The 915,194-nt window shown below is 63.0% G+C and carries 829 protein-coding genes, 3 tRNA genes, 19 pseudogenes and 1 riboswitch (2 of these 852 only partly in view); of the genes and pseudogenes, 424 read left to right on the forward strand and 427 right to left on the reverse strand.

Translation table 11 applies throughout. The features are described 5' to 3' along the window. The 3 genes in view from A6B35_RS23670 to pcaF are tightly spaced (each overlapping or abutting the next) and all read left to right on the forward strand, a layout consistent with a single transcriptional unit that may run on beyond the window. A protein-coding gene (locus tag A6B35_RS23670; protein WP_006202771.1) for a CoA transferase subunit A crosses the window boundary here: on the forward strand, positions 1-328 show its 3' end. The gene continues 530 nt to the left of window position 1, outside the view; 328 of the gene's 858 nt are visible here — the last part of the coding sequence; its start codon lies beyond the left edge, outside the window; its stop codon occupies positions 326-328. Next, a complete protein-coding gene (locus tag A6B35_RS23675; protein WP_065518263.1) occupies positions 325-1,128 on the forward strand; it encodes a CoA-transferase subunit beta in 804 nt (267 codons plus the stop codon). The genes A6B35_RS23670 and A6B35_RS23675 overlap by 4 nt, the downstream gene beginning before the upstream one ends. Next, complete coding sequence (gene pcaF / locus A6B35_RS23680; RefSeq protein WP_006204665.1) at positions 1,129-2,334, forward strand: 3-oxoadipyl-CoA thiolase; 1,206 nt, start codon at positions 1,129-1,131, stop codon at positions 2,332-2,334. Positions 2,335-2,347: 13 nt separating this feature from the next. Here pcaF and pobA read toward each other — a convergent pair whose 3' ends face one another. Genes pobA through pcaD form a run of 6 tightly spaced genes read right to left on the reverse strand, consistent with a single transcriptional unit; the run spans position 2,348 to position 7,155 of the window. Continuing rightward, entirely contained in the window at positions 2,348-3,520 is a 1,173-nt protein-coding gene (gene pobA / locus A6B35_RS23685) for a 4-hydroxybenzoate 3-monooxygenase (protein WP_006204666.1), read from the reverse strand. Further along, positions 3,520-4,572 carry a 3-carboxy-cis,cis-muconate cycloisomerase gene (locus A6B35_RS23690; RefSeq protein WP_006204667.1) on the reverse strand — a complete coding sequence of 351 codons (1,053 nt, stop codon included), beginning with the start codon at positions 4,570-4,572 and terminating at the stop codon, positions 3,520-3,522. Before A6B35_RS23690 ends, pobA begins: the two co-directional genes overlap by 1 nt. Positions 4,573-4,583: 11 nt before the next feature. After that, complete coding sequence (gene pcaG / locus A6B35_RS23695) at positions 4,584-5,198, reverse strand: protocatechuate 3,4-dioxygenase subunit alpha (RefSeq protein WP_006204668.1); 615 nt, start codon at positions 5,196-5,198, stop codon at positions 4,584-4,586. Beyond that, positions 5,198-5,950, reverse strand: a complete 753-nt coding sequence (gene pcaH / locus A6B35_RS23700; RefSeq protein ID WP_006204669.1) for a protocatechuate 3,4-dioxygenase subunit beta — start codon at positions 5,948-5,950, stop codon at positions 5,198-5,200. Before pcaH ends, pcaG begins: the two co-directional genes overlap by 1 nt. Beyond that, positions 5,943-6,353, reverse strand: coding sequence for a 4-carboxymuconolactone decarboxylase (gene pcaC / locus A6B35_RS23705; RefSeq protein ID WP_006204670.1), 411 nt, complete (start codon positions 6,351-6,353; stop codon positions 5,943-5,945). The genes pcaH and pcaC overlap by 8 nt, the downstream gene beginning before the upstream one ends. Continuing rightward, positions 6,346-7,155: a 3-oxoadipate enol-lactonase gene (gene pcaD / locus A6B35_RS23710; protein WP_006204671.1), complete on the reverse strand. Its 810-nt coding sequence runs from the start codon at positions 7,153-7,155 to the stop codon at positions 6,346-6,348. The genes pcaC and pcaD overlap by 8 nt, the downstream gene beginning before the upstream one ends. A 92-nt stretch (positions 7,156-7,247) precedes the next feature. On the opposite strand from pcaD, the gene pcaQ reads away from it, so the two are divergent. Further along, entirely contained in the window at positions 7,248-8,165 is a 918-nt protein-coding gene (gene pcaQ / locus A6B35_RS23715; protein WP_006204672.1) for a pca operon transcription factor PcaQ, read from the forward strand. 51 nt (positions 8,166-8,216) lie between these two features. Here the strand turns inward: pcaQ and A6B35_RS23720 are convergent, their stop codons facing one another. From A6B35_RS23720 to A6B35_RS23765, 10 genes are all read right to left on the reverse strand, one after another. Next, entirely contained in the window at positions 8,217-8,945 is a 729-nt protein-coding gene (locus A6B35_RS23720; protein ID WP_006204673.1) for an ABC transporter ATP-binding protein, read from the reverse strand. Then, a complete protein-coding gene (locus A6B35_RS23725; protein WP_006204674.1) occupies positions 8,926-9,690 on the reverse strand; it encodes an ABC transporter ATP-binding protein in 765 nt (254 codons plus the stop codon). Before A6B35_RS23725 ends, A6B35_RS23720 begins: the two co-directional genes overlap by 20 nt. After that, on the reverse strand, positions 9,687-10,688 hold the full coding sequence (locus A6B35_RS23730; protein WP_006204675.1) for a branched-chain amino acid ABC transporter permease: 1,002 nt from the start codon (positions 10,686-10,688) through the stop codon (positions 9,687-9,689). The genes A6B35_RS23725 and A6B35_RS23730 overlap by 4 nt, the downstream gene beginning before the upstream one ends. 3 nt (positions 10,689-10,691) lie before the next feature. Then, complete coding sequence (locus tag A6B35_RS23735) at positions 10,692-11,552, reverse strand: branched-chain amino acid ABC transporter permease (RefSeq protein ID WP_006204676.1); 861 nt, start codon at positions 11,550-11,552, stop codon at positions 10,692-10,694. Positions 11,553-11,629: 77 nt separating this feature from the next. Continuing rightward, positions 11,630-12,802 carry an ABC transporter substrate-binding protein gene (locus A6B35_RS23740; protein ID WP_006204677.1) on the reverse strand — a complete coding sequence of 391 codons (1,173 nt, stop codon included), beginning with the start codon at positions 12,800-12,802 and terminating at the stop codon, positions 11,630-11,632. A gap of 198 nt (positions 12,803-13,000) precedes the next feature. Continuing rightward, positions 13,001-13,855: a sugar phosphate isomerase/epimerase family protein gene (locus tag A6B35_RS23745; protein ID WP_006204678.1), complete on the reverse strand. Its 855-nt coding sequence runs from the start codon at positions 13,853-13,855 to the stop codon at positions 13,001-13,003. 5 nt (positions 13,856-13,860) lie between these two features. Then, a complete protein-coding gene (locus A6B35_RS23750) occupies positions 13,861-14,637 on the reverse strand; it encodes an ATP-binding cassette domain-containing protein (protein ID WP_006204679.1) in 777 nt (258 codons plus the stop codon). Further along, the gene (locus tag A6B35_RS23755; protein ID WP_006204680.1) at positions 14,634-15,626 is read right to left on the reverse strand and encodes an ABC transporter permease; all 993 of its coding nucleotides are present in this window, start codon (positions 15,624-15,626) and stop codon (positions 14,634-14,636) included. Before A6B35_RS23755 ends, A6B35_RS23750 begins: the two co-directional genes overlap by 4 nt. Positions 15,627-15,694: 68 nt before the next feature. Then, a complete protein-coding gene (locus A6B35_RS23760) occupies positions 15,695-16,684 on the reverse strand; it encodes a sugar ABC transporter substrate-binding protein (RefSeq protein ID WP_050900814.1) in 990 nt (329 codons plus the stop codon). 75 nt (positions 16,685-16,759) lie between these two features. Continuing rightward, positions 16,760-17,830: a LacI family DNA-binding transcriptional regulator gene (locus A6B35_RS23765; protein WP_006204682.1), complete on the reverse strand. Its 1,071-nt coding sequence runs from the start codon at positions 17,828-17,830 to the stop codon at positions 16,760-16,762. A gap of 141 nt (positions 17,831-17,971) precedes the next feature. Between A6B35_RS23765 and A6B35_RS23770 the strand changes: the two genes are divergently transcribed. Next, positions 17,972-19,003: a hydroxyacid dehydrogenase gene (locus A6B35_RS23770; RefSeq protein ID WP_065518264.1), complete on the forward strand. Its 1,032-nt coding sequence runs from the start codon at positions 17,972-17,974 to the stop codon at positions 19,001-19,003. Between the two features lie 52 nt (positions 19,004-19,055). On the opposite strand, the gene A6B35_RS23775 is transcribed toward A6B35_RS23770, so the two are convergent. Next, entirely contained in the window at positions 19,056-19,736 is a 681-nt protein-coding gene (locus A6B35_RS23775) for a GntR family transcriptional regulator (protein ID WP_006204662.1), read from the reverse strand. Positions 19,737-19,877: 141 nt separating this feature from the next. Here A6B35_RS23775 and A6B35_RS23780 point away from each other — a divergent pair, with 141 nt between their 5' ends. The 8 genes from A6B35_RS23780 to A6B35_RS23815 all read left to right on the forward strand — a co-directional run bounded on the left by A6B35_RS23780 (position 19,878) and on the right by A6B35_RS23815 (position 28,685). Continuing rightward, complete coding sequence (locus tag A6B35_RS23780) at positions 19,878-20,465, forward strand: amino acid synthesis family protein (RefSeq protein WP_006204661.1); 588 nt, start codon at positions 19,878-19,880, stop codon at positions 20,463-20,465. Then, positions 20,458-22,254 carry an alpha/beta fold hydrolase gene (locus tag A6B35_RS23785; protein WP_006204660.1) on the forward strand — a complete coding sequence of 599 codons (1,797 nt, stop codon included), beginning with the start codon at positions 20,458-20,460 and terminating at the stop codon, positions 22,252-22,254. The genes A6B35_RS23780 and A6B35_RS23785 overlap by 8 nt, the downstream gene beginning before the upstream one ends. Further along, the gene (locus tag A6B35_RS23790; protein ID WP_006204658.1) at positions 22,251-23,303 is read left to right on the forward strand and encodes an LLM class flavin-dependent oxidoreductase; all 1,053 of its coding nucleotides are present in this window, start codon (positions 22,251-22,253) and stop codon (positions 23,301-23,303) included. Before A6B35_RS23785 ends, A6B35_RS23790 begins: the two co-directional genes overlap by 4 nt. Next, complete coding sequence (locus tag A6B35_RS23795; RefSeq protein ID WP_006204657.1) at positions 23,300-24,775, forward strand: aldehyde dehydrogenase; 1,476 nt, start codon at positions 23,300-23,302, stop codon at positions 24,773-24,775. The genes A6B35_RS23790 and A6B35_RS23795 overlap by 4 nt, the downstream gene beginning before the upstream one ends. An 80-nt stretch (positions 24,776-24,855) precedes the next feature. After that, positions 24,856-25,860 carry an ABC transporter substrate-binding protein gene (locus tag A6B35_RS23800; RefSeq protein WP_006204656.1) on the forward strand — a complete coding sequence of 335 codons (1,005 nt, stop codon included), beginning with the start codon at positions 24,856-24,858 and terminating at the stop codon, positions 25,858-25,860. A gap of 65 nt (positions 25,861-25,925) precedes the next feature. Continuing rightward, positions 25,926-26,786 (forward strand): ABC transporter permease, encoded by an 861-nt coding sequence (locus A6B35_RS23805; RefSeq protein ID WP_040583517.1) that lies wholly within the window; start codon positions 25,926-25,928, stop codon positions 26,784-26,786. A 1-nt stretch (position 26,787) separates the two neighbouring features. Then, a complete protein-coding gene (locus A6B35_RS23810; protein ID WP_006204651.1) occupies positions 26,788-27,588 on the forward strand; it encodes an ABC transporter permease in 801 nt (266 codons plus the stop codon). Beyond that, complete coding sequence (locus tag A6B35_RS23815; RefSeq protein WP_006204650.1) at positions 27,585-28,685, forward strand: ABC transporter ATP-binding protein; 1,101 nt, start codon at positions 27,585-27,587, stop codon at positions 28,683-28,685. The genes A6B35_RS23810 and A6B35_RS23815 overlap by 4 nt, the downstream gene beginning before the upstream one ends. Before the next feature lie 80 nt (positions 28,686-28,765). On the opposite strand, the gene otsB is transcribed toward A6B35_RS23815, so the two are convergent. The 8 genes from otsB to A6B35_RS23855 all read right to left on the reverse strand — a co-directional run bounded on the left by otsB (position 28,766) and on the right by A6B35_RS23855 (position 39,011). Further along, complete coding sequence (gene otsB, locus A6B35_RS23820) at positions 28,766-29,524, reverse strand: trehalose-phosphatase (protein ID WP_244426018.1); 759 nt, start codon at positions 29,522-29,524, stop codon at positions 28,766-28,768. A gap of 14 nt (positions 29,525-29,538) precedes the next feature. Continuing rightward, positions 29,539-31,326, reverse strand: a complete 1,788-nt coding sequence (locus A6B35_RS23825; protein WP_040583516.1) for an alpha,alpha-trehalose-phosphate synthase (UDP-forming) — start codon at positions 31,324-31,326, stop codon at positions 29,539-29,541. 315 nt (positions 31,327-31,641) lie between these two features. Next, positions 31,642-33,804, reverse strand: coding sequence for an amylo-alpha-1,6-glucosidase (locus A6B35_RS23830; RefSeq protein WP_006204643.1), 2,163 nt, complete (start codon positions 33,802-33,804; stop codon positions 31,642-31,644). A gap of 50 nt (positions 33,805-33,854) precedes the next feature. After that, positions 33,855-34,913 carry a glycosyltransferase family 4 protein gene (locus tag A6B35_RS23835; protein ID WP_006204642.1) on the reverse strand — a complete coding sequence of 353 codons (1,059 nt, stop codon included), beginning with the start codon at positions 34,911-34,913 and terminating at the stop codon, positions 33,855-33,857. Positions 34,914-35,073: 160 nt separating this feature from the next. After that, complete coding sequence (locus A6B35_RS23840) at positions 35,074-36,252, reverse strand: hypothetical protein (RefSeq protein WP_006204641.1); 1,179 nt, start codon at positions 36,250-36,252, stop codon at positions 35,074-35,076. Positions 36,253-36,290: 38 nt separating this feature from the next. Further along, entirely contained in the window at positions 36,291-37,301 is a 1,011-nt protein-coding gene (locus A6B35_RS23845; protein WP_006204640.1) for a succinylglutamate desuccinylase/aspartoacylase family protein, read from the reverse strand. Between the two features lie 4 nt (positions 37,302-37,305). After that, positions 37,306-37,650, reverse strand: coding sequence for a RidA family protein (locus tag A6B35_RS23850; RefSeq protein WP_006204639.1), 345 nt, complete (start codon positions 37,648-37,650; stop codon positions 37,306-37,308). A gap of 35 nt (positions 37,651-37,685) precedes the next feature. Further along, the gene (locus tag A6B35_RS23855) at positions 37,686-39,011 is read right to left on the reverse strand and encodes an alanine racemase (RefSeq protein ID WP_006204638.1); all 1,326 of its coding nucleotides are present in this window, start codon (positions 39,009-39,011) and stop codon (positions 37,686-37,688) included. Positions 39,012-39,088: 77 nt separating this feature from the next. Here A6B35_RS23855 and A6B35_RS23860 point away from each other — a divergent pair, with 77 nt between their 5' ends. Continuing rightward, entirely contained in the window at positions 39,089-40,030 is a 942-nt protein-coding gene (locus tag A6B35_RS23860) for an amidohydrolase family protein (RefSeq protein WP_006204637.1), read from the forward strand. On the opposite strand, the gene A6B35_RS23865 is transcribed toward A6B35_RS23860, so the two are convergent. From A6B35_RS23865 to A6B35_RS23880, 4 genes are read right to left on the reverse strand one after another with little or no spacing between them, the layout of a single operon-like run. Next, entirely contained in the window at positions 40,004-40,975 is a 972-nt protein-coding gene (locus tag A6B35_RS23865) for an ABC transporter permease (RefSeq protein ID WP_006204636.1), read from the reverse strand. The two genes, A6B35_RS23860 and A6B35_RS23865, sit on opposite strands and share 27 nt — an antisense overlap. Continuing rightward, positions 40,975-41,937, reverse strand: coding sequence for an ABC transporter permease (locus A6B35_RS23870; protein ID WP_006204635.1), 963 nt, complete (start codon positions 41,935-41,937; stop codon positions 40,975-40,977). The genes A6B35_RS23865 and A6B35_RS23870 overlap by 1 nt, the downstream gene beginning before the upstream one ends. Continuing rightward, positions 41,934-43,433: a sugar ABC transporter ATP-binding protein gene (locus tag A6B35_RS23875; RefSeq protein WP_006204634.1), complete on the reverse strand. Its 1,500-nt coding sequence runs from the start codon at positions 43,431-43,433 to the stop codon at positions 41,934-41,936. Before A6B35_RS23875 ends, A6B35_RS23870 begins: the two co-directional genes overlap by 4 nt. A gap of 27 nt (positions 43,434-43,460) precedes the next feature. Next, positions 43,461-44,513, reverse strand: coding sequence for an ABC transporter substrate-binding protein (locus tag A6B35_RS23880; protein ID WP_006204633.1), 1,053 nt, complete (start codon positions 44,511-44,513; stop codon positions 43,461-43,463). A 238-nt stretch (positions 44,514-44,751) separates the two neighbouring features. On the opposite strand from A6B35_RS23880, the gene A6B35_RS23885 reads away from it, so the two are divergent. From A6B35_RS23885 to A6B35_RS23900, 4 genes are all read left to right on the forward strand, one after another. Next, positions 44,752-45,552, forward strand: a complete 801-nt coding sequence (locus tag A6B35_RS23885) for an IclR family transcriptional regulator (RefSeq protein WP_006204632.1) — start codon at positions 44,752-44,754, stop codon at positions 45,550-45,552. Positions 45,553-46,189: 637 nt separating this feature from the next. Beyond that, positions 46,190-53,173: a VCBS domain-containing protein gene (locus A6B35_RS35715; RefSeq protein ID WP_065518265.1), complete on the forward strand. Its 6,984-nt coding sequence runs from the start codon at positions 46,190-46,192 to the stop codon at positions 53,171-53,173. 192 nt (positions 53,174-53,365) lie between these two features. Beyond that, positions 53,366-55,039 (forward strand): type I secretion system permease/ATPase, encoded by a 1,674-nt coding sequence (locus A6B35_RS23895; RefSeq protein WP_244426034.1) that lies wholly within the window; start codon positions 53,366-53,368, stop codon positions 55,037-55,039. A gap of 19 nt (positions 55,040-55,058) precedes the next feature. Then, positions 55,059-56,396, forward strand: a complete 1,338-nt coding sequence (locus A6B35_RS23900) for an HlyD family type I secretion periplasmic adaptor subunit (protein ID WP_006204816.1) — start codon at positions 55,059-55,061, stop codon at positions 56,394-56,396. A 106-nt stretch (positions 56,397-56,502) separates the two neighbouring features. On the opposite strand, the gene A6B35_RS37240 is transcribed toward A6B35_RS23900, so the two are convergent. After that, positions 56,503-56,637: a hypothetical protein gene (locus A6B35_RS37240; RefSeq protein ID WP_006204815.1), complete on the reverse strand. Its 135-nt coding sequence runs from the start codon at positions 56,635-56,637 to the stop codon at positions 56,503-56,505. Positions 56,638-56,740: 103 nt separating this feature from the next. On the opposite strand from A6B35_RS37240, the gene A6B35_RS37545 reads away from it, so the two are divergent. From A6B35_RS37545 to A6B35_RS23915, 3 genes are all read left to right on the forward strand, one after another. Further along, entirely contained in the window at positions 56,741-57,544 is an 804-nt protein-coding gene (locus A6B35_RS37545) for a SapC family protein (protein WP_006204814.1), read from the forward strand. A 434-nt stretch (positions 57,545-57,978) separates the two neighbouring features. Next, entirely contained in the window at positions 57,979-58,716 is a 738-nt protein-coding gene (locus A6B35_RS23910; protein ID WP_006204813.1) for a WecB/TagA/CpsF family glycosyltransferase, read from the forward strand. Beyond that, a complete protein-coding gene (locus A6B35_RS23915; RefSeq protein ID WP_006204812.1) occupies positions 58,713-59,939 on the forward strand; it encodes an FAD-dependent oxidoreductase in 1,227 nt (408 codons plus the stop codon). The genes A6B35_RS23910 and A6B35_RS23915 overlap by 4 nt, the downstream gene beginning before the upstream one ends. 76 nt (positions 59,940-60,015) lie before the next feature. Here the strand turns inward: A6B35_RS23915 and A6B35_RS23920 are convergent, their stop codons facing one another. Then, a complete protein-coding gene (locus A6B35_RS23920; RefSeq protein WP_006204811.1) occupies positions 60,016-61,170 on the reverse strand; it encodes a GNAT family N-acetyltransferase in 1,155 nt (384 codons plus the stop codon). Positions 61,171-61,461: 291 nt separating this feature from the next. Here A6B35_RS23920 and A6B35_RS23925 point away from each other — a divergent pair, with 291 nt between their 5' ends. After that, entirely contained in the window at positions 61,462-62,940 is a 1,479-nt protein-coding gene (locus A6B35_RS23925) for a glucosamine inositolphosphorylceramide transferase family protein (protein ID WP_006204810.1), read from the forward strand. Here the strand turns inward: A6B35_RS23925 and A6B35_RS23930 are convergent. Then, positions 62,926-64,020, reverse strand: a complete 1,095-nt coding sequence (locus tag A6B35_RS23930; protein WP_006204809.1) for a glycosyltransferase family 4 protein — start codon at positions 64,018-64,020, stop codon at positions 62,926-62,928. The two genes, A6B35_RS23925 and A6B35_RS23930, sit on opposite strands and share 15 nt — an antisense overlap. Next, positions 64,017-65,360 carry a lipopolysaccharide biosynthesis protein gene (locus A6B35_RS23935; protein WP_244426032.1) on the reverse strand — a complete coding sequence of 448 codons (1,344 nt, stop codon included), beginning with the start codon at positions 65,358-65,360 and terminating at the stop codon, positions 64,017-64,019. The genes A6B35_RS23930 and A6B35_RS23935 overlap by 4 nt, the downstream gene beginning before the upstream one ends. 399 nt (positions 65,361-65,759) lie before the next feature. On the opposite strand from A6B35_RS23935, the gene A6B35_RS23940 reads away from it, so the two are divergent. The 3 genes from A6B35_RS23940 to A6B35_RS23950 are packed head-to-tail and all read left to right on the forward strand — an operon-like array spanning position 65,760 to position 70,562. Continuing rightward, the gene (locus A6B35_RS23940) at positions 65,760-67,835 is read left to right on the forward strand and encodes a GumC family protein (protein ID WP_006204807.1); all 2,076 of its coding nucleotides are present in this window, start codon (positions 65,760-65,762) and stop codon (positions 67,833-67,835) included. A gap of 3 nt (positions 67,836-67,838) precedes the next feature. Next, a complete protein-coding gene (locus A6B35_RS23945; RefSeq protein ID WP_006204806.1) occupies positions 67,839-68,972 on the forward strand; it encodes a glycoside hydrolase family 5 protein in 1,134 nt (377 codons plus the stop codon). Between the two features lie 60 nt (positions 68,973-69,032). After that, positions 69,033-70,562 carry a hypothetical protein gene (locus A6B35_RS23950; protein ID WP_006204805.1) on the forward strand — a complete coding sequence of 510 codons (1,530 nt, stop codon included), beginning with the start codon at positions 69,033-69,035 and terminating at the stop codon, positions 70,560-70,562. Positions 70,563-70,565: 3 nt separating this feature from the next. Here A6B35_RS23950 and A6B35_RS23955 read toward each other — a convergent pair whose 3' ends face one another. Beyond that, complete coding sequence (locus tag A6B35_RS23955) at positions 70,566-71,342, reverse strand: hypothetical protein (RefSeq protein WP_244426030.1); 777 nt, start codon at positions 71,340-71,342, stop codon at positions 70,566-70,568. A 427-nt stretch (positions 71,343-71,769) separates the two neighbouring features. Between A6B35_RS23955 and ftsZ the strand changes: the two genes are divergently transcribed. Then, positions 71,770-72,777 carry a cell division protein FtsZ gene (gene ftsZ / locus A6B35_RS23960; RefSeq protein ID WP_006204803.1) on the forward strand — a complete coding sequence of 336 codons (1,008 nt, stop codon included), beginning with the start codon at positions 71,770-71,772 and terminating at the stop codon, positions 72,775-72,777. A gap of 63 nt (positions 72,778-72,840) precedes the next feature. Here ftsZ and tssH read toward each other — a convergent pair whose 3' ends face one another. Beyond that, complete coding sequence (gene tssH / locus A6B35_RS23965) at positions 72,841-75,684, reverse strand: type VI secretion system ATPase TssH (protein ID WP_006204802.1); 2,844 nt, start codon at positions 75,682-75,684, stop codon at positions 72,841-72,843. A gap of 334 nt (positions 75,685-76,018) precedes the next feature. Between tssH and tssA the strand changes: the two genes are divergently transcribed. The 17 genes from tssA to A6B35_RS24050 are packed head-to-tail and all read left to right on the forward strand — an operon-like array spanning position 76,019 to position 96,083. Next, entirely contained in the window at positions 76,019-77,191 is a 1,173-nt protein-coding gene (tssA, locus tag A6B35_RS23970; RefSeq protein ID WP_040583559.1) for a type VI secretion system protein TssA, read from the forward strand. A 6-nt stretch (positions 77,192-77,197) separates the two neighbouring features. After that, positions 77,198-77,737, forward strand: coding sequence for a type VI secretion system contractile sheath small subunit (gene tssB / locus A6B35_RS23975; RefSeq protein WP_006204800.1), 540 nt, complete (start codon positions 77,198-77,200; stop codon positions 77,735-77,737). Positions 77,738-77,740: 3 nt separating this feature from the next. Next, entirely contained in the window at positions 77,741-79,246 is a 1,506-nt protein-coding gene (gene tssC / locus A6B35_RS23980; protein ID WP_006204799.1) for a type VI secretion system contractile sheath large subunit, read from the forward strand. A 47-nt stretch (positions 79,247-79,293) separates the two neighbouring features. Continuing rightward, complete coding sequence (locus tag A6B35_RS23985; RefSeq protein WP_006204798.1) at positions 79,294-79,749, forward strand: Hcp family type VI secretion system effector; 456 nt, start codon at positions 79,294-79,296, stop codon at positions 79,747-79,749. Beyond that, positions 79,736-80,491, forward strand: coding sequence for a type VI secretion system baseplate subunit TssE (tssE, locus tag A6B35_RS23990; protein WP_006204797.1), 756 nt, complete (start codon positions 79,736-79,738; stop codon positions 80,489-80,491). The genes A6B35_RS23985 and tssE overlap by 14 nt, the downstream gene beginning before the upstream one ends. Position 80,492: 1 nt before the next feature. Next, on the forward strand, positions 80,493-82,367 hold the full coding sequence (gene tssF / locus A6B35_RS23995) for a type VI secretion system baseplate subunit TssF (protein ID WP_006204796.1): 1,875 nt from the start codon (positions 80,493-80,495) through the stop codon (positions 82,365-82,367). Beyond that, complete coding sequence (tssG, locus tag A6B35_RS24000; protein WP_006204795.1) at positions 82,331-83,398, forward strand: type VI secretion system baseplate subunit TssG; 1,068 nt, start codon at positions 82,331-82,333, stop codon at positions 83,396-83,398. Before tssF ends, tssG begins: the two co-directional genes overlap by 37 nt. Next, a complete protein-coding gene (gene tagH, locus A6B35_RS24005; protein ID WP_006204794.1) occupies positions 83,395-84,780 on the forward strand; it encodes a type VI secretion system-associated FHA domain protein TagH in 1,386 nt (461 codons plus the stop codon). The genes tssG and tagH (A6B35_RS24005) overlap by 4 nt, the downstream gene beginning before the upstream one ends. 3 nt (positions 84,781-84,783) lie before the next feature. Then, positions 84,784-85,236 carry a type VI secretion system lipoprotein TssJ gene (tssJ, locus tag A6B35_RS24010; RefSeq protein ID WP_006204793.1) on the forward strand — a complete coding sequence of 151 codons (453 nt, stop codon included), beginning with the start codon at positions 84,784-84,786 and terminating at the stop codon, positions 85,234-85,236. 39 nt (positions 85,237-85,275) lie between these two features. Next, complete coding sequence (gene tssK / locus A6B35_RS24015; protein ID WP_006204791.1) at positions 85,276-86,610, forward strand: type VI secretion system baseplate subunit TssK; 1,335 nt, start codon at positions 85,276-85,278, stop codon at positions 86,608-86,610. 4 nt (positions 86,611-86,614) lie between these two features. After that, positions 86,615-87,943: a type IVB secretion system protein IcmH/DotU gene (icmH, locus tag A6B35_RS24020; protein WP_006204790.1), complete on the forward strand. Its 1,329-nt coding sequence runs from the start codon at positions 86,615-86,617 to the stop codon at positions 87,941-87,943. Position 87,944: 1 nt separating this feature from the next. Further along, entirely contained in the window at positions 87,945-91,484 is a 3,540-nt protein-coding gene (gene tssM / locus A6B35_RS24025) for a type VI secretion system membrane subunit TssM (RefSeq protein WP_006204789.1), read from the forward strand. Beyond that, positions 91,481-92,008, forward strand: a complete 528-nt coding sequence (gene tagF / locus A6B35_RS24030) for a type VI secretion system-associated protein TagF (RefSeq protein WP_006204787.1) — start codon at positions 91,481-91,483, stop codon at positions 92,006-92,008. The genes tssM (A6B35_RS24025) and tagF overlap by 4 nt, the downstream gene beginning before the upstream one ends. Further along, positions 92,008-93,111, forward strand: a complete 1,104-nt coding sequence (locus tag A6B35_RS24035; RefSeq protein ID WP_006204786.1) for a DUF2169 family type VI secretion system accessory protein — start codon at positions 92,008-92,010, stop codon at positions 93,109-93,111. The genes tagF and A6B35_RS24035 overlap by 1 nt, the downstream gene beginning before the upstream one ends. Continuing rightward, the gene (locus A6B35_RS24040) at positions 93,108-94,133 is read left to right on the forward strand and encodes a beta-ketoacyl synthase N-terminal-like domain-containing protein (protein ID WP_006204785.1); all 1,026 of its coding nucleotides are present in this window, start codon (positions 93,108-93,110) and stop codon (positions 94,131-94,133) included. The genes A6B35_RS24035 and A6B35_RS24040 overlap by 4 nt, the downstream gene beginning before the upstream one ends. Then, positions 94,134-95,108, forward strand: a complete 975-nt coding sequence (locus A6B35_RS24045) for a DUF4150 domain-containing protein (protein ID WP_006204784.1) — start codon at positions 94,134-94,136, stop codon at positions 95,106-95,108. It begins immediately after the preceding gene. 24 nt (positions 95,109-95,132) lie between these two features. After that, positions 95,133-96,083, forward strand: coding sequence for a hypothetical protein (locus tag A6B35_RS24050; RefSeq protein ID WP_006204783.1), 951 nt, complete (start codon positions 95,133-95,135; stop codon positions 96,081-96,083). Between the two features lie 43 nt (positions 96,084-96,126). On the opposite strand, the gene A6B35_RS24055 is transcribed toward A6B35_RS24050, so the two are convergent. Genes A6B35_RS24055 through A6B35_RS24065 form a run of 3 tightly spaced genes read right to left on the reverse strand, consistent with a single transcriptional unit; the run spans position 96,127 to position 99,231 of the window. Then, the gene (locus A6B35_RS24055; protein WP_006204782.1) at positions 96,127-96,468 is read right to left on the reverse strand and encodes a hypothetical protein; all 342 of its coding nucleotides are present in this window, start codon (positions 96,466-96,468) and stop codon (positions 96,127-96,129) included. Next, positions 96,468-96,893, reverse strand: coding sequence for a DUF6484 domain-containing protein (locus A6B35_RS24060; protein WP_006204781.1), 426 nt, complete (start codon positions 96,891-96,893; stop codon positions 96,468-96,470). Before A6B35_RS24060 ends, A6B35_RS24055 begins: the two co-directional genes overlap by 1 nt. 10 nt (positions 96,894-96,903) lie before the next feature. Continuing rightward, entirely contained in the window at positions 96,904-99,231 is a 2,328-nt protein-coding gene (locus A6B35_RS24065) for a type VI secretion system Vgr family protein (RefSeq protein WP_006204780.1), read from the reverse strand. A gap of 297 nt (positions 99,232-99,528) precedes the next feature. Here A6B35_RS24065 and tagH (A6B35_RS24070) point away from each other — a divergent pair, with 297 nt between their 5' ends. From tagH (A6B35_RS24070) to A6B35_RS24105, 8 genes are all read left to right on the forward strand, one after another. After that, positions 99,529-100,578, forward strand: coding sequence for a type VI secretion system-associated FHA domain protein TagH (gene tagH / locus A6B35_RS24070; RefSeq protein WP_065518266.1), 1,050 nt, complete (start codon positions 99,529-99,531; stop codon positions 100,576-100,578). A 309-nt stretch (positions 100,579-100,887) separates the two neighbouring features. Then, positions 100,888-102,408, forward strand: coding sequence for a type VI secretion system protein TssL, long form (gene tssL, locus A6B35_RS24075; RefSeq protein WP_006206736.1), 1,521 nt, complete (start codon positions 100,888-100,890; stop codon positions 102,406-102,408). Between the two features lie 25 nt (positions 102,409-102,433). Then, entirely contained in the window at positions 102,434-105,982 is a 3,549-nt protein-coding gene (gene tssM / locus A6B35_RS24080) for a type VI secretion system membrane subunit TssM (protein ID WP_006206735.1), read from the forward strand. Positions 105,983-106,133: 151 nt separating this feature from the next. Continuing rightward, positions 106,134-106,913 carry a PP2C family protein-serine/threonine phosphatase gene (locus A6B35_RS24085; protein ID WP_006206734.1) on the forward strand — a complete coding sequence of 260 codons (780 nt, stop codon included), beginning with the start codon at positions 106,134-106,136 and terminating at the stop codon, positions 106,911-106,913. Continuing rightward, positions 106,913-109,345, forward strand: a complete 2,433-nt coding sequence (locus A6B35_RS24090) for a serine/threonine-protein kinase (protein ID WP_006206733.1) — start codon at positions 106,913-106,915, stop codon at positions 109,343-109,345. The genes A6B35_RS24085 and A6B35_RS24090 overlap by 1 nt, the downstream gene beginning before the upstream one ends. A gap of 165 nt (positions 109,346-109,510) precedes the next feature. Further along, positions 109,511-109,921: a DUF1036 domain-containing protein gene (locus A6B35_RS24095; protein WP_006206732.1), complete on the forward strand. Its 411-nt coding sequence runs from the start codon at positions 109,511-109,513 to the stop codon at positions 109,919-109,921. Next, a complete protein-coding gene (locus A6B35_RS24100; RefSeq protein ID WP_006206731.1) occupies positions 109,918-112,281 on the forward strand; it encodes a M23 family metallopeptidase in 2,364 nt (787 codons plus the stop codon). Before A6B35_RS24095 ends, A6B35_RS24100 begins: the two co-directional genes overlap by 4 nt. A 213-nt stretch (positions 112,282-112,494) precedes the next feature. Then, positions 112,495-114,138 (forward strand): caspase family protein, encoded by a 1,644-nt coding sequence (locus A6B35_RS24105; protein WP_006206730.1) that lies wholly within the window; start codon positions 112,495-112,497, stop codon positions 114,136-114,138. 48 nt (positions 114,139-114,186) lie between these two features. On the opposite strand, the gene A6B35_RS24110 is transcribed toward A6B35_RS24105, so the two are convergent. Further along, positions 114,187-114,723 carry an OmpA family protein gene (locus A6B35_RS24110; protein ID WP_006206729.1) on the reverse strand — a complete coding sequence of 179 codons (537 nt, stop codon included), beginning with the start codon at positions 114,721-114,723 and terminating at the stop codon, positions 114,187-114,189. Positions 114,724-114,905: 182 nt separating this feature from the next. Here A6B35_RS24110 and A6B35_RS24115 point away from each other — a divergent pair, with 182 nt between their 5' ends. Continuing rightward, complete coding sequence (locus A6B35_RS24115; RefSeq protein WP_006206728.1) at positions 114,906-115,487, forward strand: DUF6931 family protein; 582 nt, start codon at positions 114,906-114,908, stop codon at positions 115,485-115,487. A gap of 34 nt (positions 115,488-115,521) precedes the next feature. Here the strand turns inward: A6B35_RS24115 and A6B35_RS24120 are convergent, their stop codons facing one another. The 3 genes from A6B35_RS24120 to A6B35_RS24130 all read right to left on the reverse strand — a co-directional run bounded on the left by A6B35_RS24120 (position 115,522) and on the right by A6B35_RS24130 (position 120,115). Further along, entirely contained in the window at positions 115,522-115,839 is a 318-nt protein-coding gene (locus A6B35_RS24120) for a hypothetical protein (protein WP_244426141.1), read from the reverse strand. After that, positions 115,836-118,385, reverse strand: a complete 2,550-nt coding sequence (locus tag A6B35_RS24125; RefSeq protein WP_006206726.1) for a caspase family protein — start codon at positions 118,383-118,385, stop codon at positions 115,836-115,838. Before A6B35_RS24125 ends, A6B35_RS24120 begins: the two co-directional genes overlap by 4 nt. 332 nt (positions 118,386-118,717) lie before the next feature. Further along, positions 118,718-120,115: an FAD-binding oxidoreductase gene (locus A6B35_RS24130; protein WP_006206724.1), complete on the reverse strand. Its 1,398-nt coding sequence runs from the start codon at positions 120,113-120,115 to the stop codon at positions 118,718-118,720. 254 nt (positions 120,116-120,369) lie between these two features. Between A6B35_RS24130 and A6B35_RS24135 the strand changes: the two genes are divergently transcribed. The 8 genes from A6B35_RS24135 (at position 120,370) to dhaL (A6B35_RS24175) (ending at position 129,508) form a co-directional block, all read left to right on the forward strand. Then, the gene (locus A6B35_RS24135) at positions 120,370-121,848 is read left to right on the forward strand and encodes a sugar ABC transporter ATP-binding protein (protein WP_006206723.1); all 1,479 of its coding nucleotides are present in this window, start codon (positions 120,370-120,372) and stop codon (positions 121,846-121,848) included. Between the two features lie 40 nt (positions 121,849-121,888). Next, on the forward strand, positions 121,889-122,893 hold the full coding sequence (locus tag A6B35_RS24140; RefSeq protein ID WP_006206722.1) for an ABC transporter permease: 1,005 nt from the start codon (positions 121,889-121,891) through the stop codon (positions 122,891-122,893). Positions 122,894-123,025: 132 nt separating this feature from the next. After that, positions 123,026-124,012: a substrate-binding domain-containing protein gene (locus tag A6B35_RS24145; protein ID WP_006206721.1), complete on the forward strand. Its 987-nt coding sequence runs from the start codon at positions 123,026-123,028 to the stop codon at positions 124,010-124,012. Between the two features lie 62 nt (positions 124,013-124,074). Next, a complete protein-coding gene (locus A6B35_RS24150) occupies positions 124,075-124,845 on the forward strand; it encodes an SDR family oxidoreductase (RefSeq protein WP_006206720.1) in 771 nt (256 codons plus the stop codon). Positions 124,846-124,867: 22 nt separating this feature from the next. Next, positions 124,868-125,860, forward strand: coding sequence for a dihydroxyacetone kinase subunit DhaK (locus A6B35_RS24155; protein WP_006206719.1), 993 nt, complete (start codon positions 124,868-124,870; stop codon positions 125,858-125,860). A 10-nt stretch (positions 125,861-125,870) separates the two neighbouring features. Continuing rightward, positions 125,871-126,533 (forward strand): dihydroxyacetone kinase subunit DhaL, encoded by a 663-nt coding sequence (gene dhaL, locus A6B35_RS24160; RefSeq protein ID WP_006206718.1) that lies wholly within the window; start codon positions 125,871-125,873, stop codon positions 126,531-126,533. Positions 126,534-126,693: 160 nt separating this feature from the next. Beyond that, a complete protein-coding gene (locus A6B35_RS34690; RefSeq protein WP_006206717.1) occupies positions 126,694-128,790 on the forward strand; it encodes a bifunctional sugar-binding transcriptional regulator/dihydroxyacetone kinase subunit DhaK in 2,097 nt (698 codons plus the stop codon). A gap of 61 nt (positions 128,791-128,851) precedes the next feature. After that, positions 128,852-129,508: a dihydroxyacetone kinase subunit DhaL gene (gene dhaL / locus A6B35_RS24175; RefSeq protein ID WP_006206716.1), complete on the forward strand. Its 657-nt coding sequence runs from the start codon at positions 128,852-128,854 to the stop codon at positions 129,506-129,508. 58 nt (positions 129,509-129,566) lie between these two features. Here the strand turns inward: dhaL (A6B35_RS24175) and A6B35_RS24180 are convergent, their stop codons facing one another. The 20 genes from A6B35_RS24180 to A6B35_RS24270 all read right to left on the reverse strand — a co-directional run bounded on the left by A6B35_RS24180 (position 129,567) and on the right by A6B35_RS24270 (position 150,507). After that, positions 129,567-130,772 carry an NAD(P)/FAD-dependent oxidoreductase gene (locus tag A6B35_RS24180; RefSeq protein WP_006206715.1) on the reverse strand — a complete coding sequence of 402 codons (1,206 nt, stop codon included), beginning with the start codon at positions 130,770-130,772 and terminating at the stop codon, positions 129,567-129,569. Further along, on the reverse strand, positions 130,769-131,584 hold the full coding sequence (locus tag A6B35_RS24185) for an NAD-dependent epimerase/dehydratase family protein (protein WP_006206714.1): 816 nt from the start codon (positions 131,582-131,584) through the stop codon (positions 130,769-130,771). Before A6B35_RS24185 ends, A6B35_RS24180 begins: the two co-directional genes overlap by 4 nt. A 3-nt stretch (positions 131,585-131,587) precedes the next feature. After that, the gene (locus A6B35_RS24190; protein ID WP_006206713.1) at positions 131,588-132,790 is read right to left on the reverse strand and encodes a pyridoxal phosphate-dependent aminotransferase; all 1,203 of its coding nucleotides are present in this window, start codon (positions 132,788-132,790) and stop codon (positions 131,588-131,590) included. Next, a complete protein-coding gene (locus tag A6B35_RS24195) occupies positions 132,787-134,406 on the reverse strand; it encodes a hydantoinase B/oxoprolinase family protein (protein ID WP_006206712.1) in 1,620 nt (539 codons plus the stop codon). Before A6B35_RS24195 ends, A6B35_RS24190 begins: the two co-directional genes overlap by 4 nt. Continuing rightward, positions 134,403-136,499: a hydantoinase/oxoprolinase family protein gene (locus A6B35_RS24200; protein ID WP_006206711.1), complete on the reverse strand. Its 2,097-nt coding sequence runs from the start codon at positions 136,497-136,499 to the stop codon at positions 134,403-134,405. Before A6B35_RS24200 ends, A6B35_RS24195 begins: the two co-directional genes overlap by 4 nt. Further along, on the reverse strand, positions 136,496-138,166 hold the full coding sequence (locus tag A6B35_RS24205; protein WP_006206710.1) for a thiamine pyrophosphate-binding protein: 1,671 nt from the start codon (positions 138,164-138,166) through the stop codon (positions 136,496-136,498). The genes A6B35_RS24200 and A6B35_RS24205 overlap by 4 nt, the downstream gene beginning before the upstream one ends. 143 nt (positions 138,167-138,309) lie before the next feature. Beyond that, a complete protein-coding gene (locus tag A6B35_RS24210) occupies positions 138,310-139,734 on the reverse strand; it encodes an FAD-binding oxidoreductase (protein WP_006206709.1) in 1,425 nt (474 codons plus the stop codon). A 67-nt stretch (positions 139,735-139,801) separates the two neighbouring features. Continuing rightward, positions 139,802-140,557 (reverse strand): amino acid ABC transporter ATP-binding protein, encoded by a 756-nt coding sequence (locus A6B35_RS24215; protein ID WP_006206708.1) that lies wholly within the window; start codon positions 140,555-140,557, stop codon positions 139,802-139,804. 11 nt (positions 140,558-140,568) lie between these two features. Continuing rightward, positions 140,569-141,246, reverse strand: coding sequence for an amino acid ABC transporter permease (locus tag A6B35_RS36720; RefSeq protein WP_244897101.1), 678 nt, complete (start codon positions 141,244-141,246; stop codon positions 140,569-140,571). After that, positions 141,246-141,647 (reverse strand): hypothetical protein, encoded by a 402-nt coding sequence (locus tag A6B35_RS36725; RefSeq protein WP_244897048.1) that lies wholly within the window; start codon positions 141,645-141,647, stop codon positions 141,246-141,248. Before A6B35_RS36725 ends, A6B35_RS36720 begins: the two co-directional genes overlap by 1 nt. 3 nt (positions 141,648-141,650) lie before the next feature. After that, positions 141,651-142,814, reverse strand: a complete 1,164-nt coding sequence (locus A6B35_RS24225; protein ID WP_006206706.1) for an ABC transporter permease subunit — start codon at positions 142,812-142,814, stop codon at positions 141,651-141,653. Positions 142,815-142,871: 57 nt separating this feature from the next. Beyond that, positions 142,872-143,909 carry an amino acid ABC transporter substrate-binding protein gene (locus tag A6B35_RS24230; protein ID WP_006206705.1) on the reverse strand — a complete coding sequence of 346 codons (1,038 nt, stop codon included), beginning with the start codon at positions 143,907-143,909 and terminating at the stop codon, positions 142,872-142,874. 74 nt (positions 143,910-143,983) lie between these two features. Then, positions 143,984-144,934, reverse strand: a complete 951-nt coding sequence (locus A6B35_RS24235) for a LysR substrate-binding domain-containing protein (RefSeq protein ID WP_006206704.1) — start codon at positions 144,932-144,934, stop codon at positions 143,984-143,986. A 76-nt stretch (positions 144,935-145,010) separates the two neighbouring features. Continuing rightward, on the reverse strand, positions 145,011-145,760 hold the full coding sequence (locus A6B35_RS24240; protein WP_006206703.1) for an SDR family NAD(P)-dependent oxidoreductase: 750 nt from the start codon (positions 145,758-145,760) through the stop codon (positions 145,011-145,013). 11 nt (positions 145,761-145,771) lie between these two features. Further along, the gene (locus tag A6B35_RS24245) at positions 145,772-146,485 is read right to left on the reverse strand and encodes an SDR family oxidoreductase (RefSeq protein ID WP_040584303.1); all 714 of its coding nucleotides are present in this window, start codon (positions 146,483-146,485) and stop codon (positions 145,772-145,774) included. Between the two features lie 290 nt (positions 146,486-146,775). Further along, on the reverse strand, positions 146,776-147,564 hold the full coding sequence (locus A6B35_RS24250) for a FadR/GntR family transcriptional regulator (protein WP_006206701.1): 789 nt from the start codon (positions 147,562-147,564) through the stop codon (positions 146,776-146,778). 76 nt (positions 147,565-147,640) lie between these two features. Further along, positions 147,641-147,988 (reverse strand): RidA family protein, encoded by a 348-nt coding sequence (locus A6B35_RS24255; protein WP_006206700.1) that lies wholly within the window; start codon positions 147,986-147,988, stop codon positions 147,641-147,643. 11 nt (positions 147,989-147,999) lie between these two features. After that, entirely contained in the window at positions 148,000-148,806 is an 807-nt protein-coding gene (locus tag A6B35_RS24260) for an SDR family NAD(P)-dependent oxidoreductase (RefSeq protein WP_006206699.1), read from the reverse strand. Next, on the reverse strand, positions 148,799-149,539 hold the full coding sequence (locus A6B35_RS24265) for a shikimate dehydrogenase family protein (protein ID WP_244897050.1): 741 nt from the start codon (positions 149,537-149,539) through the stop codon (positions 148,799-148,801). Before A6B35_RS24265 ends, A6B35_RS24260 begins: the two co-directional genes overlap by 8 nt. A 77-nt stretch (positions 149,540-149,616) precedes the next feature. After that, complete coding sequence (locus A6B35_RS24270; protein WP_006206697.1) at positions 149,617-150,507, reverse strand: 2-hydroxy-3-oxopropionate reductase; 891 nt, start codon at positions 150,505-150,507, stop codon at positions 149,617-149,619. A gap of 106 nt (positions 150,508-150,613) precedes the next feature. On the opposite strand from A6B35_RS24270, the gene A6B35_RS24275 reads away from it, so the two are divergent. Both A6B35_RS24275 and A6B35_RS24280 read left to right on the forward strand, forming a co-directional pair. Next, on the forward strand, positions 150,614-151,378 hold the full coding sequence (locus A6B35_RS24275) for an HpcH/HpaI aldolase family protein (protein ID WP_006206696.1): 765 nt from the start codon (positions 150,614-150,616) through the stop codon (positions 151,376-151,378). Between the two features lie 14 nt (positions 151,379-151,392). Beyond that, complete coding sequence (locus A6B35_RS24280) at positions 151,393-152,610, forward strand: NAD(P)/FAD-dependent oxidoreductase (protein ID WP_006206695.1); 1,218 nt, start codon at positions 151,393-151,395, stop codon at positions 152,608-152,610. A gap of 81 nt (positions 152,611-152,691) precedes the next feature. Here the strand turns inward: A6B35_RS24280 and doeB are convergent, their stop codons facing one another. The 10 genes from doeB to ehuR all read right to left on the reverse strand — a co-directional run bounded on the left by doeB (position 152,692) and on the right by ehuR (position 162,490). Beyond that, a complete protein-coding gene (gene doeB, locus A6B35_RS24285) occupies positions 152,692-153,693 on the reverse strand; it encodes a N(2)-acetyl-L-2,4-diaminobutanoate deacetylase DoeB (protein ID WP_006206693.1) in 1,002 nt (333 codons plus the stop codon). A 5-nt stretch (positions 153,694-153,698) separates the two neighbouring features. Further along, on the reverse strand, positions 153,699-154,877 hold the full coding sequence (gene doeA / locus A6B35_RS24290; protein ID WP_006206692.1) for an ectoine hydrolase DoeA: 1,179 nt from the start codon (positions 154,875-154,877) through the stop codon (positions 153,699-153,701). A gap of 134 nt (positions 154,878-155,011) precedes the next feature. Next, positions 155,012-156,004 carry a cyclodeaminase gene (locus A6B35_RS24295; RefSeq protein WP_006206691.1) on the reverse strand — a complete coding sequence of 331 codons (993 nt, stop codon included), beginning with the start codon at positions 156,002-156,004 and terminating at the stop codon, positions 155,012-155,014. Further along, positions 156,001-156,993, reverse strand: a complete 993-nt coding sequence (gene eutB / locus A6B35_RS24300; RefSeq protein WP_006206690.1) for a hydroxyectoine utilization dehydratase EutB — start codon at positions 156,991-156,993, stop codon at positions 156,001-156,003. Before eutB ends, A6B35_RS24295 begins: the two co-directional genes overlap by 4 nt. Before the next feature lie 4 nt (positions 156,994-156,997). Beyond that, a complete protein-coding gene (gene eutA / locus A6B35_RS24305; protein WP_006206689.1) occupies positions 156,998-157,771 on the reverse strand; it encodes an ectoine utilization protein EutA in 774 nt (257 codons plus the stop codon). A 5-nt stretch (positions 157,772-157,776) separates the two neighbouring features. Continuing rightward, positions 157,777-158,436, reverse strand: a complete 660-nt coding sequence (ehuD, locus tag A6B35_RS24310; RefSeq protein WP_006206688.1) for an ectoine/hydroxyectoine ABC transporter permease subunit EhuD — start codon at positions 158,434-158,436, stop codon at positions 157,777-157,779. 16 nt (positions 158,437-158,452) lie between these two features. Next, positions 158,453-159,112, reverse strand: a complete 660-nt coding sequence (ehuC, locus tag A6B35_RS24315; RefSeq protein WP_006206687.1) for an ectoine/hydroxyectoine ABC transporter permease subunit EhuC — start codon at positions 159,110-159,112, stop codon at positions 158,453-158,455. Positions 159,113-159,180: 68 nt separating this feature from the next. Beyond that, positions 159,181-160,032, reverse strand: a complete 852-nt coding sequence (gene ehuB, locus A6B35_RS24320) for an ectoine/hydroxyectoine ABC transporter substrate-binding protein EhuB (protein ID WP_006206686.1) — start codon at positions 160,030-160,032, stop codon at positions 159,181-159,183. Positions 160,033-160,161: 129 nt separating this feature from the next. Then, positions 160,162-160,947 (reverse strand): ectoine/hydroxyectoine ABC transporter ATP-binding protein EhuA, encoded by a 786-nt coding sequence (gene ehuA, locus A6B35_RS24325; protein WP_006206685.1) that lies wholly within the window; start codon positions 160,945-160,947, stop codon positions 160,162-160,164. A gap of 157 nt (positions 160,948-161,104) precedes the next feature. Then, positions 161,105-162,490: a MocR-like ectoine utilization transcription factor EhuR gene (ehuR, locus tag A6B35_RS24330; protein ID WP_006206684.1), complete on the reverse strand. Its 1,386-nt coding sequence runs from the start codon at positions 162,488-162,490 to the stop codon at positions 161,105-161,107. Between the two features lie 83 nt (positions 162,491-162,573). On the opposite strand from ehuR, the gene A6B35_RS24335 reads away from it, so the two are divergent. The 5 genes from A6B35_RS24335 (at position 162,574) to A6B35_RS36730 (ending at position 167,814) form a co-directional block, all read left to right on the forward strand. Beyond that, complete coding sequence (locus A6B35_RS24335; protein ID WP_040584300.1) at positions 162,574-163,065, forward strand: Lrp/AsnC family transcriptional regulator; 492 nt, start codon at positions 162,574-162,576, stop codon at positions 163,063-163,065. A 131-nt stretch (positions 163,066-163,196) separates the two neighbouring features. After that, positions 163,197-164,690 (forward strand): NAD-dependent succinate-semialdehyde dehydrogenase, encoded by a 1,494-nt coding sequence (locus A6B35_RS24340; RefSeq protein ID WP_006206682.1) that lies wholly within the window; start codon positions 163,197-163,199, stop codon positions 164,688-164,690. A gap of 31 nt (positions 164,691-164,721) precedes the next feature. Continuing rightward, positions 164,722-166,101, forward strand: a complete 1,380-nt coding sequence (locus A6B35_RS24345) for an aspartate aminotransferase family protein (protein WP_006206681.1) — start codon at positions 164,722-164,724, stop codon at positions 166,099-166,101. Between the two features lie 9 nt (positions 166,102-166,110). Further along, the gene (locus tag A6B35_RS24350) at positions 166,111-167,208 is read left to right on the forward strand and encodes an alcohol dehydrogenase family protein (protein ID WP_006206680.1); all 1,098 of its coding nucleotides are present in this window, start codon (positions 166,111-166,113) and stop codon (positions 167,206-167,208) included. A 378-nt stretch (positions 167,209-167,586) separates the two neighbouring features. After that, the gene (locus tag A6B35_RS36730) at positions 167,587-167,814 is read left to right on the forward strand and encodes a hypothetical protein (RefSeq protein WP_244426140.1); all 228 of its coding nucleotides are present in this window, start codon (positions 167,587-167,589) and stop codon (positions 167,812-167,814) included. Positions 167,815-167,830: 16 nt separating this feature from the next. On the opposite strand, the gene A6B35_RS24360 is transcribed toward A6B35_RS36730, so the two are convergent. After that, entirely contained in the window at positions 167,831-168,094 is a 264-nt protein-coding gene (locus A6B35_RS24360; protein WP_006206678.1) for a hypothetical protein, read from the reverse strand. A 296-nt stretch (positions 168,095-168,390) separates the two neighbouring features. Next, complete coding sequence (locus A6B35_RS24365; RefSeq protein ID WP_156788625.1) at positions 168,391-168,849, reverse strand: hypothetical protein; 459 nt, start codon at positions 168,847-168,849, stop codon at positions 168,391-168,393. Positions 168,850-169,290: 441 nt separating this feature from the next. Between A6B35_RS24365 and A6B35_RS24370 the strand changes: the two genes are divergently transcribed. Both A6B35_RS24370 and A6B35_RS24375 read left to right on the forward strand, forming a co-directional pair. Beyond that, the gene (locus A6B35_RS24370) at positions 169,291-169,815 is read left to right on the forward strand and encodes a transglutaminase-like cysteine peptidase (RefSeq protein WP_050900695.1); all 525 of its coding nucleotides are present in this window, start codon (positions 169,291-169,293) and stop codon (positions 169,813-169,815) included. Positions 169,816-170,134: 319 nt separating this feature from the next. Next, entirely contained in the window at positions 170,135-171,757 is a 1,623-nt protein-coding gene (locus A6B35_RS24375; RefSeq protein WP_006200204.1) for a GNAT family N-acetyltransferase, read from the forward strand. 115 nt (positions 171,758-171,872) lie between these two features. On the opposite strand, the gene A6B35_RS24380 is transcribed toward A6B35_RS24375, so the two are convergent. Both A6B35_RS24380 and A6B35_RS24385 read right to left on the reverse strand, forming a co-directional pair. Next, positions 171,873-172,355, reverse strand: a complete 483-nt coding sequence (locus A6B35_RS24380; protein ID WP_040582028.1) for a hypothetical protein — start codon at positions 172,353-172,355, stop codon at positions 171,873-171,875. Between the two features lie 7 nt (positions 172,356-172,362). Next, positions 172,363-173,145: a response regulator transcription factor gene (locus A6B35_RS24385; RefSeq protein ID WP_081482058.1), complete on the reverse strand. Its 783-nt coding sequence runs from the start codon at positions 173,143-173,145 to the stop codon at positions 172,363-172,365. Positions 173,146-173,751: 606 nt separating this feature from the next. Between A6B35_RS24385 and A6B35_RS24390 the strand changes: the two genes are divergently transcribed. From A6B35_RS24390 to A6B35_RS24460, 15 genes are all read left to right on the forward strand, one after another. Then, positions 173,752-175,596, forward strand: coding sequence for a hypothetical protein (locus A6B35_RS24390; protein ID WP_006200201.1), 1,845 nt, complete (start codon positions 173,752-173,754; stop codon positions 175,594-175,596). Between the two features lie 129 nt (positions 175,597-175,725). Further along, positions 175,726-177,771, forward strand: a complete 2,046-nt coding sequence (locus A6B35_RS24395) for a type I secretion protein (RefSeq protein ID WP_139032174.1) — start codon at positions 175,726-175,728, stop codon at positions 177,769-177,771. A gap of 624 nt (positions 177,772-178,395) precedes the next feature. Beyond that, positions 178,396-180,687, forward strand: coding sequence for a type I secretion system permease/ATPase (locus A6B35_RS24400; RefSeq protein ID WP_425277645.1), 2,292 nt, complete (start codon positions 178,396-178,398; stop codon positions 180,685-180,687). A gap of 14 nt (positions 180,688-180,701) precedes the next feature. Then, entirely contained in the window at positions 180,702-182,042 is a 1,341-nt protein-coding gene (locus A6B35_RS24405; protein ID WP_006200198.1) for an HlyD family type I secretion periplasmic adaptor subunit, read from the forward strand. A 35-nt stretch (positions 182,043-182,077) separates the two neighbouring features. Continuing rightward, on the forward strand, positions 182,078-183,697 hold the full coding sequence (locus A6B35_RS24410; protein ID WP_006200197.1) for a GNAT family N-acetyltransferase: 1,620 nt from the start codon (positions 182,078-182,080) through the stop codon (positions 183,695-183,697). 415 nt (positions 183,698-184,112) lie between these two features. Next, the gene (locus A6B35_RS24415) at positions 184,113-184,769 is read left to right on the forward strand and encodes a GntR family transcriptional regulator (RefSeq protein ID WP_244425867.1); all 657 of its coding nucleotides are present in this window, start codon (positions 184,113-184,115) and stop codon (positions 184,767-184,769) included. After that, positions 184,766-185,677 (forward strand): dihydrodipicolinate synthase family protein, encoded by a 912-nt coding sequence (locus A6B35_RS24420; RefSeq protein WP_006200195.1) that lies wholly within the window; start codon positions 184,766-184,768, stop codon positions 185,675-185,677. Before A6B35_RS24415 ends, A6B35_RS24420 begins: the two co-directional genes overlap by 4 nt. Further along, on the forward strand, positions 185,670-187,187 hold the full coding sequence (locus A6B35_RS24425; RefSeq protein WP_006200194.1) for an aldehyde dehydrogenase: 1,518 nt from the start codon (positions 185,670-185,672) through the stop codon (positions 187,185-187,187). The genes A6B35_RS24420 and A6B35_RS24425 overlap by 8 nt, the downstream gene beginning before the upstream one ends. Then, a complete protein-coding gene (locus A6B35_RS24430; protein WP_006200193.1) occupies positions 187,184-188,515 on the forward strand; it encodes an NAD(P)/FAD-dependent oxidoreductase in 1,332 nt (443 codons plus the stop codon). The genes A6B35_RS24425 and A6B35_RS24430 overlap by 4 nt, the downstream gene beginning before the upstream one ends. 80 nt (positions 188,516-188,595) lie before the next feature. Next, the gene (locus tag A6B35_RS24435; protein WP_006200192.1) at positions 188,596-189,447 is read left to right on the forward strand and encodes a glycine betaine ABC transporter substrate-binding protein; all 852 of its coding nucleotides are present in this window, start codon (positions 188,596-188,598) and stop codon (positions 189,445-189,447) included. Positions 189,448-189,537: 90 nt separating this feature from the next. Beyond that, on the forward strand, positions 189,538-190,614 hold the full coding sequence (locus tag A6B35_RS24440) for a quaternary amine ABC transporter ATP-binding protein (RefSeq protein ID WP_040582026.1): 1,077 nt from the start codon (positions 189,538-189,540) through the stop codon (positions 190,612-190,614). 14 nt (positions 190,615-190,628) lie between these two features. Continuing rightward, on the forward strand, positions 190,629-191,477 hold the full coding sequence (locus A6B35_RS24445; RefSeq protein WP_065518269.1) for an ABC transporter permease: 849 nt from the start codon (positions 190,629-190,631) through the stop codon (positions 191,475-191,477). After that, positions 191,474-192,322 carry an ABC transporter permease gene (locus A6B35_RS24450; protein WP_040584262.1) on the forward strand — a complete coding sequence of 283 codons (849 nt, stop codon included), beginning with the start codon at positions 191,474-191,476 and terminating at the stop codon, positions 192,320-192,322. The genes A6B35_RS24445 and A6B35_RS24450 overlap by 4 nt, the downstream gene beginning before the upstream one ends. 26 nt (positions 192,323-192,348) lie before the next feature. Then, positions 192,349-193,347 (forward strand): 4-hydroxyproline epimerase, encoded by a 999-nt coding sequence (locus A6B35_RS24455; RefSeq protein ID WP_006206599.1) that lies wholly within the window; start codon positions 192,349-192,351, stop codon positions 193,345-193,347. A 231-nt stretch (positions 193,348-193,578) separates the two neighbouring features. Beyond that, a complete protein-coding gene (locus tag A6B35_RS24460; protein WP_006206598.1) occupies positions 193,579-194,568 on the forward strand; it encodes a GlxA family transcriptional regulator in 990 nt (329 codons plus the stop codon). 22 nt (positions 194,569-194,590) lie between these two features. Here the strand turns inward: A6B35_RS24460 and A6B35_RS24465 are convergent, their stop codons facing one another. From A6B35_RS24465 to A6B35_RS24505, 9 genes are all read right to left on the reverse strand, one after another. Further along, positions 194,591-196,210, reverse strand: a complete 1,620-nt coding sequence (locus A6B35_RS24465; RefSeq protein ID WP_006206597.1) for a GMC family oxidoreductase — start codon at positions 196,208-196,210, stop codon at positions 194,591-194,593. Beyond that, a complete protein-coding gene (locus A6B35_RS24470; protein WP_006206596.1) occupies positions 196,207-197,718 on the reverse strand; it encodes an FGGY-family carbohydrate kinase in 1,512 nt (503 codons plus the stop codon). Before A6B35_RS24470 ends, A6B35_RS24465 begins: the two co-directional genes overlap by 4 nt. 21 nt (positions 197,719-197,739) lie before the next feature. Further along, positions 197,740-198,582: a class I fructose-bisphosphate aldolase gene (locus tag A6B35_RS24475; RefSeq protein ID WP_006206595.1), complete on the reverse strand. Its 843-nt coding sequence runs from the start codon at positions 198,580-198,582 to the stop codon at positions 197,740-197,742. Further along, complete coding sequence (locus A6B35_RS24480) at positions 198,573-200,291, reverse strand: glycerol-3-phosphate dehydrogenase/oxidase (RefSeq protein ID WP_006206594.1); 1,719 nt, start codon at positions 200,289-200,291, stop codon at positions 198,573-198,575. The genes A6B35_RS24475 and A6B35_RS24480 overlap by 10 nt, the downstream gene beginning before the upstream one ends. A 20-nt stretch (positions 200,292-200,311) precedes the next feature. Next, a complete protein-coding gene (locus A6B35_RS24485) occupies positions 200,312-201,307 on the reverse strand; it encodes an aldo/keto reductase (RefSeq protein ID WP_006206593.1) in 996 nt (331 codons plus the stop codon). After that, positions 201,304-202,284, reverse strand: a complete 981-nt coding sequence (locus tag A6B35_RS24490; protein ID WP_006206592.1) for a sugar-binding transcriptional regulator — start codon at positions 202,282-202,284, stop codon at positions 201,304-201,306. The genes A6B35_RS24485 and A6B35_RS24490 overlap by 4 nt, the downstream gene beginning before the upstream one ends. A 21-nt stretch (positions 202,285-202,305) precedes the next feature. Then, on the reverse strand, positions 202,306-203,292 hold the full coding sequence (locus A6B35_RS24495; RefSeq protein ID WP_006206591.1) for an ABC transporter permease: 987 nt from the start codon (positions 203,290-203,292) through the stop codon (positions 202,306-202,308). 16 nt (positions 203,293-203,308) lie between these two features. Beyond that, on the reverse strand, positions 203,309-204,850 hold the full coding sequence (locus tag A6B35_RS24500) for a sugar ABC transporter ATP-binding protein (protein WP_006206590.1): 1,542 nt from the start codon (positions 204,848-204,850) through the stop codon (positions 203,309-203,311). A gap of 79 nt (positions 204,851-204,929) precedes the next feature. Continuing rightward, entirely contained in the window at positions 204,930-205,961 is a 1,032-nt protein-coding gene (locus A6B35_RS24505) for a substrate-binding domain-containing protein (RefSeq protein WP_006206589.1), read from the reverse strand. A 465-nt stretch (positions 205,962-206,426) separates the two neighbouring features. Between A6B35_RS24505 and A6B35_RS24510 the strand changes: the two genes are divergently transcribed. The 3 genes from A6B35_RS24510 to A6B35_RS24515 all read left to right on the forward strand — a co-directional run bounded on the left by A6B35_RS24510 (position 206,427) and on the right by A6B35_RS24515 (position 213,543). Next, positions 206,427-209,402, forward strand: a complete 2,976-nt coding sequence (locus A6B35_RS24510; RefSeq protein WP_040584267.1) for an NAD(P)-dependent oxidoreductase — start codon at positions 206,427-206,429, stop codon at positions 209,400-209,402. Between the two features lie 483 nt (positions 209,403-209,885). Continuing rightward, positions 209,886-210,047 carry a hypothetical protein gene (locus A6B35_RS35720; protein ID WP_006206587.1) on the forward strand — a complete coding sequence of 54 codons (162 nt, stop codon included), beginning with the start codon at positions 209,886-209,888 and terminating at the stop codon, positions 210,045-210,047. Positions 210,048-210,138: 91 nt separating this feature from the next. Further along, positions 210,139-213,543, forward strand: a complete 3,405-nt coding sequence (locus tag A6B35_RS24515) for an acyl-[ACP]--phospholipid O-acyltransferase (protein ID WP_065518318.1) — start codon at positions 210,139-210,141, stop codon at positions 213,541-213,543. Between the two features lie 193 nt (positions 213,544-213,736). On the opposite strand, the gene A6B35_RS24520 is transcribed toward A6B35_RS24515, so the two are convergent. Further along, a complete protein-coding gene (locus A6B35_RS24520; protein WP_006206562.1) occupies positions 213,737-215,716 on the reverse strand; it encodes a putative bifunctional diguanylate cyclase/phosphodiesterase in 1,980 nt (659 codons plus the stop codon). A 249-nt stretch (positions 215,717-215,965) separates the two neighbouring features. Between A6B35_RS24520 and A6B35_RS24525 the strand changes: the two genes are divergently transcribed. Continuing rightward, positions 215,966-217,012 carry a class I SAM-dependent methyltransferase gene (locus A6B35_RS24525; RefSeq protein ID WP_006206563.1) on the forward strand — a complete coding sequence of 349 codons (1,047 nt, stop codon included), beginning with the start codon at positions 215,966-215,968 and terminating at the stop codon, positions 217,010-217,012. A gap of 163 nt (positions 217,013-217,175) precedes the next feature. On the opposite strand, the gene A6B35_RS24530 is transcribed toward A6B35_RS24525, so the two are convergent. The 6 genes from A6B35_RS24530 to A6B35_RS24555 all read right to left on the reverse strand — a co-directional run bounded on the left by A6B35_RS24530 (position 217,176) and on the right by A6B35_RS24555 (position 223,692). Next, positions 217,176-218,147: a LacI family DNA-binding transcriptional regulator gene (locus A6B35_RS24530; protein ID WP_006206564.1), complete on the reverse strand. Its 972-nt coding sequence runs from the start codon at positions 218,145-218,147 to the stop codon at positions 217,176-217,178. Positions 218,148-218,272: 125 nt separating this feature from the next. Next, complete coding sequence (locus tag A6B35_RS24535; protein ID WP_006206565.1) at positions 218,273-219,382, reverse strand: ABC transporter ATP-binding protein; 1,110 nt, start codon at positions 219,380-219,382, stop codon at positions 218,273-218,275. A 30-nt stretch (positions 219,383-219,412) separates the two neighbouring features. Then, positions 219,413-220,285: a carbohydrate ABC transporter permease gene (locus A6B35_RS24540; RefSeq protein ID WP_006206566.1), complete on the reverse strand. Its 873-nt coding sequence runs from the start codon at positions 220,283-220,285 to the stop codon at positions 219,413-219,415. After that, complete coding sequence (locus A6B35_RS24545) at positions 220,278-221,204, reverse strand: carbohydrate ABC transporter permease (RefSeq protein WP_006206567.1); 927 nt, start codon at positions 221,202-221,204, stop codon at positions 220,278-220,280. The genes A6B35_RS24540 and A6B35_RS24545 overlap by 8 nt, the downstream gene beginning before the upstream one ends. 126 nt (positions 221,205-221,330) lie before the next feature. Further along, positions 221,331-222,632, reverse strand: coding sequence for an ABC transporter substrate-binding protein (locus A6B35_RS24550; protein WP_006206568.1), 1,302 nt, complete (start codon positions 222,630-222,632; stop codon positions 221,331-221,333). A 364-nt stretch (positions 222,633-222,996) separates the two neighbouring features. Further along, a complete protein-coding gene (locus tag A6B35_RS24555) occupies positions 222,997-223,692 on the reverse strand; it encodes an alpha/beta hydrolase (protein WP_006206569.1) in 696 nt (231 codons plus the stop codon). A 186-nt stretch (positions 223,693-223,878) separates the two neighbouring features. On the opposite strand from A6B35_RS24555, the gene A6B35_RS24560 reads away from it, so the two are divergent. Beyond that, on the forward strand, positions 223,879-225,438 hold the full coding sequence (locus A6B35_RS24560) for a winged helix-turn-helix domain-containing protein (RefSeq protein WP_006206570.1): 1,560 nt from the start codon (positions 223,879-223,881) through the stop codon (positions 225,436-225,438). A 204-nt stretch (positions 225,439-225,642) separates the two neighbouring features. On the opposite strand, the gene betI is transcribed toward A6B35_RS24560, so the two are convergent. Beyond that, the gene (gene betI, locus A6B35_RS24565; protein ID WP_006206571.1) at positions 225,643-226,272 is read right to left on the reverse strand and encodes a choline-binding transcriptional repressor BetI; all 630 of its coding nucleotides are present in this window, start codon (positions 226,270-226,272) and stop codon (positions 225,643-225,645) included. A gap of 83 nt (positions 226,273-226,355) precedes the next feature. Between betI and A6B35_RS24570 the strand changes: the two genes are divergently transcribed. Continuing rightward, positions 226,356-227,429 carry a helix-turn-helix transcriptional regulator gene (locus A6B35_RS24570; RefSeq protein WP_083209842.1) on the forward strand — a complete coding sequence of 358 codons (1,074 nt, stop codon included), beginning with the start codon at positions 226,356-226,358 and terminating at the stop codon, positions 227,427-227,429. Positions 227,430-227,438: 9 nt separating this feature from the next. Here A6B35_RS24570 and A6B35_RS24575 read toward each other — a convergent pair whose 3' ends face one another. Then, positions 227,439-228,833 (reverse strand): flavin-containing monooxygenase, encoded by a 1,395-nt coding sequence (locus A6B35_RS24575; protein WP_006206573.1) that lies wholly within the window; start codon positions 228,831-228,833, stop codon positions 227,439-227,441. A gap of 204 nt (positions 228,834-229,037) precedes the next feature. On the opposite strand from A6B35_RS24575, the gene A6B35_RS24580 reads away from it, so the two are divergent. The 3 genes from A6B35_RS24580 to A6B35_RS37550 all read left to right on the forward strand — a co-directional run bounded on the left by A6B35_RS24580 (position 229,038) and on the right by A6B35_RS37550 (position 231,644). Continuing rightward, complete coding sequence (locus A6B35_RS24580) at positions 229,038-229,814, forward strand: SDR family NAD(P)-dependent oxidoreductase (protein WP_006206574.1); 777 nt, start codon at positions 229,038-229,040, stop codon at positions 229,812-229,814. Positions 229,815-229,983: 169 nt separating this feature from the next. Further along, the gene (locus tag A6B35_RS24585) at positions 229,984-230,754 is read left to right on the forward strand and encodes an SDR family oxidoreductase (protein ID WP_040584251.1); all 771 of its coding nucleotides are present in this window, start codon (positions 229,984-229,986) and stop codon (positions 230,752-230,754) included. Between the two features lie 5 nt (positions 230,755-230,759). Beyond that, positions 230,760-231,644, forward strand: a complete 885-nt coding sequence (locus A6B35_RS37550) for an SMP-30/gluconolactonase/LRE family protein (protein WP_006206577.1) — start codon at positions 230,760-230,762, stop codon at positions 231,642-231,644. Between the two features lie 264 nt (positions 231,645-231,908). Here the strand turns inward: A6B35_RS37550 and A6B35_RS37555 are convergent. The 6 genes and pseudogenes from A6B35_RS37555 to A6B35_RS24615 form a co-directional block, all read right to left on the reverse strand. Next, positions 231,909-232,121: pseudogene (locus A6B35_RS37555) on the reverse strand (GntR family transcriptional regulator); the annotation flags it as partial. Positions 232,122-232,166: 45 nt separating this feature from the next. Then, positions 232,167-232,415 carry a proline racemase family protein gene (locus A6B35_RS24595; protein WP_244426136.1) on the reverse strand — a complete coding sequence of 83 codons (249 nt, stop codon included), beginning with the start codon at positions 232,413-232,415 and terminating at the stop codon, positions 232,167-232,169. Positions 232,416-232,518: 103 nt separating this feature from the next. Beyond that, positions 232,519-232,905 carry an SMU1112c/YaeR family gloxylase I-like metalloprotein gene (gene gloA2 / locus A6B35_RS24600; protein ID WP_006206579.1) on the reverse strand — a complete coding sequence of 129 codons (387 nt, stop codon included), beginning with the start codon at positions 232,903-232,905 and terminating at the stop codon, positions 232,519-232,521. A 129-nt stretch (positions 232,906-233,034) separates the two neighbouring features. Then, on the reverse strand, positions 233,035-234,003 hold the full coding sequence (locus tag A6B35_RS24605) for a lipid kinase (RefSeq protein ID WP_040584253.1): 969 nt from the start codon (positions 234,001-234,003) through the stop codon (positions 233,035-233,037). Between the two features lie 322 nt (positions 234,004-234,325). Beyond that, entirely contained in the window at positions 234,326-234,520 is a 195-nt protein-coding gene (locus A6B35_RS24610; protein ID WP_006206581.1) for a tautomerase family protein, read from the reverse strand. Positions 234,521-234,585: 65 nt separating this feature from the next. Beyond that, complete coding sequence (locus A6B35_RS24615; RefSeq protein ID WP_006206582.1) at positions 234,586-235,626, reverse strand: proline racemase family protein; 1,041 nt, start codon at positions 235,624-235,626, stop codon at positions 234,586-234,588. A 123-nt stretch (positions 235,627-235,749) separates the two neighbouring features. Between A6B35_RS24615 and A6B35_RS24620 the strand changes: the two are divergent. The 6 genes and pseudogenes from A6B35_RS24620 to A6B35_RS24645 form a co-directional block, all read left to right on the forward strand. After that, positions 235,750-236,276, forward strand: a pseudogene (locus A6B35_RS24620) (dihydrodipicolinate synthase family protein); the annotation flags it as partial. A 256-nt stretch (positions 236,277-236,532) separates the two neighbouring features. Further along, positions 236,533-236,700: a potassium channel family protein gene (locus A6B35_RS36740; protein ID WP_244426147.1), complete on the forward strand. Its 168-nt coding sequence runs from the start codon at positions 236,533-236,535 to the stop codon at positions 236,698-236,700. 270 nt (positions 236,701-236,970) lie between these two features. Next, positions 236,971-237,939 (forward strand): GAF domain-containing protein, encoded by a 969-nt coding sequence (locus tag A6B35_RS24630; RefSeq protein ID WP_006206753.1) that lies wholly within the window; start codon positions 236,971-236,973, stop codon positions 237,937-237,939. 147 nt (positions 237,940-238,086) lie between these two features. Next, the gene (gene adh, locus A6B35_RS24635) at positions 238,087-239,604 is read left to right on the forward strand and encodes an aldehyde dehydrogenase (protein ID WP_006206752.1); all 1,518 of its coding nucleotides are present in this window, start codon (positions 238,087-238,089) and stop codon (positions 239,602-239,604) included. A 69-nt stretch (positions 239,605-239,673) separates the two neighbouring features. After that, entirely contained in the window at positions 239,674-240,012 is a 339-nt protein-coding gene (locus A6B35_RS24640) for a DUF779 domain-containing protein (RefSeq protein WP_006206751.1), read from the forward strand. A 98-nt stretch (positions 240,013-240,110) separates the two neighbouring features. Beyond that, positions 240,111-240,326, forward strand: a complete 216-nt coding sequence (locus A6B35_RS24645; protein WP_006206750.1) for a DUF1858 domain-containing protein — start codon at positions 240,111-240,113, stop codon at positions 240,324-240,326. On the opposite strand, the gene A6B35_RS24650 is transcribed toward A6B35_RS24645, so the two are convergent. Further along, on the reverse strand, positions 240,323-241,027 hold the full coding sequence (locus tag A6B35_RS24650) for a Crp/Fnr family transcriptional regulator (RefSeq protein WP_006206749.1): 705 nt from the start codon (positions 241,025-241,027) through the stop codon (positions 240,323-240,325). The two genes, A6B35_RS24645 and A6B35_RS24650, sit on opposite strands and share 4 nt — an antisense overlap. 234 nt (positions 241,028-241,261) lie before the next feature. Then, positions 241,262-241,600, reverse strand: a complete 339-nt coding sequence (locus A6B35_RS24655) for a c-type cytochrome (protein ID WP_006206748.1) — start codon at positions 241,598-241,600, stop codon at positions 241,262-241,264. Between the two features lie 257 nt (positions 241,601-241,857). Between A6B35_RS24655 and A6B35_RS24660 the strand changes: the two genes are divergently transcribed. The 6 genes from A6B35_RS24660 to A6B35_RS24685 all read left to right on the forward strand — a co-directional run bounded on the left by A6B35_RS24660 (position 241,858) and on the right by A6B35_RS24685 (position 247,021). Continuing rightward, complete coding sequence (locus tag A6B35_RS24660) at positions 241,858-243,060, forward strand: NnrS family protein (protein ID WP_006206747.1); 1,203 nt, start codon at positions 241,858-241,860, stop codon at positions 243,058-243,060. Positions 243,061-243,221: 161 nt separating this feature from the next. Further along, a complete protein-coding gene (locus tag A6B35_RS24665) occupies positions 243,222-243,668 on the forward strand; it encodes a pseudoazurin (protein ID WP_006206746.1) in 447 nt (148 codons plus the stop codon). 298 nt (positions 243,669-243,966) lie between these two features. Next, positions 243,967-245,070: a copper-containing nitrite reductase gene (gene nirK / locus A6B35_RS24670; RefSeq protein WP_040584324.1), complete on the forward strand. Its 1,104-nt coding sequence runs from the start codon at positions 243,967-243,969 to the stop codon at positions 245,068-245,070. 72 nt (positions 245,071-245,142) lie between these two features. Beyond that, positions 245,143-246,015, forward strand: a complete 873-nt coding sequence (locus tag A6B35_RS24675) for an SUMF1/EgtB/PvdO family nonheme iron enzyme (protein ID WP_006206744.1) — start codon at positions 245,143-245,145, stop codon at positions 246,013-246,015. Between the two features lie 18 nt (positions 246,016-246,033). Further along, complete coding sequence (locus A6B35_RS24680; protein WP_425277689.1) at positions 246,034-246,486, forward strand: group III truncated hemoglobin; 453 nt, start codon at positions 246,034-246,036, stop codon at positions 246,484-246,486. A 103-nt stretch (positions 246,487-246,589) separates the two neighbouring features. Then, positions 246,590-247,021, forward strand: coding sequence for a potassium channel family protein (locus tag A6B35_RS24685; protein ID WP_006206742.1), 432 nt, complete (start codon positions 246,590-246,592; stop codon positions 247,019-247,021). A 27-nt stretch (positions 247,022-247,048) separates the two neighbouring features. Here the strand turns inward: A6B35_RS24685 and hemN are convergent, their stop codons facing one another. After that, positions 247,049-248,422: an oxygen-independent coproporphyrinogen III oxidase gene (gene hemN, locus A6B35_RS24690; RefSeq protein WP_006206741.1), complete on the reverse strand. Its 1,374-nt coding sequence runs from the start codon at positions 248,420-248,422 to the stop codon at positions 247,049-247,051. A 134-nt stretch (positions 248,423-248,556) separates the two neighbouring features. Between hemN and A6B35_RS24695 the strand changes: the two genes are divergently transcribed. Beyond that, entirely contained in the window at positions 248,557-249,285 is a 729-nt protein-coding gene (locus tag A6B35_RS24695; protein ID WP_040584322.1) for a Crp/Fnr family transcriptional regulator, read from the forward strand. 32 nt (positions 249,286-249,317) lie between these two features. Here the strand turns inward: A6B35_RS24695 and A6B35_RS24700 are convergent, their stop codons facing one another. After that, entirely contained in the window at positions 249,318-249,734 is a 417-nt protein-coding gene (locus A6B35_RS24700) for a hemerythrin domain-containing protein (RefSeq protein WP_006206739.1), read from the reverse strand. A gap of 248 nt (positions 249,735-249,982) precedes the next feature. On the opposite strand from A6B35_RS24700, the gene ccoN reads away from it, so the two are divergent. The 9 genes from ccoN to A6B35_RS24745 all read left to right on the forward strand — a co-directional run bounded on the left by ccoN (position 249,983) and on the right by A6B35_RS24745 (position 258,814). Next, positions 249,983-251,593, forward strand: a complete 1,611-nt coding sequence (gene ccoN, locus A6B35_RS24705) for a cytochrome-c oxidase, cbb3-type subunit I (protein WP_065518271.1) — start codon at positions 249,983-249,985, stop codon at positions 251,591-251,593. A gap of 11 nt (positions 251,594-251,604) precedes the next feature. Beyond that, on the forward strand, positions 251,605-252,336 hold the full coding sequence (gene ccoO, locus A6B35_RS24710; protein ID WP_006206755.1) for a cytochrome-c oxidase, cbb3-type subunit II: 732 nt from the start codon (positions 251,605-251,607) through the stop codon (positions 252,334-252,336). A 12-nt stretch (positions 252,337-252,348) separates the two neighbouring features. Further along, entirely contained in the window at positions 252,349-252,498 is a 150-nt protein-coding gene (locus A6B35_RS24715; protein WP_006206756.1) for a CcoQ/FixQ family Cbb3-type cytochrome c oxidase assembly chaperone, read from the forward strand. A gap of 2 nt (positions 252,499-252,500) precedes the next feature. After that, a complete protein-coding gene (gene ccoP, locus A6B35_RS24720; protein WP_006206757.1) occupies positions 252,501-253,364 on the forward strand; it encodes a cytochrome-c oxidase, cbb3-type subunit III in 864 nt (287 codons plus the stop codon). A 160-nt stretch (positions 253,365-253,524) separates the two neighbouring features. Next, on the forward strand, positions 253,525-255,096 hold the full coding sequence (ccoG, locus tag A6B35_RS24725; RefSeq protein WP_006206758.1) for a cytochrome c oxidase accessory protein CcoG: 1,572 nt from the start codon (positions 253,525-253,527) through the stop codon (positions 255,094-255,096). After that, positions 255,093-255,590, forward strand: coding sequence for a FixH family protein (locus A6B35_RS24730; RefSeq protein ID WP_006206759.1), 498 nt, complete (start codon positions 255,093-255,095; stop codon positions 255,588-255,590). The genes ccoG and A6B35_RS24730 overlap by 4 nt, the downstream gene beginning before the upstream one ends. Beyond that, positions 255,587-257,878, forward strand: coding sequence for a cation-translocating P-type ATPase (locus tag A6B35_RS24735; RefSeq protein ID WP_040584328.1), 2,292 nt, complete (start codon positions 255,587-255,589; stop codon positions 257,876-257,878). The genes A6B35_RS24730 and A6B35_RS24735 overlap by 4 nt, the downstream gene beginning before the upstream one ends. Then, positions 257,875-258,027 (forward strand): cbb3-type cytochrome oxidase assembly protein CcoS, encoded by a 153-nt coding sequence (ccoS, locus tag A6B35_RS24740; RefSeq protein WP_006206761.1) that lies wholly within the window; start codon positions 257,875-257,877, stop codon positions 258,025-258,027. The genes A6B35_RS24735 and ccoS overlap by 4 nt, the downstream gene beginning before the upstream one ends. Before the next feature lie 88 nt (positions 258,028-258,115). Next, positions 258,116-258,814, forward strand: a complete 699-nt coding sequence (locus A6B35_RS24745; RefSeq protein WP_006206762.1) for a CBS domain-containing protein — start codon at positions 258,116-258,118, stop codon at positions 258,812-258,814. Positions 258,815-258,889: 75 nt separating this feature from the next. Here the strand turns inward: A6B35_RS24745 and A6B35_RS24750 are convergent, their stop codons facing one another. From A6B35_RS24750 to A6B35_RS24760, 3 genes are all read right to left on the reverse strand, one after another. Next, complete coding sequence (locus A6B35_RS24750; protein ID WP_006206763.1) at positions 258,890-259,438, reverse strand: hypothetical protein; 549 nt, start codon at positions 259,436-259,438, stop codon at positions 258,890-258,892. An 83-nt stretch (positions 259,439-259,521) separates the two neighbouring features. Next, positions 259,522-259,791 carry a DUF6455 family protein gene (locus A6B35_RS24755; protein WP_006206764.1) on the reverse strand — a complete coding sequence of 90 codons (270 nt, stop codon included), beginning with the start codon at positions 259,789-259,791 and terminating at the stop codon, positions 259,522-259,524. A gap of 140 nt (positions 259,792-259,931) precedes the next feature. After that, positions 259,932-260,744, reverse strand: a complete 813-nt coding sequence (locus tag A6B35_RS24760) for a universal stress protein (protein ID WP_006206765.1) — start codon at positions 260,742-260,744, stop codon at positions 259,932-259,934. Positions 260,745-260,971: 227 nt separating this feature from the next. Between A6B35_RS24760 and A6B35_RS24765 the strand changes: the two genes are divergently transcribed. From A6B35_RS24765 to A6B35_RS24795, 6 genes are all read left to right on the forward strand, one after another. Next, positions 260,972-262,489, forward strand: a complete 1,518-nt coding sequence (locus tag A6B35_RS24765; RefSeq protein WP_167361629.1) for a PAS domain S-box protein — start codon at positions 260,972-260,974, stop codon at positions 262,487-262,489. Then, positions 262,476-263,090 (forward strand): response regulator FixJ, encoded by a 615-nt coding sequence (gene fixJ / locus A6B35_RS24770; protein ID WP_006206768.1) that lies wholly within the window; start codon positions 262,476-262,478, stop codon positions 263,088-263,090. The genes A6B35_RS24765 and fixJ overlap by 14 nt, the downstream gene beginning before the upstream one ends. A gap of 402 nt (positions 263,091-263,492) precedes the next feature. After that, positions 263,493-263,939 carry a pyridoxamine 5'-phosphate oxidase family protein gene (locus A6B35_RS24780; protein ID WP_006206770.1) on the forward strand — a complete coding sequence of 149 codons (447 nt, stop codon included), beginning with the start codon at positions 263,493-263,495 and terminating at the stop codon, positions 263,937-263,939. A gap of 202 nt (positions 263,940-264,141) precedes the next feature. Next, positions 264,142-264,789 carry a helix-turn-helix domain-containing protein gene (locus A6B35_RS24785; protein ID WP_006206771.1) on the forward strand — a complete coding sequence of 216 codons (648 nt, stop codon included), beginning with the start codon at positions 264,142-264,144 and terminating at the stop codon, positions 264,787-264,789. Between the two features lie 821 nt (positions 264,790-265,610). Further along, entirely contained in the window at positions 265,611-266,084 is a 474-nt protein-coding gene (locus A6B35_RS24790) for a hypothetical protein (RefSeq protein WP_006206773.1), read from the forward strand. A gap of 95 nt (positions 266,085-266,179) precedes the next feature. Further along, a complete protein-coding gene (locus tag A6B35_RS24795; RefSeq protein ID WP_006206774.1) occupies positions 266,180-268,258 on the forward strand; it encodes a sigma-54-dependent Fis family transcriptional regulator in 2,079 nt (692 codons plus the stop codon). A 103-nt stretch (positions 268,259-268,361) separates the two neighbouring features. Here A6B35_RS24795 and A6B35_RS24800 read toward each other — a convergent pair whose 3' ends face one another. From A6B35_RS24800 to A6B35_RS24845, 10 genes are all read right to left on the reverse strand, one after another. Next, complete coding sequence (locus tag A6B35_RS24800; RefSeq protein ID WP_139032277.1) at positions 268,362-268,934, reverse strand: DUF1097 domain-containing protein; 573 nt, start codon at positions 268,932-268,934, stop codon at positions 268,362-268,364. Positions 268,935-268,995: 61 nt separating this feature from the next. Next, positions 268,996-269,685: an MIP family channel protein gene (locus tag A6B35_RS24805; protein WP_006206776.1), complete on the reverse strand. Its 690-nt coding sequence runs from the start codon at positions 269,683-269,685 to the stop codon at positions 268,996-268,998. 72 nt (positions 269,686-269,757) lie between these two features. Continuing rightward, positions 269,758-270,801, reverse strand: coding sequence for an NAD(P)-dependent alcohol dehydrogenase (locus A6B35_RS24810; RefSeq protein WP_006206777.1), 1,044 nt, complete (start codon positions 270,799-270,801; stop codon positions 269,758-269,760). Between the two features lie 31 nt (positions 270,802-270,832). Then, positions 270,833-272,464 carry a molecular chaperone GroEL gene (gene groEL / locus A6B35_RS24815; protein ID WP_006206778.1) on the reverse strand — a complete coding sequence of 544 codons (1,632 nt, stop codon included), beginning with the start codon at positions 272,462-272,464 and terminating at the stop codon, positions 270,833-270,835. A gap of 76 nt (positions 272,465-272,540) precedes the next feature. Continuing rightward, positions 272,541-273,338, reverse strand: coding sequence for an iron-sulfur cluster assembly protein (locus A6B35_RS24820; RefSeq protein WP_006206779.1), 798 nt, complete (start codon positions 273,336-273,338; stop codon positions 272,541-272,543). Between the two features lie 5 nt (positions 273,339-273,343). Beyond that, positions 273,344-274,366, reverse strand: coding sequence for an amidohydrolase family protein (locus A6B35_RS24825; RefSeq protein WP_006206780.1), 1,023 nt, complete (start codon positions 274,364-274,366; stop codon positions 273,344-273,346). 73 nt (positions 274,367-274,439) lie between these two features. Continuing rightward, entirely contained in the window at positions 274,440-274,811 is a 372-nt protein-coding gene (locus tag A6B35_RS24830) for an MmoB/DmpM family protein (protein ID WP_006206781.1), read from the reverse strand. Positions 274,812-274,828: 17 nt separating this feature from the next. Beyond that, positions 274,829-275,887, reverse strand: a complete 1,059-nt coding sequence (locus A6B35_RS24835; RefSeq protein ID WP_006206782.1) for an aromatic/alkene monooxygenase hydroxylase subunit beta — start codon at positions 275,885-275,887, stop codon at positions 274,829-274,831. Positions 275,888-275,937: 50 nt separating this feature from the next. Further along, complete coding sequence (locus A6B35_RS24840) at positions 275,938-276,999, reverse strand: NADH:ubiquinone reductase (Na(+)-transporting) subunit F (RefSeq protein WP_006206783.1); 1,062 nt, start codon at positions 276,997-276,999, stop codon at positions 275,938-275,940. A 52-nt stretch (positions 277,000-277,051) separates the two neighbouring features. After that, on the reverse strand, positions 277,052-278,725 hold the full coding sequence (locus A6B35_RS24845; RefSeq protein ID WP_006206784.1) for an aromatic/alkene/methane monooxygenase hydroxylase/oxygenase subunit alpha: 1,674 nt from the start codon (positions 278,723-278,725) through the stop codon (positions 277,052-277,054). 567 nt (positions 278,726-279,292) lie between these two features. On the opposite strand from A6B35_RS24845, the gene A6B35_RS24850 reads away from it, so the two are divergent. The 5 genes from A6B35_RS24850 to A6B35_RS35725 are packed head-to-tail and all read left to right on the forward strand — an operon-like array spanning position 279,293 to position 281,708. Then, positions 279,293-279,769, forward strand: a complete 477-nt coding sequence (locus A6B35_RS24850; protein WP_006206785.1) for a hypothetical protein — start codon at positions 279,293-279,295, stop codon at positions 279,767-279,769. A 12-nt stretch (positions 279,770-279,781) separates the two neighbouring features. Next, positions 279,782-280,093, forward strand: a complete 312-nt coding sequence (locus tag A6B35_RS24855; protein WP_006206786.1) for a hypothetical protein — start codon at positions 279,782-279,784, stop codon at positions 280,091-280,093. 14 nt (positions 280,094-280,107) lie between these two features. Further along, entirely contained in the window at positions 280,108-281,235 is a 1,128-nt protein-coding gene (locus A6B35_RS24860) for a WD40 repeat domain-containing protein (RefSeq protein ID WP_006206787.1), read from the forward strand. Positions 281,236-281,267: 32 nt separating this feature from the next. Next, positions 281,268-281,441, forward strand: a complete 174-nt coding sequence (locus tag A6B35_RS36280; protein WP_006206788.1) for a hypothetical protein — start codon at positions 281,268-281,270, stop codon at positions 281,439-281,441. Between the two features lie 45 nt (positions 281,442-281,486). Next, the gene (locus tag A6B35_RS35725; RefSeq protein ID WP_006206789.1) at positions 281,487-281,708 is read left to right on the forward strand and encodes a hypothetical protein; all 222 of its coding nucleotides are present in this window, start codon (positions 281,487-281,489) and stop codon (positions 281,706-281,708) included. A 647-nt stretch (positions 281,709-282,355) separates the two neighbouring features. Here the strand turns inward: A6B35_RS35725 and A6B35_RS24870 are convergent. The 4 genes from A6B35_RS24870 to A6B35_RS24885 are packed head-to-tail and all read right to left on the reverse strand — an operon-like array spanning position 282,356 to position 286,926. Continuing rightward, the gene (locus A6B35_RS24870) at positions 282,356-283,555 is read right to left on the reverse strand and encodes a mandelate racemase/muconate lactonizing enzyme family protein (protein WP_006206790.1); all 1,200 of its coding nucleotides are present in this window, start codon (positions 283,553-283,555) and stop codon (positions 282,356-282,358) included. Between the two features lie 17 nt (positions 283,556-283,572). Beyond that, positions 283,573-284,931, reverse strand: coding sequence for a mandelate racemase/muconate lactonizing enzyme family protein (locus tag A6B35_RS24875; protein ID WP_006206791.1), 1,359 nt, complete (start codon positions 284,929-284,931; stop codon positions 283,573-283,575). Positions 284,932-284,991: 60 nt separating this feature from the next. Further along, positions 284,992-286,158 (reverse strand): mandelate racemase/muconate lactonizing enzyme family protein, encoded by a 1,167-nt coding sequence (locus A6B35_RS24880; protein ID WP_006206792.1) that lies wholly within the window; start codon positions 286,156-286,158, stop codon positions 284,992-284,994. Between the two features lie 57 nt (positions 286,159-286,215). Further along, on the reverse strand, positions 286,216-286,926 hold the full coding sequence (locus tag A6B35_RS24885) for a GntR family transcriptional regulator (RefSeq protein WP_040584338.1): 711 nt from the start codon (positions 286,924-286,926) through the stop codon (positions 286,216-286,218). 213 nt (positions 286,927-287,139) lie between these two features. On the opposite strand from A6B35_RS24885, the gene A6B35_RS24890 reads away from it, so the two are divergent. The 6 genes from A6B35_RS24890 to A6B35_RS24915 all read left to right on the forward strand — a co-directional run bounded on the left by A6B35_RS24890 (position 287,140) and on the right by A6B35_RS24915 (position 293,591). After that, a complete protein-coding gene (locus A6B35_RS24890) occupies positions 287,140-288,621 on the forward strand; it encodes an ABC transporter substrate-binding protein (protein ID WP_006206794.1) in 1,482 nt (493 codons plus the stop codon). Positions 288,622-288,697: 76 nt separating this feature from the next. Next, complete coding sequence (locus A6B35_RS24895; RefSeq protein ID WP_081482336.1) at positions 288,698-289,645, forward strand: carbohydrate ABC transporter permease; 948 nt, start codon at positions 288,698-288,700, stop codon at positions 289,643-289,645. Then, a complete protein-coding gene (locus tag A6B35_RS24900) occupies positions 289,642-290,532 on the forward strand; it encodes a carbohydrate ABC transporter permease (protein ID WP_006206796.1) in 891 nt (296 codons plus the stop codon). Before A6B35_RS24895 ends, A6B35_RS24900 begins: the two co-directional genes overlap by 4 nt. A gap of 10 nt (positions 290,533-290,542) precedes the next feature. Continuing rightward, a complete protein-coding gene (locus A6B35_RS24905; protein WP_006206797.1) occupies positions 290,543-291,640 on the forward strand; it encodes an ABC transporter ATP-binding protein in 1,098 nt (365 codons plus the stop codon). 30 nt (positions 291,641-291,670) lie between these two features. Then, a complete protein-coding gene (locus A6B35_RS24910; RefSeq protein ID WP_006206798.1) occupies positions 291,671-292,834 on the forward strand; it encodes a mandelate racemase/muconate lactonizing enzyme family protein in 1,164 nt (387 codons plus the stop codon). A gap of 22 nt (positions 292,835-292,856) precedes the next feature. Beyond that, positions 292,857-293,591: a ribonuclease activity regulator RraA gene (locus A6B35_RS24915; protein ID WP_006206799.1), complete on the forward strand. Its 735-nt coding sequence runs from the start codon at positions 292,857-292,859 to the stop codon at positions 293,589-293,591. A gap of 697 nt (positions 293,592-294,288) precedes the next feature. Here A6B35_RS24915 and A6B35_RS24920 read toward each other — a convergent pair. After that, positions 294,289-295,191 (reverse strand): GNAT family N-acetyltransferase, encoded by a 903-nt coding sequence (locus A6B35_RS24920; RefSeq protein ID WP_006206800.1) that lies wholly within the window; start codon positions 295,189-295,191, stop codon positions 294,289-294,291. A 241-nt stretch (positions 295,192-295,432) separates the two neighbouring features. Here A6B35_RS24920 and argE point away from each other — a divergent pair, with 241 nt between their 5' ends. The 6 genes from argE to A6B35_RS24950 all read left to right on the forward strand — a co-directional run bounded on the left by argE (position 295,433) and on the right by A6B35_RS24950 (position 302,012). Continuing rightward, positions 295,433-296,557: an acetylornithine deacetylase gene (argE, locus tag A6B35_RS24925; RefSeq protein ID WP_006206801.1), complete on the forward strand. Its 1,125-nt coding sequence runs from the start codon at positions 295,433-295,435 to the stop codon at positions 296,555-296,557. Positions 296,558-296,569: 12 nt separating this feature from the next. Then, positions 296,570-297,493 carry a 2-hydroxyacid dehydrogenase gene (locus A6B35_RS24930; protein ID WP_006206802.1) on the forward strand — a complete coding sequence of 308 codons (924 nt, stop codon included), beginning with the start codon at positions 296,570-296,572 and terminating at the stop codon, positions 297,491-297,493. Positions 297,494-297,515: 22 nt separating this feature from the next. Further along, positions 297,516-297,869 carry a cupin domain-containing protein gene (locus A6B35_RS24935; RefSeq protein WP_006206803.1) on the forward strand — a complete coding sequence of 118 codons (354 nt, stop codon included), beginning with the start codon at positions 297,516-297,518 and terminating at the stop codon, positions 297,867-297,869. Between the two features lie 150 nt (positions 297,870-298,019). Beyond that, positions 298,020-299,483 carry an aldehyde dehydrogenase family protein gene (locus A6B35_RS24940; protein WP_006206804.1) on the forward strand — a complete coding sequence of 488 codons (1,464 nt, stop codon included), beginning with the start codon at positions 298,020-298,022 and terminating at the stop codon, positions 299,481-299,483. A 10-nt stretch (positions 299,484-299,493) separates the two neighbouring features. Further along, the gene (locus A6B35_RS24945) at positions 299,494-300,537 is read left to right on the forward strand and encodes a tartrate dehydrogenase (protein WP_006206805.1); all 1,044 of its coding nucleotides are present in this window, start codon (positions 299,494-299,496) and stop codon (positions 300,535-300,537) included. 17 nt (positions 300,538-300,554) lie between these two features. Further along, a complete protein-coding gene (locus A6B35_RS24950; RefSeq protein ID WP_006206806.1) occupies positions 300,555-302,012 on the forward strand; it encodes an NAD-dependent succinate-semialdehyde dehydrogenase in 1,458 nt (485 codons plus the stop codon). A 39-nt stretch (positions 302,013-302,051) separates the two neighbouring features. Here the strand turns inward: A6B35_RS24950 and A6B35_RS24955 are convergent, their stop codons facing one another. Together A6B35_RS24955 and A6B35_RS24960 are read right to left on the reverse strand one after the other, a co-directional pair. Next, positions 302,052-303,326 carry an NAD(P)/FAD-dependent oxidoreductase gene (locus A6B35_RS24955; protein WP_006206807.1) on the reverse strand — a complete coding sequence of 425 codons (1,275 nt, stop codon included), beginning with the start codon at positions 303,324-303,326 and terminating at the stop codon, positions 302,052-302,054. Positions 303,327-303,342: 16 nt separating this feature from the next. Beyond that, positions 303,343-304,011 (reverse strand): haloacid dehalogenase type II, encoded by a 669-nt coding sequence (locus tag A6B35_RS24960; RefSeq protein ID WP_006206808.1) that lies wholly within the window; start codon positions 304,009-304,011, stop codon positions 303,343-303,345. Between the two features lie 319 nt (positions 304,012-304,330). Here A6B35_RS24960 and A6B35_RS24965 point away from each other — a divergent pair, with 319 nt between their 5' ends. The 7 genes from A6B35_RS24965 (at position 304,331) to A6B35_RS24995 (ending at position 312,729) form a co-directional block, all read left to right on the forward strand. After that, entirely contained in the window at positions 304,331-305,170 is an 840-nt protein-coding gene (locus A6B35_RS24965; protein ID WP_006206810.1) for a GNAT family N-acetyltransferase, read from the forward strand. 14 nt (positions 305,171-305,184) lie between these two features. Beyond that, positions 305,185-306,558 carry an aspartate aminotransferase family protein gene (locus A6B35_RS24970; RefSeq protein ID WP_006206811.1) on the forward strand — a complete coding sequence of 458 codons (1,374 nt, stop codon included), beginning with the start codon at positions 305,185-305,187 and terminating at the stop codon, positions 306,556-306,558. A gap of 267 nt (positions 306,559-306,825) precedes the next feature. Next, positions 306,826-307,518 carry an HAD-IA family hydrolase gene (locus tag A6B35_RS24975; protein WP_425277690.1) on the forward strand — a complete coding sequence of 231 codons (693 nt, stop codon included), beginning with the start codon at positions 306,826-306,828 and terminating at the stop codon, positions 307,516-307,518. 64 nt (positions 307,519-307,582) lie between these two features. Next, positions 307,583-309,193, forward strand: a complete 1,611-nt coding sequence (locus tag A6B35_RS24980) for an ABC transporter substrate-binding protein (protein ID WP_006206813.1) — start codon at positions 307,583-307,585, stop codon at positions 309,191-309,193. An 85-nt stretch (positions 309,194-309,278) separates the two neighbouring features. After that, positions 309,279-310,229: an ABC transporter permease gene (locus A6B35_RS24985; protein WP_006206814.1), complete on the forward strand. Its 951-nt coding sequence runs from the start codon at positions 309,279-309,281 to the stop codon at positions 310,227-310,229. After that, positions 310,226-311,077, forward strand: a complete 852-nt coding sequence (locus A6B35_RS24990) for an ABC transporter permease (RefSeq protein WP_006206815.1) — start codon at positions 310,226-310,228, stop codon at positions 311,075-311,077. The genes A6B35_RS24985 and A6B35_RS24990 overlap by 4 nt, the downstream gene beginning before the upstream one ends. Then, a complete protein-coding gene (locus tag A6B35_RS24995) occupies positions 311,074-312,729 on the forward strand; it encodes an ABC transporter ATP-binding protein (protein ID WP_006206816.1) in 1,656 nt (551 codons plus the stop codon). Before A6B35_RS24990 ends, A6B35_RS24995 begins: the two co-directional genes overlap by 4 nt. A gap of 84 nt (positions 312,730-312,813) precedes the next feature. On the opposite strand, the gene A6B35_RS25000 is transcribed toward A6B35_RS24995, so the two are convergent. Then, positions 312,814-313,290 (reverse strand): Lrp/AsnC family transcriptional regulator, encoded by a 477-nt coding sequence (locus tag A6B35_RS25000; protein ID WP_006206817.1) that lies wholly within the window; start codon positions 313,288-313,290, stop codon positions 312,814-312,816. Between the two features lie 223 nt (positions 313,291-313,513). On the opposite strand from A6B35_RS25000, the gene A6B35_RS25005 reads away from it, so the two are divergent. Beyond that, the gene (locus A6B35_RS25005; RefSeq protein ID WP_006206818.1) at positions 313,514-314,839 is read left to right on the forward strand and encodes an NAD(P)/FAD-dependent oxidoreductase; all 1,326 of its coding nucleotides are present in this window, start codon (positions 313,514-313,516) and stop codon (positions 314,837-314,839) included. 32 nt (positions 314,840-314,871) lie between these two features. Here A6B35_RS25005 and A6B35_RS25010 read toward each other — a convergent pair whose 3' ends face one another. From A6B35_RS25010 to A6B35_RS25030, 5 genes are all read right to left on the reverse strand, one after another. After that, entirely contained in the window at positions 314,872-316,233 is a 1,362-nt protein-coding gene (locus A6B35_RS25010; protein ID WP_006206819.1) for an FAD/NAD(P)-dependent oxidoreductase, read from the reverse strand. Beyond that, complete coding sequence (locus tag A6B35_RS25015) at positions 316,230-316,532, reverse strand: (2Fe-2S)-binding protein (RefSeq protein WP_006206820.1); 303 nt, start codon at positions 316,530-316,532, stop codon at positions 316,230-316,232. Before A6B35_RS25015 ends, A6B35_RS25010 begins: the two co-directional genes overlap by 4 nt. Next, a complete protein-coding gene (locus A6B35_RS25020; RefSeq protein WP_006206821.1) occupies positions 316,529-318,514 on the reverse strand; it encodes a hydantoinase B/oxoprolinase family protein in 1,986 nt (661 codons plus the stop codon). Before A6B35_RS25020 ends, A6B35_RS25015 begins: the two co-directional genes overlap by 4 nt. Positions 318,515-318,518: 4 nt before the next feature. After that, a complete protein-coding gene (locus tag A6B35_RS25025) occupies positions 318,519-320,603 on the reverse strand; it encodes a hydantoinase/oxoprolinase family protein (RefSeq protein WP_006206822.1) in 2,085 nt (694 codons plus the stop codon). 89 nt (positions 320,604-320,692) lie between these two features. Then, positions 320,693-321,598: a LysR family transcriptional regulator gene (locus tag A6B35_RS25030; RefSeq protein ID WP_006206823.1), complete on the reverse strand. Its 906-nt coding sequence runs from the start codon at positions 321,596-321,598 to the stop codon at positions 320,693-320,695. A gap of 107 nt (positions 321,599-321,705) precedes the next feature. Here A6B35_RS25030 and A6B35_RS25035 point away from each other — a divergent pair, with 107 nt between their 5' ends. Further along, positions 321,706-322,824: an NAD(P)/FAD-dependent oxidoreductase gene (locus tag A6B35_RS25035; protein ID WP_065518272.1), complete on the forward strand. Its 1,119-nt coding sequence runs from the start codon at positions 321,706-321,708 to the stop codon at positions 322,822-322,824. Positions 322,825-322,953: 129 nt separating this feature from the next. On the opposite strand, the gene A6B35_RS25040 is transcribed toward A6B35_RS25035, so the two are convergent. After that, positions 322,954-323,880 carry an ABC transporter substrate-binding protein gene (locus A6B35_RS25040; protein ID WP_006206825.1) on the reverse strand — a complete coding sequence of 309 codons (927 nt, stop codon included), beginning with the start codon at positions 323,878-323,880 and terminating at the stop codon, positions 322,954-322,956. A gap of 276 nt (positions 323,881-324,156) precedes the next feature. Between A6B35_RS25040 and A6B35_RS25045 the strand changes: the two genes are divergently transcribed. Together A6B35_RS25045 and A6B35_RS25050 are read left to right on the forward strand one after the other, a co-directional pair. Next, positions 324,157-325,020 (forward strand): hypothetical protein, encoded by an 864-nt coding sequence (locus A6B35_RS25045; RefSeq protein WP_006206826.1) that lies wholly within the window; start codon positions 324,157-324,159, stop codon positions 325,018-325,020. Between the two features lie 70 nt (positions 325,021-325,090). Then, positions 325,091-325,654 carry a YceI family protein gene (locus tag A6B35_RS25050; RefSeq protein ID WP_244426142.1) on the forward strand — a complete coding sequence of 188 codons (564 nt, stop codon included), beginning with the start codon at positions 325,091-325,093 and terminating at the stop codon, positions 325,652-325,654. A gap of 151 nt (positions 325,655-325,805) precedes the next feature. Here the strand turns inward: A6B35_RS25050 and A6B35_RS25055 are convergent, their stop codons facing one another. The 12 genes and pseudogenes from A6B35_RS25055 to A6B35_RS25110 form a co-directional block, all read right to left on the reverse strand. Then, positions 325,806-326,540: an FCD domain-containing protein gene (locus A6B35_RS25055; RefSeq protein WP_006206828.1), complete on the reverse strand. Its 735-nt coding sequence runs from the start codon at positions 326,538-326,540 to the stop codon at positions 325,806-325,808. 121 nt (positions 326,541-326,661) lie between these two features. Continuing rightward, a pseudogene (gene fghA, locus A6B35_RS25060) lies at positions 326,662-327,515 on the reverse strand (S-formylglutathione hydrolase). A gap of 187 nt (positions 327,516-327,702) precedes the next feature. Then, positions 327,703-328,830 (reverse strand): S-(hydroxymethyl)glutathione dehydrogenase/class III alcohol dehydrogenase, encoded by a 1,128-nt coding sequence (locus A6B35_RS25065; RefSeq protein WP_065518273.1) that lies wholly within the window; start codon positions 328,828-328,830, stop codon positions 327,703-327,705. Positions 328,831-328,888: 58 nt separating this feature from the next. Beyond that, positions 328,889-329,908: an SRPBCC family protein gene (locus tag A6B35_RS34700; RefSeq protein ID WP_006201810.1), complete on the reverse strand. Its 1,020-nt coding sequence runs from the start codon at positions 329,906-329,908 to the stop codon at positions 328,889-328,891. A gap of 48 nt (positions 329,909-329,956) precedes the next feature. Next, positions 329,957-330,685, reverse strand: a complete 729-nt coding sequence (locus A6B35_RS25075; protein ID WP_006201809.1) for an ABC transporter ATP-binding protein — start codon at positions 330,683-330,685, stop codon at positions 329,957-329,959. Then, positions 330,678-331,412, reverse strand: a complete 735-nt coding sequence (locus tag A6B35_RS25080; RefSeq protein WP_006201808.1) for an ABC transporter ATP-binding protein — start codon at positions 331,410-331,412, stop codon at positions 330,678-330,680. Before A6B35_RS25080 ends, A6B35_RS25075 begins: the two co-directional genes overlap by 8 nt. Then, a complete protein-coding gene (locus A6B35_RS25085; RefSeq protein ID WP_006201807.1) occupies positions 331,409-332,377 on the reverse strand; it encodes a branched-chain amino acid ABC transporter permease in 969 nt (322 codons plus the stop codon). Before A6B35_RS25085 ends, A6B35_RS25080 begins: the two co-directional genes overlap by 4 nt. Beyond that, entirely contained in the window at positions 332,377-333,243 is an 867-nt protein-coding gene (locus A6B35_RS25090; RefSeq protein WP_006201806.1) for a branched-chain amino acid ABC transporter permease, read from the reverse strand. Before A6B35_RS25090 ends, A6B35_RS25085 begins: the two co-directional genes overlap by 1 nt. Before the next feature lie 61 nt (positions 333,244-333,304). Next, a complete protein-coding gene (locus A6B35_RS25095; RefSeq protein WP_006201805.1) occupies positions 333,305-334,513 on the reverse strand; it encodes an amino acid ABC transporter substrate-binding protein in 1,209 nt (402 codons plus the stop codon). A 362-nt stretch (positions 334,514-334,875) separates the two neighbouring features. Further along, positions 334,876-336,132 carry an NAD(P)/FAD-dependent oxidoreductase gene (locus A6B35_RS25100; protein WP_006201804.1) on the reverse strand — a complete coding sequence of 419 codons (1,257 nt, stop codon included), beginning with the start codon at positions 336,130-336,132 and terminating at the stop codon, positions 334,876-334,878. A 15-nt stretch (positions 336,133-336,147) separates the two neighbouring features. Then, positions 336,148-336,465, reverse strand: coding sequence for a 2Fe-2S iron-sulfur cluster-binding protein (locus A6B35_RS25105; protein ID WP_006201803.1), 318 nt, complete (start codon positions 336,463-336,465; stop codon positions 336,148-336,150). Between the two features lie 11 nt (positions 336,466-336,476). Beyond that, positions 336,477-337,658 carry a cytochrome P450 gene (locus tag A6B35_RS25110; protein WP_006201802.1) on the reverse strand — a complete coding sequence of 394 codons (1,182 nt, stop codon included), beginning with the start codon at positions 337,656-337,658 and terminating at the stop codon, positions 336,477-336,479. Between the two features lie 101 nt (positions 337,659-337,759). Between A6B35_RS25110 and A6B35_RS25115 the strand changes: the two genes are divergently transcribed. Continuing rightward, positions 337,760-338,710, forward strand: a complete 951-nt coding sequence (locus A6B35_RS25115) for a LysR family transcriptional regulator (protein WP_100084771.1) — start codon at positions 337,760-337,762, stop codon at positions 338,708-338,710. Positions 338,711-338,799: 89 nt separating this feature from the next. Here A6B35_RS25115 and A6B35_RS25120 read toward each other — a convergent pair whose 3' ends face one another. Together A6B35_RS25120 and A6B35_RS25125 are read right to left on the reverse strand one after the other, a co-directional pair. Next, positions 338,800-339,342, reverse strand: a complete 543-nt coding sequence (locus A6B35_RS25120; RefSeq protein ID WP_006201800.1) for a cupin domain-containing protein — start codon at positions 339,340-339,342, stop codon at positions 338,800-338,802. A 62-nt stretch (positions 339,343-339,404) separates the two neighbouring features. Beyond that, entirely contained in the window at positions 339,405-340,526 is a 1,122-nt protein-coding gene (locus A6B35_RS25125; protein WP_085983157.1) for an alcohol dehydrogenase catalytic domain-containing protein, read from the reverse strand. 295 nt (positions 340,527-340,821) lie between these two features. Here A6B35_RS25125 and A6B35_RS25135 point away from each other — a divergent pair, with 295 nt between their 5' ends. The 5 genes from A6B35_RS25135 (at position 340,822) to A6B35_RS25155 (ending at position 346,278) form a co-directional block, all read left to right on the forward strand. Next, positions 340,822-341,667, forward strand: coding sequence for a fumarylacetoacetate hydrolase family protein (locus tag A6B35_RS25135; RefSeq protein WP_040582659.1), 846 nt, complete (start codon positions 340,822-340,824; stop codon positions 341,665-341,667). 80 nt (positions 341,668-341,747) lie between these two features. After that, complete coding sequence (locus A6B35_RS25140; protein ID WP_244425917.1) at positions 341,748-342,647, forward strand: VOC family protein; 900 nt, start codon at positions 341,748-341,750, stop codon at positions 342,645-342,647. Between the two features lie 100 nt (positions 342,648-342,747). Beyond that, positions 342,748-343,629 carry an alpha/beta hydrolase gene (locus A6B35_RS25145; protein WP_006201795.1) on the forward strand — a complete coding sequence of 294 codons (882 nt, stop codon included), beginning with the start codon at positions 342,748-342,750 and terminating at the stop codon, positions 343,627-343,629. 32 nt (positions 343,630-343,661) lie between these two features. Next, on the forward strand, positions 343,662-344,699 hold the full coding sequence (locus tag A6B35_RS25150; RefSeq protein ID WP_006201794.1) for an Ldh family oxidoreductase: 1,038 nt from the start codon (positions 343,662-343,664) through the stop codon (positions 344,697-344,699). A 25-nt stretch (positions 344,700-344,724) separates the two neighbouring features. Beyond that, a complete protein-coding gene (locus tag A6B35_RS25155) occupies positions 344,725-346,278 on the forward strand; it encodes a bifunctional 3-(3-hydroxy-phenyl)propionate/3-hydroxycinnamic acid hydroxylase (protein WP_006201793.1) in 1,554 nt (517 codons plus the stop codon). 70 nt (positions 346,279-346,348) lie between these two features. Here the strand turns inward: A6B35_RS25155 and A6B35_RS25160 are convergent, their stop codons facing one another. Together A6B35_RS25160 and A6B35_RS25165 are read right to left on the reverse strand one after the other, a co-directional pair. Then, positions 346,349-346,969, reverse strand: coding sequence for a TetR/AcrR family transcriptional regulator (locus tag A6B35_RS25160; RefSeq protein ID WP_065518275.1), 621 nt, complete (start codon positions 346,967-346,969; stop codon positions 346,349-346,351). A 56-nt stretch (positions 346,970-347,025) separates the two neighbouring features. Continuing rightward, the gene (locus tag A6B35_RS25165; protein WP_244425865.1) at positions 347,026-347,382 is read right to left on the reverse strand and encodes a DoxX family protein; all 357 of its coding nucleotides are present in this window, start codon (positions 347,380-347,382) and stop codon (positions 347,026-347,028) included. Between the two features lie 282 nt (positions 347,383-347,664). On the opposite strand from A6B35_RS25165, the gene A6B35_RS25170 reads away from it, so the two are divergent. The 4 genes and pseudogenes from A6B35_RS25170 to A6B35_RS34705 form a co-directional block, all read left to right on the forward strand. Continuing rightward, positions 347,665-348,774: an alcohol dehydrogenase catalytic domain-containing protein gene (locus A6B35_RS25170; protein WP_040582017.1), complete on the forward strand. Its 1,110-nt coding sequence runs from the start codon at positions 347,665-347,667 to the stop codon at positions 348,772-348,774. Positions 348,775-348,843: 69 nt separating this feature from the next. Next, a complete protein-coding gene (locus tag A6B35_RS25175) occupies positions 348,844-349,866 on the forward strand; it encodes an amidohydrolase family protein (RefSeq protein ID WP_006200177.1) in 1,023 nt (340 codons plus the stop codon). Positions 349,867-349,934: 68 nt separating this feature from the next. Next, the gene (locus A6B35_RS25180) at positions 349,935-350,606 is read left to right on the forward strand and encodes a 4-carboxy-4-hydroxy-2-oxoadipate aldolase/oxaloacetate decarboxylase (protein ID WP_006200176.1); all 672 of its coding nucleotides are present in this window, start codon (positions 349,935-349,937) and stop codon (positions 350,604-350,606) included. A gap of 524 nt (positions 350,607-351,130) precedes the next feature. Continuing rightward, a pseudogene (locus A6B35_RS34705) lies at positions 351,131-351,292 on the forward strand (JAB domain-containing protein); the annotation flags it as partial. Positions 351,293-351,304: 12 nt separating this feature from the next. Here the strand turns inward: A6B35_RS34705 and A6B35_RS25185 are convergent. The 4 genes from A6B35_RS25185 to A6B35_RS25200 form a co-directional block, all read right to left on the reverse strand. Beyond that, a complete protein-coding gene (locus A6B35_RS25185) occupies positions 351,305-352,156 on the reverse strand; it encodes an alpha/beta fold hydrolase (RefSeq protein ID WP_081482056.1) in 852 nt (283 codons plus the stop codon). Positions 352,157-352,225: 69 nt separating this feature from the next. Further along, positions 352,226-355,336, reverse strand: coding sequence for an efflux RND transporter permease subunit (locus A6B35_RS25190; RefSeq protein ID WP_006200172.1), 3,111 nt, complete (start codon positions 355,334-355,336; stop codon positions 352,226-352,228). Next, a complete protein-coding gene (locus A6B35_RS25195) occupies positions 355,336-356,400 on the reverse strand; it encodes an efflux RND transporter periplasmic adaptor subunit (RefSeq protein WP_050900694.1) in 1,065 nt (354 codons plus the stop codon). The genes A6B35_RS25190 and A6B35_RS25195 overlap by 1 nt, the downstream gene beginning before the upstream one ends. Before the next feature lie 331 nt (positions 356,401-356,731). Beyond that, the gene (locus A6B35_RS25200; RefSeq protein ID WP_006200170.1) at positions 356,732-357,190 is read right to left on the reverse strand and encodes a nuclear transport factor 2 family protein; all 459 of its coding nucleotides are present in this window, start codon (positions 357,188-357,190) and stop codon (positions 356,732-356,734) included. 219 nt (positions 357,191-357,409) lie between these two features. Here A6B35_RS25200 and A6B35_RS25205 point away from each other — a divergent pair, with 219 nt between their 5' ends. The 3 genes from A6B35_RS25205 (at position 357,410) to A6B35_RS25215 (ending at position 360,223) form a co-directional block, all read left to right on the forward strand. Further along, entirely contained in the window at positions 357,410-357,988 is a 579-nt protein-coding gene (locus A6B35_RS25205; protein WP_006200169.1) for a TetR/AcrR family transcriptional regulator, read from the forward strand. A 47-nt stretch (positions 357,989-358,035) separates the two neighbouring features. After that, positions 358,036-359,337 (forward strand): beta-ketoacyl-ACP synthase II, encoded by a 1,302-nt coding sequence (gene fabF / locus A6B35_RS25210; RefSeq protein WP_065518276.1) that lies wholly within the window; start codon positions 358,036-358,038, stop codon positions 359,335-359,337. Between the two features lie 70 nt (positions 359,338-359,407). Then, entirely contained in the window at positions 359,408-360,223 is an 816-nt protein-coding gene (locus A6B35_RS25215) for an oxidoreductase (protein ID WP_006204141.1), read from the forward strand. A 525-nt stretch (positions 360,224-360,748) separates the two neighbouring features. Here the strand turns inward: A6B35_RS25215 and A6B35_RS25220 are convergent. From A6B35_RS25220 to A6B35_RS36450, 7 genes and pseudogenes are all read right to left on the reverse strand, one after another. Further along, on the reverse strand, positions 360,749-361,522 hold the full coding sequence (locus A6B35_RS25220; RefSeq protein ID WP_157999217.1) for an efflux RND transporter periplasmic adaptor subunit: 774 nt from the start codon (positions 361,520-361,522) through the stop codon (positions 360,749-360,751). Between the two features lie 78 nt (positions 361,523-361,600). Then, positions 361,601-363,589 carry a preprotein translocase subunit SecA gene (locus tag A6B35_RS25225; protein ID WP_065518277.1) on the reverse strand — a complete coding sequence of 663 codons (1,989 nt, stop codon included), beginning with the start codon at positions 363,587-363,589 and terminating at the stop codon, positions 361,601-361,603. A gap of 46 nt (positions 363,590-363,635) precedes the next feature. Beyond that, a complete protein-coding gene (locus A6B35_RS25230; protein WP_006204144.1) occupies positions 363,636-364,484 on the reverse strand; it encodes a SapC family protein in 849 nt (282 codons plus the stop codon). 191 nt (positions 364,485-364,675) lie between these two features. Then, entirely contained in the window at positions 364,676-366,823 is a 2,148-nt protein-coding gene (locus A6B35_RS25235) for a peptidase M50 (protein WP_065518319.1), read from the reverse strand. Between the two features lie 2 nt (positions 366,824-366,825). Beyond that, entirely contained in the window at positions 366,826-368,661 is a 1,836-nt protein-coding gene (locus tag A6B35_RS25240; protein WP_006205964.1) for a GAF domain-containing protein, read from the reverse strand. A 101-nt stretch (positions 368,662-368,762) separates the two neighbouring features. Then, a complete protein-coding gene (locus A6B35_RS25245; RefSeq protein ID WP_081482299.1) occupies positions 368,763-394,691 on the reverse strand; it encodes a matrixin family metalloprotease in 25,929 nt (8,642 codons plus the stop codon). Positions 394,692-395,046: 355 nt separating this feature from the next. After that, positions 395,047-395,151: pseudogene (locus A6B35_RS36450) on the reverse strand (ATP-binding protein); the annotation flags it as partial. A 381-nt stretch (positions 395,152-395,532) separates the two neighbouring features. Between A6B35_RS36450 and A6B35_RS36750 the strand changes: the two are divergent. The 3 genes from A6B35_RS36750 (at position 395,533) to A6B35_RS25270 (ending at position 399,009) form a co-directional block, all read left to right on the forward strand. Further along, positions 395,533-395,700 (forward strand): potassium channel family protein, encoded by a 168-nt coding sequence (locus A6B35_RS36750; RefSeq protein ID WP_244426147.1) that lies wholly within the window; start codon positions 395,533-395,535, stop codon positions 395,698-395,700. A gap of 1,488 nt (positions 395,701-397,188) precedes the next feature. After that, positions 397,189-397,686, forward strand: coding sequence for a GNAT family N-acetyltransferase (locus A6B35_RS25265; protein WP_006206666.1), 498 nt, complete (start codon positions 397,189-397,191; stop codon positions 397,684-397,686). A gap of 126 nt (positions 397,687-397,812) precedes the next feature. Beyond that, positions 397,813-399,009 carry an NADH:flavin oxidoreductase/NADH oxidase family protein gene (locus tag A6B35_RS25270; protein WP_006206665.1) on the forward strand — a complete coding sequence of 399 codons (1,197 nt, stop codon included), beginning with the start codon at positions 397,813-397,815 and terminating at the stop codon, positions 399,007-399,009. A 69-nt stretch (positions 399,010-399,078) separates the two neighbouring features. Here A6B35_RS25270 and A6B35_RS25275 read toward each other — a convergent pair whose 3' ends face one another. Genes A6B35_RS25275 through A6B35_RS25295 form a run of 5 tightly spaced genes read right to left on the reverse strand, consistent with a single transcriptional unit; the run spans position 399,079 to position 405,026 of the window. Continuing rightward, complete coding sequence (locus A6B35_RS25275) at positions 399,079-400,578, reverse strand: ABC transporter substrate-binding protein (protein ID WP_006206664.1); 1,500 nt, start codon at positions 400,576-400,578, stop codon at positions 399,079-399,081. Between the two features lie 49 nt (positions 400,579-400,627). Next, a complete protein-coding gene (locus A6B35_RS25280) occupies positions 400,628-402,304 on the reverse strand; it encodes a dipeptide ABC transporter ATP-binding protein (protein WP_006206663.1) in 1,677 nt (558 codons plus the stop codon). Then, positions 402,301-403,149: an ABC transporter permease gene (locus A6B35_RS25285; RefSeq protein ID WP_006206662.1), complete on the reverse strand. Its 849-nt coding sequence runs from the start codon at positions 403,147-403,149 to the stop codon at positions 402,301-402,303. Before A6B35_RS25285 ends, A6B35_RS25280 begins: the two co-directional genes overlap by 4 nt. Next, a complete protein-coding gene (locus tag A6B35_RS25290; RefSeq protein ID WP_006206661.1) occupies positions 403,146-404,084 on the reverse strand; it encodes an ABC transporter permease in 939 nt (312 codons plus the stop codon). Before A6B35_RS25290 ends, A6B35_RS25285 begins: the two co-directional genes overlap by 4 nt. Before the next feature lie 51 nt (positions 404,085-404,135). Then, the gene (locus A6B35_RS25295; RefSeq protein WP_040584293.1) at positions 404,136-405,026 is read right to left on the reverse strand and encodes a proline iminopeptidase-family hydrolase; all 891 of its coding nucleotides are present in this window, start codon (positions 405,024-405,026) and stop codon (positions 404,136-404,138) included. 116 nt (positions 405,027-405,142) lie between these two features. Here A6B35_RS25295 and A6B35_RS25300 point away from each other — a divergent pair, with 116 nt between their 5' ends. Continuing rightward, positions 405,143-405,904 (forward strand): helix-turn-helix transcriptional regulator, encoded by a 762-nt coding sequence (locus tag A6B35_RS25300; RefSeq protein WP_006206659.1) that lies wholly within the window; start codon positions 405,143-405,145, stop codon positions 405,902-405,904. A 54-nt stretch (positions 405,905-405,958) separates the two neighbouring features. Next, positions 405,959-406,882 (forward strand): proline iminopeptidase-family hydrolase, encoded by a 924-nt coding sequence (locus tag A6B35_RS25305; RefSeq protein WP_050900904.1) that lies wholly within the window; start codon positions 405,959-405,961, stop codon positions 406,880-406,882. A 315-nt stretch (positions 406,883-407,197) separates the two neighbouring features. Here the strand turns inward: A6B35_RS25305 and A6B35_RS37740 are convergent. Both A6B35_RS37740 and A6B35_RS25315 read right to left on the reverse strand, forming a co-directional pair. Continuing rightward, positions 407,198-407,880 (reverse strand): annotated as a pseudogene (locus A6B35_RS37740) (helix-turn-helix transcriptional regulator). A gap of 69 nt (positions 407,881-407,949) precedes the next feature. Continuing rightward, a pseudogene (locus tag A6B35_RS25315) lies at positions 407,950-408,835 on the reverse strand (NAD(P)-dependent alcohol dehydrogenase). On the opposite strand from A6B35_RS25315, the pseudogene A6B35_RS36755 reads away from it, so the two are divergent. Further along, positions 408,813-408,869 (forward strand): annotated as a pseudogene (locus A6B35_RS36755) (hypothetical protein); the annotation flags it as partial. The pseudogenes A6B35_RS25315 and A6B35_RS36755 overlap by 23 nt on opposite strands. 70 nt (positions 408,870-408,939) lie before the next feature. Here A6B35_RS36755 and A6B35_RS25320 read toward each other — a convergent pair. Next, complete coding sequence (locus tag A6B35_RS25320) at positions 408,940-410,187, reverse strand: GGDEF domain-containing protein (RefSeq protein ID WP_040584291.1); 1,248 nt, start codon at positions 410,185-410,187, stop codon at positions 408,940-408,942. Between the two features lie 358 nt (positions 410,188-410,545). Then, positions 410,546-410,728, reverse strand: a pseudogene (locus A6B35_RS34715) (YciE/YciF ferroxidase family protein); the annotation flags it as partial. Positions 410,729-410,964: 236 nt separating this feature from the next. Between A6B35_RS34715 and A6B35_RS25325 the strand changes: the two are divergent. Then, a complete protein-coding gene (locus A6B35_RS25325) occupies positions 410,965-411,609 on the forward strand; it encodes a peroxiredoxin-like family protein (protein WP_006206655.1) in 645 nt (214 codons plus the stop codon). Between the two features lie 32 nt (positions 411,610-411,641). On the opposite strand, the gene A6B35_RS35735 is transcribed toward A6B35_RS25325, so the two are convergent. Further along, positions 411,642-411,815, reverse strand: a complete 174-nt coding sequence (locus tag A6B35_RS35735; RefSeq protein WP_156788626.1) for a hypothetical protein — start codon at positions 411,813-411,815, stop codon at positions 411,642-411,644. Between the two features lie 261 nt (positions 411,816-412,076). On the opposite strand from A6B35_RS35735, the gene A6B35_RS25330 reads away from it, so the two are divergent. From A6B35_RS25330 to A6B35_RS25340, 3 genes are all read left to right on the forward strand, one after another. Continuing rightward, on the forward strand, positions 412,077-412,262 hold the full coding sequence (locus A6B35_RS25330; RefSeq protein ID WP_006206654.1) for a hypothetical protein: 186 nt from the start codon (positions 412,077-412,079) through the stop codon (positions 412,260-412,262). 118 nt (positions 412,263-412,380) lie between these two features. Then, positions 412,381-412,920: a DnaJ domain-containing protein gene (locus A6B35_RS25335; RefSeq protein WP_006206653.1), complete on the forward strand. Its 540-nt coding sequence runs from the start codon at positions 412,381-412,383 to the stop codon at positions 412,918-412,920. A 240-nt stretch (positions 412,921-413,160) separates the two neighbouring features. After that, a complete protein-coding gene (locus tag A6B35_RS25340) occupies positions 413,161-413,469 on the forward strand; it encodes a hypothetical protein (protein WP_006204415.1) in 309 nt (102 codons plus the stop codon). 176 nt (positions 413,470-413,645) lie between these two features. On the opposite strand, the gene A6B35_RS34720 is transcribed toward A6B35_RS25340, so the two are convergent. Then, positions 413,646-413,942 (reverse strand): PilZ domain-containing protein, encoded by a 297-nt coding sequence (locus tag A6B35_RS34720; RefSeq protein ID WP_081482229.1) that lies wholly within the window; start codon positions 413,940-413,942, stop codon positions 413,646-413,648. Positions 413,943-414,699: 757 nt separating this feature from the next. Between A6B35_RS34720 and A6B35_RS25355 the strand changes: the two are divergent. Then, positions 414,700-415,329 (forward strand): annotated as a pseudogene (locus A6B35_RS25355) (Rossmann-fold NAD(P)-binding domain-containing protein); the annotation flags it as partial. Between the two features lie 324 nt (positions 415,330-415,653). Here A6B35_RS25355 and A6B35_RS37375 read toward each other — a convergent pair. The 5 genes and pseudogenes from A6B35_RS37375 to A6B35_RS25380 form a co-directional block, all read right to left on the reverse strand. Beyond that, positions 415,654-416,636, reverse strand: a pseudogene (locus tag A6B35_RS37375) (LysR family transcriptional regulator). 188 nt (positions 416,637-416,824) lie between these two features. Then, entirely contained in the window at positions 416,825-417,124 is a 300-nt protein-coding gene (locus A6B35_RS25365; RefSeq protein ID WP_006204412.1) for a DUF982 domain-containing protein, read from the reverse strand. A 138-nt stretch (positions 417,125-417,262) separates the two neighbouring features. Further along, on the reverse strand, positions 417,263-417,772 hold the full coding sequence (locus tag A6B35_RS25370) for an Hsp20/alpha crystallin family protein (RefSeq protein ID WP_040583453.1): 510 nt from the start codon (positions 417,770-417,772) through the stop codon (positions 417,263-417,265). 73 nt (positions 417,773-417,845) lie between these two features. After that, positions 417,846-418,313 (reverse strand): Hsp20 family protein, encoded by a 468-nt coding sequence (locus tag A6B35_RS25375; RefSeq protein ID WP_006204410.1) that lies wholly within the window; start codon positions 418,311-418,313, stop codon positions 417,846-417,848. Between the two features lie 298 nt (positions 418,314-418,611). Further along, positions 418,612-418,956 (reverse strand): DUF982 domain-containing protein, encoded by a 345-nt coding sequence (locus A6B35_RS25380; RefSeq protein ID WP_006204409.1) that lies wholly within the window; start codon positions 418,954-418,956, stop codon positions 418,612-418,614. Here A6B35_RS25380 and A6B35_RS25385 point away from each other — a divergent pair. Further along, entirely contained in the window at positions 418,937-419,215 is a 279-nt protein-coding gene (locus A6B35_RS25385; RefSeq protein WP_139032242.1) for a hypothetical protein, read from the forward strand. The two genes, A6B35_RS25380 and A6B35_RS25385, sit on opposite strands and share 20 nt — an antisense overlap. 90 nt (positions 419,216-419,305) lie before the next feature. On the opposite strand, the gene A6B35_RS25390 is transcribed toward A6B35_RS25385, so the two are convergent. After that, positions 419,306-419,665 carry a hypothetical protein gene (locus tag A6B35_RS25390; RefSeq protein ID WP_006204407.1) on the reverse strand — a complete coding sequence of 120 codons (360 nt, stop codon included), beginning with the start codon at positions 419,663-419,665 and terminating at the stop codon, positions 419,306-419,308. Between the two features lie 341 nt (positions 419,666-420,006). Here A6B35_RS25390 and groES point away from each other — a divergent pair, with 341 nt between their 5' ends. The 4 genes from groES to A6B35_RS25410 all read left to right on the forward strand — a co-directional run bounded on the left by groES (position 420,007) and on the right by A6B35_RS25410 (position 422,745). Beyond that, on the forward strand, positions 420,007-420,321 hold the full coding sequence (groES, locus tag A6B35_RS25395) for a co-chaperone GroES (RefSeq protein ID WP_006204406.1): 315 nt from the start codon (positions 420,007-420,009) through the stop codon (positions 420,319-420,321). Between the two features lie 60 nt (positions 420,322-420,381). Further along, a complete protein-coding gene (groL, locus tag A6B35_RS25400; protein WP_006204405.1) occupies positions 420,382-422,010 on the forward strand; it encodes a chaperonin GroEL in 1,629 nt (542 codons plus the stop codon). A 69-nt stretch (positions 422,011-422,079) separates the two neighbouring features. Further along, complete coding sequence (locus tag A6B35_RS25405) at positions 422,080-422,301, forward strand: hypothetical protein (protein ID WP_006204403.1); 222 nt, start codon at positions 422,080-422,082, stop codon at positions 422,299-422,301. Between the two features lie 81 nt (positions 422,302-422,382). Beyond that, positions 422,383-422,745 (forward strand): DUF982 domain-containing protein, encoded by a 363-nt coding sequence (locus A6B35_RS25410; protein WP_006204402.1) that lies wholly within the window; start codon positions 422,383-422,385, stop codon positions 422,743-422,745. A 143-nt stretch (positions 422,746-422,888) separates the two neighbouring features. Here A6B35_RS25410 and A6B35_RS25415 read toward each other — a convergent pair whose 3' ends face one another. Then, positions 422,889-423,095 (reverse strand): DUF768 domain-containing protein, encoded by a 207-nt coding sequence (locus tag A6B35_RS25415; protein WP_006204401.1) that lies wholly within the window; start codon positions 423,093-423,095, stop codon positions 422,889-422,891. Positions 423,096-423,554: 459 nt separating this feature from the next. Continuing rightward, positions 423,555-423,854 carry a DUF1236 domain-containing protein gene (locus tag A6B35_RS25420; RefSeq protein WP_040583451.1) on the reverse strand — a complete coding sequence of 100 codons (300 nt, stop codon included), beginning with the start codon at positions 423,852-423,854 and terminating at the stop codon, positions 423,555-423,557. A gap of 2,798 nt (positions 423,855-426,652) precedes the next feature. Between A6B35_RS25420 and A6B35_RS25425 the strand changes: the two genes are divergently transcribed. The 3 genes from A6B35_RS25425 (at position 426,653) to A6B35_RS25435 (ending at position 427,642) form a co-directional block, all read left to right on the forward strand. Further along, on the forward strand, positions 426,653-426,928 hold the full coding sequence (locus tag A6B35_RS25425; protein WP_006204399.1) for a hypothetical protein: 276 nt from the start codon (positions 426,653-426,655) through the stop codon (positions 426,926-426,928). A 59-nt stretch (positions 426,929-426,987) separates the two neighbouring features. Then, positions 426,988-427,179: a hypothetical protein gene (locus A6B35_RS25430; RefSeq protein WP_006204398.1), complete on the forward strand. Its 192-nt coding sequence runs from the start codon at positions 426,988-426,990 to the stop codon at positions 427,177-427,179. A gap of 244 nt (positions 427,180-427,423) precedes the next feature. Continuing rightward, a complete protein-coding gene (locus A6B35_RS25435) occupies positions 427,424-427,642 on the forward strand; it encodes a hypothetical protein (RefSeq protein WP_006204397.1) in 219 nt (72 codons plus the stop codon). Here A6B35_RS25435 and A6B35_RS25440 read toward each other — a convergent pair. Next, a complete protein-coding gene (locus tag A6B35_RS25440) occupies positions 427,639-428,526 on the reverse strand; it encodes an ATP-dependent DNA ligase (protein ID WP_006204396.1) in 888 nt (295 codons plus the stop codon). The genes A6B35_RS25435 and A6B35_RS25440 overlap by 4 nt on opposite strands. A gap of 303 nt (positions 428,527-428,829) precedes the next feature. Then, positions 428,830-429,051 carry a DUF768 domain-containing protein gene (locus A6B35_RS25445; protein ID WP_006204393.1) on the reverse strand — a complete coding sequence of 74 codons (222 nt, stop codon included), beginning with the start codon at positions 429,049-429,051 and terminating at the stop codon, positions 428,830-428,832. Between the two features lie 338 nt (positions 429,052-429,389). On the opposite strand from A6B35_RS25445, the gene A6B35_RS25450 reads away from it, so the two are divergent. Further along, positions 429,390-429,875 (forward strand): hypothetical protein, encoded by a 486-nt coding sequence (locus A6B35_RS25450; protein WP_006204392.1) that lies wholly within the window; start codon positions 429,390-429,392, stop codon positions 429,873-429,875. A 107-nt stretch (positions 429,876-429,982) separates the two neighbouring features. On the opposite strand, the gene A6B35_RS25455 is transcribed toward A6B35_RS25450, so the two are convergent. Next, complete coding sequence (locus tag A6B35_RS25455; protein WP_063825589.1) at positions 429,983-430,300, reverse strand: DUF1330 domain-containing protein; 318 nt, start codon at positions 430,298-430,300, stop codon at positions 429,983-429,985. Between the two features lie 98 nt (positions 430,301-430,398). Here A6B35_RS25455 and A6B35_RS25460 point away from each other — a divergent pair, with 98 nt between their 5' ends. Next, on the forward strand, positions 430,399-430,689 hold the full coding sequence (locus A6B35_RS25460) for a ribbon-helix-helix protein, CopG family (protein WP_006204390.1): 291 nt from the start codon (positions 430,399-430,401) through the stop codon (positions 430,687-430,689). 97 nt (positions 430,690-430,786) lie between these two features. On the opposite strand, the gene A6B35_RS25465 is transcribed toward A6B35_RS25460, so the two are convergent. After that, positions 430,787-431,224 (reverse strand): hypothetical protein, encoded by a 438-nt coding sequence (locus tag A6B35_RS25465; protein WP_006204389.1) that lies wholly within the window; start codon positions 431,222-431,224, stop codon positions 430,787-430,789. A gap of 571 nt (positions 431,225-431,795) precedes the next feature. After that, a pseudogene (locus A6B35_RS25475) lies at positions 431,796-432,680 on the reverse strand (DUF763 domain-containing protein); the annotation flags it as partial. A 98-nt stretch (positions 432,681-432,778) separates the two neighbouring features. On the opposite strand from A6B35_RS25475, the gene ku reads away from it, so the two are divergent. Next, positions 432,779-433,612 (forward strand): non-homologous end joining protein Ku, encoded by an 834-nt coding sequence (ku, locus tag A6B35_RS25480; protein ID WP_006204387.1) that lies wholly within the window; start codon positions 432,779-432,781, stop codon positions 433,610-433,612. A 23-nt stretch (positions 433,613-433,635) separates the two neighbouring features. On the opposite strand, the pseudogene A6B35_RS25485 reads toward ku, so the two are convergent. Further along, positions 433,636-434,007, reverse strand: a pseudogene (locus A6B35_RS25485) (SDR family oxidoreductase); the annotation flags it as partial. Between the two features lie 50 nt (positions 434,008-434,057). Here A6B35_RS25485 and A6B35_RS25490 point away from each other — a divergent pair. The 8 genes from A6B35_RS25490 to A6B35_RS25535 all read left to right on the forward strand — a co-directional run bounded on the left by A6B35_RS25490 (position 434,058) and on the right by A6B35_RS25535 (position 442,760). Further along, a complete protein-coding gene (locus A6B35_RS25490; protein WP_006204385.1) occupies positions 434,058-435,308 on the forward strand; it encodes a xanthine dehydrogenase family protein molybdopterin-binding subunit in 1,251 nt (416 codons plus the stop codon). 631 nt (positions 435,309-435,939) lie between these two features. Next, a riboswitch (guanidine-I (ykkC/yxkD leader) is annotated at positions 435,940-436,055 on the forward strand. 100 nt (positions 436,056-436,155) lie between these two features. Beyond that, positions 436,156-437,220 (forward strand): putative urea ABC transporter substrate-binding protein, encoded by a 1,065-nt coding sequence (locus tag A6B35_RS25500; protein ID WP_006204384.1) that lies wholly within the window; start codon positions 436,156-436,158, stop codon positions 437,218-437,220. 33 nt (positions 437,221-437,253) lie between these two features. Next, positions 437,254-438,132 (forward strand): ABC transporter permease, encoded by an 879-nt coding sequence (locus tag A6B35_RS25505; protein WP_006204383.1) that lies wholly within the window; start codon positions 437,254-437,256, stop codon positions 438,130-438,132. Further along, entirely contained in the window at positions 438,129-438,938 is an 810-nt protein-coding gene (locus A6B35_RS25510) for an ATP-binding cassette domain-containing protein (protein ID WP_006204382.1), read from the forward strand. Before A6B35_RS25505 ends, A6B35_RS25510 begins: the two co-directional genes overlap by 4 nt. Positions 438,939-438,949: 11 nt before the next feature. Beyond that, the gene (locus A6B35_RS25515) at positions 438,950-440,158 is read left to right on the forward strand and encodes an agmatinase family protein (protein ID WP_006204380.1); all 1,209 of its coding nucleotides are present in this window, start codon (positions 438,950-438,952) and stop codon (positions 440,156-440,158) included. A 2-nt stretch (positions 440,159-440,160) separates the two neighbouring features. Next, positions 440,161-440,691, forward strand: a complete 531-nt coding sequence (locus tag A6B35_RS25520) for a hypothetical protein (RefSeq protein WP_006204379.1) — start codon at positions 440,161-440,163, stop codon at positions 440,689-440,691. Between the two features lie 43 nt (positions 440,692-440,734). Continuing rightward, positions 440,735-441,328, forward strand: a complete 594-nt coding sequence (locus A6B35_RS25525) for a HupE/UreJ family protein (protein ID WP_006204378.1) — start codon at positions 440,735-440,737, stop codon at positions 441,326-441,328. A gap of 661 nt (positions 441,329-441,989) precedes the next feature. Next, positions 441,990-442,760, forward strand: a complete 771-nt coding sequence (locus tag A6B35_RS25535) for a Gfo/Idh/MocA family protein (protein ID WP_006204376.1) — start codon at positions 441,990-441,992, stop codon at positions 442,758-442,760. Between the two features lie 843 nt (positions 442,761-443,603). On the opposite strand, the gene A6B35_RS25540 is transcribed toward A6B35_RS25535, so the two are convergent. The 20 genes from A6B35_RS25540 to A6B35_RS25635 all read right to left on the reverse strand — a co-directional run bounded on the left by A6B35_RS25540 (position 443,604) and on the right by A6B35_RS25635 (position 464,844). Further along, on the reverse strand, positions 443,604-444,665 hold the full coding sequence (locus A6B35_RS25540; protein WP_065518282.1) for an ABC transporter ATP-binding protein: 1,062 nt from the start codon (positions 444,663-444,665) through the stop codon (positions 443,604-443,606). Positions 444,666-444,674: 9 nt separating this feature from the next. Beyond that, positions 444,675-445,487 (reverse strand): carbohydrate ABC transporter permease, encoded by an 813-nt coding sequence (locus A6B35_RS25545; RefSeq protein ID WP_006205625.1) that lies wholly within the window; start codon positions 445,485-445,487, stop codon positions 444,675-444,677. Next, positions 445,487-446,359, reverse strand: a complete 873-nt coding sequence (locus tag A6B35_RS25550) for a carbohydrate ABC transporter permease (RefSeq protein ID WP_100084847.1) — start codon at positions 446,357-446,359, stop codon at positions 445,487-445,489. Before A6B35_RS25550 ends, A6B35_RS25545 begins: the two co-directional genes overlap by 1 nt. 81 nt (positions 446,360-446,440) lie before the next feature. After that, positions 446,441-447,733 carry an ABC transporter substrate-binding protein gene (locus A6B35_RS25555; protein ID WP_050900871.1) on the reverse strand — a complete coding sequence of 431 codons (1,293 nt, stop codon included), beginning with the start codon at positions 447,731-447,733 and terminating at the stop codon, positions 446,441-446,443. A 65-nt stretch (positions 447,734-447,798) separates the two neighbouring features. Next, positions 447,799-448,815, reverse strand: a complete 1,017-nt coding sequence (locus tag A6B35_RS25560; protein ID WP_006205622.1) for a Gfo/Idh/MocA family protein — start codon at positions 448,813-448,815, stop codon at positions 447,799-447,801. Next, positions 448,812-449,528 (reverse strand): N-acetylmannosamine-6-phosphate 2-epimerase, encoded by a 717-nt coding sequence (locus A6B35_RS25565; RefSeq protein ID WP_006205621.1) that lies wholly within the window; start codon positions 449,526-449,528, stop codon positions 448,812-448,814. Before A6B35_RS25565 ends, A6B35_RS25560 begins: the two co-directional genes overlap by 4 nt. Positions 449,529-449,615: 87 nt before the next feature. Next, the gene (locus A6B35_RS25570) at positions 449,616-450,503 is read right to left on the reverse strand and encodes an N-acetylmannosamine kinase (RefSeq protein WP_006205620.1); all 888 of its coding nucleotides are present in this window, start codon (positions 450,501-450,503) and stop codon (positions 449,616-449,618) included. Beyond that, positions 450,487-451,314 carry a MurR/RpiR family transcriptional regulator gene (locus A6B35_RS25575; RefSeq protein ID WP_006205619.1) on the reverse strand — a complete coding sequence of 276 codons (828 nt, stop codon included), beginning with the start codon at positions 451,312-451,314 and terminating at the stop codon, positions 450,487-450,489. Before A6B35_RS25575 ends, A6B35_RS25570 begins: the two co-directional genes overlap by 17 nt. Positions 451,315-451,336: 22 nt before the next feature. Next, positions 451,337-452,398 (reverse strand): GNAT family N-acetyltransferase, encoded by a 1,062-nt coding sequence (locus A6B35_RS25580; protein ID WP_244426070.1) that lies wholly within the window; start codon positions 452,396-452,398, stop codon positions 451,337-451,339. 701 nt (positions 452,399-453,099) lie between these two features. Further along, positions 453,100-453,384 carry a muconolactone Delta-isomerase family protein gene (locus A6B35_RS25585; protein WP_006205617.1) on the reverse strand — a complete coding sequence of 95 codons (285 nt, stop codon included), beginning with the start codon at positions 453,382-453,384 and terminating at the stop codon, positions 453,100-453,102. A gap of 17 nt (positions 453,385-453,401) precedes the next feature. Then, complete coding sequence (locus A6B35_RS25590; protein WP_006205616.1) at positions 453,402-455,015, reverse strand: GMC family oxidoreductase; 1,614 nt, start codon at positions 455,013-455,015, stop codon at positions 453,402-453,404. A 78-nt stretch (positions 455,016-455,093) separates the two neighbouring features. Continuing rightward, positions 455,094-455,870, reverse strand: a complete 777-nt coding sequence (locus A6B35_RS25595) for an enoyl-CoA hydratase-related protein (protein ID WP_006205615.1) — start codon at positions 455,868-455,870, stop codon at positions 455,094-455,096. Between the two features lie 3 nt (positions 455,871-455,873). Then, positions 455,874-456,839, reverse strand: coding sequence for a dihydrodipicolinate synthase family protein (locus tag A6B35_RS25600; RefSeq protein WP_083209845.1), 966 nt, complete (start codon positions 456,837-456,839; stop codon positions 455,874-455,876). 63 nt (positions 456,840-456,902) lie between these two features. Then, entirely contained in the window at positions 456,903-457,769 is an 867-nt protein-coding gene (locus tag A6B35_RS25605) for a substrate-binding domain-containing protein (protein ID WP_244426068.1), read from the reverse strand. A gap of 164 nt (positions 457,770-457,933) precedes the next feature. After that, positions 457,934-458,929 carry an ABC transporter permease gene (locus tag A6B35_RS25610; protein ID WP_006205611.1) on the reverse strand — a complete coding sequence of 332 codons (996 nt, stop codon included), beginning with the start codon at positions 458,927-458,929 and terminating at the stop codon, positions 457,934-457,936. Further along, positions 458,922-459,764 carry a Cof-type HAD-IIB family hydrolase gene (locus tag A6B35_RS25615; protein WP_006205610.1) on the reverse strand — a complete coding sequence of 281 codons (843 nt, stop codon included), beginning with the start codon at positions 459,762-459,764 and terminating at the stop codon, positions 458,922-458,924. Before A6B35_RS25615 ends, A6B35_RS25610 begins: the two co-directional genes overlap by 8 nt. An 8-nt stretch (positions 459,765-459,772) precedes the next feature. After that, a complete protein-coding gene (locus A6B35_RS25620; RefSeq protein ID WP_006205609.1) occupies positions 459,773-461,242 on the reverse strand; it encodes an aldehyde dehydrogenase family protein in 1,470 nt (489 codons plus the stop codon). A gap of 8 nt (positions 461,243-461,250) precedes the next feature. Continuing rightward, positions 461,251-462,744, reverse strand: coding sequence for a sugar ABC transporter ATP-binding protein (locus A6B35_RS25625; protein WP_006205608.1), 1,494 nt, complete (start codon positions 462,742-462,744; stop codon positions 461,251-461,253). A 52-nt stretch (positions 462,745-462,796) separates the two neighbouring features. Beyond that, complete coding sequence (locus tag A6B35_RS25630; RefSeq protein WP_006205607.1) at positions 462,797-463,627, reverse strand: 3-ketoacyl-ACP reductase; 831 nt, start codon at positions 463,625-463,627, stop codon at positions 462,797-462,799. Beyond that, the gene (locus A6B35_RS25635; protein WP_006205606.1) at positions 463,627-464,844 is read right to left on the reverse strand and encodes a CaiB/BaiF CoA transferase family protein; all 1,218 of its coding nucleotides are present in this window, start codon (positions 464,842-464,844) and stop codon (positions 463,627-463,629) included. The genes A6B35_RS25630 and A6B35_RS25635 overlap by 1 nt, the downstream gene beginning before the upstream one ends. A gap of 178 nt (positions 464,845-465,022) precedes the next feature. On the opposite strand from A6B35_RS25635, the gene A6B35_RS25640 reads away from it, so the two are divergent. Next, a complete protein-coding gene (locus tag A6B35_RS25640; RefSeq protein ID WP_006205605.1) occupies positions 465,023-466,045 on the forward strand; it encodes a LacI family DNA-binding transcriptional regulator in 1,023 nt (340 codons plus the stop codon). A 141-nt stretch (positions 466,046-466,186) separates the two neighbouring features. Here A6B35_RS25640 and A6B35_RS25645 read toward each other — a convergent pair whose 3' ends face one another. The 3 genes from A6B35_RS25645 to A6B35_RS25655 are packed head-to-tail and all read right to left on the reverse strand — an operon-like array spanning position 466,187 to position 468,489. Next, a complete protein-coding gene (locus A6B35_RS25645; protein WP_006205604.1) occupies positions 466,187-466,387 on the reverse strand; it encodes a hypothetical protein in 201 nt (66 codons plus the stop codon). 41 nt (positions 466,388-466,428) lie between these two features. Next, positions 466,429-467,463: an SDR family oxidoreductase gene (locus tag A6B35_RS25650; protein WP_006205603.1), complete on the reverse strand. Its 1,035-nt coding sequence runs from the start codon at positions 467,461-467,463 to the stop codon at positions 466,429-466,431. Positions 467,464-467,493: 30 nt separating this feature from the next. Next, positions 467,494-468,489 (reverse strand): aldo/keto reductase, encoded by a 996-nt coding sequence (locus tag A6B35_RS25655; protein ID WP_040583839.1) that lies wholly within the window; start codon positions 468,487-468,489, stop codon positions 467,494-467,496. Between the two features lie 98 nt (positions 468,490-468,587). On the opposite strand from A6B35_RS25655, the gene A6B35_RS25660 reads away from it, so the two are divergent. After that, positions 468,588-469,559 (forward strand): AraC family transcriptional regulator, encoded by a 972-nt coding sequence (locus A6B35_RS25660; protein ID WP_006205601.1) that lies wholly within the window; start codon positions 468,588-468,590, stop codon positions 469,557-469,559. Here the strand turns inward: A6B35_RS25660 and A6B35_RS36765 are convergent. The 15 genes and pseudogenes from A6B35_RS36765 to A6B35_RS25730 form a co-directional block, all read right to left on the reverse strand. Continuing rightward, positions 469,543-469,911, reverse strand: a pseudogene (locus A6B35_RS36765) (CoA transferase subunit A); the annotation flags it as partial. The gene A6B35_RS25660 and the pseudogene A6B35_RS36765 sit on opposite strands and share 17 nt — an antisense overlap. A gap of 482 nt (positions 469,912-470,393) precedes the next feature. Continuing rightward, positions 470,394-471,161 carry an SDR family NAD(P)-dependent oxidoreductase gene (locus tag A6B35_RS25665; RefSeq protein WP_006205600.1) on the reverse strand — a complete coding sequence of 256 codons (768 nt, stop codon included), beginning with the start codon at positions 471,159-471,161 and terminating at the stop codon, positions 470,394-470,396. Further along, positions 471,158-472,123, reverse strand: coding sequence for a carbohydrate kinase family protein (locus A6B35_RS25670; RefSeq protein ID WP_006205599.1), 966 nt, complete (start codon positions 472,121-472,123; stop codon positions 471,158-471,160). Before A6B35_RS25670 ends, A6B35_RS25665 begins: the two co-directional genes overlap by 4 nt. Positions 472,124-472,143: 20 nt before the next feature. Next, positions 472,144-473,127, reverse strand: coding sequence for an ABC transporter permease (locus A6B35_RS25675; RefSeq protein WP_006205598.1), 984 nt, complete (start codon positions 473,125-473,127; stop codon positions 472,144-472,146). Further along, positions 473,124-474,155 carry an ABC transporter permease gene (locus tag A6B35_RS25680; protein ID WP_006205597.1) on the reverse strand — a complete coding sequence of 344 codons (1,032 nt, stop codon included), beginning with the start codon at positions 474,153-474,155 and terminating at the stop codon, positions 473,124-473,126. The genes A6B35_RS25675 and A6B35_RS25680 overlap by 4 nt, the downstream gene beginning before the upstream one ends. Next, positions 474,152-475,642: a sugar ABC transporter ATP-binding protein gene (locus A6B35_RS25685; RefSeq protein ID WP_006205596.1), complete on the reverse strand. Its 1,491-nt coding sequence runs from the start codon at positions 475,640-475,642 to the stop codon at positions 474,152-474,154. The genes A6B35_RS25680 and A6B35_RS25685 overlap by 4 nt, the downstream gene beginning before the upstream one ends. 104 nt (positions 475,643-475,746) lie before the next feature. After that, positions 475,747-476,748, reverse strand: coding sequence for a sugar ABC transporter substrate-binding protein (locus A6B35_RS25690; protein WP_065518283.1), 1,002 nt, complete (start codon positions 476,746-476,748; stop codon positions 475,747-475,749). Between the two features lie 70 nt (positions 476,749-476,818). Continuing rightward, complete coding sequence (locus A6B35_RS25695) at positions 476,819-477,478, reverse strand: L-fuculose-phosphate aldolase (RefSeq protein ID WP_006206174.1); 660 nt, start codon at positions 477,476-477,478, stop codon at positions 476,819-476,821. A gap of 26 nt (positions 477,479-477,504) precedes the next feature. Then, positions 477,505-478,281, reverse strand: coding sequence for an SDR family NAD(P)-dependent oxidoreductase (locus tag A6B35_RS25700; RefSeq protein WP_006206173.1), 777 nt, complete (start codon positions 478,279-478,281; stop codon positions 477,505-477,507). Between the two features lie 200 nt (positions 478,282-478,481). Next, positions 478,482-479,318, reverse strand: a complete 837-nt coding sequence (locus A6B35_RS25705; protein ID WP_006206172.1) for a GntR family transcriptional regulator — start codon at positions 479,316-479,318, stop codon at positions 478,482-478,484. 66 nt (positions 479,319-479,384) lie between these two features. Then, complete coding sequence (locus A6B35_RS25710) at positions 479,385-480,620, reverse strand: MFS transporter (RefSeq protein ID WP_040584140.1); 1,236 nt, start codon at positions 480,618-480,620, stop codon at positions 479,385-479,387. Positions 480,621-480,625: 5 nt separating this feature from the next. After that, entirely contained in the window at positions 480,626-481,078 is a 453-nt protein-coding gene (locus tag A6B35_RS25715) for a MaoC family dehydratase (protein WP_006206170.1), read from the reverse strand. Beyond that, positions 481,075-481,515 (reverse strand): Zn-ribbon domain-containing OB-fold protein, encoded by a 441-nt coding sequence (locus A6B35_RS25720; protein WP_006206169.1) that lies wholly within the window; start codon positions 481,513-481,515, stop codon positions 481,075-481,077. The genes A6B35_RS25715 and A6B35_RS25720 overlap by 4 nt, the downstream gene beginning before the upstream one ends. After that, positions 481,515-482,666 (reverse strand): thiolase family protein, encoded by a 1,152-nt coding sequence (locus tag A6B35_RS25725; RefSeq protein ID WP_006206168.1) that lies wholly within the window; start codon positions 482,664-482,666, stop codon positions 481,515-481,517. The genes A6B35_RS25720 and A6B35_RS25725 overlap by 1 nt, the downstream gene beginning before the upstream one ends. Beyond that, complete coding sequence (locus tag A6B35_RS25730) at positions 482,663-484,609, reverse strand: acetoacetate--CoA ligase (RefSeq protein ID WP_006206167.1); 1,947 nt, start codon at positions 484,607-484,609, stop codon at positions 482,663-482,665. Before A6B35_RS25730 ends, A6B35_RS25725 begins: the two co-directional genes overlap by 4 nt. 132 nt (positions 484,610-484,741) lie before the next feature. Between A6B35_RS25730 and A6B35_RS25735 the strand changes: the two are divergent. After that, positions 484,742-485,919: pseudogene (locus A6B35_RS25735) on the forward strand (acetyl-CoA C-acetyltransferase). Positions 485,920-486,274: 355 nt separating this feature from the next. Here the strand turns inward: A6B35_RS25735 and A6B35_RS25740 are convergent. Next, positions 486,275-486,350 (reverse strand) — tRNA-Ile (locus A6B35_RS25740). A 133-nt stretch (positions 486,351-486,483) separates the two neighbouring features. Between A6B35_RS25740 and A6B35_RS25745 the strand changes: the two genes are divergently transcribed. Then, the gene (locus A6B35_RS25745; RefSeq protein ID WP_006206164.1) at positions 486,484-487,209 is read left to right on the forward strand and encodes an SIMPL domain-containing protein; all 726 of its coding nucleotides are present in this window, start codon (positions 486,484-486,486) and stop codon (positions 487,207-487,209) included. A 188-nt stretch (positions 487,210-487,397) separates the two neighbouring features. Here A6B35_RS25745 and A6B35_RS25750 read toward each other — a convergent pair whose 3' ends face one another. After that, the gene (locus tag A6B35_RS25750; RefSeq protein ID WP_006206163.1) at positions 487,398-487,745 is read right to left on the reverse strand and encodes a hypothetical protein; all 348 of its coding nucleotides are present in this window, start codon (positions 487,743-487,745) and stop codon (positions 487,398-487,400) included. A 219-nt stretch (positions 487,746-487,964) separates the two neighbouring features. Beyond that, positions 487,965-488,411 (reverse strand): YcgN family cysteine cluster protein, encoded by a 447-nt coding sequence (locus tag A6B35_RS25755; RefSeq protein ID WP_040584137.1) that lies wholly within the window; start codon positions 488,409-488,411, stop codon positions 487,965-487,967. A 227-nt stretch (positions 488,412-488,638) separates the two neighbouring features. On the opposite strand from A6B35_RS25755, the gene A6B35_RS37745 reads away from it, so the two are divergent. Continuing rightward, entirely contained in the window at positions 488,639-490,828 is a 2,190-nt protein-coding gene (locus A6B35_RS37745; protein WP_040584134.1) for an OmpA family protein, read from the forward strand. A gap of 319 nt (positions 490,829-491,147) precedes the next feature. After that, the gene (locus tag A6B35_RS25765) at positions 491,148-491,663 is read left to right on the forward strand and encodes a TIGR00645 family protein (RefSeq protein WP_006206159.1); all 516 of its coding nucleotides are present in this window, start codon (positions 491,148-491,150) and stop codon (positions 491,661-491,663) included. Positions 491,664-491,679: 16 nt separating this feature from the next. Here A6B35_RS25765 and A6B35_RS25770 read toward each other — a convergent pair whose 3' ends face one another. From A6B35_RS25770 to A6B35_RS25780, 3 genes are all read right to left on the reverse strand, one after another. After that, positions 491,680-492,546 carry an SDR family oxidoreductase gene (locus tag A6B35_RS25770; RefSeq protein WP_006206158.1) on the reverse strand — a complete coding sequence of 289 codons (867 nt, stop codon included), beginning with the start codon at positions 492,544-492,546 and terminating at the stop codon, positions 491,680-491,682. 111 nt (positions 492,547-492,657) lie between these two features. Next, a complete protein-coding gene (locus A6B35_RS25775; RefSeq protein WP_065518284.1) occupies positions 492,658-493,311 on the reverse strand; it encodes a helix-turn-helix transcriptional regulator in 654 nt (217 codons plus the stop codon). An 8-nt stretch (positions 493,312-493,319) separates the two neighbouring features. After that, positions 493,320-494,192: a S1C family serine protease gene (locus A6B35_RS25780; protein WP_006200013.1), complete on the reverse strand. Its 873-nt coding sequence runs from the start codon at positions 494,190-494,192 to the stop codon at positions 493,320-493,322. 170 nt (positions 494,193-494,362) lie between these two features. Here A6B35_RS25780 and A6B35_RS25785 point away from each other — a divergent pair, with 170 nt between their 5' ends. Next, complete coding sequence (locus A6B35_RS25785; protein ID WP_006200014.1) at positions 494,363-495,313, forward strand: S1C family serine protease; 951 nt, start codon at positions 494,363-494,365, stop codon at positions 495,311-495,313. A gap of 27 nt (positions 495,314-495,340) precedes the next feature. Here A6B35_RS25785 and A6B35_RS25790 read toward each other — a convergent pair whose 3' ends face one another. Then, positions 495,341-495,754: a VOC family protein gene (locus tag A6B35_RS25790; RefSeq protein WP_006200015.1), complete on the reverse strand. Its 414-nt coding sequence runs from the start codon at positions 495,752-495,754 to the stop codon at positions 495,341-495,343. Between the two features lie 66 nt (positions 495,755-495,820). Between A6B35_RS25790 and A6B35_RS25795 the strand changes: the two genes are divergently transcribed. Continuing rightward, positions 495,821-496,447, forward strand: a complete 627-nt coding sequence (locus tag A6B35_RS25795) for a TetR/AcrR family transcriptional regulator (protein WP_006200016.1) — start codon at positions 495,821-495,823, stop codon at positions 496,445-496,447. Here A6B35_RS25795 and A6B35_RS25800 read toward each other — a convergent pair. Beyond that, positions 496,389-497,336: a LysR family transcriptional regulator gene (locus A6B35_RS25800; protein WP_006200017.1), complete on the reverse strand. Its 948-nt coding sequence runs from the start codon at positions 497,334-497,336 to the stop codon at positions 496,389-496,391. The two genes, A6B35_RS25795 and A6B35_RS25800, sit on opposite strands and share 59 nt — an antisense overlap. A 107-nt stretch (positions 497,337-497,443) precedes the next feature. Here A6B35_RS25800 and A6B35_RS25805 point away from each other — a divergent pair, with 107 nt between their 5' ends. Further along, positions 497,444-498,079, forward strand: a complete 636-nt coding sequence (locus A6B35_RS25805; RefSeq protein WP_006200018.1) for an FMN-dependent NADH-azoreductase — start codon at positions 497,444-497,446, stop codon at positions 498,077-498,079. A 93-nt stretch (positions 498,080-498,172) separates the two neighbouring features. On the opposite strand, the gene A6B35_RS25810 is transcribed toward A6B35_RS25805, so the two are convergent. Together A6B35_RS25810 and A6B35_RS25815 are read right to left on the reverse strand one after the other, a co-directional pair. After that, positions 498,173-498,469, reverse strand: a complete 297-nt coding sequence (locus tag A6B35_RS25810) for an HlyU family transcriptional regulator (RefSeq protein ID WP_006200019.1) — start codon at positions 498,467-498,469, stop codon at positions 498,173-498,175. A 59-nt stretch (positions 498,470-498,528) separates the two neighbouring features. Beyond that, on the reverse strand, positions 498,529-499,170 hold the full coding sequence (locus A6B35_RS25815; RefSeq protein ID WP_006200020.1) for a TetR/AcrR family transcriptional regulator: 642 nt from the start codon (positions 499,168-499,170) through the stop codon (positions 498,529-498,531). 166 nt (positions 499,171-499,336) lie between these two features. On the opposite strand from A6B35_RS25815, the gene A6B35_RS25820 reads away from it, so the two are divergent. After that, positions 499,337-500,014, forward strand: coding sequence for a PspA/IM30 family protein (locus tag A6B35_RS25820; RefSeq protein WP_006200021.1), 678 nt, complete (start codon positions 499,337-499,339; stop codon positions 500,012-500,014). A gap of 59 nt (positions 500,015-500,073) precedes the next feature. Beyond that, positions 500,074-500,334, forward strand: coding sequence for a YiaA/YiaB family inner membrane protein (locus tag A6B35_RS25825; protein ID WP_006200022.1), 261 nt, complete (start codon positions 500,074-500,076; stop codon positions 500,332-500,334). Positions 500,335-500,429: 95 nt separating this feature from the next. On the opposite strand, the gene A6B35_RS25830 is transcribed toward A6B35_RS25825, so the two are convergent. The 6 genes from A6B35_RS25830 to A6B35_RS25855 all read right to left on the reverse strand — a co-directional run bounded on the left by A6B35_RS25830 (position 500,430) and on the right by A6B35_RS25855 (position 507,078). Beyond that, entirely contained in the window at positions 500,430-501,095 is a 666-nt protein-coding gene (locus tag A6B35_RS25830) for a PadR family transcriptional regulator (RefSeq protein WP_006200023.1), read from the reverse strand. A gap of 160 nt (positions 501,096-501,255) precedes the next feature. Further along, positions 501,256-501,624 (reverse strand): thiol-disulfide oxidoreductase DCC family protein, encoded by a 369-nt coding sequence (locus A6B35_RS25835; RefSeq protein WP_006200025.1) that lies wholly within the window; start codon positions 501,622-501,624, stop codon positions 501,256-501,258. Positions 501,625-501,746: 122 nt separating this feature from the next. Further along, positions 501,747-502,040, reverse strand: a complete 294-nt coding sequence (locus A6B35_RS25840; RefSeq protein WP_006200026.1) for a GYD domain-containing protein — start codon at positions 502,038-502,040, stop codon at positions 501,747-501,749. 201 nt (positions 502,041-502,241) lie between these two features. Then, entirely contained in the window at positions 502,242-504,269 is a 2,028-nt protein-coding gene (rpoD, locus tag A6B35_RS25845) for an RNA polymerase sigma factor RpoD (protein ID WP_065518285.1), read from the reverse strand. Between the two features lie 363 nt (positions 504,270-504,632). Then, positions 504,633-506,570 (reverse strand): DNA primase, encoded by a 1,938-nt coding sequence (gene dnaG, locus A6B35_RS25850; RefSeq protein ID WP_006200028.1) that lies wholly within the window; start codon positions 506,568-506,570, stop codon positions 504,633-504,635. A gap of 136 nt (positions 506,571-506,706) precedes the next feature. After that, positions 506,707-507,078, reverse strand: coding sequence for an RcnB family protein (locus A6B35_RS25855; RefSeq protein WP_006200029.1), 372 nt, complete (start codon positions 507,076-507,078; stop codon positions 506,707-506,709). A 389-nt stretch (positions 507,079-507,467) separates the two neighbouring features. Between A6B35_RS25855 and A6B35_RS25860 the strand changes: the two genes are divergently transcribed. The 3 genes from A6B35_RS25860 to A6B35_RS25870 all read left to right on the forward strand — a co-directional run bounded on the left by A6B35_RS25860 (position 507,468) and on the right by A6B35_RS25870 (position 510,761). Further along, the gene (locus A6B35_RS25860) at positions 507,468-509,129 is read left to right on the forward strand and encodes a Na/Pi cotransporter family protein (RefSeq protein ID WP_006200030.1); all 1,662 of its coding nucleotides are present in this window, start codon (positions 507,468-507,470) and stop codon (positions 509,127-509,129) included. A gap of 134 nt (positions 509,130-509,263) precedes the next feature. Then, positions 509,264-509,473, forward strand: coding sequence for a DUF2061 domain-containing protein (locus A6B35_RS25865; RefSeq protein ID WP_006200031.1), 210 nt, complete (start codon positions 509,264-509,266; stop codon positions 509,471-509,473). Positions 509,474-509,579: 106 nt separating this feature from the next. Further along, entirely contained in the window at positions 509,580-510,761 is a 1,182-nt protein-coding gene (locus tag A6B35_RS25870; RefSeq protein WP_006200032.1) for an MFS transporter, read from the forward strand. A 6-nt stretch (positions 510,762-510,767) separates the two neighbouring features. On the opposite strand, the gene A6B35_RS25875 is transcribed toward A6B35_RS25870, so the two are convergent. Continuing rightward, entirely contained in the window at positions 510,768-511,325 is a 558-nt protein-coding gene (locus A6B35_RS25875; protein WP_006200033.1) for a GNAT family N-acetyltransferase, read from the reverse strand. 57 nt (positions 511,326-511,382) lie between these two features. Next, positions 511,383-511,832: a GatB/YqeY domain-containing protein gene (locus A6B35_RS25880; protein WP_006200034.1), complete on the reverse strand. Its 450-nt coding sequence runs from the start codon at positions 511,830-511,832 to the stop codon at positions 511,383-511,385. 279 nt (positions 511,833-512,111) lie between these two features. On the opposite strand from A6B35_RS25880, the gene carA reads away from it, so the two are divergent. Continuing rightward, positions 512,112-513,329, forward strand: a complete 1,218-nt coding sequence (gene carA / locus A6B35_RS25885; RefSeq protein ID WP_081482051.1) for a glutamine-hydrolyzing carbamoyl-phosphate synthase small subunit — start codon at positions 512,112-512,114, stop codon at positions 513,327-513,329. 38 nt (positions 513,330-513,367) lie between these two features. Here the strand turns inward: carA and A6B35_RS25890 are convergent, their stop codons facing one another. Both A6B35_RS25890 and ypfJ read right to left on the reverse strand, forming a co-directional pair. Further along, positions 513,368-514,636 (reverse strand): TCR/Tet family MFS transporter, encoded by a 1,269-nt coding sequence (locus A6B35_RS25890; protein ID WP_006200036.1) that lies wholly within the window; start codon positions 514,634-514,636, stop codon positions 513,368-513,370. A gap of 156 nt (positions 514,637-514,792) precedes the next feature. Then, on the reverse strand, positions 514,793-515,725 hold the full coding sequence (gene ypfJ, locus A6B35_RS25895; RefSeq protein ID WP_006200037.1) for a KPN_02809 family neutral zinc metallopeptidase: 933 nt from the start codon (positions 515,723-515,725) through the stop codon (positions 514,793-514,795). Between the two features lie 209 nt (positions 515,726-515,934). On the opposite strand from ypfJ, the gene A6B35_RS25900 reads away from it, so the two are divergent. Next, complete coding sequence (locus A6B35_RS25900) at positions 515,935-517,983, forward strand: hypothetical protein (RefSeq protein WP_006200038.1); 2,049 nt, start codon at positions 515,935-515,937, stop codon at positions 517,981-517,983. A 26-nt stretch (positions 517,984-518,009) separates the two neighbouring features. Here the strand turns inward: A6B35_RS25900 and A6B35_RS25905 are convergent, their stop codons facing one another. Both A6B35_RS25905 and mntR read right to left on the reverse strand, forming a co-directional pair. Next, positions 518,010-518,198 (reverse strand): hypothetical protein, encoded by a 189-nt coding sequence (locus tag A6B35_RS25905; RefSeq protein WP_006200039.1) that lies wholly within the window; start codon positions 518,196-518,198, stop codon positions 518,010-518,012. 85 nt (positions 518,199-518,283) lie between these two features. Next, positions 518,284-518,739 carry a manganese-binding transcriptional regulator MntR gene (gene mntR, locus A6B35_RS25910; RefSeq protein WP_006200040.1) on the reverse strand — a complete coding sequence of 152 codons (456 nt, stop codon included), beginning with the start codon at positions 518,737-518,739 and terminating at the stop codon, positions 518,284-518,286. 237 nt (positions 518,740-518,976) lie between these two features. On the opposite strand from mntR, the gene A6B35_RS25915 reads away from it, so the two are divergent. From A6B35_RS25915 to A6B35_RS25925, 3 genes are all read left to right on the forward strand, one after another. Beyond that, positions 518,977-520,344 (forward strand): Nramp family divalent metal transporter, encoded by a 1,368-nt coding sequence (locus tag A6B35_RS25915; protein WP_006200041.1) that lies wholly within the window; start codon positions 518,977-518,979, stop codon positions 520,342-520,344. Positions 520,345-520,398: 54 nt separating this feature from the next. Beyond that, positions 520,399-521,235 carry a protein-L-isoaspartate O-methyltransferase family protein gene (locus tag A6B35_RS25920; protein WP_040581961.1) on the forward strand — a complete coding sequence of 279 codons (837 nt, stop codon included), beginning with the start codon at positions 520,399-520,401 and terminating at the stop codon, positions 521,233-521,235. Between the two features lie 121 nt (positions 521,236-521,356). Then, positions 521,357-522,007, forward strand: coding sequence for a dihydrofolate reductase family protein (locus A6B35_RS25925; protein ID WP_006200043.1), 651 nt, complete (start codon positions 521,357-521,359; stop codon positions 522,005-522,007). A 254-nt stretch (positions 522,008-522,261) separates the two neighbouring features. On the opposite strand, the gene A6B35_RS25930 is transcribed toward A6B35_RS25925, so the two are convergent. Continuing rightward, positions 522,262-523,131, reverse strand: a complete 870-nt coding sequence (locus tag A6B35_RS25930) for a LysR family transcriptional regulator (protein ID WP_006200044.1) — start codon at positions 523,129-523,131, stop codon at positions 522,262-522,264. 95 nt (positions 523,132-523,226) lie between these two features. Between A6B35_RS25930 and A6B35_RS25935 the strand changes: the two genes are divergently transcribed. Then, on the forward strand, positions 523,227-523,826 hold the full coding sequence (locus tag A6B35_RS25935) for a LysE family translocator (protein WP_006200045.1): 600 nt from the start codon (positions 523,227-523,229) through the stop codon (positions 523,824-523,826). 190 nt (positions 523,827-524,016) lie between these two features. Here the strand turns inward: A6B35_RS25935 and A6B35_RS25940 are convergent, their stop codons facing one another. Continuing rightward, positions 524,017-524,811, reverse strand: a complete 795-nt coding sequence (locus A6B35_RS25940) for an SDR family NAD(P)-dependent oxidoreductase (protein WP_006200047.1) — start codon at positions 524,809-524,811, stop codon at positions 524,017-524,019. Positions 524,812-524,992: 181 nt separating this feature from the next. On the opposite strand from A6B35_RS25940, the gene A6B35_RS25945 reads away from it, so the two are divergent. Beyond that, positions 524,993-525,448, forward strand: coding sequence for a MarR family winged helix-turn-helix transcriptional regulator (locus tag A6B35_RS25945; protein WP_006200048.1), 456 nt, complete (start codon positions 524,993-524,995; stop codon positions 525,446-525,448). Positions 525,449-525,471: 23 nt separating this feature from the next. Here A6B35_RS25945 and A6B35_RS25950 read toward each other — a convergent pair whose 3' ends face one another. Next, a complete protein-coding gene (locus tag A6B35_RS25950; protein WP_006200049.1) occupies positions 525,472-526,650 on the reverse strand; it encodes an MFS transporter in 1,179 nt (392 codons plus the stop codon). A 195-nt stretch (positions 526,651-526,845) separates the two neighbouring features. Between A6B35_RS25950 and A6B35_RS25955 the strand changes: the two genes are divergently transcribed. The 4 genes from A6B35_RS25955 (at position 526,846) to carB (ending at position 532,759) form a co-directional block, all read left to right on the forward strand. After that, positions 526,846-527,205 (forward strand): ArsR/SmtB family transcription factor, encoded by a 360-nt coding sequence (locus A6B35_RS25955; RefSeq protein WP_006200050.1) that lies wholly within the window; start codon positions 526,846-526,848, stop codon positions 527,203-527,205. Between the two features lie 61 nt (positions 527,206-527,266). After that, positions 527,267-528,025, forward strand: a complete 759-nt coding sequence (locus A6B35_RS25960; RefSeq protein WP_006200051.1) for a metallophosphoesterase family protein — start codon at positions 527,267-527,269, stop codon at positions 528,023-528,025. 199 nt (positions 528,026-528,224) lie between these two features. Beyond that, entirely contained in the window at positions 528,225-529,031 is an 807-nt protein-coding gene (locus A6B35_RS25965) for an SH3 domain-containing protein (protein ID WP_006200052.1), read from the forward strand. A gap of 224 nt (positions 529,032-529,255) precedes the next feature. Next, positions 529,256-532,759, forward strand: a complete 3,504-nt coding sequence (gene carB, locus A6B35_RS25970) for a carbamoyl-phosphate synthase large subunit (RefSeq protein WP_006200053.1) — start codon at positions 529,256-529,258, stop codon at positions 532,757-532,759. 59 nt (positions 532,760-532,818) lie between these two features. Here carB and A6B35_RS25975 read toward each other — a convergent pair whose 3' ends face one another. The 6 genes from A6B35_RS25975 to A6B35_RS26005 form a co-directional block, all read right to left on the reverse strand. Beyond that, on the reverse strand, positions 532,819-533,925 hold the full coding sequence (locus A6B35_RS25975) for a protein kinase domain-containing protein (RefSeq protein WP_040581964.1): 1,107 nt from the start codon (positions 533,923-533,925) through the stop codon (positions 532,819-532,821). Position 533,926: 1 nt separating this feature from the next. Beyond that, positions 533,927-535,363, reverse strand: a complete 1,437-nt coding sequence (locus A6B35_RS25980) for an HD domain-containing protein (protein ID WP_157999198.1) — start codon at positions 535,361-535,363, stop codon at positions 533,927-533,929. Between the two features lie 274 nt (positions 535,364-535,637). Continuing rightward, positions 535,638-536,030 (reverse strand): RidA family protein, encoded by a 393-nt coding sequence (locus A6B35_RS25990; RefSeq protein WP_006200055.1) that lies wholly within the window; start codon positions 536,028-536,030, stop codon positions 535,638-535,640. Positions 536,031-536,133: 103 nt separating this feature from the next. Further along, positions 536,134-536,766, reverse strand: coding sequence for a hypothetical protein (locus A6B35_RS25995; RefSeq protein WP_040581966.1), 633 nt, complete (start codon positions 536,764-536,766; stop codon positions 536,134-536,136). A 433-nt stretch (positions 536,767-537,199) separates the two neighbouring features. After that, positions 537,200-537,667, reverse strand: a complete 468-nt coding sequence (locus A6B35_RS26000) for a hypothetical protein (protein ID WP_006200057.1) — start codon at positions 537,665-537,667, stop codon at positions 537,200-537,202. Next, a complete protein-coding gene (locus A6B35_RS26005) occupies positions 537,668-538,057 on the reverse strand; it encodes a DUF6152 family protein (RefSeq protein WP_006200058.1) in 390 nt (129 codons plus the stop codon). Between the two features lie 229 nt (positions 538,058-538,286). Between A6B35_RS26005 and A6B35_RS26010 the strand changes: the two genes are divergently transcribed. After that, a complete protein-coding gene (locus tag A6B35_RS26010; RefSeq protein WP_006200059.1) occupies positions 538,287-538,607 on the forward strand; it encodes a DUF1476 domain-containing protein in 321 nt (106 codons plus the stop codon). A 7-nt stretch (positions 538,608-538,614) separates the two neighbouring features. On the opposite strand, the gene A6B35_RS26015 is transcribed toward A6B35_RS26010, so the two are convergent. Then, the gene (locus A6B35_RS26015; protein WP_006200060.1) at positions 538,615-539,079 is read right to left on the reverse strand and encodes a cupin domain-containing protein; all 465 of its coding nucleotides are present in this window, start codon (positions 539,077-539,079) and stop codon (positions 538,615-538,617) included. Positions 539,080-539,160: 81 nt separating this feature from the next. Beyond that, on the reverse strand, positions 539,161-539,904 hold the full coding sequence (locus A6B35_RS26020) for a DUF899 family protein (protein WP_040581969.1): 744 nt from the start codon (positions 539,902-539,904) through the stop codon (positions 539,161-539,163). Between the two features lie 168 nt (positions 539,905-540,072). Between A6B35_RS26020 and A6B35_RS26025 the strand changes: the two genes are divergently transcribed. Next, positions 540,073-540,417: a hypothetical protein gene (locus A6B35_RS26025; protein ID WP_006200062.1), complete on the forward strand. Its 345-nt coding sequence runs from the start codon at positions 540,073-540,075 to the stop codon at positions 540,415-540,417. Positions 540,418-540,703: 286 nt separating this feature from the next. Here A6B35_RS26025 and A6B35_RS26030 read toward each other — a convergent pair whose 3' ends face one another. From A6B35_RS26030 to A6B35_RS26040, 3 genes are all read right to left on the reverse strand, one after another. Beyond that, positions 540,704-542,290, reverse strand: a complete 1,587-nt coding sequence (locus A6B35_RS26030) for a peroxidase family protein (protein WP_100084733.1) — start codon at positions 542,288-542,290, stop codon at positions 540,704-540,706. Between the two features lie 270 nt (positions 542,291-542,560). Next, positions 542,561-543,049, reverse strand: a complete 489-nt coding sequence (locus A6B35_RS26035; RefSeq protein ID WP_006200064.1) for a GNAT family N-acetyltransferase — start codon at positions 543,047-543,049, stop codon at positions 542,561-542,563. Between the two features lie 5 nt (positions 543,050-543,054). Then, positions 543,055-543,960 carry a lytic transglycosylase domain-containing protein gene (locus tag A6B35_RS26040; RefSeq protein WP_065518321.1) on the reverse strand — a complete coding sequence of 302 codons (906 nt, stop codon included), beginning with the start codon at positions 543,958-543,960 and terminating at the stop codon, positions 543,055-543,057. Between the two features lie 167 nt (positions 543,961-544,127). On the opposite strand from A6B35_RS26040, the gene A6B35_RS26045 reads away from it, so the two are divergent. Continuing rightward, complete coding sequence (locus tag A6B35_RS26045) at positions 544,128-544,694, forward strand: methylated-DNA--[protein]-cysteine S-methyltransferase (RefSeq protein ID WP_006202461.1); 567 nt, start codon at positions 544,128-544,130, stop codon at positions 544,692-544,694. 11 nt (positions 544,695-544,705) lie between these two features. On the opposite strand, the gene A6B35_RS26050 is transcribed toward A6B35_RS26045, so the two are convergent. Then, on the reverse strand, positions 544,706-545,035 hold the full coding sequence (locus A6B35_RS26050) for a hypothetical protein (protein WP_006202462.1): 330 nt from the start codon (positions 545,033-545,035) through the stop codon (positions 544,706-544,708). A 335-nt stretch (positions 545,036-545,370) separates the two neighbouring features. Between A6B35_RS26050 and A6B35_RS26055 the strand changes: the two genes are divergently transcribed. After that, positions 545,371-545,583: a cold-shock protein gene (locus tag A6B35_RS26055; RefSeq protein ID WP_006202464.1), complete on the forward strand. Its 213-nt coding sequence runs from the start codon at positions 545,371-545,373 to the stop codon at positions 545,581-545,583. A gap of 447 nt (positions 545,584-546,030) precedes the next feature. Here the strand turns inward: A6B35_RS26055 and A6B35_RS26060 are convergent, their stop codons facing one another. The 3 genes from A6B35_RS26060 to A6B35_RS26070 all read right to left on the reverse strand — a co-directional run bounded on the left by A6B35_RS26060 (position 546,031) and on the right by A6B35_RS26070 (position 548,478). Then, on the reverse strand, positions 546,031-546,639 hold the full coding sequence (locus tag A6B35_RS26060; RefSeq protein WP_006202465.1) for a glutathione S-transferase family protein: 609 nt from the start codon (positions 546,637-546,639) through the stop codon (positions 546,031-546,033). An 85-nt stretch (positions 546,640-546,724) separates the two neighbouring features. Next, positions 546,725-547,585: an EAL domain-containing protein gene (locus A6B35_RS26065; protein WP_006202466.1), complete on the reverse strand. Its 861-nt coding sequence runs from the start codon at positions 547,583-547,585 to the stop codon at positions 546,725-546,727. Then, positions 547,582-548,478 (reverse strand): EAL domain-containing protein, encoded by an 897-nt coding sequence (locus A6B35_RS26070; RefSeq protein ID WP_006202467.1) that lies wholly within the window; start codon positions 548,476-548,478, stop codon positions 547,582-547,584. The genes A6B35_RS26065 and A6B35_RS26070 overlap by 4 nt, the downstream gene beginning before the upstream one ends. A 200-nt stretch (positions 548,479-548,678) precedes the next feature. On the opposite strand from A6B35_RS26070, the gene A6B35_RS26075 reads away from it, so the two are divergent. Further along, complete coding sequence (locus A6B35_RS26075; RefSeq protein ID WP_006202468.1) at positions 548,679-549,881, forward strand: pyridoxal phosphate-dependent aminotransferase; 1,203 nt, start codon at positions 548,679-548,681, stop codon at positions 549,879-549,881. Positions 549,882-549,954: 73 nt separating this feature from the next. Here A6B35_RS26075 and A6B35_RS26080 read toward each other — a convergent pair whose 3' ends face one another. Together A6B35_RS26080 and A6B35_RS26085 are read right to left on the reverse strand one after the other, a co-directional pair. Next, complete coding sequence (locus A6B35_RS26080) at positions 549,955-550,350, reverse strand: (R)-mandelonitrile lyase (RefSeq protein ID WP_006202469.1); 396 nt, start codon at positions 550,348-550,350, stop codon at positions 549,955-549,957. Positions 550,351-550,497: 147 nt separating this feature from the next. After that, entirely contained in the window at positions 550,498-551,046 is a 549-nt protein-coding gene (locus tag A6B35_RS26085; RefSeq protein ID WP_040582866.1) for a methyltransferase family protein, read from the reverse strand. A 136-nt stretch (positions 551,047-551,182) separates the two neighbouring features. On the opposite strand from A6B35_RS26085, the gene A6B35_RS26090 reads away from it, so the two are divergent. The 4 genes from A6B35_RS26090 (at position 551,183) to A6B35_RS26105 (ending at position 557,103) form a co-directional block, all read left to right on the forward strand. Next, positions 551,183-552,049, forward strand: coding sequence for an alpha/beta fold hydrolase (locus tag A6B35_RS26090; protein WP_006202471.1), 867 nt, complete (start codon positions 551,183-551,185; stop codon positions 552,047-552,049). Between the two features lie 144 nt (positions 552,050-552,193). Next, positions 552,194-553,723, forward strand: coding sequence for a putative bifunctional diguanylate cyclase/phosphodiesterase (locus A6B35_RS26095; protein ID WP_006202472.1), 1,530 nt, complete (start codon positions 552,194-552,196; stop codon positions 553,721-553,723). Positions 553,724-553,881: 158 nt separating this feature from the next. After that, positions 553,882-555,933: an elongation factor G gene (locus A6B35_RS26100; RefSeq protein ID WP_040582841.1), complete on the forward strand. Its 2,052-nt coding sequence runs from the start codon at positions 553,882-553,884 to the stop codon at positions 555,931-555,933. Positions 555,934-556,605: 672 nt separating this feature from the next. Beyond that, entirely contained in the window at positions 556,606-557,103 is a 498-nt protein-coding gene (locus A6B35_RS26105) for a methyltransferase family protein (protein WP_006202474.1), read from the forward strand. Between the two features lie 66 nt (positions 557,104-557,169). Here the strand turns inward: A6B35_RS26105 and A6B35_RS26110 are convergent, their stop codons facing one another. Both A6B35_RS26110 and trxB read right to left on the reverse strand, forming a co-directional pair. Continuing rightward, positions 557,170-558,066 carry a LysR family transcriptional regulator gene (locus A6B35_RS26110; RefSeq protein WP_006202475.1) on the reverse strand — a complete coding sequence of 299 codons (897 nt, stop codon included), beginning with the start codon at positions 558,064-558,066 and terminating at the stop codon, positions 557,170-557,172. A gap of 72 nt (positions 558,067-558,138) precedes the next feature. Continuing rightward, positions 558,139-559,113, reverse strand: coding sequence for a thioredoxin-disulfide reductase (gene trxB / locus A6B35_RS26115; RefSeq protein WP_006202476.1), 975 nt, complete (start codon positions 559,111-559,113; stop codon positions 558,139-558,141). A 243-nt stretch (positions 559,114-559,356) separates the two neighbouring features. Between trxB and A6B35_RS26120 the strand changes: the two genes are divergently transcribed. Beyond that, a complete protein-coding gene (locus tag A6B35_RS26120) occupies positions 559,357-559,833 on the forward strand; it encodes an Lrp/AsnC family transcriptional regulator (protein ID WP_006202477.1) in 477 nt (158 codons plus the stop codon). Positions 559,834-559,922: 89 nt separating this feature from the next. Here A6B35_RS26120 and A6B35_RS26125 read toward each other — a convergent pair whose 3' ends face one another. The 4 genes from A6B35_RS26125 to A6B35_RS26140 form a co-directional block, all read right to left on the reverse strand. Continuing rightward, a complete protein-coding gene (locus tag A6B35_RS26125) occupies positions 559,923-560,567 on the reverse strand; it encodes an HAD-IIIA family hydrolase (protein WP_006202478.1) in 645 nt (214 codons plus the stop codon). Further along, on the reverse strand, positions 560,560-561,132 hold the full coding sequence (locus A6B35_RS26130; RefSeq protein WP_006202479.1) for a D-sedoheptulose-7-phosphate isomerase: 573 nt from the start codon (positions 561,130-561,132) through the stop codon (positions 560,560-560,562). The genes A6B35_RS26125 and A6B35_RS26130 overlap by 8 nt, the downstream gene beginning before the upstream one ends. A gap of 7 nt (positions 561,133-561,139) precedes the next feature. After that, the gene (gene rfaE1 / locus A6B35_RS26135; protein ID WP_006202480.1) at positions 561,140-562,627 is read right to left on the reverse strand and encodes a D-glycero-beta-D-manno-heptose-7-phosphate kinase; all 1,488 of its coding nucleotides are present in this window, start codon (positions 562,625-562,627) and stop codon (positions 561,140-561,142) included. A 144-nt stretch (positions 562,628-562,771) separates the two neighbouring features. Beyond that, positions 562,772-563,404 carry a LysE family translocator gene (locus A6B35_RS26140; protein WP_006202481.1) on the reverse strand — a complete coding sequence of 211 codons (633 nt, stop codon included), beginning with the start codon at positions 563,402-563,404 and terminating at the stop codon, positions 562,772-562,774. Between the two features lie 167 nt (positions 563,405-563,571). Here A6B35_RS26140 and rfaD point away from each other — a divergent pair, with 167 nt between their 5' ends. From rfaD to waaC, 3 genes are read left to right on the forward strand one after another with little or no spacing between them, the layout of a single operon-like run. Next, positions 563,572-564,522, forward strand: a complete 951-nt coding sequence (gene rfaD / locus A6B35_RS26145; RefSeq protein WP_006202482.1) for an ADP-glyceromanno-heptose 6-epimerase — start codon at positions 563,572-563,574, stop codon at positions 564,520-564,522. Beyond that, positions 564,495-565,502, forward strand: a complete 1,008-nt coding sequence (waaF, locus tag A6B35_RS26150) for a lipopolysaccharide heptosyltransferase II (RefSeq protein ID WP_040582843.1) — start codon at positions 564,495-564,497, stop codon at positions 565,500-565,502. The genes rfaD and waaF overlap by 28 nt, the downstream gene beginning before the upstream one ends. Next, complete coding sequence (gene waaC / locus A6B35_RS26155; protein ID WP_006202484.1) at positions 565,499-566,488, forward strand: lipopolysaccharide heptosyltransferase I; 990 nt, start codon at positions 565,499-565,501, stop codon at positions 566,486-566,488. The genes waaF and waaC overlap by 4 nt, the downstream gene beginning before the upstream one ends. Before the next feature lie 163 nt (positions 566,489-566,651). Here the strand turns inward: waaC and greA are convergent, their stop codons facing one another. Next, a complete protein-coding gene (greA, locus tag A6B35_RS26160) occupies positions 566,652-567,125 on the reverse strand; it encodes a transcription elongation factor GreA (protein WP_006202485.1) in 474 nt (157 codons plus the stop codon). A gap of 275 nt (positions 567,126-567,400) precedes the next feature. Beyond that, positions 567,401-567,940, reverse strand: a complete 540-nt coding sequence (locus tag A6B35_RS26165) for a tetratricopeptide repeat protein (RefSeq protein ID WP_006202486.1) — start codon at positions 567,938-567,940, stop codon at positions 567,401-567,403. Positions 567,941-568,120: 180 nt separating this feature from the next. Between A6B35_RS26165 and A6B35_RS26170 the strand changes: the two genes are divergently transcribed. From A6B35_RS26170 to A6B35_RS26195, 6 genes are all read left to right on the forward strand, one after another. Beyond that, the gene (locus A6B35_RS26170) at positions 568,121-568,546 is read left to right on the forward strand and encodes a DUF3775 domain-containing protein (protein ID WP_006202487.1); all 426 of its coding nucleotides are present in this window, start codon (positions 568,121-568,123) and stop codon (positions 568,544-568,546) included. 77 nt (positions 568,547-568,623) lie between these two features. Continuing rightward, on the forward strand, positions 568,624-569,526 hold the full coding sequence (locus A6B35_RS26175; protein ID WP_006202488.1) for an extensin-like domain-containing protein: 903 nt from the start codon (positions 568,624-568,626) through the stop codon (positions 569,524-569,526). A gap of 144 nt (positions 569,527-569,670) precedes the next feature. Then, positions 569,671-570,474 (forward strand): extensin-like domain-containing protein, encoded by an 804-nt coding sequence (locus A6B35_RS26180; protein WP_006202489.1) that lies wholly within the window; start codon positions 569,671-569,673, stop codon positions 570,472-570,474. A gap of 73 nt (positions 570,475-570,547) precedes the next feature. Next, a complete protein-coding gene (locus A6B35_RS26185) occupies positions 570,548-571,255 on the forward strand; it encodes an LssY C-terminal domain-containing protein (RefSeq protein WP_006202490.1) in 708 nt (235 codons plus the stop codon). Between the two features lie 103 nt (positions 571,256-571,358). Continuing rightward, on the forward strand, positions 571,359-572,669 hold the full coding sequence (locus A6B35_RS26190) for a hemolysin family protein (protein ID WP_006202491.1): 1,311 nt from the start codon (positions 571,359-571,361) through the stop codon (positions 572,667-572,669). A gap of 338 nt (positions 572,670-573,007) precedes the next feature. Next, a complete protein-coding gene (locus A6B35_RS26195; protein WP_006202492.1) occupies positions 573,008-574,309 on the forward strand; it encodes a glucoamylase family protein in 1,302 nt (433 codons plus the stop codon). 72 nt (positions 574,310-574,381) lie between these two features. On the opposite strand, the gene A6B35_RS26200 is transcribed toward A6B35_RS26195, so the two are convergent. Then, positions 574,382-575,362, reverse strand: a complete 981-nt coding sequence (locus tag A6B35_RS26200) for a quinone oxidoreductase family protein (RefSeq protein ID WP_006202493.1) — start codon at positions 575,360-575,362, stop codon at positions 574,382-574,384. A gap of 92 nt (positions 575,363-575,454) precedes the next feature. Here A6B35_RS26200 and A6B35_RS26205 point away from each other — a divergent pair, with 92 nt between their 5' ends. After that, on the forward strand, positions 575,455-575,856 hold the full coding sequence (locus tag A6B35_RS26205) for a winged helix-turn-helix transcriptional regulator (RefSeq protein ID WP_006202494.1): 402 nt from the start codon (positions 575,455-575,457) through the stop codon (positions 575,854-575,856). Positions 575,857-575,910: 54 nt separating this feature from the next. Here the strand turns inward: A6B35_RS26205 and A6B35_RS26210 are convergent, their stop codons facing one another. Further along, on the reverse strand, positions 575,911-576,516 hold the full coding sequence (locus tag A6B35_RS26210) for an NADPH-dependent FMN reductase (RefSeq protein WP_006202495.1): 606 nt from the start codon (positions 576,514-576,516) through the stop codon (positions 575,911-575,913). A gap of 93 nt (positions 576,517-576,609) precedes the next feature. On the opposite strand from A6B35_RS26210, the gene A6B35_RS26215 reads away from it, so the two are divergent. After that, entirely contained in the window at positions 576,610-576,978 is a 369-nt protein-coding gene (locus A6B35_RS26215) for a winged helix-turn-helix transcriptional regulator (protein WP_006202496.1), read from the forward strand. A gap of 501 nt (positions 576,979-577,479) precedes the next feature. Here A6B35_RS26215 and A6B35_RS26220 read toward each other — a convergent pair. The 4 genes from A6B35_RS26220 to A6B35_RS26235 all read right to left on the reverse strand — a co-directional run bounded on the left by A6B35_RS26220 (position 577,480) and on the right by A6B35_RS26235 (position 580,116). Continuing rightward, entirely contained in the window at positions 577,480-577,875 is a 396-nt protein-coding gene (locus A6B35_RS26220) for an acyl-CoA thioesterase (RefSeq protein ID WP_006202497.1), read from the reverse strand. Positions 577,876-577,905: 30 nt separating this feature from the next. Then, positions 577,906-578,637: a helix-turn-helix transcriptional regulator gene (locus tag A6B35_RS26225; RefSeq protein WP_040582846.1), complete on the reverse strand. Its 732-nt coding sequence runs from the start codon at positions 578,635-578,637 to the stop codon at positions 577,906-577,908. A 48-nt stretch (positions 578,638-578,685) separates the two neighbouring features. Further along, complete coding sequence (locus A6B35_RS26230; RefSeq protein WP_006202499.1) at positions 578,686-579,576, reverse strand: NAD(P)-dependent alcohol dehydrogenase; 891 nt, start codon at positions 579,574-579,576, stop codon at positions 578,686-578,688. A 159-nt stretch (positions 579,577-579,735) separates the two neighbouring features. Next, a complete protein-coding gene (locus A6B35_RS26235; RefSeq protein WP_006202500.1) occupies positions 579,736-580,116 on the reverse strand; it encodes a nuclear transport factor 2 family protein in 381 nt (126 codons plus the stop codon). 289 nt (positions 580,117-580,405) lie between these two features. Here A6B35_RS26235 and A6B35_RS26240 point away from each other — a divergent pair, with 289 nt between their 5' ends. The 3 genes from A6B35_RS26240 to A6B35_RS26250 are packed head-to-tail and all read left to right on the forward strand — an operon-like array spanning position 580,406 to position 584,144. Further along, the gene (locus A6B35_RS26240; RefSeq protein WP_006202501.1) at positions 580,406-582,022 is read left to right on the forward strand and encodes a GMC family oxidoreductase; all 1,617 of its coding nucleotides are present in this window, start codon (positions 580,406-580,408) and stop codon (positions 582,020-582,022) included. Then, positions 582,019-583,230: a mandelate racemase/muconate lactonizing enzyme family protein gene (locus A6B35_RS26245; RefSeq protein WP_006202502.1), complete on the forward strand. Its 1,212-nt coding sequence runs from the start codon at positions 582,019-582,021 to the stop codon at positions 583,228-583,230. Before A6B35_RS26240 ends, A6B35_RS26245 begins: the two co-directional genes overlap by 4 nt. Next, positions 583,227-584,144, forward strand: a complete 918-nt coding sequence (locus A6B35_RS26250) for an NAD(P)-dependent oxidoreductase (RefSeq protein ID WP_006202503.1) — start codon at positions 583,227-583,229, stop codon at positions 584,142-584,144. Before A6B35_RS26245 ends, A6B35_RS26250 begins: the two co-directional genes overlap by 4 nt. Before the next feature lie 92 nt (positions 584,145-584,236). On the opposite strand, the gene A6B35_RS26255 is transcribed toward A6B35_RS26250, so the two are convergent. Beyond that, the gene (locus tag A6B35_RS26255; RefSeq protein ID WP_006202504.1) at positions 584,237-585,175 is read right to left on the reverse strand and encodes a diacylglycerol/lipid kinase family protein; all 939 of its coding nucleotides are present in this window, start codon (positions 585,173-585,175) and stop codon (positions 584,237-584,239) included. Positions 585,176-586,061: 886 nt separating this feature from the next. Between A6B35_RS26255 and A6B35_RS26260 the strand changes: the two genes are divergently transcribed. Further along, positions 586,062-586,577 (forward strand): hypothetical protein, encoded by a 516-nt coding sequence (locus A6B35_RS26260; RefSeq protein ID WP_006202505.1) that lies wholly within the window; start codon positions 586,062-586,064, stop codon positions 586,575-586,577. A gap of 6 nt (positions 586,578-586,583) precedes the next feature. Here A6B35_RS26260 and A6B35_RS26265 read toward each other — a convergent pair whose 3' ends face one another. Then, a complete protein-coding gene (locus A6B35_RS26265; protein ID WP_006202506.1) occupies positions 586,584-587,210 on the reverse strand; it encodes a hypothetical protein in 627 nt (208 codons plus the stop codon). Between the two features lie 310 nt (positions 587,211-587,520). Between A6B35_RS26265 and A6B35_RS26270 the strand changes: the two genes are divergently transcribed. Next, positions 587,521-587,778 carry a SemiSWEET family sugar transporter gene (locus A6B35_RS26270; protein ID WP_040582867.1) on the forward strand — a complete coding sequence of 86 codons (258 nt, stop codon included), beginning with the start codon at positions 587,521-587,523 and terminating at the stop codon, positions 587,776-587,778. Between the two features lie 53 nt (positions 587,779-587,831). Beyond that, the gene (locus A6B35_RS26275; protein ID WP_040582868.1) at positions 587,832-588,326 is read left to right on the forward strand and encodes a YegJ family protein; all 495 of its coding nucleotides are present in this window, start codon (positions 587,832-587,834) and stop codon (positions 588,324-588,326) included. 16 nt (positions 588,327-588,342) lie between these two features. Here the strand turns inward: A6B35_RS26275 and A6B35_RS26280 are convergent, their stop codons facing one another. Next, entirely contained in the window at positions 588,343-589,311 is a 969-nt protein-coding gene (locus A6B35_RS26280) for a DUF3137 domain-containing protein (RefSeq protein WP_081482154.1), read from the reverse strand. Between the two features lie 72 nt (positions 589,312-589,383). After that, positions 589,384-590,439 carry a CapA family protein gene (locus A6B35_RS26285; RefSeq protein ID WP_006202510.1) on the reverse strand — a complete coding sequence of 352 codons (1,056 nt, stop codon included), beginning with the start codon at positions 590,437-590,439 and terminating at the stop codon, positions 589,384-589,386. Positions 590,440-590,604: 165 nt separating this feature from the next. Here A6B35_RS26285 and A6B35_RS26290 point away from each other — a divergent pair, with 165 nt between their 5' ends. The 6 genes from A6B35_RS26290 to A6B35_RS26310 all read left to right on the forward strand — a co-directional run bounded on the left by A6B35_RS26290 (position 590,605) and on the right by A6B35_RS26310 (position 598,125). Beyond that, the gene (locus A6B35_RS26290; RefSeq protein WP_006202511.1) at positions 590,605-591,855 is read left to right on the forward strand and encodes a hypothetical protein; all 1,251 of its coding nucleotides are present in this window, start codon (positions 590,605-590,607) and stop codon (positions 591,853-591,855) included. A gap of 119 nt (positions 591,856-591,974) precedes the next feature. Continuing rightward, positions 591,975-595,031 (forward strand): excinuclease ABC subunit UvrB, encoded by a 3,057-nt coding sequence (uvrB, locus tag A6B35_RS26295; RefSeq protein ID WP_006202512.1) that lies wholly within the window; start codon positions 591,975-591,977, stop codon positions 595,029-595,031. 279 nt (positions 595,032-595,310) lie between these two features. Next, entirely contained in the window at positions 595,311-596,837 is a 1,527-nt protein-coding gene (locus A6B35_RS26300) for an ABC-F family ATP-binding cassette domain-containing protein (protein ID WP_006202513.1), read from the forward strand. Between the two features lie 128 nt (positions 596,838-596,965). Further along, positions 596,966-597,139: a hypothetical protein gene (locus A6B35_RS36285; protein WP_006202514.1), complete on the forward strand. Its 174-nt coding sequence runs from the start codon at positions 596,966-596,968 to the stop codon at positions 597,137-597,139. 193 nt (positions 597,140-597,332) lie between these two features. After that, entirely contained in the window at positions 597,333-597,761 is a 429-nt protein-coding gene (locus A6B35_RS26305) for a VOC family protein (protein WP_006202515.1), read from the forward strand. Between the two features lie 10 nt (positions 597,762-597,771). Then, positions 597,772-598,125 (forward strand): DUF1428 domain-containing protein, encoded by a 354-nt coding sequence (locus A6B35_RS26310; protein WP_006202516.1) that lies wholly within the window; start codon positions 597,772-597,774, stop codon positions 598,123-598,125. Positions 598,126-598,349: 224 nt separating this feature from the next. On the opposite strand, the gene A6B35_RS26315 is transcribed toward A6B35_RS26310, so the two are convergent. Together A6B35_RS26315 and A6B35_RS26320 are read right to left on the reverse strand one after the other, a co-directional pair. Further along, positions 598,350-599,984 carry a tetratricopeptide repeat-containing sulfotransferase family protein gene (locus A6B35_RS26315; protein ID WP_040582870.1) on the reverse strand — a complete coding sequence of 545 codons (1,635 nt, stop codon included), beginning with the start codon at positions 599,982-599,984 and terminating at the stop codon, positions 598,350-598,352. A gap of 243 nt (positions 599,985-600,227) precedes the next feature. Continuing rightward, complete coding sequence (locus A6B35_RS26320; RefSeq protein WP_006202518.1) at positions 600,228-600,635, reverse strand: Kazal-type serine protease inhibitor family protein; 408 nt, start codon at positions 600,633-600,635, stop codon at positions 600,228-600,230. A 483-nt stretch (positions 600,636-601,118) separates the two neighbouring features. On the opposite strand from A6B35_RS26320, the gene A6B35_RS26325 reads away from it, so the two are divergent. The 3 genes from A6B35_RS26325 to A6B35_RS26335 all read left to right on the forward strand — a co-directional run bounded on the left by A6B35_RS26325 (position 601,119) and on the right by A6B35_RS26335 (position 602,405). Next, on the forward strand, positions 601,119-601,331 hold the full coding sequence (locus A6B35_RS26325; RefSeq protein WP_006202520.1) for a cold-shock protein: 213 nt from the start codon (positions 601,119-601,121) through the stop codon (positions 601,329-601,331). 247 nt (positions 601,332-601,578) lie between these two features. Further along, on the forward strand, positions 601,579-601,791 hold the full coding sequence (locus A6B35_RS26330) for a cold-shock protein (protein WP_006202521.1): 213 nt from the start codon (positions 601,579-601,581) through the stop codon (positions 601,789-601,791). 194 nt (positions 601,792-601,985) lie between these two features. Next, positions 601,986-602,405: a BA14K family protein gene (locus tag A6B35_RS26335; protein WP_006202522.1), complete on the forward strand. Its 420-nt coding sequence runs from the start codon at positions 601,986-601,988 to the stop codon at positions 602,403-602,405. A 70-nt stretch (positions 602,406-602,475) separates the two neighbouring features. Here the strand turns inward: A6B35_RS26335 and A6B35_RS26340 are convergent, their stop codons facing one another. The 3 genes from A6B35_RS26340 to A6B35_RS26350 all read right to left on the reverse strand — a co-directional run bounded on the left by A6B35_RS26340 (position 602,476) and on the right by A6B35_RS26350 (position 604,660). Further along, positions 602,476-603,117: an MBL fold metallo-hydrolase gene (locus tag A6B35_RS26340; RefSeq protein WP_006202523.1), complete on the reverse strand. Its 642-nt coding sequence runs from the start codon at positions 603,115-603,117 to the stop codon at positions 602,476-602,478. Positions 603,118-603,303: 186 nt separating this feature from the next. Then, positions 603,304-603,621 (reverse strand): hypothetical protein, encoded by a 318-nt coding sequence (locus tag A6B35_RS26345; RefSeq protein ID WP_006202524.1) that lies wholly within the window; start codon positions 603,619-603,621, stop codon positions 603,304-603,306. A 145-nt stretch (positions 603,622-603,766) separates the two neighbouring features. Then, complete coding sequence (locus tag A6B35_RS26350; protein ID WP_006202525.1) at positions 603,767-604,660, reverse strand: branched-chain amino acid aminotransferase; 894 nt, start codon at positions 604,658-604,660, stop codon at positions 603,767-603,769. 247 nt (positions 604,661-604,907) lie between these two features. On the opposite strand from A6B35_RS26350, the gene A6B35_RS26355 reads away from it, so the two are divergent. The 4 genes from A6B35_RS26355 to A6B35_RS26370 all read left to right on the forward strand — a co-directional run bounded on the left by A6B35_RS26355 (position 604,908) and on the right by A6B35_RS26370 (position 608,838). Continuing rightward, a complete protein-coding gene (locus tag A6B35_RS26355; protein ID WP_006202526.1) occupies positions 604,908-605,441 on the forward strand; it encodes a MarR family winged helix-turn-helix transcriptional regulator in 534 nt (177 codons plus the stop codon). Next, entirely contained in the window at positions 605,428-606,147 is a 720-nt protein-coding gene (locus A6B35_RS26360; RefSeq protein ID WP_006202527.1) for a response regulator, read from the forward strand. Before A6B35_RS26355 ends, A6B35_RS26360 begins: the two co-directional genes overlap by 14 nt. Before the next feature lie 45 nt (positions 606,148-606,192). Then, positions 606,193-607,608, forward strand: a complete 1,416-nt coding sequence (locus tag A6B35_RS26365) for an ATP-binding protein (RefSeq protein WP_081482152.1) — start codon at positions 606,193-606,195, stop codon at positions 607,606-607,608. A gap of 207 nt (positions 607,609-607,815) precedes the next feature. Further along, on the forward strand, positions 607,816-608,838 hold the full coding sequence (locus tag A6B35_RS26370) for a glycosyltransferase family 4 protein (protein ID WP_040582855.1): 1,023 nt from the start codon (positions 607,816-607,818) through the stop codon (positions 608,836-608,838). Here the strand turns inward: A6B35_RS26370 and A6B35_RS26375 are convergent. The 3 genes from A6B35_RS26375 to A6B35_RS26385 all read right to left on the reverse strand — a co-directional run bounded on the left by A6B35_RS26375 (position 608,835) and on the right by A6B35_RS26385 (position 610,326). Next, entirely contained in the window at positions 608,835-609,194 is a 360-nt protein-coding gene (locus tag A6B35_RS26375) for a tRNA-binding protein (protein WP_006202531.1), read from the reverse strand. The genes A6B35_RS26370 and A6B35_RS26375 overlap by 4 nt on opposite strands. Positions 609,195-609,199: 5 nt before the next feature. After that, positions 609,200-609,700, reverse strand: a complete 501-nt coding sequence (locus tag A6B35_RS26380) for a type III secretion system chaperone family protein (protein WP_006202532.1) — start codon at positions 609,698-609,700, stop codon at positions 609,200-609,202. A 323-nt stretch (positions 609,701-610,023) separates the two neighbouring features. Beyond that, positions 610,024-610,326 carry an accessory factor UbiK family protein gene (locus A6B35_RS26385; protein WP_006202533.1) on the reverse strand — a complete coding sequence of 101 codons (303 nt, stop codon included), beginning with the start codon at positions 610,324-610,326 and terminating at the stop codon, positions 610,024-610,026. A 184-nt stretch (positions 610,327-610,510) separates the two neighbouring features. Here A6B35_RS26385 and A6B35_RS26390 point away from each other — a divergent pair, with 184 nt between their 5' ends. The 8 genes from A6B35_RS26390 (at position 610,511) to A6B35_RS26425 (ending at position 617,662) form a co-directional block, all read left to right on the forward strand. After that, a complete protein-coding gene (locus tag A6B35_RS26390; RefSeq protein ID WP_040582859.1) occupies positions 610,511-610,750 on the forward strand; it encodes a BrnA antitoxin family protein in 240 nt (79 codons plus the stop codon). Positions 610,751-610,855: 105 nt separating this feature from the next. Continuing rightward, complete coding sequence (gene lgt / locus A6B35_RS26395; RefSeq protein WP_006202535.1) at positions 610,856-611,710, forward strand: prolipoprotein diacylglyceryl transferase; 855 nt, start codon at positions 610,856-610,858, stop codon at positions 611,708-611,710. Then, positions 611,707-612,774, forward strand: a complete 1,068-nt coding sequence (locus A6B35_RS26400; protein WP_006202536.1) for a class I SAM-dependent methyltransferase — start codon at positions 611,707-611,709, stop codon at positions 612,772-612,774. The genes lgt and A6B35_RS26400 overlap by 4 nt, the downstream gene beginning before the upstream one ends. Positions 612,775-612,865: 91 nt before the next feature. Continuing rightward, positions 612,866-613,660: a peptidoglycan editing factor PgeF gene (gene pgeF / locus A6B35_RS26405; RefSeq protein ID WP_006202537.1), complete on the forward strand. Its 795-nt coding sequence runs from the start codon at positions 612,866-612,868 to the stop codon at positions 613,658-613,660. Continuing rightward, positions 613,660-614,811, forward strand: a complete 1,152-nt coding sequence (locus A6B35_RS26410) for a M24 family metallopeptidase (RefSeq protein WP_006202538.1) — start codon at positions 613,660-613,662, stop codon at positions 614,809-614,811. The genes pgeF and A6B35_RS26410 overlap by 1 nt, the downstream gene beginning before the upstream one ends. A 61-nt stretch (positions 614,812-614,872) precedes the next feature. Beyond that, positions 614,873-615,490 carry a hypothetical protein gene (locus A6B35_RS26415; protein ID WP_006202539.1) on the forward strand — a complete coding sequence of 206 codons (618 nt, stop codon included), beginning with the start codon at positions 614,873-614,875 and terminating at the stop codon, positions 615,488-615,490. Between the two features lie 156 nt (positions 615,491-615,646). Beyond that, the gene (locus A6B35_RS26420) at positions 615,647-616,582 is read left to right on the forward strand and encodes a ribose-phosphate pyrophosphokinase (RefSeq protein WP_006202540.1); all 936 of its coding nucleotides are present in this window, start codon (positions 615,647-615,649) and stop codon (positions 616,580-616,582) included. Between the two features lie 102 nt (positions 616,583-616,684). After that, complete coding sequence (locus A6B35_RS26425) at positions 616,685-617,662, forward strand: Bug family tripartite tricarboxylate transporter substrate binding protein (RefSeq protein WP_040582861.1); 978 nt, start codon at positions 616,685-616,687, stop codon at positions 617,660-617,662. Positions 617,663-617,710: 48 nt separating this feature from the next. Here the strand turns inward: A6B35_RS26425 and A6B35_RS26430 are convergent, their stop codons facing one another. Beyond that, entirely contained in the window at positions 617,711-618,589 is an 879-nt protein-coding gene (locus A6B35_RS26430; RefSeq protein ID WP_006202542.1) for an AraC family transcriptional regulator, read from the reverse strand. A 123-nt stretch (positions 618,590-618,712) separates the two neighbouring features. On the opposite strand from A6B35_RS26430, the gene A6B35_RS26435 reads away from it, so the two are divergent. Further along, positions 618,713-619,942: an MFS transporter gene (locus A6B35_RS26435; protein WP_006202543.1), complete on the forward strand. Its 1,230-nt coding sequence runs from the start codon at positions 618,713-618,715 to the stop codon at positions 619,940-619,942. 84 nt (positions 619,943-620,026) lie between these two features. Here the strand turns inward: A6B35_RS26435 and A6B35_RS26440 are convergent, their stop codons facing one another. The 4 genes from A6B35_RS26440 to A6B35_RS26455 all read right to left on the reverse strand — a co-directional run bounded on the left by A6B35_RS26440 (position 620,027) and on the right by A6B35_RS26455 (position 623,332). After that, positions 620,027-621,214 (reverse strand): amino acid ABC transporter substrate-binding protein, encoded by a 1,188-nt coding sequence (locus A6B35_RS26440; protein ID WP_006202544.1) that lies wholly within the window; start codon positions 621,212-621,214, stop codon positions 620,027-620,029. A gap of 2 nt (positions 621,215-621,216) precedes the next feature. Continuing rightward, positions 621,217-621,864, reverse strand: coding sequence for a hydrolase (locus tag A6B35_RS26445; RefSeq protein ID WP_006202545.1), 648 nt, complete (start codon positions 621,862-621,864; stop codon positions 621,217-621,219). A 29-nt stretch (positions 621,865-621,893) separates the two neighbouring features. Beyond that, positions 621,894-622,271 carry a nuclear transport factor 2 family protein gene (locus A6B35_RS26450; RefSeq protein WP_006202546.1) on the reverse strand — a complete coding sequence of 126 codons (378 nt, stop codon included), beginning with the start codon at positions 622,269-622,271 and terminating at the stop codon, positions 621,894-621,896. Positions 622,272-622,450: 179 nt separating this feature from the next. After that, a complete protein-coding gene (locus tag A6B35_RS26455) occupies positions 622,451-623,332 on the reverse strand; it encodes a helix-turn-helix domain-containing protein (RefSeq protein ID WP_006202547.1) in 882 nt (293 codons plus the stop codon). A gap of 160 nt (positions 623,333-623,492) precedes the next feature. On the opposite strand from A6B35_RS26455, the pseudogene A6B35_RS34745 reads away from it, so the two are divergent. Continuing rightward, a pseudogene (locus A6B35_RS34745) lies at positions 623,493-623,824 on the forward strand (MFS transporter); the annotation flags it as partial. 10 nt (positions 623,825-623,834) lie between these two features. On the opposite strand, the gene A6B35_RS26465 reads toward A6B35_RS34745, so the two are convergent. The 7 genes from A6B35_RS26465 to A6B35_RS26495 all read right to left on the reverse strand — a co-directional run bounded on the left by A6B35_RS26465 (position 623,835) and on the right by A6B35_RS26495 (position 629,951). Then, positions 623,835-624,647 (reverse strand): 3-methyl-2-oxobutanoate hydroxymethyltransferase, encoded by an 813-nt coding sequence (locus A6B35_RS26465; RefSeq protein WP_006202550.1) that lies wholly within the window; start codon positions 624,645-624,647, stop codon positions 623,835-623,837. Between the two features lie 11 nt (positions 624,648-624,658). Next, the gene (locus tag A6B35_RS26470) at positions 624,659-625,441 is read right to left on the reverse strand and encodes a hydroxypyruvate isomerase family protein (protein WP_006202551.1); all 783 of its coding nucleotides are present in this window, start codon (positions 625,439-625,441) and stop codon (positions 624,659-624,661) included. 1 nt (position 625,442) lies between these two features. Further along, positions 625,443-625,754 (reverse strand): MocE family 2Fe-2S type ferredoxin, encoded by a 312-nt coding sequence (locus A6B35_RS26475; RefSeq protein ID WP_006202552.1) that lies wholly within the window; start codon positions 625,752-625,754, stop codon positions 625,443-625,445. Positions 625,755-625,864: 110 nt separating this feature from the next. Beyond that, the gene (locus A6B35_RS26480) at positions 625,865-626,683 is read right to left on the reverse strand and encodes an ATP-binding cassette domain-containing protein (RefSeq protein WP_006202553.1); all 819 of its coding nucleotides are present in this window, start codon (positions 626,681-626,683) and stop codon (positions 625,865-625,867) included. Continuing rightward, on the reverse strand, positions 626,683-627,684 hold the full coding sequence (locus tag A6B35_RS26485; protein ID WP_006202554.1) for an ABC transporter permease: 1,002 nt from the start codon (positions 627,682-627,684) through the stop codon (positions 626,683-626,685). The genes A6B35_RS26480 and A6B35_RS26485 overlap by 1 nt, the downstream gene beginning before the upstream one ends. 176 nt (positions 627,685-627,860) lie before the next feature. Then, entirely contained in the window at positions 627,861-628,841 is a 981-nt protein-coding gene (locus A6B35_RS26490) for a sugar ABC transporter substrate-binding protein (RefSeq protein ID WP_006202555.1), read from the reverse strand. 102 nt (positions 628,842-628,943) lie between these two features. Next, positions 628,944-629,951 carry a sterol desaturase family protein gene (locus tag A6B35_RS26495; protein WP_006202557.1) on the reverse strand — a complete coding sequence of 336 codons (1,008 nt, stop codon included), beginning with the start codon at positions 629,949-629,951 and terminating at the stop codon, positions 628,944-628,946. 275 nt (positions 629,952-630,226) lie between these two features. On the opposite strand from A6B35_RS26495, the gene A6B35_RS26500 reads away from it, so the two are divergent. The 7 genes from A6B35_RS26500 (at position 630,227) to A6B35_RS26530 (ending at position 636,287) form a co-directional block, all read left to right on the forward strand. Continuing rightward, positions 630,227-631,264, forward strand: coding sequence for a LacI family DNA-binding transcriptional regulator (locus A6B35_RS26500; protein ID WP_006202558.1), 1,038 nt, complete (start codon positions 630,227-630,229; stop codon positions 631,262-631,264). A gap of 332 nt (positions 631,265-631,596) precedes the next feature. Then, on the forward strand, positions 631,597-632,238 hold the full coding sequence (locus A6B35_RS26505) for a 50S ribosomal protein L25/general stress protein Ctc (protein WP_006202559.1): 642 nt from the start codon (positions 631,597-631,599) through the stop codon (positions 632,236-632,238). Positions 632,239-632,262: 24 nt separating this feature from the next. Next, complete coding sequence (gene pth, locus A6B35_RS26510; RefSeq protein WP_006202560.1) at positions 632,263-632,988, forward strand: aminoacyl-tRNA hydrolase; 726 nt, start codon at positions 632,263-632,265, stop codon at positions 632,986-632,988. A 95-nt stretch (positions 632,989-633,083) separates the two neighbouring features. Then, complete coding sequence (gene ychF / locus A6B35_RS26515; protein ID WP_006202561.1) at positions 633,084-634,187, forward strand: redox-regulated ATPase YchF; 1,104 nt, start codon at positions 633,084-633,086, stop codon at positions 634,185-634,187. A gap of 83 nt (positions 634,188-634,270) precedes the next feature. After that, complete coding sequence (corA, locus tag A6B35_RS26520) at positions 634,271-635,236, forward strand: magnesium/cobalt transporter CorA (protein WP_006202562.1); 966 nt, start codon at positions 634,271-634,273, stop codon at positions 635,234-635,236. A 113-nt stretch (positions 635,237-635,349) separates the two neighbouring features. Then, positions 635,350-635,820: a MaoC family dehydratase gene (locus tag A6B35_RS26525; RefSeq protein ID WP_006202563.1), complete on the forward strand. Its 471-nt coding sequence runs from the start codon at positions 635,350-635,352 to the stop codon at positions 635,818-635,820. Continuing rightward, positions 635,817-636,287 carry a MaoC family dehydratase gene (locus A6B35_RS26530; protein ID WP_006202564.1) on the forward strand — a complete coding sequence of 157 codons (471 nt, stop codon included), beginning with the start codon at positions 635,817-635,819 and terminating at the stop codon, positions 636,285-636,287. Before A6B35_RS26525 ends, A6B35_RS26530 begins: the two co-directional genes overlap by 4 nt. A 10-nt stretch (positions 636,288-636,297) precedes the next feature. On the opposite strand, the gene A6B35_RS26535 is transcribed toward A6B35_RS26530, so the two are convergent. The 5 genes from A6B35_RS26535 to petA form a co-directional block, all read right to left on the reverse strand. Then, on the reverse strand, positions 636,298-636,843 hold the full coding sequence (locus A6B35_RS26535) for an adenine phosphoribosyltransferase (protein WP_006202565.1): 546 nt from the start codon (positions 636,841-636,843) through the stop codon (positions 636,298-636,300). 90 nt (positions 636,844-636,933) lie between these two features. Next, complete coding sequence (locus A6B35_RS26540; protein ID WP_006202566.1) at positions 636,934-638,079, reverse strand: alpha-hydroxy acid oxidase; 1,146 nt, start codon at positions 638,077-638,079, stop codon at positions 636,934-636,936. A gap of 213 nt (positions 638,080-638,292) precedes the next feature. Further along, the gene (locus A6B35_RS26545; protein ID WP_006202567.1) at positions 638,293-639,165 is read right to left on the reverse strand and encodes a cytochrome c1; all 873 of its coding nucleotides are present in this window, start codon (positions 639,163-639,165) and stop codon (positions 638,293-638,295) included. Between the two features lie 27 nt (positions 639,166-639,192). Continuing rightward, positions 639,193-640,494: a cytochrome b gene (locus A6B35_RS26550; protein ID WP_006202568.1), complete on the reverse strand. Its 1,302-nt coding sequence runs from the start codon at positions 640,492-640,494 to the stop codon at positions 639,193-639,195. Between the two features lie 16 nt (positions 640,495-640,510). Further along, positions 640,511-641,011 carry a ubiquinol-cytochrome c reductase iron-sulfur subunit gene (gene petA / locus A6B35_RS26555; protein WP_244425935.1) on the reverse strand — a complete coding sequence of 167 codons (501 nt, stop codon included), beginning with the start codon at positions 641,009-641,011 and terminating at the stop codon, positions 640,511-640,513. Between the two features lie 372 nt (positions 641,012-641,383). On the opposite strand from petA, the gene A6B35_RS26560 reads away from it, so the two are divergent. Continuing rightward, complete coding sequence (locus tag A6B35_RS26560; RefSeq protein ID WP_006202570.1) at positions 641,384-641,728, forward strand: cupin domain-containing protein; 345 nt, start codon at positions 641,384-641,386, stop codon at positions 641,726-641,728. Between the two features lie 3 nt (positions 641,729-641,731). Here the strand turns inward: A6B35_RS26560 and A6B35_RS26565 are convergent, their stop codons facing one another. From A6B35_RS26565 to A6B35_RS26585, 5 genes are read right to left on the reverse strand one after another with little or no spacing between them, the layout of a single operon-like run. Further along, complete coding sequence (locus tag A6B35_RS26565; protein ID WP_006202571.1) at positions 641,732-642,040, reverse strand: DUF6665 family protein; 309 nt, start codon at positions 642,038-642,040, stop codon at positions 641,732-641,734. A gap of 1 nt (position 642,041) precedes the next feature. Then, entirely contained in the window at positions 642,042-642,530 is a 489-nt protein-coding gene (locus tag A6B35_RS26570; RefSeq protein WP_006202572.1) for a GNAT family N-acetyltransferase, read from the reverse strand. 3 nt (positions 642,531-642,533) lie between these two features. Continuing rightward, positions 642,534-644,417 carry an ABC transporter ATP-binding protein gene (locus A6B35_RS26575; RefSeq protein WP_006202573.1) on the reverse strand — a complete coding sequence of 628 codons (1,884 nt, stop codon included), beginning with the start codon at positions 644,415-644,417 and terminating at the stop codon, positions 642,534-642,536. Between the two features lie 10 nt (positions 644,418-644,427). Further along, entirely contained in the window at positions 644,428-646,323 is a 1,896-nt protein-coding gene (locus A6B35_RS26580) for an ABC transporter ATP-binding protein (protein ID WP_006202574.1), read from the reverse strand. Between the two features lie 32 nt (positions 646,324-646,355). Next, complete coding sequence (locus tag A6B35_RS26585) at positions 646,356-646,733, reverse strand: hypothetical protein (RefSeq protein WP_100084782.1); 378 nt, start codon at positions 646,731-646,733, stop codon at positions 646,356-646,358. 458 nt (positions 646,734-647,191) lie between these two features. On the opposite strand from A6B35_RS26585, the gene A6B35_RS26590 reads away from it, so the two are divergent. Together A6B35_RS26590 and soxR are read left to right on the forward strand one after the other, a co-directional pair. After that, positions 647,192-647,650: a tRNA (cytidine(34)-2'-O)-methyltransferase gene (locus A6B35_RS26590; protein WP_006202576.1), complete on the forward strand. Its 459-nt coding sequence runs from the start codon at positions 647,192-647,194 to the stop codon at positions 647,648-647,650. 153 nt (positions 647,651-647,803) lie between these two features. Further along, complete coding sequence (gene soxR, locus A6B35_RS26595) at positions 647,804-648,250, forward strand: redox-sensitive transcriptional activator SoxR (protein ID WP_006202577.1); 447 nt, start codon at positions 647,804-647,806, stop codon at positions 648,248-648,250. On the opposite strand, the gene A6B35_RS26600 is transcribed toward soxR, so the two are convergent. Beyond that, a complete protein-coding gene (locus tag A6B35_RS26600) occupies positions 648,247-648,504 on the reverse strand; it encodes a hypothetical protein (RefSeq protein ID WP_006202578.1) in 258 nt (85 codons plus the stop codon). The two genes, soxR and A6B35_RS26600, sit on opposite strands and share 4 nt — an antisense overlap. 108 nt (positions 648,505-648,612) lie before the next feature. Between A6B35_RS26600 and hemF the strand changes: the two genes are divergently transcribed. The 3 genes from hemF to A6B35_RS26615 all read left to right on the forward strand — a co-directional run bounded on the left by hemF (position 648,613) and on the right by A6B35_RS26615 (position 650,488). Next, positions 648,613-649,527 (forward strand): oxygen-dependent coproporphyrinogen oxidase, encoded by a 915-nt coding sequence (hemF, locus tag A6B35_RS26605; RefSeq protein WP_006202579.1) that lies wholly within the window; start codon positions 648,613-648,615, stop codon positions 649,525-649,527. A 246-nt stretch (positions 649,528-649,773) separates the two neighbouring features. Next, positions 649,774-650,034: a DUF1344 domain-containing protein gene (locus A6B35_RS26610; protein ID WP_006202581.1), complete on the forward strand. Its 261-nt coding sequence runs from the start codon at positions 649,774-649,776 to the stop codon at positions 650,032-650,034. A gap of 268 nt (positions 650,035-650,302) precedes the next feature. Further along, positions 650,303-650,488 carry a DUF1059 domain-containing protein gene (locus tag A6B35_RS26615; RefSeq protein ID WP_006202582.1) on the forward strand — a complete coding sequence of 62 codons (186 nt, stop codon included), beginning with the start codon at positions 650,303-650,305 and terminating at the stop codon, positions 650,486-650,488. Between the two features lie 12 nt (positions 650,489-650,500). Here A6B35_RS26615 and A6B35_RS26620 read toward each other — a convergent pair whose 3' ends face one another. From A6B35_RS26620 to A6B35_RS26630, 3 genes are read right to left on the reverse strand one after another with little or no spacing between them, the layout of a single operon-like run. Further along, complete coding sequence (locus A6B35_RS26620) at positions 650,501-651,772, reverse strand: CCA tRNA nucleotidyltransferase (RefSeq protein WP_006202583.1); 1,272 nt, start codon at positions 651,770-651,772, stop codon at positions 650,501-650,503. After that, the gene (locus A6B35_RS26625) at positions 651,769-652,401 is read right to left on the reverse strand and encodes a CoA pyrophosphatase (RefSeq protein WP_006202584.1); all 633 of its coding nucleotides are present in this window, start codon (positions 652,399-652,401) and stop codon (positions 651,769-651,771) included. The genes A6B35_RS26620 and A6B35_RS26625 overlap by 4 nt, the downstream gene beginning before the upstream one ends. After that, positions 652,401-653,030 (reverse strand): DUF1285 domain-containing protein, encoded by a 630-nt coding sequence (locus A6B35_RS26630; RefSeq protein ID WP_006202585.1) that lies wholly within the window; start codon positions 653,028-653,030, stop codon positions 652,401-652,403. The genes A6B35_RS26625 and A6B35_RS26630 overlap by 1 nt, the downstream gene beginning before the upstream one ends. A gap of 147 nt (positions 653,031-653,177) precedes the next feature. On the opposite strand from A6B35_RS26630, the gene A6B35_RS26635 reads away from it, so the two are divergent. Genes A6B35_RS26635 through A6B35_RS26650 form a run of 4 tightly spaced genes read left to right on the forward strand, consistent with a single transcriptional unit; the run spans position 653,178 to position 660,003 of the window. Next, positions 653,178-654,182: an AAA family ATPase gene (locus A6B35_RS26635; protein WP_006202586.1), complete on the forward strand. Its 1,005-nt coding sequence runs from the start codon at positions 653,178-653,180 to the stop codon at positions 654,180-654,182. Next, positions 654,182-655,096, forward strand: coding sequence for a DUF58 domain-containing protein (locus A6B35_RS26640; protein ID WP_006202587.1), 915 nt, complete (start codon positions 654,182-654,184; stop codon positions 655,094-655,096). Before A6B35_RS26635 ends, A6B35_RS26640 begins: the two co-directional genes overlap by 1 nt. Further along, positions 655,093-657,912 carry a DUF4159 domain-containing protein gene (locus A6B35_RS26645; RefSeq protein WP_006202589.1) on the forward strand — a complete coding sequence of 940 codons (2,820 nt, stop codon included), beginning with the start codon at positions 655,093-655,095 and terminating at the stop codon, positions 657,910-657,912. Before A6B35_RS26640 ends, A6B35_RS26645 begins: the two co-directional genes overlap by 4 nt. Before the next feature lie 3 nt (positions 657,913-657,915). Next, complete coding sequence (locus A6B35_RS26650) at positions 657,916-660,003, forward strand: hypothetical protein (RefSeq protein WP_006202590.1); 2,088 nt, start codon at positions 657,916-657,918, stop codon at positions 660,001-660,003. Between the two features lie 6 nt (positions 660,004-660,009). Here A6B35_RS26650 and clpS read toward each other — a convergent pair whose 3' ends face one another. The 4 genes from clpS to A6B35_RS26670 form a co-directional block, all read right to left on the reverse strand. Continuing rightward, positions 660,010-660,315, reverse strand: a complete 306-nt coding sequence (clpS, locus tag A6B35_RS26655) for an ATP-dependent Clp protease adapter ClpS (RefSeq protein WP_040582863.1) — start codon at positions 660,313-660,315, stop codon at positions 660,010-660,012. Positions 660,316-660,434: 119 nt separating this feature from the next. Continuing rightward, positions 660,435-660,791: a hypothetical protein gene (locus A6B35_RS26660; protein ID WP_006202592.1), complete on the reverse strand. Its 357-nt coding sequence runs from the start codon at positions 660,789-660,791 to the stop codon at positions 660,435-660,437. 174 nt (positions 660,792-660,965) lie between these two features. Then, positions 660,966-661,211 (reverse strand): hypothetical protein, encoded by a 246-nt coding sequence (locus A6B35_RS26665; protein WP_006202593.1) that lies wholly within the window; start codon positions 661,209-661,211, stop codon positions 660,966-660,968. 38 nt (positions 661,212-661,249) lie between these two features. Further along, a complete protein-coding gene (locus tag A6B35_RS26670; protein WP_006202594.1) occupies positions 661,250-661,552 on the reverse strand; it encodes a hypothetical protein in 303 nt (100 codons plus the stop codon). A 237-nt stretch (positions 661,553-661,789) separates the two neighbouring features. On the opposite strand from A6B35_RS26670, the gene A6B35_RS26675 reads away from it, so the two are divergent. The 3 genes from A6B35_RS26675 (at position 661,790) to A6B35_RS26685 (ending at position 664,439) form a co-directional block, all read left to right on the forward strand. After that, on the forward strand, positions 661,790-662,506 hold the full coding sequence (locus A6B35_RS26675) for a response regulator (protein WP_040582875.1): 717 nt from the start codon (positions 661,790-661,792) through the stop codon (positions 662,504-662,506). Then, positions 662,503-663,912 (forward strand): ATP-binding protein, encoded by a 1,410-nt coding sequence (locus tag A6B35_RS26680; protein WP_065518287.1) that lies wholly within the window; start codon positions 662,503-662,505, stop codon positions 663,910-663,912. Before A6B35_RS26675 ends, A6B35_RS26680 begins: the two co-directional genes overlap by 4 nt. A gap of 146 nt (positions 663,913-664,058) precedes the next feature. Next, the gene (locus A6B35_RS26685) at positions 664,059-664,439 is read left to right on the forward strand and encodes a YciI family protein (RefSeq protein WP_006202458.1); all 381 of its coding nucleotides are present in this window, start codon (positions 664,059-664,061) and stop codon (positions 664,437-664,439) included. Between the two features lie 43 nt (positions 664,440-664,482). Here the strand turns inward: A6B35_RS26685 and A6B35_RS26690 are convergent, their stop codons facing one another. Next, the gene (locus tag A6B35_RS26690) at positions 664,483-664,719 is read right to left on the reverse strand and encodes a hypothetical protein (protein ID WP_065518288.1); all 237 of its coding nucleotides are present in this window, start codon (positions 664,717-664,719) and stop codon (positions 664,483-664,485) included. A gap of 169 nt (positions 664,720-664,888) precedes the next feature. On the opposite strand from A6B35_RS26690, the gene A6B35_RS26695 reads away from it, so the two are divergent. Next, positions 664,889-666,913 (forward strand): BTAD domain-containing putative transcriptional regulator, encoded by a 2,025-nt coding sequence (locus A6B35_RS26695; protein ID WP_006202456.1) that lies wholly within the window; start codon positions 664,889-664,891, stop codon positions 666,911-666,913. Positions 666,914-667,110: 197 nt separating this feature from the next. Here the strand turns inward: A6B35_RS26695 and A6B35_RS26700 are convergent, their stop codons facing one another. Genes A6B35_RS26700 through A6B35_RS26710 form a run of 3 tightly spaced genes read right to left on the reverse strand, consistent with a single transcriptional unit; the run spans position 667,111 to position 670,548 of the window. Beyond that, positions 667,111-667,941, reverse strand: a complete 831-nt coding sequence (locus A6B35_RS26700; RefSeq protein ID WP_050900738.1) for an alpha/beta fold hydrolase — start codon at positions 667,939-667,941, stop codon at positions 667,111-667,113. A 24-nt stretch (positions 667,942-667,965) separates the two neighbouring features. After that, on the reverse strand, positions 667,966-669,438 hold the full coding sequence (locus tag A6B35_RS26705; RefSeq protein ID WP_006202454.1) for a pyridoxal phosphate-dependent decarboxylase family protein: 1,473 nt from the start codon (positions 669,436-669,438) through the stop codon (positions 667,966-667,968). Between the two features lie 24 nt (positions 669,439-669,462). Further along, entirely contained in the window at positions 669,463-670,548 is a 1,086-nt protein-coding gene (locus A6B35_RS26710) for a PLP-dependent cysteine synthase family protein (RefSeq protein ID WP_065518289.1), read from the reverse strand. A gap of 208 nt (positions 670,549-670,756) precedes the next feature. Here A6B35_RS26710 and A6B35_RS26715 point away from each other — a divergent pair, with 208 nt between their 5' ends. Next, on the forward strand, positions 670,757-672,787 hold the full coding sequence (locus tag A6B35_RS26715) for a tetratricopeptide repeat protein (RefSeq protein WP_006203522.1): 2,031 nt from the start codon (positions 670,757-670,759) through the stop codon (positions 672,785-672,787). A 95-nt stretch (positions 672,788-672,882) separates the two neighbouring features. On the opposite strand, the gene A6B35_RS26720 is transcribed toward A6B35_RS26715, so the two are convergent. The 4 genes from A6B35_RS26720 to A6B35_RS26735 all read right to left on the reverse strand — a co-directional run bounded on the left by A6B35_RS26720 (position 672,883) and on the right by A6B35_RS26735 (position 677,152). Then, the gene (locus A6B35_RS26720) at positions 672,883-673,920 is read right to left on the reverse strand and encodes an MBL fold metallo-hydrolase (protein ID WP_006203523.1); all 1,038 of its coding nucleotides are present in this window, start codon (positions 673,918-673,920) and stop codon (positions 672,883-672,885) included. 144 nt (positions 673,921-674,064) lie between these two features. After that, positions 674,065-675,246: a choline ABC transporter ATP-binding protein gene (choV, locus tag A6B35_RS26725; protein WP_006203524.1), complete on the reverse strand. Its 1,182-nt coding sequence runs from the start codon at positions 675,244-675,246 to the stop codon at positions 674,065-674,067. Then, positions 675,243-676,097, reverse strand: coding sequence for a choline ABC transporter permease subunit (choW, locus tag A6B35_RS26730; protein ID WP_006203525.1), 855 nt, complete (start codon positions 676,095-676,097; stop codon positions 675,243-675,245). Before choW ends, choV begins: the two co-directional genes overlap by 4 nt. A gap of 119 nt (positions 676,098-676,216) precedes the next feature. Beyond that, positions 676,217-677,152: a choline ABC transporter substrate-binding protein gene (locus tag A6B35_RS26735; protein ID WP_006203526.1), complete on the reverse strand. Its 936-nt coding sequence runs from the start codon at positions 677,150-677,152 to the stop codon at positions 676,217-676,219. A gap of 238 nt (positions 677,153-677,390) precedes the next feature. Here A6B35_RS26735 and A6B35_RS26740 point away from each other — a divergent pair, with 238 nt between their 5' ends. The 8 genes from A6B35_RS26740 (at position 677,391) to A6B35_RS26775 (ending at position 687,607) form a co-directional block, all read left to right on the forward strand. Next, positions 677,391-678,002, forward strand: a complete 612-nt coding sequence (locus tag A6B35_RS26740) for a thymidine kinase (protein WP_006203527.1) — start codon at positions 677,391-677,393, stop codon at positions 678,000-678,002. A gap of 129 nt (positions 678,003-678,131) precedes the next feature. Further along, on the forward strand, positions 678,132-678,521 hold the full coding sequence (locus tag A6B35_RS26745) for a c-type cytochrome (RefSeq protein ID WP_006203529.1): 390 nt from the start codon (positions 678,132-678,134) through the stop codon (positions 678,519-678,521). A gap of 330 nt (positions 678,522-678,851) precedes the next feature. Continuing rightward, positions 678,852-679,940 (forward strand): hypothetical protein, encoded by a 1,089-nt coding sequence (locus tag A6B35_RS26750; RefSeq protein ID WP_006203531.1) that lies wholly within the window; start codon positions 678,852-678,854, stop codon positions 679,938-679,940. A 35-nt stretch (positions 679,941-679,975) separates the two neighbouring features. Continuing rightward, positions 679,976-681,121 carry a hypothetical protein gene (locus A6B35_RS26755; protein WP_006203532.1) on the forward strand — a complete coding sequence of 382 codons (1,146 nt, stop codon included), beginning with the start codon at positions 679,976-679,978 and terminating at the stop codon, positions 681,119-681,121. 24 nt (positions 681,122-681,145) lie between these two features. Continuing rightward, entirely contained in the window at positions 681,146-683,056 is a 1,911-nt protein-coding gene (locus tag A6B35_RS26760) for an ATP-binding protein (RefSeq protein WP_006203534.1), read from the forward strand. Between the two features lie 9 nt (positions 683,057-683,065). Beyond that, a complete protein-coding gene (locus A6B35_RS26765; protein ID WP_006203535.1) occupies positions 683,066-684,358 on the forward strand; it encodes a DUF6638 family protein in 1,293 nt (430 codons plus the stop codon). Positions 684,359-684,374: 16 nt separating this feature from the next. Then, positions 684,375-685,496: a DUF2333 family protein gene (locus A6B35_RS26770; protein ID WP_006203536.1), complete on the forward strand. Its 1,122-nt coding sequence runs from the start codon at positions 684,375-684,377 to the stop codon at positions 685,494-685,496. A 431-nt stretch (positions 685,497-685,927) separates the two neighbouring features. Further along, positions 685,928-687,607, forward strand: a complete 1,680-nt coding sequence (locus tag A6B35_RS26775) for a formate--tetrahydrofolate ligase (RefSeq protein WP_006203538.1) — start codon at positions 685,928-685,930, stop codon at positions 687,605-687,607. A 74-nt stretch (positions 687,608-687,681) separates the two neighbouring features. On the opposite strand, the gene A6B35_RS26780 is transcribed toward A6B35_RS26775, so the two are convergent. Next, positions 687,682-688,329, reverse strand: a complete 648-nt coding sequence (locus A6B35_RS26780; RefSeq protein ID WP_006203539.1) for a cysteine hydrolase family protein — start codon at positions 688,327-688,329, stop codon at positions 687,682-687,684. A gap of 126 nt (positions 688,330-688,455) precedes the next feature. Here A6B35_RS26780 and A6B35_RS26785 point away from each other — a divergent pair, with 126 nt between their 5' ends. Beyond that, a complete protein-coding gene (locus A6B35_RS26785; RefSeq protein ID WP_006203540.1) occupies positions 688,456-689,442 on the forward strand; it encodes a helix-turn-helix domain-containing protein in 987 nt (328 codons plus the stop codon). 20 nt (positions 689,443-689,462) lie between these two features. Here the strand turns inward: A6B35_RS26785 and A6B35_RS26790 are convergent, their stop codons facing one another. Then, positions 689,463-690,020, reverse strand: coding sequence for a sugar O-acetyltransferase (locus A6B35_RS26790; protein ID WP_006203541.1), 558 nt, complete (start codon positions 690,018-690,020; stop codon positions 689,463-689,465). Between the two features lie 155 nt (positions 690,021-690,175). Between A6B35_RS26790 and A6B35_RS26795 the strand changes: the two genes are divergently transcribed. The 6 genes from A6B35_RS26795 to A6B35_RS26820 all read left to right on the forward strand — a co-directional run bounded on the left by A6B35_RS26795 (position 690,176) and on the right by A6B35_RS26820 (position 697,864). After that, the gene (locus tag A6B35_RS26795; protein ID WP_006203542.1) at positions 690,176-690,637 is read left to right on the forward strand and encodes a hypothetical protein; all 462 of its coding nucleotides are present in this window, start codon (positions 690,176-690,178) and stop codon (positions 690,635-690,637) included. Further along, positions 690,634-692,010, forward strand: a complete 1,377-nt coding sequence (locus A6B35_RS26800; protein ID WP_006203543.1) for an FAD-containing oxidoreductase — start codon at positions 690,634-690,636, stop codon at positions 692,008-692,010. The genes A6B35_RS26795 and A6B35_RS26800 overlap by 4 nt, the downstream gene beginning before the upstream one ends. A gap of 160 nt (positions 692,011-692,170) precedes the next feature. Beyond that, positions 692,171-693,349, forward strand: a complete 1,179-nt coding sequence (locus A6B35_RS26805; RefSeq protein ID WP_006203544.1) for an MFS transporter — start codon at positions 692,171-692,173, stop codon at positions 693,347-693,349. A gap of 90 nt (positions 693,350-693,439) precedes the next feature. Continuing rightward, on the forward strand, positions 693,440-694,489 hold the full coding sequence (locus A6B35_RS26810; RefSeq protein WP_006203546.1) for a M14 family metallopeptidase: 1,050 nt from the start codon (positions 693,440-693,442) through the stop codon (positions 694,487-694,489). Positions 694,490-694,721: 232 nt separating this feature from the next. Continuing rightward, entirely contained in the window at positions 694,722-696,911 is a 2,190-nt protein-coding gene (locus tag A6B35_RS26815) for an anthranilate synthase (RefSeq protein ID WP_006203547.1), read from the forward strand. 23 nt (positions 696,912-696,934) lie between these two features. After that, positions 696,935-697,864 (forward strand): cation diffusion facilitator family transporter, encoded by a 930-nt coding sequence (locus tag A6B35_RS26820; protein WP_100084796.1) that lies wholly within the window; start codon positions 696,935-696,937, stop codon positions 697,862-697,864. A 12-nt stretch (positions 697,865-697,876) separates the two neighbouring features. On the opposite strand, the gene A6B35_RS26825 is transcribed toward A6B35_RS26820, so the two are convergent. Continuing rightward, the gene (locus A6B35_RS26825) at positions 697,877-698,965 is read right to left on the reverse strand and encodes a hypothetical protein (protein ID WP_006203549.1); all 1,089 of its coding nucleotides are present in this window, start codon (positions 698,963-698,965) and stop codon (positions 697,877-697,879) included. A gap of 96 nt (positions 698,966-699,061) precedes the next feature. Here A6B35_RS26825 and A6B35_RS26830 point away from each other — a divergent pair, with 96 nt between their 5' ends. The 5 genes from A6B35_RS26830 (at position 699,062) to A6B35_RS26850 (ending at position 704,157) form a co-directional block, all read left to right on the forward strand. After that, a complete protein-coding gene (locus A6B35_RS26830; RefSeq protein ID WP_006203550.1) occupies positions 699,062-699,496 on the forward strand; it encodes a DsrE family protein in 435 nt (144 codons plus the stop codon). 74 nt (positions 699,497-699,570) lie between these two features. Beyond that, positions 699,571-700,350, forward strand: coding sequence for an SDR family NAD(P)-dependent oxidoreductase (locus A6B35_RS26835; RefSeq protein ID WP_006203551.1), 780 nt, complete (start codon positions 699,571-699,573; stop codon positions 700,348-700,350). Positions 700,351-700,399: 49 nt separating this feature from the next. Then, positions 700,400-700,708: a putative quinol monooxygenase gene (locus tag A6B35_RS26840; protein WP_006203553.1), complete on the forward strand. Its 309-nt coding sequence runs from the start codon at positions 700,400-700,402 to the stop codon at positions 700,706-700,708. A gap of 77 nt (positions 700,709-700,785) precedes the next feature. After that, the gene (locus A6B35_RS26845; RefSeq protein ID WP_006203554.1) at positions 700,786-701,874 is read left to right on the forward strand and encodes an AbrB family transcriptional regulator; all 1,089 of its coding nucleotides are present in this window, start codon (positions 700,786-700,788) and stop codon (positions 701,872-701,874) included. A 210-nt stretch (positions 701,875-702,084) separates the two neighbouring features. Continuing rightward, positions 702,085-704,157: a TonB-dependent siderophore receptor gene (locus tag A6B35_RS26850; RefSeq protein ID WP_006203555.1), complete on the forward strand. Its 2,073-nt coding sequence runs from the start codon at positions 702,085-702,087 to the stop codon at positions 704,155-704,157. A gap of 42 nt (positions 704,158-704,199) precedes the next feature. Here the strand turns inward: A6B35_RS26850 and A6B35_RS26855 are convergent, their stop codons facing one another. The 3 genes from A6B35_RS26855 to A6B35_RS26865 all read right to left on the reverse strand — a co-directional run bounded on the left by A6B35_RS26855 (position 704,200) and on the right by A6B35_RS26865 (position 707,428). Further along, a complete protein-coding gene (locus A6B35_RS26855) occupies positions 704,200-705,276 on the reverse strand; it encodes a siderophore-interacting protein (protein WP_040583158.1) in 1,077 nt (358 codons plus the stop codon). A 205-nt stretch (positions 705,277-705,481) separates the two neighbouring features. Beyond that, complete coding sequence (locus tag A6B35_RS26860; RefSeq protein ID WP_006203558.1) at positions 705,482-706,258, reverse strand: esterase family protein; 777 nt, start codon at positions 706,256-706,258, stop codon at positions 705,482-705,484. Positions 706,259-706,261: 3 nt separating this feature from the next. Next, on the reverse strand, positions 706,262-707,428 hold the full coding sequence (locus A6B35_RS26865; protein WP_006203559.1) for an ATP-grasp domain-containing protein: 1,167 nt from the start codon (positions 707,426-707,428) through the stop codon (positions 706,262-706,264). A gap of 457 nt (positions 707,429-707,885) precedes the next feature. Here A6B35_RS26865 and leuA point away from each other — a divergent pair, with 457 nt between their 5' ends. The 4 genes from leuA (at position 707,886) to A6B35_RS26885 (ending at position 713,167) form a co-directional block, all read left to right on the forward strand. Then, positions 707,886-709,583 (forward strand): 2-isopropylmalate synthase, encoded by a 1,698-nt coding sequence (gene leuA / locus A6B35_RS26870; RefSeq protein ID WP_244425964.1) that lies wholly within the window; start codon positions 707,886-707,888, stop codon positions 709,581-709,583. Between the two features lie 188 nt (positions 709,584-709,771). Beyond that, positions 709,772-711,544 carry a tetratricopeptide repeat protein gene (locus tag A6B35_RS26875; RefSeq protein WP_006203564.1) on the forward strand — a complete coding sequence of 591 codons (1,773 nt, stop codon included), beginning with the start codon at positions 709,772-709,774 and terminating at the stop codon, positions 711,542-711,544. Between the two features lie 120 nt (positions 711,545-711,664). After that, positions 711,665-712,471: an alpha/beta fold hydrolase gene (locus A6B35_RS26880; protein WP_006203565.1), complete on the forward strand. Its 807-nt coding sequence runs from the start codon at positions 711,665-711,667 to the stop codon at positions 712,469-712,471. A gap of 78 nt (positions 712,472-712,549) precedes the next feature. Continuing rightward, entirely contained in the window at positions 712,550-713,167 is a 618-nt protein-coding gene (locus A6B35_RS26885) for a hypothetical protein (protein ID WP_006203566.1), read from the forward strand. On the opposite strand, the gene A6B35_RS26890 is transcribed toward A6B35_RS26885, so the two are convergent. After that, positions 713,157-714,092, reverse strand: coding sequence for a metallophosphoesterase family protein (locus A6B35_RS26890; RefSeq protein ID WP_006203567.1), 936 nt, complete (start codon positions 714,090-714,092; stop codon positions 713,157-713,159). The two genes, A6B35_RS26885 and A6B35_RS26890, sit on opposite strands and share 11 nt — an antisense overlap. A 50-nt stretch (positions 714,093-714,142) precedes the next feature. Between A6B35_RS26890 and A6B35_RS26895 the strand changes: the two genes are divergently transcribed. Continuing rightward, positions 714,143-714,646: an NUDIX domain-containing protein gene (locus A6B35_RS26895; RefSeq protein ID WP_040583135.1), complete on the forward strand. Its 504-nt coding sequence runs from the start codon at positions 714,143-714,145 to the stop codon at positions 714,644-714,646. A gap of 1 nt (position 714,647) precedes the next feature. Here A6B35_RS26895 and A6B35_RS26900 read toward each other — a convergent pair whose 3' ends face one another. Next, positions 714,648-715,637, reverse strand: a complete 990-nt coding sequence (locus A6B35_RS26900; RefSeq protein WP_006203570.1) for a glutathione S-transferase family protein — start codon at positions 715,635-715,637, stop codon at positions 714,648-714,650. 274 nt (positions 715,638-715,911) lie between these two features. Between A6B35_RS26900 and A6B35_RS26905 the strand changes: the two genes are divergently transcribed. From A6B35_RS26905 to A6B35_RS26930, 6 genes are all read left to right on the forward strand, one after another. Continuing rightward, entirely contained in the window at positions 715,912-716,448 is a 537-nt protein-coding gene (locus A6B35_RS26905; RefSeq protein WP_006203571.1) for a GNAT family N-acetyltransferase, read from the forward strand. Between the two features lie 70 nt (positions 716,449-716,518). Then, complete coding sequence (locus A6B35_RS26910) at positions 716,519-717,280, forward strand: 3-hydroxyacyl-CoA dehydrogenase (RefSeq protein WP_006203572.1); 762 nt, start codon at positions 716,519-716,521, stop codon at positions 717,278-717,280. A 6-nt stretch (positions 717,281-717,286) separates the two neighbouring features. Next, positions 717,287-718,453 carry a CaiB/BaiF CoA transferase family protein gene (locus A6B35_RS26915; protein ID WP_006203574.1) on the forward strand — a complete coding sequence of 389 codons (1,167 nt, stop codon included), beginning with the start codon at positions 717,287-717,289 and terminating at the stop codon, positions 718,451-718,453. 40 nt (positions 718,454-718,493) lie between these two features. Beyond that, positions 718,494-719,270 (forward strand): HugZ family pyridoxamine 5'-phosphate oxidase, encoded by a 777-nt coding sequence (locus tag A6B35_RS26920; protein ID WP_006203575.1) that lies wholly within the window; start codon positions 718,494-718,496, stop codon positions 719,268-719,270. A 159-nt stretch (positions 719,271-719,429) separates the two neighbouring features. Further along, positions 719,430-719,768 (forward strand): ArsR/SmtB family transcription factor, encoded by a 339-nt coding sequence (locus A6B35_RS26925; RefSeq protein ID WP_006203576.1) that lies wholly within the window; start codon positions 719,430-719,432, stop codon positions 719,766-719,768. 146 nt (positions 719,769-719,914) lie between these two features. Next, positions 719,915-720,712, forward strand: a complete 798-nt coding sequence (locus A6B35_RS26930) for a TrmH family RNA methyltransferase (RefSeq protein ID WP_006203577.1) — start codon at positions 719,915-719,917, stop codon at positions 720,710-720,712. On the opposite strand, the gene A6B35_RS26935 is transcribed toward A6B35_RS26930, so the two are convergent. The 3 genes from A6B35_RS26935 to A6B35_RS26945 form a co-directional block, all read right to left on the reverse strand. Further along, positions 720,694-720,963 (reverse strand): hypothetical protein, encoded by a 270-nt coding sequence (locus A6B35_RS26935; RefSeq protein ID WP_139032227.1) that lies wholly within the window; start codon positions 720,961-720,963, stop codon positions 720,694-720,696. The genes A6B35_RS26930 and A6B35_RS26935 overlap by 19 nt on opposite strands. A 27-nt stretch (positions 720,964-720,990) precedes the next feature. Beyond that, positions 720,991-722,133 (reverse strand): coiled-coil domain-containing protein, encoded by a 1,143-nt coding sequence (locus A6B35_RS26940; protein WP_006203579.1) that lies wholly within the window; start codon positions 722,131-722,133, stop codon positions 720,991-720,993. Positions 722,134-722,335: 202 nt separating this feature from the next. After that, the gene (locus A6B35_RS26945; RefSeq protein ID WP_006203580.1) at positions 722,336-722,917 is read right to left on the reverse strand and encodes a DUF1134 domain-containing protein; all 582 of its coding nucleotides are present in this window, start codon (positions 722,915-722,917) and stop codon (positions 722,336-722,338) included. A gap of 358 nt (positions 722,918-723,275) precedes the next feature. On the opposite strand from A6B35_RS26945, the gene chpT reads away from it, so the two are divergent. Together chpT and A6B35_RS26955 are read left to right on the forward strand one after the other, a co-directional pair. Then, complete coding sequence (gene chpT / locus A6B35_RS26950) at positions 723,276-723,905, forward strand: histidine phosphotransferase ChpT (RefSeq protein WP_006203581.1); 630 nt, start codon at positions 723,276-723,278, stop codon at positions 723,903-723,905. A 250-nt stretch (positions 723,906-724,155) separates the two neighbouring features. Continuing rightward, positions 724,156-724,524 (forward strand): response regulator, encoded by a 369-nt coding sequence (locus tag A6B35_RS26955; RefSeq protein ID WP_006203582.1) that lies wholly within the window; start codon positions 724,156-724,158, stop codon positions 724,522-724,524. 97 nt (positions 724,525-724,621) lie between these two features. On the opposite strand, the gene ctrA is transcribed toward A6B35_RS26955, so the two are convergent. Continuing rightward, on the reverse strand, positions 724,622-725,317 hold the full coding sequence (gene ctrA / locus A6B35_RS26960) for a response regulator transcription factor CtrA (RefSeq protein WP_006203583.1): 696 nt from the start codon (positions 725,315-725,317) through the stop codon (positions 724,622-724,624). Positions 725,318-725,766: 449 nt separating this feature from the next. Between ctrA and A6B35_RS26965 the strand changes: the two genes are divergently transcribed. Continuing rightward, a complete protein-coding gene (locus A6B35_RS26965; RefSeq protein ID WP_006203584.1) occupies positions 725,767-726,144 on the forward strand; it encodes a flagellar export protein FliJ in 378 nt (125 codons plus the stop codon). 75 nt (positions 726,145-726,219) lie between these two features. On the opposite strand, the gene A6B35_RS26970 is transcribed toward A6B35_RS26965, so the two are convergent. Next, entirely contained in the window at positions 726,220-726,624 is a 405-nt protein-coding gene (locus A6B35_RS26970) for a winged helix-turn-helix transcriptional regulator (protein ID WP_040583140.1), read from the reverse strand. A gap of 89 nt (positions 726,625-726,713) precedes the next feature. Here A6B35_RS26970 and A6B35_RS26975 point away from each other — a divergent pair, with 89 nt between their 5' ends. Beyond that, positions 726,714-727,640 (forward strand): NADP-dependent oxidoreductase, encoded by a 927-nt coding sequence (locus tag A6B35_RS26975; protein ID WP_006203586.1) that lies wholly within the window; start codon positions 726,714-726,716, stop codon positions 727,638-727,640. Between the two features lie 72 nt (positions 727,641-727,712). Here A6B35_RS26975 and sciP read toward each other — a convergent pair whose 3' ends face one another. Next, complete coding sequence (gene sciP, locus A6B35_RS26980) at positions 727,713-727,988, reverse strand: CtrA inhibitor SciP (protein ID WP_006203587.1); 276 nt, start codon at positions 727,986-727,988, stop codon at positions 727,713-727,715. 259 nt (positions 727,989-728,247) lie between these two features. On the opposite strand from sciP, the gene mnmA reads away from it, so the two are divergent. Continuing rightward, positions 728,248-729,438, forward strand: coding sequence for a tRNA 2-thiouridine(34) synthase MnmA (mnmA, locus tag A6B35_RS26985; RefSeq protein WP_006203588.1), 1,191 nt, complete (start codon positions 728,248-728,250; stop codon positions 729,436-729,438). 160 nt (positions 729,439-729,598) lie between these two features. Here the strand turns inward: mnmA and A6B35_RS26990 are convergent, their stop codons facing one another. Further along, on the reverse strand, positions 729,599-730,564 hold the full coding sequence (locus tag A6B35_RS26990) for a Gfo/Idh/MocA family protein (protein WP_006203589.1): 966 nt from the start codon (positions 730,562-730,564) through the stop codon (positions 729,599-729,601). A gap of 237 nt (positions 730,565-730,801) precedes the next feature. Between A6B35_RS26990 and A6B35_RS26995 the strand changes: the two genes are divergently transcribed. The 4 genes from A6B35_RS26995 (at position 730,802) to A6B35_RS27010 (ending at position 735,032) form a co-directional block, all read left to right on the forward strand. Further along, positions 730,802-730,878: transfer RNA gene (locus A6B35_RS26995), tRNA-Met, on the forward strand. 649 nt (positions 730,879-731,527) lie between these two features. After that, positions 731,528-732,667, forward strand: coding sequence for a substrate-binding protein (locus A6B35_RS27000; RefSeq protein ID WP_006203590.1), 1,140 nt, complete (start codon positions 731,528-731,530; stop codon positions 732,665-732,667). Positions 732,668-732,693: 26 nt separating this feature from the next. Further along, positions 732,694-734,199, forward strand: a complete 1,506-nt coding sequence (locus A6B35_RS27005; RefSeq protein WP_040583142.1) for an adenylate/guanylate cyclase domain-containing protein — start codon at positions 732,694-732,696, stop codon at positions 734,197-734,199. Between the two features lie 515 nt (positions 734,200-734,714). Then, entirely contained in the window at positions 734,715-735,032 is a 318-nt protein-coding gene (locus A6B35_RS27010) for a hypothetical protein (protein ID WP_006203595.1), read from the forward strand. Positions 735,033-735,305: 273 nt separating this feature from the next. On the opposite strand, the gene A6B35_RS27015 is transcribed toward A6B35_RS27010, so the two are convergent. Then, a complete protein-coding gene (locus A6B35_RS27015; protein ID WP_006203596.1) occupies positions 735,306-736,202 on the reverse strand; it encodes a LysR family transcriptional regulator in 897 nt (298 codons plus the stop codon). A 139-nt stretch (positions 736,203-736,341) separates the two neighbouring features. Between A6B35_RS27015 and A6B35_RS27020 the strand changes: the two genes are divergently transcribed. After that, entirely contained in the window at positions 736,342-736,671 is a 330-nt protein-coding gene (locus A6B35_RS27020) for a nuclear transport factor 2 family protein (RefSeq protein ID WP_006203597.1), read from the forward strand. Continuing rightward, complete coding sequence (locus tag A6B35_RS27025) at positions 736,668-737,447, forward strand: SDR family oxidoreductase (protein ID WP_006203598.1); 780 nt, start codon at positions 736,668-736,670, stop codon at positions 737,445-737,447. Before A6B35_RS27020 ends, A6B35_RS27025 begins: the two co-directional genes overlap by 4 nt. Before the next feature lie 146 nt (positions 737,448-737,593). Here the strand turns inward: A6B35_RS27025 and A6B35_RS27030 are convergent, their stop codons facing one another. Continuing rightward, on the reverse strand, positions 737,594-738,064 hold the full coding sequence (locus A6B35_RS27030) for a MarR family winged helix-turn-helix transcriptional regulator (RefSeq protein ID WP_006203600.1): 471 nt from the start codon (positions 738,062-738,064) through the stop codon (positions 737,594-737,596). A 181-nt stretch (positions 738,065-738,245) separates the two neighbouring features. Between A6B35_RS27030 and A6B35_RS27035 the strand changes: the two genes are divergently transcribed. Further along, complete coding sequence (locus tag A6B35_RS27035) at positions 738,246-738,989, forward strand: alpha/beta fold hydrolase (RefSeq protein ID WP_425277663.1); 744 nt, start codon at positions 738,246-738,248, stop codon at positions 738,987-738,989. 270 nt (positions 738,990-739,259) lie between these two features. Here A6B35_RS27035 and A6B35_RS27040 read toward each other — a convergent pair whose 3' ends face one another. The 3 genes from A6B35_RS27040 to A6B35_RS37250 are packed head-to-tail and all read right to left on the reverse strand — an operon-like array spanning position 739,260 to position 740,450. Next, positions 739,260-739,667 (reverse strand): hypothetical protein, encoded by a 408-nt coding sequence (locus tag A6B35_RS27040; RefSeq protein ID WP_006203603.1) that lies wholly within the window; start codon positions 739,665-739,667, stop codon positions 739,260-739,262. Next, on the reverse strand, positions 739,667-740,248 hold the full coding sequence (locus tag A6B35_RS27045; protein WP_006203605.1) for a DUF2924 domain-containing protein: 582 nt from the start codon (positions 740,246-740,248) through the stop codon (positions 739,667-739,669). Before A6B35_RS27045 ends, A6B35_RS27040 begins: the two co-directional genes overlap by 1 nt. Position 740,249: 1 nt before the next feature. Then, positions 740,250-740,450 (reverse strand): DUF2924 domain-containing protein, encoded by a 201-nt coding sequence (locus tag A6B35_RS37250; protein ID WP_006203606.1) that lies wholly within the window; start codon positions 740,448-740,450, stop codon positions 740,250-740,252. 468 nt (positions 740,451-740,918) lie between these two features. On the opposite strand from A6B35_RS37250, the gene A6B35_RS27060 reads away from it, so the two are divergent. From A6B35_RS27060 to A6B35_RS27100, 10 genes are all read left to right on the forward strand, one after another. Beyond that, on the forward strand, positions 740,919-741,755 hold the full coding sequence (locus A6B35_RS27060; RefSeq protein ID WP_139032228.1) for a hypothetical protein: 837 nt from the start codon (positions 740,919-740,921) through the stop codon (positions 741,753-741,755). A gap of 124 nt (positions 741,756-741,879) precedes the next feature. Further along, positions 741,880-742,086, forward strand: coding sequence for a helix-turn-helix domain-containing protein (locus tag A6B35_RS37570; RefSeq protein WP_081482201.1), 207 nt, complete (start codon positions 741,880-741,882; stop codon positions 742,084-742,086). After that, complete coding sequence (locus tag A6B35_RS37390) at positions 742,083-742,289, forward strand: helix-turn-helix transcriptional regulator (protein ID WP_006203609.1); 207 nt, start codon at positions 742,083-742,085, stop codon at positions 742,287-742,289. Before A6B35_RS37570 ends, A6B35_RS37390 begins: the two co-directional genes overlap by 4 nt. 3 nt (positions 742,290-742,292) lie before the next feature. Beyond that, positions 742,293-742,499 carry a hypothetical protein gene (locus tag A6B35_RS27070; protein ID WP_006203610.1) on the forward strand — a complete coding sequence of 69 codons (207 nt, stop codon included), beginning with the start codon at positions 742,293-742,295 and terminating at the stop codon, positions 742,497-742,499. Then, positions 742,496-743,089: a hypothetical protein gene (locus tag A6B35_RS27075; RefSeq protein WP_006203611.1), complete on the forward strand. Its 594-nt coding sequence runs from the start codon at positions 742,496-742,498 to the stop codon at positions 743,087-743,089. Before A6B35_RS27070 ends, A6B35_RS27075 begins: the two co-directional genes overlap by 4 nt. Then, complete coding sequence (locus A6B35_RS27080) at positions 743,083-744,093, forward strand: AAA family ATPase (RefSeq protein ID WP_006203612.1); 1,011 nt, start codon at positions 743,083-743,085, stop codon at positions 744,091-744,093. The genes A6B35_RS27075 and A6B35_RS27080 overlap by 7 nt, the downstream gene beginning before the upstream one ends. Before the next feature lie 145 nt (positions 744,094-744,238). After that, a complete protein-coding gene (locus tag A6B35_RS27085) occupies positions 744,239-745,486 on the forward strand; it encodes a site-specific DNA-methyltransferase (protein ID WP_006203613.1) in 1,248 nt (415 codons plus the stop codon). Next, a complete protein-coding gene (locus tag A6B35_RS27090; RefSeq protein WP_006203614.1) occupies positions 745,487-745,897 on the forward strand; it encodes a hypothetical protein in 411 nt (136 codons plus the stop codon). It begins immediately after the preceding gene. Positions 745,898-745,919: 22 nt separating this feature from the next. Then, positions 745,920-747,191, forward strand: a complete 1,272-nt coding sequence (locus tag A6B35_RS27095; protein ID WP_006203616.1) for a PBSX family phage terminase large subunit — start codon at positions 745,920-745,922, stop codon at positions 747,189-747,191. A gap of 106 nt (positions 747,192-747,297) precedes the next feature. Beyond that, positions 747,298-747,975: a recombinase family protein gene (locus tag A6B35_RS27100; protein ID WP_040583147.1), complete on the forward strand. Its 678-nt coding sequence runs from the start codon at positions 747,298-747,300 to the stop codon at positions 747,973-747,975. A 194-nt stretch (positions 747,976-748,169) separates the two neighbouring features. Here the strand turns inward: A6B35_RS27100 and A6B35_RS27105 are convergent, their stop codons facing one another. Next, on the reverse strand, positions 748,170-749,171 hold the full coding sequence (locus tag A6B35_RS27105; protein ID WP_006203620.1) for a sensor histidine kinase: 1,002 nt from the start codon (positions 749,169-749,171) through the stop codon (positions 748,170-748,172). A gap of 1,348 nt (positions 749,172-750,519) precedes the next feature. Between A6B35_RS27105 and A6B35_RS37395 the strand changes: the two genes are divergently transcribed. After that, positions 750,520-751,404 (forward strand): OmpA family protein, encoded by an 885-nt coding sequence (locus tag A6B35_RS37395; RefSeq protein WP_341872628.1) that lies wholly within the window; start codon positions 750,520-750,522, stop codon positions 751,402-751,404. Positions 751,405-751,777: 373 nt separating this feature from the next. Here the strand turns inward: A6B35_RS37395 and A6B35_RS35750 are convergent, their stop codons facing one another. The 3 genes from A6B35_RS35750 to A6B35_RS27125 form a co-directional block, all read right to left on the reverse strand. Then, on the reverse strand, positions 751,778-752,209 hold the full coding sequence (locus tag A6B35_RS35750; RefSeq protein WP_139032229.1) for a hypothetical protein: 432 nt from the start codon (positions 752,207-752,209) through the stop codon (positions 751,778-751,780). A gap of 82 nt (positions 752,210-752,291) precedes the next feature. Then, positions 752,292-752,750 (reverse strand): YidB family protein, encoded by a 459-nt coding sequence (locus A6B35_RS27120; RefSeq protein ID WP_006203625.1) that lies wholly within the window; start codon positions 752,748-752,750, stop codon positions 752,292-752,294. A 72-nt stretch (positions 752,751-752,822) separates the two neighbouring features. Continuing rightward, complete coding sequence (locus tag A6B35_RS27125; protein ID WP_006203626.1) at positions 752,823-753,659, reverse strand: ATP-dependent DNA ligase; 837 nt, start codon at positions 753,657-753,659, stop codon at positions 752,823-752,825. A 134-nt stretch (positions 753,660-753,793) separates the two neighbouring features. Between A6B35_RS27125 and A6B35_RS35755 the strand changes: the two genes are divergently transcribed. The 3 genes from A6B35_RS35755 to A6B35_RS27135 all read left to right on the forward strand — a co-directional run bounded on the left by A6B35_RS35755 (position 753,794) and on the right by A6B35_RS27135 (position 755,358). After that, a complete protein-coding gene (locus A6B35_RS35755; protein ID WP_006203627.1) occupies positions 753,794-753,985 on the forward strand; it encodes a hypothetical protein in 192 nt (63 codons plus the stop codon). 376 nt (positions 753,986-754,361) lie between these two features. Continuing rightward, the gene (locus A6B35_RS27130; protein ID WP_006203628.1) at positions 754,362-754,898 is read left to right on the forward strand and encodes a GNAT family N-acetyltransferase; all 537 of its coding nucleotides are present in this window, start codon (positions 754,362-754,364) and stop codon (positions 754,896-754,898) included. A gap of 154 nt (positions 754,899-755,052) precedes the next feature. After that, positions 755,053-755,358: a hypothetical protein gene (locus A6B35_RS27135; protein ID WP_040583168.1), complete on the forward strand. Its 306-nt coding sequence runs from the start codon at positions 755,053-755,055 to the stop codon at positions 755,356-755,358. A gap of 366 nt (positions 755,359-755,724) precedes the next feature. On the opposite strand, the gene A6B35_RS27140 is transcribed toward A6B35_RS27135, so the two are convergent. Then, positions 755,725-756,033, reverse strand: coding sequence for a DUF1236 domain-containing protein (locus tag A6B35_RS27140; RefSeq protein WP_006203631.1), 309 nt, complete (start codon positions 756,031-756,033; stop codon positions 755,725-755,727). 1,311 nt (positions 756,034-757,344) lie between these two features. Then, positions 757,345-758,227, reverse strand: a pseudogene (locus A6B35_RS27150) (ATP-dependent DNA ligase). 163 nt (positions 758,228-758,390) lie between these two features. Here A6B35_RS27150 and A6B35_RS27155 point away from each other — a divergent pair. From A6B35_RS27155 to A6B35_RS27175, 5 genes are all read left to right on the forward strand, one after another. Continuing rightward, positions 758,391-758,681, forward strand: a complete 291-nt coding sequence (locus A6B35_RS27155) for a DUF982 domain-containing protein (protein WP_006203633.1) — start codon at positions 758,391-758,393, stop codon at positions 758,679-758,681. A gap of 303 nt (positions 758,682-758,984) precedes the next feature. Then, positions 758,985-759,740: a DUF4142 domain-containing protein gene (locus A6B35_RS27160; protein WP_006203634.1), complete on the forward strand. Its 756-nt coding sequence runs from the start codon at positions 758,985-758,987 to the stop codon at positions 759,738-759,740. A 24-nt stretch (positions 759,741-759,764) separates the two neighbouring features. Then, the gene (locus tag A6B35_RS27165) at positions 759,765-760,367 is read left to right on the forward strand and encodes a hypothetical protein (protein WP_006203636.1); all 603 of its coding nucleotides are present in this window, start codon (positions 759,765-759,767) and stop codon (positions 760,365-760,367) included. A 90-nt stretch (positions 760,368-760,457) separates the two neighbouring features. Then, entirely contained in the window at positions 760,458-762,569 is a 2,112-nt protein-coding gene (gene katE, locus A6B35_RS27170) for a catalase (RefSeq protein ID WP_006203641.1), read from the forward strand. A 68-nt stretch (positions 762,570-762,637) separates the two neighbouring features. Continuing rightward, positions 762,638-762,928, forward strand: coding sequence for a hypothetical protein (locus tag A6B35_RS27175; protein ID WP_006203642.1), 291 nt, complete (start codon positions 762,638-762,640; stop codon positions 762,926-762,928). A 37-nt stretch (positions 762,929-762,965) separates the two neighbouring features. On the opposite strand, the gene A6B35_RS27180 is transcribed toward A6B35_RS27175, so the two are convergent. Next, entirely contained in the window at positions 762,966-764,123 is a 1,158-nt protein-coding gene (locus tag A6B35_RS27180; protein WP_006203643.1) for an extracellular catalytic domain type 1 short-chain-length polyhydroxyalkanoate depolymerase, read from the reverse strand. Between the two features lie 252 nt (positions 764,124-764,375). Further along, positions 764,376-765,287: a hypothetical protein gene (locus tag A6B35_RS27185; RefSeq protein ID WP_040583152.1), complete on the reverse strand. Its 912-nt coding sequence runs from the start codon at positions 765,285-765,287 to the stop codon at positions 764,376-764,378. A 456-nt stretch (positions 765,288-765,743) separates the two neighbouring features. Between A6B35_RS27185 and A6B35_RS27190 the strand changes: the two genes are divergently transcribed. Together A6B35_RS27190 and A6B35_RS35765 are read left to right on the forward strand one after the other, a co-directional pair. Continuing rightward, the gene (locus A6B35_RS27190; RefSeq protein WP_006203646.1) at positions 765,744-766,073 is read left to right on the forward strand and encodes a low affinity iron permease family protein; all 330 of its coding nucleotides are present in this window, start codon (positions 765,744-765,746) and stop codon (positions 766,071-766,073) included. A 32-nt stretch (positions 766,074-766,105) separates the two neighbouring features. Further along, the gene (locus A6B35_RS35765) at positions 766,106-766,258 is read left to right on the forward strand and encodes a hypothetical protein (RefSeq protein ID WP_006203648.1); all 153 of its coding nucleotides are present in this window, start codon (positions 766,106-766,108) and stop codon (positions 766,256-766,258) included. 158 nt (positions 766,259-766,416) lie between these two features. Here A6B35_RS35765 and A6B35_RS27195 read toward each other — a convergent pair whose 3' ends face one another. From A6B35_RS27195 to A6B35_RS27220, 7 genes and pseudogenes are all read right to left on the reverse strand, one after another. Continuing rightward, positions 766,417-767,817 (reverse strand): phospholipase D family protein, encoded by a 1,401-nt coding sequence (locus A6B35_RS27195; RefSeq protein WP_006203649.1) that lies wholly within the window; start codon positions 767,815-767,817, stop codon positions 766,417-766,419. A gap of 101 nt (positions 767,818-767,918) precedes the next feature. Next, positions 767,919-768,047: pseudogene (locus tag A6B35_RS36770) on the reverse strand (endonuclease/exonuclease/phosphatase family protein); the annotation flags it as partial. 96 nt (positions 768,048-768,143) lie between these two features. Then, positions 768,144-769,384, reverse strand: a pseudogene (locus A6B35_RS37575) (cation:proton antiporter). 83 nt (positions 769,385-769,467) lie between these two features. Continuing rightward, on the reverse strand, positions 769,468-769,977 hold the full coding sequence (locus A6B35_RS27205) for a pyridoxamine 5'-phosphate oxidase family protein (RefSeq protein WP_006203652.1): 510 nt from the start codon (positions 769,975-769,977) through the stop codon (positions 769,468-769,470). Then, positions 769,964-770,440, reverse strand: coding sequence for a hypothetical protein (locus A6B35_RS27210; RefSeq protein ID WP_006203653.1), 477 nt, complete (start codon positions 770,438-770,440; stop codon positions 769,964-769,966). Before A6B35_RS27210 ends, A6B35_RS27205 begins: the two co-directional genes overlap by 14 nt. Before the next feature lie 16 nt (positions 770,441-770,456). Continuing rightward, on the reverse strand, positions 770,457-770,930 hold the full coding sequence (locus tag A6B35_RS27215; RefSeq protein WP_006203655.1) for a TspO/MBR family protein: 474 nt from the start codon (positions 770,928-770,930) through the stop codon (positions 770,457-770,459). Between the two features lie 53 nt (positions 770,931-770,983). Then, positions 770,984-771,475: a fasciclin domain-containing protein gene (locus tag A6B35_RS27220; protein WP_040583175.1), complete on the reverse strand. Its 492-nt coding sequence runs from the start codon at positions 771,473-771,475 to the stop codon at positions 770,984-770,986. A gap of 169 nt (positions 771,476-771,644) precedes the next feature. Here A6B35_RS27220 and A6B35_RS27225 point away from each other — a divergent pair, with 169 nt between their 5' ends. Beyond that, positions 771,645-772,241, forward strand: coding sequence for a helix-turn-helix domain-containing protein (locus tag A6B35_RS27225; RefSeq protein ID WP_006203657.1), 597 nt, complete (start codon positions 771,645-771,647; stop codon positions 772,239-772,241). A gap of 291 nt (positions 772,242-772,532) precedes the next feature. Here A6B35_RS27225 and A6B35_RS27230 read toward each other — a convergent pair whose 3' ends face one another. Both A6B35_RS27230 and A6B35_RS27235 read right to left on the reverse strand, forming a co-directional pair. After that, positions 772,533-773,546 carry an NAD-dependent epimerase gene (locus A6B35_RS27230; RefSeq protein WP_006203658.1) on the reverse strand — a complete coding sequence of 338 codons (1,014 nt, stop codon included), beginning with the start codon at positions 773,544-773,546 and terminating at the stop codon, positions 772,533-772,535. A gap of 37 nt (positions 773,547-773,583) precedes the next feature. Beyond that, positions 773,584-774,864: a nucleotide sugar dehydrogenase gene (locus tag A6B35_RS27235; protein WP_006203659.1), complete on the reverse strand. Its 1,281-nt coding sequence runs from the start codon at positions 774,862-774,864 to the stop codon at positions 773,584-773,586. A 415-nt stretch (positions 774,865-775,279) separates the two neighbouring features. Here A6B35_RS27235 and A6B35_RS34775 point away from each other — a divergent pair, with 415 nt between their 5' ends. Further along, the gene (locus A6B35_RS34775) at positions 775,280-775,894 is read left to right on the forward strand and encodes an MraY family glycosyltransferase (protein WP_244425967.1); all 615 of its coding nucleotides are present in this window, start codon (positions 775,280-775,282) and stop codon (positions 775,892-775,894) included. A 313-nt stretch (positions 775,895-776,207) separates the two neighbouring features. Further along, positions 776,208-778,043, forward strand: a complete 1,836-nt coding sequence (locus A6B35_RS27245) for a patatin-like phospholipase family protein (RefSeq protein WP_157999216.1) — start codon at positions 776,208-776,210, stop codon at positions 778,041-778,043. 144 nt (positions 778,044-778,187) lie between these two features. Here A6B35_RS27245 and A6B35_RS27250 read toward each other — a convergent pair whose 3' ends face one another. From A6B35_RS27250 to A6B35_RS27275, 6 genes are all read right to left on the reverse strand, one after another. Beyond that, positions 778,188-778,682: a hypothetical protein gene (locus A6B35_RS27250; protein ID WP_040583156.1), complete on the reverse strand. Its 495-nt coding sequence runs from the start codon at positions 778,680-778,682 to the stop codon at positions 778,188-778,190. Between the two features lie 169 nt (positions 778,683-778,851). Next, on the reverse strand, positions 778,852-781,746 hold the full coding sequence (locus A6B35_RS27255) for an FAD-dependent oxidoreductase (protein WP_006203665.1): 2,895 nt from the start codon (positions 781,744-781,746) through the stop codon (positions 778,852-778,854). Between the two features lies 1 nt (position 781,747). After that, positions 781,748-781,999 carry a sarcosine oxidase subunit delta gene (locus tag A6B35_RS27260; RefSeq protein WP_065518290.1) on the reverse strand — a complete coding sequence of 84 codons (252 nt, stop codon included), beginning with the start codon at positions 781,997-781,999 and terminating at the stop codon, positions 781,748-781,750. Positions 782,000-782,009: 10 nt separating this feature from the next. Beyond that, positions 782,010-783,251, reverse strand: a complete 1,242-nt coding sequence (locus A6B35_RS27265) for an FAD-dependent oxidoreductase (protein ID WP_006204064.1) — start codon at positions 783,249-783,251, stop codon at positions 782,010-782,012. Between the two features lie 311 nt (positions 783,252-783,562). Then, positions 783,563-784,954 (reverse strand): endo-1,3-1,4-beta-glycanase EglC, encoded by a 1,392-nt coding sequence (gene eglC, locus A6B35_RS27270; RefSeq protein WP_006204063.1) that lies wholly within the window; start codon positions 784,952-784,954, stop codon positions 783,563-783,565. A 229-nt stretch (positions 784,955-785,183) separates the two neighbouring features. Further along, entirely contained in the window at positions 785,184-786,059 is an 876-nt protein-coding gene (locus A6B35_RS27275; RefSeq protein WP_040583332.1) for an AraC family transcriptional regulator, read from the reverse strand. Positions 786,060-786,277: 218 nt separating this feature from the next. Here A6B35_RS27275 and melA (A6B35_RS27280) point away from each other — a divergent pair, with 218 nt between their 5' ends. The 6 genes from melA (A6B35_RS27280) (at position 786,278) to melA (A6B35_RS27305) (ending at position 795,260) form a co-directional block, all read left to right on the forward strand. Further along, a complete protein-coding gene (gene melA, locus A6B35_RS27280; RefSeq protein ID WP_006204061.1) occupies positions 786,278-787,744 on the forward strand; it encodes an alpha-glucosidase/alpha-galactosidase in 1,467 nt (488 codons plus the stop codon). A 118-nt stretch (positions 787,745-787,862) separates the two neighbouring features. Next, positions 787,863-789,947: an ABC transporter substrate-binding protein gene (locus A6B35_RS27285; RefSeq protein ID WP_065518322.1), complete on the forward strand. Its 2,085-nt coding sequence runs from the start codon at positions 787,863-787,865 to the stop codon at positions 789,945-789,947. Between the two features lie 94 nt (positions 789,948-790,041). Then, complete coding sequence (locus A6B35_RS27290; protein ID WP_006204059.1) at positions 790,042-791,049, forward strand: ABC transporter permease; 1,008 nt, start codon at positions 790,042-790,044, stop codon at positions 791,047-791,049. Between the two features lies 1 nt (position 791,050). Further along, positions 791,051-792,190, forward strand: coding sequence for an ABC transporter permease (locus A6B35_RS27295; protein ID WP_006204058.1), 1,140 nt, complete (start codon positions 791,051-791,053; stop codon positions 792,188-792,190). Positions 792,191-792,200: 10 nt separating this feature from the next. Further along, the gene (locus A6B35_RS27300) at positions 792,201-793,868 is read left to right on the forward strand and encodes an ABC transporter ATP-binding protein (protein ID WP_006204057.1); all 1,668 of its coding nucleotides are present in this window, start codon (positions 792,201-792,203) and stop codon (positions 793,866-793,868) included. Positions 793,869-793,889: 21 nt separating this feature from the next. Then, on the forward strand, positions 793,890-795,260 hold the full coding sequence (gene melA / locus A6B35_RS27305) for an alpha-glucosidase/alpha-galactosidase (protein ID WP_006204056.1): 1,371 nt from the start codon (positions 793,890-793,892) through the stop codon (positions 795,258-795,260). Positions 795,261-795,330: 70 nt separating this feature from the next. On the opposite strand, the gene A6B35_RS27310 is transcribed toward melA (A6B35_RS27305), so the two are convergent. From A6B35_RS27310 to A6B35_RS27340, 6 genes are all read right to left on the reverse strand, one after another. Beyond that, complete coding sequence (locus A6B35_RS27310; RefSeq protein WP_006204055.1) at positions 795,331-796,164, reverse strand: GNAT family N-acetyltransferase; 834 nt, start codon at positions 796,162-796,164, stop codon at positions 795,331-795,333. 6 nt (positions 796,165-796,170) lie between these two features. Continuing rightward, positions 796,171-796,917 carry an aspartate/glutamate racemase family protein gene (locus A6B35_RS27315; RefSeq protein WP_006204054.1) on the reverse strand — a complete coding sequence of 249 codons (747 nt, stop codon included), beginning with the start codon at positions 796,915-796,917 and terminating at the stop codon, positions 796,171-796,173. 8 nt (positions 796,918-796,925) lie between these two features. Further along, positions 796,926-797,744, reverse strand: coding sequence for an ABC transporter permease (locus A6B35_RS27320; RefSeq protein WP_006204053.1), 819 nt, complete (start codon positions 797,742-797,744; stop codon positions 796,926-796,928). 1 nt (position 797,745) lies between these two features. Continuing rightward, positions 797,746-798,660: an ABC transporter permease gene (locus A6B35_RS27325; RefSeq protein WP_006204052.1), complete on the reverse strand. Its 915-nt coding sequence runs from the start codon at positions 798,658-798,660 to the stop codon at positions 797,746-797,748. A 225-nt stretch (positions 798,661-798,885) separates the two neighbouring features. Continuing rightward, entirely contained in the window at positions 798,886-800,175 is a 1,290-nt protein-coding gene (locus A6B35_RS27335) for an ABC transporter substrate-binding protein (protein WP_065518292.1), read from the reverse strand. A gap of 34 nt (positions 800,176-800,209) precedes the next feature. After that, entirely contained in the window at positions 800,210-801,298 is a 1,089-nt protein-coding gene (locus tag A6B35_RS27340) for an ABC transporter ATP-binding protein (protein ID WP_006204138.1), read from the reverse strand. 263 nt (positions 801,299-801,561) lie between these two features. Here A6B35_RS27340 and A6B35_RS27345 point away from each other — a divergent pair, with 263 nt between their 5' ends. The 3 genes from A6B35_RS27345 (at position 801,562) to A6B35_RS27355 (ending at position 804,247) form a co-directional block, all read left to right on the forward strand. After that, the gene (locus tag A6B35_RS27345; protein ID WP_006204137.1) at positions 801,562-802,275 is read left to right on the forward strand and encodes a GntR family transcriptional regulator; all 714 of its coding nucleotides are present in this window, start codon (positions 801,562-801,564) and stop codon (positions 802,273-802,275) included. A gap of 132 nt (positions 802,276-802,407) precedes the next feature. Then, positions 802,408-803,301, forward strand: coding sequence for a hypothetical protein (locus tag A6B35_RS27350; protein WP_006204136.1), 894 nt, complete (start codon positions 802,408-802,410; stop codon positions 803,299-803,301). A gap of 82 nt (positions 803,302-803,383) precedes the next feature. Next, the gene (locus tag A6B35_RS27355; protein ID WP_006204135.1) at positions 803,384-804,247 is read left to right on the forward strand and encodes a hypothetical protein; all 864 of its coding nucleotides are present in this window, start codon (positions 803,384-803,386) and stop codon (positions 804,245-804,247) included. A 25-nt stretch (positions 804,248-804,272) separates the two neighbouring features. Here the strand turns inward: A6B35_RS27355 and A6B35_RS27360 are convergent, their stop codons facing one another. Further along, complete coding sequence (locus A6B35_RS27360; protein WP_006204134.1) at positions 804,273-805,487, reverse strand: ROK family transcriptional regulator; 1,215 nt, start codon at positions 805,485-805,487, stop codon at positions 804,273-804,275. 211 nt (positions 805,488-805,698) lie between these two features. On the opposite strand from A6B35_RS27360, the gene A6B35_RS27365 reads away from it, so the two are divergent. The 6 genes from A6B35_RS27365 to A6B35_RS27390 all read left to right on the forward strand — a co-directional run bounded on the left by A6B35_RS27365 (position 805,699) and on the right by A6B35_RS27390 (position 811,780). Then, positions 805,699-806,937, forward strand: a complete 1,239-nt coding sequence (locus tag A6B35_RS27365; protein WP_006204133.1) for an extracellular solute-binding protein — start codon at positions 805,699-805,701, stop codon at positions 806,935-806,937. Positions 806,938-807,017: 80 nt separating this feature from the next. Continuing rightward, on the forward strand, positions 807,018-807,902 hold the full coding sequence (locus A6B35_RS27370) for a carbohydrate ABC transporter permease (RefSeq protein WP_006204132.1): 885 nt from the start codon (positions 807,018-807,020) through the stop codon (positions 807,900-807,902). Then, positions 807,902-808,747 carry a carbohydrate ABC transporter permease gene (locus A6B35_RS27375; RefSeq protein WP_006204131.1) on the forward strand — a complete coding sequence of 282 codons (846 nt, stop codon included), beginning with the start codon at positions 807,902-807,904 and terminating at the stop codon, positions 808,745-808,747. The genes A6B35_RS27370 and A6B35_RS27375 overlap by 1 nt, the downstream gene beginning before the upstream one ends. A 2-nt stretch (positions 808,748-808,749) precedes the next feature. After that, positions 808,750-809,766: an SIS domain-containing protein gene (locus A6B35_RS27380; protein ID WP_081482220.1), complete on the forward strand. Its 1,017-nt coding sequence runs from the start codon at positions 808,750-808,752 to the stop codon at positions 809,764-809,766. Next, a complete protein-coding gene (locus tag A6B35_RS27385) occupies positions 809,767-810,705 on the forward strand; it encodes a PfkB family carbohydrate kinase (RefSeq protein WP_006204129.1) in 939 nt (312 codons plus the stop codon). Next, positions 810,692-811,780, forward strand: coding sequence for an ABC transporter ATP-binding protein (locus A6B35_RS27390; RefSeq protein ID WP_006204128.1), 1,089 nt, complete (start codon positions 810,692-810,694; stop codon positions 811,778-811,780). The genes A6B35_RS27385 and A6B35_RS27390 overlap by 14 nt, the downstream gene beginning before the upstream one ends. An 85-nt stretch (positions 811,781-811,865) precedes the next feature. On the opposite strand, the gene amaB is transcribed toward A6B35_RS27390, so the two are convergent. The 11 genes from amaB to A6B35_RS27445 form a co-directional block, all read right to left on the reverse strand. Continuing rightward, positions 811,866-813,380: an L-piperidine-6-carboxylate dehydrogenase gene (amaB, locus tag A6B35_RS27395; RefSeq protein WP_006204127.1), complete on the reverse strand. Its 1,515-nt coding sequence runs from the start codon at positions 813,378-813,380 to the stop codon at positions 811,866-811,868. A 166-nt stretch (positions 813,381-813,546) separates the two neighbouring features. Beyond that, entirely contained in the window at positions 813,547-814,821 is a 1,275-nt protein-coding gene (locus A6B35_RS27400) for an RNA polymerase sigma factor (protein ID WP_006204126.1), read from the reverse strand. Continuing rightward, positions 814,818-815,192: a YciI family protein gene (locus A6B35_RS27405; protein ID WP_006204125.1), complete on the reverse strand. Its 375-nt coding sequence runs from the start codon at positions 815,190-815,192 to the stop codon at positions 814,818-814,820. The genes A6B35_RS27400 and A6B35_RS27405 overlap by 4 nt, the downstream gene beginning before the upstream one ends. 119 nt (positions 815,193-815,311) lie before the next feature. Continuing rightward, on the reverse strand, positions 815,312-816,418 hold the full coding sequence (locus A6B35_RS27410; protein WP_006204124.1) for a DNA topoisomerase IB: 1,107 nt from the start codon (positions 816,416-816,418) through the stop codon (positions 815,312-815,314). Positions 816,419-816,502: 84 nt separating this feature from the next. Beyond that, entirely contained in the window at positions 816,503-817,210 is a 708-nt protein-coding gene (locus tag A6B35_RS27415) for a glycosyltransferase family protein (protein WP_006204123.1), read from the reverse strand. A gap of 41 nt (positions 817,211-817,251) precedes the next feature. Beyond that, positions 817,252-818,103, reverse strand: a complete 852-nt coding sequence (locus A6B35_RS27420) for a glycosyltransferase family 2 protein (protein WP_006204122.1) — start codon at positions 818,101-818,103, stop codon at positions 817,252-817,254. A gap of 22 nt (positions 818,104-818,125) precedes the next feature. Next, complete coding sequence (locus tag A6B35_RS27425) at positions 818,126-819,061, reverse strand: glycosyltransferase family 2 protein (protein ID WP_006204121.1); 936 nt, start codon at positions 819,059-819,061, stop codon at positions 818,126-818,128. A gap of 131 nt (positions 819,062-819,192) precedes the next feature. Beyond that, positions 819,193-820,077 (reverse strand): transglutaminase family protein, encoded by an 885-nt coding sequence (locus tag A6B35_RS27430; protein ID WP_006204120.1) that lies wholly within the window; start codon positions 820,075-820,077, stop codon positions 819,193-819,195. 13 nt (positions 820,078-820,090) lie between these two features. Further along, complete coding sequence (locus tag A6B35_RS27435; protein WP_006204119.1) at positions 820,091-822,502, reverse strand: circularly permuted type 2 ATP-grasp protein; 2,412 nt, start codon at positions 822,500-822,502, stop codon at positions 820,091-820,093. A gap of 6 nt (positions 822,503-822,508) precedes the next feature. After that, positions 822,509-825,868 (reverse strand): transglutaminase family protein, encoded by a 3,360-nt coding sequence (locus A6B35_RS27440; RefSeq protein WP_006204118.1) that lies wholly within the window; start codon positions 825,866-825,868, stop codon positions 822,509-822,511. Positions 825,869-825,982: 114 nt separating this feature from the next. Further along, on the reverse strand, positions 825,983-827,179 hold the full coding sequence (locus tag A6B35_RS27445; RefSeq protein WP_006204117.1) for an acyl-CoA dehydrogenase: 1,197 nt from the start codon (positions 827,177-827,179) through the stop codon (positions 825,983-825,985). Between the two features lie 109 nt (positions 827,180-827,288). Between A6B35_RS27445 and A6B35_RS27450 the strand changes: the two genes are divergently transcribed. Continuing rightward, positions 827,289-828,200, forward strand: coding sequence for a LysR family transcriptional regulator (locus A6B35_RS27450; protein WP_040583342.1), 912 nt, complete (start codon positions 827,289-827,291; stop codon positions 828,198-828,200). Here the strand turns inward: A6B35_RS27450 and A6B35_RS27455 are convergent, their stop codons facing one another. The 8 genes from A6B35_RS27455 to A6B35_RS27490 form a co-directional block, all read right to left on the reverse strand. Next, the gene (locus A6B35_RS27455) at positions 828,201-830,519 is read right to left on the reverse strand and encodes a Tex family protein (RefSeq protein ID WP_040583340.1); all 2,319 of its coding nucleotides are present in this window, start codon (positions 830,517-830,519) and stop codon (positions 828,201-828,203) included. Positions 830,520-830,647: 128 nt separating this feature from the next. Further along, positions 830,648-831,826: a serine hydrolase domain-containing protein gene (locus A6B35_RS27460; RefSeq protein WP_006204114.1), complete on the reverse strand. Its 1,179-nt coding sequence runs from the start codon at positions 831,824-831,826 to the stop codon at positions 830,648-830,650. 20 nt (positions 831,827-831,846) lie between these two features. After that, positions 831,847-833,043, reverse strand: a complete 1,197-nt coding sequence (locus A6B35_RS27465; protein ID WP_006204113.1) for a serine hydrolase domain-containing protein — start codon at positions 833,041-833,043, stop codon at positions 831,847-831,849. Between the two features lie 64 nt (positions 833,044-833,107). Continuing rightward, a complete protein-coding gene (locus A6B35_RS27470; protein WP_040583339.1) occupies positions 833,108-834,136 on the reverse strand; it encodes an extracellular solute-binding protein in 1,029 nt (342 codons plus the stop codon). Between the two features lie 29 nt (positions 834,137-834,165). Then, positions 834,166-834,978: an ABC transporter permease gene (locus tag A6B35_RS27475; protein WP_006204111.1), complete on the reverse strand. Its 813-nt coding sequence runs from the start codon at positions 834,976-834,978 to the stop codon at positions 834,166-834,168. Next, a complete protein-coding gene (locus A6B35_RS27480) occupies positions 834,971-835,900 on the reverse strand; it encodes an ABC transporter permease (protein ID WP_006204110.1) in 930 nt (309 codons plus the stop codon). The genes A6B35_RS27475 and A6B35_RS27480 overlap by 8 nt, the downstream gene beginning before the upstream one ends. Further along, the gene (locus tag A6B35_RS27485; protein WP_006204109.1) at positions 835,900-837,000 is read right to left on the reverse strand and encodes an ABC transporter ATP-binding protein; all 1,101 of its coding nucleotides are present in this window, start codon (positions 836,998-837,000) and stop codon (positions 835,900-835,902) included. Before A6B35_RS27485 ends, A6B35_RS27480 begins: the two co-directional genes overlap by 1 nt. A gap of 125 nt (positions 837,001-837,125) precedes the next feature. Beyond that, the gene (locus tag A6B35_RS27490) at positions 837,126-838,790 is read right to left on the reverse strand and encodes an amidohydrolase (RefSeq protein WP_006204108.1); all 1,665 of its coding nucleotides are present in this window, start codon (positions 838,788-838,790) and stop codon (positions 837,126-837,128) included. A 169-nt stretch (positions 838,791-838,959) separates the two neighbouring features. Between A6B35_RS27490 and A6B35_RS27495 the strand changes: the two genes are divergently transcribed. Continuing rightward, entirely contained in the window at positions 838,960-839,991 is a 1,032-nt protein-coding gene (locus A6B35_RS27495; RefSeq protein ID WP_006204107.1) for a histone deacetylase family protein, read from the forward strand. Between the two features lie 39 nt (positions 839,992-840,030). Here A6B35_RS27495 and A6B35_RS27500 read toward each other — a convergent pair whose 3' ends face one another. Beyond that, positions 840,031-841,224, reverse strand: a complete 1,194-nt coding sequence (locus A6B35_RS27500) for a TMEM43 family protein (protein WP_040583338.1) — start codon at positions 841,222-841,224, stop codon at positions 840,031-840,033. Between the two features lie 529 nt (positions 841,225-841,753). Between A6B35_RS27500 and A6B35_RS27505 the strand changes: the two genes are divergently transcribed. Then, positions 841,754-842,383 carry a helix-turn-helix transcriptional regulator gene (locus A6B35_RS27505; RefSeq protein WP_244425987.1) on the forward strand — a complete coding sequence of 210 codons (630 nt, stop codon included), beginning with the start codon at positions 841,754-841,756 and terminating at the stop codon, positions 842,381-842,383. Continuing rightward, positions 842,380-843,150, forward strand: coding sequence for a helix-turn-helix transcriptional regulator (locus A6B35_RS27510; RefSeq protein WP_006204104.1), 771 nt, complete (start codon positions 842,380-842,382; stop codon positions 843,148-843,150). The genes A6B35_RS27505 and A6B35_RS27510 overlap by 4 nt, the downstream gene beginning before the upstream one ends. Positions 843,151-843,267: 117 nt before the next feature. Here A6B35_RS27510 and A6B35_RS27515 read toward each other — a convergent pair whose 3' ends face one another. From A6B35_RS27515 to motA, 6 genes are read right to left on the reverse strand one after another with little or no spacing between them, the layout of a single operon-like run. Further along, the gene (locus A6B35_RS27515; protein ID WP_006204103.1) at positions 843,268-843,702 is read right to left on the reverse strand and encodes a hypothetical protein; all 435 of its coding nucleotides are present in this window, start codon (positions 843,700-843,702) and stop codon (positions 843,268-843,270) included. Continuing rightward, positions 843,699-844,781 (reverse strand): flagellar biosynthesis protein FlhB, encoded by a 1,083-nt coding sequence (gene flhB, locus A6B35_RS27520; RefSeq protein WP_006204102.1) that lies wholly within the window; start codon positions 844,779-844,781, stop codon positions 843,699-843,701. Before flhB ends, A6B35_RS27515 begins: the two co-directional genes overlap by 4 nt. Before the next feature lie 24 nt (positions 844,782-844,805). After that, positions 844,806-845,822, reverse strand: a complete 1,017-nt coding sequence (locus A6B35_RS27525) for a flagellar motor switch protein FliG (RefSeq protein ID WP_006204101.1) — start codon at positions 845,820-845,822, stop codon at positions 844,806-844,808. A 30-nt stretch (positions 845,823-845,852) separates the two neighbouring features. After that, entirely contained in the window at positions 845,853-846,239 is a 387-nt protein-coding gene (gene fliN / locus A6B35_RS27530) for a flagellar motor switch protein FliN (protein ID WP_006204100.1), read from the reverse strand. Between the two features lie 34 nt (positions 846,240-846,273). Then, complete coding sequence (locus A6B35_RS27535) at positions 846,274-847,209, reverse strand: FliM/FliN family flagellar motor switch protein (protein WP_006204099.1); 936 nt, start codon at positions 847,207-847,209, stop codon at positions 846,274-846,276. 52 nt (positions 847,210-847,261) lie between these two features. Next, positions 847,262-848,137 carry a flagellar motor stator protein MotA gene (motA, locus tag A6B35_RS27540; RefSeq protein ID WP_006204098.1) on the reverse strand — a complete coding sequence of 292 codons (876 nt, stop codon included), beginning with the start codon at positions 848,135-848,137 and terminating at the stop codon, positions 847,262-847,264. A 157-nt stretch (positions 848,138-848,294) separates the two neighbouring features. On the opposite strand from motA, the gene A6B35_RS27545 reads away from it, so the two are divergent. From A6B35_RS27545 to A6B35_RS27695, 31 genes are all read left to right on the forward strand, one after another. Continuing rightward, positions 848,295-849,071, forward strand: a complete 777-nt coding sequence (locus A6B35_RS27545) for a DUF1217 domain-containing protein (RefSeq protein ID WP_040583336.1) — start codon at positions 848,295-848,297, stop codon at positions 849,069-849,071. A 7-nt stretch (positions 849,072-849,078) separates the two neighbouring features. After that, entirely contained in the window at positions 849,079-849,801 is a 723-nt protein-coding gene (flgF, locus tag A6B35_RS27550; RefSeq protein ID WP_006204096.1) for a flagellar basal-body rod protein FlgF, read from the forward strand. Positions 849,802-849,805: 4 nt separating this feature from the next. Beyond that, a complete protein-coding gene (gene fliI / locus A6B35_RS27555) occupies positions 849,806-851,227 on the forward strand; it encodes a flagellar protein export ATPase FliI (protein WP_006204095.1) in 1,422 nt (473 codons plus the stop codon). Next, positions 851,208-852,008, forward strand: a complete 801-nt coding sequence (locus A6B35_RS27560) for a hypothetical protein (RefSeq protein ID WP_006204094.1) — start codon at positions 851,208-851,210, stop codon at positions 852,006-852,008. Before fliI ends, A6B35_RS27560 begins: the two co-directional genes overlap by 20 nt. A gap of 94 nt (positions 852,009-852,102) precedes the next feature. Further along, positions 852,103-852,474 (forward strand): flagellar basal body rod protein FlgB, encoded by a 372-nt coding sequence (gene flgB / locus A6B35_RS27565; RefSeq protein ID WP_006204093.1) that lies wholly within the window; start codon positions 852,103-852,105, stop codon positions 852,472-852,474. Position 852,475: 1 nt separating this feature from the next. Then, entirely contained in the window at positions 852,476-852,892 is a 417-nt protein-coding gene (flgC, locus tag A6B35_RS27570; RefSeq protein ID WP_006204092.1) for a flagellar basal body rod protein FlgC, read from the forward strand. Continuing rightward, entirely contained in the window at positions 852,892-853,227 is a 336-nt protein-coding gene (gene fliE / locus A6B35_RS27575) for a flagellar hook-basal body complex protein FliE (RefSeq protein ID WP_006204091.1), read from the forward strand. The genes flgC and fliE overlap by 1 nt, the downstream gene beginning before the upstream one ends. Positions 853,228-853,236: 9 nt before the next feature. Continuing rightward, positions 853,237-854,025 (forward strand): flagellar basal-body rod protein FlgG, encoded by a 789-nt coding sequence (gene flgG / locus A6B35_RS27580; protein WP_006204090.1) that lies wholly within the window; start codon positions 853,237-853,239, stop codon positions 854,023-854,025. A 6-nt stretch (positions 854,026-854,031) separates the two neighbouring features. Then, the gene (gene flgA, locus A6B35_RS27585) at positions 854,032-854,556 is read left to right on the forward strand and encodes a flagellar basal body P-ring formation chaperone FlgA (protein ID WP_040583347.1); all 525 of its coding nucleotides are present in this window, start codon (positions 854,032-854,034) and stop codon (positions 854,554-854,556) included. Next, the gene (locus A6B35_RS27590) at positions 854,553-855,794 is read left to right on the forward strand and encodes a flagellar basal body P-ring protein FlgI (RefSeq protein WP_006204087.1); all 1,242 of its coding nucleotides are present in this window, start codon (positions 854,553-854,555) and stop codon (positions 855,792-855,794) included. The genes flgA and A6B35_RS27590 overlap by 4 nt, the downstream gene beginning before the upstream one ends. Positions 855,795-855,803: 9 nt before the next feature. Further along, on the forward strand, positions 855,804-856,385 hold the full coding sequence (locus A6B35_RS27595; protein ID WP_081482219.1) for a MotE family protein: 582 nt from the start codon (positions 855,804-855,806) through the stop codon (positions 856,383-856,385). After that, on the forward strand, positions 856,382-857,086 hold the full coding sequence (gene flgH / locus A6B35_RS27600) for a flagellar basal body L-ring protein FlgH (RefSeq protein WP_006204085.1): 705 nt from the start codon (positions 856,382-856,384) through the stop codon (positions 857,084-857,086). The genes A6B35_RS27595 and flgH overlap by 4 nt, the downstream gene beginning before the upstream one ends. A 25-nt stretch (positions 857,087-857,111) precedes the next feature. Continuing rightward, complete coding sequence (locus tag A6B35_RS27605) at positions 857,112-857,612, forward strand: flagellar basal body-associated FliL family protein (protein ID WP_006204084.1); 501 nt, start codon at positions 857,112-857,114, stop codon at positions 857,610-857,612. Next, a complete protein-coding gene (gene fliP / locus A6B35_RS27610; RefSeq protein ID WP_006204083.1) occupies positions 857,609-858,340 on the forward strand; it encodes a flagellar type III secretion system pore protein FliP in 732 nt (243 codons plus the stop codon). The genes A6B35_RS27605 and fliP overlap by 4 nt, the downstream gene beginning before the upstream one ends. Positions 858,341-858,549: 209 nt before the next feature. Continuing rightward, complete coding sequence (locus A6B35_RS27615; RefSeq protein ID WP_006204082.1) at positions 858,550-859,434, forward strand: flagellin N-terminal helical domain-containing protein; 885 nt, start codon at positions 858,550-858,552, stop codon at positions 859,432-859,434. Positions 859,435-859,682: 248 nt separating this feature from the next. Then, positions 859,683-860,567: a flagellin N-terminal helical domain-containing protein gene (locus A6B35_RS27620; RefSeq protein WP_006204081.1), complete on the forward strand. Its 885-nt coding sequence runs from the start codon at positions 859,683-859,685 to the stop codon at positions 860,565-860,567. A 173-nt stretch (positions 860,568-860,740) separates the two neighbouring features. Beyond that, positions 860,741-862,387: a flagellar basal-body MS-ring/collar protein FliF gene (gene fliF, locus A6B35_RS27625; protein WP_006204080.1), complete on the forward strand. Its 1,647-nt coding sequence runs from the start codon at positions 860,741-860,743 to the stop codon at positions 862,385-862,387. 3 nt (positions 862,388-862,390) lie between these two features. Then, positions 862,391-863,017: a hypothetical protein gene (locus A6B35_RS27630; protein WP_006204079.1), complete on the forward strand. Its 627-nt coding sequence runs from the start codon at positions 862,391-862,393 to the stop codon at positions 863,015-863,017. Continuing rightward, complete coding sequence (locus A6B35_RS27635) at positions 863,014-864,393, forward strand: MotB family protein (protein WP_006204078.1); 1,380 nt, start codon at positions 863,014-863,016, stop codon at positions 864,391-864,393. Before A6B35_RS27630 ends, A6B35_RS27635 begins: the two co-directional genes overlap by 4 nt. Next, a complete protein-coding gene (locus A6B35_RS27640) occupies positions 864,390-865,844 on the forward strand; it encodes a hypothetical protein (RefSeq protein WP_006204077.1) in 1,455 nt (484 codons plus the stop codon). The genes A6B35_RS27635 and A6B35_RS27640 overlap by 4 nt, the downstream gene beginning before the upstream one ends. Positions 865,845-865,945: 101 nt before the next feature. After that, entirely contained in the window at positions 865,946-867,238 is a 1,293-nt protein-coding gene (gene fliK / locus A6B35_RS27645) for a flagellar hook-length control protein FliK (RefSeq protein WP_244897055.1), read from the forward strand. Further along, a complete protein-coding gene (locus A6B35_RS27650) occupies positions 867,168-867,758 on the forward strand; it encodes a transglycosylase SLT domain-containing protein (protein ID WP_050900789.1) in 591 nt (196 codons plus the stop codon). Before fliK ends, A6B35_RS27650 begins: the two co-directional genes overlap by 71 nt. Before the next feature lie 233 nt (positions 867,759-867,991). Beyond that, on the forward strand, positions 867,992-868,660 hold the full coding sequence (locus A6B35_RS27655; protein ID WP_006204074.1) for a response regulator transcription factor: 669 nt from the start codon (positions 867,992-867,994) through the stop codon (positions 868,658-868,660). Between the two features lie 97 nt (positions 868,661-868,757). Next, on the forward strand, positions 868,758-870,011 hold the full coding sequence (locus tag A6B35_RS27660; protein WP_006204073.1) for a flagellar hook protein FlgE: 1,254 nt from the start codon (positions 868,758-868,760) through the stop codon (positions 870,009-870,011). Between the two features lie 30 nt (positions 870,012-870,041). Then, positions 870,042-871,493, forward strand: a complete 1,452-nt coding sequence (gene flgK / locus A6B35_RS27665; protein WP_006204072.1) for a flagellar hook-associated protein FlgK — start codon at positions 870,042-870,044, stop codon at positions 871,491-871,493. Positions 871,494-871,496: 3 nt separating this feature from the next. After that, positions 871,497-872,549, forward strand: coding sequence for a flagellar hook-associated family protein (locus A6B35_RS27670; RefSeq protein ID WP_006204071.1), 1,053 nt, complete (start codon positions 871,497-871,499; stop codon positions 872,547-872,549). A 31-nt stretch (positions 872,550-872,580) separates the two neighbouring features. Beyond that, a complete protein-coding gene (gene flaF, locus A6B35_RS27675) occupies positions 872,581-872,928 on the forward strand; it encodes a flagellar biosynthesis regulator FlaF (protein WP_006204070.1) in 348 nt (115 codons plus the stop codon). Next, on the forward strand, positions 872,925-873,368 hold the full coding sequence (gene flbT / locus A6B35_RS27680) for a flagellar biosynthesis repressor FlbT (protein WP_006204069.1): 444 nt from the start codon (positions 872,925-872,927) through the stop codon (positions 873,366-873,368). Before flaF ends, flbT begins: the two co-directional genes overlap by 4 nt. Then, on the forward strand, positions 873,368-873,775 hold the full coding sequence (gene flgD / locus A6B35_RS27685) for a flagellar hook assembly protein FlgD (RefSeq protein WP_006204068.1): 408 nt from the start codon (positions 873,368-873,370) through the stop codon (positions 873,773-873,775). The genes flbT and flgD overlap by 1 nt, the downstream gene beginning before the upstream one ends. A 27-nt stretch (positions 873,776-873,802) precedes the next feature. Next, positions 873,803-874,069: a flagellar biosynthesis protein FliQ gene (fliQ, locus tag A6B35_RS27690; protein WP_006204067.1), complete on the forward strand. Its 267-nt coding sequence runs from the start codon at positions 873,803-873,805 to the stop codon at positions 874,067-874,069. Positions 874,070-874,375: 306 nt separating this feature from the next. Beyond that, positions 874,376-876,019: an MFS transporter gene (locus A6B35_RS27695; RefSeq protein ID WP_065518294.1), complete on the forward strand. Its 1,644-nt coding sequence runs from the start codon at positions 874,376-874,378 to the stop codon at positions 876,017-876,019. Between the two features lie 12 nt (positions 876,020-876,031). Here A6B35_RS27695 and A6B35_RS27700 read toward each other — a convergent pair whose 3' ends face one another. From A6B35_RS27700 to A6B35_RS27740, 9 genes are all read right to left on the reverse strand, one after another. Then, on the reverse strand, positions 876,032-876,388 hold the full coding sequence (locus tag A6B35_RS27700) for a cupin domain-containing protein (protein WP_006199400.1): 357 nt from the start codon (positions 876,386-876,388) through the stop codon (positions 876,032-876,034). 116 nt (positions 876,389-876,504) lie between these two features. Continuing rightward, positions 876,505-877,890, reverse strand: coding sequence for an NAD(P)/FAD-dependent oxidoreductase (locus tag A6B35_RS27705; RefSeq protein ID WP_040581739.1), 1,386 nt, complete (start codon positions 877,888-877,890; stop codon positions 876,505-876,507). A 19-nt stretch (positions 877,891-877,909) separates the two neighbouring features. After that, complete coding sequence (locus A6B35_RS27710; protein WP_006199403.1) at positions 877,910-879,025, reverse strand: ABC transporter ATP-binding protein; 1,116 nt, start codon at positions 879,023-879,025, stop codon at positions 877,910-877,912. Further along, the gene (locus A6B35_RS27715) at positions 879,022-879,819 is read right to left on the reverse strand and encodes an ABC transporter permease (protein WP_006199404.1); all 798 of its coding nucleotides are present in this window, start codon (positions 879,817-879,819) and stop codon (positions 879,022-879,024) included. Before A6B35_RS27715 ends, A6B35_RS27710 begins: the two co-directional genes overlap by 4 nt. Next, entirely contained in the window at positions 879,819-880,691 is an 873-nt protein-coding gene (locus tag A6B35_RS27720; protein WP_040581740.1) for an ABC transporter permease, read from the reverse strand. The genes A6B35_RS27715 and A6B35_RS27720 overlap by 1 nt, the downstream gene beginning before the upstream one ends. Before the next feature lie 22 nt (positions 880,692-880,713). Continuing rightward, a complete protein-coding gene (locus A6B35_RS27725; RefSeq protein WP_006199406.1) occupies positions 880,714-881,790 on the reverse strand; it encodes an extracellular solute-binding protein in 1,077 nt (358 codons plus the stop codon). A gap of 39 nt (positions 881,791-881,829) precedes the next feature. Next, a complete protein-coding gene (locus A6B35_RS27730) occupies positions 881,830-882,498 on the reverse strand; it encodes a helix-turn-helix domain-containing protein (RefSeq protein ID WP_006199408.1) in 669 nt (222 codons plus the stop codon). A 171-nt stretch (positions 882,499-882,669) separates the two neighbouring features. Further along, a complete protein-coding gene (locus A6B35_RS27735; RefSeq protein ID WP_006199409.1) occupies positions 882,670-884,451 on the reverse strand; it encodes a chloride channel protein in 1,782 nt (593 codons plus the stop codon). A gap of 181 nt (positions 884,452-884,632) precedes the next feature. Beyond that, positions 884,633-884,932: a putative quinol monooxygenase gene (locus A6B35_RS27740; protein ID WP_006199410.1), complete on the reverse strand. Its 300-nt coding sequence runs from the start codon at positions 884,930-884,932 to the stop codon at positions 884,633-884,635. A 107-nt stretch (positions 884,933-885,039) separates the two neighbouring features. Here A6B35_RS27740 and flhA point away from each other — a divergent pair, with 107 nt between their 5' ends. Genes flhA through A6B35_RS27755 form a run of 3 tightly spaced genes read left to right on the forward strand, consistent with a single transcriptional unit; the run spans position 885,040 to position 888,264 of the window. Then, the gene (gene flhA / locus A6B35_RS27745; protein WP_006199411.1) at positions 885,040-887,127 is read left to right on the forward strand and encodes a flagellar biosynthesis protein FlhA; all 2,088 of its coding nucleotides are present in this window, start codon (positions 885,040-885,042) and stop codon (positions 887,125-887,127) included. Next, positions 887,124-887,876: a flagellar biosynthetic protein FliR gene (gene fliR, locus A6B35_RS27750; protein ID WP_006199412.1), complete on the forward strand. Its 753-nt coding sequence runs from the start codon at positions 887,124-887,126 to the stop codon at positions 887,874-887,876. Before flhA ends, fliR begins: the two co-directional genes overlap by 4 nt. A gap of 4 nt (positions 887,877-887,880) precedes the next feature. Continuing rightward, positions 887,881-888,264 (forward strand): hypothetical protein, encoded by a 384-nt coding sequence (locus A6B35_RS27755; RefSeq protein WP_006199413.1) that lies wholly within the window; start codon positions 887,881-887,883, stop codon positions 888,262-888,264. Positions 888,265-888,306: 42 nt separating this feature from the next. On the opposite strand, the gene A6B35_RS27760 is transcribed toward A6B35_RS27755, so the two are convergent. Continuing rightward, on the reverse strand, positions 888,307-888,900 hold the full coding sequence (locus tag A6B35_RS27760) for a transglutaminase-like cysteine peptidase (protein ID WP_006199414.1): 594 nt from the start codon (positions 888,898-888,900) through the stop codon (positions 888,307-888,309). 216 nt (positions 888,901-889,116) lie between these two features. After that, a complete protein-coding gene (locus A6B35_RS27765; RefSeq protein WP_006199415.1) occupies positions 889,117-890,721 on the reverse strand; it encodes a bifunctional AfsR/SARP family transcriptional regulator/alpha/beta hydrolase in 1,605 nt (534 codons plus the stop codon). 754 nt (positions 890,722-891,475) lie between these two features. Between A6B35_RS27765 and A6B35_RS27775 the strand changes: the two genes are divergently transcribed. From A6B35_RS27775 to A6B35_RS27805, 7 genes are all read left to right on the forward strand, one after another. Then, positions 891,476-891,745, forward strand: coding sequence for a DUF680 domain-containing protein (locus A6B35_RS27775; protein WP_006199416.1), 270 nt, complete (start codon positions 891,476-891,478; stop codon positions 891,743-891,745). 91 nt (positions 891,746-891,836) lie between these two features. Further along, positions 891,837-892,748, forward strand: coding sequence for an SDR family oxidoreductase (locus A6B35_RS27780; protein ID WP_006199417.1), 912 nt, complete (start codon positions 891,837-891,839; stop codon positions 892,746-892,748). 2 nt (positions 892,749-892,750) lie between these two features. Continuing rightward, positions 892,751-893,341, forward strand: a complete 591-nt coding sequence (locus A6B35_RS27785) for a DUF924 family protein (protein ID WP_244425815.1) — start codon at positions 892,751-892,753, stop codon at positions 893,339-893,341. A gap of 85 nt (positions 893,342-893,426) precedes the next feature. Next, on the forward strand, positions 893,427-893,996 hold the full coding sequence (locus tag A6B35_RS27790) for a rod-binding protein (protein WP_050900676.1): 570 nt from the start codon (positions 893,427-893,429) through the stop codon (positions 893,994-893,996). Positions 893,997-894,004: 8 nt separating this feature from the next. Beyond that, positions 894,005-894,427 carry a hypothetical protein gene (locus tag A6B35_RS27795; protein WP_006199420.1) on the forward strand — a complete coding sequence of 141 codons (423 nt, stop codon included), beginning with the start codon at positions 894,005-894,007 and terminating at the stop codon, positions 894,425-894,427. A gap of 34 nt (positions 894,428-894,461) precedes the next feature. Continuing rightward, positions 894,462-894,986, forward strand: a complete 525-nt coding sequence (locus A6B35_RS27800) for a hypothetical protein (protein ID WP_006199421.1) — start codon at positions 894,462-894,464, stop codon at positions 894,984-894,986. 168 nt (positions 894,987-895,154) lie between these two features. Next, positions 895,155-895,439 carry an SCP2 sterol-binding domain-containing protein gene (locus tag A6B35_RS27805; protein WP_006199422.1) on the forward strand — a complete coding sequence of 95 codons (285 nt, stop codon included), beginning with the start codon at positions 895,155-895,157 and terminating at the stop codon, positions 895,437-895,439. Positions 895,440-895,557: 118 nt separating this feature from the next. On the opposite strand, the gene A6B35_RS27810 is transcribed toward A6B35_RS27805, so the two are convergent. Together A6B35_RS27810 and odc2 are read right to left on the reverse strand one after the other, a co-directional pair. Beyond that, positions 895,558-896,127: a GNAT family N-acetyltransferase gene (locus A6B35_RS27810; RefSeq protein WP_006199423.1), complete on the reverse strand. Its 570-nt coding sequence runs from the start codon at positions 896,125-896,127 to the stop codon at positions 895,558-895,560. 97 nt (positions 896,128-896,224) lie between these two features. Then, a complete protein-coding gene (odc2, locus tag A6B35_RS27815) occupies positions 896,225-897,358 on the reverse strand; it encodes an ornithine/lysine decarboxylase (protein WP_006199424.1) in 1,134 nt (377 codons plus the stop codon). Between the two features lie 541 nt (positions 897,359-897,899). Between odc2 and A6B35_RS27820 the strand changes: the two genes are divergently transcribed. From A6B35_RS27820 to A6B35_RS27835, 4 genes are all read left to right on the forward strand, one after another. Beyond that, on the forward strand, positions 897,900-899,099 hold the full coding sequence (locus A6B35_RS27820; RefSeq protein ID WP_006199425.1) for an amidase: 1,200 nt from the start codon (positions 897,900-897,902) through the stop codon (positions 899,097-899,099). A gap of 3 nt (positions 899,100-899,102) precedes the next feature. Continuing rightward, a complete protein-coding gene (locus tag A6B35_RS27825) occupies positions 899,103-900,002 on the forward strand; it encodes a LysR family transcriptional regulator (RefSeq protein ID WP_006199426.1) in 900 nt (299 codons plus the stop codon). Positions 900,003-900,089: 87 nt separating this feature from the next. Next, the gene (locus tag A6B35_RS27830; RefSeq protein ID WP_040581743.1) at positions 900,090-900,758 is read left to right on the forward strand and encodes a DUF1007 family protein; all 669 of its coding nucleotides are present in this window, start codon (positions 900,090-900,092) and stop codon (positions 900,756-900,758) included. An 8-nt stretch (positions 900,759-900,766) separates the two neighbouring features. Then, complete coding sequence (locus tag A6B35_RS27835; RefSeq protein ID WP_006199428.1) at positions 900,767-901,936, forward strand: nickel/cobalt transporter; 1,170 nt, start codon at positions 900,767-900,769, stop codon at positions 901,934-901,936. Between the two features lie 19 nt (positions 901,937-901,955). Here the strand turns inward: A6B35_RS27835 and denD are convergent, their stop codons facing one another. Genes denD through A6B35_RS27855 form a run of 4 tightly spaced genes read right to left on the reverse strand, consistent with a single transcriptional unit; the run spans position 901,956 to position 904,878 of the window. After that, positions 901,956-902,933 carry a D-erythronate dehydrogenase gene (gene denD / locus A6B35_RS27840; protein ID WP_006199429.1) on the reverse strand — a complete coding sequence of 326 codons (978 nt, stop codon included), beginning with the start codon at positions 902,931-902,933 and terminating at the stop codon, positions 901,956-901,958. Positions 902,934-902,935: 2 nt separating this feature from the next. Next, a complete protein-coding gene (locus A6B35_RS27845; RefSeq protein ID WP_006199430.1) occupies positions 902,936-903,142 on the reverse strand; it encodes a hypothetical protein in 207 nt (68 codons plus the stop codon). A 60-nt stretch (positions 903,143-903,202) separates the two neighbouring features. Beyond that, positions 903,203-904,177 carry a cation diffusion facilitator family transporter gene (locus tag A6B35_RS27850; RefSeq protein WP_006199431.1) on the reverse strand — a complete coding sequence of 325 codons (975 nt, stop codon included), beginning with the start codon at positions 904,175-904,177 and terminating at the stop codon, positions 903,203-903,205. 14 nt (positions 904,178-904,191) lie between these two features. Further along, complete coding sequence (locus A6B35_RS27855) at positions 904,192-904,878, reverse strand: GNAT family N-acetyltransferase (RefSeq protein WP_006199433.1); 687 nt, start codon at positions 904,876-904,878, stop codon at positions 904,192-904,194. 82 nt (positions 904,879-904,960) lie between these two features. Between A6B35_RS27855 and A6B35_RS27860 the strand changes: the two genes are divergently transcribed. Further along, entirely contained in the window at positions 904,961-906,145 is a 1,185-nt protein-coding gene (locus A6B35_RS27860; protein ID WP_006199434.1) for a pyridoxal phosphate-dependent aminotransferase, read from the forward strand. A 12-nt stretch (positions 906,146-906,157) separates the two neighbouring features. Here A6B35_RS27860 and A6B35_RS27865 read toward each other — a convergent pair whose 3' ends face one another. Both A6B35_RS27865 and A6B35_RS27870 read right to left on the reverse strand, forming a co-directional pair. Further along, positions 906,158-906,919, reverse strand: coding sequence for an SDR family oxidoreductase (locus A6B35_RS27865; RefSeq protein ID WP_006199435.1), 762 nt, complete (start codon positions 906,917-906,919; stop codon positions 906,158-906,160). A gap of 241 nt (positions 906,920-907,160) precedes the next feature. Then, complete coding sequence (locus A6B35_RS27870; protein WP_006199436.1) at positions 907,161-907,892, reverse strand: tellurite resistance TerB family protein; 732 nt, start codon at positions 907,890-907,892, stop codon at positions 907,161-907,163. 194 nt (positions 907,893-908,086) lie between these two features. On the opposite strand from A6B35_RS27870, the gene A6B35_RS27875 reads away from it, so the two are divergent. Continuing rightward, entirely contained in the window at positions 908,087-908,449 is a 363-nt protein-coding gene (locus tag A6B35_RS27875) for a YybH family protein (protein ID WP_006199437.1), read from the forward strand. 35 nt (positions 908,450-908,484) lie between these two features. Here the strand turns inward: A6B35_RS27875 and trhO are convergent, their stop codons facing one another. Next, positions 908,485-909,414: an oxygen-dependent tRNA uridine(34) hydroxylase TrhO gene (gene trhO, locus A6B35_RS27880; protein ID WP_006199438.1), complete on the reverse strand. Its 930-nt coding sequence runs from the start codon at positions 909,412-909,414 to the stop codon at positions 908,485-908,487. Between the two features lie 171 nt (positions 909,415-909,585). On the opposite strand from trhO, the gene A6B35_RS27885 reads away from it, so the two are divergent. Further along, on the forward strand, positions 909,586-910,224 hold the full coding sequence (locus A6B35_RS27885; protein ID WP_006199439.1) for a 2-dehydro-3-deoxy-phosphogluconate aldolase: 639 nt from the start codon (positions 909,586-909,588) through the stop codon (positions 910,222-910,224). Positions 910,225-910,301: 77 nt separating this feature from the next. Here the strand turns inward: A6B35_RS27885 and A6B35_RS36300 are convergent, their stop codons facing one another. The 4 genes from A6B35_RS36300 to A6B35_RS27900 form a co-directional block, all read right to left on the reverse strand. Then, positions 910,302-910,478, reverse strand: a complete 177-nt coding sequence (locus A6B35_RS36300; protein ID WP_006199440.1) for a hypothetical protein — start codon at positions 910,476-910,478, stop codon at positions 910,302-910,304. A 134-nt stretch (positions 910,479-910,612) separates the two neighbouring features. Continuing rightward, a tRNA-Gln gene (locus A6B35_RS27890) sits at positions 910,613-910,686 on the reverse strand. Between the two features lie 149 nt (positions 910,687-910,835). After that, positions 910,836-912,707 carry a peptidoglycan L,D-endopeptidase MepK gene (gene mepK / locus A6B35_RS27895; RefSeq protein WP_006199441.1) on the reverse strand — a complete coding sequence of 624 codons (1,872 nt, stop codon included), beginning with the start codon at positions 912,705-912,707 and terminating at the stop codon, positions 910,836-910,838. Between the two features lie 392 nt (positions 912,708-913,099). Further along, on the reverse strand, positions 913,100-914,644 hold the full coding sequence (locus tag A6B35_RS27900) for a sigma-54-dependent transcriptional regulator (RefSeq protein ID WP_006199442.1): 1,545 nt from the start codon (positions 914,642-914,644) through the stop codon (positions 913,100-913,102). A gap of 144 nt (positions 914,645-914,788) precedes the next feature. Between A6B35_RS27900 and A6B35_RS27905 the strand changes: the two genes are divergently transcribed. Continuing rightward, positions 914,789-915,194, forward strand: partial view of a M3 family oligoendopeptidase gene (locus A6B35_RS27905; protein WP_006199443.1) — the beginning only. 1,433 nt of this gene lie beyond the right edge of the window; only the first 406 of its 1,839 coding nucleotides appear in the window; it begins with the start codon at positions 914,789-914,791; its stop codon lies beyond the right edge, outside the window.

Here is a 915,194-nt window from a genome sequence, read left to right on the forward strand (position 1 = left end):
AGGCATCATCGGCATCCAGAAGGAAGCCGTGCTCGCCGCAAAGCGCGCGGTCGTGACGGTGGAGGAAGTGGTCGACAGTTTCGACGATCTCCATCCCAACCTGACCGTGCTGCCAAGTTGGACGATCAGCGCCATCTCGGTCGTGCCCGGCGGCTCGCATCCCTCCTATGCGCATGGCTACTATGTGCGTGACAACGCCGCCTATCTCGAATGGGACGAGATCGCCGCCGACCGTGACCGCTTTCAGGCCTGGATGCAGGCAAACGTCATCGAAAGCACGGCCGGCGATTTCGCTGCGCGCGTCGAACATCTGAGGCCTGCGGCATGAGCGAGGACCAAAAACTGGGCTTCACCCCCAACGAGATGATGACAATCGCAGCCAGCCGTGCGCTGAAGAACGACGACGTCTGCTTCGTCGGCATCGGCGCGCCGTCTGCCGCCTGCAACGTTGCGCGGCTGACGCATGCGCCCGACATCACCCTGATCTATGAGAGCGGCACCATCGGCACCGCGCCCGACGTGCTGCCGCTGTCGATCGGTGACGGTGAACTCTGCGAAACGGCGGTCACCACCGTCGCGGTGCCGGAGATGTTCCGCTACTGGCTGCAGGGCGGCCGCATCTCGATCGGCTTCCTCGGTGCGGCCCAGCTCGACAAATTCGGCAACATCAATACCACCGTCATCGGTGACTATGCGCACCCGAAGACCCGACTTCCCGGCGGCGGCGGTGCGCCGGAGATCGCCACCTCGTCGAAGGAAATCTACATCACCATGGCGCAGACCAAGCGCGGCATGGTCGAGAAGATCGACTTCTTCACCTCCTTCGGCCATGGCGAAGGCGGCGATCACCGCAAGCGTCTGGGCATCGACACGGCAGGCCCGACATTGCTGATCACCGACCTTGCCATCTGGAAGCCGGATCCCGTCACCAAGGAGTTCACGGTTGTATCCTTGCATCCCGGTGTCAGCCGCGAACAGGTGCAGGCGACCTGTGGCTGGGTCGTAACATTCGCCGAGGCTCTTGACGAAACGCCGCCGCCAACGGAACTCGAACTGAAGACGTTGCGCAATCTGCAGGCCCGCACCAAAGCCGCGCATGAGGGAACCGCGAAAGAGAAAGCTGCATAGATGGCCGAGGCCTTTATCTGCGACTACATCCGCACGCCGATCGGCCGCTTCGGCGGCGCGCTGTCCTCGGTGCGATCAGATGATCTCGGCGCCATCCCGCTGAAGGCGCTGGTCGAGCGCAATTCCGGTATCGACTGGCAGGCGATCGACGACGTCGTTTATGGCTGCGCCAATCAGGCTGGCGAGGACAACCGCAATGTCGCGCGCATGGCGCTGCTGCTCGCCGGCCTGCCCAAGGACATTCCCGGCTCGACCGTCAACCGTCTTTGCGGCTCGGGCATGGATGCCGTCACCATCGCCGCGCGCGCCATCAAGGCCGGTGAAGCGGAACTGATGATCGCCGGCGGTGTCGAATCGATGAGCCGCGCGCCCTTCGTCATGCCCAAGGCCGAAACCGCCTTTTCGCGCCACGCCGAGATCCATGACACCACTATCGGCTGGCGCTTCGTCAACCCGCTGATGAAGAAGCAATACGGCGTCGATTCGATGCCGGAGACCGGCGAGAACGTCGCCGAGGATTTTTCCGTCTCGCGGGCCGACCAGGATGCTTTTGCCGTGCGCAGCCAGGACAAGGCCGTCGCCGCACAAGCCAATGGCCGGCTGGCGAAGGAGATCACGCCGGTGACGATCCCGCAGCGCAAGGGCGATGCGGTGATCGTATCGAAGGACGAGCATCCCCGCGCCGGCACCACGGTCGAGGCGCTGGCGAAGTTGCCAACTCCGTTCAGGCAAGGCGGCACGGTGACCGCCGGCAACGCGTCCGGCGTCAATGACGGCGCGGCGGCCCTCATAATCGCTTCGGAAGCGGCTGCGAAGAAATACGGCCTGACGCCGATCGCCCGCATTCTCGGCGGTGCCGCCACCGGCGTCGCACCGCGCATCATGGGCATCGGCCCTGCCCCGGCAACGCAGAAACTCTGCGCAAGGCTCGGCCTGAAGCCAGAGCGATTCGACGTCGTGGAACTCAACGAAGCCTTTGCCTCCCAGGGCATCGCAGTGCTCCGCCAACTTGGCATTGCCGAGGACGCGGAGCACGTCAATCCGAATGGCGGCGCTATCGCGCTCGGCCATCCGCTCGGCATGTCCGGCGCCCGCATCACCGGCACCGCGGCGATCGAGCTTCGCGAACGCGGCGGCCGTTATGCTTTGGCCACCATGTGCATCGGCGTCGGCCAGGGCATTGCGATCGCGCTGGAACGGGTGTGACGGTTCCTCGCGGTCAATAAGGCAAGCCGACATAGTTCTCGGCCAGCGCGGTCGACGCGGCCTGCGAATGCACGAGATAGTCGAGTTCGGCCTCCTGGATACGCTGGCCGAATTCGCCCGTATCGGGAAACCGGTGCAGCATCGTCGTCATCCACCAGGAAAAGCGCACTGCTTTCCAGACCCGCGCCAGCGCCTTGCCGGAATAGGCATCGAGCCCTGCCTGCGACTTCTCCTGATAAAATTCGCGAAGCCCGGCAAAGAGATAGCGCACGTCGCTCGCGGCAAGGTTTAATCCCTTGGCGCCGGTCGGCGGCACGATATGGGCGGCGTCGCCGACCAGGAACAGCTTGCCGAAGCGCATCGGTTCGGCGACGAAGGAACGCAGCGGCGCGATCGATTTTTCGAAGGATGGTCCGGTGACGACGGCAGCCGCGGTCTGCGGCGGCAGGCGGCTGCGTAACTCGTCCCAGAAGCGGTCATCGGACCAAGCCTCGACGCGCTCATCGACGGGAACCTGCACATAGTAGCGGCTGCGGTGCGTCGAGCGCATCGAGCACAGCGCAAAGCCTCGCTCGTGATTGGCGTAGACCAGTTCGTGGTCGGCCGGCGGCACTTCCGCCAGCACGCCGAGCCAGCCGAACGGGTACTGCCGCTCGAAGGTTTTCAGCGCCCCTTGCGGCACCGATCTGCGGCTGACGCCATGATAGCCGTCGCAGCCGGCGATGAAGTCGCAGTCGATGCGGTGGCTGGCGCCATCCTTGTCATAGGTGACGTAAGGCGTCTCGCCATCGAAATCATGCAGCGCGACATTCGCGGCCTCATAAACGGTGACGAGCCCCGCCGCCTCGCGCTTGTCCATCAGATCATGCGTCACTTCAGTCTGGCCGTAGACGGTGACATGCTTGCCGCCGGTGAGTGCGGCCAGATCGATGCGGTGCAGGCGTCCATCGAAGGCGAGCGAGATGCCGGAATGCGGCAGGCCCTCGGCATGCAGCCGCGCGGCAGCACCCGCCTCCTCCAGCAATTCGACCGTGCCCTGCTCGAGCACCCCGGCGCGCACGCGGCCAAGCACATGCTCGCGACTCGAGCGTTCGAGGATGATCGTCTCGATACCGATGGTGGCGAGAAGCTGGCCGAGCAGCAGGCCGGATGGTCCGGACCCGACGATAACAACCTGGGTGCGCATCAGTGTCCGAGACTTTCGATCTGCCCGGCGAGTTCAGCGGCGAGCCGCAAGGCGGCGGCGGTCGCGACCACCATCTGCGGCAGCAAGAGCCATTCCAGCGTCCACGCTGCACCGGACCGCTCCTGCTCATGCACCAGTGCCTGATGCATGCCGGAAAGCTGCGTGGCGTTGACGCGGGCCAGCGCCACCAGCGCTTCGGCCTTCACCGGGTTCTGCTTGTGCGGCATAGCCGACGAACTGCCGCCGCCGGAAAGCGCGATGTCGGTACCGGCCTGCGCCATCAGCGTCATGTCCTGCCCGAACTTGCCGAGGCTGCCCGTCACCAGCGACAGCCAGCCGGCGAAATCGGCGAGCGCATCACGCTGGCTATGCCATTGTGGCGCGTCGCCGAGGCCGAGCCTGGCGGCCAGTGCCGCGCGGACAAGCTCGGCCTTGTCGCCCAGTTTCTCCAGTGTGCCGGCCGGACCGCCGAACTGCACCACCAGCAGCCGCCCGGACTGTTCCGACAATCGCTGCTGGTGCCGTTGCAGCGGCGCCCGCCATGCCCTGACGCGGTCCGACACCTGGATCGGGATTGCCGGCTGCATGCGCGTCATCGCCATCAGCGCCCTGCCCCCGAACTGTTCCTCGAGAGAAGCAAATCGCACGATGTTCTCGGTCAACAGCAGGCCAAGATGCTCGACCACGGGTTTCAGCCGGAGCATCAGCGCGGTGTCGAAGACGTCCTGGCTGGTCGCCCCGAAATGAACCCACTGGCCATGCGGTTCGCCAACCGCGGTTTTGATCTGCCGCACCAACTCGGGAACTGCGACGCCATCTCTGGCGACGCCGGCGCGCAGCTTCGGCGTGTCGGGCCGGAATGATGCCAGAGCCATAACGATCGCGGCTTCGGCCTCGTGAGGGATGACGCCGCATGCTGCCTCGGCCTCCGCCAGCGAGCGCTCGAAGGCGAGCATCGCGGCGATCTCCGCTTCCACGGAAAAATGCCTCGCCGCCTCCTCGTCGCCGAGAAGGCCGGACAGCAGCGGATGGTCGAAAGGCGATACGGGCATGTCGCGGCCGGTCAGCTGTCGAAGAAGACCGTCTCCTTCTCGCCCTGCAGATGGACATCGAAGATGTAGCTGCCGCCCTTGCGCTCGGCGATCAGCGTCGGCACCCGTATGCGCTGCTCGATGCGGGCAAGGATCGGGTCCTCGGCATTGGCCTTTGCCTCGTCGGAGAAATAGAGCCGGGTGTGCAGGCCGATATTGATGCCGCGCGCCACGATCCACAGGCTGACATGCGGCGCCATCAGCCGCCCGTCGCGGAACGGTACGCGGCCGGGCTTGATCGTCTGGAAGCTGCACAGACCGGTTTCCATGTCGCTCGGGCAGCGGCCCCATCCCAAGAAATCCGGATCGGCTGCTCCGCGCAATTCGGCCGGCGAATTGTAGAGCCCATTGGCGTCGGCCTGCCAGATCTCGATCAGCGCATCCCTGAGCGGCGTACCGGTGCCGTCGAGCACCCGGATCTCGAGCCCGATCCGCTCGCCTTGGGTCTTGTCGTTGACCATCGAAGCGCCGAGATCGGCCGGATAGACCCCACCGATGCCGCAGAAGTTGGGCGTCAGCCCGATATGCACATAGGGGCCGGCGGTCTGCGAGGGGCTTTCCTTGAGACGGTCGAGCGACTGCGCCATCAATTGCCCTCCGGCCGGTTCTCGAACAGCGAGGCGCGCCGTCCGCGCAGCACGATGTCGAACTTGTAGGCGCGTGCATCCATCGGGATCGTCGCCTGCATGTCCAGGGCGGCGACCAGCGTCTCGATTGCAGCCTTGTCGCGAATGCCGCGCACGATCGGGCAATGCCAGATCAGCGGATCGCCTTCGAAATACATCTGCGTGATCAGCCGCTGCGCGAAGGCATGGCCGAAGATCGAGAAATGGATGTGTGAGGGCCGCCAGTCATTGGGCCCGTTCGGCCAGGGATAGGGCCCGGGCTTGACGGTGCGAAAAGCATAGCCGCCATCCTCGCCGGTGATGGTGCGGCCGCAGCCGCCGAAATTCGGGTCGAGCGGCGCCAGATAGCCGTCCTTCTTGTGGCGGTAGCGGCCGCCTGAATTGGCCTGCCAGAATTCGAGCAGCGCGCCCGACACGCCCTTGCCGCGCTCGTCGAGCACCTTTCCGTAGACGATGATGCGCTCGCCGATGGCACTTTCGCCGGGCCTGGCGAAATTGTGGATCAGATCGTTGTCGAGTTCGCCGAGCATGGCGTGGCCGAACACCGGGCCGGTGAGTTCCGACGCTGTGTTGTCGAACGCCAGCAGCGCCTTCTGCGGCGAGCGCAGCACGGAGGTCTTGTAGCCCGGCGTCAGCACCGGCGGGTGCCATGTCCGGTCGCGCTGGAAGAAGGCACCGGTCTCCGGCATCCGGTTCGAGCCGGGCTCAGGCATGGGCGCTCTTGCCTCCGTCCATTTGCGAGAACACCTCCTTGGCGATCTTGAAGGCGCGGTTTGCCGCCGGCACGCCGGCATAGATCGCGACGTGCAGGAACGCCTCGCAGATATCGTCGCGCGAAGCGCCAGTGTTGGCGGTGGCGCGCACATGCATGGCCACCTCCTCATCATGGCCGAGTGCCGCCAGCAGCGCCAGCGTCACGATCGAGCGCTCACGATGACTCCAACCGGGCCGCGCCCACACGGTTCCCCAGGCGGCCTCGGTGATCAGGTGCTGGAACGGCCGGTCGAAATCGGTGGCGGCGTCCTCGGCGCGATCGACATGCGGATCGCCGAGCACCGAACGCCTGACCGACAGTCCGGCGCGGAATGCGTTTGTATTCTTCGACACTTCATCCATGAGTTTGCTTTCCATCGGCAAGCGAAGCGACAAAGTCGCGGATCAGCGCGGTGAGCGCTTCGGGCTGCTCGACGCAGGGGATGTGCCCGGCGTCGCGGATCACCTCGAAGCGCGCGCCGGGGATGAGGTCGGCCAGCGAGCGCACCAGCTCGGGCGGCGTCGAACCGTCCTGGTCGCCGACGACGCAGAGCGTCGGCACCGCGATGCGGCGCGCGGCTTCGGTGAAATCCGCGTCGCGGACGGCGGCGCAGGTCCCGACATAACCGGCAAGCGCCTGCCTGGTCAGCATGTTCCAATAGCCGTCAAGCTCGGCCGAACGCGCCGTGTGGAAGGCGGGGGTGAACCACATTTTGAGCACCCCATCGGCAATCTCCTGGATGCCCTTGCTTTCGACCGTTGCAATGCGCGCGTTCCAGCTGTCGGCCGTGCCGATCTTGTGCGCCGTGTCCGACAGGACAAGGCCTTCGACAGCTTCGGGGCGCCGCGCATAAAATCCTTGTGCGATGAGCCCACCCACCGACAGGCCGCACAGCACGACCTTGCCAAGGCCGAGATGATCGATGAGGCCGCAGAGATCGTCGACATGGTCGTCGATCGAGTTGATACCGCCAATGTCGGAGAGCCCGTGGCCACGCTTGTCGTAGACGAGCAGAGGCATTTCACCATCGAGCGCCGAGACAATTTCGTCCCAGATCCGGAAGTCGGTTCCCAGCGAATTGATGAACACGATCGGGCGCGCATTGCCAGCTGCCGGCCTGTAGCGGTGATGCAGCGTGATGCCGCCGATGCTGACGAATGGCACGATTTCGATCCTCCGCTGCTACCTTGCACTAGGTGTTTGGTTCGGTAAAATGATATTTTGCGGCATTTCATTAACTTGGGGGTTATCGAACCATGGCCGAAAGCCGCATCCGCTTCAGACACCTGCAGGCGTTTCTCGAAGTGGCGCGGCAAGGCAGCGTGGCGCGCGCCGCCGATTTCCTGCATGTCAGCGCGCCGGCGGTGACCAAGACATTGCGCGAACTGGAAGAGGCGCTCGGCATCGCCGTCGTCGAACGCGACGGCCGCGGCATAAGGGTGACGCGGCTCGGCGAGATCTTCCTCGGCCATGCCGGCACGGCAGTCACCGCGCTGAAGCGCGGCGTCGATTCCGTCCGCCAGGACGGCGCCATCAACCGCCACCCGATCCGCATCGGCGCGCTACCCACCGTGTCGGCGCGGGTGATGCCGCTCGCCATGAACCTGTTCCTGAGCGAGAACACCGGCGCCGCGATCAAGATCGTCACCGGCGAAAATGCGGTGCTTCTGGAACAGCTGCGCGTCGGCGCGCTCGACCTCGTCGTCGGCCGGCTCGCGGCGCCGGAAAACATGACCGGCTTCTTCTTCGAGCATCTCTATTCCGAACAGGTGCTGTTCGTGGTGCGGGCCGGACATCCGTTGCTCGAGCCTGGCCAGGATGTGTTCGCCCGCCTCGACGAATTCCCTGTGCTGATGCCAACGCGGGAATCCGTCATCCGCCCCTTCGTCGACCGCCTGTTCATCACCAATGGCATGACGGCGCCGGCGACCGAGATCGAGACCGTCTCGGATTCCTTCGGCCGTTCCTTCATGCGCCAAAGCAATGCCGTCTGGATCATCTCGGCCGGCGTCGTCGCCAACGAAATCGCCAGCGGCGCCTTCGTCGCCTTGCCGGTCAACACCGAGGAGACCAAGGGACCGGTTGGCCTGACGATGCGCACCGACACCGCCCCCTCGCCGGCCTTCACCATCCTGCTGCAGACCATCCGCGAGGCGGCCAGCCACCACGCCTGACGCTGACTGCAATTCCGGACGGAAAGCCGCTAGACACTTTCCTGGATTTGCTTAATCGACTGAATGCGGCATCGCGGCAACGCCGAGCAGCCTCTCGATGGTCTGCGGACTGGCGCGCAGTGCCGCTGGCGTCCCGGTCCAGGCGACCCGGCCGCGCTCGAGGATGAGCACCTGATCGGCGAAGTCCAGTGCGGCACGTATCCTTTGCTCGACCAGCAGGATGGTCATGTCGCCGCCGGAAGCGAGCCGCATCAGCGCCGCCATGAGTTCGTCGCAGATCACGGGCGCCAGTCCTTCGAGCGGCTCGTCAAGCATCAGCACGGATGGACGACCGAGAATGGTACGCGCCGTCGTCAGCATCTGCTGTTCGCCGCCTGAGAGCTGGTTGCCGCGATTGCGCCGGCGCTCCTTCAGCCGAGGGAACATGGCGTAAGCCTCGTCCACGGCCGAGCGCTGGCGATCCTTCAGCCCGACGAAGAGGTTCTCCTCCACGGTCAGCGACGGGAAGATGCCGCGCTCCTGCGGCACGTAGCCGAGGCCAAGCCAGGCACGCGAGGCGCTGTCCTTGCCGACGATGTCGACGCCTCCCAGCCTGATCTCTCCGGCATGGCGCCGTGTCTGGCCGGCGATCGTGGCGAGCAGTGTAGACTTGCCGACGCCGTTTCGTCCGAGCACCGCCAGCCTGGCGCCCGCAGGCGATACGAAAGATACATCCTCGAGCACACGGGTCTGACCGTAGCCGGCGGTCAGACCCGATATCTCAAGCGACGCTGCGGTCATCGGCATAGCTCCCGAGATAGGCCTCGCGCACGCGTGCGTCCTTGGTCACATCGCCGGGTGCGCCGTCGAAGATGATCGTGCCGGCGGCCAGGACGATGACCCGTTTGGCAAAACGGAACACGAGATCCATGTCGTGTTCGATCATGAGCACCGCCAGGTCGGCGGGAAGCCCGGCGAGTGCGGCCTCGATGCGCGGGGTTTCGCTTTGCGGAACACCGGCCGCTGGCTCGTCCAGCAACAACACTTTCGGTCTCAACGCCAGCGCGAACGCAATCTCCAGCAGCCGCTGTTGCCCGTAGGCGATCTCCGCAACCTTGCGGTCGGCGGCGGCCTCCAGGCCAAGCGTGCGCAGCAGCGCCTCGCTCTCGTCGAGGACTTCAGGCATCGACCAGAGCGTTCCGTACAGGCGGCCGGTACGGCCCTGGCGCTGCAGGACGGCGAGTGCGAGATGCTCCCGCGGCGTCATCTCCGGGAACAGACGCGTGACCTGAAAGGATCGTACCAGGCCGCGCTGCACGCGCTGCATCGGATTCATGCCGTTGAGCGGCTCGCCAGCGATGCGGACGACCCCTGAATCCGGTTTCAGATGGCCGGTGACGAGATTGACGAACGTGGTCTTGCCGGCGCCGTTCGGCCCGATCAGCGCCACGCGGTCGCCTGGCGCCATCGCCAGCGAGACGGCCTGGGTCACCGCCAGCCCGCCGAAGGCCTTGCTCAGTCGCTCGACCTCGAATACCGCGCTCATCTTCGCCTCCACTGATCGAACAGATGGGCGGCCGTGCCAAAAATGCCGCGCGGCGCAAACAGCACGACGCCGACCAGCAGCGCGCCCATGATCGTCAGCCAGTGGAACGGGTTGGCGGCGGAAACGAAATCCTCGAACAGCATGAAGACGACCGTGCCGATGATCGCGCCGTAGAGCGATCCGGTGCCGCCGATCACCAGCATCACCAGCGCCTGCGCCGAGAGGGTGAAGCTCAGGCTGTCGAGGCCCACCACCTGGGTGGAGATTGCATTGAGGCCACCGCCGACGCCGGCGACCAGGCCGGAGATGATGTACATCTTGAGCAGCGTCTTGCGCACCGACGCACCCATTGCCGCAACCCGGATCGGATCCTGCCGGATGCCGCGGCAGAGCATGCCGAACGGAGAGCGGGACAGGCGCTGCAGCAGGAAGAAGACGATCACCAGCAGCGCTATCCCCAGCCCATAGGCGGTGCGTCCCCAAAGATCGAATGCGAAAACGCCGAACAGCGGGCTTGGCGCAATGTCCGTCAGGCCATCGCTACCGCCGGTCCAGCTCGCGGCCTTGTTGGCCGCCTCGTGAAAGAGATTGACGATGGCGATCGAAAGCACGAGTTGCCCGAGCCCGTGGCCGCGCAGGACGACGAGGCCGGATATCAAGCCGGCGACCGCGCCGCCGGCGGCGCCTGCCGCAATCATGGCGATCGGGTCGGTAATGCCGAAATGCGCTGCGGCGATACCGGCGGCATAAGCACCCGCACCGAACAGCGCGGCGTGGCCGAGTGTCGCCACGCCGCAGAAGCCGGTCACGAGATCGACCGACAGCACCAGCATGACGATGCCTATGACGCGCGTCAGCAGCGCAAGATTGTTGGGAAACAGCAGATAGAAGATGATCGCGGCGGCCAGGATCGCCGCAAGGCCGATCCAGTCAGCCGAAGCGGAGAAACGCGGCCTGGCGACTTGCCCGGCGAGGCTTGCAGGATGATCGGCGTCCATCCGTCAGGCCTTTCCAAGAAGGCCGCGCGGAAACGCGCAGACGATGGCGATCACGGCAAGGTAGAAGAAGAATTCGCCATATTCCGGCACCAGATAGCGCCCCGTCGTGTCGATCGCGCCAAGCACCAGGCAGGCAAGCAAGGCACCGCCGATCGAGCCGGCTCCGCCGACCGAGACGACGACGAGGAAAGTCACCATGTAGCGCAACGCGTAGTAGGGCTCGATCGGCAGCAGCTCGGCGCCGACGATGCCGCCGAACGCGGCAAGGCCGACCGAGATCGCGAAGCTCGCCGCGTAGACGTATTTCGTCCTGACGCCGAGCGCGGCAGCCATCGGCGTGTTGTCCACCGAGGCGCGCAGCTTCACCCCGAAGGGCGTCCGCTCGACGAGATACCAGAGAGCCGCGGCGACGGCGAGGCCGCACAGGATCGCGAACAGCTTGTGCGCGGCAATCGAACGAAAGCCGAGATCGACCGGTCCGCTCAGCATGGCGGGCAGCGGGATGGTCTTGAGCGTCGGCCCGAACAGATAGTTCGCGATGCCGATGACGCAGAAGGTGATGCCGATCGTCATGAGCACCTGGATGAGTTCCGGCTTGTTGTAGATGCGGCGGTAGAGCAGTCGCTCGATCGGTGCCGCAATCACGACGGTGCCGGCCACCGCCAGCACGACACCGGCGACATAGCCCAGGCCCAGATCACGCACCGCATAGGAGGCCAGATAGCCGCCAACCATCGCGAAGGCGCCGTGCGCCAGATTCACCACCCGCATCAGCCCCATTGTCATCGACAGGCCGATCGAGATGACGAACAGCACCATGCCGTAGGCAAGGGCGTCGACCGCGATGCTGAGCACGCTCTGCATGTCTCACTCCGAGGGCTCGCCGGCGGACAGGCGCCCGCGGACATGGATCTGGCGGCTGGGGGCTCGCCTCGGCAAGGTTACTTGGCGGCGGCGAGACCGGGATCGGCCATGTTCGCGAACGTCTGGATCTCCTTGTTGTAGTAGGTGCCGTCAGCGGCCTTGGCGACCTCCCGCAAATAGATGTTCTGCGTGAGGTGGCGGCTTTCGGGATCGATCGACACTGGTCCGCGCGGACTTTCCCAGGCCATGCCCTTGACGGCGTCGACGGCCTTGGCGGCATCCTGCCTGCCCCCGGTCGCTTCGATCATCTTGTAGATCACCCGCATGCCGTCATAGGCGCCGACCGACGGGAAGGACAGCTCGGCCGGGTTGCCGATCGCGGCACGCGCCGCCTCGACGAACTTCTTGTTCTCGGGCGAGTCATGCGCGACGGAATAATGGAAGGTGGTCGTCACGCCGAGAGCGGTATCGCCCAGCGCTGGCAGATCGGATTCCTGCGTCAGGTCGCCAGGTGCCAGGAACTGGATGCCGGCTCCCTTGAGGCCGTTCTCGTTGTAGGACTTCAGGAAGCCCAGGGTGGTCGGACCGGACGGCAGGAAGGCAAACACGGCCTCGGCGCCGGAGTCCTTCACGCGCTGCATGATCGGACTGAAATCGGTCGTCGAAAGCGGCATGCGAACCGACTCGACGATCTCGCCGCCATCCGCCTTGAAGGTGGTCGAGAAAGCCGTCTCGGCATCGACACCGGGGCCGTAGTCGCTGACGACGGTGATGACCTTCTTGATGCCGCGCGCGGTCGCCACCTTTGCCATGGGTACCGACGTCTGCCAGAGCGTGAAGGAGGTGCGCACGACGAGCGGGCTCTTGGTCACGATCGCCGACGTGGCCGCGTTCATGATCACCATCGGCACGTTCGCCTGCTCGAGAAGCGGCGTGACCGCCATCGCATCGGGCGTGAAATAGAATCCGGCGAGATACTGGACGCTCTCCTTGACGACCAGATCCTGGGCAAGTGCCTTGGCTTGTGCGGGGTTGGCTGCCGGAAGGTCGCGATAGACGATTTCGACGTCGTCGTCGCCGACCTTGGCGCCGTTCAACGCCATCCAGGCGTCGATGCCGGCCTTGAAATTCTTGCCCTGGATGGCGAATGGACCGGAGAACGGCCCTACCACGCCGACCTTGATCGTCTCCGCACCAGCGGTTCCGCTGAGCGCTATCGCCGCCACCGCGGCCAGAAGCATGCGTTTCATGGCTTTCCTCCCTCAGCAGCCACCCAGCCTCCAGCAGGGTTTTCGACCGCATCGGTCTGGTCTCTCATGCAGAAATGGTGATGTAAAATGAAAATAAGTCGTCGATTGTTAACCTCCTGGATAGGGAATCCGAAGCGAAGGCGGCCATGGTTTCCGCCGGCGCTGCTTTCGGTCGCCACTGAAACGAGCGGAGCGGTGCTATCCGAGAGTGAGCCCGGCCTTGCGCGCTTCCTCACGCAGGAACGGCAGCCCGACCTCGATGACGTCGCGCGGGTCTTCCGCCACCGGGCGCCACACCGCGAGGCCGCCGGCGATGTCGACGTCGACATGGTTCATGCTTTCCAGCGTGATCGGCCCCTCATAGCCGATATCGGCGATCGCCTTCATGCAGGCAGCCCAGTTGAGCATGCCGCGTCCCGGCACGCCGCGATTGGCCTCCGACACGTGCACATAGCCGAGGAAGGGTGCTGCCGCCTCGAAGCCGGCGGCAAAGCTCTCCTCCTCGATATGCATGTGGTAGGTGTCGAGGTGGATGAAGATATTGGACGCGCCGATGCGCTCGATGATCCTCGTTGCATCGATGCCGCGGTTGATCAGATGCGTCTCATAACGGTTGCAGGGCTCGATGCCGAGCCTCAGGCCGCGTGACTTTGCCGCCTTCGCCGCCCGCTCGAGGAAACGGCACATGCCGTCGATTTCCTTGCGCGTCGGCGCCCGCCCGGTGGTCTTGCCGATCGTGCCATAGGTGACGCCGCCGAGGGCCTCGGCGCCGACCTCGTTGCAGACCTTGAAGGCCGGTTCGAGGAAATCCAGCGCCTCGTCCGGCCGCTCGACCACGTCTAGCGCGCGCGGCAGGCCGAGCGACGGGATCAGCTCGACGCCATAGTGATTGGCGAAGGCGCGGGTGCGCTTGGTGTCGATCTCCTCAGGTCGCAGCAGCGGGATCTCCATCAGCCCGATGCCGTATTCCTTCAGCCGGTCCATCTGCGGCTCGATGCGCGCCAGGTCCCAGACCGGGGCGATGGCGAAAGTGTGCAGTCCAAAAGTGTTCATAAGGTTCAGCCTCGTTGTTCATGCGCCGCCGCGGCGCTGGTATCGCCGCCGCCGACGATGCGGCTGACGACTTCGTTCATGTTGGTCTTGGCGGTGACGAGATCGGCGTCCGCCCGGCCGTGGCGAAGCACCACGATACGGTCGGTGACCGAGAGCACGTCGTTGAGCCGGTGCGAGATCAGGATGACGGCGATGCCTTCCGACCTCAGCCGCCGGATCAGATCGAGCACGCTCTGCACCTCGCGCACGGCAAGTGCTGCAGTCGGCTCGTCCATGATCACCAGCTTCGGGTTGAAGGTCAGCGCCCGGGCGATCGCCACCGTCTGCTGCTGGCCGCCCGAGAACGAGCCGACCGAGCGGTTGATCGAAGGCAGATGCGCGCCGAGCCGCTCGATCATTTTCGCGGCCTGGCGGTCCATCTCGGCCTTGTCGACAATACCCGGAAACAGGCCGAACAGCTTCTTCGTCGGCTCGCGACCGAGGAAGATGTTGGCGGCCACGTCCTGTTGCTTGGCCAAGGACAGGTCCTGATAGATCATCTCGATGCCAAGTTCGCGCCGCTGGCCGGGATCGAGCGTGAGAATGTCCTTGCCGTCGAATTCGATCGAGCCGGAATCGGCCCGGTATATACCGGTAATAGTCTTCATCAGCGTCGACTTGCCGGCGCCATTATCGCCGACGAGGCCGACGACCTCGCCTGCCGCAACCGAAAGGTCGACGCCATGCAGCACGTCGACCGCGCCAAAACTCTTGCGAATGCCATGGAGCGAAAGAAGGGTCATACGCGCGACTCCTTCCGGACCTGATATTGGTCGATGAACACCGCAAGGATCAGCACCGCGCCGATCGCCATCTGCTGGTAGTAGGACTGCACGGCAAGCAGCGTCAGCCCGTTCTGCAGCACGCCCATGATCAGCGCGCCGATCATCGTGCCGAGGATTGAGGCGCGGCCGCCGAACAGATTGGTACCGCCGATGATCGCCGCGGTGATCGCGGTCAGCTCGTAATTGATGCCGGCCGTCGGGTCGCCGGCGTTGACGCGGGCGGTGAACAGCAGGCCGGCAAGGCCAGCGAGCGCCCCGGACAGCGTATAGATGATGCGGCGGTGATGTTCGACGCGGATGCCGGCGGCGCGCGCCGCACCTTCGCTGTCGCCGAGCGCCAGCGTGTGGCGGCCGAAGCGTGTATAGGCGAGCACGCAATGCGCGACGATGGCCGTCAGCACCAGCAGGATGACCGGCATCGGAATGCCGAACGGCCGGCCCTGGCCGATATAGACGATCGCCGCCGGCAGGCCGTAGATCGCCCTGCCCTGCGAAATGACCAGCGCCAGACCACGCGCCAGGCCGAGCATGCCGAGCGTGACGATGAAGGCGGGCACGAACGCGCGGGTGACCAATTGCCCGTTGATGTAGCCGGCAAGCCCGCCAGCCAGGATGCAGGCGATGACCGCAAACACCGACGGCCAGCCGAGATTGACGGCAACGAAGGCGCCGGCCACGCCCGCCAGCCCCATGACCGAGCCGAGCGACAGGTCGAGCCCGCCAGAACCGATGACGAAGGTGGCCGCGATCGCCAGCACGCCGATCGTCGAGGTCGCCAAAAGGATGTTGAGGAAATTGCTGAGCGACAGGAAGAAGGGCGACAGAACCGCCATCGCCGCGCTCAGCGCCAGAAGCACGACAAGCGATTCCAGCCTTATGTGGAGCCGTTCGACGGATGCACGCTGCACCCGAGCCCAGAAACCGGGCTGCGCCATTTCGGAAGCCATGTTGCCTCGCTTGCGAGAAAAGAAGTTGGCTGGCGCAGGCTAAACCCGCGCCAGCCTGTCCGGGAGGACTATTTCACATATTCGAGCATCGGCTCCTTGCCAGCGTCGAGCACATCCTTGGTCAGCACCAGCGTCGGCACGGCGATGTTCTCCTCGACCTTGTCGCCGGCGATCGCCTTCTTGACGTTCTCGACCGCCTGCTTACCGACCAGATAGGGAAGCTGCGCCACGGAAGCGTTGAGCCGGCCTTCCTTGATCGACTTCACGGCATCCGAATTGCCGTCAACGCCGATGATCGTCACCTGCTCGCCCTTGCCGGCGGCATAGACGGATTCGACCGCGCCCAGCGCCATGCCGTCATTGGCGCAGAAGATGGCGACGAGATCCGGATGCGCGGTCAGCGTGTCGGTCGCGATCGACGCCGCCTTGCCGCGATCCCAGTCGCCGGGCAGCGAGGCGACCACTTCCAGCCCCGGCGCCAGTTCCTTCAGCTTGTCGGCAAAACCCTTGGCGCGCTTCTCGCCGGTAATGTTGCCCGACAGGCCTTCGATGACCAGCACCGGGCCCTTGGCGTCCTTGCCGAGCTTGGACACCAGATATTCGGCGCCCTGCCCGCCGGCCGCGACATTGTCGGAGCCGATGCGGAAGGTGATCTTGATGCCTTCCTTGTCGAGCACCGCCTGATCGAGATTGCCGTCGAGATCGACGACCTTGATGCCGGCACCCTGCGCCGCCTTCAGGCAGGGCAGCAGATTGGTGGAGTTGATGGCGGCAGTGATCATTGCCACGGGCTTGCGCTCGAGCATGGTGTTGCAGAGGTTGAGCTGCGGCTCGGCCGCCTGGTCGCTTTCGGCCGCCTGCTGGAAATACTTCACGCCGGCTTCCTTGGCGCCATCCTCGACGCCCTGGCCCATCGCGCCCCAGAAAGGATTGGCCAGCGTCTTCATCAGCACGCCGTATTCGCCGTCCTCAGCCTTCGCCGCACCGATGGCCGAAACCGCCAGAGCGACGCCGAGGGCAAGAGTAAATCGATTTATCTTTAGAACCAATGCTTTCATGTCTTCCTCCCTTTTGATGTCACGCGCCACGAGCCAAAGCCAGGTGCGGCGCCACTTGGTTGTCGACAATGGGGGCTATTGTCGGTTTCCTCCCCCGGAATGCGGGCCGCTGCCTGGCGAGCCAACGGATTCCCGCATCAAAACCTTGCATGGCTCGAGCCGCGCCTTGGGCGGGCCATCCCCGCCATCGATCCTGGCAAACAACACATCCATTGCCTGGGCGGCGATCTGCCGGACCGGCTGCACAACTGCGGCGATGGCCGGCCATGTCACCTGCATCCATTCGGCATCGTCGAAGCCGACCAGCGAGATGTCGTCCGGGCAATGCCAGCCGCGCCGGCGGAATTCCGACAGCGCCACCAGCGTGCCCTTGAGGAACAGCGAATAGACCGCCGTCGGTCGTTCACCTCTTTTGGCGCCCTTGTCGAAATAGTCGTGCAACAGCGCACGCAACGGCTCGACTTCGCTCTCCGAAAGCACGACGTCGATCCGCACGTCCGGCACCAGTTCCAGCGCCTTGGCGCGAAACCCGTCGAGACGGGCGCGCACCGTCGCTGCCTGCTGACCAAGGCCAATGACTAGGATGTGGCGGTGCCCCTTGCCGATCAGTTCGCGCGCCACCTCGGCGCTGGCGGCAGCACTGTCGGCCGAGACCGTGTCGAAGGCATCGTCGGCAAGCACCCGGTCGATCAGCACACCGGTCATGCCATTGGCCTTCATGAAGCCGGCTGCCGGGCCATGCTCATTGCGCACCGGCGCCAGTACCACGCCGGCGACCCGCCAGTCATGCATGCGCGCAAGGACTTCCTTCTCGCGTGCTTCCGACTCACGGCTTGAGGCAGCCACCAGCGTGTAGCCGCGCTGCTCGGCAAGGCCCTCGAGTTCGCTGACCATCTGGCCGAAGAATTCGCTCTCGAATTCGGGCATGATGGCGCCGATGATGCGGCGCTTCGCCCGCCGCATGTCGGAGGCCAGCGGATCGACACGGTAGCCCAAATGCTCGACGGCATCGAAGACACGCTGCGCATTTTCGGGCTTCACCGTGGTGACGCCCGCCAGAACCTTGGAGACCGTGGCCGCGGACACGCCGGCGCGGCTAGCCACGTCGTGGATCGACGAACGCCGCTGGGCTTGCCGATGCGCCATTATCCTACTCCCGAGGGCAGGTCACTGCCCCTGCCGCGCCGTTGGTAATCGATAAATCGATTTTTCGCAGTTGTAAATCGTTTAATCATGCGTAAAACACAGAGGTGAATGGCGTGATACGATCGCGCCAGGAGGAGCATCATGCCCGACAATGCTTTGCCGCTGGTCATCAGCGCGCCCGAGCCCCGCACGCTCGACCTGATCTTCACGCCGCCGCAGCTGGCGCTTTTTCGCAAGAAGTATCGCATCGTCGAAACAACGCCCGAAGGCGTCGCCGGGTTGCCGCCGGATGTGCTGGCCGCGGCGCGCTACATCGTCGGCCAGCCACCGATCGCGCCTGAGACACTCGAAAGCCTGAAGGCGCTGCGCTGCATCTTCAATGTCGAGACCAACCTCCTCAACAACATGCCTTACGAGACGCTGTTTCAGCGCGGCATCCATGTCGTCACCACCGGGCTGGTGTTTGCCGAGCCGGTGGCCGAACTCGGCCTTGCCATGGCGCTCAACCTTGCGCGCGGCATCGTCGATGCCGACGTCGCCTTCCGGCAGGGCAAGGAACTGTGGGGCGGCGACGGCAACCAGAAAGCGCGGCTGCTGTCGGGCGCCGATGTCGGCATCATCGGCTTCGGCGACCTTGGGCGTGCACTGAATCGCCTGCTGTCCGGCTTCCGAACCAGGACAAAAGTCTTCGACCCCTGGCTGCCGCCATCGATCCTCATCGACAATGGCGTCGAGCCGGCCTCGCTCGATGATGTCCTGTCCACCAGCGACTTCGTCTTCGTCGTCGCCTCGGTGACCAGCGAGAACCAGGGCTTTCTCGGCGCCGACGCCTTCACGAAAATGCGTGAAGGGGCAGCCTTCATCCTGCTCAGCCGCGCCGGTGTCGTCGACTTTCAGGCGTTGATGGACGCTGTCCGCAGCGGCCACATCGTCGCCGCCAGCGACGTCTTCCCGGAAGAGCCGCTGGCTCGAGACCATCCCGTGCGCGCCCTGCCCGGCTTCCTGCGCTCGGCCCACCGCGCCGGAGCGCTCGACATCGCCTTCAAGCGCATGGGCGACATGGTGCTGGAGGACATGGATCTGATCGACCGCGGCCTACCGCCGCTGCGCTCGAAGCGCGCCGAGCGCGAGACCGTTTCTAGGATGCGCTCGAAGCCGGTGGACAAGAACTGATCTGATCAATCGTGGCTCGGCGACGCTGCCGCCCGCAAGATCGGACCCGATGCTAGTCGAGTGAGCCGAGCCGAAGCGCGTTGCGCGCGATCTTCCAGGCGGATTCGACATGCCGCCGCGCCGCGGCCTCGGCCTCTTCCGGCTTGCGTGAGCGGATGGCATCCATGATCCCGGTCATTTCGGCGATCGCCGGCTCACGGCGGTTCTCCGAGGCGATGGTCATGGAGCGCAACTGGTTGATGCGGACATTCAGCCCGTTGACGATTTCCCAAGCAATGCGTTTGTCCGCCGCCTCGAAGAGCACCTCATAGAATTTGGCCGTCGCTCGCATCACCTCGACCGGCTGCCCCGACGCCCATGCGTCGAACAGATTGGCCAGCGCGCTGTCCAGCAAGGAAATCTGCTCGTCCGTGGCCGACATGGCGCAGGCCCGCGCGGCGATGCCCTCCAGCAGCGCCCGCAATTCATAGATCTCGTCGGTGCGGCCGAGATCGGGCTTGGCCACGGCAGGCCCATGGCCCGGGATCATCTGCACCAGGCCTTCCGCCTCCAACTGCCGCAGAACCTCGCGCACCACCGACCGGCTGACGCCAAGCTGGTCGCAGAGCGGCCGCTCGACCAGCCGCTCGCCCGGCTGGAAATGGAAATCCATGATCGCCTCGCGCATGCGCTCCAGCGCCAGCGTTCTCAGCGTCTTGGCGGAGCGGTCGATCCGCAGCGTATCGTCTGACATTTTCTCTCCGCCTCCTCGCGCTGCCACAAAACAGATTCCATGACCGGTTGACAAGGTTCTTGGCGCTCCATAGCATGGTATACCATAAGACGATATAGGGATGGCGGCGTTGCATGGCGCCGTCGCGACCAAGGACATCTGATGAAACCAGCCATTCGAAAGACCGTCACCTACATCGAGAACACGCTGATCGAGGGCGGCAAGACGGCACCCCGGCCGCTGCGTCTGATCGGCGTCGCCGCGGTGCTGACGAACCCCTGGGCCGGACGCGGTTTCACCGAAGATCTTTCGCCTGAGATCCGCGCCATCGCTCCCGTCCTGGGCGAATTGTTGACGCGGGAAATCATCGCCGTCGCGGGTTCGGGCGAAGCCATCGAAGGCTATGGCAAGGCCGCCATCTGCGGCACGTCGGGCGAGATCGAGCATGCATCGGCGCTGATCCACACGCTACATTTCGGCAACCACTATCGCCGCGCCGTCGGCGCCAAGACCTATCTCGCCTTCACCAATCTGCGCGGCGGACCGAACACGCCGATCATGATCCCGCTGATGGACAAGAACGACGAAGGCCGCCGCTCTCACTATCTGACCGTGCATTTCCAGATCGGCGATGCGCCCGCCCCCGACGAACTGGTGGTGGCGCTCGGCGCCTCCATCGGCGGCCGTCCGCACCATCGCATCGGCGACCGCTATCAGGATCTCAAGGAGGTCGGTGATTTGCATGGCTGACGTCGCCGCCTTGATCCGACGCACGGCTCCCAATGGCACCGGCTTCATCCGCGCCGGCTCCGGAGCGCCGGTGCTTTTCATCCACGGCGTCGGCATGAATGCCGCGATCTGGCAGCCTCAGATTGAGATGATGAAAGACCGCCACGACGTGGTCGCCATCGACATGCTCGGCCATGGCGGTTCACCCCTGCCGCCGGAAAATGCCGAACTGTCGGATTTTGCCGACCAGGCAATTGCCTTGCTCGACCATCTCGGTCTCGCTTCCGTAGCCGTGATCGGCCATTCGATGGGTGCACTCGTCGCCCAGGAGATCGCACTTCGCGCGCCGTCCCGAGTGAATTCCATCGTCTGCCTCAGCGCGGTCTTCCGCCGCCCTGCGGCCCTCGCCCAGGCGGTGCGCGAGCGCGCGGCGGCGCTCGGCGGTCACGGCGACCCACAAGCCATTGCCGCAACGATTGCCCGCTGGTTCGGCGATCCGATCCCGGCCGATCTTGTCGGCGCTGCCGCAACCGCTCGCACCGCGCTCGAAAGCGTCGACGCGCAGGGCTACGCCCGCACCTACCGTCTGTTTGCCCGTGCCGATACCGAGCATGTCGATCGTCTGGCCGGACTTGCCGCACCAGTCCTGTTCATGACCGGATCGGAAGACAGGAACTCCACGCCGGCCATGTCGGCAGCGATGGCGCGGCTTGCGCCAAACGGCCAATGCCTGGTTCTGAGCGGCGAAAAGCACATGATGACAATCGCTTCGCCCGAAAAAGTGACTCACCATATCAGGGCGTTTCTCGACAGGGCTGCGGATGCTTCCGTCGGCACCGATCCTGCTTTCGACGCCACTGAATTCCGGCGCGCGCTCGGCTCCTTCCTGACCGGCGTCACCATCGTGACGGCGATCGGCGCGGAAGGCGAACCCCGCGGCTTCACCGCCAACTCCTTCACCTCGGTCTCGCTCGAGCCGCCGCTGGTGCTGGTCTGCATTGCCAAGAAGGCGCTGGGGCACCAGACTTTTTCGACCTCCAAAGGTTTCGCGATCAACATCCTGTCGGAGGCGCAAAAAACCCAATCCGGCATCTTCGCCTCCAAGGCCGCCGACAAGTTCGCCGCCGTGGCGTGGCAATCCGGACAGACCGGCAATCCCCTGATCGACGGTTCGGTCGCCGTGTTCGATTGCGACATGGAGCAACTGGTCGATGCCGGTGACCATTCGATCCTCATCGGCCGTGTCCGCGATTTCACCCACAATGGCGCGCAGCCGCTCGGCTATTGCCGCGGCACCTATGTCACGCCGGGCCTCAGCCAGGAGGCGCTGGCGGCGGCACCTCAAGGGACCGAGGTCGGCGCCATCCTCGAAAACGAGGGCCGCGTACTGTTCTTCGAAACACCGGATGGCTTGCACGAACTGCCGGCCGGCCGCGGGCTGGGCACGCCGCAGGATGCCCGCAGCCTCAAGGGGCGCCTTGCCGCGAAGGGCATCGGAGCACAACTCGGCTTCCTGTTTGCCGTCTGGGACGATGCGGCGGATCCGACACGCTCGCATGTCTACTACCGGGGAACGGCCGACGCTCCCGCCTCCGGCGATCGCCAGGTCAGGCTTGTCGACATCGACCAGATCGCCGATCTCAACATCGCCGACCCGGCGGTTCGTTCGATGCTGACCCGCTATGTGCGCGAACGCACCGAAGATGCATTTGGCGTCTATGTCGGCAACGAGGTGGAAGGCGAAGTCCGGCCCTTGGCCAGGCCCGCCCCCTCCGCAGCCCTTCAATCCGGTCGCAGGGGAAGCCGATGAAGTTTTCGCTTTTCGTCCACATGGAACGCTCGGATCTGACGAAGCCGCATTCCGAGCTTGTCGCCGAGCTGGAGGAACTGGTGCTGCTGGCCGAGCAGGCCGGTTTCGAGACGGCCTGGATCGGCGAGCATCACGGCATGGAATTCACCATCTCGCCGAACCCGTTCATCAACATCGCCTATCTCGGCGCAAAGACCAGCACCATCCGGCTCGGCACCGGAACCATCGTCGCGCCCTTCTGGCACCCGATCAAGCTTGCCGGCGAAGCGGCGATGGCCGACGTCATCACCGGCGGCCGGCTCGACATCGGCATCGCGCGCGGCGCCTACAGCTATGAATACGAGCGGCTCTTCCCCGGCCTGGACGCGTGGGGCGCCGGCCAGCGCATGCGCGAGATGATACCGGCGCTGCGCGGCCTGTGGGACGGCGATTTCGGGCTCTCCGGCGAGTTCTGGACGTTCCCTGCGACCACGTCGTCGCCCAAACCTCAGCAGACGCCCTACCCGCCGATCTGGGTGGCGGCGCGCGACCCCAACTCGCACGATTTTGCCGTCGCCAACAAATGCAACGTGCAGGTGACACCGCTTGCCTCCGGCGATGGCGAAGTGGCGAGCCTCATGGAACGCTTCAACACGGCCTGCGCCGCCCATCCGGAAATACCGCGGCCCGAGATCATGCTCCTGATGCACACTTTCGTCGCCGAGGACGCGGCCGATGCCGATCGCCTGACGCAGGACCTGTCGCAATTCTATTGCCAGTTCGGCGCCTGGTTCCAGAACAAGAAGCCGGTGCGCCAGGGCATATTGGAGCCGCTGACCGAGGCCGAGATCGCAGCCATGCCGCAATACGCGCCGGACAAGATCCGGCAGAATCTCGTCATCGGCGAAGCCGACGAGGTGATCGCCAGGCTGAAGACCTATGAAGCCCAGGGCTACGACCAGTACTCGATCTGGATCGACAGCGGCCTCTCGCACCAGCGCAAGAAGAAGTCGCTGCAGCTCTTCATCGACAAGGTGATGCCGGCTTTCCAGGAGGCGGGGCCGCGATGAGCACCGCCGCATTCAAAAACTACATAGACGGCCAGTTCGTCGAGTCGACGGAGACGTTCGACAGCATCGATCCGTCAACGGGCGTGCCGTGGGCCCAGATGCCGGCCGCAACGGTTGCCGATGTCGACCGCGCCGTCGAAGCCGCGCATCGGGCGCTACGCTCCGGTCCGTGGGCGTCGATGACAGCGACGGCACGGGGCAAGCTGCTGGTGCGACTCGGCGACCTGGTGGTCGCCAACGCCGGCCGGCTGGCCGAACTCGAGACCCGTGACACCGGCAAGATCATCCGCGAGACCCGCGCCCAGATCGCCTATGTCGGCGACTACTATCGCTACTATGGCGGGTTGGCCGACAAGCACGAAGGCGCGTTTGTTCCGATCGACAAGGCCGACATGGAAGTGACGATCCGGCCGGAGCCGATCGGCGTCGTTGCCGCCATCGTGCCGTGGAATTCGCAGCTCTTCCTGTCGGCGGTCAAGCTCGGTCCGGCGCTCGCGGCAGGCTGCACCGCCGTTCTAAAGGCCTCCGAGGATGGCCCTGCCCCGCTGCTCGCCTTCGCCGAACTCGTCCACGAAGCCGGCTTTCCCGCCGGCACGATAAGCATCCTGACCGGCTTCGGCCATGATTGCGGCCACCGCCTGACCAGCCATCCGCTGGTTGCTCGCGTCGCCTTCACTGGTGGTCCGTCGACCGCCCGCCAGATCGTCATCAACACGGCGGAAAACCTCGCCTACACGACACTCGAACTTGGTGGCAAAAGCCCGGTCGTCGTCTTTGCCGACGCCGATCTGGACAGCGCCGCCAACGCCGTCGTGGCCGGCATTTTTGCTGCCACCGGCCAGAGCTGCGTCGCCGGCTCGCGGCTGCTGGTCGAGCGTTCGGTGAAGGACGAGTTCCTCGCCCGCCTGAAGCGGAAGGCCGAAGCCATCGCCATCGGTGACCCGCAGGATCCCGCCACCGAAATGGGCCCCCTCGCCACGCTGCGCCAGCACGAGCGGATCGAAAGCATCGTCGCCGAAAGCCTCGCCGGCGGCGGCCGGCTGGTCACCGGCGGCGCGCGGCCGCAGGGCAAGACCAACGGTTTCTACTACGCGCCAACGATCATCGAAGCGCCTGACCAAACCTTGGCCTGCGTGCGCGAGGAACTGTTCGGACCAGTGCTCAGCGTGCTTGCCTTCGACAGCGAGGCTGAGGCGCTGTCACTCGCCAACGATACACCCTTCGGTCTCGCCTCCGGCGTCTTTACCACCAATCTCGCGAAGGCGCATCGCATGGCGCGCGGCATCCACGCCGGCGTCGTCTGGATCAACACTTACCGCGCCGTCTCGCCGCTGGTGCCCTTCGGCGGCTACGGCCAGTCCGGACTCGGCCGCGAAGGCGGCCTCGACGCCATCCGCGACTACACCCGCTCGAAATCGGTCTGGATCCGCACCTCGGACGAGCCAATCCCCGATCCTTTCGTCATGCGGTAGCCGCCGCTGACAGGAAACACCGCCGGGCAAAAACGATCCGGCAGTGCAATGAACAACGACAACAAACAGAGGAGAACGACATGAAACTGATCTTCGCCGGCATTCTTGCCGGACTTCTGGCAACCACCGCCGCAAAAGCCGAGGACATGGTCTTCACCAGCTGGGGCGGGACGACCCAGGAAGCACAGACCAAGTCCTGGGCCGAACCATTTTCGGCCGCATCCGGCATCAAGGTCCTGCAGGACGGCCCGACCGACTACGGCAAGCTGAAGGCCATGGTCGATGCCGGCAGCGTTAACTGGGATGTCGTCGACGTCGAGATGGATTTCGCCATCAAAGCGGCCAAGGACGGCCTGCTCGAACCGATTGATTTCAACGCCGTGCCGAAGGCCGACCTCGACCCGCGCTTCACCACCGATCACGCCGTCGGCAGCTTCTACTATTCCTTCGTGCTGGCCTGGAACAAGGGCACCGTCTCCGGCGAACCGGCAGGCTGGGCCGACATGTTCGACGTGAAGAAATATCCGGGCAAGCGCACCTTCTACAAATGGTCGGCGCCCGGCGTCATCGAGATTGCGCTGCTCGCCGACGGCGTGCCGGCCGACAAGCTCTATCCGCTCGATCTCGACCGCGCCTTCAAGAAGCTCGACACCATCAAGTCCGACATCGTCTGGTGGGGCGGCGGCGCGGAATCGCAGCAGCTGATCGCCTCCGGCGAGGCGGCGTTCGGCCAGCTGTGGAACGGCCGCGTCTTCGCGCTGGAGAAGGACGGCGCCGATGTCGGCGTGTCCTGGAACCAGAACCTGACGGCCGCCGACGTGCTGGTCGTGCCGAAGGGCGCTAAGAACAAGGACGCGGCGATGAAGTTCCTGGCCGCGGCAAGCAGCCCGACCGGCCAGGCGAAATTCGCCGAAGCCAGCGGCTATGCGCCGATCAACACCAAGGCAAAGGCCGAAATGCCCGCCGATGCGGTCAAGGCGCTGCCTGACGCCCATGTCGATGGTCAGATCAATCTCGACATGAACTACTGGGCTGCCAATCGCGATGCCATCGCGGAGCGCTGGTATGCGTGGCAGGCGAAGTAGGCCCGCCATCACGTGACAAGGAGCGGGACGGCCCGGTCGTCCCGCTCCGCAACCCGGGTGACGCCATGTCGGTGGAAACTGAGCAGAGCATTGCGACGATGCGGATGCCGGCAGGCCTTGGCGGCCTGCTGCCGGCGCTGACGCTGATCGGGCTTTTCTTTGTCGTCCCGGTCCTCGCTCTGCTCTTGCGCAGCGTGACCGACCCCGCGCCCGGCCTGCAGAACTATGCGGCACTGCTCGGCGACGGCACCTATGCGCGGGTCTTCTTCAACACCTTCCTCGTCGCCGCGGTCGTCACCATCGTCACGGTCCTCGTTGCCTTTCCCGTCGCCTGGATGCTGGCCATCATGCCGCCGTCGCTCGCCTCGGTCATGTTCGGCATCATCATCCTGTCAATGTGGACCAACCTGCTCACCCGCACCTATGCTTGGATGGTGCTGCTGCAACGCACCGGCGTGATCAACCGGGCGCTGATGGCCACCGGCATCATCGATCAGCCGCTGCCGCTCATCAACAACCTCACCGGCGTCACCATCGGCATGGTCTACATCATGCTGCCGTTCATGATCCTGCCGCTGGTCGGTACCTTGCGCGCCATCGATCCGATGACGCTGCGTGCCGCAGCCCTTTGCGGCGCCAGCCCCTTCCAGGCCTTCCGCCGCATCCTGCTGCCGCTGTCGCTGCCCGGCATCGCCGCCGGCGGCCTGATGGTGTTCGTCATGTCGCTCGGCTATTTCGTCACCCCGGCGCTGCTCGGTGGCACCTCCAACATGATGCTTGCCGAGATGATCGCGCAACTGATCCAGTCGCTGCTCAACTGGGGGCTGGGAAGCGCCGCAGCCTTCATCCTGCTTATCGCGACCATGGCGCTCTATGCGCTGCAGCTGCGCCTCGTTGGCGCCAGACGCGCGACGGGAGGCATCTGAGATGCTGCTCGACTACGACCGCATGGGATGGCTGAAGACTGCCCTGCTCGGCTTCACCGCGCTCGTCGCCGCCTTCCTGCTCCTGCCGGTGGTGTTCATCGTGCTGCTCTCGTTCGGCTCGTCGCGCTGGCTGGCCTTCCCGCCACCCGGCTGGACGCTGAAATGGTATCAGGAATTGTTCGCCGATCCGTCCTGGCTTGAAGCAGCACTCACCAGCGCCCGCATCGCCGCGCTGACGGCGATCCTTGCCGTGCTGATCGGCCTGCTTGCTTCCTTTGCCCTGGTCAGGGGGGAATTCCGTGGGCGCGAAATCCTGCGCGGCCTCTTGCTGACCCCCATGGTGCTGCCGGTCGTGGTCTTCGCCATCGCCATCTACGCCTTCTTCCTCCGGCTTGGCCTCGGCGGCACCACCATCGGCTTCGTCGTCGCCCACACCGTGCTCGCTTTGCCCTTCACCATCATCCCGATCGCCACCGCGCTCGAAGGCTTTGACAAGTCGATCGAAGACGCGGCAATCGTCTGCGGCGCCAGCCCGCTCCAGGCCAAGCTCCGGATCACCTTGCCGTCGATTCGCATCGGCATTTTTTCGGCCGCGATCTTTTCCTTCCTCGCCTCGTGGGATGAAGTTGTCGTCGCGATCTTCATGGCGAGCCCGACCTTGCAGACCTTGCCGGTCAAGATCTGGGGCAGTCTGCGCGCCGATCTCAGCCCGGTGATCGCCGCCGCCTCCAGCCTGCTGGTCGGCTTGACCCTTGCCCTGATGATCGTGACGGCCCTGCTGCGCCGAAAGTTCAAGACATGACCCAGCCCTTCCTCTCGATCCGCAAATTGCGCAAGGCATTCGGTGCTTTCACGGCAGTGCATGACGTGACGCTGGATATTCCCAAGGGCGAATTCTTGACTTTCCTCGGCCCCTCCGGTTCCGGGAAATCGACGACGCTCTACGCCATTGCCGGCTTCCAGGATCCGAGCTCCGGCGACGTCCTGCTGCAGGGCAAGTCGCTGCTCGCCGTACCTTCGCACAAGCGCAACATCGGCATGGTGTTCCAGCGCTACACGCTGTTTCCGCATCTGAGCGTCGCCGAGAACGTCGCCTTTCCGCTGCGCGTTCGCCGCCGACCCGACGCCGAGGTGAAGAAGAAGGTCACCGACATGCTGGCTCTGGTGCGGCTAGAGAGCTTTGCCGAAAGGCTGCCCGGCGCGCTGTCGGGCGGCCAGCAGCAACGCGTCGCGCTCGCCCGCGCGCTGGCCTACGACCCGCCGATTCTGTTGATGGACGAACCGCTCTCGGCGCTCGACAAGAAGCTGCGCGAGGAAATCCAGGCCGAAATCCGCCGCATCCATCGCGAGACCGGCGTCACCATTCTCTACGTCACCCACGATCAGGAAGAGGCGCTGCACCTGTCGGACCGGATCGCGCTGTTCAAGGACGGCCGCATCGAGCAGACCGGCACCGGCGAGGACCTCTATCTCAGGCCTGCGACCGATTTCGTCGCTGGCTTCATCGGCAATTCGAACTTTTTGGCCGCCGAGCATCTCGAAACGGTCGGCGGCGCGGCGACTATTCGTCTTGCCGACGGCTCGCTCGTCTCAGGCATAAGCGCGAACGGTAGTTTCGAACGGGGACAAAAAACCAGATTGATGATCCGTCCCGAGGCGTTTCGCCTGGAGCGGAACCCGGCGAGCGCGGAACTCACCGTCGATGTCGTCGACATCGCCTTCTATGGCGAACGCCGGCGCATTGTTGCGCGCACCACCACCGGACAGGAGATCGACATCAGGCCGACCTCCGCCGCCATGGCCGCGCACGATGCCACCCCCAGCCGCCGGCAAGTGTTTTTCGATCCGGGCGCCGCCTTCCTGTTTCCGGTGGAGAGCAATTCCAGGAAAGGTGCGTAGCGGTTTCCGTCCGGAATTGCGTCAAAACAAACAGATAGAGCGGTTCGGCGGTTCCGTGAAACGATGAACCGCTCTGAGGCCTATTCGGCGGCATCGCGGCCGGCTTGCTTGGCAGGGTCACCGAAATTGGCCTGAAGCCAGGCGATGGCATCGGTGACGTCGGCAATGACATGGCGCGCCGCGGTCGGGCCGCGCGGCTTGATCCGGATCGAGATCCCATCTTCGCCATTGACAGTCTCGAAGCCGTTCTCGTCCGACGTGTCGTCGCCGAGGAACACCGGGCGCCGGCCGATGAAGGGCGGGATTTCCATGAAGCGCCGGATGGCCGCTCCCTTGGCGGCTTCGAGCGGCATCAGTTCCACCCCGGCATTGCCGGCGATCACCCGATATCCCTCGGGCAGCCGGTCCAGCGCCATCTCGACCAGCCTGGTTGCCCGCGCCAGCAAATGCGGTGCGGCGCGCGTATGGACCGCCAGCACCGGACCTTTGCGTTCGATATAGACACCCTTGCCGAGTTCGGCTTCGATCTCGTCGGCCAATGCGGCGATATCGGCCGGCTCGTCCGCGGCCTCGACCGGACCGTCCGGCGTCAGCCGGTGGTCCAGCCCGTAGAGGCCGGCGACGCGCATCTTCAGGGGATGGAACAGCCGATCGACCGCGGAAACCGATCGTCCGGTGACAAAGGCGACGGCACCGTCCAGTCGCCGCTCCATCGTTTGCATGAGCTGGCGCAACTCATCGCTGACCGACACGCTGTCTGGATGCGCGGCGTGTTCGAGCAAGGTGCCGTCTATGTCGAGGAAGAGCGCCCATTTTCCCTCCGGCAAATTCGGTGTCATCGGCTTTGCGATCCTCATCGTAGTCCGGCCGCCATGCGTCTGCGCTCGACCAAGGAGACGACATTGTCGACGTTTGCGTTCGCCGAGCGCTCGGCGTTCGTCGTGACCCGGTCAAGCTCGCTGCGCTTGCGCAGGCGGGCCGCATCCATGAGCATGCTGCCGGCCCAGCGATAGACATTGTTGTCGCGGACCATCTCGCGCATCGGGCGCATGCGCTGCCGCTGCTCCTCGGGCGTCATGGTCAGCGCCTGCAACAGCGCCTCGCTCATCATTGCCGGATCGTAGGGATTGACGATCAGTGCCTCCAGCAGTTCTCGCGAGGCCCCGGCAAACGTGCTGAGCATCAGCACACCCTGTTCGTCGTCGCGCGCCGCGACAAACTCCTTGGCGACGAGGTTCATGCCGTCATGCAGGCTGGTGACCATGCAGATATCGGCGGCGCGATAGATCTCGTAGACCTGTTCCTGCGAGTGATGCTCGGCCACCATGACCACCGGCTTGTAGCCTTTGCTGCCATAGCGCTGGTTGAGTTCTTCGGCATAGCGATGGCATTCATCGTGGAGTTGCTTGTAGGCAGGCAGCGTACCGCGGCTGGGTGCCGCGATCTGCAGGAGAACCAGCTTCCCAACCCATTCGGGATACCGAATAAACAATTCTTCCAACGCCTGGAAACGGTCGAGAATGCCCTTGGTGTAATCGAGGCGTTCGACGCCGACGCACAGCTTGACGTCCGCTTTCAGTCCGAACCGCTCGCGCAGGCTGGTGCGGGATGCATCGACATCAGGCAGCGTTGCCAGAAGTTCCGCCGGCCATTCTATAGAGATGGGGTAGGCATGCACCAGCGTTGTCTGGCCGCCATAAGAGATGGCCGCATCTGCCCGCTCGATCCGGCTTTCCAGGAAGCGGTCGACGCTTTCGGTGAAGTTATTGGCATGGAACTGAGTGTGGAAGCCGATGATCGAGCTGCCGAGCAGCCCATCGAGGATGCGCTCGCGCCATGGGCAGATGCTGAACACTTCCGAATTCGGCCAAGGGATGTGCCAGAAGGTGATGACGATCGCTTCGGGCAGCCGTTCGCGGATCATGCGCGGCAGCAGCGCGAAATGGTAATCCTGGACCAGCACGATCGGTCGTTCGTTGCGCGCTTCGGCGACCACCGTGTCGGCGAATTTGCGGTTGACGGCCTCGTAGGCCTCCCAGTCGGAGGCGCGGAAGATCGGCCGGGTGAAGGCGATATGGCAGAGCGGCCACAGGCCCTCATTGGCAAAGCCCAGATAGTAGCCCTGATATTCCTCCTCGGTCAGCCAGACCCTGCGCAAGGTGTAGGAGGGATTGCCGGGCGGCACCTGCACCCGGTCGTCCTCGTCGACCATCTGGCGGTCCGCCGTCCCGCCCCCATAGGCGATCCAGGTGCCGGAGCAGGCACGCGTGATCGGCTCCAGCGCCGAAACCAGCCCGCTCGCCGGGACCACAAGCTCGACGCCGTCGTCCTTCATATTGTGGATATAAGGCTCGCGATTGGACACCACGATGACCTGCGCCTCCGGCAGGTCTTCGGTGAGGATCTTACGCAAGGTTTCGGGTGACCATGTGACCAGCGCCGCATCGACCGACTGGCCGTTCTTCTCGAATTCCCTGAGCACCTTGCGCGCCGCTTCGGAAGCCACGTCCTCACCCGCGGTGTACGTGGCGGGAGCGTGGGTGCGCTGTCGCCGGGATATCGAGAAAAACACCGCGAGGGCGGAAAGTCCGAGACTTGCCAGGATCACGATCCATAGTAAGTCGCTGCCATAATCTGTCATTGAAACGCCAATTTGCCACCGGGCCTGATGCAGGCCTCATTCTTCTTGTTTCGTCTCCGCCACCGTCGGGTGGCGACAGGCCGCCGTAAGGCGGTATGGTTGTGCAACGCACAAACGGACGATCGGTTCCGACATTTCCTGTCCCGAGGTGGGTTGAGATTCAGGTCAGGCCGAGTCGGAGTCGAATACGGGCGCGAAGCGACGAAACAAGGTGGGTTCCGAGAACCGGAGCGGAGCGTACTTTTGGGTACGTGAGCACCGGAAGCGCAGGAAACCGCCGTTTGCACGCCGGCATCACCTGAATATCAACGCACCTCAGGTGCGGACGATCAGCGGCACCAGGCCTTCGTGCCGATCGGCGAGAAAGGCGACGACCCGGTCGCCGACGCGCTGGAAGGTCAGGTCGACCGCCCTGTCGCCGACATTCAGATGCCGGAGCGTGAGCGTGTCGATACCGATTGGCAGCCTTGGCCGTGTCACCCGGATTTGGCCATCCCAGCCGTCGATCTCGAGGCCAAGACAGGCCTGCATCAGCATGAAAGCCGAGCCCGCCGACCAGGCTTGCGGCAGGCAGGCGACCGGATAGGCGATCGGCGCCTCGCCCGGCGAGCGGGTAAAGCCGCAGAACAGTTCCGGCAGCCGCATGTTGAAATGCACGGCGGACTCGAATGTGCCGCTCATCAGCCGGACCACGCTTTCGCGTTCGCCATAGCGGGCGAGGCCGACGCCGCAGATGGCGGTGTCATGCGGCCAGATCGACCCGTTGTGATAGGACATCGGATTGAAGAACACGGCATCGTCCGCGAGCGTCCGCAGCCCCCAGCCCGAGTGGAAGGTCGCGGACAAAAGCTGGTCGGCGACCATCTGCGCCCGCGCCGGTTCAGGCAGCCCGACGAAAAGGAGATGTCCGGCATTCGAGGTCCGCACCTTGCAGGGCTCGCCAGCGCCGTCGATGGCAAGGGCGTAAAAGCCGAGATCGTCCAGCCAGAAGTCTCGCTCGACGGCGATCCGCATCTCTTCGGCGCGGCTCTCCCAATGCTCGGCCTGTGCGTATCCGCCCCTCCGTCGCGCCAGCGCCGCCAGGCCACGAAACGCGGCAAAGACATAGCCCTGCACTTCGACCAGCGCGATCGGGCCTTTGGGAATGCGGCCGTCGGCGTGGAAGACCGAGTCGAAACTGTCCTTCCAGCCTTGGTTGGCGAGACCGGATTCGGCGGCACGCTGATAGGTGACGAAGCCGGTCGCCCGGCTCGCCTCCTCAGTCCATTCGGCGGCGGCAGTGAGCGACGGCCACAGCCTGTCGATGAAGTCCATGTCGCCCGTACGGTCCGCATAGGCGCAGGCGAGATGGATGTAGAGCGGCGTCGTGTCGACGCCGCCATAGTAGCGGCCGAAGGGAAGCTCGCGCAGCGCCGCCATTTCACCTTTGCGGGTCTCGTGCATGATCTTGCCCGGCTGAGAGTCGCTGAACGGCGAGGTCTCCGTCGCCTGGTGCTGGGCGAGGAAGGCGAGCACGCCGCGCGCCAGGCCGGGGTTGAGCCACAGCATCTGCAGCGCCGAGATGACGCCGTCGCGGCCGAATGCCGTCGAAAACCAGGGGATGCCTGCATAGGGGTAGGGTCCTGTAGCAAGCTCGGTGGTGAGCAGCGCCACATCGGCACGGGCGCGCTCGACCCAATCGTTGAAGACGCGACCCGAACTGTGCACGGTGGCACCGTGGCGGCGCTTGGCCCGCATGCCGAAGCGGGCGCGCGCCGCGGCGGCGCGGAAACGGTCGCGGTCGGGCGTCTCCGCCGCCTCCGGGCCGACTTCGATGTAAAGCACCTTGCTGCTGCGCTTCGTCACCGCGATCAGGAAATCCGCACGCTCCGCGCTCAGCTGATCCGGCGCCTGCGAGAACGAGATCGCCGACAACCGCGCCAGCCCGTCCAGCCCGTCATAGCGAAGCAGCACCGATGTCGCATCCATCTCGGCCGCATGCGCCATGCCGCGCTTCAGCCTTGTCGAGCCGCGCACTTCGAACATGTCACGGAAATCGGCGGCGAAGTGCAGCGAAACCCGGATGGCCGAGGTTTCCTGGCTGTAGTTGGAAAGCGTGACGCGCTCGAACAGCCGGTCCTGCCACAGCAGCCTGACACGCTCGATATGGATCGCGCCCTGCGGAATGTCGCGACCGCCAACGCTCTGCATCGGCAGGTTGGTCAAATTGCTGGTGAACAGCACATTGTCCTGGCTGAGCGAAGCGCCGAGCAGCGATGTCTGCCGGCCGCCGACCGTCAGCCTGAATTCCGACAGCACACGTGTGTCGTCGCGGAAGAACCCGTCGCCGGCGCCTCTGATATCGCCATAGGCATCGGCGACGGCAAAACAGTCACCCTGCTTAAGCGCGAACAGCCGATGCGGCTCGCGTGGCGCGGTCTCGTCCAGGGAGGCCAGGGCCACGGCGGGATCGAGCTTGCGCTCGTCGAGTTCTGTCATCCGTCACATCTTTCCCGTTTGCTCCCCCCGCCCAAGTCAAGCGCTATCGCTCATGAGGCCTTCGCTTCGGCTGAGCCGGCGAGCAGGCGCGCGTAGGCGGCCACATAGTCGCGGGCCATTCTCTGGGCGGAAAACCGCTTTTCGAAGGCGGCCCTCACCTTTCGCCTGTCGAGTTGAAGCAGAGCCGGCACTGCAGCCACCGCATCGTCCATCGAATTAACGACAAAGCCGGTCACACCCTGGTCGATGACCTCCGGCAAGGCGCCGCAGTTCCAGGCGATCGACGGCGTGCCGCAGGCCATCGCCTCGATCGGCGCAAGACCGAATGGCTCCGGCCAGTCGATGGGAAACAGCAGGCCTGCGGCGTTGCCGAGGAACTCCGCCTTCTCGTCCTCAGCGATCTCGCCGACAAAATCGACGTGGTCGCCGTCGATCAGCGGCTCGACAACCTCGTGGAAAAAGGCGCGGTCGTCGTCGCCGATCTTGGCCGCCAGCTTCAACCTCAACCCCGAGCGCCTGGCGATCTCGATGGCGCGGTCCGGCCGCTTGTCGCGCGAAAGCCGACCGAGAAAGGCAAGGTAAGGCTCCTCGGCCTCCTCGAAGATCGGCTGGTAGATATCGACCGGCAGGCCGTGCAGGATCGTCGCCAGCCAGTTGGCGTCGGCCAGCCCTGCCCTTTGGCTATGCGAGATGGAAATCATAGGAAAGGGCGGGAAGCGCCGATAGGCGGGCGCCAGATCGACATAATCCAGCCTGCCATGCGGTGTCGTCACCGTTCGCTCCGCCATATCCTGGAAGAAGGGAAAATGCAGGAAGTGGCTGAGGTGGAAATGCATGACGTCGAATTGGTCGGCCCGCTCCCGGACTTCCGCCAGCATCGCGAGATGCGCCGCCACTTCGGATTTCTTCGGGCGCGGATCAAGCCGAAGCGCGCATTCGCGCCCGGGCACCAGCTTCGCCGAGGTCCGGCTGTCGCCGCTGGCGAACAGCGTCACCTCATGGCCGAGATCTACCAGCGCCTCGGTCAGGTAGGAAACGATACGCTCGGTGCCGCCATAAAGCCTGGGCGGAACCGACTCGTAAAGCGGCGCGACATGAGCAATTCGCATGGATCCCCTCGGGTGATTGGCCAAGGGCAAAATGCATCAACCCGCAGATCGTTCCTGCCTGGTGTCGGAGCCGCGGCGAGAAACCGCACCGGCGCACCCATCGGGCGCCATCGCACGGCGTTCCCGATCGCCCGCACCGACGCTGGCCGTGTCGGCATGCTCAAGCAGACAATGCTGCCCCTATCCAGTCGAGCCGCGCCGCAGGAACAAGGCCGTAATTGTAGAAATTGATGCCATCGATATCAGGCGCTTTCGCCGGCTTCACTTTGGCGGCCAGCACTTCGGGGCCGGCCATCTCCGGATAGAAGAGGCGATAGCCTGTACCAAGGAATTTTTCAGGTCCGAGCGCCGCACGACCGGCCGCCATCAGGCTTGCGACATCGCCGGCCTGCATGTCGTAGGCGCACAGGATCGCGCCGTCGCAGACCTTGCCGAGTGCTTCGAGATCGCAGCCGCCGAGCCAGCCGTCTTTCAGATCGATGATGACGACACGCGTGCCGGGGTGAGCGGCCTCGCGCAGTTCCGCAACCAGGCTGGTTACCGGCTCGAAGCGCCAGATGAGATAGGCATGCAGTTCCGGCCAAGGCAGGAAGGTATCGAGGCCACTGATGGGAAAGCCGGGAAAGCGTCGTTTCGGCACCGCGCGCTCGCAGGTCTCGGCGATCCATTGCCTGACCAGCTTGCGCGTCGCTTCACCGTCGATGTCGGCGCTGGCCGCGCGGGCAAGGCAGGCGGGACAAAAACACAGCGACAGCAGAAAGTCGTCTTCTGGCGTCAGCCCGACGCCGTCTTTCTCGTGATGATATTCATGTGCAAAGCCCATGAAGGACGGGCTTTCGAGCTCGATCCGGTCCGGCCTGTAGCCATGCGAGATATCGGCGACGAGCGCCCGGACATAGGCGCGCGCATCCGGATGCGAGGGACAGAGATTGTAGTAATTGGCATCGCCGAAGGCGTTGCGGGTGACGGCCTGCGGATGCAGCATGCCGAGCCGCGTGTTGTGCAGGCAGACGGTCCAGCACGAGACCCCAAGCCCACCTGCATCGCGCCGGCGGACAAGGTTGCCGAGTACGTCGCCGCCTTGTGCGATCACGTCGGCCACCTTGGGCTGGATGGCGAGGCTCGCCCAGCGCGCCGCGGTCGGCTTGAAATAGATGGTGCCGTCCTCCGGAAAATAGGCTTTGCGGTGCGGACTGCGCGGCTGCAGGAAGCGGCCGGCATGATAGGAGGTCGCCAGGCTGATCATATTGAGCCCGGCGCGCTCCACGAGGTCGCGTTCGACCGTCTCCAGGCCGATATCCTGGATGTCCCAGGGATAGGTCCACATCGAAAGCTGCATGAAATATCCTCAGTCCTGATCCTGGCACGGCTTTATGGTCAGCTCTCGACCGGCTCGGCGACCTGCATGAGACAGTCCCCCGCCTCGCACATCGTATGCAGCCGACGCGACAGCACGATGCCGCCTTCGGCGAAGTGCAGCGCCTCCTCGGCCAGATCGAGCCGCTCAAGATCGTGATACCAGCCGGCCAATTGTCCTGAAGTCACATTATCGCCGAGCCTGACCGCCGGCTCGAACCAGCCGCAACGCGTGGCATAGAGGCCCTGGCTGTGACGGGACAGCGACAACAACCGCGTCGGCGCCGCGGGCACGGCCTCCGGCGCCAGGACCGGCGCCTCGACCACGCCGAGCGCAACCATCAGGCTATCCAGCGCGTGGGCGGTGAACGCCATACTGTCGACCGTTGCGGTACCGCCACCGCCAAACTCGCCGCTGACGCCGATGGCGCCGGCCCGGCGCGCCGCACCCATCGAGGTCGGTGACGATGGACCGTTGTCAGCGACGAAGCCATAGGGCATGCCGAGCGAGCGCATCAGTTCCACGCTGCGCCGGTGGCGTTCGGGATCGGCATTGCGCTCGACCAGCGCTGTCGGCAAATGCTCCATCGACGTGCCGCCCGAATGGATGTCGAAGACGACATCGTGGCGGGGGAACAAATCCGTCTCGAGGAAATTGGCGAGCCGGCTGGTCGGCGTGCCAGAGGGATCGCCCGGAAAGGCGCGGTTGAGATTGCCGCCGTCGAGCGGCGAGCAGCGCTTGGCGGCCATCACCGCCGGCGTGTTCGCCATCGGCAGGATGGTGATACGACCTTTGATCTGCCTCGGGTCGAGCCGGCGCATCAGCTTCGCAAGCGACAGCTCGCCCTCATATTCGTCGCCGTGGTTGCCGGCCATCAGCAGCAGCGACGGACCTTCGCCATTGCGGATCAGGCAGATTGGCACCTTGATCTGGAAATAGGGCGAACGGTCGATCGAGAACGGAATGCTGAGATGACCCAGCGTCTTGCCGTCGCGGTCGAAGTCGAGCGTGTGGACGAGGCCGGTATGCATGGCCTCAGACCGCCGCGACCGCGGTGACCTCGATGCGCAAATCGGGATCGGCCAGGCGCGCCTCGACGCAGGCGCGAGCCGGCAGGCGCTCAGGATCGACCCAGGCGTCGTAGATGCTGTTCATGGCTTCGAAGTCGCCGATCTGCGGCAGGAAGATGTTGACCGCCACCAGCTTCGACTTGTTGCTGCCGGCCTCGGCCAGCAGCGCCTCGACCTTGGCCAGCACGTCGCTAGTCTGGCTTTCGATGCCAGCCTTGCGGTCGTCGGCCACCTGGCCCGCTATGTGCACGAGGCCGCCATAGACGACCGCCTGCGACATGCGCGAGCCGGACTGGAAATACTTGATCATATCGGATCCTTTCGTGGTTCTCTTTTGGGGCCTGATCAGCCGAAATAGGTTGGAAAGGCGTGGCGGACGTGCCCGCTCTCGTCGACACCAAAGATCACGCGGTAGCGGTCGAGGCAGGTGCAGGGGTGCGAGATGCCGAATTCGATGACGTCACCGACGGCGATATCGGCGCTGGGTGCCAGCGACAGGAAGGCGTGCTGGTCGTTGAGCTTGAAGACTTCGGCGAACCTGGCCTGTGCAGGCAGCGGCTTGCCGTCGCGGAAAACCGTCAGCGGCGTCGCAAAACCCTGGTCGAATGAGACGTCGCGCATGCCCATGCCACAGATGGCGAGGCCAGGTTCCGGCCGCGACAGCACTTCGGCCCAGACGCGCAAGGCCGGACGGAAGGAGTTTCGCGCCGACGCATCGACGCCACCGATCGCAAAGCCCTTGCGAGCGTCGAGCGTGCCGAGCGAGCGGTCGTAGATGCCATGGTCGTGGAAGAAGATGGCGCCGCTGCGCAACACCAGCGTCGCGTTGCCATCCCTGGAAACAACAGGCGAAAGTGCGGCAACAACCTTGTCGAAGAAGACCGAGCCGCCGGCGGTGGCGATCAGCGGCACACCGCTGCCGACGCGGGCGCGCAGCCTGAGGAACATGTCGGCCGTCGTCGCCAGCAGGGCCGACACCGCTTCGTCGGTGCGGCCGGGATCGGGTTGCGCCGCTGCCCCTTCATAGGTTGCGACACCAGCGATCAGCAGTCGCCCGCCGGCGGCCGTGATCGCGTCGGCGATCGCCTCGGCCTCGGCGGTGGTCCGTGCGCCCGCCCTGCCCGCGCCCAGTTCGACCAGAACGCGCAACGGCGGCAGCGCGCCATTGGCGCGCCAAGCCCCGGCCAGCGCGTTCACGGCGGCGACGGAGTCGGCAAAGACGTGAAGCTCGGCGTTCGGCCAGGCGCTGGCCAGCGTCGCCAGCCGGTTCGCGCCGCCAGCACCACCGACCTCGTTGGCGATGATCAATCGCGTCGGACCGGCCTTCAGCATCACCGTGGCCTGCCTGATATCGGCGACGGTGGTGCCCCAGGCTCCGGCCTCGACCAGCGACCGGGCAAGGTCGGGCGCCATCGGTGTCTTGGCATGCGGCGCGATCGCGACACCCTGCTCACGCGCATAGCGCAGGAACAGGTCGCGATTGGCGGCGAAGGCGCTCTCGTCGAGGGTCAGCAGCGGCAGCGACATGCGACCCTCGGCCGGATGCCAGCGCTGTGACGCGACCAGGCTGCTGTCCAGCCCGGAGGTGCCGGGCGGCACGCCACGGATACGGTCGTCGAGCAGAAAATTTTCACGCACGACGAGCGGCGGAACCGGTGTGTTTTCGTTCATCCGATGCTACCCCTTTCGCCGTCGCCTGTAGAAGCCCGGACCGAATGCCAAAGCCGGTCCGACCTTGAGAGAGACGCGTGCCGAAACCCTACGCCGGACCGATCATCGACGCCCATCATCATCTTTGGGATCTTGGCCTCGACCGGCATCCCTGGCTCACAGCCACCGCCGCCGAACGCGGCGGGCTGGGCGAGCTTGGCCCCTTGCGCCGCAACTATCTCCCCGAGGATTATCGACGCGACGCCGCGGGGCATGATGTCGTCGCCACCGTCCATGTCGAAGCCGGCTGGGCGAGCGACGATTGCGTCGGCGAAACGCGCTGGCTGGAGACGCTCGACAAGTCGCGCGGTGTCGCCGACCGCTATGTCGTCCATGTGCCGCTCGCCAGCCGAGAAGCACCCGCTCTGCTCGACGCGCAGGCGGCATTCGACCACGTCGTCGGCGTTCGCGACATACTGAGCTGGGATCCCGATCCTGCGCGCCGCTTCGCCGCCCGCGATGGGATCATGGACGATCCAGCCTGGCGCGCCGGCCTTGCCTTGCTTGGCGCGCATCGCCTTTCCTTCGACCTGATGGTGTTTCCACGCCAGCTCAGTGATGCAGCGCGGCTTGCAGCCGCCTTCCCCGACCACCAGTTCGTCCTCAACCATTGCGGCAGCCCGATCGATCGCGACGCCGAGGGCATGCGCAGATGGCGCGACGGGCTGCGGCTTCTGGCTGAGCACGACAATGTCGCCATCAAGATTTCGGATCTGGTCGCCTACGATCATGAGTGGACGCTCGACAGCCTGCGGCCGGTCGTCCTGCATTGCATCGACTGTTTCGGCACCGGACGCGCCATGTTCGGCAGCGACTTTCCGGTCGCCGGCCTGCACGCATCGTTCGACGAGGTGTACGACAGCTTCAAGACCATTGCAGCGGACCTTTCCGCGGACGAGCAGGCGGCGCTGTTTTTCGGCAACGCAAAACGTATCTATCGGCTGGACGAGATTTCATCGGCGGGCCTGCTCACGGCCTGAGAGGAGCAGCAGCCCCAGGATCAGCGAGCCGAACAGGATGCTTCGCCAGCCGGGCGACGCGTTGACGACGGTGATCAGGGCGGTGATGGTCACCAGCAGGATCGCGCCGGGAATGGTGCCGGCATAGGTGCCGAGCCCACCGAGGATCGACGTGCCGCCAAGCACCACGGCGGCGATCGACGCGAGCAGATAGGGATCGCCGATCCCGACATAGCCCTGCCCGTTCATGCCCAGCACAAGCACGCCGGCGAGGCCCGAAGTGAAACCGCTGATACCGTAGACGGCAAGCGTCGTCGACGTGACCGGCACCCCGGACAGCGCAGCGGCGAGCGGATTGGCGCCCATGGCGAAGATGCGGGCGCCGAAGGGCGTCGCGTGCATGACCGTCAACACGATCATCGAAACGGCCACCCACAACAGCACGCCGGCCGGAATACCGGCCGGCCGCGCATTGCCGAGCCAATGGACCAGCGGGTTCTCGGCGGTGACGGCGCTGCCGCCGGCAATGATGATCAGCAGGCCCTGCAGGAAGGTCGCCATGGCCAGTGTCATGATCATCGGATGAACGCGCAGCAATGCCACGCCAAGCCCGTTGACCAGGCCGATGATCGTGGTCAGCGCCAGCACCGCAAGCACTGGGGCAAGGCCGGTCGGATCGGCCTGCCATGACAGCAGCGGCAGGCTGATGGCGCTGACGGTGACGATCGCCGCGACCGAAAGGTCGATGCCGCCGGCGATCACGACGAAAGTCTGGCCTGCCGCGACCAGGCCGATGACGGCGCCGAGTTCGACCAGATAGCGCAGATGGCCATAGGCGCCGAAGCCGCGCGACGCGAAGCTTGCCGCGATCCAGACCGCGGCGACGATGGCAACCGTCAGGAACGGCCGGCTGGAGAGGATCGCCATGACCCGCCTGCCGCCCGCGCTGTCTTTCCATCCTGTCATTACTGCACCTTGCGGAATTGCGGGATGGCGACTGCGCCGATGATGATAAGACCCTGGGCGACATATTGGGCGACCGGCGTGAAGCCGAGGAAGAACATGACGCTGATCATCAGGCTGAGCAGCAGGCTGCCAGCGAGCGCGCCGCGCATCGTGCCCTGCCCGCCGAGGAAGCCGATGCCGCCGAGCACGGCGGCGGCGATGGAGTTGAGCGTGAAGGCCGCTCCGATGACCGGGTCGCCAGAGCCCGTTTGCGCGGCGACGAACAGGCCGGCGCCTGTCGACAAAAGGCCACTGATCGCATAAGCGGCGACCCGCGCGGCATCGACCGGCACGCCGGAGCGATAGGCGCCGACCGGGTTCTCGCCGGCGGCATAGAGGCTCAAGCCCAGCGGCGTTGCGAGATAGAGCTTCCACAGAAGAACGATCGCCACCAAAAGCACGAAGGCCGTGGGCGTGTCGCCGGCAAGCAGGTCGGACAGCCATTCGGGAATGGCGCCGCCGGGCCTGGGCAGGATCAGCAGTGCTGCACCGCCGATGATGAAGGACCCGGCAAGCGTCACCACGATCGCCGGCAGGCGAAGCCGCACCACGATGAAGCCGGTCGCAGCACCGATGCCAAGGCCGGTCAGCGCCACCGCAGCGGCGCCGCCTGTGACGCCCAGAGGTCCCGCCATCGTCGTCGCGGCAATAACCGCTCCGAGGCTGACAGTGGGGCCGATCGCCAGGCTGATGCCGCCGGTGAGCATGAGGATCGCCTGTGCCATAGCGACCAGCGCCAGCGGGAACCAGCTCTGGGTGAACTTGGCGAAGCCGGAGGCCGAAAACAGGCCAGGGAAAAGGAACCCGTAGGCGATGAGAAAAGCCAGCACGACGAGGAACAGGCTGCGCACGCCGATGTTGCGGCGCGCCTGCACCGGCCAGTAGAGCGCGCCGGCGGGCCGCGCGGAAGACACAGTGCTCATGCCGCGACCTTCCGATTCTCGGCGCCCATCGCGGCCGAAACGATGGCTTCCTCGCTCAGCGCCGCGCGCTCCAGCATGGCTGCGATGCGGCCTTCCCGCACCACCGCGACGCGCTCGCAAAGATGCACCAGTTCGGGCGTATCTGAGCTGAGCAGCACCACGGCCTTGCCGGCGGCGGCGAAGGCTCGGAGCATCAAATAGATCTCGCGCTTGGTCTCGACGTCGACGCCGCGCGTCGGATCGTTGAGCAGCAGCACAAGCGGGTCGTGCGGCATCCATTTCGCCAGCGCGACTTTCTGCTGGTTGCCGCCGGAAAGTGCCTGCGCCTGCCGTGCAAGGTCGCCCTTGATGCCAAGCTGGGTGGCAAGGCCCCTTGCCGTCTCGCGCTCGGCTCGCCGGCTGCGCAGCTTCAGCGCCGGCAGTCTGGCGAAGGCGGGCAACATCATGTTGGTGGTGATGGTGTGGATCAGGTGCAGCCCCTCGCGCTTGCGGTCGGCCGGCACATAGGCAAGGCCAAGCGCATTGGCTCTCGGCACGCCACCCGGCAGCCCCGGCGCGCCGTTGACCGTCGCCGATGCCGTCCTGGCCGGGATTGCGCCGTAAAGGCCGAGCAACAGATCCTCCTGCCCCTGCCCGACCAGGCCGCCAATGCCCAGCACTTCGCCGGTCCTGATGTCGAGATCGACGTCACGCATCAGGCCGGCCGAAAAATCGCGGACCGAGATTGCGGTGGCGGGCGATGGCGAAGGCCGCCATTGCGGGAAGAGATCGCCGGGGTCGCGCCCAACCATCAGCCGCACCAGCCCGGCGGCATCGGTTCCCTCCAGCGAGCGGTCCGCCGTGCAGATGCCGTCCTTGAGCACGGTGACATGATGGCAGAGTTTCATGACTTCGTTCAGCCGATGCGAGATGTAGAGAATGGCAATGCCTTCGCTGCGCAAACGCTCCAGCAGGTCGGTGAGGATCTTGGTTTCCGTCGCCGACAGCGACGAGGTGGGTTCGTCCAGGATGAGCACGCGCGGCTTGCGGTAGAGCGCCTTGGCGATCTCCACCATCTGCCGGCGCCCGAGCGGAAGCTGTCCGACAGGCGTCGACAGCGGCTCGTGAAGACCGACCAGTTCGCATGCGGCCTTCGCCCGCGCGGCAAGCGCGCTGTAGTCGACCAGGCCGAACCGCTTGGGATAGGCGCCGAGGCCGATGTTCTCGGCAATCGACAGGCTGGCTGTCAGGCTGAGCTCCTGCTGCACGACAGCAATGCCGGCCTGTCTCGCAAGCGCCGGCGTCATACGCGCCACTGCGCGCCCGTCGACCTCGATTGTCCCGCCGTCCGGGCGCAGGGCCCCGGACAGCAGGTTGATCAGCGTCGACTTTCCCGCGCCGTTCTCGCCGAGCAGCGCATGCACGCGGCCCGGCTGGAGAGCGATGGAAACGTCGCGCAGAACGGGGTTGCCGAAGAAAGACTTCGACACACCCCGCGCCGCGAGGAGCGGAGCCATGGTTGCCAATGCTACAACCCTTCAGGCTTATTTCTGGGCCAGCAGCTTCTTGAACAGCTCCTCATCGTAGGGTGAATAGATGTAGCCGTCAGCCGGGAAATCCTTGGCCCGGGCGAGGTATTCGTCGATGTTGGAATTGTCGATCACCGGCAGCGGGATCTTGACGAAGGCCGGCACGTCCTTGCCCTCCAGCGCCTGGACGGCGGTGTATGCGGCGAAGGCGCCGAGCCAGTTCGGCTGCATGGTCGCCCAGCTCTTCAGGCCCTTTTCCTTCCACAGTTCGAGGAACTGGCGCGCGTTCTCGCCGGTGATCGGCACCTGGTCGCGACCCTGCTTGTCGAGCGCCAGCACCGCGCCCGCCGACAAAGCGCCCCCGAGCGACAGGATGCCGTCGATCTCGGGGTTGGCGAACAGCAGGCTGGTCACCGCTTCCTGGGCGGGGGCGACATTGTAGGGCGTGTTGGTCTCGGCCAGCACCGTCACGTCGGGATGCGCCTTGAGTTCGGCATCGGCGCCCTTGCGCCTGTCGTCGCTTACCGAAACGCCGGCCGGGCCGTTGAGGATCAGGATCTTGCCCTTGCCGCCGATGGCGTCGATCAGGAACTTGGCCGCCTGGTCGCCCCACTGCGAGGAATCGGTGTTGACCTTGGCGGTGACCTGGTCGGTATCGACAAGGCTGTCGAAGTTGATGATGGCAATGCCCTTGGCACAAGCATCCGCGATCACGCGCGCCGGCGCGGTCGACGAACCGGCAATCAGGATGATGGCGTCGACGTCGGAATCGATCATCGACTGGATCTGCTGGATCTGCACATTGGCGTCGCCCTGGGCGTCGGTCACGACCAGCTTGTCGACCAGCCCCTGCTTCTTCAACGTCTCAACTTCGGCTTCGATCGTGCCTTGCGTCTGCTTCATCCAGGTCGGCACGGAATAGATGTTGGCCCAGCCGATCGTGTACGGCGCCTTGCGGTCGCCCTTGATGCATTTGGCAGCGGCATTGGCCTCAAAGCCCACGCCGATAGCCAGGAGGAGACCGAGGCAAAGGGCGCTGGCGGATGCGAAAAACGATGGTTTCATCATGATTGTTCCCCTTCTGTGGTTGTGTCCGGACGTGCAGGGTCGGCACGGGAAAACCACTCGGTTGCAGCATTGCGGCAGCCGCCTGTCTTCTCGTCTGGACTTTCTCTGCCCGGTTCACTTTTGTCCGGTATTTCAGACATCATGTCTGTATATCGGACAAAGGGGATGCTAGACTGAGCCTTGACTTCTTTCAAGCGTCTTGAGACGAGGACCAGAAAATGATTTTGAGCGGATGCCAATGATGAGCGACGGCGTGACCGAACTGATCGAAGCAAGCGGCATCGCGCCACAGAATGGCGAGCGCCGCCGCGGCATCGACCGCGTCATCATGCTGCTCGAGGCGCTGCTCAGGCACCGGGCGCCGATGCGCGTCGGCGACATTGCCAGGATGATCGGCGCGCCGCGCTCAACCACCTATGAAATCGTCAACAGCCTGCTCGAAGCCGAGATGCTCGAAAATGTCGGCACCGAAGGCTACGTCTATTTTGGCCGGGCGATGCATCTGTTCGGCTGGGCCTATTCGCACCACAACGCGCATTACCGTCGCATCCTCGAGACGCTGGACAGGATGGCCGCCGAGACCGGCGAGACGGTCCAGCTCTGCGGCCTGCGCGGCAACAAATATGTCGTCCTCGACTGCCGGGATTCACCCGGCCCGTTCCGCATCTCCAGCGATGTCGGCGTCGAGGTGTCGATCCCCTGGACGGCATCGGGCCGATTGCTGGTCGGCCATATGAGCGAGGAGGAAATCAAGAACTTCATTCCCGCCGGCGACTACAAGCTGCCCGATGGCCGCGTCATCGCGCCCGAGGAATTCTTCGCCGACGTCGCCCTGGCGCGCCGGCAAGGTTTTAGCGAAACCGCCGCCCTTGCCGACCGTTTCACATGGTGCATGGCCGCGCCGATCCACGACGGCCACGGCGCCATCAACAAGACCCTTTGTTTCGTCTTGCCCGTCGATACGCCGGAAGTCCGGCGCGGTGAATTGCTGTCCCTGCTGCGCGAGCGTGCCCGCGGCCTGTCGCTGGTTGGCGGCTAGCTCCGTCCGCGGCCAATCGGGATCGGCGCAGCGCTCTGTTTGAGCCCCCCTGCCTCCTGCAGCTTGTTTCCGCCCAATCTTCGCTTTCTTCGCGGCACAAAGAAAAAACGATGAAAGCCAGCTGATTCGGTAGCCGTCTGCCCCCAATTTGGAGTCGTCCTCGGCGGATATATTCCGGATGCTTCTGGTCACCGTGCGGCCGGTCCTGTGGCGATGCGCAGGAACGGACGTCGCCCCCAGATATTAACTGTTATGCTATGTTGGTTATTGACGCTTCCTCTCCGGAAGGGTTAATAATGTCCTAATATCAGCGTTGCATAAAATAAGCCCCCGACCGGCAACAACGGGTAAAGCGACGCTATTAGGGGCTGGGGAGCGCAGCGCGGCGAACATTTTCGCCGCAGCCATCACCATTTGAGCCACCACCCGCCTGTGACCGGCCATACCTTCCGTTGGCCGTAGCCGGGCGTCGGCGTTGGGGCCTTCAGGTGCGCTGATACAGGTACGCTGACACAATTGATGTCTGCCGGGCTCGGGCATTCCGGGCATGCGATAATTTTCGGCAAGGACGCGGCTGGTCTTCAACATCGGTCGACAGGCGGTGGGGCGTCTGTCGTTAAACAACAGGGGGTGAAACATGGCTACTCAGATCGCCGGTGCCGGCGGCACCACGACATCGTTTTCCAACACACCGCAGGCGAAAGACGACGTTTTCAACTACACCGAGGACACAGTCGTCATCGTGTCGGCAGCTCAGTCCATCATCCTGCTGGACGTGATGAAGAATGATCTGGGTGGAAACGCAAAGACCCTCTATTCGGTTGACGATGGGATTTCCGCCTCGACGGCCACCAAGCAATACGCGCCGATCGACCTGACGACGGCAGACGCCCAAGTGAGCGGCGTCTCTGCCTGGGAAGACATCGGCGGCGGCGTCTTCATCCGCATCAACAATGGCAAGGTCGAGATGAACCTTAGCCAGTATCTCGTGCTGCATGGCTTCTCCAGCCTGCAGGCCCTGGGTGCTGGGGATAGCATAAATGAGACGTTCACCTATGCGATCAAGCTCGGCAACGGAACGCTGAGCTGGGCCAGCGTGTCGGTCAACATTCAGGGCAGCAATGACGGCGCGACAATCACCGCGGCCCCAGGCGCTGACAAGACCGTAGTGGAAGCCGGCGGCGTCGCCAACGGAACGCTCAACGATCCCAGCGCCCAGGGACAGCTGATCCTGACAGACATCGATGCCGGGCAGAACCATTTCCAGGACCCGGCAAGCCTTCAGGGCAGCTATGGCACCTTCACCTTCGATACGACGACCGGCGCATGGACCTATGCGCTCAACCAGGCGCTTGCCGACCCGCTGACGCAAGGCCAGGCTGTGACCGACACGCTGACGGTGACATCGGCGGACGGAACCGCGAGCTACAATATCGTCGTCAATATCACAGGCACCAACGATGCGGCTGTGCTCTCGGCGGACGTCCGCAACCTGACCGAAGGCGACACCGCGGCCGACATCTCGACCTCCGGCACGCTCACCATCTCGGACGTCGACAGCCCCGAGACCTTCGTCGCCCAGGTGGGAACCGTGGGCAGCTACGGCACCTTCGACATCGACAGCGCCGGCGCATGGACCTACACGGCGAGTTCGGCGCACAACGAATTCGTTGCCGGCCAGCACTATGTCGAGGATTTCGATGTGGTGAGCGCCGACGGTACCCACACTACGGTGCATATCGACATTTTGGGGACCAACGACGCGGCGGTGATCACCGGTTCGGCGACGGACTCGGTGACCGAGGCCTCCGGCGTTGCCAACGGCACGCCCGGCGACGCGACCGCCTCCGGCGACCTGGATGCGACCGACGTCGACAGCTCGGCGCTGTTTACCGTGCAGTCCGCCGAGGCCAAGAGCTACGGCAGCTTCTCGATCGATGCGAGCGGGGCATGGAGCTACACGCTCGACGACACCAACGCCGCGGTCCAGGCGCTCAACAGCACCGGAGCGAACACCACGCTGCATGAGCTGGTGACGGTCACGACCGCCGACGGCACCGAGCAGGTGATCGACATCACCATCAACGGCGCCAACGATGCGGCGGTGATCACCGGTTCGGCGACGGACTCGGTGACCGAGGCCTCCGGCGTTGCCAACGGCACGCCCGGCGACGCGACCGCCTCCGGCGACCTGGATGCGACCGACGTCGACAGCTCGGCGCTGTTTACCGTGCAGTCCGCCGAGGCCAAGAGCTACGGCAGCTTCTCGATCGATGCGAGCGGGGCATGGAGCTACACGCTCGACGACACCAACGCCGCGGTCCAGGCGCTCAACAGCACCGGAGCGAACACCACGCTGCATGAGCTGGTGACGGTCACGACCGCCGACGGCACCGAGCAGGTGATCGACATCACCATCAACGGCGCCAACGATGCGGCGGTGATCACCGGTTCGGCGACGGACTCGGTGACCGAGGCCTCCGGCGTTGCCAACGGCACGCCCGGCGACGCGACCGCCTCCGGCGACCTGGATGCGACCGACGTCGACAGCTCGGCGCTGTTTACCGTGCAGTCCGCCGAGGCCAAGAGCTACGGCAGCTTCTCGATCGATGCGAGCGGGGCATGGAGCTACACGCTCGACGACACCAACGCCGCGGTCCAGGCGCTCAACAGCACCGGAGCGAACACCACGCTGCATGAGCTGGTGACGGTCACGACCGCCGACGGCACCGAGCAGGTGATCGACATCACCATCCATGGCGCCAACGACGCGGCGGTGATCACCGGTTCGGCGACGGACTCGGTGACCGAGGCCTCCGGCGTTGCCAACGGCACGCCCGGCGACGCGACCGCCTCCGGCGACCTGGATGCGACCGACGTCGACAGCTCGGCGCTGTTTACCGTGCAGTCCGCCGAGGCCAAGAGCTACGGCAGCTTCTCGATCGATGCGAGCGGGGCATGGAGCTACACGCTCGACGACACCAACGCCGCGGTCCAGGCGCTCAACAGCACCGGAGCGAACACCACGCTGCATGAGCTGGTGACGGTCACGACCGCCGACGGCACCGAGCAGGTGATCGACATCACCATCAACGGCGCCAACGATGCGGCGGTGATCACCGGTTCGGCGACGGACTCGGTGACCGAGGCCTCCGGCGTTGCCAACGGCACGCCCGGCGACGCGACCGCCTCCGGCGACCTGGATGCGACCGACGTCGACAGCTCGGCGCTGTTTACCGTGCAGTCCGCCGAGGCCAAGAGTTACGGCAGCTTCTCGATCGATGCGAGCGGGGCATGGAGCTACACGCTCGACGACACCAACGCCGCGGTCCAGGCGCTCAACAGCACCGGAGCGAACACCACGCTGCATGAGCTGGTGACGGTCACGACCGCCGACGGCACCGAGCAGGTGATCGACATCACCATCAACGGCGCCAACGACGCGGCGGTGATCACCGGTTCGGCGACGGACTCGGTGACCGAGGCCTCCGGCGTTGCCAACGGCACGCCCGGCGACGCGACCGCCTCCGGCGACCTGGATGCGACCGACGTCGACAGCTCGGCGCTGTTTACCGTGCAGTCCGCCGAGGCCAAGAGCTACGGCAGCTTCTCGATCGATGCGAGCGGGGCATGGAGCTACACGCTCGACGACACCAACGCCGCGGTCCAGGCGCTCAACAGCACCGGAGCGAACACCACGCTGCATGAGCTGGTGACGGTCACGACCGCCGACGGCACCGAGCAGGTGATCGACATCACCATCAACGGCGCCAACGACGCGGCGGTGATCACCGGCACGGCGACGGACTCGGTGACCGAGGCCTCCGGCGTTGCCAACGGCACGCCCGGCGACGCGACCGCCTCCGGCGACCTGGATGCGACCGACGTCGACAGCTCGGCGCTGTTTACCGTGCAGTCCGCCGAGGCCAAGAGCTACGGCAGCTTCTCGATCGATGCGAGCGGGGCATGGAGCTACACGCTCGACGACACCAACGCCGCGGTCCAGGCGCTCAACAGCACCGGAGCGAACACCACGCTGCATGAGCTGGTGACGGTCACGACCGCCGACGGCACCGAGCAGGTGATCGACATCACCATCAACGGCGCCAACGACGCGGCGGTGATCACCGGCACGGCGACGGACTCGGTGACCGAAGCCTCCGGCGTTGCCAACGGCACGCCCGGCGACGCGACCGCCTCCGGCGACCTGGATGCGACCGACGTCGACAGCTCGGCGCTGTTTACCGTGCAGTCCGCCGAGGCCAAGAGCTACGGCAGCTTCTCGATCGATGCGAGCGGGGCATGGAGCTACACGCTCGACGACACCAACGCCGCGGTCCAGGCGCTCAACAGCACCGGAGCGAACACCACGCTGCATGAGCTGGTGACGGTCACGACCGCCGACGGCACCGAGCAGGTGATCGACATCACCATCAACGGCGCCAACGATGCGGCGGTGATCACCGGTTCGGCGACGGACTCGGTGACCGAGGCCTCCGGCGTTGCCAACGGCACGCCCGGCGACGCGACCGCCTCCGGCGACCTGGATGCGACCGACGTCGACAGCTCGGCGCTGTTTACCGTGCAGTCCGCCGAGGCCAAGAGCTACGGCAGCTTCTCGATCGATGCGAGCGGGGCATGGAGCTACACGCTCGACGACACCAACGCCGCGGTCCAGGCGCTCAACAGCACCGGAGCGAACACCACGCTGCATGAGCTGGTGACGGTCACGACCGCCGACGGCACCGAGCAGGTGATCGACATCACCATCCATGGCGCCAACGACGCGGCGGTGATCACCGGTTCGGCGACGGACTCGGTGACCGAGGCCTCCGGCGTTGCCAACGGCACGCCCGGCGACGCGACCGCCTCCGGCGACCTGGATGCGACCGACGTCGACAGCTCGGCGCTGTTTACCGTGCAGTCCGCCGAGGCCAAGAGCTACGGCAGCTTCTCGATCGATGCGAGCGGGGCATGGAGCTACACGCTCGACGACACCAACGCCGCGGTCCAGGCGCTCAACAGCACCGGAGCGAACACCACGCTGCATGAGCTGGTGACGGTCACGACCGCCGACGGCACCGAGCAGGTGATCGACATCACCATCAACGGCGCCAACGATGCGGCGGTGATCACCGGTTCGGCGACGGACTCGGTGACCGAGGCCTCCGGCGTTGCCAACGGCACGCCCGGCGACGCGACCGCCTCCGGCGACCTGGATGCGACCGACGTCGACAGCTCGGCGCTGTTTACCGTGCAGTCCGCCGAGGCCAAGAGCTACGGCAGCTTCTCGATCGATGCGAGCGGGGCATGGAGCTACACGCTCGACGACACCAACGCCGCGGTCCAGGCGCTCAACAGCACCGGAGCGAACACCACGCTGCATGAGCTGGTGACGGTCACGACCGCCGACGGCACCGAGCAGGTGATCGACATCACCATCAACGGCGCCAACGACGCGGCGGTGATCACCGGTTCGGCGACGGACTCGGTGACCGAGGCCTCCGGCGTTGCCAACGGCACGCCCGGCGACGCGACCGCCTCCGGCGACCTGGATGCGACCGACGTCGACAGCTCGGCGCTGTTTACCGTGCAGTCCGCCGAGGCCAAGAGCTACGGCAGCTTCTCGATCGATGCGAGCGGGGCATGGAGCTACACGCTCGACGACACCAACGCCGCGGTCCAGGCGCTCAACAGCACCGGAGCGAACACCACGCTGCATGAGCTGGTGACGGTCACGACCGCCGACGGCACCGAGCAGGTGATCGACATCACCATCAACGGCGCCAACGACGCGGCGGTGATCACCGGCACGGCGACGGACTCGGTGACCGAAGCCTCCGGCGTTGCCAACGGCACGCCCGGCGACGCGACCGCCTCCGGCGACCTGGATGCGACCGACGTCGACAGCTCGGCGCTGTTTACCGTGCAGTCCGCCGAGGCCAAGAGCTACGGCAGCTTCTCGATCGATGCGAGCGGGGCATGGAGCTACACGCTCGACGACACCAACGCCGCGGTCCAGGCGCTCAACAGCACCGGAGCGAACACCACGCTGCATGAGCTGGTGACGGTCACGACCGCCGACGGCACCGAGCAGGTGATCGACATCACCATCAACGGCGCCAACGACGCGGCGGTGATCACCGGTTCGGCGACGGACTCGGTGACCGAAGCCTCCGGCGTTGCCAACGGCACGCCCGGCGACGCGACCGCCTCCGGCGACCTGGATGCGACCGACGTCGACAGCTCGGCGCTGTTTACCGTGCAGTCCGCCGAGGCCAAGAGCTACGGCAGCTTCTCGATCGATGCGAGCGGGGCATGGAGCTACACGCTCGACGACACCAACGCCGCGGTCCAGGCGCTCAACAGCACCGGAGCGAACACCACGCTGCATGAGCTGGTGACGGTCACGACCGCCGACGGCACCGAGCAGGTGATCGACATCACCATCCATGGCGCCAACGACGCGGCGGTGATCACCGGTTCGGCGACCGGGACGGTCGTCGAAGCGGGCGCTTCCAACGGCGGCGGCACGCCGACCGCGACCGGCGACCTTCTGTCGACCGATGTCGACAACACCACGGACTCGTTCCAGGCCGTCAATTCCGCGACAGCCAGCGCGCTCGGCTACGGAACCTACACTGTGACCGCCGCGGGTGTCTGGACCTATACGCTCGACAACTCGAACCCGACGGTCAACGCGCTCAATGACGGCCAGCCATTGAACGACAGCTTTACCGTCTTTTCCGAGGACGGCACGGCGAAACTGGTCACGATAACCATCAATGGCGCCAACGACGCGCCGCCACGCTTTGCGCCGACAGACATCCAGCTCACGCCAAGCATTCCCGCTGGGGACGTGAATTTCAACACGTTCAATTTCTCGGGCGCACTGACCGCGACCGACCCGGATTCCGGCAGCTTTGTCTACAGCATCACCTCGCAATCGAACGTGGGACTGTTCTCGATCACGGGCAGCACGCTGAGCTCGGGAGGCCTTTCACCGAGCAAGGTGTATTCCATCACCGTGCAGGCAACACAGGTCGGCGATCCGGCCGGGCCCGCCTATCAGTATAGCGAGACGTTCCAGGTCATAACCGGTACCAACGGCAATTCTTCGGATAGCCTCAATGGCGCCATTGGCGGAGACGACGTCCTTTACGGCAATAGCGGGGCGGACCAGATTTTCGGCCTGGCGGGCAATGACACGCTGTTCGGCCAGGATGGGAACGACACCTTGAATGGCGGCGACGGCAATGACAAGCTCGTTGGCGGGGCTGGCACCGATACGCTGACCGGTGGTCTGGGAACCGATACTTTCTACTATGGACCAGCCGTTTCGGAATCGCCTGCATCGGCTGCCAACGACACCATCACCGACTTCGTGCACGGCACCGACAAGATCGACCTATCTTCGATCGACGCCGTTGCCGGCGGCGGCGACCAGGCTTTCCTGTTCGGAGGGCAGAATGTGAATACTGTCGCCAACAGCATCACGTGGTCGGAAAGCGGCGGCAATACGATCGTCCGCGCAGATGTCAACGGCAACGCGACAGCCGATTTCCAGATCACCCTGACTGGTACCGGGCTCGGGCTGACGGCGAGCGACTTCGTGCTTTGAAACCATGAAGTGAGCCGCGTTGCGGCTCACTTCCCGTAGCATTTCCTGATCCAGCCTGCGCGTTAAGGTTTACGACAAGAATATCGACGGGCTGCGTGGCCGGCTGAAGGATCGGGAGTAGTATCGGCATACAGGTGGACAGGGGGGCGGTTCTCCGCTGGGTATTTGAGTCTCGACAGAAAATCGCAGATCGTGAAGGACGCCCTGCTGGCGTGCCGCCACTATTTCCTGATCGCGGCGGGCTTCAGCCTGGCGATCAACCTGCTCTATCTCGCCTCCCCGCTCTATATGCTGCAGATCTACGACCGGGTGGTGACCAGCGGCAGCGCAACCACGCTGGTGATGCTGACCATCGCATTGCTGGCGGCGTTCCTTGCGCTTGCCGGTCTCGACCTCATGCGCGCCACGATCCTGACGCGCGCCAGCGTGCGCCTCGACCGGCTGCTGTCGGCGAAGATCGTGGCCGCGTCGGTCGAGACCGCGCAGTCGGGCTCCTCGCAGAGCCAGCCAGTGCGTGACTTCGACACGTTCCGGCAGGTCATCACCGGCATGGGCATCAATGCGCTGTTCGACCTGCCCTGGTCGCCCATCTACATCGCCATCATCTTCCTGCTGCATCCCTGGCTCGGCTTCTTCGCGCTCGGCTCGTCCCTGCTGCTGATCGCCATGGCGGTCATCAACGAGTATCTGGTGCGCGCGCCGCTCAAGCAGGCCAACGATCTGGCGACGGCCAACTACAATTTCACCGAGATGAGCCTGAGGAACTCGGAAGTCATTCGCGCCATGGGCATGATCGACGGCCTCATCCGCCGCTGGGGGCGCGACCGCAGCCTGGCGCTCCGGCGTCAGACGCAAGCCAGCGACCGCGCCGCCCTGATGTCGGGGGTGATCCGGTTCCTGCGCCTGACCATGCAGTCGCTGATCCTCGGCCTCGGCGCCTATCTGGTGATCGAACGGCAGACCACGGCGGGTTCTATGTTCGCGGCCAGCATATTGCTGGGCAAAGGCCTCCAGCCGGTCGAACAGATCGTCGGCCTCTGGCGTAACCTGGTTTTGGCGCGGGCGGCACTGACCAGGGTCCACAAACTGATCGACGGCGGTGCACAGAGCGAAAGATCGTTCAACCTGCCCAAGCCCACCGGCAAGATTTCGGTCGAGCAGGTCAGCTTTGCCATTCCCAGCCAGCAGAAGGTGCTTCTCAGGGACGTATCGTTCCGGCTGGAGGCAGGCGAGGCGCTGGGGATCGTCGGCCCCTCGGGCGCCGGCAAGTCGACGCTGGCCCGTCACCTCGCCGGCGTCATGCAGCCCAGCCGCGGCACCGTCAGGCTGGACGGCGCCGATCTGTCGCATTGGGGGCGCGACGCGCTCGGCGACCACATCGGCTACCTGCCGCAGGACATCGAGCTGTTTTCCGACACCGTCGCCGCCAACATCGGGCGCTTCAAGACCAATGTCGACCAGGAGGTGATCGAGGCCGCGCGGCTCGCCGGCGTGCACGACATGATCATCCGCCTGCCGCAAGGCTACGAGACGCAGATCGGCGAAGGCGGTGCCGTGCTGTCGGGAGGATACCGCCAGCGGATCGCGCTTGCCCGGGCTGTGTTCGGCACGCCGAACCTCATCGTTCTCGATGAGCCGAGCTCCAATCTCGACGCCGATGGCGACCGTGCGCTGAGCGAGTGCGCAATCGAGCTCAAGCGCCGCGGCAGCACGGTGATCATCGTTTCGCATCGGCCGTCGACGCTGGCAAACGTCGACAAGATCCTGCTGCTGCGGGACGGCGCCGTCGAAGCCTTCGGCATGAGGAACGAGATCGTGGCACGGCTCAATCAGCGTGCGACTTCAATTGCGGTGGCAACCCAATGACCTGCCTGAGGAGTGACCGTTGAGCGACAGCGCCCTCATCTACAGAAGCCTGCCCGGCGAAGCCGGCATCCCGGCCCCGGATTCCATCCGGGTGCCGGCCTATATCGGCCTGCTGATCATCATCGCCTTCTTCGGCGTCTTCGGCGGCTGGGCCGCCTTTGCCCCGCTGAACGGCGCCGTGCTGGCCGATGCGGTCGTCAAGGTGGAAGGCAATCGCAAGAGCGTTCAGCACTTCGACGGTGGAACGGTAAAGGAAATCCGGGTCAAGGACGGCGACATCGTCAAGACGGGCCAGGTCATGCTGGTCCTCGACGACACCAGGATCCGTTCCGAGTTCAACCTCTACGCCCAGCAATATGCGCTCCTGCGCGCCACCGACGCCAGGATCAAGGCCGAGCTGGATGGCAGCGGGGCAGTTGCCTTTCCGCAGGACATCCTCAAGGAGCACATGCCTTATCTCAAGGATGCCATGGCAAACCAGATCGCCGATCTGGAAAGCCAGCGCGCCTCGATGGCCGGCGCCACGCAGATCCTGCAGCGGCGGATTGCCGAGCTTGATGAGCAGATCCAGGGCAAGCAGGCTCGCGTCGAATCGTACCGGGCCCAGCTGCAATCGACGATCGATGAAAAGGTCAGCCTGTCCAAGCTACTCAAGGCCGGCTTGACGACGCGGCCGCGCATTCTGGAATTGGACAGGTCAGCCTCCGGCCTGCAGGGCCTGATCGACGAGAATCTGGGGGCAATCGCCGGCAGCCGCCAGTCGAAGGCCGAGCTGGAAAGCCAGATCGCCCAGTTGACCAACGAGCGCCGGGCCAAGCTTTCCGCCATGCTGATCGACACGCAATCGGGCCTGGCGGACCTCGTGCCCAAGATGTTCGCCGCCCAGGCCGCCATGGACCGTGCCGAAGTTCGCTCGCCCTATGATGGCCAGGTGATGGATCTCAGCGTCTTTTCGATCGGTGCGATCGTCGCTCCGGGCCAGACGATTCTCGACATCGTGCCGACGCAGAATTCGCTGATCGTTCAGGCGCAGGTTCGCGTCGAGGACATATCAAACCTGCGCGCCGACACGACGGCCGAAGTTCGCTTCACCTCCTACAATCAGCGTTCGATACCGATCATCCATGGACGCGTCACCCGCATTTCGGCGGATCGCATCACCGACGCCAAGACCGGCTTCCCTTACTATGTCGCCGACATCGCGGTCGATCCGGCCGAACTGGCCGCGGCACCGCAGATCGCGCTTTATCCTGGCATGCCGGCTTCGGTGATGATCGTCACCGAGGAGCGCACCGCCCTCGACTACATATTGGGCCCGCTGCTCACCTCGTTTCACTCCGCCTTCCGCCAGAAATAGAACCTTGCCCGCCCTGTCGTTCGTGGAGGCCAAGCAGTGGCCCTCCCCGGTCGGCCTGAGGCCAGCAGCACGCTGGTGTCAGCCCCGAAGCAGAGGCTCTTCGCGGCTATTTGATTGCTTCGAGCTTGTCGATCGCCCCCGTGAGGACGGACGGTGAAACCGGAATGGTCGCCGGTCTGCGCGTCACCGATTTCATGCCGATGTTGAGATTGGTCGCCGCCTTTTCGATTTTCGGTATCATGCGCTAATTGAGCCAACGCGATCGGATGGCGGCAAAAGGGAGACGATGGCCGACAGCGACACAAAGACGGCACCGGCAGCGGAAAACGCGGCGGGCGCCGCCTTTGCCGCTGTTCTACTCCAGGCCGGAAGCGCTCAACCCGGTAAGGCACGGCTCGCTGGGGCTGACCGCGCGGGCCGACTTCGACTTCGCCCGCTCGGCGCACGCGATTCCGGTGGTGGCGTCGGAGATGCCGGCGGCGATGCGCTCCTATCCCATCGTCTTCATCGGCGCCGGCAAGGCACCGGTGATCATCACCGGCCTGCGCCAGAACGAGAACCTGTTCGTCGATGCCGACGGCAGATGGACCGAACCGCATTACGTTCCGGCCTATGTCCGCCGCTATCCTTTCGTTCTCGCAGACGAGACGACGACGACCGGTCGTCTGACACTGTGCGTCGACCGGGCGAGCGAGCGCGTCGTCGATCAACTGCTGGCGCCGTTCCGCGAGGACGGCGGCAGGATCGCTCCATTCTTCAACGGGACCGAGGCAGCGGACGCGACGAAACAGGCGCTGACCTTCTGCAACCAATTCCAGGCCGACTTCAACGCGACCCGCGCCATGATTGATAAGATCGATGCGCACGGACTGTTCGCACCACGCCAGAGCAAAGGTGACGCTGGAGGGCGGCGAGGTGCTCAACCTCACCGATTTCCAGGTGATCGACGAGCCGGCCTTCAACAAATTGAGCGACGAGGCCTTTCTCGACCTCAGGAAATCAGGAGCGCTGGGGCTGGTCTACTGTCACCTCGCCTCCTCCAACAGCTGGACATCGTTGGTCTACCAGGCCTCGATACGCGGCCAGCGCCGCTGAAACTGGCTGATATCGAGTCCGGTGAGACGCCCAGGACAGCTTGTCGTCCTTGAAGCATCATGGAATAGCCGCAGCACAGACAGTGCCGCCGCCACTTGAGCAGTGGTAATTGGACAATTGGCCAAGATCTTCCCACCCATTTTGATCCTTAAAATTTTAGACAAGATTTACATATTAACTAATCATTAATCTATCGCTTAACTTTCCGAGTTTTTTACTTATGGTGACAAGCAAGGGGGTAGGTTGGATATACTGGGGATGGGGCAGTTTTTCTATGCGCAAAATATCAGAGACCTCTCCAAGGGATCTTGGAGGAGATGAGGCCACGACAAGTGGATCGGCCCCCCCCGGTTCCGCACAACCTGCGACGCCCGTAACCCAGCATCCCCGTTCGCATCGTCAACGTTCAGCCGGGCCCGCACGCTCGGTTGATGTCGCGCGGCAAGATCTGGCTCGTTTCCAGGAAAGCCTTCTCGATCTTCCAACTGTGCAGCTTGGCGGGCTGCCGATCACGGTGATCGACCGGCCAAATGCCGCGCGCTTGATGATCGCCGCGGCGCGTGGCCACATCCGCAGCAGCCGTCCCTATTATTTCACCTCCGCCAATGGCGACGTCATCGCGCAGGCGCTCGCGAATGTGGACGTCGCCGTCCTCTTCCGCGAAGCCGACCAGATCTTCGCCGACGGCCAGCCGCTTGTTTTCGCCTCACGCCTGCTGTGCAGCAGGCATTTGCCGGAGCGGGTAGCCACCACCGACCTCTTTCACGATGTGGCCGAGCTCGCCGAACAGGAAGGCACGACCTTCTATCTGCTCGGGTCGACCGAGGCCGAGAACGACAAGGCCGTTGCGAGCGTCAAGGCCAGATACCCCGGCCTGCGCATCGTCGGGCATTGTCACGGCTTCCTTGCCGGCCAGGCGCTCGAAAAGAAGCTCGACGAGATCAACGCACTTGCGCCCGACATTTTGTGGCTGGGCCTCGGTGTTCCGCGCGAGCAGATCTTCGTCCGCGACTTTGCATCGCGACTCCAGAATGTCGGGGTGATCAAGACGTCGGGCGGGCTTTTCGACCATATCGCCGGCAAGGTCCGGCGCGCGCCCCTGTGGGTACAGAAGGCCGGATTCGAGTGGCTGTGGCGCGCGCTGATGGAGCCGCGCCGGCTTTTCTGGCGCTATTTCACCACAAGTCCCCAGGCCATCTACGCCATATTGAGGTATTCCAGATGACTGCCGAGCGTCCCCACCGTCCGCTGCCTGCCGGAACTGACACGGAGATCGTCATAGTCGGCGGCGGGCTTTCCGGCACGCTGGCGGCAAACGTCCTCGGGCGGTCCGGTTATCACGTCACGCTGATCGACCGCCATCAGGTTTTTCCGCGCGAATTCCGCGTCGAGAAGATCGCCGGCGACCAGATCGAAAAACTGCGCCGGATCGGCCTTTTGGACGGGCTTTCCGCAGCGGCCGTGGCATTCGACGAAATCGTCAACATTCGCAAGGGGCGCCTGCTCGACCGCACGCACGCCCGGCACTACGGCATTTTCTACGATGACCTCGTCGCCGCCATGCGGGCCGAACTGCCCGACACCGTGCGCTTCATCGCTGGTCGCGTGAGCGGACTGGAGGCAGGCCCGGAACGCCAGCGTGTGTCGATCCTCGGACACGGCGACGTGACGGCGCGGCTTCTCGTTTTGGCCACCGGCATGGGTGACATTCTGCGCCGCGACCTTGGCATCGAGCGCAAATTCGTCCACCAGCGGCAGTCGCTGACCTTCGGCTTCAATCTGCGCCCGGTGGGAGCAAGCGCCTTCCGGCATCCCGCCCTCACCTATTACGGCGAACGGGTTTCCGACGGCATCGACTATTTGAACCTGTTCCCCGCCGCCGAAGTCACCCGCGCCAATCTCTTCGTTTTCCGCGAGCATCGCGACCCTTGGGTCAAGGCGCTGCGCGACAATCCCAGGCAAACGCTCATCGAAACGCTCCCGGGTCTGGTCAAGGCATTCGGTGACTTCGAAGTGATCGACCGGGTCGAGAGCTGGCTAACCGACATCACCGTCGCCGAGAACTGCGTGCGCGACGGGGCCGTCCTGATCGGCGATGCCTACCAGACATCATGTCCGGCCGCCGGGACAGGCGTCAGCAGGCTGCTCACCGATGTCGAGCGCCTGTGCACGGTGCATGTGCCGCAATGGCTGGCCTCACCCGGCATGGCCGCCGCAAAGATCGCGACCTTCTACGCCGATCCGGTAAAGCAGGCGATGGACGAGCATGGTCTCCAGCTGGCGCATTTTCGCCGCAGCCTGACCATCGACACCGACCTGCGCTGGCGCGCGCGTCGGCAAATTCACTTCAGCCGCCGCCGCATCATGCACGAGATCGACAATCTAAGCCCCGCTTTCGCCGCCAGGCTGCGCAACCTCAGAAAGCCCGCGGTCGAACCCGTGGCGTGATCGCAGGCCAATCAGCCGATCTGTCGCCCAAACTGCGCAGTGGTTTTGGGAGACGCGCCTTGGGCTCGTTCCGACCTCAGGGCCCAGCCACTTCGTCGGTCGAGGCTGGCGACGTCACCACATGGCCAGCGGCGGCCTTCTTGCCGTGCGAACCGAGCACGCGCCGCGCCAGCGCTTTGGCCGCCGGCAATTTCTCGACCGTCAGATGCGCCGCCAGGCCGAGCGGGCTGCCGGCTCGGAAGATCTGCCACATAGGTGATGGCCGGCCGCCGAAGATGCGCTTGTAGGGCTCGTCGCCGATGGTGAAATCGAGGGAATGGTCGCCGCGCTCGATACAGTCGCGGGCGATCTGTTCGAACATCAGGCTGCCGATCGACTGCTTCCTGTAGCCGGCCTCGTCGAAGCCGCCCAGAATGACAAGCAGCGAACCGCGGTGCTCAAGGCCAAGCGCGCCGGCGATTGCCCGATCGTTCATCCAGAAAGTGTAGGTGCGAGCGAAACCGCCGCACCCTTCGGTCGCCACAGCCAGATAGAAATCGAAATAGGACGGCAATTGCAGCAGGTCGGCGGGGCCGTTGCTGCCATCGAAACGCTTGCCGCGATAGACTTTGAGCGCATCGAAAGTCGTGCGGATGGCAGCGACGTTGTCAGCGCATGCGAAGCGCGCCTCTCCTATTCGGCCAAGCTGCCGGGATTTCTTGTCGAGCTCCTTGCGGTAGGACTGGTCGAGCTGGTGCTCGCGCCAGGCGGCGAATGTCGGCTCCAGCTTGCTGGAGTAAGCGCTCATGCCCATGCTTTCGCGCTTGTCGATGCCAAGGAGCCGCTCGATCGCCAATGAGCGGTCCGCCAGTTTGCCGATGCGCAGAAGATCGTAAGGCTTCAGATGCCTTCGGATCGCGGCAACGGCTCGACTGTCCGCCACGATACGCGCGAAGGTCTCCTCGTCGGCGACCGGCGATACGTAGTCGGAAACGCGCATGTCGGCGAACTCGACCACTTTGAGCAATGTGTACCGGCGCCTGACCAGGGGCAAAACCATCGCGAGCTTTCCACCCGCGCCGTTTCGCACGACGATTACAAGTGGCGTGGCAGCGCCTTGCCGTACGATCCTCTCGTAGAGCTGGCTCAGCCATATGGGGTGCTGAAAAGCCGTCGCCGCCGAACTGGCGAAGAGTTCGGCATATTCCTTCGAACGGAAATCGAACGAATCCTCGGCAGTGACTTCAAACATGTGATCCGAACCGGCTGGGCCCGATCTATCGACGACGTCTTGCGTTCCGCGTCAAGGCGAATCGCAAGGATTGTTAGAAACTTGGTATATGCGAAAGATCGATCCATGGTTGCAAATCTGTCTTAGAATGTGCCCTCCATGGCAGGTTCGAGATGGGCCGTTCGACAGTTTATTTTCTCGTGAACCGCGCAGTCGGACTTTGAATGTAACTCCAATGTAAGTTTTTTCGGCCAAATCATTTCTTTTCAAGTGTCTGGAACCCGAGCACCATTACAGCCGGACGGGAATGACATGCTGTCGATCGAGGTGATTGTTCCGCAATCGAGCCCCCGCCTGTGGCAGAAGGTCGCCATAGAGCGGCTTCAGGCGGATGGCCATGATGTGGCTGTGCGCCATCAGCCCGGAGCAGCAAACTGGCCGAGGGCGGCAATAGCCGCCTTTGCCTTTGAACAGCGCCTGTTTCGACGGCGCCGCCCCAACCTTGCCGCCTCGCTGCATGAGATCGAGGCACGAAGCGGGCACCGGTCCGCCGCGCTAAGACTGGACCTCGCCGGCAACGCTGCCCCATCGGATGTCCCGACCGTTGGCCTCCTGTTTGACGGATCCGCATCTGATCTCTCGGCGGCAATCGCGGTCGCGGCCGGAAGGCTGCCTTTGATCGAAGCCGTCCTCGACAAGAAGACGCTGGTGGGCTGGGCACGGCCGATGGTGGACAAGCGGGAATCGGCGGCACTCGGCACCGAGGACGTGCTTGCCCGCGCCGTCACCTTGCTCGTCTCGGTGGTTCGGGCATTTGCTGAAGGCCGGCTTCTCAATAACGAACGCATGTCTGAAGGCCGCGGTGGCGGCACGGCGATGCAGTTCGCGTCAGCCTATCTGGGCTCGACGCTGCCGCGGCTTGGCCGGGAGATCATCCGGCGCATAGGTTTCCGTCATGCGCATTGGCGCGTCGGCTACCGCTTTATCGATGCGCCAGGCGTCGCGAATACGGGCGGGCTTGGCTCCGGCTGGTCGGTCCTGCCCGACCCGGGCGACCACTTCTATGCCGATCCTTTCCCGTTCCAGTGGCAGGGCCGGTCGTTCCTCTTCGTCGAGGACTATCCCCATGCGACCGGCAAGGCCGTCATCTCCGTCGTCCCGTTTGACGCAGCCGGCGCTCCCGAGGCGCCACGCGTCGTTCTGGAAGAGCCGCACCACCTCTCCTATCCGCAGGTGTTCGAGCGCGACGGCGCGATCTGGATGCTTCCCGAGGCGAGCGCCAGCGGCAGGCTCACGCTCTACCGTGCCTCGGCCTTCCCGGACCGCTGGATCGCCGAGACCGTGCTGGTCGAAGGCGAGATTTCCGACGCGACGCTGCTCGAGCATGGCGGGCTGCTTTGGCTGTTCGCCACCGATCGCGATGGCTATGGCAGCACCTCCGACACCCTGGTGGTGTTCTGCGCTCCGGCACTCGCCGGTCCGTGGAAACCCCACCCTATGAACCCTGTCATGATCGACCATCGCATGGCTCGTCCAGGTGGTGCTTTCGTTCGCATCGATGAGGACCGTGTGCTGCTCCCGGTCCAGGACGGAACGCTCGGCTATGGCGGCGGGCTCGGCCTATGCGAGCTGTTGGAACTCGACCAGCAGACGGTGCGGCTTTCGGCGCCTCGGCCGATCGACACCGATGGCGACTGGCCCTATCCGAAAATCCACACGCTCAATCGATCGGGCGCGTTGGAAGCGATCGACGGCATAGCGGCGGTGAGAAGACGTTCAGGAAAGAAGTAGCGCCTCGTAGCCCGCGCACATCCTGGCCGGCGCATATTTGTCCTTGAGTCGCCGCCCTGCCGTTGAAAGCCTGGCCATGATTTCCGGCCCGGCCATCAAGTCGGCCAGCCCCTTGGCCATGCCGGTGGCGTCGTCCTCGACGAAGATCGCCGCGGTCTCGCCATCCTCGGTAGCAAGCACCTCCCGCATGACGGCGAGGTCATTCGCCACGACAGGCAAACCGGAAATTGCCGCTTCGACGCAGGCAAGACCGAAGGTCTCGCTCAACGACGGAAACGCGTAGATGTCGCCTGCCGCCAGGAACTCGAAAATACGCGACGGGGGGACTTCGCCGACCAGATGCAGGCGGTCCGCCACACCCCGCCTTTTGGCCAAGGCGACAAGCGTGTCGCGCTCCGGCCCGACACCGGCAATCGCGACATGGATATCGGGCAGCTGATCGAGCGCCCCAACGAGCGCAATCTGGTTCTTCTGTTGCGTCAGCCGGCCGGACGAGACGGCGAGCCATGCATTCCGGGGCAAGCCGAAGGAAGCGCGTGCCGCCGCCTTGTCGAAGTCTTCAGGCGGTGCGGCAACGCCATGATCGATGCGCCGCAAGCGCCGCCGATAGGCTTGCGGATAGTGACTGAATTGCGCTTCCGTCCAGGCCGAGTTGACGACATTCGTCCGGTAGAGGCCAACCACGCCCATCAGCCTGTCGATCTGGGAGAGGACGCCCATCATCCCTTTGGTGTGCGGCGAACCGCTCTGGTTGGCGATGATCCGGCTTACGCCCGCCAGGCGGGCGCCGATCGTGCCGAAGATGTTGCCGTAATGCTGAAAGGTGATGACGGCGTCCGGCCGCGACTTGCGCAGATAGGTCGCGAGACCAATGGCCGCCCGGATCTGCCCAGGCAATCCCTTTGGACTCTCGGTGAGGATGAAATCCGCATAAGGATCGGCATCGAAGGCGTCCGTCTTGCGGTACATGAAGACGGTGCGCACCTCGTGCCCGCGCGCCCGCAAGCCTTCGCCCACCATGTCGGAAATACGCTGCGCGCCCGCGGCCTCCGCCTGGGTCTGTACCTGAATGATCTTCACGTACGACCCTTCAGCATCACACCGGGAACGGGCGCAGCTCTTGCCATCGTGAAGCCGAAGACAGATGGATTTATGCCTATCCTGCGCCGTGCGATCGACACGGCAATGGCGGTCCAGGCGATGACCGTTCCGGCGATGCTGACTGCCGCGCCAATGGGTCCAAAGAAATACGTCGTCACCGCCGTCGCGCCGAGCCCCAGTATGTTGACGACAACCAGAACCTTGAACAGCGCATGCTGCAGGCCGGTCAACTGCAGGAGGATCTCGATCGGGCCACAAGCCGTGGCAAAGGTCGCGCCTATGCCGAAGATGACGAGTGTTGCCCGCATGGTCGGCGTGTCGTAGGTCGGATTGAACATGGACAGGATAAAGCCGCCGAAAATCCAGAACGCTGCAAGCACGCAGAGTGCAATGGCAAAGCTGCCAAGCGCGGCGAGATTGGTGATGCGCTGAACATGCGCCCTGTCGCCGCTGTAGAAGGCGCTCGAAATCTGCGGCGCGAGCGCCTGATTGATTCCATTGAGCGCAAGCGCCACGAACCGCGTGGTCCGATCGGCGACGAAGATCGCGCCGGCCGCCTCAGGTCCCAGGATCACCGCCACAAGCAGCGTGCTCACCTGGCCGAGCGCCGGCGGCAGCGAGGTGACGCCCCACAGGCCAAGCGTCACGGTCTTGAATTCCCTCTTTTGCCCCTCCGTGAGTGGGCCGCGCTTGGCGCGCGCCGTGTCGCGCACGAGAAGCAGTGTCTGCGGAACAACCGAAAGGATGAGCAGCAAGGCGGTCAGATGGGTCGCCGCAACCGCGCTCATCTCGATATGCATGAAGTGGCAAGCGGCAATGGCGGCAATCGTGCCCGCACGCCAGATGATGTCGCGCGGCAACAGGCCGGATATCAGCGCGTTCTTGGCGCGGAAAGCGCCGGACGTGAATTCCGACCAGCCGAGTGCGAACGACAGGACCGCAGCCGCCACGCACAGCGAAAGCCATTCCGGCGTGCCTTTCCCGATGAACGGCAAGAATCCGACCATGAGAATGAACAGGCTAGAGCCGACGAGCCCGGCAAGCGCGACGAGAATGGCGCGAGCCATCATGCCATGCGCCGAGCTATGGTCGCCGAGGCCGACATATTGCGGCCAGAACCTCAGCACGGTGCTTTGTTGCCCCACCGAGGCGAAGAAAGAGACCAGGCTGGCGCCGGCATAGGCTGCGCTGTAGAGGCCGAACTGCCTTCCGTCCATGACCATCGCCACGGCCACGAACATCAGGAAGGACAGGCCGGCACTGGCGAGCTTGATCACGCCCGCCACGGCGCCGTTCCTGGCGAGCGTAGCGATAGACATGCGCATATCGTCGGCTGCAGGACGGGTCTCGGCGCCCGATATCGCGCTGCGATTGCTTATGTTTTCATCCAACGTCGGCTCCTGTGGCGTTCGGCGATGCCCTACCCCCGCGGCAGGCGAGCCGACGCTGAAACCTGTCTCTCAATAGAGCAAAAGCCTGCGATCGCGCCAGCGCGAACGCTCCGCATGGTTACCGTCACCAGTTTGTTAATTTGAGCATCGGGCGCGGTAACCTTAACGGAAGACTAACGATAATTCTGAATACTGTCGGTGTAGAGTAAGGCCGGAAGGCGCGCTCTGCAGAGGAAACCGATGACGCCAGCCAGAACCGACGATCGCACGCTTCCACCTTTGTTCGACATAGGACCGCTATGGGCGGTCCTGTGGGGGCGACGCGTCATGGTGCTTGCCATCGCCGGCGCGGCGCTGCTGCTTGCACTGCTCTATCTTGCCGTGACGAGCCCGAGCTATACGGCGACCGCATCGATATTGATCGACCCGCGCGACTCGCGCGCGGCCAATTTCAACGACGTTCTTCCCGGGATCGGCGCCGACAGCGCCGCCATCGCAAGCCAGGTCTTCGTCATCGAATCGCAGGACTTGCTGGGGGCAGTGTTCGACAAAGAGGGGCTTCAAAACGATCCGGAATTTTCAGGCAAAGGCCTGGTCTCGCGTGTCTTGTCGATGTTTGGAGCGGGCCGCGGCCCCTCACCGGACGCGGCCTTCAAGCGCTTTCAAAAAGCCGTATCGGTGGACCGTGAAGGACTGACCTATGTCATCAATGTCTCCTTCACGTCGCCATCGCCGGACAAGGCCGCGCGCATCGCCAACGCCATCGTCAATCGCTACAGAACGGGCCTCGCCGGAGAACGCGAAACCGCCAACAGCGACGTGAATTCTCTCCTCAATGACAGGATCAAGGGTCTTCAGAAGGACGTCAGCGACGCCGAGCGCGCGGTCGAGGATTTCAAGTCGGAGCACGAGATCCTGGGGTCGGCCGATGGCGGCACATTGCAGTCGCAGCTCGACCAACTGACGGCGCAGCTGATAACCGCACAGGGCGACGCCGATCAGGCGCGGGACCGATACAATCAGGCGCTGGCCGCGGGCACCTCGCCGGCCGGCCTGGCCAAGTTGGCGGAAATCCTTTTCTCCAATTCCGCCGTCAAATTGCGCGACGACTATAACCAGCGCGCGGCAGAGCTCGCCAATCTCGAAACCATGTATGGGCCTCGTCATCCGGCCATTGCGCGGCTCAGGTCGGAGCTCGATCGCATGAACCGGTTGATGGCCGCCGAGGCGGAGCGGATAAGACAGCAGCTGAAGGCCAGCTACGATCTCGCCGCCCAGAATGTGGCGAAGCTGCAGGCCAAGCTCGAGGCTCTGCGCCAGCAGTCCACGAACTCGAATATCGCACAGGTGCAACTGCGGCAACTGGACTCCAAGGCCCAGGCTGCCCGCACCGTGCTCGACGATTTCCTGAAACGCGCGCAGGAAACGTCGCAGATGCAGGGCGTCCAGACATCCGAGGCGCGCACGATCAGCGCCGCCTCCGCCCCGCTGCAGCCGACCTGGCCAAAGCCGACCCTGCTCCTGCCGGTCAGCGCCTTTCTGGGCCTCATCGCCGGATGCGGTATCGCCCTCGCGCTGGGGCCGGTCCGCAAGCCCGAGGATGACCCGCGAAGCCCTCGCGAAGAGGTGCCGCAGGCGACCCAGCCAAAAGAGCCGAAAAAGGGCGGCGCACCAGCCATGTCTCGTCCATTGCCAGCCAATTTCGGCGAGTACCGCCTGCCGGGGGTCGCCGGCGGCGCGGCGCATTCAAGCATCAAGGCGCTGAGGAAGTCACTGTTTCAAGCCGGCAGCGACGCGCTTTCGCTGGGCGTGCTGAAGCTTATGCGGCAAATACTCCTGCGCCTTAGCGACCACCCCAAACCCTTCGTGCTTCTGGTCTCCTCAACGCGCAGCAATGTCGACGCAAGGCTTGCGGGCGCGATGGTCGGGATTGGTCTCCAGCAAGCCGAGCAGAATGTGCTTGTGGTTGAAATCGGAGGCCAGCCGCACCGTGCCGGCTACGGACCCGGCCTGTTCATCGATGGCGCAAGCGGCCTGCGCACGGTCGTATGCAGTCCGGCCGTGGAGAAGGGGGCAGAATTCCGGGATCGCAACACCTTGCGCGGCATTCTGGCCGAGGCCGGGAACGCATTCGATTTCGTGCTCGTGATTGCCCCATCCCTTGGTGAGAACGGTTGGGATCGGGAGATCTTTGCAAGCGCCGATCTGATGCTTTTCGCGCTAAGCCCATCCGAGTCTGCGTCGGGGACCGCCGCCCTGCTCGAGCAGCATCTCGGCGCCGGCCAGATCGAACGCAGCGCCACTCTTGTAATCGACAGCGCACAGCCAGCCGGGGCAAAGGCAATGCCCGATGTCGAGTCTGGGGCCGGCGGATTGCGCCGCAGTTCCCTCGCAAGGAGTTGATCCATGCGGGCGGTTGAGCTGGTATCGCCGCTGACTGTGTCACGGCGGCATGCGCTTGCACTTGCTGGCGGGGCTTTGCTTACGACCCTCCCCTTCTCCGTCTCGACCGCGCTGCCGGCAACGGCCGCTCGCCCCGTTCCTTCGCGTGGTTTCAATCTTCCCGCATGGTTCGAACGCGAAGCAGGAACCGCTCCCGCCACGGCGACGCTGGAAAAGCTGCGGCAGTCCGGGTTCGAAACGATCCGCCTGCCGGTGAACGGCGATCTTGTCTCGGCAGGCGACCGGGCGGTGCTCCGCCGCATCCGCGACGGGGTCGCAGAGCTTGTCGGGCTGGGCTTCGCCGTTCTGGTGGACATGCATCCGTCCGGAGATCTTCGTGCGGCCTTCGAGCATGATCCGGCAAATGCGGCCAGGCGGGTGGTCCTGGCCTGGACGGCCCTGCGCGCCGTCATCGCCGACCTGCCGACGAATTCGGTCTACCCGGAACTGTTGAACGAGCCGCCGATGGAGCGCGCCGCATGGCTTGAGCTGCGCGAACAGGTCGCCGAGACGTTGCGGGCCAGATGTCCGCTCCACACGCTGGTCTGGGGCCCGGCACGCTTCCAGGGCATATGGGAAATAGCCGACACGCCGCCCTTGGTCGACGACAGGCAGATTGCAGCCATCCACTACTACGCGCCCATGGCATTCACCCATCAATGCGAGAACTGGGATACATCGCCGCTCGCCCGCATCGCCAACCTGCCCTTTCCCGCGACAAGCGACATGCCGCAGGTGCGCGCGCTTGTCTCCAGATTGCGGGCTGCGGGCGACGAAGAGGCTGCCTCCCTGGTGGAGAAGGAATTGTCGGATCCTTGGACAGAGGCGCGGATCGCCGCGGACTTTGCCAAGCTCGGACGCTGGTCCAGTGCCCATAACTGCCCGGTCATCCTGAACGAGTTCGGCGTGCTCAATTTCTGCGTGGATCCAGCAAGCCGCGCGGCCTGGACCCGTGCCGTGCGCAAGGCGGCCGAGGCGAACCACATCGGCTGGACGCATTGGGAGCTCGATCAGGGTTTTGGCTTTATCGCCAGCAGGCAAAGCACCGAGGGGTTCGATCCTCAGATGATTGCCGCCCTGCTGGGAGACGGCGACTGAAATGGACAACAGACATCAAGGCTGCAGGCTGGCGCAGGCGAGGATCAAAGCGGACCGGCAATGAGCATCACGGGGACATATCCGCATGCCGGGCCAAGCGCGCGGGCTCCGGACGCATCGAGCGCCGAGGCCCTGCTGCATGTCTCGATGGCGCTCATCGTCGTTGCGCTCGGCGTTTCGGCCTTTGCGGTGTGGACGCCGTTCGGGATTGTCGCGACGTTCATACTGACGCTGATCGTTTCGAACGCGGTGCCGGCGGGGATTCCTGTCGTGATCATCTGCGCCTTCCTCTACCAGAACATGATGGTGGCGTGGTACACGCCTTACATACCCGACAACGATACGTTCGACGCGCTGCGCGGTACGAACTTCATCATCCTGATGACCGCCTTCTGCATCTTCCTGGCGGCGTCGTTTCAGCACCGCGTGCGCGCCTTGCCCGAATTGCGCGCCTGGCTGCTGCTGAGCAACGTGCTGTGCGGGACGATCTGTTTCTACTTCGCCCTGGGGGTCGTGCATGGCGGCCCCAAGGACGCGGTCGTCTACTTCCGCAACACGATCACGCCCCTCGCCTGCTTCCACATCGCGGTCCTGGCGGCCAGCCTCTATCCCATCGACCTGCGAAAGAGCATGCTCTGGCTCGGCACTGGCGCGGTCATCTACGGCTATGTGGAACTGACCTTCACGATGAACTTCCTCGGCCTCTTTCATGGCGACCTCTACATCGAACGCAACATCGCGCGGCAGATCGAGACCGGCGTTTGGGAGAAGGCGCTCAAGGAAACCGGCTTCGTTTTCCGCGGGCTTGAGGACGTGATGACGACGACCTTCTTCAACACGCCGTTCTTCAACGACATCCTGCCCAGCGTCTTTCGCATAGGCGGCCCGAACTTTCATTCGATCAGCTATGCCTATGCGCTGAGCATCATATCGGCCTGGCTGCTCTTCAGGGGTCGCTGGCTGCTGCCCATCGCCGCTCTGCCGCTGCTGCTTGTCATCGGCTCCAAGGGCGCGACATTCATGCTGCTGGTCGCGCTCTGCGTACGGCTGTTCCATAGCCCTTCCCGCACCGGCCTGACGCTTTCCGGTGTCGTCGCCCTGGCCTTGGTCTGGACAACCGCGGCGATTGCCTATGGCGCCACGCATGGCGACTATCACGTGCTCGGCCTGGCGGCGGGCATACGCGACTTCATGGCCAACCCGCTTGGCCAGGGACTGGGGCTGGGCGGCAATCTGTCGAGCACCAGCATCAATCTCAGCTGGTCGACCGCCCAGGCGGAAGGCGCCGCGTCGATCCCGGTCGAAAGCGCCGTCGGCGTCATGCTTTACCAGATGGGAATTGGCAGCCTGGTTTTCTTCGGCTTCCTGGCGGCGCTCGCCGTGGCGACCAGGCGGCAGCTGATCGAAACCGGCGACCTGAATTTCCTGTTTGGTTTCGTCGGCATTGTCACCATCTCGGCCAATGCCGTGTTGCAGGAAGAGGCATTCTACTCGCCTCTCGCTCTCAGTTTCTGCCTGCTGCTCGTCGGTGTCTCGCTGGGAACGCGCTGGCGTGAGATGGCGGCGGCAAGGGCCGGGCTGCAAGGCTAACTTTCAAGGACCGAATACCACCAGTTCGGTGAACGTCAGGTCGCCGGGCGAAGGCGGTTTCGGCCCTTTGAAGTACTTCAGCCCCTTCCTCGGAAAATACCGGCCGAACAGACCCGGGATCGGCTCATTGGCGTCGGCAAGGCAGAGCAGGGTTCCGCGTCGCAGGATGAAGCGCCCCATCGCGCCGGCGCAGCGGCTCATATCCGTGAGAGATCGGCAATAGACGATCTGGGAGCAAGGGACGAGACCGTGCAATATCCGGCGCGACCTCAGCACCAACGGAAAGGCCATTCCGTCGCGAATGCAGATCAGCGAGAGACAACCCAGCGCGGCATGCTCCAGGAGTATATATCTCTCGCTGTCGCACAGCATCGCCATTTCGGCGAGGTCAGGGCGGACTTCGAGCACGCGGCATGACGGTTGTGCCGGGCTCAAGGCGGGCAGGAAGGCGAACTGGCCGCGGGCAAACAGGCGAAATCCGAGCGCCTTGTTGGCGTTCAAGGTCGAGGGTGCCGGTGAAATGTTCGTGTAGGTCACGTCCCTGCGTCTCAGAACCGGCCAGATCAGCTTCATGGCATAGGGACGGAACGCTGCGTCCACGGACCAGCTTGAAATGTTGCAGCGGATTTCGTCGCCTTGGTAGCGGGCATAGAGGGTGAGTACGACCCCCACGATCCGCCCGGATGTCTCCAGGGCAAAGCCGTATCGCGGGAAATCGTCGACCGCGGGCCGCTGCGACAAACGGGTCAGCGCGTGCTTCCAGTAATTGCGGCTGCGCATCGGAAAGCCCCTGCGCAGGCAATCGACCACGCCTTCCCAATCACTTTCCTGGATTGGTCGACACTTGAGGTCGGGAGGGGGCGCGCCGAGTACGGCCATAATCAACTCAAGAATACTGCCAAGTCAATTAGATATATTTCACCCCGAAGCCATAATAGTATACAACCATTAACAATCCCTGCCCCTTTCGAGGAAAATTTCACCCACCCGCCCCTCAAACGCAAATCGGTCGCGCCGCCGGCCAACGGCCCGTCGGATCGATCAGGCCACATCGAGAGGCACATCGGACTTGCGGTGGTGTCCAGCCTCTGATTCCCTGTCTCATGGCCATCGGGTTCTGATTCGCCCACCAGCAAGCTTTCGTCCCGTGCCGCCAATAGATATCTGTCGACCCCTGCGCCGGGTCCGTTCCAGGGAGAAACGGCAAATGAACACCGCGACAAGGCCCGTAATCTCCGAGATGCGGCCCAAGATAACCGTCGTCGGCGTCGGCGGTGGCGGCGGCAACGCGGTCAACAACATGATTGCCGAGGGCCTGCAGGGCGCGGAGTTCATCGTCGCCAACACCGACGCCCAGGCCCTCACCATGTCGAAGTCGTCGAGGTTGATCCAGTTGGGAGCCCATATCACCGAGGGCCTCGGCGCCGGCTCCCTGCCCGAGGTCGGCCGCGCGGCAGCCGAGGAATCGATCGACGAGATCATGGACCACCTTGCCGGAACGCATATGTGCTTCGTGACCGCGGGCATGGGCGGTGGAACCGGGACGGGTGCGGCGCCGGTCATAGCGCATGCCGCGCGCAAGGCCGGCATCCTGACCGTCGCCGTCGTCACCAAGCCTTTCACCTTCGAGGGAAAGCGCCGCATGCAATCGGCAGAAGAAGGCATTGAACGGCTTCGCGAATGCGCCGACACGGTGATCGTCATTCCGAACCAGAACCTGTTCCGGATCGCCGATGCCAAGACGACCTTCGCCGACGCTTTCGCCATGGCCGACCGCGTCCTCTATGCGGGCGTCGGCTGCATAACCGACCTCATTGTCAAGGAAGGGCTGATCAACCTCGACTTCGCCGATGTGAAATCGGTGATGCGCGACATGGGCCGCGCCATGATGGGAACCGGCGAAGCTGCCGGAGAAGACCGCGCCAAGAAGGCTGCCGAAGCGGCAATCGCCAACCCGCTTCTCGACGAGGCCTCCATGATCGGCGCCAAGGGCGTCCTGGTCTCGATCTCGGGCGGCATGGACATGACGCTGTTCGAAGTCGACGAAGCCGCCACCCGCATCCGCGAGGAGGTCGACGCCGACGCCGACATCATCGTCGGCGCCATATTCGACCGGGCGCTCGCCGGAAAATTCCGGGTCTCGGTCGTCGCCACGGGCCTGCGCCACGGGCTTGAGATACCGTCCTTTGCAGGATCGGAAATCCATACGAACTGAACGTGGCTCTAGTGATAGCGCACACGCATTCCCTATATTAGGAAGATATTCCAGAAGAAATGCCTACTCAAAAGAGTAAGTAAACCCTTCCGCTGAAGCGCCAACCGTCACTTTCGTCATCTTCTCACCCTCGAGCGAGCGGTTCAGCACGCCGCGGCTCAATTCCGGCAGCAGCGTGTTGGTCAAGATGGCATCGATCATCCGCCCGCCGGATTCGATCTCGGTGCAGCGCGCCTTGACCAGATCCATGACGCCGTCGCCGATCACCAGTTCGGCATCGTTGGTGGCCCGCAGCCGGCGCGCGATCTTGGCGAACTGGTGGCGGGTGATCGCTTCGATCATCGCATCCGAGAGCGGGTAATAGGGAATGGTCACCACACGGCCGAGGAAGGCCGCCGGGAACACCTTCAGCAGCGGACTGCGCAGCGCCGTGTCGAGATCGTCGAGCCCAGCCCGCATCGTGCCGTTCTTGGTGCGGTCCATGATGACCTCGGAGCCGACATTGGAGGTGAGCAGGATCAGCGTGTTCTTGAAATCGATCCGCCGGCCCTCGCTGTCGTCCATCATGCCCTTGTCGAAGACCTGGAAGAAGATCTCGTGCACGTCCGGATGCGCCTTCTCGACCTCGTCGAGCAGGATCACCGAATAGGGTTTGCGCCGCACCGCCTCGGTCAGGATGCCGCCCTTGCCGTAGCCGACATAGCCGGGCGGAGCGCCCTTGAGCGTCGAGACGGTATGCGCCTCCTGGAATTCGGACATGTTGATCGAGATCAGGTTCTGCTCGCCACCATAGAGCGTCTCGGCCAGCGCCAGCGCGGTTTCGGTCTTGCCGACGCCAGACGGGCCGCAGAGCAGGAACACGCCGACCGGCTTTTCCGGCGCGCCGAGGCCGGCGCGGCTGGTCTGCACGCGTTTGGCGATCATCTCCATGGCATGGTCCTGGCCGACCACGCGCTCGGACAAGGTGCCGGCCAGCCGCAGTGCCTTTTCGGTCTGGCTGGACAGCATCCGTCCGGTCGGGATACCGGTCCAGTCCTGCACCACGGCAGCCACCGCATTGCGGTCGACCGACGGCAGGATCAGCGGCGTCTCGCCTTGCGCTTCGGCGAGTTCCGCCATCAATTCGCGCAGCCGCGCGAGATCGGCAGCCGGATCGGGCGCAGGCGACCCGGCTGTCGCCGTCGTCTCCGGCTCGACCTCCGCCGTTTCGGTGTCGGACGCCTTGGCCTTTGCCGCCTTGGCCTTGGCTGCCTTGGACCCGTTGGGCTTGGTCTCGGGCGCCTTGGCCTCGGACACGCCCGTCCCGGCCGCGTCCGCACCCACCACCTCGTCGGCGGCCTCCTCCGCCGCCACCGCATCGAGCGGCACGCCCTCGCCGCGCAGCCTGGCGCGCAGGTCGAGGATTTCGGCGACCAGCGCCTTTTCCCGCTCCCAGCGTGCCTGCGCGGCGGCAAGCGTGCCTTCGGTCTCGGCCAGTCCGGCGTCGACCCGTGCCTGCCGCTCGGTCACCTCGATGCCGATCGCTGCCTCGCGGCCGATGATGCCGTTCTCGACCTCCAGCGCCTGACGGCGGCGCAGAATGTCCTCGACCTCGGCCGGCGTGGCGTGCTGCGATATCGCGACGCGGGCGCAGGCGGTGTCGAGCAGGCTCACTGCCTTGTCCGGCAGTTGCCTGGCCGGGATGTAGCGGTGCGACAGGGCGACCGCCGCCTCGATCGCCTCGTCCAGGATCTGCACCTTGTGGTGCTGCTCCAGAACGCCCGCCACGCCGCGCAGCATGAGAACGGCCACCGCCTCCGACGGTTCGTCGATCTTGACCACCTGGAAACGACGCGTCAGCGCCGGATCCTTCTCGATATGCTGCTTGTATTCGGCCCAGGTCGTTGCCGCGATGGTGCGAAGCTCGCCGCGCGCCAGCGCCGGCTTCAGCAGGTTCGCCGCGTCGCCGGTTCCAGCCGCACCGCCGGCGCCGATCAACGTATGGGCTTCGTCGATGAACAGAATGATCGGCTTTTCGGACGACTGCACCTCGTCGATGACTGCCTTCAGCCGTTTCTCGAATTCGCCTTTCACGCTGGCGCCCGCCTGCATCAGGCCGACGTCGAGCATATGCACGCTGACATTCTGCAGCGTTGGCGGCACATCGCCCTGGGAGATGCGCAGCGCAAACCCCTCGACGACGGCCGTCTTGCCGACTCCTGCCTCGCCGGTGAGGATCGGGTTGTTCTGGCGACGCCGCATCAGGATGTCGACGATCTGCCTGATCTCCGGATCGCGGCCGACGACCGGGTCGATCTTGCCGTCGCCGGCGCGCTGCGTCAGGTTGGTCGCATATTTGGCCAGCGCCGAGTCTCCACCCGGACCCCGTTTCATCGGCGCCTCGGTGGCGGGGGCCTCCTCCGGGGTGCCGGCTTCGAGCGAACCTTCCGTTACCTCATCGAAACGCCCAACGACCGAGTCCGCGTCGATCTTGTCGAACTCGGCGCTGATCTTCGACAGCAGGCCCTCCAGCACCGGCGTCTTCAGGCAGGCAAGGATGATATGGCCGCTGCGAACCTCTTTGACGCCGAATTCGAGCTCCGCCAGGCTCCAACCTTCCTGGATAGCGTGAAAGATATGGTCGGAAAACTCCTCGATCGAGGTGGCGCCATAGGGCAATTTGTCCACGGCACGGGTCATGTCGGCCGTCAGCCGGCTCGCATCCACACCGGCCTCGGCAAGGATCATCTGGACGTCCGAGCGCTCGGACATCACCAACTGCTCGATGAAGTGGGCAAGCTCGACATAGGGGTTGCCGCGAAGCTTGGCAGCCGCTGCGGCCGCGCCGAAGGCTCGCTTGCTCGTTGTGTTCAGCTTGTCGACAAGTTCGCTGCGTTTGAAGCTCTGCGATGACCGGCGCTGTTTCATGGAACTTGCTCCTGAAATCTGCCAGCCAACAAACTGCCACAGAAGCAGCAACTTGACAAAGCACGTGATGAATGACGCGCCCGGACGCCGAGTCGGCCGACGTCCGGCATTTCACGGAACGCCCCGCATCTCCGCGAAAACAAACATGAAATTGCCCCCGCCTATGCGATGCATTTCACATACGGAGTTCGGCAACCACGCCAGGTTCCCGCAAGCGAGAATGGTCGCGTTTAGCTTCCGTTAGTTTTTGAGCAGCTCTTGAATTGTGATAAAGTGACGCAGTGTGATAAATGTTTGATCACGCAGGTCTCAGGGCCGCTTGCTGGGGGTTCGTGTGGTTGATCTCGCACTCTGGCTGAATCCTTTGGACGGTGAAAACCCGTCTGGGGGAGATTTGCGCAACGATCCGGCCTTTCACGAGATCGAGCGGCTCACCGAACCCCAGGTCAAGGTCGTCCAGGAGGGTCACAACAAGCCGGTCGAATCCACCATTCCGGTCGACTGGCCTGCCGTGCTCGACAAGGCGGAAGAACTGCGCAGCCATGGCCGTGACCTGCGCCTGCTTGTTATCGTCGCACGGGCGCTGGCCAATGAAGAGAGACTGGCCGGGCTGACGCTTGGCCTGAGCCTTGTTGCACAAAGCATCGACCAATATTGGGACACGATGCATCCGGCGTTGCGGCCAAGCGCTTCGCCACGCGATGCCGCCTTGCGCCGTCTCAACGCCTTGGCCGACCTACAAAACGGTCAGGACGGTTTGCTGGCGGATCTGCGCCGGATGACGCTTTTTGCGCCGCGCGGCATCGGGCCGATCAGCGGACGCGACCTGGAACAGGCAGCACTTGACGAGCGCGTCATGCTTCAGGAAGCCGCCTCGGGGTTGAATACGGCCGAAAAGGCGGCGCTGGCCGGTGCCCACAGCCAACTCCTCAACCGGGTGCGCAGCGGCTGCGCGGCGCAAGTGGATCAAGCCGGCGCCGAGATGACGTCACTCGTCGCCGACGCCCGCGCCGCGATCGCGGCCCTCGACGCGGTCGAAGCCGCACTCAACGCCCGTCTCGAAGGCGGTGCCCCCGTCCCGGAATTGAAGCGGTTTCTGCAGCGTTTGCTGACGACGCTCGAACGCAACGCGGCCGCCGGGGCCGCGGCGAATGGCGCGGCAAAACCGGCCCCGGCGCCGGCCGAACCGGCAATGCCTGCTCGAAACGGTCATGGAGCCGATACGATGGCAAGTGTGGCAAGCTACGCGGAGCCCGGCAGCACTGGCCTGCCCGACCGGATCTCCTCGCGCGACGACGTCGTGAAATGCCTCGACCTCGTCGTCGCCTTCTACGACCGCACCGAGCCGTCGAGCCCGATCCCGCATCTGGCCCGCCGCGTGCGCCGCATGGTGCACATGGATTTTGTTGAACTGATGGAAGATCTCGCCCCTTCCGGGCTGAAGGAATTCCGGCTCCTGGCCGGCGTTCCCGACGCCAAGAAGGCCGCCCAGAAGGATGAAAGGTAGCAACACATGCCAGCCGAAAGCAAAGCGAAGGTCATCGAACGAAATCGCGCGCCGCGGGTGCAGATCGCCTACGACGTGGAAACCTACGGCAGCCCGACGACGATCGAACTGCCGTTTGTCATGGGCGTGGTGGCCGACCTTGCCGGCGCCTCGCAAACCAAGGAAGCGTCGAAATCGGTGCTTGACCGCTCCTTTGTCGAGACCGACGCCAACCGCTTCCCCAAATTCATGGAAGCGCTCGCGCCGCGCGTGAAGGCGCGCGTGAAGAACACCCTGCCGCAGGCCGAAGGCCAGGAGCAGGACGAAGAACTGGCGCTCGATCTCACCTTCACCAAGATGGGCGATTTCGCGCCGGACAAGATCGCCGCGCAGGTTCCGCAATTGGCCGAGATCCTCAAGATGCGGCGTCAGCTCGAGGAGCTGCTGGGCTTCATGGACGGCCGCGTCGATGCCGAAAAGCGCATCGCGCAATTGCTGAACAATGAGCCGCTTCTGAGCAAGATCGCCGGCCAGGCAATGTCCGACGACGACAAGGCTGGAGAGTAAATCATGGCCGAACAGCAAAAAACCGCACCAGCCGTCGCCGAGGCGGAAGGCATCGACCTCGGAGAATTCAGCGGCCTCCTCGAGAAGGACTTCAAGGTCAAGAAAGACGACAGCGAAAAGCTGCAGCAGCTCGTGCGCAACCTCGCGCTCGCGGCGCAGTCGCGCTCCGAGACCACGACCATTTCGTCCAACGCGATCAAGTCGATCAAGTCGCTGATCGCGGGCATCGACAAGATGCTGACCGAGCAGGTCAACGAGATCCTGCACGCACCGGAAGTGCGCGAAATGGAAGGCACGTGGCGTGGCCTCTGGTATCTCATCAACAACACCGAGACGGATCAGAAGCTGAAGATCCGGGTGATGAACATTTCCAAGGAGCAGCTGGCCGACACGCTCGAAGACTATGAAGGCCAGATGTGGGACCAGAGCCCGATCTTCAAGAAAGTCTATACGGACGAGTATTCGATGCTTGGCGGCGAGCCGATCGGCTGCATTATCGGCGCCTACGAATTCTCGAACCATCCGCGTGACGTCGGCCTGCTGCGCAACATATCGGGCATCTGCGCCTCCGCTCATACGCCGTTCATCGCCGCCGCCTCGCCGCGCCTGTTCCGCATGGACAGCTGGCAGGAACTGCCTAACCCGCAGGACTTGCAGATGATCGTGTCGAACCCGGCCTATGCCTCGTGGCAATCGCTGCGCGAGAGCGAGGACGCACGCTACATCGGCCTCACCATGCCGCGTGTGCTCGCGCGGCTACCCTATGGCACCGACACCGTTCCGGTGAAGGGCTTCACCTTCGAGGAAGAGGTGCAGGCCGATCACAACAAATATGTCTGGATGAACGCCGCCTTCCCGATGGGCGTCAACATCAACCGCAGCCATAAGCTCTACGGCTGGGGCACGCAGATCCGCGGTGTCGAGAACGGCGGCACGGTGCTCAACCTGCCGGTGCATTCCTTCCCGACCGACGACGGCTCGATCGCGATGAAATGCCCGACGGAAGTCGCCATCGACGACCGGCGCGAGGCGGAACTGGCCAAGCTCGGCCTGATGCCGATCCTGCACCGCAAGAACACCGATCTCGCGGCCTTCATCGGTGCGCATTCGCTGCAGGACGACGAGACGCGTGCCGGACGCCTGGTCGATCCCGACGCCCAGTCGAATGAGCGGCTGAGCGCCAACCTGCCTTATCTTTTCCCGGTTTCGCGCTTTGCGCACTACCTCAAGGCGATTGCGCGCGACAAGATCGGATCGTTCAAGGAACGCTCCGACATGCAGATCTGGTTGACCGAGTGGATCAACCGCTACGTGTTGGCCAACCCGGCCTTCGCCGACGACAAGGCGCGCGCCAAGCGCCCGCTTGCCGCGGCCGAGGTCCAGGTCGACAGCGTGGAGGGGCGGCCGGGCTATTACAATGCCCGCTTCTATCTGCGTCCGCACTACCAGCTGGAAGGCATCAACGCCTCGCTCAGGCTGGTGTCGGAACTACCGTCCGTGAAGACATGATTGCAGCAACCACATCTTGTTTTGTTTGAAAGCGGTGGAGAAAGACAATGGCAGTGAAAATCGATGGCTTTCTTAAGGTTCCGGATATCAAGGGCCCAAGCGTTCGTGACGGCCATGAGGACGAAATCGAAATCCATGGGGTCGATTACAAGATCGTCGCTCCGTACGATCCGAATTCGCTCTCGCGCCGTGGCCGCGTGTCCCTGGGCATGATCAAGTTCACCAAACACTATGACAAGGCCTCGCCCTATCTGAAAAAGGCGCTGTTCGACAACAAGGCTCTCGACGAGGTGGTGTTCTCGGCACGCCGGACCATCGATGGCGAGACCAGCGACTACCTGGTCGTGACCCTGACCGACGCCTCGATCATGGAATACGATATGAAGCAGGCCGAGGACGAGGAAGACCTGATCGAGGAAGAGGTCAGCTTCGCCTACAAGAAGATCAAGTTCGTCTACGACAAGGACGACGAAATCGAAATGGATGTCTATGTCGGCAAGTGAGGCCCGGCGGCCCGGCGCGAACAAGCTGCAGCTTACCGGCAGTTCGCGCGCGAAACGCGAGGCGGTCCAACCCTCTCTTTGGGACCGCCTCGTCAACGACCTGCCGGGCCTGACCTCCGAAATAGACGGGCTGCGCCAGCTGTTGCAGGACGAGCTTGGCGCGGATCGGCTGGAAACCCTCGTTGCAGGCAGTGCGCGGCACATCGACGCCGACGCGGAGCTGACGCCAGACCAGAAACGGCGCCTGCACCGGCTGATCTTCCAGACCCAGCACCGCGCGGAGATCGAAAGCCGCGGCGTGGTGGTGTCCGCACGCGTGCTGAGAGAAGCCGTGCGGCGCGATATCGAGGCCTTGTTCAACACCGAACGGTTCGAAGCCACGCCGCTTTTTTCCGACCTCGAAAAAGAACAGGCAATGGACAACCCGCCATCGCTCGCCGATTTTCCGGAAGTGCGCCGCAGCGTGGTCAATTATGGCGTGCCCTCTTTCTCGGGCCGTTCGTCGCGGGACTTCGACCGCGATGTGCTGGCGCGCGAGATCCGCTCCGTCCTTGCCACGTTCGAGCCGCGCCTGAAGGAGAGCGCGACAACGGTGACGGTCACCCTCGGCGACAAGACCGCGGGCCTGAAGATCGAGATAGACGCCGTGCTGATCATGACACCGACACCGGAACGGATGCGGCTGCGCACGACGATCAATCTCGACAACGGCCTGGCGCGGACCGAGCTTAGGGACAGCTGAGATGGATCGCGTCTTCGTAGAATATTACGAGGAGGAACTGACCCATATCCGCGCGCTCGCGGCGGAATTCGCCGACATGCATCCGGCGGTGGCGCGCAATCTTTCGCTGGATACGGTGCCCTGCCCCGACCCCTATGTCGAGCGGCTGCTGGACGGTGTTGCCTTTCTCGCCGCGCGTACCCGGCTCAAGGTCGATGCGGAACGTTCGCGCTTCTCGCGCAGCGTGCTCGACGTCCTCTATCCCGATCTTGTCACACCAGCGCCGGCAACGGCGATGGCCGTGCTGAAACCGGGCCAGCAGGTCCAGTCGATGATTACCGGACATGTCGTCAAGCGAGGCACGCGGCTGGTGTCCAGCCTGCAACCCGGCCTTTCGACGCGCTGCACCTTCACCACCGGGCAGGCGGTCACGCTGTGGCCGATCGCGGTCACTTCGGTCAGCTATTTCCAGGACCGCAGCGGGCTGGCAGCAGCCGGCATCGGGCCAGTCGGGGGCACTGCCGGCGTGGCGGCGCTGCGCATCGCACTGGCGCGGACCGGAAAGGGCAAGCTCAACGAACTGGCGCTCGACCGGCTCGATCTTTATTTCGCCGGACGCACCAAGGCGCCGCTGATCTTTGACGCCATATTCGGCGCCTGTTCGGCGGTTGGCGCACGCGCGGAAGGCAAGACCAATCCGATATCGCCCCTGCCCGAGCCCGAAATGCTCGGCATCGGCGACGACGAAGCCCTGATGCCGCGCACCCGTCCGACCTTCGAAGGCTACCGTCTGCTGCGCGAATATTTCATGATGCCCGAGCGCTTCCACTATGTGCGCGTTTCAGGGCTGCAGCCGGTCGTACGCAAATGCGAGGCCGGGATCGAGGTCATCTTCCTGTTCCGGCGCCCGGTGCCTGAGCTTGCCGACCTGGCGCCGGCGGATTTCGAACTCTTCGCGACGCCGATCATCAATCTCTTCGAACGGGAGTGCAACGTCATCGAGCTCGATGCGCGCAAGACGCGGCAAGTGCTGCATGCCGACCGCACAAGGGCGCGCGACTTCGAAATCTATCGGGTCACCCGTGTCGAGGACGCCGATACGGAAGGCAACGACGCCGAAGTCCCCGAACTGTTCAGCCTGGGGCAGAACCGCGGCAGCGGCTGGGTCTATTCCACCGAACGGCGCCCTCGCCGGGCGACCGAGGATGAACGCCGCGACGGCCTGACCCGCACCTCCTACACAGGCGACGACGTGTTCCTGGCGGTTTCGCGTCCGGTCGCAAGCCCGACGAACCGGCCGCTCAAGCGGCTCGACATCATGGCCCTTTGCACCAATCGCGATCTGCCGATACTGGACGACAACCCGACCTTGACCCTGGAGACAGCCGATCCGGTCGAAATGGTCCGGCTTCTCGGTGCGTTGCGCCCGCCGCAACCGGCGATCCCCGCGGCACTGCCGGCCGGCGCCGAAGGCGAATCCCGGGCCGACAATCTCGCCTGGCGGCTGGTGGCGCAGCTCGCGCTCAACTTCCTCAGCCTTGCCAAGGAAGGTCGTGGCGTCGACCCGCTGCACGCACTCCTTGATCTCTATGCCGACCGCGGCGATCCGAGCCTCGCCCGCAACGTGCACTCGATCGTCCGCATCGACTCGCGCCCGGTCATCGAACGGCTGCAGATCGACGGGCCGATGTGCTTTGGACGCGGCACGGAAGTGACGTTGCATGTGGACCAGTCGGTCCTGGCGGGGCAAAGCACGCTGCTGCTTTCGGGCCTGCTTGCCCGGCTGTTTGCCCGCCACGCCGGCATAAACGGCTTCGTGCGGACCCGCACGCGGCTGTTGCAGAAGCAGGAGGATGTGCCATGGCCGATGACGCCCGGCAATCGCTACCTGATCTAGACAAGGTCGAGCCAGACCAGGCCGGGAGGCTGTCCGAGGCGTTCGACTTCTTCGAGTTGTTGCGCCGGCTCGAACAGAAGGGTGGCTTGTTCGGCTATTCCGGCCAGCCGGCCCGCGAGCCGGCAAGGCTGGGACAGCATGTGCGTCTCAGCTTCTCGGCCAGGGACGTCGTAGGTTTCCGCGAGGCAGACGACAAGACACCGGCGCGGGTCACGGTGGCAAATCTCGGCCTGCTGGGACCTGAAGGGCCCATGCCGCTGCATTTGACGCGCTGGGTGCTCGATCGTCTGTCGCAGCGCTGGTTCACCGGCGCCGACGCGCAGCAGACCAGCGACACGACGTTCGTCGATTTCGTCAACATTCTTCAGCACCGCATGATCGCCCTCTACTACCGGGCATGGGCGGATGCGCATCCGGCGGTGCAGGTCGAGCGCGCTGTCGGTGGCCGCGTCCGCGCCATGCTCCAGGCGATGGCGGGTATCGGACTTCCCGGCACCCAGGATCCGGATCTCGACACGGTGAAGCTTCGCCAGGCCGGATCGCTGGCAAGCCAGGTCGACGGCCCGGAGCGGCTGACGCTGTTCCTGGCGGAAGCGTTCAGGGTGCCGGTCCAGATCAAGGAGTTCGTCGCTGTCTGGATCACCATACCGGCGGCATTCCAGACCCGCGTGGCCAAGGCCTACGCGGCGCTTGGCCGTGGGGCGACGATCGGCCCTCGCGTTTTCAGCCGCCAAAGCCGGATCGAGCTGCGCGTCGGCCCGCTCGGATTTGAGGACTTCAAGGCGTTCCTGCCGGGCGGCCAGCGTCTGAAACTGTTCAAGCAGGCCGTTCGCGAGATGATCGGGGAAACGCTCGACGTCGATCTGCGCATCGTGCTGGCGCGCGAAGCTGTGCCGCCGCCGCGTATCGGAACCGTCCAGCTCGCCCGGACCGCCTGGCTTGCGCGGCCCGCCGAAAGGGGAGATGCTGACGATCTGCGGCTGCGGACGATCGTTGGATGGCGGCCGGACATGGCGGAGGTCGCGGCATGAGTCTGCTGCTGACGCTGGAGCAAGGCCCACGCACCCAGGCGGTGCGGCAGACCCGGCTGGACGAGGGTGAGCTGGTGATCGGACGCAGTGCGGACGCGGGCTGGCAGATCGACGATCCCGACATGTTCGTCTCGCGTGCCCATTGCAAGATCTCCGGCGGGCAGGATGGGTACTTCGTCACCGACACGTCGAGCAGCGGGCTGTTCATAAACGATTCCGACAGCCCGCTTGGCACCGGCAAGTCGACGCGTCTGATGAGCGGCATGCGGTTGCGGCTGGGCGACTATGTTTTGCATGTCGATCTGCAGACGCCGACCCGCCCCTCGCCCGCCGCCAGCCAGGCCATGCCGGAGCGGTCGCCGCCTCCGTCGCGCGGGCCGGTGAGCATCGGCCACGACGATTTCTTCTCGGCCAGGACCGAAGAGGAGCCGCGACGGCCGCGGCCGGCCGATCTGCCGAACCCGTTCGAGCAGCCGGTGCCGGGCGCCTTCGAGCGCGCCAACGCGGACCAGCGCAACTCTCCGGCCTTCGACGACCCGTTCAGCCTCGACCCGGTGCCATCGCTCAACAGCGCGACCGAGCCCGCCTCGCCGAAGCCGCCTTCATTCGAGGACGATTTCGGCTTCGGACCCGCCGAGCCACCCGTTTCGGCGAACGGCGCTTCGCCGGGCGGGCACCGAGAGCGCGCCGCTGAACGGCCGCAACCGACGAACCCGTGGGATTTGCCGGCGCGGGCGCCAGAGCCACCTCCCCCGCCACGCGCGGCCGCCGCTTCCCGGCCTGCCCGCCCGCCGGCAGCGGCGCCGCAGGAGGACATGGCGCTTCGCAGCGCATTCCTGCGCGGAATGGGCGTCGAGGAAGCCGATTTCCCCGGACGCGACACCATCGCCGAAATGGAGAAATTCGGCCGCGAATACAGGCTGATGATGGAAGGCCTGATGCAGCTTCTGCGCAAACGCGCCGAGGAAAAGGGCAACGCCCGCGTCGCCCAGACGATGGTCGGCGCTTCCGAGGTCAATCCGCTCAAATTCCTGCCGACGGTCGACGACGCGATCGTGACCATCATCGCCGAACGCAGTCCCGGATTTCTTGCCGGTGAAGCGGCGATCGCCGATGCGGTCCGCGATCTTGCGCAGCATCACGTGCGCGCCTGGCGCGGCGTGCAGGCAGCGCTGCGCCAGATGATCGACCGCTTCGACCCGACGATGATCGAGGAAGAGCTGAAATCGAATTCCGCGATCGGCACCCTGCTTTCGGGCGGGCGTGGCGCCAAGCTGTGGGAACTTTACCAGAAACGCCATCGTGAAATCGCCGAGAGCGCGGAGAAGAGCTTCCTTGGCGAAATCGGGGCTGATTTTCGTGACGCATATGAGGAGGAGTGAAACATGATCGACCGACGCGAATTTGTCATTGCCCTGGGTGCGACCGGGCTGCTTGCGGCTTGCCAGAGCGGCCCGCCGAAACCGTCCGTGATCACGGTCAACCTGACCGGCGCGGCTGGCATGAACCCGGGACCAGGCGGCGGCGATCGGCCGGTGACGGTCCTGATCATGCGGCTGCGCAGTACCGGCAAGTTCAATTCGGCCGACTATTTTGCCCTGCAGGGCGATGCCGGCTCTGCGCTGGGGGGCGACCTCATCGGCTCCGACCAGGTCTCAGTCGGACCGGGCAAGTCCGCGTCGAAAACCATCACCGTCGAGCCGGACGCGGCTGCATTGGGCTTCGTCGCCCTCATTCGCGAGCCTGGCGGGCGAAACTGGCGGACGACCAAGTCGGTCTCTGCCGGCTCGACATTCACCGTCAACGTCACGCTTGGCAGCGGCGGCATATCCGCCTAGCGGCCAGGGCAAGGGGTGCTCGATGCAGGAAGTAGCGGCATGAGCGATGCAAACAGGGTGCTGTGGTCCGAAGGGCTGTTTCTGCGGACCCAGCATTTCCAGCAGCAGGACCGGTTCTTCGAAGCGACCGTGCGCGGCGCATTGCAGGCCGGGCAACTGCATACGTTCGGCTTCACCCAGCTGACGCTGGACCAGGCCTTGCTCGATGCCGGCCAGGTGTCCATCCTGTCGGCGCGAGGCATCTTCCCGGATGGCACCCCTTTCTCCATTCCGGATCTGATGGACGCGCCGCGACCGCTGCCGGTCACCGCCGACACCGGTGCCGGAGCCGTACTCGTCGCGCTGCCGCTCGAGCCTGCCGGCGGTGTCGGCTTCGACCCGGCGCACGCGCCTTCGGCCGGAGCGCGCTACCATGGCCGGATCGTTTCGGTCCGCGACGCCGTGCAGGGCGGATCGGACGCGGAAGAAATCGAAATCGCCCGCCCGCAGGCGCTGCTGCTTGCGCCGGGCAAATCGGTCGGTGGTTACACCGCCCTGCCGGTAGCCGACATCAAGGGGGTGCGGGCCGATGGCGGTGTCTCGCTGGACGAGACCTTCCTGCCGCCGACACTGGTTACAGGGGCCGTCGCCTGGTACAGGCAATTGCTTCTCGAAGTCGTCACCGGGCTCGACCAGATCGCCGAGGCGCATGGCAAGATGGTGCTGGGCGGACCGGGGCGCAGCGTCGAAGACCTCTTGATGCTCAACCTCGCCAATGCGGCCCGCCCGCGGCTGGCGCACATGCTGGCGCAGGATGTCTTCCATCCGGCCGAGCTTTACCTGGAGCTCGCCGGTCTCGCCGGTTCGATGGCGACCTATGGCTCGAGCGCACGACGGCTGGGTGAATTGCCGGCCTACGATCACATGGCGCCCGGCCCTGCCTATTCGGCGCTGGCGGATGCGTTGCGTTCGCTGATCCTCAGCCTGCGCTACATCGAGCCGAAATCGCGCGCCCTGCCCGTCATGCGGCATTCGACCAATGTCTGGAAAATCCGCATCGACAACCCGAAGCTGCTGGTCGCCAGCCGCATCGTCATTCGGGTCGGCTCGGAGCTGTCTGAGGATGCGTTGCGCAAGATATTCGTCAATCAGGCCACTGTCGGCTCGGCCGACCAGTTCGAGGGCCTGTGGAAATCGCGCCTGCCGGGCATTCCGCTGAAGCCGCTGCATTCGCAGCCCCGCGAAATCCCTTACGACGGCGACCGGCTGTGCCTGGAGCTGGACCAGAAGAGCGAGCATTGGGCCTCGCTGCTCGATGCTCCCGGCTTCGTCATCGGCGTCTCCGGCGTGTTGCCGAGCGAGCCGCAGGTGGACTGCTACTCGGTGAACAGGTGAGATCATGAGCCGGGATGATCCTTTCGGACTGTCGGAGGATCGCGAACGCACACGCATTCGGCTGACCGGCTCGCCGATGCCGCGGCCGATGGCGCCGCTGCTGCCGGGTGTGCCGGTCAAGCGCGCGCGAGCGCACCCGAATGCGCTCGTCAACGCCTTCGCGCCCTTGCTCGAGTTCGCCCCCGAGCTTGAAAGCGCGCTGCCGCCGGAAAACCCGGAAGCGCTGCGCACCCGGCTGCTCGACGAACTGGTTCGCGCCCGCGACACGGCAATGGCGGCGGGGTCCTCGATGGAGCGGGCCGATCAGGCGGCGTGGGTGGTCGCGGCGCTGCTCGACGACCTTGCCCTGAACACGCCATGGGGCGGCGCCAGCGCATGGCCGCGCCAGCCGCTCGTGGTCATGCTGCGCGGCGACGTCGATGCCGGCACGCAGTTCTTCACCCGTCTCGACGAGCTGGAACGCCACCCCAATCGGGATCGCGAACTGCTGGAGTTGCAGTACCACTGCCTGGCGCTTGGTTTCCGCGGCAAATACCGGGTGCCCGGCCGGTCGGGCGACCGCTCGATCAATGCCGTGCGCGTGGCGGCGGCACGCTTCCTGCGCGACGCCGATGCCGAAGGCGCGCCGCTGTCGCCAAACTGGAAAGGCGTGATCGCATCCGACGAGCCGCAGCGCTTCATCGTTCCGATCTGGGTGATGGCGCTCGCCGCGGCCGTCATCGCCACCGCGATCCATGTCGGGCTGTCGATGGGACTGAGCAGCCAGGCGGTCGAGCTTTCCGCACTGGTTCGCGCGCTGCCGCCGCCCAGCCGCGCCGACATCACCCGCGCCGCGCCAAAGCTCGAAGAGCCGCCGCCGGAGGCGGTGAGCGTGGATTTCGCGCTGCTGCCGGAATTCGAGGCCGGCGCGCCGGGCGACCTCAAGAAGGCGCTCAGCGGCACCGAGAGCGTCTCGCTGGCCAGGCTGGTCATCCAGGCCTCCAACCCCGAACTGTTCCAGTCGTCGCGGGCGACGTTGACGGAAGGGTTTGAACCGCTGATCGGCTCGATCGCCAAGGTGATCCTCGCCAACCAGGAACTGATCGGGCAGATCACCGTAGTCGGCCACACCGACAGCATTCCCCTGCAAAGGTCCAACCCGCTCTCCACCAACCAGCGGCTGTCGGAAGAGCGCGCGGCGACCATTGCCGAGATGCTGGTGCAGAACGGCGTGCCGCAGGACCGCGTTCGTTCCGAAGGCCGCGCGGCCACCGATCCGGTGGCCGACGACAGCACGCGCGAGGGCCGGGCCTTGAACCGGCGCGTCGAGGTGCTGGTCGAGAAGAGGCTGTGACATGTTCATCCTGCGCTTCCTCTGGGCGGTCCTGACATCGCGCTGGCTGTGGACGCTGATCGGCATCACGCTGCTTTCGCTGGTGATCTGGGTGTTCGGCCCGATCGTCAAGGTCGGCGCCTATGAGCCGTTCGCCTCGGACAATGTCCGCATCGTCATCATCGCGCTGCTGGTCATCTTCTGGCTGATCTGGCTGATCGTCGCCCAGCGTCGCGCCATCCGCGCCAACCGCCTGTTCGTGGCCGAGATCGCCGCGCCGGTGGTGGAAAAGCCGCTCGGCCCCGGTGAAGAGAACGTCGCCGCCGTCGGCGCCAAGTTCGCCGAGGTGATGGCCGAACTGAAACGGCGCAAGCTGGGCGGGCGCAAGTTCCTGCGCGAGATGCCGTGGTATGTGATCGTCGGGCCGCCGGCCACCGGCAAGACCACGGCGCTGCGGCAGTCCGGGCTGACCTTTCCGATCGACCTGACCGACGATCTGCAAGGCGTTGGCGGCACCCGCAATTGCGACTGGTTCTTCTCGGAGAACGCGGTTCTGATCGACACCGCCGGCCGCTATGTCCAGCAGGAAAGCCAGCCCGACGTCGATGCGGTGGAGTGGCTGGGCTTCCTCGACCTTTTGAAGAAGCACCGCGGCCGCCGGGCGCTGAACGGGGTGATCGTCGCGCTGTCGATCGACACACTTTCCGAGGGTGACGAAGCCATCAAGGCGCATGGCCGCAAGATCCGGCGCCGGCTTGCCGAACTCAACGACCGGCTCGAGATCCGGCTGCCGGTCTATCTGATGCTGACCAAAGCCGACCTGATCAAGGGCTTCGAGCCTTTCTTCGGCGGCCTGTCGACGGCTTCGCGCGAGCAGGTGTGGGGGACGACCTTCGCGCTCGATGCGCGCGTCGACGCCAAGACTATCGAACGGGAAATCACGACGCTGGCGGCAGAACTCGAGCGGCGGCTGGTGCCGCGGCTGGAGGACGAGGACAAGCTCGCCTCGCGCGCCGAGATCTTCCGCTTTCCCGCCCAGCTCGCCAGCCTCTCCGAACCGATCCAGGTGCTGATCGAGGCGATGTTCGGCGAAAGCCGCTACGAAGAAGCTGCCTGGCTGCGCGGCCTCTATCTGACGTCGGCGACCCAGGAAGGCGCGCCCATCGACCGGCTGACCGCGGCATTGTCGTCCTCGTTCGGCCTGCCGCCGCGACGCGCCATGCCGGCGCCAAGGATCGAAAAACGCAGCTTCTTCCTGAAGAACCTTTTGACCGAGGTCATCTTCAAGGAGGCCGGTCTCGGTACCTTCGACCCGCTGGCGCAGCGCCGCCGCACCTGGATCTGGCGCGGCGCGGCCACCGCATGCACGGCGGCGGCCTTGCTTGCCGGCGGGCTGTTCACCTGGTCGTACTTTGACAACCGCAACGCGATCACGGCGCAGGCCGGCCAGTTCGAGGCGCTGCAGGCGCCGCTGACCACGGCCGGCGAGAACCCTCCATCGGTGGAGCAGCCCGCCATCGACGGCGCCCTCGGCGCCATGGACGAGGTCGCAATCGCGCGGACAGTGCCGCCGGACGCAGTCCAGGATCTGCTTGGCCCTTCGGCCTCGGCGGAACTGGTGCGCGCCCAGGCCGACACTTACGACCACGCGCTGCGCAATGTTCTCGAGCCGCACATGGTGGCGCTGCTCGAGGCAACGATGTGGCGGCAGATCCGCGATCCGGATTTCATGCTCGGCGCGCTGAAGACCTATCGCATGATGACCGGCCTGTCGCAGATGGATGCCGACTTCGCGCAGAGCTGGTGGGTGAACAGCCTGCCCGAGTTCGCGCCCGCGCCACCCTTTCCGACCGCTGATGCGGAGGACCATCAGCTTGCCGCGATCCGCCGCATGGCGGTCGACGACAATTATATAGCGCCCGACAAGGCGCTGGTCGCCGAAGCGCTGAAGACGGTGTGCACGATTTCGTTGCCGCAGCGCGCCTACAAGCAGCTTCTGGCCGACCCGGAAGTGGCCGCGGTCAAGGAATGGATCCCCGCCAATTTCGCCGGCCCCAACGGCGCCAAGGTCTTTGCCCGCCGTTCCGACAAGACGCTTCGCGTCGGCGTTTCAGGCGCCTTCACCTATGCCGGCTTCCACGATGCGATTCTCGACCGGGTCGAGGATGTGGCGGCGCAAGCGGCATTGGATCGCGCGGTGTTTGCCGGCGGCTGTTCGGAGAATTCCGAAACCTCGGTCTCGGCACTGTCGGAGGACATTCTGAAGCTTTACTACGACGACTACATCGCGCAATGGGACAGTTTCCTGCGCGACATGAGGCTGGCGCCACTGAGCGACCTCAATGTCGCCAGCGAAAACCTGAAGGATCTTTCCAGCGCCGACTCCGCGCTGAAGCGGCTGCTGACGGCCGTGATTCAGGAGACGGATCTGACGCGGTCGGATGAGGCGCCCGCGGGAGACAACAAGGCGGCCGCGAAGGGCGGCTCGAAACTGCTCAGCAAGCTCGGCAAGCTCGGCAAGGTCGTCAAGACAGGAGCAAAGCTCTTGCCGCGCGCCGGCTCCGCCGACCAGGTGGACCTGACCGGCAGCCTGGTGGCCGAACACTTCAAGCCACTCAAGGGCGCGATCGCCGAGGTCGACGGCCAGCCGCCGGCGCTCGACGCCGCCGTTGTGGCGCTGACGGCACTCTCCAACGTGCTGCAGACGGTCACCGCCAATCCGGATCCGCAGGACGCCATCAAGAAACAGGGAGGGCTCGCCGAACTGACCGGAGCGGTCGCCAGGCAGGCGCAGATCCTGCCCGATCCGATCGACGACTGGCTGGGCGGCATCGCCGGCGACACCAGCGGCCTGACGCAGAAGGCGGTCACCTCGGAGCTCAACGCCATCTGGCGCGCCGACATCCTGCCGTTCTGCCAGGCGGCGCTCAACGACCGCTATCCGTTCAGCCCGGAGAGCGCCGTGGACGTCAATGTCCGCGATTTCGCCCGCCTGTTCGGACCGGCCGGCCTGATCGACGCCTTCACCAACGATCATTTGATCAGCTATGTCGACACCGCCAGCCAGCCCTGGAAATGGCGCGCCGATTTCGGCCTCGACCCCGCGGCGCTGGCGGCGTTCGAACAGGCAAGGCGCATCCGCGACGATCTTTTCCCCGGCGGTACTGGCCCGGTGATGAGCTTCACGCTCGAACCGAAGGACCTGTCTCCCAACGTCACCCGCGTTACGCTCAATCTCGATGGCCAGAGCCTAGTCTACTACAACAACGCGACGCGGCCGCAACCTATGACCTGGCCCGGCAAGGACGGCACCGGAGTGATCTCGCTCGCCTTCCAGCCCATCGATGGTTCGCCCGAAATCATGCTGAACGAGACCGGCAGCTGGGCCTGGCTGAGAATGCTGAAGGGCGGCCGCTTCACCGGAACCTCGCTCTCCGACGTCTACAGCCTGCGGCTCGGCACGAAAGGCATGTACGCCGATTTCGAGCTCAAGGCGGCCAGCGTCGAGAACCCCTACAATCTGGAGATGTTCAAGAAATTCACATGTCCGCCACAGATATGAGCCTGCCCGGCTTCTACGGCAAAATGCCCGCCACCGGCGATTTCGTGACCCGGCGGCTGACGGGAGATTTTGTTCGCGTGTGGGACCGCTGGCTGGCGCAGCATCTCGTCCCGCTGATCGGCTCGGACTCCTGGCCGCGCGGCACCGCGCTGCGCTTTCTGGCCGGCCCGGCCACTTTCGGCGCATCGGCAGGCATTGTTCTGCAGAGCGCCGATAGGGTCGGCAGGCAATTCCCGTTGAGTGTTGTCGTGCAGCTTTCCGAAGCTTCCTTACAACTGGCTCATGCCGATGCATGGTTCGCCAGGATCGAGGAGAAAGCAGTCGCTGCCCAACAGGGCGAACTGACGCCGGACGAACTGGATAGCGCACTATCCGCATTGCCGGTACCGCCTGTCGAGGCAGGCGACGAGATCGTCAGCGACCTGGTGATGTGGACCAGCCGTTCGGACATATTCGACATCGACCCGCTATCGCCACAAGCGACCCTGGAGCAGATCTTCGCCGCTAGCCTGGAGACCAGCTGATGCAGATCTGGAACCAGATGGGGTACCGGCATGAATTCTCGGTGAGCGCGGACACGACCGGCCGTGAGTGGGTCGTGGTGGTGGTCAAAGGCACGTTCGACTTTCCCACGACGCCTGGCGGGTTGGTGCAAAAATCGGCAGAGCAGGTGCCGCTGGTTTTTGCCGATACGCAAACCGGCGAACCCGGCTACTCCGCTACACTTTGGGAGACAGATTTCGCCTTCCGCAAGGCGCGTTGCGATGTCATCGCCAATGGCTGTGCCTACGCACCAAACGGCAGACCAGCCGAGCGCGTGCCGGTTGGCATCAAAGTCGGCAATTGGTCGAAACTGTTCGAGGTCGTGGGCCACCGCGAATGGCGCGCCATCGGCCCGGTCTTTACCACCACGTCGCCGCAGCCCTTCTTGAAACTGCCCATCTCCTACGACGTTGCCTGGGGCGGCGTCGACAGGCTGGATCCCGAGGACAAACTACCTGCCAGCTACAAATACAACCCGGTTGGAACCGGCTGGTCGCGTACGAAGAACCAGCGCCTCATTCCCGGCTTGCGGCTGCCGAACACGCAAGCGGTCGGCGAGGATATCCGTTCGCCCTTCGGCGACTACAGGCCGATGAGTTTCGGCCCGATGGGCCGCGGCTGGCCGGGCCGAATTGAGTATGGCGGGACCTATGATGACAACTGGGCCAACAACATTTTCCCATTTCTGCCGCCGGACTTCGACGAACGCTACTTCCAGATGGCCCCGCCCGACCAGCAGATCGATCAGCCTCGCGGCGGAGAGGAAGTGCAGCTTATCAATTTGACGCCACGGGGACGCGAGCATTTTAAAATGCCAGCCACGGCCATCAAATTCGCACTGTTCAAGGGCTACGCCAAGGCATTCGAGGCCGATGTTCATCCAGACACTGTTTTGTTCGACACCGAGAACCGTCGTTTTTCATTGGTCTGGCGCGTGTCGCAACGCCTTCAGCGCACGATCCTCGACTTTACCGAATGCTGGGTCGGCCCGCCGACGCCAGGCATGCTCCACGCCAAAGCCGTCAAGAAGCCATATGTGCGGCCGATCGCAGAGCCTATTCAGCTGGAATCAGAGGACGCATGACGGCAGCACTCGACATCATAGCGACCGGGATGGTGACGGCTGTCGGCCTTGATGCGCCTTCGTCTTGTGCAGCGCTCCGCGCCCGCCTGGACGGCTTCAAAGAGACGCCCTACGCCGACAGCGAAGGCGAGTGGCTGCTTGGCGCCCCGGTCAGCATGCCGCGAAAATGGATCGGCACAAAGCGCATGACCCATATGGTGGCGGCTGCGATAGGCGAGATATGCACTGCCGTGCCGGAAGCACGTGAACGGACGCCGATTCTTTTGTGCCTTCCAGAAGCGTCGCGGCCTAGTTCTCCCGTCCAGGATGCATCTGTGTTCTTGCGCAATGTATGTGCGATCCTCGAGATGGATGTCGACCCACGATCGCGCACCATATCGCATGGCCGGCCATCCGGCCTGGTGGCACTTGAGCGGGCGCGCCGACTGCTGGCCGATGGGGGGACGTCAGCAGTCATTATCGCCGGCGTGGATAGCTACCTCACTCCCGAAGCGATCGACTTCTATCTGGCGAACCGTCGCTTACTGGCCACCAACAATCCGAACGGCTTTATTCCCGGCGAGGCCGCGGCCGCTTTTTTATGCACCCATGCCGGTCATGGATCCGGACTGAGGCTGCACGGTCTCGGCCTCGCCCGGGAGAATGCATTCATCTACAACGAGGCTGACGAGCCGCTGCGTGGCGACGGAATGACGACCGCCTATCGGCACGCGCTTAACGAGGCCGGCATTGAGATGAACCAGTTGGGATTCCGCATTTCGGACCTTGTCGGCGAGCAGTACTGGTTCAAGCAAACGGCCTTGGCTAGCCTTCGGCTCGTGCGGGGTGCCCATGACTTTCAGGATCTGTGGTCGCTGGGCGAATCGCTTGGAAATATTGGGGCGGCGGCGGTGCCGGTGATGGTCGGCGTGGCCCTTGCGGCCGCAAGAAAAGGCTACTCGGCGGGCAATCCGGTACTGATCGAGGCCTCCGAGGACTCTGGCGCCTGCGGCGCCGCTATCTTTGCTGCGAGGGCCGCATAGATGACAGTCTACGCCAATAGCCTCGAGGTCGCATGCAAGGCGCAGGGCAACAAGGTCATAGCCGCCTTCCCTGATGTCTGCTTCACGCCGCCGGAGAATCCGGCAACACCCCCTGGTGTTCCGATTCCCTATCCTTCTTTCGGCTTCGACAGCGACACGGACAAAGGCACCAGCACTGTCAAGATCGGCGGTCAGACGATCACGCAGAAAAACAAGTCCTACTACACCAAGACGACCGGTACCGAGGCCGGCTGCGCGGCCAAGAAAGGCATCATCACATCGAAGAATACCGGCAAGGAATACGCCGTCGCCTGGTCGAGCAACGTCAAGGCCGACGGCGAACCCGTCAACCGGATGACGGACCTGTCGACCAACAATCATGCCTCACCGCAGGGAAATACGCTGACCTTTCCGAAACTGGCGACCGGCGCCGGAGTCATTTACAGCACGGAAAAGTGCCTGATTGGCTCCTACGATGCGATCGCCGCAGTCTGCAACGAGAACGGCGGTGAGGCGCATCACATCGTACCGGACAAGTGTTTCCGAACCGGCAGTCGGGCCGACGCCGATGTTGCATCCACGCGCATCGCCAACGCCCCGACCCTCGGAGAGGGGGTGTGCGTCTGTCTCAGCCCTGACGATCACGAACGGATTCATGAGGCCGACCGTGAAAAGATCGTTACGCTGGGCCGACCCGGTTTGGCCAAACTCAAAGGCACGAAACTAGCGGCTGCGAAAGCCAAGTTGAAAGCGCAAGGCAAGCTCGGCGTTGCGCCGATGAGCAAGATCACCGAGGCAACCCTTTCATCTCTCGATGACCTCCAGGATCTCAATGCGAATTGTATCAAGAAGGCAAAGGAAGCGGTCGAGGAACAACAAAGCGCGTTCGGGGCCAGCCAGAAGGGTAGAACCTCTAACCCGCTGCCCGGCAAGGAAGCCAAGAAGACGATGAAGCCGCCAAAGCCCAGAAAATAGACCGGCAATACCAGGAGAGCGCAGATGAAGATTCGAGCGTCGGGCTACATTGCCCCAGATCTTATCGCCGCGGTCCCGACCGAACTCGACGACGAGGATCCGTATTCGCGTTTTCTGATGTTTCAGGACACAACAGAACAACAGGTCGCGGATGTCGACATCCCCCGAACAGTGGTTTCCGTTTGCGCCTATCCATTCGAGAGCGACAACGAGAATGTGTTCGTCGCTCTAACCAATGAAGGCGACCTCTACTTTCTTACCGAGGACGTAGACTATGAAAAAATTCCCGGTGCCGGCGTCCTCAGCGAGGATGCCGAGGACCTTGGTTCAACGCTTGCCATCACGCACAAAGCGGGCATCCTTTACGTTTGTGGCGATGGTTCCCAGGTCTATTTCAGACCCACGAAGGATGAATGGGTCCGGATTTGCGAACGTGATGTCGATGGGATGGCAAACAATTTCTTCGAGGGCATCGCCGCGGTTGGCCCGAACAAGCTGGCGGTCTGCGGATACACGCACAGCCGGCCCAAGCATGCCGCGCACGGTTGCCTCTATTTCTACAACGATGGGCAATGGAGCCCAGCAGAGTTACCGAACAATCAGTCCTTATATGACCTTGTTTTCGTAGACGGGTCGCGCCTTGTTGCTGTAGGTGGTGGCGGTACAATTGTTGCGGGAACAGGACCTGGCACGATGGAGGACGCCTCTGTCGAAGGTTTGCTCGAGAAGTTCCTCCGTATCCGCTTCGACCTGTCGAAACTCTATGTGCTGGGCAAGACAGCAATCTTCATTTTCGACACGAAGCTGAACCTGTTGGAGACCTTGGCTCTGCCCGCCGAGTATAGCAGCCCGAAGAACATTGAGGTGAAGCAGGGCATTATCTGGTACTTCGATCGCGAAGGCTTGGCTCGTCACGACGGCGCAGCCTGGACTCTCATGCCCGTGCCTCCCGAACTCCTCGAAAGATCGGAATAGTCCACTTCGGAAGTGTTACGGTTCGGAGGTACCCACGATCGCTTCAGGTTTTTCCCAGATTGATCTCAATAAAGCGCTGCACCTTGGCAAGATCGAGGTCGATGATGCGGATGGGTTTTTGGGCGGAGAGCATCTGCACCACGAACAGTTCTCCTGCTTCCGGGAACTCTTTGAAGCGCTGTTGCGCGATCTTGCGACCGGCCTCGCCGGCGACCCTGGCCCCGTCGAGATAAGCTTCAAGGCGCTCTATCAACCTCGCCAGGCGCTCCTCATCCATGTCCGGGTTTTCATCAGGATGCAGCAGATGGTAGTGGTAGACCGTCCACAGGAAGGCCGCCTGTTCAACATGCTGGCGCACAATCTCGTAAAGGATTGGCGCAGGCATCAGTTCAGGTTCACGGAGCCGCCGCGGATTCGATTGGCCGCGCTGGCGTGGCTGGTGACATAGGTTCCTCGGATGGTGATGTGACCATCCTTCTCCATGATAATAACTGACTTTCCGCAACGCAGTTCGATGCGCTCATTGCCGACAATGTGGACCAATTCACCGTCGCGCACGACCTGCTTCGCATCAGCCCGGCGCGGAGAATCCACAAGTTTACCCACGATCAGCGGACGCAAGGGATCACCCTCCTGAAAGAGCAGCGCGACTTCAGCGCCGATCATACTGGCATCAAGCTTCGTCAGGCTCCGCGCGGCGATCGCCGTCTCGACAAGGTTCCCAGGAAAGACCACTAGCGGCGACGCGTCGTCAAATCCCAAGAAAATGCCGATTACGACACCATCGATGCGATCACGAACGTCGGTCATGCCTCACCCTCTAGTTCTGGTGGATCTTGCTGCCCTTGAACTTGATATCACTTGATGCCTTGCCGCTGATTTTGCCGGAAGCATCAATGGAAACGTCCTTGCCTTTGATGTTGATAGTCCCATCCTTCTTCATGATTATCTCGGCACTTCCGCATTTCAGCGTGATCGAATCCTTCGCCTCAAGCGTATAATTCTTGCCCACATTGAACGCCGAGTCGTCGGCGATCTGGACCAGGCTCTTTTTCCCAACTTTCAGCTCATGCGCACCCGCTACCTGAGTGCTGTCATCGGCGCCTATCTCTGTCTTGCGGGTCTTGGCGATCTCGGCCATCTGGGCGCCACCAATTTTGATGCCCTGGTCCGCGCCGATCTCGACACTCTGGCTGGCCGATATGTTCCAGCTGTCGCTCGCCCCGATCGTATGGCTCTGCGCCGCGCCAACCGTCACCGACCGTGTCGCACCGATCGTATTCGTCTGCGGTCCGCCGACGCTTCGGGTCTCGGATGCTCCGACACTGTCGACCCTAGCCGCGCCGACAGTGATCGTTTGTACCGCGCCCACCGTCTGTGTGTGCGCGATGCCGATCGTCTCCGTCGAGTTTGACCCGATACCGATCGTCTCGTTCGAGCCCACCGTCAGCGAGCGGTTGACCCCCACCGTCTCCGTATCATTGTTGCCGATATTCGTCGTCTGGTCGACGCCGACCTTGACCGTCTTGTTGTTGCCGACGTCCTCGTCGAGGTTGTGGCCGACGGAGTGCTTGGCGTCGTGGTCGATGCGGTCCGACTGGTCGTGCTGCACCAGCTTGGTGCGGTCGTTCTTGATGAGGAGCTTGTGGTCCTTCTGCGCCTGGAAATTGACCAGTTCGGAACCGGCCTTGTCCTCGAACATCAGCTCGTTGTAGCCGCCGCCACCGAGTGAGGAATCCGACTTCCAGCCCGACTGCGTCGCGTTGCCTGGTAGCCCGTAGGGCGGCATCTGCGAGGCGTTGTAGACCCGGCCGGTGATGATCGGCAGATCGGGATCGCCTTCGATGAAGTCGACGATGACCTCCTGGCCGATGCGCGGTATCTGGATGAAGCCCCAGCTGCTGCCGGCCCAGGTCTGCGAAACCCGCACGAAGCACGAGCTGTTCTCGTCCTTCTTGCCGAGGCGGTCCCAGTGGAACTGCACCTTCACCCTTGCATATTTGTCGGTGAAGATTTCCTGCCCGGATGGGCCGACCACGGTCGCCGTCTGCGGCCCGCGCATGATCGGCCGCGGCGTTATGCGTGGCGGGCGATAGGGTACGGCGGTCGGCGCCACGCCAAGCACCACCTTGAAGTTCTCGCTGCCGACGTCGGCAAGAGCCCTGTAGCCAGGGTCGAACAGCCTGTATTCGGCGCTGACCACCAGATATTCCTGGTTCTGGTCCTTGCGCGGAAAGCCTTCCAGGTTGAACGTGCAGCCCGAAAACAGGCCGCGCACCGTTCCGACCGCCGAAATGCGCTGGTGAGCGGCCTGAATTTCCTCGCGCCGGATCGCAGCCAGCTTGTCACCCCGCCCCAATTCGAGATGCGCACCGGGGTTGCGGTAATTCTCGCCCGCAGCCTGCTTGTGACCGAACGGCTGGGCGGACTTGGCCATGAGGCTGGCGCCCGGCTTTTCAAAATCATAGTCGGTGTGGACATAGGCGCCCGGCCGTACCGAACTGCCCGGAATCCAATCGGTGATGTATTCGACGTCTCGCCGCGAGCCCTGGCCTTCGAAATGATACGGCACTTTCTCGTAGCCCGGCGCCGGCTTCAACTTGCTCATCGCATCGGTGAGCACAAGCGTGTGCTTGCCGTCGTCATGCTCGAAGAAATACAGAATGCCTTCATGCTCAAGCAGCCGCTGAACGAAATCCAGATCGGTCTCGTCATATTGCACACAGTATTCGCGCGGCGGATAAGACCCTTGCAGGCGCAGACTGAAATCCGCGATGCCGGATTCGTCGAAGACCTCCTTGACGATGTCGGGAACGCTTTTCTTCTGGAAAATACGGCAATCCGTCGTATTGCCGAGAAACCAGAACCACGGCCTGACGACGGCTTCATAATAGGCCAGCCGGTCCTCGATGCGGGTCAGCCGAAACTCGGAGATCAGCCCGCTGAACCAGCGTTTCGGATCGGATTCACCTTCGACCGAAACAGCGCCTCCCAGCATCTTCATTGGGTCGACATCGTGGCTGGTGCTGACGAAACCCACCGTATAGGCGAAACAGCGACTGATCTCATCGCGCCCGACAAGATGGGTAAACGTCAACAGTTCGGCGCCAACCGGCGTCTGCACAACCGTGGCACGTTCGTTCGGCATGGGTCGTGCCCCTCCAGGACGCGGCCGCCAGTGTGATGGATTTGAAGTTCCCGCTATGTTAAGCGCATCACGTTCGGAAGCTTCTTGGGCCGTCACACAAGGCCTAATTCAGCCTAGCATATGTTTTCCCGCCGGCCAAAAAGAACAAGCGGCGACCGAACCTTGCCCTGAAGTGAGGTTAAAACTTAAAACCGGTAACAGGCTCGAGCGATCGGCGGGCTGAAACGCGGCTGTCCCGCCGTGCTCACAAGCTGCTAGAATGGCGAAGTATCGATCAGCGGTCCGCGGCTATTGCAGATGTTCATCAGTCTCCAGATCAACAACGTCGACGCCCTGCCCGCCGACATTTCGCCCGGCTACGCTGCCCGTGATCGCAGCTTCGAGATCGGCCGCGAAAATTGCGACTGGACCTTGTCCGACCCGGACAAGTTCATTTCCGGCCGGCATTGCGAGGTCCGCTACCAGGCAGGTGCGTTCTGGCTTTACGACGTCTCGCGCAACGGGACTTTCATCAACGGTTCGAGCCAGCGCATGGCCGGCCCGCATCGGCTCGCTCATGGCGACCGGCTGCTGCTCGGCCGCTATGTCATCTTCGTGTCGATCGACGACGAACGCGCCGCGACCGGTCATCCTCAAGGCCATGGCTCGACGCAACGGGAAATGCCGAGCCCAACAGGCCGGCCGCTGGATTTCGCGGACAGGCCTTCTTTCAGCCCGGCGGAGCGAGCGCCGGTGTCGGCACCGTCGCTGCAGCCCGTGTCCCTTCCCTCGACGAGAGACGAGCTGCTGCGCGAAATCGCCGTCGCGGCCGGCATCTCGCCGGACTTGCTTCAAGCGCGGGACCCGCATGAGGTTGCCGCCGAGATCGGCGCGGTGCTGCGCACTGTGGTCGAGGAACTGGCGATGCTGCTGAAGGCGCGCGCGGCCGCGAAAATCCTGGCCAAGAGCACGCACCGCACGATGATCAGCGCCACGGACAACAATCCCCTGAAGTTCGTGCCTGGAACCGACGACATCCTTGAAATCATGTTCGCGCGGCGCAGGGCCGGCTATCTCGACGCCAGGCACAGCGTCGAAGATGCTTTCCGCGATCTGAAGACGCACGAATTCGCCACCTATGCCGCCATGCAGGCCGCGCTCTCCCGGCTGCTCGACGATCTGTCGCCCGAAGCGGTGGCCAGGAAGCTGCCTCCTGCCTCGTTCACGTCGAAGAAAAGCCAGGCCTGGGATGCCCTTGTCGCAACGTGGCGGAGCATGGAGGAAGCCCACGAAAACGGCATGCTGGATGTGTTCCTGGCCTATTTCAGCGAAGCCTATGCCAAGGCCGACAAGCAGAAGCAGAAATAGACTGGCAATTTGAAGCCCGCCGCAAGAACCCGGAAACCATGCCCGATGCATGGCCCGCTAAGAAGGCTTACTGCGTTCTTCCCATCGGCGATCTCTGAGATTACGATCACATACGACAGTTCGCCAAGCGGGTACGGCTGATTGACCTGGGGGTCTGCGGCAAATGTCATGTTACGGCGGGATAGCGTTTTGTAGCCAATCTTCCTCCGGACACTGCCCTCGTCGGCGGAGGCCGTTTTCCCTGCACCTGACCAGGGACCGTTTCGCACCGATCTGGCGCGAACGCACGCGCCGCGCAGCGGATCGGCAATGAGCTCGAAGGACGATCCTTTCGGCCCCGCGGGCAAGACCGTTATTCGCGCGCCGCGGCGCGAGCGCAAACCAGCGCCAGTTTCCCAGGAAGTTGTTCCTGAAAGTGAACGGTCGGCGCAGGTCAAGCAATCAACGGTCTTCGATCCCGGCGTCGGCAGCCATGCGCCGGTGGGCTGGACCTCCGGAACCGTGATCTATCAAGGGGCGCCACCCGAAACCGCAGGCGCACGCAGTGTCGCAGGCGCTCCCCCGGTCCAGCCGGCGCCCGCCGTGCAACAGGCTGTGTTGATCGATGCCGCCGAAAGCGTCAAATATGCGGCCCAGAACCCGATCCTCGCCGCAGCGGCACCCTTGCTGATGCTGCTTGGCCAGCTCAGGCTTATCCCGGTCGAAAGAGAGGCGGAGCCGCTTGCCGAACACATCGCCGAAGCGATCGAAAAGTTCGACCGGACAATCGAGAAATCCGGCGTAGCCGATGAGGATGCGCGGATCGCGAAATTTGCTCTTTGCGAAACCGTCGACGATCTCGTCGGCAACCTGCCCTGGCCCAAGGAGGAGACCTGGGCGCGGCACGGCATGGTGTCGCGTTTCTTCCATGTAGACCCCACCGGTACCGGCTTCTACGAGGCGCTGAACAAAATTCTGGCCAAGCCGGAAACGCATTACGACTTGCTCGAACTGATGCATGCCAGCCTGTCGCTTGGCTTCGAAGGCCAGTATCGAGGCTTGCCACGCGAGGACAACAATCTCGAACGCGTCCGGCGCGATGTCTATGAGACGCTTCGCTATTTCAAGCCGCGTGACGGCGAGGATATTTCGCCCCACTGGCAGGGCCTGGCGGCGACGATGGCGCCGCCTTCGGCCCGGCTGCCGCTCTGGGCCGTCGCCGCCGCAGCGACAGCGCTGCTGACGGCGGCATTTTTCGCCTTGCGGGTGGTCATTACCAATGAGGGCGACGCACTCGCCGGCGATTTGCTGGCACTCAATCCATCGACGCCGATCACCATAGAGCGCGCCAGTGTGGCACCGCTGACCAAGCCGGTGAAAATCGCCCCGCCCGTCGCCACCACCACCCAGTTGGACCGCATCCGCTCGGCACTCGCCAAGGAGGTCGAGGCTGGCGGCTTGAGCGTCGGCACGAAGGGCGACTTCATCGTCGTGGAAATCAACAATCTTGTGTTATTCCAGCCCGGCAAGGCCGAGGTGAAGCCCGAATTCAAACCGCTTGCCACGGACATCGCCGCCGCCCTGAATCCCGAACCGGGACCAATCAGGATTGTCGGCCATACCGACAATGTGAAGCCGAAAAAATCGAGTGCGTTCAAATCCAACTTCGACCTCTCCCTCGCCCGGGCCAAGGCCGTCGAAACCATCATCGCACCGCTATTCAAGGACACTTCGCGCATCACGGTCGACGGCAAGGGCGAAGACGAGCCGATCGCCGACAATGCGACACCGGAAGGCCGCGCCAGGAACCGCCGTGTCGACGTGATGATCCCGCGCGAGGAAACACTGTGAGCGCGCCCCGCTGGAGGCGCAGCTGATGGGCTGGCTGCTGCGCATAGTCAGCATCCTCGCACTGGCTGGCTTTTCGGCCGCCGTGTGGTTTGCCGGGCCCTTGATCCGTTTCGCCGACTCGCGGCCGCTGGGACCCGTCTGGCTGCGCGCGACGATAATCGGAGTGATCGTGGCGATCGTGGCGTTCTCCTGGGGTTGGCGTTTCTGGCGAACGCGAAAGGCGCAAAAGGCGCTCGAAACCGCAATTGCCGGCAACCGCGACAGGATTGACGACGCGCAGGTGCTCGAAGCACGCATGACCGAGGCGATCGCGACGCTCAAGCGCTCGAGCGGCAGGCGCAATTTCCTCTATGAGATCCCCTGGTACATCGTCATCGGCCCGCCAGGCGCCGGCAAAACGACGGCGCTGGTCAATTCGGGCCTGAAGTTTCCGCTTGCCGGTTCGGGCGATGCCCAGCCGGTGGCCGGCGTTGGCGGCACGCGGTCCTGCGACTGGTGGTTCACCGACGAGGCCGTGCTGATCGACACCGCCGGGCGCTACACGATGCAGGAGTCCGACGCGCAACGCGACAAGAGCAGCTGGCTCGCCTTCCTGTCGCTGCTCAAGACACACCGCGCCCGGCAACCGATCAACGGCGTCATTCTGGCAATTAGTCTGGCCGATCTCATCAGCCTCGACGATCAGAAGCTCGAGGCCCATGTCACGGAGATCCGCAGTCGCCTGCGCGAAGTCTACGAGACACTGAAGATCCAGTTTCCGGTGTATCTGCTTTTCACCAAGGCCGACCTTGTCTCAGGCTTCATGGGCTATTTCGGCGACTTCGACGAGGCGCGCCGGCGCAAGGTCTGGGGCGCGACATTCCAGACCGCGGATCGCAACAAGAACATGGCCGGTGAGGCCGCCGCGGAATTCGACGCACTGGCTACACAGCTGGCGGAAGAGATCCCCGACCGCCTGCAGGAAGAAGCCGATCCGGTCGCGCGCATCGCCATCTTCGGCTTTCCGGCGCAATTCGCCGCGCTGAGGAGCCGAATTGCCGGGTTTGTCACCGGCATATTCGATCCCGCCCGCAGCCAGGTGAACGTCACTCTGCGCGGCCTTTATTTCTCCTCGGGCACGCAGGAGGGAACACCGATCGATCAATTGCTGGGCACGATCGGCCGCAGCTTCGGCAGCAGCTCCCAGGCACATCTTTCCGGCACCGGCAAGAGCTTCTTTCTGCATGACCTGCTGACCGGTGTCATTTTCGCCGAGTCCGGATGGGTTTCCTACGACAGGGCGGCGGAGCGGCGCGCGGCGATCGCCAGATATGGCGGCTTTGGCGCGATCGCGTTGATCGCGGCCGCGGTGCTGGGCACGCTGGCGCTGAGTTTTACCGCCAACAGGTCGCTGATCGGCTCCACCGCGCAAGCCATCAGCCAGTATCGGCAGACGGCGGATGCGCTGCTCAAAAGCACGACGGTTACCGACGTCGACCTCGAAAACGTCATCGGCCCGCTCGACCAGCTGCGCAACCTGCCCGCCGGGTATGAGACGGGTGACGTGCCGGCACCGGTCGAGGAAACCTTCGGCCTCAGCCAGCGCGAAAGATTGCTCTCGGCATCCAAGGCGGCCTACCGGCAGGCGCTCGAGAGAACCTTCCGCTCGCGCCTCCTCATCCAGGCCGAGCGGACGATCCAGGCCAAGATGGCCGATCCGGCCGCGCTCTACGAACCGTTGAAAATCTATCTGATGTTGGGCGGCAAGGCGCCGAAGGTCGACGATGAGCTGATCGTTTCCTGGATGAGGCAGGATTGGGAGCAGAATCGGTATCCGGGTGAAAACAACCGCGAGGGACGGGCGCAACTCGAGAAGCATCTGCGCGCCATGCTTGCGCTGGACGACGCCTATGATCCGGTCTTCGAACTCAACCAGCCGCTCGTCGAGGCCGCTCAGCGCTCGCTCGGACGCATGAGCCTTGCCGATCGTGCCACGGCACTGATCAAGTCGGCGGTCTACGCGGCGACGCTGCAGGATTTTTCCGTTGCCGCGAAAGCCGGCCCGGAAGCACAACTGCTGTTCGAACGCATCGATGGCAGCGAGGTCTCGGATCTTCGCGTTCCCGGTCTCTACACGCATGCCGGCTTCAGCGACTTCTACCTCGGGCAGCTCTCGCGCATGGCGCAGATGCTGGTCGACGACCAATGGGTCCTGGGCGGCGGCGGCGAGCAGGGTGGCATCGACCAGGAACTGCTCAAGCTCGGCCCCGAATTGCTCGACCGCTACGGCAAGGAATTCGCCGCGGCATGGAACGCCATTCTCGACCAGTTGCGATTCAAGGCGATGCTGAAGGACAAGCCGGACTATATTGCGCTGTCCGCTGCCTCCTCGCCAGGCTCGCCGATCGACCGTCTTTTTACCGCGATCGCCGACGAAACAGCTCTGACGCGAGACCTTGGCCCAGGCAGCGAGGCCGACACCGGCACGGCTCGAAACCAGCCGCAGGACACTGCGGATTTCGCCAGGGGCCTGGCTCGCATCGGCCTGCAGATCGGCAGCGGAAAATCGCAAAGCCGCGCCGGTACGGGGGCCGCGCGCACACAGGGCCAGCATCCCGGCGCCAACATCGAGGCGCAGTTCAGGTCGTTCCAGGCGCTGGTGAGCGGTCCCGCCGGGCGCCGGCCGATCGATGCGCTGACCCAGAATTTCCGCGACATCCACCAGAGCCTGAAACTGGCCGCCGACGTCCCTTCGCAGACGGAACGCATCAACGCGAACCTGCAGCTGCAGATCGCCACACTGCGCGCCAATGTCTCGCGCTTGCCCAAGCAGCTTGCCCGGATGGTCAATGCGACGGCCGACGAATTTGAAGGCAACGTCACCGAGACCTCGGTGACGAATCTGAACCAGGCGCTCGACCAGACGGTCACGCAGCCCTGCGAGGAGGCTGTAAACGGCCGCTATCCCTTTGCCAGCAACGGCACCGAGGACATTGCGATGGCCGATTTCGCCAAGCTGTTCGCGCCGGGCGGCGTGATGGACCGGTTCTTCGCGCAGAACCTCGCATCGCTGATCGACATGACCGGCCAGGACTGGAACTGGAAACAGGATGCGCGCTTCGGACGCGACCTCTCGAAGTCGACCTTGAAGGATTTTCAGCTGGCCGCGGAAATCCGCGCCGCCTTTTTCCCCCTTGGCGGATCGGTGCCCTCTATCAGTATCACCTTCACGCCGTTTTCACTGCATGGCGACGCCGATCAAGCGGTGCTCGACGTCGACGGACAGACTGTCCAGAGCAGTCAGGCGGGCAACACGCCGAGCACGGTGTCCTGGCCGAACGGCACGGCGTCTTCGTCCGCCAGCCTCAGCCTCACGCCGGAAATGCCGGGCCGCGAATCCGCCATCAAGTTCGATGGTCCGTGGGCGCTGAAGCGGCTGCTGGACAAGGCGGCCGTCACCGGCAGCGAAGACAACATGGAGGCGCGCTTCGTCATCGGCGGACGCGACGTCGCCTATACGATGCAGGCCGGCTCGGGCCCCAACCCCTTCCTTCTTCCCGCACTTTCCGCGTTCAGCTGTCCGAAAGCGTTTTGATGACCTACCAGCTTGTGACGACACCCTGCCCGGCCCACGTACCTCCGTGCCTTGATTTCGGTACTCTAATGTTCACGCTTGTGGCAGACTGGCGCGCGCGAGCGCCCGACGGTGCGCCACAGAGGACGCCTGAGAAGCGCTTGGTGGCAAATTGAACAATGTCGCCCTTCCCTTTGAAAGCTTCGGCGTCAGTCACAAGGGCTGTGTGCGCGAGCACAATGAGGACAACTATCTGGTCGAGCCGCAAACCGGGCTCTGGGTGGTGGCCGACGGCATGGGTGGACATGAGGCCGGAGAGGTTGCTTCGGCCAGCATCGTCGATCATCTGGCAACGATCGGCATCGCCAGTTCCGCACCCGACCTTCGCGCACGCTTCGAGGACAGGCTGAGCCGGGCCAATGCCGAAATCCGCCGGATATCGCGAACACGCGGCATAACCATCGGCTCGACCTTCGCCGCCCTTCTGGCGATGGATGGGCGCTTTGCCTGCCTGTGGGCAGGCGACAGCCGTATCTATCTGATCCGCAACGCGTCGATCTCGCAGGTTTCGAGGGACCATACCGAGGTTCAGGAGCTTCTTGACCGCGGCGTCATCAGTGAAGCCGAAGCGCTGACCTGGCCGCGTCGCAATGTCATCACCCATGCCGTTGGTGTCAGCGATGATGTCGTCATCGATTTCCAGCAAGGCGAGCTCATGCCGGGCGACATTTTCGTGCTGGGCACCGATGGGTTGACGGCGCATGTCAGCGACGCCGAGATCGAGGCCGCGGCGGTGTCGGGCAAACCGCGCGCGGCATGCGAAAGCCTGCTTCAAACGGTTCTGGCGCGCGGCGGAACGGACAATGTCACCATCGTGCTGGTGAAGATCGGAGATGCGCGCAACGGGCAGACGCTGCATCCGGACCGGTCCAGAGCGGGGACTAGAGGCTGATGAGCCCCGACGACAAGACGCGAATCTCGCCGAACCTGACCAACACCGGCGTGGGCACGCAGCTCAGCGGCATCTACGAACTCGACGAGCGCATTGCATCCGGCGGCATGGGCGAGGTCTACCGTGGCCACAACATCCAGACCGGCGACCATGTCGCGATCAAGATCGTCTTGCCTGAGTTCGCCCGCGACCAGACGATCCTGTCCCTGTTCAAGAAGGAAGCGTCGATCCTCAATCATTTGTCGCATGACGCGGTCGTTCGCTATCACGTCTTCACGATTGATCCGGGCATCGGCCGCCCCTACCTCGCCATGGAGTTCGTCGACGGTGAATCGCTGTTCGACGTCATGCGGCGCGGCGCCATGGCGCTGCAGGACGTGCGCAAGCTGTGCCATCGCCTCGCCTCCGGCCTGAGCGCGGTGCACCAGGCCGGAGCCATTCACCGCGATCTCTCTCCCGACAACATCATCCTGCCGGGCGGCCGGGTCGATCGCGCCAAGATCATCGATTTCGGCATCGCGCGCTCGGCGACCGTGGGCGGCGAGACGCTGATCGGCGGAAAGTTCGCGGGAAAGTACAATTACGTTTCGCCCGAGCAGCTTGGCCTCTACAGCGGCGACGTCAGCGAGCAGTCCGATATCTACAGCCTGGGACTGGTGCTGGCTGCGGCGCTCCGCGGCAAACCGATCGACATGAGCGGCTCCCAGTTCGAGATCGTGGAAAAGCGCCGGACCGTCCCTGACCTCTCCGACATCGATGCCGATTTCAGGGACGTTGTCGAAGCGATGCTGCAGCCGGATCCGCGCGACCGGCCGGCCAGCATGGCTGAAATCGCCAGGATGACTCGCGATGACACCGACAGCGAAACGGCGCCGCCGGCCTCGCTCAAGCCGCGCGAGCGGCCGGGCTTGCCACGAGCTGGAGGAACCCTCACGCCTGGCCCCAAGGCCCGGGAACAACCTTCAACGACCCCCGACGGACAGCGCTTCGTTCCGCACGTCCGACCCGCGCATCTGTCCGAACCGCGACCTTCGAAGGCCGCCCCACGCGCGGTCACGCCTCCCGCAAAGCCCAAATCGACCCGAAACATCGCAATCGCCGCCGTAGCGGCGTTGGCCGTGGTATCGGGGGCAGGCGTCTATCTCAGCGGCATCCTGACGCCGGCGCCACTGCCGCCCGCCGGCAAGACAACGCTTTCGGTGCCGGAGGCACCAAAACCGGCCCCGACCGACAGCGCGTCCAACGCGCCGGGACCGGCAAAGCCAACGCCGCCGGAGGAGCCTCAAGCGCAGACACCGGCACCGCCAACTGAAAATCCGGTGGATGCCGCGGCCGGGCAAAAGCCGGAGCCAGAACAGCCGGCCGAACCTCTCCCACCAGTCGAGGAAACCCCGAAGCCGACGGCAACCGAGACGCAAGCGCCAACCGAACAAGCGCCGCCCGAACAGACGCCAATCGAAAAAGCGCCGCCGGCACCCCGGCCGGAGACCGTGACCCGCGACAGCCAGGAGACGGTCGCGCCGCCCAAGATTGCACCAGCCCCGCCGCCCGCCAAGACCACTCCAGCCCCGGCACCGGCCGAGAAAGCTGCACCTCCGCCCCAGCCTGAGATCGTGGTGACACAGAAGCCCGAACAACCGGCCAAGCCGAATGCAACGGTGCAAGTACCCGAACGCGAGACAGCCCAGCCGGAAGCCACGACCGCACCGTCACAACCGGCAGAACCGCCTGCGGCCAACCCGCCGGACACGGATGTCGCCCTGAACGTGCCCAAGCCGGAAGTGCCGCTGGCCGTCGGCGCGATGGCGCTGCGCGCCAACTGGGTGCGCGACTTCAGCGGCGGCGACTGTTTCTATGCGACCCTGACGGCCGCGACCGACAAATCCGCCGCGATCGAGGGCTTTGGCACGGAAGTCCAGCCCTTCGAGCGCATGCTGCAAGACTTCCAGGCGAGGTTCTATGTCGAGCCTGACATCAGCGTCCGCCTCATCGAACCAACCCAGTGCGAGATCACCAGTTTCCTGAGCTTCCTGGGCCGGACCGCCACCGACCAGCCGCAGCTCGTTCTCGACCGGACATCGGTGCCGGACGGCTCGCCGATCGGCGGCACGCTGGTGACGCGTGGCGGCCTGGTCTCGAGCGTGCTGCTGATCGACCACAAGGGCATGGCCTTCAACCTCGACGACCGCATGGTCGTGCAATCGGACAGAGCGACCTTCAAGATCCCGATCGGCCTCGGCGCCGCCGACAAGGCGGCCGGCAAGGCCGTGCCGCAGATCATCCTGGTGATCACCGGCCCGCGGGACATCCAAGCGGCGGCCTTCTCCGCGCCGACGCCGGCTTCGGTGGTGCTGCCCAAGATTCTCGAGGAGATCGAGACCAGCGGATCCGAATTCTCCGCCACCGCCAAATATTTCCGGCTCGGCGGGTAGCATGGGCGCCCGATGGAACTCCGCCGCATGCGTTCTTCCTTCCCGCCCGCCCCCTCGCCCAAGCAACAGCGCGATTGGGATCGAGCAATTCCAGGAAAAGTGCGTAGCGATTTTCCGTGCGGAATTGCGTCAAAACAAAGAGATAGAGCGCTGCTGACGGTTCGCATGAAGCTTGCCGTGATCCTGGGCACGGCACTGCTGGCCATCCTGTCATCCAATCCCGCGCGCGCAGAATTCACCGTCTGCAACCAGACGCTCGATGTCGTCAATCTCGCCGTCGGCCAGAAGGTCGACAATGCCGACCAGACCGACGGCTGGTGGACCATCGGCGCGAACCAGTGCGTGAACGTGATCCGCGAGGAGCTGACCAACCGCTACGTCTACATCTACGCGACCGACGTCTTCGGTCATGCGATCCTGAACGGATCGACGGAAATGTGCATCGAGCGGCGGCGCTTCTCGATCCGCGGCATCGATGAATGCTGGCAGCGCGGCCATATCGCCGCGGGCTTTCTCGAAGTCGACACGCTCGAACAGGCGCGGTGGACGTTTTTCCTGACCGGACGCAATCCGTGACGCACAGCATCGACACCAGCTTCAAGGCAAAGAAGCAGGCCCGCCTGGCGCTTCGCAGGCGACGGCTGTGGTTGAGGCTCGCTGCCGGCTTTGCCGTGCTCGCGGTGATTTCGTTGGGCGTCGGCTTCTATCTCACTGCGGACTATTGGTCCTTTGGCGACGAGGACGAGGAACTGCACGCCGTCGAAGGCGCCGACGACATGCCGGCCGATGCGTCGGTCTATGTGCCGGCCATCATCGATCTTGCCGGGGACCCGATGTGGATCACCCTTGCCCCCGATGCCGACACCTCGTCGAAGGCCCAATCTATCGCGCGGCCGGCGGAGCTCGATCAGGCCGGCGTCTCTCCGCAAATCGAAATCCTGTCGGATGTGATGCTCAGCGCCAGCGAAAAATTCATGACTACCATACCGTCGACGCAGGAGGATTTCGCGTTCTTCCAGGCACAGCGGCAGACCGCGCCGCCGCCGTCAGGCGACGTGCCGTCCAGCGACGCGCCAGCCAACGACCTGCAGAACGAGCTTCAGCCGTCGCCGGCGACGGGCGAGCCGCCGGCCACCGCGCAGCCGCAGGCCGACGCCGACGATCCCGAAGCCGGCTGGGGCGAAACGATTGATGCCGGCGAGGCCGCCCTTCCCGCCTTCCAGAAGACCCAGATCGAAAACAACACCAGTGTCGCCACCGTCACCAGCGAGTACCAGCGCTTCGAGGCGACCGAAGACACGTTCGTGAAGATCCTCAACGACCGCAGCCTGGACAGCGTTGCGCTCGACGCGCATTTCTCCGCCGAGGATGCCAGGCAGGCGGGAGAGGCCCTCAAGAGCCTGTTCAACCGCGACGGCCTGGAGCCCGGCTATGTCGTCGCCATGCGCGGTTTCAGGCCGACGCGCGACACGGCGACGATGTCGCTGATGCAGGTTTCGATCTACGCCAAGAATGTGTTTGTCGGCACGTTGACGCGCAGCGCGGCGGGCGCGTTCGTATCGGGTGTCGACCCTTGGGTGCGCGAGGATCTGTTCAACTATTCGGGGGCACAGGAGGAAGGCACGCACAAGCGGCAGTATCGCCTGCTCGACGCAATCTATTCGACGGCCGCGCGCAACAAGGTTCCGACCGGCGTGATCGGCGAAGCGATCATGTATCTGTCGCGAGGACAGGACCTGGATGCCTTCGCCAGCGAAGACCAGCGTCTGGTGCTGATCTATTCGCAAACGCCACGCGGCACGAGTGAGACCGACGGGCGCGTCTTGTATGTCGGCGTGCAGGGTACGGAAAAGAGCCTCGACTGTTTCGTCTTCCAGCAGAGCGACGGCCAGTTCGCCTGCGTCGGCGGCGACGATCAGGTGCGCTCGCTGACGGTCACCAACGGCATGGTCACGCCGGTCAACGGCGTCATGACGTCGACCTTCGGCCCACGCAAGCACCCAATTCTGGGCGTGGTTCGTATCCACAAGGGCGTCGATTGGGCAGCTCCCGTGGGGACGCCGATCGCGGCCGCCTTCGATGGCGAGATCACCTTCCAGGGTGACGGCGGCGGCTACGGCAATCTGGTGAAGATCGCGAGCGGCAACGGGCGCGAGACGCGCTACGCGCATATGCAGAAATTCGCGATCGCGAGCGGTGTCGGCACCAAGGTGAAGGCCGGCGACATCATTGGCTATATCGGCACCACTGGTCTGTCGACCGGACCGCATCTGCATTTCGAACTCTATCAGAACGGCCAGGCGATCGATCCGCTCGGCACAGTGACCGCGGCGATCGCAACAACGAGCGATCCTGCCGTCGAAACGCTGACCGACCGTATCGTTCATGTCGAAAGCGGCGGCAGTGCGCGCGCCAAGAATCCGCTCTCCTCGGCGACCGGCGCCGGCCAGTTCATATCAAAGACCTGGATCAGGATGATGAACACCTACCGTCCCGATCTCGCCCGCACGCTGTCGACCGCCGATCTGCTTGCGCTGCGCTACGACGCCACGCTTTCGCGCGAGATGGTGCGCAACCTGGCGCGCGAAGGCGAAGCCTATCTCAGGGCCCGCGGCCACCAGATCACCGCCGGTCGCCTCTATCTCTGCCATTTTCTCGGCATGGAAGGCGCGCATCAGGTGTTGGCGGCGCCGGGGTCGTCGCAACTGAGCGCCGTGCTCGGGTCGGCCGTCATCCAGGCCAACCCGTTCCTCACCGGCAAGTCCGCCAGTTACGTCGTCGACTGGGCCGAAAGGAAAATGGGACGCAAGCTCCCGCCGCCGACCGGGACGGGCCAGGGAACGACCACGGTGGAAATCCGGCAGACATCGCCGGAGTTCGAAAAATACAAGCAGGCCGTCACGGCTCTCATAGGCTCGATTCAGAAGACGCTTTGAGCCTGCCGCTTGCAGCGTTTCGCCGTCGCCGTTGGTGTTCCTGCCGCCAAGTGTTACAATAACGAAACTTTTTTCGGGCTCTTTGTGAACCAAAACTGTGGTCGAGATCACATACGGCCAAGAGCCATTTTGGCAGAAGCGACTGTGTCGCTAGTGAAAGTTTAGCATGCGCAGACATCAATAGCGCGCCCCAGTGGGGCGGAGGGCTGATCCATGAAAGCGTTCGCCGTCCTTGTGAGCGGAATTATCCTGTTTATCCTGGCCTCGCTTGGCGCCCAGGCTGCAACACCCGATGCTGCCGCGCCCGACGCCAAACGCGTGGCGCTGGTGATCGGCAACAGCAAATACGTCCATGCGGTTGCCTTGCCCAATCCCGCCAACGATGCCCACCTCATCGCATCGACCCTGCGCAATGCCGGCTTCGAGGTGATCGAGGGGGTGGATCAGGACAATGCGGGCATGCACAGCCTGATCAGCCGGTTCACCGAGCAATCCTACGATGCCGACCTCGCCGTCATTTTCTATGCCGGCCATGGCATGCAGGTCGACGGCAAGAATTTCCTGATTCCGGTCGACGCCGAGCTGACATCGCCCGCCTATCTCAAGACCCGTACCGTCCAGATCGACGAGTTCATGGCGGCATTGCCGTCCGACCCGGCGGTCGGCGTCATCATCCTCGATGCCTGCCGCGACAATCCGCTCGCCAGGACGTTGGCTGCCTCGCTGCCGAAGTCGCGCTCGCTGGGCTCAGGCCTGGCGCCGATCGAAGCAAGATCGGAAGGCGTCGGTACCGGCGGCATCCTGATTGCCTACGCAACGGATCCGGGCGCCATCGCCTTCGACGGCAACGGCGTCAACAGTCCGTACTCCACCGCGCTCGCCAGGCACCTGACCGAGCCAGGCATTGAGATCCAGAGCGCATTGACGCGCGTGCGTGGCGAAGTGACCGAGACCACCAAAGGTCGCCAGCGCCCGTGGCATAACGCGTCGCTGGGGCGCGAGGTCTTCATTGGCAAACCCGTCGTGGCGGCGCCTGCGGCAAAGCCAGCCACCGACGCAGCCGGCGCCGCGGCGGCAGCCGCTCCCGCCCTGGTGGTTGGTGAGCCTCCGTCCTGGGAAGTCGAGCAGCGCCTCTGGGATGAAGCCTCCAAGCGCAACTCGGTGCCGTTCTACGAAGCCTATCTCGAGCAGTTTCCAAGCGGCCGCTTCGCCACCGTGGCGCGGCTGAGCATCGATGAATTGAACGACCCCAAAGCCGAAGACCGGCAGGTCGCGGCAGTCGATGCGGACGAGGAAAACGCCAACTCCGGCTCTGCCGTGCGCACATCGGTCGGCATTTCGGACGATATGAAGCAGGCGCTCGGTTCCGAGCTGACGGAAAGCGCCATCGGTCTCGATCGCGAGGGTCGCATCGACCTGCAGTTGCGCGTCGAAGCGTTGGGCAACGAACTTGGTCGCGTCGACGGAAACATCGGGCCCAAGACCCGCCAGGCGATCGGCGACTGGCAGGAGAAGAACGGGCTGCCGCCGACAACCTTCCTGACGCGCGAGCAACTGGCGTTCCTGGTCATTCAGACGGATCCGATGATGGACGCCGTGCGCGCCAGACATGCCGCCGATGAGGCTCGTCCGGCACCGCCGAAAAAGCAGTCGGTGCAGAAGGCCCGTGCGCAAAAGCCGGTGGCGCAGAAGCCCCGCAAGAAACAACAGCAGGTTGTTCAGAAGAAGCGCACAAACCGCGATACCTTGGTCGGGCGGGAAGACGCCCCGCCGCCTGAGAACAACAACGACTTCCTAACCAAGGCGCTGATCTTCGGCACCGGCGTGGCTGTCGGCGGCGTGCTCAACAAGAACTGACGGACGGGGCTCTGTTCGACAGCCCGGCGTGACAGGCGCCGGCGCTGGCTATTGCGCGCTTATGCGCATCTCCACCCGCCGGTTGACCGGGTCATAGGGATTGGGGGCGCGCGGATTGTTTTCGCCCATGCCAATCGCCTTGATGCGGGCTGCCTCGACGCCGCTGGACGTCAGGAAGGCGGTCACCGATTTTGCCCGCCGTTGCGACAGTCCCTCATTGTAGCGGGCCGAGCCGGAGGCATCGGTGTAACCCTCGACGACGAAGCTGAGTGTGCTCAACCGGCTGTCTTTCAGCGCTTTGGCGAACTCGTCGAGCTCTGAGCGGGCGGTCGCGTCGAGCTCGGCGGAATCCAGTCCGAAATTGATCAGCATGTCGAGGCTGGATTTCTTGGCCGGCGCCTTGTTCGTCTCGCTCTTGCTGCTGCATTCTTCCTCGGTGCCGACGCAGATGCCGCGCGCCGCGCCGAGATTGCCGGCTCCGGCAAAGAACTTCACGATGTCTTCCGATTTCTGCGTTGGATCGGCGGAGGCGTGGGTCGCAAAAACCACGACCGCCAACACAAGGGCTGAACTGCCGAAATTCATTGCGGTTACTCCTGTCTGAGCATCCGATTTTGCCAGCCGACGACTATACCAAATCTTGCGGCGATTGTCTGTGAACAAACGCACGCGGCCGGCCGGCCGCGGCCTAGCCAAAGGAGAGACTTGACCCGCGCCTCGCCGGGCGCTTGAGTGGCGGATATTCCCTGGGGGAAAGCGTGGCGGCCATGGCCAACGGGCTCCGATTCAGAACGGCACGGGATCTTTTCATGGCTTGTCCCGCTATCGCCAGGGACATGCGCACGGCGCCGACCGAACAGGCTTCTATCGACTTCTGCCGCGCCCTCCTCGCCGGCCGCGTGCCGGAAGAGGCGATCACGTTCTGCGCCTATCTGCTTCCCGAGCGGGCCTCACTCTGGTGGGCGCATGAGTGCCTGAGCCATCTGACCGAACTGCTCGACGGGAATGACCAGGAACTGCTCGCATTGGTCCGCGATCGGGTCGGTGAACCCGACAGTCCTCACCATCGCGCCGCGGTGAGCACGGCCGCCGCAATGCAGCCGGTAACGCCGGGCGGCTGGATCGCCCTGGCCGCGGGATGGGATGATATCGGCCCGGCGGCCACGGACCCGGCAGCGGCAACGGACCTGCAACCCTTCCCGGCCGCCCATGCCGTCAACGCAGGGGTTCTGGCCGGCCTGGCGCGCGTCGCTCTCGATGACCGTTTTGCCGTTCTCTCCGCCTTTGTCGAGATGGGCATCCAGATGGCGGAAATCGAGGCGCTTCACCAATCAGCGGATACCTATTAGCCCGCGGCGGAAACGCCTGCCCGCTAACACCTGATCAACCTCCCCAGCCGCCGCCACCGCCGCCGCCGCTTCCGCCCAAAGTGGGAACGACAGGCTTTACAGGGGCTTCAACCGGCTGGGCCTCCTCAACCGGTTCGACCACTTTCTTGGTGGCGACGTTTTTCTTCTTCAAGACCTTTGGCGGCGGCACCGTGCGAACGACCTTCGGCTGGGGCTTCGCCACCAGCGCCGTAGGTTCAGGCTGGGGCACCAAGGACGTGCAGCCCATAAGCCCTGCCACAAGGCCGGACAGAATTGTTCCGATGATTGCCTGCTTCGATGTCCTGCCCACCATTGCCTCCCAGTTGATCAAAACACGTCCCGACGCGGATTGGCTTCTTCCCAGACTCGCCTGGCCACTTTGACCAATTGGGCGTCCAGCGAACCGGACGCGGGAACTTTCGACTTGAGTTCCTGGCGCAGTTCTTGCAGCGCCGCCGTTTTCGGCTTCGCTCCGAATTGCGCCAGTACCTTCGGCGCGTCCGGCAACTCCTTGCGCAGATCGAGCGCAACCGCGAATGCAAGGAAACGCACGGCGACGGCCTGATCGGCGCTGTCGCCCTTTTGCAGTTCGAGGGCCGCGCGGTCATAGGCACCTGACTGATCGCCGCGCGCGGTTGCCAGCTCGAACAGTCTTTGCGCTTCGACGAGGTCCTGCTCCACGCCGACGCCATCACGGTACATGCGCGCAAGGCTGGCCGGAGCGTAAGGCTGGCCAAGCTCGATCGCCTTCTGGAAAAGCGCCTGCGCCTGCTTCGGGTCCTTCTCCACGCCCTGACCGCTGAGGTAATTGCGGCCGAGCAGGTTCATCGAATACATGTCCTGCCGCTGCACGCCGGCCTCCAGGAAGGCGACGGCACGAGCCGCATCGGCGGTCACGCCGTTGCGGCCCTCGGTGAAGATCGCGGCAAGATCGTTCATGGCGTATGTATGCCCCATCGCAGCCGCCTTGAGCAGCAGATCCAGGCCCTTGGCCGTATCGGGCTTGACGCCATGGCCATTGAACAGGGCGCGGCCCCAGGACGTCATGCCATAGGGATCGCCCTTGTCGGCCGCCGCCTTGTAGAGGGCATTGGCTTGCGTGCGATCGATGGCCATTCCGGTTCCGGTCGCATACATGTAGCCGAGTTCGAACACGGCGCGCACATGTCCCTTCTTGGCGGCCTCCTCGACAGCCGTCTTCGCTTCCTCGACCTTGCCGGCCGCAAGCAGCGCGCGCCCCAGTTCGTAGCGGAAGCGCGGCACATCCGGATAAGCCTTAACCGCCGCCTCGCAGACCTCCACCGCTTTGGCGCCGATTTCATTCGGCAGCAGGCCGGGCACGACGCCTTGCAGGTCGAGCGGTTCTCCGGCGGCCGTATCGCAGGGGTCGACCGTCGGCGACAATTTCATCGTGGCGGGCTTGGACGAGCTGGCGTCCGCCCGGATCTCGAAACCGACCGTGACCGGCGCGCCGGCGCCGATCTGGGGTTCGTAGCGCAAATGGTCGACTTCACCGGCCACCAGGCTCGATTCGGGCGACAGGGTTCGATCCGGCAGCGAGAGCGTTCCCGTTGCCGGATACCCCGAAACCTTCAGGCTGACCGCCGGATCGTCGGTCGGGAAATCCAGGTTCAGCGCAACCGGGCCCACGCCCACGGGAACATCGATGTCGCGGTTTTCGATCGCCTCGGCAGCACCGGTGATGTGAATGCCGCGCTCCAGCACCTGCTGCTTCTGCTCGGCCTCGAGCGAAGCCATGACCTGCTGGCCCGCGGCGCCTTCGCCACTTTTGACGCGGAACACCAGTATGCCCTGGGATTGGCCGCCCCAATTGTCATGCGTGGCATAGGCCAGCATGTCCACCTCGTCTTGCGTGGCGACCCCCTTGGGGACATCCATCTTCAGGCGTGGCAGGTCCCTGCCCTGGATGGGCTCGCCCGCCTCGACAGGCTTGCCGTCCAGCATCAGGCGCCCGAGCGCGGGTGGTCTCTCGATGCTGACGGTGATTGTTCCGCCGTCGACATCGACCGGTTCCGGCAGGCCGAGATCGACCGGGCCGACCCCCGACAGCACGACCTTCTCCAGCACCGGCGGCAGCGATGGGCGGTTGCTGCGGCGCATGAACACGACTTCGTCGATCAGCGACGAGTTTTCCCAGGGAACCTGCACGCCTTTCGTGGCCTCGACCACATCCCGGCGCACCGCCGCCATGACCGTGCGAATCTCCTGGTTCGGCGCGAGCGCGCGACGCGAGAACGCCGCCGAGAACGGGCTGAGGTCGCCGGTGCCGTCATAGGCGACCGCCCCGGGTTCGGTGGCAAAGGCAATCAAGGTGTTCAGCGAGCTTCGCACCTGCGCAAGGCCGGTATTCCCTGCGGTGAGAAGCTGGTCTCGCAGCCAGTAATCCTTGCGCGGAAATGGATTGTTGCGGCAGGCATCGAGGATGATCACCTGGATCTTCGACTTCGAACGCAACTGCTCCAGCACATCGTTGAGCTTGATGGCCTGGACCTCGATGTCAGCCGCCTTTTTCAACGAGGCATCGACCGGGATCAGGAAATTTTCGCCACCGACCTGAAAGCCATGGCCTGAATAGTAGACGACCGACAGATCCGAGCCGTCCGCCGCCGAAAGATAGTTGCGAAACTGCTCTTCGAATTGGAGCTTGGTAAGATCCTTGGCGACGAAGACCTCGAAACCGGCCAGCCGAAACGTCTTGGATACGTCCTCGGCATCCTTGTCCGGGTTCTTCAGCGCCGGAATGTTCCGGTAATCGGAATTGCCGATGACAAAGGCAACCCTTCGATCAGCGTGAGCTTCGAACGCCGTGAAGCCCGCGAGAATCAAGGCTGCAATGAACGCGCAGCATCGGAGCATGGCAGATTCCTTAACTGCTATTACCTGGAGACCACAAGAATGCAGCTTGCGGCATCGAGGTCTGTTAAAGAGGTCACAGTCTGCCGAGACAGAAAAAGAGAGAGAAAAGCCGTCGCGACAGCGGGCACATTCCTCGTCTGATCAGGCTCTAAATTAGCTCAGAGCCGAGCTGTCCGCAATGATGTCGAAGGGTTCGAGCGTACACGGGTGGCGAATGGTGAACACCAGCCGCGCCACCGCCAGGACGATGCGATGCTTCGCCGGGAGGCCGGCCACCGTCCTCATCGAAGATATGCCCCGAGTAGAACTCTCCGATGCTCGATCTGCCGGGGTTAGAAACCTCGGGGCGCGGCGTCGAATATCCGCCCGGGATTGAGGATGTTGTTCGGGTCGAAGGCCGACTTCAGGCGCCGCATGGCGGCGATCTCGGCCTCGCTGCGCACCAGGTGCAGCCACTTCTTCTTGTCGAGGCCGATGCCGTGTTCGGCCGAGACGCCGCCGCCGGCGGCGGCCACGCCCCGATAGATGATGTCATAGGCCAATGCCGGCTCGCTGGTCTGCACCTGATAGTGGAGATTGCCGTCGCCGAGATGGCCGAAGACGTAGATCTCGGCATTGCGGTCGACGGTACGGATCGCCGCTTCCGCATCTCGAAGGAATACTGCCATCCGCGCCAGCGGGATGCTGATGTCGACGCCGACCAGGCCCTCGATCGAAAACAGGAAGAGGTTGGCGTCTTCCCGCACGTCCCACAGCGCGCGGAATTCGCGCGGCGACTGCGAGACGACCACGTCGTCGATCACGCCCTCCTCGACGGCCTGCATCAACACCGCGGCGAACCGCTCGCCGTCCCGGTCCGGCTCGGTGCCCTGTATCTCGGCCAGCACATAGACGGGCGAACCGGCAGGCAGCGGCGCCGGCGCCTGCATGCCGGCGACCATGGCGCCGTAGAGCGGCGAAAAGTTCACCTCGTAGGCCGACAGCAACGGCCCGAGCCTCTGCCTGAGCAGCCCGAGCAGCGCGATTGCCGCTTCCAGCGAGGCGAGCGCGCAGAAGGCATTGACCTCCGTGGCCGGTTTCGGGTGCAGCCGCAGGCAGGCGCGCGTGACCACGCCCAGCGTACCTTCGCTGCCGACAAAAAGCTGGTTGAGATCGTAACCGGAATTGTCCTTGGGCAGGCCCTTGAGCGAGGTCAGGATCGAGCCGTCCGCCAGCACCGCTTCCAGACCCAGAACCTGCGCGCGGTACATGCCGTAGCGCAGCACGCGAATGCCGCCGGCATTGGTGGCGACATTGCCGCCGACGGTGGCCGTTCCCCTCGCCCCGATATCGACGCCGAACAGCAGGCCGGCCGCATCGGCCACGTCCTGAACCACCTGCAGCGGCACGCCGGCTTCGGCGACGATCGTCGCCGCCTCGCGGTCGGGCGTCTCGATCGCGGTCATCCGCTCCAGCGACAGCACCGCCTCGCCCGGCTCGACGCGCGCCGCGCCGGCAAGACCGGTGCGGCCGCCATGGACGACAAGCGGCTGGCCGATGCCGTTGCAGAGCCGCAGCATCTCAGCCACCTCCGCCGCAGTGCGCGGACGCAGGACAAGCTCGGGGCGCACTCCATTCTTTCCGGAAAGGTCGTCGCTGTAACGCGGATCGACCGCATCACCAACCAGGACAGAAGCGGTGTCGAACCGCGCATGAAGCTGGGAAAGAAGCTGTTCCACCGGTCGCGTCATGATCTGGTTGTCCTGGAAGAAGCCTGCTCCCGGCGTCCTGCCTTGGGGCAGAGCCTTGGTCAGCGCGGCATGAAATACGCTTGCCAATGAGGTTGGACGCACGGCGGAAAACCGTCAATCCAGGCATCGCAAAATCATTAACTTGACATTTGTCGATCATGAACTGACTATTGTCAGCATCGGCATTTGGAGACGGGGAGCTCTGGTGTCGATCGCCCCAAACGGGGTTGCCGAATGCGTGGGAGGAGAACGGCGTGGAGCTTTTGCTCGAGGTGGAAGGGCTGAAAAAGTCCTTTGGTGGCGTCGCTGCCTTGCGCGACGGCCGCTTTCAGCTTCGGGCGGGCACGGTTCATGCACTCTGCGGCGGCAACGGCGCCGGCAAGTCGACCTTCCTCAAGATCCTGATGGGCATCTTCAAACGCGATTCCGGCGCCATTCGCCGTCGCGGCAAGGAGGTGGAATTCGCAAGCCCGGCCGACGCACTGGCCTCGGGCATTGCCATCATCGAACAGGAACTCAGCCCCGTTCCCCACATGACGGTCGCCGAAAACATCTATCTCGGCCGCGAACCCAAGGCGCGCTTCGGTGGCATCGATTTCCGGGCGATGAACCGGTCGGCGCAAAAGCTGCTGGACGATCTCGAATTCGATATTCGCGCCACAAGCTACATGATGAACCTCTCGGTCGCGCAGATGCAGCTGGTCGAGATCGCCAAGGCGCTCAGCCACGACGCGGAGGTCATCTTCATGGATGAGCCGACGTCGGCGATCGGCGAGCGGGAGGCCCAACACCTCTTCGACGCGATCCGTCGGCTGCAGGCGCAAGGGCGCGGCATCGTCTATGTTTCCCACCGCCTGTCGGAGATTTTCCAGATCGCCGATTCCTACACGGTCTTTCGCGACGGCGCCTATGTCGGCAGCGGGGCGCTTGCCGACATCGACCGGCCCGGCCTCATCCGCATGATCGTCGGACGCGAACTGTCGGAGGAGTACGTCAAGACCAACGCGCCGACGCCGCAAACCGGCATCGAGGTCGTTGCGCTCTCTTGCCCGAACAAGATCGAGGACATCTCCTTCTCGGCCCGCAAGGGCGAGATCTTCGGCATTTACGGCCTGATGGGCGCCGGGCGAACGGAAATCTTCAACTGCCTGTTCGGACTCGACAAACCGTCGGCAGGACGAGTTACGGTCGACGGCGCCGAGGTCACCATCTCCAAGCCGGCGGACGCCATGGCGCTTGGCCTGGCGCTGGTCACCGAGGACCGAAAGCTGACCGGCCTCAATCTCTCCGATTCCGTGCGGGCAAACATCTGCATGGCGAGTCTGCCCGAAATGAGCCCCGCCTTTGCCATGGACCGGGCTCGCGAGGCGCGGGCAAGCCGCGACATGCGCGATCAGTTCCAGATCAAGGCGGCGCGCGACACCATGCCGGTCTCCGGTCTTTCGGGAGGCAACCAGCAAAAGGTGGTGCTCGGCAAATGGTTCCTGCGCAACCCAAAGGTCCTGCTGCTGGACGAGCCGACCCGCGGCGTCGACGTCGGCGCCAAGCGTGAGATCTATCGGATCATCAGCGACTTCGCCGCCGCCGGCGGCACGGTGGTGATGATCTCGTCTGAAATCGACGAAGTTCTCGGCATGTCGGACCGGGTCATGGTGATGCGGGCCGGCAGGAGCGCCGGAATCTTCAGCCGGGAGGAAACGGATGCCCAATCACTCGTCCACCTATCAACCTGAACCGGGACAGGGTGTTCGCTCAATGGCAGAGGAGTCGGTAATGTCGGTTGGCGACGACAAGAAGGCGAAGGGCTGGCTGGGTTCCGAGCAGCGCCGGCTGTTGGTCCAGGAATACGGCATCTTCCTCGCCTTCCTGATCCTGGTGGCGGTTCTGTCGGTCTCCAACGAGTTCTTCCTGACCGCCGGCAACATCTCGAACGTGCTGCTGCAGACCTCGATCAACGGTGTCCTCGCCATCGGCATGACCTTCGTCATCCTGACCCGCGGCATCGATCTCTCCGTCGGCTCTGTTGTCGCGCTTGCCGGCATCGTCAGCGCCAGTTTCGTCACCAGTTCCGCGACCGCCGGAATTTCCGGCGCGCCCTATCCCGTCGCGCTGGGCATCGGCATCGGCCTGCTGGTCGGCATAGCCTGCGGCGCCGTCTCAGGCTTGATCGTGTCGCGGTTTTCGGTGCCGGCCTTCGTGACGACGCTGGGCATGCTCTCGGCCGCGCGCGGGTTGACCCTGATCTATGGTGGGGGCCGTCCCGTCCCCGCTCTGACGCCGGCCTTCCGCTGGATCGGCACGGGCGACGTCTTTGGCATACCCGCGCCGGTCATCATTCTCGCGATCGTGTTCGCCGTTTCGTGGTGGATCCTGAACCGGACCCGTTTCGGCCGCTACATCTATGCCGTCGGCGGCAATCCGCATGCGGCGAGGACCTCGGGCATCAACATCACCCGCATCCAGTTCGTCGTCTACGTCATCTCCGGCGGCCTTGCCGGTTTCGCCGGAATGCTGCTCAGCGCGCGCACCGGTTCGGCACTTCCGCAGGCCGGCATCGCCTATGAACTCGATGCGATCGCGGCGGTGGTGATCGGTGGAACCAGTCTTTCCGGAGGGGTCGGCCGGGTCACCGGCACATTGATCGGGGCGCTGATCATCGGCGTCATGAACAACGGTCTCGATCTCATGGGTATCCAATCCTACTACCAGCAAGTGCTCAAGGGCGCCCTGATCGTTGGCGCCGTGATGCTCGACCAGAAGAGGAACTACGGGGCTTAGAACATTGGATCCAAAGCGAATTCCGCTTTGGCAATATGATGCTCGACAGCCCCCTTCAGGCACCGGACCTGCATCACGCGCGTCCGTTGAAAGGCGAACCATGTCGGTCGCTCACTTAGTGGAGGTAACAAAATGAAAAGATGGATGATTGCGCTCGCATCCGCGACCGCGCTGCTGACCTCGTCTGCGATGGCGCAGGAGAAGATCAAGATAGGTGCAGCACCCTACGGCTTGAATGCGGAATTCATGCAGATCTGGGCGGCAGCGCTTCAGGAGCACCCGGCCGTCAAGAGCGGCGAAGTCGAGCTGACGGTGTTTGACGGTCGCTATGATGCGCTGGTCCAGCAGGACCAGTTCAAGACGATGGTCACGCAGAAATACAATGCGATCATCTTCGCGCCGATCGACGTCGACGCCGGCGCTGCCGCCGTGCAGTCGGCCTCCGACGCCGGCATTCCGGTCATCGGCTCGAACACCCGCGTCAATTCCGATCTGCTGACCTCCTATGTCGGATCAGACGACACGATCTCGGGCTACATGGAAGCCAAGACCGTGCTCGACAAGATCGGCTGCAAGGGCAACGTCGTCATCCTCGAGGGGCCGGTCGGCCAGTCCGCGCAGATTTCGCGCCTCGAAGGCAACAAGAAGGCGCTTGCCGAATGCCCTGACGTCAAGGTTCTCGAGGACCAGACGGCAAACTGGTCGCGCGCCGAAGCCCAGACCTTGATGGAGAACTGGCTGACGGCTCACCCGAAGCAGATCAACGGCGTGATCGGCCAGAACGACGAAATGGCTCTCGGCGCGATCGAGGCGATCAAGGCCGCCGGCCTTGACGTCAAGAGTTTCGCCATTGCCGGCATCGACGGCATCACCGACGCCCTCCACGCCGTCAAGGCCGGCGAGATGACCTCGATCCTCCAGGACGCGCGCGCCCAAGCTCAAGGCGCGCTCGACCTCGCAATCTTCAATGCCAAGAAGGGTGACTACAAGCCCCAGTCCGACATCTGGACAACCTACAAGGACATGCCGTGGAACGACGGCAAGGAGAAGATCTACAATGTCCCGTGGACGCCCGTGACGGCTGAAAACGTCGACCAGCTGCTGGCGACGCGCAAGTGATACAACCGTGGGGCGGGCTGACCGCCCGCCCCACTTTCCACCAGGACTGGAAGAAGAAAACCATGACCGATTCAATCGACGTCGATCTCAATTTTTCGCTGGGCGGCAAGGTCGCCCTGGTTACCGGCGGCGCCTCCGGCATCGGCAGTGCCATTGCATCGGCATTTGCCGCGAAAGGAGCCGTCGTCGGCGTGATCGATATCAATGAATCGGTTGCGCGGGCGAAGGCCGACGAACTCGGCAACGGCGCGAAATCCTTCGTCTGCGATGTGGCCGATCCAAAGTCCGTGGAGGCGGTGTTCGCCGCGGCGCAAGCGGCTTTCGGCCAAATCGACATCGTCGTCAACAGCGCCGGCGTCGCCATCCTTGCTCCCGCCGAGGAACTCGCCCTCGACGCCTGGGACAAGACGATCGACATCAATCTCAAGGGAACGTTCCTTGTCTGCCAGGCCGCCGGACGCGCCCTGATCAAGGCCGGCAAGGGCGGCAAGATCATCAACATGGCCTCGCAGGCCGGCAGCGTCGCGATCGACCAGCATGCCGCCTATTGCGCCTCGAAATTCGGCGTCATCGGCCTGTCGAAGACGCTCGCTGCCGAATGGGGCAAGCACGGCATCACGGTCAACACGATCTCGCCGACGGTGGTTCTCACCGACCTCGGCAGGAAGGCCTGGGACAATCCGCGCGGCGAGGCGCTGAAGCAGCGCATTCCGACCGGGCGCTTCGCCTTTCCGCAGGAGATCGCCGCGGCAGCAGTGTTCCTGGCGTCGAACGGCGCCGACATGATCAACGGCGCCGACCTCCTGGTCGACGGCGGCTACACCATTGTCTGAGCGGCGAAGGATCGGAGTAACAATGCAGCGGTTCATCAACAACCCCGACGAGGTCGTCGAGGATACGGTCAAGGGCTTCGTCAAGGCGCATGCCGACCTGGTCAGGCTGGGCAGCAACCCGCGCGTCATCGCCGCCCGCCATGCGCCGGTCGGCGGCAAGGTCGGCGTGATCACCGGCGGCGGCTCCGGCCACGAGCCCGCCTTCATCGGCTACACCGGCCGCAACATGCTGGACGCGGTCGCGGTCGGCGAGCTCTTCTCGTCGCCGACCGCAAAGAGCTTCCTTGACGCCGCGCGCGAAGCCAATGGCGGCAAGGGTGTCGTCTGCCTCTATGGCAACTACGCCGGCGACAACATGAACGTGAAAATGGCCATAAAGCTCGCGGCCAAGGAAGACATCGAGATCGCTACCGTCGTCGCCAATGACGATGTCTGCTCGGCGCCACCGGAAGAGCGCGAGAAGCGCCGCGGCGTCGCCGGCGAGATCTTCATGTGGAAATGCGCCGGCGCCAAGGCCGCGCTAGGCGCCGGCCTCGAGGAGGTGCAGGCGATCGCGCAACGGGCGATCGACAATTGCCGTTCGATCGGTGTCGGCCTTGGCCCGTGCACGCTGCCGGCGGTCGGGCATCCCAATTTCCTGATCGAGCCGGGAACTATGGAAGTCGGCATCGGCCATCACGGTGAACCGGGTGTGCGGGTCGAGCCGCTGAAGCCGGCAGCCGAGATAGCCCGCGAAATGGTCAAGGTCGTCCTCGACGACCACGGTCTCGCCGCCGGCACGGAAGTGGCGGTGCTTGTGTCCGGCCTCGGCGCAACCCCGGTCAACGAGCTCTACATCCTCAACGACACGATCGAAACGGAGATCACTGGACGCGGCTTGACCATCCACAAGACCTATATCGGCAATTATTTCACCTCGCTGGAAATGGTCGGCGCCACGCTCACGGTCATGGCTCTCGACACCGAGTTGAAACGATTGCTGGACGTCGATGTCGATTGTCCGGCAAGGCTTTAGGAACAGGCGCATGCAGCAGTTTGACAACGCTTCCGCCGGCGACATCGTTCTTTCGCTGGCCGACAGGATCATCGAGAACCGGGCCTATCTCAGCGAGATCGACGGCAAGATCGGTGACGGCGACCACGGCGTCAACATGGCCAAGGGTTTCGGCATGGCAGCGGACAGGATCCGCGGCAACGAGATGTCGCTGGCCACGGCCTTCGACACGCTGGGCACCGTGCTGATGACCGAGATCGGCGGCTCGATGGGTCCGCTCTATGGCGTCATGTTCACGCAATTCGCCGAAACGATCGAAGGCTCCCCGTCGATCGATGCCAGGACGTTCAGCGCCATGCTCACCAACGGTCTCGACGGCATCCAGTCGATCGGCTCGGCCAAGGTCGGCGACAAGACGCTGCTCGACACGCTCGTCCCGGCCATCGAGGCCTTCGACGCCGCCAATGCCGGCGGCAAGCCGTTTCCGGAAGCCCTGGATGCACTGGTCGTCGCGGCCGAAAAAGGTCGCGACAGCACCAGGGATCTTGTGGCGAAGATCGGCCGCGCCAGCCGGCTCGGCGAGCGCTCGGTTGGCGTCCTCGACGCCGGCGCCACATCCTGCGCCCTGATCCTGGAAACCCTGGCGCATGGCGCCAAGCAGAAACTGCAGTTATCCGCGACCGCTGGAGGCTGAACACGGGCAAGGCTCCTCCCGAGCACTGGCTTCCGGCTGATTTCCAGCCGGAAGCCGGGTTGGTGCCGGATCGAACCAGGCGCCATCAGGCCAAGATTGAGTGTTGTGCCATTTACGCTCATCTTGGCGATCGATCTTGGATTCGGGGAAACCTGGCAGCATGACCGTCAAGACATCATCGGCGCGCAAGAACGGCACCGTGCGAGCGGGCGCCGAAGCTGCGTCCGAGCCCATTCCGCTGCGCTATGGCGACGACCCGTATGTCTGGGCCTGCTGGCTCTACTACGAAGACCACATGACGCAAGGCGACATCGCCGAGATCATGGGCATTTCGCGGGCGACGGTGAACAGCTACCTGGCCGATGCCCGCGCCCGCGGCATCGTCAACATCTCGCTCGAGCCGTCACGGCTGAGCTCGCTGTCGATCGCGCAGGAGCTCAAACGTCACTTCGGCCTGCATGACTGTCTCGTCGTGCCGAGCGACGATAATACGCGGCCGCTGATCGACCGCCTTGGCGGAGCCGCCGCGCAGGCTCTTGCCAAGCTTTTGAAGTCCGGTGACACGCTCGCCGTCGCCTGGGGGCGCACGATCCTGGCGATCGCGGAGCAGGCATCGGTGCCCGGCCTTCAGGACGTCACCATCGTCCAGGCCACCGGCGGAACGGCCGCCAGCTTCGCCTATACGCCCGAGCTCTGCGCCGCCGCCATCGCCAGCGCGGTCAAGGCGAAGCTGATCAACATCACGGCGCCGGCGGTCGTTTCCACGGCCGAGGTTCGCGATATGCTGTTGCGCGAGCCGCTGATCCACAGCCAGTTCGGCGCTTTAGCCAAAGCCAACAAGGCGCTGTTCGGCATCTCGTCGTTGCGTCCGAACTCGACGATCCACACCAGCGGCTTCTTTGAATCGGTTTCGCTGCAGCAATATCTCGCCAGGGACGCCGTCGGCGTCGTCGCCGGCCGCTTCATCGACGGGCAAGGCAATCCGGTTGCCGGCCCGCTGGACGACCGCACGATCGGCATATCGCTCGACATGCTGAAGGCCATCGGCTTGCGGATCGCCGTCGCCGGCGGCTTCGACAAGGTGCCGGCGATCCTTGCCGCGCTGCGCGGCGGCTACGTCAATGTGCTGATCACCGACGCCGCCACCGGCCGCGGCATCCTCAATGCCGACGGCGTGACGGAACTCGACCAGAAGCTCTCGCAACGCCCAAGGGTCGACAACACGGTGGCGCTGCCCAGTAACTATCGCACCCACATCAAGAAGTTCCTCAACGACCCAAATGATGTCGTCGAGGAAATGCTCGACGGCGTGGTGAAGGCCAATGCCGCCTTTGTCATGCCGATCAAGGGGTCGCATCGCGCCCTCGTCGCCCGCACCGGACCGAGGCCAGGCAAGGTCGGGCTTGTGGTCGGCGGCGGCACCGGGCACGAGCCCTGCTTTCTCGGTTATGTCGGCAAGGGGCTTGCCGACGCCGTTGCCGTCGGCAACATCTTTTCGTCACCGCCTCCCGGCACGATCTTCCAGTGCGCCAACGCCGCATCAGGCGGGCAAGGCGTGCTCTTCGTCTACGGCAACTATGCCGGCGACGTGATGAATTTCGAGATGGCAGCCGAGATCGCTGCGGAACACAACATCGAGGTCCGCACGGTGGTGACAACGGACGACATCGCCTCGTCTCCGCTCGAGGACCGGGAGGGCCGACGCGGCGTCGCCGGCAACTTCTTCATGTTCAAGATCGCCGGGGCCGCCTGCGACCGCGGTTTGTCGCTCGACGCCTGCGAGGCCGTGACCCGCAAGGCCAATGCGCGAACCTTCACCATGGGCGTCGCGCTGGAGCCTTGCTCGATGCCGCAGACCCGCCGCCACAATTTCGAGATCGGCCCCGACGACATCGAGATCGGCATGGGCATCCACGGCGAACCTGGTGTCATCCGTGAAAAGATGATGAGCGCCGACGCGATCACCGACCGGATCATGGACCGCATCTTTTCGGAAATGAAGCCGGCGGCGGGAGACCGTGTCGCGGTGCTGGTCAATTCATTTGGCGCAACGCCGATGATGGAACTGTACATTCTCTTCAGGCGCGTCGAGCAGCGGCTGAGCGCCAAGGACATCACGATAGAGGCGAACTGGGTGGGACATTACTGCACCTCGCTCGACATGGTCGGCGCGTCGATAACGGTCATGCATCTCGACGCCGAGCTTACAGAATTGTTGCATCACCCTTGCGACACGGCCGTCCTGCGGATTGGTTGAAGATAGGGAATAGGCGCCCCCGTGAAGACGGGCGGCATCCTGCTTGAGCTGGAGGAACACGATGTCGGACAATGCGGCGCGACGCCTGAGCAGGATGTTCTATCGCATATCGATTGCGATCGAGGCCGGAAAGGACCACCTCTCGGACCTCGACGGCGCCATCGGCGACGCCGACCATGGCATCACCATGTCGCTCGGCTTCATGGCGGTGAACGCGGAACTGGCCAAGCTCAACCTCGACGACACGCTGCCGTCGGAGGTCTTCACGGCCGCCGCGTCGGCCTTTCTCGACGCCGTCGGCGCCTCCACGGGGCCGCTTTATGCCACCGCCTTCCGGCGCGCGGCACAAGCGCTCAAACAGGATGAATGCCTCTCAGCCGCCGATCAGGCGATGATCGTCGAGGCCATGACCACCGGCATCAAGGAGCGCGGCAAGGGACAGCGCGGCGACAAGACGATGCTGGACGCCTGGATCCCGGCCACGGAAGCGGCCGTCAACGCACGCGCCCGTTCTGCCGGAGGCCCGGAAATGTGGAACAGCATACTGGAGGCCGCCGAAGCCGGCGCGAATTCGACGCGGTCGATGGTCGCTGCCCGCGGCAGGGCGGCCAGGCTCGGCGAGCGATCCCTCGGTCACATGGACCCGGGTGCCGCCTCGGCCGTCATCATCCTGCGCGCGATGAAAGACACTTTTGGCGAAGGCGAACCGGCAAGATAGCCTCCGGCGTGGCCTCGGAGATTCGTGCAGGAAGAGCCCAGCAAGATCGACGCCGGGGTCAGATAACAGCCTTTTCGAGGAACGGCCGGTTCTCCACGATGCGCTCGTAGCCGACCTCAGACAGGTCGAGCGTTCGAAAGCCGCCATGGACGATGAGTTCCGCCACGCCGCGGCCGGCCGCCGGCCCCTGCTGCAGGCCGTGTCCGGAGAAGCCGTTGGCGAAGATGAAGTTCTTGACCTCCGGATGGGGACCGACAATCAGATTGTGGTCGAGCGTGTTGAAATCATAGTGCCCGGCCCACTGGTTCACGGCCTTGATCGCCTCGAATGCGGGTGAACGCGCCGCCAGCGCCGGCCAGATGATCTCCTCGAACTCGTCGTAGCGCGGCTCGAAATCGTCCCAGTCGGAACACGGATCTTCCACCGGCGGACAGCCGGTCAGGAAGAAGCGGCCTTCCGGCCGGCAGAACACGCCGGACGGGTCGATCATCAGCGGCAGGCGGCCCTGGTTTACGGCGGCCGACCCCTCAGGAGACTGGGCGCAGTCGAACACGAACAAAGTGCGCTTGCGCGGCTCGACGGGAACATCGAGCCCCGCCATGCGGGCGGTGAGTGCTGCCCGGGGACCGGAAGCATTGACCAATACGCCGGTTGATATCACCGCCCCGGATTTCAGGGTGACATCTGTAATCTTGCCGCCCTCGCGGCCGATGGCCACCACTTCGTCGGTCACGTACTCGACGCCCAGCGACCGCGCCTTGTTCTTGAAGCCGTACATCAGGCCAGTGTTGTTGAACCAGCCTTCGCCGGATCGGCCATAGGAGGCAAGCAGGATGTCGTCGACATTCAGATGCGGAAAGGCGGCGGCCACTTCATCGCGCTGCCACAGCACCACATCCGCGCCACGGGCCCGCTGCACGGCATGGTTCTCGCGCAGCGTCTGCGCCTGTTCCTCGGTGTTGGCGAGGAACAGATAGCCGCCCTCGTGAAAGGCCAGATCGGGCCTGTCGGATCCCACCTGCATGGTATCGGCGAAGTTGCGGATGAACTCCGTGCCGAACTGGCTGATGCGGACATTGATGGGGTTGGAGAACTGGTTGCGGATCGACGAGGACGACAGCGAGGTCGATGCCTTCGCATAGGTCGGATCCATCTCGACCACCAGGACCGAGCCCGTGAAGTCCGGATTGGCCGCGAGGAAATAGGCGACGGCGGAGCCGATCACGGCCCCGCCGACAATGACGACGTCGTAGCTCTGCTTCACGATTTCGGCTCGTCGTCCGGATGTCCGAGTTCGCAGAACCAGCCGCCCAGATATTTTACGGATGGCCTTTTCGGATCGGGAACCGGCGTCTTCGCCTCGACCGCGGAGCGGTGCGGCTCGGCGCTGTCCTGCGGATGAAATCCGAGATGGTTGGCGCCGCTGTTGTCGACCGTCTTCACCTTGTTGTCGGAAATGCCGAAGGAGATCGTGTGGCCGACGCGTGGGGCGGTGAGCGACGCCTCGACGAGGCGCACGCAGTCGGCAAAGGAGAGGTACGACCACAGCATGCGGCGATCGGCCGGCTCCGGGAACGACGAGAAGATGCGCAGGCACACCGTCTCGATGCCGAACTTGTCCCAATAGAGCCGGCTCAGGCTTTCGACAAAGTTCTTCGACACACCATACAGGCTGTCGGGGCGCACCGGCGCGTCGACGCCGATATGCGCCTCCACCTCGTGATAGCCGATGGCGTGCACCGAGGAGGCGTAGATGACACGCTTGACGCCATGTTTCCGCGCGCCCTCATAGATGTGGTACGAGCCGCGGATACTGGAATCCAGGATCGTCTGCCAGGCGCATTCGAGCGGCGCGCCGCCGAAATGCACGATCGCGTCGCAGTCCTTGGTGGCCGCGATCGTCGCCTCCATGTCGGCGAGGTCGAACACCGCTTCTTCCTCGTGCGCGGCAAGATCACCAAACGGTTCGCGGCCCGCCAGGCGGATCGTCTTTGCCAGCGGCACCAGCCCCTTCCGCAGTTCCGAGCCAAGGCGGCCGGCGGCGCCGGTGATCAGGATGCGTTCGTATTGAGGCATGATTTACTCCACTTGCGCGACGGCGGCATTGATCCGCGCGATCGCTTCGGCGAGCACCCCCTCGCTCGTGGCGGTGGAGATGCGGAAATAGGGTGAAAGTCCGTAGGCGGCGCCCGGCACCGAAGCCACGCGGCCCTCATTCAAGAGATAGCTCGCAACCGCGGTGTCGTCTTCAAGCACGATACCCTTGGGCGTTTTGCGGCCGATCAGGCTGGCGCAGCCGATATAGGCATAGAAGGCACCTTCCGGCGGCGGCAGCGTCAGGCCGTTGATGCGCCTGATGCCATCGACGACCAGGTTCCTGCGCGCCTCGAAGGCCTGGCGGAACCGGACCACCTCGTCCTGCGGGCCGTTCAGCGCGGCGACCGTCGCCGCCTGGGCGATCGAGCATACCGAGGTGACCGACTGGCTCTGGATGGTCGACATCGCCTTGACCAGTGGCGCCGGCCCGGCGGCGTAGCCGACCCGCCAGCCGGTCATCGCATAGGCCTTGGCGACGCCGTTGACGATCAGGCTTCGGTCCTTCAGCTCCGGACAGGCCTTGCCGAAGGACACGAACTCGCGACCATCGAAGATGATGTGCTCATAGATCTCGTCGGACAGCACCAGCACCTGGCTGTGCCTGGCGAGCACTGCACCAAGCGCCTTCAGTTCCGCCTCGGAATAGACCGCGCCCGACGGGTTGCCCGGCATGTTCAGGAACAGCCATTTGCTCTTCGGCGTGATCGCGCGCTCGAGCAGTTCGGGGGTAAGCTTGAACCCGGTCGCCTCCGGGCATTCGACGACGACCGGCCTGCCGCCCAATAGCTTGACCATCTCGGGATAGGACACGAAATAGGGCGCCGGCAGGATCACCTCGTCGCCGCTTTCCAGCGTCGCCATCAAGGCGTTGAAGATGATCTGCTTGGCGCCGTTGGCGACGACGATGTCGTCGGCCGTGTAGTCCAGCCCGTTCTCGCGCCTGAATTTTGCCGCCACGGCCTCGCGCACTTCCGGCGTGCCGGCCGCCGCGGTGTAGAGGGTCTGGCCGGCCTTGGCGGCCGCATAGGCCGCTTCGGTGATGTGGGCAGGCGTCGGAAAATCCGGTTCGCCAAGGCCAAGGTCGATGACGTCGACGCCCTTGGCCCGCAGCGCCTTGGCGGCCTGGGAGGCGGCCATCGACGCCGACGGCTTGACCACGGAAAGCCGCGAGGAGATGTAGCTCATTTGCCGTCCTCCGTAACATATCCCCTGGATCGATCCTGCGCCCTCGCCTCCGCGCTGCGCTTGGCCGGATCGCCATAGCCGCCGCCGCCCGGGAGTTCCAGGATCAGACGGCGTCCCGCCGGCACATGCTGCCATCCCTTCGGTCGCATCAGCGTGCCGTCGTCCAGCTTGACCACACCGGCCTGGCCATCCTTGCCGCCGTTGCGGCCCTTCGCCGGATGCTTGACGCGGTCGAACATGGCCGAGAAATCGAACTCATGTCCGTCAAGGGCGCCGATTTCGAGAACCTGGCCGAGGCCGCCGCGAAACTCGCCATCGCCGCCCGAACCAGGACGGAGCTCCTTGCGCCAGATGACGATCGGGCCGGTATGCTCCGTCGCCTCGATCGGCATGGTGTGGACGCCGGAGGGGAAGGCTGTTGCCGACAATCCGTCCAGTTCGGGACGGGCGCCCATGCCGCCGGAATTGAACATCAGCACCTCGGCACGACGGCCGGCACCGCCGGCAGCTGGCCGGGCCGAGATATGGATATTCCACAGCGCGGCGGCACCCTCCGCCTGGATCTTGCCGGGCAGCGCCTGGGCCATCGCGCCAAGCACGAGGTCGGGAACCATGTGGCCGATGACATGCCTCAGCGACACCGGCGCCGGCCGGGCCGCGTTCAGGATGTTCGTGGGTGACGACACGGTGAAGAAGGCCAGCGAGGCGGCATTGTTGGGAATGTCGGGCGCCACCACGCATTTCAGCGCGTAGCAGGCATAGGCCTTGGTGTAGATGATGGGCACGTTGATGCCCCAGCGGCTCATCGGCGCGCTGCCGGAGAAGTCGACATTGAGATGGTCGTCATGCACCGAAACGGCCGCCGCCAGCTTGACCGGGTCGTCGTAGCCGTCGGTGACCAGTTCGTTGGACCATGTCCCCTTGGGCAGAGCCTTGATCCGCTCCAGCATGGCGTTATGCGTGCGCGAGAAGATGAACGCGCCGAGACCATCGAGCGATGTCAGGCCGATCTCTCTCATCATGCCGACGAGGCGCCGATGGCCGACCTCGTTGCACGCGGCAAGCGAATAGAAATCGCCGACGACCTGGTTCGGTTCGCGGACGTTGCAGCGCAGGATCTTCACCAGGTCGCGGTTGACCACGCCCTTCTCGGCGAACTTCATGATCGGGATCTGGATGCCTTCCTCGTAGACCGACTTGCCGTCGGCGCCAAAACCTCGCCCGCCGACATCGACGACATGGGCGGTGCAGGCAAAGAAGGCGACGAGCTCGCCATTCAGGAACGAGGGCGAGACCATCGTGATGTCGTGAAGATGGCCGGTGCCTTGCCACGGATCGTTGGTGACGTAGGTGTCGCCTTCGTACATCTCCTCGCGCGGAATCTCGTTCATGAACTGCAGCACTGCCTCGGCCATGGTGTTCACATGCCCGGGCGTGCCGGTCACCGCTTGCGCCAGCATTTCGCCACGCGGGCTGAACACGCCGGCGGACAGGTCGCCCGACTCGCGCACGGATGTGGAGAAGGCCGTGCGCAGCAAGGTCAGCGCCTGCTCCTCGACGACGGAGATCAGCCGGTTCCACATGACCTGCATGCGGATTTCGCCAATGTCGCTCATGCCGCGCTCTCCTTGCGGATCATCAGGATGGCACCGTCGCTCTGCATGACGGCGTCGAATGGTGTGGTGACGACCGTCGATGTCTCGCGCTCCACGATCACGGCCGGCCCCTTCACGCGGTCGCCTGCCGAAAGGCTGGTGCGTTCGACGATCGCCGTCGTCTGCATCGTTCCGCTCGCCGGATCGAAAACCTCCCGCGTCACCGCGACTGGTACGCTGCGCGTGCCCGTGGTGATCTTGTGCTTTGCGGAGGCGGGTCTCTCGTCGCTTGCCTTCACCGACCAGGTGACGACCTCGATCTCCAGCCCGTCGAGACCATCGATGGCGCGGCCGAAAAAGCGCTCGTAGTTCTTGCGGAAGGCATCCGCCAGGGTGATGCCAGCGTCCTCGGCGAAAGGCTTGTCGGGCAGAGCGACAGGGATTTCCCAGCCCTGGCCTGCATAGCGCATGAAGGCGGTGATCTCGCGCACGATCCTGCCGCTGGTGCCTGCGCGCACGAAGCTCTCTGCCGAAGCCTTGAGATCGTCGAGCAGCGCATTCACCTCATCCGCCTTGAATTGCGAAAGCCGGGTCAGTTTGGAGGCGAGCGCCTCATAGCCGAAGGGCGCCTTGAGGAAGCCGATCGCCGAGCCGACGCCGGCACCTTGCGGCACGAGGCATTGGTCGAGACCGAGCTTTTCGCAGAGCCGCGCCGCGTGCAGCGGTGCCGCGCCGCCGAAGGCGATCATGACATTGTCCGAGATGTTCTTGCCGTTCTCGACCGCGTGGACGCGGGCGGCATTGGCCATGTTCTCGTCCACCACCTCGCTGATGCCGAAGGCCGCCGACAGCGGGTTGAGCGACAGGCGTGCGCCGACATCGCTCGTGATCGCGCCTTGCGAGGCCGCAGCATCGAGCTTGATGGCGCCGCCCGCGAAACTGTCGGGGTCGAGCTTGCCCAGCACCAGATCGGCGTCGGTAATCGCAGGCCGCGTGCCGCCGCGCCCATAGCATGCCGGCCCCGGTTCGGAACCCGCACTTTCCGGGCCGGTCTGGATGCGTCCCATCGCATCGACCCAGGCAATCGAGCCGCCGCCTGCGCCGATCTCGATCATCTCGATCACCGGGATCGAGATCGGCATGCCGGAGCCCTTGCAGAACCGGTAGGTGCGCGCGACCTCGAAGGTCCTGGCCGTCTGCGGCGCGTAATCCTCGATCAGGCAGATCTTCGCGGTCGTTCCGCCCATGTCGTAGGAGACGACGGTGTCCAGATCGAAACGCCGGGCAATATCGGCGGCGAAGATGGCACCACCGGCCGGACCGGATTCGACCAGCCGCACCGGAAATTCGGACGCCGTTTCGACCGAGATCAGCCCGCCGCCCGAATGGATCATGAAGACCGGGCAGTCCGCGCCCATATCCTTCAGCCGCGTCTGTAGCCGGGCGAGATAGCTCGCCATCTGCGGGCGCACATAGGCATTGGCGCAGACCGTGTTGAAACGCTCGAATTCCCGCATCTGCGGCGAGACTTCGGCGCTGACGGAAATCGGCATATCCAGCTTTCGCGCCAGGATTTCGCGAGCCCGCTGTTCGTGCGCCGGATTCATGTAGGAATGGATGAAACCGATGGCGACCGCGCCGAAGCCGCCCGCGGCGATCTGGTCGGCGATCTCTTCCAGGGCGGCCTCGTCCAGCGGCTGCAATTCCTGGCCTTCGGCGCCAATGCGGCCCTTGACGGTAAAGCGATGCTCGCGCGGGATCAGCGGCGTCGGCAGTTTCAAATTGAGGTCGTACTGCTCGAAGCGGTTCTCGGTCCGCATCTCGATTACATCGCGAAAACCTTCGGTCGTCACCAACGCCGTCTTGGCCCCGCGTCGCTCGATGAGCGCGTTCGTCGCCAAGGTCGTGCCGTGAATGACGATGCCGATGTCGGCGGTCGAGATCTTTGCATCGCGCACCACGATTGCGATGCCATCGAGGATCGCCTGCTCGGGTGCCGAATAGGTGGTGAGCACCTTGGTCGAAAAGATCGTTCCGCGCACATCGAGCGCGATGTCCGTGAAGGTCCCGCCGATGTCGGCTCCGAGACGGATGTCATCTGTCCTGGTGGTCATGCCTTGGCCTTCTGCGAAGCAAGTGCCGCCTCGCGCATCTGGGAAAGGGTCTGGCGCGGGGTCAGCGCCTCGGGGGAAATCGCGAGTTCCAGAACCGCACCGGTCGGCGATGCCAGCGCCCGCCCGAACGCGTCGGCGAAGTCCGCCGTGGATTCGACGCGTTCGGCATGGAAGCGGTAGGATCTGGCAAGGCCGACGAAATCCGGGTTCTCGATGTTCGTTCCCGAAACGCGCGCCGGATAGTGCCGCTCCTGATGCGCGCGGATCGTGCCGTAGATGCCATTGTTCAGGATGAGCACGATGGGCTGCGCTCCAGCCTGCATCGCCGTGCCGAGTTCCTGGCAGTTCATTTGGAAATCGCCGTCGCCGGCAAAGCAGACGACAGTACGATCGGGAAACGCCACCTTGGCGGCAATCGCAGCCGGCAGCCCATAACCCATCGCGCCGGACTGCGGCGCGAGCAGCCGCGCCTTGGGGCCGAACTTGAAGAACTTGTTCGGCCAGACCGTGAAATTGCCGGCGCCGTTGGTCAGGATCACGTCGTCGGGCAGGTTGTCGCGCAGCCATGCGCTGACCTCGACCATGTCGACCGGACCAGGCTGGGCCGGCGCCTTGAACGCGCCTTCGTAGCTTGCCCTGGCCTTGGCGCGCCATTCGGCCCACCCGCCCTCGACCGGGGTCAGCGCTCTGGCGAAAGCATTGGGGCCGGCATGGACGCCGATCGAGGGAATGTAAACCTTGCCGATCTCGCGGTCCGATCCGTGGACATGGATCAGTTTCTGGCTTGGCTCGGGCACCGACAGCAAGGTGTAGCCATCCGTCGTCATTTCTCCGAAACGCACATTGATGGCCAGGACCACATCGGCTTCGCGGATCAGCGCCTTGACATGCGGCACCATGCCCACGCCGGCCTCGCCGACGAAAACCGGCGAACCATTGTCGAACTGATCCTGGAACCGGAAGGCTGCCACCACCGGAATGTCGGAGGCTTCGGCGAAGCTCTGCAGCGCAGTGCGTCCTTCGGCCGTCCAGTTGGTGCCACCGATCAGGATCACCGGCCGGCGCGCCGCGGCAAGCTTTTCTTGGGTTGCGGCAACCGCCTCCACTCCAGCAGCGGGTTCGAACATGGCAGCCGGTCCGCTAAGCGGTGCGGCGTCCGTCATCGTGATCAGCATGTCCTCCGGCAATGCCACGACGACCGGTCCTGGCCGCCCGGTCAGCGCCGTGGTCCATGCCCGCGCCACGATCTCGGGAAGACGCGAAACCTCGTCGATCTCGACCGCCCATTTCGCCAGCGTGCCGAACACCGCGCGATAGTCGACCTCCTGGAATGCCTCGCGGCCCTTCATGTCGGTGCCCACCTGCCCGACGAACAGCAGCATCGGCGAACTGTCCTGCATGGCGGTATGCACGCCGATGCCGGCATTGGTGGCGCCGGGGCCCCGCGTCACGAAGCATATGCCCGGAGAGCCGGTCAGCTTGCCATAGGCGGAAGCCATGAACGCAGCACCGCCTTCGTTGCGGCAGAGCACGTAATCCAGTCTGCCTTCGGTGTCGTGCAAAGCGTCAAGAACAGCCAGGTAGCTTTCTCCGGGCACGCCGAAACTCTTGGTCGCGCCCAGCGCCATCAGGCACTCGACAAGAAGCTGGCCGCCATTGCGCATCATGCATCAACTTTCTCAATGGCCGGCGGGTGGGGCCGGTGGATGGGCGTGAAAGACAACGAGGCGAGTGGAGGAAATCTCGAACAAGCATCCCGCCGTTTTGAACCTGCACGTTGACGAGACGCGGCGAAATCAAGAAATCTCGTCTATTGGAAAGTTTTTCTTTGCCTGACGGAAGAGATCATAACGCCCGGATTCATCACGCCTGACGGATCCAGGGCATCTTTGATGACCGCCATCAAGTTTCGCTCCTCCGGACTTCTGTTGGTGTCGGCCAGCACGATCTTCGAGCGGCCGAGGCCATGCTCGGCGGCAAAGCTGCCGCCCATTCCCGTGGCCAGCGAGGCCAGCGCCTGGCCGAGCTCCAAGGCCTTGTCGGCAAAGTCGCTTTGCCCTTTGGGAGGGCTCAGATTGTAGTGGATATTGCCGTCACCAAGATGGCCGAAAGGATTGATGCGCACGCCCGGCAGGATCTTGCTGCACGCCGCTTCCCCAGCCTCTATGAATTCGGCGATCTTGCCTGGCGGCACCGAAATGTCGTGCTTGAGCTGCTGTCCCTCCAGCCGCTGGCCTTCGGGTTGCTCCTCGCGCAGATGCCAGAAGTGCGCCCTCTGGGCATCCGACATTGCAAGCGCACCGTCGATCACAAGCTCCCGCTCCATGCCCCACTCCAGTGCCGCGTTCAGGATGTCATCCAGCGGAACCCGGGCCGAGCTCGACGCAAGTTCGGCCAGAAGGTGAACCCCGCCCCTGGTTTCCAGCGGAAAGGAAAGGTCCGCCATATGTTTCAGAACCAGCTTGAGGCCGAAATCGGAAAAGAACTCAAGGCCGGAAAGGAATTCGCCCGCTTCGCCCCTCAGATACGTGCCGAAAGAGACCGCCGCGCCGCAATCGGCGAAGGTGAGCAGTGCCGTCGTCCGCTGCTTGGGCGCCGGAAAAAGCTTCAGCACCGCGCGAGTCACAATGCCCAGCGTGCCTTCCGAGCCGCAGAACAGCTTGCGCAACTGGTAGCCGGCATTGTCCTTCTGCACGGAGCGCAGCCCGTTCCACACCGTGCCGTCGGCGAGAACGACTTCGAGGCCGAGGACGAGGTCCTGCATCATCCCGTAGCGCAAGGCGTGGCTGCCGCCGGCATTGGTGCCGATCAACCCGCCGATCCGGGCGCTGCCCTCGGCACCGAGATGCATCGGAAAGATCAGACCATGCGGCTCCAGGGCCTCGTGCAGTGTGGCTAGGACCACGCCGGCTTCGACAACGATCGAACCGCTCGCGAGATCCGGCTTCTCCATCGCCGCCATGCGGGAGAGCGACAGGATCACCGCGCCGGTTTCGTGCGCGACGGCACCACCGCACAGGCCGGTGTTGCCGCCCTGGGGCACCACCGCCACGCCCGCCTCACGGCAGATTTCGACGACCCGCGCCACCTCCTGCGTATTTGCCGGACGGGCGACGCCGAGAGGAACCGCTCCGTAGCGCCGAAGCCAATCCCATCGGTAGGGCTCGACGTCGCCGCCCGAAAGCCAGCCTTTCACACCAAGAACATTCGACAAGGCAGAGACGGGATCGATCATGGGACTATCTATACGAGTGCGGGAGGCTCACATGCGCCGCATCGCATCCATGCGGCAAGAAACCTGATCAATGCCCCAGAACCTGGGACAGGAACAGTTGCGTTCGTTCGCTTTTGGCCGATGTGAAGAAGATTTCCGGCGGCGCCTCTTCGACAATCTCGCCCGCGTCCATGAAGATCACCCGGTCGGCAACCCGCCGCGCAAAGCTCATCTCGTGCGTGACGCAGATCATCGTCATGCCTTCGGAGGCCAGCGTGACCATCACATCCAGCACTTCCGAAATCATTTCCGGATCCAGAGCGGAGGTCGGCTCGTCGAAAAGCATGATCTGCGGCTGCATGCACAGCGAGCGGGCGATGGCCACCCGCTGCTGCTGGCCGCCTGAAAGCTGACCGGGATATTTCGAGGCCTGTTCGGGGATGCGGACCTTTTCCAGATAGCGCCGCGCCATCGCTTCCGCCTCGACGCGGGGCATCTTACGCACCAGCATCGGCGCGAGCACGCAATTCTGCAGCACTGTCATATGCGGAAACAGGTTGAAATGCTGGAACACCATGCCGACTTCGCGCCGGATCTCATCGATGTTTCCGACATCATCGTTCAGTTCCGTGCCAAGCACCACGATGCTGCCGGCATTGTGTTCCTCCAGCCGGTTGATGCAGCGGATCATCGTGGATTTGCCTGAGCCGGAGGGGCCGCACACGACGATCTTCTCCCCGCGAGCGACGGTCAGGTTGATGTCACGCAGCGCATGAAAGGTGCCGTAATATTTACTCATGCCTTCGACCTGGACGGCTATTTCCTGCGTGGTTGGAACGGTCATCACGAAATTCCTTATCGCTCGCCGACCGACATGCGCCGTTCGAGGAAGGCGCCGTAGCGGGACAGGCTGAAGACGAAGACGAAGTAGATCATGGCGATAAAGGCGTAGACCTCGACATAGGCGAACCGCCATTCGCCGGTTCCGTAGGCGGCATTGCCGGAAGCCAGGATCTCGAAGAAACCGACGATGACCACCAGGGACGTCTCCTTGAACGAGATCACGAACTGGTTGATCGTGGCCGGCAGCGCGTTGCGCATTGCCTGCGGCAGGAGGATGCGGCTGATGCGGTGCCAATAGCTGAGGCCGAGCGCCATCGCGGCCTCCTCCTGTCCTCTCGGAACGCCCTGCATGCCGCCCCTCACGATCTCGGCCTGATAGGCGGAGAAGAACAGCGCCGAGCCGAGGATCACCCGGTACAGCTTGTCCCCCTGGAGCCACTGCGGCAGCGCGAAAGGCAGGACGATCGCGAAGGTGAACAGGATCGAGATCAGCGGAAGCGATCGGACGCCATCGATGATGAGGCCCGTCGTGCGCGATATCCAGGGCAGTTCGGAGCGGCGCAGCAGGGCAAGACAAATTGCCAGCGGAAAGCCGATCAGGCAGGTCGTCACGAAGATGAAGAGCGTCAGCGCAAGCCCGCCCCACATTTCCTCGCCGACAAAGCTCAGGCCGAGGAACCCGCCTTTCATCAGCACATAGAAGACCGCCGCTCCGACCCCCAAACGAGCGCGATGCGACGTCCCGTCCAGAAGGCGGGAATGCAGCTCAGCACCGTCATGGCCACGACCGTGACGCAGGCCAGCGCGGAGCGCCATTGCTCCTCATAGGGGTACAGACCGAAAAAGATGATGCGCCACCGGGCTGCGATGACCGACCAGCAGGCGCCGGATGCCGCATGGCAGGCGTCCGCCCCTCCGCTGGCATCGAACACCGCGGAGAAGACAGCCCAGTTCAAGAGCTTCCAGACCAGAAAGACAATCACCGAGAGGGAAAGCAGTGAAATCACGGCCTGAAGAGGCGTCGCGAAGAAGCGTCTCTTCAGATCGTCAAGTTTCCCTGACGCAGGCGGAGCGACAACGACCATTTCCATCTCTCATCCCCTCAGTTGATTGCCCTTGAGGGCGATCGCTTTGTTGATGCGGTTGAACAGTGCCGCCAGGCTCAGATTGATGATCAGGAAGCCGGCCATCAATATGCCGATCGCTTCGAGCGTCTGGCCCGAATGGTTGATCGTCAGCGCGGTGATCATGAAGAAGTCGGTGAAGCCGACTGCTATGCCCATCGTGGTGGCCTTCATCAGCCAGACATACTGGTTGGCCAGGATCGGCAGCATGGCGCGCAGCGCAAGCGGCAGCCGGACAAGCGTGAAAACCTGCCAGGGTGTGAGCCCCAGCGAACTGGCGGCCTCCACCTGGCCTTTGCCGACGGCCTTGAAGCCGCCGCGCACGATCTCACCGATATAGGAACCGCCATAGATAGCGATGGCCACGACGAGTGCGGAAAACTCCGGCGGGATGCGCAGGCCGCCGCGCAGGTTCAGGCCTTGCAGCGATGGCAGATCCAGCAACGGCGTGTCGGGCAGGCGGCCGGCAAACAGAAACAGCACCGCGCATGCGAGCGCCGCTGCAGCGGCCGCAAGCTGCACCGTGGTTCGTTGACCCAGCGGGCGGCTGAGCAGCGATGTCCGGCCCAGCCAGATCGGCAGGACGATGGCCGCGACCACGGCCAACGAAGCCGCCAGCATTGCCAGCCCGCCGACGTTCGGGACGGGCAGGTAGAGCCCACGGCTCGTGAGCAACATACCCCAGCCCTCATGCGCGTTGCGCGGCGTCGGCAGGTGCGTGATCAGCGCATACCAGAAAAACACCTGCAGGATCAGAGGGATGTTTCGAAAGACATCCACGTAGGTGCGGCCGAGCAGCTTCGCCAGATCATTCGCGGACGTCTGTGCAAGCCCTACGATCATTCCGACCAGCGTCGCCAGCGCCAGGCCGAAGCTGCCAAGAAACAGCGTGTTGACGATGCCAATGAGGAAATACCACCAATAGGGATCATTGGCCGATGCCGGCAAAAGCGAGAAGCCCAGGTCCCAGCCGGTCGATTTGAACAGGAAGTCGAACCCGGAGGTGATGCCCTGGGCGGCGAGATTCTGCCGAGCGATCAGGACGCCGGCGATAACCAGCGCGCCGAGCGCGCCGACATAGAGCGCCTGCAGCAATGCGTTGCGAACCTTCTGATTTCTCAGCAGCTTAAACATCGACCGACCTTTCCTGGGAGGGAGGGCCGGCTCCGCGGTGGCGGAGCCGGCTATGCGTCAGTCGACCACCAGCGGGAACAGAACGCCGCCATTGTTCCACAGATTGGTCAGGTCACGATCCATTTTGTAGGGCGAGTCCTTGCCGAGATCGCGATCGAATATCTCGGCGTAGTTTCCGACCTTCTTGATGACGTTGTAGGCCCAATCGTCGGGCAGCCCGAGACCCTTGCCCATGCCTGGTGCGGCGCCGAGGAACTTGGCGACCGCCGGCGATGTCGGCTTGGCCTTGATCTCGTCGACATTCTTGGAGGTGATGCCTTCCTGCTCCGCGAACAGCAGGGCACTGAGCGTCCAGTTGGCGACGTCGACCCAATTGTCGTCACCCTGCCGCAGGATCATGACCTCCGGCTCGACCGCGATCACGTCAGGCAGGATCACATGGTCTTCGACCTTGCCCTTGGCCACGCGTGCGATGGCCAGCACCGGCCCCCACTGCGCATAGAGGTCGCAACGGCCGGAGAAGTAGGCCTGTTCGAGTTCTTCCGTCTTTTCGATGACGACCGGCTCGAGCTTGATTCCGATCTTCTGGCTGTAGGCGGCGACCTGCTGTTCGATGGTCGTGCCCGCCGGGATACAGATCGTGCCGCCCTCTGCGTCCTTGAGCGACTTCAAGTTGAGCTCCTTGTGCGCCATCACCTTGGTCGTGCCGAGGTAGTACGACATCGAGAACTGGAGCCCCAGTTCCGTGTCGCGGCTCAGCGTGCCGCCGGAAGCCTTGATGACGATGTCGACGTCGCCCGACTGAAGCGACGGCCAGCGTTGCGCCCAGCTGATCGGCACGATCTTCAGCTTCGCCGGATCACCGAAGACGGCGGTGGCCACGGCCCGGCAAAGGTCGACGTCCATGCCCTTCCAATTGCCCTTGTCGTCCACTTCGGCAAAACCGAGATACGAGCCGTCATGGCCGGTGCAATTGAGCACACCCCGCGCCTTGACGGTTTCGAGTGTCTTGCCGCTCGCCGCCCGAGCCGGCGCTGAAATCTGGGCAAGGCTGAGCGCAAGGGCGGCAGCCGCCCCCCATTTGAGAAACTGCATAGTCATTCTCCGCTGTTGAGGTTGTTGGATTTTTTATGTTGTTGGGGCTGTCGAGCCCGGGTTGAAAGCCGCCTTCAATCGAGAAGGGGTGTCGGCTTCGGCAGGGCAGAGATCTTCAGATCGCTGCCCCAATCTTGTTGCGTCAGCCATCGGTGCAGGGCAGCGACAGCTTTCACGCGCAGGTGCCCTCTGGGCACGACCAGGTAGAAGCCCGGTATTTCCTCCTCCTTCATGTCGACGAGCACGTCGCGCCCAAGCGGCGCGACGAGCGCGCCCGATCGCAAATCTTCTTCGGCATCGATGACCGACACGAGCCCGATGCCGATGCCCTGCAGCGTCGCGCGCCGCATCGTTGCGGCGTCGTCGAAGCCGATGCTGCGGTCGCCGTCCACCAGCTCGACGCCGAGATGCCGCAATATGTCAGGCCACAGACGCTTCGACTTCACCGTGTCCAGCAGCGGGAAGCGGGTCAGGTCCTTCGCCGATCCGATCTGCCCGCCGATCGCCGGCGTGCAGCAGATGATCTTCGGGTCCGGCACAAGCAGCGTCGTGTCGTAGTCCGACCAGCCGCCATACCCCCACTGCACCGTCATATCGACATCGTCGCGTCCGAAGTCGGGCAGATCGACCATCGTCGTCAGCCGAAGGTCGGCGCCCGGCAGTATCTCGCGGAACAGCGACAGCCGCGGCAGCAGGTAGTGGGTGGCGAAATACGGGCTCGCATTGAGATTGATGCGATCCCGGTAGGTGGATTTGGTGACCCGGCGCACCCCTTCGGCAAACTCGTCGAAGCCGGCCTTGACGAAGTGTGACAAAAGGATCGCCGACTCGGTCAACTCGATCGAGCGCCCCTTGCGCTCGAACAGGGTCACCTGCAGCGTGTCTTCCAGCAGCTTGATCTGCTGCCCGACAGCCTGAGGCGTCACCAGCAATTCGTCGGCGGCCTGTCGAAAGCTCTTGTGCCGCGCGACCGCGTGAAAAACCCGCAGGGCATTCAGCGGCGGAAGGCGCGGCTTGCCAGTCATCGTTCGTTCAGCTCCTTCCGGTTTTCGAACTCCATCATGCACGGCACGTCACGGTCACTGCGGCCAGCGCACTGACTCAAGCGTAGATGTAACCACCTGAAACGATTATGTTTTCACCAGTCATGTAGGTGTTCTTGGGGCCGCCGGCCATCAGCACCCATTCGGCGATTTCCGTCGGCTGCGCTCCGCGGCCCAGCGGGCTTGCCTTGGCCAGTTCCTCCAGGAAGCCGAGAGCCGCCGCACGCTCGGTCGCCATGCCGGCGGGAGCCACGGAATTGACGAGGATGCCGTCCTTGGCGACGTAATGCGCAAAGGAGCGGGTGAGGCTGACCACCGCCGCCTTGGTTGCCGCATAGTGGGCGTTCTGCGGATGCGCCTTGAAGGCGTCCACCGACGTCAGGTTGACGATACGACCGCGAATCTCGGCCTTGGGTTCGTGCGACTGCATATGCCGGACGGCCGCGACCATCATGTGGTAGGTGCCCTTGACGTTGATGCCGTTGGAGGCGTCCCATTCGGCGTCAGTGATTTCGAGCAGCGGGCGGCGGGGATAGATCGCGGCAGAATTGATCACCGTGTCGATGCGCCCCAGCTTCGCAGCGATTGCATCGAAGGCGGCGTGGCACTGCGGCCCTATTTGGATGTCGCATTTGGCAAAGGCCGTCGGAAGACCTTTCGCACGCGCCGGTTCAAGTGCTGCTTCAGCCGCTTCCGGGTTGATGTCGATGATGCCGACTGCCGAAGCGCCATTGTCGACCGCCATGCGGACAAGAAGCGCGCCGAGGCCGGAACCGCCACCAACGATGAGTATGGAAAGACCCTGCATGTCGTGAATCCTTACTTGCTGCCGCTCGGGGTGGTCAGGCGGGTAGGCATGATGTCGAAACGGGTAACGTCGGCCCATGCCGGCAAACCGAGCAGGGCCACGACCATCCGGGCCACGTCCTCGGGCTGGACCGCGACATTGCCGGCATACATGGCGGCACGGGCCTTGGCGTCGAGGATGTCCTTGTAGAGCTGCGTCTCGACCCTGCCCGGCACGATCTCCGTCACGCGGATGCCGTGGCTGGAGAGATCGGCCCGCAGCGCCGCGGCAAAACCCGCGATCGCCGCCTTGGTCGCGGAATAGACGGCTACATTCGGAAAGGCGGCATGGCCGGCGGAGGAGCCGGTGAACACGATGTGCCCCGCCCCGCGATCGCGCATCTGCGGCACGACAAGCCGGGTGAGCAAAATGGCCGCGCTGAGGTTGACCTCCAGCGTGGCGTCGATGTCCGATATTTTCATGTCGGCGAAATTGCCGAGCGGCGGCATTATGCCGGCATTGTTGATCAGCACGTCTATGTGCAGATCGCTCACCACAGCCTCGAGCGCCTCCCGGTCGGTGACGTCGACGGCGATGGGCGTGATCCTGGGTCGCGTGGCCCGCAATTCCTCCAGCGCGCTCTTGCTGCGGCCGACGGCATAGACATCGTAGCCGGCCTCGCTGAGCGCCAACGCCATCGCTCGCCCGATGCCGCTCGTCGCTCCTGTGATGAAGGCTGTCGTCACGTGGGCTTCCCCGTTGTCTGGAGGTCAGTGTGTGGCTTTAGCCGGCACAGTGAAACCAAGAAAACCAGGAAAAAGGAAAGATAAGCTTTCTCATCGACCAATGGCACGACATTGCCGCACTGCGGTCGGCAAATGCTGCATCCTCACAAAAGTCAGGCATCTCGCAGGCACTGTCCGACCTTTCCTTCGCGAAATCACCCGTGGCCAACCGTCTTGAGCGAAAAACCTGGCTTTGCCTTTGGTCGAGAAACGGTTTGCCGGCACGTATTGGCGGAACCGTTTCCGGGTGATCAACCTGTCGGGGCAGCCGATCCTTTCAGATCCGAGAAAAGCGAGGCGGCGGCGGCCTTCTGAGCCGCATCCGTCGTTTCGACGCCGGATGCCAGCGCAAGAGCACGGACACGCTCGAGACTGTTTTGAAGGTGCTTGCGCATGGCGTCCCGCGCGGCGCGGCCATCCTGCTTCTCGATGGCTTCGACGATCTTTCGATGCTCGCTGTGGATGCGCGCGTAGTAGGCGTCCTTGAGTTCGGGCACCACCACGTGACCAAGCTGGAAGCGCGGCACGATGACGGGGCGCAAATATTCCAGGAAGCCGTGGATGAACTCGTTGCGCGCCGATTTGGCGATGGCCAGGTGAAAATCGTAATCGTAGTGGACCGGCACCGCGCCGGGATCCTCGTTGCGGGCGTCAACCTGCTCCATCAGCCTGCGAATGGTGCTTGCCTCGGACTCCGTCCGGCGCTCGGCGCAAAGCCCGGCGGCCTCCACTTCGACGCTCAGCCGCAACTCCAGCAGAGACACGGTTTCCGGCAAGGTCTTGAGTGCGTCCTGCGGTATCGAGAAATTGCGCGGCGCGGGCGCCTCGCTGACGAACATGCCGCGCCCCTGCTGCGGGATCACCATGCCTTCGGAGCGCAGCCGCGCCACGGCTTCGCGCACAACCGTGCGGCTGACATCATATTCGGCGCAGAGCTCGGCCTCGGTCGGCAATTGCGCGCCGGGTTGCAGCCTGCCTGAGCGAATCTTTTCCGACAGGCTTTCGGCCACAACAGTGGAAAGTGGCTTGCGCTTGGTCATCGGTCTCCTTCCACCATGCCCGGATGCCAAATGAAAGGTCCGAATGCCGGGATGATGCCCCAACCGGCAACGCCTTTCAAACCGCGGCCGTCACGATCAGTTCGACCAGCATGCCGGGTTTCGCCATCCGGCCTTCGCCGGACGAGCGGGCCGGCGCGTGTTCTTTCGGCACCCAGGCGTCCCAGACCGTGTTGACCTCGTCGAAATCGCGGATGTCGTCCAGCCACATCTGCACGTGCAGGATACGTGTCTTGTCGGTGCCGGCCTTGGCGAGCAGCGCGTCGATCTTGCCGAGCACTTCGCGCATCTGGCTTGCCGCGGACTGGCCGGGCGTGGCGACCTGCCCGGTCAAATAGAGCGTGCCATTGTGGATGACGCCGTGATGGATGCGCGTATCGAATTCAAACCGTTGGATAGCGTTCATTGGCTTTCTCGTCATTCACTGGGAGCGGGGCGGATCGGATTGCCTTGCAGGTACTGTGCGTAGGGCGCCTGGACGAGCCAGCCGGCATCGACCGGCAAGGTCACGCCAGTGATCGACGCAGCGCGCTCCGAGCACAGGAACAGGGCAGCCTCCGCCACGTCGCGCGGATCGACGAAGCGGCGCAGCGCCGTGGTCGCCTTGATGGCCTCGGGATTGCGCTCGCCACTGGCGATCTTGGCTTTCAGCCCGTCCGACAGCGTGTAGCCGGGCGCGACCGCGTTCACCCGCACCCCTTGCGGGCCGAGTTCGGCGGCGAGAATCTGCGTCAGCGCCAGCACCGCGTGCTTGCCCGGCGTATAGGCCGGAAGCGAAAGCGGCGCGAACGACGCAAGCGAGCCGACATTCAGGATGGCGCCCCGTCCCGCGGCCGCCATCAGCCTGCCGAACACCTGGCAACCGAGCAATGTGCCGCGATAGTTCACGCGCCACATCTTCTCGTCCTCATCCAGGCCCTGATCGAGGACGCGCTTGCCGCTCTGCAGCATGCCGGCGCAATTGACGACCACATGCGGCACGCCGAACGCGTCTTCGACCGATCGTGCCAGCGCCTCGACCGACGCGGCATTGCCGACATCCGTCTCGAAAAAGCGGGCGGCGGGCGCGCCGGCGACTTCGCAAGCGGCCGCGACGGCATTGCCGCGCGCGGCATCGCGCCCTGGGACCGCCACGCGAAAGCCCTCCTCGGCAAAGCGCAAGGCAATCGCCTGGCCGATACCCGAGGTGCCGCCGATCACGACGGCTGTTTGCGTCTCAGCCATTACTGCGGTCCTTGCGCTCGATGTCGAAGAATTCCGACATGCCGCGGACCTGGAAATCCATCATCGGACGCCCCAGCTGGACACGGCAACCTCTTTCGCGCCCAGCGCGCAGCAAGGCCGTCTCGGCCGGTTCCATGATGATGTCCACGACCGTCATCTCCGGCGTCAGCTTGCTTACATCCAGCGGCAGTGGATCGCCGGCGTGCATTCCGACCGGCGTCGCGTTGATCGCCATATCCATGCCCGAGGGATCGGCATCACCGACCTGGATGCGGCAGTTCGGAAACGCCTTGGCAACCAGCCCAGCCAGCTTCCCGGCCCGGTCGGCATCGATGTCCGCCAGGCGCATCTCCTCGGCACCGGCTTCGGCAAGGCAATAGGCCAGCGACGCACCCGCGCCCCCTGCCCCTACCTGCAGGACGCGCCGGCCGGCGATCTGATGGCCGCCGGCCTTCAATCCGTCGATAAAACCGACGCCGTCGAAATTGTCGGCATACCAGGTTCCGTCGGCCTGGCGGCGCACCGAATTGGCGCTCTGCACGCGCGCTGCCCGATCATGCGCGGCGGCGCACTTGTGATAGACCGCCGTCTTGTAGGGCACCGAAATGATGACGCCGCGAATGTTCTCGGCAGCGGTGATGCCTGCCCAGAATGTCTCGAAATCCTCGGGACGGCAGCTCAACGGCACCATCAGGCTGTCGAGTCCCTTCTGTTCGAAGATCTCGTTGAACATTCCGGGACTCTTCGCATGACCCACAGGATGGGCCAGCATCACGAAGACATCCGCCTTGCCGGTTCCGCGCATCGTATTCATACCCTTTCGTTTGACAATTCGTGGCCGCCCAGCGCTTCCAGCGCCCGCACCAGGGAGGAATGGTCCGCATCCGCGCCGCCCTCTCGTGCCGAACAGGCGTTCATCAGTTCCTGCGCCGTGGCCGTGTTCGGCAGCGCGACGCCGAGGGCGCGTGCGCTTTCCAGAGCCAGACCCAGATCCTTCTGGTGCAGACGAATGCGAAAGCCGGGCGCGAAGCTGCGCGAGATCATCCGCTCGCCATGCACTTCGAGCACGCGCGAGGACGCGAACCCGCCCATCAGCGCTGTCCGCACCTTGGCCGGATCGCAGCCGGCCTTGCTGGCGAAGACCAGCGCTTCGGCCACCGCTTCGATGTTGAGGGCGACGATGATCTGGTTGGCGATCTTGCAGGTCTGTCCGGCGCCGTTGCGCTCGCCGATCAGGGTGATGTTCTTGCCCAGCGTCTCGAAGATCGGCAGCGCCCGTTCGAATTCGATCCTAGGGCCGCCCACCATGATGGTGAGGCTTGCCGCCTTGGCGCCGACCTCGCCCCCGGAAACCGGAGCGTCGAGATAGCCAGCGCCGGCCCCACGAAGCTTCGCCGCGAAGCGCTCGGTGGCGATCGGGCTGATCGAACTCATGTCGATGACCAAAGTGCCTGCGGATATCCCTTCGGCGACGCCATCCTTGCCAAACAGCACGCGTTCGACATCAGGCGTATCGCGCAGCATGGTGATGATGACCTCGGATCGGCGCGCCACGTCCGCCGCCGATCCGACCACGGCGGCCTCGAGATCCGCCGGCAATGGCGACCGGTTGAGAACGGTGGCGATCTCGTGCCCCGCGGCAGCCAGATGGCGCGCCATCGGGGCACCCATCACGCCCAGCCCGATAAAGCCGATCCTCATGCACCACCTTTTTGTGACACGGCCTGCAAGACCAGTTGCGGCCCAATTCAGGTATGATATATGACATCATACAAATTTCAATCGATGTTTTGCTGGAGTTTTCAAAATGCAGGAGCGCCCAAATCCCTTGAAGGCGGCCGTGACTGACGGACGGCTGCATATCGGCATCTGGTGTTCGCTGGCGTCCGCCCTGACAACGGAGGTGGTCGCGGGCTCAGGCGCGGGCTGGCTGCTGATCGATGGCGAGCACAGCCCCAACGATCTGCGCAGCGTGATGGCACAGCTCCAGGTGCTTGGCGGCTTTGCCTGCGAAGGCGTCGTGCGCCTGCCGTCGGACGACCCAAACCTGATCAAGCAGGCAATGGATATCGGCGCCCGCAGCCTGATGATCCCCAATGTCCGCTCGGCGGACCAGGCGCGCACGATCGTCGCCGCGATGAGCTACGCGCCGCTCGGCTTCCGCGGCTTCTCCGTCGGCCATCGCGCCAATGCCTTCGGCCGCATCGCAGGCTATCATGCCAATGCCCGCAAGCAGCAGTTGTTGGCCGTGCAGATCGAATGCGACACCGGCGTTGCCAACGCGGCTGAGATAGCAGCGGTGGACGGCGTCGACGTCCTCTTCGTCGGCCCCGGCGACCTGTCGACCAATATGGGCGCCATGGGAAATCCCGGCGCCGAGCACGTGCAGCAGGCGATTTCGTCTGTGCGGCAGGCGGCCGCCAAGGCCGGCAAGGCAAGCGGCATCCTGGCGCCCGCCAAGGCCGATGCCGACCGTTATATTGCGGACGGCTTCACCATGGTCGCGGTCGGTTCGGATCTCGGCCTTCTGGCGCGCGGCTCCGACGCCCTGATCGCTTCCTTCAATCACTGACAAGGGCCCACGCCATGGCCATTCCGCCCTACAAAACCCCTGCCCGCGCCGGCTACGACATCGTCATCGTCGGCGGCGCGGCGGTCGGATCGTCGATCGCCTATTGGCTGAGCCAGGCGCTCGGCGCCAGCGCATCGATCCTGGTGGTCGAGCGCGACAGCAGCTACGAGTTCTCCTCCACCGCGCTGTCCACCAGCGCGATCCGCCAGCAATACTCGAACCCGATCAACGTCAAGATCAGCCAGTTCGGCGTCGAGATCATCCGTGGCTTTCCCGAGCGGATGGCGCCCTTCTTCAAGGGCGAGCCGGCGCCCGACCTCGGCTTCCGCGAACATGGCTATCTCTATTGCTGCTCACCCGAGGGCGTGGAAGCGGCCCGCGCCCGCGTCGACCTGCAGCGCAGCCTTGGCGCCCACACGGTCTTCCTCGAACCGGGCCCGCTGAAGGAGCGCTTTCCCTGGCTCAATGTCGAGGATCTCGGCGGCGGTTCGTGGGGGTCTCAGGAAGAGGGCTGGTTCGATTCGATGGGCCTGCTCAACGGCTTCCGCCGGGCCGCGCGCGCCTCGGGCGTGGAGTACGTGGACAACGCCGTGACCGGGCTGGACGTCGCGGGCGGAAAAGTCGTCGCGGCGAAGCTGGCGACCGGCCAGACCATCTCGTCCGGAACGCTTGTCGATGCGGCCGGTCCGCGTGCCCAGCAGGTCGCCGCCATGGCAGGGCTGTCGATCCCGGTCGCGCCCTACAAACGGTACAGTTTCGTCTTTTCGAGCGCCACGCCGATCCCCGGCCGGATGCCGAACGTGATCGACCTCTCGGGAACGTTCGTGCGGTCGGAAGGCGAGCTTTTCCTGACCGGCAATACGCCGCTCGACGACGGTCCGGCGGACTACGACGATTTCGAGATGCACCATGAGGAATTCGACGAGCGGATCTGGCCAGCTCTTTGGCATCGCATTCCCGCCTTCGATGCCTTGAGGGTCCAGGCAAGCTGGACCGGCCACTATGAGTACAACATGCTGGACCACAACGGCATCGTCGGCTTCCACCCTGAGGTGACGAACTTCATGTTCGCCAACGGCTTCTCCGGGCATGGATTGCAGCAATCGCCGGCTGTTGGCCGCGCTGTATCCGAACTGATCGTTCACGGCGCCTTCCAGACGCTCGACCTGTCACCCTTCGGCTACGAAAGGATCCCACGCAACGAGCCTTTCCTCGAGGAAGCGGTGATCTGAATTTCCGGATTGCGCGGGCGCGTCAGCGAAAGATCCGTGTACGACGATTGCTCGGCCCTGACGGACCTTCATCGGAAATCATCAACCGACCAGCACGGCCACGACGGCTGCACAATCGCCAGCCTTGACCAGGCCAGGAAAATGCCGCGCCGCCAGCAGGCCCGACATCCTGGCCCTGATCTCGTGCGGCGCGACACCGGTACGGCCGACGGAATGGATGCGGGCCAGCACCTGCCCCTCTTCCACCTTCTCGCCGAGATCGACCATCGTTTCGATCATGCCGTCGTCCTCGGCAAAGGAGAAGCATTCGCCCGACGGCATATCCAGCCATTGGGTTCTGACCTTCTCGACCGCACCAGAAACAATGCCGGCATGGCGAAGCACATTGAGCACGCCGCGCCTGGCGATCCGCACCGTCTCCGCGCGGGACGTCCCGCCACCGCCGAGCTCGGTGGTGATGAACAATTTGCCCATCTCTTCTGCGGCGGTGTCGAACATGCCGACCGCGTCGATCTCAAGCATCTTCATCGACCACGGTGCCGAGAACGCCTCGACCGCGTCAAAACCCTTGGCTTCCAGCACCTTGTCGGGGCGGATATGGGCGGCGCAGAACGGCACGAAGTCGAGCGTCCTGCCACCGGAATGGAAGTCGAGCGCGATGTCGGTGCGTGGCAAGAGCTCGCGCTGGAAATAGTCGGCGATCTTCTCCGTCACAGTCCCATCGGGACGGCCGGGAAAGCTGCGGTTGAGATTGCCCTTGTCGATCGGCGACGTGCGGGTGCCGGCGCGGAAGGCCGGATAGTTCATCGCCGGCACGATGATCACCGTGCCGCTTACCTCTTTCGGGTCGAGCGTGCGGGCAAGGTCATAGAGCGCCAGCGGCCCCTCATATTCGTCGCCGTGGTTGCCGCCGGTCAGCAGCGCCGTCGGCCCCTTGCCGTTGCGGATGACGCAGGTCGGGATCATCACAGAACCCCAGGCGGAATCGTCGCGGCTGTAGGGCAAGCGCAGGAAACCGTGCTGGACGCCGTCGCGGTCGAAATCGACGGTTGGTGCGATCGGCGACGGACGAAGGCTGGACATCGGGCTCAATCCTTCACCACCAGCTTGCGCGGCACATTGGCCAGGCACTCTACGCCATCATCGGTGATCAGGATGGATTCGGTGATCTCGAGACCCATCGTCTCCAGCCACAGGCCGGTCATGAAATGGAAGGTCATGCCGGACTTGAGTTCGGTGCGGTCGCCGGGGCGCAGGCTCATGGTGCGCTCGCCCCAGTCCGGCGGATAGGACAGGCCGATCGGATAGCCGGTGCGGTTGTCCTTGACGATGCCGTACTTCTTCAAGACGGCGAAGAAGGCGTTGGCGATATCCTCGCAGGTGTTGCCGGGCTTTGCGGCGGCAAGGCCGGCCTCCATGCCTTCCAGCGTCGCCTTTTCGGCATCGAGGAATTCCTGCGTCGGCTTGCCGAGGAAGACGGTGCGCGACAGCGGGCAATGGTAGCGATTGTAGCAACCGGCAATCTCGAAGAAGGTGCCCTCTCCCGACTTCATCGGCTTGTCGTCCCAGGTCAGGTGCGGCGCCGAAGCATCGGCGCCCGATGGCAGCAACGGCACGATCGCCGGATAGTCGCCGCCGATCCCGTCGACACCGCGCGTGCCGGCATCGTAGATCTCGGCGACGAGATCGCATTTGCGCATGCCGACCTCGATTGTGTCGACGATGCGCTGATGCATGGCTTCGACGATGCGGGCGGCCTTGCGCATATAGTCGATCTCGGTCGGGCTCTTGATCGCGCGCTGCCAGTTGACCAGGGCAGTGGCGTCGACGAAGCGCGCGTTTGGCATGTGCTTCTGCAGCGAGGCGAAGGCAGCCGCCGAGAACCAGTAATTGTCCATCTCGACGCCGACGGTCAGCTTGCCCCAGCCGCGATCGGCAAGCACGCTGGCCAAAAAGTCCATCGGATGGCGCTCGGTCGATTGAACGTAGTGGTCAGCGTAGCCGACGATGTTGTCGTGGGCGAGGTAGGCGGTGCGCTTGGCGCCGTTGGCGTCCTGGCCGCGGCCATACCAGACCGGCTCGCCCGACGGCGGCACGATGACAGCTTGATGCACATAGAACGACCAGCCGTCATAGCCGGTCAGCCAGGCCATGTTGGACGGGTCGCTGACGATCAGCAGATCGACGCCCTTTTCCTCCATGGCCTTCCGGGTCTTGGCAAGGCGCTCCGCATATTCGCCGCGCGAGAATTTCAGGTTTGGCTGCATTGTTCTTGATCCTCGTTTGTTGGGCCCTGGAGCCCGTTTCAACTTCGTTGAACCCAGCTCCAGGAATTTTGCTCGAGCATGATCTGATCGGAAAACCGGTTCCCACTTTTCCGGATCATGCTTTGCGGCCAGCATCAGCTTTCGAAAATGGTTCCGGCATTGGCGGCCCGTGCGCGGTCGCGAGCCAGCGTGGCAATTGCGGTGTCCTGCACACCGGTGCCGGTCAGGTCGGCAACAGTGATGTCGCTGGCCGAGCGCCGGCCATGCTTTTCGCCGGCGATGATCTGGCCGAGTTCGGTCACATCGGCGTCGGCTTCCATCACGCCGGCGGCGATGGCGTGATGCAATTCGCCGAGACGCCGGGTCTGCTTGGCGCTGTCGGCGACATAGAGATCGGCCATGCGCAGGATCGCCGGCGCGATCTCGTTCTTGTGCTCGGCGTCCGAGCCCATGGCGGTGATGTGCTGGCCGGCCACGATGAACCCGGCCTTGATCAGCGGCTCGGTCGACGGCGTGGTGGTGACGATGATGTCGGCGCCGGCAGCCGCCTTTGCAGCATCGGGCTCGGCACGCACGATGATGCCCAGCTTCTTGCGTAAGCCGGCCGCGGTGGCTTCCGCCTTGGCGGCATCGCGTGCCCAGATGCGGGCTTCTTCGATCGGCCGTACCAGCTTCAGTGCCTGAAGCTGCAACCCGGCTTGGACACCGGCACCGAAGATCGCGGCAACGGAGGAGTCCGGCCGCGACAGGTGCTTTGCCGCGACCGCGCCGGCGGCGGCGGTGCGGACGTCGGTGAGATAACCGTTGTCGAGCAGCAGCGCCTCGACCTGCCCGGTCTTCGCCGAGAGCAGCACCATCATGCCGCCGCCGCTGGGCAGGCCGAGCTTCGGATTGTCGAAGAAGCCCGAGCTGATCTTCACGGCAAAGCCGTCGATCCCAGGCACATAGGCCGACTTCACGTCGACCTCGCCGTTATGTTCGGGAATGTCGAGACGTAGGATCGGCGGCATCGCCACCGGCAGGGTGGCCAGGGCTCGAAACGCATTCTCGACGCAGGCGACGGCATCGAGATCGAGCGTCACGATCCTGCGCAATTCCGCTTCGGTCAGGATGGTCATGCGGCTCATGCAACACGCTCCACTGTTGATGGCGTTTCACCGCAGACGATCCTCCGGTGCAGCGTCATATCGATGTTGCGGCCGGACAGGATGAGCACCACCGGGCCTTTCGCCCTGACCTTGTCGGTCACCAGCGCCGCTATGCCGACCGAACCGGCGCCCTCGACAATCTCGCGTTCCTGTTCATAGGCGTGACGGATGCCGGCGGCGATCTCGTCTTCGCTGAGCAGGATAACGTCGTCGAGCAGGTCGCGGCACATGGCAAAGGTCAATCGGTTGTCCAGGCCGATGCCGCCGCCAAGCGAATCCGCCAGTGTCGGCAGTTCCTCGACCAACACCGGGCGGCCGGCATCGAGGCTCGCCTTCATCGCAGCGCCCCGCGTCATCGAAACGCCGATGACCTTTGTCCTCGGGCTGACGCCCTTGACGGCAGCCGCAACGCCCGAGGCCAGCCCACCGCCGGACAGCGGCACCAGCACCGTTGCCGCGTCCGAAACCTGCTCGATGATCTCCAGACCCAGCGTCCCCTGCCCGGCGACGACGTCGGGATGATCGAAAGGCGGCAGCATGACCAGGCCCGCCTCCCCGACCAGCCGCTCGACCTCCTGCTGCGCGTCGTCCTGGCTGTTGCCGACGATGCGGATCTCGGCGCCGAGGCGGCGGATGGCGTCCAGCTTGTTTTCGGGCACCAGCCGCGACATGCAGATCACCGCACGCAGGCCTTCGAGCTTTGCCGCATGGGCGAGCGCCCGGCCATGATTGCCGGTCGAGGCCGCGACAACACCGCGCGACTTCTCTTCAGGGCTCAGCGTGGCGATGGCGTTCGATGCGCCGCGCAGCTTGAAGCTGCCGGTGGTCTGGCGGTGTTCGAGCTTGAGGTAAACCGGTTCACCCAAGTGCTCGGAAAGACCCAGGGAAAGCGCGGTCACCGTTTGCTCGACCTTGCCGGCAATGCGGTCGCGCGCTGCGCGAATGTGCTGAAGCGTGACCTCTGTCATTTTATCAACCAAGCGGCAGCGTCATCAGCCGGCCGAATTCGGGACGCAGCTTGTCGTCGCCACAAAGCCGCAGGCAGTTCCAGGCACTGGCCTGGTTGCTGGTGACAACGGGGAGACCGATCGCCTGTTCCATGCCGGGCACCGCAAGAGCTGCCCGCAGTGCCGTGCAGGAGACAAACAACGCGTCGGCCTCTGCATGCGTTGCTTTCCGGGCCAGTTCGACCAGCGAAGCCGGCGCAATGCGCGCCATCTCGCGGTCGTCCTCGAAGCCAAGACAAGTGAAGCTCAGTATGTCGAAGCCGCGCTCGGCGAAATAGGTCGCCATCGGCCGGCTGGTCTCGACGGTGTATGGGGTGAGGATGCTGATCTTTTTCGCGCCCAGCGCCTTCAGCCCGCGCACGCCGGCCATGGGTGGCGTGACGACCGGTATGCCGGGCTTGGCGGCCTGCACCGCCGCCTCGATCTCGGCATCGCCGATGACCACCGAGGCCGAAGTGCAGGAATAGCAGATCGCATCGAGCGGCTCGTCCGGCAGGATCAGTGCCGCGCCGGCCGACAGCTCCGGCTGCATCTTGCGCAAATTCTCCGGCGTGGTCGGATTCTTGTAGGGGATGCGGGCCACATAGACGCCGATCCGCTCGCTCGCCACCATGCGGCGGAAATCCGGTTCGCTGGTGTGGTCGGTGGCTAGGATGATCAGGCCGACGCGCTTCTCCAGCGGACGCGCGTCGAGCGCCGGCCTGGTCGGCATCAGTCTGATCTCGGGCAGCGGTTTCATGAAAACTACCTTTCGATCTTGCCGTAGCGATGTTCCAGCCAGCGCAGCAGCACGACCGAGAACAGGCTGATGACGAGGAAGAAGGCGCCGACCAGGGTCATCGGCTCGATGTAGCGGTAGTAGGTGTTGGCGACGCTCTTGGCCTGGTTCATCAGCTCTAGCACGGTGATCGCCGAGAGCAGCGGCGTCTCCTTGAACATGGCGATGAAATAATTGGCCAAAGCCGGGATCATCGGCGGGATCGCCTGCGGGATGATGATGTGGGACCAGGTCTGGCCGGCGCTCAGATTGCAGGCCTTGGCGGCCTCCCACTGGCCGCGCGGCACATTGTCGATGCCGGCGCGATAGACTTCCGCCGTGTAGGTGCCGTAGTGCAGTCCGAGTCCGATGACACCGGCCACCAGCGGCGGCAACAGGATGCCGAAATCCGGCAGCACGTAGAAGATGAAATAAAGCTGCACCAGAAGCGGTGTGCCGCGGATGAACTCGGCAAGGAAGCCGACGCTGCGCGACACGGCCCGGTTCGGCGAGCGCCGCGCCAGCGCGATGGCCAGGCCGACGATCGCCGCCAGCACCGAGCCGAGCAGCGTCGCCAGGATGGTGATCTTCACCCCCTGGATCAGCGTCGGCATGATCTCCCAAACGAAGTTCCAATCCCAGTCCATTACAGGGCCCATTCCATCAAACGCGCACTCCATCGAGGCCGCGCGCCATGCGGCGTTCCAGCGAGCGCACGCCCCACGAGATGATCAGCGCCAGCACGAAATAGATGATCAGGATGGTGGTGAACGGCATCAGCGTGTTGCCGGTCTGAGAGCGCACGACCTGCGCCTGGAAGGTGAGGTCGGCGAGCGAGATCAGCGAGACGACCGAGGTCGCCTTGAGCAGTTCGATGGCGTTGTTGCCGAAGGTCGGCAGCATGACCAGCAGCGCTTGCGGCAGGATGACATGGCGCATGCCTTGCCAGCGACCAAGATTGAGCGCGATGCAAGCCTCATATTGCTCGCGGCCGACCGACTGGATGGCGCCGCGCACCACTTCGGCGGCATAGGCGCCGACATTCAAGCCCAGCGCCAGCACGCCGGCCTGCAGCGGCGTTAGCGATATGCCGGCAAGGGGCAGCACGAAATAGACCCAGAACAGTTGGACGAAGATCGAGGTGCCACGAAAGAATTCGATATAGGCGGTGGCGAGCGCCCTCAGCACGAAGTAGCGCGACAGACGTCCCATGCCGGCCAGAAAGGCCATGATCAGGGCAAGCACCGACCCCATCAGCGTCAGCTCGATGGTGACAAGCGCTCCCTGCAATATCAGGCCGAGATAGCCGGACCACTGGGTCATCTAGGCTCCAACGTTGGCGGTTCCTGGGTCCTTCTCCCCGTGAACGGGGAGAAGGAAGTAGGCGCGCCCTACTTCGCGGCGCAGAGCTTGTCGCGCGTCGTCGACATCGCCGCCGCCGCCGAGAAGCCGTAAGGCTCGATGATCTTGGCGAACTCGCCGGACTTCTTCAGCTTGGCGAGTTCGACGTCATAGGCGTCGCGCAGCGCCTCGTCGCCTTTCTTGAAGGCCGCGCCGTCGCAATAGACCGGCGCGCCCTGCACCGGGGCGATGACTTCGAGGTTCGGATCGTTGGCCTTCTTGACCAGGTCGTTGATCGACAGCACGGGCAGCGAATAGGCGTCGATACGGCCGTCCTGCAGCATCTTCAACCCGCTCTGGCCGTCCGGCACGACGATGACGCGATCGCGCGGCACGCCGGCATTGAGCGCCAGCTTCTCTTCGGTGCCACCGCCCGGCGCACCGATCGTGGCGGAAGAGTCCTTGGCGACGTCCTCATAGCTCTTGAAGCCCTTCGGATTGCCCTTCTTGACCAGCATCGCCTCGGCGTCGCACAGCACCGGCTCGGAATAAGCGACCGCCGCGCAGCGCTCCGGCTTCATGAACAGGCCGGCGGTGACGACGTCGAACCGGCCGGCCTGCAAGCCCGGGATCATGGCGCCATATTCGGAGATAGAGGCGACGATGTCGCCGACGCCGAGGCGCTTGAAGATCTCACGCGCCACGTCGGGCGCCGCACCCGAGACCTTGCCGTCGGCGGCGACCGCCGTATAGGGCGGCTCGTTGGCGATGGCGACGCGGGCAAAGCCCTGTGCCTTCAACTGCTCGAGCTTGCTGTCGTCGGCCGAGCCGGCACTCGAGGCGGCAAGAACGGCCGTCAGTGCAAGGCCGGCGACGCCGGCCAGAAAGCCAAATTTTTTCACTGTTCCCAACTCCTTGTTCTGTCTTCTTGGTTTGCTCGATTTGGGCATTTAAGCCCTGAGGACGGCTTCGCCGCCTCTAAGGACGACCTTGTCGCCTCGGGACGGCTTTCGCCGCCCGTTGCATAGCGGTCAGACACGGTGTCCGGCCGCGATGATCTTCTTCAGGAAGCCCTGCGTGCGCTCCTGCTTGGGGTGGCGGAAAATCTCGTCGGGCTTGCCTTCTTCGACGATCCTGCCGCGATCGAAGAACAGCACCCGGTCGGCGAAGTCGTGGGCAAACCCCATCTCGTGGGTGACCAGAAGCATGGTCATGTCGGTCTCGGCGGCGAGCTTGCGCATGACGTTCAGCACCTCCTCGACCAGCTCCGGATCGAGCGCCGAGGTGACTTCGTCGAAGAGCATGATCTTCGGCGACAGGGCCAGTGCGCGGGCAATCGCCACGCGCTGCTTCTGGCCGCCGGAAAGCTGCGCCGGCATCGCCTTCGCCTTGTCGGCCATGCCGACCATCTCAAGCAATTCCATCGCCCGCTTCTCGGCGGCGGCGCGGGCAACGCCCTTGGTCAGCATCGGCGCCAACGTGACGTTGTCCATGACGCATTTATGCGGAAACAGGTTGAACAGCTGGAAGACCATGCCGATCTTCTGCCGCATCTTGGCCAGATGCCGTTCGTCGGCGGCCAGTAGCTGGCCGTTGCGCTCCATGTGATAGAGTTGCTCGCCGTCGATCTGGATATGGCCGCCGTCGATCTTCTCCAGCGTCATCAGGATGCGCAGGATCGTCGTCTTGCCGGAGCCGGACGGGCCGATCAGGGCCAGCTTCTCGCCGGGCATGACCTGCATCGACAGGCCGTCCAGCACCTTGAAGGCGCCGAAGCTCTTCGAAATGGCGTCGACCTTGATGATGGGTGCGGGCAATCAATTTCCCCGTTCTGGAGGAGCCATGCCCTTAACGATGGGGAACGTGCGAAATCATGTCAATTAGGAAAATAATATCATGACAATATTTTCAGCGTCGCCCAATTTCAGGGCAATCTGTGCCCAAAAGCGCGCTGCGGTTTTTGGGCGGTATGCATCAGATGGCAAGCAGGAGATGTTCCGGATCGCCAAGCAAAAGCTTGGCGACAACGCTCAGGCCCGCGCGCAGTTCCCCCTCGGTGGTCGATCCCAGCGAGATGCGCACGGCGGGGCGCCAGGGCGCGTCGGCAATGCGGAACGATGTTCCCGGCGCGATCGCCACCCCTTGCAGGCGGGCCTGCGCAACGAAGCTCTCTTCGGCGCGGTCGCCGGAAAGCTCGAGCCACAGATGCAGCCCGTCGCGGTGGACGCGATAGTCGACGCCGGCCAGCACTTCCGCGGCGATATCCTGGCGCCGCCGCAGCGCCGCGCGCTGCCAGCGCACAAGCTCCATCGCCGTGCCGTCAGTCACCCATTTCGTGGCGATCTCGGCCACCAGCGGCGTCGCCATCCAGTTGGAGACGAGGTGGCGGTTGGCCACCGCCGCGACATAGCGATCAGGCGCGGCGAGATAGCCGATGCGCAAGCCGGGCACGGTGATCTTGGTGAAGGAGGTGACATAGAGCGTGCGCTCGGGCGCGAAGGCGGCGACCGGCGGCGGCCGGTCCTCGACCAGCGGCCCGAGCACATCGTTCTCGATGATGGCGATGTCATGCTTGCGCGCAACCGCGGCGATCTGCTCACGCCGCGCGGCGTCCATCAGCGTCGCCGTCGGGTTGATCACCGAGGGCTGCACAAACACGGCGCGGATATCGGAGAGCCTGCAGGCCTCGTCGAGCGCCTCCGGGATGAGGCCGTTGCCATCGATCGGCAGGCCCTCGAGGTTGAAGCCGAGATAGCGGGCGAGCGGCACCAGCGTGTGGTGGCCGATGGCCTCGGTGGCGACCGTCGAGCCGGGCGGCGCCACGCTCATCAGCGCCACAGTCATGCCGGCAGTGGCGCCATTGGTCAGGCTGATGTTCTGCGGCGAGACATCGAGCCCGCAAAGCTTCAGCCATTCCACCGCCACCGCGCGATGGCGCGGAAACACCATATTCGGGCGGAAGGATAGCGCCGAACTCGACGGCAGGTTCTCGGCGAGCCACCCCAGCGCCTGCTTCAGCCGTTCCAGATGCATCGGCTCGCAGACCGGTTTCAGGATCGAGAGGTCGATGACCTCGCCCAGCCGCTCCGGCAGATAGGGCGGCTCCGGCTCGCGGCGCTGCGTCTGCACGAAGCTGCCACGGCCGATCTCACCGGAGATAAGGCCGCGGCGGATCAATTCCTCATAGGCGCGGCTCACGGTCTGCACCGACAGTTTCAGCTCGTCGGCCAGCCGGCGATGCGTCGGCAGCCGGGCGCCATTGGCAAGCCGCCCGTCATGGATGGCGCGGGCGAACTGGTCGGCGAGCGACTGGTAGGCCGGGCGACGAATGAGCGCGGGATCGGGCTGCCACAATATCATGACTTATTAGAGATCGAAATCAGTGCAATTGACAATCGAAATCATGCGCCCCCATGGTGTCGGGCAGCAAAAAGTGGACGCCCATGGCCGCAGCCAAACTCGATCCGATCGACCTTAAAATCCTCGACGCCATCCAGCGCGACGGGCGCATCACCAAGCTGGCGCTGGCCGACAAGGTCGGCCTGTCGCCGACGCCGTGCTGGATGCGGCTGCGCAAGCTGGAAAAGGCGGGCATTGTCTCCGGCTACCATGCTTCGATCGCCATGCGCGCCGTCGCCCCGGTCGCCACCGTCTTGATGGAGGTGACATTGGCCAGCCACCGCCAGGCCGATTTCGACCGCTTCGAGCGGGTAATCCGCGACATTCCGGAGATCGTCGCCTGCTGGTCGGTTGGCGGTGGCGTCGACTATATGCTGAAGGTGATGGCGCGTGACATCGACGCCTATCAGCGGCTGGTCGACGCCTTGCTCGAGCGCGAGATCGGCATCGACCGCTACTTCACCTATATCGTCACCAAGACGGTGAAGGACGAGACGGTGGTGCCGGTGGCCGATCTGCTGCCGCTGCAGGCGTAAGGCAGAGAGATCGTCTGCTTCGCGCGACGAATAGAGACAATCTCTCTACGTGCCGACGCCGAAACAGTCTCTCTGTCTCAACCGCGCGAATAGTCTTTCCGCATCGCCTTCGGCACCGGGAGACTCGATCGATGTCCGCGCATTTTGCCCGCCAGTTGAGCCATGAAGCGCTCGACCGCCTCGCCGACCGCCGACTGCTGCGCGAACTCGCCTATGTCGATGGCCACTGGACGGCAAGCGAGGCAGCGGAGAGCTTTGAAGTTACCGATCCGGCGACCGGCGCCACCGTCGCCTTCGTCGCCGCGCTCGATGCCGGGCAGACGACGAAAGCGATCGATGCCGCCGCGCGCGCCTTTCCGGTCTGGCGGGCGCTGCTGCCGCAGGAGCGCTCGAATATCTTGCGAAAATGGTTCGAACTGATCGTCGCCGCCAAGGAGGATCTGGCGCTGCTGATGACGCTGGAGCAAGGCAAGCCGCTGAAGGAGTCGCTGGGCGAGATCGACTACGCCGCCTCCTTCGTCGAGTGGTATGCGGAAGAAGCAAAACGCCTCAACGCCGAGAGCGTCACCAGCCATTTGCCTGGCGCCGAGATGATGGTGCGGCGCGAGCCGCTCGGCGTCGTCGGTATTGTCACGCCGTGGAATTTTCCGTCGGCGATGCTGACCCGCAAGACTGCAGCGGCGCTTGCCGCCGGCTGCACCATCGTCGCGCATCCCTCTTCTGAAACGCCGCTGTCGGCGCTGGCGCTGGCCGAACTCGGCGAGCGCGCCGGCCTGCCTGCCGGTGTCTTCAACGTCCTCTCCGGCAATGCGCGGACCATCGTTGGCGCCATGTGCGCCGATGCGCGCGTCCGCGCCATGAGCTTCACCGGCTCGACCGAAATCGGCAGGCTGATCGCCGCGCAAAGTGCGCCGACGATGAAGCGCCTGCTGATGGAGCTCGGTGGCCACGCACCGCTGATCGTGTTCGACGACGCCGACTTGGACAAAGCAGTGAGCATCGCCATTGACGCCAAATTCGCCACCTCCGGCCAGGATTGTCTTGCCGCCAACCGCATCTACGCGCAGCGTCCGATCTACGATCGTTTCTGCGCCGCCTTCGCCAAGCGAATGGAGACGCTGCGGACGGGCAATGGTCTGGCTGATGAAACCGACATCGGACCGCTGATGCACGAGCGTGCCGTCAACAAAGTCGAAGAGCAGGTCGTTGACGCCCTTGCCCTCGGCGCGCGCTGCCTGGCGGGCGGCAAGCGCCATGCGGCGGGGCCGCTGTTCTATCAGCCGACGCTGCTTGTGGACGTGCCCGACGAGGCGCTGATCATGTGCGAAGAGACTTTTGGTCCGGTCGCGGCGGTGACACCGTTCGACAGCGAGGCTGACGTGATAGCTCGTGCCAATGCCACCGAATACGGCCTCGTCGCCTATGTCGTGACCGAGAACGGCGCCCGCCAGCAGCGCCTGGGCCGCGCGCTCGACTACGGCATGATTGCCATCAACCGGGTCAAGATCACCGGCGCGCCGATCCCGTTCGGCGGCGTCAAGCAGTCCGGCATCGGCCGCGAAGGGTCTCGCCACGGGCTCGAAGCCTTCACCGATCTCAAATACCTTTGTCTCGATGTAGCCTAGGCTGCGCCGACCTTCCTTCAGGAGTCAAAAAATGCTCGAACAGTCCAACGAACTTGCCGCCTGGGACCGCGACCACTTCTTCCATCCCTCGACCCATATGGGCATGCACGCGCGGGGTGAATCGCCGGCCCGCGTCATGGCCGGTGGCGAAGGCGTCACCGTCTGGGATAACGCTGGCAAGAAGAGCATCGATGCCTTTGCCGGCCTCTACTGCGTCAATGTCGGCTATGGCCGCCAGAAGATATCGGATGCGATTGCCGCCCAGGCGAAGAACCTCGCCTACTATCATGCCTATGTCGGCCACGGCACCGAGGCCTCGATTACGCTTGCCAAGATGATCATCGACCGCGCGCCAAAGGGCATGAGCCGCGTCTATTTCGGCTTGTCCGGTTCCGATGCCAACGAGACCAACATCAAGCTGATCTGGTACTACAACAATGTGCTGGGGCGGCCGGAGAAGAAGAAGATCATCTCGCGCTGGCGCGGCTATCACGGCTCCGGCGTGATGACCGGATCGCTGACCGGGCTCGACCTGTTTCACAACGCCTTCGACCTGCCGCGCGCACCGATCCTGCACACCGAGGCACCCTACTATTTCCGCCGCGCCGACCGTTCGCAGAGTGAGGAGCAATTCTCGCAACATTGCGCCGACAAGCTCGAGGAAATGATCCTCGCCGAGGGCCCGGACACCGTCGCCGCCTTCATCGGCGAGCCGATCCTCGGCACCGGCGGCATCGTGCCGCCGCCGGCCGGCTACTGGGACAAGATTCAAGGTGTTCTGAAGAAGTACGACGTGCTTCTGGTCGCCGACGAGGTGGTGACCGGCTTCGGTCGGCTGGGCACGATGTTCGGCTCCGACCACTACGGCCTCAAGCCGGATCTCATCACCATCGCCAAGGGCCTGACCTCGGCCTACGCGCCGCTGTCGGGCGTCATCGTCGCCGACAACATGTGGCAGGTGCTGGTTCAGGGTTCCGACAAGCTGGGTTCCCTCGGCCATGGCTGGACCTATTCCGCGCATCCGATCTGCGTTGCCGCGGGTGTCGCCAATCTCGAACTGATCGACGAGATGGATCTGGTGAAGAACGCCGGCGAGACCGGCGCCTACTTCCGCGCCGAGCTTGCCAAGGCCGTTGGTGGCCACAAACATGTCGGCGAGGTGCGCGGCGACGGCATGCTGGCGGCGGTCGAGTTCGTCAAGGACCGCGACGACCGCGCATTCTTCGATCCATCGCAGAAGATCGGTCCGCAGATCGCGACAGCACTCGCCGAGCGCGGCGTCATCGGCCGCGCCATGCCGCAAGGCGACATCCTCGGCTTCGCACCGCCGCTGTGCCTGAGCCGCGAGGAAGCCGACATCGTGGTGGCGAAGACCGCCGATGCGGTGAAGAGCGTATTTGCCAATCTCTGATATCGACCCATGAACGCCATGACCAAAAACCTCCCCGCAACCATGTCAGCCGTGCTGCTCACGGGCCACGGCGGACCGGAAAAGCTCGTCTACCGCACCGACGTGAAAGTGCCCTCGCCTGCCACCGGCGAAGTGTTGGTCAAGGTCAGTGCCTGCGGCATGAACAACACCGATGTCTGGGTGCGCCAGGGCGCCTATGGCACGGAGGAGGATGCAGCCGCGGTGTCGACCTGGCGGCGCCAGGGCAACACGCTGACCTTCCCGCGCATCCAGGGCACCGATACGGTCGGCACCATCGCCGCCGTCGGCGACGGCGTCTCGCCTGACCGCGTCGGCGAGCGGGTGATGGTCGACTTCTCCATCTACAACAGCGACGACGATTCACTCGCCGATATCGACTATATGGGCCATGGCCGCGACGGTGGTTATGCCGAGTACCAGACGGTGCCGGCCGAGAACGCGCATGTCGTCGACACCGAATTGAACGACATCGAACTCGCCACCTTCTGCTGCGCCTATCTCACCGGCGAGCAGATGCTGGACCGCGCCGCGCTGAAGGCCGGCGAGCGGGTGCTGGTCACCGGCGCCTCGGGTGGTGTCGGCTCAGGCATCGTGCAGCTGGCGCGTGCACGTGGCGCTATCCCCTATGCCGTTGTCGGCAAAGGCAAGGAGCAGGCGGTGCGCGACATCGGTGCCGAGGCGGTGATCACCCGCGGTGTCGCCGATCTGCCAGCCGCCGTGAACGAGGCGACGGGCGGCAGGCCGATCGATGTCGTGGCCGACCTGGTCGGCGGCGCGATTTTCAACGACCTCTTGCGCATCCTCAGGCCCGAGGGCCGCTACACGACGGCGGGCGCGATCGCCGGTCCGGTGGTGCAGCTCGATCTCCGCACCATGTATCTCAAGCAGTTGCAGCTCCACGGATCCAGCCAGGGCACGCGCGCGGATTTCCGCCGCATCGTGCGCTACATCGAGGCGCAAAAAATCCGGCCGCTGGTCGGCGGCGTCTACAGGCTGTCCGATTTCCACAAGGCGCAAGCAGACTTCATCGCCAAGGATTTCGTCGGCAAGCTGGTGGTGGTGCCGGACGCGATGTGGAGCAAGTAGACCTGTCTCCGAGCAACGGCGGCATTTGGCCGACTGAGCGACGTTCAGCATGGGGCGACAGTGAATGCCCGCGAAACGCAGCAGGAGCCGGCGCTTGCTGAGGTTGGCAGCCCCTGCCCAGCCGCGCGTGCGGCACCGGCCCCAACAGGTTTGTATCATCCGCGGCTCAACTCGTTGGAAACGCCTGGTTTGCAGGCCGCCAAGTCCGGGTAGCGGAAGCGCATAGTCCGGCCAAAGGCCAACTATGTTGCCTGTTTCACAGTCAGCGTCACCGTTTCGTTACAGAAAAGAGCGACCTTAATGTACTCGGGAGGGGAGTTAACCGTGGCTATGACGTACAAGACAGTTCAGGAAGCGCTCCGGGCGGCAGGCATTGTCATGAGCAAGAGGGGCGAAACCCATCGCATCAATTTCTTCTTCGGCCTCGAAGACACCGCGCACTACACGACAAGTCTTCAAGATGCCCTGGAGAAGGGATTGGCGATGGCGAGACGCCAGCGCAGTGTCAGGGTTGGTCCTGGTCCGCTCGCCTCGTTGGTCGAACCGATGCAACTGTCGAGATTGCAAAATGTCCGAGGCTCTCTCGGTCCCGGCTACGCCAGGTAGGACAGGCCCGGCTTGATCAGTTCAAGCTGGAGGCGCAGCGGACCAGCTCGACCAAATCAAGCATTTCGTCCCAATGCGGTGAAAGTTCGACTCCAAGGCCGGAGCCATAGGAAAGCAGGGAAAACTGGGTCGCCAGTTCTTCCTGAAGACGCAAGGCTTCAGTCGGGTCAGGGATTGAGGTGGTGGCCATCGCCGCCAGATTGCGGCACTGCGCCTCGGTTTCAAGGCCGACGCCGCCAACAATCACACCCAGTTCAACCATGATCGAGATCAGGCGCACAAAGCCCCTCCGGCCATCCTGCGCAACACGAACGACCAAAATCAATCACGACTGATCGGAAATGAAAAGCGCCGTTCCGCGCAATCCCCAATTTCCCCCGAGGTTAGCCGGCTGTCTGAAAAGGCCTGCGTCGGCACCAGCCACAATGCCGACAACGCCGGAGTTGGGATCACAGCCATCGGTTGCCGGCGGTTGGGCCCAAAAGGGATTTGTCCGTCACGCGCCGCGAAGGACAAGGTGGGCGCCCATGCAGGCGCCCACCCCGAATTCCATTGGATTGCGGTGCGCTGGCGGGCTCAGCCGCCGCTACCGCCCGAGCCGCCGCTGCCGCCTGAACCACCGCCGCCGCCGGAGCCGCCCGAACCGCCGCTGCCGCCAGAACCGCCGCTACCACCAGAGCCGCCGCCCGAACCGCCGTCGCCGCCCGAACCACCACTGCCGCCGCCGCTGCCGCCAGAACCGCCGTCGCCGCCAGAGCCGCCAGAACCACCGCTACCACCTGAGCCGCCCGAACCACCACCGGAGCCACCGCCGCCGCCGCCATTGCCGCCGCCACCGCCGCCGCCATTGCCGCCGCCGCCGTTGCCGCCGCCGTTACCGCCGCCGTTGCCGCCGCCGTTACCGCCGCCATTGCCGCCGCCGTTGCCGCCGCCACCACCACCGGAGCCGCCTGAACCACCACTGCCGCCGGACCCGCCGCCTTCACCGTCGCTGAGAGCGGCCGCGATGAGAGCCGTCGTGATCGGTGGGCACATTGCGATTTGTGCACGGCTCAGAATACTGCTGCGATTGCTCGCGATGCAGCAAAGCGCGTAGTTGGCTTCCGTCAGCGGCTGGCATTGCGCAGCCGTCATCCGCGGTCTGGGGGCATTCTGTGCTGCTGCTGGGAATACAAAAGTCGCCGCCACGAGGGCGGTTGAAACAAGCAAGGTTGTGCGAACCCTGCTCGCGCAGGTTGAGTACAGGTGCATTTCTTCCTCCTAAGGGAAAAAAGGCGCTCCCGTCCCCAAACTGGGCGCTATATCAAAGTTTCCGACCACCGGAAACATATTGTTAAGTATACATTGTTTTAGAACCTGTGCAAACGCTATTGGCGAACGTTGATTTACCATATTCCTCGAGCATAATCTCCGACGACGAACTCGAGGGGACACAACGTGATTCGTTTGGCGGCGCTCATTGCCGCAGCCTTGGCCATGGCCGGCTGCAGTGAAACCATGCAAACCTCCGGCAGCGCGGCCATGATGGTCACCAAAGGCTACGCCTTTGCACCGCCCGCCTTTCGTCCCTTCTGCGCCCGGCAGCCACGGCTTTGCAGCACTGGCGGGCAGGTAAAGCAGGTTGAGCTCACAGCGGCGCGCCGGGCTGAACTGCAGGCCGTGAACAGTTCCGTCAACGCCAGGATCAAAGAGCGGAGCGACGCTTCCGCCGGCAGCGCCGACGATTGGCGCGTCCCGACGAAGGAAGGCGATTGCGAGGATTTCGCGATCCTGAAGAAGAGCGAACTCATGAAGCGCGGCTGGCCGGCCTCAGCCCTTCTGCTGACGGTCGTGACGCTTGGCGGTCAGGGACACACGGTGCTTACCGTTCGCACCGACAAGGGTGACCTGATCCTCGACAATCGCAGCGGCGCCGTCAGGAATTGGTCGCAGACCTCCTATCACTACTTTGCCCGGCAATCCCAGTCGCAAAACGGCAAGTGGACGCAGATCGCCTCCTAAGGCAATTTCAGGAAAAGCGTACCAGGGTTCCGTCCGGAATTGCGCAAAAACAAACATTTATCGCGTTTTGGCGATTCAAAAGCTGAGCCGCTCGGGCCGGCTACCCGGGCCAGATAGGCTGTATTGCCCCTGCCGGTCTGACGGCAGGATTTCGCGCCCGGCTGTCTCGCGATCGCTCAATCCTTTGATCGTCTTGCAAGGCCAGTCCCGCCATGGGACCATGAGCGGCAATTCCTTGGCTTTGCCACGGGTTCGGGGGAAATAGCTCAGACCGCGACCAGCGCCTATTGCCGACGCTCTTTGAGCACAGGTCAACGCCATGCGTGTGGATGTCATCGATAGCTTCGATACTCTCGTTCAGCTGAGAGGCAATTGGGATGCGGTCTATGAGGCGGATCCCGAAGCTCAGTATTTCATGTCCTGGACGTGGATGGCGGGCTGGTTCAAGCGGCTTCGCTACCAATGGCTTGTTCTGGGCGCGAGAGAAGACGATGCATCCGGCTATGTCGGCTTTTTCCCCCTGCAGCTTCGAACAGAGAGGGCCAGGGACGGCGCATTCCACAACGAACTGAGGACCGGAGGCGGCTACTTCGCCGGTTACGCCGGCTTCATCTGCGATCCGGACGTTCAGGATGCCGTCATCCGCGCATTCGCCGAACACGCCAAGCAGCTGAACTGGGCCAAGCTGCACCTCGAGAACATCTTTGCGTCGCAGCGGCGGCTGGACGCCTTTCTGGGGGAATTTGCGGCCCCTGAATTCCAGACCGGCAAGGTAAGGCGCCCGGACGACGGCGATCACATCGATCATGACATCTATGTCTATGTGAATCTGCCCGGCGACTGGGAGGAATTCCTCAACGAAAGGCTGGGGGCCGCGACGCGCAAGACCGCAAGGCGCACGCTGAGGGCAATCGACGATGCGGCCGAGTATCGGGTCACCGATGTCACCGCCGCGACGCTGGAACGCGATCTGCAGACGCTTCTTCAGTTCTGGGAGAACCAGTGGGGCGCCAAGTTGGCGGCGCGGTATCACCCGGGCCTGCCGCAGGCCATGATGACCAATTTCCGCAATATGCTGCGGTGCGCTTTCGAGGATGATGCCCTCTACCTTCCCGTCCTCTGGCAGGGTGACAACCCGATCGGCGCGCAGGCCACCTTGATCGATCGGAAAAACCGGACGCTGATCGGCATGCTCAATGGGCGTGATCTCGAGATCAAAAAGCCGGCGCCAGGCTTTGCGCTCCACCTCTACAGCATACGCTGGGCCATTCAGAACGGCTTTGCCGTCTATGATCTGCAGACCGGGGACTTTTCCTACAAGTATGATTTCGGCGGTCTCGAGCGCAGGGTCGAATGCCTTCTCGTGAGCACCGCGACGCGCCGCAATCTTCGCGACAGGCTGGAGGGCCGGAGCCTGCCCGTCGTGCTGGCGCGAGCAAAAGCGCTCCATCAGGCCGGCGACCTAGTAGGCGCCGCGCGCGCCTGCCGGCAAATCCTGGATGCCGATCCGGACCATGCCGGAGCACTTCAGCTGCTTCAGCAGCTGGATACCGCGCGCCGGTCCCGTTTGCCGCAAGATCTCAGCACCGCCGCTCGCCTGCACCAGGCCGGAAACCTGGCTGACGCTGAAAAGATGTATCGCGAGATTCTGGATATCGAGCCTGGGCATTTTGATGTCCGCTATCTCCTTGGCGTGGTTTGTCTTCAGCAGCGGAGATATGAGGATGCGGAACGTCAGCTCAGCCAGGCAATAGCTATCAGGCCCGATGTGCCCGCGGCGCACTACAATCGCGGTCTCGCGCTGGTGAAGCTCGACCGCATTGAAGAAGGGCTCGCAAGTCTGGATGCTTGTATCGGGCTGGCGCCGGGCCACGCCCAAGCTCTCGCCCTCCGCGACACTGCCTTGAAAACCTTTCAGCATGCCGCGCGCGCCGCGGAGTAGATGCGGCCCGCACGAAGAGCGCAACAGCTTGCGCGGATCGCCTGCAGCGAGGCCACCTGGGATTATCTTGAGCCTCTGAAGCTGGGGCTTTGGTGACCGCGAAGATAGGTACGCCTCACCTCGGAAACGAATTTTCTTCAACAATTGACCAAATATCTTTGTTTATATCTCTTATGCTCTCGATAGAATCGTGTATTTTATTTATTTCCTTTTCGTCTATCTCTTCAATCTTGCCATACCTTACCTCGTCCTTGCCATCCACGATGCGCATCAGTTGCGTGCTTGCATGATTCCCGGTTTCGTCGAACGAATAGATGCAATGGCTGTATTTATTTCGCAACTTCGCTTGACGTGTAAGTTTGTCGGTAACAGTCAGGACTGCCTGGCGGCATGGCGCCAACGTTTTCGGCATCTTCGCCAATCGCTCGACCAGCTCGATCCGCGCCCGAGTTGTGTTCAGAGTCAGGAAAATGATGATTGCCGTTTCCTTGTCGACCTTCGCCAGGCCGGCAATCAGATAAATCAGCAGGCTTTCAGTGTTGGTCCAGGTGTAATTCAACTGGCCAACGAGGAGCAAAACCTCCTGAAAGCGGGGCATCGTCGACTCAGAGCGAAGATTGAGAAAGGCGCGGCGGCCTTGCTCGTTCCATGTCGTTGAGAAACGTACCCTTTCGATCATGGAATATCGCAGCCGCCTCGGTCCTGTTGTGGGCGCCGAGTTTGGTGATGATATTGTGCAGATGAATCTTGACCGTATGTTCGGAAAGACGGAGCGCCGCAGCGATGATCTTGTTCTGCAGTCCCCGGGCGACCATCTCGAGGATCTGAAATTCCCGTTCGGTCAGTTCGCCCATCTCATCGAAACCGCCATCGCTGCTCGTCGCTTGAAGAGTCCGTCCGACATCTGGAGCTTTGTCGGAAGAGCCCTTCGCATAGGACTGAAACATGGCCAGCGGAAAATACTCTCCGCCACGAAGCACGAGCCTGATGACGGAAAGCCAGACATCAAGTTTCAGATCCATCGGCAGCACACTGCGCACGATTTTCGAATCGAAGACCTCCTGGACGGAAACGGGAGCGCGGCTGTCGTGTTGCACCAGAACGACAGGTGCTGCCGAATGAAACCGCATGAGATCGGCGGCATGATCGCCGATCCTGTCCAGGAATTCAGTGTCGACAAGTATCAAGCAAACGGGATGCTCGAACGTGGCGCATGCGGCTTCCAGGCTTGTAGCCTGCTCCACCGCTATGGAGGGAAATTCCCTCTCGATTGCGTATACAAGACATTCTGGAAAGCTGTCGGCCGAGGAAACTGTCAGTAGAATTCTGCGAGCCCAACTCTCTCCCACACCGCTACCCACGGTGCTACGCACATTGACGTTTGACATGGTTGCCACCCCACCTAGACCACTTTAGACCACTGTTCGGTCTCGTTTTTTTCCTTCTTCGATATCGCGGGCCTCTACCCCGCAAAACAGCTAGCCTTAACGACTTATACACTAAGTTAGCCCTGCCTGATATAGTTCGGAGGAGCTATTGCCGATTTGCCACGTCGCTTCGAAGGCGGGCGGCGTCCAACGGCACGACAGCGACAGCAAATCATTGCGAAATTCAGGCTCATTAGAGGGCTGCAATACCTTTCGCCCCATTCCATTGAACGGGCTAGCCCGAACTGTCAGCTTACAATTCACCCCCCGTGGCCACAAACTTCCCGTGTTCACTACAGGAGCGGGGAGCTCCCAGGCCTTGCCGTAGCTGAGCGACCGGATCTTTGACGATCCGGCGCGATGACCGGGCATTGCCTGATCAAGCTGCCCCTCCCCAGTCAACGGGAGGTACTCAAGCAAGCTTATGATGAAAGTCGGATTTCGGACCTCAGTCCCCTCGGTCCGACAATCCATTCACCGCATTAAACGCAACGTCCGCGAACAGCTCAAGACCGCGTAAGAGAAGAATGCGGTCCGGCAGTCGCGGCCTCAAATGAGGACACGATCATGTCTCTCGACCTCGACAAGAACAACATCAATGCATTCGGTTTGCAGATCGTTGACAGCGAATTCGATATCGGCGGCAGCGACGGCGAAAACGAGAACGAAAACAAGAACCAAAACACCAACGACGCCAAGAACGAGAACGAAAACGCGAACGAGAACAAGTCCGAGAACGAAAACGAGAACAAGTCCGAGAACGAAAACTCGAACGAGAACAAGGCCTCGAACGAGAACGAAAACAAGTCCGAGAACGAGAACTCCAACTCGAACAAGTCCGAGAACGAGAACTCGAACGAGAACAAGAACGTCAACGAGACCAAGGTCGACGTCGACGTCGATGTTGGCGTCAAGCTTGAAGGCGAGCTCGGAAACTCGGACGACGATTTCGCCGACATCTATTCCAGCGGCGACATGAAAATCGACACCATGATCAACAACAAGGACGGCAACGTCTCTTATGATCCTGGTGACGACGTCACGTTCAAGGACATCCTGAACAATTCGATGACCGGCGACGGAACCAACACCGCGTCGATCATCAACCAGACCCTCAACATGTACGACAACGACAAGCTCGACAACGCGACCGTCAAGAACGACGCCGATTTCAAGCTTGATCTGAACGCCAAGGGTGGCGAGTCCCAGGCCGGCGACGGCATCTCGGCTGGCGGCGGCGGCGGCGACGGCGGCGATGACGCCAAGGCTAATGGCGGCGAAGGCGGCAATGGCGGCGATGCCAAGAGCGGCGACATCGAAGCCGGCGACGGCAAGGGTGGCCTGGCGCTCAGTGCTGCCATCGGTGGCGACTCCAAGAGCGACAACAAGGCCGACGGCGGCGACTCCAAGGCCGGTGACGCCGATAGCGGCGACGCCAAGGGCGGCACCGGCGACGGCGGCAACGCCAACGGCGGCGATGGCCTCGGCCTCGGTCTCGGGCTCGGCCTCGGGCTCGGTGTCGGCGCGGCCGAAGCTGGCGATGCCAAGTCGGAAGACGGCGGCGACGCCAAGGCGGAAGCCGGTGACTCCAAGGCCGATGGCGGCGATGCCAAGGCTGATGGCGGCAATGGCGGCGACGGCGGCAATGGCGGCGACGTGACCGGCGGCGACGCCAAGTCGGACGGCGGCGACGGCCTCGATGTCGATGGCAAGCTGTCGCTCCTGAACTACGGTGAAGGTGGCGACGCCAAGAGCGAAGCCGGCGATGCCACCGGCGGTGGCGGCGGTGGTGGTGGCGGCGGCGGCGGCGGCGGTGCCGATGCTGACGGCGGCAACGCCAAGTCCGACGGCGGCAACGCCGATGCCGATGGCGGCGACTCCGAATCCTATGGCGGTGATGCCCTCGGAGCAGGCTATGGCGCAGGCTACGGCGCAGGCGTGGGCGCAGGCACCGGTGGTGCTGGCGGCACGGGCGGCGACGGAACCGGTGGCACAGCCACCAGTGGCGACGCGACCGGTGGCGACAGCCTCGGCGGCTTCGCAGGGGCGTTTGGCGGTGACGGCGGCAATGCGCTGAGCGGCGCCTGGGCCGATGGCTACGGCGGCGATGCCAAGGGTGGGTTCACCCTCGCTGGCGACGGCGGTGCCGGTGGTGCTGGCGGCTACGCCTACAATGGTGACGGCGGCGCCGGCGGCGACGGCGGGAGCTGGGGCTCGAACAATGGTGATGACGGCTTCGTGACCGGCACCAGCAATGCTTCGGCCGACGGCCTGATCGACGTCAGTGCCTTCAACCAGCAGATCGTGATGGGCGCCAACCTGCAAGAAAACCTGGTCGATCAGACCGTGGTTGGCGGGAACTTCACCAACACGCTGACTGGCGAAGACGCCGGCGACAACACTGGTGCGTAATTGGTTGCACGACTGATTTCTCAGGAAGTCAGACAGCTACGGACTGCGCGGAGTTTTCCGCGCAGTCCTTCCATCCGGGAGACATGCCGCCCGATCGAGCGCGAATGATCTCAAGATACGGAGGCTACCGTGTATTCCATGCAGCTGGACAAGATCACCGAAGCTATTTCGCATTTCATAGGAATGCTCGAAATCTCGGTCGAGGAAGCACGGCAGCTTAAGACCTACGACGATTTCAAGATTGCCGAGGCCGTTGAGCAAGAGACCTCCGACCTTCCCAATACAAACATAAACGTCAAGGCGCCTTACACGCTGGACGATTTCGATCCGCATGTTCCGTATATGGGGCTCAAGCCGGAACTGGTGCCGTACACCGTCAGCACGAGCTTCTGGTACACGCCTCCCGAAATTCCGAACGCCGGCCATTTGAGCCCTGGCCAGCACCTGTTTCACATCCCGCATCTGCCGGGGTTCGGCAGCCACATGACCCTGCCGCACATCGAACCGCCCGGCGAGGTCGCCATTCACATCAACCAGGAGATCCGCCTGTCCGACAACGACTATGTCGGCGCTGGCGGGCACGGCCTGATATTCACCCCGACGCTCGACGATGGCAGCCAGATGGTGTCCCTGATGAACACCGCGGCGGAACTGTCGCCGCTCGATGATCTGGCAAGGCCAGGCTCCGCCGAGGACATCGCAACCACGGTCATCACCGCAAGCGAGCGTATCGCGGCCTATTCCGACAGCTATGGTGGCGAAGCGAGCGTTTTCGTGCTGCACCCGGACGCGGCTTCGGGGCCGATCCAAGGAACCTACGTCAACGGACAGCTGGTCGACGAAGCCGACGCGCCGAAGGCGGAGGACCATCTCAACATCCTCAAGGAACAGAACGACGATTCCGACGGAGCCGAGGAAGGCGCCGTCGAGGACGACTACAACACGCCTCCGGACTCCTCCGACTTCATGTCGGGCTGGGGCAACGGCTTGCTGAACCCTGGTGTCGAATTGGACGCCGGCGGCAACACGCTGATCAACTCGGCCGTCATGACGAACAACTGGACAACGACGTCTGTCGTCGCCGTTGTCGGAAACAGCTATGAAATCAATGCCATCATTCAAATCAACGCGAGCTGCGACACCGATGCGGTCAGCTCCAGCCTGAACGGGTGGACGTTGGGCAACGCGCCCGACGAGAGCTTCAACATCGCGATGTTCAAGCACATCGATCCGTCGGCCGGCAGCGAAGCGCCGACCGCGGCGGACGGATTCCCCGCCGCCTGGGTGGTGACGCAGGTCACCGGCGACCTGATCATCATGAACTGGCTCGAGCAATACAGCTTCATGATGGACAACGACACCTCGATCCTGTCCTCGTCCGGCGTCAGGACCATGGTAAGCACCGGCGACAACACCCAGATAAACGACATATCGATCAATCAGCTGGGCCAGTACTACGACCTGATCATTATCGGCGGCAACATCTATGACGCCAACATCATCCACCAGCTCAACGTCCTGATCGACAACGATCTCATCGGCGCGGTGGATGGCTTCGAGACGTCCGGAGAGGGATCCTACTCGACCGCCGGAAACCTGATGTGGAACGACGCGACAATCATCAACGTTGGCGGGCAGAACCACTTCGAGGCATTGCCCGCGTCTTACCTGAAGGCGGCACATGACATGGCGGCCGGCAAGGATGGCGATCCTGGCGACATCCTGAAGGACCCGGCGTTCCACGGTCTCGGTCACTTGCGGGTCCTCTACATTTCGGGCGACCTGCTCAATGTGCAATACGTCTCCCAGACGAACGTGCTGGGCGACAGCGACCAGGTTGCCTTGGCGATGAACCAGTTCGTCGCCCATCCCGAAGCGGAATGGACAGTCACCACAGGCGGCAACCAGGTGGCCAATTTTGCCGGCATCGTCGACGTCGACGGAACCGACAAGACCTATGTGGGCGGCGAGCACTATTCGCAGGAAATTCTGATCCAGGCCGACATCATCTCGTGCGATCCGGAACTCGGCGGACAGAATCCGGACGCTCTGGTGAACGAGGCGGTTGCCTTCCTGGCCGACGACACCACCGACGACGACGCGCAGATAGACCATCCGATCATGCCGACGCCGGACCACGTCCAGGCGGACGGCATGCAGACAATTTTGGCCTGATCTGAGATCCGGGGGGATATCATGACCGACGAGCGCGATCTGGCTTGGGAGACGTTTGCCGAGGATCTGGAAGCAGCCTTGCAGGAGGGCGACCAGGCACCGCAAAACGCGAGTTCCGCGGCACCCCGCAAGACACTTTCGAACGCCTTGCGCCAGCATGAGCGGGCTATCGACCGGACCATGAAGGCGATCGACACCGTTGTCGACCAACTGCACGACGTCGCAGCCCGGCCGGCGGCGAAGGCCGAGCTGGAATCCCGCAATCAGGCGACCGAGGCTGCTGGTCGCAAGAGCACCCTCGCAACAGAGCAGGCCAAACCGCCTGCCGTCGCCCCCCAGGCCAGGATGGCGCCAGCCGCCGGAGCATCGGCGCCACCCATCGCAGCGACGCTTGCGCCTGCGCCAAGCCGCGGCGAGATCAAGCCAGCCGGCACGGCGGCGACCCCAGCCGTGGATCCACAGTCCGTGACGGCGAGAAAGCCGATGGCCGATCCTGCCGCGCCTGCGCCCGCCATGCAGGAGAAGCGGCTTGAGGACAAAGCGATCTCGGCAGGACAGACGACCGCGCGTTCAAGCGTCCCGTCCGCCCAGGCGCGTCCCGATGGCGCGCCGGCACCGGCCACCGTGCCAACTCCGAAGCCGGCGCCCGCCAGCGACAAGGCGACCGCTGAATCCTCCGGCCAGCCCGCCCGCCCGGAACCAGCCCGCCCGGAGCCGGCCCGGCAACCAAGCCAGAGCACCACGGCCGGCGCCAGGGAGGTCAATGCCGCGGCCTCGCCCGAGCCCCCACGCGAGAGCAGGTTCCCGTGGCCGGCGCCAAAGCCGGAGCCAAGGCCAGCTTCGACGGCGCAGAACCAAGGCGCTTCGGCCGCGCCAGCGGCCAGACCGGAGCCTGTGCTGCAACGGCCTGCTGAACCGCTGGCCAAGGCAGCACCTGGCGCTCCCAGGACACCTGGTGCTCCCGGAACACCTGGTTCGCCCGGAGCACCTGGTTCGCCTGGGACACCTGTTTCTCCCAAAACATCCGAGATGAAGGACGTCCCCAAAACACCGGGCATGATCGTCATAGAAGGCGACACGGGTCCGATAAAGGCCAAGGAACCGCACCAGGGCGGCGGGTCGCCTCCCCGCGACGACGACAGCGGCCGGCGCGGCGGCGGAGGCGGTGACGGTGGCGGCGTCTTTCACAAACGCCTCGGCCCGGTCGATTTCGGCGCTTCTCTCAAAGCCGGGTTGCGAGCGGTCAAGAAAAACCTGCTCATCGTCATGCTGTTCACGGTCGCATGCAACGTGCTGGTCTTGGCGATCCCGATCTATCTGTTCCAGATCTCGGATCGCGTTCTTACCAGCCGTTCCGCCGACACCTTGATCATGCTGACTGTGGTGATTGTCGGCGCGGTGGTCTTGCAGGCGGTGTTCGATGCGCTTCGCCGCTTCATCCTGATGCGCACGGCGGTCGAGGTCGCGGCCCAGCTAGGCGCACCGATCCTCAGTGCCGCGGCCAGAGCCTCCCTTAACAGCAACGGCAAAGAGTATCAGGTCCTCGGTGACCTGCAGCAGCTGAGGTCATTCCTGACATCCGGCACGCTGCTGTCGTTCCTCGACGCGCCCATGGCTCCCTTCATGATGCTGGCGGTGTTTCTCATCCACCCGCACCAGGGCTTCATTGTCATGGCCTCGGCGCTGCTGCTCCTGCTGATCACGCTTCTCAACCAGCGGGCGACGGCGGCGGCCTTCGGCGAGGCGAATTCGCATCAGAGCAAGGCCAACATCCATCTCGATTCGATGTCGCGCAATTCCCAGATCATCAATGCGCTGGCCATGATTCCCGAGGCGGTGCGGATCTGGGGCAAGGACACGGCAAACTCCCTGCGCGCGCAGGTGATCGCACAGGATCGCAACATCGTCTTTGCTTCGATATCGAAGGCGGTGCGGCTTCTGACCCAGGTGACGATGCTTGGCTGGGGCGCTCATCTGTCGATCGAGGGCCATCTCACCGGCGGCATGGTCATTGCCGCATCGATCATCGCCGGCCGGGCCTTGGGCCCGATCGAAGGCGCCATCGAGGGCTGGAACCAGGTCGTGCATTCCCGCGCAGCCTACGGCCGGATTGCTTCGCTTCTGCAGTCGTCCCCGCTCAATTTCGAACGATTGAACCTGCCCCGCCCCGAGGGCCGGCTTGACGTCGAACGCCTTCTTTTCGTGCCGCAGGGAACCAAGCGCGTCGTGCTCAACGGCATCTCGTTCGCGCTTTCGCCGGGGGACTCCTTGGCGATCATCGGCAATTCGGGCGCCGGCAAGACGACCCTGGGCAAGATGCTGGTCGGCTCGATCCTGCCCACATCAGGCAACGTCCGGCTGGACCTGATGGATCTGCGCAACTGGGATCCGCGCCAGTTTGGCGAGAACATCGGCTATCTGCCACAGGACGTTCAGCTGTTTCCGGCCTCCATCAAGGCCAACATCGCCCGCATGCGCGATGACGCGACCGATGCCGAAATCTATCAGGCAGCAGCACTGGCAGACGTCCACGAAATGATCTCCACCTTGCCGCACGGCTACGAGACCTTCGTGGCTGCCGACGGAGCGCCACTTTCCGGCGGACAGAAGCAGCGCGTCGCCCTCGCCCGCGCGTTTTTCGGCAATCCTCGCCTGGTCGTGCTCGACGAGCCGAACTCGAACCTGGACTCGGCGGGTGACGCGGCACTCGAGCGCGCATTGCAGCACGCCAAGGAACACAAGATCACGGTCATCACCATCACCCAGCGCCCCTCCCTGCTCAAAAGCGTCGACAAGATCCTCCTGCTCGTCAACGGCACCGTCGCCCTGTTCGGCATGCGCCAGGATGTGCTGCAGGCATTGGCGAGCCGCGGGCTGAGCATCGAAGGCGGGGCGTTTGGTCATCAGATCCAGTAGCCGGGTAATCAAAAATGACAACCGAGATCGCAAAAGTTCACGACATGCAGTGGTACTCCGAGGTGCCACGCTCGATCTGGAAACAGACCGTGGTTGGCGTCCTGCTCATCTCGGTGGCCTTCGGTGGCTTCGGCACATGGGCTTTCACGGCGCCGCTGGCATCCGCCATCGTTGCCCAAGGCAGTTTCGTTGCCACGGGGCAAAACAAGGTCATTCAGCATCTCGAAGGCGGCATCATCAAGGAAATCCTGGTCAGCGAAGGCGACCATGTCCGCCTCGATCAGCCGCTGGTCAGGCTTGACGAAACCGCCGCCCAGACCAACGAACGGCAATTGTTCCTGCGAAAGGCCAGGCTCGAGGCCATCGCCGCCCGCCTGAATGCCGAGGTGCAAGGCAGCGCCGGGATCCAGTTTCCATCGATCATCCTCGACAACCGGCACGACCCGGAAGTCACGCCGATCATGGAGAGCCAGCAACTCAACTTCGAGGCTGCGGAACGCAAGCGCGACAGCGAGATAGGGCTGTTCGACCAGAACAAGAAGGCGATGGAATTCCGCAACGAAGGGATCGAGGAACAGATTTCGTCGGTCCGGCGGCAATTGCAATTCCTCCAGGAGGAATACCAGGGCAAGAAAAAGCTTCTCGACCAGGGTTTGATCCGCGGAACCGAGGTGAAGGCGATCCAGCGGGCAATGGCGGACGCGGACGGCCAGATCGGCAAGATGCTGGCGGAGGTTTCCGAGAACCGCGAACAGATCGTCAGGTTCGATCAGCAGATCACCCAGACAAAGGACACCTACCGCCAGGCAGCGCTCCAGGAATTGCAGAGCCTGGAGGCCGAACTGGACGCGGTGCGCGAGCAGTCACGCGAGGCGCAGAATGTGCTTCGCCGTGTCACCATCAATGCGCCGGTGCCCGGCACGATCATACGCATGCATTACCACACAGCCGGCGGCGTCATCGAGAGCGGCAAGGCCATCCTCGAGATCCTGCCTTCAGACGTGCCTTTGGTCATCGAGGCGCAAGTCCCTCGCACCGACATCGACAACGTCAAGGTCGGGCAGCAGGCCTCGATCAGGCTGATCGCGCTCAACCGGCGCACCACGCCGGTTCTGGAAGGCGAGGTCTACTACGTCTCGGCCGATGCGCTGCCTGAGATGACCGGCCCCACGCCCAAGGAGGTCTATCTGGCGCGCGTACGCTTGCCGGCAAGCGAACTGGCGAAGGCGCACGGCTTTACGCCGACGCCGGGCATGCCTGCCGAAATACTGGTGCAAACCGAGTCGCGGACGTTCTTCAGCTACCTGACGAAGCCGATCGCCGACAGCATGGCCAGGGCATTCATGGAACAGTGAGCTTCGCAAACAAGGGACAAATTCGGGGGGGAACCATGCATATCGATGTCATCACGACACGGGAGGGCCTCAACGGGCTTAGGCAGAACTGGGACGATCTTTACGAGAAGGACCCCGAAGCCCAGTTCTTTCTGTCCTGGACGTTCCTGTCGTCCTACCTTGGCCGGTTTGAAGGCGCCTGGTCCATTCTGGCGGCACGGTCGGGACCGCAAGGGTCTCCCTATGTCGCCCTGCTGCCGTTGCGGCTCCGCACCAGGCTGAACAAGAAGACCGGCTTTTGCCACAACGAAATCAACATGGGCGCAAACTACGCGGCCGACTATACGGGCATCGTTTGCGCGCCAGGCTTTGCCGACCGCGCGATCCCGGCGCTTGCCAAACATCTCATGAAGATGAACTGGGCCAAGCTGCATCTCGAAAATCTGCGCATGTCGGAGAAGCGCCGCCGCCTGTTGCTCGACAACCTTGCCGACAAGCGGCTGACCGCCCAAAGGATGCAGCGCGTCAACAAGACCGACAATGTCGACAACTGCATCTGCCCGGCCACCAACCTGCCGGGGAATTGGGACGCTTATCTCGAGCAGAAGATCAGTTCAAACACGCGCCAGAAGATCAGGCGCTTCCTGCGCAAACTGGACGGGTCGGACGAATTTCGCATCACCCATGCCGACGCCTCGACGATCGACCGCGACATCGGCATCATCCTCGAAATGTGGCGCATCAAATGGGCGCCGCGGAAGGGCAACCTTCTGCCCGGCCTTTTGAGATCCAACCGGATACTGTTCAAGGATGCCTTCGAGAGCGGGACGCTGTTCCTGCCCATTCTCTGGCATCGCGACAAACCGCTCGCAGGCTTGGCGTTCCTGGTCGACCCGGTCAAGAAGGCGATGCTCTTCCACCTTGCCGGACGCGATGAGACCGCCAACGAAATCCCGCCGGGACTTGTGCTGCATGCCTATTGCATTCGCCGTGCGATCGAGCAGGGCTTCCGCAGCTACGATTTCCTGCGCGGCAACGAGTCCTACAAATATTCATTCGGTGTCGAGGAGACCAGGATTCATTGTGTTCTGGTCAAAACGAGGACGGGCCGAAATCTCGGTGACCGGCTTGACGCCAGATCCGTGGCAAGCGTGCTTGAGCAGGCGACCAAATTCCACGAGGCGGGCAAGCTGGCCAATGCCGAAAATGCCTATCGCCAGATTCTCGAGGTCGCCCCTCGCCACGCTCGCACCCTGTACGGATTGGGTCAATTGCTCGCGGCCAAGGCGGATCACTGGTCAGCCGCCGATACCTTTGGCTCCCTCGTGGAGATCGCACCGAATTCGGTCAAGGCGTGGTCGCGGCTTGCCATTGAACTGCAGGCGCTAAGTCGCCACTCCGAGGCCGCGGACGCCTTCCGCAAGGTGCTTGAGCTCAATCCGGAGCTGCCCGGGGCACAGTACGGCCTTGGCCGCTGCCTGGCGGAACTTCGGCAGATTGACGAAGCGGCGAAGGTCTTGAGCGCGGTGCAGGATCGATCCGACAAGCCCATCGACCCTCTGCTTCGTGCCAAGGCACGCATGCAGTTGAACAAGCTCAAGCAGGATTTGAACCCTTGCTACATCAGGCTCGAACCCGTGAAGGCTCCGCCTCTCTTCGAGAAGGCTGACGCCTGACCGCCCCGATGGCCTAATCGGAGAGTTCCCCTTTGGGAGCTCAAACGCGCTCTCGCCCGCGACGCGACAAGGCAGGATGCGCTCCATAGCATCTGCGTAGCGTCTGCTCTGCATCATCGATGAGTCGTTGCGCGCCATCTCCGGCGCCGACGAAAAATCTCATTTGGCACTTTGGAATTGGCCGACCGCCAACCGTCGGCGGTTCCCGGCCGACCTTGATCAATTGTACTCATCGCGTATAATTTCTGTGTACAAAGATTATACAATTTGTTGACTCCCTCTCCTGAGCATGCAAATCTCCTGCCGTCGACACGGTCGATGGAAGCCGTTGTCGCGAGAATTCAGACAGCAGGAGGCCTCGGTGAAGAGCGGAAAGAACGGTCTTTACGACGATCTGAAGCGTCAGATTCTGACGATGGAACTCGACCCCGATCAGGATCTGGACGAAGTGAGCCTGAGCGAGCGCTACGGCCTCTCCAGAACGCCTGTTCGGGAAATTTTTCGTCGCCTCGAGGGTGAGGGCTACATCGATATCCGGGCCAACCGCGGCGCGCGCGTCATCCCCATGAACCATCAGACGCTCCGGCACTTCTTCCTGGTCGCGCCGATGATCTATGCCGCGATCGGCCGTCTCGCCGTGCAGAACTTCAAGCAGAAGCAGCTTGCCGACCTCAAGGACACGCAGGAACGGTTCCGCACGGCAAGCGTCACCGACGACGTGCTCTCCATGGTCCTCGAGAACAATCGCTTCCACGAAATCATCGGCGAGATGTCGGGCAACGCCTATCTGCAGCCGAGTCTCGGACGCCTGCTGATCGACCATGCCCGGATCGGCCACACCTTCTTCCGGCCCCGCAACGATGACATGCGCCGGCGCCTAGTGCTCGCCGTGGAACACCATGATGGCTTCATCGCAGCCATCGGCTCGCACGACGAGGACACGGTCGTCGATCTTGTTTTCGAACACTGGGAACTCTCGCGCGAGAACATGGAGATGTTCATCGCGCCGCAAGGAATGAAGGCAGACGCGCTCGTCGAAGCGCCTGCCGGATCGATGGAGAAATCGTCTTGAAGTTCGAAGGTATCTACACACCGGCCATCACGCCACTCGGCCCCGACGGGCAGATCGATCGTGACGGCTTCGCGGCGGTGCTCGAGTCGCTCATCGAAGCCGGCGTGCACGGCATCATCGTTGGCGGATCGACGGGTGAATACTATGCCCAGAGCGCCCAGGAGCGCTTCGATCTCGCTGCCTACGCCAAGGAGGTGATCGGCACCCGTCTTCCGCTCATCATTGGAACGGGCGCAACCAGGACCGAGGACTCGGTCGAATACGCCAAGGCGGCGAAGGAGATCGGCGCTGACGCGATCCTTGTTTCGTCGCCGCCATACGCCTTGCCGACGGAGCGTGAGAATGCGGTCCACGCGCTTACGGTCGACCGCGCGGCGAACCTTCCGATCATGCTCTACAACTATCCGGCCCGCATGGGGGTGACGATGAGGGAGGACTATTTCTCCCGCGTCGGCAAATCCAGGAATGTCGTGGCCATCAAGGAGAGCTCCGGCGAGATGGGCAACCTCCATTTGCTGGCGCGCAAATTCCCCCATATCTCGCTCTCTTGCGGCTGGGACGATCAGGCGCTCGAATTCTTTGCATGGGGCGCCAGGAGTTGGGTCTGCGCCGGCTCCAATTTTCTCCCGCGCGAGCATGTCGCGCTCTACGAAGCCTGCGTGCTCGAAAGGAATTTCGACAAGGGCCGCGCCATCATGACCGCGATGCTGCCGCTCATGGATTTCCTCGAATGCGGGAAGTTCGTCCAGTCGATCAAGCACGGTTGTGAGCTGATCGGGCTGAACGCGGGCCAGGTGCGGGCGCCGCTGCGCCCGCTTAATTCGGAAGAGAAGCGAACACTCCAGACTGTCGTCGCCACCTTGAAGCGCACGGTCGCCCAGATCACGTCGGGAGCAAACAATGCATGAACCTTTGACCGCTGCCGAATACAAGGCGATCGCCGCGAGCATCCAGTTTCCGACCAATGCCTTCATCGACGGGGCGTTCCGTCCTGCCAATTCCGGCAGGACATTCAAGACGACCAATCCGGCGACGGGCGACACGCTTGCCGAGATCGCGGCATGCGACTCGACGGACGTCGATCTCGCCGTGGCCAAGGCCAGGCAAGCCTTCGATGACGGCCGCTGGCATCTCCGCTCGCCTGGCGAGCGCAAGGCCGTGCTGCTCAAATTCGCCAAGCTCCTGGAGCGCAACCGTCACGAACTTGCGGTCATGGAGAGCCTCGACAGCGGCAAGCCGGTCCGCGAATGCCAGACCGTCGATATTCCGGATACGATCCACACCATCCGTTGGCATGCCGAACTGATCGACAAGCTCTACGACAACACAGCTCCCGTGGGCTCGAACGCGCTGACCATGGTCGTGCGCGAGCCGGTCGGCGTCGTCGGTTGCGTCCTGCCGTGGAATTTCCCGTTGCTGATGCTGGCCTGGAAGATCGGTCCGGCACTTGCCGCCGGATGCTCGGTGATCGTGAAGCCAGCCCAGGAAACGACGCTGACCACGCTTCGTGTCGCCGAACTGGCGCATGAGGCCGGTATCCCGGCAGGCGTCTTCAATGTTGTCCCGGGCGGCGGCAAGGAGGTCGGCGAACCGATCGGCATGCATATGGGCGTCGACATGGTGGCGTTCACCGGATCGACGCCGACGGGTCGGCGCTTCCTGCGCTACGCCGCGGACTCCAATTTAAAGCGCGTCGTTCTCGAGTGCGGCGGCAAGAACCCGGCGGTGGTTCTGGAAGACGCCGAAGACCTCGACCTCGTCGCCGAACAGGTGGTCAACGGCGCGTTCTGGAACATGGGCGAGAACTGCTCGGCCACGTCGCGGCTCATCGTCCACGCCACGATCAAGGACGAATTGCTGCAACGCATCGGCGCCTATATGCGCGAGTGGAAGACGGGCGACCCGCTCGACCCGGAAAACCGCATCGGCGCGCTCGTCAGCAAGAACCATTTCGAGAAGGTGAAATCCTTCCTCGGCGACGTGAAGACCGAAAAGCTCTCCGTCGTCCATGGCGGCGGCACGCACAAGGGGATCTACATCGAACCGACCGTCGTCGATGGCGTTACGCCTTCGAGCCGTCTCTTTCAGGAGGAGATCTTCGGACCGATCCTTTCGGTCACGACGTTCAATTCGCTTGCCGAGGCTGTGGCTCTCGCCAACGACACCAACTACGGCCTGACCGCGTCCGTCTACACCGGAAGCCTGCGCAAGGCGATCAAGCTTTCGCGCGAGATCCGGGCGGGTGTCGTGACCGTCAACTGCTTCGGCGAAGGCGACGCGACGACCCCCTTCGGCGGTTACAAGGAATCCGGTTTCGGCGGACGCGACAAGTCGGTCTTCGCGCATGACAACTATTGCGAATTGAAGACGGTCTGGATCGACGTCTCGGATCGCTCGGTCGACGAGACCATCCGATGAACGAAATCGTCGTCAAGCGTCTTCCGGCGGAATCTGGAACCTCGGGCTGGGAGGCGATCAGCAGACGCAGCTTCCCCGTCCGGACGCTCGACGGCGACGTGAAGGCCGACTGGCTGGTCATCGGGGCGGGCTTCGCGGGTCTCTCCGCCGCGCGGCGGCTGTCTCAACTCCGGCCTGACGACAGGATCGTCGTGCTGGAGGCGGGAGAGATCGCCAAAGGCACCTCGGGCCGGAACTCCGGCTACATGATCGACGTGCCGCACAATCTGTCCTCGGGCGAGTATTCCGTCGCCGACGAGACCGCGACCAAGGTGGAGATCGCTCAGAACCGTTTTGCGATCTCTTTCGCCGCCGACGTCGCAGCGGAATACGACATGTCCGAGCGCACCTTCGATCCGTCAGGCAAGATCAACGCCGCGGCGACGGAGCGCGGAATAAAGCTCAACGCGAATTATGGCCGCTCGCTCAAGGGCATCGGCGAACAGCACCGCTTCCTGGATGCGGGCGAGATGCGGGAGATTACCGGATCGTCCTACTATCTCGGAGGTCTCTACACGCCGGGCGCCGTGATGATCCAGCCCGCCGACTATATCCGCGGTTTCGCCGCCGGGCTGGCATCGAAGGCCGACATATTCGAGCACTCGCCGGTGCTCAAACTCGACAGCCGGGGCGGGATGTTGAAGGCCGTGTCGCGCAACGGGAGCGTCACGGCGCCGAAAGTCATCCTGGGCATCAATGGCCACATCGAGGATTTCGGCCATTTCCGCGGCCGCTTGATGCACATCTTCACCTACGCATCGATGACGGCCCCCTTCACCTCGAGGTCCACGGGCAAGGACAGGTGGGCCTTGCTTCCGGCTGATCCGATGGGTGCGACAGTCAGGAAGATCACCACCGACGGATCCTCTCGTATCGTGATCCGGACCCGGTTCACTTACGACTGGACTGTTCAAGTGAGCGAGAAACGCCTGGCCGGGATCGCCGCCGAGCAGCGGACATCCCTGGACGCCAGGTTTCCGGACCTCAAGGACGTGTCCTTCGAGCACGTCTGGGCCGGGCGGCTTTGCCTCAGCCGGAACCATGTGCCCGCCTTCGGCGAAATCGAAGAAGGCCTCTACTCCGCGTGCTGCGAGAACGGTCTTGGAACCGTGAAAAGCACGCTTGCGGGCGTCATGGCCGCCGATCTGGCGACCGGTACCCGCTCGGACATGCTCGATGAATTCTCGGATCAGCCGGAGCCCGCGCGCCTCCCTCCGGAGCCGCTCGCGTGGCTCGGCGTCAACACCGTGATCCGATGGCAGGAATTGCGTGCAGGCCGCGAGGGATGAGCCCTCGCCGCGCAATATGAAGGCGGAGCCGACCGCGAAGTCTTCAAGTGAAATGGGAACAAAAATAAGGAGTGAGTAAAATGAAGACGTTGTGGAAAGCGCTCTGCGCTGCCGCGATGGTCGGAATGACCATGCTGTCCGCTCAGGCGGAAGAAAAGAATATTACCGTGGGCACGATGTCCTGGGAGGACCTCACCCCCATCACCGGCATCACAAAAAAGGTGCTCGAAGACTCCGGCTACACCGTAAAGGTGGTGGACTTTTCCGAATGGGGCATCGCCTACGCCGCGCTGAGCAAGGGCGACATCCAGATCCTTGCCTCGCAGACGGACTACGTCGCCCAGGACTACTGGGACAAGAACAAGAAGAAGCTCGAGAAGATCTCCCCGGTGTCGCATGGCCTGTTCCAGGGCGTGGCGGTGCCGAAATACGTGACCATCGACTCCATGGACCAGCTGAACGACAACGCCGACAAGTTCGGGGGCAAGATCGTCGGCATCGAGCCGGGATCCGGTCTCATGCGCGATACGACAAACTCGGTGAAGGCATACGACCTGAAACTGCAGCTCGTGGAGGGCAGCACCGCCGCGATGACCGCCGCACTCAAGTCGGCCGTCGACCGCAAGGAATGGATCGCCGTCACCATCTGGGAGCCCTCCTGGATGATGCAGAAATATGACGTCAAGTTCCTCAAGGACCCGAAGTCAGTCTTTCCGCCGCCGCAGAGCTATTACTGGATCGGCAAGAAGGGCTTCTCCGCCGACAATCCGCATGCCCGCGAAGTGATCGCCAGTGTCTATGTGCCGCTTGCCGACATCACCGCGATCAACTCTGCCGTCAACGAGGGCAAGACCATGGACGAGGCCATCAAGGCCTGGACCGACAGCCATGCCGACCTCCTGAAGCGTTGGGAGAACATCAAGGCCGAATAATTGCCGAAACGACGGGCCGCCGATATCGGCGGCCCGCCCCGGAACTATGAAACATGAAGGCCACCGCCAAACCGGCCCATGGGGAACGCAATGAACACTGCAATGAATGACTCCAACGAAGTGCTGATCGACTGCCAGTCCGTATGGAAGATTTTCGGTGGTCGTGCCCAGGCCGCCGTCAAAGCCATAACCGAACGTGGGCTCTCCAAGACACAGGTGCTGCAGGACTTCGACTGCGTTGTTGGCGTTTCCGACGCCAGCCTCCAGGTCCGCCGCGGCGAGATCTTCTGCATCATGGGCCTGTCGGGGAGCGGCAAGTCGACGCTGATCCGCCTCCTCAACCGTCTGATCGAACCGAGCCTCGGCAAGATCACGGTGAAGGGAAAGGAGATCGCCAGGCTGAATGCGACGGAGCTCCGCGATATGCGCGCCCGCAACATCGGCATGGTGTTTCAGAGCGTGGCGCTTCTCCCCCACCGGACGGTTCTCGAGAATGCCGCTTTTGGTCTTGAGGCCCAGGGCGTGGCAAAAGAGGAGCGCCACAGGATCGCCCGCGCGGCCCTCGAAAAGGTGGGGCTTGCAGACTGGACGTCGCGCTATCCCAGGGAACTGTCCGGCGGCATGCAGCAGCGCGTTGGCCTCGCAAGGGCGATAGCGGCAGATCCCGAAATCATCCTCATGGACGAACCGTTCAGCGCCCTCGACCCACTGATCCGCCGCCAGTTGCAGGATGAATTCCGACAGCTGACGAAGTCGCTCGGCAAGTCCGCCGTCTTCATCACCCACGACCTCGAGGAAGCCATCCGCATCGGCGACCGCATCGCCATCATGAAGGATGGTGTCATCGTCCAGGTCGGGACAGCCGAGGAAATCGTAACCAAACCCGCCGACGACTACGTCTCCGATTTCGTGGCCGGCATATCCAGGATTCACCTGGTCAAGGCGCACTCCGTGATGCGACCCGTCGCCGAGTTCAGGAATTCGCAGCCGAATTGCGATGTGAACGCGCTGCTTCGGGCTTCTCCGGAGGCCGATATTGGCGAACTCATCGACCTCACCACGCAATCCGATCGCGATGCGGTTGCGGTCGTCGAGAACGGCACTGTGGTCGGGGTCGTCACCATCCGTGGTTTGCTCCGCGGTGTTGCCGGCAAGCCTGCAGGTTAGGTCGGGAGGGGCAAATGGACATTTCAGTCATTACAGACACGTTCGATGCCTGGACGGATACTACGCTCGGCTGGATCAGCGACAACGGGGAATGGTTGTTCGAATTTATCCGGAGCGTGCTTGAAGGAACCTATGACGGCGTCCTGTGGCTTCTGCAACTGGCACCGTTCTATGTGATCGCCATTATCGCAGCGTTGCTCGGATGGCGATTGATCAACGCTTTGTCCGGCGTCCTCGCGGGGCTTGCCCTGGTCTTTTGCGCTGTCATGGGCCTCTGGACAGAAACCATGAGCACATTGGCCCTGGTGATCACTGCCACGATCCTCGCCCTTTTCGTCGGCATTCCCATTGGCATCGTGGCGGGCTTTGTCAGATCGTTCGACCGATTTCTCGAGCCGGTGCTCGACCTGATCCAGACCCTGCCGCCTTACATCTATCTGCTTCCTGCGATCGCGCTGCTCGGCTATGGGCCTGCGACCGCGCTCATCGCCACCTTCATCGTCGCGATGCCGCCCGCCATCCGGCTCACCTCGCTTGGCATCCGCATGACACCGCTCGAATTCATCGAGCTTGGCCAGGCAAGCGGTCTGACAACATGGCAGATGTTCATCAAGATCAGGCTTCCTTTCGCCATTCCAAGCGTAATGGCTGGGATCAACCAGAGCTTGATGATGGCGTTCGGCATGGTCGTCATCGCGGGCATCGTTGGTTCGGGAGGTCTCGGCGAGACCATCTATTCAGCCGTACGCACGCTCGACATCGCCACGTCGATCAACGCCGCGATCGCGATCGTCATCCTGACCATGGTGCTTGACAGACTCACTCAGAGCGCGGCCCGCCGCGCCAGCGGAGAAGCAAGATGAACCCTGATCTGGTCCGGTTTTCGCCAGGAGCTTACCTGGCCCCAGTAGTGGATTGGCTGAATACGAACTTCCATCCGTTCTTCGACGCGGTGACCAAGCTGATCGAAGCCGTGCTGAGCGCGATCGAGGCCACTCTCCTCTACCCGCCGCCCTACGCGACGATCGTCGGGGCGGTCCTTCTCGCCGCCTTCTTCGTCAGCGTTCGGGTCTCGGTGGTGACAGCCATCGCGCTCACCTTCTGCTTGCTGGCGGGGTTCTGGACCGCCTCGATGCAGACGCTGGCACTGGTGACGGTGGCGGTGATCATTTCCGTGTCGATCGCCTTCCCGCTCGGCATCCTGGCATCACGGTATAAGAAATTCGAGGCCGGGATACGGCCCGTGCTGGACATCATGCAGACCGTGCCGCCGTGGGTCTATCTTATACCCGCCGTCATGATCTTCAGCCTCGGCCGTGTGCCGGCAATCATCGCGACGATCGTCTACGGCATACCTCCGATGCTGCGCCTGACCACCCTGGCCTTCAACCAGGTGCCGAAAGACCTCATGGAGCTTGGTCATGCGACCGGGACTTCGCCGCGGTCGATTCTGTTCAAGATCGAAATCCCCTCGGCCACCCCGACACTGCTGGTCGGCCTCAACCAGTGCATTCTCCTGTCGCTGGCAATGGTCGTCCTGGCCGGCCTCGTCGGAGCAGGCGGCCTTGGAGCCGAAGTGACGCGGGGATTGACGCGCATGGAAATGGGCCTGGGCCTCCGGGCTGGACTGTCGATCGTCGCGCTTGCAATCTTCCTCGACAGGCTTTCCAGGGGCGCGCTGGAACGCGGTCGAAGTCCCGCAAGGTAAGCCGCCTGACCGCAAAAGGAAAAACCATGCGCCGCAGTTTCTTCTGCATCGATTCCCACACCTGCGGTAATCCGGTCCGACTGGTCGCGGGAGGCGGTCCCTTGCTGCCGCATGTCCCGATCGCCGAGCGGCGTGACCTGTTCATGCGCGACCATGACTGGATCCGGCAGGCATTGATGTTCGAACCGCGCGGGCACGACATCATGTCGGGCGCGATCATCTATCCCGCGTACCGTCAGGACTGTGACTTCGCCGTGATCTTCATCGAAGTCAGCGGCTGCCTGCCGATGTGCGGTGCCGGCACGATCGGCCTGGTGACGGCGGCCATCGAAGAAGGCCTCGTGACGCCGCGCGTTCCGGGCAGACTGTCGATCGAGACCCCGGCCGGCAGGGTCGATATCGAGTACGAGAAGTCGGGCGCGTTTGTGGACTCCGTTCGGATGTTCAACGTTGCCAGCTATCTGCATGCCGCGGACGTCGCTGTCGATATCCCTGGTCTCGGCCGGCTCGTCGTCGACATCGCCTATGGCGGCAACTACTACGCCGTCGTCGAACCGCAGGAAACATGGAAGGGCCTGGACGGAATGTCGGCGAGCGACATCGTGGACCTCAGTCGCGGCCTCCGCGACGCACTCGAACCCGTCTGCGATCCAGTCCATCCCGAAGACGACAAGATACGCGGCGTGCACCACGCCATCTGGTGCGACAAGCCCTCCAGCGGCAACGCCGATGGCCGCGGCGCGGTGTTCTACGGCGACAAGGCCATCGACCGTTCACCAGGCGGCACCGGAACTTCGGCCCGCATGGCGCAACTCCATGGCAAGGGGCGGTTGAAGGTCGGCGACACCTTCCGCCAGGAAAGCCTGATCGGCTCGGTGTTCGAGGGCCGCGTCGAGGCGGAGGCCGACATAGGCCCCTTCAAGGGCATCAAGCCCAGCGTCGGCGGCTGGGCGCGGATCATCGGCCACAACACGATCTTCGTCGACGATCGCGATCCGTTGGCCCACGGGTTCCAGATCAAGTAGGCGAAACCGAGCGATGGTGACATTGGGCGCGTGATCGGCGGAGTTGAATGGCAAGGAGCGGCGATCGGCGGCACCTGTTCTACGACGGTCGAGTCGTTCCTGGACCACAACGGGACGACAGCGGCTGGCACTATTGCTGATCTGGAAAACGGTTTCGACACTGCGATAGAAGCTTGTCCGGGCACAGCGTTTCAGACGGCGCTGGCGGCCAGATGGGCAGAGGGTTAGGCCATGAAAGCAGCCAATGAAGCTCCGGGGGCCGGCCGATTGAAGATCGGCTTTATCCTGGCTCGTTCCTTCACTCTTTCCGCGTTCGCTTTGTTCGTCGACACGCTCAGATTGGCGAGTGACGAGATCGACAGGTCTGGCAGGGTTCTGGCTGATTGGCAGGTGCTGGCGAGCACCAGGCACCTGATCACCTCGAGTTGTGGCGTGCAAGTCGCTCCAACATCGGATTTCGTGGACCCCAGGGAATTGCACTACATCGTTGTCGTCGGCGGTCTGCTCAACAACGAGTTCCCGGTCGACAGCGAGACAGTCAGCTACCTGAAGCGAGCGGCCGCCAGCAAGGTTCCCCTGATCGGGGTTTGCACGGGCACGTTCATCCTGGCTGAGGCGGGCCTGATGAAATACCACCGGACCTGCGTAAGCTGGCTCCACTATGAGGCTTTCCGACAGCGCTTCCCGGATCATGACGTCAGGGCGGACCGCTTGTTTAATCTTGACCAAGCCAGAGGTTCTTGTGCCGGGGGCAGCAGTGCGGCCGACATGGCCGCGTCGATCGTCAGGCGCCACATCAGCAATGAGGCTGAGAGAAACGCCCTCGAAGTGTTGCAGATCGAGAAAGCGCGCGCGCCCTCGGACATCCAGCCGCGCCGGCCCCCTTTCATCGAGTGCAAAAATCCGCGGCTCAAGGCGGCGCTCATCATCATGGAGAACCATGTCGACAACAAACTCTCCATACCCAAGTTGGCGGCATCCGTCGGATTGTCCCGCAGGCAGCTCGAGCGCCTCTTCAGGGAAGAAACAAAGAACTCTCCGGCACTGGTTTACCTAAGGGTGCGTCTTGAGCGGGCGAAGCGCCTCCTGATGCAGACCAAGGCTCCGATGATCGAGATCGCCATCGAGGTCGGGTTTGAAAACGCCTCGCATTTCTCGAAGGTCTTCCACAAGACGTTCGGGCAACCGCCAAGCAAGTTCAGGTCAGAGATTTCAAACTGACTTGCCGTGGCGGAAACCCAGGCTACCGCAACGCGTCTTGCAAGATCATCTCCGCTGCCTTCTCGGCTATCATGATGACCGGCGAATTGGTGTTGCCGGAGACGATGGTAGGCATGATCGAAGCGTCGGCGATGCGCAAGCCCGCAAGGCCGTGGACACGTAAGCGGTCGTCGACCACGGCCATCCTGCCCGCCCCCATCTTGCAGGTTCCGACCGGGTGAAAGATGGTCGTGGCGATGTCGCCCGCCTTGCGCACCAGATCATCGCGACTGGAGAATTGCGGTCCTGGCAACATCTCTTCCGGCGAAAAGCGAGCAATGGCCTTCGCCTTCATCAGCCGCCGCGCATGCTCGATCGAGGCCACTGCGATGCTGCGGTCGCCCTTCGTCGATAGATAATTGGGCCGGATCTTCGCGGGCTGTCGCGGGTCGCCAGTTGCCATGTGCACGGTACCCCTGCTCTCGGGGCGCAGATTGCAGACCGAGACGGTCACGGCCGGGAAACGATGCAACGGCTCGCCCAGTCGGTCGGTGCTGAGTGGCTGCACATGATATTCGAGGTCGGGCGTTGAGAGCCGTGGGTCGGAACGGGCGAAGATGCCGAGTTGGCTTGGCGCCATGGACAGCGGCCCGCTGCGCCACAGGGCATATTCGGCCCCCATCGCCGCGCGGCTGAGGAGATTGTGGTAGCGCTGGTTGAGGGTAACGGCGTTCTTGACCTTGAAGACCATGCGTAGCTGCAGATGGTCCTGCAGATTTTCGCCGACACCCGGCATGGCATGCCGGACCTGGATGCCAAGCTGCGACAGGAGTTCAGCCTGTCCGACGCCGGAGAGTTCCAAGAGCTTCGGCGAATTGATGGCGCCGGCGGCCAGAATGGTCTCGCGGGCGCTGGCGACATGCAGCGCACCGCCTTGACGGAAGACGACACCGGTGACGCGGCGGCCATCGACCTCCAGCCGTTCGGTTTCGGCGCCGGTCAGGATACGAAGATTGGTGCGGCCCTTTATGCCACGCAGGAAGGCCTTGGAGGCGTTCCAGCGTACTCCCCTCCTCTGGTTGACCTCGAAATAGCCCGAGCCTTCATTTGTGCCCTGGTTGAAGTCTTCCGTGCGCGGGATTGCGAGCTCTTCGGCAGCATCGCGAAAAGCGTCGAGGATCGGCCAGGACAGCCGTTGCCGCTCGACACGCCACTCGCCGCCGGCGCCATGCATCGTGCTGGCGCCACCGTGATAATCCTCCGACTTGCGGAAATAGGGCAACACGTCGTCCCAGCCCCATCCGGCATTGCCGGCCTGCCGCCAGCCATCATAGTCGGCAGCCTGGCCGCGCATATAGATCATGCCGTTGATCGAGGAGCAGCCGCCAAGCACCTTGCCGCGTGGATAGTTGAGACTGCGTCCGTTCAACCCCAGGTCCGGCTCGGTCTTCATCAGCCAGTCGGTGCGGGGGTTGCCCATGCAATAAAGATAGCCGATCGGGATATCGATCCAATGATAGCGGTCGCTGCCGCCGGCTTCGAGGAGCAGGACTTTGTTTCGCGGGTCGGCGGAGAGCCGGTTGGCGAGCACGCAGCCCGCCGAACCGGCGCCGACGACGACATAGTCGAACTCACCGAAATCAGATGGACGAACGACGGTCACTGGAGAGCCTGTCGGCTGGCGATGCGTTCCCACATCGGGGCCATTGCCTCGTTGATCTGGCCATAGAGCTGGTAGCGTGCGGCATAGGCTGGGGCAAGCGCATCGTTCGGCGCATAGCGGCGCGCGGCCGAGGTCATCGCCATGGCACCGGCAGCGAAATCCGCGAAGACGCCGACGCCGGTACCTGCTGCAATCGCCGCTCCCAGCGCGCCGGTTTCGCGGCTCTTCGCGACGGTGACCGGCACGCCAAGCACGTCGGCAAAAATTTGCGCCCAGACGCCGCTGCGTGAACCGCCGCCGGATAACACTGCTTCATCGAACCGCGCACCCGCCGCATGCAGCGTTTCGATATGACGCTTGTGTTCGAAGACAACGCCCTCGAACAGGGCACGCAGAATATGCGCCCGAGTATGCCAGCCGGCCATGCCATAAAAGCCGGCGCGAGCCTGGCCGTTCTTCTGTGAACCGTAGAGGAAGGGGTGGTAGATCGGGATATCGCCGGTCGGATCTATGGACGCGACAAGGTCGCTGCACAGTTCGAACGGAGACTTTCCTTCCGGTACATGGTCGAGGAACTCGCGGACGATCCATTCCAGATTGGCGGCGGAAGTAGCGCTGGATTCAATCGCCAGATAGCGCTGCGGATCGAAGGTCGACAGCATGAAGATCGACGGCTCGCGGATCGGCTCGTCGGTGATGACCTGGTTGATGCTCCAGGTGCCGGCAATGATCGAAGCGGCACCCGTGCGGGTGACGCCGGACCCGATGGCGCTGGCCACGACGTCGAACAGGCCGGCCACGACGGGAGTGCCGGCGCGCAGGCCGGTGAGCGACGCGACATCGCGCGTGACATGGCCGGCAATCTCGGCCGATTCCAGGACCGGCGGCAGCAGGTCGGCGCAGTCACCAAGGCCATAGGCCTCGAGCAAGTCCTGCTCGTAGCGCCGTCCCGGCATCGACAGCAACCCGCAACCGGACATATCGGTGGCATCCGTGGAGCGCGCGCCGGTCAGTCGGTTGACGATAAGATCCTTGCACAAGAATGCCGTGCCGATGCGGCCGAACAGTTCCGGTTCGAACCGCTTCAGCCAGGCGAGCAAGGTCGGCGTCTGCGCGGCCCAGGGCTTTTGCAGGCAATACTTGTAGGTGCGGTCGCCGATACTACTCTTTGCCCATTCGCCGACCAGGCCGACGGCGCGGGTGTCGAGCGACTGGATGCCGATCAGCGGCGCGCCCGCCCGGTCGAGTGCATAAAGGCCGTTGCCGTGCCCGGCGCAGCCGATCGCGACGATGTCGCCGGCGTCGATGCCAGCTTCAGCGATGCAGCGGCCGATCACTGTGACGGCGTTGCGCCACAGTTCACCAAGATCGCGCTCGACATGGCCGGGCTTCGGCATCGACGAATGCCCGTCGAGCGCCGCAAGCGCCAGTTCGCGTCCCGTCATGTCGAAGATTATGGCCTTGATGACCGTATTGCCCGCATCAAGGCCCAGAATGTAACCGCTCATCGGCTTCTCCCGCAGTCGGCCTTACGCCTGGTTGTACAGATCCCAGGCGGTGGCGCCATCGGCGCCGTCGTGAATGATCGCCATCAGGCCCCGCACGACGGCGCTCGGATTGGCGTGCTGATAGATGTTGCGGCCATAGACCATACCCAGTGCGCCTTGCGCCATTAGCGCCGCCGATTTGTCGAACACAGCGTGCAGATCCTCCTTGCCGCCGCCGCGGACCAGCACCGGGCAGCGCGCCGCCTCGACCACGCGGTGGAAGTCGTTGGCGTCGGTCGTCGGGTCTGCCTTGATGACATCGGCGCCCATCTCGCGCGCCAGCCGCGTCAGCGTGACGATCTTCCCGGCGTCGCCGTCGACCATGTAGCCACCATGCTCGGCGACCGGCAGCATGGCCAGGGGTTCGATCATCAGCGGCATGCCGTACTTTTCACAGTCGGCGCGTACGCGGGCGATGTTCTGAACGCATTGGCGGAAGAGGTCCGGTTCGTCGGGCAGCATGAACAGGTTCACGACCACGCAGGCGGCATCCATTTCGATAGCGCCGATCAGCGGTTCGACCTCGTTTTGCAGCACCGCCCACATCGCCCGGTGGCGCACCTTGTTGTACGGGTTGCCCATGTCGATGCGCATCACCAGTGCCGGCTTGTCCTTGCCGGGCAGGTTCTGCAGCAGGTCGGCCTGACCGTAGTTCATCTGGATAGCATCCGGCCCGGCCTTCGCCAGTTTTTCGACCACGCCGGCCACGTCTTCCAACCCAACAAGGAAGCTCTGCTCGTTGCAGACCCCATGATCGATGGCAACGTCGAGGCAGCGGCCGTTGCCGAACAGCCGGTTCATGCGGACTTTCTTGTTCACGCGCATATTGCGCTCCTTTTGTTGTTTTCGCCGGGGAGGTTCGGCAGAAGGACGCCGTGCTGATGCTCCAGCAGCGACAGAAAGGCGGTGCGTTCGGTATCAGCCTGAGCCGTGCTCCAGCCTTTGCAGATGGCCAGGATTGAAAGTACGGCATCGACCAGTTGGCATGTCAGGTCGCCTGCTATGGCTATGATGGTACGACGCAGGAAGATGTCGGCCAGCGACTCGACGTGCTCACGCTCGATGATCAGCCGGATTTCGCCGGTGGAATAATCCGCGCCGGGCAACATCGGGTCCGGCACGACCGAAATTGCCGCCGCGATTCCGCCCGCCGACGTGCCGTAGCGTTCCAGAAGAGTTTGCGCGCGCAGCATCGTCAATCCGTGTTCCGCCGCCAGCCTGGCACACCAGTCGGCGGGATCGGAAGGAAAATCGCGGCCCCCGCCGATGGCGAGATCCTCGGTACCGACCGTGCGTACCAGCCCCGATCGCTCCAGCGCCATGTCGGCTGCCAGCGCGCCAAACGAGCGAAACGTCGTCCACTTGCCGCCGATCATGCACAGCGTCGCCGGCAAATTGCCAACCGGCTCGACGAATTCGCAGAAATGGTCGCGCGGGATGCGGCCCGTGAAACTGTCCTTGCTGGCTGGCAACGGCCTGACGCCCGAGAACCGGAAGACGATCTCATGCCTGGCGATTTTGATCGATGGGAAGACAAAGGCCAGCGACTGCAGGATGTACTGGAGTTCGTCGTCCTCGCAGCGCACGGTGTCAGGATCGTCGACGCGGATTTCGGTCGAGCCGATCAGAACCTTGCCGAGATAGGGAAACAGGATGCAGATGCGTCCATCCTCGTTCTCGTAATAGACCATGTTCGCACCAAGTGCGTCATGGAGCTCCTGGTTGTCGACGATCAGGTGCGAGCCTTTGGTGCCGCCCATCATGCGCGGTGCTGGCGCGCCGATCGCCTTGTTCGTCAGGTCGATCCAGCCGCCGGTGGCGTTGATGACGAGGCGCGGGCGCAGCGACAGGGTCTCCCCCGAAACGGTATCGGTCAGCGCGAGGCCATCTTCGTCGGAGCCGATCCGCGCATAGTTGAGCGCACGCGCGGCGCGTGAAGCCGCCATCGCGTCGTTCAGCATTTCAAGGCCAAGCCGCTCGGGTCGACTCACCCAGGCGTCGTAATAGGTCGCCGAACTACGGGTCGCCGGATTGATGGCCGGCCACGTCTTCAGCGTTTCCTTGCGCCCTCGGAAGCGATGGGTCGGCATCAGCCGGCGCGATGCCGTGAAGACGTCATAGAGCGTCAGCCCGGCCTTGATGACGAGTGCGCCGCGCCGGCTCGGCCGCCGTGTGAGGCCGAGGAAGCGGACGGCGCCATTGGCGATGCCGGAGAAGATGTCGAAGATCGGCACCGTCGTCGGCAGCGGCGCGACGTAGTGCGGCGCATTCCGCAAGAGCCGGTCGCGTTCCCGCAGCGATTCCTTGACCAGCTTGAACTCGCCATTCTCCAGATAGCGCAGGCCGCCATGCACCATGCGCGAAAGCGCTGCGCTGGCGCCGCTGCAATAATCGCCCTTCTCGGCGAGCAGCACGTCGACGCCCTGCAGGGCAAGCTCGCGAAAGACGCTGATGCCGTTGATGCCGCCGCCGATGATCAGCACGGCAATGTCGGGCCGCTCTCGCAGCGCGGCGAGTGTTTCGGTGCGCTTCATTGCGGAAATGCCTCGTTTGCTCAGGCAGCCATCTGGGAGAGATGCATGGCTATCGCTGTGTCGATGGCGGCCAGTTCATCGCGGCTGAGCCTGATCTCGCCGGCGCGCGCATTGTCGAGCGCCTGATCGGCGTTGCGGGCGCCGCATAGCGCAAAGGTGATGCCTGGCTGCGCCAGCGTCCAGGCAATCACGATCTGGGCCATCGAGGCTTCGTGCCGTTCGGCGATCGGGCGGATGGCCTGCTTGAGCGCCGCCACCTTCTGCCGGTTCCCGGCCGAGAAGCGCGGATTGTCCTTGCGCTGGTCGTCGCCGGTGAAGCTGCGCCCCGGATCGACCGACCCGGTGAGCAGGCCGAGCGCCAGAGAGGAGTAGCTCAGTGTCGCCAAATCGTGCCTGCGCGTGATCGGCAACAGCGTGCCTTCGAGCTCGCGGTCGATCATCGAATAGCGTTCCTGGATGGCGTCAAGCTGCCCGGCGGCGACATAGTGCTCAAGGTCCCCGGTGCTGACATTGCTTGCGCCGATCGCCCTGATCTTGCCGGACGCCTTCAGCTTCTCCAATGCCGCAACCGTCTCGGCGATCGGCGTGGTCGGGTCCTGCCAGTGGGTGATGTAGAGGTCGATGTAGTCGGTGCCGAGCCGCTTCAGGCTCTGTTCCACCTCATAGGCGATGCCGTCGGCGCCGAGATAGCGGTGCACCGGCTTGTCGTCCTGGTCGAAGAAATGGTTGCCCTTGCCGGAATGCCAGTTCAGCCCGCATTTGGTGGCGATCACCACCTTGTCGCGCTTGCCCTTGATCGCCTTGCCAACGATTTCCTCGCTGCGACCGAGGCCATAGGCAGGCGCGGTGTCGATCAGGCTGACGCCGGCGTCGATGGAGGCTTCGATGGCGCGGATCGAGGCTTGCTCGTCAGTGCCGCCCCACATCCAGCCGCCGATCGCCCAGGTGCCGAGACCTACGGCGGATGCCTGGATGCCGGACGCGCCGATCGCACGCAGGATTTGTTCTGAACTCATGCTGCCTCTCTTTCGGCAAGGTCGAGAATGCCAAGGCCGGTGGCCTCGTCGGTTACGATGATGTCGAGATGATTGCCGCGCATGGCGCTGAGGATCGGCGCGATCTTGCTCGGCCCGCTGGCGACGCCGATGGAGCGCGGAATGGTGGCGAATTCGTCAAGGGTGAGCGACACCAGCGAGCGGTTGAGCGAATAGTCGCTGAGCTTTCCGTTTCGGTCGATCAGGTGTGCCAGCAATTCGCCGGATGCGCCCGAACGTTCGATAGCCTGGCGGTCGGCGCTGGAGGAGGGATGCAGGTCGTAATAGCTGGAATCGTCGGTCAGGATAGAACCGACGCCGACCACGGCGACATCGGCCTCGCGCGCCCGGCGAAACACGTCCGCCACCGCGCGCACGCCCATCAGCATCTCGCGCTGTTCCGGCGTGTCGGCAAACAGCGGCGCATGGATCTGGTAGGCGCGGCCGCCCAGTCTGTCGGCCATCAGCGAGGCGACGTGATTGACGTCGGTGTAGTGTTTGCCCTGCACGAGCCCGGTCGCCGGAATGACTTCGACATCATAACCGCGGCCGGGCTTCAGCCCGGCGACCAGCGCGCTGACGCCTTTGCCGCCGGTAATCGAGATGGTGTCGCCGTCCTTGATCGTTTCGAGCAGGAGGTTGGCCGCCGCCTCGCCGACTCGCAGCAAGGCCGTCTGCGGGTTTTCCGACACCGTCGGCACCACGACCGCACGCTCGATGCCGCCGAGCCGCACCAGCCGCGCTTCGAGATCGACCAGATGGTCGATCGGCGACTTGATCTTGATCTCGACCAGGCCGAGCTGGTGGCCGCGCTTGATCAAACGGTTGACTGTGGCGTGCGAGATGCCGAGTTCCCTGGCGATCTCGGCCTGCGTCTTGCCCTCCATGTAGTGGAGGACAAGCGCCTGATGCATCTGGCGGACGGTCGAGATGTCGTCGCGTGTGTTTGGGGGTGCCATGATCGCTCTATCGTCTCGAACTCAGGACTTCTTGCGGTGCAGGAAGTGGTCGGCCGACACCGCAGCCAGGAGGATGCAGCCTTTGATCATGTCCTGCCAGTAGACGGAGATGTCGAGCAGGATCAGCGAACTGGTGACCACCGACAACAGCGCCATGCCGAGTATGGCGCCGAAGATCGTGCCCGAGCCGCCCTTGAGCGAGGCGCCGCCGATGACGGCCGCCGCGATCACGTTGAGCTCCATGCCGGCGCCGAAGGTCGGCGTGGCGGCGCCGAAGCGCGCCATGTAGATCACACCCGCGAAACCGGAGAGCGTCGCGCACAGCACCGTCACCCAGAACTTCACCTGGTTGGTCTTGATGCCGGAGAACTGCGCCGCCTTCTCGTTCGAGCCGGTGTAGAACACCTTGCGGAAGGCGGTGGCGCGCCGGAGCAGGAAATCGAAGATCGCCACCACGACCACGAAGATGATGATGACATAAGGCACGCCCTGGAGGTTGCCCTGGCCGATCGCCTTGAATTCCGGCGGCAGCGTGAACAACGACAGTGGCGTACCCTTGGTGATGACCAGGCACAGGCCACGCACGATCACCATCGCCGCCAGCGAGGTGATGAAATGGTTCAGCCCCACGACCGTCACGAAGAAACCCATCACCGCGCCGATCAGCGCACTTACTGCGATGCCGATCAGGCTCGCAGTCCAGGGATCCAGCCCGGCCAGGAACAGCGCCCCCGAAACCACCATCGAGAAGCAGACGACCGAGCCTACCGACAGGTCGATGCCGCCGACGATCAGCAGGATGGTCATGCCGACGACGACAATGCCCTCGATCGAGAAGCTCATCAGCATGGCTCGGAAGTTGCCCCAGGTGAGGAAATGCGGCGAGGCGAGGCTCATGGCGATGCAGAGCGCCAGGATGATGACGATCAGGCCGGCTTCGCGCATCGAGGCGAACCGAGCGAAGCTGGCACGGCGGCTGGCATCCGCCACCTTGATCTCGGCATGCATCGTGGTTTCTCCCGCGCTAGGCGACATTCTGGGCCTGCCCCTCATACACTGCGTTCGGTTGCACGCCGGAAGCCAGCATGATGATCGTTTCCTCGTTGAGTTGACCCGTTCCGAGCACGCCGGCGATGCGGCCTTCGCGCACCACAGCCACCCGGTCGCACAGACCGATGAGTTCGGGCAGTTCCGAGGAGATGACGATGATGCCGACGCCCCGGTTGGCGAGGTCTCGCAGCAGGCGATGAATCTCGACCTTGGCGCCGACATCGATGCCGCGCGTCGGCTCGTCCATGATGATGACCTTCGGTGCGACCGAAAGCTGCTTGGCAATCGCCACCTTCTGCTGGTTGCCGCCAGAAAGCGTCGATACAGCCGCATCGATGCCGGACATGCGCACGCCGAGTTGCCTGGCAAGGCTGGTCGCCTGATCTGCTTCGGCGCGGCGGTCGAGCAGGCCGAAACGGCCGGTAAGCTTGCCGAGGTCGAGTGCCGAAACATTGGCCGCGATCGACAGATCGAGGAAGACGCCGGAACGCTTGCGATCTTCGGAGAGATAGACGAGACCAGCGCGCACGGCATCGGCATAGCTGCGGATCGCAAGGTTTTTTCCGTCGAGTACGACGCTGCCGGCGGTCGCAGGCCTCAGCCCGCAGATCGTCTGCGCGATCTCGCTGCGGCCAGCGCCGATGAGACCGCCGATGCCGAGAATTTCACCAGTTCGCAATTCGAGATCGACATTGGCGAAACGGGTACCATCCGACAGGCCACTCACCGAGAGCAGTGCGCGGCCAGGCTTTGCGTCGGCGGGAAGCTTGTCGGGATAGAGCTGAGTGATCTCGCGGCCGACCATCTTGCGGACCACGTCGTTGGGCGACGTCGCCTCGATGGCCTCGGTCGCGACATAGCGACCGTCGCGGAAGACGGTGACGCGGTCGCACAGCGAAAAGATCTCGGCCATGCGATGGCTGATGTAGATGACGGAAATGCCGCGCTGCTTCAGCCCGCGCACGATTGCGAACAGGCGCTGCGCCTCGGTTTCGGTCAGTGCCGCGGTCGGCTCGTCGAGGATCAGCACCTTGCAGTCGAGCGTCAGCGCCTTGGCGATCTCGACCAGTTGCTGGCTGGAAATGGAAAGGTCCGCGACCTTGGTGCGCACCGCAATAGGCGCGAGCCGGTTCATCGCCTTCTCGGCGTCTGCATGGACCTGTTGGAAATTCATCAGCGGCGCGCGCCGGGCGTTGATCGCCGCCATGCAGATGTTCTCGGCGACCGTCGCATCCTGGCAGAGCGCGATTTCCTGATGCACCAGCGCGATGCCGATCTTCTGCGCCGCCGCGGGCGATGCGATCGTCACCGGCTTGCCGTCGATCAGGATGTCGCCCTCGTCTGGCTGCAGGATGCCGCCGATCATATTCATCAGCGTCGACTTGCCGGCGCCGTTCTCTCCGCACAGCGCATGGACCTCGCCGCGGCGCAGCTCGAACTGCACGCCACTCAGCGCATGGACCGGCCCGAACGCCTTGGAAAGGCTCCGGATCTGAAGGACGGGCGCGTCGCTCACGCCATGCTCCTGCGAAAAGAGTTCGGAAGGGGGCCGGAAGGGAAGACCCTTCCGGCTCTGATGTCGGTTCGGCTCGAGACTACTCTTCGATGCCCTTGGTGCCACGCCGCTTGAGATACTTGTCCCAATAGAAATCGTCGGCGTTGTCCTTGGTCACGATCGAGAAGCCATTGTCGACGAACGGCACCTTCATCGCGTTGGCGCCGGCGCGCTTGGCGTCGTTCATCGGGTCGATCAGTTCGGGATGCTTGGCCAGCCACAGAAGCATGAAGCCCATATAGCCTTGCATGCCCTGGTTGGGGTTGACCGAGCCGAAGATCTCGCCGGCCTTGATCATGTCGAGGATCTTGGCGTTGACGTCGGCCAGCATGACCCTGATCTTGCCGCCACCTTCCTTGGCCGCTTGAGCCGCGCCGATCGCCGAATTGGCTTCCGGCATGAAGACGGCACCGAGATCGGGATGGGCCTGAGCGAGGCTGAGCACCGCCTGATAGGCCTTGGTCGGGTCCTGGTTGGACGCGGCGCGACCGACCAGCTTCATATCAGGCCATTTGGCTTCCATGCGGGTGACAAAGGCCGAGATTCGCTTGTCGTGATTGTCCTGGCCGGGGTTCTCGAGGACCGCATATTCGCCCTTGCCGCCCATCGCCTCGGCGACGGCGTCGGCGGCATAGGTGCCTTCGGCGACATTGTCGGAGGTGATGTAGGAGACACGCTTGGAATTGGGCGAGTCGGCGGCGAAAGTCACCACCGCGGTGCCGCCGTCGGTAGCGCGGTTGATCGGCTCGATAAACGGATCGGAATTCATCGGATGCACCAGGATGCCGGCCGGCTTCTGCGCCAGTGCCTGGTCGAAAGTGGCGATCTGTTTGTTCACGTCATATTCCGGCGTGCCGGTATATTCAGTCTCACAGCCGAACTGCTGCCCGGCCTGCTTGAACATTTCATAGACGGGGAACCAGTATTCGACGCCCGATACCATGACGTTCATGACATATTTTTCACCCGGCTCGCATTTGAACGGGTTGGCGGTTTCGGCGTAGGCCTGGGTCGAGACCAAGATGGTCGACGCGGCCGCCGCCATGGCGAGCGTGCTCAGAAATTTGCGCAAGATTCCTCCCTTGGCCGAAGCCATGCTCAATGACAATCGCGAACGCCGCAGCGTCTCGCTGTCTGGATTGATTGACGCCGGACATCCTCCAGAAACCCGACGCTCCGACAATTACCGGCTTTTCCAACGCTGTCAATAAAATTCACTATATGAAATATATTTCAATATAGCTGGCGTCATTGTTCAGCGGCTCCAATGCGCGCCTCAGACGCAGCGGCACGAGCAAGCGAGCGGCTCAACGGCGGTCTGTGCCCCGATACACCACAGATATCATGAGCCAGCGCCCTTTCCCGAGCACCGCTATCGAGGCCAAAAGACCGTCGCTCGCAGCCATGCGATGCCAGCAATCCCTCACTAAGGACGACCATGACGCATTCAGCGTGCGCTTCGGCGCAGTTAGCGTCTTTTTTCTTTCGCGTTCGATCCACTATCCGCCCCCCGCCCTGGAAAACGGATAGGCAGATCATCATGAACATCGCGCAGATGCAGGAACAGCGACTGAAGGCACTCCAACTGACCGGATCGGGCGCGCCAAAATTGCCGTCGAACCCGTTCTTCGGTGTCGGCCCGATCACCGATGCGACCACCGATGAAGTGGACAGCCGCCTGCGGCGCATCGCCTTCGACGCCTGGATCGAGAAGACCTATCGCAAGTTCGACGACAGGGGCAACGACATCGGTGGCTTCACCACCGCCGAGATTTCCCGCAGCATGCACCGCGGCTACCCGGCGGACAAAATCCTGACCGATATGATCCGGGCGATCCATCGCTATTTCCACTTCCCGAAGGCGAACCGCATGGCAGTGGGACTCGGCGGCGGCCATAGCGGCTTCACTGTCTGCGTCCAGCACCTGATGAACGCCAACGACGCCTCCCAACGCGTCTATGTCGATACGCCGCAGCCAGAGAGCGATCCGTCCAGGTCCGCCGGCTTCTTCCGCCAGTCCTGGGCCACACAACTGATCGAGATGCAGCGTTTCGCCGAAAAAGGCTGCGAGAGCCGCATTCATTTCGCCGTCTCCGAAGGCGTGATCCCGACAGCAGCCGAGCTCTCCGCCCTCGGCGTCTCGATCTTCGTCGGCGTCGGCCACGAGACGACGGGGGCAAATGCCTATACCAGTGCCGAGATCCACGAACTGCTGAGCTGGATAGACGGCGATCCGACCAACCGTCATGCGGTGTTCGATGCCACCTCAATGCTCGGTGCCATGCCGTGGGAGCCCGAACTCGTCGACGCCGTGATGGCGAAGTGCTGCCTGTTCATGCCATTCCAGAAGGCGATCGGCGGGGTGTCAGGCTATTTTGTCGCCTCCTTCACGCCCCACGCACTGGCACTGATCGAGAAGAACCAGCAAAATCCCGCCTGGGCGATCCCGCGCCAGTTGAAGATCGCGCCGCCGATCGACCCCAAGCTACCGCTTTCGGCCAGGCGCTCCGTAGATGCCGGGCCATTCTACGACGCCGCAGAAGACCGCATGCTCGGCGGCGTCATCAACACCTACAGCGCACTTGCCTTTGCCGAGACCACCTTCGGCCTTTTGCAGTCGGAGGCTCGGGTCGGCTCTGTCGTCGAGCTCAACCGCCGTTCCGCCACCAATCGCAAGGTGATCGACGAGTGGGTCAAGTCGCACCCGATGCTATCGCTGACAGTCACCGATGCCGAACGGCGCGGCGCGGCGGTAACGCTCCTTAAGGTCGAGGACGACGGCATCACCGACCCCGGCATCCACGCCCGCATCATCGCCCGGTCGAAACAGCTGCTCGGCTATGAGGGCATCACCCATCCGAATGGCGAATATGAGCCCGGCCTCGACGCGGCCCGCTACGTCAATGCCTTCCCGGGAACGCCAGGCGACTATCGTGCCTGGGTCGGGGGCATCCGCGAGCCCGAAGATATCGTCGCGCTGCTGGAGAACCTGCAATACGCCTATCTGCGCGCCAAGATCGTCGTTCTCGAAGAGGAACTGGCGAAGAACGGCGTGACCTTCGAGGCCCAGGCCAATTCAGGCGGCGGCGGCCGCAAGGACGACCCTGCGCGCGCCTATGCGGTGCTGATCGCCGATCTGGTCGGCCTGCGCTTCGGCGCCGACGGCCAGCCGGATCACAGCGAGATAAAGGCCTACATCGAAGAAAAGGGGGGCGTCTTCCATCTCGGACCGCTCGGCGAGCGGTCGGCGCTTGAGAAGGGCCGCATCCATTTCTACTACCAGCCCAATTTGAGTACCGAGGCGGAGATCCTTCCGCAGACCGACAAGGGCCAGTACGACGCGCTGATCGCGGCGGCGACCTTCATCCCGAAGGCCTCCGTGTTCCCGCTCGGCGGCGTGCGCATTGGCGCCGGCACCGGCAACATGGGCTCGGCCTCCTGGGGCGGCGGCAATGGCGAGGGCGGCGAAGCGCCGTTGATGAACACGCCAGGCATCAACAGCCGGGCAACCGCCCAGATGGCGATGAAGGCGATCCTGAGAGTCGTTCCTGATCTGCCGGTCGACAGGCTGCACCGGATGGTCGCCGGCGGCGACTTCGACACCGGCCGACAGCTCAAGGATTTTCCGACCGCCAAGCTCGAGGGCCGCAAGATCGCCGTTCTCGGCTACGGCAACATCGGCCGCGAAGTCGCCAAGCTGGCCAAGGCCTTCGGCATGAAGGTGACGATCTACGCCCGCGAGCATCACAAGCGCTGGATCGAGGGGGAAGGCTTCAAACATGCCGCAAATCCGATTGCCGCCGCAACCGGCGCCGACGTGCTCTCTGTCCATATCGGTCTCGGCCGCCTGGATGCGGCGAGAGGCGTCTATTCCAACGCCGGAACCGTCGATGCGAAGGTGCTCGACGTGATGAACGACGGCGCGGTGCTGGTCAATTACGACCGGGGCGAGGTCGTCGATGCCGCCGCGCTCGACGAGGCACTGTCGTCCGGCAAGATCGCGCATGCAGCGATCGACGCCGATCTCTTCAAAGACGCCGCGACCGGCAGACTCAGCGGACCGATGCTTCCTTACCTGCCGCTCGAAGAGCGCCATAAGGGCAGGCTGGAGCTGCTGCCGCACGCCGCCGCAGACACCGACCATCCCTCCCGGGTAACCGGTGCGAAGCAGGCAGTCGACCAGGTCTTCGACGTCATCCGTTTCAAGTCGGTCACCAATCTCAAAGGCGATCTGCCGGAAGGTTATGTGTCAGCCGGCAGCCGCACCCCCGGCGGCATCGGTAAAGTGACGAAGCAGGTGGTTGCTGAAGTCCGCGGCAAGGCGAAGCTCCTGGACGAACTGCGGCAGGCTTCGGAAAAGGTCGCGGCGATCCTTGGGGCACTTTCCTCCGTTTCCGATCCGGATCATCGCGACCGGATCATAGATCGCTACACCGGGCTGCTTGTCGAAAGCGCCGGCCGGCAACGGGCTCTGCTCGACCAGTTCGGCCTCTACGGGCCGGCGGAGGACTGAGATCGCTGCAGAAGGTTGCCGAGTGGCGCGCTGAACAGCGCCTTTCGAGGAACGCGTGCACAGCATTGGCACAGCGATCCCCGGCTCCAATGGCATCCGATTGGCGCGCTGGCGGTGACTTCGCCGGCTTCGCGCCTCGACGAGACTGTCGAGGCTAGCCAAAGCCAGGCGGCGATCAAGGCGGGTGCTGTAGATTGCGGCACGTCTCGCCTGCAAGGCCTGAACCCATCCTCTTTATCGTCCTTAGCCTTCTCCATCTGAATTTTTGAACGGCGTTCATTTTTCTCTTGAACGCCGTTCACGATATGCTATGTTGCATTTGTGAACGGCGTTCACGGAGGAAGGCAAACCACCGGTCATGGCGCACCGCCCAGGAGCAGTGCCGACGCGTGCTCGAACGGATGAATAAAAAGCCTGATTGTTTCCGGTCTGAAACAGGCCAGCGCCGACCCAACTTAACCCTGAAACGAAAGGATCATATCGATGCCAAGCTATGCTCCCAACCATTCAAGCATTTGGAGAACGTCCGTCACCATCACCAAGGCGTTGCGTGATGCGGAGGAAGCAGGCCCGTTCATCAACAGGTTGAAAGACGCCAAGACCGAAAAGCTGCTGATGGATATCAACCGCAGTAACGAAGTTTAATCCGGTTCCCGCTAACAACGAGGCTCAAACCGCGCAAGCAACCGCTCGATCCATTCGGATTGCTCGATGGCCTTGCCCAATGGAAATTGCCATGAACAACAACCTGATGACGTCACGGCGCTTCGCACCTCTCTTCTGGACGCAATTCCTCTCGGCCTTCAATGACAATTTCCTGAAGAACACGCTGGTGTTCCTTATCCTGTTCACACTGGCTGCGGACAAGGCGGCGTCATTGGTAACGCTCGCGGGAGCTGTTTTCATGGCCCCGTTCCTGCTTCTGTCCGCACTTGGCGGCGAGATCGCCGACCGCTTCGACAAGGCCGCCGTGGCGCGCAAGTTGAAGCTCGTCGAGATCGGCGCCGCCATGCTGGCGGTCGTCGGCATCGCGCTCTCGTCGATCCCGGTGCTGTTGACGGCACTGTTCCTGTTTGGCGTCATTTCGGCGCTGTTTGGGCCGATCAAATACGGCATCCTGCCGGATCACCTCGAGCGCAAGGAACTGCCGCGCGCCAACGCCTGGATCGAGTCGGCCACCTTCGCCGCCATCCTCGGCGGCACGATCGTCGGCGGCATTGTCTCGTCCGACGGCATCGGCGTCGCCGTATTCGGTCCGATGATGATGATCCTCGCCGTCGGTTGCTGGTTCGTCAGCCGCTACATCCCGGCGACCGGCTCGGCCGCACCGAACCTGGTGATAGACAAGAACATCCTGCGCTCCACCTGGCGGCTGGTCAGCGAGTTGCGCACCAACCAGCGCATCTGGCGGGCCGCACTGATGGCGTCATGGTTCTGGCTGGTCGGCGCCATCATCCTTTCCATCCTGCCCCCCATGGTCAAGGATTCGCTCGGCGGCACCGAAATCGCCGTGACCGCCTATCTCGCCGTCTTCGCGGTCGCCGTCGCCATCGGTTCGGCCATTGCCGCGTGGATGTCGCAGGGGCGCATGGTGCTGTTGCCCGCCCCGGTCGGCACGGCCCTGATGGCCCTGTTCGGACTTGATCTCGGCTGGAGCGTCTGGGGCCTGCAGGCCTCTGCCCAGGCGCAGACGCTCAGCGCCTTCTTTGCCGGCCAGAACACCATCCGTGTCGCCATCGACCTGGCCGGCCTGGCGATTGCCGGCGCCTTCCTCGTCGTGCCGACCTTTGCGGCGGTGCAGGCGTGGGCGCCGGAGGATCGCCGTGCCCGTGTCGTCGCCGCGGTCAACGTCGTCAGCGCCGGCTTCATGACCATCGGTGGCGGTCTTGTCGCCGCCATCCAGGCAGCCGGCGTCTCCATAGCAGGCGTGCTGTTCGGCCTCGCCGTCATCAATGCCGTCGCCGCATGGCTGATGCTGAAGTATTTGCCGACGAACGCTTTCCGCGATTTCGTCTCCATCTTGTTCCGCGCCTTCCATCATCTGGAGGTGGAGGGGCTGGATAACCTCAAGGCCGCTGGCCCGGCCCCGATCCTGGCGCTCAACCATGTCAGCTTCCTCGATGGTCCGCTGGCGCTGACGCTGACCGATGAGGAGCCGGTCTTCGCCATCGACCACACCATCGCGCAGGCCTGGTGGATGAAGCCGTTCCTGAAGCTCGCCCGCGCGCTGCCGCTCAATCCGGCCAAGCCGATGTCGACCCGCACGCTGATCAAGATCGTGCAAGGCGGCGATCCGCTGGTCATCTTCCCCGAAGGCCGCATCACCGTCACCGGCGGCCTGATGAAGGTCTATGACGGCGCCGCCATGGTCGCTGACAAGACCGGCTCGATGGTGGTACCGGTCCGCATCGAAGGGCTGGAGAAGAGCTACTTTTCGCGCCTGACGTCACAGCATGTGCGCCGACGCCTGTTTCCGAAGGTCAAGGTGACCATTCTGGAGCCGGTGAGGCTCGAAGTTGCGCCGGAGTTGAAGGGCCGCAAGCGCCGTGCCGCGGCGGGTGCCGCACTCTACCAGGTCATGTCGGACCTCGTCTTCCGCACCCAGGACATCGACAAGACCGTGCTGGAAAAGATCATCCAGACGGCGGACGAACGCGGCATGAAAAAGCTCGCCGTGGAGGATCCGGTCACCGGTTCACTGAGCTACGGCAAGCTGCTGACGGGTGCCGCGGTGCTCGGCGAGAAGTTCGAACACCTCTATGCCGACCAGCAGACGCTGGGCGTCATGCTGCCCAACGCCAACGGCGCTTGCGCGACGTTGCTCGGCGTCATGTCGGCGGGCAAGGTTCCGGCGATGATCAACTTCACCGCTGGTGCCGCGAACATCCTCTCGGCCTGCAAGGCCGCCGACGTGCGGACCGTGCTCACCTCGCGCGCCTTTGTCGAACAGGCAAAGCTCGGTGCGGTGGTCGAGGAGCTCGGCCGCGCGGTGGACATCGTCTGGCTCGACGATTTGCGGGCCAGCATCGGTCTCAAGGACAAGCTGCTCGGCCTGTTGCGCAAGAGCACGCCGCGGGTTGCCCGCAAGCCCGACGATGCGGCGGTGATCCTGTTCACCTCAGGTTCGGAAGGCACGCCCAAGGGCGTGGTGCTGACCCACCGCAACATCCTGGCCAATGCCGCCCAGGCCGCCTCGCGCATCGACTTCCATTCGGGCGACAAGGTCTTCAACATCCTGCCGATCTTCCATTCCTTCGGCATGACGGCGGGCACTGTGCTGCCGCTGATCTCCGGCGTGCCGGTCTACTTCTACCCCTCGCCGCTGCACTATCGCATCGTGCCGGAACTGATCTACGCGTCGAACGCGACGATCATCTTCGGCACCGACACGTTCCTCTCAGGCTATGCGCGCACGGCACACCCCTACGACTTCCGTTCGGTGCGCTACTGTTTTGCCGGCGCCGAGCCGGTGAAGGGCGCGACGCGCATGACCTATATGGAGAAGTTCGGTCTGCGCATCCTCGAGGGCTACGGCGTGACCGAAGCAGCACCGGTGATCTCCATCAACACGCCGATGTACAACAGGTCCGGCAGCGTCGGCAAAATCATGCCCGGCATGGAGTATCGCTTGGATCCGGTGCCCGGCGTCGATGATGGCGGACGGCTCTATGTGCGCGGCCCCAATGTCATGTCGGGCTATCTGCGCGCCGAGAAGCCGGGCGTGCTCGAGCCGCTGGAAGACGGTTGGCATGACACCGGTGACGTCGTCACCGTCGACGAGGCCGGGTTCATCACCATTCGCGGCCGCGCCAAGCGCTTCGCCAAGATCGGCGGCGAGATGATCTCGCTGGCGGCCGTGGAAGTGCTGGCCGGCGAATTGTGGAAGGGATCGCTGTCGGCCGTCGCCACCGTGCCGGATGCCCGCAAGGGCGAAAAGCTGATCCTGATCACCGAGGCGCCCAACGCCACGCGCGCCGAATTCCTGGCCTTCGCCAAGGCCAACGGCGCCATGGACCTGATGGTGCCGGCCGAAGTGCGCATCGTTGCGAAAGTGCCGGTCCTCGGTTCCGGCAAGCTCGACTTCGCCGGCGTGACGAAGATGGTGCGCAGCGAAGAAGACATGAAGATCAAGGCAGCTTGATCCGCGTACGAAGGGGCCGGCGCAAAACGCCGGCCCGTTCGGGCGATCTCTCAGCCTTGGCGGTGATCGCATCGGATAAGTTGCCATCAACCGGGTCCGGGGCCTAGCAAAGAGCCTTAATTCCAAATTGCAAGCTTGTTCAAAGATCGGCGAATGCGCACTTGTCGAGATCGCTGCCGCGACCGCGGCCGTGCTAGGCGACGAGGCCTGGTCTAACTTGGTTTATCTCTTCGATTGGGACGGGATGACCCGTGAGAAAACCCTGTATCGAATGGACGCCCAGGCGCTGCAGCAACATCTGCTGCTCTTCAGTTTCGACGCCTTCCGCGAGCACGGCATGGTCGAGATTGCGCAGAAGCCCGACCATGTCCTGCAACAGGCTTAGGCCACGAGATGTCTGGCAATCGTGGAGGAAACTGCGATCGATCTTGACGACGTCGAATTTGAAACGGCGGAGCCAGGAAAGGCCTGCAAATCCCGTTCCGAAGTCATCCAGCCAGATTTGAACGCCCAGGTTTCGCAGCCGCTCCATGTTTCTTACGGCTTGCGCCTCCAGAAAGATGTCGCTTCCTTCGGTGATCTCAATGGCAAGCTTCTGTGGCGCAAGGCCGTGCCGACCGAGGATCTCGGTAATTCGCAGTGAAAAATTAGGAGCCTTGAGCTGACGAACTGATACGTTCGCCGTCACGACCGAGCCCAATCCATATTCCACCATGTCACTGCAGGCTTGATCAATTAACCAGGTACCCAGTTCCACGATCGCGCCAGTTTGCTCGGCAACCGGTATGAACACGGACGGACTGATCATAGTGCCGTCGAAGTCGCACACGCGCATGAGCGTCTCATGGCCCAACAGTCGTCCTGACGCCAGGTCGCAAATTGGCTGATAGGCCACGGAAACGAGTTGCTTGGAAACTGCGAGCTTCAACAGTTCTGAGAGATTTTCGCTGGAGCGATCTCGGTCGGTAGCGTGCGGATCGTAAATAGTGAACGTTGCGCGGCCGGCAAACTTGGACGTGTAGAGGGCGCGATCAGCTTCCTGCAGCAGGATGCGAAGTTCCATGCTTTGATCGGCGCGCGTCAACGAGGCGCCGGCGCTGATGGTGACGATGTTTAGCTTGTCGCCCCGATCGGGGTGGTGGATATGCAAATCCTCTACGGCGCGACAAAACTGCTGCGTGAGCTCATTGAGGTGAGCACGCCCAGTGACCTTGCAGAGGACAACGAACTCTTCGCCGCCATAGCGGGCCGCGATGGCGTTGTTCGAAGCTGCCGTCTCGGAAAGGACATGGGCAAGTTTGATCAGGCAATCATCGCCGGCCTGATGACCAAGTCCATCATTGAATCTCTTGAAGTAGTCCACGTCGATCAGAATGAGGCCTATTTCGTCGTCGTCCGTGGCCCACTCGTTGCGCATCTCCGAGAATTCTCGAATGATCGCCCGGCGATTTTTCATTCCCGTGAGCGGATCCGTATCCGCGATTTCCGTCAGCTTTTGCCCCTTCTTGATAGCAGCCTGTTCTTGAATTTGCGCCCGAAGTGCATGCAGGAAAGTTTGGTACCGCTCTACGCTAAGTCGCCAGGAAAGGTAGAGCGACAGCACCAGGCAATTCACGAAATAGGCTGACAGCACGACGCGGGCGACGACGTCGGTCTGAAGGGAAAAAAGCGCTGCGCCCATGAAGCTCATGGTCACCGTCGCCGATGAAATCGCTGAAAGCCAGAAACGAAAGTTAAAGAATAAGTTCGCTCCAAGAATAAATACTGTTCCAAAGACCATAAAGTGGGACAGCGCCGCCTGGTGGCCTGTTCCAAGAGCAGATAGCAGCCATCCGACTGCACCGATCACAATCGCCAGCGCTGCCACGAGATGTAAGGTCGTAAGGGCGAAGCCCCGTCGGGCGATTAGCTCGACGAGCACCAGGGAGGTGATCCCCAGCGTTAGGCGGGTCAGCACAAGCCGACCGGCGATGTCCGGAAAAAGAAACCAATCGAAGAGACCGTAAGCCACATAGCTAAGAACAGCAGCCCTCATACCCCATTGCACGAGCTTGCGGTTTTCACTGGCCTCCTTCTGGAGGAACCTCGCCAAAAGTGTCGGATCGGGCGAATGCCAGCGCGGGCGCGCGAGCGCTGCGACCACCCTCTGAGCAACCTCCTCAGTCAGTTGCATTATGACGCTCCTCCGCCACCCCCGGTAGCGAATGCAATAGCCGAGGTCGCTTGTCGGACGCAGGATGAAGGCATCACTGTCCGCAAAAAAGGCTGAATATCGCTAATCACCAGTAAACGCGGGTAGTCCGGATTTAGCGGAGCCGGGTCGACGCCGGCGCTCCCGCCACTGCATAAAATTTTATGAAAATATTTCGCATCATCCACACCGCGTCTATAGTTGTTCGCCGTGGACCGGAGGGTATACGGCATGCGGCTCAACGCAGAATTACAACTCGACGAATACAGCCTCGTCACTACCAAGTTGATGAAGAGGCATGCCACGACATCTGACGAAACTGTCGATACCGACGAGTTGCGGAAGAGGACGGCCCAGCTCGCACTCGTGCTGGATCTCGCGAATCAAGCTTTCGTGCGGCACAAACCGGCCGGCCTGACTGTCGACCGCCTGGCAGGGAGACTCCATAAGCTTCGCAGGCAGGTTGCTCCTGCGGTCTGGCAGAAACTCATCCCCTTGGCCCAGCAACATCCCGTGGCACAATATTTGATCCAGGATCCGTTCACGCGCTGGTCGGTTGAAAAGCCGCGCGGGTATTCGGGCGATGCAAGCCTGCTGGACATTTACTACAAGCACCCCGTCGCCGAAGAGATCGTTGCTTCGTCGACCTCGCTTGGCCGACAGATCTACGCCTATACCAGTGAAGCGGCGAGTTCTGTGGCGGGGCGCGAGCGCCGGGACATACTAACCAGAACTGTGGACGAAACGGTCCGCAGGGTGGAAAAGGCAGAGGTGCTGGCAATTGCATGCGGTCACCTACGAGAAGCTGAATGCTCCGAGGCGCTCGCCAAGCAACAACTGCGGCGTTGGGTCGGCCTGGATCAAGACCCCGTCAGCGTAGCCACGGTGAACCACGACTTTGTCGGCACTGCAGTCGAGGCACTCCACGGCTCTGTACGTGGAATTCTTCGCCGCGCCTACGCTCTTGGTACATTCGATCTCGTCTACGCATCGGGGCTCTACGACTACCTCCCGCGTGCCATCGGCGTCCGCCTGCTTCAGAGAGCGTTGGAACTGGTCAAGCCTGGGGGCGAATTCCTGTTTGCCAATTTCAGCGATGAGATCACGACGGATGGCTACATGGAGACCTTCATGGATTGGCCACTCATCCTGCGTTCGGCCGACGATATGTGGAGCATCATCAATGCCGCAATCGGCAAGGGTTCCTTCGAAGCCCAAGTCTATTATGGATCGAACCGGAACATCGTTTACGGCAAAGTCAGGAAGGGTGATCTCTGAGCGCGAAATTTCGCGCAGGCATCCTTGGAACAATGTGGGGATCTACCAGGGCAACGCAACCAGAAGCGGATCGAGTGCGGGGCCATAAAGATCAACCCTCCGCATCAACATGAGGCTGCCCATTCCGCGATGAACGGCATCGATCTTGCGGCTGCCTTTCGTGTCACGACGGAGACCCAACTGGAGCGGCGCAGGAATTTCTGACAATCAGGGTTGATTTCAGCCTGATGGACCGCGGTGCGGAGGACAATCCGTGGATCCGTTCAACGAGCATCTGCGCAGCTCTGCGGCCGATTTCAGTGCAGGGCTGCGCGACCAAGGTCAGCCGAGGCTCGAAAAAATCCGCCCATTCAAAATCGTCGAAGCCGGCAAGCGATATGTCTTCGGGTATTCTCAGGCCCGCGGTGCGGATCGCTGCCACGGCTCCGATCGTTGTCAGATTGTTTCCAGTGATGATGCCGGTCGGCGGATTTGCCAATCTCAGCAAGGTCGCCACCGCGTGCTGAGTGGCCTCGAAATTCCTATTCGAAGGCTGCACAAGGTCCGCATCGAAGCCGATGCCATTGCGCTCGAGGCCCATCCTGTAGCCTTCGATGCGCTCGCTTGTGGTGCTGAACCCTGCCTGACCGCCGATCATGCCGATCCGTCTGTGGCCAAGTCCCGCCATATGTGAAACCAGACCGGCGACAGCATGCTTGTTTTCAACACCGACATGGTCGAAGGCAGACTCAGCGAACCTGTCGACGAGCACGGTCGGAATGCCGCTCGTCTCCAGGTAGCGAATGGTCCTGTTTTCGGGGTCGCCGCATGGGGCCAGGATGATGCCGTCGACCCTGCGCTCCTGCAACGCCTGAACGACGGCAAGTTCGTGATCCGGCTCGTCGCGTGTGTCGGCGAGGAAGACCAGCAGGCCGAGGCGCGCGCACTCGCTCTCGATGGCGCAGATGATGTCGCTGAAATAGGGATTGGTAATCGCCGATATCGCGATGCCGACATAGTTGCTGACGTTGCGCGCGAGCGACCGCGCCAGCGCATTTGGCTGATATCCCGTTGCCGCGATCGCCTCGTTCACCAAGGCCGTTTTTTCGGGGCTGACGAGGCGCGTGCCGTTGATGACATGCGACACCGTGGACATGGACACTCCGGCTCGGCGAGCGACGTCGGTGATCGTTATAGCCGCTCTTCTCGCCATCCCCGCACCTCAATCCGGCACCTGTCTGTCCAGGAATGTCCCGCGGCCGCCGACTCGCAGCCGACTATTCATTGTTGCCAGGCATAATCAATGAGGTTTTCGCCGCTGTCGCCGTTGAAGTAATGGACGTGGTCCATGTCGATGGAAAACAGCCGGTCGTCCCCAAGCTTGGAACGGTCGCTGGGCGGCAGCCGCGCTATGCATCTGTGGTCGCCGGCGCTGAGGTCGAGAAGAATCTCGTGGCCGAGATGCTGAACCACATCGACATTGAACGCGATCGAATCGCTCCCTGGGATGGCGCCGGGCTGCAGGATCCTGAAATGCTCCGGCCGCACGCCCAACGTGACCGTTTTTCCCTGCTGGCCGGCAAGCGCCGCGCGCCGGCACTCCGGAACCGCGATCCGCAACCGGCAGGCCTGGTCCAGGAGGGCGTTGCCGTCGTAGAGCAGGCGCAGGAAGTTCATCGCTGGCGATCCGATGAAGCCGGCGACGAACTGGTTGGCGGGCCGGTTGTAGACCTCGAGCGGTGCGGCCGCCTGCTGGATCTTGCCGCCGTTCATGACCACGATCTTGCTGCCCATGGTCATGGCCTCGGCCTGGTCGTGAGTGACATAGACGGTCGTGGTTCCGACCTCCTGGTGCATCTTGGTCAGGAAACTGCGCGCCTCGATGCGCATCTTCGCATCGAGGTTGGACAGCGGTTCGTCCATGAGAAACACGCCGGGACGGCGCACCAGCGCCCGCCCAAGCGCGACGCGCTGCCGCTGGCCGCCGGATAGCGCCTTGGGCAGCCTGTCGAGCAGGTCATCGATGCGCAGCCGCTGCGCCACCTGCCGTATCTGCGTTTCGATCTCGGCTTTCGGCGTCTTCCGGATCTTCATGCCGAAGGCGATGTTGTCGCGCACCGTCATATGCGGGAACAGCGCATAGGACTGGAATACCATGGCGATGTCGCGGTCCTTCGGCGGCAGCGTGGTGACGTCGCGTGCGCCGATGCGAAGCGTGCCGCCGGTGATCGATTCCAGCCCGGCGATCATGTTCAGCGTCGTCGTCTTGCCACAGCCGGACGGTCCCACCAGCACGGTGAATTCGCCATCGGCAATGTCCAGGTTCAGCCCGGACAGAACCGGCACCATGGCATAGCGCTTCTCGACGTCCTTCAGGGACACTTCAGCCATTACAAAGTCCTTGTTGCACAGTCATCGAAATCAGCCCTTCACGGCGCCGGAGAGATTGCCGCCCGAGATCTGCCGGTAGGTCAGGATGAACAGGATGACGATCGGCAATTGCGAGATGACGAGGCCCGCCGCCGGCAGGTTGAAGACGGCAAGGTAACGGTCGCTGTTCAGCTTCAGCATGCCGACTGTCACCGGGAAATTCTCCTCGCTGTTGAGGAACACCAGCCCGAACACGAACTCCTTCCAGATGGCGATGAAGTTCAGCGTGTAGCCAACCAGAATGCCGGGAACCGACAGCGGCAGGATCACCTTCCAGAAAACCTGGAAGTCGGTCGCGCCCTCGACATAGGCGGCCTTCTCGATTTCCGGCGGGATCGTCGTCATGAAGCCGCGCAGGATCAGCACCTGCAGCGGCATTCCATAGACGCCGTGAACGATGATCAGGCCGATCTTGGTGTCCAGCAGATGGAAGGTGCGCAAAGTGTCGTAGAGCGGGATCAGCACCGTCTGCTGCGGCAGCATCAGGCCGGTCAGCAGCAGGCCGAAGATCCATTTGCGGCCGGGCACGTTCATGCGGCTGAGCGCAAAGGCCGGAACCAGCGCCAGCGTTACGGCCAGCGCGGACCCGGCCGTGGCATAGATCAGGCTGTTCCTCAACAGCGTGCCGAAGCCGAGGCCGAACCAGACGTCGATATAGGGCTGGATGGTCGGCGACCTGGGCAAGGCGAAGGGTCCGGCCAGGAACTCGGCGTTCGACTTGATCGACGTCATCACGATCAGGAGCAGCGGTCCGAGCCATACCGCCGCCAGCACCAGCATGAGCAGGGTCGCGGCGAGTTTGGGCAGGACCGAGGCGAAGCTGCCGCGGCGCATGGCGCTGGCGTTCAGGGTCGCGTCAGACATCGAAGGCACCCTTCAGAACCTTGCCGAGCAGGAGAGCTGCCAGCGATCCCGCAATCACCAGGATGACGACGCTGAGTGCGGCGCCGTAGCCGAAGCGGGAGTTCCAGAAGCTCTCCATGTAGACGAGATAGCCGAGCACGTTCGTCATTCCGAACGGCGCGCCCTTGGTCAGCACCGCGATCAGGTCGAAGGCTCGCAGCGATTCAAACAGCGTCAGCATGACGATGATCGCGGTGACGGGGCGCAACTGGGGCAGGGCAACGCTGCGGATCATGCGCCAGTGTCCGGCACCCTCGATGCGTGCGGCGTCGAATGTTTCCTTCGGAACATCGCCAAGGCCGGCGAAGTAGAAGATCATCGGCATGCCGGTGAAGGCCCAGCCCGAAATGACCGCCAGCGTGTAAAGTGCGATGCGGTAGTCGCCGAACCATTCATGCACCAGGAAGCCGAGCCCGACCGACCGCAGCAAGGTGTCGAAGGCGCCGAACACCGGATTGAGGATGAGCAGGAACATCAGCCCGACCGCGATCAGCGACATGGTCACCGGAAAGAAGACGATCGTGCGCAGCAGAGACGGGGCAAACACCAGCCGCGCCTTCATCACATAGGCGATGAGGAAGCCGAGCGAGACCGGAAAGACCAGCGAAACGACCAGCCACTTGGCGTTGTTGACCAGCGCTATGTAGAAATACTTGTCATGGAGGAGGTAGGCGTAGTTGGCGAAGCCGACGAATTTCTTCTGCGGCGCCATGCCGTTCCATTCGAAGAAGCTGAGGTAGATCGTGTAGACGATCGGGTAGCCGATGAAACAGGCGAACACCAGCAACGGCACGGCGACGCCGAACACGGTCACGAACACATGCCGGCGGGCGAAGCCGACGAAGGTGCCGTCATCGAAGCGGCTTGCGCTGCTGGCCATGGTTGCGCCTTTCGATTTGATTTCGGAAATGGACGGGCGGCGTCGCGTTGCGGCGGCGCACTGAAGCGCCGCCGCCGGGGAGGATGCGGGGCGAAGTGCGCAGCACTTCTCCCGCTCGGTCATCGCCTAGGACTTCTTGACGCGCGCCGCTTCGTCCTCGGTCAGCTTCATGGCGTCTTCGGGTGACATGGCGCCGGCCAGCACACCCTGGACGCCGTCGAGGAACTTGTCCGAGATCGCCGGCGGCGTGGCGTGGTCGACATGCATGAAGGTGAAGGAGCCGGACTCCGCCATTGCCTTGCCCAGCCGCTGTTCCATCTCGCTCAGCCGCGACAGGTCGGAATTGACGTTCGACGGGAAAGGCTTGTCGATCTCGAGCTTCTTGCTCATCGCTGCGTCGGACACCATCCAGTCCAGGAACTCCGCCGCTGCATCCTTGTTCGGGCTGTTCGCATGGATCATGATCGTGTCCTCGGCGAACACCGACATCACCGGCTTTTTGCCCGGGAAAGCCGGCATCGGGAAGAAGTCCATCGGCACGACGCAGCATTGCGGCTGGTCGCCGCGGAAGCGGCCGAGATTGAACGAGCCCTGATACCAGTGCAGGCCGTGCCCCTGCGTCCACGGCACCATGGCGGGCCCGAGATCGATCGAGTTGAACGACGGCTCGAACATCCCGTCCTGAGCCAGTTTCTGCATCATGGCGGTGACATCGACGGCGCGCGGGTCGGTCCACGGAATGGTGCCGTTGATCAGCCCGTCATAGACGTCCAGCCCATGCTTGTTGACCAGGATCGCCGACCACATGAATTGCGAGGGCCACTTCTTCTGGTTGGCCAGCATGAAGGCGGCAAGGCCGGCTTCCTTGCCCTTCTGGGCATTGGCCATGAGTTCGTCCCAGGTGGTTGGAACCTTGAGCCCGAGCTTCTCGTAGATGTCCTTGCGGTACCAGACCACCGAGGCGCACATCTCCGTCGGCACGAAATGCTTCTTGCCGTTGTAGACGGACAGCGTGACGCCGGCCGGGTTCAGCTTCTTGTCCCAGCCATATTTTTCGTAATAGGGCGTCAGATCGGCAGAGAAACCGTTGTCGACGATCTCCTTGCCGCGTCCGCCTTCCCAGGAATAGAAAAGATCCGGCGGATTGCTCGAAGACAGTTCGATTGTCTGCTTGGTCTTGTAGGTCTCGCCGTCGACGCTGGCGCCGGTAACATGGACGCGGTCGCCGTTCTTCTTGTTCCATTCGTCGATCAGCCAGTTGGCGTAGACCTCGGAAGAGGGCCACGGCGCCCGGTAGAAATACCGGAGTTCGGCGGGTGCGGCCCGCGCCATCTTGACCCCTGACGCAGCCGCCACGGCCGTGGCGCCAAGCGCCGCCGAAGCTTTCACGAAGGTGCGGCGAGACAGTCCGTTCTGCTTGAAGTTCATCGGTTCCTCCCGTTCGGTTTGACTATTCACAGGCAGCATCAGGTCGCCACGAAGCGCGGGCGCGACGTGTGCCGGCAAGGGCTGTTGCTGATCCTCCGAAGGCGAATACGGCAGTGCGGTTCTGCATCACCAAATTCGTCACGGAGATTGAATTAATCCAATCGAAGCGCTTGCGCAAGCGCTTCGATATGCATTTTTCGTCTTTTTGCGCGTGTCATGCGGCCTGTCGACATCTATGGCCTGGCAGAGCCCTTCCGTCGGTTTCGCGATCGCAATTCCTTGGTGTCACGGATGGTCCCCGGAACAGCAAAAAAGGCCAGGGCGCCGCTTAGGCGCCCTGGCAGTCCGTCGAAGGTGATCGGGTTCAGTTCTTGCCGGCCGCCGCCTGCTCGATGAGGCTGGCAACCGCCTTGGGATCGGAGACGTAGACGGCGTGGCTGCCGGGCACCTCGACGGTCGTCGCTTTAGCGCGGCTGGCCATCTGGCGCTGCGCCGGCGGCGGGATCATCCTGTCGTCGGTGGCGACGAGATACCATGAGGGCTTTGCCTTCCAGGCCGGAGCGGTGACCTTGCCTTCGAGCGCCGCCACACCCCACGGAACTTGCGAATCCGCCATGAAGGCGGCGAGCGAAGGACGGACATCGGCAGCGAACGAGGCGGCGAACTTCTCCTTGTCGAGCATCAGGAAGCCGTCGACGGGCGGCAGGATCGGCGGCACCGGCGCTCCGGGCGGCGGGTTGGCGATCAGGCTCGAAACCGATTCGCCGGCATCCGGCGCGAAGGCCGCGATATAGACCACAGCCGCCACCTTCGGATCGGTGCCGGCTTCCGACACCACGACGCCGCCGTAGGAATGTCCGACCAGGATGACATTGCCGGGAGCGGCGGCAATGGCGCGCCTGGTGACCGCGACGTCGTCGGCTAAAGAGATCGTCGGATTCTGGACGATGGTGACGTCATAGCCGTCCTTCTTGAGGATCTGGTAGACGCCGTCCCAGCCGGAGCCATCGACGAAGCCGCCATGCACGAGGACGACGGACTTTGCTGCAGTGTTCGACATTTGAGTTCTCCTTTTTCAAAAGCGTTGTTTGCGTTGATTGCAGGAGGACTATGCGTCAGGGCCGGCGGGCGCGCTTTGAGGCGGCCTTCAGGCCCGCTTGATTTTACCTTTAGATCGCTTTGATTTTGAGTCCGCGACGCGGCTAGAGTGTTCGGAGTCGCCATTCCCACGGTCTGGAGCCAGCATTTGCCGTATCATTTCGAGGATTTTGCTCTGGACGGCGATCGGCGCGAACTGCGCCGCGGCAACGACCTGATCCCGGTCGAGCCGCAGGTGTTCGACCTCTTGCAATATCTGCTCCGCAATCGCGAACGGGTGGTCAGCAAGGACGATCTGGTCGACGCGGTCTGGCAGGGCCGCATCGTTTCCGATGCCACCCTTGCCAGCCGCGTCAACGCTGCCCGCAATGCGCTCCACGACAGCGGCGAGGAGCAGCGCCTCGTCCGTACCATCTTGCGCCGGGGCTTTCGCTTCGTCGGCACCGTTCGCGAGGAGGCCCAGTCGACGGAAACGGGGGCGACGGCACCGGCGGAGAAACCGATGGCTGGCCTGGGCATTCCCGCCCGTCCCTCCATCGCCGTGCTGCCCTTCTTGAACTTGAGCGGCGATCCGGAACAGGATTATTTCGCTGACGGCATGGTCGAGGACATCATCACCGGCCTGTCGCGCATAAGGTGGCTGTTCGTCATCGCGCGCAATTCCTCCTTCACCTACAAGGGCCGCGCCGTGGACGTGAAGCAGGTCGGGCGCGAGCTCGGCGTGCGCTATGTGCTGGAAGGCAGCGTGCGCAAGGTGGGAAACCGCGTACGCATCACCGGCCAGTTGATCGACGCCGAAGACGGCAGCCATCTGTGGGCCGAACGCTACGACCGCGACCTGACCGACGTGTTCGCGCTGCAGGACGAGATCACCGTCAGCGTGGTCGCGGCCATCGAGCCCAATCTGCGCCGGGCCGAGATCGAACGCGTCAAGCGCCAGCGCCCCGACAGCCTCGACGCCTATGACCTGTTGCTGCGCGCGCTGCCCGATGTCTACACCTTCATGCCCCAGGGCGCCGCCAAGGGCCTGCCGCTGCTCGACCAGGCCCTGGCCATCGAGCCTAACTATGCGCTTGCCCACGGCTTCGCCGCCTGGGCGCACCAGACGCTGTTTATTCGCGGCGGCCTGCAGGCGGAGCACCGCGATAAGGCGGCCCGCCATGCCCATGCCGCGATCGAGCACGGCTCAGGGGACGCGATGGCGCTGGCCTTGGCCGGTTTCACCATCGGTCTGGTCGAGCATGACCGCAGGCTCGCTGACGAGGCCTTCTTACAGGCGCTCGGGCTCAGCGCCTCCTGCGCCTTCGTCTATGCGTTTGGCTGCGTACCGGTGGCCTATAGCGGCGATGCGGCCCGCGCCATCGATTGGGGCGAGCAGGCGCTACGGCTCAACCCGCTGGACACCATGAGCTGCGTGCCGCAAGGCATCATCGGCTTCGGCAATTTTCTCCACGGCCGCCACGAGCAGGCGATTGCTGCCGGCCGGCGGGCGGTGGAGATGAACCCCGGCTTCAGCATCCTGCACGGCTGGCTGGCCGCGCCGCTGGCGAGGCTCGGGCGGATCGAGGAGGCAAAAGCCGCGGCCACTCGGCTTTTGTCACTCGACCCGCAATTCACCATCGGCCGCTGGTCCACTGCCGTCGGACTTGCGCCTGATATCATCGACGACGTCACTGACGCCATGCGATTGGCGGGATTGCCGGCATAGATGGTAAAGGCGCATGCCCGAACAGCGAACGTCGGTTGCTGGCAAAAGTGCCGCGATCCGCGCCATACCTGACCCCGGCTTCCGATGACGCCTCGCGGCGGTCCATGCTACGCGGCCTGAGGTTGTCAAATTTCAACGACCAGCAAATGTCGGTGCCAACGGTCACCATCCGGCTCTGCAAGCGATCTGCCATGCAGCACAACCTCAGCCCAGCTGACGGCCGGGATCGGTGCGCGACAGATGTTCATCCCAGCGTATGTGAGGAATGCGGTGAGCCAGGTAGTCGCTCAGTTGCTCTAGCGCTTCGAGGGCAGAAATTTTTGCCGGTCGCAATCCGAGTCTCAGCCATAGGCCATCGATGATTGTGGTTATGCCGAGCGCCACGGCCTCGCATTGATCGGCTGGGACCAGTCCGGACAATGCACTCATCAAGTTCGAGTGCATGCGGGCGTGGACGACGCGCTGGATACGCGCCAGCTGCGGCTCGCGCGGAACTTCGGCACAGAGCGCCAGCCAGGCATGGCAAATTCCCGGCGTGAAGAACGCGGTACTGAAATTGCCGGCAATGATCGCCCACAGGCGTTCGTCGGAGCTACGAGCCAAACGCATCCGCCGGATGACCTCGTCACGCAGCAGGGAGTTCGAATGGCGCATCGTGTGCTCGAAAAGCTCCTGCTTTGTTTTGAAATAGTGATGGACAATGCCTTTTGAGGCACCTGCCCTCTGCGCCACCTTCTCAATTGTAGCTCCAGCCACACCCTCGCTTTGGAGCACCTCAAAGGCTGCATGGCGCAACTCACGGCGTCGAATGTCACTGATTTTTGTCAGACCCATGAGTGCACATTGACATATTTGGCCAAAAGGATCAAGAATTGGCCGGCTGACCAATTTTTAGGCCACTCGGCCAATGAGGCGAGATGAATGTTCATTCTCCGGTGAGCAGGTCTACTCCAGATCACACCCAGATTCGGTTTGAGATGCCGAATAGCATGGCGAGGCTGGGGTTCTGCACCGCGATCGGACGCGCAAGCGCGGCAATCGGCGATGAAGCTTTCTATGACCGATTGCTCGAGGTGACGGCCTCTTTGGTCGAGGCCGATCAGCTTTCTCTGGTTCGGTATTCGAGTTCTGGAGCGCCGGACCTTATCATCCCGCGCGAGATCCGCAGTGAGGTTGCTGCGCCTTACGCGTCAGGTCTCTACACGCTCGACCCGTTTCATGACTATTGGCGCAGCGTTGGATTACCGACCGTCAGTTCGCTGCGCCGACTGGCACCGGCCGAGATGTGGAAGAGCCGTTATGCCCTGGAGTTCCTGCGGGCGGCCAGCATCAGCGACGAGATTGCAGTGTTTTTGCCGCCGATCGGGGGAGCCAGTCCGACGCTCATTGTCGACCGGGCCGTTGGCGAATTCAGCGCGGCGGAACTTGCGACGATCGAGAATGCCTTCCCCTTGCTGGCCGGGCTGCACGATGCCCATCTGAAGGCCATCATCAGTCATGGCCTGGCGGCTGATGCCACCGAGAAGCCCTTGCGACTTCTCGATCGGCGAGGCGACGAACTTGCCGCAAACAGCGCTTGGCGCAGATTGGTGGCCGAGCCAAACGGTGGGCTGGTGGAGGCATTGGTTGAGCTCTCCACCACCGGCAAGAGGCAGGCATCGCTTCCTGATGGCCGGCTCGTGGTCAGATCAGCACTGGGCGCCGATTTCGGTGCGGCGCCGGGTGGCCAATGCGACCAGGTCGAGGTTTCTGCCATGCATGCACCCCGTGCAGATCGCAATGCCTGGCTCTCGGTTCTTACCCACCGCGAACGGCAAATCGTCGAGTTGACTCTCGAAGGCCATCCGATCGCCAGCATCGCAGACCGCCTCGGTGTCAAACGCGGAACGATCAAGAACCACCGACTTCGCCTCTACCAGAAGCTCGACATCACCACTGAACGCGAGCTCTTTCTCACTTATGTCCAGCACTTGCGGGCGACTGGCGCTTGATAGCGCCCTTCACTCGGCTGCAGGGCGAAACTCCACATCAGCGAGCCTTGGAACCGGCAGCCGGGTGCGGCCGAAGCCAAGGGAACGGGCGCGCTTTCGGCCTCGCCTGAGTTCGCCGTCCAGCTCCGAGAAATAGATGTCCTGGTCGAGTTGCATCGTGTGTCGGGCCGACGCGTAATAGCGGCTCATGTGCTTCTTTTCATCGACGACAATGGTGCGCTTCTGCTCTTCCACGTCTGGCAGCGCATAGTCGCCCGCCAGATATGCCGCGATCCACTTTGCCTGTCGATCGGCAAGCGCGAACAGCGTGATACTGGGTTGGGCCAAGGCGATGAAGAAGAGGTTCGGGATCCCTGGCTTGAGGACGCGCTTGAACAAAGGGAGGCGATTGCCCGGCGCCGCGATGAAGGATGGGTCAAAGAATGGAAAGGTAACCTTGTAGCCGGTGGCCCAGACGATAATATCGATCTGTTCGCGGCGACCATCCTCGAAGACGACGCGGTCACCGTCCATCTCCCTGATCCCGGGACGAATTTCGATATCGCCCGAAGCGACCATCGTCGGGAATGTGTCCGAGACCGAGACATGCGCTTCGAAAACCCGGTGATCCGGCTTCGGCAGCCCGAAATCTTCCATGTGACCGACCGCGAAATGGAATATCCGTCGGCCGACCCAGCGTTGCAGCGACAGCGGCAGCCAAGGATAGAGCTTGCCTTTGTCGGCAGGCTTGCCGAGGAGGAAGCGCGGGAAGATATGCGCGCCGCGACGCGTGCTTACGAAGAGCTTCTTCGCAATATGGCGCGGGCAGAGTTCAGTGGCGATATCCATCGCGGAATTGCCCATGCCGACAACAAGGACGTTTTTGCCCCTGAAATCAACCGGCGTAAAAGGGTCGCGGTAGCCGTGCGAGTGAAGTTGCATCCCGTCGAACTTGCCTGGATAGGCGGGGTCGGGCAGACGCGAATCCCAATGGTGCCCGTTGCAGACGAACAAGGCGTCGTATGAGCGCGTCTGCCCATCGCCCAAGCGAATCTGCCAGGTGCCGTCGGCATCGCGATCGGCCTTCTTGACCTCGGTGTTGAGTTCGACCTTACCGGTCAGGCCGAAGTGGTCCATGTAGGACAGCAGGTAGGCCAGCACCTGCGTGTGGTGCAGATAGTGCGGGGTATCGGCAGGCATTGGGAAATCTGCCAGCTGCAACTGCAGCTTCGAGGTGTCGATGTGCAGCGACCGATAGGCTGCCGACTTGCCATTTGGATTCTCGAATGCCCACTGACCGCCAACCCGATCGCTCATTTCGAACCAGTCGAAGGGAATGCCGCGCTCGGTGAGTGACTTGGCGGTGACAATCCCGCTGCAGCCTGCTCCGATGATGCAGCATTTGGGAAGGGTATCCGACTTCATGGCAATGGCTCCCGCAAGACAAACGTGATCGTGGCAGGAACCTAATTCAGCCTCTGAGACGCCAACAATGGTGCCGACGGTCACCATCCGAAACGCTGGTCTGCGCAGTGATGCGATGAATAGTGACCGTCGGCACCATTGGCGGCACAGCGACCAGTGACATAGCCTTGGTCATAGCGAAAATCGCTTTGCCGGAGCCACGATATGCCACTCGACCACCCATCCCAGGAGAGGTCCTCCTCCCCCTTTCAAGTTCCACAGCTGCTTGTTGGACGACGCGCCGTTGTCACAGGCGCTGCCCGCGGAATTGGTAAGGCGATCGCCGACGCATTCGACCAGGCCGGCGCAACGGTTTTCCGCCTCGATATCAATTCGTCTGAAACCGTTCGGGGCTGCGACATAGCGGATGAAGAATCCGTCAAACGCGCCTTGGCCGAGATAGCAGCCGACGGCCCGATCGACGACGTCGTCCACGCCGCGGCCATCGGCGCCGTCGCCCCCCTGGCCGACATGCCAGTGGCAGACTTTCGGCGTGTGCTGGAAGTGAACGTGATAGGCGCTTTTCTTGTCGCGCGGGAGGGATCACGGCATCTGCGTCACGGCGGCAACCTTGTCCTCATCGCGTCACAGTATGGCCTGAAAGGGTGGCCGCTTTGGGGAGCCTATTGTGCCTCAAAGGCCGGTGTGCTCAGGCTGGCAGATGCGCTGGTGGGGGAACTCGCACCGCGGGGCATACGCGTGAATACCATTTCGCCCGGAAGCGTCGATACGGAGATGGTAGCGACGACGACGGCCAATGTTGCGCGGGAGTCTGGAACTGACCCTGCAGCCATACGTGCCGGTTATGAAGCGGCTATCCCGATGGGACGCTTCGCACAACCGCAGGAGATCGCCTACGTCGCCGTGGCACTGTGCTCGGGCCTATGCTCGTACGTGAATGGATCCAACATCGTCGTGGACGGAGGCGAGCTTTCTCGCTGACGACCCTGCAGTCAGCAGCCACAGTCGGCGCTCCAAAATTCGCAAACAAGTTGGCTGCTTCTCGAACAGCCTTTTGAGGCTGACGCCGACGATCAGAATACGACCGACGAGTATCGATGATGCCTTCCGAGATAGCGCCGGTCGCCCCGGTACAAATAGAGAGAAAAAAATGAACCAGCGAGTGATGATCACGGCGGGGGGGTCGGGCATTGGCTTGGCGATCGCAAAGACTTTCGCCGATAGCGGGGCCAAGGTCCATATTTGTGACGTCGACGAGCGAGCGTTGCAAAATGCTGCACAGACATACCCGCAGATCGTGGCCAGAAAAGTGGACCTGGCCAACGAGAAAGCGGTCGACGATTGGTTCGATGATACCCTTGGCGATCTCGGGGGCCTCGATGTTCTGATCAACAACGCCGGCACCAAGGGTCCAACCGGCTATGTCGAGGAGGTCAAGCTTCAAGACTGGCGAGAATGTCTGGGCATCTGTCTTGATGCGCAGTTCCTCTGTGCCAGGCGTGCCACTCCGGTCATGAAGCGCCAGGCCTCCGGCAGCATCGTCAACATCTCTTCGACCGCGGGCCTGTATGGCTATGGGCTGCGAACGGCTTATGCCGCAGCGAAATGGGCCGTCATCGGCTTCACAAAATCGCTCGCCGTCGAGCTCGGCCCCTTCAACGTACGCGCCAATGCGATTTGCCCAGGCTCGGTCAACGGCGCGCGCATGCAGCAGGTTATCAAAGCTGAGGCCGACAGCCGCGGCGTCGCGATCGAACTCGTCCAAGAGGAATATGTCCAATCCCAGTCGATCAAGCGCTTCGTGGAACCTGAGGAGATCGCCGAAATGTGCCTCTTCCTGGCGTCACCGGCCGCAAAGATGGTGACGGGTCAGGCACTAGCGGTCGACGGCCACACTGAGACATTTCACATCGGGAGCTGAGCACCATGCCGCTGGACAACACAGAGTGGAAGATCTGTGCTCCAACGCGCGATCGGCTGGGTGAGAGCATCCTGTGGCATCCGGCAGAACAAGCGCTCTATTGGATCGACTTCTACGGCCCCATCGTCCATCGGCAAAGGCAAGGCGATGGCGTTGTCGACAGCTGGAAGATGGATTTCGCTAAGACGATTGGGTCGCTCGTCCTTACCGACGAAGGCCTGCTTCTCGCCGTAGATCACGGGCTCCACCTCCTCGACACAGATACCGGGAAAACGCGCTTTTTCGCGGACCCCAAGCAAGCAAAAAGGAACCTCGTCTACAATGACGGGAAGGTCGACCGAGCCGGACGCTATTGGGTGGGAACCTACGATGTGTCGGAGCGGGATCCAAACGCGCTCTTCTATCGCATGGTCCCAGGCGCCGACTGGGAGGTCGGCGACAAAGGCTTCGTCATTTGCAATGGCCCGACTTTCTCGCCAGACAATCGCAAGCTTTATTTCAGCGACACCGTCGGTCATCGGATCCTTTCCTACGACCTTGACGATGACGGTTCGATATCGGGTCGCCGGGTGTTCTTCACCTTTGCCAACAATGATGGAATGCCGGACGGCCTTGCGGTTGATAGCGCGGGCAATGTGTGGTGCGCCCTCTATGGCGGCAGCAAGGTTGTTTGCATCGACCCCAAGGGGACGCTCCGGCGGTCGCTCCATTTGCCAGCCACTTTCGTGACAAGCCTGTGTTTTGCCGGACCGGAACTCAAGACACTTTGTGTCACGACCGGCTGGGAGAGCAGTACGACCGAGGCGACAAATGCAAACGATGTCGGTGGCGCGGTCTTCATGCGGCCGGTTGATATCGCTGGTTTGCCCGAACCTATTCTGGAGCTTTAGCCTTGCGACGGTCTGCGGCATGGAGGAGGCATTGGGAACGGCAGGCAGCGCGCCCATTGGACGATCAACGCGCGAAGATGCTTCGTGCCTTACTATCGACCTGAGGGCCGACTGGCCTTCACTCCAACGCTGTTGCGGCTCGCCCCCGTCTGATTCACTGTCGGCAATCAGCGAAAGGTAGCGCTCAAGAGCCTTCGAGAACTTGGCTTGCCAAATCTCATGCGCAGTACGGAGATCTCCGTCCCGCAAGCTTTCGAACAGCTTGACGACATACTTCTCGGCATCGCCCTTTCGGTCAGTATAAACGACCCCGAGTTGATGGTTGAAGCGCCTGACGTCCGCAGTCAGCTCGGAAAAGTAGCGGATGGTCCGCTGCAATCCCGTCGCATCGATGACCGCCTGCTGGAACTCCAGATCGTTGCGAACGGTCTCCGCCTGGCTATCAAGGTTAGCGAACTTGACGGCATTCTCAGCCAATTTTTCAAGCCGCTTGATGTCAGCCGACGCCAGGCGACCGGCTCTCTACTGCTTGACCGAGGTGGAGGTGCCCCAGGTGTCGGACAGCACGTAACCCTGGGGATACGGATCTGTCGGATCGAGATAGTAACTGTGCTCACCTGTGATCCAGGCCCGGCCGGTGATCTCCGGAACGAGCGCCCTGCGGGTGCCGATTTCCGTCAGCTCAACAATCCTGCCTGTGAAGCGCGAGCCGATGATCGATTCGTGGATCAACACATCGCCCACTCCCATCAGGCCGCTGGCCTGCAGCACGGCCAGCTCGATCTGAGGGAGCCTTGAACCTGCCTGGCCGATTGACGCCGGAACTCCCATCGAGCTGCTGTGGCCTGTTCTTTCTCGTCGCAATCCCCGACTATCAGGCGCCATCCTCGTAAAACTCGATGGGGAGTCCGTCAGGGTCCGCGATGAAGGTAAACGGCCGTCCTGTGTGGGGATCTATCCGGATAGGCTCAACTTCGACGCCTCGCGCCCGAAGTAACCGGGCGGTCGCCTCTACCGAGTCGACCGAGAATGCCAGGTGTCGCAATCCGCATGCCTCAGGCCTGGTGGGCCGGCTCGGTGGTGCTGGAAAGCTGAACAACTCGATCTGCACAGGTCCATGGCGCAAGTCGCACTTCCAAGATTGCCTTTCGGCGCGCCAAATTTCGTCGGCAACAACGAAATCGAGCTTGCTCGTGTAGAACTGCTTCGACATCTCATAGTCACTGCAGATGATTGCGACGTGGTGGATTCCCAGAAACATCGAATTGGCCTCAGGTGAGCGAGCAACGGCCGGGTTCACAGCATTACTTCGCGATCGGTCGGTGCCGGCACCGCTTCGATGCCGGGACGGCCCAGACTTCGGCGCCGGCGACAAAGCTATGATGCAGCGTCAGCGCCGCGGATGATCGCCCGACAATTCGAGGTCTGCGCCGATTGCTCGACGAAACATTTCCGTGCGGCCTGGAATGCCCACGGTCGGAGGCGCGAAGACCGAGATCGCCTTTGGGTGAACCTTGAAATGGGCCGGTGTCGAGGTGACGATCTCACCATCGGTGTTGACCGGCATCGGCTTTTCCGTCTCGATGTCGAACTCGACGCACCTGGCCGTGCGCACCTCACGCCAGGCGCCATGCGTTCCAGAACGGAACGAGCGGAGCATCAGCGCCAGCTTCCAGAGATTCGTCATTTCCAGGCTATAGAGATCGAGATGTCCGTCATCGATCTCGGCCGTCTCTTCCACGACGTTGCCGCCGCCGTAGTGCCGACCGTTTCCAACCGCGATCTGGTAGGTTTCGGCTTCGATCGCCGCGCCTTTCTCGGTAATCTTCGCGTAAAACCTGGCGGCCCGCGTTAACACTTTCATCGCCGCCAGCGCATAGCCAAGCCTGCCGAAACGCTTCTTCAGAGCGGGGTCCAGACTTTGCGCCAGTTCGGTGCTGAGTCCGATACTGGCGACGTTGAAAAAGGCATGACCGTTGACCGTGCCGACATCGATCAGCCGGGTTTGGCCGCGCGCGATCAGATCGGCGGCCTGCAGGAGATCCATGGGAATATTGAGTGTGCGAGCGAGGTCATTCGCCGTTCCCATAGGAATAATGCCCATCGGCAGGCCGCCTTCCATTACCGCCATCGCCGCCGACGACACCGAACCATCGCCACCGCACACGACCACAAGATCGGCCATATGGCGTAAGCGAACGATGTCGCGAGCGATCTCAGGCAACGCCTCGAACGTCTCGACGGTGACGGAAAGCCGGCCTCCCTCCAGCCGCTCCACAATTGGCGCGATCAGCTCCTGGCCGCGCCGCGCCTTGGGATTGAGGAGCAGCAATGCGCGCCTTCTAGCTAGTTTGCTCATTCAGAGATCGGTCCGATAGGTCATGGCTCAACGCAAATAGGGTGGCTGCTTCCAGATTTCGACCGCAACCGACGCTTTTGACCGATTGTCCTGAAAAAGTGTCGGCAAAGACCGCATAACCTTGTCGTCGAGTTTGCCCATCGTCCATTCCATTCGGCGGCCGAGGGTACTGCACCACGAAATCGCGAACTGACTCTGGTAAGCTGAATTTGACAGCGATGTGAACGCCGCAAATGACGCTACGGCGCGTTTCTGACTTTTTCACAGGCTAAGATCTTGCGGTACCGCCGCTGTATGCGCGAACTTGGCCACCGCATCCAGTTCATGATTTCGCTGGCCGCTGCATAGGTGCGCCGGCTGTGAACCAGTCTTGAGCCGGCGTGTCGTTGAAAATCACCATCACGTCCCTGGGATCGGAAGCCAGCTTTTCCACGAAGACTCGCGTTATCGCGTTCGCCACCTCGTGCTTCTGCCCTGGTGAGCGGCCGGGATAGAGATCGATCTTTACAAGGGGCATGGCATCCTTCCTTCGATTGGCGTTGCGCTGTATGCGTGAGGCGAGCTCTGGCCCCGTCGGCGCACCTACTGCTTGAGCGAGGTCGAAGTGCCCCAGGTGTCGGACAGCACGTAACCTTGGGGATACGGATCCGTGGGATCGAGATAATAGCTGTGCTCGCCGGTGATCCAGGCTCGTCCGGTGATCTCCGGAACGATCGCCTTGCGGGCGCCGATCTCCGTCAGCTCCACAATCCTGCCTGTGAAACGGGAGCCGATGATCGATTCATGGATCAACACATCGCCCACTCCCATCAGGCCGCGGGCTTGCAGCACGGCCATGCGGGCCGATGTGCCGGTTCCGGTCGGGCTGCGATCGGAGCGTCCGGGCGAGACGATGCAGGTGTTGCGGGTGACGTTGCCCGGACCCTGGAACGGCATGGCGAACTGCACGATCGACACGCCGCGCACATGGTCGAATTCCGGATGGACGACATCGAGCTGTTCGCGCGCGGCCCGTCGGACCTTCTCGCCCACCACGGCCAGTTCGCGAGCCTCGTCAGGGGCGACCGAGAAGCCGAGCGCCTTGGCATCGACAATCGCGTAGAACATGCCGCCATAGGCGATATCGACCGTGAGCGCGCCGAGCCCCTCGACCTCGATGTTGGCATCCAGGCGATCGACAAAGGCAGGCGCGTTGCGGAAGGTGATCGAGACGCATTTGCCGTCGCGGCATTCGGCGCGCACTTCGATGACGCCACCCGGCATGTCGAGCTTGAAGCGCGTCTCGGGCTCCTGCATCGGCACCATGCCAGTCTCGAGCAGCACCGTGGCAACGCAGATCGTGTTGGACCCGGACATCGGCGGATACTCGGTCGGCTCCATGATGATGGCGCCCGCGGCGCAATCCTCGCGCGTCGACGGAACCAGGAGATTGACGTGCCGCGCAACACTGCCGCGTGGCTCGCAGATCAGCATCCGCCTTACATGGTCGTGATCACGTTCCATCGTGATCATCTTTTCCATCATGGTGCGGCCCGCCGGCGGCAGGACGCCACCGACGATGACGTCGCCGACTTCGCCTTCGGCGTGACAGCCGACGACACGAATAGAGGCTTTGGTGCGCATTGTTGCTCCCTCTCGACCAAGGCTATTTGCTTGGCAAGTAGCGCGGATAGCTGCGCGAGTCTTGAATCACAACCGTTTTGAGAACACAGAACTCTTCGGTCGCATAGCGCCCGTTCTCACGGCACACGTGCCGACCTGTTCTTCGCGTTGCGCGCCGAGCATCCGAACCTCGTCGGCTTCAAGGAGTTCGGCGGCCCGGAGGACCTGCGCTATGCGGCGGAAACATCACCAGCCGTGACGACGACGTGGCGCTGATGATCGGCGTCGACACCGCCGTCTTCCACGGTTTCGTCAATTGCGGCGCCTCCGGCGCCATCACCGGCATCGGCAATGTTCTGCCCAAGGAGGTGCTGCACCTTGTCGGGCTGAGCCAGGCGGCCAAGGGGGACGTCGAGGCCCGCCAGCGCGCGCTGGAGCTGGAATCCGCGATCAGCGTCCTCTCCTCCTTCGACGAAGGCCCTGACCTCGTGCTCTATTTCAATCACATGATGGTGCTGAAGGGGAATCCCGAGTACAGGTTGCACTTCAACGAGACGGATGCCCTGACTGACAGCCAGCGCGGTTATGTCGAGGCGCAGCTCAAATTGTTCGACAGCTGGTATGCCCAGTGGTCGAGGCAGCCCGGCGCGATTGCGAGGTATGCGGCCTGAATCCGCGAATGCGACAAGACGGCCTTGCAATACGCCAAGCCATCCCTGGATCCTAACGGCGAGCTATGGAACTTTCGACTTTCGGAAGAGCGGGGTTCGAGTCCAAGAAAAGCCGAAGTGAGTACGCCAATAAAATTCAACAAAATCAACAAGTTAAAGCAACGGTGGGCCCGGAGGGCGTATTAGAATCGTTGATTTTGTTGAGTTTTTCGTGGGCCAAGATCAGAAATCTTCCCGTATCGTTCCGCATGGTCCCGTGACGCCATACCGAATGCTCAACATCTTCGCCGACTTCGAAACCGCCCTGTACTTTTCCACCATCACTTTCTCGACGGTTGGCTATGGCGACATCGTGCCCGCCCATGCGCGGCGTATCCTGACGGCACTCGAGGGCGTGAACGGGTCCCTGCTCATCGGCTGCTAGACCGCCTACCTGATCGCATCAGGCACCCGCACGAGCCGTTCAAGGCCGGCGAACATTTTCGACAGCAGCAGATGCTCCGATTTGCTCCCGATCAATGAACGCGCGGCAATCTGTCGGTAGGCTCCTTCTCGATGGGTAACCTCGAATTTGCTCAAAGACAGGCGAGAGGAAGACATCTGCTTTCTGCTTCTTTCGATGAATTGACAATCTGCTGGTCGAAAGGCAGACCGGTCAAATCAGGAGGGAAGAATTCAGGGTTGGGAGGATAGCATGGGCGAGGATCTATCCGGTCATCATGCCGACCGCATTCAGGCGGCGATCGTTTCGGACGCGGCGGCGAAATCCGCGCTGGTTGCCTCTTGGCGACGGTCTTCCAGTTTGCATCGGCTCGATCCAGCCGACTGCAGCCCACCACGCTACCTGACGGAAGCGGAACTGGGAGAGGCCCGGCAGCGCGTCGAGCCACTCATCCGGGCTGCCCAATCGAGTCTCGACCGTCTCTATCTTGCGGTAGGCGGCGTCGGATGCTGCGTTCTGCTCGCTGATCGTAACGGCGTGCCGGTCGAACGGCGCGGCGCGCCTGTGGATGACGAGACGTTTCATTCCTGGGGTCTGTGGACCGGCTCCGTCTGGAACGAAGAGAGCCAGGGCACCAACGGGATCGGCACCTGCCTTGTCGAACAGCGTGCCCTGACGATCCACCGCGACCAGCATTTTCACACCCGCAACACGGGGCTGAGCTGCACCACCGCTCCCATCTACGATCACCGTGGAGATCTTGTGGCCGCGCTTGACGTGTCTTCCTGTCGGGCTGATCTGACCGAGGCCTTCGCCAATCTTATCTCGGTGGCCGTGATCGACGCGGTGCGTCGGATCGAGGCTGAGAACTTCAGGATGGCGTTTACCAAAGCGCGAATTCTGCTGGCACCGGTAGCCGACAAAGGTTCCGGCGCGCTGATCGCGGTCGACGCGGACGACCTTGTGGTCGGTGCGACCCGGTCGGCTCGCCTGGCGCTTGGAATTACGCAGCAGTGTCTCGACAAACCGATGCCAGCGGCCGATCTGCTCGGCTGGGCTGAGAACGGCCCGGAAGTTCTCGCCGGGGCCGAGCGCGGCGTTCTCCAGCGCGCGCTGGCGCGCGCAGACGGAAATGTCTCGGCTGCGGCTCAGGCGCTCGGCATCAGCCGCGCGACGCTTCACCGCAAGCTCAACCGCCTGGATGTGCACAGGTCTCACTGACCTTTTCGAATCCCCGCGTGACTGTCGCAGTTCTGCGACACATGCCAGCCGGCTCCTGTCCTCGCCACGGTGACAAGACGGGCGGAAATCGCAAGTCTCTCTTCCGAAGCGTCGCATCCCGCGACGTCAGTTTTGGGAGGAAGACACATGAACAAGGTTGAATTCTCACGCTCGGTCAGGGCGCCCTTCGACAAGCGTTACGGCAATTTCATCGGAGGCAAATGGGCCGAGCCGCGCTCCGGCCGCTACTTCGAAAACTTCTCGCCGGTGAACGGCCAGCTGCTGTGCGAGGTGGCGCGCTCGGATGCCCAGGACATCGAAGCGGCCCTGGACGCCGCGCATGCCGCCAAGGACGCCTGGGGCCGCACCAGCGTGGCCGAGCGGTCGCTCATCCTCAACCGCATCGCCGATCGCATGGAGGAAAACCTCGATCTCCTCGCTCGCGCCGAAACCTGGGACAACGGCAAGCCGATCCGCGAAACGACCGCGGCCGATCTGCCTTTGGCCATCGACCATTTCCGCTATTTCGCCGGCGCCTTGCGTGGCCAGGAAGGCAGCCTTTCCCAGATCGACGACGATACCGTCGCCTATCATTTCCATGAGCCGCTCGGCGTGGTCGGCCAGATCATCCCGTGGAACTTCCCACTGCTGATGGCATGCTGGAAACTTGCTCCAGCGCTTGCGGCCGGAAACTGCGTGGTGCTGAAGCCTGCCGAGCAGACCCCGGCTGCCATATTGCTGTGGGCCGATCTTGTCGGCGATCTGCTGCCGCCGGGCGTGCTCAACATCGTCAACGGTTTCGGCCTCGAGGCCGGCAAGCCGCTGGCGTCCTCGCCGCGCATTGCCAAGATCGCCTTTACCGGCGAGACCACGACGGGCCGGCTGATCATGCAGTATGCCAGCCAGAACCTTATCCCCGTCACGCTGGAACTGGGCGGCAAGTCGCCCAACATCTTCTTCAAGGACGTTGTCGCCGAGGACGACGATTTCTTCGACAAGGCGATCGAAGGCTTCGTCATGTTCGCGCTGAACCAGGGCGAGGTCTGTACCTGCCCCAGCCGTGCGCTCATCCATGAATCGATCTACGACACCTTCATGGAACGTGCCCTCAAGCGCGTCGAGGCGATCGTGCAGGGCGATCCGCTCGATCCGGCGACGATGATCGGTGCCCAGGCCTCGTCCGAGCAGTTGGAAAAGATCCTGTCCTACATCGACATCGGCCGCCAGGAAGGCGCGGAAGTGCTGACCGGCGGCGCCCGCAACGTCCTGCCCGGTGATCTGGCGGGCGGCTATTACGTCAAGCCGACGGTGTTCAAGGGCCACAACAAGATGCGCATCTTCCAGGAGGAGATTTTCGGGCCGGTGGTTTCGGTCACGACCTTCAAGGACGACGACGAAGCGCTCAGCATAGCCAACGATACGCTCTACGGCCTCGGCGCCGGCGTCTGGACGCGAGACGCCAACCGCGCCTATCGCTTCGGCCGCGCGATCCAGGCTGGCCGCGTCTGGACCAACTGCTACCACGCCTATCCGGCTCACGCCGCCTTCGGCGGATACAAGCAATCCGGCATCGGCCGCGAGACCCACAAGATGATGCTCGACCACTACCAGCAGACCAAGAACATGCTGGTAAGCTATAGCCCAAAGAAGCTTGGCTTCTTTTGATCGCCTTTTGTGGCTCACAGGCGCGGCTCCGCGAGGTGCCGCGCCACAATTTCTAAATCGGAAAAGGCCATGCATGCGAAGGTCACGGCGACGCCCGCCGCGCTTGAACTGATCGCGGAGATCATTGCCGAGCATGGTCCGGTGATGTTCCATCAATCCGGCGGCTGCTGCGACGGCTCTTCACCGATGTGCTATCCGCGTGCCGGCTTCATGGTAGGCGACCAGGACGTGCTGCTCGGCCACATCGGCGACGCGCCGTTCTACATCAGCGCTTCGCAGTTCGAGGCCTGGAAACATACCGATCTCATTGTCGACGTGGTGGCTGGTCGCGGCGGCATGTTCTCGCTGGACAATGGGCGGGAGAAGCGGTTCCTGACGCGGTCGACGATCTGCGCCGTTCAGCCGTGAAAGGGCCCAGTAGCTACGCTGCTTGTTCTTTGTCTTGGCTCAACGAGCATCCCGGAAAGCGGATGCAACATGACTGCTTCCAATCACGGGCAAGTGGCATGAAACGCAATTTCAGCGACGATACGACGATGGACGAAATCATGCACGGGTCGCCGGCGGCCATTCGGGTCCTGCTCCAGCACGGCATGCTTTGCGTCGGCTGCCCGATTGCTTCGTTCCATACCATTGCCGACGCGGCACGGGAGCACGATCTGAACGAGGAACAACTCAGTTGCAATTTGCGGGCTGCAATCGAGAGTTCCGACTACGACTAGTTTTTCACGGCGCGGCCTTCCGCGATCAGAAGCAGCCGGTGAGGTTCGACCACGGTCACCTTCTGGCGCCCGCTTTTGACCAATCCCTGATCTTCCCAGGCCGATAGCAGCCGGCTCACCGTATGGAGCGTTGTTCCCGTCATCTCGGCAATGTCCTGGCGTGAGATCGGGAAGTCGATCAAAATCCCTTCTTCCGTCTTTTTGCCCATCTGCTTGACCAGCTTGAGCAGAGCATGGGCGACGCGCTGATCCACCTGCTCGGTGGACATCTCGATGACGCGCGTATGAGCATCCTGCAGCCTGCTGCCGACGGTCTTGTAGGTGTTGGCGCTGAAGCTCGGGAAATCGGCAGCGAATGTTGGCCACAGGTGGCTTGGCCAGGCAAGAGCCACGCAATCGACGGCAGCGACAGCATTCGCCGGATAGGTGGTGCGGCCAAGCGCGTGGGCGATGCCCATCAACTCGCCTGGACTTATGTATCGCACCGTCACCTCGTGACCGTCCGGCGTCGATTTCACCACACGCACATGTCCGTCGAGTAGCAGGAAAAAGGAATGTGCCTCCTGCTCCTGCTCGAACACCGGTTGGTCCTTGGCAATCCGGAGCGACCTGGCTTGGCCCACTATACGGTCGAGATCCGCGGCCGCCACGCCCTCGAAGACAGAAAGCCCTGCGATCAGTGAGCGATCGAGGCTACCCAACTATGTTCCCTCCCGACTTTTGATCGCCGCCTATGCATCCAAGTCCGTCTGATCAGAGAATGTCTCATGGGCGACCGACGGGCGGCAAGAGCGCACTCCGGCCGGTAGTGTCTCAATGACGCCGGCAATGGCGGCTGGCGTGTCGGCTACTCTCTGGTCGATGGACAATCTTTGCGAGAAGATGGACGCCGTAGCGCCTAAGCCGGGTCCGCGCGGACCGTACAAAAAGGGGACCTAAGGCGGCGGAGGTTCGACGGTAATCTTGATCGCGGCATAGTAAGCCGCAACATTGGCGATGTCTTCATCGCTCAGTTTCTTGACGGCCAACGACATCATTGGACTCTTGCGCTCTCCGGCCTTGTAAGCCATCAGCGAGTGGACGAGATAGTCGTACTTCTGCCCGGCGATATTGGGCGCTTCGCCACCGACGAGCATAGCTCTGCCGACGCCATCCTTGCCGTGGCACGATTGGCATTTCACCATGACTGTCCGGCCGGCGATGCTATCGCCTGCTGCCTGCGCAAATGACGAGGTGACCACGAGGGCAGCCACGCCAAGGATCAAGCCACGCATACTATGCTCCGTGAATTGCTCCGTAGATCGGACGACAAGGCACCCTACACCCGGCGAGACGGCATAGCGAATCTTCATGGTCGAAGATCGGAAATTCAAACTGAGACACTACCCCTCCGGCCGCTTCCCTTGAAAATTCCGAATCTTGTTTGCGCGGCGGCAAATTCCGTCTGCCAAAGCCAAGATAGAACGGCCGAAATAGCTGCCGTCGATGTGATCTATCACGTCGGCGTGCGGCATCTATTTCAGGGGATGTCATGGCAATTCCACGCACGCGACCAAGCGCCTACCCGGCAGTTCTCTCATACGGCTTCCGGCCGTTCTTTCTGCTCGGTTCTCTATATGCCGGCGCTGCGATCCTGTTCTGGTTGCCTTTGTTTTACGGCAGGCTCGAGACCTCCAGCATGTTCTCGCCGGTGGACTGGCACGTCCACGAGTTGCTGTTTGGTTATCTGGCGGCAGTGGTGACGGGTTTCCTGTTGACTGCAATCCCGAACTGGACCGGACGTCTTCCGGTACAGGGCCTGCCTCTACTGGTGCTCGTGTTGCTTTGGTTCGCGGGACGGTTCGCCGTCTTCTTTTCGGCGGAGACAGGCTGGCAGCTCAGCGCCGCCATAGACTGCGCCTTTCTTCTGGCGGTTGTCGCCGCCGCCGCGACGGAAATCATCGCGGGCCGAAACTGGCGAAATCTCAAGGTCATTCTGCCGGTGACGACGCTTCTGGCCGCGAACATGATGTTCCATGCCGAGGCGCACTATCAAGGAGTGTCCGACATCAGCCGCCGCCTCGGTCTTGGTGCGGCGGTCGTCCTCATCATGATCATAGGTGGCCGCATCGTTCCCTCCTTCACCCGCAACTGGCTGGCGCGCGAGAGCCCGGGACGCCTTCCGCTTCCCTTCGGCAGATTCGACGTGGGTGCGATCGCGCTCTCCGCAGCCGGATTGATGGCCTGGGCCTTCTTTCCGGATAGTGCTGGCGCGGGGGCAATGCTGATCTTGGGGGCGATCCTCAATGCCGTTCGGCTTGCCCGGTGGGCTGGAGACCGTACGCTGCGCGATCCTCTAGTGCTGATCCTGCATGTCGCATTCGCCTTCGTGCCGCTCGGTCTCTTGCTTGCCGGCCTTGCCGTCTTCGTTCCCGAAAAAGTTCCAGCAGTTGCCGGCATTCATGCGTTCGGCGTCGGAGCGGTGGCCTGTATGACACTCGCCGTTATGATCCGCGCCACCCTCGGACACACGGGACGAGAACTGCGGGCGAACATCGGTACATGCGTGGTCTTTGCGGCGATCGTGCTCGCGGCCCTTTTTCGCATTGGAGCTGCATTCGTACCGGGGCAAGCGGTGCTCCTCCACATGTCGGCGGCGCTATGGATCGCATCCTTCATCGGATATGCGGGCCTGGTTGGTGGGATGCTCGTTCGACCACGGTTGCAGGCCAGGCAGCCGAGAACCGGCGCTTGAAGGCCCAGATTTCAGGGACTGGCTGCCCGTCTAGATGCGACAGGTTCTCTGCATGCACATTTCACACGCCAATTTGCGCCAGCGCAAATCGCCAAGTTTCTCGGTCACGTAGAAGAGCGCATCGGTTGATGCCGTGACGAACTCAAGAAAAGGATCTTCAAATGAAACTGCCTCTGATCGCTGCGGCCATCGCCCTGCTTTCCATCGCCGGCGCCGCAAATGCCGAAGAACACGTGGTACAGATGCTGAACAAGGGAGAGAAGGGTTCGATGGTCTTCCAGCCCGCCTTTGTTCGGGCTGTGCCCGGAGACACGATCAAGTTTGTGCCGACCGACAAGTCCCACAATGCCGAAAGCATCAAGGGCATGATCCCCGACGGCGCCGAAGCCTTCAAAGGTAAGCCCAACGCCGAAATTGCCGTGACTTTGTCCCAGGAGGGTGTCTATGGCGTGAAGTGCGCTCCACACTACGGCATGGGTATGGTCGCGCTGATCGTCGTCGGCAAGCCTGTCAACCTGGAAGCGGCGGAAGCCGTAAAGCAGGTCGGAAAAGCCAAACCCGTATTCGCCGAACTGTTCGCAGAGGTGACCAAGACAGCCTCTAACTGACCTTTGTTCATAGATCCCCTCCGGTTCGGCGGCGGGGGGAAGGCCGGGCGGACCAGGGGAGAGGTCCAGCCCGGCCTATTTCATTCCGGATTGGTGCAGCAGAGCCGATGCCTTCCGATCTCTAGGGAGGTTTCCCTCTTGAAGAGTGGCTTCCCATACGGCTCGGCGTCTGCGCCGGTGCATCCCACTCCAAAACGCAGAAGTTGCATCAATGTATTGGATTTGCGTTAGCGCAAAGAACTTGCCAGAGCCGAGACTATTCTGACGACATCGAATGGCCGAAGCCAAGGAGATGGAAATGCTTACGAGACGCGAAGCTTTGTTGGGAACTGTCCTTACCGCAGCCGCGGTCGCAACCGTTGGTGCAATGCCTGCGGTGGCGAACGCGAAGGACGTCGCGGGACTGCCCCGGGAAAAGGTGACCTTGGTCCCGCCGCCGTTCGTTCATGCTCATGACCAGGTCGCCAAGGGTGGTCCAAAGGTCGTCGAATTCACCATGACGATCGAGGAGAAGCCGATGATCATCGATGCCGACGGCACGCAGCTCAATGCGATGACCTACAACGGCTCGGTTCCCGGTCCTTTGATGGTCGTGCATGAAGGCGACTATCTCGAGCTGACACTGATCAATCCTGAGACCAATACGCTCGCCCACAACATCGATTTCCATGCTGCCACCGGTGCGCTCGGCGGCGGCGAACTGACGCTGGTCAATCCCGGCGAACAGGTCACGCTGCGCTTCAAGGCCACCCGGTCCGGAACCTTCGTCTATCACTGCGCACCCGGTGGATCGATGATCCCATGGCACGTCGTGTCAGGGATGAGCGGTGCGGTGATGGTCCTGCCGCGCGACGGCCTCAAGGACGACAAGGGCAAGCCCGTCCACTACGACCGCATCTACTACATCGGCGAGAACGACTTCTACATCCCGCGCGACGAGAAAGGGCAATTTAAGAAGTATGAGTCGGCCGGCGACAACTACGACGACACTATGAAGGTCATGCGCGGGCTGATCCCGACGCATGTGGTGTTCAACGGCAAGGCAGGTTCGCTGACCGGCGACAACGCCATGAAGGCGAAGGTCGGCGAAACGATATTGATCGTTCATTCGCAGGCCAACCGCGACACGCGTCCGCACCTGATCGGCGGTCATGGCGACTTTGTCTGGGAACAGGGCAAGTTCGCCAACCCTCCGGCCAAGGATCTGGAAACCTGGTTTATCCGCGGCGGATCGGCTGGGGCGGCGCTCTACACTTTCCTGCAGCCTGGGATCTATGCCTATGTGAATCATAATCTGATCGAGGCCGTCGAACTCGGCGCTAGCGCGCACTTCACGGTCGAAGGAAACTGGGACGACGATCTGATGATGCAGGTCGAAGCGCCCAAGGCAATTGCCTCGTAAACGGGAGATCCGATCCTAAGTGCAGCCCTGCGGCGAAGCCGAAGGGCTGCACTCGCGGCCGGACTTGATGCCATGTCCTTTGATCCTGTCTTCACCTTCGGAACAATTGGGGCTGCCGCGCTGATCGGCATGGGCATAGCTCACGCGCTCGACGATGGTTCTTTGGCGTTAACCCAACCGATCGCCGCGAGCGAACTGGTGATCCTGGGGCCCGGCTCGTTCGATCACCCACAGGCCGGGGAATTCCTCAAGGAGAACCATCCGGTCGCAGCGCCCGTGGTGCAAGAAATCATCGAAGCACCCCTGGAAATCATGAAGTACCAGGTGAGCGTACTGGACTATGGCCGCTGCGTGGCGGACGGCGCTTGCAAATCCGCCGATACGCGCAAGATTGGCAACATTCCGGTCACCGGCGTCAGCCACATCGATGCCGAAGCCTATGCGACCTGGCTGTCAGCCCGCACAGGTGAGGTATGGCGGCTGCCAACGGACGTCGAGTGGGCCTATGCCGCCGGCGAGCGGTTCCGGGGCGACATAGAGGGTGGGGAAGACGACCCGAACAACCCAGCGCGGCGGTGGCTCGCCCAGTATCGCACCGAAACCTCGCTCGGGCGGAAGCCAGATCCGGAGCCAAGGGCACAGGCGGCTTTTGGTATCAACTCAAAAGGATTGGCGGACGTTGCGGGCAACGTCTGGGAATGGACCTCGACGTGCTTCGTCCATACAACCATGGCCAGCGATGGCGTGAAGGTTGCGAGTTCGATCGACAATTGTGGCGTGCACGCTGTGGAGGGCTTCCACCGCACCTACATGTCGAACTTCATCCGCGACGGCAAAAGCGGCGGCTGCGCCGTCGGCACGCCACCCGACAATCTGGGCTTCCGGCTCGTCCGCGACCGGACCAGTCTTGTGCAGGCCGCCCTTCGGCGCCTGGGATTTTCCTGACAGCTTAAACAAGAGTGCATGATGACGTTGAAATCAGTTTTGGTCGACAGGGTGCGCCCCGTCGCGGAACAGCCTCTGGATCGCGCCGGCGTCGATCGGACATCAATAGGAAAACTGGTCCGCGCGTTCTATGCCAAGGTGAGGAACAACGAGCGGCTCGGGCCGATTTTCGCGCGCGAGATCACCGGCGATTGGGAGCCACATCTCGAGAAAATGACTGATTTCTGGTGCTCCGTCATCCTGAAGAGCGGCGACTATCACGGCCGCCCGGTACCGGCGCACCTCAAGCTCAAGGATGTCACCGAGGCAGATTTCGATATCTGGCAGCACCTCTTCGGTCAGACGGCCGCCGAACTCTTCGCCCCGGAAACGGCGGCGGTGTTTGTCGACCGCGCCGAGCGGATCGCGACAAGCCTGAAGCTCGCGATGTTCTTTCGTCTCACTCCCGCCTCGGCGGGGGGAAGCCAATAGGTGGCTTTGGCGAAGCTGGACCGGTGCTTCAAGGCTCGAAAGGCCAGCGACAGGTTTGATTTTCCGCAAGGAAAGCGCCGCTCGAGGCTTCTAGTTTCATGGCATGGCTCTCAACCTCTTCGTCGGTACGATCGTCATAGGCCTGACGGTCCTCATTCACACCTTTGGCCTCATCGCAGTCACCCATGCGATGGGACATCTGGTGGCGCGATTTCGCATGCACGGGCGACGAAGCCGGGTTGTCGCAATGATCAGCGTAGTGATGGGCCTTTTTGCAGTCATGACTGCCGAGGTCTGGCTATGGGCCGGTGTGTACCGCCAGCTCGGCGTTTTGCCGGACTTCGAGACCGCGCTCTACTTTTCGACCATCACCTTTTCGACGGTTGGTTATGGCGACGTGGTGCCTGCCCATAGCTGGCGCGTCCTGGCGGCGCTCGAGGGCGTGAACGGGTTTCTGCTGATCGGCTGGTCGACCGCCTACCTGATCGCGGCCGGAACGCGCGTCGGCCCGTTCAGGGTTGGCGAACACTTTTAGAGCCAACGAACGGCACGACCGTCTCGTTCAGACAGCCAGGGAATGTCTGCCGGTCCCGGTCTGAAGGTATTTGTCGAACTTCGCGGCCACGATCCTGACAAGCGGGCGGCTCTCCTGCGGCACGACGAAGTGTTCGCCATCGAGGAGAAGCAGCCTGTCTACGCCATTGGTGGCGAGACGGCTTGCTGCAGCCAAAAGCTTCTGCCCGACATCGCCGAAACGTTCGACCAGTTCGATCGCAGAAAAGGCAAAATGGCACATGAGGCGCTCGATGATCCATCCTCTTGCCAGATCATCGACGCTGAATTCAATACCGCGCGCTGTCGCCAATTGTCCGGAGCTCACAGCCTTCTCGTACTCGCCCGTCGCGACGATGTTTTGTGCGTAGCCTTGTCGGAACCGGCTGATCGAAGATGGTCCAAGACCAATCAGGGTTTCGCAATTGTCTTCGGTGTAGCCTTGAAAATTGCGACGGATATTGCCGACACGAGCCGCGATCGCGAGCCCATCGTCGGGCTTGGCGAAATGATCGAGTCCCAAGGCCTCGTAGCCGGCATCCACGATCAGCCGCGAGGCGAGCTGCGATTGCGCAAGCCGTTCGGCGGAATCGGGCAGCCAGGCTTCATCGATCATCGTTTGATGCTTCTTGAACCACGGCACATGCGCGTATCCAAACAGCGCAATCCTGTCAGGTTCCAGCGTCAACGCCTGGGCGACGGTCGCGGCGACGCTCTCAAGGGTCTGGTGCGGTAGCCCGTAAAGCAGGTCGAGGTTTACGGAATCCGCGCCCCGCGCGCGCACCGCGTCCACTACGCTCTTGGTCAGCAGGAAGCTCTGTTCGCGATTGATGGCCTTCTGCACCTTGGGATCGAAGTCCTGTACGCCAAGGCTCGCTCTTGTCACGCCGATTGCGGCGAAGGCGTCGAGGCGGCCTTCATCCATGTCGTTGGGATCGATTTCGACACTGAGGCTGGCACCGTCGAGAAAATCGAATCTGTCCCTCAGGGCTTTCCCAAGTGCCAGGATGTCCTCTGGCTCTAGCATCGTCGGCGAACCACCACCGAAGTGAACGGCACGCACCCTGCCCCTGCCTTTCACGAGGTCGCCGACCGTCTCGATCTCTTTATGCAGCGAGCGCAGGAAGGTTGCCACGGGCGCATAGTGCCGTGTCTGCTTGGTGTGGCACGCGCAGAACCAGCACAACCTGTCGCAGTACGGAACATGCAGGTATAACGATATCTCGTCATCGGCTTCGAGCGCGTTCATCCAGCCGCGAACAATTATGGCGTCGACGCCCGGGTGAAAGTGCGGTGCAGTTGGATAACTCGTGTAGCGCGGAACGTTTTCGCCCGCCGCGACGGTCAAATTTGCCTGGTTGTTGTTGGGCGCATTTGTCTGCATGAGCGGCACCGTAGAAACGCCAGGGCGCCGAGTCCTTGATCTTCGTCAAAGCGACTGACGGCAAGGACAAACTGACGCAACCATTCTCGAGGCTGCGGTGGTATTCTGCCGGCATCTTGACCTTGAGCGATGAAATGACCGTCAGACAGGACGTTCACAGTTCCGGCATTCCCGTGCTTTGCCAGTCCTGCGAGGCACGGCATCGCGGCGTCTGCGGCGCGCTCGATCCCGACCAGTTGGTCGGGCTCGCCAAGACCTCGTCAAGGCACAGTGTCGAGCCGGGGGTCGAGCTGATCGGCGACGCCGAGACCATCGACAGCTATTCGAACGTGCTTTCCGGCGTGGTCAAGCTGACGAAGAGCCTTTCGGACGGACGCCAGCAGATTGTCGGCCTCCAGTTCGCGCCAGACTTTCTGGGAAGACCGTTCAAGGCGGAAAGCGAGATCAACGCGGAAGCGGCAACGGCTGTCTCGCTTTGTTCGTTTCCGAAGACGGCCATCGAACGGATGATGAAGGAATCGCCGGAGCTGGAGCATCGCCTGCTCAGGCAGACGCTGAACGAACTCGACGAGGCGCGCGACTGGATGGTGACGCTGGGCCGCAAGACCGCGTCCGAGAAGGTGGCGAGCTTCCTGCTGATGATCGCCATGAACATCGATCCCGCGGTCGACCTGGCTGCCAACTCGGCGACTTTCGAACTTCCGCTTACGCGCGCTGATATCGCCGATTTCCTCGGCCTGACGATCGAAACGGTGAGCCGCCAGCTGACCAGGCTGCGAACCGACGGGGTGATCCGAATCGAGAACAACCGGCATGTGACTGTGGACAGTCTCAGCCGGCTGGAGCAGCGCTCCGGCGCCTAGACCCGGCGGCGCGGCCGGCGGCCATCCCGGTTCTAGCCAGGATCCGGTATCCCGATCAGCGGCAGCACGTGCTCGCGTTCAAATGCGATATGCCGGCGCAGGCTTTCGAAGAAACCGCGCAACATGAAGCCGATAGCTTCGGCATTCTCGACAGTCTCGCCGTGACCGATCGCCAGCAGAATTTCGGTGACCTCGTCGGCGAAGCACTCGTCTTCGATGTGCTCGGCGCGCAGCCGCGGGATTGAGGCTACGCTCGCATTGCTGCCCTGCACGGCAGCCTCGTAGGCGGGGAAGATGATCGTCTCTTCGTATCGATGAATGTTGCGCAGCAGTGGAACGAGCACGTTGGCCGTGCCGAGGCACTTCAGACGATCGACGCTTGGCAAGGCGTCTGCAATTCTTTCCAGGGCATCGCAAAGCTGCAACTTTTCCCGGTGCGCGCGCTTCATCACCGCGGCTGGGACCGACTCTCTGTCCAATCGAGCCGAAGCCAGCGCGTCTTCATGGCGTGGATCGAACAACGACGGTCCTCGCTCCCCGTTCAATGACAGTCTCCCGTTTCCCTGGCGTGACCGACGCTGCCCAATCCAAAACGAAGCGGCTTTGACCTGGATCAAGGCGACCCCGAAGCAACTGCGGAATTGGTGCCGACGCGGATCGATGTCCGCGAACCGGAATCCAAGGTCGGGGACATGCCATGAAATTCGGCACGGAAATTGTCTTGTTGTGCTTCTTCACCTTCCTGGCGCTGGTGGCGGCCGGCTTTGGTGTCGACGAACCTTTCCGGCAACACATGTGGGTGCTGTTCTTTGTGTTGCTCGGTTTTGTCGTTGTCCTCCTGCGCAACACCAGCTTTGCGGCCCCAGCTCCGATTGATTCTTCGGCCTATATGGACGGGCCGGTCCGCTACGGTGCCATCGCCACCATGTTCTGGGGCGTTGTCGGCATGCTGGTGGGCGTGATCATAGCGTTGCAGCTTGCCTACCCGGATCTCAACATCGAGCCGTGGTTCAATTTCGGCCGCCTGCGGCCGCTGCATACATCCGGTGTTGTCTTTGCGTTTGGCGGCAACGCGCTGCTTTGCACGTCCCTGTATGTCGTACAGCGCACCTGTCGCGCACGGCTCTTCGGCGGCGATCTCGCCTGGTTCGTATTCTGGGGCTATCAGCTTTTCATCGTCATGGCCGCGACCGGCTATCTGCTCGGCATCACCGAGAGCCGCGAATACGCCGAACCCGAATGGTATGTGGATCTCTGGCTGACCGTTGTCTGGGTCGCTTATCTCATCCTGTTCCTCGGCACGATCCTGAAGCGCAAGGAACCGCACATCTACGTCGCCAACTGGTTCTACCTGTCGTTCATCGTGACCATCGCGATGCTGCATGTGGTCAACAACCTGTCGATGCCGGCCTCATTCGTGGGCTCGAAGAGCTACTCCGCCTTTTCCGGTGTCCAGGACGCCCTGACGCAGTGGTGGTATGGCCACAACGCCGTCGGCTTCTTCCTCACCGCCGGCTTCCTCGGGATGATGTACTATTTCGTGCCCAAGCAGGCGAATCGGCCGGTCTATTCCTACCGGCTGTCGATCATCCATTTCTGGGCGATCATCTTTCTCTACATCTGGGCCGGACCGCATCACCTCCACTACACTGCCCTGCCCGACTGGGCGCAAACGCTCGGCATGGTGTTTTCGATCATGCTCTGGATGCCGTCCTGGGGCGGCATGATCAACGGGCTGATGACGCTGTCGGGAGCCTGGGACAAGATCCGTACCGATCCGATCATCCGCATGATGGTGATGGCGATTGCCTTCTACGGCATGTCGACCTTCGAAGGTCCGATGATGTCGATCAAGGCGGTCAACTCGCTGTCGCACTATACGGACTGGACCATCGGGCATGTCCATTCCGGCGCACTTGGCTGGGTTGGAATGATCTCGTTCGGCGCGATCTACTACATGGTGCCGAAGCTCTGGAACCGCGAGCGGCTCTATTCGCTGCGGCTGGTCACCTGGCACTTCTGGCTGGCGACCCTCGGGATCGTCGTCTACGCCGCGGTGATGTGGGTTTCCGGCGTCATGCAGGGCCTGATGTGGCGTGAGTACGACGAGCAGGGCTTCCTGGTCTACTCCTTCGCCGAAACCGTCGCCGCCATGCATCCATACTATGTCATGCGCGCCATCGGCGGGGCCATGTACCTCAGCGGTGCCCTGCTCATGGCGTGGAACATCACCATGACCATCCTCGGCTACCAGCGCGAGGAGCAACCGCTGCCGGGTTCCGAGCCCGCCCTCCAGCCTGCCGAATAAGGAGCCAGACAATGGGCTTGATGGACAAACACGCGATCATCGAGAAGAACGCCACACTTCTTCTCATTGGCTCGCTGCTTGTGGTGACTGTCGGCGGTATCGTCGAGATTGCACCACTCTTCTATCTCGACAACACGATCGAGAAGGTCGAAGGCATGCGGCCCTATTCGCCGCTCGAACTCGAGGGGCGCAACATCTATGTGCGCGAGGGCTGCTATCTCTGCCACAGCCAGATGATCAGGCCTTTCCGCGACGAAGTCGAGCGCTACGGCCACTACAGCCTGGCGGCCGAGTCGATGTACGACCATCCGTTCCAGTGGGGATCGAAGCGCACCGGCCCCGACCTTGCCCGGGTCGGCGATCGCTATTCGAACGATTGGCACGTCCAGCATCTTGTCGATCCGCGCTCGGTGGTGCCGGAATCGATCATGCCGCGCTACGCATTCCTGAAGGACACGCCGATCGATGTGAAGGACTTCTCGACGCATCTGGTTGCGAACGAGCGCGTTGGCGTCCCCTACTCCGATGACATGATCGCCAACGCTAACGCCGATCTGACGGCGCAGGCCAACCCGAGTGCCGACACGTCCGGCCTGGAAAAACGCTATCCAAAGGCCAAGGTCGGCGATTTCGACGGCAACCCGCAGCAGGTCACCGAGATGGACGCGCTGGTCGCCTATCTCCAGATGCTGGGCACGCTGGTCGATTTCAAAACCTACGACGAAGCCGCCGGCTACCGCTGAGGAGTGCCACCCATGGACTACAATTTGATGCGCGAGTTCGCCGATAGCTGGGCCCTGCTCGCCATGGCGCTGTTCTTCGTTGGCTGCATCGCCTTTGCGCTTCGCCCCGGCAGCCGGACGCAAGCCGACGAAGCCGCCCGCATTCCTCTCAAGGACGATTGACCATGAGCACAGAGCGTATCGACGACGTGTCCGGCATCTCGACAACCGGCCATGAGTGGGATGGCATCAAGGAGCTCAACAACCCGCTTCCGCGCTGGTGGGTGATAACCTTCTACATCACCATCGCTTGGGCGGCCGCCTATACGATCGCCTACCCGGCATGGCCGATGCTGTCGTCCGCGACCAAGGGCGTGCTCGGCTACTCCAGCCGCAACGATGTCAAGAATGAACTGGCAGCGGCGGAAGCAGCCAAGGGCAAGTATGTCGCGGCCATCCAGGCGAAGACCGTCTCCGAGATTGCTGCTGACGATGCGCTGCGCGAGTTCGCCGTTGCCGCTGGCGGCGCCGCCTTCAAGGTCAATTGCGTGCAGTGCCACGGCTCGGGCGCCCAGGGCTCAGCCGGCTTTCCCAACCTCAATGACGACGAGTGGCTGTGGGGTGGCAGCGCAGAACAGATCCAGCAGACGATCACGCACGGCATCCGCTTCGCCTCGGATCCCGATACGCGGCAGTCTGAGATGCCCGCCTTTGGCGACATCATCACGCCCGAGCAGGCCACGCAGGTCAGCGCCTATGTCGCCAGCCTCTCCGGCCCCGTTCACGACGCAAGCCTGATCGAGCCCGGCGCCAAGGTCTTCGCGGAAAATTGCGTCGCCTGCCATGGCGCCAACGCAAAAGGCAACAAGGAGCTTGGCGCGCCCGACCTGACCGATGCGATTTGGTTCTACGGATCGGGCGAAACAGCGATCGCCGCCCAGGTCCGCGCGCCGAAACACGGCGTGATGCCGGCCTGGATCGGGCGCCTTGGCGAAACCACAGTCAAGGAACTTGCCGTCTACGTCCATTCGCTTGGCGGTGGAGAATAGGAGCGGGGCCTATTCTCGACCCTCGGCCGCCAAGCGACGAGGTCCGGCCAAAAGCCGGGCCTCGATTTTTTCCGACATCTGAAGATTGACCTGCATCAACGCGGCGCGACCCGCCCGGCGGCAAGAGTTGTTTACGGGGGCAGGATCATCGGGTACGCGAATGGAGATCACGGTGCTGGATCAGACGCAGGTAGAACGGTTGGAAGCCGAGGCGGTCAATTCCGCCAAGACCCGCCAGCCGCTCTATGCCGCGCGCAAGAAGATCTTCCCGAAACGCGCCTCGGGCAGCTTTCGCCGCTTCAAATGGCTGGTGATGGCGATCACGCTGGGCATCTACTATCTGACGCCTTGGCTGCGATGGGATCGCGGCGCGTTTGCGCCCGACCAGGCAGTGTTGCTCGATCTCGCCAACCGCCGTTTCTATTTCTTCTTCATCGAGATCTGGCCGCAGGAATTCTACTATGTCGCCGGCCTGCTGATGATGGCCGGCATCGGCCTTTTCCTGATCACCTCCACGGTCGGCCGGGCCTGGTGCGGTTATACCTGTCCGCAGACCGTGTGGGTAGACCTGTTCCTCGTCGTCGAGCGGGCGATCGAAGGCGACCGCAACGCCCGCATGAAACTTGACGCCGGTCCGTGGACGGCGCGCAAACTGGTGTTGCGCGTAACGAAGCACGCCATCTGGGTGGTCATTGCGGTAGCCACCGGCGGTGCGTGGATCTTCTATTTCGCCGACGCGCCGACGCTGATCGGCGAAGTCTTCACCGGCACCGCCGCGCCGGTCGCCTACGTCACCATCGCTGTGCTGACGGCGACGACCTACACATTCGGTGGGCTGATGCGCGAGCAGGTCTGCACCTACATGTGCCCGTGGCCGCGCATCCAGGCAGCCATGCTCGACGAGAATTCTCTGACCGTCACCTACAATGACTGGCGCGGCGAGCCCCGCTCGCGCCATGCCAAGAAGGCCCTGGCTGCCGGTCAGCCGGTCGGCGACTGCGTCGACTGCAACGCCTGTGTTGCCGTCTGCCCGATGGGAATCGACATCCGCGACGGCCAGCAGCTCGAATGCATCACCTGCGCGCTCTGCATCGACGCTTGCGACGGCATCATGGACAAGCTTGGCAGGGAGCGCGGGCTGATCTCCTATGCGACATTGTCCGACTACAACGCCAACATGGCGGTGGCGACCGCGGGCGGTTCCTCCCCGGCGACCCCCTCCCTTGTCAGGACGGCTGAAGGCAAGTTTTCCGACAGATTGGCGCATTTCCATATTCGCAAGATCTTCCGCCTGCGCACCTTCATCTATCTCGGTGCCTGGTCGGCGGTCGGGCTCGCACTGCTCTATTCGCTGCTGACCCGCGAGCGGCTGGAGCTCAATGTCCTGCACGACCGCAACCCGCAATTCGTGACGCTCTCCGACGGTTCGATCCGCAATGGCTACACCGTCAAGCTGCTCAACATGATCCCCGAGCCGAGGACGATCGTTGTCATCCTGCAAGGCCTGCCGGGTGCCGAGATGAGCGCGGTCGGTGTCGATCTTCCTCCCGCGCGGTCCTTCACCACCCTGGCCGAACCCGACCGGTTGAAAATGTTGAAGGTTTTCGTGCGCCAGCCTGCGGATCAGATCGAGGGAACCACGCAGAGCTTCACGTTCCGGATTGAGGACAAGGCCGACCTCGAGTCCGCCGAATACACGGCCACGTTCAATGCACCGGAGATCGCCAGATGAACGCCCATTCGCCAAAATCGCGCGAGTTCACCGGCAGGCACATGCTGTTCATCATTCTCGGCTTCTTCGGGGTGGTGATTGGCGTCAACCTGACCATGGCGACGCTGGCCAGCAAGAGCTGGACCGGCCTCGTCGTCGAGAACACCTATGTGGCGAGCCAGCAGTTCAACCGAAAGGCCGAGGAAGGGCGCGCACAGGTGGCGCTCGGCTGGAACGGCAAACTGACGATCGCATGGGGTGAGGTCCGCTACGGCCTCAGCGATGCAGCGGGCAGGCCTGTTCCCCTGCACTCTGTAAAGGTCCTGTTTCGTCACCCCGCCTACGAGGCAGAGGACAAGGCCGTCGCTCTGGCCCCTGCCGCGGGCCAGGAATTTGCTGCGCAACACACGCCGAGAGATGGCGTCTGGATCGTCGAAGTCGATGCCGATGCCGGTCTCGCGGAACCCTATCGCGACGTCCGTAGAATCATGATTTCCCATGGAGCGCTGCAATGAGCTGTTGTGCACCAGGCGCCGAAATGGCGCTGGACCTGAACGCGAGCACGAGTGCCCTGCCCTCGAGGCAGGAAATAAGGTTGGCGAGCCGCTCGCTTGACGGCGACCTGCGCCAAACCGACCTCTCGGTGCCATCAGTGCATTGCGCTGCCTGCATCCAGACGATCGAGACAGCACTTGGAAAGCTCGAGCGGGTCGAGGGCGCGCGCGTCAACTTGTCGACGAAACGGGTCTCCATCCGCTGGCGCGGCGACGAGGTTCCATCATTCGTCGCCGAGCTTGGACGGCTGGGCTATGACGCGCATTTGTTCAATCCCGAGGCTGACGGCAAGGACAAGACGCTCTCGGACCTGATCCGCGCCGTCGCCGTTGCCGGTTTTGCCGCGGGCAACATCATGCTGCTTTCGGTCTCGGTCTGGTCCGGTGCTGAAGGTGCCACCCGCGACCTGTTCCATTGGTTCTCGGCATTGATCGCCATCCCCGCGCTCGCCTTCGCCGGCGGCATCTATTTCCGCTCGGCCTGGAATGCGCTGCGCCACGGCCGCATGAACATGGACGTGCCGATCGCGGTCGGCGTCTCGCTCGCCTATGCCATGAGCCTCTACGAGACGATGACCCACGGCGAGCATGCCTATTTCGATGCGTCGGTGTCACTGCTGTTCTTCCTGTTAATTGGCCGCACGCTGGATCATGTGATGCGGGAGCGAGCACGGACCGCGGTGAACGGCCTAGCGCGGCTGGCGGCGCGCGGCGCCACGGTTCTGCGCCATGACGGCACTCGCGACTACCTGCCTGTCGACGAGATCGAACCGGGCATGATCCTGCTGGTCGCTGCCGGCGAAAGGGTGCCTGTCGACGGCAGGATCATTCGGGGGGTGTCGGACCTCGACTGCTCGCTGGTTTCCGGTGAGAGCACGCCCCGAACCGTGGCGTCCGGGGAACAGGTTCAGGCGGGCACGCTCAATCTTACCGGCCCGCTGACCATCGAGGCGACCGCTGCCGCAAAGGACTCCTTCCTGGCGGAAATGGTTCGGCTGATGGAAGCGGCCGAAGGCGGTCGCGCGCAGTATCGCCGGATCGCCGACCGGGTCTCGGCGCTCTATGCTCCGGTGGTCCACCTCACTGCCTTCGTAACGTTCCTCGGCTGGATAGCGGCAAGTGGAGACTGGCATCGGGCCGTGACCATCGCCATTGCCGTTCTCATCATCACTTGCCCGTGTGCCCTCGGCCTTGCCGTGCCGATCGTGCAGGTTGTCGCGGCGCGCCGCTTGTTCGAAGCCGGCGTCATGGTCAAGGACGGGTCGGCCCTGGAACGCCTGGCTGCGATAGACGCGGCGGTGTTCGACAAGACCGGCACGCTGACGCTTGGCCAGCCCAGGCTGGTCAACGCATCGTCCATCGACCCGGCGATGCTGGCGATAGCGGCCGACATAGCCGCGCACTCCCGTCACCCGTTCTCAAAGGCCATAGCCCAATTCGCGGGTTTTGTCGGCCAGCCGAAGCTGGACGCCGTCAGCGAACACCCGGGCCTCGGCATCGAAGCCACGACCGCCGGCAGCACTTGGCGTCTTGGCCGGCGCGGCTGGGCCGGATGGAAGGCCCGGACCGGTGGCGAAGGCAAATATGGAGGCTATGGCGGAACGGTGCTTTCGAAGAATGGCAGGATCGTCGCCTCCTTCACGTTCGAGGACGCTACGCGCGCCGATGCCAGGGCGGCGGTCAGGCAACTGAAGGATGCCGGCGTGTCGGTCGAGATGTTGTCCGGTGATATCGCCAATGCCTGTGGCGACGTTGCGAGGACGTTGGACATCGAGAGCTTCACGCCGGCGCTGCTTCCCTCTGGCAAGGTCGAGCGGATCGAAGCCCTGACCAAAGCGGGCCACAAGGTTCTGATGGTGGGCGACGGGCTCAACGACACGCCGGCCCTCGGTGCCGCACACGTCTCGATCGCGCCGGCAACCGCCGCCGATGTCGGTCGCAATGCCGCTGATTTTGTCTTCCTGCGCGAAAGCCTCCTGGTGGTGCCCCTCGCTCTCGACATCTCGCGCAAGGCCGGGCGGCTGATACGCCAGAACCTTGCCATCGCGATCATCTACAACGCCGTTGCCGTGCCAATCGCCATTCTCGGCCATGTCACGCCGTTGATAGCGGCTATCGCGATGTCAGCCTCATCGCTGCTGGTCATCGCAAACGCGCTTCGGCTGCAGGGATCCGGGCCGCACGCTTCAGCAAGAAGCACCGCGCCCGACAGGCGCTCAGGCATCGGTGCACTGGCGCGATCGTCATGACGACGCTCGTCTACCTCATCCCCGTGGCCCTGTTCCTCGGTGCGCTCGGACTGGCCGGCTTTCTGTGGGCCCTGAGAAGTGGTCAATATGAAGATCTCGACGGCGCCGCCGAGCGGATCCTGATCGACCGGGACGATAAGGCAAAGTGACGTCCGTCGGCGTCGGAAATGATGCAGATCAAGGCATACGTCGCACAAGACCTCCACAATGACCTGATCGATATCTGAGGAGGCGGAGATGCAAGCCGAAGCCATAATGACCGCGCCGGTCATCGGAATTGAACCAACAGCATCGATTTCCGATGCAGCAGGGTTGATGCTCTCCAGGAAGGTCAGCGGCCTTCCCGTCATTTGCAGCGACGGCACGCTGGTGGGCGTTGTCAGTGAGGGCGATTTCCTGCGCCGGGTAGAACTCGGCACGAAGCGCAACCGCTCGCGCTGGCTGGAGTTTCTGGTTAGTCCCGGAAGAGCCGCCGATGAATATGTTAAAGCCAACGGACGGCGTATCGAGGAGGTGATGACGGCCGAAGTCATCACGGTACCTCCTGCCGCATCGCTGCCCGAGATCGTCGAGCTGATGGCACGCCATCACGTCAAACGCGTTCCGGTCGTCGACAGTGGGAAGGTCGTCGGCATCATCACCCGTTCCGACCTTCTGCGTGCACTGCTCAGCGTTCTGCCGGACGCGGCCACGGCGGCCGTCGACGACGAACAGATTCGTCAGAACGTCATTGCCGAACTCGCGAGGCAGAAATGGGCCGGCAAGGACACCATCGACGTGGCGGTGGACAAGGGGGTGGTGGAACTGAACGGCGCCATCTTCGACGAACGCGAGCGCCAGGCGGCCATTGTTGCCGCCGAAAACGTCGCCGGCGTCAAGGTCGTCAAGGACAACCTTTTCTGCGCGGGACCGCTGTCGGTGGTGCTTGTCTCCTAGTTTAGCACTACAGGACTTTGCGGACTCCGCATTGCGCGACCCTGACATTCGAATCGGAAGAATGTCCGCGTTGACCTAGAGCGCGGCTATCGCCATTACCGGTCGAAGCAGCAACAGGGCGAAAACAATAAGCGCCGCGCCCGCGACCCTGTCTGCCAGCTCTTTGCCTCCGTTCAGCCGCCTGCCGAGCAAAAGCCACATCGACCCTGTGGCAGCTGTGGTCACCAGGAGCACTATCCAGTAGAAGCCCAATTCGTACGGCCTCGCATCCACCGGCACGATTGCCAGACAATAGATAAAGGCTTTCGGATTGAGAGCAGTGGTTGCCAGAACAGAAAGACTATCCCCGTCTTCGGATGCTTCGATCCGGTCGCTGCCTATCAGACGCAGGCCAAGAACTACGAGCCATGCGGCTGCGACCAGCTTGAGTACCAGGATGGCGCCAGGCGGCAGCAAGGGTCGCAGCGAAAACCAGCAGGCCGCTGCGATCCCGTATCCGCAGGCCTGTGCGACCAAGAGTGAAATCGCCTTCTCTCGCTTGACCGCGCCCGCCATCAGAAGAGCATTGGTTGGCCCGGGCGCGATAAAGAGCAGAAATGCTTCCAGAAGAAATAGATCGTCCAAACTGCCTTGTCCCATGGGATGCAAATCTATCGGCGTAGGTTCCGTTTGCGTTCACTCGTCAGACGCATTTGTGGTGACGCTTTCTAGCGTTGGGCGGCTGCGTGTTGAAGCCGTGCAATCAAGTCGCGGTTGCGGCAGTAATCCGGCGGGTCATCCGCTTGCTGGTGTTCGTCGAGCCAGGTCGAGCATTCGTCCTGATGGCCGCAGGAGCGGCAACGGTCCACCGCCCGACTGGTGACGGCTGAATGGTCCGCCACGACCTTCAGTTGCCTGTCGACGCCGAGCCTCTGCATCATGCGGCCCATCAAGGCCGTCCTGGCGTCAACGGAAATCAAGTAGTCGAGAAACGTCATTTCGTTCACTCCTGCATTCTGGCAATCATTGCTACGTTGGCGACAGACGACATTGATCTTGGTCAACAGGCTGCGTTGCCGACGCGAGCAATGGTTTTGCAAAGATGGCGTTCGGCTTCGGCGAGTGTGGTTCGGGACCTTCAATACGACAGGAAGCGATTGATGCCGTTGTCTTCGATCAGCGTGCGGGTGACGCCGCCGAAGGCCCATTCCCGCAGACGGCTATGGCCGTAAGCGCCGGAGACGATCAGGTCGGCATGGATCGAGCGCGCAAACGCCAGCAGCCGGTCGCCGTCAGCCTCGCCGGTCAGCAGTTCGGTTTGTGGCATGATGCCATGGTTTTCGAGATAAGCCGCGACATCGGCGAGGCTGTAGCGGACGCTTTCGCTGCGGTCGTTATCGATGGTGGCGACGACGACCTCTCTTGCCGCGGCCAGGAAAGGCAATGCATCCGCTATCGCCCGTCGCGCCTCCCTGGTGTCCTTCCAGGCGACCAGCACGGTCTTTGCCATGACATGTTCGACATTGCTTGCGGTGACGAGGACTGGCCGGCCTGTTCCCAGCGCAAGGCTCCCGACATCCACGGCACGGTAGACATCTTCGCCATCCCCACCGCCGGTAACGATGAGGTCGGCGGCTCGGGCGGAAACGCTGAGGAAGCGGGTGGGACTGCTGACCGCCTGCCCCCATTCGCTGCTCACCGATGCCGGTACCAGTCGCTCGAATTCGGCCCGCAGCTCCGCAAGCTGCTTCTCGATCTCGGTTCGCTGGATCTGCATGATCTCGCCTTCGTAGACCATGCCGTTGCCGGTGGCGACTAGAGGCGGAACATCCGCTGCCGCCAGGCCGATAAGGTGTGCTCCGAAGCGCTCTGCCAGTTCGACCCCCAGCTTCACAATGGGTGCAGGCGCCGCGTCAATCGCGATGTTTGCAATAATTGACTTGTAAGACATAGGAAGGCCCTTTCGCTGAAAACGATAGAATTGCGTGAGGAATTGCATTCGCCGGCGGCCGATGCCTTGATGCGAGTCAAGGACCCGCCAATTGCATCCTTAGACTTCGGCCTCGATCAGTTTTGCGTACGCCACGAGGAGTGATAACTAGCCTTTGTTGCAGGCGTGGCCGAACCCAAGGACATCAGGTGAGCCAAAACGAAGCGCTTATTTTGTCGGCCGATGGGATGTTGCTGAAATCCGTCCTGTCACAAATGTTCGAGCAGGCTCCTGGCTTCATGGCTCTGATGCGTGAGCCGGACCATGTCTTCGAACTGACCAATGCCGCCTACCAACGACTGATCGGCGACAGGCAAGTGATTGGCAGGTCGGTGCGTGAGGCGCTGCCCGAGCTCGAAGGTCAAGGAATCTTCGAACAACTGGACCACGTGTACAAGACCGCTGAGCCGTACCGGGGCCAGGGCGTAAAGGTCGCCCTTCGCAACAAGCAAGACGAGCCGGCAGAAGAGCGTATCCTCGATTTTGTCTATCAGCCGATCAAGGCCGACGACGGTCGGATTGCTGCCATCTTCGTCGAAGGCACAGATGTCAGCGAGCTCTCCTTTGCGAATGCCGCACTTCGGCTGCGTGAGGACCATCTGCGTTCAATCCTGGCAACGGTGCCCGATGCAATGGTCGTCATCGACGAAAAAGGCCGCATCCAATCCTTTAGCACCGCTGCCGAAACGCTGTTTGGCTATCAGTCAGTTGAAGTCATTGGTCACAACGTCAATATGTTGATGCCTTCGCCCTATCGCGACGAGCATGATGCCTATCTTCTTCGCTACCTGACGACAGGGGAGCGCCGGATCATCGGGCTAGGCCGCACGGTGACCGGGATGCGGAAGGATGGTTCGACCTTTCCGATGGAGCTTTCGGTCGGTGAGATGCATCCCGGGACCGGCCGCTTTTTTACCGGCTTCTGCCGCGATCTGACCGAACGTCACCGTGTGGAAGCACGAATTCAGGAGCAGCAGCAAGAGCTTCTTCATATGGCGCGGTTTACTGCGCTTGGCGAAATGGCCTCGACGCTGGCGCATGAGATCAACCAACCCCTGACGGCCATCACGAACTACCTTAAGGGCAGTCGTCGGCTGCTCGAGAAGAGCACGGAACAGAACGCCCCCATGCTGCGGGATGCCGTGGAGAAGGCTGCCGAGCAGGCCCTGAGGGCGGGAGACGTCATTCGTCATCTGAGGGATTTTGTTGCAAGGGGGGAAAGCGAGCGTCAGGTCGAACGACTGCCGGCGCTGATCGAGGAAGCCTCGTCGCTGGCCCTGGTCGGTGCGCGGGAGATAAATGTCCTCACTAGCTACAAGCTTGATCCCGCTGCCGAACTTGTGTTGACCGACCGCATCCAGATTCAGCAGGTTCTGTTAAATCTGATGCGCAACGCGGTGGAGGCCATGCAGGACACGTCGCGCCGCGAATTGAAAGTCACAACTGTTGCCCGAGATGATGGGATGGCCGAGGTGAGCGTGATCGACACCGGCCCGGGCCTCGCGCCGGAGGTCTCGGCACAACTATTCCAGCCATTTGTAACCACCAAGAAGCAGGGCATGGGTGTCGGCCTTTCCATCTGCCGTACAATCGTTGAATCGCATGGCGGCCACATATGGGCCGAGGCAGTACCGACTGGGGGGACCGCCTTTCGGTTCACATTGCGCATCGTTGAGAAGGAAGAGGTCGCCAATGGCCGGCAATGATCTTGTGCATGTGGTCGACGATGACGTCGAGGTTCGCAAGTCGCTTGGTTTTCTCCTGGCGACCGCCGACTTTGCCGTACGCCTGCACGAATCCGCGACAGCCTTTCTGGCTACGGCGACCGACGATATCGATGGCTGCATCGTCACCGATGTGCGCATGCCGGGTATCGACGGCATCGAGTTCCTGCGGCAGCTCAGAGCCCGCGGGCACAGGATTCCGGTCATCGTCATGACGGGCCATGCCGATGTGGCACTCGCCGTTCAGGCGATGAAGGAAGGAGCCGCGGATTTCATTGAGAAGCCTTTCAACGACGATATCCTGATCGATGCGATACGCTCGGCGTTGGATGGCCGGAACCGGGCGAATGCAGCGCACCCACAATCCGCAGAAATCAGCGGACGCCTCTCGACTTTGTCGGATCGCGAGCGGCAGGTGCTGGACGGGCTCGTGTCAGGTCTGCCGAACAAGACGATCGCCTTCGATCTGGGGATCAGCCCGCGCACCGTCGAAATCCACCGGGCCAATGTCATGAGCAAGATGGGGGCGAGCAGCCTGTCGCATCTCGTGCGTATGGCACTGATCGTGGAAGCCAAAGACTAAGGGCGGTCGCCAAAGGCGTCGCTCTTGCCGGCCGCATTCCGCTCCGACGCCCAGTCTCTCCAGTGGGTCGGACGGATGTCGATACGCGCACCGGTCGCGGCATTCTTCCAGCCCTCCGTCCCTCGTATGCATGGAAATACGAGCGCGTGCTCGCCATCCTCGTCGAAGACGGCCAGTTCGAGATTGCGACCAAACGGAGCGCTTAGGATGGGCTTCCACATCCGCCTAGGATGCGCGGAGACAGCAAGCCCGCCTTGATCTGAATCATTTTTCGAAATTGCCGGATGCGCGAATGTGCACCTTGCCGCATGCGAGCCGGAGCCAAGAAGCTCCGGGGATGGCCAGGATTCAAAAGCGGCAGCAACAACGACACGGGATGCACGAGATTGGGAGATCGCATCGATGCTGATCCGCACACTTTCGACCTTGGAATGCACGAAACTGCTGACGGCAAATCGCTTAGGCCGCCTGGCGTGCGCGAAGGACGGGCAGCCCTACCTCGTGCCGTTGTACTATGCGCACGCAGACAACCATCTCTATGCGTTTTCAATGCCTGGCAAGAAGATCGACTGGATGCGAGCAAACCCGCTCGTGTGCGTCCAGGTCGACGAACATGGCCTAGGTCGAGGATGGAGGAGCGTAGTTGTCGACGGCCGATACGAAGAGCTGCCCGATCGGGTCGGTCACAAGGTTGAGCGCGACCATGCATGGTCTGTGCTAAGCAAACACGCGAACTGGTGGGAGCCGGGTGCCCTCAAACCGGTAGTTCCCGCCGTTTCCGATGGCGTCCCGCACGTTTTCTTCCGCATCTTCATCGGCGAGGTTTCGGGCCGCGAAGCAAGCGAGTAGACACTTCCGCTTCATGGCACCGGTGCGGGCTGTATCCAGCCGCTGCCCGATGGTGGTCGCCTGATTGCCGCAGCGTGCAATTCCACGCGACCTTGGTCCTCCCACGACCGTCTCTAGGTAGTTTCCCGTAGGGAGATAACCGAATTTCGCGTTCTCCAGATTCGCGCGATTGCTGTCTCACAGATCAATCGGGGACACAGCGATGAACGCCTACACCACCGCAAGGATTGCACTGCCGCCACAGCCGACCCATCCGAACCGGCAGGTGGGATTTGGCTCGGCGCCAGTACAACCACTCAGTTTCTTTGCCGCCGGCTCGGAAATCTACGCTCAGGGCGAGAAGGCCGGTGCCTTCTACCAGATCGAGTTCGGCGCCGTCCGCATCTACCGCCTGCTCGCCGATGGTCGCCGGCAGATAAGCGCCTTCCACCTGGCCGGAGAGACATTCGGCTTCGAGGCCGACACGACGCATCATTTCTTCGCTGAGGCGATCAACGCCACCGCGGTTCGCACCTTCCGCGTGGCTGCGGGGGTCGACATGTCCCGCCAGTTGCTGCCGTTGGCGCTCAAGGGGTTGAGCAGGGCGCAGGAGCACCTTCTGGTCCTCGGCTGCCAGAACGCCATCGAGCGCGTCGCCGCGTTCCTGATCGACATGGCCGACCGGCAAGGCGGGTTGCGGCAGGTCGAACTGCCGATGTCGCGCATGGATATCGGCGACTATCTTGGCCTCACCATCGAGACCGTGTCGCGGGTTTTCACCAAGCTGAAGGAAAAGGGCGTCATTCGCTTAGTTAACCTGCGCTGCGTGGAAATCGTTAGGCAGGATGCGCTGCGCGATATGAGTGAATGAGCCCAACTCTGGTCATGGCAAGGGAATCGCGCGGCTATGGGGGAGCCACTAGGCTTCGAGCAATACGACCCGGCCCCTTTGCCGCTCCTGCCGGACAAGCCACCTTTCAGTTCTATCGGCGACTCGGCTGCCCGATCGCCGAGATCGGCCGAATGGCGAGCGCCTCCCAGCCATTTTGAGCCTTCGGCAGAAGCCAGTCTCCGCCTAAATGCACGCCATTGCCGCCGATTACCGCATGCATCGCTGCAAGGTCTTTCGAGACCGGGACGGTTGAGCTACGTGTGACCAATGCCATCAACGCGAAGGAGAAAATTGACGAAGAGCCCCAAAATCATTTCCTGCAAAACTCACTGGCTTATCCGATAACGCTCAATTCAATCTCAAAGAATTAGGCGTAAGCCACTGATATATAGTGGTTGGTGGGCCCGGAGGGCGTGTTAATAGCATTGGTTTCATTGGGTTTTTCGTGGGCCAAAATCAGAAGACTCCCCGTATGGTTCCGTATAGTTCCGTGACTTGCGGTGTTGGTCAGCAAAACCTCCGTCCGATCATCACCCCAAACGCGAGAAGCGCGGCTCCTGTTCGAGACGCTGCAGGACAGCGCCCCCCGGAAATGACGAACAAAGCGGCCTGACACGCGGGTACTGCTCAACGTCCGAATACCGCAAGTCCCGTGTAGCAGCCGCCTGCTACCACCGACCCGAATTCTGGCGCTATGTGTGTGATATGAATGGCGAACTTCACCGGGGCGGTGTAGGGTTCACCTCACAAGAAGAAATAAGCCGCATCGACGGCAACGCTCAGCGGATCTGGGAGGATTCATGGTCGAAATCATCTCCAAGCGGGATGGCCCGCGGCGCGAGGACATGCAGGTCAAAAGGCTGATCGAGCAGAACCGCTCGACCATCGTTCGCCTTGCTGACCAGATCAGCGGCGGCGGCTATTCGGCTTCCAGGAAGCCACGCCAGCAACCAAAGGCGGAAGGTCTGATCATCCATGTCGGCGGCAGTGCCGCGCCCGTGGCGGAAGCCAAGCCGTCCATCCAGGTCACTATGAACGGCCGCGTGATTTCGAAGGACCAGAACACAGGGCGCCAACTTCATCACATCGGCGACATCCGCAACCGGGGCGGGGACCAGATCTTCGTGCTGGCGACAAAGCAGAATGGCTTCTTCTCGCCGGTCGACGAAACCGTCGCCGAGGCGCTTGCGGGCCTGGACGGATCGCGCCTCGCCGCCACCTATACGGAAGAAGAGCTTGCCGCCGACATCGGCGCGAAACTTGGCATCGACTGATCAGTCCTGGGCGTGCGCTTCACGTCCAACCGCGGCAGCATACGAACGCGACAGCATACAGAAATGGCATGCCTCGAAGGTTCTGTGATGACTGAATGAAACGCGAGATAGGCCCCAATCAGATGAAGATCGATGCTCTTCCGGCGCGCGCGTCGGCTGCTGCCGGGCAAATGCTTCTGGGGAACATCGATTATGACGAGCGCGCCACCATGCGCGCCTGGGAAGATTTTCTGGCCGACGAGCCCAAATGTGCCCGCGACCCGATCCATCCAAGCAGCGTCCGCTCCCTCATTCACGAGTCCTGGTATCGCAGCGTTACCGGCGGCATCAACGCTCAAGGGATTGAAGCGCCGCTGAGCAGCGATCGCGACGAGATCGAATATCTGACCCGCGCCAATGCAGAACTGCTTTCGGCGGCGCGGCGGTCGTTCGCCTCCCTTGGCCAGTTGCTGGACAGGACAGGCGCAATGCTGGTTCTGGCCGACAGCGACGGTGTGCTGATCGATGCCATCGGCGACAAGAAGACACTGCATGACGGCATGGACATCCACCTCGCCATCGGCGGCAAATGGAACGAGGGGGCCGTCGGAACCAACGGCATCGGCACGGCGCTGTGGACAGGTGAGCCGACCTTCGTCCATGCGGCCGAGCATTTCTGCGCCGGCATCAAATCCTGGACTTGCGCCGGCGCGCCGATCCGCGATCCGCTGGACGGCAAGATCATCGGTGTCGTCGACCTGTCGGGCTATTCGCCGATCTTCCGGCCGCACAACACCGCGCTCGTCGCCGCCACGGCCCGGCAGATTGAAAAGGCGTTGGCCGAACAGCAGCAGGAGCAGCGCACGCGCCTTCTCGAAGCCTTCATTTCGTCGGCTCCCAGCTACCGCCGAAAAGACGGGCTGGTGATTGTCGACCATCGCGGCCGCGCCATCTTCTGCAAAAATGTGCCTGACGGCGAGACCAGCGAGATGATGGACGGCCCGATGGAGCCAGGTCGCGGCCGCTGGCTGATGAACCTTCCGTCCTCCGGCTCCGACGCCGACCTTGCCAAGGCGCTACCGGCCCATCTGCGATCCTGCCACATCACGCCGCTCAAGCTCGACGGCGACCTGCGCGGCGCGGCGCTGGTATTTCCTCCCGTGCCGGCAGCCTCCAGCGTGGCGGTGGTCCACCGGAAAGTGGACAAGCATCTTCAGGATGCTGTCGCCATGATTGTCGGCGAAAGCGAAGCGCTGCAGGCCGCAATCGACATCGCCTGCCGCGTCGCCCGGTCGGGCAGCGTTACATCGCTGTTGGTCGAAGGTGAAACAGGGACCGGGAAGGAGCTGTTTGCGCGGCTCGTCCATGCCGGCAGCCGGCGCACGGCGAACGATCCGTTCATCGCAATGAATTGCGGGGCAATCACCAGGGACCTGTTCGGCAGCGAATTGTTCGGCCATGTCGCCGGCGCTTTTACCGGCGCCTCGCGTGAGGGCAAACCGGGCGTTTTCGAGCTCGCCAATGGCGGCGTCCTCAGTCTCGACGAGATCGGCGAACTGCCGCTCGAGATCCAGCCGTTTCTGCTGCGTGTCCTGGAAGAGCGCGTGGTCAACCGCATTGGTGACAGCCGGGGTCGCCCGGTGGATGTGCGCCTGGTTGCCTCGACCAATCGCGATCTCAAGCAGGAAGTTGCCGCAGGCCGCTTCCGCCGCGATCTCTACTATCGAATTGGCGCGGTCTCGATCACTGTCCCACCGCTGCGCGAGCGCGGCGAGGATGTCCTGCTGCTGATCGAACATTTCAACCGGCAGATCGCAACCGTGGCAGGCGAGGACCCGCTGGAATTCTCGCACAAAGCGCTCGAGGCCCTGCTCGCCTATCATTGGCCAGGCAATGTGCGCGAACTGAAGAACCTCGTTGGGCGGTTGCACATCCTGGCGCGCGGCGGCACTGTCGAGCTTCAGGATCTTCCGGGGGAAATCAGCGCCGGCAATCGCACCATTCACAGCGATCATCCCGCAGCCATGCTCGAAGCACCGGTGTGCACATTCGAGGATGCGGAATGCCAGGCGATCAAGAATGCGCTTGCCGCAGAGGGCGGCAATCTCAGCAAGGTCGCCCTGAGGCTCGGTATTTCGCGGCCGACGCTCTATCGCAAGCTCGGCCAATACGGCATCCGACGCGGTTTCCTCTAGGCCCAGGCCTGTTCTCCGGCACAAAAAACTCCGCGGCATTGGCGCCGCGGATTGGGGGAAGTTCGTCGCCCAGCCGCCTTCAGGCAGCGGTGGCGGAAATGGATCAGGCCTTTACGACAGCACCGGTCACTTTCTCCGAGACGTAGCCGAGGATGTTGCCGATGATCAGCGAGATAACCACAGCGGCCGCGACCTTGGTGATGGCGCCGACGCCTTCGCCATAGGCGGCAGCACCAAGCAGAAAAAGCGCGGCAGTCGTCGCATAGCCATAAACCGCTGACGGAATGGCACTCAGCAACGGCAGCTTGGCGGCGAGAATCAGGACTACGATTGAAATGCCGACGCAAATGCCGGCCATGATCGCCGTAACCCCAATTGATGTCAGTGCTATCAGTGCGCCGGCGGCGCAGACCGCTCCCCAGAGGTTTGCGACCGCCGAATTCTTGAACCCGGCTTCCTTGCCACCACAGTGATAGAAACTCCCCCAGCCGACAAACACCGCCCAGATCAGCAAATAGGGGTTGCCGATGATGATCGCTGCCCACGTTGCAATGCCGCCCATAATGCCGATGACGACGGCCAACCCTGTGATAAGATCCATATTGTCCTCCCGTTTTCCAAAGCTCGAAGCAAAGAGACTCATTTCAGGATCGCGCTTCGCCTGACGTCCCGACACCAAAACGCCATGGCATCAACCACGGGGTTCAAGAAGAAGGCTTGCCGGATCCGGCAAGCAGTCAGGCTGGCTGAGCCGCCGGTTCGCCCGCGCCGATAACGCCGGCGCGCAACGCCAGTCCGGCAACGGTCGCGCCGAGGCACGGCGCCACGATATAGAGCCAGAGCTGCGACAGTGCAGCTTCGCCGGCAAAGAGCGCCGGGCCGAGCGAGCGGGCCGGATTGACCGACGATCCGGAAACGGCAATGCCGGCGAGGTGGATGATGACAAGCGTCAGCCCGATCGCCAGGCCGGCCAGGGTCCCGGCGCCGCCTTCGGCAGTAGCGCGGAGGATGACGAACAGAAACAGGAAGGTGGCTACCGCCTCGAACAGGAAGGCCGAAGTTGCCGAATAGGCCGACCAGCCGTTCTGGGCAAAGCCATTGGCCGCCACGTCGTAGCCGCCGCCCTTGCCTTGCACGATCACGTAGAGCACCGCCGATGCGACGATCGCGCCCGCGCATTGCGCGACCACATAGCCGACAAGATCATTGGTTTTCATCCGGCCTGAGACGAAGAAGCCGAGGCTCACCGCCGGATTGAGATGGGCGCCCGAAATCGGTCCGATCGAATAGGCCATCGCCACCACCGACAGGCCAAAGGCCATGGCGACGCCGAGCAGACCGACCTCGGAACGCATGAACAGAACCGTCGCGCAGCCGAAGAAGACCAGCGCGAAGGTTCCGATGAATTCGCAGACGTATTTGTTCATATGTTTCTCTCCCTCAGGATGATGGTGGGGACCGGACGCGCACTTGTGCGCGCGAAGTCCGGTCCAAATGCTTCAGGGCACGATGACACCGCGGCCGGTGAACCGTCGGTTCTTGAAATCGTCGAGCGCGGTGTTGATGCTGGCGAGGTTGTATTCGGTGTAGTGCATCTTCACCTTGCCGTCGGCGTTCAGCTCCATCAGTTCGACGAGTTCGGTGAAATTGCCGACCAAGCTGCCGCCGATGTTGATCTCCTCGATGACGAGATGCGCGGTCGGCACGTTGATGTTGCCGCCATAGCCGACGACAAACAGTTGGCCGCCCTTGCGCACCATCTTCCAGCAGATGTTTTCGACGCCGAGTTCGCCGACGAAGTCGATGACCACATGGGCGCCGCCGCCGGTGATCTGAATGACCTCCTCGACGACGTTCGGCCCGCCATCGAGGACGAAGTCGGCACCAAGATCCTTGGCCAGCACGCGCGCCGCAGGCTCGCGGTCGACGGCAATGATGCGGCAGCCCGAGATCGCGTGAAGCGACTGCAGCGCGATATGGCCTAGCCCGCCTATGCCGAGCAGAACGCAGTAACTCCCAGGCCTCAGCAGCTTGGCCGCCCGCTTGGCGGCGCGGTAGGCAGTGATGCCGGCATCGGCGAGCGGCGCCACCTCGATCGGCGTCACATTGGCGTTCAGCTTGATCAGCGAACGCTCGCTGGTGATGAAGTACTCGGCGAAGCCGCCATTCATGCCAAGACCGGGAAACTGGCCGTTGTCGCAGTACATGTCCTCGCCGTGGCGGCAGTTGAGGCAGATGCCGCATGAGCGGAACGGATGGCAGATCACGGCGTCGCCGCGCTTGACCGACCTGACGCCGCTGCCGACCTCCTCGACCCAGCCAGCATTTTCATGGCCCATGATGTAGGGCAACAGCGTGCCTTCGGGGTCCATGGTCGGCTTCCACACACCTTCGATGATGTGCAGGTCGGTGCGGCACAGGCCGGCGGCGCCAACCCGCACGATCACCTCGTCGGGGGCAGTGATCGTCGGCGCCTTGACCTCCTCGATCCTGAGCTGGACGTTCATATGCGGATCGTATTCGTACAGTCTGGCAGCCTTCATCGTCGTATCCTTTCACGTCGGGATTGTTTGCTTAGGCGCGGCCGAGCTTCTCAGAGCCGCCGCCGCGAGCCGGTCCGGCCGTCGGGTCCTCGTCCTCGGCGAGATGGCCGATCAGCGTTTCAGTGGTCAGGATCAGCGTCGCCACCGAAGCTGCGTTGGCGAGCGCGGTGTAGGTGACGCGCACCGGATCGATGATCCCTGCCTCGAACATGTTCTGGTAGCTGCCGGCGGACGCGTTGTAGCCGTAGCCGCCGTTGATGCGCGTGACTTCCGCCACGACTGCTTCGGGATCGGCGCCGGCATTGGCGGCGATGCGCCAGAGCGGCCGCGACAGCACCGACCGCACCAGGCGCACGCCTTCGGCGACATCGCCGCCGACACCGGCCGCAACCTTGTCGAGCAGCGGCGCGATCTGGGCAAGCGCCGAGCCGCCGCCGGCGACCACGCCCTCTTCGGATGCGGCGCGCACCGCATTCAGCGAATCCTCGATGAGCTGGATGGTTCGCTTCTGCTCGACCGGCGTGACGCCGCCAGCATAAAGGATCGCGGTGCCGCCAGAGAGCTTGGCCAGGCGTTCGCGCAGCTTGTCCTGGTCGATGTTCGGCGGCGAGGCTTCATACTGCCGCTGCACCTGGGCGCGGCGCGACGCAATTGCCGCATGGTCGCCGCCGCCGCGAATGATCGAGGTGTAGGACGAACTGGTCTTCACCCGGTCAGCCGTTCCGAGATCGTCGGCGGTGATGTCCTCCAGCCGTCCGCCGAGGTCGCGCGCGATCACCTTGCCGCCGGTGATGATGGCCAGATCCTCCATCATCGCCTTGCGCCAATGGCCATATTCCGGCGGATGGACGACGAGGTATTTTCCAGGTCCCTGCTTGCCGAGCAGCGTCACCACAACTTCCGGCGACATTTCCTCGGACACGATCAGCAGCGGCCGCCCGGCCTCGTCGGCGATGCGGCGAACCGCATCGAGCTGCTCGGGTTCCTTGATCTTGAGATCGGTCATCAGGATGTAAGGCCGTTCGAGAACCGCCTCCATCTTCTCCTGATCGGTCACCATGTGATGCGAGAGATAGCCGCGTTCGAAGGACATGCCCTCGACCACATCGAGCGTGGTCTCGGTGGTCACGCTGAAGTCGGTGGTGATGACGCCTTCCGCTCCGACGCGCTCATGGGCTTCCGCCACCATCGCGCCAAGCTTGGCATCGGTTGCCGCGATATTGGCGACCGAAGCCAGGATGCCGTTGCCTTTTGCCGGCTTGGCCGACGCCTTGAGCGCCGCCACCACCGCCGCCACGGCAAGGTCGATGCCCTTGCACAGATCGACGGATTTCACGCCGCGTTCATTCGCCTCCACGCCACCCTGGATCAGCGCGTTGGCGAGCACGATGGCAGTCGTGGTGCCGTCGCCTGCGACCTCGTTCGTCTGCATCGACACTTCGCGGACGACCTGCGCGCCCATGTTTTCGAAACGATCGTGCAGCTCGATCTCCGATGCGATGCTGACACCGTCGCGAGTCACCATCGGCGTGCCGATCGGCCGGTCGATCATGGCGTTCATGCCTTTGGGGCCGAGCGTCGGCTCGACGGCAGCGGCCAGGCGAAAGACACCGCGAGCGAGAGCACGGCGGGCTTCGGAATTGTGAAGCATTATTTTGGGCATGATTCCTCCTTCCGCCTTACGGGCGGGTTGTTGGTTCGGGGCCTCGTGCAAGGGAGGCCGTTGTTTCAGCTCTGCTTCAGGCGGTCGGCGCGGCTCGTGCCGGCACGCGGTCCAGAATGAAATCGACCAGCGTCGGTTCGCCGTCGACCACATCCAGTTCCTTGTATCTGGTCTGCTTGAGCCCACGGCAAAGCGCGCCGTTGAACTCCATGTTGACGCGCACAGCGCGCAGTTCGGCGAGATGGGCACCGAGTGCGCCGGCCGGTATGCGTTGCCCTTCCCATGTCACGAAGACGGGATAATCCGCCCGGCGGTCGGGAAAGCGTTCAAGCAGGGCCGCCCTGTATCTCGGCTTCTGTTTGGCCGCCTCGCCCGGTTCGAACCGTGCGACGTCGTATGCCGGCAGCTCCATGCCGACTATTTCCCGATCCGTCAGACCGTGCTCCCGCAGGCCCCGCAAGACCGCCTCCTGGCGTCGCTTGAATGCCTTCATCCTGAAGGTTTCGCGCAACGCGCCGAGATCCTGGTCCTCGGCAAGCTCGGCGAAAATATCGCCGAATGTCTTGCCGGCTTCCATGCCGCGATTGACCTCTTCCGCGAACATGTGGTCGTGCAGCTTGACGCGATAGGCCGGCGCCCATGAGAGCTGGTCGAGCGCCTTGCGGACGCCGTCCAGCATGAGGAACGCGAAGTTGGGCGAGCACCAGTAGGTCGGCAGGCGGAAGTCGATTTCCACGTTGCCATCACTCGTCATTTTGGCCCGCTCGACGAAGCCCATCTCGGTAATCGGTTCGTCGAGCTCCGGGTCGTTGACCTCACCAAGGCGCCGCCAGAGTTCCTTCTCGCGGTTGCCGGAAACGCTGGCGGTTGCCATAGCCCCTACTCCGCCGCGATGCTGAAGGGCGAACTGGCAAGCGCCTTCTTCTTGGCTTCGACGTCGATGTTGTAGAGACGCGCGGCGTTGAGGCCGAGGATCTTCTCCTTGATCTCGTCGGTCAGTTGCACACCACGTTCCGCGGCGATGTCCTCGGGAATCTGGTAGGCCCAGAATTTCTCGACCAGCCAGCGCGGCGTCCAGATCGCGTAGTCGGAACCGAACAGGATCTTTTCCGGCCCAAGCCAGAACAGCAGCTCGGCGATGACCTCGCCGAAGTAGCGCGGGCGCGCGTGGATGAAGGGCAGCGCGACAGCCAGTCCGCCATAGACGTTGGTTTCCTGCGTCGCGATCCAGCAGAAATCGTCGAGGCGCGGCAGGCCGCAATGCTCGATGATCCAGTTGAGGTTCTGGAAATCCGTCGCCGCGTAGTCGACGTCATGCACGTCGAAGGCGTCCTTGCTGAGCGGGATTATGGTCGGACCCTTGTGGACGTGGATGTTCCTGATGCCGAGCTTGTCGCAAAGTTCGAAGCATTTGTAGGCATCGGGGTCAGTTAGCTTCCAGCCCTTGGAGGCACCGTTCCATTCGGCCGTGTACATCTTCACGCCCTTGACGTCGTAGGTCTCCTTGAGGAAGTGGATGTACTCAAGCGCCTTCTCACCCTCGCGCGGGTCGAAGGCGCCGTTGACGATGAAACGCTCCGGATAGCGCTTGGCCACCTCGGCGTTGCGCTCGATCGTGTTGAAGCCGTTCTTGTAGAAATCCTTGAGATAGGTCGACTGGACGATCGCCACGTCGTCGGGACCGTCGATGAACAGGTCGCGATAGAGATCGTCGGCGCTGTATTTCTCGAACTTGCTCTTCTCCCACAGCTGGTCCTTGGGACTCAGCCCCGTGTGATAGGCGTAGAAGCAATCGATGAACTGCTTGCCGTGGATATTCTTCTGGTTCTCCGGGCTGCCGTCCCAGAAATGGGTGTGGCCGTCGACCACGAAAATATCCTTGCCTTCCGGTGTCCTAAACATTCTTCCCTCCGCAGGATGCGTGTTGATCGGTTCGGCGCGCCGCAACCGGGCGGCGCGCCCGTTTTTTGGGCGGCTATTCGATGTATTCGAACATCTCGTCCATGTTGCCGAACAGGATCACGGTGTTGTCGTCGACGCGAACCATGCGGCCGTAGTGGGTGGAGGTGTTGACCTCGAAGGTCTCGGCCGAAATCTCGCGGCCGAGATATTCGCCGATCGCGTCCATCTTGAAGATCAGCTTGCCATCGCCGTCGATACGGATCAGCGCCGGCTGATAGGTGATGGTCACCCCCGGCTTCTGGCCCATGAATTCGGCGATGGCCCTGGCCTCGACCGAGTCATTCATGGTGACGCCGCACTGATGCGAAATCGTCTGTTCGAAGGTGATGTCCTTCATCTCCTTGAAGATGTTGGAATGCGTTGCGTCGCGTGCTGCTAGTGACATGACAATTTCTCCCTGTGTCAGCGCTTGAGGCCGAGTTCGCCGAGGATCTGGCCAATCCGTTCCTCGGATTTGGCGCGGACGTCCGCGAACGCGACCGGCTTGGAATGCGGCATCGACCAGACCGGCTGCAGGCCGATGGCTGCCTTGTCGGCGAGCGCGCCGTGTTTCTTGACCCAACCCTGGAAGAGCTTCTTGTTCGCCACGCCGTATTTCTCGTCGTTGGCGAGCAAGTGCATGAGGTCGATCGTGTTGGCGAGGTTGCGCTCGTAGTCGGCCTCGGCTGCCGAGATCACCGCAGGCGTGATGAAGTCGTGGTTGGCGGCGGCGATCTGCATCAGGAAGCCCGAGCGGAACACTTCCCCGACCAGCGGTTCGAAAACGATGTTGATGGCGAAGTACTGTTCGAGATAGTCGGTTGCGCCCATGATGGTCTCGACCGCTTCGCGGGGGCCTTGCCAGTTCTTGTCCTCGAGCCAGGTCTTCTTGCCGAGTTCATCGTCCCAGCCAGGAAGGTCCATGCCGATCTCGGCAAGGTAGAGCGTGATGTCCTGCGCAAGCCGCAGCTTGTAGGACGAGTTGGTCAGCGTCGCGTTGTTGATCATCTGGGTGTAGCCGTAGCGCTGCGCCTGCATCAGCGAGGTGCCGAGCCCGAATTCGGCATGTTTCCAGGCGCCGAGCTGCGTCTGCAGGATCTTGACCCAGGCCTTGTCGAAGGTCTTGGGTGCCCCCGACTTGCGGGCATTGTTGATGACGCTCTGCACCATCGTCTCGATCTTCGACTGGCGCTGGTAATGCGTGCGCTCCCATTCCTGGTCGGGCGCGCGGAAGGCATGCCAGTTGGAGCTCTGCGCGGCGGTGTTCTGCTTGACATAGGCGCCCTTGCCGTCGGCGAAGGAGATAATCCAATCCTGGATCAGGTAACGCTCGGGATCGGGCTGCACGTCGACCGTCATGTCTTCGTAGTGGGTGGCACGCTGGCCCTTCGGGTCGAAATACCGGTACTTCCGGCTGTCGGAGTCGGCAAAGATCGCCGCGCCGGCGGCTCCGGATCCGACTGAACTCGAGGTAGCTGGCATAGTCTTCACTCCCTTGTTGCAGTTGTGGTTGCAGTTGCGTGGCTGCCCTCTCAGTGGGCCGGCGTTGCACCTGCCGATGTGGTGAACTTGTCGAAGAAGATCCGCTCCGTCTCGAACCCGTTCATGAACAGAACCGGCTGAAGCGCATCGATCATCGGCGGCGGGCCGCAGGCATGGACATCGCCCTGCCCGTCGACCGCCAGTTGCTTGAGCTTGGCGTCGACACTCTGGTGTACGAAACCGCGTTCGCCTTCCCATTCGGCGTCATCAGTCGCGTGCGACAGCACGGGAATGAATGTGACCTCCGAATGCTGGCCGATCAGCTCGGCGATCCTGTCGAGATAGAACAGGTCGTTGCGCGTCCTGGCACCGTAGAAGAAATAAACCGGACGTTTCTCGCCGCTCTTCAGATGGTCGTTGAGGATCGACCAGATCGGCGACATGCCTGATCCGGCGCCGACCAGGATCAGGGGTCCTTGCCGTTCGTCCCGGCGGAAACAGGTTCCGTAGGGTCCGACGACGGTGACCTCGGCTCCGACCTTGATCCCTCCGGAATCGAGTTCTCCGGAGAACTTTCCCTCAGGGTATTTTTTGATGATGAAGGAGAGTTTTTGGGCTTGGTCCGGCGTATTTGCCATGGAGAACGAGCGCGTAATCGTCTCCCCTTTTTGCGTGGTAACCGTGATGTCGACATATTGCCCCGCCCAGAACTTTATCGGCGAGCCGAGTTCGATCTCGATGCCGCGAATGTCGTGGGTCAGGTGCTCAATCCGAGCAATCCGGCCCCTGAACGTCTTCACGGCGATCGCTTTCGCCAAAATCTCCTCGTCGTAGTTGAGAAGCTCGACTTCCAGATCGGAGTAGGCGATGCAGCGGCACAAAAGGACGTGGCCGCTCTCCTTCTCCATGTCGTTCAGCGCGAAGGTCGAGTATTTGAGCATGTCGACTTCGCCTTCGAGCAAGACGCTTTTGCAGGCGGAGCATTGCCCTTCCTTGCAGCCGTGCGGCAGGGCGATGCCTTGGCGGAACGCAGCGTTGAGCAGTGTTTCGCCATTTTCGACGTCGAATTCGACGCCGACCGGGCTGAGCCTGACCGTGTGGGTTTCCGACATACGGACCTCCAGTGAAAGGAAGGGGCGGGACGAACCCGCCCCTCTGGCCTGATCAGTTGCAGGGATTGATCGTGAAGCCGGCCCGGTATTCCGCCAGGTGCTTCTCACGGTCCGCGGGCGACATGGCACGCAGCGCGTTGAGCGGCGACCCGAGCGTGTTGCCGCGCACGTCGTCCAGCGTCCACATCTCCTTGTCGTCGAAGCGCATATGCGGCTGCGGGACGAGCGTCTTGCCATCGGAGCGGACGAAGTTCAGGTCCTTGATCGCATCGGCCAGATCCCAGCCGTCATAGAGCGTCTCCCACTCGCGCTTGCCGCTGAAGCGGCCCATGGCGGGCGTCGGACGGCCCTGATACTCGTCGGCGAACGCCACGGTGGCGGTCCACTTGTCGAGCTCGTGGGCGAAGGTGTGCAGCTGGCCATCGATCTCGCCGACAACCATATCCTCGCGGATCAGGCAGGGTACGAGGCAGGACCAGCAGCGGTGCGGATAGACGTAGCCGACGTCGCTGTTGAACAGCAGCACCTTCTCGCCCTTGTGGCTGAGCTTGGCATACCATTTCCAGAAGTCGCCGAACTCGGCGTACCAGCCCGGATACTTGTGCTCGAACCACTCGAAGTCCTTGTCGGTCTGGGCTTCGATCCGCCAGAAATTGACCGGCCAGCCGACCGCGAAGAACTGTCCGACCTTGTGGACGTAGTTCTTCTTGGTGATGCGCTCCCAGGCCGCCTGGACATCATCGTGATGGACCTTGATGCCGTATTTCTCGAGCGGCAGCATGTAGGTGCGGTAGTAGTCCTCATAGATCCAGCGGTGCCACATTTCCGCGTAAGACTCCTTGTTCTTGTCGCGGTTGGTGGTGCCGTATTCGATGAAGGTGCCGATGGCCGCATCGACGATCGCGTGGTTCTGCCAGAAGGCATAGCGCAGGTCGCGCTCGAGCAGCAGGTGGTTTTCCGGCTCCTTGAGCGCCGCCATCAGCAGCGAGTGGCCATTGCCGATATGCCGGCTCTCGTCGGACTGCACCGACAGGAAGACGGTGGGCAACGCATAGTCGCCGTTGCGGGCGGCTTCCGAAGGCATGGCGACGAACAGCGTGTTGGTGAAGGCGGTCTCGGCGACCACGGTCAGGTACATGCAGGCGGCGGTCATGGTGTCGCCGGTGATGAAGCCTTCCGCGAACTGCCGGCCAATGGTCGTGGCGTAGCATTTTCCGAAGGCTTCCTCGGTGATGTCGAAGCCCGCCGGATCGATGTAGTTCTCCATGTACCATTTCTTCAAATTCATCTGGATCGTCGAGTGGCGGAACTCGTCGATCATCTGCATGGTAAAGCCGGTCCGGAGTTCCTCGCCGGGCGCGATGCGGGCGACCATTGCCATCGAGCGGGCAGCCGAGATTTCCGGGAAGGGAATAATCGCCAGGAAGAGCTTCATCCACTCGACCCAGCGCGGTTCTACGTTGCGGAACATGTCGCCGCGCAGCGCCGCATCCAGCGCACCGTAGACCCGGTTGTCCTTCTCTTCCTGCATCGGAAAATACGACCGCAGGACCTGCTTCATCGGATCGCGCGGCGTCTTGTTGATCTTGTAGTCGGTCGGAAACGTCATCGCTTCCTGGACGTAGGAAGGATTCCAGCCGAGATCGGCAATCTTCTTGGTTGCCTCGCCGACGGAAATTCCGCGTTGCGAGGTAATCTTGTTGAGCGTCAGAGACGTCATGGTCATAAGCCTCCACCAGGTTTGAGCCGCAGGTCCCTTGACCCCGGCATGAAGCGGCACAGAGCGCCGCAAGTGAGAGTGCGAACGGCACGACAAAGGGTTGCGCATTCAGGCGCGACTCATGGTCCGGCCATTCAAGTGGATCGCGGCAAAGGTGTTGGAGGCGTCTGGCAGGGATCCTCGGCGCCAACCGCATTTGCGATCGGCGTATCGAAGCGGATGTAACTCGTCCCCTGCTTCCTCCGTTCCTTCGTTCTTTTGGCACCGCGTGAAAGCGCGATGGGCTTCTTGTGCAAATGTACAAAGCAAGCGCCGTGCCAATCTGAAAATGGCACCCATGGCTGGGCTCAAAACAAAATGACTGCTCTCTCAACGCATGAGAAGATGGCTAACTGTAACGTTATTTTACATTTGTAACGTACGGCTGTAATATTTAACATCTATTCGCAGGTGCAATATTTTTAGTTAGCAATCGCAGCAAATGCGAAAACGAATATCATCTATTCAATTCTTCGTCTTTCTCTACTATTTGAAGGCGACGCCCGTGGACGGGCCTCGCGCTGGAGAGAGACCATGCCTATCGATAAGGACAACCGGGGGCCGCACGAGCCGATGTCCAGCCAGGCCGACGGCGTCACCGACGATCTTGTCAGGCTGATGCCGCGCGATCTGGTCTTTGTCATGCGCTTCATGGGCGAAAGCCAATATCGCCTGCAGAGCCACTTCCAGGACTTCATCCGGGCCGAGCTTGCCGCCGGCGGCGTCACCACGGAAACGCATCCGATGATCCATCTGTTCATCGAGAACCACGCGATCCTGTTGCGGGACTTCGTGTTTTCGGGCGTTTCGCTGTCGCGCCAGTTTCGCGTCGACGAGATCGAGCGCCTTACCGGCGATACGACATCGATGATCCGGGTCGACATCTGGGATCAGCTCAAAAGCCACATCGAAACGGCTGAAAAGCAGTTCCAATCGCAGGCCGGCACGTTGCCAAAATTGCTGTCGGCCTTCGAAAAGCCGCCGGGGCCGATGGCGGGGAACGAAAAATGACGGGAGGGTCCGATGGGTCAAACTTCCAGGCGTGACGCGCTGCTCGCTCGCCGGCTCGATCTTGTCGCCAACGTCTCCGCGCTTACTGCCGAGGCGCTGCGGCTCAATCAGAAACGCGCCGGCATCGAGATGGATGTGCTGCGCCTGGAACTCGAAATCGGCAGGAGCAGCGCCAGCGCGCAACTGGTGCGGGACTTGCATGAAGCACAGGAGAGAGCCGCGGCAATCATGCACGAATGCGCGGCGTGCGAGGACAGCATCGTCGCCGCGGAAGGCGACATCGAGGACGTCGACCGCAGCCTCGCGGCAACGGATAGAAACTGAGGAAGGGTATAGCCATGAACCAGCGCGCGATACAGAACCTGACCTTGTTCGACCTGCTGGCACGAAGCTGGCGTCGCCCGTCGGCAGTCGCCGATCTGCGCTTCAGCGCAGACGGCTCTGCTGTCGCCTTCACCTGCGTGGATGGAACGGTCGCCATCGCCGCGGTCGCGGACCAGGAGCCGCCGGAGTCGCGGATCAGGGTGAGCGGCGATCTCGGCCAGTCGACGATCCGCCCAAGGGAAAAGTTGCCGGCGCCACTGATCGCCACCGCACCGTTGGGAGATGGCGATGTCCCGCTCGCCAGCTACCTTCGATCCGGTTTCCTCGTCGGCACGGCAGCCGGCGAAGCGGTGCATCTGAGCGCGGACGGCAATGTCTTGGAGACGCTGGTCAAGATCGACGGACCGGTCGTCGCCATCGACCATAGCGATCAAGCGGCGCTGACAGCCGTCAGCAACGGGCATGATGTCTTCCTGTCGCGCGGCGGAGGCGACGCGGTGCGGCTGCGGCACGGCACGACATCTTCCACGGAAGCGATTGCCTTTTCGCCGGACGGACGGCACCTCGCCTGCGGCTTCGACGATGGACTGTCGATCAGGGCGCTGGAAGACGGCGCCACCCCGACGCGCGACATTTCGCTTCCGGCGCGTCCGCTGTCCATGCGCTGGAGTGGCGGCGGCATCTGGCTGGCCTGCGGGCTCGAAACCGGAGGCTTTGCCCTGGTCGGCATGACCGATGGCCGAGCTGATATCGTCGCGGGATTTCCATCGCCGGTCCGGACGGTGTGCTGGAGTCTGCCAGAGAATGCGCTGTTTGCATCGGGCGCCTTCCGGATCGCCGGCTGGTCCATGACCGCCCCGCCACTTGACGGCGAAACCTCCGGCGCGCTGGAGACGGGTCGCGCCGGCCTGGTTCCGGTCGAGACGGTGGCCGCGCACCCCAAGAAGAAACTGATAGCAGCCGGCTATGCCAACGGCCGGATCACCATCGCCCAGATCGGCGCGCGGGACGAACTCCTCATCAGACCGCTGGGCAGCCCGGTGACCGCGCTTGCCTGGTCCGGCGACGGACTACACCTGGCGGTGGGCACCGTCGACGGCACCGCCGCGATCATCACCTTTCCCGCGCAGATGTTCAAATAGCAAAGGCAGGCCGCATGCAACAGGAGCGAACAATGCCAACCGAACCCAGCCCCGAGGACGAGAGCAAGGACGAATTTTTTGACCGGCTCGCCAAACTGTCGGAAGAAATGGTTGCCAAGCATGGCAAGGATTTCAGCATGGGCGCCTTGGTGCTTGCCGCCCGCTGGATCGCCGAAAACCGCGTTGGCAAGCTGAAGACCAACTAGCTCGACGAGACTGTCCCTTTCGGTGGGAGATTCTCGAAGATCGCCGTGGCGTCAGCATCCACCGGCCACGCGGCGCGGAGCCGACAAACTACGCCCTGGTGCGCAAGTGAGTGGGGCGCCGCGATCTCTGCCGTCACAGGTGGCGAAACCGGCCTGAGCGAGGTCGCCGACATCGGCAACGACAGGGTCGACCAGGCGCTGGCCGCCGTGGAACTGCCCAAGCACGTCCACCTCACGCGGTCAGCCGGGACATTGCGCGATGGCTGACTTCGAGATCCATATCGATCTTGGCGGCTGCACGCGTCCCGTCGGGCGGGCTTCCGGCCAAAGTGGCTGAGAACCGCGTAGAGCGTTTCGAGCGCTTGCCGATGGAGGGGTTCGAGTCCACGTTATGGGCAAGCATCGCAAAATATAATAGAATCAAATGGTTAATGTATTTTTGGGCGAGCCCGGAGGGACAGAGTTTCATATGGACGATCAATATGATAGCGGCTGGTTCGCCAACTCGTATTTCTCGTATGTTCTCACTTGGGGTGGCGAACCGGAAGACACTGAACGAGAGTGACCATGGGCTCCGATACGCCGACCGAGGTTGCTCTCGCACCCTGAGCTCTCACCACAGGCTCGCGTTTGTGATTGCGGGAAACACCCTTTCGGAACCGAAGTTAGTACCTACCGCCTCATCGTGCCATACCAAGCTGCAATGTCCGCTAGTCTAGGAACTGCCTCCCAATGAATGATGGCAAATGACCAAAATTGGACCGAGAGCAGACCGGAAGCCTTAAGGTGCAAAATAGTCTAAGCGAACGTTGAGGCGACCCGCGCGCATGCGCGCGGATGACCCGAAGCGCTCATTCTGGATACCAAATTCCGTGAAGCGGTCCGCGTGGCGCAGGTGGCGAAAGAAGAATAGTTCAGTCGAAGAAGCCCTTATCCTCTTCCTTGAGATACTTCCTAGCCGCTTCGGCGTCGATATCGAGGCCCAGCCCCGGCGCTTCCAGCAGGTCCACCATGCTGTCCTTCACGATCTGCGACGGCAGGCCAATTACGAGGTCCTCCCACCAGGGGTCGGAAGCGCTCGGGTATTCGAAGGCGATGTAGTTGGCGGGCAAGGTGGCGCACACGTTGATCAGCGCGCCGAGACCCAGGAGGCCGTTCGCGGTGCCGTGCGGCGCCATCAGGATCGAGTGCATATAGGCGTGTTCGGCCACCCATTTGAGCTCGGCAATGCCGCCGACATCGGCCGGATCGGGGCCGATAATGCGCACCGCCTGGGTCTCGATCAGCTCCTTGAAATTGTGCCGCAGGTAGATCTGCTCGCCGGTATGGATTGGCGTCGAGGTGGAGGTGGTCAGTTCCCGATAGGCCTGCGGATTGACCCACGGCACATAGTCGCCGGTCAGCATGTCCTCGAGCCACATCAAATTGTACTTCTCGACCGCGCGAGCGAATTTGATCGCATCCGGCAGCATCCAACCCGGGCCGCAGTCGAGCGCCAGGCTGACCTTGTCGCCGAGCACTTCCTTCATGGCGATCACGCAGTCGAGCATGTGGTTGAAACCACGCTCGCTGATCACGCCCTGATCCATGGCACCGTGATAGCCGGCCTTCTTCTGCGTCACGCCGTAATGAAAGCCCTCGACGGTGTCCTTCATGTTGGAGTGGAACGAGATTCCCTGCTTGATCATGAAGAAGTTTTGCGGCTGCTCCATCATCCATTTGACGTCCGCGGCGTAATCCTCCGGCAGGTCACCCGTGCGCTTCTGGCGGATCGACCCGTTATAGACACGCACCTTGTCGCGCACTTTGCCGCCTAGCAGTTTGTAGACCGGAACACCCGCTGCCTTGCCGGCAATGTCCCACAGCGCATGCTCGATAGCGCTCACCGCCGCGCCATAGGGCTTGAACGAGCCGCGCTGGCGGATCTTCAGCATCACCCGCTCGACGTCGGTCGGGTCTTCGCCGATCAGCGCCTCGCGGAAATGCAGCACAAAGGGCTTAAGGTAGGTTTTTGTGAACTCGACTTCGCCTAGGCCATAGAGGCCTTCGTCGGTCACGATGCGGACGATCGGGTGCTTGCCGATAACGGCGCAGCGAAGGTCGGTGATCTTCATCTTCGGTTCTCTTCGCCTCAGCTCCAGGTGCGATCCCAGGAATACTCGTCGTCCCAGCGATCCGTAGGCTGCCAGATGCCGGTGACACCCGGCTGCAGATGCCGCGAGATTACCTCGTCGACGACATCGTCGATCCCCAGGCCCGGCTTGTCCGGAACGGTGATAAAGCCGTCCTTGACGAGCGGCTTGGGAAGGCCGGTGACGATATCGTCCCACCAGTCGACATCGGCGGAGTGGTATTCGAGCGCCATGAAGTTTTCGGTCGCGGTCGCGACATGCGCAGCGGCCATCGCGGCGATTGGACTTTCGGCCATATGGATTGCCATGGCGACGCCGTGGTCCTGCGCCATATCGCCGATCTTCTTGGTCTCGAGGATGCCTCCGCTGGTGAGCAGGTCCGGGTGGATAACGGAGAGGCCGCCACTCCTGAGCAAAGGCTCGAAGGCCTCCTTAAGGTAGATGTCCTCGCCAGTGCAGATCGGCACCGTGGTAGCCTCCTGCAGCTGTCGGTATTGCTCGGTGTATTGCCAGGGAATCACGTCCTCCAGCCAGGCAGGAACATATTTCTCGATACGACGCGACAGGCGTATGCCGTCCTGCAGCGAGATGTGGCCGACATGGTCGATGGCGAGCGGGATCTCGTATCCGATCACCTCGCGGACCTCATGGATATACTGCTCGAGCAGGTCGATCCCCTTTTCGGTGAAATGCAGGCCCGTGAACGGGTGCTGCACGTTCTGCGCATCGTAGGCGAGATTGCGCGCCTTGCGCTCCTCGAACGCGCCGCCACGGCCGCGCGGATTGGCGTGAAACCCTTCGAGCGCGCCAGCGGGCGCGGCCACGGCGCCCGGGACATGGGCGATCTGCATCAAGCCCAGGTCCATCTTGAGGAAGGTGAAACCGCGGTTCATGCGCTGCTTGAGGCGCTTGCCGGTTTCGGCGCCGCTCGGTTTCTCGGCGTCGGTATCGCAATAGACGCGCACGTGATCGCGAAACTTGCCGCCGAGCATCTGATAGATCGGGACGCCATAGGCCTTGCCGGCGAGATCCCACAGCGCGATCTCGACTGCCGAGACGCCGCCGCCTTGCCGACCGTGACCGCCGAACTGTTTGATGCGGCGAAACAGACGATCGATGTCGCAAGGGTTCTCGCCAAGCAGCCGGCTTTTCAGCATCAGCGCGTAGGTGGCGCTAGCGCCGTCACGCACCTCGCCAAGCCCGACGATACCTTGGTTGGTATAGATCTTGAGTAGCGCCGAGGTGAAAGGGGCGCCGACGATTTCGGCCACCCGCATGTCGGTGATGCGAAGATCGGATGGTTTGGAGTTCGCGTTGACCCGATTGAGAGCCTCGTCGGCTCCACCCGTCTTTGGCATGACTTGTCCTCGTTCCGGTCGGGGCTTGCCGCCCCAAACGCCGGCCGGCATGGAGCGTTGCTAACTCAGCTCAATCTCGTGGGCCTGCAGGTAATCGCGGTTCATCTCGACGCCGAGACCGGGTTTCGACGTCAGCTTGAGGCTGCCGTCCGAAACGTCGAGCGGTCTGTCGATGAGGTGATCGTATTTGCCCAGATTCCACTCCGACGTTTCGAGTTTGTAGAAGTTGGGAACGGTCATCATCACCTGCGCTCCCGCAACCACGTTGATCGGTCCCGCGGCGTCATGCGGCGAGACCGGGATGTAGTAGGCTTCGCACAGGGCGGAAATCTTCTTGAGTTCGGTAATGCCGCCGGTCCAGGTGACGTCCGGCATGATGTAGTCGGCGAGCCGGTTCTCAAGGACCGGTACGAAATCCCACTTCGTGTGGCCGCGCTCGCCCCACGAGATGGCGGCACTGACTTTTTCACGCACCTGCCTGAGGGCGTTGAGGCTCTCGGGCGGACAGGGTTCTTCGAACCAGTCTATCTGGCCGGCTTCCTCGAGACTCCGGCAGAGGCGAATGGCGGTGGGAACGTCGAAGCGGCCATGCGCATCGATGAGAATGTCGACGTCGGGTCCCGCCGTTTCGCGGATGAGAGCCGTCAGTTCGGCGGCCTCGCGCTCGTCCTTGCGGGTCATGCTGCCATCCAGGTAGCCGTCCCGCTGTTCGCGCGACTGCCCACCGACGCTGCGGCCCTGGTGCGGGAACGGGTCGAACTTCAGCGCCGTGTGCCCGGATTCGACGATATCGCGAATTTCGCGGACCACACCCTCCTTGCTGGTAAATTTGGCCTGGTTGGGATGGGTGTAGAGCGCGATTTCATCGCGTACTGGTCCGCCCAACAGCTCGTAGATCGGCTTGCCAAGGACTTTGCCCCGGATGTCCCAGAGGGCTATATCGATGGCGCTCACGCATTCAACGGCGGCGCCGCGGCTGCCCATATAGGTGAAGCTGCGGAAAATCTTATGCCAGAGATGCTCGATACGCGCTGGATCCTCGCCGGTCACGGCGAGGCCGATCTGCCGCAGGATCGTGCAGAGGGCGCGGTTGGCGAGCCTTGTCGTGGTGGTGATCTCGCCCCAGCCACTCACCCCTTCATCGGTCGTCACTTCGACGAACAGGTATTCTCCCCAATAGGAAGCATCGGATTTGATCAGCCACGGCCGAATGCTCGTGATTTTCATCTCTCAACTACCTTTATCTGGAATGACCCCGAATAGCCGTGTTCTGGACCGAATATTCTACCCCGCCCGAGCGGCGTTACGCGCGCGCATGTGCTCGAGGACATGCCGACCGGAGCCCTCGACATGGCGCGCAATGAGTTCGGCTGCCTCGTCCGCATTTCCCGCTTTTACATGCGCGATGAGCTCACTGTGTTCGCGAAGGATCGCGGCACGCCGGGCGAGCGTGAAATTGAAACGCCGGCTCACAGCGCGCAGCACTTCGCGATGCTTCCACCAAAGCTCGGCGGCATGGCGGTTATAGTGCCTCTGATACATCACGGTGTGAAAAGCGGTATCCAGTTCACTGTGCCTGAACGTGTCGGCAAAGTTGTTCTCTTCAATCAGGCCCTGGATACGTTCGAGTTCGGCAATGTCCTCGACTGTAGCCATATTCACGAACCATCGCGTCAGGGCCGGCTCGATCAGGACTCCGATCTCGTAGATATCCCGGACAAAATCCTGGTCTATAGGTCGGACACGCGCCCCTCGGTTGGCAACGAAGGTGACAAAGCCCTCGCCGCGCAACAGCTGCAGAGCTTCGCGCACGGGGTTGGTCGAGGTGCCGTGACGCCGAGCGAGATCGGTGACCACAAGCCGTTCGTTGGCGGCAAGCCGCCCTTCGATGATGTCTTCCCTGATCAGTTGATAAAGCGAGGCGCCCTCGCTTGAGGCCCCGAGAGGGTCAATCCCCTCGGGTGGCTCTGCTTTAAAATCGCTTGTCTCGGCCAAGCCCGGCTCCCCTCGATCGATACACATTTTGTTCGATATCACGCACGGTTTCCATAAACAATGTATGATTTATCGCGTTGACAGACAATCTGCGATCTGAAAACGTACAAAGTGCTCGAAGGGATACATTTGAATGAGATATCCCATGGCTGACGAGCAAAGACCGCTCGCCTCGATGCTGAGCGGCATGGGAGAGAAACCTGGAGGATACCTATGACGAGGATTACACTCGGCGGTGCCGTCCTGCGCGGCACTGTCTCCACTGCCTTGGTGGCATCGTTGATGTCTGCGCCGGCGCTCGGTGCGGCGCCGGTCGACTTGAGCAAGTGGTCGCCGGAATATGTGCGCTCCATTGCAGGCACACAGGATTTTGATACGGCGGCCGATTGCGGCAAGGTCACCCCGCTCGATTACAAGGGGCGACTGACTTTCTGGTATCAGGGCGTGTTCGAGGGCGACCCCGATCTCCTGCGCCAGTACTACAAGGATTTCTTCGAGACCTTCCGCAAGACCTATCCGAACATCCAGCTCGAGGAACAAGCCCTCACCTACAACGATCTCCTGGACAAGTTCCGTACGGCACTCCTTGGCAATGCCGCGCCGATGGCCGTACGCCTGCAAATCCTGGGTGGCACCGAGTTCGCCGCAAAGGGCTATCTGGAACCGCTCAAGCCCGAGGACGTGGGATATTCGACCGAGGACTTCTGGCCCGGCGCCATGAAAGCCGTGACCTGGGACGGTGTGACCTACGGCATCCCAACCAACAATGAAACGATGGCCTTCATCTGGAATGCCGACATCTTCAAGCGCGCAGGTCTCGATCCAGACAAGGCTCCGGCAACCTGGGAAGACGTCGTCAAGTACTCCAAGCAGATCCACGACAAGCTCGGCATTGCCGGCTACGGCCTCGTGGCTCGCAAGAATGCCGGCAATACCCCGTACCGCTTCATGCCGCAACTGTGGGCCTATGGCGGCGGCGTCTTCGACGAAGCCACGGCGAACCCGACCTATAAGGAGATCGAGCTCGCCAGCCCGCAGAGCAAGGCCGCGCTGCAGGCCTCTTACGACATGTATGTCCGCGACAAGTCGGTTCCGGTTTCGGCACTCACCAACCAACAGGCCGACAACCAGCCGCTGTTCCTCGCCGGCCAACTCGGCATGATGATCTCGCACCCGTCCGACTACAACGTCATGCTCGACCTGCAGAAGAAGGCGACCGGGACCGACAAGGACAAGGCCCAGACCGTCATCGACAATATGCGCTACGGCCTGATTCCGACCGGCCCCGACGGCAAGCGCGCCGTCGTGTTCGGCGGCTCGAACATCCACATCCTGAAGCCCGAGTATGTCGAGGGCGGCAAGGTGGACGAACCGGCTGCGAAGGCCATCATCTGCATGTGGACCAGCCCCGAATGGTCGCTGAAGATGGCCTATGCCGGCTCGAACCCGGGCAACCTTAACGGCTTCAAGACCAAATGGATGAAGGAGCGTCTGGAGAGCATCAAGTTCCTCGACGTCACCACCTCGATGCTGCCATACGGCATTCCGTTCCCGGCGCTGCCGCAGTCCCCCGAGATCATGAACATCATCGTCCCGGACATGCTGCAGAATGCCCTCACCGGAGCAATGACCGTCGACCAGGCGGCGGACGACGCGGCCAAGAAGGTGAAAGACCTGATGGGCGGCGGACTCTAGCCGAAGCCTGACCTGCGATCTTACCGGTTGCGCCGAGAGCGCAACCGGTTCGTTCCGAAAACAAGGGCGCGCCAAAGTGACGATTGTGGCCGGCAAGACCGGGGCTCGGCAGAGATTGCGACCCCTGCTGCGGAAGATTTGGGAGCATCGCGCTGACTACGCGTACGTGCTTCCTGCGATTGCCGTCATGCTGATCGTCATCGCTTATCCGATCTACTACACGATCGAGCTGTCGTTCTTCAACACGCCACCTGGCCTGCAGCTCCGCGACAAGATTTTCATCGGCGTCGACAACTACACCGCCATCCTCACCAGTCCGGTGTTCTGGAAGGTCACCTCCAACACCCTTATCTGGACACTGGCATCCACCTTCATCGCCTTTGTCCTGGGATTTGGCTGCGCGCTGGCCCTCCATCGCGACTTCATCGGTCGTGGTGTGCTGCGCGCTATCCTGATCATTCCCTGGGTCATCAGCGCGGTCGCCGCGTCCTATATCTGGAAGTGGATCTACCATTCGGACTTTGGGATCATCGGCGCGGTGCTGGTCGGCCTCGGATTGGCCGACCGGCCGCCGAATTTCATCGACAGCGTCAGCACGGTGCTGCCCTCCCTGATCGTCGTCAATATCTGGCGGGAGTTCCCGTTCGCGATGATCATGATGATGGCCGGTCTGCAGACCGTCCCGGACCAGTTGCTGCGCGCTGCAAAAGTCGACGGAGCCAATGCATGGCAGCGCTTCTGGCACGTCACCTTCCCGCATTTAAGAAACGTCTCGACAGTGACGATCCTGCTGCTGGCAGTGGCCAACTTCAATTCCTTCATCATCCCCTGGATCATGACTGGCGGCGGCCCGTCGAACGCATCGCATATCTGGATCACCCACATCTATGAGCTGGCCTTCGGCCGGCAGCGCTGGGGGGTGGCATCAGCCTATTCGGTGCTGCTGTTCTTCATCCTGATGACGCTCGGCTACTTCTACGTCCGTGCGCTAAGCGGCAACGACCGGAAGGATGGGAGCGCATGAGCACGATTGCCGAGACAGCCCCTCGAGACCAGACCCGTCGCCGCACGCGCTTCGACGGTTGGCGGTGGGGCGGGCGCATCTTCCTCGTATTCATGCTGCTTTACACCGCATTGCCGATGATCTGGATGCTGATCACCTCGATCAAGTCCGGCTTCGCCGCGATGCAGTTCCCGCCGCAATGGTGGCCGGACGAGCCTACTCTCGCCAGCTACCAGAAGCTGCTCGATCCGCAGAACAGTGTCGGCCAGGACTTCCTCCGCTTCTTCTGGAACAGCCTTTACGTCTCCACTGCCACGACTATCCTTTCCGTGATCGTGGCGGTTCCCGCGGCCTACGCATTTTCGCGTTTCACCTTCCCGGGCCGGAACTTTCTGTTCTTCGCCGTCTTGCTTCGCAACATGTTTCCGGCGGTGATCTTTCTCGTGCCGCTCTTCATCCTGATGCGCGCGATCGGGTTGGTGAACACGCATGGCTCGCTCATTCTCACCTACCTCACATTCGGCCTGCCGCTGGCAATCTGGCTCCTCAAGGGCTTCTACGACAACATCCCGGTGCAGCTCGAGCAGGCGGCGCGCATCGACGGGGCGACGCGGTTCCAGGCCTTTATCCTGATCGTGATGCCGCTCTCGGCACCAGGAATCATCGCCACGGCGATCTATTCCTTTATCGGTGCGTGGAACGAGTACATCTACGCATACACCTTCCTCTCCAAGAACGAGCAGCTGACATTGCCGGTCGGCATCCAGCGCTTCTTCTCGGAAAACACGACGGATTTTCCAGGTCTGATGGCGGCCAGCTTCATGATGAGCGTGCCTGTCGTGGTGCTGTTCCTCGTCCTGCAACGATACTTCGTACGCGCCCTTACAGAAGGCGCGGTCAAGCACTAAGGAGCTGCCGATGGCCCACGTGGTCCTCAAAGATCTGATCAAGACCTATGGCAGCTTCAAAGCCGTCAACGAGGTTTCGCTGACGGTCAATGACGGCGAGTTCGTTGCGCTTGTCGGTCCTTCAGGCTGCGGCAAGACGACAACGCTAAACCTCATCGCCGGGCTGATCCCGATCACATCGGGCGACATCTTGATCGGCGACCGGGTGGTCAACGAACTCGACCCGAAGGACCGGGACATCGCAATGGTGTTCCAGAACTACGCGCTCTATCCGCAGAAGTCGGTCTATATGAACCTCGCCTTCCCGCTGCAGATGCGCAAGCTTCCCAAGGACGAGATCGACAAGAAGGTCCGGGAAGCGGCGCGAGTGCTCGATATGACGCAGCTACTCGAGCGCAAGCCGCGCGAACTTTCAGGCGGGCAACAGCAGCGCGTGGCCCTGGGCCGCGCCCTCGTTCGAGATCCGGCGGTGTTCCTGATGGACGAACCGCTCTCCAATCTCGACGCAAAGCTGCGCGTGCAGATGCGGTCCGAGATCAAGCGGTTCCACCAGGATCTCAAGGCGACCATCGTCTATGTGACGCACGACCAGCTCGAGGCCGTGACCATGGCCGACAGGATGGCTGTGATGAACGGCGGCTACCTGCAGCAATACGATTCGCCGGCGCAAGTTTTCGCACATCCCGCCAACATGTTCGTCGCGAGCTTTGTGGGCAGCCCGGCGATGAGCCTTATTCCACTACAGGCATCGACGGCCAACGGCGGCATCGTGTTGACCAGCGCAGAGGGCTGGAGCCTCGCACTGTCGCAACCCAACGCGCGCAAGGTCCAACGAGCGACCTCCGGGAAGGTCGTGCTCGGTGCGCGACATTCGACGATCAAGCTGCACAAGAGCGCCGTTGCCGGCGCCATTCCAGCCAAAGCCTACACGGTGGAACCGACCGGAGACGTCACCTTCGTGCAGGCGTTCCTCTCCGGCGCCATCGTCAACATTAGCGTTCCGCCGACCATTGCCGTCGCGCCCGACGAGCAGATCTGGCTCGAGTTCGACCAGGAGCGCATCCACCTATTCGACGGCGAAACGGAGATGGCCCTCCAGGCCAACTGAGACAGGCGGATGCGTGTGGAACGAGTGTGAATGATCACGAAACTCAAGATTACGGCGATCAAGCCCTACCCAGTGTGGGTGGGGACGCGCAACCAGATGCTCGTCAAGGTTGAGACCGACCAGGGCATCTTCGGCTGGGGCGAGAGCGGCTTGAGCGGTCGCGAGAAGGCCGTGACCGGCGCACTCGAGCACTATCGCGAGTTTCTCGTCGGCCGAGACCCCATGCAGATCGGCCGGATCTGGCAGGAGGTTTATCGCAGCCAGTATTTCGAAGGCGGGCGCGTTCTGCAGGCGGCGATTTCCGCCATCGACATCGCCCTTCACGATATCAAGGGCAAGGCGCTGGGGGTGCCGGTCTACGAGCTGCTCGGCGGCAAGCAGCGCGACCGCATCCCCACCTTCGCCTCGACCGGAGACGAGGCCGAGGGGGATGCTGCCATCGAACGAGCCCGGGAACTGCGCGCGCAGGGGTGGCGGGCGATCCGCTTCTTCCCGTTTGGGCAAAGCAGCAAGGACATCTTCGAGCCGCGCGAGTCGATTGGCGCTACCGCCAGGATGCTAAACAAAGCACGCGAGGTGCTGGGCGACGAGGTGGTCCTCGGCATCGACTATCATCATCGGCTGTCGGTGGCCGAGACGGCGAGCTTCTGCAACAAGCTCGGCCGCGGCGTGCTCGATTTTCTCGAGGAGCCGATACGCGACGAGACACCGGAGGCCTACGAGTCGCTGCGAACGATGACCGACATCCCCTTTGCCATCGGCGAGGAATTTGCCAGCAAGTGGCAGTTTCTGCCCTATATCGAGCGCGGCATCCACCAGTTCAACCGGATCGATGTTTGCAATGTCGGTGGGCTCACCGAGGCGATGAAAGTCGCTGGCTGGAGCGAGGCGCACTATGTTGACCTGATGCCACACAATCCGCTCGGTCCAGTGTGCACGGCCGCGACGGTGCATCTCGCCGCCGCTGTAGCGAACTTTGCGTGGCTCGAGACCAGGGTGCCGGAAAGAAAGCTGGGTTTCGACAATTCCGAGTTCTTCCCCGTGCAGCCACGGCTGGACGGCGCCGACTATGTGGTCAGCGATCTGCCGGGGCTGGGCGTCGAGATCAACGAGGAGGCGATCCAAGCGGAGAGTTTCCGTTTCTGGGAAGCGCCCCACCTCAAGCGCCGCGACGGATCTGTGACGAACTGGTAGTTCCCATCCACCGGAGTCTAAAATGACGCATACTCCCGACATCACGCGACCGCCTAAAGACCTGATCGAGGCGCTTAAGGAGATCGGCGCCGCGACGGTTGCCGGCACGCTTGGCCACATGGGCTTCCGCAATCCGCACATGGTCGGTCCGGTAGCGCAGAACCACGGGAAGTCGATCGTCGGGCCGGCGCTGACGCTGCAGTTCCTGCCGCAGCGGCCCGACCTCTTCAACGAGGGAGAATATGCCGATCCGGAGACGCAACTGCACCGGCACGTGCTCTACCACGCGCAGGAGGGCGATGTGGTCGTGGTCGACGCGCGCGGTGACATGAGCTCGGGCGTCTTCGGCGATATGATGTCGACCTATTTCAAGGGCAGAGGCGGCGCGGGTATCGTCATCGATGGATGCATGCGCGACCGGCCCAATGTCGAAAAGCTCGATCTGCCCCTATGGCTGCGCGGCTGGACGCCCAACTACCATGTGCAGACCAGCATCTATCCCAATGCCGTCAACGTTCCGATTGCCTGCGGCGGTGTCACGGTGATCCCCGGCGACATCATCATCGCAGACGATGACGGGGTGGTGGTGGTTCCCGTCGCAATGGCCCAGAAGGTGATCGAAGAGGCACAGAAGCATCACGATTGGGAGGAATTCTCGCGAGAAAAGCTCATGCAGGGCGGGTCGTTGCAACGCTATTATCCGCTGCATGACGACGCCCGCGGGGAGTACGAGGAGTGGCGTAAGACAAATCGCTAGGAGCACCCTTCTGCGGCTACGCTTGTTTCGTATCGCGCCGGCGGCAGCTTTGCGCCGCATAGTTGCCATCCGTCGATCCCGTGGACAATCCTGGAAGTTCCCATCCAGAGTCAGCCCGGCATCTAGCTTAGTGTGTTCCGCCACGCCGATGGTCGGTCAGGTCGAGCTTGAGCGGCGCGCCTTGTGCTCGATAATCGCTGGCGCGGCCTCAGCCGATGCGGCTTTTGTGATTTCCACACTTGGCATGCTTATTTCTGGCGACGCAGATTGCACCCGCCCGTGTGAGGGCTGTGAGTCTTGCAACTTTAGAGGATCGGAATTTGCCCAGGTCCGAGGGCCCATAATGGCTCAGAACGTTTTGGGCCAAAGGCAATTTTCATTAATCAAACCAAGATTTCTGGCAGGCCCAGAGGGTGTATCAAAACAGTTGATTTCATTGACTTTTTCGTGGGCCAAAATCAGAAATCTTCTCGTATCGTTCCGTATGGTTCCGCGACGCTTTACCATCGAAACTTGGCTACATCGATCCGCGCCCGCCTCAAGCAATTTGGACGGCTGTGACACTTCCAGTTTGGCCTGCTGCGTTTGATCCGGCATAGTTGCAGAAAACCGTCTTGCCTCGACGTCGGTTCTCCTGCTAGCCCGCAAGAGTGCCGGCGAGGCGTGGACAGCCGCGAAGGCACGGGTCCTGGGCTGACTACCCGAGGGTTTGACTGGCGAGTGCATAGGTCACCGGTGCAGTTGCACCGTCGACGGCAAAATCGGAGAGGCGTTTGCCCATCGACATGGTGAGCACCGTGTCGAAAACCGGCATTCCGCTGTGCGACAGAAAGGCGGCGAACTCGCCATTGTCCATGTGGGTGTCGATCCGCAGGAAGGATCCCGTATGGTCGGCCACGTGCGGCCGGACGATCGCCACGGCGTCCGCGTCGCTTTCCGCCAAGACCGGCCCTACGACATGGCCCCGCCCGAACGGGCGACAGAGCGCGAACGCGTTCAGCGTGTCACCCTTGAAAAGACCATAGCCGGCCGAGTGCGCGAAAAGCCTTTCGATGAGCGCCGCCCGCCTAACGCCAAAACCTGCCGCATCAAGCGCGATCACGGCGGGAATATCTTTTGCGTCCAAACTCCGGACATCGCCTCGAGTATTCGTCGACTTACCCATCGTCTGCAGGCGGGCGATGCCCTGGCATTGATAGACGGTCTTCTCCGGCTGGAAGTCGAGTGAGAGATAGAGCCGCCTCGCAGCGCGCGTTGCATTGAGGCGCAGATCGCGCTTGGCGACCTTCTCGAAGACCCGGTTCATCAGCCATTGCCCCGCCCCCAGCGCCTGGAGTCGCGGCGAGGTGATGACCATCCCCACGGTGGCGAAGCCGGCGCCATGCGCGAACCACATGGCCGATCCGAGAACCCGGCCGATGTCATCGAGCGCAACGAACCCCTCTCCCGACTCGCGCAGGAATTGCCAGTCCTCGGCGCGATGCGGCCATCCCACGGACAGAGATAGTGCGTGCAACCGGTCCAACTCGACGCCTTCGATGTCGCCGATACGCATCGAGAAGGTGTCGATTTTCAAGTTTCCGGACGGCTTCAAGTCCATGCCTCTGAAAGATTCCCGCAAATTGACGGGCGGCACGCCGCAGCCGCCCTCTGTCCACCAACGCTAAACAAACAGGCCCGTACGATTTGCTCGAAAGCCACCTGCCAACGCAAGATTCAACTGAAACATTTCCGCTTTCGGCACGCAATCGCGAGAGAACGCAGACATCCTCTGCGGAAATGTTGCCGCACACAATCGTCGGCATCGATCCCGGCTAACCCGAAACGCCTTGAGGGCTGGAATGGACGTCTTCGATATCCTCGACCGTCTCGTCGCCTTTCCATCGGTCGCCGGCAAGCCGAACGGCGACATCGCCGGCTGGATCGAGACCCAGCTCGCAGAACACGGGACGAAGGTCTCCGTTCTACCAGGGCCGGAAGGCGACCGTTTCAATCTTTTCGCGACGATCGGCCCCGCCGATGTCCCGGGCTACATCCTGTCCGGCCACATGGACGTCGTTCCCGCCGGCGAGCCGCAATGGAGTTCGGCTCCTTTCGCGCTGCGCCGCGAGGGTGAACGGCTCTACGGACGCGGCACCACGGACATGAAGGGGTTTCTTGCCGCGGCACTTGCGGCCGTGCCTATGCTTGCGGGACTGCACCTTGCCAGGCCAATCCATTTCGCCTTCTCCTACGACGAGGAGGTGGGATGCCGCGGCGTGCCGCACATGATCGCCCGCCTTCCCGAACTTTGCGCGAAGCCACTCGGCGTTATCGTCGGCGAGCCGAGCGGCATGCGCTCCGTGCGCGGCCACAAGGGCAAGGCGGCCGCCCGCGTGACGATCAACGGGCGCTCCGGCCATTCTTCGCGGCCCGATCTCGGCCTCAACGCCATCCACGCCATGGCCGGTGCGCTGAGCGCGGCCGTGAGCGAAGCCGAACGGCTGACACGCGGTCCGTTCGACCCTGCCTTCGAGCCGGCTTACTCCTCGCTGCAAGCGGGCGTGGTGGCGGGCGGACAGTCGGTCAACATCATCCCCAGCGCCTGCACGCTGGATCTGGAGGCGCGCGCCATTCCAGGCGTCGACCCGGCCAGCCTGCTCACGCCGGTAAAGGTGCGGGCCGAGGCGCTTGCGGCCGAAGGCTTTCGGATCGAGTGGACGCCGATGAGCGCCTATCCGGCACTGTCGCTGCCGCAGGACGCGGCGCTGGCAGCACTGCTGCGCGAGCTGACAGGCGAGGCGCCGCTTGCCGCCGTCAGTTACGGCACGGAGGCCGGACTTTACCAGGCCTCCGGGTTCGATGCGATCATCTGCGGCCCCGGCGACATCGGCCGCGCCCACAAGCCGGATGAGTACATTCTCACCAGCGAACTCGCCGCCTGCCAGCGATTGATCGAGGCGCTGGGCGCGCGTTGCGCGGCCTGAAGGGGAACCGGGATGACATTCCTGTTCAATTCCGATGCACGCCGCGGGGCGATCTTTGCCGACGCCTTCGCCAGGGACCTGCCGGACGTCCCCTTCACGATCGATGCCGCAACGGTCGATCCCGACGCCGTGCGTTACCTGATCAGCTGGACTGTTCCGGATAATCTCGCCCGCTACGGCAACCTGGAAATCCTGTTCTCCATCGGCGCCGGCGTCGACCAGCTTCGCCTCGATGCGGTGCCTCCGAACGTGATGATCGTGCGCATGATCGAGGAAGGCATCGTGCGCATGATGCAGGAATATGTGACGTTGGCAGTGCTCGCGCTCCACCGCAACCTGCCGGCCTATCTGGCGCAGCAGCGCGACGGCGAATGGCGCGATATCCCGCAGCTCCAGGCCAGGTCGCGCCGGATCGGCGTGCTTGGCCTTGGACAGCTCGGCCGTGCCGTCCTCGACCGGCTGAAGCCCTTCGGCTTTCCGCTCGCTGGATGGAGCCGCTCGCCGCGGCAGATCGAGGGCGTGACCTGCCATCATGGTGAGCTCGGGCTGGAGGAGATGCTCGCGGCCAGCGACATATTGATCTGCCTGCTGCCACTGACCGAGGATACGCGCGGTTTCCTCGATGCCGACCTGTTTGCGAAACTGCCCAAGGGCGCAGCGCTCGTCCACACGGGCCGAGGGCCGCAGCTCGATCATGAAGCGCTTGTCGCCGCCCTCGACAGCGGCCAACTTTCGGCGGCGATGATCGACGTCACCGATCCCGAACCGCTGCCGGCGAGCCATCCTTTCTGGTCGCATCCGAAGATCATCCTGACCCCGCATGTCGCCAGCGTCACCCAGCCGGCCACCGCCGCGCGCGCCGTCATCGACAACATCAGGCGCTACCACGCCGGGCTCGACCCAATCGGGCTCGTCGACCGGTCGCGCGGCTATTGAAGTCCAAATGAAAGGTTATCCCTTGTCCCTGCTCAAAACCGTCGACACCAATCCAGCCTTCCCGCCACGCGAATCCAGGGCGCTGCCCGAACGACTGATTGCCGGCAACCCCGCGTTCAGAACCTGGGCGCAGGATGTCGCCAAGTCCGACCTCGTCCACACCGGCGTCTGGGAGGCGACGCCGGGAGAGACGCGCTCGATCAAGGGCGAGACTTTCGAATTCTGCCACATCCTCGCCGGCGTGATTGAAATCACGCCCGATGGCGGCAAGCCGGTGAACTACCGCGCCGGCGACAGTTTTGTCATGAAGCCCGGCTTCACCGGGGTCTGGAAGACCATCGAGACGGTGCGCAAGATCTACGTGACCGTCGGGTGACCGACCCGCTCGAAGTTTTCAGCCATCGCAACAGATTTTGCCGTCCCGCGCGGCCTGCGCGCAACATTCGTCCGCGGCGGTTCGCCGAACGATGCATGCTGCTTGCCCGCCTACGCTAGGCTCATGGCCAATGCTGCTGAGTGGTCGCCCATGAGCCTGAGCTTCGATCCGGACAAGGTTACTCTCCCCGTCGGCCATTTCATCGGCGGCGAGCTGATCGTGGCCGAGGGCGCGATCGAGATGCGCCGCCCCTCGGACGGCAAGGCATATGCCGGCTGCCCGGTGGCTGGCGCCGACATGATCGACCGCGCCGTGGAAAGCGCCAGGGCGGCACTGAAGTCGAGCAACTGGGGCGGCGTCCGGCCTCGCGAGCGCACAAGGGCGCTGCAGACATGGGCCGACCTGATCGAAGCGGAAGCCGCAACGCTCGCCCGCATCGAGGCGCTGTGCTCCACCCGGCCCGTAGGCCAGGTCTTTGCCGGCGACATCACTGTCACCGCCGAGCAGATCCGCTTCTTCGCCGAGTTCGCCGACAAGGAAGGCAGCGAGCTCGTGCCGACCGACGACGCCAGTCTCGGCATGATCATGAGCGAGCCCTATGGCGTGGTCGGCGCGATAACGCCCTGGAATTTTCCCATCTCGATGGCCGGATGGAAGCTCGGTCCGGCACTGGCCGCGGGCAATGCGGTGGTGCTGAAGCCGTCGGAAATGACGCCCTTCTCGGCGGTCTGCATCGCGGAGCTCGCCGTTAAGGCTGGCCTGCCGGCCGGGCTTGTTAACGTAGTGCTCGGCGATGGTCCGACGACCGGCACAGCGCTGACCGGCCATCCGGAGATCGCCAAGGTCAGCTTCACCGGTTCGACCCGCGCCGGCTCGGCCATCATGGAGAACGTCGCCCGCACCGGCGTCAAGCCGATGACGCTGGAACTCGGCGGCAAGAGCCCGCAGATCGTCTTTGCCGATGCAGATCTGGACAAGACGGCGACGGCAATCGCCGGCAGCGTCACCTTCAACGCCGGCCAGGCCTGCGTAGCCGGCACGCGCCTGATCGTAGAGAAAAGCGTGGCCGACAGGCTTACGGCCGCGGTCCTGGAGAAGATGAAGGCGGTGCGGGCAGGCCCGACCTGGGACGAGGCGACGCACTATTCGCCGATCATCTCGGAGCGGCAGCGGGCACGTGTCGACGGCATCGTGCGGGCCGCCGTCGCGGCCGGCGGCGAATGCCTGACCGGCGGTGGCGCCATGGATGCTCCCGGCTATTTCTACGAGCCGACGCTGATCGCCAATGTCGACCAGGCCAATCCGGCAATCGTCGAGGAAATCTTCGGCCCGGTCCTGACCGTCCAAACCTTCGAGACCGAGGAAGAGGCGCTGACGCTGTCCAGCCATCCGACATACGGGCTGGCCTCCGGCCTGTTCACCACCGACCTCTCCCGCACCATCCGCTTCGCGCGCAGGCTCGAAGCGGGCACCGTTTGGGTCAACCGCTACAGCCGCTCCCGCGACCATATCCTGCCAACCGGCGGCTACAAACGCTCCGGCATCGGCAAGGATCTCGGCCGCGAGGCCTATCACGCCAACCGCAGGACCAAGAGCGTCCTGATCAACCTGTGAAGAGATGCCGATGAAGTCCTATTCGATCGCCCTGATCCCCGGTGACGGCATCGGACGCGACGTGACCGCCGCCGCCTGGACGGTGCTGGAAACCGCCGCCAAAAACTTCGGCTTTGCGCTGACGGGAACCGAGTTCCCCTGGTCCTGCCGCTTCTTCAAAGAAACCGGGCGCATGATGCCTGAGGACGGCATAGAGACCTTGCGCGGCTTCGACGCCATCCTCCTCGGCGCCGTTGGCTGGCCGGCGGAGGTGCCGGATTCGGTTTCGCTCCACGGCCTGCTGCTGCCAATCCGGAAAGCGTTCGTGCAATATGCCAACATCCGGCCGCACCGTCTGCTACCGGGCGTGACGGGGCCGCTGCGGGCGGAAGGTTTCGATATCCTGTGCATCCGCGAGAACACCGAGGGCGAATATTCGGGCGCCGGCGGGCGCGTGCATCAAAGCACGATGGACGAGGTCGCGGTGGAGACCTCGATCTTCACCCGTGCCGGCGTCGAGCGCATCCTGCGCTTTGGCTTCGAGCAGGCGCGGTCGCGTCGGCGCAAACTGGCCTCCGTCACCAAGTCCAACGCGCAGAAATACTCGATGGTGTTCTGGGACGAGATCACGCGAAAGCTGGCCGCGGATTATCCGGACGTCGAAGTCACCAGCTATCACGTCGACGCGCTCGCCGCGCGCATGATCATGGCTCCGGAGAGCCTCGACGTGGTCGTCGCCTCCAACCTGTTCGGCGACATCCTGACCGATATCGGTGCGGCGATCCAGGGCGGACTCGGCTACGCCGCCTCCGCCAACATAAATCCCGACGGCTCGGCGCCGTCGATGTTCGAACCTGTGCACGGCTCCGCGCCGGACATCGCCCATCTCGGCATCGCCAATCCGATCGCCACCATCTGGTCCGGCGCCATGATGCTCGAACATCTCGGCGAAAAGGCTGCGGCCGGCCGCGTCATGCAGGCGGTCGAGGCGACAACTGCGCGAGGCATAGGCACCATCCCCGGCAAGGATCGCACGGACGCCATCACCGCCGCCGTCGTCGCGGCGCTCACCTGATTGCAAGGTCGTTCTCGATGAAAAATCTAAGAGACAAAAGTCTGTTCCGCGAGGCCGGCCTGATCGGCGGCAAATGGTTCGCGGCCGCTTCCGGAAAGACGGTCGATGTCGTCGATCCGGCCACCCAGTGCGCGATCGGCACGGTGCCCGATATGGCCGGTCCGGAGACCCGTGCGGCCATAGCGGCCGCGGCGTCCGCCTATGGGGACTGGAAAAAGAAGACCAACGCCGAGCGTGCCCGCCTCCTGGAGGCCTGGCATGGCCTGATGCTTGCGCATCTGGACGATCTCGCGCTGATCCTGACGACCGAACAGGGCAAGCCGCTGGACGAGGCCAGGGGCGAGATCCGCTACGGCGCTTCCTTCGTCAAATGGTTTGCGGAGGAGGCACGCCGCATCAATGGCCACACCATCCCCTCGCCGACGCCGGACAGGCGCATCATCGTGCTGAAGGAACCGGTCGGGGTGTGCGGCATCATCACGCCGTGGAACTTCCCCAACGCAATGATCACCCGCAAGGTCGCGCCGGCTCTGGCGGCCGGCTGTACTGTGGTCATCAAGCCGTCCGAGTTCACGCCCTACTCGGCGCTGGCGCTCGGCGTGCTTGCCGAACGGGCGGGCATCCCCACCGGCGTCATCAACATCGTCACCGGCATGCCGGCCGAAATCGGCAACGAGATCATGGCGAACGAGACCGTGCGCAAGATCTCCTTCACCGGCTCCACGCGAGTTGGTTCGCTGCTGATGCGCGGCGCGGCCGATACCGTGAAACGGCTCAGCCTCGAACTCGGCGGCAACGCGCCCCTCATCGTCTTCGACGACGCCGATCTCGACCTCGCCGTCGAGGGCGCGCTTGTCTCGAAATTCCGCAATGGCGGCCAGACCTGCGTCTGCGCCAACCGTATCCTCGTCCAGGCCGCTGTCTACGAAACCTTCGCCGCAAAGCTTTCCGCCCGCGTCAATGCCATGACGGTGGGGCCCGGCACGCAGCCCGGCATCGCCATCGGACCGATGATCAACATAGCGGCGGTCGAGAAGATCAACCGCCATGTCGAGGACGCGCTCGCCAAGGGTGCTTCGATCATCACCGAGAAGCCGGCGCTGCCGGAGGGTCCTCAGTATGTCGCGCCGCTGGTGCTGACCGGCGCCACAAAAGACATGCAGCTCGCCGGCGAGGAAACCTTCGGCCCGGTCGCGCCGCTTTTCCGTTTCGAGACGGAAGAGGAGGCGATCGCGCTGGCCAACGGCACGCCCTACGGGCTTGCCTCCTATTTCTACACCGAGAACCTGAAACGCGCCTGGCGCGTCGGCGAGGCGCTGGAGTTCGGCATGGTGGGGCTCAACACCGGCTCGGTCTCCATGGAGGTGGCCCCCTTCGGGGGTGTCAAGCAGTCCGGCCTCGGCCGCGAGGGGGCGCAGGCAGGTATCGAGGAGTATCTTGAGATGAAGAGCTTCCACATGGGCGGGTTGGGCTGAAGCGGTTTTTGCCAAAGCCGGGCCACGCCGGATCGACGATCACTGGATCCGGTCGAGCGCCTTGTAGTAGAGGCCGACCATCGGCAGGAACCAGGGCTTGCCGGAATAGCCGGGAATGGAAGGCCAATCGAGCCCCTTCATCGGATTGCGGTCCTCGCGGCCGAGCATGGCATCGGCCAGGATCATACCGAGATGGGTGGAAAGCTGTGCGCCGTGGCCGGAATAGCCCATCGCGTACCAGACACCGTCATGGTAGCCGGCCCGCGGGAAGCGGTCCTTGGTCATGTCGACCAGCCCGCCCCAGCAATAGTCGACCTCGACCTTGGCGAGCTGCGGGAAGATCGCCGCCAGGCCGGCCTGCAATATCTGTCCGCTCCTGGCGTCGGAGCGCTGGTCCGATGTCGCAGAGAAGCGTGCGCGGCCGCCGAAGATCAGGCGCCTGTCCGGCGAAAGCCGGAAGTAGTTGCCGATGTTCATCGATGTCACGCATGTCCGGTTGCCGGGCATGGTCGCGGCGATCTCGGTGTCGCTCAACGGCCGAGTGGCGATGATGAAGCTGCCGACGGAAATGATCCTGCGGCGGAAGTAACTGAAATTCGGCGTGGTGTAGGCGCCGGTCGCCACCAGCACATTGTCGGCGCTGATCCGACCGTGCGAGGTGGTGAGCTCATGGCTGCCACCGGCCTGCTTCCGGTCGGTCACAGCCGCGTTCTCGTGGATCACCGCACCGTGGCGGGCGGCGGCCGTGGCCAAGCCTGCCACATAGCGGCCCATATGCATCATGGCGCTCTTCTTAGACAGCATCGCGCCGTGGAAGGGCGAACCGATCTCGGATCTGAGATCGGCTGCAGACAGCAGTGCCGTATCCGGATCCACTTCGGCATGGAGGGCTTCGAAGTTGCGGGCGATCGCTTCGAAATGCTGCGGCTTGGAGGCGAGCTTCAGCTTGCCGGCGCGGCGGAAGTTGCAGTCGATGCCTTCCTCGGCGACCAGCGCCTCGATGGTGTCGACGGAACTGTCCAGGGCCTGGTAGAGCGCGACTGCCCGTTCCTTGCCGAGCTCCGCCTTGGCCGAAAGGTAGCTGTGGGCGAGGCCGTTGTTCAGGTGACCGCCATTGCGCCCGGAAGCGCCCCACCCCACGCGCTCCGCCTCCAGCACTGCCACCTTCGCGCCGGCTTTTGCCAGTTGGCGCGCCGCGGCGAGTCCGGTGAAGCCGCCGCCGATGATGGCGGCATCGTAGTGCCCCTCGACCGGGCCTTGCGCCCCGCCGGTAAAGACAGGGGCGGTGTCGTGCCAGTAGGAGACCAATTTCATCGGCAATCCGCCTGTTTCAGAGACCGACCACGCCTGGAAGACCCGAAATGTCTGATATCTCGACATAGCCATAGTACGGGTTGGCTGGTTCGTGGCCGCGATTGACCCAGACCTTGTTCTTGATGCCGAGGTCGTGTGCCGACATCAGGTCGTAGCGGAACGAAGACGAGCAGTGAAGGATGTCTTCCGGTCCGCAGCCCAGCATGTCGAACATGTATTCGAAGGCCTTGAAGCGCGGCTTGTAGGCCTGCGCCTGCTCGGCCGTGTAGACGGCATGGAATGGCGCGCCGAGCTTCTCGACATTGGACATGATCTGCGCGTTCATGGCGTTGGAGAGGATGACCAGCGGAATTTCCTTGGCCACCTTCGCCAGGCCGGCCGGAACGTCCGCGTGAGGCCTCCAGGTCGGCACACGCTCATAGACCATCCTGGCGTCGTCGGGGCTGAAGACAACATTGTTGCGCTTGCAGGAACGCTCAAGCGCGTTGTGGACGACATCGGCATAGGGCTTCCAGTCGCCCATGATCTCGTCGAGCCTATAGGCCGCGAAGTTCTTAATGAAATCCTGCATGCGCGGCTCGTCGAGCCGGCTGCCGTAGAGATCGCGCGCCGCTTCCGCCATCTGGAAATGGGTCAACGTGCCGTAGCAGTCGAAGGTGATGTATTTGGGCCTGAAAGAAGGCATGTCCGTCGATCTCCGGTGGAAGTACATCCGCGCTGGGATGTTTTTCATCATAGGACGACAGGTGACGACCCACCTGACCGAAATCGCCCTCCCGAAAGCAGAAAGTTCCGTATCCGCCATCCGGTTTGGCACGCTGTAGCATCTGGTGTGCCGGTGGCGGCGCCGCGCGAGACGTGAAGCGCGCCCGCCGCGGCGGGCGCCAGCACAAGATGCGGCGCACCCCTCGCGCTACGGCGAAAGATACCGCAGAAGCCGAAGCCTTCAGACGATTAGCGACGCGCCAATGATCGAGACTTGGGGACAGACGGAAGGATGCCTCATGCAGCAGGGCGAGATCGAAATCCAGGACTTCGGGCAGGACCATATCGAGGGAGCGGTGGCGCTTTCTCGCCAGGAGAATTGGCCGCATCGCCCGCAGGACTGGCAGATGGCGCTGCAGCTCTCTAGCGGCGCGGTCGCGCTCGACGACCGGGGCCGGGTTGCCGGCACGATCCTGGTGACGCCCTACGGCATGGATTGCGCCATGATCAACATGGTGATCGTCGACAGGAACGTGCGGGGCAAGGGGCTCGGACGCCGGCTCATGGATGAGGCGATCGCCCTTGCCGGCGACCGTCCGCTGCGGCTGGTCGCGACGACCGACGGCATGCCCCTTTATCAGAAACTGGGCTTCGTGGCCTCCGGCACGATCCGGCAGCATCAGGGCACGGTTGCAGCGTTGGGCGCGCCCGACGGCGTGGAAGCCGCACGCGCCGGCGATCTGCCTGACATCAAGGCGCTGGACCGCGACGCCTATGGCGCCGACCGCGAAGCCTTGATCGATGCGCTTGCCGAGCGTGGCGAATTCGCTGTCATCCGCCGCAACGGCGCCATCGAGGCCTATGCCGCGATCCGCCCGTTTGGACGCGGCGAGGTGATCGGTCCGGTCATCGCCGGAAATGCTGACGCAGCGAGGGCCCTCATCGGCTTCTTCGCCGCGCCGCGCGCGGGCGCCTTCCTGCGCATGGATACCGACAGCAGGACCGGCATTGCCGGCTGGCTCGAGAAAATCGGCCTTGCCCATGTCGGCGGCGGCGTGGCCATGGACCGTCCGCCCAAGCCGGATGCGGAACAGCCCAGGCCAAGAGTTTACGCCCTCGCCAACCAGGCGCTCGGCTAGTCCGGAGAACAACAATGCTCGCCAATTCCCTGATCGAACTCGACCGCGCCCATCTCATCCATCCGGTTTCCTCATATCGCGGCCACGAGGCGCTCGGCGTGCGCGTGCTGAAATCGGCGAAGGGCGCGACCGTGACCGAAGCGTCCGGTCGGCAGCTCGTTGACGGCTTCGCCGGGCTTTGGTGCGTCAATGCCGGCTACGGCCACGACAGCATCGTCGAGGCGGCGGCCCGGCAGATGCGTGAGCTTCCTTACGCCACCGCCTATTTCAACCTCGGTTCCGAGCCGGCCATCCGGCTTGCCTCGGAACTGGCAGAGCGCGCGCCCGGGAATCTCAATCACGTCTATTTCACGCTCGGTGGATCGGACGCGGTCGACAGCACGATCCGTTTCATCCGCTACTACTGGAATGCCAGGGGCGAGCCGAAACGCGACCAGTTCATCTCCATGGAGCAGGGTTATCACGGGTCGTCGGTGGTCGGCGCGGGCCTGACCGCATTGCCCGCCTTTCACGCCGGTTTTGGCATTCCCTTCGAATGGCAGCACAAGATCCCCTCCCCCTATCCCTATCGCAACCCGGTGGGTGAGGACGGAAACGCGATCATCGCCGCATCGCTCGCCGCGCTGAAGGCCAAGATCGAGGAGATCGGACCGGAGCGGGTTGCTGCCTTCTACGCCGAGCCGATCCAGGGTTCGGGGGGTGTCATCGTCCCGCCGAAGGGCTGGATCAAGGCGATCCGCGAGCTCTGCCGCGAGTACGGCATCCTGTTCATCGCCGACGAGGTCATCACCGGCTTCGGCCGCACAGGCCCCCTTTTTGCCTGCACGGACGAGGACATCGTTCCCGACTTCATGACGACCGCGAAGGGGCTGACATCGGGCTATGTTCCTATGGGTGCCGTCTTCATGGCCGATCATGTCTACGACGTCATCGCTGATGGCGCCGGCAACTCGGCGGTCGGCCACGGCTACACCTACTCCGCCCATCCCGTCAGCGCTGCCGTCGCCCTCGAGGTGTTGAGGCTCTACGAAGACGGCCTTCTGGAGAATGGCATCAAGGCCGGCGCTCGCTTGATGGCAGGATTGGAAGGCCTGAGCGACCACCCGTTGGTTGGCGAGGTGCGCGGTCGCGGCATGCTTGCCGCGATCGAACTGGTGGTCGACAAGCAGAAGAAGACACCGCTTCCCGCATCGGCCATGCCCGCGCGGCGCGTCTTCGACAGGGCGTGGGACAACGGCCTCATCATCCGTGCCTTTGCCAACGGGGTTCTCGGCTATGCTCCTCCGCTCTGCTGCACCGACAGCGACATCGATGCGATCATCGAGCGCACGCGCCGGACGCTCGATCAGACGCTGGACGATCCAGATGTGCGCCAGGTCCTGGCATGACGGGAGACGAATACCGCGTGTTTCGAAATAGCGCCGAGGCAGACGATTTCGCAATTTTGTGCCGCAGCCCTGCGCCTTTTCGGCGAATCCAGCGCGGGGGAAGTGCCAGACTGCTCTTAAGACAAGGCCAGAAGGCCCGAATTTTCGAGCTTTTGAAAAGGTCGACGCCCCGGACAGCACGGAATTTTGTTCTGTTCAGCACCATGCAATTCGACCGCGCGCAGAGGAGAGCCAGTCTTGGCCAGGGGCTTTAGCGAGTTCAAATACATGACCTTCGACGTCGTCGGTACGCTGATCGACTTCGAGGGTGGCATCACGACTTGCCTTGCCGGGGTTGCCGCCGACGCTGGCGTCTCCATCGATGGCGAAGCCGCGCTGGCCCTGTACCGGCAGGCCCGCTACATGCCCGATGCGGGGCTGTTCCCTGACGATCTCGTACGTGTCTACATGGTCATCGCGCCGCAACTCGGCCTGCCGGCCGAGGAGAAATACGGCGTCCGCCTGCGGGACTCCGCCGGCGCCTGGCAAGGCTTTCCCGACAGCGCGGCGGCATTGGCCGAGCTTGCGAAATCCCACAAACTGATTGCCATGACCAATGCCCGGCGCTGGGCGCTTGATCATTTCGAGAAGCAACTCGGATCGCCCTTCTTTGCCACCTTCACCGCCGACGACACCGGCACGGAGAAACCGGACCCGGCCTTCTTCCAGAAGGTTTTCGATTTCGTCGCCGCCCGGGGCGACAGCAAGGACGACATCCTGCACGTCGCGCAAAGCCAGTATCACGACATCGGCATTTCCCGGACACTTGGCCTGACCAACTGCTGGATCGAGCGCCGGCATGCCCAGAAGGGTTATGGCGGCACGATCGAGCCCGAACGCTTCACCGTGCCGGACCACCACTTCACCTCAATGGCCGCGTTGGCGACGGCCGTGCGGGAAAGCCTGAAGGAACGAACCTGAGCCCAAGCCCGGAAAGCCGCAACAAGACGAGCATCCCGACCAAACAAACAGAAAGGGGAATAACATGACCGACAAGATCACGAACTGGACCAGCGCAGACGATGCCATGGTCGAAAACGCCATCCGGCGGGGCGCGAGCCGCCGCGAACTCCTCAAGATGCTGTTGGCCGGCGGCGCCGCGGTTGCCGCGGGCAGCGTGGTGCTCGGCCATGCCACCCAGGCCGTCGCGGCCGAGCCAGTTTCAGGCGGAAATTTCAAGGCGGCCGGCTGGTCGTCCTCGACCGCCGACACGCTCGATCCTGCAAAGGCGTCGCTCTCCACCGACTATGTCCGCTGCTGCTCGCTCTACAACCGCCTGACTTTCCTCGACAAGGATGGCGTCACGCAGATGGAGCTGGCCGAGAGCTTCGACAGCAAGGACGCCAAGACCTGGACCGTGAAGCTGCGCAAGGGCGTCACCTTCCACGACGGCAAGGATCTCACCGCCGACGACGTCGTCTACTCGCTGAAGCGCCATCTTGATCCGGCGGTCGGTTCCAAGGTCGCCAAGATCGCCGCCCAGATGTCCGGCTTCAAGGCGGTCGACAAATCGACCGTCGAAATCACGCTCGCCGACCCGAATGCCGACCTGCCGACCATCCTGGCGCTGCATCACTTCATGATCGTCCAGAACGGCACCACGGACTTCTCCAAGGGCAATGGCACCGGCGCCTTCGTGCTCGAGACATTCGAACCGGGCGTCCGGTCGGTTGTCACCAAGAACAAGAACTACTGGAAGTCGGGCAAGCCCCATCTCGACTCCTTCGAGTTCATCGCCATCAGCGACGACAGCGCCCGCGTCAACGCGCTGCTGTCCGGCGACATCAATTTTGCGGCCGCGATCAATCCGCGCGCGATGAAGCTCATCGGCGGCCAGCAGGGCTTCGAGCTGTCGAAAACGACCTCGGGCAACTACACGGACCTCAACATCCGGCTCGACATGGATCCGGGCAGCAAGGCCGACTTCGTGGCCGGCATGAAGTATCTCGTCAATCGCGAGCAGATCGTCAAATCGGCATTGCGCGGCCTCGGCGAAATCGGCAACGACCAGCCTGTCTCGCCGGCAAATATTTTCCACAATGCCGATCTCAAGCCGAAGGCTTTCGACCCGGACAAGGCGAAGTTCCACTTCCAGAAGGCGGGCCTGCTTGGCCAGTCCATCCCGGTGATTGCCTCCGACGCCGCGACCTCGTCGATCGACATGGCCATGATCATCCAGGCCGCCGGCGCCGAAATCGGCATGAAGCTTGACGTCCAGCGCGTCCCGTCCGACGGCTACTGGGACAATTACTGGCTCAAGGCGCCGGTCCATTTCGGCAACATCAATCCGCGTCCGACGCCCGACATCCTGTTCTCGCTCCTCTACGCTTCCAACGCGCCCTGGAACGAAAGCCAGTACAAGTCCGAGAAGTTCGACAAGATGATGATCGAAGCGCGCGGCTCGCTCGATCAGGCCAAGCGCAAGGAAATCTACGGCCAGATGCAGACCATGATCTCCGAGGAGGCCGGTACCATCATCCCGGCCTACATTTCCAACGTGGACGCCCTCTCCAGCAAAGTGAAGGGTTTGGAGGCGAACCCGCTCGGTGGCATGATGGGCTACGCAATGGCGGAATATCTCTGGCTCGAAGCCTAGAGGTGCCTGCCGGGGGCCGGTCAGCCGGTCCCCGGTACTGCCTTGCGCAAGATTGTTGGCCCGACGCAACCGCAGGAGCGCTTCCATGAAGTCTGGGGTTCTAAACCTAGTGCTGAAGCGGCTGGGGATCGCAGCCGTCACGCTTTTGATCGTCATGTTCGCCGTGTTTTTCGCCACCAGCATGCTGCCTGGCGACACCGCATCGATCCTGCTCGGCCAGGCGGCGACTCCCGAAGCCGTTGCCGGCCTGCGCGAGGCCATGCATCTCAACGATCCAGCAATCCTGCGCTTCCTGCGCTGGCTTCTTGGCCTGCTTCATGGCGACCTCGGCACCTCCTACGCCAACGAGATGCCGGTCGCGACACTGATCGGCGGGCGCCTGCTCAACACCATGAAGCTCGCCGGCATCACCACGCTGCTCTCGGTGCCGCTGGCGCTGACGCTCGGTATCACCGCCGCGATGCTGCGCGGCTCCGTCTACGACCGCACCGTCACTGTTCTCTCGATCGGTGTCATCTCGGTGCCGGAATTCATGGTCGCGACCCTCGCCGTCCTGCTTTTCGCTGTCTATCTCAAATGGCTCCCGGCATTGTCCTCGGTCAATGAAGCGCATTCGCTGACCGATCTCGTGCGCATCTATGCGATGCCGGTGATCACGCTCACCTTCGTCATCTCCGCGCAGATGATCCGCATGACCCGCGCCGCGGTGATCGAAACGCTCTCCACGCCTTATGTCGAGATGGCGCTTCTCAAAGGCGCTTCGCGCAGCCGCATGGTGCTGAGGCACGCGCTCCCCAACGCGCTCGGGCCGATCGTCAATGCGGTCGCGCTTTCGCTGTCCTACCTGGTCGGCGGCGTCATCATCGTCGAGACGATCTTCAACTATCCCGGCATCGCCAAGCTGATGGTCGATGCCGTCGCGACCCGCGACCTGCCGCTGATCCAGAGCTGCGCGATGATCTTCTGCCTCGGCTATCTCTTCCTCATCACAGCCGCCGACATCGTCGCCATCATGTCCAACCCGAGGCTCAGATGACGATGGCGCGCGCGACAACCTCCCGACGGTCCTTCCTGGGCCATAGCTACAGCCTCGTGGGCGTCGTGGCCGCGCTGGTCATCCTGGCTTGGACGCTCGTCGCGATCTTGGCGCCCTACGTCATTCCCCATTCGATCGGCGACATTGTCGACGACGACTATTTCGGCCCGATGCGCCAGGGACTGTGGCTCGGCTCGGACTATCTGGGGCGTGATATGCTCTCGCGAGTTCTGATGGGCGCCCGCTACACCGTCGGCATATCGCTCGCCGCCGTCTCCATCGCCTGTTTTTCGGGCGTCGTGCTGGGGATGATCGCGGCCGTCACCGGTGGCTGGCTCGACACCTGCCTCAGCCGCTTCCTGGACGCCATGAACTCCATCCCCAGCAAGCTGTTCGGCCTTGTGGTCGTCGCTGCGGTCGGCTCGTCGATCCCGGTGCTGATCCTGACGCTCGCCGTCATCTACACCCCCGGCGCCTATCGCTTCGCCCGGGCGCTCGCCGTCAACATCAACACCATGGACTTCATCACCGTCGCCCGTGTCCGTGGCGAGAGCACCGCCTACCTCATCGGGTCCGAGATCCTGCCCAACATCATCCGCCCGGTGCTGGCCGACTTCGGCCTGCGCTTCGTCTTCATTGTGCTTTTGCTCTCCGGCCTGTCCTTCCTGGGGCTAGGTCTCCAGCCGCCGCTCGCCGACTGGGGCGCGCTGGTGCGCGAGAACATCGGCGGCCTGCCGTTCGCGGCCCCCGCCGTCATCGTGCCCTCGCTGGCCATCGCCAGCCTCACCATCAGCGTCAATCTGCTGATCGACAACCTGCCGCAGAAAATCAGGGACCGGGACGCATGAGCAATCTCGTCGAGGTCAGGAACCTGCGGATCGAGGCGAAGACCGACGCCGGACGGCTTGTCGAAATCATCAAAGGCGTCAGCCTCGACATCGCCGACGGCGAGATCGTCGCCCTGATCGGCGAAAGCGGCTCCGGCAAGACGACGGTGGCGCTTTCGCTCATGGGCTATGCGCGTCCCGGCTGCCGGATCACCGGCGGCGAGATCAATGTTAGCGGCAGGAACATGGCTGCCCTGTCCGAAAAGGAACGCGCCAGGCTGCGCGGCACCGACATCGCCTATGTTCCGCAAAGTGCCGCTGCCTCCTTCAACCCCTCATCCACGATCATGGAGCAGGTCATCGAGGTCACACGGATCCACAGACTGATGCCGGCAGAGCGGGCCCGCCAGCGCGCGGTCGAGCTGTTCAGGGCGTTGTCGCTGCCGGATCCGGAAGGAATCGGCGCCCGTTATCCGCACCAGGTTTCGGGCGGGCAGTTGCAGCGGCTGTCGGCGGCCATGGCGCTCATCAGCGATCCCAAGCTGGTCATCTTCGACGAGCCGACGACGGCACTCGACGTGACGACGCAGATCGACGTCTTGAAGGCCTTCAAGTCGGTCATGCGGGCGGGCGGGGTAGCGGGTGTCTATGTCTCCCACGACCTCGCGGTCGTTGCCCAGATCGCCGACCGCATCGTGGTGCTGAAAGGCGGCGAAGTGCAGGAGACCGGCACCACGGCGGCTATCCTTTCGGCTGCCCAACATCCCTACACGCGCGAACTGCTGGCCGCCTTCGAACCGAAGCCGCGGCAAGCGCATGCGGACGCGGACGCCGGGACAAAGCAGCTGCTGCGCATCGACAATGTGACGGCAGGTTATGGCGCGGTGCGGGCTGACGGACTGCCGCTCATCCGTGCGGTCGATTCCGTCAGCCTGGTCGTCGAGAAGGGGCGCAATCTCGGCGTCATCGGCGAATCCGGCTGCGGAAAATCGACACTGGCGCGCGTCATCGCCGGCATCCATCCGGCGGCGGCAGGCGACATCGTCTTCGACGGCAAGGAACTGCAGCGTGCCGCCAGGAAACGCAGCCAGGAGCAACTGCGCGAGATGCAGATCGTGTTCCAGTACGCCGATACCGCGCTCAATCCGGCCAAGCCGGTGGAGGACATCATCTCCCGCCCGCTGGCCTTCTATCACCGGCTAGACAGGCAGGCGCGCTCGAAGCGCGTCGACGAGTTGCTCGATATGGTGCGCCTGCCGAGAACGCTGCGCTACCGGCACCCATCGGAGCTCTCTGGCGGCCAGAAGCAGCGGGTGAACTTCGCGCGCGCCCTGGCGGCCAACCCCAAGCTCATCATCTGTGACGAAATCACCTCGGCGCTCGATACGGTGGTGGCGTCCGCCGTGATCGAGCTGCTCAAGGAGCTGCAGCGCGAACTGGGACTCTCCTACATCTTCATCAGCCACGACCTCTCCGTCGTCGAGGCTATCTGCGACGAGATCATGGTCATGTACAACGGGGAGCGGGTGGAGCAGATCACACCCGACAAGCTGAAGGCGCCCACCCACCCCTATTCCAAGCTTCTGTTCTCCTCAGTGCCGAAGCTCGACCCGACCTGGCTCGACGGCCTCGTCCGAGACCCCGAGCTCGTCAGCCAGTACGGCCATCGCTGAGAGCTACTCCAGGAAAGCCCTGTGGCGCTTTTCCGTCCGGAATTGCTTTGAAACGGATCCATAGAGCGAACGAAGCGCGGGCGCCTACATCGGAAACAGGCTGGGCAGCGGCATGTGCGCCTTGACGATGGGCGACTTCAGCACCACGAAGCTGAAATACTTGTCGATGCCGATATCCATGTCGGTCAGCCGCTCCATGATGGTCTGGTACTCGCCGATGCCTGCGGTCACGAATTTCATCAGATAGTCGTATCCGCCCGACACGAGGTGGCATTCGATGACCTGATCGATCTTCTCGACGACCGCGAGAAAGCGGGCGAAGTCCAGTTGGCGGTGGTTCTTCAAGGTGATTTCGGTGAACACAGTCAGCGTCTGGCCAAGCTTGCCGATGTTGATCTGCGCGGAATAGCCTTCGATGTAGCCTTCCGACTGCAGTTTCTTGACCCGCATCAGGCACGGGCTTGGCGACAGGTGCACCAGATCGGCCAGTTCCACATTGGTGATGCGGCCGTTCTTCTGCAATTCGTGAAGAATCTTGATGTCGATCCGATCCAGTTTCATGACCGTCTCCGAAGAACGCATGCCACAGCACAAAATGCTGTCCTACTAATTTCCATCGACACTACCACAGCCCGCTGGCCTGTCCATCCGAATGGATACCGCTTTGAAACGCAGGCACTCCCGTTTTTAACAGGGCTTCCGAAATAAAATTCTGCTTCGGCTTCAACTGCAGCAGCGGCTGCCTGCGCAACGCGCTAGATTGACGCTTCAAGGTAGAGGGACCATGCGCGCACCGCTGCAGCACATCGAGACATCTGGCGAACTGCCACGGTCCGCGGACGCCGTGGTGATCGGCGGCGGCATTGTCGGCGTCTTCACTGCCTACTATCTGGCCAGGCGCGGCATGAAGGTCGCGCTTGTCGAAAAAGGTCGCATCGGCGCCGAACAGTCCTCCCGGAATTGGGGCTGGTGCCGGCAGCAGAACCGAGACGCGCGCGAGCTGCCGATGGCAACCCGCAGCCTCGATCTGTGGGACAGCTTCGCGACGGAAACCGGCGAGGACACCGGCTTTCGCCGCTGCGGCCTGCTCTACCTCAGCAATGACGAGGCGGAACTGGCCGGCTGGGCGCGCTGGCGTGATTTCGCCAAAACGGCGGGCGTCACCACCCACATGCTCGACAGCACCGGGGCCAGCGAGCGAGGCCGCGCCACGGGCCGGACCTGGAAGGGCGGCGTCTTCTCGCCGAGCGACGGCACCGCCGACCCGTCGCGCGCAGCGCCCTCGGTCGCTCGCGCCATCCTCAAGCTCGGCGGCACCCTGCACCAGAGTTGCGCCGCACGCGGTATCGAGACGGAGGGCGGTCGCCTGAGCGGCGTGGTCACCGAAGGCGGAACCATCCGGACCAAGCTGGCTATCCTGGCCGGCGGCGCCTGGGCCTCCTCCTTTTGCCGGCAGTTCGGTTTCCGCTTTCCGCAGGCGTCGATCCGTTCCTCCATCCTGTCCGTCTCGCCCGGCGCCGAGGGCCTGCCGGATGCGCTGCACACGGCAAGGATCTCGGCCACGCGTCGCAGCGACGGCGGCTACACGCTCGCCATAAGCGGACGCGGCCGCGTGGATGTGACCCCGCAGCAGCTGCGTTTCTCGTCGCAGTTCCTGCCGATGTTCCTGAAGCGCTGGCGCAGCCTCGCGCCCGGTGGGCTGCAGGGTATGCGCTCCGGCCACGAAACGCTGCAACGCTGGCGGCTCGACCGGCCGACGCCGATGGAGCGCATGCGCATCCTCGACCCGGCTCCGAATCGGGCGACCATCCGCCTTACCCATGCCCGGGCGCTCGAACTCCTGCCCGACCTCGCAAAGACCAGGATCAGCGCGGCCTGGGCCGGCTACATCGACAGCACGCCGGACGGCGTGCCCGCCATCGGCGAGATTGATTCCGTTCCCGGATTCTTCCTGGCCGCCGGATTTTCGGGACACGGTTTTGGCATCGGACCCGGAGCCGGGCACCTCGTCGCCGATCTGGTGACCGGGTCGGAACCGATCGTCGACCCGAAATCCTATGATCCCCGGCGCTTCGACGCTTCGGTCTGGGGGAAGGTTGCCGATTTCTAAGGCCTGATCCAGGGATGGCTTCCGCAATCGCATCAGCCTTCCCGCAGGAAAGCGCCGATGGGCGCCGGCCGGACAGGCGCCTGCCCGCGAAATCGGCCGACAGCGTCAGGCGTGCATCCGGCTTGTGCCGCGACGAGTTCGACGGCAGCCAACTGGCAGTAGCGCCCCTGGCATCGCCCCATGCCGACGCGTGACAGCGACTTCACCCTGTTGGCCTCGCCGAAACCCGCGTTCTCGCGTACGGCTCCGGCCGTCACGTTCTCGCAGCGGCAGACGACCGCGTCGTCGGGGAGTGCCCGCACCATCGCCGCTGGCCAGGGAAAGGCGCAAGCCAGACCGCGGGCAAAGCGCCCGACCCTCGCGAGCTTTCGCAGATCGGCGCTGGCGGAAGGCTCCGGATGTCCGAGATCGGCAAGGCATGCCGCCGCCGCGAGACGTCCAGCGATCTCCGCGCCGTCCGCACCCAGAAGACGAACCCCATCGCCCGCAAGATAGACTCCGTTGCCGGCCCGACCCACCTCGTCGCTCTTTGGCAGCCATTGCCGCCACTCCTCGTCATAGGTGAAGGCGCAGCCCACAAGATCGGCCAGATGCGTCTCCGCCCGCAGGTGCCAGCCCATGCCTATCGTATCGCATGGCGTGAGGCGTTCCCGGCCGCCGGCGTCGCGCCAACGCATCGCAGTGACGCCCTTCCCGTCGGCCTCGATCCGTTCGAGCGTCACGCCCGCATGGTAGCGGCCGCCGAGCCTCGCCCGCAGGGCCAGACCGCGCAATGCGACGAACGGCCGGGAGGCAAGCTGCAAGAGCCCCCGCATCTGCTGATGCCAGGGAGAGGTGTCCAGCACCGCCGCCACATCCGCTCCAGCCTTGACGAGTTGGGCGCCGACCAGCGTCAGCAAAGGCCCCGATCCTATCAGGACGATCCGCCGCCCAAGCGCCACCCCCTGCGCCTTGAGCGCGATCTGCGCCGCGCCGAGGCTGTAGACGCCGGCACTCTGCCAGCCCGGCACTGGAGCGACACGGTCGGACGCGCCGGTCGCAAGGATCAGGCGGTCGTAGATGATCACCTGCACGCCGCCCTCCCCCAGCACATGCAGCCGACCCTCGTGCACGGCGATGACCGAGCTCGCCGCGCAATGGGTGAGCCGCCCCTCTGCCGCCAGCCGGTCGAACAGCGAATGCAGCGCGTCCGCCTTCGCCGCCTCCGATCCGTAGAGCTGCTGCGGCGTGCGGATGAACCCGGCCGGCGGGCGGCGATAGATCTGGCCGCCCGCGCGCTGCCCCTCGTCGATCACCACTGGATGGAGCCCGGCCTCGACCAGCGTCGCGGCCGCCCTTATGCCGGCCGGACCGGCGCCCACGATCACGATCCGCGGCGGCAAGGTCTCGCTCACGGCCAGCTCTCCCGTACGGTTGTGCGCAACCGCATGCCTTCTGTGACAAGTGCCGAGCACGCCCGTATACGCGGTCCCTCGTCCTGCCACACCCAGCAATCCTGGCAGGCGCCCATCAGGCAGAAGCCGGCGCGCGGCTCGGGTCCGAACTCGGACTTTCGCAAGACTTGCCCTGAAGCCAGCATGGCGGTCAGCACGGTGTCGCCTGCAAGCGCAGAGCGAATCTCACCGTCGAGAAAGAATTTCACCTCGGCGCGGTCGCGTTCGGCCAGCCGGACGATGCGGCCGGCCTTCATCATTCCGCGGCCTCTCGCACCGGGCCAGGACGAGGCAGTTCGGGGAACCGTTCGCAGACCGCATCGAACGCCGCCTGGACGCCCTCCGGCCCCGAGCGCCCCTTCATGCGACGGAATATCTCTGTCTTGGCGAAGAACCGCCAGTGGATCGGCATGTCCCTTAGTATGGCGATGAGCCGGTCATAGGCCGCCGGCGTCCATTGCGCTTCGTAGCCCTCACGCTCCGGACCGAAATGGAAATGGCCCGGGGCCGGCCGCTGCCGCGCGCGCAGCCTTTGCGTCGCCTGTTCGTCGACCTGGCCGCCGCGGATGACGACGCCATAGTCGCGTTCGGCAGCAGCCGGCGAGACATAGCCGCGCCGCACGTCCTGCACGACCTGCCAGGGCTCACGCTCATGCGGATCGCCGCGCCCGCCGCCTCCGGCGGAGCGGATATCGAGCACGTCGCCAGGCTGCAGGACCGCAGTGTCGATGTTGCCCAGCCGCCGCTCGTGCTCGGTCCCCGGATTGACGACCATGTCCGACAGGCCGGCCGCCTTGCCGCCCAGCACGCCCCAGGGACGAAAGAAGCTGCGGTCGCGATTGCGCGCCGTGATCCTGGAGTCGGGGGCGAAGACGCGGAAGGCCATCTCGGTCGCCAGGCCGCCGCGCCAACGCCCCGCACCGCCGCTATCCTTGGCGAGCCCGTATTTCACGAATTCGACCGGGGTCTCGGTCTCGGTGATCTCGATCGGCGTGTTCTTGAGGTAGGCGGCATCGGCGCCCGATCCGTTGGTCCCGTCGCGATGCGGCATCGCGCCGCCGCCGCCGACCACTGGGTTCACCGCCGTGATGATGGTCCGGCTGGTCCGCTCGTCCGTGGTCATGACGTTGACGATGCAGTTGTTGCCGGCTGGAGCCGCAGGCAGGCGCTCCGGTACTGCTTGCGAGAAGGCGCCGAAGATGACCGACCGCAGCCGGGCGCAGGTGAGCGAGCGCATGCCCACGGCAGCGGGGTGCACCGGATTCAGCACGGAGCCTTGAGGCGTGATGCAGGTGAACGGCCGGGTGAGGCCCGTGTTGAGTAGGAGCTTCGGGTTGAGCGTGTAGAGCACGTAGTAGACGCCCACTAGCAGCATGGTGTGGCGCGGGTCGCCGCCTGATGGCACGTTGAGCGAGGAGCCGAGCTGCGGATCGGAGCCGGTAAAGTCGAGCACTGCCTCGTCGCCCTTGATCGTCAGCGTCAGCTTCAGCCGGCAGGGATTGGCCTCGACCGAATCCTCGTCGGCATAATCGGCGAACCCCCATGTGCCGTCGGGCATGGAGCGCAGCACCTCGCGCGCCTGCGCCTCGGCATGGTCGAGAAGCGCGGAAACGCCTTCGATGAAGCCGGCCTTGCCGAACTTCCTCACCATCGCCTGGATCTTGCGCTCGCCGGTGTTGAGCGCGCCGACCAGCGCCTTGATGTCGCCGATGTTGAGGTCGGGCTTGCGCACATTGGTGCTCATGATGCGCAGGATCGTCTCGTCGAAGACACCCTCCCTCACCAGCTTCATCGGGGGAAAGCGGATGCCTTCCTGATGGATTTCGGTCAGCGCCCGGCTGAGTGACGCCGGCACCGCCCCGCCCATGTCGGTGTTGTGGATATGCCCGCCTGTCCAGGCGACGATCTCGCCATCGACAAAGACCGGCTTCCACAGATGCGTGTCGGGCGCGTGCGTGGCGACGTGGCCGGAATAAGGATCGTTGGTGAAGGCGACGTCGCCTGGCCGGTAGTCGTCGACCATCGCGATCGCACGGTGATACGTAAGGCCCGGATACCAGGTGGCGCCGAGCTCCATCGGCACGGCGAAGGTCGCCCCCGAGCGGTCCATCAACATCACGGTGAAATCCTGCGTCTCCTTGACGAAGGCGGAGTGCGCGGTGCGGTGCAGCGTGTGGGCCATGTTCTCGGCGGCCGCGCGGGCATGGTTCGCCAGAACCTGCAGGTTTGTCCGGTCAAACAAGGCATCACTCCGTGAAGGTCAGCAGAAGATTGAGATGGCGATCGACCCGTGCCTGGGTTCCGGCGGGAATGGCAAAGGTGGTGTCTTCCTGCACCACCACGGCGGGCCCGTGGAACGTGCTGCCCGGCACGAGGACTTGCCGGTCGTGGAGGTCGATGGTCTCGACGCTCACGCCCGTGTAGACCCGCAGCCGGCGCGTTGGAATGGCCGGGGCGTCGATCGCATCGACCTCCGGGAAGGAGAGTTTCGGCCCCGCGCCTACGGCGGACAGCCGGACATTCACAAGTTCGATCTCGCCGTCAGGGTCGTGGAAATCGTAGAGCTGCTCATGGGTCAGATGAAAGGCCTGCGCGATGGCGGCCGCATTGCCGTCAGCCAGCCACTCCGGCAGAAGGACGACCTCGATTTCATAGCTCTGCCCGACATAGCGCATGTCGCAAGTGAGGTTGAGCTCCGCCGCCGCGTCATGCCCCTGCGCCGCGAGCCAGTCGCGACCCTCGCGCGCGAGTGCCTCGAAGGCCTCGCGGATCGCGAAGAGCGACGCACCCGACAGCGGGGTAAAGACGGTGCGAATGAAGTCGCCGCGCAGATCCGCCACCAGTCCGCCCAGTGCCGACACCACGCCTGGGCGGCGCGGCGCCATAACCCGCTTCATCCCGAGCTCGCGGGCAAGGAAGGCACCGAGCATGGGACCGCCGCCGCCGAAGGGCATCAGCGTGAAATCGCGCAGGTCCACGCCGGCCCGCGAGGCGAGCTTCTCGACCTCGACGAACATTTCCGACACCGCGATGTCGAGGATCGCCTGCGCGGTCTGCTCGACCGGCCGGCCGAGCCGGGCCGCAAGCTCGCCGACCACACGATGCGCCAGTCCGGTATCGATCCTGAGCTGGCCATAGGCCATCTCGCTGTGACCGAGCCATCCGCACACCACCATGGCGTCCGTCACCGACGGCTGCTCGCCGCCACGGCCGTAGCATGCCGGTCCTGGCGTCGACCCGGCCGACTCCGGCCCGACGCGAAGCACCCCTTGCGCGTCGACACTGGCGATTGAGCCGCCACCGACGCCGATCGAGCTCACCGACACGGAGGGGATATGGAGCGGAAATTCGCCAATCAGCTCGCCGGTTCCGAATTGCGGCTCGCCGTCGATGATGAGCGCGAAGTCGGCCGAGGTTCCGCCGATGTCGAGAGTAAGGATCTTGTCCTCCCCTGCCTGACGCGCCAGCCACGAGGCGCCGATGACCCCGGAGGCCGTTCCAGACAGCAACATGTTGACGCAGGCGCGCTTGCCTTCGGCGGCGTTCATCAGCCCACCGTTCGACTTTGTCAGCATCGGGCGGGCCGGCACGCCGCGGTCCTTCAGCCGCTCTTCCAGCGCCGTCAGATAGCCGGCGACACGCGGATGGACATAGCCATTGAGAATGGCGGTCGAGCTGCGCTCGTATTCCCGGATGACCGGCCACACCTCGGCCGAGGAGAAGACGAAGAGGTCGGGCGCAAGACGCCCGATCATCGCCTTGACGGAGGCTTCCTGCGCGGCGTTGCGCCAGGAATGGAGGAAAGAGACGATGATCCCCTGCGCCCCGTTCGCTTTCGCCACTGCCACCGCCCTCTCCACCGCCGCCATGTCCGGTGCCTGGGATTCGCTGCCATCGGCACGCATGCGAACCGGAATGCCGAAAACCATGTCGCGCGAGATCAGCGGGTCCGGCCGCGAGCAGAACAGCGAATACATGTCCGGCATGCGCAGCCGCGCCAGTTCGATCACATCCTCGAAGCCGGCATTGGTGAACAGTGCGAGCTGCGCGCCCTTGCGCTGGATGATCGTGTTGATGCCGACGGTCGTGCCATGCACGAAGCGCGTCATATGGGCAGCATCAAAACCTTCGCGTTCGGCCAGAAGGCTGAGACCCGTCATCAGTTCAGCACCCGGATCTTCCGGCGTCGTCAGCACTTTCAGCGAGGCGACGCGTCCGGAACAAGCTTCGAGCGCGCAGAAATCGATGAATGTCCCGCCGATATCGACGCCGACCTTCCAGTCGGTCCCGCTCTGCACTTCATCCGCCACGCAAGCGATGCCACCATCCATGACGCGTCCCTTCCTGTCTGCCGCCCGAAAGCTGGCATAGCCGGATGTCCGGGTCCAAGACGTATGACGAGCAAGGATATAAGTCTTGCTTATGCCCTTGTGGCGTCTTCGCCCAGGACGGCGGAACAGGCCGCGCGAATTTCATCACGCATCATCTCATCGGCGCGTGAAAGCGCCCGTGTGCGCGAGGTCAGCAGCGCGATCGGAAATTTCGGCCCCGCCGCGAGCGGCCTGACGGCAAGCCCGGCAAACTGGTGCCACGGCAGCAGCGCGTCTACGAGCGCGATACCCAGACCGGCCTGGACGAAGCCGACCGCGGAGATGGACACGTCGATCTCGAGCAACGGCGAAAGCGCCACACCATGTGCGCGGGCCGCATGGGCCAGTTCGTCGGCGGGACGGGTGTTTCCGCGATAGGATATCAATTCTTCGCCGACGAGATCGGCGAGCGTCAGCTCGGTTTTCCCGGCCAACACATGCCCGCCGGGCAGCAGGCATGAAAAGCCGACGCTGCCGATCACTTCCGCCTCGATATCGGGAGGCAGGCGGTCGTCCATGGCCACGCCGACGCTGGCATCGCCGGCGCGCAGCATGTCGATGATCGCGGCGATCGGCGCCATATGGGAACGCAGCAAAATATTGGGATGTTGCGCCCGGAATCGGGTGAAAGCGCGCGGCAATATCGCCATGGCCGGCGGTGGCGAAGCCGCGACCCTCACCAGCCCAGTCCGGCCAAGACGCAAGTCGGTGGTTTTGCGGCGCAAGCCTTCCAGCCCAGCCGACAACCTCTCGGCATCGGCGAATATCTCAAGCGCCTCCGGGGTCGGCCGTAGCCGGCCCTTGACCCGCTCGAACAGCGTGAAGCCGAGTTCGTCTTCGGTATGGAGCAGGATCTGGCTCAAAGCAGGTTGGGAGATGTTCAGCATCCGCGCCGCGGCTGTGACTGTACCCGCGCGCATGACGGCGATGAAAACTTCGAGCTGCCGGGCTCGCATTGCCACTCCATAGGTAAAGCTTATGGTTCTTGTCCAAACCCATCTTTGACGCAATGCCGCGGCGCCGACAAGATCGGGCAGGCAAAGGTTGCTGTTTGCAGGGCCCTATGGATGTGATCGTGCTTGGCGGCGGACTGATGGGGACGGCTTCGGCCTATTTCCTTGCCAGACGCGGCGCACGTGTGACGCTGATCGAGCGCAACCGGATCGGCACCGGGGCAACCGTCGCCTCCTTCGGCAACATCCGGCGCACGGGGCGCCATCTGTCCCAGCTTCCACTGGCCCACCGCGCGCTCAGGCTGTGGGGCGATGCCGAAAAAATGCTTGGCTGCGACGTCGAATTCCGCGCTACCGGCCATATCCGGCTGATCTTCGATGAAGATAGCCTCGCCGACATGCGGGCCTACGCCAAGGCGGCGCGGCCCTGGGGGCTTGAACTGGAGGAACTCGCACAGAGCGAGATTCGCGCCCGGTTTCCCGGCCTCGGTCCCGACGCGATCGCGGCGTCGTTCTCGCCGCATGACGGCAGCGGCAATCCGCGGCTGATTGCGCCGGCCTTCGCCGAAGCCGCCCGCAAGCTTGGCGCGGCGATCGTCGAGGATGCCAGGATCGAAAAGATCGAGCGGACCGACTCCGGTTTCCTTGTCGCCACTTCAAAGGGCATGTTCGCCGCCGAGTGCCTGCTCAACACCGCCGGCGCCTGGGGCGCGCGCATCGCCGCTGAGTTCGGCGAAGCGGTCCCTCTCGACGCCCGCGGCCCGCAGATGGGCGTGACCGAGCCGCTGCCGCATCGAATCCTGCCGGTGGTCGGCATCTGGACGCGTGACAAGGACCATGGCGCCTATCTGCGTCAGGTCGAGCGGGGCAACATCGTCTTCGGCGGCGCAGCCGAGAGGGTGTCGGTGGACCTCGACCCCGGCCATGCGGCCGCCGACCCCATGCGCCTGCCCTCGCAGTTGCGCGCCGTCGCGCGGCTGCTGCCGGCAATCGCGCAGGTCGCGGTCATCCGCACCTGGTCCGGCTGCGAGGGCTATGTGCGGGACATGCTGCCGGTCATGGGACGCTCGGCGACGACGCCGGGTCTGTTCCACGCCTTCGGCTTCAGCGGGCACGGCTTCCAGCTCGGTCCGGGCGTGGGCGACGCCATGGCCGAACTCATCACGACCGACCGTTGCGAAACGCCGCTCGACGATTTCAGGGTCGATCGCTTCGGCCGCGCCGCCTGAAGGAGCAACTGTCGACATCCACGCGACGACGGGTCCTTTGGCCACGAGGGCGCAAGAACCCCCCAGGCATCGTGCCGTCGCCTCGCGGTAGGCCGCGCATGGATCGAGGATTTCACCATCCTCTGGTGATCAGGCGACGGCCTCCAGATAGCGTCTGTCGAAGACGCCTTCAGCCGCGCCGCGCTTCGACTTATCGAGCAGGTTCGCCCTGACCATCAGGTCGATCGTCGTCCTGAGCGCTTTGTCGGGCACGGCAAGGCCTTCCGGCCACATGCCCATCGCTCGCATGTATTCCAACCCACGCCGTGCCAAGGATTCACTGTCGGGCGTGGTGATGCGCTGGAAGATGGGCAGGGTGATGCCATGGTTGGCCGCCTCATTGGTGACCGCATGCGCTTCGATCAGCGCCTTGAGGAAGCCGGTCACCACGTCGCGGCTAGCGCCGAGCCATGAGACCTTTCCTATGACGGCGGTGAAGACGATCTCGGGGATCGCGGCGCAGACCTCGCCGAGCAGGTTGTAGCCCTTGTCCTGTGCGAGGAAGTTCCATGGTGCGGGCTGCGGAGCGCAGTCAATCTCGCCCGCCTGCAGCGCCTCCCACCTCTTGGTGTGAATGCCGGCCAAGGCAAACTCGTAGTCGCCGGGATAGTGCAACCCTTCCACGGCCAGCATGATCTGCGTGTAGATCGCAGTGCCCTCCGTCAGCGAGGAGGTGCCGACCCGCTTGCCCCTCAGTTCGGCGAGCGAGCCGATGCCCGGACGCGCCACAATGGACATCGGCAGGCGCACGGCGTTGGCCGCCACGATACGCAGCTCTCCTCCCCTGACGAAGTCAGCGACGGCGCCCTCCGGCGGCGTGATTGCCAGGTCCGCTTCGCCCTCGAGAACGGCCGCTGTCGCCTTTTCGACGCTCCCCATCCGCTTGTAGATGATCCGGATGCCGTGCTTTTCGAAAAGGCCCTGCTCATCGGCAACGAAGACGGGAAGCCAGTTGAACCCCTGTGCGCCACCCGCGAGCCGAAGATCGGCGAGGCCGGCAGTTTTCAGATCGGTCATGACGATACCCTCCCTTGAAATTTCCGGCGCGCAGGCACCGGCTTGGTCCTCTGTCTGGCGAGATGCGGCCGGTCCGCGCAGTTGGAGCCACCGATGTTGACAGAGGCATGATAATTTAAGATACTAACAAGTATCTAAAAAACAATCGGTATGTCAACATATCGAATAAGGGAGCCGGCTGATTCAAGATCAAGCCGAAGGGAGGACGTATGCGTACCGCCATGAATTTCGCCGATATCCCTGAACAACAGTCCCAAGCACTGCGGGATTGCTGACATGAGCGACCTGGCGCGATCACCGCAAGAAGCGCTGATCATGGGTATGGTTGCGCTGGGTTTGCTGGCGCTTGTCGCTGGTGGATTGCTGCGTTGGCTACGCGCCGGGCGGGTCTGGACAGACCTCCTGGTGCCGGCCTCCTTCCTCGTCGCCTACTGGCTCACCTACAACAAGGTGCCGTCTTTCCCGCCAGTGGGCGCGGTCAACAAGATCTTCTTCGTGGCCGTGATCGGAACGGTGCTCGGTGTCCTGGTCGAGGCCTCCGGCCGTGGCGGGCTGGGTCGCGTGCTTGCCCTTGCCCAGCCGATCGCGTCCGCCGCGTATATAGGAACGTCTCGGCTGCCCGATTCACTCCCGGAAGTGGCGGTTGCCGCGCTATGGGGCCTGCTGACGATGTATGGCCTTTCCGGTGCGACGGGCACGACCGAGGACGAATCCGGCACAAGGCGCGCCACCCTCCTCGGCATCGCATGCGCCGGATTCGCGCCGATCGCGCTGTTGGGAGCGTCGTCCTCGAGCTTCCAGCTCAGCCTGCTTTTCGCAGCCGCCATCGCCGCCATTGTCACAGCCAACATTTCAAATCCGGATTTTGGGTTCCGCTCCGCATCCCTCCTTGGAGGAGCAGGAGGCATGATCGCGGCCGCGCAAACCGTCACGCTCATCACGCGCAAGACCGACATGCTGGCGCTGGCCGTGTTCACCTTGGTCTTTGTCACGCCTTTTGTCGTCGATCCGATCCTGCGCCGGATCCGCGCCACGAACAAGGTCGTCCGAATCGCCGCATTTGCCGGGATGTGCCTGCTGCCTGTCGGCGCAGCCCTGGCGACTGTGATCGCGCGGTACGGCTCAAGCTTCCCGGTATGACCCGGGAGAGGACTGTCGGAACCATCAACAGGGAGGAACTACAACCATGTCGAAGTTACTACGCGCCACCTTGCTTGCCGCCACCATCGCCTGGCTGCCGCTGACCGCCGAAGGGGCAGCGGCCGGGACATTCGATATTGATCCCGTACATTCAGGGATTGCTTTCTTCATCGACCATCTCGGCTTCTCGCAGGTGATCGGAATCGCGAAGGAATTCTCGGGCTCGTTCCAGTTCGACGCTGCCCGCCCGGCGGAAAGCAGCCTCGATGTTGCGGTGAAAGTTGCGGGGATCTCGACCAACAATAGCCAGCGAGATGGCGACATCCAGGGCGCGGACTGGTTCAATGCGACGGAGTTCCCGCAGATCACCTTTGTCGGGCACGAATTCAAGGCGGCCGACGCCAAGTCCGGCACGATCACCGGCGATCTGACGATCGCCGGCGTCACCAAGCCCGTCACGCTGGACGTCACCTTCAACAAGGAAGGCCAAAACCCGTGGGACAAGAGCCACGTCGTCGGCTTCAGCGCGCGCACTTCGATCAAACGCAGCGACTTCGGTATGAAAGCCGCGCTCGGAATGATCGGCGACGATGTGAGCCTCGTTATTCAAGTTGAAGGGCGCGCCCGTTCGTAAACCAGCGGTGACCTTCCGGCAGGCAACTGGCCTGCCGGGCACTTCGGTTCCGCACAATGGCGGGAAGGGGAGCGCATCGGCGCGGTCCGCCTCCTTCCGGCCAATTGAGAAACTCTCGTCAGCGGATTGCGCCGGTGAGACTTGCCGTGGCTTATTCCGCCGCCACGGGATCCGTACGCTTGAATGACTCGCCCGAACCACCTTGCGCGAAAAGGTGGCTCGCGTGAGCGATGACATTCTCGGTCGTCTCGCGGATATGCCGCTCGATCAGATCCTGGGCCGTGGCCGTGTCGCGGGCGATGACCCGATCCATGATCATCTTGTGTTCGACGTCCTTTGCACGCCATTGCGGGCGAAACTGCGAGGACATCCTGCGATAGCGATGGGCGCGCTCGAAGAGCTTCTGCCGGAATTCGAGCAGGTTCGGCGAGCCACATGCAACGACCAGCGAAAGGTGGAACGCACTGTGCAGCGCAGCCCAGTCGTCCGAGAGATAGTAGCTCGCGCCAAGCCGGCTCTGCAGGCGATCCATACGATGGAAATTGGCCATGATGTCCGCCTCCCAGCGATCGTCGCCGCGTTCGATCGCCAGTTTGATGCACTGCCGTTCGATGAGCACGCGGACATCCGTCAGATCGTTGAGGTCAAAGAGCGAGACCGGCGCGACCAGGAAACCGCGCTGCCCCTCCGCAACAACCAGACCTTCGGCAACCAGCCGGGAGAGGGCCTCGCGCAAGGTGGAGAAGCTTACTTCATACATCTCCTTCAGCGTTTCGAAGCGCAGCTTGGTTCCCGGCTTCAAGGCGCAGCTGATGATGTCGCTACGCATGCGCGCCAACACGTCCCCGGCGCGTGTTTCACCGGCAGGCCTGAGGGTGGTGCTCATGCATACGACTCCGCATTGGATTAGCGCGGAGATTACTGCGGATTTTCGAAATAATCAAACCTGTCGCCCCGTGGGCGTGGGTACCCACCGTCCTGCGGGTGAAGAACAGAGCGTATTGAACTTAGCGGTCAGACGACAGCCTCTCGGCATGCCAGCGCAGATGATCGTCCATGAAAGTCGAAATGAAGAAGTAGGAGTGATCGTAGCCCTCCTGCATGCGCAGGACGAGCCTGATGCCTGCCTGGTCGCACGCCTCCTGGAACAGCCACGGCCGCAGACCGTCCTGGAGAAACCCATCGGCCGTGCCCTGGTCGACCAGGAATTCCGGGAAGCGCGCACCGTCCTCGACAAGCGCGCAGGCATCATGCCCGCGCCATGCCGCTTCGTCGCCTCCGAGGTACTTTTCGAACGCCGGCCGCGACCAGTTGGCGGTGGTCGGCTGCACGATCGGCGCGAACGCCGAGCAGCTTCGGAAGCGGGCGGGATTTCTGAGCGCGATCGTCAGCGCGCCATGCCCGCCCATCGAATGGCCGAAGATCGCCTGGCGCGTGATGTCGGCGGGAAATTCCCGTGCGATCAACGCCGGCAATTCCTCGGTGACATAGGAATACATGCGATAGTTCCCGGCGTAGGGTTTTTGCGTCGCATCGACATAGAAGCCCGCGCCGCAGCCGAACTGCCAGTTATCTTTTTCATCCGGAACGTCGGCCCCGCGCGGGCTGGTATCAGGGCAAACGACGATCAGGCCGAGTTCGGCGGCCATGCGCCTGTACTCGCCCTTGTCCATGACGTTGGCATGGGTGCAGGTCAATCCTGACAGGTACCAGACGACCGGCAGCGGACCTTGCGCCGCCTGAGGGGCACGAAAACGGCAAACGTCATTTCGCAAGCGCAGGCATCCGAAGCGTGGGAATAGACACCCTGGATACCGCCATGGGATCTAGCGGCGGAAATCAGCTTCATCTGTTGTGGCATGTCTCTCCTTCTCCGCCAAACGCCAACCATGGCCGGGGTATCTACCGCAGCATTTGTGATTGCAGCAAGCTTGATGGACCGACCAACGGATAGTCCGGAATGCCTGCGCGGCAGGTCGTCCGCCGATGCTGGGGAAGCACCGTTTTGGGAACACAGAGCTTTCAACGCCGCGTATGGCTCATCCCAATCAGTAGACCACGACGCTGCGAATGCTCTCACCTGCATGCATGAGGTCAAAGCCCTTGTTGATGTCTTCGAGCTTCAGCGTGTGGGTGATCATCGGGTCGATCTGGATCTTGCCGTCCATGTACCAGTCGACGATCCTCGGCACGTCGGTGCGGCCGCGCGCGCCGCCGAAGGCGGTGCCCATCCAGGTGCGCCCGGTGACCAGCTGGAACGGCCTGGTCGAGATCTCCTGCCCGGCGCCGGCGACGCCGATGACGACCGACTTGCCCCAGCCGCGATGCGAGGCTTCCAGCGCCTGCCGCATCACCTTGGTGCTGCCGGTGCAGTCGAAGGTGTAGTCGGCGCCGCCGATCTGGTCGGCGCCGCGCCTGGTCATGTTGACCAGGTGCGGGACGATGTCGCCGTCGATCTCCTTCGGATTGACGAAATGCGTCATGCCGAACTTCTCGCCCCAGGGCTTCTTGTCGTTGTTCAGGTCGACGCCGATGATCATGTCGGCGCCGGCAAGCTTCAGGCCCTGGATGACATTCAGGCCGATGCCGCCGAGGCCGAAGACGACCGCCGTGGCGCCTTGCTCGACCTTGGCGGTGTTGATCACCGCGCCGATGCCGGTGGTGACGCCGCAGCCGATGTAGCAGATCTTGTCGAAGGGAGCGTCGGGATTGACCTTGGCCAGCGCGATCTCGGGCAGCACGGTGAAGTTGGAGAAGGTCGAGCAGCCCATATAGTGGAACAGCTTGTCCTTGCCGATCGAGAAGCGCGACGAGCCGTCCGGCATCAGGCCTTGACCCTGCGTGGCGCGGATGGCGGTGCACAGATTGGTCTTGCGCGAGAGACAAGACGGGCACTGCCGGCATTCCGGCGTATAGAGCGGGATGACATGGTCGCCCTTCTTGACCGAAGTGACGCCCTTGCCGACATCGACAACGACGCCGGCACCTTCATGGCCGAGAATCGCCGGGAAGAGACCCTCGGGATCGGCGCCTGACAGCGTGAACTCATCGGTGTGGCAGATGCCGGTCGCCTTGATCTCTACCAGCACTTCGCCATCGCGCGGGCCGTCGAGGTCGACCTCCATGATCTCCAGCGGCTTTCCGGCGGCGACAGCGACAGCGGCGCGGGTTTTCATGCATGTTCTCCAACTTCGATCGACATCGGCCTGCGACGACAGGCCGGTTCTTCACGGCTCACGATACGCTGGCCGCTAGCTGGCTGGCCGCCTTCGCGAGCTTCACCTTGTGCCAGGCGATGATGTCCATCAGTTCCGGCGAGAACGCGTCATAGGCGGGAATCTCCGCCTGGGCCAGCGCGCCGCGCACGCTGGCCATGCTGGTCGCCGGCATCCCGCTCTCGACGAGCGAAGACACAAAGGCCGCGAACTCGATCTTCGGCTGGCGCTCATCTGTCGCCAGTTCGGGATGCACGAATTCGAGGCCGTAGAAATGGTGGTCCGGATCGGACACCTTGCCGACCATATGCGTCCCGCAGGACTTGCAGCGGTGGCGTTCGATCTTCTGCGTGACGTCCACGGCCTCGAGTTTGTCGCCATGCGCCACAACGGAGATACTACCGGCCGGCACGACCGCGATCTGCGCGAAGGCGGCACCGGCAGGCTTCCAGCATTTCGAACAGCCGCACAGGTGATTATGCGCCACGGCCTGATCCACCGTTATCTCCACCGGCTCGCTGGCACATTTGCAACGCGCGGTGAACGCGCCGACCGGCGAAGCAGATATATCCTGCTCGACGGCCGGGTGCAGCACGGCCGTCTCGTCGCGCAGCGCCTCCGCCCGCGCCTTCAGCGCGCGGTTCAAATCGAGATAGGCCGTTCGCAGATTGGTATCGATGCTGGGCCACCGTTCGTCAGCCATCGGACCGTCGAAGATCTCGTTGTGGCGCACCCGCGTGCTGCCATTCCCGGTCGGCTCCAGGATAAAAATGTGTTCCGCGCTGAACACGCCGCCTGGCGCCTGGCTCAGCCAGCGAAGTTCCCGCGCCCCCACGATGCGGGTGATGGTCGGCGTGACCTCGCGCTCGGGAACATTGGGCTGGCGCAGCGTTCCGACGATACCCTGTCCAACCGTCGTGCGTCCGCGCAGCGCCGGCAAGGCCGGATTCCATTCGGAATAGCGCCCGATGTCGTCCAGCACGGCCCACACGGTCTGCGGCGGCGCGTCGATGACGATCTCGGTTTCAAGCAAGCGCATGGTGCATCCTCTTTCCTTGACCGGATTTGTGCTTGGCGGGCGGCAGCACTAATGCGCGGCGGTCGTGGCGGAGACGCCGAGATAGGCGCTCATGACCTTTGGGTCGCTGAGCAAATTCGGCGCGGTGTCTTCTCCGACGATCCTTCCGGTCTCGATCAGGTAGCCGCGATCGGCGGTCTTCAGGCTCAGCCGCGCGTTCTGCTCGACAAGCAGGATGCCGAAACCTTCGGCGGCGATGATGGCCAGTGACTTGAACAGCTCCTTGGACAGCAGCGGCGACAGACCGAGTGAGGGCTCGTCCAGCATCAGGATGTCCGGCTTGGACATCAGCGCTCTGCCGATCGCCACCATCTGCTGCTCGCCGCCGGACATGGTCTGCGCCAGCTGGCGAGGACGTTCGGCCAGCCGGGGGAACAGGCCGTAGACGAAATCAAGCATCTTGCCCGCATCGGCTTTCGCGCGCCTGGCATGACTTCCAAGCCGCAAATTCTCCACCACGGTGAGCTCGCCAAAGATGCCTCGGCCTTCCGGAACGAGCGCGATCCCCTCCTCCACCATCAGATGGGCGTCGAGTTTCGTGACATCCTTGCCGTTCATGGCGATCCTGGTGCCGGGCTCCGTCCCGACAAGCCCTGCGACGGCGGCGAGGAAGCTGGACTTTCCAGCGCCGTTGGCGCCCAGGATAACGCAGATCTCGCCTTTGGAAACGCGTGCGGAAACGCCTTCGAGCGCGACGTGCCGTCCGTAACGGACGCCGAGACAGGACACCTCAAGCATCGTCTTCGTCCCCCAGATAGGCCCGGACAACCTCCGGGTCGGCGAGCACGCTGGCCGACTTGCCGTCGGCGATCTTCACGCCGGAATTCATGACCACGCAGCGCTGGCAAAGCGAGCGGATGGCATCCATCACATGCTCGACCATGATGATCGTCCGCCCCTGCGCGCTGATCTCGCGGATGAGCTCCATGCCGATCCTGAGCTCGCTGGGATTGAGGCCGGCGAGCCACTCGTCGAGGAGCAGGATGTGAGGGTTGCCCGCAAGAGCACGGGCGAGCTCGATCCTCTTCTGGTCGATATAGGTCATTGCCGCGACGGGAACGTCCTCGCGACCCTTCAGCCCGACCCGCTCCAGCAGATCGCGCGCCAGCGTCAGCGCCTCGTCGCCCCAGACCTTGTTGTGCCCGAACACGGCGCCAGCGACGACGTTCTCCAGCGAGCTCATCGACGGCAGGACGCGCACCAGTTGGAAGGTTCGGGCAACCCCGATCCGGGCGATCTTGTGGGCCGGCAGCCCGGCGATGGGCTGACCGGATAGGAGAATATTGCCTGACGTCGGCGACAGCGCCCCAGATATCAGGTTGAGCATCGTGGTCTTGCCCGAACCGTTCGGGCCGATCAGCCCCAACAGCTCGCCCTTGGCAACTTCGAAACTCACGTCGTTGACGGCGACAAGGCCGCCAAAGGCTTTGCGTACCTGATTGATGGTCAACAGAGGAACGCTCATCTGCCCTCCTCGGCGGTCGTTGCCAGCGAGCTTTTGTCGAGAGAGCAGCGGCGGCGGAACAGGGTTTCCAGCTGGCCCGTTACGCCGTCGGGAAGCACATAGACGATCGCCAGAAATGCGAGTCCCATGATCACTGCCGTCTGGTTCGGGAAGTGGCCCGAGATAAAGTCCATCACCACGGTGAATGGAACAACGCCGACCAACGGTCCCCACAGGCGCCGTGTGCCGCCGAGCAGCGCCATGATGACCACGAGGAAGGACGTCATCGGGTTAAACGCTGCGTCCGGTGTGATGTAGCTGTAGCGGGGTGCCATGATCGCGCCGGCCACGGCAATGAAGGCCCCTGAGACGGCGAAGAGGATGATCCTGGCGCGAGCCGTATCGACGCCGACATGGCGCGCCACGGCCTCGTCATTGCCTATGATGCGCAAGGCCAGGCCAAGCCTGGATCTGTTGACGAGCCACCCGGTCAGGAAGACGACCACCGTCAGCGCGAGCAGCATCCAGTAGAGATGCGTCTCTGTGAAATCGGTGAAGACATACAGCCCGATTGCGCCGCCGAAATTGGTCTGCACCCACGTCACGATCTGGCCGATCAGTTCGGCAAGACCGAGGGTGAAGATCACAAAATAGACGCCTGAGAGCCTGAGCGTCGCCAAGCCGACCAGTATGGCCAGCAAGGCGCCGGCGGCGACCGCGATGAGAATGAGCGCGGGGAAAGGCAGGACGTCGACAAAGATCGCGACCGAATAGGTTCCGACGCCGAAGAAGGCGGCGCTTGCGAGCGAGACCAGGTGCGTCGGTCCGGAAAACAGCGCCCAGGCCGTGCATATGGCCGCATAGAGCATGATATTCACGCTGAGCGACAACCAAAACCCTTCGGTGACCAGGGGGAGAAATGCCAGCACAGCCGCGCCGGCAAGGCCGGCTCCCAGGGTCAGAATTTCATTGCGGGGGATGTTCATCACGCCGGCCGCTTTCCGAAGATGCCCTGCGGCCGGAACAGCAGAACGAGGATGAAAAGGGCGTAGTTGGCCGCCAACGTCAGCCCCGGATCGAGCAGGCTGGCGACGAGCGTCTCGGTAAGGCCGAGGACCAGAGCGGCAAGAACCGCGCCGCGAATGTCACCGACACCGCCCATGATGACGATGATCAGCGCCTTCATGGTGAACAGCACACCCATCGACGTGTTGAACGTGTAGAAGGTCGACAGCAGCGTGCCGGCACAGGCCGTGATCGATCCGCCCAGGGCAAAGGCGAAGGCCGCCGTCCTGCGCACGTCGATCGCCACCAGCCGTGCCGCGCGCGGATCGACGGCGACGGCGCGAACCGCCGTGCCGCGGTCGGTATGGTAGAGGAAGAGGTAGAGAGACACTGCAATCACGGCGGCGGCGACAAAGGCCACCACCCGGTTCAGGCCGAACGAGTTGCCCATGATCGAGAAGGGCTGGGCGAGGAACTCATAGTTGAAGTAGGACCCGCCGAATGCCTGCAGCATCAGCCCCTGGAACAGGAACAGCAGCCCGAAGGTCGCCAGGATCGAATCGACCTCGAGCATGCCGCGATTCTTGGCCCGCTTCACCAGTGGCTGCATCAGCCAAGTGTAGATCAGCCAGTTGACGACGAAGGCGACGGGGCCGATCACAAGCAGGCCCAGCAGCGGATTGATCCCGAAGCCTGTATACAGCCAAAAGGTGACGAAGCACGCGGCAACGAGCGTCTCGCCATTGGCGAGATTCATGATCCGCGCCACACCGTACTGGAGCGTGAGCCCGAGCGCGATGAGCGTATAGGTGCCCCCAAGGAGCAGGCCTGTCAGCAGGATGAGCATTGTACTCTCGCAGTCACGGGCCCGGCGTCACGAGGACGCCAGGCCCCTGGGGAGGATCGGATCAGTTGCTGGGCCAGGCGGGCTTGAGCACCGGCGGCTGTGCGCCCTGGAGGTTGCCGGTCGCTCTGACGCCATGCACGACGCCGTCGCTCCACTGGCCAACGGTCCAGTTGTTGTTGTTGATGTTGTTGTCGAAATGGACATCGCCGATGACGGTCTTGAAGGTGCCTGTCTGGATTTCCTTGTTGAGCGCTTCCTTGTCCAGGCTCCCGACGTGCTCGACGGCCTGCTGCAGGATCTCCAGGCTGGCATAGGCCACCGGGCTCGCCCACCAGTCGGCTTCCTGACCGGTCGCCGCGAGGTGCTCCTTGCGATAGGCCTGGAAGACGGGGGCGCTCGCATTGACGCCGCCCATGATCAGGATGCCGTTGGCAGCAGCGCCAAAGCGCTTTCCATAAGCGTCGAGATTGCCGCCGACGCTGACGAAGAACGCCTTGACGTCGAACTTCTGCAACTGCGCCTGCTCGGTGAGAGCGAAGCTGTCGGGCGGATAGGAGTAGGCGACGAAGGCGTCGGGGTTCGCCGCCTTGGCGCTTGCTATCACCGGAGCGAGGTCCTGATTGCCGAGCGGATAGGAGGATTCGTAGACGATATCGAAACCGGCCTGCTTGAGCGCGGGCTTGCCGGTCTTGATCATCTCGAGGCCGAAGGCATCGGAGACATTGACCACCGCGACTTTGTTGCCGATCTTGCCGGCGTTGTGCAAATCCTTGAGCGTGCCGACGATGCCGTCGGCGATGCCCTGCGCCGGGCCGAGCGGCCAGAACGTGTTCGGCCAGCGCTTGACGAATTGGTCGAGATCGTTGGCATTGCCGGTGGAGACGATCTGCGGATAGCCATATTTCGCGATCAGCGGAGCGGTCGCGAGATTGAGGCCTGTCGAATATGGCGGGATGATCAGGTCGACCTGGTCCTGGGTGGCGAGACGCTGGATGTTCTTGACCGCCTCTTCCGGCGACGACTTGTCGTCATACTCGACGATCTCGATCGGCCGCATCTGATCGCCGACCTTGAGACCACCGGCCTTGTTCACCTTCTCGGCCCACAGCTTGATGTTCGGCCAAAGCACACCTGACGCGCCGCCCGCAAGCGGACCGGTCTTGGATGCGCTCACGCCGATTCTGACCGGGTCCTGCGCAAAGGCCGCGCCGAACGTGCCGGCCGCCAAGGCCGCCGAAAGCATGAGTACGTTGAAACTGCGTCGCAACATCGAAATTCCTCCCAGTTCTGGTTGTGTTGGCCTCCTCTCGCCTCCCAGCGAGTTGGTCGACCTCCCCTAGCGAAATTGCTTAGGTCATTTTCCTCCGATGATCCAGCAAATTTCGTAATAATCAGTATTTTCGTTATTTTTTTGAGTTGACGATTTTCCTTCCCGGGTCGCGACCCTGCGTGCCGCCGTTACCGACAACGCACCGCGGAACCATTTCCACGCCCTGCTATTAAGATACCAAATAGTATTCAGATACTTTTAGAATGTCAATGCCGACGAGCCGACTGAATCGGATGGCGATGGCTGGTGGTCTGGCGCTGGCAAGATGCAACCCTGCGCCGAGCCACAGCGCGGCCTCATCCTCAGTTGTTCGCCGGGGCCTCGAGTGCCTGCATCGGGTCCGCCACCAGAACGGGGTCGGGGCTGGCCGACGCGGCGAGGAAGCGCTTGCCGACCAGATAGTCGCGAGGAGCGTTCAGCCCATCGACCGCGACGAGACGTCCCTCGCGATAGTACCAATGCGACCGCCCGGGTCCCGCCCCCTGTCGGACAACAACCGTATCGCCTGGCCTGGACAGGCCCGCGATCTGCAGCTTGAGATCGAACTGATCCGACCAGAACCACGGCTTCGGTCTGTAGGGCTGGCGCGCGCCCATGATGTTGCGGGCGACGAGGTCGGCGCTGTCGATCGCATTGCCGACGCTCTCCATCCGCAGCCCACCGCCAGACAGGGAGAAGTTGGCACAGTCGCCGGCGGCCCAGATGAACGGATCGTCCGAGCGCCCGTACGCGTCGACGGCGATGCCGTTGTCGATGGCGAGACCCGCCCCGGCCGCCAGCGCCGTTTCCGGCATGCCGCCGATCCCCGCCACGACGACATCGGCGGCGATGATGGTGCCATCGCCGAGCCTGGCGCCGGCCACGCGGTCGGCGCCCAGCAACTCGCTCACCGCCTTGCCGACATGAAACGTCACGCCCCTGGAGCGGTGAAGCGCCTCGACCGACGCGGCCGTTTCCGCCGAGGCTACCCGCGCGAGCGGACGCTCGGCGGCTTCCACGACATCCACCGTCATGCCGAGCCCGCGCGCGACGGCGGCGATCTCGAGGCCGATGTATCCGCCGCCGATGACAAGGAGCTTGCCTCGCTTTTCGAGAGCCGGCCGTAGCGCATCGATGTCGGCGAGCGTTCGTATGGTGAAGATGCCCGCAAGGCCTCGTGAAATCGCCTGCGGCAGCTTTCGGGCGATCGCCCCGGTCGCGAGCACGAGACAATCGTAGGCAAGTATGGCGCCATCGGCCAGACACACGCGCCGCCGCGCACGGTCGATGGATGCAACGCGCGTTCCCAGTCGCAACGCGATCCGATTCCTTGCGTACCAGTCCTCCGCTTTCAGCTTCAGCCGGGCGCGCTCGAGTTCGCCGAGAAGATAGGCCTTCGACAGCGGGGGACGCTGGTAGGGAGCATCCGGCTCCTCCCCGACCAGGGTGATCGATCCCACGAAGCCGTTTGCCCGCAGCTTTTCTGCCGTGGACAGACCGGCCTGACCGGCGCCGACGATCACAATGCTGCTTTCGTTGCCGGGCCTGGCTGCGACGAGATGATCGATGTCGTGGGGCATGGCCGGCCTCAACCGCTAGGCGGACGGAATGCGGACGGAAACATTGTCCAGCATGTCGCTGACCCTGACCTGGCAGCTCAGCCGGCTTCCGGATTCGCGTGGCGCTTCGGCGAAGTCCAACATGTCGTTTTCATGCTCGCTGATCGGTCCGAGCGCCACCATGATTTCCTCGGGAAGCACGACATGGCATGTCGCGCAGGCCGCCGAGCCGTTGCATTCGGCGATGATGCCGGGAACGCTGCTTTCAAGCGCGGTCTCCATCAAGGTGCGGCCGTTCTGGGCCTCGACGGCGAGTTCGGCGCCGTCCGCGAGCAGGAACCTGATCGTTGGCATGTCTCTCTCCCTCAAGCGTCCCAGACAACGGGCATGTGCGTGGGGCCACGAAACACCCAGCCCCGGACGCGGACGAGTTCCGGATCCTTGAGCCTCAGATTGCGCAGCCGCTCGAACACCATCGGCACAACGATCTGGCTCACCAGTGCGCGCGACACCCACGTGCCGGCGCAGAAATGCGATCCGGCGCCGAACGCCAGGTGGGACTTTTTCTCCCGGAAGACATCGAACTTGTCCGGATCGCTGAAACGGCGGTCGTCGTGGTTGGCCGCGCCGACGCACAGACCCACCTGCTCACCCTTGTGGACCAGCGTGCCCGAGATCTCCGTGTCGCGGGTCAGGCGGCGAGGATACATGCCGATCGGCGAGATCCAGCGCACCGCTTCCTCGAAGGCCTGCCCCCAGAGTGAAGGCTCGGCGCGAACGCGCGCGAGTTGGTCCGGGTTCTGCAGCAGCCCCAGGATCAGCGTCAGGATCGAGTCGCGGGTCTCGTTCAGCCCGCCGCCGATCGCGACCTTGATGTTGGCGTAGATCTGCTCGACCGTCTGCGGAGGATCGGCCTGAAGCATCGATGACAGCATCGAAGGATTTGGATTGGCCCGATGATGGGGAAGCATCCTGTCCACGGCGCTCTCGACGCCGCTGGCTGCCTCCCTCGCCTTGCGCGCGATCTCCGGGTCGTGCGAGTAGTTGCCGGAACCGTCGATGAGCGATTGCGACCACAGCGCCATCGTCTGCCAGTCGACGCCGTCGAAACCCAATATGTCGGCCAGCGCGCGTGCCGCGATCGGCGCGGCGAGCTCCTCGAAAAGCTCGGCCTCACCCTTGTGCTCGATCTGCGAAATGACGTCATCGCAGATGACTTGCATGGGCTCGGCCCAGCAGCGCTTGACGACGCCGGGACGCAGGCTCGGATCCATAGCTGCCCTTTCGCGGGCATGGTCCTCGCCGTCCTTGCGCATCAGATTCGGCCCGATCACCGTGTTCAGCAGCGACTGCGGATTGATGGAGGAAAACGTCTCGGGGTCGCGTTCGATAGCCATGATGTCGTCGAAGCGCGTGACCATCATGATGTTGGCCGCGTCGACCTTGACGACCGACCCGAGGTCGCGGACGCGCTTGAAAACCGGATACGGATTGGCAAGCAGCTCTTCGAACGTAACGTCGTCGACCACTTTCACGGCTTCGCTCATGATTTCCTCCCTGTCGGCAGACGAGGTACGAAATCGAGGTGTATTCAGCAATGCGATGGGTTAAATGGAGGTCATCGAAAATTTGCATGGAGGTGAAGGTCATGCTTTCCGACGAACTTGCCAGTGTAGACCTCGCCACGCTGCAGACGCTTGTCGCCGTGCAGGACCGCGCCTCGTTTTCCGACGCCTCCCAGCTTCTCGGCGTCAACCAGTCCACCATAAGCTACGCCATCAAGAGGCTGCGAAAGGCCTTCAACGATCCGCTGTTCGTCCGCCAGGGCAATTCAATCGTGGCAACCGATAAAGGTGAACAGCTCGCCCAGCAGGCGCGCGGCATCCTTGAGCAGATGGCCGCGCTTTCTTCGCCGTCGGGTTTTGACCCAGCCACGGCCGAAGGAAGCGTGACGGTTTCCTGCAATCACCACGAGCGCATGTTCGTCATTCCCGACTTCGTGCGCCGGGCGCAGAAGGAGGCGCCGAAAGCGACGATCCACATCTTCGAATCCGCTGTCGACGGCAAGCAGCAGTTGAAGCAGAACACGTGCGACATCGTGCTTGGACCGGTCGCGATCCTCGGCGACATCTACTACCGCAGGAAACTGTTCACCGATCACTACGCCTGCGTCATGGACCCGGCGCACCCGTTGGCGCAGGGAACGCCGACGCTCGACCGCTACTGCGCCGCGCGGCATGTCGCCGTCACGCACAATGGGCGTTGGGAGGCTCTCTACTTCGCCGCGTTGCGCGCAACAGGCATCGAACTCCAGCCGGAAGTCACCGTGTCGAGCCACGACATATTGGAACGGCTCATTCCAGGCTCGCAGCTGGTGGCGACGATTCCGTATCGGCTGGCGCGTCGGCTGTCGGACAGACTCGCCCTGCGGCCTTTCCCGATGGACGTCTTCATCCAGGTCGACATCTACTGGACCGAGCGTACGCACCACTCCGGCCTGCACCGCTGGGCCCGCCAGATATTGGCCGAGGTTGCCGAGAAGAACCTCGGCGGCGGTGACGTGCACAAAGGAGGCGACCGCCTCACTGGCGGACGGTAGGCACCGAGCAGAAGAGACCGGTGCCGCATAAGGGCAGCACGGGCCAACCACGCCGCATGGGCGGCCTGCCCGCCCTAAAGTGACGCCGCCTAAGCTGTCTTCGCGCCGAGCATGACGACCGAAACCGTCACCGGCTCGTCGAAGGGATTGCGCCAGGCATGCCGCGCGCCCTGCTGCACCACCGTATCGCCCTGCTTCAACTCGACGGTCTTGCCGTCGTCGAGTTCGAGGACAAGCCGGCCCTTGACGACGGTCACATAGTCGACCGTTGGCGTCTGGTGCATGCCGGGATTGTCCATCTCGAAACGCTCGGCGATGCCGGGCGCGGCCTTCAGGTGCTCCGGACCTGCCAGCTCGGGCTTCCAGTCGGGCGACATCATCACGCTGTCCGGGGGAAAGGTGATCATCCAGAACACCGAGCCCCCGACCGAAGCGAGCATTGTGCTCTCGCCCGCCATCGGATCGGCGCTGTCCCGTTTGGCCAGATCCGGCGTCCCGTCGATCCTCCACTGCGGAGACGAAACGAAACCGGGCGTGTGCTGAAGCGCCATCTCGCGCGGCGAAGCGCCGTCGCTGATGAATACCGATTTTCCGGCGGCGTTCTTGCCGGTTACGACGCGGCGAATGTTCATGTCTTGATCCTCCCAGAATAATATGGATACCATTCGGTATCAGCATACCATAAAGTACGCAATTACGGATGGATTACAAAATTCGAGAACCCGCCATGACGCTGGGCGATGCCCGAAATGGCCTCATTGACCTTGTCCATCGGCGTCGCATGGGTTTCCAGGAGGTCGAAGCTGACCTTGCCGATCCCGACGAGGTCAGCCATTTCCTGGCCCTCGGATGTCGTCAGCCATGCCGAACCGATAAGACGCTGGTTGCGGTCCATCATCATGTGCACGTCGATGGGAACGGCGCCCATCACAGCGCCGATGTCGACGGCGATACCGCCGCGGCGCAGCGCCCTGAGACCCGCCAGGAAAGGTTCTTGCGGCGTGCCCGGCCCGTTGCAGTCGATGAAGGCGTCGACACCCTCGCTGTGGGCCGTCCTGGAACGGGCCCATTCGTCTGCAGGTCCGTCCTCCAGCGAATGCGTCTCGATGATGCCGGGGGCAAGCGCTTCGATCTCCTTCAGCAGCTTCCTGTCGCGACCGGTGCCGAGAATTTTCTTGACCCCGAAGGACGGACCGAACACCGCGATCGAAATGCCGAGCGTGCCCGAAATGCCGTTGACAAGAACCGTGTCGCCGGGGCCGACCTCCGCCTTCTTCAGAGCGGAATAGCCGGTGCCCATGTAGCCGAGCCGTGCCGCCTGGTCGAAGGTCATATTGTCGGGAAGCGCCACGATCGCCGATGCCGGCGCGGCCATGTACTCGGAAATGCCGCCGACCGGGTAATCTTCAAATGTCTGCAGCGCGTCGTGGCTGAAGCCGAAATACCCCTGGAAGGCATAGTGACGGCAGGAGATCGTGTCGCCGCGCCGGCAATGGCGGCAAGAGCCGCAGGAGCGCCCCGGATTAACGTAGACGCGATCCCCGGGCTTCAGAGCGTGGACCTGGCTGCCGACCGCAGCAATCTCGCCGGTCGGGTCAAGACCAAAGATCGCTGGCAGCGGCGGCTGCGGCATGTGGGGGAACCAGGTCGGCCACATCGCCAGGATGTTGGCGAGGTTCGGCACGATGCCGCACGATCTGACGCGAACGAGCACGTCCATCGACCCAAGCTTCGGGACCGGCACTTCCTCGATCCTCAGCTGGCCGCCGATCTCGTGCATGCGCGCGGCCTTCATCGTCTGCGGAATTGCTGTCATGTCGATACCTCCCGTTCGCTCAAACCAGTGCATGCCGAGCTTCTCGTCGCGCACATGGGCCTCCTCCCGAGGCCAGATCGGTGGTCGCACAGTTTTTTCGAAATATCAATCTTTTTTCGTAACTTTGTAGTGATGACGAAGACTCGGCACCGCGCCGAGGCGGCGGTTAGGCCATTTCGCTTCGAGATCGACGAGCTCTGCCGCCTTCTTCCGACGGCTTGCCTATTTTCGAAAATCCGGTTTACTCCGAGCCAGAAGTACCTGCTTTCAGCGTACGTCCCAAATGGGTGAGCTTGTGAAATTCGCTTCCTTCGTTGAACGCAACGGTGCCGGCTACGGAATTGTTGACGGTGAAATGATCCTGCGGCTGGATTCCATTCCCGATGCACCACCGGATCTGAAAACCTATCTCGGCATCCGCTTTCCCGACCTCGCTCCCCGCGAACGGGAGTTCGAGACCTTGCCACTCGCCGACGTCAAACTGCTTCCTCCAATTCCCAACCCAGGCAAGATCTTCTGCGTCGCCACCAACTTCCACGAAGACGGCAAACCGGCGCCGCAGTTCCCGCTGCTGTTCATGCGCCACGCGGAAGCGCAGACCGGCCATGGAGGCGCCATCCTGAAGCCAGCGGTTTCCGACAGGCTGGATTTCGAAGGCGAGCTGGCGGTGATCATCGGTCGCCGCGCCCACAAGATCGCGCCCACTGAGGCTATGGCATATGTCGCCGGCTATGCCTGCTTCAACGAGGGCAGCGTACGCGACTGGCAGAAACACTCGACCCAGTTCACGCCCGGAAAGAACTTCTATCGCAGCGGCGCGTTCGGCCCCTGGATGGTCTGCACGCGCGAGATTCCGAACCCGGCGCGTCTCCGCTTGGAGGCCCGGGTCAATGGCGTGACAAGGCAGTCGATCGCGATCGACCGCATGATCTTCGATATCCCCTGGCTGATCTCCTACATCTCGACTTTCGCCCCGCTCGACCCTGGCGACGTTATCGTTTCGGGAACGCCATCAGGCTTCGGCGCAAGCCGCAATCCGCCGGAGTTCCTTTTCCCTGGCGATGAGGTCGAGATCGAGATCCAGGGCATTGGAACGTTGCGCAATACGGTGGCCGCGGACGACTCTCCAAATATTTCGTAATAATTTATATTTTTCGAAAATTGTTGATCTTGAGCTGAGTTTGCTCTAAGGAAGCCGTCAGCCGCAGGAGGAGAATGGTGATGCACCTGGTGTTTGGGATCGGTCACATAAAGCTGAATGTCCGAAACGTAGCGGCCATGGTGCACGACTCGACGGAGATCCTCGGTTTGCGGGTGACCAAGCAGGCGGCCGGCGAAACTTGGCTCAGTTCGAATGGCCGCAAGGCCGAGCTCGTTCTTCTCGAATCCGATGAGAACTCCTGCCACACGATCGGATTGGAAGCCCTGACGGCCGAGGCTGTGGCGGAAGCCGCCTCGCGCGTGGACGGCACCGGCTGCCGTGTCCTCTCGCGCGAACCCAGTCTGGCCTGCTGCGATGCCGGCGTGACCTTCGCAACGCCGGAAGGACTGCGCTTCGAGGTTCACACGCCGGCGCGCGACGACATGTACAATCCGCGCTACCCTACCAACGGCATCAAGCCGCGGCGGCTCGACCACATCAACCTCATCACGCCCGATCCGGTCGCCACCAGGCGGCAGCTCGCCGAGATCTGCGGCATGCAGCTCACCGAGCGCATGGTCAACGAAGCCCTGAGCTGGATGCATGGCGGCAACCGCCAGCATCACATTCTCGGGCTGGTGAAGGGCCCGGTCGGACTTCACCACTACTCCTTCGAATTCAGCCACTTCAGCGACTACTGTCGGCTGGGCGACATTCTCGACGGGTTCGACCGTCAGGTCCTTTGGGGGCCAGGACGCCACCGCCCGGGCGACAACACCTACGCCTACTACCTGGATGCCAGCGGATCGATCGTCGAGTGCTCCGGCGCCATGCACACGGTAGCCGACGACGCCCACTTCGTGCCGAACGTCATCACCAACCTGGAGCGGCCAGGAAACGTCCGCCAGATGAATGTCTGGGGTTCTCCCGCCCCCCAGGAATGGCGCGAGCACCATTTTCCATTCGCCAGGATCGACTGATCGGGAAGGCGCGAGGACTGGCGGCGATTCGGCACACAGTACAAGGAATCAACGCGAAGCGGCTCCACCGGTGGGGCGCTGCTTCCGATAGGAGATTGCCATGCAGGAAAAACTGACGTTCTTGTCCGACGGCCTGAAACTGTCGGCGATTCTGCACATTCCCGACAGCCACCGTCCCGGACAGAAGCTGCCGGCGTTCATCGTCTGCCACGGCTTCGTCGGTTCCAAGGACGAGTCGCACGCCCAGATCCAGGCGGAGATGATGGAAGCGTTCGGCTACGCCGCGCTCCGCTTCGACTTCCGATGCTGCGGCGAGAGCGAAGGCGAGCGCGCCCAGGTGCGCTGCTTCGACCAGGTCGCTGACGCGAAGAACGCGCTGACCTTCCTCGCCGGGCGTCCCGAGATCGACCCGAAGCGAATCGGCATCACCGGCCACAGCTTCGGTGCAGCGGTTTCGGTCTATACAGCCGGGGTCGACGAGCGGTTCGCCTGCGTCATCTCCTCATGCGGCTGGGGTCACGGCGAGCGGAAGTTCCGCGGCCAGCACCCGACACCGGAAGCCTGGGAGCGTTTCATGGGCCTGCTCGAGAAGGGACGAGAGCACAAGCGCGCGACGGGCGAGAGCATGTGGATCTCGCGCTTCGACGCCGTGCCGATCCCGGAAAAATTGCGCAAGAACCTGTCGCCCAAGGCGATCATGGAAATCCCGACCGAGACGGCATGGAGCATGATGAACTTCAGGGCGGATGACGTGGTGGCCAACATCGCGCCGCGGCCGGCCCTGTTCTTCCACACCGCCGACGACATCATCACGCCGACCGAGCAATCCATCCGCCTGTTCGAGAAGGCCAGGCAGCCAGCCGAGCTGATGCTGATCACGGGCACCGCCCATTTCCCGCTCGCCCCGGAGGACGCGCCGCGCACTAGGATGATGATCAAGGGCTGGCTCGACAAATTCTTCCCGGCAACGCCGGTCGCTTGAGGTCAGCACAGCCAGACCAGGAGACATCAGGCATGCCCGTCGCCCAGGAAACCGAACTAACCGATTTTGCCACTGCGCTCCTGCATGCTGCCGGCTATACGCCGGATGAGGCGGCACAGACCGCGCGGCTGCTGGTGTGGGCGAATCTGCGCGGCGCGGATTCGCACGGTGTTCTCAGGATCCCGCGCTACGTCGAGATGATCAAGACCGCCGTCGTCCGCACCGGTCAACAGCCGAAGCTGATCCGGGAATTCGGAGCGACCTGCGTGTTCGACTACGGAAAGGCGCCGGGCGCCGTCGCCATGATGCATGCGGCCGGCAAGGCCGGCGATCTGGCGGAAAAGTTCGGCATCGGCTGGTGCAGTGCGCGCGCCATTTCGCATGCCGGCGCAATCGGCTACTTCACGACCCAACTGGCCGGCCGCGGCCTCATCGGCATCGCCATGACGGCGTCGAGGCCGCTCATGAGCTACTTCGGCGCAAAGGGCGAGGCCCTGTCGACGAATCCCCTATCTATCGCCGTTCCGCGGCCTGATGGCGCCGATCCGATCGTGCTCGACATGTCCACGGCCGCCGTCGCGCTCGGCAAGATCATGGCGGCGAAGGATTCCGGCAACCCGATCCCCAAGGGCTGGGCCATCGACGCCAACGGCGTCGAAACGCAGGACCCGCATGCGGTGGCAGCCATACTGCCGATGGCCGGCCCAAAGGGATCCGGCCTGTCGTTGATGATCGAAGTTCTGTCGAGCGTGCTGGTAGGCAACGCCGTCATCGCGCCGTTCCTGCGCGGCGAGAAGAATGGCGGCTTCAATGGCCTTATGCTTGCCGTCAATCCGGCGGCCTTCGGCGACACACCGTCCTTTCTCGCCTCGGTGGAAAGCCTCGCCGGCACGATCCATGCGCTCGATCCGGCAGCCGGCTCCGATGGCGTGAAACTACCCGGCGAACGCGGCTTCCAGACCGGGCGGGAACGCATGGCCAACGGCATCCCGCTGGCGAAGGGCACCGCCAGGAACCTCGCCGATGCAGCCGTACGGCTCGGGCTTGCGGTGCCGGCTTTCCTGCAGTGATGCCGCGCGACAGGGGTATCCCTAGATGACGCAGAATGAAGCGGACGTCGTGGTGGTCGGGCTCGGCCCGGTCGGCATCACCTTGTGCAATCTTCTTGCGGCAGCAGGAGTTCGGGTTGAAGGCATTGACGCCGCTGACGACGTCTACGCACTGCCTCGCGCAATCGGCATGGACCACGAGGTGATGCGGGTCTTCCAGAACATCGGCGCGGCCGACGCCATTGCCGCGGCGACGGGCCAATATCGCGCCTCGGAATACAGATCCGCTGACGGTGTCGTGTTGCGCCGGTTCGAGTCCCCTGCCGAGCCCTACCCGCTTGCCTGGCCACCCTATATGACCTTCCTTCAGCCGGAGCTCGAACGGGCTCTGCGCGCCAACGGCAAGCGGTTCCCCAACCTGACGCTGCGCACGGGGACGGAACTCGTCAGCCTTGAGAACCCCGAAAGACCCGTCCTGACGCTGCACGACAAGGTGAGCGGCGATCGCTCAAAGCGCACCCCGCGCTATGTCGTCGGTTGCGACGGCGCAGCGAGCTTCGTCAGGCGCAGGCTGGGCGTCGCGATGGAGGACCTCGACTTCGACGAACCCTGGCTCGTGGTGGACATGATACTGGAGGACGGGCACGTCCCATTGCCGGAGACCAACGTCCAGTTCTGCGATCCCGCGCGCCCGCACACATATGTTTGCGGGCCCGATCGGCTACGACGCTGGGAGTTCATGATCCTACCCGGTGAAAATCCGGTGGAGATCAACCGACCGGAACGGATCTGGCAGTTGCTCTCGCCCTGGCTTCGGCCGGACCAGGCCAGGCTTTGGCGCTCGGCGACCTACAACTTCCACGCTCTTGTTGCGCGGCAATGGCGGGTGGGCAGCGTCTTTCTTGCCGGCGATGCCTGCCACATGACCCCGCCGTTTCTCGCGCAGGGAATGGTGCAGGGCATCAAGGATGCAGCCAATCTTGCATGGAAGCTGACCCATGCGATCGGCGGTGGACCGGAGCGCCTGCTCGGCACTTACCAGGCCGAGCGCAGGCCGTTCATACGCGAAGTTATCGAGATCACGAAACGACTGGGAAAAGTCATCTGCGAGTTGGACCCAGGCAAAGCCCGCGCCCGCGATGCCGAGATGGTTGCGGCCATGCACACGGGCCAAGGTGTCCAGGTCCGGCAGAACCTCTTTCCGCCCATCCGTCATGGACTTGTCGGGTCATCTACAGCTGGGGCCGGCGAGCCCTGTCCACAGCCGTGGGTCGTCGGGCCCTTCGACCGAATGCGGCTCGACGACGCTTTGCCGCCCGGGTTCCAGCTTCTCATCACCGGCGATTTGGATCCCTCCCCCGACCTTCTAGACACGTCGCGCGAGGCAGGCGTTGCCGTGCATCGCGTGGTGCAGGAGAGGTCCTATCCTTCGCTGTTGGTGGAAGAAGACCGCGTGCTCGCGGACTGGCTGGCCTCAAAGGGTGCACGCGCTGTTCTGGTGCGGCCCGACCATGTGGTTTTCGGTACGGCCGCTGATGCAGGGGAGGCAGAGCAACTCGTTCATCAAATGCAGACGATGCTGGCAGCAACCGACCAATGATGCGTCGCGTGCGCCGTGCCGACCTCGGGTGCGAGCCAGACCGGCCGGGTGCCCTCTGAAGCGGCGCACCCTATGCGCGGGCGGCGGGCCGCTTCATGTGCCTGTAGAGATGCGCCTCGTGCATCGAGGTGAGCGTGGCCCTGACCATTTCTCCCGGCGAATCGTCCTTCATGAAGCTGGAGAGGCCGCCGTAGATGAGTTCGAGAACGACGCCGCCCACATAGAGTGGTTCGATATCGGAACCGCCGTAGGGGAAAAGCTTTCCGGACAGCAACTTGCCCAGGCCCTCCCACTGGTCCTTGAACAAGCGCAGATGCCGCTCTTCCAGTGTGTTGTCCCGGCGGGCGATCCGCAGCAGGTCGATGGCAAGCGTTCCCCAGCGCTTGTCCTTCGCCCGCTGGTTGGCCCAATCGCACATCGCGTCGATGATCTCTTTCGGGTCATCGTAGCCGTCAAGTAGGCCGGTGAGTTCGACCACGTCGCCGCCCGCATGGCGTTCAAGCAGTTGAAGGAATATCTCTTCCTTTGTGGCGAAGTTCGAATAGAAGGCGCCCTTCGAATATCCGGCCTCTTCCGCGATGCGTTCGATGGTCGCGCCGGAGTAGCCGTCGCGAGCCACGACCTCGCTCGCCGACAGCAAAAGCTTCTCGCGGGTCAGAGCCTGGCTCTGTTCGCGTGTCAGTCGTGCCATCTTCTGTCCTTCCAGCCCATTATCTGGATACCTTTGGTATCCGAATCGACCGAAGGTTAGAGGGCCGAAACAATACAGGCAAGCGCCCAGAAAATCGGGTATTCGGGGCCCATCAGCTGCCAGCGCCAGCGCGGGCCATTGATGCGCACCACCGCATACGCCGCCCCCAGCAAGACAGCCACGGCGCATGCTGCGGCCCATCGCGGATGGATGTTGAACACCATTCCAACGGCGGCAAGAACCTCCAGTACTATCGTCAGCACGATGAAAGGCTTTCCAGGCTTCAGTCCGGCGGCCTCGAACGTCTTCGTCGCCTTTTCGAAGTTCCTTATCTTTCCGACGAGATGCGGAAGGAACCAGAGGCCGCACAGAATGCGCAGAAGATCGATTGGCGTTAGCGTAAACTCCAGCACTGATCCCTCCGTGTAGGACGCTGAACAGGCCTTCGATGCCTTCATCTGTCCTTGTTGCCTGGATGGCGCGACGTTCTCTCGTTGAGCGAGCGAAGTTCGTGCTGCGAAAGCGTTCGTCGCCGGGCCGCAACCGGCCGGCGTATGCCGAAATCTCCTGCAAATGCTGTCGTCAGTGGAAATCGGCTCTTGCGTCACTCAATCCAGATACTATACGGTATCTGAAGTCCGATGAGAATGTCAATGAGGCATCTCCGCGAACCGACATATTGGGAGGAACAGACGATGACGATCATGATGCGGGCGGCACGGCTGCATGCCGTGAACGAGCCGATGCGTGTCGAGCAAGTGGCGAAGCCGGTGGCGTCCGGAACGGACGTGGTCGTCGAGGTCAAGGCCTGCGGGATGGTGCCCAACCTCGCGAACGTGCTGAACAACTGGGAAACCTGGTACCCTCATCAGCCGCTGCCGACGAAGCCGGCGATCTTCGGCCTCGACCCGGCGGGCATCGTGCATCAGGTCGGCAACCAGGTCGTGGCGATCAAGCCTGGCGACCGCGTGTACGTCAATCCGCTACGCTCCTGCGGCGCATGCCATGCCTGCGTCAGCGGCCATCAGGCGAAGTGCGAGTACTTCACCTTCAATGGCTACTTCGGCTTCAACAGGAACAGCCTTGAGATCTACAAGCGCTATCCGGAAGGCGGCTTTGCCCAGTTCATGTGTGCGCCCCAGAATTCGATCATCAAGATCCCCGACAACATGACCTTTCCGCAGGCCGCCCGCATGGGTTACCTCGGGACATCCTATTCCGCGATCAAGAAGTTCGGCATACCGACCGGCAAGTCGCTGATCATCAATGGTGCGACAGGCACACTGGGCGTCGGCGCCACTCTGTTCGCTCTCGCCATGGGAGTCTCGACCATCTACGCGGTGGCCCGCGGCAAGCCCCTGCTCGAGCGGCTGAAACAGCTAGCCCCGAACCGGGTCCAGATATTCTCCAACCAGGTCGGTAAGGTCGCCGACTGGGTCCGCTCGCAGACCAACGGTCTTGGCGCCGACTTCATGCTCGATTGCCTCGGCGCGGTCGCCGACGTCAATGCCATGAAGGACGCCATGATGGGCGTCAGGCGCGGCGGCCGCATCGTCAACATCGGCGGCACCGGCAGCGACATGCTGTTCAACACCAAATGGTGGATGGACAATTCGATGGAGCTGATCGGCTCGGCTTGGCTAAGTACGGCCGAGGGCATGGAGATCGCCGAGATGGTCCGCTCCGGCACGATCGATCTCTCGGTGCTGGAGGCCAGGACGTATCCGCTCGAGCAGATCAACGAGGCCATCAACGGTGTCGCTTCCGGTGACGGCGGCTTCACCAACTACGTGCTCGAACCGTAGGCGTGGCAATCGGCAGCGGCGGACTTCAGTGTCCGCCGCTGGCCGGATCGCGTCGCGAAGAGAATCGAAATGATCATTGACTGCCACGGCCACTACACGAGCGAACCGCAAGACCATCATGCCTTTCGCAAGGCGCAGGTCGAGTTCGTCGAGGGCACGCGCGACGCAAAGCCCGCCTATCCCGGCATTGCAGACGACGTGCTGAGGGCAACGATCGAACAGAACCAACTGCGCCTGCAGCGCGAACGAGGCTCCGACGTGACCATCCTGTCGCCACGGGCTTCGGGCATGGGCCATCATATCGGCAGCGCCGAGACCAATGCCGAGTGGTCGCGCATATCCAACGACTTGATCGCCCGCATCGTCGACATGTTCCCGGCCAACTTCGCCGGCGTATGCCAGCTGCCGCAATCGATGAGCGGCGACCTGAAGCCGGTCCTTGCCGAGCTCGAGCGCTGCGTCGTCGAACTCGGCTTCGTCGGCTGCAACCTCAATCCCGATCCGTCCGGCGGCTTCTGGTCGGCGCCGCCGATCCACGACCGCTACTGGTACCCGCTGTTCGAAAAGCTGGTCGAGCTGCAGGTGCCGGCCATGATTCATGTCTCCGGCTCCTGCAGCGCATGCCTGCATACGACCGGCGCGCACTACATCAATGCGGATACCGCCGTGTTCATGCAGCTGATCCAGGGCGACCTGTTCAGCACGTTTCCCGATCTCAAGCTGATCATTCCGCATGGCGGCGGCGCCGCGCCCTACCATTGGGGACGCTATCGCGGCCTGGCGATGATGTTGGACAAGCCCGGACTGGGCGAGCACCTTCTGCGCAATGTCTTCTTCGACAGCTGCGTCTATCACCAGGCAGGCATCGACACGCTGTTCCGCGTCGTTGGTACGGCCAACATCCTGTTCGGGTCCGAATTGCTCGGAGCGGTCAAGGCTATCGACCCGGAAACCGGCTTCGACTTCGACGACACGCGGCGCTACATCGATGCGCTTTCGCTCGGCGAGGCCGAGCGGCGGGCCGTGTTCGAAGGCAATGCCCGCAAGGTCTATCCGCGGCTTGATACGCGGCTGAAGGCGCAAGGGCGCTAGGCCGCCCAATGAGCACAGTTCGGGCGCGGCGCCAGACGCAGTACCTCATCTTTCCAGGAGAACAACCTATGGCCAAAGTCGTCACCAAGACCGAGCGCACGCCTCTCGAGATATGCGAGGCACTTGGCCAGCTTGGCGTGGCCACGGTCCATGAGGCGCAGGGTCGGACGGGCCTGCTCGCTGCTCGGCTACGACCCATCTATGATGGCGCCAGGATTGGCGGCAACGCTCTGACGTGCGAAGTCGCGCCAGGCGACAACTGGATGATCCATGTCGCGCTGGAACAGGCGCGGCCAGGAGACGTCCTCGTCGTCACCCCGACATCGCCTTGCGAGGACGGCTATTTCGGCGACTTGCTGGCCGAGTCGGCCAAGGCGCAAGGCATCAGGGGCCTCATCATTGACGCTGGCGCGCGCGATGTCTCGACGCTGCGCGCCATGGCTTTTCCGGTCTGGTCGAGGGCGATCAGCGCGCAGGGGACCGTCAAGGAGACGCTTGGCAACGTCCAGGTGCCGATCGTCTGCGCCGGTGCCCACATCCGGCCAGGCGACGTGATCGTGGCCGATGACGACGGCGTGTGCGTGGTGCCGCGCGAAACCGCTGCAAAGATCCTCGAAATCGCCCGCAAACGTGAGGCGATGGAAGAAGAAAAGCAAAGCCTCTACGCTGCGGGCAAGTTGAGCCTCGATGTCAACGATATGCGCGAGCGCCTGCGACGCAAGGGCCTCATCTACGAATAGGACTACTCTGTCGGCTACGACCGACAAAGTACGCAATCCAAGCGCACTTATGCGACCCCGCTGAGCCGTTTTGTCAGTGATATGCCTTGTGATAGTCCCCCCGAAGAATCAGTGGAACGGTCAAAAGCCGCCCACAACATTCCCACTCGCCCGGAGTCGGTAGCCAGGGCGCCATCTGCCTGGAGAGTGAGATCAGGACGCCGAGTGATGGATCGCCTTGACATCCGAAAAGGCCTGGCAGCCCGTTTCATCGCCGGCTTGATAGCGGAATGTGGTGCTCTGTTGCTTTTCCAGAAGGGGGTTCGAGTCCACGTTTTGGGCCCGTTGATAAAAATATAAAGAAATCAATACATTAGACTGGTGTTTTGGTGGGCCCGGAGGACGTATTAAAATCCTTGATTTTATTGAGTTTTTCGTGGGCAAAAATAAGAAATCTTCCCGTATCGTTCCGCATGGTCCCGTGACGTCAAACAGTCGACTGGAGCGGTCCTATGTAGCAAACGCACCAGTGCTTTTGCTCCATAAGGCCGCAGTTCCGCATTCTGTTCCTAGACAAGAAGAACATGCTGATCGTCGACGAGGTGCAGCAGGTCGGCACCGTCGACCACACGCCGCCCTATCCGCGCGAGGTGGTCAAGCGGGCGTTCGAACTCTCCGCCACCGCGACTTATCCCCTGTCTCAATAAACCGGAACACTGCTAACCTTGAAACCAGCGATGCGCTTCTTGAGCCAGTCTGTCAGGGGCTTCGAGCGCCACAAAGTGGCCTACGCCTTCAAGCAAGACTTCTTGGTGCGCCGCCATAAAATAGTTCTCTTGGCCGCGTCGAGACTCAAGATTGATGCATCCGTCCTCAACGCCATGCACATACAGCAGCGGCGTATGAACCTTGTTGGCCGCCCGTAGTTGCTTGAGAGCTGGCAACGGCGGCCAGAACATCGCACGGTAATACATGACCGGCTTTGGCATACTTTGAGAGAGGCATTCTTTAATGATGTTCCATTGCGAGGCAGAGAGCGCATAGCCCGGAGACCAAGTCCGCCACAGCTTTTCTATCAGGGAGAAATTATTCCTTGACACGAAGTAATCAGCGAGGGGGCCTAGCTGGAAGAATAAAATATACCAGCTCTTTTTAAACTGACTTGGCTTTGTAACGATGCTCTTAAAAAAAACTGTCGGATGCGGCACAGAGGCGGTCACCGCCCGCAAGAACAGCTGCGGATACTGCGACAGCGTCAAGTAGGTAAGGGCCGCGCCCCAATCGTGCGCGACGATAAAGACCTTTTTGTTTGGAGAGATTGCGTCAATCAGACTCTTAATATCTTTGACGAGCTGTTCGGTTGTGATGGGGCCATCCAACGTGGAAGGCGCGTAACCTCGTAACCAAGGTGCGATCACTCGATAACCCAAAGAGGAGAGCTTGGTCGCGAAGTCGCTGAAGCTATGCGGCGTATCTGGGAAGCCGTGCAGACAAAAGACGATAGGAGCACCCTCTTCACCCCAACTTAAATAAGCGAAGCGCCCCTCTGAACAAGTAACAAATTGAGTCATTGAGAGATTGGTCCTTTAGGCCGAAAGGATACACCTGCTGGGCATCAAACGAAGCTCGACACCAGAGTCCTACTCGGTAGCCATTGCTGGTCGCAGTTCCGGCTCCTCCGTCGAAATCTCATGGGGCTCATCAGCAGTCGGCTTGATCCGGAACCACGCTGCGTAGAGCGCGGGAAGGAAGAGCAGGATCAGCACCGTGCCGGCCGCCGTTCCGCCGATCAGCGTATAGGCCATTGAACCCCAGAAGACGGAGTGCGTGAGGGGGATGAACGCGAGCACGGCGGCAAGTGCGGTCAGGATGACGGGCCGTGTGCGTTGCACCGTGGCCTCGATGACAGCGTGATAGTCATCAATGCCGGCAGCACGGTTCTCCTTGATCTGTTCGGTCAGGATCAGCGTGTTGCGCATCAGGATGCCGGCCAGTCCTATCATCCCCAGAATGGCGTTGAACCCAAAGGGTTGGTGGAAGGTGAGCAGCATCGGCACGACGCCGACAAGGCCAAGCGGTCCCGTCAGCACAACCATGAACATCGTCGAGAAGGATCGCACCTGCAGCATGATGACGATCAACATGGCGGCTATCATAGCCGGGAAGACCTTGCCCAGCGCGGTGTTAGCCTTTTCAGCCTCTTCGATAGATCCGCCCATTTCGATGCGATAGCCTACCGGAAGGGACGCGATCAGCGGCTGAAGGGCCTTCATGATCTGCTTGGAGACCTCCGGAGGCTGGGTCGCCTCATTGATGTCCGCGCGGATCGTGACAACGGGCGTGCGATCGCGGCGCTTCAGGATTGGCTCTTCCTGACGGATTTCCGAATGCCCGATCTGGTCGAGCGGAATCGAGCGGCCATCTCGGCTCACGAGTGAGAAATCCGCCAGACGCGCCGGATCCAGCCGCTCGCCACCGGCGCTGCGTGCCACGATGGGGACATTGCGGATGTCCTCGCGAACCTGCGTGACGGGGATGCCGGTGAGAAGGAATTGCAGTTGCTGAGCCACCTCCGCCGGCGAGAAGCCGATGAGGTTCAGTCGATCCTGATCCGGGACAAAGCGAAGCACGGGCGTGCGATTGCCCCAGTCGCGGTTGGCCTGTCGCACGTCCGGGACGCCCCGCATGATGTCGAGGGCCTTTTCGGAAATGTTGTAGAGTTGCGTGGCATCGGGTCCCATGACCCGGAACTCGACGGGGAACGGCGTGTAGGGGCCGAACACGAGCTGCGTAACGCGGACATTCGCCTCGGGCGCAAGCCCTTGCGTCACGGCCTCTCGGAGCCGGTGCTTCAAAGTCTCACGCGCCTCGGCGTCCGGGGTCAGCACGACGATCTTGGCGAAAGCGGGATCAGGAAGCTCCGGGGCCATTGCGAAGAAGAAGCGCGGAGCGCCCTGACCGACATAGCTCGTGACGATCTTGGCCTCGGGCTGGCTGTCCAGCCAATGTTCGAGCTTCTCGACCGCTGCGGTCGTTGTCTCGATGCTACCACCTTCCGGCAGGCGAACCTCCACCAGCACTTCGGGGCGGTCGGATGTCGGAAAGAACTGCTGTTTGATGCCCCCCATACCGACGACGGAAAGCGCGAAGGCGATGCCAACGATACCGCAGGTTGCAAATCTATGCCGCACGGCAAAGGTGATGAGCCGCCGCAAACGTCGATAGTTAGGCGTGTTGTAAATGGCGTGGTGACCGCCCTCGACCGGTTTGATCGCGGGCAGCATTTTGACGCCGAGATAAGGCGTAAAGACCACCGCTACGATCCAGGAGACGATGAGGGCGAACCCCACCACCCAGAAGATGTTGCCGGCGTATTCGCCGGCCGTCGAGCGCGCAAAACCCACCGGCACGAATCCGGCGATCGTCACCAGGGTTCCCGATAGCATCGGCGCCGCAGTGTGGCTCCATGCATAGGCCGCCGCCTCGATGCGGTCCATGCCCTCTTCCATCTTCACCACCATCACCTCGATGGCGATGATGGCGTCGTCCACAAGAAGACCAAGCGCCAGGATGAGGGCGCCGAGCGTGATGCGATCGAAAAACCGGCCTGTTTCCAGCATGATGAGGAACACGACGGCGAGCGTCAAAGGGACGGCGGCCGCCACGACGATCCCGACGCGCCAACCCATGCTGATCAGGCTGATCAGAAGCACGACGCCGAGCGCCATGGCGAACTTCAACATGAATTCGTCGACTGCCGAGGTAATGTTGACGGCCTGGTCGCTTACCTTGTCGAGCGTCATGCCGAGCGGCAGCGTTTGTGTGATCGCGGCAGTCCTGTCCTCCAGGGCTTTGCCGAGCGCGCGACCATCCCAGCCCTCCTGCATAACCGCTGCAAGCATGATGGTGGGCTCGCCCTGACGCCGGATGAGGTATGTGGGAGGGTCTTCATAGCCGCGGCTGACCTCGGCAATGTCGGAGAGCTTCAGCGTCCGCCCCGCAGCGACAATCGGCGTGTCGGCGATCGCCTGAACGCTGTCATAGGCGCCGTCGACCCGAATGAAGAGGCGCGGCCCCAGGGTGTCGATCGAGCCTGCGGGCGTGACGGTGTTCTGCCGCTGCAAGGCAGCGACGATGTCCTGTGCCGACACGCCGAGGGTTGCCAGTTTGGCGTAGGAAAACTCGACGAATATCTGTTCGGGACGTTCACCAAGGATGTTGATCTTCTTGACGCCGGGCACATGCAGGAGGTCCTGGCGGATCACCTCCGCCTGCCTCGCCAGTTCCCGCATCGGCATGCCTTTGGCCTTCAGCGCATAAAGGGCGAAGCTCACATCCGAATATTCGTCGTTCACGAAGGGGCCGAAGACGCCGGGCGGCAGGTTGCGGGCTTCATCCCCGAGCTTCTTGCGAGCCTGGTAGAACTCCTCCTGCACGAAAGATGGCGGTGTACTGTCCTTCAGCGTGACCGTCATATAGGCGTAACCCGGCCGCGTGGTCGTCTCCACCCGGTCATACCACGTCAGCTCCTGAAGCCGCTTCTCCAACGGTTCGGCGACCAGGTCCTGCATCTCGCGCGCCGTGGCGCCCGGCCACGCCGTCGTGACCGTCAGGGTCTTGATGGTGAAGTTCGGGTCCTCGGCCCGGCCGAGCATGAGAAAGGCGTAGGCGCCGGCAGCCACCAGCAGGAGGATAAAGAACAGGGTGACGGCGCGTTCGCGAACAGCGATCGCGGAAAGATTGAAGCTCATCAGTTGCTCCCGCTTTCAGAAGCAGTCCGGACGCGAGCGCCCTCCTGCAGGAGATGAGCGCCGAGCGACACAATGGGAACGTTGGAGTTCAATCCGGAGATCACGGCGGTTTCGCTGGTTACACGAACAAGCTGGACGGGCTGAAAGTGTACGGTTGAGGTGGCACTGTCCAACACCCAAACGCCGGTCTTTCGGCCGTCATCGAGCACGGCTCCCAACGGCACCTGGACCTCCGGCTGTTTCACCTGGTTTGCGAGCCGAATGGTGACCGTCGCACCAAGAGGTGCTGCGGCAGCCTCGCCGTCGAGCACATAGCGGGCCTCATAAGTGCGGGTCTGGGCATCGGCGGAGTCCGACAGCTGCCGGAGATGCGCTGAATAACGACGCTCGTCACCACCATACACGCTGGCCTCGGCTGCCGAGCCGATCGCCGGCCGGATCGTTTCGGGAAGCGCGACAACCGCTTCGCGCGGGCCGGACTTGGCGGTCCGGATCACGGGCTGGCCGGCAGCGACGACCTGCCCCGGCTCGCCAAGCGTTTCAACCACTGTTCCATCCGCGTCCGCCAACAGGACTGCATAGGCCGCCTCGTTCTCGGCGACCCGTGCGTCGGCTTCAGCGGCGGCAAGTTGCGCTTGGGCAGTATCCAACGCAGCCTTCGCCTGCTCGTAGCGCTGCCGTGGAACCCAACCGGCGCGGAGCAAGCTGGCGTAGCGCCGTTCATCCGGCTCAGTCTGAACGACTGTTGCACGCGCTGCCGCAACGGCATTGCGTTTCGCGGAAAGCGCAAGGCGCAGATCGGTATCGTCAATCCGCATCAGCGGCTGACCGGCTTTGACCTCCTGACCGACGTCTACCAATCGTTCCACGATCTTGCCGGGAACCCGAAAGCCGAGATTGCTCTGCACCCTCGCCGCGATGACTCCGGTGAAGCCGCGCTCTGATCCGGTCACTGGCGCTGCCGACACAAGTCTGACGAATGGCGCTTCCTGCCTTGGGTCGGTCACCAATGGAGCCTCCTGCGCAGGAGTAGCAAACGTGGCGAATGCCGCTGCCCATGACATCGCCGTCAGGGTCGATCCCAACAAGATAACGGTTCTCTTTTTCACGCTCGTCGCCTCATCTCAAAATAGATTTCATTCGACCGCTATACAGATTATAGATTACGAATGCAATCTAAAAAATGCGTGTGAGTCGCATTCAGGCTGCGAGACGGCGGCGCCCCCCGACGCGAGTTCAGGTGAGTCGATTCTCACAATCGAGGACCGGGAGGAACCGCTGATGGCAAATACGCATTTTCCGGGCCGAGGTGCTGGCGACCCCCAGCCAAGCGATGAGGGCCACGGGTAGCGCACCCACGGTCACATGACCCCGTGGCCTCTGATCGCGCTTCTGTTAGCTTACAATCTGTTCGGCGACAGCTTCTTCGAGGCCAGATGCACCTTGGGCGGCAAGACCGCGAGCCGCCGCTTGCGAATCGAAAAATTCCTCGATTGCATAGACTCTTCCCCATCGCAGGGTGAACATGTGGAGACCACGGTTGACGTACGACGTGTCGCCGTTGAGCAGCGTTGCGGTACCGTCCCACTGGGCAAACACGGTGGTATGCCACGGCCAGCCCTTCACCCAGATGTGGTTGACCGTGAGACGGAGAGTGGGCAGGACACGGCCGAAGCGCTGAAACCAGCGACGCAGAGCTTCTTTATCGTGGCGCTCACCGCCAAGTGCGTGGGCGCCGGAAACGCGGTGATGGACATGCGGCGCGAGTGCTTTCACCGCCGCATCCCAGCGATGGTTGTTGATGTGGTCGAAGCTCTGTCGGATCGATTTCTCGACGATATAACTGTATAGCATTTGACCTCTCCTTGATGGATGGCATGATCGACAGCACCGTGCGGCAAGCCGCGCGGATGCAAGATGCTTGTCAGTCTCGGTGGAGACCGTCACATCCTTGCCAGACGAGCGATGCGCTCGGGGTTTTGCGGGATCATCTCGTATCTCTTCTTGATAGATTGCATTCACCCTCTATATAGGGTATAGATTACGAGTGCAATCTAAAAATGGAGATCGACGATGCGTGTGAGTCGTAGTCAGGCTGCGGAAAACCGCGAGACCGTGATCAATGTGGCAAGCCGCCTTTTTCGGGAGCGCGGCTTTGACGGCATCGGTCTCAAGGATCTGATGAAGGGTGCTGGGCTGACCCAGGGGGCCTTTTACAAGCAGTTCGAGTCAAAGGACGACCTGGCAGCGCAGGCGTCCAGGCGGGCGATGGAGAGCGCCACGCAGCGATGGTCCGTCGCGACCGCGGCAAAACACGAGGATCCGCTTGAAGCGGTGATCGCGTTCTACCTCAGCATGGACCATCGCGGAGAAAAGATGGACGGTTGCCCGATCGTGGCGCTCGGTTCGGATGCCGCCAGACAGGGTACGGACGTGAAAGCGTCGTTCGAAACCGGCATCAAGGAGCATCTCGAGATCCTTGGCCGTTTCATTGCCGAGACCAATGGCGAGGAAACCGAGGGCAAGGCCATGGCCATTCTCTCAACGATGGTCGGCGCGGTGCTCCTCTCGCGGGTCGTCAACGATCTCGACCTTGCGCAGGCCTTTCTGGATGCGGCCACCGATCAGGTTCGCGAAGCAGCCCGCGCTTGAACGGCGTGCGCAGTGCTGGCGCCGCACTCAACTTGATAGGAAAATAGATGCGACGGATTGTTGTCACCGGCATGGGGGCGGTCACCCCGCTTGCCACCAATGTCGAAGCGTCCTGGTCACGACTGCTGGCCGGTCGGTCGGGCATCCGCAGGCTTCCGGACGATGTGGTGGGAGACCTGCCGGCGAAGATTGGCGGCGTGGTTCCCTCCGCAGATGAAGATCCGGACGCCGGTTTCGATCCCGATGTCGTCCTGTCTGCGAAGGATCAGCGCAAGGTAGACCGGTTCATTCTCTTTGCGCTGGCTGCGGCGGAAGAGGCGCTTGCGCAGGCGAAATGGAAGCCTGCCTTGGAAACGGATCGACTACGCACAGCCACGATCATCGCTTCAGGGATCGGCGGGTTCCCCGCCATCACCGAGGCGGTGCGCACGGTCGACACGCGCGGTGTCCGCCGCCTGTCGCCCTTTACGGTGCCGTCCTTCCTGGTGAATCTTGCGGCAGGCCACATCTCGATCCGCCATGGCTTCAAAGGCCCGCTCAGCGCGCCGGTGACGGCGTGCGCTGCCGGCATCCAGGCGATCGGCGATGCGGCTCGTCTTATCCGCGCCAATGAAGCCGATATTGCCGTGTGCGGCGGGACTGAAGCATGCATGAATATCGTCAGCCTCGGTGGGTTTGCCGCGGCACGCTCTCTTTCGACCTCCTTTAATCACCGTCCTGATGAGGCCTCCCGACCGTTCGACAAGTCGCGCGACGGCTTCGTCATGGGTGAAGGAGCGGGTGTGCTGGTCATCGAGGCGTTGAGCCATGCGCTGGCGCGCGGCGCAAAACCGCTCGCCGAACTCGTCGGCTACGGGACGACTGCGGATGCTCACCACGTCACTTCTGGTCCTGAGGATGGCGACGGTGCGCGCCGGGCCATGGAGATCGCCATCGCGCAAGCAGGGATTTCGCCGCGCGAGGTTCGTCATCTCAATGCGCATGCGACCTCCACGCCAGTAGGCGACCTGGGTGAGATCGAAGCGATCAAGAGCGTGTTCGGGCGCGATTTCGCGATAACTGTCAGCGCAACGAAATCGGCGACCGGACACCTGCTGGGCGCGGCTGGCGGGCTTGGTGCCATCTTCGCGATCCTGGCGCTCCGGGATCAGGTGGCGCCGCCAACGCTCAATCTGAGCGCTCCCGATCCGGCCGCCGACGGCATCGACTTCGTCGCAAACGAGCCCCGGCCAATGGAGATGGATTACGCGATCTCCAATGGCTTCGGCTTTGGCGGCGTGAATGCCAGCGCCTTGTTCCGGCGCTGGACCGCCCCGGCGGCCCGACGCGAGGGCCAGGGGCGCTCATGATTGGCACCCTTCGCACCGACCTTTCATGCTTCTCCAACTCCGATCCAACACAAAGAAAGAAATGATTTCCATGAACAAGACCAATCCTGGCGTCGCCCTCGTCACAGGGGCATCCTCCGGCATCGGGCGCGCGACTGCCCAAGCCTTGCAAAGCGCGGGCTTTCGCGTATTCGGAACCAGCCGTCGCCCGGCCCCCAAACAATCCGACAGCGTTACGATGCTGGCGTGTGACATGACCGACGATGCGTCCGTTGCGAAAATGGTCGAAAGTGTTCTGGCCGAGGCCGGGCGCATCGACCTGCTCGTCAACAATGCCGGCATGGGTCTGTTTGGCGGCGCGGAGGAGTCCTCGACCGCCCAGGCCCAAGCGCTGTTCGACGTGAACGTCTTCGGCGTTTTGCGCGTGACCAACGCGGTGTTGCCGGCAATGCGACGCCAAGGGAAGGGCAGAATCATTAATCTGAGTTCTGTACAGGGGTTCATCCCCGGCCCCTATTTCGCGCTTTACGCGTCGACCAAACATGCCATAGAGGGTTATTCCGAATCGCTCGATCACGAATTGCGCCCGTTCGGCATTCGCGTTTCGTTGGTGGAGCCCGCCTATACCCGAACGTCATTCGAGGACAATCTCGCCGCCCCCGATCAGTTGCTTGATGTCTATGACTCCGCGCGCGCCGGCATGACCATAGCCGTGCGGAAAGCGATGGAAAAAGGCGATGCGCCCGAAGTGGTAGCCAAGACCATTTTGGCCGCTGCGATCGATCCCGCTCCGAAGAAGCGCTATGCGGCGGGAAAAATGGCGCGCCAGGTCAGTCTCCTGCGCCGTTTCGTCCCCGCGTCCGCATTCGACAAGAGCCTGAGAAAGCAGCTCGGGCTGCCAGTCTGACGATTTCGGCTGCGGGCAATTCAAAATGAACCCTCATCCAAGACAACGGAGCAGGAACCGCCGATCTGATGAGTGGGGGAAAAGGCGGTAGCGCTCTCGCGATTCAAACCCCGGAACAATGCAATCTCGCCTCAGGCGATTCTGAGATCGCAATGAAAATCCCTGCGGCTAGTTTTTGGTCAGATTGAGGGGGGTTCGAGTCCACGCTGTGGGCAGCTTCAGAAATATACAGCAGAATCAATTACTTATATGGGTCTTTTGGTGGGCCCGGAGGACGTATTAAGATTGTTGATTTTGTTGATTTTGTTGATTTTTTCGTGCGCCAGTATCAGAAGTCTTCCCGTATTGTTCCGTATGGTCCCGCGACCTGGCATTGCCTTGGCGGCAGTGCGAAAAAATACCGTCATTCTCTAACCGATTGCATCAGTGCCACGCGGCGCGAAAGGCACCCGGCTCTAGGTGGCGCCCCAAGGCACGGAAGTACTGCATGAGCGTATGCGCGGCCGGCATTCGGCTTCAGTCAGTTCAGTTCGATTTGGCGTCGAATTCGACCTTGCATCGCTGGCCGGCGGGCAATCGGTTACCGGCATTGGGCAGCATGATGCGCACGCCGAACGTCCTGCTGGCCGCGTCCAACACCCGGTCGATCACCTGAACTGTGCCGACATGGACTTCATCGCGCGGCTCGCTGACGGTCACCCGGACAGGGAGGCCGACGCTGAACTTGCTGTATTCGCTGTCGGCGACGAAGGTTTCGACGCTCAACGGGTCGAGCTGTGCGATCGTGGCCAGTTGGCCGTCCTGATCGAGGTACTCGCCGGCATATAGCTTGCGTTCCATGACAATACCGTCGATCGGACTGACGATAACCTTCTGGCCCAGCACCGTTTTTGCCCGGGCGAGTTCGAGTTCGAGAATGCGTTTGCGCGTTTCGGCGAGCGCCACTTCGCGCTTGGAGACCTCCATTTGCGCGATCGCTTCCTCCACGGCATCCTTGGAGGTGACGTTCAGGCCGGCCAGCCGTTTGGAGCGGTCCATGCGGTTTAGGGCCAGTTGGTGTCGTGCCTGCTGAGCCTCGATTTCCGACGTGTTGGCCGCCTGTTCGGACATCAGGTCGATCGTTGACAGCTCGGTGTTGGCATTCAGCCGGGCCAGGATTTGACCCTTTTTGACGATGTCGCCACGATCGATCAGCACCTCCTCAAGAAGGCCAGGCACTGTGCCGCCGACACCCACTACGATCGAAGGATTGACGACGCAATCCAGCGCCGCCGCATGAGCTGCGCCGGCCAGAAACACGACGGCGATGGAGATGATAGGTCGCAGCATTTGACGTGCCTCCTGCCCGCCGCGGCCCGTCCAGCCGCCGGCCCAAGTCTATTCGGATTTGCCGGAGAATGCGAGCAGCACACCCAGCCGCCGGTCCTGGTCGAGCAGGTCCTTGCGCTCCGTTGCATGCGCGCGTTCAGCGCGCATCTGCGCCACCCGAAACAGCGCAAGCGCGGCTCGGCGCCGGAACCAGCTCTGACGCCGGCTGGCCCACTCGACAAGGCGTGGCGGCGCGAGATCGAGGATCGGATCCTGCAGCGAAAGAATGTCCCGCGTTGACCCCCGGTCCCCCTTGCGCGCCGTCCGCCCTTCCATCTGCCGGTCGATCCGACGGGCATCGTGGCGCTCGCTCAGCACCACATGAAGCCCGCCCATCGCCAGCGCCTCCGGATCGACCTTTATGTCCACGCCGCGCCCGGCCATGTTGGTCGCGACCGTCACCGTTCCGACTCGACCCGCGCCCGCGATGACATTTGCCTCGTCCTCGCTCTGCTCGGCATTCAGCACGGCATGCTCGACGCAGGCGCGCTCGAGACATGCGCTGAGTTCCTGCGACGCAGAGACCGAACGCGTGCCAATCAGCACCGGCCGTCCGAGGGCCCGCATCGTCTCGACCTCCTGCACGATGCGGTTCCATTTTTCGTCGCGCGTCGCGCACACGATAGGCGCGAGCTTCGCGCGCCGGGGCGGCACATGGGTCGGCACTGCGAGAACCGACAGCCCGTAGACCGCGCCCAGTTCGCCCTTGACCTCGTAGGCAGTACCGGACATCCCGGCAAGGCGCAGATAACGGCGAAAAAAGCGCTGGTAGGTGATCCGCGCGACGGTGCGTTTGCGCGGCGTCACCTTGCAGCCCTCCTTGAATTCGATCAACTGATGAAGGCCATCACTCCATGTGCGGTCGGCCATGATACGCCCGGTGAATTCGTCGACGATCTGAACGGTCTCGTCGGTGACCAGATAGTGTTCGCCGCGTCGGAAAAGCAGCAACGCGGAGAGCGCCTGTCTGGCCGATTCCTCGCGTCGCAGGCGATTGCGCCAGAATCCGTCGGCCGCCTCGGCGCGCGTCCAGAGCCTATCCTTGCCGGCTACCGTCAATTCGATGCGGCGCTGGTCCGGCAACAGCACGTAGTCGACATCCTGTTGCAGGTCTTCGATCAGACGAAACGTCTTTTCCGCCCAGTTGCGTTCGTCGACGGAGTTGCTTTCCTGGGAAATGATCAGCGGCGTGCGTGCCTCGTCGACCAGCGCGCTGTCGGCCTCGTCGACGATTGCCAGGTGCAGACCGCGCATGACTGTCTGCGAATTTACGCTGCCGGCCTGGCCGAAGCCGCTGAGCTTGCGGTGCAGCAGCCCGGTCCTTTGGCCAAGCGCCATGCGATCGCGCAGGTAATCGAACGCAACCTCTTTGTTGCTCGCATAGACAATGTCCGACGCATAGACTTGCGGCCGCCCTGCCCTGTCGCCGCTCTGGATCAGGCCCGTGGTCAGGCCGAGAAAGTCATAGACAGGCTTGAGCGTCGCAAGGTCGCGTGCCGCCAGATAGTCGTTCACAGTTATGATGTGAACCGGCGTACCCGCCAGCGCCGCGGCCGAGGCGGCAAGACCGGCGGTGATCGTCTTTCCCTCGCCTGTGGCCATCTCCGCCACCCGCCCGTCGAGCATCGCGAGGCCGCCCAGAATTTGAACGTTGTGGTGGCGCAGGCCGAGCTTGCGCCATGATATCTCGCGCACGATCGCGAAGCACCGTTCGATGTTCGCCTGGGTCAGGCCGCCGCGGCGCATCACCGGCCGGAACGCCGCGACCAGCTCGACAAGCTCGACTTCGGCTATGCCCGCATAGTCACGTCCGAGTGCCTCGATGCGCGGCAACGCGCGATACATCCGCCGGAGCCTTGCCCGCTCCCGTAACGGCGAGGCCACGCCAACCAGCCACTGGTCCAGCCAGTCGAGGAATCTCGGCGCCGGGTCTTCCCGTTCGGCACCGAGATCGAGGGCCGGGAGCAGGACCCCGGCCGTTTGCCCGGCCGCAGTCAAGCTTCCATCCTAATACGCTCGGGTAACATCTCGGTCGTCAACTTTGTCAAGCCTGCGGCAGCCTTACGTCCGTTTCATCACCGCCCTTGCGCCCCGTCGCTTTGCCGGTTTCCCGTTTCGCTTTGGCAGAAGTCGCTTCTGGCGCCGGTTCCGATCTGTCCTCGACATCCGGGCCTGAGGCAGGCATCCGCTCCAGCATGTTGGCGAAGTGCCGCAAGGAATGGAGGTGAAGATAGGTGCACTCCAATTCGTCATTTCCGAACATCGCCTGCAGGTCGGCGGCATCGATCGCTTTCAGCTTCTGCCGGTCGACCGTCATGAAGCCGGCTAGCGAACGGCGCTCGCCGCTGTTCAAATTGAACTGCGCCTGCATCGGCTGCAGCAGACCGAGAGACTTCAGAAGATCGCAATATCGCTTGGTGCGTTGAAAGCGCGACTGATAATCCTGAAGGAAGCCGAGCACTTCTTTCAGGTAGCGCGTCTGCTGTCCGTCGCTGTCGAACAGCCGCTCGCCGCGGCCCTCCCGGTTGATGCCCTCAAAGCTCTCGTCGATGTTGAGGATGAATGTTCGGCCGCTGGCATCGGAGGAAAAAACGAACGGATAGCGCCGCACGAACGCCGGAACATATTTGCCGCTCCAGTTGCCGGCATCGTCTACATAAAGGTTTTCGGTCTGCTTCACGCCAAGAATAACTGCCGGCATGATCGACTGTTCGGTGCCCGCGAAAACGATCGGATACTCCGCCGCTGCCTGCGCGAATTCGACAGCTGTCACCGGTACCGAGTTCACGTTGCGGGCGAAGGCGTAGGAGTGACCTGTCTTGATCGACACATCCCTGTGACGGTCTGAGGTCACCGGCTTGGCGTCTTGATAGAAAAGAAGCTGAACAGTCATGAGAACTCTCCTCGAGGTGTAAAACTCAGTTAATTTATCGTTTCCGCGATATGCTCTGCATTAATACTTGATCGACAAGTATTGATCACACCACCGCGGCACCCGATTGTAAAGTGAAATGCGGCATTCAGCGCACTTCCCGAGTAGTTTAGTTAACTTCAACCACAGATTACTAACTCCGTTCATGAGGACTAGACCTGGTAAACGCGCAGGAACACCTGCCTGATCCAGCGATACGTACGTTCGTAAAGCGGCACATTGCCGTGAAAAAAGCGGACGTAGATGCGCCCGCCGATGCGGTCGATCTTGCTTGGATTGGCCAGCACCAGTTCCAGATGCATCAAGTTGGCAAGCACCCGCTTCTGCGAAGGATCGGTCGGGTCGAGCGAAAACTCCCCACCGCCCACAGTGCTCAATGCGGCGTTCGGCAAAGTTGCGGTCAGCGAAGGCACCTCGCGTATGATCTTGGCAGGATGCGAAACCGAAGGGTCTTCGACGAAGCGCACGTCGACGAACGCCGTATGGTTGCGAACCAGGTCGGCGTCGCTTTCTGGGATCACGGCGCGCAATGTCGGCTGATCGAACCGCGTCACATAGGCCAAGGTCTCGCCACGGCGCACGAACTTGCCGTCGAGATCCTTTGCCGAGGGAACGATCAGAGTTCCGCTTGCCTGCGCCCGTACCGTCAGCGCTTCGGCACGGTCGCGTGCGAGGACGAGGTCGGCGCGTGCCAGCCTGAGTTCTTCGGCCACCACTTTAGCGTCGACCTTGTTTGAGACATCGAGCTTTTCGAGGCGTCGCTCAAGCTCCCCGACCCTCAAATCCAGCAGGACAGTCCGCGCTTCCAGCAAAGGGTCTTCCAGCCGCAAGATCGGGGCGCCTCGCTCAATCCGGGCACCGGGGGTTGCGACAATCTCGGTCACCACGCCATCGACACCGGCATTGACGACCCCGTCGCCCGGCAGCCAGACGACGCCCTGCGCGGCGGTCGCGTAAGGCAGCGGGATGACGAAGAATGGCATGGCTACCAGCGCGAGGCTGGCGGCAACGACGGCGAAGGCCCTCCCCCTCGTCCTTCTCAATGATGCGCTTGTGAACAGAAACCACAGCTGGCGTGCCAGCGGCAAACCAACCATCAGCACCAGCGCCCACCCAGCCATCATCATGCCGACGACAAAGAAACGCTGGCTGACCAACGTGACGATCGCCACCATAACGCCGATCCGGTAGAAGAACGCGGTGACGCCGTAGCTGAACAGCCAGAACTCTTCGCCTTGTGCGGTCGCCGGCGTTTCGGCGCTTTCGATGCCGAACAGATAACGCTGCACCAGATAGCCGAGATATTTGGTCGCGCGCTGACCAAGGTTCGGTATCTCGAGAATGTCGCTCAGAACGTAGTAACCGTCGAAGCGCAGCAGTGGATTGCCGTTGAACAGCAAGGTCGAAATGCCGCCGATGAGCATTACGTTGAATGCGAAGGCGCGCACCAGTCCGGGCTCGGCGTTCAGCCAGACGATCAGCGCCAGACAGGCCAATAACCCCTCGACGATAATGCCTGCCGCCCCCACCAAGGCGCGCTGCCACTTGTCCCGGAATGCAAGGCTCTCCGACGCGTCGACATAGGGCACCGGCATGAATACGAGCAGCATCACGCCGATCTCGTGCACTTCACCGCCCCAGCGTTTGACGGCGTAGGCATGTCCTAGTTCATGCAGAGCCTTGATGAAGGGATAGGCGATCAGGATCAGCGCGATATTCTCGGCCGAGAGAACCCGGTCGGTTACGTCGCCGGTCAGTGCCTGCCAGTTCATCGCAGCAAGGAAAATCGAATAGCCAACCAGCGCGAGGAAGGCGACGCCGCCGATCCAGGATAGGAACGGCCGCACAAGCGGATAGGTCGCGTTCAAGAATTCGTCCGGATCGAACAGCCCGACGCGAATCGCCAGCGGATTGGCGAATTTCGACAGAAGTTTACGGTTGTGCTGCTTGCTGGCGCGGTCGGCGATTTCCTCAATATCGGGCGGAATGTCGCCAAACAGCACATCTGAAGCATGAAGCTGCCCCAGAAGTCGGATCACGGCGTCTTGTGTAATGACCTTTTCGTCGAGGCGTTCGCAGGCGTTGTCCCACACTTCCTGCATGGTGCGACGGCCGGTCATCAGGCTGATGATAAAATAGGCCTCCGGCGTGAAGCGATGGAAGCGGCCTGAGGTCCGGTCCTGCATCACATGCCAGACCTGGCCGCGGAAGATCGTGCGGTGGATGCTCACCTGGCTTCGCAGCCGCGGCTTCAATTGCGCGACACGATACCAGGACGAACTGAAATAGCTCCTGTCCATGGTCAGCCCGCCCAACGCCAGAGGGTAAGGCGCAGCCAGTCGATCATCTTCTGGGTGTAGACGAAGAACAGCAGCCGTTCGTCCACATGGGTCTTGCTGACGCCCTCCATGCCGGGACGTAGCCGCTCGGGGGACCCGGTGAGCGAAGCCTCGACCATGAACGAGTTGCGGCCGTTGCCCTGTCGCGAGACAGAGGTGATCTGTTCGATCTTGTACGACAGCGGCACTCTCGGCAACGCGCTGACCCGCAACTGGCCGGTCTGGCCGATCTTGATGTCTTCGATGTCGCTTTCGTCGACTTCCAGCACCACGCGGTAAGCATCGAGTGGCGCGATGTGAAACATTTCCTGGCCACGCTCGACCGCCGCGCCGACCGATTGTGACAGATCGCCGGCGACAATAAATCCATCAAATGGCGCCACCAGGCGGGTGCGCCGCAGCTGTTCGTCGATCAGCGACAGCTGCGCGTCCGCCTGCTTGATCTGGGCCTCGATGATCTGGCTTTCGGCGCGCTCGCCACGCGCCAGCGCGCGGTCAAATTCCGTTTCCTTCTGAGCCTTGGTGGTGACCAGTCGCAGCCGCTCGAAGGTCAGATCCTGATCGTCGAGTTGCGCCAGAACCTGATCCTTGCGCACCGTTTCGCCGGCCTTGGCGAATTCTGACAGAACATAGCCACTGAACGGGGCGACGATGGTTCGCTGCACCGAACCGCGAATGACCGCAGGCGCCGTTACCGCATAGGGCGAGGTGGCGACGCTCAGATAGGCGGCTATCGCCACCGCGGCCAGCGTCGCAATCTTGCGCCCGATGAAGCGTGGGCCAAGCAGCCTCTTGATCTGGATCCAGCCCGCCTCGATCGCCTTGGTGAAGATTGTTCGGTCGTTGCGGCGTTTTTCCTCGAGTACGGGTCCGACCACGGCCGCAACCGCATCGCAAAGGTAGATCGTCTCCTGGTCAAAGATCGCGTCGGCGGGCCGCAGGAAAGTGAGCGCGCCCGTCATCCGGCCGTTGCTCTGCAGCGGCACGGTCAGGGCTGCGCCGTTCTTGTGCTGGCGTGTCAAGGCTTCATGCGCGATGCTGACCCGATATTCCTGGCCCTCGCGCGGTGGCGCGACGACCACGGCCCGCTGGTCGATCGCCTCGTCCATCGCCGCCGCGACGTCGCGCATGAAGCTGACCTTGCTGTCGAATGCTGCCGAGTGGGACACCGCCGCAACGCGCGTCCAGCGCCGGCGCATCACGCCAATGGCGACCGGGTCGCAATTCAGCCGCATGGCGAGTTCGGTGACGAGCGCAGTGCAGGCGCTCTTGTACCGCTTCTTCTCGATCACGGTCGCCAACATATCGAACGCAAAGCGGCTGCGCTGCGCTGCCTGTTCGCTCTGATCGCCCATGCCGCGGCGCACATGCACCTCGACCCAGCCGCAAGCCCACTGGATCTTGCGCATGATGTCGGTGAAGGCAGCGTCGTTTCGCTTCACCGCAACGGCACAGGCTCCGAACAGATGCCCGTCGATGAGGATGGGGGACGCGATGATCTGTGTGTCGTCAGCCGGGCCCGATACACTGACGCCCTGACGCTTTCCTGTCGCCATTTCGGCGGCAGCGAGAAGTCCGCCGGCCGGCGACTGCGAGTTCGGCCATGCGGCTGTTAGCACATAAGGCCCGGCATCGGCTTCCCCAAGTACCAAGGCTGCTGCGGAGGCATCGGGTATCTGGCGGCACAGGAGGCCCAGCCATGCGCCGATGAACTCATCGGACGTCCCGGCAGTGCGGAAGCGTGCCCACAGCGCCTGGTCCAGAACGCTGTAGCTGACGATGCCGGTATCATCCAGCATCCTACGAGTGTCACCGTCAAGGATGCTATCGGCCATGGACACCCGTTTCGAAGCGGCGGACGCAGTTCGCGAAATGTGGGAACTGCGCCGCCATCATTGTCTCATCGTACTCCAAACAGACTGGACAGGCGCGACAGCAGACCCTTGCGGTTGCTCCATTCAGCGAGGCCATTGACGTCGTCCGAAGCTGTGTCGCCATCGTCCTGGTCCGCATCAGGCGCTGCATCATGCGCACCCTCCTGCTGCCGACCCTGTGCGGCAACAAAGGTTCCGCTGGCTTCGTCAAACACCCAGTTGAGATGGCCACTTGGCTGCAAGCCGGAAGTTGCCCCTGTCAGCACGATATCGCCAGTTTTCGCGCTGGCATCAGCCTCCGAGTCGGATTTCGCCACCGCCGCCGCATCGGCGGAAGCGCTTGCGGTCGATATCGTCGTGACGTCGCCGACCGCTTCAGCCGGGGCAATGCCGGCGCTCTGCAGCAATCCATGCTCCTGCGCGCCGACAAAGACGCCCAGGCCTTCATGGAAGAGCTGCGTTTCAGCCACCTGACCAGCGGATCCGGCCTCAGGCAGCCGGCGCTCGCCGACGGCCAACTCAGCCGACATCACGCTTGCTTCGTCCTCATCGTGATCGAAGCCTGCCTGATGGCCGATTTCGTGGATCAGCACCGACAGCAGATCCATCCGTCCATCGGCCGGGCCGCCCGGCAACGCCGTCAGGCGGCCGGAGGCATCGAGCTGGAACTCGCTGCTGTCGAGAGGTGACAGGTCAACGAACCAGCCATGTCCGGCCGCGTTGCGATCGATCAGCACCGCAGCGAACACCGACTGTGCCAGCGCCGAGCCAGGCAGATCGACGATCTGCACATCCAGGCTCGACAGCTTGGCAAGCTGCGTCGCGTCGAGTTGGCCGCTGGCCGACCAGATCGCCATCGCCTGCGCCAGCATCGCCCTGGTCTGATCGATGCCGATCGCCGTTGCCGTGTCTCCCGTCTGGCCAAGCGAAGCGAGTGCCAGCTGATTGGAGCTGGTGCTGAACGCCGAGGCGTTGGTGCGGATCTGCAGCCGGTCGAAGGACGCCCCTGCACTGCCTGTCACCAGGCCGAACTCGCCATCGGCAATGGCTGCGTTGAAGCCATAGCTGCCGACGAATGCACCGTTGATGGTGATCGAGAGGGCAGCGCCTCGTATGGTCAACTGGACTTCATAGTCCGTCGTTGAACTGAGCGTGCGCACGAAGCCCTGATCGATCGCCGTGCCGCCTTTCGACGTCACGTGTCCGACCAAAACCTTCTGGGCGGCCACATCCAGCGTGACGAACTTGTAGTCATTGGCGCCGTAGTAATCGAAGACGATGCCACCGGTCCCGGCGGTCTTCAACTTGGCCGTCAGTTCCAGATAGGCGTCCGTCCCGATCGCCGGGCCGACATCCAGCAGGTTGGTGCCGGCGCCGGCCGCTGCATTAAGCCTGCCGCCCGAGAGCGTCCAGCCTTGAGCTGCGGTCTTCGACATCGGATAGGTCGGTGGCGCGTCGAACTCGGCTGCGTAGTCGAGCGTGATCTGTGGCGGCAAGACCTGGACACGGAAGTTGTCCACCGTACCCTTCGAGCCACTGTTGCCTACACCGACGAGGCCCTTGTTCAGCGCCACCGGCTGGCCGTCGACGATGCGCGGCGCGAAGGTGTAGCTGAACCAGTTCACGCCGGCCACCGTCAAAGTGACGGTCGTGCCATTGACTGCGAGCAGAACATCGTAAGCCTGGTTCGCCTTGAGCTGCACCGGCTTGTTGGACTTGACCGACTGATGCCAGCCGCTGGCGTCGCGGTAGCCCATCTCGATCTGGTCGTTCGAGATATTGATGCCGGCATATTTGAAATCCGTCGGCGAATGATAGTCGAAGATGATGTAGGAGTTGGCTTTCCAGCCGCCCGTCGGCTTGTCGGTCGTCAAGGTCGCCGCGATCTCGTAGTAGATCGGCGTATAGGCGTCGAGATAGAGAACCGCGGCTGCCTGGTCCCAGGTGCTTGCCGACTGAACGGTGAGCTTGCCGCTGGTGACAGCGAAATTGCCCTCGTCAACCGCCACGACCTTGGCATTGCCATCGTTGAAGTCAGCCGTGCGCAACACGTCTCGCTTGCCGCCTGGGATGTTGCCCGCCTGGGGATCCGTCGGACCGCCGGTCTGATCCTGCCAGAAGCCATGGTCCTTCTGGGTGATCAGGCCGATTTCACCTTCCACGCCGCCCATGAACATATGAACGTGGCTGTACTTGTCGTCCCCGTTGATGCTGCCGGTGTCAGCGGTGCGGGTGATGTCGACGCCGTCGCTGAATGCCTGCGCATAGAGGAAGTCGAACAGTTGCGGCGGCACCTGGCGGCTTACCGTCGCGATACCGAACGGTGCGAACGGCACCAGGTAGGTATTGAACTCCCCGACCCAATCGATCAGGCGGTCGCCACCGGTGTTGCCGATCAGGATGTCGAGCCCGGCCCCGCCGAAAACGCGATCCTCATACATTGGATGCGTCTCTGGCTGGTCGTTCAGCCAGTTATTGGTCGAGCGTACATCGTCGGCGTTCATGAGGTCGTTGCCCCAGCCGCCATAGATGTGGTCGCGGCCGGTTCCGCCAACGATCCAGTCATTGCCCAGGTCACCAAAGACCGCATCGTTGCCGTCGGTGTTGCGCTCCGCAAACGCCGTCGGCGTGCCGTTCGGCGCAAAGGCGATCGCACCGTTGACCAGCGGTCCTTCATTATCGACGAGGTTGAGGAAATACTGGCGCGTGATGGGCGGCGCGCCTGTCTTCCATACCGAACCGTCGGCGTTGAACATGATTGTCCGGCGCGGATCGTACTCGTCATACAGGAAGAACTCGCCGAGCCGGCTCTGCACCGGCTTCGGTGCGTTCCACGGATCGCTGTCAGGACCAAACTTCAGTACGTCGCCTGGATTCCACGGCCGCGAGAAGTCGGTGCGCACGATGCCCACGACATTGCCCGCCGCATCGAAGCGCTGCGTGTAGGAATCTGGCAGAGCTTCGCCGCCGCCGACCGCATCGTCGCCGGAACCGCCATGGATGAAGTCGTCACCCAGGCCGCCGAAAATGATATCGTCGACGACGTTGGCGTCGAACAGCGGATCGTCACCGCCCTGCGCATTCGGCGTCAGATTGTAAGGTGTCAGGTCGACCGCCTTCTTCATCTTGCCGCCGACATTGATCGTCTCGGTCTGCACCTGTCCGGGCGTGTAGATGAACTCGTTGAGCACATCGCCCTGGCTGGTGCGCGTATCCGGATCGGTCGCCAGCAGTGGCAGCACGCCGAACAGGCTTTCGCCATAGGTCGCACTGTTGCGGCTGGTGAAGATGCGGCCGTCGTCACCCAGGATGCCGTCCTCGCCGGTACCACCGGAGATCCAGTCATTGCCCCAGCCGCCGATCAAATCGTCGTTCTCGGCATCGCCGAACATCCGGTCATGGCCGCCGCCGCCATAGGCAGTGTCGTCACCGGTCTCGCCATGGAACTCGTCGTGGCCACCGATGTCCTGCTTGGCCCAAATGCCGAACTCGCTGCGATAGGCAGGATCGTTCGGATTGGTTCTGGAGAACAGGTCCGGACTGAAGTCCGGGCCGCCCGGCGTGTAGTCGAGCAGATGGATGCCGCGCACGACGAGGCGTTCGCCACCGGCGCGCGCCGGGTCGTTCACGTCGTAGTTGAACTGGACATAGAGCTGTTGCCCGGCCGTGCCGTTCGGATTGATGTCAGTGTGATTGACGCCGACGATCCGCACGATGTTGCCGTTGTCGCCGATCATGGAGTCGGCATCGCGAGCAAACCGCGAATTGGCCAGCGTGCCGTCATTGGGCAAATTGTCGTCATTGCGGTCGATCTCGATGCCGGCGCCGCCGAAAATGTAGTCGTCTCCGTCAGACCGCGCATTCGGATCAGTGAGGCTGAAGAAGGACGAGGAACCACCGATCAGATCATCCTGGCCGAGGCCGCCGAATATCTGGTCGTCGCCGCCACCGCCTTCGATATAGTCCTGGCCGTCAGTCGCCGCCGTGAAGGAGGCGATCACCGTGAGCGGACCGATCGGATCGGTGACGCCGCCGGATGTACGCGATGCGCCGACATGCGAGGTACCGGAAAAGGCAAGCTCGATGCCGCCGTCGCCCTGCACCACGTCATGGCCGAGCTGACCGAACAGTTCGTCATGGCCTTCGCTACCGGCGATGTAGTCGTTGCCGAAGCTGCCGACGCCGACCGTGCCCTCGTCGAAGGCGAAGGTGTGCAGCGCCGCGTAGTTGACCGAATACTCGCTCCACCACGGAGCACCGTCCGGATCGCGATACCGCCGAGCGATGCTGTCGACCAGCAGCAAGCCGCTGTTGTCGGCATTGACCGTGCCGAGGCCGGCCGGCATCGGTCGGTCGGTACGGCTGTACATCAACGTCCCGGCCAGCGTCTGGAAGCGCAGGCTGAACGTATCATCCAACAGATTGCCGTCAGCGCCGCCCTGGCGCGACATGTAGACGTTGTCGCCAAAGACGCGATCGTCCTGCTGGTCGCCATCGAGCAGATCATGCCCGGCGCCGCCGACGATGACGTCGCGGTCGAGGCCGCCGAACACCACGTCGTCGCCGCCATTCTGCAGTTCGGCCGATTTGATGCCGGTGACCAACACCAGCTCGGTCGTCTGGATGCGCTGCTTCAAAACCGACGGCAAGTTCGGATCGTCGACGAACATTTCGATCACGCCGTGATCGGCGAAGATGATGTCGTCGAAGTCGCCCAGCACGCCGGTGGCCGCGATCGAACTCGGCCCATAGCCGAGATGCGAAGCGCCATCGCCGAAGATCAGGTCGTCGCCCGCATTCATCAGGTCGCGAACTGACGACTTGACCGGCTTGATCGTCGTGCCGTTGGTGTCGGCATCCGGATTGGCCGAAGGCAACGGGCTGTTATCGACCGTGTCAATGAACAGCTGGCGCGTGAAGATGTTCACGTTGATGCCGCTATCGCCATAGATGTGATCGGCGCCGCGGTTGCCGATGATCAGGTCGTCGCCGGAACCACCTGCAAGATGATCGCCAGCCTGGCTGCCGTAGATTGTGTCGTTGCCCGCGCCGCCATAGATCGTCAGGCCGACGCTCGGCAGGTTTGCCGACGGCGTGCCGGCGAACAAGGCGCTGGCGTCGATGATGTCGTTGCCGGCGAACTTGTAGCGGTTGGCGAGCGGGAACACCCACTCGTCATCCTCATTCTCGCCGTCCTGAAGTTCCGGGAACGGATCGAACGGCTTCTCGCCGAATTCCATACCCAAGACATTGTGCGCCTGGCCGGAATACCAGATGCCGTCCTGGCCGGTGTCGCCATAGATGACCAGTGGCGAGTTCGGCCCGGCGCCGCCGGTGACGACAATATGGTCGCCGCCGATGCGCGCACCGCCGTCCAGCGTCACGTCGATGCCGGAAACGGTCATCGCAACACCGGCTTTCGGCGTCAGCGCAACGCTCTGCAGCGTCATCACGGTCGCATTGAGCGCCTGGATGGTGAACGTGCCGGAAAATCCGCTCAGCTGCACCTTCTGGCCCACATGGAAGCCATCCGCCAGCCAGCTGCCGGCGCTGCGTGTCAGGCTGTTGGTGGCGATGTTGACGGTCGCCGTCCCGGTGATGATGCGCGGCTCTGCGACGTGTAGTGAACGCTCCGCATAGCTGTTGAACGCGTCGGGGGCGAGCACTGTACCGGCCGGCTGGCCGGCGCGTGTGTTCGGTGCGCTCAGCACCAGCACGCTGCCGTCACCCCATGTCAGCGCGGAGTTGGCCGGCGCCGGCAGCGTCGCGTCGGCGATCGCCAGAATGGTGCGCGTATAGGTTTCGCCCGCAAGCTGGATCACCTGGCCAACCTGATAGCGGTCCTCCGACCAGTCGCGGCCATCCTGACGGGTGATGACGATCTGTCCACCGGTACCGGCGGCGATGTTCATCGGGCCGGTGCTTTCCACATGCATGTTGCCGCCACCATGAACGAGCGTCAGCCCGCCATGCTGGCCTTGCACGTAGAAGCTCTTCACCGCGTCGTTTTGCGTCGCGAGCGGCGCGCCTTCGAGCGTCAGCGAGAAGCCGTCTTCCGATATCTCGATGATGCGGAAGTCGCGCTTGCCGTTGGCATCGACCATCGTCACCAGATGTCCGGCGAGATAGCCTTCATCGGCCCATTTGACGCCGTCTTGGCGCGTGACGATGCCGCCGGTGTAAGTCGGGTCGACATCGACTTCGGCCACCACGGTCTGCAGCACGGCGTTGGTCACCGGGTCGATGCGATTGATGGTGCGCGGCGCTTCCGAGACCGGCGCGAGTTGTCCGCCGATGACGTGCATGACCGCGCCGACGATCGCCACGATCTGATACTCGCCCTGCGCAAAATCCTCGTCGATCGAAATGAAGTCTCCGACCGCAAAGCCGGCCCAGTTGCCGCCGTCGGTGCGCGTAATGACACCGCCCGCCGTCGTGCTGGCCACATCCACCGACTTGTTCGGCGTGATCACATCCTTGTCGAAAGCGGTGATCGTGTGCAGCCCATCTGCAACACCGGCGAGCGTCGGTCCGCTCAGAACCAGGATCGAGTTGTCATTCGGATCCGCGCCTTCGGCCGGATTGGCCGGATTGATCAGCGCATCATTGATGGCGACGATCGTCCAGACGCCCGGCAGATTATCGATCTTCACCGTCTGGCCGACAAGGAAGCCCATCGCTTTCCAGTCGAAGCCGGTGCGTACGATGGTGCCGCCATTGACGCCGGATGGCGTTACGTCAAACGTGTTCGTCACCTGCACCGGCGGCGCAGGATTGAGCGTACCCTCGATGACGAGCTTGTCGTTGCCTTCACCGAGCATCAGGTTGACCACCTCAATGGTGCTCTTGGTGTCGTCGGTGCCGAAATCGCCGTTCGAGTCGACGCTGATGCGTCCGAAGCTGATGCCGCCCGGGAAGAAGCCGGATTCACCGAAGGTCGGATCGCCAGTCACGCCAAGCCCCAGGCTTAGATCGTCAGCCATGTTGAAGCCGGTGAGCGTGGTCTCGGTCAACACGCCGTCGACATCTTCCTTGCTGGTGTCGTTGAAGATGTTCAGCACGTCGATCTGCTGCGATTCCGGCGGCTGCTGACCGATCGCGATCAGGAAGTCGTCGGCTTCGCCTGGCAGCTTGAGACCGTTCTCGAGCGAACGGTCGGCGCCGGTGACGCCGCCCTCGACAGCCAGCGGTCCGCGCAGCTTGGACAGATAATGGCCGGAAACCGGGAAGACCTTGACGCCTTCGCGGTTGATCGGCACTTCGTATTCGGTGTCGGCGCGCAGTTCGACCGTCTGCTGCTGGTAGTAGTTGGCCGGAGTGAACACAGCCACGGCCGCCGTGCGAACCACGCGCACGTCGCTCAGCGTATCGCCGAGATGCGGCAGGATCTGCGCCACATTGGTGCCGGTGATCTGGATGGTGGTGTCCTTGGTGTCGTTGTCGCCGCGGATGATCGCGATCTTGAAGTCGCCGATCAGATTGTCGGCCGAGTCGAACAGGCGGATCCACTGCCCCTCGAGGAAGCCAAATGCCAGCCAGCCATCGTCCTCGTCGCCAAGTCCGTCGATGGTGATCCGGTAGGTCGGAACACCTTCTTCCGTGACCTGCTCGAAGCGGATGTCGCCGGTGTACTCGCCGTCCCGCGCCAGATCGGACAGGATGACGTCGGCCTGCGCGCCCGTTGCGGCGAACAGCTTGTCGACCTTGAAGAACTTTCCGTCCGCATCGATCGAGGTAATGAAATAATCGCCGCTGTCTGCGCCGGCATTGCCGATGCGTATCTGCTGGCCGACGAAGAACCCTTCATCGACGAAGCTGCCGAGATCGGCGCCAACGCCCCGCGTGACCTTGCCCAGACCACCATCGTTGGCGAAGACAAGATTGCCGTCGAATATCTGCGTTGGCCTGAGGCCGCCAATGATGTCGTACCCGGAGCCGGGCGTGACCGCGATGCCGTTGACGCTGACGACATCCGCCAGACCGTCGGTAAGTACCGCGACGCGCACGCCGGTCGACGGCGCCTTGGTCAGGCGGATCGTATAGTCGTCGGTGTCCGATCCATCGCCGTTGAGCAGCGTATTGCCTTCACTCTCCAGCACGACCGCGCCGGCGCTGTCATTGTCGATCACGTCGATGTCGACATAGCCTGGGCCTGAGCGCAAGTTCGGGAACACGTAGTCGTGGTCGGCGTCGACTGTCAGCGCCTGGTCGAGCTGGAAGAAGATCGCCGCCGTGTGCGGGTCCTCGCGCGGGATGTCGTCGCGCGCTTCGATGCCGACGCGCACCGCATCGTCCCAGTTTCCGCTGTCGAAAGTAATGCGCCAGTAGCCGTCGGCACCCTTGAACATGCGGCCGTCGAGATCGTTCGGATCGTCGACGTCGTAGATCATGATGTTCTCGTCGCTGAATTCGTTGACGAACAACTTGACGACGATCGTGTCGCCCGCTTCGGGCGCCTTGGCGAGCTGTACCAGAAGTTCGTCATTCAGCTTGGTCGTGGCATTGCCCTCGATGACCAGCGAGCGGCGATCTTCGGTGTTCGTGCCGGGTGCCACTTCGGTGACATAGATTCCGGGCGTGTCGTTGTCACGCAAGTCGACCTCGACGTTGCGCACGTCCGCCGCGTCGAAGGGATCGCCGTCCGGATAGCCAGCCGCCAGCACTGCGGGTGCGACACCGCTGGTGTCGGAGATGACGCTGTGCTGAACGACGACCACCCGATCGCCCTCGGCGCGCACATCGTCGGGCGCGTAGATGTACACGTTCTGCGCCGTGTCCCAGTTGGTGCTATCGAAGGCCAGCACGATCGAACGGTCGTTGATGATCGTCGGAACGCCGTTGATCATGATGACATGCTGGAATTCGCCGTCGGTTCCGACGGCGCCGGGATCCAGCGTCGAAAGCCAGATTGTGTCGCCGATGCCATTCGGCAGCGGTGCCGGATTGATGAGGGTGCCGTCTTCTTCCTGCTGTGGCGAACGTGCCGCCGCGATCGTCACATAGACGATCTGGCCGGCCAGCGGCGCGACCGCCAGCCTGACGGTGTAACTGTCGACATTGCGCGGTCCGCCTTCGCGAACGGCTGTGAAGCCGTCCGTTTCGTCGATGCGGATGATGCCCTCTTCGGGGCCGGCCACGTGATAGTCGAAGCCGTCGACCAAGACGCCATCGTAGAGTGGATCGCCGGAGGTGACGAGGTGGTCAACGGCACCGGACGCGCCTTCGAGTTCGCGCGTGATGATGTCTTCCGTGACGTCGCCCGCGACATTGATCGTGTCGGAGCCCAGACCGCCGATAACGCGATAGGCCACGCCGAAAGCCGTCGATTGAACGAAGAATTCGTCGTCGCCTTCAAGTCCGTCAACCTCGACCACTTCGATCGTGGTGTAGCGGACATTGAGGCCGGCGCCGAAGATGCCCTTTTCGGTGATAGCGAAATCGTCGGCGAATTCCGTCCCGAGGATGACCAACTTGTCAAAGCCGGTGCCGCCATCGACCGAGACCGGCGCGTTGACGTTGTATTGCACTTCGTCCTCGCCGCCGCCGGCGCGGATATCGGGCGCACGCGCGACCGAGAAGCCGAGCCCGATGATCGGCTTGGCGACGCCGAACTCGTCCAGCACGATGACGTCGTCGGTGTAGTCGTCCGGCGTCGAGTCGGCGTCGGCGAAATTGATCACGCCGTCGCCATTGGTGTCGAGCGTAACCGCCGGCAGGTCGTCCTGATCGATCGTGCCGTCACCGTTCCAGTCCTGGTTGGCGACCGCCGCAATGGCGAATGCGCGGACGATGAACAGGTCGTTGTTGTCGTCGCCCTCGAGCCGCAGCTCGGCCTGGTTGGCATAGACCCGGAATTCGTCGTTGCCGGTGCCGCCCTGCGCGACCATCGGCGCACTGATGCCGGGGCTCAGCCAGCCGCGCGTCGTGGCCACCATGTCGGGGAACACGTCCTGGTCGAGCAGGGCGCCGCCGAAGAACGGCGTGACGCCGTCTTCCGGATCGCCGGTGCGCTTGGTGCCGAAAATCTGGCCGATGTTGAAGGAGTCGTCGCCGGCGCCGCCTTGCAGCGAAACGATCGCCGAGGTGTCGTCGGAGTAGAAATTGTCGTTGCCACCCTGCCCCTCGATGGTGATCCGGCCATTCAGCGCGGTGTCGTAATTGACGCGCGCGACTTCGTTCGAGGGCTCATTGTCCTCGATCGTGTCGGCATAGGTCTTCGGCTGTCCGTAGACCATGGCGACGTAGGCCGGACGGTCGGCGGATTCGTGCGGCAGATAGTTGGCGCCGCGCAGCAGGAAGATGTCGTCGATCGGCTTGTTGCCGCCGACCAGACCATTCTGCGACGAATTGTACCCGAAGATAGTCAGTTCATCGACACCGTCGATGGAGCGCCCGCTGTCGAGGATGTTGATGACGTAATTGCGCTGGAAGTCGGTGCCAGCAGTGCCCTGCCCCGGATTGTTGGAGCCAAGGGTGTAGATCTCATAGACATCGGTGCCCGACACGCCGTCCAGCGTGAGCGTGTGCTCGGCCGCGGTCTGCATATTCGGAGAAGTTCGCGTCGCGGTATCCTGGAGGTAGTAGACGCGGAAGCGGTCTTCGCCATCGACGTTGTTCACATCGAGGTTCTGGCTGCCATAGGCGCGCGTCTTCGAGCCGAGGAAGACGTAGCCGGGGCTGCCCTGCGTGTTGGTGCCGCCAGCGCCCGACGTGTCGCCAAACTGGATCGTGTCGACATCCGTGTTGCCGAAGATTCGGGTCAGCACGGTCGGTCCGGTAACCGGGTCCGCTGTCAATGTCGGCGTTGCCGAGCCGACCGGCGCGCCGATCGTCTTGTTACCTGGCGCCACGGTTGCGTTGGCGATGATGCGGCCACGCAGCACCATCACGGTGCCGAAAGCGACATCCAGATTGACGAGCGCATGGATGACTTCATCGGTCGCCGACACGTCGCCATAGATGTCGATATTCTCGGCCGCCAGCGTTTCGCTGTTGGAGTCGAGCGTCACGTTGTCGCCGACGCGCAGCAGCACGGAACCCTTTTCGGCGAAGATCTGGCCATGTGTGATCGCACGCAACGCATCGGGCTGGAAGGTCGGGAAGGTGGCGCCGTCTTCGCCGAAGCGGGCGCTGCCGCTATGCAGCAGGTCGAGGTTCTCGCCCTGAACCGAGGTCTCGCGCACCGTGATGCGGATATCGCCATCATAGGTGTGCGCCAGCACCAGTCGCAGATTGCCGGCGGTGCCGCCGGGAACCTCCGGCGCTTCGGCCAGATAGATGTTGTTGCCGGCTTCAAGTGCGACGTCGTCATCGCTCGAACCGCGCGATGAATCGATCTCGAGGTCGTTGGTAAAGGCGCCGATGGAGCCGTTGCCGTTGGCGTCGAGGTCGATGGACTGACCCATCACGTCGGCCAAGTCGTCGCCCGCGCCGTTGTTGCGTGAATCCAGGATCGAGCCGGCAACGGTCCTCAGCGACACATCACCGATCGTGTGGACGGTATGAACATGCATGTCGCCGACGACTTCGTCGAGGAAGATGCCGAGCGTCGAATCCGCGCTGATGTCGAAGGCGCGCAGTACACCAAGCCCGCCGACGCCATTGCGGTTGTCGACGTTGATCTCGAGGAAATTGCCCGGTTCACCAATGCCGCCCAGGGGCGAATTGATGTCGAGCAGTGTCGGGTTGAGCACCTGGGCGGCGACCTGGAAATGGGTCGGATTAAACAGCCCCACGCCAGCGGCCATGGTGATGTTGCGGCCGGAGACATCGGCCTCGATCAAGGTCGGGTCGCCGTTGTCATCACGCGCATCAAGAATGCGCCGCGGTGAATACAACAGCACATCGGAGGCGTTGGAGCGAATGCGCTCGACGCGCATGTCACCGGTCTTTTCCGTCAGCGCGATGTAGCCATTGGTCAGCACGTCGATGTCGCCATTGCCGGCGATCTCGGTGATGCCAAGTACGTTGACGGTGGTCGCCGTCGGCGCGGGATTGGCTGCCGCGACGATGATGTCGCCGCCGGCAACGACCGAGCCTGCTTGCAGCCCGGGCAGAGTGCGCAGGCCAGTTGCTGGGTCGAGGCCCCGGAAATCATAGGTCGACGCGATTTCCGTGTTGCCGGTGGCGAAGACGCCACGGCTCAGCGACGGGATCGCTCCGGCATCCGGCCGGAAGAAATTGTAGTAGGTCTGTCCGCCTGCAGGCAGCGCAGGCGCCTTGACCAGCAGGCCGCCGGACTGACCGTCGCCGAACTGTTCAATGCTGGCTTGCAGCAGTACGTCCGCCGTATTGCCGGCCTTGATCCGGTCGATCTCGACGACGTAGAAGCCACCGGCCGGCGCCTCGCGCAGCAGCGCCTTGAGGTCGAGGCTGATGTTGCCGAGCGCGTCAGCGGTGAAGGTTTCAGCTGAAATCAGGCTGTGCAGATCGGTCAGCGCGCCCGCCGGTGCCAGGTCGATGGCTGTGCCGGCCAGGGCGTTTGCCAACGTGGTCGCCAGCTTGACGCTCTGCCCGTCGGGCGAAGCGATGATGTAGTAGTAGCCGCCGTCGGTGAGCCCGCCGATGGTTGTCGTCACGGCATCGTAGCGCACCAGCTGACCGGTATAGAAACGGTTCTCGACGCCGAGGAAGATCTGGTTTGTCAAGTCAGCGACACGGCCGGTGTCGAAGCCTATGCCGAGCGGCAGGCCGGCGCTGTCGACGATGTCGATGTTCACTCGCGCCCCGGTGGAGCCGATGTTTTCGTCGGCGCGAATGTTGAGGATGTGGGTGCGAATCAGCGACTGGCGGCCATCACTGCCCGTGACGCCGCGATCGTTGGTGGCGAACACCGATCCGTCTGTGTTGACGATCGACGTCGTGCCGATCGGGTTCTCGATCGTGCCATTGATGTAGATGTCGGAACGGCCGCCGGTGTCGGTGATCTCGATCAGCGTCGGCGCGACTTCGCGCACCACGTTGAAGGTCAGTGTCACACTCTGCGACGGATTGAGCCATGCCAGCGGCTGCTCGTCGGTGACGACATCGATATTGTTGATAATGATGTCCTTGTCGGACTCGTTGCGGATCGACACGCGCTGCAACGTGTCGCGGAACGTCCAGGTGCCGCCTGCGCCGGTCATCGAGTTCGAATCGAAAACCACGTCGCCAGGACCCGGATTGACGATGTCGTTGACGACAATGTCGTTGCTTTGGATCGTGCTGCCTTCGCCTTCGGTGGCGCTGCCGCCGCCCGCGGTGTCGTTGACCGACACTTCGACCGCGACGTCGATCTCGCCGTCGGCGCCGACGACCAGTTGCTTGATGACCAGTTCGGGTGAACGGCCGGAAAGAATCAGCACGTCAGAATTGAAATTGATCGATTGCGGCCTGTCATCCGGGCTGCTGCCGCTCGATCCGCCGGCGGCGAGCGAGCGCTTGCTGTGATCGGCGTTATCTGTCTGCGAGATCGAGCCGTTCACGGTCGAGGCAAACAAGGCCAAGTGCTCGGCCGAGCTTCCAGGTTCCTGCGGATAATCCGGATGTCCGAGCACGACATCGTTGTTGTCGCGCGGACCGGCTGTCACCAATGCGCCTGCCGCACCGAAAATCTCGGACGAGGCGTCGGTGTCGTTATGCGCATCGGAATCGACGAAGCCGAACAGGCCCGTCGACCGGGCATAGGATTTCGTATGCGTGTCGACATTGTCGTAGCGGGTGATGAGGTCAACGCCTTCCCAACCCGTCAGGTCGGCGCCCGCGTTGATCCGCACCTGTGCATCCGGCCGTGCCGTGATCGTGCTTTCGGCCTCGCCTTCGCCATAGAAACCGGCGCCGCGCCCGTCGCTGCCGGAGAAGACATGGAAGTTGTCGACCCGCGCCGCAAGCGAGGTACGCCGCGCGCTGAGCACGGCGTTGGCCGCCAGCGAGACGATCGCGTCGGCCTGATCAGCATCCGGATCGGCGTCCGGGGAGCCAATATTGACGTGCGTGATAGCGTCGCCGTCGCCGCCGAAGCCGACGCCGGAGGCAGTCGATTTGGCCGTCACATCGACGGAGGCGTTCGCCGTGCCCTTGGCCAGTTGCCCGGCCAGCACGATGGCGTTGGAGCCGATGGTGGACGTCGTATTGTACTCGATCCGCACGTCGGTGACCGGATCGGCCAGGCCGACCGCGCCGCCGGCGCTCGACTGCGACGACGCGCTAGTGATGGCGCTGCTCGCCGACGCCAGCGTGAAGTTCTTGCCCGCGACGATGCGCGTATTGTCGCTGATCGTTGCCGCGCTTGTTATGTCCTGGAAGCTCCGCGCATCGGCGTCGCCGATGGCGACGAAGCCGCCGGTGCCATTGACCGCGTAGGACGATGTGTTGGTCGTCGCCGATGTGCTGACGGTGACGTCGCCCACCGTGGTGATCTGTGTCGCGGAAATCGTCGCCGAGACGTTCGGATTGCTGATGATGTCGGCGTCGTTGATCTGCACGCCGACGAAGCCGCCGCCGGACCCCTTGGCGTAGGCGGAGGATATCCCGTCGCCCGATTGCGGAGCAATTTCGCTGAGCGGAACCTCGCCCGGACCGAACAGGAACTGGCCCGGCGCCGCCGAGGTGGCGCCGTCGCCGATGTCGATGCGCAACTGCTGCTCGCTGTCGACATCGTCGGAGATGTCGATCGCGAGTGCCGTAAGGCTGTGATTGCCGTATGGCCCGGCCAGGCCCGTTGGCGTCAGGACTATCTGACTGCCGCCGCTCGGCGCATTCCACAGTTCGAACGTGTCGTCGCCTGCTCCGCTGACGCCGCGCACATAATAGGTCTTGCCGTCTTCCAACCCGCCGATCGGCAGATTCTTGGCGTTGACCAGCGAATGCGTATCACTGGCGCCGACATTGAGGGCCGGATCGGCGCTGAGGCCCTTGTTCGGGTTCAGCGCGATGATCGGCTGATCGAAGGTCCTCGTCAGCGTGTCTTCGGTGACGCTGTTCGCGACGGTAAGGATCAGCGTGCTACCCGATACACTGGCGATCGTGAACGTGCCGGAATTGACGACACCGCCGCCGATGAACAGCGTGCCGGCTGCAAAGCCGTTGTCGGCCCAGTTGAGGCCGTCAGTGCGGATGATACGGTCGCCAGCGGCATTGCGAACGAACTGCACCTGTTCGGTGATCGCGTCGTTACGCTTGAGCTGGATCGTCGAGGGGTTGACGACATGCACACGATAGGCCTGGCCGTCGACCAGGCCGCCAATCGCCAGGCCCGTTCCGCCGCTCGCATTCTTGACGTCGTAGACGACGTGCTCGCCCTCGGCGAAGCCGTGCGCCAGCGCGTTTCCGTCATCGTCGAAGAAGCGGATGTTGTCGGCGCTGCTATCGGCGATCAGCGAGCCGTCGGGATTGAGGCTGTTCGAATTGACATCCACCTGGCGACTGACGAAGGTGCGCGCGTCCGGCGCCTCGTAGGTCACCGCCGTCCCGTTGACGAAGCCATGCCCGGAGATGGTGATGCTGTTGCTCGCGACATCGTCCGGCTGGAAATTCTTGAGGTAGTTCTGTGGGTTGACCGCCTTGTCGAAGGTGCTCACCAGCTTGATGTGTGACCCGTCGATGACCAGCACGTAATAGAGGTTGCCCTCGGTCAGGCCGAAGCTGTCGACTGTTTCGTCCGGTCCCGGATAGTAGCGGACGGCATCGCCGCTCAGGAAATTGTGGCCCCCCGCGAACTCGATGATCTCGGTGTCTGGATCGATGTCGGCGGCGTTGAAGACGGAGCCGAAATAGAGCGTGTTCGGATCTGTCACGCCTGCATTGACGACATTGATCACGCTGTACTGACGGTTGACGGCCGAATCGGCCGGATCCGGCCAGTTGAGGCCCGGAATGACGTTGCCGCCGCTACCGGCATCATATTCGACCGTGTCGCCGGTGACCAGTCCATGCCCGTTCACGGTGATCGTGTTGGCGGTGCCGTCGACATCGAGAATCTCGTAGGTCGGTTGCGTGCCGGGGATCGGCGACGCGGAGGCTTCGACCAGGATATCGCCGGTCGCATTGATCACCGCGCCCGCGCCGATCGAGCTCGCAACCGTCGGGCTGACATGGGTCGTCGCATCCGAAGCGCCGGCTCCGAAAATGCCGCCTATCGAAATACCGACAACCTTGGCGTCGCCCTCGGTTTGCGCCTGTGCCTTCAGCCGCACATTGCGCGCCGACTGGATCGAAGTGTTGTTGCCGATCGAGGCGCTGACCGATGATGGGCTAGCCTTTGCGACGGCGCTGTTGATCGTCAGTGCGCCGAGAACGCCGCCACCGGCGGCTTCAGCCACGGCGAGCGCGCCATTGACAGCGAGGGCTTCGACCTTGATGTCGGTGACCGAGACGATGTTGGCGTTCATCGCGGCATTGCTCTGGCCATTGGCCTCGGCTTCAGCCACGGAAGCACCGACCGCCGCCGCGCCGAACGAATTCGCTTCGGAATTGGCGACCGCATAGTTGCGAATGCGCGACTTGATGTCGATGTCACCGGTGATGGTGAATGCACCGCCAGCGCCGATCGTGGTGTTGGCAACCGCATTGGACCGCGCGGTCGGCACCGAGCCCTGGCCGCTGAACAAGCCGCCGCCGGAGGCTTCCGCATAGGCCTTCGCGCCGCGGTCGGTCGCCGTCTCGCCATCGTAATTGTGCGACGACAGCATGACGATGCCGCCGGCGTGAATCGTCGAATTGCCGCCGATCGATGCGGCCACCGTCGGGACGACATTGACTGTCGCCAGGCTGGTGCCGGCCGCCAGTGCGCCGACCGAAAGCGCGAATATGTCGCCGGTCGCATCGTGCAGCGTCCACGCCTCGACCGTGAGGAGGCCGGTCGCGTTGATGTTGGCGCCGCCGCCGATCGATGCCTCTACGTTCGGCTGAACATCGACAAAGGCGAAATTGAAGGTCAGCGCGCCGAGCCCGGCAGCAAGCGCGAAAGTGTCTGAATCCGCGTCGATCGTCGAGTCCGCATGGACCGTGATGGCCCCGGCGGTATCGGTCTGACCGATCTGACTGCCCGCGCCGATCGTGGCCAGGACTTCCTTGGTGTTGTCGTCGTCATCACCGATGGTGACGTCGCTGTAGGACGCGCCGACGGCCACCGCGCCGGCTTGTATGCCGGTCGTCAGCACGTCAAACGTCTGGTTGCTGCTCGCCGAGACCGTAAGGCTGGCCGCGCCGTTGACCACCGTGTTGTCGAGCAAGCCGGCCTGAATGCGGCTGGTATCGTTGACCACAGCGACCGATGCGCCAAGGCCGACGAAGCCGGCCTGCAGGGCGACGGTCGTGACATCGACATCCTGGCCGAAATGGCTTTCAACGCGGATGGCGTTGCCAGCCTTGAGGCTTCCGCCGGCCTTCGCCCGCACCTGCCCCGACACATTGACGACGGAGATCGAGGCGCCCAGGCCAACAAGACCGGCGCCCAGGCTGCCGACCAGCATGTCGACTTCCATCTGTTCACGCGCGTTCACGTCGATGTCGTGACCCGCCTCGACCGTCGCCCCGCCTTCAACGGAGGCGGTGGTGCCGCGCTCGTCGGTGACGGCGGCGGTCAGCTTGTTGGTCAGTGCGCCGGAGGTCAGCGCATTGGCATCGACCTTGTCACGGGCGCCTTCAACACCGGCCTTGACCCGTGAGTCGGCCGTATTGTTGTTGGCGCCGCCGCCGAAGCGGCTCAATTCCCCGGTGACGCCTTCGACGCCGTCGTCGGCCTGTTCGCCGGCCTCGTCATTGGCGGTCTTGGAGCTTCCGTCGTCCTTCGTTGCGTTGCCGCTGCCACCCTGGTTGTCCTGGTAGGAGTCGCTGAACGCCTCGCCGACCGACCAGACCGACACGGACGCGCCGAGCCCGCCGACGCCGATGCCGCCGCTGAAGGCGAACCCGCGCAGGACCTTGATCGCAACCGCGCTGACCGACACGTCGCCGTGCGCCCGCACCATGGCGTTGGCGTTGATCGCGGCAACCGTGTCGTTCTTGATGCTGCCGAAGTCGATGCCGCCGGCCAGACCGATGAAGCCGGCGCCGAGAGCGCCCGCAAAGGAGGTGACCCGGACCTCATTCGCCGCGTTGACATAGACGCCCTGCGCGCCCGACACCGTACCTGGATGAGCGACGTAGTTTGCAGCGCCCTGATTGATGTCGGCGCCGACCCCGATCAGCGCCTTGGTGTCCGAATTGAGCAGCGTCACGGTGACGGAGCCAGCCAGGCCGACATAAAGGCCGCCCGCACCGGCGACCGTAACGTTGGTGACCTCTTCCGACGATTCGGCCTGCACAATGACGCCATGCGCCTCGGCCGTACCGAAGCCGCTCGGATCGCCACCGCCGACGATCGTGCCGGTAAGCACGCCGCCGATGCCGGCGCCGTTGCCGGACGCGTCGATGCTGGCATTGTCGCCGATCGTCGCTTCGGTGAGCTTGTCGACTGTGACGACCGCGACCGATCCGGCGGCGCCGCCGCCCGACAGGCCGATGGCGACCGCACCCGCGACAACCACCACCTCGGAATCGTCCTTGGCCATGACGGCGACGTCGCCGCCGGCGACAATCGTCGCGTTGGCGCCGACGCGGGCATAGGTCTCGGTGTCGAACGACAGCACCGAGACGCCGCCCGCCAGGCTGACCGTGCCGCTGAAGGCAAGGCCGGCCGAGACGACGATGACCTTCTCCTTGGACGTGGCGATCACCGCAACGTCGTTGTTCGCCGCCACATCCGCGCCGTCATTGATCGTCGCGAAAGTGTCGACCTTGATCACCGACACGTCGACGCCGGGCGCGCCCGCGCCCGATCCGCCGAAGGCCGCACCGGCCCCGACGCCGACATGGCTGAAGTCGCTTGCCGCCGCAACCAGGACGGACTGTCCTGCATTTCCGGGACCGGCCATGTCCTGATTGATCTGCGCATCGGCTCCGATGAACGCTTTCGTCTTGGTATCGACGACGTTGACCGCCGCACCGACAGCCACGCCGACCGAACCGCCGCCGCCGACGGAAATCGCAAAAGTCTCGACATCATCCTTCGCCGAGGCCGAGACAGCGACGCCACGGAAGCCGGTGTCGACCGCCGCAGTCGCGACCCGGTTCTGGGTCAGCCCCGGATCCTGCTGGACGTCGTCGCCACCCTCCTGGTCGAGGTCCTTGAACTGGGTGAGGCCTGACGGCGTACCAGCCTCCAGGCTGCCCGCGGTCGGCTGGTTGCCGCCCTGCGGCTCGAAGCTCGACATCGCCTGGCTGCCCGCGTAGGCGACTTCGTAGCGGCCGGTTCTCGCCGCGACCGTGCCGTGGCCCTCGCCGGTGACGCGTGCACCTGCGCCAATGAAGGCATCAGTCACCTTGTCGACAACCGCAACGCCGGCCGCGACGCCGACGCCGGCGCTGCCGCCAATCGCCACGCCGCCAACGATCAGGTCCATCTCGGTCTCGTCGAGTGCCTGGACGAGCACGCTGCCTCGTGCCCGCACATCCGTGAGGCCGCCGATCGGCGCCAGCGGATCCGATCCAATGAAGGCGCGGGTCTTCAGGTCCAGCACGAAGACGTCGGCCGTCAGTGTGACGCCCGCGCCGCTCGACGCGCCCGCAGCCACCGAGAACGAACCGATGTCCTCGTTGCCGGTGGCTTCGACCGTCACATTGCCGTCGACGTCGATGTCGGCGCCCGCCTCGATCGATGCAGTCGTTCTCTTCGTCAGCGTCGACACATTGACGCCGGCGCCAACGCCGGCATTGCCCGCGGAAACCGCGAGCGAGCCTGCGACTGTCAGGATATCGGTTTCGTCGCTTGCAAAGACCGAGACGCCGGGATCGTTGGCGAGCGTCTGGCCGGAAACCTTGCTGTTTGCGCCGATGCGAGCCGTCGTTGTCTCGGTCAGCACCGTCACGGCGACCGAACCGGCGACCGCTGCCTGCGCGGAGGCCGCGCCGGCGGCTGCGATGACCAGCACCTCATCGGTGGAAATCGCCGACACGGAGAGGCCGTTTGCGCCACCGGTGACCACATCGGCGTCGCCGTAGAGCTCCGCCTTCACGTCATCGAGATGGATAAACACGGTTCCGGAAACGCCGATGCCGGCGCTTTGGCCGAACGCTGCCGCGCCGGCCAGCAGGAACACGTCCGCATCGCCGGTCGCCGTCACGGAGACATCTCCGCCGGCGCCCAGATGCGATTTGTTCAGCGCGCTGCCGGCCTCGACGAAAGCTTGTGTCGAGGTGTCGAGATAGAGCACGCCGACTGACGCCGCGACGCCGGCCGAGCCGCCGGCGCTGCCGCCGAACGTCGCCGCGATCGAAGTGATGTCGTCGAAGGAGTCGGCGTTGATGACGATGTTGCCGGCGGTCGTATCCAGATCCGCGCCGCCGCCCATCCAGGCGCTGGTGTTGCGCGTGATCACCTGCACGTCGAGGCCGATGCCGACGCCGGCATTGCCGTTCAGCGTCAGGCCGATGCCGCCCGCCCCGCTGACCACGGTCAGCAGGTCCGTCGACTCGATCTTGATGCCGGTTCCGGCCTCGAGGTCGGAGTTGTCGTTCACCGAGGCGTGCGTCTCCATGAAGATCACGTTGACGCTGGACGAGCCGCCGACGGCAAAGCCGCCGGACGCGCCGGCGATGCCGGCGGCGAAGCTGGTGACGGCCAACGAGCCGATGACCGGCAGGTTTTCCGAGATCGGCAGCAGTTCGGCATGCGAGGTGACGTTGATCGCGCCCTGCGCTTCGGCGTCGAGATTGATGCCTGTCTCAGCCTTGGTGCTAAGATCGTTGACGATATTGACCGTGACCGCGATGCCCACGCCGCCGCCGCCGCTGCCGGTGCTCAAAGCCGCACCGCCAGCCAGATTCTGCATTTCATTGAGACTGACGGCGCCGATCTCGATGTTGCCGGTGTTGGCGTCGAGATCGACATTGTCGCCGACCGAGGCCAGCGTGTTGACATCGAGGTAGTTGACGCCAACCGAGCCGCCGACCGCGGTGTTCTTGGACACCGCGCCGGAGAGGGCGCGCGCCTGGAACGTGTTCTTCTGTCCATTGGCGGTCGCGGCGCGGACCTCGATCGATCCGGCGGTCAGATCGGCATCTGCACCGATCATCGCGTTGTTGTCCAGGAGCACGATGTTGAGGCCGACCGCGGCGGCGACGCCGGTATCGGAACTGGTGTTCGTGGACGTAGCCGTGGCCAATGCCCGCGCGTCGGTCGTGCTGATCGCCTCAACCTTCATCGCGCCAGTGCCAGAGATCGTCACATTGCTGGCGATCTGCGCCTGGTTGTCCGCATCGAGGAAGTTGACGGCGATCGTCGCCGCCACATTGGTGCCACCGGAGCCGTTGCCGCCCTGCGTACCCTTGCCGGTCTGCGTATTGCTGTTGCCATCGGCCTGGCCAAGGCTGCTGCCGCCGCTTTGCGAAGGCGTCTTGGTGCCGCCGCTCTGGTTCTTGGCCATCTCGGTCTGGTTGGTCGTCTCCTGATCGGAGCTGGCACTATCCGTTGTGCCATCAGACTTCTTCGTGGATTGGCCCTTCGAACTCGCTTTGGACTCTGCCTTGGTGTCGAGTGTCGAGGTCGCGGTGATCGTCACCGTGCCGACATTCTGGAAATTACGGCCGAGGAGGGCGTCGTTGGTGACTTCGCCGATGTTCAGCGCAATCGACGCGCCAACGCCGACGCTGCTGCCGGCAGCTTCGCCATCGGCAAGCGTGTGCACCGTACCGGTGTGCGACGCTTGCGCGGCCAAATTGCCCGTCAGCGTGATCGCTGCGCCGCCGCCGGTGCCGATGTGCGCATCCGTATCGTTGTCGACATAGGCGACAGCGATCGCGCCGCCGATGCCGGTAGCGCCTTCGGCGCCGGCCTTGGCCGTCGTCGTCAGCGTGTCATTGGATGTCGCGGTGACGGTGAAATTGCCGGTCGTCCCGCTCACCGTCTCGCCGTTCTCGACGCCAGCAAACGTGCTGTTCAAGCCTATGCCGAGGGCTATCGATGCGCCGACGCCGACGCTGCCCGAGCCGCTTCCGGCCCCAGAGGAGGTCGCCGTCGTTGTGGTTACGGTCGTGTTGATCGCCGTCAGCAGAACATTGCCGCCGGTCAATGTAACCGTCGCGGCGCCACCTGCAGGCTGATCGGCATGGTCGAGACCAATCACGCCAAGCGTGTCGGTATCGGCGAAGCTCAGCGCGAACGAGCCGGCCACGCCGATGTCGCCGCCGCTGGCACCGGAGGTCGACTCGGCACCGAAACGATGCGTCACGTCACCACCGACGTTCTTCATCTTCGCTTCGGCTTTCACCCCGTCGGCCGTAATGATGCTGCCCGCCCCGATCGACGCCTCGTTGCGCATCGTCGCGATGTTGATCGCCACAGCGACACCGACAGCGGTGCCGCCGTCGCTCGTCTTTGCGGTGCCATCGGCTTCCGCCGTCGCGTCCATGTTGTTGGACGCCTGCAAATTGAGTTCACCGACGCCAGCGCCCTCGCCGGCAATAACAGTGCGCCCGTCATTGATCGACGCCACCGCCACTGACGATGAGACGTTGAGAGCAAGCGCTGCTGCTACGCTGACATCGCCGCCGCCACTTCCACCTGAACTGTTGGCCGACTTGCTGACGCCGTCGCCATCATTCGACTTGCTGTTGGCCAGATCGACTTCCTTGTCCCGCTGATCGTCGGCCTTGCTGTTGCCGTCTTCGTTTTCCTCGGCGCCAGCGGCGCTCGCGATCGACTCCGCCTTGCTGGAACCGTCATTGGCGGCCGACAGATTGATCGATCCGTTCGAACGAAGATTGCGGTTCGATGTCGAGAACGCACGGTTGTCCACGAAGGCAAGCGCAATCGCCGCGCCGATCGCCGTCGAGCCGATGGCGTCCCCATCGGCCAGCGTCGTGCTCACGCCATGATTGCTGGCGCTGGCCGACAAATTGCCAGTGATGTCGAGTTCGCTGCCGGAACCTATGGACGACTCGGTGTCGTTGTCGATGACGTCAATCGCCACCGCACCGCCGATACCGACATCGCCGCCTTCCGCACCAGCTTCCGCAGTGGTCGCAGCGGTATGGTCGCCGGTCGCAGTCATGGTGATAGCGTCGCCGGCAATGATGGTCGCGTTATCGCGGATCGACGCCGAGGTGGAATTGTCGACGATGGTCAGGGCGACCGAACCACCGATGCCGAGTTCGCCCGCGGCACCGCTCGCGTCGTCAGGAACCGCATCGGTCTCGACGTTGGTGGTGGAGTTGGCGGTGAGCGACAGATCCGCGCCATTCAGATTGATCGAGGCGCTTGCCGCGACGTCGGCGGAAGCCTCGGTGATCACGATATTGATGGCTAGCGAACCTGCCACCTGCGTCTTGGAGCCGTCGCCAGCGCCGGAGGTCGCCTGGGCGATGAAGCTGTCGCCGGCCGCGATCGTGGCGCTCAATGACACCGCACTCGCCGACAGCGACGAGGCGCCGCCGAGATAGCTGCGCGTCGTGACGTCGGCGATGCTCAGCACCACCGCAACGCCGATGCCGGTTGCGCCGTTAGCGGAAGAGTTCGTGTTGGTGCCGTCTGCCGTCGCCGTCACGTGGTCCGTCGATTGCGCGGTCAGCGTGATCGCGCCGCCGGATGTGAGGGTCGAAGCCTGAACGAAGGCTTCGGTCGTCGGCCGATAATCGGACACCGTCACCGCGCCGGCAAAGGTGATATCGCCGCCGCTGGTCGTCGCCTTGTCGGAGGTATTGCCGGCCTTGTTGGCGTCCTTCAGACGCTCCTCGGATTCGTTGTCACCGCCTGCACTTTGGTCCGATCCGCCCGCCGTCGACTTGGCAATCGTCGCAATGTTGCTCGTCAGCGTTGCACCGAGCGTGATCGAATTCGGCGTATTGCCGGCATTTGCGCCAATCGTCGAGCCGCCCGAGACATTTGCCCTGGTCGTCGCATTGACTTCCGAAACCGCAACGCTGGCGCCCTTTCCGCCGCTACCGCCATCGGCCTCGGTGGTCATCGTCAAATTGCTGGTCGCAGTCAGCGACACTGCGCCCGAGACACTGAGCACGCTGCCGGCGAGCACTTCGGTGATCGCGTCGCTGACCAGGACGGTGACGGAAACCGCCGCATCCTTCTTTTCATCGTTGTCGGAACCGGCATTGGACTCGTCCTTCGCCGTCAGCGTGACGGTTACGGTGCTCGACGCCGACAGGCTGGCTGCGGTCACATCGGTGCTGCTGAACTTGACCCGTGCTTCGGGCAAGATCGTCGCGATGACACCCGCAAGCGGCCCAACCTCGGCAGTCTCGGCTTCGACATTGGCCGTCGCGGTTGCAGTGAATTGAGCCGCGCCCGTCACGATGATTGTGGCGCCCGTCAGGTCGATGATCGCCTCCGGGGTCGCGAAATACGCGCCACCCGTGATTTCTCCATCGTCCGACGCCGCTGCTGTCAGGGTCACCGAACTGGCATTTATGGTGCTGGAAACGCTGATCTTCTCGGCGTTGACGTTGACTGCGCCGGCAGTCAGCGTCCCGGAGATCGTCACCTCATCCTTGCCGTCCTGGCCGTTGATTAAGAGCGCGGCCGAACCGAGGTTCACCGCAGCGATGGTCAAGGTATCCTTTGAAAAGATAGGAATGCCCAGATCGTCGCCGAGATTGATGGTCAGGCTGTTGCTGGGTTTGTTGAAAGTAATCGACTCGAATGTCGAAATGAAGGAATCCGACGACAGCGTCAGCGTCGCGCCATTGTCGGTCAGAGTCGCTTCATCGTCGGCATTGCTGGTCGTGATGACCCGGTCCGCAACGACACTGTTGTCGATGATCGGTTCGAGCCCGTCATAGCGGAGCACGACACCGTCACGCGTGATTGTGCCCGACGTCTGCCCAGTGGCTACGTACTTCACCGAGGCGAAGGTGCCGCCATCGAGAACCATGCTGTCGAAGCCGGCATCGCCGCCAGCCATGACGCCACTCAATCTTCCGGCCGCGCCAACAAAAAAGGTGTCCTCGTTGCCAGCGGAACCGATCAGGTTCTCGACCGTAACGAAGGACACCCCAGCAACATGACCCGAACCGTCGCCAGTAAGATGCCAGTCGGTGTCCTGCGGCGGCCCGACCACGGCGTCGCTGCCGGCGCCGCCACTCAACACAACCCTGCCAGCCAGAGCGGGGTCGATTTCGTGCAGCACAAAGCTGTCGTCGCCCGCGCCCGCATCAACGGTCAATGAGACCGACGGAACTGCGAACCTGTAGGCAAGCAGATTGTTGAATGTTCCAGCGTCAAGCACCGCCAGATCGTCATTGGAACCATCTGAGCTTCCGATGCGGATCACCCGCGCCTGCCCGGAACTGTCGGCATAGATGCGCTGGCTGGCCGCTGTATCATCCTCGACCGCACCAACGCTCTCCAGGCCTATGCTATGGGTCAACGCGCCGGCTTGCGCGGTAATGCTCCCTGACTGGCCGGTGTCGGTCGCGAGCCGCACGGCGTCGAAACTGCCACCGGTCATGGCCAGCGTGTCGTTGCCGGCACCACCGTCGAAGCGTACGTCGAGCGCCGCGAGGAAGTTTTCGCCGAAGTCGATGGTGAGCTTGTCGTCGGCAGCGGTGCCGCGCACCACGATATAGTCGACCTGCTGCACGTTGCGCTGGTCGATCAGCGTATCCGTCTTGTTGTCATAGATTTGGATCGCCTGGATCAGATTGTCATAGCGCAGCGAATAGTCGGCCCCGGCCAGGTCATTCATGTCGACTGCGAAAGGCAAGACGTCGGCCGACAGCAGATAACGCGCCTCAAGCGCCTCAAGCGCCAGGTTCGGCAGATCTGATGTCTTGCTGGGCCGTCGGGCTCGCCCCGGTGAGCGCCTCAGGAGCGAACTCGCCAGCCAACGACCAAATACGCCAGGGACTGGCGCCTCTTCTTTGTTGGATAATATAAATCTCTTCTGGAACGATTCAAAAAATGCTGGCCTCGACAAAATGTTCATTTTGCCCCCCGATATATGACCGCAGATATATGAATGTATGGTAGAACGCTAAGGTACATCCGAAAATTCTTGAACGCAAGACGATGCAAGCAATGCGACATGTCTATATTTGTGTAAAATTTGTGACAATATAGAATATCAATGTATATTTAGATATATTATGTTATGATGCATGAATGTTAGTTACGTGTTATGCGAATTGTGTTTAGTAAATCTGCATAATATCTCGTACTAAAAATTTTTGTGTATAATTTAAGCTGGTATTTCTAAAATAAAGCATGATTCTAGAAGCATTAACAGACCCGGCCTTGGGATTTCAGTACGCGCTTCCGTGACGGCAGCCAAGAAATCTGAAGAAGGAACTCGGCCATTCGCCGAAGGTGAGATTGGTGGTAGTGATGTTCGAGGTGCACTCGTAAAGCTTCGAGAGCATGTGTATCAACCGGCCTGCCGATCGCGCTCGACAGCACCGAGAATTTTTTGGCGTCGAGCGAAACATGCACGTCTTCGACCCCCGAAGACGGAAATGCAGTGGAAGCCATCAAAGCGTTACAGCTGTCGATCGGCCGACCAACCCGACGTACAGCAGAAACTCCTCATCTTTGAGCGCAGACTTTCTGCGTTCTGCTTCCAATGGCCCCAAATCAACCAAATGGCGAGCGACTACCGGAAGACGGGGGTTCGAGTCCAAGAAAAGCCGAAGTGAGTACGCCAATAAAATTCAACAAAATCAACAAGTTAAAGCAACGGTGGGCCCGGAGGGCGTATTAGAATCGTTGATTTTGTTGAGTTTTTCGTGGGCCAAGATCAGAAATCTTCCCGTATCGTTCCGCATGGTCCCGTGACGCCATACCGAATGCTCAACATCTTCGCCGACTTCGAAACCGCCCTGTACTTTTCCACCATCACTTTCTCGACGGTTGGCTATGGCGACATCGTGCCCGCCCATGCGCGGCGTATCCTGACGGCACTCGAGGGCGTGAACGGGTCCCTGCTCATCGGCTGCTAGACCGCCTACCTGATCGCATCAGGCACCCGCACGAGCCGTTCAAGGCCGGCGAACATTTTCGACAGCAGCAGATGCTCCGATTTGCTCCCGATCAATGAACGCGCGGCAATCTGTCGGTAGGCTCCTTCTCGATGGGTAACCTCAAATTTGCTCAAAGACAGGCGAGAGGAAGACATCTGCTTTCTGCTTCTTTCGACGAATTGACTATGTGCTACGGGAACCGCAGACCGGTCAGATCGGGAGGAAAGGCATCAGGGTTGGGAGGACTAAGCATGGGCGAAGATCTATACGGTCATCATGCCGACCGCATTCAGGCCGCGATTGCTTCGGACGCGGCGGCGATAAGCCGCAGTCCTGCGGGCGTCCGCAACAGGGACGATTGTTGCACGCAGGACGGAGGAAATTCGCCCCCGCCGCGGGCGGTGAACAGGACAGCCGTAGGAGCGTCAGCATAGCGCCGGCCGCAGGACGGGACGCGGGACCGACTGTCCCCGTTCGCGGTGGTCCGCTTGTGTCAGGATGGAAGCCGATCGGACCGTATCGCGCGATTTCGGTTCTCGATAGTCCGGTGGCCGATCGGCGACGACGCTCTGCCTTTGGCGAGCCAGGCATTTGCCGCCCAGGATAGGTAGTTAAGATCGGCTCGCTTCGCTAACCGCAGCAGCGAAGCCGGAACTGGCAGCTCGACGAGTGGGGGGAAAGGCGGTAGCGCTCTCCCGCTAACATCATCGCCATGTAACCATCTGATATTAATATATATTTTTGACGGGAAGGGTTGGAACACCAACCCCCGACAACCTGATTCTTCTTAACTGGTTGATAATAGAGACATTTTGTGTCGGGGGTTCAAAACCCCACCGATACCAGTTTCCTCATGGCACGCGGAGCATCGCCCCGCCCCGCGGCCTGCCGGATTATCTTGCCGCACCTGAGATCGCGGACGGGCGGCTCGCGCCAGACCAGCCAGTAGGCGCCGACGCTACCCACCGCGCGTTCGAACAAGGGCCCCAGACCCGGGCCAACTATCCACCGCTGGAAGCTTCAGCACATAGCTGGCCGCGGAAACGTCGGCACTGCGGTGAAAGTCGCGCCCGATGCGATCTCCTCCGCTGGAGGACGAGAATTTGCTCGACCTAAGCGAGGAAGCGCTCGCCATTGCTCGGTCCATCGAACAGGCAAGGTGCGGTAATGCAATCATGGCGCGGCCCTGCGAGGAAGCGATCGCCCGATCGACGTGGATGTAGCAATGCCCATGGCAGCTCTCCTCCAGCTCTAACCCCGCGACTATAGCCGCAAGGGGGTGGAGAGCCGTCCACCGCATCAACAGCGGAATGGCGGCTTCTGGCATCCGAACAACGATAGCGGACGTTCAGCCCGTGGAACCAGGTCTGAAGCTGGCCCGAAGCGGTCAATGGCTCAATCCCCGATTGGAATATCCCGCTGGACCGCGGCCTCGACCGCAGAGTGGAACGACAAGGGAGGGCTGTCGTGACCGACGAGGTGACAATTCGTGAACTCAATGGGCTCGATGAGATGCTCTCGGTCTATCCAGTGTTCCGGCAAAGCAACTCGCATCTGGACGAAGCAGCATTTCGTGAACGACTCTCCGCGATGCTCGCTCAGGGCAATTATCGCTGTATCGCGGCCTATATCGGCGATCGAATGGTGGGGCTCTCCGGCTTCTGGACGGGCATTCAGCTCTGGTGCGGGAAGTACATCGAAGCCGACCATGTGGTGGTCGACACGACGCTACGCAGCCTTGGCACAGGCACCAGGCTGATGGCGTGGATCGAGGCGGAGGGCGAGCGGACTGGATGCGCTGTCTTCCGTATTGCCATGGTGCTTGGCAAGGAACGGACGCGCCAGTTTTATGTTCGAAACGGCTTCTTTGACGATGGCCTTCTCATGGTGAAGGCCCTGAGCCGAGGCGCCGCGGAGTTCCCGGAGTATGTATCGCGACCTGGCGAGCCAGGCTTGGGGGTCTAGCGGTTCGCAACCATCCTCTTCGGATGTCCGCTTCTGGTTCATCGGCTGGCAATTTCTGGGCTGTGTGATGAACTACGCGAAGCGGTCGGTGCTCCGCCGGGTATATATGTTCCGGGAACGACAGTGATGAACGAAGAAGGTCACGACGCATTATACCAGCCCATAGAATTGCCATGCGGGGTTGTGCTGAAGAACCGCCTTGCCAAGGCGGCGATGTCGGATTCCCTCGGTGACGGATGTGGCAACCCTACCGACGCCCAACTCCGGCTTTACGAACGATGGGCTCATGGCGGCGTGGCCGTCTCGATCATAGGCGAAGTCCAGGGCAATCCGAATTTTGCCGAAAAGCCCGGGAATCTCGTATTGAACGCACATTCCAACCTGTCCCGTTTTGAGGCTCTTGCGCGAACAGGTTCAACGAATGGTGCGCAACTCTGGTTGCAGCTTGGCCATGCCGGTGCGATGGCCTACCCACCGATCAGCACTCCAAAAGGGCCGAGTGCAATCGACTTGCCCGGATTGACCTGCGCCGCACTTAGCCGTAGCGAAATTCTCGACCTGCCGGGTGACTTCGCGCACACAGCGATCATGGCAAAAAGGCTCGGTTTCGGCGGTGTCGAGATACATGCGGCACACGGCTTTCTGCTCAGTCAGTTCCTTTCGCCTTTGTTCAACCGCCGCAACGATGACTATGGCGGCGGAATCTCTGCGCGAATGCGGATCGTGCTGGAGGTCGTAGACGAAGTCCGACAAGTGGTCGGACCTGACTACCCGGTGGCCATCAAACTGAACGCGTCCGATCAGCTGGATGGAGGTTTTCAGGAAGATGAGGCCCTTACGCTGATTGATGCACTTGATGGAACCGGGATCGACCTCATTGATATCAGCGGTGGCACTTATTTTCCCGGAGCAAAATCTGCCTCTGACAGTGCGGGCAGCGGCCCCTATTTCACCGAATTCGCCCGAAAGGCCCGGCTGCAAACGCAAAAACCCTTGATGGTCACCGGCGGCTTCAAGACCCGAGACCAGGCGACATCAGCCGTTTCAGGTGGCGCTGCGGATTTGATCGGTCTGGCGCGCGCGTTGGTTCTCGATCCCAGCTTGCCGAACGCATGGCAGGGCGAAGCCGGGGGCAACCCGCAGTTCCCAAGATTCACCTCGCGGCCGGAAGGCGGTGTCACGGCCTGGTACACAATGCGTTTGACCCAATTGAGTGAGGATCGCGAGACGTCAGAGGTTCAGGATATCAGCACGGCAATCGGCGCCTACGAAGCACGAGACGCTCGACGTGCTAAAATCTGGAAAAGTTGCTTCGGAGCTTGAGTGGCAAAGGGTGTCGCCAGGGTTGAGCGGAACGCCGCCGAGCGGCGTCCCGCGGCTTCGTTCACAAGTCTAGTTCTTGACCACGTCCTCCAGGAAGAACCGGCCCAGCGGATTCTGGTAGAAGTTCTCGATGTTCTTACGAGAGACGTTGATGAACGGGCTGTAGTACAGATCGATCCAGTTGACGTCCTCTTTGGCCATCTTCTGCAGGTCGGTGTACATTTGCTCGCGCTTGGCGGGATCCATCTCGGTGCGCGCCGCCGCGACCAACTCCTTGACCTTCTCGTTGTTGTAGCGGGTCATGTAGTTCATGTTCGCGTCGTGGCCGAGCACGAAGGTGGTCTTCTGGTCTGGGTCCAGAATGTCGTTTGTCCAGTAGTTGACGCCGACGTCGTAGTCGCCGGCCACCAGCATGTCCCATTCCTGGCTGGGGTCGACCTTCTGTATGTTGACGGTGACGCCGGCTTTGGCGAGCTGCTGCTGCAGCAGCACGGCCGTCTGCTCGACGATCTCGTCGCCGGCGCGCACGACGTAGTTGAGCGTCAGGTCCGAAGCCCCGGCGTCGGCCAGCATTTGCTTGGCCTTTTCCGGATCGTAGGGCCGCTTCAGATTGTCGGCGTAGTAATAGAGCGCGCCCTTCGGGACGTAGGAGTTTGCGACCTCGCCGTAGCCGAACGTTACCGTGTCGACCACAGCCTGCTCGTCGATGGCCATGTCGAGGGCCTGCCGCACCTCCTTCTTCGCCAGCGCGCCATGCTCGTGGTTAATCAGCAAGTGATCCTCGCGGGTCGACGGGTCTAGATGGACGGTGAGGTTGGAATCCTTCTGTAGTTCGGCGACGCGCGAGAATGGCACGAAGATCGCGGTGTCGAGCTGGCCGGCCTGCACGTTCAGCATGCGGGTGTTGTCGTCCGGCACGGAGATCCACTCGACGCCATCGAGACTGACACGGTCGGCCTCCCAGAAATGCGGGTTTTTCGCCAGGATGACACGGTCGCCGCGCCGCCATTCCGTGATGGTGAAGGCGCCGGAGCCGATGGGCGTTTCGGCATATTTCTCCGGACCGAGCGTCTCGAACCCCTTCTTGGAAAGCACTGAGGCGATCGGGAAGGCCAGCGTCGCCAGGAATGGCGCGGTCGCCTGCTTGAGTTTGATCGTGACGGTCTTCGGATCGGTTGCCTCGACCGTATCCATCACCTTGAAGGGATCCGCCCACAGCGAGCCCTTATCGTCCCTGATGCGGGTGAGGCTGAACACCACGTCGCCGGCCGTCAGGTCGGAGCCGTCCGAGAATTTCGCGTCGCGCAGCTTGAGCGTATAGGTGAGGCCGTCCGGGCTGACCTCCCAGCTCTCGGCGAGACCGGGCTCCAGTTTGGTGCCGGTCTTGTCCACACGGATCAGCACGTCATAGACGTTGGCGAACACCCACAGGTCGATGTTCTGGGCGGTCTTGATCGGATCGAAGGTGGTCGAATCCTCGCGCCGACCGATCGTCAGTACGCCGGCGGCTTCTGCGAGCGTCGCCCCCAGGGACAGGCTGGTCATAACGGTGACCAGGCCGATGCGCATCCATTTGCTTCTTAACATCCGTATTCCCCTTCTGGTTTGCCTCTGGTTTTCAGTTTGCGACCCCGTCGGCCTGCGCGGTCGCCATCTTCGAGGGAGCAAGCAGCGGCTTGTCCGGATCGATATGCGGAATGGCGGCGATCAGCGCGGCGGTGTAGGCATGCTTCGGCCGGGAGAACACCTCTTCCGACCGACCTTCCTCGACAATCGCGCCGCGGTGCATCACCACTACACGCTGGCAGAGATTACGCACGATGGCGAGATCGTGGGCGATGAATATCAGAGTGAGCGACATACGCTCCACCAGTTCGCGGAACAGCTCCACGATCTGCGCCTGGATGGTGACGTCGAGGGCGGCCACGCACTCGTCCGCAATGATCAGTTTCGGGTCGACGGCAAGCGCGCGAGCTATGCCGGCGCGCTGGCATTGGCCGCCGCTCATCGAGCGCGGCTTGCGGTCGAGGAACGCGCGACCCAGGCCGACCAGGTCGAGCAGTTCGCCGCAGCGTGCTGGTATTTGCGCGGTCTCGATCTTGCCCTGTACCCGCAGGACCTCCGCGAGCATCTTGCCAACGGTAAGATGTGGGTTGAGGGCGTTGTAGGGGTCCTGGAAAACCATCGCGGTTTGGCGTCGCAGCGTGGCGAGGACTGCGCGACCCGAGGCGATGTCCGCACCATCGAAACGTATCGTGCCTGACGAGACCGGCGTAAGGCCAAGGACGGCGCGCGCCAGAGTGCTCTTGCCGCTTCCGGATTCGCCGACAATGCCGACCGTTTCGCCCGGCATGACACGGAGCGTGACCTCTTTGATGGCATCAACCGCGCCTCGCCGGAACAGGCCGCCGGTGGCGAAGCGTACATGCAGCTTCACGATGTCGACCAGCGGCACCGCTCCGGGTGCCTGGCGCTTCTCAGTCTTTGCCGGCATGTCCTCCTCCGGCAGCGAGGGATGACTGGCGATCAGCGAACGGGTGTAGGCGTGCGCCGGCGCCGCAAGCAGACCGCGCTTCTCTCCAACCTCCACCAATCGACCTTGCCTCATCACCGCGATGCGGTCGCAGACTTGGGCGACGATGCCGAGATCGTGGGTGACCAGGATCACCGAGAGTCCACGCCTGGTGCGGATGTCCATCAGAAGCCGCAGGATCTGCGCCTGTATCGTCACGTCGAGTGCCGTCGTCGGCTCGTCGGCGATCAGGATTCTGGGATTGCTCGATAGTGCCGCGCCGATCATGGCGCGCTGGCGCATGCCGCCGGAGAATTCGTGCGGATAGCTATCGTAATGCCGAGCCGGGTCCTGAAACCCGACCTGGGCGAGGATATCCACGGCCGCGGCGCGCGCCGCCTTGGCGTTCAGCCGCTGGTGAAAGCGGATCCCCTCGCTGATCTGGTCGCCGATCCTCATGACCGGGTCGAGATGACTGCTCGGATTCTGGAAGATCATGCCGATTTCACCGCCGCGCACGGCGAGCATCTCGGCCTCCGGCGCAGTCGTCAGCTCACGCCCGGAAAGTGTGATCGAGCCGCCGCTGATCCTGAGCCGGCTCGATGGCAGCAGCCTAACGAGGGAGCGGCAGAGAAGGCTCTTGCCCGACCCGCTCTCGCCGACCAGCCCGAGCACTTCTCCCGGGGCGAGGTCGAGCGACACGGCATCAAGCAGGGTACGCTCCCCGCCGTCATCGTCATGGACGACCGTCAGGTCGGTAATCTTGAGCAGCGCCGCTATCATTCGTGGACCCCGAACAAATCGGCCAGCCCGTCGCCGATCATGCTAAAGGCAAAGGCGAGCGTCACGATCGAAAGCCCCGGGAACAGCGTAATCCACCACGCGGTGGTGACGAAGGCTTGGCCTTCCGCCACCATCACGCCCCACTCCGCGACTGGCGGCTGCACGCCGAGCCCGAGATAGCTGATGGCCGCGCCATTCAGCAGGACGAGGACCGCGTCGGACATCGCGAAGACGACCGAGCCGGCAGCGGCATTGGGCAGGAGGTGCCGGAACATGATGCGCGTGCGGCTGAAGCCGAGGCTGACCGCGGCAACCGCGTAGTCGTGGTTCTTGAGCACGAGCATCTGGGCGCGGACGAGCCGCGCGTAGGACACCCAGCCGACGAGGGCCATGGCGATGTAGAAACTGGCCAGGCCAGGCCCCAGGATCGCGATGATCGACAGCATCAATACCAGGAACGGGAAGGCCAGGATGATGTCGACCAGCCGCATGAAGATGGCGTCGACTATCCCGCCGAAGAAGCCGGCTACCGTGCCCAGCGTGGTGCCGATGAGAAAGGGAAAGATGACGCCGATGATGGCGATCTGCAGGTCGATGCGCGCACCCCAGATGACGCGCGAGAGGATGTCGCGGCCGAAATTGTCGGTCCCGAACGAGTGCAGCCAGGACGGCCCCTGGAGCCGTGCTGTCGCGTCCTGTGCGATCGGATCGTAGGGCGCGATCAGCGGCGCGCCGAGCGCCAGGACGACGAACCCGCCAAGCAGAAAGACGCCGGCCGCCAGCGTGCCGCGGCGGCGAAAGCGGCCGCTCCTGCCGAGCGCGGGGGCGGCCAAGGGCTCGCTCACAGCTTCACCCTCGGATCGAGAGCCACCGTGACGATGTCGGCCAGGAAGTTGATCAGCACGGTGGCGCAGGCGAAGACCATCGCCACGCCCTGCACGACCATGTAGTCGCGCGAGAAGATGGCGCGCACCAGCAGCTGGCCCATGCCGGGCAGCGCAAACACGGTCTCCACCACGACGGTGCCGCCTATCAGCCAACCTATGTTTACGGCGAGAAGGTTGACGGTCGGCACCAGCGAATTTGGCAGCACGTGGCGCCAGAACACGATGCTCTCCGGCATGCCGCGCGCGCGCGCGGCAGTCGCCACGTCGGACCTCAAGCCTTCGACCATCGCCGCACGCAAACTGCGCGCCAGAACGGTCGACAGCGACAGCGAGACAGTGAGGCTCGGTAGCACGAGATGCGCAAGCTTTTCAGAAAGCGTATTGCCGTAACCGGACACCGGGAGGATGGCGAGTTCGACGCTGAATAGGATGATCAGCATCAGGCCGAGCCAGAAGGGTGGGAAGCCGATGCCGAAGGTGGAAACGATGCGGATCACCTGGTCCGCCAGCCTGCCGTGATTGCGCGCCGCGATCGCCGCCACCGGCACGGCGATCAATACCGACAGCACCATGCTGCAAAGCACCAGCATCAGAGTAGGCTCGATGCGCGTGGCGATCAGCTTCAGCACATCGATCTTGTAGAGGATCGAGCGCCCCATCTCGCCGTCCGCGAGGTTGCGCAGGAAGTAGAAATACTGGGCGAGCAGGGGCTCATCGAGGCCGTACTGGGCGCGGATGCGGGCGATCGCTTCCGGGGTGGCGCGGGTGCCAAGCAGAACGCGAGCGGGATCGCCAGGGATCAGCCGGACAAGGATGAACGTGATGACGCTGATGCCGAAAAGCACCGGCAGGAACTGAAGCGGGCGGTATAGAACGAACTTATAGCGATGCATGGCCCTGAGGGGTTTCCCCGTCCGCTCCCTTCCACCTGCATTCCGTCTGCATCAGCCTGCCTTGTTGCGCGAGAGGAACCCCGAAAGGATCGGATAGTATGCAGCCGGGTTCTCGTAGAAGGGCATGTGACTCGCATTCGGGATGATGTGCAACTCCGACTGCGGCAGGCCAAGTTTCATGCGCAGACCACAGGCTGGCGTCAGTTCGTCGTGCTCGCCATGCGTGATCAGCACCTGCACCTTGATCCTGGGCAGGTCGGGCACCCGGTTCCAGTCCTTGAGATTGCCGATGTAGAGAAACTCGTTCGGACCTTGCATGGTCGCGTAGGGTCCCATGTTCCAGTCGTCGAGCGAGCGGCGCACCGGCGCCGGCCATTCGGGCAGGCGGCAGACATGGCGGTAGTTGAGGATCGTCACCGCCGCCATGTATTCCGGATGATCGTAGGTTCCCTGCGCCTCGTGCTTCTGCATCATCGATACGGTCTCGGGTCCCAGCGAGGCGCGCAGGCGTTCCAGTTCCAGCACAAGATGCGGCATATCGGCGACGGTATCCTCAAGGATCAACGTCTGCAGGTTCTGCTGGTAGGCAAGCGCATAGTCGATCGCCAGCCAGCCGCCCCAGGAATGACCCAACATGTGGACCTTGCCGAGCCCCAGCGTCTTGCGAACCGTCTCGGTCTCCTCGACGTAGCGCGCGATGGTCCACAACGAGGTGTCCGTCGGCCGGTCGGAGGCGCCGGTGCCAAGCTGGTCGAACGCCACGACCCTGTATCCCTGGTCTACCAGACAGGAGTGCGATTCGCGAAGGTAGTCGCAGGGCAGGCCAGGTCCGCCGTTGAGGCAGAACACCGTCTCGCTGCCGGCGCCGAAGCTGTAGGCAACGACCTTAAAGCCGTCGACGTTTACCTCGATGCGATCGTCGGCCGCCATCTCACGCCACATGGTACGCTCCGAATGCACAGCTTTTAGGCATGCTCATATTTTAAGCGAAACGTTGGGAGTGCATCAGCTATAAGAAGTGATAGGGTGGGTCCGGGAGGGTGTCGGCGGAAGAGCTCATGCTGGACGAAATCACCACGATCAGGCGGCGCTTCGCTCGCCATGGCACCCTGGACGGTTGCATCGACGAGGCGTTCGTAGCGATGCGCGGCCTCGGCTACGAAGCCTTGATATACGACTATACGCCCGTGCCTTACGACCTCGACGGCTCGATCATGATCCCGTCGATGCTCAAGCTGCGCAACATCGATGACGACATGTACGACTATTGGTGCGATCGCGGCTACTTCCGCATCGATCCCGTGCAACTCGTCGCCGCGCACAGTTCCAGGCCCTTCGCCTGGAACTACGACGATGGAGCCGACACGGAAATACGCGCGCTACTCAACGAGACGACGGAGCCGGTGGCGCGATATCTGCGAGAGCGCGATCTCACCCGAGGCGTGACGATCCCCATTCATATGCCGCGCGGCGGCTATGCCACGGTCACCGGGGTACGTTTCGGCGCCGGAGAAGATGTTCCGCGCGATCCCGGAAGCATCGCCCAGTTCGGCCTGCTCGCGCATGTCTTCCATGACGCGGCCTACGCCTACTACAACCGCTCGGCCCTCAGTCCGCGATTGCCGGCGCTGACCGAGCGTGAGCGCGAGTGTCTCCGCCATTCGGCACATGGGCTCTCTGCCAAGGAGATCGCGCGCGTCATCGGGCGCTCGGTTCCTACTGTCGTCATGCACCTCACGGCCGCCGCCAGGAAGCTGGGCGCCAGGAACCGAACGCAGGCCGTCGTTCGCGCCGCGCATTTCCGCCTGCTCGACAACTGACCGACAGACCCTATTACTTTTCATAGCTGCCGCCTCGGGCAGGCTCGCCCTACGATGCCCGCCGCAACGAGGAGAGCCGCCGTGACGGAAGCGAAGGAAGGCCATGTCGCGTTTCGCGGCTCCCGCACCTGGTACCGCATCGCCGGCAACCTAGATTCGCCGAGGCTCCCCCTGGTGGTCGCCCATGGGGGACCAGGCTGCACCTACGACTATGTCGACACTTTCAAGGACATCGCGGCTCTCGATGGCCGGGCCGTGATACACTACGACCAGCTTGGAAATGGCAACTCCACTCGGCTGCCGGAGAAGGGACCAGACTTCTGGACCGTCGACCTGTTCCTTGACGAACTCGATACGCTGTTGCGGTCGCTCGGGATCGAGCAGCGCTACGCCTTCCTTGGCCAGTCCTGGGGCGGCATGCTCGGCGCCGAGCATGCCGTGCGCCGGCCGGAAGGCCTCAAGGCCCTGGTGATCGCCAACTCGCCGGCCAACATGCGCACCTGGGTGTCCGAGGCCAATCGGCTGCGCCGTGAACTGCCCGCCGACGTCCAGGATACGCTCACACGGCACGAGGCCGCCGGCACGATCACCGATCCTGAATATGTAGCAGCCTCGCGCGTGTTCTACGACCGACATGTCTGCCGGGTCGTCCCATGGCCGCCGGAGGTGGCGCGAACCTTCGCCATCATGGACGAGGACAACACGGTCTACCGCAACATGAACGGCCCGACCGAATTCCACGTCATCGGCACGATGAAGGACTGGACCATCGAGGACCGGCTGCCCGACATCGCGGTACCGACACTGCTGATTTCGGGCCGCCACGACGAGGCCACGCCCGAGGTAGTTCGACCCTATGTGGAGCGCGTTCCGGGTATTCGATGGGTACTTTTCGAGCATTCGAGCCACATGCCGCATGTCGAGGAGCGGGAGCTCTGCATGCGCACTGTCTCGGACTTTCTCAAGACGCAGGACTGAGGAGCACCGGCAAGCATCGGGACGCGGGATCACCTTTCGCACCTCCCCGATGTCGCGGTGACGGAGGCAGCTCGACGCCTGATTCGCGTGGCTTGCCTCCGAAAGGACCGCCGCGCGGACACATCCACCCAGGACCTTCGCATCGACAGACTGGTCAAATCGAGGTGCCGAGCGGCCGTTGTGATAGCGTAGCGGCGGGAATGGGCCGTAAAGGGACCGGCAGCTTTCGGGATGATTGGGTAGCTAGCCGACCTTTGCATCCAGCAGATGTGGACGGTTTCCGCCGCCAGTAGCTGGCGGAATCATCCCTGGGACCTACGAGGTGACGTTGCCGGTCGCGCTCGCCCGTTCCTCGTCCGCCATTGTTCGCCAACGCTTGGCGAGGTCGCGACGGCGGCCGGGATAGCGCTCTTCGAAGAGTTCGACGCGCTCGATCCGATCGACGCGGAACGTAACGAAAATCCTGCCGCAGTTCGCACCAGCCCGCGATGAAGCGTTTGTCCTCGATGAAGCCAAGCATGATGGGCCAGATGATACGCTGGGTTAGACCGCCCGCCGGATCCTTGTAGGCGATATGGAGCTTGAACTGTTCGCGCATGGCCTGACGGAGCAGGCTCAGGTCCACTGCCGGCGTCTGGGGCCTGTTGCGTCCAACGTGGAAAGCATTGTCGGTCAGCAAATGCCGTAACTCGGTCGGCAAGACCGCGCCGATGTTCGCGATCGCATTATTGGGCGGCGAAGGCGAGGCCGTCATCCGTCTGGTGACCGACCCATTGTGCGCCGAGCGTGAGCGCCTGGAGCTCCTCTTGGGAGAACATGAGCGGCGGCAGCAGAAAGCCAGGCTTCAGCACATAACCGAAGCCTGGCTCCCCTTCGATATCGGCTCCCATTGCCTGGAGGGTGCCGATATCGCGGTAGATGGTCCGCAAGGAAACGCCAGCTTCGCGCGCGAGCTCAATGCCCGGCACAGGACCATTGTGCCGGCGCAGCATCTGCATCAGATCGAACAGCCGATTGCTCTTGGACGCGATTCTACCAGCCAATGCCAAATTTTGGCAGGGGTTTGCTCAAGGCATTGACACGATCGCTTTGCCGTTCAGCTTGCGTCCCTGCTCCAGAGCCGTGACCAGAGCGATCGCGTTCTCAAGAGGAACGGTCAGGGCGACCGGAAGCCGGAGCTTTCCATCGCTCGCCGAGCGGGCGAGGCCGTCCAGGATATCGTTCCTCGCCGTGCAGACGATCGGCTTGAGCCTGCGGTCGAAGACCGCGCGGATGAACTTGCCTGGCGTCGGATTGATGTCCAGGTACACGCCACCCTTGCGGAGCAGGCCGAGCCCTGCCGCGACCGTCATGGTTCCGGCCGTGTCATACACGACGTCGAACCGATCCGCGATCTTCGAGATATCCGTAGTCCGGTAGTCATAGACTTGGGTTACCCCCAACTGCTCGGCGCGACCCTTCTGTTGCGCACTACAGCTACCCGAGACCTCGGCCCCGAGCATCCGCGCGATCTGACCGGCGGATTCGCCGACCCCGCCGGTGCAGCCGTTGATCAAGACCTTGGCGCCTGCCTGCAGGTTCGCCTTGTCAACCAGGCCGTTCCACGCCGTTATTCCTGGGGTCCCGAGGCACGCAGCTTCCTCGAACGACACGGAACCAGGTTTCCTGGCGAGAAAAGTCTCCGGGGCAATCACGGCTTCGCCGAGTGCACCACCATTCTTGATCTTGGCAGACCCGAATACAGCGTCCCCCACCTTGAAGCGGGTAACGCCCGGGCCGACCGAAATCACCCTGCCAGAAAAGTCGCTGCCCAGGGGCGCGTGGAAATGTCTTCCCGGTCACCATCTTCAGGTATCCGTTGCGGACTTTCCAGTCGATTGGATTGATGGCCGCGAAGGCGACCTTGACGGCGACCTCGCCCTTGCCCGGCGTGCGAAGCTCTGCTTGCCGCACTTGCCGCGACTCCTTGGACGGATGGCGGGCTCCGCAACAAGCAAGAAGGGTATTTTTGAAAGCGGCCCGTAGTGCAAGTTTGGTCCAGGCCTCCTACCACGGCATCACCGCGTCGACTGAATATGTTTGCGCCCGAATGACTCCTGTCTGTGGAGCAGCACTCGGTTGCGGCCGGTTTGCTTGGCAAGATAGAGAGCCGCATCCGCCTGACGCTGTAACTGCTCCGGTGAGATGGCCTCGTCAGCCGTCTGAACTGCAACTCCAATGCTGAGAGTGACGCGGCGTGACACGCGGGATGCCGGGTTGGGAAAAGCGGTGGCCTCAACGCTCTTACGAATTCGCTCAGCCACAGAGATGGCCATTTCCTCGTCCACCCCGGGCAAGAGCACGAGGAATTCTTCACCGCCGTAGCGGGCCACGTGATCGTGATCGCGCCTCACGTTTTCCTGGATAGTGCTGGCGACCACGACCAGACAGCGATCGCCCTCAGCATGGCCGAGATGATCGTTCAGCTTCTTGAAGTCGTCAATGTCGCACATCAGCATAGCGGCACCGTCGGGGCATTTTCTGCCACCGCCCCATAGGCGGTCGAGCGTTTCCGTCATCCAGCGCCGGTTGGCGATGCCGGTGAGCGGATCGGTACGCGCCAGGAGTTCCAGCCGACCGTTCGCTTCCGCCAGTTCGGCGACCCTGCGCCGGTCGCGAAGCTCAAACAGGAAAGTCTTCTGAGCGAGAATTGTCATGATGCGCCGCGCGGCGACCGTTGCGAAGATACCGCTGGCGAAAAACAGCGTCGCAGCCACGGCGCTCCCAAATTCGATGCCCGGGTTCCGCAGTTGAAAAACGAGATAAATACCGAGCGCCAATGCGGCAATAGTTGCCGTCCAGGCCAGCGGGATGCCGAAGATGATGATGGCTGTAATGGCCACGAACAGCATGATGTTCAAGTGCCGTTCGTAGAACTCGCCACCAGCGCTTACGCCGACCAAAGCAATCGACAACAAGATGAGGAACATGCCTGCGATCAGCGAAGCCCCTTGGAGCCAGGGCGCCTGCGGTTTTCGCCAGACAAGGACGATGGCCACAACGACGGGCGGAATGATGGCGCCAGGCAGGAGCATCGACAGCGCGATCGCTCTTGGAAGCATCAACATGTTGAGCGCCAGGGTCAGCACATCCAAAAAGGCCACCCAGATCATCCAGGCGCGGATGATCTTGGCCGTTTGCGACCAGACACGCGCTCGAAACAGGCGTTTGATCTCGCCTCTGAGGCGGATGTCGCGCGTGCGGCGTGCCAGAAGTCGGTCAACTTCTGCAGCTATGGCAGGATCATCCTGCACTTCGAGGTGCATCCGATCTGACAATCGATAGGCCCCTAAGCTGCTTTCTCCTGAACATCCATCCGAGCCATCCGGTCGTCGGCGATGGGCAAGGATGCCAAGCTATCCTGAAGATTTGATGTCTAGCAGGAGCTGATTTGCATATTCAGTTGTAACCACACGGTAAGCAACCGCGGAGTTCCATCCTTGATCGCGACCTGCTAGCAGGCTTGGACCATGTCAACGAGACCGTGCCGCAGATCGTCGTCCACCGGGACATAGGCAGACAGGAGCGCTGTCAGACGGTAGAGGCGCGGAGCCCGGCGTCTACGATCCTGACGAAGCCCCTCGGGCTTCCAAGCGAGGGCGATGCCAGCACTTAAGGCGCGGATCAATGTGTCCTGTTTATCGACGTGACTGCGAGGTTCGTCAGCTTGTTGTTGGTGGCTTTCTCCTGGTCAAGGATCTCGCTGAGCAGCGTTTGCGCCTCGTCATGCCCGAGGTCCTTTGCCCATTCCCGCAGAGAGCCGTACCGGGAAATTTCGTAGTGCTCGACTGCCTGGCAGGCCGCCAGCCAAACCTATTGACCCGTTATGGGCGGCGCTCGTGGCGGTCTCGCGAAACGAGCGACCCGCAGATGCTTTTTTCGTGTTATGATGGCGTTGCAACGCGCAATCTCGACCTTGGCAATATGGCAGAGGCCGAAGGTATTTTGCCCTGGCGCAGGAAGTTCTGCGCCCCCAGCACGGCTCAACTACGAGCGCTGGGTGCGCTGCCTTTTCTTGATTGGTCCGGGCGAGGAGGTTGTCCATGTCCACGAGTAGTGTCGACCGCCCGCTGCAGCCGGGCGACCGGGCACCGAATATTGTGCTCGACGCGATATCCCGCGACGGCAAGATCGCGCTCACTGATTTTCGCGGTCGAAGCCCGTTGTTGATCGGTTTGTTTCGCGGCCTGCACTGTGCGTTCTGTCGGCGCAATGTCGCGGCAATGGCGCAACTCGAGCCGGCCCTGCGTGAGAGAGGCGTCGAATGCCTGGCGGTGGTCAATACGCCGGTCGAGAGGGCGCGGCTCTATTTCCGTTACCACCCGGCACCCGATCTTCTCGCCGCGTCGGACCCCGAGCGGGCCTCACACCGTGCTTTCGGCTTGCGCGAGGTCGGGATGGACGAGGTCATGGGGATCCGGATCCATCTCCCGGGCGAGTTGCCCGAGCCTATGGACCCCATGGCAATGGACGAGTTCCTCAACAAGAAGGAGGGATATGAAATTACGGAAGCCGATCAGCGGATGATGGCTTCCGCTAAGGAGTTGCTTGTCGGTCAGTTCCTCATCGACCGAGGGGGCATTGTACGCTGGAGCTTCACTGAAGGTCTGGAGGATGGCCCCGATATTACGTTCAAGACACCGAACCCCGAGGAACTGATGTCGGCAGCTTCACAAGTTGCACATTAATCGGCGGCGGAAATAGGCTGCTGGAAGGAGCTCTACGCTCGCGTATCAAGTCCGAGCCGTGCCTGTTCGCCTTGGGCGAAGGCTTTGGCATCTGCCCGAGAACGGAAGCCCTTGACGCTTACCACGCCGTCTTCGATGACCCGAACATAATGCCTATTTCCAAGTTCCTCGATCTCGACCGAAGTCTTCCACGGTTGCGTGTTCATCAAATTGCCCCCTTTGCTTTGATGGTCGCTGAAACGTCATCACCGGGGAAGTGTTCCAGCGTCTTTAGGCCCGGTCAACCCAGGGCACTCAGTCGTAATTGAGCCGATTCTAATGTGCCTGTAGCCTAATCAGCGCGGGGCTTGGGGCTTCTTTCTATCCCGCAATGGCCGGTGTGGTGCAAATAGACAGCAGCGAGCATACCCAGACTGCACCGGCCATTTAAATAATTTCCAATTCCCGTTGAGACACGCTCGGCGCACATGGACAACGACTGGACCGTCTTCCTCTTCGCGGTGAGTTCCTTGGCGGCAATGGTTGTAGCTTGCGCTGCACTACTCGACGGCAAACAGGGTATCAAAGATACTTTCGCCGGCATGGGCTGGATGTGGTTTTACGTGATCGGTTGGGCCGCAGTCTTGATCTGTGCAAGGTATCTGGCGGATTGAATTCGAGACAATTTTAAACATCTTCGGACCTAATGCGTAGTGTATTGGGCCTTCGGTCGCCCTTGCGTGCTCGCGAGCAATATAACATCCTGCCCCCGTGTGTTATTGGGGAACACCTTTGTTTACAGACTACTACGAGCTTCTAGAGATCAGTCCGCGAGCCAATTTGGAAACGATCGAGGGGATATTCCGCTACTTTGCGATGCGTTACCATCCCGACAATCAGGACACCGGGGATGAAGTACGCTTCAGCGAACTCGTGGAGGCACACAATACGCTCAAGGATCCGGTCAAGCGGGCGCAATACGACATCGAGTACAAAGAGCATTTGAACATTCGCCTTGATCTGGCTCAGGAAGCCAGCAACTCCAAGGGCATCGAACGAGATAGCGACCTTCAAGCGAAACTGCTCTCGCTGCTTTATGCAAAACGCCGGCAAGACGTCAACAATCCCGGCATCGGCGACGTAGAAATCGAACGTTTGTTAGACTGCCCGCGCGAGCACCTTGAATTCCATCTCTGGTATCTGAAAGCCAAAGGTTGGATAGCGAGGATCGAAAACGGGACGATCGCAATCACCATTGAAGGTATCGATCGCGCGAACTCCGAATATCCTCGTAAGGCCGCTGTGACCAGGCTACTCGATCACGCTCATTAAGGCCCCTGCGCGCGTTCATGCTGGATGGCCTGCCTGGGCGCCTGCTTGTCGTCTCGCTGAAATGGCCCGCTGCCGGGAAAAAGCAGCGGGCCTGGCTTCAAGGCTTGGCCGGAAACGGGAGTGGGGCACAAGGGCGTCCGGCCAGCATTTTCAACGAGGGAGGCAATTCTTTGTTCCCATGCCGTTCGCATATATTAGCAATCTGTTGACTAAGCCCGCGCTCGCTCCAGAATTGTCTGCATGGCGACGGGAAAAATTGGCGTTGGAGATCTGGTGGCGGTAACCGCGACCGTGCGCTGGCGGATCAATCCAGGTCACGTCAGCGTTGCCATCCCCAGCTACAACTTTCCCTATTCGATCCGCGATTCGTCGAAAATGACAATGCGCGGCCAGCAGGTCGAGCTTACCGGTGAGGTCACGCGCATCGATAACGAGACTGTGACAATCGCCCTAGGTCCGCTTGTGACCGTTGCACTCGACAAGGTCAGGCTGGTGGACAAATATCGGCCGCCAACGCGCAAGAAGCCACTCCGTGACTTGGTCGACTAGCCTCGGCCTGTAGCCAGCGATTGCAATGAATTTAGCAAAGTTGCAGATTAGAACTCGCCGGGGCTACCCATCTCCGGCATGGCCCGGTTGTCCTCTCCCCGAAGGTTAAGGCAATCGGGCCGCCCATGATGGCAAAACTGAATCATTGCGAACGCTCGACCGCGAACTACGGGGCCTCAACCATAGTGGAGCTTCGGCTTGGGCTCAGTCCCATTAAACTGGACGCCTACCCGATCATTTTTGCGCCAACAAACTGTGGCTCGATAGGCAATTCCATCCACCGGAACATAGAGCAGGAAGCGCTCTGGGACTTTCGCGTCAGGCGCCACACGCAATTCAGCCCCGTTCACATGCTGATTTCGGACAGTGCAGCTAACCTCGGAGTTTTGGATTCCGGTAATGATGCTCGCGCCCTTAAGCACGCGTGATCGGCGCTGGCGACGTACATCGTCTTTGGGCGCGAATTGTTCCATGAGGATAAACTCCAAGGGCTCCGCATCGATCCGTACGCTCGGCAGAGCATGGTTAGCGGCATGCTAACCGAAATCCTCACTCTTCTGACGGTCCTGCTTCCGAAGAGACGCCAGGTCCGCAAACATCGCCTCTCTATCGCCCTGGAACTTTGTGAGCAGCGCTAAAGCTTGGTCGCGGTTGAGTCGCCCAAGCCTCATGATGTGTTCCAACTCGTGCTTCGGCACGGCGGCACCAGGCTCGTCTGATGACCCGCCCGGCCTTCGCCATCTCCCAAACTTTTCCCCGAGCGACATCCGCTACCCCCTTGAACTCGCCCCAGCAGATCCAGAAGTCGGCCGCCACCTAGAGATTTCCTGTTTGGCACTTGGGGCGAGACGATCGGCCTCATCCCGCGTCAATCCAATAAGGGATCGGCCGGCTAATTCGGCTGGCAGATCGAAAATCTGATCAAAAACCGCCCACGTCCCAGACGGCTCCTGTACCGCAGTAAACCTCATAGGTCGCTCCCTAATGTTGAAGGCGCCAAGAAACTGGCGAGCAAGAACTTTGTTCCCAAGATCCAAGGAGAAATTTCGACATCGACACGATACGCGACGATCATTCCTGCCGAGATCGACGAAAATGGCGTTACGATCGCTCTGGGACCGCTGTCGCACTCGACAAGGTCAGACTGGTCGAGAAATACCGCGCCCCAAGGCGTAGGACGCCCACGATACGGTGGATTAGCTCATCGGTAGGGGGCGGCGCTCACGTTCGGGTAATGGCGCCCAGTCGGAATTCCAGGCGATCGCCTTCAAGGCGCTGACCGGCGTCGACCGGCTCAGGCTCTACGACATCGACCGATCCGCCTCGCGCAAATGCGCGAAGAACCTGGCTGGTATGGGCTTTGATATCACCATCTGCGAAACCGGGCAGGAAGCGGTTGAAGGTGCCGGGATCATCACGACCGTTACCGCCGACAAGCAGTGCGCCACCATCCTCACCGACAACATGGTCGGCTCCGGCGTCCACATCAACGCCGTCGGCGGTGATTGCCCCGGCAAGACCGAACTGCACAAGGACATCCTGCTGCGCTCCGACATTTTCGTCGAGTTCCCCCCGCAGACACGCATCGAGGGCGAGATCCAGCAGCTGGATCCCAACCATCCGGTGACCTAGCTCTGGGAAGTAATCGCAGCAAAGGCCCAAGGTCGCCGAGACGCCAAGCAGATCACGCTGTTCGATTCCGTCGGCTTCGCCATCGAGGACTTTTCGGCACTACGCTATGTGCGTGACCAGCTGCAAGCGGCCGGCCTCTATGAGGAACTCGATTTGCTCGCCGATCCCGACGAGCCACGCGACCTGTTCGGCATGCTGCTGAGAGCGGCCATGCAGCCGGCGGCTTGAGAAAACGAGCCCAAAGCGTTCGCCCCGTCTTAATAATTGTCCTGCACCTCCAACCAGGGAGGCATCCAGAGGAAGACTAGTCGCGACGGGAAGCCGACGTTTCCATCGGCGACCAGAACCGACTTGACGGAACATTAGCTAGATCTAAATGTTTGTGCGCGGCGGGCGATGCCCTCCATCGCCTGCTGAAGATCGGGCCTCCGGTCGGCCCGCGTCCTCCGCCAGAGGCGCGGGCTTTTCGGTGGTTGTGCCGCGCCGCCATCTCGCGCGCTGCCCGCACTTGGCCGCCTGGCGTTGTTTCTCCAGCCGCCAGAGGAATACCTATCAACCTCTCGCAGGCGGCTCCGTGGAAAAGGCAGCGATGATCGCCTCGAGCGACACATTCAGTGCGTTCGAAAAGGTCCTGCCCTTCTGCCAAATCGCAACGTAGTGATAGAGCGCGGACGGTTCCACCGGCTTTATTCCCAAGTGAAACGCCGCGTATTCACGCGCGATGATCTCATTGGTTATCGAAATGTCTAGGCCAGCCGAAACGTATCCGGCTTCGTGACCGTTGCAATCGAATTCCACCATTATGTCTGGTTCAACGCCGGCGAAGCGCAAGGCATTGAAGTTCATTTGGTGGGCGGCGAACTGGGGATCGATATCGATGATCATTTCGCCTGCCAGGTCGTGAGCCTCGATACAGGTCTGATTTGAGAAGCGATGGTCGGGATGAAAATGCATACGTTGCGCGCTGACCCAAGGGGCGCCCATTCAAACAGACTTGGGTCCAAGGGCAATCTCGAGATTCCAAGATCTGCCCGCCCAGCCAGGATGTGCTCGCCGATCTGCTCGTAGCTTCCAGAAATCGACCGCACATTCGACGCGGTCTTTGAGTGGATAGTCGCGACGACCTTAGGCAAGGTCACGAAACCGAAAACAGAAGGCGCGGCAATCGCGATCCGTTGCTTTTCCTCGTTCTTCATTGCGAAGATCGACGCTTCCAGCCGATCCAGGGACGTCAGGGCAAGTTCTACGTTTCGCAGGAGTTCCCAGGCTTCCTGCAAGGGAACGATGCGGTTGGCTGATCTCTTGAAGAGTGTGAGGCCGACCGTGGTCTCGAGTTGCTTCACATGTTGACTGACGGCCGGCTGGCTTATCCCGAGCGCTGCCGCCGCTCGCCTTGTCGAACCGGCCCGCAACACTTCTCGGAAGACCTTCAGTTGACTCAACGTCTTCGCTACTTGCGGAGGTGCGACCAATGAGTGCCAGGTTAAAAATAGGGGGTTCGAGTCCACGTCGTTGGCCCCTTCAGAAAATCTCATAAAAATCAGCCACTTAAGCGGTCGTTTTGGTGGGCCTGGGAGGACATATTAATATCATTGATTTTATTGGCTTTTTCGTGGGCCAAAATCAGAAATCTTCCCGTATCGTTCCGTATGGTTCCGCGACCGACCTCGTCCAGTCGAATTTCACTGGCTTATGCACGCCCAGGAGAAGCCCTGAACTGAAGTCAGGGACCGCGCTCAGAAACGGGCAGCTTTTGATCAGCCCCGGCCAGTGGCGAAAAATCGGATTTGGCCAGCACCCCAGCTATCCTGGCAAAGCTGACAAATGCCTGTCGCGCCTGTTCGGTTGTCATCTGCCCGGCGATTGCGGCGTTGCAGCTCCTCACCGCGCAGCTGTATACCGGTCCCCGACGGGCCTTCGGCCATTGATTCAAGAATACGAGCGCCTCCCGCACCGAGTTGATGTCGTGTCTCACGTCACTGGTCTTAACCTGCACGGGGGCAAGGAAAGCCAGACTGGTCATTTGTTACCTCCCTGGGGTTGCAAGGTTGATTCAGCATCCCATGACGGCTCTTTCGTTGCGGCTGTTGGACTTCATTTGACCATCCTCGCTATCTGCGAGGGCCGGGGCTCGACGAGCCCCGGCCCTCCTTTGCGACCGTCATTTGCTGTCATTGATTGCAATGCGCTTGGCGTTTGCCTGCGCCATTTTGGTCTTCGGCAGTGTCACGGTGAGCACACCGTTCCTGAACGTGGCCGCCACCTTGTCTTCTTCAACCTCACGGCCGAGACTGAAGCGCCGCTCAAAGCGCCCATAATAGCGTTCGCTGAACTGGCGGTCCTTGTCCTCGGTCTCTGCTTTCTTCTCGCCGCGAAGCGTCAGAACACCATCCTCCAGCATGACCTCGATGTCGTTTTCGTCGAGGCCCGGGATTTCGGCCGTCACCCGGATTTCCACATCGGTTTCCGAGAACTCCACGCTTGGCCAAGTGCCGTTGAGAGGGGCCATGCGGCCAAGCACCGAAGGCGTGTCAAAACCGCGAAACACCTCGTCGAATAGGCGGTTGACATTGCGGTGCAGCGACAGGAACGGATCCATGTCGTTACTGCGATAAATGCTCGGTGCCTGGCTGCCGCCACGGCTCCAGGGAATTAAGTCACGTACGCTCATTTGTCCTGCTCCTTTCCGTATTTTTTGGGTCGCACCCGAATCCCACCCACGACAGGACGGGATCGGTGCAGGATCAGGCCGCCGCGCTTTCAATGCGCTTGGAGGCCGCCTTCTTGTCGGTCTCGACATTGATCGCGATGCGGCGCGGCTTCATCTCCTCGGGAATTTCCTTCTTGAGGTCGATGGTCAGCAGACCGTTTTCGAGCTTTGCCCCGACAATGGTCACATGATCGGCCAATTCGAAGCGGCGCGCGAACGACCTCAGCGCCAAGCCATGATGGAGGTACTGAACCTCGTCGTTCTCTGTCTTGGCGCCGTCGATCACGAGCATATTTGGCTCCTGCGTGATCGTAAGCTCGTCTTCACCGAAACCGGCGACCGCGAGGACAATGCGGTAGGTGTCTTCGCCGAGCTTGGCGATATCGTAGGGCGGCCAGTTGTCCGCGCTGTGTGGTGGACTGGCGTTTTCGAGCAGGTTGAATATGCGGTCAAAGCCAATGCTCGACCGATAGAAGGGGGAAAAGTCCAGGTTCGTTCTCATAACTACATCCTCCTTGGAGCAACATAGATACGAGGGAACGCCAAGAAGCCCGGCGCTCCCTGACACATCGGCCCCTTGCGCGGCGACCGACAAAGATGAGTTGGGAATCGATTTCGGCCGTGTCAAGAGCGACCACTAAAGCAGTTTCGCGACCGCCTTCGGATGGCAGGGTGGCAGGCTCTCCAGCGAATGCCCCATCTACTTCGCAGGTATTTCGAACGGAGGAAAAGGATGACTAAGACACGCCAAGACGTCGTCTCGGTCCTCGGATTCATAGAAGACGTGACGATTGCGGAGATCATCGCGTCCGGTGCCTCGCTCGATGAATTGAGAGAGGCTGGGCCAAAAGATGGTCTACCTTGCTGATCTTCGGCCCTGTCATCCATGGCGGCGCTACGGGCACGTCCTCGATGACATCGACCCTGCGCGCCCAAGTCATAAAGGCCTTGTTCGCAGCCTCGACAGACTTCCGACCATCGTACGCCGAGTAGCACGCATCCGATGCTGCTGCGTGGAGGAGGCCGCGCCTTTCAACCGGCCATTCTTCCAGAAACTCTATCGCATCCATGACACACCCGATCTTTTGGACAACATGGCCCTCGTCTTTTACGAAAACCGGCTGTTTGAACGTCGCACTTTCCATTGGTGACCTCCCTTCAAACCGAGGGGCAACTGAATCCTGCCTCGACGTGTGCGGCTTCCTGCAAACGATGCCGGCGAGCTTGGCGAACGCCACGGCAAACCGCGGCGGAAACGGGATTTTCAAAGAGCATCGTTTCCATGCGATCCTTCCGCTCCTGCTCAACTCGACATCCGGCAAGCCGCGCTGGACACATAAAAAGATTGGAAACGCCTCTTTTCAGTTCAAGGGGAGCGGACCCGGCGCCGGCTTTGAATTGTGAAGATGCCGTCTACGGCCTGCCATAGTGAATTTCCGCAGTTGTGAGACCCTTCATCTGCAGCCGGAATTCCCTGGTGACCATGCGTCTCTCCTATCGCGCGCGTTCAGGCATCAGTCTTTGCGGGCGATCTCGGGCCCGCCGTTCCTTGAAGTCACAGCCTGCCTCGGCGCGACTATCGTCCAGTCGGCGAAGTGCATCCATGACGGCGTCAAAGGTTACCGGGCTCGCAGCACCCGGTGGTTTTCGCAGCGTAGGCATGGAGTCGACGGCGCAAGCATCAGAAGCCCATGAGGCAAGAATGGCGCGCTTTTCCTGAATGTCGAGCGTGCGGTCGCCCACCACCTCATCGGGGTGGCTAAAGTGCCGCGCCGGGAACAGCAGGCGGTCAAGCGAAGGGTCAGAGGTTTCAGGGGTGATCGAGGGGATGTTCTTTGACAAGTTTCGTTCCATCGATAGTCTCCGCTTCCTAACAATCTCCTTGGCATCGTTGGTGTTGCAGTGACCCTTTTCGGGGCTCCAACCGCAAAAAAATTTCGTGGAGTTCGGGCCGAATTTCAAGACCTATAAATCGCGCGCCCTGGCAAAATAGCTTCATGAATTCATGTTGCTAGCACTCTGAAATGCCGAGTGCCAAAATTTTTTCAGCGACCTCTTGAAACTCGAAAAATGCAAAACTAGGTCGATATGCGTGCGATGCCTGAAGAAGGGTCGCGGCACCTCTGCACCTGCCCGATATTGCCGGTCCGGTGTGGAGGAACCTCAAGAATCTGTTTGTCCTGAAGGAGAACGACATGACGTTCCGTCCATTGCACGACCGTATCCTGGTTCGCCGCATCGAGGCCGAGGAGAAGACGGCCGGCGGCATCATCATTCCCGACACTGCCAAGGAAAAGCCGCAGGAGGGCGAAGTGATCGCCATCGGCCCGGGCGCGCGCGACGAAAGTGGCAAGCTCACGCCACTCGACGTCAAGGTCGGCGACCGCATCTTGTTCGGCAAATGGTCCGGCACTGAGATCAAGCTCAACGGCGAGGACCTGCTGATCATGAAGGAAAGCGACGTGATGGGCGTGATCGAGCAGACCGCGGCGGTCAAGAAGGCCGCCTGACCGAGGCTCTGGTGCAACCGCAATCCAGTCAATGAACCTGCCTACTGAAGGAGTGATCCAATGGCAGCCAAGGAAGTGAAATTCCATGCCGACGCCCGCGAGCGCATGCTGCGCGGCGTCAACATCCTCGCGGACGCGGTGAAGGTGACGCTCGGCCCCAAGGGCCGCAACGTCGTCATCGACAAGTCGTTCGGCGCCCCGCGCATCACCAAGGACGGCGTCACCGTCGCCAAGGAAATCGAGCTCGAGGACAAGTTCGAGAACATGGGCGCGCAGATGGTGCGCGAGGTTGCTTCGAAAACCAGCGATATCGCCGGTGACGGCACCACGACCGCAACGGTGCTCGCCCAGGCGATCGTCAGGGAAGGTGCGAAGGCCGTTGCCTCGGGGATGAACCCGATGGACCTGAAGCGAGGCATCGATAAGGCCGTCGAGGCGATTGTCCAGGAGTTGAAGACCAACGCCCGCAAGGTGACCAGGAATGACGAGATCGCCCAGGTCGGCACCATCTCGGCCAATGGCGACGCCGAGATCGGTCGCTTCCTCGCCGAGGCGATGCAGAAGGTCGGTAATGAGGGCGTGATTACGGTCGAGGAAGCGAAAACCGCGGAAACTGAACTGGAAGTCGTCGAAGGCATGCAGTTCGACCGTGGCTATCTCAGCCCCTATTTCATCACCAACCAGGACAAGATGCGCGTCGAGCTCGAAGAGCCCTATGTGCTAATCCACGAGAAGAAGCTGTCCAACCTGCAGGCGCTGCTTCCGGTGCTGGAGGCCGTGGTGCAGTCGTCGAAGCCGCTGCTGATCATCGCGGAGGACGTCGAGGGTGAGGCGTTGGCGACGCTGGTCGTCAACAAGCTGCGCGGTGGCCTCAAAGTCGCAGCCGTTAAGGCGCCAGGCTTTGGCGATCGCCGCAAGGCGATGCTGGAAGACATCGCCATCCTCACCGGCGGCACCGCGATCTCGGAAGATCTCGGTATCAAGCTCGAAAACGTCACACTCAACATGCTGGGCCGCGCCAAGAAGGCGGTGATCGAGAAGGAGAACACCACCATCGTCGACGGCGCCGGCTCGAAGAGCGAGATCCAGGGCCGCATCAGCCAGATCAAAGCGCATATCGAGGAGACGACCTCCGACTACGATCGCGAGAAGCTGCAGGAGCGCCTGGCCAAGCTCGCTGGCGGCGTCGCCGTCATCCGCGTCGGCGGCTCGACCGAGGTCGAGGTCAAGGAACGCAAGGACCGCGTCGACGATGCCATGCATGCGACGCGCGCTGCGGTCGAGGAAGGCGTGTTGCCAGGTGGCGGCGTGGCGCTTCTGCGTGCGGCCAAGGCACTGGACAGTGTGCAGGCCGAAAATGAGGACCAGAAGCACGGTATCGAGATAGTGCGCCGCGCGCTCGAGGCGCCCGTGCGACAGATCGCCGAGAACGCCGGCGCGGAAGGTTCGATCATCGTCGGCAAGCTACGCGAGAAATCGGAATTCGGCTGGGGCTGGAACGCACAGACCAATGCGTTCGGCGACCTTTACAACGAGGGCGTCATCGATCCGGTGAAGGTAGTGCGGACCGCGCTCCAGGATGCGGCCTCGGTTGCCGGCCTGCTGGTGACCACTGAAGCGATGGTTGCCGAGAAGCCAAAGAAGGAACCCGCAGTTCCGGCAATGCCGGGTGGCGGGATGGACTTCTGAGGAAACGCAGCGGTGTCCGCGCTCCATGGAGCGCGGACTTTTCCGACATAGGGTGAGGCCATCAACGTGATGAAACTAGACGTTATCCCGCCGCCCTCGCGCGCGGCCACCGACCTGAACTACGAAGCGGATCTGAAAACCGCGCTGGATCCAATCCTTTTGGAACTCCTTGACCAGGCGGAACACGCAGGTTGGGATCGGCGCAAAGCAGCATACACGGTGATGTTTCTGGCCGCGCGGAACCTCACCGACAGCAAAGGCCCCCCTGGAAACGGGAGTTCGACAGGCTAGGGCGCTGCGAACGCGACCTTTCACGGTGCCGTGGCGAGGCTTCCGAGCGACTCAACTAACACCACGTGAACGGAGGAAAACATGCAACACAATCAATTTCAGCATCCAGTGAGGGTGCTCGTGGGTCTTGGGTTTCCGACCGACATTCAAAACGTAAAAGACGCCTTCGTCCTGCTGGATGAATGGCTGCCATCGAAGCGGAACGCTGCTCATGGCGTCGCGCTCAATGCCTGTCGGGCAGCCCTCGCCGGCGAAGTGGATCCCGAAACCGCTCGCAGCACGTTTGTTGCGTTCGCCCGCCGCATGGATTTGCTAGTACCGGCCGCAGGGGACATCGTCGCGGCCAGAGCAGCCGGCGCATTCGGAGCCTCTTTGGGAAACCCCTACAAGCCGATCTTTGTATCTGATCGACATGGCCTATCTGGAGGCCAGGGACAGGGCTGAAACAGTCTAAGAAAGAAAAAAGAGGCCCGCGCCACGGAGGGACCGATGACGCGGGCCGCAGCAGGCTGCTCGGCGCGGCGCGCTCCAGGCGCGGCGCGAGCGTCCGTTGTGTAGCACGCCTCAGAGGCTATAGCGGAGCTGCGTCAGTCAGCCATGCGTGGGCGGTGGTAATGAACCACGGCGGCGAGGATGGTTTCATAGACGCTACCCGTGCCCGTCTCTTCCGCGATTTCTTCCCCCTCAATTCCCAGCTTTTCCGCATCAGCAAACAATTTGGCGGTCGCCTTGCCCGCAGACATGACGTCGGCGCCGACGAGGTCTGGCACGTTGTCGACCAGCCACCGTTCCAAAAAGTCTCTTCAGTTCGAGCGTCAGGTTCCCGCCGAAGGGCTAATCCAATTTGAGGGCGCCCGAACACCGTCGTTTTGCCAAGTAGCAGCGAAGATTGACCGGCCTATAACCTCGCCAGCCGGCCAGCCTAGCCGGCTAGGCCCGGCGGCCGAACCCCGCCCCCAGCCCCAGCCCCGGCCGCTGGGCCGCTGGGCCGCTGGAAACAGCTATCGGCAATTCAGTCGGTTCAGTACTTGAAGGGCAAATTCCAGGAGATGGATGACGTGACAGGGGCCATCTCGATTTCAGAACCACTGACATAGTTACGGCCCGAAATAGCGACCTGAGCGTCAAGTCGCGGAGCTTCTCCCGCTTCACAAGCGTGGGCTTTTGGTAGCCCTTTTTCATTTGCGCCGCCCCTGCTCTTGTTTGAAAGCCCGCCACCCATGTCGGTGCGGCGGGCCTTCGAAGCGCTTGGCTCAGTCGTAGACTTTGATGATGGTGCGGGTGTCCGGATCGACGACGACTGTTCGGTTGTCGATCACGGTGTAGCGGTATTTCACATTGGGGACTTCACGAAGCTCGACCGTATCCGGGAGAGCCGTGCCGACGTTGAGCTCCACGCCAGGAAGCTTCACTGAAGCCAAGGGCTGCTTCTTCACATATTCCCGAATGACTGTTTCCTGTTCCGGCTGGATGACCACCGTGTCGGCGGCCGCCGCGCCGATACCGGCGAGCAACAAAAACCCAGCTGCGGCTGCGGTGAGATGCATTCTCATAGTTTCCTCCTAGTGGTGTGTTGCGCCAGACGACATCGCCTTCACGCCAGAGCTGACCCAACGCCAGGCATTTGTGAACGTTCCCGGGCTGGGCCTTCGGTCGGAATGGGTGTGACTTTGGTGTGCGCAAGATGGTAGGCCGCCTGCCTTGCTATATCACTGCGGTGACCCTGCCCGCCGCATCGAGGCGACAGCCGATTCGCGCCTGCCGGCCTTCGATGACGCCTTGTCTTGCGTAGTCTATTCGCACCTCGATTGGCGCTGTGAGTGTACCCCGACGTTGATGCAAGGCACCTGCGCTTACCGCGTGAACACGGACGGCGCCAAGCGGCGTCGCAGCGGACATGATCGCCGCGCGGCAGGCTTGCACGACTGCAGCTGGCGTACCGGGTCTCGCTTTCAGTGGTGGTCCCAGAGATCCAATGGGATGCCCCTTGGTGAACCCACCCTCGCCGGCTTTGGAAGGTCTGAGGACGGGCGGCAGGACGATCGATTGCCTGGCGGTCTTCGCAGAGGCAGTGGCTGTGGTGACTGCGGCCGGGCTACCGGGAGCGGTAGCCGATCCGTTTTCGGCGGACGGATCGTCGCCCACACCGATACCCGTCGAAAGGCCTCCGCTTGTGTCACCGACGTTGCCGCTGGCAACGCCTGCGTCGAGCGATCCGTTACCTGCGCCGACCGAAGCTCCAACGTTTGCTCCGCCTACACCGTCGGCGCTCGTGCCCACCCCCACAGATCCGCCTTGCGAACCGCCGCTCAATCCAGCACCGACTCCGAGACCGCCGACCTTACCGCCTATACCTGTGTCAAGAGCCAAGGCGGGCCCGATTGCGATCCCCATAAACGCGGCTGCGACGTACTTTTTCATTGTCATCGGATCGGAATCCTCCAACCAAGATAGAACCATTAGATAGCTCTAATGTTCCGCCTCTTTTGGGGTGGATTCACATTCCCCGAGATCGGATCTAAGAATCTGGTCAATGGACATGATCGATGACCTTATAGGGCTGGGAATAGCTGTTGGATTGGCGCTGGCCGGTTAAACGGTCAGGCATACTCAGGGTTGCGGCTCTGACCTCATCCAATGTGAGGCCACCCACCCCCGTTTTGCCAAGTAGGCAGCGACGCAAGCCAGTCGATAACCTCGCCGGCCGGCGAACTTATCGTTTTCCGGTAGGCCCGGCGGCCGAACCCCAAGCCACCCCAGCCCCCGGCCGCCGGGCCGCTGGACGTGCATGCCTCCTCCAACGGCTGGGTTCCGTTAACTGCGACCGGGCGCAGAAATTAACCGCCGCGTGGGAACGCGCCAGGACCGAAAGCCAGACCGCTAGGATACAGATGGGCGCCGGTTGATGGGCAAGCTTTTGGGAACTTGCTTCAACCGGCGCTCACCTGGTGCGCACCGCACCAGCATCAGACTAGCACGAACCCGTGAAGCTTCCTCGATCGAATGGATGAACATGGGTTCATCCATATGGGGCAACCCGGGACTAAGGTCTGATCGTCACGCGCAGAAGTCTGTGGCCAGAAACCTTGGCCTCGCCAGACTGTTGATTAAGCGACCGTCGAGCCAAGTCCCTTCATCGACGATCACAGGGTGCCCGCACTGTGGCCGGGGGGCGTTGCGGGCACCCGCCCATGGAGCAACTATGCGATTTGGAGATATGATAGCGAACACTTTCGCTTGTTGCTTCTGGCGTCTGCTGTGTGGGGCATTTTCTTCGCCTGCGCAAAGGCCCCATGGCCAGAGCACTCCGCGAAGATGGCTCTGCTTTCCCCAACAGCCGCATTCACAACCGCATCGGTCCGCAAAGCCTGCGCAGATGCCTGCCTCCCCAACAAATTCGAGGTCAGGCTCGCGCCGTCGCGGCCGACGCTAGCCCCGTAACCTCACCCAAGAGGATCGAGCGCCGAGAGCCTTCGTTCGTATAGTGTTCTCTGGGCGCAGTTGAGAAATTCGCTATTTCCTTCCCTTCGCCTTAAGCCTATCGGTTTGTGGCCGCCGATACTGCAAATGGTAGGATGAAATCTGTCTGAATTTGGAACGAGGCTTTCAGATATGTCGACTGAGAACACAAACGGCTCGGAGAAGAGACACGAAGGCTTGGTTTCCGAAGCTCAAGCCCGGCGAGATTTTCTCAGAAAGGCGGGGCGGTTCGCGATGGTGACGCCTCCTGCTATTACTCTTCTGCTCGGCACAAGCTTGAACTCCAACGCGATCGCCAAGTCAGGTGGATCGCGTCCCGGACACGGCTGGGGGGACAAGAACGACATTCACCTCGGCCCTCCTGGCGGTGGTCCGAAGAAAAAATAGCCGTCATCCGTCGACGTGTCGCCAGCCAGTTTCGAGCAGAAGCGACACACTAAGACAGCCCGGTGCACACCCACGCCGGGCTTTTCTTTTTCGGTATCGGTGGACGCTAGTTCGCCAGAGATGCTTCACGCGCCCGATCAGCTCGGGCTTGCTCCGCCGGCGGTTCGTGGACCTCGTGAGTTTGCTGCACGAGACTCCTGGCCATAGTCTGCGACGCCGGCGTTCCTCCCCGCGCGCCAGTAGGTGACCAGCCGGCTTCCTGCATAAACATCGGGCCGAGCCGCAGCTCTACAGCAAAGCCCGCCCCGGCGCGTGGGCCGAGGCGGGTTGGGCTCTTCTAGTTGGCGGGACTCTCTAACCAAACCGCCCAAACAGGATGCGGCCGGTCAGTAAATTTGTTCTTAACAAAGGCCCCCCGGCCACCCAACGTTCGCACAATCATATGCTAATATTGTAGTCGAATCGTCACCTTAGGAGGCGCATCATGGATTCGCCGAGCAAGCTGGAGAACCTGCGCTTTACTAGATCCCTGCTGAATGTGCTCCGCCGTCGAATGCACGAGGATGGCCAGGTTCTGCTGACATACCTGATCGACATAGCCTATCTGGAAACCAGCGACCGACTGAAACAGTCCGAGAACGAGAAAAGCCCGCGCCACGGAGGGACCGATGGCGCGGGCCAGCCGATGTTTGACCATCAGCCTACTACGGAACCTGGCAGCAGGCTCCGAGGCATGAAATCAACTATCCGACACCACTAATGTTCCGCAGTCGGTGGGGGCGCATCAATGCGACTGTCCTACCAGAAGGGCATGGAATCGTGGAAGGCGAACTGAATGATGTGCGCGTCAAATATGCACTTGGCCAATGGATGGTGCGAATTGCCGAAGACGGCGTGGTAACGCGGCAGATCTTCCAGTCGAAGCCTCTCGCCGAAGAGTTTGCCGAAGTTGAGCGGATTCGGCTTGAGCTACCAAGCGAGCCACCCGTTGAACCCGCCGAGAGCGGCTAGCTGAAAAAAGGCTCCAGCGCGACGACGCAACCTCCCAAAGCGCTGGAGCCTCTCCCCTGCGCTACACCGCGGGAGCGGCTGGTGTTGGCCAATCGCCACTTCGACGTGTTCGTTCCTTGAGACTACGGTCCCTAGGTTGGTGAGACTGAAGTCTGATTGCCCCCGCAGATGGATCTGACGTCCTAAAACCTCCATCATTAACCGCTTGCTTAAATTAGGCAGTGGGGCGGAGTATTACAGGCCGATGCGACCGAAATACCTCAATCATAAGCTGGAATGCCCATACTGCCTCACCATAAGGCTGAGAATTCCTGCTGATGCTCGTCCAGATACGCCGATTTTTTGTGACGATTGTGGGGAGTACCTTGGCACCTGGGATGAGCTACAAACCGACTTTGAAAAGCAAGGCGGCAACACCGGCGTGTTTCGCATCGAGAAGGGCCGCTTCAAGCGGATCGATTAGCGTTTGTTGCTTGGTTGCCGGCGAACTTTATCCGGTTCTTCACTAAAATCCTGCACCGTGGCATGGCGAAGCTTCGGTTCGCCGCGCAAATATCTGACGCGGGCTGTGATGCCGGGCTTCAGCCATTCCGCCTTTGAGATGGCTTTCGGCAATCCTGGCGGCGGCGTCCGTCCCTTGCGCACACGCTCCCATAGACGCTCGCGCATCTCCCTGGTCAGCGCGACCGTGGCCGAGCCCGCATATTTGCCGCCGCGCGCCATGATGCCTTGCGGCGGCTTGCCGGGCTCCCGCCTGATGCCGAGCAGTTCGAAGTCGCCGATCTCCCAGCACTTGGTCTTCACCCAGATATCGGACGGGCCGCTGTGGTACGGGCTACCGCGTCGCTTCGAGACCATGCCCTCGAGCCCCATCTTGTCGACGGCTGCATAGAACTCGGCGCCGCCACCAACGACGTGCTGGCTATATTGGATGATGCCCTCGGCAGGCTTCACGAGATCCCAGAGCATCGCCTTGCGCTCAAGCGCCGGCAGCGACCGCAAATCCCAACCGTCAAGGTGCAGGATGTCGAAGGCAACAAAGGCGAGTAGCTCCGCGTTCCAAGCCATGCGCGAATGCATCCGATGGAATTTCGGCCTGCCGTCCGGATCCGGAGCGATCACCTCGCCGTCGAGGATGAGCGACTTCGCGGGAAGCTTTTCGACCGCGGCAACGATAGGCCAGTAGCGCTTCGACCAGTCGATGCCCGTCCTGGTGAACGCGCGCGCGCCGGCCCAATCGAGGATCAGCTGAGTGCGGAAGCCGTCGAATTTGATTTCGTGCAGCCAGTCGTCGCTGACCGGCGGCTCCAGGACCAGGATCGGCTCCTGCGGTTTGATAAACCTCAACCGGGCTTCGCCGGCCCCGTTACGCATCGGAACTCCACGCAAAAACTTGAATTTGATTCAATAGCGCGGAGCCGTTTCCGTTCCATTAGCTGTTGCTGAAATTCTTCTAGAGAAAAAGCCCTGCCGCCCTCACGCCTGGCTCTTCTTCGGCTCAATGTCGGGGGCCTGTTTTGCCTTGCGCAACGCTTTCAGTCTTGCCGTTCATTGCGCTCGGCGGCTTCTTTGTCCCTGATCTCGCGAGCGACCTGATTCATTCGCTCAAATCGTTCATCCCGTTCCGATTGCTTCGACATAACCATTTTTTCAACCCGCCAAACCGGCTTCGTCCTGCACGATGGCATCCAGGATCGTCTCATAGACGCTGCCTGTGTCCTCCTCGATCTCGGTGCTGCTGATGCCCAAAGCCCTGGCATCGGCGAATAGCTTTTGGGCCAGTTCGGCGACCGAGATTATGTCCGCGCGCGTGGTGTCGGGGACGTTGTTTCTGATCCATTTGTGCAAGAAGTCGGTGCCGCGCTTACTCATCTCAAAATAAGCTGGCTGAGTGTTTTAGGTTCCGCTAAAAAACCCGCTCCGGTTAACACGGCCGGAGCGGGCTCTGATCCCGGGCTGTGCGTCCCGAGGCGGCGCCCAAGCATTTGGAGCCATGTTGGTGCGCCACAATCACCAAAGATCGAGGCGAGCGGATTGTTCCGGCACGAAATGAAAAAACCCGCGCCACGGAGGGACCGATGACTCCTCCAGCCTGCTACGGACAGCGCGGAAGCGTCTCGCGCGTCCTGGCGCCCGTCTGTGGCCGCGCCATGTCATGGCGCTGATAATTCGCGTATGATGGCGGCAATCAGTCAGGGGAGGCAGCGAATTTGCGAGCAATCGAATTTTGTGCGGCCGTCGCTCTGTGCATCGTGCCATCCAGCCAACTACTGGCGGCGGATGAGGTTTCCGTCGAACGCGGTTTGTATGTTTCAATCATCGGCGGCTGCCATTTCTGCCACACGGAAGGATACCGTGAAGCCGATGGGAAGATCGACCCGGAGAAAGCATTGAAAGGCTCTTCCATTGGCTGGCAGGGTCCATGGGGGACGACCTATGCAGCAAACCTCAGGGACTCGGCGATGGGCTTTAACGAGGACAAGTGGGTCGACCACCTCAAGAACAAGGTCAATTTGCCGCCGATGCCCTGGTACCAAGTCCAAGCCATGAGCGACAGCGACTTGCGGTCCATCTATCTCTACATCAAGTCGCTCGGACCACCCGGCGAGTTGGCCCCGTTTTACCGGGAGCCCGGCAAGGAACCGAGGACCCCCTATGTCACACTAGTGCCACCTCAGACACCGAAGAAGAAGTAACGACCTATCGCCCCTTCGGCTTCGGTGTGATCTCCTCGATCTGCGCCTAGAGCCCTGGATGACCCGCTTCGCAGCCCCCCTATCAGAAGCGCGAGATTGCCTAGCGGCTATACGCCTTCGACGATAACTGAATCGTAATCAGGGGCGGACGTGCCGCGCGTATGCCGCAAGGCCAAGTAGCCCGCTGCCGCCGTGCGTGCCGCTTCGATGCTGTCGAACTCAATGACCACGATGCGGTTATGGAGCGTGCCTTCGATGGCCTCAGTCCGGCCGCCATTCACCAGCAGCGTGCCGCCGGCCTTCTTCCTAACTTCCACTGCCGCGTTCTTGTATTTTTCAAAACCGTCTGGATCGGTGACGTTGATGCTCGCAACGATGTATTCCTTGGGCCTGGCTCGCTCCCGGCCGCGTGATTTCGGGCGAATTGTATCATGGAATGGGCAGCATTGGCCGCCGTTCTATACCGGCGATGCGGGCGTCTGCGAAGCTTGCGTTTTCATTCGCCGCTGGGAACTGTCGGGGTATGACACGCCGGTCTATTGCCGAAGAGCTTGAAAACGCCGCCGATCGCATCGCGGACATCTCGCGCGCGGATCTTCAGATCATCCTCCGTCGGGCGGCATTGATGCTCCGGAACGTCGCTGGCGTGCCGCTGGACCCGATGGTTGCAGACGCGCTGGATTCTATAGCTGACGAGATGAACATCGGCCGGTCCGATCTCATTCAGATCGTGCTGCGCGAGTGGCTGGAGGCCAACGCTTATCTGCCGGTGCGAAGGATCGACGAGGACAGCGAGATGGACGGCAGCGCGTAGCTTCTTCGATGTCCTCGATCCGTAAACGATTGGGCTTGTCCAGACATGCGCTCGAGAAGGGGCCCCCCTTCAGTTGGCGGCCCCAAGGGGAAAACGCTTAGGCAGGTATCAGAACGGTGATCCGGTGGATCCCGACTTCCTTGCTTATGTTCGTAGCGTGGTCCGTTTTGCCTTTGCCGCAGGTATAGTACTCGCCCTTCTTGACGTTAAATTCCTTATCGGGGTTCGTCTTCTTAATCGTGAACTCACCGGCAGTGATGAAGCAGACCATGTCATTGTCCATGACGGATTCTACGTCGGCAGCCCCAGGTTGGAATACTGCATCGAGCACCAGAACACTTTTCATGCCTGTCATATCCGAGTCCCAAGTGCCTACCTCCACTATGCGAACGCCGGGGGCAATTTCCTTACCGTCATTTGGGCCATATGTCGGGACGATCTCCGCAGATCCGGCGGGCGTCGCCAAAGCGAGTAGAGGCGTCGCGGCGGCTGTCGCTAGACCGACTTTCAATGCAGACCGACGATTCATTTTCATCGCATCCTCCTATTGTTGGTCGCACGTGAGCGAGACACTTCATATTAGCAGGTATGCATCTAATTGGCGCTTGCCATTTATCCCCATCCCTGGCCTTGCCTTTAGGCGTTGGGGCTGGTGTCGGGCGCGAAGGCTGGAGCCTAACCTACGCGATCACACCATACGGAAACGGACCTCCTTACCCTACTTCAACATGGCGGCGGACTTTTGAGCCCGTCACTGGCCGGCGCCTTTACCCCAAGCCCCCCGCCCAACGGGCGTCGGCCAACTCCATCAGAGATGATCCTAACGCTTCTCGAAAGTCGGTTTCCAGTTGCGGTTCCTCTCCCGCTGCTGGCCTTCGTAGTCAGGAATGCATGTGAGGAATACCGGACTGCGGTTGCGGCCTTCGGCCTTGCATTTCGAGCAGCCAAAGAGGCCGACCAGATCGTCATGCATTGAGCCGTGGTCGGCGCCCAGCCTGTCGATAAGCGTCTGGATATCTAGCTTTGTGGATCTGCGGCACATCGGATGCGCGCAATTGACATAGAGGTTTTCATTGGCGGCAAGGGTGTCGGCGAGGGTCTTTTGGGCGCGCGCCTACGCCGGGGACCAGCAGAAGGTCGGCGAAGTCTGCCGGGCCACGATCCGCGGCCGCTACGATATTGCCATGCAGGCGACGCATGACGACATCGCATTCGCGCACATCATGGTGCGCCGGCATGACCAGATGCGGCAGCATCGGCTGTTCCGGGGCAGCCACAGTGCCGCGCTCCAGGGCGGAAAGCTCTCTCACAATCCGGTCCGGCCCAAGATCGCGCAGAAGTTCCAACTGTCCCTGGCGCGAAGCATCGGCGCGCCTATCGGCCAGGTTAACGATCTCGCCCTGGTTGGTACCTTCGATTGCGGCGTGCGGTTCGTCGACGAAGCTTTTCAGGCCTTCCGACAGCCAGTGATAGCGTCGCGCGACCCTGCTGTCGCCGTTCATACCTTGCTGCACAACGACCTAGCTCCCATCGTCGGTGACAATGAACCCATGCAGATAGAGATCGAAGCCGTCCTGAACGGCGGCACTGTCCACTTTGGCGACGAGCCGGCTGGCGGTCCCCAATCCCTCCCCGTCGAAGCCAACGCGTTCGCCAATCGCGGCAAGCTCATGCGGAGTTTTGCGCGAATGCGCGCCACGGCCGCCGCAGACATGGATGCCAAGCTCGCCGGAGAGCGGCGTCAGGCCGCGTTTCAGGGCGCCGACGACGCTGGTCGTGATCCCCGAGGAATGCCAGTCCATGCCCATGACGGCACCGAAAGACTGGAACCAGAAAGGATGCGCCAGGCGACGCAGCAACTCGTCGCGGCCGTAGTGATGGATGATGGCCTCGCACATGACCGCGCCAAGGCGCGTCATGCGATCACCGAGCCATTTCGGGACGCGTCCGCCATGAAGCGGAAGATCAGCACTTCCCGATCGCTGTGCCACCTGTTTCTCCGATTAAGTCCAACGCTGTATCTGATGAGGAACGAATTCCGACGCCGCCCGTTCGATCGTGAGATTAGCTGGTCAACGGGATGACGAAAATGGCTACGGCACGAGCTGCTTGGAAGGGCTTCCTGAAGATCGGATCGGTGTCATGCGGTGTCAAAATCGTCGGCGCCGTCACCGAGGCCGAGAAGATCCATTTTAGAATTCTGAACCGAAAGGACGGGCACCCGGTGAAGAGTGCCTATGTCGACGAAGAGACCGGAGACATCGTCGACGCGGAGGACCAGATCAAGGGATTTGAGGCCGAAAAGGATGAATTCATCCACATCGAGCCGGACGAGATCAAGAAAATCAAGCTGGTGTCGCAGCACACGCTTGAGGTCGACGAGTTCGTCTCGATTGCTGATATCGACACACGCTATCTGGAAAAGCCCTACTACCTTGTCCCCGCCGATGACGCTTCGCTCGAAGCCTTTGCTGTGATCCGTGACGCCATGGCCAGGAAAAAGGTCGCTGCACGTTCCTGTGTGGTTCTCTATCAGCGCGGCCGGGAGGTCCTTATCCAGCCCTTCGGCAAAGGGATGCTTTTGACGGAGTTGCGCACCCACGACGAAATGATCTCCGCCGAGACCGTCTTCAAGGATCTGAAGGCCCGCAAGGTCGATCCGGAAATGGCGGAAATCGCCGAGCTGCTGATCGAAAAGAAGCCGGCCAAATTCGACCCGTCGAAGTTCGAGGATACTTACGAAAACGCGCTGATTGCCATGATCGACGCGAAGCGCAAGGGCAAGAAACCGCCGAAGCCGGCGCCCAGGCCAAAGACCAACGTTGTCGACCTCACTTCCATCTTGCGCAACAGTCTCGCTCAGGAAGGCGGCAAAGCTGCAACCCGCGCCAAGTCGTCCGCGCGTTCGCGCAAAAGAGCATAACGTCGGCCCTGGCAAAGCAACTCTCAAGGAGCCGCAGGGCGTATGATGTAGCTGGCCAGATCAGAGGCGAGGAACAGATATGCGCCCGCCACGTCGCGCGTGTCGCCCAATCGGCTGAGCGGGATGCCCTTGATGATGTCGGCGCGCATGGCGTCGGTCAGCTTATCGCCTGTAATGTCGGTCTGGATCAGCCCAGGCGTCACGCAGTTGATGCGGATTCCGTCGGGTCCGAATTCGCGCGCCATGGCCTTGGCAAGTCCGAGCACGCCCGCCTTGGCAGCCGAATAGTGCGGCCCGCCGAAGATGCCACCGCCGCGCTGCGCCGAAACCGACGACATGCAGATGATCGAGCCGCCGCCATTTTCCCGCATAGGTGGGATGAAGGCCGGCGACATTGGACGGGTAACTGACCGGGCTCGGGCACGACGTCAATCTTCAGGCGGCTGTGGCGGAACCGTGGATCGAACAGGCGGCGACGGTGGCGCGCTCGCTCTACGCAGCGCCGAACCGCCTGACCCGGCACTCGATCACCAATCTCGACCTCAAGGCGGCCGAAGCGGTGCGCGGCCCTGGCGAACTGCCGGGCCTGCTCGCCTTCGAAACCGCGATGGATGAGCTTGCCTATGCGGTTGATATCGACCCCGTGGAGTTGCGGCTCAAGAACGACACCGCGATCGATCCCGAGTTGGGCGTGCCTTTGAATGGACGGCGACTGGCCGATTGCCTGCGCGAGGGTGCGAAACGCTTCGGCTGGGATAAACGGCCGAAGACGCCGGGTAGCCGTCGCGAGGGAGATCACCTGGTCGGCTACGGCATGGCGGCCGGGATCCGCATGCATTTCCAGGGGCCGACGGGCGTCATAGTCCGCGTAGAGCCGGACGGCCGCGTGATCGTGCGCTCCGACACTCCAGACATCGGCACCGGCACCTACACCATCGCGGCGCAGATCGCGGCGGAAAGCTTAGGGATCGGCGTTGACCAGGTGACCGTCCAATTGGCGCATTCGGACTTTCCGTCGAGCGCCGGCGCCGACGGCTCCTGGGGCGCGTCCAACCTGTCGATCGCGCTCGACCGGGCGTGTCAGCAGATCAGGAGCAAAATCGCCGATGCCGCCGGACCTAGCGCTACCCCCAACGACATCCTCGCTGAGGTTGTCCGGTGGTTTCCAGAAGGCGTTGAAGCCACCGGACAAACTATTGGCCAAGCCGACGATCCGAACTTCAGGAATTACTCCCAGAACACCTATGGCGCGGCGTTTGCAGAAGTCACCGTCGACATCGCCACCGGCGAAGTCCGGTTGCGGCGCATGACCGGCGTGTTCGCGGCCGGCCGCATCGTCAATGCCAAGACCGCGCGCTCACAGTTGATGGGCGGCATGATCTGGGGCGTGAGCTCGGCACTGCACGAGGCAGCCCATGTAGACCCGCGCTACGGCAACTGGGTGACCGGCGATCTCGCCGAATATCTTATGCCGGTGCACGCCGATATTCCGGCCATCGAGACGGTGTTGCTCGACGACTATGACAAACACGCCAACCACCTCGGCATCAAGGGCGTTGGCGAACTTGGCGTCTGCGGCACGGGGGCGGCGGTCAGCAACGCAGTGTTCAACGCAACCGACATCCGGGTCCGGGACTTTCCGATCACCCTGTCCAAGCTGCTGTCGGGACTTCCGCCGATGAGGACGGCGGCGTGACCACTCTCCGAACGCAGCAACTGGACAAGGACCGCGCTACTCGCGCGGACTGCGGATCCTACCTCCTACTGGGATCGGCGGCGAGGACGCCTACAGAGGATCTTTGAACAAGCACATTGCGTCAAATTAACAGTCCCGGAGGCGCTACGTGGCCAATTTACGCTATTGCCGTCGTCCCGGTCACTCCCACTCGACTGTTCCTAAACCAGCTAGGCGATTGATATAGCTTGGTTTTTCTTGCCTCATGCGCAGTACGGAGATCTCCGTCCCGCAAGCTTTCGAATAGCTTGACGACATACTTCTCGGCATCGCCCTTTCGGTCAGTATGAACGACCCCGAAGCGCCTGACGTCCGCGGTCAGCTCGAAAAAGTGGCGAATGGTTCGCTGCAATCCCGGGCCGTCCAACGGGCGCCAGCGAACAGGATCAAACGCGAGGCGTAATCTGCGCCGCAATTCGAGTGTCAGCGATTTGCGTACCGAGCGCCTGCAGCGTCGCCAAATACTGCCTAATCGGTCAGCGTTGCGATGATTTTTGCATCATCGGCATGAGGCGACTGCCTTCAAACACAAGAGAAAGCGGCCCCAAGCCGGCATTTCTGGACTGGCACGTCCCTTGCTTCGTTGCTTAACGTGCAGAGCGTCTAGGGTTCCGGCCGTGTCGAGTACGGCGCTGGTCCAAGAGACGCGGCCGCCAGGGATGCATTAAGGCATCCGGCGGAACACGGCGGGCCAAAATCCCGGGAGAACCCTGCACGGGTTTGCTGGCGCGAACCTCTCCCGGATGCGCGCTCCGTGAACCCCCAACAGACGTCTGGGCGCAACCCGGATCGCAAACAGGGGTACGCAATGCTTCGCAAGCTGGCCGCAATCATCCTAGCCGCATCACTCAGCCTTCCCTTCATCGCAACAGCGCAGGCAGCGCCTAAGAAAGACTTCAAGATCTGCTGGTCGATCTATGTCGGATGGATGCCCTGGGGCTATCTTTCCGACAGCGGCATCATGAAGAAATGGGCCGACAAATACGGCATCAATGTCGAGATCACCCGCATCAACGACTATGTCGAAAGCATCAACCAGTACACCGCCGGCGGCTTCGACGGCTGCTCGATGACCAACATGGACGCCCTGTCGATCCCGGCCGGCGGCGGCGTCGACACGACTGCCTTGATCGTCGGCGACTTCTCGAACGGCAATGACGCCGTCATCCTCAAGGACAAGGCCGCGCTCAAGGATATTGCCGGCCAGAAGGTCAATCTCGTCGAGCTCTCGGTCTCGCACTATCTGCTGGCGCGCGCGCTGGACACGGTCGGGCTGGTTGAGAAGGACATCGCGGTGGTCAACACGTCCGACGCCGACATGGTCGCCGCCTACGGCACCAGCGACGTCACCTCCGTCGTCACCTGGAATCCGCTGGTCTCCGAGATCGTCGCCATGCCCGGCGCTCACAAGGTGTTCGATTCGGCGCAGATACCCGGTGAGATCATCGACCTGATGGTCGTCAACACCGAGACGCTGAAGGACAATCCGGCATTGGGCAAGGCGCTGGTCGGCGCATGGTACGAAGCGATGGCGCTGATGACCTCGGGCACGCCCGAAGGCAAGGCGGCCAAGGAAGAGATGGCCAAAGCATCGGGTACGGATCTTGCCGGCTTCGACGCACAACTGGCATCGACGGCGATGTTCTTCGAGCCGGTCAAGGCGGTTGACTTCACCAACGGCGCCGAACTGCCGAAGACCATGGATCTGGTCCGCAACTTCCTGTTCAGCCACGGCATCCTCGGCACCAATGCGCCGAGCGTCGACGTGATCGGCATGAGCTTCGCCGACGGCTCGACGCTGGGCGACGCCAAGAACGTCAAACTGCGTTTCGATCCGGCCTATATGGCCCTGGCGGCGGCTGGAACGCTGTAGGGCGCGGCCATGCTGGCCAGAGGAAGCGGCGCCATGAACGCTGTGCCCGAGGGAGGCGCTGAAGTCCCGCGCGCCCCTCGGCGCAGGCCGCGGCTTCGCCTGATCAACGCGACAGTGTCGCGAGGCGGAGCCCTGTTCCTTGGGGCCCTGCCGTTTGCCGCCGTGGCGGTCGCCTATCTCTTCGCTTCGGCGCAAAGACTGGCCGTCAACCCCAGCGACAAGCTGCTGCCCTCTCCAGCACAGATGTGGTCGGCTTTCCTGGATCTTGCCACGGTTCCTGACAAACGCTCTGGCGACCTTATCCTGTGGGCAGACACTTTTGCCAGCCTGGTCAGGCTGTTCGCAGGCGTCGGTGTGGCGACGCTCGCCGCCCTTTGCCTCGGTGTCGCCATCGGCTTCATCCCGCGTGTCAGGGCTTTTCTGCTGCCCTTCGTCACCGTGGTCTGCGTTATCCCGCCCTTGGCGATGCTGCCGATCCTGTTCATCGCACTCGGCCTCGGCGAAACGGCCAAGATCACCTTGATCGCTCTCGGTGTCGCACCGGTCATGGTGCGCGACATCGCCAACCGGGTGATGGAGTTGCCGCCCGAACTCGTCGCCAAGGCGCAAACGCTCGGCGCCAACAGCTGGACCATGGTGCTGCGGCTGGTGCTGCCGCAGGTCACGCCGCGCCTCATCACCTGCGTGCGGCTAGCGCTTGGACCGGCGTGGCTGTTCCTGATCGCGGCGGAAGCCATCGCCTCGACCGAGGGGCTGGGCTACCGCATCTTCCTCGTCCGTCGCTATCTGTCGATGGACGTCATCCTGCCTTACGTCGCCTGGATCACTTTGCTTGCCGTCATCACCGACTGGTTGCTGGTGCGGCTCTCGCACGTCATCTCCCCCTGGGCTCATCCGGTGCAGGACAAATGAGCCGCATCGTCGTCCATGGGCTGGAGAAGAGCTACGGCGATGCCCGCGTGCTGGAACGCGTCAATGTCACCGCCGAGGCCGGCGAGTTCCTGTCACTGGTCGGCGCCAGCGGCTGCGGAAAATCGACCTTCCTGCGCATCCTGCTCGGTCAGGAACAGCAGAGCGGCGGCGTGGTCGTTGTCGGCGATCAGCCGATCGTGCCGCAGCCGACGCCGCAGCGCGGCATCGTCTTCCAGCGCTATTCGGTGTTTCCGCATCTGACCGCCCTGCAAAACCTGCTTTTGGTCGAAGACTTTCGCTCCGGCGGGCCGTTCGGCCGCGTCTTCGGCGTCAAACGCAGAAACGCCAGGCAAGAGGCCGATACCATGCTGGAGCGCGTCGGCCTCGCCCATGCGCGCGACCTCTATCCGGCCTCGCTCTCGGGCGGCATGCAGCAACGGCTGGCGATTGCGCAGACCTTGCTCGGCCGGCCGCAGATCCTGCTTCTCGACGAGCCGTTCGGCGCGCTCGATCCGGGCATTCGCGTCGAGATGCACGAACTGCTCACCGAGCTATGGAGCGAACACGGCATGACCGTCGTCATGGTCACCCACGATATCAGTGAGGCCTTCAAGCTCGGCACCCGTCTGCTGGTCTTCGACAAGGTCCGCCACGACCCGCAATTCCCGTCTGCCTACGGGGCGACGATCACCTACGATCTGAAGCTCGACCGCAAGAGCCGGGCTTCCGCACGAGACGTGGCCAAAGTGGCCGCGATGGTCGGGACGACCCGACTGGATAGCGCAAATGCGACGGCGGCGTCGTGAAGGAGGTTTTCATGCACAGAGACATTCCAGAACGCCGGCATCGCCGCGCCGGGCTATTCGACCGCCAGCCACGCCAGCGTTTACACCATCCGAACTTCGAGATCCGCGACATGCAGGGCTGGAAGTCGATCGAAGCGGAAGGAAAGCTGCCCGAGGACGGCTGGCGTAAAGAACAGAAATGGGCGCTGGATATGGGCCTGCCGGGGTCGGATTCGATCATCGACAAGTCTATCCCGACATTCGCGCGCGGCGAGCTGCCGCATTTCGCCGGCATCAACACCTTCCTCAAGGCGCCCTATGTCGAGAACGTCCGCGATGTCGGCAGGTATGACGCGGCCGTCATGGGCATACCCTTCGACAGCGGCACCACCTACCGGCCCGGTACCCGTTTCGGACCGCAAGGCATCCGCCGCATCTCGGCGCTCTACACGCCTTACAATTACGAGCTCGGCGTTGACCTGCGCGAGCAGATGACGCTGTGCGATGCCGGCGACGTCTTCACCATCCCGGCCAATCTCGAAAAGAGCTTCGACCAGATCACCAAGGGCGTCAGCCATGTTGCTTCGTCGGGTGCGCTGCCGATCATGCTGGGTGGCGATCATTCGATCGGATTCCCCTGCGTGCGCGGCATTGCCGACGTGACCTCCAAGCGCATCGGCATCATCCATTTCGACCGCCACATCGACATCCAGGAAAAGGATCTCGACGAGCGCATGCACACGACGCCCTGGTACTGGGCGACCAACCTGCCGAACGTCTCGGCGACAAATCTGGTGCAGCTCGGCATCGGCGGCTGGCAGGTGCCCCGCTACGGCGTGGCCGAGGCGAGGAAGCGTGGCACCAACGTGCTGACGATTTCCGACATCGAACAGATGGGGCTGGAGAAGGCGGCGGAAATCGCGCTCGAGCTTGCATGGAAGGACACCGACGCCGTCTACATCTCCTTTGATGTCGACAGCATCGATTGCGGTTTCGTGCCCGGCACCGGCTGGCCGGAGCCGGGCGGCTTCCTGCCGCGCGAAGCACTTAAGCTGCTCGGGCTCGTCTCGGCGCCGGGTATCTGCGGACTGGAGGTGGTCGAGGTGTCGCCGCCCTACGACACCTCGGACATCACCGCGCTGTTCGGCGTGCGGGTTGTCGTCGAGGCGCTCGGCTCGATGGTCGCCCATGGCAATCTCGGCAAGCACAAATCCATCATCGACAAGCCGACGAGTTTTTGACCATGCACAACGATCATCATCACCACGGCCACGACCATGGCGACGGCCACCATCACGGGCCGAACGGTCACCACCATTCGCACCCTGTCGGCCACAACGGGCCGGCCGGCAAGCCGTTGCAATGGCAGACACCGCATCTGCCGCATGCTCCCGAACCCGCCAACCCGCGGGCGACGGATCTCAATCTCGTCGAGGTCGCCTTTCTCGAAGGGTTTTCACGGGCGCCCGATCCGTCTAGTTTCCTGCGCCTCGCCGGAATTCCCTTCGTCGGCGAAACCGCCGAAGGCGTGCGGCTGCATCTTCTGCGCGTCGAGACGCAGGACATGGTCGATGTCGGCGCCGTCATGCCGCTGATCGGCGGCGGCGGCGTAACCTATCACCCGCTGCCCGCGAAACTAACGTCGCACCGGCGCCGCCTGGCCTTCGTCTACCAAGACGGCACCGGGCAAAAGCCCCTCGACTTCGGCACGGCACGGCTTTTGGCCGACAGATCCGAAGCCGCGCAAATCGCCATGCCAGGATCCGGACAATAAGCCCCGGCTTCGAACCGATCACTCCTCTTTCAGGTCCAGAACAATGAAAACAACGCTTTCGATGCTCGGCAGGCTTGCCCCGGCAACCACCGTGGTCCTCGTGCCGTCCTTGGCCTTCGCCCACAGCGGCGGCTTCCATGTCCACGGCCTTGTGAGCGGCCTGCAACACGCGCTGGCCGGCATCGACCATCTGCTGGCGATGATGGCTGTCGGCATCATCGCCACCCGCACCGGCGGCAAGGGGATCATCGTCGTGCCGTCGTGCTTTGTCTCGGCGATGGTCGCAGGCGCTCTGCTCGGTATCGCCGGCATCGGCCTGTCCTCACTGGAAACCGGGATCGCGCTGTCGCTGGTAGTCTTTGGCGCAATGATGGCGCTTGCGCAACCTTTGCCGCTTGCTGTCGCCGCCTCGCTGACTGCCCTCTTCGCCCTCTTTCATGGCAACGCTCACGGTCTCGAAGTCCCCCAGACGGCCAGCGGCATCGCCTACGCGATCGGCTTCGTCACCAGCACCGTAGCCCTGCTCGCAACTGGCGCGCTTGCCGCGCTGCCGCTGCGACGCTGGCCGGCGGCGATTCGCACGGCCGGGGTCGGCACGTCGCTGGTCGGCGCAGCACTCGCGGCGCAATTCATCTGAACGGCGGCGGGGGGCGATCGCAGCGAACAATAGGTGATCATATGCGACTGTGGCGACGCATTCGAACCGTGCTGTACCAGATCCTGAAGGTGCGGGCCGAGCGACTCTGATCGCATCCACTCGAACAATATCTACCCGCGAATGGCTGACGCCTTTCGGGGGGCTTGCGGTACGCCGCGAGGGCGCACGAGGATAGTCGGCGCGATTGCCGCATGGAATCAGTGCGGACGCCCCCGCGCGAATAGAGGTTGCCCATTATAAGTATTTTTCGCCAGATTCTCCTGGCGGGACATGTCGCACCGATCGGATGCTCGCGGAGTTCACGAAGGCGCTGACGACGCATGATGTCGAATGCGAAATCGTTCGTGCGCTTACCCATGACATCAAGCCGCTTCTGACATGGATCAGGGAACGACTGCCCATGATGACTGCAATGGGGATGCGACGCCGCTTCTTTTCGGGACGGGCCAGACGCACTGGTTGTGCGGAGGTGCTCATGCAGCCAATGTCGTAATGCGCCACCGAATTGCAAGCTCGGTGACGGCTTTAAAGAGAGGGCGCGTCCCGAATGCACGAGCCGCCTTGCTTCGGTGCCTAACGCATCAACCGAATGTCCACTTCGGAAAAATGTTCTCAGCTCGTTCGCGACACTGACAGGTTCATGGGCGTGACCTACACCTATTCCGGCTATCCGATGGTGCACGAAGCCCGGCACATGGTCGCCACCGGTCAACTTGGAAAAATTCGGACCGTCCAGGTTGAGTACCCGCTCGAGTGGATGGCGACCGCTATAGAGACCGAGGGCAATGCGCAGGCAGCTTGGCGCACAGACCCCAAGAAAAACGGCCGAGGCGGCTCGATCGGCGACATCGGCACACATGCCTACCACCTGGCGGGTTTCGTATCCGGCCTCAAGCTCGAGTCTCTCACGGCGGATCTCGCGACGTTCGTGGAAGGACGTGCACTCGATGACAATGCGCATGTACTTCTCCGTTACCAAGGTGGTGCCCGCGGCCTGCTGTGGTCCTCACAAGTGGCGCTCGGATCATCAAATGGCGTGCGTCTGCGCGTCTTCGGCGAGAAAGCGTCGCTGTCCTGGTTCCAGGAACAGCCGAACGAACTTGTCCATGCGCGGCTCGGCGGACGAACCGAAACCATCAAACGCGGCGCCGATGATGATCTCAGCGAGGGAGCAAAGGCCCGGACCCGTACTCCGCCGGGACACCCTGAGGGGTATCTTGAAGCTTTCGCCAACCTCTATGCGGGGTTCGCGGAAGCGATCAACGCCAAGCGTGACAAGCGCGAACCCGCAGCCATAGGCCGCGATATCCCGTCGGCCTACGATGGCCTGAAGGGCGTCGCGTTTGTCGATGCCGTGGTTGACAGCGCAAGCGCGCAAGACCCGTCCTGGCTGACGCCTGTCGCGGTGTGACAAGTCGCAATTGGAAAGTGGATTGGCCAAGAGGCCGTAGACACACATCCGATTGAGCTTGGCCAGTTGGTTCAAGATCCTGGTTCGTCGCGGTGACGGTCGCGCGCCTCCCGTCGCACTGGCGAGGAGCAATCACGTCTACGCCACTGGGAGATGACGCTACGAAGCTCGAGGACCCGGAACTGTTCTGCCTGGAACCTGTTCTCGCGCCCACCCGCAGCGGCCTTTGCTCCTACCGGGTGGATGCTTTCAAAAAGAAATTCCATCGGAATCGGCTGCTAAATCGGCAGAGATCAACCGAACTGGCGCGCGCCTTCCAGCATTTTGAGGCTGTGGCCGAGTTCGGAACCGCCTAATTGCACGTCGTTGCCGCCGATTACCGCACGCATCGTTGCAGGGTCTTTCGAAACCAGGGGGCTTGGGCTACGTATGAGGTGCAATCAGCTAGACGGAGAATTTGACGAACGGGCCCAAAACCATTCACTCAGAAGTCAGAAACTTACCCGATAGCGCTCAATTCAAACTCGAAGAATTAAGCATAAGCCACTGATTTGTAACAAATTGGTGGGCCCGGAGGGTCACCGTTTTCCACACAAAATCAACACGTTACCGGATGGTTCGCCAACCCGTTTCCTTCGTATTCTCTCTGGCGAACCTAAGGACCAGGAGGAGGACTAGTTTTCCATGCACGCGGTGTCACTTTCATCCTACAAGAAGGGGTCGATGAACCCGTGACGAGCGCGGCTGGTTTGGGGCCGCGAGCAGACAGTCCGCTTACGGATGCTTCAGACCGAAGCCCCTCTCTCCCTTGCGAACTTACTGTGCACAAATCTGGGTGGGGCGTCAGCGAATGCGGCTTCCTTCTCCATCGAACACCCGCGCGCGGGTCGGCTGAAAGCGCAGCGTGATTGTCTCGCCGAAACCCGGCTGGTCCTCGCGCCGTTCGGCAACCACGCTCTCGCCGCTCGCCAGGGCGCCGTGCACGTAGGAGGTCGATCCCAAGCGTTCGGTGACGTCGACTGATAGCGAGAGAGTCACGCCATCTTTCTCGTCGAGATGTTCGGGCCTGATGCCGAGTGTGACGGCGCGGCCGTTTTCCAGCCTCGTTGCCAGATGCGTTATGTCCACCCTCGCCTCGCCAGCGAGCAGTGCCTTGCCGTCATCCGCCACCGTCGCCTTGAGGAAATTCATGCGTGGCGTGCCGATGAAGCCGGCGACGAAGGCATTGTCTGGATCGTCGTAGAGCGACAGCGGCGTGCCGGTCTGCTCGATCTTGCCTGCCTTCAGCACAACGATCTTGTCGGCCAGCGTTAACGCCTCGGTCTGATCATGCGTGACATAGACCATGGTGCGGCGGATCGACTGGTGCAGGCGCTTGATCTCGGCGCGGAGCTCGGTGCGCAAGGCGGCGTCGAGGTTTGAGAGCGGCTCGTCGAACAGGAACAGGCGTGGATCGCGCACCAGCGCCCGGCCGATGGCGACGCGCTGGCGCTGACCGCCGGAAAGCTCGCGCGGCAGCCGTGACATGAGCGGCTCGATCTGCAGCAGCCGCGCTACACCCGCGACCTTCTCGTCCGAAGTTCTGCGGTCGAGGCCGCGCATCTTCAGCGGAAAGGCGATGTTCTGCGCCACCGTCATGGTGGGATAGAGTGCGTACGACTGGAACACCATGGCGACATCACGGTCTCGCGCGGGAAGGTTGGTGACGTTGCGGTCGCCGATGACGATGGTGCCGGAATCGATCGGATTGAGACCTGCCACCGCATGCAGCAGCGTTGACTTCCCGCAGCCGGACGGGCCGAGCAGCACGACGAACGAGCCCTCCTCCACCTCGACCGAGACGTCGTCCAGAACCTGAACCGCGCCGTAGGATTTCGATACCGACCTGATCGAGAGTTGCGCCATCGAAATTTCCTATCCCTTCACGCTGCCAAGCGTCATGCCGCGCACGATCTGCCCTTGCACCAGGACACCGAGCACGATCATCGGCAGCATGATGAGGGTGGCAGCCGCGGTCAGCGCGCCCCACTGGATGCCCTGGAATGTCAGGAACGACGTTATCGAAACCGGCAGCGTCTGCGTGTCGCGGCCGGTGAGCACCAGAGCTACGAAGAACTCGTTCCAGGTGAACAGCACGCACAGGATCAGCGTGGCGACGATGCCGCCCCGCGCCGCCGGAAGATAGACGTGCCAGAAGACCCTGAACTCGCGCGCGCCGTCGACGCGGGCGGCATCGCGCAATTCTTTCGGAATGTCGTCGAAGAAGGTGATCAGCAACGAGATGGCGAAGGGCACGTTGACGAAGGCATAGGCGGCGATCAGCAGCCAGTGCTTGTTCAGAGCGCCGATGCGGGTCGCCAGATAATACATCGGGATGACGAAGAGCAGCGCCGGCGCAATGCGCAGGCTGAGGATGAATTTTTCCTTTGAGCGGCGCAATTCGGCAGGCTGCTGCGCCAGCCCGTAGGCGGCGATCGAGCCGATGGCCACAGCAAGCGCGCTGGAGAGGATCGAGATGATGAAGGAGTTGGCGAAAGCGCTGAGGAAACCGCGATTGGCGAACACCGTGCGATAGTTGTCGAGCGTCGGGCTGAACAGCCAGACGGGCGGGATGGCGAAGGCATCGCGCGTCGTCTTGAAGGAGGTGACGACCACCCAATAGAGCGGGAACAGCACTGCCAGCAGCAGAAGCAGCAGACCGACGCAGAACAGCGCGCGCCTAGCCATCAGCGGTCCCCCGTCTTCGGGAACAGCACGCTGTACATGGTCAACAGCGCGACGTTGGTGAAGATGGTCAGGATGATGGCGATGGCGAGCGAATAGGAAATGTCGAAATTGGTGAAGGCGACGATATAGCCGTAATAGTTCAGCGTCTCGGTCGACAGCGCCGGTCCGCCGCGGGTCATGATGTAGAAAAGGTCGAAGGCCTTGATGCTGTCTATCGCCCGGATCAGCGCGACGATGGCGAGCGCCCGGCGCAGCATCGGCAGCAGCACATACCAGGTGACCTGCCATTCGCGGGCGCCGTCGACGCGTGCGGCGTTGAGCGGATCGGTCGGTGCCGATTCAAGCGCCGCCATCACCAGAAGGATTACGAAGGGCGTCCATTGCCAGATGTCGGCGATCAAGACCGCAAACAGCGCGATCCGCGGGCTGCCCAGCCAGTCGACCTGGGCGATGCCGACCAGTGACAAAAGGTAGTTCGCCATGCCGGTAGCGGAATCGAAGAGGAAGCGCCAGGTGAGGCCAACGACCACCGGCGTCATGATGATGGGAACCAGAAGCAGCGTCCGTACCAGCCGCTTCATGGCGAAGTTGCGGTCGAGGAAAAGCACCACCGCAAGACCGAGCGCGATCTCGATCACGGTCGCAAGCGTCGTGAACAGTACGGTACGCCAGAGTGCGGCCATGGCGCGCGGATCGCCGAGGAAGCGGATGTAGTTGTCCAGCCCGACGAATTTTTCCCGTCCTGCCCGCATCAACGAGAGGTCGTGCAGCGATATCCAGATCACGAACAGCGTCAGCGCCACCGACGCCACGGTGAGGCAGACGATAACCGGCTGGAAGAAATGCCTGGTCGGATCCGACGCTGTGGCCACGGTGCTCAATCCATCAACCTCGCCATTGATCTCGCCCTGCCGCGCACAGGGAGCGCACGCGGCAGGGCACGCCTCTTCGCCTTATCGGGCGAGCGCGGCGTTGTTGGCGTCATCGGCCTCCTTCAGGGCATCGGCGGCGCTTGCGGTCCCGGCGAGCGCCTTGGAGACGGCGATGCCGGTGTTGTTGATGATCTCGTTCGCCTGTTCCACCGTCGGCAGATATTGCGGATTGCCGGCGTTGATGGCGGCGATCATGCCTTCCTTGAAGGCGCCGTAGCGCTTGCCGAAACTGTCGCTGTTGAGCGCCGAGAGCGAGGTCACGCCGGAGTTCGGATCGGTCTCGATCGACTTCAGCTGCTGCTCCTTGGCGGTCGCCCAGGCGGCGAAAAGTGCTGCCGCCTCCTGGTTCTTGGATTCGGCCGAGACATACATCGAATGCACCGCGAGCGAGGACGAGCCACCCTTGGGCGAGGTCGACTTCATCGGCACCGGCACGTAGCCGACCTTGCCGACAACCGTCGAGACCGCAGGGTCCTCATTGTAGGCGCCGTTGACGGTGGCATCGAGGGTGATCGCCGCCTTGCCCTGCTGGAACAGCAGCCGGTTCTCCTCCCAGCCGAAATTGGCGACGCCGACCGGGCCGTAGTCCTTCAGCACTTTTGTGAAGGCGTCGAGCGCGGCGGTGCCTTCCGGTGTCGCCAGCGCCGACTTGCCGTCGGCGCCAAGGAAAGAGCCGCCGAAGCCCCACAGATAGGCCGCCCAGACATAGACGCCCTGGATGCCTTGCTGGCCGCGCATTGTGATGCCGGCAATCTCCTTGTTGGTCTTCTCCGAGATCGTCTTGGCGGCGTTCTCGATGTCCTCGAAGCTCTTGGGTGCTGCCAGCCCGTACTTTTCGAACAGGTCCTTGCGGTACATGACGAAGGTGCTCTCGCCATAGACCGGCAGGCCGTAGAGCTTGCCGTCGAGCACGTTGGTGTCGAAGTAGCCGGGCACGAAATCGGCCTTGTCGAAATTCTCCTTGTGCTTGGCCAGGAAATCGTCGAGCGGCACGATGTAGCCGGACTTCACGAAACCCGGCAGGTAGATGATGTTGTTCTGGACGACGTCGTAGCGGCCGGACTTGGAGGAGAACTCCAAAAGCTCCTTCGCCGTGATGTCGGCCTCGGGAACGACTTCGATCGCCACATCGATGCCGGTCTTGTCCTTGAATTCCGGCAGCATCTTCTGGATAGCGTCGGTGGTCGGATGGCCCTCGAGCAGCACCGAGATCTGCACGCCGTTGAAGGGCTTATCATCGGCCGAGGCCGGGGCTGCAAGCGCGAGCGCGGCGGCGGCCGCGCCAAGCATCAGTAGATTGCGTCTGCTAGGCATGTTTTCGTCTCCCATTGTTGGGCCGCTTGGCCTCGTTCAGTTTCGCGTCGTCGGTTTGCCGGAGTTCAACCGAGGCGCACGATTTCGCCGCTCTCGGCCGATTGCATCATCGCAAGGGTGAGTTCGAGCGAACGAAGGGCTTCCTGCCCGGTGGCGATCGGCATCGCCGCGCCGTCCAGCCAGTCGATCAGGCCGCCGAGCTGGCGCGCGAGGTCGCCGTCGATGCGGCCGTTGAGCAAAGGCCAGTGCTGGGTGTCGATCTCTCGAGACCCCTCGTTGCTAGCGAAGTAGAGCCCGCTGTCGCCGCACTGAACCTCGAAGGATCCATCGGTGCCGATGACCTCCATGCGCGCGTCGATCATGTGGCGTGCGCCGGAGGGCAACGACCAGGCGCTTTCGAAATTGACCACCGTGCCGCCGGAAAAGCGCACGATGGCGGCGATGCTGTCCTGTGTGCCGGAGCTGCCAAGCAGCCGGTCGGTCTGTTGGGCATAGATCGAGACCGGATGCTGGCCTTCGAGCATCCACAACACCATGTCGACGTCATGCACGGTGACATGAAGTGCCAGCGGCAGCTTGCCGCCATAGCGCTTCGGGCCTTCGGTGCGGGCGCTGTTGCGCCGGGCATAGATGTGGATCGGCTCGCCGATCCGGCCCGAAATCATCAGTTCCTTGGCGGCGGCGTAGCGCGGGTCGAAGCGCAGCAGATAACCGACGCCGAGCTTGACATTGGCCGCCTCGCAGGCGGCGATGATGGCCTTGGCGTCCTCGACTTTGGAGGAAATGGGCTTCTCGACAAAGATGCTGATGCCGGCTTCCGCCACCGCAGCGGCGGGCGCCAGATGCAGGTTGTCGGGCGTGCAGATCGAGACGAGATCGAGATCGCGCTCCGTGCTGAGTAACGCCTGATGGCTGTCATAGATCTTGCAGCCGGGTGCCTTCGCCGCGACGGCCTCGGCAAGCACGCGGTTGGGGTCGACGATGGCCGCGAGTTCGGAGCCCACCATGTTGGCGAAGATGCCGGCATGCATGGAACCCATGAAGCCTGCACCGATGACGGCGACGCGGCGGCGCTTGATCATTTGGGGTTCCTTTTCAATTGCGGGTGGGCGCTCCAGGCGGCGACTTCGTCGGCGAAACGGCGGGTGACGGCATCGGGCCGGGTGATGGCACCGCCGACAACGATGAAGCGGGCTCCAAGTTCGAAGCAGCGGACGGCTTCCTGCGGGCTCCAGATGCGGCCTTCGGCGACGAAGGGCAGGCCGGCGCGGGCGAATTCCTCCATCAGGTCGAAGGCGGGGCCGCGCTGCTCGCTGGAGTAATCCGTGTAGCCGGCCATAGTGGTGCTGACGAGGTCGGCGCCGGCATCGAGCGCTCGCCGGCCTTCGTCCAGCGTGGCGACATCGCCCATCGAGAGCCGCCCCCTTGCCGCGATGGCGGCGAACATATCCTTCAAACTGGCCGGACGCGGCCGGCTGGTGGCGTCGATGGCGACGATGTCGGCGCCGGCCTCGACAACCGCAGCGACATCGTCGAGCGAGGGCGTGATGTAGACCTCGGTGTCGTCGCGCTTGGCCTTGATCAGGCCGATGACCGGAACTTTCACCATCCTGCGGACAGCGGCGATGTTCGCCGCGCCTTCGATACGGATGCCAGATGCGCCGCCCAGCACGACGGAGCATGCCATGGCCGCGATGTGGCCGGGAGCGTCGAGCGGCATGCCGGCCTCGGCCTGGCAGGACACGACCATCGTTCCATCGAGTGTGGCGAACAAATCGCCCTGCTTGGCCTGCACCGGGGCATCTCCTGGTAGAGCATTACCCCGTTAATCAAACGTCGATGAAAGTTTTTGTCAAGAAAATATTTTGGATGAAAATTTCCATCATCTTCTCAATCGGGCGAGCATGGCAGCGCCCAGCAGCCCAGCATCGGCGCCGGCTTGCGCGGCGACGATGGGGCGCTGGAAGATGCGCGGCAGGTCGAGCGAACGCACCCGCAGCGCTTCGATGAAGCCAGGCGCGAGGCCAACGCCGCCGCCAATGGCGAAGCAGTCGACATCGACCGACGCCGTCAGGTCGGCGAAGCCGTTGACCAGCGCATCGACCGCGCTGGCAATGATCTTGGTGGCAACGCTGTTGCCTCCTGTCGCCGCCGAGAACACATCGGGCGCCGCGACTTTGCGGCCGAGGCGTTCGCTGCCGAGCCGTGCGAGCGCGGTACCGGAAGCGACGGTCTCCAGGCAGCCGTGCCGGCCGCAGCCGCAGAGAATGCCGCCAGGCCCGGAGCGCGTATGCCCGACATGGCCGGCGAGGCCGGTGGCGCCGCTCTCCAGCCTGCCATCCACGACAAGTCCGCAGCCAATGCCGGTCGAGACGGTGAAGAAGGCGAAGTTGCGAACCCCCTTACCGGCGCCAAGCGTGAATTCGGCCCAGGCGGCCGCCTGCGCATCGTTGACGACGAGCGGCGGCGTGCCGAAGGCGCGTTCGATCGCCGAAGCCAGCGGGTAGCCGTCCTCGATCGGCAGGGTCTGAGGGTTGAGCGCGGTCAGTGCGCCGTCTCGCACAATGCCGGTGGTGGCTACGGCGACCGCACCGAAGCCCCCGTCCGGCGCCAGCTCGGCGATGGCTGCGATGAGATCGTCGCCCCTGCCGGTGCGCGGCGTCGGCGCCTGGCGCCGGTTGGCAACACTGCCGCCGCTCACCTCAGCGATGGCGATCTTGGAGCCGCCAATGTCGATGGCGAGCACCGGCAGGTTAGAAGCTGCGGTCACTCACGACCTCCGCCGTACGGCTGAGCTCGACCAACCGCTTCGGATCCTGCCTGGTCATCTCGGCCACCAGTGCATCGACGATCAGCAACTGGCTGATCTTCGAAGGAAAGGCGCCGCCCGTAAGCGGCGTCTCCGGCCAGGAGGCGATCAGCGCCAGGTCGCAGGCGGCGATCAGCGGGCTCTTCGAACGATTGGAGATGCCGATGACGAAGGCACCCTTGGAACGCGCGAGCTCGGCGATGCGCACGGCATCGATGGTCGAGCCCGAGCTCGAGATCACCACTTGCACCGTGCTGGGCTGGGCGGTTCCCGCCGCCATCACCGCCAGATGCGCGTCGCCCATCGCACGGCTGAACTTGCCGATGCGGGTCATTTTGTAGGCGAGGTACTGCGCCGTCACGGCAGAAGCGGCGATGCCGAAGCACTCAACCGCGGTCGCGCCCAGCAGCTTCCGCGAGGCGGTGGCGATGTCTTCTCGCACGATCAACTGCTCGGTCTCGCGCAACGAGATAATAGCGGTTTCCACCAGTCGCTGGATATCGTCGGTCGGCGAGCCGATGTCTCTGGCACGCTCGTCAGTCGCCAGTTCCTTGGCCAGGGCGAGCTTGAAATCCTGGAAACCTGTAAAACCCTGGTCGCGGCAGAAGCGCATGACGCTCGCCTCCGACGATCCAGACACCTCGGCTAGTTCGGTGATGCTTTGGCGCAATGTTGCGTCGGGCTGCGCCAGCACCATCTCGGCGACGCGCGCCAGCGCCGGCGACATGTCGCCCGCCGCTGCTCTCAGCGAAGCTATCAGCGCGTGTGTCATGAAGGTTCCTGCGTGCGTTGGTTCAAAAATGCTCCGCCACCCAGGGCGGCGGTCCGGCGAAGAGCTGGTCACAGCGGCGTATGTCAGCCGAGTCGCCAGCGAGGAGCCCATACTGCGCTAGTTTCGAGGCGCTGCGAAAGCCCGTGAACAGCTGCACGAAAGCCGGCGCCTGCATCGACACCGCCGGACCGGTTCCCCCGTCGCTTACCTGGACCCCACCGCCGACGATCTCAACCTGAAACGCGGCATCGCCAATGCGGAGCGCCAGCCTTGCCTGGTCGACATGGTAGCCACGCTGACGCAAGGCGGCGACGGGGTCGAGAACCCGCAACAGCCACTCCTCCTGATGGGCAAGCCGCCAGCCCTTGTCCGGCATCGCCGTCACCAGATCGTCCTGCGGGGCGCCGTGCCAGCGCACCGTTCGATAGACCGAGCGGAACCGGGCGAGGAAAGAGAGCAGGCCAAGCGCCGCTTCTGGCGAGGCCGCGTGCCAGTCCCTCACATCGAGGCAGGCTTTGTTGCCCATGTCGAGGATCATGTACGCACCCATGGCCAGATAGGCGGCGAGCGCGTCGGTCGGGGTGCGTCGCAACTCGTTCCAGTGCGCGGTCGCGCGCGTGAGGAGGCCGGATTCCCGAAGCGTCTTTTCGGTGTAGGCGGTGACAAGGCGCGGATCGTCGAGTTCGACGCGCTCGAAGGCGAGACGACTCGAGGAGGGCAGCGCTGCCGTCTCGGCCTCGTAGACGATTTCGTGGCCGGCGAGTTCGAAGCCGGCCCTGCGGTAGACCGGCCGCGTCGAGGCAAAGAGCGAAGCTATGCCTGCGCCGTTCGCCTTTGCTTCCTCGCAGAGTGCATCGACGAACGGCACGGCGAGCCCCTGCCCTCGACGCTCCGGCGCAATCGCAACATGGGCGATGTTGGCCGCCCGCACCGGCCTGCCATGGAAGACATGAGCCGTCTCGAGCAGCGCCGCGCACACCACCGGACGGCCGTCCTCGCCGCGCAAGAGCCGCAGCGTCTCGATCCCAATGTTGATGATGTATTCGTGCGAACGCGCCTTGCTGAAAGCGAAAGCCCAGCTCAACAAGCTCGCGATATCCGTGACATCTTCATTAGTCGCCGCCTCAATTGTGAAGTTTTTTTTCATACTATCCCCACTCATGACGCTTTTCATCATAGCGGGAAAATGAGGACGCGCAATGGGGCTGCTCAACCCCGACAAATTCGTCTCGGCATCGCTTTAGCGATGGATTGCAAGGCGTTGTAAGTTTCAGCTGGTCGATTTTGGCTTGGCCGCGTCTGCTTTTTGGGGCGCATCATGATTGAACGCCGCGACCGGATGAGGCGCAAAGCTGCCGTTCGGTAGAAGATAAATGCGATCAGCAAGTAGCTGGACAAGCTTCTTGAATCAAACTTGGGCGAACCGCTTCGTAACCCATTGACAAATAACGATTATGTTAGTCGCCGAGGGTCACCGTTTTCTACAGAAAATCAATACGTTAGCGGATGGTTCGCTAAGCCGTTTCCTTCGTATTCTCTCGTATGGTCTGGCGAACCATCGGACCAACAAGACGACTAGTTTCCATACGAGCGGCGCAATGCATGTTGACCATAGCGCTATGAGGGCGGCCGCATTGGGGCCGGGTCCACTTCCGGAAAGGACTGGCCCGAGAGGCGCATTCCGCCAGCGACGCAATATTAGCCGTAATAAGTTACTGTCGGTTGTCCGAGCCAGGACGCTTCGCGCCATAGGCGGCGTTGTACACTCGGCGACAACAGCAGACCTTACGGCAGACTGAAACCGGCATAGGGCTTAAGCGGGACGATTTCGAAATCGAGCATCCCTGCCCTCGCCAGCGGCAGCGTCGCCAGCGTCTCGTGAACTTCACCCTCGTCCTTTGCCTCAACCACCTGGCAAGCGCCGGGCATGTCGCCGCGATGCCAGATCTGGCGCGTGAAGCCGATGCTATAGAGATGGCGGGCCTGTGCCCCCTCGCTCGGTACCAGCTGTTCGAAATCCGCGTCGCTGAATTGGTTAGTCCGCCGGCGAGACAAAACGAGGAATTGCATAGGTTTGGCCCCTGTACTCAGGCGACTGCTGCCATCGCGTGATGGGAAGGATCAGACCGGACGCCCTTCACCAGATCGGCGCCTTTTTCACCAATCATCATCGTCGGCCCATTTGTATTGCCGCTGATCAGCACCGGCATGATCGATGAGTCGATCACTCGCAACCTGTCGATGCCACGCACCCGCAATTCCGGGTCGACGACTGCGGTCTCGTCGACGCCCATCTTGCAGGTGCCGACGGGGTGATAGTCGCAGCACGCATATTGCCTGATGTAGGCCATCAGTTCCTCGTCGGTCTTCGCGACCGGCCCAGGCAGCCGTTCGACTTTGATGAACTTGGCGATTTCGCTTTGCGCCAGCACTTCCCGGATGATCCGTACCGATTTCAGAGCCATGCCGCGATCATAGGGATCAGAAAGATAGTTGGGGTCGACCAGCGGGTCGTCGGCGGGGTTCGACGAGCGCAGCTTCACCGAGCCGATGCTACGTGGTCGAAGGAATGTCGAGTTGATGGTAAAACCATGCCCGTCGAGTCGCGTCTGGCCGCCGCGCACGACCATCGCTGGCGCGACGTGGATTTGCAGGTCGGGTCGCTCCGCTCCCTCGCTCTGGAAGAAACCGCCGCCCTCGACTATGACCGAGGCGGCAGGGCCATTGCGATAGAGCAGCCAGCGAATGCCGTGCAGGAGTGCCTTGGGATAGCGATCCTGGCCGTCATAGCTGATCGGGTCCTTGAGCGTCAGATGAACGTTGGTGCAGAGATGGTCCTGGAGGTTCCGGCCGACACCGCTGAGATCGGTGATCGGCGCGATCCCGAGAGCTTTCAACTCGTCGGCCGGTCCGATACCGGACAGCATCAGCAGGCGCGGCGAGTTGATGGCTCCTGCCGATACGATCACCTCGCTTTCGGCCCGCAGCACCTTCCGCGACTTGCCCTCGGAAAGTTCGACGCCGACGGCGCGGCCGTTCTCGACGACGATCCTTGTGACCCGGGCGTGTGTCCTGACCGTCAAGTTGGGCCGCCTGCTGACGGGATGCAGATAGGAGACAGCGGACGAGCGGCGGCGGCCATCGCGGCAGGTGACCTGGTAGAAGCCGGCGCCATACATGGTGTCGCCATTGAAGTCGGGATTGTACGGCAGGCCATATTGTTGCACGGCGCGAACAAAGGCCCGGGTCAATGGATGCGGGCCGACCTGATCTGAGACTGCAAGCGGACCGCCCTGCCCGTGATAGCGATCGGCGAGCCGATCATTGTCCTCGGATTTGCGGAAATAGGGCAAGATATCCTCATAAGCCCAGCCGTCATTTCCGAGTGCTGCCCAATTGTCGTAGTCCTCCTTTTGGCATCGGATGTAGATCATCGCGTTGATCGAGCTCGACCCGCCAAGTGTCTTGCCCTGCGGATACCAGATGGAGCGGTTGTCGAGGTTCTTCTGCGGCACCGTGTGGAACCGCCAGTTGACGCCCGGCCCGAACAGCTTGCCGATGCCGCCAGGAATATGGATCATCGGATTCCAATCCCGGCTGCCGGCTTCCAGCAGCAGGACCTTGACTTGGGGATCGTCGGACAAGCGGTTTGCCAGCACGCAACCGGCCGAGCCCGCGCCGACAATGATGTAATCCCACATATTCTGCCTCCACTCGCGCCCGAAGGCGCCTACCCGCCGACGCCGCTAAACCGGCCGCCGGCCCCTTGCTCCTCGGTCCTATTTGCCCCTGAAGGCCGGCGCCCGTTTCTCGGCAAAGGCTCGTAGACCTTCAATCCGATCCTCCTTGCCGAACGCCTCGACGGTCAGCCGGTGCTCGATCTCGAGCCCGCTTTGCAGCTCGGTTTCGAATGCCGCCTGAACGGCCTTCTTGGCATAGGGCGTGATGGCAACCGACTTGGCGGAGATCGCAGCGGCGATCTCCAGCGCGCGCGGCAGGAGCCTGTCGGCCGCCACGACTTCGCTGACCAGTCCCTTGCGCTCGGCGAGCGTCGCATCGACCATGTCGCCGGTCAGCACCATCTGCATGGCAAAGGATTTGCCGACCAGGCGCGGCAGCCGCTGCGTGCCGCCATCGCCCGGAAACGATCCGATCTTGATTTCAGGCGTCGCGAATTGAGCTGTCTGCGAGGCGATGATGATGTCGCAAAGCAGCGCAAGCTCCAGCCCGCCGCCCAGCGCATAACCATTCACGGCGGCGATTATCGGCTTGGAGAAGCCCTCGATGGCGCGCCAGCATGCCAGGCGCTCCGGATCGGTATAGGAGGCGACGCCGCGTTCCAGCATGTCAGAAATGTCGGCGCCCGCCGCAAAGGCGCGACCGGCGCCCGTCAGCACCACGCAGCCGACCTCTGTGTCGGCTTCAAAGCCAGCAAGCAGTTGGCTCAATTCGCCCAGCAGCGCTTTGGACAACGCGTTCAGCTTGTCCGGCCGGTTGAGCGTCAGCAGCCGGATGCCGGGCGCCGGTTCCACTGCCTGAACGAGGCGGTCCATCATCGACTAAGCGACCTTCCTGTAAAGCGTCTCGGCGCTCAATCCGGCAGCAGCCAGCAGTCCCCGGATCTTCTCGATCTCGGCGGGGCCTGGCTTCATCAATGGAGGCCGGACATGAGCTTCGTCCAGTCGCCCGAGCAGCACCAGCGCCTCTTTCATGCGATTGTGCATATCGAGAAGCGGCGCGTCATAAAAGGCCCGGACCGTCGGATAGATACGGTCGTTGATCGCCTTGGCAGTCTTGAGATCGTTTGCCTGCACGGCGCGGTACAGCGCAACCTGAAGGCTGGCGATGACGCTGCCGGCGCCTGACAGGAGCCCGTCGCAGCCAAGCGCCAGCGAGCCGAGCAGCCAGGCGCTGTGGGTAGTCAGGGTGTTGACCGGACGGTCTAGGGCTTTCAATTCGCGGATCTGGCGTTCATGCAAATTGCCGTCGCCGCACTGGTCCTTGATCGCGACGATTGAAGGAAAGCGACGGCAGAGTTCGAGCAACGTCGGCAGTGGGTAGGCAAGGTTCGATGCCAGTGGATACTGAAACAGAATGATCGGAAGGTTGGACGCGTCTGTGATGCGCTTGAGGTGCTCGACGATCATCTCTGGCCGCAAGTACCCGCCAAGCGTCATGAAGTCCGGCGGGAAAACCAGCAGCGCGTCGGCACCCTCCCGCTGCGCGTAAGCGGCGATGCGCGCGGCCTCGAGGCTGGAGTTTGTGTAGACACCGACAATGGTCGGAACCTGATCCTGCAACACATCCTTGGTTACCACGATCGCGCGGTATTGCTCGTCGATGATGAGCGCGTGCACTTCGGCCGCATGACCATTGATGGTGATGCCGGAAATGCCTTCGACCGAGGAGACGTCAGCGAGGTGCTTGCGGTAGGCGCTCTCATCGACAGCCAGATCGGCGGTGAACGGCATCAGGCAGGCGGGAATGACGCCATGGGCAGCAAACGGTTTCTTGTCGCTCATCATTCAGTTCCTATTTGAAATCTCGGGACGCCGCGCCAGTGCGGCGTCCCGTTGCCCAGGGAGGACTTAGAAGCCCTTGCCGATCATGTCGGCGATATTGTCCGGGGTCACTGAGACCGTTGGCAAGGTGATCGTCTCCGGGACCTCTTCACCCTTGGCCACTTTGTAAGCGGTCTCGATCCCTTCCGGCGCCACGAACGGATAAACGAAGGTTGCGGCGAGCTTGCCCTGTTTGACTGCCTCGAAAGCAGTCTCCTGGCCGTCGATACCGACCACCGCCACTTCATTGAGCCGGCCGGCGGCCTCCAGCACCTGGATCGCGCCGAGTGCCATCTCGTCATTGTGCGCGTACACCGCCTGGATCTGGCCGGGACCAAACCGCTGCACCATGTCTTCCATGAACTTCACCGCCTTGTCGCGGGTGTAGTCACAGTTCTGCGATGCGACCACCTTCATGTCCGGGTGCTTTGCGATCGCTTCCGCAAACCCGTTGTTGCGATCGATGGTGGCCGATGCCCCCGCCGTCCCCTGCAACTCGATGATGTTGCCTTTGCCATTCAATTTCTTCGCAAGGAATTCGCCCGCGCCAACGCCGAGCGGCAGGTTCTCGCCGCCGACATGAACGGTGACGGGCGTGTTGACCTTGCGGTCGAGAGTCACAACCTTGATCCCGGCATCCATTGCTTCCTTGACGACCGGCGTCAGTGCCTGCTCCGTCAGCGGCGAGATCATCAAAACTTTGATGCCTTGTGCGATCAGGCTTTCGACGTCCGCCACCTGCTTGGAAGCATCGTTGTTGCCGTCAGTGACGATGAGATCGACATCCGGATAATGCTCGGCCGCGTACTTCTTGTTGCCCTCCACCATGGCGACGCGCCAAGGATGGTTCATTGTGCCTTGGCTAAAGCCGATCTTGATCTTGTCCTGAGCCAAGACCGCGCCCGGCATCATGGCGCCCAGTACCAGGGTGGCGGCAAGAGCCGTGGTGCGTAGGAAATGTCTGCGACTGGTCATTTTTTCACTCCTCCATTGTTTTTCATTTCAGGCTCCAAAGCGCGACGGCCGGCCCGTCTGGCAAGTGCCGCCGCGCATGGATGTCAGGACCGTCTTTTGTGACGGTAGACCTCGAACATCACCGCGGTGATGATGATGGCGCCCTTCACGATCTGCTGCGTGAATGGCGATATGCCTAGCAGATTCAATATATTAGCCATGACAGCAATGATTGCGGCGCCGATCACGGTGCCGATGACGCCGCCTTCGCCGCCAAACAGGCTAGTGCCGCCGATGACGACGATAGAGATGGCCTCGAGTTCGAGATTGGTGCCAGCGGTGGGCTCACCAACGGTCAGACGCGAGACAAAAACCAGGGCGGTCAGCGCCGACAGCACTCCTGAGATGGCATAGACCGACATCAACACGCGCGGCACGTTGATGCCGGCAAGCCGCGCCGCCTCGGTGTTTGAACCGACCGCGTAGATCTGGCGACCGAAAGGCGTGTGTCGCAGGACAACGAACGCCGCGGCGGCTATGGCAACGAAGATCCAGATCGGTACGGGAATGCCGAAGAGAAAACCGCTGCCCAGATAGGAGAAAGCATCCGAAGCATCGCCAAGCGTCTTCGGCTCGCCGTTGGCAATTGTCATGGCAATGCCGCGCCCCATCACCAGCGTGCCGAGGGTCATGATGAAGGGCGGCATGCCGAAGAAAACGACGCCAGCTCCGTTGATGGCGCCGAACACGGCTCCCATCCCCAGCGCCGCGATCATCGCCAACGGGATTGGAACGCCAGATGAGAGCATCAGCGCTGTGGCAACCGCGACGACGCCGACGATGGATCCAACGGAGAGATCGATGCCGCGTGTCAGAATGACGAAGGTCATGCCGACGCTGACGATGCCAAACAGCGCCACCTGGCGGCCGACATTCAACATGTTGCCGGTCTGGATGAAGCTCGGCGACAGATATACCGCGAAAGCGCACAACACGATCAGGACCCAGAGCAGGCCAAGGCTTTGCGCCCAGCCTCGCAACCGACCCACCGACCCCGGCCGGATCGACGCCAATCCTTGTCCCGTTGTCATCTCAGCCATTCCTTCCTCCCGTTTCGTCTGCCATTGCGAGGGTCGATTGCCGTTGCAGCAGCCAGGCCACCGCATCGGCCAGCCCGCCCTCGTCGCAGGACGGTCCAACGAAATGCGCGAGCCGCTTGGCTTCCGGGACCGCGTTTTCGACCGTGACCGCCGTTCCGGCCCAGGCCAGCATCTCAAGATCATTCTCGGCGTCGCCGGCGGCGGCGCAGTCCGACGCCGCCATTCCGAGTTCGGCAGCAACGGTCGCGATGGCGGTCTTCTTGGAGATGCCGAGCGGACCGATCTCGAGCAGACGTGGATGCGATCCCGATACCGACAGGCACCGGGCAAGCTGTACGCGGAGAGCTCCAAAGGCTTCACGGTCCGTGGGCTGCGCGGCGACACACATGATCTTGCCCGGTTCCCCCGGCAGGTCTTCCAGCGCCTTCGCCACGATTAAAGGCTCTGCGGTCACGCCGGCTTCGCGTGCGATGATCGGGTCTTCGGCAAGTGCGTGAATGGCGTGGCCGGTGAACCACATCGGCCGAACGCCCGCCGCTTGCGCCGTGGCCATGGTGTGCAGCGCATCGGTGCGACCGATCCGCTGCTCGGACAGCGCAACGCCGGTCGAAACATTACCGATCCAGCCACCGTTGAAGCAGATGGCGAGGCCTGCAATCCCAAGCTTCTCCGCATAGGGCTTTAGCCCGAGCGGCGAGCGCGCCGTTGCCAGAACAATCATGATGCCGGCCTCTCGTGCCACGTGCAGAGCGTCGGCCACACGCTGCGGAAGCACATGGTCGTGCGTCAGCAAGGTGCGGTCGACATCGGTGACGATAAGGCGCGGAATGGTCATGACCCGCCTCAGACCGGAAACACTGGAGCGCGCGGCCCGGTCTGAATGAGAAGTGTCTTGAGTTGGGTGAACTCTTCAAAGCCGGCCTGGCCCATCTCGTAGCCGAAGCCGGATCCCTTCACCCCGGTGAGCGGCAGTTGCGGGGCGCCGTCAATGATTGTGTTGGCCTGCACCCAGCCGCTTTTCAGCCGCTTGGCGACGGTCAGGACCGTGTCGATATTCTTCGACCAGATGTAGTTGGACAGGCCATAGGCGGTGTCGTTGGCCAACCGCACCGCGTCATCAACCGTATCGAACCGTGTGATGCTGAGCACCGGGCCAAAGATCTCTTCGCGGAAGATGGTCATATGCGGCTCGACCCGGTCGAAAATGGTGGCTTCGTGAAAATGACCGACCGTCCCTGTTGCTACGTTGCCGCCGAGCACCAGTTGGGCGCCTTCCTCGATCCCGCTTCTGACAAAGCCGGTCACCTTGGCCAGATGATTGTGGTCGATCAGCGCGCCGACATCCGTGTCGTCGTCGAACGGATCGCCGACCTTCATCTTGCGGGAGCGCGCCACCACCTTGGCGATGAAGTCGTCGGCGATGGACGACTGTACGAACAGCCGTGACCCCGAAACGCAGCACTCGCCATTGTTGAAGAACACGCCCATCAGCGCGCCATCCGCCGCGGCTTCCAGATCCGCATCGGCAAAGACGATATTGGCCGACTTGCCGCCCAGTTCGACCGAGGATTTGACCAGATGACGGGACGTGTTGCCGACGACACGGCTGCCGGTGCGGGTCGAACCCGTGAAGGAAACGAAGTCGATGCCCGCATGCCCCGTCAGGTGGTCGCCAACGGTTGCGCCATAACCGCTGACGACATTGAAGGCGCCGGCCGGCACGCCGGCTTCGGCAGCAAGCGCGGCGATCTCGAACGCGGAGCCTGACGTGAACTCGGATGGCTTCAGCACCACCGTGCAGCCGGCGGCGAGCGCAAACGGCACTTTCTGCGACAGGATCAGCGCCGGGAAATTCCATGGCGTGACCAGCGCCACGACGCCCACTGCTTCGCGGCTGATCAGCGCCGTCTTGCCCTCGCCGATGTTCGTGTAGGTGAGGCCCGCCATCTGCATGGCCAGCGAAGCTGCATAGCGTGTCAGGCCGGCTGCACCATCAATATCGCCGCGCGCAAAACGAACTGGCTTGCCGACCTCCTCGACCTCAATCCTGACCAGCCGGTCGCGGTTGGTGCGCATCAGATCGGCAAGACGGTTCAGGACCTCGGCGCGCTCCATGCCGCTCATACGCGGCCACGGCCCTTCCTCAAATGCGATGCGCGCCGCCTCGACGGCAAGATCGACATCCTCGGGCGTGCCATCGCAATAGCGGGCGACCAGGTCACCTGTGGCCGGCGACCGGCGCTCGATTGAGCCGGAGCCTGAACCGTCGACAAACCGCCCGCCGATGAATTGTTGATAGCTGCGCGTGCTCATGTCGTTACTCACTGCCAAACCGCATGGGCCATGATTGTTTCCTCGGTCGCGCCCTCGCCCTCGAGAACCGCCGAAATGGCCCCTTCGCGCATGACGATGATGCGATTGCAGAGGCCAAGGATTTCCGGCAATTCCGACGAGACCATCACGACACTTGCACCGCGCTTCGATGTCAGTTCGGCGAGCAGGTCGTAGATTTCGCGCTTGGCTGCCACGTCGACGCCGCGCGTCGGTTCGTCGACCAGAAGGATTTCCGTCCCCGCATGCAGTTGACGGGCGATGCCGCATTTCTGCTGATTGCCGCCCGACAGCGTGCGGACCTTGGTGCTGGGGCTCGGCGTCTTGATGCGCATCTGTTGGATGAACCGGGAGACAGCGTCGTGCTCGCGCCAGCCACTGATCAGGCCGCCGCGGGTCAACGGCGCCATTTGGGAAACGGTGACGTTGAATGAGACCGACTGGTCGAGGAAGAGCCCCTCGGTCTTGCGATCCTCCGGCAGCAGGCCGACGCCGTGCGCAAGCGCGCGGCGCGGCCCGTCGATGGCGACCAACTGGCCGTCGATCCTGATTTCGCCGCCGTCGAGCGCATCGGCGCCGGCGATGGCACGCAACACCTCGGTCCGGCCCGCGCCGGCAAGGCCGCAGATGCCGACAATCTCGCCGCGCCTGACATTGAAGGAGATATCCTTCAGCACGCCGGCCCGCGACAGGTTGCGTACGTCTAAACGAATCTCGTCGCCGGGCTGCGAGCGCGGTGGGAACACGTCTTTGAGTTCGCGCCCAACCATATGCCTGATGAGATCGGCTGTGGTCGTCTGGCCAAGCGGCATCGAGGCGACGACCTGGCCGTCCCGCAGCACGGTGACCTCGTCACAGATCTCATAGAGTTCCTTCAGGCGATGGGTGATGTAGATGAACGAAACGCCGTGCTCGCTGCTCAGCCGCCTGATCGTCTTGAAAAGATGCTCAAGCTCGGCGTCGCCCAGAACAGCGGACGGCTCATCAAGCACGACGATGCGAGCCTCGCGGGCAATCGCCTTGGCGATCTCCACCATCTGGCGCTGCGCGACGCTGATTGTGTCGATGCGCGCTGCCGGATCGACACGGAAGCCAAGCCTGTCGAGCACATCCTGAGCTGCGGCTTTCGCCCGGCGCCAGTCGATCGTGCCCAGACGCGTTTTCGGCAGGCGGCCGATAAAGATATTTTCAGCCACCGTGAGATGCGGAGCCTGGGCGAGCTCCTGATAGATGACCGCGATTCCGAGCTCGAGCATCCGCTCAGGCGTCGGCGCAGCCACCACATCTCCGTCGATGGCCACTTCACCCTCGTTGGCTAGGAACGCGCCAGACAGGACGCGCATCAATGTCGACTTGCCGGCGCCGTTTTCACCGATGACGCCGTGCACGCTTCCCCTGCTGACGGCGAAGCTGACATTGTTCAGCGCATACACACCCGGAAAGCGCTTGTGGATGCCGCGCATTTCGAGAACTGCGTCCTTCATCACGTCGTCTCCCAAACCGAGAAATCGTTTTCTCGGCTCCTCAAAAAAAGGCTCACAGGCGATGCATCTGCATGCCGCCGCCAATGTGGTAGATGTCCCCGGTGCTGAAGGGCATGCCGCCAATGGCCAACGTCGCCACGCCGCGGGCGATGTCTTCGGGCTGCCCCCACCGCCTGATTGCCGAGAGTTGTCCGGCCTCGACCTGCCCCGAATACTTATCGTAGACATCGGCGGTCATATCGGTCTGGATCAGGCCTGGGCGAATCTCGTGCACCCGGATGCCTGCATCCGCCAGACGAATGGCGAACTGCTGGGAAGCCATCGACAGTCCGGCCTTGGATATGCAGTACGGCCCCTTTTCCGGAGAGACCAAGCCTGCGTTAGCAGAGGTGATCGTCACCACCGACCGTTCGAGCCGGGCTTGCGGCTGGGAAATCATCGCGCGCGCTACGGCCTGGGTGAAGAAGAACGTGCCGCGCAGATTGATGCCGACCAGCCGGTCGAAGCTCTCTTCGGTAACATCGAGAAGATCGCCGCGCACGGAAACCTGCACGCCGGCGTTGTTGACCAGGCAGGTGGTTGCCCCCAGATCGGCTTCGATGCGCTCTATGAACGCCGCATTGTCCGAGGTCTCGGATATGTCCTTGCGATAAAAGGCGGCATTTCGTCCGTGCGTGCGGGCAAGGTTGACGGTCTCGCTGGCATTCTCATCGTCGACTATGTCGACCACAGCGATATCGAAACCCGCCTGCGCGAGTTCACAACAGATGGCTCGGCCGATGCCGCGACGGCCACCCGTCACAATGGCAAGTCCGCGGTTGATGGAGGCTGCGTGCTCGGGCATAGCAACGCCGATTGCAGCCGGGGAAACCTGTTCCAGCATCACGAAGCCTTCCTTGCCAATGCATCTTCCTTTTCGCGGGATGCGACCACGGCCTTAGACGCCAGCAGCCGCTGAACCTCGTCATCGGCATAGCCAAGCTCATCCAGGATCTCGCGCGTGTGCTCGCCGATCTCCAAAGCGAGGTATCGCAGCGCGGGCACCTCGCCGTCGTAGCGGTTGGGATGGTTGACCAGGTGGATCGTTCGGCCACGCACGGTCACCTGCCGGAACACTTGCGCGTGGCTGAGCTGCGCGTCGGCCAGCAGATCGTCATAGTAATTGATGGGCGCCCACCAGATGCCACGGCGGTCAAAGCGCTCGGCGAGTTCGGCCACCGCGAACCGGGCCGTGGCACTGGCCAGCCGGCGAGCATAGTCGTCGCGCTCGACGTAGCGGTCGACACCGACTACCTCGCGCAGAGCGTCGCTGTCGAGCGCTTCGGCCAGCACGGAAGAATCGCAAAGCGACACCACCACATGGCCGTCGGAGGCAGGATAGACACCGTAGGGCGCGGCATGGAACCACGTCGCCAGATTCGCCTCGCGGTTGAGCACCTCGCGGGTCATGCCGCCGGCGAAGTAATTGACCAGCGCCTCGCCCTGCAGGTCGATCGCCGAGTTGATCAGGCTTGCCTCGACACGAGTCCCCTTGCCATCCCGCAAGCGGCGCACCAGCGCACCCAGAATGCCCATCGCCAGCAGTGCCCCGCCATGTTGGTCGACGATCGCCGCACCGACCGGCGTGGGGCCACGTTCCGGAGTTCCGGTGACGCTCATTAGGCCGGAACGCGCCTGGGCGAGAAGATCCTGGCCGGGCTTCGTCGCCATCGGGCCTGTTGCGCCAAAACCGCTCGCCGAGGCGAAAATCAGATTGGGATTGATGTCCCGGAGTGCATCATCGTCAAAGCCGAGCTTGGCGAACACGCCCGGCCGGAAATTCTCCATCACCACATCGGCGCCGGCGATCAGACGTCGGGCGACTTGCTTGCCTTCGGTGCTCTTCAAATCAATGCCAATGGAGCGCTTGTTGCGGTTGGCGCAGAGATAGAAGCCGCTGACCCCTTCCACATAAACGTCAGCACCCGACCAGCGGCGTTCATGGGCGCCATCGATAGGTTCGACCTTGACGACATCTGCACCCATGTCGGCGAGATATTGGGCGCCTGCAGGACCCTGCAGAAAATGGCAGAAGCTGACGACTTTGATGCCGCTGAGCATTTGTCTTCCCTTGGTTCTGCGCTATAAGTTGCGCCTTTGTGAAATCGTTTTCACGCCTTTTCTCATAGCTGTCAAGCCCATTTTGAAAGGCTTTGTCAAAGACAGATGGTGTAGCCTTCAGAAAAGAAATGTGTCATCTGGAAAACGGTTTCTCGAAAACCGTCGGATTCGAGGCTCAATGGATATCGAGGATGGCGGCGCAAAGCTGATTGACGTGGCCAGGCTTGCAAACTGTTCGCCGGCTACCGTCTCCCGCGTGCTCAACGGCAATCCCAACGTGAACGAGGTCGTGCGGGATCGTGTTGTCCGGGCGGCGCGTGATCTCGGCTATGTGCCCAATGGTTCCGCCAGGGCGCTGCGGTCGACCCGGACAAGGTTGGTCGGCGCGATCATCCCCACGTTGGACCACGCCATCTATGCCACGATGGTCGATGGACTTCAGGCGCGTCTTTCCGAAAAAGACGTTTCGCTCATTATCAACACCTCGGGCTACGACATCGATCATGAATACGAGCAGGCACGTCTGTTGGTCGAGCGCGGGGTCGAATCGGTAGTCCTTGTCGGGTCAACGCACCGACCAGCCACTCTGGCCATGTTCGAACAGAAGCGCATCAACTATGTATACACCTACACGTCAAAGGCGACCGAGGCAGGTGCGGCCGTGGGGTTCGACAACGAAAAGGCAGGGCGAACCGCCGCCCGTTACCTGCTCGACCTCGGCCACACCAAATTCGCGATGATCGCCGGCATCACCCAAGACAATGATCGCGCAGCAGGCCGCCGCGACGGTTTCTTGAATGAACTCGAACGATCAGGCATCGATCAGGGCATGGTTCCAGTCGTCGAGGGAGCCTACAGGCTGGATGACGGCCGCACCTGCATGCAGCGGCTCATGGACGACGTCAGAAGACCTACTGCGGTATTTTGCGGCAGTGATATCCTTGCGGCCGGCGCCATCAAGTACTGCCACGCCGAAGGCATCGCAGTCCCGAAGGAGGTCTCGGTTGTCGGATTCGACAATCTGGAGATTGCGGAACTGACCTCGCCCGAACTGACCACACTGGAGGTGCCCGCGCGCGACATGGGCCGGATTGCCGCCGACTACATCTTGGCGTCGCCATCGCAGCGACTGCATCTCAGACAACGGGAGCTGGCCATCAGGCTGATTGTAAGGGGAAGTACGGCTGTCGTGAGACGCTAAAAACATGTCGGTCGCGTGAGCCATACCCATTCTGAGGGGATTGGACCGAATGACCGTAGCGGGCCGTAAGCAGGCAGGCAGCTTTCGGGATAGATAGCCTAGAATCGGACGAACATTTCGCCCAGCGCTTGCCGCTCGCCCTCAGCAGGCAATTGGGCATGCAGCATTTCGCAACCCGCTTGCGAAGCCAATAGACATAGGCATCGAGATCATCGCCTCGCCATCCCCGGCCAGGATCAGGAAGCTGCCAACGAGGGCCGCGATCACATTCGTCTCCGTGATCGTCACGCGGTGCGCGCAGGTGAAGCGGTTCGCGTCGATCGGATCTGCCGTCGCATACACGCGGAAGCATTGTTCGGAACCCTCATGACTATCTCCGGTTCCTATTCCGTCGTATTGACCAGCCGGAGCCGGACGAGGCTCTCGGCCGTGGCGACGATGGCCTCCTCCCGCGAGCGGGGCGCCCAACCAAGCACGCGTTGGGCTTTCTCGCCGCTGGCGTTCATGGTGACGCCGAGATGCGGCACGATGCCCTTCATCGCCGGATTGAAGAGCGCGACGACGCGAACGAACCAGTTGGGCAGAACGCGCGTGGAGACCTTGCTCGCGCTTTTCCCGAGCCGCAGCTTCAGTAGCCTGGCGATCTCGACCATCCACAGGCTGTCTCCCGACGCGGCAAGGAAGCGCTCGCCCTTTGCGGCGGGATCGGCCATTGCGCGCAGATGCAGGTCGGCGACGTCGCGCACATCGACAACGCAAGTATTGATCTTGGGACAGCCCGGCTGACCGTCCAGCACCTTCTTGATGAGACGGATCGAATGCGAATAGTCGGGGCCGAGTGCAGGCCCGAGCACGGTCGTGGGGTTGACAGTGGCCAGTTCCAGCCCGCCGCCTTCTCGTGCGATGAAGTCCCAAGACGCGCGCTCTGCCAGCGTCTTCGATCTCTGGTAGGGCGCGACATGGCCGTTCAGGTTGCTCCAGTCGGACTCGTCGAAGGGACGGCTTCGCGGCTTGTGGCCGACGCCGATTGCACCGAAGGCCGAGGTGAGCACTACCCGCTTCACACCCGCATCGCGTGCCGCACGCAGCACGCGCAAGTTTCCGTCGACCGCAGGCCTGACCCAATCCTCCTCCCGCACCTGATGACCGGACGGCGTCGGCGAGGCGCCATGGATCACATAAGCGCAGCCGGCGGCAGCCTCGGCCCAGCCCTCGTCGGCGGTAAGGTCTGCGGCGATGAACGACAGCCGGTCGCCCGGCTCGGCACCACCAGTCCTGAGGTTGCTAAGAACCTCCGCTTCTCGCGACAGCGACCTGAGGGTGGTCCGCACGCGATAGCCCGCGCTCAACAGCGCAAGGATGCAATGCTGCGCGATGAACCCGCTTCCACCGGTCACGAGCACCAGCTGGTCACTCATCATAATGATCTCCATACTTGCTGTCGCGCATCAGCGGTCGATCCCCGCCATGACCCATTCGGGATAACGATTGCCTGAGACGGTGCCGGTCGCCAGCGTCTGGTCGAGTGTCTGCATCTCGGCAGGCGTCAGTCGGACAGTGTTCGCCGCGACATTGTCCTCGAGGTAGGCGCGACGCTTGGTCCCGGGGATCGGCACGACAAAATCGCCTTTGTGCAGCAGCCAGGCCAGCGCGATCTGCGCTGGCTTTGCCCCTTTGGCTTCAGCGATCTCGAACACCGCTTGAGCGGCCCGTACGTTGGCGTCGTAGTTCTCGCCTTGATAGCGCTCGTCGATGCGGCGGGTATCGCCTTCAGGAAAGTCTTCCGCGCGCTTCACCCCGCCGGCCAGGAAGCCGCGTCCGAGCGGACAGAACGGCACAAGACCTATGCCCAGGTCACGTAAGACCGGGATCACGTCGGCTTCGAGATTGCGTTCCCACAGCGAATATTCGCTCTGTAGCGCCGAGACCGGATAGGTGGCATGCGCGCGCCTAAGCGTGGCGGCGCCGACTTCCGAGAGACCGAAGAAGCGCACTTTGCCTTCTTGTACCAGTTGCCCGACCGTACCGGCCACGTCCTCGATAGGCACCTTGCGATCGATGCGGTGCTGGTAGAGAAGGTCGATATGGTCGGTCTGCAGTCGGCGCAGCGATCCTTCGACCGCTTGTCGGATCGCGGGGGGGCTGCTGTCGGTCTCGGTGCCGAGTTGGCGGCCATTCTCGAAACGAAAGCCGAACTTGGTGGCAAGGATCACCTTCTCCCGGCGGTCGCGGAAGGCGCGGCCGAGAAGCTGCTCGTTGGTGTATGGGCCATAGCCTTCCGCCGTATCGAAGAAATCGCAGCCGAGCTCGATGGCGCGATGAAGAGTGTCGATCGACTCCGCCTCGTTGGCCGGTCCGTATGACTGGCTCATTCCCATACAGCCTAGGCCAATTGCTCCGACCTGCAGGCCTTGAGAGCCCAGCTGCCTTTTGCTCAATGTCATGGGCCTTATCCTTCTTGTGTTCGTATGCATTGAACATAGATGCGGCAGATCGGACGTTGAATGCTTGAAAATCCGCAATACTTGCGCGAGAATACGTAATGGCCATCGACCCCTTCTCCGATATCCTCAAACTGGCGCGGGCTGAAACGCTGGTCACGGGTGGATTCACCGCTGGAGGTCCTTGGGCGATCCGCTTCCCGGTGCCGAAGACGATCAAGTTCTTCGCCGTAGTGAAGGGGAGCTGCTGGGTAACCCTCGACGACGAAGCGCCCGTCCGGTTTGCAATGGGTGATGTGGGGCTGCTATCGGCGCCACGTGCGTTCGTTTTGTCGAGTGATCCGGATGTCTCTCCTGTTGACGCGATGACGTTGTTCTCCGGAGTCGGGCGGACGACGGCTCAACTCGGCGACGGTGCTGACTTTGCGCATCTCGGCGGACACGTCCTGCTTGATCCCGTGAGCGGCCGACTTTTGGCGGACGTTCTGCCGCCCTGGATCCACGTGCAGGCGAACATGCCTGCGGCCGCGACGTTCCGGTGGCTGCTCGACCGGCTCGTAGAGGAGCGAGTTTCCAATATACCAGGCGCTGAACTCGCCTCCGCTCAGCTGGCGCAGCTGCTGTTCATCCAGATCCTGCGGACTCATCTGGCCGGAGCACACGGCCAAGGCAGCGGCTGGCTAAGGGCGCTGAGCGATCCGCGGATCGCACCGGCCCTGCGTTTGATGCACCAGGATCCGGCGCGAGCATGGCACCTCGAAGAATTAGCCGAGGCTTGCGCGATGTCCCGGACGACGTTCGCAGTGCGGTTCCGCACCGTCGCCGGCGTCGCCCCATTGGCCTACCTAACAGAGTGGCGCATGCGACTGGCCGAGCGCGCCTTGCGGGAGGAAGTGGGCAGGCCCGTTGGGTCGATCGCGCTCGCCGTGGGATACGCTTCGGAGAGCGCGTTCAGCAATGCGTTTAAGCGGGAAACTGGCAAATCGCCCAGAGCGTATCGTGACGGGTTTAGGCCTCAAATAATACAGTTCAAGAACAGACCTCAAGCGATGGGCATCTCTGGATACCGATGATGCCCTCGACCAGCACATTGCCTTGCCTGTCACCTTCTGCGCAAGGCTCAAGGCGACATCCAGCCTGATTGCAGGGACAGCGGCCAGCACCTCGCCGGTGAACGGACAGGTCACAGACTTGATGTTTGGATTGACCGCCGCGAGGCCAGCGCCAGGATGGCTGCGGAACACCGCGTGAGGCACATCCGCCGCCCCTCCTCATAGGCATTGGCCATGCCGGCATGGCTGTGCTCATGCACCTCGATAGTGCGGGGAAGCCGTTCTCGTTGGCATCGCGGCGCGCCTAGATTAGGTCAGGCGCTATGGGGATGAGCGTGAGGTCGCAAAAGCCTTGGAAAATAGCCTCTTGGGCGCGATCGCTGGATGCAGATCAAGGGCTTTTGCGGCCTCGACCACCCCAGCTCGATGCCCTCCGTAGCCGAAGTTGACAAGGAGACCCTCCTTGCATGCGACGACAGGAGACCGCCAACGGGGGAAAGTGCCTCCGTGCGGTCTCGGTCGCGTTTGTCTGACGGCTATGGTCGCCGCGCAGGTTGCTCTGGGCGACAAAGTTCCGCCAACTACGGAAATCGCAAGCCACTGCTTGTACGTCGCGTTTTGGGGCTGGGAGCGGACGGTGGCTTTCCGCTAACATCATACGGAAGCGGACTCAGGTTTCGTATCCCATTCGGACGTCATTCCAAGATACCTTTTGTCGAACTGGGTCCTAGAGGCCCAAGGCGAAGATCATCATCGTACCAATCGTCGAGCCGCAGACACATGAGGGCGGGGTCCCAAAGCTCAAACCATCGAAAGACGAAATCAGTTGCGATTGCGCGGCCACCGCTACGAGAGTTAGTGGTAGTAGATGCCGCCGTCGACGTTGAGCGACTGTCCAGTGACGAAGGCCGACAGGTCCGAGGCAAAGAACAGCACCGGCCCGACGACATCCTCCGGCGCGCCAAGGCGCTTCAGCGCCGCGACGTCTTCCCAATGGCGGATCGCGGCTTCGCTGCCCAGATTGTTCTTGCCCATCTCGGTCAGGATGATGCCGGGGCAAATCGCATTGACGGTGACGCCGTCCATCCCGACTTCCTGCGCAAGCACGCGGGTGAGCGTGATCACCACCGCCTTCGTCGCCGCGTAATGGCCCTGCGTCGGCACGCCCTGGCGGCCAGCGATCGAGGCGATGTTGATCACCCTGCCCGACTTTCTGGCGCGCATATGCGGCAGCACGGCCTGGCACATCATCAGCACGCCCTTGGCGTTGACGTCGAAATGCGCATCCCAACTGGCCTCGTCGAGGTCCTGGAGCAGGCTGGGCTTCAGGATGCCGGCATTGTTGACCAGCACGTCAATGCGGCCTGCCGCCGCAAGCAGCGCCTGCGCCATCGCCTCGATGTCGCGCTTCTTGCTGACGTCCATTGTATAGACATAGGCCTTGCGGCCGGCCGCCTCGATCTCAGCCTTCGTCACCGCGAGATCGGCCGCTTGCGAGGGCAGATCGGTGATGGCGACATCGTAGCCTGCTTCGGCCAGGCCCTTCGCCAGCGAGCGGCCGATGCCGCGGCTGGCGCCTGTGACGAGAGCCGTCTTGCCCTTGGCTTCCGGAAATATGCTCATGCTGCTTGCACCTTTGATGTCTTGACCGGCAGCGAATTCATCGCCGCGATCGTGTCGTCGAATGAAACGAGTTTGCCGTCGGAGCCGAGGCCCATCGCCACCTTGGCAGCGACCGCGCTGGCAAAGCGGGCGGACTGCTTTAAGTCCCAGCCCTTGACGATGCCGACGATGATGCCGGCGGTGAAGGAATCGCCGCAACCCGTGGTGTCGAAGACCTTGACGTCGAAGGCCGGCAGGTGGAAATCCTCGCCATGCTGCGGCGAGACATGCACGCCAGCGGCGCCGAGGGTCAGGAAGCAGTTCTTCACGCCCCTCGCCTTGAAGAAGGCGCCAACGCGGGCGGGATCGCGGTCATGCGCCATCTCGCCCGCCTCGTCGATGCTCGGCACGAAATAGTCGATATAGGGCAGGCACGGCTCGACCAGCTTCCACGTCTCCGGCGTCGCCTGGATGAGATCGAAAGTTGTGATGCGGCCAAGCTCCTTGGCGCGCTGCAACAACCTGACCGTCGGCTCGCCATCAAAACGCTTCAGCAGGCCGGTGCCGCCGACATGGACAACGGTCGCGTCGAGCGCGGCATCGAGATCCGAGTCTGCGACCTCGAACACAGCAGCCGTCCCCGGCACATGCAGGGCCGGACGCTCGCCATTCGGCCGCACCGGCAGGATGGTGGACGAGGTCTGGACGCTGCCGTCGCGACGCACGAGGCTCGTCTCCAGTCCGTATTTCTGCAGCTTCGCGAGGAACCAGTCGCCCATGTCATCGGTGCCGAGCGTGGTGACGGCCCGCGTCTTCAGCCCGAGAATGGCGCAATCCATGCCGGTCGCGCCGGCTGTGCCGGCGACGGTCATGCGGATCTCTTCGATATAGTCGGCGCGGCCGCCTTCGGGGATGCGCGACACCGGCCGCCCGAGAATGTCGAGGACGTAGAAGCCGACCGAGCTGACGTCGAATTGTGGCATGGGAGACAACCCTTTCGAACTCAATGCGAGGCGCGGCGCAGGCCGAAGCTTGCGGCCAGCACCAGGAAGACGAGCACGCCGATGCCAACCTGCTGCCAGTAAAAATTCCAGCCGACCAGCAGCAGCCCGTTCTTGACGATGGCAAGCAGCAGCACGCCGAGCAGCGTGCCGATGACGGATGGCTTGCGCTCGCGGCTCAGCGTCGTGCCGATGAAGGTGGCGCCGATGGCGTCGAGCAGGAAAGCGTTGCCGGAGAGCGGCACGTAGGACTTCACCGTCGCCGACAGCAGGATGCCGGTGACGCCGGCGAGCAGCGCGCACAGCATATGGACCAAGGAAAGCTCGCGCGGCACGCGAATGCCGGAATACCAGGCCACACCAGGCTGCGCGCCCATCGCCTGCACGTAACGGCCGAAGACCGAGCGGTGCAGCAGGACATGGACCGCAACGGCCACGACGACAAGCACGATCACCGGCGTCGGCACGCCGAACAAAGCGGTGCGGGCAATGGCGTTGAACTGGTCAGCGGCATAGCCGCTTGTGAGATAGATCGGCTGGCCGCCGCTGGTGGCAAGCTGCTGCGTGCTCTGGCCGATGAAAAGCACGCCAAGCGTTGCCAGGAACGGGCTGATGTTGAGCCTGGTGATGAGGATGGCGTTGAGGATGCCGACGATCAGCGCCGCGCCCAATCCGCCGCCGACGCCGGCCACGCCGCCATAGCCAGCGGCAAGCAGCATCACGAAGACCATGCTGGCCATGTCTACGGAGACGCCGACGGAGAGATCGATGCCACCCGACGAGATGACGATGGTCAGCCCCAGCGCCACGATCGCCAGCATGACGACGTTGTTGACCAGTACGTTGAAGAGGTTCGCGAGCGTCAGGAAGGTCGGGCTCGCCACGGCGAAGAAGATGACGATGGCGGCGAACGCAATGAGCACGCTGTATTTGGCGAGGAAGGCGCGCAGGTTCATCTTGGGGCTGTCATTGGCCGAGACGCTCATCGTGAACCCTCCGAACCGCGCGCAAAGGATGTGATGGCGACCACCAGCAGGATCAGCGCGCCCTGCACGCCATTCACCCAATAGCTGGAGACGTTGAGCAGCTGGAAGCCGTTGACGAGAAGACCGATGAACAGCACGCTGAGCAGCGTGCCCCCCATGGTCGGCACGAAGCGGCGGGAAAAGACTGTACCGAGCAGCGCTGCCGCCAGCACTGACAGAAGCAGTTCGCCGGAGCCGGGCGTGCTGGCCGACAGGCGCGAGACGGTGAGCACACTTGCCACCGCCGCGCAGAAGCCGCTCAGCACGTAGGTGAAGGAGACATAGAAGGGCACGCTGAGACCGGCCGCGCGCGCTGCTTCGGGATGGCCGCCGACCGCGTAGAGCCGGAGCCCGAATGAGGTGTAGTGGAAGACAGCGATGACGAGGGCGGAGAACAGGATCAGCGCCCAGGCCAGCGCCGAAATCCCGAGAAAGGACCCGGAGACGAGGAAGCCGAGCAGCGGGGAGGATGCGCCGACGACCGTGTTCTGGGTAAGGGTGAGTTCCATGCCGGCCGCGACGTTGAGCACGGCAAGTGTCGCCAGCAGCGGCAGTATGCCGAGACCGACCACGGCAAGGGCGTTCAGCGCGCCGACCGCCATGCCGACGGCTATGGCCGCGAGCACCGACAGCATATCGCCATAGCCCATCGACAGCAGCGTGGCATAGACGGCGGCGCAGAGCCCCATATTGGCGGCGATGGAGAGATCGATGCCGCCTTCAGTGACATCGGAGCCGCCGCCGATGATGACCGAGGTCATGCCATAGGCGAGCACGCCCAGGATTGCCGACTGCTCGACGACATTGATCAGGTTGAAGGTCGAGGTGAAGCCCGGCGCGAGGAGGACGAAATAGAATATGATCCCGGCGAAGGCGGCAATCGCGCCGAGTCTAACGACCAGCGCGCCGAAGCGGCGGCCGGCGCTTTTGGCACTGGCGCGGGTCTCGTCGGAAACGACGGCTTCGGAATGGAGTGCGGTCGCGTTCATGCGGCAGCTTCCTTGACGGTGCGGGCACCGGACGATGCCGCGAGCAGCGCGTCGCTGTTCATCGCAGCACCGGAGAAGGTGCCGGCCAGCTTGCCGCGATAGACGACCAGCACGCGGTCGCAGACGCCGACCAGTTCGAGCAGGTCGGACGACAGGAGCAAGATCGCCGCGCCCTCGCCCGCCAGCCGGTTCAACAGATTATAGATCTCGACCTTGGCGCCGACATCGACAGCCACTGTCGGCTCATCCAGCACATAGACGCGCGACTGGCAGCTCAGCCATTTGGCGATCGCCACCTTCTGCTGGTTGCCGCCGGAGAGCTCTCGCACCAGCGCGTCGCGATGTGGCGTCTTGATCGATAGTTCCTTGATCAGGCCGTCGACCGCCTGGTTCTCCAAGCCACGGCTGACCATGCCGCCGCGCGAATAGCGGCGCAGGCTGGCGAGCGAAATGTTCTCGCGCACCGACAAGCCGAGCGCCACGCCATGCGCGCGGCGATCTTCCGGCAGCATGGCGATGCCGTCGCGCACCGCCTTGACCGGCGTCGACAGCGACAGCTCCCTGCCCTCGACCTTGACCTGACCGCCATCGGCTGTCTTGAGGCCGAACAGGCACTGGACGATTTCCTTGGCGCCGGATCCGAGGAGGCCGGTGAGGCCGACGATCTCGCCGGCGCGCACGTTGAAGCCGACATTCTCGAAACTGCCGCCCAGGCGAAGATTGGAAACCTCCAGCACCGGCGCGCCGAGCGTGACCGAGCGCTTCGGAAACATCTCGCCGACATCGCGGGCGATCATCATCGAGATGATCTCGTCGATCGATGTCTGGCGCGGATCGACCGTGCCGACATCGGTGCCGTTGCGCATCACGGTGACGCGGTCGCAAAGCTTCTCGATCTCCTGCATGTAATGCGAGATGAAGACCACCGCGATGCCGTCGTCGCGCAGCCGGCGCAGCACGTCGAACAGGCTGTCCACCTCGCGCTTGACCAGTGCCGCGGTCGGCTCGTCCAGCACCAGCACCGACGCTTTCTGCGCCAGCGCGCGGGTGATCTGGACGACCTTCTGCTGCGCGGTGGTCAGGTCTTTCACAAGATTTCCCGACGGCAATTCCATGCCGAAGAACCGCTTCAGCAAATCGGCTGCCTTGCGCTCCATGGCGCGGCGGCTGACAAATGGGCCGAGGCCGATTTCATGGCCGAGGAATACCGCCTCGCCGACCGTCGCGGTCGGCACCAGCAGCCTGTCCTGATGGATGAAATGGACGCCGAGCTTTTCCACCGATGGAGGCGACAGCGAAGTCACGGTCTCGCCATTGATGACGATGGTGCCACTGTCCGGTCGGATGATGCCGGCCAGCACCTTGATGATCGTCGACTTGCCGGCGCCGTTCTGGCCGACAAGGCCGAGGATCGAGCCGCGCTCAATCTCGAGGTTCGCGTTGTCCAGCGCTCGCACCGGACCGAACCGCTTCGATATGTCCGTCATCGATACAGCAATTTCAGACTTTGCTGTCTGCATGGCCGTCAATCCTGGTTGATGGTGGGCGGGCGGCCATTTCCCTAGGATGGCTGCCCGCCGTTTCGTTCCGCCTATTTAACGCCTGCCTTTTCGGCGGCGTCGAGGAACGGCCTTCCTTTTTCGGCGGCATTTTCCTTGTTGATCAGCACCGCGGGCACGAAGGTGAAGGGCGCGACCTTCTGGCCGGCAAGATATCTGGCGGCATTGTCAACCGACGTCTTGCCGATCTCATAGGGCTGCTGCGCGGCCACCGCGCCTGCAGACGACTTCGGATCCATCACCATCTTGATGACTTCCGGGCTGCCATCGATGCCGTAGGTCTTGACCTCGTTGCGGCCAGCAGCCTCGACCGCTTGCGTGGCGCCGATCTGCGGCACGTCCCAGCAGGCCCACACCGCGCCGATCGAACCCTTCTCGGGCGCCTTGGTCAGCATGTCGGTGACGTTGGAATAGGCGCTCTGCACGGTGTTCGGGATGACGTCGCGCAGTTCCGGTTCGACGATCTTCACATCGGGGAACGAGGTCAGCACATATTTCAGCTGGTCGTAGCGGATCTTGCAGACCGGCACGCTGTAGAAGCCGTTGAAGACCAGCACATTGCCCTTGCCGCCCATGTCGGCGACCATCTGCAGCGCGATCTCGGCGCCGATATTGTAGTTGTTCGACGTGGTGTTGTTGATGGCGTGCGGCGTTGCGGTATCGACCGTGAACAGCGGGATGCCGGCGTCGCGGATCTTTTGCAGCCACGGGTTCAGCACTTCGAGATTGCCGAGCTGCTCGATGATGGCGTCGGGCGTCTGCGCGATTAGCGTCTGCAGCTGGGCGATCTGCTGCTGATCCTTGCGGCCGGCGTCAAGCGCGATGACTTCGCCGCCGAGTTCCTTGACTCGGTCCTGGATGCCTTTGAACGCCATTAGGTCCCAATAATGGTCGGTACCGATGGCGGACACGCCGATGCGCTTGCCCTTGAGCGACAGTTCCTCGGCGCTGGCGCTGGAGATGGCGGCCAGGCTGCAAGCCGCCGCCAACCCTAGGGTGAGCGCCCCGATGATACCTTTCATTGATCTGGTCATTTTCATTTCCTCCCTTGTTGATCGCTCCGGGCCTTCCCGAAGGATATGCGAAACTGTGGATTGCTGCTCCTCAGGCAGCGGCGCCATTGTCGCGCAGGCCGTAGCTGGCCATGCGCTTGATGACGTTTTCGATCTCCTCCTCGGACAGCACCGGCGGCTCGCCGATCTGCAGGGCACCGTGATACTGACGCGCCAGCGTTTCCACCTCGACCGCCAGCCACATCGCCTGGCTGAGGCTGGAGCCGACCGCGATCATGCCGTGCTGTGCGAGCAGGCAGGCCTTGCGATCGCGCAGCGCTTCCACCGCATGCGCCGAGAGCTCCGCCGTACCGAAGGTGGCGTAGGGCGCACAGCGAATGTCACTGCCGCCGGCGACCGCCACCATGTAATGGATCGCCGGTATCTTCCGGCCCATGATGGCGATGGTCGTGCAGTAAGTCGGATGCGCGTGGACGACCGCGTTGACCTCGGGCCGCGCCTTCATGATGTCGAGATGGAAACGCCATTCGCTCGACGGTGGCAGGCGCCCGTCTACCTCGCCGTCCCAGGCCATGAAGACAATGTCCTCGGGCACCAGCGTCTCGTAAGGCGTGCTGGTCGGAGAGATCAGCATGCCCTCGCCATGGCGCCTGCTGACATTGCCTGACGTGCCTTGGTTGATGCCCAGCGCGTTCATCTCGAGGCAGGCATCGATGATTGCCTGGCGTGCCTCTAGGTCAGAAACGGTCATGCGGTATTCCAATCCTTGCTCGGCCGTCACCAGGCCGTGTAGCCACCATCGATCGACAGGATCGCGCCGGTGACATAGCTCGACGCCGGTGAGGCGAGAAACAGGATCGCCGAAGCGATCTCGTGCGGCTCGCCCAGCCGGCCCATTGGCGTCATGTCGATCCAGGTGTTGAAGAGCTCGGGACGCTCACGCATTTTCAGCGTCATCTCGGTGCCGACATAGCCCGGCGCTAAGGCGTTGACGCGTACGCCGGATTTCGCCCACTCCACGGCGAGCGCCTTGGTCATCATGTGTACGGCGCCCTTGCTCACCATGTAGGACGGCGCGGTCTGCGGACGGTTGATGATCAGGCCCGACATCGAGCCGAGATTGACGATCGAGCCCTTCTTGCGGGCGACCATGGACCGGCCGAAAGTGCGCGAGGCCCAGTAGACGCCGTTGACGTTGACATCCATAACCTGGCGCCATTCCTCGTCTGATGTGTCGAGCGCGGTGTTCAGGCGAGCGATGCCGGCGCTGTTGACCAGTATGTCGACCTGGCCGAAATCGCGGACGATCTTGGCGGCCATCGCCTCGACGGCACGCGGATCGGTGACGTCGAGCACGCGGGCATCGACGCTTCCGACACCGGCCTCCTTAAGCGCCTCGGCGACTGCATCCAGGCCCTCCATATCCATGTCGAGCAGGACGATGCGCGCGCCGCAGGTGCCGAGCGCCTTGGCGGCCTCCAGACCGATGCCGCTGGCACCGCCGGTGACGACGGCAACCTCGCCCGTCAGGTCGAATTGCGACCGGTAGTCCATGCAAATCCTCCATCAGGATCAGGCATGGGCGCGGGCAAAATCTTCCCCTCGCCGCCAAGGCGGCGTCGCAAGCCGATCGATCCTGATAATGCCTTAGAGGTCAGGCTCCTCCCGACCCATGGCAAGGACGTTACAGAAGCTTCCCGGGTCCGTCAATCTGGTTATAACCAGAAAACGGAAACTTTTTTGAGTGATAAGATTCAGGTGCGATCGACACCGTTCACCGTCGCCGACGGCTGCTCGACGGCCATGTGGATGCGGGCGACGGAGGAGTTGTAGAAGGCCTCGTAATATTCGAGCGCCGCACCGTCCGCATCATAGGCGATCGACTCGATTTCGATCAGCGGCGTGTTGGCGGCAACGCCCATCTGCTCGGCCTCTTCCTTGGTGGGCAAAGCCGCGCGCAGCCAACGGTCGGCGCGCTTCACTGTCAGCCCGAACACCGAGCGAATGGTGCCGAAAATCGAGTGGTTTTCCGACAGGATGTTTTCGAGACCGGGCACCCGATGCCCCGGCAGGCTGATGCGAGTCATGGTGATCGGCACGCCGTCGGTCATGTAGACGCGGCTGATGCGAACCACGCTGCCATTAGCTGGAATGCCGAAGACCTTCGACTCCTTCTCGCTCGGCGGGCAGCGGTAGATTTCGAGCGTGCGCGTCGAGACCTTGTGGCCCTTGGCTGTTAGGTCGTCGAACACACCGAGATTGGCGGTCATGAAGTCGACATGCTCGCGCGGTGCGGCGACAAACATGCCCTTGCGGGGCATCTTAATGATGCGGCCTTCGCTGGACAGGGAGCCGATCGCCGCGCGCACGACCGGGCGCGAGACGCCGAAGAAATCGCACAGCGCCATCTCCGACGGGATGCGGGAATTGGCGGCCAGGAGACCGGTGTTGATGGCTTCCTCGACCTGGTTACGCAATTGCACCCAGAGCGGTGCGGCCTCGTCGCGATTAAGTTCGACCTTGGAACCGATCGTGCGGAACGCCTCGGCGGCTCCGGCATCTTCCTGGTCATAGCGAGGACGCCCACGCATTCTGGTCGTTTGTTCCATTCAACCCGCCGCAAATCATTGCCGCGACTCAAAGCGGCAGCGTCCTCCCTAGCGGAGGCCGCCGGCCATATTCACGCTCTCCGGCAAGTTTCGCAACCACAGCATGGCCGAAGCCCCGAGAAGCGGCCCGGGAACGAGCAGCAGGAAGGCCCAGCGCCAGCCGCCGATGAGGTCGGCGAAGCGTGGTGTCAGCCAGATGGCCAGCACCGTCAGCGCGAAACCGGCACCGAGTTGCACCGACAGCGCCGTGCCGACGAAGCGGCGGTCGGCGAGTTCGGTGACGGCAGCGGAAAACTGCGCGGAATCGCCGACCACCGAAATGCCCCAGACGATGGCGACCAGCATGAACAGCCAGAGCGGCCCCGTGAACAGGAAGCCCATCAGCAGTGCACAGCTTCCCGAGACGATCATCATGCCGGCGGTTGTCGCCGTTCGGCCGATGCGGTCCGAGAGATAACCTCCGAGCAGGCAGCCGAGGATGCCGGAGGCCACGACGAAGAAAGTCGACAGCGAGGTGACAGCGGCAGTTCCGATCGCCTGTGCTTCGAAAGCGGCGCGCGTGTAAGCAAGCAGCCACGCCCACATGGCGTAGAGTTCCCACATGTGGCCGAGATAGCCGAGATTGGCGAGCAGCAGCGGCTTCTCGCGAAACACCTGACCGATGCGCGAGGGCTCGAAAGCCGCCTTGCCGAAGGGATAGGGCCCTTCCCTGGCAAACAGCAGGAACAGCAGCGCGCCGATCGTTGTCGCAAGGCTGGCGGCGGCAACCACCGGCTGCCAGTCGAGCGCGCTCGAGGCGGCGCGGAAGAGATGCGGCAGCGCCGAGCCGATGGTCAGCGCGCCAATGACCGCGCCGAGCGCCAGCCCCCTGTCGCGCGTGAACCAGGTCGCGACCAGCTTCAGGGCCGGCGGATAGACGCCGGCGAGTGCCGCGCCGGTAACGATGCGCGCGGCGATGGCGCCGCTCGGATCGGGGTGGAACAGCAGGCTGGCATTGGCGAGCGCGGCAACCAATGCTGCCGCTGCCATCAGACGGCTGAGCCGCATCAGGTCGGGAAGGTTGACCAGGCTCGCCGCCAGCGCGCCGATCACGAAGCCGACCTGGACACCGTTGGTCAGCCACGCCTCGGCGCCGGCAGTGAGCGCAAGGTCCTGCTTCAGCTCCGGCAGGATGGCAGTTGCCGAGAACCAGGTGGTCAGCGACAGAACGACAGCCAGGCAAAGCAGCGACAGCACACGCCAGCGTTCGCTGTCGGCCGCCACGCCGGGACGGCTGTCGTCCATCGCGATCATGCGCCTTGCAGCGGAACGGTGAACACCGTGGCCGTGCCGGTGAGACAAAGCTCGCCCTGGCCGTTGTGCACCGATGTCTCGATCTTGCAGATCGGCTTGTCGGGGCGCACCTCCCTGACCTCGACGCGTCCGGTGATCTCCTCGTCAACCCCGACCGCCTTGACGAACTTCCAGGCGACTTCGAGGAACACGGTGCCGGGTCCCGGCAGGTCTTCCGCGACCAGCGCATTCAGGATGCCCGATGTGACGCCGCCCTGGACGATCAGCTTGCCGAACACCGATTTCTCGGCCAGCGCGCGGTCATAGTGCAGCGGATTGCGGTCGCCGGTCATGTCGGTGAAGGCTTCGATGTCGCTGGCGCGCGTGCGCCTCGTGCGTTCGGCGAAGGCACCGACTTGCGGGCGGCCCTTCACCACGCCTGCCCAGCCGTCTTTTGTCTCTGTGCTCATTGCGGCTTCTCCTCTGTTGCGGTTTCGACTGATTTGAAGGCTGGCAGGACACGGCCGCCGATGGCCGTTGGCGCGAGCAGCAACGCGTCTCCTACACGCGGTGGCCGCGCGCCGGGCAAGATGAAGCTCAGCATGGTCGGGCCCTCGGCCAGTGCGACCAGCCCAACCACATAGGGAGCGGCCGGCAGCCAGCCGGCATGGCCCGGCTTGTCCACCTGCGAAAAGGACTTCAGCTGGCCCTTGCCCGACGCCTCTTTCCAGACCAGGCGCTTGCTCCAGCAATGCGGGCAGATCGGCCGCGGATAAAACACGGCCTTGCCGCAGTCCTCGCAGTGCTGAATTCTTAGCCGCCCTTGCGCCGCCGCATCCCAGAATGGCTGGGTTAGCGCGGTGATCGTCGGACCGGGGGTTTTCAATGCGTTGAGATCGACGGACATCAGGCGACTCCCAGCACGAGTGCGGTCGCTTCGCTCATTGTCGCGCCATTGCCGGTGACCAGAGCGAGCCTAGCCTTTCCGATCTGGCGTTCGCCGGCATCGCCGCGCAGCTGGCGCACCGCCTCGACGACATGCGTCATGCCGCCGGCAAGATCTGGCTGGCCGAAGCCGAGCTGGCCGCCATGGGTGTTGAGCGGCTTGTCGCCGCGATGCGAAAGGTCGTGGTCGCGCAGCCACTCCCCGAACTGGCCGGACGCACACAGGCCGGCATCCTCGATCGTGGTGGCGACCATGATGGTGTAGCAGTCATAGAGCGACAGAAGGTCCATATCGTTGATGCGCGTGCCGGACTGGGCGAAGGCCCGCGCTATGGCACTCTTCAGTGGGCCGGAAGTGAGGCTTGGCGCCTGGCTGACCGCACGATGCGTGACCTTCTCGCCGGCGCCGAGCAGGTGCACGTGTGGTCTGCGCAAGGAGCGCGCGTGTCCGGCCGAGGTGACTATGACCGCTTCGCCGCCGGCGACCGGCATGACGATTTCAAGAAGATGCAGGGGCGAGGCGATGATCGGCGAAGCCAGGACCGTTTCCACATCCCCCGGCTTACCGAAGAAGATGGCATCCGGGTTCAGTTGTGCGTTGGCGCGAGCGGCTGCCGCGATCATGGCGAAATCCTTCGGAGTCGATCCATACTCCGCCATATGCGCCTGCATCAGCAGCGCGTAGGAGATGTTGGCGCCCGAAGCACCGAACGGCACGTCGAACTCGCGGATCGGATTGCGGTTGGGCGAGCGGGGTGCCGTCTCCTCACGATTGTTGGCGAGCACGCAAAGTACCGTCTCGCACATGCCCGCTTCGATCGCTGCCGCCGCGCGCCAGACCATGCCAGCGCCGGAGGCACCACCGAGATCGACAACATTGGCCATCGTCGGTGCCAACCCGAGATATTCGGCGATGGTTGCCGGAACGTGTTGCGGCGTTTCGCCGACCTGCGGCCCGACCAGCAGCCCGTCGATGGCTTCCGGCTCCAGTCCTGCATCGAACACGGCGAGCCGCGAGACTTCGGCAATCATTTCCAGTGTCGTCACGCCGCTGGTCAGGCGCTGTGGCTTCAACTCGCCTATGCCGACGACTGATCCCCTGGCCTGGCTCATGCCGCCTTGCTCCTGTCGAGCGCACGATATTCGTCAAGACTCGCGGGATTGGCCAGAGAAGCCAGGTTCCTGACCGGCTTGCCCTCAACCGTGGTGCGCGCAGCGCCCTCCACCCGTTTGCCATTGAGGGTGTAGGGCACGGCGTGCACGACATGGATGCGATGCGGGACATGCCGCGGCGAGGCGTCCTCGCAGATCGCCTTGCGAATTCGTCCGGCAAGTTCAGGCGTCAGCGCGAAGCCGTCATTCAGTTTGACGCAGAGCACGATCTCTTCGTCGCCTTCGACCGGCGTGCCGAAGACCAGGCAATCCTCGATCTCGGCAAAGGCCTCGCAGGCGGCATAGATCTCGGCCGTGCCGATGCGCACGCCGCCGGGCTTCAGCGTCGTGTCCGATCGGCCATGGATGATCCCCGAGCCATGCGCGGTCATCTCCGCGACATCGCCATGCGTCCAGATTTCCCGGCGTGCCGCGAAATAGGTGGCGTGGTAGCGCGCATCGCCGTCTTCGCCCCAGAAGGTCAGCGGCATGGACGGGAACGGTTCGGTGCAGACCAGATCACCCTGCCGGCCGATGACCGGTGCATTGCGCTCGTCCATGACAGCCACCGCGAGGCCCAGCCCTTTGACGGTCAGCTCGCCACGGCGAACAGCATGGATCGGCGAGCCGAGCAGGAAACAGCCGATGATCTCGGTGCCGCCCGAGATCGAGGCAAAGATCATGTCCTGCTTCACATGCGCATAGACCCAGTCGAACTGGCCGGGCGAGACTGGCGCACCGGCCGAGAGCAGCGAGCGCAACGAGGACAGGTCGTGCAGACGTCCCGGCGCGTAGCCTTCGCCGGCCAGCGTAGCCAGATATTTCGGGCTGGTGCCGAAATGGGTAACGCTTGCACGCTGCGCCATTGCCCAGAGCGGACTGGGGTCGAGGCCATCAGCGGTTTTCAGGATCGGCGCGCCGTCGTAGAGCACGACAGCCGCGCCGCAGGCGAGGCCCGAGATCAGCCAATGATACATCATCCAGGCCGTGTTGGTGTACCAGCTCACCACATCGCCGGGGCGAACGTCGCCATGCAGCAGATGTTCCTTCACATGCTGGAGCAGCACGCCGCCGGTGCGGTGGACGATCGCCTTCGGGGCACCCGTGGTGCCGGAGGTGTAGAGCACATAGGCCGGATGATCGAACGGCACACGTTCGAAGACCAATGTACCGTCGCTGCCGAAATCGTCGAAGGCGAGACAAGTCGCCGCGCAGTCCGGCTTCGCGCCCGCCTCCCCGGCCAGCACCAGCATGGTCACCGTTGGCATCGCCGCGACGATCTCGGCCAGCCGATCGGAAATGTCGTGCTCCTTGCCCGCATAGCGGTAGCGGGGTGCTGCAAACAGCGCCTTGACGCCAATCTGGCCGAGGCGGTCGACGATCGCCGCGGCGCCGAAATCCGGCGAGCAGGACGACCAGACAGCACCGATCGAAAGCGTCGCCAGAAGCGCAATGAGACCTTCGACACGGTTGGGCAGGATGCCTCCGACGCTGTCGCCCCTCGCCACGCCGGCCGCGCGCAGGCCTTGCGCTGTCCGTGCGACACGCCGGCGCAGTTCACCAAGCGTGAACGTGCGGAAATGGCCGCCCTCGTCGGCCTCGATGACCGCGACCCGATCATCGTTGCCACGCAAAAGGTTTTCCGCGAGATTGAGCGATGCGTCCGGGAAAAACCGGCTCTGCGTCATCGGCGCCTGATCATCGCGCAGGAAAGATCGCGCGCCGGGATCACCGATCACGCCGGCAAAGTGCCACACCGCCCGCCAGAACGCGCCGGGGTCACTGACCGACCAGCGATGCAGCGTCTCGTAGTCGCGAGGGTCGAAGCCGTTGGCCAGACAAAAGATCGCAAGATTGGACGACCCGAACGCGGCTGGCGCCGGCGCCCAAAGCACGGATGACATGGATTTCCTCCCACAATGCAGGCCGGCGCGAAGCCGTCATCTTGTCTGCATGTTGCTTTCAGATTATTGGTTATGACCAGAATGTCAAGCGGCGAGAACAGCCTTCCTGCCGCACAAATGGAGGACAGAAAATTGATGGATGCGGTGTACATCGTCGCGGCCAAACGCACGCCGATCGGCAAGCTGAACGGCGCGCTCGCCAGCCTCTCAGCGGCGGAACTGGGTGGGCAGCTCATTCACGCGATGCTTGCGGAAAGCGGGCTAGCGTCTGATGCCGTCAGCGAGGTGATCATGGGCCAGGTGCTGACCGGCGGCGCCGGGCAGAACCCGGCAAGACAGACATCGGTCAGGGCAGGCCTGCCGGTCAGCGTGCCCGCCATGCGATCAACAAGGTGTGCGGCGCCGGCCAGAAATCGATCCATCTTGCCGCGCAGGCCATTCGCTGCGGCGACGCCGATTGCGTCATCGCCGGCGGACAGGACTCGATGACGTCTGCGCCGCATTTCATTGCAGGTGTTCGCGGCGGCATCCGCATGGGCGACTGGATCGCCAAGGATTCGATGATCACCGACGGGCTGTGGGACGCCTTCCATCAGGTCCATATGGGGGTCACGGTCGAGGCCCTGGCGCAGCGCTACCAGATCACGCGTGACGAGCAGGATCGTTTCGCGCTGCGCTCGCAGGAGAAAGCGGACGCCGCCATCCGCTCCGGAAGGTTCTGCGACGAGATCGTCCCTGTCTCGACAAAGGTCAGGCAAGGCGATGTCATCGTCGGCCGTGACGAGCATCCGAATTCCTCGACCACCCTCGAAGGACTTGGTCGGCTGAAGCCGGTCTTCGATCCGGCGGGGACTATCACGGCCGGCAATTCCTCCGGCCTCAACGATGGTGCTGCCGCCGTGCTGGTGATGTCGGAGATGCGGATGAAAGAACTCGGGCTAAGGCCCCTCGCCCGCATCGCGTCCTATGCTTCGGCTGGGGTCGAGCCGATGGATATGGGTCTAGGCCCTATCGCGGCGTCACGCCTTGCGCTGGAGAAGGCAGGTTGGCGGCCGTCCGAACTCGACGTCATGGAGATCAACGAAGCCTTCGCTGCACAGGCCATCGCGGTCAACCGCGAGTTGGGCTGGAATGAGGAGATCATCAACATCAGCGGCGGTGCCATCGCGCTCGGCCACCCGCTGGCCGCATCCGGCTGCCGCATCGTGGTGACACTACTTCACGAGATGACGAGGCGCGAAGCCAGCAAGGGCCTGGCCTCGCTCTGCATAGGCGGTGGCCAGGGCGTGGCGATCTGCCTGGAGCGGTGATCGGGACTCTAGTCAGTTGTTGTCTGGGGGCTTTGCACAATGGGCTTAGCCACGCCGCCTCAAGAATTTCGTCGCGGAGAATGACAGCTTTGGATGAACAGTAGGACTTAGCTTTACGGCCGACATGAGGGCGCAAAGCTGCCGCCCTCATGCGGCTGGTGCAGGTCAACTATGGGCTAAGACGGGCATACCATACGTCCAATCCAGTGATCCGGAACGACTCAAAGATCAATTTCGCTGCAGTCGCCGAAATCGTTCTCGAACACAATCCGATTTGATTTTTATGGGGGTTCGAGTCCATGGCGTGGGCAAAGAAAAAATAACTGTATAAAATCAAGAATTTAGATGGGTATTTTGGTGGGCCCGGAGGGACTCGAACCCCCAACCAAGCGGTTATGAGCCGCCGGCTCTAACCATTGAGCTACAGGCCCCACGCGGCTGGATTAGTGTTTTTCCCCGGCCGGCACAAGGCTTTCCGGACGGGCTGGCGACGATCGCCCAAATCAGCCCATATTCGCGCCCTAGTTGCCAGATGCGACTGGATCGCAGACCGAGGAGATTTTGATGACCAGACATCTTTTGCCGCTGACACTCATGCCCTTGGCGCTCGCCGCCGCGATTGCTTTTCCGGCAATGGCCGGCGCCGCCGATTCGCAGCCTGCGCCCCGCATCATCGTGTCGGGCGAAGGCCAGGCGACCGCGGCACCCGATCTGGCGCTGCTGACGCTCAGCGTCATGCGCGAGGCCAAGACGGCGCGCGCAGCGCTCGATGCCAACAACGACGCCATGGCCGCCGTGATCGCGGCGATGAAATCGGCCGGCATCAAGGATCGCGATCTGCAGACGGCAGGCATCCAGATCAACCCGCGCTACAACTACACCAACAAGCCGGACGGCAGCCAGGAGGCCGAGCTCGTCGCCTACCAGGTGACCAACACGCTTTCGGTGCGTATCCGCGACATCGACAAGACAGGCGATATCCTCGACAAGGCGGTGTCGCTCGGCGTCAACCAGGGCGGCGGCATCGCCTTCTCCAACGAGGATCCGTCCGCCGCCGTGACCGAGGCCCGCAAGAAGGCGGTCGCCGACGCCATGGCCAAGGCCAAGACCCTGGCCGACGCCGCCGGCGTCAGCATCGGGCGGGTGCTGGAGATCACCGATCAGAACATCGCCCCGCCACCGATGCCGATCAACGCCAAGGCCTTCGATGCCGCGGGCGCGGCGGTTCCGGTGCAGGCCGGCGAGAATTCCTACGTGGTGCAGGTCACCGTCACCTTCGAACTGAAATAGGCGACGTCAGCCGCTATCGACGGGACGAAAGCTGATCGGTTCGGATCGGTACAAGACATGAAAAACCCCGGGGGACTGGTCCCCCGGGGTTTTTTGAGCCACACGCTTCCGCCCTGGCGAAAGGGGCTCTGCTACTCAAGACTGATCTTCCCTAGAAGATCATGTCCAAGCTGATTGCCGGCCGGAACCTAGCGATAGATGACCGGGCAACCGCGCTCGTTGGCGAACACGACCACCACGCGGTCGCCATACTGGCGGCCCGCAACTTTCACGGTGCGTCGGCTGACGTCGACTATGCGGGCGCGGCGCAGGCCCATGCGCTCGGCCTTGTCGAGGGCGCGGTCCGGCGAACAGCCACGGCGGCGCCAGTCGCGTTCACGGCGGTAACCATCATCATCGCCGCTGTAGACGCCGATGCGCGGTTCATTGTTGTTGCCGAAGCCGAGATAGATGCTATCGGCGTGGGCGACCGGGATGGCGGCCAGCGTACCGAGACCGACCAGGGCCGAAAGGGCTGCCGTCTTGATGTTGAACATGTCTTCTCTCCTTGTTGCGGGCTCTCGCCCGTCCTCGTGAACCGATGGGGGGACAATGCGCTTGCCAGTCTGAACTCTTTGCGAACCGTCCATTCATCTTCGGTTCATGTGGCAAATCATCGGTTGGCGATCGGAACTCAAACGCCCGATCGCCTTGCCGGTTCCGGGCAAGCCCGGTCGGCGCGTGGTATTTGCTACCGATTTGCGGCGAAAATCGTGTCAGGGCTCGTCGTCGAGCATATAGTCGAAATAATCGTCCGGCTCGGAGAGGTCCGTCTCGTTGGCCTTGACCCGGCCGCGGATCGAGATGCCGGCTTCGTGCACGGTCTCGGCACTTCCCGAAACCAGCCTGTGCCACCAGTAAAGGTCATGCCCCTCCGCCACCAGCCGGTAGGCGCAGGTCCTGGGCAGCCATGTGATCGTGCGCACATTCTGCGGCGTCAGCCCGACACAATCGGGAACGCGCGCCAGCCGGTTGGCATAGTCGGCGCAGCGGCAGCTTTCAGAGTCGAACAGCCTGCAGCCGACGCTCGTCCAGTAGATTTCGCCGGTGTCCTCGTCCTCGAGCTTCGACAGGCAGCATTTGCCGCAGCCATCGCAGAGCGATTCCCACTCGGCCGGCGTCATCGCCTCGAGCGTTTTGGTTTTCCAGAATGGCGCGTCCATTGTGGCGATGTGGCCCTCACCGACGCCAAGGTCAAGCGCCGTCATCGCCGCAAATGCGGCATGTGCCATCCGATCGCCGCAAATGCGGCCGGAACCATACGAAAAACACGAAGTTGCCTTCAAAAGGCCGGTCAATCGTCCTTCGTTGCCAGTAATGCCCGCTAGCCGGAACCAATCCGGATGATGAAAGTTTGGGCAGGGATGGGACCCCAAAAGGAGAATTTGAGATGAAACGCCAACCACGGATTCTGGCAGGCACAGCAATTGGCCTGCTGATGGCATCCGCGCCGTTGGGCGCGTACCCGTTGCAGGGCAGTGCCGCTTTCGGCCCCTTGCAGCACACCGCCGCGCCGCTTGTCCTGGCGCAAGCAGAATGTGCCGAGGGCGAATCAGCAGAGGCCTGCGCGCAGAAACAACAGGGGGAGCCGGAACAGCCCAAGAGAAAGAAGCGCGACCAGCAGCAGCAAACAGAATCCGCGCCAGCGGAGCAGGCTGCGCCGGCGCAGGGCGAGCAGGAGCAGCAGCCGCGCAGGAAGAAGCGTGATCAACAGCAGCAAACCGAACAGGCTCCGGTCGAACAGGCCGCGCCTGCCGCTGAGGAGCAGTTGCCGCGCAGGAAGAAACGTGACCAGCAACAGCAGATCGAGACCGCACCTGCCGAACAGCCCGCCGAGCAGGCGGCCCCGGCAAACGAAGAGCAGCCGATCAAGCCGCGCAGGAAAAAGCGCGACCAGCAGCAGCAGATCGAGGCCGCGCCTGCCGAACAGCCCGCCGAACAGGCGGCTCCGGCAAACGAAGAGCAGCCGATCAAGCCGCGCAGGAAAAAGCGCGACCAGCAGCAGGAGGCCGCACCTGCCGAACAGCCTGTCGAGCAGGCCGCCCCGGCAAACGACAACAACCAACAGCCCCAGCGCAAGAAGCGCAAGCAGGATCAGCAGATCGAAGCCGCGCCCACCGAGCAGGCGCCGGCCGAGAAGGCAGCGCCCGCCGGTGAGCCGGTCCCGCAGGCCGAACCGCTTCAGCCTGAGCAGCAGGCAGCACCCGCCGAGGGCGAACAGCCTCAGGGCAAGAAGAAGCGCGGCAAGAAGCCTGTCGGCGAACAGCCGGTGACGGGAGAGCAGCCGGCCCAAGGCGAACAGCCGTCGACGGCCGAACAGCCCGCCAATGGCCAGCAGCCCGTGACCGGCGAACAGCCGGCCCAAGGCGAACAGCCAGCCCAGGGTGAAAATGCGGCCCAGGGTGAAGCCCCGGCCGACAAGGACGCAGCCCCCATCCTCGACAGCCAGAAGGACGTCCTACGCAAGCGCAAGGGCAAGAACGGCCAGCAGGGAGGCGAGAATGCGAGTGGCGAGCAGGCCAACCAGCCCGCCCAGCAGAATGGCGAGCAGGTGCAAGCCCCGCAGCCGGCTCCGGTCGACCAGGGACCGCCACCCACCGACGACAAGTCGGCCCAGCAGGCGATCCAGCCTGAAAGGATCGCCCCGGTGACGGAAGAAAAGGGCACACGCGTCGAGCGTGCGCCCGATGAGAACGTCCGCGACCGCCGGCGTCCAAAAGGCGTCGACGTCGTCAGGGAGTTCGGCGACCGCGTCATCCTGCAGTTCAACAACCAGACGATCGTGGAAAGCAATGACGCTCCGCGCATGCACCGCGGCGCCAGGAATGTCTATTATGAAGATCTGTCGGGCGGCCGCACCCGGGAAATCGTCGAGCGTGACAACGGTGTCCAGATCGTCACCATCCGCAACCGCTATGGCGACGTCATCCAGCGTTCACGCATCACGCAGGATGGCCGCGAATATGTGCTGAGCTATGTCGACGAGCGGCACTACGAGGATGATGGCGACTGGCGCGATCCTGGTGACGACCTGCCGCCAATGCGGCTCACCATTTCGCGCGATGAGTACATCCTCGACTCCGAGAACGTCGAGGATCCGGACGACTACTACACCTTCCTCGAACAGCCGCCGGTGGAAAGAGTCCAGCGCCTCTACTCGATCGACGAGGTCAAGCGTTCGGCCCGCGTGCGCGACATTGCCCGCCGCGTCGATCTCGACACGCTGAACTTCGAGTTTGGCTCGGCCTCGATCTCCGACACCGAAGTGCAGAAGCTCGACGGCGTCGCCGGCGCCATGGAGAAGCTGTTGAAGAAGAACCCGGCGGAAACCTTCCTGATCGAAGGCCATACCGATGCCGTCGGCACGCCGGAAGCGAACCTTGCTCTGTCCGACCGGCGCGCCGAAGCGGTCGCCGAGGCGCTCACCAATGCCTTCGGTATCCCGCCGGAGAACCTGACGACACAGGGCTATGGCGAGGAGTATCTCAAGGTCGACACAGCAGGCCCCAACAGGGAGAACCGCCGCGTCGCCATCCGCCGCATCACCTCGCTGGTGGCGCCGGTGGCCAGCGCGAATTAGTGCATGATTCCAGAAGCCTGAACCGGCTTCCGGAATCACGATTGCAAGAGCATGCCCATCCCGTTTTGCTGGGATGGGCATGCTCGCGAAGGAGCGCACTCAAGAAGAATGTAGCCGGCGATTCGGTGGAGATCATTGAATAGCCGCATTGACAACCCCAGATTTCGGAAGGGCGTTCCCTGCCCTGTCCCGACTCCAGCGGGACACATGAGCCCCGCCGGTCCCCTCCGGCGGGGTTTTTGTTTCCCTCTACAACCGCCCTTGCAAACCGCGGCGGCCTGCCCGAAATACGACAGTGCCAAAAAGACCGGAACCAAATATGAAACGTCTCGAACTCGCCATCGAATCGATCATTCTCGCCACGCGTTGGCTGCTGGTCGTGTTTTATATCGGGCTAGGTCTGGCACTTGCCATCTATGCCTTGTCCTTCGGCAAGAAACTCTACGAGTTCGTCACCGTGGCGTTCACGCTTGGCGACACCGACACCATCCTCAAGATGCTCGGCCTGATCGACGCGGCACTGGTCGCCTCGCTGGTGGTGATGGTGATCATCTCGGGCTACGAGAACTTCGTCAGCCGTTTCGATGAAAATGACGGCGAGGTGCACTGGCTGGGCACGATCGATGTCGGCTCGCTGAAGGTCAAGGTCGCCTCGACCATCGTCGCCATCTCGTCCATCCACCTGCTGCAGGTCTTCCTGAACTCGGTCTCCTATACGACCGATCAGTTGATGTGGCTGACCATCATCCACCTCGCCTTCGTGCTGTCGGCCTTCATGCTGGCTTACATCGACCGGCTGATGGGCTTGGGCAAAGGCAGGAAGGCCGAGGAATAAGGGCGCGCAGCGCCCGTCAGTAGATGCTTTTGATATTGGTATCGGTCCGGGCGAACACCTCGTCCGGCACAAAAAAGTCGCCGGCGAGTGGTCCGGTCGCCCCAGGCGAATAGACTGAGAAATCGCTGACGCCCTCGGCGCGCAGCACCTCTTCGTCGATGTAGAAATTGCCGGTCGCCTCGCGCGACGGCCGCATGAAGATCGCATGCGCGGCATCGGCCATGATATCGGGCGAACGGCTCATCGCCACCACCGTGGCGCCACCCAGCAGATTGCGCACTGCCGCCGTGTCGATGGTCGAGATCGGCCACAGCGAGTTGACGCCGATGCCGTCCCTGGCGAACTCGGCACTCATGCCCAGCGTGCACATCGACATGCCGAACTTGGCCATCGTGTAGGCAACGTGGTTCTTGAACCATTTGGCCTTCATGTCGAGCGGCGGCGCCAGATTCAGGATATGAGGATTTCTGGCCAACTTCAGGTGCGGAATGCACATTTTGGACACCAGGAACGTGCCGCGCGTGTTGATCTGGTGCATCAGATCGTAGCGCTTCATGTCGGTCTCCAGCGTGCCGGTGAGCTGGATGGCGCTGGCATTGTTGACGCAGATGTCGATGCCACCGAACTTTTCGACGGTCTTGGCTACAGCCTCGGCGACTTGCGCCTCCTCACGAATGTCGCACAGCACAGGCAGCGCCTTACCACCGGCCTGCTCGATCTCCTCGGCTGCCGTATAGATGGTGCCCGGCAGCTTCGGATGCGGCTCGGCGGTCTTGGCGGCGATCGTCACATTGGCGCCGTCGCGCGCCGCGCGCAGGGCAATCGCAAGGCCAATGCCGCGCGACCCGCCGGAGATGAACAGCGTCTTTCCCTTGAGCGACATTTTTTCCGCCTCCCTTGCAGCACGACAGGTGCGAACCTTTGCGCGGCGGGCAACCGCAGCGCAAGGCCCAACATGCCGGACAAGGGTTACGCTGCGTAGGTTCGCAGGTGGCTAAACGAGCACCAGGCCCTGCCGCATGGCGATGCCGATGGCATCGGTGCGGTTGGCGGCGCCTAGCTTCATCAGGATCGCGGCGACGTGGAACTTCGCCGTGTGCACGGAAATGTTCAGCCGCCTGGCGATCACCTTGTTGGGCGCGCCTTCGGCGAGCAGCGCCAGCACTTCCGCCTCGCGCGGCGACAGCGCCGGCCGGCCGACTTTGTCATCCACCGGTTCCTCGTCGAACAGATCGCCGTCATGGAAAGCGAAATCGTCATGCCGGTCTGGCAAGGCACGGCCTCCACCCGAAATCCAGTAGCCCGCCGCCGCCAGCCGCACGGCAGCGGCAATCAAAAGGTCGTCGGCCGTCGCCGGCAGCACGGCAAGCAGATTGTCGGTCGCCCGCTCCTGGGTGGCTCGACGGGACAACAGCACCCGAGGTGTCGCGAGGTCGATGCCGCCCTCCAGACCACTCTCGTCGACGATAGCCACATCCGCCGTCAGGCTGGAGTTTCTCCCGGCCATGACCGGCAGCAGATCATCGGTCGCGGCGAGAGCGATCGACAGCCGTTCGGCGCGCGCGGCATCGCCGAGCGCGATCAGCACCGTCAACCGGTGGCCCGCCAGTTCGCTCCTCGCGATGCTGTGGCTTGCGCTGTCCGCCATCGATCCTCTCAGCTCAGCGGCTTCTCGCCGATGGTCACGGCGACATCGCGCTGCTCGCCGCCGCGCACCACGCCAAGCGTCACCGAGGCACCGGCGCTGTCCGGCCCGAGCCTACGGATCAGGTCGCGCGGCCCATGCACGGCCTCGCCGTTCCACGAGACGATGATGTCGCCAATATAGAGCCCGGCGGCCTTGGCCGGACCGCTGTCGTCGAGGCTCATCACCATCGCGCCATGCGCGTCGCCATTGCGGATCGGATGCAGGCCGGCGCCGAGATAGCCGCGCGCGACATGGCCCTTTTCGCGCAGCGTCGACACCGCCCGCTCGATCGTCTCGTAGGGCATGACCAATGCCCGCCGGCGGGGTCCGAACAGAAGCATGCCGATCAGCCCGCCCGTGGCGTCGAGCACCGGGCCGCCCTCGAAGCGGCCGCCGGCATTGACGGCGAGATTGATGCGCCGGTCGATCGTGCCGCCGCGCATCGAGCGCCAGGCCGGGCCGACCTCGCCGACCGTTCCGAACACGGCAAGTGCGGCACCTTCGCTGTTGCCGACCGTGATGGCCAGATTGCCCGGCCGCACGGCATCCGCCTTGGCCAGCGTGGGGACGTCAGCGGCGCCGGCAGGCTTCAGCAGCGCAATGCCCGTCGAAGGATCGCGGCCAACCAGTTCGGCCTTCATCCTCCCGCCGGAAGCCAGCTTTAGCTCGATCTCCTCACCTGCCTCCACGACCTCCTCGGCGGTGACGAAATAGCCGTCGCGCCAGTGGAAGGCACTGGCAGTGCGACCGTGATGCGTGGCGAGGCTCGCCGTCGCCGGCGCTGCGGTTGCCGCGAAATCGGCGATGGCATCGGAAAACGCGCTCAGATTGAAGTCGCTCATGATTGGTCTCCTGGGTTTCTCATGTCCCAGATATCGCTGCCTTGCGCGAAGGTTGGTACTCGCCTGACGGCTAGTTGGCGGTTCGACTGGCCATCTGGTCAGGGTCGCGGCCGAACAGGCCGCTCCGCACATATAGTCATCCTGATGCCTGATGACACGGAGCCCCGAAAATGGCCCTGCCCGCCCAGAAACTGCAATCCGACGACACGCTTCTCGATGCCTATTCGGCGACCGTTGCCGACGCCGTCGACCGCATCGGTCCGGCCGTATGCCGCATCGAGCGCATCGGCGGTCAGGGCGGCCATGGTTCCGGCTTCGTCATTGCCCAGGACGGGCTGGTCGTCACCAATTTCCATGTCGTCGGCGATGCGAAGACGGTGCGCGTGTCGATGCCGGACGGCGCCTCGCGCGAAGGCCGTGTGCTCGGCCGCGACCCCGACACCGACATCGCGCTGGTGCGTGCCGACGGCAGCTTTGCCGATGTCGCGCCGCTCGGCGATTCCAAGCGCCTGCGGCGCGGCCAGATCGCCATTGCCATCGGCAATCCGCTCGGCTTCGAATGGACTGTGACGTCAGGCGTCGTCTCGGCGCTCGGGCGCTCGATGCGCGCCTCCACCGGCCGGCTGATCGACGACGTCATCCAGACCGACGCAGCACTCAACCCCGGCAATTCCGGCGGGCCGCTGGTGTCTTCGGCCGGCGAGGTGATCGGCGTCAACACCGCCATGATCCACGGCGCACAGGGCATCGCCTTCGCGGTTGCCTCCAACACCGCCAATTTCGTCATTTCGGAGATCATCCGCTTCGGCCGCGTGCGCCGCGCTTTCATCGGCGTCTCCGCCGACACGACAAACCTGCCGCGCCGCGCCGCTCTTCTGTCGCAGGTGTCGAGCAATACGGCCGTGCGCCTGCGCAGCGTCGAGAAAAACGGCCCGGCTGCCAAGGCCGGCCTGAAGGAGGGTGACATCATCGCCGCCATCGACGGCCGTCCGGTCACCGGCGTCGACGACCTCGTGCGCATGCTCGACGCCGAGCGCATCGGCCGCGAAACGCTGTGCACCGTGGTGCGCCGGACCGGCATCAGCCAGGTGACGGTGACGCCGGTCGCAAGGGCGGGCTAGGCTCGCTTTCGCCTAGCTGGCGGCGGTCTACCCTTCAACAAATTGAGCCTGAAACTCCGGGCTGGGCGGAATCGGCTTGATGACATCGATCAGCACGCCGTTGGGATCTTTGGTGATGAAATGGCGCTGGCCGAAGGGTTCGTCGCGCAAAGAGCGCAAGATCGGCAGGCCGGCAGCAACGATCCGCTCATAGATCGCGTCCGGATTCCTGACCTCGAAATTGATCAGCAGGCCCGACGTCCGCCCTCGCCCTTCCTCGGGTATCGTCTCGTGGTCGCCCTGGACGATACCGAGATTGACGCCGCGATCCTCGGTCGACTGCAGATGCACATACCAGTCGCTTTCGAACAGCGGTTTGAAGCGGAAGTGCTCGACATAGAAGGATTTCGTTCCAGCCACGTCGCCCGTCATCAGCACCGGGTAATAGCTCGTCGTCTTCATCTTTCCTTCTCCCATCAGATAACATACAGTCTGCATGTAAATTGAAATAACATACAGGCTGCATGTATGCAACGAGAGATCGCGCGCCGCTCCAACCGTGATCGAACCGAAGCGACGCGCGCCGACCTGATCGCAGCGGCGCGAAAACTGTTCATTGAAAAACCCTATGCCGAGACAGGCACGCCTGAAATCGTGGCGGCTGCCGGCGTCACGCGTGGCGCACTCTACCACCATTTCGCCGACAAGCAGGCGCTGTTTGCCGCCGTCGTCGAACAGGAGGCGGAGGCCGTCGCAGAGGAGGTCGATCGCGCCTCGCCGCCGTCGCTGTTTGCCCGCGATGCGCTGATTGCCGGGTCGGACGCCTATCTTGCCGCCATGCGCGCCCCTGGCCGCACCCGGCTGCTGCTGCTCGACGGGCCGGCCGTGCTCGGCCGCGCCGGCATGGACGAGATCGACAACCGGCACGGCAACCGCTCGCTTCGCGAGGGCCTCGTGGCGGCGATGCGCGACCAGGCGGTGACAAGATTACCCGTGGATGCAGTGACCGCGCTGCTTGCCGCCGCCTTCGACCGTGCAGCCCTTGCCATCGAGGCAGGAGGCTCGATCGAAGACCATCGGGCCGTCCTCGTCGCACTTATCGATGGATTGTCTCCGGCTCGTCATCAGGCACCTCACCCGGCTCGAACTCGTTGAAGCAGCCGAGCTGGCGCTTGAACTGGTCGATCAGCCAGGCAGCCACCGGCTTCGGGCTGCGGTCGCTGCGATGCATGGCAAACAGCGGGGAGCGCACCTCGCTGAAGGACTCCAGATCGATTTCCACCAGCCGGCCGCTCGCCAGATCGTCGGCGATCAGCCAGCGTGGCAGCCCGCCCCAGCCCAGCCCCTCGCGCATCAGCATATGCTTGGTGCGCAGGTCCGTCAGCCGCCAGGTGCGGTAAGCAAAGACGCCAAAGTCGCGCCCCTTGGTGCGCTCCGACTGGTCGGTGACAACGAGCTGGGTGTGTTCGCGCACATCCTCGACCGCCACCGGCTTCGGCAGCAGCGCCAGCGGGTGGCTGGGCGCGGCAGCCAGCACCATCGACATGAAGCCGATCCGCACAAGATGCACGTCGACCTCGCCCAGCAGGCCGCCGACCCCGAGATCGGCCTGCCCGCTGACGACATGATCGGGGATCACGCCAAGCGTGCCGATATGCAGGCGCAGCATCACGGTCGGAAACTGCGCCTCGAACGCCTTCAGCACCCGCACCAGCACCGCAGAGGGCAGCGACGCATCGACCGACAGCGCGACTTCGGCCTCGAGCCCCTGATGGTGGCCATCAACGCGCGAACGGATGCGCTGCAGCACACCGGTCATGCGCCGCGCATCCTCCAGCATCGCCCGGCCGATCTCGGTCAGTTGCGGCTCGCGCGTCCCCTCGCGCTCGAACAGTTTCAGCCCGAGCTGCGCCTCGAGATTGGCGATGCCGTAGCTGATGACGGACTGGGCCCGGTTGAGCTTGCGGCCGGCGGCCGAGAAGCTGCCGGTTTCGGCAACCGTCACAAAAATCTGAAGCTGGTCGAGTGTCGGATTGGGCTGCATCACATATCCAATTTATAGATGGATTATATATAAAATATACCAGTTTTTCGAATGGGTCGATGGCCCCATATCTGGCGGGACAATTCATTCCAACCCTGGAGAGCCCCATGTCCATCCTTCTTGTCACCTCGAGTCCGCGCGGCGCCGCCTCGCACTCGACCCGTATCGCCACCGAATTCGCCGAAAAGCTCATCGCCGCAGATCCTTCGAACACGCTGGTCGTGCGCGACCTCGTCGCCAACCCGCTGCCGCACATCGACGCCGACTACTCGACCGGCATCTATACGCCGGCTGAATCCCGCACCCCGCGCCAGGCGGAAGTCGTCGGCGTTTCGGACGCCGTGCTGGACGAGCTGTTTGCCGCCGACACGGTGATCCTCGCCACCGGCTTCATCAACTTCAACATCTCCTCGACGCTGAAGTCCTGGGTCGATCACGTCGCCCGCTCCGGCAAGAGCTTTTCCTATGGCGAGAACGGTCCGAAGGGCCTCGTCAGCGGCAAGAAGGTCTATATCGTGCTGGCCTCCGGCGGCATCTATTCCGAAGGTGCGGCCGTGCAGATGGACCACGCCATCCCCTATTTGCGCGGCGTGCTCGGCTTCCTGGGCATGACCGATGTCGACGTCATCCGCATCGAAGGCGTCGGCATGGGCGCGGACGCAGTGACCGCGGCTCTCGCGAAGGCGACCGCCAAGGTCGACGCCGTGGTGGCCGCAACCACCGGCGAGCGCGTCGCCGCGTAACGCGCACCCATCCTTGGCCAAAAACAAAAGGCAGGCGTCAGCACGGCGCCTGCCTTTCTTGTGCTCCGAAACAGGACTTGCAATCAGCAAGTCTTACCCGAACATCCTCTCGCCCTGCTCGTCGACCAGCTGGATGCCCTTCTTGATCGAGATGTCGATGGCGTCGTCGAGCCCGGCGAAGCGGTCGGCGCGGATGAATTTGTGTTCCTTCAACACGCCCTCGACTTCCTTCGAAACCACGCCGCAGGTCTGGTACTGGCCTTCGGCCTTGTAGGGCGTGGCGCTGATCAGGAAGCCCTTGTGCTCGACCTGCTTTGCCGGCGCGGCGCTCTTTGGTTCGTCCGCATCATCACCGCCACCACCGCCGAAAAGTCGTTTCAGAAAAGACATGGTTCAAATCTCCACTTTCACCCCGGCGCCAAGGCATCGCCGGCGCCGACCGTCACGATTCACGACGGTGCTGTCTCAGCATGATCGAATGTCCCGCCGCGTTCCAGTCCCTTGATGAAGACGGCGACCAGCAACTCGACCTGCTCCCAGGTTTCATCGGCCTGCCGTCCTGCAGAATTTGGTGCATAGCCGCTGGTCACTATGCCATGCACGCTTGACCACAAGGTCCGGGCGGCGATCCGCAGCCGGGTCTCGTCGAGGCCGAAGCGGCCATCTGCAAGCACCCTGGCGATGATCTGCAGCAAGGCACTGAGCCGCGCCTCGTAGGCATCCGGCTCCGCATGCGGCAGCTGACGACGATTGAAGGCGAGCAGGGCCGGCCAGCTCGCCGGATGCGCCGCGACGAACCCGGCATAGGCGCGCGCCAGCGCCAGCAGGCGTTGGCGCGTATCGGTCACGCCGGCTTTCTCCATCTCGGCCATGGCCGCGGCGCCGGCCTCGCCCAGCCGGCCGAGCAGCCGCATGTTCACCGCACGATGCAGATCGTCGATGTCGCGGAACAGATTGTAGATGGAGCCAACGGCGATCCCGGCCTGCGTGGCAATGGTCCTGGCTTTCAGGTTCTCCGCCCCGCCCGCCTCGATCAGATCCTCAGCGATGGCGATGACACGCTCGCTCATCTCTTCCTTGTCCAGTGCCAAACCTGCTCTCCGTAAATCCTGTCAACCCGCGCGCGATGGCGGCAAGGCTGCGCGTGTTTACCATGATCCATCACTCATGAACAGTGTTCAAAATTCCTCTTGAACACTGTTCATTTTCTGCTACTGTGCATTTGTGAACAACGTTCATAACCGGAGGAACAAACAAATGCTCAGTCTTATCAGGACATTGCTGGAGGGCGCCAGCGCCAAGGCCGAGGACCGGCTGAAGGACCAGTTCGCTGTCGATCTTCTCGCCCAGCGCATCCGCGATGCCGAAGCCGGCCTCGCTTCGGCCAAGCAGACACTCGCCTCGCTGATCGTGCGTCAGCGGGCCGAACAGGCCAGCCTCGACCAACTCGACCGCCGTATCGCCGATCTGGAGGAGCGCACCCGCAGCGCCCTTGCCGCTGGCAATGAGCCCCTCGCCCGCGATGGCGCCGGCGCCATCGCTGAACTGGAGAACGAACGCGAGGTCCGCCGTAGCACCGTGCGCAGCCTGGTGGAAAAGACCTTGCGTATTCGCATGTCGCTGGAACAGGCGCACAGGCGCATCGTCGACCTCAACCAGGGCATGATCTCGGCCCGCGCCATAGACGCCGAACAGAAGGCGCAGCGCCGGCTGAACCGCTCCATCGGCCGGACGGCGAGCCTCAACGAGGCCGAGGCGCTGCTGGCCCGCATCAGGGAGCGCAGCGATCCGTTCGAAGAGGCAAGCATTCTGGACGAGATCGATGCAGGTCTCAGCCAGGAAGCCATTCGCGGCAGGCTGGAGGATGCCGGCCACGGCTCCTCGACCAAAGTGCGGGCACAAGATGTGCTCGACCGTCTGAAATCCACCCACTGATCCGCCAAAGCCGATTCCTCACCAATCCCGATTCTTCACCAACCAAACGGAGAAAGACCATGAACGCCAATCAGACCTACATCATGTTCAACAGCATCTCGGTCGGCGCCGCCTACTTCATGCTCGGCCTGTCGCTGTGGCTGGCCCCGGTCGACCTGTCGACCAAAGGCTACTGGGGCATGGGCATCCTGCTCCTCACCGGCAGCCTGGTGAACCTGGTCAAGTACCGCACCGACGAGCGCCTTTCGGCCGAAATGACCGCCAAGATCGAAAAGGCGCGCAATGAAAAGCTGATCAGCGAATATGTCGGCAAGGAATGATGCCTGCCGCACATTCCTGAACTCACCAGACCAAATGAAAAAGCCCGGATCTCTCCGGGCTTTTTTCGCTTGCGGCGATGGAGAAGCCAACGCCTTCAGCGGCGCGACAGCGCCTCGAGAGCTTCGGCGGCGTCTTGCAGGATGCTCATCGCCTGGGCCTGCGTGTCTTCAGGCGCGTCGACGATCTCGCTGAGCGCGGCGCGCAGCCGGTGGCGTACGGCGCGGAACGCGTCGCGCTTTTCGTGGCGGCCACGCCGGCCGCCTTCCTCGCCGTCGTCGTTCCAGCCGAACCAGTCGCGTGCCTTGGCCATCTTGCGGCCGAAGCGCTCGAGATGGTCGAGCACATGGTCGATCATCTCGCGGTTTTCCTCGAGATGCGCCTGCCCCGCCTCGGTGATCGAAAACACCTTCTTGTTGCCTTCCGCCGAGGAGGTGGCATAGCCGGCCTCTTCCAGGAAGGTCAGCGTCGGATAGACCACGCCCGGGCTCGGGCTGTAGACGCCGCTGGTGCGCTCTTCCAGCGCCTTGATGATGTCGTAGCCGTGGCGCGGCGCCTCGGCCAGCAGCGACAGCGTGATCAGCTTGAGGTCGCCGTCGGCCAGCATGCGCCCGGCACGGAACATGTCGCCCGGCCCGCCGCGACCGCCGCCACGACCACCATGGCCGAACGGACCAAAACCGCCGCCGCGACCGCCGAATTTGCCGGCCATATGCATGAAAGCCCGCAACGGGTGCTCGCCGAAATGATGATGTCTGTGCATGGATTGCTCCTTGAGTTATGTCTTACGATATATCTTAATTAAGCATCGGCGCCGATGGAGTCAAGATATATCTTACGATGTATCTGAAGACGGCGCCAGCAGGATTGAAGTCGAGGGATATGAGCCAAGAATGCCGGCTGGTCCTGCGAGCAGATCGCGGCTACCAGCGGCCCTTGCGCCGGTTCCAGGCATAGAGAAGATCGGCGAAACGATCATAGACAAAGCGCGTCAGTGGCAGGAGAACCGGATTGCCGAACAGCGCCGCCAGCCAGCCCTCGCCCGGCGTCGCCTTCCAGACGGCAATCGCGACATCGGCACCGACCAGCAATCTGCCACCGGCGTCGGTTGCATGCAGCCGGCGGCGGATGTCTTCCAGCGAGGCACCGTATCCGGCTAAAGCCACCGGCTCGAGATTGATGTCGCGGAATTCGATCCAGCCTGATTTGACCGCCTCGATCAGCCGCCGTTTCTGTCTGGCAATGCCGGCATCACAAACAGGGCAGCGTGTGTTGTACCAGACGGTCAGCATGGCTCCGGCATTCGATTGGCAGCGCACCCCGAAGGACCATGGACATCGGACGCCGTCAAGACGGCGCCCGTCTGGCTTGCGCGAACGAGAATGTCCCGAACCTCCGGTCCGAGCCCCTCCGCCTATCCGAGCGAGGAGATGATCTCGCGATAGGCGAATTCAGGGAAGGCCTTCAGCGTCCGCGTCTTGACGTTGCCGCCGGTCGCCAGCATCAGCGCGAAGCGGGCGATCACGGCATCGTCGGGCGCTTCGACAATCGCCACCATGTCGCATTCGCCCATGGTGAGATAGAACGACTTGAACGATCCGCCCATGTCCCCCAAGAGCTTCTTGGCGGCGTCGAGCCGCTTCGGCGAGTCGCGCACGTTCTTGGCGCCCTGCTCCGTCCAATTGATAAGCACGATGTAAGTCGTCATGGCACACCTCCCTCCGGCGCCACGGAGCACGGCGATTAGGTCGTGGACCTTCGCCGGGGCGGGCATCCGGTTTGTCGCCCGGAAAAATGCATCCGACCTGGGAAGTATCCTCCCGACGGAGATGGGCGACAAGAGCCGTCACGCCGGCAATAAAAAAGGGCGCCATCGGCGCCCTTCGAAAATTGTCGGTTGCTGTTGGTGTCAGCTATCCAGGAAGCTCCGCAGCTTTCTGCTCCGGCTCGGGTGCTTGAGCTTGCGCAGCGCCTTGGCTTCGATCTGGCGGATACGCTCGCGGGTGACCGAGAACTGCTGGCCGACTTCTTCCAGCGTGTGGTCGGTGTTCATGCCGATGCCGAAGCGCATGCGCAGCACGCGCTCCTCGCGCGGTGTCAGCGAGGCCAGCACGCGCGTCGTCGTCTCGCGCAGATTGGCCTGGATCGCCGCGTCGATCGGCAGGATCGCCATCTTGTCCTCGATGAAATCGCCGAGATGCGAATCCTCCTCGTCGCCGACCGGCGTTTCGAGCGAGATCGGCTCCTTGGCGATCTTCAGCACCTTGCGCACTTTTTCGAGCGGCATGGCGAGCTTTTCGGCCAGTTCCTCCGGCGTCGGCTCGCGGCCGATCTCGTGCAGCATCTGGCGCGAGGTGCGCACGATCTTGTTGATCGTCTCGATCATGTGCACCGGAATGCGGATGGTGCGCGCCTGGTCGGCGATCGAGCGGGTGATCGCCTGCCGGATCCACCATGTCGCGTAGGTCGAGAACTTGTAGCCGCGGCGATACTCGAATTTGTCGACCGCCTTCATCAGGCCGATATTGCCTTCCTGGATCAGGTCGAGGAACTGCAGGCCGCGATTGGTGTATTTCTTGGCGATGGAGATGACGAGGCGTAGATTGGCCTCGACCATTTCCTTCTTGGCGATCGCCGCTTCGCGCTCGCCCTTCTGCACCTGGTTGACGATCTTGCGGAATTCCAGGATCGAGATCGCCGTTTCGGTGGCCAGATGCTGGATCTCGGCGCGCAGGTCGCGGATCGCGTCCTTCTCGTTCTTGGTGAACTCCTTCCAGCCGCGCGACGTCAGATTGGCGATCGAGCGCGTCCAGTTCGGGTCGAGCTCGGAGCCCTGGTACTCCTTCAGGAACTCCTCGCGGCGCACGCCATAGCTTTCGGCGAGCCGCAAAAGCTTGCCTTCGTTCTGCACCAGCCGCTTGTTGATGTCGTAGAGCTGCTCGACCAGCGCCTCGATACGCGCCGTGTTGAGCGACAGCGACTTAACCGCCTTGATCAGCTGGTCCTTCAGCTCCTTCAGCCGGCGGTCCTGGCTGGGCGACAGCGTGCCGGCGGCGGCCAGCCGGTTCTCGACCTGCTGGTCCTGCAGCTTCCTCAGCTTCTTGTAGGTGTCGGCGATGACGTCGAGCGTCTCCATCACCTGCGGACGCAGTTCTGCTTCCATCGCCGCCAGCGACAGGCTCGCCTCGTCCTCGTCTTCCTCGTCGTCATCAGTCAGGCCGCGCGTGTCGCCGCCGACATTGGTGATGTCGTCCTCGTCCTCGCGGCCGGCGCGGCGCGGCTTGTCCTCGACCTTGGGGGCTTCCTCGATGCGCTCGACCACCGGCGCCTGCTTGGCCTCCGGGCCGGCATAGGTCGCCTCGAGATCGATGATCTCGCGCAGCAGGATCTTCGATTCGTTGAGCTCGTCGCGCCAGATGATGATGGCCTGGAAGGTCAACGGGCTTTCGCAGAGGCCCGCGATCATCGTCTCGCGGCCGGCCTCGATGCGCTTGGCGATGGCGATTTCGCCCTCGCGCGACAGAAGCTCGACCGAGCCCATCTCGCGCAGATACATACGGACCGGATCGTCGGTGCGATCGGTCGGCTCTTTCTTGGTGGTCGTGGTGGCAACCGCCGTACCGGTCTGTTCGGCCAGTTCGTTGGCGTCCTCCTCGGCGTCTGCCGCGGTGTCGCCAGTCTCGGCTTCCTCGCCCTGCTCGTCGTCCTCGACGACATTGATGCCCATGTCGGACAACATCGCCATCGTGTCCTCGATCTGCTCGGAGGTCACTTCCTCCGAGGGCAGCACCGAGTTCAACTCGTCCATGGTGACATAGCCGCGCTTCTTGGCGGCTTTGATCATCTTCTTGACAGCATCGTCGGAAAGGTCGAGCAGAGGGCCATCGGTGGCGCCTTCACGTTCGGTCTCGACCTCTTCCTTTTCCTTTGTCGCCATTCTTTATCGTCTCCAAGCGGCTCTGTATCGAAACCGCGTAAGCTGCCGCGCCGGTCAAATCGGATGCGCTCGCTTCAAACGCACGTCACCGGGCCAGTAACCGCATCTCTCGTTAAGTCCAGATTAACCCTGGTATCTGTGGCAGGCCTGCCGCCTGTCCAGTGACCAGTACCTCACATCGCTCATTTCCCGTCGACGCCGGGCACGGGTTAACGTTTCGAATCGTCCTGATTCCGCCATTCTGCCAGAAGGTCAAGCGCCTCTCGCATGATTCGCATGAAAAAAGCGAATCAATTACCCGACTTAGGGGCGTCTAAACGACGCGCGGCACATTCCCACTTCATTCTTGGCGCAGGATTCCACCTATACGCGACCTGCCCTGCCCGAGGACACGCCGAACCCTTCGATCAGCGCTTCCGTTGCTTGCACATCATTGAATTGCGCCTGAATCTCGACCAGATGCCGGAAGTTTTCGTCCGACGGATCCTGATCGAGCGCTGCCTGCGCCTGTTTCAGCTCCCTATGTAAGGTGCGCGCGCTGCGCTGCAAGTGCAGTGCTTGGTTGAAGGCGTCGCGGGCGTCCTCAAGGGCGGCGGTTTCCAGCGCCGGCCATTGCCGCGCGCGCTTGATCAGCGCCACCGCGCGCTCCCAGATGTCGCCGCAGCCGGCCCGTTCGACCGTTGCGATCACCGCGCCGCGATCATTGGCCATGTCATGCGCCATTGCATCGAGGATGGCAGCGTGCAGACGCTTCAGGTCGGTGTTGGCGAGATCGAGGAATTCGACATGGGCAAAGTTCTCGTCGATCAGCGCCGGATGGTTGATCAGCGCCACGATGATCGTTGCCTCGCGCACCGACATGCCCTCGGCGCCGCGCTTGACCAGCGCCGAACGTCCCAGGCTTTCGGTGATCGCGGTGCGTCCGCCGGCATTGCCCCGCGCAAACTGCCCGCCGGGTGCGGCCGTCTTGCCCTGCCCCGGTTTCCAATCCTGACGACCTTGCCGGGCGCCGCGCTGGGCGCCAAAGAAGCTTAGCACCCGCTCGCGCATCTCCTGTTGGTAGTGATATCGCAGGCTTTCGTCGCGAATGCGGCTGGTCAGCTCGCGCAGCGTCTTTTCCAATTCCGCCCGCCGTTCCGGCGTGTCGAAGACGCCGCCTGACGTCTCGCGCATCCACAGCAGATCGGCGAGCGGCCGCGCTTCCGCGAGCACGACGCGGAAGGCGTCCGCACCTTCGGCCTTGACCAGATCGTCGGGATCCTTGCCTTCGGGCAGCAGCGCAAAACGCGCCGAGCGTCCCGGCTGGACCGCCGGCAGCGCCAGATCGGCGGCGCGCCACGCCGCCTTCAGCCCAGCCTGGTCGCCATCGAAGCATAAGACTGGCTCGCCTGCCATGCGCCACAACAGCTCGAGCTGGTTCTCGGTGAGCGCGGTGCCGAGCGGCGCCACGACGTTTTCGAAGCCGGCCTGGGCCAACGCGATCACGTCCATATAGCCTTCGACGGCGATGACCGTGCCGCCCTTGGCCAATGCCTTGCGGGCACGGGCGAAATTGTAGAGCACATTGCCCTTGTGGAAGAGCTCCGTGTCGGGCGAATTCATGTATTTGGCCAGCGCATCGGGCGCCAGCGCCCGCCCGCCAAAGGCGATGATCTTGCCTCTGGAGTCGGGGATCGGGAACATGATGCGGTCGCGGAACCAGTCGTAGGAGACCGGGATGTCGTCGCCGTGGCGCACCAGCCCGCAGGCCTCGATATCGGCTTTTGGAACGCCCCTGGCGGCAAGATGCTCCTTCAGCGCGTTGCGGCTGTCTGGCGCATAGCCGAGCCGGAACGATTGCTGCGTCGCCGATGTCAGTCCGCGCTCACGCAGATAGGCGCGCGCCTTTGCGCCTTCCGACCCCTGCAGCCGCTCCTGGAAGAAGCTGGTCGCCATCTCCATGACGTCGGTCAGGCTGGCGCGTTCCTTTTCGCGCCGTTCCTCCTGTTCGTCGCGCACTGGCATCGGCACTCCGGCCATGTCGGCGATCTTCTCGACGGCTTCGGGAAAACTCATCCCGTCGAGCTCGGTCAGGAACTTGAAGTGATCGCCCGACACCGAGCAGCCGAAACAATGGTAGCGGCCCTTCTTGTCTTCGCAGTGGAAGGACGGGCCCTTCTCGCCATGGAACGGGCAGCAGGCCCAATAGTCGCCGCGCGGCGCGTTGGTCTTCTTCCGGTCCCACGCGACACGCTGGCCGATCACCGAGGAAATCGGCACGCGGTCGCGGATCTCGTCGAGGAAGGCGGGCGGAAAGCGCATGGGGAACTCGTTTCCCCCTCATATAACCATGCCCGCGAAGTCCGACGACCCCTAATGCGGACGATGCCCGGTTTCCACAGGGCAAAAAGAAGGCGGCCGGCGCCGGCCGCCTTCCCGCGATACGATTCGAGATCGATCAGTGGGCGGCGATGGCGCCGAAGACGATGCCCGACAGGATACTGACCAACACATAGTCGTTGCCGACACGGATCCACTCCTGGCCGGGGCCTGGACGCCGCAGGCCATAGCGGCCGTAGTCGCGGATCGCCTGGTGGCGCTTCCAGCTCGAATACCTCTGGCCGTTGCGCCAATGGTTCCGCTTAACCACAACGACCTTCTTCCTCACCACGACCTTCTTCTTCACGACATGCCTGTCGGGTTTCTGCCAGTCGACCTGGCTGTAGTTCGACTGCGGCGCGACGGGCGCGTTGAGCGGCGCGGCCTGGCCCGAGAAGGACGTGGCGGCCAGCATCGAGGCGGCGACAGCGGAAAGAACGAGACGTTTCATGACAGGTACTCCTTGGTTGTCGATGCCCATGCAATAAGGCGCCAAGGATGAACCGAAACTGAACAGCAAGATTACGTTTCTGTAATGATTTCCTATAATTAAATGATCTAATTCAACGTCATTCTTAGACTTGGTTGGAAACGGACGCGGGAGCCGAGCGGCACCACTGTCCTGGCGGCGACCGACCATGCAACCAATCTGTCGTCCATCCATTTCCGACACACCCTGTCGCGTGCCGGCAGCCAGCCAAGTCAGGCGAAATTTATTATCCGGCTAAAAGCAATGAGAGTATGCTCGATCCCTACAATGCCCATGATTCGCGCCCTTCTTGACCTCTTCGACGGCATGGCCCCAGCGCCGAGCGCGTCTCTTGGATTGCGAGCCCGGGCATGAGCGGTTCGGTCGTCCTTCTGCATCTTGCCGGCGCGGTGGCGCTGATGCTGTTTGCCACCCGCCTGGTCAAGACGGGTGTCGAGCGCGCCTATGGCGACGTGCTGCGCCACCGGCTGCGCGCCACCATGCGCAATCCGCTGATGGCGGTGCTGGCCGGCTGCGGCCTGTCGATCGCGCTGCAAAGCTCCACCGCCGTCACCTTGCTTGTCGGCTCCTTTGCCGGCGCCGGCATCGTCTCCGGCATGTCCGGCCAGTTGGCAGTGCGCGGCGCTGAGATCGGCTCGGCGCTGGTGGTCAAGCTGCTGACCTTCGACCTGTCGCTGCTGGTCCCGGTCTGCCTGGTCGCCGGCACCGTCATGTTCATGGCCACCGAGCGGCGTGACTGGCGCCAGTTCGGCCGCATCCTGATCGGCATCGGCCTTCTGATCCTGTCGCTGGAAATGATCGGCCAGGCATCGGAACCGCTGCGCCAGAGCACGCTGATGCCGGTCATCGTCAACTACTTCTCCGGCGATCCGGTCACCGCCTATCTTATGGCGGCATTGATCACCTGGCTGTTCCATTCCTCGATCGCCGCCGTGCTGTTGATGGTCACGCTGGCCGGCCGTGGCTTCATCCCGCCCGAGCTTGGCGTCGTGCTGGTGCTCGGCGTCAATCTCGGCTCCTCGATCATTGCGCCGCTGCTGACCCGCAATGCCGAGCCCGGCGTGCGCGTCGTGCCGATCGGCAATCTCCTGATGCGCGGCATGGGCTCGCTGGTCATGCTGATCCTGTTCCTGACCTTCAAGCCGCCGGTCGCCTTCCTCGGCACCAGCGTGCCCGACCAGATCGTCCACGCCCACATCCTGTTCAACGTTCTGATCCTGCTCGCCGGCCTGCCATTGGCCGGTCTCGTCTACCGCGCTTCGGAGAAGATCGTGGCCCTCGGCACCAAGTCGGAGCCGGCCGCGCTCGACGTCATCGAACTGTCCGCTCTGAACGAAAGCGCTCTCGATACGCCGAGCCAGGCGCTGGCCAATGCCACGCGCGAGGTGGTGCGGGTCTGCGAGACGGTCGAGATCATGCTGAAGCGCATCATCGAGCTCTACGAGAGTGCCGACGCCGACAAGATCAAGGCGCTGGCGGCACTCGACGATCGCGTCGACAAGAAGCATGCGGCGATAAAACTCTATCTGGCCAAGGTCACCAAGAACCCGCTCTCCGAAGACGAGGCGCTGCGCTGCCAGGAACTGATCGGTGCCTGCGTCAAGCTGGAGCAGGTCGGCGACATCATCGTGCGCAATATGCTGGTCCATGTCAGGAAGAAGCTCGAGCGCGGCCTGGAGTTCACGCCCGAAGGTTGGCTCGAGCTTTGTGCCTTCCACGCCTCGGTACTCGCCAATGCCAGGCTTGCCTTCAATGTGCTGGTGTCGCGCGATGCCGAGACAGCGCGCCAGCTTGTGCTGGAAAAGGACCGCCTGCGCGACCGCGAGAAGGAAACCAGCGCCAGCCATTTCCTGCGGCTGCGCGACGGCACCGCCAAGAGCGTCGAGACCAGTTCCATCCACCTCGACACAATCCGCGACCTCAAGCAGATCAACTCGCTGCTGGCGTCCATGGCCTACCCGGTGCTGGAGGAACGCGGCCTGCTCGGCGGCTCGCGGCTGAAGGCCGGATAGCGAGCCGGAAAATTGCGGCCCGACACCCAACTTGGGAACAAGGTTCCGCCATCGGTGCCAGAGCGGAAAATTAGTCTTTGCTCCTCCAGCCATCCGTCGGCTAAGCATCGGACAGGTCCATCGGGAGGATAGGTTTGGATACCCATTCGCGCAGCTTCGCCAAGGCGCTTTCGTGGCGCGCAACCGGCACCATCGATACGATGATCATCTCACTCGTAATCACCGGCAGCATCAAGCTTGCCGCGGCCATCGGCGCGACCGAGGTTGTCACCAAGTCGCTGCTTTACTATCTTCACGAGCGGGCGTGGCTGAAAATTCCCTACGGAAGGAAGACCGCTTCCTAGCCCTTGCTGATCAAGAAAAGCTAAAGCGGCGTCGATAATTTCTGCATTGCCGGCAGCGTCTATCCGTGGTTTGAGGCCAACTCATCCTGGGATTGCTTGCCGCGCCATGCTTCCTCTATTCGCCCTGTTCATTGCCGCCTTCGCCTTCGGCACCACGGAATTCGTCATTGCCGGCGTGCTGCCGCAGGTCGCCGACGGCTTGAGCGTGTCCATCCCCACGTCGGGCTACCTCGTCTCGGGCTACGCCTGCGGCATAGCGATTGGCGGCCCACTGCTGACGCTCGCCACCAAGAGCTTTTCGCGCAAGGCCCTGTTGCTCGGCCTTTCGATAGCCTTCACCATCGGCCAGGCAGCCTGCGCGCTGGCGCCTGACTTTGCCTCGATGCTGCTTTTGCGCATTGCGGTCGCCGTGGCGCATGGCGCCTATTTCGGCGTCGCCATGGTGGTCGCGGTCGGCCTCGTCCCCGAGGACAAGCGCGGCATGGCCGTGGCGGTCATCTTGTCCGGTCTCACCGTCTCCAACGTCATCGGTGTGCCGGCCGGCACGGCGATCGGCACTCTGTGGGGCTGGCGCGCCACCTTCTGGGTGATGTGTGCACTGGGCGTGGTGGCGACCTTGGCCATGCTGGCGCTTTTGCCGCGCACGGCAGGCGCATCGAACCAGCAGGCAGGCTTTGCCCGCGAGGTGCGCGTGCTGGCACGCCAGCAGGTCTGGACCTCGCTCATCCTGATGCTGATGCTGATGATCGGCCAGTTCACCCTGTTCACCTACATCACCCCGACGTTGCTTGAAGTTACCGGCCTCGACAAGACCCTGGTGCCCTGGGTGCTTCTGCTCAACGGCGTCGGCGCCACGATCGGCGTCTTCGTCGGCGGCAAGCTCTCCGACTGGAAGCTGATGCCGTCGCTCATCACCTTGCTTTGTCTACAGGCGGTCACGCTTGCCGCGATCTATGTCGTCAGCCCCTATCCGCTGCCGATGATCGTTGCGATCGTCATCTGGGGCGGCCTCAACTTCTCCATCGGCACACCGATCCAGACCCGCATCCTGGCCTGGACGGCGGATGCATCGAACCTCGCCTCCTCGCTCATCCCCTCCGGCTTCAATGTCGGCATTGCGCTCGCCGCGTCGCTCGGCGCCGCCATGCTCAACGCCGGTTACGGCTATCGCACCTTGCCGGTGGTTGGCGCCATGGCCATGCTGGTGGCAGTGGCGGTGGCACTTGCCTCCTATGTCTGGGAAGGACGCAGCCGCGCCACGCCGCCGCTGCCGGCCGCAGCCGAATAGCGCAGTCTACAAATCGATCCGGAACCGCAGGCTCTCCGCTCCGCCATAGGCGGCGTCCTCGAAGAAGCGGCCGACGAGCTTGCCGCCATTGGCCAGGATCACCTTGTGTGACGCCGGATTGTGCGGCTTGGCGGTGATTTCCACATAAGGCAGGCCGACCGCCCTCGCCTCGTCCAGCATCAGCCGCACCGCTTCGGTCGCATAGCCGCGCCCGCGCTTCCACGGCACCACGGCATAGCCGATATGGCCAAGCACATGCGGCGGCAGCGCCGCAGTGCCGGGCTGCCAGCGAAAGCCGATCGATCCGGCGGCTTCACCATCCCAGATCCAGCGCCGGAAACCCGGCAGCCTTGGCACTTTCGTCCCATCAGGCAAGGTGATCGGGCCACCCTTGCCCTCGGGATCATCGAGACTGGCGAGGAAAACCACAGGATCCTGCTCGATGGCCGCAAGCTGCTCGCGCGTGGCTTCCTCAAGCCGCACATTGTCCGGCGACCAGCCGCGTTCGAGCGCGGCCTTGTAGGACGGCAGATGCTCGAGCGCGGGTTTGACGATCTCGATCATGACGGCAGACTATCCCGCGCCCGGCTCGCAAACTGGGCGTAGGGGGCAGAGACCCTCTTACTGCAACAGGCCTTTGACGATGCCGCTCGCCTTGCCGAAATCCATCTGGCCGGCATACTTCTGCTTGAGCGCGGCGATCACCTTGCCCATGTCCTTCTGGCTGGCAGCGCCGGTCGCCGCGATCGCTTCGCGCGCCGCGGCCGTCACCGCGGCATCGTCCAACTGCGTCGGCAGGAAGCCGCGGATGATCTCCATCTCGCCGCGCTCCTGCGCGGCAAGCTCGGGCCGCTTGCCGTCTTCGAAGGCCTTGGCCGATTCTTCGCGCTGCTTCACCATCTTGGCCAGGATCTGCAGGATCTCTTCGTCGCTCGCCGGCTCCTTGGCCGAACCGCGATTGGCGATGTCGCGGTCGTGGATGGCGGCCTGGATCAGCCGCAAAGTCGGCAGCCGGTGCTTGTCCTGCGCCTTCATCGCGTTCTTCAGGGATTCGGCGATTTTGCCACGCATGATGCTCTTCTCCTTCGATCGGCGCGGACCATAGCCCCGCCGAAAGCACAAGGCAAATCCCCGTTCGGCGGACAAATCACTGATTTTGTTGGGCGAAATAATTCGCTGCCGTTCGCCGGCGGCAACATTGACCGTTTTGGCACCTTCGCCTATGTACTCGGTCCTGCATGAGACAATGAGTTGACGCCCGGAAGCCTGAGAGATCACGCTTCGCGTCGTTTGCTGCGCCAAATGGTCCGCCAGGCCGTTTGAGGCGCGCAGCCTGATAGGAGTGCCGCCATGGCGACGATGACCGCCGCGTCTACCCCCGCTTGGGCCACCGAGAAGCCGACCGCCCTTTTGGTGCTGGCCGACGGCACCGTCATCGAGGGCCGCGGCCTCGGCGCCACGGGTTCCGCCGTCGCCGAGGTCTGCTTCAACACGGCGCTGACCGGTTACCAGGAAATCCTCACCGACCCGTCCTATGCCGGCCAGATCGTCACCTTCACCTTCCCGCATATCGGCAATATCGGCACCAATGACGAGGACATCGAGGACCTCAATCCGGTCGCCCGCGCCGGCGCCGTCGGCGCCGTGTTCAAGGCCGATGTCACCAACCCGTCCAATTACCGCGCCGCCGGCCACCTCGACCAGTGGATGAAGAAGCGCGGCATCGTCGCCCTGTCGGGCATCGACACGCGTGCGCTGACCGCACTGATCCGCGAAAAGGGCATGCCCAACGCCGTTATCGCGCATGCGCCCGACGGTGTCTTCGACCTCGACGATTTGAAGCGCCGCGCCGCCGCCTGGTCGGGCCTGATCGGGCTCGACCTCGCCAAGGAAGTCACGTCAGGCCAATCCTCGGTCTGGCGCGAGACGTCCTGGGTCTGGAATGAAGGCTTTGGCGAGCAGGAGGAGCCCTCCCTGCATGTCGTCGCCATCGACTATGGCGTCAAGCGCAACATCCTGCGCCTGCTTGCCGGTCTCGGCGCCAAGGTCACCGTCGTGCCGGCCAATACTGGCGCAGACGAGATCCTCGCCATGCAGCCCGACGGCATCTTCCTCTCCAATGGCCCCGGCGACCCGGAGGCCACCGGCGACTATGCCGTGCCGGTGATCCAGAACCTGCTCAAGACCGACATCCCGGTGTTTGGCATCTGCCTCGGCCATCAGATGCTGGCGCTGGCGCTGGGCGGCAAGACCGCCAAGATGCATCAGGGCCATCACGGCGCCAACCATCCGGTCAAGGACCACACCACCGGCAAGGTCGAGATCGTCTCGATGAACCACGGCTTTGCCGTCGACGCCGACTCGCTGCCCGATGGCGTCGAGGAAACCCACGTCTCGCTGTTCGACGGCTCGAACTGCGGCATCGCGCTGACCGGCCGCCCCGTATTCTCGGTCCAGCACCACCCCGAAGCCTCGCCCGGCCCGCAGGACTCGCACTATCTGTTCCGCCGCTTCGTCAATCTGATCCGCGAAAAGCGCGGTGAGGAATTGCTGGTGGAGCGCGCTTAAAGCCGGACGCACCGCCTTCACGCTGCGCCTCGCGAGTCTCAAACCGTGTCGGTCACCGTCTCCTGCGCATGCATCCGCTCGACTTCGTTCGGCGTTGGCTTGGCCACTTTCGTGACGAAGACGATGAGTGCCAGCGTGAGGAAAACCGCGCCGAGCAGATAAGGCGCGCCACCGAAGGTCACCGGTGCGCTCGGCCCCGTGAACCAGGAAAAAATCCCCGTATAGAGCAGCGGCGTGATGATCGAGGTGATCGAGAAAATCGAGGTCATCGCGCCCTGGAGTTCGCCTTGCGCCGACGGCGGCACCTTGGCGGCGGCGAGGCTCCTGAGCGGCGGATCGGCCAACGCTTCGAGGCAGCCGGCAACGATCACCGCATAGATCATCCAACCCTGCCACGCGAAGGCGTAGCCGAAGGCGCTAAGCGCGGTGAACGCAAGGCCGATGACCGCCGTCCGCCACTCGCCAAGCCTGGGGATCACGCGCGGCAGGACCGTCGCCATGATGATCGCGCCGCACAGGCCGAAGGCCCCAAGCGAGAAGCCGATCTGCTGCTCGCTCCAGCCGTAGCGGTAGTTGGAGACGAACGACCAGACCGCCGGATACATCATGTGGCCGAGCGTCATCAGGAAGAAGGCAAGCCCGATCCAGCCGATGCCTTGGTAGTTGCGCATCTGGAGGAGCGTGCCGACCGGGTTCGCGCGTTTCCACTCGAAGCGGCGACGGTGCTTGTCATCGAGCGTCTCCGGCAAGAAAAACAACGCAATCAGGAAATTCACGAAAGCCAGCCCGGCCGCGAAATAGAACGGCACGCGCGGCCCGAACGTGCCGAGCAGCCCGCCCAGAACCGGTCCGATGACGAAGCCGACGCCAAAGGCGATGCCGAGCAGGCCGAAATTCTTCGCCCGGTTCTCATCGGTCGAAATGTCAGCGATGAAGGCGGACGTCGTCGAATAGCTGGCGCCGGAAATGCCGGCCAGCAAGCGCCCGATGAACAGCATCGGGTACGACCAGGCGACGGCGCAGATCAGATTGTCGATGGAAAACGTCAGCACGGAGGCAAGCAGGATCGGCCGCCGCCCGAACCGGTCGCTCAAGCCTCCCATGACGGGCGCGAAAACGAACTGCATCGCTGCATAGGCGAAGAGCAGCCAGCCACCCTCGATCGCGGCCTCGCTGACGCCGACGCCGGTGAGCTCCTGCAGATAGGCCGGCAGTACCGGCATGATGATGCCGAAGCCGATGATGTCGAGCAGCAGCGTGGTAAAAACGAGCGCAAGGCCCCGCTTGGCGGTTTTGGGATCGATCATGATCGGTCAAGCTCCTCTGGCCGCTTCGGGGCAAAAGCGGACGCACTTTATAGGCGAGCGCCCAGCCGGGAACAATAAGGGAACGAGCAGGATGCTTCCATCCTGACATCCCCTGACGGCAATGCCGCCGTCAGACCAGCGAGGAAACCGGCCGCTTCAGATCGGGTTGTTGAAGGTATCGCAGTCCGAAAGCTTGCCGCTCTTGTAGCCACGCGCCAGCCAGGTCTGCCGCTGCTGCGAGGTGCCGTGGTTGAAGCTTTCCGGCACGACATAGCCTTGCATCTTCTTCTGCAGCGTATCGTCGCCGATCTGCCTGGCGGCGTTCAGCGCCGATTCCATGTCGCCCTGTTCGAGAATGCCCTTTTGCGCGGTGAAATGCGCCCAAACGCCGGCGAAGCAGTCGGCCTGGAGTTCAACCTGCATCGACATGTGGTTGGCCTCGGCCTCACCCATGCTCTGCCGCATCTGGTTGAATTTGGGCAGGATGCCGGTCAGGTTCTGCACATGGTGGCCGACTTCATGGGCGATCACATAGGCCCGAGCGAATTCACCAGAGGCGCCGAACTGCTGGTCGAGCTGCTGGAAGAACGTCATGTCGAGGTAGACCTTGTGGTCGCTGGGGCAATAGAACGGCCCGGCCGCCGAGGAGGCAAACCCGCAGGCCGAGCGGATCTGGCTGCTGAACAGCACCAGTTTCGGATCCTCATAGGTCAGTCCCTCGGCCTGGAAGATGCCTTTCCAGGTGTCCTCGGTTTCGGCAAGCACGGTCGAAACGAACTGCTTCATCTCGTCGGAAGCGGGCGCTCCGGTGCCGCCGCCCTGGTCGCCGCTGTTGTCGGTGATCTGGCCGCCGCCGCCCGGCAACAGGCCGCCATCGCCACCGCCCAGAATCTGAGACGGATCGAAGCCGAAATACCATCCTGCAAGGACGACCAGGATGACAATGAAGATGCTCGAACCGCCGCCGGCGCGTCCGCCGATCGGGATGCGGAACTGGCCGGGGCTGCCGCCGCCCAATCCACCGCCGCCACCGCTGTCGCTGCGCTGGTCCTCGACATTGTCACTCTGACGACGGCCTCTCCAGAGCATGGCAACTCCCCGCGATGCGAATTTCCGAACGATCAGGACGGCTTCCCGATGCCGGCCATACCCAACAAACAATTATCCCAATGGTTGCAGCAAGTCACAGCATTTTTCGCGCCGGATGGCGTGCCGGCCTGTCGGCTCGCCGCTCTGGCCGAGACGGCGCAACGCCTGTAGCATGCATGTCGACAAGGGGTTGCGAGGGGCACTTGCGGATGATTGGCCGGTTCCTGCTGTTGCTGGCGGCATTGATGGGTCCAGGCATCGGGACAGCCAGTGCCGTCACCCTCGATTCCAGCGTCGCCGTCACCGACCCCGAAACGCTGCAGGCGCTCGAACGCGGCGGCTTGTCGATCAGCCGCTTGCTTGGTCCGGCGCTTGGGCTGACGCGTGACGTCGACAATCGCAGCCTGTTTTCGGTACGCGCGCTGACGCCGGTCCGTAACGCCGTCAAACAGCAGATCGCCGACGAGCCCGGCAACAGCCCTGACCCCTATGTAGCGGCATTGGCAAAGTCGAAGGACAGCAGCCAGAAATTCAACCCGAAATACATCGACGATAACGGCTCGACGCTGGATCTCACCGGCGTCGTCAACCGCATGGATCGCGGCTATCTCGGCCACACCGAATGCGGCGAGATCAGGCTGATCTATCGCTTCCACTATTCGGTCGAGGAGAAACCTGGACAACGCATCTCGTCCCGCCTGCCTTTGACCATGAGCCTGGTCTTCAACGCCAAGCCCACGGCCGCCTCAGGTCGCGCTTCGAAGGACCGGCCGCGCTCGACCAGTGTCTCGTGCGCGGATGTGGCAAAGCGCTGGCTGGCTGCCGGACAGAAGGACCTTGCGCCCGACCAGCTTGCGGCCTGGCTGCGCTCGGATGAAGGGCCGCTCTCCGGTGCCATGCTCAATTCCGCGCAGATCATGCGGCTCGAGCTCAACATGCAGGTGTTGCGCCTGTCGGCCTCGTCCCGCCGCGACTTCGGCGGCCATGCCGAATACCTGCTCAAGATATTCAAATGGGATCCGGCGACCGCCACCTTCCAGGAATCGAAGATGGAGAACCAGATCGACAGGAAGGTGGTGCTTGCCGACAGGCAGGCATTCTCGAAATGGCTGCTCACCGACCGCAACATCTACGACCTCGATCGCGGCCGGCTGGTCATCGATGAGAAATTCCTGGCGACCAGCGCCGTCTCGGTCGCACCGGGCGGCATGAGCCGCTCCCAGAACAACATCGCCTATGGATTGCTTGATGACGATGCCGTCGACAAGGCGCTGAAAGACTATGTCGCCAGGGGCAACCAGCTTCGCGCCGTGAAATCGGTGGCCGGCTTCAACCTGCGCCTTAACGAGATGACCTGTACGGGCTGCCACCAGACGCATGGCATTGCCGGCTTCCACTATACCGGCGCCGATCCGGCCAGCGAACCGCGCCGCAATGCCGTCTTCGTGCCGGGCTCCGCCGTCTTCTTCGCCGATCTGCCGCGAAGGCGCGCGATCGTCGAGGAGTTCGCCGCCGGCAGGCATCCTGACTTCAGCCGGGGCTTCGCCGCCCGCCCGGATCAGAAATACGCCGAAGCGCTGAAAGGCACCGACCTCTATGATGGCTGGGGCTCGATCTGCTATCGCGGCACGGATGCCAGCTTCAAGGACTGGAGTTGTGGCGAAGGCCTGCGCTGCGCCGGCGTCCACGAGAGCGCCATCCATCCGGGCTTCGGCACCTGCGTCAGCGAAGCAGGGACCGCGGTCGGAGACCCGGTCGAGTTCGGCGAGATAAAAATGTCGAAATGGGGCAGCGACCAGTACTGCCGTCTGTCGCCGGCCACCGCGAAGGCCTGCGGTATCGACCCGGCCAGAGACAAGAAGCCGCTGGTGAAGCTTGCAGGCTATGGCGCGGCGCGCCAGCGCTACGACAATCCCGAACAGAAGACCGGCGGCTTTCCGGGCGGCTTGCTGCGCAAGGCGAGCTGCGACAAGCTACCCGACGAAGCAACCTGCGGCCGGCTTGCCAAGACCGGCTTCAACGACTGCATCGGTTCCGGCAAGGATCACAAATTCTGCACCAGGGAATTCACCAAGACCGCCGGCCTGCGCGCCTGCGACAAGGCCCATCCCTGCCGCGAGGACTATATCTGCACCGCCGGCTATGACGATCTGGCCGAAGCAAAGCCTGGCAAGGGCACCTGCATCCCGCCCTATTTCATCTTCCAGTTCCGCGTCGACGGCCATCCGCGCAGCTGGGTGCAGGACACGCAGGACTGAAACGTGATTGGCGCGAGCGAACAGCCTTAGCTCTTCTGCTTGGTGCCGGCGCTCTTGCCGTCGGAACTTTTCGAGCGCTCCTCGAAGCGGGCGGCGCCCTTCTTCAACGGCCGGCCGGTGTCGGCTTCGGTCTTGCGTTCGTTCTTTGCCGCGGCTTGCTTCAATCCTTTGGCGGCCTGCTTGCCTTTTGCGGTCGGTGCCTGTTCCACGCCCATGATGTCCTCCTCGCCGCGCCAATCGCGCGCGGCATGACATCAAACGCATCGGCGATATCTCTGTTCCGGCAGGTCGAAAAAGAGATCAGCGCGGCGCCGTCATCGCCTTGCGAAACGCCTCGAGCGTCTCGGCGCTGACATGGTGCTCGATGCCCTCGGCATCGATGCGCGCCGTCTCGGCGCTGACGCCGAGCGAGCGCAAAAAAGCTTCCACGGTCTGGTGGCGGATGCGGCTCTCCTCGGCAACCTTGCGGCCGGTCTCCGTCAGGAACACGCCGCGATAGGGTTTTCTGGAGACCAGTCCCTCGGTGCACAGCCTGGTGAGCATTTTGGCCACGGTCGGTTGGGCGACACCCAGCCTGGCCGCGATGTCGACCTGCCGCGCTTCGTTGCCGTCCTCGATCAGATCGGCGATCAACTCGACATAGTCTTCGACGAGCGCACTGCGGCGTGCTTCACGCGTCTGCCTAAACCCTTCCGAATGAATTTCGGCATCGGGAAGCGGCTTTTCGCGTCGAACCGGTCTGTTCCTCAGCGCCAATACGCGCTCCTCCTTGGCAGCTTGAAGTCTGAATCGGCTCCGCACTCATAGCACGGACCCGGTTGGTCTGGCCGTTTATTTGCATTCCAGGGCAGGCGCAACCGGCGTTTGCGGTTATCGGTCCGGGGCATCAATCGGCACATCACAAAAGCATGATCAATGAAACATAGCATATTGCATAATGTTGAGCCCCGGCATAGGTAGGAAGCACAGCCATCCATTCAAGCGGACCCCTCCATGTCAGACGCCGAAGCCACCGTAGAACCCCGATCCGCGTGGCGATTTGCCAGGCCGGACGAAGACGACCAGCCCAGCCTGCGCGAGGTCAACGCCTCGATCGCGGTGCCGCAGTCCGGCTTCTGGCTGCGCCGGCTGTTCGCCTTCATGGGACCGGGCTACATGGTTTCGGTCGGTTATATGGACCCCGGCAATTGGGCGACCGACCTCGCCGGCGGCGCCCAGTTCGGCTACACGCTGCTGTTCATCATCATGCTGTCGAACCTGATGGCGATCCTGCTGCAGGCGCTTGCCGCCAGGCTCGGCATCGCCACCGGCCGCGATCTTGCCCAGGCCTGCCGCGCCTATTATCCGCGCCCAGTCAATTTCCTGCTCTGGATCGCCTGTGAACTGGCCATCATCGCCTGCGACCTCGCCGAGGTCATCGGCACGGCGATTGCCCTGCAGCTTCTGTTCGGCATTCCGCTGATCGGCGGCGCCATCATCACCGCGCTCGATGCTTTCCTGCTGCTTCTCTTGATGAACAAGGGCTTCCGTTTCCTCGAAGCCTTCATCATTGCGCTGTTGATCATCATCTTCGGCTGCTTCGCCATCCAGATCTTTGCCGCCGCACCGCCGGTCGGCTCGATCCTGCATTCGATGTTCGTGCCGTCGTCCGAAATCGTCACCAACCCGGAGATGCTCTACATCGCCATCGGCATCATTGGTGCCACGGTGATGCCGCACAATCTCTATCTGCACTCCTCGATCGTGCAGACCCGCGCCTATGAGCGCACTGAAAAAGGCAAGCGCGACGCCATCAAATGGGCGACCACGGACTCGACCATCGCGCTCATCCTGGCGCTGTTCGTCAACGCCTCCATCCTGATCGTGGCCGCGGTGGCCTTCCACAACACCGGCCACCAGGACGTAGCCGAGATCGGCCAGGCCTTCGAATTGCTGTCGCCGCTGCTTGGCCTCGGCATCGCCTCGATCCTGTTCGCTGTGGCGCTGCTGGCCTCCGGCCTCAACTCGACGGTCACGGCTACGCTTGCCGGCCAGATCGTCATGGAAGGGTTCCTGCGCCTGCGCATCCCGCAATGGGCACGCCGCCTGTTGACGCGCGGCATCGCCATCATCCCGGTGGTGGTGGTGACAGCGCTCTACGGCGAAAAGGGAACCGGCCAGCTCCTGGTTCTCAGCCAGGTGATCCTGTCGATGCAACTGCCCTTTGCCGTCGTGCCGCTGGTGCAGTTCGTGTCCGACAAGAAGAAGATGGGCAACCTCGCCATCCCCCGCAGTGTCGCCGCCCTTGCCTGGGTGGTCGCCGCCGTCATCCTGGTGCTCAACTTCAAGCTGCTCTACGACACCGTCGTCGGCTTCGGCTGAGTTTCTTCCCGCCATCGCGACAAAGCTGCGGCCTGCGCTATCTTCTGCAGCGCCATGAACAGGATCGAGGACGCCAGGAGATTCTACGCACGGCTGATGGCGGCCCATGCCGCATCGGCCGATCCGCGTCTCGAGGAGGTGATCGCCGCGGTGCCGCGCGAGGCCTTTCTCGGTCCCGGGCCATGGACCATCATTGCCGGCAACGGCAAGGTCGAGACGCCGAGCGCCGACCCGGTTCACATCTACCAGAACGTGCTGGTGGTGCTCGACGCCGACAAGGGCATCAACAACGGTGAACCGTTCCTGCACGCCATGTGGATCGGCAGGATCGCGCCAAAGCCTGGCGAGGCCGTCACCCATATCGGCGCCGGCACCGGCTACTACACCGCCATCTTGGCGAAGCTGGTGGCGCCCGGCACCGTCACCGCACTCGAGCTGAATGCCGGCCTCGCCGCCCGGGCGAAGAAAAACCTAGAATCCTATGGAAACGTTTCAATTATCCATGGCAACGCCGTCGAAAGCGAACTGCCGCCTTCCGATATCATCTATGTCAATGCCGGTGTCATGGCGCCGCCTTCCTGCTGGCTGAAGGCGCTAAAGTCCGGCGGTCGCTTGATCTTCCCGTGGCGTCCGGCCGATCGCGTTGGCCTGGCAATGGTGGTGACCCGCACCGCGCAGGGTTTGGCCTGCGATCCGTTCATGGGCTCATGGTTCATCCCTTGCGTCGGCGCCTCGCTCGCCGGCCCGTCGGCGAAAATCCCCGACCGCCAACAGGCCGCGAGCAGCCGCTCGATCTGGCTGACGGCCGACAAGAAGCCGGACCGCACAGCCACTGCCATCATCGGTGATATCTGGTTCTCGTCGCGGGCCCTCGGCAGGCGGCGGCGATGAGCACCGCTCAGCTATTGGGCCACGCCAGTTTATGCGTAGCGTGTCGGACGGTTGTCTGCCCGCCCGTTCTTGGGTCGAAATCCGGCCCTGACGGCGCGGATCATCGAAAGGGAGAAGACCAATGAGAAAGATCATCGTCGCTACATTCGTCAGCCTCGACGGCGTCATGCAGGCGCCAGGCGGTCCGGAAGAGGATCCGGTCGGCGGCTTCAAGTTCGGCGGCTGGACCTTTCATTACTTTGACGAGGTGGCGGGCGCGGCAATGGATGAACTATTCTCCAAACCCTTCGCCCTGCTGCTCGGCCGCAGAACCTACGACATCTTCGCCGCGTACTGGCCGTATCAGAAAGATTCGATCGCAGATGCCTTCAACCCTGCGACCAAGTATGTGGCGACGCATCGGCCGGATTCGCTCACCTGGCAGAACACGCAATGGCTTGGGGAAGATATCGTCGCAACGTTGCGCCACCTCAAGCAGGAAGATGGACCTGACCTGCTTATCCAGGGATCGGGCAATCTGATCCAGACCCTGCTCGCCAACGGGCTGATCGACGAGATCCGGCTGATGATCTTCCCGCTGGTGCTGGGCAAGGGCAAGCGGCTGTTCGGCGATGACGCGATGCCGGCCGCCTTCAAGCTTGCCAGGTCGCAAACTTCCAGCACCGGCGTCATCATGGCCACCTATGAGCGCGGCGGCGAGATCAAGACCGGGTCGTTTGCCACGGAGAAGCCTTCGGAAGCCGAGCTCGAACGGCGCAAGAACTGGAAGTAATGGGACGGCCTTGGCACCTTTCCTCTCCCTCCGGAGGGGGGAGAGGTGGCGCTGCACAGCAGCGACGGAGTGGGGGAAGGCGGTCCTCAGATGCACCGCCGCTGACAACTCGCCCACGGGGCCTCAATCAGGGCGAGGCATCGCCCCGGCTTGAAGTAACAACGCCCGAGCCATGTCGACCCCCACTCCGTCGAGCTTCGCTCGACACCTCTCCCCCGATCGACGGGGGAGAGGAACCCAGGTTCTGCTTGGTCTCACGCCGCCTGCTGCCGCCGCGCCAACCCGTCGCGGATATGAGCCGCAAACTCTCGTGCGGCGGGTTCGATGCCATGCCTGGGCAGGTGCAGATTGATCGCAAAATTCGGCAAGGCCGGCAGCTCGGCATCGCAAGGCAAAATCTCGAGATCCGCCGGCACTGTCGAGGCGAGCCAGGTGGTGACGGCGAGGTCGGAACGCACCGTCGCCGTCGTCGCGTCGATGTTGCCGTTCTCGAACACGGTGCGCCATTCCAGCCCATGTTCGTAGAGTGCTGAAATCACCGCCGGGCGGAAAGCGCAGGTGTCGGCGACCATCGACACCGGCAAGGGGCGCTTTTGGCGGGCGACGCCACCTCTGGCGCCGACCCAGACCAGCCGGTCGATGAGCAGGCATTCGCCGGCGGACGGGCCGACCTGCTCTTCGATGACGGCGAGATCGATCGTCCCGGCTGCGAGCGCCGCGGCGAGCTCAGGCGAGGAGGCGCAGAGCAGCGAAATCTCGATCTGCGGATATGTCCCGGCATAGGCCTTCAACACCGGAGCAAGCAGCGTGCCGACAAGGTCATAGGGCACGCCGAGCCGCACCTGCCCGGCAACCGCATTGCCCACCATCTCCGTCCAGATCTCGTCATTGAGCGACAGCAGCCGCATGCCCTTGCCGAGCAGCCGTTCGCCGGCGCGGGTGAGTTTCAGACCGCGCCGGTCGCGTTCAAACAGGCTGGAGCCCAAAATATCCTCCAGCCGCTTGACCTGCTGGCTGACGGCGCCTTGCGTCAGGTGCAGCGCATTCGCCGCCGCCGTCATGCTGGCCTTGTCGGCGACGGTGACGAAGGTGCGGATCAGGGTGGTGTCGAGATTGCGGATCATTGTTGCATTATGAATACTAATGTCGTTCATAGCAAACATTGCATTTACTGATGCTGGACAATCCGTAGAAATGCTGGTTCCACACAGGAAACAGCATGCTCGAGACCGTCCTTCCCCTGATCCTGTTCGCGCTGGTCTCCACCTCCACGCCGGGCATTGCCACGACGCTGTCGACGGCCTCCGGCGCGCAGTTCGGCTTTCGTCGCTCGGTGCCGCTGATGGCCGGCAGCGCCGCCGGCCTGGCTTCGGTGGCGGCGGCCGGTGCCGCCGGGCTTGCTGGCCTGCTCGCCGCCGTGCCGTCGCTGCAACTGGCGATGAAGGTCGCGGGATCGGCCTACCTCGTCTGGCTTGCCTTCAAGATCGGTCGCAGCGGCCCGCCCAATCTCGACGTGTCGATGGCAAAGCCGAACAGCTTCTTTGGCGGTGCCAGCGTGCAATGGATGAACCCGAAGGGTTGGGCGATGGGCCTGGGCGCCGCCGCCTCCTTTGCGGCGCTCGCCGACGGCCCGCTGCAGCTCGCGCTGCTGCTCGGCGCTGTCTTTGGCCTGGCGGCGGCGCTGTCGCTGTCACTGTGGTGCGTGGCCGGCACGCTGCTTGCGCGGCTGCTCAAGACAGAGCGGCAATGGCGGGCGCTCAACGTCGTGCTTGGCCTGGTGCTCGCCGCCTCGATCGTGCCGATGTGGCGGCCGGCCTAACCCTTCAGTTCCTCGCCCCCACGAATGTGGGGGAGAGGTGGCTCGGCGAAGCCGAGACGGAGAGGGGGATTAGCACGACGACGGCGACCCAGCTCCAGTAAGGCACCGCCCTACGAAGGCCCCCTCTCCGGCCGCTTCGCGGCCACCTCTCCCCCGCCCTGCGGGGGCGAGGAACTCAAGTCCTGTCAGCTCAAGCCGCGTAACGCGCCGCCGGCTTGCCGGCGATCAGGCTGGCGTAAAAACTGTCCCGGGCGCCGATGTACGCATCGAGTTTGGCCGGATCGGCGAGCCCCGGCGCGGTGACCGTCTCGCCCTGGGCAAAGCCGGCAAGCGCCGCATCGACCAGATCGTCAACGGTCATCACCCAGTCCTGGTTGAGAGAGTTGAGATCGGCGCCGGCCAATTCCCAGAAGTCGGTGCGGATCGGCCCGGGCAGCACGACCTGCACCTTCACGCCGGTGTCGGCGACCTCGCGCTGCAGCGCCTCGGTGAAATTGACGACATAGGCCTTGGTGCCGCTGTAGATGCCGCCGATCGCCGTGCCATAGGCGGCCACCGAGGCAATGTTGACGATGGCGCCGCGATTGCGCGCGAGCAGCCCCGGCAGCACCGCGCGTGTGAGTCTGGTAAGCGCGATGACATTGACCTTGATCATGCGCTCGGTCGCATCGGCATCGGCGTCTGCCACGACCTGCTGGCCGCCGAGGCCGGCATTGTTGACGAGCAGCGTCACGCTCTCATCGTTGGCGATCGCCTGCTCGACCCGGCGAACATCGCCGTCATCGGAGAGATCGGCGGCGATCACCTTGACCTTGCGGCCATAGGCGTAACCCAGCTTGTCCGCCAGTTCCTGCAGCCGGTCGGCGCGGCGCGCCACCAGCACCAGGTCGTAGCCCTGTGCGGCCAGCCGATCCGCATAGACGGCGCCGATGCCCGACGACGCGCCGGTGATGACGGCTGTGCCCTTGTTGTCCTTCGTGCTCATTGTCCTGTTCCTTTTTGCTGCCAAGCGAGACGAGCCCTATGGCGTTCGTCCGCGTCAGATTTCAATTAGTGGCATATGCCACTTTCACGAAGTAGGTATATGCCACTATCTTGTCAACGGCGGCGACAAAAACTATTTCTGCGGGCAGGTCGGCGGAACCATTCGCCGACAAGGAGTTGTCATGACTAAAGCCACGCTGCCCGGCCTTACCCTTTGCAACAACGCCACGCTGCGGCGCGCCGGGCGCAAGCTCGGCCGGTTCTATGACGATGTGTTGGCGCCTTCGGGCCTCAAGGGCACGCAATACGGCCTGCTCTACCAGATCCATATCGGCAGCGAACCGGCGATGGGCGCCATAGCCGAGGCGCTGATCATGGACCTGTCGGCGCTCGGCCACACGCTGAAGCCGCTGATCCGTGACGGTTATGTCGAGGCCTTCGCCGACAAGGACGACCGCCGCGTCAAGCGCGTGCGGCTGACGCCGCAGGGCGGGCTCAAGCTCAATGAGGCGACCAAGTTGTGGACCATCGCGCAGCAGCGTTTCGAGGCCATGGTGGGCAAGGACCAGGCGGCGAAGCTGCGCGCGGCGCTCGATGCAATCGCTGCGCTGGATTTCGATATGCCGCCGGCCAGATAAGCGGCCGGCGACTTTGTAGAAGACTACTCCGCCGGAACCGCGACCGGCCGCGCCAGGTTCCGCCCGGCCAACACGACGCCGAGCCCGATCAACGGGAACGCCGCGGCGATCAGGCCGAGATCGGCCGGCACGCCGTAGCGCAGCACGGCACCGCCGACCACCGCGCCCAGCGCCACGCCGAGATAGAGCGCCGAGGCATTGAGCGACAGCACGATCGGAGCGGCGTCGGGCGCGATCTTGATGATGCGGCTGGCCTGCGCCGGCGGGAAGGCCCAGCCGACGATGCCCCACGGCACCATCATCGCCATCAGCGCCGGCCCGGCAATATGGTGCGGCAGGAAGGTCGGGATGACCGACAGCATGACCAGCATGGCCGCGCTCAGCGCCAGCGACCAGCCGACGGTGCGCGTCGCGCCGAAACGGTCTGCCGCCTGCCCGCCGGCGATGTTGCCGATGACGGCGCCGACGCCGAAGGCGAGCAGCATGCCGGGCAGCGCCAGCGGGCTCAAGCCGCCGCCTTCGATGGCCAGAGGCGCGACATAGGAAAAGACGGTGAAGGCGCCGATCAGTGCCAACATCGTCGTCAGCAGGATCGGCATCACGCCGGGACGCAGTGCGGCCGCCAGCCTGCGCTTCAGCGGCAGCTTGGTGCCGACGATGCCGCGCGGCAGCCGGTACCACAGGATGGCGCCGGCCAGCGCGCCGAGACCGGCGATGGCAAAGAAGGTGCCGCGCCAGCCGGCGACGGTCGCGACGAGCGCGCCGAGCGGCGCACCGAGGGCAACTGCCACCGTGGTGCCGCCGACGACGACGGCAATGGCGCGCGCCCGGTGATGGTCATCGACCAGCGCGACCGCCGTGCCTTGCGCGGTCGCGGCGAACAGGCCCGACGACAGCGCCATGATGATGCGGGCGATCAGCAGCAATTCGAAGGACGAGCTCAGGGCCGCAACCAGATTGCCGAGTACGAAGAACACCAGCGTCCACAGGATGACGCGGCGCCGGTCCCATTCGCCGGTCAGCGTTGCCAGGATCGGCGTTCCGACCGCATAGGCCAGCGCGAAGGCGGTGATCAGCGTGCCGGCGAGCGGAATCGAGATGCCTGCATCGGTTGCGATGTCGGGCAGCAGGCTGGAGATGACGAAGCCTTCGGTCGAGATCGTGAACGATCCGAGCGCAAGCCAGAAGAGGCGCTTGTCCATGGCGGGTGTCCTTAGTTCAAAAGTTATTGAACAATTGGACACAACAGGGCATGATGTCAATGAAGCCAGGGAAAAATAGCTGAAGCCTGCTGACAGCCCTGTGTCAGGACAGGGCGCGGAACGAAGAGGCTGTGTATGGGCGCCGAAGGAGGAGACACGTTGAAATCGCCCCCGTTTGCGCCTAATTCTCGGGCCATGACCCTGCCCCACCCCAACGCCGACCAGATCAGCCTGCCGATCGTGCTCGCCGTGCTCGGCGATCCGACCAGGCTCGCCATCGTGCGCTATCTCGCCAGCAAGGAAGGCGTCGCGCTGAACTGCAGCCAGTTCCTCGATCTCGGTTCCAAGACCAATCTCAGCTACCATCTGGCCAAGCTGCGCGAGGCCGGCGTCACCCGTGCCGAGGTCGTCGGCACCAACCGGATGATCACGCTGCGCCGCGCCGACCTCGACGCCCGCTTCCCAGGCCTGCTCGACAGCGTCATTGCCGCCGCCGGCGAGGACAAGGCACTGCCCGCGGTCGGCGGCGCCGACGAGATCGAAATCCAGGCTTAGGGCTATTCCTCTCCCCGCTTTGCGGGGGCAAGGAAACAATACCTCACCCACGGAGCTCCCTATGCGCATCGCCATCCTCGCCGACATCCACGGCAACGTGCTCGCATTGGATGCCGTGCTCGACGATCTCAAGCGCCGCGGCGGTGCTGATCTCACCGTCAATCTCGGCGACTGCGTCTCCGGCCCGCTGTGGCCGCGCGAGACCATGGAACGGCTGGAGGCGCTCGACCTGCCGACCGTGCGCGGCAACCACGACCGACGCGTCGCCGTCGATCCGGCCGACGACACCATGTGGCCGTCGGACCGCTATGCACAGGAGCGGCTGACGGCGGAGCAGCGCGAGGCGCTGCTTGCCTTGCCCTTCACGCTGGAGATCGTGCCCGGCGTCATCGCCTTCCACGCCCGGCCGGACCATGACGAGAAATATCTGGCCGACGCGATTACCGACGGCCAGTTGGTGCGCGCGCCGCTCGCCACCATAAGGCGAAGGCTGAAGCCGCTCGATCCCGCCTGCCGCATCGTGCTCTGCGGCCACAGCCACCGCAGCGAGCTGATCCGCATTCCCGGCGGCCCGGTGATCTTCAATCCCGGCAGCGTCGGCTGCCCGGCCTATGACGATTCGACCCCACCGGCGCACGTTTCCGAGCAAGGCTCGCCGCATGCGCGTTACGGCATTGTCGAGCTGGACGTGCCCGGCCGTCCCGACCGTTTCGAGGCCTTTGCCGTCGACTACGACCATGAGGCGGCGGCACGGCAAGCCGAGCAGGCCGGCAGGCCGGAATGGGCGCACGCGCTCAAGACAGGGTTTATGTCGGACTGAACGCAGAATGCGTTCATGTCAGGCTGAACCTATTGGTTCATGCCCCAGGGCTGAACGCAGGATGCGTTCATGCCCCCTGAGCAAGCAGCAGCATCTTTTCGAGATGACATGGCATCGCGTCGTCCCTTATAAAACGCTCCGGCAAGCGGCGGCGACGTCTGAGTCGCGCCGCGCTTTAACGCACGCCCACGGCCAGGTGATGAGGCGCACGATCACGCTCCCGAAGACGCTGCATCTCTTGATTGCCGCTCCGTTTCTGCTGGCGGCACTGCCGGCCAGGGCCGAAGAGCCGGCACCTGTTGTCTCCTATGTCAACGGACTAGCGCCCGACGATCTCCTCAACATCCGCGCCACGCCTTCAGCGATCGGCAAGACCGAGGCGCGCCTGCCGGTCGGCGCACCCCTCAAGAACTTCGGCTGCGCCGACGTCAACGGCAATCCGTGGTGCAAGGTCGAAGAGGTCGACAATCCGCAAGTCCGTGGATGGGCCCCTGCACGCTACCTCAACCCCGCCAGCGCGGTGGTGCTGACGGAAGCGGATATGGCATTTTCCGCCCAACCGAGCTCCGCGGCCGCGACGCCGCCGCCCGACCTCACGGAGCGCCTGGGCGGGGCGGACGAGACGACCGATCCCGACGGCGCGCCGAAATCCGCCGAGGCTATCGGCAAGACTGCCATGCTGGATGCCTATAGCCTGGCGTTCGCGACCGTTGATACTGCCTCGACTGGAGGGGCACCCACCGACATCCCTTGCGCGCGCCATGTCGGCCAGCCAATGACCCGCTGCGAGATAAGCGTCGCGCATACGGGTGGCGACAGCGCGGTGACCGTGACATGGCCGGATGGCGGCACGCGCGTCATCAGCTTTCACGGCGGCCTGCCGACCGGCTCGGACTCGTCAGACGAGTTCCGCTTCACCCGCGAGGGCAGCCTCAACATGATCCGTATCGGCAATTCCGAGCGCTTCGAGATCACGGACCAGCTTGCGCTGGGGATTAGGGATTAGGCAGTAGGCAGTGGGGAATAGGCGGTTGGCCCCTCCCTGCTCACTACTGCCTACTCACTACTGCCTACTCACTACTGCCCAATCCCTCATTTTCGGGGTTACATCATTCAAAACTCTTCCCTATAAGGCCCTCCTAGCCTGATACCAGAATCGCAAGCACAACCGGCCGGGTCTTCCCGCCCGGTTTTTCGTGCAAGCCGCTCGCCGAACGGAACGCCTCGACCATGCCAAGACGCACCGACATCAAGTCGATCCTGATCATCGGGGCCGGCCCCATCGTCATCGGCCAGGCCTGCGAGTTCGACTATTCCGGCACCCAGGCCTGCAAGGCGCTGAAGGAAGAAGGTTTCAGGGTCATCCTGGTCAATTCCAACCCGGCCACGATCATGACCGACCCGGAACTGGCCGACGCCACCTATATCGAGCCGATCACGCCGGAAGTGGTGGCCAAGATCATCGCCAAGGAGCGGCCGGACGCGCTGCTGCCGACCATGGGCGGCCAGACCGCGCTCAACACCGCACTGTCGCTGCGCCGCATGGGCGTGCTCGAGCGCTACAATGTCGAGATGATCGGCGCCGATGCCCATGCCATCGACAAGGCCGAGGACCGGGCGCTGTTTCGCGAGGCGATGAGCAAGATTGGCCTTGAAACGCCGAAGTCGATGCTGGCCAACGCCACCGACGTCAAGAACGCCGACCGCAAGACGCATGAGGCCGAGCGCTCGGCACTCAAGGCCGAGAAGCCCGAGAACCTCGACGCCGCGCTCGATGCGCTCGAAACCCGCTGGAACCTCGGCGAAGGCGACCGCAAGCAGCGCTACATCAGCCACGCCATGGCGATCGCCGCCCAGGCGCTCGACCATGTCGGCCTGCCCGCCATCATCCGCCCGTCCTTCACCATGGGCGGCACCGGCGGCGGCATCGCCTACAACCGCGCCGAATTCTACGAGATCGTCCAGTCCGGCCTCGACGCCTCGCCGACCACCGAAGTGCTGATCGAGGAGAGCGTGCTCGGCTGGAAGGAGTATGAAATGGAGGTCGTCCGCGACAAGGCGGACAATTGCATCATCGTGTGCTCGATCGAGAACATCGATCCGATGGGCGTGCATACGGGCGATAGCATCACTGTCGCCCCTGCCCTCACCTTGACCGACAAAGAATACCAGATGATGCGCAACGCCTCGATCGCGGTGCTGCGCGAGATCGGCGTCGAGACCGGCGGCTCCAACGTGCAGTTCGCCGTCAACCCGGCCGATGGCCGCCTGGTCGTCATCGAGATGAACCCGCGCGTCTCGCGCTCGTCCGCCCTGGCCTCCAAGGCGACCGGCTTCCCGATCGCCAAGATCGCGGCAAAGCTCGCCGTCGGCTACACGCTGGACGAGTTGGAGAACGACATCACCGGCGGCGCGACACCGGCCTCGTTCGAGCCGAGCATCGACTATGTGGTGACAAAAATCCCGCGCTTTGCCTTCGAGAAATTCCCAGGCGCCGAGCCGGTGCTGACCACCGCCATGAAGTCGGTCGGCGAAGTGATGGCCATCGGCCGCACCTTCCAGGAATCGCTGCAGAAGGCATTGCGTGGACTGGAGACCGGCCTGACCGGTCTGGACGAGATCGAGATTCCCGGTCTTGGCCATGGGACAGCGCCCGCCAGCCATGTCGACGACCGTAACGCCATTCGCGCCGCGCTCGGCACGCCGACGCCGGACCGGCTGCGCATGGTGGCGCAGGCGATCCGCATGGGCACCTCGCTGGAAGACGTGCACGCCATGTGCAAGATCGACCCCTGGTTCCTCGAGCAGATCGCCGGCATTCTCGCCATGGAAGAACGCATCCGCGAGCACGGCATCCCCGAGGATGCCGCCAACCTGCGCATGCTGAAGGCGATGGGTTTCTCCGATGCCCGCCTCGCGTCGCTGACGAAGACCGACGCCGAAGTGATTCAGAAGATTCGCGAAAAGCTCGACGTTCATCCGGTCTACAAGCGCATCGACACCTGCGCCGCCGAGTTCGCCTCGCCCACCGCCTATATGTACTCGACCTACGAAGTGCCGTTCGCCGGCAGCCTTGCGAATGAAGCGCAAGTGTCATCGCGCAAAAAAGTCGTCATCCTCGGCGGTGGTCCGAACCGCATCGGCCAGGGCATCGAGTTCGACTATTGCTGCTGCCACGCCGCCTTCGCGCTGCGCGACGCCGGTTACGAAGCGATCATGATCAACTGCAACCCGGAGACCGTGTCGACCGACTACGACACCTCCGACCGGCTCTATTTCGATCCGTTGACCGCCGAAGACGTGCTGGAGATCCTGCGCGCCGAGCAGGCCTCGGGCGAACTGGTCGGCGTCATCGTCCAGTTCGGCGGCCAGACGCCGCTGAAGCTGGCCGATGCGCTGGAGAAGGCCGGCATCCCGATCCTCGGCACCTCGCCCGACATGATCGACCTTGCCGAAGACCGCGACCGCTTCCAGAAGCTCTTGCACAAGCTCAACCTCACCCAGCCGAAGAACGGCATCGCCTATTCGGTCGAGCAGGCCCGCCTTGTCGCCGGCGAGCTCGGCTTCCCGCTGGTGGTGCGCCCCTCCTACGTGCTCGGCGGTCGCGCCATGCAGATCATCCATGACGAAGGCATGCTGCAGACCTATCTGCTCGACACCGTGCCCGGCCTGGTGCCGGAGGACATCAAGCAGAAATACCCCAACGACAAGACCGGCCAGATCAACACGCTGCTCGGCAAGAACCCGCTGCTCTTCGACACCTATCTGTCGGGCGCCATCGAGGTCGATGTCGACTGCCTCTGTGATGGCAAGGCGACCTTCGTCTCCGGCATATTGGAACACATCGAGGAAGCCGGCATCCATTCGGGCGACAGTGCCTGCTCGCTGCCGGTGCATGCGCTGCCTTCCGACCTGGTGGACGAGCTGGAGCGCCAGACGGCCGCCCTTGCCCGCGCGCTCAATGTCGGCGGCCTGATGAACGTGCAGTATGCGATCAAGGACGGCACGGTCTATGTGCTGGAGGTCAACCCGCGCGCGTCGCGCACCGTGCCCTTCGTTGCCAAGACCATCGGCCGTCCGATTGCCAAGATCGCCGCTCGCATCATGGCCGGCGAGACGCTGGAGGATGCCTTCGCCCATTACGGCGCGATGCCCGACCCGCGCAACCCCGGCCACATCGCGGTCAAGGAAGCGGTGTTCCCCTTCGCCCGCTTCCCCGGCGTCGACATCCTGCTCGGACCGGAAATGCGCTCGACCGGCGAGGTCATGGGCCTCGACCGCGATTTTGCCCTGGCCTTCGCCAAAAGCCAGCTCGGCGCCGGCGTCGACCTGCCGCGCTCCGGCACGCTGTTCGTCTCGGTGCGCGACGAGGACAAGAAGGGCATACTGCCGGCGGTCAAGCGCCTCGCCGGCCAGGGTTTTAAGGTGATGGCCACGTCAGGCACCGCCCGCTTCCTCGCCGAAAACGGCGTCGTGGCGGAGAAAATAAACAAGGTGCTCGAAGGCCGCCCGCACATCGAGGACGCCATCCGCAACCGCCAGGTGCAGATCGTCTTCAACACAACGGACGGCCAGAAGGCGGTGTCGGACTCCAAGTCGCTCCGCCGCGCCACGCTGATGCAGAAAGTGCCGTATTACACGACGCTGTCGGGGGCGGCCGCGGTGGCGGAGGCGATTGCGGCGCTGCGGGCGGGGAGCCTCGAAGTTCGGCCGCTGCAGGAGTATTTTGCTTGATTGATTGGTGCTAACAAGATGACATAGGCGATACAATAAAATAGAAAAAATCGAGGACACTAGACATTTTTTGCTCTGATGAATTTGCCCTCAAACTCTGCTACAAGCGCAGCGTCACCATCAAAGTTAGCCGTAAATTCGCTATACACACGATCTATCTGAGTAGCGGTCAAAGCAATTTCTCTAGCGATGCAGGCATCGAGGAGTTTTCGTATCCTCTCAAGTTTGCTTACTGCCGGCTGCCGTTGCTCATTCCTCGCGCCGTCCAACTCACTCGCGAGAGCGCTCCATCCAGAAGCTACTGTGTCCAGGGCTAATCGACGCTTTACGTCAAAAGTCAACATACCCTTTATTAGCTCTTCAGCCTTACCCCTGAATTGCTTATGAATTTTTTCCAGAAGCGTGGCCTCTGCGCCGCTACCAGATATCCGCTCCGTGATCTCGTCGTCTATTTTCCTCTTTTGCGTATCGAGATCCTTTCTGTCAGCTTCCGCCAGAGCGTACTGCTTGTTTATCTTCCTCCGACTCTCAATCTCGTTGGTATAGACGAATGGGTACTCTCCAGTGCGAAGCGCGAAAAGCGTAGCACCTAGTGCCCATACATCAGACCTCCTTTTGAAAGATTCCTTCTTCTGATTCCCGAAAAGCTCCGGGGCCCGCGTCAATATCGTTGCCTTTATCTCTCCCGGCTCACTAGTGAGCGATCCGAGGTCGAATATCTTAGCGCGGCCTTGGCTGTCCACGCCGCAGTTATCTAACTTAAGATCGCGATGCACCATTCGCTCGCCATGAATGCACTTTAGGCCTCGGCAAAGATCTCTCGCGACTTTAGTAAAAGTCGCAATATCTTGAAGAGGAGAATAAACCTCCAAAGGTCTTCTTATCAATTCTTCGATAAGATAATGCTTGCCATCTTTACCCTTATTATATCCCTTCAGTTCTGCTATGTATGTAGAATCCGGTTTCTTCTGCAATACTAGAAGTTTACTAAATTCCTTTATGAGTTCCCCAACCATGTTATCGTCATGGAAATACAACAGCGCAACATCCTCAAGTGCGCCGACCTGACTTGCACGGTAGGCGGTCTTCCAAGCGCCGCCGCCAATTCGCTCCTTAATGCGGTATTGCGGTCCAGGATCAGGGAATCCAGCAGTAGAAGTCACCATCTTAGCCACCAATGCTCAAGGTCGGATATCTCGTCTCCATTCGCTCTGTACATTCGCGTTTGAATTGCCAAGGCACAAAAACCCGCCACAAGGAGAAGGAGTCCAAAGCAGGGGCCATATTACGACCATCATGATCCTTCGGCAACGTATCATAACCGAATATCTTTCCTTTGTATGAAAACATAAGGTCAGAGGGCGGCGAAGAAGAAAAAGTCACCTTGTCTGAAGAAACTATGTAGTCAACGACCTCAGCGGAAATACCATAAGAGACAAGCTTAGGCCGTAAAAAATCCTTTAGATCTTCAACCAAATTATTTACGTTAGGTTCGTCATCTCCAAACATCGTAATTTGATCTGACTTAAGTATATCTGTCTCAAAGAATCTAGAGACTATATTATTTCTATCAAAAAGCTTCCCTGAATCTAAGACGCATTTAGGAAATTTACGCTCAATAAACATCTTGGCAAGATGCTTGAGAGTAGCGTCTGGATGCTCCTCGGCACACAGGCGTATCAAATAAAGAACCTCGACGTCCGATATCCTTAGAAATTCACCAAGGGTAAAATTCTTTCGATCTAAAATCGGATAGAAGAGCCGCGGGATCATTGATCTGGATTTGGACGTTCCACCAATATCCCTAAGTCGCTCGAATATTGATTTTAGAAGTATCTGACCCGACCTTACCGCCGGATGAAAATAGATGTGCCTATAAAGGTATCGCCTCGATAGGAAAAATTGTCTAAGTGCGTCCGTACCTCGGACCCCGTCTAAAGTCAGCACAGGGAGGCCTAGCTGATTTATCTCAGGAGAAATCGAGTGGAGAAGCCATTGAAAGTCAAAATTGCCAGAGACGACACCAGTCATGTGGGAGTCTCGAAGCATGTAGTCGCATCTATCAACGTCAAACGGGCCTGACACCATCGAAGTCAGCGCTTTGTTCACGTGCTTTCTATCGAGAAAATACTCGACTGCGTCGATATCAGTATAATCTCTAATTTTTTTGGATATTTCTGTGTTTTCACGGAGTATCAGCTTCGTACACTCCTCGTGTGTGGAGAGATTATCGGGTAGAAAGCTACTCTCCAGCACGTGCGAGAAGGCCGTATGACCAACATCGTGACACAAACAAGCAGCAAGAAATTCCCTTTTTGTATCTTCATCAAACGACAGAATAGGTATATCTATCAATAAATCAATTGATCTTTCGCGCAAATGATCGAATACCTTGCAGGCAGTCGCAAAAACGCCGATAGAGTGGGCAAATCGACTATGCTCGGCGGTGGGAAAAACATAGGAGGCAATGCCAGTTTGACGTATCTGGCGAAGCCTTTGAAACTCGATAGAGTCTATTATATTACGTATATACTTGTCAGTATTTACAAGGCGAGCACCATAGATATTGTCTCTTATGACAGTGTTAGGGATGCTTTCTAACATTTTACCCCGCCAAATCGCCCTTCGAAAAGATAACATACGGGAATAGAAACGGCTAACGAATCTTATACCGTGCATTCGTTGCTTTGGAGATAGCCACCGGCAAGAGCGCTACTGACTGACGAATTTTCACTGGATGCCAGTCAAACTCTCCACATGAGATACTTCGGAACTGAACCACGCTTCGCGAAGCTTGGCTTGCGGCTTGCATATTGGACAAGGCGTACGGTCTTTGTACTGAGAGCGGCTCATGTGACGTCGAAGCGGGTAATGACCCTCACACCACCGCAACACACTCGATCTCGATATCGAACTCCATCGGCCACGACGCCACCGGCACGAAGCTGCGCGCCGGCGGGTTCGTCGAAAAGTACTTCGCATAGACCCGGTTGATGGCGTTGTAGAAGCCGGAATTGACGGCGTAGATGCGCACCATCACCACGTTGTCCAGCGAGGTACCGGCTGCTTCCAGGCAATGTTTCAGCGCCTTCAGCGACGCCTCGGTCTGCGTTTCGATGTCGCCGCGCACCATCTCGCCGGTCACCATGTCCACCGGCGGCGTCGCCGAGATGAACACGAAGCCATTGGCCCTCACCGCGGTCGAACACGGCAGGCCGAGCGCCCGCACCTTGTCCGACATGACGGGCACTTCGATGACTTCTTTTTTCACTGTGATCTCCCTTCGTTTGCAGGGAGCTTATCCCGGCGCCGGCGGAACGCCAGCGCCGTTCTTCCTTCTCCCCTTGTGGGAGAAGGTGAGGCCTTCGCAGCCCTCAGCGCGATCTGCGCCCGAAGGTTGGCGTTCCCTGCGGCCTTGCGAAGGAGCCGGCCGGCCCGGCGCTTGGCGCCTTTGCCCCGCGCTGTTGGTTTCGGGCGGCGCTGATCATTCGGTCGGCGGCCTGTACGTCAAACTCCGGGCTCACGTCGCGTCTGCCGGGAAAGAGCGCCGCTCTCAGGCCGGGGAATTTCAGCAGCGCAAAGAAAAGACCGGCCAAGCCGATCGCGCACCATGATGCGATGACGATCAATTGGCTGCGCAAAGACCGCTTCGGCGCGTCCGCCTCCGAAATGCCGAGGATCGGCAAAAGCTCGCGGACCTTGGGCTGGTTCAGTTCCACGTAGCGCTGGGATTCCTTGAAGTAGCCGACCCACTCGCCACCGCCGAACATGCCGAATTTGTAGCCGAGATCGAAATGCTCGCCTTCATCGGCAAAAGCAGCGGGCAGATCGTGAACGAAGTGCACGTCGTCGACGCCGATGGGAACAGGATGCGCCTTTTCGTTTGACGACGAACTGTGCGCTCCCGGGATCGGAAGCACCCGAAACCGCGTTTTTCGGGCCTCGGCGTCACTGGCGAAGAACATCGAGCAGAGCGCTGCCAGCGTGAATGCCGCCACGAGCTTCATAACTTCCCCCGGATCAACAACCCAGACAACCCTGTTGATCCAATACACGGGAAAGTAGTATTTCTGGTTTTTGCAGAAACTAAAATTTTAAAGAACAAACAGCACTTTTATCACTGCTGCTGGTGCCTATACGCGCGGCGAATGCTGGCACAGAGCCAACTTATGGCCCGGGATTCGCCAGGGGTGTGATACGTGATGACGCTGGCCATGGCGCTCTACGGCGCCCCCCTCTGTCCTGCCGGACATCTCCCCCACTTGGGGGGAGATTGGCAGTTTCTGCGCCGGCGCCATCCTGCAACGTCGGCGATTGGCGAAAGCGAAGGCGACATCCGATCTCCCCCCTTGTGGGGGAGATGTCCGGCAGGACAGAGGGGGGCGCCGTAGAGCGCGACTAAAAGAACGTCGGCAACGCGGCCCGACATCCGAGCTGCTCCTAGAGAAAACCGATGAACCGTCCGGCGAAAAGCACCGAAGTCCACAGCAGCATCGAGAACACGGCCAGGACGCTGGCGGCTCCGCCTGCCGGTACGTCGCCGCCTGTTGCGCGACCCAAGCGCATGAAGGCGAGGAAGTTGAGGCCGGCGAGCATAATGAGCGCCATCTTGGCGAGGAAGATCGGCATCGCCGCATAGGTGCTCGCCTTGACCGAGAAGAGCAGCGAGCCGGTGACCAAAGCGCCGGCGAACGCGCCCAATGCGGTACGGCGCAGCAGCGCGACGAATGCCGCGTAGGGCAGCGCGCGGAAGGCGCCGCAGACCCGCAAGTCCATGAGCATGACGCTGGTCAACAGCGCGCCGATCGCCATTATGTGGAGCGCATTGACGATCGGATAGGCGACGAAGGAGGCCTTCAGTCCCCGCACGAAGGCGAGCTGCTCGATGCCGGCGAGGAACTCGGCCATTTACGCCGGTGGCACGCGGTCGGGATAGACATCGTACGTCTTGCCGCCGACGATGACGCGGACCGCCTTCATGCGCTTTTCGGTCTCATCGAGCGAACGGTTGCCGATCGCGGTCACCTCGTCGCCGACCTTGGCGACCTCCTCGGTGAAGCCGGCGGCGATCGTGCGGGCTGGCGGCGCCATCTCCACCCGCCAGGCCTCGCCCTCCGCATCGACATCGAGCGTGGCGTGCGGATTGCCGATATAGATGGCGGTGATCTTGCCCCTGAGTTCGAAGAACCCGTCCGCCGTCCACGACCAGCCATGATGGGCATAGGCCGCGGTGCCGGCGGCAAGCATCACCGCCGCTGTCAGCGCGACGCCGCGTATCTGGTTGAAAGGTGACTGCATCGCTCGTCTCCTCGGTTCATCCAGCAGGCATTCGAGAGTAGGTCACGGCACGCCAACGTCAACTCACATCGGAACGAATGCCTCTGGCATCGCGCGAATTTCGGTTCTGCGGCTTCCGCTGCACGATCAGGCCTTGCTAATGGCGTCCATGCGCACCACTTTCGCCTCTCCTGGCCGCTCGTCCCGGACATCGGATGACGGTCGAACTCACATCTGAACGAGGCAAACCATGAGCAGCATGAGAGACCGTCAGGAAGGCTTCGAAAAGAAGTTTGCGATGGACGAGGAAACAAAGTTCAAGGCCATGGCGCGCCGCAACAAGCTGCTCGGCCTGTGGGCCGCCGAAAAGCTTGGCAAAGCCGGTGAGGATGCCGACGCCTATGCCAAGGAGGTGGTGCGTTCGGACTTCGAGGAAGCCGGCGACGACGATGTGTTCCGCAAGGTGCGCGCCGATTTCGACGCGGCGGGCATCGCCCAGTCGGATTCTCAGATTCGCGCCGCCATGGCAGACCTGCTGGTGACCGCGGTCGAGCAGATCAGGACGAGCTGAGCACCGCTCAGCGCTGACCTGGATACGGCATGCCGTCCTTGTGCAGGAAGCGGCCGTCGGAGCTCGGGCTCATCATGTCGATGTCGGAGCAGGTGATGACATCGTCCGGGTTGCGCGAGCCGACTTCGAGGTAGCGCGCCGTGACTGACGACCGGTTGATCATGTGGTGGCCGTTGCCGCTGTTCTTTGCAAAGGTCGCGCAGTCGCCTGCCTTGAGCAACGTCTCGCCGTCGTCCTCGACCAGCGTCAGCTCGCCCTCCAGCACATAGACGAACTCGTCCTCATGGCTGTGCCAGTGGCGCTGGCTGGACCAGCCGCCGGGCGGCAAGGTCATCAAATTGACGCCGAAATCGCTGAGCCCGCCCGCATCGCCCAGGCGCCGCCTGGTGCGGCTGGCGCAGGGCTCGTCGAAAGGCGCTGGATAGGACGAGCCCTTACGGGCGGGCACGGCGGATAGGTCGATCTTGGGCATGAAGTTCTCCCTTCGGACTGTACCGACATTGTAGACGACGACTGCCGTCGAAGCGCCTTGCCTTCGCTTCGCCCTAGCCTCTCAATGACAGCACCCCTCGCCATACTGCAGCTGTTCATTCCAGTTCGGTCGGCCCGCCGGGGTAAAATCCATCAGGTTCCACAGGATCTCGCAGGTACCGACGGCGCGCGGGTCCTGGCCGGGTTCCGGCGGCACGAAGCCGAGCTCCGACGACCAGAAATGCCTGACACCATCGCCGTCGCGGTGGAACACCGACAGCACCGGCAGTTGCGCGCCGTCTTCGGCCTCGGCCTGATAGTCGCGCTTGAAGCTGTTGCCGGCCGAGGAGATGAGCCGCATGTTCTTCCAGCCGCGGTCGCGGCCGAGCGTCAGCAGATTGTCGAGCGAGGTCTTGGCCACCACGACGAAGTTGAAGCCGGCGGCCTCGAGATGCCCGACGGCGCCGTCGAACTGGTCGAGCAGCGCGGTGCAGGACGGGCATGGCTGGTCGGCCGGGGCGAGCTTCGCCGTACCGCCGCTGGTCGCCACCTCGCGCGTCTCCTGCGGATGACGCGGGAACATCATGCTGTAGAGGATCAGCGTGTCCTTGCCGGGCGCAAACAGCTCCGACAGCTTTATCCGCGCCGGCTTGCCGTCCGGCCCAGGCCCGTCGAACACATAATCCTGCGGCACCAGCCCACCCTTGGGCAGCGCGCGCCGGGCGACCGCCACGTCCTCCATGGCGCGGCGCAACTCGATTTCCTTCTGCAGCAATCTTTCGCGGGCGGCGCGGTATTCGCTGGATTCGTTGGGAAAGCTGATCATCGTCATCTCCATCTCCGGACGACGCGTGCCGTTGCCGGCGACGCGCCTTGCCTCTCAAGGACGCACGGCGCGGCACGGTTCCGACATTCTGAACTTTTCTTCGCGACCCTGGCGGAACCAGCCCGGCTTTCCGGCATTCTAGATCTCTTGGGGATCTGGGGAGAAACAATGCACGACGCCGACAAGGACGAGATCGACCTGCGCTGCCCGCAGATCGTCGCCGACAATGCCGCCAAGGGTCTCGAACTGCGCAAGCAGTTCGGCCGCGGCGGCACCGAGGTCGGCGTGGCCCGCGCTACAGAACTGAAGAGCCGGGAAAAGCTCGCGCCGTCCACCATAAGGCGCATGGTCAGCTATTTCGCCCGCCACGAGGTCGACAAGCGCGGCAAGAACTACGGCAATGGAAAAAACCCGTCGGCCGGCTACATCGCCTGGCTGCTGTGGGGCGGCGACGAGGGCCGCGCCTGGGCGATCGAGCTCAAGAAGAAGATCGGCAACGCGCCGGATATCTGACGTGCAAGGGCGCATAAGCAAGCGGGCCCCGAACCCGCCCCGGGACCCGCCGTGGAGTGGCTGACACATGCCGGCGCAGCCGCCCCGATGCCTTGCAGCCCTCGATCCCCCGATCGGCGCCCCGCGTGGCATGACGCAGGGGTAGCATCTGGGCGCGGCGGCCTATGTGAAGCAGTTCACAAAGCCGCTGCGTAGCCGGAGGATTCCACGCCTGGGCCGAAGATTAGTGCCCGCGGGCCGAAGATTCGTGCCCCGATTGAACACAACCGGGGCACGGACACGCTGATCAGTCGCCGATCGGATTGAGCCCCTTGTCGGGGTTGGCCGGGTCGGCCGCCTTGGCGACGAACCTCAACAGGTCGGTCATGAAGAACGTGCCTGGCTTCGCCGCGGGCAGGTCCGGCTTCCAGCCCGGCTTGGACAGGAAGGACTCCTCGTCACCCTGGACGAGGCCGACAAAGACCTCGCCGACGATGCGCGCGCCCACTGGTCCGAGCCGCTCGCCGCCGCCCTTCACCTGCGCTTCCTTCAGTATGTAGTACCAGAGCGGCGTGTTGGTGTGGAAACCCAGCGACTTGGCCACCGCACCGTCGGGTCCGGACGCGATCTCGTCCGCAGTCATCGGCGTGAAGGTGATCTTCTTGCGCATCTCCTTGGCCACCGCCTGGCCCGAAGGCAGGCCGAGGCGCACGCCGCGCTTCAGGTTGCGGAAGGCGAGGCTCGCCTCCGGGCCGGTGGCGCCGGGCAGCTTGTGCAGGGCATCGGTCAGCAACGGGTCGATCTGGTGCGAGAAATTGAACTCGAACTGCGCGGTGTTGGCCGGTGGCGGCAGTTCGAAGAAGCGCCGCCAGTCGATCACCCAGTTACTCGGCAAGGTGCCTTGACCAGGCACGCTGCTGGACAGACTGCCGGAAAGATTGCTGAAGCGGAAAAGGGTCGCGAGCCTGGCTTCCGCAATATGCGGGTTGGGTGTCCTGAAAATGCGGTTGTGGCTGTATTTCTCACGCACCATCGAATGCCCCATGCGATAGGCTGCGGCCGAGAACTCCCACGGCATGAACGGCTTGGTCTTGAAGCGGTAGAACTTGCGGCCCTCCTGCAGGATCTTCGCCACGAAGCCCTTCTCGGTCAGCCGCTCGACCCAGTCGTGCAGCACCAGCCATTGATAGTGCCAGCGCACGGTGCGCGCCGCGTCCTCGAACAGCTTGTCATCGGGCACCCCTTTGGCCTTCAGGTGATCGATCACCGCATTGTGGAATTTCAGGAACGCCAGGTGGATCTGCGCCACCAGCAGGTTCTCGTCATTGCGATGATCGCCGATCAGGGCGACGCCCTGCATGTTGCGCGGCAGATCGTTCGGCAGTTCGGGCACCTGCCCCACCCGGTCGCCGTTTTCCTGCGAAGCCTGCGCGGTGCCGATCAGCAGCTTCGGCGAATCCACCGCGCCACTGCCGCCAGGGGCTGGCTCGCGCGCGAACAGGAAGCGATGCGGACCGGGACCGGCGCCGTAGACGCAATCGAGGTCGAGGCTCGGCGAGCGGAAGTTCTTCACCATCCCCGGATCGGCCAGCGCAAGGCTGAGCGGCGTCATGTCGAGCGTGATGTCGTGATCGACGAACTGGCCGAGATAGGTGAACCCGGACGGGATCTTCTTGTTGTCGTGCGGATCGGGATTGGGCTGGTCGACCGGCGCCGGATCCTTCATGGCTTTTGCCAGCGTATCAAGGTCGGCATCGCTGGCGGTAAACGCGGGCAAATTCTTGAACATGAAATCGAAGAAGCCAGCACCCAGCTTTCCGCCGGGCACGATGGCCTCCGTGGCGCCGGCCTTGGCCTTCTTGGCCCCGGGCGCTGCCGTCGTCTTGGCGGCCATCGCGACCTGTTCAATCGCCTTTTCGGCGAACACTTGCCGGCTAACAAAGCCGTGCCCAATTCTCTGTCGAAGGTTTGGTCCTGCCATAGTCTCGTCCCTCCATTTTGAAATTCGACTATCCAAAATATTTGGTCAGATGCACTGCGTGACGAAAATCTATTAGCAGTTACTTTTTGCCGGACGCTGTGAAGCGGTTCACAAAGCCGCCATGCTTGCCACCGCGAAGCGTCGCGATGACAAGACAGCGCAAAAATCTTGGTAAACGGAGACTTAACCTTCCCAGGCGACGGGGATCATGCCCAGCCGCTCATAGAGCCTGACAGCGGCGGCATTCTCCACCGTGTTGGTCTTCAGGTCGACATGAGGGGCGCCCCGGTCGCGAAAGGCGAGGAAGGCGTGCCGCATCAACGCCTCGCCGATGCCCAGGCCGCGTGCCTCGGGATGGACGGCGAGGTCTTTCACGAAGGCCGTTGCCCAGCAAAGTGCGGCAGCCGCCAGCCGCCCCTTGCCGTCGATGACGAGGAAACACAAGGCCGGGTCGAACTCCGCATCATCGGAAATTCGCGGCCACCATTCCTCGAACGGCCCGTCGGCACCGTCGTCGAAGACTTCCGTCAGCAGGGCGTGCAGCGGCAGCGCATCGGCCGCCGCGAAGCCGCGCATGACAAAGCCTTCGGGCCAGCGCGGCGGCAGCAGCGTGTCGTCGAGGATCTTGCGCAGCCGGATGTCGTCTGGTGCCGGCGGGCGCGGTTCAGGCATCGTGCTCAGGCGTCAGGCGGCAAGCGCCGGCGCGTCCGGTCGGTGCCGAGGCCGGTCGCTTCGAGCAGGCCCTTGCGCTTGGCGTCGTAATAATAGCCGCTCTGGTAGAGTTGGTCGGCGCGCTTGGCATTGCCGCCCGACACCAGCCAGGCACCGCGCAGATACTTGACCGCGTATTTCAGATTGGTCTCGGCATCGAACAGGCCGGCTGCCGGCCCAAGATAGCCCATGCCGCGTGCCGTCGCGTGCTTGATCTGCATCAGCCCCCAATGGCCGCGATTATAGGCCTTCGGGTTGAAGGTGCTCTCGCGGTTGACGACATGGCGCACCAGGTCGACCGGCACCTGGTAGAGCGCGGAGTATTTCTCGATCAGCCGCTCGATCTCGCCGCGGGGGCCTGTCGCGTGCTCGACCGGTGGGCCGGCCGGGGCAAGCAGGGCCGGGTTCTCAGGCGCGACATAGGCGACCTGCTGGACGCCCGGCATAGCGCCTGTCTTGACCGTCTGTCCGGTGACCGGCATGGCCATCGCTGCCGTTGCATAAACAGGCGCCGGCTCGACCGAACCAGGGCTGGTCGGGGAGGTTCCGGCCATCACCGCAGGCTGGGCGGCCAGCGGCGTCGGCCCGGCAAAGGCGGCCGGCTGCGCCGGTGGCGGCAAGGGCTCTCCTGGCGTCGCGGCGACAGCATCGCCAGTCAGCGCCGCCGTCTGCACCGGGACCAGGCCGGAGGATTCCGGCAGCACCGCTACCGTGTCGGGCAATGCCAGTGTCGGGCTGTCATCCTCGACGGTCGGTGTTGCGGCGGCAGCAAGCGCCGGCGACACCTTCGTCTGCGAGGTCGAGGTGCAGCCGGCAAGACCAGCCGCAGCAAGCAACACGCCGATCACGGTAAAGAAGAATTTTGCTGGCAAGCCGCGCACGGGTCCGGTTCATCGGGTTGTTAAGAAGTCCTTACACCAGCGCTTTTCCCCCGGCAATCCGGGCCAGCAGAAGGTTTTCGGGTGGTCGGAGCGACCGGGAACTGCCATATTGTTCCTGATTTGTACTGAATTCCTCCCTTCACGGAAAGGAGCATGTCATGGAAACCACCCCTCACACCGCCGGCCATGCGGTCTTCGAAACCGTGCTCGGCTTCATGGGCATCGCCTGGAGCGAGGCGGGCCTGATGCGGCTCTGCCTGCCGGAGCGCAACCGCGACACGGTGGAACGCCGGCTGCTGCGCCACCCCGGCGTTGCTTCATCGGGTGAACAGCCACGCTGGGTCGTCGACCTGATCGCCTCGATCAAAACCTATGCCGCGGGCGAGGACGTCGATTTCTCCGGCGTGCCGGTCGATCTCGCCGGTGTCGACGATTTCCGCCTCGCCATCTATGACGCGGCGCGAAAACTCGGCTACGGCGAAACCACCACCTATGGCGAATTGGCCAAGCGCGCCGGCCATGCCGGCTTGCCCCGCGAAACCGGGGCAGCACTCGGCGCCAACCCGGTGCCGCTGGTCATCCCGTGCCATCGCATCCTTGCCGTCGGCGGCAAGATCGGCGGCTTTTCGGCGCCCGGCGGCTCGGCCACCAAGGAAAAGATGCTGGCCATGGAAGGCGTGCGGGTCGGCCCGCCGCCGGTCGCGCAGGCTTCTTTCGGGTTCTGATCCAAGCTGCCTTAGTTGTGCTTGAGGATGCGGCGGCGGAAGTGGCGGTCGAAATCCGGCCGCTTGCAGATATAGACCGGGCAGGATTTCGTGTCGGCGCTTGGCACGTAGGCGCGAGCCCTGATCTCGCCGATGTCGCAGAAGCGATCACTCTGCACATAGCGATTGTAGAGCGGCAGGCCCGGCACGCGCGCCGACTGGTATCGCAGGATGACCGCGCCCTGGCGCGCGATCGTCGCCTGCACCTTGCCGCAGCTCATGCGTGTCGGATCATAGCGCGAAGCCGCCTGCGCCCCGGCGGCCACCAGCGTCAGGCAGGCGGCAAGCAGAATGGTTTTCATGGCCCTCTCCCAAACCCCGATCGGGGCCTGCCGCATCGGCCCGAAAATCGCAATCGATTTTTCGGGAAGGCACGATGCCCAGCCTCCAAAGGCACGCGATCCTGCCGCCGCGCTTCCACGCGACGGAGGCGGCGGTTGCACAATACCGCAATCACGCTCTTCTCACACAGTCTTGTTTTCGATGCGGAAACAGCCTATATGCCTCCCATTGATATTTCGGCCGATCGATCGGGCCTCGCGATCTTCGCGTTTGCTGACGTCTATCTCCAAAATCTCGATACCACCGGCTGGACCTCGGTCCGGTCAAACTAAAGCAAATGTGAAGGACTATCGAAATGGCAACTGGTACGGTCAAGTGGTTCAACGCCACCAAGGGCTTCGGCTTCATTCAGCCTGACGCGGGCGGCGCGGACGTTTTCGTCCACATCTCCGCTGTCGAGCGCGCTGGACTGTCGACCCTGGTCGAAGGCCAGAAGATCAACTTCGAGATCGAGCAGGACCGCCGCACTGGCAAGTCCGCTGCTGGATCTCTGAGCAAGGCAGCCTGATTTGGCGATAGCGCGCGCCGGACGAAGGTTCGGGGCGCGCGGCAAGTCACGGATGTACTGACGGTCGCGCGAGAAGCGCGCCGGAGCGGAAGGACCCCGACAAGCCGAAGCAGCGGATTGCTGCCGGCCCGGCCCAAGCGCTCCCGATCAGGCTACCGGAATGGGAAGGCGGGATTTTATCCCGCCTTTTTATTTGTCTGGATTCCAGACGCCGACAGTTGGCGAAACCGGCGGTGCGGTCCTTCTCCCCGTCACTATACGGGGAGAAGTGCCCGGCAGGGCGATGAGGGGCAGCGCTGCGCCTCAGGACTATCCATCGCGGAGCCAGGCACGACTACGACAACGGCTGGCTCCGCCCCTCATCTGGCTGCCGCCATCTTCTCCCCGTATAGTGACGGGGAGAAGTTCGCAGAAGCTTTCGCTAATCGTCGACGTTGCTGAGATTAATCAGGGCAGCCACTCGATCGCCACATGCCCCGGATCCGCCTCGACACGCTTCAGCCAGGCGGACACTGCCGGATAGTCATCGAGCTGGAAGCCGCCCATCTCGGCCGTGTGCGTATAGGCATAGAGCGCAATGTCGGCGACGCTGAACGCGCTGCCCGCGAAGAAGTTGTTTTCCTGCAGATGCCGGTTCATCACGCCGAGCGCCTTGTTGCCGCGCTCCAGCGTCAGCGCCAGCTGCTCCGGCGTCGCGTCCCCAGCTCTTTCGGGAAAGGTCAGCAGCGCCTTGCGCACGGCGATGTAAGGCTCGTGGCTGTATTGCTCGAAGAACAGCCACTGATAGGCAAGCCCCCGCTGGTAGCGGTCGGCCGGCAGGAAGCGCGTGCCTTCGGCAAGATAAAGCAGGATGGCGTTGGATTCCGCGAGCCGCCTGCCGTCGTCGAGCTCGAGCAGCGGCACCATGGCGTTCGGATTCTTGGCGACATAGTCGGCCTTGCGGGTGTCGCCGGTGTGCGAACTCACCTCGACATTGGTGAACGCGATGCCGAGCTTGGCCATCAGCAAGCGCGGCTTGTAGCAATTGCCGCTGTCGATCATGCCATAGAGTATCATCGCCGCTCCCTCGCGCGTTCAGCCCACTGCAAGGCCCTATCGCGACGCGGAGGAGATCATCCAGTGATTTGTTTTGGCGTTCCCATCAGCGCCGCTGATGCAACGGCACGACCTTGTTGTCCATGCCGAGCAGCGCCTCGATGGAAAGCGGCTCCTCGTTGAAGATCGTGCCGGCCAGCGCCGGCCGAGCGAGGTGGAATCCCTGCAGCAGGTCGACGCCGCCGTCGAGCGCCACCCGCAGATGCACCGATTGCTCGATCCCTTCGACCAGCACCTTGGCGCCGCGATCGTGCAGCATCGAGACAAGCGGCCGGAAGAAGCGTTCGGCTGCGGCATGGCGGCAGAATTGCGCAAACCATGTACCGTCGATCTTGACGATATCGGGCGCAAGCAGCGCAATCCGCTCCTCCGTCGAGTGCCCGGTGCCGAAATCGTCAATGGCAATGCGGATGCCGTGGCGGCGCATTTCATGGACCAGGCTGACAAGCACCTTGTCATCGGCCGCCTGCTCGGTGATCTCACAGACCAGCATGCCCGGATGGAGGTCGAAGTCGCCGAGATGCCTGGTCATCAACCGGATTTCGGCCAGCGCGCGTCCGGGATGGTCGTTGACCAGCGGATTGTAGTTGAAGAACAGGTCGAGCCCTTCGACGCCCATGTTGCGGAAGTTCCTGAGATGCAGCATCCGGCACATCGTCTCGACGAACAGGCGATCCGACGCCGCAATGCCATCGAAGAACACCGGCGGGGCAACCGGCCTGCCGGCGCGATGCGGCTCGATCAGCCCTTCGACGGCGACCGCCGCCAGCGTTCCGCTGCGCGGCGTGAAGATCGGCTGATAGGCGCTTCTCAGCCGGAAGGCGCCGTAGACGCCATATTCGATGCCGACCTCGTCGGCAAAGATCGCATCAGTGGCATCGCGCCGCCTGTCCGGCCGCCGGCTCATGGCGCCACCTTGCGCCCAAACACCCGCGCTGGCCGACCCGAGGGCGTCAAGGCCGGGCTGGCGGGTGCCTTGGCCGCGCTGTCTGTCGCCTGCGCCTGTACGTCCTTGCCGAAACCACGAAAACTGGTCGGTGCAAGCTCCGGCCGCGCCAACACGAAGCCCTGCACCATCGAAGCGCCGGACTTCTCCGCCAACTCGAGCTGCCAGCCTTCCTCGATGCCTTCGAATACCGTGCGGATGCCTTGCTGTTCGAAGCTCGTCACCATGGCGGTCAACAGCGCAAAGCCGGCGCCGGACTCCATCAACTGCGTGATCCAGTGCGCGTCGAACTTGACGATATCGGGCCTGAGTTCCTTGATGCGGTTGATGTCGGAATCGTCGGCGCCGTAGTCGTCGACCGCGATGCGGAAGCCGTTGGCCCTCAGCGCCTCGACGAAGCTGTAGAGGGTTTCCTGAGATGCCGACTTCTGCTCGGTGACCTCGCAGACGATGCGGCGCGGATCGATGCCGGCCTCGTGCAGCACCAGCCTCATATCGCGCAGCGCCATGTCGGCAATGGCACGGTCGCTGAACACCGACGGGTCGAAATTGATGAAGATCGATGCCTCTTCCGGCAGGCAGGCACCGGCATTGAGGAGGTGCAGTGTCCTGGTCAGCGCCTCGATGTGCAGGCGGTCGGCTGCCGGACAAGTGCTGAAAAAGCCCATCGGCGCCTGCGGCTCGCCGTCACGAAACGGCCGGATAAGTCCCTCGAATGCGACGACCGACAACTTGCCTTCCTTGAAGGCGAAGATCGGCTGGAAGGCGCTCTGCAGCGTATAGATGCCCCAGACACCGCTGGAGGTGCCGTCATCATGACGGATGATGTGGGCAAGCCCGATACTACGCGACACGGTTCCTCGCTCCGCAAGACTGGCGGAATTTGGGTTGCGATCCTGCCGCCCAAGGTTCTACCGGCCGTTGATGAATTTATTGTTGCCGCGGATTTGAGGTCTGGTTCATCCGACAATGCTTGCGCTTGCCGGCATGATGCGACAAGAGAAGCGCCGCGGCCGCTCCTGGCCGCGCCGATCGTCCCTGGAGATATCTGGTCATGGCCTTTCTTGCCGACGCCCTTTCCCGCGTAAAGCCTTCCGCGACCATCGCGGTGACGCAGAAAGCGCGCGAGCTGAAAAATGCCGGCCGCGACGTGATCGGGCTGGGCGCCGGCGAGCCGGATTTCGATACGCCCGACAACATCAAGAACGCGGCGGTCGAGGCGATCCGCCGCGGCGAGACGAAGTATCCGCCGGTTTCCGGCATCGCGCCGCTACGCGAGGCGATCGCCAGGAAGTTCAAGCGCGAGAACAATCTCGACTACCGGCCGGAGCAGACCATCGTCGGCACCGGCGGCAAGCAGATCCTGTTCAATGCCTTCATGGCGACGCTGAACCCCGGCGACGAGGTCATCATCCCCCGCCCCTATTGGGTCAGCTACCCCGAAATGGTGGCGATCTGCGGCGGCACGTCGACCTTTGCCGACACCTCGATCGACAACGGCTTCAAGCTGACGGCGGACGTGCTGGAAAAGGCGATCACGCCGAAGACCAAATGGCTCTTGATGAACTCGCCGTCGAATCCGTCGGGCGCCGCCTACACGGAAGCCGAACTGCGCGCTCTGGCCGACGTGTTGTTGAAGCATCCGCATGTCTGGACGCTGACCGACGACATGTACGAGCACCTGACCTATGGCGACTTCGTCTTCAAGACCATCGCCGAGGTCGAGCCGAAGCTCTACGAGCGCACGCTGACCATGAACGGCGTGTCGAAAGCCTATGCCATGACCGGCTGGCGCATCGGCTACGCGGCGGGCCCGGTAGCACTGATCAAGGCAATGGACATGATCCAGGGCCAGCAGACCTCAGGCGCCTGCACCATCGCGCAATGGGCTTCGGTCGAGGCGTTGAACGGCCCGCAGGATTTCATCGCCAAAAACAAGGCGATCTTCCAGGGCCGGCGCGACCTAGTCGTCTCGATGCTCAACCAGGCGCGCGGCATCACATGCCCGTCGCCGGAAGGCGCCTTCTATGTCTATCCGTCCTGTGCGCAGTTGATCGGCAAGACGACGAAGGCCGGCAAGGTGATCGACACCGACGAGACCTTCTGCTCGGAGCTGCTGGACGCCGAGGGCGTGGCGGTGGTGTTCGGCTCGGCCTTCGGCCTCGGCCCGAACTTCCGCATCTCCTACGCCACCTCGGAGGCCCTGCTTGAAGAGGCCTGCACCCGCATCCAGCGTTTCACTGCCTCACTGACCTGATTGGCCACAGTGTTGTTGCCAAGAAAAACCCGGCCGCGGACGGCCGGGTTTTTTGTTTTAAAACAACAAGATATCAATCGCCAAACTGCTCGTCGGTGACCTGTTCCAGCCAGTCCGCATGGACACCGTCGAGCGCCTCCTGCATGGCGACATGCGTCATCGCGGTTTGCGCGCCGGCACCATGCCAGTGCTTTTCGCCGGGATCGAACGAGATGACGTCGCCGGCTTTGATCTCCTGGATCGGGCCGCCCCAAGTCTGCGCGCGGCCGGCGCCGGATGTGACATAGAGCGTTTGGCCAAGCGGGTGCGTGTGCCAGAAGGTGCGTGCGCCAGGCTCGAAGCTGACCAGGGTTGCCCTGAGCCGGGCCGGCGCTTCCTTCTCGATGATCGGTGTCTGCAGCACGCGGCCGGTGAAATATTTGTCCGGAGCGATAATGGTCGGCACGCTGCCGCAGGCAATAATCTTCATGGTACTGATCCTCAAGCTGACGGCGCGGCAATCGTCGATCCGGTGGCGCCGATCATGGAAGCGGCACTCTCGTCCGATATCGGCTGTTGCGCAACCGCCTCCCCGACACCGTCCAGCAAGCGGCACGCACGGATAATTGCGGCAGCGCTACCCCAGCCGCGGCCAGAACAGGCCGGCTCGCTTGCGATGGGCCGCATAGGCGTCGGCCAGTTCGGTGCGCGAAAACTTCTTCTCTTCGTCCAGAGCCGCGATCACATAGATCACGATTATCCCGGCAACCGGCACAACCGCCAGGATCGACCAGGTGGCGATGCCCCATCCGATCCAGAAGATGATGTAGGATGTGTAGAATGGATGGCGGATATAGCCGAACGGACCGTCGGTCACCAGGCTATGGGGATTGTCCTCGGCAAAGGCAAAGCGCAGCCGCGCCTTGCGCGACGTCGAGATCGCCCACCAGAACAGGGCAGAGCTGACCAACTGGATCGCCAGCCCGGCGATCAACGCTAGCGGCGGCTGCTGCAGGATCCAGAGTATCGCCAGAAAGAACAGTGCCGTCGCCGCCACGACCGCTGAAATCACCTTCGCGCCGGCAGACATGGTCGTCGCCTGGAAATGGGCACGCATCGACCAGAGATACTGGCCGACCGTTGCAATGCTGCTGATCGAGAGAAGAAGATCGAGCCCGCGTTCCATCACCATCCCCATCGTTAGGATTCGGCCACTATAAACGGTCGCCGCTTATAAATCCTTTCTTAACCAGAAACTTAAAGGCGGTGTAGACCCCGCTGTGAGATGTTGCCGGCCACGCAATCCGGAGGTTCAATCCAGCATGGCCGTTGCCGAGCGCACGATCCGCACATCACAGGCCGATTTGCACCTCAGCGAATCGTCGGGCCTTGGCATGCCGATCCTGATGATCCATGGCTCGGGCAGCTCGCGCGCCGTGTTCGCCAGGCAGTTCGACAGCCCGCTCGCCGATGCCCACAGGCTGATCGCCTTCGACCTTCCCGGTCATGGCGGATCCTCTGACGCTCACGACCCGGCAACAGCCTATACGATCGCCGGCCTGGCCCGGTCGGCGGGTGAACTCCTTGACCGTCTGGCCATCAGGCGAGCCATCGTTTTCGGCTGGTCGCTCGGCGGCCATGTCGCCATGGAACTCGCGAGCTTCCATCCGGCAGTCCGCGGACTGATGCTGACCGGCGCCCCGCCTGTGTCCAAGGGGCTGTTCGGCATGCTGCGCGGCTTCCACGCGCATTGGGACATGCTGCTCGCCTCCAAGAAGATCTACTCGGAGCGTGATGCCGAGCGTTTCGAGACATTGTGCTTCGGCGACAGTGCCAGCCCGACCTTTCGACAAGCCATACTGCGCACGGACGGCAGGCTGCGCGCCACGGTGACGCGCAGCATGATGAGCGGCGACGGCGCCGACCAGAGGCAGGTGGTCGAGCAGGCCGCATTCCCGGTTGCGATCGTCAACGGTGAAAATGATCCGTTTGTCCGGCTCAGTTACTTCGAGGCGCTGCACTACGGCGCTCTGTGGGAACATTGCCATGTCGTCCCCGGTGTCGGACACGCCCCCTTCTGGGAGCGGCCGGACCTGTTCAATCCGATGCTGTCGCGCTTTGCCGACGCGGTCGAGGCGCAGAGCGCGGATGGCGCCCTGGTGGGGCAGCGCCGAAGCCAGGCCGGTTGAACGGACCGGCGTCGGCGACGATGCCAACCCGGACATTTCCGGCGGTCGGCGCAACAAGACGAAAAATGGCGGCTCCCTTCGGCAAACTCAATGTCTTCTTAACAGCTGGGCTCTAGCCGTGGCTTGTGTTGCGGGGACGGTGACGTGAGCATACTGGCAACGATCAAGGACCATAGCGGCAGGGTCTACCGCGGCATCCAGTTCCTGCTTGTGCTGAGCATAGCGGCGACCGCGCTTGGTGCGCTCGGCTGGGTCGAAGACTTCTCTTACAACACCGCTCTCTTCGTTTCGATGGTCGCTACCGGCATGGCGCTGCTGGTGTTGATGTACATGCGCAGCAGCGTGGTGCAGCGGCTGCAGTCGGCGGCGGCGGCCGAAGCGGAGAAGCACCGTCTTCTGACCGTGGACGCGATGACCGGCGCCATGAGCCGCCGCTATTTTATCGAGGCGCTGCGCGACAGGCTGAGCTCCTTGCGCAACCGGCGACAGGCGAGCCTGCTTTTGATCGACCTCGACCATTTCAAGCAGCTCAACGACACGTTCGGCCATCAGTTCGGCGATCTCGCCCTGGCGCATCTGGTCAAGGCCGCCGAACGCATTTTTGCCGACGGGGTGGTCGGGCGCCTGGGTGGCGACGAGTTCGGCGTCATCATTCCGCATGGCGATCTGGCAGAGATCTACAAGGATGCGCGCCGCCTGCTCGACGCGATGCGGGCCGGCAAGTCGCATGAGGGCAAGACCATCCCGCTCTCCATTTCGATCGGCGTGGCACTTGCCCCGGCGCATGCGTCGAACACGACGGAGTTGATGCTGCTTGCCGATCTTGCGCTCTATGAAAGCAAGGCCGGCGGCCGCGGCCGCGTCACTGTGTTCGACGAGGAGATGCTGTCCGACAAACGCTACCGCCGCCTGATCGAGCGCGAATTGCGGGCGGCCGTCTACCTCGGCGAACTCGAACTGCACTATCAACCCATTGTCGACCCCGACGGCTCCGCCTACGCCCTGGAGGGACTGATACGCTGGCGCCATCCTGTGCGTGGCCTGATCTCGCCTGCCGAGTTCATTCCAATCGCCGAACGCTCGACCCTGATCGACATGCTGGGCGAATGGGTCTTCAAGCGCGCCTGCGCCGACGTTGCCCATTTTCACGGACGCCGCATCAGCATCAACGTCTCGGGCGAACAGCTGAAACGCGACGAGATCGTCACGATGTGCGACCGCGTGCTGCGTGAGACCGGCCGCTCGGCGGAGCAATTCATCATCGAGATCACCGAGACGGTGGCGACCGCCGCTTCGCCCGAAATCCTGAGGCGCCTCGAGACGCTGCGCGGCCTCGGCTTTCACATCGCGCTCGACGATTTCGGCACCGGCCATTGCGGTTTCAACTATCTCAAGACCTTGCCCATCGACAGCATCAAGATAGACCGATCCTATATCCGCAGTCTCGCCCACGATCAGGTCGCCCAGATCTTCGTTTCTGCATTGGCGCAGATCGCGCGTATCCAGCATGTCACCATCGTTGCCGAAGGCATCGAGACGGAAGAAGAATTCACCCTCGCCAGGGCCGCCGGCTGCAACCGCTTCCAGGGTTACTTCTTCGGCAGGCCGGCACCGCGCGACAAGGCCGGCGCCCTGCTTGCCGCGCGCACCGGATCGCTCGCCCGCACCGCCTGAGACAACCAAAGCCGGCGAACTTCCTATTTTCCTTGCCCTCCCCGCGAACCCGTGGGACGATGCTATCGGGCAGGTGGCGAAACGAAAAGAACCCCCGCCCGCGACGGCCGTACAGGCCGGCCGCCGCTCCCAGGGAAACGCCTGAGTGGAGGTCAGCCATGGGTACTCGCGCCGGAGGACGACGCACGGGACCGAAATGCATTGCCATAGTCGGTCCCTTCGCAAGCGGTAAGACGACACTTCTCGAAGCCATACTCGCCCGCACGGGCGCCATTCCCCGCCAGAATCCCGTTTCGTCGGGAAGCACCGTTTCCGATCATTCGCCCGAGGCGCGCGCCCATGCCATGAGCGTCGAGGCGACCTTCGCCACCACCGAATTCATGGGCGAGCAGCTTACCTTCGTCGACTGTCCCGGCTCCATCGAATTCTCTTTCGAGGCCGAACCTGTGCTCGCCGCCTGCGACGTCGCCGTGGTGGTCGCCGAGGCCGACGAAAAGAAGATTCCCGCCCTGCAACTCATCATGCGCAAGCTCGACGATCTCGGCGTGCCGCGCATCCTGTTCCTGAACAAGGTCGACAAGGCGATCGCGGGCGTGCGCGACACGCTGAAGATGCTGCAGCCGGCAAGCTCGGTGCCGCTGCTGCTGCGCCAGATTCCGCTGCGCAAGGACAGCGTCGTCATCGGCTCGATCGATCTGGCCTTGGAGCGCGCCTACATCTATCGCGAGTATGCCGAAAGTGAGGTCGCCGACATCCCGGGCGACGACAAGGCGCGTGAGCTTGAGGCGCGCTTCTCCATGCTGGAGACACTCGCCGACCATGACGACCAGCTCATGGAGCAGCTGCTCGAGGAGATCGAACCGCCGAAGGACGAAATCTTCGACGACCTCGCCGCCGACCTGCGGGAAGGCATTGTGACGCCGGTGCTCATCGGCACCGCCGAGAAGGGCAATGGCGTGCTGCGCCTGCTGAAGGCGATCCGTCACGATGCGCCCGACGTCGAGGCGACGCGCAAACGCCTGGGCGCCCCCGACGGCAATCAGACGGTGGTCCAGGTGATGAAGACCATCCATACGGCGCATGGCGGCAAGCTGTCGGTCTCGCGCGTGCTCTCCGGCCAGGTCGCCGACGCCGCCGAACTCTTCCTGTCAGGCGGCGAAACGGCAAAGGTGTCCGGCATCTACAAGATGCTCGGCAAGGACCAGTCCAAGCTCGCCATCGCCAAGGCAGGCGACACCGTCGCGCTCGGCAAGCTCGACACCGTCAAGACCGGCGAAACGCTGAGTGCGGCCAAAGGCGGCATCAAGCCGTTGGCCACGCTGGCGCCACCGCAACCGGTCTTCGCTTTCGCGCTGCGGCCGAAGGAACGTAAGGACGAGGTCAAGATGTCGGCGGCCATCCAGCGTCTTGCGGAGGAGGATCCCTCGCTCAGCCTGCGCCACAACCAGGATTCCGCCGAGACCGTGCTGTCGGGGCATGGCGAGATGCATCTGCGTGTCGTGCGCGAGCGCCTCGAAGGCAAGAACCAGATCCCGGTCGAGGGCCACACACCGGCCGTGCCCTACCGCGAGACGATCCGCAAATCGGCGCAGCAGCGTGGTCGCCACAAGAAGCAGTCGGGCGGCCACGGCCAGTTCGGCGATGTGGTGATCGAGATCAAGCCGCTGCCGCGCGGCTCGGGTTTCCAGTTCACCGACACCATCACCGGCGGCGTCGTGCCGAAGACCTACATCCAGTCGGTCGAGACGGGCATCCGCGATTATCTGAAGTCCGGCCCGCTCGGCTTCCCGGTGGTCGACGTCGCCGTCAACCTGTCCGACGGCTCCTACCATGCCGTGGATTCCTCGGACATGGCCTTCCAGATGGCCGCCAAGCTGGCGATGAAGGAAGGCATGGCCGCCTGCTCGCCGGTATTGCTCGAGCCGGTGATGAAGGTCGAGATCGTCACGCCGTCCGAAGCGACCTCGAAGATCATCGCTCTCATCCCGCAGCGGCGTGGCCAGATCCTCGGCTATGACGCTCGGCCCGACTGGCCGGGATGGGACGTCGTCGAGGCGACCATGCCGCAGGCGGAGATCGGCGATCTGATCATCGAACTACGCTCGGCAACGGCGGGCGTGGCCAGCTATCGCGCCGTGTTCGACCATATGGCCGAACTCACCGGACGTCTGGCCGACGAGGCGATGAACACCAGCGGCAAGGCTGCGTGAGAAAGCAAAAGACGGCGCCCGGGTTTTCCGGACGCCGTCTATTGCGGACCGTCTCCTGGGAGGCAAACGGCAGGTCCGCCGCATCGCTCCGCCGTTGGCTGACGGATAAAAATGGTTCGGACGCGGTAGCCGCCTGAGCCCGGTCCGTCCGAGTGATGCCCCCATCTCCCGGACGAGCCAACCGCGTCCTATGATCTGCTTAATCGATGCAGTGCGTCTGCGCCATGTTACCCGAGGTTACATGTCACTGTTACGTGGCAATGCCGATCGACTTTTTTCGAGGTCAGTGGACTTCGGGCAACAAAAAAGCCGGATCAATAAAGATCCGGCTGAGTTTGATTGGAAGTGCCTGTTAAGGCTAACCTCCAGAGGGGAACACTCGAGGGCGCTAATGGGAGGAGAACGCGCCCAGGAGATGATCTATATATGTGCTCATCATGCCCAAGAAACAAGCATCTATTTTGCAACACACGCATGCAAAAAGACGCAGGCTGTGGTCCAACCCATTCCCAGGCACGATAGGACCAGGAAAATCGCCGGAAATGGCGAAGGTTTCGCGGCCAAACCCGTTGCGGAACGCCGAACCAGACCGATTTTGCCACCCAAAGACAGAAACCGCCCGATGATGCGGAATCGGGCAGTGTCCGTTCAATTCTACGGCAGGATTTCGTAATGCGCACAATTCAGGCAATCGCCGGCAGCGCATTGTTCTTCATTGCGGCACCCGGCGTCGTCGCGGGCGTGATGCCATGTGTGTTGACCGATCGCTATCGTTTGCCGCTGTCGACGCTGCCGGGCTTGGTCCCGGCCGGCTGGATCCTGATCCTCGCGGCGGCGGCCCTGCTGCTCCATTCCTTTGCCCGCTTCGCGCTCGAGGGGCTGGGCACGCCAGCACCGGTGGCGCCGACCGAAAGACTGGTCGTCGGCGGCATCTACCGCCATGTCCGTAACCCGATGTATGTGGCCGTGCTCTCGACCATCCTCGGCCAGGCGCTGCTGTTTTCGAGCTGGGCCGTCTTCGGCTACGGCATCGTCGCCGCCGCGGCCATGGTCTCGTTCGTCAGGCTCTACGAGGAGCCGACGCTCGCCCGCCGCTATGGCGCGGAATACGAAGCCTATCGCCGCGCTGTCCCCCGCTGGCTGCCTCGCCTGACGCCATGGCGAGGGTGAGCCGCGTTGTCTCAGGGTATGTCGAGATTCAGGTCAGGCCGGCGTCACCTGAATGCAGGCCTACCCTCAGAAGGACCAGCTTCGGGCCTTGGCGATGATGAAATCGCGGAACACATGAAGTTTCGCCTGGTTCTTCATCGCATCCGGATAGGCGAAGTATGTGTCGAAGGACGGCACTTCGGTCTCCGGCAGCAACTGCACTAGCCCTGAGTCCTTGTTGATCACGTAGTCGGGCAGCATGGCGATGCCGGCGCCGCCCTGCACGGCGCGCTTGATCGACAATATGTCGTTGATCTGCAGCGTCGGCACCCTTTGCCCGCCTTCGAAATCGCCGACGGTCTCCAGCCAGTTCAGTTCCGACAGATGCGACGGCACCGGCACGCCGAAGGTGACGATGCGATGCGTCCTCAGTTCGGCAACCGAGGCCGGTTGACCGTGCTTGGCGACATAGGCGGGCGAGGCATAGAGATGGAAATGCACGGTGAACAGGCGGCGCTGGATGAGATCCGGCTGCTGCGGCTGGCGCAGCCGGATGGCGCAATCGGCCTGACGCATGGTGAGGTCGAGTTCCTCATTGGCGAGGATCAGCTGCAGGCTGATCTCGGGATAGAGCTCGATGAACTCCTGCACGCGTTCGGTCAGCCAGCCGGCACCCAGCCCCACCGTGGTCGTGACCCGAAGCACGCCGGACGGCCGGTCCTTGGCTTCGGTCAGCCGCGACTTGATCGTCTCCAGCTTCATCAGCACGTCATGCGCGGTGCGGAACAGCATCTCGCCCTGTTCGGTCAGCACCAGGCCACGGGCGTGACGGTTGAACAGCGGCACGCCGACGTCGTGCTCCAGCGCGCTGACCTGCCGCGAGATCGCCGATTGCGACAGGTGCAGTGTCTCGGCGGCATGGGTGAACGACCCCGCCTCCGCCGCAGCGTGAAATACGCGTAGCTTGTCCCAGTCCAGCGCCATGATTCCCCTCGTTCTGTTTTGGCGTCTGAATGAAAAATCAGGCTTTTAAACGACTTTTCTCAAGTCGCTACGTTACTCCGCCGCCTCGCGGTGAACCTCGATGCCGGCGAGATATTTTTCCGCCTCGAGCGCGGCCATGCAGCCGAGCCCGGCAGCCGTCACCGCCTGGCGGTAGATGTCGTCGGTGACGTCGCCCGCCGCGAACACGCCGGGCACGTCGGTGCGGGTCGAGTCCGGTGCCGTCCACAGATAGCCATTGGGCTTCTGCTTCAGCTTGCCGACGAACAGCTCGACCGCCGGCGCATGGCCGATCGCCACGAACACACCATCGACCTTCAGCTGCGTCACCTCGCCGGTTGCGATGTTGCGCAGCTTCAGCCCTTCTACCGAAGGCGGCAGCGGCGCCTTGCCGGGCTGGCCGGTGATCTCGTCGACGATCGTGTCCCAGATGACGCGCACGTTTTCCTTCTTGAACAGCCGCTCGCGCAGGATGCGCTCGGCGCGGAAATCGCCGCGCCGGTGAATGACCGTCACGCTCTTCGCCAGGTTGGAGAGATAGAGAGCCTCCTCGACCGCCGAATTGCCGCCGCCGATCACCGCGACGTCCTTGCCGCGATAGAAGAAGCCGTCGCATGTGGCGCAGGCCGACACGCCGAAGCCCATGAAGGTCTGTTCGGTCGGGATACCCAGCCATTTGGCCTGCGCGCCGGTGGCGATGATCAGCGCATCGGCGGTGTAGGTGGTGCCGGAATCGCCCTTGGCGCGAAACGGCCGCACATTGAGGTCGACCTCGGTGATGATGTCGTTGATGATGTCGGTGCCGACATGCTCGGCCTGCTTCAGCATCTGTTCCATCAGCCACGGGCCCTGGATCGGATCGCCAAAGCCCGGATAGTTTTCGACATCGGTGGTGATCATCAGCTGACCGCCCTGCTGCAGGCCGGCGACCAGCATGGGTTTCAGCATGGCGCGGGCGGCATAGATCGCCGCCGTATAGCCGGCGGGTCCGGAACCGATGATGAGAACAGGCGCGTGTTTGGTGGTCATGAAAAGCCTCTGTGGAGGGCAGCCAGGGATTGCGGCATGGAAATCACGCCTGATGTCGCGCGTAATGTAAGTGCTGCCCGCGACGCCAGCAAGGCAAGTTGGCCTTCGTCCCCGGAAAGCTTCGGCGCCGGCATATCCGGCAATATCCGTGTCCGGATCAAAAATCGTCGGCAGAGGGATGGAATGCATCCCGGAGTCTAATTAGAAATCACGAAAGATTCTTGCGCGCGGGGAAAGCCGACAATGCCGCTCAAAGCCGACCTCGACGCCATCGACTGGAAAATCCTGCGCGAACTTCAAAACGACGGACGCATGACCAATGTTGAACTGTCGAGCCGTGTCGGCATTTCGGCTCCGCCCTGCCTGCGCCGCGTCCGGCGGCTGGAGGAGACCGGCATCATCCGCGGCTACCGCGCTTTGCTCAACGCGCCGGCGCTCGGCATGGATGTCGTCGCCTTCTGCCTCATCGGCCTGCATCACCAGGCAGACGCAGAGCTCAAGACCTTCGCCGAGCGCACGCGCGGCTGGCCCATCGTGCGCGACGCCTGGATGGTGTCGGGCGAATCCGATTTCCTGCTGCATTGCGTGGCAAGCGACCTCGGCACGTTTCAGACCTTCGTCATCGAGGAGCTGGCCTCGGCGCCGAATGTCGACACGGTGCGCACGGCGCTCACCATTCGCCGGGTCAAGGATGAGGGCCTGGTGGCGTTTCCGGCCTGATCGACAACCTCGCTCGGTGGTATCCGACAATCTGAAAATCACGGAAAACCAGCAGCGTAGCGCCGGTTCTTGAATCTGCGGGAAGCGCTTCAGAGTGCCTCTATTGCGGCCACCAATCCGTCCAGATCTTCGCGGTCGCGCAGCGGCGAAACCTTGAACCCTGCCTGCTCGGAGGCATCACCATCGACCAGCCAGCCGCTCGACAGGCCGGCGCGCTGTCCCGCCGCCATGTCCGCCTGTTTGTCGCCGACGATCAGCGAGCGCCGGAGATCGAGTTCGAGACGTTTCGCTGCCTCGAACAGCATGCCCGGATTGGGTTTGCGCATCGGATGGTTGGCGACCGTCAGCAGCCCGGTGCCTGCGTCGTGGTAGGCGCAGGCGAGAACCATGTCGACGAATGCACTCCTGTCCCGCAAGAGGTCGAGCACACGGCCATTGACCGAGGCGAACTCATCCCAACCGGAATAACCGCGGGCGATGCCGGACTGGTTGGTTACCACCACCACAGGGATATTGGCCCGATTGGCGGCCGCAATGGCAGGCGCGATGTTGTCGCGCAGCACGATGTCGGCCGGGTCGTCGGGATAGCCGGTATCGACGTTGATGGTACCGTCGCGGTCGAGGAACAGCGCTGGTTTGTTGGCCGGAAAGACCGTGCCGCCGCTTCGCTCGATCCATAGCCCCGGCTCGACGAGCGGGTGCGGCGAAGTCTCGACGGTCGCCTTGTCAGCCATCGCTGAGACGGGCTTCGACCACCGCGCACAGATGGTGGTAGAGGCAAAGATGTCCCTGCTGGATGATCGGCGTCGAGGTCGAGGGCACGTTGAGCAGGATGTCGGTCAGCGGCTTCAGCTTGCCGCCAGTGTCGCCGGTCATGCTGACCACCGTCATGCCCATCTTGCGCGCCTGCTCGGCGGCGGCAAGGATGCTCGGCGAATTGCCGCTGGTCGAGATGGCGAGCAGCACCGCACCGGCCGACCCGTGCGCCTCGACCTGGCGCGAAAACACCGTGTCGAAGCCGTAGTCATTGCCCCAGGCGGTCAGCACCGCCGCGTTGGCCGGCAACGCGATGACATTGTAGGCCTTGCGCTCCTTCAGGAAGCGGCCGACCAGTTCGCCAGCGATATGAATGGCATCGCTGGCCGAGCCGCCATTGCCACAAATCAGCAAGGCCTTGCCTTGCGAAAGCGCTGTGACAACAGCACTCACCGCCCGCTCCATCTCACCCGTCAGGTCGCGCTCGGCCATCGCCGAGATCGCGGCCGCCGAGCGGACCAGGTAATCGTTCAGTTCGGACATGATACCCTCAGTTTGTGGTGGCGCGCAGTCTGCCGATGGTGCCGGTGGTGCTCTTGCCGGCGACGAGATCGACCAACACCACGCGCCCGCCCGCCTTCTGCACCACGTCGGCGCCAACCACGGTGTCGACCGTGTAGTCGGCGCCCTTGACCAGTATGTCGGGCAGCAAGGCTTCGATCAGCGCCAATGGCGTGTCCTCCTCGAAAACGACGACGGCATCGACCGAGGCCAGGGCTGCGAGCACGCAGGCGCGATCGTGCTGGTCGTTGACCGGGCGTCCCGGGCCCTTCAGCCGCCGCACCGAGGCATCGCTGTTGAGGCCGAGCACCAGCCTGTCGCACTGGCTGCGCGCCGCATGCAGCAGGCTGACATGGCCGGCATGCAGGATGTCGAAGCAGCCATTGGTGAAACCGACGCTCAGGCCCTCATCCTTCCACGCCGCGACCATGCGTGCGGCCGATGTGGCATCAAGGATGGCATCCTTGTGGGCGGTCGGTCCGTGTGACCGAAACAGCGCGCCGGTGAGTTCCTCGACCGTCAGCCGCGCGGTGCCGCGCTTGCCGACCACCACACCGCCCGCGGCATTGGCGATGGAGGCGGCCATCACACGATCGGCGCCTGCGGCGAGCGCCAGCGCGAACGTCGCAATGACGGTGTCGCCGGCGCCCGAAACGTCGAAGACTTCCCGCGCCTGCGTGGCGATGTGGCGGGCATCGTCAGGGCCGACGACACTCATGCCCTTTTCACTGCGAGTCGCCACGACGAAGTCAAAATCATGTGCGGCGATCAGCTCCCGCGCTGCGGTGACGATCTCGTCATCGGCAAACACCGCGTGGCCGACGGCCTCGCCGAGTTCCTTGCGGTTGGGCGTGATCGCGGTCGCGCCGGCATAGCGCGCATAGTCGCGGCCCTTCGGATCGACCAGAACCGGCTTTCCCGCATCGCGGCAGATCGAGATCAGTTCGCCGGCGACGCCGTCGAGCAGCATGCCCTTGCCATAGTCGGACAGGATGACGATGTCGGCCCGCGCAAGCGCGGCACGGAAATGCCCAACCAGCGTCGCCCGCTCGCTGGCTGCCAGCGGCTTCACTTCCTCCTCGTCGAAGCGCAGCACCTGCTGGTTGAGCGCGCTGAAGCGGCTCTTCGACGAGGTCATACGGTCGCGGTCCTGCGCCAGGCCGCCGGTGTCGGTACCAAGCTCACCCAGCATCCGCATCAGATTGTCGCCGGCCGCATCGGTGCCGATGACCGAGACCGGGATCGCTGCGGCCCCCAGCGAGACGATGTTGGCAACGACATTGCCCGCGCCACCCATCGCCAGCATCTCGCCGCGCCCGTGCAGCACCGGAATCGGCGCCTCCGGCGAGATGCGCTCGATGACGCCGCTGACGAAACGGTCGAGGATGAAGTCGCCGACCACCAGAACGGTGACGTCACCAAAGCGCGCGATGGCGCGGTGCAGCGGTTCGGGAGAAGGCGGATTGTGCTTGATCATGTTACGGACAGCGCGCGGGAAAAGCCTGTTTTGAAAACGCTTCGGAGTTCGATCGGCAGGGCCGGTCGTTCATGGCGAAGCCGATATACCGCAATTCGAGCCAGCGCAACGGCGGCCCGGTCACGGTCAAGTATGGCCGATGGGTCAACTCTTCTGCAGGGCGACATGCACGCCCAGCCCGACCAGCACTGCGCCGCCCGCCCGCTGCATCATGCGCTGCGCGCGGCCTGAACGCCGCAGCCGCGCAATCATCGCACCGGCCAGGAACACGCACATGATATCGGCAGAGGAAAACATCAAATTGACGATCGTCCCAAGCACGACGAATTGCAGCCACACCGGAAACGCCGCCGAGGCATCGATGAACTGCGGCAGGAACGCCATGAAGAAGATCGCAGTCTTCGGATTGAGCACCTCGACGGTGACGCTCTCGAAGAAAGCGCGGCGGGCCGATTTCCGCTCGATCAGCGGCAACGCCGCATCGCCTTGCGCCCTGGCGCGAAACAGCGAAACGCCGAGCCAGATCAGGTAGAGCGCGCCGATGAGCTTGACCGCCATGTAGAGCGGCGGCACGGCGTGAAACAGCACCGACAGGCCGGCAGCGGCGGCAATGACATGCACATAGCCGCCGAGATGGATGCCGAGCGCCGCCGTCAGCCCGGACCAGCGCCCGCGCGCCATGGTCTGCGCCGCTGCATAGAGCATGGCCGGACCGGGGATATAGGCAAAGATCGCCGTGGTGGCGAAAAAGGCGATAAGCAATTCGGTCGACGGCATTCTTTTGTCCCTTGCGATCCCGACGGGTGGCGCGAAACCGACTGAAGCGGCAGCTTTGCGGCCTCACTGTGACATGCGCCCGCAGCCGCCTGCTTTATCGACAGCCCAACCTGCCTCCCTTATAAGGGCCGGAATCGGCGAGCGAAACCAACATCGGGACCAACAGCATGATCATCGTCACGGGCGGCGCCGGCATGATCGGCTCGAACATCGTCGCCGCGCTCAATGCCGAAGGTCATGACGACATCCTCGTCGTCGACGACCTCACCGACGGCCACAAGATCGCCAACCTCGCCGATTTGCAGATCGCCGACTATCTCGACAAGGACGAGTTCCTCGCCCGCCTCGAAGATGGCGGGCTCGGCCGCATCGAGGCCGTCTTCCACCAGGGCGCCTGCTCGACCACCACCGAGTGGAACGGCAAGTTCATGATGGACGTGAACTACGCCTATTCGAAGCGGCTGCTGCATGCGTGCCTGGCGCCGCGCATCCCCTTCCTTTATGCCTCCTCGGCTTCGGTCTATGGCGGCGGCGCCGAGTTTCGCGAAGAGCCGCAATATGAGCGGCCGCTCAACGTCTATGCCTATTCCAAGAAACTTTTCGACGACTACGTCCGCCGCACCGTCTTCGATACCGACCATTCGCCGGTAGCGGGTCTGCGCTATTTCAACGTCTACGGACCGCGCGAGGCGCACAAGGGCGCCATGGCCTCGGTCGCCTTCCATCTGTTCAATCAGGTCGAACGGGGACAGAACCCAAAACTGTTCGGCGCCTATGGCGGTTTCGGACCCGGCGAACAGAGCCGCGACTTCATCCATGTCGGCGATGTCGCCGACGTCAATTTGTGGCTGTGGAAGCGGGGATCGAGCGGCATCTTCAACTGCGGCACCGGCCGCGCCCAGCCCTTCCGCGCCATTGCCGAAACGGTGATCGACACGCTGGGCAAGGGCGAGATCGAGTTCATCGAATTCCCCGACCATCTCAAGGGCAGCTACCAGAGTTTTACGCAAGCTGATATGTCCCGCTTACGCGCAGCCGGCTACAATGGCCAATTCCGCACCGTCGAAACCGGCGTCAGAGACTATGTCGAATGGCTGAAAGCCCAACGATCCTCGTGATCGGCCCACGCTGGGTGGGTGATATGGTGATGGCGCAGTGCCTGTTCTCGGCGCTGAAGCAACAATATCCGAACGCCGCCATCGACGTGCTGGCACCGGCCTGGGCAGCACCTTTGGTCAAGCGCATGCCCGAAATCCGCCAGCAGATCGACTTTCCGCTGAAACCCGGCGCGCTCGAATTCCGCATCCGCCGGCGTTTCGGTCGCCTGCTGCGCGGCCGCTACGACATGGCCTATGTCCTGCCGGGCAGCTGGAAATCGGCGCTGATCCCGTTCTTTGCCCGCATCCCGCGCCGCGTCGGCAACCTCAGGGAAATGCGCTATGGCCTGCTGACCGACATCGTGCCGCTGCCTGCCGCGGCGAAGCGGCGTACGGCGCAGACCTATTTCAGTCTTGCCAGGGGCGGAACGTTCCAGGCGCCCAGGCTCACCGTGGACGCGGGCAACCAGGCGGCCCTGCTCGAACGCTTCGGGCTGAAGGCGGAGAAATTCGTGGCACTGATGCCCGGCGCCGAGTTCGGACCTGCCAAGCGTTGGCCGAGCGAAAGCTATGCCGGCCTCGCCCGCGAGATGATGGCCAAAGGCCTGAAGGTGGCGCTGTTCGGCTCGAAGAACGACGCCGACGTAACTGGCGAAATCGCCGCCTTGGCGCCAGGCACTGTCGATCTGGCCGGCAAGACGCGGCTGGAGGACGCCATCGACCTGATATCAGCGGCGAAAGTCGCGGTGTCGAACGACAGCGGCCTGATGCATGTCGCCGCCGCCGTCGGCACGCCGATTGTCGCCGTCTATGGCTCGACCTCGCCCAAAAATACGCCGCCGCTGGCGGAACGCTCCGAACTGGTCTGGCTCGGCCTGTCGTGCTCGCCCTGCCATCAGAAGATCTGCCCGCTCGGCCACCTCAATTGCCTGAAGACGCTTGAAGTCGGACAGGTCGTCGCGGCGGCGGACCGGCTGCTGGAAATACCGGCCGCCGCATGAAGGTGCTGATCGTCAAGACCTCCTCGATGGGCGATGTCATCCATACGTTTCCGGCCGTCGAGGATGCCCGCCGCCATCGCCCGGACGTGTCGTTCGACTGGTGCGTGGAGGAGGCCTTTGCCGGCATTGTTGGCCTGCATCCCGCGATCGGCAAAATCCACACCGTAGCTATCCGGCGCTGGCGCAAGCGGCTCTTCGACAGCGGCACCTGGCGCGAGGCCTCAAACCTGCGCAGCGCCTTGCGGGTCTGCCGCTACGACCTTGTCATCGACGCACAGGGGTTGCTCAAGTCGGCCCTGGTGGCGAAGCAGGCCGCGGCTCCGATCGCCGGCTTCGACCGCGCGAGCGCACGTGAACCGTCGGCTACCTGGTTCTACGACCGCCGCTACGCCGTGCCGCGCGAGCTGCACGCTATCGAGCGTACTAGGCGGCTGTTCGGAATGGCGCTCGGCTACCAGCCCGATCTTTCCGAACTCGGCTCCGGCATCGTGCCGCCGGCCGACGGCCTGACTGGCGTCAGCGGCAAAACCACCGTCCTGCTGCACGGCACCAGCCGTGAGGACAAGAAATGGCCGGTGGCGGACTGGATCGAAACGGCCCGGCTGGTGGTCGACAGGCAGATGACGCCGGTCGTCACCTGGTCGAACGAAGCTGAAAAGGCAGTGGCCGAGGCGATCGCCAGGGCTGTTCCACAGACCGTGCTGGTGCCGAAATCGCCGCTCGCCGTCATCGCCGCAATCATCGGCCGATCGGCCCTCGTCGTCGGCGCCGACACCGGCCTCACCCACCTCGCCAGCGCCTTCGGCCTGCCGACGGTCGCGGTGTTCCTGGCCACCGAGCCCGGCCTGACCGGCCCGCGCGGGCCGTACGCATCGACGCTGCTCGCCACTTCCGGCGGACGTGTTGAGCCGGCTGGAGTGATGGGGGAGGCTGAAAGGCTAATGGAACGACAGACGCTTGGTCAGACCAGCGCGGATAGGCGTTGATTTATTCAATCAATTCAATCGGAAAGGTCGGCACTGCCCCTCATCCGCCTGCCGGCACCTTCTCCCCGTATAGGGGGGAGAAGATGGTGGCAGCCAGATGAGGGGCGGCGCAACGTATTGATATTGTAGGTTTCTGCCTAAAGGCAGAACGACAGCCAGTGCCTCAAATAAACTGCACCTGGACGATCTCATAACCCCTTGCACCGCCCGGTGCATTGACCTCGATAGCGTCGCCGACTTCCTTGCCGATCAGCGCGCGGGCGATCGGCGAGGAGATCGAGATGCGACCGGACTTCACGTCGGCTTCCTGGTCGCCGACGATCTGGTAGGTCTTCTTCTCTTCGGTGTCCTCGTCGACCAGCACCACAGTGGCGCCGAACTTGACCTTGTCGCCGCTGAGCTTGGTGACGTCGATCACCTCGGCCCGCGCAATCAGATCTTCGAGCTCGTTGACGCGACCCTCATTGTGGCTCTGCGACTCTTTCGCAGCATGGTATTCGGCGTTTTCGGAAAGGTCGCCATGCGAGCGCGCTTCGGAGATCGCCTCGATGATGCGCGGCCGCTCTTGCTGCTGGCGCCAGCGAAGTTCTTCCTTCAATGACGCGAACCCCTCGCCTGTCATCGGGACCTTGTTCATGATGCCTGACCTTTCCTGCCGCCACCCCCGCGTTTCGGGGATAGCCTTGTCGATGGGTACAAAAAGAAAACGGTCCGGCAGCCTCGGGCTAACGGAACCGTTTCACCGCAATTTGGCTGAATATAGCAATCTTCACGCGTTTTTCACGCCCAAAAAAAGGGGTTTCTGAAAAATCCCCCGCCGATTCCGAACCTGACGTTGCGGCAGGTGCGCAGGAAGGCAACAAAAAACCGGCTGCGATCGCCCGCAGCCGGTCCAATGCTTGGCGGATCGGATCAGCTCCGCATGAAATGATCGATCTGCTGGGCCAGCATGCCGTATTCGCGCGAACCCTTGCCGGTGCGCTTCTCGATCTCGCTGAGTTGCTCGCGGGCGCCGGCGAGATCGCCCATCTGCAGATGCGCCTCGCCGAGATATTCGCGCACCAGCGTATAGTCAGGGTTGATGCGCAGCGCTTCCTCGTAATAGCCGAGGCCGACCGTGATGCGGCCGGAATGGCGATGCGAATAGCCGAGATAGTTGAGGATGCGCGGATCCTGCTTGTTGGCGGCAAGGCTGAGCACGGCGATCGCCTCGTCATAGCGCCCGGCCATCGCCAGATCGTGGCCTGCTTCATAGATGTTGTCGTCGTCCAGCATGCCGTATTTCGGCGTGACACACTTCTTCAGCTTCTTGTCCCAGACCTCACCCTTCTTGCACTTGGGGGTGTCGCCGCCACCACCACCACCACCGCCTTCACCAGCCGTGAATGCGGGGGCCGCAAACAGCGGCAGGGCGGCAACAGCCATGACCTGAATCAGCAAACGTCTGCGCATCGAAGTCTCCTTGAGAATGACAATGCGATACTAACGCAGGTGCCTCGCTGTTTCATCCCGGAAAGAAACAGCGGCGCCAGCATTTCCAGTTTGACACCCCGCGTACCGAAGATGACGTGACGAATGCCGTAAATCCGCTATCATCCGGCAAACGGCCAATGGAGCATGCGGAGAAGGCCCGTGCAGCAGCGCCTCGAAAGGGAATGGGAGCTTTCGATCGGCCCGGACACCGTGCGCCTGTTCATCCTCAAGGCGAAGGCGCTGAGCGCTGCCGTCAACGAAGACTATGCCGACGGTGCCGAGCATGAGATCGAACTCGACGGCCAGTCGCACGACAACCATCACCATGACGGTCTCGCCGAGGAAAGTTCGGAAAACCTGACCGAGGAGGAATTTCGCGAACTGATCAACGACCTCAATGTCGACGAGGCGGCCGAACTGGTGGCGCTGGCCTGGGTCGGCCGGGGCGACTACGACGCATCGGAATGGGCCGACGCGCTGGCGGCCGCGCGCGAGCGTGCCAACAAGCGCACGGCGAAATATCTGCTCGGCATGCCGCAGCTTGCCGATTGGCTGGAAGAAGGACTGGAAGTGATCGGCGCGTGACATTGCGGTTACCGATCGTGATCGGCCGAATGCGCTTTCCGAGGCAACTTCCGCACGGCCCCGCCGTTTGGGGGGCGATGGCGGCGCTGACCTTCCCCGGATTTTACAGACTGGCGCTGCCTTTGGCGGCGGCGATGCTGTTGGCGGGGCCAGTGCTCGCCAAGGCTCCGAAACTTCCTGAATCCGTGCCTGTGCCCGAGCTCAATCAACCGGGACCAACGCCGGAACCCGAGCCGGCGGACGTTCCGGTTCCCGAGCCGCGCCCGACCAACGCGCCGTCCGGCCCGTCCGAACCGCCGGCAGCGGCACCCATGCCTGCCGAAAAGCCGACGCAGGCAGTGCCGCCGGCTAGCGCGCCGGGCCTGCCGGAGAAACCGCCGCAGGAGAAAAAGCCCCTTCCCGATCCGCGATCGGCCTCAATTCCCGCCGGTGAAATGCCCGAGGAAGAACTGGCCTGCCGGCGACGGCTGAAATCGCTGGGCGTCGACTTCGAGGAACACAAGGCCGAGCGCGATCAAGAGATCGGCTGCTCGATCCCTTATCCGATCACGCTGAAGACACTCGGAAAATCCGTCGCGATCACCCCTGCCACCGAGCTGAATTGCGCCATGGCCGAGGCGTCGGCACGCTTTGTCGCCGATGTCGTCCAGCCCGTGGCGAAAGCCGAATTCAGCGCCGACCTGAAGTCGATCGGCCAGGCCTCCGCCTTCGTATGCCGGCCGCGCCATAACGGTGGAAAGCTGTCGGAGCACGCCTTCGGCAACGCGCTCGACATTGCAACCTTCACGCTCTCGGACGGCAAGAAGATCGAGGTCGGCCCGGCGCCGCCCGAAAAGGACGCGAAATTCCTGAACGCGGTGCGCAAGGCGGCCTGCGGGCCGTTCAAGACCGTGCTTGGTCCGGGCAGCGACGCCGACCATTCGCTGCACTTCCACTTCGACCTTGAGCCGCGTCGCCACGGCGGCACTTTCTGCCAGTGAGCGAAAGGCGTGGTGTAGAGAGCGGCGCGCCGCAATTTGGCCGCAGCCGTGAACGCCGGCGCTGATTTTTCCTTTACTCTTGGCGACTAGACTTGTGCCATCCGGGGACAGGGATGCCTTTCAATGGCCGCAAGATCTGGCGCCATGTTTGCCATGGCACGGTACAAGGAACATGCGCGCATCGCCGTCGGGCGGCTGGCGACAATGCTTGCGATTGCGGCGGTGTCGGCCTGCACCACCGGAGATGTCTTCTCGCTCCAGCCCGCCGTCGATGTCGGCAGCCAGACCGCCGCGGTGCCCGCCGCCGCCCCGGAATACCAGGGCATGCAGCGTCTCGTTCCCTCCAACCCCTATATGACAGCCGCCTATCCGCGCATGGACGAGCCGATGTCGCCGCTCGAGCAGATGCCGGCCAGCGAGGTCGACTGTCGCAGCGAGCTGAAGCGCCTCCGCGTCGCCTACACCGATCTGGCGCCGATCCATGAAGGACAATGCGGTATCGACTATCCGGTCAAGGTCTCGGCCATCGGCAGCATCCAGATGAAACCCGCCGCGACGCTGACCTGCGACATGGCCGCCACCTTCGCCGGCTGGACGAAGAACGAACTCGTGCCGTCCGCCCGCTGGCGCTATTTCTCCGGCGTCAAGACCATCCACCAGGGCTCCAGCTATTCCTGCCGCAACATCGCCGGCGAAGGTGTGTTGTCCGAGCACGGCAAGGGCAATGCGCTCGACGTGATGAGCATCGAGCTCAACAATGGCGACGACATCGACGTGCGCAAGCCCGGCCTGTTCGCCTTCCGCACCCGCGGCTTCCTCAACACCGTGCGCGCCGACGGCTGCCAGTATTTCACCACCGTGCTCGGTCCCGGCTACAATTACGACCACCGCAACCATTTCCATTTCGACATCAAGAACCGCAAGAGCGGCTACCGCGCCTGCCGCTGAGCCCAGACGGATACCTCTGCCCAAGGCAGGCAACGCCGCATAGAATGATGCCGTACATGTTCGGCGGTATCGGATGAGCCAACGCACCCTTCGACGACGCGCCGCAATCTGGCTGGCGGCGTTCTGCGCCTTCTATCTGGCGCTCGCCTATTTCGCGGCGCCCGAATTCTGGACGTGGCGGGACCGCGGCTTCCGCACGCAGCGCTTCGAGATGATCACGCATACGCCGCAAGGCATCCCGGGCGACCCGATCAATGTCGGCCTTGTCGGCACCGAAAAGGAGGTCGTCCACGCCTTCGCCGTCGCCGGCTGGGATACGGCAGACGCCGTCACGCTGAAGACGGCGATCGAGATCGGCGAAAGTGTGCTGTTCGGCCGCCCCTACCCTGACGCTCCGGTCAGCCGGTTGCTGTTCGAGGGCCGCGCCCAGGATCTGGCCTTTGAAAAGTCGGTCGGCGACAGCGCCGACCGGCGTCACCACGTCCGCTTCTGGCAGGCCGACGCCCGCGGTGACGATGGGCGGCCGCTCTGGCTCGGATCCGCCAGTTTCGACCGTGGCGTCGGCCTCAGTCACGACACCGGCGCCATCACCCACCATATCGGTCCCGACATCGATGCCGAACGTAACTTCCTGATCGGCGACCTCCGCGCCGCCCGCATGCTGATCTCGACCAGCGAGTTACCAGGCATCGGTGCGACGAAGACCGGGCGCAATGGCGGCGGCGATCCCTATTTCACCGACGGCAAGGCAGTGATTGGCATGCTCAGGCAATTGCCTTGAGATCATGGGTCCGGGTTTGGATTGAAATGGTCGTGAGGCGTGATCTTCTAAAAATCATGGCCGACTATTTTCGAAGACCTCGCCGCAATGCTATTGACCGCGCATGCTTTACGTTGAAATCGCCACCGTGGTCGTCCTCATCTGTGTGAACGGCCTTCTGTCGATGTCGGAACTTGCCATCGTCTCGTCACGGCCGGCCCGCCTCAAGACGATGATCGACCGCAACGTCAAGGGTGCCGGCCGCGCGCTGGCGCTTGGCGCCAATCCTGGCAAATTCCTGTCCTCGGTGCAGATCGGCATCACCTTGGTCGGCGTGCTCTCCGGCGCCTTCTCCGGCGCCACGCTCGGCGCGCGGCTGGCGCAGTTCCTCGCATCGACCGGTATTCGTGAAAACGCCGCTGACCCGCTCGGCGTCGGCATTGTCGTTGCCGCCATCACCTATGGCTCGCTGATCGTCGGCGAGTTGGTGCCAAAGCAGATCGCGCTGCGCGATCCCGAACGCGTTGCCGCGAGGGTCGCGCCGGCGATGACCATCCTTGCCACCGTCGCAGCGCCACTCGTTTTCCTGCTCGACATTTCCGGTCGCGCTATATTGTGGCTGCTTGGCCAGCGCGGAGAGAGCGAGGAGAAGGTCACCGACGAGGAGATCAAGATGCTGGTCGCCGAGGCCGAGCACCACGGCACCATCGAATCCGACGAGCGGCGCATGATCGCCGGCGTCATGCGGCTCGGCGACCGCGCCGTGCGCGCGGTGATGACGCCACGCACCGAGGTCGACTGGATCAACCTGCAGTCCGACGAGACCACCATACGCAAGCTCTTGATGGAGACCCAGCATTCGCGCCTGCCGGCCGGCGACGGTGGCGTCGACGCCATGATCGGCGTCGTCCAGACGCGCGACGTGCTGGCGGCGATCCTCGGCGGCAGGGCGCTGGAGCCGCGCCGCCATGTGCGCGCCGCCCCCATCGTGCATGACCAGGCCGATGCACTCGACGTGCTGTCGAAACTGAAGGAATCGGATGTCCCGATGGCCCTGGTTCATGACGAGTATGGCCATTTCGAAGGCATCGTCACCCCGGCCGACATCCTGGAAGCCATCACCGGTGTCTTCCGCGCCGACCTCGACGCCGGCGAAGAGGAAAACGCCGTCAAGCGCGAGGACGGCTCATGGCTGCTCGCCGGCTACATGCAGGCCGACGAGATGGCGGACATTCTGGGCATCGACCTGCCGGAAAACCGCGACTACGAGACCGTCGCCGGCTATGTCCTGTCACACATGCACCATTTGCCGGCGACCGGCGAGTGCGTCGACGCGCAAGGCTGGCGCTTCGAGGTGGTCGACCTCGACGGCCGCCGCATCGACAAGCTGATCGCCACCCGCCTGCTCGACGGCCACCGCCCCGTGGCGCGGTAAGCGGCGAACATTCACTGCCCTGTCGCGTGCCACCGGATGAAATCGACTTCCTTCCGGTGATCCCGCCTCATGCAGCTTCCGCATCGAGCGGTAGTCCGTCGCATTGCGGCGATATCAGCGGCGCGACGCAGTCCTCCCACATCCAGCAGGAACCGCTCCAGTTCCGGGCCTGCTTGGGCTTGTTGCGTCTGACCATTGCGATCCCCATTGCAAAATTTCCCTATCTAGGATAATATTCCTAGAATGTGATTTGCAGGAATCGAGCGTTGCTTTTCTCACCGATGATTGACCGGCCGAAAGGCTGGGACCCGCAACAAAAAACTTCTATATCGGCAGCCATGGATGCATCGGGCGAACACAAGCTGAACGACGAGCTTCTCTCGAACACCCAGCGCCTGTCCTTCGACTATTTCCTCAACGAGGCCAACCCGGAAAATGGCCTGGTCGCCGACCGCAACACGCCAGCCTCGCCCGCCAGCATAGCCGCCGTCGGGCTTGCTTTGTCGGCCTATCCCGTCGGTGTCGAGCGCGGTTTCATGACGCGCGCCGCCGCCGCTGCACGCACGCTCGCCACGCTTCGTTTCTTCTGGAACGCGCCGCACGGGCCGGAACCCGACGCCGCCGGCTACAAGGGCTTCTACTATCATTTCCTCGACATGAAGACCGGCCGCCGCGTCTGGAAGTGTGAACTGTCCACGGTCGACACCGCGCTTCTGCTCGCCGGCATGCTGGCGGCCGGCGCCTATTTTGATGCGGACGACGAATCCGAACTGGAAATCCGTCGGCTTGCCGATGCGCTCTACCGCCGCGCCGACTGGCGCTGGGCGCTGAACGGCGGCGCCACCGTCACGCATGGCTGGCGGCCCGAAAAGGGCTTCCTGCGCTACCGCTGGCAAGGCTACGACGAGGCGGTGATCCTTTATGTGCTGGGCCTCGGCTCGCCGACCTATCCGCTGCCGCCCGAGAGCTACGCGGCCTGGCTGTCCACCTACAAGTGGAAAAAGATCTATGGCCGGGAGCTGATTTATGCCGGCCCGCTGTTCATCCACCAGTTCTCGCATATCTGGATCGATTTTCGCGGCATCCGCGATGCATTCATGCGCAGTCACGGCAGCGACTATTTCGAGAACAGCCGCCAGGCGACCCATCTGCAGCGCGACTACGCCATCCGCAATCCGAAGGGTTTTAGTGGTTATGGCGAGACTTGCTGGGGCATCACCGCGAGCGACGGCCCGGGCCCGACAAAACGTCAGAAGACAGTAGGTGGCCGCCGCTTCTACAGCTATCTGGCGCGCGGCGCGCCTTTCGGTCCGGATGACGGCACGCTGTCGCCATGGGCGGCGATCACCTCATTGCCCTTTGCGCCGGAGATCGTCCTGCCGGCGCTGCGCCATTTCCACGAGATCGACCTGCACCAGGGCAATCCCTACGGTTTCACCGCAAGCTTCAATCCGACAATCGCCGCTGCCGACGGCCGCTCCTGCGGTTGGGTATCGCCGGACCATGTCGGCATCAATCAGGGACCGATCGCCCTGATGATCGAGAACTACCGGTCGGACTTCCTGTGGCGACTGATGCGCCGCGTGCCGGCCATCGCCACGGGGCTGCGCCGCGCCGGCTTTTCGGGCGGTTGGCTGTAGCAAGTCCGCTCCCGGCGGCAGTGTGGACAGGGTCTGCGACCGGACTCTGGACGATTTGAGCAACCGCGATACTCAAGGCACCAGCACGACCTTGCCGGTCGAGCGGCGATCGTCCAGCAGACGATGCGCTTCGCTGGCCTGGCCGAGCGGAAAGCGTGCGCCTTTCGTCACGAAAAGCGCGCCGCCGGCGGCAAGCTGGAAAAGTTCCGACAGGTTCTCTCGCAGCCCCGCGGGCGAAAGCAGCGGCAGCAGGGCGAACCCCCTGAGCGACTGGTTGCGGCCGATCATCGCTTCCAGGTCAGCTGTGCTCAGCGCGTATCTGCCGAGCGCGGCAAACACCAACTCGCCGCAAGGCGCGAGTGCGGCGAGCGCTGCCGCCGTTAGCGAGCCGCCGACGGTATCGTAGACGATGTCGACGCCGGCGCCGCCCGTTGCTTCCCGGACCGCGGCGACCCAATCGGCCTGGCTGTAATCGACCGCGCCATCGGCCCCGAACGACACGGCAAGATCAAGCTTGGACTTGCTGCCAGCAGCCGCGACGATGCGGCTTGCGCCGCCTCGTTTGGCAAGCTGGACAAGCAGGGAACCAACGCCACCGGCAGCGGCCCCAATCAGTACTGATTTGCCGGCCGGCGGGCTTTGGCGCAACAGGTGCAGGGCTGTCAGCCCCTGCACCATCAACGCCGTCGCATCCTCAAAGGAGAGCGTATCAGGCAAAGGCACCGCCAGGCCTGCATCGATCGTCACATACTCGGCATAGCCGCCGAAGGGGTGGCTTGACGCAAAGAGCGGTGCCGCGACGCGTGCGCCAAGCAGCTTTGCATCGACCCCTTGCCCAATGGTCTCTACAACCCCGGCAGCCTCCACCCCGAGGATCATGGGCAATTGCGGCGTGACCGCGTAGCGATCGGCGCGCATCAGCACCTCGAAGAAATTTACGCCGGCCGCATGGACGCGGACCAGCACCTCGCCGCGTTGCGGCTCGGGCTTTGGCATGTCGACGACGTCAAGAACGGCGGGACCGCCGAAACGGGTGAGTTGAATGGCTCTCATGGCAACCTCGCTATGGCAACGGCTGCTGATTGCCACTATTTGCGAGGCTCGGACTACACACTGATTTCTCCCCTGCTGACCGGAAGGTGACCATGACCGGACCGATCAAGAGACTGCCGATGCTGCCGGCGGAACGCGCCCTGAAAGTAATCTCGGGCCGCTGGAAAGCTGTGATCCTCTATCACCTCTTCGATGGGCCCAGGCGGCTGTCGGCGCTGAAATCGCAAGTGCCCACTATCACCCAGAAGGTGCTGATCCAGCAGTTGCGCGAAATGGAAGAGCACGGCCTCGTCAGCCGTGAAATCTTCGCCGAAATCCCCTCGCGCGTCGAATATTCCGCGACGCCGCTTGGCCTCAGCCTCGAGCCCATCCTGCTGGCGCTCTGCGAATGGGGACAGCACCATGCCGACGAGCTGGACGAACAGGATCACCTGGCCGACTGCATCATCAGGCCAAGACAGCCGCAGCACGCGCCAGCAGCTTCCGGAAATTGAAAAGGGCGGCGCAAGCGCCGCCCCATATCCTTGGGAGGATAGTCCGAAAGGCGATCAGGCCGCCTTGGCTTCCTGGTCGATCGCATCGGCGTTGCGCGCTGCCTTCAGGACCTTGGCCCACCAGGCGACGTCGTTGACGAGCGCGGTGGCGGCCTGGTTCAGGTGTTCCAGCTCCTCGAGCTTCTTCTCGCCCTGACGGACGGCGAGGAAATCGCCCCAGGCGATGTGAACCGCCGACTTGACCGGCGCCATCTGCAGTTCGACCGCATGCAGGCGCAGCTGCTCGACGGCGCGCGCGCCGCCGACGCTGCCATAGCCGACGAAGCCGGCAGGCTTCTTGTTCCACTCATTGGCGGCGTAATCGATGGCGTTCTTCAGCACGGCCGTCGGGCCGTGATTGTATTCGGCGGCGGTGAAGATGAAGCCGTCGAACTCGGCGACCTTCTTCTGCCAGCGCTGCGCAACTTCGTTCTGCGACGGCGCCCAGGCGGAGGACGCGACCTCGTCGAAGAACGGCAGCGGGAAATCGCGCAGATCGACGACTTCGACGTCGATGTCGGCATGCGACTTGGCGATCTTGGCGATCCACTGGGTGGGCACGTCGGCGAAACGCGCGGCGCGGGTCGAACCGACGACGATAGCGATTTTGGGCTTGGACATGTTGGGAGGCTCTCCATGCAGGAAATAGTGGTATCGTTTGGATACCTGCGATATATGAGTGACTGTCCGCGCCAAGCGCAAGGAGGCACTTTTTTGTTACCAAGGCACCCGCACCGCTCCGAGGATTGCCGCGCCATCTCGGAAATCCTGCAGCGTGTCGGCGACAAATGGACCGTGCTCGTCGTCGGCAAGCTCGGCGACGGACCGCTGCGCTTCAACGAATTGCGCAGCGCCGTGGGCGGCATTTCGCAGAAGATGCTGACCACCACCTTGCGCGGGCTGGAGCGCGACGGCTTCGTCACCCGCACCGTGTTTCCGACCATCCCGCCGCGTGTCGACTACGAGCTGACCGAGCTTGGCCACGAGCTGCTTGTCCCGGTCAGCGCGCTCGGCGAATGGGCACGCAGGAACACCGATCGCGTCAGGGCGGCACGCGAAAAGTTTGACGGCATGCACGCCTGAAACCCTTGCGCTGCAAGGTCTTTTCCTACCGCGCTCAATCGGCGCGCCGCCGCCGCGGTCGCGTCAAGCGCCGCGGAGCTCTCCTGATCTGACCGGCTCCCGGATCGATTTCGGATCGAGCAATTCCTGCCGATCGGCAGAGGCATGGCTCTCTGATCATGGCGGCTACGCAGCGATCCCGCAGATGCATCTGACGGCATCACGGATGCATGTCAGGCACTTGGCCGGCTACCGAATATGGCGCAATTCTCCGATGCCCAACTTGCGCCCGCATCCACTCCCTGGAACCATGCCGATGGATGTCGCACCGGGCCGTCAGGCCAGGGTCGCAAAAGCACCCACAACAGCACCGTTCAGCATGTGTTGACGCATTGTCTTCCGGCCGCGCCGCCCTGCTGTCGCCGCATTCGCGGGCAGCGCACCAAGGACTCGCTTGGAGGTCGCCACTGGCGGCCCCCGCAAGAGCTTTCTGTCGTCGGGAATGTGCGAAAATCGCGCCGGTCAGCTTTCCGCCGGGACCGCCTTCGGCTTGCCCTCGCCGTCCAGCGCCACCATGACGAAATCGGCATGGGTGACCTTCTCCATCAGGTCGGACAGGTAGCGTTGCGCCCAGGCCTCGACCTTGAGCGTCATCGAAGTGCGACCGACACGTTCGACATGGGTGTAGATGCACAGCGTGTCGCCGATCTTCATCGGCTTGGCGAACGACATCTCCTTCACCGCCGCCGTCACCACGCGGCCCTTGGCGCGCTCGGCGGCGCGGATGCCGCAGGCAAGGTCCATCTGCGCCATCACCCAGCCGCCAAAAATATCGCCCGCCGCATTGGCGTCCGAAGGCATGGCCAGCGTCCTCAGCGTCAGATCACCGATCGGCCGTCCTTCAGCGTAATGCACCATGCGGAAATCCCCTCAAGATAGCAGGTCCAATCACGTATCGGCATGCCGTCGAGGCGTCAACGCGCCATCAGCCAGGTGATCGTCTTCGTCCGCGACTTGGGACCGCCACTGCTTGACGAGGTCCCGCCGGCGACCCGGATAGCGGTCGGCTTGAAGCTCGGCACGCTCGATCCGATCTGCGCGGAAGGTTCGGAAATCCTGCCGTAGCTCGCACCAGCCGGCGACGAAGCGCGCGGTCTCAACAAACCCCAGCGAGATCGGCCAGATGACACGTTCCGTCGAAACTCCCTGTGGATCACGATAAGCGATGTGAACCTTGCGCTGCTCGCGCATAGCCTGTCGCAGCATACCCAAATCCAAGGATTGCAGCGGCGTCGGGCGACGGCCGACATGAAAGGCATTGTCGTACAGCTCATGCCGCACGTCGGATGGCAGCACCGCACCGATCTTGCCGAGCGCGTTGTTCGCCGCAAGCGCAAGACCGTTGTCTGTTTGCCGGCTGACCCATTGAGCACCAAGCGCGAGAGCGTGGATTTCTTCCAGCGAAAACATCAAGGGCGGCAGCAAGAAGCCGGGTTTCAGGACATAGCCGACGCCCGGCTCTCCATCGATCTCCGCTCCCATGGCCTGCAAGCTCGCTACATCACGACGGATGGTCCGCAGCGAGACGCCGGCTTCGCGTGCAAGCTCGACCCCTGCCACCGGCTGGCGGTGCCGACGCAGGACCTGCATGAGGTCAAACAATCGATGGCTCTTCGACATGGGATACTATAGCACAGCTCGTGCCAAAAAATGTCACCAACACCTTGGTCATCCAATGGCGATCAACCCCTTGCCGCCGATCTTTCGCCCCTTCTCAAGATCGGTGATCAGTCCAATGGATTCGGTCAGCGACACCGTTTCGCCGATGGTCATGTGCATCTTGCCATTCACCGCCGCGGCGGCGAGCCCGTCGAGAATATCCGCCCGTGGCGTACAGAAGAAAAGCTTGAGTTTCCTGTTCAGGAACGCGCGGAGGAACTTGCCGGGAGTGGCGTGGATATCCAGCAGTGCTCCATTGCCTTCAAGGAGACGAAGGCCCGCGCTCACCGGCATCGTACCCGCCGTGTCATAGACCGCATCGAAGCGACCGCCGATCGTGGCCAGATCAGTTTGGCGGTAGTCGTAGACGGGAAAGACGTCGAGATCCTGGGCTCTGCGCATCGAATCTGCGCCGCAGCTTCCGGAGACCTTGGCTCCGAGCATCTGCGCGAGTTGCACGACGGCCTCACCGACGCTGCCCGTGCAGCCATTGACGAAAACGCGCTGTCCTGCCCTGAGGCCAGCCTTATCGACAAGGCCGATCCACGCCATGACGCCGGCGGTCGGAAGGCATGCGGCCTGCTCGAACGACAATTCGTCCGGCTTCTTGGCGACGAAGGATTCATTGGTGACCACGGCCTCACCGAAGCTGCCGCTCTCCTTCAACCGCGACAGCCCAAACACCGGGTCGCCGGGCTTCAATCGAGACACGCCTGCGCCGACAGCCAATACAATGCCGGAGAAGTCGCTCCCCATTGCACGCGGGAAGGCCTTCCCCGTCAGCATTTTCAAGTTGCCCTGGCGTACCTTCCAGTCGATCGGGTTGGTCGCGGCGAACTTCACCTTGACGGCGACCTCGCCCTTGGCGAGCGCCGGCAGCCCGAAGTCTTCCAGCCGCATCGTCTCAGGGCCGCCATATGCGCGATATTGAATCCGTTTCACAGATTTACTCCATAGGGGCGCTCACCCGGACACCCGTTGCGGGTGTCCGGTCGGCGCCTTGTGGGGAATGGTGTCCGAAGCGGGCGACAGCCGGTGTGCCCGAATCTGCCGGACGTTTCAGTGCTGCGCCTGCAGCGACGCCACGTAGGCTGCAAACGGCGACGCGTCGTAGATCACCCGCGTGGTAGCGATCTTGCCATTGTTGACGACGAGGTGTTCGGCGACGACCGCGTTCGCAACCGGGTGTGTGTCCGCGTCGTAGACAATGACGGCATGCTCGTCATCGCCAAAGACCGCAACGACAGTCACCTTCTTGATCATCTTTGCAAAGCCTTCCTGGAACCCGCGAAAAGCCGCGGCTCCACCAATCTGGCCGAGCGGCGACGTGCAAATGACGTCTTCGGCAGACACCGACATGATCTTGTTGACGTCTTTGCTCGCTATCGCTTCGGCATAGATCCGCGCGACGGCCAGCGCCTTTCCGGTTGTCTCAGTCATCACTTTTCCTTTCGTGTGTGGTGATGACCTGAACTAGCGCGGCACAGGGACAGATTTTGTCACCATGATGCAATATCGGTGGCGGTGCCGCCGGGGATGCAAGCAGAATGCAGGACAAAACACCTTGTGCTCGATCACGCCGTTCGTGAGAGGTTGCAGCAAGGTCGCAGGCCAAATAGACCGACAATTGCCAGTCGCTTTTTTCACAACGCATGCCGGAAGGCCCGGCGACTTTGGAACACCGCCACGTCTAGGCTGCAGCCTGAATTCCGGAGCCGCCCACCCCATCATGCAGACCTATGATTTCATCATCGTCGGCTCCGGCTCGGCCGGCTCGGTTCTGGCAGAGAAACTGTCGGCCTCGGGCCGCTTCTCGGTGCTGGTACTCGAAGCCGGCGGCACCGATAGGCGCTTCTACGTGCAGATGCCGCTTGGCTACGGCAAGACCTTCTTCGACCCGGCGGTCAACTGGAACTACAAGGCCGAGCCGGACCCCGGCCTCGCCGGCAATGCCGACCACTGGCCGCGCGGCAAGCTTTTGGGCGGTTCCAGCTCGATCAACGCCATGGTGTATATCAGGGGCGCGCGCGAGGATTTCGACGCCTGGGCAGCCGCCGGCAATCCCGGCTGGAGCTATGACGATCTCCTGCCGGCCTTCAAGGCACTGGAGGACAATGAGGCCGGCGCCGACACATGGCGCGGCGTCGGCGGTCCCTTGCACATCACCGACTGCACGAACGCCGTCCACCCGCTGACCCGGCGCTATCTCGCCGCCGGCCAGCAGGCCGGCCTGCCGGTCAATCCGGATTTCAACGGCGCCTCCCAGGAAGGCGTCGGCATCTACCAGATCACCACAAGGAACGGGCGCCGCATGTCGGCCGCCCGCGCCTTCCTGCGCCCGGCGATGAAGCGCAAAAACGTGCGCGTCGAGACGAATGCGCTGGCGACCAGGATCCTGTTCGAGGGCAAGCGCGCCGTCGGCGTCGAATATCAGCAGAACGGCGAGACGAAGACGGCCCGCGCCGGCCGCGAAGTGATCCTGTCGGGCGGCTCGATCAACTCGCCGCAGTTGCTGCAGCTCTCAGGCGTCGGCCCCTCGGCGCTGCTCGAGGGGCTGGGCATTCCGATCGTTCATACAAACGAGAATGTCGGCGCGAACCTGCAGGACCATGTCGGCATCAACTATACCTTCAAGGGCAGGCTGCCGACGCTCAACCAGGTCCTGCGGCCATGGTGGGGCAAGCTCTTGGTCGGCATGCAATACATCCTGTTGCGCTCCGGCCCGCTGTCGCTATCGATGAACAATGCCGGCGGTTTCTTCCGCACCGACCCGACCGCTGCACGCCCCAACATGCAGCTCTACTTCCAGGCCTTCTCGACCGTCATTCCGAAGAGCGGCGAGCGCCCGATCCTGACGCCCGACCCTTGGCCCGGCTTTTCCATCGGTCTCTCCAACTGCCGTCCGTCGAGCCGCGGCGAGATCATGATCCGCTCGAAGAATCCGCGCGACTATCCGCGGATCACGGCCAACGCCTATTCGACCAACGCCGATGTCGACGAAATGCTGGCGGCGGTGAAGTTCGTCCGCAAGATCGCCTCGATGCCGGCGATGGCCGAGATCATCGAGGAAGAGGTTTTGCCCGGCCCTTCAATCACTTCGGACGCCGATCTGATTCAGGATTTCAGGAAGCGCTCGGGCACGGTCTACCACCCCGTCTCGACCTGCCGCATGGGGCCGGACGCAGCGCGCGCCGTCGTCGATCCGCGCCTCAAGGTGCATGGGCTCGAAGGCCTGCGCGTCATCGACGCCTCGATCTTTCCCGACAACATCACCGGCAACACCAATGCCGCCTCCATCCTGACCGGATGGAAGGGCGCCGAACTTGTTCTGGAGGATCAGAAATGAAGATCACCGACGTCAAGACCTGGGTTGTCGGCAACCCGCCGCCCGGCATCGGCGGCAAATATTTCATCTTCGTCAAGCTCACCACCGATGGCGGCGTCGTCGGCTATGGCGAGGCCTACAACGCCACCTTCTCCGGCCATGTGACGGCGAAGATGATCGAGGACATGGCCGAGCGCTATCTCGTCGGCCGCGATCCGCACGACATCGAGAATTTCTTCCGCCGCGCCTATTCGTCCGGCTTTACCCAGCGCCCCGACGTGTCCGGCATGGGCTGCTTCTCGGCGCTCGAAATGGCCTGCTGGGACATCATCGGCAAGGAGGCCAACAAGCCGGTCTACAAGCTGCTTGGCGGCCAGGTGCACGAGACGCTGCGCTCCTACACCTACCTCTATCCGCACACCGGCAGCGTCCATTCCGAGGATGCGCGCGGCAAGAACGTCTACAACGATCCGGACCTGGCCGCCGCCTGCGCGCTCGAATATGTCGAGCAGGGCTTCAACGCGGTCAAGCTCGACCCGGCCGGCCCCTACACCGCCTTCGACGGCCACCAGCCGCGCCTCGTCGACATCGATCTCTCCGCCCGCATGATCAAGGCGATCCGCGAGGCGGTCGGCACACGCGCCGACATCCTGTTCGGGACGCACGGCCAGTTCACCGCCTCGGGCGCGCTGCGGCTGGCGCGCGCCATCGAACCCTACGATCCGCTGTGGTTCGAGGAACCGGTGCCGCCGGACATGCCCGAGGTGATGGCGCAGGTCGCTCGCGGCACCTCCATCCCGATCGCCACTGGCGAGCGGCTGACGACCAAGTTCGAATTCGCCCGCGTCATCGAGAACCGCGCCGCCACCATCCTGCAGCCCGACCTCGGCCGCTCCGGCGGCATTCTCGAAACCAAGAAGATCGCCGCCATGGCCGAGGCCTACCACATCCAGGTCGCGCCGCACTGCTATTGCGGGCCGATCGTCGGCGCCGCCAACATCCAGCTCGCCGTGACACTGCCCAACTTCCTCATCCTGGAATCGCTGAAGCAGTGGGACGGTTTTCACGCCACGTTGCTGAAGAAGAAGATCGAATGGCAGGACGGCAACGTCATCCCGTCGGAGGAGCCCGGTCTCGGCGTCGAGCTCGACGAGGCGGTCTGCGAGGCGCATCCCTATGACGGCAAGGAATTGCATCTGCAGATGATGCAGACGCCGTTGATGCCGTGAGCGAAAGCTACGCCTTCATCGGCCTTGGCCATCTCGGCGGCAATCTTGCCGCCAGCCTTCTGCGCAACGGCTTTGCCGTCACCGTCTTCGACCGCGATCCGGCCGCCGTCGAGCGCCTCGTGACCCTCGGCGCCGTTGCCGCCAAGAGCCCCGCAGAGGCCGCCGCCCGCGCCGGCAACGCCATCACATGCCTGCCCTCGCCCAAAGTCAGTGAAGCAGTGCTGGCGGGTTCCGATGGATTGCTCGAAGGCCTGCCCAAAGGCGGTACCTGGATCGAGATGTCGACCAATGGCCGCGACGAGATCGTGCGCCTGGCCGCGCTCGCTTCGGCAAAAGGCGTCGAGGTGCTGGAGTGCCCGGTCACCGGCGGCGTGCATCTGGCCGCCGTCGGCAAGATCACCGCGCTGGTCGGCGGCGATCCAGCACTCTACGCGCGCCACCGACCGGCCATCGAGGCGATGTGCGCGAAGTCGTTCCTGATGGGGCCGATCGGCTCGGCGGCAGTCATCAAGGTCATCACCAACATGCTGGCCTTCATCCACCTTGTCGCCGCCGGCGAGGCGTTGATGCTGGCCAAGCAGGGCGGGCTCGACCTTGCCCAGTCCTACCACGCCATCGTCGCTTCCTCCGGCAACAGCTTCGTCCACGAGACCGAAAGCCAGCTGGTGCTCAACGGCTCCTACGACATCGGCTTCACCATGGACCTGGCGCTGAAGGACCTCGGCTTCGCGCTCGACATGGGCGAGACATTCGGCGTGCCGCTCGACCTCGCCATGCGCGTCAACGCGATTTTCGAGCAGGGCAAGCAAGCCTATGGCGGCACCGCCTGGTCGACCCAGATCGTCAAACTGCTCGAGGATGCGGTCGGCACCGAGCTGCGTGCCCCCGGTTTTCCGGCCAAGCTGGAAATCTGAGGCGGCTAAATTTTACAAGCGATTTCAGAGCATTGAGCAGGTCGCCGGATTCATGCCCGCAACGGCCTGAATCAATTCGTTAACCGCCTGAATCAATACCTTAAGGTCAGCGCGCCTGGCAGGATCTCGAAGGTAGCGGGAATGCGACCCGGCGACTCGCCGTCGATGTCGACCAGCGCGCCGTTCTTTTCCACATCGCCGAGCGGTTCCACAACCACTTTCTTGCCGCGCAGGATGGTGATTGCCGGATGGTTGCGGTGCCGCCCGCCATAGAGCAGCCTGATATCCCGGATCAGTTGCAGCTTGCTCGCCGCGCGCAGAATGACGATGTCGAACTGCGCATCGTCCAGTTCGGCATCCGGCGCGATCATCATGCCACCGCCGAAGAACTTGCCGTTGGCCACCGCCACCAGCGCCATGCGCGCCTCGACCGGAGTGCCATCGTCGACGGTGATGCTGACATCCTGGAACCGATAGCGGACGAACTCCACCACGGTGCGCCAGAAAAACAGCGCCTTGGCCGAGACCTTGCCCTTGCGCTTGTCGGCGTTGACCGCGCGGTCGGTAGCGCCCGACATGCCCAGGCTGGCGATGTTGATGAAATGGCGGCTGGCCAGCGCGCCATGATCGTCGATGTAGCAGACGCGCCCGGCATCGACCTTGCGCGGCTTGGCTTCGGCAATATGCTTGAGCGTCGCATCGACCTCGCGCGGCAGGCCGAGCCCGCGGGCGAAATCGATGCCGGTGCCGCAGGGCAGCAGGCCGAGCTCGGTCGTGCGGCCGGTTTCGTCGAACGCCTGCAACAGGCCATCGGCGACTTCGCTGGCGGTGCCGTCGCCGCCCGCCGCGATCACCAGATCGAAGCCGCTGGCGGCGAGGTCGAGCGCCAGCCTTTCGGCATCGCCATCGGCCTGGGTTTCGCGCAGCTCGAAATCGCCGAAATGCTTTTTCAGCGATGCCGCGACCTCCGGCCAGTGCCGCTTCAGCCTGCCGCCGCCGGCTATCGGATTGAGAACCACCCCGACTTTCAAGCAACCTCCCCCAAAGGCTTTCGGAAACGCTTGCGTCTCAGCTACTTTGCCGGCATTGAAGCCCGCGCTGCCTTGCGGAGCAAGCACCGAATATACGGCAACGCGCGATTGCGGCTGACAAGGCCGGGTTACCGGATTCAGCCGAACCGAGCGCTCCGCCGAAAAATTGCTTCGCCGCGGCGCTTGGTCCCCGATAATCCCGCTATCCACAGGCCCGGGGCGGTTTCCCCGGACACTTACCCGGCGTACATTGAACCCATCTCAGGCGGCTACCGATCGCCAAGCCGAAAGGCAAAGCGAAAAGGCGGATTTCCTGAGGCCCGTACGGCCCTGAGCGATAGCAGGCTTGCCTGCTGGAGGGACGGAAGCCGAGACCTACGGGGCCGCGGAAAGCGTGCGAACGCCGACGGCGGACCGATGCTGCCATGAAGGACGGCAAAGACCTTCGATGGCACGCTGGGCGAAGCTCGCAAGGGTGGAGATCGGCGTGGTCCGGAACGGACACTACCCTCGGGTGGTGACTGGCAGGACCGTCAAAATCAAGGCCGGCTTGGCGCGACGACTTTGCGGAAGTTGCTGCCGTGACCGTGTCCTGATCTGACAGGGAGGCGCTGGGAGAAATCCCAGCGCCGACTGTTTTTTGGCCTATCCCCACGCGCATCGTTCAGCCACGCGCCGCACCGGGCTAACCGTCGCCATGCGCAAGCTGCACACGGCGCTTGATCGAGGTCGGCGCCAGGAGCGCGTATACGACGACTGACGTTTTTCGGTCTCAGCCGGCATCTCAGAAACATTCCGTCACGCACATTTCACAATGGCGGCCAAATCCCGCCTTGTTCCGCAGCGATTGGTGCTGGTGGGGGAGGCAACATAAAGGGACAAGACCGTGATCAAGACCGCCCTTGTCGCCATGACCATCGTCGGCTGCGACTGCGACGCCAAGCTTTGCGAATATATCGGCGAGACGCCGGCCAAGTGGGCGACCATCGCCGACTGCGAGGCGGCGATGAAAAGCCAGATGCTGCACCAGAAGAATTTCAACTATCCGCTGGTCTCGGGCATTTGCCGCACCAAGGGTTCGGTACCGTCCTCCGAGTTGGCGGCGATCGCCTCGGGGCCCGAGTTGACGACGCCGAGGCAAGCCGCGAGCGACCCGCTGCCGCCTGAACTCAGTCACCGGCCGAGCATTCCCGTCGGATCGCCGGTGACGGCGATGGAAACGGAAGCCGCAAGGCCCGTCGCCTATGAAGCGGCGGTCGATGGCGGCCGAGCCGTGCTCTACCGCACCAAGGCCGGCTACGCCGTGGTCAAGACCGATCTCAGCCGCGCCGCATCCGCGACCGTCGACGTGGCGAAGCGATCGGCAAACTGGCTGGCGGGGATGATGCCGAGCGGACTGTAGTCCTTCCTACAGCTTGACCTTGAGGTTCTCCCAGAACTTGTCGATCAGCGGCTTTTCGGTTGCAACGTCCTGATCGCCTATTCGTGTGATGAACAGCAGCCCCTGATCAGCAAGGCCGAAGCCGACGATCTCAAAGTCGGCGCTGTCGGTACGTGTCTTCACGGTGGCCTTGACGCCGGTCAGTTCCTTGCCGTCGGCGAGCTTGCGGGTCGTCGGTTCCTGCGTCAGGGTTCCGCCCGCCTGAACGGATTCCCTCGTCATCTCCTGCAGCATCAGTTGGTTGAGAGACACCGGGTTCATCTTGTCATATTCCTGCACCAAGACGATCGTGCCGAGGGCCGAAGCCATGAGATACTGGGTGATGCTGTCGCTGAGATCGCTCTTGGTGATCGCAATGTTGCTTGGATGAACGAAGGAAAAAGTCGTGCCGGAGAAGGTGGCGAAGTCATTGCGATCGATCCGCACCTTGCTCGTCTTGCCGCCGGGCAAGGTCACGTCCACGTCCTCGCCGGGGTCGATGTCGACCACCACGCCATCGATCGTCAGCTTGAAGGCTTTCAAATCATCGGCGCGGGCCAGCCCGGCGCAAGACACGATCACGGCAAGCGCTGCAGCCGCAAGTCTCGTTCGCATGGCTTGTCCTCTTCTCTTCAAGCGGTTTGGCTAAACGCCTTCATTTTCGTTCAACCACATAGCATCCCCTCGTGACGGATAGCGTGGCCGCCTCGCGAAAACCATAGGCCGTTGCCGAAACGGCATGCCCTCACCCGTCCTTGGAACACGGACTGCTTGGTCCGAAACCGGTAATCTGGAGTTGATCCGCGATGCGATCGACCCGGATTGGTCTGTTCATTGGGCCAGCCGAAACTGACTGCTTCCCAGGGTTCGACCGATCTGGCATATGGTGCACCGCACAATCCGTGCCTCTTCGAAAGTCGCCATCTTGCATCCCACAATCGAAATTATCGGCGCGCTGGCCGCGCTCATCACCACGCTTGGCTGGATTCCGCAGGTCGCCAAGGTCGCGCGCGAGCGCCGTGCCGGCGACATCTCGCTGTTCGCCACCGGCTCGATCGCCACCGGCGTTTTACTGTGGACGCTCTACGGCCTGTTGATCGGCTCCTGGCCGGTCATCCTCGCCAATGGCGTCACGTTCCTGTTCGTAATCGCCATCCTCGGCATGAAGCTGCGCTTCGGTTGAAAATCCGAATTTGATGCATGATGATGCCGGCCATTCTCGTGAGGGGCCGTGCCATGAAGTTTCCAGCCTACGCCATGCTGTCCCTGATGCTGGCGCTTGTTCCCGCGCCTGTTCGAGCGCAAAGCGCCGATCAAGGCGACGACAAGATCGTGATGGTGGCCCGGGATGATCCGGAGATGACGGCGGCGATTGCGCAGGCCCGATCCAGCCTGGACGACTTCCTCGCCTTATCCGAAGCTCCGCCGCCGGGAACGGACGACTTCAAGTTGAAGGTCATGATCGTCGACGGAAATGCGACGGAGCATTTCTGGGTCATCCCTTTCGAGCGGACCGCTAACGGCTTTGCTGGCGTATTGGCGAACGAGCCGAAACTGGTCCAAAATGTCGTGAACGGCCAGTATATCAAATTTTCCCGCGACGATATTTCCGACTGGGGCTACACCAGGAACGGCCATCAGGTCGGCAGCTTTACCGTTTGCGTGATGCTGAAGAAGATGTCCAAGCAGGACGCGGACTATGTACGAAGCAATTACCGCTTCGACTGCTGATTGCGCGCCTGCCTTTCTAAGCCTGCTCGTCCTTCGCGCCGATCTTGCGCACCAGTGCCGCCGTCGCCAGCATCGCGCCCATATCCGCAATCATCGGCGCGACATGGGTCTGGTAGTCGAGCGGCACCGAAATGTCGGGCAACTCGAAGAAGTCCTTCGGCTGCGGCAGCAGCAGGAACCCGTCACTGCCATCGAGCGCCACGCGCGCCGGATCGTCGGGCCAGGTTTCACCGAGCCATTTCAGCGCCTGCGCCAGCCGGCCGCTCACCAGCGGCCGCGCCGCTTCGACATTGTCGGTGCGGAATTCGTAGGCGGCATCGAGTTCCGAAACGCCGGAGGACAGCTCTTCCATCCTGCTGGCGAACATGCCGCGGAAAAAGCCGACGACCACATTGGCCCGGCGCGTCGCCACCAGCGTGCCGGGGAATGGTGTGATCGTCTCGAAGGCGACGATGACGCCTCTGAATGCCGTCGACGAACCCTTGCCGGTCCCTTCGCGCAGCTCTGCCTCATAGAGCTCGAACGCAAACCCCTCGTAACGGCCGGAAAAGACATCGTCGAATGATTGCCGGTTGAAGGGGCCAACCGTCTCGCGTGGCAGCCGGTCGAAGGAATTCGGGTGAACGCCATGCTGGTAGCGTATGTCCTGGATGAAGCCGAAGATCATCGGCAGCAGCGTCTCGCGGAAGGATTGCTGCAATCTGGTCGCCGGCTTCACCGCCTGGAAGTAAAGCAGCAGCGCCGCAACGAAACTGCCGAAATAAAGGAACACGTGCGGAGTCGAGAACCATTGCTCGTAGGGGTCGGCGACCTTGTTGAAGAGCCAGGCGACAAGCACCATGAAGGCCACCACCAGGCCGATGAACACCGGCACCCGCCAGCGCACCTGCCGGTAGGCCGACGCCCGCCCGGCCTCATAGGCCTCGATATCCTTCCTGATGCCGGCGATCACCGCCTCGCTCGGCATGAAATCCGTTGTTTCCACCGCCACCCCCCGCAAGCCTGCCTCTGTCGCATGATAACCGCTTTTGCCGGAAAGTCGCCAGCCTGCGGCTTTTCACACGCGTGCGAACTGCTCGCCAAAAATCGCCTTCAGCCGGGCGTCGACCTTGTCGCGGATGCCACCCGCCAGCGCCTTAACCGGAACCAGCCGCTCATGGTCGCCGGCGCGCAGCCGCATAAACGGATGCATTCGATAGGCGGCGATCTTGCCGCGCATGCCAAGGTCGGCGCTGACTTCGACGGTGAAGATGGAGCCGAGACGGCCCGGCCATGGCTGGCGGGCAAAGGCGGTACCGAGAAAATCGCCAAGCCCGTAGGCGACAAGCGTGTCGCCGACCCGCTCGATCGGCTGCACGACATGGGCGTGGTGCCCGGCGATCAGCCCGACGCCGTGCCCGGCCAGCTGCCTGGCCAGCGCCCGCGTTTCGGCGCGCGGAAAATGCCGGAACTCCCAATCCCAATGCGGTACCGCGCAGACAAGATCGACGCCCTTGGCCGTAGCAGGCGGCCATAGCGCCGGGTCGCCTTGCATGGACACGCGGCCCGAGAACGTTTCGGCATCGGCATTGCGCCATAGCGTGAAGGCGGCAAAGCCGATAGTCAGCGGCCCGACCGCAAGCCGCTCGACCGGACCTTTGGCGAGCGTGCCGATACTGCGGATGCCCAGTCGCATCAACGCAGCGACCGTCTCATCGAAACCCGCGACGCCCTGGTCGAGCACATGGTTGTTGGCCAGCGACAGAACGAGCTTTTCGCGCGCAATGCCGACAGCCGCCAATGCCTCGGCGAGGAAGCGTTCGGTCATCGCATGATGCGTACCGAGCCGCGTGCCCATCACCGCGTTCGGCCGCTCGACTATGGGACTTTCGCAATTGCCGACCACCAGATCGGCGGAGGCAAGCAATGCCTTGATCGTCGGATCGCAGTCCGGTGCACTGCGATTGGCGACGGCCGAAATATCGCCGACGAAGGCCAGCCGCACCATGCGCGCCGGCGGCGGTTCGATCAGCATCCCGTCCGCCGGCGCGAAGCCGCGCACGTCGCCACCGAGCGACGGCCGGAGGAAGCGCGGCAGCCAGGACAATTTGTAGGAGAGCGGATAGTTCGACACGCGGCGCCCAATTGTTTGCCTTGTGTAGACTGTCTGCCCGATCGGTTGAAGCGCATCTGTCGGCAGTCGGCTCCCGTGCCGTCGCATCGTTGCGGTTGAAGACCGGCAGGCGCGGCGATCCGAATGCGTGTATGTTGCGGCAGGATCGCAACGGGAGGGACCCCAATGAAGCGATTGTCGAGCCTGATGGCCTCCGCCGTCATCCTGCTGCTGCCGCTTGCTTCCGCCAGCGACGCCGCTCCCGATCCGGCAGCCCTGTTCGAGGCCAAGACCGTGGCCGACCGCGATGGCGCGCTCGCCGCGCTCGAAGCTGCCGCCCCCAGCGATCCCGCCTCGGCCTATGCCGCCGGCGCCGGCGAATTCTTCACCGCGCTGGAGATCCTGGCAGGCGGCCTGCACCGCCACGGTTTCGACAGCCCGCAATCCTTCATGCTGCCGCTGATGCGGCTCCCCGTGCCCGACAATCCCAACCCGGAGCCCCTGACCTACGAAGAATTCCGCGCCATCCTGACCGCCTTCCGCGACCGGCTGCAGAAATCCGCCGCCACGCTGGGCTCGGTGCCTGCCGATGCGGATATCGGCATGGCCATCGACCTCGGCCGCCTCGGCATCGATCTCAACGAGGATGGCCAGATCGCGCTGGACGAAAGCGCCGTCGCCATCATGGCGGCCCTGTCGCGCGGCAGTGTGCAAGACACCGCCGCTCCCGCCCTCACCTTCCGCTTCGATCGTGCCGACGGCTACTGGCTGCAGGGCTATGCCGAGTTCCTGATGGCGCAAGCCGATTTCTGGCTGGCGCATGATTTCAGGAGCATGTTCGACGGCTCGTTCCACATGCTGTTTCCGCGCGCCAAACTGCCGCTGCAAGACACGCTCGTTCCGCTCGACGGCGGCATGAACGGCAGCGTCTTTTCGTCCGAATGGCGCTTGGCCGACTTCATCTCGCTGGTGCATCTCATCAACTGGCAGGTGGTCGAGCCGGAGCGGCGGCAAGCGGCGCGCCGCCATTTGCTCGAGATGATCCGGCTGTCGCGCGAGGACTGGAAGGCGATCCGCGCCGAGACCGACAATGACCGAGAATGGCTGCCCGGCCCGCAGCAGAAGGGCCCCAACCCGCTCACCGGCCTCGAGGTCGGCGAGGAACAGGTTCAAGCCTGGTTGGCAGCGCTGACCATGGCCGAGGACCTGCTCGAAGGCCGTTTGCTGCTGCCGCACTTCCGCATCGCCGACAAGGGCATCAACATGAAGCGCTTCTTCGACGAGCCGAAACCCTTCGACCTCGTACTGTCGATCACCGGCCCGGCCATCGCGCCCTATCTCGAAAGCGGCAAGATCCTGACCGGCGACGAGTTCGACCAGATCCAGCGTCAGTTCGGCGGCGCCGGCTTTTTGACTTTCGCGCTTTGGTTCAACTGAGCGGGGACATCTCGGCACGCCACCGCTCCTGACAGCCTTCTGTCAGCAGCTTGACCTGGCCGTGCAGCCCTCCTCACTCCGCTCTTTCCATTTTGGCCGAGTCCTCCCATATTCGGGTCATGGCCAAACTTCCCGACAAGAAAACGCCCTCGGCGGCGCAAGACGACCGTGGCGCGCCGAAGCGGCGCAGCCCGTTGACCGATTTCCTCGATGCCTCGGAGCCGCTCCACAAGGGCGGCTTTGCCGAGGCGCCGCAGACCGAATTCTCCGGTACGCCGCTGACCGGCTCGATCGCCGACTGGGCCGAACAGATCGAGCGCGAGGCCGAGCAGCAGCCGAAGCCGAAAGCTGCAAAGAAAATCCCGGAGCGCTCCGCCTCTCCTGGCCGGACGGCGCGTGGCACCTCGATGGGTGGCGCGGCGACGGCCAGGGAGCGCACCGCGGCCGGTCTCAACCCGGTTGCCGGGCTCGACATCTCGCTGGAAGAAGCCGAGACGATGACCTCCAGCGGCGTCACCGCCACGGTGGCCGCGCTCTCCGCGCTCATTGAATCCGGCAATCCCCTCCACAAGGACGGCGTGCTGTGGACGCCGCACCGCCCTGCCCGCCCGGAAAAATCCGAAGGCGGCATCACCATCAAGATGGTGTCGGATTTCGAGCCGGCAGGCGATCAGCCGACGGCGATCAAGGATCTCGTCGAGGGCGTCGACGGCAACGACCGCACCCAGGTGCTGCTCGGCGTCACCGGCTCCGGCAAGACCTTCACCATGGCCAAGGTGATCGAGGAGACGCAACGCCCCGCCTTGATCCTGGCGCCCAACAAGACGCTGGCCGCGCAGCTCTATTCCGAGTTCAAGAAATTCTTCCCGGAAAACGCCGTCGAGTATTTCGTCTCCTACTACGACTATTACCAGCCGGAAGCCTACGTGCCGCGCACCGACACCTTCATCGAGAAGGAATCCTCGATCAACGAGCAGATCGACCGCATGCGCCACTCGGCGACGCGCTCGCTTCTCGAGCGCGACGACGTCATCATCGTCGCCTCGGTCTCCTGCATCTACGGTATCGGTTCGGTCGAGACCTACACGGCGATGACCTTCCAGATGCAGATCGGCGACCGGCTCGACCAGCGCGCTCTGCTCGCCGATCTCGTCGCCCAGCAATACAAGCGCCAGGACGTCAATTTCGTCCGCGGCTCGTTCCGCGTGCGCGGCGACACGATCGAGATCTTTCCGGCCCACTTGGAAGACCGCGCCTGGCGCATCTCGATGTTCGGCGACGAGATCGAGTCGATCACCGAGTTCGACCCGCTGACCGGCCAGAAGACCGGCGAGCTGAAGAGCGTCAAGATCTACGCCAACTCGCACTACGTGACGCCGCGCCCGACCTTGAATCAAGCCATCAAGTCGATCAAGGAAGAACTCAAGCTCCGGCTGCAAGAGCTTGAAAAGGCTGGCCGCCTGCTGGAAGCACAGCGGCTGGAACAGCGCACGCGCTTCGATCTGGAGATGCTGGAAGCGACCGGCTCCTGCGCCGGCATCGAGAATTATTCGCGCTATCTGACCGGCCGCCAGCCAGGCGATCCGCCGCCGACCCTGTTCGAATACATTCCCGACAATGCGCTGGTCTTCATCGACGAAAGCCACGTCACCGTGCCGCAGATCGGCGGCATGTATCGCGGCGACTTTCGCCGCAAGGCGACGCTGGCCGAATATGGTTTCCGTCTGCCGTCCTGCATGGACAACCGGCCGCTGCGCTTCGAGGAATGGGACGCCATGCGTCCGCTTTCCGTCGCCGTCTCGGCAACGCCGGGCGGCTGGGAAATGGAACAGTCCGGCGGCGTGTTCGCCGAGCAGGTCATCCGTCCCACCGGCTTGATCGACCCGCCGGTCGAGGTGCGTCCCGCCAAGACCCAGGTCGACGATGTCGTCGGCGAGATCCGCGACACGACCAGGGCCGGCTACCGCACGCTGGTCACCGTGCTGACCAAGCGCATGGCGGAGGACCTGACCGAGTACCTGCACGAACAGGGCATCCGCGTCCGCTACATGCACTCCGACATCGACACGCTGGAGCGCATCGAGATCCTGCGCGACCTACGCCTCGGCGCCTTCGACGTGCTGGTCGGCATCAACCTTTTGCGCGAAGGCCTCGACATTCCCGAATGCGGTTTCGTCGCCATCCTCGACGCCGACAAGGAAGGTTTTCTGCGTTCGGAAACCTCGCTGATCCAGACCATCGGCCGCGCCGCCAGAAACGTCGACGGCAAGGTCATCCTCTATGCCGACCAGGTCACCGGCTCGATGGAGCGGGCAATGGCCGAGACCAACCGCCGCCGCGAAAAGCAGATGGAGTGGAACGCCGCCAACGGCATCACGCCGGAATCGGTCAAGTCGCGCATCTCCGACATCCTGGACTCGGTCTACGAGAAGGACCATGTCCGCGCCGACATTTCGCAATTCACCGACAGCGCCGGCGCCATGATGGGCAACAATCTCAAGGCGCATCTCGAGGCGCTCGACAAGCAGATGCGCGACGCCGCCGCCAATCTCGACTTCGAGAAGGCCGCCCGCATCCGCGACGAGATCAAGCGGCTGCGCGAGATGGAACTTGCGATCTCCGACGACCCGCTGGCGCGCGAGGTGGAAGGCCAAAGTCCTGCCTCAGGCCGCGAGAAGGGCAAGCACAACAAGGGTGTGGCCAAACATCGTACGGCCGAGGAACAGGAGCGTTTCCGCAAGCTCGATGAGGTACGTGCGGCCGAAGAGGCGGCCAAGGCTGCCCGGCACAACCTTTTCCGCAAGCCGGCGCTAGACGACATGGGCGCCGATGGCGCCGTACCGGTGAAGAAGCCGCTGTTTGCCAAACCGTCGATTGACGACATGGGCCCGGGCACCGACATGCCGACGCCGGCGGGCGCCGTCTCGCGCTCACTGTTCAAGAAGCAGTCGGCGGCCGAGGCGCACGGCTCCGACTTCGGCATTCCGGGCGAGGCCACCAAGCCGCTGTTCAAGAAGAACTCGCTCGACGAAATGACGGTGCGGCGTACCGAAACGCCGATCGAAGGCGAAAAGCCGGTCAAGCGCGAACGCGCCGGTATCGGCTCCTACGAGGACCCGGTAGATGCCCGCCGCGAGAAACGCCGGCCCGGCAAGACTGGCAGACCCGGTCGGTAGTACACCGCCCTTGCCATCGGCCCCGCCTCTGGTGTAGCCAGTTCTCCAACTCAAACGTCTTGAAAGGAGGGCTGCGTGTTTATCGATCACCACCGTCAGCGCGGCCCTGTCTGTGCCCTGCGAGCTTGCTTGCAGGGCTGACCAGGACGGTCCGGGTTATTCCCGCTTCGATTTTTGGTCTGCCCTTCGTGGTGCTGCAGTGCTTGGCCTGATGGCCTGCCCGCGCACCGACAAAGTGCATGAGCCGGTGTTTTTCCCGGCAAGACCAGAGAAATCGACATGGCCCTGATCAGCCTCAAATCCCTCGGCGTCACCATGAGTGCGCCGCTCTTCTCCAACCTCGACCTCGCCATCGGCACAGGCGACCGGCTCGGCATCGTCGCCGCCAACGGCCGCGGCAAATCCACCTTGCTCAAATGCCTGACTGGCGAGATGGAACCGACCTTTGGCGACATCACCCGCACGCGTGGCCTGCGCATCGGCCATGTCGAACAATCCATCCCGGACGCTCTCCTCGATTGCAGCTTCCATCAGGCCGTGGCCGACGCCTTGCCCGCCGAGCAGGCTGAAAGCGAACTGTGGCGCGTCGACGTGGTGCTGGATTCCCTCGACGTGCCCGAACCGATGCGCGAGCGGCCGATGCGTGCCTTGAGCGGCGGCTGGCAGAGGCTGGCGCTGATTGCCCGCGTCTGGGTCACAGACCCGGACGTGCTGCTGCTCGACGAGCCGACCAACCATCTCGACCTCGCGAAAATCAGCCAGCTGGAAACCTGGCTGAACGCGCTGCCGCGCGAAGTGCCTGTCGTCATCGCCAGCCATGACCGCGCCTTCCTCGACGCCATCACCAACCGCACGCTGTTCCTGCGGCCCGAACAGTCGCCGGTGTTTTCCTTGCCCTATTCGCGGGCACGCGACGCGCTGGATGACGTTGACGCCTCGACGGAGCGCAAATTCGAGCGCGACATAAAGGTGGCACAGCAATTGCGCCGGCAGGCGGCAAAGCTGAACAATATCGGCATCAATTCGGGCAGCGACCTGCTGACGGTCAAGACCAAGCAGCTCAACCAGCGGGCGGAGCGCCTGGAGGAGGCGGCAGCACCCGCGCATCGCGAGAAATCGGCCGGCGCGATCAGGCTCGCCAATCGCGGCACGCACGCCAAAGTGCTGATCACGCTCGAAGATGCGGCGATCGAAACACCCGACGGCACGTTGCTGTTCAGGACTGGCAAGCGCCATATCTGCCAAGGCGACCGCATTGTCCTGCTCGGCCGCAACGGCGCCGGCAAGTCCCGTTTCGTCACCCTGATCCGCAATGCCATTGCCGAACCCGAAACCGTGCAGAGCGTGAAGGTGACGCCGTCGACGGTGCTCGGCTACAGCGACCAGGCGCTGTCGGGCATGAGCGCTAACGACACGCCGCTGGCGATGGTCTCGCGAAAATACGATGTCGGCGAGCAACGCGCCCGCACGCTGCTCGCCGGCGCCGGTGTCGCCATCGACATGCAGGAGCGCAAGATCGGCATGCTGTCCGGCGGCCAGAAGGCGCGGCTGATGATGCTGGCGCTTCGGCTTGCCAATCCTAACTTCTATCTGCTCGACGAGCCGACCAACCATCTCGACATCGACGGCCAGGAAGCCTTGGAATCGGAACTTCTGGCTCATCAGGCAAGCTGCGTGCTCGCCTCGCACGACCGCTCCTTCATCCGCGCCGTCGGCAACCGCTTCTGGCTGGTCGAGAAGCGCCGGTTGACGGAGGTCGACAGCCCCGAGGATTTCTTTCGTTCGGTGGCCGAGACAGTCACCTGACGACAGGCCCAGGGGCCGGCCTGTCGTGGGCCGGCCAAAATTTTCGACGATCTGTAGGATCGCATTTGCCTGCCACGTCCTTGGGATGCCGACACGATGATGCCGGTTTCAATCGAGGAGAAAGCATCATGTCCATTCTGTCATCCATTGGCCGCATCGCCGCCCGCTACGCGGCGACCCGCGCCCGTTACCGCAGCGAGCGCGCGCTCCTTTCACTGCCGATCGAATTGCGCAAGGATATCGGCTGGCCGGAAATCATCGTCGACGCGCAAAACGGCCCTCGGATTTGCAGGGCTCCCTGAGCGAGCGAGATGAAAGCGGCTGCCCAACCGGTTGCGGCAGGCGTCATTGACAGGCTCCAGGGCCACTTCAACCGCCGACGACCGGCACCTCGGTCGCGGCACTGAAAAAATCCCGTCGGCCGTGTAGGATCGCCGCCACCTCATTCGTCCTACGGTTCGCAAGGCCCAACCAAACGCAAAGAGGAGCAAAAAGATGAACGATCAGCCGCAAACCCAGCCTGCCGCGAAAGTCCTCGGCGGCTTGACGCCCTACCTTCAGCTGGACGGCGCCTTCAAGGCCGCCGAATTCTACAAGAAGGCCTTCGGCGCCGAGCAGGTGTTCTTCTATCCGCCCGATGAGCAGGGCCGCACCATGCACATCCACCTTCACATCAACGGCTCGACGCTGATGATCTCCGATTTCTATCCCGAGCAGGGGATGTCCCCGGTCAAGCCGCAGGGCTACACCATGCAACTCCATCTCGATGACGGCGACATCGAAGCCTGGTGGCAGCGCGCCGTCGATGCCGGCTGCGAAGTTGTTGTGCCGTTGCAAGTGATGTTCTGGGGCGATCGCTGGGGCAATATGCGCGATCCCTTCGGCGTCGAGTGGGCGATGAACGCGCCTGTGAAAAAGGCATAGGAGAAGCACGATGTCCTATGTTGATGGTTTCGTTCTCGCCGTGCCCAAGGCAAATCTCGACGCCTACAAGAAGATGGCTGGGCAAGCCGGCTCCATCTGGATGGAGTACGGCGCGCTCTCCTATGTCGAATGCATCGGCGACGACGTGCCCTATGGCGAGCTCACCTCGTTCCCGCGCGCCGTGCAGGCCAAGGATGACGAGGTCGTCGTGTTTGCATGGGTTGTCTACGAGTCGCGAAAACGGCGCGACGAAGTGATGGCGAAGATAATGGTCGACGAGCGGCTGAAGGCCGATTGGCCGACAATGCCGTTCGACGGCAAGCGCATGATCTTTGGCGGCTTCCAGTCGTTCATCGAGCTTTGACCCATCGCTTCGTCATCCTATGGCGGAGCAAGGAGCGAAGCGACGCGGCGCAGACCATAGGATCCATGCCGTGACCTAAAGGCGTTGCAACGGTGCAGGATTCTGCTCCGCTGCATCATTCGATCGAGGTCACGGAATGGATCCTAGGGTCTTCGCGACGGAGCTGCGCTCCTGCTTCGCCCTAGGATGACGAAGCTGAGATGCTTCGGCCGGCGACCAGCTCGCTACGCCAGCTTGTCCAGCAGCGGCTTCAGCCTGTCGCCATAGCGCCTCCACAGGTCGACTGACCCTTGGTACATCGGCTGGCGCACCTGCGCTGCGGAGGCCGTGCGCACGGGACGTTCGGTCTCGTGGAACGACAGCACCGCATCGTCCCAAGGCAGGCCGAGATGGGCGATCAGCGCCCGCGTCTGGCCTTCCTGGTCGGCGACGAAATCCTCGTAGCGCACATCATGCACGACGCCCGGCAGCATGGTGCGCCAATGCGCCATGATGTCGGTGTAGAGATTGTGGAAGTCGGCAAGCTCGCCAAGGTCGTAGCCGTAGCGATGGCTGTCGCCGCGGAAATGCACTTTGTAGATCGACAGGCAGGTCGCCGCAGCATCGCGCGCGCAATGGATGATCTTCGCCTTGGGCAGCATCAGATGGATGAAGCCGACCAGCAGGAAGTTGCCTGGCATCTTATCGGTGACGTGCCGGAAGCCGGGATAGCGGGCGTGCAGCATGTCGAGATAGGCCTGCCCCGCCTCGGCGAAGGCCTTGTCTTGCATGTCGGCGATCCCCCAGGGAAAGCCGCCTTGCATGCTCAGCGGAAACTGCTTGCCGACCGCCGTCTTCAGAATGCTGAGCTCGCCGGCGCCATAGACTTTTGGGTGGCTGGCGATGATCTGCTCGACCAGAGTCGTGCCCGAGCGCGGCATGCCGACGACGAAGATCGGCGTGTCGTCGGCGGTCGCGCTCGGCTTGTGCTTGTCGAAGAAGGCCTTGTCGAAGACCGCCTTCATCGCTTCGAATTCGTCGCGCGTTCTCGCCGCGTCGTAGTCGATGCCCTTGCGGCGGATGGCGTTGCCTTCGGCGAAATAGTCGAAGGCGCGGCCATAATCCTTCAGATCGTCATTCGCCTTGCCGAGGCCGAACGAAAGCTGCATGCGCGCCAGGCTGCCTTCAGGCGCCTTGGTATGCTGGGCCTCCATGCCGGCAAGCTCGGCGTCGCGCTCCTGCTGACGCTTGACCTGCGTCAGCAGCAGCCAGGCCTTCGCCATGCCGGGATCGATCGCCAGCGCCTGCCGGGCGAGATCGGCAGACTCGCCAAGCTTGCCCTTTTCCATCATGCCGACGCCCAGCCCATACAGAAGTTCGGCATCCTTCGGCCGGAACGTCAGCGCCTCGCGGAAGACGGCGAGCGCCCCGTCCAGCCGGCCCGCTTCCTGCAGCGTTTCGGCAAGCCCGATGCGGGCACGCACATGGAAGGGGTTGCGGCCGATCGTCCCGCGATAGATCTCTTCGGCACCCTCGAACTGGCCGAGCTGCTTCAGCGCCGAGCCGAGATTGTCGCGCGCCGCAAGCTGGTCCGGCCGGATGTCCACTGCGCCACGGAAGAAATCGACGGCAGCATCGACACGGCCAAGGTCGCGCATGACCGTGCCGAAATTGTTGAGGAAGTCGGCATTCTTCGGCTGCAGGGTCACCGACTGCTCGATGAGATCGAGCCCTTCCTCGCTTCGCCCGGTCTGATGCAGCAAAAGCCCGAGGAAATGCAGCGCGGCGGCATGGTTCGGCTTCTGCGCCAGCACCTGCCGATAGAGCGTCTCGGCCTCTTGCCGGCGCCCGGTCTGGTGCAGCTGCAGCGCCTGCTGCACATACCGATCGAGCACCGTGGGCGGCTGCCCTCCTGAACCCGATCTGGCGCCCGCGCCTGCCGCTCTTCTTTGATCTCTGTTGATGGGAAACCTGCCGTGTTTGTCCGCATGCCGGACCTAAGCCATACGGCCGGCAGTTTCAAGACGCACGGACATTGCCGCACGGGTCATGACACTTGGCGGGCAGGTCGCGCCCATCTCCCCGCCAAAACGGAGAGATGGGGACGCCTGTTCCTGCGTCGCTCAGCACGGGCCGTCGCCGACGATGCGATAGTCGGCAGCGCGAGCCTCGCATTCGTTCGGGAAGGTGCGCAGCTCGCCTCGACGGCGGGCACAGACGGGAGCGTATTCGCGCGTGCAAAAGGTCTGCTCGTCACCACCGCCGCCACCGCCGTCGCGGCATGGGCCATCTCGCACGATACGGTATCCCGCCCTGTCGGCGAGGCAGGCATTGGCGAAGGTCTGGCGGTCGCCGCCACGACGGGCGCAAACTGGCTCATATTCCCTGGTGCAGAATTGCGGCTCCGGCCTCGGTGGGCGCGGGCGCGGACCGGGCCCCTCGTCCACCACCACGGTGCAGGCGGCCAGAAGTGCCGACAGCAATAGAAGAGCAAAACCCTGTCGCGAGAAAAGCGTCACAAGAAATTTCATGAATATCTCCCTCGAGCCCCCGTCCCGGCGCAAAACACGCCTGCCGATCCTCGCTATTCCCTTGCCAAATGCAACCCCCGTTTGCGGAAGACCGGAGGCGTATCATACCGCCGCCCGCGTCTCGAATAGCATCGTGGCATGCGCTCTGGACCATGCTCGAACAGGCTCTGGCCGATGACCGGACCGGAGGCCAGGTCTATCGAAACCTTGCGTTGCGAAGCGCCCATCGGGGTGCCTCGCGGCCCCTGTCTTGCAACCATCACGTTTCCGTGCGATAAATTTTGTGTTCGGGCATTTGCGACCCGGAGAGCGGAACGTTTTGGACGACCTTTCCCCGATACTGTGAATCTCTGACGGCCCCGTTTTCGGCGGGGGGTTTGACCATGCGCCAATGCATGACTGCCGAAGCAACCACCGGGACTTGCCCACGGCGCCAGGCGGCGGGCAAACCACAAGACTGACACGGGTGAAGGAGTTTCCCCAATGGCCCAGACCGGCACCGTTAAATTCTTCAACGCGACCAAAGGCTTCGGCTTCATCACGCCCGATGGCGGCGCCAAGGACGTATTCGTCCACATTTCGGCGATCGAGGCTTCGGGCCTGCGCACGCTGGTCGACGGCCAGAAGGTCACTTTCGACGTCGAGCCCGACCGCATGGGCAAGGGCCCGAAGGCGGTCAATCTCCGCGCTGCCTGATCCGTCTGGCCCGCGTTCGTCCACGCGGACCAGCGAAGCAAGCTGCAAGGTCATGAACCGGCTTCCAGGCCGGGATTGAGTTTTTGAAGGCGCGACGGTCATCCGTCGCGCCTTTTCCATGCCGCTAAATGCTTGCCGGCGCGTGCAAAAACTTTCTCTTGCCGATAGCGCTAAAATAAAGGACAAATTTCCATTCGGGCATTTGCCGGCCCGAGACTGGAGTTTATGGGATCAAAGGGAGCTTCCCATGCCGCAGACCGGCACCGTCAAATTCTTCAATCATGCCAAAGGCTTCGGCTTCATCACGCCGGACGATGGCGCGAAGGATGTCTTCGTCCATATTTCGGCCGTGCAGGCGTCGGGTCTTCCCGGTCTGGAGGATGGGCAGAAAGTGACATTCGACACCGAGCCGGACAAGCGCGGCAAGGGTCCGAAGGCCGTCAATCTGTCGATCGGCTAAGCCGGCTCAAGACAGATCGGACGGAGGCTGATGAGGCGGGTCCACTCCCGCCCGACCAATAGTTTGCCGCGTGCGTTTTGATCAATCCGGCGAATTTTCGTTCAGCCCCCGTTCAGCCACGGTCTTCTACTAATCTTCGCTAAAACCGGTCCGCATCCCCTGAAATTACCCGGGCCGGCACGAAGGAGACCGAAATGAACCGAATTCTCAAGACCGCCATCCTGTCCGCGGGCATCGCCGCGACCATTTTGGCCACCTTGCCGGCGGCCAATGCCGATGACTGGCGCTGGCGCCGTCATCACCACAACCATGGCGACGCCCTCGCCGCCGGCGTTGTCGGCCTTGCGGCCGGCGCCCTGATCGCGGGTGCGCTGAGCAACCCGCAGCCCCGCTACAGCTACTACGACGACGATTATGACTATCGTTATGTGCGGCCGGCGCCGGTTCGCCGCTACTATGTGGAACAGCCGCGTGTCGTCTATGCCGACCGCTACGCCGAACCGTGGACCCGTGCCTGGTACGAATACTGTTCGGACCGCTACCGGTCCTTCAATTCCCGCACCGGCACGTTTACGGGCTATGACGGCGACCAGCATTTCTGCGTCGCCAACTGAGGCAGGCTTTCTGTTTCGAACCAAAAGCGCCGCCCATGGGGTGGCGCTTTTTTTGTTCAACGGCGAGCCGTCAGGTTAAGAACGGATTGGTCCGCCGCTCCTCGCCGAAGCGGCCACCCGGACCATGGCCGCAGATGAAGCCGATGTCGTCGCCAAGCGGCAGGAGCTTCTCCTTGATCGAGGCGATCAGCGTCGCATGGTCGCCGCCAGGCAGATCGGTGCGCCCGACCGAGCCGCGAAACAACACGTCGCCGACATGGGCGAACTTGGCCGCACGGTTGTAGTAGACGACATGGCCAGGTGCATGACCCGGACAATGCAGGACTTCAAACGAATGCGCTCCGAATGACACGGTCTCGCCTTCGGTGAGGAAACGGTCAGGCACGCAATTGCGCACGGCATCGGTGATGCCGAAGCGCTTTGCCTGGTTCTCCAGATTCGCGAGCAGCGGCCTGTCGGCCTCATGCGGGCCAATGATGTCGACGCCGAGCGCCTCCTTCAACTCCATCGCGCCGCCGGCATGATCGATATGGCCGTGCGTGATCCAGATCGCACCGGCGGTGATCGCATTGTCCTTCAGCACCGCCAGCACCTTGTCGATGTCGCCGCCCGGGTCGACGACGACGCCCTGTTTGTCGTCCATGTCGAACAGGATCGTGCAGTTCTGCTGGAAGGGCGTGACCGGCACGATACCGGCATTGAGCTGACCCATGCTTGACCTTTCGCTGCATTGGAGCGCGGCATCCTCTCGGACGCGCAACAAGCTCCAGTTCTGTGAAAACCGGCTCTGATGTAAAGCCACATGCGAACCGCGTCCACCGCCGGGGGCCATCTCGAATGGCCAAAAAACAAATGGGCGGCCGAAGCCGCCCATGCGAAAAGCCCGATGTCTCGAGGCTTACTTCTTCATAGCATTCATGACCGCGCCGATGATGCCGGTCAGGATGGCGCCGCCGCCAGCGCCGCCGAGGATGTTCTCCAGGTTCAACGCGCTGCCCAATCCGCCCGCTGCCGCCGCAGCCGCTGCAGGATCGACCGTACCGCCGCCCAGAAGGCTGCCGAGGATGGCCGCGCCGCCGACACCGCCAATCGCGCCGCCCAGGATTTTGGGAAGCTGACCCAACGCCGCTTGCTTGAGCGCCGCGCCCACCGCCTGACCACCGATGATACCCGTAATCACCTGAACAATGATCGGAAGAAGCGTGTTCATGTCCATATTTCCAGTCCCTCCATGACTGTCAGCCTCCCGGGCCGACGCCATCATGAGACGCTGAAATGGATGAAAGTCAAATGCAGAGATGCTGAAATAAAAGGGGCGGCTCGAAAACCGCCCCTGCTTGACAAAAAAGCTGTGACTTTCGTTATTCTGCAGCAATCGCATGCTTTGGTTGCACTGCAGCAGAATAGTCATTCATCAGTGACTTGGCGATCTCGCCGACCTCGAATCGGTAGGGTCCGATCTCCGCCACCGGCGTTACTTCAGCCGCCGTCCCGGTGAGGAAGCACTGCTCGAAGCCTTCGAGTTCTTCCGGCATGATGACGCGTTCGATCACTTCGATCCCACGATCCTTGGCGAGGCCGATGACCGTGCGGCGGGTGATGCCGTCGAGGAAGCAATCGGGCTTCGGCGTATGGATCTTGCCGTCCTTGACGAAGAAGATGTTGGCGCCGGTTGCTTCGGCGACTTGGCCGCGCCAGTCGAGCATCATGGCGTCGGCATAGCCCTTGGCCTCGGCTGCATGCTTGGACATGGTGCAGATCATGTACAGGCCGGAGGCCTTCGATTTCGACGGCGCGGTGCGCGGGTCGGGGCGGCGCCATTCCGCCATGTCGAGGCGGATGCCCTTCAGCTTCTGCGCCGGGTCAAAATAGCTCGGCCACTGCCAGATGGCGATGGCGCAATTGATGCGGTTGTTCTGCGCCGAGACGCCCATCTGCTCGCTGCCGCGCCAGGCGATCGGGCGCACATAGGCGTCCTGAAAACCTTGCTTCTTCAAGAGCGTGCGGCAGGCGTCGTCGAGATCGGCGACCGAATAGGGTATCTTGAAGCCAAGCAGCCGCGCCGATTCATGCAGGCGCTCGGTATGCTCGGTGAGCTTGAATATCTCGCCGCCATAGGCGCGCTCGCCCTCGAAAACGGCACTGGCGTAGTGCAGGCCATGGGTCAGCACATGGACCTTGGCGTCGGCCCATTTGACGAACTCGCCGTTCATCCAGATGAAGCCGTCCAACTGGTCAAAAGGAACGGATGCCATGATAACCTCCCGCGGGTGCCACCCCGCATATCGTTGTATCGTTGTGTGTTTCGTGTCAGCCGCACCTGGCGACCGGGTTCTCAAAGCGTAAGCGGATATTTAAGCTCTGGCAAACTCAGGAAGTTCCGGAAAAACGGCATCCTCTTGCCTTTTCGTTCGCAATCCGCCGAAAAGCTTGTCAAAAATTACCATTGCCGGGAAATTGCGTCAATAGTACTGACATAATTCCCCTTCGCATGGAGACGAGATGACGGATCGAAGCCCCGCAGCCGGAAAACCGATCAGGACGGCGATCACCGACGAGGACGGCATTGACTTCGCTATCATCGAACTGTTTTTCTTTGCCTATCGCGACTTTACCTCCGATCCCGATCAGATCCTGGCCGACTACGGCTTTGGCCGCGCCCACCATCGTGTCCTGCACTTCGTCAACCGCAGGCCGGGCCTGACGGTGGCCGAGCTGCTCGACGTGCTGAAGATCACCAAGCAGAGCCTGGCGCGCGTGCTCAAGCAGTTGATCGACACCGACCACATCGTCCAACTGCAGGGTCCTCGCGACCGCCGCCAGCGCGAACTCTACCCGACGGCCAAGGGCCGCGCGCTGGCGCTGGCGCTGGCGCGGCCACAGTCACGCCGCATCCGTGCTGCATTGGAAGATTCCGGAACCAACGAACGCGCCTCGATCGAACGCTTCCTGGAAGCGATGGTCAATCCGGAACTAAGAGCGCAGATTGACATTGTGCCTGCGAAAATATCGGGGAAGAGCCATGGAGACCATTGAGAGGGTTGATCATCCGACTGCACCGGACGATGACGCGCCGCATCTGCTTGTGGTCGATGACGACACCCGTATCCGCAACCTGCTGAAGCAGTACCTGTCCGAGAACGGCTTTCGCGTCACCGTCGCCGGAAACTCCGGCGAGGCCAGGCGAAAGCTTGCCGGTCTCGATTTCGACCTGCTTGTGCTCGACGTCATGATGCCGGGCGAAACCGGCGTCGATCTCACCAAGGCGCTGCGGGCGGAAAAGAACGTGCCGATCCTCATGCTCACCGCGCTGTCCGAGACCGACAGCCGCATCACCGGGCTCGAGGCCGGCGCCGACGACTATCTGCCGAAGCCGTTCGACCCGCGCGAGCTGATCCTGCGCATCAACAACATCCTGCGCCGCGGCGGCCCGGCGACGACGCCAAAGGTCGAGCAGCTGGTGTTCGGCCCCTATACGTTCCAGATCGCCAGGCGCGAATTGAAGCGTGGCGGCGAGGCGCTGAAACTGACCGACCGCGAGCAGGAGATCCTGGCGATCTTTGCGGCGCGGGCCGGCGAGACGATCCCGCGCCATGAACTGGTCGGCGACGATTCGGAAGTCGGCGAGCGCACCATCGACGTCCAGATCAACCGGTTGCGCCGCAAGATCGAGCGCGATCCGTCCAACCCGGTCTGGCTGCAGACGGTGCGCGGTATTGGGTATCGGCTCAGCGTGGAATAGAGTGCCGCCAGCGGCCCGAATGGCTGCCGACGAGCGGAAGGGCGAATGGCGACTACGCAGCTGGACAGGCCGGGAAATGGCGGCTTGAGTGATCGCTTGATGCGAAAACTGAAAGCCATGCCGCGCGCCTGGAACAGGTTCTGGCGTCTCGTTGCCCTTTACATGCCGAAGCGGCTCTATGCCCGCTCGCTGATCATCGTCATCGCGCCGATGATCCTGTTGCAGTCGGTGGTCGCCTTCGTCTTCATGGAACGCCACTGGCAGACCGTGACGCAGCGCCTGTCGCAAGCGACCGTGCGCGACATCGCCGCCATCATCGACATGATGGAGACCTATCCGCATGATGCCGACTACGCCAACATCATCCGCATCGCCCAGGACAGGATGCAGCTGAAGGTCGACCTGCTGCCGCCCGACCCGCTGCCGCCGCCTGGCCCGAAACCGTTCTTCTCGATCCTCGACGAGATCCTCTCGGCTGAGATCACACGGCAGATCAACCGTCCGTACTGGATCGACACCGTCGGCAATTCCAACATCGTCGAGGTGCGCATCCAGCTCGAGGGCAAGGTGCTGCGCGTCTTCGTGCGCCGCAGCCAGGCCTATGCGTCGAACACCCACATTTTCCTGATCTGGATGGTCGGCACCTCGCTGGTGCTGCTGATGATCGCCATTCCCTTCCTGCGCAACCAGATCCGGCCGATCCTGACGCTCGCCGAAGCTGCCGAAAGCTTCGGCAAGGGCCGGCCGATGCCCCGCGATTTCCGCCCCCGCGGTGCCGAGGAAGTCCGCCGCGCCGGCTTTGCCTTCATCCAGATGCGCGAGCGCATCGAACGCCAGATCGAGCAGCGCACCGCCATGCTGACCGGCGTCAGCCATGATCTCAGAACCATCCTGACCCGCTTCAAGCTGCAGCTGGCGCTGGCCGGCGGCAAGACCGAAACCAAGGCGGCGCTAGACCAGGACATCGACGACATGCAGTCGATGCTCGAAGGCTATCTGGCCTTTGCCCGCGGCGAGGCCTCGGAAGACCCCGGCCGTTTCGATCTCGGTGCCTATTTCCAGAAGCTCGGCGAGGAGGCCGCGCTGCGCAAATGCAAGCTGTCGACCACGCTTGTCGGCGATCCCGACATGCATGTGCGGCCCAATGCGTTTGCCCGCCTGCTGTCCAACGTCATCGGCAATGCCTTCCGCTACGCCAAAACCGTCGAGATCAATGCCAACCATGGCCGCGGCTCGCTGGTCGTCACTATCGACGACAATGGGCCGGGCGTTCCGCCGGACAAGCGCGAGGAAGTGTTCAAGCCTTTCCTACGGCTTGACCAGGCGCGCAATCTCGACGCCAGCGGCACCGGCCTCGGTCTTTCCATCGCCCGCGATATCGCCCGCAGCCATGGCGGCGACATCACGCTGGAAGACAGTCCGCTCGGCGGCCTGCGCGCCATCATAACGGTTCCCGCGTGATCTGCAGGCAGGGGGGCTTCATCCGCCCGTCATGAAACCATGGTGAAGAGCGCGCATGAAGCGCGCGATTTCAATTGATTCGGCTCTGACGCCTCCCTTCGACGCCGTGCCGGCCCGGGTGCGCTGGAGCGAAGCGAGGGCTGCCGCATGGTCGCCGTTCCGGCATCGTATCAAGGCAAACGACGACCTTTCCAGCAAAGGGCCGCCATGCGCATATTGATGGTCACCGACGCCTGGCGCCCGCAAGTCAACGGCGTTGTCCACACGCTGGAGCGGCTCACCGAAACGTTGAAATCCTTCGACGTCGAGGTCGGCTTCCTGACGCCGAACATCTTCCGCACCTTGCCGCTGCCGACCTATCCCGACATAAGGCTGGCGCTGACCACGCCAGGCCATGTCGCGCGCCTGATCGAGGCGCGCAAGGCCGACCACATCCACATCGTCACCGAAGGTCCGCTGGGCATCATGGCCCGCCGCTATTGCCGCAATGCCGGCCGTCCCTTCACCACCAGCTATCACACGCGCTTTCCCGAATATCTGAGCGCACGCTTGCCTGTCCCGGAAAGCTGGGCCTATCGCTGGCTGCGCGATTTCCACAATTCGGGACAAGGCACGCTGGTCGCCACCCAGTCGCTTGCCGACGATCTGGCGGCACGCGGCTTCAACAAGCTGAGGCCCTGGACGCGCGGCGTCGACACCGACCATTTCCGGCCGGAAAAGCGCAAGGATCTGGGCTTTCCGGGTCCGGTGTTCCTCTGCGTCGGCCGCGTCGCGATCGAAAAGAACCTGACCGCCTTCCTCGACCTCGAACTGCCCGGCAGCAAGGTCGTCGTCGGCGAAGGGCCGGAACTGGCCAAGCTCAAGGCGCGCTATCCGAACGCGCATTTCCTCGGCCACCGCCCGAATGACGAACTGGCCGAGATCTATGCCTCGGCCGATGTCTTCGTCTTTCCGAGCCGCACCGACACGTTCGGCAACGTCATCATCGAAGCTTTAGCCAGCGGCACGCCGGTCGCCGCCTATCCGGTTACCGGGCCAATCGATATCGTCGGCGACGGCATCGGCGGCGCGGTGTCGAACGACCTACGCGAGGCGTCACTCGCCGCCCTCAATGTCGACCGCGCCGAAGCGCGCGAACGCGCCATGCGTTATAGTTGGAAGGCCTGCGCGGAAATGTTTCTCGATACGGTCGAGGAAGCACTGGGGACGACGCGGAAGCTGGCCGCCTAAAACAACCTGCCGCCGTCCGGCACCTTGCGCTCGATCGCGCCGAGTACCACGGCTCCCTCCTCGTCGGGAAAGCCGAGCGTCAGGACTTCCGACATGAACGGGCCGATCTGGCGCGGTGGGAAATTGACCACCGCGAACACCTGCCGGCCGATCAGCGTTTCCGGCGCATAGTATTTGGTAATCTGCGCCGAGGATTTCTTCACCCCGATCGCCGGACCGAAATCGATCTTCAGCTTGAACGCCGGCTTGCGTGCTTCGGGAAAGGGCTCGGCCTCGATGATCGTGCCGGCGCGGATGTCGACACGGTCGAAATCGGCAAAGCTGATCTCGGGCTTGCGTGCGTTGCTCGAACTCATTCGGCTCAGGCGTTTCCGTAGGTCTCGAACAACACGCCGGCGAGCGCGTCCTTGGCCGAGGTTCCCGACCAGACGACGAACTGGAACGCCTGGAAATAGCATTCGCAGGCTTCCAGCGCCGACGACAAAAGCACTTCGACCTGCTGGCTCGACGGCTCGACTCCGCCGGCCAGCAGCAGCGACTGGCGGAACATGATCGCGCCTTCCTGCTCCCAGAGGTCGAAATGGCCGAACAGCATCTGCTCGTTGATCAGCGACAACAGCCGCATCACTTCGAGCGCGCGTGCCTCCGGCACCTTGATATCGAAGGCGCAGGCCAGATGCAGCGCCTCAAAATCCTCCATCCAGGAGAATGAAACATGATAGTCGGTCCAGCTGCCGGCCACCGAAATCGAAATCTCGTCGTCGCCTGCCCGCTCGAACGACCAGTCATTGTTATGCGCCACCTGTTCGATGACGTCCACCGGGTGGATTTCGCGGGAGAATTCGAGTTCGAGAAGTTCCATGGAATGCTTCCTGTCGTTCTGGGAGCGCCACCACACGCTCCGCGGGAGAGGCACACACAACGAACAATCTTGTCTAGAACTCGGACGGCCAGGACCTTCTCAAACGCAAAGACCCCAGACCGGACCCCACCGCCCGGCGCATGACCCTGCTCCGAATCATGCAACAAATTCAGTCTATTGATCGGGAGTCGCGTGAACAGCCCAATTTTTCGCACTGCGTCATTCGCATGTGGAAAGGCGCTGTCACAAAGATTCATGCAATGCCGGTAAGCGATTCACGGCAAAGCGCTTTTTCGGATCGTGCTTTGTGGAAAAGTTTAAGATTATTTTTTTGATTTGGGCTTTGCCGCCGCCGCTGGTGCGGCCTGTCCGGTCAGTTCGGCAAGCTTCGCCTCCAGCGCTTCGATGCGCGCGGCAAGGCGGGTGTTCTCTTCCCGCGCCTTCGCGGCCATCTCGCGCGCGGCTTCGAACTCCTCGCGCTGCACCACGTCCATCGAGTTCAGGATGCGCTCGGCCTGCCCTTTGAAGGCGGTCTCCATTTCGCGTCGAACCCCCTGAGCGGCCCCGGCGGCGTCCGTCATCAGCTTGGCGAATTCATCGAGAATGCGGTTCGGTCCGGTCGACATGGCAAATCCTCGCTTAATTGGTTTGACGTAGTGGCGCCGCGCGCGGAATGCAAGAACGTTGAAGCTGGTGCGGCATTGCACCTCGATAGGCTGGCCTGTACCTGATGGCGCCACGTCGCCTATTGTAGTTCCTTCAAGTCGACTTGCGTCAAGCAACGAGTCGCTCTCAATCAGGGTTCAACCAATGGCAACGCCTCCGCGCCGACCGACAAATCCGATGGCAGCCGCTGAGGCCGCCTTCAAGCCGATCAAAAAGCCGGCGCCGCCAATTCGTGAGCCCGCGGCTGCACCGAACGTCAGGGAGCTTGTTTCGATCAGGATCGATCGAGCCGTGCTCGACCATTTTCAAGAAGATGGTCCTGGGTGGCAGGACAGGATCAATGACGCCCTCAGGCAAATGGTCGCCGGCAAGCCGCAGGGTTGAGTCCGCCATCGGCGACGACTAGGGCAACCTCCACCTTGCCTTGACCCTGCCAAAACCCTGCCGCATGGTCCGCGCCCGAACGTGACCGCACCCTTGGAGGCCCTGTTGAGCGAATATTTCCTGCTGCCGCTGGCCTCCCTGCCCTTTCCCAACATCAACCCGGTCATCGTCCAGATCGGGCCGCTGGCGGTGCATTGGTATGGCGTCGGCTATATCGTCGGCATTCTCTTTGCCTGGTGGTACGCCAAGCGTCTCGTCACCAATACCAGGCTGTGGCCGGACGGCGTCTTGCCGATGAAGCCCGAGGATCTCGACGATTTCATCGTCTGGGCGGCCATCGGCGTCGTGCTGGGCGGCCGCACCGGCTATGTGCTGTTCTATGATCTGCCGCGCTACATCGCCCACCCGCTCGACATCTTTGCGGTCTGGCAGGGCGGCATGTCGTTCCATGGCGGCCTGCTCGGCGTCATCCTCGCCATGACCCTGTTTTCGCTCAAGCGCGGCATCCGCACCTGGTCGCTGTTCGACGTCGTGGCGGCCGGCGTGCCGGTCGGCCTCGGCCTGGTGCGCGTCGCCAACTTCATCAACTCCGAACTCTGGGGCCGGCCGACAGACGTGCCGTGGGCGGTGGAATTTCCCAATGGCGGGCCGTTTTCGCGCCATCCCAGTCAGCTCTACGAAGCGCTGCTCGAAGGCCTGGTGCTGTTCATCGTGCTGCGCATCCTCACCCATTCGCGCCTCAAGCTGAAGACGCCGCGCTTCGTCGGCGGCGCTTTCATCTGCGGTTACGGCCTGTCGCGCATCTTCGTCGAATTCTTCCGCGAGCCCGACCAGCAGCTCGGTTATCTCTTGGGCACCAACTGGCTGACCATGGGCATGATCCTTTCGACGCCCATGGTGTTGGCCGGCATCTGGGCGATGGTAACCGCAAAGCCGGTCACGCAGCCGCAGCCGGCATGACGCGGCTGAAAGCCCGCATCGTCGACCTGATCGGCGCACTGGGGCCGATCCCCGTCAACGAATACATGGCGCTGTGCCTGTTCGACCCGCAGGACGGCTACTACACGACACGCGAACCTTTCGGTGCGGGCGGCGACTTCGTCACCGCGCCGGAAATCAGCCAGATGTTCGGCGAACTGGTCGCTGTCTGGCTCTACCAGGCCTGGCAGGCGATCGGCCGGCCAATGCCGGTCACCGTCGCTGAAATCGGCCCCGGCCGCGGCACGCTGATGAAGGACATGCTGCGGGCCTTTTCGCGACTCGATGCGGCACTCGTAGCCGACGCCTCGTTCGCCATGATCGAAACCAGCCCGCGCCTGACCGGCGTCCAGAAACGGACACTTTCAGGCCAATCGGTGACGCTGGGTTGGCACGAAACCATCGATACGATGCCGAAGGCGCCCCTGCTCATCGTCGGCAATGAACTGTTCGATGCCGTTCCCATCCGGCAATTCATCCGCGCCGGCGCAGGCTGGCGCGAACGGATGGTTGGCCTCGACGAGGCGGATGCTTTGCGCTTCTTCGCCGGCGCCGGCTCCATCGACCCGTCCTTGCTGCCGGGTGACGCCGCCGATGCGCCGGAAGGATCTGTTGTCGAGGTGGCGCCGGCCCGCAGCGCGCTGATGGCGTCTATCGCCGAAAGAATCGCCGGACAGGGCGGCGCCGGCCTGTTCATCGACTATGGTCATCTCAGACCCGGCGTCGGCGACACGCTGCAGGCCTTGCGCAAGCATGATCACGACAATGTGCTGGCCAATCCGGGCGAGGCTGACCTCACCGCCCATGTCGACTTCGCCGCCCTTGCCGCGACGGTTCGGGCGCACGGCCTCGATGCGCAGGTGACGACGCAGGGCGACTTCCTGCTCGGCATGGGCCTTGTCGAGCGCGCCGGCCAGCTTGGCGCCAAAGCCGATGAGCAGGCCCGGCAGGCGATTTCCGACGCCGTCGAACGCCTGGCCGGACCGGACGCGATGGGCGGGCTGTTCAAAGTGTTGAAAATTCAGCCTAAAACGAGTGCTTCCTGACCAGGATACGACTCATGGCCGGCATCAGGGTCGTGCTACCTCTCCGAACTTCGCCTTGACGAAATCGCCCGCGCGGACAACAAACCCATCCATGCTGAATCAGACCAATCCGGATCCCGTTCGGTCGCCCTTGCTGGACGAGGCGAGAGCGCAAGGCATCCGCCACGGCTATTTCACCCGCATTGGCGGTGTCTCCAGCGGCATCTACCGCGGCCTCAACATCGGCACCGGCTCGAACGATGACCAGGCACTGGTGCGTGAGAACCGCCGTCGCGTCGCCGACTGGATGGGCGTGCCCGCGAACCATCTGTTGACCGCGCATCAGATCCACTCGCCCGATGTCGTCATCGCCAGGGAGCCCTTCCGCGGCGAACGGCCAAAGGCGGACGCCGTCGTCACCGACCGGCCGGGCATCGCCGTCGGCGCCTCCACGGCCGATTGCGGACCGGTCCTGTTCGCCGACGCCGAGGCGCGCGTCATCGGCGCCGCGCATGCCGGTTGGAAAGGTGCACTCACCGGCGTGCTTGAGAACACGATTTCCGCGATGGAGGGCTTAGGGGCTCGCCGCGAACGCATCGTCGCCGTCCTCGGCCCCTCCATCGGTCCGGAAAACTACGAGGTCGGGCCGGAATTCGTCGCCCGCTTCGTCGACGCGGACGCCGGCAATGCGCGCTATTTCGCACCTTCGGCAACGACCGGCCATGCGATGTTCGACCTCAACCTCTACACGGTCGACCGGCTCACCAAAGCCGGCGTGCAGGCCGAGGGGCTCGGCCGCTGCACTTACGCCGAGGAAGACCTTTTCTACTCCTACCGGCGCACCACGCACCGCAAGGAAGCGGATTACGGACGACAGGTTTCAGCAATTGTCTTGGAGAATGAATGATGGCGTTGCATTTCGAACGCTCGGAATTTGACGCCCGGCGTGACCGGCTGATGATCGAGCTCGCCGAGAAGAAGCTCGACGCCGTGCTCCTGTTCGCGCAGGAGAGCATGTACTGGCTGACCGGCTACGACACGTTCGGTTTCTGTTTCTTCCAGTGCCTGGTGGTGAAGGCCGACGGCTCGATGGTGTTGCTCACCCGCTCGGCCGACCTGCGCCAGGCGCGCCACACCTCGATCATAGACAACATCGTGCTATGGACCGACCGCGACGGCGCCAATCCGGCGATCGACCTGCGCAACCTGCTCAACGAACTCGACCTGCTCGGCGCCCGCATCGGCGTCGAATACGATACCCATGGCCTGACCGCCTACAATGGCCGGCGCCTCGACGAGCAGCTGCAGACCTTCGGCCAGATCGCCGATGCCTCGGGCATCGTCAGCCGGTTGCGCCTGTTCAAGAGCCCGGCCGAAATCGCCAAGGCGGAAAAGGCCGCGAACCTCTCCGACGACGCGCTCGATGCGGCCCTGCCGCTGATCAAGCAGGGCGGCGACGAGGCGCTGATCCTCGCCGCCATGCAAGGTGCGATCTTTGCCGGTGGTGGCGATTATCCGGCCAATGAGTTCATCATCGGCTCGGGTATCGATGCCCTGCTCTGCCGCTACAAGGCCGGGCGCCGCAAGCTGACCAAGAACGACCAGCTGACGCTCGAATGGGCCGGGGTCTTCCATCACTACCATGCCCCGATGATGCGCACAGTGCTGACCGGCAAGGTGTCGAAGCGCCATCAGGAGCTGTTCGATGCCGCGCATGCGGCACTTCTGGCGGTGGAGAAGGCAATGACGCCCGGCAACACCTTCGGCGACGTCTTCGACGCGCACGCCCGCACGCTCGAGGCGCACAACCTGACCAAGCACCGGCTAAATGCCTGCGGCTACTCCGTCGGCGCGCGCTTCACCCCGTCCTGGATGGACATGCCGATGTTCTACCAGGGAAATCCCGAGCCGATTGCGCCCAACATGACGCTGTTTTCCCACATCATCATCATGGACTCCGAAACCGAGACGGCGATGACGCTAGGCCGAACCTACCTGACCACCGAATCCCAGCCGAAGCCGCTCTCCCGCCATGATCTCGACTTGATCGTGCAGTGAATCCATAATGAGAGGGGGGCGCGTTCATCAGGGCATACGTCGCCAAGGAGTTGTCAGGCAAATGAGACGATCGCATGTGACGACCGTGTCATTGCTTTTGGCGTTGGCTCTGTCTGCCTGCACCAATGCCAAGGACGTGCTCGAACCCTCGGCCATCACCCCACCGACGACATCGGCGCAGACGCTGCCAGGCACATCGGGGCCGGCCACGTCGGGCAGCACCACGGCCGCCGCCCCTGCCCCGGCACCACCCTCGGCTGCTCCGGCTGGATCGTCACCTGTCTCGCCGGCCCAGAGCGCCGCCCTGTCGAAGACGCGGCTACAGGTCGCACCGATCGTCGGCGCCTCCGTCGAGGCCGCGACGCCGCTGACGGCGGAGCTTCAGGCGCGCGCCAGGCAGCGCGGCATCACGCTCGCCGGCAGCACCGACCAGACCGCCACGCATGTGCTGAAGGGCTACTTCTCGACAATGTCGGAAGGCAGCGACACCACCGTCATCTATGTCTGGGACGTCTATGATCCCGCCGGCAACCGGCTGCATCGCATCAACGGCCAGCAGAAGGCGCCCTCGGTCAAGGGCGGCGAAGGCTGGACAGCGGTGGCTCCGGCGACCATGCAGGGCATCGCCGACCAGACGATCGACCAGTTTGCCACGTGGCTCGGCGGACAAGCCGGGTGAGCTGTTGCAGGCTTTCCTCGGGGGCAGGTCTTTCTTGAGATTAGCCGGCGGATTCCCGATCACGAGACTTGCAATACCGGCACGGGCCGCTAAAAGCCCGCTTAAGAGGCTCATGAGAGTCTGTAGGGTCTCTCCATCCTTCGCCAGGAACGGTGCATGAAGCTCTTCGCGGGCAATTCCAACAGGGTGCTGGCCGAAGCGGTCGCTCGCTATCTCAACATCCCACTGGGCAAGGCCAGCGTCAGGCGCTTCGCCGATCAGGAGATCTTCGTCGAGATCCAGGAGAACGTGCGCGGCGAGGATGTCTTCATCCTGCAGTCGACCTCCTTCCCGACCAACGATCATTTGATGGAACTGCTCATCATGATCGACGCCTTCATGCGCTCCTCGGCCAAGCGCATCACGGCGGTCATCCCCTATTTCGGCTACGCCAGGCAGGACCGTCGCGCCTCCGGCCGCACGCCGATCTCGGCCAAGCTGGTCGCCAACATGATCACCCGCGCCGGCGTCGACCGCGTGCTGACGCTCGATCTTCATGCTGGCCAGATCCAGGGCTTCTTTGACATCCCGACCGACAATCTGTTCTCGGTGCCGGTGATGGCCCGCGACGTGAAGGCGAAATACAAGCAGCTCGCCAATGTCGTCGTCGTGTCGCCCGATATCGGCGGCGTGGTGCGGGCACGTGCACTGGCCAAGCGTTTCGACGCTCAGCTCGCCATCGTCGACAAGCGCCGCGAGCGCCCCGGCGAATCCGAGGTCATGAACATCATCGGCGCGGTCGCCGGCAAGGATTGCCTGTTGATCGACGACATCGTCGATTCCGGCGGCACGCTGTGCAACGCAGCCGATGCGCTTCTGGCCAATGGCGCCACCAGCGTCACCGCCTACATCACCCACGGCGTTTTGTCCGGCGGCGCCGTCGCCCGCATCAGCGGCTCGAAGCTGCAGGAGCTGGTGATCACCGATTCCATCCAGCCGACCCAAGGCGTGCTCGACGCCCCCAACATCCGCGTCATCTCGATCGCCGACCTGATGGGCGAAGCGATCTCGCGCACGGCGACCGAAGAATCGGTGTCGAGCCTGTTCGACTAGACATCCACACCTTCCGCGATAGCCCTGCATGTGTCGCGAGCAGAGGTTTCCTTACGCGCGTACCATGGCATACTGCCCCCTCAAACAATGGAGGAGTAGCAGATGCCAATCCGGCGAAGGACTTTGCTTGGGCTTGCCGTTTCCGTCGCGGCTATCTTTTCGGCGCCGGCAGCTTGGGCCGCCGACTTTCCGGATCGGACAATCACACTGGTTGTCCCCTTTTCTGCGGGCGGTTCCACGGATTTGGTCGCCCGACTCGTCGCCAACAAGATGTCCGAAAAGCTCGGGCAGCAGATTGTCGTCGAAAACGTGGGAGGGGCCGGCGGCAGTATTGGCGCCAGCCAGGTCGCCCGGGCCGAACCGGACGGCTACACAATCCTTATGGGCACCGTTGCGACACACGCCCTCAACCCTCTGATCCTAAAGACAAAGCCCTACGATGCGGAGAAGGATTTTGCTCCGATATCGCTGCTTGTGCTGGTGCCGAACGTTTTGGTCGTAAACCCTCAGTTTCCTGCCAAAGACGTCAAGGAACTGATCGAGATGCTGAAGAAGGACCCGGACAAATACGCCTACGCCTCATCAGGCAACGGCACCCCGCTTCATCTTTCCGGTGAGCTTTTCAAATCGATGGCCGGCGTGAGCATGCAGCACATACCCTACAAGGGCGCCGGACCGGCCTTGAACGACGTCATCGGCAATCAGGTGCCGATAATGTTCGACAACCTGCCGTCTTCATCGGGACATATCAAAAGCGGAACGCTGAGGGCTCTGGGCGTTACCACCAAGGAGCGTGTTCCCTCCTTCCCTGACGTACCGGCAATTGCCGAAACCATTCCGGGCTATGAAACCTATAGCTGGAATGCTCTGTTTGCACCCGCAGGCACCCCGGCGGACGTGATCGCCGTGCTTCAGAAGGCAGCAGCCGAATCCCTGAAGGATCCCGATGTGATCGCCCGCATGGGCCAATTCAGCGCCTCGATCGTAGCCTCCAGCCCGGAGGAGCTTGCCAGCCACGTGAAGGCTGAGCTCGCCAAGTGGGAGCCGATCGTCAAGGCCAGCGGCGTTCAGCTGGATTAGACAGTTTGACGCAATTCCAGGAAACCGCTGCGCTTTCCTGGAATTGCTTCACGGCGCCGGACCATCGAGCCGAGGCGGAGCCCGCCGCATGCCTTCGCCATTGTCGCGCGCGCCGCGCATGTAGCCGCGCGGCGAGGCGCCCAGCATGCGCTTGAACATGGTGATGAAGGCCGGCACGCTGTCATAGCCGAGATCGAGCGCCACCCTGGTGATCGGCTCGCCGTCGGCCAGCCGCGGCAGCGCCGCGAACAGGCAGGCCTGCTGGCGCCATGTCGACAGCGACAGCCCGGTCTGGCGATGGAAGGCACGGGTGAACGAGCGTCGGCTCATGCCGACGATGTCGGCCCATTCGTCGATCGTCGCATGCGGCGACGGTGCCGCGACGAAGCGCCGGCACAGTGCGACCAGCTTCGGGTCCGAAGGAAAAGGCAGGCCGAGCGGCCGTTCCGGCAGGTTCGGGATCTCGTGCAGCAAAAGGCCCATGATCAGCCCGCCGCGCCCTTCCAGCTCAGCACCCTGCGGCAGCTTTTCCGATTCCACGATCAGGCTGTGCATCAGGTCGGTGATGCCGACGACGCGCAGTCCATCCGGCAGCCCGGCAATGGCGTCAGGCATGACATAGACCGAGCGCATCGAGACATCGCCCAGCATCTCGACGGAATGCTCGATGCCGGCGGGAATCCACATGGCATGGTCGGGCGGCACCATCCAGCGCCCGTGCCTGGTCGTCACCAGCACGACGCCGACCAGCGCATGCAAGAGCTGGCTGCGGCTGTGGGAATGCTGCGGCACGTGGTAGCCGTCGGGATACTCGGTCGGCAAGGCAACCGCCGGCCCGACAGCCTGCTCCAGCCACTGCCAGCGGCTCTGGTGCAGGCGCCCCAATTCGGCGGCGTCGCCCCTGAATATCTCCCTGCCATGCGGCATCGGCTATGGCCCACTTGCGAAACTATTGGACCAAACCACGAAAGAAGTCGCCGATCAACCGGATTATAAGGCAACCGACCTACAGGGCCGCCTGCGGCCCGCTGGAAGACCACGGAGCATGCCTTGACCGATACGACTGCCACCGCCGTCGCCACACCTGTGACGGCCAGCCACACTTCGGCGCAAGCGACGGCCTTCACCGTCATCCTTGCGGTGAGCTTCTGCCACTGCATCAACGACATCATGCAGTCGCTGCTGTCGGCCATCTATCCGTTGTTGAAGGAAAACTACGGTCTCGATTTCTGGCAGATCGGCCTTTTGACCTTCACCTTCCAGGTGACGGCATCCTTGCTGCAGCCGGTGATCGGCGCGGTCACCGACAAGCGGCCGATGCCCTATTCGCTGCCTTACGGCATGGCCTCGTCGCTGATCGGCCTGATCGTGCTCGCCCATGCCGGCCATTACTGGCTGCTGCTGATCGGCGCCTCGCTGATCGGCATCGGCTCGGCCATCTTCCATCCGGAATCCTCGCGCATCGCGCGCTTTGCCTCCGGCGGCCGCTTCGGTCTTGCCCAGTCGCTGTTCCAGGTCGGCGGCAATTTCGGCCAGGCGATGGGGCCGCTGCTCGCCGCCTTCATCGTCGTGCCCTTCGGCCAGACCAGCATTTCCTGGTTCGCTGTCGGCTCGCTGATCGGCATCATCGTTCTGTGGCGGGTCGGTGGCTGGTACAGCCGCCTGCGCGCCACGCTCGCCAACCGCAAGGCGGCAAACTTCGCCTCGCCATTCCCGCGCCGCAAGGTGATGGCAGCTCTTGCGGTGCTGACTTTGCTGGTGCTGACCAAGAACGCCTACATCGCCTCGATCTCCAGCTACTACACCTTCTACGCCATCCATAAATTCGGTGTTTCGGTGCAGATGTCGCAGGTCATGCTGTTCCTGTTCCTCGGCGCCTCGGCGCTGGGCATCCTGCTCGGCGGCCCGTTCGGCGACCGCTACGGCCAGAAGGCGATGATCTGGTTCTCGATCGTCGGCGTGCTGCCCTTCACGCTGGCTTTGCCCTACGCCAATTTCGAATGGACGATGGTGCTCACCGTGCTGATCGGCCTGATCCTGTCGTCGGCCTTCTCCAACATTGTCGTCTTCGCGCAGGAACTGGTGCCGGGCCGGGTCGGCATGATCGCCGGTATCTTCTTCGGCTTCGCCTTCGGCATGGGCGGCATAGCCGCAGCCGTGCTCGGCGTCGTCGCCGACATGAAGGGAATCGATTTCGTCTTCCAGATCTGTTCCTACCTGCCGTTGCTCGGCCTGCTGACCGTGTTCCTGCCGAACATGAAGGAGGCGAGAAAAGTCTAGGCAGTCATTGCTAGAGGCCCAGCACCGCCCTGAAAGTCGAAAATTCCTCGTCGGCTTGGAGACGAGGCCCGCGTGCCACCTCCATCATTCGGCGGCGATGGCTTCTGCGTAGGGAAAGACAAGCTTTCCGGAGGCGAAGTCGGGCGGTGACACCACGATCTGCCTCGACCCGTTCCGGAACTGGCCGGACTCATGGCCAGATATGCCCTGGAATTGGACCTGCAGGACGCGCGGCTCCGCCCACTCGCCATTCGTCCCAAACCTGACAGGGCCCATGACCGTGTTGAACGTCGCATCCCTGGCGAAGGCCGACAGGGCGGCCTCGTCGAAGCCGCCGGTGGATTCGACGGCCTGGGCCACCACCTGCATCTGGGCATAGGCGAGCGGCGCCATGTAGTGTCCCAGGAGATCGACGCCGGCACCGCCGGCTCGCGCCTGGTAGGTATTCAGAAAGTCCTGAACGCCGGGGAACGTCATCCTGGCGACCGGCGCCCAGTATTCGTAGTTCACGAAGCCGTTGAGCAACGGGCCGAGCGTGGTTTTCACCGCCGTGTTCTGCGGACCGATCATGCCAGCGCCCACCATCTTCGGACGGAAGGGGTGCGCACGGATGGCACGCACAAGGCCAATCGAGTCCTGAAGGTAGGAACAGAGGAACAGCAGGTCGCAGCCGCTCCTGGCGACAGCATCAAGGACCGGCGTGAAGTCGGTGGTCGCCAGCGGATAGATGGCCTCATGCACGATGGTGAGGTCGTATTTATCAGCGTTGGCCTTGGCGCCGAGAACGGGATTCTTGGAGAATTCGGCGTCCGCCGACAGCAGCGCCACGGTCGCGGGCCGAGGCTTCTGCTGCGCGGCGAGAGCGAAGAACCCTTCGGTCAGCGCGGCGTTCGGATCAGGCCCCGTCGGGATCATGGCGAAGTAGTTCGGATAGGCGAGCGCGTTGTTGACGCCGAGCCCCATCAGGCCGACGAAAAAGCGCTGCCGTTCCATGATCAGCGGCATTGCGGGCAGCACCGTGTTGGTACCGTAGCCGCCGATGACCAGATCGACCTTATCGTCGTCCATCAGCCTTTTGTAGAGGCCGGGGACGAGTGAAGCGTCGGCATGGTCGTCATGGCAGACGAATTCGACGGGGCGGCCGAGCAGGCCTCCCCGTCTGTTGATGTCTTCGCGCCAGATCTCATGAGCGAGCCGCGCCGACTGGCTGTTGCCCGCGACGGGGCCGGTCAGCGACAGGCAGTATCCGATACGGATAGGCGCGGTGGGCATGATCAGCCGCCGGCTTTGGCGCGAGCGGCAAGAAGCTGCATTTCCCAGGCGAAGGCGACACCGCTGGCGCCGCCATGCTCGAGAACGACGCCCGCGACACCCGCAGCCGTCTCCTCGCGAGCCCAATCGCGCTGCCATTCGCCCAGCACGGCCATCCAGGTGATCGGCACCGCACCGGCGGCGACCATGCGGCGCACGGCCATGTCATGGGCTTCCAAGGAGACGCCGCCAGAGGCGTCGGTGACGATGAACACGTCATAGCCTTCGGCCAGCGCCTGGATCGCCGGCATGGCGAGGCAGATCTCGGTGTAAAGCGCGGCCAGCACGAGCTGCTTGCGCCCGCTCTTCTTCACGATGTCGGTAACCTTCGGGTCTTCCCAGGTGTTGATGAACGTGCGGTCGATCGGCTTCTGCTCCGGGAAGACATCCTGCAGACCCTTGATGATGTAGCCGCCGCGCTCCTCGATCACCGTGGTCAGGATCGTCGGCACGTCGAAGACCTTGGCCGTCTTGGCAAGGCCGATGACGTTGTTGACGATCATCGTCGGGTCATGGCTGTTGAGGTTTGTGAACTGGTAGGGCTGATGGTCGATCAGCACGAGAATGCTGTCTTGCGGGCGCAACAGGGCTTCGAGGCCGGTCTTGGGCATGGCGAACTCCTTGAGATGTGCGGGCCGGTTCAGGCGCCGGCGGGATCGAGAAAAACGTAAAGGGAGTGGATGAGGTCGCCGTGGAAATGCGCGACATCGGTTCCGGTCACGGCTACGGGACCGTTGGGTGGCCCGGACTGCCAGCGCAGCCGCCCGATGCCGTGGTGCCCGACGGCAGGGCCAATCGCCGTGAAGGCGAAAACTGGCGGCAGGCTCGACAACAGCTCATCCACCGCCTGATTGATGGCGGCATGCCCCGTTGCGGCGGCATGTGGTTCGTAAAGCACCGCGTCGGCGGCATAAATTTCTGCGATCGCCTTTGCCCGCCGGGAGGCATCACGCTCGCCGAACACTCGGGCAAGATTCGCCTGCATCAAGCCGTCATAGTCGATCGGGTCTGCGATCATCTTCCACCTCCGGATCGGGGGTTCCGGGAGGACGGGATCGCAAAACGCTCAATCCGATTTCCCACGCCTGTCCGGTCGAGGGACTATTGCCGTGTCGCAGTGCGCAACGCACTGTTCGATTCTGCTATTTCCAGTTCGAATACGCTGTCGCGTTGCGATCAGCTGCTGTCGTGGCGCAATCAGCTTTTGCGGTCGCGCCGCCACGCCGCCGGCGTCGCTCCGGCAAGCTTGCGGAACGTCCGCCCGAAATGCACCGCGTCGGCAAAGCCGGTGGCTTCCGCCACCTGGTCGAGTGAGGCACGGCTGTCGATCAGCTGCGTCTTCGCGCGCCGGATCCGCTGGTCGAGTTGCCAGCGGTACGGCGCCATGCCGGTCGAAGCCTTGAACGCGCGGCTGAAATGCGCCTGGGACAGGCCGGCCAGCGCAGCCAGTTGCGCAAGGTCGACACGCTCGGGCAGTTGCGCGTCGAGATACTCGACGACGCGCCGAAGCTGCCAGGGAGCCAGGCCCTTGTTGCTCGCGCCGGGCTCAGGTGGATCGGCCAGGAGCCGCGCCATGATCGCGGCGGTCAGCCCGTCGCCATAGAGTTGCGCCGACGGATCGGGATCGTCCACCGCTTCGGCGAGCAGCTTGACCAGAGTCCAGATGCGGTCGTCCGAAAAGCGCAGTCTCGGCGTCGACAGCGCATCACGATCGAACCGGCTGGCCAGGCTTTCGTCCAGCGCCGCGACGTCGAACGTCAGTTTGACATCCCGCACAAAGCGGACGTCGGCGCTATAACCCCACATCTCCATGCCCGCTGGGATGAAGTCGACGTGTCTCGGCGTATAGCCGATGCGGCAAGGCTGGTTCTGGCGCAGCCGCGGCTCGCACGGGCTGCCGACCTCTTCCAGGATGGCAATCAGGCGATTTTCAGCCTCATGAGGGAACCGGTGCACGACCCGTCCGGAGCCACGCCATTCATTGACGTTGACAGAGACACCGTTCCAGGCTCGCCCCGAAGCCGACAGGCTCAGAACGTTTTCAGGCAAGGGTAGCACGGTGTCGACGCGGGCGAGCATGGATCAATCCTCGTGGACCAGGTGGCCTCTATGTACTCGCCGGAGCCGAAACCATAAGAGTTGTTCCGGCGAACACAGTGTCACCTGGTTTCCAGCACCCATGTACACATCCTTGGAGGCAACGCGGCTGAAGGCCGCAACCCTTCCGCCCTAACCATCTTCGATCGTCGGCGTGCTGCCGTTCACGCTGGCGCTCCCCTATGCCAATTTCGAATGGACGATGGTGCTCACCGTGCTGATCGGCCTGATCCTGTCCTCGGCCTCCTCCAACTCGTCGTCTTCGCGCAGGAGCTGGTGCCCGGACGGGTCGGCATGATCGCCGGCATCTTCTTCGGCTTCGCCTTCGGCATGGGTGGCATCGCCGCAGCCGTGCTCGGCGTCGTCGCCGACATGAAGGGCATCGACTTCGTCTACCAGATCTGTTCCTACCTGCCGCTGCTCGGCCTGCTGACCGTGTTCCTGCCCAACATGAAGGAAGCGAGGAAGGTCTAGGCAGAGGCCGCTAGAGGCCGAGAGCGCTCCGGAAGCTCGAAAACTCCTCATCGGTGATCGGCACCACATGCTGCGGCTCGGGATAGGCACCGGTCTGCACGTCGGAGATGAACTCGCGGTAGGCGGCAATGCGCTCACGTTGCAGCCGCTCAAACTCGGCGGCGAAGTTGCGGTAGGTCTTGGCGTGGCGCGGCTTGTGGCCAGCGGTGTGGCCGAGCACGTCCTCGCTGAACAGGTATTGCGCGTCGGCATGCGGACCCGCGCCCATGCCAAGCATGATCATCGGTGTATTCGCGGTGATCAGTTCGCCGATCCGGTCAGGCACCACCTCCAGCTCGGCACCGAAGCAGCCGATGGCCTCCAGGCGCTTCACGTGATCCCAAACCGCACGCGCGCCCTCGGCCGTCCTGCCGACGGCCTTGAACCCACCGGTCCAGGTGCATTGCGAAGGGATCAGCCCGACATGGGCGACGATCGGCACGGCGTTGTCGCAGAGTGCCTTCTGGATATCGAGCGAGGCGGCGCAGTAGAAGCAGTCGCCGCCGATGCGCATGAAGTGGTAGGCGGTTTTCAGATAATCCTCTGACGTGACCAGATTGCCGGCGGGGCCGTAGGGCAGCCCGACCTGGACGAAGCAGCGGCCGGCCGCCTCGCGCATCTCCGGCGTGAAGAAACGGCCTTCGATCGAGAGCATGCCGACGCCGGCCGCATCCGCCGCCGCGGCCTCTTCGAGCGCGGTGACGTAGAGCATCGAGATCTTTTGTCCGCGCGCTTTCATGGCGCGAATGTCGGCGACGGTGGGGCGGGTGTTCTTGCTGACCATTTCTGTTTCCCTCAAATGGTGAAAGCTTCTCGAAAGGCCTCGAGCGCGGCCTCGGGATCGCCGGAGGCAAACGCCTCCATGCCAACCGGCCCCCGGTAGCCCATGTCCTTCAGCGCACGGGCGATGCCCTTGTAGTTGATCTCGCCGGTGCCGGGCTCCATTCGTCCAGGCACGTCGGCCACCTGGACCTCGCCGATCCACGGCAGGCAGGCCCGGCAGAGCTCGATCAAATTCCCCTCGCCGATCTGCGCATGGTAGAGATCGAGGTTGAGGCGGAGCCCCGGCCGGTTCACGCTGGAAACCAGCGCAAGCGTGTCCTCGGCGCGCGCGAACGGCACGCCGGGATGATCGACCGGCAGGTTCAAATTCTCCAGCGTGAAGGTCACGCCCTCCGCCTCGGCAAGGTCGGCCACGCGGTTGAGCGTGTCGCGCGCCTTGAGCCACATCGCACCAGTGACGGTCCCGCAAGGCGTGACCGGCAGGCCGCCCTCGCCCAGTCCCGTCCCGTGTAGATTGAGCCGCGCCACGCCGAGGCGCTTCCCGACGTCCGCCGTTTCCTTCGCCGTCTTCAAAAGTTCTGCGGCACCCTCGTCATCGGCAAGCCGGCCCCGCAGATAGCCGTTCATGATCGAGAAGGTGGCGCCGGATTTCTCCAGCATTGCGAGGTCATGCTCAGGCCAGTTCCAGAGGCCGACCTGAAAACCCATTTCGGTCAGGCGCTTGACGCGGAATTCCATCGGCCGGTCGCGCCACAGCATCTCGGCACAGGCCGCAAGGGTGAAGGTGTCGGACATGTCAGACCTCGATGTACACGCGGCCGTCTTCGACCTTTGTCTTGTAGGCTTTGAGATTCACGCAGACTGGCGCGCGCACCGCTTCGCCGGTCCGGTAATCGAAGACGCCGTTGTGCTTCGGGCATTCGATCCTGTATTCCATGACCAGCCCGTCGCTCAGATGCACCTTCTCATGCGTGCACAGGCCGTCGGTACAGAAGAACGCATCGTCGGGACTCCGATAGATGGCGAATGTCCGGCCTTCGTGATCGAAGCGGATTACGTCCTCTTCATCGATATCATCCGTCGCACATGCATCAATCCACTTTGCCATTGTCTTCCTGCAGCCTGGTCCTCGGTTGGTCGAAAAGTCGGCCGGCGGAACACATGTCCGCCGGCCGCCCCGGGAGGGAAGATGCCCGTGTGGAAGGCATCCTCACTGGGTTACGCATGTGCTCCGTCGCGCGGCGCATCGTTGGTCGCCGAGAAGCTCTCGATCTCGGCTTCGAGTTCGGCCATCTGTTCGCCACCGGCCATCAGGTCGGTGATCGCCTCGCGGCTCTTCTCACCCTTGCGGAAATCGGCGGCCTTGGAGCCTCTGATGAGGACGGCGAAGTGGTCGCCGACTGTCAGCGCATGGACGACGTTGTGAGTGATGAAGATGACCGCAATGCCCTTGCGGCGCGCCTGCAGGACGATGCGCAGGACGTGCGCCGCCTCCTTGACGCCGAGCGCGGCTGTCGGCTCGTCGAGGATCAGCACGCTGGCGCCGAAATGGACGGCACGGGCGATGGCCAGCGCCTGACGCTCGCCCCCGGACAGTCCGCCGACGAGGCGATCGCCGTCGTCGATGCGGGTGATGCCGAGCTGGCGCATCTCGGTGACGGCGATCTCATTGGCCCGTTTGCGGTCGTAGATGGTGAGCGGCCCCCAGCGCCGTGTCGGCTCGGCGCCGACGAAGAAGGAGCGGCCGATGCTCATCAGCGGGAACGTCCCGCCGAACTGGTGGACCGTCGCGATGCCATGATCGCTAGCGTCGCGCGGACTGCCGAATTCGACGGATTTGCCGTCCATTTCCATCCTGCCCGACGTCGGCTTGTGGACGCCGGAGAGGATCTTGATCAGCGTGGATTTTCCCGCGCCATTGTCGCCGAGCAGGCACAGAACTTCGCCTCTGTTGACCTCGAGCGAAATGTCATGGAGCACGTCGATGGGACCGAACGACTTGTTGATTCCGGTGAGTCTGAGCAGGGGCGTTGTCATCAGCGGGCCCTCGTCTTGGTGCGCGGCGAATAGGTCAGCGCCATGGTGCGGAAGGTGTTGTTCATCAGCACGGCGGCGAGCAGCAGGACGCCGATGATCAGGCTCGCCCAGTTGGCGTCGAAGCCGGTGTAGAAGATACCCTGGTTGACGATTGCGAAGGTCAGCGTGCCCAACACGATGCCGACCACCGAACCATATCCGCCGGTGAGCAGCACGCCGCCGATGACCACCGCGATGATCGAGTTGAAGATGAAGGACTGCCCGGCGGCCACCTGCGCGCTGTTGTAGAGGATCGCCTGGGACATGCCGACGAAGGCTGCGCACAGGCTGCTGCTCATGAACAGCGCAATGGTGACCCGGTCCGTCGGGATGCCGGCATTGCGGGCGCTGACCGCGTCGCCACCCATCGCCAGGATCCAGTTGCCGAAACGCGAGAAATTCAGGATGAAGCCGACGATCAGGACGATCGCGATCCACCAGAACAGTGTCACCTGAAACTTGCCGCCGAGATAGTCGCCGAACACAAGCTTGGCGATCGGTCCGCTCTTTAGCGCGACACTCGTGCTGCCGGACAGGATGATCGAAAGCCCGAGCGTCAGGCCGGCCAGCGCGAACAGCGTAGCCAAGGTGACGACGAAGGACGGCACCTTGGTGCGGATCACCAGAACCCCGTTGATGAAGCCGACAGCAAGGCCGAGGCCGAGCGCCGCTAGGATGCCGACGATGATCGGCAGGTCGTAGTGACCCGACAGGATGGCAATGGTCATAGAACTGGCGGGGACCATCGACCCGACGGAGAGATCGAGATGTCCGGCGATCATCAGGAGCCCCACCGGGAGTGCGATGATGCCGAGTTCAGAGGCGACGTTGAGCCAGCTGGCGGCACCGCCAGCCGACATGAAATTGGCGCCGCCAAAGATCGAGAAGAAGACCAGCACGGCGACCATGCCGATCAGCGAGCCGACCTCGGGGCGCCGCACCAGGCTGCCGAGCGAGGGCATCGAAGAATGCGGGGCGGATGGCGCAGTCGCTACCACGGCGGGTTGGTCATGGGCTTGGGATGTCATCGAAGTGGTCCCTGGCTTGAACAATGGGGGAGCCTGGCGCGGCCTTTCGTCGGCGGCACTGGCTGGCGATGTCCGGCCCTCGGATGGGCCGGACACTCGGTTTGCGCAACTTATCGGGCGCCGGCCGCTGCACCAGCCAACGTCGCGTCGACATTGGCGGCGTCGACGATCCCCGGGCCGGTCAGCACCGGCTTCGTCGGCAGGTCGAGCCCATAGTTGACGAAGCCGTTCAGCAGCGACACCGCAAGATAGCCCTGCAGGTAGGGCTGCTGGTCGATCGAGAACATCTGCGTGCCGTCCTTAATGCGCTGCAGGCCGGTTTCGTCCATGTCGAACGAAGCGAGCTTGACCTTGTCGCCGACACTGGCCTGGCTGATGGCGTTGGCCGCACTGTTGGCGTCGCCGGCACTGATGGTGATGAGGCCATCGAGGGTGTTGTCCTTCAGCACGGCGGCCTTGATCGCCTCGGCAACCGCGGTCGGGTTGCCGAAGCTTGATGAAGGCAGCGGCAACTGGGTCGATTTGCCGCCGCTCTTGGCGATGGCATCGGCTATGCCCTTGCAGCGGTCTTCGGTGTTGGTGGAGCCCGGCAATGTGTTGACGCACAGCACGTTCTTGGCGCCATGGCTGCCGAAATATTCGCCGCCGCCGAGACCGGCCGCGTATTCCTCGTTGCCGACATAGTTCATGGCGCCGAGCCGCTTGGCTGCATCCATGCCGCCGGAATTGTAGATGATGAGCGGCACGCCTGCGGCAACGACTTCCTTGAAGGCGTCATCCATGGCCTCGGGCACCCAGTCCGGGCCGACGATGGCGCTCGGCTTCTGGCTGAGCGCGGTGCGGATCAGCTTGGCGGCATCCGGGCCGAGATTGTCGTAATTCTGCGGGCCGAGCCAGGTCACCGAGCCGCCGGTAAGTTCGGCGACCTTGCCGGCGTCGTCGGCGCCCTTCTTGACCTTCGACCAGAACGGGTCGTCGGCCTTGCCACCGATGACGAAGATCTTCGCCCCATCGGCCATTGCGGCGGTGGCACTTGTCGCCATCACCGCCGCAGTCATCATCGCCGTCAAGAGTCTTGTTGCACGCTTCATGTCGTCTCCTCCCAGTTGCCGTCGTCAGACGGGTTTTGAAAAACTTTGTCGCTCCACGCGCCTCTCTCCCGATTGCGCGCCGTGATCGATGCTTTGCCCGGCTCACGCCCCGGCGTTCATGCGCTCCCTCTTCTTCTGGAAGCGGGCGTCCATGATGGCATCGCCCTCTTTGGTGCCGTCGTGCCAGGTGCCGAACCATCTATCGAGCGGGATCAGCCCGTCGCCGCCGTAGTTCACCTCGAAATATTTGTGGTGCAGGTAGTGCGTGTAGGCGTGGCTGTTGATGGCCGTGTCTTCGGTCACCTCCAGCTTGTCGAAGCCGAGATGGCCGTTGACGGCGCCGAAACCCGCAACATGCAGTTGGAACAGCGCGAGGATCGGGTTGGACGGGATGACCAGGTGCCAGAAGGCGACCGCGTGGTACAAAAACCCCTCCACCGGATGCATCGACAGCGACGACCAGGGCGACGGGTTGATCGAATTGTGGTGGACCGAGTGGATCCAGCGATAGAGCGGGCCCCAGTGGATCAGGCGGTGGATGAAGAAGAAGTGCACCTCGTGGATGGCCGGCGCGACCAGCACCAGCGCCGCGAGATAGACCGGGTGGTCCTGCCAGCCGACCCACGGCACGTAGCCCCTGGCAAAGCACCACAGGAAGATGACTTCGACCACGGTCCACAACGGGATGGTGATGAAGAACGAGCGCAGGAAGTTGTCGAGGTTCTGGCTCTGGAACCAGAACACGTCGGACGGCGCATCGCCGGGGAATTTGTGGTTGTATTTGAACCGAGTCTGCTGGGCGCGCTTGATGTAGTAGCGCAGCTCGAAGATGCCGTAGAAGACCAAGATCGCCGCTGCGTTGACGGCATAGAGCCACAGCGCCCAGCGCCAGTCGATGGTCTTCATCGTCTCGACACTGGGGACAACATAGAACCAGTAGATCAGCGCGGTGGCCATGTGGAAGGCATTCCACGGCCAGATATAGCCGGGCAGCCATGCCAGGACCTTCGGCAGCTTCGGTGGCCAGCTCCACAACGGCACGGCCTCGATGCGCCCGTTTGGCTTCCAGTCGCCGCGCTTGTCGCGCACGCCGTATTTGAGATCGTCCATGCAAATCCTCCACCCGCAACGCCTTGGGATGGCTCGCACGCGCACGCTGCCTCACACCGCCATAGGGGCGGAGGGTCAGAACCTGTCTGCGCTGTGCTGCTGCTATCCCTTGGGCTGGCGGTGCTCGCGCCTTCTTTGCTTCTGCCCGAGATAAACATCTTGATCCAAAATGAATCAAGAATAGAATGTCTATTCCAAAATGATTGTATCATTCGTCTCAGGATTGCCTGATGAATGATACGTTTGTATCAATTGCTACAGGCTGATGACACGAAATGGACCAAACCAAGAGGCCGACGATAAAAGATGTCGCCGCCGAGGCGAGTGTTTCGGTGGCCACCGTCAACCGGGTGCTGGGCGGCTCGGGTGCCGTCCGCCAGGGCACGCGCGAGCGCGTCAGGCTGGCGGCGGAGCAGATCGGCTTCTACGGCATGGGTGCGCTGCGCAGCCGCATAGCGGCCGCCCGGCCACGCTACCGGTTCGGCTTCCTGCTTCACCAGCCCAGCCGCGCCTTCTACCGCAACATTGCCGAGGCGCTGCGTGCGGCGGTGCCAACGATGCCCGACTGCGAAATAGAGCTGCGCACAGAGTTCCTTGACGATCTGTCGCCGCAGAACGTCGCCTCGCGCATGCTGGCTTTGGGCGCCGAATGCGACGCGGTCGGCGTCGTCGCGGCGGTCCATCCACTCGTCACCCAGGCGGTCGATACGCTCAATGCCCGCAACGTGCCGGTGTTTGCGCTGATCTCGCAGATCTCGGCGACCGGGCACGTTCGCTATATCGGGCTGGACAACTGGAAAGTTGGGCGCACCGCTGCCTGGGTCTTCGAACATGTATGTCGAGCGCCTGGCAAGCTCGGCATCCTCGTCGGCAATCACCGCTACCGCTGCCAGGAAATGAACGAGAGCGGCTTTCGCTCCTATTTCCGCGAGCACGCCCCTGGCTTCACCTTGCTCGAGCCGCTGCTGACATTCGAATCCAGCGCCATCGCGCAGGAGATGGCAGAAAAACTGCTGAACGAAAATCCGGACCTGTCCGGCCTCTATGTCGCCGGCGGCGGCATCACCGGCGCCATCGCCGCACTGCGCTCCACCGGGCGGGCCGGCAGCCTCGTCGTCGTCGGCTACGAGCTGATGGAGTCGACCCGCCCGGCGCTGCTCGACGGCACGCTGACCTTCATCATCTCGCATCCGCTCGCCCGCATTGCGCAGGAAGCGCTGACCGGCATGATCCGCGCCGTCTCCGCCCCGAATGAGGGCGGCAACGTCACCACCATCCTGCCGTTCGAGATCTACACGCGCGAGAACATCTAGGCGGATCGATCTCTTGCAGGGACAAGCGCGCAACGTCCCCGGAATGGCCCGCAGGTTGCACGAACGTGTTTGGGGCACGATATGGAAAGTCGGCTCAACGCCCTTGCCTGCCACGGCTTGCACCTATTCGCGCCTTCCGCTATAGAGCCGCCACCCGCGTAGACACCCTTGGAGGCAACGCGGCGGAAGGCTGCCTTCCCCTTGTGATCCCGAACAAAGGTCCGCGTATGCGGCTTCCGGCATTCGGACATCCAGGTCTGGCGGCTTTCGACGTTTACAGCCCAAGCACTTTGCCGGCCGTGGACGCTCCATAACACGCGAAAGGAAATGCCATGAGCCACGATACTTACGAGCTCAAGGCCGAAGCGCGCGAACAGGTCGGTAAGGGGTCCGCCCGTGCAGTTCGCCGCAACGGTAAAGTGCCTGCAGTAATTTACGGTGACAGACAGCCTCCCCTGGCGATCGCGCTCACCTACAAGGACATCTACTACAAGATCCATGGCGGCGGGTTTTTGACCACGATCGCCACGATTGATGTCGACGGCAAGAAGATCCAGGTCCTGCCCAAGGACTTCCAGCTCGATCCGGTCAAGGATTTCCCTGTCCATGTCGACTTCCTGCGCATCGGCAAGGACACCGAAGTCAATGTCGACGTGCCTGTCCACTTCATCAATGAGGACAAGTCGCCCGGCATCAAGCGCGGCGGCGTGCTCAACATCGTGCGTCACGAAGTCGAGTTCCACTGCCCGGCCAATGCGATCCCGGAATTCATCACCGTCGATCTCACCGGCGCCGACATCGGCGACTCGATCCACATCTCGGCGGTCACCCTGCCGGCCGGCGTCAAGCCGGTGATCTCCGATCGCGACTTCACCATCGCGACCATTGCCGGCTCCTCGGCGATGAAGCCGGAGGTCGAAGAGACGACCGAGGCGGCTGCCACCGAAGCGGCTCCTGCCGCCGAAGAGAAGTAATCCCTTTCCGCCCGGGAGACGACGATGCTTGTCTTTGCAGGCCTCGGCAATCCGGGCGCGAAGTACACCAACAACCGGCACAATGTCGGCTTCATGGCGGCGGACGCAATCGCCCGCCGCCATTCGTTTTCGCCCTGGTCGAAAAAATTCCAGGGCCTGATCGCCGAAGGCACGATCGACGGCGAAAAGATCATCCTGATCAAGCCGCAGACCTTCATGAATCTCTCCGGCCAGTCGGTCGGCGAGGCACTGCGCTTCTACAAGCTCGACGCTGCCGCCCTCACCGTCTTCTATGACGAAATCGACCTTGCCGCCGGCAAGGTTCGGGTCAAGGTTGGCGGCGGTTCGGGCGGCCATAACGGCATCCGCTCGCTTGACGACCATATCGGCAAGGGTTTTCGCCGCGTGCGCATCGGCGTCGGCCATCCAGGCGTTCGGGAAATGGTGCACGGCCATGTGCTTGGCGACTTCGCCAAGGCCGACCGCGAGTGGCTGGCTGTGCTGCTCGACACGATCGCCGACGACGCCGGATTGCTGGCCAAGGGCGACGACAACTCCTTCATGAACCGCGTGACGCTCGCCTTGCGCGACAGACTGACGCCGACCGGTGACGAAGACCGCCCGCCACCGAAAGCGCCAAAGGCCCAAAGCCACATTCGTCAGGCACGGCCGCAGCAGGCGCCTGCCAAGCTGCCCGAAACCGGCCCGATGGCCGCCATGCTGAAGAAGCTGTTCGGCGGCAAGGGCTGAACCGGGACGCGATCGCGGCCGTAGGGCTTGACGATCCTTGGCGCTATCGCCCATAGCCCTGATCAAATTTCGCTTTCCCGATAGGACCGGACAAAATGGGTTTCAAATGCGGCATCGTTGGCTTGCCCAACGTCGGCAAGTCGACGCTTTTCAACGCGTTGACCAGGACGGCGGCGGCGCAGGCCGCCAACTATCCGTTCTGCACCATCGAACCGAACACCGGCGAGGTGGCAGTGCCCGACCCCCGCCTGCAAAAGATCGCCGCGATCGGCAAGTCGAAGGAGATCATCCCGACCCGCATCTCCTTCGTCGATATCGCCGGCCTGGTGCGTGGCGCCTCCAAGGGCGAAGGGCTGGGCAACCAGTTCCTCGCCAACATCCGCGAGGTCGACGCCATCGTCCATGTGCTGCGCTGCTTCGAGGATGACGACATCACCCATGTCGAAGGTCGCATCGATCCGGTCGCCGACGCCGAGACCGTCGAGACCGAGCTCATGCTCGCCGACCTGGAGAGCCTCGAACGCCGCATCGCGCAGTTCCGCAAGCGCGCCTCCGGCAAGGACAAGGAAGCGATGACGGTGCTGCCGACCATGGAAGCGGCACTCGAGTTGCTGCAGGCAGGCAAGCCGACCCGCATCCTGCTCAAAGGCATCTCGCCGGAAGACCTGCGCATCCTGCAGGGGCTGAACCTGTTGACCTCGCATCCCGTGCTCTATGTCTGCAACGTCGCCGAGGCCGATGCGGCCACCGGCAACGAGCACACCAGCGTGGTTGAAAAGATGGCCGCGGCGCAAGGCGCCAGCACGGTCGTCATTTCGGCCGCGATCGAGGCCGAGGTCGCCCAGCTCAGCGACGAGGAGGAAATGGAATTCCTGGCCTCGCTGGGGCTGGACGAGCCAGGCCTGAACAAGGTCATCCGTGCCGGCTATGAGCTTTTGCAATTGATCACCTATTTCACCGTCGGACCGAAGGAAGCGCGCGCCTGGACCGTGCACAAGGGCGCCAGGGCGCCGCAGGCGGCCGGCGTCATCCATACCGATTTCGAGCGCGGCTTTATCCGCGCCCAGACCATCGCCTACAACGACTTCGTCGCGCTTGGCGGCGAAGTGGCGGCCAAGGAAGCCGGCAAGGCGCGCGACGAAGGCAAGGAATACGTCGTCCAGGACGGCGACATCATGCTGTTCAAGTTCAACACCTGACCTTGCGGGCAGGCCGCCCTCGCGGCGGCGTTCCTGGGGAAGGCGAATTTCGGATTGCCACACGAGCAAAGGGAGACCCGGCGATGATCAAGGCCTTCGTCGTGGACAATGATCGCCTGCGCGTTACCGAAAACCTCGACGACAATGTCGTCTGGGCCGACCTCTTGAGCCCGACAAAGGAAGAAGAGGCCGCCATCGAGAGTTGGCTCGGCGTCGCCATCCCGACCCGCGAGGAGATGGAGGAGATCGAGATTTCGAGCCGCCTCTATGTCGAGGACGGCGCCTATTTCATGACCGCCACGCTGCCGGCCCAGACCGAGATCGACGATCCCCTGATGTCGCCGGTCACCTTCGTGCTTGCCGGCACCAGGCTGATCACCGTGCGCTATCACGAGCCGAAGGCGTTCAAGACCTTTCCGCAGCGCGCCGAGAAGGTGGCGACCGGCTGCACCAGCAGCGACACCATCCTGATCGGCCTGCTGGAGGCGATCGTCGATCGCCTCGCCGATATTCTGGAGCGCGCCGGCCGCGACGTCGAGGCGATCTCGCGCGACATCTTCCAGGCGACCTCGACCAAGGTTTCCAAGCGCAACCGCGACTTCCAGGAACTCTTGAAAGCCATCGGCCGCAAGGAGGATCTTACCTCCTCGATCCGCGACAGCCTGATCTCGCTGCAGCGCCTGGCTGGCTTCTTCGCCCATGCCTCGACCCGCACCAAGATGAGCAAGGACACAAAGGCGCGCATCAAGACGCTGTCGCGCGACGTGCTGTCGCTCGCCGACCATGCCACCTTCCTGTCGCAGAAGATCTCCTTCCTGCTCGACGCCACGCTCGGCATGATCTCGATCGAGCAGAACGCCATCATCAAGATCTTCTCCGTCGCCGCCGTCATCTTCCTGCCACCGACTTTGGTCGCTTCGATCTACGGCATGAATTTCGACATCATCCCCGAACTCAAATGGCAGCTCGGCTATCCCTTCGCCATTGCCATGATGGTGCTGTCGGCGATCCTGCCCTTCTGGTATTTCCGCCGCCGCGGCTGGCTTTAGGCGCCCCAGGCCCACGCGCCGTCGATGCTGGCGCACCAGAAATTGCTTGACCAAATTGCTGCCGGCCTGCATCCGGGTTGCCCGATCTTTGGGATTTTAACCGGATTGCCGACATGACCGGAAAGACTTGGGCCTATGAGGATTTTGTCGAGGGCGCCTCGCTCGACCTCGGCGTGAAGCAGGTGAGCGCCGCCGAGATCATCGAATTCGCCAGTGAATTCGACGCCCAGCCGATGCATCTCGACGAGGAGGCCGGCAAGGCCAGCATCCTGGGCGGTCTGTCGGCTTCGGGCTGGCACACCTGCGCGATGTTCATGCGCATGCTGTGCGATGCCTTCCTGCTCGACTCGACCTCGCAGGGCTCGCCGGGCATCGAACATGTCAAATGGAAGAAGCCGGTTCTGGCCGGCGATACGTTGAGCGGCACGCTCACCATACTCGCCAAGCGCCGGTCCAAATCGCGGCCTCAGCTCGGGCTTATCACCATGCGCAGTGAACTCTTCAATCAGCGCGGCGAAAGCGTCTTCGAACTCGAAAACACCGGCATGTTCCTCGCGCGTGATGCCGCAAAGGGCCTGTCATGACCTTGGACGAATACTTCCTGATCGGCGTCACCGTCACGCTCGGTTCGCACACTTTCGAACCGGACGACATCAAGGCATTCGCTCGCAAATACGATCCGCAGGTCTTCCATGTCGACGAGGAGGCGGCAAAGACGAGCGTGCTCGGCGGCCTCTGCGCTTCCGGCTGGCACACCGCCGCCACCTGGATGAAGTACAACCTCGAAAAGCGCATGGAGACGGAAGGCGTGCGCTGGACGGGTCCAGGCCCGCAGCCGGAATTCGGGCCCTCCCCGGGCTTCAGGAACCTGAAATGGCTGAAGCCCGTCTATGCCGGCGAGACCGTGACATTCACGCGCACCGCGCTCGCCCATCGCCCGCTCGCCGCGCGTCCCGGCTGGCATTTGCTGACGCTACTCTGCGAGGCCTCCGATTCGACCGGCGACAAGGTCATCGAATTCGACAGCGCGGTGCTTGTGAAGGTGGGGTAGATCGCCCTTTTCAATGCCCCTCGAAGCCGATCAGCGTCCTCACCGGCACGCCGAGCGACTCCAGCTTCTTGCGGCCGCCGAGGTCCGGCAGGTCGATGACGAAGCAGGCGGCAAGGATGTCAGCGCCGATCTGCCTGAGCAGCTTGACCGCCGCCTCCGCCGTGCCGCCGGTGGCGATCAAATCGTCGACCAGGATCACCTTTTCGCCCTCGGCAACGCCGTCCTTGTGCATCTCCATTTCGTCCAGCCCGTACTCCAGGCTGTAGGCGACGCGCACCGTCTCGTAAGGCAGCTTGCCCTTCTTGCGGATCGGCACGAAGCCCGCCGAAAGCTGGTGGGCGACGGCACCGCCGAGGATGAAGCCTCGCGCCTCGATACCGGCGATCTTGTCGATCTTCAGCCCGGCATAGGGATGCACCAATTCGTCGATGGCGCGGCGAAAGGCGCGCGCATTGCCGAGCAGCGTGGTGATGTCGCGAAACAATATGCCGGGCTTCGGATAATCGGGAATGGTGCGGATCGCCGAGAGCAGCGTCTCTTCGAGGGAGGATTTCATGGTTCGCACTCCACACTGGCGTATTCGATGTCTTGCCGCGAAGAGCGAGACCCGTTGGCTTGATCGGGCGTCCGCCCGTTTCGCGCGAGATTATCTGAAACGCAGATTTTCGCGCGTCAATTGTTCGATCGAGGTGCAGCCCATGAGCTTCATGCCGCGTTCGATCTCGACCCGCATCTGTTCGAGCGCGCGTTCGACGCCGGCCTGCCCGGCCGCCGCCAGCGGGAACAGATAGTAGCGGCCGACGCCGACGGCCTTGGCGCCGAGCGACAGCGCCTTCAGCACATGCGTGCCGCGCTGCACGCCGCCATCCATGATGACGTCGATCCGGTCGCCGACGGTATCGACGATCTCGGCAAGCTGGTCGAAAGCCGCCCGCGAGCCGTCCAACTGCCGGCCGCCATGGTTCGACAGGACAATGCCGCTGCAGCCGATCTCGACGGCGCGCCTGGCATCCTCCACCGACATGACGCCCTTGAGGCAGAACGGCCCCTGCCACAGCCGGACCATCTCGGCGACGTCGTCCCAACTCATCGACGGATCGAGCATCTCGGTGAAGTAGCGGCTGATCGACATGGTGCCGCCGCCCATGTCGACATGCTCGTCGAGCTGCGGCAGCTTGAACCCCTCATGGGTGAAATAGTTGATTGCCCAGGCCGGCTTGACGGCGAACTGCAGCATGCCGGTTAGGTTGAGCTTGAAAGGAATGGCAAAGCCCGTGCGCTTGTCGCGTTCGCGGTTTCCCCCGGTGATGCTGTCCACAGTCAGCATCATCACCTCGACGCCGATATCCCTGGCGCGCTGCATCATCGCCCGGTTCAGACCGCGATCCCGGTGGAAGTAGAACTGGTAGACCTGCGGCCCGCTGCTGATCTTGCGCGCCTCCTCGAGGCTGACCGTGCCGAGCGAGGAGACGCCGAACATCGTGCCGTATTTGGCTGCGGCCTTGGCCACCGCGCGCTCGCCCTGATGGTGGAACAGCCGCTGCAAGGCGGTCGGCGAACAATAGACAGGCATTGCCAGCTTCTGGCCCATGACCGTCACCGACATGTCGATCTCGCTCACCCCACGCAAGACGTTGGGAACCAGGTCGCATCTCTCGAAGCTTTCGGTGTTGCGGCGATAGGTGACCTCGTCGTCGGCCGCACCGTCGATGTAGTTGAAGATCGGCCCCGGCAGCCGCTGCTGCGCCATGCGCCGGAAATCGGAAAAATTGTGACAGTCGCGTAGCCGCATCATCGATTTCCAAACATCATGCCGTCGACGATCCCCTCGTCACAGACGCCGCGTGGCATAGCAATCACATGGCGCCGTGCCAACAGGCTTGTTCAAGCGGCCGGCAATCGACCGTGCCGCCGGCCCGCGCCTCATCCAAGCAAAAAGGGCGCCTTCCGGCGCCCTGCATGATCGTCTTGGTTCAAAGCGGCTTGGGCCCCTATCAACCAGGCCTTAGTGCGTCACGCCTTCCCACACCTTGCGCTTGGTCAGATAGACCAGGGCGCCGAACAGCAGCAGGAAGACCAGCACGCGAAAACCGGTCTTCTTGCGGTCTTCCATATGCGGCTCGGCCGCCCACATCAGGAAGGCCGACACGTCGCGCGAATACTGGTCGACCGTCTGCGGCGCGCCGTCGTCATAGGTCACCTGGCCGTCGGAGAGCGGCTTGGGCATCTTCAGCGACACGCCGGACAGGAAGTATGGATTGTAGTGCGTGCCCTCGGGGATCACCATGCCCGCCGGCGGCGTCTCGTCGTAGCCGGTCAGCAGCGAATGGATATAGTCGGGGCCACCCTGCGCATACTGCGTGAAGATGTCGAAGACGAAACGCGGGAAGCCGCGCTCGACGCCGCGCGCCTTGGCCAGCAGCGACATGTCGGGCGGAGCAGCGCCGCCATTGGAGGCAGCAGCGGCCTGCTCGTTGGCGAACGGCGCCGGGAAGTAGTCGGACGGCTTGCCGGGACGGTCGAACATGTCGCCTGCGTCGTTGGGGCCGTCATGGATGGTGTACTCGGCGGCAAGCGTCTTCACCTGCCCTTCCGAGTAGCCGAGCCCTTCCAGCGTGCGGAACGCCACCAGGTTCATCGAGTGGCAGGCCGCGCAGACTTCCTTGTAGACCTTCAGGCCGCGCTGCAGCTGCGCCTTGTCGTAGGTGCCGAACGGCCCGGCGAAGCTCCAGTCCATCTCCTTCGGCTGATCGATCGGGAAGTGCGTCGGCGCGGCCGCGTTGTGCGCTTCCTCGGCGGCGATCGCCCCAGTGCTCGCAGTTTCAACGCCAACAACCACGAGGCCAAGCAGCGCCAGCGAGGTGAGAATCTTCTTCATGCCAAATCCCCTTAGATTCTCTGCCGCTCAGCCCTTGGTTTCCGGCGCGGCCGTAGCCCCCGCAGGATGATGTCCGCCACCTTTGTTCTTTTCGAGCACCGCCTCGGTGATCGAATTCGGCAGCCTGCGCGGTGTCTCGATCAGGCCCAGCACCGGCAGAGCGACCAGGAAGAAGACGAAATAGAACAGCGTCGCCATCTGCGCCATGAAGACATAGCTGCCTTCGGCCGGCTGCGAGCCCAGCCAGCCGAGCAGGACGGCGTCGGCGACGAACAGCCAGAAGAACAGCTTGTACCAGGGCCTGTAGACCGCCGAACGGACCTTCGAGGTGTCGAGCCATGGCACCAGGAACAGCATGACGATGGCGCCGAACATGCACAGCACGCCGCCGAGCTTCGAGTTGATCGGACCGATGTTGAAGGTGATGGCGCGCAGGATCGCGTAGAACGGCAGGAAGTACCATTCCGGCACGATATGGGCGGGCGTCTTCAGCGGGTCGGCGATCGTATAGTTGTCCGGATGGCCGAGATAGTTCGGCAGGTAGAAGACGAAATAGGCGAAGACGAACAGGAACACGATCATGCCGAACGCGTCCTTGATGGTCGCGTAAGGCGTGAAGGCGACGGTGTCGGTCTTCGACTTGACCTCGATGCCGGTCGGGTTCGACTGGCCGACGACGTGCAGCGCCCAGACGTGCAGTACGACGACCCCGGCGATCATGAACGGAAGCAGATAATGCAGCGCGAAGAAGCGGTTGAGCGTCGGATTGTCGACGGCAAACCCGCCAAGCAACAGCTCCTGGATCCAGTTGCCGACCAGCGGGATGGCACTGAAGAAGCCGGTGATGACGGTGGCGCCCCAGAAGCTCATCTGTCCCCACGGCAGCACGTAACCCATGAAGCCGGTCGCCATCATCAGGAGGTAGATGATGCAGCCGAGGATCCACAGCAACTCACGCGGGGCCTTGTAGGAGCCGTAGTAGAGGCCGCGGAAGATATGGATGTAGACGGCGACAAAGAAGAACGAGGCGCCGTTGGAATGCAGATAGCGCAGCAGCCACCCCGAATTCACGTCGCGCATGATCTTTTCGACCGAGTCGAAGGCGAGGGTCGTGTCGGCCGTATAGTGCATGGCCAGCACGATACCGGTCAGGATCTGCGAGACCAGCATGATCGCCAGGATACCGCCGAAGGTCCAGGCGTAGTTGAGGTTGCGCGGCACCGGATAGGCGATGAAAGAATCATAGACCATCCGCGGCAGCGGCATGCGGGCGTCGAACCAGCGTTCGATACCGGTCTTGGGCGTATAGGTCGAGTGTCCCTCGCTCATCGAAATATCCCCTGCCTCAACCGATAAGGATCTTGGTATCGGAAATGAACTTGAATACCGGCACCGCCATGTTCTCCGGTGCCGGACCTTGGCGGATACGGCCGGCGGTGTCGTACACCGAACCGTGGCACGGGCAGAACCAGCCGCCGAATTCGCCTTCCTGGCCGAGCGGGATGCAGCCCAGATGGGTGCAGACTTGCACCATCACCATCCAGGCTTCCTTGCCGGGCGTGGTCCGGTTGGCATCAGTCGCCGGGGCATCGGCCGGCAGGTTGGCGTTGCGGGCGATCGGATCCTTGAGCTCGGCGAGGTTGACGGCCTCGCCGTCCTTCATCTCCTGCTCGGTGCGGTTGCGCACCACGACCGGCTTACCGCGCCATTTGACGATCAGCGACATGCCCGGCGTCAGCGAAGCGACATCGACCTCGACCGAGGCCAGCGCCAACGTCGAGGCATCGGGGCGCATCTGGTCGATGAACGGCCATGCGACGGCGCCCGCACCAACCACAGCGGCCATGCCGGTGGCGATGTAGAGAAAATCACGACGGTTGGGATCCTGGGTGTCGGTTGCGCTCACGGGTGCCTGATCCTTTCGCCTCGTCCGTGCCGGTGGTCGAGCCTGTTCCCCGCTCATTCACGCCAACCCGACAGCGCATGGCGAACAGGCTAGCGAATTCCTCCGGCATTTGGACTTCGGTTTATGCGTGAAGCCCGTTTTTGTCCAGCGGGGTGGAGGCACAAGGGCAGATTGTCGCGGGGACACGGCGCCGCTTTCCAAAGCACTGCGCCGGCTGACCGCCCGACGCAGCGAAACGACCGGAAATCCGGCGCGAAATCCAGGCCCGTGGTCGCCTCGACAGCCGCCGCAGGCCGGGTCTATTCTTCTCCTATGGCGCATATCATAGACCGCGACACATGGGCCGAGGCGCCCGACCGCTGGCAAGGCGAGCTGCAGTGCGGCGCCTTTGGCTCCAACAGCTGCCTGATCTTCAACTATTTGCCTGACGTCGGCGGCGGCCCACTTCTGCACAGCCATCCCTATGCAGAGATCTTCATCATCCGTCAGGGTACCGGGCTGTTCACGGTCGGCGACCGGCAGATCGAGGCGTCCGCCGGCCAGATCGTCATCGTGCCGCCGGACACGCCGCACAAATTCACCAATCTCGGCCCGGGTGCGCTCGAGACCACCGATATCCACGAGAACGGCAGCTTCATCACCAAATGGCTGGAGTGAAACCTACTTCGCGCCAAGCCTGACCAGCACTGCCCTAGGAATATCGTACTCACGGATCACCGCGTCGTGCTTGCGCAGGCCGCAGAGTTCGCGCTGGATGAAGTAGCCGTGCACGGCTTCGGCCGCTTCCTTGAGGAGCCTGGGCCGCTGCTCCTTGTCGTCTCCATTCTCACGCAGCTTGACCAGCGTCTCCTCGACGCGCTGCCCTGCGCGTCCGAGCGCAGCCGCCTTTTCGGCCAGGATTTCATGGCCGAGTGCGTCGAAGGCGGCTTCCCCGGCCGAACTGCCGGTGGACGGCGGGCGCAACGACATCTCAGTCTCCTTTCCTGCCGACCGCGGACTTTGTCTCGAACTTCATACGATGGGTGACGAATTCTTCGCCCTTCACCGGCCCGAAGCCAAGTCCCTCATAGAAAGCGAAGGCTTCCTGCGGCGCCCTTGTGTTCAGCGCGGCGAAATGTCGACGTGCCCTGTCGACAACCGTCTCGACCAGCATTCTGCCGACGCCGTTGCGGCGATGCTGCGCGCTGACGAACAGGTGACGGACCCGGCCTAGCTCCCTGCCGTCGAAATAGGGGGCGATGTTCAGCCCACACACACCAACGACTTCGCGGCCATGCCAGACGCCAAACAGCGCCTCGCCATGTTTCAGGAACCTGTTGCGGCGGCTTGCCCAGCCATCAGCCAGGCGCACCAGCATCCAGTATCCCTCGAGGCGGCTCTCTTCCATCAATGCGCGGAAGGCTGGCGTCGTCGGCCTCAGCCGCTTCAGCACATAGCCGGTTACCATCGATCCGCCCATGCCTTACTCCGCCGGACGCGTCTCTTCCAGCACGCTTTCCTCGTTGAACAGGAAGCCGCCGGACTGCCGCTTCCACAGCCGTGCATAGAGCCCGTCGAGCGCCACCAGTTCGTCATGCGTACCTTGTTCGACGATGCGGCCGCCGTCGAGCACCACCAGCCGGTCAAGCGCCGCGATCGTCGACAGTCGGTGGGCGATGGCGATGACCGTCTTGTTCTCCATCAGCCGTGCCAGATTTTCCTGGATCGCGGCCTCAATGTCGGAATCGAGCGCCGAGGTCGCCTCGTCGAGGATCAGGATCGGCGCGTCCTTGAGGAAGACGCGGGCGATCGCCACGCGCTGGCGCTGGCCGCCGGACAGCTTCACGCCGCGCTCGCCGACATAGGCCTCGTAGCCCTGGCGGTCTCTGTTGTCGCGCAGGCCGAGGATGAACTCGTGCGCCTCGGCCTTCCTGGACGCAGCGACCACTTGCGCCTCGGTCGCATCCGGCATGCCGAGCTTGATGTTGTCGCGCAGCGAGCGATGGAAAAGTGCTGTATCCTGGCTGACGACGCCGATATTGGCGCGCAGCGAGTTCTGCGTCACGCCCGATATGTCCCGCCCGTCGATCAGGATCTTGCCGCCCTCGAGGTCGTAGAGGCGCAGGATCAGATTGGCCAAGGTCGTCTTGCCGGCGCCGGACGGCCCGACCAGCCCGACCTTCTCGCCCGGCCGCACGACGAGGTCGATGCCGTCGAGCACGCCGAACCCCTTGCCATAGTGGAAGGTGACGTTCTTCACCTCGATGCGGCCGCCGGCCACGACAAGCTCGCCGGCATCCGGCGCATCGGTCAGGCCGAGCGGCTGCGAAATCAGCGCCTTGGAGTTCTCCAGCACGCCGAGATTCCTCAAGATGCCGTTGAGCTGCATCATCACGCGGCTGAGCAGCATGTTTAGCCGCAGGACAAGCGAAAGTGTGAAGGCTACGGCACCGACGGTGATCGAGCCTTCGACCCAGAGATAGATCGCAAAGCTGGCGATCACGGTGATCATGATACCCGACAGCGTCGTCAGCGCCATCCGCACGCCGGTCAGCCGGCGCGTGAACGGACGCAGCGCGTCAAGGTAGATGTCGAAGCCGCTGCGGATATAGCGGTCGTCGCCGTCGGCCGAGAACAGCTTCAGCGTCTGCACGTTGGAGTAGGAGTCGACGATGCGGCCGGTGATCATCGAGCCGGCCTCGGCGGTCGCCTCGGCATGCTTGCGGATCGCCGGCAGATAGCGCCTAGCCAGAAAGCCGAAGGCGGTGATCCAGATCACCACCAACACCGCCAGCCTGAGATCGAGACCGGCAACCAGCGCCAGCGTCGTCACCGTATAGACGATCATGAACCAGATGACCTCGATGAAGCTTTCCATCAAGTCGCCTGTCGCTTGCCCCGCCTGCCAGACTTTTGTCGCGATGCGGCCAGCAAAGTCGTTCTGGAAGAAGGCGTAGGACTGGCGCGAGACATGGCGATGCGCCTGCCAGCGCACCAGATTGTAGAAGCCCGGCGTGATCGTCTGCTCGTCGACCAGCGCTGACAGGCCGACAACCAGCGTGCGGATGACAAGCACCACGGCGCCCATGAACAGGAGCTCTGGGCCGGCCGCGGTCCACAGCGCGTGCCAGCTGCGCTCGCCGGGCAACTGGTTGAGAATGTCGACCAAGCGCCCGACGAAATAGAACAGTCCGGCCTCGACCAGCGGCGCGATGCCGCCGATGACGAGCATGGCGAAGAAAGCTAGCTTCGCCTGCCCGACATAGTGCCAGAGAAAGCCGCCGACGCTGGCGGGTGGTCGAAGAGTCGCGGGTTCGCGGAACGGAGAGACCCAGTGCTCGAACCAGCGATAGACGGCTTGCATCATGCGGCGGGCATCATTCTGCTGCTTCACCCTTGGCGCCAATGTCGTTGGCGACAGCGTCGTTGGCAGCCTCGGCCGGACCGTCATCGAGCAGGAAGCCGCCCGACTGACGTTGCCAGAGCTGCGCGTAGAGCCCGCCGCTGGCGACCAGTTCATCATGCGAACCTTCCTCGATGACATGGCCTTTATCCATGACGACGAGCCTGTCCATCGCAGCGATGGTCGACAGCCGGTGCGCGATGGCGATCACGGTCTTGCCCTGCATAAGCCTGTAGAGGTTCTCCTGGATGGCGGCCTCGGCTTCTGAATCGAGCGCCGACGTCGCCTCGTCGAGAATGAGGATCGGCGCGTCCTTCAGCATAACGCGGGCGATGGCGATGCGTTGCCGCTGGCCGCCGGACAATTTGACGCCACGGTCGCCGACATGGGCGTCGAAGCCCTTGCGGCCGCTGGCGTCGATCAGCCCGCCGATGAAGTCGACCGCCTCGGCCCGCCCCGCCGCCTCGAGCAGCATCTCGTGGGTAGCGTCCGGACGGCCATAGAGGATGTTCTCGCGCACCGAGCGGTGCAGCAGCGAAGTGTCCTGCGTCACCATGCCGATCTGCGCGCGCAGCGAATCCTGCGTCACCGAAGCGATCTCCTGGCCGTCGATCAGGATCTTGCCAGCTTCGAGGTCGTAGAACCGCAAAAGCAGGTTGACCAGCGTCGACTTGCCGGCACCGGAACGGCCGACGATGCCGACCTTTTCGCCCGGCTTCACCGTCAGCGACAGGTTCTCGATGACGCCCTTCTGCTTGCCGTAGTGGAAGCGGATGTCCTCGAAGCGGATCTCACCCCTGGCAACGGTGATGTCCTTCGCACCAGGCCTGTCTTCGACCAGCCGCGGCAGCGAGATCGAGGCGATGCCGTCCTGCACCGTGCCGATGTTCTCGAACAGGGCCGACATTTCCCACATGATCCATTGCGACATGCCCCACAGCCGCAGCACCAGGCCGATGACCACCGCGACAGCGCCGATCGTCACCGCCTGGCCGAGCCACAGCCACAGCGACAGCGCCGTGACCGAAAACAACAGCAGCGCGTTGAGGATATAGAGCAGGCCGTAGAGCACCGTCACCAGCCGCATCGACCGGTAGACCGTATCGAGAAAGCCGGCCATGCCTTCCTTGGCGAAGGAGGCTTCGCGGCGCGCGTGGCTGAACAGCTTGACCGTCTGGATGTTGGTGTAGCTGTCGACAACGCGGCCGGTCATTGTCGAACGCGCATTGGCCTGCTCCTGGCCGACCTTGCCGAGCCGCGGGATAAAAAAGCGCAGCAGCCCGATATAGCCGATGAGCCAGACGGCCAGCGGCGTGGCCAGCCGCCAGTCGGCCGAACCGACGATGAAGAGCATGCCGAGGAAATAGACGATGATGTAGTTGAGCACGCCGATCAGCTTGATGACGCATTCGCGCACGGCGAGCGCCGTCTGCATCAGCTTGGTCGCGATGCGCCCGGCGAATTCGTCCTGGTAGAAGCCCATCGACTGCTTGAGCAGATAGCGATGCACCTGCCAGCGGATGCGCATCGCGTAGTTGCCCATCAGCGTCTGCTGGTTGAGCATCGAATGCAGCCACACCGTGCCCGGCAACGCGAACAGCACGATGAAGGCCATGCTGGCGAGCTTCCAGCCCTCGGTCTGCAGGAAGGTTTCGCGGTTCTGCCCGGACAGCCAGTCGACGATGCGGCCGAGAAAGCCGAACATCCACACTTCGGCAAAAGCGATGGCCGTCACCAGCACCGCATCCACGACGATGTAGGGCCAGGCGCCGCTTGTGTAATGCACGCAAAAAGCAACCAGCGTCTTCGGCGGCTCGACCGGTTCCGCTGCCGGGAACGGATCGAGCCTTTTCTCAAACCAGCTAAACATTGTCTTGGTACTCTTGATAGGCTCGTTGGCGCTCACGCGGCGCGGGATCGCACGACTTCAACGCCAAACGGCTCGGAATCACCCGAGTCGCTGGCTTCATTTCGCGCAATATAGGGTGTCGATCGCATTTCGCCGACAGGGTCGTTTGACGATCCTGACGGGACGCTGTCGACGACGCGGATTTTCGGACCCGGCCTGATCAGCCGGACGATCCGGCGCACCAGCGACGGCCGGCTGGGATCGGGAACGGCGCGCGAGAAGTCGACATCCGGCAGCATGCCGCGATGCGGACGCCGGCGGGTCTCGGCATGAACCGCCGACGAGTAGGTCTCGCCGATCAGCAGCGCCCAGGTCGCCATCTTGCGCTCGTGCAGGTTTCTCGAGCCGGGTATCTTATAGGGATCGAGCATCGGTCCATCCTCCATGTGAAAATGCGATAAAAAGGGTGAAGCAAGCTCGACCGCCGGCATTCGGCCAAAGGCACGGATGGCGCCGGCGCGCATTGCGTCGGTCGAGACACGGCAAGCGTCGGTCCGGACAGGTTCAGGTGGGGCGTTCAGCCCCTTTGACAGTTTGAAAAACATCGCAAGATTCCTTCGAGAGCCGAAAACTGGGTTCGGCGGGAATCGGTGCGATCAGAGTCTAGAAAGTCAGGAGAATCGTCGTACCGAAACCGCCATCGGGCCTGCATGGCCCCAGGAGAGGTGCTGGATGTGCATGGTCATCATGAATTCCCCCTCCATCGGTTCGGGTTGACAATGAGAGGCGTATACTCGACTTCGCAGAAAATGACCACCCGCCAGTCCAGCAATCTTCGAAACCGGGAAATCCCTGTGGCCGATCTGCCACTTATTAGAAAGACGCGGAAATGAACGATCGTCTCCGCATCGCGCTCTACCAGCCTGACATCGCCGGCAATACCGGAACGATCCTGCGCTTCGCCGCGTGCCTCGGCCTTGGCGTCGACATCATTGAACCGGCCGGCTTCCCGCTCTCCGACAGGACGCTGAAACGGGCCGGCATGGACTATCTCGAAATGGCGGCGCTGACCCGGCATGTCGACTGGCACGCCTTCGAGCAATGGCGCAAAAGTGGCGCGCGGCGGCTGGTGCTGCTGTCGACCAGGGCCGCGACCGCCTACACGGACTTTGCCTTCGCCGATGGCGACGTCCTTCTGTTCGGCCGCGAATCCGCAGGCGTGCCGGATCCGGTCCACGAGGCCGCGGATGCGCGACTGGTGATCCCGATGCAGCCGGGCACGCGCAGCATCAACGTCGCGCTTTCTGTCGCCATGGTCGCGGGCGAAGCGATCCGGCAGTTGCGATAGAATCTCCAGTCCGGCGGCAAAGCCGTCCCTGTCGCTGACCTCAGCTGCTTCCGTTATTTTCACCCAGGCGCACATCGCCTTCTCCTGATTTGCCTTGTCTGGATCTCTTCGCTACAAGCTCAACTTAACTTGAGGTCAAGCGGAAAGTGCGAGATGGCTCCGGTAACGGAATTGACGGTCGGCCAGGTGGCGATGCGCAGCGGCGTCGCGGTGTCGGCGCTGCATTTCTACGAGGCGCGCGGGCTGATCCGCAGCCACCGCACGTCAGGCAACCAGCGGCGCTACGGCCGTGACGTGCTGCGGCGGGTGGCGATCATCCGGGTCGCCCAGGAAGTCGGCATCTCGCTGGCCGAGATCGCGGCCGCCCTTCAGTCCCTGCCCGAGGGCCGCACGCCGACGCGCGAGGACTGGAATCTGCTTTCAACGGCCTGGCGCGATAGCCTCGATCAAAAGATCAGCCAGTTGAAGAAGCTGCGCGACGGCCTCACCGACTGCATCGGCTGCGGCTGCATGTCGATCGACAAATGCCCGCTCAGGAACAAGGGCGACAAGCTGTCGAAGCAGGGCGCGGGCGCGCGGCGCCTGTTGGTGGAGCGCTAGTCCGCCGCCGGCAATCTGCGGATCGTGAATTCGATGACATCCCCCGGCCGTTCGAACCAGCTTTCGATCTCGGTCCAATAGGCCTGTTTTGGGAAGCGCTCGAACCATTCCTTGGCCTTGAGGCGCGCATCGGAGCGCGGCAAGACGAAGGTCTCGCGCAGGAAACCGTCGCGCGGCATGCGCTCGCGCTCGGCGCGCGAACGATCGAGCCTTTTCTTCAAGCCATCCAGCGGCGGTCTTGCCGGGGTGCGCATGAAAGAAACTCCTTGGGCCTTAATGGCACTTGACCCTTGCCCTTAAGAGATTAGGGATCGCGCCCGGAAAAGACGAGTCATTTGTCGGCTGCGACGGGAGACAGCATTTTGGAACGACCTGAAATACCCGTGGGCCTGCCGGACGACATCGAACAGAAGAAGATGAAGGCTAAGCTTTGGTTCGAGACGCTGCGCGAACGCATCTGCGCCGCCTTCGAGCAGATCGAGCAGGATCTTGAAGGACCGCTGGTTTCATGGTCGCCCGGCCGCTTCGAGAAGACACCTTGGGAGCGCGACGAGGGCAAGGGCGGCGGCGGCACCATGTCGATGATGTATGGCCGCGTCTTCGAGAAGGTCGGCGTCCACACCTCGACCGTCTATGGCGAGTTCTCGCCCGAATTCCGCAAGCAGATGCCTGGCGCCGAGGAAGACCCGCGCTTCTGGGCAAGCGGCATCTCGCTCATCGCCCACCCATGGAACCCCAACGTGCCGGCCGTGCACATGAACACCCGCATGGTCGTCACCTCGCGCCAGTGGTTCGGCGGCGGCGCCGACCTGACGCCTGTGCTCGACCGCCGCCGCGTCCAGGACGACCCCGATACTTTGGCCTTTCACCGCGCCATGCAGTTCGCCTGCGAGAAGAACGCCGGCGTCGCCGATCACCCCAAATTCAAGGCGTGGTGCGACGAATACTTCTTCCTGCCGCACCGCAACGAGCCGCGCGGTACCGGCGGCATCTTTTTCGACTGGCTGCATTCGGACGACGACAAAGGCGGCTGGAACGCCGATTTCAACTTCGTCCAGGATGTCGGGCGTTCTTTCCTCGTCGTCTACGGACATCTGGTTCGGGCCAATTTCAACGAGAACTGGACCGACGGCGACCGCGACGAACAGCTGATCCGGCGCGGCCGTTACGTCGAATTCAACCTTCTTCACGATCGCGGCACCATCTTCGGCCTCAGGACGGGCGGCAATGTCGCTTCGATCCTGTCCAGCCTGCCGCCGGAGGTAAGATGGCCGTAAAAAATCGGTGAGCGGAATGTGAGTCGCAATGACGTCCCATTCGCCGAATTCTGGCACGGAATGTGGCGCCGCAGATTTCTTTTTCGTCTAATATCCATTTGAAAAAACTGGGTTATTTGTCGTCTCGGGTCGGGAAGCGCCGGCGGTTCGCCCGCGAAACCGCGACTCGACGCAACCGGACGGCCCAAGACGACGCGGACCATCTTCTCGACAAGGATGTCCGCTTTTCCCAGGAGTACTTAGCAAATGCGCAAAATCATTGTGTCGGCCGCCGCGGCCGCCCTTCTCGCCTCCGGCTCGGTTGCCTTTGCCGCCGTCAAGCACACCACCGGGACGATCAAGGCCTTTGACGCAACGGCCATGAGCCTGGTTCTCGAAGATGGATCATCTTTTACGCTTCCCAAGACCTTCAAGGATCCTGGCCTGAAGGCCGGCGAAAAGGTCCGCGTTTCCTGGGACATGAGCGGCAAGAACAAAGTTGCCGAGGCAGTCAAGATCGTGAAGTGATGGCCTGCTCGCCAGAACAAGACCAGCTTTTGTCTGGTCTTGCTCCGGGGTAGCGTAAGAGGGCGGAGCAGCGATGCTCCGCCTTTTTGTTCCTCGCCGGCAACCAAAACCAGGCATTTGTGTTATGGTTGCTCCCCCGAGCATGTCCTGAACCGAAGGTCGGCCCAGCAAGATCGGAACCGGTTTCGGAAGGATCATGCAACGATCAAAGTGCTGGAGCGCCCGTGTCTCAGCTACCGCCCGCTCCAGGGAGGAAAAGGAGAATCCCATGAAGGAATTCCACTGCGGCTCGCTCGTCCCCGGTTGTGACTGGCACACGCGGGCCGACGAGGAGGCCGAGATCATGCGCCGCGCCGTTGAGCACATGCGCGAGACCCACGGCGAGACGGTGATCCGCGAGACGATGGTCGAAGCGATCCGCTCACGCATCGAGAAAGCCCGCGACGCGGCCTGATCTCAGCTGATCTCAGCTGGCTTTCAAGGCTTCCGCGGCGCGCTCGAGCAGCGCGCCGCGATCAAGCGCAAAACCGGACTCGATCCACTCCCTTTCCAGGTTTTTCAGGATGGCGCCGAGCTTCGGCCCCGGCGCAGCGCCTAGCTCGGTCAGATCGGCTCCCTTGACCGGGAAGTCGGGCCTTTGCCATTTCAGCGCGAAACCAAGCAGGCGCGAAAAGCCGCCTGCGTCGAGGAGCGCTGCATTGTCCTCGACCGCCCGCGCCCGCGCGGAGGCCAGCGCAAGCCGGAGCCGGTCGACAAAGCCCTGGCGATCGCCACGATAGAGCTTTTTCGCCAGCTCGCCTTCGGTTGTCTTGGGTTCGACAGCAACCGTCAGCGCCCAGTGGCGCAGGCGATCCGCCTCGCCGGTCGAGAATCTCAGCCTCTCGGCAAGCGTTTTCATCCGCGCCGCATCCGGTGGCACCATCGCTTCCAGCCTGAGCAGCGAGTCTGGCGTCCAACCCAGCTCCTTTTCGGTCCTGGTCAGTCCGTGGATGGCGTCGATGCCCCATTTCTCGCTCTCCGGCAGGACGCTGGTGAGAACGCCGGCCTGGCGCATCCAAAGAAGCGCCCGTGACGGATCGGGCGCCGACAGAAGCTTCTTCAACTCGGACCAGACGCGCTCGGCCGAAAGCTGGCTCAGCCCCTCCTTGAGCCGCGCGCAGGCCTTCAACCCCTCCGCATCCGGCCGGCCGTCGCCATACCAGGCGAAAAAGCGAAAGAAGCGCAGGATGCGCAAATAATCCTCGCGGATGCGCGCCTCCGCATCGCCGATGAAGCGCAGCCGGCGCGCTTCGATGTCGGCGATGCCGCCGACCAGGTCGACCACGGTGCCGTCGGCTTCGGCGTAAAGCGCGTTGATGGTGAAGTCGCGCCGCTCGGCATCAAGCTTCCAGTCGCGCCCGAACGACACCTTTGCCCGCCGCCCGTCGGTTTCGATGTCGGCGCGCAGCGTGGTGACCTCATAGGCCTTGCCGCCGGCGACAGCAGTGATGGTGCCGTGCTCGATGCCGGTCGGCACCGTCTTGAACCCCGCCGCTTCGGCGCGGCGCTTGGTTTCCTCAGGCAGGCAAGTCGTGGCGATGTCGATATCGGCGACGGGCTGGCCGATCAGCGCGTTGCGCACCGCACCGCCGGCAATGCGCGCCTCTTCGCCGCCGTCCGAAAGCGCGGCAAGCAGTCGCTGCAGCTGCTTTTCGCCGAGCCAGTCGGCCCTGCCCGCAAGCGACACCGGAGCACTCACGCATAGAGCCTTTCATAAAGCGTGCGGATGATGCCGGCGGTGACGCCCCAGATACGCCGGTCGCCATAGGGCATGTCGTAGAAGAACCATTCGAGATCGTTCCACATGCGGCTGTCCCGCTTGTGATTGGCCGGGTCCATCAGGAAGCGCAGTGGCACCTCGAAGGCGGCATCGACCTCCTCGGCATTCAGCGTCAGCCGGAAACCCGGCCGCACGATGCCCAGGACCGGCGCGATGCGGTAGCCGCTGCCCGCGACGTAGTCGGGCATGCGGCCGATGATCTCGATGCCATCCTCGCCAAGCCCGATCTCCTCGAAGGTTTCGCGCAGCGCCGCCGCCTCCGGGCTGGGATCGGTTGCATCGATCGTGCCGCCGGGGAAAGCCACCTGCCCTGAATGGCTGCGCAGCTTCTCGGCCCGTTTTGTCAGCAAGACCGTCGCATCGCCTTGATGATCGACCACCGGGATCAACACCGCAGCGTCGCGCAGTGGCTTGGCTTGGGTCAGGCGCGGATGGCCGGGGTTGAAGCGGTGATCGCCAAATTCGTCGCCGGCATGCGCATCCGGCTGCGCGGCGAAGCGCGCGCGAAAATCAGCGGTGGAAAACGGCGCCGGCGTCATTTGGTCCATCACGCGCTCAGCCGCTTCAGTTTTTCCGCCGTCATGATCGGATAGACCTCGCCTTTCGAGCGGACGGCAAACATCGTCCTGCCGCCGATGCCGATTTCCTCGCCATGCTCGACCAGCTCGTACATCACCGGTCGCGCCACCAGCGCTTCCAGCCGCCCGCGCACCAGAACGTAAGGCTTCAGGCCGCCGGTGGCATCCTCGTCGACGAAGCGCAGCGGATGCCCGGGCCCGGCCTCGACGACGTCGCCGACATTGGTGCGGAAGGTGATGACCTGGTCGTCGCCGGCGCCGGAAACGTCCATTTCGACGGCCACGAAGGGCGCGTCGGCGACACGGATACCCACCCGTTCCACCGGCGTCACCAGATAGGTCTTGCCGTCTGCATCCTTGCGCAGAACCGTGGAAAAGAGTTGCACCAGCGGCATGCGCCCGATCGGCGTGCCCAGATAGAACCAGGTGCCGTCGGCTTTGATCTCCATGTCGAGATCGCCGCAGAAGTCAGGATTCCAGCGCTCCACCGGCGCCGGACCCTTGCCGGCGCGCGTCGCCCGCGAGATCAGCGCCTCCAGTCCGCGCGTTTCCCTGGCGGCCGTCAGACTCTCTTCAGCATGTTCGGAGCGTTCCGTCATGGTCACGAAATAGTCACTGTTGTTCCGCTTGTCAGCCTAAGTCTGTGATTTAAATTCAAACGCAGGCGCCATGCGAGGCCGAATCGCGGCATTCTGCGGCACAGACAAGTGCAAGCCGGTATTTCCAACACAAGGATCGATGCGGCCATGAGCGTGATGATCAAGGAAAGCCCGATCAGCGAAAAGGACATGATCGCCGAGGCGGAGAAGGCATTGGCCGACATCTCCAGGGTCCGCGACGGCGTCGGCAGGGTCATCTTCGGCCAGGAAGCGGTCGTCGAACGCACGCTGGTGGCGCTCCTGGCCGGCGGCCACGCGCTGCTGGTCGGCGTGCCAGGCCTCGCCAAGACCAAGCTGGTCGAGACGCTGGGCGTCGTGCTCGGTCTCGATTCCCGCCGCATCCAGTTCACCCCCGACCTGATGCCGTCGGACATTCTCGGTTCCGAGGTGATGGAACAGGACGAATTCGGCAAGCGTTCGTTCCGCTTCATTTCGGGGCCGATCTTCGCGCAATTGCTGATGGCCGATGAGATCAATCGCGCCTCGCCGCGCACCCAGTCGGCGCTCCTGCAGGCGATGCAGGAATACCACGTCACCATTGCCGGCGCCCGCCACGACCTGCCGGCGCCCTTCCACGTGCTGGCGACGCAGAACCCGCTGGAGCAGGAAGGCACCTATCCCCTGCCCGAGGCGCAACTCGACCGCTTCCTGATGCAGGTCGACATCCTCTATCCGGAAATCGAGGCGGAACGCCGCATCCTCTTGGAAACCACCGGCGTCGAGGATGCCAAGGCCGCGAACGTGCTGCAGCCGGCGCGGCTGAAGGAGATCCAGACGCTGATCCGCCGCTTGCCGGTGCCGGAAAGCGTCGTCGAGGCGATCCTCAAGCTGGTGCGCTCGGCCCGTCCAGGCCAGGGCCATGCCGAAACCGACAAGCTCGTCGCCTGGGGTCCGGGGCCGCGCGCCAGCCAGGCGCTGACACTGTGCGCCCGCGCTCGCGCGTTGTATGATGGACGGCTTGCACCGTCGGTCGACGACATCCGTGCGTTGGCCGAGCCGGTGCTGCAGCACCGCATGGCGCTGACCTTCGCCGCTCGCGCCGAAGGCACCTCGGTGCGCGACGTGGTGGCGAAACTGGCAAAAGGCATCTGATGGCGCGCATAGGCGAGGTCCAGGCACCGGTGGCGACGCGCGACGCGCTCGCCCGTGGCCGGTTGCGGGCCTCGCTGGTTCCGGACCTCCTGGTCGAGGCGCGCCGCATCGTCAACACCGTGATCGCCGGCTGGCATGGCCGCCGCAAGCGCGGCATCGGCGAGAATTTCTGGCAGTTCCGCCCCTATGTCGAGGGCGATTCCTCGCGCATCGACTGGCGCCGCTCGGCCCGCGACGACCACACCTATGTACGCGACCGCGAATGGGAGGCCGCCCATACGGTATGGCTTTGGGCCGACCCCTCGCCGTCCATGCTCTACAAATCCGCAGGCGCCAGCGTTTCCAAGGAATCGCGCGCGCTGGTGCTGGCGCTCGCCATGGCCGAGCTCCTGTCGCGCAGCGGCGAACGCATTGCCTGGCCGGGCCTCAGCGATCCGTTCACCGCCCGCAACGGCGCCGAACGCATTGCGGCCCACCTCGCCCATGCCGCCGCACTGCCGGCAAAGCCCGACCTTTCCAGCATCCGCCGCTTCTGCGACATCGTCATCGTCAGCGATTTCCTCGATCCGGTCGAAGACACCATGGCCTGGCTCGACGTGCTCGCCCGCCACGGCGTGCGCGCCCATCTGATCGAGGTCGCCGACCCGGCCGAGGAGACCTTCCCCTATGCCGGCCGCACCGAATTCACCGACCCAGAGACCGGCGACAAGCTGACCGCCGGCCGCGCCGAAATGCTGGGCGAAGACTACCGCCTGCTCTACACCGCCCGCCGCCAGGAACTGGCCGGCTGGTGCAAGCGGCTCGGCTGGAGCTTTACCGTGAACCACACTGACCGGCTGGCTTCCGAGGCGCTGGTGCGCATCCACATGGCGATGACCGCTGAAAGCGGTTATGCCGGAAAGATCAGCGCATGAGCTGGCTGCCGCTCTCCTTCGGTGTGCCCATAGTGTTGTGGGGCCTGTTGGCGCTGCCGGTGATCTGGTGGCTGTTGCGGCTCACCCCGCCCAAGCCGCAGACGGAGGTGTTTCCGCCGCTGAAGATACTGGCCCGCGTGCTGAAGCGCGAGGAGACCCCGCATCAGAGCCCCTGGTGGCTGACGCTGCTGAGGCTGCTGATGGCAGCCCTTGTCGTCACAGCCCTTGCCGAACCCGTCTTCAATCCGCGCGAGAAGCTGCCCGCCGAGGGCTCGGCCCTTGCATTGGTCATCGACAATGACTGGGCAAGTGCGGCCGACTGGAGCAAGCGCGTCGCCACCGCGCAGCGCCTGATCGCCGACGCCAGTTCGAATGGCGTGCCTGTCGTCATCGCCTTCACCGCCGAAAAGCCCAACGCCGAGATAGGTCCCTTCGACGCCGCGACCGCGCTCGACCGGCTGCGCGCAGCCAAGCCGCGGCCCATCCCGACCGACCGACCGGCCATCTATGCACGCGTCGCGGCGGCCCTGGAGCGCCTGCCGGGCGCCAGTGTCGCCGTGCTCGCGGATGGACTGGCGGCGCAAGGCGACGAAGCCGCGTTCAACACGCTGCTGTCGAAAAACGCGGCGCGCCTCGTCTGGGCAACGTCCGACAGGCTGTCGCTGACCGGCCTCACGGTCGCCGATAACCAGGTCGACGGCTTTGCGCTCACCGCCATCCGCGCACCAAACGATCCGGCGCCGGCTCAAGTCACCGCCGGTGCCTTCGACGACAAGGGCCGTCGCATCGCCGACGCGACGCTGACCTTCTCGCCGGGCGAATCCACCGCTACCGGGACGATGGCGGTGCCATTCGAGCTGCGCAACGACTTCGCCTCGATCGCGCTCGACGGCGAGCACCAGGCCGGCGCCGTGCGGGTGCTGGACGAAAGCTCCAAGCGCCGCCGCGTCGGGCTGTTGTCGCAGGCCGAGGCCGACCAGGCGCAGCCGCTTTTGTCGCCGCTCTACTATATCCGCCGCGCGCTGCAGCCTTTCGCCGATCTTGTCGAGCCATCGAGTGTCGACCTCGCCGACGCCATACCGCAGCTTCTCGACCAGAAGCCGGCGATGATCGTCATGGCCGATGTCGGCACCATTCCGGAACAGGTGAAGCAGAGGCTGGTCGACTGGGTCGACAAGGGCGGCACACTGGTGCGCTTTGCCGGGTCGAGGCTGGCCGCCGCCGGCAATGACGACGATCTGCTGCCGGTCAGGCTGCGCACCGGCGAACGCTCGATGGGCGGCGCCTTGTCGTGGACGACGCCGCAGCCGGTCACCGAGTTCCCGAAGTCCGGCCCGTTTGCCGACCTCGCGCCGCCGGCCGAGGTCACCGTCACCAGGCAGGTATTGGCCGAGCCGACACCCGACATCGTCGAGCGTACCTGGGCGACGCTTGCCGACGGCACGCCGCTGGTGACCGGGCTGAAGAAGGGCAAGGGCACGCTCGTCCTGTTCCACGTCACGCCCGAGGCAACCTGGTCGAACCTGCCGATATCGGGCAGCTTCGTCGAGATGCTCAGGCGCATCGTGCAGCTGTCGCGCAACCAGGGCGCGGCGATCGCCAACGCCGAAGCCGCCGCCACCTCGCTGGCGCCCTACCGGATGATAGCCGCCGACGGCGAGCTGGTGCCGCCGACCCCGGATGCACGGCCGCTGGTGCCCGGCGCCGGGCCGCTGCCTGTGACGTTCGAGAACCCGCCCGGCCTCTACGGCTCCGAGACCGGCGTCTTCGCCCATAATTTGCTTGAGGCCGACAGCACCTTTGCGCTGCTGGACCGGCCTCAGATTTCGTTGCCGGTCACCACCGTCCAGTACGCTTTCGACGAATCACGCAATCTCAAAGGCGCACTGGTCGCTGCCGCCCTGGTGCTGATGGTGCTCGACACGCTGGCGGTGTTCTGGATGGGCGGGCTGCTGGCGCGCCGGCCGCGCCGCGCCGCCGCAACCACGGCGGCCGCCGTGCTGATAGCGCTGGGCGCGCTCCTTGGCCATGCCGACCTCGCCCGTGCCGACGACGCGAAACCGGGCGATGCCCAGGCGATCGAGGACATCGCGAAGACCCGCATCGCCTATGTGCTGACCGGCGAGCCAGGCGTCGACTCGATCAGCCGCGCCGGTCTCGAAGGCCTGACCCGTTTCCTGATCGAAAAGACCGCGCTCGAACCCGGAGCGCCGGCCGGCGTCGACATCGCGAAGGACGAACTGTCCTTCTACCCGCTGATCTACTGGCCGATCGACCCGGCAGCGCCCATGCCGAGCCAAGCGGCGATCGCGCGTGTCGATGCCTATATGCAGCAGGGCGGCACCGTCCTGTTCGACACTCGCGACCAGTTCGCCAACGGCATCGGCGCCGATTCGACCAGCCCGGCGACGGAGCGGCTGCGCGACATTCTCGGCGATCTCAACGTGCCGCCGCTGGAGCCGGTACCGTCGGATCATGTGCTGACCAAGTCCTTCTTCATCCTGCCCGAGTTTCCCGGCCGCTTCGCCGGCAGTCCGCTCTGGGTCGAGGCCTCGCTCGACGCCAGCAACACCGAGAACCGCCCGGTGCGGGTCGGCGACGGCGTCTCGCCGATCCTGATCACCGCCAATGATTTTGCCGGCGCCTGGGCCGTCGACGAGAATGGCGACCCGCTCCTGCCGACCGTGCCGGCCGACCCGATGCAACGCATCTATGCGCTGCGCGCCGGTGTCAACATCATGATGTACATGCTGACCGGCAACTACAAATCCGACCAGGTGCATGTGCCCGTCCTGCTCGAACGACTGGGGCAGTAAGCCATGAACTGGTCGATCAATTTCGAACCGCTTCTGTCCTGGCCGCTGCTTGCCGCCGTGCTGGCGCCGCTGGTGTTGCTGGCGCTGGTCGGCCTGTGGTTTCGCCAGCGCGGCTCGGTCTTCCGCTTCGCCGCCTTGCTTGCGCTCGGCGCCGCTTTGCTCAATCCTGTCTTCCTCGATGAGGAACGCGAGGCCTTGAAAAGCGTCGTCGCCATCGTCGTCGACCGCAGCCAGAGCCAGGATATCGGCGAGCGCACCAAACAGACCGACGAAACCCTGGCCGGGCTGCAGCAGCGCCTCGGCCGCTTCAAGCAGTTCGACGTGCGCGTCGTCGAGGCGGGCCGGTCCGAGGCTGCCGAGGAGCGTACCGACACCAGGCTGTTCGGCGCGCTCGAAGGCGCATTCCGCGATGTGCCGCCGTCGCGCATCGGCGGCGCCATCATGATCACCGATGGCGAGGTGCATGACGCGCCGGCCGGCGCGCCCGACTTCCATGCGCCGCTGCACGCTTTGATCACCGGCAACGAGCACGAGCAAGACCGCCGCATACGCTTCGAGAATGCGCCGCGCTTCGGCCTCGTCGGCAAGCCGCTCGATATGAGCTACCGCGTCATCGCCTCCGACAATCAAACCGGCCCGGTCGATGTCCGCGTCTCGGTCAATGGCGAGCAAGTGTCGGTCGAGCACGCTACCATCGGCCAGGCGATGCCGCTGCAGGTGACGATCCCGACCGCCGGCCGCAACATCGTCGAGCTCGCCATCGACCCCGTGCCGGGCGAACTGACCGACGCCAACAACCGCGCCATCGCGCTGATCGACGGCATCCGCGAAAATTTGCGCGTGCTGCTCGTTTCCGGCGAGCCGCATGCCGGTGAACGCACCTGGCGCAACCTTTTGAAGTCGGACGCATCGGTCGATCTCGTCCATTTCACCATTCTGCGTCCGCCGGAAAAGCAGGACGGCACGCCGATCAACGAATTGTCGCTGATCGCCTTTCCGACGCGCGAACTGTTCGTCGAGAGGATCAAGGATTTCGACCTCATCATCTTCGACCGCTACCAGCACCGCGACGTGCTGCCGATCCTCTATTACGACTACATCTCCGAATATGTCGAAAAGGGTGGCGCGCTGCTGATCGCCGCGGGGCCTGAATATGCCGGCGAAAGCTCGATCGCCCGCACGCCGCTGATGTCGGCGCTGCCGGCAATGCCGACCGGCGAGGTCGTCGACAAGGCCTTCTACCCGCGCCTGACCGAGCTCGGCCAGCGTCATCCGGTGACGCGCGGGCTCGACGGCTCGGCCACCGATCCGCCGCACTGGAGCCGCTGGTTCCGCACCATCGGCGTCGAGAACCCCGAGGGCGAGGTGGTGATGAAGGGCGCCGACAACCGGCCCCTGCTTCTGCTCGACCGCAAGGGCGAAGGCCGCGTCGGCATGCTTCTGTCCGACCAGGGCTGGCTGTGGGCGCGCGGCTTCGAGGGCGGCGGCCCGCATGTCCAGCTCTATCGCCGCATCGCCCATTGGCTGATGAAGGAGCCCGAACTCGAAGAGGAGCGCCTGACCGCCGACGGGCGCGGCATGACACTGGAAATACGCCGCCAGACGATGAGCGACGACCCCGGCCCGGCGCAGGTGATCACGCCATCGGGCAAGGCGCTGATCGTCAGGCTCGAAAAATCCGAGCCCGGCATTTTCCTCGGCACCGTCCAGACCAGCGAGATCGGCCTCTACCAGGTCGGCAATGGCGACCTCACCGCGCTTGCCCATGTCGGTCCGATCAACGCACCGGAGTTCACCGACGTCATCTCGACCGAGGACCGGCTGAAGGCGCCGGCGGAGGCGACCGGCGGCAGCGTGCGCCGGCTGGCGCCTTCGTCCACTCTCGGCAATCTCACCGGCGGCGTGACGCTGCCTTCGATCGTCCCGGTCCGCTCCACCGGTGCGGCCTCCGGCAACGACTGGATTGGGCTCCGCACCACCGACGACAGCGTGCTGAAGGCCGTCTCGCGCGTGCCGCTCTTCGGCGGCTTCCTCGGCCTCGGCCTGCTGCTTCTGGCGATGGGCTCGATGTGGTACCGCGAGGGGCGGTAACGCTCTTCACTCTTCCGGTTCGGTCGTGAACAGCAGCGGGTAGCCCTTGGCCTTGCCGGCGTCGGTGGCCCGCGTCGCCTTGGTCTCAGCGACGTCTCTGGTGAAGACGGCGACGACACATACGCCTCGCCGGTGCGCGGTGATCATCACCCGTTGCGCCTGGTCTTCGCTCAATTTGAACTCGCCCTTGAGCACGGTCACCACGAACTCGCGCGGGGTGAAATCGTCGTTGATGAGGATGACCTTGTAGAGCTTCGGCCGTTCGGTCTTCGGCAGCGTCTTGGTGCGCGGTGTGGTGGTGGTTTCAGGCATCGGAAACCCAGGAAATTTCGCCTTCACTTTGTCACGGGCGAAAGCGGTCGTCCATTTTCGATCGGCCAAACGGCAGTGCGATCTCTGACAAATCTATGTGGGTCGCTGTGGCGGGCCGTTCAACGGCCATGCCGGCCGAACATGCGCCGCGGCGGGATCTGCCGCACCGTCCCGACAGATGGCGGACGGGAACGCGTATCGGGTGCATCGACCCGGCGCTCCATCCAGGCTGCGACCGGCCAGGCGATGAAGCAGATAAGCACCGTGCCGGTAAGCACGATGAGCAGCCAGGTTTGCCCGGGCGTGATGTAGTCCCAGTCGGTGGATATTTTCGGCGCGAACAGCGACGGCTCGGTCCGTCCGCTGGCGGGGTCCGGCACCGGGCTGGCGGAGAGCAGGATCAACACCTTGGCCACTCCGCTGACCACCAGGCCGCCGATGACCATTGAGCGCAAAATGGACGAAAGCCGCTTCATGCGGATTGTCCTACAGGGCCGGCATTGCGATCGGGTTAAAGGATCGCCGGCCGTTGAACCAGTTTGGCATGCCGGGATCGGACGTCACCGGTATTCCGGCTCGATCCAGGCCGCTCCAGCCGAATTCCGGCTGGAGCGGCCTTGTCAGGAGAGCTGGCTGTTGCCAGGCCTGGATCAGGACTTCTTGGCTGCCTTCGGCGCCTTCTTGACCGGGCACTTGTGCGTCTTGGTCACTTTGCAGGCCTTGACGGTCTTCTTGGCAGTGACCTTCTTCGGAGCAGCCTTGGCAGGCGCAGCCGCCGGCGCGGTGGTCGAAGCAGCGGGAGCAACGGTCGTGGTCGCGGCTGCGTTGCCGAGAGCCGGCATCGAGAAGGCGAGAGCAACAGCGAGACCGAGGGCGGAGAGGAGGGACTTGTTCATGGCTTCATTTCCTTTTTATGCGGGTCGGGGTTTGAGCGTCACTGAACCGGGTCGTTCGGTGTCACTCCAAGCAGCTTCAAAGCGTTTGCGAGCATCCGGATGCCCTGTGCCTGCTTCTTGTTGGCGCAGAACCGGGTTCCCTTTCTTTGCAGTGCTTTCGCCGCGGTGACCTGCGTTGCCGCGGCATGGGTTTCGAGGGCTTCGTCAACCTGACGGTTGAGGTCGCTGCAGCGCTCGGCCCGGGTGATCGGCGCCACCTTTGCATCGGAGGTTCCGACCGCGGCCGTGACGAGCGAAATGCCGAGCAACGCACCCATCAAGCTGATCGTGAACCTATGCATTGGTCTTGTCCGTTACTCCGGAGACTTGCGTCGCAGCCGATGACCTGACCGCCACGACACCGTTATGCCCTTGAATTTTTTCGTGAGTTTTTCCGGACTATAGAAATTTGTTTCTGGATTGTTTCTGCCGAATCCGCCTTGGGCTGTGCTATCGCCACTGGCCAACATATGGCCCGAATTCTATCGTGTGGGAGAGGATCGAATGACCGCTTGGCCACCAGCAATGACAGGGTTCCCGTGAAATCCGACGCACACATACTGATCGTCGACGACGACAAGGGCATACGCGACCTGCTTCAGGAGTTCTTGCAGAAGCGGGGCCTGCACACGACCGTTGCCGCCGACGGCGTCGAGATGGAGGCCATCCTGCGCCGCATGCAGGTCGATCTCATCGTTCTCGACGTGATGCTGCCCGGCAAGAGCGGGCTGGAGCTTTGCCGCGAACTGCGCGCCAACCACACGACGCCGATCATCATGCTGACGGCCGTCACCGAGACGACCGACCGTGTCGTCGGCCTCGAGATGGGCGCCGACGACTATGTGCCGAAACCCTTCGATCCGCATGAGCTCCTGGCCCGCATCCGCGCCGTGCTGAGGCGCAACGGCGCCGCCGAGCCGCGCCGCCCGACAACCAAGCAGATCTACCACTTCGCCGGCTGGACGATGGATTGCTCGCGCCGCCGCCTGACGGCGCCCGGCGATGTCAGGGTCGAGCTGACGATGGCGGAGTTCAACCTCCTGCAGACCTTCGTCAAAAGCGCGCAACGCGTGCTCACCCGCGACCAGCTCATCGAGCTCTCGGGCGGCGATACCGGCTACAGTTTCGACCGCAGCGTCGACATCCTGGTCAGCCGGCTGCGGCGCAAGATGGAAGACGATCCCAAGACGCCGAAACTGATCCTGACCGTGCGCAGCGGCGGCTATCAGTTCCTGCCCGAAACGACCTCCGAATGAGACGCTTCCTGCCGCAGACCCTGCCTGTCTGGGTGCTGCTCATCGTCATTGCCGGCCTGCTGATCAGCCAGATCGCTACACTGTACATCGTCGCACGTGACCGCGACGCCGCCAACGACGTGGTCGATCTCTACCGCCTCAACGACCGCGCCTTCTCGCTGGTGCAACTGATGCACGATGCGACGCCCGAAGAACGCAAGGCGACCGCGTCGGGACTGTTCAACGCCACCTACGCGCTGACCGTTTCGGACACGCCCGCCGTCACCTCCTCGATCGCCGGCGACGACGAACTCGCCGAACTGGAGGACATCCTCGTCGGGCGTCTGACCAAATTCGGCGTCACCGACGCACGCGTGCGGCGCGATCCGGCAACGCGCGAGTCAGATGCTCCTGGCGGCGCGATCATGAACAAGGACGTCGGCCAGGTGGAACGCGACCTTCTGGTGCTGGCGGCGGATTTCGCCCAGAGCGACAAGCTGACAGCCTCGCTGCGCTTCGCCGACGGGCAGTGGCTGAATTTCACCGAGCCGATCACGCCGGTAGGCCCGATATTGAGCTTCGACAGCCTGCCGCTCTATGCACTGATTGCCGGGCTGGTGGTGGTGATGTCGATCTGGTCGCTGCGCCGGCTGACCGCGCCCTACCGGATGATGGAAACCGCCGTGACGCGCATCGGCCACGATTTGAAGAGCCCGCCGATCGCCGAGTCGGGCAGCCGCGAGATCCGCGCCGCGGCCAAGGCGGTCAACGCCATGCAGCTCAGGCTACGCGACTATGTCGAGGATCGCGAACACCTCGCGGCAGCACTTGCGCACGATCTGCGCACGCCGCTGACCCGGATGCGGCTGCGTCTCGAACTGCTGCGCAAATCGCCGGCCCGCGCGGCACTGGCGCATGACCTCGCCGACATCGAGAGCATTGCCAGCTCGGTGATCGACTTTGCCAAGTTCGAGGTGACGGAGGAGAAGGCCGAACGCATTGATTTCTGGTCGCTGGTGGAGGCGGTCGCCGACGGCTTCGAGGAGGTCTCGTTCGACCACGACGGTACACGGCCGCGCGGCCTGATCTGCATGGCCCGGCCGGTAGCACTGAAGCGCTGCGTCACCAACCTCGTCCAGAATGCCGTGACCTACGGCAAGAAGGCGCATCTCAGCCTTGAGCGGTCGCAGGACACAATCACGCTCACCATCCGCGACGAGGGTCCCGGCATTCCGCAGGCCCAACTCGACACGGTGTTCGGCTCCTTCGTTCGCATCGAGCAATCGCGCAACCGCCAGACCGGCGGCCTCGGTCTTGGCCTGACCATTGCCCGCAACATCGCGCGTGCCGCCGGCGGCGAGGTCAGCCTCTCCAACCATCCCGGCGGCGGCCTGCTGACGGAACTGCGCCTGCCGCTGGCAGCATGAGTCAGGAGGCGGCGGCCTGATCGGCACCGGGACTGGATCAGTCTCGCGATCCTTGTGATATTGCCGCCCGATCCGGCACCACAGCGCCGCGCGCCCTCTTGGACACGCAAGGGACGCTGTAGAACTTGATTTGAGGAGACCGTCCCATGTTCTACGCCATCCTTGCCTATCACGTCGAACAGACCGTCCAGTCCTGGACGCCTGAGGAGGACGCGGCGCTGATGGAAGACCTGCTCGAGATCAACGCCAGGCTGACCCGCGACGGCAAACTTGGGCCGGCGGCAAGATTGGGCGGGACCGCCGAGGCCGTTACACTGCGCGGTCCGGGCGACGGCGTGGTTATCGACGGTCCCTTCGCCGAGACCAAGGAGCAGTTGCTGGGGCTCTACGTTCTTGACTGTGACAGCCAAGACGAGGCGATTGCAACAGCGCGCGACCTCAGGCGCGTCAATCCCACTGCCGTCTACGAGATCCGACCGATCATGCTTTATCTCCCCGGCGCCCCACTGGCTACCGGCGCGAAGTGAGAAGGGCCTGCAAGCCAATTCCAGAAGGTGCCCATAGCAGGGGTCACCGCAGCGAACTGCGCTCGGCGATGCGGCCGCGGGCTGCGACGTCGGCGGGAGCTTCATCGGCCGGATAGCCGAAGTCCTTCAGTTCCGATATCGACAGGCCGGCCAAAGCCCTGCGCTGCATGGCATCCTGATACCGGCGCCGAAGCCCGGCGACGACGGTCGTGACATGGGCGCCCAGCGTGCCGGCAAAACGGGAGGTCGGCTGGAAGGTCCTGAGGCTGATATAGGTCATTGTCATTCCCCTGTTTCGAACTCACGAGGGCAATGTCCCACCAGCGCGCTTTGCCAATGTTCATCCAGGCGTGAAACCGCAGGAAAAACCGCGAATGGAAGCGCTAAATCGTCGTTAAGTTGACGACGGGACGTGATATTCTATCGGAGGCTGTTTGACGGGGGTCGGGGTGCATATCCGATTGCTTGGCGACATCGAGGTTGCCTCTGCGGGCGGGCAACCCCTGCATTTCGCGACGCGCAAGACGTCGTTGCTCTTTGCCGCGCTCGTTCTGGCTGGCCCCAAGGGCCTTCGCCGCGAGCGGGTGGCGGCGATGCTGTGGGCCGGCAGCGGCGAGCAGCAGGCCCGGAATAGCCTGCGCCAGGCCCTGGTCGACATCAGGCGGCTCTTTCCGTCCACCGGCGACGAGACCATTCGCATCGAAGGTAATGCCGACACCATCTGGCTGGCGGCGAATGCCGATGAAGCCGACATCTGGATTTTTGACCAGAAGATTCAGGCCGATGACGGCGCGAGCCTCGCGGCAGCGGCCGACTTCTACCGGGGCGACCTGCTCGACGGGCTGTCATTCCCACACGAGATCGACGAGTGGCTTGCGCCGCTTCGGGCCAGCTACACCCGCAAGGCGCTGGACCTGGTCGAGCGGCTAAGCCTGTTGCCGGAACTGGGTTCGCGCGAGGAACAGGCCTGTGAAAGACTGGCCGAACGGCTGGTGACTCTCGACCCATGCGCCGAGCAGGCCCACCGCGCCCTGATCCGCATCTTCCGCCACCGCGGCAAGACCAACGATGCCTTCCGCCAGTTCCTGGCCTGCAAGGAAGCGCTGAAGCGTGAGCTCGGAGTCGAGCCCGAAGAGGCGACGCGGGGGCTGGTGGAAAGCATCGAAGCGCCCAGCATGGGCCGTCTGAAGGCGCCCATAGCCGACGGCGGCCCGCCTGAAGTCGGAGTTTCCCACCTGGAAGCGAAGGCGGAGCCGACGCGCCCTACCGTTTCTGTGCCGGAAAAGCCGTCGATCGCGGTCCTGCCGTTCCAGAACATGAGCGGCGACGCCGAGCAGGACTATTTCACCGACGGCGTGGTCGAGGAGATCACAACGGCGCTATCGCATGTGAGCTGGCTGTTCGTGATCGCGCGGAACTCCGCCTTCGCCTACAAGGGCCAGGCGGTCGACGTCACGCGCGTAGCGCGGGAACTCGGTGTGCGTTACGTGCTGGAGGGCAGCGTCCGCAAGGCCGGCAGCCGGCTGCGTGTGGCAGGCCAACTCATCGAGGCCGCGGCAGGGGTGAGTCTCTGGGCCGACCGCTTCGAAGGCGGCGTCTCGGAGGTTTTCGAATTGCAAGACCTCGTCGCCTCCAGCGTCATCGGCGCGATTTCGCCCAAGCTCGAACAGGCAGAGATGGCGCGCGCCAAGCGCAAACCCACCGAAAGTCTCGACGCCTATGACCACTATTTGCGCGGCATGGCGAGCCTTTACCGCTGGACCAGGGAGGGGCTGGAGGCGGCGCTCCCGCAGTTCTACAAGGCCATCGAGCTGGACCCCGATTTTGCCGCCGCGAAGGGCGCTGCGGCCTGGTGCTATTTCTGGCGGATGGCGAACGGCTGGATGACGGACCGGCAGAACGAGACAGCCGAGGTCTCCCGACTTGTCGGCAATGTCGCCATTGCCAGCCAGGACGACGCGGTGGCTCTCGCCTTCAGTGGCCTGGCGCTGGGCTATGTCATCGGCGACTACGAGGCCGGCTCGGCACTGTCCGACCGCGCTCTCGTGCTGAACCCGAACTGCGCTGCCGCCTGGAGCGCCAGCGGCTGCCTCAAGGCCTGCCACGACGACCCGGACATCGCCATCGAGCACCTGTCGCGGGCAAGACGGCTAAGCCCGCTCGATCCAATGACCTTCTTCATGCAGTGCTTCACCGCATTCGCTCATTTCGTGGCCGGCCGCTACGATGCCGCCTGGCCAATTGCCGAGGCGGCTTCCCGCGCGCAGCCATATTATCTCACCGGCATGCGCGTCGCGGCCGCCAGCAACGCTATGGCCGGCAGGCTGGATGCCGCGAGCGGGCATATCGCACGCTCACTGCGGCTCGATCCCGAACTGACGCTTTCCAACCTCAAGCATCGCGTGGGGCAGATCAGGCCGGACTATTTCGCCAGATATGCCGAGGCGCTGCGGCTGGCCGGCCTGCCGGAATGACATGATCTTGGCCGTGCTACCTTCAATCCGGCAGCAGCCTCGATTTCTTTCCAATGCGCAGCGTTCGCGCACCGGCAGGTCGAGATCCGCGCGGCGGGTGCGATGATTGGTGATCGCCACCCCTGAGGGAATGCCGGCCACGCACTGTGGTGTCGGAAGGCGCTGCGATGCCTTCCTCACCTGAATATCAACATGCCTTAGGCCACCATCGCGGCTTCCGGCAGTTCCGCGTCTGCAATCGTCAGGAACCGTGTCAGCAGCGCAGCACATTTTTGCGCATGGGTTGCAATGAGGGAGTGTCCGGCGTCCTCGACAACCGCGCTGTGCACATGCGGCAAGGCGTGTTGCAGCATGTCGGTCATTGCCACCATGGCTGGATTGGCCAACCCGCCTCTGACGAGAAGCACCGGGATATCGAGGGCACCATAGTCACGCAGTTCGGCCTCGAAACTGAAAACCGTCAGCCAGTCGATCACATTTGTCGGGGCAGTCTGCCGGCAGTGGGTCCGCACGATTTCGGGAAGCGCTGCAAAGGTGCCCTGACCGCCCCAGAAGTCGATGATGATGCCGGCCGCGTCGGCGTCTCCGGCGTCGACCGCCGCGCTGAACTCCCGGCTGAGCCCCTGAACGTCCTGATAGAGGCCTTGCCTCGGCTCGCTGTTGAGGAGCGCGATGGGATTTGCCTCGAAGAGCGACAGGCTCGCCACGTCGATGGAATTTGCCAGGGCCGCGGCAAGGGCAACAGCACCGCCAAAGGAATGCCCGACCAGATGCACAGGTCCCCCGGCACGACGCGCCGCCTGCTCGATGATCCGCAGCTGGTGCCGCATGCCGAAATCATTGCGCGAGCGGGTCTCCGCGGTCGCGCCATAACCGCAGAGGCTGGTGCCGATCATCCGGTAGTCAGGCGACAGCCATTTCTGCATCGGCCGCCAGGCCGCATATGTGCTGAAGGATCCCGGGACGAACAGCACGGTCGGTCCCGAGCCTTCTTCCGCATAGTCTATCGCATAGTCCATGGACGACATGCGTCCCTCCCTGTACTGCGCCGCTCACGCGGCAAGTTCTGTGCCGAGACGCAGGATTTCCGCGACCAGCAGGTCGAGATCCTTGTACTGGGTTCGGTGATTGGCGATCGCCACCCTCAGGCAATGCTGGTCATGCACGGTGGTGTCGGATAGAGCCGCGATGCCTTCTTCCTGGAGGCGCAGCATGATTTCGGTGTTGAACGCCTTCAGCCGCTCGCCGGACAGCCCGTTGGCGCGGTGGCGGAAGCAGACGATGTTGATGCTCACCGGCGCCATCAGCTCCAGCGCCGGCTCGGCCTCGACCAGGCTGGCCAGATACCTGGCTTGAGCGATGTTCTGGTCGATCAGCCGGCCGAATTTTTCAATACCGTGCTCCTTTAGCGCCATCCACACCTTGAGCGCGCGGAAGCCGCGCGAGGTCTGCAACCCGTAATCATGCAGCCATTTCCCTGACGCGAGGCCGCGCGACGTCGATTCCAGATATTCCGGTATGACGGCAAAGGCGCCGCGATGCGCCTCGGCATCGCGGACCAGCGCGCAGCCCGCCTCGAACGGCGCGTGCAGCCATTTGTGCGGGTCGAGAGCAAGCGAGTCGGCTTGTTCGACGCCGGCAACGAGACTTGCATTCTCCGGCGCGATTGCGATCAGCGCGCCGATGCAGCCATCGACGTGGAACCAGAGATCCTCGTCCGCCGCCAGTCTTGCAAGCGCCTGCAAATCGTCGATCGCGCCGGTGTTGACGGTGCCGGCATTACCGATGACACAGGCCGGCTTGAAGCCCGCCTTTCGATCTTCCGCGATCGCCGCCCGCAAGGCGGCGATGTCGATGCGCATTGCGGCATCGCTCGGTATGCGGCGAAGCGCCCGGTTGCCGAGGCCGAGCACCTCCATCGCCTTGCGGTGGCAGAAGTGGGTCTGGTCAGAGCCATAGAAACGCAAGGGCTGCGCGATGGCACCGACGCCATGCTCGCGCACGTCGATGCCAGCCTTGGTGTTGCGCGCCACGGTGAGCCCGATGATGTTGGCCATCGAGCCGCCGCTGACCAGCGTGCCGCTGGCCGAAGCGGGAAAGCCCACCATCTGCTTGCACCAGTCGACCACCTGGCTGTCCATCAGGCCGGCGGCGTGGTTGCCGCCGCCCAGATTGGAACCCTGGATCGCCGCCAGGAAATCACCGAGCGCGCCGGTGAAATTGCTGGAGCCCATGTACCAGGACCAGAAGCGCGGATGGATGTTGCCCATCGGATAGGCCATGACGTTGCGCGCGACATCGCCGTAAATCTCGGCGATCGGCGCAGGCGAGCGCGGCAAGGGCGCGTCAAAGAACGCCCTCACCTCGCCCGGCATCTCCCGCCACACCGGGCGGTCGCGAACGTCGCGCAGATAGCCGACGGCATCGTCGACGATCCGGTGCGACAGGGCCTGCATATCGGCCCAGTCCAGGGGATCGAGCGTTTCCTCCGCTGTCGCGCTCGAGGTTTGCGGCATCGCGTCCATAGTGGCGTCCCCCGCGATCCGCTGTCAGGCGTCGAACTGGCAGCCGGGCGTCGAACGCGAAAGCGTGATCTCTTCCGCATCCATTTCCGCCTCGATGCCATCGAACAGCGGCGTCGTCATATAGCGTTCGCCGGTGTCGGGGAGCATGCACAGGATCACCGAACCGGCTGGTGATGTCCCGGCGATCTGCCGCGCCACGGCGAAGGTGGAGCCGCCGGAGATGCCGGTGAAGATCCCCTCCTGCTGCGCCAGCGCCTTGGCCCATTTGATGCCTTCGGGCCCGGCGATCGGCATCACTTCGTCATAGTAGCGCTTGTCGATCGCTTCCTGCAGCACGTTGGGAATGAAATCCGGGGTCCAGCCCTGGATCGGATGCGGCTCGAAGGCCGGATGGCTGGCGGCCGGTGCGCCGTTTTTACCGCGCTCCTGCGGCTTGCCACTGCCGACAAGCTGCGCGTTGGCCGGTTCAGTGAGCACGATCCGGGTCTCCGGCCGCTCCCGGCGCAGCACGCGCGCCACGCCGGCGACGGTGCCGCCGGTGCCATAGCCGGTGACGAAGCAGTCGAGCCTGGAGCCGGCGAAATCATTGACGATCTCGCGCGCCGTGGTCGCTTCGTGGATGGCCGCATTGGCCTCGGTCTCGAACTGACGGGCCAGGAACCAGCCATTGGCTTCGGCGAGTTCCACCGCTTTCTTGTACATGCCGAAACCCTTCTGGGCGCGCGGCGTCAGCACCACCTTGGCGCCAAGCATGCGCATCAGCTTGCGGCGCTCTACGGAGAAGCTGTCGGCCATCGTCACCACCAGCGGATAGCCCTTCTGCGCGCAGACCATGGCAAGCCCGATGCCGGTATTGCCGCTGGTCGCCTCGACGACGGTCTGCCCAGGCCGCAATGCCCCGCTGCGTTCGGCCGCCTCGATGATGTTGAGTGCCAGACGGTCCTTGACCGAGGCGGCCGGGTTGAAGAACTCGGCCTTGACATAGATGGTCGCGTGCGCGGGGCCGAGATTGTTGATCCGGATCACCGGCGTATCGCCGATCGTATCGAGAATGCTGTCGAACAGGCGGCCGCGGCCGGCCGTGGTCCTGATTTTTGACTGATGCAACATGTCCGCTCTCCTCAAGCTGTCGTCACGAGCCGGTTACAGGCCGGCGGTTTGAGCGGCGCGGTTTCGAGACCTTGCCGCGTTATGGTTCCCGACTTGCCGACAGTGCGGCAATGGCGACATCCGGCGCCGAAATTCGCTGCCGGATGCACCTTGTCGCGTTCGGTGATAGAACAGCAGTCGGTTGGCCAGCGTGGTAGCAAGCGTGGTATTGCCCGTGGAATCCGTTCAAAAGATCCAAAGTGGCGAGGTTGCCGGCCTTTCCGTGCGCCTGCTCGGGCCGCTGACTGTTCTTCGCGGCGGCGTCGCGATAGCATTGCCGGCATCGCGCAAGCTGCGTGCGTTGCTGGCCTATCTCACGCTCACGCCGCATGCCGTCGGGCGCAGTCGCCTGTGCGAGCTTCTGTGGGATGTGCCGAACGACCCGCGAGGCGAGCTTCGCTGGTGCCTCAGCAAGCTGCGCGGCGTTCTCGACGACCCTGATGTCAGCAGGATCGAAACGCAGGGCGACACGGTCGGGCTGCGCCTGGACGGCGTCTCGGTCGATGCCGTCGAGATCGCCGCTGCCGCGGCGGCGGGAATAGCAACACTTGGCCCGGAGCGGCTGCAGGCGCTGTCCGACCTGTTCGCCGGCGATTTCCTCGATGGGCTGGAGCTGGACCGCTGTCCACATTTCGACAGCTGGCTGGTTGCACAACGCCGCCGGTTCACCTCTTGCCACATCGCCATCCTGGAACATCTGGTCAACACCCTGCCGGCTGGCTCCGACGCCTCTCCCTATCTCGACAAATGGCTGGAACTCGCGCCCTTCGACGTGCGCGCGCATGTGGCCCTGCTGGAGAACCTGGCCAGGCGGGGCCAGATCGGCCAGTGCGAGGAACACCTTGTTGTCGCCGCCCAGCTGTTTCAATCGGAAGAGCTGGAATTCGCACCCGTGCGCGAGGCATGGCGGGCGATCAAGGACCGGCAATCGGATGCAGCGCCAGGCGCGCAGCGGGCGATTGCCTTCGCGCCCCAAGTTCCGATCGCGCTTGCCGAACCGGATGCCGCCGCATCGCGCCGGGCCTCGCTTGCGGTCATGCCGTTTGTCGAGCACGCCGGCACCGAAGGCATTCGCGGCGGGCTGGCCGACGGCATGACCCACGACATCATCACCCGCCTCGCCAAGCTCAGGGATTTCTTCGTCATCGCGCGTGGGTCGATGTTCGCGCTGGCCGAGAAAAACATCGCGCCGGAGGATGCGGGGCGCCGGCTGAACGTCGATTACGTGGCCACGGGAACCGTCCGCAGCCTGGCGGGCCGCATCATCGTCTCGGTCGAACTCATCGAGGTGCGCACGGCGAGGATCGTCTGGGCCGAGACCTTCGAGCGCAAGCAGGACGACATCTTCATCGTGCTCGACGATATCGGCAACAGCATCGTCTCCTCGATCGCGGCCGAGATCGCCACGGTCGAGCGCAACCGCGCCATGCTGAAGGCCCCCAACTCGCTCAATGCCTGGGAAGCCTATCACCGCGGCCTCTGGCACATGTACCGCTTCACCCGCACGGAGAACGAACTGGCCCAGCAGTTCTTCGGCATGGCCTTGAAGCAGGACCCGACCTTCGCCCGCGCCTATGCCGGCCTCTCCTTCACCCATTGGCAGAACGCCTTCCAGCGCTGGGGCGATCGCGACCAGGAAACCGCGCTCGCCTTCGAAAGCGCCGGCCAGAGCCTGCTGGTCGACGACCACAACCCCGCCGCCCACTGGGCCATGGGCCGCGCGCTGTGGCTGCGCGGGGAACAGGACGGGTCCTTGCTCGAGCTGGAACGGGCCGTCGACCTCAGCCCGAACTTTGCGCTCGGCCATTATGCGCTGTCCTTCGTACAATCCCAGTCGGGCGACCCGAAATCCGCGATCGGCTCATCCGACCATTCGCGCCACCTCAGCCCCTTCGATCCGCTGCTGTTCGGCATGATGGGGTCGCGGGCCATGGCGCTGGCCCGGCTCGGCCAGTTCGACGAGGCGGCCGAATGGGCCCTGAAAGCGGCCGCACGGCCCAACGCCCACACCATCATCCTGTCGATCGCAGCGCATTGCCTGGCGCTGGCGGGCCGACAGGACGAGGCACGAAACTTCGCCGCCGCCATCCGCAAGACAATGCCGGACTACCGCGCCGACGATTTCATCGCCACCTTCCGCTTCGATTCCGAGGGGGAGGCGCTATTTCGGAATGGCGCCAGGCTCATCGGATTGAATTGAACTTCCAAGGCTGATGAACTGTCAGCTTCGCTCTAAGTATTTGTTTTGACGCAATTCCGGACGGAAAACCGCCACGCACTTTTCCTGGAATTGCTTTAACGGACGAGCGGTCCGTCCGCCTTCTTCCACGCGTCGATGCCGCCATGGATGTGGCGGGCGCTGGCAATCCCGGCGTCCTGGGCGGCCTGAACCGCCATCGCCGAGCGTTCGCCGAAGGCGCAGTAGAACAAAAGCCGCTTACCGGTCGACCTGGCAAGCTCGTGCAGCATGCCGCCGGCGGCGATGTTTTCCTGCAGCCGGGGATAGGGCAGGTGGATGGCGCCGGGGATGACGCCATGCCGTTCGCGCTCTGCATTCTCGCGCAGATCGATCAGCGCGACGTCGGGCCTGCCAACCAGCGCCAGCGCGACCTCGGCGGTGACCGACCAGCCCCGCCCGGCAATATCGTCCTGGTGCAGTCCGACCTTCATGTTGGCCGGCACGGCGACATCCATCATCTTCGGATTGGAGAGCTTCAGATTGTTCATGATCTCGACGTACTCATCCATCGACTTCACCTGCAGGCGCGGGTTGAACGCCTTCTCCTCGCCGATGGTCGAGACGGTCTCGCCCTTGTAGTCATGCGCCGGATAGATCAGCGTTTCGTTGGGCAGCTTGAGCAGGCGGCCGAAGATCGATTCATATTGCTGGCGCGGATCGCCATTCTGAAAGTCGGTGCGGCCGGTGCCGCGAATGAGCAGCGTATCGCCGGTGAACACCCGGTCCGGCAGAATGAAGCTGTAGGAATCGTCGGTGTGGCCAGGCGTGTAGATCACGTCGAGCGCCAGCCCCTCTATGGCGAGCTTGTCGCCGTCGGCAAGCCGCATCGACACCACGTCGGCCTTGGTCTGCTCGCCCATCACGGTCACGCAATGCGTTTTGTCGCGCAGCGCGCCGAGGCCGGTGATGTGGTCGGCATGCAGATGCGTGTCCACCGCCTTGACCAGCCTGAGGTCGAGTTCGTTGACGAGTTGCAGATAGCGGTCGACCTTCTCCAGCACCGGATCGATGATCAGCGCCTCGCCGCCCTTGCGGCTGGCGAGCAGGTAGGAATAGGTGCCCGAAACGGAATCGAAGAGCTGTCGGAAGATCATCCCTTGCACCCTAGCCGGCCGCGGCACGACCGGCCGCGCGAATAGTGTAACACTAGGGCGCGGTTCCGGCACCTGCCAGCCGTACCAAAGGTGCGGCCCTTGCCTCGCGGCCGCAACTTCGGCCACTTACTGAACCGCAGGCGGCTACCGCCGCAGCACCGCGCTCAGCACGTCTCTGATGCCGATCGCGCCGACAAAACGCGACTGGTCGTCGAACAGCGCCACCGGTGCGGTCTGCGAGCGGTGCATGGCCAGCATCACCGTCTTGAGTGACGTGCCTGGGGTTGCCCAGAACACCTGAGCGGTCTCCTCTGGCTGGGCTTCGATGTCGGTGCACGAAACCCACACCGCTGGCTTGCCGTCGCGTTCCGCCGCCGCCACCAGCCCGTGCTCGTCTATCTTGAAACGCGTCGTCTTGCGCCGGTCGAGCCAGACCCAGCCGTCGGTGCTCTCTTCGAGATCGCGGCGGTCGCGCATCACGTTCCAGGCGGTCAGCACCGAGAGCGGGTTAACATTGGCGATGAAGTCGCGGACATAGTCGTTGGCGGGCCTGAGCACGATGTCCTCCGGCGCGCCGGTCTGGACGATGCGCCCGCCCTCCATGATGGTAATGTGAGTGCCGATCTTGAGCGCCTCCTCGAGATCGTGGCTGACGAAGATGATGGTCTTCTTCAGCTCGGCCTGCAGTTGCAGCAACTCGTCCTGCAGCTTGGTCCGGATCAGCGGATCGAGCGCCGAAAACGGCTCGTCCATCAACAGAATCGGCGCCTCGGTGGCAAAGGCGCGCGCCAGACCGACGCGCTGCTGCATGCCGCCGGAAAGCTCGTGGGCGTATTTCTTCGACCACTGGTCGAGATTGACCAGCTTGAGCTGGCGATGCACACGTTCCTTGCGCTCGGCGTCGGGCATGCCGGCGAGCTCAAGGCCGAGACCGACGTTTTCCTCCACCGTGCGCCACGGCAGCAGGCCGAACTGCTGGAACACCATCGCCACCTGCTTTTGCCGCAGCCGCCGAAGCGTCGCCTCATCACAGGTAACGACGTCGACCGTGCCGTCACCGTCCTTGACCAGAACCTGGCCGCGAGAAACGACGTTCAGCCGGTTGACGGCCCTGAGCAACGTCGACTTGCCTGAACCGGAAAGACCCATGAGGACCGAAATCTCGCCCTCATGCACGGTCAGGCTGGCGCCGGCGCAACCCAGCACATTGCCGGTCTTCTCCAGGATTTCGGCGCGGGTGGCGCCGCTGTCGATGAGCGCCAGCGAACCGGCCTGGTCGGCGCCGAAGACGATATCGACGTTCTTGAAATCAACGGCGACGGTCATTTCTTGCCTCCAACGCCAATACGGGTCATTCGGTCGAGCACGATGGCAAGCACGACGATTGCCAGACCGGCTTCAAGCCCAAGGTCGATCCTGCGCGAGCCGAGCGCCCGGTTGATCTCGGTGCCGAGGCCGCCGGCGCCGATGAGGGCCGCGAAAACCACCATCGACAGCGACAGCATGATCGACTGTGTCAGGCCGGCCATGATGGTGGGCAGCGCCGAGGGCAGCTCGACCTTCCATAGGAGTTGTCTTTTGGTGGCGCCGAACGCCTCGCCGGCCTCGACGATCGACTTCGGTACCGAAGTGACACCGAGATGGGTAAGACGTACCGAAGTCGGGATGACGAAGATGATGGTGACGATGAGGCCGGGCGCGTTGCCAAGGCCGAACAGGGTCAGCACCGGGATCAGGTAGACGAAGGTCGGCAGCGTCTGCATCAGGTCCAGCACGGGCAGCATGATGCGGTAGACTTTCGGCTTGTGCGCGGCCCAGATGCCGAGCGGCACGCCTATGGCCATCGAGGCGGCGGCGGCGGCAACCACCAGCACCAGCGTCTCGACAGTCTGTTTCCAGAGGTTCTGGTTCAGGATGAACAGCAGCCCGAGGAAGACGGCGACGGCCAGGCCCCTGGAGCGCTGCAGGAAATAGGCGAGCACCGCAATCAGCGCGATGAGCAGGACGGGCGGCAACAGCAGAAGTCCGTCGACTACCCCGTCGAGCAGGAAATTGAGGCTGTTGGAAAAAGCCCTGAAGACGGTATCGAAATTGTCTGTAAGAAAGCCGAAGAAGGCCTTCCCCCACGGACCTATGGGGATCTTGTAGGCGACCAGGAATTTCGAAATCGGATCCATCTTGCCCCTCTATGGCTGCGCCATCCTTGCCGGACGGTCATCTTGTCACAGGATATGAAAAAGGGCAGCCTTTTCCACGATGGCTGCCCTTTTCCGGTCACGCCGGATTCAAGGTCGGCTCAGCCTCCGAGTGCGGTCTTGACCGCCGCGGCGGCATCACCGCCGTCGAAGGTGGTCACGCCGGCGATCCAGGGCGCAACCGCGTCCGGATGCTTCTTCAGCCAGTCGGTCGCGACCGTGTTGGCGTCGCCGCCCTTGAGGATCGCGTCCATCATCTCGCCTTCCATGTCGAGGTTGAACTTCAAATTGGCGATGAACTTGCCTGCATTCGGGCACTCGGTGGTGTAGCCCTTGCGCACATTGGTATGCACAGTGGCAGCGCCGAAGCCGCTATCGCCCATTCCGTCGAGATAGGTGATCTTCATGGCTCCCATCACCGGATGCGGCGTCCAGCCGAGGAAGGCGATCCATTCGTTGTTCTTCATCGACTGCTCGGCCTGGGTGAGCATGCCGGCTTCCGACGACTCGACCAGTTCGAAGCCTTCGAGGTTGTCCTTCGGGTTCTTGATCATGTCGAGGATGATGCGGTTGCCGTCATTGCCGGCCTCGATGCCGTAGATCTTGCCGTCGAACTTGTCCTTGAACTTGCCGAGGTCGGTCAACGTCTTGACGCCGGCGTCCGCGACATAGGTCGGCACAACGATGCCGTAGCCAGCACCGCTGAGGTTCTCACTGATGGTCTCGACCGAGCCGTCGGCGGTGTAGTCCTTGATGTCGTTGGTCATCGACGGCATCCAGTTGCCGAGGAAGACGTCGAGATCCTTGTTCTTCAGCGAGGCCATGGTGACCGGAACCGACAGCTGGATCACCTGCGGCTCGTAGCCGAGCGCGGTGAGCAGCACCGAGGCGACACCGGTCGTCGCCTGGATGTCGGTCCAGCCGACATCGGAAAGACGTACCGCCTTGCAGCTTTCCGGATCTCCGGCAAAGGCAGCGCTCGTGGACAGGAAAGCCGCCAGACCGAGGCCGGCGACGTAGGAATTCATACGCGACATAGATATTCTCCCATTGCGATTCTTTTGGCGAAGCGAAGTAACGGTTTTGATCTCCGCCTTGTTTCGTCAGCCAAACACCATTCTGGTGCGGTTTCAAGCACTAAGGCAATCACGATGAACGGCGCCGGCTGGCCGATCAGCGACACGCATGCCGCTTTTTTGATGGCAGGCGGCTTTTTCAGGGGAATGAGCCACCGCCCCCTCCCCGCGCCGGGACAAGTCGGCTTAAAAGAGCAGGATGGCCAAGCTTTATTTTAACTATGCGACGATGAATGCCGGCAAGACGACGATGCTGCTACAGGCGTCCTACAATTATCGCGAACGCGGCATGACGACGATGCTGTTCGTCGCCGGCCACTACCGCAAGGGCGACACCGGGCTGATCTCGTCGCGCATCGGCCTGGAAACGGAGGCCGAGATGTTTCGTGACGGCGACGACCTCTACGCCCGCGTCGCCGAGCATCACGACCACGCGACCGTGCATTGCGTCTTCGTCGACGAGGCGCAGTTCCTCGAGGAAGGTCAGGTCTGGCAACTCGCCCGCATCGCCGACCGGCTGAACATCCCGGTCATGTGCTACGGCCTGCGCACCGATTTCCAGGGCAAGCTGTTCTCCGGTTCGCGCGCGCTGCTGGCGATTGCCGACGATCTGCGCGAAGTGCGAACCATCTGCCGCTGCGGCCGCAAGGCGACGATGGTCGTGCGCCTCGGCCCGGACGGCAAGGTGGCGAGGCAGGGCGAGCAGGTGGCGATCGGCAAAGACGTCTATGTCTCGCTCTGCCGCCGCCACTGGGAAGAGGAAATGGGCAGGGCGGCGCCCGACGATTTCATCGGCTTCACCAGGGCCTGACCGGCGCGGCGGGCTCTGCCGCCGGCTCCGCGGCGGCCGGATCGAGCAGCCAATCCGCCACGATGTGCTTGTTTTTGTTAGGGCCTCGGTCCTATAGACCCGTCAGCCAGAACTCTCCGGGGTCAGCCAATGCTTCGAGCCGTTTCGTCTGCCGCTGCCCTTTTCCTCGCCGGCGTTCTTGCCGCGCATGCCGACGGCGACGCGGCACTCGGCAAGAAGGTCTTCAACCGATGCATCGCCTGTCACGAGGCGGCAACCGAGCGCGACAAGGTCGGCCCGCATCTGCTGGGCGTCGTCGGCCGAACGGCCGGTACGGCCGAAAGCTTCCTTGGCCATTATTCGCAGGCCATGAAGGATGCCGGCGCCGCCGGCCTGGTCTGGGACGAGGCGAACCTTGCCGTGTACCTGCACGCGCCCAAGCTGAAGGTTCCCGGCAACAAGATGGCCTTTGCCGGCCTGAGCAACGACGCCGACATCGCCAATGTCATCGCCTATCTGAAGGCCGACCCGAAGCCCTGAGCCCGGCCGGCGGGCAAGATCGCGTTGGCGCCGGTCCAGCATGCCCACTGCCGCCGCCGAGCCTGCTGCAATCATTTGCCGAATATTGAGGCAGCCGTCCCATTGGGAATCGAATGCTTTTTTGCCGCTGCTTCCGTCCAAAAGTCCGGCGGCACGTGAACTGCGCCCGACCGAGCAGGTAGTCAACCCATGAGAATGGTTCATTTATCTTTCAAGGGAGGATCGAAACCTTTTGTTTTCGCAGCTCCTCTTGTCTTGCGTCTTTCAATCCCCGGATGCTCCACATATATTCGCGCCGACACGAAACCGATGCCGATGCGGGAGGCCCCTATGGCGACATTGCAGAATTTCGATGCCGAAATTGCCAAGACCAAGCAGGTCGTGCAGGACATGCGCTCCAAGATCGAGCAGTCCGGCACCGTACTCGACACGCTGGCCCAGGCCGACAAGAAGATCGGCGACGCCAATTTCGAAATCGAGAACGCCCGCATCGAGGATGTGCTCAAGCAGCAGAAGGTGATGGAAGGCAACATCGCCGATCTGATCATCGGGCTGGAGGACGCCACCAACGTCTTCGGCGCCGAATTCGAGAGCATGAAGAACTATACCGGCTGGGAAAGCTTCGTCGGCATCTTCTCGGCCCAGAGCAAACAGCGCATGCGTACCGACCGCGTCCGCAACATGTCGCTGGCCGGCAACCTGCAGGAACTGCTGGCCAAGTCCGACACCATCGTCGGCATCCTCAAGGCACAGAAGGAAGTTCTCGACCAGCGCTACAAGACCTCCGAGGCCAGCCTGTCGCAGGTCATCGAGCGCCGCAAGACCACCATGACGAACCTCGAAGCGGTGCAGAAACGCATCGAGGAGCTCAACCCGATGCTGCTCGACATCGAGAACAAGATCGCCGCCTCGACCAGCCAGAAGGAGCGCACGCAGCTCGAAGGCGAGCGCTCGAAGCTCGCCACCGAATACAATGAGAAGCAGGCCAAGGAGCAGGAATTGCTGGCCGAAAGCCAGACGCTGGAGCGCTACACCTCGATGTTCCAGACCTTCGTCGATTCGCTCAACAACCAGATCGCCGCGCAGTCGACGCTGATCAACAAGCTGACCATCGATACCGAGCAGCGCATCGTGCTCTACAAGGCCCTGGAAGACTCGCTGAAGACCGCCGCGCAGCAGGACGTCGCCCACAAGATCAACACGCTGGGCAGCCAGGTCGACAACACCGCCGAGGAAACCATGGCCGGCATCGGCGCCGCCTCGCAGAAGCACATCGGCGATCTTCTCGAAATGCACGAGAAGAACATGGTGGCCACCGCCGACATCCAGCGCCGCAAGAAGCTGGCCGACGATGCCTTTGCCCGCCGCTTCGACGAGGTGATGAAGAAGCACAATTCGGCCAACTACGTGCAGTCGTAATTGCCGCACGCGTACTGTTCCACAAGGTTGACGGCATGACCCCCGAGAACGAGGCGGCGGCGCGCTATTTCTCCGCCATCACGGCGGCGCTGAGCGGGCTGGAAGTGTTCATGCGCGACGACCGCTCGCCGCTCTACCGGCACGGCATCGTCGCCAAGATCGTCGCCGAATACATTGCCCGGCTGGACAAATCGTTTTCCTGCTGGCGCAACCGTCTCGGCTTCATGGACACGTTCCGCATCTCGCGCGCCGACAGCGGCTACCCCGTGTTCCAGAACCTGCTGGAACTGGAGAACGACCGCCGCCAGGCCGATACGCGCCTTGCCGGCATCCCGCTGGCCGGCGAGCTGCGCGAGGAGATGGCCGACTTCATCCTGCGCCACAAGGAATTCCCGCAAGCGCTGCAGAAGTCGATGGCCGAGCGGCTCTATCTGGAGGACGTCAAGAGCGGGTCGACCTTCGGCCCGTTCACGCTGGCGCAGACGGCAAAGGTCTCCGTCAACCCGAAGACGCTGCGGCCCTATTATCTGGTCCACTGGGCCAGTTTCGACGGCAGCGCGAACCTGCCGCTGATCTACATGGTGACCGTGGAGGACTCATCCGAGGACATGATCCGGCAGCTCGTCGACAGCAGCGGCAAGCTGAACGAAAGGGTCGACATTCCCCTGCCGGTGGACGGCCTGCTCAATCCCGAACTCGCCCACCGCTTCGACGATTTCACCGAGAAGAACTCGGCCTACACGCTGTCGCCGGCGACCATTGCCGTGAACCTCGACAAGGATTTCGAGCCGCTGCATCCCAAGCAGCTGCGCCGCGTCGTGCTCGGCCCGTTCTATTCGGCGGGGATCACCGACAACAACACGACGGTGACGGAAGTGCTGGCCAAGGTGCGCAAGCCCGAGAACGCCTGGCTGCTGACCTGGACCATCCAAGAGGTCTATTCGAAAGCCGAAAAGCCGGGCCGCAAGGGGCTATTTTCGAGCGAGAAGACGACGCAGGAATTCTTCATCAACACCGACGACCTGGAGGCCGCCCGCCAGGGCGTGTCGAGCTACGAGAACCATGCGCTGATCCCGCACGAAGCCTACCAGGCGCTCTACGCCGCCGGCGAAGCGCAGAAGATCTTCTCCGGCTACAAGGTCCACATCCTGTCCAAAGGACAGGTCATCAGCGACGTCTGACCGTCAACCCGCGGAGCATCCTTCATGGACACCGGCCTGACCACGATTTCGGAAGCCGCAATCGAAAAGCACCGCGCCACCGCGCAGAGCTTCATCACCCGCATCGTCGTGCTGGAGGATCCCTCGCGCGAATCCGGCACAGCGCTTGCCGGCACCAACCGCCGATTCGTCTCGACCGTCTCGGTCGGCTCGGTGCGCCGCACCCGCGAGGTCGAGCTGTCGAAAACCGTCGCCGCCATCCATCCCGACGACCAGCTGATGACCATCCAGCAGCACACGCTTTTGTTTCGCGCCCGGCGCGGGCTGGCGATCGCGCTGGCCATATCGGATGTCTTTGCCGAAGGCTCGGACCTCGAAAGCCTGCAGGCCAAGAACGCCCGCGCCCCGCTCGAGGGCGACGAAGCCGCCACCTTCAAGAAACTTCTGTCGGCCTCGGCCTATATCTCCGCCTTCAGCCTCGCCTCCTATCTGTTCCAGTTGGTCGACAGTGACGGCGAGGCGCCGAACGATATTGCGGAACCGGATTTCCTGTTCGACACCCAGCAGGATGCGGTGAAGTCGATCGTCGCCGGCCTCGACAAGGCAATCGCCGGCTCGAAGGACGATGCCGATCTGATGACCCGGGCGCGCGCCTTTGCCCGTGTTGCGATCGATGGACTGCTGGCGCGAAAAGGCCGTTTCGACGGCATCGGGCCGTTCGAGAATGCCCATATCCGCATCGACGTCGACGACTTCACCCTCGACGGCTTCGACGTCGCGCCCGGCAAGCGCTCCAAGCCGCTGGCGATGACCTTCAAGAAACCGGAAGAGGTCGTCGGCAACCACATCGCCAAATACCAGTCGGTCAAGCTCGCCAAGATGCTGATGGCCTATGATTTCGAGCGCGAATTGAACCCCTTCGTCGAACTCGGCGGCTTCCTGTTCACCTTCATCGGCGACGGCGCGCCGGGCACCGGCAAGACGACGCTGATCCAGATGATTGCCGGCCTCGTCAACAATTACTGCCAGGTCGCCGGCTATCCCTTCGCCTATGAGAATTTCGGCGTCGACCAGATTTCGTCCTACCAGGGAAAATCCGGCCAGAACTGCCGGCAGTTCATCAACAATGTGCTCAATCCGCGCGTCATCGGCTTCGGCACCGTCGACGATATCGACCAGGTGGCGGCGCGCCGTTCCGACGACCGCGCCTCGGCCGGCCAGCAGGAGATCACCGGTGTCCTGATGGACGCCTTTGCCGGCGCCGGCACCGTGGTGCGCGGCAATTGCTCCTTCGGCATGTTCTCCAACTATCCCGAGAACGTCGACGACGCTCTGCGCCAGCGCGCCGGCGCCCGCTGGCTGGTCGACGGGCCGCAGAGCCGCGACGACTACATCGACATCTTCGTCCTGCTCGCCGGCAAGAACCACAAGATCCCGCTCGGCGACCACAAGCTCTACGCCGCCCAGGAAATCCAGCGTGCGGTGACGGAAGCCTATGAGGAGCATGAAAAGCCGCAGGAAGACGGGCTGATGAAGGTCTACGAGCGCTACATCAAGGAAAGCGGCGCGCCGAAGTCGATGGCCGACATCGGCACCTATCTGCACATGATCAAGGACGCCGAACCACGCTTCACCGGCCGCGCCATCAAGAACGTCACCGACGCCATCAAGATGCGCGCCATGGACATCGAGCTGCCCGATGAGTGGTTCGAGAAGCCGGAAGCCTTCATGCACAAGGGCTACGATGAGAAGAAGGCGATGATCGAGGAACTGCGCGGACCGTTCTCGATGGATATGGTCATGCAGGAGATCAACCGCTATGCCGACTCGGAATTCCGCTACTCCGACAAGTCGGACGACGCGGCAGTGACCAAGATGATCCGCGACACCAGGCTGCGCGACCGCGCCGTGCGCGAAATCGAGGAGATGAAGGCCAAGGGAAATTGGAATGCGTAAGGGCGTGCAATGAAACCCGATCTGCTGCGCGACAACGAGCTGATTTATGGCCGGCTGCTGACGGTTGACGAGCCGCATCTGATCCAGCGCTACAACAAGGCGATGGTAGCCTTCGGGCTCGAAGCCACCAAGCTGAAGAGCTTCCAGATCGACCGCACCGGCTTTTCGCCTGAGGTCGCCGACGAATGCGGCGATTACGACTATCTCGATCCCAACGAGGTCAACCGCCGCTTCATCATCCTGACGCCTTCGCAGATCGACCTGCCGGTGGTCCACACCGCCTTCTCCAACACCTCGCAGCTGATGTTCGAGTTCATGTCGAAGAACCAGCGCGCCATCGATGCGCTGACCATCAAGGACGTCATCTACGGCGAGATCGAGGATTCGGTTCCCAAGGTCAACGACATCGAGGATCTGCTGTCGATCAACCAGGTCGAGTTCAAGGTGCTGTCGGCCGAAGACGTGCTGGGCAAGGCGGCCGAACTCGGCAAGCTTGTCGACCGGCTGAAGCAGGAACCCGATGCCTGGCGCGACAGCGCCATGCTGCAACGCATGGTGGACCTCGCCAAGATCTGCGGCGACATCCGCGAAAACGCGCTGGTGCCCGACCAGGTGATCTTCCGCCACAACGCTTTTTGGACGAGCCATTTCGGCGGCCTCTACGTGTTCGTCGATCCGGATATGACGACTGTCGTCGGCGACCCGGCAGCTCCAGGCTTCCGCCGTTCGCGCCCGTGGCAGGTGAGCTATCTGTCGATCAACGACGCCGACAAGGTGTTCAGGTTCCTCGCCGCGACCGGCCGTATCGAATTGCCGCGCGCCTCGTGGATCGAGGCCTCCGGCTATCTCGAACACCGTGCCGAGATGGTGGTGCGCGCGCTGATCCGCGACAGCGAACCCGACCGCAACCTGACCGACGTCGACAAGGTCTGGCTGCAGACCTGGATCCACGGCCATGCCGATTTGATCACCAGGGACGGCAATTTTCCGTTCCTCAACGCCGCCAAACGCGAGGTCGCCCAGCTTGGCCATCTCAAGATCGAGGACGTGTTCCCGCAGCAGCGCTTCCTGGTGATCCGGGCGAAGCCCGATCATCCCGATGCCTGGCTGACCAACCAGCTGATCTCGGATTTCGTGCCGCAGGACTTCGTCTCGCGCTACGTCTTCAACAAGCCGGGCTTCTACAGGGACTTCGACGGCTACAGCGACGCCTGGCGATCGCATGTTGTGGACGTTCTGAAAACCACATATTTGAAGGACAAGGTGGCGTTTCGCACGCGCCTCTACGGCCTAACTGACTGATGGGGGTGTCATCGCCATGCTTGATCCGATCGTGAATTTCTTCACCCGGATTTTCCAGTGGATCGGCCGCGGCATCGGCCTCGCCATCGGCGCCATCCTATGGCCGTTCCTGTGGGCCGGGCGCTGGTACACGCAGCGCGGCTGGATCCTGAAGGCCGTGCTCGGTACGGCGATCGTGATCTTGGTCGGACTGTACGGCTATTTCTTCTGGAACACGCAATATTGGAAGAACTTCAATCCTGCCTATGCGGATGCTTATACATTCGCGCCGCCGGCCGGATCCGGCGAGCAAGTCACCGACGAAGGCGCGGAAGGCCAAGTCAAGACATGTACCAGGTCTGGCATCGTGACGGTTGCGGCGGATTTGATCGATTTCAATGTCAATCAAAACGCCTGGATCTCGTCGATGATCCTGTACAAGTTAGGGCTCTTCGGCGTGGACTGGGACCATACACCGTTCCTGGACAACAAGGCGGCTTTCCAGCGCGGCGTACACCAGGCTGTACGACGCACCGCGGTCGAATTGGTTGACACGATCGGCCGAGTGCGCGGCACCAGCCAGATCGATCAAAACCTGCAGGATGCAAGAGGCGCGGTCGAATTCGACGAGGAAACGTGGTATTTCGGCCTTAGGCCATTCGGCCCCAAGACGCCTAGCCCCAGCTTCTACCGCACAGGCATCACGTCGCTTCGCACCTTCAACGACCGCCTGTTGAAATGCGAGGTGGTGTTCAACGCCCGCGCGGACAATCTGGCGAAGTTCGTCGACCGTATAGCCAGTGATATCGGTTCGACATCGGATATCCTCAGCAGACAGTCGCAGACAAACAACAATGGCTGGTTCGATACGCGCGCGGACGACCGATTCTGGTTCGCCTACGGACAGCTCTACGGTTATTACGGAATCCTGAAAGCCACGCGCACTGATTTCAAGGCCGTTATCGACACTCGCGGGCTCGGCCCGCTCTGGGACCAACTCGACCAGCAGTTTCAGGCGGCGCTGAAAATTCGACCCCTCATCATCTCAAATGGTCGGGAGGACAGTTGGATCATGCCATCCCACTTGACCACCATGGGATTCTACATGCTGCGGGTCCGCTCCAATCTCGTTGAGGTCCGGTCGGTTCTCGACCGCTGAGCTTGAAACCGCACCGGCACCGCCGCGAGGATGGCCGCACCTGACGACGATGGGCTTTTATGTGCCGAGAGTGCGGTCCAACATGGTCGAGATCAGCAACGTGATGACGCATAGCGGTTTTGCCGGCATCGGCGGCGCTTGTTGATTTGCGTCGTCGCCCCTGTCGCATTCCGTGCATTGTGCGGCTGTTTTGAGACGGCGCACCGGCGCTCGCTCTGGCTTTTATACGGCGCCATAGCCGGGCGAGAAGACCCGAGACAGGTCGACAAGAATTTTTCTCCATGGGAAACATAGTTGCATGAAAGTTGACGCCAAGGCAGCGACAAGGGTAGAACATGCCCGCGCCTGCAGTGCCGGGCCGTTTCGAGCTTGCTTGCGACCAAACTGATCAAACCCGTCCCCTCCATCGTCCAGTCCAGAGGAAAGCCGTCATGGCCGAAGTGAAGTCCGACATCGAGATCGCGCGCGCCGCCAAGAAGAAGCAGATCCAGGAGATCGGCCAAAAGATCGGCATCCCGACCGAGCATCTTTTGCCTTACGGCCACGACAAGGCGAAGATCTCCGCCGAGTTCATCAAGTCGGTGAAGGGCAACAAGGACGGCAAGCTGATCCTGGTCACCGCCATCAACCCGACGCCGGCCGGCGAAGGCAAGACAACGACGACGGTCGGCCTCGGCGACGGCCTCAACCGCATCGGCAAGAAGGCCATCGTCTGCATCCGCGAAGCCTCGCTTGGCCCGAATTTCGGCGTCAAGGGCGGTGCCGCTGGCGGTGGCTACGCGCAGGTCGTGCCGATGGAGGACATGAACCTCCACTTCACCGGTGATTTCCACGCCATCACCACCGCGCACAATCTGCTTTCGGCGCTGATCGACAACCACATCTACTGGGGCAACGAGCTCGGCATCGACACCCGCCGCGTCGTCTGGCGCCGGGTGATGGACATGAACGACCGGGCGCTGCGCGAGATCATCTGCTCGCTCGGCGGCGTCGCCAACGGTTTTCCGCGCGAGGGTGGCTTCGACATTACCGTCGCCTCGGAAGTCATGGCGATCCTGTGCCTCGCAACCGACCTCAAGGACCTCGAAAAGCGCCTCGGCGACATCATCGTCGCCTACCGCCGCGACAAGTCGCCGGTCTATGCCCGCGACCTCAAGGCCGACGGCGCCATGGCCGTTCTCCTGAAGGACGCCATGCAGCCCAACCTCGTGCAGACGCTGGAGAACAACCCGGCCTTCGTGCATGGCGGCCCCTTCGCCAACATCGCCCATGGCTGCAACTCGGTCGTTGCCACCACGACGGCGCTGAAGCTCGCCGACTATGTCGTCACCGAAGCCGGTTTCGGCGCCGATCTCGGTGCTGAAAAGTTCTTCGACATCAAGTGCCGCAAGGCCGGCCTAAAGCCGGCGGCTGCCGTCATCGTCGCCACCGTGCGCGCCATGAAGATGAATGGCGGCGTCAAGAAGGAAGACCTCGGCAAGGAGAACATCGAGGCGGTCAAGAAGGGCTGCCTCAACCTCGGCCGCCACATCGAGAACGTGAAGCAGTTCGGCGTGCCCGCGGTTGTGGCGATCAATCACTTCACCACCGACACCGACACCGAAATCCAGGCGATGAAGGATTTCGTCGCCTCGCTCGGCGCCCAGGCGATCCTGTGCAAGCACTGGGCCCAGGGCTCGGCCGGCATCGAGGATCTGGCGAAGAAGGTGGTCGAGATCGCCGAGTCCGGCGCCTCGCAGTTCTCGCCGCTCTATCCCGACGAGATGCCGCTGTTCGAGAAAATCAACACCATCGTCAAGCGCATCTATCGCGGCGACGAGGCGATCGCCGACAAGTCGATCCGCGACCAGCTGCACGCCTGGGAACAGGCCGGCTACGGCAACCTGCCGGTCTGCATGGCCAAGACCCAGTATTCCTTCTCGACCGACCCGAACCTGCGCGGCGCGCCGACCGGCCACACCGTGCCGGTACGCGAAGTCAGGCTGTCGGCCGGCGCCGGCTTCGTCGTCATCATCTGCGGCGAGGTCATGACCATGCCCGGCCTGCCCAAGGCGCCATCCTCGGAGAAGATCTTCCTCAACGAAACCGGCCAGATCGAAGGGTTGTTCTAAGGGTCTCCTCTTCATAAGCAGCAAGGGGCGCCGCAGCCAATGCGGCGCCCTTTTAGTTTGCGGATCGTGCTGACTTACGCGGCATTGCGCGCCAGCGCCCGCTGGTTGGACGCATAGATCGTGTCGCGCTCCGGCAGCGCGCCCGACGTCAGGCAGTCGATCCACTCGGCGGTCTTGAGCACCGCCGCGAAGCGCGATTGCAGGATGATGCTCACCACGCGATGGATGTCCTCGGCCGAGGCATAGCCGGCGCTGTTGGCATAGGGCACCGAGCCGGTGGCGTCGGAGAGGAACTCGACAGCAAAATCCATATGCACGGCGTGGATGATGGTCGAGAGATCGCAATTGTGCGTCATATAGCCGACAACCGCGATCGTATCGATCGCGTTGGCACGCAGCCAATCCTCGAGGTCCGTGCCGGTGAAGGCGCTCGGCAAGGTCTTTTCGACATAGTGGTCGCGGCTTCGTCTGGCGATCTCCCGATGCAGTTCGCCACCATGGCTGCCCTTGGCGAAGATCGGCGATGTCTCCGGCGCCATTTGCTTGACGACCACGACCTTCACGCCGGCCTCGGCGGCCGCGTGCATGGCGCGCGCCACGTTGACGACGCTGTCGCGGAACGGCGGATGCTGGATGGCGAGGTTGCCGCCGTCATAGTCGTTCTGGACATCGACGACGACCAGCGCGCGCCGCGGCGCCCTGCTGTTGGCTGCTGCAGACATGGTGTTTTCCTTTCGGGCTTGGATCTGATTGGGCGAGGATAGGCGTGCCGCCGATCCTCCAAAAGTGTCCCGGTTGACATCATTCGAAAGAATCGGGACAAATTGCTTTCCAACCAAAGGTGTCCCATGGCAGACCCGATCATCGCCGCCATCGCTTTCGATGGCATCAGTCCATTCCACCTCTCCGTGCCGTGCCTGGTGTTCGGCGCCGACCGCACCAGGCTTGGCCTGCCGCGCTTCGACTTCCGCGTCTGCGCGATGGAACAGGGCGCAATCCATACCGATGGCGGGCTGAGCATTTCCGTTCCGCACGGGCTCTCCGCCCTCGACGAGGCCGATATCGTCATCGTCCCAAGCTGGAAGGATCTCGAAGCGCCGCTTCCCGCCATGCTGACGGACGCGCTCACCCGCGCCCATCGCCGCGGAGCGCTGATCGTCGGCCTCTGCCTCGGCACCTTCGCCATCGCCGCCGCCGGCCTGCTTGCGGGACGGCGGGCGACGACGCACTGGGCCTATACCGACCAGTTGCAGGCGCTTCATCCCGACATCATCCTCGACGCCGACGTGCTTTATGTCGACGACGGCGACATCGTGACATCGGCCGGCGTCGCCGCCGGGTTGGATTGTTGCCTCCACATCGTACGCGCCCGCTATGGCGCGGAATTGGCGCTGCGGCTCGCCCGCCACATTGTCCTGTCACCGCACCGGCAAGGTGGACAGGCGCAGTTCATCGAACGTCCGGTCGCGAAAACGCCGACCGCCGACCGCTTCGCGCAGGCTCTCGACCAGGTGCGCAAAACGCTCGGCGAAATGCACAGCCTCGACAGCGTCGCCAATGCCGCCGGCCTCACCCGCCGGACGTTCACGCGCCGCTTTCAGCAATCGATCGGCACCAGCTTTGGCGACTGGCTGGCCGACCAGCGTGTGGCGCTGGCGCAAAGGCTGCTGGAGGCGACCGACAAATCGATGGATATGGTGGCCTTCGAGGCCGGTTTCGGCAGCGCCACCTCCCTCCGCCAGCATTTCGCGGCGCGGCTCAGAACCTCACCGATGCAGTACAGGCGCGAATTTTCAAGGTGCGCTCAGAGCGGGCCCCGCGTCGCAGCGCTCTGAGCGGCAGTCGCCAGAAACCCTCAGCGCTGCTTGATCGGCCGCGCCGGATTGCCGACCACGGTCGTATTGGCCGGCACATCCCGCGTCACCACCGAACCGGCGCCGACAATGGCGCCCTCGGCGATGCTGACGCCGCCGAGGATGATCGCGCTGCCGCCGATCCAGGCGTCATTGCCGATCGTGACCGGCTTCGCGATCTCCAGTCCTGCCTGTCGCCCCGTCGCCTCCTTGTGGTGCTCGGCGCAGTAGATCTGCACATTGGGGCCAAGCAGCGTTCGCTTGCCGATGTGCACGGGCGCTGTATCGAGGATGGTGCAGCCGGCGTTTAGGAATGCACCGTCGCCCAGAAAGACATTGAAGCCGTAGGCACATTGGAACGGCGCCTCGATCCGCGCGCCCTCGCCCGCGCTTCCAAGCAGCGCCATCAGGCTCGGCCCGAGGTTTCCACGTTGCCCCGGCGGGAGCGAATTGTGCTCGAACAAGGCGTCGCGGGCGATGACGCGCAACGCCTCCAGGTCGTCATCGAGGCACGTATACCATTCGCCCGCCGCCATTTTCGTGCGTTCGCTTTGTGCCAAGGCGGTGTCTCCTGTCTCTGCGTCGTGTTCGATGTTTTACTAAAGTACAGTCGGCCCCAATACGAGAAGTGCCGACCCGTCTCTGGTCAAATGTTCGACCTATGCTAGCTTGCCCCGGCAGGGCTGTCCCGGCCCTGACATCGAGGGGGTCAATCATGCTTTACCTGCTTGCACTGCTGATCGGCGTCATTGCCGGTCTGCGCGCCATGACCGCGCCGGCCGCTGTCGCCTGGGGCGCTTACCTCGGCTGGCTGCCGGTGTCAGGCACCTGGGCCAGCTTCATGGGCCACTGGGCCGCCGTCGGCATCTTCACCATCCTGGCCATCGTCGAACTGATCACCGACCAGTTGCCGTCGACGCCGAGCCGAAAAGTACCGCAACAGTTCGGCGCGCGCATCATCGCCGGCGCCTTCGCCGGTGCGGTGATCGGCGCGACCGGCGGCGCCACCATCGGCGGGCTCATCGCCGGCGCCATCGGCGCGGTGATCGGCACATATGGCGGCGCCGAAGTGCGCGGCCGGCTGGCAGCCGCTTTCGGCAAGGATCCGCCCGCCGCCTTCATCGAGGACGCCGTAGCGATCATCGGCGGCCTGCTCATCGTGGCGGCCGTGGCATGACCGCAAAGACCTTCGACGCCATCATCATCGGTGCCGGACAGGCCGGCACGCCGCTCGCCGGCCGGCTGAACGCGGCCGGCATGAGCGTGGCGCTGGTCGAGCGCAAGCTGGTCGGCGGCACCTGCGTCAACACCGGCTGCATTCCGACCAAAACGATGGTGGGAAGCGCGTATGCCGCGCATCTCGCCCGCCGCGCTGCCGACTATGGCGTGACGCTCGGCGGTCCCATTGGCGTCGATTATAAAGCGATCAAGGCGCGCAAGGACAAGGTGTCAGGCGCTTCCCGCACCGGGCTGGAGACCTGGATCGCCGGCATGGACAAATGCACGCTTTATCGCGGCCATGCGCGCTTCGAATCCGCCAACACAGTGCGCGTCGGCGACGACCTTTTGACCGCGCCAAAGATCTTCCTCAACACCGGTGGCCGCGCCTCGGTGCCGGACCTGCCCGGCATCCACGACATCGACTATCTGACCAATTCGTCGATGATGGATCTCGAAAAATTGCCGCGCCATCTCGTCGTCGTCGGCGGCAGCTACATCTCGCTCGAATTCGCGCAGATGTTCCGCCGCTTCGGCGCAGAAGTCACCGTCATCGAAAAGAGCCCTCGCCTGACCGGCCGCGAGGACGAGGACGTCTCGGCCGCCATCCTGTCCATCCTAGAGAATGAGGGCATCACGGTCCACACCGGCGCCGACGACATCGGCTTTGCCAGGCAAGGCTCAGACATTGCCGTGACCTTCTCTGCCGGCAAGGCGCCGGCCGTCGGCTCGCATGTACTTTTGGCGCTGGGCCGCACCCCCAACACCGACGATCTCGGCCTGGACAAGGCCGGCGTCGAGGTCGACAAACGCGGTTTCGTCGTCGTCGACGACCAGTTGCGCACCAGCGTGCCCGGCATCTGGGCGATGGGCGACTGCAACGGCAAGGGCGCCTTCACCCACACCTCCTACAACGACTACGAGATCGTCGCCGCCAATCTGCTCGACAACGACCCGCGCAAGGTCAGCGACCGCATCGAGGCCTATGCTCTCTACATCGACCCGCCGCTCGGCCGCTGCGGCATGACCGAAGCGGCGGTGAGAAAATCCGGCCGGCGCGCTCTGGTCGGCCAGCGGCCGATGACGCGTGTCGGCCGTGCCGTCGAAAAGGGCGAGACGCAAGGGTTTATGAAGATCCTCGCCGATGCCGACACCGGAGAAATCCTCGGCTGCGCGGTGCTCGGCCCCGGCGGTGACGAGGCGATCCACTGCGTGCTCGACCTGATGTATGCCAAGGCGCCGATCTCGACGCTGGCACGCGCGATGCATATCCACCCGAACGTCTCGGAACTTCTGCCGACCATTGCCCAGGAGCTGAAGCCGTTGGCCTAGACCCGCCTACCCTGCACAGCGAGCGCTGCGGCGTTCCTGTCGTCGCATGGCCTCGGCTGCCCTCCGTTTTCTGCAATGCTGCATTGCAACAATGTTGCTTGCGCGCCGGGCTTGTCTGCCGACAGTTTCGGTTTTTGAACCGATTCAGTCCGGACATCCCATGCCTTTGCCGATCCTAGCGCTTGCCATTGCGTCCTTCTGCATCGGCACCACCGAATTCGTCATCATGGGCCTGCTGCCGGAAGTCGCGGCTGACCTCGGCGTTTCGATCCCGTCGGCCGGTCTTTTGGTCACCGGCTATGCGCTGGGCGTCGTCTTCGGCGCACCGATCGTTGCCATGGCGACCGCGCATCTGCCGCGCAAGCCGGTGCTGGTCGCACTGACGGCGCTGTTCGTTGTCGGAAATCTCTTTTGCGCCATCGCCCCCAACTACTGGCTGCTGATGGCGGCGCGCGTCTTCACCGCTTTCGGCCATGGCGCCTTCTTCGGCATCGGCTCGGTCGTGGCGGCCAGCCTTGTGCCGCGCAACAAGCGCGCCAGCGCCATGGCGATGATGTTCGCGGGATTGACACTCTCTAACATTCTGGGGGTTCCCGCCGGCACCGCGCTTGGCGAAGCCTTCGGCTGGCGCTCCACCTTTTTCGCCGTCGTCGGCATCGGCCTGATCTCGGTCGCGGCCATCGCTTGGCTGGTGCCCTCCAATGTCGCTGAACCGAGCGGCGGCGGCCTGCGCGGCGAGTTGCGCGTGCTGGGCAAGCTGCAGGTGTGGCTGGCGATGCTGATCGCGTCGCTCGCCTCCGCCAGCCTGTTCGCCGTCTTCACCTACATCAAGCCGTATCTGACCGATGTATCCGGCCTGTCGACCGCGGCCGTCACCTGGGTGCTGCTCCTGTTCGGCGCAGGCATGACCATCGGCAACATCATCGGCGGCCGGCTGGCTGACTGGAAGCTGATGCCGACGGTGATCGGCACGCTGCTGATGATGGCGCTGATGCTCGTTGCCTTTGCCGAGTTTGGCGCCATCGCGACGGTTGCCGTTGGCATCGTCTTCCTGTGGGGTCTGCTCATCTTCATCGTCGTGCCGCCGCTGCAGATCCGGGTGGTCGAAGCGGCCTCCGAAGGACCCAACCTCGCCGCCACGCTGAACCAGGGCGCCTTCAATGTCGGCAACGCCAGCGGCGCCTGGATCGGCGGCGTAGCACTCTCCTGGGGCGTGTCCTATGCCAATCTGCCGTTTGTAGGAGCAGCCTTGGCACTGGTTGCGGTTGCTGTGGCCGTCATGTCGCAGGCACTCGACCGTCGGACACCGGCCGTCGCCCTTCAGGCTCCCGCCGAATAGCCTCATTGCGCCCATAGCGGCGCAAGCTGGACCAATCGACAGCCCAGTCGCAAAAGTGCATGTGTCCCGCCTCTTTCCTGGAGGCCTCCCATGCAGAAATCGATCGAACGCATTGCTGGCGACACCGACGGCATTTCCTACGAATTCCCGGTCTTCCGCTTCGAGGGGACGGATCAGGCGGCGCCATCGGCCTATCTGCAGGCAGCGCTTCATGCCGGCGAGTTGCCGGGCGTCGTCGCCATCGACGCTCTGATGCCGATGCTGACCAAGGCCGAGAGCGAGGGCCGCCTCAAGGGCGCGATCACCGTCGTGCCCTGGGCCAACCCGATCGGCCGCGCGCAATATCATTTCGGCGAGCATCAGGGCCGCTTCCATCTGGGCACGCGCACCAACTTCAACCGCGGCTTTCCGCTGCTGGCGGCGCCCGACACGGCACTCTTGCCGGCGCATGGCACGCCCGACCAGCAGTTGAAGACGCGTCTGCTGCAACTCTCGCTCGGCCGCGACATCGTGCTCGACCTGCATTGCGACGACGAAGGCCTTGCCTATCTCTACATCCACACCAGCCTGTGGCCGGCGATGGCCGATTGCGCGGCGGCGATGGGTGTCGATGCGGTGGTGCTGTGGAGCGAGGATAGCGACGGCACGTTCGAGGGGGCTTCGATCATGCCCTACCAGAACGTTCCCGCCGAAGTCGCACGCTTCGACGGGCGCGTCGCCACCACGGTCGAATATCGCGGCATACTCGATGTCGATGGCGCTCTGGCCGGCTCCGATGCCGAAGGCCTCTACCGGCTGCTCGTGGCGCGCGGTGTGATTGCCGATCCGGCACTGCCCGCACCCGGCGCGTTCACCGGTACTGTGGCACCGCTGGAAAACGTCGACATGATGCCTGCGCCGAAGGGTGGCGCGATCCTCTACGACGTCAAGCCCGGCGACCGCGTTGCCAAGGGCGAGCGGCTGGCCACCATCGTCCACGCGCCGGGCGAAGCCGACGGCCGCACGGAAGTGTTCGCGCCGCAGGCCGGCCTCATCCTGACCCGGCGTTCCCGCCGCATCATCCGCGCCGGCGAGGATCTTCTAAAGCTGGTCGGCGACAGGAAGAGCGCCGATGCAAGGTCGGGAACGCTGGAGGACTGAGGGTTCCGGTTTTACCACCTTCATTGAATCCAGTTGCGCGGCCGTTCAATCGCCGCTATGGGAATCCGCCATGAACATGCGCTCGAACAAGACCATTTGGTGGTGGGCTCGCTGACAGCGGCCTGTTCGAACGCGTGCGCGTGAATAGAGAGGGTGGCCGCAACGGAATGTCCGGGCGGCCATTTGTTTTTTCAAGCCATTCCCGGGTCCGTTGCCCAAGATGGAGACGGCAATGACGACGATCATTCTGGAAACCGGGGCGGAGCGCTTCGTCACCGCCGGTGGCGTGACCATCACCCGCGAGCGCCACGAGCAGCCCTATGAAGGCGCGATCGACGCCTATGTCGACGGGCTGAATTCGCGGCGCGGTGCGGTGTTTTCCTCGAATTACGAATATCCGGGCCGCTATACGCGCTGGGACACCGCCATCATCGATCCGCCGCTGGTCATCTCGGCGCGTGGCCGCACTGTCCGTATCGAGGCGCTGAACGCCCGCGGCGAGGTGCTGCTGCCGGTGATCGGCAAGGCACTGGCCGATCTTGCCGAGGTCACTATCGCCGAGGCATCGAAAAAGCTCATCCGCCTCGACGTGGCCAAGCCCGGCCGTGTCTTCACCGAAGAGGAGCGCAGCCGCGTTCCTTCGGTATTTACGGTCTTGCGCGCTATCACCGCTCTGTTCAAGACCGAGGAAGATGCCAATCTCGGCCTTTACGGCGCCTTCGGCTACGACCTCGCCTTCCAGTTCGATCCGGTCGACTACAAGCTCGAGCGCAAGCAAAGCCAGCGCGACCTCGTGCTGTTCCTGCCCGACGAGATTCTGGTCGTCGACCACTATTCGACCAAGGCCTGGACCGACCGCTACGATTATTCCGGCGACGGGTTCTCGACCGAAGGACTGTCGCGCGACGCCGCCGTCGAGCCGTTCAAGAGCGCAGACCGTATCCCGCCGCGCGGCGACCATGAACCCGGTGAATATGCCAACCTGGTGCGCCGGGCGATGGAGAGCTTCAAGCGCGGCGACCTGTTCGAGGTCGTGCCCGGCCAGATGTTTTATGAGCGCTGCGAGACGCCGCCCTCCGACATTTCCCGCAAGCTGAAGTCGATCAACCCCTCGCCCTATTCCTTCTTCATCAATCTCGGCGAAGGCGAATACCTGATCGGCGCCTCGCCCGAAATGTTCGTGCGCGTCAATGGCCGCCGCGTCGAGACCTGCCCGATCTCCGGCACCATCAAGCGCGGCGACGACGCCATTTCCGACTCGGAGCAGATCCTGAAGCTGCTCAATTCCAAGAAAGATGAATCCGAGCTCACCATGTGCTCGGACGTCGACCGCAACGACAAGTCGCGCGTCTGCGAGCCTGGTTCGGTGCGCGTCATCGGCCGTCGCCAGATCGAGATGTATTCGCGCCTGATCCACACGGTGGATCATATCGAAGGCCGGCTGCGCGAAGGCATGGATGCCTTCGACGCCTTCCTCTCGCATGCCTGGGCGGTCACCGTCACCGGCGCACCGAAATTGTGGGCCATGCGCTTCATCGAGCAGAACGAGAAGAGCCCGCGCGTCTGGTATGGCGGGGCGATCGGCATGGTCAATTTCAACGGCGATATGAACACCGGCCTGACGCTGCGCACCATCCGCATCAAGGACGGCATCGCCGAAGTGCGCGCCGGCGCCACGCTGCTCTTCGACAGCATTCCCGAGGAAGAAGAAGCCGAAACCGAACTGAAGGCATCCGCCATGCTCTCCGCCATCCGCGACGCCAAGACCGGCAACGCAGCCGGCACCGAACGCACCACCGCGCGCGTCGGCGACGGCGTCAACATCCTGCTGGTCGACCACGAGGACTCCTTCGTCCACACGCTGGCCAACTATTTCCGCCAGACCGGCGCCAATGTCTCGACCGTACGCACCCCGGTGCCGGAGGAGGTCTTCGAGCGGCTGAAGCCCGATCTTGTCGTGCTCTCGCCCGGCCCCGGCACACCGAAGGATTTTGATTGCGCCGCCACCATCAAGAAGGCGCGAGCCCGCGAGTTGCCGATCTTCGGCGTCTGCCTCGGCCTGCAGGCGCTGGCCGAGGCCTATGGCGGTGAGTTGCGGCAGTTGCACATTCCGATGCACGGCAAGCCGTCGCGCATCCGCGTCTCCAAGCCCGGCATCATCTTCTCCGGCCTGCCCAAGGAAGTGACCGTCGGCCGCTACCACTCGATCTTTGCCGATCCGGTGCGCCTGCCCGACGATTTCATCGTCACGGCCGAGACCGAGGACGGCGTCATCATGGCCTTCGAGCACCGCAAGGAGCCGATCGCCGCCGTGCAGTTCCACCCGGAGTCGATCATGACGCTCGGCCACAATGCCGGCATGCGCATCATCGAGAACATCGTTGCGCATTTGCCGCGCAAGGCCAAGGAAAAGGCTGCCTAGCAACGATGGCCGCAACGGAAGACATGACGACGGTCGCGGCAAAAGCCGCTGCCAAGCGCAGGATTGCCAGCCTCGCCTTCTGGTCGATCGTCATCGCCTTCCTGGTGATGGGGCTGAAGTTTGTGGCCTGGCGCATCACCGGCTCGGTCGCCCTCTATTCCGACGCCCTGGAATCCATCGTCAACGTCATCACCGCGGCCGCAGCGCTGTGGGCGATCCGCATCAGCCACAAACCAGCCGACAGCGACCATCCGTTCGGCCACCACAAGGCCGAATACTTTTCCGCGGTCCTCGAGGGTGTGCTGATCGTCGTGGCAGCGATGCTGATCATTGCCAAGGTGTGGCAGTCGCTGCAGAACCCGCCCGTGCTCGAACAGCCATGGCAGGGCTTGATGATCAATGCCGGCGCGGCAGTCGTCAACGCGGTATGGGCCTTGGTGCTGATCCGCAACGGCCGCGCCGAACGATCGCCGGCACTGGTCGCCGACGGCCAGCACATCATGACCGACGTCTTGACGTCCGTTGGTGTCATCGTTGGCCTTGTCGGCGCGGTGATGACCGGCTGGCACATCCTCGACCCGCTGCTTGCGCTGCTCGTGGCGCTGAACATTCTCTACCAGGGCTGGAAGCTGACCGGAGAATCGCTGAGCGGCCTCATGGACCGTGCCGTAGACACGCAGGAGCACATGCGCATCCGCGACATCATCTCGGCCAATTCGAAGGGCGCGCTGGAAGTCCACGACCTCAAGACGCGCATCGCCGGCCGCGCCACCTTCATCGAGTTCCACATGGTCGTCGACGCCGACATGACGGTGGGCGACAGCCACGTCATCTGCGACCGTATCGAGGACGCGCTGAAGGCGGAAATCCCATCGGTCCGCGTCACCATCCATGTCGAACCGGATGACGAGGCGAAGTTGCCCAAGGGCACCACGGCGGTGCCTTTCGCCTAGTTCCCTTCTAAATTACGGTGCGCAAGCAGATTGCGGCATCGGGTTCAACCGGTAGACCTTGTCGTCAGAAGTGGTCTTGCCCTCGGCCGCCTTCGAGCACATGTCGATGATCGGCAGGCTGCTGTTCGGGTTGGCCAGCATCATCGTGCCGTTCACGCCGCGACGCAGGAATATCTCCTTCTGGGTGATGTCGCAGGAAAAGTCGCTCATCTTCGCGCTCGCCGCGCAGCGCCACTGGTCGGCCTCACCTTGGCAGGAATAGGTCTGCGTGACCTTGCCCGACTTCTGCCGCGTCGTGACGGAAATTGCGATATCGGCGCCATCGGGCCAGTTGGCCGCGTCGCCGCCGGCAGCAAACGACGCCAGTTCCACCGATCCGCGGAAGACGCGGATCGATTGCGTCACCTGGTCCGGGTGCGAGCCGAGATGCGCGGCGTTATAGTCGCGCCCATAGCAGAAAGGCTGTTCCGGCTTCAGCCGCTCGCGCAGCGGCGGACCGAGTGCCGGGTCGATCGGATCGATGCGCGCGAATTCCGCCTTGCAGGTCGCCGCAGGCATCGGGTCGAGCCGGAAATTGTCATCCTCCTTGCCAAGCGCCTGCCTGTCATATTCAGCCTTGCCAAGCTCGTCTTCCGCCCCTGCATCGAGATAAAGGTCGGGCTGCACGTCCGTGACAATCAGCCGGCCTTTTTCATCGACCCTCAGTGAGGCCAGGGTGCGGTCGCAGTCCATGCCGCAATGGATCGGCCCGCTCTTGCCATCCTCGGACTCGTGATTGCACCAGCCGCCGGCCCACTCCGGCGCCTTGGCGCCACGCACGGTGGTGGCGATGAAGGAGTTGTAGGAGCTGTCGGCCCCTACGCTCGGCTCCTCGTTCGGCCGGCTGACCGGGTCGTGGCCATAGTAGAAGTAGATCCGCGCCACCTTCTGCTTCGGATGCGCCTTGAGATGGGCGGCATCGTACACGCGCCCGAAACAGGCATCGGCGCCGTTCGGACTGAGTTCGGTGAGTTTGGGTGTGTCGTCGGCGAAAGCCGTGCCGGCAAGCGCCGCAAGCAAGACGGCACCAAGCCCGGCGCCAACCATGATCCTCGACGTCATGTGATCCCTCCTCGCACCGACAGGACGTGCCCGCGATTTATGCTAGTCTAGGAGCGAAGCCGGGGCCATGCAAAACTGGCGGATGAGGAGGACGCGATGCGACGCCGCGATATGTTCCGCGCCGGTCTTGCCGGGGCCGCCGGCCTTTTCGGTCTGCGCCAGGTCAAGGCCGCGGCCGCTGAGGAAAGACCAAAAGTCGCCTATCATCTGAGCGACGTCGACAAGGTCAATTTCGTGCTCGGCAACATCAAGAACCACTATGAAGGCACCGGCGGCAATGTCGACATTGCGCTGGTCGTGCACGGTCCGGCCCTTGCCGCCTTCAAGTCGAAGGGCATATCGGCGGCGATTTCCGGTCGCTTCGCCGGCCTTGTCCAGCAGGGCCTCAGTCCACATGCTTGCGGCAACACCATGCAAGGCATGGAGATCACTATCGCCGACCTGCTCGACGGCTTCCATGCCGTCGACGAGGGCGGCGTCGTCAAGCTCGCCGAACTGCAGCGCCAGGGCTATGCCTATCTCAGGCCTTGAGCCGCCACGGACTTGAACGTGAGGGCGGTGAGAGCCTACGAAGGGAGAGCAGTATATCCCAGAGGAAAGTGCCCATGACCGCCCCCGCCCTTGTCATCCCAGATCTCGCCGGCAAGGCGGTGCTGGTCACCGGTGCCTCGACCGGCATCGGCGCAGCGTTGGCGCTGGCCTATGCCGCGCAGAAATGCAGCGTCGCGCTGCACTACAATTCAAGCCGCGACGCGGCCGAGAAACTGGCCGGGACCATTCGCAATGGCGGCGGCGAGGTCTTCCTCACGCAGGGCGATTTCTCCGTGCCGGCCGATGTCGAGCGCGTCGTCGAGGAGAGCGCGGAAAACTTCGGCCGACTCGACGGACTGGTCAACAATGCCGGCGGCATGCTCGGCCGCGTGCCTTATGCCGACCAGACCGAAGCGCATTACGACGCGGTGATGGATCTCAACGCGCGTTCCGTGCTCACTGCCTCGCGCAAGGCCATGCCATGGCTGAAGCGCCAGGGCGGCTTCATCGTCAACACCTCCTCAATCGCCGCCCGCAACGGCGCCGGCGGCGGCGCCGGTCTCTACGGCTCGGCCAAGGCCTTCGTCTCCAATGTGACGCGCGGCATGGCCAAGGAACTGATCGGCTTCGGCATCCGCGTCAACGCCGTGGCGCCGGGCACTATTCGTACACCTTTCCATGAGCGCTATTCGACCGAAGAGCAGATGAAGGGCATGGTCGCCACCATTCCTCAAGGCCGCGCCGGCACCGCAGAGGATTGCGTCGGCGCCTACCTGTTCCTCTCCTCCGACCTTTTGAGCGGCTACATCACCGGCCAGGTGATCGAGGTGAATGGCGGCCAGTTGATGCCATGAGCCGAGACCTGCATACTCCGTTCGCGCAACCCTGAAGGGAGACAACGGAATGTACGGACTGATCGGCAAGATGCGGGCGGCGCGCGGCAAGCGCGACGCGGTCATGGACGTGCTGCGTGAGACCACAGGCGCCCTGCCCGGCTGCCTGAGCTACGTCATCGCCATCGACCCGGTTGACGCCGACGCAATCTGGGTCACCGAAGTTTGGACCGATCAGGCAAGCCACAAGGCGTCGCTGCAACTGCCCGAAGTCCAGGCGGCGATCGCCAAGGCGCGCCCTTTCATCGCCGGCTTCGAATTCCAGGTCGAAACCCAGCCGGTCGGTGGCTTCGGGTTGCCGAGGGCCGAGGCCGGCTGACGCCTCAGGCCAGCGGCTGATTTTCTGCGGCAGACAGGGGGTTCGCATTTTGGCTCGTCCGGTCTAAGACGCGGGTTATGGACTCCTCGCCAGACCAGCCCCCCGTCGAGCGCATGGCGCAGTTGCACAGGCGCTGGCAATGGCTGGTCCTGCTGGTTTTCTCGCTCCTGTTCGCCGGCGCACTCGAAATTGCCGCACTGCCCGCGGCGCTGCTGATCGGCCCGATGCTGGCGGCGATCCTCGCCGGCACCAACGGCGCCACGGTGCGCATACCGAAGCCGCTGTTCGGTTCGGCACAGGCGGTCGTCGGCTGCCTCGTCGCCGCATCGATCTCCACCGATATCTTTCCCGTCTTCTACCAGGAGTGGCCGCTATTCCTTGGCGTCGTGGTGGCGACCGTCGCGGCTTCGAGCCTGCTCGGCTGGCTGATCAGCCGCTGGCGCATCCTGCCCGGCACCACGGCGGTCTGGGGCTCGTCACCGGGGGCGGCTACTGCCATGGTGCTGATGGCAGGCGCCTTTGGGGCCGACCAGCGCCTCGTCGCCTTCATGCAGTATCTGCGCGTCATCTTCGTCTCGATGACGGCAGCGCTGATCGCCAGGATGTGGGTCGACACATCAGGTATCGAAGTCCCGGCCATCGTCTGGTTTCCGCCGATCGATCCGCCGGCCTTCGCCGCCACCATCGGCATCGCGCTCGTCGGCGGCCTGCTCGGCAAGTTATGGCGGTTGCCTTCGCCCTTCTTCCTCGGCACTTTCATCTTCGGCTCCATCATCCATCTCGGCCTCAATGTGCCGATGCAGTTGCCGCAATGGCTGCTGGCGGTCAGCTATGCCTTGATCGGCTGGTCGATCGGGCTGAATTTCACCCGGCCGATCCTGAGCCACGCGGCGCGCGCCCTGCCGCAGATCATCGGCTCGATCGTCGCGCTGATCGCCTTTTGCGGCGGCCTCGCCTTCCTGATCAGCCATCTGCTCGGCATCGATCCGCTGACCGCCTATCTGGCGACCAGTCCGGGCGGCATGGACAGCGTCGCCATCATCGCCGCCGCGGCGCAGAACGTCGACATCTCCTTCGTCATGGCGCTGCAATCCGCCCGCTTCCTCGTCGTGCTCTTGATCGGGCCGAGCGTCGCGCGCCTGGTGGCCAGAAGCGTGAAACCATAAGCATTTTCCGCCCCTTGACCTGACCCCGGCTTCATCGGAACCGGGTGATTTTTTTGCTGCCGGGGCAACGGTCAGACAAGTCGTCGCGCAAACGCGAAAAAATACTTGACTCATACACTCATATTTGAGAGCGCGGGATCGCAATCAGGCATGAGACAGTGGAGACGAGCGATGCGGACGCGGACGGCAACATGGTGCTGGAGACTATCATTGCTGGCCGGCACCGCCCTGCTCGGCCACGCCCTGCCGGCCGGCGCACAGGAGAGTGGGGACGCCACCGTCCTCGGCAAGATCGAAGTCACCGCCGAGAGCGACGAGATCCTGGTTCAGGACGGCTACGTCGCCAAGAAGGATCGCATCGGCACCAAGCTCGACACGCCGATTGCCAGGATCCCGCAGGCGGTTTCGGTGGTGACGCAAAAGCAGATCGAGGATCAGAAGCCGCGCACGTTGAACGAATCGCTCAGCTACACGGCCAGCGCCAACCCCAACAGCTTCGGCTTCGATACCCGCTACGACGCCTTCTTCCTGCGCGGCTTCCAGGCCTTCTACAATGGCATGTTCCGCGACGGGCTGCGCCAGTACAACGGCCCCTCTGCCTGGTTCAAGACCGAGCCCTACGGCATCGAGGGCGTCACCATCCTGAAAGGCCCGGCATCCTCGCTCTACGGCATCAGCGGCCCGGGCGGGATCGTCAATGTCGTCACCAAGCGCCCCAAGGATGAACCGTTCCACGAGATCGAATTGCTGGCCGGGGAGCACAACCGTTTCCAGGCCGGCCTCGACGCTTCCGGTCCGGTCAACGCCGACGGCAGCATCCTCTACCGCTTCACCAGCCTCGGCCGGCTGAGCGAAACCGATCTGCCTGGCTATCCAGACGACAAGCTCTATCTGGCGCCAGCGGTCACCTTCAAACCGGACGAGGACACCAAGCTCACCATCCTCGGCGAGTACTCGAAATCCGTCACCGGTGGCACCGCCGCCTTCTACAACTCGGCCTATGGCGTGCTGTCCAACGTCTATGAGGGCGACCCGGCCTGGAACGATTTCGACCAGACGCAAGGCCGCATCGGCTACGAGTTCGAGCATCGTTTCAACGATGTGCTGACGGTGCGCCAGAACCTGCGCTACAACGCCGTAGACAGCGACATCGAATACAGCGGCCACTATTCGATCGGCGCCGATCAGCCATTGCAGCGCTATTGGGGCCACTACACCGAGACCATGAAGAACTTCGTCGTCGACAACATGGCGCAGTTCGAGTTCGACACCGGCCCGGTCAGGCATACCGCGGTCGGCGGCATCGACTACGCCTGGTCGGATTATGATGCCGGCAGCGGGATCTCCTATGTCTCGGTCGACGACATCAAGTCGGCCGCGGTTCCGCACTATGGCGGGCAGGAGATGAACCAGCTCGGCGTCTACCTGCACGACCAGATGGAGTGGAACGATTTCACCCTGTTTACCAGCGGCCGCTACGATTGGGTCGACACCACCTCGACCGCTGCCGACTTCAGCACCTCCGAGCAGAAGGACAGCGCCTTCTCCGGCCGGCTCGGCCTGTCCTACCAGACCGAATGGGGCATCACTCCCTATGTCAATTATTCCACCTCGTTCTCGCCCAACATCGGCTTCGTCTTTGACGACGTCACCAGCACCGTCGGCCGGGTCGCCCGCCCGACCGTTGCGACGCAGAAGGAGATCGGCGTCAAATACGAGCTCCCGGACTACAACGCGATCGTCAGCGCCGCCCTCTTTGATATCGACCAGAAGGACGGCGTCGTGTTCGACGCCTCGACCGGCATCAACAAGCAGCGCCAGCTCGACCTCAACTCGCGCGGCATCGAACTGGAAGCCAATGCCTCTTTGGACAACGGCTTCAGCTTCCTCGCCTCCTACACCTATCTGCGCGTCAAGATCGAACGCGGCGCCGAAGGCACCGTTGGCAAGGAACTGTCGGCGACGCCGAACCACATCCTGTCGCTCTGGGGCCACTACCAGTTCGAGAACGGCACGCTGGAGGGGCTTGGGCTGGGAACCGGCGTGCGCGTCACCGGCTCGAGCTATGGCGACGACACCAACACCTTCAAGAACGAGGCGCGCGCTTTCGTCGACGCCTCGCTCTCCTACGATTTCGGCTACCGCAATACGAAGCTTGAAGGCGTGAAGCTGCAGGTCAACGCCAAGAACCTGTTCGACACCCAGAAGACCATCTGCTCGGCCGGCTATTGCTACCGCGACGAAGGCCGTTCGCTGTTCGCCAGCCTGCGCTACCGCTTCTGACCGACGTCGCCATCCGCGCTGCCATCAAGCGGCGGCGCGGTGCTATTCTTCGCCCTCGTCATCGCTCTCGGCGCCCCGGCGCCAATAGGCGGTGACCAGATGCCGTCCGCGCGGCAGGCCCCACTCCTTGCGTACGATCTTGCGGATCTCACGGAAATCGGCGAATTCGCACGCCGCCCAGACATAGAGATTCTCCGGGAGCACCGCGCGATCACGCCCCCGCAGCGCCGCCGGCAACAGAGCGGCCGTGCCGGGTTCAACGCCTTGCCGGTAAAGCCAGGCGACAGCGATGTTCTCGCCGTCAGCCAGCGACATCCGGTCCTCGGGGCCATCGACTTCGATAAGCACCTCGGCGCGGGTCGAGGGCGCAAGCTCCTCGAGGATCCTGCCGATGGCGGGAAGCGCCGTATCGTCGCCGACCAGAAGCAGCGTCTCCGCATCGGGCGTTCCGCCTCCACCAGGTCCGATCATGCCGACAATATCGCCGGCTTGCGCGTTCTCGGCGAAGGTGGCGGCCGGCGTGTCCTGGCCGGGATGCAGCACGAAGTCGACATCGAGCCAGCCGCCGGCGGCATCGAGCGCCCGGATCGTGTAGACCCGCACGACCAGCGCATCCTCGCCCGAAGGCCACACCAGCAGGCCGTCGGCGCCCATCGACGGCCAGACCGGCTGCCGGCCGCGCGGCGGCAGCAAGAGCCGCACATGCAGGCCGCCATGCGCAAACCGGCCGAGATCGCTGCCTGAGAAACGAACGCGCTGCATATGCGGGGAAATCCGTGTTGCCGACACAACCCTGATCTCGCGAAAGAAGACCGGCGTGCCGGCATCGCTGCCATCGCCTTGCCAGCGAATACCTTTCGTCGTGCCAAGATGCTCCGAAAAATGGCCGGCGACCGTCATCTTCATGTAGGACAGGCAGGTCTCGTCCTCGGCCGCGACACGGATCAGCACGCTGCCGTCGTCGAGCGTCGCGTTCAACGAGCCGTAATGCATGCGGAATTCCCACTGGTCGGCAATGCCGGTGTCGATCTCGGTTTCGCCGTGCTCGGCGCGCAGCCTGTCCATGACGGACCGGATGGCACCATCGACGATCCGGGTTTGCGCGCTCAGTTGCTCCATGGGTGCAGCCTTTCGAATACCGGTTGAAGCGACGCCGTCCAAGGCGCAGCCATCGCCGACATGCCACAGCGGCGGCGCCGTTTCCATAGAAACATGATGAAAGAAGTCATATTTTCTTGAGCGCTTGAACCTCAAGAATGCAACGCGGTTCCTAGGCGATCACACTGGCTGGAAAATCGACCATCGTAACCGGAAACGGCAACCATCAGTCCAGCCGGTGCATCAAATCGTCATCCAGCCAGCGGCCGAAGAAGTAGACCAGCTGCTTGTGCCACCACGGCCAGTCATGACTGACGTCGCCGCCCCAATAGTCGACCCAGGCGGGGATGGACTTGTCGCGCAGCACCTGCTCCAAGGCCCGCGTCTCGGTGAGCATCCGCTCTTCCCAGGCGCCCTGACCGCAGCAGAAGATCAGCCTGAGCGCCTTCAGCCGGCCAAGCAGTTTCTGGTCGACGATCCCAGGCAGATAGTCGAGCGGCGAGTTGTAGAAGATATTGCCGTCGAGCGCGCCGCCGAAGAAATCGCGGGTCGAGTAGACGCCCGACAGCGCGATCACGCCGCTGGCCAGTTCCGGAAAGCGGAAGACGAAATTCGACGCGTGGTAGCCGCCCATCGAACAGCCTGAAAACAGCGGCCTCAGCTCGCGCCCGCCATTGGCTTTTGCCGCGGTCGCCAGCAGTTCCGGCAGCGCCTCTTCGCGCACATAGCGGAAATAGGCTTCGTGGCGCGCGATACGGTCTGCCGGGTCGGCATGCTTGTCGAAGAAGGATTCCGAATCGATGCCGTCGAGCGTGAACAGCTGGATGCGGCCGGTGTCGATGAATTCCGAAAGCGCGCCGACCCCGCCGGAATCCTCGAACTGGTAGAACCGTCCTTGCGAGGTCGGGAACACCACCACCGGCCGGCCGGCATGGCCATAGCGCTTGTATTCCATGTCGCGGCCGAGGTTGCGGGCGAAACCCTTGTGATAGGAAACGTCCATCGCTCACGCCTTTTCCGCGTGGATGTAGTCGACCGCCTGGCGCAGCGCCTTCGGATCCCTGGAGCGCATCTGATAGGCGTAATGTCCCATGGCGCGGCTGAAAACCTCTTCGATGGCCTGATGGTGGACGATCTTGTCGCCGTGGGCGGCTAGCACGTCCGCATGGCTGTGCAAATAGGCGAGGTGGCGTTTGCGGCTGGCATAGGCGGTGAAGTACTTGCCTTCATAAGGCCCGCCGGCGGCGTCCTTGACCACCATTTCGGCCCAGGCCGCATAGACGTCGATGTCGAACGTGTAGTTGATCGCGTCGGTCATCCAGGCGCCGGGCGGGCGCATGTTAACCTCGAGCGCGATGACGCGGTTGTCCTTGGTCTCGAACAATTCGATGTGGAAGAAGCGCTCGCGCACGTCGAACGCCTTCAGGATTTTTCGACCGGCCTCCGCTACCGCCGGGCTGATCTCGGGAAAGCAGGTGTAGCTCATATGGCGGTCCCTGTTGACCACCTCCATGACGCTCTGGTCGTAGCGGTGACTGGCCGCCAGCACCACCTCGCCGTCGCGGTTGACCAGCCCGTCGAAGGTCACCACCAGCCCTTCGATGAACTGCTCCATGACGAAGCTGACATCTTCGGGCTTGTCCTTGAAGAACTGATCGAGTTCCTTCGAGTTGGAGATCTTGAAGGTGTTCGAAGCGCCGGAGCCGGAATCCGGCTTCACCACCACCGGATAGCCGACGCGGCGGATGAAGGTCATGGCACCGGCGCGATCGGAGCACTTGCGCTGCGGGATGGTCTCGACGCCGCTCTTGCGGAAGAAGGCGCGCATGCGGCTCTTGCGTTTCAAATTCTTCACGAAATCGAGCTTGGTACCGAAGATGTTGAAGTCGGTGCGGATGTTGGCCTCGAGTTCCAGCCAATGTTCGTTGAGCGACTCGAAACGGTCGATGCGGCCCCATTTGTGGATGAAATGGCCCATCGCCCGGAACACCGGCTCGTAGTCCTCCATGTCGGCGACGCGGTAATACTCCGACAGCGCCGTCTTCAGTTTTCCGTTCAGCGCCTCATAGGGCGCATCGCCGATGCCGAGCACCGTGGCGCCGGCCTTCTTCAGCCGGTCGCAGAAATCGGCGCCGTTGGCCGGAAAATGCGGCGAGAAGAAAACGAAATTCATGGACGGCCTCCCCCGGCGTCGCTGTCAGGTCGAGGCGAGTTTGGCGTATTTGCTCCCTATGGGGAAGAGCTTGCGCATCTTGCCAAGGAGGCGGTCCCACTTGCCTCCCACAGCCTGCTCCTGTATGAGAACCGCCATGAACACGCGCGCCTCTTCCGTCGCTTCCCGTCCGACCGGCTTCGCCGGCGAGACTGTGCGCGCGCTTGCTTCGACCCTGCTTCTTCTCGGCCTTATCGGCGATCGCCGGGTTCGCTGAAGGAGCGCCCGGCGGTCGAACCGCCGCTCACGCGCACGCTCCTTGGCCAAATTGGCAAGTCACATCAAGCGAACGAAACTTTGGTAAAGGCGCCGCTCGGCACCAAAATCCGCCTGCAGGTGGACCCGCGAGCCGCCGGGAGATACGACGATGAACGCACGAGAAGATATCCGTCCAAATGACGGCAACGCAGTAGGGGGCATGACAAAGTCAGCCCGGGGCATGCCGGACGCCCCTCGCAAATATCAACCCTATCCGACCGTCGGCCTCACCGACCGCACCTGGCCCTCGAAGATCATCGACAAGGCGCCGATCTGGTGCTCGGTCGACCTGCGTGACGGCAACCAGGCGCTGATCGACCCGATGGGCCATGAGCGCAAGGCGCGCATGTTCGGCCTGCTGCTCGATATGGGCTTCAAGGAGATCGAGATCGGCTTCCCGTCGGCTTCGCAGACCGATTTCGACTTCGCCCGCTGGTGCATCGAGGAGGGCAATGTGCCCGCCGATGTCTCGCTGCAGGTGCTGGTGCAGTGCCGTCCCGAGCTCATCACCCGCACCTTCGAGGCGCTGAAGGGCGCCACCAACCCGATCGTGCATTTCTACAACTCGACCAGCGAGTTGCAGCGCCGCGTCGTCTTCGAGAAGGACGTCGCCGGCATCAAGCGCATCGCCACCGACGCGGCCAAGATGATCACCGACATGGCGGCGAAGGCCGGCGGCGGCTATCGCTTCGAATATTCGCCGGAAAGCTTCACCGGCACCGAACTCGAAGTGGCGCTGGAGATCTGCAACGCGGTCACCGAGATCGTCAAGCCGACGCCGGACAACAAGCTGATCATCAACCTGCCGTCGACGGTCGAGATGTCGACGCCCAACATCTATGCCGACCGCATCGAATGGATGTGCCGCAACCTCGACAACCGCGAGAACCTGTTGATTTCGCTGCATCCGCACAATGATCGCGGCACAGGCATCGCCACCACCGAACTCGGCCTGATGGCCGGTGCGGACCGTGTCGAAGGCACGCTGTTCGGCAATGGCGAGCGCACCGGCAATGTCGACATCGTCACGCTGGCGCTCAACATGTACACGCAAGGCGTCGATCCCGAACTCGACTGCTCCGACATCAACCGGATGAAGGACGTCTACGAGTACTCGAACCAGCTGAAGATCCCGGAACGCCACCCTTACGTCGGCGAACTCGTCTACACCGCCTTTTCCGGCTCGCACCAGGACGCCATCAACAAGGGTATGAAGGCGCTGCGCAAGGCCAACACGCCGCACTGGGAAGTGCCCTATCTGCCGATCGACCCGGCCGATGTCGGCCGCAACTACGAGGCGATCATCCGCATCAACTCGCAGTCCGGCAAGGGCGGCATCGCCTATGTGCTGCACGCCGACTATGGCCTCAATTTGCCGCGCAATCTGCAGATCGAGTTCAGCCAACATATCCAGGCGATCACCGACGCCGAAGGCAAGGAAGTGCCAGGCAAGCGCATCCATGACCGCTTTCTCGAAACCTATGTCGACCAGCCCGGCGCGCGGCTGAAATTCCTCGACCACCAGACCTATCCCGATACCGAGGTAAAGGGCCGGCGCGTGGTCGAAGCTGTGATCCTCGACAACGGCAAGGAAGTCACCATCACCGGTTCCGGCACGGGTCCGATCGACGGCTTCGTCGATGCTCTGTCGCGCCATGTCGGCGTCGATATGTCGGTGCTCGACTATTCCGAGCATTCCTTGCAGCGCGGCTCGAACGCCTCGGCGATTTCCTATGTCGAGATGGAACATCCGGGCGGCAAGCTGTTCGGCGCCGGCATTAACACCAACATCGTCGCCGCGTCGCTGGAAGCCGTGGTTTCGGCCGCCAACCGCATCGTCGGCCGCAAGGCCGGCTGATCTTTCCAAACCCCTGGCGCGCCGCATCGGCGGCGCTCCAGGGCCTGACCTCGCGAGCCGGCTCTCGCGTTAACCATGGGCAATTATCCGGTGGCTTACGCGATAGCATAATACAACCATGCTTGTGCGGCGGTACCAGCGCTATATGATCGCGCCTCAACCTGTGCCGACTTCGAGAGGATCGACACTTGCAGCATGCCACGCCTGCCGCCCCCGCAGTGCGCGAGACATTGGAGCGACTGCTTGCCAGCGAAACGTTCGGACGGTCCGAGCGTGCACGAAAACTGCTGCGCTATCTGGTCGAACGCGAACAGGCCGGCGAGGCTGACCGGCTCAAGGGTTTTTCCATCGCCATGGACGTCTTCGGCAAGGACGGCGATTTCGATCCGTCTACCGATGCCGTCGTTCGGGTTCAGGCTGGCAGGCTGCGCGAGCTTCTGCAGAACTACTTCGCCAATGAAGGCGTTGGCGAGCCGGTGCGCATCGCCATTCCGCGCGGCGGCTACGTTCCTTCCTATGAACTGAATGCAATTCGCCTGCCGGCCGAGTTGGAGCCGGCGGAAGGCACCGCGCCGACGATCGCCCCCACGGAACTGCCCGACCTCGACATCGTCCACGCCGCCCCGCTGATGTCGCCCGCTGCCGCACCCGAACCCGGGCCGTCGTTCACCCGGCAGCTGAAGTTCTTCTGGGGCGCAATTGTCGTGGTCATCGCCATGCTCGGGGTGCTGATCCTTCGCCAGGGCAGCGATATCCTGCTCGGCAGCAGTGGTTCCACCTCGGCCGTAGAGACCGCGGTGGCGACGAGCAGCGTAGCGTCACCTCCGGTGGAAACCTTGCCGCTGGTCTACATCGCCGTGAAGGCCAATGGCCCGGAGGCTGCCCGTGTGGCTACTTCGCTGCGCGCCGGCCTCGCCGGGTTCGACACGATAGACTTCATCGGACGTGATGCCGAAGGCACTCGCGATCCGGCCGGCGACGCCACCAGCTTCGTATTCGATATCCTGCCTGGACCCGCGGCGAGCGACGTGACGCTCGAACTGCAGAATGTCGCGACCGGCCGGGTGCTGTTGTCACGCAACCTGTCGGCCGTCGACAGCGCGCCGGGCGCGATCGAAGACAGTATCGCCAACATACTGACCTCGACCATCCCTGCCTACGGACCGATCTACACCTATATCGAACAGAGCGGCATCGAGACCGGCCTTATGGGGTGTCTTGTGCTCAATGACAGCTACTACCTCGACCAGAGCGCCAAGACTCACGAAGCTGCCTATCGCTGCCTGGAAAATCTCGCCAGCCAGGGTGCGAAATCATCGCTGGTCTATTCGGAACTCGCCTCCCTGCATCTCGAGGCTGTCACCGATCACTATTCCTATCCGCCCGGCGCGACGATCGAACAGGCGATGTCGTTTGCCCATCGCGCTGTTCAGATGGGGCCGACCAGCCCCTACGCACATCGCGCTTATGGCTATCTCAATTCGCGCCTCGGCAATATGGATGAATCGATCCGCTGGATGCGCAAGGCTCATGAGCTCAACCCTTACGACCTCGGCATGGCGGCGGCTTACGGCTATGGACTGATTTTCGCCGGCAAATACAGCGAAGGAACCCCGATCCTGGCCCACGCCGTCGAAACCTTCAGCGGCCACCCGACCTGGTGGGACTACGGGCTTTTTGTCGGCGCACTCATGCTGGGCGACACGAACAGGGCCGCCATTGCCAGCGAGTCGTTGCGCACGACGGCAAGCAAATCGCACTATCTGGCGGCGCGCCTGATCGGCGCCAAGATAGCCGGCCGCGATCAACTGGCGAGCCAGCTGACGAACGAGCTGATCGCCAAGTTTCCGAAGTTCGCCGCCAATCCGCGCTCAACCTTCGTCGACAGGAAATACCCTGCCGACCTGACCGACCGGCTGGTCGGGGCGCTGCGCACGGCAGGGCTCGGCAACGCCAGCTGACGTGCGCCAAGCGCGCGCCGGATCGCGAAAATTTTACTGGCCATCGATCTGGTCTGGGAGCAATCCAGCCGCAATCTGGAATTCGCTATCCGTCCGGTTCTGCAACAATCATCAGTTTTCATGAGTTCATCCCTCCACGCTGCCGAACGCGGTATCGGTCCGAAGACTGTCGCCTTCCTGCACGGCTTCGGTGGCTGCCATGAGGTCTGGCGCGACGTGACGTCGATGCTTGCGCCCGACATGCGGACGCTGGCCTACGACCTTCCCGGGCATGGGCTTTCTCTCGATTTCCCTGGCAGTGGTTCGGCCAGGACGGCCGCTCGGGCCGCTCTGACGGACCTTGCCGCGCGTGGCATGAAAAGGGTGCACCTGGTCGGCCATTCGATGGGCGGCGCAGTGGCTGTGCTGATGGCATTGGCCGAGGCCGAAAGAATTGCCTCGCTGACACTTTTGGCGCCAGGCGGCTTTGGCCCGGAAATCAACGGCCCTCTCTTGCGCCGCTATGCGGCCGCCACCGGCAAAAGTGAGATCCGTACCTGTCTCGCTGCCATGTCCGGGCCGCTGAGCCAACCCCCTGAGCACGTCGTGGATGTGCTTGACGAGATGCGTCGGCGCCCGGGTCAGTTGCAAAAGCTTGTCGAGTTTGCCGCGTCCATGACCAGGGATGACCGGCAGGGCGCCATACCGCGCGAACAGCTCGAAACGTTGAAAATGCCGGTGATGGTTATCTGGGGAACGGACGACGCTGTGCTGCCCGTTTGCCAGGCCGACGCTATGCCGGTGCATTTTCATCTGCACCATGTTCTGGAGGCTGGCCACATGCTGCCCGAGGAAGCGCCTGACCTTGTCGCCATGGCGGTGCGCCGCAACATGAACCGCCGCAGCAGCAGGCGCCTTCAGCCCAGACTTGACGCGGCGGCGAGCTGATCCGCAGCCATTATCTCGCGGGTGCATTTTGCCGACGACTATGTTAACTCGCTGTTAACCAACCGCGAGGCAACGCCGATGAAGGACACAGGCGAGAAAATCACCCCGATCGATCCGTCGCGAAACTTGTCCGACGCCATTCGCGATGTGAAGAATGCCTTTGCCGACCGCGACGACGTGGTCGTCGACTTGCGCGAAGCGCACCGCATGCGGCTCGAATTGCTTGCCGCCGAGCTCGCTCCCGTCTTTGCCGATGTGCCCGCCGATATGGACAATTTCGACTTCGCCGTATCGTCCGGCCTGCAGCCGCGCCTATGGATCGATGCGGTCAGCCATGTCGCCATGGGCCGGGATCGCCGCACCTACCGCTTTCTCAGGGATACCCGCATCGGCCGCGTGGTGCTCGCCGAATCGACCGACATGAAAATCGTCGCCGACCAGGTGACGCGCTATGTTGCCGAGCGTGTCGTCGAACGTCAAAGGATGATGGAGGGCGGGGTCGAGCACGCCGCCTCCGGCATGGCGCGTGTCGCGGTGGCCGAAGCCGAGCCGCCACTGCGGGCTGCTCAGCGCGGCAAGGCCGGGTCGGCCTTCCTGTCCGGCCTCGGCCTGATCTTTGCCGGCGCTTTGGTTGGGCTGGCTGTGTCGATCGTGCTGTTCTGGGACCGCCTTGTGGCGATGAAGATCAGCTTCTGACCAGCTGGCGCGATGCTTCGGCATCGGCGCCAAGTTCGAACACCTGCAGCTCCGAAGGCGGAAGAGCTGGCCCGGTCAGGCCGCGTCGCGTCAAACGCACCTGCCAGTTGCCCTTGTCGCCGTCGATATCGATCAGATTGTACTGGGCGGGCGGGTGCCTGTCGCCAAGCCCCTGTCCGGCGGCTGCGACACCGACGGCCGGGATCTTGGCGCCACGGCCACCGATGAAGAACAGGCTCGGATCGTGCGAATGGCCGTGCAGGATAAGTTCGGCCCCATGCCGGCGAACGATCTTCTGGAAGAGCGCAATGCCGAACAGCCGCTTGTACTGCGAAACGGCGCCGCGCACCGGCGGATGGTGGATCATGATGACCCGGAACAGGCCGCGCTCGGCCGTCGCGTCGAGCATTCGGCCGAGCCTCTGCGCCTGGCCCTCCCTGAAGAAGCCATTGGCCATGAATGGGGCGGTGGCGCGCGCTGTCGAAACGCCGATCAGAGCGATGTTGTCGCGTACCCGCAGATAGGGAAAGGAATGGCGGTCGACCGGCGTGTTGACATCGTCGCCGGTCATCCACGCCGCCCAGGAACGGCAGGACTTGTCGAAGGCGCCCGGCACATAGGCATCGTGATTGCCCGGAACGACCGACACGTCATGCGGCGAACCCAGCGTCTCCAGCCAGTGCCTGGCCATTTCGATCTCGCCGTCGAGCGCCAGATTGACGAGGTCGCCGGTCACGGCGAGGTGGTCGGGCGCGCTCGCCTTCAGGTCGTTGACAATGGTGTCGATGACCGCGTCGTGCATGTGGCGGCGGCGGTTGCGTTGCCAGTTGACGTAGCCGACCACGCGCTTGGAGGCGAGTTCGCGATAGGTTACACCGGGGAGCGGTCCCAGATGGATATCGGAAATATGCGCGAGCCTGAACATCCCTCATTCATAAGCGACGCGGCCCCCGCTTACCACTCATGGTTTCACGGATGACGACAACGTCAGACCCGGAATTGGCCTTGCGCCAGACTGGCTGGCCGGGCCTGAGATCAAGGCTGTTCCATCTCTATTTCCTGCTGCGGCGGCCGATGACGCTCGGCGTGCGCGGCCTCATTCACGATCGCGGTTCCAATAGCGTCTTTCTGATCCGCCACACCTATGTTCCAGGCTGGCAGCTGCCGGGCGGCGGCGTCGAAACCGGCGAGACACTGGTCGAAGCGTTGGCGCGCGAGCTTGCCGAGGAGGGCAACATCGCGCTGATCGCTCCGCCGGTGCTGAGGTCGATGCATTTCAACAGCCGTTCCAGCAAGCGCGACCATGTCGGCCTCTATCTGATCGAAGCCTTCAGCCAGACGGCACCGAAGCTGCCGGACCATGAGATCGCCGAAGCCGCCTTCTTCCCGCTCGACAACTTGCCGGAAGCAACCACCCCGGCGACGCTGCGCCGGATCGCCGAGATTTTTCACGGCGAAAAGCCCTCTCCCTACTGGTAGATCATGCGGCTTTTCCGAACCGCCCCCGGTCATGCGGTGCAGCGTAGTCCAGGTCCGGGCCGACCGGCACGATAGCGGTCGGATTGATCGTCCGGTGGCTGGCGTAGTAGTGCGCCTTGATGTGGTGCAGGTTGACCGTGCCGGCGACGCCAGGCACCTGGTAGAGATCGCGCAAATAGTTCGACAGGTTCGGATAGTCGGCGATGCGGCGCAGATTACACTTGAAATGGCCGACATAGACCGGGTCGAAGCGCACCAGCGTGGTGAACAGCCGCCAGTCAGACTCGGTGATGCGGTCGCCGACGAGATAGCGCCGCTTTGACAGCCGCTGCTCCAGCGTATCCAGTGCGGCGAACAACTCCCCGAACGCCTCTTCATAGGCGCGTTGCGTGGTGGCAAAGCCGGCCCGATAGACGCCGTTGTTGATCGCGGGATAGACCAGCGCATTGATGCGGTCGATCTCGCCGCGCAGATCCTCGGGATAGAAGTCGAGGCTCGCATCGCCCCATTCGTCGAATGCCGAATTGAGCATCCGGATGATCTCGGAGGACTCGTTGGAGACGATCGTCTGTTCCTTTTTGTCCCACAGCACCGGCACCGTCACCCGGCCGGAATAGGCGGGATCGGCCTTGGCATAGATCTGGTGCAGGAAATCGAGGCGGTAAAGCGTATCGCCGGTGGCGCCGTCCTCGGCCAGGAACGTCCAGCCGTCCGCACCCATGAAATGATGCACGACCGAGACGGAGATGATGCCTTCGAGCTTCTTCAGCACGCGCAGGATCAGCGTCCGGTGCGCCCAAGGGCAGGCAAGCGAGACGTAGAGGTGGTAGCGTCCGGGCTCGGCCTTGAAGCCGCGCTTTCGCCCCTCCGCCGGCGCCCCGTCAACGGTGATCCAGTCGCGCCATTGCGACTGCGCCCGCACGAACCTGCCGCCGCTGTCCGCCGTATCATACCAGCGATCCTGCCACCTGCCTTCGATCAGCAATCCCATGCAAAACTCCTTGCGTGTTAGTGGTGCATGTAGGCGCATGGTTGCCCTGCCGAAGTCGTCAGGTGCTGAACAGACCGTCACTCGGCCGAAACGGCCGACGAAAACGGCCGATTGCAGCGGCCGGAATTTGATGCTAGCGGACAATGCGCATGTTCGACTTTGCCACGATCCGGTTTGACCGACGACGAAAGGACGCCCGCGCTTGATGAAGCGCTGACTGGCGAACGCTGCCGTTTGCAGCAAACCTTTCCTCCTCTACCGGAACGCAAAGACCATGAGCCTTGCCGACGTGAAATACCTGCCGGAAACCCCGGCGCACGATCCCGAAATCGAAGCCATCAACGACGAGGCCTTCGGGCCGGGCCGTTTCGTACTCGCGGCCTACAAGATCCGCGAAGCCGGAGGCCATGAGCGCGCTTTGTCCTTCGTCGCCGTCGATGGCGATATTGTCGTCGCCTCGGTGCGGATGACGCGCATCGCGGCCGGCGTCGGCCGCGCGCTGATGCTCGGGCCGCTCGCGGTGCGGCCTGCCTTCAAGAATCTCGGCATCGGCCGCCGGCTGGTGGCAATCGCACTGGAGGCCGCCACCAAGGCCGGCATGCCGGCGGTGATGCTGGTTGGCGACGAGCCCTATTACGGCCCGCTCGGCTTCAAGAGGATCCCGCGCGGGCAGATCTCCATGCCACGCCCGGTCGACCTCGACCGGCTTTTGTCGCACGAGATCGTACCAGGCGCCGTCGCCCGGCTGTCGGGCGAGGTCTGCCATGCGGACGTGGCGCGGGTTTCCGATCCCGTCCCGGTCATGGCTTGAGGCTATCCTGCCGGTTGCGCCTGCGCTGCGAGCTTCGTAGCATCATCCAAAATCTGTGGAGGACGCCGACATGAACCCCAATGGCCAGATTGCGATCGTCACCGGCGGCGGCTCCGGCCTCGGCGAGGCGACAGCCCGATCGCTTGCCGCCAAGGGCGCGCGCGTCGCCATCCTCGATGTCGGCATCGACCGTGCGAACATGGTGGCGGCCGATATTGGCGGCATTGCCGTCCAGTGCGACGTCAGCAGCAGCGACAGCGGAGTGGCCGCCTTCGCCGAAGTGGCGGAGCGGCTCCGTGAACCGCGCATCCTGGTTAATTGCGCCGGCATCGCCATCGGCGTGAAGACGATCGGCAAGGATGGTCCGCATCCGCTCGAGCAATACCGCAAGGTGATCGAGATCAACCTGATCGGCACCTTCAACATGATCCGCCTGTTCGCCGACCGGGCGGCGAAGCTCGAGCCGCTGCAAGGCGGCGAGCGTGGCGTCATCGTCAACACCGCTTCCGTCGCGGCCTATGACGGTCAGATCGGCCAGGCAGCCTATTCAGCGTCCAAAGGCGGCGTCGTCGGCATGACGCTGCCGGTGGCCCGCGACCTTGCGCGTTCCGGCATCCGCGTCAGCACGATTGCACCTGGCATCTTCAGGACGCCGATGATGGCCGGCATGCCGCAGGAGGTGCAGGATTCGCTGGGTGCCGCCGTGCCCTTCCCGTCTCGTCTGGGCGAGCCTTCCGAATATGCGGCACTCGCGCTCCATATCGTCGAGAACCAGATGCTGAACGGCGAGACCATCCGTCTCGACGGCGCCATCCGCATGGCGCCGAAATAGCCAGCCATGAGCACCCCCGTCCCGGCCAGGAGCGGCCCGCTCAGCGGTCTGGTCGTGATCGAGATGGCCGGCCTCGGCCCGGTGCCGCTGGCTGGCCTGATGCTGTCCGAGATGGGCGCCGAGGTGCTGCGCATCGAACGGGCGGGCTCCGGCCAGCCTCTGATGGCGCTGCCGGAAGAATACGACCTCGACCGCCATGGCCGTTCCATCCTGCGCGTCGACCTGAAGTGCCCCGAAGGCGCAGAACTGTTGCTCAGCCTTGCCGAAAAGGCCGACATGCTGATCGAAGGGTTTCGTCCCGGCGCCATGGAACGGCTTGGCCTCGGGCCTGATCCGGTGCTGGCACGCAACCCGGCGCTGATCTATGGCCGCATGACCGGCTTCGGCCAGGATGGGCCGCTCGCCGGCCGCGCCGGCCACGACATCACCTATCTTGCCTATTCCGGCGTGCTGCACGCCATCGGCAGCGAGGAAGGCAGACCGGTGCCGCCGCTCAACCTCGTCGCCGACTATGGTGGCGGTGCCATGATGCTGATTGCCGGCGTGCTGGCAGCCCTATTCCAACGCTCGCGCTCCGGCAAGGGCCAGGTGATCGACGCAGCAATGGTCGAGGGCGCCTCGATGCTGGCGGCACCAGTCCATGCCCTGATGGCGGCCGGCCTTTGGCGGGATGCACGCGGCGTAAACCTGCTCGATTCCGGCGCGCCCTTCTACGACACTTACGAGACGGATGACGGACGCCATGTCGCCGTTGGCTGCCTTGAACCCCGCTTCTTCGCCGAATTCGCCAGGCTGCTGCCACTCGACGAACACTTTGTGCGCGACCAGTTCGACAAGGCGTTATGGCCGGAGATGAGCGCCACCATCGCCGCTAGGGTCAAGCGGAAGACGCGCGACGACTGGGCCGCCCTGTTTGCGGATACCGACGCCTGCGTCGCGCCGGTGCTGTCGTTTCAGGAAGCCAAGGAGCATCCGCACAATCGGGCTCGCGGCGCCTTTGTGAAGGCAGGCAGGCTCGATCGCCCTGCCCCGGCGCCGCGCTTCTCGCAAACGCCGTCAACGCTTGCCACAAAGCCGGACGAACACGATCTCCGGCCGGTGATGGTGCTGAGGCGCTTCGGTTTTGCGCAAGGCGAGGTCGAAGCCCTTGTCAAATCAGGCGTGATCGGCTGATAAGTGGAGAAAGAAAATCAACTTATGACGGTGAACGCTTTTGGTTGATAGGAACAAGGACGTCATCCGCGAGACCGACGCCGAAGCGATCCGGCTGGCAAGGACGCTGATCCGCAGCGCACGTTTCGGTGCGCTGGCTGTCATCGAGCCAGCGACCGGATCGCCATTGGCGAGCAGGGTTGGCGTCGCCACCGACGTTGACGGCGCGGCCCTAATCCTGGTTTCGATGCTGTCCGCGCATACAGGTGCCATCCTCGCCGACCCGCGCTGCTCGCTGCTTGTCGGTGAACCCGGCAAGGGCGATCCGCTGGCGCATCCGCGTGTCACCTTGGTCTGCCGGGCGCGGCGGCTCGAGCGTGGATCGGACGAGCAAGCCCGCGCAGAGCGGCGCTATCTCAACCGCAATCCCAAGGCACGGCTCTATGCCGGGCTTGGTGACTTCTCGATCTTCCGGCTCGAGCCCGAGCGCGCCAGCCTCAATGGCGGGTTCGGCAAGGCCTATCTGCTCGATCGTAGCGACCTGGTCACCGCCGGGCCGGTCGTCGACGAACTGGCTGCCGGCGAACAATCGGCTCTCGACCACATGAATGCCGACCACCTCGACGCGATCGCCATCTATGCGCATCACTATGCCAAGGCCGATGGCGATGACTGGATTGCCACTGGCTTCGACGCCGACGGCATGGACCTGGCCTCGGGCGACGCCATATGCCGGGTCTTCTTCCCCGAACCGCTGAAGACGGCCCGCGATTTGCGGCCGGCCCTGGTCGATATGGCCAAGGCCGGACGCGCAGCCGGCTATTCACAAGATCGATAGTTAATTGCCTTGAATCAAAAGCAAGTCTTGAGATTTGGAAGAAATGTTCTACCCTCGCACATGACGCTGATTCAGCAGCGTGCATCCACACGTGAATTTATGGAATCTGACGCTATTGCCCCCATAGCGTCAGGATGAGCTCAAAAACATGGGGCATCGATGATCTCGAGCAAGCTACTCGCCAACGCCGAATCAGCAGCCACGTTCCTCACGCTTATGGGCAACGAGAAACGGTTGCTGATCATGAGCTACCTGATGGACGGTGAAATGTCGGTCGGCGCCATCGCCGACAAGATCCAGTTGAGCCAGTCCGCCCTGTCGCAGCATCTGGCCAAGCTTCGGGCGCTCGATCTTGTCGAGACCCGCCGCGACCGGCAGATGATCTACTATGCCTGCAAGTCCGAAGCCGCGCGCGAGCTGCTTCGCATGCTGGACGGCATTTTCGGCGACGGCGACTTGTCGCGGATGGCCCATCGCCTGCGTCGCGCCGGGGCTTGACCGGCAGGTCCGATCGTTCCTTATCTCGCTGACGACTTTTCGAGCGGCGTGCGTTCATCTGGGCGCACGCCGCTCTCCATGTCATATCCGCGCATCGCTTTTCGAAAATCCACATTCGGATCGATGCGAGCAGGCCGAGGCAATGCATGGACCTGATCCACATTGATGATCCCCAAGACCCGCGTGTCGCTGCCTATATCGACATACGCGAGCGCGACCTAGTTGGCCGGCACGGCCGTTTCGTTGCCGAAGGCAAGGTGGTGCTCGAAATCCTGCTGTCGGCCGGCCGCTTTGCCGCCGAATCGGTTCTGGTTCTCGAGAACCGGCTGGCCGGTCTCGACCAGACCTTGCGCAAGGCGCCGGCGGACCTCCCGGTCTATGTCGCCAGCGGCGAGATCATCGACCGGATCGCCGGATTTCACATGCACCGCGGCATATTGGCGATCGGCAGCAGAGGCGCCTCGCAGCCGGCCGAGGCCTTGCTGGAGGCCCTGCCTGCCAATGCGCTGGTCGTCGTTCTGGTCGGCATCGCCAATCACGACAATATGGGTTCGATCTTCCGCAACGCCGCCGCCTTTGGCGCCGATGCGGTTCTGCTCGATGCGACCTGTTGCGATCCGCTGTACCGCAAGGCAATTCGCGTCTCGGTCGGCGCGGCGCTGAAGGTTCCCTTCGCGTCCTTCGACGACACAACCGGCTTCATCGCCATGCTCGACCGGCTGGGCTTCAGCCAGGTCGCGCTCTCGCCACGCGGCGAGGCCGACATTCGTGGTGCAAGCAGGCCGGACAGGCTGGCGCTCTATCTCGGCACCGAAGGCGAAGGCTTGCCCGAAAACCTGCTCACCCGCCTGAAAACGGTGCGCATCGATATGGCGATAGGCTTCGACAGCCTGAACGTCGCCGCCGCCTCAGCCATCGCCCTGCATCATTTTTCGCGTTGCTGACCGCATAACCCGTCATCGACAACGCGCGTCGTGCCGGTCTCGCTCGGCGCGACATCCACCCTGAAGGTCTCCGTATCGTCGGCCAACGGCAGCGGAGCGCCGGTGGCTTTCGACCGCGCATCGCGAGCTATTTCCGTAGCACTGGACAGCGACGTTGCAGCATCGAGCAACGCAAAAAGCACTGGATGAAAGTGCCAGACAGCCAATAGCAGAATCGCGAGACCGGCATAGAGGATCATGGCGTTGGACATGGTGATGTCCGGCCATGCGTGCAACTTTCAGGTCGGAGAATCCGCCTTCTGCAGCGCCCGCACGCGGTCTGCGAGACTGCGGTGGCCGGATCTGGTATCCGAGGGTGTCGCCAATGCCTTGGCGATCGGCGAATCCGGCCCTTCGAGCTTGGCCGTCAGGTGGACGACCTCCGCCGCCAGTTCATTCATCTGCTCGCGCAATGCGGCGCTGCCATTCGTAGGGCTGGACGCAGCCAGCGCGCCGAGATCCGCCTTGAGACGCTTGTTCTCGCGGGCCAGCGTCGTCAGCCGTGCCTCCAGCCGCTCGCGGTCGCCATCGAGCTTGGCGATCGCCTTTTCGATGTCGTCGCTCCTGACGGCAGTCAGGCTGTCGCCTCCGCCGGCAAGCAGCGCCGCCGGAGCGTTTGCCTCGGCCTCGCCCTTCGATCGTTCGCGCAGGCGCGCCATTTCCTTCTCGCGGCGGTCGAGCTTCTCCTCACGATCGGCAAGCGTGGCGAGCAGGCGCTCGACCTTCTTGTCGAGCTCGACGGTTCTCTTCTTCTCCACCTTCAAGGCCTCCCGCGCAGCCTTGCTTTCGGCCGCGGTTTCCTGATTGCGCCTGTCCGCCTCCTTGCGCTGGCTGCGCAGCACGGTGATGTCGTTGGCAAGGCTTTCCAATTCGGATTCGCGCGCCACCAGTTCGATCTGGCGGTTGCTGGAGGAGAAGCTGGCGTCGTCATACATATGCTCCAGCTTTTCGAGCTCGAGCGCGCGCTTCTCCAGCATGCGCTCGCTCTGCGCGAGCTTGTTCGAAAGGTGCCGCAACTGCTCCTCGCGCTGATGCAGCTCTTGGGTCCTGGCCTCCAGTTCGGAAAGCGCCTGCTGCTTGTCCTTACGCTCGACCGCCAGCCCCTTCAGGGCCTCGCGCCCGCGACCGATCTCGACCAGCTGTTCGGCCGCCTTCTCCCGCAATGCCTTGACGCTCATCTCCAGCCGGCGCGCCGACATCGCGAACTCGGCCCTGATCCGGTCCTTGTCGGCCTGGATTTCGACCGGCGTCATCGGCATGGACGCCTCGAACCGCTTGCGCGTCAGCGCAACGGCGCGCCGCCAGATGGCCGGAGCGACCAGCAGCGCCAGAAAACCGGCGCAGAGAAAGCCGAGGGCGAAAAACAGGATCGACTGGATCAAGGTGACTATCCGCTATGATGGCAACAACCGCCAAAGCTCGACTTTGCCATCTTCGCATGACGCAAATCCAGCGCCGCGGCAAGAGTGTGCCGCGGGCCACGTTCAGCCTGCGACCTCACAAAATCCCCCGATGGCACGATCGCGAGCGAACGCATGTTGAGATTCAGGTCAGGCCGGCTCACCTGAATATCAATATGCCCGCTCAGAACGGGTTCCAGGTCGGCCGCTGCGTGAGCTTCAGATAGCCGAGATTGACGCCAAGCCTGGCGCCGACGCCGGTGCGGATTGGCACCAGCAGCACCCTGTTGTTCTGCAGCACGTTGAAGCCGACGCCCGCCACCACATAGGCGGAACCGGCGACGCCGCCGAAGCGGTTGTAGAGGCTGTTCACATCGTCGAGATTGTAAACCAGCATCATCACGCGCGAGCCTTCGCCGCCAAAATCCCAGCCGAGCGACGGACCTTGCCAGAACACCTTATGGTCGCCGGCGTTCTTGGTGTAGAGCGTTCCCTCGCCATAGGTCAGACCGCCGATCAGCGCACCGGAGCCCTCTTCGCCAAGCAGGTAGCCGTTGGGCAGGCCATAGGAAGCGAAAATCTTCTCGACGACGGTGGCAAGGCCACCCGACGTAGCGCCGAAGAATTTATGGCCGGAATCGACGATCTCCTGAGCGGTGTATTCCTGGGCCCGCAGCGCGGAGGTCGAAAAGACGAGAACGCCCATCAGGGCAATCGTCATTGAGATGACTCGGAAAAAACTCCGGTCGTAGAATCGGGAAAACATGCTTCCAATCTCCGTCAGGGAGCACTTTCGCCGACGCCTCGCACCCATGCGGCTCTTGGCGGCCGCTAGGGGTAACTGTCACAGGCAAACTATGCCGTAATCCTTTTTCAACCATTAAGCTTCCACATGAAGATGGCAGTTCGAAGGCTGGCGGTCCTCACACACCGGCTTCAAACCGCCTGCGCAGGCCGAGAATCCTGCGTGGACGCACCATTTTCGCTAACGACAATTTTGGATTTGTTGCCGCACGCACGGGCGCTGTGTATTCAGATGACCTGGGGAGAGAGCGTGATTCGTGTGGGCAGGCGACAATGATCGCTCGGCCATGAGTACGTGGATTTTATCAGGGACTTCGCCCATGGCCGAACTGTTCACCCTTTCAGCACCGGATCTTGCAGCGCTTCTATGCAGCCGGGTCTGTCATGACATCATCTCGCCGGTCGGCGCGATCAACAACGGCCTCGAACTGCTCGATGAGGGCGGCGCCGACGAAGACGCCATGAAGCTGATCCGCCAGAGTGCCAGGAACGCTTCGGCCCGCCTGCAATTTGCCCGCATCGCCTTCGGCGCCGCCGGCTCGGCCGGCATGATGATCGATACCGGAGATGCCGAAGCAGTCGCCATCGCCTTCCTCAAGAACGAGAAGCCGGATCTCTCCTGGAACGGGCCCCGCGCGCTGCTGCCCAAGAACAAGGTCAAACTGCTGCTCAACCTCCTTCTCGTCGCCAACGCTGCCATCCCGCGCGGCGGCAAGCTTGTGGTCACGCTGGAGAATCTCGACACCGAGCCGCGTTTTGCGCTGTCGGCCGCCGGCCCAATGCTGCGCGTGCCGCCGAAATTCCTGGAGCTTCATTCCGGCCACAAGCCCGAGGAGCCGATCGACGCCCATTCGGTGCAGCCATATTACACGCTGCTGCTGGCGCGGGAGGCCAACATGACGATCTCGATCCACGCGACCGCCGAGGAGATCGTGCTGTCGGCGGCCTGAACCCCTTCGCCAGTCGGCAAGAACTGCCAAAGTATTTATTTCTGCTAATATTTGTTAATTCGGCGATAATTCAGACAGAGCAAGTTTTGCCGGCTTGGTCTCGCGGCATTCGCGACGAAAAAGACACGCGCGGCGTATCTTTGCAAAAACTTTACCTAACGGCTTTTCGGCTTCTTTACCAGATTGCTCTAATATGCCTCGTGGTTGCCCGCAGATTGCCGGTTCGCCAGATGGCCGAGAGGACCCGGAAATGAAACGCTGCCTGTTCGTCGACGATTCGAGCGTCATCAGGAAGGTTGCAAAGCGCATCCTTGGCGGCTCCGATTTGACCGTGATCGAAGCGGCCACGGGGCTCGACGCGATCGAGATGTGCGCAGCCGACATGCCCGACGTCATCGTCATCGACGGCGCCTTGCCGGATGTGCAGGCCGTGGACCTCATCCGCCGCATCCGCGCCATGGAGAGCGTGGTCAAGCCGCAGATCCTGGTTTCGCTGGTCGAGGTCGACGTCGCCTCGATCATGAAGGCAAAGCGCGCCGGCGCTCAGGGTTATCTGCTGAAGCCGTTCAACCGGCCGCAATTGCTCGAGCGTTTCCGTGCCCTGAAAATCGCCGCCTGATTCGCCAGCAGCGGATAGCGGGCGGCTTCAACGCCCAGCATGCAAAAACCCGGCCGAAGCCGGGTTTTTTATTGGAAAATCAAACGAAGGTCTTTGCTCAGGCGCTGACGCGAATGTCTTCCGGTTCGCGCAGCACATAGCCGCGGCCCCAGACCGTCTCGATGTAATTTTGGCCACCGGACGCGGCGTCAAGCTTCTTGCGCAGCTTGCAGATGAAGACGTCGATGATCTTCAGTTCCGGTTCGTCCATGCCGCCATAGAGGTGGTTGAGGAACATTTCCTTGGTCAGCGTGGTGCCCTTGCGCAGCGAGAGCAGCTCCAGCATCTGATATTCCTTGCCGGTCAGGTGAACGCGCTGGCCGCCGACTTCGACGGTCTTCGCGTCGAGATTGACCACCAGGTCGCCTGTGGTGATGACCGACTGGGCATGGCCCTTGGAGCGCCGCACGATGGCATGGATGCGCGCCACCAGTTCGTCCTTGTGGAAAGGCTTGGTCATATAGTCGTCGGCACCGAAGCCGAGGCCGCGCACCTTGTCCTCGATGCCGGCCATACCGGACAGGATCAGGATCGGTGTCTTCACCTTGGAGAGGCGAAGTGTTCTCAAGACTTCGTAACCCGACATGTCGGGTAGATTGAGATCGAGAAGGATGATGTCGTAGTCGTAGAGCTTTCCGAGATCGACGCCCTCTTCGCCGAGATCGGTCGTGTAAACATTAAAACTTTCGGATTTCAGCATCAATTCGATGCTTTGTGCGGTTGCACTGTCATCTTCAATCAGCAGAACACGCATTTCATTCCCCTTTTCTGCTGCCGGTCCATGTCACGACCCGTCCCGGACCGGAGCAGTGATTGCCTGAACAGAAGGTGCCACCGAATGGTTAACAAAACCTAATTTCGTGCCGAGGACGATACCAGATTTTTTAACCCCTTTCTACACCCTCTTGAATCTAATAACGAATCACAGACCCAAACCGCTAATGCACCACATTAATAAGCCAGCCTAAGTGACTCCAGGGACTCGCCGGTTGGCTTTCCGCCGAAAACCGGAATTTTTACCCGGCCTTAAGTCCTCGCCCGTATGATTAACAATGCCCGTAAACGAATGGTTACCAACGGCAAAAAACTTTAGGAGTTTGTTTCCCATAGTTCGGGGAAAGCCGGGGGAAACGGGTGACGCCTGGGCCTTTCCAGGCGGTTTGGACGATATGTGCGGGTGTGCGTTTCCGGGAGTACCGAATCATGAAGTCACGTGAAAACCTCGTTCGGCTGAAGCAGTTTCAGGTGAATGAGAAGCGGCGGCAGCTGCTGCAGCTCGACATGATGATCGCCGAGTTCGAACGGATGGCTGTCGAACTGGAGCTTCAGATCACCGCTGAAGAGAAGAAGGCCGGCATCACCGACATCAACCATTTTGCCTATCCGACCTTCGCCAAGGCGGCACGCTTGCGCCGCGACAACCTCAGAAATTCTCAAAGCGACCTCGCCCAGCAGCGAAGCACTGCCGAATCATTACTCGGCGAAGCTGAAGCGGAGCTTTCCAAGGCCGAGATGCTCGAATCGCGCGACACCAAGATCCGCGATGCCGAACTGGGCGGCCGCAGCGCCATGATCGGCTGAAAAACAGGCCAATCGGCGTTCCCGGAACGCCATCGAAGCTGCCGCGGCCGGAACCTGGCCAGGCTGATGCCGGCCTCAGCCTCGCGCCACAGAATCCTCTTGAGATTCCATCGATGCCCGCGCGCGGGCATCCTTGATGTCGGGCACATGCTGCTCCGACCAAGACCGTATCTGATTGAGCAGTCCCGCCAAGTTCTGGCCGAGTTCGGTCAGCTCGTATTCGACCCGCGGCGGAATGACCGGAAAGATCTCGCGCCGCACGATGCCGTCGCGTTCGAGGATACGCAGCGTCTGCGTCAGCATCTTCGGCGTGATGCCTTCAAGCTTGCGCGCCAGTTCGCCATTACGCAGCCGGCCGCGGCGCAAGGCGCAAACGACCAGATAGACCCATTTGTTGCCCAGCGTCTCGAGCACGGTGTGCGATGGGCACGTCCGCCGGAAGGCGTCGTAACCGAACGAGGAATTATCTTCACTATCCATGAGGTACCTATATATAGAAAAGGTACATACTAGACAATAGAATATTACTATCCAAATGATAGTGGCGCACCAACCAGCAGGAGATTTCCATGCGTGCCATTATCCAGAACTCCGTCGGCGGACCCGACGTCCTCGTCATCGCTGATCGGCCCGACCCCTCGCCAAAGGCCGGCGAGGTGCTTGTCCGCGTCAAGGCGGCAGGCATCAACCCCGTCGATGGCGCCGTTCGTGCCGGCTATTTCCCGCTGCTTGGCGAACCGCCCTTCATCCTCGGCTGGGACATCTCGGGAACCATCGAGGCACTGGGCCCTGACGTGACCGGCCTCAAGATCGGCGACGCGGTGTTCGGCATGCCGCACTTTCCCAGGCAAGCGGCCGCCTATGCCGAACTGGCGGTCGCGCCAGTGGACGAAATCGCGCCGAAGCCTGAAGGCATCGACCACGTTCAAGCCGCCGCGCTGCCGCTGGCCGGCCTGACGGCATGGCAGGGCCTCATTCGCCATGGCCGCCTGGAACAGGGCCAGCGCGTGCTGATCCACGCGGCGGCCGGCGGTGTCGGTCATCTGGCGGTGCAGATCGCCAAGGCGCGCTGCGCCTATGTCATCGCCACGGCCAGCCCGGAAAAGCTCGACTTCGTCCGCTCGCTCGGCGCCGATGAGGTCATCGACTACACCACGGGCGATTTCACCAGCAAGGCCCGCGATATCGACCTGGTGCTGGACCCGATCGGCGGCGACCATGCGCAACGCTCACTGAAGGTACTGAGGGACGGCGGCGTTCTGGTGTCGCTGCTCGATGTCAGTGACGCCACCAAAGCAGACGCCGGCGCCCGCAATATCCGTGTCGAGCGCATGTCCGTCGTGCCCGATCGCGACGGCCTTGCCGAGCTTGGCGGACTGATCGATGCGAAAGAGCTCGCCGTCCACGTGGCAAAGGCGCTGCCGCTCGAAGAAGCCGGTGCCGCCCATGCCTTTCTCGCTACCAGGCCGATCGGCAAGGTGGTGCTGACGGTCTGAGGCACAGGGATCGTTCCAGCAAAACAAAAGGGCGCGGCATTGCCGCGCCCTCTATCTTTGACCCGGCCTTGTCTAGTGCCGGTATTGCTGGATGCGCGTCGTGCGCAGCCCGGCAAGGCCGTATTCATCGATCGACGCCTGCCAGGACAGGAATTCCTCGGTGGTGAGCTTGTAGCGCTGACATGCCTCTTCAAGGCTCAAAAGGCCGCCGCGTACCGCAGCGACCACTTCCGCCTTGCGCCGAATAACCCAGCGCCGTGTGTTCGTCGGCGGCAGATCGGCAATCGTGAGAGGGCTGCCGTCAGGCCCGATAACATATTTGACTCGCGGTCTAACTAGATCGGTCATCGTACTCTCTACAAAAAACTCAAAGACCCAATCCCCGCCACAGTACCGCCACAGCTTTAAAAATTGCCTAAGCGAACCCTAATAGCTAGGTAAGGATCATGAACGCCGCGTTAGTCTTTTCGTCGGCATTTGAAATATCGGCCATCGGACGCTGGATTCGCAGGCAAAAATCGCTTGGGTGCGAGATGCTGGCGCCACGCAGGTGCTTGACCTATATTCCGGCCATTGGCATTCAGGCGCCACGCAGAACGAAAGAACCATGAACAGCCTCGACCTTCCAGGACGTCCCGAAACCACCCGTGTCGTTGTCGCCATGTCGGGCGGCGTCGATTCATCGGTCGTCGCCGGCCTGTTGAAACGCGAAGGCTATGACGTCGTCGGCGTCACGCTGCAGCTCTACGACCACGGCGCGGCAACACACCGGGCCGGTTCCTGCTGCGCCGGCCAGGATATCGACGATGCCCGCCGCGTCTCCGAGACGCTCGGCATTCCCCACTACGTGCTCGACTACGAGGAGCGCTTCCGCAAGGCGGTCATCGACCCCTTCGCCGACTCTTATGTCGCCGGCGAGACTCCGATCCCTTGCGTGTCCTGCAATCAGACGGTGAAGTTCGCCGACCTTTTGGCGACCGCCAAGGAGCTTGGCGCCGACGCGCTGGCCACCGGCCACTACATTCGCTCCGGCGCCAACGGCGCGCATCGCGCGCTCTACAGGCCCGTCGACGCCGATCGCGACCAGAGCTACTTCCTGTTCGCCACCACGCAGGCGCAGATCGACTATCTGCGCTTCCCGCTCGGCGGGCTTTCCAAGCCCGAGGTTCGCGCCATTGCCGAGGAGATGGGGCTGACGGTCGCCGCCAAGCAGGACAGCCAGGACATCTGCTTCGTGCCGCAAGGCAAATATTCCGACATCATCGCCAAGTTGAAGCCGGCTGCCGCCAACCCTGGCGACATCGTCCATATCGACGGCCGAGTGCTCGGCCGCCATGAAGGCATCTTGCGCTACACGATCGGCCAGCGCCGCGGCATCGGCATCGCCTCGGGCGAGCCGCTCTATGTCGTGCATCTTGATGCCGACCGGGCGCGCGTCGTCGTCGGTCCGCGCGAGGCGCTGGAGACGCACAAGATCTATCTGCGCAACATGAACTGGCTGGGCGATGGGCCGCTGTCCGACGTGCCCGCCGGCGGCCTCGAGCTGTTCGCCAAGGTCCGCTCGACGCGTCCGCCGCGCCCGGCCGTGCTGCATCACCGCGACGGCGTCACCTCGGTGGAGCTGGTCGACGGCGAGTCCGGCATCGCGCCCGGCCAGGCCTGCGTGCTCTATTCCGACGACGGCAACGAGGCCCGCGTGTTCGGCGGCGGCTTCATCGAGCGCTCCGAGCGCGGCGCCGAGGCCGAGGCCATGCTGAGCCGGCTTGCCGCCCGCCCGGCACATATCCCCGCCGAATAAGGGCGGCTTTTTCTCTCAGAGACTGTTTCGAAACTCGCTCTGGCGCGCCATCTGGTGGTGGTTTCGAGAACCGGAGCGCTGCCGACATTTGGGTCCGCGAGCACCGGAAGCGCAGAAAACGCCATCAGGTGACCGCCGGAGTAGAGTCTTCCAGACGGTCTCAGGAACTGGATTTGCTGTGGGTGATGGTGCCCGCCGTCAGGATGCGCAGCACCCTGATCGCTTCCTCGCCGCTGGTGCGCGGTTCGGCCCGCGTCTCGATGCACTGGATGAAATGCGCCAGCTCCCGGGTCAGCGGCATGCCTTCGCCGACCGCCACATAGGACGGCTCGTTGGCGGTAAAGGCCCACTGGCCGCTGTCCTGCCATACCGCGTGGCGGTAGACGGCAAGCTTGCGCTCCCATGGCTCGACATCGTCGAACACCGCCATCGCCTTGGTGCCGACCACAGTCAGCCGCCGCTCGCGATAGGGATTGAGCCGCGAGGCGAAGAGATGGCCGCGCAGGCCGTTGGGAAAGCGCATGTGCAGATGCGCGAAGTCGCTGAGATTGTCGAGGAGTGCGGCGCCCTCGCCCCTGACCTCGATCGGCTCGGTGCCGGTGATCGCCAGGATCATCGACAGATCATGCGGCGCCAGGTCCCACAGCGCGTCGTTCTCGGTATGGAACTTACCGAGCCCGAGGCGATGCGAGTGGATGTAGCGGACTTCACCGAGTTCGCCCTTGTCGATCAACGCCTTCAGCGTCTCGAAAGCCGGGTGGAAGCGCAGCACATGGCCGACCATGAAGACGCGGCCATTGTCCTTCGCCGCCTGCACCGCGCGCTCGGCATCGTCAACCGTCAGCGCGATCGGCTTCTCCACCAGCACGTCCTTGCCGCCCTCGACGGCGCGCACCGCCATGTCGGCGTGGAACTGCGGCGGCAGCGCCATGACGATGGCGTCGATGTCGTCGCGAACGAACAACTGCTCCGGCTCGATCGCCAGGCAATCCTGCTCGCTGGCAAAGCCTTCCGCGCGGGCGCGGTTCTCGTCCGACACCGCGTGCAAGGCGCCAAGCGCCTTGAGGGTGCGGATGTGGTTGCTGCCCCAGTATCCGCAACCAAGGACTGCAATGCGCGGCTTCATTGTTTTCAAACTCTAAAAATCGTGGCCGAGACATAGCGACGTGCCGGGTCGAACTCAACCCCGCACCCCTTTTCGATTGCCTGCCCGGCAAAGCTTTTCGATGGCGAGATTATGCCGGCGCGCAGGCCGCTTCGAAGCTTGACAGGCTTGCCCTCCCAACCTTATATCCGCGCGACCTTGGTGAACGCCTCGACATGCCTTGCAATTTAAGGTGGATTTCGAGCCTTTCGCCGCCCTGGCGGGGTAGCTCAGTTGGTTAGAGCACGGGAATCATAATCCTGGGGTCGGGGGTTCAAGTCCCTCTCCCGCTACCACCCTCAAATTCCGAACAATTCTCTGGCTCGTTTGCAGGGTCGACAAAGCCCAGCATTTGCGCCGTTTGGGGTCGAAAGCTGGGGAGTGCGAAGACCACGTTTTCCCCCAAACTGTTCTCCGAATGCCCATCATTCTCCGAAGCTGGGGAGTAGCCCCAAAAAATCCCTAGGTTTTGACGACAGCAATATCAATGCTTTAGCGCCGGCCATGCTGCGGGCAGTTTTGCGGTTCGCTCGCCTGCCAAACAAGACCACAACTATGCCATCGCTCCCTAGGTCCGGCTTGCGCCAGGACCGGACCTTGCCAATTATATAATGTCCGCGCATGTCGCGTCTCGACCCTGCCGACTTCCTTGGGGCCTGAGCACGGGCAAATGCTGAACCCAAAGCGGTTTTCCGGATACGCATCGTAACTCCGTTGGCGCGGACGAAGGCAGCATGAACCATGTCCAGCCCTCGATTGCTCCAAACTCCGACCCTGCTATTGTGTGCGAGTTCGACTCCAGACAGGGCCGTTACCCATCAGAGGGGGTCACCCGAAATGACGGAGGAGGCAGTGCAGCGTCGTTTGACCGCCATCCTCGCTGCCGGTGTGGTCGGCTACAGCCGGCTCATGAGTTTCGATGTGGGCGGATGAGAGGTATCTGCTATGGCGCAAGCGTCCATCAAAGTCGGCATGATCGCGGAGGAGACAGGAGCACTTTCGTTCATGGGCCGCGCCAACGCCAACGTGGCAAGGATGGTGGTTGACCAGATCAACACCGACGGCGGACTGCTGGGGCGGAAGATCGAGCTCTATCTCGAGGACGGCGCAACGACCGACACTGTCGCGGAGGCCAAGGCGGCCAAGCTTGTGGCGCAGGACAAGGTGGATGTGATCTTCGGCGGCATCTACAGCTCCACGCGGCAGGCCATCAAAGGCCCAGCCGTCGTGAAGGGCAGGACGCTTTACATCTACCCCGAGCAATACGAAGGCCAGGAATGCGACCCACTGATTTTCTGCACCGGCCCAGTGCCGGCGCAGCAGCTCAACCCGCTCATTCCCTGGCTGATGCGCAAGACCGGGGCCAAGACATTCTACCTCCCGTCCGCAGACTACATCTGGCCGCACGTGATGAACGAGAGGGTCCGCCAGCTCGTCAACGCCGAAGGTGGCAGCATCGTCGGCGAGGAATACTATCCGCTCGATCACATGGAATACGGCGAAACGGTTGAGAGGATCATGTCCAGCGGAGCGGAGGTGGTGTTCAATACCATCGTTCCGCCTGGGGTCGTGCCATTTTTCGCGCAACTCCATGACGCTGGCTTCCAGAACCGCGGCGGGCGGCTAATCTGCACGTATTTCGACGAGAATCTGCTCGGCCTGCTGCCGCCGCCGCATGTGGAAGGCCTCTACGGCTGCCTCGACTACTACCAGAACGTCAGCGATCCCTTCAGCAAGACGCTGCTTCGCGCGTACGACGAGCGCTATCGCGGCAACGAGCAGTTCACGGGCGGCAGCGCTTGCTCGGGCCTCTACAGAGGGATGAAGCTTTGGGCGGCGGCCGTGAACGAGGCCAACTCGCTCCGCCAGGAGGACGTCATCGCAGCCCTCGATCACGCAAGGATCGTCGAAGGGCCGGGCGGTCCCGCAGAAATGGTTCCTGGCCAGCACCACGTCCGTATGAACATGTATATCGCCCAGGCGCAGAACGGCCGTTTCGAGATCGTCGAGAGCCTGGGGGCCATCGACCCGGACGAGGCGATGGTACCGTCCGCCGCGGATTTCGGCCGGGGGCCGATAGCGTAGTCAGTCCGTCAGGTAGGGTGCATGAGATGAGTGTCCTGTCTCCGGTGAACGATAGTGTCCTGAGCGAGCGCCTCGGCGCACTCAGATCGGCAAGAGGCTGGGTACCAAACGTTCTACCGGAGCTCGAACGCTTCATCCGCACTGCCGATGATTATGATCTCTTTCGCGTCAACCCAATCCAATACGGCAGCGCTGTCGACCTTTCCGAGGCGGACGCAATAGAGTTGTTCGTGCATGCAGCCAAGGTGGGCCTGTTCGAGATGGACTGGCTCCTCATCTGCGCATATTGCCCACAAGTCGCCGGGAGCTTTCGCGAACTTGACCAGGTCCATCCGCGCTTTCAGTGCGCGTTTTGCAACGCGATCAACGATGTCGCGCTGGACGACTACATTCAGGTCACCTTTACGATCTCGAGCGGCGTGCGGGACATCAGGTTCCGGCATCCCGAAGTGCTGTCTGTCGAGGATTTTTACCTCCGCTACAACTTTTCCAAGGGCTTCATCGCGCCGCATGGGATGACGCACCAGCAATTGGTCGCCGCGCTCTCGCGGGGTTTCGCCGATATAGAGCCCCACGAGGACCGAAGCTTCGACTTCGACGTCACAGCAGGCCGTTTCGAGGTACTGGATCTGAGCCACAAACTCCTTCTGGTCTTCTTCGCAGACGGGGAGCCGGCGGATCCGCAACGGACAACGGTCCAGCTCGAGTCGGGCCGCTTCCTCCTGCCTGACCGGCCCACAGCACCAAGAGACATGATTCTCGGTGACGGAAGATTCTCGTTTCGGCAGACAGCCGATCTCAGTCCAGGTAAGCACACAATCCAGATCGAGAACCGGACCGATGATCGCGGTCGCTTCTGGTTCGTCCAGTATCCCTTCGGTTTCGAGCCTCATCTGGTCGAGTATGAACCGCTTCTCACCGGCAAGCGGTTGCTGCTCACCCCAAGCTTCAGTGAACTCTACAAGGCGCAGCTTGTGGACGAAGGCGAGAGCCTTCAAGTCTCCGACGTGACTTTTCTTTTCACCGATCTAAAGCAGTCGACTCCCTTGTATGAAGCCGCGGGCGACGTGAACGCATATTTCCTTGTTCGCCAGCACTTCGAGATACTGAACAAAATCATTCGGGAACGATCCGGCACCATCGTCAAGACGATCGGCGACGCGGTCATGGCCGGTTTCGAGCGCCCCCAGGACGCCGTCCGCGCCTCCATCGAGATGATCGAAGAACTGTCGCAATTCAACCGGACCGCTTCGCGTCCACTCGGCCTCAAGGTTGGTGTCCACAGGGGGCGGGCGATTGCAGTGACGCTAAACGACCGCATCGACTATTTCGGACACGACGTGAATATCGCGGCACGAGTGCAAGGCCTAGCCGACGTGAACGAAGTTTGCATCAGTGCAGCGGTGATGGAGGTGCCGGGCGTCGCTGACATCGTCCAATCACGTCCGGTGTCGCGCAACTACGAGAACCTCAGGGGCATCGGCCAAAAGATGGAAGTCCATCGCATAGCGATCATGCCGACGCAGACATGACCGCGATGCTAAGGTGGAGGATGGAGCTTCCCCCAGATTGCTGAGGGCAGTTTTGCGGTTCGCTCGCCTGTCAAAAAAGACCACAACTAAGCCATCGCTCGCTAGGTCCGGCTTGCGCCAACTACGGACATCGCCAAGCCACCACTCGGACGTCGCGTTTTGGGCCGGAAGCAGATCGGCAGCTTTCGAGCATCCAGTCGGCAAAAGCAGCCATTCGGCTCCCGGACCCCATGGTCGTTCATGGCAGGAAGTGACGGCTCTGAAAGCAGACCTTGCAGGTGGCCGTCGTCATGGATCATAGCTCGTGCTGTGAGCAACGGCCGGATCAACGAGCGCGCCTACGAGCCTTCGATGGCGGAACTCAGCCTCACCTGGTTCCACCTGGCTCATCGCAATCTACTGCCTGCTCTTCGGCGTGCTCTGTCTGATCGGCCTCCATGACAGGCCGCTGTGGCGCTTTGACAACGCGCGCGAGAAACGTAAACCTCAACGTGGCCGTTGGAGGGATAACCCAAATGAAATCTTTCCTGATCTCCCTTCTCATCTCGACCTCGTTTGCCACTGGGGTGCATGCCGATACTGATATGGGCAGGATTAAGTTCACAGTCGCTATGCTGGCTGACGTGCCAATTCTAGGCGACACGTGCAGCGTGCCGGCCGAAAAGAAGGCGGCGGCTAGCGCGATGCTATACGGCATTATCGAAGTACATCCCGACTTCGCATATATTATTGACGAGGTCCAAGCAGAGCGATTAGCAAGACCTCTTACGCAAAAACAGGAAACAACCTATTGCCCGGTTTTGATACGTTTCTTAGACTCAGTTTTGCATTAGCTTCGCCGCGCGCACGACTCCAACTCAAGGCGCGGTTGAAGGGGGCCTTTGCGCGACGGCGTGGGCCTTTCCTTTGCCCGGTGATAGAACCGCGATCACTCGGACCTAGGACATCACCGGTAGTGTCCGCTTTAGGCAGTGGCACAGCTAACTTTATTGACCGACACGAGGCGCGTTGCTGCCGTCGCGATTGAGGTCTAGCGTTCGAATCCCTTCTGGCGTCGAGCTGCGCTGGAACCGTCTCCTTTAAGCATTGATCTGTGCACCGGAGCGTTACCCATTCGCAAAATCGCGGGCCGCCTGAATGAATGCTGTAAAGGCAGCTGGCGGATTCTTCCTGCCAGGGTAATAGAGCGCGAGTGGGGCCAGAGAGGGCGTCCAGTCCTCAAGAACGCGCACCAGTCGCCCCGCGGCAATGTCATCGCGCACATCTGCTTCCATGACGTATCCGAGCCCGACTCCATTCTGAGCGGCTATCCTGACAAGGCTTGATTCATCGAGGGTCATCGAGCCTTGCACATCGATCTGAACAGCGTTCCCGTCCTTCTCGAATTTCCACCGAAACAAGGCGTTGTTGGGGAGACGCGCACGGATGCAGCGAAACCGGTATAGGTCGGCTGGTACGGTGGGCCTGCCATAAGTGCGCAGGAAGTCGGGTGATGCCACGACGGCATTGCTGCGTTTCAGGCCGAGTGGCACGGCAATCATGTCAGTCGGCACCAGATCGGCCGGCCTCAGGCCCAAGTCGAAGCCTGCCGCAACGATGTCGACGATCCGTCCCTCCGTGACCAGATCGATATGCACCTGAGGATAGCGCCGCATGAACGACAGGATGAGCGGTTCGATTACCTCTCGGGCCGCTGTTGCAAAGGCATTGATGCGCAATGTGCCTGTCGGAGTTTCCTGAAGAGATTGGACCGTAAGCATTGCATCGTGGATGTCCGACATCGCCGGCCCAACGCGCTCGACAAATGTCTTTCCCGCGTCTGTTAGCGAGACGCTTCGCGTTGTGCGGTTGAACAGACGAACGGCTAGGCGCTGCTCAAGCTTTGCGATGGCATTGCTGAGTGCCGTCGTCGACATGCCAAGCTCGAGCGCGGCCGCCCGAAACGAGCTAAGGCGGGCGATGCTGAGAACGGCGTCCAGATCGACCAGTAGAGATCGAGTCATTGTCCCTCTTTTCGTAATTCCTCATCCTGATTTGTCCCAGTTATTAAGTCAATCGTCCAGCCTTAGATTGTCCTGGTCGACCTTCAGAGGGTCGCGGCCCACGGCCGGCACAGGCTGGAAACATGATTGGAAGACCAGGATGACGATCAAACTACCCAAAGGCATCGAAGGCTATTTCGACGCCGACCGAGATGGCAGGCCCGATGCTGTCGCAGCCGCCTTTACCGAAAACGGCAGCGTGAAGGATAAGGGCAAGACCCATAAGGGTCGTGATGCCATTCGCAAGTGGATGGCTGATGAAAGCAAGCAATACAGCTACACGGTCGAGCCCTTCTTGATCGCCACTGAGAACGGGAAGACCGAGGTGACGGCCCATGCCGTCGGCACCTTCCCCGGAAGCCCGATTGATCTGCGATTCCTCTTCGTCCTGGTGGGTGACAAGGTCGCAGAACTGGAGATCACGGTATGACACCCTTCCTCACGCTGCAGGGGCGTCGGGCCCTGATCACCGGCGGTACTTCGGGCGCCGGCGCCGCAACCGTGGCGCTCTTCCAGGAGCTTGGCGCCCGGGTGCTCACCACCGCTCGCACCAAGCCGGCGAACTTCTCCGGTGCGGCATTCGTCGAAGCCGACCTGACCACCAAGGCGGGGGTCCAAACCGTCGTCGACGCGGTGCATCGTGATCTTGGTGGGCTCGATATCCTCGTGAACGTGCTAGGCGGCTCTTCCGCCCCTTCAGGCGGCTTTGCTGCGCTCACGGATGAGGAGTGGGACAGGGAGTTCAATCTCAACTTCTTTCCGGCGGTCCGGCTTGATCATGCTCTCATCCCCGGCATGGTCGCTCAGGGGAGAGGCGTCGTTATCCACGTGACCTCGATCCAGAGAAATCTTCCGTTACCCGAGGCGACAACCGGCTATGCCTCGGCCAAGGCAGCCCTCAACACGTACAGCAAGAGCATCTCCAAGGAGGTTTCTCCGAAGGGCGTGCGGGTGGTGCGGGTTTCTCCCGGCTGGATTGCCGATCCGGGGGCCAACGGTCTGGCCCTGCGCATAGCCGAGGAAGCCGGCATTGACTACGACGCCGCAGTGCAGGTGATCATGAACTCGCTCGGCGGCATACCGCTGGGACGACCGGCGAAGCCGGAGGAGGTCGCCGACCTGATCGCGTTCCTTGCATCCGATCGAGCAGCGTCCATTACCGGGACAGAGCATGTGATCGACGGTGGGACTGTTCCGACCGCTTGAGCAAAAGACGGTGTGCCGGCTCATCGCGACCTTCATGTGCTGGGAGGGATCGGCAAGGCCTAGCTAGATAATGCCCGTGGCCGCTGCGGTTGGGATAAACTGCCGCGGCTCCGTTCACCGATAGAACCCGACCCCGACATATCGGCTCACGAAGGCGCAGCCCAGCTGCCCAGTTTCGCGTAGATATCATCACGCAATTGCCTGACCTGATGATTGAGCGAACCGAGTTGATATGGCGTGTGGCCGGAGCTGTCCAGAAGCGCATCGCCCAAACAGCCCGCCCGCGACCGGAGCGCGCGGCCCTGATCGGTCAAACCGATGACCACCTGCCGCTCATTGTCGGGATTGCGAGTCCGCCGCAGCAGCCCTGCGCTTTCCAGACGCTTGAGCAGGGGCGTCAGGGTACTCGATTCAAGGGCGAGTTTCTCGCCGATATGGCCAACCGTCTGCTCGTCCTCCTGCCACAGCACGTTCAGCACGAGGTATTGCGGATAGGTCAGGCCGAGTTGATCCAGCCAGGGCTTGTACAGCCGCTGGATGGCCATGCCCGCCGAGTAGATGGCGTAGCAGACCTGATGGTCGAGGGGCACGGGGTCGTTCGATTTCTGTTTGGCCATGAGGGTCTCCTTCCGCTTGGCTTATAGCTAATGTTTTCGTGGAAAGATATATCGCGATAACAATTATGATTGACATTCATCGAGGAGACAGCTAGAAGGCAATTATCGCGATAATTAATATCGCGATAACAAAAGGAGAGAGACAGTGAAAGCCAGCACCATCATCGCCACCACCGCAGCGATCGGCATCGCAACCGTTGCCCACTCCGCTGAAAAGATTCCTGACACCCAGGTCGTCAGGAACGTTGTCCTCGTCCACGGCGCGTTTGCCGATGGCTCCGGATGGCGCGGCGTCTATGACAATCTCACTCAGCGTGGCTACAAGGTCACCATCGTGCAGAATCCGCTGACCTCACTGGCCGACGATGTCGCCGCCACGAAACGAGCAATTGAACGTCAGGACGGCCCCACCATTCTCGTCGGTCATTCCTGGGGTGGCGTCATGATCACCGAAGCGGGCATCGATCCCAAGGTCACCGGCCTCGTCTATGTCTCCGCACTGTCGCCCGATGCCGGCGAAACGACCGCGCAGCAATATGAGGGCTATACGACGCCGCCGGAGTTCGTGATCGAACCGACGGCTGATGGTTTCGGCATCCTAAAGGCTGGCACATTCAAGGCGGGCTTTGCAGCCGATACGACCGACGAAGACGCTGCCTTCCTGGAGAACTCCCAGGTGCCGATCAACCTGTCGTCGTTCGGCATCAAGCTCAAGAATGCCGCATGGCACACCACGCCGAGCTGGGCGGTCATCGCTCGTCAGGACAAGGCTTTCGATCAGCGCATGCTGCAGGACATGGCCAAGCGCATTGGCGCAAAGGTGACTGAGGTCGACGCCAGCCATGCGCTGTTCTTCACGCAGCCGGCCGTGATCGCTGATGTCATCGATGGGGCCGCGAAGAGCACGACGCAAGCCGCCCAGTGAAACCGGGCGCAAACAATGGGCAGACGGCGAAAAACCGTCTGCTAGCTCGCTAGGATCTGTCCCCTGTATCCGATACCTCACGCATCATCGCGCGGGGCGCCGTCGGACCAGTCAGCACAATTCGCCAGTTATGCAATCCGCCACTGGACCTTATAATTACCGACGTCTGCTTTCGGGATGCGCAGCTTCGGCCGATGTGACCGGTTTGAGGCGCAAAGCAGTCATGCGCGCCTTCACCTGCGAAAGCCTGCTTGGGTTAAAACCAGACCTTCACAAGCAGCAGCCATCGCGCCGTTGGCGCTCCCACTCAACGGGAAACCCGCGCACCAGCGGCTGCAATTGCATCGTCGGAGGCTGTCGCCCGTCGAGGATTGCCTCGACCACATCCGGCGCCAAGAGCGTTAGTCGAAGCATGTGGGACACGAACGACCGGTCGAGTTTCTCAGCCGCAGCGAGTTCGCTGATCGTCGCGTGTTGCCCTGATTCCAGCTCATGCTGCCAGTGGAATGCCTGGACAAGGGCTCTCAGTAGCGTGTTGTCGATGCACGGTCGCGACGGGCCCCAAGGCTCTGCTCCAGCCGGGGACACGACAAGTTTGCGACCGCCACGCTTGCGGATCGCCATCGGGATGGAGACCGTTAGCAAACTGCCGTCGCGGCTGATCTCGCGGTTGTTCATCAGGCGGCCCTATCCAGGTTTGGTCGTTCCCGAAGCTCCGCTATGACACTGGCGATGCCTTCGGTCCGAAGGTGGATGGAGATGCCGTCTACATCGACGTCGATGCGCTCGACCAATAGCTGGATAATGCGCGCCTGCTCGGCGGGAAAGAGTTCTCCCCAAAGACTATCGAACTGAACCAGTGCGTCGCGCACCTCGGTCTCGCTGATCTCGTCGCCGTGCTCGCGCGCGACCGCCCAGGTCTTCACAATCATCTCTGGCGAGCGCAGCAGGATGCGGACCTGATCGATGACTGCGGCCTCGATCTCGCCGGCAGGCAGGCGCCGTACCGAGCAGGTTTCCGGCCCGAGCTTCTGCACGCTGGTAGTGACGTAGTAACGGTAGAGCCGCCCCTTCTTCCTGGTATGGGCAGGGGTCATGGCGTAGCCGTTGGGTGCGAAGATCAGTCCCCTGATGGCCCGCGCAATCGCGGAGAGCGACTTGTAGGGGCGACCTTGATATTCGAAACCGTCGACCAGCACCGTGGCGATATGTTGCTCACTCTGCCATTCACGCAGCAGCCGCGTGCCCGCCACCGGCATGTTATCTTTCCTGACGCCTGGGCCGAGGCTCGAGCTGTTCGGCCAATGCCGCCAGCCGTTTCAAGGTCTCGGGTTTCAGTCCGCCGTAGGCCAGTTCCTGGATGCGATAGGCCAGGCGGCTCTCCAAGAACTTCCTATTGTACGGTGGCGGCTCCGAGGTGAAGTGGTCGCGCCATTTGGCCTTGAGCGCGACGATGTCCATAGTCTTCAGCTCAGCCAGGAAGTTTCGACGGCACCACCGCTCTGGTTGGGAACGAAGTCGACAAAACTATTCTCCAACTCCGCAGATAGTCTGCTTGACTGCCGGGCTCGAAGACGCATGAGCCCCACGACGAGGATGGCCACGAGTTCTTCGCGGCGTTCGACGGCGTCCATCAGATCCGGATGAAGTGGGTTCGGGCCTGGCATTTGTTTCGATTCCGGCAGCTCTTGGTAATCGAGCTTTAACCATCGAAATCAGCTGCTCCAGTCACCAGCGAATTGCTGTGGAGCGCTGCGAAAAGAACTGTAATCGTGAGCAGGTCTGAGGGGCTTCCTTCAGCGCTCACAGCCAGTCGAAGCGAGGGACGACCCGAGGGATCCCCGTCGTCGAGATGCCGAGTGTACGTGCACTTAAACGGGCCAAAAATCGATCCCCCTTCGGGCTCATATGAGTGGGACTGCCGCTGAGATGGCCCCAGTTCCAAAGAGACTCTCGATCGTCAGCTACGCAGGCCCGTATCCCAGGGTGCGGATTTCAAAGCTGGAGTTTGAACGGCTCCAGGAAATTTATGGCGTAACACTGCGCACTCTCGACCGTCGAAAAGTACGAGCCATCGCAAACCGGTTCCTGAAGGGCAAAGTTTGGGAGCTGGTAAGTGAACCCAGATCAAAGACCCGCGCCAAATTTGAGGAAGTCCGACAAGCCGTCGCGCCGTTCGTTCGATTTGCCGAAGGCGGATTGCTTGGAAATGGGGATGCAGCCAACGCATTGGAGTCCCTCTTGGCGGACTCGTACGAGTCCATTTTCATATCGATACAGCGCGAGCATGTCCGGGTGATGCCAAGTGAGGGCCACCTCGAGCCGTCCAATTCACCTGTATTCGTCAATCTAAACGCAAGCGTGCTTATGAATTTTGCGCACGGCCTCGTCCTCAGCATGGATCGCGTCGGGAGTGCGATAAAGCAGGACCAAGAGGTCGGCTTCGCGCCTGGCAGCGCATTTCGAGATTTTCTTTGGCAGTTACGGGATTGGGCGAAGTCAGCAGGACACCCGATCAGCCCTTTCAAGCAGGCTACAATTGACGACGCTATTGATGCGCCGGAAAAAATGGCGTCACCCTTTTCCGAGTTCATCTATGCGTTGAATCTCTGTTTTCGCTCCGTCAAAGCGCCCATAGCCATCCAATCCGCCGATGATCCCGAAAAACTCTCGCTTCAGGAGAAGGTCGAAAGTCCGACCGCGCTGGCCGAGCGTCTGAAGGCGGTGGCTGCCGAGGCCAATTCATGGGCCGCGCAAGGGGGCTGATAGGTCATCGATACTAGCGCGTATCGGCTCCCATGTTTGTCGGTACACCCCGGCATATCACCAAGCATCTGAGCAAGGGTGCTCGGCTGCGTGCTGGTAGCGAATACGGCCAGCGGATATTCAAATGTCTGAAATTTCCCTGACCCTATCCGAAGCCATAAAGCGCACCGGAATCTCGCGATCGTCATTCTACCGGCTCTTCTGCGAGAGAAAGCTGACGCCGCGCAAATCCGGCAAGCGTGTGCTCATCCTAGCGGACGAATTGGATGCTTTCGTGCGGTCTCTCCCGACTGCATCACATCACCAATCCACCGGGGAGGGCTCGCGATGACCCCTCACTACCTCAATCAGCGTGAACTAGCCGACCGCTTGCGGGTGAGCCCGCGGACGCTTGAACGGTGGCGGTGGCTTAAGACTGGCCCGAACTACCACAAGTTCGGGGGCAAGGTCACTTACGCCCTCGCCGACGTCGAGGCATACGAACGCCGTCGGCGCGCAGAGACGCACTCCTCGATCCTCGGCTCGTGGGAGTGACAGATGGATATGAAAAAAGAAAACCCGGCAGCGCTTGCAGGCGCTAACCGGGCCAATGTCACGATGCCGGTGAGCAAAGATGACGGAGAGACCAATAGGGTAACCTGCATCGACCTGCAAGTTCGCCGGCTCGTCGCTCGCTACATGTTGTCGGTGCAGGTCGCCATCGTGATCGCCGAACTCGCCTTCTCTTCCGGGAGGGCCAAATGACAGTTCACTACAAAAGCCCGGCATACCGCCAGGAAGAAGACGACGGCCTTGACGGTTGCGAATTCGCTTCCCGGAAACTTGTTGTCCCCGACCTCCTTAAAGAACAGGAACTCGATTGGCTGCTCAGTCAGGGCGTTTCGGTCCCGACGATCGTCCGGCCGAGCATGATCAAGACGGCGACCGGGATCAAGGCTCACGACGGGTTCTTTGAGCCAACGCCAGTCGGCGACCGCTGGCTTGTCGTTGAGACCGAGGAGGACTCGGTCTTCTGGAATCCGAAGACGAACGTGTTTGCCACCGACTTCGGTCATGCCTTTGCCTTAGGCGAGGAGATGATCAGCGCGGCGGCCACGTACAGCTTCGATTGCGCTTTGAATATCTTTGCCCACCCCCTGGACTGGCTGCGCGGGAAGCGAGACGGGATCGTCGTATTGCCGGACCAGTGGCATCGCGCGTTCGACAAGCTCCGTGACGCTCCCAGGATCGCACTGGCCGAAAGCCTGCTGCCGCGCTATCGGCGATGTATGCGCCCGACTCACCTGCCTGAGTTGTTCGTCATGACGTCGAAGCGGGAGATCGTCGCATGCTGAACCCGGGACCGGTTCCCATAGCAGACTACGAGCGCGAGCAAACGAAGGCGAAGCGCTTGGTGCGCACCAATACCACTATCCTTATGGCGACGCTGTTCCCACCTATCCGTTGGGTGGTGACGGGTTACGTCCCCGAGGGTCTAGCCATTCTTGCCGGGCGCCAGAAGCTCGGCAAGACATGGCTAGCGATCGACTTCGCCCTCGCGGTCGCCTGCGGTGGCACCGCAATGGGCGCGATCAGTTGCAAGCAGGGTGACGTGCTCTACATCGACATGGAGAACGGCCCCCGTCGGATTCAGCGACGGGTCGAGACGCTCTACCCCCACGCCCATCGCCGGCCAGATCTGTCCCGACTGGACTGGGCAAGCGAAGCTCCGATGCTCAACAATGGCTTCATTGAGGCGCTGGACGAATGGCGCCTCTCCGTCGACGAGCCTCGACTGGTGGTGATCGACGTCCTGCAGCGAATTAAGCCGCCGGGCAATGCCAATCAGAACGCCTATGAGAGCGACTATGCGGTCTTGTCGGGGCTGCAACGATGGGCGACTGGGAATGGCATCGCGGTGGTAGCCCTGCACCATACCAAGAAGGGTGGCGCTGACGATCCTCTGGAAGCGCTGAGCGGGTCCAATGGCATGTCGGCGTGCGCAGACACGACCCTGGTGTTGGACAAGGATCAGAACGGTGTCACCCTCTATGTCCGCGGACGAGATGTCGAGGAGAAGGAGAGTGCGCTGAAGTTCACCGCGGGTTACTGGACGGTTATCGGCGAGGCATCTGAGGTCCGTCGCACCGACGAGCGTTCGGTCATCATTGAATTCCTTCGTGATAACCGGGAGCCAATAACCCCGACCGATCTAGGCGCGGCATTGGGCTGGAAAACAAACAACACCAAGCAGCTTTTGTTCAAGATGGCGCAGAAGGGCGAAATTCTGCGGGAAAAGGGCCGCTATTTCCTGGACGCCCATAACCTTGATAACCGCGATAACCCGGGTCGGCTTTGAGAAGAGATCCTCGTTGGCGGGTTATCGCGGTTATCGGGGTTATGGGGCTGAAGCTCGTCCCCCCCAACGGTTGCGAACATCTGCGTATTTCCGTCGGAAAATGTCGTCCTTACAGCAAGTTAGCCATTGCTGTAGAATTCGGCGCATGAAAACCGAAGCAGCCATCGCGATCAAATATCGGCCGGCATCGGCGCTCATTCCATTTGCCAAAAACGCCCGCACCCATTCCGAAGCCCAGGTGGCGCAGATCGCTGCATCGATCCGGGAGTTCGGCTGGACGAACCCCATCCTGGTCGATGGTGAGAACGGCATTATTGCCGGTCACGGTCGCCTGCTGGCGGCCCGCAAGCTGGGCATGAGTGAAGTGCCGGTGATCGAACTCACGGGGCTCAGCGAAAACCAGAAGCGCGCCCTGATCATTGCCGACAACAAGCTGGCGCTGAATGCCGGCTGGGACGCCGAGACACTCGGCCTGGAACTGTCCGACCTAAATGACTTGGGCTTCGATGTCTCTTTGACCGGCTTCGACGAGATCGAGATCGCTGCACTGACCAGCACCGCCAATCCTGGCCTGACCGATCCGGACGATGTTCCCGAGCCACCGGCGAAGCCGACCGCCCTACCCGGCGATGTCTGGGTGCTGGGCAAGCATCGGCTCATCAGTGGCGACAGCACCAATCCCGCCGACGTCGATCGCGTGCTCGCCGGCGTCAAGCCACACCTGCTGGTCTCGGACCCGCCGTTCGGCGTCAACTACGATCCTGCCTGGCGGACGCGCCTTGGCGTCCCGTCAGAGGGGCTGGCGACGGGAACCGTCCTCAACGACGACCGCTCCGACTGGCGCGAGGCATGGGCGCTGTTTCCAGGCGACGTCATGTACATCTGGCACGCCGCCCTCCACTCGGCGTCGGTCGTCACCAGCCTCGAGGCCAGTGGTTTCGCTGTTCGTGCACAGATCATCTGGGACAAGACCCGGTTGGTGATCGGCCGCGGCGACTACCACTGGCAGCACGAGCCGGCCTGGTATGCCGTCAGGAAGGGCAGGAAAGGCCATTGGGCGGGCGATCGCAAACAGACCACTATCTGGGCGATCCCGCACCGAAAGTCCGACACCGGCCACGGCACGCAAAAGCCGGTCGAGTGCATGCGTCGTCCGATCGAGAACAACTCTTCGGCCGGCCAAGCGGTGTATGAACCGTTCTGCGGGTCCGGCACGACGATAATTGCCGCCGAGATGACCGGTCGCTCGTGTCATGCGATCGAGCTCAATCCGTCATACGTCGATGTAGCCGTGCTTCGCTGGCAGGCCTTCACAGGCAGCGAGGCGGTGCTGGAGGGCGCTGGCCGCACCTACGCCGCTGTTGCCGCTGAGCGTGCCCAGGAGGCCGTCTAAATGGCAAGAACGTCCCACAAGCCAGACGAAGCTTCCCGGCGCCAGGTCGAGGCGCTGGCTGGCTACGGCGTGCCCGAGACAGGTATCGCCGATATGGTGGGCATCGATCCCAAGACGTTGCGCAAACACTATCGGCACGAGTTGAGGATCGGCCACACCAAAGCCAATTCGGCTGTCGCTCAGAGCCTGTTTCGGAAAGCCACCGGAGAGGGCCAGCAATCCGTCACGGCAGCTATCTTCTGGGCCAAGACCCGAATGGGTTGGAAGGAGACGATCGTCAATGAACATAGCGGCGAGCCGATACAGACCATCAGCCGAGTGATCATCGGGCCGCCTGACCCAGAACGCCTCAAGGCGCTGGATTCTCCTGCGCTGGATAGACCAGCTGCGCGCAATCGAAACGGCGCATAGTCCGCCAATGAAGGTGTAGATCGTGGCAACGCTGCGCATCGAAACTGCTCAGGTTTTTCGACCGCTGCTGGCCGCTGCCCGCTACAAGGCAGCACATGGGGGTCGCGGATCTGGCAAATCGCATTTCTTCGCCAGCCTGATGATCGAGGACAGCCTTGCCGAGCGCGGGTTGCGTTCGGTCTGCATCCGCGAGGTCCAGAAGAGCCTAAAAGAATCCGCCAAGCGTTTGTTGGAGGACAAGCTCGCCGAATGCCGGCTTGGGGAAGCAGCAGGCTTCAGAGTCTTTCGAGAGGTCATCGAGACACCAGGCGATGGCGTCATCACGTTCCAGGGCATGCAGGACCACACAGCCGAGTCGATCAAGTCATTGGAGGGCTTTGGGAGGGCATGGGTCGAGGAGGCCCAGACGCTCTCGACCACGTCACTGGCGCTTTTGCGCCCAACCATCCGTGCGCCCGGCTCGCAGCTTTGGTTTTCCTGGAACCCTCGTCGCAAGACAGATCCGGTGGACGTCATGCTGCGGGGGCTTGAGCCTCCGACGGGAGCAAGGGTGGTCCGCGCCAACTGGTCAGACAATCCGTGGCTGCCGCCAGAGCTCGAACAAGAGCGCCTAGACTGCATAAGGACAGATCCCGACCAGTATCGTCACATCTGGGAAGGCGAATATGCGACCGTGCTCACCGGCGCCTACTACGCCGCCTCGTTGACCGCGGCCCGTCACGAAGGCCGAATTGGCAAGGTTGCCCGCGATCCCCTGCTCTCGATCAAGGCCTTCTGGGATATCGGCGTCAGAGACGCAACCGCCATTTGGATCGTTCAATACGTCGGCCGCGAGATTCGCGTGCTCGACTATTATGAGGCGATACGCCAGCCGCTGGCAGCTCATCTCGAATGGCTGCGGTCGAAGGGCTACGGCAATGCGGAGTGCTTTCTCCCGCATGACGGCTCGCACGAGGATGCGATCACCGCCATCCGTTTCGAGGACCATATCCGCTCCGCCGGATTCGATGTCACGACCGTTCCCAACCAGGGCAAGGGCGCAGCGCTCAAGCGCGTTGAAGCGGGTCGCCGGCTGTTTCCGGCATTCTGGTTCAACGAGGCAACCTGTTCGCCTGGTCTCGATGCATTGGGCTGGTATCATGAAAAGCATGACGAGGCCCGTAACATCGGTCTGGGTCCCGAACACGACTGGTCAAGTCATGGCGCAGATGCATTCGGCTTGATCTGCGTTGCGTACGAAGAGCCCCGAAAGCCACCCGTCTATCCGAAGCGCGATATGCGTTGGGTGGTCTAGCTTCAGGCCTGCTTCAAGCTTATCCCCTTGATCAACTTGCACAAATCCTCTTTGTGAGCACACTGCAAACGGTGGTTTGCAGTTTGAACACCCAGGAAACAGCAGCATGACAAGCGATCGGGTCTCCACTCAACGCCAAGGCCGATCAGGTCTTGGCATCGAGGCACAGCGCGCCGCGGTGGCCGGCTTTGCTGATGCCGAGGGCATTGCAGTCATCCAGGAATTCACTGAGGTCGAAACTGGAAAGGGCGCCGATGCCCTCGATCGCCGGCCCCAACTAGCAGCCGCCCTCGCCCAGGCGCGACAAGCAAAATGCCCGGTAGTCGTGGCCAAGCTCGATCGCCTCTCCCGAGACGTCGCCTTCATCTCTGGCCTCATGGTTCAGCGTGTTCCCTTCATCGTTGCGGAACTCGGTGCCGATGCCGATCCCTTCATGCTGCACCTTTATGCGGCACTGGCCGAGAAGGAGCGCCGGCTGATCTCGGATCGCACAAAGGCGGCCCTCGCCTCTCGCAAGACGACCGGCATGAAACTCGGCAACCCGACCAATACGGCGGAGGCCGCGGCTAAGGGCCGGAAGATATCGATTGATGAAGCTGATCGATTTGCCCAGACGGTGCTGCCAATCATCGCGTCGATTCAGCGCTCCGGTGTCACCAGTCTACGTGGTCTGGCAATCGCATTGAACAATCGCGGCGTGCGCACAGCGCGGAACGGCCGGTGGCAGGTCTCGAACGTCCGCAACGTTCTCGCACGCCAATTTGTTGCGAAACTCCTTTTATAGGCGGAAACTATCGGTGCACGACCGGTTGGCCATCAGGCGCTTCCAGCTCCCATCTGTCGGTCTCCTGACATTCGCCAGCGAGCCTTGCGCTCCAAGTCTACTATCTCTTGGGCTACCCGTTTGGCTCTAGCGTCTCGATCTGTGTCGATCCCTGGTCGCAACTCGGCGCTACGTTGGTCAAACCGTTGCGCCCCCTAGATTGACAACCGGTCTTTGTCCATCCGCAGAGTTATGATTGCGCCTTCGTCCGACCAATTGTGATGAACTGAACCGTTGAGCTGAGACGTTATGCTGCGCCGAAGAAGTTTGCTCCCGAAACCGGCAAGCTCTCCGGGCGCTACTACGGGCGGACCACCCCTCTCGGTCCACACTACTATCACTTCATTTTCCTCGATAGTGCTGGAAACGTCGAGTGTTCCGGTCGCGGCTGATAATGCGCCGTACTTCATGGAGTTGGTTGCAAGTTCATGGACGATCATCGCCAACGTGGTCGCGCCTACCTCGCCGACCGACATTCGCGGCACCGACACCCGAACGCGGCCGCTAAATGCTCCCACATCATCGTATGGTGCCAGCAGGATCGTGAGCAGATCCCCAAGCAGTGCGCCGTTCTCTTCACGTCCTGGTACCGGGCGCACCAGATCGTGGGCTCTTCCCAACGCCGCGAGCCTGCTCGTCAGTTCGTGTGCCATCTCCTCCGTGGACTTGGCTGATCGTGACGTGATCGTGGTTAGCGCCGTTGCGATACTCAACAAATTCTTGACTCTGTGGCTCATCTCTCCTGCAAGCAGTTCGTTGGCCTCTTCGGCCTGCTTGCGACCCGTGACGTCGAGAAAAACTCCAAACATCGTCCGGCCTTCGATGTTGGCATCATCTCCTTGGCCTCGGGCAGAAATCCATCGCACGGTATCTCCGACCATAATCCGGAAATCGATCTCGTAAGGACCAACTATCGCGCGAGTTGCAGCAAAGGCCGCACGGACCCTGTCCCGATCTGCAGGATGAATCTTGGCAGAGAGGTCCTCGAAAATCACGAAACGACGGAACGGCAGATCCCAAAGGCCATAACCATGCTGGTCCATTGTAAAATGATCTGTGTCAACGTTCCACGACCACAACGCTACGCCCGCTGCGTCGATGGCGAGTCGCAGGTGACTAGCGTTCCATTTTATGAATGGATGGGCATCGGAGGGCAATGGTAAGTCTTCCTTCTCCTTGCCTTGCGTACGGCGAACATTTTGTGTCAGTTCGGCCACCGAGATGACGTTGGTGCCTACCGTCTCAGGTACGTTGTCGGAAAGCCTTGTGGAAGTTGGTACACGTGTGCTCATCCGGGCCATAAGCCGGAATCAGGCGTTAAGTTCCATATGGCCGGATCATCGCCCGTCCTTGGCCTTGCCGTAGGCGTTCCGGCTGGTGTCGGGCGTATAGATGAGGCCGACTGTCTTGCCGCCGCACTTGGTCTATTTCAGCTTGGGAGTGAGGTCGTCGGCCATTGCCGGCGCGTCCCGGTCCGAACCGATCGCGGAGCTTCTCCAGCTCCAGGGGCTGGCTATGGTTGCAGGGTGCCCGATGGCAAAATGTCGTCACCGTCATCGTCGCGTCGATCAGCGATTGGAACGTCTAGCCCTTACCCATCGAGCCTAAGCGCCAATTGGAACGATTGCGCGTGAGAAGTGTTCTCATGGCGACGGGACACGTCTTTAAAGGAATTTCAAAACCATGAAGTACAAACGGCAAATAATCTCGGGGACCGCGCTTGGCTTACTGATGGCGTCCTCGCCGTTAGGCGCCGTCCCTTTGCATAGCAATGGCGTCGTCGACCCATCCATGCAGGCGACGGCACTTATCCTTGCGCAGGCCGTTTGCCAGGAGGGGGAAAGCGCCGAGGCGTGTGCCGCTCGCCAGGCCAACGAGGCGCCAGCCTCCGAGCAGCCGGCACCACAAGCAGAACCTGCTCCCGCGCCTGAGGCCGCTCCTGCCCCCGCGGAAGAGGCCCCTGCAGAAGCTGCACCAACGGCCGAGCCTACCCCCAGTCCGACTGACCAGGCCCCAGCCGAGCCCGCTCCTCAGTCCTCAGATCAACCTAAAGCCCCTGCAGCCGAGCAGCCTGCTGCCACGCCTCCGGCCGCGACCGAGCCGGCTCCGCAGCCTCAAGCTCAACCCGAAGCGCCTGCTGCAACCGAGCAGCCTGTAACCACGCCTCCGGCCGCGACCGAGCCGACTGCACCTCGCACCGAGGCTCCGGCAACGGGGGCTCCGGCTGCAACTGAGCAGCCTGCGAAAGCGGGTCAAGCGCCCGCCGATGCGAATGCGGCACCTGCGAACCCCGACGCAGCCCCTGTTTTGGATAGTCAGAAGGAATCTGCCCCTGCCAATGGCCCAGCACCTGCAGCGACGGAAGAGCCGACGGCCCAACCGGCAGATGCTGGCCCTCCTCCCACGTCGGACGCTGCAGCGACCGAGGCCGCCCAGCCTAAGGAGGTTCAGTCCGTCAAGTCAGAAAAAGGCTCGCGGCGCGACCGCTCGCCCGATGAAGAGGACGTGCGAAAGCGCGAGCGTCCGGAGGGAACCGACGTGGTCCGAGAGATTGGCGACCGGATCATTATCCAGTTCGGCGGCCATGTTACGGTCGAAAGCAACGACCGGCCGCGCATGACTCGCGGCGCCAAGGAGGTCTTCTATGAAGACCTTCCCCGTGGTCGTACCCGCGAGACGATCGTGCGCGAGAACGGCAACCAAATTATCACCGTGCGGGACCGCTATGGCAATGTCATCCGGCGCTCACGCATCACTCCGGATGGCCGCGAGTACGTGATGGTCTATGTTGACGATCAATACTACAACCGCGACAACAGCTGGCGGGATCCGGGGCTCGATCTGGCCCCAATCCGGCTCACGATTCCGGTGAACGAATATATCCTGGATGCGGCCGACGTTGACGATCCGGAACGATACTACACCTTCCTGGACCAGCCGCCGGTCGAACGCATCCAGCGACTGTACTCGGTTGATGAAGTGAAGCGCTCGGCCCGTGTTCGTGACATTGTCCGCCGCGTGGATCTCGATACGCTGACTTTCGAGACCGGCTCAGCTGATATACCTGAAAGTGAATTGGGAAAGCTGAAGGGTCTCGCCGGGGCGATGGAAAAACTATTGGGCGAGAATCCGGCCGAAACCTTTCTGATCGAAGGTCATACCGACGCTGTCGGCTCGGACGAAGACAATCTCGCGCTATCGGACAGGCGCGCCGAATCCGTCGCATCCGCCCTTACCAACAGCTTTGCTATTCCGCCGGAAAACTTGGTGACCCAAGGTTACGGCGAGCAATTTCTGAAGATCAAGACCGAAGAAGCTACTCGTGAGAATCGGCGCGTTGGCGTCCGCCGCATCACGCCACTCGTGGCACCTGTAGCAAGCGCCAACTAACGCGATTACAGCCCGGCGATTGGTCATCAATCGCCGGCTGTAAGAAGTCCCGATCTCACCTGCTCCGGCAAAGAGAGCAAAGCTTGTGCGTGCCCGTGTCGACGCGCATCCTGTGAGCCGCCTTTTAAGGGAGCGTCGCAGCAGTGGCCTACACGGTGATTTGGTACGGGAGACAGGGCATCGTTAAAAAGTCGCCCTTCGATGCCGAGAAGGCCGCGAGAGATCACGCTCTGGCGACCTTTCCTGTTCGAAAGCAGGATGACGGTATCGTAGCGGTGGAAGTCCGCAAAGACGACGGCACGGTCGTATTCAGTCGAGCCTAGTTGGGGCCTTTGCGAGAGTCAGGCCCGCTGCCGGGAAAGCAGCGGGCCCATCAAGGCTTGGCCGGAAAGGGGTATGGGCACAAGGGCATCCGGCCAGCATTTTCAACGAGTGAGGCAAATTTTTGTTCCGCCCAGCGGACTGAGTCTCCATGCATATTTTCAGCGCGTGTTCGGGCTTCGGCGGGATCTGCTTTAGTCTCGCTTGAAAGTCGGTTTCCAGTTGCGGTTCCGCTCACGTTGCTGGCCGGCGTAGTCGGGAATGCATGTGAAGAACGCCGGCCCCCGGTCGCGCCGGCGGCCTTGCATGTCGAGCAGCCAAAGAGCCCGACCAAATCCTGATGCATCGAGCCGTGATCGGGGCCGAGCTTTTCGATCAGCGCCCCAAGATCGAGCTTTGTCGATTTGCAGCACATCGGATGCCCGGAATTGACGTACACGGTTCCGCGGGCGGCCAGGGTGTCGGCGAGTGTCTTTTGGGGCATGGCGATCTCCGTTGATTGGGGTCGCCGCAACGAAGGACTACATTCCTGATATCGGTCGCGCTGGCAAGCACATCATCCACCGCTACTGCTGGGGGCTGCGTGGTGGCACCTGATCGAGGAGTGTGATCTCATCGGTCGCTGCTGGCAGTTCGCCCTTTGGCGTCAGCTTGTCGACTGCCTCGGGCAAATCTTTCGTGATCCTGGCGATCAGTTCATCGCGCGACAGACCAGTCTGCATCGAAAGAGCAGTGAGGGTGTCATCGTCTATTGCCGTCTCCACGTCCTTCGGTTCGATCGGCTCGTTGGGTCCGGTACTAACCCACGAATCTACCTTCGACCCCACTCCTGCGTTTCTGAAGCGGTCGAGGATGTCCCCAAGCGCTGTCCCGGACACACCCTTGGACAGCTGATCCATGAGCCCGCCTTGCGGGTTGTTTGGATCGCGATTTCCTGCCCCGCGGATCAAGTCTCCGATCCTGTCGCGATTCTGGTAAGCCAGAAGACCAAGCACTGCGACAGCCAGTTTTCCCAGATTTGCCATTGGTTCCTCCCTTAGGTCACAGGGAGAAGATTTCGTGCTCGCAAAGGTTCCACCCGTTCGACCCGGTCGGCGCTAGCCCGCGTCTTCCCGAAAATCCTGTAGCGAGGTGTGGCGAAGGTCTTCCTCGCCCCGTAGGTGTTTTACACGGCCAATCAGCCCCGGCCTGACCCATTGCGTCGCCGGCCGCCTCATGCCCTTCGGCGGTGGCCCTGCATGCTCCTGGACCCGTTTCCAGAGGCGTTCCCGCATTTCCCGATTCAGGGTGATGAACGCCGATCCGACATAGCGACCTGTGCCGCGCTCGGCCATCAGGGCAAACGCAGGCTTGCCCGCCTCGCGCTCGACGCCTAGCAGTTCGTATTCGTCGATGCTGTAGCATTTCGTCTTCAGCCAATTCGTCGACTGCCCGCTTCGGTATTTGCTGTCTTTGCGCTTCGAAACCATGCCCTCGAGGCCGGCCTGCTCGACGAGATGGAAAATCGCCTTCGCATCGCCCGACAACGCCTGGCTGAACTGGATGCGCTCACCTTCCGGGATCGTCTCGGCCAGGATCTCGCGACGGTCTTCTAGCGGCATATCGCGCAGATCATGACCGTTGAGGTGCAGCAGATCGAAAGCGACGAAGTACAGATCATGTTGGCGCCTAGTGATGGCCTTGCGCAGTGCTGCGAAGTCGGAGATCCCCGCCTCGTTGGTGACGATGATCTCGCCGTCGATGATGGCGCTCTCAACCTCCAACTCGCCGGCCGCCTTGGCGAGGTCGCGATACTTCGATCTCCAGTCTAGGCCGCGGCGGGTGAAGATGCGCACGCCGCCGGCATCCCTGACGATCTGGGAGCGGTAGCCGTCGAATTTCACCTCATGCAGCCAGCCATCGCCCTCGGGTGGCTTATCCACCAGGGTTGGCATCAACGGCTCAATAAACTCCAACCGGCCGGAGTCGGCGCCTGCCCGCCTACGCATGGAACCGAGTCTAGGTCGCCGGCTTATATTAGCCAGAGTGAACATAACGAGATTCTGAAAGGAGGAATACGAACACGCCCATGAAAATGGATGATGGGCCTGCCCGCGTTTCGGTCGTGTATTTTGGCGGTCAGTGGATCGTCCAAATCGTTGAGCAAGGACAACTCAGCAAGCGTGAATTCGAGATCGAACAAGATGCCAAGAATTGCGCTGCGGATCACCGAACACGCCTGAGACTTCCCGCCGATCCTCCTGCAGACGGCGGAGGCTGAGGAAGGTTTAGCTAAGGCTTAGGCTCGGAAGGCGGCGCGCTCGGGTCTGAGCAATCAGGGTTCGACCATTCCTCACACGGAGAGGGTCGATCGCCAACGCCGCCATATCGTTCCACAAGTTTTGCGAATCCGTAGGCGAAGGCGGAAAGAAGCGCCAGGACAACCTGAGGAGCCAGCCCTTTGGTTTTACCAATTAGAGTCGACGCGTATAATCGGGTTATGCCGACAAAATCCCCTCTGTGTCGGCTAGGCCCGGCGGCCGAACACCGCACCCCGACCTCCTCGACCGCCGGACCGCTGGGTGTGCCTTACGCCTTTTCCGTTGGTTAGGATCTTGTGCTAACTTCAAACCAGTTTGCACTGGAGCTGCCGACGAATGCCGCGGATCAGCCTAGACCACCGCTTGGCGACCCGTGCCGATATGCCGGCGCTGGCTGAATTGATGAATGCAGCCATCGGCGAGCTTCAGAAGCCGTTCCTCACGGAAACGCAGATCGCTTCGAGCCGAGCGATCATGGGGCTCGATACGCAACTCATTGATGATGGAACATATTTCATTGTCGAGCAAAATGGCGTCTTGGCCGGTTGCGGCGGATGGAGTCGGCGCGAAACCCTCTACGGCGGCGACCGTTCACCCGGGCGCGATGCAGCGCTGCTTGACCCGACAAGAGACGCTGCGCGCGTGCGTGCCATGTATACGCATCCCACCTTCATCCGCCGAGGCGTGGGTCGTCTAATCCTCAAGCTGTGCGAGGATGCCGCCCGCGGCGAGGGCTTCACAAGAGTCGAGCTTATGGCAACGATGGCCGGTGAGCCGCTCTATCGGGCCTGCGGCTTTGAGGCGGTTGAAGAAGTCGTCGACAACAGAGGTGGAGCGGGTGTGCCACTGTTGCGGATGAGGAAGACGTTGTGAATGATCGGGCGGGCTCGCACTCAAGGAAGCAGCCCCATTCCTATGTCGGCCTAGGCTGGGCCAGCCAGCAACCCTATCGCTCAACGGAAAGCCCGCCGCCTACTGGGAGCGCAGGCGACGGGCTTTGGTCTTCGCGGGTTTTAGCGGCTCGATTATGGCAAGGGGCATCAAGATAGGCGATGAGGTCGCTATCACCGCGACAGTGCGGCGACGCGTGACCGAAGACAGGGTAAGCGTCTCCATTCCGTCCTACGGCTTCCCGCACTCGATAGTGGACAGGACATCTACACTGAAGAAGGGCCAGCCGATCGAACTGACCGGCGATGTCCTTCGCGTCGACGAGAAGACAGTGACGTTGAACCTGTCCCCGCCGGTGACGGTGGACATTTCGACCGTCAGGCTGGTGACGAGCTATGTGGCTCCGCAGAGAAAGAAACCGCTGGTCGACAAACCGACCTGACACGCAACAGGCCTTCCGCCATGAGGGGTTATGGCGGAAGGCCTGTTGCTTGGACGGTCGATAGAATGCACCGCCTGTAGCTAAAATTCAGGAAGCGCGAGAAAGTTCCCGTTGGCGCAAGGCCATCGCGAAAACATTAGCCACTTGAAATGCGAAGGAGAAAAAGCCCGCTGCCTGGGGGGGTGGGCTGTTGGGGTTGGCAGCGGGCTCCGTTGCAAGGCAACGTCGAGACCATGAGCCGGCGCTAATGCGGAATACCTTAACGGAACCCGGACAATTTTACCGATCGGCTGGCCGTCTGGGGATAAGCCAGAAATGGCTCGCTGCCGGGGAAGGCAGCGAGCCTATCGTCCAGCCGAAGCAGATTTATTCGATGATCTGCACGATCTTGCGCGTATCCGGGTCAACGAGGACTGCATGGTCTCCGACGACCGTATACTTGTACTTGACGTCCGGGACATCGATCGCGTGAAGCTCGACCGTGTCCGGCAGAGCCGTGCCGACGTTGAGTTCGACACCGAGCAGGCTGACGGATGCGAGCTTCTGTTTGTGGATGTATTCACGGACAACCGTCTGCTGTTCAGGCTTGAGAACGACGATATCGTCGGCAACAGCTGCACCGATTCCAGCGAATAGCGCAAGACCGGCGGCGATGGTGATAAGATACTTTTTCATGATTGATAGACCTTTCAGTGTTCAAGGGCCGCTTCTTAGCAATTATGTATTCGCTGCCCACAACAGAACTATTACGGATATCGATTGTTCCACAAATCTACTTTTTATTCTTGACCCCGCGCCCTCATGGCTAATCAATGCCGTTAGCATATGCCGCTGGCCCGATGGTCCGTCGAACATACCCCAGCGGCGGTCGGTGTGCCCCTGTGAAACATGGCCGGCTGGCTAATCACGTGAGCCAGAAACCAGCGAAAAGAACCGTCAAGATAAGCGAGGCGGGCACAGCAAGAAGCCACCGAGCTTCCATAACGCTGGTGTTGCGATCATCCATTGCCTTCGCTCCTTGTTAGCCGACTTTACTGATCAGAACGGCGCCCAGGTGCGATCGTTCCGCCTGTGGGCTACGGTCCTGAGAGGCATCCGACTGAGGTCTTAATCTGAAAGGCAGAGGACTGAGGGAGGCAACCAACGCCTTACCAATACATTGGTGTCGGGCTGCCGAGCGTGAGTCCCTTCGTCGGCGGCGAACCCAGGATGCCCGCTGCTGTTCCCCCTGCAGCGGGCACCCTGCATTCCAGCGTAAATTTGGATCCGGCTGAGCTCGCAATCGGCCGGCAATGGGAGGCTCGCCGGGCGCGTCGGGCTCGGGCTCGGGCTCGGGCTCGGGCTCGGGCTCGGGCTCGGGCTCGGGCTCGGGCTCGGGCTCGGGCTCGGGCTCGGGCTCGGGCTCGGGCTCGGGCTCGGGCTCGGGCTCGGGCTATGAAAGAGTGGCCGGATTCGGCCTCCTATGCCTCATCCAATTTGAGGATGGCGGCACCAAACACCCCTGTTTTCCAAGTTGGCAGCGATGAAACCCGGCCTATAACCTCGCCGGCCGGCAAACCTACCCCGTTTTCCGGCTAGGCCCGGCGGTCGAACCCCAGCCACACCCGCCCCCCGGCTGCCGGGCCGTTGGACAAGCGAGCTCGGCTAGAATCCAGGCGTCGCCTGATCTCCTCCAGCCCAGCTACGCCCTCGTTGAATAGCGTCCAAATCCGCTCAGCAAGACGGTCGCGCGCTTCGCGGTCGCCAGAGATACCCATCTCCTTAGCGTATTCGTCCGAGAGCTTTCCGAGCGCAGCCAGTTGTTCGGGGTCGGCGACGCCCCATTGAGCCCTAATCATCTCGCATTTCCTCCCGTTGAGTGGGCGAAAGCGTGATCGACTCTTTCAAGCGTCCGTAGCCAATTAGATCGGACGACAACGCAACCCTTACACCGTTTACAAACCAGCGCTATTCAAAATGACGTACCCATGAAGCTGGCGAGCGGCACTAGGTTCCTTCTTCCCTAAAATCCTGCAGCGAGGCGTGGCGAAGGTCTTCCTCGCCCCGTAGGTGCTTCACACGGCCAATCAGCCCCGGCCTGACCCATTGCGTCGCCGGCCGCCTCATGCCCTTCGGCGGTGGCCCTGCGTGTTCCCGAACGCGCTCCCAGAGCCGTTCCCGCATTTCCCGATTCAGGGTGATGAACGCCGATCCGACATAGCGACCTGTGCCGCGCTCGGTCTCAGGGCAAACGCAGGCTTGCCCGCCTCGCGCTCGACGCCTAGCAGTTCGTATTCGTCGATGCTGTAGCATTTCGCCTTCAGCCAATTCGTCGACGGGCCGCTTCGGTATTTGCTGTCCTTCCGCTTTGAAACCATCCCCTCCAGCCCGGCCTGCTCGACCAGATGGAAGATCGCCTTCGCATTGCCATGCAGAGCTTGGCTGAATTGGATGCACCCGCCTTCGGGATCATCTCGGCCAAGATCTCGCGACGGTCCTCCGGCGGCATGTCGCGCAGGTCGTGGCCGTTCAGATGCAGGAGATCGAAGGCGACGAAGTACAGATCATGTTGGCGCCGCGTGATGGCCTTGCGCAGCGCTGCGAAGTCGGAAACCCCCGCTTCGTTGGTGACGATGATCTCGCCGTCGACGATGGCGTGTTGGACGTTCAATTCTTTAGCTGCATCAACCAAGTCTCAATATTTTGCCGACCAATCCAGACCACGACGAGTGAAGATGCGAACGTCCGCGTCATCGATGATGATCTGTGAGCGGTAGCCGTCGAATTTGACTTCGTGAATCCAGCCTTCGCCCTCGGGAGGCTTCTCGACGAGCGTCGGCATCAGCGGCTCGATGAACTCCAACCGGTCCCCGCTGGCACACTTACGCATGGAATGCCCGGCAACATCGAATTTGATTCAATATCGCAGAGCTGTTTCCGTTCCGTTAGCGGTCGCTAAAAGTCCTGCCGGCCATCTGCAACCAGTTTTGAGTTTTCGCGTTACGAGCCTCTATGAAAACTGCCGTTCGTCGGCGCAAACACGAGGCATCAGAATGAGTGAATTCCTGCCGCTGAAGGTCAAATTCGCCGATGGAAAAAGCATGATCGTCGGGTGCCTAACGGACGTGGAACTTGCCCTCGAGGGCCAGTGGAGAAATCCTGAAGCGCACGCCTATAGGGAAGCACTTCGACTCGTAAAAGCCGCGAAAAACGGTGAGTGCAGACCTACCGTCGCCTTCGCCGCGTTCGTCACTGCAGCCGGGCAGCAGCGGCTACTCCAGACCACAAGTCCTAGCGCAGCTCTTGGCATTTTCGACATCATGGCGGCATCGATCAAGCAGTGACCGATCATATCCGGCATCCACGCGTCATGGAGGGGATCGCAGGCCGGCCCTAGCCTACCAGCCTGTGACGGAGCTAAGTGCGGCATCCGCAGATGACTATTCGACATCAGATTTAACGCGAAAGCCCGCCCCCCCTCTATCGGAGCGCGGGCCAAGCGCGAGCAGCGCCTGCCCAAGCACAGCACTTTCCAAGGGAGATCACCGGCGGCCCTGCTTGGATTTATTAGCTCGGCTGCGGGAACAAAGCCCTCAGGTGCTTGTTAGGCTCACAGCACAAATGTGTGCCCAACAAGGATCCTCTCCATGAAAACCCGCCTACTTGTGGCCTCCCTGGCCACGGCTACAGCCATGACCTTTGCACTGCCCGCCTTCGCCGCCGACAGTGCGCAAGACTTTGTCGACAAGGCCGCCGTCGGGGGCATGTTCGAAGTGGATTCGAGCAAGATCGCCGAAGACAAAGCCCAGGATAAGGGCGTCAAGGATTTCGCTCAGAAGATGATCGACGATCATGGCGCGGCCAACGCCAAGCTCGAGACGATCGCCGGCGAGCAGAAGCTGAAGCTGCCCACGGAGCTGGATGCCAAGCACAAGACCGATCTTGACACCCTTCAAAATAGCAAGGACCCGGTCGACGGATCCTATGTGCAGATGCAGCGCGATGCGCATTCCGATGCGGTCAAGTTGTTCGAAAGCTACGCCAAGGACGGTGACAACGCGCAGCTGAAGACGTTCGCCCAGGAGACCGTCCCGACGCTCAAGATGCACCAGGAAATGATCGAGAAGATCGCGACGACCATGGGCACCCAGCCGTCAGCGACGAGTTCCGAGACGCCGACGACCACGGTCGGTGACACACCCGATGCGACCCCTCCGCTCTCCGGCGCAAACAGCTTCACCGAGGACCAGGCCAAGAGCCGAATCCAGGATGCCGGTTTCTCGGATGTGTCGAAGCTGGCCAAGGACGATGAAGGCATCTGGCGCGGCCAGGCGAACAAGGACGGCAAGAACACCAGCGTGGCGCTGGACTACAAGGGCAACGTCGTTGCCGGCACCAACTGAACAGAGATCGAGGAGATCAAAAACATGAAAACCGTAACCGGATTATTCGACAATTACGATGACGCTTCCAATGCAGTCGGCGAATTGGAGGCCAGCGGCGTCCCGCGTTCCGCTATCAGCATCGTCGCCAGCAATTCGACCGATTGGTACGACGACGACAACTCCAAGGCCGCGGAAGATGCAGCTGACGGCGCCGGCGTGGGTGCGGTCATCGGCGGTGCCGGTGGACTGCTGACCGGGCTCGGCATCATGGCCATTCCGGGCGTCGGTCCGGTTGTGGCCGCCGGATGGCTGGCCGCCACAGCCGTCGGCGCCCTGGGCGGCGCGGTCGTGGGCGGGGCTGCCGGCGGGATTGTCGGAGCCCTTACGGATTCCGGCGTCCCGGAACAGGATGCCCATGTCTATGCGGAGGGCGTGCGCCGCGGCGGGACCTTGGTGACGGCCAAGGTCGACGAAGCGCTCGCCGGCGATGCCGAGCGGATCCTCGGGCAGACCACGTCGGTCAACCTGCAAGACCGTCGCAGTGCCTACGAAGCCGGCGGCTGGACCGGATTCGACGCCGATGCCGACACCTACACCCCAGGTGAGGTCGAGCGCGACAGAGCCCGCAACGCCAGTCGCCTTTGATCGCGAGCCCCGTCGCCGCAAGGCGGCGGGGCTTCGTGGCGTCCTGGCCACCAAAACCACGCATTTCCCAACGGCTCCAAGGAACAACTCATGGCCAAGTCTTCAAGCCGCGTCAGCGATCAAGCTGTCATCCACGATCAGAAACTGGTTCGAGGCGAAGGGGGCGAGTTGCACCAAATTGCGCATGGCTCCGTTCCACCGCTCACAACAGCCCAAGGCGGGCCAGTCTCGGATGATCAGAACTCTCTGAAGATCGGTTCGCGCGGGCCGACGGTCCTTGAAGACTTTCATTTCCGCGAGAAGATTTTCCACTTCGACCATGAGCGGATCCCCGAGCGCGTCGTGCATGCACGCGGCTACGGCGCGCATGGCTATTTCGAGACCTACGAGTCGCTCGCCAAATACACTCGCGCCGACATCTTCCAGCGCGCCGGCGAGAAGACGCCGGCCTTCGTGCGGTTTTCGACGGTCGCCGGCAGCAAAGGTTCGGTCGATCTGGCGCGCGACGTGCGGGGGTTCGCGGTCAAGCTCTACACACAGGAAGGCAACTGGGACATCGTCGGCAACAACATCCCAGTGTTCTTCATCCAGGACGCGATCAAGTTTCCCGATCTAGTCCATTCCGTCAAGGAAGAGCCCGATCGTGCCTTCCCGCAGGCGCAATCGGCGCATGACAATTTCTGGGATTTCATTTCGCTGACGCCCGAGTCCATGCACATGATCATGTGGGTGATGTCCGACCGGGCAATCCCGCGCTCCTTCCGCTTCATGGAGGGTTTCGGCGTCCACACCTTCCGGATGGTCAATGCCAAGGACGAATCCACCTTCGTCAAGTTCCACTGGAAGCCGAAGCTTGGGCTTCAATCGGTGGCGTGGAACGAAGCGGTGAAGATCAACGGTGCCGATCCGGACTTCCATCGACGCGATCTTTGGGACTCGATCCAGGCCGGCAACTTTCCGGAGTGGGAGCTGCAACTGCAATTGTTCGATCAGGACTTTGCCGACAGCTTCGATTTCGACGTGCTCGACGCCACCAAACTGATTCCGGAAGAACTCCTGGCGCCGATCCCGGTCGGCCGCCTGGTGCTCGACCGCATGCCCGACAATTTCTTCGCCGAGACCGAACAGGTCGCGTTCATGACCCAGAATGTTCCGCCCGGCATCGATTTCTCCAACGACCCACTGCTGCAAGGGCGGAATTTTTCCTACCTCGACACGCAATTGAAGCGATTGGGCGGTCCGAACTTCACCCATATCTCGATCAACGCTCCTAAGTGCCCGTTCCACCACTTCCAGCAGGACGGCCATATGGCGATGCGCAATCCGGTGGGCAGGGTGAACTACCAGCCGAATTCGTTCGGCGACGGCCCAAGGGAATCGCCGCAGCGTGGCTTCCGCTCGTTTGCGGAAACCGAAGAGGGGCCGAAACAACGCATCCGCGCCGAGAGTTTCGCCGATCATTACAGCCAGGCGCGGCAGTTCTACATCAGCCAGACGCCGCCGGAGCAAGGCCACATCGCGGCCGCGCTGACCTTCGAACTCAGCAAGGTGAAGACAGCGGCCATCCGCGAGCGGATGGTGTCTCACCTCCTCAACATCGATGAAGGCTTGGCAAACAGGGTCGGCGACGGGCTGGGGCTGAAGGCGATGCCGAAACCTGCCGATGCTACCACTGCAACGCGGCAGGATCTTGCCGCAGCGCCCTCACTCAGCATCCTGGCAAACGGTCCCGATCGTTTCGAGGGACGCAAGCTCGGGATCCTCATTACCGACGGCACCGATGCGGCGCTGCTCAAGGCGCTGACGGGGGCGTTGGCGAAGGCCGGCGCCAGTTTCGAAATCATCGCCCCGAAGGTTGGCGGGGCAAAGGCGAGCGACGGCAGCCTGATCGAGGCGCAACAGATGATCGGAGGAGGCCCCTCCGTCCTTTACGATGCAGTGGCGTTGCTGCCGTCCCAGGCGGCAATCGCCGACCTGACCAAGGAAGCGACGGCGCGCGATTTCGTCGCCGACGCCTTCGCGCACTGCAAGTTCATCGGCTATGTCGAGGCCGCAATGCCCTTGCTGGAAAAGGCAGGCATTGCCGACACTCTCGACGACGGATGCGTTGCACTCTCCGGGCCCAAGGATGTTGCCAGTTTCCTGAACGTGCTCGGTGCGCTGCGCCTATGGGCACGCGAGCCCAAGGTGAAGATGTCATAGCCAGCGCGGCAACCTTCGGCGGCGGAACCGCACGCATGTGCGCCCGTCGTCCGGAGTGGGAGCACGCAATGACGAAAGAGTTCGAAATGAACGATGACACGGTGCAAAAGCAAGGACGCCAACCGCTGCAGCAGCCTGCAGAAAATACGAACCGGCGGAGGGTCAGGGGCAAGGCCTTGCGGGTCAACGAAAACAGCGTCGAAGACCGCGACCCTTCCGCTTTGCCGGCGTCGCCGGACCAGCGCTCCGGCGACCTACTCAAACCGCACAAGGTAGAGGGCAAGGCTCTGCGGGTGAACGAAAACAGCGTGGACGACCAAGAACCTGCCCGCTTACCAGTGCCTCCACACAGGGAATGATCGCGTGGGTCGTCGCTGCCGTTCGACGGCGACGACGCTAGCGCATCAGCCCTGCCGTTCGCAGGGCATCCTCGATGATCTTGGTGATGCCGGCGGCCGAGCCACGCGCATGGAGGGGCTGCGGTTCCGGAGTGGGATCGACATGGACCGCTCGTGGTTTGTCCGTCGGTCTGTAAGCCTCCAACGCGTCGCGTGACGCGGGGTCGGCTTTCGCCTCGCGCCGTATGCCTGGCTTCGCAAGGCCCCAGAAGCGGGCGATATGGCGCGTCGAGGAAATCCCGACATCCAGCATGAATGGCCCTGCCCTGCCCAAGCCATCGTCGCCGGACGTCTGGAGTGGCGTGCCATGGCCCATGCCGGCGACCGTATATTTCTCGATCAGGTCCCGGCCACTGGTGTCGCACCAGACCTGCCGTGCTTGACCATCGACCTCTTCCGTGCGTGTCGGGGCCTTGCCGACGCCATGCACCCCTTGCCATTGCGAGAGGATCGCGTCGGCATTCGAGGGCACAACTGTGTTGTCGGCTGAACCCTGCCAGACCGAAATTCTCGGCCAAGGACCGTTGTGTGGAGAGGCCTCGTTCAAGAGCCGCTGGAGATCGGCTTTGGATGGGCCACCGTGGCCCCGCATACGGTCGAAGGCTTCGGGAATGGTCGAGGCGCTGCCGTAGGCAAGCCCTGCAATGATCGCCCCGCCGGCGAACACCTCCGGGTAAGCCGCCAGCATCACTGTTGCCATGGCACCACCTGCGGAAAGACCGGTGATGAAAATACGCTTGCGATCAAGACCCTGTGCGACGACCGCCGCCTCAACCATCTGACGGATGGAACACGCCTCGCCGCTGTCGCGCCGGATATCCCCAGGCACGAACCAGTTGAAGCAAAGGTTAGCATTGTTGGGGCGTTGTTGCTCGGGGAACATCAACGCGAAACCAAGCTCATCGGCGAGTTGCGACCAGCCTGAGTGATCGTTGTAAGCATTCGCGTTCTGGGTGCAGCCGTGCAGCACGACAACAAGAGGCGCGCCTTTCGGCAGGTTTTTCGGACAATAGTATTTTGACTTCAAAGCCCCCGGATTTGAGCCGAAACCCGCTAGAGGAAGGAGATGGTCTGGCGCGCCGTGCTCGATGGTTTCAGTGAAGCGTTGTGCTCTCAGCGCAGCAAGCCGCGCGATCGTGTCGGAGATTTTTCGCAAAAGGAGCGTCCTTGGTTGTGACGTCCGAAATTGGACGGCAGCAGGTGCAACGCGATTGCCACAGTATCGTTGCTGCACTGCACAAAAATTGAAACGGGGAGGCGCGACCACAAACCAGGCGAGCCGAATCCCGCTCGATTTCCGGAAAGCAAAAAGCCCGTCCTGTGGAATGAGGAACGGGCTTTCTGGCTTCGCCCAAGCAGGGAGCTACGCAACAACTAACCTTCGGCGTCGACCGAGGTCCTGCGAACGTCAGCCGGCGCGAAAGATGGCTTCCTCATCGTCGCGCTGCCTGCCTCCAAGTAGTGCGGCAACGCTCGAGATGAAAGCGCCAATCACCATCGACAACGCCCCGACCAGCGCGAAGGTAGCGGTAGCCTTCCTGGCTGTGTCGGCCGCCTGCTTTGCCTTGATCTTTGTATCCTTCACTTTGGCGATCATGGTATCGACACGTACCTTGGCATCGGCTTCTGAAAGCCCGGTGCGCGCGGCCACAAGTTGCGTCAGATAGGCACTGTCGTCAGCCGTGACTTCGCCGCCGTTCGCCGCACTGGCGAGCAGGATGCGCGAAGCCTGCGCCGTTGCCGCCGCATCGCTCTCGGGATTGGCCGCCGCAAGCTTGGTCAGGTCGGCAGGGCGAAACAGGGCATCAACGTAGTAGGACGTGCTGTCGAATGCTCCACCGCCCTTGGTCGCGGCACCGGCCGAAGCCCCGGTCGCGGCCCCTGCGGCAACGGTCGATACTGCCTGCACTCCAGAACTCAAGGCTGCTGAAAGCGCCGAACCGAGAACGCCCGCGACAAGAAGAGTGGCGAGCGCCCAGGCTAGGAAACCGTGGGCCGTGTCGCGGAAGTAAGTTTCATCGGTGTGAACCCCCACCCATTTGGTGCGGAGTCGACCGGTGAGATATCCTCCCACGCCGGATGAAAGCCATTGCACGACCACCAGCCAGACGGCGGTAGACACCGCAAATGTCGTGGCCGACGCACCGGCGCCGGACCACGGCGAGACCATGCTGAGACCAAGCCCGGAGCCCAGCAACATCAGAATGAATGTAAGCGTCGAAGCCGCGAACGCACCCGCAATGATTGGCTCCCAGCTCACTGCTGAAGATGAGGATTCTGTTGGTGCAGAGTCCTCGGCAGTCAAATGTGTTGCCTGCATGTCAGCCCCCTACCGCGCAAACAGCATGATGAGAATGATGATCGGAATTGGAATACCGAGCAGCCAGAGCAAGATACCGCGTCCCATAGAAAATCTCCTGTGTGTTAGTAGTGACTGACTAACAATGTGGCTGGAGGTGTTCTGTTCCGTTGGCTTCGAGCACCGCCTCCAGGGGCCCTGACCAGTGAGGTTCGTGCCGTAGCGAACGCAACGTGTAGGGCGGCAGCAGATTTGTGGAAGTCGCTGCAACCAGAATTCAAACCGTGCATTTCAGTGGATGCTACTAAACGATCCAACCATGTGCTGTTTCTGCTGCGGAGCCCGCGATCACGGCTACGAGAATTGTCCGCGGTCGAGGCTAGGCAGACTGCAGCGGCCAGAGACGTCCACGTCAGAGCCTGCCGATCCGGTTCAGGGGAAACTGGATGATTTCAGGCGCCAGCAGCGAGGTTCGCTGTGAACCGATTCCTGTTTCTCATCGCTGATTTTCTCGCACGCCCTCCCGGGTTTTATTTCGTTCTGGCGGCCATGGTCCTTTGCACCTTGCTTGTACCGTTCGGGCTGACCAACGTCGTCACCTATGCCTTGTCGGTCGCTGCTATCATCATAACCGGCGTGGTTCTGATCCAAGGCTATCGCGACACCTCGGCCATCCACGCCAAGCTCGACGAGATCATTGTTGCGCTTGATGAGACAAGGAACGACGTCGTTGGCCTGGAACACGGCCAACCGCACGAAATCGACGAGAAGCTCGCTGAAATTGAGGCCGAGGCGAAGGCAGGCTAGGGGGTCTAGCGGGGAGGTGCGACGTATGCCGGTTGTCCTCCGCCGAATCGATCGATGCGCGCCTTGTCCGCATCGAATGCGCCGTGACGGGCGAACAGCTGCGCGGGGAGAGCAGAGCTGCCCGCAATGCCGCGCTCGACCTTCTTGACGAAGCAGAAGACAAATCCTCGAAGAAGCACCGCTGAGCCACCCGTCAGCTTCCGTTGGGGTAATTTGGTTCGACCGGCTGGCTGCCTTCGCCTTGAGCGGGACACTTCTCTCGGTCGCTTGCTCGAATGGAATGCTGAACCGGGAGACGCGTCTGCGACGCGAAGAGAGAACGCTTCGCCACATGTGGTCGCGGCTAAAGCTGCGACTCGACAGGAAGGTGGCGGACCAAGGCCGCTAGAGCCCGGCGAAATATTCCAGCTTCTGGTTCATGCGTATAGTCCTGAACCTTGCCCTCGTCGCATCCATGCCAGTGCAAAACATTATTTTTTAGTTCCAGCCGATAGCTGGCTTCGGGTGATATCTCTGTTTGAAAAAACTGCCGCAATTCGCCGACCAATTGCTCATCCTCAAAGAGCACTCCCATTTCCGAGTTCAAAGACACTGACCTTGGATCAAAATTGAACGAGCCTACGAAACCGGTCGAATCGTCAACGGTGAAAGCCTTTGTATGCAGACTGGCACCCTTCGAGCCGAACACCGAGATTACCGGCTGGCGACGGAATGGCTGGAGCTCGAAAAGTCTGACGCCATTCCTCAGCAATCGCTTGCGATAGTTTGCATAAGCGCCATGCACCGCGGCGACGTCTGTAGCGGCCAAGGAATTGGTCAAAACCGAAACTTCAACCCCGTTGCTGACGAGGTCTAACAGGATCGCGGACCCCCTTTTGCCTGGGATGAAATAGGGCGATGCAATTTCCAGACGGGTTCGCGCCGATTGGATGATGGGACGCAACTCTTTCATAAGCCAGCTGCGACGTCTCCAACCGCGCACCTTCTCTGGAGGATCGGAAATCACCCGAACTCGCTCTACCCAGTGCACGTCGTTGCTGGCCGCTATGAACTCGGCGATAGACCCTCTGTCACCGATCCCGTTCAAAAGCTTTGACTCGGTCTCGAGATCGCTTCCTGCAAACAAATCGGAATGGTCGTTATCAGCGACGGAACCAAGTGATTCAATTGGTTTTGCGTCCTCGCAAGCCCAGAATGCCTCAAATATTTCGGCGGTTTGCTGCACGGCAGGACCGAGGAGCAGCACATCGAGGTCGCGGAAATTGGTTTCCGCTGCGTCGAAATAGGCATCGCCAACGTTCCGCCCGCCGACGATGGCGATGTTGTCGTCAGCGATCCAAGCCTTGTTGTGCATCCTCCGGGTCAACGCAAAAAGTCGCAACAGAACTTCCACTCCGCGAAAAATGCTGCGTTGCCTGATGCCGCTCGGATTGAAGAGCTTCAATTCGATGTTTGGATGATTGCTCAGCGCTCGATATGCTGAATCGCTTTTGCGCGGATTGACGTCGTCAAGGAGCATACGGACCCGCACGCCGCGCTCAGCGGCCCGAATAACTTCCTGCAGAAGCAAGCGGCCCGTGTGATCATCGTGCCAAAGGTAGTACATGAGGTCGAGGGTTCGAACCGAACTTCTTGTCGCCAGGACGCGCACGGCGAAGGCGTCATAATTGTCCGCAACGAGCAGCAAGCCGCTCTTCCCTGCTTTGATGTGGTCGTCCGCAATTCGCGAAACGGATACGTCCATAAATTGACTACCTTTGGCGGTGATCGAAGCCGGCCTTGCTCAAATTCATAGCAAGAACCTTTCAGGGGTAATCCGGTTGCATATGCAGCTGTATAAATCCCCTGTAGGTTCAAGCGTGCCTTGATCGGCAGATGATCCGATGCGATCCGAGATAGTGGTGTACAGTGCACTTCTAGGCTGGAGATCAGATGGGGCGGTCTGGCGAGAATTCGATCCAGCGCAAGCAAGGGAGAGCCACGGTCGATGGTGGCTCATCGATGGTGAAGATTATAGCGGAGCGCCGGTCGGCGAATTACAGCCCTGGGACGAGCATGGGGCATCCTCAGTCATGAGCGGGGTGGCCGACCGCGATCCAGCTGTCGCATTACCGGAGTCACCATTACGCCGTGCATAACAATTGAACTCAGAACAGCGAAGCAGACAGTCACCCAAAGGATTGTCGCACCCTCAAATTCAGCCTGCCCGAGTGCAAATGCGAGGTAGTAAAACGATCCGAGGCCGCGGATTCCAAAAAAAGCAATCGCGGCTTTCTCCTGTGATGACGCCGGAAATCCAATTAGCCCAATCCACCCTGAGAGCGGTCGCACCACGAACAGCACTAGGGCAGTAGTGACGATCACTTGCCAGCTCAAGGCGCCAAAAATCGACCCTTCCGCGATGGCTGCCCCAAAGCAAACCAGCAGGACCATCATCAGCAACCGCTCAATCTGCTCAGCGAAGGCGTGCAAGTTCTCGTGGTACTCGTGCTGCCGCTCGACAGACCGTAGCGCCACGGCCGCGACGAACACTGCAAGGAAGCCATAGCCGTGAATGATCTCGGTCGAGCCGTATGCAAGGCAGGTGATACCGAGCGCAACAAAACCGTCTCTCGTCTCTGACAACCCCGACCGTTTCGGCAGGCGAAACGTTAGGTAGCCCATGACTTTTCCGCCCAGCCATCCAATGCCGACGCCTGCGGCAACCTTCCAGAGAACATCGACGACGAGCCAGTGTGTGAAGAAAGGCTCGCCGGACGCGCCTGACAGGGCAATTGCGATGGCCAGATAGACAAACGGAAAGGCCGCTCCATCATTGAGGCCGGCCTCGGAGGTAAGGGCAAAACGCACCTCGTCCTCCTTGCCGGATTGAGGTGGACCACCTGTATGTCACTTGCCAGAACAGGGTCAGTTGGTGCGAGAACAGCGCCAAGCAAAAGTGCGGCGCCAATGCCAAGTCCGAGAATTGACCAGCCGAGAAATGCAATTCCTGCGATCGTCAGAGGCATGGCGATGCTGAGAAGGCGCCAAGAAGACTCCCAACCCCGCCAACTCATTGGCCGGTCCAGCTTCAGGCCAGCCCCCATGAGGGCGACGATGACAACGAACTCTGTGAGACGCTCGGTTAGTATCCGGTTCTCAAGCGGATTCACCCCTACGAGCGGAGAGAATGGTGACCAAACCAAAAGAACCCCGATCCCGATGCAAATCATTGGCAACGAAAGCGGAAGCTTCCTAAGAAGCATGGGTAGCCAGGCTGTAAGGAGCACGATTGCTCCAAAAACTGCCAAGAGGAGGGCATAGGAAGGCATGTGGGTTTAGGCCGTTGAACGCATGCTCGAAAGACCCTCAAGACCTTTTGACCGTCGGAAACTTGCAGACATCCGTTGGTTTTTCAAAGGTCGACCTTGGCGTTGTCACCCACATCAGGCTTGGCTCCGGTGACAGCAGCGAACACCATCTTTGCGGTCGCGACTATCAGCCCCGGGCTGTCCCACAATTCGCCTTCGTCTGGGGTGACTGTTATTAGACGGATTTCCGGATCGTTGGCGTCCTTCCACCAAGCCTTGTCAGTCTTCTCCCAGAGTTCTGCAATTTTTTCTCTGTCATTTGTGACCGTAGCCGGACCAGAGATCGTGACATATTTGTAGTGGCTGCTGTCGCTCCAGGCCAATGTCACTTTGGGATATTTCGCAATTTGCTCGTTCTTAGCGCTGTCATCATTGACGAGGAAATAGATCGCACCTTCGTCACGGTCTACGCGCGCAGAGAGCGGCCGAGCGCGATTGTATTCGCCGTCCCACGTCACAAACATGCAGATGTCGATATTTGTGGCGAGCTCCCAGATACGGTCTGTGGCCTCGGCTGATGTAAGATCTGTCCTTTGCTCTTTACGCTTGGCCATAAGGTTCCTCCAGCGAGTGAATTGCGCTTGTACAACTCGCGTGGGGTTCCGACGTTCCAACTGCTTTCCAGCGCCCGATTTGCCGAAGGTCTTCTTCCGGCATACGTCGACCGAGATAGTAGCGACAATACGATTGGAACCAGCCGCGCGGATCGTCCGGATGTAGCCAGCCTTTAGCGCGCCATACCGAAAGCGGCTGGCTGGCATTCACGCCGAAATAGTTGAGCGCGGGATCGCTCTTGCCACAGGCGAGCTTCGCGCCCTCAAACCAGTCAGCCGGGAATTCATTTTTAGTGTCGCTCATGTACTTGCCGCCGAACACGCCGAGCCGCAACATCTCTTTCGGGGTCAGTTCCGGCCTGAACTCCGGATCGAAATCGCGGCCTGTCCGAGCGACCAGCTCGTAGCGATAGCCCCGCTGCATGCGGTCGTTAACCTGGATGATGGGGGGCCGCTTGCCCATCTCGCAACCGGCCTTGCTATTCCGGATTGAGCGTGGCGATTGCGCGGTTCAGAACCGTTGCGAAACTGACCCAGGCTAGGTAGGGCCAGAGAAGCAGGCTCGCCGGGCGGTCAATCTGCCAGAAGGCGAAAGCGGTGAGCACGATCCCGCACCAGAGAGCGACGATTACCAGCAGTCCCCCCTTCGGGCTCTCGCCTGCGAAAAAGGCAAAGGACCAGCCCGCATTCAATATGATCTGCAATAGAAACAGAGTGATCGCCGTAGCGGTCCACGGGCCGGGGGTTGGAGTGAGGATGCGGAAGAAGGAATAGGCCATCATCGCGTAGAGCAGCGACCAGACTGGCCCGAATACCGCGTTGGGCGGGTTGAACCAAGGCTTAGCTAGCCCAGCGTACCAGGTGCCAATCTTCGGCATAGTCGCGAGGTTTCCAAGGATCGCGGCTAGGGCGACTGGAACGATCGCAATGACGGTTGCTGGAAGAGTGTTCATACGCATGCTCCAGGGATAGGCGGCCGCAAAAAGGTTGCGGCCGCCTCGCCGTGTTACTTTGTAGGCGGCAGAAGGACAGTGTCGATCACATGGATCACCCCGTTAGAAGCTGAGATGTCAGCCTTGGCCACGGTGGCGGTGTCGTTAATCATAACCTTTTCGCCGGTGGTAGAGATCTTCAACGAGGCGCCATTAACGGTCTTGGCTTCGGACAGCTTCACGACGTCGGTCGCCATCACCTTCCTCGGAACCACGTGATAGGTCAGCACTGCGGTAAGCTGATCCTTGTTCTCGGGCTTTAGCAGTTTCTCCACGGTGCCGGCTGGCAGCGCGGAGAAGGCCGCATCGGTGGGAGCGAAGACCGTGAACGGACCGGGGCCCTTCAGCGTATCGTCAAGCCCTGCGGCAGTCAGCGCCGCGGCGAGAGTCTTGAAATCGCCGGCGGCAACTGCCGTATCAACGATGTCCTTATCAGCCGCATGAGCCGTTCCGGCAGCCAAGCCCACTGCCAGTGCGGCTGCGGCGACCAGATTCATAATTTCCAGTTTCATTTGCGTTCCTCCAAAATCGGACTATAGGCCCTTGGCCCACCTTTCATGTGATGCAAACACTTTTTCATACAAATCACATTTTCGTCATAAGAAATTACTTTTTACTGACAAGAAAAACGACTCAAGATAGTGTGCATGTCGGTAAAAAATGGAGGCGCAATCGATGTCCGACGCAGTCGGCGAACACCTGCGACAATACGAAATTGGCGCCAAGATCAGAGCGTTGCGCCTCGCCAAGGGCATCGGACTAGTTGAACTCGGCAGACATAGCGGTCTGTCGGCAGGACTGTTGTCCAAAATCGAGAGAGGACTGCTAGTCCCACCGCTGCCGACGCTCGTGCGAATTGCCATGGTATTTGGCGTCGGGCTCGATCACTTTTTCTCCGAGCAGGCGAGGCCGCTGGCATTTATCACCCGCAAGCAGGATAGGCTGCGTCTACCGGATGACCCGGGGCGTGAGTCGCCCGCCTATTTCTTTGAGAGCCTTGATTATCCGGCGACCGACCGGCCGATGGATGCTTATATCGCCGAATTCCACCACGTATCGACTCCACACAATCATCCTGGGCCGGAACTGGTCTATGTGATGCGGGGGCAGCTCCTTCTTCGGCTGGGGAATGCCGAATTCGAGCTAGGCTCAGGCGACTCTATATATTTCGACTCAGGCCATGAGCACAGTTATAAGTCCGAGGGTCGTGGCCCATGCATCGGACTGGTGGTGGTGGCACGAAGCGGTCTTTTCGGCACATCGCCTGCCTAACTGTCTACCGTCCGATTATGATATCGACTGCGGATGGGAAGTGCGACGCGGCAAGAGCCGCGCCACATCGCTAATACACGCTGAGACCCGCAAAAAATGGAGAAGGTTAGTTTCGGGTTCATGTCCCGCTACCATCTCCACAGCCCCCAAACTGGGGAGGCCGCTGTGATTGCCACGGTCCTCCCCTACCACCACGACTGCCCCAAGGGTTTGCCGTTCTCTTCAAGGAATGGGGCAAGGTAAGAAGCCGGTCATTGTCCTTGGCGATTGCCAAAGACCAAGGGAATCGGATCATACTCGATAGAATTCCCGATACCATTCCACGAAACGCGGAACCCCGATCTCGACCGGAATCTTCGGCTTGAAGCCGGTCGCCTCTTCAAGTGAGCTGACATCGGCGAAGGTTGCCGGAACGTCACCCGGCTGGAGCGGCATGAGGTTGCGGTTTGCCTTTCGCCCGAGTGCGTCTTCCAGCACCTCGATCAGTCGGTTCAACTGAACGGGCGAATTCCCGCCGATGTTATGGATCCTGAAAGGGGCGCTGCTTGTGGCTGGATCGGGGGCCGCACTTTTCCATTGCGGATTGGCTGTTGCGGGCTGCTGCATCACGCGGTCAATGCCCTCAACGATGTCGTCGATATAGGTGAAATCTCGCTGCATGTTGCCATAGTTGAAGACGTCGATCGGCTCGCCGGCGAGGATGGCTCTGGTGAAGATGAACAGGGCCATGTCTGGCCGCCCCCACGGACCGTAGACGGTGAAGAAGCGCAATCCTGTCGTCGGCAGTCCGAAAAGATGGCTGTAGGTATGCGCCATCAACTCGTTGGCCTTCTTGCTTGCGGCATAAAGGCTGAGCGGATGATCAGCTGAATCGTGAACGGAGAACGGCATCCGTGTGCTGCCGCCATAGATCGAGCTGGAGGACGCATAGACCAGATGGCCGACCGAGGCATGCCGGCATCCCTCCAGGATGTTGAGGAAGCCGGTGAGATTGCTTTCCGCATAGGCGTGCGGATTGGTCAGCGAATGGCGAACGCCGGCCTGGGCAGCCAGATTGACCACGATCTCCGGATTGGCCGAGAGGAGAAGCGCGGAAATGCGATCTCGGTCAGTGAGGTCGATTTGATCGAAACGAAAATTCGGAAATTCTTTCAACCGGGCGAGCCGGGCTCGCTTCAGATTGATATCGTAGTATTCATTCATGGAATCGAGGCCGACAACCTGCCGGCCATCAGCGAGGAGCCTCTGGCAGAGATGAAACCCTATGAAGCCAGCTGCGCCGGTGATCAGGATCGGCCTGGTCAATGTCAATGTCTACTCCTAGGTTGTAATCGGACCGAGCTCACAGGCTCCAATATTTAATCTCTGCAGGAACTCCATTCGGCTTGATGGCCGACTTGACGTCGAACAGTGTTCCACCTGGCCTGATCATCTGAAAAATACGGGATTTCTCACTGGATAGATATTGCTTGTGAGGAACCGCCAGAACAAGCGCCTGCAAATCGTTTATCTCGTCGAGTGGCAGGATTGTTTCACCATAGTCGCGTCGAGCGGTGTCGGCATCGGCAAGAGGATCGTGGACTTTGGGGACAATTCCGAACTGCCTCAGCTCCCTGACCATGTCGAATACGCGACTGTTGCGCAAATCCGGAACGTCCTCCTTGAAGGTCAGTCCGAGAATGCCGACGGAAGCCCCTTTGACCGGCATATCCGAACGGATCAGCTGTTTGACGACCTGTTGAGCAACGAAGGCGCCCATACCGTCATTGATGCGGCGTCCGGCGAGGATGATCTGCGGATGGTAGCCCTCGGCCTCGGCCTTGGCGGTCAGATAGTACGGATCGACACTGATGCAGTGACCACCAACGAAGCCCGGCTTGAACGGAAGAAAGTTCCATTTCGTCGACGCGGCATCAAGGACATCCTGCGTGCGAATATCAAGCCGCTCGAAGATCATTGCCAGTTCATTCATCAGCGCGATGTTGAGATCGCGCTGCGTATTTTCGATTACTTTCGCCGCCTCGGCCACCTTGATCGATGGGGCTCTGTAGATGCCGGCATCGATGATCCGGCTGTAGACGCCCGCCACGCGCTCCAGCGCCTCGGCATTCTCGCCAGAGACGACTTTGACGATTCGTTGCAGCGAGTGTTCACGATCGCCGGGGTTGGCTCGTTCAGGCGAATAGCCAAGCGCGAAGTCGTGAGGGTGCCGCAGACCCGAAATCTGCTCGATGATCGGCCCACAAAAATCCTCGGTCACACCTGGATAAACCGTCGATTCGAAGACGACGACTGCGCCTTTGCCTACCACTTCCCCGACGAGTTCGGATGCCAGCTTCAGGGGAGCAAGATCGGGGGCGCGGTTAATGTCGATAGGGGTAGGCACGGCAACAACGAAGAAAGTCGCGCCTTTCAACATTTCCCGGTCGGTCGTAAGCACGATCGACGATTCCTTGAGCGACGTGGTGTCAACCTCTCCGGTCCGATCGACGCCGTCGCGCAGCTCGCTGATCCGACGCTCGCTGATATCGAAGGCGATCGTTCCTGGGAAAATCTTTCCAAACGCGACGGCTACCGGAAGGCCGACATAGCCCAGACCGATTACGGCAATGCGTTCGGACATCCTGGATTTCCTCAGGTCGCTTAAGAATCGAGGCGCTTGTATGGCAGGCGGTGGGTTAATTCAACGATGCGCCGTTGCAAACGCGCAAGTGTCCACTCAAAAAGACATCCACCACCAATGCTGATGCATTACCTACTCATGCCGATCGATGCTGTGGATAACATCCTACAGGATTGGGTTTCAGGGACCAGGAATTTACAAGAGGCAAGTGGCCTGAAGCACGTACCGAACGAGTGATGGCTTGACGCCTGGCTTGTTGGTCCCGTTCGTCGGGCCCCTGCTCATCGCCGTTCCTTGCGTCTGGCTGTTCGCTCGCCTTGCGAGGCGCATCGGCGCTGTCTCCAAGGTCAAGAGCGACCGATGGCACACATCGGGCGAAGTCCCTCGGCTTGCAGGGCCCGCCCTACTGATCGCGATGTCCCCATGGCTTCCGGTTGGCCATATCCTCCTGCTGGCTCTTTTCTGCCTTATCGGCGCGCTTGATGATGTCCGATCCCTTTCCGCCGGCCCCAAGGCAGCAGCGTTGGCCGCCGCGGCGATACTTGCCGGCCTCATAACAGGTCTTTGGTGGGTGCCGATCGTCATTTGGATCGCCTGCAATGCGGTCAACATGCTTGATCATGCCGACGGTCTTGCCGCGAGCACGATCGCAGCCGCCTCTCTCGGCCTTGGCGGTGATGCCGGGCTGGCCTGCGCCGGTGCGTGCATCGGATTCCTTTGCTTCAACTATCCGCCCGCACGTGTCTTCATGGGCGATAGCGGCAGCCTTCTGCTCGGCGCGGCAGTCGTGCTTCACGCTTCTGAACGAGGTTTCGGCTCCTCGTTGGCGTGGCTTGCTGTCCCGCTGATCGACGCAATATTCGTTATTGTCCGCCGCCTGCGACAGGGACGACGGCCTTGGATTGGCGGCACGGACCACCTCGGCCACACTTTGCTGCGGGTCGGCGTAAGCGGTAAGATTCTGCCGGCTCTCTACGGGGTAGTGGCGCTCGCAATAGGCTTGGCATTCACTGCTTGGCAAACTTCATAGATCCAAATGGGTATGATAGTCCTTAGGCCACCGCACCCCAGCACTTCTGGTATAGCTCGCCCTTCGCTTGAACGTCCGCAGCGACGGCGCGCTTCGAGATGGCCTGGCGAATCCCACCTGTTGCCGCGGATCGAGCGCCTCGCAGACACCACAGTGAACCAATGCTTGGCATAAGGTCGGCACATCAGAATTTTGATCCATAGACGGGCTCCAGCCGGCAACGTTGCGGTTCGGCTCGGATCGCGCCTTGCGGCGCTGCAAACACAAGCGGTACAACAATTACCGGAGCGAATGCGTCCCTGGGATGGCTCAAATGTCCTCCGCCGATTCTCTCGCCGCGAGATTATTGTCGGCGACATTGATGTTCGATCGGGCGTCGTTGCTGGCGCTCGAGACTTTGGCTGCCGAATCCGACCGTCGGGTCCTGAGGCGCGGTGAGGTCCTGGTTCGCGAAGGCGATCCATCGGACAGGTTCTTCGTCGTGCTGTCCGGCCGCTTTACGGTACACAAAGAAGACCCGATTGGCTCGGTCGCCGAGATCGCACAGGGCGAACTAGTCGGCGAAATTGGTTTCTTTGCAGGGCTGCCCCGTACGGCCACTGTCCTTGCAGCGCGCGATTCGATCGTCCTTGAAATCAGTCGTAATCATTTCGAGAAGGCGACCGAGGCTTTGCCGAACCTGAGAGAGGCGGTCACAATATCCCTGGCGCGCCGGTTCGCCACGCAATCCCCGATTCTGTCACGTCTCCAGAAACCTGCCAAGATCCGAACGCTTGCCATCATTGCAGCCGGCGGAAGTCGCATCTCACCGGTTTTCATGGCGCACCTACAGCAAGAGTTCGGCGCGGTCACGCGCGCTCAGTTCGTTTCCCGGCTTGACGTCCACGCGAAGTTCGCAGGTCGTCCGATCGACGACCAGCCGGTCCTTAACTGGTTGAACGAACTGGAGGCGCAAGCTGAATTCGTTGTCTACGTCGCCGATGAAGAACCTAATGAATGGACACGAGTCTGCATTCGCCAGGCCGATACCGTCCTGTTGCTGGCGAACGCGTCCTCCTCGCCTCGCTTGAACACGTCCGAGGAATTGGCGCTATCGGTCCATCCACCATCGACCGGTCGGCTTGTCCTAATTCACGACAATCGCTCGGCTGCGGTCTCCGGCACCTCTGCGTGGCTCGATGAGCGTCCCCATGTCGGCCAGCATCATCATGTTGCGCTGGAGGACGGGGCTGATATCCAGCGCCTGGTCCGATTTATTTCCTGCAAGGCACGTGGCTTCGTGGCGGCGGGGGGTGGGTCCCTGGGCAGCGCCCATCTGGGCGTCTACAAGGCCTTCGTCGAGGCGGGCGGGCGCTTCGACTATCTCGGCGGGACGAGTTCCGGAGCGGCGATGATGGCCGGCTTCGCAAGAGGGTTGGACGCGGAGCAGATCGACCGCGGCACGCACAACATATTTGTCAAGAGTCGGGCGTTTCGGCGCCCCACCTTGCCGCGTTTCGCGCTTCTGGATCACAAAGCCTTCGATCGAGCCCTTAGGGAGGAATACGGCGACGTTCTGATCGAAGATCTTTGGCTTCCGTTCTTTGCGCTTTCGACCAATCTGAGCAGCCGTCAGCCCCATGTCCACCGTCGTGGAAAACTCTGGCAAGCCGTTCGGGCATCCGGCTCGCTCCCGGGTGTCCTGCCACCGTTCTTTACGGCTGACGGCGATATGCTGGTGGACGGCGCCATCATGAACAATTTGCCGCTGGAACAGATGAGGGAACTCAAGACCGGCCCCAATGTCATCGTGAGCTTTGGGTCCAGTGGACCGCAAAAATACCACATCGACTATGACCGCATCCCCGGAAGATCGGAACTGGCGGTCGCCCTGCTGAACCCTTTCGGCCGTGCCCACTTGCCGCAGATTCCGAGCATGCTTCAGATTATTGCCGCGAGTATGCTGGCACACGGGCCGCAGGACATCGCCGTCGGCGACGAGGATGTCTTGGTCTGTCCGCAGGTTTCGAGCACGATCGGCTTCATGGATTGGAGTCGGCATTCCGAGTTGTTTTCGGACGTCTACGACCGCACGGCGCAATGGATCGAGGAACGTCTCCGCCAGAACGACTCAGGGCTCCGGGCGGTGCTCGGTAACCCACATACTTAGCGCATCACAGCGCGATACCGGCAGCCCGAACATCAAAAAAAGCCGGGCAATGCGCCCGTGGAGGTGCAACTGGTTGCCGCGGTATAGGCGCGGCGACGACGGTGCACTCCGGCTCCTACGGGCAAGGACCAGGCGAGAGCCGAACTATTCGGCGGGATGAAGAGCGGCCACTTGAAAGCCGGCATCCATTCCCGCCGCGGTCTCGGTCAGGACATCCAGCGCGAACCCCGCCGACGCGATGTCGAAGAAAATGTCGTAGGACACCGCGCCGAAACGGTCGAAACGGGCCACAACCGCATCCAGATGCAGAGCGCGGGTCTGGGCGAGATGAGCGGGTTTCAGGCTTTCCGGCCTCAGGTCGGCCATCGAGATCCGCCGCATCAACGCGGGCGCTGCTGGACCCGATATCACGAACCACGCCCAGCCCTCGTCGCGATAGGCTTCGTATCCCTTGGACGGAATCTCACTGTCGTGCCAGGCCTTGCGCAACTCGCGCAACCGCGCGCCGCTGCCACCGGGAGGCGCCGTCAGCAGCACGTCCTGTTGGCCCAGCCGCAACACCGACGTGCCGCAAGGCAGGGTAAGCGCCGTATTCACCGCCACGGGCGCGGATAGACCTGCTTCACCGAGCCAGTCCATCGTACCTGGCCCGCGCAGCCCAAAACGCTCCGTCTGGGTACAGTCGAAAACGACGTTCTCATGCGCTCCGGGGAGCGCATCTCTCCGCGCAAGGCGTTGCGCCAAGGCGCTGTGGCGTAAGCTCGGGTCAATCTCGACTGAGACTCCAGGATGGTGGCGCGGAAGCATCCTACATCTCCTGCCGTTGGTTCTCGGGATCATAGAATGGAGTAGGCACCACTCTGGCCTCCAGTTCCTTGCCACACAGGCCGCGTATGCGGAGACTGGATCCCGGCGTCGCATCACGCGGGTCGGCATAGGCGAGCCCGATCCATTTGTTCAGGGTTGGCGAGAAGCAGGTCGATGTGACAAAGCCCACCGGCCGTCCGTCCCGCAGCACGAGGCAGGACTCCGCCAACCGGATGCCGTGCCCCTCGGGCAGTTCGAAGCCGCACAGCTTGCGCTTCAGGCCCAGCTTGCTACGCGCTTCTACGGCAGACTTCCCCACATATCGGGCCTTGGTCTTGGACAGCGCCCAACCCATGCTCAGCTCATCCGGCGCCGAGAGTGCATCGGTATCCTGCCCAATGATGATATGCCCCTTTTCCAGGCGCAGGATACGCGAGGCTTCCAGCCCATAGGGCTGCAGACCGTAGGGTGCCCCTGCCTCCAGCAGCTTTCGCCAGAGTGCAGTTCCGAAGGATTGCGGCACGTGAAGCTCGTAGCTCAGCTCGCCGGTAAACCCGATGCGCATGATGCGAGCCGGGCACGAGCCGATCACTCCGCTGCGGCCATGGAGAAAGGGGAAGCCGTCCGGTGAGAGATCGATGTCGCCTCCCAGCGCCTCGAGGACCTTGCGGGCCGCGGGGCCGGTGACATTGATCGCGGCGAAGGCGGCGGTGACGTTCTGGATATCGACCTGCATGCCCCATTGCGTGTTCAGGAACAGCATATCGGTGAAGACGCGAGCGACGGCGCCGGTGGTGGCGGTCACGTAGAATTCGGTCTCGGACACGCGGAAGGCTACCCCGTCATCGATGACGGATCCCATGTCGTTCAGCATCAGGCAGTAGCGGACGCGCCCCACCGGCTGCCTGGCATGAGCCATCGTATAGATCCGGTCGAGAAACGCGCCAGCATCCGGACCACGGATCGCCAACTTCCCCAAGGTCGAGACATCCAGCATGCCGACCTGATTGCGCACAAGCGTGACCTCGTCGCTGATCGCTTTCTTGACGTCGCGATTTCCGGCGTAGTGCAGCGGCCGCCACCATGCCCCGACAGATGCCAGTTTCGCTCCGCCGGCGACATGTTCGGCATGCATGGCGGTATGGCGGTAGGGCACATGGTTCGGGCCTGCGAGCAGGCCAAGCTTTTCAGGGCCGAAAGGCGGACGCGAGGTGGTGATCCCCACCTCGCCGACCTTGCGCCCGGTCTCTCGAGCAACGATCCGGGCCGTTGCCAGCGCGGAATGCCGCCCTTGCGACGGCCCCATGCCGACGGTCGAATAGCGCTTCACCAGCTCAAGCTCGCGATAACCGTCGCTGACGGCATTCTTGATATCCTTGATCTGCAGATCCTCGTCGAAATCCACGAAATCCCGCCCTTTGGGATGGGGGGACAGGTCTTGCAGATAATTCATCTCCGGCGCGCTGGCATCCGGGATGATGTCCGGGTGGACGCAGGCATGACCGGCGCCCTGTGCCGCGGCCGCGCCCGCGACCTCGCCGCTGCGCAGCACCGATTTCAGGTCGAAGTATCCCGCCGCCGATCCGGCAACGTGGAACGCTTCCGGCAGATTGCTTAGCACGAATTGCCGACTGGCCTCGTCAAATCCCAGCTTTGCCCCGGCATGCAAGGGGAGCTGGTAACATGGCGTGTAGCCAGCCGCGACCACCAGGTGATCGCAGTCCAGCTGTTCCGCGCCATGCTCGGGTGTGCTGAAGCGGATGGCTCGGATATGGCGATTGCCTCCGGTCCCCAATGCTTCCGTGACGGTGGCGTTCGAGATGATACGAATGCCGCGCTCGATGAGGCGCTTCGCGAGGATCTTGCCGGACGCATCGGCGGCAGGATCGAGAACGGCGAACAGCGATACGCCCGCGTCGAGAAGGTCGAGTGCAGTGAGATATCCATCCCGGTTGCCGGCAAAGACGACGGCGCGCTGGCCAGGACTAATCGCATAATGGCGCATCAGTCTCTGCGCCGCGGACGACAAAAGGATGCCCGGCAGGTCGTTGTTGCGAAACACCAATGGCTGTTCATGCGAACCCGCGGCCACCACGACCTGCTTGGCGCGAACTCGATAGAGCATCTCGCCCTGCAGCACCGGAAGCCAGTTGTCGGCAAACCAGCCATTGCATGTCGCACCGGTCAGCACCCGCAGATTGCCCAGCTTTCCGGCCGCTTCGCGCAGCGTCTTCAGGGTCGCCTCCGCCTCTGCCGTCTCGAGCCCGAAACGCGCATAGGTCAGCGCGCCACCGAGTTCCGGGTTCAGATCGACCAGCAGCACCTGTGCCCCCGCCTCGGCTGCCTTGATGGCGGCCGACAGGCCGGCCGGGCCCGCGCCCACGACCAGCACGTCGGTGTGCAGGTTTTCCTTGATGTAGTGGCCGTGACCGGCGGCCGGATCGACCTTGCCGAGGCCGGCCGACTTACGGATCATAGGCTCCCAGAATTTCAACCAGCTCTTCGCGCCGGGGCGAAAGAAGCTGCGATAGTAGAATCCGACGGGCATGAAGCGCCCCAGCCTGTCGAGCACCGCGCCACGGTCGTGCTCGGCCGTTCCACTGACGTTCTGGGCAGTGACCTTCAACCCTTCGGCAATCGGGCGCAGATCGGCACGGACATTCGGCTCATCCGGCAGCTGTACCAACGTGTTGGCATCCTGGCCGGCCATGGTCAGAATTCCGCGCGGACGGTGGTATTTGAATGAGCGCGACAGGATCCAGCGGCCGGTTCCAGCCATGGCGGAGGCAATGCAGTCGCCGGCGAAACCTTCGAGAGGACGGCCGTCGAATTCAAATCGGATCTTGCGGGCGCGATCGAGACGCGATCCCCAGGGAAGCGGCAACCGTTCGGTCATGTCAGGCGGGCTTTCGGCTGGGAAGATAGGTGGCAACAATCTGGTCGCTGACGGTGTGGCGTTCGGCGACGAACACGGTGTTGGACGGGGTGTGCCGCCACCATTCGCGCGTCACGCCGAGCGGGTTCTCGGCGTAGAACAGGGACTCGATCAGTTGCTCGGGCTGTTCGGCGCTGGCCGCGCGGACCGGCCCGAGATACTGAAATTCGGTGATGTTGCGAGGCCCATTCACCGGGCAGGTCAGAAGTTTCATCGAAGCCTCGTCAATGGCTGGCGGCCGTGGCGCCCATTTCGTTCAGCAACGCAAAGCTGTCGAACCGGCGCAGGTCGAATGGTTTCAGGACATCGGGCACGCGCCCGCTGGCGATGGTCTCGGCCATGCGCTTGCCGGCCACGGGCGTCGCCTTGAAGCCCCAGGTTCCCCATCCGCAGTCGAGCCAGTAGTTTTGCAGCGGTGAAGCGCCCATGATCGGGCTGTAATCCGGCGTCATGTCGGTGATCCCCGCCCATTGCCGCAAAAGCTTGACCTTGTGCAGGAAGGGGAAGAGGTGCAGCGCGCCTTCGGCAAGATGTTCCTTCTGGTCCAGTGTCGAGCGGGTCGACGCCAGCTGGTAGGGATCGGAGCCGCCGCCGATGACGACCTCGCCACGCGACGATTGCACCAGGTAGGTGTGCAGGTTCGCGGACGAGATGAGTATGTCCAGGAATGGCTTCAACGGCTGCGTCACCATTGCCTGAAGCGGGAAGCAGCGTATCGGCAGCTTGATGCCCGCCATGGCGGCGACCTGGCCATTGAGCCCGCCCACGGCCTGCAGCACCTGCCCGGCGGCAATCGTGCCGCGGTTGGTCTTGACGTGGGTGACCCGGTCGCCCGCGCGCACGAAGCCGGTCACCTCGGTGCGCTGGTGGATCTCCACGCCACGCTCGCTGGCATGCTTGGCATAACCCCATGCCACGGCATCATGGCGGGCAGTGCCGCCGTCGGCATGCCAGAGCCCGCCCATCACTTCGTGCTGGCCGCCGAGATCGAGGTTCAGATGCGGGCAGAGCTCCTTCACCGTCTGGACATCGACCACTTCGATGCGGGTGCCCACATGCTTGCCCATCTCGGCACGCAGATGGAAACTGCGCAGCGTCGCCTCGGAATGCGCCAGCGTCAGCTGCCCGCGCTGCGAGAACATGACGTTGAAGCCGAGATCCCGCGACATCGTCTCGAAGAGTTCGACGCCTTCCTTGTAGAAGCGGATCGATTCCTCGGTCATGTAGTTCGAGCGGATCGTGGTGGTGTTGCGCGCCGTATTGCCGCCTGCGAGATAGCCCTTTTCCAGCACGGCGATGTTGCGAATGCCATGCACGTTGGACAGGTAGTAAGCCGCCGCAAGACCGTGACCGCCGCCGCCGATGATCACCACGTCGTAGGATCGCTTCAGCTCGGGCGTCAGAGGGATATCGCGAAAGGAAGCGTGCCTGGCGAGCAGACCGTACTTCAGCAAGGAGAAAGGCATGGTTTCCTGCGGTTCAGAGGCTGGGATCGAGCCTTAGAAAACCCGCCAGGCCGGCTTGGCGCAAGAAATCGTTCTTTACCCAGTGACCTCGTTTTCGTAATGCATGGAAACTCTGAATGGGGTCTCCATGCGCAGCCTCCCCTCAAGGCGCTTCCGGGACCCTGGTCCCGCCATTGACCCTCGCATAAATCCGCTTGGATGCAACGCGCTTTAGAGCAATTCAGGCAAAATGCGCAGAGGTTTTCCGTCCGGAATTGCGTAAAAACAAAGAGTTAGAGCGGGTCGACGATCCTATCAATAGCTGAACCGCTCTAGACAAACCAATCGCTCAGCGCGTAGGCATGGATATAGTCGATCTTCATTTCCGCTGGCGTCGCGAGCCCGTCGGCGGGCGTTCCCGCGATGCCGCCAACCGCCAGATCGACCAGCATGTACATCGGGTCGTGCATGTCGGCAGGCGTTGCCGCACGGGCAACTTCGACGTCGTCGAAATACCAGACGAGTTCGTCTTCCGTCCACAGCACCCCGTATGTGTGGAACCCTTCGGTATTCGCGGCAAAGGCCGTCGAGGCCACTGTCGTTTGACTTCCCGTCTCGTTCGAGTGGCTTGTCAAAAGGAGCTTGTTTGGATCCTGACCGGTCATCTCGATGACATCCAGTTCCGGTGGCCAGGAGCCGTCCTCCGGCAGAAGCCAGAAGGCCGGCCATACGCCTTGCTTTTCGGGCATGTCGGCCCGAATTTCGAAATAGCCGTAGGTCTGTGCGAAGGATTCGTAGGTCGTCAGCAAGCCTGAGGTGTATTGATAGTTGTTTATGTAAGGCTTGATCGCCTCGGGAGCCCGGGCAGCGGTAATCGTGAGAACACCGTTATTGATGCTGAACGGGTTGACGGTACTCGTCGGTGCGTAGCTGGTATCGATATACCATTGAAGCTCATTGTTGCCCGTGAGCGAGCTGCCGTTCGCGCCTCCCCACCAGAAGTTCGAGTCCCAGGTGCCGCTCGAGCCGTTCCACAGGCTCAGCGTGTTGAACTCGTCCGCGAAGGTGAGTTCCAGATGCGACCTGTCGAGGGCCAGATCGAACTGGCTTGCAGTGAACTGGTCGACGGTCTTGTTGGCGAAGACGAGAAACTCGGTGTCGGACAGGTTAAGCCGGACGTTTGCTCCCGACTGGACCATCTTGGCCTGCACCTGCTCGAACGAGTTGAAGCCGTAGCTCCCGATGCGCACAGTATCCGTGGCGCCAAAGTCGAGGATCAGGTCACTACCGTTGCCGGGAGCCACGACGAAAGTATCCGCCCCGGATCCACCCTTGAGAACGTCATCGCCCTTCAAGCCGTCGAGTGTCTGTTGGCCGGAGCCGCCGGTAATGATGTTGTTCGCCGCGTTTCCGAAAGCATAGTGTTTGTCGCCCGTGACCGTCAGGTTCTCGAAATTCGCTGGCAGCCTGTAACTCATCCAGGTCGAGATGGTGTCGACACCCTCATTGGCCAGTTCGACCGCCTTGTTCTTCGTGGAATACAGATAGTAAATGTCGTCGCCCTTGCCGCCATACATCGTCACGCTGACGCTGGCGTCGCCGTAGATCGAGTCGTTGTAGATGCTGCCATAAAGTGCCGGGCCGGAATTCGTCGCCGAGTACCACTTTGTCGAGGACCCGCTGTAGGGGAGTGCGACGCCCTTGGCGTTCAGGACGGTGGCCATTCTGGTCTCCTCGTCTCGCTTCGATGCAGGCCCTAGCATCTATGGCAAGCAAGAGAAGCCAACCCCTTATTTGGTCGTCGACTTAGGAGAGTTACCAGGAACTTAACACGCAGGTTGTCCGGCCGCCCTCATTGCCTTGAATGCATAAGGATTGCGCCGCCAGCACTTTTTTTGGTCACGAGTCGGTGCAATCCGTGCGTCGCGACTGCGGCTTGGATGGACATCCCATCTAACGGTGGTTGCCCATGCTGGCATACATGCCGGTGGTGCGGAATTGCGTCGGGTTGGTGCCGTACAAGCGGCGGAAGACTTTCGAAAAGTAGTTGGCGTCTTCGAAGCCGCACATGATGGCCACCTCCTTCACCGGCAGGAAATCGGCTTTCGTCAAGAGTTTCGCCGCCCGCTGCAGCCGCTGCTGCAGCACGAATTCGGCGGGTGGAATGCCTTCGCTCTCGGCAAAGCAGCGCGAGAAATGCGCACGGCTCAGCCCGCTGATCTCGGCGAGATCGGCAACGCGGAGCGGCCTGTCGAGATTGGCCTTGATGTAGTCGACCACCGGCTGCATGGCACTCTTCTCGTCGGCAAAGGCATGCGAGCCGAAGACATCGTCATAGAGCGCCATCGCCGCCTCGTAGGCCACGGCCGACGCAGCTCCGGGCGTGACCGCTCCCGTGATCAGGCGCACGCTGCAGTCGGCGAGATGATCGATCGTCGACGGCTGCAGCCGCAGCACCGGACCAACCGCGGAAAGGATCGACTTGTGGATGCGCAGCGCCTCCTCGCCGTTCATCGAAATCCAGAAATATTCCCAGCGTTCGCCCTTGGCGAGCCAATAGCGGTGGTTGTGCGGCACCAGGACCAGCAGCGTATCGCCCGTTTGCAGGCGGTAGTTCCGGCTCTCGTAGCGCAGCCGGCCAGTGCCGCTGATCGTATGCTGGAGCACCGTAAACGGCGTCTGGCCGCGCCTGCGCCCGTCCCAGTCATAGACCTCGTTCTCGCGCACTTCATAACCGGCGCTTGTCGGCATGGTGTGCAGGCGCTGGCGGCCGCGCGGCAGCGAGACGGTCCTGGCCGACGGCCCGGTGTCGATCAACTTTCGCAGCACAAAATTACCCCTGAAAGCATAATCCTTCTCTGGTCGCTTGCTCGATTAGGCGCATAATGCGTTACGAAAAGCAAAACCAACCGCAGTGCAAAACAAATAGCGGTCGAGGAACGGACAGGAGGAGACGCCGGATTCCGGCTTGTCTTGGCCACATGCCCCGGCATGTGGATCGGACCTCTTTTCACCGCCCTTGCCCAACTTTTTTCGAGGCCAGGCAGATGAGTTTCAAGATCGCTATCATCGGCGCGGGGAGCGTCGGCTTCACCAAGAAGCTCTTCACCGACATCCTGTGCGTTCCCGAATTCCAGGATATCGAATTCGCGCTGACCGACCTCAGCGACCACAACCTCCAGATGATCAAGGCGATCCTCGACCGGATCGTCGAGGCCAACAGACTGCCCACGAGGGTCACGGCGACCACCGACCGTCGCAAGGCGCTCGAAGGCGCCCGCTACGTGATCAGCTGCGTGCGGGTTGGCGGGCTCGAAGCCTATGCCGACGACATCCGCATTCCCTTGAAATATGGCATCGACCAGTGCGTCGGCGATACGATCTGCGCCGGCGGCATCCTCTACGGCCAGCGCAACATTCCGGTCATTCTCGATTTCTGCAAGGACATTCGCGAGTTTGCCGAGCCTGGCGCGAAATTCCTGAACTATGCCAACCCGATGGCCATGAACACCTGGGCGGCGATCGAATATGGCAAGGTCGATACGGTCGGCCTCTGCCACGGTGTCCAGCACGGCGCCGAACAAATCGCCGAAGTGCTCGGCGCCAAATCCCACAGCGAACTCGACTACATCTGCTCCGGCATCAACCACCAGACCTGGTTCATCGATCTTCGCCTCAACGGCCGCAGGATCGGCAAGGACGAACTGGTCGCCGCTTTCGAGGCGCATCCGGTCTATTCGCAGCAGGAAAAGCTGCGCATCGACGTCCTGAAGCGCTTCGGCGTCTATTCGACCGAAAGCAACGGCCACCTGTCCGAATACCTTCCCTGGTATCGCAAGCGGCCCGACGAAATCACCCGCTGGATCGACATGTCCGACTGGATCCATGGCGAGACCGGCGGCTACCTGCGCTACTCGACCGAAACGCGCAACTGGTTCGAGACGGAATTCCCGCAGTTTCTCGAGGCGGCATCGAAGCCGATCGACCCTGCCAAACGCTCCAACGAGCATGCCAGCCATATTCTGGAAGCGCTGGAGACGAACCGCGTCTATCGCGGCCATTTCAACGTCAAGAACAATGGCGTCATCACCAACCTGCCGCAGGACGCGATCATCGAGTCGCCCGGCTTCGTCGATCGCTTCGGCATCAACATGACCTCTGGCATCACGCTGCCGGAAGCCTGCGCCGCCACCTGCATTTCCTCGATCAACGTCCAGCGCATGTCAGTGCATGCGGCGATCAGCGGCGACATCGACCTGCTGAAGCTCGCCGTGCTGCATGATCCGCTGGTCGGTGCCGTGTCGACGCCGGAGGAAGTCTGGCAGATGGTCGACGAGATGGTCGTCGCCCAGGCCCGCTGGCTGCCGCAATACGCAGATGCAATTCCGGCCGCCAAGGAGCGGCTATCGAAATCCAAGATCCGGACCAGGGAATGGGCGGGTGCCGCGCGGCGCGACGTCCGCTCGATCGAGGAATTGCGCGCCGAAAAAGCGGCCCTGAAACAGGCCGTCTGAGTTTCACGCAGCATAGCGGCGAATTTCCGGGAGGAAGACGCAGCCACAGCGCATGCAATTCGTTCGAGGAGAAATGGAGCGGCGTAAAGCACGCTCCCAACAAATGGGAGGAAAGACGATGAGGAATTTCCGCAACATCAGCATTTTAGCAGGGCTGGCGCTGAGCGTATCCGCCACGGCGCTGAGTGCCTACGCATCCGAACCGACCGTGCCGCCGGCGCCGGCGCAATTCCCCGCCGAAGGGAAAATCAAATATGTCGCGCGCGACTCCATTCTGGAGTTCAAGGCGCTGCCCGAGTACCACGAACCCGACTGGGTCACCGAGAAATACGTCAAGGCCGGCAAGCTGCCACCCGTCAAGGATCGGTTGCCGAAGGAGCCGCTGGTCTTCAAGACCGGCAACATGCCGGACGGCATCGGCGTCTATGGCGACACCATGCGCCATGTCATCGGCGGCCGGCCGGAAGGCTGGAACTATGGCGCCGGCCAGACGCAAGGCTGGGGCGGCATCGATATCGGCCTTTCCGAATGCCTGACCCGCACCGCGCCGCTGTTCCAGGTCGAGGCCAAGGACACCGAGCCGCTGCCGAACCTGGCCAAGAGCTGGGATTGGTCGACGGACGGCCACAAGCTGACCATGCATCTGATCGAAGGCGCGAAGTGGTCGGACGGCGTTCCCTTCAATGCCGACGACGTCATGTTCTACTGGGACGACGAAGTCGTCGACCCCAATGTCTCGCCGCTCAATGGCGCCACCCCGGAAACCTTCGGCGTCGGCACGACGCTGAAGAAGATCGATGACTACACCGTCGAATGGACCTTCAAGGACGCCTTCCCGAAGCAGTACCTCTACGCCATGGCCTACGGCACCTTCTGCCCGGGTCCGGCGCACATCCTGAAGCCGCAGCATCCGAAATATTCGAAGAACACCTACGAGCAGTTCAAGAACGCCTTCCCGCCGGAATACATGAACCTTCCCGTGATGGGCGCCTGGGTGCCGGTTGAGTACCGCCCGGACGACATCATCGTCATGCGCCGCAATCCCTACTATTGGAAGGTCGACGAGAAGGGCAACCAGCTCCCCTATCTCAACGAACTGCACTACAAGCTGTCGACCTGGGCCGACCGCGACGTTCAGGCGGTGGCGGGGTCGGGCGACTTTTCCAACCTCGAACAGCCGGAGAACTTCGTTGCCTCGCTGAAGCGTGCGGCGGATAAGGATGCGCCGGCCCGCCTTGCCTTCGGCCCGCGCCTGATCGGCTACAATCTGCGCATGAACTTCTCGGCCAATGGCTGGGGCAACCCGGATGAACGCGGCCAGGCAATCCGCGAACTGAACCGCAACGAGGACTTCCGCAAGGCCGTCACCATGGCGCTCGACCGCAAGGCGCTCGGCGACTCGCTGGTCAAGGGTCCGTTCACAGCGATCTATCCGGGCGGCTTCTCCTCGGGCACCAGCTTCTATGACCGCAATTCGACCGTCTACTATCCATTCGATCTCGAAGGCGCTAAGGCGGAACTCGCCAAGGCAGGCCTGAAGGACACGGATGGCGACGGCTTCGTCAATTTCCCGGCTGGCACCGCCGGCGGCAAGAATGTCGAGATCGTCATGCTCGTCAACAACGACTACACCACCGACAAGAGCCTTGCCGAAGGTGTCGTCGGCCAGATGGAAAAACTCGGGCTTCGGGTGGTGCTGAATGGGCTGAACGGTACCCAGCGCGACGCCTCGCAATATTCCGGCCGCTTCGACTGGCTGGTAAGGCGCAATGACCAGGAGTTGACGTCTGTGGTGCAGAACACCGAGCAGCTTGCTCCTGTCGGCCCGAAGACCAGCTGGAACCACCGGGCGCCGGAAAGCGGCGAAGTCGACCTGATGCCGTTCGAGAAAGATCTCGTCGACATCGTCAACAAGTTCGTCGCGTCCGACGACAATGACGAGCGCGCCAGCCTTATGAAGCAGTTCCAGAAGATCTCGACGGAACATGTCTACAATGTCGGGCTGACCGAATATCCGGGCGCATTGATCATCAACAAGCGCTTCTCGAATATCCCGCAGGGAACGCCGATCTTCATGTTCAACTGGGCTGAGGACACAATCGTCCGCGAGCGGGTCTTTGTCGCCGCCGACAAGCAGCAGAAATACGAACTGTTCCCCGAGCAATTGCCCGGAAAGCCCGGGGACAAGGGTACGACGAACTGAGTTTCCTCCCTGACTGCGAAGTACCCTGGCCGCGCTGCGGCGCGGCCGGGGTCAACGATACCTGAACCCGAGAGCAAGGAAGAGAAACGGTCCGATGCTGCGATTCCTGATGATACGCATAGCATCCGCAATACCGGTTCTCGTCATTCTGAGCCTGGTCACCTTCGCCATCATCCAGGCGCCGCCCGGCGACTACGCCGACTACATCCGCTCCCAGCTCATCAACCAGGGCGGAGCCTCCTTCGCCGAGGCCGACGCGCAGGCACAGGCCTACCGGGTCGAGCACGGTCTCGATAAGCCGATGCCGGTCCAGTATTTCAACTGGATCACCGGCATCGTCACCCGCGGTGATTTCGGCTACAGCCTCTACTACAACAAGCCGGTCGCCGACGTTGTCGGCGAACGCCTGCCACGCACCTTGCTGCTCGCGCTTGTCTGCCATCTGTTAGCTTCGGTTCTGGGCATCACATTCGGGATCTGGGCGGCGACCAGGCAGTACAGCTGGATCGACAGCGCGCTGTCGGCCGTCTCCTTCCTCGGCATGACGGTGCCGCGCTTCCTGATGGCGCTGATCATCGTCTATCTGCTGGTCTTTCAGTTCAACGTGTCCGAGATCGGCAGCTTTTTTTCCCCGCAGTATGGCGGCGCGCCTTGGTCCTGGGCGAAGTTCGTCGACCTCGTCAAACATGTCTGGCCGGTGGTGGCGATCGCCACCTTCGGCGGGCTCGCCTACAACATGCGCGTCATGCGCGGCAATCTGCTCGACACGCTGAACGCGCAATATGTCGAGACCGCCCGTGCCAAGGGCCTGAGCGGCAGTGCGGTGGTCATGCGCCATGCGGTGCCCAATGCGCTGCATCCATTGGTAATGTATCAGGGCGTGGTGCTGCCCTACATGCTCACCGGCGAGATCGAGACCGCGATCATCTTCGCCCTGCCAACCGTCGGTCCGGCGATCGTCGGTTCGATGGCGGTCGGCGACGTCTATGTCACCGCGACCTTCATGATGGTGCTGTCGGCGACGCTGATCGTCGGCAACATCATCGCTGATATGCTGCTCGCCCTGCTCGACCCCCGTGTCCGCCAGTACGGAGGCGCCTGAGATGCTTGCCCGCGAGCCCTCGCTGCCGCCACCGCCCGAAATATCGGTCGAGAAAGAGAAACGGCCACACGGCAATGAGAGCTATCTCGCGCTCGTCTGGCGCCGCCTGAGACGATCCTGGACCGGCATGGCCGGGCTCATCCTCGTCGTGCTGCTGGTCCTGATGGCGGTGTTTGCCGATTTCTTCGCACCCATGGACCCCAAGGTCACCGACGTCGGTTTCGCCCCGCCGCAAATGATGAGCTTCCATGACAAGGACGGCAATTTCGTTTTCCAGCCGCGCGTCTATGCGCTGGCGGATTCCGCGGAGCTCGACCCCGTCACCTTCCAGCCGGTCGTCGGACCGGACTATGACAATCCGCGCCTGCTCGGCTTCTTCGTCAAGGGCGCCGACTACAGGCTGCTTGGCCTGATCCCCGCGAACCGGCACTTCTTCGCCTCGACCGACGGCCAGCCGGTGCATTTCCTCGGCACCGACAAATTCGGCCGCGACGTGCTGGCCCGCGCCATCTATGGCTCGCGCATTTCCTTGATGATCGCGCTGACCGTGGTCTTCATCGTCACCGTGATCGGCACCACCGTCGGCATGGTGTCGGGCTATTTCGGTGGCACGTTCGATGTCTGGGTGCAGCGCTTCGTCGAACTGGTGCTCGCCTTCCCGCAATTGCCGCTCTATCTCGCGCTGACCTCGCTGGTCCCGGTGACGGCGCCGACCAATGTCTTCCTCGCTTTCGTCATCATCATCATGTCGGCGCTCGGCTGGGCGCAGATGTCGCGTGAAGTCCGCGGCAAGACGCTGGCGCTCGCACGCATAGACTACGTTCGCGCAGCGATGGCGGTCGGCGCCACCGATCGTCGCATCATCATGCAGCATATTTTCCCGAACGTGATGAGCCACGTCATCGTCGCCGTCACCCTGGCGATCCCGAGTGTCGTGCTGCTTGAATCGTTCCTGGGCTTTCTCGGTTTCGCCGTGAAGCCGCCGCTGATCTCATGGGGGCTGATGCTGCAGGACACCGCGACCTACTCGGTCATCGGCACCTATCCCTGGATCCTCGCCCCAGTCGGCTTCGTGCTTGTGACCGTCTTCGCCTTCAACGCGCTTGGCGATGGGCTGCGCGATGCAGTCGATCCGTATTGAGGGGGATGTGATGGCTGTCGCGCTCGTCAATACCTTCGCACCGCCTGTCCGGCTCGACCATGCCGGGCGTTCGGAAAACCCTGTCATCGATGCCCGTAGCATCGCCGTCGACTTCAAGGTCGAGGACGGTATGGTCCAGGCCGTCAAGGACATCTCCTTCCAGCTCTATCGTGGCGAGACCATCGCCATCGTCGGCGAATCCGGTTCGGGCAAATCGGTGACGGCGCGCACGGTCATGGGCCTGCTGTCCAAACGCGCGGTCGTGTCGCCGAAATCGACCGTCGAATATGACGGGCAAAACATCCTGAAGTTTTCCGAGCGGGCCCGGCGCAAACTGCGCGGCGACCGCATCTCGATGATCTTCCAGGAACCGATGAGCTCGCTCAACCCGATCTACACGATCGGCAGCCAGATCGTCGAAGCAATCCGGGTGCATCGCAGGACGAGCCGCAGGCAGGCAGAGGCACGCGCGCTCGAACTTCTGCAGCAGGTGCAGATCCCCGACCCCGCGGCGCGGCTGAAACAATATCCGCACCAGCTTTCTGGCGGTCAGCGCCAGCGTGTGATGATCGCCATGGCTTTAGCCAACGATCCGGACGTGCTGATCGCCGACGAGCCGACGACAGCGCTCGACGTCACCGTCCAGGCGCAGATCCTCAACCTCATTCGCAACCTGCAGCAGAAATTGCGGATGGCGGTGATCCTGATCACCCACGACCTGACCGTGGTGCGCAAGTTCTCCGACTACGTCTACGTCATGCAGCACGGGGCGATGTGCGAGCACAATGTGACGGAAAGGCTTTTCGCCAGTCCGCAGCATCCTTACACACAGCACCTGCTTGGGTCCGAGCCGCGCGGCCAGGCCAATCCGCTGCCGGAAGGGTCCGACATCATTCTCGATGCCAAGCGCGTTCGCGTTTCCTTCATGCTGCGGCATGGCACCTTCTTCAAGCCTGACTGGCGCGAACTCGTCGCCGTCGACAGTCTCGACCTCACCCTTCGCCGCCACGAGACGCTGGGGCTGGTCGGCGAATCCGGATCCGGCAAGACGACTTTTGGCGAGGCGCTGCTCAGGCTCAACAACGCCACCAGCGGCGAGATCCATTTCGACGGCCAGCCCATCCATGGCAGATCGCGATCGCAGATGCGGCCTTTGCGCTCGCGCATGCAGGTCGTATTCCAGGATCCGTTCTCATCGCTCAACCCGCGCATGACGATCGGCCAGATCATCGAGGAAGGGCTGATTGTCAACAGCATCGGCGCCACCAGGAACGATCGCATCGAACGGGTGCGCGATGCGCTGGTCAGCGCCGGCATGCCGGGCAACATCCTGTCGCGCTTCCCGCATGAGTTTTCCGGCGGCCAGCGCCAGCGCATCGCCATTGCCCGCGCCATCGCGCTGGAGCCCGAATTCATCGTGCTCGACGAGCCGACATCGGCGCTCGACCTCTCGGTCCAGGCGCAGATCATCGAACTGCTGCGCAAGCTGCAGCGCGAACGGGGTCTCAGCTACCTCTTCATCTCGCACGATCTCAAGGTCGTGCGGGCGCTCTGTCACCGCGTGATCGTCATGCAGCACGGCAAGATCATGGAAGAAGGCCCCGTCAACGAAGTTCTATCCAATCCCAAAACCGCTTACACGGAACGGCTCGTCAAAGCCGCTTTCGAGGTAGCCTGATTGCATATGCCGGAGACTGTTATGGCAAGAAATCCCAAGATCGCATTCATCGGAGCTGGCTCCACCGTTTTCATGAAAAACATCGTCGGCGACGTGCTGCAGCGTCCCTCGTTGTCCGGTGCGACGATCGCGCTGATGGACCTCAACCCGCAGCGCCTCGAAGAGAGCGCCATCGTCGTCAACAAGCTGATCTCGACGCTCGGGGTAAAGGCCAAAGCCGAGACCTACACCGACCAGCGCAGAGCGCTGGCGGGTGCCGATTTCGTCGTCGTCGCCTTCCAGATCGGCGGCTACGTGCCGTGCACGGTCACCGACTTCGAAGTTCCGAAAAAATACGGCCTGCGCCAGACCATCGCCGACACGCTCGGCGTCGGCGGCATCATGCGTGGCTTGAGAACAGTGCCGCATCTGTGGAAGATCTGCGAGGACATGCTCGCCGTCTGCCCGCAGGCGATCATGCTGCAGTATGTGAACCCGATGGCGATCAATACCTGGGCGATCGCCGAGAAATACCCTGACATCAAGCAGGTCGGCCTTTGCCATTCCGTGCAGGGCACTGCGATGGAGCTGGCGCACGATCTCGACATTCCCTACGAGGAAATCCGCTACCGCTCGGCCGGCATCAACCACATGGCATTTTATCTCAAGTTCGAGCATCGCCAGCCGGACGGCTCCTACCGCAACCTCTATCCGGATCTCGTGCGCGCCTACCGCGAAGGCCGCGCGCCGAAACCCGGCTGGAATCCGCGCTGCCCGAACAAGGTGCGCTACGAAATGCTGACGCGCCTCGGCTATTTCGTCACCGAAAGCTCGGAACATTTTGCCGAATACACGCCCTATTTCATCAAGGAAGGGCGCGAGGATCTGATCGAGAAATTCGGCATCCCGCTCGACGAATATCCGAAGCGCTGCATCGAGCAGATCGAGCGCTGGAAAGGACAGGCGGAAGCCTACCGCTCCGCCGAGAAGATCGAGGTCGAGCAGTCGAAGGAATACGCCTCCTCGATCATGAATTCGGTGTGGACGGGCGAGCCCTCCGTGATCTACGGCAACGTCCGCAACAATGGCTGCATCACCTCATTGCCCGAAAATTGCGCGGCCGAAGTGCCGTGCCTCGTGGATGCCTCCGGCATCCAGCCAACCTTCATCGGCGCGTTGCCGCCGCAGCTGACGGCGCTGATCCGCACCAACATCAATGTGCAGGAACTGACGGTCCAGGCCCTGATGACGGAGAACCGCGAGCATATCTACCACGCGGCGATGATGGACCCGCACACGGCGGCCGAACTCGACCTCGACCAGATATGGTCGCTGGTCGATGAACTGCTCGCGACGCATGGCGACTGGTTGCCCGCCTGGGCGCGCAAGACGCCCGGGGTCCGGGCGGCCTGACAATTGCCGCCAATCAGACCGGCTGGTCCCTGCTGCCACGCGTCGCATGGAATGCATGGCTAGGTCTGGATCAGCCCAGTTCCAGGGTCGTGATCCCGAACACCTTTGACGAGGCAATCCTGGGCACGGCTCCCCGGTACATGCGGGTTGTCGTGAAGCCTGGTCTCAAGCCGCCCGCCTGAAGCGCGGCGATGAAACCGCTTTTGGCCGCCGGCACGTCGATGTGAAGCGCGTCCCCCGCCATCGGCGTTGCCAGCACCCCTAGCAACTGCAAAGCGACGTGCGTGTCGTCGGCGAAGAGCGGTCCGACCTTGAACCCCTCCTTGCACTGGCGAGCTACGCCATAGCCGCAAACCCTTCCCGAATTCACCGCCACAAACCCGACACGCGGCGGCTGCAGCCATCCGCCGAGAAAAGCTTGCCGCGGCGCCGGGAAACAGCCGCGGTCATAAGCCAGGATGTCGGCGATGGGCTCGGCCGCCACCGGTCTGATGTTACCACCGCCGGCGAGGCCGGCGACACGCCCGCTGTAGCGGACGGTCTCATAGGCTGGCACGAACCCCATGCGCCGGTAGTTGGCCCGCTGCTCTGCGACGCCGTCGAGCCCGACACTGCGGTTGCCGAGCCGCACCATGCCGGCGTCCCAGACCGCCTTGCCATGCCCCTCGCCGCGCCGGTCCGGGCGGCAGATATAGAGGCCGATGAAGCCGAAGCCGGCGCCGTAGCCGACGGCCGAAATGCCGGCCACCATCTTGCCATCGACGAAGGCGCCGATGAAACCCTCGGGGTCGGCCGCCTGGAATACGGCGGCATCGCCGAGACCGGGATTCCAGCCCTCGGCCGCCGCCCAGTCGACAAGCGTTTCAACCTCCTTTGAGGTCAGGGTCCGGATCGTTCGGGGCATTTGCGATCACTCGGCGGCGACGGCACCAGGGGCAAAGGATTCCAATGCGCCACGATAAGGCTTTGCCAGCGGGTTTGCATAGGCACCGCGTTTGGATGTCGACAGGCCAAGTGCAATCAGCGCCTCTGCCTGTTTGACGGCGGCGCCGACGCCGTCGATCACCGGAACGCCGAATTCCCGCTGCAGCTCTGCCGCGAGATCGGCCATGCCGGCGCAGCCGAGCACGATCGCCTCGGCGCGATCCTCGTCGAGCGCGCGCGCAATCTCGCCGCGCAGTTTCTCGGCCGCGCCCGAGGCCGGGTCCTCAAGCGCCAGCACCGGAATGTCGGCGGCGCGAACGCGCGCCCGGCCGGCCATGCCGTAGCGCTGCACCAGCGCCTCGACGGGAACCCACGACCGCTTGGTCGTCGTCACGACGGTGAAACGCTGGGCGATCAACGACGCTATGCTGAGCGCCGCCTCGCAAATGCCGACGACCGGGATGTTAGCCATGGCGCGCGCGGCGTCCAGCCCGGTGTCGTCGAAACAGGCGATAATGGCCGCCTGCGCGCCCGCGCGCTCGCCCGCGGCGATCTCGACCAGCAGGCCCGGTACGGCCAGCGCCTCGTCATAATAGCCTTCGATCGACACCGGCCCCATGGATGAGGTGACGGCGACGACTTCGGTCCAGGCGCTGGCGACAGATCGCGCGGCGGCGCCGATCGTTGCGGTCATGCTGGCCGTGGTGTTCGGATTGACGACAAGGATCTGCACTGCGGTTCTCAAACCCTTGCCCGGCGGCGGCCGACATAGAGGATGGCGCCGAGCGTCAGCAGGATCACCAGGAAGGAGAATACGGTTGTCACCGTGCCCAGCGCGTAGAGCACCGGCGTCGTCACATTCGTCGTCATGCCGTAGATTTCGAGCGGCAGCGTGTTGAACGTGCCCGAGGTCATCAGCGTGCGCGCGAACTCATCATAGGAGAGTGTGAAACCGAACAGGCCGACACCGATCAGGCTGGGCGCGATCATCGGCAGCACGACATGGGCGAAGGTCTGCCAGGAAGATGCCCCGAGGTCGCGCGCGGCCTCCTCATAGGCCGGCGAGAAGCGGTTGAAGACGGCAAACATGATCAGCACGCCGAACGGCAAGGTCCAGGTCAGATGCGCGCCGAAAGCGGATGTGTACCAGGCCGGCCGAAAGCCGATCTGCTGGAAGACGACGCCGATGCCGAGGCTGATGATGATCGACGGCACGACGAGGCTGGCGACAGCCAGATAGAACAGCGCCGTCGCGCCACGAAACTTGCGGCGGAAGGCGAGGCCCGCCAGCAACGACACCACAACGGTGACGACCATCACCATCACCCCCAGCACCAGCGAACGCTTGAAGCTGCCGCCGAAATCGCCGACCGCCTGGCGTTCGAACAGATTGGCGAACCAGTGCAGTGACACACCGTTGAGGGGAAAGGTCAGGCCGCCATTCTCACCCTGGAAGGACAGGATCAGGATCGCCGAAAGCGGGCCGTAGAGGAACAGCACGAACAGCGCGAAGAAGACCGCCAGCACGTGGAATTCGAGGGTGCGCTTCTCGTGGTTCACGTCAGAGCTCCTTGCGGATGTCGACGATGCGCAGGATGCCGGCGACCATCAGCAGCACCAGCACCAGGAGCACCACCGCGTTGGCGGCGGCGGCCGGATATTGCAGCAGCGACATCTGGTTCTTCATCATCAGCGCGACCGAGGCGCTCTGCCCGCCCGACATCACCTGCACCGTCGAGAAGTCGGCCATGACAAGCGTGACGACAAAGATAGTGCCGATCGCCATGCCGGGCTTGGCCAGCGGGATGACGACGTTCCACAGCACCTGCCAGCCGGACGCGCCGGCGTCGCGCGCGGCCTCGAACAGCGAGCGGTCGATGCGCATAAGCGTGTTGAAGATCGGCGTCACCATGAACAGCGTGTAAAGATGCACCATGGCGAGAACCACGGCGAATTCGGAATAGAGCAGCCATTCGATCGGCTTCGGCACCAGGCCCATATGCACCAGCGTCGAGTTGATCAGCCCGTTGCGGCCAAGCACCGGGATCCACGAGATCATGCGGATGATGTTGGAAGTGAGGAACGGCACCGTGCAGACCAGGAACAGCACCATCTGCATGGCCGTGGTGCGGATGTGAAAGGCAAGGAAATAGGCGACCCAGAAGCCGATGAACAAGGTCAGCGCCCAGACCATGACGGCGAATTTGATGGTGTTGAGATAGGTCTTCCAGGTGACCCAGGAACCCAGCACGTCGGAATAATTGGTGGTCAGGAAATCCGGATACATGGCGGCGAAGTCGTAGTCCCAGAAGGAGACGACGACGATCATGACGATCGGCAAAAGCAGGAACGCGCCGAGGATCAGCGCCAGCGGCGCCGACTGCAGATACGGCGCGACGGCGCCGAACGAGAAGCGGCGGCGTCTGGCAGGCTTGGCCACCGTCGTGGCCGCAGGCTGGTCGAGAGCCACGGTCATGGGGAAAGGCCTCCTGACTCGCAATCCTTCGCGCCCTCCTCTGTCCTACCGGACATCTCCCCCACGAGGGTGGAGATTGAACTCTCACAACTGCCTTCGCCAATCTCCAACGTTGCTAAGGAAGAGCCGGCCATGAAGCTGCCAATCTCCCCCCTCGTGGGGGAGATGTCCGGTAGGACAGAGGTGGGCGCGAAGGATCGCAGCATCACAGTGAACGCGTCCGCTTTACGCCGCGATGAACTCGTTCCAGCGCTTCACCATGTAGCGGTCCTCGTCCATCACCGAGTTCCAGCAGGCGACCCTACCCATGCGCTCTTCGAAAGAGCCGCCGTCGCGAACCGCGCCGGCCTTTTCCATAACGGTGCCGTCGGGCGCCTTGATCTCGCCCTTGGCCGGCTTGCCCTCGATCCAGTAGCCCCATTCGTCCTCGGACATGAACTTCTTGGCCGAGACCATGTTGGCCGAGTAATAGCCCTGGCGGTTGAGATAGCCGCCGACCCAGCCCGACGTGTACCAGTTGATATATTCATAGGCCGCATCGAGCTCAGCACCCTTGAGATGGGCAGCAAGGCCAAGGCCGCCACCCCATGAGCGATACCCTTCCTTGAGCGGCTGGAAGCGGCAGGGGATGCCCTTGGAGCGCACGGCGGCGACGGCAGGCGACCACATCGACTGGATCACTACTTCGCCCGAAGCCATCAGGTTGACGCTCTCGTCGAAGGACTTCCAGAAGGCGCGGAACTGGCCATCCTGCTTGGCCTTGATCAGGAAGTCGATCGTCTTGTCGATCTCTTCCTTGGTCATGTTGCCCTTGTCGGCATATTTGATGTTGCCCATGGCTTCCATGATCATCGCCGCGTCCATGATGCCGATCGACGGGATGTTGAGAATCGCGGTCTTGCCCTTGAAGGCCGGGTCCATGATGTCGGCCCAGGTGGTGATGTCGCGGCCGACGAGGTCGGGGCGGATGCCGAGCGTATCGGCATTGTAGATGGTCGGCACCATGGTGAACCAGTTGGTCGGCGCCTTGGCGAAGACCTTGCTGTCCTGCGCCTCGACGTAGCCGACCGTGTGCGGCGCCGTGCCCTGGGCAATGACGCTGTCCGGCGTCAGCTTGCCGGTTTTGAAAAGCGGCACCAGCTCGTCGTAATATTTCAGCTTGCTGACATCCATCGGCTGCAGCACGCCGGTGGGGAACACCTTCTTGCAGATCCAGTACTCGATGTCGGCGATGTCGTAGCTGTCGGGCTGCGTCACGGCGCGCTGGGCGGCCGCGTCGGAATCGGTCGCCGTCATCTCCAACGTGATGCCGAGATCGGCCTTGCACTTGTCGGCGATGGCATTGAGGTTCGACACGCCGGTGCCGAATTGGCGCAGCGTGATGTTCGTCTGCGCCCAGATGGTCGGGAAGCCGGTGATCGCGCCGGAGCCGGCGGCAAAGCCGACGGCGGCGGCACCCGTCTTCAGCAGCGAGCGACGTGAAATTCCTGCTTTCTTGTTTGTTGTGTTGGTCATGGTCAGTTCCCCTGTTCTGGTTGGTTATGCTGGTTCAGGAATCGAGACGGCCAAGGACGATTGCGTCCTCGGCATCCCATGCAATCGGCACCGCATCGCTGACGGCAACCGGTTTGGTGAAGAAGTCGGTGTCGTCGATGATCACCGTGAAATCCTCGATGCCGGCGCTGTTGACGGAGAGCTTCACGGTCGAGCCGCGGTATTCGACGTTGGCAACGATGCCGGTGAAGCCGAGCCCCTTGGCCGGCGGCTCGCCGATGCGCACATGGTCGGTGCGGATGGCGATGTCGATCGGCTCGCCGACCTCCCGGCCCTGCCCGCTGGCCGCGAGCGAAGCACCGCCCGGCACGTCGAACACCACCATGCCGTCGCGGCTGCCGGCGACGCGGCCAGAAACGACGTTGTGGTCGCCCATGAAGCGGGCGACGAAAGCGGTGGCCGGCCGCTCGAACACGGTGCGTGGATGCGCCGCCTGTTCGATGCGGCCGTCATTCATCACCACGATCAGGTCGGCCAGCGCCATCGCCTCTTCCTGGCTGTGGGTGACGTGGACGAAGGTGATGCCGAGCGACGTCTGCAGCTTCTTCAGTTCGGCGCGCATGCGGATTTTCAGGAACGGGTCGAGCGCCGAAAGCGGCTCGTCGAGCAGCAGCGCCTCGGGATCGGTGATCAGGGCGCGGGCCAGCGCCACGCGCTGCTGCTGGCCGCCCGAAAGCTGCGCCGGACGGCGGCTGGCATAGGCCTCCATCTGCATCAGCTTCAGCATGTCGAGCGCCTTGGCTCGACGCTCCTCCTTGCCGACGCCCTTCATCTTCAGGCTGAAAGCGACGTTGTCGATGAGATCGAGATGCGGAAACAACGCATAGGACTGGAACATCATCGCGGTGCCGCGCTTGGCCGGCGGCAGGTCGGTGACGACGGTATTGCCGAGGCGGACGTCACCGCTCGAAATGCTCTCATGCCCGGCGATCATGCGCAGCGTCGAGGTTTTACCACAGCCGGACGGGCCTAGCAGGCAGCAATAGGTGCCTGCCGGGATTTTCAGGCTGATGGCCTCGACGGCAGTCGTCGTTCCATAGACTTTCGAAACGGACACGATGTCGATTTCGGCGGCTTTGGACATTCCGTTTCTCGCTTTGGTCGCATGAACCAAAGCATCATGCGTGCCAATTGCCCGCGGCGATCATCAAGTAATTGAATCCCTGCAAGAATCGGCATCGAAGCCCCCTGCGCGAGAAAACAGCACCCTTGTGCGGTGCACAAATTATGGGCGATTGTCTGCGATGTCGGCAGAAATCGTATGCAATCTTTTCCAAGATCGCGTTCACTTTGGCTCTCGTCCAAGTAACCCGATTCAGGCTAGAAGGGTTTTGGGACCTTGCCGCCATGAACATAGCCGACCAGACATTCCCTGCTATCGACGGCGCTAACGAGGATCGCGCCCAGGCGATCCGCGACCAGCTGCGCGACGCCATTGTCGACCGCCGTCTGGCGCCCGGAACCAAACTGTCGGAGGGCGAGGTCGGCACGCTGTTCGACGTCAGCCGCACCGTGGCACGCGCAGCCCTGCAGATGCTCTCCTTCGAAGGCCTGGTGCGCACCGAGCGCAATCGCGGCGCCTTCGTCGCCAACCCTTCGCCGGAAGAAGCCCGCCAGGTCTTTGCCTCGCGCCGGCTCATCGAACCCGGCATCGCCATCGCCGCCGCCGGTCGCATGACGCCGGCTGACGTCGCTGCCTTCAAGACCCAGCTCGAGGAAGAGGGCCGTTTCATTGCCGAACGCGGACCAACCGCAAGGCGGTCGGAAATCAAGGCTTCGGGCGATTTCCATCTGCTGCTGGCAGCGGTGGCCGGCAACGTCATCCTGCAGCGCTTCATGGAGGAATTGGTCGCACGCTCCTCGCTGGTGATCGCGCTCTATGGCCGCTCCGGCATTTCGAGCTGCGGCCACAACGAGCATATGCAGATCCTCGAGGCGCTCGAGGCCGGCAATGCCGAACGCGCCAGCGCGCTGATGTTGCACCACATCGACCATATCGAGGCCGATCTCGACCTCCGCGTCAGGAGCGGACCGGCGCTGCGGCAAGCGCTCGAATTCTGAAAAGCGCCCTTCATGCCCGGCCGCGATCTGGTTGGACCTTTTGCCGGGTTTTCGGCGCTGGACACGGACGGTTAAGGCTGAAAATGTGATGTGTGTTTCACGGTTCGGGGGGCTGAATCGGAGCACTGGAGGATGGCGCTGAAAGCCGAAGATATTGCCGGCCATCCGGCTTTGCACCGCGCTGTTCAGGCACAGTCGCGGGCGCTGATAGAGATCTTTGAAACGAGCCCGCGGCTCGCCGCCGTGTTTGCCACCCAGCAGCGCTGGCTGATGGGCCACGTCGGCCTTGCCCTGCATTTCAGGCGGGATCCGCGCGACCGCCATACCGCGCTGACGACGGCACGTTTCATCGAGGCCATACGCCGGGATTCGGTCGCCAGCCGCAACACCGCCGAAGCCTTCCTCAAGGAGATGCTGCACTACAATATCGCCGAATATCTTTCGACGAGCGAGGACGGGCGCGCTCATCCCATGCAACCGACGGCGGCCACCGTGCGGACATTCACCGGCTGGGTCCTCGCCCATCTGCAAACCCTGGACAGCCTCGACGGCGGCAGCCGCTTGTCCACCTTCCTCGAGCACCCTGAACGGCTCGCCAAATTGCAGCCGCTGGTGGCCGACGGTCTTTTGGCTTCAGTGCCGGTGCGCGAGCCCAAGCAGACCTTCTCGCTGTTCATCTGGCTCAACAATGGCGGCATCGTCATGGACTGGCTGATGTCCGGTATCGATCCCGAGAATGCCGGGCTCGACCGCATACCGACCAGCGTGGTGTCGATCGCCGAGTTTGCCAGATGGCTGAAGCTTTCGCGCACCCACCTCGCCCGCAAATTGCGCGATGCCGAGGAGCTCGGCAGCATCGGCTGGGCCGGCCAGCGCGGACATTCGCAGATGTGGGTCTCGAAAGGGTTCTACCAGGAATACATGGCTGTCCAGGCGGCCAAGTTGGCCATTGTCGATGCCGCTTTCGACGCCTGTTTTCCGGCATCGGAATCCGCTGAGCAAACGCTTTCCGCACAACCTCTGTGATCCCCCCGCTGACCGTCTGGCGGCGGCAGGTCGAAACTGCTATCGGCATAGGATTGGCGCGACAAGAGCGGGATCTGGGGGGATGGCGCTGAACGCAGAAGAGATTGCCGGCCACCCGGCGTTGCACCGCTGCGTGCGGGCGCAAGCGCTGGCGATGAACCAGGCCTATGGGGCCAACCCGCGTCTTTCGTCCGTCTTTGCCAGCCAGCAGCGCTGGCTGATGGCGCATATCGGGCTTGCCCTGCATTTCAGGCGCGACCCCAGCGACTACCGCAAGGAGATGACGGCAGCCCGTGTCATCGACGTGATCCGTCAGCACCAGGTGGCCAGCCGCAACACCGCCGACGCCTTCCTCAAGGAGATGCTGCATTACAATTTCATCGAGCTGGTGCCGGCGAACGAGGACGGGCGCATTCGCCCTTTGCGGCCGACGCCGTCCAGCCTGGAAGAGGTGACGGGCTGGATGCTTGCCCATTTGCAGACGCTGGACAGTCTCGACGGCGGGAGCCGGCTGCCCATCTTTCTTGGGCAGCCCGACGCGCTGGCCAGGCTGCAGCCGCTGGTGGCGGACGGCCTGCTTTCGTCCAACCCGGTGCGCGAACCGAAGCGGACCTTTTCGCTGTTCACCTGGCTCAACAATGGCGGCGTCGTGATGGACTGGCTGATTTCAGGCGTCGACCCCGATCATGCCGGCCAGGACCGCATCCCGACCGGCGTCGTTTCGATCGGCGACTTCGCCGGATGGCTGAAGCTCTCGCGCACGCACCTTGCGCGCAAATTGCGCGATGCTGAGGAACTCGGCAGCATCGGCTGGCTCGGCCAGCGTGGCCATTCGGTGATGTGGATGTCGAACGGCTTCCACCGCGAGTACATGAACGCCCAGGCGGTGAAGCTCGCCATCATCGATGCCGCCTGCGCGGCGGCATTTCCAAACCCCGGCCAATAACCGGACCGGCCAGGGTCAGGACAATTCAGAACCCGCCGGACCTGGTTTTCAGGATCGCCGAGAAGCGCGGGTCGAAGGCGCGGCTTATCGGCTCAGCCGCGGCACCCAGCGCGATCGACCACGGGTCGGTGATGCCGAGCTGCAGGCGCGGCAATGACCGTCCAGGCCGATCGGCGATCGACGGCAGCAGCGGCTGCATCGCCTCCAGCAGGCGGCGCGCCAGCGTCTCCGGCGCGCCGCTGGTCAGGATCACCGTCTGCGGATCGAAGATCGTCTCGATGAGATGCACGCTCCAGCGCAGATCATGCGCGGCATCCTTGATCCAGGCCATGACTTTCGGATCCTCGGCCAATGCCAGCGCGTCCATCCGCTCATAGAGATGCGCGTCGGCGGCATCCAGTCCGAGATGCTGGTAGAGCGAGGCGAGCGAGGCACGGTGCTCGAGCGGCGTCGAGCCTGGGCCGGCCGGCGACAGCAGCGCCCTGCCGATCTCGCCGGCATTGCCGTTGCCGCCGGTGTAGAGCTCGCCATTCAGGATCAGACCTGCGGCGATGCCGTAGCCGACATAGAGGGAGACCGCGTGATCGACGCCATGCGCGGCGCCGACGATGCGCTCAGCCGTCGCGCAGGCGGCGGCGTCGTTCTGCAACCCGACATTCAATCCCGTGCCTGCCGCGAGTGTTTCCAGCAGCGGGAACTTCTGCCAGGCCGGCATCATCCATTTGTCGTCGGAATTCTGCAGCCCGAACGGACCGGGCATGGCGACGCCGAGGCCAACCAGCCGGCTTTCGGACTGGCTGGAAATGCCGGCGAGTTCGCGCCGGACGCCATCGATGAGGCCGAGGATGACCTTGACGCCTTCAGATGGTTCGTCGAGCGGCAGGTTCGCCTCGGCCCGCGCCAGCACGCTGCCGACGAGGTCGACAACCACTGCTCGCGTTAGATGCCGGTCGATCTGCAGCCCGATGGCGAAGGCGCCTTCAGGAACCAGCCTGTAGGGGGTCGAGGGCTGGCCCCTGCCCTTGCGCACGGTGTCGAGGGCGACGACCAGCCCGTCGCGCTCGAGATCCTCGATGATGTTCGAAACTGCCTGCTTGGTCAGCTGCGTCGCCCGCGCCAGGTCGGCTCTGGACAGCGCGCCGTTGAGCCGTAGCGCCTCGATCATGACGCGGCGGTTATGCGCGCTGGTGCCTTCCTGGTTGGTGCCGCTTTTGGCGCGGATCGAGCTGTTTTCGTTCACTAGCGTTTCCCTCTTGACACCATTAAAGGATTGATCGACTAATTAAGTCAAGCGGATTGACTTAATAGCGAAGCCGAGCACTCCATAAGAAGACGGCCAAGGCTCCATGCCTATCGCCTCCGATCGCTCGAGCAAGCCCAGGTCACCGCGACATCAATTCGGGAAGGCGATGCAACGCCGACTCGCCAACGCCGGAAATGGGAGATGACAAATGCTGAAATCGATCGGTAAGACGCTTCTGGGCGCGGTCTTCGTTGGAGGACTGCTGGTTCCCCACGCCTTCGCCGAAACAACGCTGAACGCGCTCTTCATGGCGCAGGCCGCCTACAGCGAAGCCGACGTCCGTGCCATGACGGATGCCTTCGCCAAAGCCAATCCCGACATCAAGGTCAATCTCGAATTCGTCCCCTATGAGGGCCTGCACGACAAGACCGTGCTCGCGCAAGGGTCTGGCGGCGGTTACGACGTCGTGCTGTTCGACGTCATCTGGCCGGCCGAATATGCCACCAACAAGGTGCTGGCCGATGTCTCGTCGAAGATCACCGACGAGATGAAGAAGGGCGTGCTGCCGGGCGCCTGGACCACCGTCGAGTATGACGGCAAATACTATGGCATGCCCTGGATCCTCGACACCAAGTACCTGTTCTACAACAAGGAAATCCTCGAGAAGGCCGGCATCAAGAGCCCGCCCAAGACCTGGGACGAGCTGAGCGAGCAGGCCAAGATCATCAAGGACAAGGGCTTGCTGGCGACACCGATCGCCTGGAGCTGGTCGCAGGCCGAAGCCGTGATCTGCGACTACGCCATGCTGGTCAGCGCCTATGGCGGCGATTTCCTCAAGGACGGCAAGCCGGACTTCCAGAATGGCGGCGGGCTCGAAGCGCTGAAATACATGGTCGCCAGCTACAAGTCGGGTGTCACCAATCCGAATTCCAAGGAATTCCTTGAAGAAGACGTCCGCAAGGTGTTCGAGAACGGCGACGCCGCCTTCGCGCTCAACTGGACCTACATGTACAACATGGCCAACAACCCGAAGGACAGCAAGGTCGCGGGCAAGGTCGGCGTCGTGCCGGCGCCGGGCATTGCCGGCAAGAGCGAGGTCTCGGCCGTCAATGGTTCGATGGGTCTCGGCGTCACCGCGGTCTCCAAACACCCGGACGAAGCCTGGAAGTACGTCGAGTTCATGACCTCGCAGTCCACCCAGAACCAGTACGCCAAGCTCAGCTTGCCGATCTGGGCGTCGTCCTACGACGATCCGGCCGTCACCAAGGGCCAGGAAGAACTGATCGCCACGGCGAAGGTCGGGCTTGCCGCTATGTACCCGCGGCCGACGACACCGAAATACCAGGAGATGTCGACCGCCCTGCAGCAGGCGATCCAGGAATCCCTGCTCGGATCGGCTACGCCTGAAGATGCGCTGAAGACCGCCGCCGAAAACAGCGGTCTTTAAGCTGGACTTTTGCCAGACGGGCGGCCTCGTGCCGCCCGTGCTATTTCTGAAACAGTGATGACTTGGGAGAGGCGCCTCGGATGTCAGGCACCTGGATGACGACCCGTGCGTGGCTGCTGATGCTGCCGCTTCTCATGGTGATGGTCGCCGTCATCGGCTGGCCGCTCGTCGATACCGTCGGCCTGTCCTTCACCGACGCCAAGCTGGTCGGCACGGCGGGCAATTTCGTCGGCATCGACAATTACACCAAGATGCTGTCCAGCTCGAACTTTTCGCGCACGCTGGTCACCACGACCTGGTTTGCCGTCGCCTCCGTCGCGATCGAAATGGTGATCGGCGTTCTGGCAGCATTGTTGCTGAACCAGGAGTTTCGTGGCCGCACCTTCCTGCGGGCGTTGATGATCCTACCCTGGGCGCTTCCGACCGTGGTCAACGCCACGCTCTGGCGGCTGATCTACAATCCCGAATATGGCGCGCTGAACGGGGCGCTCACGCAGTTGCACCTCATCGATGCCTACCGCTCCTGGCTCGGCGAGCCGGGAACGGCACTGGCGGCGCTGATCATCGCCGATTGCTGGAAAAACTTTCCGCTGGTCGCGCTAATCGCACTCGCCGCGCTGCAGGCTGTGCCGCGCGACATCACCGCCGCTTCGCTGGTCGACGGCGCCGGGCCGTTCGCGCGCTTTCGTTTTGTCATCCTGCCCTACCTCGCCGGACCGCTGATGGTGGCGCTGGTGCTGCGCACCATCGAGGCCTTCAAGGTCTTCGACATCATCTGGGTGATGACGCGCGGCGGCCCGGCCAACAGCACGCGCACACTATCGATCCTCGTCTACCAGGAAGCCTTCTCCTTCCAGCGCGCCGGTTCCGGCGCCTCGCTGGCGTTGATCGTCACCTTGCTCGTCACCGTGCTGGCGCTCGCCTATGCGGCACTGGTGAAGAAGACCGCCGGGAGTGCCACCTGATGGAACGCAAAAGCGCCGCCTTCACTGTCTTCATCTATGCCTGCGCGGCCCTGCTCGCTGTCGTCATCCTGGCACCGATTGCGTGGCTGTTCGTCATGAGCATCTCGCCGGCCGCCGATCTTGCCGCCAAGCCGCTGCGCTGGTGGCCGCAAGCGGCTGACTTCTCCCGCTACCAGCAATTGCTGTCGACGGCCGAAAACAGCGCCGGTGCGGCCTTCACCGCCTCGCTGCGCAACAGCCTCGAAGTCGCCGGCATGGCAACGGTGGCGGCTCTGCTGCTCGCCATCCCGGCCGGCTGGGCGGTTTCGCGCACGCCGTCGATCGGCTGGTCGCTGTCGATGGTGATCGCCACCTATATGCTGCCGCCGGTGGCGCTCGCCGTGCCGCTCTATATGGGGCTTTCCTATCTTGGCCTGCTCAACAACGTCTTCGGCCTGGCGGTGGTCTATCTGACCATCCTGGCGCCCTTCACCACCTGGCTGATGAAATCGGGTTTCGACGCCATCCCGCGCGAGATCGAGGCGGCGGCGATGATCGACGGCGCCGGCCTGTTCCAGACGCTGCGCATCATCACTTTGCCGCTGGCGGCACCCGTGGTGGCGACGTCGGCGCTGTTTGCCGTGCTGCTCGCCTGGGACGAATTCTTCTATGCCTTGCTCTTCACCTCGGACCAGCGCGCCAAGACGCTGACCGTCGCCATCGCAGATCTCGCCGGCGGCCGCGTCTCCGACTACGGGCTAATCGCCACCGCCGGCGTGCTCGCCGCTTTGCCGCCGGTGCTGATCGGCCTTGTCATGCAACGCGCGCTGATTTCCGGCCTCACCAGCGGCGGCGTGAAAGGATGATGATGCCTGCAGGAAAACCCCGGCCGGCTGGCCTCCTCGCGATCGACCGTGAAATGGCGCGCCAGCATGCGGACGCCATCGCTTCATTCCAGCAGAACGTGATCATCGCGGCAAAGGCCGCGGCCGCGATCCGGCAGAGCGGCCGTTTGCTCCTGCTCGGCATGGGTGGCTCGCATGCGGTCGGACGCGCCGTCGAACCGCTCTACCGGGCGCATGGCATAGACGCCCTCGCTCTGCCGCTCTCCGAGCAGCTGGGACAGCCGCTGCCGCTTGCCGGCAGGACCGTGCTCGTCACCTCGCAGTCCGGCGAAAGCGCCGAAGTCGTCAGATGGTTCGCGGAAAAGGGCGATGGTGCTGACGCTTTCGGCCTGACGTTGGAAAGTGCCTCCTTCCTTGCCAGAACCGCGCCGGGCCTGATCGGTGCCGGCGGCACGGAACTGGCCTTCGCCGCGACCCGCAGCCTGACCGTAAGCTTCGCCTTGCACCTGGCGATCCTGTCGGCGCTCGGCGATGATCCGGCCGCCGCCCTTGCGGCGCTGGAAGCTCCTGAAACCGTCGATATCGACCATGCGCTTGCCGCCTTGAGCGGCGTGACGACCATCGTCACCTCCGGCCGTCGACTGCAGGGCCTCGCCGAAGCGCTGGCGCTCGGCCTCACCGAATTGTCGCGGTTGCCTTGCTTTTCCCTCGAAGGCGGCCAGCTTCGCCATGGACCGATGGAGATGCTTGGCCAGCGCACCGGCGTCATCCTGTTTCGCGGCGACGACCCGACGGCGGAACTGGTGACCGCCATGGCCGTCTCCGTGGTCGAAGCCGGCGCGCCGCTGGCCATTTTCGATTCCTCCGGACAGGCGCCAGTTTCCGGAGCGGTGACGCTCGCCTTCAAGCCGGCTTCGGGGCTGGCGGCGATCCTGGCCATGCTGCCGGTGGCGCAGCGCCTGATGATCGCCTTTGCAGATGCCCGCGTCGACAATGCCGGCACGCCGGTCCGCTCCACCAAGATCACCAGGAGCGAATGAATGCGGCCGCTTGCGGTGATCGGCAACGTCAATGTCGACCTGATCGTCGGCCCGGTCGCACCGTGGCCCAAGGCGGGCACCGAGACCGTCGTCGACCATGACGAGTTGCGCGTCGGCGGACAGGCGGGAAACACCGCACTCGCCTGGCAGGCGCTGGACGTCGACTTCGACATCGCCGCCAATGTCGGCGACGACCAGTTCGGCCGCTGGCTGCGTGAAGCCTTCGGCCACCGCGCTGAAAAATGGCCGATGCGCGCCGAGGGCACGACACTGTCGGTCGGCATGACCCATCCCGACGGCGAGCGCACCTTCTTCACCACACGCGGGCACTTGCCGCGCCTGAGCCTCGCCGACGTCATCTCCGGTCTCGACGGCAAGCGACTGTCAGGCGGATGCGCACTGCTCTGCGGCTCCTTCCTCACCGACGATCTCACCCGCGACTATGACGCGTTCTTCGACTGGGCGGACAGGCATCGCATCGCCGTGGCGCTCGACACCGGCTGGCCGATCGACGGCTGGACCGCGGCGAACTGCGCGGCGGCGCGCGCCTGGCTGTCGCGCTGCGAGCTGGCGCTGTTCAACGAGGTCGAGACGCTGACCCTTGCTGCAATGGAAGACCCCGTCGATGCCGCGCGCGAGATCAGGTTCGGCATGAAGAAAGGCGCCGTGGCCGTGGTCAAGCGCGGACCGCAAGGCGCCCTCGCCGTCGGGCCGGATGGCGCCCTCGTCGAAGCGCCGGCGCCCGACGTGAAGGTCGTCGACACGATCGGCGCCGGCGACGTCTTCAACGCCGCCTTCCTGGCGGCGCTGGCGCGGGACCAACCGCTGGCCGCGTGCCTCTCCTTCGCGACAAAGGTGGCGTCTCGTGCCATCTCCACTTTGCCCCGCAACTATGGCGGAGCCCTGCTATTCGAGGACGCCAGCCATGAGCGCGCTTGAAATCCGCGACATCAGCAAGAACTACGGCGCCATCGAGACACTGAAAGGCATCGATATCGCGCTGGAAAGCGGCGAGTTCCTGGTGCTGCTCGGCTCGTCCGGCTGCGGAAAATCGACGCTGCTCAACATCATCGCCGGGCTCGCCGAAGCGACCAGCGGCGAGGTGCTGATCGGCGGCCGCTCGGTGCTCGGCGTCCACCCCAAGAACCGCGACATCGCCATGGTCTTCCAGTCCTACGCGCTCTATCCGAACCTCACCGTTCACCGCAACATCGGTTTCGGGCTGGAGATGCGCAAGGTTCCCGTCGCCGAGCGCGACAAAGCGGTACGCGACGCGGCGAAACTGCTGCAGATCGAACCCCTGCTCGACCGCAAGCCCGGCCAGCTCTCCGGCGGCCAGCGCCAGCGCGTCGCCATCGGCCGGGCGCTGGTGCGCAAGCCGCAGGTCTTTCTCTTCGACGAGCCGCTCTCCAATCTCGACGCCAAGCTGCGCCTGGAGATGCGCACCGAGTTGAAGCGCCTGCACCAGATGCTGCAGACCACCGTCGTCTACGTCACCCACGACCAGATCGAGGCGATGACGCTGGCGACGCGCATCGCCGTCATGCGCGACGGCAGGATCGAGCAGCTCGGCACGCCCGAGGAGATCTACAATTACCCGGCGACGCTCTATGTGGCGGGTTTCGTCGGCGCGCCGTCGATGAACATGCTGCAGGCAGTCGTCGAGGACGGCAGACTCGCCATTGCCGGCTCGGACGTATCGCTGCCGCTGCCGGCCGGCTTCAGGAACGCGGCACCGAACGGCGCGCCGGTCATTGTCGGGATCAGGCCCGAGGCGCTCCGCCTGGCAACCGGCACCGCAACGGAATTTCCGTTGCCGGTCGAGATCGACGTGGTCGAACTCACCGGCCCGGAACTGGTCACCACCGCGCGCATCGGCAACCAGCGGCTGACGGCCTGCCTGCCGCCGCGCGCCCGCGTCGCCAAGGGCGAGCCATGCGCCTTCACCTTCGACGAGGACGCGCTGCGCCTGTTTGATCCGGCGACCGGCAAGGCCTTCGAAACAGCCCGCTAAACGCAAAAGCCGACAACGCCTCAGGCGTCGTCGGCTTTTGTTTGACGGTTCGGCGGTCAAGGCCGCCAGAACGGGACGACCGTCCTCAGTCGATGTCGAAGGACACGCCTTGCGCCAGCGGCAGCGCCTTGGAATAGTTCACCGTGTTGGTGGCGCGGCGCATATAGGCCTTCCAGGCGTCCGAACCGCTCTCGCGGCCGCCGCCGGTTTCCTTCTCGCCGCCGAAGGCGCCGCCGATCTCGGCGCCCGACGTGCCGATGTTGACGTTGGCGATGCCGCAGTCCGAACCGTCGACGCCAAGGAAGCGCTCGGACTCCTGCAGGTCGCGGGTGAAGATCGACGACGACAATCCGGCGCCGACTGCATTGTGTTCGTCGAGCACGGCGTCGAAATCGGAATACTTCATCACGTAGAGGATCGGCGCGAAGGTCTCTTCCGTCACCGGCGAGACTTGGCTTTGCATCTCGACCAGCGCCGGATGCACATAATAGGCATCCGGGTGGCCGTTCTCTACCCGCGAACCGCCGGTCACCTTACCGCCATGCGAGGCGGCTTCCGTCAGCGCGTTCTGCATGTTGTCGAAGGCGGCCTTGTCGATCAGCGGACCGACCAGCGACGAGGTCTCCAGCGGATTGCCGACCGAAACGCTCTGATAGGCCTTTTTCAGGCGCGGCAGCAGCGCGTCGTAGACGCTGTCATGCACGAACAGGCGCCGCAAGGTGGTGCAGCGCTGGCCGGCCGTACCCATGGCGCCGAAGGCGATGGCGCGCAGCGCCATGTCGAGATCGGCCGTCGGACAGACGATGCCGGCATTGTTGCCGCCGAGCTCGAGCACGGCGCGCGCAAAACGCTTGGCCAGCCGCGGACCGACATCGCGGCCCATGCGGGTCGAGCCGGTGGCCGAAACCAGCGGCACCTTGGGATGGTCAACCAGGATCTCGCCGACGGCGCGGTCGCCGATCAGCACGGGTGCCAGGCCCTGCGGCGCATCAGCGCCGAAGCGCTTGACCGCACGCGCAAAAATCGCCTCGCAGGCAAGCGCGGTCAGCGGTGTCTTTTCCGACGGCTTCCACACAACGGCGTCGCCGCAAACAAGCGCAAGGGCCGCGTTCCACGACCACACCGCCACCGGGAAATTGAAGGCCGAGATGACGCCGACGACGCCGAGCGGATGCCAGGTTTCCATCATGCGATGACCGGGGCGCTCGGTGGCGATGGTCAGGCCGTACAATTGCCGGGAGAGACCGACGGCGAAATCGCAAATGTCGATCATCTCCTGCACTTCGCCGAGGCCTTCGGACGGGATCTTGCCGACCTCGATCGACACCAGCCGGCCAAGCTCGGCCTTGTGCGCCCGCAATTCCTCGCCGAGCAGCCGCACCAGCTCGCCGCGCCTCGGCCCCGGCACCAGCCGCCACGCCTGGAAGGCCTTGTGCGCGGCATCGATGGTCTTGGCCGCATCGGCCGGCGAGATCGTCTTCAGCGCCGCGATCTGCTCGCCCGTCACCGGGCTATGCACGATGAGATCACCACCGACAAGCGCCTCCTTGGCAACACCCAGTTTCGCCAGCAGTTCGGCTGTTTCCTTCGCTATCGTCATTTTTGTCCCTTTCAGATCCCGTCTCTTATAGGACGGAGGTCAAAGCCTTGCGCCACGCACCATTGTGCCATCGGGCGCTGTCATGGCGTGGCATTACTCGTTTCAGGGAAAAACCGCCACCCCGGCATGGTCTAAGCCTGGGCTGCACGATTGAGCCAGACGGGCTTCAGCGCGCTGTTTTCGCGGTGGCCTTTGCCGCGCCGTCCTTGATCAGGCGATCGATATGCATGCGGATATGGGCGGCTTCCGCTGCGGTGTTGGCCAGCGCAATCGCACGATCGAAGGCGACGCGCGCCTCCTCGCCACGGCCAAGCTGCATCAGCAAGCCGCCCTTGAGGCCAAAGAAGTGGAAATATCCGGACAGTCTTTCCCCGAGCGGCTCGATCATTGCAAGGGCCGCCTCCGGACCGCGCACCTTGGCCACTGCGACGGCGCGGTTCAGCGTTATCACCGGCGACGGCTGCATCTGTTCGAGCAGGCTGTAGAGCAGGTCGATCTCGGTCCAGTCGGTATCTTCGGGCTTCGCCGCGCGCGCATGCAGCGCGGCGATCGCCGCCTGAACCTGATAGGGCCCGGGCTTCTGGTGGCGCAGCGCCTTGTCGACCAGCGCCAGGCCCTCGTCGATCATCTTGCGGCTCCACAGGCTGCGGTCCTGGTCCTCGAGCAGCACGATCTCGCCGCTGTCGTCGAAACGCGCCGGCGCCCGCGCATGCTGGAGCAAGAGCAGCGCCGTCAGCCCCATGATCTCCGGCTCGGTCTGGAACAGCCTGAGCAGCAGCCGCGCCAGCCGGATCGCCTCCTCGCAGAGCGGCGCACGCGCCGGCGCTTCGCCGCTGTTTGTCGAATAGCCTTCGTTGAAGATCAGATAGACCATGGCGGCGACGGCCGCGAGCCGCTCCGAGCGCTCGACCGCACCCGGCGTCTCGAACGGCACGCCGGCGTCGGCAATGCGCGCCTTGGCGCGAGTGATGCGCTGCTCCATGGCGCTTTCGCCGACCAGGAAGGCGCGCGCGATCTGCTTGACCGTGATGCCGGAGACGATGCGCAACGCGACCGCGATCTGCTGCGTCGCCGGCAGGTCCGGGTGACAGCAGATGAACAAGAGCCGCAAAATGTCGTCGCGGTAATGCGCGCCGTCGAGCCGCTCGGCGATGTCGCTTTCGGCGTCCTCGAGGTCAGAGATCTGGTCCTCCTCGGGCAGCGGCGCCTGCTTGGAGCGCTTGCGCACCGCGTCGATGCCGCTGTTGCGGCCGACGAAGATCAGCCAGGCGGCGGGATCGCGCGGCGGGCCGTTTTTCGGCCAGTTCTTCAGCGCCCTGAGGCACGCATCCTGGAAAGCTTCTTCCGCGGCATCGAGGTCACGGAAGTAGCGCAGCAGCGCGCCCATCGCCTGCGGACGAGCGGTGCTGATCGCATTGCTGATCCAGGCAAGCTCGGTCATGCGGCAGCCTTGCTCGGGTTGAAGACGGAAACCGGCCTTATTTCGTAAGAGCCGCCGCTGGGGTTGACCTCGGAGAGTTCGCGGGCGAACTCCACGGCCTCGTCGAGATCGGCGCATTCGAGCGTGTAAAAGCCGAGGAACTGTTCCTTGGTCTCGGCAAACGGGCCGTCGATGACCACCGCTTCGCCCTTGACCTTGCGCAGCGTTGTCGCGGCGGTCGTCGGCAAAAGCCGTGCCACTGGGCCAAGCCGGCCGGCCTGCGCGTATTTTTCCTGGACGTTGAGGAGATTGGCCATGACCTCTTCGTCCTGCTCCTTGCTCCAGGAGCAAACGACGTCTTCGGAAGCATAGCAGAGGATAGCGTAGAGCATGATCGGTCCTTTTCTCTGTCAAAGGACGAGACAGTAGGACCGTTCCCGACATTAGGTCGATAAAAAAATTCGGCTTGCAACGATACACCGAGGGCCGGCGAAGGACGCGCCCGCCCGCATCAGCTCTCCTGCATCTTCAGCCATCGCAGGATCAGCGTCTCCTCCTCATCCAGCCCCGGTATCGCCCGTTTGCGTTTGTTTGCTTGCGCCATTTCACCGAGCAGTCGTCCTTGCGACCAGGCCTCGAAGACCGTCGGATAGATGTAGCATTTGCGGCAGACGGCGCGCGTATTGCCCAGCCGCTCCGCGACCTTGTCGATGACGACATTCGTCGTCCGCTTGATTTGCGCCTGGCTTTCGGGAACCTCCGTCTGCGCAAACAGCGAGGCGGCATGGATGGTGCCGCCCCAGGTGCGGAAGTGCTTGGAACTGAAATCCGCGCCGGCCGCATCGCGGATGTAGCGATTGACGTCGTCGGAACGCACGGGACGCCTGTTGCCGTCCTCGTCGAGATACTGGAACAGCTTCTGCCCCGGCAGATCCTGGGCGCCGCGCACGATCCCGGCGATCCGGCGATCGACAAGTTTCAATTTCCATTCCTTGCCGGACTTGCCCTTGAAGGCAAAGCGCAGGCTGGTGCCCTTGATGTCGACATGACGATCGCGCAGCGTCGTCAGTCCGAAACTCTTGTTGTCGCGCGCATAGGCGGCGTTGCCGACGCGGATCATGGTGTTGTCGAGCAGCCAGACCACCGCCGCGACGACGCGTTCCGCCGGCAGGCCGTGGCGGCGCAGATCGGCATCGATGCGGCGGCGCAGTTCGGGCAGGCTTTCGGCAAAGGCGACCAGGCTCGAATATTTGGCCCCATCGCGCTCCTCGGCCCATAGTGGATGATAGCGATACTGCTTGCGCCCGCGCTGGTCGCGGCCGGTCGCCTGGATGTGGCCGTCCGGATCGGGCGAGATCCACACATCGGTCCAGGCCGGCGGTATGGCGAGCGCCTTGATGCGCGCGATGGTGCTTTCACTCACTGCGCGGTCGTTCGGCCCCTTGTAGGAGAAGCCCTTGCCTGCCCTGAGGCGGCGGATGCCGGCTTCGCTGTCGGAAACATAGGTCAGCGACGCCTGGTCGGCGGAAGCCTGGGCGCCATTCGTCGCCGCTCCATTGCCTGGTGCAACTTTCCTGTCGGCCGATTGGTCGTGTGACGACCCGGATTTGTCCAGCATGTCCTCTCCGCGGGAACTTCCGCGTAGATAAGCAACGGATCGACGGCAGGTTCCGTCGTCAGGGAATGTTTTCGGGTTGACCGATCAGGGTGGCCGGCCGTGCATCCCGGCTGCAATGTCGGCCATCCACAGGCCGCCATCGTCGACATGAGGTGGATGGTATTCGCGTCCAGGGGAAATGCGTTCAAAGACTGCCCCGGCCTCGTCAGCGAGGTAATCGTAGCCCACGTCCTGAAGAACATGCCCCGGATCGAGATAGTCATAAAGATCACGGCGGGCTTTCCGCCGCTTGGGCTCGATCATTTTCAGATGATAGAGGTTGAGCCCACTATCCCTAGCTTTGAACCCGACACTGGAAGGGTACCAGAGATCGTGAAAGTCCTTGGACTGGCAGTTTGCCGGATCGTAGGCTTTGAACAGGCGGTACTGAATTTTTTCGCCCCATAGCCCATCGACGCGGTAATCGGTCGGTGAATACATTTCACGGAGTCTGAACCCCCAGGCTATTCTCCTGTAGACACTCGTCAATTTTGCGATCCGCTCCGCCGCACTGCGTTCCAGCCGCTCGTCGGGATCGATAGCCAAAATCCAGTCGGCGCCAGCGTCGCGCGCCGCCGCGAGCAGGGCGTGCCGCCGAAGCGGCTCGCTGCTGAAAGCCCCCGTCGCCTTGCGATCGTCATAGGCAATCCAGCCATCGACGATCGGATCGAGATTGGCGATAAGATCGGAAACCAGATGCGCGTCAAAGCGATAGCTGAAGACCGCGATAACTCTCTGCCGCGAGCGGAACAACCTGGTCCGTCGCGGAGGTTGGGGTTTCATGTGGGAGGTTATCATTGCGGTCGCTTGCCTGCTTTCGCACCGTCGCGCGCGCCGGCATAGACGCCCACGGATTTGATCAACAGGGCCAGCCAGACAATTGGCAGCGACATCATCGCGAAGGTTCGATCCCGTCCGGAAAGTCCGATCTTCGCCAGCTTGCGGACATTGTGCCGGTCGTGAAAGGTGTCGCGAAAAAATCGGAACGGCGTCTTTGGGCTGGACGCGACAAGGTAGTCACCGCGTCGACATCCACGCCGGTATTGATCGGCAAACAGTCGCACCAGGCTTGTTTCATTGCGATGCACTGTTTGCACACGCGGCTCCCAGACGGGCAGAGGTTCCCGCGGCAGCCTGTCCAGAAAGTTGGTATCTTCGCCGGCTGGCATCTCTTCATCGAACAAGCCGTATCCATCGAACAGCCTGCGATCGAACGACACGCCGTATCGCAGCGCACGATCCGCCGGCAAACCGGGAAGTCGCCGCATGAACATGATCAGATGAGCCGCACAGGCAATCAGATTGCGCGGATGGCTGTTCACGATGGCGCTCGCCACCATGCGGTCGCCGGCCAGATGTCGCTCTATCCGTGCCTCGGCCCAGCCGGGACAGGCGAGGCAATCGTCGGCAAGAAAAGCAACGAAGGGCGCTTGTGTTGCCGCTATGCCGACATTGCGGGCCGCACCGACAAACAGCCTTCGACTGATCTCGATCACCGGCACCTTGATCCCGGCGCCAGCCAACAGTGCCAGCACGTCCCCACCACCTGAGTTGACCACGACGATCTCGAGCGGCGTGTTCTGATCAAGCAGAGATGTCACCGCATCGACTATCTGAACCGGCGCGCGGTAGCCAATGACGACCACAGCAAGCTTCGCCCGATGTGAATCAGGCACTTTGCAGCAGGGCGTGTGAAATGGAGAAACGGCGCCGCACCGCCAGCTTGAACTGGTAGCGCATGCAGCGCCATATGTCCGAGGGGACCTTGGGCGCGGCCTTCGCCACGGCAAGGAACCGCGCTGCCGTGTCAAAGTCGCCGCGCGCATAGTGGACACGGGCGATCTTGAGCGCGACCAGGCCTTCCCTCGTTTTCAGCGTCGACCTGGCGATGCCGCAGTCGGTGAGTTGACGCAAGGCGTGGCGCCAGGCGAGGAAGCGTTGTGCCGGCTTGATCGTGAAACGGTCGTCGGAGCGCTCCGCCGAGACGAAGTAGGTCATGACGGGCTGTGTAATGACGGCAAGCGGGGCCCGGCACATCAGCCGCGCCCAGAACAGCGTGTCCTCGTCATAGGCGAGCGCGGTCGGGAACCTCGTCTCACCGATCGCGCGCCGGGACACCAGCGCACTGCCGACCGCGATCGAGCGAACCTGACCTTCCAGATAGGCAGAGGCGTTGGCGACGCCGGTGGCCGTATAGCCGTACGGCAATTTGAACTGGTGATGCTCGCCCTTGGTACGCCGGCGAAAGGCGCCGACCACCATCTCGGCTCTCGGTTGCGCGTCGCTTCGCGAAAGCAGCGATCTCAGGCCGCCTTCCAGATGCAGATCATCGGCATCGATCATGTATATCCATGGGCAGTCCGCCTGCGCCAGGGCCAGGTTGCGGGCGCCGCCGGCGTCCCGGCAATTCGACGCAATCACGCGCAGCGGCAAGGCCAGCCGCGCGGCGACGTCCTCAGCCACCGCGGCCGTGCCGTCCGAGGACGCATCGTCGACCAGCAGCACCTCGCCGATGACCGCCGCCTCTGAACGGAGCGACGCCAGCGTGCCGGCAATCGTGGCCGCCGCATTATGTGCCGGAATGATAACGCTGACCGCTTTCAATGATAAACTCCGCGCCGGCGCATGCGTTCGGCGGCCCCAATCCCTGTGCCCAAGATAACGGCAGCATCGGCTTTTGAGAAGCAGTCTTTGCTCGCCCGGAGATTTACGAACAGCCTGAGGCTGGGATCCGGTCAGACTTTCTCGAGGGCAACCGGAATGACGTCGACCGCCTGCTCACCGACCTGTCCGCCCGTGGTCTTCAGCACGCCGACGATCGGCGCCACGTCGGAATAGTCGCGGCCGTAACCGACGGTGATGTGGTCGTTGCTCGCCCGCATGCCGTTGGTCGGGTCGAATTCCTGCCAGCCGGCGTCGCGCCCGCACCATGCCTTGACCCAGGCATGCATGGCGTCGGCGCCCTCCAGCCGGGGTTTGCCCTTCGGCGGAATGGTGCGCAGGAAGCCGCTGACATAGCCGGCGGGAATGCCGAGGCCGCGCAGTCCTGAAATCATGATATGCGAAAAATCCTGGCAGACGCCCCGCTTCAGGCCGAAGGCGTCGCTGGCGCGCGTCTGGACCGTGGTCGCCTTGCCGTCATAGGTGAAATCGCGATGAATCCGGTTGCACAAATCCATGACCGTGCCGGCGGTCGAACCGGCGATGCTCGCTTGCGCGTATGCCGTGATCGCCGCATCGATGCCGGCGTGATCGCTGGCGGCGAGAAAGTGATGCGGCGCATCGGGCGCCAGCGACCGCACCGCGCCGAGTTCCTCCTTCAGCCGGTCTATGCCGGGCGACACGTCGAGCCCGGGCTCCGGACGCGAAACGGATACGCGCGCGCTCATCCTGATGTCCAAGGCATCATGGGCATCGCGAACGGCGATCGAAGTGACATTGTTGCCGAAAAAGTCGGAAAAGTCCGCGCGTTCGCTGGGCGCCGGCGCGAAGGACAGGGACGCGGCGACCACCCGCTGCACGCCCGATATGGTCGGTGGCAGCACGCGCACCTGATGGCGGCCGCCGCCGGCCGCGGCATCGTAGTCGTAGCTGAGATGAAGCCTGATGTCGTAGAGCATGGCTGCCTTGGTCTTATCCGAAATAGGCCTTGGCGAGGCTGTTGTAGAGGCCGCCGATCTCGCCGGCGAGATCGTCGAGTGCATTCGCCGTCATGTCCGAAGGCTCCATCACGGCGATCGCCGTGTTGAGTTGCAGGATCTCCTTGGCCGCCGGCGACATGTGTCCTTCACCGCCGACGGTGGGCAACAGCCCGATTTCGGCCTTCAGCCGCTCGAGCTGGAACAGGATCGAGCGCGGATTGAGCGGATCGAGCGCCAGGAGATCGATCACCGTGCGCCGCCCGGCCTGCACCGGATACTGCCGGCGATGGGTCATGACGCTGTCGCCGATCTCCAGCATCATATCGAGCGCCCCGTCCGGCGCTCCGGTCCTGGTCAGGCACGCCAGCGTGCGGGCGATCTGGATGCCGCGCTCCAGCCGCCGGCCGATTTCCAGGAAACGCCAGCCGGTGAAGCGGTACATGTTCTCGTGCAGCAGGCCGGAAAAGCCCGCGAGCTTGCGCAGGATCACCGTCATTGCCCGCGTCGCGTCGTCGCCCGGCGCCACAGTGGTCGCGAACTGATGGATGGTCTTCGACAGATCCTTCAGCGCCAGCCAGCCATCGGGCGAAAACCGGTCGCGGATCTGGCCGGCGCTGTAGACGGCGCTGTCCAGCGTGCTGATCAGGCCGAGCGGGATCGCCGAATCGACGTCGATGCCGAACGGTTCGAGATAGTCCCTGATGTCGGCAAGCAGCGGCATTTCCGGGTCGGAGGTCTCGGCCAGCCGCACGTGATAGGCGCGCAGGATGCGTACCGTGTCTTCCGACCGCTCGATATAGCGGCCGAGCCATGTCAGGTTTTCTGCTGCCCGGCTGGGCAGGCTGCCCGGCATGGTGCGGGTGAAGCTGTCATGCTCCTGCGGCAGCAGCGTCTCGCGCTCCACCGGCCGGTCGCTGACCACCCACACATCCGCCGCCTGGCCGCCGCGCTGCATGGCGATCGCCGTCGGATCGAGCGAGAAGCCGACTCGGGCAAAGCCGCCGGGCATCACCGTCCAGCCTTCCGGTGTTCGAGCCAGATAGACGCGCAGGCTCGCCGGCCGCGGCTCAAGCCAGCCGCCGATATAGACCGGCGTGGTCGACAGCGTCACCGCTTCCTGGCCGACGAAGCTGCCGCCATCGCGCTCGATCCGGGCGACCAGTTCGGCCCGGTCCTCGTCGGACAGTGTCGACCCGAGCCGGGTCGAATCGTCATCCTCGAAGGCAAGCCGCGTCGACAGCGCCGGACCGACGACCATGCGGTCGAAATTGGCGAGCACATGCCGGCGCTCGCTCTCTTGCCCGCACCACCAGGTGGCGACGCTTGGCAAGAGAAGCTCCTCGCCCCGCAACTCGCGCGCAATCCTCGGCAGGAACGACTGCAGCGCCCGCGTTTCCAGCAGGCCGGAACCGAGCGCATTGACGGCCGAAACCGCGCCCCGGCGGATTGCCTCGACCAGCCCCGGCGTACCGATCTGCGAGTCCGGCCTGAGCTCCAGCGGATCGGCGAAGGCGGCGTCGAGCCGCCGCCACAGCACGCCGACCGGCTTGAGCCCCGAGACAGTGCGCACCATCAGCCTGCCGACCGAGACGGTCAGGTCCTCGCCCTCGAGCAGCATGATGCCGAGATAGCGGGCGATATAGGCGTGCTCGTAATAGGTTTCGTTGAGCGGCCCCGGCGTCAGGATGGCGACGCGGCCGCCCGATACCTTGGCCATGCCGATCAGCGCGTCGCGAAAACGGCGGAAGAAACCGGCAAGCCGATGCACATGCATCTCGCCATAGATGTCGGACAGCGCGCGTGTGGTGGCGACGCGGTTCTCCAGCGCAAAGCCCGCTCCTGAAGGCGCCTGCGTGCGGTCGCCCAGCACCCACCAACGTCCGTCCGGGCCGCGGCCGAGTTCGAAGGCGAGCATGTGGAGAAAATGGCCGCTGGCAGGCCGGACGCCGACGACGGGCCGCAAATATTCGGGGCTCGCCGCGATCAGGCCGGCCGGCAGAATGCCTTTGTCGATCAGCCGGTTCGACCCGTATATGTCGGCCAATATCTCTTCGAACAGATCGGCGCGCTGGACGAGACCGGCACTGATGTCGGCCCACTCCTTTTCCTCGATCAGCAGCGGGACATGCGCCAGCGGCCATTCCCGCTCATTGGCGCCGGCCTTGTCGTAGACGCGGTAGTAGACGCCGGCGTCGCGCAGATACTGGTCGGCGCGGGCGAAACGCTGGCCGAGCTTTTCCGGCCCCAGTTCCTCCAGCGCCTCGATGAAATCCTGCCAGACCGGACGCGGACTGCCGGACGCATCGACCATTTCGTCGACGACGCCATCGATCGGCTGGTAGTGCTCAAGCAGACTGTGCGTCAGCGGCTTGCCACGTAGCTTTTTCTGATTCCCCTTTGCCATCGCTGATCAGAGTCTTGGTGGCCGCCGGAGGTCAAGGGTCATCGGAAAATCTTCAGAGGCTTCTTCGTTGCGCAGCGCGTAGCCGGACGGCGTATGGCCGCGCGGCTCGAAGCGGGCAAGCCGCCGCGCCTCGGCTTCGTTGCCATTGACCGGGAAAGTGTCGTAGCTGCGGCCGCCCGGATGCGCGACATGGTAGACGCAGCCGCCGACCGCCCGGCCCGACCAGCGGTCGTAGATGTCGAAGATCAGCGGCGTGTTGACCGGCAGCGCCGGGTGCAGGCCCGACGCCGGCTGCCAGGCCTTGAAGCGGACGCCGGCCACCGCGATCTCGCGGTTGTCGGTCACCTTCATCGGCACGATGCGGCCATTGCAGACGATTGCATGGCGCTCAGGGTTGAGGCCTTCGGTCTTGACCTGCAGCCGCTCGACCGAGGAATCGACGAAACGCACGGTGCCGCCGATGGCGCCTTGCTCGCCCATAACGTGCCAAGGCTCGAGCGCCTGCCGCAATTCCAGCTTTATGCCTGCATGCTGGACCTCGCCGCAGAAGGGGAAGCGGAATTCGAGCTGTGCGTTGAACCATTCCGGGCGGAACTCGAAGCCGTTGAGCTTGAGATCGTCGAGCACGTCGAGAAAATCCGCCCAGACATGGTGCGGCAGCATGAAGCGGTCATGCAGCGACGTGCCCCAGCGCACGAAGCGGCCGTCGAGCGGGTTCTTCCACGCGCGGGCAATGATCGCCCTGACAAGCAATTGCTGCGCGAGTGACATGCGCGCATTGGGCGGCATCTCGAAGCCGCGAAACTCGACCAGGCCGAGACGGCCCGTCGGTCCGTCGGGCGAAAACAATTTGTCGATGCAAATTTCCGAGCGGTGCGTGTTGCCGGTGACGTCGGTCAACAGATTGCGGAACAGCCGGTCGACCAGCCACGGCAAGGGTGCCGCGCCTTTATCCGGATGCGGCACCTGCGCCATGGCGATCTCGAGCTCGTAGAGCGAATCGTGGCGCGCCTCGTCGAAGCGCGGCGCCTGGCTGGTCGGGCCGATGAACAAGCCCGAAAACAGATAGGAGAGCGATGGATGGCGCTGCCATTGCAGCACCAGGCTCTTCAGCAAATCAGGACGACGCAGGAACGGGCTGTCGTCAGGCGTCGCACCGCCGACCACGACATGGTTGCCGCCGCCAGTGCCGGTATGGCGGCCGTCGATCATGAACTTGTCGGCGCCAAGCCGCGTCTGCCGCGCCTCCTCGTAGATCGCCGTCGTCGTCGCCACGCAATCCTGCCAGTTCGCAGCCGGGTGGATGTTGACTTCGATGACGCCCGGATCCGGCGCCACCCTGATGACGTTGAGGCGCGGATCGTGCGGCGGGCCATAGCCCTCGATATGCACTGGCAGGCCGATCGCCTTTGCCGCGTTCTCAGCCGCCGCGACCAGTTCGAGATAGTCTTCCAGCGCCTCGACCGGCGGCATGAACACGCAGAGCCGCCCGTCACGCGGCTCAACCGAAAGTGCTGTACGCACCGCGCCGCCGATCTCGGTGATCTCCTGCTCGACCCGGTCCTGCTGGCCGGTCGCGGCCGTGAACGACACCGCCTGCTGGCGGCGCGCCATTTCGTCGGCGCCTTCAAGCTCTGCCGGCGCCGCTGCGGGCAAGATGGCATCGCGCGCCGGCAACGGTCCGCGCGGCAGCGACGGGTCGACCGGCACGATGTAGGGGAATTGCGCCGGCGGCACATAGGGCAGCGTGCCGAGCGGCAGGCGGTAGCCGACGGGTGAATCGCCGGGCACCAGGAACAGCCGGCCGCGCCGCGTCTTCCATTTCTCCGAACGCCAGCGCGGTTCCGATGCCTGGCTGTTCCAGCGCTGTATCGGCAGCACGTAACCCGACGGTTTGGTTAGCCCGCGCTCGAACACTTTTGCCATGCGGCTGCGCTCTTCCGGGTCTTCCAGCTTCGAGTTGGACGGATCGACATTGTCGGGCAGCTTGCCTTCCTTGAGCAGCCATTCGGCCGGGTCTTCGAACGCTTCGCTGACCATCGCCTTGTCGATGCCGAGCTCGCCGGCGATCGCCGTCAGCAGGCTTTCGGCCTGCTGCGGCCCGACCTTTGCGTCGCTCTTTTCCCGCGCGATCAGCGACGGGTCGCTCCACACCGGCTCGCCATCGGCGCGCCAATAGAGCGAAAAGGTCCAACGCGGCAGGCTTTCGCCTGGATACCATTTGCCCTGGCCGTAATGCAGAAAACCGCCCGGCGCGAAGCGCTCGCGCAGTTTTCTGATCAGCGCATCGGCCTTCTCGCGCTTGGTCGGGCCGACGGCGGCGGTATTCCACTCGGCGGACTCGAAATCGTCGATCGACACGAAGGTCGGCTCGCCGCCCATGGTCAGCCGCACGTCGCCGGCCTGGAGCGCGGCATCGACCCTGTTGCCCAGTGCATCGAGCGCCTGCCAGCTTTCGTCGGAGAACGGCTTGGTGATGCGCGGATGCTCGGCGATGCGGTCGACCCGCATGTCGAAGCCGAATTCGACATTGGCGAAGCTCGCCATGCCGGAAATGGGGGCCGCGTTGCGGAAATGCGGCGTCGCCGCCAGCGGCACGTGGCTTTCGCCGGTGAGCAGGCCGGAGGTCGGGTCGAAGCCGATCCAGCCGGCACCCGGAATATAGACCTCGCACCAGGCATGCAGGTCGGTGAAATCGATCGCCGTGCCGGGCGGTCCGTCGAGCGCGACCAGATCGGGCTTGAGCTGGACCAGATAGCCGGAGACGAAACGCGCGGCGATGCCGAGATTGCGCAGGATCTGCACCAGCAGCCAGCTCGAATCCCGGCATGAGCCTTTCTTGGCAGCCAGGGTTTCCTCGGGCGAGAAGACGCCGGTCTCCATGCGCACGATGTAGGCGATCTCGCGCTGCAGCCGCGCATTGAGGTCGACAAGGAAATCGACGGTGTTCTTCGGACTGCGCTCGATGGTCCCGAGGAACGTCGAGAGCAGTGGCCCCGCCGGTTCGGGCATCCGGTAGATGGCGAGATCGTCCCTGATCTCTTCCGGGTACTCGAACGGAAACGTCTCGGCCGCCGGCTCGACGAAGAAATCGAACGGATTGTAGACCGTCATGTCGGCAACGAGGTCGACCTCTATCTTCAATTCCGTCACCGGCTCCGGGAAGACGAAACGGGCGAGGAAGTTGCCGTAGGGATCCTGCTGCAGATTGACGAAATGGTTCTTGGGCTCGACCTTCAGCGAATGGCTCAAGACCTTGGTGCGGGAATGCGGCGCCGGCTGCAGCCTGATCACCTGAGGGCCGAGAACCACCGGCCGGTCGTATTTATAGTGGGTCAGGTGGTAGACGGCTGCCAGAATTGCCATGGTGCCCCGGAGATCGGCGTTTAACTCGCCGAACCCTGACACATCTGGCGGCCATTCTCCAAGCAGAGATGTTGCGCTGCACCTAATTTAAGCAGCATTGCCGGCTAAGGTCGCCTAGAAGAACGCCTGGATACCCGTCTGAGCCCGTCCGAGGATCAGCGCATGCACGTCATGCGTGCCCTCATAGGTGTTGACCGTCTCCAGGTTCTGCGCGTGGCGCATGACGTGGTAACCGATCTGGATGCCGTTGCCGCCATGCATGTCGCGGGCCTGCCGGGCGATGTCGAGCGCCTTGCCGCAATTGTTGCGCTTGACGATCGAGATCATCTCCGGCGCCATCTTGCCTTCATCCATGAGCCGCCCGACCCTGAGCGACCCCTGCAAGCCGAGCGCGATCTCGGTCTGCATGTCGGCGAGCTTCTTCTGGAACAGCTGCGTGCCGGCCAGCGGCTTGCCGAACTGCTTACGGTCGAGACCGTACTGGCGGGCACGATGCCAACAATCCTCGGCCGCGCCCATCGCGCCCCAGGAAATGCCGTAGCGCGCCCGGTTGAGGCAGCCGAACGGGCCGCCGAGGCCCTTGGCGTTGGGCAGCAGCACGTCTTCGCCGACCTCGACGCCTTCCATCACCACCTCGCCGGTAATCGAGGCGCGCAGCGAGAGCTTGCCGCCGATCTTCGGCGCCGACAGCCCCTTCATGCCCTTCTCCAGCACGAAACCGCGGATATCGTCCTTGCCGTTCTCGCCCTTCAACTTCGCCCAGACGACGAACACGTCGGCGATCGGCGCGTTGGAGATCCACATCTTCGAGCCGGAGATCTTGTAGCCGTTCGCCGTCTTTTCGGCCCGCGTCTTCATGCCGCCCGGATCGGAGCCGGCATCCGGTTCGGTCAGGCCGAAGCAGCCTATCCACTCGCCCGACGCCAGCTTCGGCAGGTACTTCTTGCGCTGCGCTTCCGAGCCATAGGCATGGATCGGATACATGACCAGCGACGACTGCACGCTCATCATCGAGCGGTAGCCCGAATCGACGCGCTCGACTTCGCGTGCCACCAGACCGTAGGTGACATAGTTGGCGCCGAGGCCGCCATATTCCTCCGGGATGGTGATGCCGAGCAGGCCGGCTTCACCCATCTCGCGAAAGATGCCGGCATCGGTCTTCTCCTCGAGATAGGCCTCCTCGATCCGCGGCGCCAGCTTGTCGGCGGCAAAGGCCGCAGCACCGTCGCGCACCATGCGCTCATCTTCCGAAAGCTGGTTCTCGATCAGGAAAGGGTCTTCCCAGACGAACGCGTTCTTGTCGGCGGCCATGGCTTCGGTCTCTCCCAAACGAAATCTTGAAGTGCCCGGCTTATCCGCCTCCGCCTCGAAAAAATCAAACGAAATTGCATCACCGATCAATGAGCGTTAGTAATTGATCATGAGTGTCCAACGCCGCCTTTTGCCCAACATCAGCGCCCTTGCCGCTTTCGAGGCGGTGGCGCGCCTCGGCTCGTTCACCGCCGCCGCGCGCGAGCTCGACCTCACCCAGGGCGCCGTCAGCCGGCAGATTAGCCTTTTGGAAGAACAATTCGGTCGCCGGCTGTTCGAGCGTGACAGCCGCAATGTCCGACTGTCGAGCGCAGGCGAAATCTACGCCGAGGCGGTGCGCTCCGCGCTTGGCCAATTGCGCGATGCGGCTCTTGGATTGATGAGCAATCGGCATAGCGGCATCCTGAACCTTGCGATTTTGCCGACCTTCGGCACCCGCTGGCTGATGCCGCTGATCCCGGATTTCGTCGCAAGCAACCCCGACATCACCATCAACTTCGTCACCCGCATCGGCCGTTTCGACTTCGCCCGCGAGCGGCTCGATGCGGCCATCCATCACGGCCAGCCCGACTGGCCGGACGCCGACTCCACGCTCTTGATGCGCGAGACAGTGATACCGGTGGTTTCGCCCGAATTCCTGGCCAGCCGCGACATCGTCACGCCGGCCGATATCTGCCGCCTGCCGCTGCTGCACATGGCGACGCGCCCCGGCGCCTGGAGCGAATGGTTCGAAGAGCAAGGTCTCAGCGCGCCGACCGGGCCCGGCATGCAGTTCGAGCAGTTCGGCACTGTCGCCCAGGCCTGCACGGCCGGACTTGGCGTAGCACTCTTGCCGCAGGTCCTGATTGCGGGCGAGTTGCAGCGTGGTCAGCTCGTGCCGACACCGGGACAGCCGATGCAGAGCCGCAGCGCCTACTATCTCGTCGTGCCGCACGACAAGCGCGGCCATCCGCCCGTCGCCAGCTTTCGCGACTGGCTGCTGGGCCAGGTTGAGAAGGAGCCGGCTGTTCTGGCCTGGTAGCTACTTCCGCTTCAGCGCATCCGCCAATGCGGCGCCGAACGCGCCTTGGTGAGCCGGCCGTTCCGGCTGGCGCTGCGGCGCCGGCGCACGCGGTGCCGGCTTGCCACCATTATCGCGCGGCCCGCCCCGCGACGCACCACCATCGCCGTCCTTGCGCATGGAGAGAGCAATGCGCTTGCGCTTGATGTCGACGTCGACGACACGCACCTTGACCACATCGCCGGCCTTGACCACCTCATGCGCGTCCTTGATGAAACGGTCGGCGAGTTGCGAGACGTGCACCAGCCCGTCCTGATGCACGCCGATATCGACGAAGGCGCCGAAGGCGGCGACATTGGTGACGGTGCCTTCGAGCAGCATGCCGGGCTTCAGATCCTTGATGTCGTCGACGCCGTCGGCGAAGGTCGCGGTCTTGAAACCGGGGCGCGGGTCGCGGCTGGGCTTTTCCAGCTCCGCCAATATGTCGCGCACGGTCGGCAGGCCGAACCGCTCGTCGACGAAGACACGCGGATCGAGTGCCTTCAACGCCGCGCTGTCGCCCATCAGCGAGCGCACGTCGCGGCCGCAGGCAGCGACGATCTTCTTGGCCACGCCATAGGCTTCCGGATGCACGGAGGAGGCGTCGAGCGGCTCGCTGCCGTTCGGGATGCGCAGGAAGCCGGCGCATTGCTCGAAGGCGCGCGGCCCAAGGCGGGAGACTTTCAGCAGATCCTTCCGGCTTGCGAAAGGGCCGGTGGCGTCGCGATGCGCGACGATCGCGTCGGCGAGCGACGCGCCAAGGCCGGAAACCCGCGCCAGCAGCGGAGCCGACGCCGTGTTGAGATCGACGCCGACGGCATTGACCGCATCCTCGACCACCGCTTCCAGCGAGCGGCCGAGCCGGTACTGGTCGACATCGTGCTGGTATTGGCCGACGCCGATCGACTTTGGCTCGATCTTCACCAGTTCGGCCAGCGGATCCTGCAGGCGCCGCGCGATCGACACCGCGCCGCGCAGCGACACGTCGAGGCCGGGAAATTCGGCCGCCGCCGTCGCCGAAGCGGAATAGACCGAGGCGCCGGCTTCGCTGACGATCACCTTGAGCGGCTTGGGACCGCTGTCGGCCGGCAGATCCGACAGCATGTCGGCGACCAGATTTTCGGCCTCGCGGCTGCCAGTGCCGTTGCCGATCGAAATCAGCTCGACTTTGTGCAGTCGAACGAGCTTCGCCAGCTCGGCTTGCGTGCCGCGCACATCGTTTCTGGGCGGGAACGGATAGACCGTCGTCGTCGCCACCAGCTTGCCGGTGCCGTCGACTACCGCCACCTTGACGCCGGTGCGGATGCCCGGATCGAGCCCCATCGTCGGCCGCGACCCGGCCGGTGCTGCAAGCAGCAAATCCTTCAGATTTCGGGCAAAGACATGTATCGCCTCCTCCTCGGCCCGTTCACGCAGATCGCGCATCAGGTCCAGCGTCAGGTGCAGCGACAGTTTTATCCGCCAGGTCCAGCCGGCCACCTCCATCAGCCAGCGATCGCCCGGCAGGCTGCCGCCGATGGCGTAGGCATTGGCGACCATCCGCTCGACCGGTTTCACTGGCGAGGCGTCATCGGCGTCGACCTCGACGTCGAGCGACAGCACCTCCTCGTTGCGACCGCGCAGCATGGCGAGCGCACGATGGCCGGGCACGTTCGCCCAGCGCTCGACATGATCGAAATAGTCGGAGAATTTCGCGCCGGCCTCCTGCTTGCCGTCGACCACCCTGGCGCGCAGGAAGGCGCGCTCCTTCATGTAGCTCCGCAGCTTGCCGACCAGATCGGCGTTCTCGGCGAACTGTTCCGACAGGATGTCGCGCGCGCCGTCGAGCGCCGCCTTGGCGTCGGCCACGTCTTCCGTGACATAGGCGAGCGCCAGTTCGGCGGGCACCGCCGAGCGGTCGGCAAGAATGGCTTCGGCCAGCGGCCCCAGCCCACGCTCCCTGGCGATCTCGGCTTTGGTCCTCCGCTTCGGCTTGTAGGGCAGATAAATGTCTTCGAGTTCGGCCTTGGTGGCAGCGGCGGCGATCTTGGCTTCAAGCTCTTCGGTCAGCTTGCCCTGCTCGCGGATCGAACCGAGGATGGTGTCGCGGCGCGCATCGAGTTCGCGCAGATAGGCCAGTCGCTCGGCAAGGTCGCGCAACTGCGTATCGTCGAGCCCGCCTGTGACCTCCTTGCGGTAGCGCGCCACGAACGGCACCGTCGCGCCCTCGTCCAGCAGGCCGATCGCCGCCGCAGCCTGCTCGGGCCGCGCGCGGATCTCGGCCGCAATGATTGCCGCGATGCGCTTGATGTCGGATGCCATGCTGCTCTCATGCCTTGTCGAAAAAGAGCGGCGACCATAGGCCGGGATGTCCGCGCCGCCAACCGCGCTGTTTTCAGCCAACCGGCGGGTCCACAGGAAAGCGTGCCGCAGGCGAGGCGCGAAACGCCTCAGACCATCCGGCTCAGCGCCTCGAAAAAGGCGACGGCCACGACATCGAGCGGATCGTCGACCGGCACCGGCTGCGACGACATCTTTGCGATTACCACTTCTGTCTTGGGATTGACGTACACCCACTGCCCATGGATGCCGATGCCGCAGAAGGCGCCGCTTTGCGCCCCTGTCTGGTACCATTTGTTGCGGTAACGTCCCTGCGGAAACAGGAAGGCCATCGTGCCGCGCTGCCAGGCTTCGGAACTGCCGCCTGTTTCGACCGTGTCGCGCACCCAGGCCTCCGGCACGATGCGGCGGCCATTGGCCGTGCCGCCCTGCCGCATCATCTCGCCGACACGCGCCAGATCGCGCGGCGTCACCGAAATGCCGCCGGCCGTGCGCGCCGTGCCTTCCATGTCGACCGTAATCGAGGCTTCGCTCGCCGCACCGAGCGGCAGCCACAATTTCTCGCGCAGCAGATCGGTCAGACGCTGGCCGGAGGCGCGCTCGACCAGCATGCCGAGCAGGTCGGAATTGGGCGAGCGATAGCGGAAGGTCTGGCCATGTGGTTCGGCCAGCCGCTGCAGCGTCAGGATGAATTCGCGCAGGCTTTCCGTGCCGCCGCCCGGGTTCCAAAGCGTGGCGCGGCGATAGCGGGCAAAGGCGCTTTCCGGATCGAGATAGGCCTCTTCGAAGTCGAGGCTGACGCTCATGTCGAGCACATGCCGGACGCTCGCATCGCCATAGGCCGATCCCTTGGCTTCCGGAATGTAGCTGACGACAGGGGCCTCCGGATCGAAAATCCCCTCACCTTCCAATATGCCGGCGAGAATGGCGGTGAACGATTTGCTGATCGAGAAGATGATGTGGCGTCCGCCGAAATCCATATGCGGCGCAAACCAGTCGCCAATGATCGTACCGGCCTTCATGATCGTCAGCGCGTCGGTGTCGGAGCGCGCGAGGAAGGCCGCCACCGTTTCCAGGCCATTCGCCAGGCTGACCTTTTCGCCAAGCAGGCTTCCGAGTTCTTGCCGAGGCGGCTCAGTGCCGCCTGACGCCGCGACAGGCGCGCTAGGCACCAACTCGCCGGCATTCTGGAACGACCAGCGGTTGAACGGGTTTTCGCGCCAGTTGGAAAGCTGCACCGCGCTGCGGGCAAAGCCATATCTGGTCTCGAACGCGGTCTTGCCCGTCATGGGATTTTTTCCTGGAAGATTCAGGCGAGCGCCGCAGCGATGGCGTGCACGGCCTTCAGTGTCGCCACCGAATAGGCGATGTTGGAGAAATCCGGATAGGTCGAAAGCTTCACCACCACCATCCTCGTGTCCCAGTCGATATGGATCATCTGCCCGAAAACACCTCGGCACATCAGCGCTCGCGAGCGCGGGTCCTCGATCCAGAACTGGTTGCGATAGCTGCCTTCCGGCAGGCTGGGATTGAAGTCGGGGCCATGCCTGCCGTTGCGCGTCGTTTCGATCCAGTCGGCCGGCACCACACCGCCGCCATTGTCGAGGATCAGCTGGCCGAACCGGCCATAGTCGCGCAGCGTCGCGTTGAAGCCGCCGTCGGCCACAGCATAGCCGGCACTGTCGACGGTGAAGCAGGCGCTTTCATCGGTGCCGAGCTTTTGCCACAGCTCCTCGGAAACCAGCTGCGGCAGCCGCTTGCCTGTGACCCGCTCCATGATGAAGGCAAGCACATCGGTCTCGATCGAGCGGTATTCGAAGGCGGCGCCGTGTGGCCGGATTTGCTCCTTCAGTCCCAGGATCAGCTCGAACATATGCGACGGCCATTGGAACACCGGGTCGCTGTCCGGCGGCACCGGCTTCCACCCGCCCGCGACATCGACCTGGCCGATGTCGGAATAGGGATCGGTGTATTCCTCGGAAAAACGCACGCCGGTGGTCATGTCGAGCACATGCTGCACGCTGGCGCCTGCCCAGCCGGTGGCCCCCAGCTCCGGCAGATAAGTCGTCACCGGCGCCGCCGGGTCGATCAGCCCGCGCCCAGCCAGTATGCCGAACACCGAAGCCGTGACCGACTTTGCCATCGACTGCGACAGATGCAGCGTGCGCTCGTCCATGCCGTTGAAATAGCGCTCATAGGCGACCTTGCCGTCCTTGAGCACGAGGAAACCGTCCGTGTAGGTCTCGTCGAGCAGCCCGGCGAGCGTCGTTGCCGCGCCGCTGCTGTCCTCCACCGGCAGCGCGTCGAGATCGACCTCGGCCAGTTCGAGCCGGCGGCGATGGCCGTGCCCGCGCCAGACCTCGGCGGTCGGCAGGAATTCGCGGATGTGCTGGAATGCCCAGCGGTTCCAAGGGCCCCTATCCCAATCGAGTTTCGGCGGCACCATCTGCGGCGGCGAGCCTTGCATGATCGGCGGCCGCGGATCGGAGTTGCGGTAGGATGTCATCGAGCCTCCCGGAAGCGAAGAAGGGAGGCCAAAAGCCCCCCTTCCATTGGCTTTTAGACCGAACCTATTTGCGCAGGTTGGTCCAGATCTTGTTGTAAATCTCGACCACCTCGGGAGGGCATGGCGGGACGAATTCCGCCGCAGGCGCACCAGCCGGCGGGTTGAGTTCCGGCGAGGCCGCAAAATCGGCGGGAAGGAATTTGTGGCTGCCGACAATGCCGTTATCGTAGCCGGCGAATTCCGAGATCAGCGCCGCATTCTCCGGAGCCATGATGAAGTCCTGGAACAGCTTGGCATTCTCGAGGTTCTTGGCGCCCTTCAGCACCCCGACATTGTCCATCCAGCCTTCGATGCCTTCCTTCGGATAGGCATATTTGATCGCTGGGACTTTTTGGCGCGCGCGATAGGTGGCGCCATTCCACGCTTGCGTGACGATGACGTCGCCGGAGGTGATCTTGGTGATCGTGTCATAGCTGAAGGTCTTCCACGACGGCTTGGCCGCCATCAGGACGTCGTTGACCTTCTTGAGGTCGGCCTTGTCTGCGCCGCAGCGTGGCACGCCGGCATAGCGCTCGGCCGCATGCATGACGGTGTTGACGTCGTCGAGCATGTTGATCTGGCCCTTCAACTCGTCCGGCGGGTCGAACAGAATCGCCAGCGTGTCGATGTCGCCCTTGAACTTGTCGGTGTTGACTTCGAACGTCGTCGTGCCGAACTGCCACGGCGCGGTGTAGTGACGGCCGCTGTCCCAGTAGATGTCGAGGAAGCGCGGGTCGATGTTCTTGCCGTTCGGCATCGCATTGGGCTCGGTCTTTTCGAGCAGGCCCTCGTCGATCATGATCTTCACGGTGTAGTCCGACGGCACGACGATGTCGTAGCCGGAATTGCCGGCGCGTACCTTCGACAACATGGTTTCGTTGGAATCGTAGTCGTCCAGCGTGACCTTGACGTTGTATTGTTTCTCGAACTTTTCGATCAGCTTGGGATTGGTGTAGTCACCCCAATTATAGATGTGCAGCTCGCCGTCGGCGAGCGCTGGCACTGCCCACAACAGAACTGCCGTCGAAACGGCAGCCATCAGTTTCCTAGACATTTTGTTCTCCTTTGCCTTCCCATTATTATTCATTTGGCGCGCCGGCGCGCGATCAGGAACGAGACCGAGACGAAGAGGATCGAGACCAGGAGCAGGATGGTGGAGATGGCATTGATCTCCGGCGTCATCGGCCGCCTGATCTGGTTCCAGATGTAGAGCGGCAGCGTCGTCTGGCCGGGACCGGCGACGAGCTGCGTGATCGTGAAATCGTCGAAGGACACGATGAAGGCGAGCGCGGCGCCCGACATGATACCGGGGACGAGCAAGGGCAGCGTTATGCGGCGGAACGCATGCCACGGCGTGGCGTAGAGATCGGCCGCGGCGGCCTCCAGCGTCAGGTCCATGTCCTCGAGACGCGCCCTGATCGGCATATAGGCGAAAGGAATGCAAAAGACCGTGTGGGCGAGGATCAGATTGCCGATGCCGAAATTCAGCCCGAAGGCCCCGGCGATCAGCGCGAAGAAGGACAAGGTCGCCACCGCCGTAATGATCTCGGGGACCACCAGCGGCAGGTTTATCACCATGAAGGCCGCCGGAAGCCCGCGCCACGGTTTCACCCTTGTCATGCCGATCGCCGCCAGTGTTGCGACGATCGTCGAAATGATGGTCGCGCTCGTCGAGATGATCAGCGTGTTCTGGGCGGCGCGGTGGAATTCCTCGTTGAGCAGCGCACTGCCGTACCAGCCGAACCCGACACCCTCCCAATGGGTGACGAGCGAACCCGTGTTGAACGAAAAGATCATCAGGATCAGGATCGGCACGTAGAGCACGCACAGGCAAAGGATGGCGATCGAGCGGAAGCCCGGCTGGTCCTTGATGTCGATGGTGCGGGGGTCAGCCATGCTGGATCTTCCCCGACGTGTTGCGGACGTAGAAATAGAGCGCGACCAGCACAGCGGCCATCAGGATCAGCGCCTGGGCGCAGCCGAGCGGCCAGTTGCGTCCGGAGCCGAATTGCTGGGCGATGAGGTCGCCGATCATCAAATGGATGCCACCGCCAAGGATCAGCGGCGTCACATAGGCGCCGAGGGCCGGAATGAAGACCAGCAGGCAGCCGGCGATGATGCCGGGCAGCGACAGCGGAATGATCACCCGCCAGAGAACCTGCCGCCGTGTCGCGTAGAGGTCGTTCGCGGCCTCGACCAGCCTGAAATCCAGCTTTTCCAGGCTGGAATAGAGCGGCAGGATCATGAACGGCAGGAACGAGTAGAGCAGGCCGAGCTGGATGGCGAAGTTGGTGTAGAGCATGGTGATCGGCTTCTCGATCAAACCAAGCCCCATCAGCGCATTGTTGATGAGGCCCTCGTCGCGGATGATGAACATGATCGCCAGCGTACGCACAAGAAGGTTCGACCAGAACGGAATGGTGATCAAAAGCACCCACCAGTTGCGCTGCGCCGGCGGCCGCGTCGCCATGAAATAGGCGGTCGGAAAACCAAGCAGCAGGCAGATCACCGTCGTCACCACGGCGAACAGAAACGAGCGCAGGTAGATGATCAGGAAGTCCGGCGTGAACTGCAGCGTATCGTCGAAAATATCGCGCTGGAACAGGAAGTTCAGATACGCGTCGGTCGAGAACTTCCATTGCACGCCGCCGTAAGGTGCGGCCTGGAGAAATGAATAGACGCAGATGATCAGCAGCGGCAGCACGCCGAAAATGCCGATGATGACCAGCGCCGGTAGCGCAAGCAGGCGGTTGCGCCAGCTGGTGGCCTTTTCCGCCTGAGCCTCGAAGATCGCGGCTTTGGAAAGGGTGATCGACATCAGTCCCTCAAGATCCGGGCGCCGTCGTCCTCAAACACGATGCCCACCTTGGCGCCTGGCGCGAAAGCCACCGCGCCGGACCGGCTGTTCTGGTGGCGCACGATGAAGTTGTCACCGCCGTCGAGCTTCACGTGGTAGTGGGTGTCGGTGCCGAAATAGACGACATTGGCCAAAATTCCCGCGACCGTGCCCTTGGCTGCATCGGCGACCAGATCCGCATGCTCGGGCCGCACGACGACCGTCACGGCGCCGGAAGGATCGAAACCTTCGGGGAACCCGGCCGCAACCGTTGCGTCGGAAGCAAGCTTCACACTGGCGACGCCGGATTTCTTCGATACCACGGTGCCCTTGAGGAAGTTGGTCTCGCCGATGAAATCGGCGACGAAACGCTCGGCCGGGCGGTCATAGATGTCGCGCGGCGCGCCGACCTGCAGGATCTTGCCCGACGACATCACCGCGATCCGATCGGACATGGTCAGCGCTTCTTCCTGGTCGTGGGTGACGAAGATGAAAGTGATGCCGGTCTCGTGCTGCAGTCGCTTCAGCTCGATCTGCATTTCCTTGCGCAGCTTGTAGTCGAGCGCGGACAAAGGCTCGTCGAGCAGCAGCACTTTCGGCTGCGGCGCGAGAGCGCGGGCCAGTGCCACGCGCTGCTGCTGGCCGCCGGAGATCTGGCTGGTGCGACGGCCGGCGAGCGCCTCCATCTTGACCAGCTTCAGCATCCGGGCGACGCGCGCCTGGATCTCGGCTTTCGGCTTGCCCAGCATCTCCAGGCCGAAACCGATATTCTGCGCCACCGTCATATGCGGGAACAGCGCATAGGACTGGAACACGGTGTTGACCGGCCGCTTGAACGGCGGTAGCGGTGCGATGTCCTCGCCGTAGAGCAGGATCTCGCCTTCGCTCGGGAAGTCGAAGCCGGCGATCAGCCTTAGAAGTGTCGTCTTTCCGCAGCCGGACGGCCCAAGCAGCGTGAAGAACTCATTTTCGCGGATGGCGACGGAGACGGTGTCCAGCGCGGCGACTTGCGCCTCTCCGGTCCCGAACACCTTGCGGACGCCACGCACCTCGATTGCATTCTTACCCGGTTGTTCCGGCACGACTACCCCATTGAGAAAGCCTGCTCTTGGCGGCAGGTTTTGTTCCGGTTTGATTGTCATCACAAGCCAATCGGCTTGGCAACTGTAGAGCTGGACCTTGATCTAAAAGGCAATTCCCATGCCGGTCAGGCTTGATAGGTGATCTTGCCTCCACAGATGGTCGTCACCGGTCGCACCGTATGCAGCGCTTCCGGTGCAGTTGCCTCGATATCGGCCGACAGCACCACGAGATCGGCCATGTAGCCCGGCTTCAGGCGGCCCTTGCGACGTTCCATGAACTCGGCATAAGCCCCTTCCACCGTGTAGCCGGCAATCGATTCATGCAGCGAGAAGCTCTGGTCCGGCAGCCCCTCTGCCCAAGGTTTGCGCATCACCGCCGCCTGGATGCCCAGGATCGGATCTACCGGCGAGACCGGCCAGTCGGACGCGAACACGACACGCGCACCGGCATTTTTCAGGGCGCGCCAGGCATAGCTCAGCGGCCACTTCTCGCGGCCGATGCGCGAAAGCGTCGGCTCCAGCGGGAAGTTCATGGCGCCGGGCGGATGCGGCGGCTGCATCGAAGCGATGACGCCGAGTTCGGCAAACCGCGGCACGTCCGAGGGGGTGGTGACCTCGATATGCTCGACCCGGTGCCGGCTGTCGCGCTTGCCGTTCGCCTTCTGCGCCGCCTGGTAGCCGTCGAGCACGGCCCGCACCGCGCCGTCGCCGATCGAATGCACGGCGATCTGCAGGCCGCGCCTGTCGGCTTCCACCGCCACTTGCGCGAAGTGCTCTGGCGTGAACAGCGGCTCGCCGCGCCAGCCCGGCCGGTCGGCATAGTCGTCGACCATCACGGCGGTCCATGAATCGAGCACGCCGTCATAGAAGACCTTGACCATACCCGACGACAGCCATTCGGATTTGTAGGCCGCGGCCATACGCGAGGCTTTTTCCAGAATGTCCAGCGCCATGAAATTCTTGAAGTGAAACGGGATCTTCGTCCGGCACAGCAGCCGCCCTTCTTCTTCCAGGCCGGCAAGCAGCTCGAGCTGGTAGAGATTGCCGTCCATGTTCTGAATTGACGTAATGCCATGCTGGGCGCACCACTGAAGTCCGCGGTGCATCAGGTCGCGGTCGGAAGCGAGTTCTTCACCGGATGGATATGGCTCCGGCTCGCCGCCCGTAAGACCGAGCCGCGTGCGGTTCTGCCCGAAGTGCTCCAGGATCGGGCCGAATGCCTCGCCCTCGCGCAGCTCGCCGGCGGCGAGCCCGTCCGCTCCCATCACGATCTCGTTGCCCGGCCCCAACTGCCTGCCATGCAGGATGCCCGCCTGCTCCAGCGCCTTGGTGTTCGCCCACATCGTGTGGTGATCGGAAGCCGACATGGCGAAGGGCCGGTCTGGAATGATGCGGTCGAGATGATGACGTGTGACCGGCTCATCGCTCGACAGGATGGAGTAATCGACCCCGGCGCCGAGCAGCAGTCTGGCGTTGGGCCGCGCCGACGCAAAGGGGCGGATCGCGTCGCGCAGGGCGTCGAAGCCATGCACGCCTGCAAGATGCAGATTGTCGAGTTCGGCCGCGCCGCCGAAAAGATGCATATGCGCTTCGATGAAGCCGGGCAGGACGGAGCCGCCGCCGGCGTCGATGACGCGGGTTCCTGGGCCTTTGTAGTCCAGCACGCTGGCGCGATCTGCGATCGCAATGATGTCACCGCCCTTGATGGCGATCGCCTCGGCGCGGGGGGTATCGGGATCCATCGTCAAAATGCTTGCATTCTCGACAATCAGATCGGCCGATGGCGGCATAATTTTCTCCCGTTTGAGCTAGGCTAGCAGAGAATTGGCGTCTGGCAAGCCATCCTGTGCTGCTCCCAAGCAACAATTCGCTATGGCCCTTGGCGGCACCGAAACTCTCTGCCACAAAGCAGTGAGAGACCCGCAGACACGCAACCCGAAGAGCGAGCCAACTCCCAAAATGAAGACAGTTTTTTCCCCTCTCCATGCCGGTCATGCCGGCCAGATGGAACTGGTGACGGCGGCGATCGTGCCTGGTTTCGAGAAGCCGTCGCGGGCGGAATTCATCAGGTCGCGGGTCGAAAGCGAGAAGCTTGGCCCGATCATCGCTCCCGTCGAGCATGACCTTGCCGCCGCCAAGCGCATCCACAAGGCGGACTACATCGACTTCCTGCCGACCGTGTGGCCGCAATGGACGGCCGCCGGCTTCAAGGGCTCGGCCATGGCCTTCACCTGGCCGACACGCGGCCTGCGCGGCGACGTGCCGCCGCAGCGCATCGATGCCTTGCTGGGCTACTATTCGTTCGACGCCGGCGCCACCTTCGTCGAAGGCACCTGGGCCGCGATCAAGTCCTCCTACGACGTCGCGCTGACGGCGGCGGCCCTGGTCAAGGCAGGCGAGCGATCTGCCTTCGCGCTCTGCCGTCCGCCCGGCCATCACGCGGGTGCTGCCTTCATGGGCGGCTATTGCTTCATCAACAACGCCGCCGTCGCCGCGCAATGGTTCCTCGACCAGGGTGCGAGTCGCGTCTCGATCCTCGATGTCGACTACCACCACGGCAACGGCACCCAGGAGATCTTCTACGACCGCGGCGACGTCCAGGTCATCAACCTGCATGGCGACCCGATGACCGAGTATCCGTTCTTCCTTGGCCATGCCGACGAGCGCGGCGCGGGCGATGGTGAAGGCTTCAACCTTAACTACCCGATGCCCTTCGGCACCGGCTGGGACGCCTGGAACGCCTCGCTGGAGGACGCCTGCGCCAAACTCGCCGCCTATGCGCCCGATGTCGTCGTCGTCTCGCTCGGCGTCGACACGTTCGAGAAGGATCCGATCAGCCAGTTCAAGCTGAAAAGCGCCGACTACCCCAAGATCGGCCGCCGCATCGCCAGGCTCGGCCTGCCGACACTCTTCGTCATGGAAGGCGGCTATGCCGTGGAGGAGATCGGCATCAACGCCGTCGGCGTGATGACCGGCTTCGAGGATCGCTAACAGCCAAGACCGGGCGGCAACCCCGCCCGGCTCTCGCGATCAGGTAGGGGCGCCAACGCCTGGCGCGGCTGCCGGAGCAGCCGGTCTGCGCGACCGGCCGAGATAGTAGACCGCCGCCGCAGCGATGAGGCCTGCCGCCAGTATGCCTGCCGCCAGCAGCGGCCGGTACCAGAACCAGGCGACGGCGATCGTCGTCGTGCCGACCAGGATCGCCAGGAAGAAGGCGATGATACCGGTTCCCATCCGCGCAATGCTGCCGAGGAACGGAATGACGTCGAGGATGACGCCGATCGGGCCAAGCAGCAGGGCGAAGCCGAACGTCAGCAGCAGCAGGCCGGCGGCGCGCAGCAGCCAGGTGATCAATGTGTTTTCCGAGACCGCGTCGGCGAACATCTTTGCCGCCGGCACGTCGCCGGTATCGACCATCAGCAACTGGTCGCCGGCAACCGTCTGATAGGGTTCGAACTGGCTGCCGGTCTGGCGCGCGACGATGCTGACTACACCGAGCGGCGCCAGGTCGTAACCGATGCGATAGTCGCCCAGGGCCGGGGATGTCGCATCGGAACCGAGATAGATCCCGCCGTCGACGATGGTGACGGGCTTCGGGCCGCTATAGGCGGCCTTGATCGCGGCCGCCTGGCTGGACGACAGCGCAAATTCCTTGTCGCCCTCGATGCGATCGAGCACCGGCGTGTCAAGCGCGAAGGCGCCAAGCTTGCCGTCCGGAATCTGGAAGGTCCTGCTGTGGATCGCCATCGGTGGGTTCTGATGGCCGTCCGGCTTCTTGAAATTCGACGAGTCTATCTGGCTGTCGTCCCACACCCTGGAATAGCTGTAGGTCGTCACCGTCTCCTCGCCGCCGCCGAGCTTCTTGGTCGTCTCCGACTTCGATTCCTCTCTCCACTGATACATCTCGACGCTGCGCGACAGGCGCAACCCTTGCGCCGCAATGCCGAACTCCGGATCGGCGAGGCCGCTGTCCGCCGTCACCGGTCCGGTGACATGCACGAGCTTGCCGTCATTGCCGGCATCGACGCTGTCGACCCCGACCGAGACGACGACGCCCGACCCCTCGGCCAGCGAGCGCGCCGTCTGCACCGCGCGGCCCTCGTTCCAGAACAGACCGATGACCATCAGCACGATCAGGAGCAGGCCGAAGACCACCCCGCCCACAGCGCGCTTGATCCGCCCGAACCAAGAAACGGATGTCACTTCCCGAAATGAATCGCTCATTGTTGCCCCGCAAAGTCGCCAGCATGGACGCCCATCCTTTGCCGCTCCCGCGAATCCTACCGGAATCAGGCGCCCGCCGATACCGCCGGCCTGCACCGGCTCCTGCTTTTCCCGTCGAAAATCCGGCCGAAGGCAACATGAAACGGCCGCTGAGTCGCAATCCGAGTCCATCGGATTCGATTTTGTCAAATCGCGTTTGATGTCGGATTCATCTGCGGGTAGATTAGACCCGAATCAGCCGGTCCTTGGGGGGCGCGGCGACCAACCCAAAGTCTCAAGTACCGGCATTGTCCGGCACCAGACGCGGACGGCTTCGCGTTCCCTGAATGGATTCGGCCTGGTTGGGCGCTGACCGCGCCCAGAGTGTGTCTTCGTCAATGTGATGCGTATTCGGGTTCGGCCGCTGGCAAAGCCAGCACCGGGCACATGGATCGATTCCGGCCAAAGCATAAAAATGGGCAGTCCCGCCGCGCTTCTCCAATCCGAACCATCGCGCCTTGCGTCTCGCGGCGACCTCACCAGCTTTTTCATGCAGCTTGCCGCAGAGATCGGCGCCGACAGCTACATGCTGGTCGCCATCGTCCACGACCAGGACCGCAATGATGCGCGCATCGTGTCTTCCAACTGGATTTTCGACGCCATCGAGCTCATCGGCAAACGGCTGATCGGCGGCCTCGCCCAGGGTCCGCTGACCGCGGCGCCCGGCATCCGCCCGCAGGCGCTGGTGGCAGCCCATGCCCCCGACACCGGTGGACTGCTCACCGGCGAGGAGGCTCGGCTTCTCGACGTGCTCGGCCATGCCGAGATCTACTCGCTCAGGCTGAACGTCGGTCGCCAGCGTCTGTTCGCCCTGTTTTCAGCTGCCGAACCGGGCAAGATCGACCAGCCGGCGCTGATGAAGGCTCAGTTGAAGTGCTGCTACGCGCTCTCCACCATCCCGCAGCTGATCGCCGCGGCCGCCATGCAGGATCCGCTGTCCGACCGCGAGCGCGAATGCCTGTTCTGGGTGTCCGAGGGCAAGACGACGGACGAGGTCGCGCTCATCCTTGGCGTCTCGTCGAACACCGTCAACAGCTACATCACCCACGCCATTCAGAAATTCGCGGCCAGCAACCGCGCGATGGCCATCGCGACGGCGATCAGGAGCGGCATCATTTGAAACACGCACTTGTCAAGGAGGCGGCCGAAGCCCTTTTCAACGAGCAGCGCAATCCGTTCGGCGCCTTTTCGCTCGGTTCGGAAACCCATCACGCCGTCACCATTCCGGATGCCGTGCGCCGCTGCCGCTGGATCGCCGTCGACATCAACGCCTCGGCCTTCGGCCTGTTCTTCGTCAGCCCTTCGGCCGAGCGAGCACGCCTCGTCCCCTGCTTCGATTCCGACTATCCCAGCACGGCGGTGGCGACAAAATTCATCTCTGGCGCCAATGGCGAGGAGATGGTGCGCCACACCCGCATTTCGACGGCGCCGCGCTGGTGGGCCGACGACGGCATCGCCAGCTCGCAGGACACCTTCAAGGACCTCGCCTGGTCGGAACGAACCGCACCCTTGGCGCCAGGCACCAACGGCATTGCCTTCCCCGTTCATGCCGATCGCGGGCAGTGCGGGCTGGTCGTGTTCCTGGGCTCGGAGATCGCCTTGCCACAAGACGCGCTCTACGAAATCCATGCACGCAGTTTCACGCTGTTTGCCGCGGTCGCCCGCATGCGCCCGAGCGACGCCGGCAGGATGCGGTCGATCTCCAAGCGCGAGCTCGAATGCCTGAAGCTGACCGCCAACGGCAACACCAGCGAGGAGATCGCCAAGCTGCTGAAGTTGTCGGTGCACACCGCCAACCAGTACCTGACCCAGTCGACACAGAAGCTCAACGCCGTCAACCGCAACCAGGCGGTGGCCAAGGCGCTGCGGCTGGGGTTGATCGAGTAGGCCTGGAAATTCGCTCTCGAAATGACCGAAGGTGGCGCGGCGGCGGCGCGGCAACATCGACAAGCGCGCAGCGCACGAAGCGACTCCGACGTGCTCCCACCAACACGCGTCTGATTTTCAGAAGGCGAGCGGCTCGGTCCTGCGGATGCGCGCCTGCTCGATCACGGCCTCCAGCAAGGCGGTGTTGTGTTCGGGGTTTTCGCCAGGCTTTTCGAACGACACGTAGTTGACGGCCACCGACGATTTGTCTTCGCTCAGCGTCAGCTGGAAATAGACAGTGACGCCGGGCGGCCTGAGCTCCAGATCCAGCACGATGCGCGGACTGCCGCTCCAGTCGACATGGGCCTCGCCGCCATGGCCGAGCCTGAGCGTGCCGGCCATGAAGAACAGTTCGGCCGCCGAATCCACCAGGTCCGACAGGCAGGCGAAATGCTCCAGCCGGATGAAGGCGATGTAGTCGGCGACATCGATCAGCCTGAGTTCGGCGATCACCTGCTCGATGGCGTTGGCGACGATGATCTCGCGGGATTTTGCGTAAGGTTGCCGGTTCATGAGGTCAGTCTGCGCTCAGCCTTTTTCGAGTAGACGATCCGCACCAGCTCGGCGACGGCCTGATAGAATTGCGACGGGATCACGCTATCAACCGAAACTTGCTTGTACATGGAGCGGGCAAGCGCCACGTCCTCGAAGATCGGGATATTATTCTCTCTGGCGATCTCGCGGATCTTGAGCGCCACCAGATCCTGGCCCTTGGCCAGAACCAGCGGCGCCGAATCCTCGTCGCGAACATACTTCAGCGCGATCGAGAAGTGGGTCGGGTTGGCGATGATCAGCGTGGCGCGCGGCACCGCCGTCATCATCCGCTTGCGGGCGCGATCGCGCGCCAACGATCTGAGCCGCGACTTGACGATCGGATCGCCTTCCGCCTGCTTCATCTCGTCCTTGACCTCCTGCTTGCTCATGCGCAGGTCGCGCCGCCAATGGAAACGTGACCAGACCAGGTCGACCGTCGCAATCAGTCCCATGACGAAGACGATCGCCACCAGGATGTCGATGACGATACCCCTGATGACGAGACCGAAAGCGACCGGGTTGGTGATCATCCCGGCGAGCAGCTTACGGTGGTCCTCCGACAGCGTGAAGAAAAGCACGACGACGGCCAAGCCGAGCTTGCCCAGCGATTTCAGGAACTCGGCGAAGCCCTGGGCGCCGAACAGGCGGCTCCAACCCTTGGTGATCGAAATGCGCGACAGTTGCGGCCTGACCCGCTCGCCGACGAATTGCGGCATGTTCTGGAACACCGAGGCGCCGACGCCGGCCACCACCAGCAGCACCAGCAGGCTGACGACGGCGCGGCCGATCTCGAAGATGACGGTCTTGTAGAGCGCGATGACGTCGGTCTCGGTGTCCATCGGCCAGGCCTCCGGCTTCTCCAGGAACATCGACAGGAACATGCCGAGATCGACGATGGCGTCCTTGGCGTAGAAGACGGTGAACACCAGTATGGCGACGAAGGACGTGAAGAGGGCGGTCTCGCGCGAATGGGGCAGCTTGCCCTGTTCGACCGTGTCACGGATCTTCTTTTCTGTGGCTTCCTCGGTTTTCGAGTCCTTGTCGACAGCCTCAGCCATATTGGACTAGCCGGCCCGTCGCCATCAGGCTGCGGCGTTCTGCGTCGAGGAGGGCAGTTCGAAAGCCCCCTCGCGCGACAGACGGATCGTCGCCACCGCAATCGTCTTGCGGGCAGTCATGATGTCGGCAAGGGCGATGCCTTCCGAGCCCTGCCCGAGTTCGGCTTCGATCATGCGCCGCGAACGTGCGCCGATCGCTGACAGCACCGATTCGGTCAGCGCCGGCGGTGCGCCGCGCAGCGCCAGCGTAACCAGTTCTGTCGACAGCCCGTCGAACAGAAGCACCCGCGCCTTCTGAGTCAGCAACGGCAGGTCGTCGAAGGCGAACAGCCGCGACCTGACGCCGTCGAGGTCGGGCGTGCCCGCCTCCTCCAGGTCCTGCATGACCTCTTCGAGCTGCGGCTTGTCCATTTCGTTGAGCACGCTGGCGACCCGCGCCTGCCCGGCAGAAATGTCCTTGGTCGCGGCTTGCGACAGCAAACTCGAGCGCAACTGGCTTTCGACGATCTTCGCGGCCGCATCCGGAATGGTCGCCATCGTCACCATGCGCTTGATGATCTCGCCACGCATCGGTTTTGCCATGGTCAACAGCACGTTCGCCGCAGCTTGCGGGGCAAGCTTCGACAGCACCATGGCCGCGGTCTGTGCGTGCTCGCTGGCGAGGAAGGTGCCGAGCCGTGCCGGCTCGAGCTTCTCCAGATCGGGCCAGATCGGCTGCGGCCGTTCCGGCGCCACCTCGAACTTCTTGTCGCCCATAATGGCGCTCATTTCTTCCGGCGACAGCGACTCATTGAGGATCGTGTCCATCCTGTCGGCGGAATCGAGCAGCCCCGCGCCTTCGGTGAACTCGGCCTCGAATTCGGCGACGATGCGTTCGAGGTCGCTCTGCGGAATCGTGCGCAGCAGCCGCGCCCCCTCGATCAGCGCCTTCAGTTCCTCCTGCTTGAAGAATTTCAGCAGCCGGCTGGCCGAGGGCTTGCCCATGGCCACCAGTATGGCGGCGGCCTTCTGCGGGCGCGTCAGCGCGGTAAGCGTCGTCATGCTGTCTGTCCCTGCGACACGCCGGTTATCCTATGCACTCTTCGTGGCTGCGATGATTTCGGTCAGCCTGATGCCGAAGCGCGACGGGTCGCTTTCGAGCACGGTGATCTCGCCGCGCGCGATCTTGCGGCCGTTGACCACCACGTCGACGGGTTCGCCGATGCGCCGGTTGAGCGCCACCGTCGAGCCCTTCTGCAACGCCATCAGGTCGGACACCGGCATTTCGGTGCTGCCGAGGATGATCTGCACATCGACCGGGATGCTCATGATGATGTTCGAATTGGCGCCCGATGCCGCGCGGAAGGCAACGTCCGGACGCTTCTCCTCTTCCTGGAGAACGCCGCGCAATTCCTCGATGGCACGGTCGAGTTGCTCGTCCGGCTGGTCGAGTTCGGCTTCCACCTTGGTCTTGGCCATTGATCGTCTCCCAAAAAACTCGAGCCTGCCGGCGTCAGCCCGGCATCAGCCCATCGATGAAGTCCTGCCCGGCATCGTAGGGATGGCGGACGCGAACGGTGTAATTCTGGCCGAGCTTGCCGAACTCGCAAACGAACAGTGTCTTGTCGCGTGCGCTGAGCCGCGCCTGCGATTGCGCGGTCTCCTCGAATTCGATGATCTGCCCCACCTCGAGGCTGGCGAGGTCGCCAAGCGTCAGCCGCGCGAGCGGCATGGTCGCCTTCAGCGTCACCGTCGAGCGCATCACCTCTTCCGAGAGCCGCGCCCGCCAGTCCGACCCCGTCGTCTGGTCGTCATTGGCACCGGCCGCGCCGCCACGGGTCGCCAGCAGGATGCGTTGCGGGATCATCACCGTGACCGTGCCGCTATCGGTCGGCGTCGAGATGCCGAAGACCATGCGAACCGCCGCTCCGTCGCGCAGTACGCGCCGCTTGGCTTCCGCACCGGACATCGCGCGCTGTACCGGCAGCCGCAGCTCGAGCGAGCGCCTGCCCGATCCGTTCAAGGCCTGCGCCACTTCCTGGAACACCGTCGTCGCCACGTCGGTCTCGATCTGCGACAGCTCACGCTCGATCGGCGAAACCGCCAGGTCCGGATCACCCCCGAACAGCGCACAGACCATCACCGCGATGGCAGGCGCATCGATCACCAGCGTCATGGCGTCGGAGGACGTCGGCGACGCAACGATGGTCATAGCGAATGTGTCGCCGGCATACGCGCGCGCGTCGGGTACGCGGCTTACCTCTACCGCGCGCAGGTCGACGGTGACTGGTGCGCCTAGTTCACCGGCGAGGCTCTTCTGCAGCAGCGGTACGGCGCGCTCGGCCATCCCGCGCCCGGCGCCGATGACATGGGCGGCTTCGCCGCTGTCGCCGACCAGACGCTCGATGATCAGGGAACGGGTCTCGGACGGACTGCCTGGGCTGGTCATGACGGCGAACGGCCCCGTCTATCCTTGCATGTACTTCTGTCGCTGCGCATGCTCAGGCCGCTTTCTTCTCGGCCGTGCCGGTGTTCATCGTGCTCTGCTCGACGGCGTCGATCGTCGGCCGCTCGTAAGACGAGATGGTCTTGCGCCCGAACTCGATCGCGACTTGCGGCAGGGCGCCGTTCATATAGGCCAGCAAGGTCTGCTTGACGATGATGTAGAGCCGGTTCCGCTTCTCGCGCACGGTCTTGATCTTGGTGGCGACCGGCCCGACCAGTGCATAGGACAGGAAGATGCCGAGGAAGGTTCCGACAAGCGCGGCGCCGATCAGGCCGCCGAGGATTTCCGGCGACTGGTCGAGCGCGCCCATCGCCTTGACCACGCCGAGCACGGCGGCCACGATGCCAAGCGCAGGCAGGCCGTCACCCACCGCCACCAGGGCATGATAGGCCTTCATCTTGTCGGTCTTGATCGTATGGATCTCTTCGTCCATCAGCGCCTCGATCTCATGCGAGCGCGCATTGCCGATGATGATGATGCGGCAGTAGTCGCAGATGAAATGCGTCAGGTCATGGTTGTGCAGCACCGTCGGGAATGCCTGGAAGATCGCCGATTCCTCCGGATTGTCGATATGCGCCTCGACCTCGCTGCGAGACTTGGACCGTAGCTCGCGCATCAGGCTGTGCAGCACGCCGAGCGTTTCGAGATAGTCCCGCTCCTTCGGCACCGCCTGCTTGAAGGCTTCGAGAATGCCTTTGCCGGTATCCTTGACGGTCTTCATCGGGTTGGCAACGAGGAAGGTGCCAAGTGCCGCGCCACCGATGATCACCGCTTCCCATGGCTGCATCAGCACATGAAGATGGCCGCCCATGGCCATGAAGCCGCCGAGAACGCAGCCGAGCGTCACCACCAGTCCAATCAGAATGCCCACGCAAGATCCTTCCGCATGTCGCTTCAGGATCAACGGATAATCCCCGTGCCTTGTGTGAGGCTTGAATCCCCAATGTTGCGAAGCACGAGCGTCGGATTCAGCTTCGCGCAAGGAAGTGAGGATATTGTCCTGACATAGCTTCGGCCGGAGGCGCAGCGTGTTGGACACTTATACGAGCTATCAGCTCATCACCAAGGACATCACCAAGTCACTCGACCAGGTCGAGGCGCAGCCTGTCGTGAAGCGCGACACCGACTATTATCTTGCCAATATCGGCAACGTCAAAACCATCGACGATTTCGTCAAGGACACACGCCTGTTCACCTATGCCATGAAGGCATACGGCCTCGGCGACATGGCCTACGCCAAGGCTTTCATGGTCAAGGCACTGAAGGAAGGCGTCGCGGACGAGGACAGCTTCGCCAACAAATTGACCGACAAGCGCTACGCCGCCTTCGTCAAGGCGTTCAATTTCGCCGCCTATGGCGAGACCGCCACGCTGTTCCCCGCCGCCCAGCAGGACACGGTAGACAAATACATGCGCCAGACGCTGGAGGAAAACGCCGGCGAGACCAATGAAGGCGTGCGGCTGGCGTTGTACTTCGACCGCAAGGCGTCGAGCATCACCAACTGGTACGACGTACTTGCCGACACGGCTCTCTCCAGCGTGGTCCGCACCGCGCTCGGCCTGCCGGATTCCTTCGCCTCCGCCGACATCGACAAGCAGGCGCAGGCGTTCGAGCAGAAGCTCGACATCGCCGATTTCACCGACCCCGAAAAGCTGAGCAAGTTCCTCACCCGCTTCACCAGCATGTGGGAGATCAACAACCCGACCTCGACGGCGCAGACATCGGTCAGCGTGCTTTTCGCCCAGCCGACCACGGTCGGCATATCCACCGATCTGATGATGGCCATGCAGAAACTGAGGTTCTGAGAACACCATGCAGGACAGCCTCTACGTAGCCCTGTCGTCGCAGATCGCGCTCGAGCGCCGGCTCGACACCATCGCCGACAATGTCGCCAACGCCTCGACCATCGGCTTTCGCGCTACCGGCGTGAAGTTCGAGGACGTCGTCTCAGGTACCGGGCCAAAGTCCGTCTCTTTCGCCTCTTCCGGCAACACCTATCTTTCCAATGCGCATGGCTCGATGACCGAGACCGGCAATCCCTTCGACTTTGCCATCCAGGGCGACGCCTGGTTCGCCATCGAGACGCCCGTCGGCACGGTGATGACACGCGACGGCCGCTTCTCGATGAACGATGCCGGTGAACTGATGTCGATCGAGGGCCATCCGGTGCTCGACAGCGGCGGCGCGCCGATCCAGCTCGACCCGCGCAACGGCCCACCCAAGGCCGGTGCGGACGGCTCGCTGCGCCAAAGCGATCAGCTCGTCGGCGCCATCGGTCTCTACGATTTCGACCCCGGACAGAACTTTGTCCGCTACGGCAATTCGGGCATCGTTCCAGCGCGTACGCCCGAGCCGGTCACCGACCGCTCCGATGTTGGTGTCGCGCAAGGGTTCCTGGAAGAATCCAACGTCAATCCGGTGCTGGAAATGACCCGGCTGATCATGGTCCAGCGCGCTTTCGAGAACACCGCGGCGCTGATACGCCAGGCCAATACGACCACCGACGACGCGATCAAGACGCTCGGCTCCAAGTAGCGGCATGTCGACCGGCCTGCCCTCGATACGCGCCCTGGAAAAGCAGCCCGACGCCGCGCCGCAAGACCGGCTGGCGGCGCTGGAGCATATCTGGCGCCGGTTCGATGACCCGGATGCGTTGCTGCGGCGCGGCGGCCGCGTCGCCGAAATCTCGCCGACCCATTACAAGGTGCGCGGCCTGTCTGGCATCGCCAGGCTGGGCGACATCGTCGAGCAGCGCGGCCATTCCGGCACGCGCCGTGGCGAAATCGTCAAGATCGGTCGCGACGAGGTCGTCGTGGCGCCTTTCGAACGCAGCGCCGATGCGGGCATCGGCGACGCCGTGTTCCGGCGTGGCCCGCTGACGGTGACGCCGCACGCCTCGTGGCGCGGACGTGCCATCGACGCGCTCACCCGCGTCATCGACGGCGGTCCGCCGCTGGTGAGATCGGGCGTCGCCGTGGGAGAAGGCACGACGACACCGGGCGCCATGGCGCGGCAGCGCGTCGGCACCGCTTTCATGACCGGCGTTCGGGTCATCGACATCTTCACCCCGCTCTGCTTCGGCCAGCGTCTCGGCGTCTTTGCCGGATCGGGCGTCGGCAAGTCGACGCTGCTGGCGATGCTCGCTGGCGCCGATGCCTTCGATACGGTCGTCGTGGCGCTCATCGGCGAACGCGGGCGCGAGGTGCGCGAATTCCTCGAGGACACGATCGGCGCCGAAAGCATGGCCAAGACCGTGGCTGTCGTCGCCACCAGCGACGAGAGCGCGATGATGCGCCGGCGCGCACCCGACACCGCCATGCGCGTCGCCGAGCATTTTCGCGACCAGGGCCATCGCGTGCTTCTGGTGCTCGATTCGATCACCCGCTTCGCCCATGCGCTACGCGAGGTGGCGACGGGGACCGGCGAGCCGCCAGTCGCGCGTGGCTACCCGGCCTCGGTGTTCACCGATCTGCCCAAGCTGCTCGAGCGGGCCGGACCCGGCATCGAGGGCCCGGGGGTCCAAGGCAAGGGGTCGATCACCGCCATCATCTCGGTGCTGGTCGACGGCGACGACCACAATGATCCGGTCGCCGATTCGGTGCGCGGCATCCTCGACGGCCATGTCGTGCTCGACCGCGCGATCGCCGAACAGGGACGTTATCCGCCGGTCAATCCGCTGTCGTCGATCTCGCGCCTGGCCGACAAGGCATGGAGCCCCGAGCAGCGCATGCTGGTGACCCGGCTGAAGTCGATGATCTCGCGCTTCGAGGACACGCGCGACATCCGTCTGCTCGGCGCTTATCAGGGCGGCGCCGATGCCGAGCTCGACATCGCCGTGCGCCAGGTGCCGCTGATCTACGAGGCGCTGACGCAGTCGCCCAGGGACCGCGCGTCGGTCGATCCGTTCGCCGATCTCGCCCGCCACCTGAAGGGAAAGCAGAATGGCGATGCAGGAGAGTGAGCGTCAATACACCGAGCGCATCTTGCGCGAGATGATCGCCGAGGCCAACGCCAAGGAACAGGCCAGGGCTGACGAAGCGAGAATTGCCAAGGCACTTTCTGCCAAGGCCTGGGTTGCCAAAGCCGAGGCTGCACTGGCCAGGGCTGCCAAGCCTCCCCTCCCCAGGGCTCCCCAGGCCGAGGCTGTCGAGATGACAGAGGCCAGCCGCGACTCGCTCATCGACGGGCTGTTTCCACGCACCGAATGGCCGCAACCGCCAAAGGTGGAATTTCCCCGATTGGGAAAGAAGCCCGACCGGCGCAGCGACTTTGTCGTCGCAGCCCTTGGCATCACGCTCGGCCTGATCTGCGCACTGTTTCCCTGGTACATCTTCTTCAACCAGGAACAGTTCGGCGTGCAGGCGCTCAACTTCGGCGGCAGCGGCACCAATGCCGGTCGTGTCAGCGGCGGCTCGCAGCGGGAAAATCGCGGTGCGCCGCTGACGGCCAAGGATGTCCCCCCCGATGTCGACCTGTTCGCCACCGGCACCTTGCCCGACCAGACCGAGGATCCCGACCAGGCGCCCGGTCTCGAGCAGCAGCCCTTCCCGGCCGATGCCGGCATATTCCGCATGGTGCACGTCGCTAACGGCCGCGCCATGATCGAGGACGACGCCGGCCTGTGGATCGTCCAGCGCGGTTCGGTGCTGCCGGATTCCAGCCGCGTGTCGTCGATTGAGCAGCGCGGCGGCAAATGGGTCATGGTCACCAGCACCGACCAGGTGATCGAGCTCTCCAAATAGCCGCGTCAGGGCCACGCCCTGCTGACGCAGGCTCAGCGCAAGGTCCGCGCAAGACTGGCAGCCTAGTCTTGTGCGTACCCGCCCGGAGATTCCCATGGAGCCCGTCAACCTTTTCGATCTTGCCACCAAGCAGTCGCAGTGGCTGGCCGTGCGCCAGTCCGCCATTGCCTCCAACATCGCCAACGCCAACACGCCGGGCTACACCGCAGGCGATGTCGAGCCCTTCGAAAAGGTCCTCGACCGCACGGCGGTGTCGCTGCAGGCCGGCCACCTCGGCACCGAGGCGACCAATGCCGGCTTCACCGTCAAGCCGGAGGAAACCACCGGGTCGATCATGCCGTCCAAGAACACGGTGGCGCTGGAAGACGAGCTGATGAAGGCCGGTGAGGTCCGTCGCTCTTTCGAGCTGAACACCGCGATCGTCAAGGCTTTCCATTCCATGATGATGATGGCGGTGAAGAGCTGACATGGACGCGCTGACCGCAGCCCTCAAAGTCGCCGCATCCGGCCTCGGCGCCCAGTCGGAGCGTCTGCGCGTGGTCTCGGAAAACCTTGCCAACGCCCAATCGACGGGCACGACTCCGGGCTCCGATCCTTATCGTCGCAAGACCATCAGCTTTGCCTCCGAGCTCGACCGCTCATCCGGCGGCTCGCTCGTCGAGGTCAACTCGATCGCCCGCGACCCCTCGGATTTTCCCGTTGAATTCCAGCCTGGCAACGAAGCCGCCGACGACAAGGGCTACGTCAAGATGCCCAACGTCAACGTGCTGATCGAAATGGCCGACATGAGCGAGGCCAACCGCTCCTACGAGGCCAATCTTCAGGTCATCAAGCAGGCGCGCGACCTGATTTCCATGACCATCGACCTGATGAGGAACCAGTAATGATCAGCGGCATCGGCAACATTGGCGCACTTCAGCTCAAACCGGTGACCGAAGGCGCCGAAGGGGCGGCAGGGCTGTTCCAGGGCATCATGTCGCCGCAGGCCACGGAGAATGTCGGTACGTCCTTTGCCGAGGCGCTGAGCCATGCTGCGTCGAAGACCGTCAACACCTTGCAGAATGCCGAGCAGGTATCGATCAAGGCGCTCAGCGGCGACGCCGACACGCGCCAGGTCGTCGACGCCGTCATGAGTGCCCAGCAGGCCCTGCAGACTGCGGTCGCGATCCGCGACAAGGTCGTCTCGGCCTATCTCGAAGTCAGCCGCATGGGCATTTAGGAGCGCGTCATGAAAGCACTCGCCATCGCCGCCACCGGCATGAATGCCCAGCAGACCAATCTGGAAGTCATCGCCAACAACATCGCCAACATCAACACCACCGGCTACAAGCGCGCCCGGGCCGAATTCTCCGACCTGCTCTACCAGGTCGACCGCACGCAGGGCGTGCCCAACCGCGCCAACACCTCGCTGGTGCCGGAAGGCGTCTCGATCGGTCTCGGCGTCAAGACGACAGCCGTCCGCAACGTCCACACCCAGGGCGAATTGACCAGCACCGGCAACAGCTTCGACATGGCGCTGACCGGCAGGGGCTGGTTCCAGATCGAGGGCGCCGACGGCGGCACGCTCTACAGCCGCGCCGGCGCCTTCAACACCAACGCCACAGGACAGCTGGTGACCGTCGACGGCGCCAATGTCGTCCCGGCCATCACCGTGCCTGCCGATGCGGTCGAGGTCATCGTCAACAAGACGGGCCAGGTCTTCGCCCGCATCGATGGCCAGACCGATCTCCAGCTTCTCGGCCAGCTCCAGCTCGCCAACTTCGCCAACGAGGCCGGCCTCGCACCGCTCGGCGACAATCTGTTCCAGGAGACTGCGGCTTCGGGCCCGGCCAATGTCGGCGTGCCCGGCGACCCAGGCTTCGCTACGGTCGAGCAAGGCTATCTCGAGGCGTCCAATGTCGATCCGGTCAAGGAGATCACCGAACTGATCTCGGCGCAGCGCGCCTACGAGATGAACTCCAAGGTCATCCAGGCGGCCGACGACATGGCCTCGGTGGTGTCCAAGAACATCAGGTAACGGATGATGGCCTCGCCGACCTCCCGCTCCGCACTTCTCCGCACCGCGCTGATCCTGGCGCTGGTGGCCGGCGGCGTGCCGGCTGTTGCCCAGGAGCAGGCAAACCAGTCGGCCAATCAGATCGCCAGAAACCAGACCGTCAGCGAAGTCGTGCTGATCCCCAACCGGGTGATCTATCCGGGCGAGACGGTCGAGCTTGGCGTCCTGAAGCAAGTGACGCTGCTGCCGGGCAAGCACAAGCCCGATGCGGTCGCCACGCGGGCCGAGGAACTCCAGGGCAAGGTCGCCAAGCGCACGCTGCTGCCCGGCCGCTACATTCCCACCGCCGCCATTCGCGACGCCTGGCTGGTCGAGCAGGGCGCTGCCGTGCAGATCTACTTCACCGCCGGCGGGCTGACCATCTCGGCTTCGGGCGTCACCCTGCAGCCAGGTGCTGCCGGCGACCTCGTCAAGGTTCGCAACGTCGACAGCGGCAAGATCATCTCCGGCACGGTGATGGCCGACGGGACCATCAGGGTCAGCGCTACATGACGCGCGGACTTGCCCTTCTGCTGGCGGCCGTTCTCGGCCTGCAGCCGGCACTGGCCGACGGGCTGACGCCCAAGGCCAAGCGCGAGCTCGCCGCCAGGAACGGCGGTGTCTACAACGATCCGGAATACGACCCGGCCACCACCAGCCGCATGTTCCGGGTGTCGAACGGGCCGAGCTCGCTGCCACCGGGTCAGGTGGCGTCGCGCATCAAGGACATCGCCCAGCTGCAGAGCGCGCGCGACAACCAGCTTGTCGGCTACGGTCTGGTCATTGGCCTGGCCGGATCGGGCGACAGCCTGCGCAATTCGCCTTTCACCGAACAGTCGATCCGCGCCATGCTGGAAAACCTCGGCATCGCCACCGAGGGCGGCAGTGCCCGCGCCAAGAACGTCGCCGCTGTCATCGTCACCGCCAACATGCCCGCCTTCGTCCAGTCGGGGGCCCGCATCGACATCGACGTCTCCTCGATGGGCGATGCGACATCGCTGGCCGGCGGCACGCTGATCATGACGCCGCTGAAGGCCGCGGACGGCGAGATCTATGCCGTCGGACAGGGATCCGTCATCGTTTCGGGCTTCACTGCCCAGGGCCAGGCCGAGCAGCTGACGCAGGGCGTGCCGACCGCCGGACGGGTGCCGAACGGTGCCATCGTCGAGCGTTCGGTGCAGGCCGAGTTCGACGACCAGGCCGTGCTAACCCTGCAGCTGCGCAACCCCGATTTCTCCACCGCCATTCGCATCGCCGACGCCATCAATGACTACACCGCGCAGCGTTTCGGCATGCGCGTGGCCGCCGAACGCGACGCCCGCACGGTGCAGATCAGAAGGCCTAAGAACGTTTCGGCGGCGCGCTTCTACGCCGAGATCGAAAATCTGGTCGTCGAATCGGACACACCGGCCCGCGTCGTCATCGACGAGCGCACCGGCACCATCGTCATCGGCAACGACGTCAAGATCTCGCGGGTCGCCATCAGCCACGGCACGCTCACCGTGCGCATCACCGAGGCGCCGAGGGTCGTTCAGCCCGAGCCTTTCTCCAAGGGCGAGACCGCGGTCGAGCCGTTCACCGCCATCGAGGCCACCCGGCCGGACGCGCGCGTCGCCGTGCTCGACGGGCCCAACCTCGAAACGCTCGTTTCCGGCCTCAACCGCCTCGGCGTCAAGCCCGACGGCATCATTGCCATCCTGCAAGGCATCAAGTCGGCCGGCGCGCTGCAGGCCGACCTGGTTCTCCAATAGGCCATGCCGATGATCGATCCTTTCTCCGCAAAACCGGACTCTCGCTTCGCTGCGCCGGCGCTTCTCGCTTCGGCCCTCGCCGCCATGCTCCTGACCATCGGCCCGGCCGACGCCGAGGACACGGTGCGTCAGGTGCTGCCCGGTGGACCGACGCCGGTGGCTCCGCAGCAACTGACGAAGGAGAAGGCACCGGACGAAAGCGAGATCCAGCGCTTCTGCTCCAACATCGCTGACGCCGCGCGCGACCGCCGCTATGCGCTGCAGGCACAGGAGCTGAAGGAACTGCAGGCCGGCATCGACCAGCGCATGAAGGCGCTGGAAGACAAGCGCGCCGAATACGAGCAATGGCTGAAGCGGCGCGAGGTGTTCCTCGCGCGCGCCGAGGACGGTGTCGTCAAGATCTACGCCGGCATGAAGCCCGATGCCGCGGCCGAACGCCTGGCGATGGTCAATGTCGACCTCGCCGCCGCCATCCTGATGAAACTCGATTCGCGCAAGGCCGGCGTCATCCTCAACGAAATGGACCAGAAGGCGGCGGCGGCGCTCACCGGCATCATGGCCAGCGCGGCGCGAAGGGTAGATCCGTCATGATCCGCAGAATGCTCATGCTGCTTGGCGTCGCCGTGCTGTCCGGCTGCGGCACCGATCTGAAGGAGATCGGCCGGGAGCCTGCGCTGTCGCCAGTCGGCTCAGGCATCACCGGCAGCGTCAACGCCCCCTATAGCTATCCTGAAGCACCGCCGGCGCCTGTGAAGAAATTCTCGCTTTGGGATGATCGCCAGAGCCGGCTGTTCACCGATCCGCGCGCACTGCGCGATGGCGACATCCTGACGGTCAAGATCAAGCTCAACGACAAGGCGAACTTCAAGAACCAGAACGACAGGAGCCGCACCGCCGCGCGCAAGCTCGGCTATGACGTCACGCTCGGATGGGAAGGCAACAGCACAAGCGGCAAGGGTGATGCCGGCCTGAGCTCCAGCACCGAAACCAACGCCGACGGCGAAATCAAGCGCTCGGAAAACCTCGAGCTGAACGTTGCCGCCGTCGTGACCGAGGTTCTGCCCAACGGCAATTTGATGATCCGGGGCTCGCAGGAAGTGCGCGTCAACTACGAGCTCAGGGTGCTGACCATCGCCGGCATGGTGCGGCCGTCCGACATCGGCGCGGAGAACACCATCTCCTACGAACGCATCGCCGAGGCGCGCATCTCCTATGGCGGCCGTGGCCGCGTCAGCGAGGTCCAGCAGCCGGCTTACGGCCAGCAGGTCCTCGATCAGGTCCTGCCTTTCTAGAGCGGGCCGTTAGGGGAACCAAGCCATGGCGAATGTCGAACAGGTCGAGCCAAAAAAGGGACCTTCCCTTGTTATCCAGCTCGCCATGCTCCTGGCGATGACGGGCGCCGCCATCGGCATGGGCTGGATGTCCGGCGGCTATCTGAAAGCCGCTGGCGGGCCGGTGCCGGTACCGGTGGCCCCGGAAAACGAAGGCAGCACCGGGAAGGCCGCGGGCGCCGAGGGTCACGGAACCGAGGCCGGACCGGCGCTTGTCGCGCTACCACCGATCACCACCAACCTCGCCGCGCCGTCCGAGATCTGGCTAAGGCTGGAGGCATCGGTGGTCTATGACGCGCCGCAGCCATCGGCGATGACCGAGGAGATCCACCAGGATCTGCTGGCTCTGGTGCGCACGATGAAGCTGCATCAGATCGAGGGCGCCAGCGGCTACCAGCATCTGAAGGCCGACCTCGAGGAGCGCGCCGCCATCCGCAGCGGCGGTCATGCCAAACAGATTCTGATCAGGACATTGCTGCTCGAATGAGAAGATTTCTTGTCGCCGCGGCGCTGTTGATCGTCGCCACATCCGTCGCCGGAGCCCAGCAGCTGGATCTCGGCGGCATCGGCAAGGCCGACGGCACCACCGTCGGCTACATCATCCAGATGTTCGGCCTGCTCACCGTGCTGTCGGTGGCGCCGGGCCTGCTGATCATGGTGACGAGCTTCACCCGCTTCGTCATCGCTTTCTCGATCCTGCGCGCCGGCATCGGCCTGCAATCGACTCCGGCCAATTTGATCCTTATCTCGCTATCGCTGTTCATGACCTTCTATGTGATGGCGCCGACCTTCGACCAGGCCTGGAACACCGGCGTCAAGCCGCTGATGGACAACCAGATCAGCCAGACCGAGGCATTCGAAAAGATTTCGGACCCGTTCCGTACCTTCATGCTGCGCAATGTGCGCGACAAGGATTTCGACCTCTTCGCCGACCTTGCCCGCGAGCGCGGCCAGGTCGTTGCAAAGGAGACCGTCGACCTGCGCATCCTGGTGCCGGCCTTCATGATCTCGGAGATCCGTCGCGGCTTCGAGATCGGCTTCCTGATCGTGCTGCCGTTCCTCGTCATCGATCTGATCGTCGCCACCATCACCATGGCCATGGGCATGATGATGCTACCGCCGACCGTCGTGTCGCTGCCCTTCAAGATCCTGTTCTTCGTTTTGATCGACGGCTGGAACCTGCTCGTCGGCAGCCTGGTGCGATCCTTCACCTGACCGTCCGGCCAAACGCGGCGCCTGCAAGAATTTCCCGCAATATATTTTCGGTTAACCGTCCGATTTAGCGCTTTGGTAGGGACTTGCCACCATAGTCGCTCCAGATGGCGGGTGATCTGTTTCAGCGATCATTGGCATGATGCCGCACCGTCATACCGGACAAGCCGGTATGTCAAAAAAACACGTGTAAAAACAAGGTACGAGTAGCCATGTCCAGTATCATGACCAACGCCTCGGCGCTGACCGCGCTGCAGAGCCTGAACTCCACCAACAAGCAGCTTGAAATGACGCAGGCCCGCATTTCGACCGGCTACCGCGTCGCCACCGCCAGCGACAACGCCGCCTACTGGTCGATCGCCACCTCGATGAAATCCGACAACAAGGCGCTTTCAGCTGTTCAGGACTCGCTCGGCCTCGGCGCCGGCAAGGTCGACACCGCCTACACCGCCATCAATGACATCAAGGACCAGGTCGACCTGATCAAGACCAAGCTCGTCACCGCCCGTGGCGCCAGCCAGGAAGACCAGCAGAAGATCGCGACCGAAATCAACGCCATCCAGGCGCAGATCAAGTCGTCGGTCACCAACGCCAACTTTGCCGGCTCGAACCTTCTGCAGACCGACGGCGCCGCCGCTTCGGACCTGAAGATCGTCGCTTCCTACAACCGTACCGGCGCGACCGTCACCATCGACACGATCGATGTCGCGGCTGCCGACACGCAGGTTCTCGACGTCGCCGGCACGGGCGGCATCGTCGGTGGTCTGCTGGCCACGACCTTCTTCGACCCGAGCGCAGCCGCGGTCGCCGACACCGCCATCGACACCGCGCTCGGCAACGTTGAAACGGCGCTTAGCTCACTGTCCACCGGTGCTGCCTCGCTCGGCGCCGCCAAGTCGCGCATCGACACCCAGAAGAGCTTCCTGTCGAACCTCAGCGACTCGATCGACAAGGGCGTCGGCGCCCTGGTCGATGCCGACATGAACAAGGAATCGACCCGCCTGCAGGCGCTCCAGGTCCAGCAGCAGCTCGGCATCCAGGCGCTGTCAATCGCCAACGGCAACTCGCAGTCCATCCTGTCGCTGTTCCGCGGCTGATCGCTTACCGGACTTCAGTTATCTGCATCGGGCCGCGCCATCAGCGCGGCCCGATTTTCGTTGTGAAGATGCTACCGTTTTTCGTTGTCAAAGCATGGTTTTAACGCGCCATTAACGATATCACGATACTCATGGTTAACCATTCGCTTAGGACGGGCAGACCACCAGTTGGTCGACAGGCATGACGCTCCCGCCAAACAGGTTGACCGGCATGCGCGAGGCATGCCTGCTTTGAGAAGAGGTGTATCTTGGCAAGCATCATGACCAACGCCGCGGCGCTGACCGCGCTTCAGAGTCTCAACGCCACCAACAAGCAGCTTGAAACGACGCAGGCCCGCATTTCGACCGGCTACCGCGTCGCCACCGCCAGCGACAACGCCGCCTACTGGTCGATCGCCACCTCGATGAAATCCGACAACAAGGCGCTTTCGGCTGTTCAGGACTCGCTCGGCCTCGGCGCCGGCAAGGTTGACACCGCCTACACCGCCATCACCGACATCAAGGACCAGGTCGACCTGATCAAGGCCAAGCTCGTCACCGCCCGTGGCGCGAGCCAGGACAACCAGCAGAAGATCGCGACGGAAATCAAGGCCATCCAGGACCAGATCAAGTCGTCCGTCACCAATGCCAGCTATGCCGGCTCGAATCTGCTGCAGAATGACGGCTTGGCCGCTTCGGACCTGAAGATCGTCGCTTCCTACAATCGTACCGGCACAACCGTCGCCATCGACACGATCGACGTCACGGCCGCCGACACCCAGGTTCTCGACGTCGCCGGCACCGGCGGCATCGTCGGTGGTCTGCTGGCCACGACCTTCTTCGATCCGAGCGCCGCCGCGGTCACCGACACCGCCATCGACACTGCACTCGGTAGCGTTGAAACCGCGCTTGCCAGACTGTCGACCGGCGCTGCCTATCTCGGTGCCGCCAAGTCGCGCATCGACACCCAGCAGAGCTTCCTGTCGAACCTGAGCGACTCGATCGACAAGGGCGTCGGCGCCCTGGTCGATGCCGACATGAACAAGGAATCGACCCGCCTGCAGGCGCTCCAGGTCCAGCAGCAGCTCGGCATCCAGGCGCTGTCCATCGCCAACGGCAACTCGCAGTCCATCCTGTCGCTGTTCAAGAGCTAGGCCCAGGCAAGTTTTTCCATTCGGGCAAGTTTTTCCATTCGGATTGACGAGCATTTTTCTTCGGATTGAAAGGCCGCGCCCGGGGCGCGGCCTTTTCGTTTCCGCCTATCATCCTCGCACAAGCTTCGCGGTCTAGTGTTCCCACGGACAGTCTTGCTGGGAGCCGTTGAATCGTGCCGGAACAGATCCAGAGCATCATCTCGAATCTCCAGGGATTTGGCGTCAAGCGCCTCGCCATGCTGGGCGGCATCGCCGCGCTGGTCATGGCCGTCATCGGCGTCGCCTCGGTCTATCTCAACCGGCCGGCCTACGAGACGCTCTATGTCGGGCTTGAACGCTCCGACGTGAACCAGATCGGCCTGGTGTTGGGCGAAGCCGGCATCGGCTTCGACGTCGGCCCCGACGGCACCACCGTGCTGGTGCCGGCCGGCACCACCGCGCAGGCGCGCATGCTGCTTGCCGAGAAGGGTCTGCCGACCAGCGCCAATGCCGGCTACGAGCTGTTCGACAATGTCGGCTCGCTCGGCCTGACATCCTTCATGCAGCAGATCACCCGTGTGCGGGCACTGGAAGGCGAGATCGCGCGCACCATCCAGTCGATTGCCGGCATCAAGGCGGCGCGCGTCCACATCGTCATGTCAGAGCGCGCCAATTTCCGCCGCGACGAGCAGCAGCCCTCCGCCTCGGTGGTCATCCGCTATTCCGGCATCGATGCCGAAAAGAGCGCCATGTCGATCCGCCATCTCGTCGCCGCCGCCGTTCCCGGTCTCTCGGCCGACAAGGTGACGGTGCTCGATTCCAACGGCAACCTTCTGGCGGCCGGCGACGACCCTTCCAACACCAGCGCCGCACGCACGCTGGGCGTCGAGCAGACGGTTGAGGCGCAGATCGGCGACAACATCCGCCGCGCGCTGACCCCCTATCTCGGTCCCGACAATTTCCGTGCCAGCGTCAAGGCCGACGTCAACACCGACACCCGCCAGACCGAAGAGACGATCTTCGATCCGGAGTCGCGCGTCGAACGTTCCGTGCAGTCGGTGCGGGCCAATGAGAACAACAACCAGAAGCAGGCTTCGGCCCCGACAACCGTCGAGCAGAACCTGCCGGAGACCCAGACCACCAGCACCGAGGGCCCGCAATCCTCCTCCCAGAACGACCGCAAGGAGGAGATCACCAACTACGAGATCAATTCGAAGAAGATTGCCACCGTCTCCAACGGCTATTCGGTCACCAAGATGTCGATCGCCGTCGTCGTCAACCAGCAGCGTCTGGCGACCATCCTCGGCAAGGACGCAACGCCCGAACAGATCGCCAAGCGCGTTGCCGACATTCAGAAGATGGTGGCTTCGGCCACCGGCTTCGACGACAAGCGCGGCGACGTTATCGACGTCTCGGCCGTCGAGTTCATCGACGGGCTGGACGGCGAGCCGATCGAACAGCCTGGCATGCTGGCATCGATCGGAACGCATGCCGGCACCCTCATCAACGCCGGCGCCTTCATCGTCGTGGTGTTCCTGGTGGCTTTCTTCGGTCTGAGGCCGATGGCAGCTGCTCTGACGGCAAAGGCAACGCCAGCCCTCGCCGGTCCGAGCTTCGAGGACGTGCAGCGTTCGCTGCCGACGCCCGAGCCCGCCGCTCTCGAAACGGCGGCCGCTCCGGTCGCCTTGCCGGGCACCCGCCCCGGCTCCACCCCGCTTGACGACCTTCGCCAGAAGATCAGGCCCGCGCCGCAGGACCGCCTTGCCCGCATGGTCGACATCAATGAGGAGCGCACTGCGCATATCCTGCGCAAATGGGCCGCCCAGGAAGTCGCGGGATAAGCCATGGCCTCAGTCGCCCTCTTCGATCTCCTGCCGGATTTCGGCACGCGTGCCCAGCGCGGCGCTCAGCCTCAGGCCACGAGCGAAGCCGAGCGCAAGCCGGAAGCGCCCGCGCCCCAGGCCGATATCGGCACGCTGATCGCCGAAGCCGTCGCCGAGGCCGAAGCAGCATTGGAAGCGCGCCTTGCCGTCGACCATCAGGCCGCGCTCGACGCCGAGCGCCAGGCCAATGCCGAGGAGGCGAAAGCCTTCCTCGACAGCTTCGGCGGCGATCTCGGCGCCGCCGTCGCCGAGCGCATCGAGGTGATGGAGGCACGCTTGACCGGGCTCGTCGGCGCTACGGTCGGCCGCATCGTCGGCGGCATCGTCACCGACGACCTGCAGAAGCGCTCGATCGAGGCTCTTGCCCGCACCATCGGCGAGGCCGTCGCCGATTCCGAGGCAGTGCGCATCTCCGTGCGCGGCCCTCTTTCGCTGTTCGAAACGCTGAAGACCTCTCTCGGCCCGCGCGCTGCGCAACTCGACTTTGTCGAGAGCCCAGGTTTCGACCTGACCGTTGCCATCGATGAAACGGTCTTCGAGACGCGCATCGCAGAATGGTCGGGTTCCCTGTCCGAGATCCTGTCATGAGCGCTGTCGAGGCCGGCGAAGCCAGGCACGAGATCATCATCGTCAAGCGCAATCATGACGACCACGACGATGGCCATCATGGCGGCGTCTGGAAGATCGCGTTTGCCGATTTCATGACCGCCATGATGTGCTTCTTCCTCGTCATGTGGCTGATCAACGCCGCCAACGAGCAGACCAAGGCGGCCGTCGCCAGCTACTTCAACCCGGTCGAGCTGATCGACCGCAATTCCAGCCGCAAGGGGCTTGAAGATGTCGGCGATGGCCCGAGCAAGGTCGGGCTGACGGCCGACAATCCGCAGGACGGGGTCAGCAAGGCCGGCGAGGACGGCCAGGGCGCCGCCGGATCTTCCGACAAAAGGCAGGCCAAGGAATCCTCGCAGGCATCGGACCGCTCCGACGAACAGATGTTTGCCGACCCCTACGCGGTCCTGTCGGAGATCGCCGCCGACACCGGCGTGATGCAGAACGTCAGCGAGAAGGGCGATGGCGGGGTGCAGAATTCCGGCCCGGCGACCGGTGCCTCCGGCGGCGTATCCTACCGCGATCCGTTCGCGCCGGACTTCTGGTCGCAGCAGGTGGCCGCGCCCGGCGCCGAGGCAAGTGCCGAACGCACCAGGATCGAAGGCGATCCGGTGAAGGCCGGCGACAAGGTTGCAGAAAGTCAGGTGCCGAAGGTCAAGGCCGTGCCGCCGGCGCCGCCCGTGACGGCTGCACCGCTCGAGCCATTGGCAAAATCCGCGCCGGACAAGATGGAGCCGAAAACGGCGTCGACGGCAAAGACCGAAGCGGCAAAACCCGAAACCATGGCGAAGGCCGAGCCGGCGCCGAAGACCGAGCCCGCGGCAAAGGTCGAAACCGTCAAGGCCGAGGAGACCGCAAGGACCGATGCCGGCGAAAAGGCGCCGAGCGCCGCCACCGTCAAGGCCGCGGCCGAGGTCAAGCAGCAACTGGGCGAGGCCTTCAAGCCGGGCGACAAGCTGCGTGACGGTGTCTCGGTCGAGGCAACCGACAAGGGTGTCGTGATCTCGATCACCGACCAGCTCGATTTCGGCATGTTCGAGATCGGCTCGGCCATGCCGAGGCGCGAACTGGTGCTGGCGATGGAGAAGATCGGCCGCATCGTCAACGGCCAGAAGGGCACGATCAGCATCAACGGCCATACCGACGCACGGCCGTTCCGCAGCGACACCTACGACAATTGGCGGCTGTCCACGGCGCGTGCCCACTCCGCCTACTACATGCTGGTGCGCGGCGGCGTCGACGAGCGCCGTATCACCGAGGTCGCGGGCTTTGCCGACCGTCAGCCGAAGGATCCAGCCGATCCGATGTCGGCCGCGAACCGCCGCATCGAAATCCTGATGACGAGCGGCGGATGAGAGGTGCGACCATCATCGGCCGCGCCATCGGCCTGCTGCTGCTGACCGCCGGGCCGCCCTCGACCGGCTTCGCGGAGGAGGCCTTGCAACCCTACCAACTGGTGCGCTCGCTGCAGCTCGTGCAGGACCGTATCGCCGCGGGCGATCATGCGGCGCTGCCGATGCAGGCCAAGCTTCTGGAAATGGTCGACACGCGCCTGCGCGCGGCGGATGCCGAAGATTTCAGGGAGCCGAAGAATTTCCGCGCCTTGCTCGTCTACGGCATGAGCGGCGGCAACCCGGTCACGGTCGAGGCGGCGACTTCACGCGCCGAAGCCGATCCGCAGAGCCATGCCATCGCCAAGGCTATCATCGACTATCTGAACGGCCGGCCCGCCAAGGCGATAGAGGCACTGAAGCCGATCGACCCGATGACGCTGCCGAGCGACCTCGGCGCTTTCGTCGCGCTGGTCAAGGGCTCGCTGCTCGCCACCGACGAGCCGGCCGAGGCACTCGCCCTGCTCGACGACGCCCGCCTGCTCAGCCCCGGCACGCTGGTCGAGGAAGCAGCACTTCGCCGCTCCGTCGGCATCGCTGCAGCGCAGGGAGACGCGGCGCGCTTCGCGCTTGCTTCCACCCAGTATGTCGCGAGCTATCTCTATTCGCCCTATGCCAGCCAGTTCGCTGACTCCTTCGTTTCGGGCATCATCACGCTGCACATGGCGATCAGCCAGGACAAGCTCGCCGACATCACCGCGATGATGGATCCCGAACGCGAGAAGGTGATCTATCTGCGTATCGCTCGCCGCGCGGCGATCGACGGACTGACGGATCTCTCCGCCTTTGCCGCGGCCAGGGCCGAGCAGGGCCGCAACGGCAACAACAACGAGAACGATCCGCGCGCCCAGCTCTACTCCAGCCTGTCCACCGTGACGTCGGGCACAATCGACGACGTGCGCGCCAAGCTGGGCAAGATCGACCGCAGCAGGCTTTCGCAAAGCGACCGCGACCTGCTCGATGCCGCGCAAGCCATTGCCGGCGAAGTGGTCGCGCCGCCCGCCCCTCTTCCCGCCCAACAACCCGGCCCTGCCGCCGCGCCGAAACCCGAGACCGAAATCGCCGCAACGGACAAATCCGACGAGGCCGGCCTGCCGCCGGTCGAAGGCGTGATGTCCGAGCAACCGGCAGCCGAAGCATCGACCCTTGCCGCAGTGCCGTCGGAGGCGCCGGCCGTAGCCGCCGCGCCGCCGGATACGTCGTCAGCGGCTTCTGCTTCCCCGGCGGCGGCGCACGGCTCCGCGCCTGCCGCTGCACCGGCTGTCGCATCCGCGTCCACCGATGCGCCGGTGCCGCAATCGGCATCGGCATCGGCCGGCGGCCTCGATCCGCACGATCCCACCGACGCGGCGATGATCAACACCCGCCATCAACTCGACCTGATCGACCAGATGCTTGGAGCCGCTCCGAAATGACCACAAGCCTCGGCCAGGCCCTTCCGGGACTTGTTTCCACGCGCGCGCCATCCAAGGCGGCGGCGACGAACGGCAGCAGCGAGACGTCAAGCTTCGACGACATGGTGCGCGGCACCGAAAAGCCGGCCGGACCGGAAAGCCAGCCGAACGACGCCGGGCCGCACGGCGCACGATGGGCCAAGGGTGCGTCGGTGAACCTTGGCAAGGCGCAGCCCGACCACGAGCCGCCAGCCAGGGCCGCTTCGCCGAAACAGCCCGCCGGCAGGATCGCGAAGGCGGATGCCGATACTGATACGGGCAAGGCCAGTGACGACGCGGAACCGGCCGCGCAAAGCGCGAATGTGGCATCGCTTCAGGACCGCCTGCCGTTGCTGATGGCCCTGCATGACATTCGGCAATTCTCGGCGGCGGCCAAGGCGGAAGGAAGCGCGGCCACGGCTAACGGGGAGACAGCCGAGCCGACGCTCGAAAGCCAGCCACTGCCCGCGCAGCAACAGCTTTCCTCCTTGAAGAAATCCCGCTCAAGCTCCGGCTCCGATGCGCGCGATGTCGGCTCCATCGCAAAGGCCGAACGCATCGCCAACGGCGTGAGCCTTCCAGGACAGCTCCGGCAGCCGGACGTCGTTGGCTCCGTCCTCAAGGGGCCGCCGCGTCCAGATGACGACATTACGATCCCGTCGAAGGACAAGGTCGCGACGGACGTGCCGGCATCGCCGGCAAAACGGCCCGCGCCTGGGTCGAAGAGCCTTGACGCCATCAGATCGGCGATGCCCTCCGAACAGGGAAAACAGGCTACGTCCACCGCACGCATCGACGTCGTCGCCGAGCAGAGCTTCCCGGCGCCAGCGCAAAGCCCGATGAGCCAGACGACATCGGTCCTGATCGACGCCATCGCGTCCGACGGCGGCCTGCGTCAGGCCTTTTCGACGGCCTCCGCGAGCCCGCAGATGGCCAGCTCTGTTGCCGTTCCGACACATATTCTGAAGATCGAGCTTCACCCGGCCGAGCTTGGCATGGTCACCGCCAGCCTGCGGCTTGCCGGCGAGCAGCTTTCGATCGAACTGAAGCCCGAAACCCATGAGGCATACCGCCGTCTGGCGGCCGACAGCGAGGCCATCGTCAAGTCGTTGCGCGGGCTCGGTTTCGACGTCGACAAGGTCGCGATCCTGCAACCTTCGATAGCAGTCCCCACGGCCGCCCGCGCCGATGCAAGCAGTTCCCTGCCGATGTCGACAGGGCGTGAACAGTCCGCCTTTCAGTCCGGCGACCCGAGCGGCGGCAATGCCGGTTCCGGTGGTCAGCAGCCGGGAAGGAACTACCCCAATGACGCACAGGAAATCGGCCGTGCTGTTTCGCCTGCTCGCGAGCGCACTGGCGACGGCATGTTTATCTAGCGTCACCGCCGGCGCTGCGAAAGCGGCCGGCAACCCTTGCGAGCCGGAGATCCTGCGCGCCGCCGACCGTTACGGCGTGCCCGCCGGCATCCTCTATGCCGTCGGACTGACCGAGACTGGAAAGAGAGGCAGCCTCCAGCCTAACGCTTTGAACATAGAAGGAAAAGCTGTCTTCCCCAGGAGCCGGACCGAGGCCCTGGCAACGTTCGAGACTGCCCGCCGCGAAGGCAAGACGCTGATCGATCTCGGCTGCATGCAGATCAACCACCACTATCACGCCTCGCATTTCCGCAGCGTCGCCGACATGCTCGATCCGCGCCAGAACGTCGACTACGCGGCGCGGTTCCTGGCCAGCCTCCATGCCCGTCACCTGACCTGGTCGATGGCGGTGGCCCGCTACCATGCCGGGCCCGACAACGATCCCGCGCAGAAGATCTATGTCTGCCGCGTCATCGCCAACATGGTCGCCACCGATTTCGGGAAATGGACGCCCAACGCTCGCGATTTCTGCAACCCATAGTTGCCAATCGCGCGACAGCCTCGCCGACTTTCTCAGCCCTGCTGGAGGCAGCCGCGCACTGGCAAGACGCGGCTGCCGATACATCGCCGATGCACCCATGCGACCGCGCTTATTTACGCGTCCCAAAAAAACTCCCAAGAAAATAGCTACAAGAAATGACGGTTGTTCAGGATTCCCGCCACCGGATACGCCTTTTTCCACGGGGCAAATGAGCTGATTCGGAGGGCGGGCCGATGATCGTGATCGTTGACGAGCGTGAGCTCGTAACTGAAGGCTATAACTCACTTTTCGATCGCGAAGGCGTCGCCTGTGCAGGCTTCGCTCCGGGCGAATTCGGGGAATGGGTGAACTCGGCGGCCGACACCGATTTGCGCTCGGTCAGGGCCTTCCTCATCGGCGACTGCCGGGAAGGCGCGATTTCTCCACGCCAAATCCGCGACCGCACCGGTGCTCCGGTCATTGCGCTGAGCGAGCAGCACTCGCTCGAAAACACGCTTCGGCTGTTCGAGAGCGGCGTCGACGATGTCATCCGCAAGCCGGTTCACATCCGCGAGATCCTGGCCCGCATCACCGCCATCCGCCGCCGCGCGCAGGAAGACGCGCCCTATACCGAGGTCGGCTCGATGCGCATCTTCATGGACGGCCGCGATCCCGAGATCGACGGCCAGCCGCTGCCCTTGCCGCGCCGCGAGCGCCGTATCCTCGAATATCTGGCCAGCAATCGCGGACGGCGCGTAACCAAGACCCAGGTCTTCAACGCCATCTACGGCATCTTCGACGAGGAGGTCGAGGAGAACGTTGTGGAAAGTCACATCAGCAAGCTGCGCAAGAAGCTGCGCGAAAAACTCGGCCACGACCCGATCGATTCCAAGCGCTTCCTTGGCTACCGGCTGGTGTTCTGATGCCACGGGTCCGCGCCAGCCTCGCGCAAGACACAACACATAGGCTCGCGGCCACTGTCATGGGCTCCCCTGTAGCGGGGATTGAGGAGACGTTTCGATGAGCCTCTACGGAATGATGCGAACCGGCGTTTCCGGTATGAACGCGCAGGCAAACCGCCTGTCCGCTGTGGCTGACAACATCGCCAATTCAGACACCACCGGCTACAAGCGCTCCTCCGCCGAATTCTCGACGCTGGTGATGCCGAGCACTGGCGGAGCCTACAATTCGGGCGGCGTCACCACCACGATCCGGTCCTCGATCAGCGCCCAGGGTGTGCTCCAGTACACCACCTCGGTCTCGGACCTGGCGGTCAATGGCGATGGTTTCTTTGTCGTCCAGGATCCGAGCGGAACGCCCTTCCTCACACGCGCCGGCGCCTTCGTTCCGGATGCCGAGGGCAAGCTGGTCAATGCCGCCGGCTACCAGCTGATGGCCTACAGCTACGCCAACGGCGTGCCGGCCGCCACCGCCAACGGCTTCGAGGGCCTCGTGCCGGTGCAGATCTCCGATCAGGAGATGACGGCAACACCCAGCACCGAGGGCACCTTCACCGGCAATCTGCCGGCGAACTCCACCCCGCCCTCCGGCGCCCTGCCCTCCACCAACAGCCCGACGGCCGAATACACCTCGAAATCGTCGCTGGTCGCCTACGACAATCTCGGCAACAAGGTGCTGCTCGACGTCTATTTCACCAACACCGGAACCGGCACCTGGGAAGTCTCGGTTTTCGACCAGTCCCAGGCCACCGCCGGCACCTCCTTCCCCTATACGGGCGGCGCGCTTGGTTCGGCCAACCTGACCTTCGACACCACCACCGGCAAGCTCACCGGCGCCGTTGACAGCGTGTCGTTCACCGTGCCGAACGGCGCGGCCATGAACCTCGATCTGGCCAAGCTCACCCAGCTCGGCACCGGCTACACGGTTTCGGAAGCTGAGGTCAACGGCAACGCGCCGAGCACTATCGAGAAGATCGATATCGGCTCGGATGGCGTCATCTACGCGCAGTATGAGGACGGCTCCACCAAGCCGCTGTACAAGATCCCGCTGGCTGATGTGACCAGCCCCGACCGCCTTACCGCCTTGCCGGGCAATGTCTATTCGCAGAGCGCGGATTCGGGCGCGGTACGCATCGGTTTCGCCAGCGAAGGCAAGCTAGGCGCGATCGTCTCCGGCGCGCTCGAGAATTCCAACGTCGACATCGCCGAGGAACTGACCAACATGATCGCGGCGCAGCGCAGCTACACCGCCAACTCGAAAGTCTTCCAGACGGGTTCCGACCTGATGGATGTCCTTGTCAACCTGAAGAGATAACCGACGGGCGTCAGCCCGTGAAAGAGCCGCATGTCGCTGTCTTCCGCATTGAGCATCGCCCAGTCGTCGCTTCTGGCCACGTCGAAACAGACCAGCATCGTCTCCCGCAACGTCGCCGATGCCTCCAATCCGGACTACGCCCGCCGCACCGCGGTCATCACCAGCACGGCGCCCGGCGCCCGTTCCGTGGAGATCCAGCGGGCGGCCAACGACCTGCTGTTTCGCCAGAACCTCAGCGCGCTCTCGGCATGGAGCGGCCAGAGCGCGCTCTACAGCGGCATGGACCAGCTGGATCTCGCTGTGAACGGTGTCGACAACGCCTCCTCGCCTTCGACCGCGATCGCCAATTTGCAGAATGCGCTGCAGCTCTACGCGACGACGCCGTCCAACCAGAATCTCGGCGCCAGCGTCATCGACGCAGCCAAGGATGTCGTACGCTCGCTGAACGACGGCACCACGGCGATCCAGGATTTCCGCACCCAGACCGACAGCCAGATCGCCACCGCCGTCGATGACCTCAACTCGCTGCTCAGCCAGTTCCAGGATGCCAACAAGGCCGTCATCTCCGGAACCCGTTCGGGCACCGACGTGTCCGACGCTCTCGACCAGCGCGACGCGCTGCTGAAGAAGATTGCCGAGTATGTCCCCGTCTCGACCTTTACGCGCGGCGACAACGACATGGTCATCACCACCACCGACGGCACGACGCTGTTCGAGACCGTGCCGCGCTCGGTGAGCTTCACTCCGTCGGCCGGCTACACCGCCGGCACCCCTGGCAACACCATCTATATCGACAACGTCCCGGTCTCCGCCGGCACCGGCGACAACACCAGCGCCGTCGGCAAGCTCGCCGGCCTGATCACTTTGCGCGACAGCGTCGCCGCAACCATGCAGAGCCAGCTCGACGAGACCGCGCGCGGTCTCATCACCGCCTTCGCCGAAAACGCGCCGTCGCAATCCGATGCGGCCGGCCTGTTCACCTGGTCCGGCGCGCCCGCCGTGCCGGCGGCCGGTACGCTGGTCAATGGCCTTGCCGGTTCGATCAGCGTCAACACGGCGATGGATCCGAGCGCCGGCGGTGACCCGGCGCTGCTGCGCGACGGCGGCGCCAACGGCGCGGCCTATATCCTCAACACCAGCGGCTCATCCTATTCCGACCTATTGATCGCCTATGGCGACAGGCTCGACCAGCCGATGGCCTTCGATGCCGCCGCCGGCATCACGACGACATCCAGCGTCTCCGATTATGCCGCCAACGCCATCGGCTGGTTCGAAGGCGTGCGCCAGCAGGCCTCGACGACCGCCGACGCCAAGGAAGCGCTGGCCACGCGCACGGCCGAGGCGCTGTCCAACGACACCGGCGTCAATGTCGACCAGGAAATGTCGCTGCTGCTCGATCTCGAACACACCTATCAGGCCTCGGCGCGCATGATGAAGACTGTCGACGACATGCTGTCAGCCCTGCTCGATGCCGTGGGATAATCCATGAAAGCCACATCCGTCTCCTCAGCTGCATTGTCCAATGCCATGCGCTATCAGCAGATGCGCATGCAGGCCGACCTGGTCAAGGCGACGAAGGAATCGTCGACCGGTCAGGTCGCCGATGTCGGACTGGCGCTTGGCGGACGCACGACCCAGGCCGTGACCTTCCAGCGCGATCTCGACCGGCTGAACGGCATCATCGATTCCAATGCGCTGGTCGCCGCCCGGCTCACATCGACCCAGGATTCGCTTGGCCAGCTCTCCGATGTCGCCCAGAGTTTCCTCTCGGCCCTGACCAGCGCCGTATCCGGCGATTCCTCGACCAGCATCACGCGGGCCGCCGGCGCCTCGGCGCTGCAGCAGATGACGGGAATCCTCAACACCGGCGTGAATGGCGAATATCTGTTCGCTGGCACCAACACCGACGTCAAGCCGATCGATGATTTCACGTCCACCGGCTCCCCCGCCAAGGCTGCCTTCGACGCTTCCTTCGTCGCCTATTTCGGTTTCGCGCAGGACGATCCGGCCGCAGCCAGCATCACTGCTGCCCAGATGGATGATTTCATCACCACCAGCGTCGAGCCGCAGTTCCTCGGCGCGGGCTGGCAAGGCACCTGGTCGAACGCCACCGATGAGCAGATCACCAGCCGCATTGCGCTCAACGAAACCACCGAAACCTCGGTCAGCGCCAACGAAGAAGGCATCCGCAAGCTCGCCATGGCATCGGCCATGGTCACCAGCCTGCTTTCGAGCAGCACCATCAGCCAGGCGGCGAGGACTGCGGTCACCAGCCGCGCCCAGACGCTGGTCGGCGAAGCCATCGGCGGGCTGGTCCAGGTGCAGTCCGAGGCCGGCCTTGCCCAGAAGCGCGTGTCCGACGCCACCGATCGCATGAAAACCCAGGTCGACCTGTTCGAGAAGCATATCATCGACCTCGTAGGCGTCGATCCCGCCGAGGCCGCGACCCGCGTCGCCGACCTGACGCAGCATATCGAGACGTCCTTCGCGCTGACGGCGCGCCTGCAGCAACTCAGCCTGTTGAATTACCTGACCTGAAACCACCCACCGGAACGGCAGAGCTCCCAAGATGTACCAATTCTCCTACGCCGACATCCAGACCGACTCCGTCGCCGACGCGAAGGACCGGGAGCGGCAGCTGCTCACCCGCTCGATCGACATGCTCGCGGCGGCGGCGGCCGTCGGCCATGGTTCGATGGAAGCAGCCGAGGCGCTGCACTTCACCAACCGGGTATGGACAACCTTTGTCGAGGATCTCGGCTCCAGCGACAATGCCCTGCCCAAGGAACTGCGCGCCAACCTGATCTCCATCGGCCTGTGGCTGCTGCGCGAAGCCGAGGACATCCGCCAGGGTCGCACGAACAATTTCGAAGGCCTTATCGAAGTGTCCCAGATCATCCGGGACGGCATTCAATGACCAACACGCTGAAGATATCGCTGAAGCCGAACGAGAAGATCTACATCAACGGCGCCGTCATCCGCGTCGACCGCAAGGTCGCCATCGAGCTGATGAACGACGTGCAGTTCCTGCTCGAAAGCCATGTCATCCAGGCCGACGAGGCGTCGACTCCGCTCAAGCAGCTCTATTTCATCCTGCAGGTCATGCTGATGAATCCGCAGGCGGCCTCCGAGGCGCGCGACATGTTCCGCCGCTCGCTGCCCATGCTGCTGGCGAGTTTCGAGGACGAGCGGATCTGCAGCGCGCTGAAGCAGATCGACCGCATGGTCGGCGAAGACCATATCTATGAGGCGCTGAAGGCGATCCGTGCGCTTTATCCGCTCGAACGCCGCGCGCTTGGCGGCAATGACGATGTTGCGGGTGCGCCGCGCCCGCTGGCCGTGGGAGCCCGATACTAATGACCGTTGACATGACGACCACCATACCGACCGGCGCCAATTCGACCACCACGTCGACCTCCAAGACAGCGGTCGACTATCAGTCGTTCCTGAAGCTGCTGATCGCCGAAATGAAGAACCAGGATCCGACCAAGCCGATGGATTCGACGCAGTATGTAGCCCAGCTCGCCACCTTCTCGCAGGTCGAGCAATCGGTGCAGACCAACACCAAGCTCGACCAGATCATGCAGTCCTCGGCCTTGTCGCAGGCCGATGCCCTGATCGGCCGTTCGATAACCTCGGCCGACGGCAAGACGTCAGGCACCGTGGCGTCGGTGCGCCTCGCCAGCAGCGGCCTTATCGCGGTGCTGGCGAACGGCACGGAAATTCCCGTGACCTCGGGCGTCTCGGTCAAGGCCGCGAGCTAGTCGCGAACTATAGCCGAGGCCGGTGCCATGAACGAGGCAGACGCCCTCGATATCGTCCAATACGCGGTGTGGACTGTACTGACCGCATCCGCTCCCGTAGTGCTGGTGGCGATGGCGGTCGGCATCGGCATCGCCCTGATCCAGGCCTTGACGCAGATCCAGGAAATCACCCTCACATTCGTCCCCAAGATCGTCGCCATCATGCTGGTGGTGGCGCTGACCGGTCCGTTTATCGGCGGCCAGATATCGGCCTTCACCAACGTTATCTTCGAGCGCATCGAAAGCGGCTTCTAGGCCCGCGCGGAAATTCCAGCGCCTTCGCCAGGTACCATTCAGCCTGCCTGAAATCTTCGACCAGCTGCAGCGGGCACCCTCAACGACGCACTGTACGCCGCTGCGAGGGACGCGGGACCAGGCCTGAATTGGTCCAGAGCGCCAAGACCTTTGGATTAGTTGCGTCCGACGTATTTTTGCCGTGCTATCCTGTTGTTGGACCATGATCTTTTTTTGAAGAGGTATTCGCCTCCCGCGCTGCCGCGCCTACCTGCGTGGGTGGCATGACAGCCGAGGGAACGGACGTAATCAGGCGGGACAGCATTGATGATCGATGACGAGCCGGGCAGCGAACGCGTCTCGGCGCTGGCACCTTTCCGGCACGGCATTTTCCGGGCGGTATGGTCGGCCAGCCTGGTGTCGAATTTCGGCGGCCTGATCCAGGGCGTCGGTGCCGCCTGGATGATGACCTCGATCGCCACCTCGTCCTACCAGGTCGCGCTCGTCCAGGCCTCGACCACCTTGCCGATCATGCTGTTTGCGCTGGTTGCCGGCGCCATCGCCGATAGCTTCGACCGTCGCAAGGTCATGCTGGTCGCACAGACCTTCATGCTGGTCGTTTCAGTGCTCCTGACCGTCTTCACTTACCTCGGCCTGATCACGCCGTGGACGCTGCTTGCCTTCACCTTCCTGATCGACAGCGGCACGGCGCTGAACAATCCGTCATGGCAGGCCTCGGTCGGCGATATGGTGCCGCGCGCCAAGCTGCCGGCGGCCGTCGCGCTGAACTCACTGGGCTTCAATCTGACGCGCAGCGTCGGCCCGGCGATCGGCGGCATCATCGTCGCCACCGCGGGCGCTGCCGCTGCCTTCGCCGCCAACGCAATAAGCTATGTCGGCCTGATCATCGTGCTGTTTCGCTGGAAGCCGGAGCTGCCGGTGTCGACGCTGCCGCGCGAGACGCTGGGAGCGGCGATGGGCGCCGGCCTGCGCTATGTCGCGATGTCGCCCAACATCGGGAAGGTCCTGGTCAGGGGTTTTGCCTTCGGCTTCAGCGCCGGCGCGGTGCTCGCCTTGCTGCCGCTGGTGGCGCGCGATGTCGTCAAGGGCGACGCCCTGACCTATGGCATCATGCTCGGCGCCTTCGGCATCGGCGCGGTCGGCGGCGCGCTGATCAGCGTGCGGCTGCGGCAATTGCTGTCGAGCGAGACGATGGTGCGCATGGCTTTTGCCGGCTTCGCCCTCTGCGCTTTCAACGCCGCCTTCAGCGACCACGCCTGGCAGACCTCGCTCGGACTGCTCGTCGGCGGCGCCTGCTGGGTGATCGCGCTGTCGCATTTCAACGTCACGGTACAGATGTCGACACCGCGCTGGGTGGTCGGCCGGGTGCTCTCGGTCTACCAGACGGCGACCTTCGGCGGCATCGCTCTGGGCAGCTGGATCTGGGGTGTCGTGGCCGACGCGCATGGCGCCGAGACCGCGCTGATCGTGGCAAGCATCGCCATGCTGGCGGGCGGCGCCATCGGCCTGCTGCTGCCTTTGCCGCAGCAGGCGGTGCTCAATCTCGACCCGCTCAACCGCTTCAAGGAGCCGCATCTCGGGCTCGACCTCAAGCCGCGCAGCGGCCCGATCGCCATCATGATCGAATACATCATCCGTGACGAGGATGTGCCGGAGTTCCTCGCCACCATGGCCGAGCGCGGCCGCATCCGCCGCCGCGACGGCGCCCGCAACTGGACATTGGCGCGCGACCTCGAGAACCCGGTGATCTGGATCGAGCACTACCACACGCCGACCTGGCTCGAATACATCCGCCACAACAGGCGCGCCACCCATGCCGACGCCGTCATCGGCGAGCGCATACGGGCGCTGCACAGCGGCAGCGAGCCGCCTCATGTCCGGCGCATGATCGAGCGGCCGACGACCGCCGGCACCGCGCTTGTCATGCCCAAGGGGCCGATCGAACATTAAAGCCGATGTCGATCAGCCGCCGGTCTGGATCATGTACAGCTTGCGCGTGGTTTCACGGATGCGCCATTCGCCCTTCCACCCCTGGGGAAGGACAAGGAGATCGCCTGGACCGAGCTCACGCATCTCGCCGTCGGCGCGGCTCACTTCAGCACGCCCCGAGATGATGTGGCAGATTTCCGACGAGCCCGAACGATCGGCGGTGAAACGGCCGGGCGTGCATTCCCAGATGCCGATATCGATGCTTCCGTCGGGCGACTGGAAGAACGAGCGAACAGCCTCGACCTGATCTCCCTCGATGGAGGTCGGTTTGGGCGAGAACGCACCGATATCGGCCTTGGCGAGGTCGTGGAAAGTCGAGAGATCGATCAAGTTGGGCTCCTTGGATCAAAGCAATTCCAGGAAGGTGGGCAACGGTTTTCCGTCCGGAATTGCGTGAAAACAAATAGCAAAAGCGGTTCGGCGATTCTATGAAACCCCGAACCGCTTTAGTGGCCTGTGATGCTGTCCGCCAAAGCGGCAAGCTTCGAGGTTTGCGCGAGCCCGGCGGCTTCGCGACGGTCGGCGATGCTGTAGAGCTGGTACATCGCGTGCACGCCCAGCCATCGGAAGGGCTCCGGCTCCCAGCGCCGCACCTTGCGGTTGACCCAGGGCAGGCGCGTAAGCTCCGTATCCTCTTCGAGGATCAGGTTGGCAAGCGTGCGCCCCGAGAGGTTGGAGCTCGAGACGCCGAGCCCGACATAACCGCCCGCCCAGCCGATGCGGGTCGCGGGGTCGAGGCCGACCGTCGTGCACCAGTCGCGCGGCACGCCGAGCACGCCGCACCAGGCGTGCTCGATGCGGCATCCCGCCGTCTGCGGCAGCAGGCTGGTCAGGATCGCATGCAGCTGGTCTATCGTGGCCTGCTGCGTCTGTCCGTTGATGTCGGTGCGCGAGCCGTAGCGATAGGGCACGCCGCGGCCACCCATGGTGATGCGCCCCTCGCGCGTGCGCTGGGCATAGCAGTAGGCATGGGCGGCACTGCCGAGAAGCTCGTGCCCGTCCCAGCCGATGGCGCGCCAGAGTTCAGGGGATAACGGTTCGGTCACGATCTGGGCGCTGTTGAGCGCGAGCCAGGTCCGCTCCTCACCGGGGATGCCGGCGGTAAAGCCCTCCGTCGCGCGGATGATGGTTTCCGCCCGCACTATGCCACGGTTGGTCGTCACGCTGCCCTTGGCGATTGTGGTCACCGTCGTCTGTTCGTAGATCGAAACACCCAGCCGCTCGACGGCGGCGGCAAGCCCGCGCACCAATTTGGCCGGCTGCACCCGCGCCTGGCCGTGGACGACAAAGCCGCCCATGACATTTCGGACGTTGATGCGCGCCCGCGTCGCGGCGGCATCCAGCATCTCGACGCGGCCGGGGTCGACATCCCATGAGCGGATCGTCTCGCACTCTTCGCGTGCTCGTTCGAGCTGCGCCGGGTTGGTGGCCACCGTCAGATTGTCGACGCGGCGGATGTCGGCGTCGATGCCTTCCGCTGTCGCCACCCGGATCACTTCGTCGACGCAGCCCGCCATGGCCTTCTGCATCGCCATCACGCCTTGCCGGCTCGACGTCTTGAGATATTTTTCGCGCGACCAGCTGAAGCCGCCCGACAGCCAGCCGCCATTGCGGCCTGACGCACCGAACCCGGCAAATTGGCGCTCGATCACCGCGACCCTGAGCGAAGGCCTCGCCTTCTTCAGGTAGTAGGCGGTCCACAGCCCGGTATAGCCGGCGCCGACAATCGCGACATCGGCTTCGATATTGCCGGGCAAAGGTGGCCGGGGAGCGGGAACCGCTCCCAGATCCGCATACCAGAACGATATGTCGCCGTTACGCTTGGCTTGCATGGGATGACTTTCAGGTGGGTCAGGTGAGTGTCGTGTCGGCCGTGCTGTCGTCGGCCAGCAGCTTGGCGTCGGCTCCGTCGAAGCAAAGCTCGACCTGTTCGCCGAGGCCGAAACTTTCGCCGGTCAGCGGCGAGCGCACGATCGCGGACGAGCCGTCAGCGAGCCGCACTTCGTATTTCGATCCCGAGCCGAGATAGATGGCTTCAGCGATCATGCCCGACAGCCGGTTCGTGCCGCTTGCAACACCTTGACCGGGCCGGCCGATGGCTAGCTTTTCGGGGCGCAGCAGCATCACCGGACTGGCCTCGCCCGCGAGCCGCCTTGGCGCCGTCACCGTCTCGCCCGCGATCCGCAGCGCGGTGCTGGTAGCATCGCTTCGCGCCTCTCCGCGCAGCACAGTGGAGTCGCCGATGAAGCGGCCGACGAAGAGCGTTGCGGGTTCGTCATAGAGCTGGCGGCCGGTGCCGATCTGCTCGATGCGCCCGCGATTGAACACCGCGATGCGATCCGACAGCACCAGCGCCTCCTCCTGGTCGTGCGTCACATAGACGAAGGTGGTGCCAAGCTCGCGGTGAATGCGCTTGATCTCGAGCTGCAGCCATTCGCGCAGCTTCTTGTCGAGCGCGCCAAGCGGCTCGTCCATCAGGAGCAGCGGCGGATCGAACACGATGGCGCGGGCCAGTGCCACGCGCTGCTGCTGGCCGCCCGACAGTTCGCTCGGATAACGATGCGCGAAGTCGCCCATCTTGACCATGTCGAGCGCTCTTGCCACGCGCGCTTGCCGCGTCGCCCGGTCGATGCCGCGCAGCGTCAGCGGATAGGCGACGTTGCGGCCGACCGTCATGTGCGGAAACAGCGCATAGTGCTGGAAGACGACGCCGATATTGCGCTTGTGCGCCGGCACGCCGACCACGCTTTTTCCCCCGACCAGAAGCTTGCCGCTGGTCACATCCGTGAAGCCGGCCACCACATTGAGCGTCGTCGTCTTGCCCGAGCCGCTTGGGCCGAGCAGCGTCATGAACTCGCCCGGCTCGATCCGCAGCGAGACGCCGTCCAGCGCCTTGAAGCCGCCATAGGCCTTGGTGATGGACTCCAGGTCGATCGCCGCGCCTCTGCTCGCCTGCCCCGGGTTCATAGGCGTCCCTTCCGCTCGCGGCCAAGAAGAAGCATGCCGCCGCCGATCAGGATCGTGGTGGCGAAAAGCAGGATCGTACCGACGGCCGCGACCGTCGGGTCGGCGTCGCGCGTGATGGAGGCGAATATCTGTACGGGCAAAGTCTTGAGGTAGGGATTGGTGATGAACAGGGAGACGACGATCTCGTCGAAGGACGTAGCGAAGGCAAAGAGCAGGCCCGACAGGATGCCGGGCAGGATCAGCGGCAGCGTCACCGTGCGGAACGTGGTCAGCGCTCCCGCGCCGAGGCTCGCCGCCGCAGTCTCGAGGCGCCTGTCGAACACTTCGAGATTGGCCGAGACGGCGATCAGCACGAAGGGAAGCGCAAGGATGGTGTGGGCAAGCACGAAGCCGAGCAGCGTTCCGACAAGCTTTGTGTCGAGATAGACGGCGTAGATGCCGATGGCCAGCACCACGCCCGGCACCACCATCGGCGTCAGCATCAGCATCCGCAACAGGTTCGCCGGCCGCGCCTTCATGCGATCCAGACCAAAGGCCGCGAGCGTGCCGAGCACCGTCGCCAGCACCGCGACGATCGAGGCGACCTTCAGCGAATTCAGGAAGCTGGTCGACCATTCCGGGTTGGTGGCGAAGTTCTGGTACCACTGCCACGAAAAGCCTTGCGGCGGAAATGCCAGCGACTTGTTGGCGTTGAACGACATCGGCACGACGACCAGCGTCGGCGCCACCAGCCATATAGCCACCAGCAGGCAGACGAGGCCGAGGAGGACGCGGGTGAGCGGCTTCATCTCCATCAGCGGCGCCCCGCTTCCCGGTGCCTCGACCGCATCACCGGCGCCGCGAGCGCCAGGAGCACGAAGGTGGCGACGAGCAGCACCACGCCCATCGCGCCGCCCCTGCCCCATTGCAGCAGGCTGAGCACCTGGTTCTGCACCAGCGTCGACAGCATTGTGGAGCGTGGGCCGCCGAGCAAGGCAGGCGTAATGTAGAAGCCCAGCGCCAGGATGAAGACGATCATCGCGCCGGCATAGACGCCCGGCAGCGACAGCGGCAGATAGACTGTGAAGAAGGCGCGGGACGGCCTCGCGCCAAGGCTTTCGGCCGCCCGCATCAGCCTGAGGTCGATGCCTTTCATGACCGAATAGAGCGGCAGGATCATGAACGGCAACAGCACTTGCGCCATGCCGATCACCACGCCGGTCTGGGTGCGGATCAGCCGGACGCCGCTGAACCCGACCGACCGCAGCAACGAATTGATGACGCCCGAATCCTGCAGCAGGATCACCCAGGACAAGGTGCGCACCACGCCGCTCACCCAGAACGGGATCAGCACGCACAGCACCAGCATGAGCCGAACACGGGGGCCGACCGCGGTCATGAGGTAGGCATAGGGATATGCGCAGACCACGCACACCAGCGTGACCCATGCCGAGATGGCGAAGGTCCGCTGGAGCACAGTGAGGTTGATCGGCGCACCGAAGAACCAGACATAGTTCTGCACGCCCCATTCGGGCTCCGACAGGCTGCGCAGCACGATGGTGAGCAGCGGATAGCCGATCACGGCGGCGAGCAGGATCAAAGCCGGCAGCGTGAGCGCATACGGCCTCCACGCCCATCCCGCCCGCCCCTCGGCTGCGGGTTGAGTTGTCGGCTCGGACGCGCTCACGGCCTGTCTCTCCGTCCGTCGCTTAGTTGCCCGCCATCAGCGCGGACCACTTCTCCTGCGCCACCTGGAAGTTCTCGACCCAGAACTTGATGTTTTGTTTGACGCCCTGCTTCTGGCGCTCGGGCGTGTTGGTCAGGAAGGCGGCGACGGAGGCATCAACCTTCGGCTGCGCCTCGTTGTTGATCGGCGTATACGAGGTCGTCTGCGTCAGTACCTCCTGCGACTGCTTGCCGAGGTAAGCGTTGAGCAGCGCGTAAGCCGCGTCGGTGTCCTTGACGCCGACGGGAATGGTCATCTGATCCATCACCACCAGCCAGTCCTGCCAGGCCGGCGCGTATTTGGCACCGTTCTTGACCGCGGTCATGGCGCGGCCGGTCCACATCATCAGCATGTCAGCCTCGCCGGATTCGGCGAGCTGCTGTGATTCCGCGCCCGTCTTCCAGTAGATCGTGTCGGGGCCGAGCTTGCGGACCACATCGATCGCCTTGTCGATATCGGCAACCGTCATCGCCTTCGGATCGCCGCCGCCGACCTTGAGGGCCTGCTCCAGGAGACCGCCCGTGAAGTCGCCGGAGCCGTCGATGCCGCGCACGCCCGGGAACTTTGCGGTGTCGAAGAAGTCGGCCCAGGTCTTGGGCGGGTTATCCTTGTACTTCTCGGTGTTGTACATCAGCACGACGCCATAGTTCATCGCCGGCACCGAACAATCGCTGACCTGACCCTCAGGAATATGCGAGATGTCGAGCTTGGAGAAGTCGAGCTTCTGGAACAGCTTGCCGCAATAGACGTAGGGCGGGAAATCGGCGGTGTCGACCACGTCCCAGGTCACATTGCCCGATTCCACCTGGGCCTGCAGCTTGGCGATCTCGGTCGGTCCGTCATTGAGCAAGGTGACGCCGGATTTGTCGACGAACTCCTTCAGCGCGGCCACCTGGCCGTCCTGATAGATGCCGCCGAAGGAGACGAGCGTCAGGGTCTTGCCCTTGAGCGACCCCTCCTTGACCTCGCCCGCGACGGGCTTCTCCTGCGCGAACGCGGCGGTTGCCAGGGCACCAAGCACCACCATGGCGCCAAGACCCAAACCTTTCGTTTTCAGCATGACTGTCATTCTCCCATTGATGCCCGCGTTTGATCGGACCTACCTGGCCACGAGCGGTTTCCAGGCCGTGTATTGGTCGAGTTCGGCGCGCGCCGAAGTCGGCGGCGCGATGATCCACATCACTTCGGCGCGGCCGCTGCCGATGTTCTCGCTGCGATGCGGGGTCGACGTCGCGTATTCGATGCTGTCGCCTTCCTCCAGGACATGGCGCGCATCGCCGAGAGAGACCTCGACAATGCCGCGCAGCACGACGAGCATCTCGTGCGCATCGCCATGCGTGTAGAGAGCCGAGCCGGTCGAGCCGCCGATGTCGAACTCCCCGACATAGACTTCCATGTCGCTCAACGGGGGACGCGAGAGCAGCATCTTGCGGCAGCCGTCGCTGGGCGGCAGGCTGGGCCGCTCGCTGCGTCGCAGAACCCCGTGGTTCGCGTTCGCGCTTTCCTCGAACAGCATCGCCACGCTGACCCCGAGTGCCGAGGCCATCTGGTTGAGCGAAGCCGTGCTGGCGCCGGTCAGGCCGCGTTCGAGCTGGCTGATGAAACTGGCGCTCGTCCCGGTCATCTCCGCGAGCTCGCGCAATGAGAGCCTGCGGCCGAGACGGAGGCTTTTGAGCCGCATGCCCAACACTTGATGAGCAAGCGTTGCGCCCGAAGCGGCGCCGCCATTCCTTGCCAGAGCTTTGTCTCGATCAGGCGTCTTGCCCATGCCGTCCTCCCAAACGTCACTTAACAGTTTGTACAGTACCACTGTACATCTGGCAAGCAATGAAAACGGGCGAGGTCGAGCCGGGCTCGTCCGATGGGATGCCAAGCTTGCAAGCTTGAGTATGTCGGGCGGAGAAGCGGGCTGTCAGCCCGTCGGCACGGACGTGTCCAGCTAGCCCTCGCCCGACAGATCCCGCCGCGCCTTGTCGAGTTCTTCGGCATAGCGCCGCATCAGATGGCTTTCGGTCAAAAGCCCAAGCACGACGCGGTCGGCGAAATCCTCGACCACGGCCAGTTCCTCGGCGCCGGCGCGCTGGAAGGTTTCGGCCGCCGACTGGACGTTCATGGTCGGCACCAGAACCGCATCCTTGAACTGGGCAAGCGTCCGCACCGGCGTCTCGCCATCGGACAGTTCGCTGTGCAGTTCGGCCACGATCAGCACGCCGACATAGTGCCGGCCCTCGTCCACCGCGATGACGCGTTGCGCCGAGCCGAGCGGGATTTCCTTGCGGAAAGCGCCAAGCGTCGTCGAAGCGTCGATGGTGCGGACATCCTTGCGCATCATCGAGCCGACGGTGAGGCTGCGCATCCAGCCGACGTCGTGCGCGCTGCGGATTGTCTCGCCGCGCAGATGGAAGCGCCACGTCGAGAACGAGTAGCCGAAAGTTTCGCGGACCAGGATCGCCGACATGATCGAGGCCGCCAGCACGACGCCGGTCAGCGTCAGGTCGCGCGTCGATTCCAACGCCAGGAACGTCATGGTCAGCGGTCCACCGACGACGCCGACGGCAAGCGAGGTCATGCCGACAACGGCGGCAACCGCCGGATCGATGCCGGTTGCCGGCGAGACGAAGGCCATCACCCCGGCGAAGATCTTGCCGAGCAGCGCACCGAGGAACAGCGAGGCGAAGAACAGGCCGCCGCGAAAGCCCGAGCCCAGCGAGATCGCCGACGCCGCCAGCTTCAGCACGAAGACGCTGGCGACGACGGCGATGCCGTAGTTCATCGCGAACTCGCGATGCAGCGCGCCGTGGCCGCTGGACAGCACCTGCGGTGTGACCAGCCCCAGCAGCCCGACAAGGATGCCGCCGATGAAGGGCCGCAGCGAGGCGTCGATCGAGAGCCTGGCAAAGCCGCGCTCGATCAGGCTGACCAGATGCATGATGGCGATGGAAGCGGCACCGCCCAGAAGCCCGAGCAGCAGGAACGGCAGGTACTGGCTGGCGGTGAGCGGCGGCAGGCCGGCGAGCTCCAGCGGAAAGGGCACGCCGCCAAAAACCTCGGCGGTTAGTGAGGCGCAGATCGCGGCGGTCATCACCGGCGCGACATTGGCGACTGAATAGATGCCGATGACCAGCTCGAACCCGTAGAAGGCCCCCGTCAGCGGTGCATCGAAGGCGGCGGCGATCGCGCCTGCCGCGCCGCAGCCGACCAGGATACGCACGTCATTGCGACGCAGCCTCAAGGCCCGCGCCAGTCGCGACGCCAAGCCGGAGCCGACCTGCGTGTAGCCGGCCTCCAGTCCGACCGAAGCCCCGAAGCCGCTCGAGATGATCGTCTGCCCGGCGATGATGAAAGTGTCGGTGAGCGACATGCGTCCACCGTAAAGCGCGTTGGCCTCGATCGGATCGACCGGGGTGCGGAACTTTCGCTTCCGCAGCCAGACCACCGACAGACCGAGCAGGATGCCGCCGATCGCCGGGATCGCCGCCTGAACCGGGTCGGACAGGGAAAACATCGCCGACAGCCGACCGCCCGGCTGCACCCCGAACAACAGCCCATGCATGCCCTGCACCATCTGGCTCATCGCCGTGACCAGCACGCCCGCCATCACGCCCACGACACCGGCCAGGACGACGATCACGATGCCGCGCGCCTCGAGCAGCGGGATCGATCTGATCAGCACCGCGCGAAGCCGGCGGGCATAGACTTGAGGTTCGTTTCTGGAAAGCACCGGAACGGCTCGCCATAGAGCAAGAGGTGGAAGCTGCCGCCTGATACGCCCGGCGGCATTGCGTGACAACCGCAATGCCGATTGCTTGTGGCGCCATTTTGGCACCGGCGCGGCATCCTTTTCCCACCCCAGCGAAGCTCAGCCGCGCGGGGCCGGCATCACCGAGACTGTCTTCGATCGATCAGGTCGGCTTGGCATCGCCCGCTTCGTAGAGCATCAGATTGCGATCGCCGATGCCGAGCGTCGCCCAGCTTGCACGCCAGTCCGCGATATGCGCCGACCTGAAATGCGCGTCGAGCACGGCGCGGTCGCTCCAGACTTCGGAGACGTGGATAAGCCCTGCATCGAGGACATCCTGCGCATAGGAATATTCGATGCAGCCGGGCTCTGCGCGGCTGGCGGAGATCATCCGCTGCATCGCCGGTCTTGCCTCAGCGAGCTTGTCCGGCGGCAAACGGACCGTGCCGATGATCAGGAGCATGCGATTCCCTTCTTCTCTCAGGGCGCATTCTCCCACCCTCGCGCAAGCTTGGCCAGCTAGGCTTACAAGGCTGTCGCGCGCGGCAGGCTTATGATTTGAGGACGATTATGGCGATCAGCGAAAGCATTGCAGCCGGCACCGTTGCCAAGAACGGCCGCGATGTCTTTTTCGCGATCGGCATCGTCATCATCCTGGCCGTGCTGTTCCTGCCGATCCCGGCCTTCCTCATCGATATCGGCCTTGCCTTCTCGATCGCGCTGTCGGTGCTGATCCTGATGGTGGCGCTGTGGATCCAGCGCCCGCTCGATTTCTCGTCCTTCCCGACCGTGCTCCTGATCGCCACCATGCTCAGGCTGTCGCTCAACATCGCCACCACGCGCATGATCCTGTCGCATGGCAACGAGGGCACCCATGCCGCCGGCTACGTGATTGCCGGCTTCTCCAGGCTGGTGATGGCCAGCGACTTCGTCATCGGCCTCATCGTCTTCCTGATCCTGATCGTGGTGAACTTCATCGTCATCACCAAGGGCGCCACCCGTATCGCTGAAGTCGGCGCGCGCTTCACCCTCGACGCCATTCCCGGCAAGCAGATGTCGATCGATGCCGACCTTTCCGCCGGCATGATCGACGAAAAGACGGCGCAGCTGCGCCGCCGCGAACTGGAGGAGGAATCCTCCTTCTTCGGTTCGATGGACGGCGCCTCGAAATTCGTCCGCGGCGATGCCATCGCCGGCCTCATCATCACCGCCATCAATATCGTCGGCGGCATCGCCATCGGCTACATCCGCCACGACATGGGCATGGGCCAGGCCGCCGACGTGTTCATCAAGCTGTCTGTCGGCGACGGCCTCGTCACCCAGATCCCGGCACTCATCGTCTCGCTCGCCGCCGGCCTTCTGGTCTCCAAGGGCGGCACGCGAGGCTCGACCAACCAGGCGGTGTTCGGCCAACTCGGCGCCCATCCGCGCGCGCTCTACGTCGCGGCGTCGCTGCTCGTCATTCTGGGTCTGATGCCCGGCCTGCCGCTGTTCCCGTTCTTTGCTCTTGCCGGCGGCATGGCCGGTCTCGGCTACATCATCCCGCTGCGCCACAACCGCGCCGTCGCAGCCGCCGAAGCGGTGAAGAACCAGGAAAAGGCGAACAAGGCCGAGGAAGAGAAGAACTCGGTCAAGGCGTCGCTGGCCACCGCCGAGATCGAGCTCTTGATCGGCAAGCAGCTTTCGACAAGGCTGCTGGTGTCGCATCAGGAACTGGTCTTCCGCATGGGCAAGATGCGCAAGAAGTTCGCCACGCAATACGGCTTCGTCGTGCCGGAAGTGCGCGTCGCCGACGACTTCGCCATTCCGCCGAAGAGCTACCAGATCAAGGTCCACGGCACCGTGGTCGCCGAATACCAGATGCGCGTTGGCGAAATCATGGTGCTGCTCGGCACCCGCGACGTGCCGGAACTTCCCGGCGAGGAGATCCGCGAGCCGGCCTTCGGCATGCGCGCCTTCTCGGTGCTCGAAACCTTCGCCGAGGATTTGAAGCGCGAGAACTACACCTTCGCCGACAACATGTCGGTGCTGCTCACCCACCTCTCCGAGGTCATCCGCAACAACCTGCCGCAGCTTCTGTCCTACAAGGACATGAAGGCGCTGCTCGAACGCCAGGACCCCGAATACCGCAAGCTCGCCGACGAGATCTGCACCACGCATATTTCCTATCCGGGTCTGCAGGCGGTGCTGAAGCTCTTGCTGGCCGAACGCGTCTCGATCCGCAATCTGCACCTGATCATCGAGGCGATCGCCGAGATCGCTCCGCATGTGCGCCGCACCGAGCAGATCGTCGAGCATGTCCGCATCCGCATGGCGCAGCAGATCTGTGGCGACCTCTCCGAAGGCGGCGTGCTCAAGGTTCTGCGCCTCGGCAACCGCTGGGACCTCGCCTTCCACCAGAGCCTCAAGCGCGACGCCAAGGGCGAGGTGCGCGAATTCGACATCGACCCGCGCCAGCTCGAGGAATTCGGCCAGGACGCGACCAAGGCGATCCGCAAGCATCTCGAGGCAGGCGAGCGCTTCGTCCTCGTCACCGCGCCGGATGCGCGTCCCTATGTGCGCATGATCATCGAGCGCCTGTTCACCACGCTACCGGTGCTCAGCCACGTCGAAATCGCCAAGGGCGTCGAGATCAAGGTGCTCGGGACCATATCGTGAGCGCGCTCTCGCAAGGCGTCGTCATCGCCGCCTTCCTCGCCTTCTGCCGCATCGGCGCCTGCTTCATGCTGATGCCCGGCCTGTCCAGCGCCCGCGTGCCGATCCAGGTCCGGCTGTTCGTGGCGGTGGCCGCCACCGGCGGCCTGCTCGCCTTCCTCTGGGACCGCATCTATCCGTTCGTCGATCCGCGTCCGCAGATCCTGGCGCCGATGATCGTCTCGGAATTGCTGGTCGGCGGACTGATCGGCGCCATGACGAGGCTCTACATGGAGGCGCTGCGTTTCATGGGCTCGGCCATCGCCATGCTGATCGGTTATGGCGGCACCGGCGGGCCGGCCATCGAGGAGGCCGAGCCGCAGGCGGCGCTAGCGGCTATCATCTCGTTTTCGGCGCTGCTTTTGCTGTTCGTCTTCGATTTCGACCATGAGATCGTGCGGGCGCTGGTCGCCTCCTACACGGTCGCGCCGGTCAATGTCTTCTTCAATCCGCAGGCGGCCCTGGTCGATCTCACCGACACCGTGTCGGACGCCTTCTTCCTGGTCATCCGCCTCGGCAGCCCCTTCGTCGCCTATGCCATTCTCGTCAATCTGACGATCGGCTTCGTCAACAAGCTGACGCCGCAGATCCCGGTCTATTTCATTTCGCTGCCCTTCGTCATTGCCGGCGGGCTGATCATCTTCTATTTCGCCATCGGCACCATGCTGTCGCTGTTCGTCGACGGTTTTGTCGACCTGACGCTCGCGCGGTAGGCAGATGACCACACGCAAGGACCGCCTCAGGAAACTGGTCAAGGTGCAGGAGCAGCTGAAGGCGCTGCACGAAACCCGTCACGCGACATTCCTGACAACCGCCGCGGCCGCCGAAGCCGAAGCCAGGGAACTGGTCGAGCGTTTCGACGCCGACCGGTCGCTCGCCGGCCTGTTTCCCGACCTCTACCATCGCCGCATCGCCAACGCGCTGGTTCGCCAGGAGGCGAGCCTGGAAAGCGCCATGCGGGAGGCCGCGCTGATCGCCACGGCGACCGCGCGCACCAACATGGTCGAGCGGGCCTACAAGGACGTGCGCCGCCGCGACGAGCGCGAACGCTCCGACCGCGAACGCCTCGACCTGATCGCGCAGAAGCGGGCACACGAGTAGCTGTGGAATTCTGCGTGGGGTTGAACTTCGAGCTGAGAAGCCTCAGCCTCCCGTTGCGGTCGTCTTGACCGGCTTGGCGCCGCCGATCCGCTCCCAGAGTTTGCCATTCCCCTGCGCCTGTCGGGCGAAGTAGCTGTAGGGAGTGCTCGACCAGTCACGGACGGAGTTCGTGAGATTGTCCAGCACCAGGTCGCCCTCGCTGGTGCGCACCGTCAGCACCGTGTGCCCATCGCCGCCATAGCTTGCCACCGTCAACAGGAGCGCCGAAGCCGGCCAGCCGCGCCTCATCAGCTCACGTTTCTTCAAGATCGCGATATCCTCGCAATCGCCAGAGACGGTCGCCACGCGCCAGTCGTCGTCCTTGCCGACAGCGACACGATCGCTGAGTTCCGTGACGCGTGAATTGACCGATTGGTTCACCTGCTTCAATTCCGAGCTGAGCTTGGGCTGCAGGGCGACGACCTTCTTTCCGCCGGCCGTGCTGCACAGGCTGGGTTGCCGGCTACAGAACGAATAGAAGGCGGGCGGTGCGAACGCCTTGCCTTTGGTTTCCATGGTCGTCCCTGCCTGCGCAGCAAACGGGCAGGCAAACGACAGCAAAAATGCGATCAGCGCGACATCGCGTTTCACGATCAACGTCTCCGGTGCATGGATTTGAGGATGAGCGGGGCGGGTTAATGAGCGGTTTCTAAACTGCTCAATTTGGTCCCAAACGAGGCAGTCTCGTTAACAGATTAATACTTTGTAAAATAAGACTTGAGGTTATCGGCATGCGGCCAGCGTACTTCCAGAAGAGGCCGCAAGGGGCACGCGGAAATCGGATCTGCCCAATCTGCTCTGAAATTGACCTTCTTATGCTGTATTTGTCTCTGCGAGGAACCGCTGGACCTCGTCCATGAATACCGGCCAGGCGGGTTCGTGGCCTAAGATGATGTGGCTTCGGCTCTCCAGCACGACGAAGCGGGCATTCGGAATGCCGATGGCAAGTTCCCGGCCCTGATCGAGCGATATGCGTTGATCGTGTCGGGCGTGCAGCACCAGCGTTGGCACGTGCAGCTGCGCCAACTGGTCGCGCACGTCGATGTCGCCGAATGCATCCTGGAACCGGACGGCATTGTCCGGCGAGGTGGTCTGCCGTTGGAATTCGTCGAACCAGGCAAGTTCGTCGGGTGTGCCGTCCGGCATGAAAGTCTGCGAGAAGATGTGGCGATATGCGGGATTGTTGGTGCCCCAACCGAGCTTGGTCAAGGTCATCACCGCCTGGCGTCGCTCCTGCTCTTCTGCCGCGCAGCCGATGCGCCAGCCTGCCGCGTAGCCGCCTATCAGTACAAGCGCGGACACCCGCTCGGGATGGCGCACGGCATAGGCGATCGACACCGCGCAGCCTTGCGACATGCCGAGCAGCGGGAAACGCTCCAGCCGCAGCGCGTCGACAACGGTTTCGAGGTCGCGTACGAACGCCTCGAAGCTGATGTCGTCCACCTCCCAATCGGAAAGACCGTTGCCGCGTTCATCGTAGCGGATGAAAGCACGTCCGTCGGCCAGCGCCTGAAAAGTCTTGCTCCAAATCGGACTCTGCCAGTCGAGTTCAAGGTGATTGAGCCAGTTGGCGGCCTTGACCAGTGGCGGTCCCGTGCCCACGGTCGCGTAGGCGATACGCACTCCATCTGCCGACTGACAAAAACCGATCGACTGGCGCTTCAAAAGGCCGGGCACCGTTGTTGCCGTCTCGGCCGCGGAGGGTGGGGGCCCCACTTCCGACAGATCGTCTACCGGCGCTAACCCGGTATCCTTGGCCATGCGCTGGTAGTTGCTCACCACGCCGGCGGCTTCGTCGCCGCGGCCAAGCCGCTTGAGCGTTCGAACCAAGATGCCGGCGGCCTGTTCCGAAGTCGGGTCCGCGCTTTGCCACTGGCGCAGCCATTTGACTGCGTCGCGGTCGCTGGTTTCGGGGTGAAGCGTAATGCGCTCCAGCACACCTAGACGGAGTTGCAGCGCCTCCTCGCGCTCGGCCGCGAGCCAGGCCTGGTAGGCGTCAAGCTGCGGCAGATCGAGCCCGTCGAGCAAAGGCAGCGCCAGAAGCTTCCCCATTTCGTGCAGTTCATCGAGTGTGGCGGGCGGCGAGGAAGCCTGCAGTCGGCGGACGATTTCGACATAGTCCACCATCGCCGAGTCCTGGACCAAGGAGACTCGTTCACGATCGGCGCTCAACTGCGCGGAGCCGGGCACGTCGACCAGGGCACGGATCTTGCTCAGCGCCCATCTCAGCGATCCGCGCGGATCGTCGGGCAGCTCCCAAAAAATCTCGCACAATCGCTCGCGACGGTGCGGGCGACCGGTCAGCGCCAGATAGGCCAGCAGCGCGCGCGTCTTCTTGGAAGGCGGCAGGTCGAGCTGGCGTCCATCCGAAACTGTACGCAGTTCACCCAGAAGGCAGATCTGAATGTGCGATGACATTGCGCCCCCGGCTGCGTTCCCCCGCTCCCGGTTGCTTTCAACGCAAAATACCACATTTGCGGTCGCTCTTACCACGCTCGCTACCACGCTCGCTTAAACGCGGCTCCCTGATCCTGCGACCACGTTGATCGCGTTAGATCGTCGGCGGGATTTTGTTCCCGTGCCGTTGCGGGGCGGCAGATATCAGAGCAACTCGGACCCGGTTACCGGCCCAGGACATGTTCTGGGCGAGGTGGAGCATGAGGCTCCGGCCGGCCGTACGGATCCGAACGTTGTCGACAGCCCCCAGCAGGAAACCGATTGTTGAGGAGACGGGGCAGTGAACACCAGCTTTGTCGAACGCCGGCCAGATGGCCGGACCGAAACCCTTGATACCAGACAGTATACGCTCTGCCGCCCATGACCGGCGCCTGGACCTGCTCGCAACAGTGAGGATCCGAGGCATTCACTTTACGACGCAACGGTAATCGGGAACCGCCATTCCCCACAGGCCGCATTGACGTAGCCGAATGGTTCGGCCGCGACCTTGGAAGAAGGACCAGAGTTCTCGATGATTCCGGCTGCCGTAAGCAGCCGCACGAACAGCGTACGACCAAACCCAAGACAATCCTACGCTGAACAACCTGCCACCGCGCGTCCAGAAGGATGACGGCTGGGAGGTTTTGCTAAGTGCCTGAAAAGACGGCCATATCAACGCAGTGCAAGGCACAGCGCGGGCCGCCAATTGTTAAACTCTTAACGATGGAGAATTGACATGAAGAAGATCATTCTTGCCACTGTTGCGCTCCTGTCTGCCTCCGGCATGGCTTTCGCCGGCAGCGACCACTATGGCTCGCAGTTCATCCCGGGCCCCGACAGCTATCCGGTCACCGGCCACTCTTCGATGGCGTCCGACAACGGCTACTCGATCGACCTGAAGAGCACAAAGAGCATCGGCACGAACGATGGCGAAAAGGCGCTGGCTGGAAGTTCGGCTTTCGATAAGCCCGCGCCGGGTTATGGGCAGGGCATCTGGGGCCGCTGACAACAAAGTCGGCCGGCATGGCCGACATCCGCTTCCAAGCGGCGGGCTCGCCCGTCGCTTGGAATCACCTCGCGACCGAGGAGCAAACTCAATGCCTGATTTCCCCAGTTCAATTCTGGTCACCTGTGCCGGCGGCGCTCAGGGATCAGCCATCGTACAAGCCTGCCGCGTGGCAGGCGCCACCGTGCGCGTCCTCCTGCGCAAAGGCTCGCCCGACCCGTTTGGCGACGGCGTCAACATCGTGCGCGGCGACCTTGCCGATGCCGACCGTGTCGGCCTCGCCTGCCTCGGAGTCGATGCGGTGGCGCTGACGCTGCCGCTCAATGCCGGCCCCAAGGAAATTCTCCGCTACGGTCGCAACATGATCGACGCGGCGCTGGCGGCGGACGTCAAGCTTCTGGTGTTCAACGCCAGCGGTCATGTTGCCAGGCATTCCGGCACGGCGCTGATGGACGCCAAGGTCGAACTCATCGACCGTTTGAAGGCTTCCGGTCTGCCGTCGATCGTCCTCAAGCCGACGCTCTACATGAGCAATATCGCCGCGCCCTGGAGCGCGCCTGCGATCGTTCACCGTGGCGTGTTCGCCTATCCGCTGCCGTCGGACTTTCGAGCCTCCTGGATCTCATGGGAAGACATGGCGGCCTATGTGGTCGAGGCAATGCGCCGGCCGGAGCTTGCCGGCGCAAGTTTAGACATTGGCGGCCCCGAGGCGCTCACCGGACAGCAGATTGGCGATGTTCTGTCCGACATCGTCGGCCGCCAGGTCCAGTACTATTCGGTGCCGCTGGCGGACTTTGCCACGGGCCTCTCCGCGATGCTGGGCAAGGATGCGGCCGATCAGGTCGCCGACAACTACGCCTGGGTGCACCGGCAGCGCTCGAGGCTGTTCGCCGTCGAGATCGCCGACACGATCGGCATGCTGCCGATCAAACCAACCTCGTTCGCCGACTGGGCAAAGGCCCAGGATTGGCCGGCGCTGGCCGGCACCGAGAGGGCGGCATGACCATGGCAGCGATCCTGATCCAGGACCGGGCCGGTTCATCCGGGCTCGAAAATGTGCCTCACGAAGCCGCCGAAGTCATCGACTTCTGGTGGCTGGTGGGACCCACCGCGTGGTTCGCCAAGGACACGGAGTTCGACCGCGTCTTTCGCGACCGCTTCCTGCCGCTGCACGAGGCGGCGGCACGCGGCGACTGCGACGGCTGGGCGGCAACACCATACGGCGCCCTGGCGCTGCTGGTGCTGCTCGACCAGTTTCCGCGCAATGCCTTTCGCGGCACGCCGCGCATGTATGCGACCGACGAAAGGGCCCGCCGCTTGGCGGCCGGCGCCATCGATGCGGAGTTCCTCCACGAGGTGCACCCGACGTGGCGGGTGTTCTTCACGCTGCCCTTCGCCCATTCCGAGAGCCTTGCCGACCAGGACCGCTCGGTGGCGCTGGCGGGCGAGACCGGCGGACCAAGCCTGGAGCGCGCCGAACACCACCGCGACATCATCAGGCGGTTCGGACGCTTCCCGCATCGCAACCCGATCCTCGGCCGCGCCATGCGGCCGGAGGAGCAATGTTTTCTCGATGAAGGCGGCTTCGCCGGCTGACAATGGCATCGGCTCTCCTCGCAAGCCTGCCGCAAGCTTGTTGGGGCATTGTCTTGACACGAAAACGGGCAAAAGGCGGACCTTCTTGGCCATTTCTCCACCCAGCGACATCGTTCTGGATGTTGCCCGCGCAGTCGAACCAGCGGACATCGAAGCCGCCCGCGCCGCGCTGACAAAGCGGGCCGGCGGTGTTTCTGGGACCTTTTCGGTCGATACCGCCGCTTCGGCTGATGCCGGCTCGATCCTGTCGCGCAGCACGGCTGACGCAACCGGGGCGGCCAACCCGGAGAAAAAATTCCAGCGCTTCGAGGCGATGGTGCTGCAGACCTTCATCCAGAACATGATGCCCAAGGACACCGAGGGCGTTTACGGCAAGGGCCTGGCCGGCGACATGTGGAAATCGCAACTCGCCGAGCACATGGCCAATGTCATGGCCGCGCGCGGCGGCATCGGCATCGCCAAATCGCTGCTCGCCGACCACTATCTCGACGGCAAGCGCATGGTGCCCGTCGGTCCCGTTTCTGGCGGCCCGGACAAGGCCGAGATCGACCAGCAGACCCGGCTGTCGACCTCCATGGTTCAGGAACTGCAGCGCCAGGCCGCGCGGTCGATGACCGGCGATGAGACAACCATAATAACAGACAAAGAGATCTAGGGACCTACATGGCCGACAAATCGGACTTCTCCAATCTGCCTGCCCGCACGGTCGCGCCTGACGCGCCCATCCCCTTCGCGCGACCCGGCAACCTTGCCGCCATCATCGGCCGCATCGAGGAAGCCGTCGACGAAGAGACGGCGGGCATCCGCACCGGCACCGGTTACGACCTCAAGGCGTCGAACGCCCGCAAGAGCCGCTACCTCTATGAGCTGACCCGCGCCATCAAGGGCGGCAACGAGATCGAATTTCTGGAGCAGCACCGCGAGGGGTTGACGCGGCTGCGCCAGAAGCTGGCGCGCAATGAGGCCGCGATACTCGCTCATCTCAACGCCGTCAACGAGGTCGCCGGTCTTTTGAAGAACGCCATCCAGCGCGCCGATGCCGACGGCACCTATTCGGCCGGCGAATTCGGCTGGGCGAGAGCGTGATAGCGAGCGGAAGAATCGCGCAAGGAAACAACCTTTGATCAAATTCATCGCCGCCGCGATCTGGATCTGCGCCGCCACGCTCGGCGCGGTGTTCTATTCGTTCCAGGCAGCCGGCGAAAATGGCGTCGGCGAGACGCCCAAGCCGATGCTGGGCGGTCTCGATTACGTCAAGACCGACATGATCTCGGTGCCGCTGATCCGCGATTCCCGGATCGACGGCTATTTTCTGACCAAGCTCGTCTATACGGTCGAACCCGCCGAGATAAAGAAACTGTCGATCCCGGCCGCGGCACTGATGACCGACCAGGTCTATTCCTACCTCTATGCCAATCCGCAGATCGACTTCACCAAGAAGGAAACGATCGATCTCGACGCCTTCCGCAACGCCATCCGCGAAACCGTCAACGCCCGTGTCGGCGTCGAGTTGGTGCATGATGTGTTGGTCGACCAGGTCAACTTCCTGACCAAGGACGAGATCCGCGACAACGCTATGCGCCGGCGCAAGAATGACGATGAGCCAGCGACCACGGAACCGGCCAAGGCTGCCTCGGGACATTGACCTGCAGCAATGCGGATCGGCCACGAGCGCTAGTCTGGTTTCGGGCGAAAGCTCAGACGGCGCCGAACATATCGGCCGAAAACCAAGATGACGCATCCCGGCCGCGTTGACGTAAACGTCAACTCAAAGCTATATGCGCATCAACGCAACCAGACGAGGAGAACAGCCATGGGCGTTCAGGAGATTGCCGACCGGATCAAGTCGCGCGTGGCAAGCGCCGGTTTCGAGCATTCGGTGAAGTTCGACACGGGTAGCGACGGCGTCATCGTCATCGACGGCGCGACCGTCTCGACCACCGACGCACCGACCGATTGCACGGTAAAGCTCTCGCTCGACGATCTGGACTCGCTGATTGCAGGCGATCTGAACCCGACCATGGCTTTCATGTCCGGCAAGATCAAGGTCGAAGGCGACATGACGGTCGCCATGGCGCTCAGCCAGCTGCTCGGCTGAGCCGCTCCGGATCAAGATAGAACGCCGCCCATCGGGCGGCGTTTTTGCTTGTATTTTGTTTTTCGCAATTCCGGACGGAAAACCGCGGCACACTTTTCCTGGAATTGCTCTGGAAGCTCTACGCCGCGAACGTCAGCGGCAGCGCCTTCAGCTTGCGCCCCGCCGCCCGCAGCGTGCCCTGCGCGCCGTCAAGCGCGCCTTCCGTCAGCTCCAGCGCCAGCAGCCGGTGCCGCTCATAGGGGCCCGGCATGGCGAGCGCGCCGGTCTTTGCCGCCGAGAAGCCGAAGCGCCCATAGTAGGGTGCGTCGCCGACCAGCAGGATGGCGCCATGGCCAAGGCGTGTCGCCTCGGCAACCGCGTGCCGCATCAGCGCCGAGCCGATGCCGGCGTTCTTAAGCGCGGGGTCGACGGCGAGCGGACCGAGCAGCAGCGCTGCCGGACCGCCCTCACCCAGCCTCACGTCCCAAAGCCGCACGGTGCCGACGACGGCGCCCAAGGCGTCGCGCGCGACAAAGGCGAGGCCTTCGGAAGGCCGGCGGCCGCGCCGCAGCTTCTCCGACGATTTTTTCCGCCGCTTCGGCCCCATGGCTCGATCGAGCAAAGCCTCGCGCGCCGCCTCATCGGCGGCGGTTTCGGCGACCATCACAAAGGCCGGCGCGTGGTTCACGATTTCAACTGGCATTTCCATTTCCGCGATCCTTCACGAGCGGAGATCTGTTCCACAGGCGAGCCCGGGCGGGCGACGGGCGCCCACCTGGGATGATCTGAGCGGTTCTTTCGAACCGTCAGATCACGTAGGATCGGAGCGGCTCGAAGCCGTTGAAGGCGACCGAGGCGTAGGTCGTCGTGTAGGCGCCGGTGCCCTCGATCAGCACCTCGTCGCCGATGGTCAGCGACAAGGGCAGCGGATACGGCGTCTTCTCGTACATCACGTCGGCCGAATCGCAGGTCGGGCCGGCGAGCACGCATGGCGCGGTCTCGGAGCCGTCATGCGCGGTGACGATCGGGTAGCGGATCGCCTCGTCCATCGTCTCGGCGAGACCGCCGAACTTGCCGATGTCGAGGAACACCCAGCGCACATTGTCGTTGTCGGCCTTCTTCGAGATCAGCACGACTTCCGACTTGATGACGCCGGCATTGCCGACCATGCCGCGGCCCGGCTCGATGATGGTCTCGGGCAGCGCGTTGCCGAAATGCTTGCGCAGCGCCGAAAAGATCGCCTGGCCGTAGGCTTGCGCCACCGGCACGTCCTTCAGGTAGCGGGTCGGGAAGCCGCCGCCCATATTGACCATCTTCAAGACGATGCCTTCGTCGGCGAGCGTCGCGAACACTTTCTTGGCGTCGCCCAGCGCACGATCCCACGCGGTCAGGTCGGTCTGCTGCGAGCCGACATGGAACGATACGCCATAGGCGTCGAGGCCGAGCGTCTTGGCATGGCGCAGCACGTCGACGGCCATAGCCGGCACGCAGCCGAACTTGCGCGACAGCGGCCACTCGGCGCCCTCGCCGTCGGTCAAAACGCGGCAGAACACGCGCGCGCCGGGAGCGACACGGGCGATCTTCTCGACTTCCTCGACGCAGTCGACCGCGAACAGGCGAATGCCGAGCTGGTAGGCGCGTGCGATGTCACGCTCCTTCTTGATGGTGTTGCCGAAGGAGATACGGTCCGCTGGCGCACCGGCGTCCATCGCCATCTCGACTTCGGCAACGGAAGCGGTGTCGAAGGACGAGCCCATCGCAGCAAGGAGGCGCAGGATTTCCGGCGCCGGGTTTGCTTTCACCGCATAGTAGATTTTCGAATCGGGAAGCGCCTTCTCGAAGGCGCGGAAATTGTCGCGCACGACATCGAGGTCGACGACGAGGCACGGACCGTTCGGACGTCGGGTGGCGAGGAAGTCAAGGATGCGCTGGGTAGCCATCGGGGTCTCTCCATCAGCGCCTTGCGGCGCGCAGTAAGGCTGCGGGACGCGGGCTGTCGGCCTCGCGAACACGCGGTGGACAAAGGCGGGACGGAAATCCATGGAACCAGCCGGTGGAGACCCCGGAACCATGAAGCGCCGTCTCGCGGCGGTGAACCTTGGCCTTGCCCGGCCTAGGTTCGCTTTGTCTGCCTTGGCTTGGATGGGAGACCCGTCCGCACTGCCGGCAATGAAGGTGTGCCTCTTCAGTAACCCCGGTCTTTGGACAACCGGCAGAACACCAGAAAGGCCCGCACCGTCGTTGCTTCAAGGTGTCCTCGGTCTGGCGGTTGGCCGCTAAACCGACTGGAGGGGTTAGCTCCAGTTACCTTACCGATTGCCCTCACCATTCGAGGATCGGCGGACACCCACAGGCACGTGCGACTTTGGGCAAGCGCGATATAAGAGCGAAGGATTTCACAATCAATAAAAATCGTATCCCCCGGTTGTAAAATTTCCGACACCGAACAATCTACGCATCACCGTATCCGGATATTGAACGATGACAGGCACGCACGGCCCGCTCAACGCTTTCCTCGACCTTCGCCAAATGCCGGTGGCGCATGCGCAGTTGGGCCCGCTCGCCGGCCTCAGGCTGGCCGTCAAGGACATCTACGACGTCGCCGGCTATCGCACCGGCTGCGGCAACCCGCGCAAATTCGCCGAGGCCCACGCCGCCTCGCAGACGGCCGAGGCCGTGCAGGTGATTCTCGACGCCGGCGCGCGCTTCGTCGGCAAGACCCAGACCGACGAGCTTGCCTTCTCGCTGATGGGCCAGAATGCGCATTTCCCGTTTCCGGTGAACCCGGCCGCGCCCGATCGCGTCACCGGCGGTTCCTCGTCCGGCTCGGCCGCCGCGGTGGCGGGCGGGCTCGCAGACATCGCTGTCGGTTCCGACACCGGCGGCTCGATTCGCGCTCCGGCCAGCTTCTGCGGGCTGATTGGGCTGCGCACCACGCATGGCCGCATCTCACTTGAGGGCGCCATGAAGCTGGCGCCTAGCCTCGACACGTTCGGCTGGTTCGCCGACGACATCGAGACCTACGAGGCGGTCGGCAAATTGCTGCTCGGCCGCGATCCGCATCAGCACGCGCTCAACCGTCCGCTTTCGATCGGCTGGCTGGACGCCTTCGTCACCGGACCGGCCGAGGCCGCCGAATATGCTGAAATGAAGGCGCGGGCGGCAGCCGTTTTCGGTGAGCCGGCGCCGGTCGACTACAGCTTCGCTTCTGTCCCCGACGAGCTCTATTGGTGCTTTCGCCGGCTGCAGGCCTACGAGGCCTGGCAGGTGCATGGCGAGTGGATTACGGCTGGCGAGCCTCGCCTTGGTCCCGGCGTCGACGAGCGCTTCAGTTTCGGCCGCGCGGTCGACGCCAGAACCGCTGAAGCAGAGACGGCGCGCCGGCTGGTCTTCCGCTCCGAGCTCGCCAGATTGCTTGGCAACCATGGCTTTCTCCTGCTGCCGACGGTTCCCGGCCCGGCGCCGCTCGTCAACGGCACGGCCGAGCAACTCCAGGCCTATCGCGAAAGGGCGCTGCACCTGTTGTGCCTTTCGGGCCTGTCCGGTTTTCCGCAGATCACGCTGCCGCTCGGATCGGTGGACGGTGCGCCCTTTGGCCTCTCGCTGGTCGGCCCTTCCGGAAGCGACATTGCCCTGATACGGCTCGGCCGCAAACTTCTCGACGCCGCACGAAAGGCCTGAGCCATGGACACGCTGACCCGCATGCGCGCCTTCATCGACGTGGTCGAGGCCGAAGGCTTTTCGGCGGCCGCGCGCAAGATCGGCCGCTCCAAGGCGCTGCTGTCGAAATATGTGCGCGAGCTGGAGGACGAGCTCGGCGCGCTGCTGCTGAACCGCACCACGCGGCAATTCTCGATGACCGAGGCCGGCCATACCTATTACCGGCGCGCCTCGGAGATCGTGCGCGAGGTCGACAGCCTGGCAGATGCGGTGCGCGAATCCTCCGGTGATGTGCGCGGCCGCATCAAGCTTTCGGCGCCGCGCACCTTCGCCGACGCGCCGATCGGCCAGTCGCTGATCGACTTCGCCAAGCAGCACCCCGACATCGTGCTCGATATCCAGCTCGACGACCGCTTCGTCGACCTGGTCGAGGAGGGCTTCGATCTCGCGGTGCGCATTTCGAGGCTGGAGAATTCCTCGCTCATCGCCAGACGTCTGGCGCCGTTTTCGGTGCGGCTGTGCGCCTCTCCGGAGCTCATCGCCAGCCACGGCATGCCGGCGCGGCCACAAGACCTTGCCCGAATTCCCTGCATCGTCGACACCAACGGTCGCGGGCTGAACAATTGGCAGTTCAAGGGCGACGGCAGCGACACGGTGAGCGTTTCGGTCTCCGGTCCGGTCGAGGTCAACAGCCCGATGGCGGCACGGGCTGCCGCCGTGTCGGGCCTGGGCTTCACCATACTGCCGGATTTCATCGCCGCGCCCGATCTCGAGAGCGGCCGATTGGTGACCGCGCTGGACGACCGTATCCTGTCTGGCGCCGGCATCTTCGCCGTCTATCCGCATCGGCGCTATTTGCCCGCCAAGGTCCGCGTTTTCGTCGATTTCCTGGTGCAATGGTTCAGGGTGCGCGACGCCGCTTGACTGGCCTGGTGCCCGGCGGTCCCAATTTCGCCCCCTTTGTGATAACTCTCGGGTCCACCTCCGAAGTCGATGGAATCGCGACCGAGAATGCAGCTGAAACGGCAGGCAATTATAATGGCTTCGGCCATGGCGGTGACATTTGCCGCGGTCGGGGCGGCCGCTGCGCACCCCCACGTCTTCGCCGAAGCCCGCCTCGACGTCATCCTCAGCCCGGATCACCAAAGTGTGAAAGCGCTGCGCCATCTCTGGCGCTTCGACGACCTGTTTTCGAGTACGGTGATGATGGAGTTCGATAAGAACTCCGACCTGAAGCTTGACGACAAGGAGCTGAAGGATGTCGCCGACACCGTCCACGCTTCGCTCGCCGAATTCAACTACTTCCAGCTCGTCACCGTCGACGGCAAGGACGTGGCGATGACGCCGCCGCCGCACCTGATGGCCAATTTCGAGAACGACCAGTTGATCATCCTGTTCGAGTCCGAGCCGAAGCAGCCGATCAAGCTGTCCGGCAAGATCGACATCGGCGTCTACGACCCGACCTTCTATACGGCGATCGACTTCACTGAGGATTCCAACATCACGGTCGAAGGCCTGCCTTCGACATGCACCAAGAAGGTCGTCCGTCCGGATCCGGACGAGGCCATCGCAGAGAACCAGAAGACCTTGACGGAAGCCTTCTTCAACGATCCGACAGGCACCGACATGAGCAAGATCTTCGCCACCAAGCTTGAACTGAACTGCCCGCCAGAAGGATAGATCCGGTGATGAAACCGTCCCTGCGCATGGCGCTCGGCCTCGTGGCCGCCGCTCTGCTGATGACGCACTTCCTCGGCTCCGCCCATGCCCAGAGCTCGCTCGGCATCGGCACCAATGACGGCATGGCCCCCACCGCCAGCGGCCCGTTCGCCCACATCCTGATGTGGATCAACCTCAGACAGCAGGAATTCTACCGCGCGCTGGCGGCGGCGATGAAAGCGATGCGCCAGGACGGCAGCAAGATGTGGCTGCTGATTGCGCTCTCCTTCGCCTATGGCATTTTCCACGCCGCCGGTCCCGGTCACGGCAAGGCGGTGATCTCATCCTACATGGTGGCCAACGAAGTGGCGCTGAAGCGCGGCATCCTGCTGTCCTTCGTCTCGGCCCTGCTGCAGGGGTTGACGGCGATCGCCGTCATGTTGCTCGCCTATTTCGTGCTGCGCGGCACCAGTGTCTCGATGACCGACGCTGCATGGCTCATGGAGATCATGAGCTTTGTCTTCGTCACCCTGTTCGGCGCCTGGCTGCTGTGGCGCAAGCTCGGCCCGACCGTCCTGCGCCTGTTCGGCGCCGGCCCGGCCTACAGTCTCTCGGCCGCTCACGCCCATTCGCATGGCGGACATTCGCATGCGGGCCATTCCCATGCCGCGCATGCGCCTTCGGCCCATTCCCACGCGCGTCACGACCACGATCATTCCAACCATGACCATTCGCATGATCACGACCACGGGGCGCATGCCCACGATCACCACGATCATGGCGCGCATGCCCATCACGACCGCGCGGCGGGCGAGGTCTGCGAGACCTGCGGCCATTCGCATGCGCCCGATCCGTCTCTGCTGTCGGGCGATCGTTTCGACTGGCGCACGGCATGGTCGGCGGTGGCCGCCGTCGGCATCCGCCCCTGCTCCGGCGCGCTGATCGTGCTGAGCTTCGCGCTGCTTAACGGGCTTTGGCTCGGCGGCCTGCTATCGGTCCTGGCGATGTCGCTCGGCACGGCGATCACGGTCTCAGCGCTGGCGACGCTTGCCGTCACCGCCAAGAACTGGGCCGTCTATTTCGCCGGTGACGGCCGTATGGGCAACCGCATCCACTCGATCGTCGAGATCGGCGGCGCGGCCTTCGTCTTCCTGTTCGGATTGCTGCTGCTGTCGGCAAGCCTGACCGGCGGCGTATGACGCCCGGGCGCCATCAGGCTTAGTTCGCGACCTTGCCGTCGAGCTCATCCTCGATATGAGCGTGGATGATCTCGTCGAAACTCTTTTCGGCTGTAAAGCCAAGCTCCCTCGAACGCCGCGCCTCGAACCGCGTCGGCCAGCCCTTGACGATCGCCCAGATCGTTTCGTCGGGTTGCTCGCGGATCAGCTTCACCGCGCCGGCCCCGGCGACGCGTTCGAGCGCCTCGATCTGCTCGCCGACCGTGACAGCGACGCCGGGCATGGTCAGGTTGCGGCGCGGCCCGACGGCGTTGCCGTCGATTCCGGCGGCATGGATCAGGAAGTTCACCGCCGAGCGCGGGCTGGCATGGGTGTGCACGACCGAGCGCGGCACCGGCAGGATCGCCTCCTGACCCTTCAGCGGCTCGCGGATGATGCCGGAGAAGAATCCCGAAGCAGCCTTGTTCGGCTTTCCGGGCCGCACGCAAATGGTCGGCAGCCTGACGCCGATGCCGTCGAAGAAGCCGCGCCTGGAATAGTCGGCAAGCAGCGCCTCGCCCATCAGCTTCTGCGTGCCGTAGGAGGTCAGCGGCGTCGGATGGAATTCGTCCGGAATGATTTCGGGAAACGGCGCGCCGAATACGGCGATCGACGAGGTGAAGACAAGGCGCGGCGCGAACGCCGCCAGCCGGACGGCATCGAACAGCGCCCGCGTGCCGTCGAGATTGACGCGGTAGCCGAGATCGAAATTGGCCTCCGCCTCGCCCGACACCACACCCGCGAGATGAAAGACCACGTCGGGACGCGAAGCGACCAGGCTTGCCGTCGCGCCGGGAGCTGCGAGGTCGCCGGTGTGGATGGAAACATCGACGCCTTCGATGGCGGGCGCCTGCGGCGGCACGATGTCGTGCAGGTCGAGCGCGGTGATCCTTTGCCCGCGCAGCGTCCGGTCCTTTGCCAGCCGGGCAACGAGTTTGCGGCCGACCATGCCTGCCGCGCCGGTTATCAGAATGCGCATTTTCAAAGACCCTTTTTGCGTTGGCTGCGGCCGCGCAGCCAGAACACGATGAACAACGCCAGCAGGAAGACAGCCGCGACAACGACTGCAAGAACGGTCGAGACGCTGCCGACCGCCAGCATCACCGTTGGCAGCCAATAGGCAGCGAGGCCGAACAGCAGCATGATCCACGTCGCCGCGATCAGCGCATTGCGCGTGTCACGATCCATCACGCGTGCCCGATGCGGCGGAAAATCAGGCTCGTTGCCAATGTCATGGGATTCCCTGCGTCAGTGATAGTGACCGTGATGCGGCGCTGTACCATGTGCATGATCATGGTCGTGGTCATCCTCGTCATCGGCGCAATGCCCGAATTCCGGTTCGACAGTGGCATGGCTGATGCCGTGCTCGGCCGCAAGCCGTTTCTTGATGGCGCTGACGGCGGTATGGGCATCGACCCCGTCATTGAGGCAGGCGTGCAGCGTCGCCATGTTGGCCGAGCCATCGAGCGACCACACATGCATGTGATGCACTTCGCGTACGCCCTTCACCGTCCCCTCGATATCCTTGGCGATGACATCGCGATCAAGGCTCGCCGGCACGCCTTCGAGCAGGACATGGGCGGCCTCGCGCATCAGCGACCACGCCGTCGACAGGATCAGCAGCGAGACCAGCACCGACAGGATCGGATCGATGGGCGTCCAGCCCGTCGCAAGGATGACCAGAGCCGCAACGATGGCCGCCGCAGAGCCGAGCAGGTCGCCCAGCACATGCAGAATGGCGCCGCGCATGTTGAGGCTGTCACGATCGCCGCCATGCAGCACGAAGAACGAGCCGATGTTCACCAGCAGGCCCACGATCGCCACCACCAGCATCGGTCCGCCAAGCACCGGCGCCGGCGTCAGCAGGCGTCCCCAGGCCTCGTAGACGATCCACAGGGCGATGGCGAAGATGGCGATGCCGTTGGTATAGGCGACCAAAGTCTTGACGCGGCCGAAACCATAGGTGAGCCGGACTGTCGCCGGCCGCCCGGCGAGATGGAAGGCATACCAGGCAAGGCCGAGCGCGATCGAATCGGCGAGCATATGGCCGGCATCGGCGAGCAGCGCCAGCGAGCCCGTCAGCAGGCCGCCAAGCGCCTCCGCGACCATGAAGCCAGCCGTCAGGCAAGCGGCGATCAGCACCCGCTTCTTGTCGGTCGAGCCGTGCACATGGCCAGCGCCGTGGCCGTGCCCCTGCGCACCATGATCGTGGCTATGGGCCATACATGAAACTCCTGCTACGCGCCGAACTCTGCGCGAAAGTCCTCGAGCCTCCGCTTCTGCTGGCCGTCACCATCGAAATTTGCCGGATCCAACCATGCCTCATAGGCTCTGCGCAGATCAGGCCATTCCTTGTCGATGATCGAGTACCACGCGGTATCGCGGTTTTCACCCTTGACGACAAGATGCTGGCGGAAAATGCCCTCGAACTTGAAGCCGAAACGCTCGGCCGCGCGCTTCGACGGTTCGTTGCGGTTGTTGCATTTCCATTCGTAACGGCGATAGCCGAGCTCGTCGAAGATGTACTTCATGAACAGGAACTGCGCCTCGGTCGCCGCCGGCTTGCGCGAGATGATTGGCCCCCAATAGATGTTGCCGATCTCGATGACGCCATAGGCCGGGTCGATGCGCATCAGCGTCTGGCGTCCGGCGACCTTGCCGCTGGCCTTGTCGATGACGGTGAAGAACAAGGGGTCTTCACTCGCTTCAACCTTGTCCAGCCATGGCTGGAAGGCGGCGCGGGTTTCCGGCGGATAATCGGGCAGCCAGGCGAAGCGGCCGCCGACGTCAGGCACAGACGACGCTTCGTAGAGGCCGTCGCCATGCTTTGCGGCGCTCAGCGGCTCGAGCCTGACGGTGCGGCCTTCAAGCACCTTGCGTTCGGGCCGCGGACGCGGCTGCCAATTCTTGAGATTATCCGACACGCAGGCTCCAATCCGTTTGACTTTTGTGACCGGACGCTCACAAAAACGCACGCTGAGTGAAAGAACCACAGGGACGGGAAAAATGCTCCACACGATTTCGGCCTTCGACCGTCTCGGCGAGGAAAATGCATTCGCGGTGCTCGCGCGGGCGACAGCTTTGGCGCACCAGGGCCGCGACATCGTCAATCTCGGCATCGGCCAGCCCGACTTCAAGACGCCGCAGCACATCGTCGAGGCGGCGATCAAGGCGCTGCGCGACGGCCACCATGGCTACACGCCGGCCAACGGCCTCTTGGCGACGCGCGAGGCGGTGGTGCGCCGCACGCTGACCACCACCGGCATAGAGGTCTCTCCGGAGAGCGTGATGATCCTGCCCGGCGGCAAGCCGACCATGTTCGCGGCGATCCTGATGTTCGGCGAACCGGGGACGGAAATCCTCTATCCCGATCCCGGCTTTCCGATCTACCGCTCGATGATCGAATTCACCGGAGCGGCCCCCATTCCGGTGCCGATCCGCGAAGAGAACGGCTTTGCCTTCTCGGCCGAGGAGACGCTGGCGCTGATCACACCCAAGACCAGGCTCCTGATCCTCAACTCGCCGGCCAACCCGACCGGCGGTGTGACGCCGCGGGCCGAGATCGAGAAACTCGTGAAAGGACTGGAAGCCCACCCGCATGTCGCCATCCTGTCCGACGAGATCTACGACGTGATGACCTATGACGGCGAGACGCATTGCTCGCTGCTCACCTTCCCCGAAATCCGTGACCGGCTGATCGTGCTGAACGGCTGGTCGAAGACCTGGGCGATGACCGGCTGGCGCATGGGCTGGTCGATCTGGCCGAACGGCGACAAGGGCGCCCATCTCTATGACAAGGTGCGCAAGCTGGCGGTCAACTGCTGGTCCTGCGTCAACGCGCCGAGCCAGTTCGCCGGCATCGCCGCCATCGACGGGCCGCAGGACGATGTCGACAGGATGATGCGCGCCTTCGACAATCGCAGGAAGGTCGTGGTCGAAGGGCTGAATGCCTTGCCCGGTGTTTCCTGCATCACGCCGAAGGGTGCATTCTACGCCTTCCCCAACGTTTCCAAGACCGGCTGGAAGGCCAAGAAACTCGCTTCGGCGCTGCTTGAGGATGCCGGCGTGGCGCTGATCGGCGGTCCCGATTTCGGCATTCTCGGCGAAGGTTACATCAGGCTCTCCTACGCCAACTCCGAGGAGAACATCTTGCGCGCGCTGGAGCGGATCGAGGCGTTCCTGGTGAAGTAGGACTTCAGCCGCTCACCCGCGCCCGACGAACGGCATCTTGGTCGCCATAACGGTCATGAACAGCACGTTGGCGTCGAGCGGCAGGCTCGCCATGTGGACCACGGCATCGGCGACCCGCTCGACATCCATCACCGCTTCGGCGGCGATCGAGCCGTTGGCCTGCGGCACGCCGACCGTCATCGCTTGCGCCATGTCGGTCAGCGCGTTGCCGATGTCAATCTGGCCGCAGGCGATGTCATAGGGCCTTCCGTCCAGCGCCAGCGTCTTGGTCAGCCCGGTGATGGCATGCTTGGTCGCGGTATAAGGCACCGAGCCAGGCCGCGGCGCATAGGCCGACACCGAGCCGTTGTTGATGATGCGGCCACCCATCGGCTGCTGCCGGCGCATGGCGCCGAAGGCAGCGCGCGCGCACAGGAACGAGCCGGTGAGATTGACGCCGACGATATCGGTCCACACCTCGACCGGGATCTCGTCGATCAACGTCGACTTGTAGCCCATGCCGGCATTGTTGAAGAGCAGGTCGACACGGCCGAAGGCCTCCAGCACCGTCTCGAAGAGATCATCGACCTGGTCGGCCTTGCTGATGTCGCAGGCAACCGCCAGCGCCTTGACGTCCGTCTTCCCGGCCTCAGCGATCGCCTCCTCCAACACCGCCTTGCGGCGGCCGCAGAACACCGTGTTCCAGCCCGCCTTGAGCAGTGCCGTGGCAACACTCTTGCCGATGCCCGTGCCGGCTCCGGTGACGATGGCGGTTTTCTCTGTGATGGCTGTCATCGCCGTCCTCCCTGATCATGGCTGGAAGAACATGTGCCATCGCAAATGACGGCTCCCATGGCAAGCCGAACCATTCGTGATCGGTTCAACAAAAAGGGCGGTCATTGGCGACCGCCCCTGATCTGAACCGGGCTTGGGAGGAGGAGAAGCCGGTCCGACTGCTAGAATGATGCGCTTGCTCGGTTAACGAGGCACTAACGCAATGGTGCCCACCTCGGCGGCCAGCAGTGCTCGCCCGAACCTACCAGCGCGGATTGGGCGAAGTACCAGCCGGCACCTTCGCCGCCGACACCGTCGCCTCGACATGATCGACCAGCGCGTCCGGCAGGCCGAGACGTCCGGCGAGCAGGTCGAGATAACCGCGTTCGGCGCGCGTGTCGGGATCGATGGTGAGGCGCGAGGCCGTGTAGAGTTCGAGCTTCTGCGCATCGGTCTTGGCGCCGGCGACCAGCGTATCGAGGTCGAGCGGGCTTTCGAGTTCCGCCATCAGGAATTGCTCCGCTTCCGTGCCGATGCCGGCGAGGCTGAGCTTGCCGGCGATCTTCTGGCGTTCTTCGTCGTCGACATGGCCGTCGGCTTTCGCCGCCGAGATCATCGCGCGCACCAGCGTCAGCGTGAATTCGTCCTCGCCTTGCGGCGCCTGTGACGGATGGAAAGCGGTGTCGGCGGGCGGCGGCAGCAATTCCGGCTCGCCGGCGGCGGGCGTTTGCGCCGGCGCGTTACCGGCCTTGTAGTTCTGGTAAGCCTTGTAGGCGAGGCCGCCAATGGCGGCCAGTCCGCCGAGCTTCACGGCCGTTCCGGTGACCTGCCGGCCGGCACCGGTTCCAAGCAGCACCGCGGCCAGCGCGCCGGCTGCCAGCGGATTGTCCTTGGCCATCTGCACGGCCTGCCCCGCCTTGTCGCGGACGGTGCCGCTTGTGCCGGGGATTTGCGAGCCCAGCAGATCGTCGAGGAGCTTCTTGGGATCGAACATCAGTGCCTCCAGAATTTGCCCGGCCGAACGGGCAGGTTTCGAACGTCGAAGAGGTAGGGCCCGCACATTGACATTACAATGACGAGTGGTCGCTTTGTTGAAATGCCGGCAGCGGCGCAAATTGAAACCGGCGTGTCGAAACCGGCCCCGGCCTCGGCTAGTGTTCCGGCCTGTCGACGAGGGAGGAGTTTGCCGTGACCGTTGAACCAGACCACGCGCCGGCGCAGGATCCGCAGGATCTGGAGCGCCTTTTGATCGCCCGCCAATGGGTGGGCGACATTGACGGGATGGTGGCGCTGTTCGAACCCAACGCCGTTGTCGACAGCGGCGAAGGTCAGTTGACGCGTGGCCGGGAGGCAATCCGAACGCTCTTCGTGGAGATCACCGCGACAGGCCGGAAATTCGCCACCGGAGAGCAGCGCCCTGCCCTGATCAATGGCAACCTGGCGCTCACCTCAACCAAGCTGCCTGACGGGAGCATAACCACCGAGGTCGCCCGCCGGCAGGACGATGGCACTTGGCTTTGGGTTATCGACCGCTACTCCGTCGCGTGGTGATACAGCCCAAGCCGGCAACAGTTGTTACACAGGTGCTATCCGCCGATATGCGGACCGTCACCACGCGCCTCAGCCAGTTCGACCTGGCGCTGGCGCTCGGCGTAGCGGGCGCGATCCTCATCCGAGCGCGCATCGAAGCAATGCGGGCATGAGATGCCCGCGACATAGTTCGGCGACAGCAGGTCCTCCGCGATAAGCGGATGCCGGCAGGCGCGGCAGAGCTCAGCCTCGCCCTCGGCGAGGCCATGCGATACCGAGACACGCTCGTCGAAGACGAAGCATTCGCCTTGCCACAGGCTCTCCTCGGCTGGCACCTCTTCGAGATATTTGAGGATGCCGCCCTTGAGGTGGAACACGTCCTCGAAGCCGAGCGACTTCACATAGGCCGTCGCCTTCTCGCAGCGTATGCCGCCGGTGCAGAACATGGCGACCTTGCGCCCTTCCAGCTCTTCCCGATGCTTTTCCACCCAGGCCGGGAATTCGCGAAAGCTCGATGTCGCCGGATCGACGGCGCCCTTGAAGGTGCCGATCGACACTTCGTAGGCATTGCGCGTATCGATGACGACGGTGTCGGCGTTCGAGATCAGCGCGTTCCAGTCGGCCGGCGCGACATAGGTGCCGGCACTCGCTGCCGGGTCTATATCCTCAACGCCCATGGTGACGATCTCACGCTTCAGCCGCACCTTCATGCGGTGGAAAGGCATACTGGCGGAGCTGCTGTATTTGACCTCAAGGCCGGCGAGGCCTTCGATCGATTGCAGATGATCGATCAGCGCGGCGATATCGGCCTCGCTGCCGGCAACCGTGCCGTTGATGCCCTCATGCGCAAGCAGCAGCGTGCCCTTGATGCCGCGTCCGCAGCAGAAGGCGGCGAGCGGCGCACGCAGCGCCTCGAAGCCGTCGAGCCGGGCAAAACGGTAGAGCGCGGCGACGCGAACAGGTTGATCGTGGGTGGACCTTGTCATCGCCAAGCCACTAAACTCTGCTGAAAGCCAATTCAAGGCAGAGCGAATAGGACAGCCTTGAGCGTTGCAAGCGGGCCGGTGCGCGTGACATCGCGACACGCCTCGTTTCGTGGACTCGGAATCTGCCTTCTGCTAATCGGTTGAAATCATCGATACCGGAGAGACAAGCGAATGCCCAGCAAGACCGAAAAGCTCCTGTCGCTCCTCAATGGCCAGCCGGTCATCCCGGTGCTGAAGATCGCCGACGTCAAGGACGCCGTGCCGCTGGCACGTGCACTCACCGCAGGCGGCCTGCCGGCGATCGAGATCACGCTCAGGACCGCCGACGCACTGGAAGCGATCCGCCGCGTGGCCGGCGAAGTCGAGGGGGCCGTCGTCGGCGCCGGCACCATCCTGGATGCAAAACAATTCGACGAGGCGGCGGCCGCCGGCTCGAAATTCATCGTCAGCCCCGGCATCACGAACCAGCTTCTGGCGGCGGCAAAGGACAGTGCCGTGCCGCTGTTGCCCGGAGCCATCACGCCCGGCGAGATCATGGCCGCGCGCGAAGCCGGCTTGCGCTTCCTGAAATTCTTCCCGGCCGAACAGTCCGGCGGCATCGCCTCGCTGAAAGCCTTCGCCTCGCCGCTCACCGACGTGAAATTCTGCCCGACCGGCGGCATCACCGGCAAGAACGCCGCCGACTATCTCGCTTTGCCCAATGTCATCTGCGTCGGCGGCTCCTGGGTGGCGCCGGACGATTTGGTCAAGGCCGGCAAGTGGGACGAGATCGAAGCCCTTGCGCGTGCGGCGAGCAAGCTCGGCCGATAACGCTCTTCTCCCGAAAGAATGGAAAAACCCGGCCGGCTTGCGCCCACCGGGGTCAGGGTTTCCCGCCGCGAACGGGATCAGTGGCAGACTTTGACCTTTTCAACGACCTTGTGGTGATGCACCCAGTGCGTGACCAGTTTGGTCCTGCAGTGATGCTTGCCGGTCTTGATGATCACCGTCTCGGCCTGCGTGGGTGCGACAGCCGCGGAAACGGCAGCCAGAGCCAGCACTGATGCGAATAGAATGTTCTTCATGAGTATCCCCGAGGTTGGAACGCACGCATTCTAACCCGGAGAAGAGTGTGCCGTTCCGCCATCACGAGAAGTTTTGTCCGCCGTGATCTTGCCGGTTCGGCCTCAGTCAGCCCTGGGTGATTGCTGTTGCCGGCTGGTTCCCGCTCATGGGCTCGAACCACGATTCACGCCTTCAAAGGGCGCTGTCCTACCATTAGACGAAGCGGGATGAATGGTGCCTGCTGGTTAGCATCTCGATGCAGCGAAAGCCAGCGTGAGGCCGTGGCGTTCTCCCTATTTGCAACAACAGGTCGCACCCCGAAAAAGCGAAGGCCGCGCCGGTTGCCTGGCGCGGCTTTAGTTGGTTTGATCGATCCGCTACTTGGTCTGGAAGCGAGCGACCGAAAGGAACGTGACCGCGTTGCCGGTGAAGCGGTTGGGATCCACCGTCTCGCTGTCCGGCTGGAAGCCGGCCGTATAGACCTCGCTCGGCGGCGTATGCACGATGTTGTAGGCATAGCGCGGCGCTGTCGTCGAGCTGGAAACGGTGGCGACGTATTCGTTGCTGTTCAGCGCCCAGCGCGCCGCCTGCGGCGCGGCTGCAACCACCACCGCCTTCGGGCCGGGCTTCAGGTCGCGAGCGGTGGCCCTGGCTTCCTTGCGCGTCGTCTTCACGCCAGCGCCGATCGCCAGTGCGGGATCGGTGCCGGCGGGACGGGCAACAATGGCATCACGCGGCGATGCCGCATCGACACCGGCCGGATCGTTGAACGCCGAACGCGGCTCGGAGAGCGAGGCGACCTGATAGTCGCCGCCGGCAGCGGCATCGCTCGTTGCGCTGACCCGTTCGAGAACCGCCTTGACCTCATCCTGCCCGACCTGATCCGGCCCGACCTGATCCGGCTTGACCTCATCCGGACGCGCGGATGGCAGAACTGAGAATGCGTCGGTCGCGGTCGTGTTGTGTTGTGCCGTATCGGCCAGTGCCAGCAGAACGTTCTTGTCCTGCGGTGCGAGATCGGCCGGCAGGTCCGGACGCCAGGACGGCAGCGGAATGTTGTTGACCGCAACCTGTGCCGGGTCGGCGGCAGTCGCATTGGCATCGGTTGCATTGGCCGGGTCGGTCATGCCGAACGGAACATTGACCGGCGCATGCGCAGTTGCAACCGCCTGCTCGGTGCTGGCGGTGGTTTCCGCCGTGCCGAACGGAACGTTTTCAGGTGTCTGCGCACCAACGTCGGCCTTCGGACGCGGGGCGAAGTCAGGCAGCGGGATCTCCTTGGCCGGCAGCGCCGCGATGATCGTCTCGGGCGTATCCTGCTGCTGCTCCGGTTCGACTGCATTCTCGTCGGCAAGCTGCGGGATGTTGGCGCGCTGCGCATCCTTCGGCGACACGATGGCTATGCCAGGCAAGTTGCTCGGCTTGGCGCTCGCCGCCGGCTTTGCGGTCTTCGGCTTGGGCGAGGGCGCCGCGCTCGCCACATCGGCACTGTCGTCGGCCTCGTCGTCGCCGCCACCAAAGAAAGCAGAAAGGAAGCCACCGGATTTCTTGTAACCGCCGCCGGCGCTGGCCAGTTCGATGGCGGGAGAGCCGGAGCCCTTGCGCGCCTTGTAGGAGGCCAAGGCCTGCTGATAGCCAGGCAGCGGCTTGCCATCGCTCGGCACATGCAGCGTCTTGCCGTTGGGGAATACCCTGACGAGTTCCTGGCGGCTGATGCCCGGCCAGTGACGCACATTGCCGATATCCATGTGCACGAAGGGCGAGCCGGACGACGGATAATAGCCGACGCCGCCGCCTTGCATCCTCAAGCCGATGTCGCGCAGCTTCTTCAGCGGCACACCTGGAATGTAGAAGTCCATAGCCTTGCCGAGCATGTGCTGGCTTTTCTCGGCAACGCCCCGGCTGCGGCTGCGCAGCATCGAGTTCGTCGATGGCGAGCGGTAACCGCAGACCACCTGGATATAGTCGGTGGCACCACTCTGCCGATAGGCTTCCCACACCAGATCAAGCAGGCGCGGGTCCATCTTGGTCGGCTCGTTGCGGCGCCAGTCGCGCAGGATGATGTTGATCTTTCGCAAACCCTCCGGAACGTAGCGGCCATTTCGCTTGTAGACGATCTCGGCCTTTTCGTGCGTATGGAGGTGATAAAGCTTCAGCGAGCGTGTATCGGCGCTTGCGCCGGTCGCGGCTGCGGACAGGAACGAAACAGCAAGGATCACCGCTGCCAGCCATCTCGGCCAGACGCTCATGTGATAGTGCCGCCCGTCTTTGTGTCGTTCGACTTTGTTCAAATCAAAAGGCCTTGCAGGCTGCCGTTTGTCCCCGGATTTGCCCAAACGGATGCGTGGTTGATCACATCCGAATATCGATCCTAATGGTTAATCATCGCTTATTGAAGCCGAAATGCGGTAACACCGTGGCGATATCCCGTCAAAAATAATGCACGGGGTTTCTTGGTAAACTGCTGGTTTAGATCATGATTCCGCCTCCGATCGAAACACGATCTGTTACCGCCAGCCTTAATGTGTGAACGGAGCCGCTCCGCGCCCGGCCCGCGCCATGCATGGTCGAAACCGTCGATCTTGTCGCGACAACTAAGGGTGCAAGCTGGCCCGGACCTTGCGGCACAAGGCCTTTCCCGTCAGGAAGCGAGCCGTTCGATGCGGCCGCTTTCCGGGTCGATGCCGTATTCCTTGAGCTTCCTGTACAGCGTCGAGCGGCCAATGCCGAGACGGCGCGCGACCTCGCTCATCTGGCCGTTATAGTGATCGATCGCCAGCTTGATCATTTCAAGTTCGACATCGGCCAGCGCGCGCACATTGCCGCGCTCGTCCAGTGCCCTGAGCGTACCGAAACGCGGTTGCAGCCTGGTAGGCGGATCAGGTTCGCCGACCGCAAATCCTTCATCGGAGGCCGCAACACCGTTGGCGCGTGGCGAATCGTCAGAATCCGGGCCGGGACCGGGCATCGCGACCTCGGCATCGAGATTGACCGTGCCTTCCAGTTGCGCGCGGATCTGCGGGAATTCTTCTTCCGTCAGCACATCGCCCTCGGCGAGCACCGAGGCCCTGAAGACGGCGTTTTCCAGTTGTCTGATGTTGCCCGGCCAGTCATAGGCCTCCAGCATGGCAAGCGCCTTGGCCGAAATGCCGTGCAGGCGACGGCGCGGATCGGCCGGCGCGACCTTCTCCATGAAGTGCTTGACCAGATAGGGAATGTCGTCGCGGCGGTCGCGCAGCGGCGGCACGAAGATTGGATAGACGTTCAGCCGGTAGAACAGATCCTCGCGGAACTTGCCGTCCTTGACCTGCTGCAAGAGGTTGCGGTGCGTCGCCGAGATCAGCCTGATGTCGACCCTGACGGTTGAGCGGCCGCCGACCGGATCGACCTCGCCATCCTGGACGGCGCGCAGCAGCTTGACCTGCACGTCGAGCGGCAGGTCGCCGATCTCGTCGAGGAACAGCGTGCCCGAATGCGCCTCGACGAACTTGCCGGTGTGTTTTTCGGTGGCGCCGGTGAACGAGCCCTTCTCGTGGCCGAACAGGATCGATTCGACCAGATTGTCGGGGATGGCACCGCAATTGACGGTGACGAAAGGTTTCGAGCGGCGGTCGCCGCTGCCCTGGATGGCGCGCGCCACCAGTTCCTTGCCGACGCCCGATTCGCCTTCGATCAGGATCGGGATGTTGGACGCCGCCGCCTTCTGGCCGAGGCGGATCACGCGGTCCATCGCCGGGCTGTGGGTGATCATGTCCTTGAAGGTCAGATGGCCGCCGCGCCGCCGCGACGTTCGCTTCATCTCGTCCTCGACCGCCTCGACTTTGAGCGCGTTGCCGATCGCTGTCTGCAGCCTGTCGGGAGAGGCCGGCTTGACCACGAAATCGAACGCGCCATGGCGCATCGCCGAAACGACGGTTTCGATGCCGCCCTGCGCGGTCTGCACGATGACCGGCACATGGATGCCGCGCTCGCGCATCGCCTTGAGCACGCCGATACCGTCGAGGCCCGGCATGACCAGGTCGAGGATGACCACCGAGACCTCGCGTGCATTGGGCCCGTCGAGGACGCCGAGACCGGCTTCGCCGCCGTCGGCGACGATCGCGCCGTGGCCGAATTTCGTCACCGCCGCCTCGAGCAGCCTGCGCTGCACGGGATCGTCATCGACTATGAGTATGGAACCTGTCATGACTGTCTTGGATGCCCGCCTGAGAAATTCCCCATGGATCATCTTGGCACAGGGTTCTAAACAAGGTTTCAAAAAACCCGGTGAACGAATTCCTTAGGATTTGACCGGCTTCTCCTTTCCCCTTGATTCCGGAAGGTATTGTTGATGCGCATGATGTTCGATCGGCGGCTTGCGGCGCCAGCAATCGGTCACGGCGCGTCCGAGTTGGGCGATCTGCCGGAATGGAACCTCGCCGATCTCTACTCCGGCATGGAGGCTCCCGAACTGAAGCGCGACATTGCGTGCGCCGCAAGCGATGCCACCGCCTTCGAAAGCCGCTGGAAGGGAACGCTGGCCGCCGAGGCCGAACGTGGCAGCGCCGGCAGGCTGGGCGAGGCGCTGCGCGCCTATGAGGCTCTGGAGGAACTGATCGGCCGCATCGTCTCCTATGCCGGGCTGGTCTACGCTGGCAACACGGCCGATCCGCAGCGCGCCAAGCTCTATGGCGACATCCAGGAGAAGATGACCGACGCCAGCGCGCATCTTCTGTTCTTCGCGCTCGAATTGAACC

Source organism: Mesorhizobium amorphae CCNWGS0123 (assembly GCF_001686985.1).
Classification (GTDB): domain Bacteria; phylum Pseudomonadota; class Alphaproteobacteria; order Rhizobiales; family Rhizobiaceae; genus Mesorhizobium; species Mesorhizobium amorphae.

Excerpts from the sequence above, each read along its gene's own strand:
- A6B35_RS26915 (WP_006203574.1), top strand. The coding sequence starts at position 717,287 with ATGAGCACCCCCGTCCCGGCCAGGAGCGGCCCGCTCAGCGGTCTGGTC.
- A6B35_RS25115 (WP_100084771.1), top strand. The coding sequence starts at position 337,760 with ATGCTTTCCGACGAACTTGCCAGTGTAGACCTCGCCACGCTGCAGACG.
- A6B35_RS24215 (WP_006206708.1), bottom strand. The coding sequence starts at position 140,557 with ATGACCGTTCCAACCACGCAGGAAATAGCCGTCCAGGTCGAAGGCATG.
- pgeF (WP_006202537.1), top strand. The coding sequence starts at position 612,866 with ATGCTGAATCAGACCAATCCGGATCCCGTTCGGTCGCCCTTGCTGGAC.
- A6B35_RS24525 (WP_006206563.1), top strand. The coding sequence starts at position 215,966 with ATGCGGCTCAACGCAGAATTACAACTCGACGAATACAGCCTCGTCACT.
- fabF (WP_065518276.1), top strand. The coding sequence starts at position 358,036 with ATGCGACGGATTGTTGTCACCGGCATGGGGGCGGTCACCCCGCTTGCC.
- A6B35_RS25690 (WP_065518283.1), bottom strand. The coding sequence starts at position 476,748 with ATGACCAGATCAATGAAAGGTATCATCGGGGCGCTCACCCTAGGGTTG.
- A6B35_RS26775 (WP_006203538.1), top strand. The coding sequence starts at position 685,928 with ATGGCCGAAGTGAAGTCCGACATCGAGATCGCGCGCGCCGCCAAGAAG.
- A6B35_RS25715 (WP_006206170.1), bottom strand. The coding sequence starts at position 481,078 with ATGAGCACAGAGACAAAAGACGGCTGGGCAGGCGTGGTGAAGGGCCGC.
- A6B35_RS25625 (WP_006205608.1), bottom strand. The coding sequence starts at position 462,744 with ATGAAGGACGCAGTTCTCGAAATGCGCGGCATCCACAAGCGCTTTCCG.
- A6B35_RS26105 (WP_006202474.1), top strand. The coding sequence starts at position 556,606 with ATGCGCACAATTCAGGCAATCGCCGGCAGCGCATTGTTCTTCATTGCG.
- A6B35_RS27025 (WP_006203598.1), top strand. The coding sequence starts at position 736,668 with ATGACACCCTTCCTCACGCTGCAGGGGCGTCGGGCCCTGATCACCGGC.
- flgK (WP_006204072.1), top strand. The coding sequence starts at position 870,042 with ATGTCGCTGTCTTCCGCATTGAGCATCGCCCAGTCGTCGCTTCTGGCC.
- A6B35_RS24665 (WP_006206746.1), top strand. The coding sequence starts at position 243,222 with ATGAAACTGCCTCTGATCGCTGCGGCCATCGCCCTGCTTTCCATCGCC.
- A6B35_RS25630 (WP_006205607.1), bottom strand. The coding sequence starts at position 463,627 with ATGCTGGAACAGGTTTCCCCGGCTGCAATCGGCGTTGCTATGCCCGAG.
- A6B35_RS27590 (WP_006204087.1), top strand. The coding sequence starts at position 854,553 with ATGACGCGCGGACTTGCCCTTCTGCTGGCGGCCGTTCTCGGCCTGCAG.
- A6B35_RS25200 (WP_006200170.1), bottom strand. The coding sequence starts at position 357,190 with ATGCTATACAGTTATATCGTCGAGAAATCGATCCGACAGAGCTTCGAC.
- A6B35_RS24045 (WP_006204784.1), top strand. The coding sequence starts at position 94,134 with ATGACAGTCTACGCCAATAGCCTCGAGGTCGCATGCAAGGCGCAGGGC.
- flgG (WP_006204090.1), top strand. The coding sequence starts at position 853,237 with ATGAAAGCACTCGCCATCGCCGCCACCGGCATGAATGCCCAGCAGACC.
- A6B35_RS26755 (WP_006203532.1), top strand. The coding sequence starts at position 679,976 with ATGACCCCCGAGAACGAGGCGGCGGCGCGCTATTTCTCCGCCATCACG.
- A6B35_RS37550 (WP_006206577.1), top strand. The coding sequence starts at position 230,760 with ATGCCGCTGGACAACACAGAGTGGAAGATCTGTGCTCCAACGCGCGAT.
- A6B35_RS25795 (WP_006200016.1), top strand. The coding sequence starts at position 495,821 with ATGCAACGAGAGATCGCGCGCCGCTCCAACCGTGATCGAACCGAAGCG.
- A6B35_RS26835 (WP_006203551.1), top strand. The coding sequence starts at position 699,571 with ATGACCGCCCCCGCCCTTGTCATCCCAGATCTCGCCGGCAAGGCGGTG.
- A6B35_RS27455 (WP_040583340.1), bottom strand. The coding sequence starts at position 830,519 with ATGGCATCCGACATCAAGCGCATCGCGGCAATCATTGCGGCCGAGATC.
- A6B35_RS27730 (WP_006199408.1), bottom strand. The coding sequence starts at position 882,498 with ATGGGCAAGACGCCTGATCGAGACAAAGCTCTGGCAAGGAATGGCGGC.
- A6B35_RS23775 (WP_006204662.1), bottom strand. The coding sequence starts at position 19,736 with ATGTCAGACGATACGCTGCGGATCGACCGCTCCGCCAAGACGCTGAGA.
- A6B35_RS36725 (WP_244897048.1), bottom strand. The coding sequence starts at position 141,647 with ATGGAAATGGTCGTTGTCGCTCCGCCTGCGTCAGGGAAACTTGACGAT.
- A6B35_RS35715 (WP_065518265.1), top strand. The coding sequence starts at position 46,190 with ATGGCTACTCAGATCGCCGGTGCCGGCGGCACCACGACATCGTTTTCC.
- A6B35_RS24785 (WP_006206771.1), top strand. The coding sequence starts at position 264,142 with ATGAACGCCTACACCACCGCAAGGATTGCACTGCCGCCACAGCCGACC.
- A6B35_RS25685 (WP_006205596.1), bottom strand. The coding sequence starts at position 475,642 with ATGACGGACATATCGAAGCGGTTCGGTCCGGTGCGAGCGCTGGACAAC.
- A6B35_RS26670 (WP_006202594.1), bottom strand. The coding sequence starts at position 661,552 with ATGCATAGGTTCACGATCAGCTTGATGGGTGCGTTGCTCGGCATTTCG.
- A6B35_RS25820 (WP_006200021.1), top strand. The coding sequence starts at position 499,337 with ATGCTCAGTCTTATCAGGACATTGCTGGAGGGCGCCAGCGCCAAGGCC.
- A6B35_RS25950 (WP_006200049.1), bottom strand. The coding sequence starts at position 526,650 with ATGGACAAGCGCCTCTTCTGGCTTGCGCTCGGATCGTTCACGATCTCG.
- A6B35_RS24870 (WP_006206790.1), bottom strand. The coding sequence starts at position 283,555 with ATGAAGATCACCGACCTTCGCTGCGCCGTTATCGGCAAGCACCCGATC.
- A6B35_RS26355 (WP_006202526.1), top strand. The coding sequence starts at position 604,908 with ATGACGGATCGAAGCCCCGCAGCCGGAAAACCGATCAGGACGGCGATC.
- A6B35_RS27265 (WP_006204064.1), bottom strand. The coding sequence starts at position 783,251 with ATGCCTTTCTCCTTGCTGAAGTACGGTCTGCTCGCCAGGCACGCTTCC.
- A6B35_RS25445 (WP_006204393.1), bottom strand. The coding sequence starts at position 429,051 with ATGAGTAAGCGCGGCACCGACTTCTTGCACAAATGGATCAGAAACAAC.
- A6B35_RS26125 (WP_006202478.1), bottom strand. The coding sequence starts at position 560,567 with ATGGCTGACAAGGCGACCGTCGAGACTTCGCCGCACCCGCTCGTCGAG.
- A6B35_RS25275 (WP_006206664.1), bottom strand. The coding sequence starts at position 400,578 with ATGCGCATCGGCCTGGTCACCGTTATGACCAGCCTGTCCCTGGGGGCG.
- A6B35_RS24250 (WP_006206701.1), bottom strand. The coding sequence starts at position 147,564 with ATGACCAAGCGCAAGCCACTTTCCACTGTTGTGGCCGAAAGCCTGTCG.
- A6B35_RS23920 (WP_006204811.1), bottom strand. The coding sequence starts at position 61,170 with ATGTTTGAAGTCACTGCCGAGGATTCGTTCGATTTCCGTTCGAAGGAA.
- A6B35_RS24105 (WP_006206730.1), top strand. The coding sequence starts at position 112,495 with ATGAAAGCGTTCGCCGTCCTTGTGAGCGGAATTATCCTGTTTATCCTG.
- waaF (WP_040582843.1), top strand. The coding sequence starts at position 564,495 with ATGGCTGAAAGCCCAACGATCCTCGTGATCGGCCCACGCTGGGTGGGT.
- chpT (WP_006203581.1), top strand. The coding sequence starts at position 723,276 with ATGGCCGAACTGTTCACCCTTTCAGCACCGGATCTTGCAGCGCTTCTA.
- A6B35_RS24915 (WP_006206799.1), top strand. The coding sequence starts at position 292,857 with ATGACGCATACTCCCGACATCACGCGACCGCCTAAAGACCTGATCGAG.
- A6B35_RS23760 (WP_050900814.1), bottom strand. The coding sequence starts at position 16,684 with ATGAAAGCATTGGTTCTAAAGATAAATCGATTTACTCTTGCCCTCGGC.
- A6B35_RS27710 (WP_006199403.1), bottom strand. The coding sequence starts at position 879,025 with ATGAACCCGGGGCAGGCGAGCAGAGGCGCGGCGATCGACCTGGAGTCC.
- A6B35_RS24780 (WP_006206770.1), top strand. The coding sequence starts at position 263,493 with ATGCTGATCCGCACACTTTCGACCTTGGAATGCACGAAACTGCTGACG.
- A6B35_RS26795 (WP_006203542.1), top strand. The coding sequence starts at position 690,176 with ATGCTTTACCTGCTTGCACTGCTGATCGGCGTCATTGCCGGTCTGCGC.
- A6B35_RS24695 (WP_040584322.1), top strand. The coding sequence starts at position 248,557 with ATGACCGTCAGACAGGACGTTCACAGTTCCGGCATTCCCGTGCTTTGC.
- A6B35_RS26665 (WP_006202593.1), bottom strand. The coding sequence starts at position 661,211 with ATGAACAAGTCCCTCCTCTCCGCCCTCGGTCTCGCTGTTGCTCTCGCC.
- A6B35_RS25855 (WP_006200029.1), bottom strand. The coding sequence starts at position 507,078 with ATGAAACGTCTCGTTCTTTCCGCTGTCGCCGCCTCGATGCTGGCCGCC.
- A6B35_RS26320 (WP_006202518.1), bottom strand. The coding sequence starts at position 600,635 with ATGAAATTTCTTGTGACGCTTTTCTCGCGACAGGGTTTTGCTCTTCTA.
- A6B35_RS25180 (WP_006200176.1), top strand. The coding sequence starts at position 349,935 with ATGGCCAAAGTCGTCACCAAGACCGAGCGCACGCCTCTCGAGATATGC.
- pobA (WP_006204666.1), bottom strand. The coding sequence starts at position 3,520 with ATGCGCACCCAGGTTGTTATCGTCGGGTCCGGACCATCCGGCCTGCTG.
- A6B35_RS24185 (WP_006206714.1), bottom strand. The coding sequence starts at position 131,584 with ATGCCTCAATACGAACGCATCCTGATCACCGGCGCCGCCGGCCGCCTT.
- A6B35_RS26345 (WP_006202524.1), bottom strand. The coding sequence starts at position 603,621 with ATGGACATGAACACGCTTCTTCCGATCATTGTTCAGGTGATTACGGGT.
- A6B35_RS24470 (WP_006206596.1), bottom strand. The coding sequence starts at position 197,718 with ATGAGCGGTTACATTCTGGGCCTTGATGCGGGCAATACGGTCATCAAG.
- pcaC (WP_006204670.1), bottom strand. The coding sequence starts at position 6,353 with ATGGATGAAGTGTCGAAGAATACAAACGCATTCCGCGCCGGACTGTCG.
- A6B35_RS25905 (WP_006200039.1), bottom strand. The coding sequence starts at position 518,198 with ATGGGCGTGGAACAGGCACCGACCGCAAAAGGCAAGCAGGCCGCCAAA.
- A6B35_RS27630 (WP_006204079.1), top strand. The coding sequence starts at position 862,391 with ATGGCCTCAGTCGCCCTCTTCGATCTCCTGCCGGATTTCGGCACGCGT.
- A6B35_RS26475 (WP_006202552.1), bottom strand. The coding sequence starts at position 625,754 with ATGGCAAAGTGGATTGATGCATGTGCGACGGATGATATCGATGAAGAG.
- greA (WP_006202485.1), bottom strand. The coding sequence starts at position 567,125 with ATGAACAAGGTCCCGATGACAGGCGAGGGGTTCGCGTCATTGAAGGAA.
- A6B35_RS36285 (WP_006202514.1), top strand. The coding sequence starts at position 596,966 with ATGTCCATTCTGTCATCCATTGGCCGCATCGCCGCCCGCTACGCGGCG.
- A6B35_RS26045 (WP_006202461.1), top strand. The coding sequence starts at position 544,128 with ATGGAAACCACCCCTCACACCGCCGGCCATGCGGTCTTCGAAACCGTG.
- A6B35_RS24260 (WP_006206699.1), bottom strand. The coding sequence starts at position 148,806 with ATGGCTGAGACGCAAACAGCCGTCGTGATCGGCGGCACCTCGGGTATC.
- A6B35_RS24405 (WP_006200198.1), top strand. The coding sequence starts at position 180,702 with ATGACAACCGAGATCGCAAAAGTTCACGACATGCAGTGGTACTCCGAG.
- A6B35_RS25635 (WP_006205606.1), bottom strand. The coding sequence starts at position 464,844 with ATGCTCAGCGGCATCAAAGTCGTCAGCTTCTGCCATTTTCTGCAGGGT.
- A6B35_RS26625 (WP_006202584.1), bottom strand. The coding sequence starts at position 652,401 with ATGGACCAAATGACGCCGGCGCCGTTTTCCACCGCTGATTTTCGCGCG.
- A6B35_RS24960 (WP_006206808.1), bottom strand. The coding sequence starts at position 304,011 with ATGCCTTCTTTCAGGCCCAAATACATCACCTTCGACTGCTACGGCACG.
- A6B35_RS23825 (WP_040583516.1), bottom strand. The coding sequence starts at position 31,326 with ATGACAGATTATGGCAGCGACTTACTATGGATCGTGATCCTGGCAAGT.
- A6B35_RS26445 (WP_006202545.1), bottom strand. The coding sequence starts at position 621,864 with ATGCCCAAGACCGGCCTCGAAGCCCTGTTGCGCCCGCAAGACAGCATT.
- A6B35_RS24890 (WP_006206794.1), top strand. The coding sequence starts at position 287,140 with ATGACGAGGATTACACTCGGCGGTGCCGTCCTGCGCGGCACTGTCTCC.
- A6B35_RS25975 (WP_040581964.1), bottom strand. The coding sequence starts at position 533,925 with ATGGTGACTTCTACTGCTGGATTCCCTGATCCTGGACCGCAATACCGC.
- fixJ (WP_006206768.1), top strand. The coding sequence starts at position 262,476 with ATGGCCGGCAATGATCTTGTGCATGTGGTCGACGATGACGTCGAGGTT.
- A6B35_RS24225 (WP_006206706.1), bottom strand. The coding sequence starts at position 142,814 with ATGTTTAAGCTGCTGAGAAATCAGAAGGTTCGCAACGCATTGCTGCAG.
- A6B35_RS27535 (WP_006204099.1), bottom strand. The coding sequence starts at position 847,209 with ATGACCAGCCCAGGCAGTCCGTCCGAGACCCGTTCCCTGATCATCGAG.
- ccoS (WP_006206761.1), top strand. The coding sequence starts at position 257,875 with ATGACGACGCTCGTCTACCTCATCCCCGTGGCCCTGTTCCTCGGTGCG.
- A6B35_RS26375 (WP_006202531.1), bottom strand. The coding sequence starts at position 609,194 with ATGAGTTCGAGCAACGCACGCAAGCCCGAGATCAGCTTTGCCGATTTC.
- A6B35_RS24715 (WP_006206756.1), top strand. The coding sequence starts at position 252,349 with ATGGACTACAATTTGATGCGCGAGTTCGCCGATAGCTGGGCCCTGCTC.
- A6B35_RS27375 (WP_006204131.1), top strand. The coding sequence starts at position 807,902 with ATGGAACGCAAAAGCGCCGCCTTCACTGTCTTCATCTATGCCTGCGCG.
- A6B35_RS24905 (WP_006206797.1), top strand. The coding sequence starts at position 290,543 with ATGGCCCACGTGGTCCTCAAAGATCTGATCAAGACCTATGGCAGCTTC.
- A6B35_RS27005 (WP_040583142.1), top strand. The coding sequence starts at position 732,694 with ATGAGTGTCCTGTCTCCGGTGAACGATAGTGTCCTGAGCGAGCGCCTC.
- A6B35_RS25770 (WP_006206158.1), bottom strand. The coding sequence starts at position 492,546 with ATGTCGCTCAAGGGAAAGACGCTGTTCATCTCCGGCGGGTCGCGCGGC.
- A6B35_RS25080 (WP_006201808.1), bottom strand. The coding sequence starts at position 331,412 with ATGAGCGTTCCTCTGTTGACCATCAATCAGGTACGCAAAGCCTTTGGC.
- A6B35_RS25280 (WP_006206663.1), bottom strand. The coding sequence starts at position 402,304 with ATGATAGCGGCGCTGCTCAAGATTACCGACCTGACGGTCGTCCATGAC.
- A6B35_RS26815 (WP_006203547.1), top strand. The coding sequence starts at position 694,722 with ATGACGACGATCATTCTGGAAACCGGGGCGGAGCGCTTCGTCACCGCC.
- dhaL (WP_006206716.1), top strand. The coding sequence starts at position 128,852 with ATGTCGGACAATGCGGCGCGACGCCTGAGCAGGATGTTCTATCGCATA.
- A6B35_RS27865 (WP_006199435.1), bottom strand. The coding sequence starts at position 906,919 with ATGACAGCCATCACAGAGAAAACCGCCATCGTCACCGGAGCCGGCACG.
- A6B35_RS26860 (WP_006203558.1), bottom strand. The coding sequence starts at position 706,258 with ATGGACGTTTCCTATCACAAGGGTTTCGCCCGCAACCTCGGCCGCGAC.
- A6B35_RS25995 (WP_040581966.1), bottom strand. The coding sequence starts at position 536,766 with ATGAAGCTCGTGGCGGCATTCACGCTGGCAGCGCTCTGCTCGATGTTC.
- melA (WP_006204061.1), top strand. The coding sequence starts at position 786,278 with ATGAGTTTCAAGATCGCTATCATCGGCGCGGGGAGCGTCGGCTTCACC.
- A6B35_RS25085 (WP_006201807.1), bottom strand. The coding sequence starts at position 332,377 with ATGAACATCCCCCGCAATGAAATTCTGACCCTGGGAGCCGGCCTTGCC.
- A6B35_RS25240 (WP_006205964.1), bottom strand. The coding sequence starts at position 368,661 with ATGCTGGATGATACCGGCATCGTCAGCTACAGCGTTCTGGACCAGGCG.
- A6B35_RS27830 (WP_040581743.1), top strand. The coding sequence starts at position 900,090 with ATGCAGCTGAAACGGCAGGCAATTATAATGGCTTCGGCCATGGCGGTG.
- A6B35_RS23805 (WP_040583517.1), top strand. The coding sequence starts at position 25,926 with ATGTCGGTGGAAACTGAGCAGAGCATTGCGACGATGCGGATGCCGGCA.
- A6B35_RS23720 (WP_006204673.1), bottom strand. The coding sequence starts at position 8,945 with ATGACCGCAGCGTCGCTTGAGATATCGGGTCTGACCGCCGGCTACGGT.
- A6B35_RS27515 (WP_006204103.1), bottom strand. The coding sequence starts at position 843,702 with ATGAACCGGCAACCTTACGCAAAATCCCGCGAGATCATCGTCGCCAAC.
- A6B35_RS24845 (WP_006206784.1), bottom strand. The coding sequence starts at position 278,725 with ATGACCATGACGTCTCTGACGCTCAACAAGATTACCTCGCAACGCGGA.
- A6B35_RS26470 (WP_006202551.1), bottom strand. The coding sequence starts at position 625,441 with ATGTCCGACACCTTCACCCTTGCGGCCTGTGCCGAGATGCTGTGGCGC.
- A6B35_RS27450 (WP_040583342.1), top strand. The coding sequence starts at position 827,289 with ATGAGTGTCCAACGCCGCCTTTTGCCCAACATCAGCGCCCTTGCCGCT.
- A6B35_RS27795 (WP_006199420.1), top strand. The coding sequence starts at position 894,005 with ATGGCCGACAAATCGGACTTCTCCAATCTGCCTGCCCGCACGGTCGCG.
- A6B35_RS26770 (WP_006203536.1), top strand. The coding sequence starts at position 684,375 with ATGCTTGATCCGATCGTGAATTTCTTCACCCGGATTTTCCAGTGGATC.
- eglC (WP_006204063.1), bottom strand. The coding sequence starts at position 784,954 with ATGGCCACCGTCCTGAACGCCAAGGGCGTCGCACTCCCCTACAGCGGG.
- A6B35_RS25535 (WP_006204376.1), top strand. The coding sequence starts at position 441,990 with ATGGGCGTGACCTACACCTATTCCGGCTATCCGATGGTGCACGAAGCC.
- A6B35_RS24910 (WP_006206798.1), top strand. The coding sequence starts at position 291,671 with ATGATCACGAAACTCAAGATTACGGCGATCAAGCCCTACCCAGTGTGG.
- fliI (WP_006204095.1), top strand. The coding sequence starts at position 849,806 with ATGTCGACCGGCCTGCCCTCGATACGCGCCCTGGAAAAGCAGCCCGAC.
- A6B35_RS27245 (WP_157999216.1), top strand. The coding sequence starts at position 776,208 with ATGTCCTCCGCCGATTCTCTCGCCGCGAGATTATTGTCGGCGACATTG.
- A6B35_RS26000 (WP_006200057.1), bottom strand. The coding sequence starts at position 537,667 with ATGGCCGAGTTCCTCGCCGGCATCGAGCAGCTCGCCTTCGTGCGGGGA.
- A6B35_RS27160 (WP_006203634.1), top strand. The coding sequence starts at position 758,985 with ATGAAAACCCGCCTACTTGTGGCCTCCCTGGCCACGGCTACAGCCATG.
- A6B35_RS24790 (WP_006206773.1), top strand. The coding sequence starts at position 265,611 with ATGGTCGAAATCATCTCCAAGCGGGATGGCCCGCGGCGCGAGGACATG.
- A6B35_RS23925 (WP_006204810.1), top strand. The coding sequence starts at position 61,462 with ATGCTGTCGATCGAGGTGATTGTTCCGCAATCGAGCCCCCGCCTGTGG.
- A6B35_RS25890 (WP_006200036.1), bottom strand. The coding sequence starts at position 514,636 with ATGATCGATCCCAAAACCGCCAAGCGGGGCCTTGCGCTCGTTTTTACC.
- A6B35_RS26955 (WP_006203582.1), top strand. The coding sequence starts at position 724,156 with ATGAAACGCTGCCTGTTCGTCGACGATTCGAGCGTCATCAGGAAGGTT.
- A6B35_RS26975 (WP_006203586.1), top strand. The coding sequence starts at position 726,714 with ATGCGTGCCATTATCCAGAACTCCGTCGGCGGACCCGACGTCCTCGTC.
- A6B35_RS23800 (WP_006204656.1), top strand. The coding sequence starts at position 24,856 with ATGAAACTGATCTTCGCCGGCATTCTTGCCGGACTTCTGGCAACCACC.
- A6B35_RS26760 (WP_006203534.1), top strand. The coding sequence starts at position 681,146 with ATGGACACCGGCCTGACCACGATTTCGGAAGCCGCAATCGAAAAGCAC.
- A6B35_RS27640 (WP_006204077.1), top strand. The coding sequence starts at position 864,390 with ATGAGAGGTGCGACCATCATCGGCCGCGCCATCGGCCTGCTGCTGCTG.
- ftsZ (WP_006204803.1), top strand. The coding sequence starts at position 71,770 with ATGAACACCGCGACAAGGCCCGTAATCTCCGAGATGCGGCCCAAGATA.
- A6B35_RS24090 (WP_006206733.1), top strand. The coding sequence starts at position 106,913 with ATGAGCCCCGACGACAAGACGCGAATCTCGCCGAACCTGACCAACACC.
- A6B35_RS27020 (WP_006203597.1), top strand. The coding sequence starts at position 736,342 with ATGACGATCAAACTACCCAAAGGCATCGAAGGCTATTTCGACGCCGAC.
- A6B35_RS26415 (WP_006202539.1), top strand. The coding sequence starts at position 614,873 with ATGAGACGATCGCATGTGACGACCGTGTCATTGCTTTTGGCGTTGGCT.
- A6B35_RS25960 (WP_006200051.1), top strand. The coding sequence starts at position 527,267 with ATGCGCATCGCCATCCTCGCCGACATCCACGGCAACGTGCTCGCATTG.
- A6B35_RS25875 (WP_006200033.1), bottom strand. The coding sequence starts at position 511,325 with ATGATCGAGATCGTCAAACCCGCGCTCGAGCATCTGCCGTCCTACAAG.
- A6B35_RS26305 (WP_006202515.1), top strand. The coding sequence starts at position 597,333 with ATGAACGATCAGCCGCAAACCCAGCCTGCCGCGAAAGTCCTCGGCGGC.
- carB (WP_006200053.1), top strand. The coding sequence starts at position 529,256 with ATGCCAAGACGCACCGACATCAAGTCGATCCTGATCATCGGGGCCGGC.
- A6B35_RS26490 (WP_006202555.1), bottom strand. The coding sequence starts at position 628,841 with ATGAAGCGTGCAACAAGACTCTTGACGGCGATGATGACTGCGGCGGTG.
- A6B35_RS27390 (WP_006204128.1), top strand. The coding sequence starts at position 810,692 with ATGAGCGCGCTTGAAATCCGCGACATCAGCAAGAACTACGGCGCCATC.
- A6B35_RS24570 (WP_083209842.1), top strand. The coding sequence starts at position 226,356 with ATGAATGTTCATTCTCCGGTGAGCAGGTCTACTCCAGATCACACCCAG.
- A6B35_RS26900 (WP_006203570.1), bottom strand. The coding sequence starts at position 715,637 with ATGGGATTGCTGATCGAAGGCAGGTGGCAGGATCGCTGGTATGATACG.
- A6B35_RS24605 (WP_040584253.1), bottom strand. The coding sequence starts at position 234,003 with ATGAGCAAACTAGCTAGAAGGCGCGCATTGCTGCTCCTCAATCCCAAG.
- flgC (WP_006204092.1), top strand. The coding sequence starts at position 852,476 with ATGGACGCGCTGACCGCAGCCCTCAAAGTCGCCGCATCCGGCCTCGGC.
- A6B35_RS24965 (WP_006206810.1), top strand. The coding sequence starts at position 304,331 with ATGCAGCAGGGCGAGATCGAAATCCAGGACTTCGGGCAGGACCATATC.
- A6B35_RS26630 (WP_006202585.1), bottom strand. The coding sequence starts at position 653,030 with ATGACGGAACGCTCCGAACATGCTGAAGAGAGTCTGACGGCCGCCAGG.
- carA (WP_081482051.1), top strand. The coding sequence starts at position 512,112 with ATGGCGACGATGACCGCCGCGTCTACCCCCGCTTGGGCCACCGAGAAG.
- A6B35_RS23875 (WP_006204634.1), bottom strand. The coding sequence starts at position 43,433 with ATGGCTCCGCTCCTCGCGGCGCGGGGTGTGTCGAAGTCTTTCTTCGGC.
- A6B35_RS26230 (WP_006202499.1), bottom strand. The coding sequence starts at position 579,576 with ATGCGGCTGGAAGACTTCGGGCTGCCGGCGCTCGCCAAGGGCGAGGTC.
- odc2 (WP_006199424.1), bottom strand. The coding sequence starts at position 897,358 with ATGGCTACCCAGCGCATCCTTGACTTCCTCGCCACCCGACGTCCGAAC.
- A6B35_RS25110 (WP_006201802.1), bottom strand. The coding sequence starts at position 337,658 with ATGAGCGAAGCCGTGAAAGTGGTCGACGACGTTACGTTCGAAGAGCTG.
- A6B35_RS24920 (WP_006206800.1), bottom strand. The coding sequence starts at position 295,191 with ATGGACTTGAAGCCGTCCGGAAACTTGAAAATCGACACCTTCTCGATG.
- A6B35_RS24995 (WP_006206816.1), top strand. The coding sequence starts at position 311,074 with ATGAGCAATCTCGTCGAGGTCAGGAACCTGCGGATCGAGGCGAAGACC.
- A6B35_RS24035 (WP_006204786.1), top strand. The coding sequence starts at position 92,008 with ATGCAGATCTGGAACCAGATGGGGTACCGGCATGAATTCTCGGTGAGC.
- A6B35_RS26350 (WP_006202525.1), bottom strand. The coding sequence starts at position 604,660 with ATGGCATCCGTTCCTTTTGACCAGTTGGACGGCTTCATCTGGATGAAC.
- A6B35_RS24255 (WP_006206700.1), bottom strand. The coding sequence starts at position 147,988 with ATGAACGCTATCCAACGGTTTGAATTCGATACGCGCATCCATCACGGC.
- A6B35_RS23785 (WP_006204660.1), top strand. The coding sequence starts at position 20,458 with ATGGCTGACGTCGCCGCCTTGATCCGACGCACGGCTCCCAATGGCACC.
- A6B35_RS24230 (WP_006206705.1), bottom strand. The coding sequence starts at position 143,909 with ATGCAGTTTCTCAAATGGGGGGCGGCTGCCGCCCTTGCGCTCAGCCTT.
- A6B35_RS26080 (WP_006202469.1), bottom strand. The coding sequence starts at position 550,350 with ATGAAGATTATTGCCTGCGGCAGCGTGCCGACCATTATCGCTCCGGAC.
- A6B35_RS26965 (WP_006203584.1), top strand. The coding sequence starts at position 725,767 with ATGAAGTCACGTGAAAACCTCGTTCGGCTGAAGCAGTTTCAGGTGAAT.
- A6B35_RS26065 (WP_006202466.1), bottom strand. The coding sequence starts at position 547,585 with ATGAGCCGGCGGCCGGACAGGCGGCGCGATGCCACTGATGCGATCTTT.
- A6B35_RS23940 (WP_006204807.1), top strand. The coding sequence starts at position 65,760 with ATGGTGCTTGCCATCGCCGGCGCGGCGCTGCTGCTTGCACTGCTCTAT.
- A6B35_RS26610 (WP_006202581.1), top strand. The coding sequence starts at position 649,774 with ATGCGCAAAATCATTGTGTCGGCCGCCGCGGCCGCCCTTCTCGCCTCC.
- sciP (WP_006203587.1), bottom strand. The coding sequence starts at position 727,988 with ATGACCGATCTAGTTAGACCGCGAGTCAAATATGTTATCGGGCCTGAC.
- A6B35_RS23955 (WP_244426030.1), bottom strand. The coding sequence starts at position 71,342 with ATGCGCAGCCGCAATTACTGGAAGCACGCGCTGACCCGTTTGTCGCAG.
- A6B35_RS25545 (WP_006205625.1), bottom strand. The coding sequence starts at position 445,487 with ATGGCTAGGCGCGCGCTGTTCTGCGTCGGTCTGCTGCTTCTGCTGCTG.
- A6B35_RS25515 (WP_006204380.1), top strand. The coding sequence starts at position 438,950 with ATGCACAGAGACATTCCAGAACGCCGGCATCGCCGCGCCGGGCTATTC.
- A6B35_RS26685 (WP_006202458.1), top strand. The coding sequence starts at position 664,059 with ATGTTCTACGCCATCCTTGCCTATCACGTCGAACAGACCGTCCAGTCC.
- A6B35_RS25675 (WP_006205598.1), bottom strand. The coding sequence starts at position 473,127 with ATGAGCGTCTCGGCCAATGACAGCCCCAAGATGAACCTGCGCGCCTTC.
- A6B35_RS25610 (WP_006205611.1), bottom strand. The coding sequence starts at position 458,929 with ATGGCTGAGATGACAACGGGACAAGGATTGGCGTCGATCCGGCCGGGG.
- A6B35_RS26660 (WP_006202592.1), bottom strand. The coding sequence starts at position 660,791 with ATGAAGCGGCTTTCGTCCATTTTGCGCTCAATGGTCATCGGCGGCCTG.
- A6B35_RS27285 (WP_065518322.1), top strand. The coding sequence starts at position 787,863 with ATGAGGAATTTCCGCAACATCAGCATTTTAGCAGGGCTGGCGCTGAGC.
- A6B35_RS25785 (WP_006200014.1), top strand. The coding sequence starts at position 494,363 with ATGGCCCTGCCCGCCCAGAAACTGCAATCCGACGACACGCTTCTCGAT.
- A6B35_RS26530 (WP_006202564.1), top strand. The coding sequence starts at position 635,817 with ATGACCTTGGACGAATACTTCCTGATCGGCGTCACCGTCACGCTCGGT.
- A6B35_RS26485 (WP_006202554.1), bottom strand. The coding sequence starts at position 627,684 with ATGCCCTCGCTCGGCAGCCTGGTGCGGCGCCCCGAGGTCGGCTCGCTG.
- A6B35_RS25125 (WP_085983157.1), bottom strand. The coding sequence starts at position 340,526 with ATGACAGCAATTCCGCAGACGATGAAGGCCGCGCGCATGCACGAGATC.
- A6B35_RS27695 (WP_065518294.1), top strand. The coding sequence starts at position 874,376 with ATGATCGATGACGAGCCGGGCAGCGAACGCGTCTCGGCGCTGGCACCT.
- A6B35_RS24730 (WP_006206759.1), top strand. The coding sequence starts at position 255,093 with ATGAACGCCCATTCGCCAAAATCGCGCGAGTTCACCGGCAGGCACATG.
- A6B35_RS27290 (WP_006204059.1), top strand. The coding sequence starts at position 790,042 with ATGCTGCGATTCCTGATGATACGCATAGCATCCGCAATACCGGTTCTC.
- A6B35_RS26165 (WP_006202486.1), bottom strand. The coding sequence starts at position 567,940 with ATGCGCAGACGTTTGCTGATTCAGGTCATGGCTGTTGCCGCCCTGCCG.
- A6B35_RS26410 (WP_006202538.1), top strand. The coding sequence starts at position 613,660 with ATGGCGTTGCATTTCGAACGCTCGGAATTTGACGCCCGGCGTGACCGG.
- A6B35_RS26425 (WP_040582861.1), top strand. The coding sequence starts at position 616,685 with ATGCCAATCCGGCGAAGGACTTTGCTTGGGCTTGCCGTTTCCGTCGCG.
- ccoO (WP_006206755.1), top strand. The coding sequence starts at position 251,605 with ATGGGCTTGATGGACAAACACGCGATCATCGAGAAGAACGCCACACTT.
- ctrA (WP_006203583.1), bottom strand. The coding sequence starts at position 725,317 with ATGCGTGTTCTGCTGATTGAAGATGACAGTGCAACCGCACAAAGCATC.
- amaB (WP_006204127.1), bottom strand. The coding sequence starts at position 813,380 with ATGACGATAGCGAAGGAAACAGCCGAACTGCTGGCGAAACTGGGTGTT.
- A6B35_RS34700 (WP_006201810.1), bottom strand. The coding sequence starts at position 329,908 with ATGCGCTTGCTTGAAACCGAGATCGTCATCGACGCGCCGCCGCAGACC.
- ccoN (WP_065518271.1), top strand. The coding sequence starts at position 249,983 with ATGAAATTCGGCACGGAAATTGTCTTGTTGTGCTTCTTCACCTTCCTG.
- A6B35_RS24520 (WP_006206562.1), bottom strand. The coding sequence starts at position 215,716 with ATGCAACTGACTGAGGAGGTTGCTCAGAGGGTGGTCGCAGCGCTCGCG.
- A6B35_RS25660 (WP_006205601.1), top strand. The coding sequence starts at position 468,588 with ATGGCCATCGACCCCTTCTCCGATATCCTCAAACTGGCGCGGGCTGAA.
- trxB (WP_006202476.1), bottom strand. The coding sequence starts at position 559,113 with ATGACCACCAAACACGCGCCTGTTCTCATCATCGGTTCCGGACCCGCC.
- A6B35_RS27820 (WP_006199425.1), top strand. The coding sequence starts at position 897,900 with ATGACAGGCACGCACGGCCCGCTCAACGCTTTCCTCGACCTTCGCCAA.
- A6B35_RS27655 (WP_006204074.1), top strand. The coding sequence starts at position 867,992 with ATGATCGTGATCGTTGACGAGCGTGAGCTCGTAACTGAAGGCTATAAC.
- soxR (WP_006202577.1), top strand. The coding sequence starts at position 647,804 with ATGGCTCCGGTAACGGAATTGACGGTCGGCCAGGTGGCGATGCGCAGC.
- A6B35_RS24765 (WP_167361629.1), top strand. The coding sequence starts at position 260,972 with ATGTTGCTGAAATCCGTCCTGTCACAAATGTTCGAGCAGGCTCCTGGC.
- A6B35_RS27000 (WP_006203590.1), top strand. The coding sequence starts at position 731,528 with ATGGCGCAAGCGTCCATCAAAGTCGGCATGATCGCGGAGGAGACAGGA.
- dhaL (WP_006206718.1), top strand. The coding sequence starts at position 125,871 with ATGCAGCAGTTTGACAACGCTTCCGCCGGCGACATCGTTCTTTCGCTG.
- A6B35_RS26130 (WP_006202479.1), bottom strand. The coding sequence starts at position 561,132 with ATGTCCGAACTGAACGATTACCTGGTCCGCTCGGCGGCCGCGATCTCG.
- A6B35_RS24190 (WP_006206713.1), bottom strand. The coding sequence starts at position 132,790 with ATGAGCTACATCTCCTCGCGGCTTTCCGTGGTCAAGCCGTCGGCGTCG.
- A6B35_RS24685 (WP_006206742.1), top strand. The coding sequence starts at position 246,590 with ATGGCTCTCAACCTCTTCGTCGGTACGATCGTCATAGGCCTGACGGTC.
- A6B35_RS25965 (WP_006200052.1), top strand. The coding sequence starts at position 528,225 with ATGAGGCGCACGATCACGCTCCCGAAGACGCTGCATCTCTTGATTGCC.
- A6B35_RS27300 (WP_006204057.1), top strand. The coding sequence starts at position 792,201 with ATGGCTGTCGCGCTCGTCAATACCTTCGCACCGCCTGTCCGGCTCGAC.
- A6B35_RS24990 (WP_006206815.1), top strand. The coding sequence starts at position 310,226 with ATGACGATGGCGCGCGCGACAACCTCCCGACGGTCCTTCCTGGGCCAT.
- A6B35_RS25235 (WP_065518319.1), bottom strand. The coding sequence starts at position 366,823 with ATGGACAGGAGCTATTTCAGTTCGTCCTGGTATCGTGTCGCGCAATTG.
- tagH (WP_065518266.1), top strand. The coding sequence starts at position 99,529 with ATGTTCATCAGTCTCCAGATCAACAACGTCGACGCCCTGCCCGCCGAC.
- A6B35_RS26545 (WP_006202567.1), bottom strand. The coding sequence starts at position 639,165 with ATGAAGAAGATTCTCACCTCGCTGGCGCTGCTTGGCCTCGTGGTTGTT.
- fliQ (WP_006204067.1), top strand. The coding sequence starts at position 873,803 with ATGAACGAGGCAGACGCCCTCGATATCGTCCAATACGCGGTGTGGACT.
- A6B35_RS24655 (WP_006206748.1), bottom strand. The coding sequence starts at position 241,600 with ATGCGTGGCTTGATCCTTGGCGTGGCTGCCCTCGTGGTCACCTCGTCA.
- A6B35_RS24755 (WP_006206764.1), bottom strand. The coding sequence starts at position 259,791 with ATGACGTTTCTCGACTACTTGATTTCCGTTGACGCCAGGACGGCCTTG.
- A6B35_RS23835 (WP_006204642.1), bottom strand. The coding sequence starts at position 34,913 with ATGCGAATTGCTCATGTCGCGCCGCTTTACGAGTCGGTTCCGCCCAGG.
- A6B35_RS26430 (WP_006202542.1), bottom strand. The coding sequence starts at position 618,589 with ATGCCGCATGGCAGGGAGATATTCAGGGGCGACGCCGCCGAATTGGGG.
- A6B35_RS26765 (WP_006203535.1), top strand. The coding sequence starts at position 683,066 with ATGAAACCCGATCTGCTGCGCGACAACGAGCTGATTTATGGCCGGCTG.
- A6B35_RS26025 (WP_006200062.1), top strand. The coding sequence starts at position 540,073 with ATGCACGACGCCGACAAGGACGAGATCGACCTGCGCTGCCCGCAGATC.
- A6B35_RS26380 (WP_006202532.1), bottom strand. The coding sequence starts at position 609,700 with ATGGAACTTCTCGAACTCGAATTCTCCCGCGAAATCCACCCGGTGGAC.
- A6B35_RS26325 (WP_006202520.1), top strand. The coding sequence starts at position 601,119 with ATGGCCCAGACCGGCACCGTTAAATTCTTCAACGCGACCAAAGGCTTC.
- flbT (WP_006204069.1), top strand. The coding sequence starts at position 872,925 with ATGACCAACACGCTGAAGATATCGCTGAAGCCGAACGAGAAGATCTAC.
- A6B35_RS24485 (WP_006206593.1), bottom strand. The coding sequence starts at position 201,307 with ATGAGTTCAGAACAAATCCTGCGTGCGATCGGCGCGTCCGGCATCCAG.
- A6B35_RS27595 (WP_081482219.1), top strand. The coding sequence starts at position 855,804 with ATGATCGATCCTTTCTCCGCAAAACCGGACTCTCGCTTCGCTGCGCCG.
- A6B35_RS25375 (WP_006204410.1), bottom strand. The coding sequence starts at position 418,313 with ATGAGAACGAACCTGGACTTTTCCCCCTTCTATCGGTCGAGCATTGGC.
- A6B35_RS27440 (WP_006204118.1), bottom strand. The coding sequence starts at position 825,868 with ATGGCAATTCTGGCAGCCGTCTACCACCTGACCCACTATAAATACGAC.
- A6B35_RS24275 (WP_006206696.1), top strand. The coding sequence starts at position 150,614 with ATGCAGGAGCGCCCAAATCCCTTGAAGGCGGCCGTGACTGACGGACGG.
- A6B35_RS25460 (WP_006204390.1), top strand. The coding sequence starts at position 430,399 with ATGACACGCCGGTCTATTGCCGAAGAGCTTGAAAACGCCGCCGATCGC.
- A6B35_RS24545 (WP_006206567.1), bottom strand. The coding sequence starts at position 221,204 with ATGGCCAGCAGCGCAAGCCGCTTCGATGACGGCACCTTCGTCGGCTTC.
- A6B35_RS24550 (WP_006206568.1), bottom strand. The coding sequence starts at position 222,632 with ATGAACTTCAAGCAGAACGGACTGTCTCGCCGCACCTTCGTGAAAGCT.
- A6B35_RS23780 (WP_006204661.1), top strand. The coding sequence starts at position 19,878 with ATGAAACCAGCCATTCGAAAGACCGTCACCTACATCGAGAACACGCTG.
- A6B35_RS26810 (WP_006203546.1), top strand. The coding sequence starts at position 693,440 with ATGCAGAAATCGATCGAACGCATTGCTGGCGACACCGACGGCATTTCC.
- choW (WP_006203525.1), bottom strand. The coding sequence starts at position 676,097 with ATGGATCCGATTTCGAAATTCCTGGTCGCCTACAAGATCCCCATAGGT.
- A6B35_RS24835 (WP_006206782.1), bottom strand. The coding sequence starts at position 275,887 with ATGCCAGCTACCTCGAGTTCAGTCGGATCCGGAGCCGCCGGCGCGGCG.
- A6B35_RS26205 (WP_006202494.1), top strand. The coding sequence starts at position 575,455 with ATGACCGGACCGATCAAGAGACTGCCGATGCTGCCGGCGGAACGCGCC.
- A6B35_RS27060 (WP_139032228.1), top strand. The coding sequence starts at position 740,919 with ATGGCCCCAGTTCCAAAGAGACTCTCGATCGTCAGCTACGCAGGCCCG.
- A6B35_RS27405 (WP_006204125.1), bottom strand. The coding sequence starts at position 815,192 with ATGCTCTACGCTATCCTCTGCTATGCTTCCGAAGACGTCGTTTGCTCC.
- leuA (WP_244425964.1), top strand. The coding sequence starts at position 707,886 with ATGACAAAGTCAGCCCGGGGCATGCCGGACGCCCCTCGCAAATATCAA.
- A6B35_RS27805 (WP_006199422.1), top strand. The coding sequence starts at position 895,155 with ATGGGCGTTCAGGAGATTGCCGACCGGATCAAGTCGCGCGTGGCAAGC.
- A6B35_RS24195 (WP_006206712.1), bottom strand. The coding sequence starts at position 134,406 with ATGAGCGACATTGGCGAAATCCGCATGCAGGTCATGTGGAACCGGCTG.
- A6B35_RS25510 (WP_006204382.1), top strand. The coding sequence starts at position 438,129 with ATGAGCCGCATCGTCGTCCATGGGCTGGAGAAGAGCTACGGCGATGCC.
- A6B35_RS24980 (WP_006206813.1), top strand. The coding sequence starts at position 307,583 with ATGACCGACAAGATCACGAACTGGACCAGCGCAGACGATGCCATGGTC.
- A6B35_RS27185 (WP_040583152.1), bottom strand. The coding sequence starts at position 765,287 with ATGCAGGCAACACATTTGACTGCCGAGGACTCTGCACCAACAGAATCC.
- A6B35_RS23810 (WP_006204651.1), top strand. The coding sequence starts at position 26,788 with ATGCTGCTCGACTACGACCGCATGGGATGGCTGAAGACTGCCCTGCTC.
- A6B35_RS24970 (WP_006206811.1), top strand. The coding sequence starts at position 305,185 with ATGCTCGCCAATTCCCTGATCGAACTCGACCGCGCCCATCTCATCCAT.
- A6B35_RS25870 (WP_006200032.1), top strand. The coding sequence starts at position 509,580 with ATGCTTCCTCTATTCGCCCTGTTCATTGCCGCCTTCGCCTTCGGCACC.
- A6B35_RS23850 (WP_006204639.1), bottom strand. The coding sequence starts at position 37,650 with ATGATCAAGTATTTCCAGTCCGGCTCGCGCATGTCGCAGGCGGTCGTC.
- A6B35_RS24210 (WP_006206709.1), bottom strand. The coding sequence starts at position 139,734 with ATGATCGATCCCGTCTCTGCCTTGTCGAATGTTCTTGGTGTGAAAGGC.
- pcaH (WP_006204669.1), bottom strand. The coding sequence starts at position 5,950 with ATGCCTGAGCCCGGCTCGAACCGGATGCCGGAGACCGGTGCCTTCTTC.
- A6B35_RS26945 (WP_006203580.1), bottom strand. The coding sequence starts at position 722,917 with ATGTTTTCCCGATTCTACGACCGGAGTTTTTTCCGAGTCATCTCAATG.
- A6B35_RS26785 (WP_006203540.1), top strand. The coding sequence starts at position 688,456 with ATGGCAGACCCGATCATCGCCGCCATCGCTTTCGATGGCATCAGTCCA.
- flgH (WP_006204085.1), top strand. The coding sequence starts at position 856,382 with ATGATCCGCAGAATGCTCATGCTGCTTGGCGTCGCCGTGCTGTCCGGC.
- A6B35_RS24265 (WP_244897050.1), bottom strand. The coding sequence starts at position 149,539 with ATGTTCAACGAGATCTTCGAACAGAAGGGACTCGACAGCCTGATGGTG.
- A6B35_RS26825 (WP_006203549.1), bottom strand. The coding sequence starts at position 698,965 with ATGACGTCGAGGATCATGGTTGGCGCCGGGCTTGGTGCCGTCTTGCTT.
- A6B35_RS25695 (WP_006206174.1), bottom strand. The coding sequence starts at position 477,478 with ATGACCGTTTCTGACCTAGAGGCACGCCAGGCAATCATCGATGCCTGC.
- A6B35_RS25105 (WP_006201803.1), bottom strand. The coding sequence starts at position 336,465 with ATGCCAACGATCAGGTTCCTGCTCGCGGACGGCGCCGAACTCGCCGTC.
- A6B35_RS24415 (WP_244425867.1), top strand. The coding sequence starts at position 184,113 with ATGGAACTCGACCCCGATCAGGATCTGGACGAAGTGAGCCTGAGCGAG.
- A6B35_RS26585 (WP_100084782.1), bottom strand. The coding sequence starts at position 646,733 with ATGCTCGATCCCTATAAGATACCCGGCTCGAGAAACCTGCACGAGCGC.
- A6B35_RS27310 (WP_006204055.1), bottom strand. The coding sequence starts at position 796,164 with ATGCCCCGAACGATCCGGACCCTGACCTCAAAGGAGGTTGAAACGCTT.
- A6B35_RS27475 (WP_006204111.1), bottom strand. The coding sequence starts at position 834,978 with ATGGCTGACCCCCGCACCATCGACATCAAGGACCAGCCGGGCTTCCGC.
- A6B35_RS26820 (WP_100084796.1), top strand. The coding sequence starts at position 696,935 with ATGACGACGGTCGCGGCAAAAGCCGCTGCCAAGCGCAGGATTGCCAGC.
- otsB (WP_244426018.1), bottom strand. The coding sequence starts at position 29,524 with ATGACACCGAATTTGCCGGAGGGAAAATGGGCGCTCTTCCTCGACATA.
- A6B35_RS26700 (WP_050900738.1), bottom strand. The coding sequence starts at position 667,941 with ATGTCGTCCATGGACTATGCGATAGACTATGCGGAAGAAGGCTCGGGA.
- A6B35_RS24200 (WP_006206711.1), bottom strand. The coding sequence starts at position 136,499 with ATGACCACCAGGACAGATGACATCCGTCTCGGAGCCGACATCGGCGGG.
- A6B35_RS25825 (WP_006200022.1), top strand. The coding sequence starts at position 500,074 with ATGAACGCCAATCAGACCTACATCATGTTCAACAGCATCTCGGTCGGC.
- A6B35_RS24125 (WP_006206726.1), bottom strand. The coding sequence starts at position 118,385 with ATGCTCCGATGCTGCGCGTTCATTGCAGCCTTGATTCTCGCGGGCTTC.
- A6B35_RS24410 (WP_006200197.1), top strand. The coding sequence starts at position 182,078 with ATGCATATCGATGTCATCACGACACGGGAGGGCCTCAACGGGCTTAGG.
- A6B35_RS27490 (WP_006204108.1), bottom strand. The coding sequence starts at position 838,790 with ATGCCGCCATCGGCCGATCTGATTGTCGAGAATGCAAGCATTTTGACG.
- A6B35_RS26275 (WP_040582868.1), top strand. The coding sequence starts at position 587,832 with ATGAAGTTTCCAGCCTACGCCATGCTGTCCCTGATGCTGGCGCTTGTT.
- A6B35_RS27355 (WP_006204135.1), top strand. The coding sequence starts at position 803,384 with ATGGCGCTGAACGCAGAAGAGATTGCCGGCCACCCGGCGTTGCACCGC.
- A6B35_RS23795 (WP_006204657.1), top strand. The coding sequence starts at position 23,300 with ATGAGCACCGCCGCATTCAAAAACTACATAGACGGCCAGTTCGTCGAG.
- A6B35_RS26550 (WP_006202568.1), bottom strand. The coding sequence starts at position 640,494 with ATGAGCGAGGGACACTCGACCTATACGCCCAAGACCGGTATCGAACGC.
- A6B35_RS27165 (WP_006203636.1), top strand. The coding sequence starts at position 759,765 with ATGAAAACCGTAACCGGATTATTCGACAATTACGATGACGCTTCCAAT.
- A6B35_RS25665 (WP_006205600.1), bottom strand. The coding sequence starts at position 471,161 with ATGAGCATATTTCCGGAAGCCAAGGGCAAGACGGCTCTCGTCACAGGC.
- A6B35_RS24900 (WP_006206796.1), top strand. The coding sequence starts at position 289,642 with ATGAGCACGATTGCCGAGACAGCCCCTCGAGACCAGACCCGTCGCCGC.
- A6B35_RS24495 (WP_006206591.1), bottom strand. The coding sequence starts at position 203,292 with ATGCATGCCGAGATCAAGGTGGCGGATGCCAGCCGCCGTGCCAGCTTC.
- A6B35_RS25800 (WP_006200017.1), bottom strand. The coding sequence starts at position 497,336 with ATGCAGCCCAATCCGACACTCGACCAGCTTCAGATTTTTGTGACGGTT.
- rfaE1 (WP_006202480.1), bottom strand. The coding sequence starts at position 562,627 with ATGATCAAGCACAATCCGCCTTCTCCCGAACCGCTGCACCGCGCCATC.
- A6B35_RS24435 (WP_006200192.1), top strand. The coding sequence starts at position 188,596 with ATGAAGACGTTGTGGAAAGCGCTCTGCGCTGCCGCGATGGTCGGAATG.
- A6B35_RS27340 (WP_006204138.1), bottom strand. The coding sequence starts at position 801,298 with ATGTCCAAAGCCGCCGAAATCGACATCGTGTCCGTTTCGAAAGTCTAT.
- waaC (WP_006202484.1), top strand. The coding sequence starts at position 565,499 with ATGAAGGTGCTGATCGTCAAGACCTCCTCGATGGGCGATGTCATCCAT.
- A6B35_RS24390 (WP_006200201.1), top strand. The coding sequence starts at position 173,752 with ATGTCTCTCGACCTCGACAAGAACAACATCAATGCATTCGGTTTGCAG.
- A6B35_RS25595 (WP_006205615.1), bottom strand. The coding sequence starts at position 455,870 with ATGATGGACCGCCTCGTTCAGGCAGTGGAACCGGCGCCCGGCATCCGG.
- A6B35_RS25100 (WP_006201804.1), bottom strand. The coding sequence starts at position 336,132 with ATGCCCCACGACATCGATCATCTCGTCGCAGCCAGGCCCGGCAACGAA.
- A6B35_RS26540 (WP_006202566.1), bottom strand. The coding sequence starts at position 638,079 with ATGCGGCTACGCGACTGTCACAATTTTTCCGATTTCCGGCGCATGGCG.
- A6B35_RS26720 (WP_006203523.1), bottom strand. The coding sequence starts at position 673,920 with ATGATCTTCCGACAGCTCTTCGATTCCGTTTCGGGCACCTATTCCTAC.
- A6B35_RS25720 (WP_006206169.1), bottom strand. The coding sequence starts at position 481,515 with ATGTCCGTCGATCTCAACGCATTGAAAACCCCCGGTCCGACGATCACC.
- ychF (WP_006202561.1), top strand. The coding sequence starts at position 633,084 with ATGGGTTTCAAATGCGGCATCGTTGGCTTGCCCAACGTCGGCAAGTCG.
- A6B35_RS25540 (WP_065518282.1), bottom strand. The coding sequence starts at position 444,665 with ATGGCGCAACTCTCGATCAGGTCGGTATCGAAATCCTACGGCGCGGTT.
- A6B35_RS27705 (WP_040581739.1), bottom strand. The coding sequence starts at position 877,890 with ATGCAAGCCAAGCGTAACGGCGACATATCGTTCTGGTATGCGGATCTG.
- tssE (WP_006204797.1), top strand. The coding sequence starts at position 79,736 with ATGTCGGCAAGTGAGGCCCGGCGGCCCGGCGCGAACAAGCTGCAGCTT.
- A6B35_RS27725 (WP_006199406.1), bottom strand. The coding sequence starts at position 881,790 with ATGCTGAAAACGAAAGGTTTGGGTCTTGGCGCCATGGTGGTGCTTGGT.
- A6B35_RS27120 (WP_006203625.1), bottom strand. The coding sequence starts at position 752,750 with ATGGCAAATCTGGGAAAACTGGCTGTCGCAGTGCTTGGTCTTCTGGCT.
- A6B35_RS25915 (WP_006200041.1), top strand. The coding sequence starts at position 518,977 with ATGTCAGACGCCGAAGCCACCGTAGAACCCCGATCCGCGTGGCGATTT.
- A6B35_RS25505 (WP_006204383.1), top strand. The coding sequence starts at position 437,254 with ATGAACGCTGTGCCCGAGGGAGGCGCTGAAGTCCCGCGCGCCCCTCGG.
- A6B35_RS25655 (WP_040583839.1), bottom strand. The coding sequence starts at position 468,489 with ATGACATTGAGCAAAAGGCAGCTGGGCTCTCAAGGCCTGCAGGTCGGA.
- A6B35_RS26840 (WP_006203553.1), top strand. The coding sequence starts at position 700,400 with ATGTACGGACTGATCGGCAAGATGCGGGCGGCGCGCGGCAAGCGCGAC.
- A6B35_RS24610 (WP_006206581.1), bottom strand. The coding sequence starts at position 234,520 with ATGCCCCTTGTAAAGATCGATCTCTATCCCGGCCGCTCACCAGGGCAG.
- A6B35_RS35750 (WP_139032229.1), bottom strand. The coding sequence starts at position 752,209 with ATGCCCCAAAAGACACTCGCCGACACCCTGGCCGCCCGCGGAACCGTG.
- A6B35_RS26905 (WP_006203571.1), top strand. The coding sequence starts at position 715,912 with ATGAGCCTTGCCGACGTGAAATACCTGCCGGAAACCCCGGCGCACGAT.
- uvrB (WP_006202512.1), top strand. The coding sequence starts at position 591,975 with ATGGCCAAACTTCCCGACAAGAAAACGCCCTCGGCGGCGCAAGACGAC.
- tssC (WP_006204799.1), top strand. The coding sequence starts at position 77,741 with ATGGCCGAACAGCAAAAAACCGCACCAGCCGTCGCCGAGGCGGAAGGC.
- A6B35_RS26680 (WP_065518287.1), top strand. The coding sequence starts at position 662,503 with ATGAGACGCTTCCTGCCGCAGACCCTGCCTGTCTGGGTGCTGCTCATC.
- A6B35_RS26100 (WP_040582841.1), top strand. The coding sequence starts at position 553,882 with ATGGGTACTCGCGCCGGAGGACGACGCACGGGACCGAAATGCATTGCC.
- fliN (WP_006204100.1), bottom strand. The coding sequence starts at position 846,239 with ATGGCCAAGACCAAGGTGGAAGCCGAACTCGACCAGCCGGACGAGCAA.
- A6B35_RS26290 (WP_006202511.1), top strand. The coding sequence starts at position 590,605 with ATGAAGCGATTGTCGAGCCTGATGGCCTCCGCCGTCATCCTGCTGCTG.
- A6B35_RS27650 (WP_050900789.1), top strand. The coding sequence starts at position 867,168 with ATGACGCACAGGAAATCGGCCGTGCTGTTTCGCCTGCTCGCGAGCGCA.
- A6B35_RS24580 (WP_006206574.1), top strand. The coding sequence starts at position 229,038 with ATGCCACTCGACCACCCATCCCAGGAGAGGTCCTCCTCCCCCTTTCAA.
- A6B35_RS26525 (WP_006202563.1), top strand. The coding sequence starts at position 635,350 with ATGACCGGAAAGACTTGGGCCTATGAGGATTTTGTCGAGGGCGCCTCG.
- A6B35_RS24795 (WP_006206774.1), top strand. The coding sequence starts at position 266,180 with ATGAAACGCGAGATAGGCCCCAATCAGATGAAGATCGATGCTCTTCCG.
- A6B35_RS37240 (WP_006204815.1), bottom strand. The coding sequence starts at position 56,637 with ATGATACCGAAAATCGAAAAGGCGGCGACCAATCTCAACATCGGCATG.
- A6B35_RS23770 (WP_065518264.1), top strand. The coding sequence starts at position 17,972 with ATGCCCGACAATGCTTTGCCGCTGGTCATCAGCGCGCCCGAGCCCCGC.
- ccoP (WP_006206757.1), top strand. The coding sequence starts at position 252,501 with ATGAGCACAGAGCGTATCGACGACGTGTCCGGCATCTCGACAACCGGC.
- A6B35_RS27635 (WP_006204078.1), top strand. The coding sequence starts at position 863,014 with ATGAGCGCTGTCGAGGCCGGCGAAGCCAGGCACGAGATCATCATCGTC.
- A6B35_RS26845 (WP_006203554.1), top strand. The coding sequence starts at position 700,786 with ATGGACTCCTCGCCAGACCAGCCCCCCGTCGAGCGCATGGCGCAGTTG.
- A6B35_RS24680 (WP_425277689.1), top strand. The coding sequence starts at position 246,034 with ATGATGACGTTGAAATCAGTTTTGGTCGACAGGGTGCGCCCCGTCGCG.
- A6B35_RS25150 (WP_006201794.1), top strand. The coding sequence starts at position 343,662 with ATGCCCGTCGCCCAGGAAACCGAACTAACCGATTTTGCCACTGCGCTC.
- A6B35_RS25290 (WP_006206661.1), bottom strand. The coding sequence starts at position 404,084 with ATGCATCGCTATAAGTTCGTTCTATACCGCCCGCTTCAGTTCCTGCCG.
- tssJ (WP_006204793.1), top strand. The coding sequence starts at position 84,784 with ATGATCGACCGACGCGAATTTGTCATTGCCCTGGGTGCGACCGGGCTG.
- A6B35_RS27430 (WP_006204120.1), bottom strand. The coding sequence starts at position 820,077 with ATGCTCTACGACATCAGGCTTCATCTCAGCTACGACTACGATGCCGCG.
- A6B35_RS24235 (WP_006206704.1), bottom strand. The coding sequence starts at position 144,934 with ATGACTGGCAAGCCGCGCCTTCCGCCGCTGAATGCCCTGCGGGTTTTT.
- A6B35_RS25600 (WP_083209845.1), bottom strand. The coding sequence starts at position 456,839 with ATGATGAGCGACAAGAAACCGTTTGCTGCCCATGGCGTCATTCCCGCC.
- ccoG (WP_006206758.1), top strand. The coding sequence starts at position 253,525 with ATGGAGATCACGGTGCTGGATCAGACGCAGGTAGAACGGTTGGAAGCC.
- gloA2 (WP_006206579.1), bottom strand. The coding sequence starts at position 232,905 with ATGTTTCTGGGAATCCACCACGTCGCAATCATCTGCAGTGACTATGAG.
- A6B35_RS26925 (WP_006203576.1), top strand. The coding sequence starts at position 719,430 with ATGATCTCGAGCAAGCTACTCGCCAACGCCGAATCAGCAGCCACGTTC.
- A6B35_RS26440 (WP_006202544.1), bottom strand. The coding sequence starts at position 621,214 with ATGCCCACCGCGCCTATCCGTATCGGATACTGCCTGTCGCTGACCGGC.
- A6B35_RS23950 (WP_006204805.1), top strand. The coding sequence starts at position 69,033 with ATGAGCATCACGGGGACATATCCGCATGCCGGGCCAAGCGCGCGGGCT.
- A6B35_RS23865 (WP_006204636.1), bottom strand. The coding sequence starts at position 40,975 with ATGACAGGATGGAAAGACAGCGCGGGCGGCAGGCGGGTCATGGCGATC.
- argE (WP_006206801.1), top strand. The coding sequence starts at position 295,433 with ATGGACGTCTTCGATATCCTCGACCGTCTCGTCGCCTTTCCATCGGTC.
- A6B35_RS26635 (WP_006202586.1), top strand. The coding sequence starts at position 653,178 with ATGAGCGTGATGATCAAGGAAAGCCCGATCAGCGAAAAGGACATGATC.
- rfaD (WP_006202482.1), top strand. The coding sequence starts at position 563,572 with ATGATCATCGTCACGGGCGGCGCCGGCATGATCGGCTCGAACATCGTC.
- A6B35_RS24840 (WP_006206783.1), bottom strand. The coding sequence starts at position 276,999 with ATGTCGGAAACCCACACGGTCAGGCTCAGCCCGGTCGGCGTCGAATTC.
- A6B35_RS24440 (WP_040582026.1), top strand. The coding sequence starts at position 189,538 with ATGAACACTGCAATGAATGACTCCAACGAAGTGCTGATCGACTGCCAG.
- A6B35_RS27175 (WP_006203642.1), top strand. The coding sequence starts at position 762,638 with ATGACGAAAGAGTTCGAAATGAACGATGACACGGTGCAAAAGCAAGGA.
- A6B35_RS24095 (WP_006206732.1), top strand. The coding sequence starts at position 109,511 with ATGAAGCTTGCCGTGATCCTGGGCACGGCACTGCTGGCCATCCTGTCA.
- A6B35_RS25520 (WP_006204379.1), top strand. The coding sequence starts at position 440,161 with ATGCACAACGATCATCATCACCACGGCCACGACCATGGCGACGGCCAC.
- A6B35_RS25270 (WP_006206665.1), top strand. The coding sequence starts at position 397,813 with ATGAACGAAGAAGGTCACGACGCATTATACCAGCCCATAGAATTGCCA.
- eutB (WP_006206690.1), bottom strand. The coding sequence starts at position 156,993 with ATGACAGAGGTCACGCTTCAGCACATTCGCGCAGCGCGCGACCGCATT.
- A6B35_RS25880 (WP_006200034.1), bottom strand. The coding sequence starts at position 511,832 with ATGCGTGGCAAAATCGCCGAATCCCTGAAGAACGCGATGAAGGCGCAG.
- A6B35_RS25835 (WP_006200025.1), bottom strand. The coding sequence starts at position 501,624 with ATGCTGACCGTCTGGTACAACACACGCTGCCCTGTTTGTGATGCCGGC.
- A6B35_RS36730 (WP_244426140.1), top strand. The coding sequence starts at position 167,587 with ATGAGCAAGAGGGGCGAAACCCATCGCATCAATTTCTTCTTCGGCCTC.
- tssL (WP_006206736.1), top strand. The coding sequence starts at position 100,888 with ATGAGCTCGAAGGACGATCCTTTCGGCCCCGCGGGCAAGACCGTTATT.
- A6B35_RS27040 (WP_006203603.1), bottom strand. The coding sequence starts at position 739,667 with ATGAACAACCGCGAGATCAGCCGCGACGGCAGTTTGCTAACGGTCTCC.
- A6B35_RS26180 (WP_006202489.1), top strand. The coding sequence starts at position 569,671 with ATGTTTGCCATGGCACGGTACAAGGAACATGCGCGCATCGCCGTCGGG.
- A6B35_RS23915 (WP_006204812.1), top strand. The coding sequence starts at position 58,713 with ATGACTGCCGAGCGTCCCCACCGTCCGCTGCCTGCCGGAACTGACACG.
- A6B35_RS25365 (WP_006204412.1), bottom strand. The coding sequence starts at position 417,124 with ATGACCAGTCTGGCTTTCCTTGCCCCCGTGCAGGTTAAGACCAGTGAC.
- A6B35_RS36280 (WP_006206788.1), top strand. The coding sequence starts at position 281,268 with ATGCCAACCGAACCCAGCCCCGAGGACGAGAGCAAGGACGAATTTTTT.
- A6B35_RS27125 (WP_006203626.1), bottom strand. The coding sequence starts at position 753,659 with ATGCCAACCCTGGTGGATAAGCCACCCGAGGGCGATGGCTGGCTGCAT.
- A6B35_RS26560 (WP_006202570.1), top strand. The coding sequence starts at position 641,384 with ATGGCGCATATCATAGACCGCGACACATGGGCCGAGGCGCCCGACCGC.
- flgA (WP_040583347.1), top strand. The coding sequence starts at position 854,032 with ATGGCCTCGCCGACCTCCCGCTCCGCACTTCTCCGCACCGCGCTGATC.
- A6B35_RS25370 (WP_040583453.1), bottom strand. The coding sequence starts at position 417,772 with ATGAGCGTACGTGACTTAATTCCCTGGAGCCGTGGCGGCAGCCAGGCA.
- A6B35_RS25935 (WP_006200045.1), top strand. The coding sequence starts at position 523,227 with ATGCTCGAGACCGTCCTTCCCCTGATCCTGTTCGCGCTGGTCTCCACC.
- A6B35_RS35735 (WP_156788626.1), bottom strand. The coding sequence starts at position 411,815 with ATGAACACGCAACCGTGGAAGACTTCGGTCGAGATCGAGGAACTTGGA.
- A6B35_RS27295 (WP_006204058.1), top strand. The coding sequence starts at position 791,051 with ATGCTTGCCCGCGAGCCCTCGCTGCCGCCACCGCCCGAAATATCGGTC.
- A6B35_RS24140 (WP_006206722.1), top strand. The coding sequence starts at position 121,889 with ATGTCGGTTGGCGACGACAAGAAGGCGAAGGGCTGGCTGGGTTCCGAG.
- A6B35_RS27560 (WP_006204094.1), top strand. The coding sequence starts at position 851,208 with ATGGCGATGCAGGAGAGTGAGCGTCAATACACCGAGCGCATCTTGCGC.
- A6B35_RS27260 (WP_065518290.1), bottom strand. The coding sequence starts at position 781,999 with ATGAAACTTCTGACCTGCCCGGTGAATGGGCCTCGCAACATCACCGAA.
- hemN (WP_006206741.1), bottom strand. The coding sequence starts at position 248,422 with ATGCAGACAAATGCGCCCAACAACAACCAGGCAAATTTGACCGTCGCG.
- tagH (WP_006204794.1), top strand. The coding sequence starts at position 83,395 with ATGAGTCTGCTGCTGACGCTGGAGCAAGGCCCACGCACCCAGGCGGTG.
- A6B35_RS24630 (WP_006206753.1), top strand. The coding sequence starts at position 236,971 with ATGGGCGAGGATCTATCCGGTCATCATGCCGACCGCATTCAGGCGGCG.
- A6B35_RS24645 (WP_006206750.1), top strand. The coding sequence starts at position 240,111 with ATGAAACGCAATTTCAGCGACGATACGACGATGGACGAAATCATGCAC.
- A6B35_RS26245 (WP_006202502.1), top strand. The coding sequence starts at position 582,019 with ATGAAGATCACCGACGTCAAGACCTGGGTTGTCGGCAACCCGCCGCCC.
- A6B35_RS24855 (WP_006206786.1), top strand. The coding sequence starts at position 279,782 with ATGGGTCAAACTTCCAGGCGTGACGCGCTGCTCGCTCGCCGGCTCGAT.
- A6B35_RS25030 (WP_006206823.1), bottom strand. The coding sequence starts at position 321,598 with ATGCGAGCCCGGCAGCTCGAAGTTTTCATCGCCGTCATGCGCGCGGGT.
- A6B35_RS26265 (WP_006202506.1), bottom strand. The coding sequence starts at position 587,210 with ATGCGAACGAGACTTGCGGCTGCAGCGCTTGCCGTGATCGTGTCTTGC.
- A6B35_RS27380 (WP_081482220.1), top strand. The coding sequence starts at position 808,750 with ATGCCTGCAGGAAAACCCCGGCCGGCTGGCCTCCTCGCGATCGACCGT.
- A6B35_RS23750 (WP_006204679.1), bottom strand. The coding sequence starts at position 14,637 with ATGACCCTTCTTTCGCTCCATGGCATTCGCAAGAGTTTTGGCGCGGTC.
- A6B35_RS24055 (WP_006204782.1), bottom strand. The coding sequence starts at position 96,468 with ATGCCTGCGCCAATCCTTTACGAGATTGTGCGCCAGCATGTTGAACAG.
- A6B35_RS27615 (WP_006204082.1), top strand. The coding sequence starts at position 858,550 with ATGTCCAGTATCATGACCAACGCCTCGGCGCTGACCGCGCTGCAGAGC.
- A6B35_RS27325 (WP_006204052.1), bottom strand. The coding sequence starts at position 798,660 with ATGACCGTGGCTCTCGACCAGCCTGCGGCCACGACGGTGGCCAAGCCT.
- A6B35_RS26650 (WP_006202590.1), top strand. The coding sequence starts at position 657,916 with ATGAACTGGTCGATCAATTTCGAACCGCTTCTGTCCTGGCCGCTGCTT.
- A6B35_RS25930 (WP_006200044.1), bottom strand. The coding sequence starts at position 523,131 with ATGATCCGCAATCTCGACACCACCCTGATCCGCACCTTCGTCACCGTC.
- A6B35_RS25390 (WP_006204407.1), bottom strand. The coding sequence starts at position 419,665 with ATGGAACGAAACTTGTCAAAGAACATCCCCTCGATCACCCCTGAAACC.
- A6B35_RS35755 (WP_006203627.1), top strand. The coding sequence starts at position 753,794 with ATGAAAATGGATGATGGGCCTGCCCGCGTTTCGGTCGTGTATTTTGGC.
- A6B35_RS27410 (WP_006204124.1), bottom strand. The coding sequence starts at position 816,418 with ATGCTGGACAAATCCGGGTCGTCACACGACCAATCGGCCGACAGGAAA.
- A6B35_RS35720 (WP_006206587.1), top strand. The coding sequence starts at position 209,886 with ATGCCAAGCTATGCTCCCAACCATTCAAGCATTTGGAGAACGTCCGTC.
- A6B35_RS26690 (WP_065518288.1), bottom strand. The coding sequence starts at position 664,719 with ATGACCTATATCAGCCTCAGGACCTTCCAGCCGACCTCCCGTTTTGCC.
- A6B35_RS24810 (WP_006206777.1), bottom strand. The coding sequence starts at position 270,801 with ATGAAGGCTGCCAGACTGTACGAATACGATCCGCATATGAACGTCCAG.
- A6B35_RS26465 (WP_006202550.1), bottom strand. The coding sequence starts at position 624,647 with ATGGTCAGCAAGAACACCCGCCCCACCGTCGCCGACATTCGCGCCATG.
- A6B35_RS26175 (WP_006202488.1), top strand. The coding sequence starts at position 568,624 with ATGGCGGCGCTGACCTTCCCCGGATTTTACAGACTGGCGCTGCCTTTG.
- A6B35_RS24240 (WP_006206703.1), bottom strand. The coding sequence starts at position 145,760 with ATGCAGGGTCTTTCCATACTCATCGTTGGTGGCGGTTCCGGCCTCGGC.
- A6B35_RS26360 (WP_006202527.1), top strand. The coding sequence starts at position 605,428 with ATGGAGACCATTGAGAGGGTTGATCATCCGACTGCACCGGACGATGAC.
- A6B35_RS26640 (WP_006202587.1), top strand. The coding sequence starts at position 654,182 with ATGGCGCGCATAGGCGAGGTCCAGGCACCGGTGGCGACGCGCGACGCG.
- A6B35_RS25640 (WP_006205605.1), top strand. The coding sequence starts at position 465,023 with ATGGATATCGAGGATGGCGGCGCAAAGCTGATTGACGTGGCCAGGCTT.
- petA (WP_244425935.1), bottom strand. The coding sequence starts at position 641,011 with ATGGCCGCTGTGGTTGGTGCGGGCGCCGTCGCATGGCCGTTCATCGAC.
- A6B35_RS25195 (WP_050900694.1), bottom strand. The coding sequence starts at position 356,400 with ATGTCATGGGCAGCGGCATTCGCCACGTTTGCTACTCCTGCGCAGGAG.
- A6B35_RS27045 (WP_006203605.1), bottom strand. The coding sequence starts at position 740,248 with ATGCCGGTGGCGGGCACGCGGCTGCTGCGTGAATGGCAGAGTGAGCAA.
- A6B35_RS23745 (WP_006204678.1), bottom strand. The coding sequence starts at position 13,855 with ATGAACACTTTTGGACTGCACACTTTCGCCATCGCCCCGGTCTGGGAC.
- A6B35_RS23755 (WP_006204680.1), bottom strand. The coding sequence starts at position 15,626 with ATGGCTTCCGAAATGGCGCAGCCCGGTTTCTGGGCTCGGGTGCAGCGT.
- eutA (WP_006206689.1), bottom strand. The coding sequence starts at position 157,771 with ATGAAACCGCTGCCCGAGATCAGACTGATGCCGACCAGGCCGGCGCTC.
- tssH (WP_006204802.1), bottom strand. The coding sequence starts at position 75,684 with ATGAAACAGCGCCGGTCATCGCAGAGCTTCAAACGCAGCGAACTTGTC.
- A6B35_RS26830 (WP_006203550.1), top strand. The coding sequence starts at position 699,062 with ATGCGACGCCGCGATATGTTCCGCGCCGGTCTTGCCGGGGCCGCCGGC.
- tssK (WP_006204791.1), top strand. The coding sequence starts at position 85,276 with ATGAGCGATGCAAACAGGGTGCTGTGGTCCGAAGGGCTGTTTCTGCGG.
- A6B35_RS26570 (WP_006202572.1), bottom strand. The coding sequence starts at position 642,530 with ATGGGCGGATCGATGGTAACCGGCTATGTGCTGAAGCGGCTGAGGCCG.
- A6B35_RS34775 (WP_244425967.1), top strand. The coding sequence starts at position 775,280 with ATGTCCCCATGGCTTCCGGTTGGCCATATCCTCCTGCTGGCTCTTTTC.
- A6B35_RS25175 (WP_006200177.1), top strand. The coding sequence starts at position 348,844 with ATGATCATTGACTGCCACGGCCACTACACGAGCGAACCGCAAGACCAT.
- A6B35_RS26480 (WP_006202553.1), bottom strand. The coding sequence starts at position 626,683 with ATGACAACGCCCCTGCTCAGACTCACCGGAATCAACAAGTCGTTCGGT.
- betI (WP_006206571.1), bottom strand. The coding sequence starts at position 226,272 with ATGGGTCTGACAAAAATCAGTGACATTCGACGCCGTGAGTTGCGCCAT.
- A6B35_RS27755 (WP_006199413.1), top strand. The coding sequence starts at position 887,881 with ATGACCACACGCAAGGACCGCCTCAGGAAACTGGTCAAGGTGCAGGAG.
- A6B35_RS27345 (WP_006204137.1), top strand. The coding sequence starts at position 801,562 with ATGAACATAGCCGACCAGACATTCCCTGCTATCGACGGCGCTAACGAG.
- A6B35_RS24530 (WP_006206564.1), bottom strand. The coding sequence starts at position 218,147 with ATGTCCACGGTGTCGCATGTCATCAACGGCACGCGCCTCGTCAGCCCC.
- A6B35_RS24540 (WP_006206566.1), bottom strand. The coding sequence starts at position 220,285 with ATGTCTGACGCGACCCTGAACGCCAGCGCCATGCGCCGCGGCAGCTTC.
- A6B35_RS27085 (WP_006203613.1), top strand. The coding sequence starts at position 744,239 with ATGAAAACCGAAGCAGCCATCGCGATCAAATATCGGCCGGCATCGGCG.
- A6B35_RS25725 (WP_006206168.1), bottom strand. The coding sequence starts at position 482,666 with ATGAGCCAGGCCAGGGGATCAGTCGTCGGCATAGGCGAGTTGAAGCCA.
- A6B35_RS27465 (WP_006204113.1), bottom strand. The coding sequence starts at position 833,043 with ATGACATCCTACCGCAACTCCGATCCGCGGCCGCCGATCATGCAAGGC.
- tssM (WP_006206735.1), top strand. The coding sequence starts at position 102,434 with ATGGGCTGGCTGCTGCGCATAGTCAGCATCCTCGCACTGGCTGGCTTT.
- groL (WP_006204405.1), top strand. The coding sequence starts at position 420,382 with ATGGCAGCCAAGGAAGTGAAATTCCATGCCGACGCCCGCGAGCGCATG.
- A6B35_RS24515 (WP_065518318.1), top strand. The coding sequence starts at position 210,139 with ATGAACAACAACCTGATGACGTCACGGCGCTTCGCACCTCTCTTCTGG.
- A6B35_RS25325 (WP_006206655.1), top strand. The coding sequence starts at position 410,965 with ATGTCCACGAGTAGTGTCGACCGCCCGCTGCAGCCGGGCGACCGGGCA.
- A6B35_RS27480 (WP_006204110.1), bottom strand. The coding sequence starts at position 835,900 with ATGTCGATCACCCTTTCCAAAGCCGCGATCTTCGAGGCTCAGGCGGAA.
- A6B35_RS36300 (WP_006199440.1), bottom strand. The coding sequence starts at position 910,478 with ATGAAGAACATTCTATTCGCATCAGTGCTGGCTCTGGCTGCCGTTTCC.
- A6B35_RS26450 (WP_006202546.1), bottom strand. The coding sequence starts at position 622,271 with ATGATCGCAGACCCGATCGACTATGACGGCTTGATGCAGGCGAATCTT.
- A6B35_RS27350 (WP_006204136.1), top strand. The coding sequence starts at position 802,408 with ATGGCGCTGAAAGCCGAAGATATTGCCGGCCATCCGGCTTTGCACCGC.
- A6B35_RS26140 (WP_006202481.1), bottom strand. The coding sequence starts at position 563,404 with ATGCCGTCGACCGAATTGCTTATCGCCTTTTTCGCCACCACGGCGATC.
- A6B35_RS26210 (WP_006202495.1), bottom strand. The coding sequence starts at position 576,516 with ATGTCCAAGCCCAAAATCGCTATCGTCGTCGGTTCGACCCGCGCCGCG.
- A6B35_RS24205 (WP_006206710.1), bottom strand. The coding sequence starts at position 138,166 with ATGATGCGCAATGGCGGCCAGCTTCTTGTCGAGTGCCTGATGGCGCTG.
- A6B35_RS24450 (WP_040584262.1), top strand. The coding sequence starts at position 191,474 with ATGAACCCTGATCTGGTCCGGTTTTCGCCAGGAGCTTACCTGGCCCCA.
- A6B35_RS25755 (WP_040584137.1), bottom strand. The coding sequence starts at position 488,411 with ATGGACGCGCCATTCTGGAAAACCAAAACGCTCGAGGCGATGACGCCG.
- A6B35_RS27010 (WP_006203595.1), top strand. The coding sequence starts at position 734,715 with ATGAAATCTTTCCTGATCTCCCTTCTCATCTCGACCTCGTTTGCCACT.
- A6B35_RS24490 (WP_006206592.1), bottom strand. The coding sequence starts at position 202,284 with ATGGCACCCCCAAACACACGCGACGACATCTCGACCGTCCGCCAGATG.
- ehuD (WP_006206688.1), bottom strand. The coding sequence starts at position 158,436 with ATGGACTGGGATTGGAACTTCGTTTGGGAGATCATGCCGACGCTGATC.
- A6B35_RS27785 (WP_244425815.1), top strand. The coding sequence starts at position 892,751 with ATGGCAGCGATCCTGATCCAGGACCGGGCCGGTTCATCCGGGCTCGAA.
- A6B35_RS27335 (WP_065518292.1), bottom strand. The coding sequence starts at position 800,175 with ATGACCAACACAACAAACAAGAAAGCAGGAATTTCACGTCGCTCGCTG.
- flhB (WP_006204102.1), bottom strand. The coding sequence starts at position 844,781 with ATGGCTGAGGCTGTCGACAAGGACTCGAAAACCGAGGAAGCCACAGAA.
- A6B35_RS37745 (WP_040584134.1), top strand. The coding sequence starts at position 488,639 with ATGAAACGCCAACCACGGATTCTGGCAGGCACAGCAATTGGCCTGCTG.
- A6B35_RS37390 (WP_006203609.1), top strand. The coding sequence starts at position 742,083 with ATGACCCCTCACTACCTCAATCAGCGTGAACTAGCCGACCGCTTGCGG.
- A6B35_RS25065 (WP_065518273.1), bottom strand. The coding sequence starts at position 328,830 with ATGAAAACCCGCGCCGCTGTCGCTGTCGCCGCCGGAAAGCCGCTGGAG.
- adh (WP_006206752.1), top strand. The coding sequence starts at position 238,087 with ATGAACAAGGTTGAATTCTCACGCTCGGTCAGGGCGCCCTTCGACAAG.
- A6B35_RS26535 (WP_006202565.1), bottom strand. The coding sequence starts at position 636,843 with ATGAAATCCTCCCTCGAAGAGACGCTGCTCTCGGCGATCCGCACCATT.
- tssG (WP_006204795.1), top strand. The coding sequence starts at position 82,331 with ATGGCCGATGACGCCCGGCAATCGCTACCTGATCTAGACAAGGTCGAG.
- A6B35_RS25035 (WP_065518272.1), top strand. The coding sequence starts at position 321,706 with ATGGATGTGATCGTGCTTGGCGGCGGACTGATGGGGACGGCTTCGGCC.
- A6B35_RS24110 (WP_006206729.1), bottom strand. The coding sequence starts at position 114,723 with ATGAATTTCGGCAGTTCAGCCCTTGTGTTGGCGGTCGTGGTTTTTGCG.
- A6B35_RS26020 (WP_040581969.1), bottom strand. The coding sequence starts at position 539,904 with ATGATCAGCTTTCCCAACGAATCCAGCGAATACCGCGCCGCCCGCGAA.
- A6B35_RS26185 (WP_006202490.1), top strand. The coding sequence starts at position 570,548 with ATGAGCCAACGCACCCTTCGACGACGCGCCGCAATCTGGCTGGCGGCG.
- A6B35_RS23935 (WP_244426032.1), bottom strand. The coding sequence starts at position 65,360 with ATGTCTATCGCTACGCTCGCCAGGAACGGCGCCGTGGCGGGCGTGATC.
- A6B35_RS25575 (WP_006205619.1), bottom strand. The coding sequence starts at position 451,314 with ATGACACACGCGCTGATAGCTTCGCTGAGAGCAGCGGCGGGCGACATG.
- ehuC (WP_006206687.1), bottom strand. The coding sequence starts at position 159,112 with ATGACCCAGTGGTCCGGCTATCTCGGCCTGATATTGCAGGGAGCGCTT.
- A6B35_RS27370 (WP_006204132.1), top strand. The coding sequence starts at position 807,018 with ATGTCAGGCACCTGGATGACGACCCGTGCGTGGCTGCTGATGCTGCCG.
- A6B35_RS25525 (WP_006204378.1), top strand. The coding sequence starts at position 440,735 with ATGAAAACAACGCTTTCGATGCTCGGCAGGCTTGCCCCGGCAACCACC.
- A6B35_RS27015 (WP_006203596.1), bottom strand. The coding sequence starts at position 736,202 with ATGACTCGATCTCTACTGGTCGATCTGGACGCCGTTCTCAGCATCGCC.
- A6B35_RS24460 (WP_006206598.1), top strand. The coding sequence starts at position 193,579 with ATGAAAGCAGCCAATGAAGCTCCGGGGGCCGGCCGATTGAAGATCGGC.
- A6B35_RS24370 (WP_050900695.1), top strand. The coding sequence starts at position 169,291 with ATGGCCGGCTGCAGTGAAACCATGCAAACCTCCGGCAGCGCGGCCATG.
- A6B35_RS24145 (WP_006206721.1), top strand. The coding sequence starts at position 123,026 with ATGAAAAGATGGATGATTGCGCTCGCATCCGCGACCGCGCTGCTGACC.
- A6B35_RS24555 (WP_006206569.1), bottom strand. The coding sequence starts at position 223,692 with ATGTCGAACACTGCAGCAAAGTCCGTCGTCCTCGTGCATGGCGGCTTC.
- A6B35_RS25775 (WP_065518284.1), bottom strand. The coding sequence starts at position 493,311 with ATGGCGGACAGCGCAAGCCACAGCATCGCGAGGAGCGAACTGGCGGGC.
- A6B35_RS25830 (WP_006200023.1), bottom strand. The coding sequence starts at position 501,095 with ATGCACAGACATCATCATTTCGGCGAGCACCCGTTGCGGGCTTTCATG.
- A6B35_RS26420 (WP_006202540.1), top strand. The coding sequence starts at position 615,647 with ATGAAGCTCTTCGCGGGCAATTCCAACAGGGTGCTGGCCGAAGCGGTC.
- A6B35_RS27470 (WP_040583339.1), bottom strand. The coding sequence starts at position 834,136 with ATGTCTAGGAAACTGATGGCTGCCGTTTCGACGGCAGTTCTGTTGTGG.
- A6B35_RS24475 (WP_006206595.1), bottom strand. The coding sequence starts at position 198,582 with ATGCGCGTGAACAAGAAAGTCCGCATGAACCGGCTGTTCGGCAACGGC.
- A6B35_RS26240 (WP_006202501.1), top strand. The coding sequence starts at position 580,406 with ATGCAGACCTATGATTTCATCATCGTCGGCTCCGGCTCGGCCGGCTCG.
- A6B35_RS27400 (WP_006204126.1), bottom strand. The coding sequence starts at position 814,821 with ATGACCGAGCTTGCCTGGATCAGCAATGCGATCAGCACCGCTCGTCCG.
- A6B35_RS24335 (WP_040584300.1), top strand. The coding sequence starts at position 162,574 with ATGGCCGCAGCCAAACTCGATCCGATCGACCTTAAAATCCTCGACGCC.
- A6B35_RS26220 (WP_006202497.1), bottom strand. The coding sequence starts at position 577,875 with ATGGTGCATTACGCTGAAGGACGGCCGATCGGTGATCTGACGCTGAGG.
- A6B35_RS25170 (WP_040582017.1), top strand. The coding sequence starts at position 347,665 with ATGACGATCATGATGCGGGCGGCACGGCTGCATGCCGTGAACGAGCCG.
- A6B35_RS26455 (WP_006202547.1), bottom strand. The coding sequence starts at position 623,332 with ATGCTCGCCCGCGTCGACACCGTGCTACCCTTGCCTGAAAACGTTCTG.
- A6B35_RS24585 (WP_040584251.1), top strand. The coding sequence starts at position 229,984 with ATGAACCAGCGAGTGATGATCACGGCGGGGGGGTCGGGCATTGGCTTG.
- A6B35_RS25940 (WP_006200047.1), bottom strand. The coding sequence starts at position 524,811 with ATGAGCACGAAGGACAACAAGGGCACAGCCGTCATCACCGGCGCGTCG.
- A6B35_RS25420 (WP_040583451.1), bottom strand. The coding sequence starts at position 423,854 with ATGAGAATGCATCTCACCGCAGCCGCAGCTGGGTTTTTGTTGCTCGCC.
- rpoD (WP_065518285.1), bottom strand. The coding sequence starts at position 504,269 with ATGGCGACAAAGGAAAAGGAAGAGGTCGAGACCGAACGTGAAGGCGCC.
- A6B35_RS24350 (WP_006206680.1), top strand. The coding sequence starts at position 166,111 with ATGAACGCCATGACCAAAAACCTCCCCGCAACCATGTCAGCCGTGCTG.
- A6B35_RS25230 (WP_006204144.1), bottom strand. The coding sequence starts at position 364,484 with ATGACTGTTCAGCTTCTTTTCTATCAAGACGCCAAGCCGGTGACCTCA.
- A6B35_RS26010 (WP_006200059.1), top strand. The coding sequence starts at position 538,287 with ATGAGCAGCATGAGAGACCGTCAGGAAGGCTTCGAAAAGAAGTTTGCG.
- A6B35_RS26805 (WP_006203544.1), top strand. The coding sequence starts at position 692,171 with ATGCCTTTGCCGATCCTAGCGCTTGCCATTGCGTCCTTCTGCATCGGC.
- A6B35_RS27080 (WP_006203612.1), top strand. The coding sequence starts at position 743,083 with ATGCTGAACCCGGGACCGGTTCCCATAGCAGACTACGAGCGCGAGCAA.
- A6B35_RS27155 (WP_006203633.1), top strand. The coding sequence starts at position 758,391 with ATGAGTGAATTCCTGCCGCTGAAGGTCAAATTCGCCGATGGAAAAAGC.
- A6B35_RS26035 (WP_006200064.1), bottom strand. The coding sequence starts at position 543,049 with ATGCCTGAACCGCGCCCGCCGGCACCAGACGACATCCGGCTGCGCAAG.
- A6B35_RS27140 (WP_006203631.1), bottom strand. The coding sequence starts at position 756,033 with ATGAAAAAGTATCTTATCACCATCGCCGCCGGTCTTGCGCTATTCGCT.
- A6B35_RS24955 (WP_006206807.1), bottom strand. The coding sequence starts at position 303,326 with ATGAAATTGGTCTCCTACTGGCACGACACCGCCCCTGTCTTTACCGGC.
- A6B35_RS27765 (WP_006199415.1), bottom strand. The coding sequence starts at position 890,721 with ATGTCATCGCACATTCAGATCTGCCTTCTGGGTGAACTGCGTACAGTT.
- A6B35_RS24860 (WP_006206787.1), top strand. The coding sequence starts at position 280,108 with ATGAACCAGCGCGCGATACAGAACCTGACCTTGTTCGACCTGCTGGCA.
- A6B35_RS23855 (WP_006204638.1), bottom strand. The coding sequence starts at position 39,011 with ATGAACGAAAACACACCGGTTCCGCCGCTCGTCGTGCGTGAAAATTTT.
- A6B35_RS27775 (WP_006199416.1), top strand. The coding sequence starts at position 891,476 with ATGAAGAAGATCATTCTTGCCACTGTTGCGCTCCTGTCTGCCTCCGGC.
- A6B35_RS23880 (WP_006204633.1), bottom strand. The coding sequence starts at position 44,513 with ATGATGAAACCATCGTTTTTCGCATCCGCCAGCGCCCTTTGCCTCGGT.
- denD (WP_006199429.1), bottom strand. The coding sequence starts at position 902,933 with ATGCGCATTCTGATAACCGGCGCGGCAGGCATGGTCGGCCGCAAACTC.
- A6B35_RS24455 (WP_006206599.1), top strand. The coding sequence starts at position 192,349 with ATGCGCCGCAGTTTCTTCTGCATCGATTCCCACACCTGCGGTAATCCG.
- melA (WP_006204056.1), top strand. The coding sequence starts at position 793,890 with ATGGCAAGAAATCCCAAGATCGCATTCATCGGAGCTGGCTCCACCGTT.
- A6B35_RS26590 (WP_006202576.1), top strand. The coding sequence starts at position 647,192 with ATGAACGATCGTCTCCGCATCGCGCTCTACCAGCCTGACATCGCCGGC.
- A6B35_RS27070 (WP_006203610.1), top strand. The coding sequence starts at position 742,293 with ATGGATATGAAAAAAGAAAACCCGGCAGCGCTTGCAGGCGCTAACCGG.
- A6B35_RS27495 (WP_006204107.1), top strand. The coding sequence starts at position 838,960 with ATGAAGACAGTTTTTTCCCCTCTCCATGCCGGTCATGCCGGCCAGATG.
- A6B35_RS24850 (WP_006206785.1), top strand. The coding sequence starts at position 279,293 with ATGCCTATCGATAAGGACAACCGGGGGCCGCACGAGCCGATGTCCAGC.
- A6B35_RS26895 (WP_040583135.1), top strand. The coding sequence starts at position 714,143 with ATGACGACAACGTCAGACCCGGAATTGGCCTTGCGCCAGACTGGCTGG.
- A6B35_RS26705 (WP_006202454.1), bottom strand. The coding sequence starts at position 669,438 with ATGGACGCGATGCCGCAAACCTCGAGCGCGACAGCGGAGGAAACGCTC.
- A6B35_RS27505 (WP_244425987.1), top strand. The coding sequence starts at position 841,754 with ATGCAGCTTGCCGCAGAGATCGGCGCCGACAGCTACATGCTGGTCGCC.
- A6B35_RS23945 (WP_006204806.1), top strand. The coding sequence starts at position 67,839 with ATGCGGGCGGTTGAGCTGGTATCGCCGCTGACTGTGTCACGGCGGCAT.
- A6B35_RS24805 (WP_006206776.1), bottom strand. The coding sequence starts at position 269,685 with ATGAACAAATACGTCTGCGAATTCATCGGAACCTTCGCGCTGGTCTTC.
- A6B35_RS34690 (WP_006206717.1), top strand. The coding sequence starts at position 126,694 with ATGACCGTCAAGACATCATCGGCGCGCAAGAACGGCACCGTGCGAGCG.
- A6B35_RS26365 (WP_081482152.1), top strand. The coding sequence starts at position 606,193 with ATGGCGACTACGCAGCTGGACAGGCCGGGAAATGGCGGCTTGAGTGAT.
- A6B35_RS24700 (WP_006206739.1), bottom strand. The coding sequence starts at position 249,734 with ATGAAGCGCGCGCACCGGGAAAAGTTGCAGCTTTGCGATGCCCTGGAA.
- A6B35_RS26055 (WP_006202464.1), top strand. The coding sequence starts at position 545,371 with ATGGCAACTGGTACGGTCAAGTGGTTCAACGCCACCAAGGGCTTCGGC.
- A6B35_RS23725 (WP_006204674.1), bottom strand. The coding sequence starts at position 9,690 with ATGAGCGCGGTATTCGAGGTCGAGCGACTGAGCAAGGCCTTCGGCGGG.
- A6B35_RS25045 (WP_006206826.1), top strand. The coding sequence starts at position 324,157 with ATGAGCGACCTGGCGCGATCACCGCAAGAAGCGCTGATCATGGGTATG.
- A6B35_RS23735 (WP_006204676.1), bottom strand. The coding sequence starts at position 11,552 with ATGCAGAGCGTGCTCAGCATCGCGGTCGACGCCCTTGCCTACGGCATG.
- A6B35_RS25145 (WP_006201795.1), top strand. The coding sequence starts at position 342,748 with ATGCAGGAAAAACTGACGTTCTTGTCCGACGGCCTGAAACTGTCGGCG.
- tagF (WP_006204787.1), top strand. The coding sequence starts at position 91,481 with ATGAGCCTGCCCGGCTTCTACGGCAAAATGCCCGCCACCGGCGATTTC.
- A6B35_RS26645 (WP_006202589.1), top strand. The coding sequence starts at position 655,093 with ATGAGCTGGCTGCCGCTCTCCTTCGGTGTGCCCATAGTGTTGTGGGGC.
- A6B35_RS24430 (WP_006200193.1), top strand. The coding sequence starts at position 187,184 with ATGAACGAAATCGTCGTCAAGCGTCTTCCGGCGGAATCTGGAACCTCG.
- A6B35_RS26580 (WP_006202574.1), bottom strand. The coding sequence starts at position 646,323 with ATGTTTAGCTGGTTTGAGAAAAGGCTCGATCCGTTCCCGGCAGCGGAA.
- pth (WP_006202560.1), top strand. The coding sequence starts at position 632,263 with ATGCTTGTCTTTGCAGGCCTCGGCAATCCGGGCGCGAAGTACACCAAC.
- A6B35_RS26735 (WP_006203526.1), bottom strand. The coding sequence starts at position 677,152 with ATGTCGCGTATGAATTCCTACGTCGCCGGCCTCGGTCTGGCGGCTTTC.
- A6B35_RS26225 (WP_040582846.1), bottom strand. The coding sequence starts at position 578,637 with ATGTCGAAGAGCCATCGATTGTTTGACCTCATGCAGGTCCTGCGTCGG.
- A6B35_RS26600 (WP_006202578.1), bottom strand. The coding sequence starts at position 648,504 with ATGCGCACCCCGGCAAGACCGCCGCTGGATGGCTTGAAGAAAAGGCTC.
- A6B35_RS25160 (WP_065518275.1), bottom strand. The coding sequence starts at position 346,969 with ATGGCACGACTGACACGCGAACAGAGCCAGGCTCTGACCCGCGAGAAG.
- A6B35_RS27075 (WP_006203611.1), top strand. The coding sequence starts at position 742,496 with ATGACAGTTCACTACAAAAGCCCGGCATACCGCCAGGAAGAAGACGAC.
- A6B35_RS27225 (WP_006203657.1), top strand. The coding sequence starts at position 771,645 with ATGTCCGACGCAGTCGGCGAACACCTGCGACAATACGAAATTGGCGCC.
- A6B35_RS26300 (WP_006202513.1), top strand. The coding sequence starts at position 595,311 with ATGGCCCTGATCAGCCTCAAATCCCTCGGCGTCACCATGAGTGCGCCG.
- A6B35_RS25190 (WP_006200172.1), bottom strand. The coding sequence starts at position 355,336 with ATGAGCTTCAATCTTTCCGCGATCGCTGTTCGCGAACGCGCCGTCACC.
- groES (WP_006204406.1), top strand. The coding sequence starts at position 420,007 with ATGACGTTCCGTCCATTGCACGACCGTATCCTGGTTCGCCGCATCGAG.
- A6B35_RS25055 (WP_006206828.1), bottom strand. The coding sequence starts at position 326,540 with ATGAGCACCACCCTCAGGCCTGCCGGTGAAACACGCGCCGGGGACGTG.
- A6B35_RS34720 (WP_081482229.1), bottom strand. The coding sequence starts at position 413,942 with ATGGAACAATTCGCGCCCAAAGACGATGTACGTCGCCAGCGCCGATCA.
- pcaG (WP_006204668.1), bottom strand. The coding sequence starts at position 5,198 with ATGGCGCAGTCGCTCGACCGTCTCAAGGAAAGCCCCTCGCAGACCGCC.
- A6B35_RS25025 (WP_006206822.1), bottom strand. The coding sequence starts at position 320,603 with ATGGATGGTGGCATCGCTTGCGTGGCGGATGAAGTGCAGAGCGGGACC.
- A6B35_RS24615 (WP_006206582.1), bottom strand. The coding sequence starts at position 235,626 with ATGCGCACCAAAGCCTCTATTCGTGTCGTCGGCTGTCACGCCGAAGGC.
- A6B35_RS25780 (WP_006200013.1), bottom strand. The coding sequence starts at position 494,192 with ATGAGCGACTTCAATCTGAGCGCGTTTTCCGATGCCATCGCCGATTTC.
- A6B35_RS26740 (WP_006203527.1), top strand. The coding sequence starts at position 677,391 with ATGGCCAAGCTTTATTTTAACTATGCGACGATGAATGCCGGCAAGACG.
- A6B35_RS24975 (WP_425277690.1), top strand. The coding sequence starts at position 306,826 with ATGACCTTCGACGTCGTCGGTACGCTGATCGACTTCGAGGGTGGCATC.
- A6B35_RS23845 (WP_006204640.1), bottom strand. The coding sequence starts at position 37,301 with ATGCATACCGGCCTCGTCCACACGCTCGACTTCGACCGCGACGGCAAG.
- A6B35_RS25840 (WP_006200026.1), bottom strand. The coding sequence starts at position 502,040 with ATGACGACTTACATCGTGCTTATCAATTGGACGGAGCAGGGCGCCAAG.
- fliK (WP_244897055.1), top strand. The coding sequence starts at position 865,946 with ATGGTGCGCGGCACCGAAAAGCCGGCCGGACCGGAAAGCCAGCCGAAC.
- A6B35_RS23815 (WP_006204650.1), top strand. The coding sequence starts at position 27,585 with ATGACCCAGCCCTTCCTCTCGATCCGCAAATTGCGCAAGGCATTCGGT.
- A6B35_RS25745 (WP_006206164.1), top strand. The coding sequence starts at position 486,484 with ATGACCAGACATCTTTTGCCGCTGACACTCATGCCCTTGGCGCTCGCC.
- A6B35_RS26335 (WP_006202522.1), top strand. The coding sequence starts at position 601,986 with ATGAACCGAATTCTCAAGACCGCCATCCTGTCCGCGGGCATCGCCGCG.
- A6B35_RS24340 (WP_006206682.1), top strand. The coding sequence starts at position 163,197 with ATGTCCGCGCATTTTGCCCGCCAGTTGAGCCATGAAGCGCTCGACCGC.
- A6B35_RS25435 (WP_006204397.1), top strand. The coding sequence starts at position 427,424 with ATGCGACCGAAATACCTCAATCATAAGCTGGAATGCCCATACTGCCTC.
- icmH (WP_006204790.1), top strand. The coding sequence starts at position 86,615 with ATGAGCCGGGATGATCCTTTCGGACTGTCGGAGGATCGCGAACGCACA.
- A6B35_RS26565 (WP_006202571.1), bottom strand. The coding sequence starts at position 642,040 with ATGTCGTTGCGCCCGCCGTCCACCGGCAGTTCGGCCGGGGAAGCCGCC.
- A6B35_RS25340 (WP_006204415.1), top strand. The coding sequence starts at position 413,161 with ATGGCGACGGGAAAAATTGGCGTTGGAGATCTGGTGGCGGTAACCGCG.
- doeA (WP_006206692.1), bottom strand. The coding sequence starts at position 154,877 with ATGCAGCCAAACCTGAAATTCTCGCGCGGCGAATATGCGGAGCGCCTT.
- A6B35_RS26195 (WP_006202492.1), top strand. The coding sequence starts at position 573,008 with ATGGATGCATCGGGCGAACACAAGCTGAACGACGAGCTTCTCTCGAAC.
- A6B35_RS24875 (WP_006206791.1), bottom strand. The coding sequence starts at position 284,931 with ATGCCAAAGACGGGTGGAGCCGACGAGGCTCTCAATCGGGTCAACGCG.
- A6B35_RS25900 (WP_006200038.1), top strand. The coding sequence starts at position 515,935 with ATGATTGGCCGGTTCCTGCTGTTGCTGGCGGCATTGATGGGTCCAGGC.
- A6B35_RS24480 (WP_006206594.1), bottom strand. The coding sequence starts at position 200,291 with ATGAAGCGCACCGAAACACTCGCCGCGCTGCGAGAGCGGCCCGACATT.
- A6B35_RS25980 (WP_157999198.1), bottom strand. The coding sequence starts at position 535,363 with ATGTTAGAAAGCATCCCTAACACTGTCATAAGAGACAATATCTATGGT.
- A6B35_RS26120 (WP_006202477.1), top strand. The coding sequence starts at position 559,357 with ATGCCGCTCAAAGCCGACCTCGACGCCATCGACTGGAAAATCCTGCGC.
- A6B35_RS26075 (WP_006202468.1), top strand. The coding sequence starts at position 548,679 with ATGGCCTTTCTTGCCGACGCCCTTTCCCGCGTAAAGCCTTCCGCGACC.
- A6B35_RS23690 (WP_006204667.1), bottom strand. The coding sequence starts at position 4,572 with ATGCCCGTATCGCCTTTCGACCATCCGCTGCTGTCCGGCCTTCTCGGC.
- flhA (WP_006199411.1), top strand. The coding sequence starts at position 885,040 with ATGGCGATCAGCGAAAGCATTGCAGCCGGCACCGTTGCCAAGAACGGC.
- ku (WP_006204387.1), top strand. The coding sequence starts at position 432,779 with ATGGCTACGGCACGAGCTGCTTGGAAGGGCTTCCTGAAGATCGGATCG.
- A6B35_RS25380 (WP_006204409.1), bottom strand. The coding sequence starts at position 418,956 with ATGGAAAGTGCGACGTTCAAACAGCCGGTTTTCGTAAAAGACGAGGGC.
- A6B35_RS26780 (WP_006203539.1), bottom strand. The coding sequence starts at position 688,329 with ATGTCTGCAGCAGCCAACAGCAGGGCGCCGCGGCGCGCGCTGGTCGTC.
- A6B35_RS27525 (WP_006204101.1), bottom strand. The coding sequence starts at position 845,822 with ATGACGACGCTTACCGCGCTGACGCGCCCGCAGAAGGCCGCCGCCATA.
- A6B35_RS27780 (WP_006199417.1), top strand. The coding sequence starts at position 891,837 with ATGCCTGATTTCCCCAGTTCAATTCTGGTCACCTGTGCCGGCGGCGCT.
- A6B35_RS25790 (WP_006200015.1), bottom strand. The coding sequence starts at position 495,754 with ATGAAGACGACGAGCTATTACCCGGTGCTGATGACGGGCGACGTGGCT.
- A6B35_RS26015 (WP_006200060.1), bottom strand. The coding sequence starts at position 539,079 with ATGCCCAAGATCGACCTATCCGCCGTGCCCGCCCGTAAGGGCTCGTCC.
- A6B35_RS25120 (WP_006201800.1), bottom strand. The coding sequence starts at position 339,342 with ATGAACATTCGCCGCGTCGTAACCGGCAAGAACGCCGCCGGAAAATCG.
- A6B35_RS26885 (WP_006203566.1), top strand. The coding sequence starts at position 712,550 with ATGAAGGACACAGGCGAGAAAATCACCCCGATCGATCCGTCGCGAAAC.
- A6B35_RS25705 (WP_006206172.1), bottom strand. The coding sequence starts at position 479,318 with ATGCGTGGGCGTCCTCGCTATGACCAGGAAGATGCCGGAGCCGCCGAG.
- A6B35_RS26615 (WP_006202582.1), top strand. The coding sequence starts at position 650,303 with ATGAAGGAATTCCACTGCGGCTCGCTCGTCCCCGGTTGTGACTGGCAC.
- A6B35_RS23790 (WP_006204658.1), top strand. The coding sequence starts at position 22,251 with ATGAAGTTTTCGCTTTTCGTCCACATGGAACGCTCGGATCTGACGAAG.
- A6B35_RS24270 (WP_006206697.1), bottom strand. The coding sequence starts at position 150,507 with ATGAGGATCGGCTTTATCGGGCTGGGCGTGATGGGTGCCCCGATGGCG.
- A6B35_RS25615 (WP_006205610.1), bottom strand. The coding sequence starts at position 459,764 with ATGACCATTCCGCGCCTTATCGTCACCGATGTCGACCGCACCTTGCTG.
- A6B35_RS26970 (WP_040583140.1), bottom strand. The coding sequence starts at position 726,624 with ATGGATAGTGAAGATAATTCCTCGTTCGGTTACGACGCCTTCCGGCGG.
- A6B35_RS27885 (WP_006199439.1), top strand. The coding sequence starts at position 909,586 with ATGCCCAGCAAGACCGAAAAGCTCCTGTCGCTCCTCAATGGCCAGCCG.
- tssB (WP_006204800.1), top strand. The coding sequence starts at position 77,198 with ATGCCAGCCGAAAGCAAAGCGAAGGTCATCGAACGAAATCGCGCGCCG.
- A6B35_RS27195 (WP_006203649.1), bottom strand. The coding sequence starts at position 767,817 with ATGGACGTATCCGTTTCGCGAATTGCGGACGACCACATCAAAGCAGGG.
- A6B35_RS25730 (WP_006206167.1), bottom strand. The coding sequence starts at position 484,609 with ATGTCATCCGTGCTTTGGGCGCCGGCGCCAGCCGCGTTCGGGTCGTCC.
- A6B35_RS27605 (WP_006204084.1), top strand. The coding sequence starts at position 857,112 with ATGGCGAATGTCGAACAGGTCGAGCCAAAAAAGGGACCTTCCCTTGTT.
- A6B35_RS24985 (WP_006206814.1), top strand. The coding sequence starts at position 309,279 with ATGAAGTCTGGGGTTCTAAACCTAGTGCTGAAGCGGCTGGGGATCGCA.
- tssM (WP_006204789.1), top strand. The coding sequence starts at position 87,945 with ATGTTCATCCTGCGCTTCCTCTGGGCGGTCCTGACATCGCGCTGGCTG.
- corA (WP_006202562.1), top strand. The coding sequence starts at position 634,271 with ATGATCAAGGCCTTCGTCGTGGACAATGATCGCCTGCGCGTTACCGAA.
- A6B35_RS24150 (WP_006206720.1), top strand. The coding sequence starts at position 124,075 with ATGACCGATTCAATCGACGTCGATCTCAATTTTTCGCTGGGCGGCAAG.
- A6B35_RS25585 (WP_006205617.1), bottom strand. The coding sequence starts at position 453,384 with ATGCAATTCCTCGTTTTGTCTCGCCGGCGGACTAACCAATTCAGCGAC.
- A6B35_RS25185 (WP_081482056.1), bottom strand. The coding sequence starts at position 352,156 with ATGACTCAATTTGTTACTTGTTCAGAGGGGCGCTTCGCTTATTTAAGT.
- A6B35_RS24735 (WP_040584328.1), top strand. The coding sequence starts at position 255,587 with ATGAGCTGTTGTGCACCAGGCGCCGAAATGGCGCTGGACCTGAACGCG.
- A6B35_RS25300 (WP_006206659.1), top strand. The coding sequence starts at position 405,143 with ATGCTGGACGAAATCACCACGATCAGGCGGCGCTTCGCTCGCCATGGC.
- A6B35_RS27130 (WP_006203628.1), top strand. The coding sequence starts at position 754,362 with ATGCCGCGGATCAGCCTAGACCACCGCTTGGCGACCCGTGCCGATATG.
- A6B35_RS23885 (WP_006204632.1), top strand. The coding sequence starts at position 44,752 with ATGATGAGCGACGGCGTGACCGAACTGATCGAAGCAAGCGGCATCGCG.
- A6B35_RS26750 (WP_006203531.1), top strand. The coding sequence starts at position 678,852 with ATGGCGACATTGCAGAATTTCGATGCCGAAATTGCCAAGACCAAGCAG.
- A6B35_RS25320 (WP_040584291.1), bottom strand. The coding sequence starts at position 410,187 with ATGCACCTCGAAGTGCAGGATGATCCTGCCATAGCTGCAGAAGTTGAC.
- A6B35_RS24375 (WP_006200204.1), top strand. The coding sequence starts at position 170,135 with ATGCGTGTGGATGTCATCGATAGCTTCGATACTCTCGTTCAGCTGAGA.
- A6B35_RS25920 (WP_040581961.1), top strand. The coding sequence starts at position 520,399 with ATGAACAGGATCGAGGACGCCAGGAGATTCTACGCACGGCTGATGGCG.
- A6B35_RS25810 (WP_006200019.1), bottom strand. The coding sequence starts at position 498,469 with ATGTCTTTTCTGAAACGACTTTTCGGCGGTGGTGGCGGTGATGATGCG.
- A6B35_RS26855 (WP_040583158.1), bottom strand. The coding sequence starts at position 705,276 with ATGGAGCAACTGAGCGCGCAAACCCGGATCGTCGATGGTGCCATCCGG.
- A6B35_RS25155 (WP_006201793.1), top strand. The coding sequence starts at position 344,725 with ATGACGCAGAATGAAGCGGACGTCGTGGTGGTCGGGCTCGGCCCGGTC.
- A6B35_RS26340 (WP_006202523.1), bottom strand. The coding sequence starts at position 603,117 with ATGGGTCAGCTCAATGCCGGTATCGTGCCGGTCACGCCCTTCCAGCAG.
- A6B35_RS25465 (WP_006204389.1), bottom strand. The coding sequence starts at position 431,224 with ATGAAAATGAATCGTCGGTCTGCATTGAAAGTCGGTCTAGCGACAGCC.
- A6B35_RS23870 (WP_006204635.1), bottom strand. The coding sequence starts at position 41,937 with ATGAGCACTGTGTCTTCCGCGCGGCCCGCCGGCGCGCTCTACTGGCCG.
- A6B35_RS27660 (WP_006204073.1), top strand. The coding sequence starts at position 868,758 with ATGAGCCTCTACGGAATGATGCGAACCGGCGTTTCCGGTATGAACGCG.
- mepK (WP_006199441.1), bottom strand. The coding sequence starts at position 912,707 with ATGAGCGTCTGGCCGAGATGGCTGGCAGCGGTGATCCTTGCTGTTTCG.
- A6B35_RS25860 (WP_006200030.1), top strand. The coding sequence starts at position 507,468 with ATGAGCGGTTCGGTCGTCCTTCTGCATCTTGCCGGCGCGGTGGCGCTG.
- A6B35_RS25095 (WP_006201805.1), bottom strand. The coding sequence starts at position 334,513 with ATGTTGCGACGCAGTTTCAACGTACTCATGCTTTCGGCGGCCTTGGCG.
- A6B35_RS25425 (WP_006204399.1), top strand. The coding sequence starts at position 426,653 with ATGGATTCGCCGAGCAAGCTGGAGAACCTGCGCTTTACTAGATCCCTG.
- A6B35_RS26865 (WP_006203559.1), bottom strand. The coding sequence starts at position 707,428 with ATGAATTTCGTTTTCTTCTCGCCGCATTTTCCGGCCAACGGCGCCGAT.
- nirK (WP_040584324.1), top strand. The coding sequence starts at position 243,967 with ATGCTTACGAGACGCGAAGCTTTGTTGGGAACTGTCCTTACCGCAGCC.
- A6B35_RS26085 (WP_040582866.1), bottom strand. The coding sequence starts at position 551,046 with ATGGAACGCGGGCTCGATCTTCTTCTCTCGATCAGCAGCATTGCAACG.
- A6B35_RS26505 (WP_006202559.1), top strand. The coding sequence starts at position 631,597 with ATGAGCCACGATACTTACGAGCTCAAGGCCGAAGCGCGCGAACAGGTC.
- A6B35_RS24050 (WP_006204783.1), top strand. The coding sequence starts at position 95,133 with ATGAAGATTCGAGCGTCGGGCTACATTGCCCCAGATCTTATCGCCGCG.
- A6B35_RS23830 (WP_006204643.1), bottom strand. The coding sequence starts at position 33,804 with ATGACAGAACTCGACGAGCGCAAGCTCGATCCCGCCGTGGCCCTGGCC.
- A6B35_RS27460 (WP_006204114.1), bottom strand. The coding sequence starts at position 831,826 with ATGACGGGCAAGACCGCGTTCGAGACCAGATATGGCTTTGCCCGCAGC.
- A6B35_RS27030 (WP_006203600.1), bottom strand. The coding sequence starts at position 738,064 with ATGGCCAAACAGAAATCGAACGACCCCGTGCCCCTCGACCATCAGGTC.
- A6B35_RS24060 (WP_006204781.1), bottom strand. The coding sequence starts at position 96,893 with ATGACCGACGTTCGTGATCGCATCGATGGTGTCGTAATCGGCATTTTC.
- A6B35_RS26190 (WP_006202491.1), top strand. The coding sequence starts at position 571,359 with ATGCTTTACGTTGAAATCGCCACCGTGGTCGTCCTCATCTGTGTGAAC.
- A6B35_RS26745 (WP_006203529.1), top strand. The coding sequence starts at position 678,132 with ATGCTTCGAGCCGTTTCGTCTGCCGCTGCCCTTTTCCTCGCCGGCGTT.
- A6B35_RS36720 (WP_244897101.1), bottom strand. The coding sequence starts at position 141,246 with ATGAAAGGCGGGTTCCTCGGCCTGAGCTTTGTCGGCGAGGAAATGTGG.
- groEL (WP_006206778.1), bottom strand. The coding sequence starts at position 272,464 with ATGCCCAAAATAATGCTTCACAATTCCGAAGCCCGCCGTGCTCTCGCT.
- A6B35_RS26200 (WP_006202493.1), bottom strand. The coding sequence starts at position 575,362 with ATGAGAGCCATTCAACTCACCCGTTTCGGCGGTCCCGCCGTTCTTGAC.
- A6B35_RS25700 (WP_006206173.1), bottom strand. The coding sequence starts at position 478,281 with ATGGACTACCGGTCGCAATTCGACCTGACGGGCGAGGTTGCCGTCGTC.
- A6B35_RS27810 (WP_006199423.1), bottom strand. The coding sequence starts at position 896,127 with ATGGAAATGCCAGTTGAAATCGTGAACCACGCGCCGGCCTTTGTGATG.
- A6B35_RS25005 (WP_006206818.1), top strand. The coding sequence starts at position 313,514 with ATGCGCGCACCGCTGCAGCACATCGAGACATCTGGCGAACTGCCACGG.
- A6B35_RS25750 (WP_006206163.1), bottom strand. The coding sequence starts at position 487,745 with ATGTTCAACATCAAGACGGCAGCCCTTTCGGCCCTGGTCGGTCTCGGT.
- A6B35_RS24345 (WP_006206681.1), top strand. The coding sequence starts at position 164,722 with ATGCTCGAACAGTCCAACGAACTTGCCGCCTGGGACCGCGACCACTTC.
- ehuR (WP_006206684.1), bottom strand. The coding sequence starts at position 162,490 with ATGATATTGTGGCAGCCCGATCCCGCGCTCATTCGTCGCCCGGCCTAC.
- A6B35_RS25330 (WP_006206654.1), top strand. The coding sequence starts at position 412,077 with ATGGACAACGACTGGACCGTCTTCCTCTTCGCGGTGAGTTCCTTGGCG.
- A6B35_RS24295 (WP_006206691.1), bottom strand. The coding sequence starts at position 156,004 with ATGAGCCGCATGACCATCCTGACCGAAGCGGAATTGCGCAGGATCGTG.
- A6B35_RS27135 (WP_040583168.1), top strand. The coding sequence starts at position 755,053 with ATGGCAAGGGGCATCAAGATAGGCGATGAGGTCGCTATCACCGCGACA.
- A6B35_RS27670 (WP_006204071.1), top strand. The coding sequence starts at position 871,497 with ATGAAAGCCACATCCGTCTCCTCAGCTGCATTGTCCAATGCCATGCGC.
- doeB (WP_006206693.1), bottom strand. The coding sequence starts at position 153,693 with ATGTCCAGCCTTCGTCCGTCGCCGATCGCACCAACCGTCGATTTCGAC.
- A6B35_RS24130 (WP_006206724.1), bottom strand. The coding sequence starts at position 120,115 with ATGACGCGACCGGTGGAACAGCTTCTTTCCCAGCTTCATGCGCGGTTC.
- A6B35_RS27235 (WP_006203659.1), bottom strand. The coding sequence starts at position 774,864 with ATGTCCGAACGCATTGCCGTAATCGGTCTGGGCTATGTCGGCCTTCCG.
- A6B35_RS24945 (WP_006206805.1), top strand. The coding sequence starts at position 299,494 with ATGAAGTCCTATTCGATCGCCCTGATCCCCGGTGACGGCATCGGACGC.
- A6B35_RS26880 (WP_006203565.1), top strand. The coding sequence starts at position 711,665 with ATGAGTTCATCCCTCCACGCTGCCGAACGCGGTATCGGTCCGAAGACT.
- A6B35_RS25405 (WP_006204403.1), top strand. The coding sequence starts at position 422,080 with ATGAAACTAGACGTTATCCCGCCGCCCTCGCGCGCGGCCACCGACCTG.
- A6B35_RS26575 (WP_006202573.1), bottom strand. The coding sequence starts at position 644,417 with ATGATGCAAGCCGTCTATCGCTGGTTCGAGCACTGGGTCTCTCCGTTC.
- A6B35_RS27205 (WP_006203652.1), bottom strand. The coding sequence starts at position 769,977 with ATGGCCAAGCGTAAAGAGCAAAGGACAGATCTTACATCAGCCGAGGCC.
- A6B35_RS25305 (WP_050900904.1), top strand. The coding sequence starts at position 405,959 with ATGCCCGCCGCAACGAGGAGAGCCGCCGTGACGGAAGCGAAGGAAGGC.
- A6B35_RS27215 (WP_006203655.1), bottom strand. The coding sequence starts at position 770,930 with ATGAACACTCTTCCAGCAACCGTCATTGCGATCGTTCCAGTCGCCCTA.
- A6B35_RS26400 (WP_006202536.1), top strand. The coding sequence starts at position 611,707 with ATGACGCGGCTGAAAGCCCGCATCGTCGACCTGATCGGCGCACTGGGG.
- A6B35_RS23985 (WP_006204798.1), top strand. The coding sequence starts at position 79,294 with ATGGCAGTGAAAATCGATGGCTTTCTTAAGGTTCCGGATATCAAGGGC.
- A6B35_RS25075 (WP_006201809.1), bottom strand. The coding sequence starts at position 330,685 with ATGCTTGAGGTGTCCTGTCTCGGCGTCCGTTACGGACGGCACGTCGCG.
- A6B35_RS25590 (WP_006205616.1), bottom strand. The coding sequence starts at position 455,015 with ATGTGGGATTACATCATTGTCGGCGCGGGCTCGGCCGGTTGCGTGCTG.
- A6B35_RS26390 (WP_040582859.1), top strand. The coding sequence starts at position 610,511 with ATGGCAACGCCTCCGCGCCGACCGACAAATCCGATGGCAGCCGCTGAG.
- A6B35_RS25140 (WP_244425917.1), top strand. The coding sequence starts at position 341,748 with ATGCACCTGGTGTTTGGGATCGGTCACATAAAGCTGAATGTCCGAAAC.
- A6B35_RS25500 (WP_006204384.1), top strand. The coding sequence starts at position 436,156 with ATGCTTCGCAAGCTGGCCGCAATCATCCTAGCCGCATCACTCAGCCTT.
- A6B35_RS25410 (WP_006204402.1), top strand. The coding sequence starts at position 422,383 with ATGCAACACAATCAATTTCAGCATCCAGTGAGGGTGCTCGTGGGTCTT.
- katE (WP_006203641.1), top strand. The coding sequence starts at position 760,458 with ATGGCCAAGTCTTCAAGCCGCGTCAGCGATCAAGCTGTCATCCACGAT.
- A6B35_RS24425 (WP_006200194.1), top strand. The coding sequence starts at position 185,670 with ATGCATGAACCTTTGACCGCTGCCGAATACAAGGCGATCGCCGCGAGC.
- pcaQ (WP_006204672.1), top strand. The coding sequence starts at position 7,248 with ATGGCCGAAAGCCGCATCCGCTTCAGACACCTGCAGGCGTTTCTCGAA.
- A6B35_RS24385 (WP_081482058.1), bottom strand. The coding sequence starts at position 173,145 with ATGTCAAACGTCAATGTGCGTAGCACCGTGGGTAGCGGTGTGGGAGAG.
- A6B35_RS26890 (WP_006203567.1), bottom strand. The coding sequence starts at position 714,092 with ATGTTCAGGCTCGCGCATATTTCCGATATCCATCTGGGACCGCTCCCC.
- A6B35_RS23740 (WP_006204677.1), bottom strand. The coding sequence starts at position 12,802 with ATGAAACGCATGCTTCTGGCCGCGGTGGCGGCGATAGCGCTCAGCGGA.
- A6B35_RS25560 (WP_006205622.1), bottom strand. The coding sequence starts at position 448,815 with ATGATCAAGCGCCGCCGCGTCGCCGTCATCGGTGCAGGCTTCATGGGT.
- trhO (WP_006199438.1), bottom strand. The coding sequence starts at position 909,414 with ATGACAAGGTCCACCCACGATCAACCTGTTCGCGTCGCCGCGCTCTAC.
- A6B35_RS26030 (WP_100084733.1), bottom strand. The coding sequence starts at position 542,290 with ATGGCCGCCAAGACGACGGCAGCGCCCGGGGCCAAGAAGGCCAAGGCC.
- A6B35_RS27860 (WP_006199434.1), top strand. The coding sequence starts at position 904,961 with ATGCTCCACACGATTTCGGCCTTCGACCGTCTCGGCGAGGAAAATGCA.
- A6B35_RS26385 (WP_006202533.1), bottom strand. The coding sequence starts at position 610,326 with ATGTCGACCGGACCGAACCGCATTCTCGATGAATTCGCCAAGCTGATG.
- A6B35_RS23840 (WP_006204641.1), bottom strand. The coding sequence starts at position 36,252 with ATGCAGCTTTCGATGTGGACCTATCCCTGGGACATCCAGGATATCGGC.
- A6B35_RS24640 (WP_006206751.1), top strand. The coding sequence starts at position 239,674 with ATGCATGCGAAGGTCACGGCGACGCCCGCCGCGCTTGAACTGATCGCG.
- pcaF (WP_006204665.1), top strand. The coding sequence starts at position 1,129 with ATGGCCGAGGCCTTTATCTGCGACTACATCCGCACGCCGATCGGCCGC.
- A6B35_RS24820 (WP_006206779.1), bottom strand. The coding sequence starts at position 273,338 with ATGGCAACCGCCAGCGTTTCCGGCAACCGCGAGAAGGAACTCTGGCGG.
- A6B35_RS25620 (WP_006205609.1), bottom strand. The coding sequence starts at position 461,242 with ATGAGCACGCGCAGCTATCAACAATTCATCGGCGGGCGGTTTGTCGAC.
- A6B35_RS24950 (WP_006206806.1), top strand. The coding sequence starts at position 300,555 with ATGAAAAATCTAAGAGACAAAAGTCTGTTCCGCGAGGCCGGCCTGATC.
- A6B35_RS24380 (WP_040582028.1), bottom strand. The coding sequence starts at position 172,355 with ATGCCCCGCTTTCAGGAGGTTTTGCTCCTCGTTGGCCAGTTGAATTAC.
- flaF (WP_006204070.1), top strand. The coding sequence starts at position 872,581 with ATGTACCAATTCTCCTACGCCGACATCCAGACCGACTCCGTCGCCGAC.
- A6B35_RS25090 (WP_006201806.1), bottom strand. The coding sequence starts at position 333,243 with ATGCTCATCCTGCTGACAGGCCTGCTCCTTGGGGGCACCTATACGCTC.
- A6B35_RS27500 (WP_040583338.1), bottom strand. The coding sequence starts at position 841,224 with ATGAGCGATTCATTTCGGGAAGTGACATCCGTTTCTTGGTTCGGGCGG.
- A6B35_RS27715 (WP_006199404.1), bottom strand. The coding sequence starts at position 879,819 with ATGGAGATGAAGCCGCTCACCCGCGTCCTCCTCGGCCTCGTCTGCCTG.
- A6B35_RS25925 (WP_006200043.1), top strand. The coding sequence starts at position 521,357 with ATGAGAAAGATCATCGTCGCTACATTCGTCAGCCTCGACGGCGTCATG.
- A6B35_RS25040 (WP_006206825.1), bottom strand. The coding sequence starts at position 323,880 with ATGACCGATCTGAAAACTGCCGGCCTCGCCGATCTTCGGCTCGCGGGT.
- A6B35_RS25680 (WP_006205597.1), bottom strand. The coding sequence starts at position 474,155 with ATGAACGCGACCGCACTCCATTCCGAAGCCGTCGTTTCCGACGAGACC.
- A6B35_RS25555 (WP_050900871.1), bottom strand. The coding sequence starts at position 447,733 with ATGCCTAGCAGACGCAATCTACTGATGCTTGGCGCGGCCGCCGCCGCG.
- A6B35_RS24760 (WP_006206765.1), bottom strand. The coding sequence starts at position 260,744 with ATGTCTTACAAGTCAATTATTGCAAACATCGCGATTGACGCGGCGCCT.
- A6B35_RS27845 (WP_006199430.1), bottom strand. The coding sequence starts at position 903,142 with ATGGATCGTGACACGCGCAATGCGCTGATCGCGGCGACGTGGATCATG.
- A6B35_RS25205 (WP_006200169.1), top strand. The coding sequence starts at position 357,410 with ATGCGTGTGAGTCGTAGTCAGGCTGCGGAAAACCGCGAGACCGTGATC.
- A6B35_RS27740 (WP_006199410.1), bottom strand. The coding sequence starts at position 884,932 with ATGCTCCTGATCATCGGCACGGTCCGTTTGCCGCCGGACAAGCTCGCT.
- A6B35_RS26990 (WP_006203589.1), bottom strand. The coding sequence starts at position 730,564 with ATGAAGCCGCGCATTGCAGTCCTTGGTTGCGGATACTGGGGCAGCAAC.
- A6B35_RS26710 (WP_065518289.1), bottom strand. The coding sequence starts at position 670,548 with ATGTTGCATCAGTCAAAAATCAGGACCACGGCCGGCCGCGGCCGCCTG.
- A6B35_RS26110 (WP_006202475.1), bottom strand. The coding sequence starts at position 558,066 with ATGGCGCTGGACTGGGACAAGCTACGCGTATTTCACGCTGCGGCGGAG.
- A6B35_RS26235 (WP_006202500.1), bottom strand. The coding sequence starts at position 580,116 with ATGACTGAGACAACCGGAAAGGCGCTGGCCGTCGCGCGGATCTATGCC.
- A6B35_RS25015 (WP_006206820.1), bottom strand. The coding sequence starts at position 316,532 with ATGATGAAGGCCGGCCGCATCGTCCGGCTGGCCGAACGCGACCGCGCC.
- A6B35_RS24535 (WP_006206565.1), bottom strand. The coding sequence starts at position 219,382 with ATGGCTGAAGTGTCCCTGAAGGACGTCGAGAAGCGCTATGCCATGGTG.
- A6B35_RS24280 (WP_006206695.1), top strand. The coding sequence starts at position 151,393 with ATGGCCATTCCGCCCTACAAAACCCCTGCCCGCGCCGGCTACGACATC.
- A6B35_RS24940 (WP_006206804.1), top strand. The coding sequence starts at position 298,020 with ATGAGCCTGAGCTTCGATCCGGACAAGGTTACTCTCCCCGTCGGCCAT.
- A6B35_RS24115 (WP_006206728.1), top strand. The coding sequence starts at position 114,906 with ATGGCCAACGGGCTCCGATTCAGAACGGCACGGGATCTTTTCATGGCT.
- A6B35_RS24040 (WP_006204785.1), top strand. The coding sequence starts at position 93,108 with ATGACGGCAGCACTCGACATCATAGCGACCGGGATGGTGACGGCTGTC.
- A6B35_RS26500 (WP_006202558.1), top strand. The coding sequence starts at position 630,227 with ATGGACCAAACCAAGAGGCCGACGATAAAAGATGTCGCCGCCGAGGCG.
- A6B35_RS24880 (WP_006206792.1), bottom strand. The coding sequence starts at position 286,158 with ATGAAAATCACGAGCATTCGGCCGTGGCTGATCAAATCCGATGCTTCC.
- A6B35_RS25710 (WP_040584140.1), bottom strand. The coding sequence starts at position 480,620 with ATGGACGACAGCCGTCCCGGCGTGGCGGCCGACAGCGAACGCTGGCGT.
- A6B35_RS23730 (WP_006204675.1), bottom strand. The coding sequence starts at position 10,688 with ATGGACGCCGATCATCCTGCAAGCCTCGCCGGGCAAGTCGCCAGGCCG.
- A6B35_RS26330 (WP_006202521.1), top strand. The coding sequence starts at position 601,579 with ATGCCGCAGACCGGCACCGTCAAATTCTTCAATCATGCCAAAGGCTTC.
- A6B35_RS25295 (WP_040584293.1), bottom strand. The coding sequence starts at position 405,026 with ATGTGGCGTGAGATGGCGGCCGACGATCGCATCGAGGTAAACGTCGAC.
- A6B35_RS26930 (WP_006203577.1), top strand. The coding sequence starts at position 719,915 with ATGGACCTGATCCACATTGATGATCCCCAAGACCCGCGTGTCGCTGCC.
- A6B35_RS27255 (WP_006203665.1), bottom strand. The coding sequence starts at position 781,746 with ATGACCGAACGGTTGCCGCTTCCCTGGGGATCGCGTCTCGATCGCGCC.
- ypfJ (WP_006200037.1), bottom strand. The coding sequence starts at position 515,725 with ATGCTCTGGAGAGGCCGTCGTCAGAGTGACAATGTCGAGGACCAGCGC.
- A6B35_RS26910 (WP_006203572.1), top strand. The coding sequence starts at position 716,519 with ATGAACCCCAATGGCCAGATTGCGATCGTCACCGGCGGCGGCTCCGGC.
- A6B35_RS24660 (WP_006206747.1), top strand. The coding sequence starts at position 241,858 with ATGGCAATTCCACGCACGCGACCAAGCGCCTACCCGGCAGTTCTCTCA.
- A6B35_RS25670 (WP_006205599.1), bottom strand. The coding sequence starts at position 472,123 with ATGCCACAATTCGACGTCAGCTCGGTCGGCTTCTACGTCCTCGACATT.
- A6B35_RS26935 (WP_139032227.1), bottom strand. The coding sequence starts at position 720,963 with ATGTCCAACGCCATGATCCTCTATGCCGGTCTCGCGATTCTGCTATTG.
- A6B35_RS24365 (WP_156788625.1), bottom strand. The coding sequence starts at position 168,849 with ATGTGCCCACCGATCACGACGGCTCTCATCGCGGCCGCTCTCAGCGAC.
- A6B35_RS27100 (WP_040583147.1), top strand. The coding sequence starts at position 747,298 with ATGACAAGCGATCGGGTCTCCACTCAACGCCAAGGCCGATCAGGTCTT.
- A6B35_RS25000 (WP_006206817.1), bottom strand. The coding sequence starts at position 313,290 with ATGAAACTGGATCGGATCGACATCAAGATTCTTCACGAATTGCAGAAG.
- A6B35_RS26005 (WP_006200058.1), bottom strand. The coding sequence starts at position 538,057 with ATGCAGTCACCTTTCAACCAGATACGCGGCGTCGCGCTGACAGCGGCG.
- A6B35_RS25245 (WP_081482299.1), bottom strand. The coding sequence starts at position 394,691 with ATGAACATTTTGTCGAGGCCAGCATTTTTTGAATCGTTCCAGAAGAGA.
- flgF (WP_006204096.1), top strand. The coding sequence starts at position 849,079 with ATGCAGGACAGCCTCTACGTAGCCCTGTCGTCGCAGATCGCGCTCGAG.
- A6B35_RS24575 (WP_006206573.1), bottom strand. The coding sequence starts at position 228,833 with ATGAAGTCGGATACCCTTCCCAAATGCTGCATCATCGGAGCAGGCTGC.
- A6B35_RS27850 (WP_006199431.1), bottom strand. The coding sequence starts at position 904,177 with ATGGCCCATAGCCACGATCATGGTGCGCAGGGGCACGGCCACGGCGCT.
- A6B35_RS27900 (WP_006199442.1), bottom strand. The coding sequence starts at position 914,644 with ATGACAGGTTCCATACTCATAGTCGATGACGATCCCGTGCAGCGCAGG.
- clpS (WP_040582863.1), bottom strand. The coding sequence starts at position 660,315 with ATGCCTGAAACCACCACCACACCGCGCACCAAGACGCTGCCGAAGACC.
- A6B35_RS26090 (WP_006202471.1), top strand. The coding sequence starts at position 551,183 with ATGGCCGTTGCCGAGCGCACGATCCGCACATCACAGGCCGATTTGCAC.
- flgB (WP_006204093.1), top strand. The coding sequence starts at position 852,103 with ATGGAGCCCGTCAACCTTTTCGATCTTGCCACCAAGCAGTCGCAGTGG.
- A6B35_RS26370 (WP_040582855.1), top strand. The coding sequence starts at position 607,816 with ATGCGCATATTGATGGTCACCGACGCCTGGCGCCCGCAAGTCAACGGC.
- A6B35_RS37250 (WP_006203606.1), bottom strand. The coding sequence starts at position 740,450 with ATGGACATCGTCGCGCTCAAGGCCAAATGGCGCGACCACTTCACCTCG.
- A6B35_RS24155 (WP_006206719.1), top strand. The coding sequence starts at position 124,868 with ATGCAGCGGTTCATCAACAACCCCGACGAGGTCGTCGAGGATACGGTC.
- mnmA (WP_006203588.1), top strand. The coding sequence starts at position 728,248 with ATGAACAGCCTCGACCTTCCAGGACGTCCCGAAACCACCCGTGTCGTT.
- A6B35_RS25955 (WP_006200050.1), top strand. The coding sequence starts at position 526,846 with ATGACCCTGCCCCACCCCAACGCCGACCAGATCAGCCTGCCGATCGTG.
- A6B35_RS25805 (WP_006200018.1), top strand. The coding sequence starts at position 497,444 with ATGTCCATCCTTCTTGTCACCTCGAGTCCGCGCGGCGCCGCCTCGCAC.
- A6B35_RS26060 (WP_006202465.1), bottom strand. The coding sequence starts at position 546,639 with ATGATACTCTATGGCATGATCGACAGCGGCAATTGCTACAAGCCGCGC.
- A6B35_RS24830 (WP_006206781.1), bottom strand. The coding sequence starts at position 274,811 with ATGTCACTAGCAGCACGCGACGCAACGCATTCCAACATCTTCAAGGAG.
- fliE (WP_006204091.1), top strand. The coding sequence starts at position 852,892 with ATGATCAGCGGCATCGGCAACATTGGCGCACTTCAGCTCAAACCGGTG.
- choV (WP_006203524.1), bottom strand. The coding sequence starts at position 675,246 with ATGACCGTCGCCGTTGATTTCAAGAACGTCGATATCGTCTTCGGCGCC.
- fliP (WP_006204083.1), top strand. The coding sequence starts at position 857,609 with ATGAGAAGATTTCTTGTCGCCGCGGCGCTGTTGATCGTCGCCACATCC.
- A6B35_RS26495 (WP_006202557.1), bottom strand. The coding sequence starts at position 629,951 with ATGGACGATCTCAAATACGGCGTGCGCGACAAGCGCGGCGACTGGAAG.
- tssF (WP_006204796.1), top strand. The coding sequence starts at position 80,493 with ATGGATCGCGTCTTCGTAGAATATTACGAGGAGGAACTGACCCATATC.
- A6B35_RS26050 (WP_006202462.1), bottom strand. The coding sequence starts at position 545,035 with ATGAAAACCATTCTGCTTGCCGCCTGCCTGACGCTGGTGGCCGCCGGG.
- A6B35_RS24065 (WP_006204780.1), bottom strand. The coding sequence starts at position 99,231 with ATGCCGAACGAACGTGCCACGGTTGTGCAGACGCCGGTTGGCGCCGAA.
- A6B35_RS24445 (WP_065518269.1), top strand. The coding sequence starts at position 190,629 with ATGGACATTTCAGTCATTACAGACACGTTCGATGCCTGGACGGATACT.
- A6B35_RS27870 (WP_006199436.1), bottom strand. The coding sequence starts at position 907,892 with ATGTTCGATCCCAAGAAGCTCCTCGACGATCTGCTGGGCTCGCAAATC.
- A6B35_RS37570 (WP_081482201.1), top strand. The coding sequence starts at position 741,880 with ATGTCTGAAATTTCCCTGACCCTATCCGAAGCCATAAAGCGCACCGGA.
- A6B35_RS26800 (WP_006203543.1), top strand. The coding sequence starts at position 690,634 with ATGACCGCAAAGACCTTCGACGCCATCATCATCGGTGCCGGACAGGCC.
- A6B35_RS27365 (WP_006204133.1), top strand. The coding sequence starts at position 805,699 with ATGCTGAAATCGATCGGTAAGACGCTTCTGGGCGCGGTCTTCGTTGGA.
- A6B35_RS25765 (WP_006206159.1), top strand. The coding sequence starts at position 491,148 with ATGAAACGTCTCGAACTCGCCATCGAATCGATCATTCTCGCCACGCGT.
- A6B35_RS24825 (WP_006206780.1), bottom strand. The coding sequence starts at position 274,366 with ATGTTTAGGACACCGGAAGGCAAGGATATTTTCGTGGTCGACGGCCAC.
- A6B35_RS27825 (WP_006199426.1), top strand. The coding sequence starts at position 899,103 with ATGGACACGCTGACCCGCATGCGCGCCTTCATCGACGTGGTCGAGGCC.
- A6B35_RS25215 (WP_006204141.1), top strand. The coding sequence starts at position 359,408 with ATGAACAAGACCAATCCTGGCGTCGCCCTCGTCACAGGGGCATCCTCC.
- A6B35_RS25945 (WP_006200048.1), top strand. The coding sequence starts at position 524,993 with ATGACTAAAGCCACGCTGCCCGGCCTTACCCTTTGCAACAACGCCACG.
- A6B35_RS27445 (WP_006204117.1), bottom strand. The coding sequence starts at position 827,179 with ATGGCCGCCGACAAGAACGCGTTCGTCTGGGAAGACCCTTTCCTGATC.
- A6B35_RS27250 (WP_040583156.1), bottom strand. The coding sequence starts at position 778,682 with ATGGACTGGCTCGGTGAAGCAGGTCTATCCGCGCCCGTGGCGGTGAAT.
- A6B35_RS23765 (WP_006204682.1), bottom strand. The coding sequence starts at position 17,830 with ATGGCGCATCGGCAAGCCCAGCGGCGTTCGTCGATCCACGACGTGGCT.
- A6B35_RS27835 (WP_006199428.1), top strand. The coding sequence starts at position 900,767 with ATGAAACCGTCCCTGCGCATGGCGCTCGGCCTCGTGGCCGCCGCTCTG.
- flgD (WP_006204068.1), top strand. The coding sequence starts at position 873,368 with ATGACCGTTGACATGACGACCACCATACCGACCGGCGCCAATTCGACC.
- A6B35_RS27090 (WP_006203614.1), top strand. The coding sequence starts at position 745,487 with ATGGCAAGAACGTCCCACAAGCCAGACGAAGCTTCCCGGCGCCAGGTC.
- A6B35_RS24930 (WP_006206802.1), top strand. The coding sequence starts at position 296,570 with ATGACATTCCTGTTCAATTCCGATGCACGCCGCGGGGCGATCTTTGCC.
- A6B35_RS24745 (WP_006206762.1), top strand. The coding sequence starts at position 258,116 with ATGCAAGCCGAAGCCATAATGACCGCGCCGGTCATCGGAATTGAACCA.
- A6B35_RS25650 (WP_006205603.1), bottom strand. The coding sequence starts at position 467,463 with ATGAGTGACCAGCTGGTGCTCGTGACCGGTGGAAGCGGGTTCATCGCG.
- dnaG (WP_006200028.1), bottom strand. The coding sequence starts at position 506,570 with ATGCGCTTTCCGCCCGCCTTCCTCGACGAGATCCGCGACCGCGTGCCG.
- A6B35_RS26310 (WP_006202516.1), top strand. The coding sequence starts at position 597,772 with ATGTCCTATGTTGATGGTTTCGTTCTCGCCGTGCCCAAGGCAAATCTC.
- A6B35_RS27385 (WP_006204129.1), top strand. The coding sequence starts at position 809,767 with ATGCGGCCGCTTGCGGTGATCGGCAACGTCAATGTCGACCTGATCGTC.
- A6B35_RS23675 (WP_065518263.1), top strand. The coding sequence starts at position 325 with ATGAGCGAGGACCAAAAACTGGGCTTCACCCCCAACGAGATGATGACA.
- A6B35_RS27435 (WP_006204119.1), bottom strand. The coding sequence starts at position 822,502 with ATGGCAAAGGGGAATCAGAAAAAGCTACGTGGCAAGCCGCTGACGCAC.
- A6B35_RS27210 (WP_006203653.1), bottom strand. The coding sequence starts at position 770,440 with ATGGGCAAGCGGCCCCCCATCATCCAGGTTAACGACCGCATGCAGCGG.
- A6B35_RS24675 (WP_006206744.1), top strand. The coding sequence starts at position 245,143 with ATGTCCTTTGATCCTGTCTTCACCTTCGGAACAATTGGGGCTGCCGCG.